The 922,746-nt window shown below is 63.2% G+C and carries 765 protein-coding genes, 33 tRNA genes, 4 pseudogenes and 2 riboswitches (1 of these 804 running past the window's edge); of the genes and pseudogenes, 473 read left to right on the forward strand and 329 right to left on the reverse strand.

What is annotated here, in order from left to right:
- Positions 1-308, reverse strand: the start of a protein-coding gene (locus LZC95_48040) for a PKD domain-containing protein (protein ID WXA94184.1). It extends 631 nt beyond the left edge of the window; 308 of the gene's 939 nt are visible here — the first part of the coding sequence; the start codon lies at positions 306-308; its stop codon lies off the left edge, out of view.
- 288 nt (positions 309-596) lie between these two features.
- Here LZC95_48040 and LZC95_48045 point away from each other — a divergent pair, with 288 nt between their 5' ends.
- Together LZC95_48045 and LZC95_48050 are read left to right on the forward strand one after the other, a co-directional pair.
- On the forward strand, positions 597-1,178 hold the full coding sequence (locus LZC95_48045) for a DUF3455 domain-containing protein (protein ID WXA94185.1): 582 nt from the start codon (positions 597-599) through the stop codon (positions 1,176-1,178).
- A gap of 132 nt (positions 1,179-1,310) precedes the next feature.
- On the forward strand, positions 1,311-2,525 hold the full coding sequence (locus tag LZC95_48050) for an alpha/beta fold hydrolase (GenBank protein ID WXA94186.1): 1,215 nt from the start codon (positions 1,311-1,313) through the stop codon (positions 2,523-2,525).
- A gap of 1 nt (position 2,526) precedes the next feature.
- Here LZC95_48050 and LZC95_48055 read toward each other — a convergent pair whose 3' ends face one another.
- The 5 genes from LZC95_48055 to LZC95_48075 form a co-directional block, all read right to left on the reverse strand.
- Positions 2,527-3,504, reverse strand: coding sequence for a hypothetical protein (locus tag LZC95_48055; GenBank protein WXA94187.1), 978 nt, complete (start codon positions 3,502-3,504; stop codon positions 2,527-2,529).
- A 253-nt stretch (positions 3,505-3,757) separates the two neighbouring features.
- Positions 3,758-5,806, reverse strand: coding sequence for a hypothetical protein (locus tag LZC95_48060; protein ID WXA94188.1), 2,049 nt, complete (start codon positions 5,804-5,806; stop codon positions 3,758-3,760).
- Between the two features lie 666 nt (positions 5,807-6,472).
- A complete protein-coding gene (locus LZC95_48065) occupies positions 6,473-6,679 on the reverse strand; it encodes a XapX domain-containing protein (GenBank protein WXA94189.1) in 207 nt (68 codons plus the stop codon).
- An 80-nt stretch (positions 6,680-6,759) separates the two neighbouring features.
- Entirely contained in the window at positions 6,760-7,335 is a 576-nt protein-coding gene (locus LZC95_48070) for an isochorismatase family protein (GenBank protein ID WXA94190.1), read from the reverse strand.
- Between the two features lie 220 nt (positions 7,336-7,555).
- Positions 7,556-8,488 carry a LysR family transcriptional regulator gene (locus LZC95_48075; GenBank protein ID WXA94191.1) on the reverse strand — a complete coding sequence of 311 codons (933 nt, stop codon included), beginning with the start codon at positions 8,486-8,488 and terminating at the stop codon, positions 7,556-7,558.
- A gap of 246 nt (positions 8,489-8,734) precedes the next feature.
- On the opposite strand from LZC95_48075, the gene LZC95_48080 reads away from it, so the two are divergent.
- Positions 8,735-9,751, forward strand: a complete 1,017-nt coding sequence (locus LZC95_48080) for a hypothetical protein (GenBank protein ID WXA94192.1) — start codon at positions 8,735-8,737, stop codon at positions 9,749-9,751.
- 36 nt (positions 9,752-9,787) lie between these two features.
- Here the strand turns inward: LZC95_48080 and lspA are convergent, their stop codons facing one another.
- The 3 genes from lspA to LZC95_48095 are packed head-to-tail and all read right to left on the reverse strand — an operon-like array spanning position 9,788 to position 11,458.
- Positions 9,788-10,288, reverse strand: a complete 501-nt coding sequence (gene lspA, locus LZC95_48085) for a signal peptidase II (GenBank protein ID WXA94193.1) — start codon at positions 10,286-10,288, stop codon at positions 9,788-9,790.
- Positions 10,289-10,331: 43 nt separating this feature from the next.
- Entirely contained in the window at positions 10,332-10,784 is a 453-nt protein-coding gene (locus tag LZC95_48090) for a hypothetical protein (protein ID WXA94194.1), read from the reverse strand.
- Positions 10,781-11,458, reverse strand: a complete 678-nt coding sequence (locus LZC95_48095; GenBank protein ID WXA94195.1) for a TetR/AcrR family transcriptional regulator — start codon at positions 11,456-11,458, stop codon at positions 10,781-10,783. Before LZC95_48095 ends, LZC95_48090 begins: the two co-directional genes overlap by 4 nt.
- 105 nt (positions 11,459-11,563) lie before the next feature.
- On the opposite strand from LZC95_48095, the gene LZC95_48100 reads away from it, so the two are divergent.
- The 4 genes from LZC95_48100 to LZC95_48115 all read left to right on the forward strand — a co-directional run bounded on the left by LZC95_48100 (position 11,564) and on the right by LZC95_48115 (position 14,731).
- Positions 11,564-11,974, forward strand: a complete 411-nt coding sequence (locus LZC95_48100) for a RidA family protein (protein ID WXA94196.1) — start codon at positions 11,564-11,566, stop codon at positions 11,972-11,974.
- A 636-nt stretch (positions 11,975-12,610) separates the two neighbouring features.
- A complete protein-coding gene (locus tag LZC95_48105; protein ID WXA94197.1) occupies positions 12,611-13,285 on the forward strand; it encodes a protocatechuate 3,4-dioxygenase in 675 nt (224 codons plus the stop codon).
- A gap of 254 nt (positions 13,286-13,539) precedes the next feature.
- Positions 13,540-13,968 carry a hypothetical protein gene (locus LZC95_48110; protein ID WXA94198.1) on the forward strand — a complete coding sequence of 143 codons (429 nt, stop codon included), beginning with the start codon at positions 13,540-13,542 and terminating at the stop codon, positions 13,966-13,968.
- 373 nt (positions 13,969-14,341) lie between these two features.
- Positions 14,342-14,731 (forward strand): hypothetical protein, encoded by a 390-nt coding sequence (locus LZC95_48115; GenBank protein ID WXA94199.1) that lies wholly within the window; start codon positions 14,342-14,344, stop codon positions 14,729-14,731.
- On the opposite strand, the gene LZC95_48120 is transcribed toward LZC95_48115, so the two are convergent.
- A complete protein-coding gene (locus LZC95_48120; GenBank protein WXA94200.1) occupies positions 14,715-15,125 on the reverse strand; it encodes a cupin domain-containing protein in 411 nt (136 codons plus the stop codon). The genes LZC95_48115 and LZC95_48120 overlap by 17 nt on opposite strands.
- Positions 15,126-15,185: 60 nt before the next feature.
- On the opposite strand from LZC95_48120, the gene LZC95_48125 reads away from it, so the two are divergent.
- From LZC95_48125 to LZC95_48195, 15 genes are all read left to right on the forward strand, one after another.
- On the forward strand, positions 15,186-15,791 hold the full coding sequence (locus tag LZC95_48125; GenBank protein ID WXA94201.1) for a TetR/AcrR family transcriptional regulator: 606 nt from the start codon (positions 15,186-15,188) through the stop codon (positions 15,789-15,791).
- Positions 15,792-15,878: 87 nt separating this feature from the next.
- Positions 15,879-16,754, forward strand: a complete 876-nt coding sequence (locus LZC95_48130; protein WXA94202.1) for an aldo/keto reductase family oxidoreductase — start codon at positions 15,879-15,881, stop codon at positions 16,752-16,754.
- A gap of 148 nt (positions 16,755-16,902) precedes the next feature.
- On the forward strand, positions 16,903-18,657 hold the full coding sequence (locus LZC95_48135) for an ATP-binding protein (protein WXA94203.1): 1,755 nt from the start codon (positions 16,903-16,905) through the stop codon (positions 18,655-18,657).
- 35 nt (positions 18,658-18,692) lie between these two features.
- Positions 18,693-20,060, forward strand: a complete 1,368-nt coding sequence (locus LZC95_48140) for a sigma-54 dependent transcriptional regulator (protein ID WXA94204.1) — start codon at positions 18,693-18,695, stop codon at positions 20,058-20,060.
- A 208-nt stretch (positions 20,061-20,268) separates the two neighbouring features.
- Complete coding sequence (locus tag LZC95_48145; protein ID WXA94205.1) at positions 20,269-21,564, forward strand: dicarboxylate/amino acid:cation symporter; 1,296 nt, start codon at positions 20,269-20,271, stop codon at positions 21,562-21,564.
- 137 nt (positions 21,565-21,701) lie between these two features.
- Entirely contained in the window at positions 21,702-23,291 is a 1,590-nt protein-coding gene (locus LZC95_48150) for a hypothetical protein (GenBank protein WXA94206.1), read from the forward strand.
- A gap of 1,512 nt (positions 23,292-24,803) precedes the next feature.
- Complete coding sequence (locus tag LZC95_48155) at positions 24,804-25,280, forward strand: hypothetical protein (protein WXA94207.1); 477 nt, start codon at positions 24,804-24,806, stop codon at positions 25,278-25,280.
- Between the two features lie 57 nt (positions 25,281-25,337).
- A complete protein-coding gene (locus tag LZC95_48160; protein ID WXA94208.1) occupies positions 25,338-25,913 on the forward strand; it encodes a carboxymuconolactone decarboxylase family protein in 576 nt (191 codons plus the stop codon).
- Positions 25,910-26,767: an RNA polymerase sigma-70 factor gene (locus tag LZC95_48165; GenBank protein WXA94209.1), complete on the forward strand. Its 858-nt coding sequence runs from the start codon at positions 25,910-25,912 to the stop codon at positions 26,765-26,767. The genes LZC95_48160 and LZC95_48165 overlap by 4 nt, the downstream gene beginning before the upstream one ends.
- A gap of 97 nt (positions 26,768-26,864) precedes the next feature.
- Entirely contained in the window at positions 26,865-27,617 is a 753-nt protein-coding gene (locus tag LZC95_48170; GenBank protein ID WXA94210.1) for a hypothetical protein, read from the forward strand.
- A gap of 219 nt (positions 27,618-27,836) precedes the next feature.
- Positions 27,837-29,390, forward strand: coding sequence for a DUF1501 domain-containing protein (locus LZC95_48175; protein WXA94211.1), 1,554 nt, complete (start codon positions 27,837-27,839; stop codon positions 29,388-29,390).
- An 18-nt stretch (positions 29,391-29,408) separates the two neighbouring features.
- Positions 29,409-31,346: a hypothetical protein gene (locus LZC95_48180; protein WXA94212.1), complete on the forward strand. Its 1,938-nt coding sequence runs from the start codon at positions 29,409-29,411 to the stop codon at positions 31,344-31,346.
- 45 nt (positions 31,347-31,391) lie between these two features.
- Entirely contained in the window at positions 31,392-32,078 is a 687-nt protein-coding gene (locus LZC95_48185) for a hypothetical protein (protein WXA94213.1), read from the forward strand.
- Positions 32,079-32,087: 9 nt separating this feature from the next.
- Positions 32,088-33,443, forward strand: a complete 1,356-nt coding sequence (locus LZC95_48190; GenBank protein ID WXA94214.1) for a hypothetical protein — start codon at positions 32,088-32,090, stop codon at positions 33,441-33,443.
- Positions 33,444-33,447: 4 nt separating this feature from the next.
- Positions 33,448-34,962 carry a hypothetical protein gene (locus LZC95_48195; GenBank protein WXA94215.1) on the forward strand — a complete coding sequence of 505 codons (1,515 nt, stop codon included), beginning with the start codon at positions 33,448-33,450 and terminating at the stop codon, positions 34,960-34,962.
- On the opposite strand, the gene LZC95_48200 is transcribed toward LZC95_48195, so the two are convergent.
- The 3 genes from LZC95_48200 to LZC95_48210 form a co-directional block, all read right to left on the reverse strand.
- Positions 34,959-36,356, reverse strand: coding sequence for an FAD-dependent oxidoreductase (locus tag LZC95_48200; protein WXA94216.1), 1,398 nt, complete (start codon positions 36,354-36,356; stop codon positions 34,959-34,961). The two genes, LZC95_48195 and LZC95_48200, sit on opposite strands and share 4 nt — an antisense overlap.
- Before the next feature lie 67 nt (positions 36,357-36,423).
- The gene (locus LZC95_48205) at positions 36,424-38,058 is read right to left on the reverse strand and encodes a sodium:solute symporter (GenBank protein ID WXA94217.1); all 1,635 of its coding nucleotides are present in this window, start codon (positions 38,056-38,058) and stop codon (positions 36,424-36,426) included.
- Complete coding sequence (locus LZC95_48210; GenBank protein ID WXA94218.1) at positions 38,055-38,273, reverse strand: DUF3311 domain-containing protein; 219 nt, start codon at positions 38,271-38,273, stop codon at positions 38,055-38,057. Before LZC95_48210 ends, LZC95_48205 begins: the two co-directional genes overlap by 4 nt.
- Positions 38,274-38,683: 410 nt before the next feature.
- Here LZC95_48210 and LZC95_48215 point away from each other — a divergent pair, with 410 nt between their 5' ends.
- On the forward strand, positions 38,684-39,838 hold the full coding sequence (locus tag LZC95_48215) for a 2-isopropylmalate synthase (protein ID WXA94219.1): 1,155 nt from the start codon (positions 38,684-38,686) through the stop codon (positions 39,836-39,838).
- Between the two features lie 13 nt (positions 39,839-39,851).
- Here LZC95_48215 and LZC95_48220 read toward each other — a convergent pair whose 3' ends face one another.
- Positions 39,852-41,681, reverse strand: a complete 1,830-nt coding sequence (locus tag LZC95_48220; GenBank protein ID WXA94220.1) for a glycoside hydrolase family 5 protein — start codon at positions 41,679-41,681, stop codon at positions 39,852-39,854.
- Positions 41,682-41,855: 174 nt separating this feature from the next.
- On the opposite strand from LZC95_48220, the gene LZC95_48225 reads away from it, so the two are divergent.
- Both LZC95_48225 and LZC95_48230 read left to right on the forward strand, forming a co-directional pair.
- Positions 41,856-43,058: a pentapeptide repeat-containing protein gene (locus LZC95_48225; GenBank protein WXA94221.1), complete on the forward strand. Its 1,203-nt coding sequence runs from the start codon at positions 41,856-41,858 to the stop codon at positions 43,056-43,058.
- Between the two features lie 47 nt (positions 43,059-43,105).
- A complete protein-coding gene (locus LZC95_48230; protein ID WXA94222.1) occupies positions 43,106-43,618 on the forward strand; it encodes a DUF1993 domain-containing protein in 513 nt (170 codons plus the stop codon).
- Positions 43,619-43,771: 153 nt separating this feature from the next.
- Here LZC95_48230 and LZC95_48235 read toward each other — a convergent pair whose 3' ends face one another.
- Positions 43,772-44,650 (reverse strand): class I SAM-dependent methyltransferase, encoded by an 879-nt coding sequence (locus tag LZC95_48235; protein ID WXA94223.1) that lies wholly within the window; start codon positions 44,648-44,650, stop codon positions 43,772-43,774.
- 169 nt (positions 44,651-44,819) lie between these two features.
- Between LZC95_48235 and LZC95_48240 the strand changes: the two genes are divergently transcribed.
- Positions 44,820-45,602: an alpha/beta hydrolase gene (locus LZC95_48240; protein WXA94224.1), complete on the forward strand. Its 783-nt coding sequence runs from the start codon at positions 44,820-44,822 to the stop codon at positions 45,600-45,602.
- Between the two features lie 177 nt (positions 45,603-45,779).
- Positions 45,780-49,826, forward strand: coding sequence for a protein kinase (locus LZC95_48245; protein WXA94225.1), 4,047 nt, complete (start codon positions 45,780-45,782; stop codon positions 49,824-49,826).
- On the opposite strand, the gene LZC95_48250 is transcribed toward LZC95_48245, so the two are convergent.
- A complete protein-coding gene (locus LZC95_48250) occupies positions 49,765-50,229 on the reverse strand; it encodes a response regulator (GenBank protein WXA94226.1) in 465 nt (154 codons plus the stop codon). The two genes, LZC95_48245 and LZC95_48250, sit on opposite strands and share 62 nt — an antisense overlap.
- Positions 50,213-55,558 (reverse strand): AAA family ATPase, encoded by a 5,346-nt coding sequence (locus tag LZC95_48255; GenBank protein WXA94227.1) that lies wholly within the window; start codon positions 55,556-55,558, stop codon positions 50,213-50,215. Before LZC95_48255 ends, LZC95_48250 begins: the two co-directional genes overlap by 17 nt.
- A gap of 216 nt (positions 55,559-55,774) precedes the next feature.
- Between LZC95_48255 and LZC95_48260 the strand changes: the two genes are divergently transcribed.
- Positions 55,775-56,404 carry a class I SAM-dependent methyltransferase gene (locus tag LZC95_48260; GenBank protein WXA94228.1) on the forward strand — a complete coding sequence of 210 codons (630 nt, stop codon included), beginning with the start codon at positions 55,775-55,777 and terminating at the stop codon, positions 56,402-56,404.
- Between the two features lie 22 nt (positions 56,405-56,426).
- Here LZC95_48260 and LZC95_48265 read toward each other — a convergent pair whose 3' ends face one another.
- Positions 56,427-58,319: a peptidoglycan DD-metalloendopeptidase family protein gene (locus LZC95_48265; protein WXA94229.1), complete on the reverse strand. Its 1,893-nt coding sequence runs from the start codon at positions 58,317-58,319 to the stop codon at positions 56,427-56,429.
- 372 nt (positions 58,320-58,691) lie between these two features.
- Between LZC95_48265 and LZC95_48270 the strand changes: the two genes are divergently transcribed.
- From LZC95_48270 to LZC95_48280, 3 genes are all read left to right on the forward strand, one after another.
- Positions 58,692-59,285 carry a hypothetical protein gene (locus LZC95_48270; GenBank protein ID WXA94230.1) on the forward strand — a complete coding sequence of 198 codons (594 nt, stop codon included), beginning with the start codon at positions 58,692-58,694 and terminating at the stop codon, positions 59,283-59,285.
- Positions 59,286-59,350: 65 nt separating this feature from the next.
- Complete coding sequence (locus tag LZC95_48275; protein ID WXA94231.1) at positions 59,351-60,064, forward strand: DUF2306 domain-containing protein; 714 nt, start codon at positions 59,351-59,353, stop codon at positions 60,062-60,064.
- Positions 60,065-60,080: 16 nt separating this feature from the next.
- Positions 60,081-60,422: a hypothetical protein gene (locus LZC95_48280; GenBank protein ID WXA94232.1), complete on the forward strand. Its 342-nt coding sequence runs from the start codon at positions 60,081-60,083 to the stop codon at positions 60,420-60,422.
- Between the two features lie 12 nt (positions 60,423-60,434).
- Here LZC95_48280 and LZC95_48285 read toward each other — a convergent pair whose 3' ends face one another.
- Positions 60,435-61,325 (reverse strand): alpha/beta hydrolase, encoded by an 891-nt coding sequence (locus LZC95_48285; protein ID WXA94233.1) that lies wholly within the window; start codon positions 61,323-61,325, stop codon positions 60,435-60,437.
- A gap of 639 nt (positions 61,326-61,964) precedes the next feature.
- Between LZC95_48285 and LZC95_48290 the strand changes: the two genes are divergently transcribed.
- On the forward strand, positions 61,965-62,720 hold the full coding sequence (locus LZC95_48290; protein WXA94234.1) for a ParB/Srx family N-terminal domain-containing protein: 756 nt from the start codon (positions 61,965-61,967) through the stop codon (positions 62,718-62,720).
- Positions 62,721-62,799: 79 nt separating this feature from the next.
- Here LZC95_48290 and LZC95_48295 read toward each other — a convergent pair whose 3' ends face one another.
- Together LZC95_48295 and LZC95_48300 are read right to left on the reverse strand one after the other, a co-directional pair.
- Positions 62,800-63,192, reverse strand: coding sequence for a hypothetical protein (locus LZC95_48295; GenBank protein WXA94235.1), 393 nt, complete (start codon positions 63,190-63,192; stop codon positions 62,800-62,802).
- 706 nt (positions 63,193-63,898) lie between these two features.
- Positions 63,899-64,303: a hypothetical protein gene (locus LZC95_48300; protein WXA94236.1), complete on the reverse strand. Its 405-nt coding sequence runs from the start codon at positions 64,301-64,303 to the stop codon at positions 63,899-63,901.
- 581 nt (positions 64,304-64,884) lie between these two features.
- Between LZC95_48300 and LZC95_48305 the strand changes: the two genes are divergently transcribed.
- Complete coding sequence (locus LZC95_48305; protein WXA94237.1) at positions 64,885-65,286, forward strand: hypothetical protein; 402 nt, start codon at positions 64,885-64,887, stop codon at positions 65,284-65,286.
- A gap of 223 nt (positions 65,287-65,509) precedes the next feature.
- Positions 65,510-66,445 carry a hypothetical protein gene (locus LZC95_48310; GenBank protein WXA94238.1) on the forward strand — a complete coding sequence of 312 codons (936 nt, stop codon included), beginning with the start codon at positions 65,510-65,512 and terminating at the stop codon, positions 66,443-66,445.
- A 15-nt stretch (positions 66,446-66,460) separates the two neighbouring features.
- Here the strand turns inward: LZC95_48310 and LZC95_48315 are convergent, their stop codons facing one another.
- Positions 66,461-68,437, reverse strand: coding sequence for a hypothetical protein (locus LZC95_48315; GenBank protein WXA94239.1), 1,977 nt, complete (start codon positions 68,435-68,437; stop codon positions 66,461-66,463).
- Positions 68,438-68,796: 359 nt separating this feature from the next.
- On the opposite strand from LZC95_48315, the gene LZC95_48320 reads away from it, so the two are divergent.
- Both LZC95_48320 and LZC95_48325 read left to right on the forward strand, forming a co-directional pair.
- Complete coding sequence (locus tag LZC95_48320) at positions 68,797-70,011, forward strand: chitinase (protein ID WXA94240.1); 1,215 nt, start codon at positions 68,797-68,799, stop codon at positions 70,009-70,011.
- A gap of 87 nt (positions 70,012-70,098) precedes the next feature.
- On the forward strand, positions 70,099-70,491 hold the full coding sequence (locus LZC95_48325; GenBank protein ID WXA94241.1) for a GFA family protein: 393 nt from the start codon (positions 70,099-70,101) through the stop codon (positions 70,489-70,491).
- A gap of 35 nt (positions 70,492-70,526) precedes the next feature.
- On the opposite strand, the gene LZC95_48330 is transcribed toward LZC95_48325, so the two are convergent.
- The 3 genes from LZC95_48330 to LZC95_48340 all read right to left on the reverse strand — a co-directional run bounded on the left by LZC95_48330 (position 70,527) and on the right by LZC95_48340 (position 73,957).
- A complete protein-coding gene (locus tag LZC95_48330; GenBank protein WXA94242.1) occupies positions 70,527-71,357 on the reverse strand; it encodes an SGNH/GDSL hydrolase family protein in 831 nt (276 codons plus the stop codon).
- A gap of 919 nt (positions 71,358-72,276) precedes the next feature.
- Positions 72,277-73,074, reverse strand: a complete 798-nt coding sequence (locus tag LZC95_48335; GenBank protein ID WXA94243.1) for an alpha/beta hydrolase — start codon at positions 73,072-73,074, stop codon at positions 72,277-72,279.
- 19 nt (positions 73,075-73,093) lie between these two features.
- Complete coding sequence (locus tag LZC95_48340; protein WXA94244.1) at positions 73,094-73,957, reverse strand: hypothetical protein; 864 nt, start codon at positions 73,955-73,957, stop codon at positions 73,094-73,096.
- Positions 73,958-74,087: 130 nt separating this feature from the next.
- Between LZC95_48340 and LZC95_48345 the strand changes: the two genes are divergently transcribed.
- From LZC95_48345 to LZC95_48355, 3 genes are all read left to right on the forward strand, one after another.
- On the forward strand, positions 74,088-75,668 hold the full coding sequence (locus LZC95_48345) for an SDR family oxidoreductase (GenBank protein WXA94245.1): 1,581 nt from the start codon (positions 74,088-74,090) through the stop codon (positions 75,666-75,668).
- Positions 75,669-75,857: 189 nt separating this feature from the next.
- Positions 75,858-76,145 carry a hypothetical protein gene (locus tag LZC95_48350; GenBank protein WXA94246.1) on the forward strand — a complete coding sequence of 96 codons (288 nt, stop codon included), beginning with the start codon at positions 75,858-75,860 and terminating at the stop codon, positions 76,143-76,145.
- Between the two features lie 139 nt (positions 76,146-76,284).
- The gene (locus LZC95_48355) at positions 76,285-77,268 is read left to right on the forward strand and encodes a zinc-binding dehydrogenase (protein WXA94247.1); all 984 of its coding nucleotides are present in this window, start codon (positions 76,285-76,287) and stop codon (positions 77,266-77,268) included.
- Here LZC95_48355 and LZC95_48360 read toward each other — a convergent pair.
- Positions 77,262-78,221, reverse strand: a complete 960-nt coding sequence (locus tag LZC95_48360) for a LysR family transcriptional regulator (GenBank protein ID WXA94248.1) — start codon at positions 78,219-78,221, stop codon at positions 77,262-77,264. The genes LZC95_48355 and LZC95_48360 overlap by 7 nt on opposite strands.
- Before the next feature lie 95 nt (positions 78,222-78,316).
- Here LZC95_48360 and LZC95_48365 point away from each other — a divergent pair, with 95 nt between their 5' ends.
- Positions 78,317-79,189 (forward strand): alpha/beta hydrolase, encoded by an 873-nt coding sequence (locus tag LZC95_48365; GenBank protein WXA94249.1) that lies wholly within the window; start codon positions 78,317-78,319, stop codon positions 79,187-79,189.
- Between the two features lie 146 nt (positions 79,190-79,335).
- The gene (locus LZC95_48370; protein WXA94250.1) at positions 79,336-80,733 is read left to right on the forward strand and encodes an amidase family protein; all 1,398 of its coding nucleotides are present in this window, start codon (positions 79,336-79,338) and stop codon (positions 80,731-80,733) included.
- A 44-nt stretch (positions 80,734-80,777) separates the two neighbouring features.
- On the opposite strand, the gene LZC95_48375 is transcribed toward LZC95_48370, so the two are convergent.
- Positions 80,778-82,091: a cytochrome P450 gene (locus LZC95_48375; protein ID WXA94251.1), complete on the reverse strand. Its 1,314-nt coding sequence runs from the start codon at positions 82,089-82,091 to the stop codon at positions 80,778-80,780.
- Between the two features lie 440 nt (positions 82,092-82,531).
- Between LZC95_48375 and LZC95_48380 the strand changes: the two genes are divergently transcribed.
- Positions 82,532-83,614, forward strand: a complete 1,083-nt coding sequence (locus LZC95_48380) for an MFS transporter (GenBank protein WXA94252.1) — start codon at positions 82,532-82,534, stop codon at positions 83,612-83,614.
- Positions 83,615-83,650: 36 nt separating this feature from the next.
- Here the strand turns inward: LZC95_48380 and LZC95_48385 are convergent, their stop codons facing one another.
- Positions 83,651-85,210, reverse strand: coding sequence for a protein kinase (locus LZC95_48385; GenBank protein WXA94253.1), 1,560 nt, complete (start codon positions 85,208-85,210; stop codon positions 83,651-83,653).
- 86 nt (positions 85,211-85,296) lie between these two features.
- On the opposite strand from LZC95_48385, the gene LZC95_48390 reads away from it, so the two are divergent.
- The 3 genes from LZC95_48390 to LZC95_48400 all read left to right on the forward strand — a co-directional run bounded on the left by LZC95_48390 (position 85,297) and on the right by LZC95_48400 (position 87,281).
- Positions 85,297-85,845 carry a hypothetical protein gene (locus LZC95_48390; protein WXA94254.1) on the forward strand — a complete coding sequence of 183 codons (549 nt, stop codon included), beginning with the start codon at positions 85,297-85,299 and terminating at the stop codon, positions 85,843-85,845.
- Between the two features lie 163 nt (positions 85,846-86,008).
- Positions 86,009-86,704: a hypothetical protein gene (locus LZC95_48395; protein WXA94255.1), complete on the forward strand. Its 696-nt coding sequence runs from the start codon at positions 86,009-86,011 to the stop codon at positions 86,702-86,704.
- Between the two features lie 79 nt (positions 86,705-86,783).
- Positions 86,784-87,281, forward strand: coding sequence for a hypothetical protein (locus tag LZC95_48400; GenBank protein ID WXA94256.1), 498 nt, complete (start codon positions 86,784-86,786; stop codon positions 87,279-87,281).
- A 97-nt stretch (positions 87,282-87,378) separates the two neighbouring features.
- On the opposite strand, the gene LZC95_48405 is transcribed toward LZC95_48400, so the two are convergent.
- Positions 87,379-88,026, reverse strand: a complete 648-nt coding sequence (locus LZC95_48405) for a hypothetical protein (GenBank protein WXA94257.1) — start codon at positions 88,024-88,026, stop codon at positions 87,379-87,381.
- 665 nt (positions 88,027-88,691) lie between these two features.
- Here LZC95_48405 and LZC95_48410 point away from each other — a divergent pair.
- Positions 88,692-89,309: a class I SAM-dependent methyltransferase gene (locus tag LZC95_48410; protein ID WXA94258.1), complete on the forward strand. Its 618-nt coding sequence runs from the start codon at positions 88,692-88,694 to the stop codon at positions 89,307-89,309.
- A gap of 4 nt (positions 89,310-89,313) precedes the next feature.
- Here the strand turns inward: LZC95_48410 and LZC95_48415 are convergent, their stop codons facing one another.
- The 6 genes from LZC95_48415 to LZC95_48440 form a co-directional block, all read right to left on the reverse strand.
- Positions 89,314-89,952, reverse strand: coding sequence for a glutathione S-transferase family protein (locus LZC95_48415; GenBank protein WXA94259.1), 639 nt, complete (start codon positions 89,950-89,952; stop codon positions 89,314-89,316).
- A gap of 106 nt (positions 89,953-90,058) precedes the next feature.
- Positions 90,059-93,139 (reverse strand): efflux RND transporter permease subunit, encoded by a 3,081-nt coding sequence (locus LZC95_48420; protein WXA94260.1) that lies wholly within the window; start codon positions 93,137-93,139, stop codon positions 90,059-90,061.
- Positions 93,136-94,260, reverse strand: a complete 1,125-nt coding sequence (locus tag LZC95_48425) for an efflux RND transporter periplasmic adaptor subunit (GenBank protein WXA94261.1) — start codon at positions 94,258-94,260, stop codon at positions 93,136-93,138. The genes LZC95_48420 and LZC95_48425 overlap by 4 nt, the downstream gene beginning before the upstream one ends.
- A gap of 86 nt (positions 94,261-94,346) precedes the next feature.
- Entirely contained in the window at positions 94,347-94,961 is a 615-nt protein-coding gene (locus tag LZC95_48430) for a TetR/AcrR family transcriptional regulator (GenBank protein ID WXA94262.1), read from the reverse strand.
- A gap of 29 nt (positions 94,962-94,990) precedes the next feature.
- Entirely contained in the window at positions 94,991-96,346 is a 1,356-nt protein-coding gene (locus LZC95_48435; protein WXA94263.1) for an MFS transporter, read from the reverse strand.
- Between the two features lie 35 nt (positions 96,347-96,381).
- Positions 96,382-97,224 (reverse strand): SDR family oxidoreductase, encoded by an 843-nt coding sequence (locus LZC95_48440; GenBank protein ID WXA94264.1) that lies wholly within the window; start codon positions 97,222-97,224, stop codon positions 96,382-96,384.
- Between the two features lie 92 nt (positions 97,225-97,316).
- Between LZC95_48440 and LZC95_48445 the strand changes: the two genes are divergently transcribed.
- Positions 97,317-97,793 (forward strand): MarR family winged helix-turn-helix transcriptional regulator, encoded by a 477-nt coding sequence (locus LZC95_48445; GenBank protein ID WXA94265.1) that lies wholly within the window; start codon positions 97,317-97,319, stop codon positions 97,791-97,793.
- A gap of 11 nt (positions 97,794-97,804) precedes the next feature.
- On the opposite strand, the gene LZC95_48450 is transcribed toward LZC95_48445, so the two are convergent.
- On the reverse strand, positions 97,805-99,094 hold the full coding sequence (locus tag LZC95_48450; protein ID WXA94266.1) for a hypothetical protein: 1,290 nt from the start codon (positions 99,092-99,094) through the stop codon (positions 97,805-97,807).
- Positions 99,095-99,466: 372 nt separating this feature from the next.
- Positions 99,467-100,117, reverse strand: coding sequence for a dihydrofolate reductase family protein (locus LZC95_48455; GenBank protein WXA94267.1), 651 nt, complete (start codon positions 100,115-100,117; stop codon positions 99,467-99,469).
- A gap of 39 nt (positions 100,118-100,156) precedes the next feature.
- Here LZC95_48455 and LZC95_48460 point away from each other — a divergent pair, with 39 nt between their 5' ends.
- From LZC95_48460 to LZC95_48485, 6 genes are all read left to right on the forward strand, one after another.
- Complete coding sequence (locus tag LZC95_48460) at positions 100,157-101,206, forward strand: RNA polymerase subunit sigma-70 (protein WXA94268.1); 1,050 nt, start codon at positions 100,157-100,159, stop codon at positions 101,204-101,206.
- Positions 101,207-101,407: 201 nt separating this feature from the next.
- Complete coding sequence (locus LZC95_48465) at positions 101,408-102,250, forward strand: hypothetical protein (protein WXA94269.1); 843 nt, start codon at positions 101,408-101,410, stop codon at positions 102,248-102,250.
- Positions 102,251-102,274: 24 nt separating this feature from the next.
- Positions 102,275-103,120, forward strand: coding sequence for a hypothetical protein (locus LZC95_48470; GenBank protein ID WXA94270.1), 846 nt, complete (start codon positions 102,275-102,277; stop codon positions 103,118-103,120).
- Positions 103,121-103,307: 187 nt separating this feature from the next.
- Complete coding sequence (locus LZC95_48475) at positions 103,308-103,961, forward strand: glutathione S-transferase family protein (protein WXA94271.1); 654 nt, start codon at positions 103,308-103,310, stop codon at positions 103,959-103,961.
- 659 nt (positions 103,962-104,620) lie between these two features.
- The gene (locus LZC95_48480; GenBank protein ID WXA94272.1) at positions 104,621-105,346 is read left to right on the forward strand and encodes a M57 family metalloprotease; all 726 of its coding nucleotides are present in this window, start codon (positions 104,621-104,623) and stop codon (positions 105,344-105,346) included.
- Between the two features lie 226 nt (positions 105,347-105,572).
- Positions 105,573-105,971 (forward strand): hypothetical protein, encoded by a 399-nt coding sequence (locus LZC95_48485; protein WXA94273.1) that lies wholly within the window; start codon positions 105,573-105,575, stop codon positions 105,969-105,971.
- Here LZC95_48485 and LZC95_48490 read toward each other — a convergent pair.
- Positions 105,968-106,105, reverse strand: a complete 138-nt coding sequence (locus LZC95_48490) for a hypothetical protein (protein ID WXA94274.1) — start codon at positions 106,103-106,105, stop codon at positions 105,968-105,970. The two genes, LZC95_48485 and LZC95_48490, sit on opposite strands and share 4 nt — an antisense overlap.
- A 136-nt stretch (positions 106,106-106,241) precedes the next feature.
- Here LZC95_48490 and LZC95_48495 point away from each other — a divergent pair, with 136 nt between their 5' ends.
- Positions 106,242-106,640, forward strand: coding sequence for a RidA family protein (locus tag LZC95_48495; protein ID WXA94275.1), 399 nt, complete (start codon positions 106,242-106,244; stop codon positions 106,638-106,640).
- Between the two features lie 64 nt (positions 106,641-106,704).
- On the opposite strand, the gene LZC95_48500 is transcribed toward LZC95_48495, so the two are convergent.
- Positions 106,705-107,511: a Type 1 glutamine amidotransferase-like domain-containing protein gene (locus tag LZC95_48500; GenBank protein ID WXA94276.1), complete on the reverse strand. Its 807-nt coding sequence runs from the start codon at positions 107,509-107,511 to the stop codon at positions 106,705-106,707.
- 356 nt (positions 107,512-107,867) lie between these two features.
- On the opposite strand from LZC95_48500, the gene LZC95_48505 reads away from it, so the two are divergent.
- Both LZC95_48505 and LZC95_48510 read left to right on the forward strand, forming a co-directional pair.
- Positions 107,868-108,839, forward strand: a complete 972-nt coding sequence (locus LZC95_48505) for a beta-lactamase family protein (protein WXB00283.1) — start codon at positions 107,868-107,870, stop codon at positions 108,837-108,839.
- A 375-nt stretch (positions 108,840-109,214) separates the two neighbouring features.
- Positions 109,215-111,575 (forward strand): hypothetical protein, encoded by a 2,361-nt coding sequence (locus LZC95_48510; GenBank protein ID WXA94277.1) that lies wholly within the window; start codon positions 109,215-109,217, stop codon positions 111,573-111,575.
- Between the two features lie 18 nt (positions 111,576-111,593).
- Here LZC95_48510 and LZC95_48515 read toward each other — a convergent pair whose 3' ends face one another.
- On the reverse strand, positions 111,594-112,466 hold the full coding sequence (locus tag LZC95_48515) for a hypothetical protein (GenBank protein ID WXA94278.1): 873 nt from the start codon (positions 112,464-112,466) through the stop codon (positions 111,594-111,596).
- Positions 112,467-112,851: 385 nt separating this feature from the next.
- Between LZC95_48515 and LZC95_48520 the strand changes: the two genes are divergently transcribed.
- Positions 112,852-113,991, forward strand: coding sequence for an extracellular solute-binding protein (locus LZC95_48520; protein ID WXA94279.1), 1,140 nt, complete (start codon positions 112,852-112,854; stop codon positions 113,989-113,991).
- Positions 113,992-114,001: 10 nt separating this feature from the next.
- Here the strand turns inward: LZC95_48520 and LZC95_48525 are convergent, their stop codons facing one another.
- Both LZC95_48525 and LZC95_48530 read right to left on the reverse strand, forming a co-directional pair.
- The gene (locus LZC95_48525) at positions 114,002-116,092 is read right to left on the reverse strand and encodes a tetratricopeptide repeat protein (GenBank protein ID WXA94280.1); all 2,091 of its coding nucleotides are present in this window, start codon (positions 116,090-116,092) and stop codon (positions 114,002-114,004) included.
- Positions 116,093-116,791: 699 nt separating this feature from the next.
- Positions 116,792-117,220: an RbsD/FucU family protein gene (locus LZC95_48530; protein ID WXA94281.1), complete on the reverse strand. Its 429-nt coding sequence runs from the start codon at positions 117,218-117,220 to the stop codon at positions 116,792-116,794.
- Between the two features lie 495 nt (positions 117,221-117,715).
- On the opposite strand from LZC95_48530, the pseudogene LZC95_48535 reads away from it, so the two are divergent.
- Positions 117,716-117,853: pseudogene (locus LZC95_48535) on the forward strand (LysR family transcriptional regulator).
- A 55-nt stretch (positions 117,854-117,908) separates the two neighbouring features.
- Entirely contained in the window at positions 117,909-118,214 is a 306-nt protein-coding gene (locus LZC95_48540) for a LysR substrate-binding domain-containing protein (protein WXA94282.1), read from the forward strand.
- Between the two features lie 49 nt (positions 118,215-118,263).
- Here the strand turns inward: LZC95_48540 and LZC95_48545 are convergent, their stop codons facing one another.
- Positions 118,264-119,790 (reverse strand): myxococcus cysteine-rich repeat containing protein, encoded by a 1,527-nt coding sequence (locus LZC95_48545; protein WXA94283.1) that lies wholly within the window; start codon positions 119,788-119,790, stop codon positions 118,264-118,266.
- A gap of 913 nt (positions 119,791-120,703) precedes the next feature.
- Between LZC95_48545 and LZC95_48550 the strand changes: the two genes are divergently transcribed.
- Complete coding sequence (locus LZC95_48550) at positions 120,704-121,864, forward strand: glycoside hydrolase family 99-like domain-containing protein (GenBank protein ID WXA94284.1); 1,161 nt, start codon at positions 120,704-120,706, stop codon at positions 121,862-121,864.
- Positions 121,865-122,718: 854 nt separating this feature from the next.
- On the opposite strand, the gene LZC95_48555 is transcribed toward LZC95_48550, so the two are convergent.
- A complete protein-coding gene (locus LZC95_48555) occupies positions 122,719-123,114 on the reverse strand; it encodes a hypothetical protein (GenBank protein ID WXA94285.1) in 396 nt (131 codons plus the stop codon).
- 1,253 nt (positions 123,115-124,367) lie between these two features.
- Here LZC95_48555 and LZC95_48560 point away from each other — a divergent pair.
- The 4 genes from LZC95_48560 (at position 124,368) to LZC95_48575 (ending at position 126,762) form a co-directional block, all read left to right on the forward strand.
- Complete coding sequence (locus LZC95_48560; GenBank protein WXA94286.1) at positions 124,368-124,697, forward strand: hypothetical protein; 330 nt, start codon at positions 124,368-124,370, stop codon at positions 124,695-124,697.
- Between the two features lie 52 nt (positions 124,698-124,749).
- Positions 124,750-125,127, forward strand: coding sequence for a hypothetical protein (locus LZC95_48565; protein ID WXA94287.1), 378 nt, complete (start codon positions 124,750-124,752; stop codon positions 125,125-125,127).
- A gap of 185 nt (positions 125,128-125,312) precedes the next feature.
- Positions 125,313-125,705, forward strand: a complete 393-nt coding sequence (locus LZC95_48570) for a hypothetical protein (protein ID WXA94288.1) — start codon at positions 125,313-125,315, stop codon at positions 125,703-125,705.
- A 469-nt stretch (positions 125,706-126,174) separates the two neighbouring features.
- The gene (locus tag LZC95_48575) at positions 126,175-126,762 is read left to right on the forward strand and encodes a YfbM family protein (protein WXA94289.1); all 588 of its coding nucleotides are present in this window, start codon (positions 126,175-126,177) and stop codon (positions 126,760-126,762) included.
- A 158-nt stretch (positions 126,763-126,920) separates the two neighbouring features.
- Here LZC95_48575 and LZC95_48580 read toward each other — a convergent pair whose 3' ends face one another.
- Both LZC95_48580 and LZC95_48585 read right to left on the reverse strand, forming a co-directional pair.
- Positions 126,921-127,391, reverse strand: a complete 471-nt coding sequence (locus LZC95_48580; protein WXA94290.1) for a hypothetical protein — start codon at positions 127,389-127,391, stop codon at positions 126,921-126,923.
- A 153-nt stretch (positions 127,392-127,544) separates the two neighbouring features.
- The gene (locus LZC95_48585) at positions 127,545-128,567 is read right to left on the reverse strand and encodes a hypothetical protein (protein WXA94291.1); all 1,023 of its coding nucleotides are present in this window, start codon (positions 128,565-128,567) and stop codon (positions 127,545-127,547) included.
- A 737-nt stretch (positions 128,568-129,304) separates the two neighbouring features.
- Between LZC95_48585 and LZC95_48590 the strand changes: the two genes are divergently transcribed.
- A complete protein-coding gene (locus LZC95_48590) occupies positions 129,305-130,759 on the forward strand; it encodes a cellulase family glycosylhydrolase (GenBank protein ID WXA94292.1) in 1,455 nt (484 codons plus the stop codon).
- Between the two features lie 41 nt (positions 130,760-130,800).
- Here the strand turns inward: LZC95_48590 and LZC95_48595 are convergent, their stop codons facing one another.
- From LZC95_48595 to LZC95_48615, 5 genes are all read right to left on the reverse strand, one after another.
- Positions 130,801-131,826 (reverse strand): chitinase, encoded by a 1,026-nt coding sequence (locus tag LZC95_48595; GenBank protein WXA94293.1) that lies wholly within the window; start codon positions 131,824-131,826, stop codon positions 130,801-130,803.
- Between the two features lie 239 nt (positions 131,827-132,065).
- Positions 132,066-133,004, reverse strand: coding sequence for an NADP-dependent oxidoreductase (locus tag LZC95_48600; protein ID WXA94294.1), 939 nt, complete (start codon positions 133,002-133,004; stop codon positions 132,066-132,068).
- Between the two features lie 66 nt (positions 133,005-133,070).
- Positions 133,071-133,397, reverse strand: a complete 327-nt coding sequence (locus tag LZC95_48605; GenBank protein ID WXA94295.1) for a cupin domain-containing protein — start codon at positions 133,395-133,397, stop codon at positions 133,071-133,073.
- Positions 133,398-134,118: 721 nt separating this feature from the next.
- On the reverse strand, positions 134,119-134,613 hold the full coding sequence (locus LZC95_48610; protein ID WXA94296.1) for an SRPBCC family protein: 495 nt from the start codon (positions 134,611-134,613) through the stop codon (positions 134,119-134,121).
- 4 nt (positions 134,614-134,617) lie between these two features.
- Positions 134,618-134,983, reverse strand: a complete 366-nt coding sequence (locus LZC95_48615) for a helix-turn-helix domain-containing protein (GenBank protein ID WXA94297.1) — start codon at positions 134,981-134,983, stop codon at positions 134,618-134,620.
- 171 nt (positions 134,984-135,154) lie between these two features.
- Here LZC95_48615 and LZC95_48620 point away from each other — a divergent pair, with 171 nt between their 5' ends.
- Together LZC95_48620 and LZC95_48625 are read left to right on the forward strand one after the other, a co-directional pair.
- Positions 135,155-135,442 (forward strand): hypothetical protein, encoded by a 288-nt coding sequence (locus LZC95_48620; protein ID WXA94298.1) that lies wholly within the window; start codon positions 135,155-135,157, stop codon positions 135,440-135,442.
- A 782-nt stretch (positions 135,443-136,224) separates the two neighbouring features.
- On the forward strand, positions 136,225-137,067 hold the full coding sequence (locus LZC95_48625) for a hypothetical protein (GenBank protein ID WXA94299.1): 843 nt from the start codon (positions 136,225-136,227) through the stop codon (positions 137,065-137,067).
- Between the two features lie 87 nt (positions 137,068-137,154).
- Here the strand turns inward: LZC95_48625 and LZC95_48630 are convergent, their stop codons facing one another.
- Complete coding sequence (locus LZC95_48630; protein WXA94300.1) at positions 137,155-137,340, reverse strand: hypothetical protein; 186 nt, start codon at positions 137,338-137,340, stop codon at positions 137,155-137,157.
- Positions 137,341-137,889: 549 nt separating this feature from the next.
- Here LZC95_48630 and LZC95_48635 point away from each other — a divergent pair.
- Entirely contained in the window at positions 137,890-138,156 is a 267-nt protein-coding gene (locus LZC95_48635) for a DUF4177 domain-containing protein (GenBank protein WXA94301.1), read from the forward strand.
- A 483-nt stretch (positions 138,157-138,639) separates the two neighbouring features.
- Here LZC95_48635 and LZC95_48640 read toward each other — a convergent pair whose 3' ends face one another.
- On the reverse strand, positions 138,640-139,101 hold the full coding sequence (locus LZC95_48640; protein WXA94302.1) for a hypothetical protein: 462 nt from the start codon (positions 139,099-139,101) through the stop codon (positions 138,640-138,642).
- 214 nt (positions 139,102-139,315) lie between these two features.
- On the opposite strand from LZC95_48640, the gene LZC95_48645 reads away from it, so the two are divergent.
- From LZC95_48645 to LZC95_48665, 5 genes are all read left to right on the forward strand, one after another.
- Complete coding sequence (locus LZC95_48645; protein WXA94303.1) at positions 139,316-139,711, forward strand: DUF2809 domain-containing protein; 396 nt, start codon at positions 139,316-139,318, stop codon at positions 139,709-139,711.
- A 365-nt stretch (positions 139,712-140,076) separates the two neighbouring features.
- Positions 140,077-141,078, forward strand: coding sequence for a hypothetical protein (locus LZC95_48650; GenBank protein WXA94304.1), 1,002 nt, complete (start codon positions 140,077-140,079; stop codon positions 141,076-141,078).
- Between the two features lie 668 nt (positions 141,079-141,746).
- Positions 141,747-142,199 (forward strand): SMI1/KNR4 family protein, encoded by a 453-nt coding sequence (locus LZC95_48655; protein WXA94305.1) that lies wholly within the window; start codon positions 141,747-141,749, stop codon positions 142,197-142,199.
- A 347-nt stretch (positions 142,200-142,546) separates the two neighbouring features.
- Complete coding sequence (locus LZC95_48660; protein ID WXA94306.1) at positions 142,547-143,470, forward strand: DUF5829 family protein; 924 nt, start codon at positions 142,547-142,549, stop codon at positions 143,468-143,470.
- A gap of 145 nt (positions 143,471-143,615) precedes the next feature.
- Complete coding sequence (locus tag LZC95_48665; protein ID WXA94307.1) at positions 143,616-144,086, forward strand: hypothetical protein; 471 nt, start codon at positions 143,616-143,618, stop codon at positions 144,084-144,086.
- A 310-nt stretch (positions 144,087-144,396) separates the two neighbouring features.
- Here the strand turns inward: LZC95_48665 and LZC95_48670 are convergent, their stop codons facing one another.
- Both LZC95_48670 and LZC95_48675 read right to left on the reverse strand, forming a co-directional pair.
- The gene (locus LZC95_48670) at positions 144,397-144,882 is read right to left on the reverse strand and encodes a pyridoxal-phosphate dependent enzyme (protein ID WXA94308.1); all 486 of its coding nucleotides are present in this window, start codon (positions 144,880-144,882) and stop codon (positions 144,397-144,399) included.
- A gap of 47 nt (positions 144,883-144,929) precedes the next feature.
- Positions 144,930-145,277, reverse strand: coding sequence for a hypothetical protein (locus LZC95_48675; GenBank protein WXA94309.1), 348 nt, complete (start codon positions 145,275-145,277; stop codon positions 144,930-144,932).
- A 1,225-nt stretch (positions 145,278-146,502) separates the two neighbouring features.
- On the opposite strand from LZC95_48675, the gene LZC95_48680 reads away from it, so the two are divergent.
- Positions 146,503-147,600 carry a hypothetical protein gene (locus tag LZC95_48680; protein WXA94310.1) on the forward strand — a complete coding sequence of 366 codons (1,098 nt, stop codon included), beginning with the start codon at positions 146,503-146,505 and terminating at the stop codon, positions 147,598-147,600.
- 1,455 nt (positions 147,601-149,055) lie between these two features.
- Here LZC95_48680 and merB read toward each other — a convergent pair.
- Entirely contained in the window at positions 149,056-149,670 is a 615-nt protein-coding gene (gene merB, locus LZC95_48685; GenBank protein ID WXA94311.1) for an organomercurial lyase MerB, read from the reverse strand.
- Positions 149,671-149,918: 248 nt separating this feature from the next.
- Here merB and LZC95_48690 point away from each other — a divergent pair, with 248 nt between their 5' ends.
- Positions 149,919-150,263: a heavy-metal-associated domain-containing protein gene (locus tag LZC95_48690; protein WXA94312.1), complete on the forward strand. Its 345-nt coding sequence runs from the start codon at positions 149,919-149,921 to the stop codon at positions 150,261-150,263.
- Here the strand turns inward: LZC95_48690 and LZC95_48695 are convergent.
- Entirely contained in the window at positions 150,238-150,546 is a 309-nt protein-coding gene (locus LZC95_48695; GenBank protein ID WXA94313.1) for a hypothetical protein, read from the reverse strand. The two genes, LZC95_48690 and LZC95_48695, sit on opposite strands and share 26 nt — an antisense overlap.
- Positions 150,547-150,742: 196 nt before the next feature.
- Positions 150,743-151,195: a response regulator gene (locus tag LZC95_48700; protein WXA94314.1), complete on the reverse strand. Its 453-nt coding sequence runs from the start codon at positions 151,193-151,195 to the stop codon at positions 150,743-150,745.
- 551 nt (positions 151,196-151,746) lie between these two features.
- On the opposite strand from LZC95_48700, the gene LZC95_48705 reads away from it, so the two are divergent.
- The 4 genes from LZC95_48705 (at position 151,747) to LZC95_48720 (ending at position 154,982) form a co-directional block, all read left to right on the forward strand.
- On the forward strand, positions 151,747-152,037 hold the full coding sequence (locus tag LZC95_48705) for a response regulator (protein ID WXA94315.1): 291 nt from the start codon (positions 151,747-151,749) through the stop codon (positions 152,035-152,037).
- Positions 152,038-152,622: 585 nt separating this feature from the next.
- The gene (locus tag LZC95_48710; protein ID WXA94316.1) at positions 152,623-152,928 is read left to right on the forward strand and encodes a hypothetical protein; all 306 of its coding nucleotides are present in this window, start codon (positions 152,623-152,625) and stop codon (positions 152,926-152,928) included.
- Positions 152,929-152,990: 62 nt separating this feature from the next.
- Positions 152,991-153,464 carry a response regulator gene (locus LZC95_48715; GenBank protein ID WXA94317.1) on the forward strand — a complete coding sequence of 158 codons (474 nt, stop codon included), beginning with the start codon at positions 152,991-152,993 and terminating at the stop codon, positions 153,462-153,464.
- Positions 153,465-153,791: 327 nt separating this feature from the next.
- A complete protein-coding gene (locus LZC95_48720; protein ID WXA94318.1) occupies positions 153,792-154,982 on the forward strand; it encodes a sensor histidine kinase in 1,191 nt (396 codons plus the stop codon).
- A 38-nt stretch (positions 154,983-155,020) separates the two neighbouring features.
- On the opposite strand, the gene LZC95_48725 is transcribed toward LZC95_48720, so the two are convergent.
- Positions 155,021-155,377 carry a hypothetical protein gene (locus LZC95_48725; protein WXA94319.1) on the reverse strand — a complete coding sequence of 119 codons (357 nt, stop codon included), beginning with the start codon at positions 155,375-155,377 and terminating at the stop codon, positions 155,021-155,023.
- A gap of 629 nt (positions 155,378-156,006) precedes the next feature.
- Here LZC95_48725 and LZC95_48730 point away from each other — a divergent pair.
- Positions 156,007-156,204, forward strand: coding sequence for a hypothetical protein (locus LZC95_48730; protein ID WXA94320.1), 198 nt, complete (start codon positions 156,007-156,009; stop codon positions 156,202-156,204).
- A gap of 470 nt (positions 156,205-156,674) precedes the next feature.
- On the opposite strand, the gene LZC95_48735 is transcribed toward LZC95_48730, so the two are convergent.
- On the reverse strand, positions 156,675-157,073 hold the full coding sequence (locus tag LZC95_48735; protein WXA94321.1) for a low affinity iron permease family protein: 399 nt from the start codon (positions 157,071-157,073) through the stop codon (positions 156,675-156,677).
- A gap of 11 nt (positions 157,074-157,084) precedes the next feature.
- Between LZC95_48735 and LZC95_48740 the strand changes: the two genes are divergently transcribed.
- Positions 157,085-157,570 carry a response regulator gene (locus tag LZC95_48740; GenBank protein ID WXA94322.1) on the forward strand — a complete coding sequence of 162 codons (486 nt, stop codon included), beginning with the start codon at positions 157,085-157,087 and terminating at the stop codon, positions 157,568-157,570.
- A 94-nt stretch (positions 157,571-157,664) separates the two neighbouring features.
- Positions 157,665-158,366, forward strand: coding sequence for a hypothetical protein (locus LZC95_48745; GenBank protein ID WXA94323.1), 702 nt, complete (start codon positions 157,665-157,667; stop codon positions 158,364-158,366).
- A 606-nt stretch (positions 158,367-158,972) separates the two neighbouring features.
- Here LZC95_48745 and LZC95_48750 read toward each other — a convergent pair.
- Genes LZC95_48750 through LZC95_48760 form a run of 3 tightly spaced genes read right to left on the reverse strand, consistent with a single transcriptional unit; the run spans position 158,973 to position 162,268 of the window.
- On the reverse strand, positions 158,973-160,454 hold the full coding sequence (locus LZC95_48750; protein ID WXA94324.1) for an alpha/beta hydrolase: 1,482 nt from the start codon (positions 160,452-160,454) through the stop codon (positions 158,973-158,975).
- A 21-nt stretch (positions 160,455-160,475) separates the two neighbouring features.
- Complete coding sequence (locus LZC95_48755) at positions 160,476-162,002, reverse strand: amidohydrolase family protein (protein WXA94325.1); 1,527 nt, start codon at positions 162,000-162,002, stop codon at positions 160,476-160,478.
- Positions 162,003-162,007: 5 nt separating this feature from the next.
- A complete protein-coding gene (locus LZC95_48760; GenBank protein ID WXA94326.1) occupies positions 162,008-162,268 on the reverse strand; it encodes a hypothetical protein in 261 nt (86 codons plus the stop codon).
- A 408-nt stretch (positions 162,269-162,676) separates the two neighbouring features.
- Here LZC95_48760 and LZC95_48765 point away from each other — a divergent pair, with 408 nt between their 5' ends.
- Both LZC95_48765 and LZC95_48770 read left to right on the forward strand, forming a co-directional pair.
- Positions 162,677-163,654: an AraC family transcriptional regulator gene (locus LZC95_48765; protein WXA94327.1), complete on the forward strand. Its 978-nt coding sequence runs from the start codon at positions 162,677-162,679 to the stop codon at positions 163,652-163,654.
- Between the two features lie 85 nt (positions 163,655-163,739).
- Entirely contained in the window at positions 163,740-164,330 is a 591-nt protein-coding gene (locus tag LZC95_48770) for a hypothetical protein (protein ID WXA94328.1), read from the forward strand.
- A 14-nt stretch (positions 164,331-164,344) separates the two neighbouring features.
- Here LZC95_48770 and LZC95_48775 read toward each other — a convergent pair whose 3' ends face one another.
- The gene (locus LZC95_48775; protein ID WXA94329.1) at positions 164,345-164,614 is read right to left on the reverse strand and encodes a hypothetical protein; all 270 of its coding nucleotides are present in this window, start codon (positions 164,612-164,614) and stop codon (positions 164,345-164,347) included.
- Between the two features lie 1,317 nt (positions 164,615-165,931).
- Between LZC95_48775 and LZC95_48780 the strand changes: the two genes are divergently transcribed.
- Entirely contained in the window at positions 165,932-167,248 is a 1,317-nt protein-coding gene (locus LZC95_48780) for a hypothetical protein (GenBank protein WXA94330.1), read from the forward strand.
- Between the two features lie 241 nt (positions 167,249-167,489).
- Positions 167,490-167,759 carry a DoxX family protein gene (locus LZC95_48785; GenBank protein ID WXA94331.1) on the forward strand — a complete coding sequence of 90 codons (270 nt, stop codon included), beginning with the start codon at positions 167,490-167,492 and terminating at the stop codon, positions 167,757-167,759.
- Between the two features lie 3 nt (positions 167,760-167,762).
- Here LZC95_48785 and LZC95_48790 read toward each other — a convergent pair whose 3' ends face one another.
- Positions 167,763-168,227 (reverse strand): hypothetical protein, encoded by a 465-nt coding sequence (locus LZC95_48790; GenBank protein WXA94332.1) that lies wholly within the window; start codon positions 168,225-168,227, stop codon positions 167,763-167,765.
- Positions 168,228-169,224: 997 nt separating this feature from the next.
- On the opposite strand from LZC95_48790, the gene LZC95_48795 reads away from it, so the two are divergent.
- On the forward strand, positions 169,225-170,283 hold the full coding sequence (locus LZC95_48795; GenBank protein ID WXA94333.1) for a DUF4241 domain-containing protein: 1,059 nt from the start codon (positions 169,225-169,227) through the stop codon (positions 170,281-170,283).
- Positions 170,284-170,722: 439 nt separating this feature from the next.
- Here the strand turns inward: LZC95_48795 and LZC95_48800 are convergent, their stop codons facing one another.
- Positions 170,723-171,682 carry a threo-3-hydroxy-L-aspartate ammonia-lyase gene (locus LZC95_48800; GenBank protein ID WXA94334.1) on the reverse strand — a complete coding sequence of 320 codons (960 nt, stop codon included), beginning with the start codon at positions 171,680-171,682 and terminating at the stop codon, positions 170,723-170,725.
- A 303-nt stretch (positions 171,683-171,985) separates the two neighbouring features.
- On the reverse strand, positions 171,986-172,834 hold the full coding sequence (locus LZC95_48805; GenBank protein WXA94335.1) for an oxidoreductase: 849 nt from the start codon (positions 172,832-172,834) through the stop codon (positions 171,986-171,988).
- A gap of 101 nt (positions 172,835-172,935) precedes the next feature.
- Here LZC95_48805 and LZC95_48810 point away from each other — a divergent pair, with 101 nt between their 5' ends.
- A complete protein-coding gene (locus LZC95_48810; GenBank protein WXA94336.1) occupies positions 172,936-173,868 on the forward strand; it encodes a LysR family transcriptional regulator in 933 nt (310 codons plus the stop codon).
- On the opposite strand, the gene LZC95_48815 is transcribed toward LZC95_48810, so the two are convergent.
- Both LZC95_48815 and LZC95_48820 read right to left on the reverse strand, forming a co-directional pair.
- Positions 173,865-174,182 (reverse strand): hypothetical protein, encoded by a 318-nt coding sequence (locus LZC95_48815; GenBank protein ID WXA94337.1) that lies wholly within the window; start codon positions 174,180-174,182, stop codon positions 173,865-173,867. The two genes, LZC95_48810 and LZC95_48815, sit on opposite strands and share 4 nt — an antisense overlap.
- A 98-nt stretch (positions 174,183-174,280) precedes the next feature.
- The gene (locus LZC95_48820) at positions 174,281-175,198 is read right to left on the reverse strand and encodes a LysR family transcriptional regulator (GenBank protein ID WXA94338.1); all 918 of its coding nucleotides are present in this window, start codon (positions 175,196-175,198) and stop codon (positions 174,281-174,283) included.
- Positions 175,199-175,298: 100 nt separating this feature from the next.
- On the opposite strand from LZC95_48820, the gene LZC95_48825 reads away from it, so the two are divergent.
- From LZC95_48825 to LZC95_48865, 9 genes are all read left to right on the forward strand, one after another.
- Positions 175,299-176,213 carry an MBL fold metallo-hydrolase gene (locus LZC95_48825; protein WXA94339.1) on the forward strand — a complete coding sequence of 305 codons (915 nt, stop codon included), beginning with the start codon at positions 175,299-175,301 and terminating at the stop codon, positions 176,211-176,213.
- A 1,205-nt stretch (positions 176,214-177,418) separates the two neighbouring features.
- Positions 177,419-178,462: a ketoacyl-ACP synthase III family protein gene (locus LZC95_48830; protein ID WXA94340.1), complete on the forward strand. Its 1,044-nt coding sequence runs from the start codon at positions 177,419-177,421 to the stop codon at positions 178,460-178,462.
- Positions 178,459-179,607: an acyl-CoA dehydrogenase family protein gene (locus LZC95_48835; GenBank protein WXA94341.1), complete on the forward strand. Its 1,149-nt coding sequence runs from the start codon at positions 178,459-178,461 to the stop codon at positions 179,605-179,607. The genes LZC95_48830 and LZC95_48835 overlap by 4 nt, the downstream gene beginning before the upstream one ends.
- A 53-nt stretch (positions 179,608-179,660) precedes the next feature.
- On the forward strand, positions 179,661-181,046 hold the full coding sequence (locus tag LZC95_48840) for an AMP-binding protein (GenBank protein ID WXA94342.1): 1,386 nt from the start codon (positions 179,661-179,663) through the stop codon (positions 181,044-181,046).
- Positions 181,043-181,783, forward strand: a complete 741-nt coding sequence (locus LZC95_48845) for a class I SAM-dependent methyltransferase (GenBank protein WXA94343.1) — start codon at positions 181,043-181,045, stop codon at positions 181,781-181,783. Before LZC95_48840 ends, LZC95_48845 begins: the two co-directional genes overlap by 4 nt.
- Before the next feature lie 26 nt (positions 181,784-181,809).
- On the forward strand, positions 181,810-182,124 hold the full coding sequence (locus tag LZC95_48850) for an acyl carrier protein (GenBank protein WXA94344.1): 315 nt from the start codon (positions 181,810-181,812) through the stop codon (positions 182,122-182,124).
- Positions 182,121-183,497: an FAD-dependent oxidoreductase gene (locus tag LZC95_48855; protein ID WXA94345.1), complete on the forward strand. Its 1,377-nt coding sequence runs from the start codon at positions 182,121-182,123 to the stop codon at positions 183,495-183,497. The genes LZC95_48850 and LZC95_48855 overlap by 4 nt, the downstream gene beginning before the upstream one ends.
- A gap of 46 nt (positions 183,498-183,543) precedes the next feature.
- Entirely contained in the window at positions 183,544-184,641 is a 1,098-nt protein-coding gene (locus LZC95_48860; protein WXA94346.1) for a ketoacyl-ACP synthase III family protein, read from the forward strand.
- Complete coding sequence (locus LZC95_48865) at positions 184,638-191,006, forward strand: SDR family NAD(P)-dependent oxidoreductase (protein WXA94347.1); 6,369 nt, start codon at positions 184,638-184,640, stop codon at positions 191,004-191,006. Before LZC95_48860 ends, LZC95_48865 begins: the two co-directional genes overlap by 4 nt.
- Before the next feature lie 219 nt (positions 191,007-191,225).
- Here LZC95_48865 and LZC95_48870 read toward each other — a convergent pair whose 3' ends face one another.
- Together LZC95_48870 and LZC95_48875 are read right to left on the reverse strand one after the other, a co-directional pair.
- On the reverse strand, positions 191,226-191,411 hold the full coding sequence (locus LZC95_48870; GenBank protein ID WXA94348.1) for a hypothetical protein: 186 nt from the start codon (positions 191,409-191,411) through the stop codon (positions 191,226-191,228).
- Between the two features lie 279 nt (positions 191,412-191,690).
- Positions 191,691-192,104 (reverse strand): transposase, encoded by a 414-nt coding sequence (locus LZC95_48875; GenBank protein ID WXA94349.1) that lies wholly within the window; start codon positions 192,102-192,104, stop codon positions 191,691-191,693.
- Positions 192,105-193,639: 1,535 nt separating this feature from the next.
- Between LZC95_48875 and LZC95_48880 the strand changes: the two genes are divergently transcribed.
- The 3 genes and pseudogenes from LZC95_48880 to LZC95_48890 all read left to right on the forward strand — a co-directional run bounded on the left by LZC95_48880 (position 193,640) and on the right by LZC95_48890 (position 200,021).
- Positions 193,640-193,978: a phage integrase N-terminal SAM-like domain-containing protein gene (locus LZC95_48880; GenBank protein ID WXA94350.1), complete on the forward strand. Its 339-nt coding sequence runs from the start codon at positions 193,640-193,642 to the stop codon at positions 193,976-193,978.
- A 397-nt stretch (positions 193,979-194,375) separates the two neighbouring features.
- Positions 194,376-195,540 (forward strand): annotated as a pseudogene (locus LZC95_48885) (IS91 family transposase).
- Positions 195,541-196,388: 848 nt separating this feature from the next.
- Positions 196,389-200,021: a CHAT domain-containing protein gene (locus tag LZC95_48890; protein WXA94351.1), complete on the forward strand. Its 3,633-nt coding sequence runs from the start codon at positions 196,389-196,391 to the stop codon at positions 200,019-200,021.
- Positions 200,022-200,068: 47 nt separating this feature from the next.
- Here LZC95_48890 and LZC95_48895 read toward each other — a convergent pair whose 3' ends face one another.
- From LZC95_48895 to LZC95_48925, 7 genes are all read right to left on the reverse strand, one after another.
- Positions 200,069-203,335 carry a CHAT domain-containing protein gene (locus LZC95_48895; protein WXA94352.1) on the reverse strand — a complete coding sequence of 1,089 codons (3,267 nt, stop codon included), beginning with the start codon at positions 203,333-203,335 and terminating at the stop codon, positions 200,069-200,071.
- Positions 203,336-203,917: 582 nt separating this feature from the next.
- Entirely contained in the window at positions 203,918-204,601 is a 684-nt protein-coding gene (locus LZC95_48900) for a hypothetical protein (GenBank protein WXA94353.1), read from the reverse strand.
- Complete coding sequence (locus LZC95_48905) at positions 204,598-205,203, reverse strand: hypothetical protein (protein ID WXA94354.1); 606 nt, start codon at positions 205,201-205,203, stop codon at positions 204,598-204,600. The genes LZC95_48900 and LZC95_48905 overlap by 4 nt, the downstream gene beginning before the upstream one ends.
- A gap of 200 nt (positions 205,204-205,403) precedes the next feature.
- Positions 205,404-206,237: a hypothetical protein gene (locus LZC95_48910; protein ID WXA94355.1), complete on the reverse strand. Its 834-nt coding sequence runs from the start codon at positions 206,235-206,237 to the stop codon at positions 205,404-205,406.
- Positions 206,238-206,639: 402 nt separating this feature from the next.
- The gene (locus tag LZC95_48915) at positions 206,640-207,341 is read right to left on the reverse strand and encodes a hypothetical protein (protein ID WXA94356.1); all 702 of its coding nucleotides are present in this window, start codon (positions 207,339-207,341) and stop codon (positions 206,640-206,642) included.
- Between the two features lie 17 nt (positions 207,342-207,358).
- A complete protein-coding gene (locus LZC95_48920) occupies positions 207,359-207,877 on the reverse strand; it encodes a hypothetical protein (protein WXA94357.1) in 519 nt (172 codons plus the stop codon).
- Between the two features lie 67 nt (positions 207,878-207,944).
- Entirely contained in the window at positions 207,945-208,346 is a 402-nt protein-coding gene (locus tag LZC95_48925; GenBank protein ID WXA94358.1) for a hypothetical protein, read from the reverse strand.
- A 364-nt stretch (positions 208,347-208,710) separates the two neighbouring features.
- Between LZC95_48925 and LZC95_48930 the strand changes: the two genes are divergently transcribed.
- Complete coding sequence (locus tag LZC95_48930; GenBank protein WXA94359.1) at positions 208,711-208,962, forward strand: hypothetical protein; 252 nt, start codon at positions 208,711-208,713, stop codon at positions 208,960-208,962.
- Between the two features lie 3,147 nt (positions 208,963-212,109).
- Positions 212,110-212,637, forward strand: a complete 528-nt coding sequence (locus LZC95_48935) for a hypothetical protein (GenBank protein ID WXA94360.1) — start codon at positions 212,110-212,112, stop codon at positions 212,635-212,637.
- A gap of 2,002 nt (positions 212,638-214,639) precedes the next feature.
- Here the strand turns inward: LZC95_48935 and LZC95_48940 are convergent.
- The 6 genes from LZC95_48940 to LZC95_48965 form a co-directional block, all read right to left on the reverse strand.
- Positions 214,640-216,418, reverse strand: coding sequence for an IS66 family transposase (locus LZC95_48940; protein WXA94361.1), 1,779 nt, complete (start codon positions 216,416-216,418; stop codon positions 214,640-214,642).
- Between the two features lie 45 nt (positions 216,419-216,463).
- Positions 216,464-216,799, reverse strand: coding sequence for an IS66 family insertion sequence element accessory protein TnpB (gene tnpB, locus LZC95_48945; GenBank protein ID WXA94362.1), 336 nt, complete (start codon positions 216,797-216,799; stop codon positions 216,464-216,466).
- Entirely contained in the window at positions 216,799-217,164 is a 366-nt protein-coding gene (locus LZC95_48950) for a hypothetical protein (GenBank protein WXA94363.1), read from the reverse strand. The genes tnpB and LZC95_48950 overlap by 1 nt, the downstream gene beginning before the upstream one ends.
- Before the next feature lie 47 nt (positions 217,165-217,211).
- A complete protein-coding gene (locus tag LZC95_48955) occupies positions 217,212-217,571 on the reverse strand; it encodes a hypothetical protein (protein ID WXA94364.1) in 360 nt (119 codons plus the stop codon).
- A 320-nt stretch (positions 217,572-217,891) separates the two neighbouring features.
- A complete protein-coding gene (locus LZC95_48960) occupies positions 217,892-218,470 on the reverse strand; it encodes a hypothetical protein (protein WXA94365.1) in 579 nt (192 codons plus the stop codon).
- 224 nt (positions 218,471-218,694) lie between these two features.
- A complete protein-coding gene (locus tag LZC95_48965; GenBank protein WXA94366.1) occupies positions 218,695-218,898 on the reverse strand; it encodes a hypothetical protein in 204 nt (67 codons plus the stop codon).
- A gap of 1,799 nt (positions 218,899-220,697) precedes the next feature.
- On the opposite strand from LZC95_48965, the gene LZC95_48970 reads away from it, so the two are divergent.
- From LZC95_48970 to LZC95_48985, 4 genes are all read left to right on the forward strand, one after another.
- The gene (locus LZC95_48970) at positions 220,698-227,255 is read left to right on the forward strand and encodes an FG-GAP-like repeat-containing protein (protein ID WXA94367.1); all 6,558 of its coding nucleotides are present in this window, start codon (positions 220,698-220,700) and stop codon (positions 227,253-227,255) included.
- A complete protein-coding gene (locus LZC95_48975; GenBank protein WXA94368.1) occupies positions 227,252-227,728 on the forward strand; it encodes a hypothetical protein in 477 nt (158 codons plus the stop codon). Before LZC95_48970 ends, LZC95_48975 begins: the two co-directional genes overlap by 4 nt.
- Positions 227,729-228,207: 479 nt before the next feature.
- Positions 228,208-229,122, forward strand: coding sequence for a hypothetical protein (locus LZC95_48980; GenBank protein ID WXA94369.1), 915 nt, complete (start codon positions 228,208-228,210; stop codon positions 229,120-229,122).
- Between the two features lie 340 nt (positions 229,123-229,462).
- Positions 229,463-230,062 carry a YdcF family protein gene (locus LZC95_48985; protein WXA94370.1) on the forward strand — a complete coding sequence of 200 codons (600 nt, stop codon included), beginning with the start codon at positions 229,463-229,465 and terminating at the stop codon, positions 230,060-230,062.
- A 619-nt stretch (positions 230,063-230,681) separates the two neighbouring features.
- Here LZC95_48985 and LZC95_48990 read toward each other — a convergent pair.
- Positions 230,682-230,755 (reverse strand) — tRNA-Arg (locus LZC95_48990).
- 863 nt (positions 230,756-231,618) lie between these two features.
- Here LZC95_48990 and LZC95_48995 point away from each other — a divergent pair.
- The 3 genes from LZC95_48995 (at position 231,619) to LZC95_49005 (ending at position 236,402) form a co-directional block, all read left to right on the forward strand.
- Positions 231,619-232,428, forward strand: a complete 810-nt coding sequence (locus LZC95_48995) for a redoxin family protein (GenBank protein WXA94371.1) — start codon at positions 231,619-231,621, stop codon at positions 232,426-232,428.
- Between the two features lie 4 nt (positions 232,429-232,432).
- Complete coding sequence (locus LZC95_49000; GenBank protein ID WXA94372.1) at positions 232,433-233,845, forward strand: VWA domain-containing protein; 1,413 nt, start codon at positions 232,433-232,435, stop codon at positions 233,843-233,845.
- Between the two features lie 214 nt (positions 233,846-234,059).
- On the forward strand, positions 234,060-236,402 hold the full coding sequence (locus LZC95_49005) for a hypothetical protein (protein ID WXA94373.1): 2,343 nt from the start codon (positions 234,060-234,062) through the stop codon (positions 236,400-236,402).
- A gap of 11 nt (positions 236,403-236,413) precedes the next feature.
- On the opposite strand, the gene LZC95_49010 is transcribed toward LZC95_49005, so the two are convergent.
- Entirely contained in the window at positions 236,414-237,565 is a 1,152-nt protein-coding gene (locus tag LZC95_49010) for an FAD:protein FMN transferase (GenBank protein WXA94374.1), read from the reverse strand.
- A gap of 26 nt (positions 237,566-237,591) precedes the next feature.
- Between LZC95_49010 and LZC95_49015 the strand changes: the two genes are divergently transcribed.
- The gene (locus LZC95_49015) at positions 237,592-240,039 is read left to right on the forward strand and encodes a TonB family protein (GenBank protein ID WXA94375.1); all 2,448 of its coding nucleotides are present in this window, start codon (positions 237,592-237,594) and stop codon (positions 240,037-240,039) included.
- An 18-nt stretch (positions 240,040-240,057) separates the two neighbouring features.
- Here LZC95_49015 and LZC95_49020 read toward each other — a convergent pair whose 3' ends face one another.
- On the reverse strand, positions 240,058-240,402 hold the full coding sequence (locus LZC95_49020; GenBank protein ID WXA94376.1) for a hypothetical protein: 345 nt from the start codon (positions 240,400-240,402) through the stop codon (positions 240,058-240,060).
- Between the two features lie 86 nt (positions 240,403-240,488).
- On the opposite strand from LZC95_49020, the gene LZC95_49025 reads away from it, so the two are divergent.
- On the forward strand, positions 240,489-241,133 hold the full coding sequence (locus LZC95_49025) for a TetR family transcriptional regulator (protein ID WXA94377.1): 645 nt from the start codon (positions 240,489-240,491) through the stop codon (positions 241,131-241,133).
- Here the strand turns inward: LZC95_49025 and LZC95_49030 are convergent.
- Both LZC95_49030 and LZC95_49035 read right to left on the reverse strand, forming a co-directional pair.
- Entirely contained in the window at positions 241,099-241,725 is a 627-nt protein-coding gene (locus LZC95_49030; protein WXA94378.1) for a hypothetical protein, read from the reverse strand. The two genes, LZC95_49025 and LZC95_49030, sit on opposite strands and share 35 nt — an antisense overlap.
- Positions 241,726-241,774: 49 nt before the next feature.
- Complete coding sequence (locus LZC95_49035; protein WXA94379.1) at positions 241,775-243,190, reverse strand: GAF domain-containing protein; 1,416 nt, start codon at positions 243,188-243,190, stop codon at positions 241,775-241,777.
- Between the two features lie 39 nt (positions 243,191-243,229).
- Between LZC95_49035 and LZC95_49040 the strand changes: the two genes are divergently transcribed.
- On the forward strand, positions 243,230-243,658 hold the full coding sequence (locus tag LZC95_49040; protein WXA94380.1) for an SCP2 sterol-binding domain-containing protein: 429 nt from the start codon (positions 243,230-243,232) through the stop codon (positions 243,656-243,658).
- A 33-nt stretch (positions 243,659-243,691) separates the two neighbouring features.
- Positions 243,692-244,522, forward strand: coding sequence for a response regulator (locus LZC95_49045; protein WXA94381.1), 831 nt, complete (start codon positions 243,692-243,694; stop codon positions 244,520-244,522).
- Here LZC95_49045 and LZC95_49050 read toward each other — a convergent pair.
- Positions 244,475-245,443: an NAD-dependent epimerase/dehydratase family protein gene (locus LZC95_49050; protein ID WXA94382.1), complete on the reverse strand. Its 969-nt coding sequence runs from the start codon at positions 245,441-245,443 to the stop codon at positions 244,475-244,477. The two genes, LZC95_49045 and LZC95_49050, sit on opposite strands and share 48 nt — an antisense overlap.
- Before the next feature lie 53 nt (positions 245,444-245,496).
- Between LZC95_49050 and LZC95_49055 the strand changes: the two genes are divergently transcribed.
- Positions 245,497-246,426, forward strand: a complete 930-nt coding sequence (locus LZC95_49055; GenBank protein WXA94383.1) for a LysR family transcriptional regulator — start codon at positions 245,497-245,499, stop codon at positions 246,424-246,426.
- Between the two features lie 201 nt (positions 246,427-246,627).
- Here LZC95_49055 and LZC95_49060 read toward each other — a convergent pair whose 3' ends face one another.
- On the reverse strand, positions 246,628-247,611 hold the full coding sequence (locus LZC95_49060; GenBank protein WXA94384.1) for an NAD-dependent epimerase/dehydratase family protein: 984 nt from the start codon (positions 247,609-247,611) through the stop codon (positions 246,628-246,630).
- An 84-nt stretch (positions 247,612-247,695) separates the two neighbouring features.
- On the opposite strand from LZC95_49060, the gene LZC95_49065 reads away from it, so the two are divergent.
- From LZC95_49065 to LZC95_49095, 7 genes are all read left to right on the forward strand, one after another.
- Positions 247,696-248,865 (forward strand): acyl-CoA dehydrogenase family protein, encoded by a 1,170-nt coding sequence (locus tag LZC95_49065; GenBank protein WXA94385.1) that lies wholly within the window; start codon positions 247,696-247,698, stop codon positions 248,863-248,865.
- Between the two features lie 126 nt (positions 248,866-248,991).
- Complete coding sequence (locus LZC95_49070; protein ID WXA94386.1) at positions 248,992-249,387, forward strand: hypothetical protein; 396 nt, start codon at positions 248,992-248,994, stop codon at positions 249,385-249,387.
- Between the two features lie 163 nt (positions 249,388-249,550).
- On the forward strand, positions 249,551-251,626 hold the full coding sequence (locus LZC95_49075) for a hypothetical protein (protein ID WXA94387.1): 2,076 nt from the start codon (positions 249,551-249,553) through the stop codon (positions 251,624-251,626).
- A 21-nt stretch (positions 251,627-251,647) separates the two neighbouring features.
- Positions 251,648-252,553, forward strand: coding sequence for an SPFH/Band 7/PHB domain protein (locus tag LZC95_49080; GenBank protein WXA94388.1), 906 nt, complete (start codon positions 251,648-251,650; stop codon positions 252,551-252,553).
- Positions 252,553-253,521 (forward strand): SPFH domain-containing protein, encoded by a 969-nt coding sequence (locus LZC95_49085; protein WXA94389.1) that lies wholly within the window; start codon positions 252,553-252,555, stop codon positions 253,519-253,521. The genes LZC95_49080 and LZC95_49085 overlap by 1 nt, the downstream gene beginning before the upstream one ends.
- 43 nt (positions 253,522-253,564) lie before the next feature.
- Positions 253,565-255,814 (forward strand): glutamine--tRNA ligase/YqeY domain fusion protein, encoded by a 2,250-nt coding sequence (locus tag LZC95_49090; protein ID WXA94390.1) that lies wholly within the window; start codon positions 253,565-253,567, stop codon positions 255,812-255,814.
- The gene (locus LZC95_49095; protein WXA94391.1) at positions 255,811-256,212 is read left to right on the forward strand and encodes a DoxX family protein; all 402 of its coding nucleotides are present in this window, start codon (positions 255,811-255,813) and stop codon (positions 256,210-256,212) included. The genes LZC95_49090 and LZC95_49095 overlap by 4 nt, the downstream gene beginning before the upstream one ends.
- Here LZC95_49095 and LZC95_49100 read toward each other — a convergent pair.
- The 3 genes from LZC95_49100 to LZC95_49110 all read right to left on the reverse strand — a co-directional run bounded on the left by LZC95_49100 (position 256,194) and on the right by LZC95_49110 (position 260,470).
- On the reverse strand, positions 256,194-257,078 hold the full coding sequence (locus tag LZC95_49100; protein WXA94392.1) for a hypothetical protein: 885 nt from the start codon (positions 257,076-257,078) through the stop codon (positions 256,194-256,196). The genes LZC95_49095 and LZC95_49100 overlap by 19 nt on opposite strands.
- Positions 257,079-257,159: 81 nt before the next feature.
- The gene (locus LZC95_49105; protein WXA94393.1) at positions 257,160-259,757 is read right to left on the reverse strand and encodes a serine/threonine-protein kinase; all 2,598 of its coding nucleotides are present in this window, start codon (positions 259,755-259,757) and stop codon (positions 257,160-257,162) included.
- A complete protein-coding gene (locus LZC95_49110) occupies positions 259,754-260,470 on the reverse strand; it encodes a sigma-70 family RNA polymerase sigma factor (protein ID WXA94394.1) in 717 nt (238 codons plus the stop codon). The genes LZC95_49105 and LZC95_49110 overlap by 4 nt, the downstream gene beginning before the upstream one ends.
- A 176-nt stretch (positions 260,471-260,646) precedes the next feature.
- Here LZC95_49110 and LZC95_49115 point away from each other — a divergent pair, with 176 nt between their 5' ends.
- Positions 260,647-262,032 carry a hypothetical protein gene (locus LZC95_49115; protein WXA94395.1) on the forward strand — a complete coding sequence of 462 codons (1,386 nt, stop codon included), beginning with the start codon at positions 260,647-260,649 and terminating at the stop codon, positions 262,030-262,032.
- A gap of 14 nt (positions 262,033-262,046) precedes the next feature.
- Here LZC95_49115 and LZC95_49120 read toward each other — a convergent pair whose 3' ends face one another.
- A complete protein-coding gene (locus LZC95_49120; protein WXA94396.1) occupies positions 262,047-263,336 on the reverse strand; it encodes a hypothetical protein in 1,290 nt (429 codons plus the stop codon).
- 107 nt (positions 263,337-263,443) lie between these two features.
- On the opposite strand from LZC95_49120, the gene LZC95_49125 reads away from it, so the two are divergent.
- Positions 263,444-264,613, forward strand: coding sequence for a metallophosphoesterase (locus LZC95_49125; GenBank protein WXA94397.1), 1,170 nt, complete (start codon positions 263,444-263,446; stop codon positions 264,611-264,613).
- Here LZC95_49125 and LZC95_49130 read toward each other — a convergent pair.
- Positions 264,588-266,672, reverse strand: coding sequence for a DUF3160 domain-containing protein (locus tag LZC95_49130; GenBank protein ID WXA94398.1), 2,085 nt, complete (start codon positions 266,670-266,672; stop codon positions 264,588-264,590). The two genes, LZC95_49125 and LZC95_49130, sit on opposite strands and share 26 nt — an antisense overlap.
- A gap of 84 nt (positions 266,673-266,756) precedes the next feature.
- On the opposite strand from LZC95_49130, the gene LZC95_49135 reads away from it, so the two are divergent.
- Positions 266,757-267,260 (forward strand): peroxiredoxin, encoded by a 504-nt coding sequence (locus LZC95_49135; protein ID WXA94399.1) that lies wholly within the window; start codon positions 266,757-266,759, stop codon positions 267,258-267,260.
- Between the two features lie 96 nt (positions 267,261-267,356).
- Here the strand turns inward: LZC95_49135 and LZC95_49140 are convergent, their stop codons facing one another.
- Both LZC95_49140 and LZC95_49145 read right to left on the reverse strand, forming a co-directional pair.
- Positions 267,357-267,794: a PA2169 family four-helix-bundle protein gene (locus tag LZC95_49140; protein WXA94400.1), complete on the reverse strand. Its 438-nt coding sequence runs from the start codon at positions 267,792-267,794 to the stop codon at positions 267,357-267,359.
- Positions 267,795-267,890: 96 nt separating this feature from the next.
- Positions 267,891-268,172 carry a hypothetical protein gene (locus LZC95_49145; GenBank protein ID WXA94401.1) on the reverse strand — a complete coding sequence of 94 codons (282 nt, stop codon included), beginning with the start codon at positions 268,170-268,172 and terminating at the stop codon, positions 267,891-267,893.
- Between the two features lie 240 nt (positions 268,173-268,412).
- Between LZC95_49145 and LZC95_49150 the strand changes: the two genes are divergently transcribed.
- A complete protein-coding gene (locus LZC95_49150; GenBank protein ID WXA94402.1) occupies positions 268,413-268,841 on the forward strand; it encodes a hypothetical protein in 429 nt (142 codons plus the stop codon).
- A 17-nt stretch (positions 268,842-268,858) separates the two neighbouring features.
- The gene (locus LZC95_49155; protein ID WXA94403.1) at positions 268,859-269,797 is read left to right on the forward strand and encodes a ketopantoate reductase family protein; all 939 of its coding nucleotides are present in this window, start codon (positions 268,859-268,861) and stop codon (positions 269,795-269,797) included.
- Here the strand turns inward: LZC95_49155 and LZC95_49160 are convergent.
- The gene (locus LZC95_49160; GenBank protein WXA94404.1) at positions 269,777-270,637 is read right to left on the reverse strand and encodes an NAD(P)H-binding protein; all 861 of its coding nucleotides are present in this window, start codon (positions 270,635-270,637) and stop codon (positions 269,777-269,779) included. The genes LZC95_49155 and LZC95_49160 overlap by 21 nt on opposite strands.
- A gap of 97 nt (positions 270,638-270,734) precedes the next feature.
- On the opposite strand from LZC95_49160, the gene LZC95_49165 reads away from it, so the two are divergent.
- Positions 270,735-271,664 (forward strand): LysR family transcriptional regulator, encoded by a 930-nt coding sequence (locus LZC95_49165; protein WXA94405.1) that lies wholly within the window; start codon positions 270,735-270,737, stop codon positions 271,662-271,664.
- Positions 271,661-271,885, forward strand: coding sequence for a hypothetical protein (locus LZC95_49170; GenBank protein ID WXA94406.1), 225 nt, complete (start codon positions 271,661-271,663; stop codon positions 271,883-271,885). The genes LZC95_49165 and LZC95_49170 overlap by 4 nt, the downstream gene beginning before the upstream one ends.
- Here the strand turns inward: LZC95_49170 and LZC95_49175 are convergent.
- Complete coding sequence (locus tag LZC95_49175; GenBank protein WXA94407.1) at positions 271,879-272,835, reverse strand: CHAP domain-containing protein; 957 nt, start codon at positions 272,833-272,835, stop codon at positions 271,879-271,881. The two genes, LZC95_49170 and LZC95_49175, sit on opposite strands and share 7 nt — an antisense overlap.
- Positions 272,836-273,082: 247 nt before the next feature.
- On the opposite strand from LZC95_49175, the gene LZC95_49180 reads away from it, so the two are divergent.
- Positions 273,083-274,549 (forward strand): hypothetical protein, encoded by a 1,467-nt coding sequence (locus LZC95_49180; protein WXA94408.1) that lies wholly within the window; start codon positions 273,083-273,085, stop codon positions 274,547-274,549.
- A 212-nt stretch (positions 274,550-274,761) separates the two neighbouring features.
- Positions 274,762-275,607, forward strand: coding sequence for a trypsin-like peptidase domain-containing protein (locus LZC95_49185; GenBank protein WXA94409.1), 846 nt, complete (start codon positions 274,762-274,764; stop codon positions 275,605-275,607).
- 76 nt (positions 275,608-275,683) lie between these two features.
- On the opposite strand, the gene LZC95_49190 is transcribed toward LZC95_49185, so the two are convergent.
- The 3 genes from LZC95_49190 to LZC95_49200 all read right to left on the reverse strand — a co-directional run bounded on the left by LZC95_49190 (position 275,684) and on the right by LZC95_49200 (position 281,295).
- A complete protein-coding gene (locus LZC95_49190; protein WXA94410.1) occupies positions 275,684-277,348 on the reverse strand; it encodes a DUF1906 domain-containing protein in 1,665 nt (554 codons plus the stop codon).
- Positions 277,349-278,698: 1,350 nt separating this feature from the next.
- A complete protein-coding gene (locus LZC95_49195) occupies positions 278,699-279,805 on the reverse strand; it encodes a hypothetical protein (GenBank protein WXA94411.1) in 1,107 nt (368 codons plus the stop codon).
- Positions 279,806-280,101: 296 nt separating this feature from the next.
- A complete protein-coding gene (locus LZC95_49200; protein WXA94412.1) occupies positions 280,102-281,295 on the reverse strand; it encodes a hypothetical protein in 1,194 nt (397 codons plus the stop codon).
- 689 nt (positions 281,296-281,984) lie between these two features.
- On the opposite strand from LZC95_49200, the gene LZC95_49205 reads away from it, so the two are divergent.
- The 4 genes from LZC95_49205 (at position 281,985) to LZC95_49220 (ending at position 284,799) form a co-directional block, all read left to right on the forward strand.
- Complete coding sequence (locus tag LZC95_49205; protein WXA94413.1) at positions 281,985-282,242, forward strand: hypothetical protein; 258 nt, start codon at positions 281,985-281,987, stop codon at positions 282,240-282,242.
- A gap of 122 nt (positions 282,243-282,364) precedes the next feature.
- Positions 282,365-283,567: a beta-eliminating lyase-related protein gene (locus tag LZC95_49210; protein ID WXA94414.1), complete on the forward strand. Its 1,203-nt coding sequence runs from the start codon at positions 282,365-282,367 to the stop codon at positions 283,565-283,567.
- 34 nt (positions 283,568-283,601) lie between these two features.
- A complete protein-coding gene (locus LZC95_49215) occupies positions 283,602-284,198 on the forward strand; it encodes a cysteine hydrolase (protein WXA94415.1) in 597 nt (198 codons plus the stop codon).
- Between the two features lie 61 nt (positions 284,199-284,259).
- The gene (locus LZC95_49220) at positions 284,260-284,799 is read left to right on the forward strand and encodes a hemerythrin domain-containing protein (GenBank protein WXA94416.1); all 540 of its coding nucleotides are present in this window, start codon (positions 284,260-284,262) and stop codon (positions 284,797-284,799) included.
- A gap of 59 nt (positions 284,800-284,858) precedes the next feature.
- On the opposite strand, the gene LZC95_49225 is transcribed toward LZC95_49220, so the two are convergent.
- Both LZC95_49225 and LZC95_49230 read right to left on the reverse strand, forming a co-directional pair.
- A complete protein-coding gene (locus LZC95_49225; protein WXA94417.1) occupies positions 284,859-285,158 on the reverse strand; it encodes a hypothetical protein in 300 nt (99 codons plus the stop codon).
- Between the two features lie 58 nt (positions 285,159-285,216).
- Entirely contained in the window at positions 285,217-285,429 is a 213-nt protein-coding gene (locus LZC95_49230) for a DUF6496 domain-containing protein (GenBank protein WXA94418.1), read from the reverse strand.
- Between the two features lie 71 nt (positions 285,430-285,500).
- Between LZC95_49230 and LZC95_49235 the strand changes: the two genes are divergently transcribed.
- On the forward strand, positions 285,501-286,922 hold the full coding sequence (locus tag LZC95_49235) for an MmgE/PrpD family protein (GenBank protein ID WXA94419.1): 1,422 nt from the start codon (positions 285,501-285,503) through the stop codon (positions 286,920-286,922).
- A 362-nt stretch (positions 286,923-287,284) separates the two neighbouring features.
- Here the strand turns inward: LZC95_49235 and LZC95_49240 are convergent, their stop codons facing one another.
- Positions 287,285-287,728 carry a VOC family protein gene (locus LZC95_49240; protein ID WXA94420.1) on the reverse strand — a complete coding sequence of 148 codons (444 nt, stop codon included), beginning with the start codon at positions 287,726-287,728 and terminating at the stop codon, positions 287,285-287,287.
- 75 nt (positions 287,729-287,803) lie between these two features.
- Here LZC95_49240 and LZC95_49245 point away from each other — a divergent pair, with 75 nt between their 5' ends.
- The 10 genes from LZC95_49245 to LZC95_49290 all read left to right on the forward strand — a co-directional run bounded on the left by LZC95_49245 (position 287,804) and on the right by LZC95_49290 (position 298,761).
- Positions 287,804-288,694: a LysR substrate-binding domain-containing protein gene (locus LZC95_49245; protein WXA94421.1), complete on the forward strand. Its 891-nt coding sequence runs from the start codon at positions 287,804-287,806 to the stop codon at positions 288,692-288,694.
- Positions 288,695-288,718: 24 nt separating this feature from the next.
- Positions 288,719-289,132: a GFA family protein gene (locus LZC95_49250; GenBank protein WXA94422.1), complete on the forward strand. Its 414-nt coding sequence runs from the start codon at positions 288,719-288,721 to the stop codon at positions 289,130-289,132.
- A gap of 157 nt (positions 289,133-289,289) precedes the next feature.
- Positions 289,290-289,964 (forward strand): hypothetical protein, encoded by a 675-nt coding sequence (locus LZC95_49255; GenBank protein WXA94423.1) that lies wholly within the window; start codon positions 289,290-289,292, stop codon positions 289,962-289,964.
- Positions 289,965-289,991: 27 nt separating this feature from the next.
- Positions 289,992-291,491 carry a tryptophan 7-halogenase gene (locus LZC95_49260; protein WXA94424.1) on the forward strand — a complete coding sequence of 500 codons (1,500 nt, stop codon included), beginning with the start codon at positions 289,992-289,994 and terminating at the stop codon, positions 291,489-291,491.
- 2 nt (positions 291,492-291,493) lie between these two features.
- Positions 291,494-292,900 carry a tryptophanase gene (locus LZC95_49265; GenBank protein ID WXA94425.1) on the forward strand — a complete coding sequence of 469 codons (1,407 nt, stop codon included), beginning with the start codon at positions 291,494-291,496 and terminating at the stop codon, positions 292,898-292,900.
- Positions 292,901-293,062: 162 nt separating this feature from the next.
- The gene (locus tag LZC95_49270; protein ID WXA94426.1) at positions 293,063-293,584 is read left to right on the forward strand and encodes a DUF1097 domain-containing protein; all 522 of its coding nucleotides are present in this window, start codon (positions 293,063-293,065) and stop codon (positions 293,582-293,584) included.
- 36 nt (positions 293,585-293,620) lie between these two features.
- Positions 293,621-294,436 carry a phosphodiester glycosidase family protein gene (locus LZC95_49275; GenBank protein ID WXA94427.1) on the forward strand — a complete coding sequence of 272 codons (816 nt, stop codon included), beginning with the start codon at positions 293,621-293,623 and terminating at the stop codon, positions 294,434-294,436.
- A 269-nt stretch (positions 294,437-294,705) separates the two neighbouring features.
- The gene (locus LZC95_49280) at positions 294,706-296,286 is read left to right on the forward strand and encodes a sulfatase-like hydrolase/transferase (protein WXA94428.1); all 1,581 of its coding nucleotides are present in this window, start codon (positions 294,706-294,708) and stop codon (positions 296,284-296,286) included.
- 229 nt (positions 296,287-296,515) lie between these two features.
- Positions 296,516-297,373, forward strand: coding sequence for an alpha/beta hydrolase (locus LZC95_49285; GenBank protein WXA94429.1), 858 nt, complete (start codon positions 296,516-296,518; stop codon positions 297,371-297,373).
- A gap of 92 nt (positions 297,374-297,465) precedes the next feature.
- Positions 297,466-298,761, forward strand: a complete 1,296-nt coding sequence (locus LZC95_49290; protein WXA94430.1) for a hypothetical protein — start codon at positions 297,466-297,468, stop codon at positions 298,759-298,761.
- Between the two features lie 4 nt (positions 298,762-298,765).
- Here the strand turns inward: LZC95_49290 and LZC95_49295 are convergent, their stop codons facing one another.
- Positions 298,766-300,961: a DUF4139 domain-containing protein gene (locus LZC95_49295; protein WXA94431.1), complete on the reverse strand. Its 2,196-nt coding sequence runs from the start codon at positions 300,959-300,961 to the stop codon at positions 298,766-298,768.
- 480 nt (positions 300,962-301,441) lie between these two features.
- On the opposite strand from LZC95_49295, the gene LZC95_49300 reads away from it, so the two are divergent.
- A complete protein-coding gene (locus LZC95_49300) occupies positions 301,442-302,362 on the forward strand; it encodes a DUF6268 family outer membrane beta-barrel protein (protein WXA94432.1) in 921 nt (306 codons plus the stop codon).
- An 8-nt stretch (positions 302,363-302,370) separates the two neighbouring features.
- On the opposite strand, the gene LZC95_49305 is transcribed toward LZC95_49300, so the two are convergent.
- The 4 genes from LZC95_49305 to LZC95_49320 form a co-directional block, all read right to left on the reverse strand.
- Positions 302,371-302,640, reverse strand: coding sequence for a hypothetical protein (locus LZC95_49305; protein ID WXA94433.1), 270 nt, complete (start codon positions 302,638-302,640; stop codon positions 302,371-302,373).
- On the reverse strand, positions 302,637-303,311 hold the full coding sequence (locus LZC95_49310) for a hypothetical protein (protein ID WXA94434.1): 675 nt from the start codon (positions 303,309-303,311) through the stop codon (positions 302,637-302,639). The genes LZC95_49305 and LZC95_49310 overlap by 4 nt, the downstream gene beginning before the upstream one ends.
- Positions 303,304-304,611 carry a hypothetical protein gene (locus tag LZC95_49315; GenBank protein ID WXA94435.1) on the reverse strand — a complete coding sequence of 436 codons (1,308 nt, stop codon included), beginning with the start codon at positions 304,609-304,611 and terminating at the stop codon, positions 303,304-303,306. Before LZC95_49315 ends, LZC95_49310 begins: the two co-directional genes overlap by 8 nt.
- Positions 304,612-304,817: 206 nt before the next feature.
- The gene (locus LZC95_49320; GenBank protein WXA94436.1) at positions 304,818-305,246 is read right to left on the reverse strand and encodes a hotdog fold thioesterase; all 429 of its coding nucleotides are present in this window, start codon (positions 305,244-305,246) and stop codon (positions 304,818-304,820) included.
- A 412-nt stretch (positions 305,247-305,658) separates the two neighbouring features.
- Here LZC95_49320 and LZC95_49325 point away from each other — a divergent pair, with 412 nt between their 5' ends.
- Together LZC95_49325 and LZC95_49330 are read left to right on the forward strand one after the other, a co-directional pair.
- The gene (locus tag LZC95_49325; GenBank protein ID WXA94437.1) at positions 305,659-307,077 is read left to right on the forward strand and encodes an amidohydrolase family protein; all 1,419 of its coding nucleotides are present in this window, start codon (positions 305,659-305,661) and stop codon (positions 307,075-307,077) included.
- Between the two features lie 96 nt (positions 307,078-307,173).
- Positions 307,174-308,205, forward strand: coding sequence for an NAD-dependent epimerase/dehydratase family protein (locus LZC95_49330; protein WXA94438.1), 1,032 nt, complete (start codon positions 307,174-307,176; stop codon positions 308,203-308,205).
- Positions 308,206-308,449: 244 nt separating this feature from the next.
- On the opposite strand, the gene LZC95_49335 is transcribed toward LZC95_49330, so the two are convergent.
- The 4 genes from LZC95_49335 to LZC95_49350 form a co-directional block, all read right to left on the reverse strand.
- Entirely contained in the window at positions 308,450-308,902 is a 453-nt protein-coding gene (locus LZC95_49335; GenBank protein ID WXA94439.1) for a hypothetical protein, read from the reverse strand.
- Between the two features lie 79 nt (positions 308,903-308,981).
- On the reverse strand, positions 308,982-309,800 hold the full coding sequence (locus LZC95_49340; GenBank protein WXA94440.1) for a hypothetical protein: 819 nt from the start codon (positions 309,798-309,800) through the stop codon (positions 308,982-308,984).
- Positions 309,797-310,402, reverse strand: a complete 606-nt coding sequence (locus tag LZC95_49345) for a sigma-70 family RNA polymerase sigma factor (GenBank protein WXA94441.1) — start codon at positions 310,400-310,402, stop codon at positions 309,797-309,799. The genes LZC95_49340 and LZC95_49345 overlap by 4 nt, the downstream gene beginning before the upstream one ends.
- Positions 310,403-310,435: 33 nt before the next feature.
- Positions 310,436-311,254, reverse strand: a complete 819-nt coding sequence (locus LZC95_49350) for a hypothetical protein (GenBank protein ID WXA94442.1) — start codon at positions 311,252-311,254, stop codon at positions 310,436-310,438.
- Between the two features lie 501 nt (positions 311,255-311,755).
- On the opposite strand from LZC95_49350, the gene LZC95_49355 reads away from it, so the two are divergent.
- The 4 genes from LZC95_49355 to ltrA all read left to right on the forward strand — a co-directional run bounded on the left by LZC95_49355 (position 311,756) and on the right by ltrA (position 319,231).
- Entirely contained in the window at positions 311,756-312,256 is a 501-nt protein-coding gene (locus LZC95_49355) for a hypothetical protein (protein ID WXA94443.1), read from the forward strand.
- Between the two features lie 308 nt (positions 312,257-312,564).
- Positions 312,565-316,194 (forward strand): protein kinase, encoded by a 3,630-nt coding sequence (locus LZC95_49360; GenBank protein ID WXA94444.1) that lies wholly within the window; start codon positions 312,565-312,567, stop codon positions 316,192-316,194.
- Between the two features lie 113 nt (positions 316,195-316,307).
- The gene (locus tag LZC95_49365; GenBank protein WXA94445.1) at positions 316,308-317,339 is read left to right on the forward strand and encodes a hypothetical protein; all 1,032 of its coding nucleotides are present in this window, start codon (positions 316,308-316,310) and stop codon (positions 317,337-317,339) included.
- Between the two features lie 572 nt (positions 317,340-317,911).
- Positions 317,912-319,231: a group II intron reverse transcriptase/maturase gene (gene ltrA, locus LZC95_49370; GenBank protein ID WXA94446.1), complete on the forward strand. Its 1,320-nt coding sequence runs from the start codon at positions 317,912-317,914 to the stop codon at positions 319,229-319,231.
- Positions 319,232-319,391: 160 nt separating this feature from the next.
- Here ltrA and LZC95_49375 read toward each other — a convergent pair whose 3' ends face one another.
- The 4 genes from LZC95_49375 to LZC95_49390 form a co-directional block, all read right to left on the reverse strand.
- Positions 319,392-320,876 (reverse strand): hypothetical protein, encoded by a 1,485-nt coding sequence (locus LZC95_49375; GenBank protein WXA94447.1) that lies wholly within the window; start codon positions 320,874-320,876, stop codon positions 319,392-319,394.
- Positions 320,877-321,056: 180 nt separating this feature from the next.
- Positions 321,057-323,588, reverse strand: a complete 2,532-nt coding sequence (locus tag LZC95_49380) for an aldo/keto reductase (GenBank protein ID WXA94448.1) — start codon at positions 323,586-323,588, stop codon at positions 321,057-321,059.
- A complete protein-coding gene (locus LZC95_49385) occupies positions 323,585-324,133 on the reverse strand; it encodes a hypothetical protein (GenBank protein ID WXA94449.1) in 549 nt (182 codons plus the stop codon). Before LZC95_49385 ends, LZC95_49380 begins: the two co-directional genes overlap by 4 nt.
- A gap of 43 nt (positions 324,134-324,176) precedes the next feature.
- Entirely contained in the window at positions 324,177-324,791 is a 615-nt protein-coding gene (locus LZC95_49390) for a hypothetical protein (GenBank protein WXA94450.1), read from the reverse strand.
- Positions 324,792-324,897: 106 nt separating this feature from the next.
- On the opposite strand from LZC95_49390, the gene LZC95_49395 reads away from it, so the two are divergent.
- Positions 324,898-326,454, forward strand: coding sequence for an FAD-dependent monooxygenase (locus tag LZC95_49395; GenBank protein WXA94451.1), 1,557 nt, complete (start codon positions 324,898-324,900; stop codon positions 326,452-326,454).
- 4 nt (positions 326,455-326,458) lie between these two features.
- Here the strand turns inward: LZC95_49395 and LZC95_49400 are convergent, their stop codons facing one another.
- Positions 326,459-327,409, reverse strand: a complete 951-nt coding sequence (locus LZC95_49400; protein ID WXA94452.1) for an EamA family transporter — start codon at positions 327,407-327,409, stop codon at positions 326,459-326,461.
- A gap of 72 nt (positions 327,410-327,481) precedes the next feature.
- On the opposite strand from LZC95_49400, the gene LZC95_49405 reads away from it, so the two are divergent.
- From LZC95_49405 to LZC95_49415, 3 genes are all read left to right on the forward strand, one after another.
- Positions 327,482-327,946 (forward strand): Lrp/AsnC family transcriptional regulator, encoded by a 465-nt coding sequence (locus LZC95_49405; protein WXA94453.1) that lies wholly within the window; start codon positions 327,482-327,484, stop codon positions 327,944-327,946.
- Between the two features lie 276 nt (positions 327,947-328,222).
- The gene (locus LZC95_49410; protein WXA94454.1) at positions 328,223-328,825 is read left to right on the forward strand and encodes a hypothetical protein; all 603 of its coding nucleotides are present in this window, start codon (positions 328,223-328,225) and stop codon (positions 328,823-328,825) included.
- 317 nt (positions 328,826-329,142) lie between these two features.
- Positions 329,143-330,417: a lipase family protein gene (locus tag LZC95_49415; protein WXA94455.1), complete on the forward strand. Its 1,275-nt coding sequence runs from the start codon at positions 329,143-329,145 to the stop codon at positions 330,415-330,417.
- 16 nt (positions 330,418-330,433) lie between these two features.
- Here the strand turns inward: LZC95_49415 and LZC95_49420 are convergent, their stop codons facing one another.
- From LZC95_49420 to LZC95_49430, 3 genes are read right to left on the reverse strand one after another with little or no spacing between them, the layout of a single operon-like run.
- Complete coding sequence (locus LZC95_49420; protein ID WXA94456.1) at positions 330,434-332,035, reverse strand: AMP-binding protein; 1,602 nt, start codon at positions 332,033-332,035, stop codon at positions 330,434-330,436.
- Positions 332,035-332,970 (reverse strand): SDR family NAD(P)-dependent oxidoreductase, encoded by a 936-nt coding sequence (locus LZC95_49425; GenBank protein ID WXA94457.1) that lies wholly within the window; start codon positions 332,968-332,970, stop codon positions 332,035-332,037. The genes LZC95_49420 and LZC95_49425 overlap by 1 nt, the downstream gene beginning before the upstream one ends.
- 38 nt (positions 332,971-333,008) lie before the next feature.
- Complete coding sequence (locus LZC95_49430) at positions 333,009-333,653, reverse strand: TetR family transcriptional regulator (protein WXA94458.1); 645 nt, start codon at positions 333,651-333,653, stop codon at positions 333,009-333,011.
- A 357-nt stretch (positions 333,654-334,010) separates the two neighbouring features.
- Here LZC95_49430 and LZC95_49435 point away from each other — a divergent pair, with 357 nt between their 5' ends.
- From LZC95_49435 to LZC95_49445, 3 genes are all read left to right on the forward strand, one after another.
- On the forward strand, positions 334,011-334,604 hold the full coding sequence (locus LZC95_49435; protein WXA94459.1) for a hypothetical protein: 594 nt from the start codon (positions 334,011-334,013) through the stop codon (positions 334,602-334,604).
- A 90-nt stretch (positions 334,605-334,694) separates the two neighbouring features.
- Entirely contained in the window at positions 334,695-335,309 is a 615-nt protein-coding gene (locus LZC95_49440; GenBank protein WXA94460.1) for a TetR/AcrR family transcriptional regulator, read from the forward strand.
- A 267-nt stretch (positions 335,310-335,576) separates the two neighbouring features.
- Positions 335,577-336,335: an NPP1 family protein gene (locus LZC95_49445; GenBank protein WXA94461.1), complete on the forward strand. Its 759-nt coding sequence runs from the start codon at positions 335,577-335,579 to the stop codon at positions 336,333-336,335.
- A 1-nt stretch (position 336,336) separates the two neighbouring features.
- Here LZC95_49445 and LZC95_49450 read toward each other — a convergent pair whose 3' ends face one another.
- From LZC95_49450 to LZC95_49475, 6 genes are all read right to left on the reverse strand, one after another.
- Entirely contained in the window at positions 336,337-336,849 is a 513-nt protein-coding gene (locus tag LZC95_49450; protein ID WXA94462.1) for a hypothetical protein, read from the reverse strand.
- Positions 336,846-338,063, reverse strand: coding sequence for a DUF2169 domain-containing protein (locus LZC95_49455; GenBank protein WXA94463.1), 1,218 nt, complete (start codon positions 338,061-338,063; stop codon positions 336,846-336,848). Before LZC95_49455 ends, LZC95_49450 begins: the two co-directional genes overlap by 4 nt.
- The gene (locus LZC95_49460) at positions 338,060-338,950 is read right to left on the reverse strand and encodes a hypothetical protein (GenBank protein ID WXA94464.1); all 891 of its coding nucleotides are present in this window, start codon (positions 338,948-338,950) and stop codon (positions 338,060-338,062) included. The genes LZC95_49455 and LZC95_49460 overlap by 4 nt, the downstream gene beginning before the upstream one ends.
- Before the next feature lie 71 nt (positions 338,951-339,021).
- On the reverse strand, positions 339,022-340,011 hold the full coding sequence (locus LZC95_49465; GenBank protein WXA94465.1) for a DUF2169 domain-containing protein: 990 nt from the start codon (positions 340,009-340,011) through the stop codon (positions 339,022-339,024).
- Between the two features lie 9 nt (positions 340,012-340,020).
- On the reverse strand, positions 340,021-342,276 hold the full coding sequence (vgrG, locus tag LZC95_49470; protein WXA94466.1) for a type VI secretion system tip protein VgrG: 2,256 nt from the start codon (positions 342,274-342,276) through the stop codon (positions 340,021-340,023).
- A gap of 148 nt (positions 342,277-342,424) precedes the next feature.
- Entirely contained in the window at positions 342,425-342,811 is a 387-nt protein-coding gene (locus LZC95_49475) for a hypothetical protein (protein ID WXA94467.1), read from the reverse strand.
- A gap of 109 nt (positions 342,812-342,920) precedes the next feature.
- On the opposite strand from LZC95_49475, the gene LZC95_49480 reads away from it, so the two are divergent.
- Together LZC95_49480 and LZC95_49485 are read left to right on the forward strand one after the other, a co-directional pair.
- Positions 342,921-343,436, forward strand: a complete 516-nt coding sequence (locus tag LZC95_49480) for a zf-TFIIB domain-containing protein (GenBank protein WXA94468.1) — start codon at positions 342,921-342,923, stop codon at positions 343,434-343,436.
- 125 nt (positions 343,437-343,561) lie between these two features.
- Entirely contained in the window at positions 343,562-344,002 is a 441-nt protein-coding gene (locus tag LZC95_49485; protein ID WXA94469.1) for a cupin domain-containing protein, read from the forward strand.
- Between the two features lie 27 nt (positions 344,003-344,029).
- Here LZC95_49485 and LZC95_49490 read toward each other — a convergent pair whose 3' ends face one another.
- The 3 genes from LZC95_49490 to LZC95_49500 all read right to left on the reverse strand — a co-directional run bounded on the left by LZC95_49490 (position 344,030) and on the right by LZC95_49500 (position 346,833).
- Positions 344,030-345,475 carry a M20 family metallopeptidase gene (locus LZC95_49490; protein WXB00284.1) on the reverse strand — a complete coding sequence of 482 codons (1,446 nt, stop codon included), beginning with the start codon at positions 345,473-345,475 and terminating at the stop codon, positions 344,030-344,032.
- Positions 345,476-345,591: 116 nt separating this feature from the next.
- Positions 345,592-346,146 (reverse strand): hypothetical protein, encoded by a 555-nt coding sequence (locus LZC95_49495; protein ID WXA94470.1) that lies wholly within the window; start codon positions 346,144-346,146, stop codon positions 345,592-345,594.
- A gap of 39 nt (positions 346,147-346,185) precedes the next feature.
- Positions 346,186-346,833: a glutathione S-transferase family protein gene (locus LZC95_49500; GenBank protein WXA94471.1), complete on the reverse strand. Its 648-nt coding sequence runs from the start codon at positions 346,831-346,833 to the stop codon at positions 346,186-346,188.
- 476 nt (positions 346,834-347,309) lie between these two features.
- On the opposite strand from LZC95_49500, the gene LZC95_49505 reads away from it, so the two are divergent.
- Complete coding sequence (locus LZC95_49505) at positions 347,310-348,746, forward strand: hypothetical protein (GenBank protein ID WXA94472.1); 1,437 nt, start codon at positions 347,310-347,312, stop codon at positions 348,744-348,746.
- A gap of 40 nt (positions 348,747-348,786) precedes the next feature.
- Here the strand turns inward: LZC95_49505 and LZC95_49510 are convergent, their stop codons facing one another.
- The 3 genes from LZC95_49510 to LZC95_49520 all read right to left on the reverse strand — a co-directional run bounded on the left by LZC95_49510 (position 348,787) and on the right by LZC95_49520 (position 351,531).
- Complete coding sequence (locus LZC95_49510) at positions 348,787-349,788, reverse strand: alpha/beta fold hydrolase (protein WXA94473.1); 1,002 nt, start codon at positions 349,786-349,788, stop codon at positions 348,787-348,789.
- 35 nt (positions 349,789-349,823) lie between these two features.
- Complete coding sequence (locus LZC95_49515; GenBank protein WXA94474.1) at positions 349,824-350,963, reverse strand: hypothetical protein; 1,140 nt, start codon at positions 350,961-350,963, stop codon at positions 349,824-349,826.
- A 232-nt stretch (positions 350,964-351,195) separates the two neighbouring features.
- On the reverse strand, positions 351,196-351,531 hold the full coding sequence (locus LZC95_49520; protein WXA94475.1) for a hypothetical protein: 336 nt from the start codon (positions 351,529-351,531) through the stop codon (positions 351,196-351,198).
- 469 nt (positions 351,532-352,000) lie between these two features.
- Between LZC95_49520 and LZC95_49525 the strand changes: the two genes are divergently transcribed.
- The gene (locus LZC95_49525) at positions 352,001-353,563 is read left to right on the forward strand and encodes a M28 family peptidase (protein WXA94476.1); all 1,563 of its coding nucleotides are present in this window, start codon (positions 352,001-352,003) and stop codon (positions 353,561-353,563) included.
- Between the two features lie 77 nt (positions 353,564-353,640).
- On the opposite strand, the gene maiA is transcribed toward LZC95_49525, so the two are convergent.
- Entirely contained in the window at positions 353,641-354,297 is a 657-nt protein-coding gene (gene maiA / locus LZC95_49530) for a maleylacetoacetate isomerase (protein ID WXA94477.1), read from the reverse strand.
- 179 nt (positions 354,298-354,476) lie between these two features.
- On the opposite strand from maiA, the gene LZC95_49535 reads away from it, so the two are divergent.
- Positions 354,477-354,782, forward strand: coding sequence for a hypothetical protein (locus LZC95_49535; GenBank protein WXA94478.1), 306 nt, complete (start codon positions 354,477-354,479; stop codon positions 354,780-354,782).
- Between the two features lie 7 nt (positions 354,783-354,789).
- On the opposite strand, the gene LZC95_49540 is transcribed toward LZC95_49535, so the two are convergent.
- The 6 genes and pseudogenes from LZC95_49540 to LZC95_49565 all read right to left on the reverse strand — a co-directional run bounded on the left by LZC95_49540 (position 354,790) and on the right by LZC95_49565 (position 360,738).
- Positions 354,790-355,365: a hypothetical protein gene (locus LZC95_49540; GenBank protein ID WXB00285.1), complete on the reverse strand. Its 576-nt coding sequence runs from the start codon at positions 355,363-355,365 to the stop codon at positions 354,790-354,792.
- Complete coding sequence (locus tag LZC95_49545; GenBank protein WXA94479.1) at positions 355,365-355,838, reverse strand: ester cyclase; 474 nt, start codon at positions 355,836-355,838, stop codon at positions 355,365-355,367. Before LZC95_49545 ends, LZC95_49540 begins: the two co-directional genes overlap by 1 nt.
- Before the next feature lie 252 nt (positions 355,839-356,090).
- Positions 356,091-356,819 (reverse strand): annotated as a pseudogene (locus LZC95_49550) (chitosanase).
- Between the two features lie 344 nt (positions 356,820-357,163).
- The gene (locus tag LZC95_49555; GenBank protein WXA94480.1) at positions 357,164-358,636 is read right to left on the reverse strand and encodes a hypothetical protein; all 1,473 of its coding nucleotides are present in this window, start codon (positions 358,634-358,636) and stop codon (positions 357,164-357,166) included.
- Positions 358,637-359,208: 572 nt separating this feature from the next.
- A complete protein-coding gene (locus LZC95_49560) occupies positions 359,209-359,814 on the reverse strand; it encodes a hypothetical protein (protein WXA94481.1) in 606 nt (201 codons plus the stop codon).
- Between the two features lie 258 nt (positions 359,815-360,072).
- Entirely contained in the window at positions 360,073-360,738 is a 666-nt protein-coding gene (locus LZC95_49565) for a hypothetical protein (GenBank protein WXA94482.1), read from the reverse strand.
- A gap of 244 nt (positions 360,739-360,982) precedes the next feature.
- On the opposite strand from LZC95_49565, the gene LZC95_49570 reads away from it, so the two are divergent.
- On the forward strand, positions 360,983-361,390 hold the full coding sequence (locus LZC95_49570) for a hypothetical protein (GenBank protein ID WXA94483.1): 408 nt from the start codon (positions 360,983-360,985) through the stop codon (positions 361,388-361,390).
- A gap of 20 nt (positions 361,391-361,410) precedes the next feature.
- On the opposite strand, the gene LZC95_49575 is transcribed toward LZC95_49570, so the two are convergent.
- From LZC95_49575 to LZC95_49585, 3 genes are all read right to left on the reverse strand, one after another.
- The gene (locus LZC95_49575) at positions 361,411-362,079 is read right to left on the reverse strand and encodes a nitroreductase family protein (protein WXA94484.1); all 669 of its coding nucleotides are present in this window, start codon (positions 362,077-362,079) and stop codon (positions 361,411-361,413) included.
- 159 nt (positions 362,080-362,238) lie between these two features.
- Positions 362,239-363,201 carry an alpha/beta hydrolase gene (locus LZC95_49580; GenBank protein ID WXA94485.1) on the reverse strand — a complete coding sequence of 321 codons (963 nt, stop codon included), beginning with the start codon at positions 363,199-363,201 and terminating at the stop codon, positions 362,239-362,241.
- Between the two features lie 83 nt (positions 363,202-363,284).
- Positions 363,285-363,899, reverse strand: coding sequence for a hypothetical protein (locus tag LZC95_49585; protein WXA94486.1), 615 nt, complete (start codon positions 363,897-363,899; stop codon positions 363,285-363,287).
- A gap of 736 nt (positions 363,900-364,635) precedes the next feature.
- Between LZC95_49585 and LZC95_49590 the strand changes: the two genes are divergently transcribed.
- The 4 genes from LZC95_49590 (at position 364,636) to LZC95_49605 (ending at position 368,619) form a co-directional block, all read left to right on the forward strand.
- Entirely contained in the window at positions 364,636-364,998 is a 363-nt protein-coding gene (locus LZC95_49590; GenBank protein WXA94487.1) for a hypothetical protein, read from the forward strand.
- A 386-nt stretch (positions 364,999-365,384) separates the two neighbouring features.
- Entirely contained in the window at positions 365,385-367,016 is a 1,632-nt protein-coding gene (locus tag LZC95_49595) for a discoidin domain-containing protein (GenBank protein WXA94488.1), read from the forward strand.
- 156 nt (positions 367,017-367,172) lie between these two features.
- On the forward strand, positions 367,173-367,664 hold the full coding sequence (locus LZC95_49600) for a DinB family protein (protein WXA94489.1): 492 nt from the start codon (positions 367,173-367,175) through the stop codon (positions 367,662-367,664).
- Positions 367,665-367,719: 55 nt separating this feature from the next.
- Complete coding sequence (locus tag LZC95_49605; GenBank protein WXA94490.1) at positions 367,720-368,619, forward strand: 2-hydroxyacid dehydrogenase; 900 nt, start codon at positions 367,720-367,722, stop codon at positions 368,617-368,619.
- A gap of 57 nt (positions 368,620-368,676) precedes the next feature.
- On the opposite strand, the gene LZC95_49610 is transcribed toward LZC95_49605, so the two are convergent.
- Both LZC95_49610 and LZC95_49615 read right to left on the reverse strand, forming a co-directional pair.
- Entirely contained in the window at positions 368,677-370,101 is a 1,425-nt protein-coding gene (locus LZC95_49610) for an FAD-binding oxidoreductase (protein WXA94491.1), read from the reverse strand.
- A 114-nt stretch (positions 370,102-370,215) separates the two neighbouring features.
- Positions 370,216-370,575 (reverse strand): hypothetical protein, encoded by a 360-nt coding sequence (locus LZC95_49615; protein WXA94492.1) that lies wholly within the window; start codon positions 370,573-370,575, stop codon positions 370,216-370,218.
- 955 nt (positions 370,576-371,530) lie between these two features.
- On the opposite strand from LZC95_49615, the gene LZC95_49620 reads away from it, so the two are divergent.
- From LZC95_49620 to LZC95_49630, 3 genes are all read left to right on the forward strand, one after another.
- A complete protein-coding gene (locus LZC95_49620) occupies positions 371,531-371,998 on the forward strand; it encodes a response regulator (GenBank protein WXA94493.1) in 468 nt (155 codons plus the stop codon).
- 291 nt (positions 371,999-372,289) lie between these two features.
- Positions 372,290-372,925, forward strand: coding sequence for a peroxiredoxin (locus tag LZC95_49625; GenBank protein ID WXA94494.1), 636 nt, complete (start codon positions 372,290-372,292; stop codon positions 372,923-372,925).
- Positions 372,926-373,660: 735 nt separating this feature from the next.
- Positions 373,661-374,587 carry a nuclear transport factor 2 family protein gene (locus tag LZC95_49630; protein WXA94495.1) on the forward strand — a complete coding sequence of 309 codons (927 nt, stop codon included), beginning with the start codon at positions 373,661-373,663 and terminating at the stop codon, positions 374,585-374,587.
- Between the two features lie 10 nt (positions 374,588-374,597).
- On the opposite strand, the gene LZC95_49635 is transcribed toward LZC95_49630, so the two are convergent.
- The 9 genes from LZC95_49635 to LZC95_49675 form a co-directional block, all read right to left on the reverse strand.
- The gene (locus tag LZC95_49635) at positions 374,598-375,380 is read right to left on the reverse strand and encodes a LytTR family DNA-binding domain-containing protein (protein WXA94496.1); all 783 of its coding nucleotides are present in this window, start codon (positions 375,378-375,380) and stop codon (positions 374,598-374,600) included.
- Complete coding sequence (locus LZC95_49640; protein ID WXA94497.1) at positions 375,377-376,495, reverse strand: histidine kinase; 1,119 nt, start codon at positions 376,493-376,495, stop codon at positions 375,377-375,379. The genes LZC95_49635 and LZC95_49640 overlap by 4 nt, the downstream gene beginning before the upstream one ends.
- A gap of 23 nt (positions 376,496-376,518) precedes the next feature.
- Positions 376,519-377,274, reverse strand: a complete 756-nt coding sequence (locus tag LZC95_49645) for an energy transducer TonB (protein ID WXA94498.1) — start codon at positions 377,272-377,274, stop codon at positions 376,519-376,521.
- Positions 377,271-377,717 (reverse strand): biopolymer transporter ExbD, encoded by a 447-nt coding sequence (locus tag LZC95_49650; protein WXA94499.1) that lies wholly within the window; start codon positions 377,715-377,717, stop codon positions 377,271-377,273. Before LZC95_49650 ends, LZC95_49645 begins: the two co-directional genes overlap by 4 nt.
- Complete coding sequence (locus LZC95_49655) at positions 377,718-378,392, reverse strand: MotA/TolQ/ExbB proton channel family protein (GenBank protein ID WXA94500.1); 675 nt, start codon at positions 378,390-378,392, stop codon at positions 377,718-377,720. It abuts the gene before it with no gap.
- Between the two features lie 14 nt (positions 378,393-378,406).
- A complete protein-coding gene (locus LZC95_49660) occupies positions 378,407-379,375 on the reverse strand; it encodes a hypothetical protein (protein WXA94501.1) in 969 nt (322 codons plus the stop codon).
- Entirely contained in the window at positions 379,372-381,915 is a 2,544-nt protein-coding gene (locus LZC95_49665) for a TonB family protein (GenBank protein ID WXA94502.1), read from the reverse strand. Before LZC95_49665 ends, LZC95_49660 begins: the two co-directional genes overlap by 4 nt.
- A gap of 864 nt (positions 381,916-382,779) precedes the next feature.
- Positions 382,780-382,850: transfer RNA gene (locus LZC95_49670), tRNA-His, on the reverse strand.
- 583 nt (positions 382,851-383,433) lie between these two features.
- Positions 383,434-383,616, reverse strand: a complete 183-nt coding sequence (locus LZC95_49675) for a hypothetical protein (protein ID WXA94503.1) — start codon at positions 383,614-383,616, stop codon at positions 383,434-383,436.
- 510 nt (positions 383,617-384,126) lie between these two features.
- Between LZC95_49675 and LZC95_49680 the strand changes: the two genes are divergently transcribed.
- Positions 384,127-385,620 (forward strand): FAD-dependent monooxygenase, encoded by a 1,494-nt coding sequence (locus LZC95_49680; protein ID WXA94504.1) that lies wholly within the window; start codon positions 384,127-384,129, stop codon positions 385,618-385,620.
- Positions 385,621-385,722: 102 nt separating this feature from the next.
- On the opposite strand, the gene LZC95_49685 is transcribed toward LZC95_49680, so the two are convergent.
- Complete coding sequence (locus tag LZC95_49685) at positions 385,723-386,223, reverse strand: EF-hand domain-containing protein (GenBank protein ID WXA94505.1); 501 nt, start codon at positions 386,221-386,223, stop codon at positions 385,723-385,725.
- A 395-nt stretch (positions 386,224-386,618) separates the two neighbouring features.
- Between LZC95_49685 and LZC95_49690 the strand changes: the two genes are divergently transcribed.
- The 3 genes from LZC95_49690 to LZC95_49700 all read left to right on the forward strand — a co-directional run bounded on the left by LZC95_49690 (position 386,619) and on the right by LZC95_49700 (position 390,350).
- Positions 386,619-387,857, forward strand: a complete 1,239-nt coding sequence (locus LZC95_49690; GenBank protein ID WXA94506.1) for an outer membrane protein assembly factor — start codon at positions 386,619-386,621, stop codon at positions 387,855-387,857.
- A 441-nt stretch (positions 387,858-388,298) separates the two neighbouring features.
- Positions 388,299-389,213 carry an acetoacetate decarboxylase family protein gene (locus LZC95_49695; GenBank protein ID WXA94507.1) on the forward strand — a complete coding sequence of 305 codons (915 nt, stop codon included), beginning with the start codon at positions 388,299-388,301 and terminating at the stop codon, positions 389,211-389,213.
- 309 nt (positions 389,214-389,522) lie between these two features.
- Positions 389,523-390,350, forward strand: a complete 828-nt coding sequence (locus LZC95_49700) for a hypothetical protein (GenBank protein ID WXA94508.1) — start codon at positions 389,523-389,525, stop codon at positions 390,348-390,350.
- A 593-nt stretch (positions 390,351-390,943) separates the two neighbouring features.
- On the opposite strand, the gene LZC95_49705 is transcribed toward LZC95_49700, so the two are convergent.
- The 8 genes from LZC95_49705 to LZC95_49740 form a co-directional block, all read right to left on the reverse strand.
- Positions 390,944-393,064, reverse strand: a complete 2,121-nt coding sequence (locus tag LZC95_49705) for an ABC transporter ATP-binding protein/permease (protein ID WXA94509.1) — start codon at positions 393,062-393,064, stop codon at positions 390,944-390,946.
- Positions 393,061-395,745, reverse strand: coding sequence for an ATP-binding cassette domain-containing protein (locus tag LZC95_49710; GenBank protein WXA94510.1), 2,685 nt, complete (start codon positions 395,743-395,745; stop codon positions 393,061-393,063). Before LZC95_49710 ends, LZC95_49705 begins: the two co-directional genes overlap by 4 nt.
- Positions 395,742-396,938, reverse strand: coding sequence for an HlyD family efflux transporter periplasmic adaptor subunit (locus LZC95_49715; GenBank protein ID WXA94511.1), 1,197 nt, complete (start codon positions 396,936-396,938; stop codon positions 395,742-395,744). Before LZC95_49715 ends, LZC95_49710 begins: the two co-directional genes overlap by 4 nt.
- Positions 396,939-396,945: 7 nt before the next feature.
- A complete protein-coding gene (locus tag LZC95_49720; GenBank protein ID WXA94512.1) occupies positions 396,946-397,491 on the reverse strand; it encodes a sigma-70 family RNA polymerase sigma factor in 546 nt (181 codons plus the stop codon).
- Positions 397,492-397,496: 5 nt separating this feature from the next.
- Positions 397,497-400,211: a YcaO-like family protein gene (locus LZC95_49725; protein WXA94513.1), complete on the reverse strand. Its 2,715-nt coding sequence runs from the start codon at positions 400,209-400,211 to the stop codon at positions 397,497-397,499.
- 6 nt (positions 400,212-400,217) lie between these two features.
- Entirely contained in the window at positions 400,218-402,233 is a 2,016-nt protein-coding gene (locus tag LZC95_49730) for a prolyl oligopeptidase family serine peptidase (protein ID WXA94514.1), read from the reverse strand.
- Positions 402,234-402,547: 314 nt separating this feature from the next.
- On the reverse strand, positions 402,548-402,709 hold the full coding sequence (locus LZC95_49735; protein WXA94515.1) for a hypothetical protein: 162 nt from the start codon (positions 402,707-402,709) through the stop codon (positions 402,548-402,550).
- Between the two features lie 27 nt (positions 402,710-402,736).
- Positions 402,737-405,655 carry a protein kinase gene (locus tag LZC95_49740; protein WXA94516.1) on the reverse strand — a complete coding sequence of 973 codons (2,919 nt, stop codon included), beginning with the start codon at positions 405,653-405,655 and terminating at the stop codon, positions 402,737-402,739.
- Between the two features lie 829 nt (positions 405,656-406,484).
- Here LZC95_49740 and LZC95_49745 point away from each other — a divergent pair.
- The 40 genes from LZC95_49745 (at position 406,485) to LZC95_49940 (ending at position 435,352) form a co-directional block, all read left to right on the forward strand.
- Positions 406,485-406,745 carry a hypothetical protein gene (locus tag LZC95_49745; GenBank protein ID WXA94517.1) on the forward strand — a complete coding sequence of 87 codons (261 nt, stop codon included), beginning with the start codon at positions 406,485-406,487 and terminating at the stop codon, positions 406,743-406,745.
- Between the two features lie 660 nt (positions 406,746-407,405).
- Positions 407,406-410,192, forward strand: coding sequence for a hypothetical protein (locus tag LZC95_49750; protein ID WXA94518.1), 2,787 nt, complete (start codon positions 407,406-407,408; stop codon positions 410,190-410,192).
- Positions 410,193-411,458: 1,266 nt separating this feature from the next.
- Positions 411,459-411,821 carry a hypothetical protein gene (locus LZC95_49755; protein ID WXA94519.1) on the forward strand — a complete coding sequence of 121 codons (363 nt, stop codon included), beginning with the start codon at positions 411,459-411,461 and terminating at the stop codon, positions 411,819-411,821.
- 9 nt (positions 411,822-411,830) lie between these two features.
- Complete coding sequence (locus LZC95_49760; GenBank protein ID WXA94520.1) at positions 411,831-416,630, forward strand: hypothetical protein; 4,800 nt, start codon at positions 411,831-411,833, stop codon at positions 416,628-416,630.
- The gene (locus LZC95_49765) at positions 416,627-424,915 is read left to right on the forward strand and encodes a hypothetical protein (protein ID WXA94521.1); all 8,289 of its coding nucleotides are present in this window, start codon (positions 416,627-416,629) and stop codon (positions 424,913-424,915) included. Before LZC95_49760 ends, LZC95_49765 begins: the two co-directional genes overlap by 4 nt.
- 2 nt (positions 424,916-424,917) lie before the next feature.
- Complete coding sequence (locus tag LZC95_49770) at positions 424,918-425,319, forward strand: immunity 50 family protein (GenBank protein WXA94522.1); 402 nt, start codon at positions 424,918-424,920, stop codon at positions 425,317-425,319.
- A 1,172-nt stretch (positions 425,320-426,491) separates the two neighbouring features.
- A tRNA-Lys gene (locus LZC95_49775) sits at positions 426,492-426,563 on the forward strand.
- Between the two features lie 29 nt (positions 426,564-426,592).
- Positions 426,593-426,668: transfer RNA gene (locus LZC95_49780), tRNA-Lys, on the forward strand.
- A gap of 4 nt (positions 426,669-426,672) precedes the next feature.
- Positions 426,673-426,747 (forward strand) — tRNA-Gln (locus tag LZC95_49785).
- 172 nt (positions 426,748-426,919) lie between these two features.
- A tRNA-Asn gene (locus tag LZC95_49790) sits at positions 426,920-426,991 on the forward strand.
- Between the two features lie 5 nt (positions 426,992-426,996).
- A tRNA-Thr gene (locus LZC95_49795) sits at positions 426,997-427,068 on the forward strand.
- 118 nt (positions 427,069-427,186) lie between these two features.
- A complete protein-coding gene (locus LZC95_49800) occupies positions 427,187-427,483 on the forward strand; it encodes a hypothetical protein (GenBank protein ID WXA94523.1) in 297 nt (98 codons plus the stop codon).
- A 46-nt stretch (positions 427,484-427,529) separates the two neighbouring features.
- A tRNA-Glu gene (locus LZC95_49805) sits at positions 427,530-427,602 on the forward strand.
- Positions 427,603-427,705: 103 nt separating this feature from the next.
- Positions 427,706-427,777: transfer RNA gene (locus LZC95_49810), tRNA-His, on the forward strand.
- 4 nt (positions 427,778-427,781) lie between these two features.
- A tRNA-Arg gene (locus LZC95_49815) sits at positions 427,782-427,855 on the forward strand.
- Positions 427,856-428,056: 201 nt separating this feature from the next.
- Positions 428,057-428,127: transfer RNA gene (locus LZC95_49820), tRNA-OTHER, on the forward strand.
- A gap of 1 nt (position 428,128) precedes the next feature.
- Positions 428,129-428,202, forward strand: a tRNA-Ala gene (locus tag LZC95_49825).
- 30 nt (positions 428,203-428,232) lie between these two features.
- Positions 428,233-428,303, forward strand: a tRNA-Gly gene (locus tag LZC95_49830).
- 11 nt (positions 428,304-428,314) lie between these two features.
- Positions 428,315-428,386: transfer RNA gene (locus tag LZC95_49835), tRNA-Cys, on the forward strand.
- Between the two features lies 1 nt (position 428,387).
- Positions 428,388-428,459 (forward strand) — tRNA-Arg (locus LZC95_49840).
- A 9-nt stretch (positions 428,460-428,468) separates the two neighbouring features.
- Positions 428,469-428,540: transfer RNA gene (locus LZC95_49845), tRNA-Glu, on the forward strand.
- 54 nt (positions 428,541-428,594) lie between these two features.
- Positions 428,595-429,476, forward strand: a complete 882-nt coding sequence (locus tag LZC95_49850) for a hypothetical protein (protein ID WXA94524.1) — start codon at positions 428,595-428,597, stop codon at positions 429,474-429,476.
- A 286-nt stretch (positions 429,477-429,762) separates the two neighbouring features.
- Positions 429,763-431,373, forward strand: a complete 1,611-nt coding sequence (locus LZC95_49855) for a TROVE domain-containing protein (GenBank protein WXA94525.1) — start codon at positions 429,763-429,765, stop codon at positions 431,371-431,373.
- Between the two features lie 266 nt (positions 431,374-431,639).
- Positions 431,640-431,712 (forward strand) — tRNA-Thr (locus tag LZC95_49860).
- A gap of 212 nt (positions 431,713-431,924) precedes the next feature.
- A tRNA-Thr gene (locus LZC95_49865) sits at positions 431,925-432,000 on the forward strand.
- A gap of 160 nt (positions 432,001-432,160) precedes the next feature.
- Positions 432,161-432,232, forward strand: a tRNA-Met gene (locus LZC95_49870).
- Positions 432,233-432,309: 77 nt separating this feature from the next.
- Positions 432,310-432,381: transfer RNA gene (locus tag LZC95_49875), tRNA-Gln, on the forward strand.
- Between the two features lie 84 nt (positions 432,382-432,465).
- Positions 432,466-432,542, forward strand: a tRNA-Pro gene (locus LZC95_49880).
- A gap of 5 nt (positions 432,543-432,547) precedes the next feature.
- Positions 432,548-432,623, forward strand: a tRNA-Val gene (locus LZC95_49885).
- A gap of 1 nt (position 432,624) precedes the next feature.
- Positions 432,625-432,702 (forward strand) — tRNA-Leu (locus tag LZC95_49890).
- A gap of 1 nt (position 432,703) precedes the next feature.
- Positions 432,704-432,787 (forward strand) — tRNA-Leu (locus LZC95_49895).
- Positions 432,788-432,867: 80 nt separating this feature from the next.
- A complete protein-coding gene (locus LZC95_49900) occupies positions 432,868-433,407 on the forward strand; it encodes an HNH endonuclease (protein ID WXA94526.1) in 540 nt (179 codons plus the stop codon).
- A 120-nt stretch (positions 433,408-433,527) separates the two neighbouring features.
- Positions 433,528-433,603, forward strand: a tRNA-Pro gene (locus LZC95_49905).
- Between the two features lie 4 nt (positions 433,604-433,607).
- Positions 433,608-433,682 (forward strand) — tRNA-Val (locus tag LZC95_49910).
- 67 nt (positions 433,683-433,749) lie between these two features.
- Positions 433,750-434,742: a hypothetical protein gene (locus LZC95_49915; GenBank protein ID WXA94527.1), complete on the forward strand. Its 993-nt coding sequence runs from the start codon at positions 433,750-433,752 to the stop codon at positions 434,740-434,742.
- A gap of 18 nt (positions 434,743-434,760) precedes the next feature.
- A tRNA-Leu gene (locus LZC95_49920) sits at positions 434,761-434,838 on the forward strand.
- A gap of 1 nt (position 434,839) precedes the next feature.
- A tRNA-Leu gene (locus LZC95_49925) sits at positions 434,840-434,917 on the forward strand.
- A gap of 102 nt (positions 434,918-435,019) precedes the next feature.
- Positions 435,020-435,090 (forward strand) — tRNA-Ile (locus LZC95_49930).
- 6 nt (positions 435,091-435,096) lie between these two features.
- Positions 435,097-435,174: transfer RNA gene (locus LZC95_49935), tRNA-Pro, on the forward strand.
- Between the two features lie 92 nt (positions 435,175-435,266).
- Positions 435,267-435,352 (forward strand) — tRNA-OTHER (locus LZC95_49940).
- Positions 435,353-435,578: 226 nt separating this feature from the next.
- Here LZC95_49940 and LZC95_49945 read toward each other — a convergent pair.
- The 3 genes from LZC95_49945 to LZC95_49955 are packed head-to-tail and all read right to left on the reverse strand — an operon-like array spanning position 435,579 to position 436,443.
- Positions 435,579-435,839: a hypothetical protein gene (locus tag LZC95_49945; protein WXA94528.1), complete on the reverse strand. Its 261-nt coding sequence runs from the start codon at positions 435,837-435,839 to the stop codon at positions 435,579-435,581.
- A 23-nt stretch (positions 435,840-435,862) separates the two neighbouring features.
- Positions 435,863-436,261: a hypothetical protein gene (locus tag LZC95_49950; protein WXA94529.1), complete on the reverse strand. Its 399-nt coding sequence runs from the start codon at positions 436,259-436,261 to the stop codon at positions 435,863-435,865.
- Complete coding sequence (locus LZC95_49955; protein ID WXA94530.1) at positions 436,261-436,443, reverse strand: hypothetical protein; 183 nt, start codon at positions 436,441-436,443, stop codon at positions 436,261-436,263. Before LZC95_49955 ends, LZC95_49950 begins: the two co-directional genes overlap by 1 nt.
- A gap of 189 nt (positions 436,444-436,632) precedes the next feature.
- Between LZC95_49955 and LZC95_49960 the strand changes: the two genes are divergently transcribed.
- The 3 genes from LZC95_49960 to LZC95_49970 are packed head-to-tail and all read left to right on the forward strand — an operon-like array spanning position 436,633 to position 438,618.
- Positions 436,633-436,872 carry a hypothetical protein gene (locus LZC95_49960; GenBank protein WXA94531.1) on the forward strand — a complete coding sequence of 80 codons (240 nt, stop codon included), beginning with the start codon at positions 436,633-436,635 and terminating at the stop codon, positions 436,870-436,872.
- A gap of 4 nt (positions 436,873-436,876) precedes the next feature.
- The gene (locus LZC95_49965) at positions 436,877-438,115 is read left to right on the forward strand and encodes a hypothetical protein (protein ID WXA94532.1); all 1,239 of its coding nucleotides are present in this window, start codon (positions 436,877-436,879) and stop codon (positions 438,113-438,115) included.
- The gene (locus LZC95_49970) at positions 438,112-438,618 is read left to right on the forward strand and encodes a hypothetical protein (protein WXA94533.1); all 507 of its coding nucleotides are present in this window, start codon (positions 438,112-438,114) and stop codon (positions 438,616-438,618) included. Before LZC95_49965 ends, LZC95_49970 begins: the two co-directional genes overlap by 4 nt.
- A gap of 72 nt (positions 438,619-438,690) precedes the next feature.
- On the opposite strand, the gene LZC95_49975 is transcribed toward LZC95_49970, so the two are convergent.
- Both LZC95_49975 and LZC95_49980 read right to left on the reverse strand, forming a co-directional pair.
- On the reverse strand, positions 438,691-439,107 hold the full coding sequence (locus tag LZC95_49975; GenBank protein WXA94534.1) for a hypothetical protein: 417 nt from the start codon (positions 439,105-439,107) through the stop codon (positions 438,691-438,693).
- Positions 439,108-439,739: 632 nt separating this feature from the next.
- Complete coding sequence (locus LZC95_49980; protein WXA94535.1) at positions 439,740-439,922, reverse strand: hypothetical protein; 183 nt, start codon at positions 439,920-439,922, stop codon at positions 439,740-439,742.
- Between the two features lie 139 nt (positions 439,923-440,061).
- On the opposite strand from LZC95_49980, the gene LZC95_49985 reads away from it, so the two are divergent.
- Entirely contained in the window at positions 440,062-440,295 is a 234-nt protein-coding gene (locus tag LZC95_49985) for a hypothetical protein (GenBank protein WXA94536.1), read from the forward strand.
- Between the two features lie 11 nt (positions 440,296-440,306).
- Here LZC95_49985 and LZC95_49990 read toward each other — a convergent pair whose 3' ends face one another.
- The 11 genes from LZC95_49990 to LZC95_50040 all read right to left on the reverse strand — a co-directional run bounded on the left by LZC95_49990 (position 440,307) and on the right by LZC95_50040 (position 453,129).
- Positions 440,307-440,777 (reverse strand): hypothetical protein, encoded by a 471-nt coding sequence (locus LZC95_49990; protein WXA94537.1) that lies wholly within the window; start codon positions 440,775-440,777, stop codon positions 440,307-440,309.
- Positions 440,767-442,317 carry a recombinase family protein gene (locus LZC95_49995; GenBank protein WXA94538.1) on the reverse strand — a complete coding sequence of 517 codons (1,551 nt, stop codon included), beginning with the start codon at positions 442,315-442,317 and terminating at the stop codon, positions 440,767-440,769. The genes LZC95_49990 and LZC95_49995 overlap by 11 nt, the downstream gene beginning before the upstream one ends.
- Positions 442,277-442,633, reverse strand: a complete 357-nt coding sequence (locus tag LZC95_50000; GenBank protein ID WXA94539.1) for a recombinase family protein — start codon at positions 442,631-442,633, stop codon at positions 442,277-442,279. Before LZC95_50000 ends, LZC95_49995 begins: the two co-directional genes overlap by 41 nt.
- Positions 442,630-443,130: a DUF2924 domain-containing protein gene (locus tag LZC95_50005; GenBank protein WXA94540.1), complete on the reverse strand. Its 501-nt coding sequence runs from the start codon at positions 443,128-443,130 to the stop codon at positions 442,630-442,632. Before LZC95_50005 ends, LZC95_50000 begins: the two co-directional genes overlap by 4 nt.
- Before the next feature lie 326 nt (positions 443,131-443,456).
- The gene (locus LZC95_50010; protein ID WXA94541.1) at positions 443,457-446,603 is read right to left on the reverse strand and encodes a hypothetical protein; all 3,147 of its coding nucleotides are present in this window, start codon (positions 446,601-446,603) and stop codon (positions 443,457-443,459) included.
- Entirely contained in the window at positions 446,600-448,009 is a 1,410-nt protein-coding gene (locus tag LZC95_50015; protein ID WXA94542.1) for a DEAD/DEAH box helicase, read from the reverse strand. The genes LZC95_50010 and LZC95_50015 overlap by 4 nt, the downstream gene beginning before the upstream one ends.
- Positions 447,993-449,942: an ATP-dependent DNA helicase gene (locus LZC95_50020; GenBank protein ID WXA94543.1), complete on the reverse strand. Its 1,950-nt coding sequence runs from the start codon at positions 449,940-449,942 to the stop codon at positions 447,993-447,995. Before LZC95_50020 ends, LZC95_50015 begins: the two co-directional genes overlap by 17 nt.
- Before the next feature lie 22 nt (positions 449,943-449,964).
- Positions 449,965-450,657, reverse strand: coding sequence for a hypothetical protein (locus tag LZC95_50025; protein WXA94544.1), 693 nt, complete (start codon positions 450,655-450,657; stop codon positions 449,965-449,967).
- A 3-nt stretch (positions 450,658-450,660) separates the two neighbouring features.
- Positions 450,661-450,852: a hypothetical protein gene (locus LZC95_50030; GenBank protein WXA94545.1), complete on the reverse strand. Its 192-nt coding sequence runs from the start codon at positions 450,850-450,852 to the stop codon at positions 450,661-450,663.
- 72 nt (positions 450,853-450,924) lie between these two features.
- On the reverse strand, positions 450,925-451,674 hold the full coding sequence (locus LZC95_50035) for a hypothetical protein (protein WXA94546.1): 750 nt from the start codon (positions 451,672-451,674) through the stop codon (positions 450,925-450,927).
- Positions 451,675-452,385: 711 nt separating this feature from the next.
- Positions 452,386-453,129, reverse strand: coding sequence for a hypothetical protein (locus LZC95_50040; protein WXA94547.1), 744 nt, complete (start codon positions 453,127-453,129; stop codon positions 452,386-452,388).
- A 1,213-nt stretch (positions 453,130-454,342) separates the two neighbouring features.
- Here LZC95_50040 and LZC95_50045 point away from each other — a divergent pair.
- The 9 genes from LZC95_50045 (at position 454,343) to LZC95_50085 (ending at position 460,741) form a co-directional block, all read left to right on the forward strand.
- Positions 454,343-454,927 carry a hypothetical protein gene (locus LZC95_50045; protein WXA94548.1) on the forward strand — a complete coding sequence of 195 codons (585 nt, stop codon included), beginning with the start codon at positions 454,343-454,345 and terminating at the stop codon, positions 454,925-454,927.
- A 93-nt stretch (positions 454,928-455,020) separates the two neighbouring features.
- Complete coding sequence (locus LZC95_50050; protein WXA94549.1) at positions 455,021-455,632, forward strand: hypothetical protein; 612 nt, start codon at positions 455,021-455,023, stop codon at positions 455,630-455,632.
- Complete coding sequence (locus tag LZC95_50055) at positions 455,629-456,801, forward strand: PD-(D/E)XK nuclease family protein (GenBank protein ID WXA94550.1); 1,173 nt, start codon at positions 455,629-455,631, stop codon at positions 456,799-456,801. Before LZC95_50050 ends, LZC95_50055 begins: the two co-directional genes overlap by 4 nt.
- Positions 456,801-457,592: a 3'-5' exonuclease gene (locus LZC95_50060; GenBank protein WXA94551.1), complete on the forward strand. Its 792-nt coding sequence runs from the start codon at positions 456,801-456,803 to the stop codon at positions 457,590-457,592. The genes LZC95_50055 and LZC95_50060 overlap by 1 nt, the downstream gene beginning before the upstream one ends.
- Before the next feature lie 146 nt (positions 457,593-457,738).
- The gene (locus LZC95_50065) at positions 457,739-458,005 is read left to right on the forward strand and encodes a hypothetical protein (GenBank protein WXA94552.1); all 267 of its coding nucleotides are present in this window, start codon (positions 457,739-457,741) and stop codon (positions 458,003-458,005) included.
- Between the two features lie 157 nt (positions 458,006-458,162).
- Positions 458,163-459,131, forward strand: a complete 969-nt coding sequence (locus LZC95_50070; GenBank protein ID WXA94553.1) for a hypothetical protein — start codon at positions 458,163-458,165, stop codon at positions 459,129-459,131.
- The gene (locus tag LZC95_50075; protein WXA94554.1) at positions 459,128-459,967 is read left to right on the forward strand and encodes a ParB N-terminal domain-containing protein; all 840 of its coding nucleotides are present in this window, start codon (positions 459,128-459,130) and stop codon (positions 459,965-459,967) included. Before LZC95_50070 ends, LZC95_50075 begins: the two co-directional genes overlap by 4 nt.
- Entirely contained in the window at positions 459,964-460,512 is a 549-nt protein-coding gene (locus LZC95_50080; GenBank protein ID WXA94555.1) for a hypothetical protein, read from the forward strand. Before LZC95_50075 ends, LZC95_50080 begins: the two co-directional genes overlap by 4 nt.
- A complete protein-coding gene (locus LZC95_50085) occupies positions 460,496-460,741 on the forward strand; it encodes a hypothetical protein (protein ID WXA94556.1) in 246 nt (81 codons plus the stop codon). The genes LZC95_50080 and LZC95_50085 overlap by 17 nt, the downstream gene beginning before the upstream one ends.
- A gap of 237 nt (positions 460,742-460,978) precedes the next feature.
- Here LZC95_50085 and LZC95_50090 read toward each other — a convergent pair whose 3' ends face one another.
- Positions 460,979-461,575: a recombinase family protein gene (locus LZC95_50090; GenBank protein ID WXA94557.1), complete on the reverse strand. Its 597-nt coding sequence runs from the start codon at positions 461,573-461,575 to the stop codon at positions 460,979-460,981.
- Between the two features lie 966 nt (positions 461,576-462,541).
- On the opposite strand from LZC95_50090, the gene LZC95_50095 reads away from it, so the two are divergent.
- Positions 462,542-463,798 (forward strand): ParB N-terminal domain-containing protein, encoded by a 1,257-nt coding sequence (locus LZC95_50095; protein WXA94558.1) that lies wholly within the window; start codon positions 462,542-462,544, stop codon positions 463,796-463,798.
- 4 nt (positions 463,799-463,802) lie between these two features.
- Here the strand turns inward: LZC95_50095 and LZC95_50100 are convergent, their stop codons facing one another.
- On the reverse strand, positions 463,803-464,228 hold the full coding sequence (locus LZC95_50100) for a hypothetical protein (protein WXA94559.1): 426 nt from the start codon (positions 464,226-464,228) through the stop codon (positions 463,803-463,805).
- A 326-nt stretch (positions 464,229-464,554) separates the two neighbouring features.
- On the opposite strand from LZC95_50100, the gene LZC95_50105 reads away from it, so the two are divergent.
- Together LZC95_50105 and LZC95_50110 are read left to right on the forward strand one after the other, a co-directional pair.
- Complete coding sequence (locus LZC95_50105; GenBank protein WXA94560.1) at positions 464,555-464,782, forward strand: hypothetical protein; 228 nt, start codon at positions 464,555-464,557, stop codon at positions 464,780-464,782.
- A gap of 130 nt (positions 464,783-464,912) precedes the next feature.
- Entirely contained in the window at positions 464,913-465,335 is a 423-nt protein-coding gene (locus LZC95_50110; protein ID WXA94561.1) for a hypothetical protein, read from the forward strand.
- A gap of 105 nt (positions 465,336-465,440) precedes the next feature.
- Here the strand turns inward: LZC95_50110 and LZC95_50115 are convergent, their stop codons facing one another.
- Positions 465,441-465,677, reverse strand: a complete 237-nt coding sequence (locus tag LZC95_50115) for a hypothetical protein (GenBank protein ID WXA94562.1) — start codon at positions 465,675-465,677, stop codon at positions 465,441-465,443.
- A 444-nt stretch (positions 465,678-466,121) separates the two neighbouring features.
- Between LZC95_50115 and LZC95_50120 the strand changes: the two genes are divergently transcribed.
- The 16 genes from LZC95_50120 (at position 466,122) to LZC95_50195 (ending at position 477,704) form a co-directional block, all read left to right on the forward strand.
- Positions 466,122-466,343 carry a hypothetical protein gene (locus LZC95_50120; protein ID WXA94563.1) on the forward strand — a complete coding sequence of 74 codons (222 nt, stop codon included), beginning with the start codon at positions 466,122-466,124 and terminating at the stop codon, positions 466,341-466,343.
- 102 nt (positions 466,344-466,445) lie between these two features.
- The gene (terL, locus tag LZC95_50125; GenBank protein WXA94564.1) at positions 466,446-467,783 is read left to right on the forward strand and encodes a phage terminase large subunit; all 1,338 of its coding nucleotides are present in this window, start codon (positions 466,446-466,448) and stop codon (positions 467,781-467,783) included.
- Positions 467,784-467,832: 49 nt separating this feature from the next.
- A complete protein-coding gene (locus tag LZC95_50130; GenBank protein WXA94565.1) occupies positions 467,833-469,530 on the forward strand; it encodes a DUF935 domain-containing protein in 1,698 nt (565 codons plus the stop codon).
- A 3-nt stretch (positions 469,531-469,533) separates the two neighbouring features.
- Entirely contained in the window at positions 469,534-469,803 is a 270-nt protein-coding gene (locus LZC95_50135) for a hypothetical protein (GenBank protein ID WXA94566.1), read from the forward strand.
- Positions 469,803-470,483 carry a phage head morphogenesis protein gene (locus LZC95_50140; protein WXB00286.1) on the forward strand — a complete coding sequence of 227 codons (681 nt, stop codon included), beginning with the start codon at positions 469,803-469,805 and terminating at the stop codon, positions 470,481-470,483. Before LZC95_50135 ends, LZC95_50140 begins: the two co-directional genes overlap by 1 nt.
- A complete protein-coding gene (locus tag LZC95_50145; protein ID WXA94567.1) occupies positions 470,480-472,057 on the forward strand; it encodes a phage protease in 1,578 nt (525 codons plus the stop codon). The genes LZC95_50140 and LZC95_50145 overlap by 4 nt, the downstream gene beginning before the upstream one ends.
- Positions 472,054-472,488 (forward strand): hypothetical protein, encoded by a 435-nt coding sequence (locus tag LZC95_50150; GenBank protein ID WXA94568.1) that lies wholly within the window; start codon positions 472,054-472,056, stop codon positions 472,486-472,488. Before LZC95_50145 ends, LZC95_50150 begins: the two co-directional genes overlap by 4 nt.
- Positions 472,489-472,667: 179 nt before the next feature.
- Complete coding sequence (locus tag LZC95_50155; protein ID WXA94569.1) at positions 472,668-473,582, forward strand: Mu-like prophage major head subunit gpT family protein; 915 nt, start codon at positions 472,668-472,670, stop codon at positions 473,580-473,582.
- Positions 473,579-473,851, forward strand: a complete 273-nt coding sequence (locus LZC95_50160; GenBank protein ID WXA94570.1) for a hypothetical protein — start codon at positions 473,579-473,581, stop codon at positions 473,849-473,851. Before LZC95_50155 ends, LZC95_50160 begins: the two co-directional genes overlap by 4 nt.
- Positions 473,848-474,231, forward strand: a complete 384-nt coding sequence (locus LZC95_50165) for a DUF1320 domain-containing protein (protein WXA94571.1) — start codon at positions 473,848-473,850, stop codon at positions 474,229-474,231. The genes LZC95_50160 and LZC95_50165 overlap by 4 nt, the downstream gene beginning before the upstream one ends.
- Complete coding sequence (locus LZC95_50170) at positions 474,231-474,776, forward strand: phage virion morphogenesis protein (protein WXA94572.1); 546 nt, start codon at positions 474,231-474,233, stop codon at positions 474,774-474,776. The genes LZC95_50165 and LZC95_50170 overlap by 1 nt, the downstream gene beginning before the upstream one ends.
- Entirely contained in the window at positions 474,776-475,279 is a 504-nt protein-coding gene (locus LZC95_50175) for a hypothetical protein (protein WXA94573.1), read from the forward strand. Before LZC95_50170 ends, LZC95_50175 begins: the two co-directional genes overlap by 1 nt.
- Positions 475,280-475,283: 4 nt before the next feature.
- On the forward strand, positions 475,284-475,514 hold the full coding sequence (locus LZC95_50180; GenBank protein WXA94574.1) for a hypothetical protein: 231 nt from the start codon (positions 475,284-475,286) through the stop codon (positions 475,512-475,514).
- Entirely contained in the window at positions 475,515-476,939 is a 1,425-nt protein-coding gene (locus LZC95_50185; GenBank protein WXA94575.1) for a DUF2586 domain-containing protein, read from the forward strand.
- 10 nt (positions 476,940-476,949) lie between these two features.
- Positions 476,950-477,396: a hypothetical protein gene (locus tag LZC95_50190; GenBank protein ID WXA94576.1), complete on the forward strand. Its 447-nt coding sequence runs from the start codon at positions 476,950-476,952 to the stop codon at positions 477,394-477,396.
- Positions 477,393-477,704 (forward strand): hypothetical protein, encoded by a 312-nt coding sequence (locus LZC95_50195; protein WXA94577.1) that lies wholly within the window; start codon positions 477,393-477,395, stop codon positions 477,702-477,704. The genes LZC95_50190 and LZC95_50195 overlap by 4 nt, the downstream gene beginning before the upstream one ends.
- Here LZC95_50195 and LZC95_50200 read toward each other — a convergent pair.
- Positions 477,701-477,868 carry a hypothetical protein gene (locus tag LZC95_50200; protein ID WXA94578.1) on the reverse strand — a complete coding sequence of 56 codons (168 nt, stop codon included), beginning with the start codon at positions 477,866-477,868 and terminating at the stop codon, positions 477,701-477,703. The two genes, LZC95_50195 and LZC95_50200, sit on opposite strands and share 4 nt — an antisense overlap.
- A 205-nt stretch (positions 477,869-478,073) precedes the next feature.
- On the opposite strand from LZC95_50200, the gene LZC95_50205 reads away from it, so the two are divergent.
- From LZC95_50205 to LZC95_50250, 10 genes are all read left to right on the forward strand, one after another.
- A complete protein-coding gene (locus tag LZC95_50205; GenBank protein ID WXA94579.1) occupies positions 478,074-479,921 on the forward strand; it encodes a tape measure protein in 1,848 nt (615 codons plus the stop codon).
- Positions 479,918-480,484 (forward strand): hypothetical protein, encoded by a 567-nt coding sequence (locus tag LZC95_50210; protein WXA94580.1) that lies wholly within the window; start codon positions 479,918-479,920, stop codon positions 480,482-480,484. Before LZC95_50205 ends, LZC95_50210 begins: the two co-directional genes overlap by 4 nt.
- Positions 480,481-481,137 carry a hypothetical protein gene (locus LZC95_50215; GenBank protein WXA94581.1) on the forward strand — a complete coding sequence of 219 codons (657 nt, stop codon included), beginning with the start codon at positions 480,481-480,483 and terminating at the stop codon, positions 481,135-481,137. The genes LZC95_50210 and LZC95_50215 overlap by 4 nt, the downstream gene beginning before the upstream one ends.
- Position 481,138: 1 nt before the next feature.
- Positions 481,139-481,543, forward strand: coding sequence for a hypothetical protein (locus LZC95_50220; GenBank protein WXA94582.1), 405 nt, complete (start codon positions 481,139-481,141; stop codon positions 481,541-481,543).
- 208 nt (positions 481,544-481,751) lie between these two features.
- Positions 481,752-482,396, forward strand: coding sequence for a hypothetical protein (locus tag LZC95_50225; protein ID WXA94583.1), 645 nt, complete (start codon positions 481,752-481,754; stop codon positions 482,394-482,396).
- Positions 482,396-482,779 (forward strand): hypothetical protein, encoded by a 384-nt coding sequence (locus tag LZC95_50230; protein WXA94584.1) that lies wholly within the window; start codon positions 482,396-482,398, stop codon positions 482,777-482,779. The genes LZC95_50225 and LZC95_50230 overlap by 1 nt, the downstream gene beginning before the upstream one ends.
- A complete protein-coding gene (locus LZC95_50235) occupies positions 482,776-483,882 on the forward strand; it encodes a baseplate J/gp47 family protein (protein WXA94585.1) in 1,107 nt (368 codons plus the stop codon). The genes LZC95_50230 and LZC95_50235 overlap by 4 nt, the downstream gene beginning before the upstream one ends.
- Positions 483,879-484,538, forward strand: a complete 660-nt coding sequence (locus LZC95_50240) for a phage tail protein (protein WXA94586.1) — start codon at positions 483,879-483,881, stop codon at positions 484,536-484,538. Before LZC95_50235 ends, LZC95_50240 begins: the two co-directional genes overlap by 4 nt.
- 4 nt (positions 484,539-484,542) lie before the next feature.
- Positions 484,543-485,535, forward strand: coding sequence for a hypothetical protein (locus LZC95_50245; GenBank protein ID WXA94587.1), 993 nt, complete (start codon positions 484,543-484,545; stop codon positions 485,533-485,535).
- A gap of 102 nt (positions 485,536-485,637) precedes the next feature.
- Positions 485,638-486,360 carry a hypothetical protein gene (locus LZC95_50250; GenBank protein WXA94588.1) on the forward strand — a complete coding sequence of 241 codons (723 nt, stop codon included), beginning with the start codon at positions 485,638-485,640 and terminating at the stop codon, positions 486,358-486,360.
- A gap of 5 nt (positions 486,361-486,365) precedes the next feature.
- Here LZC95_50250 and LZC95_50255 read toward each other — a convergent pair whose 3' ends face one another.
- On the reverse strand, positions 486,366-487,034 hold the full coding sequence (locus LZC95_50255) for a hypothetical protein (protein WXA94589.1): 669 nt from the start codon (positions 487,032-487,034) through the stop codon (positions 486,366-486,368).
- Between the two features lie 66 nt (positions 487,035-487,100).
- Here LZC95_50255 and LZC95_50260 point away from each other — a divergent pair, with 66 nt between their 5' ends.
- Positions 487,101-487,592 carry a hypothetical protein gene (locus tag LZC95_50260; GenBank protein WXA94590.1) on the forward strand — a complete coding sequence of 164 codons (492 nt, stop codon included), beginning with the start codon at positions 487,101-487,103 and terminating at the stop codon, positions 487,590-487,592.
- Between the two features lie 182 nt (positions 487,593-487,774).
- Positions 487,775-489,490 (forward strand): LamG domain-containing protein, encoded by a 1,716-nt coding sequence (locus LZC95_50265; protein WXA94591.1) that lies wholly within the window; start codon positions 487,775-487,777, stop codon positions 489,488-489,490.
- Here LZC95_50265 and LZC95_50270 read toward each other — a convergent pair.
- A complete protein-coding gene (locus LZC95_50270) occupies positions 489,448-489,918 on the reverse strand; it encodes a hypothetical protein (GenBank protein WXA94592.1) in 471 nt (156 codons plus the stop codon). The two genes, LZC95_50265 and LZC95_50270, sit on opposite strands and share 43 nt — an antisense overlap.
- 20 nt (positions 489,919-489,938) lie before the next feature.
- On the opposite strand from LZC95_50270, the gene LZC95_50275 reads away from it, so the two are divergent.
- The 4 genes from LZC95_50275 to LZC95_50290 are packed head-to-tail and all read left to right on the forward strand — an operon-like array spanning position 489,939 to position 491,785.
- Positions 489,939-490,304, forward strand: a complete 366-nt coding sequence (locus tag LZC95_50275) for a hypothetical protein (GenBank protein WXA94593.1) — start codon at positions 489,939-489,941, stop codon at positions 490,302-490,304.
- Positions 490,301-490,753, forward strand: a complete 453-nt coding sequence (locus LZC95_50280) for a hypothetical protein (protein WXA94594.1) — start codon at positions 490,301-490,303, stop codon at positions 490,751-490,753. Before LZC95_50275 ends, LZC95_50280 begins: the two co-directional genes overlap by 4 nt.
- Positions 490,737-490,946, forward strand: a complete 210-nt coding sequence (locus LZC95_50285) for a hypothetical protein (protein WXA94595.1) — start codon at positions 490,737-490,739, stop codon at positions 490,944-490,946. The genes LZC95_50280 and LZC95_50285 overlap by 17 nt, the downstream gene beginning before the upstream one ends.
- Positions 490,946-491,785, forward strand: a complete 840-nt coding sequence (locus LZC95_50290; protein WXA94596.1) for an N-acetylmuramoyl-L-alanine amidase — start codon at positions 490,946-490,948, stop codon at positions 491,783-491,785. Before LZC95_50285 ends, LZC95_50290 begins: the two co-directional genes overlap by 1 nt.
- Here the strand turns inward: LZC95_50290 and LZC95_50295 are convergent.
- Positions 491,782-492,480 carry a hypothetical protein gene (locus LZC95_50295; protein ID WXA94597.1) on the reverse strand — a complete coding sequence of 233 codons (699 nt, stop codon included), beginning with the start codon at positions 492,478-492,480 and terminating at the stop codon, positions 491,782-491,784. The genes LZC95_50290 and LZC95_50295 overlap by 4 nt on opposite strands.
- Before the next feature lie 572 nt (positions 492,481-493,052).
- On the opposite strand from LZC95_50295, the gene LZC95_50300 reads away from it, so the two are divergent.
- Both LZC95_50300 and LZC95_50305 read left to right on the forward strand, forming a co-directional pair.
- Positions 493,053-493,388 carry a hypothetical protein gene (locus tag LZC95_50300; protein WXA94598.1) on the forward strand — a complete coding sequence of 112 codons (336 nt, stop codon included), beginning with the start codon at positions 493,053-493,055 and terminating at the stop codon, positions 493,386-493,388.
- Positions 493,385-494,128 (forward strand): ribbon-helix-helix domain-containing protein, encoded by a 744-nt coding sequence (locus LZC95_50305; protein ID WXA94599.1) that lies wholly within the window; start codon positions 493,385-493,387, stop codon positions 494,126-494,128. The genes LZC95_50300 and LZC95_50305 overlap by 4 nt, the downstream gene beginning before the upstream one ends.
- A gap of 512 nt (positions 494,129-494,640) precedes the next feature.
- Here the strand turns inward: LZC95_50305 and LZC95_50310 are convergent.
- The 3 genes from LZC95_50310 to LZC95_50320 all read right to left on the reverse strand — a co-directional run bounded on the left by LZC95_50310 (position 494,641) and on the right by LZC95_50320 (position 496,171).
- On the reverse strand, positions 494,641-495,024 hold the full coding sequence (locus tag LZC95_50310) for a hypothetical protein (protein ID WXA94600.1): 384 nt from the start codon (positions 495,022-495,024) through the stop codon (positions 494,641-494,643).
- Between the two features lie 309 nt (positions 495,025-495,333).
- Complete coding sequence (locus tag LZC95_50315; GenBank protein WXA94601.1) at positions 495,334-495,774, reverse strand: hypothetical protein; 441 nt, start codon at positions 495,772-495,774, stop codon at positions 495,334-495,336.
- A 94-nt stretch (positions 495,775-495,868) separates the two neighbouring features.
- Positions 495,869-496,171: a hypothetical protein gene (locus LZC95_50320; protein WXA94602.1), complete on the reverse strand. Its 303-nt coding sequence runs from the start codon at positions 496,169-496,171 to the stop codon at positions 495,869-495,871.
- A 497-nt stretch (positions 496,172-496,668) separates the two neighbouring features.
- Between LZC95_50320 and LZC95_50325 the strand changes: the two genes are divergently transcribed.
- A complete protein-coding gene (locus tag LZC95_50325) occupies positions 496,669-496,914 on the forward strand; it encodes a hypothetical protein (protein WXA94603.1) in 246 nt (81 codons plus the stop codon).
- A gap of 90 nt (positions 496,915-497,004) precedes the next feature.
- Here LZC95_50325 and LZC95_50330 read toward each other — a convergent pair whose 3' ends face one another.
- Entirely contained in the window at positions 497,005-497,268 is a 264-nt protein-coding gene (locus LZC95_50330; protein WXA94604.1) for a hypothetical protein, read from the reverse strand.
- A gap of 451 nt (positions 497,269-497,719) precedes the next feature.
- On the opposite strand from LZC95_50330, the gene LZC95_50335 reads away from it, so the two are divergent.
- The 3 genes from LZC95_50335 to LZC95_50345 all read left to right on the forward strand — a co-directional run bounded on the left by LZC95_50335 (position 497,720) and on the right by LZC95_50345 (position 499,618).
- Positions 497,720-498,616: an amidoligase family protein gene (locus LZC95_50335; GenBank protein ID WXA94605.1), complete on the forward strand. Its 897-nt coding sequence runs from the start codon at positions 497,720-497,722 to the stop codon at positions 498,614-498,616.
- A gap of 292 nt (positions 498,617-498,908) precedes the next feature.
- Positions 498,909-499,250, forward strand: a complete 342-nt coding sequence (locus LZC95_50340) for a hypothetical protein (GenBank protein ID WXA94606.1) — start codon at positions 498,909-498,911, stop codon at positions 499,248-499,250.
- A gap of 161 nt (positions 499,251-499,411) precedes the next feature.
- The gene (locus tag LZC95_50345; GenBank protein WXA94607.1) at positions 499,412-499,618 is read left to right on the forward strand and encodes a hypothetical protein; all 207 of its coding nucleotides are present in this window, start codon (positions 499,412-499,414) and stop codon (positions 499,616-499,618) included.
- Between the two features lie 28 nt (positions 499,619-499,646).
- Here LZC95_50345 and LZC95_50350 read toward each other — a convergent pair whose 3' ends face one another.
- From LZC95_50350 to LZC95_50370, 5 genes are all read right to left on the reverse strand, one after another.
- Positions 499,647-501,032, reverse strand: coding sequence for a UvrD-helicase domain-containing protein (locus LZC95_50350; protein WXA94608.1), 1,386 nt, complete (start codon positions 501,030-501,032; stop codon positions 499,647-499,649).
- A gap of 34 nt (positions 501,033-501,066) precedes the next feature.
- The gene (locus LZC95_50355) at positions 501,067-502,779 is read right to left on the reverse strand and encodes an ATP-binding protein (protein WXA94609.1); all 1,713 of its coding nucleotides are present in this window, start codon (positions 502,777-502,779) and stop codon (positions 501,067-501,069) included.
- A 1,137-nt stretch (positions 502,780-503,916) separates the two neighbouring features.
- A complete protein-coding gene (locus LZC95_50360; protein ID WXA94610.1) occupies positions 503,917-504,609 on the reverse strand; it encodes a hypothetical protein in 693 nt (230 codons plus the stop codon).
- 286 nt (positions 504,610-504,895) lie between these two features.
- Positions 504,896-505,519 (reverse strand): hypothetical protein, encoded by a 624-nt coding sequence (locus LZC95_50365; protein ID WXA94611.1) that lies wholly within the window; start codon positions 505,517-505,519, stop codon positions 504,896-504,898.
- Between the two features lie 175 nt (positions 505,520-505,694).
- Positions 505,695-506,039 carry a hypothetical protein gene (locus LZC95_50370; protein WXA94612.1) on the reverse strand — a complete coding sequence of 115 codons (345 nt, stop codon included), beginning with the start codon at positions 506,037-506,039 and terminating at the stop codon, positions 505,695-505,697.
- A 669-nt stretch (positions 506,040-506,708) separates the two neighbouring features.
- Between LZC95_50370 and LZC95_50375 the strand changes: the two genes are divergently transcribed.
- Complete coding sequence (locus LZC95_50375; GenBank protein WXA94613.1) at positions 506,709-507,059, forward strand: hypothetical protein; 351 nt, start codon at positions 506,709-506,711, stop codon at positions 507,057-507,059.
- On the opposite strand, the gene LZC95_50380 is transcribed toward LZC95_50375, so the two are convergent.
- Entirely contained in the window at positions 507,016-508,089 is a 1,074-nt protein-coding gene (locus tag LZC95_50380; GenBank protein ID WXA94614.1) for a zinc-ribbon domain-containing protein, read from the reverse strand. The genes LZC95_50375 and LZC95_50380 overlap by 44 nt on opposite strands.
- Positions 508,090-509,669: 1,580 nt before the next feature.
- Between LZC95_50380 and LZC95_50385 the strand changes: the two genes are divergently transcribed.
- Complete coding sequence (locus LZC95_50385) at positions 509,670-510,179, forward strand: DUF4240 domain-containing protein (GenBank protein ID WXA94615.1); 510 nt, start codon at positions 509,670-509,672, stop codon at positions 510,177-510,179.
- A 400-nt stretch (positions 510,180-510,579) separates the two neighbouring features.
- Here the strand turns inward: LZC95_50385 and LZC95_50390 are convergent, their stop codons facing one another.
- Entirely contained in the window at positions 510,580-511,083 is a 504-nt protein-coding gene (locus LZC95_50390; GenBank protein ID WXA94616.1) for a hypothetical protein, read from the reverse strand.
- Positions 511,083-512,807: a hypothetical protein gene (locus LZC95_50395; GenBank protein ID WXA94617.1), complete on the reverse strand. Its 1,725-nt coding sequence runs from the start codon at positions 512,805-512,807 to the stop codon at positions 511,083-511,085. Before LZC95_50395 ends, LZC95_50390 begins: the two co-directional genes overlap by 1 nt.
- Before the next feature lie 95 nt (positions 512,808-512,902).
- On the opposite strand from LZC95_50395, the gene vgrG (LZC95_50400) reads away from it, so the two are divergent.
- The 4 genes from vgrG (LZC95_50400) to LZC95_50415 are packed head-to-tail and all read left to right on the forward strand — an operon-like array spanning position 512,903 to position 518,205.
- Positions 512,903-515,176: a type VI secretion system tip protein VgrG gene (gene vgrG, locus LZC95_50400; GenBank protein WXA94618.1), complete on the forward strand. Its 2,274-nt coding sequence runs from the start codon at positions 512,903-512,905 to the stop codon at positions 515,174-515,176.
- 10 nt (positions 515,177-515,186) lie between these two features.
- Positions 515,187-516,446, forward strand: a complete 1,260-nt coding sequence (locus LZC95_50405; GenBank protein WXA94619.1) for a hypothetical protein — start codon at positions 515,187-515,189, stop codon at positions 516,444-516,446.
- 19 nt (positions 516,447-516,465) lie between these two features.
- Positions 516,466-517,539 carry a PAAR domain-containing protein gene (locus LZC95_50410; protein WXA94620.1) on the forward strand — a complete coding sequence of 358 codons (1,074 nt, stop codon included), beginning with the start codon at positions 516,466-516,468 and terminating at the stop codon, positions 517,537-517,539.
- Between the two features lie 54 nt (positions 517,540-517,593).
- Positions 517,594-518,205, forward strand: coding sequence for an SMI1/KNR4 family protein (locus tag LZC95_50415; protein ID WXA94621.1), 612 nt, complete (start codon positions 517,594-517,596; stop codon positions 518,203-518,205).
- Positions 518,206-518,244: 39 nt separating this feature from the next.
- Here the strand turns inward: LZC95_50415 and LZC95_50420 are convergent, their stop codons facing one another.
- Complete coding sequence (locus LZC95_50420; protein WXA94622.1) at positions 518,245-521,850, reverse strand: DUF6531 domain-containing protein; 3,606 nt, start codon at positions 521,848-521,850, stop codon at positions 518,245-518,247.
- A gap of 702 nt (positions 521,851-522,552) precedes the next feature.
- Here LZC95_50420 and LZC95_50425 point away from each other — a divergent pair.
- Positions 522,553-523,017, forward strand: a complete 465-nt coding sequence (locus tag LZC95_50425; GenBank protein WXA94623.1) for a hypothetical protein — start codon at positions 522,553-522,555, stop codon at positions 523,015-523,017.
- An 81-nt stretch (positions 523,018-523,098) separates the two neighbouring features.
- Here LZC95_50425 and LZC95_50430 read toward each other — a convergent pair whose 3' ends face one another.
- Positions 523,099-523,455 (reverse strand): hypothetical protein, encoded by a 357-nt coding sequence (locus LZC95_50430; GenBank protein ID WXA94624.1) that lies wholly within the window; start codon positions 523,453-523,455, stop codon positions 523,099-523,101.
- Positions 523,456-524,041: 586 nt separating this feature from the next.
- Between LZC95_50430 and LZC95_50435 the strand changes: the two genes are divergently transcribed.
- Complete coding sequence (locus LZC95_50435) at positions 524,042-524,611, forward strand: hypothetical protein (protein WXA94625.1); 570 nt, start codon at positions 524,042-524,044, stop codon at positions 524,609-524,611.
- A 459-nt stretch (positions 524,612-525,070) separates the two neighbouring features.
- Here the strand turns inward: LZC95_50435 and LZC95_50440 are convergent, their stop codons facing one another.
- Both LZC95_50440 and LZC95_50445 read right to left on the reverse strand, forming a co-directional pair.
- Positions 525,071-527,338, reverse strand: coding sequence for a hypothetical protein (locus LZC95_50440; protein WXA94626.1), 2,268 nt, complete (start codon positions 527,336-527,338; stop codon positions 525,071-525,073).
- 837 nt (positions 527,339-528,175) lie between these two features.
- A tRNA-Arg gene (locus tag LZC95_50445) sits at positions 528,176-528,249 on the reverse strand.
- A 129-nt stretch (positions 528,250-528,378) separates the two neighbouring features.
- Between LZC95_50445 and LZC95_50450 the strand changes: the two genes are divergently transcribed.
- Positions 528,379-529,257, forward strand: coding sequence for a hypothetical protein (locus LZC95_50450; GenBank protein WXA94627.1), 879 nt, complete (start codon positions 528,379-528,381; stop codon positions 529,255-529,257).
- 11 nt (positions 529,258-529,268) lie between these two features.
- Here the strand turns inward: LZC95_50450 and LZC95_50455 are convergent, their stop codons facing one another.
- Complete coding sequence (locus LZC95_50455; protein WXA94628.1) at positions 529,269-530,783, reverse strand: family 43 glycosylhydrolase; 1,515 nt, start codon at positions 530,781-530,783, stop codon at positions 529,269-529,271.
- Positions 530,784-530,876: 93 nt separating this feature from the next.
- Here LZC95_50455 and LZC95_50460 point away from each other — a divergent pair, with 93 nt between their 5' ends.
- Positions 530,877-532,199 carry a peptidylglycine alpha-amidating monooxygenase gene (locus tag LZC95_50460; GenBank protein ID WXA94629.1) on the forward strand — a complete coding sequence of 441 codons (1,323 nt, stop codon included), beginning with the start codon at positions 530,877-530,879 and terminating at the stop codon, positions 532,197-532,199.
- Between the two features lie 16 nt (positions 532,200-532,215).
- Here the strand turns inward: LZC95_50460 and LZC95_50465 are convergent, their stop codons facing one another.
- The 5 genes from LZC95_50465 to secA form a co-directional block, all read right to left on the reverse strand.
- The gene (locus tag LZC95_50465; GenBank protein WXA94630.1) at positions 532,216-533,703 is read right to left on the reverse strand and encodes a hypothetical protein; all 1,488 of its coding nucleotides are present in this window, start codon (positions 533,701-533,703) and stop codon (positions 532,216-532,218) included.
- Between the two features lie 8 nt (positions 533,704-533,711).
- Complete coding sequence (locus LZC95_50470) at positions 533,712-534,428, reverse strand: SDR family oxidoreductase (protein WXA94631.1); 717 nt, start codon at positions 534,426-534,428, stop codon at positions 533,712-533,714.
- 31 nt (positions 534,429-534,459) lie between these two features.
- On the reverse strand, positions 534,460-534,987 hold the full coding sequence (locus LZC95_50475; GenBank protein ID WXA94632.1) for a hypothetical protein: 528 nt from the start codon (positions 534,985-534,987) through the stop codon (positions 534,460-534,462).
- 47 nt (positions 534,988-535,034) lie between these two features.
- Positions 535,035-535,523 (reverse strand): DUF1772 domain-containing protein, encoded by a 489-nt coding sequence (locus LZC95_50480; protein ID WXA94633.1) that lies wholly within the window; start codon positions 535,521-535,523, stop codon positions 535,035-535,037.
- Between the two features lie 182 nt (positions 535,524-535,705).
- Positions 535,706-538,789, reverse strand: a complete 3,084-nt coding sequence (gene secA / locus LZC95_50485) for a preprotein translocase subunit SecA (protein ID WXA94634.1) — start codon at positions 538,787-538,789, stop codon at positions 535,706-535,708.
- Positions 538,790-539,069: 280 nt separating this feature from the next.
- Here secA and LZC95_50490 point away from each other — a divergent pair, with 280 nt between their 5' ends.
- Positions 539,070-540,293 carry a VWA domain-containing protein gene (locus LZC95_50490; protein WXA94635.1) on the forward strand — a complete coding sequence of 408 codons (1,224 nt, stop codon included), beginning with the start codon at positions 539,070-539,072 and terminating at the stop codon, positions 540,291-540,293.
- A gap of 7 nt (positions 540,294-540,300) precedes the next feature.
- Positions 540,301-541,101 carry an AraC family transcriptional regulator gene (locus LZC95_50495; protein WXA94636.1) on the forward strand — a complete coding sequence of 267 codons (801 nt, stop codon included), beginning with the start codon at positions 540,301-540,303 and terminating at the stop codon, positions 541,099-541,101.
- Between the two features lie 541 nt (positions 541,102-541,642).
- Here the strand turns inward: LZC95_50495 and LZC95_50500 are convergent.
- Complete coding sequence (locus LZC95_50500) at positions 541,643-542,104, reverse strand: glutathione S-transferase family protein (protein WXA94637.1); 462 nt, start codon at positions 542,102-542,104, stop codon at positions 541,643-541,645.
- A 58-nt stretch (positions 542,105-542,162) separates the two neighbouring features.
- On the opposite strand from LZC95_50500, the gene LZC95_50505 reads away from it, so the two are divergent.
- Genes LZC95_50505 through LZC95_50520 form a run of 4 tightly spaced genes read left to right on the forward strand, consistent with a single transcriptional unit; the run spans position 542,163 to position 545,412 of the window.
- On the forward strand, positions 542,163-542,552 hold the full coding sequence (locus tag LZC95_50505; GenBank protein ID WXA94638.1) for a winged helix-turn-helix transcriptional regulator: 390 nt from the start codon (positions 542,163-542,165) through the stop codon (positions 542,550-542,552).
- A 53-nt stretch (positions 542,553-542,605) separates the two neighbouring features.
- Positions 542,606-543,352 (forward strand): metal-dependent hydrolase, encoded by a 747-nt coding sequence (locus tag LZC95_50510; GenBank protein ID WXA94639.1) that lies wholly within the window; start codon positions 542,606-542,608, stop codon positions 543,350-543,352.
- 18 nt (positions 543,353-543,370) lie between these two features.
- Positions 543,371-544,387, forward strand: coding sequence for an LLM class flavin-dependent oxidoreductase (locus LZC95_50515; protein WXA94640.1), 1,017 nt, complete (start codon positions 543,371-543,373; stop codon positions 544,385-544,387).
- Positions 544,384-545,412 (forward strand): GNAT family N-acetyltransferase, encoded by a 1,029-nt coding sequence (locus LZC95_50520; protein ID WXA94641.1) that lies wholly within the window; start codon positions 544,384-544,386, stop codon positions 545,410-545,412. Before LZC95_50515 ends, LZC95_50520 begins: the two co-directional genes overlap by 4 nt.
- On the opposite strand, the gene LZC95_50525 is transcribed toward LZC95_50520, so the two are convergent.
- Positions 545,407-546,906: a glycoside hydrolase family 125 protein gene (locus tag LZC95_50525; GenBank protein ID WXA94642.1), complete on the reverse strand. Its 1,500-nt coding sequence runs from the start codon at positions 546,904-546,906 to the stop codon at positions 545,407-545,409. The genes LZC95_50520 and LZC95_50525 overlap by 6 nt on opposite strands.
- Before the next feature lie 90 nt (positions 546,907-546,996).
- Here LZC95_50525 and LZC95_50530 point away from each other — a divergent pair, with 90 nt between their 5' ends.
- The 5 genes from LZC95_50530 (at position 546,997) to LZC95_50550 (ending at position 552,030) form a co-directional block, all read left to right on the forward strand.
- Entirely contained in the window at positions 546,997-548,142 is a 1,146-nt protein-coding gene (locus LZC95_50530; protein WXA94643.1) for a branched-chain amino acid ABC transporter substrate-binding protein, read from the forward strand.
- Positions 548,139-549,041, forward strand: coding sequence for a branched-chain amino acid ABC transporter permease (locus LZC95_50535; GenBank protein ID WXA94644.1), 903 nt, complete (start codon positions 548,139-548,141; stop codon positions 549,039-549,041). The genes LZC95_50530 and LZC95_50535 overlap by 4 nt, the downstream gene beginning before the upstream one ends.
- On the forward strand, positions 549,042-550,784 hold the full coding sequence (locus LZC95_50540; GenBank protein WXA94645.1) for an ATP-binding cassette domain-containing protein: 1,743 nt from the start codon (positions 549,042-549,044) through the stop codon (positions 550,782-550,784).
- Positions 550,781-551,515: an ABC transporter ATP-binding protein gene (locus tag LZC95_50545; GenBank protein WXA94646.1), complete on the forward strand. Its 735-nt coding sequence runs from the start codon at positions 550,781-550,783 to the stop codon at positions 551,513-551,515. Before LZC95_50540 ends, LZC95_50545 begins: the two co-directional genes overlap by 4 nt.
- A gap of 188 nt (positions 551,516-551,703) precedes the next feature.
- Positions 551,704-552,030: a hypothetical protein gene (locus LZC95_50550; protein WXA94647.1), complete on the forward strand. Its 327-nt coding sequence runs from the start codon at positions 551,704-551,706 to the stop codon at positions 552,028-552,030.
- Here the strand turns inward: LZC95_50550 and LZC95_50555 are convergent.
- The 6 genes from LZC95_50555 to LZC95_50580 all read right to left on the reverse strand — a co-directional run bounded on the left by LZC95_50555 (position 552,027) and on the right by LZC95_50580 (position 557,117).
- Positions 552,027-552,419 carry a low affinity iron permease family protein gene (locus LZC95_50555; GenBank protein ID WXA94648.1) on the reverse strand — a complete coding sequence of 131 codons (393 nt, stop codon included), beginning with the start codon at positions 552,417-552,419 and terminating at the stop codon, positions 552,027-552,029. The two genes, LZC95_50550 and LZC95_50555, sit on opposite strands and share 4 nt — an antisense overlap.
- Positions 552,420-552,499: 80 nt before the next feature.
- Positions 552,500-552,856, reverse strand: a complete 357-nt coding sequence (locus tag LZC95_50560) for an MmcQ/YjbR family DNA-binding protein (GenBank protein WXA94649.1) — start codon at positions 552,854-552,856, stop codon at positions 552,500-552,502.
- Positions 552,853-553,158, reverse strand: a complete 306-nt coding sequence (locus LZC95_50565) for a hypothetical protein (GenBank protein ID WXA94650.1) — start codon at positions 553,156-553,158, stop codon at positions 552,853-552,855. The genes LZC95_50560 and LZC95_50565 overlap by 4 nt, the downstream gene beginning before the upstream one ends.
- 8 nt (positions 553,159-553,166) lie before the next feature.
- On the reverse strand, positions 553,167-555,563 hold the full coding sequence (locus LZC95_50570; GenBank protein ID WXA94651.1) for a hypothetical protein: 2,397 nt from the start codon (positions 555,561-555,563) through the stop codon (positions 553,167-553,169).
- A gap of 154 nt (positions 555,564-555,717) precedes the next feature.
- Positions 555,718-556,380 (reverse strand): hypothetical protein, encoded by a 663-nt coding sequence (locus LZC95_50575; GenBank protein ID WXA94652.1) that lies wholly within the window; start codon positions 556,378-556,380, stop codon positions 555,718-555,720.
- Positions 556,377-557,117 (reverse strand): DUF3750 domain-containing protein, encoded by a 741-nt coding sequence (locus tag LZC95_50580; GenBank protein WXA94653.1) that lies wholly within the window; start codon positions 557,115-557,117, stop codon positions 556,377-556,379. The genes LZC95_50575 and LZC95_50580 overlap by 4 nt, the downstream gene beginning before the upstream one ends.
- 1 nt (position 557,118) lies before the next feature.
- Here LZC95_50580 and LZC95_50585 point away from each other — a divergent pair, with 1 nt between their 5' ends.
- Entirely contained in the window at positions 557,119-558,027 is a 909-nt protein-coding gene (locus LZC95_50585; GenBank protein ID WXA94654.1) for a glyoxylate/hydroxypyruvate reductase A, read from the forward strand.
- 7 nt (positions 558,028-558,034) lie between these two features.
- On the opposite strand, the gene LZC95_50590 is transcribed toward LZC95_50585, so the two are convergent.
- From LZC95_50590 to LZC95_50600, 3 genes are all read right to left on the reverse strand, one after another.
- Positions 558,035-560,740: a tetratricopeptide repeat protein gene (locus LZC95_50590; GenBank protein ID WXA94655.1), complete on the reverse strand. Its 2,706-nt coding sequence runs from the start codon at positions 560,738-560,740 to the stop codon at positions 558,035-558,037.
- A gap of 79 nt (positions 560,741-560,819) precedes the next feature.
- Positions 560,820-562,025, reverse strand: coding sequence for a hypothetical protein (locus LZC95_50595; GenBank protein WXA94656.1), 1,206 nt, complete (start codon positions 562,023-562,025; stop codon positions 560,820-560,822).
- Between the two features lie 193 nt (positions 562,026-562,218).
- Positions 562,219-563,886: a VCBS repeat-containing protein gene (locus LZC95_50600; GenBank protein ID WXA94657.1), complete on the reverse strand. Its 1,668-nt coding sequence runs from the start codon at positions 563,884-563,886 to the stop codon at positions 562,219-562,221.
- 170 nt (positions 563,887-564,056) lie between these two features.
- Here LZC95_50600 and LZC95_50605 point away from each other — a divergent pair, with 170 nt between their 5' ends.
- The 3 genes from LZC95_50605 to LZC95_50615 all read left to right on the forward strand — a co-directional run bounded on the left by LZC95_50605 (position 564,057) and on the right by LZC95_50615 (position 567,974).
- Entirely contained in the window at positions 564,057-565,946 is a 1,890-nt protein-coding gene (locus LZC95_50605; protein ID WXA94658.1) for a hypothetical protein, read from the forward strand.
- 40 nt (positions 565,947-565,986) lie between these two features.
- A complete protein-coding gene (locus LZC95_50610; protein WXA94659.1) occupies positions 565,987-567,408 on the forward strand; it encodes a fimbrillin family protein in 1,422 nt (473 codons plus the stop codon).
- 185 nt (positions 567,409-567,593) lie between these two features.
- Positions 567,594-567,974 carry a hypothetical protein gene (locus LZC95_50615; protein WXA94660.1) on the forward strand — a complete coding sequence of 127 codons (381 nt, stop codon included), beginning with the start codon at positions 567,594-567,596 and terminating at the stop codon, positions 567,972-567,974.
- A gap of 12 nt (positions 567,975-567,986) precedes the next feature.
- Here the strand turns inward: LZC95_50615 and LZC95_50620 are convergent, their stop codons facing one another.
- The 4 genes from LZC95_50620 to dkgB are packed head-to-tail and all read right to left on the reverse strand — an operon-like array spanning position 567,987 to position 571,345.
- Positions 567,987-568,961, reverse strand: a complete 975-nt coding sequence (locus LZC95_50620; GenBank protein ID WXA94661.1) for a cyclase family protein — start codon at positions 568,959-568,961, stop codon at positions 567,987-567,989.
- Positions 568,962-568,965: 4 nt separating this feature from the next.
- Positions 568,966-569,613: a YceI family protein gene (locus tag LZC95_50625; GenBank protein WXA94662.1), complete on the reverse strand. Its 648-nt coding sequence runs from the start codon at positions 569,611-569,613 to the stop codon at positions 568,966-568,968.
- A gap of 14 nt (positions 569,614-569,627) precedes the next feature.
- Complete coding sequence (locus LZC95_50630) at positions 569,628-570,524, reverse strand: NAD-dependent epimerase/dehydratase family protein (GenBank protein WXA94663.1); 897 nt, start codon at positions 570,522-570,524, stop codon at positions 569,628-569,630.
- 14 nt (positions 570,525-570,538) lie between these two features.
- On the reverse strand, positions 570,539-571,345 hold the full coding sequence (gene dkgB, locus LZC95_50635) for a 2,5-didehydrogluconate reductase DkgB (GenBank protein WXA94664.1): 807 nt from the start codon (positions 571,343-571,345) through the stop codon (positions 570,539-570,541).
- Between the two features lie 98 nt (positions 571,346-571,443).
- Between dkgB and LZC95_50640 the strand changes: the two genes are divergently transcribed.
- The 5 genes from LZC95_50640 (at position 571,444) to LZC95_50660 (ending at position 579,224) form a co-directional block, all read left to right on the forward strand.
- A complete protein-coding gene (locus LZC95_50640) occupies positions 571,444-572,331 on the forward strand; it encodes a LysR family transcriptional regulator (GenBank protein WXA94665.1) in 888 nt (295 codons plus the stop codon).
- Positions 572,332-572,515: 184 nt separating this feature from the next.
- On the forward strand, positions 572,516-573,268 hold the full coding sequence (locus LZC95_50645) for an SDR family oxidoreductase (protein ID WXA94666.1): 753 nt from the start codon (positions 572,516-572,518) through the stop codon (positions 573,266-573,268).
- 328 nt (positions 573,269-573,596) lie between these two features.
- Positions 573,597-576,047: a hypothetical protein gene (locus tag LZC95_50650; protein ID WXA94667.1), complete on the forward strand. Its 2,451-nt coding sequence runs from the start codon at positions 573,597-573,599 to the stop codon at positions 576,045-576,047.
- A gap of 48 nt (positions 576,048-576,095) precedes the next feature.
- On the forward strand, positions 576,096-578,519 hold the full coding sequence (locus LZC95_50655) for a hypothetical protein (protein ID WXA94668.1): 2,424 nt from the start codon (positions 576,096-576,098) through the stop codon (positions 578,517-578,519).
- A 111-nt stretch (positions 578,520-578,630) separates the two neighbouring features.
- Positions 578,631-579,224, forward strand: coding sequence for a TetR/AcrR family transcriptional regulator (locus LZC95_50660; protein ID WXA94669.1), 594 nt, complete (start codon positions 578,631-578,633; stop codon positions 579,222-579,224).
- 124 nt (positions 579,225-579,348) lie between these two features.
- Here LZC95_50660 and LZC95_50665 read toward each other — a convergent pair whose 3' ends face one another.
- A complete protein-coding gene (locus LZC95_50665; GenBank protein ID WXA94670.1) occupies positions 579,349-579,759 on the reverse strand; it encodes a GNAT family N-acetyltransferase in 411 nt (136 codons plus the stop codon).
- A 500-nt stretch (positions 579,760-580,259) separates the two neighbouring features.
- Here LZC95_50665 and LZC95_50670 point away from each other — a divergent pair, with 500 nt between their 5' ends.
- Both LZC95_50670 and LZC95_50675 read left to right on the forward strand, forming a co-directional pair.
- Entirely contained in the window at positions 580,260-582,326 is a 2,067-nt protein-coding gene (locus tag LZC95_50670; GenBank protein ID WXA94671.1) for a neutral/alkaline ceramidase, read from the forward strand.
- Between the two features lie 79 nt (positions 582,327-582,405).
- On the forward strand, positions 582,406-582,996 hold the full coding sequence (locus tag LZC95_50675) for a TetR/AcrR family transcriptional regulator (protein ID WXA94672.1): 591 nt from the start codon (positions 582,406-582,408) through the stop codon (positions 582,994-582,996).
- Positions 582,997-583,010: 14 nt separating this feature from the next.
- Here LZC95_50675 and LZC95_50680 read toward each other — a convergent pair whose 3' ends face one another.
- Together LZC95_50680 and LZC95_50685 are read right to left on the reverse strand one after the other, a co-directional pair.
- The gene (locus tag LZC95_50680) at positions 583,011-583,601 is read right to left on the reverse strand and encodes a CGNR zinc finger domain-containing protein (GenBank protein WXA94673.1); all 591 of its coding nucleotides are present in this window, start codon (positions 583,599-583,601) and stop codon (positions 583,011-583,013) included.
- Positions 583,602-583,614: 13 nt separating this feature from the next.
- Complete coding sequence (locus LZC95_50685; protein ID WXA94674.1) at positions 583,615-584,583, reverse strand: Xaa-Pro aminopeptidase; 969 nt, start codon at positions 584,581-584,583, stop codon at positions 583,615-583,617.
- Between the two features lie 158 nt (positions 584,584-584,741).
- On the opposite strand from LZC95_50685, the gene LZC95_50690 reads away from it, so the two are divergent.
- From LZC95_50690 to LZC95_50750, 13 genes are all read left to right on the forward strand, one after another.
- Positions 584,742-585,977 (forward strand): alginate lyase family protein, encoded by a 1,236-nt coding sequence (locus LZC95_50690; protein WXA94675.1) that lies wholly within the window; start codon positions 584,742-584,744, stop codon positions 585,975-585,977.
- A gap of 63 nt (positions 585,978-586,040) precedes the next feature.
- Positions 586,041-586,991, forward strand: a complete 951-nt coding sequence (locus LZC95_50695; protein WXA94676.1) for a hypothetical protein — start codon at positions 586,041-586,043, stop codon at positions 586,989-586,991.
- 40 nt (positions 586,992-587,031) lie between these two features.
- A complete protein-coding gene (locus LZC95_50700; GenBank protein ID WXA94677.1) occupies positions 587,032-587,664 on the forward strand; it encodes a sigma-70 family RNA polymerase sigma factor in 633 nt (210 codons plus the stop codon).
- On the forward strand, positions 587,661-588,686 hold the full coding sequence (locus LZC95_50705; GenBank protein ID WXA94678.1) for a hypothetical protein: 1,026 nt from the start codon (positions 587,661-587,663) through the stop codon (positions 588,684-588,686). The genes LZC95_50700 and LZC95_50705 overlap by 4 nt, the downstream gene beginning before the upstream one ends.
- The gene (locus LZC95_50710) at positions 588,683-589,684 is read left to right on the forward strand and encodes a hypothetical protein (protein WXA94679.1); all 1,002 of its coding nucleotides are present in this window, start codon (positions 588,683-588,685) and stop codon (positions 589,682-589,684) included. The genes LZC95_50705 and LZC95_50710 overlap by 4 nt, the downstream gene beginning before the upstream one ends.
- Positions 589,672-590,121, forward strand: a complete 450-nt coding sequence (locus LZC95_50715; protein WXA94680.1) for a hypothetical protein — start codon at positions 589,672-589,674, stop codon at positions 590,119-590,121. The genes LZC95_50710 and LZC95_50715 overlap by 13 nt, the downstream gene beginning before the upstream one ends.
- A gap of 1 nt (position 590,122) precedes the next feature.
- Complete coding sequence (locus LZC95_50720) at positions 590,123-591,130, forward strand: hypothetical protein (GenBank protein WXA94681.1); 1,008 nt, start codon at positions 590,123-590,125, stop codon at positions 591,128-591,130.
- The gene (locus LZC95_50725) at positions 591,127-591,582 is read left to right on the forward strand and encodes a hypothetical protein (protein ID WXA94682.1); all 456 of its coding nucleotides are present in this window, start codon (positions 591,127-591,129) and stop codon (positions 591,580-591,582) included. Before LZC95_50720 ends, LZC95_50725 begins: the two co-directional genes overlap by 4 nt.
- A gap of 215 nt (positions 591,583-591,797) precedes the next feature.
- On the forward strand, positions 591,798-592,679 hold the full coding sequence (locus tag LZC95_50730; GenBank protein ID WXA94683.1) for a hypothetical protein: 882 nt from the start codon (positions 591,798-591,800) through the stop codon (positions 592,677-592,679).
- Between the two features lie 55 nt (positions 592,680-592,734).
- Positions 592,735-593,613, forward strand: coding sequence for a hypothetical protein (locus LZC95_50735; protein ID WXA94684.1), 879 nt, complete (start codon positions 592,735-592,737; stop codon positions 593,611-593,613).
- A 58-nt stretch (positions 593,614-593,671) separates the two neighbouring features.
- Positions 593,672-594,289: a hypothetical protein gene (locus tag LZC95_50740; protein ID WXA94685.1), complete on the forward strand. Its 618-nt coding sequence runs from the start codon at positions 593,672-593,674 to the stop codon at positions 594,287-594,289.
- Positions 594,286-594,939 carry a hypothetical protein gene (locus LZC95_50745; GenBank protein WXA94686.1) on the forward strand — a complete coding sequence of 218 codons (654 nt, stop codon included), beginning with the start codon at positions 594,286-594,288 and terminating at the stop codon, positions 594,937-594,939. The genes LZC95_50740 and LZC95_50745 overlap by 4 nt, the downstream gene beginning before the upstream one ends.
- A gap of 180 nt (positions 594,940-595,119) precedes the next feature.
- Positions 595,120-596,694 (forward strand): long-chain-fatty-acid--CoA ligase, encoded by a 1,575-nt coding sequence (locus tag LZC95_50750; GenBank protein ID WXA94687.1) that lies wholly within the window; start codon positions 595,120-595,122, stop codon positions 596,692-596,694.
- Positions 596,695-596,721: 27 nt separating this feature from the next.
- On the opposite strand, the gene LZC95_50755 is transcribed toward LZC95_50750, so the two are convergent.
- Both LZC95_50755 and LZC95_50760 read right to left on the reverse strand, forming a co-directional pair.
- Positions 596,722-599,886 (reverse strand): efflux RND transporter permease subunit, encoded by a 3,165-nt coding sequence (locus LZC95_50755; GenBank protein WXA94688.1) that lies wholly within the window; start codon positions 599,884-599,886, stop codon positions 596,722-596,724.
- 12 nt (positions 599,887-599,898) lie between these two features.
- Entirely contained in the window at positions 599,899-600,987 is a 1,089-nt protein-coding gene (locus LZC95_50760) for an efflux RND transporter periplasmic adaptor subunit (protein WXA94689.1), read from the reverse strand.
- 376 nt (positions 600,988-601,363) lie between these two features.
- Between LZC95_50760 and tgt the strand changes: the two genes are divergently transcribed.
- The 29 genes from tgt (at position 601,364) to LZC95_50905 (ending at position 634,463) form a co-directional block, all read left to right on the forward strand.
- Entirely contained in the window at positions 601,364-602,536 is a 1,173-nt protein-coding gene (gene tgt / locus LZC95_50765) for a tRNA guanosine(34) transglycosylase Tgt (protein ID WXA94690.1), read from the forward strand.
- Entirely contained in the window at positions 602,533-603,351 is an 819-nt protein-coding gene (locus tag LZC95_50770) for a methyltransferase (GenBank protein ID WXA94691.1), read from the forward strand. Before tgt ends, LZC95_50770 begins: the two co-directional genes overlap by 4 nt.
- A gap of 21 nt (positions 603,352-603,372) precedes the next feature.
- On the forward strand, positions 603,373-605,106 hold the full coding sequence (locus LZC95_50775; GenBank protein ID WXA94692.1) for a sigma 54-interacting transcriptional regulator: 1,734 nt from the start codon (positions 603,373-603,375) through the stop codon (positions 605,104-605,106).
- A gap of 155 nt (positions 605,107-605,261) precedes the next feature.
- A complete protein-coding gene (locus tag LZC95_50780; protein WXA94693.1) occupies positions 605,262-606,143 on the forward strand; it encodes a cupin-like domain-containing protein in 882 nt (293 codons plus the stop codon).
- Positions 606,144-606,179: 36 nt separating this feature from the next.
- Complete coding sequence (locus tag LZC95_50785) at positions 606,180-607,337, forward strand: iron-containing redox enzyme family protein (GenBank protein ID WXA94694.1); 1,158 nt, start codon at positions 606,180-606,182, stop codon at positions 607,335-607,337.
- Complete coding sequence (locus LZC95_50790) at positions 607,334-607,489, forward strand: hypothetical protein (GenBank protein WXA94695.1); 156 nt, start codon at positions 607,334-607,336, stop codon at positions 607,487-607,489. Before LZC95_50785 ends, LZC95_50790 begins: the two co-directional genes overlap by 4 nt.
- A 31-nt stretch (positions 607,490-607,520) precedes the next feature.
- The gene (ectB, locus tag LZC95_50795) at positions 607,521-608,828 is read left to right on the forward strand and encodes a diaminobutyrate--2-oxoglutarate transaminase (GenBank protein ID WXA94696.1); all 1,308 of its coding nucleotides are present in this window, start codon (positions 607,521-607,523) and stop codon (positions 608,826-608,828) included.
- Positions 608,829-608,845: 17 nt separating this feature from the next.
- Positions 608,846-610,213 carry a hypothetical protein gene (locus LZC95_50800; GenBank protein ID WXA94697.1) on the forward strand — a complete coding sequence of 456 codons (1,368 nt, stop codon included), beginning with the start codon at positions 608,846-608,848 and terminating at the stop codon, positions 610,211-610,213.
- Positions 610,214-610,219: 6 nt separating this feature from the next.
- The gene (locus LZC95_50805) at positions 610,220-611,338 is read left to right on the forward strand and encodes a ThiF family adenylyltransferase (GenBank protein WXA94698.1); all 1,119 of its coding nucleotides are present in this window, start codon (positions 610,220-610,222) and stop codon (positions 611,336-611,338) included.
- Positions 611,335-612,348 (forward strand): TauD/TfdA family dioxygenase, encoded by a 1,014-nt coding sequence (locus tag LZC95_50810; GenBank protein WXA94699.1) that lies wholly within the window; start codon positions 611,335-611,337, stop codon positions 612,346-612,348. The genes LZC95_50805 and LZC95_50810 overlap by 4 nt, the downstream gene beginning before the upstream one ends.
- Before the next feature lie 2 nt (positions 612,349-612,350).
- On the forward strand, positions 612,351-613,538 hold the full coding sequence (locus LZC95_50815; GenBank protein WXA94700.1) for an ATP-grasp domain-containing protein: 1,188 nt from the start codon (positions 612,351-612,353) through the stop codon (positions 613,536-613,538).
- Complete coding sequence (locus LZC95_50820; protein WXA94701.1) at positions 613,535-613,990, forward strand: hypothetical protein; 456 nt, start codon at positions 613,535-613,537, stop codon at positions 613,988-613,990. The genes LZC95_50815 and LZC95_50820 overlap by 4 nt, the downstream gene beginning before the upstream one ends.
- A gap of 17 nt (positions 613,991-614,007) precedes the next feature.
- Complete coding sequence (locus LZC95_50825; GenBank protein WXA94702.1) at positions 614,008-615,420, forward strand: MFS transporter; 1,413 nt, start codon at positions 614,008-614,010, stop codon at positions 615,418-615,420.
- A complete protein-coding gene (locus tag LZC95_50830) occupies positions 615,408-616,787 on the forward strand; it encodes an amidase (GenBank protein WXA94703.1) in 1,380 nt (459 codons plus the stop codon). The genes LZC95_50825 and LZC95_50830 overlap by 13 nt, the downstream gene beginning before the upstream one ends.
- A complete protein-coding gene (locus LZC95_50835) occupies positions 616,763-619,870 on the forward strand; it encodes an efflux RND transporter permease subunit (protein WXA94704.1) in 3,108 nt (1,035 codons plus the stop codon). Before LZC95_50830 ends, LZC95_50835 begins: the two co-directional genes overlap by 25 nt.
- Positions 619,867-621,009, forward strand: a complete 1,143-nt coding sequence (locus tag LZC95_50840) for an efflux RND transporter periplasmic adaptor subunit (protein ID WXA94705.1) — start codon at positions 619,867-619,869, stop codon at positions 621,007-621,009. Before LZC95_50835 ends, LZC95_50840 begins: the two co-directional genes overlap by 4 nt.
- A gap of 29 nt (positions 621,010-621,038) precedes the next feature.
- Positions 621,039-621,476 carry a GNAT family N-acetyltransferase gene (locus tag LZC95_50845; protein WXA94706.1) on the forward strand — a complete coding sequence of 146 codons (438 nt, stop codon included), beginning with the start codon at positions 621,039-621,041 and terminating at the stop codon, positions 621,474-621,476.
- Between the two features lie 107 nt (positions 621,477-621,583).
- On the forward strand, positions 621,584-622,837 hold the full coding sequence (locus LZC95_50850) for a glycoside hydrolase family 88 protein (protein WXA94707.1): 1,254 nt from the start codon (positions 621,584-621,586) through the stop codon (positions 622,835-622,837).
- Between the two features lie 218 nt (positions 622,838-623,055).
- A complete protein-coding gene (locus LZC95_50855) occupies positions 623,056-623,658 on the forward strand; it encodes a hypothetical protein (GenBank protein WXA94708.1) in 603 nt (200 codons plus the stop codon).
- A gap of 169 nt (positions 623,659-623,827) precedes the next feature.
- Complete coding sequence (locus LZC95_50860; protein WXA94709.1) at positions 623,828-624,919, forward strand: hypothetical protein; 1,092 nt, start codon at positions 623,828-623,830, stop codon at positions 624,917-624,919.
- 12 nt (positions 624,920-624,931) lie between these two features.
- Positions 624,932-626,203: a hypothetical protein gene (locus tag LZC95_50865; GenBank protein WXA94710.1), complete on the forward strand. Its 1,272-nt coding sequence runs from the start codon at positions 624,932-624,934 to the stop codon at positions 626,201-626,203.
- Positions 626,204-626,236: 33 nt separating this feature from the next.
- Positions 626,237-626,836 (forward strand): RNA polymerase sigma factor, encoded by a 600-nt coding sequence (locus tag LZC95_50870; GenBank protein WXA94711.1) that lies wholly within the window; start codon positions 626,237-626,239, stop codon positions 626,834-626,836.
- Positions 626,833-627,765 (forward strand): hypothetical protein, encoded by a 933-nt coding sequence (locus LZC95_50875; GenBank protein WXA94712.1) that lies wholly within the window; start codon positions 626,833-626,835, stop codon positions 627,763-627,765. Before LZC95_50870 ends, LZC95_50875 begins: the two co-directional genes overlap by 4 nt.
- Before the next feature lie 56 nt (positions 627,766-627,821).
- Positions 627,822-628,973, forward strand: a complete 1,152-nt coding sequence (locus LZC95_50880; GenBank protein WXA94713.1) for a tetratricopeptide repeat protein — start codon at positions 627,822-627,824, stop codon at positions 628,971-628,973.
- Between the two features lie 25 nt (positions 628,974-628,998).
- A complete protein-coding gene (locus LZC95_50885; GenBank protein ID WXA94714.1) occupies positions 628,999-629,259 on the forward strand; it encodes an HPr-rel-A system PqqD family peptide chaperone in 261 nt (86 codons plus the stop codon).
- A complete protein-coding gene (locus tag LZC95_50890; GenBank protein ID WXA94715.1) occupies positions 629,256-630,329 on the forward strand; it encodes an ATP-grasp domain-containing protein in 1,074 nt (357 codons plus the stop codon). The genes LZC95_50885 and LZC95_50890 overlap by 4 nt, the downstream gene beginning before the upstream one ends.
- Entirely contained in the window at positions 630,326-631,699 is a 1,374-nt protein-coding gene (locus LZC95_50895) for a hypothetical protein (GenBank protein WXA94716.1), read from the forward strand. Before LZC95_50890 ends, LZC95_50895 begins: the two co-directional genes overlap by 4 nt.
- A complete protein-coding gene (locus LZC95_50900; GenBank protein ID WXA94717.1) occupies positions 631,696-633,825 on the forward strand; it encodes an urea transporter in 2,130 nt (709 codons plus the stop codon). The genes LZC95_50895 and LZC95_50900 overlap by 4 nt, the downstream gene beginning before the upstream one ends.
- Positions 633,822-634,463, forward strand: a complete 642-nt coding sequence (locus tag LZC95_50905; protein WXA94718.1) for a tetratricopeptide repeat protein — start codon at positions 633,822-633,824, stop codon at positions 634,461-634,463. Before LZC95_50900 ends, LZC95_50905 begins: the two co-directional genes overlap by 4 nt.
- 4 nt (positions 634,464-634,467) lie before the next feature.
- On the opposite strand, the gene LZC95_50910 is transcribed toward LZC95_50905, so the two are convergent.
- A complete protein-coding gene (locus LZC95_50910) occupies positions 634,468-634,932 on the reverse strand; it encodes a hypothetical protein (GenBank protein WXA94719.1) in 465 nt (154 codons plus the stop codon).
- A 165-nt stretch (positions 634,933-635,097) separates the two neighbouring features.
- A complete protein-coding gene (locus LZC95_50915; protein WXA94720.1) occupies positions 635,098-635,889 on the reverse strand; it encodes a hypothetical protein in 792 nt (263 codons plus the stop codon).
- Positions 635,890-635,966: 77 nt separating this feature from the next.
- Positions 635,967-636,157: riboswitch (cobalamin riboswitch) on the forward strand.
- 79 nt (positions 636,158-636,236) lie between these two features.
- On the opposite strand from LZC95_50915, the gene LZC95_50920 reads away from it, so the two are divergent.
- Entirely contained in the window at positions 636,237-637,406 is a 1,170-nt protein-coding gene (locus tag LZC95_50920; GenBank protein ID WXA94721.1) for a glutaminyl-peptide cyclotransferase, read from the forward strand.
- Positions 637,407-637,408: 2 nt separating this feature from the next.
- Here the strand turns inward: LZC95_50920 and LZC95_50925 are convergent, their stop codons facing one another.
- The 5 genes from LZC95_50925 to LZC95_50945 are packed head-to-tail and all read right to left on the reverse strand — an operon-like array spanning position 637,409 to position 643,288.
- Entirely contained in the window at positions 637,409-638,359 is a 951-nt protein-coding gene (locus LZC95_50925) for an ABC transporter substrate-binding protein (protein ID WXA94722.1), read from the reverse strand.
- A complete protein-coding gene (locus LZC95_50930; GenBank protein ID WXA94723.1) occupies positions 638,356-639,126 on the reverse strand; it encodes an ABC transporter ATP-binding protein in 771 nt (256 codons plus the stop codon). Before LZC95_50930 ends, LZC95_50925 begins: the two co-directional genes overlap by 4 nt.
- On the reverse strand, positions 639,119-640,108 hold the full coding sequence (locus LZC95_50935) for an iron ABC transporter permease (protein ID WXA94724.1): 990 nt from the start codon (positions 640,106-640,108) through the stop codon (positions 639,119-639,121). The genes LZC95_50930 and LZC95_50935 overlap by 8 nt, the downstream gene beginning before the upstream one ends.
- Position 640,109: 1 nt before the next feature.
- The gene (locus tag LZC95_50940; GenBank protein WXA94725.1) at positions 640,110-641,336 is read right to left on the reverse strand and encodes a PQQ-like beta-propeller repeat protein; all 1,227 of its coding nucleotides are present in this window, start codon (positions 641,334-641,336) and stop codon (positions 640,110-640,112) included.
- The gene (locus LZC95_50945; GenBank protein WXA94726.1) at positions 641,330-643,288 is read right to left on the reverse strand and encodes a TonB-dependent receptor; all 1,959 of its coding nucleotides are present in this window, start codon (positions 643,286-643,288) and stop codon (positions 641,330-641,332) included. The genes LZC95_50940 and LZC95_50945 overlap by 7 nt, the downstream gene beginning before the upstream one ends.
- A gap of 86 nt (positions 643,289-643,374) precedes the next feature.
- A riboswitch (cobalamin riboswitch) is annotated at positions 643,375-643,610 on the reverse strand.
- A gap of 64 nt (positions 643,611-643,674) precedes the next feature.
- Here LZC95_50945 and LZC95_50950 point away from each other — a divergent pair.
- The gene (locus LZC95_50950; protein WXA94727.1) at positions 643,675-645,015 is read left to right on the forward strand and encodes a DNA polymerase domain-containing protein; all 1,341 of its coding nucleotides are present in this window, start codon (positions 643,675-643,677) and stop codon (positions 645,013-645,015) included.
- On the opposite strand, the gene LZC95_50955 is transcribed toward LZC95_50950, so the two are convergent.
- Complete coding sequence (locus LZC95_50955; protein ID WXA94728.1) at positions 645,012-645,404, reverse strand: hypothetical protein; 393 nt, start codon at positions 645,402-645,404, stop codon at positions 645,012-645,014. The two genes, LZC95_50950 and LZC95_50955, sit on opposite strands and share 4 nt — an antisense overlap.
- 85 nt (positions 645,405-645,489) lie before the next feature.
- Here LZC95_50955 and LZC95_50960 point away from each other — a divergent pair, with 85 nt between their 5' ends.
- The 4 genes from LZC95_50960 (at position 645,490) to LZC95_50975 (ending at position 648,414) form a co-directional block, all read left to right on the forward strand.
- Positions 645,490-646,113 carry an RraA family protein gene (locus LZC95_50960; protein WXA94729.1) on the forward strand — a complete coding sequence of 208 codons (624 nt, stop codon included), beginning with the start codon at positions 645,490-645,492 and terminating at the stop codon, positions 646,111-646,113.
- Between the two features lie 65 nt (positions 646,114-646,178).
- Entirely contained in the window at positions 646,179-646,949 is a 771-nt protein-coding gene (locus tag LZC95_50965; protein ID WXA94730.1) for a hypothetical protein, read from the forward strand.
- Positions 646,946-647,929: an AraC family transcriptional regulator gene (locus LZC95_50970; protein WXA94731.1), complete on the forward strand. Its 984-nt coding sequence runs from the start codon at positions 646,946-646,948 to the stop codon at positions 647,927-647,929. Before LZC95_50965 ends, LZC95_50970 begins: the two co-directional genes overlap by 4 nt.
- Before the next feature lie 11 nt (positions 647,930-647,940).
- Positions 647,941-648,414 (forward strand): GyrI-like domain-containing protein, encoded by a 474-nt coding sequence (locus LZC95_50975; protein ID WXA94732.1) that lies wholly within the window; start codon positions 647,941-647,943, stop codon positions 648,412-648,414.
- Positions 648,415-648,740: 326 nt separating this feature from the next.
- Here the strand turns inward: LZC95_50975 and LZC95_50980 are convergent, their stop codons facing one another.
- Together LZC95_50980 and LZC95_50985 are read right to left on the reverse strand one after the other, a co-directional pair.
- Entirely contained in the window at positions 648,741-649,490 is a 750-nt protein-coding gene (locus LZC95_50980) for a hypothetical protein (protein ID WXA94733.1), read from the reverse strand.
- 43 nt (positions 649,491-649,533) lie between these two features.
- Complete coding sequence (locus LZC95_50985; GenBank protein ID WXA94734.1) at positions 649,534-650,631, reverse strand: ATP-dependent DNA ligase; 1,098 nt, start codon at positions 650,629-650,631, stop codon at positions 649,534-649,536.
- A 429-nt stretch (positions 650,632-651,060) separates the two neighbouring features.
- Here LZC95_50985 and LZC95_50990 point away from each other — a divergent pair, with 429 nt between their 5' ends.
- The 11 genes from LZC95_50990 to LZC95_51040 all read left to right on the forward strand — a co-directional run bounded on the left by LZC95_50990 (position 651,061) and on the right by LZC95_51040 (position 659,053).
- Positions 651,061-651,942 carry a M23 family metallopeptidase gene (locus LZC95_50990; protein ID WXA94735.1) on the forward strand — a complete coding sequence of 294 codons (882 nt, stop codon included), beginning with the start codon at positions 651,061-651,063 and terminating at the stop codon, positions 651,940-651,942.
- Between the two features lie 114 nt (positions 651,943-652,056).
- On the forward strand, positions 652,057-652,701 hold the full coding sequence (locus tag LZC95_50995; GenBank protein WXA94736.1) for a TetR/AcrR family transcriptional regulator: 645 nt from the start codon (positions 652,057-652,059) through the stop codon (positions 652,699-652,701).
- Positions 652,702-652,757: 56 nt separating this feature from the next.
- The gene (locus tag LZC95_51000; protein ID WXA94737.1) at positions 652,758-653,759 is read left to right on the forward strand and encodes an HlyD family efflux transporter periplasmic adaptor subunit; all 1,002 of its coding nucleotides are present in this window, start codon (positions 652,758-652,760) and stop codon (positions 653,757-653,759) included.
- Positions 653,760-653,779: 20 nt separating this feature from the next.
- Positions 653,780-656,017, forward strand: a complete 2,238-nt coding sequence (locus tag LZC95_51005; GenBank protein ID WXA94738.1) for a peptidase domain-containing ABC transporter — start codon at positions 653,780-653,782, stop codon at positions 656,015-656,017.
- Positions 656,014-656,952, forward strand: a complete 939-nt coding sequence (locus LZC95_51010; protein WXA94739.1) for an HlyD family efflux transporter periplasmic adaptor subunit — start codon at positions 656,014-656,016, stop codon at positions 656,950-656,952. The genes LZC95_51005 and LZC95_51010 overlap by 4 nt, the downstream gene beginning before the upstream one ends.
- Before the next feature lie 224 nt (positions 656,953-657,176).
- Positions 657,177-657,407, forward strand: a complete 231-nt coding sequence (locus LZC95_51015) for a hypothetical protein (GenBank protein WXA94740.1) — start codon at positions 657,177-657,179, stop codon at positions 657,405-657,407.
- 36 nt (positions 657,408-657,443) lie between these two features.
- A complete protein-coding gene (locus LZC95_51020; protein WXA94741.1) occupies positions 657,444-657,653 on the forward strand; it encodes a hypothetical protein in 210 nt (69 codons plus the stop codon).
- Positions 657,654-657,668: 15 nt separating this feature from the next.
- Positions 657,669-657,839, forward strand: a complete 171-nt coding sequence (locus LZC95_51025; protein ID WXA94742.1) for a hypothetical protein — start codon at positions 657,669-657,671, stop codon at positions 657,837-657,839.
- Between the two features lie 36 nt (positions 657,840-657,875).
- Complete coding sequence (locus tag LZC95_51030; GenBank protein WXA94743.1) at positions 657,876-658,055, forward strand: hypothetical protein; 180 nt, start codon at positions 657,876-657,878, stop codon at positions 658,053-658,055.
- A gap of 107 nt (positions 658,056-658,162) precedes the next feature.
- Positions 658,163-658,816: a hypothetical protein gene (locus LZC95_51035; protein ID WXA94744.1), complete on the forward strand. Its 654-nt coding sequence runs from the start codon at positions 658,163-658,165 to the stop codon at positions 658,814-658,816.
- Positions 658,817-658,837: 21 nt separating this feature from the next.
- Complete coding sequence (locus tag LZC95_51040; protein ID WXA94745.1) at positions 658,838-659,053, forward strand: hypothetical protein; 216 nt, start codon at positions 658,838-658,840, stop codon at positions 659,051-659,053.
- Positions 659,054-659,060: 7 nt separating this feature from the next.
- Here the strand turns inward: LZC95_51040 and LZC95_51045 are convergent, their stop codons facing one another.
- Positions 659,061-659,933, reverse strand: a complete 873-nt coding sequence (locus LZC95_51045; protein ID WXA94746.1) for a helix-turn-helix transcriptional regulator — start codon at positions 659,931-659,933, stop codon at positions 659,061-659,063.
- A gap of 109 nt (positions 659,934-660,042) precedes the next feature.
- Between LZC95_51045 and LZC95_51050 the strand changes: the two genes are divergently transcribed.
- Positions 660,043-660,915: a hypothetical protein gene (locus tag LZC95_51050; protein WXA94747.1), complete on the forward strand. Its 873-nt coding sequence runs from the start codon at positions 660,043-660,045 to the stop codon at positions 660,913-660,915.
- A 3-nt stretch (positions 660,916-660,918) separates the two neighbouring features.
- Here the strand turns inward: LZC95_51050 and LZC95_51055 are convergent, their stop codons facing one another.
- Complete coding sequence (locus LZC95_51055; protein ID WXA94748.1) at positions 660,919-663,393, reverse strand: discoidin domain-containing protein; 2,475 nt, start codon at positions 663,391-663,393, stop codon at positions 660,919-660,921.
- A gap of 301 nt (positions 663,394-663,694) precedes the next feature.
- Between LZC95_51055 and budA the strand changes: the two genes are divergently transcribed.
- Positions 663,695-664,483, forward strand: coding sequence for an acetolactate decarboxylase (budA, locus tag LZC95_51060; protein ID WXA94749.1), 789 nt, complete (start codon positions 663,695-663,697; stop codon positions 664,481-664,483).
- 146 nt (positions 664,484-664,629) lie between these two features.
- Here the strand turns inward: budA and LZC95_51065 are convergent, their stop codons facing one another.
- The 3 genes from LZC95_51065 to LZC95_51075 all read right to left on the reverse strand — a co-directional run bounded on the left by LZC95_51065 (position 664,630) and on the right by LZC95_51075 (position 670,034).
- Positions 664,630-665,751 carry a glycoside hydrolase family 88 protein gene (locus tag LZC95_51065; GenBank protein WXA94750.1) on the reverse strand — a complete coding sequence of 374 codons (1,122 nt, stop codon included), beginning with the start codon at positions 665,749-665,751 and terminating at the stop codon, positions 664,630-664,632.
- Positions 665,752-666,655: 904 nt separating this feature from the next.
- The gene (locus LZC95_51070; GenBank protein ID WXA94751.1) at positions 666,656-668,425 is read right to left on the reverse strand and encodes a glycoside hydrolase family 18 protein; all 1,770 of its coding nucleotides are present in this window, start codon (positions 668,423-668,425) and stop codon (positions 666,656-666,658) included.
- Positions 668,426-668,441: 16 nt separating this feature from the next.
- On the reverse strand, positions 668,442-670,034 hold the full coding sequence (locus LZC95_51075) for a glycosyl hydrolase family 18 protein (protein WXA94752.1): 1,593 nt from the start codon (positions 670,032-670,034) through the stop codon (positions 668,442-668,444).
- Between the two features lie 245 nt (positions 670,035-670,279).
- Between LZC95_51075 and LZC95_51080 the strand changes: the two genes are divergently transcribed.
- Complete coding sequence (locus tag LZC95_51080; GenBank protein WXA94753.1) at positions 670,280-670,798, forward strand: HD domain-containing protein; 519 nt, start codon at positions 670,280-670,282, stop codon at positions 670,796-670,798.
- Between the two features lie 569 nt (positions 670,799-671,367).
- On the forward strand, positions 671,368-672,120 hold the full coding sequence (locus LZC95_51085) for a hypothetical protein (GenBank protein ID WXA94754.1): 753 nt from the start codon (positions 671,368-671,370) through the stop codon (positions 672,118-672,120).
- Between the two features lie 607 nt (positions 672,121-672,727).
- Here the strand turns inward: LZC95_51085 and LZC95_51090 are convergent.
- Entirely contained in the window at positions 672,728-673,318 is a 591-nt protein-coding gene (locus LZC95_51090) for a chorismate mutase (protein ID WXA94755.1), read from the reverse strand.
- A 209-nt stretch (positions 673,319-673,527) separates the two neighbouring features.
- Here LZC95_51090 and LZC95_51095 point away from each other — a divergent pair, with 209 nt between their 5' ends.
- Complete coding sequence (locus tag LZC95_51095) at positions 673,528-674,049, forward strand: exonuclease (GenBank protein ID WXA94756.1); 522 nt, start codon at positions 673,528-673,530, stop codon at positions 674,047-674,049.
- On the opposite strand, the gene LZC95_51100 is transcribed toward LZC95_51095, so the two are convergent.
- The 3 genes from LZC95_51100 to LZC95_51110 form a co-directional block, all read right to left on the reverse strand.
- Complete coding sequence (locus LZC95_51100; protein ID WXA94757.1) at positions 674,033-675,406, reverse strand: amidohydrolase family protein; 1,374 nt, start codon at positions 675,404-675,406, stop codon at positions 674,033-674,035. The genes LZC95_51095 and LZC95_51100 overlap by 17 nt on opposite strands.
- 10 nt (positions 675,407-675,416) lie before the next feature.
- The gene (locus LZC95_51105; protein ID WXA94758.1) at positions 675,417-675,800 is read right to left on the reverse strand and encodes a hypothetical protein; all 384 of its coding nucleotides are present in this window, start codon (positions 675,798-675,800) and stop codon (positions 675,417-675,419) included.
- A 182-nt stretch (positions 675,801-675,982) separates the two neighbouring features.
- The gene (locus LZC95_51110) at positions 675,983-676,468 is read right to left on the reverse strand and encodes a GNAT family N-acetyltransferase (GenBank protein WXA94759.1); all 486 of its coding nucleotides are present in this window, start codon (positions 676,466-676,468) and stop codon (positions 675,983-675,985) included.
- Positions 676,469-676,752: 284 nt separating this feature from the next.
- Between LZC95_51110 and LZC95_51115 the strand changes: the two genes are divergently transcribed.
- Together LZC95_51115 and LZC95_51120 are read left to right on the forward strand one after the other, a co-directional pair.
- Positions 676,753-677,994, forward strand: a complete 1,242-nt coding sequence (locus LZC95_51115; GenBank protein ID WXA94760.1) for a hypothetical protein — start codon at positions 676,753-676,755, stop codon at positions 677,992-677,994.
- 15 nt (positions 677,995-678,009) lie between these two features.
- On the forward strand, positions 678,010-678,735 hold the full coding sequence (locus tag LZC95_51120; protein WXA94761.1) for a hypothetical protein: 726 nt from the start codon (positions 678,010-678,012) through the stop codon (positions 678,733-678,735).
- Positions 678,736-678,749: 14 nt separating this feature from the next.
- On the opposite strand, the gene LZC95_51125 is transcribed toward LZC95_51120, so the two are convergent.
- The 7 genes from LZC95_51125 to LZC95_51155 all read right to left on the reverse strand — a co-directional run bounded on the left by LZC95_51125 (position 678,750) and on the right by LZC95_51155 (position 691,188).
- Positions 678,750-679,805 carry a hypothetical protein gene (locus LZC95_51125; GenBank protein ID WXA94762.1) on the reverse strand — a complete coding sequence of 352 codons (1,056 nt, stop codon included), beginning with the start codon at positions 679,803-679,805 and terminating at the stop codon, positions 678,750-678,752.
- Positions 679,806-680,299: 494 nt separating this feature from the next.
- Positions 680,300-680,722 (reverse strand): hypothetical protein, encoded by a 423-nt coding sequence (locus tag LZC95_51130; protein ID WXA94763.1) that lies wholly within the window; start codon positions 680,720-680,722, stop codon positions 680,300-680,302.
- A gap of 515 nt (positions 680,723-681,237) precedes the next feature.
- A complete protein-coding gene (locus LZC95_51135; protein ID WXA94764.1) occupies positions 681,238-681,783 on the reverse strand; it encodes a sigma-70 family RNA polymerase sigma factor in 546 nt (181 codons plus the stop codon).
- 1 nt (position 681,784) lies between these two features.
- A complete protein-coding gene (locus tag LZC95_51140; protein ID WXA94765.1) occupies positions 681,785-683,191 on the reverse strand; it encodes a cupin domain-containing protein in 1,407 nt (468 codons plus the stop codon).
- A gap of 100 nt (positions 683,192-683,291) precedes the next feature.
- The gene (locus LZC95_51145) at positions 683,292-686,087 is read right to left on the reverse strand and encodes a protein kinase (GenBank protein ID WXA94766.1); all 2,796 of its coding nucleotides are present in this window, start codon (positions 686,085-686,087) and stop codon (positions 683,292-683,294) included.
- A gap of 546 nt (positions 686,088-686,633) precedes the next feature.
- Positions 686,634-689,162, reverse strand: coding sequence for a penicillin acylase family protein (locus tag LZC95_51150; protein WXA94767.1), 2,529 nt, complete (start codon positions 689,160-689,162; stop codon positions 686,634-686,636).
- A 55-nt stretch (positions 689,163-689,217) separates the two neighbouring features.
- Positions 689,218-691,188: a DUF885 domain-containing protein gene (locus LZC95_51155; protein ID WXA94768.1), complete on the reverse strand. Its 1,971-nt coding sequence runs from the start codon at positions 691,186-691,188 to the stop codon at positions 689,218-689,220.
- A 318-nt stretch (positions 691,189-691,506) separates the two neighbouring features.
- Here LZC95_51155 and LZC95_51160 point away from each other — a divergent pair, with 318 nt between their 5' ends.
- From LZC95_51160 to LZC95_51170, 3 genes are read left to right on the forward strand one after another with little or no spacing between them, the layout of a single operon-like run.
- Positions 691,507-692,688 carry a Gfo/Idh/MocA family oxidoreductase gene (locus tag LZC95_51160; GenBank protein WXA94769.1) on the forward strand — a complete coding sequence of 394 codons (1,182 nt, stop codon included), beginning with the start codon at positions 691,507-691,509 and terminating at the stop codon, positions 692,686-692,688.
- Positions 692,689-692,710: 22 nt separating this feature from the next.
- Positions 692,711-693,721, forward strand: coding sequence for a sugar phosphate isomerase/epimerase (locus LZC95_51165; GenBank protein WXA94770.1), 1,011 nt, complete (start codon positions 692,711-692,713; stop codon positions 693,719-693,721).
- 12 nt (positions 693,722-693,733) lie between these two features.
- Complete coding sequence (locus LZC95_51170; protein ID WXA94771.1) at positions 693,734-694,132, forward strand: hypothetical protein; 399 nt, start codon at positions 693,734-693,736, stop codon at positions 694,130-694,132.
- A 140-nt stretch (positions 694,133-694,272) separates the two neighbouring features.
- Here LZC95_51170 and LZC95_51175 read toward each other — a convergent pair whose 3' ends face one another.
- The gene (locus tag LZC95_51175; protein ID WXA94772.1) at positions 694,273-694,470 is read right to left on the reverse strand and encodes a hypothetical protein; all 198 of its coding nucleotides are present in this window, start codon (positions 694,468-694,470) and stop codon (positions 694,273-694,275) included.
- A 79-nt stretch (positions 694,471-694,549) separates the two neighbouring features.
- Positions 694,550-695,248 carry a pirin family protein gene (locus LZC95_51180; protein WXA94773.1) on the reverse strand — a complete coding sequence of 233 codons (699 nt, stop codon included), beginning with the start codon at positions 695,246-695,248 and terminating at the stop codon, positions 694,550-694,552.
- Positions 695,249-695,435: 187 nt separating this feature from the next.
- Here LZC95_51180 and LZC95_51185 point away from each other — a divergent pair, with 187 nt between their 5' ends.
- The 5 genes from LZC95_51185 to LZC95_51205 all read left to right on the forward strand — a co-directional run bounded on the left by LZC95_51185 (position 695,436) and on the right by LZC95_51205 (position 700,897).
- Entirely contained in the window at positions 695,436-696,818 is a 1,383-nt protein-coding gene (locus LZC95_51185; protein WXA94774.1) for an FAD-containing oxidoreductase, read from the forward strand.
- Positions 696,819-696,835: 17 nt separating this feature from the next.
- The gene (locus LZC95_51190) at positions 696,836-698,449 is read left to right on the forward strand and encodes a tannase/feruloyl esterase family alpha/beta hydrolase (protein WXA94775.1); all 1,614 of its coding nucleotides are present in this window, start codon (positions 696,836-696,838) and stop codon (positions 698,447-698,449) included.
- Between the two features lie 176 nt (positions 698,450-698,625).
- On the forward strand, positions 698,626-698,955 hold the full coding sequence (locus LZC95_51195) for a hypothetical protein (protein WXA94776.1): 330 nt from the start codon (positions 698,626-698,628) through the stop codon (positions 698,953-698,955).
- A 113-nt stretch (positions 698,956-699,068) separates the two neighbouring features.
- Entirely contained in the window at positions 699,069-699,692 is a 624-nt protein-coding gene (locus LZC95_51200; protein ID WXA94777.1) for a hypothetical protein, read from the forward strand.
- 302 nt (positions 699,693-699,994) lie between these two features.
- A complete protein-coding gene (locus tag LZC95_51205; protein WXA94778.1) occupies positions 699,995-700,897 on the forward strand; it encodes a hypothetical protein in 903 nt (300 codons plus the stop codon).
- Here LZC95_51205 and LZC95_51210 read toward each other — a convergent pair.
- Positions 700,873-701,823, reverse strand: coding sequence for a LysR substrate-binding domain-containing protein (locus LZC95_51210; protein WXA94779.1), 951 nt, complete (start codon positions 701,821-701,823; stop codon positions 700,873-700,875). The genes LZC95_51205 and LZC95_51210 overlap by 25 nt on opposite strands.
- Before the next feature lie 90 nt (positions 701,824-701,913).
- Between LZC95_51210 and LZC95_51215 the strand changes: the two genes are divergently transcribed.
- Genes LZC95_51215 through LZC95_51230 form a run of 4 tightly spaced genes read left to right on the forward strand, consistent with a single transcriptional unit; the run spans position 701,914 to position 707,060 of the window.
- Positions 701,914-703,347, forward strand: a complete 1,434-nt coding sequence (locus LZC95_51215) for an aldehyde dehydrogenase family protein (protein WXA94780.1) — start codon at positions 701,914-701,916, stop codon at positions 703,345-703,347.
- Between the two features lie 30 nt (positions 703,348-703,377).
- Complete coding sequence (locus LZC95_51220) at positions 703,378-704,031, forward strand: hypothetical protein (GenBank protein WXA94781.1); 654 nt, start codon at positions 703,378-703,380, stop codon at positions 704,029-704,031.
- A 27-nt stretch (positions 704,032-704,058) separates the two neighbouring features.
- Positions 704,059-705,459 carry an aminotransferase class V-fold PLP-dependent enzyme gene (locus tag LZC95_51225; GenBank protein WXA94782.1) on the forward strand — a complete coding sequence of 467 codons (1,401 nt, stop codon included), beginning with the start codon at positions 704,059-704,061 and terminating at the stop codon, positions 705,457-705,459.
- Positions 705,456-707,060, forward strand: a complete 1,605-nt coding sequence (locus LZC95_51230) for an FGGY-family carbohydrate kinase (GenBank protein ID WXA94783.1) — start codon at positions 705,456-705,458, stop codon at positions 707,058-707,060. The genes LZC95_51225 and LZC95_51230 overlap by 4 nt, the downstream gene beginning before the upstream one ends.
- Before the next feature lie 187 nt (positions 707,061-707,247).
- Here LZC95_51230 and LZC95_51235 read toward each other — a convergent pair whose 3' ends face one another.
- Complete coding sequence (locus LZC95_51235; GenBank protein WXA94784.1) at positions 707,248-709,278, reverse strand: primary-amine oxidase; 2,031 nt, start codon at positions 709,276-709,278, stop codon at positions 707,248-707,250.
- A gap of 11 nt (positions 709,279-709,289) precedes the next feature.
- Positions 709,290-709,934: a dihydrofolate reductase family protein gene (locus LZC95_51240; GenBank protein WXA94785.1), complete on the reverse strand. Its 645-nt coding sequence runs from the start codon at positions 709,932-709,934 to the stop codon at positions 709,290-709,292.
- 73 nt (positions 709,935-710,007) lie between these two features.
- Here LZC95_51240 and LZC95_51245 point away from each other — a divergent pair, with 73 nt between their 5' ends.
- The 7 genes from LZC95_51245 to LZC95_51275 all read left to right on the forward strand — a co-directional run bounded on the left by LZC95_51245 (position 710,008) and on the right by LZC95_51275 (position 719,895).
- The gene (locus LZC95_51245; GenBank protein ID WXA94786.1) at positions 710,008-712,569 is read left to right on the forward strand and encodes a DEAD/DEAH box helicase; all 2,562 of its coding nucleotides are present in this window, start codon (positions 710,008-710,010) and stop codon (positions 712,567-712,569) included.
- 101 nt (positions 712,570-712,670) lie between these two features.
- The gene (locus LZC95_51250) at positions 712,671-713,996 is read left to right on the forward strand and encodes a sugar ABC transporter substrate-binding protein (protein ID WXA94787.1); all 1,326 of its coding nucleotides are present in this window, start codon (positions 712,671-712,673) and stop codon (positions 713,994-713,996) included.
- A 1-nt stretch (position 713,997) separates the two neighbouring features.
- Positions 713,998-714,906, forward strand: coding sequence for a sugar ABC transporter permease (locus LZC95_51255; protein WXA94788.1), 909 nt, complete (start codon positions 713,998-714,000; stop codon positions 714,904-714,906).
- Entirely contained in the window at positions 714,899-715,759 is an 861-nt protein-coding gene (locus tag LZC95_51260; protein ID WXA94789.1) for a carbohydrate ABC transporter permease, read from the forward strand. The genes LZC95_51255 and LZC95_51260 overlap by 8 nt, the downstream gene beginning before the upstream one ends.
- 23 nt (positions 715,760-715,782) lie before the next feature.
- Entirely contained in the window at positions 715,783-717,123 is a 1,341-nt protein-coding gene (locus tag LZC95_51265; GenBank protein ID WXA94790.1) for a GH1 family beta-glucosidase, read from the forward strand.
- Positions 717,124-717,206: 83 nt separating this feature from the next.
- Entirely contained in the window at positions 717,207-719,099 is a 1,893-nt protein-coding gene (locus tag LZC95_51270; GenBank protein ID WXA94791.1) for a hypothetical protein, read from the forward strand.
- A 28-nt stretch (positions 719,100-719,127) separates the two neighbouring features.
- On the forward strand, positions 719,128-719,895 hold the full coding sequence (locus LZC95_51275) for a glutathione S-transferase N-terminal domain-containing protein (GenBank protein WXA94792.1): 768 nt from the start codon (positions 719,128-719,130) through the stop codon (positions 719,893-719,895).
- Here the strand turns inward: LZC95_51275 and LZC95_51280 are convergent.
- Positions 719,859-720,233, reverse strand: a complete 375-nt coding sequence (locus LZC95_51280) for a YbjQ family protein (protein WXA94793.1) — start codon at positions 720,231-720,233, stop codon at positions 719,859-719,861. The genes LZC95_51275 and LZC95_51280 overlap by 37 nt on opposite strands.
- A 253-nt stretch (positions 720,234-720,486) precedes the next feature.
- On the opposite strand from LZC95_51280, the gene LZC95_51285 reads away from it, so the two are divergent.
- The 3 genes from LZC95_51285 (at position 720,487) to LZC95_51295 (ending at position 723,684) form a co-directional block, all read left to right on the forward strand.
- On the forward strand, positions 720,487-720,777 hold the full coding sequence (locus LZC95_51285) for a hypothetical protein (GenBank protein ID WXA94794.1): 291 nt from the start codon (positions 720,487-720,489) through the stop codon (positions 720,775-720,777).
- A gap of 28 nt (positions 720,778-720,805) precedes the next feature.
- Positions 720,806-721,846 carry a DUF6492 family protein gene (locus LZC95_51290; GenBank protein ID WXA94795.1) on the forward strand — a complete coding sequence of 347 codons (1,041 nt, stop codon included), beginning with the start codon at positions 720,806-720,808 and terminating at the stop codon, positions 721,844-721,846.
- 104 nt (positions 721,847-721,950) lie between these two features.
- Entirely contained in the window at positions 721,951-723,684 is a 1,734-nt protein-coding gene (locus LZC95_51295) for a hypothetical protein (GenBank protein WXA94796.1), read from the forward strand.
- A 6-nt stretch (positions 723,685-723,690) separates the two neighbouring features.
- On the opposite strand, the gene LZC95_51300 is transcribed toward LZC95_51295, so the two are convergent.
- On the reverse strand, positions 723,691-724,557 hold the full coding sequence (locus LZC95_51300) for a hypothetical protein (protein ID WXA94797.1): 867 nt from the start codon (positions 724,555-724,557) through the stop codon (positions 723,691-723,693).
- Positions 724,558-724,620: 63 nt separating this feature from the next.
- On the opposite strand from LZC95_51300, the gene surE reads away from it, so the two are divergent.
- Positions 724,621-725,337, forward strand: a complete 717-nt coding sequence (gene surE, locus LZC95_51305; protein ID WXA94798.1) for a 5'/3'-nucleotidase SurE — start codon at positions 724,621-724,623, stop codon at positions 725,335-725,337.
- Here surE and LZC95_51310 read toward each other — a convergent pair whose 3' ends face one another.
- On the reverse strand, positions 725,338-725,829 hold the full coding sequence (locus tag LZC95_51310; protein WXA94799.1) for a hypothetical protein: 492 nt from the start codon (positions 725,827-725,829) through the stop codon (positions 725,338-725,340). It lies immediately after the preceding gene.
- A gap of 151 nt (positions 725,830-725,980) precedes the next feature.
- Here LZC95_51310 and LZC95_51315 point away from each other — a divergent pair, with 151 nt between their 5' ends.
- Positions 725,981-726,436 (forward strand): Rrf2 family transcriptional regulator, encoded by a 456-nt coding sequence (locus tag LZC95_51315; GenBank protein WXA94800.1) that lies wholly within the window; start codon positions 725,981-725,983, stop codon positions 726,434-726,436.
- A 94-nt stretch (positions 726,437-726,530) separates the two neighbouring features.
- Positions 726,531-727,100 carry a hypothetical protein gene (locus LZC95_51320; protein WXA94801.1) on the forward strand — a complete coding sequence of 190 codons (570 nt, stop codon included), beginning with the start codon at positions 726,531-726,533 and terminating at the stop codon, positions 727,098-727,100.
- 3 nt (positions 727,101-727,103) lie between these two features.
- Here the strand turns inward: LZC95_51320 and LZC95_51325 are convergent, their stop codons facing one another.
- Entirely contained in the window at positions 727,104-728,342 is a 1,239-nt protein-coding gene (locus tag LZC95_51325; GenBank protein WXA94802.1) for a hypothetical protein, read from the reverse strand.
- 329 nt (positions 728,343-728,671) lie between these two features.
- Positions 728,672-729,016, reverse strand: a complete 345-nt coding sequence (locus tag LZC95_51330; GenBank protein WXA94803.1) for a hypothetical protein — start codon at positions 729,014-729,016, stop codon at positions 728,672-728,674.
- A gap of 367 nt (positions 729,017-729,383) precedes the next feature.
- Here LZC95_51330 and LZC95_51335 point away from each other — a divergent pair, with 367 nt between their 5' ends.
- The 3 genes from LZC95_51335 to LZC95_51345 all read left to right on the forward strand — a co-directional run bounded on the left by LZC95_51335 (position 729,384) and on the right by LZC95_51345 (position 731,529).
- The gene (locus LZC95_51335) at positions 729,384-729,770 is read left to right on the forward strand and encodes a VOC family protein (protein ID WXA94804.1); all 387 of its coding nucleotides are present in this window, start codon (positions 729,384-729,386) and stop codon (positions 729,768-729,770) included.
- Between the two features lie 82 nt (positions 729,771-729,852).
- Positions 729,853-730,935 (forward strand): hypothetical protein, encoded by a 1,083-nt coding sequence (locus tag LZC95_51340; protein WXA94805.1) that lies wholly within the window; start codon positions 729,853-729,855, stop codon positions 730,933-730,935.
- Positions 730,936-730,968: 33 nt separating this feature from the next.
- Positions 730,969-731,529 (forward strand): hypothetical protein, encoded by a 561-nt coding sequence (locus LZC95_51345; GenBank protein ID WXA94806.1) that lies wholly within the window; start codon positions 730,969-730,971, stop codon positions 731,527-731,529.
- A gap of 130 nt (positions 731,530-731,659) precedes the next feature.
- On the opposite strand, the gene LZC95_51350 is transcribed toward LZC95_51345, so the two are convergent.
- Positions 731,660-731,926, reverse strand: coding sequence for a hypothetical protein (locus LZC95_51350; protein ID WXA94807.1), 267 nt, complete (start codon positions 731,924-731,926; stop codon positions 731,660-731,662).
- Here LZC95_51350 and LZC95_51355 point away from each other — a divergent pair.
- Together LZC95_51355 and LZC95_51360 are read left to right on the forward strand one after the other, a co-directional pair.
- Positions 731,925-732,404, forward strand: a complete 480-nt coding sequence (locus tag LZC95_51355) for a hypothetical protein (GenBank protein WXA94808.1) — start codon at positions 731,925-731,927, stop codon at positions 732,402-732,404. The genes LZC95_51350 and LZC95_51355 overlap by 2 nt on opposite strands.
- Before the next feature lie 169 nt (positions 732,405-732,573).
- Positions 732,574-734,259 carry a hypothetical protein gene (locus LZC95_51360; protein ID WXA94809.1) on the forward strand — a complete coding sequence of 562 codons (1,686 nt, stop codon included), beginning with the start codon at positions 732,574-732,576 and terminating at the stop codon, positions 734,257-734,259.
- Positions 734,260-734,263: 4 nt separating this feature from the next.
- Here LZC95_51360 and LZC95_51365 read toward each other — a convergent pair whose 3' ends face one another.
- Positions 734,264-735,016 carry an SDR family oxidoreductase gene (locus LZC95_51365; GenBank protein ID WXA94810.1) on the reverse strand — a complete coding sequence of 251 codons (753 nt, stop codon included), beginning with the start codon at positions 735,014-735,016 and terminating at the stop codon, positions 734,264-734,266.
- A gap of 2 nt (positions 735,017-735,018) precedes the next feature.
- On the reverse strand, positions 735,019-735,525 hold the full coding sequence (locus LZC95_51370; GenBank protein ID WXA94811.1) for an SgcJ/EcaC family oxidoreductase: 507 nt from the start codon (positions 735,523-735,525) through the stop codon (positions 735,019-735,021).
- Positions 735,526-735,718: 193 nt separating this feature from the next.
- Here LZC95_51370 and LZC95_51375 point away from each other — a divergent pair, with 193 nt between their 5' ends.
- From LZC95_51375 to LZC95_51390, 4 genes are all read left to right on the forward strand, one after another.
- Entirely contained in the window at positions 735,719-738,337 is a 2,619-nt protein-coding gene (locus LZC95_51375) for an esterase-like activity of phytase family protein (protein ID WXA94812.1), read from the forward strand.
- 163 nt (positions 738,338-738,500) lie between these two features.
- Complete coding sequence (locus tag LZC95_51380) at positions 738,501-739,379, forward strand: ThuA domain-containing protein (protein ID WXA94813.1); 879 nt, start codon at positions 738,501-738,503, stop codon at positions 739,377-739,379.
- Entirely contained in the window at positions 739,376-740,356 is a 981-nt protein-coding gene (locus tag LZC95_51385; protein ID WXA94814.1) for a proline iminopeptidase-family hydrolase, read from the forward strand. Before LZC95_51380 ends, LZC95_51385 begins: the two co-directional genes overlap by 4 nt.
- A 146-nt stretch (positions 740,357-740,502) precedes the next feature.
- Positions 740,503-740,976 (forward strand): hypothetical protein, encoded by a 474-nt coding sequence (locus tag LZC95_51390; protein WXA94815.1) that lies wholly within the window; start codon positions 740,503-740,505, stop codon positions 740,974-740,976.
- A 1-nt stretch (position 740,977) separates the two neighbouring features.
- Here the strand turns inward: LZC95_51390 and LZC95_51395 are convergent, their stop codons facing one another.
- A complete protein-coding gene (locus LZC95_51395) occupies positions 740,978-741,619 on the reverse strand; it encodes a LysE family transporter (GenBank protein WXA94816.1) in 642 nt (213 codons plus the stop codon).
- Between the two features lie 482 nt (positions 741,620-742,101).
- Between LZC95_51395 and LZC95_51400 the strand changes: the two genes are divergently transcribed.
- Entirely contained in the window at positions 742,102-743,775 is a 1,674-nt protein-coding gene (locus tag LZC95_51400; protein ID WXA94817.1) for a protein kinase, read from the forward strand.
- A gap of 2 nt (positions 743,776-743,777) precedes the next feature.
- Positions 743,778-744,662, forward strand: a complete 885-nt coding sequence (locus tag LZC95_51405) for a hypothetical protein (protein ID WXA94818.1) — start codon at positions 743,778-743,780, stop codon at positions 744,660-744,662.
- Positions 744,663-744,666: 4 nt separating this feature from the next.
- Here the strand turns inward: LZC95_51405 and LZC95_51410 are convergent, their stop codons facing one another.
- Positions 744,667-745,524, reverse strand: coding sequence for a LamG domain-containing protein (locus LZC95_51410; protein WXA94819.1), 858 nt, complete (start codon positions 745,522-745,524; stop codon positions 744,667-744,669).
- A 329-nt stretch (positions 745,525-745,853) separates the two neighbouring features.
- On the opposite strand from LZC95_51410, the gene LZC95_51415 reads away from it, so the two are divergent.
- Complete coding sequence (locus tag LZC95_51415; GenBank protein WXA94820.1) at positions 745,854-747,167, forward strand: amidohydrolase family protein; 1,314 nt, start codon at positions 745,854-745,856, stop codon at positions 747,165-747,167.
- Positions 747,168-747,225: 58 nt separating this feature from the next.
- On the forward strand, positions 747,226-747,447 hold the full coding sequence (locus tag LZC95_51420) for a hypothetical protein (protein WXA94821.1): 222 nt from the start codon (positions 747,226-747,228) through the stop codon (positions 747,445-747,447).
- Positions 747,448-747,552: 105 nt separating this feature from the next.
- Here the strand turns inward: LZC95_51420 and LZC95_51425 are convergent, their stop codons facing one another.
- Positions 747,553-749,715: a prolyl oligopeptidase family serine peptidase gene (locus LZC95_51425; protein WXA94822.1), complete on the reverse strand. Its 2,163-nt coding sequence runs from the start codon at positions 749,713-749,715 to the stop codon at positions 747,553-747,555.
- 309 nt (positions 749,716-750,024) lie between these two features.
- On the opposite strand from LZC95_51425, the gene LZC95_51430 reads away from it, so the two are divergent.
- The 10 genes from LZC95_51430 to LZC95_51475 all read left to right on the forward strand — a co-directional run bounded on the left by LZC95_51430 (position 750,025) and on the right by LZC95_51475 (position 759,858).
- A complete protein-coding gene (locus LZC95_51430; GenBank protein WXA94823.1) occupies positions 750,025-750,285 on the forward strand; it encodes a hypothetical protein in 261 nt (86 codons plus the stop codon).
- 32 nt (positions 750,286-750,317) lie between these two features.
- Positions 750,318-750,647 carry a hypothetical protein gene (locus tag LZC95_51435; GenBank protein ID WXA94824.1) on the forward strand — a complete coding sequence of 110 codons (330 nt, stop codon included), beginning with the start codon at positions 750,318-750,320 and terminating at the stop codon, positions 750,645-750,647.
- A gap of 31 nt (positions 750,648-750,678) precedes the next feature.
- Positions 750,679-752,250 (forward strand): hypothetical protein, encoded by a 1,572-nt coding sequence (locus tag LZC95_51440; protein ID WXA94825.1) that lies wholly within the window; start codon positions 750,679-750,681, stop codon positions 752,248-752,250.
- Positions 752,247-753,185: a DUF5829 family protein gene (locus tag LZC95_51445; GenBank protein WXA94826.1), complete on the forward strand. Its 939-nt coding sequence runs from the start codon at positions 752,247-752,249 to the stop codon at positions 753,183-753,185. The genes LZC95_51440 and LZC95_51445 overlap by 4 nt, the downstream gene beginning before the upstream one ends.
- Before the next feature lie 275 nt (positions 753,186-753,460).
- Positions 753,461-754,309 (forward strand): LysR family transcriptional regulator, encoded by an 849-nt coding sequence (locus tag LZC95_51450; protein WXA94827.1) that lies wholly within the window; start codon positions 753,461-753,463, stop codon positions 754,307-754,309.
- Between the two features lie 147 nt (positions 754,310-754,456).
- Positions 754,457-755,458, forward strand: a complete 1,002-nt coding sequence (locus LZC95_51455) for an isocyanide synthase family protein (protein ID WXA94828.1) — start codon at positions 754,457-754,459, stop codon at positions 755,456-755,458.
- Complete coding sequence (locus LZC95_51460) at positions 755,455-756,306, forward strand: TauD/TfdA family dioxygenase (protein WXA94829.1); 852 nt, start codon at positions 755,455-755,457, stop codon at positions 756,304-756,306. Before LZC95_51455 ends, LZC95_51460 begins: the two co-directional genes overlap by 4 nt.
- Entirely contained in the window at positions 756,303-757,784 is a 1,482-nt protein-coding gene (locus LZC95_51465) for a 4-hydroxyphenylacetate 3-hydroxylase family protein (GenBank protein WXA94830.1), read from the forward strand. The genes LZC95_51460 and LZC95_51465 overlap by 4 nt, the downstream gene beginning before the upstream one ends.
- Positions 757,772-758,935, forward strand: coding sequence for a multidrug effflux MFS transporter (locus LZC95_51470; GenBank protein ID WXA94831.1), 1,164 nt, complete (start codon positions 757,772-757,774; stop codon positions 758,933-758,935). Before LZC95_51465 ends, LZC95_51470 begins: the two co-directional genes overlap by 13 nt.
- Positions 758,932-759,858, forward strand: coding sequence for a DUF1259 domain-containing protein (locus LZC95_51475; GenBank protein WXA94832.1), 927 nt, complete (start codon positions 758,932-758,934; stop codon positions 759,856-759,858). Before LZC95_51470 ends, LZC95_51475 begins: the two co-directional genes overlap by 4 nt.
- Here LZC95_51475 and LZC95_51480 read toward each other — a convergent pair.
- The 4 genes from LZC95_51480 to LZC95_51495 form a co-directional block, all read right to left on the reverse strand.
- Entirely contained in the window at positions 759,800-761,050 is a 1,251-nt protein-coding gene (locus tag LZC95_51480; protein WXA94833.1) for a glycosyltransferase 87 family protein, read from the reverse strand. The genes LZC95_51475 and LZC95_51480 overlap by 59 nt on opposite strands.
- A 130-nt stretch (positions 761,051-761,180) precedes the next feature.
- Positions 761,181-763,097, reverse strand: coding sequence for a glycosyltransferase family 39 protein (locus tag LZC95_51485; protein ID WXA94834.1), 1,917 nt, complete (start codon positions 763,095-763,097; stop codon positions 761,181-761,183).
- A 226-nt stretch (positions 763,098-763,323) separates the two neighbouring features.
- On the reverse strand, positions 763,324-764,310 hold the full coding sequence (locus tag LZC95_51490) for a sugar ABC transporter substrate-binding protein (GenBank protein ID WXA94835.1): 987 nt from the start codon (positions 764,308-764,310) through the stop codon (positions 763,324-763,326).
- The gene (locus LZC95_51495) at positions 764,307-765,308 is read right to left on the reverse strand and encodes a Gfo/Idh/MocA family oxidoreductase (protein WXA94836.1); all 1,002 of its coding nucleotides are present in this window, start codon (positions 765,306-765,308) and stop codon (positions 764,307-764,309) included. The genes LZC95_51490 and LZC95_51495 overlap by 4 nt, the downstream gene beginning before the upstream one ends.
- Before the next feature lie 173 nt (positions 765,309-765,481).
- Here LZC95_51495 and LZC95_51500 point away from each other — a divergent pair, with 173 nt between their 5' ends.
- From LZC95_51500 to LZC95_51515, 4 genes are all read left to right on the forward strand, one after another.
- Complete coding sequence (locus tag LZC95_51500) at positions 765,482-765,856, forward strand: hypothetical protein (protein WXA94837.1); 375 nt, start codon at positions 765,482-765,484, stop codon at positions 765,854-765,856.
- Positions 765,846-766,061, forward strand: a complete 216-nt coding sequence (locus LZC95_51505; protein ID WXA94838.1) for a DUF3817 domain-containing protein — start codon at positions 765,846-765,848, stop codon at positions 766,059-766,061. Before LZC95_51500 ends, LZC95_51505 begins: the two co-directional genes overlap by 11 nt.
- Before the next feature lie 130 nt (positions 766,062-766,191).
- Positions 766,192-767,190 (forward strand): SH3 domain-containing protein, encoded by a 999-nt coding sequence (locus LZC95_51510; protein WXA94839.1) that lies wholly within the window; start codon positions 766,192-766,194, stop codon positions 767,188-767,190.
- A 367-nt stretch (positions 767,191-767,557) separates the two neighbouring features.
- Positions 767,558-768,397 carry a serine protease gene (locus LZC95_51515; protein WXA94840.1) on the forward strand — a complete coding sequence of 280 codons (840 nt, stop codon included), beginning with the start codon at positions 767,558-767,560 and terminating at the stop codon, positions 768,395-768,397.
- Here LZC95_51515 and LZC95_51520 read toward each other — a convergent pair.
- The gene (locus tag LZC95_51520) at positions 768,394-769,485 is read right to left on the reverse strand and encodes a hypothetical protein (GenBank protein ID WXA94841.1); all 1,092 of its coding nucleotides are present in this window, start codon (positions 769,483-769,485) and stop codon (positions 768,394-768,396) included. The genes LZC95_51515 and LZC95_51520 overlap by 4 nt on opposite strands.
- Before the next feature lie 163 nt (positions 769,486-769,648).
- On the opposite strand from LZC95_51520, the gene LZC95_51525 reads away from it, so the two are divergent.
- The 7 genes and pseudogenes from LZC95_51525 (at position 769,649) to LZC95_51555 (ending at position 776,350) form a co-directional block, all read left to right on the forward strand.
- Positions 769,649-770,494 (forward strand): isocitrate lyase/phosphoenolpyruvate mutase family protein, encoded by an 846-nt coding sequence (locus tag LZC95_51525; protein ID WXA94842.1) that lies wholly within the window; start codon positions 769,649-769,651, stop codon positions 770,492-770,494.
- 208 nt (positions 770,495-770,702) lie between these two features.
- The gene (locus LZC95_51530) at positions 770,703-771,377 is read left to right on the forward strand and encodes an SAM-dependent methyltransferase (GenBank protein ID WXA94843.1); all 675 of its coding nucleotides are present in this window, start codon (positions 770,703-770,705) and stop codon (positions 771,375-771,377) included.
- Positions 771,355-771,996 (forward strand): DUF1993 domain-containing protein, encoded by a 642-nt coding sequence (locus LZC95_51535; GenBank protein WXA94844.1) that lies wholly within the window; start codon positions 771,355-771,357, stop codon positions 771,994-771,996. Before LZC95_51530 ends, LZC95_51535 begins: the two co-directional genes overlap by 23 nt.
- Before the next feature lie 474 nt (positions 771,997-772,470).
- Positions 772,471-773,151 (forward strand): annotated as a pseudogene (locus LZC95_51540) (zinc-dependent metalloprotease).
- Between the two features lie 28 nt (positions 773,152-773,179).
- A complete protein-coding gene (locus LZC95_51545) occupies positions 773,180-773,944 on the forward strand; it encodes a serine protease (protein ID WXA94845.1) in 765 nt (254 codons plus the stop codon).
- Positions 773,945-774,250: 306 nt separating this feature from the next.
- Entirely contained in the window at positions 774,251-775,108 is an 858-nt protein-coding gene (locus LZC95_51550) for a M57 family metalloprotease (GenBank protein ID WXA94846.1), read from the forward strand.
- Between the two features lie 84 nt (positions 775,109-775,192).
- Positions 775,193-776,350: a GNAT family N-acetyltransferase gene (locus tag LZC95_51555; GenBank protein ID WXA94847.1), complete on the forward strand. Its 1,158-nt coding sequence runs from the start codon at positions 775,193-775,195 to the stop codon at positions 776,348-776,350.
- A 5-nt stretch (positions 776,351-776,355) separates the two neighbouring features.
- On the opposite strand, the gene LZC95_51560 is transcribed toward LZC95_51555, so the two are convergent.
- A complete protein-coding gene (locus LZC95_51560; protein WXA94848.1) occupies positions 776,356-776,736 on the reverse strand; it encodes a hypothetical protein in 381 nt (126 codons plus the stop codon).
- Between the two features lie 201 nt (positions 776,737-776,937).
- Positions 776,938-778,134, reverse strand: coding sequence for a hypothetical protein (locus LZC95_51565; GenBank protein WXA94849.1), 1,197 nt, complete (start codon positions 778,132-778,134; stop codon positions 776,938-776,940).
- A gap of 288 nt (positions 778,135-778,422) precedes the next feature.
- On the opposite strand from LZC95_51565, the gene LZC95_51570 reads away from it, so the two are divergent.
- Positions 778,423-778,887: a RidA family protein gene (locus LZC95_51570; protein ID WXA94850.1), complete on the forward strand. Its 465-nt coding sequence runs from the start codon at positions 778,423-778,425 to the stop codon at positions 778,885-778,887.
- A 10-nt stretch (positions 778,888-778,897) separates the two neighbouring features.
- Here LZC95_51570 and LZC95_51575 read toward each other — a convergent pair whose 3' ends face one another.
- From LZC95_51575 to LZC95_51595, 5 genes are all read right to left on the reverse strand, one after another.
- Positions 778,898-780,367: an E3 ubiquitin ligase family protein gene (locus LZC95_51575; GenBank protein WXA94851.1), complete on the reverse strand. Its 1,470-nt coding sequence runs from the start codon at positions 780,365-780,367 to the stop codon at positions 778,898-778,900.
- Positions 780,368-780,474: 107 nt separating this feature from the next.
- A complete protein-coding gene (locus LZC95_51580; GenBank protein WXA94852.1) occupies positions 780,475-781,977 on the reverse strand; it encodes a hypothetical protein in 1,503 nt (500 codons plus the stop codon).
- The gene (locus tag LZC95_51585) at positions 781,974-782,675 is read right to left on the reverse strand and encodes a hypothetical protein (GenBank protein WXA94853.1); all 702 of its coding nucleotides are present in this window, start codon (positions 782,673-782,675) and stop codon (positions 781,974-781,976) included. Before LZC95_51585 ends, LZC95_51580 begins: the two co-directional genes overlap by 4 nt.
- Positions 782,672-783,253, reverse strand: a complete 582-nt coding sequence (locus LZC95_51590) for a sigma-70 family RNA polymerase sigma factor (GenBank protein ID WXA94854.1) — start codon at positions 783,251-783,253, stop codon at positions 782,672-782,674. The genes LZC95_51585 and LZC95_51590 overlap by 4 nt, the downstream gene beginning before the upstream one ends.
- A gap of 12 nt (positions 783,254-783,265) precedes the next feature.
- Positions 783,266-784,273 (reverse strand): hypothetical protein, encoded by a 1,008-nt coding sequence (locus LZC95_51595; protein ID WXA94855.1) that lies wholly within the window; start codon positions 784,271-784,273, stop codon positions 783,266-783,268.
- Positions 784,274-784,459: 186 nt separating this feature from the next.
- Here LZC95_51595 and LZC95_51600 point away from each other — a divergent pair, with 186 nt between their 5' ends.
- Genes LZC95_51600 through LZC95_51620 form a run of 5 tightly spaced genes read left to right on the forward strand, consistent with a single transcriptional unit; the run spans position 784,460 to position 806,765 of the window.
- Entirely contained in the window at positions 784,460-786,589 is a 2,130-nt protein-coding gene (locus tag LZC95_51600) for a phosphopantetheine-binding protein (protein WXA94856.1), read from the forward strand.
- Complete coding sequence (locus LZC95_51605; GenBank protein WXA94857.1) at positions 786,586-790,062, forward strand: amino acid adenylation domain-containing protein; 3,477 nt, start codon at positions 786,586-786,588, stop codon at positions 790,060-790,062. Before LZC95_51600 ends, LZC95_51605 begins: the two co-directional genes overlap by 4 nt.
- The gene (locus LZC95_51610; GenBank protein WXA94858.1) at positions 790,059-794,594 is read left to right on the forward strand and encodes a type I polyketide synthase; all 4,536 of its coding nucleotides are present in this window, start codon (positions 790,059-790,061) and stop codon (positions 794,592-794,594) included. Before LZC95_51605 ends, LZC95_51610 begins: the two co-directional genes overlap by 4 nt.
- Positions 794,591-802,072, forward strand: coding sequence for an SDR family NAD(P)-dependent oxidoreductase (locus LZC95_51615; protein WXA94859.1), 7,482 nt, complete (start codon positions 794,591-794,593; stop codon positions 802,070-802,072). The genes LZC95_51610 and LZC95_51615 overlap by 4 nt, the downstream gene beginning before the upstream one ends.
- Positions 802,065-806,765 (forward strand): acyltransferase domain-containing protein, encoded by a 4,701-nt coding sequence (locus LZC95_51620; protein ID WXA94860.1) that lies wholly within the window; start codon positions 802,065-802,067, stop codon positions 806,763-806,765. The genes LZC95_51615 and LZC95_51620 overlap by 8 nt, the downstream gene beginning before the upstream one ends.
- A gap of 8 nt (positions 806,766-806,773) precedes the next feature.
- On the opposite strand, the gene LZC95_51625 is transcribed toward LZC95_51620, so the two are convergent.
- Positions 806,774-807,952 carry a hypothetical protein gene (locus tag LZC95_51625; GenBank protein ID WXA94861.1) on the reverse strand — a complete coding sequence of 393 codons (1,179 nt, stop codon included), beginning with the start codon at positions 807,950-807,952 and terminating at the stop codon, positions 806,774-806,776.
- 41 nt (positions 807,953-807,993) lie between these two features.
- Here LZC95_51625 and LZC95_51630 point away from each other — a divergent pair, with 41 nt between their 5' ends.
- Together LZC95_51630 and LZC95_51635 are read left to right on the forward strand one after the other, a co-directional pair.
- Positions 807,994-820,884: an SDR family NAD(P)-dependent oxidoreductase gene (locus LZC95_51630; GenBank protein ID WXA94862.1), complete on the forward strand. Its 12,891-nt coding sequence runs from the start codon at positions 807,994-807,996 to the stop codon at positions 820,882-820,884.
- Complete coding sequence (locus tag LZC95_51635) at positions 820,881-823,073, forward strand: phosphopantetheine-binding protein (protein ID WXA94863.1); 2,193 nt, start codon at positions 820,881-820,883, stop codon at positions 823,071-823,073. Before LZC95_51630 ends, LZC95_51635 begins: the two co-directional genes overlap by 4 nt.
- Here the strand turns inward: LZC95_51635 and LZC95_51640 are convergent.
- Positions 823,037-824,476, reverse strand: a complete 1,440-nt coding sequence (locus LZC95_51640) for a cytochrome P450 (protein ID WXA94864.1) — start codon at positions 824,474-824,476, stop codon at positions 823,037-823,039. The two genes, LZC95_51635 and LZC95_51640, sit on opposite strands and share 37 nt — an antisense overlap.
- A gap of 13 nt (positions 824,477-824,489) precedes the next feature.
- Positions 824,490-825,581: a hypothetical protein gene (locus tag LZC95_51645; protein ID WXA94865.1), complete on the reverse strand. Its 1,092-nt coding sequence runs from the start codon at positions 825,579-825,581 to the stop codon at positions 824,490-824,492.
- A 140-nt stretch (positions 825,582-825,721) separates the two neighbouring features.
- On the opposite strand from LZC95_51645, the gene LZC95_51650 reads away from it, so the two are divergent.
- Positions 825,722-826,324: a putative glycolipid-binding domain-containing protein gene (locus tag LZC95_51650; protein WXA94866.1), complete on the forward strand. Its 603-nt coding sequence runs from the start codon at positions 825,722-825,724 to the stop codon at positions 826,322-826,324.
- 12 nt (positions 826,325-826,336) lie between these two features.
- Positions 826,337-827,500 carry a protein-glutamate O-methyltransferase family protein gene (locus tag LZC95_51655; GenBank protein ID WXA94867.1) on the forward strand — a complete coding sequence of 388 codons (1,164 nt, stop codon included), beginning with the start codon at positions 826,337-826,339 and terminating at the stop codon, positions 827,498-827,500.
- Here LZC95_51655 and LZC95_51660 read toward each other — a convergent pair whose 3' ends face one another.
- Positions 827,501-830,038, reverse strand: coding sequence for a protein kinase (locus tag LZC95_51660; GenBank protein ID WXA94868.1), 2,538 nt, complete (start codon positions 830,036-830,038; stop codon positions 827,501-827,503). It abuts the gene before it with no gap.
- Between the two features lie 162 nt (positions 830,039-830,200).
- Complete coding sequence (locus tag LZC95_51665; GenBank protein WXA94869.1) at positions 830,201-830,653, reverse strand: hypothetical protein; 453 nt, start codon at positions 830,651-830,653, stop codon at positions 830,201-830,203.
- Between the two features lie 286 nt (positions 830,654-830,939).
- Here LZC95_51665 and LZC95_51670 point away from each other — a divergent pair, with 286 nt between their 5' ends.
- Positions 830,940-831,758, forward strand: coding sequence for an alpha/beta hydrolase (locus tag LZC95_51670; GenBank protein ID WXA94870.1), 819 nt, complete (start codon positions 830,940-830,942; stop codon positions 831,756-831,758).
- On the opposite strand, the gene LZC95_51675 is transcribed toward LZC95_51670, so the two are convergent.
- The 3 genes from LZC95_51675 to LZC95_51685 all read right to left on the reverse strand — a co-directional run bounded on the left by LZC95_51675 (position 831,749) and on the right by LZC95_51685 (position 835,372).
- Positions 831,749-832,762, reverse strand: coding sequence for a ketoacyl-ACP synthase III (locus LZC95_51675; GenBank protein ID WXA94871.1), 1,014 nt, complete (start codon positions 832,760-832,762; stop codon positions 831,749-831,751). The two genes, LZC95_51670 and LZC95_51675, sit on opposite strands and share 10 nt — an antisense overlap.
- Positions 832,759-834,729, reverse strand: a complete 1,971-nt coding sequence (locus LZC95_51680; GenBank protein WXA94872.1) for a ThiF family adenylyltransferase — start codon at positions 834,727-834,729, stop codon at positions 832,759-832,761. The genes LZC95_51675 and LZC95_51680 overlap by 4 nt, the downstream gene beginning before the upstream one ends.
- A 277-nt stretch (positions 834,730-835,006) precedes the next feature.
- The gene (locus LZC95_51685; GenBank protein WXA94873.1) at positions 835,007-835,372 is read right to left on the reverse strand and encodes a hypothetical protein; all 366 of its coding nucleotides are present in this window, start codon (positions 835,370-835,372) and stop codon (positions 835,007-835,009) included.
- Between the two features lie 165 nt (positions 835,373-835,537).
- Between LZC95_51685 and LZC95_51690 the strand changes: the two genes are divergently transcribed.
- The 3 genes from LZC95_51690 (at position 835,538) to LZC95_51700 (ending at position 841,171) form a co-directional block, all read left to right on the forward strand.
- Entirely contained in the window at positions 835,538-836,338 is an 801-nt protein-coding gene (locus LZC95_51690; protein WXA94874.1) for a methyltransferase domain-containing protein, read from the forward strand.
- A gap of 184 nt (positions 836,339-836,522) precedes the next feature.
- The gene (locus LZC95_51695) at positions 836,523-839,666 is read left to right on the forward strand and encodes a multidrug efflux RND transporter permease subunit (GenBank protein ID WXA94875.1); all 3,144 of its coding nucleotides are present in this window, start codon (positions 836,523-836,525) and stop codon (positions 839,664-839,666) included.
- A 71-nt stretch (positions 839,667-839,737) separates the two neighbouring features.
- Entirely contained in the window at positions 839,738-841,171 is a 1,434-nt protein-coding gene (locus tag LZC95_51700; GenBank protein WXA94876.1) for an alpha/beta hydrolase, read from the forward strand.
- 25 nt (positions 841,172-841,196) lie between these two features.
- On the opposite strand, the gene LZC95_51705 is transcribed toward LZC95_51700, so the two are convergent.
- Together LZC95_51705 and LZC95_51710 are read right to left on the reverse strand one after the other, a co-directional pair.
- On the reverse strand, positions 841,197-842,171 hold the full coding sequence (locus tag LZC95_51705) for a hypothetical protein (protein ID WXA94877.1): 975 nt from the start codon (positions 842,169-842,171) through the stop codon (positions 841,197-841,199).
- A gap of 10 nt (positions 842,172-842,181) precedes the next feature.
- Positions 842,182-842,739 carry a hypothetical protein gene (locus tag LZC95_51710; protein WXA94878.1) on the reverse strand — a complete coding sequence of 186 codons (558 nt, stop codon included), beginning with the start codon at positions 842,737-842,739 and terminating at the stop codon, positions 842,182-842,184.
- A 289-nt stretch (positions 842,740-843,028) separates the two neighbouring features.
- Between LZC95_51710 and LZC95_51715 the strand changes: the two genes are divergently transcribed.
- Positions 843,029-845,608 carry a protein kinase gene (locus LZC95_51715; GenBank protein WXA94879.1) on the forward strand — a complete coding sequence of 860 codons (2,580 nt, stop codon included), beginning with the start codon at positions 843,029-843,031 and terminating at the stop codon, positions 845,606-845,608.
- A 4-nt stretch (positions 845,609-845,612) separates the two neighbouring features.
- Here LZC95_51715 and LZC95_51720 read toward each other — a convergent pair whose 3' ends face one another.
- Positions 845,613-846,023 carry a MarR family transcriptional regulator gene (locus LZC95_51720; GenBank protein WXA94880.1) on the reverse strand — a complete coding sequence of 137 codons (411 nt, stop codon included), beginning with the start codon at positions 846,021-846,023 and terminating at the stop codon, positions 845,613-845,615.
- Between the two features lie 97 nt (positions 846,024-846,120).
- Here LZC95_51720 and LZC95_51725 point away from each other — a divergent pair, with 97 nt between their 5' ends.
- Positions 846,121-847,206: an aldo/keto reductase gene (locus tag LZC95_51725; GenBank protein WXA94881.1), complete on the forward strand. Its 1,086-nt coding sequence runs from the start codon at positions 846,121-846,123 to the stop codon at positions 847,204-847,206.
- Between the two features lie 629 nt (positions 847,207-847,835).
- Positions 847,836-848,543, forward strand: coding sequence for a M57 family metalloprotease (locus LZC95_51730; GenBank protein WXA94882.1), 708 nt, complete (start codon positions 847,836-847,838; stop codon positions 848,541-848,543).
- A gap of 76 nt (positions 848,544-848,619) precedes the next feature.
- On the opposite strand, the gene LZC95_51735 is transcribed toward LZC95_51730, so the two are convergent.
- From LZC95_51735 to LZC95_51765, 7 genes are read right to left on the reverse strand one after another with little or no spacing between them, the layout of a single operon-like run.
- Positions 848,620-850,116: a beta-lactamase family protein gene (locus LZC95_51735; GenBank protein WXA94883.1), complete on the reverse strand. Its 1,497-nt coding sequence runs from the start codon at positions 850,114-850,116 to the stop codon at positions 848,620-848,622.
- 13 nt (positions 850,117-850,129) lie between these two features.
- Positions 850,130-851,218: a hypothetical protein gene (locus LZC95_51740; GenBank protein WXA94884.1), complete on the reverse strand. Its 1,089-nt coding sequence runs from the start codon at positions 851,216-851,218 to the stop codon at positions 850,130-850,132.
- 30 nt (positions 851,219-851,248) lie between these two features.
- The gene (locus LZC95_51745; GenBank protein WXA94885.1) at positions 851,249-852,709 is read right to left on the reverse strand and encodes an FAD-dependent monooxygenase; all 1,461 of its coding nucleotides are present in this window, start codon (positions 852,707-852,709) and stop codon (positions 851,249-851,251) included.
- 5 nt (positions 852,710-852,714) lie between these two features.
- On the reverse strand, positions 852,715-853,716 hold the full coding sequence (locus LZC95_51750) for a squalene/phytoene synthase family protein (GenBank protein WXA94886.1): 1,002 nt from the start codon (positions 853,714-853,716) through the stop codon (positions 852,715-852,717).
- Positions 853,717-853,735: 19 nt separating this feature from the next.
- Complete coding sequence (locus tag LZC95_51755; GenBank protein WXA94887.1) at positions 853,736-854,542, reverse strand: SDR family oxidoreductase; 807 nt, start codon at positions 854,540-854,542, stop codon at positions 853,736-853,738.
- Positions 854,543-854,553: 11 nt separating this feature from the next.
- Positions 854,554-854,934: an antibiotic biosynthesis monooxygenase gene (locus LZC95_51760; protein WXA94888.1), complete on the reverse strand. Its 381-nt coding sequence runs from the start codon at positions 854,932-854,934 to the stop codon at positions 854,554-854,556.
- Between the two features lie 37 nt (positions 854,935-854,971).
- A complete protein-coding gene (locus tag LZC95_51765; GenBank protein ID WXA94889.1) occupies positions 854,972-855,790 on the reverse strand; it encodes an NAD(P)H-binding protein in 819 nt (272 codons plus the stop codon).
- Between the two features lie 791 nt (positions 855,791-856,581).
- On the opposite strand from LZC95_51765, the gene LZC95_51770 reads away from it, so the two are divergent.
- The 3 genes from LZC95_51770 to LZC95_51780 all read left to right on the forward strand — a co-directional run bounded on the left by LZC95_51770 (position 856,582) and on the right by LZC95_51780 (position 860,062).
- Positions 856,582-857,280: a hypothetical protein gene (locus LZC95_51770; GenBank protein ID WXA94890.1), complete on the forward strand. Its 699-nt coding sequence runs from the start codon at positions 856,582-856,584 to the stop codon at positions 857,278-857,280.
- An 83-nt stretch (positions 857,281-857,363) separates the two neighbouring features.
- Positions 857,364-858,743: a cytochrome c gene (locus LZC95_51775; protein WXA94891.1), complete on the forward strand. Its 1,380-nt coding sequence runs from the start codon at positions 857,364-857,366 to the stop codon at positions 858,741-858,743.
- Complete coding sequence (locus LZC95_51780) at positions 858,740-860,062, forward strand: cytochrome c (protein WXA94892.1); 1,323 nt, start codon at positions 858,740-858,742, stop codon at positions 860,060-860,062. The genes LZC95_51775 and LZC95_51780 overlap by 4 nt, the downstream gene beginning before the upstream one ends.
- 49 nt (positions 860,063-860,111) lie before the next feature.
- Here LZC95_51780 and LZC95_51785 read toward each other — a convergent pair whose 3' ends face one another.
- On the reverse strand, positions 860,112-861,803 hold the full coding sequence (locus LZC95_51785; protein ID WXA94893.1) for a hypothetical protein: 1,692 nt from the start codon (positions 861,801-861,803) through the stop codon (positions 860,112-860,114).
- Between the two features lie 325 nt (positions 861,804-862,128).
- Here LZC95_51785 and LZC95_51790 point away from each other — a divergent pair, with 325 nt between their 5' ends.
- Positions 862,129-862,818, forward strand: a complete 690-nt coding sequence (locus LZC95_51790) for an alpha/beta hydrolase (protein ID WXA94894.1) — start codon at positions 862,129-862,131, stop codon at positions 862,816-862,818.
- A gap of 615 nt (positions 862,819-863,433) precedes the next feature.
- Here LZC95_51790 and LZC95_51795 read toward each other — a convergent pair.
- Complete coding sequence (locus LZC95_51795; GenBank protein WXA94895.1) at positions 863,434-864,033, reverse strand: hypothetical protein; 600 nt, start codon at positions 864,031-864,033, stop codon at positions 863,434-863,436.
- 786 nt (positions 864,034-864,819) lie between these two features.
- On the opposite strand from LZC95_51795, the gene LZC95_51800 reads away from it, so the two are divergent.
- A complete protein-coding gene (locus LZC95_51800; protein WXA94896.1) occupies positions 864,820-867,759 on the forward strand; it encodes a helix-turn-helix transcriptional regulator in 2,940 nt (979 codons plus the stop codon).
- 1 nt (position 867,760) lies between these two features.
- Here LZC95_51800 and LZC95_51805 read toward each other — a convergent pair whose 3' ends face one another.
- A complete protein-coding gene (locus LZC95_51805; GenBank protein ID WXA94897.1) occupies positions 867,761-868,135 on the reverse strand; it encodes a nuclear transport factor 2 family protein in 375 nt (124 codons plus the stop codon).
- 182 nt (positions 868,136-868,317) lie between these two features.
- Between LZC95_51805 and LZC95_51810 the strand changes: the two genes are divergently transcribed.
- The gene (locus tag LZC95_51810) at positions 868,318-868,632 is read left to right on the forward strand and encodes a hypothetical protein (protein WXA94898.1); all 315 of its coding nucleotides are present in this window, start codon (positions 868,318-868,320) and stop codon (positions 868,630-868,632) included.
- On the opposite strand, the gene LZC95_51815 is transcribed toward LZC95_51810, so the two are convergent.
- The gene (locus LZC95_51815) at positions 868,585-869,268 is read right to left on the reverse strand and encodes a hemerythrin domain-containing protein (protein WXA94899.1); all 684 of its coding nucleotides are present in this window, start codon (positions 869,266-869,268) and stop codon (positions 868,585-868,587) included. The genes LZC95_51810 and LZC95_51815 overlap by 48 nt on opposite strands.
- 443 nt (positions 869,269-869,711) lie before the next feature.
- Between LZC95_51815 and LZC95_51820 the strand changes: the two genes are divergently transcribed.
- Positions 869,712-870,980 (forward strand): hypothetical protein, encoded by a 1,269-nt coding sequence (locus tag LZC95_51820; GenBank protein WXA94900.1) that lies wholly within the window; start codon positions 869,712-869,714, stop codon positions 870,978-870,980.
- 37 nt (positions 870,981-871,017) lie between these two features.
- On the opposite strand, the gene LZC95_51825 is transcribed toward LZC95_51820, so the two are convergent.
- A complete protein-coding gene (locus LZC95_51825; protein ID WXA94901.1) occupies positions 871,018-871,983 on the reverse strand; it encodes an SMP-30/gluconolactonase/LRE family protein in 966 nt (321 codons plus the stop codon).
- Positions 871,984-872,160: 177 nt separating this feature from the next.
- Here LZC95_51825 and LZC95_51830 point away from each other — a divergent pair, with 177 nt between their 5' ends.
- Positions 872,161-873,312: a DUF4185 domain-containing protein gene (locus LZC95_51830; protein WXA94902.1), complete on the forward strand. Its 1,152-nt coding sequence runs from the start codon at positions 872,161-872,163 to the stop codon at positions 873,310-873,312.
- Positions 873,313-873,339: 27 nt separating this feature from the next.
- Here LZC95_51830 and LZC95_51835 read toward each other — a convergent pair whose 3' ends face one another.
- The 5 genes from LZC95_51835 to LZC95_51855 form a co-directional block, all read right to left on the reverse strand.
- On the reverse strand, positions 873,340-874,797 hold the full coding sequence (locus tag LZC95_51835) for a discoidin domain-containing protein (GenBank protein ID WXA94903.1): 1,458 nt from the start codon (positions 874,795-874,797) through the stop codon (positions 873,340-873,342).
- 522 nt (positions 874,798-875,319) lie between these two features.
- On the reverse strand, positions 875,320-876,555 hold the full coding sequence (locus LZC95_51840) for an AgmX/PglI C-terminal domain-containing protein (GenBank protein ID WXA94904.1): 1,236 nt from the start codon (positions 876,553-876,555) through the stop codon (positions 875,320-875,322).
- A gap of 71 nt (positions 876,556-876,626) precedes the next feature.
- Entirely contained in the window at positions 876,627-877,346 is a 720-nt protein-coding gene (locus LZC95_51845; protein WXA94905.1) for a response regulator transcription factor, read from the reverse strand.
- A complete protein-coding gene (locus LZC95_51850; protein ID WXA94906.1) occupies positions 877,346-879,052 on the reverse strand; it encodes a HAMP domain-containing histidine kinase in 1,707 nt (568 codons plus the stop codon). The genes LZC95_51845 and LZC95_51850 overlap by 1 nt, the downstream gene beginning before the upstream one ends.
- A 179-nt stretch (positions 879,053-879,231) precedes the next feature.
- Positions 879,232-879,477 carry a hypothetical protein gene (locus LZC95_51855; GenBank protein ID WXA94907.1) on the reverse strand — a complete coding sequence of 82 codons (246 nt, stop codon included), beginning with the start codon at positions 879,475-879,477 and terminating at the stop codon, positions 879,232-879,234.
- Positions 879,478-879,594: 117 nt separating this feature from the next.
- On the opposite strand from LZC95_51855, the gene LZC95_51860 reads away from it, so the two are divergent.
- Both LZC95_51860 and LZC95_51865 read left to right on the forward strand, forming a co-directional pair.
- Positions 879,595-880,656, forward strand: a complete 1,062-nt coding sequence (locus LZC95_51860; protein WXA94908.1) for a suppressor of fused domain protein — start codon at positions 879,595-879,597, stop codon at positions 880,654-880,656.
- Between the two features lie 637 nt (positions 880,657-881,293).
- Positions 881,294-881,551, forward strand: a complete 258-nt coding sequence (locus tag LZC95_51865; GenBank protein ID WXA94909.1) for an acyl-CoA-binding protein — start codon at positions 881,294-881,296, stop codon at positions 881,549-881,551.
- Positions 881,552-881,584: 33 nt separating this feature from the next.
- On the opposite strand, the gene LZC95_51870 is transcribed toward LZC95_51865, so the two are convergent.
- The 3 genes from LZC95_51870 to LZC95_51880 all read right to left on the reverse strand — a co-directional run bounded on the left by LZC95_51870 (position 881,585) and on the right by LZC95_51880 (position 886,892).
- Positions 881,585-882,367 (reverse strand): hypothetical protein, encoded by a 783-nt coding sequence (locus LZC95_51870; GenBank protein ID WXA94910.1) that lies wholly within the window; start codon positions 882,365-882,367, stop codon positions 881,585-881,587.
- A gap of 346 nt (positions 882,368-882,713) precedes the next feature.
- On the reverse strand, positions 882,714-885,329 hold the full coding sequence (locus LZC95_51875) for a zinc-dependent metalloprotease (GenBank protein ID WXA94911.1): 2,616 nt from the start codon (positions 885,327-885,329) through the stop codon (positions 882,714-882,716).
- 45 nt (positions 885,330-885,374) lie between these two features.
- The gene (locus tag LZC95_51880) at positions 885,375-886,892 is read right to left on the reverse strand and encodes an alpha/beta hydrolase (GenBank protein WXA94912.1); all 1,518 of its coding nucleotides are present in this window, start codon (positions 886,890-886,892) and stop codon (positions 885,375-885,377) included.
- Positions 886,893-887,201: 309 nt separating this feature from the next.
- On the opposite strand from LZC95_51880, the gene LZC95_51885 reads away from it, so the two are divergent.
- Positions 887,202-888,167, forward strand: a complete 966-nt coding sequence (locus tag LZC95_51885) for a LysR family transcriptional regulator (protein WXA94913.1) — start codon at positions 887,202-887,204, stop codon at positions 888,165-888,167.
- Positions 888,168-888,514: 347 nt separating this feature from the next.
- Here LZC95_51885 and LZC95_51890 read toward each other — a convergent pair whose 3' ends face one another.
- Positions 888,515-888,907 carry a hypothetical protein gene (locus LZC95_51890; GenBank protein WXA94914.1) on the reverse strand — a complete coding sequence of 131 codons (393 nt, stop codon included), beginning with the start codon at positions 888,905-888,907 and terminating at the stop codon, positions 888,515-888,517.
- Between the two features lie 223 nt (positions 888,908-889,130).
- Here LZC95_51890 and LZC95_51895 point away from each other — a divergent pair, with 223 nt between their 5' ends.
- Positions 889,131-890,378, forward strand: coding sequence for a hypothetical protein (locus tag LZC95_51895; GenBank protein ID WXA94915.1), 1,248 nt, complete (start codon positions 889,131-889,133; stop codon positions 890,376-890,378).
- 835 nt (positions 890,379-891,213) lie between these two features.
- Here the strand turns inward: LZC95_51895 and LZC95_51900 are convergent.
- From LZC95_51900 to LZC95_51910, 3 genes are all read right to left on the reverse strand, one after another.
- Positions 891,214-891,900 carry a hypothetical protein gene (locus tag LZC95_51900; protein ID WXA94916.1) on the reverse strand — a complete coding sequence of 229 codons (687 nt, stop codon included), beginning with the start codon at positions 891,898-891,900 and terminating at the stop codon, positions 891,214-891,216.
- Between the two features lie 55 nt (positions 891,901-891,955).
- Positions 891,956-892,456 (reverse strand): cupin domain-containing protein, encoded by a 501-nt coding sequence (locus LZC95_51905; protein WXA94917.1) that lies wholly within the window; start codon positions 892,454-892,456, stop codon positions 891,956-891,958.
- 222 nt (positions 892,457-892,678) lie between these two features.
- Positions 892,679-893,377, reverse strand: coding sequence for a DJ-1/PfpI family protein (locus tag LZC95_51910; GenBank protein ID WXA94918.1), 699 nt, complete (start codon positions 893,375-893,377; stop codon positions 892,679-892,681).
- 112 nt (positions 893,378-893,489) lie between these two features.
- Here LZC95_51910 and LZC95_51915 point away from each other — a divergent pair, with 112 nt between their 5' ends.
- Positions 893,490-894,428, forward strand: coding sequence for a LysR family transcriptional regulator (locus tag LZC95_51915; protein WXA94919.1), 939 nt, complete (start codon positions 893,490-893,492; stop codon positions 894,426-894,428).
- A gap of 1,269 nt (positions 894,429-895,697) precedes the next feature.
- Here LZC95_51915 and LZC95_51920 read toward each other — a convergent pair.
- Positions 895,698-895,774 (reverse strand) — tRNA-Arg (locus LZC95_51920).
- 411 nt (positions 895,775-896,185) lie between these two features.
- On the opposite strand from LZC95_51920, the gene LZC95_51925 reads away from it, so the two are divergent.
- Positions 896,186-896,551, forward strand: a complete 366-nt coding sequence (locus tag LZC95_51925; protein WXA94920.1) for a type II secretion system GspH family protein — start codon at positions 896,186-896,188, stop codon at positions 896,549-896,551.
- A gap of 75 nt (positions 896,552-896,626) precedes the next feature.
- Positions 896,627-897,163: a hypothetical protein gene (locus LZC95_51930; GenBank protein WXA94921.1), complete on the forward strand. Its 537-nt coding sequence runs from the start codon at positions 896,627-896,629 to the stop codon at positions 897,161-897,163.
- Here the strand turns inward: LZC95_51930 and LZC95_51935 are convergent.
- Positions 897,150-898,238, reverse strand: coding sequence for an alpha/beta fold hydrolase (locus LZC95_51935; GenBank protein ID WXA94922.1), 1,089 nt, complete (start codon positions 898,236-898,238; stop codon positions 897,150-897,152). The two genes, LZC95_51930 and LZC95_51935, sit on opposite strands and share 14 nt — an antisense overlap.
- 620 nt (positions 898,239-898,858) lie before the next feature.
- On the opposite strand from LZC95_51935, the gene LZC95_51940 reads away from it, so the two are divergent.
- Positions 898,859-899,365, forward strand: a complete 507-nt coding sequence (locus tag LZC95_51940; GenBank protein WXA94923.1) for a hypothetical protein — start codon at positions 898,859-898,861, stop codon at positions 899,363-899,365.
- Between the two features lie 144 nt (positions 899,366-899,509).
- Here the strand turns inward: LZC95_51940 and LZC95_51945 are convergent, their stop codons facing one another.
- The 3 genes from LZC95_51945 to LZC95_51955 form a co-directional block, all read right to left on the reverse strand.
- Positions 899,510-899,686 carry a hypothetical protein gene (locus tag LZC95_51945; GenBank protein ID WXA94924.1) on the reverse strand — a complete coding sequence of 59 codons (177 nt, stop codon included), beginning with the start codon at positions 899,684-899,686 and terminating at the stop codon, positions 899,510-899,512.
- 81 nt (positions 899,687-899,767) lie between these two features.
- Positions 899,768-900,262: a hypothetical protein gene (locus tag LZC95_51950; GenBank protein WXA94925.1), complete on the reverse strand. Its 495-nt coding sequence runs from the start codon at positions 900,260-900,262 to the stop codon at positions 899,768-899,770.
- A 46-nt stretch (positions 900,263-900,308) separates the two neighbouring features.
- Positions 900,309-900,725, reverse strand: coding sequence for an organic hydroperoxide resistance protein (locus LZC95_51955; GenBank protein ID WXA94926.1), 417 nt, complete (start codon positions 900,723-900,725; stop codon positions 900,309-900,311).
- A 139-nt stretch (positions 900,726-900,864) separates the two neighbouring features.
- Here LZC95_51955 and LZC95_51960 point away from each other — a divergent pair, with 139 nt between their 5' ends.
- On the forward strand, positions 900,865-901,197 hold the full coding sequence (locus LZC95_51960; protein ID WXA94927.1) for a hypothetical protein: 333 nt from the start codon (positions 900,865-900,867) through the stop codon (positions 901,195-901,197).
- A gap of 14 nt (positions 901,198-901,211) precedes the next feature.
- On the opposite strand, the gene LZC95_51965 is transcribed toward LZC95_51960, so the two are convergent.
- Both LZC95_51965 and LZC95_51970 read right to left on the reverse strand, forming a co-directional pair.
- On the reverse strand, positions 901,212-901,733 hold the full coding sequence (locus LZC95_51965; GenBank protein ID WXA94928.1) for a GNAT family N-acetyltransferase: 522 nt from the start codon (positions 901,731-901,733) through the stop codon (positions 901,212-901,214).
- Entirely contained in the window at positions 901,730-902,926 is a 1,197-nt protein-coding gene (locus LZC95_51970; GenBank protein WXA94929.1) for a hypothetical protein, read from the reverse strand. The genes LZC95_51965 and LZC95_51970 overlap by 4 nt, the downstream gene beginning before the upstream one ends.
- Before the next feature lie 116 nt (positions 902,927-903,042).
- Here LZC95_51970 and LZC95_51975 point away from each other — a divergent pair, with 116 nt between their 5' ends.
- From LZC95_51975 to LZC95_51985, 3 genes are all read left to right on the forward strand, one after another.
- Positions 903,043-904,470 carry a PLP-dependent aminotransferase family protein gene (locus LZC95_51975; protein ID WXA94930.1) on the forward strand — a complete coding sequence of 476 codons (1,428 nt, stop codon included), beginning with the start codon at positions 903,043-903,045 and terminating at the stop codon, positions 904,468-904,470.
- Between the two features lie 214 nt (positions 904,471-904,684).
- A complete protein-coding gene (locus tag LZC95_51980) occupies positions 904,685-906,355 on the forward strand; it encodes an ABC transporter ATP-binding protein/permease (protein ID WXA94931.1) in 1,671 nt (556 codons plus the stop codon).
- Positions 906,352-907,686, forward strand: coding sequence for a DUF3459 domain-containing protein (locus tag LZC95_51985; GenBank protein ID WXA94932.1), 1,335 nt, complete (start codon positions 906,352-906,354; stop codon positions 907,684-907,686). Before LZC95_51980 ends, LZC95_51985 begins: the two co-directional genes overlap by 4 nt.
- Here LZC95_51985 and LZC95_51990 read toward each other — a convergent pair.
- The gene (locus tag LZC95_51990) at positions 907,668-908,051 is read right to left on the reverse strand and encodes a hypothetical protein (protein WXA94933.1); all 384 of its coding nucleotides are present in this window, start codon (positions 908,049-908,051) and stop codon (positions 907,668-907,670) included. The genes LZC95_51985 and LZC95_51990 overlap by 19 nt on opposite strands.
- Positions 908,052-908,256: 205 nt before the next feature.
- Here LZC95_51990 and LZC95_51995 point away from each other — a divergent pair, with 205 nt between their 5' ends.
- The 6 genes from LZC95_51995 (at position 908,257) to LZC95_52020 (ending at position 914,710) form a co-directional block, all read left to right on the forward strand.
- A complete protein-coding gene (locus LZC95_51995) occupies positions 908,257-909,033 on the forward strand; it encodes an IclR family transcriptional regulator (protein ID WXA94934.1) in 777 nt (258 codons plus the stop codon).
- Between the two features lie 103 nt (positions 909,034-909,136).
- On the forward strand, positions 909,137-909,868 hold the full coding sequence (locus LZC95_52000) for an aquaporin (protein ID WXA94935.1): 732 nt from the start codon (positions 909,137-909,139) through the stop codon (positions 909,866-909,868).
- A 37-nt stretch (positions 909,869-909,905) separates the two neighbouring features.
- Entirely contained in the window at positions 909,906-910,904 is a 999-nt protein-coding gene (gene dhaK, locus LZC95_52005) for a dihydroxyacetone kinase subunit DhaK (GenBank protein WXA94936.1), read from the forward strand.
- A gap of 2 nt (positions 910,905-910,906) precedes the next feature.
- A complete protein-coding gene (gene dhaL, locus LZC95_52010) occupies positions 910,907-911,536 on the forward strand; it encodes a dihydroxyacetone kinase subunit L (protein ID WXA94937.1) in 630 nt (209 codons plus the stop codon).
- A complete protein-coding gene (gene ptsP, locus LZC95_52015) occupies positions 911,533-913,788 on the forward strand; it encodes a phosphoenolpyruvate--protein phosphotransferase (GenBank protein ID WXA94938.1) in 2,256 nt (751 codons plus the stop codon). The genes dhaL and ptsP overlap by 4 nt, the downstream gene beginning before the upstream one ends.
- A 61-nt stretch (positions 913,789-913,849) precedes the next feature.
- Positions 913,850-914,710, forward strand: coding sequence for an isocitrate lyase/PEP mutase family protein (locus LZC95_52020; protein ID WXA94939.1), 861 nt, complete (start codon positions 913,850-913,852; stop codon positions 914,708-914,710).
- 11 nt (positions 914,711-914,721) lie between these two features.
- On the opposite strand, the gene LZC95_52025 is transcribed toward LZC95_52020, so the two are convergent.
- The gene (locus tag LZC95_52025) at positions 914,722-915,546 is read right to left on the reverse strand and encodes a class I SAM-dependent methyltransferase (GenBank protein ID WXA94940.1); all 825 of its coding nucleotides are present in this window, start codon (positions 915,544-915,546) and stop codon (positions 914,722-914,724) included.
- 138 nt (positions 915,547-915,684) lie between these two features.
- On the opposite strand from LZC95_52025, the gene LZC95_52030 reads away from it, so the two are divergent.
- Positions 915,685-919,638 (forward strand): protein kinase, encoded by a 3,954-nt coding sequence (locus LZC95_52030; protein WXA94941.1) that lies wholly within the window; start codon positions 915,685-915,687, stop codon positions 919,636-919,638.
- Here the strand turns inward: LZC95_52030 and LZC95_52035 are convergent.
- A complete protein-coding gene (locus tag LZC95_52035; protein WXA94942.1) occupies positions 919,635-920,705 on the reverse strand; it encodes an ecdysteroid 22-kinase family protein in 1,071 nt (356 codons plus the stop codon). The genes LZC95_52030 and LZC95_52035 overlap by 4 nt on opposite strands.
- Before the next feature lie 115 nt (positions 920,706-920,820).
- On the opposite strand from LZC95_52035, the gene LZC95_52040 reads away from it, so the two are divergent.
- Positions 920,821-921,510, forward strand: coding sequence for a hypothetical protein (locus LZC95_52040; GenBank protein WXA94943.1), 690 nt, complete (start codon positions 920,821-920,823; stop codon positions 921,508-921,510).
- A 330-nt stretch (positions 921,511-921,840) separates the two neighbouring features.
- Complete coding sequence (locus LZC95_52045) at positions 921,841-922,743, forward strand: iron-containing redox enzyme family protein (GenBank protein WXA94944.1); 903 nt, start codon at positions 921,841-921,843, stop codon at positions 922,741-922,743.
- Positions 922,744-922,746 lie beyond the last annotated feature (3 nt).

The following is a 922,746-nucleotide window of genomic DNA, read 5'->3' on the forward strand; positions in this document are numbered from 1 at the left end:
ACGGTCAGCTCGACGTCATAATCGCCCACGACCGTCGGGGTCATGCTCGGCTTGGCCGACGTGTCGTCGATTTTGAGCGTGCTTCCCTTCGGCTGCTTGGTAATCGCCCATTTGAAGGTGATCTTGTCACCGTCCGGGTCTTTGCTATTCGACCCATCGAGCGTCACCTTCTGGTTCACTTTCACGGACTGGGCGGTGCCTGCATTGGCAATGGGTGCGCGATTGTCGTCACCGTCACTACTGCAACCGGCCAAAGCAAGGATTCCAAGCAATGCACACGAAAGCGTTCTTCCAAAGTAAGTGTTCATCCGAAGTGATCCTCCGAAGAACAGACGCGCGTCCTCCGTGGGTGGCGCAAAATTAGATTTCATCGACGAATTTACGGACGCGTTCGCTTGTATGTCGGTGCGACGTTCGAGTCATGCGCTCAGGCACATTGTGGCGCACCTCCCGAAACGATGAAGAATGTTGCATCGTGCAAGCCTGTCGGTTGCAACTCGCAACGAAGGTCGCGTGATTCGACGTATTTCGCGAGCTCCGAGCCCGGCACACAACGTGATGGTGTCCTGGTCGATTCTCGAAGAACGGAGTAGTACATGAAAATTGGATATTTCGCATTGGCGATGGGCGTGATGGTCATTGCGTGCGCTGGGCACCCGGATGAAGCATCGGATTCCGCTTCGCAAGAGACCGCGCTGCACGACGACGGATGGGACGATGATCGTTGTCGCCCCGCCCCCCCGGGCATTCCGGCCGCCCTGGCCGTGCCGGACGACGAATGCCTCACGGCCAAGGTGCGCGGCGTCGGCGTACAGATCTACCGCTGCACGGCGGGTGCGTGGCTGAACATTGCCCCCGAGGCGAATCTGCTCAATCGAAATGGTCGCTTCGTCGGCAATCATTTTTTTGGACCGAACTGGCAATGGCGCGATGGCAGCAAGGTCAGGGCTGCGAAGGTGGCCGAGGTGAATGCGCCCGATTCCGCACACGATATTCCGTGGCTGTTGTTGTCCGTGGTTGGCCAGGATGGTGCGGGTCGTTTGGCCGGCGTCCTCCACCTCCAGCGGCTCAACACCGCCGGTGGGGTCGCGCCGGCGGGCAACTGCACCAATGGCGCCGAAGTCCGCGTGCCTTACGCGGCGGATTATCTCTTCTATCGACTGGATAGTCAGGAATAGAGCTGGCGCGATATGCGGGTATGCGCGGAGCCGTCCTTTCCCCGATGGAACGAATCGTTCCGCAGTTAAGGCGAAAATTCTCGGAAGATCCGCACGAACGCAGCCGGCACGCCTCCTGCTCTGCGAACGGCGATGCGTCTCGCAAAAAGCGTTATCACCTTCGGCTCGGTGCTGCTATTGGCGCTCACGGCGGCCACGCCTGCGCAAGCCGATCCCCTCGTCGACGGATCCAGCGATCTTTTCAAGCGTTGCAAGCTGACGAACGAGAAACCGTACCCGGTCGTGCTCGTCCACGGTCAAGGCGGCAACTACGGCGGCTTGACCGCCATTTCGGAGCGGCTCACGCGCGAAGGTTACTGCGTCTGCGGGATGAACTATGGCCCCATCAACCTCGCCGGCGGCGGCGGGTACGGTCAGGACCATATTTGGAATAGCGCCGACCAGATTTCCGAGTACATCGACGCCGCTCTCGACTACACGAAAGCCAAGAAGGTCGACGTCGTTGGGCATTCCGCCGGCACCGGGGTGCTCGACGACTACGTCCTCAAAAAGGGCGGGGCGTCGAAGGTGCACGCATTCGTTTCCTTCGGCGGGCTGCACCATCCGTACGGCCACCTCGGGGTGCCTCGCTTTTTCGACTCCGACGTGTACCTGCCGAATCTCTTGGCCTTCGGGCGCCAGTTCTATCCTGGCCTCACGGTGAAGCAAGTCGTCGATACGTTGGTATCGACCTTCAACCTCGATAGAACACTGGCCGGTACGTTGCAATCACCCTTCGTGGAAGATTTGTTCGACGCCAACTACTGGAACGACTTGCACGGCGGTCCCTCGGAGCCGCCGGGCACGTTCCTTCGGTTTGCGACCAATGGGCGATCGTTGCGGACCAACGACGCCTCACCGGGGATTTGCTACACGAATATCGTCGGCGTCGGGGACTTTCTCGTCGGAGGAAGCACGGGATGGCAAGACGAGTCGTCGAGCACCGAAAATTTCCTTTTGACCTCGAACGTGACGGCAAACATGCACAACGACATGCTGGGCAACGAGGAAGCGTTGTCGAAAATGGTGCAGGGGCTTCAGAAGGATTGCGGCGGCGGGAATGGCCTTCGAACGCAGGGCGCACGAGGAAGCCTGCATCTGGCCAGTGACCAGGCCGCGCCCTCGGAGGCTGCGGCCCAGAAGGAATTCGGAGATGCCTTTCTCGAGGCGCTCGAGCGCGATCACGGATTGAAGGCCGAGGAGCAAGGCGGTTGCACCGTTTCACGGCGTTCGAGCGAGGTGCCGATTTCGGGTTTGGTCCTTCTCGGCGCCTTGATGGCTTTCCGGCGGCGCCGCATCGCCTCGTAGCTCATGGCCGGTGGGCCTGATTTTCCCATCGCAGCGTATTGCGAAGAAACTCGGGAGTGCTCCCCGCGAAGGCCCAGCGCGCCACCGGATCGCGCGTGAGCCGGTAGCGCATCCAGGCCGTGACGTATCCAAAATAGGGCTGCGGGCCAATTCCGCCGCAGCCCAATTGGGAACACGAATCCTGAATATCGTTGTGGTCCGCACCAATCAAGGTTGCGCGCGCCTTGACGGTGCCGTCGGGCACGGCATCGTAGAAGGCGCGCATCGATTGCTCGCCCGCCGTGGTGGCATCCTGATTGGACGGTGAAATGAAGCCGTCTTTGTTCCCATTGACGAAGAAAATCGAGCCCGACGTGATGTCGCTTCCACTGTAGAAATTGTGCTCTTTGCAGGTGGGATCGCCGCTGTTGAAGCATATCCACCGTTGCGCCGGCAACTCGATGGGCACCACCGTGGAAACGTGCGCATGCGCATCGCCGGAGGCATTCGCCAGCTTGTAGGCGTTGATGCTGCCGCCCGCTCCCTGCGAATGACCGAAGGTACCCACCGCTTGGCGGTCGAGCGCATGGTAATACGTCGACGAGGGATCCTCGTCTGCGCGCATGATCCAATCCAGCGACGCAATCATCTCCTGCCCGGTGCCGGTGTTCTGGCTCGTGGAGGCGACGACGACGAATCCCCACGATGCCATGTGGCTCAAAAAGCGGCTGTATTGCCCCGGCACCGCGCCGGTGCCATTTCCCCATACGAGCACGGCGTGTCGATGCCCCGCGCGCCCCAAGTCCGAAGGACGAAAGAGCTCGTACGTGGCCGAAGCCTTGGCGTCGTATACGCTCTCATGCGCCACGGCCCAAGGCCCCGGCGCCGTGTAGATCGCCTCGATCACCAGCTCCTGCGCGGCGTGCCCATCTTTCGGAATGAGCGACGGAACGAAGCCAAACGAAACAACCAGCAGCGTACGCTTCCAATTCGATGTCATGTTTCGACGGATGGTGCCCGTGCCCCGCACCTCCGTTCAAACGAATTGCACACCCGCGTTCTCGTCGGTACGTGGACGTGTGGCGTACCAGGTCGTGAAACTGGCCTCGGGAATCATTTCAATCGGGCGACACCCCTCCGACCATTACGAACGGACCGGGCGTTTAGGCCGAGTGTTACACTTGGCGTGAGACGTGCGTGACCATCAATGGACCGCTGAGCAAGGCCAGATGCATCCGTGCCAAAGAGGTTTCTTACGGACCGAGTAGCTGGCCGCGAATGCGGCGGGTGCGGGTGCCAAACCGATCATAGACGAGCAGCGCGCGCCCATCACGGTGGCTCGCGGCGCCGCCGCCCGCCGGCGCAAAAATCTCGTACGCGCCATCGCAGGGCACCGTTATGTAGGGTGCTCCATTCGGGGGAACCATGCTTCCGTTGGTCCCGATGGTTCCCCCGTAGATACCGCATTCTCCATCACGTGCCTCGCTCCAGCACGAAAGATAGTTGTCAATAGTGAGCGTGCTCAGTGCAGAGAATCCCCACGTAGAGGCGACCACGAAGCCATTGGGATCAAGCACATTGCCGGTTGCCGTGATACGTGCACCGAGCAACTTATTCGGATTGCGACTCCACGTAACGAGAAAGTCAGAGCCGTTCGACGCGCTAGCATTGCCAAAAACATCGCCCATGCCGTCCCCTAGAGCGAGCGGAGGTGAATCTAGGATGCTCCCGGTGGCCGCGTCGACGCGCACCGCGAATTCACCCCAAGATAGGAGATAGTGGCCGGCATTGTCGTGCGTCACCGACACACGACCTTGCGAAGAACCGACAACAAAAGGTGACGGATCGATGGGGATTCCATTGTCACCTATGCGCTGCGCATATGTCTCGTTCGTAGTGCGCCACGCGACGAGGCACTGACTCGCCTCGCAAGAAATACCCGGTTCCTCGGGAATTGTCGCACTTTGCAACTGGATGGGAGGGGCATCTAGCACGGCGCCCGTGGCTGCATCGATTCGAACGAGGCGAATCGCAGAGGCTTCGGGGGCGATCCATGTCTTTGAGGAGGCGATCACGTAGTGGCGAGCGGTTGCTGAAATCGCGAAGTTTTGCGCTTCGGTCGCCAGCACCGAAAGGGCCGGTGAATCAAGAATGGTGCCATCGACCCCTACTCGGACGGCGTAAATGGATCGCGCAGATGGATCCGTTCGATTGTCTTTCCAAGCAACGAGGTACCCGTCCTCGGGGCCCGCAGCCACGCGCGCGCCGGTTTCCTCGTTTTCGTTCCTTGCGAGCTCAATGCGCGTTTCGACTGTGCTCGCGTCCGCGATAGGTAGGAGTTTCGCCGCGACACCATCGGCGTCCTGGAATGCGACAATGCATCTTCCTCCGGGGCAAGCGATCGCAAAAGCGCCGATTGCGGGCGCAATGGAGAGCGGCGCACTGTCGATCAGTGTGCCCGTAGGCGCAAATCTTTGCTCAACGAGTTGCCTCGGCGCCGTCTTCGTAAGCCACACCGCGTGAAAGAGAGTTCCGTCGAAGCCGAGCGCCAGTTCCTCGCCGCTGCCGCCGAGCGAAAATGCCGAACTATCCCCAAGCTTCACGTGCACGATTCCCGAGCCATCCTCGAGCCATCCCAGCGCCAAAATGCCAGCTCCATACGCAGCGCCGGGAAATCGCGCATTGGAGATGCCATTGTCTCGAATCGGCGCCCCAGGTTCGTTGCAAGGGCCAATACCCTGCACGAGAATCGGCTTGGTCTGCCCGTAAAAACCATTGTCTTCACAGAATGCTTTTGGCGCCCCATCCACCGAGATCGCGACCGGAAGCCTCTGCGCGATGTTTCGCTCCAAGTTCGAGATAACATCGCGTGTGACCGGACCTGGGCTGCCCGTCGAGGTGACGCGGCTATAAACGAACTGTTCGCTGTGCTCGTACGAGATCCATCCCACGCGTGACCCGTCGCCGTCACGCGTCACAGTCGCGTAGGTCGCATTCCCGTCTGTCGGCGCTACGACGAAGCCGTCGGGGTCCAGGATCGTGCCATCGCGTGCGACACGCGACGCCATCGCGGTTACGGGTCCGCCCGGATTTATCGGCAGGCGGAGCCAGGCGACGATAAACTGCTTGCCATCGTACCCTATGGCGTGGTCGCCAATGAAAGGTTGGGCGTGAATCCGGGTACCGCCTAGATTGACTACCGTCCCATCCTCCAACACCCGAGCGCCCCACAGACCTGCGCGATCCGTCCACGTAAAAAACGCCTGCGCACCATCCGTTGCGCCTGCGATATGCCAAGTCATCTGTGTCGCACCCGTAACGGGTGTATCAAACGTGATCTCCCTTAGGGCAGGTGGACCACCGCCATCTTCGCTCGGTGTTGGTGGCGCGCCATCCGCTTCGGAGTCTGGTGAGCCGGCATCGCCGTAGGGATTAGACGCGTCCTTCGGAGGCGCAGTTGGCGGTGTTTGCGGCCCCCCCGGATCAGTCATGGCGCAGCTGCCCGCGCCCCAGCTCACCAGGAAGAGTACCAGAGCTGCCTTATGCCGTATCTGTGTCATCCCGCTACCCCCCGACGAACGCGAGTCCGTTGTCTCTAATTGGCGTGCGACGATGACTTCCGTCACATGACAACGTCGTTTCAAAGCTACGGTCGCGGATGTCTTTGTCGAGAACCCCGGGGCAGATTCGCCGTTGCGCGAACTCGCCGTATCGTTGCGAATACGCAAGCGCGATGGTAGCGCACGTCTTTTCATAAGACGGTTTCCCAAGCACTAGCGTGCTTGCACCCTGTTCGGCTGGGCCTCTGGACGAGTGAGAAGAGCCATGTGGAGCATGATCTCGTCGCGCCAACGCGGTTGTGTGAGGTGGAGCGCAGGATCAAGGCACGCGCTGCGAGATCATCCTCAACGGTCAGATGGCGAACGGATTACTTCTCGTGACCGTCAAGGCGGACGGTCCTCGGACCACTAGTCCGGTGGGGCCGCCGGGCCTTGGGAGGCGTCTGGTCGCGGATGCAGCCGTTGCTTGGCGAAGGGGACCGCCTGCTCGCCGAGCAGCATGCCCAGCAATCCGAGCAGCGCGATGAGGGGCGGGGCGGGCGAGCGCACGCCGAAGAGCGAATAGATGATGCCCACCAGCACACCGATACCCAGCGAGAGGAAGTAGGGTTTCATGACATCCTCGGGCAACGCCCCCGATGGCATCGGGTGATCCGATTCATCGCCCGATACCAGGGGCAGCCATTCACCAGGACTTAGGCCTTCTTGCCCTCGTGGACGGCGAACATCGTATGCGCGTAGTGGATGCCGACGCCGAAGGCGCCGCCGAACCGCTTCGCAACACCGGTGGTCAGCTCGTAGGTCTCCACGCGGGCCCAGTCGCGTTGCAGTTCGAGGAGATAGGTCAGGGCCGTGATGGGGCGCGCGCCCGCTTGAAGCATGCGCTCGATCGCGCGCTCATGGGCTTCGGGCGTGCAGTCGCCGCAGGCATCGGTGACCACGTAGACTTCGTAGCCCTGCTCGAGCGCCGACAGGACGGGGCCATTGCAGCAAACCGAGGTCCACAGCCCGCAAATCACCAGACGGCTCTTGCCGGTGGCATTGACGCGCGCAATGAAATTCTCGTCTTCCCAGGCATTCGATGTGGTGCGGTCGACAATCTTCGCCTCAGGCAGCGCGGCCGTGATTTCATCGAACAACGGGCCGGCGAACGTGTCCTTCGAAATGGTCGAGACGATCGTCGGGACATTGAAACCCTTTGCCGTATGGGCGAGAATTCCCGTATTCGTGCGCAGATTGGTGATGTCGATCGACTTGACGTTGAAGGCCATTTGCGATTGATGGTCGATCAGAATCAGCGCGTGATCTTTCGGGCTGAGGAGCGTCGAGGCGGGCTTGGCAATGGCTTTGATGCTCATGAAGATCCTCTCTAGGTTCGATGGCGTTGGACGATGGAGCGCGGCACCGATGATCCATCGGCCAACCGCGCGTCATCGAGTTACGACGATCCTAGGGAGTCATCGCGGCGCGGGAGCGTGCAATTTCGCGGAATCAACCACGCGAAATTGCGGATTGGACCTTCCCCTCGATGAATTCGCGTTGCTTGGTGATGGCCTCCGCGCAATGCCTCATGAAGGCATAAACCCGTCCAGACTTGCGAATATCGGGGTGGGTCAGAACCCAGAGCTCGTCGAAGACCTCCGGCTCGACGGCGCTGATGCGTAGAAGGCCGGGCACCAGATCCCCGTGCATGCAGGGAAGAAAACCGACGCCCATCCCGGCCGCGATGGCCGAGGCGACGCCCGCAACCGAATCGCTCCGGTAGGCGATTTTTTCGCGGGATACGTGGTCGTTGACGAACTTGTGCGCTTTGAGGCCGGACAAGCCCTTGCCGTACGATACCCACGGCCGTCGATAGAGTTCGTCACGATGGGGCGATGCTCCGACGTAGTCGAGCCTGCGTCCGTAAATGGCCCATGCCACGGTTGCGAGCTTGGATCCGAAGAGGTTCTCTTCCGGCGCGCAGGTGGCCGCCCGAAAAGCAATGTCCGAATCCCCTCGCGCCAGGTTCAGCGCGCGGTTTCCCACGATCACCTCGATTCGGATCTCCGGATTTCGGGCCTGGAACTCCGCAATGATGGGCGTGAGAAAATCCAAGAGCAACGCGTCGCTCGTCGTGACGCGGAGATCGCCCTTGTGGCTTTGGACATTGCCCGAAACGCGCCGAGCCACGTTCAGGATGTCGTGTTCGACGCGTTCCGCAAGCGCAATCATGTCGGCCCCGGCCGCCGTAGGCGCATAGCGGCTCCGGCGTCGATCGAAGAGGACCACGCCCAAGGTTTGTTCCACCACAGCGAGCCGTCGCGAGATCGTCGAATGGTTCACGGCGAGCGCCGCCGCCGCCGCCACGAGGCCGCCGCCCTCGCCAATGGCCTTGATGATGCGGAGATCGTCCCATGAGAGTCGTTGGAGGGCATCGCTCATGATGTCCCTTTTAGCGCCAAGACGCGCTCTCCGCTCGAACGGGTACACGACGACCCATCGTTCGGCCGTCCAGGACCCAACGATGGCGGCAGGCGCTGCTTCGGCAAGCGCGAATGCACGAGATTTTGCGATGTCGAGAGCCTGGCACGGTTGCTGCGATTAAGCGCCCGTGTCGTTGAACGGCACACTCATTTACGAGGACGACGCGTCGTCGAGCATTCCTCGTCCAACCATCAAGGATGATTCATGCGATCTTTTCATATCGTATTGCTGGCTAGTTCTTTGTCCATCGGTTGCGCCAATGCTGCGGACAGCGCGAACGAGGCCCCCGCGGACGGAGAAGAAGCTGCTGGAAGTGCAGCCTCCGAGCTTCGCGCCCTTCAAGACAACGAGAAGCTCGGATCGATGGCTTATGGAGATACCAAATCGGTCGACTACACGGAAACTCCGCTTTATCGCGCGTACAGCTTTTCGGCCAGTGCGAACGACTCCATCGATATCTGGGTTCGCGGAACCGCGGGAACGGATGCGATTGCGTGGCTGTTGGGAGCCGACTACCAGACCCTGGCCTCCAACGACAATGCCGGCTCCGGGGTAAAGGACGCGCATATTGCATACAAGATCGCCACGGCGGGCACGTATTGGATTGCCTTCCGCGAGGTGAATCAGGAAAATTCGACGTTCACCGTGAGCTTGAGCAAAGCGACTACGGCGCCCGTGGATGTCTTCGATCCGAATACCTGCCAGGGAACCCCTCTCGCGCGTGCCGAGGTTCTTCACTATTTCGCGCCGGGGTCTTCGGCTTCGGCTCTCATCGTCAAACCTCACTTGTACCTACGCGAACGCCGCTGCAATACGGCGACGGGTTGTGCGGCGTGGACCGAGAGCACGAAAGGGATCGATCTGACGTACGTCGCCGGAGGGCAACAGACGAAAAACACCGTCAAAGATCTCCGGGTGTCGGCCAATGTCGAAGAGAATTCGTACATTCATCTCGATCTACGGGGCACGGATAATACGAACGATTACGTGCCATTCTATCACACGTACGTGCCGAACAGCTCTTCCGGCACGCTCAAGGCTTCTCGCCAGGCGTACAGCGTGACGTACGAGGGCGTCACCTTCCCGTCGGAGATCTCGGTAAAGCTATTTACGACGTGTCTCTACACGAAACTAACGGGGTCGACCTCGCCGAACTCCTCGTCCACGTACAAGGAGGTCGAGGCCGTCTTTTACAGCGAAACCCTACCGCCTCCCTACTGACGAAAGAACCCGCGCGTTCTCGCGGCGCGGTCCTCGCTACACCGAGGGCTGCGCCGGGGTGCGGGGGCGTGCCGCGCCGAGGGCGATGAAGGCGAGTCCGGCGACCACGAGGATGTCGGCCACGTTGAAGACGGGCCAATGGGTCAGATGAATGAAGTCGACCACGAACCCGCGCATGAATCGATCGAGGATATTGCCCATGGCACCCGCGGCCACGAGTGCGTAGCCCATCGGCTCGGGCCACTGGGCGTAGCGGCGACGCCACCAGGTGACCAACATGCCGACGAAGACGGCCGCGGCGAAGGCGCCGAGCACGAGGGGCTTGTGCGGAATGGCGACATCGCGAAGCAACGAGAAGGCGATATCGTGATTTTCCGTATACCGAAGATCGAGCACGCCCGCGATAAGCTCCACGATGCGGCCGCCGCCTAGCTCGTGGAGCGCCATCGCCTTCGATGCGTGATCGCAGCCGACCAGCGCAGCGGAACCGAGGAGCAAGAGAGCGCGTGCGAAAAGCCCGGTGCCGCGAGAACCCATACCGCGAGAAACCAAGCGCGCGCGTCGATTGTTCCCGGCTGCGTCACGCGCAATGCGGGAGACCCGCATCGAGTGCGGTTCGCCCGCTGCGTGTGCGTCCTTGCAGGCGCCCGCCCGCCCACGTGCACGGAATGGCCAGGACAATCAGCGCGATGGGGTACCATTTGGGGCCGAATTCCGGGCCTTGATTCCACGTCGCGACCAGGCCCATGGTGCCCAAGAGCATGCCGATCGCGCCGAGAACCACGACGTGCCCCATGCGCCGCGTGGTTGCGATGCGCGCCGTCAGGTACGCGCCGCCGATGGTGAAGAGGATGCGGTAGCCAAGCGCGAGCAAAAAGAGGCCATCGTTCATGGCCTCGCCGGCGGGTGAATAGATGCCCGTCGCGTGCAGCACCGCATCGACGATGCTGGGTGGAATGGCCGTCGCGAGCAAGCCCGCAACGATGCTGCCGACGCCGCGCTTGGTGATCTTCGATGCTTGATTCGGGTTCATGGCTCGTCTCCAGGGGAAAACGTTGGTTTCGTCCCTGAGTCGGAGCCGCCTTCGCGTTCTCGACATGGCCCCGCGTTTTTTTTCTCGCCCCGGAGCAAACCGGTCGCAAGACATCGGAACGCCTCGACGGCCTTTGCAAAGACGGCGTGAGGATCTTCCGAGGCTGCAATCCAGAGCGAGGCATTGAGCGCCGCACCATTGAGCAGTCGGGCGGCCGCTTCCGCATCCACCGCCTTCACCATGCCCTCGTCGATGAGCGCCTGGATCGTTTGCGTCGTCGTGCGAAGGCACGCGGTTTGGTTCGGCCATTGCGATGGATCGCCGAGCACGGCCGGTCCGTCCAGCAGCATGATGCGCTGGATTTCCGGCTCCAAAGCCATCTCGATGTACGTGATGTTCGCGTCGAGAAATCCGACCCATGCGTTCTCCGCCTGCTCGGCGGCGGCGCGCAGCCGTAGCCCCATTTCGGCATCGATCTGGTCGATCACGGCCTGGAGCAAGCCCTTCTTGTCGCCGAAGTTGTGGTAGAGCGCGCCTCGCGTCAGCCCCACTTCGGCCGTTAGCTCATCCATGGACGCGGCCGCATAGCCTTGCGCGGCGAACGCCCTCCGAGCGGCCTGAATGAGCTTTGCCCGCGTTTCCTCGACCATTTCCGCGCGTCGTTTAGCGGCCACGGCATCTCCAACGAAAACATACGTCACGTATGCGGATTGACATACGGGGCGTATGTCCCAACGTATTGACATACGAAGCGTATGTCAAAGCTAGGGAGAGAAACAATGGCCAAACGCGATGCGGTTTTTCCTGCGGGAAGGCAGGCGTTGTACGAGAAGTACCTGTATTCGGCGGCGATTCGCTCGGGCGACTTTCTATTCGTCTCGGGCCAGGTCGGCAGCCGCGAAGACGGATCGCCCGAACCAGACTTCGAGAAACAGGTCCAGCTTGCATTCGACAACCTCGCAGCGGTGTTGAAGGCCGCGGGCTGCACGTTCGATGACGTCGTGGACGTGACCACGTTCCACACCGATCCGGCCACGCAGTTCGAGACGTTTGTCGCCATTCGACGGAAGGCGATCGGTGACCCGCCTTATCCGAATTGGACCGCGGTGGGCGTGAATTGGCTGGCGGGTTTCGATTTCGAGATCAAGGTCATCGCGCGCATTCCTCCGTCCGCGCTCGCGCCTCGATGAACGGTCATCGAACCTCTTTGTAAATATCGTCGCTGAGAACGTCGACGTGGCCATCCGCAACGGTGGTTTGACCGATTCGAGCCTGCTGGCTCCTCTCATTGGTGCATCACCGCTTCTCATCGTGGCCTCGTCGGCGTATTCGCCTTGCGACGATACCGCAAAATCGTTGTCGTGATTTCATCCACCAGACGAACGGATGGCCTGCAAATCCGCCCATTGTCGAAATCATTTGGTAGCGAACGATTTTGAAAGCAATCGACGACGAATGTGCAAGAGTAGGCAGCGTTGCGGTGAGTAACTTGCGGCTCTGCGCAGTGTGACGCGCGGTCGCGAGTTTCCATGCGGCGTTCCGGCCGGTTGGCCGTTGGCTTGTGAAATCCTCGCGCTACGCGTCCGTGCGCTGGTCGTAGCGCGGCCGTCAACAAGGAGTAAGCCGCCATGTCCAAGAAAATTGCATACCGCGCGTCAACGTCTTCGCTTTCACGCCGGCAAATGATTCATCGAATTGGATCGACACTTGCGATTGCGCCGTTTTCGAGGGTCTTGCTTGGATGTGCATCCACGGACATCGATGGCGCGGAGGACTCGAGCGACTCGCCTCTCGCCGCCCAGTGGGCGACAGGGGGGACGGCCTCCATGCAAGGGCCGACCCCGGATCCGTTCGAGGGCGGCACGGGTACGCCCTGCACCCTTTCTTGTCGGGATCAGCTGGGGCCTTGCTACGCGCCAACGCGCCGGCTCAAGGATGTTAGCGACGGGAAACCCGGTCTGCCGGTTCGTCTCGTTTTTCTGCTCGTGGATGAATCGTGCAAACCGATTTCGGGCGCCAGTCTCGATATATGGCATACGTCCGCCGACGGGCTTTACTCGGGAAACCGGGGGGCGCCTGGACATGAAAGCCAATGGAATTTGAGCATCTGCAATCCCGATCGGGTCGCAGAAGCCATGCGCAGCTCGTGGTTTCGCGGCACGCAGAGCAGCGACACCAAAGGGCGCATCTACTTCGATACCTGCTACCCTGGTTGGTATACATTGAGGACGATTCATATTCACGGGATCGTCCGAATCGGCAATACGGAATCCCTCACGACGCAGTTCTATTTCGACGACGCGCTCAATGACGAAATCATGAAGCAGCCCGTCTACAACGAGCGAGGGCCCCGCGGCGGCAAGAGAAACAGCCAGGAAGGAGGCACGGCCATGGATCCCGCCTATCGGTTCCAGACGCGCCAACTGGCCGACGGATCTCTACTGGCGTGGAAACAGCTGATCGTTCGACGCACTGGAACGGCTACGTGCGGAAGGGGATAGCGTAGACGCCGCGTGCGGTGCTCCCACTCGAATGGGTTTACGAGAACCCGACGTTGGGCACTCCAGGACCCAACGAAGGCGAGAAATGCGCTCCGATCGACGCGAAAGCGCGACTTTTTGCCTTCCCGCGGGCCTGGCACGCTTGCTGCGATGAATTCTCTATTTTTGTTCTTCGAATTCGAGATAGGAATTCATTCGTAAACGGCAGACGAAATTCGAGGGAGAGTTTCCGGGATGCTCGCGTAGGAGCTGACATGAAACTCTCTCGACTCGTGTGGATGGCGTCTTCCGTTATCGCGTTCGTTGCTTGTGACAAGTCATCCGAGGCTCCCAAAGAAGGCGCATCATCGGCTGCCGTGGCCTCGGCGAAGGCCGCACCCAGTGCTGCTCCTTCCTCGAACGCAGGCGGCACGCTCTATTCGTGCAACCAGCCGAGCGCAGGGCTGTGTGCCGAGTGGAGAGGTCTTTCGGCCGGGAAGATTGCCGAGGCGAAAGGCAGCTGCAACGATCCCGGCTCCGTATTCTCCACCAAGCCGTGCGATACGAAGGGCGTGCTGGGAACGTGCGAGCAACCCAAGGAACACATCACGCTGTTCATCTCGAAGAATCCGGCCATCGCGACCGCGAAGGACGCCAAAGAGATCCTGTGTGACGACGGAAAGTTCACCGCCCTCGCGCCGTGAACCCGCGACGCCGGCGTACTTTGCGAAAGCTCGTCCCGGCGTGCGGTGCGCATGAGCATCGAATGGGTCACATCGTTCAAACGCTTACGCCGCGGGATCGATTGCGCCATCGAACCGCACCAAGCGCGCCACGCGTTTGCGCCCAATCGTGCGTGTCGCCGGCGCGACGAAGGACTACACTGGGGCGATATTTGCCTTTAAGGAGGCCTCCATGCGTTGGACCGTCGCAGTCATTGCGGTATCCGTTTTCACGTCGGGAACCAGTCTCGCTTCCGATGCCGATCGACCGCCGCTTCCCGGCCCCTGGTACCCCGTTCACACCGGGGGCAACAGGGATTATTCGGCGATTGATTTCTGTGGTTTCCCGGTTGCCATGCGAGTCGTCGATGACCAGGAATTGGGACGAAACCTGGCCGTCGACGCCTCGGGCAAACCCACGCTGATCGAGATCAAAGGTGACCTCGTCCTGAGCTACACCAACACGGACACGGGAAAATCCGTGGTCCGGCACGTCGATGGACACGCGTTCATCTCCTACCACCCTGACAAATCCGAGACCTGGGTCGTCTATGGTCCCTTCGCGGGTGCGGTCCGTCGCAATACCGCGAACATCTTCGTGCCTCGAATGGACCAGGGCGTCTACATCTGGTCCGGCGTGACGGTCGCCGAGGGCCCGCCCCCTGCGACCCCGCCGAGTCCCGCCACGCTCGTATGGACGCCTCCCGTGGAGAACCTTTGCGACACGCTCAGGGGTGCCCCGTAACGTTGTTTCGCGCGGGGTCGTCGTGCCATTCCACGTTGCCTTCCCGAGGTGTGATGAAGAGAACGCGCACCTCGGGCGTGTGCGCCTTGCCGGAATGCGCAACGCCTTTGGGAATGAGAAGCGCATCGCCAGGGCCGAGCTCGTGCGACTTTTCGGGGCCCTCACTCGGGCGCAACGTCATGGTGCAGCGGCCCTCGAGGAGCACGAGAATCTCGTCACCGCCGTCGTGGCGTTCCCAGAAGCCGCCGGTGCGTTCTCTCGGGATGCGGATGACGCCGAGCATGGCCTTACCGTCCACGGCGTAGTCGCCCAGGACGTGCGGCTGGGCGCGCTCGGCCATGTTTGCGAGTGTCGTTGCAATATGAAATGAAGTGCCGGTCTGGATTGCGGACATGGGCTCAATATGGGAACGTGGGATCGCCTTCGCCAATCGCATTCTGGGAGCCGCACTTCGATGGAGACGAACCCGAGAAAACGGCCGCGGCAAGCGCGATCCCAGGCCACCGTCGACGCGCTCATGGACGCGCTGGCTCAGGTTTTGACCCAGCATGGCTACGATGGGACCACCACGGCGCGTGTGGCCGAGCGGGCCGGGGTGAGCATTGGCTCGCTGTACCAGTATTTCCCCAACAAGGAGGCACTGGTGGCGGCCCTCATCGAGCACCACGCGACGAAGATCGTGGCCGACTTCGAAGAGGCACTTGCAGGCGACGACGCCGCGTCGTTCGAGGATGCGTTGCGGGTGCTCGCCCGCACGGTCCTCGGCATGCATCGGATTGCCCCGGCGCTCCACGGTATTCTCAACGAGCAAGTGCCCCGCGTTGGCCGCATCGCGGAGGCCATGGCCGCAGGCCGTGGTGTCGAGCAGGTGATCGAGCGCCTTTTGAATGCGCACCGCGATCGACTGGCACCGGGGCGCGATCCTGCGCGCGCGGCCCGGGTCATCGCCACGGCGTTGGAAGCGCTCGTTCACAAAGCGGTGAACGGGCGTCCCGAGCTCCTCCCCGGTCTGGAGGATGAGGTTCATGCGCTTTTGGTGGGGTACCTCTTGCGGCGCTAAATGCCTCCAGCATGAACCTCGTTTATGCGTTGCATGAATCCTATTCCCTGGTTTGCTCGAAGGCCCGCGGTTACGTTCAGCCCACCAATGACGAACCAAATCCATTTGGGTGGGCGTTTTACGTTCCCCGGTACGAGTTTATCGGTCAACCGCATGGGCTACGGCGCCATGCAGCTGGCGGGGCCTCATGTTTTTGGCCCGCCGCGTGATTACGACGGAGCCGTCGCCGTTCTCGAGGAGGCCCGGGCGGCCGGCGTCGACCATATCGATACGAGCGACTTCTATGGCCCGCACGTCACGAATCAGATCATCAAACGTGCTCTCCATCCATATCCGAAAAACCTCGTCATCGTCACGAAGGTGGGGGCGCGGCGTGGGGACGATGCTTCCTGGTTGCCGGCGCAGTCCCCCGACGAGCTCCGCTCCGCAGTCCGAGACAACCTCCGCAACCTCGGCGTCGAAGCGCTCGATATCGTCAACTTGCGGCCCTTCGTCGACAATTCGATCAAGGAAAGGGTCCTCGCCCTGATCGATTTGAAAAAGCAGGGGCTCATCAAGCACATTGGCCTGAGCAACGTCACACCGAAGCAGTTCGCCGAGGCGCGGGCGCTCACCGACATCGTCTGCGTGCAGAACGAGTACAACTTGGCGCACCGTGGAGACGATGCGTTCATCGACCAGCTGGCGAAGGAAGGCGTCGCGTACGTGCCGTTCTTCCCGCTCGGCGGATTCACACCCTTGCAATCGTCGACGTTGTCCGAGGTCGCCACGTCGCTCGAAGCGACACCGATGCAGGTGGCACTGGCATGGCTGTTCCAGCGCGCGCCGAATATCCTGCTCATCCCGGGAACGTCGTCGGTCGCGCACCTCCGGGAGAATCTGAAGGCCGCGGAGTTGAAACTGCCTCTCGCCGCGGTCGAAAAGTTGAATACCATCGCGGCGTCCGCACCCTCCCGCCACTGACGCGTCCGCGTGCGAACGCCAGAACGGGCGCGAGTCGTCGGCGGTTTCCCGTTATGATAGGGGGATGGCGCGCGCGCTTCGTTTTTTCTCGTCCTGGTTCGCGCACGCCGCACGTCATCGCACGAGGAGGCGACTCAGGATCCTTCTCGTGGTTGCCGCGTTCCTCGTCATCCATTCGACGATTGTCTGGTACGCGTGGCGCACGACGTCACGGCGCGCGATGCTCGACGCGGAGACCGCCGGTCGCCAGAGGCTGTCCCTTTACGCGAGCTCGATCGAGCGCGCGCTGGACAAGTACCGCCCGCTGCCGGAAATCCTCGCGCGGGACAAAGACATCCGCGCACTGCTTCACTCGCCCCACGATGCCGCGCTCGTCGATTCGGTGAACCGGAGCCTCGAAGCGACGAACACCGCGATGAGCGCTGCTGCGCTGTACGTGCTGAACACCGACGGGGTTGCGCTTGCCGCGAGCAATTGGAATCAAGAGCACAGCTTCGTCGGACGAGATCTCGCCTATCGGCCGTACTATCACCAAGCCATCGCGACAGGAAGCGGCCGCTTTTTCGGTGTCGGCACGACCAGCGGGTTGCCCGGCTACTTCATGGCGAACGCGGTGCAGAGCGGCAACGAGAGAATCGGGATTGTCGTGGTCAAAGTGGATCTCGAGCCGCTCGAACGCGACTGGACGCGGGCCGAAGAGCGGGTCCTCGTCGTGGATGCGAACGGGGTCGCATTCCTCGCGAGCCGGCCCGAGCTCAAATACGGATTGATGGCGCATCTATCGCCAAATTCCGCGCAGACAATTGCCGAGCAGCATCAGTACCCTGCGGACGCACTGCACGCGGTCCACTACAACATCGAGCGCGAGCTCACCAAGGACACGCGCATCGTGCGCCTGCGGACCGGTGCTCGAGGCACACAGTTTCTCATGCAGTCGCTCGCGATGCCGAGTGACGGCTGGACGATGCACTACCTCTCCAGCCTCACGGCCGTCGATGCCCAAGCGCGAGACAGCGCGATCAAAGCGAGCGCCGCCATCGTGGCCGGGGCGCTCCTCCTCCTTTATCTACGCCAGCGTAGGCTTGCACTGCGCGCCACGCTTGCCTCCCGCGATGAGCTCGAAGCGCAGGTGCACGCGCGAACCGCCGATCTTCGCGCGGAGATCGCCGAGCGTCAGAAGGCCGAGCACGTCCTTCGTGAGGCGCAGGACGAGCTCGTCCACGCGGGAAAAATGGCGGCGCTCGGGCAAATGTCGGCCGCCGTCGCACACGAACTCAACCAACCGCTCACCGCGATGCAGACCTTTCTTGCGAGCACGCGCGTCCTGCTCGAGGAAGGCGACGACGAGCAAGCCGCGAAGAACCTCGCGCTGCTCGAAGAATTGGGGCAACGCATGTCGCGCCTCACCGGGCAACTTCGCGGATTTTCGCCGAGGCGCTCGGGCCGCGCAGAGCGCGTGGCACTCGAGCTCGCGATCGAGCGCGCTCTGCTCTTGTGCGAGGGGCGCGTCCGTCTCGAACGCGTCGAGGTGGACGTGCAGATCCCGTCCGGAGCTTCGGTGCTCGCCGAGCGAACGCGGATCGAGCAAATCATGCTGAATCTCGTGCGCAATGCTCTCGACGCGATGACCAAGAGGGAGGCGCGCCGGCTCTCGATCCGCGTGACGGAGAGCGGCGAGCGCTGCACGATCCGCGTCGGCGACACGGGCGAAGGCATCCAAGAGGAGCACCTGGCGCGGCTTTTCGATCCGTTCTTCACGACCAAAGCGGACGGCGAGGGGCTGGGGCTCGGCCTTTCCGTCACCTATGGTATCGTGCGTGAGCTCGGTGGATCGATCCGGGTCGAGTCGACGGTCGGCATCGGCAGCACGTTCATCGTCGAGCTTCCACGGTACAAACCTTGAGAGCGTCTGGATGAACACGAGTGGAGCGCGCCCCCATGGCTGAACGATGCCGAGTGATTTTCGTCGACGACGAGGCAAGTGTTCGCCTCGCCGTGGAGCAGTGGCTGGGGCTCGTGGGGGTCGAGGTCGTCATGTGCGCATCGGCACGCGATGCGCTCGCAAAGCTTCCCGTCGAAGACGCGATCCTCGTCACCGATGTGAAAATGCCGGAGACGGACGGGATCGAGCTCTTACGCATCGCCGTTCGGCAAGATGCAGATAGGCCCGTCGTGCTCCTCACGGGCCACGGCGATATTGCGATGGCCGTCGAGGCGATGCGCGGCGGGGCATACGACTTCGTCGAGAAGCCCTTCGAGCCCGATCGCCTCGTCGAAACGATACGGCGCGCATGCGAAAAATGGAGGCTCGTGCTGGAGAACCGGCGCCTCCGTGCGCAGCTTCACGGCAAAGTCGGGATTGAATCACGCATCATCGGTACCTCGCCCGCGATCGAGACGCTCCGGCGCTCGGTCCTCGACTTGGCAAGCACACACGTCAACGTGGTCATCCGCGGCGAGACCGGGACCGGCAAAGAGCTCGTCGCGCGCTGCCTTCACGATTTCGGCCAGCGTGCCGCGCAGCCGTTCGTCGCGATCAATTGCGGCGCCGTTCCGGAGACGATGTTCGAGAGCGAATTCTTCGGGCACGAGGTGGGGGCATTCACGGGTGCGGTCGCACGGCGCGTGGGAAAATTCGAACACGCGAACGGCGGAACGCTCTTCATGGACGAAATCGAGAGCATGCCCATCGCCCTCCAAGTGAAGACGCTGCGCGCGCTGCAGGAGCAGGCCGTCGAGCGACTCGGATCGCACAAGAGCATCCGCGTCGACGTGCGAACGGTCGCCGCGGCAAAGGTCGATTTGCTCGGCGAGGTGCACGCGGGGCGGTTTCGCGAAGATCTGTATTATCGCCTCGACGTCGCGGAGCTTCACATCCCGCCGCTTCGCGAGCGCAAGGAAGACATTCCGCTCTTGTTCGAGTTCATGGCCTCGGAAGCAGCGGCGCTGCATGGGCGCGAGCCGCGGCCATTGGCCGACGCCGACCTGCGACAGTTGCTCGCGCACGATTGGCCGGGCAATGTTCGGGAGCTGAAAAATGCCGCTGAGCGTCATGCCATCGGAATTGGTTCCGGGGTCGTTTCGGTGAGCCCGGCAGCGCCATCGAGCGCAACGCCCATCGACGCGCCCGTGCGCGAGTCGCTCTCCGCGCAGGTCGAACAATTCGAGCGCACGTGCATCGAGGGCGCGCTCAAGACGTGCCGTGGCGACATTAAGGCGACGATGGAGCTTCTCAACCTGCCGCGTCGTACATTGAACGAGAAAATGGCGCGTTACGGGATCGATCGGCGGAAGTTCGCCCGCTGAGCGGCGCCCGACGAGCGAACATTTGCCGATACGCCGGTGCGATCGGCGGATATTTGCCGATGCCCGCGGGCTGCAGCCCCACGAAATGAGCTGTCGGAGCGCATTCCGACACCGAGCCAATACCGGCACGAAACATGCGATTCGCCGCCGCCGTGAAGCGAGCGTACCGCCTCGCCCTTGGCTCGTGTTTGCTCCGTGAGGTCCAGCCTTGAAAAAGCCGTTCTACAAAATTCTGTACGTCCAGGTGCTCTTCGCAATCGCGTGCGGCGTTGCGCTCGGTCACTTCCGACCCGCGGCGGGCGTCGAGCTAAAGGTCTTCGGCGACGGCTTCATCAAGCTGATCAAGATGATCATCGCGCCCGTGATCTTCTGCACGGTCGTCACGGGCATCGGTGGCATGCGCGACATGCGCAAAGTCGGGCGCGTCGGCGGCAAGGCGGTCCTCTACTTCGAAATCGTGTCGACGGTCGCTCTCGGCATCGGCCTCGCGGTTGCGAACATCCTCAAGCCGGGGGCAGGCTTCAACGCGTCGCTCGCCACGCTCGATACGAAGCAGATTGCCGAGTTCACGGCGAAGGCAAAAACGCAGAGCACGACCGACTTCATCATGAACATCATCCCCACGACGGTGGTCGATGCGTTCGCGAAGGGGGAAATCCTACAGGTGCTGCTCTTTGCCATTCTCTTCGGGTTCGCAGTGAGCGCGCTCGGTGACCGTGGCAAGCCGATCCTGACCTTCATCGAAGATTTGTCGAAGGCGATCTTCGGAGTGGTGAACATCATCATGAAGGCGGCGCCCGTCGGCGCGTTCGGGGCGATGGCGTTCACCATTGGCAAGTATGGAGTGGCGTCGCTCCTTCCGATGGCCAAGCTGATGGGCTCGTTCTATCTCACCTGTATTCTCTTCATCGTGGTCTTTCTGGGGGCGGTCGCGCGTTTCACCGGCTTCAGTATTCTCCGATTCATCGCGTACATCAAAGAGGAGCTGCTCATCGTCCTCGGCACGAGTTCGTCGGAAAGCGCGCTGCCTCTGCTGATGGAGAAGCTCGAGTCGCTCGGCTGTTCGAAGTCCGTGGTCGGGCTGGTGGTGCCCACGGGTTATTCGTTCAACTTGGACGGTACGAACATTTACATGACGATGGCGGCGCTGTTCATCGCGCAGGCGACCAATACGGACCTGACCCTTGGCCAACAGCTCACAATCCTGGGCGTTGCGATGCTGACGTCGAAGGGCGCCTCCGGAATCACCGGGGCGGGCTTCGTCACGCTCGCTTCGACGCTTGCCGTCATTCCGAGCATTCCCGTTGCGGGAATGGCACTCATTCTCGGTATCGATCGATTCATGAGCGAAGCGCGTGCACTCACGAACATCATCGGAAACGGAGTGGCGACCGTGGTGGTCTCGCGGTGGGAGAAGGAGCTCGATCATGAAAAGATCGCGGCCACATTGAGTCGAGGCGTCGAGGTCTCCGCCCCTGCGCGTGCGACCACGCTCACGCAGTGACCCATTAGACGGAAAATGCGTTCCTTTTTTAGGGGGCTAAGATGGGGGATGGGGGGCCATCGGATTCAAGAGTCGGCGCCCATCGCGTGACCATATGGTCCATTCGTGTTGCGCCATGTCGTGAAGGGAGCACGTACATGACCGATCGATCGCTTCGTATTCCGTCCGTCATTTCTGCGTTCGTACTGGCCTGTCTGGTCTCCGCGCCAGCACGCGCACAGACGCCGCCCCCACCGCAGGAGCAGGCGCCTCCGCCCGCGCCCGCGCCCAGTGCTTCGGCGCCGGAAATAACCCCGGCGCCACCGGCGCCGCCCCCGTCTCCCGCGGGGGTGGCGCCACCTTCTTCTTCACCGCCTGTACCGGCAGCGGCGCCGGAGCCGGCGAAGCCCGCGCCTCCGCCCGCTGAAAAAGACAGCAATGGGAAAAAACGGGGCTTCGCCTCCGTATCCGAGTTCGCCCGCTCACCGTACACGGTGAAAATCGGCGAGGCGGATAATCAGTGGAAAATCAGTATTTACGGCTTCATCGAGTTCGACATGATCCACGACTCGACGCGGAGCTACACCGATGTCGCCGGGTCCACGGTCATTCGGCGCGAGGATGTCCTCGCGGGCGAAAAGGGTCGTACCACGTTCAGTGCCCGCAATAGCCGCCTCGGCTTTCGCATGGAATCGCCCAAGTTTCACGGTATCCGGCCCTCGGCCGTGCTCGAGTTCGACTTCAGGGGAAATCAGCCAGCGGAAGCGACGGAATCGCAGTTCTTCAACAATCCGTCGCTTCGCATCCGGCATGCGTACCTGCGGCTTCTCAATGATGTCGTCGATATCCTTGGTGGCGAGACCTTCGCACTTTTTGGCGCGCAACCCTATTTCTATCCAGCGGCGGTGCAATACCTGCCGATACCCGGTCAGTTGTTGAACCGCACGACGCAGTTGCGGCTCTCGCGCACCTTCAAAACGGAGCCCATCAATGTCGATTTCGGCGTCGCGGCGGTGCGGCCGGTCGAGCGGGATTCCACGTTGCCGGAGGGGCAGGCCGCTCTGAAAATCACCGTCAACGATTGGAAAGGCCTGCACACGCCCGGCGCGCTCGGAACGACGGCGGACGGCGCAGCGTTGTCGGTGTCCGGGCTGATACGCGGTTTCCGAGTGAATGAATTTTCGCCCAATCCGATCACCACGAGAACGGAGACCGGCTGGGGCGCTTCGTTCGACGTGATGCTGCCCGTCATCCCGGTGCCGGATGCGGACACGCGCGGCAATGCGCTGACCCTCATGGGGTCGTTCATCGTCGGCTCGGGCATCGCCGATCAGATGGTCCTGACCGGGGGCGTCACGCAGCCGCCGCTTCCCAATCCGCCTGGCGGGACGTACACGCCGGACATCGACAATGGGCTCGTGGTCTATGACCGCGGTGGTACCTTGCATAGCGTCGACTGGCGCAGCATCGTGGCAGGGTTGCAGTATTATCTGCCGCCCTCGGGCCGCATTTTCATATCGTCGAACTTCTCGCATGCCGAATCGCGAAATGTGACGGGCCTGGTCACGGAACCGCAGCAAACCAGGAATGTTTTCCGTTTGCAGCGTTACTGGGACGCGAACCTCTTTTTCGATATCACGCCGGCAGCCCGCGTGGCGCTTTCCTACCAATGGACGTGGCAGCGGTTCCTCGACGGTGCCAGCGCCGAGAACAAACGTTACATGTTGGGAATGTATTACCTATTCTGACGAAACGTCATTACGACGGAGGTCGTCTCGCGATGGGAGAAGGAAGCAATGAAACCCGTTGACCGAGAACGCGTACTGCCTCGTGCAAAGCGCCACGCCTTTCCACGAGTGCAGATTCCAATATGGCGATTCGTTGGCCTTTCCCCACACGCTGCGCGGGCCATCGACTGGCGCGTCTTCGAGCTCCCGCGACGTACACGCCGTCGCATGCGACTCGATGAAGAAAACGGCCACTAGACTAACCAACTCGCCCGACGAGTTGGTTCGAAGGCGCCGAACCCTGAGAACGCGTCGTGCTCACGGTCATGCGCTACAATCTACGAAGCGCCCCGCGGGAAGGAATGCGGGTGCGCTTCGTAGATTGGAGCCGGGAGAGTTCCCGCCCCCCTTCGCGAATTCGATCGACGATGATTCCGTGGGATGGCTGACCCAGGAGCCCCCGACGAGTGGCCCATGATCATCTATCCGCGTCACAGGACGAGGTACGCCAGAGTTAGTCCTTCAATTTACAGGTCTAGCCGCTAACCAACGGTTAGCGGAATGGCTGCTAAGATGGCGCCTAGGATGCGCTCCCTTGCTTATGTGACATCGGCGGCCCTCTGGGGTACGAGCGGATTGATAGCCTGCACGGCGTCGCCGGCGGGAGATGAGCGCGTTCGCCTTCCCCCGACCGTCGTTGACTGCGTTGCGGTTTTGGGAAGCAATTCGCAAGTTGCGAGCGTCGCTCTCGAATCTGTCCCGTACTCGGGCGTCGCCCGGGAGAAGCTTATTTCCTATCTCTCAGACGATGAATTGGGGCGATTTTGTGATTTCGGCATCTGCCTAGGGCCCAACGGCTACAACCGAAGTTGCTATAATGAAGGCCGCGAAGAGTGTCCCATTTCTCCCCCGCCGCAAGGATGCTCACGGGCATTCCATTCGGCACCAAATCCTCTGCTCTCAACCTTCGGGCAAACGTGCTATCGAGGCGCGGATTATGACGAAAGCACCACGATCGACAGTCGTGAAGCCTGCGTGTCGCTTTTTCGCGGCTACTATGGCACGTGCCATCTTGGCGCTTTTGAGGACTGCTGGCGGGAGCGCGCGTGGGCTCCGTTTGGGACCATCCTGTGGGGGCCGAGTTGTGAAACAACCAAGAAGGAGTGCGGCTATTTTTGACGCGGAGCGAGGTTATTTTCGATGAACCCGAGAAAGTGCTTGCAATCGTGGAGCCAAAGACTCCTATTCTCATTTTCTGTCACCACAGTTGGTGCCGGCTTTCTTGAGACGGCCTGCAAACGGACTCCTTCGGAACAGCCGTCATCCCTTAAGGAGTCACTCGCCGCGGCGGAGCCAGTTGATGCCTCAGCCTCGCTCGATTGCGTCGATGTACTTCACGTTATCTCGAATCGCGGGAGTAAGCTCGCCAATGTCGTTCGGTTTGGAGAATCCAATCCCGCCTTGCGAACGAGCACTCGCCTCGGGGAGCTATCGGGCGCCGACCTACGCGCGTTCTGCGATTGGGAGGCCTGCATGCGGACGAATGGCTATGCTCATGCATGCTGGATCAATGATGCGGGATGGGAGCGATGCCGTGTCTGCGACGATGCCGATCATTGCGATGGATATCCATTCAATCAGGAAGCCTGTGTCGCGCATGCGGCTGACCCTGACCGGGCGTCATGCCACGTCGGACTCTTGCAAGAATGCATTCTGCAACGATCGCTGCGAGGCCCGGCCGATGCTCGCGTCACGCGGGCGTGCCGGCTGAGCGCGCAAGCCTGCGCCGGACAGCTGCCGGGCGACCGCTCCGCCGAGGCCCTGGCAGCCCAACACGAAACCGATCAAGTCACGATGCAGGTGATCAACCGCGAACTCGACCAGGCCGACAGACTTCAACCCGACTCCTCTTTCGTCCGGCTATGGCGGACAAAACTCTCGGCATGGGAAGGCGGTGTTCCCTCCGATGAGGGCGATGCGTCCTCCGATGGCGGTGACTCCGGGCACTAGGTGTCACATTCGCGGGCCCGGTGGTGTCTTTATGTCCGAACCTACAAGGAGGACACCATGGCATTGCGCGTTCCGAAGGCGAAGCTCACCGGGCTCAGTGACGACTTGATCAAGCAGTTGGGCGTCATTCCCGAACCTCTCGCTGTGACGTGGCACAATCGCAAGGTCGTCGAGGGCTCGCGGGAGTTCGCGGGCAAGGTGGGCGCGTGGGATTCGGTCGACGAGAGCCTGAAGTCGTTCGCCCATATGGCGGTCGCGGCACAGGTTGGCTGCAGCTGGTGCCTCGACGTCGGCTACTTCCAGGCGCGGAACAAGAACCTGGACATGGCGAAGGCCAGCCAGGTACTGCGCTGGCGGGAGTCGGAGGCGTTTGCACCGCTGGAGCGGGATGTGCTCGAGTATGCCGAGGCCATGACGAACACCCCGCCGACCGTCACTGACGCGTTGTCCGCGCGTCTGCTCGATCGGCTCGGGCCGGCGGCGATGATCGAACTCACCGCGTTCATCGCGTTCGCCAACTTCGCAGCGCGCAACAACGCCGCGCTCGGGATTGAGTCGCAGGGCTTCTCGTCCGCATGCGAGATTCCGCTGGCCGCCCGTCCCGTGAATTCCGGCGTAGCGTCGGCGGTATGACCGACAACCCGTTCGTCGCCCATCGCAGCCTGCTGTTCACGGTCGCCTACGAGATGCTCGGATCGGTGGCCGATGCGGAGGACGTGTTGCAAGAGTCCTGGCTGCGATGGGCCGACGTCGACCCATCGCAGGTGCGCGATCCGCGGGCGTACCTCGTGCGGATCGTCACCCGGCAAGCGCTCAACCGACTGCGGACTTTGTCGCGCAGCCGCGAGGAATACGTGGGCGAGTGGCTGCCGGAACCGGTGCTGACCGGCCCGGATGTCGCCGAGGACCTCAAACTCGCGGAGAGCGTCTCCATCGCCATGCTGACCGTGCTGGAGACGCTCGGGCCGACGGAGCGGGCGGTGTTCGTGCTCCGCGAGGTCTTCGACATGTCGTTCGGCGAGATCTCCGAGGCCATCGGGAAGTCCCCGGCCACGGTGCGCCAGATCGCGCGGCGCGCCCGCGAGCACGTGGCGGCCCGGCGGCCGCGGGTGCACGTGAGCCGCGCAGAGCAGCAGGCCGTCGTGGAGCGGTTCCTGCTAGCGCTGCGAACCGGTGAGTTTCAGGAGCTGATGGAGATCATGGCTCCGGACGTGGTTCTCATCGCCGACGGTGGCGGGGTTGCGGCCGCCGTGCGGGCACCGATCCACGGCGCCGAGGTGGTGGCGAAGCTTCTCTCGCGCGCGCGCCGGATGCTCTCCGCGTCGATCGTGTGGCTCAACGGGGCTCCTGCGTGCCGCATCGAGATCGACGGTGAGCTCACCATGATGAGCGTCGCCGTGGAGAAGGAGCGGGTCACCCGGATCTACGTGATGCGAAACCCGCAGAAGCTGACCCGACTAAGGGAACGCGCCCAACTCGCGAGGTAAGTCCGTTTACGTGCATTCGAGGCGCCATTCGTCCGGGCGGACGAATGGCGCGTGCGATTTTTTGATCACGGCTCACCCGTCCGGTGTCCAAGCGCGCATGGATTGGATCGTTCGCAGCAGCACGGCATCGGCCCTGTGTGGCTTGGTGACATCGATCGCTTTGTGGAGCTTGGCAGGTCCCGGCTGCTCCTCGTCTTCGGATTCGGCCAATGAAACCGACGCTGGAGCCCCCGATGCCGTGGTGTCCGATGGCGGCACCCCCGTGTGGCCCGACGAGTGGAGCGCCGACATCCTCTGGTCCGAGATCGACGCCAACGGCTCCAAGAGCAACACGTGGACGGGGCACGTTTCTTACAATTGGAAATTGCGCGCCATGCGCACCGACGTCGTTCCTCCCGAAGGTGGAATACCAGGCCCGCCCATCGGAAAGGCCGGGTCGATGTTGATGCGAAACGGCAAAATCTATTTTATTCCAACGGGCGAACGTTGTTTCGTATCCGCCGACTTCGGTGCGCCACGGCCGAACTGGCTCGGGGAGGCGCATGCGGTGCTCGCGCCCGGAACAGCGACATTGGCCGTGTCACGCTGGATCGTGGACTCGACGCAACTCGATGGCGGGCTGCAGGGATGCTTCACCTACGCGCTCGGGCGCGCCGACGGCACGCCCCGTCTCTTTGGCGGCTCCGCCACCTGCCAAGAATGGCCCAAAGGAAGCTTCATCGAGTACGCGAACTTTACGACGCGCGCCCTACCTGACAGTGCCTTCGATGTTCCACCCGATTGCGCGGCGGAAGGTGGTGCCGTTGGCGGCGAAACCGGCTGTCACGCCTGCCACGATGCTCCAAATTGAGGGCTCAATGACATCACATTGGCCATTGCATGCCATGAATGACAGGCGAATACGCTAAAGCCATCGCCGCCCATGCCTTGGGGCTAAATGCATTTTGGCGCATTCCGCTGCGTAAGTTGTCCTTGATTGTTGATAAGGACGTTCCATGATGACGTTGGGTCGATAGCTAAGGCCCTTTGATTCGTTTCCCTTACTTAACACGCATAAAGAGGACTAAAAATGAGCGACTTTGGCTCCAAAGGGCCAGCGGGCACATCGTTGCGCACGGTGTCCCGTCGCGGGATTCTGCAGCTTGGCGCGTTCACCGCGGCGGCTGCATCGATACCCTTCGCGAGATTGGCAATTGCCCAGGGCGCGGCGCCTCGGCACTTTTTCCTGCATATCCTGATCTCGGGCGGAATCGATAGCAGCTATTTGTTCGATGCGCGCCCGCTGCGGATGACCGACAAAGGTCGTCACGCCAACTATCTCTACAAGAACAGCAGGAAAAGTATTCCCACGGGGGTCGATGCCGCGCGCATCGAGATGGAGGGGTCGAACGGGACGAAGACGCTGCGCACATCGCTGGTCAATCCGCTCATGGCCCACGCGGCCGACTTCTCGATCCTCAACGGTGTCCTCATGAGCAAAGACGCCGACGGCCACGGGAGCAATGCGCGGTACGCAATTACCAATCAGTCGAACGAGGGGTTCGATTCATTTCTCCCCATGGTGGGTGAGCGATCCGGATTTCCGATCGAAGCGGTTCTCTTCGGATTTCTCCCGGACGGGGCGTCGCCGGGTGCCAACTTCAGCAAAAGCATTCAATTTCGAGGGTCGGAAGCGAACGGAATCGGTCGTGCTCTCGCCAACGGCCCCAAAATCGAAGAAGACTCGGCGCTCATTCGCCACATCCAGCAACGCCAGCTGGCCAACGCCCAAGGCACGGGCATGTTTTCCGAAGGCTCGAAAAAGCTTCACTCGGCGCTGCGGAGTGCTCCTTCGCTCTCGTCCGCCCTTCAAAGGGCCGTCGGGACGGGCGCCACGTCGGGGGTCGACCTGCTCGCGGGCGTCGCGATCGCCTTCGATTACTTCCGCTCCGGCGTGACCTCGGCGGCGACGGTCGTCTACAATCGAGATCCCATTCTCGACGTTCACGGTGCCGATAGCGCGGCGGGGACGCAAATCGAGCTGCTCGGCGGCAGCCTTGGAACGGGGAGCAGCACCACCGAGCCGGGTGTGACGCAGAACCTCGCCCGTTTGTTCGAGCTCCTCAAAGGGACGCCGGTCGATCCCAACAATCCACAAAGCCCGTCGTTTTTCGACGTGACCACCGTGTGCATTCACACGGAGTTCGCCCGCACGATGGTCAACCTCGGCTTCGGTGGCGACGTGGGAAATACCGGCACCGATCACAATCCGCTGTCGAATACGGTCATTCTGGCGGGCAACGGAATCCGCGGTGGTCTCATCCTGGGTGAGAGCGACTGCACCGACGTGGACGACAACGGTAATATTCTGAACGTCTCCGGTGCCCACTTCTCCCGCGAGGGGACGACGAACAACATGGAGCTTCGCAAGGTCATGGGCAAACCGTTCGACTTTGCGACCATGAAGGCACGCAGCGATCTGCCGGCGACCTTCCAAGCCACGGATTATCTGAACTTCTCTTCGGTAGCCAATACGGTGATGGACATTTTCGGAATCGACCGACAGCAGCAGTTCCGAGTGGGTGGCAATCAAGCGCCCATCCTCACCACCCTTCGAAAACCGATTCAAACCATTCCTGGTTGAACCAGAGAGACGAAGATCATGGCTTATACAGTAGCTTCCCGCGCGCGGCGGGCATCCTTGGGATTGACTTTGTGTCTCGGCATCGCCGTTTCGGCACAGGCCTGTAGCTCGCAGCCGGATGCGAGGTCACAGGAGGACATGTCACGCACGGAGCAAGGGCTCGCCGAGGGCCAGCTTTCGAAGCGTGCATGGATCAAGAAGGCTGCGGAAGTGCTCCGCAATGGCGAGGGCATCGGGCCCGACGACAACATGGACGAGCTCATGGTGCTGAGCGAGGACGCCATCCTCGATCGGTTCATGGCCGATCCTCGGTTCGGCGACACGATGCTCGCGTTCAATCTTTATTATCTGAGCCGTCCGGCCGAGCAACTGAAGGAACCCTCCGCCTCCGATCCGACGCGTAGCGTGTATTCACCCTCGGTCTATGCCATGCCGCAAGCCATCAGCGGTGCGCGGGCGATGGTCTCGGGTGGCGACTACTTCAATATCTATTCGGCGGCGCAGCCGCTCTTCATTGCTCCGATGCGTCCCGCTACGGAGCCGTTTCCGCCGGATCCGAGCGTCGATGCGCGGACCGCACACTTCAATCGGATCCGCGAGGCGATTGCACAATTGCGCGCGACGGCGGCTTCGTCGGCACCGGACGCAAAAGCGTCCGCGTGTTCTTCGATTGGGTTCGAAAGCCGGTACGGGTTCATGATCACCCGCTACCTCGACGAGGCAGGATTCGATCGCCTCGTCGCGCAGGCCGTTCGCGAGAGCTGGATTGCGCCCTTGGCCGAAGGCGATTGCGTGGATGCGAACGTCACGGCGGCGCAGCTCGTGACGAAGCTGGACGCGCTCCGCGACGGATTGGAAGCCGTGATGACGCAGGCTGCGTCGCTGCCGACCACCGCGAACAACGTCGGCGAGATTGCGACCCTGTCGGTCAACGTCCCCGGCCTCGCGCCGCTTTCGCCGCAGACTCCCTTTACCCAACCCGGTTTTTGGGAAACGGCGCTGAATTCGTCGACCAACGTCAACCGCCGCCGGGCGTCGTACATCTGGAAGACGTATTTCTGCGACGACCTCACGCCGCTCGCCGTGCCGTCGCCGGATGGCGGCCATTCCGAAGGAAAACACGGATCGGCGCCCGAGTGTGCTGCGTGCCACTACAAGCTCGATCCGGTGGCGGGCCTCTTTCGTTACAACGGCAAGCGCGGGCGGAATTACGAAGGGCGGACGAGCTTTCTCTTCGACGATGACACGGCCCTCTCCGGCCCGACGTACGAGGCGTACCTCGACAATTGGCGCAAGGACGGCAATTGGGTCGTCGGTGTCAACAAGGCGCCGAACACGCTGCACGACAGCTGGAGGCCCGCCGAGAACAAGCTTTCGGACATGTGGGGATTCATGAAGCGCGCGCCCGAGGTTCGTTCCTGCCTCGTAAGGCGCATGGCCGAATACTTCCTCGGTGCGAATCAAGTCTACGATGGCACCTGGCTCGCCGACGTAAAGGCCGATTTGAAGCCGGGTACGGGCTCGAGCGCAAAAGTGAAGGCGATCATCCGGAAGCTCATTACGAGCCGCACGTTTTCCACCTCCGATCCCGAACACGGCAAATGTTACGACTGCGTGGGCGGGCAGTGCACCGAGGGACCCGACAAGCTCCCTTGCGAAATCAATTCCATCGTCCAAACCCGCTGCGTAAATTGCCATTCCGAGATCAATCAGCCGGCGCACCTGCGGGTGAAGTTGACCGGGTTGGTGCAGCTCGCGGACGGCACGTACGGCTTCGACCACGAGGACCCCAACGGGAACAAACTCACGCGCAACCAAAGCTTTCGCAGGATCATGAAATACATCACCACCGGCGATCCCGAGGCGCCGGGTACGCGGACGATGCCGCCCGGCGGAATGGATGCGGGCGAAAAGACCATTCTTTACAAGTGGCTCGAGCGAAACAGCATCGAGTGATGCAAGGGGTCACGATCAATGTCTCGTCTTGAATTGAAATTCGTAATGTTGTCGGTTCTCGCCTGCAGCGGCGTGGCGGCGGCGGGGTGTCAGAAGGGGACGGGGACCGACGAGAGCGTCGGGACCTCGGAGGCGGCTGCCGGTATTCCGGTAGGCGATATTCGCGGGACGGCGCTGGTGAACAAGTCGCTCCAGACGCGCCTCTTCGATCCGCAAGCGCCCACGACCCAGAGCTTCGCCATCGAGAAGCTCGCGGGGGACGATGTCGAGAGGCTCCGTTCGTTCCTCGGGCAATGGGTGACGGCGGGGACGCAGAGCAAGTTCCAGGGCGGTGAGCCCAATCCGTTCGGCCTCGTCCTCTGGCATCAGGTGATTGCCGCCTTCGCCAAAGGCATGGGCGGTATTTGCGACACGCCGGGGGCCGTGGATGTCACGTTCCCGGGTGTCTCCGCCCCCGACGCTTCGCCATCGGGGGCCACCACGGCCAAACTCCATCGCAACGTGGCGCCGAAGATCGCGAAGGTGTGCACGTTCGAGGGAGACGACGCTGCAAAAAAGGACGCGGCTCGCGCGCTCTTCCACGCGGTGGTCGACGACGAGCTGCCCGAGGAAGACGCGGCGTTCGCGGACTTCTTCGCCGGCCCCGATTACGCCCAGGCGCCCGGAAAAAAGCGCGTCGAAGCGATGTTCACCGCCTTGCTCCTCAATCCCCATTTTCTTCTCACGAGGTAGTCATACCCCATGCGTACTTTGCTTCGACGTTCATCGATTCGTATTCTTATTTCTACCAGCGCGGTTGCTCTTTTCGCGGCCTGCGCCGCCCCGGGCGAGGAGCCTGCATCCCAGTCGAGCGCGCAGTCCCTGCGAAGCGCAGAGCCCACGGACGGCGGCCCGCCCGCCCCGAGTGATACCTACGAACAGTCGCTCCACGACTACATCGACGACCTCGCCGGAGTGCCCCGCGACGGCGGTAGCCCGCGCCCTTCGTGGAAAAAGGCGAACATCAACTCCGGAATTACCATGTTCGGCTGCCAAGGGACTCAGGACGGTGCAGGCTGTTTCTCGGACGCGCGATACACCGCCATCAGCGATGAACGGAACAACCTCCCGGCGCTTCAAGATCTCAAGGTGGTGCGGCAGCTCCCGAGCCGGACATCGTACTGGATTCGCAGCTCGAGCGATGGTCGCTATGTGGGCGCCAGCCGCCGCATCATGGATTTGTTCGCCGTCGAGAAGGGCTTGATCAATCCGGATATCCCGGTCAATGCACCGTACGATCCGTATTTCTTCCCGGGCAACGATGGTTTCAGCTATGCGGGCGCCGGCGCAACCAGCGATATCGTGGCATGCAAGCAGAGCATTCTCGTTGGCATGTCCGAGGACGAATTCGGAGAGGTGACCTTCGCCGAAGCAGGATGCAAAAAGGTATCGACCAGCGTGTACCAGAGCATTGGGCAAGCGCTCGAAGGTGGCTCGGAATACATCGTGGCCAATAGCCCCAGCGATCACACCAATGATCCGGGAAACGGCGATCTCGTGGCTCCGTTCGGCCCGACGGCGCACTCGGACTTCGTGCCGATGGTGCTCTCCAGCACGGGCAGCTACGATCCGAAGCCGAAAGTGACGGTTTCGCACCCCTTCGAGGGCGATGTCATGCTCTCGCCGACCGGTGGGCTCTACGCCAGCCGGCTGACCAACGGGACCAAGCAAATTGGCTATCGGGTCGGCGTCATCGAGACCGTGCGCCCCACCCCCGAGTCGCCGAACTACGGCTTCAATACGAAGCCCGTGGCGACGGTCGACCTGCTCGGTGGCAAAGCCGCGTTCTCGTTCGACGAGCGCTTCATCGCGGTGCATTCCTATGCCAACCAAGCCGATCCCCATCTTTCGATCAACGCGGACGCGTCGGACATCGTCATCGTCGATTTGAAGACGGGCGCACATTATCAAATTACGAAGATGCCCTCGAAGGTTCGGGCGCTCTATCCTCACTTCCGCAACGACGGGTGGCTCTACTTCCTCGTGCGTGACGCGAACACGGGGACGGAGACGATCCTCGCCACCGATCTGGCCGCCCGCATCGCGCGCGGCCAGTGACATCATGATCGGATCCTTCCGGCGTTTCGTCTCGATTGGGTCGTTCTCCGTTCTCGGCGCGATTGTCGCGGCCTCCGCCGCGGCCGCGTGCGGGGCAACGAGCACCGAGCAAGAGATCGACCAGCAAGCACAGAGCGTGACGCCGGAGGATCGCATGTTGATCGGGATCGCCGAGCAGTATCCGAGCGATCCCGAGGCGTCCGCGCGCACGAGTGAATTTGCCCAGTCCATGAAGGCAAGGCGCGAGTTCGGGTGGCGCGTGGTGGAGAAAGTCCTGAGCCCCGTGCCCATTGCGGCGCCCAAGCTCGATCCGGACGATCCGGACGTGTCGGGCGTGCTGCCTCGCTTTCAAACGTGGTATGGCAAGACGGACGTGGTGGCCGCGTTCGATCAACTCTGGGTCGGAATGAAGGCGGAAGACCCGGCCCAAGTTCGCGACTTTCGCGCGTGTGAAGTGGATTCGGTGTTTCGCTGGAACGCGGAAGAACGGCCGAAGAATCTGAGCACGTGGAACCGCGACGTGTACAATGCACGTCGCGCGGAGCTCAATGACTCCGAAGGTGTCAGTTCGCTCGGGCGAAATACGCGGGTGCTCATGAGCCCCGCCTTCGTGAGCCATCTGCTGCGAAATTATCGAACATTGGCCGGTTGCGTGAACAAGACCATGCCGCTCACGCAACCGCCGCTCTCCGCGGAGAATCACACGCGTTGCATGACCTCCGAGTTTCCGGCGGATGCCGCAGTGATCAAAGCCGGTTGGGAGCCCGATGGACCGACGTTTCCGGCATACGGCACGTCCGCCGGCGATATCCAATCGATGTTGGCGGCGGGAACGTGGCCCGCGCCGCGGGCGATTGCGCCTCCGGGCCCCGATGCCATTTACACCATGCGTGCGCTCACTTCGTCCACGGGGCAACCCCGCGCCGAAAAGAAGCGTCTCGCGGCGCTGCATATCCTGACCAAAGAGCTGCGCGATTGGGTATGGATATCCCTCTTTTGGTCCGAGGAACCGGATCTCGACTTTGGCGCCGATCGGCCGCAATCGATACGCGCACTCGGCGGGCCGTGGTCGCACTACAAAATGGTGGTCAACACCGCCTACGACGAGGAAGATCCGGATCCCGGTAGCGGCTACGCGGACTCCGCCCCGACGCTGGCGAGTGCGCTCCGAAGCGCTCGGCCCAATCCTCCGGCCGAAGGAAGCACCGTTCGAACGTGGGCCAGCAACCCCTACATCGAGCGAGAAGTGCGAAACGGTGCGACGAATTGCATTGGGTGCCATGCGCACGGAGGGACGAAATTGTCAGTCCAGGGGCTCCTCGACGACGAAACGCAATATCCCGACAACACCCGCCGCCGCGTCCGCGCCGCATTCCCTGCAGACTACACGTGGGTGACCTCACAAGGCGGAATGGACCTGGGTGCGATCTTCAAAGAGACGCTCGACGGCGCACGGACGCCCAGCCGCCTCCCGGGCGTCCAACCGCGCCCGTGCGGGATGCAGCCCAGGGCGCGCTAGCCGGCGCGTTCTGCCAAGATACGCTGCGCTTCGCGGCGACCCGACATGAGCGCGCCGTGAACGGTTTGATAATTCTCCGCCTCGGTCGCTTCACCGGCAAAGAGCAGACGACGTCCAACCGGCTCGGCGAGCGCATGGAAATCGTCGGGGCTCGAGCCGACCTTGTCGAACGAGTAGGAACCGAAGGCGAAGGGATCGTTCGCCCAACGCGTGATCCGAGTGGCGGTGGGCTCGGGCACGCGCGCGCCATACATCGTGCGGAGTGAGCCCATGGCCCCGGCGAGGATGGCCGCATCGGTCATGTTCTCGATCCGTCGGGCGACGGCGCCACCGATGAATGCGAGCAGCACGGGCGCCTTGGTCACGGGGCCCATGTCGGTCCATACCGACCAGGCCTCGTCGATAGGGTCCATCTGATGAATGCTCTCGGCATGATCCCAGAATGCGCGATCGAATCGTAAGTAGACCTTGTCGAGCACGCCCACGCCGAGCCGCTGGATCGCCCGCAGCTTGCGCGCGGGCAGCTCGGGCGCAAAGGCGATGCGGCCGCGTTGGAGAACGCCGAGTGGAAACGTGACCAGCGCACGATTGGCCGTGAATATTCCGCGATTGGTGACCACGCGCACGCCCGAGTCGGAGTGCTCGATTCGAGTCACCACACAATCGAGATGGATGTCGAGACCTTCCGCCAGGCGATCCGTGAGCTGATTGTAGCCGCCGGGGAAAACGGCTTCTTCGCCGCCGAACTCGGATCCATCTTGTATCGCTCGGAGCGCAACCTCGTTCGGATCCCCCGCATCATCCTGCAGGATGTTCGCACGCATTCCCTGCCTCGCATAGCGCGCGCGGGTTCTGCCCAAATCGAGTTCGCGAAGGGCGCGGTCGATCGCCTGCTCGGCGGACAGCCCGGGATTGGATTTCGCATCGATGCCGTCGACGCGCTCCTCGAGACGGGTCAGATCCTTTTCCATTTGCACGCGTTCGTCCTCGGCCAGACGACGCGAGCCCGAATACGTCACCTGCGTCGTCGACGGATCGAACTCCATCGTTCGAATACCGAGTTCATTGCACAAGGCGGTAAGCGGATTTCCCTCGGTCCCGTGAATCCACGAGCCGCCCAAATCGATCGGGATACCGCCCCATGTGCGATCCGTCCAAAGGCGGCCGCCGACGCGTGTGCGTGCCTCCAGAATGCTCACGTCGTGTCCCGCGCGCCGCAGCTCGTAAGCGGCCGCAAGTCCCGCTATCCCGGCGCCGAGAATCAGCGTGTCCCGTCGTTTTTCGGGAGAATGCTCGTGCAGTGCACTTGCCGCGCAGCCTCCGTCGAAAACAGCGGCCCCTGCGGCAAGCCATGCGAACTGCAGCACCTCTCGTCTGCTCGGTGTTCGTATCATTCATGGCGTAGACGCAACGCCGCGCGCCATGGCGCGCAAAGAAGTGAGAGCTTGTGCGTGGCCAGCTTCAGTGCGTCGGAAGATCCTGGGCCACTCCGGGATCGCCCGCATCGGCCTCGTAGTCGCTTGGCGATGTTTCATCCACGCCTTCTTCCATCTTGAAGGAGCGAAAGAGCAGCGTGAGCACGACGGCGACGATCACATTGAGCACGAAGGCCGTGAGCGCAATGTAGCCCGCGTGGCCGAGCATGGGGATCTCGGCGATCTGGCCACCGAAGTGGGTCCCCGGTTTGCCGGGTGCCGGAACGAAATAGCTCGTGGCCGTGCCGTACACCATACCCACGAGCCAACCGACGAAGAGCGCCCTGCGGTGGAACCACCGGGTGTAGAGACCGAAGACCAGCGCGGGGAATGTCTGCATGATCCAGATTCCGCCCAGCAATTGGAACTGGATGGCAAACGATTTATCCAACGCGAGAACGAAAACGAGGGCACCGAACTTCAATAGAAGCGAGGCCACTTTGCTGACTTGCGTCTCGGCCGCGGGCGTGGCGTTGGGGCTGATGAACGCGCGGTAAACGTTGCGCGTGAAGAGGTTTGCGGCCGCGATCGACATGATCGCCGCGGGGACCAGCGCCCCAATTCCGATGGCAGCAAATGCGACCCCGGTGAACCAGCTGGGGAAATTCTGTTTGAAGAGCAACGGGACCGAGAGCGAATTGTTTCCCCCTGTCGTGATGCCCGAGGACAAAGCCATCAGGCCGAGCAGGGCAATCATGCCGAGCAAGATCGTGTACATCGGCAAGAGGGCGGTGTTGCGCCGGATCACGTTCCGATTCTTGGTCGAGAGCACGGCGGTGACCGAATGCGGATAAATGAAGAGCGCGAGCGCGGAGCCGAATCCAAGTGTGCAGTACGGCCATAGCTGCTTTTCCGAGAGGAGCAGCCCGCCAAAGGGCTTTCCCGTGGTGGGGTTCGTCTTTGCGAGCTTCTGCCCGGCTGCGGAGAAGATGTGCTCCCATCCGCCGAGTTTGGCCGGGAGATAAATAATGGATACTCCGACCACCAAGTAGATGAGGCTGTCCTTCACGAATGCAATCATTGCGGGCGCGCGCAACCCCGCAGAGTACGTGTACGCGGCGAGCAGGGCGAAGGCGACGAACAGCGGCATCTCGCGCACGATCCACGGCGTGTCCGGGCCGCCGCCGACGCCCATGGCGTCGAGACAGACCTGGATGCCGACCAACTGGAGCGCGATGTACGGCATGGTTGCGAGGATGCCCGTGAGCGCCACGGCCAACGTGAGCGCGCGCGAGCCGTGGCGGCCTTCCACGAAATCCGCGGTGGTCACGTATCCGTGACGATGAGAGACCGACCAGAGTCGGGGCAAAAAGAGAAAGATGATGGGCCAAACCACGATGGCGTAGGGCACGGCAAAGAAGCCGAGCGCCCCCACACCGAAGACCAGGGCGGGCACGGCAATGCATGTGTACGCCGTAAACACGTCGCCGCCGAGAAGGAACCAGGCGATGAACGTGCCGAACGAACGACCGCCCAGTCCCCACTCGTCGAGGTGCATGATGTCGGCAGGCCGGCGCCATCGGGAGGCGAGAAAGCCCATGACCGCAACGAGCAGGAACAGCACCGTGAAGACGGCCAGGGCCACGCCGTCGAACTGCATGCCCGTTTGATGCGCGCTCACTTTTTACCCCTCGTCTTTTGCGCGGGCACCACGAGAAAGTACGCGCCGCTCATCGTGCACATGGTGAGCGCGACCCAGAGCAGTTGATACCAATAGAAGAACGGAAACCCCGCGAGTGTCGGCTCGGTCCGATTGTAAATGCCCGGCATGAGCAGCGCGATGATTGGAGCGGCCAGTAGTGGGGCAGCGAGCATGTAGCGGATTCGCGGTGTCATCCAATCCTCGTCCTATCGATGCAGGCGTCTTCGGAGATAAGTAGGTCCACGATGGCGTGATAAACAGTCCGCCTTCTCGACTCGCATACGATTCAATTGCGCGCATGTTTCGGAGTCTGCACTTCTTTTTCGCGATGAAGGCGCGTATCGTCCGGCTTGCTTACCCACGTCCTTGACGACCCCAATGAGATCGTTCAAGGTCTCTCTCGTTCCTGATGCGCACGCTCGTCCTTCTTCCCGAGACCCTTCTCTCCCTCGCGCTTCTTCTTCGCGAGGCGGGAGAGAGCGTCACTCGGCGGTAAGAAACGACGAGTCGACCCTCTTCCGCCGGACCGGCCGGAAGAGGGATATCGCATTCGCCTCCATCGCTCTTTCGGCCTTTCCGGCTCTCGAACCCCACGGAGCCCGAAATGAACGACAAGATCACGATACTGGATACGACATTGCGCGACGGTGAGCAGTCCGCCGGCGTCAACTTTACGCAATCCGACAAGCTGGAGATTGCGCGCGCGCTCGAGGCCATGCGCATCGACGTGATCGAAGCGGGATTTCCCGCGGCGAGCGCGGCCGAATTCGCCAATGTAAAGGCGGTGGCCAAAGATGTGCGCGGAGCCGCCATTTGCGCCCTTTCACGGGCCGTCGCGGAGGATGTCGATGCGGCGGGCGAGGCCTTGAAGGGCGCTGCGTCGCCGCGCATCCACATCTTTTTGAACGCGAGCGACATGCAGCTCGAGCATCAATTGCGAAAAAAGAGGGAAGACGTGCGGGCGCTCGCCGACGCCATGGTTCGGCGTGCGCGAAACTACGTGGCGGACGTCGAGTTCTCCGCGATGGATGCCACACGTGCCGATCCGGATTTTCTGGCCGAGATCGTCCGCACGGCCATTGCGGCTGGCGCGGGGACCATCAATCTTCCCGACACCGTCGGCTATGTGCTGCCTCACCAGCTTCACGCGATGATGGTCGATCTGCGGTCCCGCGTTCCCGAGCTCGACGGGGTCTGCATGAGTTTTCACGGCCAGGACGATTTGGGCCTCTCGACGGCGAATACGATCGAGGCCGTCCGCGCCGGCGCGCGCCAAGTGGAGCTCACCGTGAATGGCATTGGGGAGCGCGCGGGCAATACGGCCCTGGAAGAGGTGGTCGTGGCGTTGACGCTCCACGGACCCTCGCTGGGCGTGCGCGTGGACGTCGACACCACGAAGATCTCGGCGCTCTCGCAATTGGTTGCGGAACGGAGCGGCATGCCGGTGGCACCGAACAAAGCGCTCGTGGGCAGGAATGCGTTTCGCCACGCGTCGGGAATTCACCAAAACGGCGTGATCAAGAAGCGTGAGACGTTCGAATGGATTGATCCGAAGATGGTCGGCAACACGCGCGGAACCGAAATCGTGCTCGGAAAATTGTCGGGGCGAGCCGGATTTCTGGCGCGGGTGCACGCGCTCGGACTGAAGCTCACCGCGAGCAAGGAGGAAGAGACGTTCGCCCGCTTTCAAGAGCTCGCCGATCGACAGCGCGTGGTCGAGGACGCCGAGGTAAGGGCTATTTGCCTCCAGGGCGCCTGACCGCGCTACTCCTTCATTGCCGGCAGAGGATCGCGTCCGGTGTCCGGCTCGAGCCCACCCGGCCCGTGTACGCCACCCCGGCAATGTATTCGTTCGCGGCGCATTGTCCTTTGTAATGGCCTTGAGCGAAATCGCCGCCGCCCGATGCGCGATTGTCGCCGCGGTCGAACCATACCGTCCGCCCATCATGGCCCAGGGGCGTTGGCGACTTGGCGCACAACCCCGCGTCAAAAGCCGCGCCCTTGACGCTGTAGCCAACCAGGAAATGGTCCGCGGGGCATTGCACCTTCGTGTACCCCGAGGCCCAATCCGTCTCCACGTACGATTCATCACGGACCACGGCATATCCCGACGATGGCCATGAGCCGGTGCACAGCCCGCGGTTGCCGGTGTGGCTCAATCCGATCACGCGCTGACCATCCGGGCAAGCACCTTTGCGGGCACCGGGGTTCCAGTCCGGCATGGCGCGGACCGCCCGTGATGGCTGGAAATCGGCATGGTCGAGGTTCAGCATGGACCAGCGTTCGACCTGCGGGATCTGCCCGGAGCGGCTGGGCGCGTGGATCAACCGCGTCCAGGCGGGTTCGCGCCAGTCATCGCCATCGTAGAGTCCCATTCGGTTGCCCGCAGCGTCCCAATGCAGCAGCGCCCAGCCATTGCCGGTCCGATTGGTGTGAAATCCGACGAGTGGCCAATAGGCGAAATCCGTATCGGTCTGAACGAGGTAGTCGACGAAACGATTGAACCAGTCGCGCGACTTTGGATCGCTGTTGTCGCGACCACCGACCCCAAATTCGCTGATCCACACCGGAGCGTTGAAGTGCGTTCCGGCTTCGGCGGCGACGTAAAAGGCTTGCCGGTAGAGGACATCTCGAAGTTCCTGCGGGCTCAGATCCTGGTAGCGGGGATCGTGGGTCTCTCCCGTACCGGTCGCGCCGCTGTGATTGGGGCCGGTGTATCCGTAGAAATGCGCCGAGTAGACGAGCTTCCCGGAGTCAATCAGCGTATGCGAAAGGTTGCGAACCGGCTCGAGGGTGGGGCGGCCATGCGGCAGGCCGTCGGCCGGGACACCGAACCAGTTGATGCCCTCGACGATGATCAGCAGATCCGGATTGGCCTCGAGCTGGATCCGATCGGCGACGCGCTGGCTCGCTTGTTGCCAATCGTGGTCGTCACCCAGGCCCCAGTTCGGGTCGTCCCAAACGTTGCGGCGAACTTCGTTGTAAAGGTCGGCGCCCACCACGCGTTTGTTCGCCTTGTAGCGGCGGGCCATGAATACCCAGTCGTCCTGCCACTGCTGGACCGTTTGGCTGGTATTCCAGCGCTCGTTGCCATCGACGCCGCAGCACCAGCGGGAGGTATTCGTGTGGTTATTGAGAATGACCGCAAAGCCGCGTGCCGTCAGGCGGTCGACGACGGCGTCGTAGATCTGAAGTGGGGTTTTGCCGCTCAGGCCGGGGTTCTTGAGGACCTGCACCGGACGGGTGTCATGGATCATCTGGTTGGAGAAGGGCAGTCGAATGCTGTTGATACCCAATTCGGCAAAGCCATCGAGGATCTCTTCGAGCGAAGCCCGATCGAGGCCGAGCGGGATCTGGTCGGCTTTTTCGCCCGCATGATGGTTCGCGGGGTCGTTGATGTCACCCGAGCCGGTCCACGTCCCGCTGGCGCCGTGCCAATTGCCGGATTTCAACTTGAACCGGTCGCCATTGGCATCGACGATGTAGCGCCCCCGTGTGCTCAGCGGACCTACCCAGCCCTCCTGGGTGGCCTCGGCCGCGCCGGCGATCATCAGGATTCTCGTTCCCAGCAAGGCTGCCAGCAAGACGCGAGGAAGCTTCATGCCGCGCAGGATAAACGCCCGCGCAAGTCGCGTCGATTAAAGAGCTTCATACATTGAGATCTCCCGCTTCCCCATCGAAGGGCGTCCTGGACGCTGGAAGATTTCTCGAAGAGCCGCGGTATCACTCTTCGATACGGCCAGCTGCGGCAGCTTGGCCCATCGCAGGAGGATGTCATGTCGAAGCGTGAGAAGCGGCCCAATCAGAGTCCACTGGAGATGCTCGGACAGGGGGCCGTGGCCTTCAACGCGTGGCGTATCGCGAATCCGTCCACCACGATCGAATTGGCTCGTGCCGACCTACGCGGGCGCGACCTGGACCAGGTCATTTTTGCCGGTGCCGATCTCCGTGGGGCGAATTTTTCCGGTGCATCGCTGCGCGAGGCCGTATTCTCCGGTGCGAACCTCACCGGCGCCCGATTCGATGGTGCAGACCTCGGCGGCGCGAGCTTCGGCCTCATCGAGATGATCGATTCGCGGATTGCGTTTACGCCGCTGGGCAAGCGATTGCTGTATGGCGCCGAACTTGGTGGCGCAGTGTTCACGGGCGCTTTTCTCGACGACACATCGTTCCGCGAATGCCGCCTCGAAGGGGTCGACTTTCGAGGATGCGATCTGACGACCCTCGATCTGCGCCGCGCAAGCCTGGAGGATGCGATGACCGATCCGGCCTCGCCGAGCCAAGCTCCGAATCCAGAGCAGGAAGAGACTTGGCAACGCGAGGCCGGCAACGGAGACGCGACGGCCATGATCAAGCTCGGCATGCGGCACGAGCAAGGTGGCGACATCGCGGGTGCGGTGCGATGGTACGAGGCGGCGGCTGGCAAAGGCGATATTTCCGCGGTAGGACTTCTTGCCAACATCTTCGAAGACGCGGGCGATGGGGTGCGGGCCGAGGAATGGTACCAAATGGCTGCGGACCGGCGCTGTGCTCCCGCCATGCACGACTATGCGCTTTTCCTCCTGGCTCGGGGCGATCGCGGGCGGGGAGAAGACATGTACCGCAGAGCGGCGGAGGCGGGAGCTGCCGCGTCGATGTGCAACCTCGGCGTCCTTGCCGAGGAGCGTGGCGACGTCGCATCGGCCGAGCAGTGGTTCCGACAAGCCTTCGATACCGGTTACGTCCGGGCGGCGTTTTACCTCGCTCGGTTGGCTCACGGGCGCGACATCCATGAAGCGCGACGCTGGTTGCGCCTTGCGGCCCGAGGCGGCGACGAGCGGGCCATGTTCACGCTGGCGAGGCTCGGGGCCGAAATGGACGACGAAATGGACGTCAAATATTGGGGTCGCCGGGCGGCCAACGCCGGTCACCCCGAGGCGCAGCAAATCTTCGGCGGCTCCGATCGGATTCCGCCACTGCGCGGCATCACCCTCGGCTGATCTCAGGTTCGCAGGGCGCGCTCTTGCCGGTCGGGGTACGATGCGGCATGCCTCTGAACCCGTATGATTTCTCTGTCGCCGTGTTCGTGCGCGGCCTCACCAACTTGAAGGCGTGTCTTGCCAAGGCCGAAGCGCATGCTTCCGCGAATGGTCTCGAGCCGCTCGCGCTCATTCATGCGCGGCTCGCGTCGGATATGTACGATCTGGCGACGCAAATTCACTGGGCGGCCGAAGGCGCGAAGCTCGCGATAGATCGCCTGATGGGCACGAAGGCGCCGCCGCCGCCGGCCATCGAGCGAACGACCTTTGCGGAGTTGCACGAAGCCATCGACGCGGCCATCGTCTATTTGAAGGCGGTCGATCCGCAGGTCCTCGAAAGGGGGCTCGATGCCACGATCGAGATCCCCGCCCGCAGCGGCACGATCACCTTCGCCGGCGCACAATTCCTCGCCCAGTTTGCCCTGCCGAACTTCTTTTTTCACATGACGGCGGCGTACGCCATCTTGCGAGAGCGAGGCGTGCCGCTCACGAAGAACGAATTCATGGGCCCAATGGGCTAGCCGGGAAGGGGGACTTACATGAAATTAATGATTGGACATCAAGAAACGTTCAAACGAATTACAAATCATTGCAATGCCAAATAGGAATCGACGCGAATCCGGCAATGTGGCCGACGTCTCGGTGGCGTGCAGTCCAACCCAATAGAGCGCAGGTCACGTCCTTTCGGCGACGACCAAGCGCTCGCCGAGGGCATTCACGGTCTCCTCGGGCGATTCGTCGGAAAAGCGTGCGGCGAATTCGACGCGATTCTCGTCGCTCAATGGGCGAAAATGCGCCGCCTCGAGAAGCTGGGTCGCGTGCTCCCGATGCATCAAGCCGAGCTGGGGCTCGCCGCTGCGTGACAAGATCCAGCGACGCAGGTTGCGGCGGACGAATGGTTCGTCGCTTCGCGTCGCGGGCTCGAGGTACGTCATCGCCAATCGGCTTCCGGACGGGACGATCGCGGAAAGATTTGCCAGCGTTTCCGCGGTCGCCCGATGCGGCAGGTACATCGTGACACCCTCCCAAATGACGAAGGCGCGTTCATCCGTGCGCAGCCCGGCGTTGCGAAGGGCGCCCCCCAGATCGTCGCGCGCGAAGTCCACCGGCACGTACCGGAGCGACTCGGCCGGCGATTGCAGCGACGCCGCGCGGGCGCGTTTGAACTGCTGCGTGGCCGGGTGATCGATCTCGAAAACGCGCACACCCCGCAGCGAATCGAGCCGGTAGGCCCGAGCGTCGAGACCCGCGCCGAGGATCACCAACTGCCGCACCCCGAGCTCGTAGGCTTCGGCCCACGCGGCGTCGATGGCGCTCGAGCGCAATGCAACGGTATCGATGAAGCCGCGTGAGGATACCCACCATCGCTGCCCGAGACCCTCCCGGCGTTCGAGGAGCCATTGCGCACCGTGCACGATTTTCCCCACGGAGGGTGGCAACAACTGCACCGCGAACGGATCGGAAAACGCGCGAACGCGCGTGACACCCAGCGTATTGAGCGCACGAAAAAACGCGACGATGGTGGACGTTGTACTCGGTTTTCCTTCGATCATGGTCCGTGCAGTGTGCCGTAGAGTTCGCGCGCACGGGTAAAGAAGCGCAAAGACGTGACCGGAGCGAAACCGATCGCGAGCTGCGGCGTAGTCCTCGGTGATTCCCAGCTCGCAAGGTTCGCATTGGGTGCGATTCGCGTCGCGAGCAGAGTCGTTGGAGGGACATCCCATGAAATATCATCGTCTGGCACTCGCCCTGGTGTTCTCCGTCGCTGCACTGACCCACGTGCCCTCGGCAGAAGCTGCGCCGTCTACGACGCGCATCAAGAACATCGTCCTCGTGCACGGCGCGTTCGTCGATGGGTCGGGGTGGAGGCCCGTGTACGATCTCTTGGCTCGCGATGGGTACAACGTGACCGTGGTGCAGCAGCCGCTTTCCGGATTGGACGAAGACGTTGCGGCCACGAAGCGCGCGCTCGATCGACAGGACGGTCCGAGCCTCCTGGTGGCCCACAGCTACGGCGGCGCGATCATCACCGAGGCGGGCAACGATGCACGCGTCGCCGGCCTCGTGTACATCGCGGCGCACGCGCCCGACGAGGGTGAAACGGAGACGGGCAACGGCCAGCGCTATCCGGCCGCCGGGCGCGATGCGATCACGAAGACGCCCGATGGTTACACGTTCATCGATCCGGCGCGCTACCACGCGGAGTTCGCCGCCGATCTACCGGCCGCCGAGGCGGAGTTCGAGGCGCGCTCGCAAATGTTCACGGCGGGCAAGGTGTTCTCCACGCCCATCGTCGACCCGGCCTGGAAGAAGAAGCCGAGCTGGTACATGGTGGCGCAGGCCGACCGGATCATCAGCCCCGATCTCGAAAGGATGTATGCTGCACGCGCTCACAGCTACAAGGTGGAGATCCCCGGGGCGAGCCACTCCGTGTATCGCTCGCATCCTTGGGAGGTCGCCTCGTTGATCGAGCTGGCCGCGCGAACCGCACCGAGCGGTGGCTGATCGAATCGATTCAATGCTTCCTGAGATCGCCTTTGCGGTCCGCTTGGGGTCCGATGCACATCCGCGAACCTCGCGTTTCCGGGTCACCTTGCGTATTCTGCAACGGTGTAGAGCGTCGGACGCTCCTCTAAGCGTCCGAGTGACATCGTAGGGAAAGGGGAGGAAGCAGGCAACCCGATGGACTGGGCGGAACTCACGCCGAGAACGGTCTTCGCGGATCGGTTCGTTGTCGAGGGCGTTGCCGGCCGGGGAGCGATGGGCATCGTCTATCGGGCGCGCGATTGCCGGCGCGACGATGCACCGGTGGCGCTCAAAGTGCTTCCGCCCTTCGGAGCCCACCCCAACTTCCGGGCGCGCTTCTATCGCGAAGCGTACATGCTCTCGCAGCTCCAGCACCCGGGCATCGTCGCGTACATCGATCACGGCGTCACGCGCGAGGGGCATCCCTTTCTGGCCATGGAGTGGCTCGACGGCGAAGACCTCGGCGAACGCCTCGAGCACGACGGCCTTTCGCTAGAGGACACGCTTCGCATGCTCTCCGGTGTGGCCGACGCCCTTTCGGCCGCGCATCGGCGGGGGTTCGTGCACCGTGACCTCAAGCCCGAGAACATCTTCCTCCGTCACGGGCGCCCCGATGCACCGACGCTGCTCGACTTCGGTGTGGCGCGCCTCGTGGAGTCCGATCTGACCGCGACGGGGCTCGCCGTCGGCACGCCGCTCTACATGGCGCCCGAGCAAGCGCGCGGCGATAGGGACGTCGGGCCCAGCGCCGACGTGTTCGCATTCGGATGCGTGATGTACAAATGCCTGACCGGGCGAACGCCCTTCGCCGACGGGCATCCGATGGTCGTCGTGGCGAGCATCCTCCTCGACGAGGTCCCGCGGCTGCGCGTGCTGAGGCCCGATCTGCCGGAGGCGTTGGACCGGCTGCTCCAGCGCCTGCTCGCCAAGGACCGGGCCCAGCGTCCCAAGGATGCCAACGTGCTGCGCGAGGAGCTTCGCGCCCTGGGGCCTCTTTCGGACACGCCGACGCGCGAACGAGTAGCCCGCACGCCGGGCGCTGCGCTTCTTTCCGACGAACAGCAGCTCGTGAGCGTGCTTCTGGTCACCGACGACGAGACGACCGATGTGCCGTTGCACGACGAGTCGCTGAAGAGGCTCAATCGACGAGGGCAGCGACAGTTCCTCGCCGACGAGCTCCGAGCCCGCTTCGATGCTCGGGTCGAAGTCCTTTTCGACGGCTCGATGATCGTCACCCTGGCGCAAACGGAACGCATGACGGCGACCGATCAGGCCGTGCAGGCGGCTCGTTGTGCGCTCTTCGTGCACGAGCAGCTCCCCTCGCAGTACGTCGTCATCACCACGGGTCGAAGCGTCGTCATCGGCGAGCACCTTCCCAACGGGGACATTCTCGAGCGCGCCAATCGGCTCCTGCTCGGTGGCTCGCGCTCGGTCGCCACGCTGCACGGCATTCGCCTCGACGACATCACGGCGCATCTGCTCGATGCACGATTCCAAAAGAGGCAAACGAACTGCGGCTTCTTCGTCTTGGACTCCGAGCTGGCCATCGACGAGGCGCGCCCGCTTCTCGGCAAGCCGACGCCCTTCGTCGGCCGCGACCGCGAGCTGCCGCAGCTGCAGCTGCTCCTCAACGAATGCTGCGAGGATTCGGTCGCGCGCCTCGCCATGGTGATCGCGGCCGCGGGCGTCGGAAAGTCGCGCCTGCGTCACGAATTCGTTCGCCGCGTGCAGCAGACGCAGAACATCGACATTTGGCTCGGACGAAGCGATCCCACGCGTGCGGGTCGCCCGTATGGCATTCTTGCCGATGCTTTGCGGCGCCTCGTCGACGTGCACGACGGCGAAGAGGTGTCCGTCCAGCAGCAGAAGCTCGAAGATCGCGTGCGGTGCCACGTCCCGGCGAACGAGGCGCGCTTCGTCACGGAATTCCTCGGTGAACTCTGCGGCGTGCCCTTCCCTTCGGAGAGCAGCGTCAAGCTGCGTCTGGCACGAACCGAGCCGCGCACGATGGTCGCCCAGGTGACGGCGGCCTTCATCGCGTTCTTGCGCGCCGAATGCAAAGACCATCCGGTGCTGTTCGTCCTCGAAGATCTGCATTGGGGCGATGCGCTCACCGTGCGCGTGATCGACGCGTCGTTGCGCGAGTGCCAAAATCTGCCGCTCATGGTGCTCGCCCTCGCGAGACCGGAGATCGAGGATCTCTATCCAAAGCTCTGGCTCGAGCGCAGGCGCCAGGTCTTCTGGCTCGATGGATTGAGCCATCGCGCGAGCAAGCAGCTCATCGCCGCCGCGCTTGGCCCCAACGTCTCGGCCGCAATCGTGACGAGAATCGTCGAGCAGGCTTCGGGCAATGCGCTCTTTTTGGAAGAGTTGATTCGATTCGTCGCGGAAGGTCGCTCCGACGTGATGCCGGACACCGTGCTGGCCATGTTGCAGGCGAGGCTGCGGCGCCTCGAGCCCGAGTTGCGGCGGATCCTACGTGCGGCCAGCGTCTATGGAGGCACCTTCTGGCGCGGTGGCGTTCTCGCCTTGTTCGGCCATCGCGGTCCGGAAAGCCTCGAAGAGCGCGTCGACGAGCGGCTGGACGAGCTGATTCAGTGCGAGCTCATTACGAAAAACGCCACGAGCCGGTTTCTCGACGATACCGAATATGCATTCCGTCACGCGCTCGTGCGCGAGGCCGCGCACAGCATGCTGACCGAAGAAGATCGCTCGGCATCGCACCGCGCCGCGGCCGAGTTTCTCGAAAGAATGGGCGAAAGCGATGCCCATGTCCTTGCCGAGCATCATGCGTTGGGCGGGGACAAGGATCGAGCGGCCGTGCTCTATGCGCGGGCGGCCGCAGACGCCCTCGACCATGCGAACCTCCGCGAGGGCACATGGCTCGCCGAACGCGGTATCGCCTGCGGAGCCAAGGAGAATCTCCGAGGCATCCTCCGCTCCGTGCAGGCGCGCGTCGCCATGTTGGAATGCGATTACGTCAAAGGGCGGGCGCTCGTCTCCGAGGCGCTCTCGCTACTGCCCCGCGGCGGCGTCGACTGGTGCTACGCCGTGGGGACCATGGCCTTCGGGGCCGCACCATCCCCGGTGAACCATCACGAAATTTTGCTCTGGGGGGACGTGTTGCGGGCGACCGATCCCGAGCCCGCGGCCGCCGGGGCCTACATCGATTCGTTGCGGATTCTGACCACGATTCTGAGCTTCTTCGGGCGTCATGCGGAGGTTCAGACCTGCTTGTCCCGCATGGACGAAGTGGCCAGCATGGGCGACAACGTCGGTGCCCGAGGCTCCTGGGAGCTCTCGCGTGCGGTTTCGGGTTGGTACCTTTCCCGTGATCCTTGGTCGGCTTGGGTGGCGGCCGCCCATGCGGAGGCCATTTTCGAGTCGCTCAACGACAAGGGGCTTCTCGCGAATGCGCGCATCTACGGGGGACTCTTGCTCACCCATCTCGGCGACGTCGAAGCCGGAGAAGAAAAGCTGCGAAGCGCACGCGCGGAAGGTATGCGCGATGGCGACAAGTGGACGAGCAGCATGGCCACGTGCCAGCTTGCGATGGCCTTGGTCGACAAGGAAGATGACGCTTCGCGCGAGGAGGCCGAGCACCTCCTCTGGGCGTTCTTGGACGATCGCGCGGCCGAGCATCACTTGAAGGGATTCGCCAAAGCCATCTTGGCCAATATTCTTCTCGACTGCGGTGCCCTCGATGCGGCGGAGCAGCACGTTCGGCATGCGCTGGAGACGCTCACCAACATCGTGGCTCTGCGTCCCTACGCCGAGGCGACGCGGTTGAACATCTTGCTACGCAGCGGCCGGCTCGGCGATGCGCGCGAGCGTGCGGGCGTGCAGCGGACGTGGCTCGAGCAGTGCGGCGGTGCGGGCTTCGTCGAGGGGCGACTTCGGCTGGCCGTGTTCGAGGCGTACGCCGCCTCGGGGGATCCGGCCGCGCAGAGCATTCTCGACGGGACCATCGAACAGATCCGGTGTCGCGCGGAGGCCATCCCCGATATCGAAATGCGAATACGCTTTCTCGAGAAGAATGCCATCAACCGGCGCACCCTCGAGAAGGTCGCGACGGGTCGCCATGCACCGAGCTCGCTGGCGCGTCGCCGGCTCGAGCGCTCCGTCAGCCGGCCCGATGACGCTACTCCAGGTGACCGAGCGTCTGCCGCACGAAGTAGCGCGTCATCGCGTTCGAAAGCTTGATGAAGTCGACGGGCTTGATGGCAATTTCGGCCCCGCCGGCGCGAAGTAGTTCTTCGCGCGGGTAGAGTTGGCCGTACGCCGTGAGAAAGATGACCGGCGTGAGAAGAACCGGCACGTCGAGTGCGTAGCAGGGCAAGCTCGCGCGATCGAGCTTGCCGCGGATCAACTTCACCAGCGCGATGCCGTCGAGCTGGGAGCGTTTGAGCTGGATGTCCATCAAGATCATCCCGAGCCGTTCACCTTCGCGTTTCAAGCAGGTGCAGGCTTGCTCGTCGTTCTCTGCTTCGAGCAATTCGTAGCGCTCCTCGAGAAGCAATCGCGCGGCCGCCAAGTTGCTGGCGTCGTCGTCGACGTAGAGCACGCACGGCCGCGTTTGACGCCCGCCTTCAGGCCCGCTCTGCACGCTTCACCTCCTCCACGCATGGTAGCCGCACGTAGAAGATCGATCCACGTCCCGGTTGGCTCTCGACCCAAATCTCCCCACGATGTAGGCGAACGATTTCTCGGGAGATGGCTAGACCGAGCCCCGCGCCACCCGCATGCCGCGTGTTGGTGCCATCCACTTGATAAAAGCTTTCGAAGATTTTCCCTTGTTCGTGCTGGGCAATGCCGATGCCGTCGTCGCGGACGGTGAAAAGGGCAAAGCCTTCGTGGTCCTGCCGTACGGCCACTTCGACGGCGCCGCCCTCGCTGGAAAATTTGATGGCATTGTCCACGAGGTTGATGAGCACCTGTTGGAGGCGCCCGTGGTCCGCTAGGAGCGTTGGCGCCACGCCCTCCGCGCGCAGGGCGACATGGACCCTTCGCTTCTCGCCGAGCGCGCGCATCTTGTCCACGACCTCACGGGCAGCCTCGTGGGCGTCGAGCTCGACCGGGTCGATGCGCATGCGCGCGGCATCGAGCCGGCTCATGTCGAGGAGATCTTCCACCAGGCCAATGAGCTGCTCGCCGTTGGTCTGGACCACGCGCAAATAGCTGACGGCATCGTCGCGCCGGCCGCGATAGAGGCAGACGCTCCTTTTCGAGAACGAGTCCTGCGCGCCGCAGGCCGGGCAGACGGGCTTTGGGCGCAAGAGGACGAGCTCCTCGCAGGCGGTGCAGATCCACTCCGTGCGTTCCGAGAGGCGGGCGGCCAGGCCATTGGGAATATTCACGATGGCGTTGAGCGGCGTGCGAAGCTCGTGCGACGTATTGGCGAGAAATTCCGTTTTGAGCCGCGCACTCTCCCGCGCAGCCTCGAGGGCCATGGTCAGCTTCTCGTTGTTCTCTTTGAGCTCGGAGTACAAGCGCGCATTGTCCAGCGAAATGGCCGCTTGGGATGCGAGCACCTGCAGGACGCGCACGCGCCCGACCGTGAAGGCGTTGGTGGTCTGATTGTTCTCCAAATAGAGTACGCCAATGAGGCCTCCTCCTCGCATCACCGGGACGCACAACACCGACTTCGGCGCGCGCCGCTGGAGCGTCTCGTCGCGTCCGAACGTCGGATCGGCGGTGGCATCGTTGAGGACGCGCGACTCACCCGTGTGTGCCACGTAATGGACCACGGCCGGCACCAGCTCCGGGCACTCGGCAAGGGGCATGGTGCGAATCTCCACCTCCCCGAAGGCACGTGCCCGCGCGACCGCCCGAAACTCCGCGGCCTGCCGCGGGCGACTTTCCACGCTGCATTCTTCGTCGCGGGCGAGCACCAGGACGGCCGTCTCCGCACCGGCGGACGCGAGGCACATTTCGAGAAGCACGCAGAAGACCCGGTCGGGCTCCATTTCGCTGGAAATGGCCTGGGACGCCTTGGCGATCGCCGTCAGATCGATCGACTCGTCCAGGCTTCCCGTGCTGCTCCACGCCGGGGAATGCGAGGGGTAACTGTCTCGCCCGCGCACCACCGATCCGTCTTGCGGATAGGCGCGATCGAGCTGCATCAATTTGTGCTTTGCGCCCCAAGCCCGGTACGCATCGCGCGCATCGGCGATGTAGGAGAGCCCCATCTCGTGCTGGCCCGACTCGATGAGAAGCTTGCCGGCGAGCTCGCACGCGAGTGCGGCGTATTGGCGAAAACCTTGCTTGTTCGCGGAGCGGCTCGCCCCATCGAGCAACGTGAGGGCGCGCCAGGGATCGCCTGCCGCACGTGCCACCGCGGCTTCGAGGATCGCATGCATGTGGCGGAAGTTGGCCGGGGACGACTCGGCCCAACGCGCGAGCTTTTTGCGGCACGCCTCGATCGGCGCCGCGGAGCCGGCGGCGTCGGTATCGAGCAAACAAAGCCCATAGAAGAGTGCGTGCACCGCGCTGGTGATGAAGCCCCTCACGAACGTCAGGAGCTCCTCGGCCTTTCGGCACCAGGCGAGGGCGAGCTCCACCTTGCCATGCAGGTACAAGGCTTGTGCGAGACCCACGTAAAGGCAGGTCATTTGGGTCTTCTGCGTTTCATGCTTCTTCAACCACGAGGGCACATCGGTCTCACCAATGGCGAACGTGACGTCCGAATCGGTCTCGCCGAGCAGGTTGAGGACCGGAAAGAGGACCGTCTCGATGAACGTAGGACCCACGGCGTGCCGAGTTCGCAAACAGAAGAGGAGATTCTCGTGGCTCTCTTCTTTGACTTTCGCGAGGGGCTCCCCCGAATGAAAGACCAAGATGGATTTGAACTGCAGGTTGTAGCCCGCCCACTGCAGCTCTCCGGCGTCGAGTCCTGCGCGATAGCCTTCATCGAAGTAGGCCATGCTCGCCTGCAGATGCTCCGTCCAGGGCACGATGAACGCGCCCATGTTGACGCCATTTTTGCATAGCTGCGCAAGGTAACCGCCCCTCTTGGCGAGCTGCCATCCGAGCATGCCGTATTCGTAGCCGGCGCGGTAATCGCCTTTCCCGTAGACGAGGAGCATGCCGAACGACGAATACGCCGTCGCCGACTCCGGGCAATTGCCGTACGTGATCGACAGGTTGGCCAACTTCGCATTGAAGACCGCGTGGAGCGCCTGGTTCGACATGTACGCCGCGGGCAGCATCCCCACGAGCAGGCGCAGGGCCGCAATGACCCTGGGTTCCGTCATGGCCGGCATATCGATGAGCCCATGAATGGACCTCCCCGCCATGTGCCGCTCGATGGAGGCCATTTCGGCGTCGAGGACGGGGGTGAGATCGCCTTCCTCGGGGATGACGATGCCCAGCGCGCGCAGCCCCGCAAAGCCCCAGCGAAAGACGCCTTCGTACTTCATCTCGAGGGTACACTGCCAGACGAGAAGCCGGCAGACGTCGGCGCGCTCCATGGGCGTGCGTGCGCGATCCATCAAGTCCAGACTAATCTTTTCGGATTGTTCGAAATGGCCAAGCAAATATTCGATTTCGGCGTACTCGAGGCGCATGGCCATGTTGGCCTCATGGTCTTCCTCCCACGAGCCAATGCACTCGAGGCCTACTTGATAATAGGCACTGGCGGCACCGTACGCGTTGGCGCGCTTGGCGAGCTGCCCGGCCAATAGATTGAGCCGCGCCAGCGTGCACCGCTCCGCACCGGTGACCAGCTCGCGCGCCGTGTTCAAGTGGTCGGCGGTCGCAAAAATGCGATCCATCTGCTCCTCGTCGCCCGCTTGCTGCAGGAGCCTGCGGCCGATTCGAAGGTGCGACTGCTTTCGAGCTTCGACGTCCTCCGAGTCATACGCGGCTTGCTGAACACGGTCGTGGAGGAAGCGAAATTGCCGATGCACGAGCGTGGGCGCGGCATCGCTCGCGGTCGTCTCGAGTCCCGATGTCGGGAGAACGAAGCCCGCATTCAGTGCGGGCAACAGCTTTGCGTAGGTCGCCTCCTCCGAGAGATCGCAAATCCAGGCCAGCGTCCGAAGGTCGAACTGATTGCCAATGCACGCCGCGAGATGGACGATGTGGAGGCCATCGGCCGAAAGCGACGAGAGGCGGCGCGACAGCAGATCGGCCACGTTTTCGGTCGCGCTTCGCTCGCGGATCACCTCGGGCTTCCAGGTGAAATGCCGCGCGCCGCAATCGAAGGTGAGCGCCCCGTCGGCGTGCAACGCATGAAGAAATTGATTCACGAAAAAGGGATTTCCGTCCGTCTTCTGCTGCAGCAGCGCGACGAGGGGCTCCACGTCGTGCGGGCTTCGATGCAGCACGTCGGCACAGAGCTGGGTCAGATCCGCGGGGGTGAGGGGACCGAGTGCGATCTCCTCGAAGACATGCTGCTGCGCCCTCCGGCCCTCGAGAAATCGCTTGAGCGGGTGGACGGCGTCGACCTCGTTGTCGCGGTACGTTCCAATGACCAGGAGGTTGCGCCGCTCCCCTCCCGGCACGAAAATCTCCATCAGCCGCAGGGAGGCCGAGTCGATCCACTGCAGGTCGTCGATGAACATGACGAGGGGGTGCTCGGGCCGGCAGAGGACATCGAGGAATCGTCCAAAGATCAAATTGAAACGATTTTGCGTTTCGATGGCGCCGAGTATGGGCACTTCGGGTTGCGGACCGAGGAGCCGCTCGAGCTCGGGAATGACATCGAAGAGCGCGCGCGCCTTGTCGCCGAGCGCTTCGAGAATTTCACGTCGCCACTGGGCGAGGCACTGCTCCGGCTCGCACAGAAGCTGCTGAACGAGCTCGTGGAACGCCTCGGTGATGGCCGCGTACGGGACGCTGCGCCGCAGTTGATCGAACTTCCCGGAAATGAAGTATCCGTGGCGATGGCTGACGGGTACGTGAAGATCCTGGATGAGCGAGGTTTTTCCGATTCCCGAATAGCCCGAAACGAGCACCAGCTCGCAGGGCCCGTTGACCGTGCGCTCGAATGCGGCGCCCAGCCGCTGGAGCTCCGAGGCGCGCCCGTAGAGCCGATGCGGTATGGAAAAAGCGTGGAGAACGTCGTCCCGCCCCAATTCGAAACGCGCGTCGCGATCGGCGAGGCAGCGCTCGAGATCCGCTTTGACACCGACGGCGCTCCGGTATCGATCCTCGGGATTCTTCTCGAGGAGCTTCATCACGATGTCGGAGACCGATTTCGGAATTCGGGAATCGGCTTCTGCGGGAGGCTTCGGACGCCGTGCCAGGTGGGCATGGACCCATTCGAGCGTGTCACCGCCCGTGAAAAGCGTGCGACGCGTGAGTAGCTCGTAGAGCGTCACCCCCAGCGAATACAGATCGGTCCGATGATCGATCGAGCGATTCATCCGCCCGGTCTGTTCCGGCGAGACGTAGGCGAGCGTGAACTCGCGCCGGAGCGGATCGCGCTGACTGGCCTCGGTGGACACGGGCGCGACGAGCGAGGTGCTCGCGCCAAAGTCGATGAGCTTGGCTTCACCCGAATTGGGGCAATATACGATGTTGGCCGGCTTGACATCGTTGTGAACGATTTGGGCATCATGGATCGCCGCCAGAGCGGTGCATATTTGCATGCCAACTCGAAGAGTCTGCTCCATCGAAAGCGGCTGCTGAGCCGCAAATCGCTCGAGGGAGGTGGCCCCGAAGTCTTCGAGCACGAGAAACGTCGTGCCTTGCTCCGCACGGAGGTCGTAAGCCCGTATCACATGCGAGGAGTTTACGCGCTGTAGTGTTTCGAATTCGTGACGATAGCGAGCGCGATATTCGCGACACGCGCTCGATCCTTGAAGGACTTTGAGAACGACGTTTTCGGGCCAGGCGGACAAGTCGGGCGAACGTGCCGTCTGTCGTGCGCGGTAAACCGACGAACGTGCACTTTCGGAGAGGATCTCCTCGATCGCGAATCCTTCGTACATCTATCCCCCGCGAATCGCCGGCCTCAGCACAGTGGCCGAATGGGACCCGCTACCTCAGCTAGCATACGACGAGTCGCGTCCGCCGGACATGAGATTCCACGCGTGACCGCGCGGGGGAGCTCAAGTATGCACCCGCGGCAAGCGCAAGTTGCCACCTTGCGCGATTCGCCCTTGCCATTTTTTCTGTCACGCAACATATAAAGTTGCGTGAAGCAAATGAGCAAGCCAACCTACGATCAGTCCTTCTGGGAACGACTCTGGTCGAAGACGCTGCGGGAGCACGCGGACAAAGTCGCGCATCGGCCACCGAATGCACATCTCGTCCGCGAGGTGGTGAACCTTCACCCCGGGCGCGTCCTCGACGCAGGCTGTGGACACGGAACGGAGACGCTTTGGCTCGCCGCGCATGGGTGGCATGTCACGGCGGTGGATTTCTCCGCGAGCGCTCTGGCCCATGGCCGTTCGATGGCCGCGGCGGCCGGGCCCACCATCTCGGAGCGCATCGTTTGGGTCGAGGGCGATCTCGCGACCTGGACGGCAAAGCCCGGTGAATTCGATCTCGTGGTCTGCCTGTACGTCCACATCGCGGGATCGGTGGAAGAGATGGTGCAGAGGATGGCGAACGCGGTCGCTGTTGGCGGCACGTTGTTCATGGTCGGCCATCGTCCGATCGATCCCGCGACGGGAGCCGCTACGGCTGCAGCCGGTCAGGTGCAAGTCTCCGTCGAGCGCGTGGTCGCCGCGCTCGATCCGCAGCGCTGGCAATGCCTCGTCGCGGAGGAGCGTCCGCGGCCCATCACGGGCACCGGCGTCGACGCGGTGATACGTGCGCGGCGCTCGTCGTGATGGGCTTGGCCGAATCGGCTACCTATTTGGTCCACACCGCGGCGTAGTTGGCCGTGCCGCCGTCGGACACGCCGGTCACGAATTTGGTCAGGAAGCCTTGGCCGGTGAAGCTATCGTAATCGGATTGATACTGCGCACTCGTGCGATCGTGGCGCGCCACCCACGAGCCTAGGCTTTGCGAGGAGAAGATGGCCGAGTAGAACACCTGGCCGTTGTGAACGTACGTGTCCAAGTAGTGCGGGCGGCGGCCGGCGTCCACTTCGGCATCGAAGGTCGCTTGGTACTGGCTGGCGGGGATGCCGTGCAGGCCGACGAAGCTGCCGAAAGGCGCGCTGTCCCAGAGTGCGGTGATCTGGCGGGCGCCGCCCACCGAGACCACGGACACGTTCACGGGACGCCACCCTTGGTTGGTGAGGCTGTTCCAATTCGATTGATGCAGGGCCTCGGAGGCGCCGTGATAGGCCGTCTGCGCGGGCCCGCTCTCGTTGGTCCAAATGCCATTGTAGCGGACCGCACCCGCCGAAAGGTAACTGTCGACGTGCACCAGTCGGTGGCCGTCTTGCGATTGCGTCGTGAACTCGCTCTGATATTGCGCCGACGTCATGCCCGCGCGGGCGAGCCACCAGACATTGCCCGCCGGCCGAAAGAGCATATTGAAGAAGGAATCGTTCCCAATGTTGAATCCATCGATCCACACCGGCCGATAACCCGCCGCGGTGACGTCATCGAAAACGGTCTGGAAGTTCGCTGCGCTCACGCCGTGGCGTGCCACCTCGGCGAAGCCGGGAACCAAGTTCGACACCTTGAAGGTGCGCGACGTCTTCAACGCATTGTTGACGAAGACGCGCATCGTCCAGGTGCCCGGCGTGTTTCCCACCTTCCAGGTCCAGCTGGGCATCCAATGCGCGTAGCGGGCGACGCCGCCGGCGGTCCATGTCCAAGAAGATACGTTCGAGTCCGGCGCGACCATGCTGATTTGCACTTTGTCGCCGCCTCGAATGGCCGCGGACAAGCCGACGCCCATCGTGGCTCCCGGAGCGTAGAGCGTGTCGTTGGGCGCCGGATCCTTGATCTGCTGAGCGCTGCTGAAGGCTCCTTCCTTGAGCATCACATCCATGATGTCGGACGGCCCCTCGTAGGCGGGCGGTGCAGTCCACATGTCCTCGAATGACTCGAGCCAAGCGTCGCTGCAGTCGTGCACCTCGAAGTGAAGATGCGCCTGCGTGGAACAGCCGGAGCTACCGACCACCGCCAGCTTCTGCCCGGCCACGACACTGTCGCCCACATTGACGACGACCGAGTTCTTCTTCACGTGACCGTAGTAGCTCGCATAGCCATTCGCGTGGCGAAGCACCACCACGTTCCAAGTTCCGGTGCAGCTCGTGTTTCGATCGAACTGGTCCTCGCGAATGAACTCGACCACACCATCCGCGGCCGCGCGCACGATGGCGGTGCCGTTGTCCATCTCGCGAAAGGAGGATATGTCGATATCGGCGCCGCGATGACCGTCGTAGGTGCGCGCCAAGCTGCCGGTCTTACCCTTGTAATCGCGCGTGTCCGTCGCATCGGCGTCGAGATCGGTGTAGTTGTTGATCATCCATTGCTTGCCGTGCGCACCGGAGACCGGCCAAGTCGAGAAATGGAGATCGGCCTTGTTGCAGCTCGGCGCCAACTCCGCACGATTCGCCGCCGCACGCTCCTTGCTGCTTCGTTCGAGTCGCAGAGAATCATGATGTGCGCCCTCCTCCGAGGAGTCCGCGCTCCATTCATGATCGGGAGCCCTCACCGCCGGCTCGGGATCCACCGCCGCTGCCGTGAGCTCGTCCGAAGCCGCTACGGGTGTTTCCTCGTCTGCCACCCCCGCACAACCAACCAATGCCAAAACGAAGACCAAATTCACCCGAATCGATCGCATCGATGTTTTTCTCCTCAAGGTTTGAGCGCACGTCGGGGCGGTTTCGCGCCAATCTGCGCCGTGCGGGGGGATGCTTTAGCAAAGTCAGGACCAGATGCTCCGCGGCGCCTTTTCGCGCGCTCGCTCGGAGAAACCCGCGCTGGCGCGGGTCGTTGGAGATCCCACGTGTTGCGCCGGATCACCGCGAGAAAGCGCGTCCACGTCGCTCGGATCGGCGGTTCGAGCAGGTGCAACAGGGTGCAACATCGCAACAGCTCACCCGCTGCCGTGGACGTGGGGTAGTCCGCCCTGCGCCGTCTCGAAGAGCGAATCGTTTTCGAGTTATTAGGTTGCCTAATGCTTCCCGCTCGGGGCCTGCGAATGTTACCTGCCGTGATGGCGCCGTTCACGGGGCGTGCATGTCTCGCTTACCACGTCGAGGTCATTGCAAAAGAGGAAGACGCCGACACGATCTCCTGGGCCCGTGTGCATCAAGAAGCGTGGGGCTACGTCGGGCTGCGCGAGGAGACCGTGAGCTTCGAGCGGGCGGGGCTCCTGATTCCCCAGGACGTGGTCGACGAGTACATTCCGAATGTCACGGTGTTTCGGACGTCGCGCAGTCGGATGTTTCCGCAGCGAATCCCAGAGCACTTGCAGGCCTTCATCCATAGCCGCAATTTGCCTGCGGCCACCCGAGATCGGCTCTTCGCATCGGGGCGGGTGCTCATTTTCAACGAGCGCATCGTGTGCCCCAATGATTCCATCGTCGTGGCGCGCCGTGACGCGCAAACGTTTTTTGCTCACGGGACCACTCCTGCCTTGCGATTGAGCAAGCCCTCCACGAGCAAGACATGGACGTCGGCAGCGCTCTGGGGGCTGCTCGCAACCGTATGCCTCTCTGCCACGTACAACTTGAGCGGTTGCGGCAAAGAAACGCCATCGGCGCCCACCGCTCCAGAGAGCTCGGGGGCGGGAGGCCCCAGGTGAGATGAGCGTTTCGTGCTCAAAAGTTTGCTGAGCCGATAAAACTTTCGCGGGGCAAGGGCGTCCGTATGTGGGTGCTGAGTCGTGTCCGCGCCGCTGCCCCCCGCGTTTTCGTCCTATCCCTGATGGCGCTGGGGGCAGCTTTCATCACCGCTTCGAGCCTGGCGTACTTCAAGTTCGATGAGCTTCCCCCCTTCGTGATCGAGAAGCTTCCTTTGCGGTTCGAGGCTCTCTGGCTCCTGTCGCTGCGTGTTCACGTCGTTGCAGCGCTCATCTCGTTCCCGCTCTGCATCGTGCTGATGACCCGCGCGCTTCAGCGGCGTGCGGTATTGCATCGATGGATCGGACGGAGCGCCGGCGCGCTGATTCTCTTTGCGCTGGTTCCGTCCGGTGCCGTGCTTTCGTTCGAAGCAAAAGGCGGCCCGCTGGTGAGCGCCGGCTTCCTTCTCAGTGGTGCGCTCATCGCTTGGTTCATGGTGAAGGGCGTTTTCGCGGCGAGACGTCGAGAGTTCGGTGCCCATCGCCGTGCCATGCTGCATGTGTTTGCCCAGATGAGCGTCGCGGTCACGTCGCGCGCGCTGTTGTTCGGCCTCGACGTTGCGGGGATGAGCCCTGACGTCGCATACGTCGTTGCGCTTTGGTGCCCGGTCCTTGGAAGCGCCGCCATGGCCGAGTTGTTGTCCGGATCTCTCAAGAGGATGGTTCAGAATCATGGTCTCAAGATGGCAATGTCTCTGCGTGCTCGGTTCGTTGCTCGTCCCATCGTTCGCTTTGGCCGCTGATTCCCTCCCAGCCGTCGTGCAGCGCCGTGTCGAGCAAGCGCTGCTGAAGCCACTGGCAGAGAAAGAGAAGGAGCGAAGCCGCTTCTCCCGCGCCCGACTCCCGCCCCGCGAACGGCGTGTGCGCGTGACCGAGGCAACGACCACCCGCGACGCGAGCGGGCGTGAATACGTCGCGTTTTCCGTCGATGTTCGCTTTGGCGATCAGTGGCAAGAGAACGACATCGTTGGCTGCGCATACCCGCAGAGCGGTGCACTCTTCGTGAAACGTGGCGACGAATACCGCCCTGCGGACATCCTCCTCGGCAAGAACACCGACCCAGCCCCCGCCGTGTGCGTTCCGGCCAGGCCGCGAAGTTGATTGTAGCGTTTTCTAGAGTTCTGCCGAAAATGACACCAATGCTCGAGCGAACTGCTGCGGTTGTTCGAGATCGGGACAGTGGCCCGCCTGGTCGAAACGCATCACGCGAGCTTCACGAAAATAGGGGAGCGCGGATTCGGGATCGCTGCGCCGGTGGCTGCGATCCTGGCTACCCCAGATGACCAACGCCGGTTGCTGCACCGGGACGAAGGTGGGGTCTTCACTCGAGAAATAGGCTTGCACCATGGACGCGAGCGCCCAGGGGGAGCCTGCATCGAACGCGCCCGCCGCGGTGTCGGCGAATTGCTGTTTTGCAGCGCCCTTGCCGAGATTGGAGTGGAACCATCGCTTGGCGATCCTCCGCTTGCCAGCCCGCACGAGCAGTTGGCCCAAAACCGGAGTCGCAACCAAGCCGCGCCCCCCGAAATCGATGCGGCGAGCCCAGATTCGTTCCTGCTCCCAACTCGGTGCCTGAACGCTCACGACCCCCCGAACGACGCTCGGGGCCATCGATGCCAAGATGAGTGCCAAGTATGCGCCGACGCACGAGAAAGAAAGAATACAGTCTTCGACATTTTCCGCCTCCAACACCTCCCGCACGGCTTGCGCTTGACTGCGAAGGCCATAATCGAAGCCCCGTGCCGCCTTCGAAAAGCCCATGCCGGGTAGCTCGAGGCAGAGAACCTTGAATCGAGGGGAAAGTAAGTCGAAAAGGCCATCGTAGTGTTCGATGAACACGGGCGTATCGCAGACGAATACGATGGTGCGCGCGCCTTCGCCTTGGCATCGCAGGCGCACGTTGCCGGAAGGCGTGCGGCGGATGCGAATTCCGTTGCGTCCGGAATAAAGTGGATTGTAAGCGCGGCTCCAAGCAAGTGGGCGTTCCAAGCCATAGGCATTCATGAGCCCTCTCGTACTGAAGTACGGCTTGGCCGTGGGTCACCCCTTGGTCACGTTCATCGGAGCATTGCCTCGAACGGCACATCGTCGCGCCGTACTCGGCGCCTCCGATCCCGGAACAAGATTAGCGATTATCTGTTTCGTCTGGGAGCGTTTGCAGAACGCGAGGACTTCGGCGGCGACTTCGTATCTCGCCAGCGAGCCGGTCGGCCAGCCGATCGAGGACACGGGGGGCCCGGGATCGCAAGCAGAATGCGCATGGGTGTTTCCTCCGAGGTGGCGTTCATCCACGGACGACGGGTGAGCGCGCGCTCTCCGCGTGACTATACGTGTATGGCGCCACGAGAGGGACGCGAACACAGCAGCCGCGGATGTCGGAAACGGGTTGCGATGAGGAAGCATCCAGGCATGATGCGCGCGGACTGTGGGATGGCATCAGGATCCTGTTCGCGTGAAGGCTGAATCGAAAAACGACTCCCATTCTGCACGAACGCGGACGCTGTTCCATCCGCCCCGCGTGACGCGGCGGCGTCTTCCTTTTTCGGTGGCATGGGTCGCCGGCGAACAAGCACAACTAAGAACGGAAAGGTAATGAATCTTTTCTCCCTTCGAGTCCATCCCGCGGCAGAACTTTTTCCTTTGATGAAAGGCGACGAACTCCGTGAACTCGCGGACGACATCCGCAAAAACGGTCTTCGCGCTCCAATCGTCGTACTCGACAACGCGGGTGAGCGATGGGTGCTCGACGGTCGCAATCGACTGAGGGCCTGTCAGATGGCGGAAGTCGAACCGGAGCACATCGTATGGCAGGGGACCGATCCGGTGGCTTACGTCACGTCGGCCAATCTTCGGCGCCGCCAACTGCGAGACAGCCAACTTGCCATATTGGCCGTTGCAATCGAGAAGCTGTATTCGGACGATGCGGGCAAGCCGGAGAAGGCTGGCAACGGAGCCGACAACGCCGGGAGTACAGGGAAGAAAGAGACTCCTCAGGCCGATCGCGCCGAAGGAATGGAGACGGAAGCCCGTCGACCACGAGCCAAGGCCGCAGCGCAAGTCGGGGTTTCAACGAGTCTGGTCCAGCGCGCGAAAAAAGTCGTCGATCAAGCCGCGCCCGAAGTGACGGCGGCGGTGCAGGCAGGGAAGCTCACCATCACCGATGCCGTGCGCATCGTCGATCGTCCGCAAGAGGAGCAGGCCGAGTTGGTCGCCCGCGTGGAGGCCGGAGAAGCCAAGACGCTCTCCCAGGCCCTCGCAAAGAGTACGCAGCCGGCAGTCGCTTCACCCGATGCCGCGGTGGACTCCGTCTGGAAGCGTGTCATGAAGCTCTCGCGGGGCGAGCTCGCAGAACTGCATCGCAGGCTCGGCGACTTTCTCGAGAACGCGACCGAGAAGTGATTCCGAATCGATATCGACCGAGGTGGTTTGACGTTGCAAACGACCTCGATCGATATCGGATTTCGCTACACCGCGTGCGTCACCCGCACGAGAAGTCGATATAGCTATAGGCGTTGTCGCATCCGCAAAGGCCGCAAGCGCCTCCACATTCCGCGTAGCCGAGAGGGCGACCGCGGTCGGCGCAATATTGCCGTGCGCCAGCGCGAAGGCTATCGCAACAGACGCAGGAATTGGGCGCTGCGAGCGTTCCGCTTACACCGTCGCCAGGCTTGAGCGTGACCTCGACGTCTTTGCTGCTCAATGTTTTGCCCTGCATGGCCGCGCAGCTGATTCCTTCTTGCGCGCTCTCGACGCTTTGCTCCGCGCGATTTTCCGCGGGCGTTTGCTCGTCCGTTCCGCTGCAGCCAGCGATTACACCCGAGAGCAAGAAAGCACAGCACGCGGTCCACAAGCCGATTTTCGTCGTTCGCATAGGCTACCTCCGTATGTTCGATTGAACGAGCAAGCGTGATTTCCGGAGCTCGAGCGCGTCTTTGGGCCGGCGCACCAATGCTCGCCTCCGGGGAAAGGAACTCGCCGTGTCTATTGTTGATACGTAGGTCGAAAGACGAATATTTGATGGCCTAATGGAATTTCCTCATCGCTCGAATCGAACGCAGAATAACGACGATGCTCATCCTCGAATCGAGCGGATTGGCGCAAAATCATCGACGTAGAATGAGAGTTGGATCGGGCACTTACCCGGACTCGATGCGCGATATGGCCCATTCGCGACTTCCGACGACGCTGGTGGCAGAACACCGCCATCGAACGTCCCGCCCCTTCGATGCCATGTGGTCGGTCGGGAGACTGATTCCTTCGTGGAATACGAAATGTGCGTGTTCTGCCCGTAGATGACGTGATGCGCGCCTACCGGAGAATTCGCGCCATCGTGGCGCGAGGGCGTTATGTCGTCACCTGAACCGGCACGAGGCACCACCGCATCGCCGTGGTCCGGTCTCCGATGCGGTGGGCGGCCGATATGACGAAATCGAAGATGCGTGCACGATTCGCTAAAAGGACGATACTTCGATATCGAGCTTTCGGCTAGCGCGCGTCCTTCGATGCCGAGGAATCCAAAAGCAAAGGCCCCATCTGGATGGGGCCGGCGAAAAGTCAATCGTGGGGGAAGGGAAGAATCAGCGAGCGAAGTAGGTCGTCGCGCGCTTCTGGCCCTTGGTCTTGACCTTCCTATTGGCGACGAGCTCCTTGAGGGGACGGGGCAGTTCCTTCGCCTCGAGGCCGAGCTCTTCGCGAATCTGTTCTGCGCGGAGGCCTTCGGCGTGTCCCTTCAGCAACTCGATGATCTTATCGCCGACGGCGCCAATCTCCTCGTCCGAGCGGCGGGGGAGGCGACCGCCGCGGGCGCGCTTCGGCGCGGGCGTGGTGGCCGGCGCACCGCGGCGCGTGCCGCCCTTGGCCGTGGCCGCGGGGCTCGCGCCCTTTTCCAGGATCTCCTCGAGGGAAGCGCTGCGGATGGCCGCGAGGACGCCTTGGGCGAATTCAGCTGCAAGATCTTCAATTTGATTCTTTAGATTGCTCATGACGCGAAACTATCCATATCGATCCGCGCGTCAAGCGAGAAAGTTGCGTGTTTTGCTATCCCCGCGCGCGAGTGTAGGTGACTGTCGAATGCGATCCCCGTTAAGAATTCAACACCGCGGCTCCGCTATTCTTCGCGCCAATAAAAGTTACGGCGGTGCAGCAATCTACGGCGCGAGCGGGCGCGAGCGGACAGCGAACTTTCAATTCCGTCTGTTCGGGGAAGCCGTCCTCCGGAACAGCCGGACGGATTCCTTCGAGCGCCCGAATCTGCTTCGAAGTAGCTTTGCGGCCGCGGCTCTCGACGAGGCTTGGCCGCGTAATCAGTATACGACGCCCACCACGAGATGGCGCCGCCTAGGTCCAACGAGACTTTGATCCACGAGGGCGCTTGAAGACATAAACGTCATTGGCGGGGCCTCAGACATGGCACTATCGTATCGATCGAGTTTGGGTTGCCATCGTGGAACCCGCGTTCGGCAGCGTGCCCGCCCACGGCAACTGGATTCATCTCCGAGGACAGACTCATCCGGGATTCGAATCATGGTCGAGGACGCTTGATACTGATCGTATGGTCAGTATCATGGCGGACATGTTCGTAGCGCCGCCCCTGCCCGAGCTCTTCGCGGCTTTCGAGCGATTCGCCGAGCACGAGTTGCTCGAAGGCCGGCGCAAGAAGCCGTACGCAAGGTGGAAGTTGAACGAGCGCGGGATGCTCGTGTACGCGCTGTTGATTCCGCCGGATTACTCTTGGGAGTGGGGGCGCGGTGACCCTGCGCAAAGACAATACCTGGAGCCGGAGCATTACCCGACGCCCATTCGCGTGATCTCGCAGCAGGTGATTGACCTCATCGAACGGCGCAATCTCGAGGTGGAGGACCTTTCCGCGTTCTCCGTCGAATCGCGCTCGACGTGCCAATGGGTTCTCGAGGTCACCATCGCGCGGCCCAATTCGAGAGGGTTGAAACGCAGGCGAGACTGGTAGGACGACAAACGTCGACGCCAGGCTGGTTGGCATGGGCCGTCACACCGAAGGACGCCACGCCGAACGGCGCAATTGTCGGCTGGTTTTGCTTCGAAAGATGTGACAGATGCAGCGCGGAAATCCCAATAAACGAATAGGAGTTTTCATGCGGCTTTGGCATAGCGGCGTCTGTCCGGCAGTCCTTGTATCTTGTGCGATGGTGGCGTGCACTTCGGAGACGAATGTGCCCAACGCGCCAGCCACGCACCCGAGCGAAGCGGCCCTCATCGGGCTCACCCAGGAGCCAGCGGGCATCGAGTGGTGCGGGAATGGAGTCGACGAGGACGGCGACGGAGTCGATCTTGCGTGCGCGCCGACGCCGGCGATGCCCATCGTTACGAAAATCTTGCCGCTGACCGCGCATCTCCCGAGCACGACGATTGCGTGCGGCGGTGAGGCCGTCGAACGCGGGGAGGGCTCGGGGAGCTATGCGGTGCGGTTTCCACGCGGCGTCGTGGCCGACGTTCACCTCGTGAACGATACCCACACCGTTCTCGATTGGACCGGGCACTACGGGTTCGGGTATCTCCGCGTCGGGGAGGAAGTCGCGGTCTTGGACCAACCGGGGCATTCTCTTTCCATCAGAGACCATAGCAGGGTGGAACATTTGTACGGCAGCCTATGGGTCGAGTATTCCGAGCCTCCTTACGAGCCCTCGCCGAGCGATGCGATGACGCTCGAAGGCAGCGCCAAGGTGTACGACCGGACTTACGACGTGCGGATGACCGTCACACCACGCGATGGCACGTATTGCACCGGGAGTAATATCGTGCACTCCGTTCGTGCCGCCGCGGCCCTCGAATACGGGCACCTCACCACGGAAATGGATATCGAGCTCTTCGCGCCGGGTACGACCGAGAGCCACGGACGCTTCCACTTCGGCATCGAGAACTGTGACCCTCAAACCCCGAACCACAATCCGAGCTACGTGGATTGGGATCATTCCTCGGAGCATCCGGAGGGCCGACTTGCACTCATCGGCGATGAGCTGGCGCCGAACGGCAAGGCGCACCTTTTCCTGAACGGCACGCCTGGACACCTCACGGGGTATGCACAAAACCTAGGCGGCGAATTCAACCTCAACACGACCTTGGACGTTCGCGTCGTTTCGGCACGCTGAGGTATTCATCTGCCGTCACGGTGTGTCGTCGAGGCCGGACGCGTGGCCGGCGTCGTGCAATCTCCGGTACTTCGGATGGCTCGCATTGTTTCCGAAGTAGGAAAGTGCTGCGCGGTCCATACCCGACCACGTTTGCGGTGCGGATAGGCCGTGGAGCTTCTCGTAGATGCCGTAGAGCTCCGTGAGCCCGATCAAGGGAGCGTCGCTGCCACCGTGGATGGTGCTCAGGAACGTCAGAAGGTCCCATTCGCTGCTTTCCTCGGCCGCGGGGCAATGTTCTGCAACCCATGTCACGGGCTCTCGGGCATCGAGTACGAACGGCGGATGATGAACCACGCCATCATCCGTCAGTACTTCCTTGTAATAGGCGAACACGGGATCGTTGCGCAGGCGTCGATTGAACGTCCGTTGTGCAATGAAGTGCGCCCAGCCCTCGATTTCGGCAGTCCAGAAGCGGTGGCGCGATTGCAAGCAGTGCAGATGATTGGCCGCCTCCACGAAGTCGCACTTGCATGACGCAGGCGCCGACGCTGACGGGGGATAGTCGCCACCGCCGTAGAATGCCCAATCGAGGCGATGAATCTGAAGCTGATGACCTAGCTCGTGCGCGATCACGAATTTCAAGGTGGTCATATCGTGATGGTCCGCGGCTTGGCTCAATCCGAAGTACGCCGTGGACCCGCCACACGCTTCGTCCCAATTGTACCAAACGACACCCGTGTTGGGATCCTTGTAGTAGGGACAGCCGCTGTTGGCATAAATCGGATACGTGTCATTCGCTTTGTGGCCGCTGTCGGCGGTGGCGAGCATCTGACCCGCCACGGAGGCCACGCGCGTCGCGGGCGATTCGGGCCCCGCGGGGATGTTCACGCGGACATACCCGGGAGCGCTATTCGGTACGGTAAATGGCGTCGAAATCGAATCGTTGCTCTCGCACCAGTTTTTCGGTGGATTGGCGATTCGGGTGGGCGTGCATGGGACGCCCGGTACCGGTTCGAAGACCTTGAGGATGTCGTACGTCGCCGTGCCCGACGCGAGCTTGGTCGCAACGGTGAAGGAATAGCTCCCCGGGGCCAGTCGAATCGCCGGGCTGCAGCCGTCGGCATCGAGCGCGCCCGACCAGACCTTGCCGGCGGCGCCCGACACCGTCGCCGAGGCAAATCGCGCGGGATGCGGATCGCGAACCCAATGTTCGAGGGGCTTCGCGTCGGCCTGCAGACGTTCGAGGTGTCCCTCGTCGACGAAGTCTTCGCCCAGGTGCGTGTCGGAAAACGAGCCACTCCACTTCGTGCACAGGACCACCGAGGTGCGCGCTCGGGATGCGTCCGTTTCGAGCGTCGGCGAGGGTGGAAGATCGGCTTGCAACAGCATGGGTTCGCCCACCTCGATGCCATCGCGCGCTTCCGCTCCGACGAGGGACATTTCCGACCCACCGCGACGTGCGGCGGCGAACGGGCCCGAGGAATCGAGCGCCGACACGAACGATGTGGTGCGGTCCCGCGAGAGTGCGACTTGCAGGCTCGGAGAGTAGACCGCTTTCTGGCGCCCCTCTTCGCTCACGAGCGCCACGAGCTGCACATCGAACGGGACTCCCTGGCTCGGTATGGGCAGCGCACTCGGTTCGATGTCGAGCGTCTCCGCGTTTCCGGCATCGACGACGGCATGACGGAGATAGCGCTCCACCGTGCGGCCATGAACTTTCGCAGTGACCACGACGTCGACGTCGGCGCGGTGAGCCCGCATGTTCCGGATGCGCGCGTGGAGCGCGCCGTGGTGCTCGACGACGGGGGCGGCGAGATCCTCGCTCCACGTCAGGGCGAGGGGACCTGGACTCGATGCTTCATGCCACAGCGGCGCCTGGCTGCGCGTTTCCAATGGCGCGCGCGCCGAGCCGTCGTCATTGGGCATTTCGGTGGAGCATCCGCCCGTCACACCGACGGCCGCCAACACGAGAGAATACCGCGCCCACGTTCGAGTGTGATCTTGATTCATGGTTTCGGCGCAGCATCATGCCACCGATCGGGACTTGCGTCTGGGACGGAGTTGATGATGTCGCGACTACACCGTTCGTCATTGGGATGAGATGCCTCCCGTGTCGCAGGGATACTTCGATGTGAAGTTCCTAATGTGGAATCGCGGCCCGCGACGCCTGAACGAGAGTTCGCTTGCAAAAGCGGTCGGAATGCGATGCCTGATCGCACCGATCGGGGCTCCGTGATCGCCGAGATCATCTGGCCCTCGTTCGTATGCGGCTCGGATGGCAATCGCGCGCATGACACCGGAAGCAAAACCGCGGCACATAAGCTGCACGGAGCGCAGCGCGACGTTCACGCTCGCAACCTGGAGGCAACATGCGCCGATCGAAGGCATCCCAAAAAGCATTCTCCTTTGCCGTGCTCACCGCCATGGCCTGTTTGCCCATCGCGGTCGTCGGTCGCGCAGCACCGGCCGCCCCGGCGGCAATTGGCAACAATTGGTACGCGGCGGCGCCCTACCTCATGCCCCAGAGCAACAGCCCGCCCGATCCCGTCGCCGTCATGTCGGCGACCGGCCTGAAGGCATTCCAACTCGCCTTCATCCTGGCGCCCAACGGGGGCGGCTGCTCGCCCACGTGGGACGGTACATCGGCCGTTTCCTCGGACACGGTGGTGGCGGGCGTGGTCTCGAAAATCCGCGCAGCGGGCGGCGATGTTTCGGTCTCCGTGGGCGGCTACGGAGGCACCAAGCTCGGTCAGACGTGCGGTGACGCCGCGTCGACCGCGGCCGCGTACCAACAAGTGATTACCAAATACCAGCTCAAGGCCATCGACTTCGACCTCGAGGAGCCCGAATACGAAAACGAAGCGGCCATCGCCAACGAGCTCGGTGCCGCCAAGATCCTCCAGGCCAACAACCCTGGTCTCTTCATCTCCGTGACCATGCCCGGGACGGCCGCCGGCACGGGATGGTTTGGCACCTTGCTTCTCGACAAGGCCAAATCGATCGGGTTCACGCCGAACAATTTCTCCATCATGCCCTTCGACGGTGGCTTCAATGGCGCCTCGAGCCAGGTCTCGGCCCTCGAAAATTTCCACGGCTTGCTCATGAGCCACATGGGGTGGGACAGCGCCACGGCGTACGCGCACGAGGGCTTTTCGGGCATGAATGGCAAGTCCGACATATCGGAATATTTCTACCAATCCGATTTCGAGACCGTGCTCAATTATGCGACCGGCCATGGATTGGGACGGTTTACGTTTTGGTCCGTCAACCGCGATCGCCCTTGCGGCTCCTCGACGGACAATGGCATTTGCAGCAACGTGACCCAGAATGCCTGGGACTTTACCAAGTACAGTGTGCGCTTCGCCGGGGCGACCCCGCCCGTCGATGCCGGGCCTCCGCCTCCCACGGATGCCGGCGGTGGAGGCACCTGCACCGCGCCCGCGTGGGTATCCTCCACCGCGTACAATGGTGGCGCCGTCGTCTCGTACAATGGTCACAAGTGGACCGCGAAATGGTGGACGCAGAACGACGTCCCCGGCGGCCCCGCTGGCGTTTGGACCGACAACGGCCCGTGCACCTCGTGACGCTGCGGTAGTTTTTCAACACCGCCGAAAGGGGACTGGCGCACCGCTCGTAGCGGCCCTATGTGCTTCGTTGTAAGGAGACGCAGCATGGACCGGTTCACGGGCGGTTGCCGGTGCGGCAACGTACGAATTGTAGCGTCGGGCCTCCCATACCGGGTCGGCATTTGTCACTGTCTCGATTGCCGCAAGCAACATGCGGCCCTTTTTCACGCTTCCGCAATATTCCCTCAGGATGCGGTGACGATCGAGGGCGAAACACGGGAGTACGTCGGGCGGTTTTTCTGTCCTCGTTGCGGCTCGACCGTTTTCTCGCGTACCGCCGACGAAATCGAAGTGAGCCTAGGATCCCTGGACGCTCCTGACCAATTGAGGCCAACCTACGAACTCTGGATCGTTCGTCGCGAGTCCTGGTTGCCCCCCTTTCCGCGCACGAAACGATACGACCGCGATCGCGAAGCCAAGGGTCGCTCCGAGGAGTAGGTCGTACGAAGGGTGCGAAGGCGCCGTGGCGTGGACTACGGTCCCTTCTCGGCCAAAATTTTCTCCAAATCCGAATACCAGACATCGGCCATTTTCGCATAGCCGGTGTCGTTCGGGTGCAGGGTATCGTAAAAATCCGATTTGCCGATTGCGTGGTACATGTCGACCAATCGCACCTTTTTGCCCTGCGACACCTTGCTTCGCACGATGGCGGAAATCGCATCGTTGAAGGTCTCGACCCGCGCGTTGATGACGGCATACAACGTCGGCACGATTTGCGCGACCACGATGGTGATGCCGGGAACGTCGGCGGCGATTTTATCGACGAGTGCACTCAATCGATCCGGCGCCGTTGCGACATTGTAATCGCGCGCCATATCGTTGGTGCCGATGTGCAAGAGCACGATGTCCGGCTTGTACGTCGCCAGCCACCCGTCGATGTTCGCGGTAATCTGGTCGATACGCCACCCCGAGTGCCCTTCGTTGTCGACGTCGGGAAGCTGGCCGCTGCGATTCGAGCCGACGAAGTCGACGGAATATCCGGTCATGCCGAGCATCCGCTTCCACAATTCGGCGCGGTAGCCGGCATCGGTACTGCTGTGCGCCCCGGCCGTGATGGAGTCGCCCAGGGGCATGATGGCCACCCTTTTGACCGCCGTCGGCGTTTCGACGGCCGCGTCAACGGCGGATCCCGTCGCGGCGTCCGCCGGGGTTTGCACCGCCGCGTCAGGCGATATTTCCACTCCCGCCGCATCCCTCGGGGCATCGCTGGCGCAGCAAATGAGCGCCGAGGATGCGGCCATGAGCGCAGCGAGTACTCCCGCGAATTCAACGAGGTTGCCAGAAGCGTCCGAGACGGTCTTCACGTCGAAGATATCGTCTTGAGCTGCTTGTTCGTTGCGACCTTTGATTCGGCGGAAAATCGATTCTAGACATTGGGTACGGCATCGACCGCGAGCCGGCAAAGTTGCGCGGAAAATGCCGCTCTTCGCGGCTTAGGAGGACGGCCCGCGCGCCGGACGAGACTTCCTCTCGAACCCGCCGCAGTACGTGAAGAAGGTACGACGATGGTTCGAGTGGCCGCGATTATCTATTTTACCTCGTGGGTAATAATCATCGATAATCAAAATAGAGCCTGGCTAAGGCGTATTCTCTGCTCTAGGGTTACCGCCGCCTGGCTTGGAATAGTTCGTTTGTTTCATGGAAAGTGAATGGTAGATGATGCTGAATTTCGTTCATAAGTCGTACTCATACAAGGTGTCCGTGACGCTTCTGGCCTTGGTTCTGGCGGCCTGTTCGAGTGACGGCGATGGTGGGAACGACAAGCAGGGACCGGGGCCGCAGACGAGTGGAGGCCCTGCGGCACAAAACTGTGCGTCGCGTTGTGACGCGATTGTTCGAAAGTGCCACGCACAAGGGCGCTGCGATTCGTTTTGCGCGAGTGCTACGGAGGCACAACTTGCTTGCTACGAGCAAGCCGGATGCGATCTACCGAAGCTCGCTGCCTGCGAAGATGTACAATCCAGTGGCGGCGGCTCTTCGGGCCAATTCAAGGGGGAGGGGGAGTCTTGCCAATGCGAGAACTCTGGCGGCAGCACGTTTACAACGTGCCAATCCTCTTCGGGCCCATGTGAGCCGTCGCTCGTCTGCGAAGGTTCCGGCTCGTCGCTCGTTTGCGCCAAGCCGTGCACCGTCGGCGGCAACGACTGCGCGGCCCCCTTCGTCTGCACGAAGCGCCTCGCAGGCAGTTATTGCGAACGCCACTAGGTCGTGACGTCGTCGAGCTCAAGCCAGTTCACGCAGAAACGAGTTGACCACCTCTCCAAGGCGCTCGGGTTGCTCGAAGGGGAGGCCGTGACCCGCGTCTTGGACCTGATCGATTCGCACGCGTGGGTTGAGGCTGCGCAATTGAATGGCCATCTCGCGTGTGACGACGGGACTGCGATCGCCAAAGACGAGTAGGCTCGGGACGTCAATTGCACGTACCGCGTCGCGATAGTCGGGGTTGGGCGGCGTGAGCACGTCGAATGCCGCCATGCGGGTTTTCAGTCTGGCGTCGGCCTGGAGCTCGATGATCTCGGACGAGCGATGCGGGTGCCGGGCTCGCGCCTGGGCGACGAGGTCGGATTTCTGCAGACCGAGAACGCGGCGGTGTTGATCGGCGACGTCGCTATCGCGCACGTCGCGTTGGGTTTCTGGGCTCAAGAACGTCGGGTCGACCAGAATGACGCCGCTCAGGAGCCCCGCACCTCGACTTGCGACCACCGCGGCGGTCATGCCGCCCATCGAGTGGCCGAGCACGACCGGGTGCGAGAGCTCCAGGCGGCGAATGAGGCCGACGACGTCGTTCGCATGATCGTCGTACCGGTACCCGTGGTGCGGCGCACTCGAACCGCCGTGCCCCCTTGCATCGGGCATGACGACATCGAATTCACCCTGAAGTGCGCGTGCCAGGGGAGTCCAGCACGCGCCGCTGCCCATCAAGCCATGGAGCAGAACGACGGGCGGTTTGGCGCCTCCGGTCCGGAGGTAGTGGATGCTGATGCCATTCGTTTCGCAGACTCCATCGATCCAGGTCGTCATCGGTTCTCCGCAACGGACCCTACTCGGCAACACCTCCTTCGTGCTCGGAAATTCCGGCTTCGTCGCTACCACCGCCACGTGGGCCGATGGCATCGGCCACGCCCAGACAGGTGCGGTCGCGAAAGACGCCTAGTTCGTAATGCGCGGACTTCGCGTCCGCGGAACGAACCATGAGCCCGATCTCGTAATCGCCTGGGTAGGTAACTTCACCGAGGTACTGGATCTGGTACGACCACGGAGGCACGTCCGGCACCGATTGCGCACCGCCCGTTCCCATCGAGTGCATCGCGAAAGCGGCGACGGCGTCGTCGTACCAAGTGGCCAGTGCGATGAAATTGACGTGCTGGTTGGAATCGACGTCACCGATCCGAGAGCGCAGCGGCGCCCAATACGAGTAGTGATCGCGTTGCAGTCGCTCGGGACTTGGACGGGCCGCCGACGGACCTGCCTCGGGTAGCTTGAGTTCGGCGAGATCGGTGAGCAGCTCCTCGGGAAGTTGGAGCGGCCCTGAGCTACCGGCCAACACGACGGTGGCGTTGCCGCTGCCTACGCGTTCGTCGCCGACCATGATCACATGTTCGTAGGAGAACGAGGAGCGCCCGATGTGACCGATGCCGGTGTGCACTTGAACGAGGGCGCCGGCCGATCCAGCCCGCGCGAGCCGGCTGACACCCTGACCGACGAGCAAGATGTTGAACGGGCCGAACCCGCCCGCGGCCACGAGGCGTTCGAAGCGGCGCATTCGCAGCCGGATTCGGGCATCCTCGAGCCAGCGGGCCATGCCGATCGTACTCGCCGAACCGTCTCGGCCGAGGTCGACCTGCCGCACCCGGACGTCAATCTTGGCGAGAAAGTCATGATTATCGAGGGTGGCGCTGTTCATGGTATTCTGAATGGACGACGCGCTGAGATCGCCCCTCGCGCACGGAAATCGTCTCCAGAAAGCGCGCAGAGAGCGGTACGGCCGCCCTCGTTGCATATGGGCGGATGTCGACTAGGATGCGCCCGCGCTAATGTCCGATCTTTCCCAGGAAGAGCTCGCTCGTACGATTGCGATTCTGGAGTCGCTCGTCGAAAACCGGATTCAACTCGCTTCCATTCCGCAGGAGCAGCGCGTGGCGTTGCTCACGGCAGCGGGGCGGCTCTCGAGGCCGCATCGCCACGAAACGGTGAAGCTCTCGAAGGCGTTTCGGCGCATCCAGCGAAAGGCCAACCGGGCCGCCGACCGCGATGCCCGCGATGCCACCGAGATTCGTGCGGCGCGCCGGGCGGACGTCTTTTCGGCGCCGCCACGGCTTCCGCCGGGCGCTTCCTCCACACCGCCGCGCGAGCTGAACACGCCGCGCAATTGCTACGTGTGCAAGGCCGAGTTCACGCGTTTGCACTTCTTCTACGATTCGATGTGCGAGGCCTGCGCGGAGCTCAATTACGAGAAGCGGCATCAAACGGCGGTACTCGACGGGCGCGTGGCGCTCATCACCGGTGCGCGCGTGAAGATTGGATACCAAGCCGCCTTGAAGATGCTTCGCGCAGGTGCACGCGTGATCGTCACCACGCGCTTTCCGCACGATGCGGCGAAGCGTTATGCCAGCGAGCCGGATTATGCGAAATTCGCCGACCGGCTCCAGATTCATGGTTTGGATCTGCGCCATTGCCCGAGCGTCGAGCTTTTTGCGCGCTACTTGGAGCAGACGTGCCCGCGGCTCGACTTTCTGGTGAACAATGCTGCCCAAACCGTGCGACGGCCGGCGAATTACTATGCGCACTTGCTCGAGCACGAGATCCGCGCACACCACGATCTGGCGCCGGAAATGCGCAAGCTTCTTCGAGGTCACGAAGCCTGCAAGAGCGCCATGAGTGTGTCCGTGTCGAATGTCGCCCGCAGTGAATCACGGAGCTCCGGACCGGGCGTACTCACGATGCTCGGCCAGCAAGGTACGGTTTCGGGCGGCCTGGCCATTTGGAACGATGGTGCGCCGGGCGTGGGCATTCGCTCGTCGGCCCTGCTGTCTCAAATGCCGTGCACCTACGAGGACGGGATCACGTCGACCGAGCTTTTTCCGACTGGGGCGATGGACGCGGATCTTCAGCAGGTCGATTTGCGTGCAACCAACAGCTGGCGCGCGACCCTGGCGGAGGTTTTGACCGCCGAGCTGCTGGAGGTGAACCTCATCAACGCGGTCGCGCCGTTCATTCTGTGCAGCAAACTCAAGCCGCTGATGATGCGTGAACCCACGGGTGACCGTCACATCGTGAACGTGACCGCCATGGAAGGCATTTTTTCGCGCCACACCAAGACGGACAAACATCCGCATACGAACATGGCCAAGGCGGCGCTCAACATGATGACCCTCACCTCGGCGCCAGATTATGCCAAGGGCGGCATCTTCATGAACGCGGTGGACACCGGTTGGGTGACCGACGAGGACCCCGCTCACATCTCGCAGCGAAAACAAGAGATGCACGATTTCCAGCCGCCGCTGGACATCGTGGACGGTGCCGCGCGCATCTGCGATCCCTTCTTTTCCGATTTGAATACCGGCGTTCGGGTATATGGCAAATTTCTGAAGGACTATCGCCCCGCGCCCTGGTGACGAGTCATCATTCGCACCGATCAGTAGCAGCCGAGGTTACCGTCGTTGTTGGCCACGTCGCGGAAACAGGTGCCGTGCCAGGACCTGGGGCCCGTCCAAGAGCCATTCCTTCTCCGGCAGCTGGAAGCACTCGCAGAGGTGACCGCGCCACTCGGTGAACCCTCGGCATGTCCGTTTTTGCACGATGACATGAAGGAGACCCTCTTTGCCGCGGCGGCAGATACATCTTGTGCGTCGGAAGGCAGGGTCGAGGCGGTGTCCTCACCCGCGGATTCGCTCTCGGATGCGCATCCGCCCAGCACGCAAAGTAGGCTCAACGTTCCCAAAAATGCACCAAACGTTCGGATCTTCTTCATGCTCGTGAACAGAGGATTGCTTATTTTGAAACAAATGGAAGTGGACTTTTTTGCGATTTGCAAACCAGCGTTAGTGGTCAATGGCACGTTCGCGGGAAGTTCTAATTCCCACGGCCATTGAACCGATCTCGTCCATCTCTCGTTTCGTGTGACGCGCGCGATTCCGTCGCTCGGGCGAGAAGCGTTTCTTCACATGGTCTTCGCGAGCGATGTAAGCTCGCGGGGCGCGAGCATGGTACAAAGTTGCCATGAGCCTAACGATGAAAGCAGCAGTTGCGACGCGTGTGGGCGCGCCGGAGGTGCTCGAGGTGCGCGAGGTTCCACGCCCGGCTGCACGTGAGGGCTGGACGCTGGTGCAGGTGAAGGCCTTTGGCCTGAACCGCTCGGAGCTGATGACCCGGCTGGGGCACTCGCCGAGCGTGCAATTTCCGCGGGTGCTCGGCATCGAGTGCGTCGGCGTGGTGGCGGACACACGCGATCCGGATATCGCGGTGGGCACCACGGTGGCTGCGGTGATGGGGGAAATGGGGCGCGCCTTCGACGGCGGCTATGCCGAATATGCGCTTTTGCCGACGTCGCTGCTCATCCCGCTCCGGACCAAGCTGGATTGGCCGCTGCTCGCCGCGTTGCCCGAGACGTTCCTCACGGCGCACGGTTCGCTGGAAGCACTGGACATCCGCGAGGGTCGCAAACATTTGCTCATTCGGGGCGGCACGTCGTCGTTGGGGCTGGCCGCGCTCGCGATCGCGAAGCGTCGCTTCGGGCTCACGGTCGCCGCAACGACCCGCAATCCGAACAAGTTGGCCGCGCTTCGAGAGGCTGGGGCCGACCACGCGCTCCTGGATCGCGACGACGTTGCCCAGAGAACATTCGAAGTGTTCCCCGAGGGCGCCGACTACGTCTTGGAGCTGGTCGGGGCGAATACCGCAGTGGAGTCACTCCGCCTCGTGCGCCGCGGGGGCGTGGTGTGCGCGACCGGGCACTTGAGTGGTATTTGGACGATTCCGAACTTCCAGCCGGTGGGAATGATCCCCTCCGGCGTGAAGCTCACCGCATTCCATAGCGACGATATCCGAGGCGCCGCGGGTGCGGCCATCTTGCAGGACATCGTGTCGGACGTGGAGGCGGGGCGATACCGCCCGCACCTCGATCGGGTATTTTCCCTCGATCAAATCGTGGAAGCGCACCGGTACATGGAAGAAAATCGCGCCACCGGCAAGATCGTGGGCGTGCCGAATCAATAGCGGATGAGCGCCGCGTCACCCGTCCGGCGCGTGCGCGCATCCCCCTTGTACATATGTGGCGCAGCTCGTTCGAGCGCCGAAGCAAGGCGCTGGGCTGCGCCCGCGACCTCGTCTCGGAATGCAAGCCTCCATGGTCGACGCAGCGGCGCCGATGAGAGTCTCTTGGCAACCAAGTCGGTTCTGTCGAGGTAGCCGCTCGCAATCCATTCGGACAGAACGGCGATTCCCATTCCCGCTCGGGCCGCATCGACGATGGCCTCGGTCAACGGGAGCCGGAGAAAATCGAGTTTCGGGCGCCTTCGTCCGAATAGCCGCGTCATGAACCATCTCGTCTCCGCCTCTGGCGTGTGCGAGGAGATGAGAAGATGCTCGCAAAGATCTCGCGCGGTGATCGATCGCTGCGCCGCGAGAGGATGCGAAGCTGCCACGACGAACACCACCTCGTCGGAGAACAGCGGCAGCTCGCGCAAGCGACCCCGCACGCGCGCCATCGTGAGCAACGCCATGTCGACCTCGCCGGCCACGAGCGCTGCAACCGGATCGTGCGTGTGCTCGATGGCGAGCGTCACGTCGACCTTTGGATACGACTCGTGCAGCCGCCGGAGCACCGAAGGCAGCCAACGATACGCCGTGTAACACTCGCACACGATGCGAAGTCGCGTGGGCGCGACGGCGAGCGCACGCGCAGACTCCACGAGCTCGGCAAGCTGCGCCAGAACGGGTCTCGCGCCCGCAATGAGCCGTTGGCCTGCGGGTGTCGGCGTGAGCCCGCGCCCCGTACGTTCGAAGATGGGCGCACCGAGTCTCTCCTCGGCAAGCGAGAGTGCGCGGCTCACCGCCGACTGCGTCAAATTCAGTGTCGGACTTGCCGCCGCCGTGCTTCCCGCCGAGGCGATTGCGAGGACGACCTGGAGATCGCGCACGTCGAGGGGAGGGGAACCTATGAGCAACACGCATCGAATGTAGCAAAACTATGCGTTGGACGCACGGCGGAGCGCGCCCCACCATGATGGGCGAAACGGCTCTTGGGCCGGCAAGGAGACACACGATGCACACTCATGAAGCGGCGTTGAAGTACGTCCACGCAAACGGGCTACGGTTTGCTTACCTCGAGCAGGGACAAGGGCCGCTCGTCTTGTTTCTGCACGGCTTCCCGGACAACGCCCGGTCCTATCGGCCGCAGCTCCGCGCCTTCGCGTCGGCCGGGTACCGCGCGGTTGCACCATTTTTGCGGGGCTATGCGCCGACCTCGATTCCGGAAGATGGAGTCTTCGACCCGATCGCGCTGGGCAAGGATCTCGAGGCGCTCATCGCGGCGCTGAGTGACGATGGACGCGCGTTGGTCGCCGGCATGGACTGGGGCGGAACGTCGATCCTGACCGCGTTGGCGACGGCCCCATCGAGCATCAAGGCCGCCGTCGTCATGAACACGGCCCACCCGATCACATTTCAAAGCATCCGAAAAGATCCCGAAGCCGTTCGCGCGCTCTTTCATTTCTACTTCTTCCAACTCGAAGGCATCGAAGCCTTCGTAAATATCGACGATCTGCCCTTCGTCGACTACCTCTGGAAACTATGGTCGCCGGCGCTCCAAGACGAGGACCACCTTCGCTCCGTCAAGGAGACCCTCCGCTCGCCCGGCACGATGGCGGCGGCGCTCGAATACTATCGCGCCTTGTTCAACTCATCGCGAGAACGGCGGCTGCCGATGAACGAAATGACAACTCCGACGCTGACGATTTATGGCAGCAACGATCCGACGGCGCGCCATTCCTCGAAAGAGGCACCCTTTTTCAAAGGACCTTACAAGAGGGTTATCATCCCCGGCGTGGGGCACTTTCCTCATCGGGAGCACGTGGCCGAGGTGACTCGCTTGATGATGGACTGGTTTAGCGCGCACGGGACTGCAAGCGTCGCCTGATGCGTGCTCGTCCATGCGCTCACGTGTTTTCTTGATCGAATCGCGCGCAGCGGAGAAACTGCATGCGGCGGGATGCGTAGTCCCAAGCGCCTGGTAGCTTTCGTCAACCCGAACGAGCGCACGCTCGGCTTTCCACTGGAGGAGTCGTGACTGAACTCTGGCGTTTGCCTGCAACCGAACTTGTCCATCGCATTCGCAGCCGCGAAGTTTCCGCTCGGGAGGCGGCGGATGCGGCGCTCGAGCGATTGGACGCGGTCAATCCGAAAATTCATGCCATCGTCGCGCATCGTCCGGAGTGGGTCCGGGCCCAGGCAAGCAAGGTGGACGAGGCACTGGCCCGAGGCGAGGATCCCGGTCCTCTCGCGGGCGTCCCGGTGACCGTGAAGATCAATGTGGATCAAGCGGGCTTCGCCACCACGAACGGCACGCGGCTGCAGGAAAACCTGATCGCGAATGCGAACAGTCCGGTGGTCGACAACCTCGTTCGAGCCGGCGCCGTGCTGCTCGGCAGCAGCAATTCGCCAACGTTCGCCTTGCGCTGGTTCACCAGCAATCAAGTCCATGGCAAGACACTCAATCCACGCAATCCGTCGATCACCCCGGGAGGGTCGACGGGAGGCGGGGCTGCCGCGGTGACGGCAGGCATTGGGCACATCGCCCTCGGTACCGACATCGGGGGTTCGCTTCGTTACCCGGCATATGCGTGCGGCGTCCATGGGCTGCGCCCATCCTTCGGCCGCGTCCCTGCCTTCAATGCCTCTTCGCCCGAGCGCCCGATTGGCCCGCAGCTGATGTCCGCCGCCGGTCCCATCGCGCGCACGGTGGACGATCTGCGTGTCGCGCTCGCTGCGATGTCGGCCCCCGATCCCCGTGATCCATGGTGGGTGCCTGCGCCCTTGGAGGGGCCGGAGCTTCCATCCCGCGCGGCGATCTGTCTGCGGCCGGGAGGATTGCAGATTGCTCCGGAGGTCGAGGCGGCGCTGAGAGACGCGGGGCGTCGTCTGGTCGACGCGGGTTGGACGGTCGAGGAGATCGAGGACACGCCCTTGATTCGCGATGCGGCCGAAGTGCAGGAACGACTCTGGCTGGGCGATGGCTTTGCGGCATTCGCCGACGCCGTAGCGCGTGACGGCGATCCCGCTGCGCTCGCCGTGGTCGCGGCTGTCCGCGCGAAGGTCGCGGCCATGCCCGCCGACGCCGTCTCCGGTTCCTTGGTGCGGCGAACCACGTTGGCGCGTCAATGGCGATTGTTCCTGACCCGATATCCGGTTTTGTTGCTTCCGGTTTCGGGGGAGTTGCCATTCCCCGACGACCTTGACCTGAAAGGCGAGGAAGGTTTTCGTCGCGTGTGGGAGGCCCAGCTCACGATGAGGGCCTTACCGGCGGTGGGCTTGCCGGGTCTTACCGTATCGACGGGCATGGTCGGTTCCATTCCGGTCGGCGTACAGATCGTCGCCGCCCATTTCCGCGAAGATCTGTTGTTCCGTGCGGGCAAGGCCATCGAGGCGGGAGGCACGCCGGTCTCTCCGGTCGATCCTGCATGAACGAGAAGTGCCGTGGTTCGGCGAGCGGGGCGCGAACGTAAGCTTTAGCTTCCTAGGACTTCGCGACCGCGCACCCGCACGCGAACCCCCACCGGCTGCAGGGCAATCACCGGGCGCGGGCGAACCGCGGACGGATCGACGAGTTCGAGTCGAAAGCGGCGGTTGATCTCCGCAAGGAGGATCACCGCTTCGGTGGTCGCAACGGCGGCGCCAATGCAGGCGCGTGGACCGAGCCCAAATGGGAAATACGAACCACGAGGCGGCAAATTCGACGGATCGAGCCACCTTTCGGGCACGAATCGATGGGCATCGGAAAAGAATCGCGGATCGCGATGGGTGACCCATTGGCTCACCGTGACCGTGGTCCCTCGAGGGATGCGATATCCCGCGTATTCGACATCGCAAATGCAATCGCGGCTGGTGATCCAGACCGGAGAGTACAATCGCATCGCTTCCTTCAGCACGGCGTGCGTGTATCGGAGCGATTCCATTCGGTCGACGCCCGCGGCGCCGGCTTCTTCCGCGACGCGCTTGGCGGCACTTGGATGCTGCGCGAGCAGATAGGAGGCCCAAACGACGGCGTCGTTGGTGGTCTCGTATCCCGCCATCACCAAAGTGGCGAATTCATCCCGCAGCTCTGCGCTGGATAGCTTTGGGTTTGCGCTCATGAGCGCATGAAGCACGGGAGCACGTTCGGGATCGCTCGCGCGTGGCGATGCAGCGACACGGGCCAGGATTTCATCGAGTTGCCGCAGCGATCGGCGGATGCGCACGACCTTCGGCGTCGGCACCCACTCGGGCAAAATGATGGGCGTGGTGGCCAAATCCATTACGGCGGCGACCAACTTCGCGACGATCTCGACGTCGGAAGGCGAGAACGACTCGCCGAACAGAAGCCGCGTGACCACGCGCAACGTGAGCCGAGCGACATGCTCCTGCAGATCCTGCACGCTCCCCAAAGCCCAGCCACTCAGCATCCGCTCGGCCTCGACCCGCACCACCTCGGCGGCGGTCATGGTCATTTTGCGAGAAAAGGAGGGCTGCAGACGGTCGCGTTTGGTGCGCCAGTCGTCTCCGTCGCTGTTCATCATGGCGTGGGGAAAACCTTGGCCGCGACGGCCCTCGCTGCTGCCCGGCATTCTCGCCTTCGAGAAGCGGCCCTCACGGTCGACGAGGATATTTTCGATGTCGCGCGGATGGGTGAGCAGCACGTTGTGCGAGCCGATGGCGACGACATCTCCATGTTCTCGCGCGGCGTGCGTGAGAAATGTCAGCGGGTCGGATGAAAAATCGAAAAGATTACCGAGCACCCGGCGTCCCGCGGGCCCCGGAATCGAAAGCTTTTCAACGGTATCCATGGCATTGCTCATAGGCCGGTTGCCTCTTTCCCGGATCGTCGGAAGCCATTTCGAGCCCGTCGTTACCGACGGGAGAGAGGCAGCCGGGGATTACGGTTTCAGCGACGAATCAATCTCAATAGTACATGTACGGCAGGGTGAGGCGATCCTTGCGCGCATGACCAGTGAGCACGGCGGCAACGAGAACGATTTTGCGGATCATGTATGACTCCTTGAGGATTTGGTGTCGAGCGCTTCATGATTCAAAGCGCGTTGATTGTTAATACGAAAAGAGATCGAGCTCTGTTCGATCGGTGGACCAAATGATCACGATGGCGCGCGAAATCCCAAAACGAGCTTCACGTTGGCTCGATGTCCTACGCGTCGCATCATTTCGAGCGATCTTCATTGCGCACGTCATTTCGCTGTCCGGTACACTCGTTGCCCAAGTCGCCCTCTCCGTGAGAATTCACGAGCGCACGGGCTCGTCGTTTCTCTCCGCGCTCACGTTCGCCCTCGGACTGTTGCCCCACGCGCTGGCGGGGGCGCTGTCGTCACGATGCCATCTACCGGCACGACGCACGTTGATCGGATGCGAGCTCCTGGCTGGAGGGCTGATCGCGGGCATGGCTGTGCCGGATCTCCCCGTCGCGATGCTGCTCGCCGCCACCTTTCTCGCGGGTACGTTCGGCTCGCTGTTTGCCGTGACGCGCGCGGCGAGCCTTCCGGAACTCGTGCCCGCCGGGCTCTATCCATTGGCCCATTCGGTACTTCGAATGTCTTCGAATTCCGCGCAGATTGCCAGCTATGCCTTTGGCGGCTTGCTTCTGACGAAATGGTCCAGCGGCACCATTCTGCTCATCGATGCCGCGACATTCTTGATCTCGGCGATCATCTTGTACCGTGGATTGCCTATATCCGAGATGCCCGCGGGAGCGGCGCGACGTCCGGCGGCATCGCCGGCAATCCATCGCGATTCATGGGTGGCTCTTCGCAAACCGGAATTGCGTGCTTTGGTCCTATTGGGATGGTTGCTCCCCGTCGTCTGTGTGGTGCCCGAGGCCTTGGCGGTTCCATATGCGCGAGGCATGAATGGAACGGGATGGGATGTCGGGGTTCTTCTCGCCGCACTGTCCGCGGGCTCGGTCGTGGGCGAATTCTGGGCGGGTCGCACGCTCGGCGAACGCGCGCGGGTCACCGCCATCGTGCCCCTCGGGCTGATGCAGCTGATTCCTTTGCTCGTATATGGGATGACGCCCATCGTCCCCATTGCGGCGGTTGCGCTCTTCGTCTCGGGCCTCGGTGCGGGCCATCGATTGGGCCTCGATCAACGCGTCCTCGAATTGACCGATCCGCAAACGCGCGGGCCGGTTCTCGCAATCGCCACCGCCGGATTGATGATCGCCCAAGGGGCGGCCTTTGCCGCAGCAGGGGCTCTCGGCGACACCTTCGCCCCTCACTGGGTCGTTGCAGGCAGCGCCATCGCCGGAATTCCCTGCGCGCTGCTTCTCATGATGGCTTCTCGCTCGAGCCGTTCTTCCTGAAGGTGGAGCTGTTCGCGTGAAGGGCTGCCGCGCCCCCTACCTTCGCCGTTGCTGCTCCTCGTGACCCTCCCACATCGCCGCGGCTTCTTCGTCCTCCTCGGCATCTCGCCCGCGCCCGGTGTCCGCCGGCGCAATCCGCACCTTGCCAGGTGACGACTCCACCCTCGCTCGCCGCTTCGCGGGAGACTCGAGATGGCGCTGCTGGCTCTCGCGCCACCACTTCATCCCCTCATCGTGCTCCCGGAAGTCTTCCTCGCTGCTTGTCAGCGCGACGAGCGCGTGAATGGCCAGGCCGATGCCCCAGCCGAGCAGGGGCAAGAACCAGATCCACCACGGTGTGAAGCTCAAAAGAACGAGGCCGAAGACCAGGATCCCCGCGTTGACGATCCCATAGATCCCCGCATGCCGATAGAGATTCAGCCGCTGCTGCCGGAACCAGGCATCGCGCCTCTTTGCGAAGTCGTCGCCCGTGCCACTCGATTCCTGCTTGCTGGCGCGCAGCGCGCGGGTGGCCTCCCGGAGGGAATCGGGATCGATACCCACCTCGGCCGCGACGGAGAGCAGATCCTCGAAACTAAGCTTGGTCGAACCCTGGCGCTCGGCCTGCTGATCGATGGCCTTGGCGAGCACATCTCGGACCTCGCTCGTCGAGAAGCGCTGCGCGTCGGTCGCGCCCTGCGGCAGCCGCTCACGGGCTTGTCGGGGCTCCGCCGATCTGGGCTCGTCGCCTGCACGCATGGCGGCATCGAGGGCCTGCGCGGCATCACCCATGGAGGAAAAGCGATTCTCGGGCCGCTTCTCCAGCGCTCGGAGAACCACGTCCTGCACGGCACGCGGAACTGCGGCCTGATCGAGCGGGGCGCGGTCGACACGATCCATGAGCACCGACGCCATGACGGCCATGGCATCATCCGATTCGCGCCAAGGAAGCCGCCCTGCGAGTAGCTCGTACGCGACGACACCCCACGCGAATTGGTCGGTGCGACCATCGAGCGGCTCGCCGAGGATTTGCTCGGGAGCCATGTAGAAAGGGGTACCCATCTTGACGCCCTCGATCGTGAGCGTCGGAAGTGCGGGCATTCCGGTTTCGCTGTGAGGACCCAGGCTACCGCCCTGGCGGCGTGCGATGCCGAAGTCGAGCACCTTCACCACCCCGTCCTCGCGGACCATCACATTCTCGGGCTTGATGTCGCGGTGGACGAGCCCGCGCTTGTGCGCCACGTCGAGCGCCCGGGCCACGTCGGCAAGCTCCGCGACACGCGTCGCCGTCGGGGCGGAAGCATCTCCGACAGCGTCACGCAGCGTGCGACCCAAGACGAGCTCCATGACGATGAACGGCGTTCCCTCGTACTCGCCGACGTCGAAGACGGAGACGATGTTGGGGTGGTCGAACGCGGCCGCAGCGCGAGCCTCGCGGAGGAGGCGAGCGTTGGCATCGGCATCGGCTTGCCCATCGCGCGGGCCGTCGGAGATCACCTTGAGAGCCACGCGCCTCCCCAGCCGGGTGTCATGGGCGCGGTAGACGCAGCCCATCCCGCCTTGCCCGAGTGGCGCCTCGATCGTGTAGCGCTCGAATGTGTCGCCCGGCTTCAGCATCGGACGGAAGGATAGTGCATCTGCGCCAGTCAACGTCTCCAAGACGAATTTTTCGCTCAACCCCGACATGAACGGGGTCGATGAACATGGAAATGCGTTCCGTGTCGTTCGTCGTGGGGCTCGGTGTTGCGCTGGTCGGCTGCCTCTCGGCGTGTGGGGCGTCGCCCCAACCCCCTTCGAAGGTGGCCATCCGTGTTCCACCGGCGCCGGTCGCTCTGCCCGAATCGATCACGCCGGAGGAGGCCTGTCGAAGGCTCGTCGGGGCAAACGAGCGCCTTCTCGCGAGAACGGAGGCATCGCGCGTGGAGGCGCTGGAGAAAGAGCGCGCCGAGAATCCCCGGGCGACGTTGCCCGCCAAGCCCGAGCCCATGGACCGCGACGGGCTCGATCGGGTGACGGGGAAGGAGGCGTGCATCGCAGCGGACGGTGTTGCCTGGGCCTACTCGCTGGAATCGTACGAGGTGAGTGGCTGGTTGAACCATGCCGACGTGCGGATCGGAATCCGATTCATGGGCAAAAACGGCAAGGCCACGCCGGCCCTCCGGCGAGTGGTCAACACGCCAATTGACATTTGGGTGACGAGCACTGACAAACTCGAAAGCCAGGGGAGGAGCATGGCGGGATTGGCGTATTGAGGGGCTATCGCGTGCATGATACGAAAATAAAATGGCGATAAGCCACCCAGTCATTGACAGCCTTCGCAACACCCTTCGGACATCGCAGAGAGCCACCGCATTCATCGCAGAGATGGAGGGACGCATCCGGCAATTCCCGGCCAACATGGTCGATGGAAGGGTCTTGCCGAAACATGAGGTGGATATCCTCCGTACCTCGCTGATCGAGTTGGTGCGCGTGGAGGCACTGCCCGCGTTTGCGCTTCGCAATCCAAATGACGCGCTTCGCCTGCTCGACGTACTCAAGGCGTACGGGTATACGCAGCTCGAAGGTGTGCGGTCGGACATCGAAAGAAGCCGCGCAGCGAAATTCCCGCCCCCATTGCCCGCAACGTGGCCTGAACTGGAAACGTTGCGCGTGGCAGCCGTGCAGCATCCTGACGCTTGCAGAATCAGCCCACCCGCGCAAAGCGGCTATTTCGCCGAGGAGCTGAAGGCGGATGGCCTTCTCCTTCCCGAGGGGTTGCTCGAACTTTACGCATGGGCCGATGGTTTCGACATCAGCCTAGCAGTTGAACCAAATCTCCCCGTCTTCGGTCTGCTGCCGGCAGCGTCCATCGACGAATCCGATGAATCTGGGCAATACCCACGTCGCGCGGCGGTCTTTTACGGCGGGGACGAAGTCCAGTTCTCCGTGTACCGAGATGAAAAGCGCCAGTGGTGGCTCGTGTACGAATACGAGTACGAGCCCATCGCGAAAAAAGAGCTCGACCTGCAGGCACTCATCCGATTTGCTATCCGACGTATGAATGCTGCGACGAATGATGCCCTTCGTGGGGAACTGTTCTGGGATAACTACTTCGAAATCCCCTCCGTGTAAGGCGGAGGGTCGTCGCACAAAAATGTGAGAAGTTTGCAAGGCGCGGCCAATTCAAGCCAAATCGAGTAGCATCCGCCGTGTGGAATCGAAGTACGCGCGCCTGGAATACGAACGCCGTTGGTTGGTGACACAATTGCCGGACCTGGGGCCCAATGTTGAGGGGTCACACATCGACGACCGTTACCTCTGCGGCACGACGCTACGGCTTCGGCGCGTGACGCCCATCGGAAACGGCCCGCCGGTTTACAAACTCGGACAGAAGGTCAGGCCCGACCCCGATGATTCGCGGCAGGTGCTTCACACCACCATGTATCTCACGGCCGACGAGTACACATGTTTGAGCCGTTTGGCCGGCTTCAATTTGCAAAAAATGCGCTACCGACTCGCGCGCGAAGGCAGAACCTTCAGCCTCGATGTGTTCCAAGGGAAACTCTCTGGGCTTGCACTTCTCGAGATCGAGACCGAGCCCGGAGATACATCGTTTACCGCTCCTCCCTTCGTCGACCGAGAAGTCACAGGTGAGGAACGCTACACGGGAGGCTGGCTTGCTCGGGCTTCGAATGAGTCGATCGAATAGATTCACTGTTTGCAGAAACTGCGTGTTGCGACGGTTCCAACGTTGCCGCAATGCTCGAGCATCGGGCAGCCACGAGGTGTAGCACTCATTCGTCGCACTAGAAGCTCACGCTCAGGAGCGGCATGGTGACCGACGCGGGTGCGTGCACGGTCGTGCCGTTGATGTTCTCAGGGGCGGCGGGAACCGGTGCGCGTGGCGTCACCGTTTGGTACGACGTGGACGGACGACGGGAAAGGACTAGTTCTACGAGGCCGCCCGCGAGCAGTCCGCCGCCACCAAAGAAGGTGCCCGCTGCGGCGATAGCGTAATCTTCACCGCTTTCTTCGGAGCGGAGGCCGTCGTTCGAGGCCGCTGCCGCCAAGAATACGGACGCCGCGAGGGCCACGCTTCCCAGCACGATGCCCACGATCCCGAGGGCGCGTCCCCTCCCTCGACGCTCACCGCGAAGGACGGCGTCGCGGATGGGCAAGTCGACGCGTTCGCCGGCGTGGGCCTCAATGGCAAACTCCGTGGTCGTATTCTTCGAGCGCGTGCGAAGTCTTGTGGTCGGCACAATCAAGGCCGCACAAGGCGATACGCATACCGGAATCCAACCACGGACCGAATCGTAGTATTCGATGAGTGCCGGGTGCTCCGCGTACTCCGAGACGACCAGAATGCGCTCCGCCGCGAGATCGGCGTGGGCCGGCCTCGGAACGAGCTGCACGAGGATGAGAACACCAACGAAGACGAGCGTTCGCCACATGCCGTGCCTCCCCACCGGGAGGGAACCCCGGTGCGAGAGGCATCCTGTTGCGAGTGCTGCGCGCTCTCAAATGACACGACCTGACAATCTTGTGAGCAGATCATCGGTATTGCTGTGTTCCATACTGCGTGCGTAATCCAGGCTGTAGGCCCGCGACATACTGCGTGGGCCGAAAAAAGACGATTCCCGCCCCACGAAGGGCCATCCGTCAGGCGTCGTACCCGGCACATCTCAATTGTCGTATCTGGCGGCAAATTTGTCGTGCCATGCACCGAAAGGATTTTCCTAGGCCCTTCGTACATTGCAACATGACAGCAAGACCCAAGAGCACCGTCGCCGTTGTTTTCAGCTGGATCGCTATCCTCATGGGAATAGCAGCATTCCTGACGGGGGGAATCAGGGGAGGTCATGCTGGATGGGAAATGATGGTCCTGTTCACGCTTCCGGCCGTCGTCAGCGCTATCGTGGCCATCATCGTCCGTCGATCGATGGTGACCTATGTGGCCCTTGCGGGCGGGGCGCTGGGCATCGTGGGCTTCTTCCTTGGTGCGTAAACCTGACGTTGCGGGGGCCGGCCGAAAATAGGAACTAGATAGAATTTGGCCACATGTTCAAAAAACACATGTGAGTCGCGGGAAGGGGGCACGCTGCGATACAATGGCGTCATGCCGAAGACGCCGTGGAATGATGACTACGCCGCAGGTGATCTGCCCTGGGATACCGGCCAGCCGGATCCGCGGCTGGTCGAGTTCATCGAGTCCGGTGCCATTGTACCGGGACGCGCGCTCGATGTGGGGTGCGGTACAGGCACCGACGCAATCTGGCTCGCCGAGCGTGGCTTCGACGTGCTCGGCATCGACCTCTCGCCGCTCGCGGTGGACCAGGCGCGTTCGAAATTGGGGGCTTCGAAGCTGCGCTGCCGGTTTGCGGCGTTGGATTTCCTTGCCGCCGCACCGGCGGAACCCCCGTTTGACTTCGTGTTCGACCGCGGCTGTTTCCATGGGTTCGACGAGGCCGAGGAGCGATCTCGATTTGCTCGTCGGGTAGCCGCTGCCCTGACCACAGGCGGGTTGTGGCTCAGTTTGATCCGCAGCACCGAAGGGCCAGCACGCGACAAAGGATCACCGTGCCGCTCGGCGCTCGACGTGATTTCTGCGATCGAGCCCGAGCTCGAAATCCTGGAGCTGCGCTCGATCCCATCGCAGATAGAGTCGGCCAGGGCCTGGTTTTGCCTCTCGCGCCGCCGCCCGGACCCAGAAGGACCGGTCACGCGAAGTCCGTGAGCACTCAGGCGGCTTGGACGCGCTTCCAGTACGCGTCGAGCGTCTTCTTCCATGCCGGGCGGCCGGTGCAACGCGCGCGATACGCAAGGACATTCGGATACGACTTCAGCATCTCCTCGCGGGTTCCAGCGTCCAGCACATGGGTCATGAGGATATCGGCGACGGTGAAGTCCTCCGTGGCGATGAACTGGCGATTCGTGAGCCAACCGTCGAGTTGCTTCAAGCGCATCTCGGCCCAGCCATGCAATGCCTCGCTCGGCTTGGTGTCCTTGCCGCCGGTCAAGTTGACGAACCAGAGAGATAGGACCGGTAGCTCGATGGTGGTCAGCGCGGCGAAGCACCAGCGAAGAACCTGCCCCTCCCCCGCGAGATCGTGGGGCATCAGCTTGCCGCTCTTGCGCGCAAGGTAGAGCAGTATTGCGCCGGACTCGGAGACCACGACACCCTCGTCATCGATCACCGGAATCTGACCAAACGGATTTAGCGCGCGGTACTCGGGCGAATCGAGATCGTGGTTCGGGTGGTCCATCCCGACGATCTCGTAGGGCAGTCCGACCTCTTCGAGCGCCCATAGGACACGCAAATCGCGTGTGTTGCCGCGCGCTCCTTCGTTCACTCGACCAAAGCCATAGAGTTTGATCATGCGCGCAGCCTACCGCGATCGTTTGCGGATGTCCCGACTGTCACCGGCCCACCACAGCTGGCGCTTATTTTCAGCTGGGCTGATTGGCAAGTCACCTATTTCAGGATCACTCGTGGTGGTCGACAACGAGGTCCCCGGAGCTCGGAACGATTCGGAACCAGATGGCGTACATCGCCGGAAGGAAGACGAGCGTGAGCACCGTCCCGGCGAACGTGCCGCCGATCAACGTGTACGCGAGGGTCCCCCAGAACACCGAATGCGTCAGCGGGACGAACGCGAGGACGGCGGCGAGCGCGGTCAGGATGACGGGACGCGCCCGCTGAACCGTCGCTTCCACGACGGCCTCGAAGGGAGCGAGCCCCTCCTTCAAATTGTGGTGGATCTGTCCGAGCAGAATGAGCGTGTTGCGCATTAGGATGCCCGAGAGCGCAATGAGCCCGACGAGGGCGTTGATGCCGAACGGCTGCTGGAAAACGAGCAGAGTGGGAACCACCCCAATGAGACCGAGCGGCGCCGTCGCAAACACCATGGCCATCGCCGACATCGAGCGCACCTGGATGATGATGATGAGCAGCGTCAACGCGAGCATGATCGGGAAGAGGGGCAGGAGAGCCTTGTTCGCCTTCCCAGATTCTTCGATGGTGCCCGCCTCTTCGATCCGGTAGCCCGCGGGGAGTCGGTCGATGACCGGCCGCAGGTCGTCGAGAACCGCGGTCGAAACGTCCGGAGGCTGCAGGCCTTCGGCGATGTCACCACGCACGGTGATGGTCGGAGCTCGATCCCGACGACGAATGATCGGGTCCTCCATCCGGAGCTCCACTGTCCCGACCTGCGAAAGAGGCACGCGCTGACCTGCCGACCCGATGAGTGTGAAGTCCGCGATCCTCGCGGGGTCGAGCCGCGTCTCTCCGGCCGAACGCGCCACCACCTGGACGGATCGAATGTCTTCGCGGACCTCCGCGATGGGAACACCCCTCAGGAGAAACTGGAGTTGCAGCGAAACGGAGTTCGACGTCAGCCCCACGGCCTGCAGCCGATCCTGCTGCAGCGAGAAATGCAGCGTCGGCGTGCGCTCCCCCCAATCGGTGTTCACGGTGCGCATCATCGGGTTCGCCTCGAGAACCTTGCGGGCCTCGGCGGCGATCTCGCGCAGCTTGTTCGGGTCCGGCCCGCTGATGCGATACGCGACGGGGAATGGGGAGGGCGGCCCGAAGACGATCTGCGTGACGCGAACGCGAGCCTCCGGAGCGAGGCCGTCCGCGGCTGCGTGACGAAGCCGCTCCTTCAACGCCTCGCGCTCGGCCTCGCTCCCGGTCAGGACGACGATCTTGGCGAATGACGGATCAGGGAGCTCGGGCGACAGCGCGAGGAAGAAGCGCGGCGCGCCCTGACCGATGTACGCGGTGACGATTTTCGCCTCTGTCTGTTTCGCGAGCCAGTCCTCGACCTTCTTCGACGCGGCGCTCGTTTGCTCAATCGAGCTCCCGTAGGGCAACTGGATCTCGACGAGCACCTCCGGACGGTCCGAGGTCGGGAAAAACTGCTTCCGGACGGCGGCCATCCCAAGAATCGCGACGACGAACGAGGCGACGACGGCCGCGGCCACGAGCCACTTGCGATGAATGACGCGGCCAAGCAGACCGCGGAAGCGGTTGTAGTTCGGCGTGGCGTAGATGGCGTGGTGCCCGCCCTCGATCTTCTTGATATCGGGCAACAGCTTCACGCCCAGGTACGGCGTGAAGGCGACGGCGACGATCCAGGATGCGATCAGCGCGATGCCGACGATCCAGAACATGTTGCTCGTGTACTCACCGGCCGTCGATTTCGCGAAAGCGTTCGGCATGAATCCGATCGCGGTCACGAGCGTTCCGGACAACATCGGGGCCGCGGTGTGGCTCCACGCGTAGGCCGAAGCGTCGATGCGACTGTACCCCTCCTCCATTTTCACGATCATCATCTCGATGGCGATGATCGCGTCATCGACGAGCAGCCCCAGCGCGAGGATCAACGACCCGAGCGTGATCCGGTCGAAGTCCTTGCCCATGGCCGCCATCACGATGAACACGCTCGCCAGCGTCAGCGGAACGGCCGCGGCGACGACGATGCCCACGCGCCAACCCATGCTCAGGAAGCTGACGAGCATGACCACGCCGAGGGCCACGAAGAACTTCAACATGAACTCGTCGACGGCCGTGCGAATGTTCACCGCTTGATCGGTGACCTTCGTCAGGCTGATGCCGACGGGGAATCCCGAGTTGATGGCCGCCACCTCCTTGTCGAGCGCCGTGCCGAGGTCGAGCCCGTTCCAGCCGTCGCGCATGACGATGCCGAGGAGCAACGTCGGTTCCCCGTTGTTCCGGATGAGGAACGTGGCGGGATCCTCGTATCCGCGCTCGACACTCGCGACGTCGGAGAGCTTGGCGGTGCGCCCGCGTGCCACGATCGGAGTGTCCCGAATCTTCTGGAGCTCGTCGAACGCACCGTCGAGGCGAATGAACACCTCGGGCCCGCGCGTGTCGATCGAGCCCGCTGGCGTCACGAGGTTCTGCGTGGCGAGGGCGGAGAAGATGTCCTGCGGGGAGATCCCGAGCGTTGCGAGCCGGTCGTGGGAAAAGCCGACGAAGATCCGTTCGGCTTGCTCTCCGACGATGTTGACCTTCTTGACCCCGGGAACATGGAGCAAACGCTGGCGGAGCGACTCGGCGTCCCGGACGAGAGTCCGCTGCGGCTCGCCTTTCGCCTTGAGGGCATAGAGCGCAAAGGTTACGTCGGAGTACTCGTCATTGAGGATCGGGCCAATGACGCCCGCCGGGAGGTTGCGCGCCTCGTCGCCCATCTTTTTTCGCGCCTGGTAGAATTCCTCCTGAACTTCCGACGGTGGCATGTCGTCGCGAAGCTGCACGAGTGTGAAGGCGAGGCCCGGGCGCGCGAACGTCTCCGAGCGATCGTACCAGCGGAGCTCTTGGAGCCGCTTCTCGAGTCGTTCTGCGACTTGATCCTGCATCTCCTGCGCCGTCGCGCCCGGCCACGCGGTGACCATCGTCATGGACTTCACGGTGAATGCCGGGTCCTCGGCACGTCCCAACTTGAAGAACGCGAGGATGCCCGCGACGGAGATCAGGAGGATCGCGAAAAGTGTGACGGAGCGCTCGCGAACGGCGAGGGCGGAGAGATTGAATCCGCTCATGGCTTACCGACCCCTAGGGCCCCCTCGTGGCGTGAAGCCTGCGCATCGAGTCGAACTTCCTGCCCCTCGTGGAGAATGTGCGCTCCGAGCGATACGACTCGATCTCCCTCCTTCAGACCTTCGCTCACGCTGACGGTGTCGTCGTCGATGCGGTTCACTTTGATCGGTCGCCACGTCACTCGAGCGGGCGGGTCGAGGATGGTCCAAACACCGGGGCCGCCCCCTGGGTCGAAGACAGCGCCGACGGGAACGCGTAGATCGTGTCGGGCTCCGTCCTCGGGCACGACGACGGTGACAGTCGCTCCCAGCGCTGCATCCGCGAGCGGTCCTTCCAGAACGTACTTCGCTTGGAAGGTCCTCGTGAGAGGGTCCGCCGCGCTCGACAGCTCTCGAAGGTGCGTCGGAACGATCACGCCCGCGTGGCCGTAGAGAGCGGCCTGCGCACTCGACCCTAGCATTGGCCGCAACGTCTCGGGCAGTTGCACCACCGCTTCGCGTGGCCCGTGCTGCGCGAGCCGCACGACGGTCTGACCGGCCCCCACGACCTGACCCGGCTCGGCCAGCGTCTCGACAATCACGCCGTTCGCGTCCGCCACGAGCAGCGCGTACGCGGTCGCATTGCGCGCCACCGTGGCTTGCGCCTGGACGGCCTTCAACTGGGCGCGCGCCGCTTCCGCACTCGCTTTCATGCGGTCGTAGGCTGCAATCGGTACGGCACCATCCGCCGCGAGGCTCCGGTCGCGCGTCTCGTCGTCCGTGGCCTGCCGTGCGCGGGCAGCGGCAGCCACGACGGCCTCCTCCTGCGCGTTCGATGCGAGTTTGAGGTCGACGTCATCGAGTCGCATGAGCGGCTGTCCTCGACGGACCTGCTGCCCAGAGCTGACGAGCCGCTCGAGAACCTTGCCCGAGACGCGAAAACTCAGATCGCTCTGCACGCGCGCAGCAACCGTTCCCGTGAACGAGCGCGTGAGCGAGGACGCATCGGTCTGAACGACGGCAGTCCGCACCAGCGGCGGGTCGATTCGTGGATCGCTTTTCGTGGGATGGCGGCACCCCGACAGAAGCACGGGCAAGCCGAGCGCGAGGATCGCGGGCAGGAACGCAGCTCGTTCAGAGAACATGACGGGGATATGTGTCTAGTGACTAAAACTGTCAATGGTCACAATCCGGCGAGCAGGGCTCCGCTCGCGTCATCACCGCCCAGCCCTCAGGGCGTCAGGCTGCGAAGGATCAGACTCGCGAGTTGAAGCGCAGCGTCCTTGGCGTGATCCAAGCTGTGTTGCGAGAGGAGCGGGTTCGCATAGGGGAGCATCACCAGAAACGTCGCGGCCACGGTCTCGTCGAGCGGCGTCTTGCGCTCGAATTCGCCCGATTCGCGGCCCTCTTTGAGGATCTGCGCGAGGGTTCTTCTCAGATGCTCTTCAAACGCATCGACCGCCGGCCAGCGGTCCCGAGCTGCCACGGCCGCAATGTCGTAAAGCTTTCGGTCGTCCGAAAAGAGCGTCGCGTTTGCGTCCACGAGCGCGCGAAACATCCGGCGTATTTGGTCCGAGGACGATTTGCCCGCCCTCACGCTTCGATCGACGGCTTCCGTGATTTTCTCGAGGCAATTGACGCAGATCACCTCACCGATCGCCTGTTTCGAGTCGAAGAACTTGTAGATGTAGGCTTTGGAGTACCCGATCGCGTTCGCCAGGTCCGAGACCGTCGTCTTCTCGAAACCATAGAGACGGAAGTGCTCCGTCGCAGCAAGGATGATGCGGTCGTGGATGACGTGGTCAGGGCCGCTTCGAGTCCCACGTGCCGGTGTGGCGCTGCTCATCCTCGAAGCCTACGGCTGCACGCCAACTTTTACAACGAGTGACTATGTGCGACATTCGTCACGCGCATCGTGAGACCTCCGAGCGCGGTGAGCAGGCCGGCGACGAGCAGAAGGACGAAGACGCGCTCGAAGCGCGCTGCCTCTCCAAAGCGTCCGAGTAGGACGACGACGATCGCGACGCCGAGTACGGAGCCGAACTGGCGGATCGCCTGGTTGACACCGCTCCCTACACCGAAGGTCGCGGCATCCAGCTCGAGCGCCGACGCGCCGCTCAGCGAGGGGAGCACCATCCCGATCGCCGTGCCCATGACGATGGCGGAAGGCAGCCAAAGAAGGAAGCGAGCATCTTCGTTGGCCACGTGGAGCATCCAGGCGGCTCCCATGGCATAGAGAAGCCCCCCGACGATGAAGAGCGGCCGGTAGCCGATGCGATCCGCACGACGTCCCGCGAAGATGGCGACGGGGATGACGGTCAGCGGCCCTGGAGAGATCCAAAGGCCAGCCTCGAAGATGGATCGATGCCACCGCTCCGTCAGGAAGAAGACGTTTCCGAAGAACATGGCCGTGAACGCGATGCTGAAGACGAGGCTCATCGCGTTTGCGATGGCGAACGTGCGCCGCCGGAAGAGCCGCACGTCGAGCGCGGGCACCGAAACGCGCAACGACCTGAGGACGAAGAGTGCGAGGAGAGCTAGGCCGAGCAGAATCGCAGCCGCCGCGGTCGAAGGCTTCTCGCGCGAGCCGACGATGCCGTACGCCAGGGCCCCGAACGATGCGATGAGGAGGGCCGTGCCGACGGCGTCGGGCAACCCGCCTTGTTCACTCGCACGTGACTCGTCGATTCTTCGGCGCCCGCTCGACACCGCGTAGATGCCCAGCGGCAGGTTGAGGAAGAAGACCCAACGCCAGCTCGCGAACTGGACGATCGCAGAGCCCACGGCAGGGCCGATTGCTGCCGCAAGGGCGCCCACGGCTCCCCAGATCCCGATGGCCATCCCGCGCCGCTCGCTCGGGAACGCGTGGAGGACCAAGGCGAACGATGCCGGCATCAACAGCGCGGCGCCCAAGGATTGCAGGCCGCGAGCAACGACGAGAAAGGGCACGTTCGGTGCGACGCCGCACAGCAGCGACGCCAACGCGAAGACGACGAGCCCCGCCAGAAAGAAGCGCCGGCGGCCGAAGCGATCCGCCAGGCGACCCGTCGGCACGAGCAAAGCCCCATACCCGATCGTGTAGACGTTGAGGATCCACGAGATGCCCTCGGACGAGACGTCGCGGAACGTGGCCCGGATGCTCGGGAACGCGACGAACAGGACGGTCGTATCGAGTGAGACGATGAATACTGCAAGCGCGGCGACCGCCAGCGTCCGCCAAGCGGCGGTCATCCGAGCGCGCTCACCCGAAGCGATGCTCGAGGGCGTCAAAGGGTGCCGCCTCGCCACTTGCCATGGCCTTGGACCGCCCGGGCGCGCGTCGCACCTTCCACGATCTGCCGGGGCGCGTAAATGCGACCCATGATCCGCCGCATGATCGCGCGCGGCGTGATCGCCACGAGGAAGGCGAGGAGGCGGTACGCGGCGCCAATGGGACGTACGACGCGCCGGTCATCGGCGGCGTTCATGGAGACGCGGGCGACGTGCTCCGGCGTGAGCTGAGGAAGGCTACCGTCCTGGTCTGCCGAGCCGGCCGTGCGCGTGAAGTCGCTCTTGGTCACACCAGGGCTCGCGGCAAGAACCTGAACACCGGTGCCCGAGAGCTCCACGGAGAGCGCCTCGCTGAAGTGAAGGACGAACGCCTTCGTGGCCGCGTATGTCGCGAAGTAGGGCGTCGGCATGAAGCCGAGGATGGACGCAACGTTGATGACCAGACCGCGCCCCCTCTCGATCATTCTCGGGAGAAGCCGTCGGGTCAGCGCAACGACCGCGCCCACGTTCAACGCGATCTGGTCGGTCTCGCGCCCGATCGGCTGTTCGACGAATGCGCCGTGCGTGCCGAAGCTCGCGTTGTTCACGAGGACGTCCACGTCGATGTCCCGGAGTCGCTCGGTCGCACGCTCGATTCCATCGGGCGTCGCCAGATCGGCAACGATGATTTTCGCCAGCCCTCCCAGGCGGCCGACCTCGTTGGCCACGCGTTCGAGCTCCGTCTCGCGGCGCGCGATCAGGAGCACCGGGAAGCCGCGCCCCGTCAGCTCGAGCGCGAAGGCCCGACCGATGCCGCTGGAAGCTCCCGTGATGACTGCCCAGGGACCACTGACCGTCATGAAAAGAGTGTATATGCACCTAAATGGTGGTCGTCAAGCGGACGCGGCGTCAAAACCTAGACATCCATGGGCTATGTGCATATACATCATGCATGGCCGGCTTCACCCAAATGGTCCGCCGCGTAGCCACGGAGTGCACGGGCATGCGCGTCCGCCAAGTGTCCCGTCTCCTCACCCGCATCTACGACGACTGCCTGAGGCCACTCGGCATCCAAGAGACCCAGTACTCCGTGCTCGTCGCCGTTGCGATGTTCGGTGAGGACGGGGTCACGATGGGCGCCCTCGCCGGCACGCTCGTGATGGATCGCACGACCCTAACGAGGAACATCGTACCGCTCGAGAAGGCGGGTTACCTGCGTGTTGCACGCTCGGCTGCCGATGCCCGAGCTCGCGTCATCCTGCTCACGCGCTCCGGCGAGCGCCTCATCGAATCCGCGTACCCACTCTGGGAGGAGGCGCAGAGCAAGATCCGCCGCACTCTCGGCGAGGATCGGTTCGACGCGTTGCGGTCGCAGCTCTCCGAGGTGCTGACGTTCACCGACGAACTGGAGGTCAACGCCGCAGAGTAGTGACGGCCGTATTACCTATTGAGAAAGCGCTCGTTAATCCAATGAAAGCCTCGATTGACGAGGAGGAACTGCGATTCGTCCACCCTGCGTACGGTGGCTGCCACGGCATCGTTTTTGAAGATGCCACGGAAGGTGAAACGGCCGTCGTCGGTCTTCGTATAGGAGAGGACGTATTCGATGTCGGGATCTGTCGTGGGTGAAAGCGTCAGTTGCTGCTTGTCTTGATCGTGCTTTGATCGATACCTCTCGCCCGAACCCTCGACGGAGGTGATCGATAGCAAGCTTCCTTGAACGGTAACCCAGCGCCAACGCGTGCGCTCGGTGAGCAGTGGCGGAATCGTCTCTCCGTTTCGGACGAAGGTCTCGACCTCATAAATGCCATAGAGGCCCGAGCTCGGAATGTCATGTTGCTTGCGGTAGCGTTCGACCGATTCCACGACATTCGAGACCACGACGGTGCCCATCACGAGAATCTGGACGGCCACGAAGGTGCGATTCATCCACAGTTGTTTGAACTTTGGACCATCGAGTCTCGCAGGCTCACATGGCCGATTGAACAAGAAGACATTGGCGAGCCGTTTCAGGTCGGGGATGACGAGCAAGACGGTCATTGCGAGCAAGTGCGATGAATAGAGCTTGATCGGTACGTCGTAGCTCAGGTTGAGCATCACCACGTTGGCCAGCACACCGCAGGCGACGAGCGCTCCGAGCGTGGTGGTGCGTCGAAAAAGGAGGAGCGCACCCGCGAGCAATTCCATTGCACCGCCGAAAAATGTGTAAGCCGTCGAAATTCCCATGAACGACCAGAGAAGCCCCGCCGGTGACGACTCTCCGAACGTCTGCACAAGACGCGCTAGCGGAAATGGGAACTGGACCTTGATGACCTTGACGATGCCGTACAGGAGCAGCGTGGTGCCTAGGTTGTATCGCAGCAAGAAGCGCAGCCAGTCGTGCGCTGTAAGGTCGTCCGTCCTTCTGCGGTCCAGGAACGACCATACGGCCGTCACGCCGATCGAGACGCCGAGCGTGCAAACGACTCGTACATAGCCGTAGGTCGTATCCGCGCTGCCATCCTGGAAGGGCGTCACTTCCGTCCGGAGATGCAGTATATGGCTGCCCACCCACCGAGCCAGCATCAGCCACGGCTTGTCCGCTGTATTCCACCACCACGCGTCAATGCCGGGCATCATCCCGAGCAGGAATGGGAGGGTATAGAGAAGGAGATACGTGCCGGCGAAACGAAAGCCGATGCGCTGCCACTGGGACCAGCGCACCGTGGGATTTTCTGCCGTTGCGAGCATGAAGTCCTGCTTGTAACCGAAGATTGGCGGGAACGAATCGTCGCGACGCCGCGACAATGGGATCGAGCGTGATTTACGCTCCCGCGCAAAGCTTCGCACGCATCCGGAATGGCCGTTGTGCACTCGTTTACTCAAGGTGTCGGCGTGCCGAGAGCACACGGGGCGCCGAGTCCGGTGTCCACACCAAAGATGGTAATGGACTTTTTCGCCATCTCGGAAAGGGTGCTCCTTGTGTGTCTCGTACGGAGCTTCGATATCAGCGGCACTTTCCTTTTGTAAGTACGTGCTTTTTGGTAAGTGACCTCTCGCTGGGGTGTCTTCGTGTTGCTTCCGCTCCTCGCGCGCTCGGCCTGTGGATTTCGAACAACGCGGTCAAGGTGCTCGCTGTGCGCGAGAAGCACCGGCGCGCTGGATCGCGTAGCGAAGCAAGGTCACCTTCGGCCAGCTGATCGCCTCCACCGGGGCGATGGTCACGCTGTGTTTGTCGATTCCCTCGAAGAGGCGGAGGCCAACGCCGAGGAAGGTCGGAGCCACGGCGAGGAAGAGTTCGTCGACGAGGCCCGCGTTCACGTATTGGATGACGGTGCTTCCCCCACCCGCGATTCGGATGTCTTTCTCGCCGGCTACCTCGAAGGCACGGCGGAGCGCGCCTTGGATGCCGTCGTTGATGAAGTGAAACGTGGTGCCGCCTTTGCGCACCCATGGTTCGCGGACCTCGTGCGTGACGACGAACACCGGCGTGTGGAAGGGAGCCTCCTCCGGCCAGGCCACCTCGCCTTGATTGAACATTCGCTTCCCCATGATGCTCACGCCCGTGCGGGCGAGGATCGACTCGACGAACTGGTTCTCTGGCCCAGTCTGCCCGCCCTCACCGAGCTTGAGGTTCTGCCGGAGCACGCGCTGCTCGAGCAGCCATTCGTGGAGATCCATCCACCCGTCGCCGCCCATATTCTCGAGGCTGTTGTTCGGCCCCGCGATGTAACCGTCGAGCGACATCCCCAAGAAGACAAACACTTTGCTCATGTTGGTTTCCTCACCTTTCTCCCGTACAACGTGGGAAACGTGCTGCACTCATCGCTCGCGCTCGAAAAAAGTGAACAGGCCCTCCTCGCGTCTGCAAAAGCGGGAAATGAAGCCGCTTTTCGAGACTTGATCGAGCCGCTGAGTCGCGAGCTCTCGGCCTACGCGTACCGTATGCTCGGCGCGTTCCAAGACGCCGAAGATGCGCTGCAGGAGACACAGCTGAAAGCATGGCGTCACCTGTCTTCGTACGAGCCGCATGCGCCGTTTCGCGCCTGGGTCTATCGCATTGCGACGAACACGTGCCTCGACATGTTGCGCAAGGAGCAGCGTCGCGTGCTTCCACCGGACGTCGGACCACCGGTCCAGCCCGGACCGCCGACGACGGAAATGCGAGGCGACATTTCATGGCTCGAGCCCTACCCCGACACGCTCTTGCCGGCGACGACCGACCCTGAGGCAAGGCTACGTCTTCATGAGAGCGTGCGACTCGCGTTCGTGCGCGCGCTTCAAGTACTGCCCGCGCGTCAGCGTGCGGCGCTCATCCTGCATGACGTTCTCGAATGGAGCGTGGAAGACGTGGCGTCGATGCTCGAGACGACCACCGCCGCGATCAACAGCGCGCTCCAGCGGGCCCGTGGCGCGCTCCAGCAACGCGGGGCCTCTCCGGACGAATCGCCCGGCGAGCGCAACGAGCGACTCGATGCGCAGAAGGCGGAAGCGCTCGCGCGGTTCGTCAAGGCATGGGAGACGGGAGACTTCGACGACCTCGTCTCGATGCTCCGAGCCGACGCCGTGATGACGATGCCGCCTTGGATCTACTGGCTCGACGGCCGTGATGCGGTCGTGGCGACGATGACGAGCCCCGGTACGTGGGAGGGCGAGCTTCGCTCCGGGCGCTATCGCATGCTGCCCACACCGATGAACGGTCAGCCGGCCGCACTGGCGTACGTGCGTCGCGACGGTGGTGCCTGGGTCCCGGTCTGTCTGACGGTGATGACCCTCGACGAAGCCGGGCAGGTCGCCGCGATGGACGTCTTCGTTCTGCCAAAGCACTTCACGACCTGGGGTTTTCCCGCCACCCTCGAGTGACGTCCCTAGCCACGACGGCTGCAGGGGACGAGCGCAGTAAGTGGTTCATTGGCGTCGCGTCTGTCGCGTTTTTCATACGGCGCGAATGGACGACGCGAAGGGAGATTGCGGACACCTGGCGCGTATCTCTCGGGACACTGGATGTATGCACCGCGGATTCAGGAGGCTCTCCACGAAATCGCCGGAGCGCTTGCGGCCCAAATGGGCGAGCGAGCCACGGCGGAGGCCGTGATGGCGATTGCCGCCGGCAGTTCGCTCGCATACCCCTTCGGCGAGCCGTGCTGGCAGCGCGACGCACTCTATCGTCTGGCGCACATCGTATTGACTCGCGGCCCGTACGTGCATCCCGAGTTTCTCGTCATCGGCATGATGAACCTCGATCTCATTGTGAGGGGTGCGGCTTCCTGGAAAGATCTCGTCGAATTGATGATGGCCATCGAAGAAGAGGTGGGCCCCCTCCTCGATTCGGAGAGCCTGGCCGTTTTGGCCCTCTCCGGTGACCCCCTGGTTCGCGCCGTACGGGACGCGCTGCCGGTCGGGCGAGGTCGCCCGGCCACCGCGGTCGCGGACGTGCCGCGTTGCACGCAGTGCGGCGCGCAAGCCCTCGAGCTCATTTGCAAATACTGCGGCACCCTCGTCGAGCCCACCGAGCACGTGGGGGCGCAAATGCAGGCGCTGCGTGAATTTCACACATTGCTGCAAGCTGCGGGGGCGGAAAGGCAGCAGCAGTTGCTCACGGCGGGGTATTTCCCGAGTCAGTGGCAAGTGCTCGTCGAGGCGGGCCTACAATGCCTTCCGCTTCTCAAGGACGGGGAGGCGGACGAAGTCTCGCTCGCCGCGTCCAACCGTCTCGACGCTATTTCGGCCCGCTTGCGCCTTCACGGGGACAAGCCGGAAGCGCAGCGTGCGGCCGCCGACTTCGAGGCGCGCCTCGAACGCTTTCGACGCGCCGAGCGCAATTTGATGGTGCTTGCGCTCGGAGTTGTCGCCGTGATTGTGGCCCTCGTCGTGTGGGGTATCACTGCATATTTGAAACGTAATTAGACGTTAACATTTCAGGAGACTTTGATGTGGATTGCTCTCGGTGTGGTGGTGGCCTTGATCGTCGCGTTTTTCGTCGCCCGCAGCCTGATGCTGGGCAAGATGGATTCCGATTACGAGAAGAACAAGTTCGTTCCAGTGCGGCAATGGGCCTGGGAAATGCAATTGTCAGACGCCGAAGAAGCGGCAGTCATGCAGGGCCTCGAAGCATTCCAGAATAGCGGGCGCTCGCTTTATATCAATCATGACGAGGGGATCATCACGCTTTACGAGCCGACGGTCATCATTTCGCTCTTTCTTTTCGGTACTCGATTTCGTGCATTGGGGCCGAATGCGCTCGCGAACCCTGCCGCGGCCGTGAAGCACGTCTTCGATGGCCTTCTGGCGCGTGAGGAGCCGGGCGTCTTGTTCCTACAGCCCAATTGGTACCCCGAAGAAGTCGACGGGATGGACAACAATCAATTCACCGAAGAGGTGCGCAAAGTCCTCGAATCGGGCTCGGTGGCGGGCCTTCCCGGCTTCGACGGCTGGTACTCGGACGAAAATTTCGGCGAAATCAAGCTTCGTATTTTGGACCAGCCGTCGGAGGCCATGCACGCACTGCGGGCCGCGGACAAATACCAAGAAGCGGAATATGCCAAGAGCTATGCGGTGAACACCATGGTCATCGATCTCGCCCGTGTCCTCGCGCGCTACCGAGCCCTTCGCGCAGCCCGCAGCGATCTCGCGCCCCCCGCGGCGTTGCGAATCGTGCTGGTCGACGCCTTGTCCCATTCGGCGCCTGGGATCATGTGGTCGAAGGTGACCGCGAGTCCGCTTCAGCAGGCCATCGTTCTCGCGTCTGCCGAAGGGCGCTCAACGCTGCAGGTTTGATGCAGTGAAATGGCGCCCGCACCCGACCAAGTGGTCCGCGAGGGCGCGTAAAAGAAGAAGATCGCCTCCTTGTCGATCCTCGGAAAGGTCGTTCGACGTAACAGTGAAGGCAGGCAGCACGGTGGGCAGATGGCTCACGGGCTCCTGTCCAACACGCCGGTCTTGTTCGCCAACAAGGAGCCTCTCGATGACCATCACGATTACTGCCTTTGAACGCTCACCCGATGGAGGCATGGGACTGGCGCGCGACACGCGCGTTCGCTGGGCGCTCGAAGAAGTGGGCCAACCCTACCAGGTTCGCCTTGTTTCGTTTCGTGCGATGAAGGAACCCGCGCATCTGGCGATCCATCCGTTCGGGCAAATTCCGACCTATGAGGAAGGCGATCTCGCGCTGTTCGAGACAGGTGCGATCGTGTTTCACATCGCCGAGCAATATGCGGGCTTGCTGCCGGACGACGCCCGCGCTCGGGCGCGCGCGATCACATGGATCTTTGCCGCGCTCAACACGGTGGAACCACCAATTCTCGACCTCGTAACCGCCCGGATCGTGGAGCGAGACAAGCCCTGGTATGCCGAGCGCCTGCCTCTGGTCGAAGATCGCATCCGCGCACGGCTGGACCAACTCTCCGTCCGCCTGCGCGACGCCGACTGGCTCGATGGTGCATTCAGCGCGGGCGACTTGATGATGGTGTCGGTGCTCCTCAGGTTGAGACCATCGGGCATTCTGGACAAATTTCCGACCCTGGCCGCCTACGTCGCCCGCGGCGAAGCACGCCCCGCGTACAAGCGCGCTTTCGCCGCACAATTGGCCGTCAACACCGCCAAGCCGTCGACCGCCTGATTGCGGGCTGACAGCAGGTAAGCGTGGACTCCGAAAACCCAGCGCGGAAGAGCACCTTTTCGTGCAGTGGGTAGCGGCACGATTCGCGGCGTTGCTTATCCAACTACCGCCGGGTCATCGGGGAGACGGGATAACGACGTTTCAGCCAGCCGAAACCAAATTGATAACAATCCTCCGAGTCTTAGCTCGTGCATGCAGTCTCGTTTGGATTTCGCGAAATCGGCGCGGCGCGTCACCGCGGCGCAGTCCGGCGACCAGGCACCCTACCTGCATTGCTCATGGGACAGGGGACGATTGTGAGCAATGTCGGATTGCAGTCATTCATTTCCGACCAGCCATGCCCCGCCTGCGGCTCGAATCGCCCGATGTGGGAGGAGAGGCCGTTGACGCAGTGAGCTATTGCATCTCGAAGTTTGTTTCATAAACTATGACATCATTGCGCACTCACCGGCGTGCTTGACTGCACGACCTGGTTTCACGCCGGCACGAGCAGGTAAGAAGCGCGAGCTTTCGTCGCCTCCATTCATACGAGGGCAGTTATCCAGTTGCCCATTCGGAACGTGGACGCGATCTGAAAACGACGTTTCCCCACCCACAACACGATTGTGCATCCTGAATGCGTCGACTCTCGGTCGACCTGCCATTCAGCGAAAGGATCGATGATGAGTGAGCAATCCAAGCGTTCCGCGCCCTTTGCCAAATCTTCGCCTACTTGCATCGTGATACGTTGGCTGCCGATGCCGCTGGTAGCAGCGGCCCTTCTCAGCATCGTCGGCTGTTCGGGCGCCGCGGATAGCCCTCCTTCGGAGCAAGTCGAGAGCACGTCGCAAGAACTTTACGTTCTGAGTACCAATGTTTGGGACGACAATCAGATCAGCGTCTGCTGGGAGACTGGGGGCTTCAATAGGCAAAAGGGATGGGTGCGCACCGCCATCGAAAACACGTGGCAACGCTTCTCTCAGCTGGAATTCACGGGTTGGGGCTCGTGTGCTGTGTCGGGCGGAGCGAACATAAGAATTGCGATTGCTGACCAGAATCCTAGAACGCTCGGACTTGGGAGCGACCTGGACCACGTCCGCAATGGGATGCTTCTGGACTTTACGTTCAGGAACTGGAGCCCGGCGTGTCAGAACCAGGTCGAGTACTGTATTCGGGCCATCGCCGTCCACGAGTTTGGGCACGCCCTAGGTTTCGCTCACGAGCAGAATAGGGCCGACACACCTGACACCTGCGACCAGGCCCCGCAGGGCAGCAACGGCGATACGACGGTGGGCGACTGGGATGCGATGTCCGTCATGAATTACTGCAATCCTCGCTATAACAACGATGGCAACTTGAGCCAGACGGACATAGCGGGCCTGCAGCAGTACTACGGTCAACCCTAACGGGACATCTCCTTGCGGGAGCGGGCTCCACCCCACGTCGCCGGTTTCCAAACCAATCGGCGAACGTCAAAGTTCTTACGGAGCCTCGCACGCATTGGAGCTACCAAGGAGATCTGGATGATACGAGCCTTGGGCGCGGGAGAGAATGATGGGGGGCGACGGTTCAAGCAAGTCTACAACGCCTATCCAAGGGGACCAGGAGCTGCTCGCGCTCCGGGATTCTGCGATGGACCTGATGTGCGTTCTGCGCCTTTTCGCCGCCCGACTCGAGAAAGCCAACGAGGGCCCGGAAAGCCGAGATATTGCGCGAGACCTACGCACGCATGCGCATTGGCTCGAGAAATCGGTGCTTGCAGATCCTGCCGCACCGGATCCTGATTCATTCATCGGATGGCTTCGTCTGCAGACGAAACGCGAGGACAAAATAGGAGCGCTGGCCCGATTCGTCGGCGAAAAAGGTGCCAGCGTTGCTACCGGTCATCGCGATTACGGTCAGCCGCAGGCCATCCCAGAGCAGTGGCCACTCGTGGACGCACTTCAGGAATTTCATCGCGAGACGATGCGCGCGAGTCTGAAAGGGACTCCGAATCGTCTCTATTCCGTTCGTCCGCCCAGCGGTCTCTAATCGACGTACGCGAACGTACCCGCGACCACCACGCCATTGAGAACCGCATCGTCGGGCGATGTCTGCCCGCGCAATGCAGGCGCGTTGTTAGAATCGGCTTCCGGTGAACTGCGGAACAAGTCCGCCTCGATCATAAAGCGAATATAGCCATTGTACTGAGCAGATGGCCACGCGGCCGCTACCTCGAGCTCAGCCCGCGCCAGCTCGCTTCCATGCTGCGACTCTGCGGCGTACGCTGCAAAGTCAGATCGTACGGAGGACCGAAAACAAATGACGCTCGAATGCATCAATCCCCCGGAACTACCCACCCCGGAAACGTACACTCAAGTCGTTGTCGCGAGGGGTACCAAGCTGATTTTTGTCTCTGGCCAGGAGCCTGAAGACGTACACGGGAAGCTGGTCGGCCAAGGTGATTTCGCGGTTCAAGTGCGCCAGACCTTTGCCAACCTCGGTCGAGCCCTTGCAGCCGCAGGTGCCCGGCCCAATCAAGTCGCCAAGATTACGATCTACGTCGTCGATTACCAGCGCGATTTCCATTACCCGATCATCGAAAAGTCTCGAGCGACGCTGTTCGGGGATCACAAGCCGGCCAACGTCGTGATGGGAGTTGCGCGCCTATCTCCCGACTATCTGATCGAGGTTGATGCGGTTGCTGTCGTCGACGATTAAGGCCAAACCCGCCTCGAAACATCGTTCACGGCGTGGCAATGCGCCTCGACGAATCAACCGCATCTCACGATCGAGCCGAACGAGGGGCCTCATCGACGAATCCCGACTCGTCGTGTATCACGTGGCGCTCGGCCGGTTCCGGTTGGAACAATTTCCACTGCCCCTCGGAGACGACCTGGGGATCGCCGTCGACCACGCTAATGGCGGTATCATCGTCGATCGCGTATGTTGGCGCGGGAATCCGTGCCGCCCACTTCTCCGCGTTGGCCAAGGAAGCGTCGGCGTGCTCTGGGTGCTCGAGGTGCGGGATCACCGCGAAATCGACGAGTCCTAGGCCCTGTCCTGTCACCAGGGTTTTCTTGACGTCGCCCCGGGGGCTGGTGAAGACGATGTCCTCCGTCTTCAGCGGTCGATCGTTTCCTCGGGGCGGTTCGGTGTACGTCTCCACGAAGATGGCGGCAGCAACGATGCTCCCGGCGCTTACCCCAACGTAGACCGCCTCGGAGCGCAGCGTCGGCAGGAGATCGGTCAAACCCGAGCGCCGCATCCAGTTGGCGAGAAACAGCGGGTCACCGCCCCCCACCAGCAGTGCGTCGGCATCCCGAACTGCCGGCACCCAAGCGGCCTTCTCGATGGTCGGCAGCGCCGTCAGCTCCAGGACCCCCAACGATTTCCAACCTAGCTCGCACAACGGCGTCGGACCCTTGCCGCAGATCGCCCGGTACGCCATGCCGGCCCCGCCGGGAAAGGGATAGATGGCCGTGGGGATGAAGAGGGCATTGGACTCGGCGATCGGTTTGCCCAGCAGATTGACCAGCGCGCCCTGGATGCTGCTGTTCTTGATCCCGGACGAGGTGAGGAGAGCTCTCATGTTCCTATCTTAGAGCCCTACCAGGCTCTTGTGGCGTGCGTCCGGGGGTTGCTGGGCGAGCCCGAGCTCGCAAATTTCGATTGGCATTGAACGAACGAGCCGGAGCGGGAACCAAGTGGCCACTCAATGAAGGAGATCGTGTGAATCCCAATAAGACGGTGTGCTTGGTATTGGCGAGCTTGGCATTTTTTGCAGGTTGTGCGGAGGACAGTTCGCCAAATCATCGTGAGGGGTCATCCACTGGGCTGACCGTTCAGGAGGACAGCCAAATAGCGACGGTCCTGCAAAGAGGTCTCGAGCGGCTTCATGCCGGCGGCGTGATTGGCGCGGTCGCTCGAGGGAGCGACGGCGCGCACGTGATCGATGCCCGCAGCGGCAGTGCTCGTCACAATGGCACGGAGCCTGTGGCGTTCGAGAGCCAGTTCCGAATGGGCAGCAACACCAAGACGTTCGTCGCAGTGGTGATATTGCAACTCGTCGACGAGGGAACAATTCGCCTCGACGACACCGTCGATCGGTGGTTGCCCGGGCTGGTATCCGGTCATGGCAACGACGGCAAAAGGATCACGATTCGCCATCTGCTGCAGCACACGAGCGGTCTTCACGAGTACTCGACGGATATGTTCAAGGACGAAGAAGACTACCAAGCGACGCGCTTTCGACACTTCGATCCCGAGGAGCTGGTCGCCATGGCCGTCGCACACCAGCCAAACTTCGAGCCTGGAACGGGTTGGAGCTATTCGAATACGAATTACACGCTTGCGGGGATGATCATCGAGAAGGCCACGGGCCACCTTTGGAGCGAGGAGGTCCGCACACGCATCTTGGAACCGCTCCAGATGGGGCACACGTTCGAGCCGGGAGACTGGCCCGCTCTTCCCGCACCACATGCGCAGGGGTACAACGCATTTTCGAGGGGAAAGCCGGTCGCCGACGTCACGCTGCTCAATATGAGCTGGGGCGGTGCCGCGGGTAGCCTGATCACCACGACCGAGGATCTGACTCGATTCTGGCGTGCGTTGCAGGGTGGAGAACTTCTATCCCCGGCGCGCATGGCCGAAATGCACGAGACCGTTCCGGCGACCGAGCTGCAGGCCGTGTTTCCCGGCATGCGTGACGGACTCGGCATCTTTTGGTCTCCAACGAGGTGTGGCGGCTTCTGGCATCACCCCGGCGACGCCCCTGGGTTCTCCACCCGCAATGCGGTCAATGAAGGAGGCACCCGCTCAGTCGTGATCTCGGAGAACACCACCGGCGACGCACCCGTCGCGTCCCGCGCGAAAGACGAGCTGCAAGTCCTGGAAGACGTGATGTGTGTCGGCCAATGAGTCACGCGAAGGCTCTGCCTCGCGCGCCCTCATTGCACGCAATCGCACGCGTTTTTGCGCTTCAGGATGTCGCGGCGGATGAGTCGAATGCTTCGGATAAATTGGCCGCAACGCTGTAAGAATTCATCACATCGTACCACACAGTAGAAGCTAATTAGATAGCTTCACCTTCTCCTTGCGCTAACGCGGACGTGCGGTCGAATCTTGCTCGACGCAAAGGGATAGGGATGCGAACGGCTTCGCGTCGGTGCGGTTGTTCTTGAACAACGACTGCGAGCACGAAGAACCCGGAGTTTTGCTCCGGGCAAGGTGCTGGCGACGGGGGAATTGCACCGTCTTGCAGGCTCGCAGCCATCTACGAGGAGCTCGACTCGAATGCAAGACATCCGACGGACGGAGTCGTTCATTGCGTCTGCGTGCATCGCAATAGCAACGTTCGCATCAGGATGCTCGTCCGATGGCGCGCCCGCGAGCACCGAGAGCACATGCAACGTCAATGCGGCACTCGTGGCACGCCCCGCCGCGAGGCTCTTTCTCACCCCTACGTTGATGGCCCGGTTGAAAGCCCGCGCGGCCGCCAACGATCCTGCATGGGTACAGCTCAAACGAAAATGCGACGGATACGCTGCGGGATCCATCGATCTACCGGGCGCCACCGCATATCCCAACTTTCCAAATATCGGACCCGGGTATCAGGGCGAAGAGTACCTGCCACCGATCATGTCGCTCGGTCTCTGCTATCGGATCGTCGCGGGCAGCGACGTCGCCGCGGAGCAGGCCTATGGCAGCGCAGGCGGACGGCTGCTCGATGCGATGTCGACCCCTGTCGAGTCGGGAGGGCAATTGCCATCGACCGACCATGGCTATGGAATACGCAATTTCGGCGTCGGAATGGCCATCGGCTTCGATTGGCTCCATCCCGCGCTCTCGGCGACGACACGTTCGAACGTCATTACGTCGCTGAATCTATGGATCGACTGGTACGACCTTGCTGGGTTCATTCGCAACCAGCCGATTGGAAATTATTTCGCGGGCTATTTTCTGACCAAGTTGGCGACCGCGCTGGGCACCGAGGGAGACAATCCCAAGGCCGAGGCCTACTTCGCGGACATAAGCCAAATGTGGGAAGGTCTGGTCAAGCCCGCGTTCGTGCGCTCGATGGCCGGAGGAGGCTGGCCGGAAGGGTGGATCTACGGACCGCGGGCGGTGCGCGGGATGGTCGACGCCCTCTGGGCGGCGAAGACGGCGAAGGGGCTCGACTGGATGCGCGACGTGCCACTCGCGCGCGATCAGGCCAATTATGGGATGTATTTCACCTGGCCGTCGCTCGAGCAGGTCGATGATCTGGGCACGGTGCGGGCGGGGACGAACCCCGCACCGTCGGCGGCGCTTGCGAGCGCGCTCGCGACCGCGCTCGGCGAGCTCGGTCATCCGTCGGCGGCCACCGCGCGCGCGTTCGCGGCGGACATCATCGCAGTATCCGACAATCGAGCGCCGTGGGAAAAGTTCCTCTATTGGGACCCTGCACTCGTCGCGAAGCCTTATCAGGACAAGGAATTGTCGTACCTCGCGCCAGGCCCCGGCCACGTTGCCATGCGTTCGTCGTGGAAGAGCGATGCCGCGTGGGCCGCGTTCTCGAGTGGCACCTACATCAATGCCCCGGACTCCGGAGAGCAGATGTTCAATCAAGGGAGCCTCAGCGTCGTCAACGGCGGTGCACCCGTTCTGGTGAATGCCACGGGATGGATTCCTCGCGTCGCGGGCACCCCCGGCGAAGACTTCGTTTACGACGACAGCTGGGGCAAAAAATCGCGTGCACTTTACAATACATTCTTCGTGTCCGATCCGAGCAATCCGTTCAACCCGGGGCAGTCGAGTGCGTCCCCGGACAAGGCGCAGACCCACGTCGAGCGCTACGAGGATTGGGGCGGCTTCGTACGGGCGCGCGGCGCACAAATCGAGCAGATGTACCGATCGACTCTTCTTCGCGCGTTCACGCGTGATCTCGTCTTCTTCCGTCCCTCCACGTTCGTCGTCTTCGACCGAACCAGCGTGACCGGTAGCCCGGATCAGTGGATGGCCTTTCACACTCCGAGCGCGCCCGCGGAGGCGCCTTCCTCTGGTAAGGCCACGGACAAACGCTTCGATATTTCCAAAGACGGCGCTATCACCGGAAGCGTCCGCATGCTGCTTCCTCGAGACGCGAGCGTGCAGTCGGTGAGCTTGCCCGGCGGCGTCACTCGGCTCGAGGAACATTCGAACCTTTCGAGCGATCAGGAATGGCTCACCGTCATTTCGGCCTCCAGCACCGTTCCGGAGCAAGTGAGGCTATCGGCGAGCGATGGAAACGTGAGCGCCGGCAATGTCGTCGGTGTCCATGTGCAGGGCCCGCGAAATCAGGTTTTGCTCTTCGCGGCGGACCAGGCGACCAACGCCACCACGGACCGGGCGCGGTATACGGTGACCCAGACGGGCGCCGCGGATCACGTGATCATCGACGTTGCACCTTCCGCCACCGGATATTCGGTGACCGCAACGGCAGAAGGGGACAAAGTCACCGTCGACGTGAAGCCAGGTGGCTCGGTGACAACGACACCAGGCGGCGCCCTCTGCTACTCGGTTTCGCCAACCGGCGCCGTAGGTCCTTGCGAATTCTCGCCGCCGAGGACGAGGACGACAGAGGACGCCGCCCCGGAACCGCAACCGCAACTATCCGCGGGCGGGTGCAAAAGGTAGCTGGACCAGGTGTCCGTCCTACTTGATTGTCGCGGAGCCCGCAGCCTGAATGTCGCCGGGAAAGTTGGCTGTCGTCCAAAACTGCGACTTCACGCGAAATCCATCGACGTCAGAGACCTTCTCGGCTTCTACGCGAAAATCAACGTTGCCGAAGCCGCCCTCTGAAGCAGGAATCATCGACAAAAGGCGGGCGGGTACGGATCCCTTCTCATTTGCTACCGGATAGTAGCAGTCGACATCCCACCACTGATGATGCGGATTTACTTGCGTTACATTGATCCTTGCATGGATGTTGCCGGCAGCGACGTTCTCTGGTTGCCACGCCAGATCGAGGTCGACGGATCGATCGATGACGCGCTCCCCCGTCGCCCAGTTCGGCCTCGAGAATACGGTGAGCGATGGCGCGTTCAGATCCACATCGAACGCGGGCAAGCCGCCCGGCTCACCGGCCGCCTTGATTCGAACGGCTTCACCTCCCGACCAAATCGTACCTTGTCCTATCCATCGCGTGTAGCCGGAACCAGGCAGCGGATTCAGCACGATGGGAGGAGCGATCCGGGCCCCACTGATCTCGATATCGCCCGCGCTGAATGAGGTAACAGCTCCGATGTCGGAGCTCCTGCAGAAGGTCACCTTGCAACTTTCTTCGGCCGCCAATGTTTCGCAATCGTCGGGTCGCTCCTGCTGCCAAATGTGGGCGCCGGCCGAGTGATCGGCCCCGAATTGATTTCTGTGCGTTGCGATCGAAATGAGACCGCTCCGCAGCTCGGAGCGCAAAGCCGACTTGGTCTCCGCCCCCTGTGGAGTCTCGCCGCCGCTGCAAGCGACGGCGCCGGACGCGCCCATCAGAGAAATCACCACCGCCCACGCGTGCCCACGCTGAATCGTCATATCGCACCTCACTCGGCCAAATGGAGTCGACGAGCCTCGGCATGCCGCCCCTCGGGTCGGGACCATGGGCATCCGAAGTCTCGCCGTAGCCATGTTCGGAGCGAGGTCTCGCGGATCAGAGAAAATGACCACGGATCCAATCATGCCAGCGCGGATCTCTCGCGCCACGAAGGGCGTCGACATCCGCGCCGACCATCGTTGTTCTGAAAAGACGGAGCCAACTGCTGAAGACGAAATTGTTCGCAGTTCGTATTTTTGACCAATTGATTCTTTGCCCGACTCCGTAAGGGGGCACCTTAACTATTCCTGCGGCGCCCGAAAATGCCAATCATGAGCGCGTAACGCTTGTTTCAATTCAAGAATCAATCAAAGTGGCGTCATGAACGTGGCTCTTCCTAGATTCGGTTGGGTTCTCCTTGTCGTTGCGGGATGCGCGTCAGCGTCGCCGGCAACGGAGCCGACTTCGGAACCGCTGGAAAACTCGCCTTCGGCGGATCTGGAATCCGAGGACCAGCAGCTCCAGCAATTGTACGCCGAAGCCCTTGCCGAGGGGGGCGAGTTGACCGTTTACGCGGGAGGCGACAAGCCTACCCAGCAAGATCGGACCAAGGACGCTTTTCTTGCGCAATTTCCACGCATTCGAATCAATGACGTCGTCGACCTCAGTAAGGTTCACGATGCGCGCGTCGACAATCAAATCGCAGAGCATCACGTCGTCGCCGACGTCGTCCAGCTTCAGACCTTCGATGACTTTCCACGTTGGAAGCGCCAGGGCGCCCTGCTCGCGTACAAGCCTGTCGGTTGGAGTAAGGTTTTCGAGGCGGTCAAGGATAGGGACGGGTATTACACCGGCGTGTGGTTCCACGCGTTCGCGACCCTCGCGGCCACCTCACTCGGAAATGACGCGCCGGTCGAGGCCGGGGATTTCTTGAAGCCCGAGTTCAAAGACAAGCTCGTGTTCACGTATCCCAACGACGATGATGCCGTTCTGTTCTATTTCAAGCAGCTTACGGACCAATACGGCTTGGATTACTTGAAAAAGCTCATTGCGCAGAATCCGAAGTTCGTTCGCGGCACTCAAGACGCGGGTGACCTGGTTCGCAATGGCACGTATGCGGCGGCCTTCGGCTTGGGCGGAGCCATCATCTTTCGGCCCGGCCAAACCGCTAAATTTTCACTTCCCAAGAACAGCCCGTGGGTCACCTGGGCACAGACGGCCGCCATTCTCAAGGACGCACCGCATCCAGCTGCTGCCAAGCTTTACATGAGCTGGGTCATCTCGCATGCCAACCAGCAGAACCTCGTCCGGCTGTCGGCATGGAGCACGCGCTCCGACGTCGCGCCGCCCGATGGCTACGAATCCATTTGGAACTATGGAAATTCCGACCCACGAGCACTGCCGGCCTTCATGAGCGACCGCGCGTCGCTCGATCGGTACAAGGCGCTGATCACGCTCTATATTGGCGACCCAAAGGGAAACAATCCCAACGGCGATCTCGGACTGTATCCGGGCGCCTTCGATTGAAGCTCACCGACTACGACGACAAGGCCCGAGTGAGCGGGGAACTCGGAACGCGCTTCAATTCGATGCGGCAGAGGTCTATTTGGGTGCGCAGCTGGGCCTCGTCGGCTTCTGGCAGCCTCAGTGCCGCTTCGAAGTCCTCGATCGCGGCATCGAATCGGCCTGCGGCCTGATTCGCGAGACCTCGATTGTAGCGCAGATCCGGATCGTCGCCGGCCAGCTCCAATGCCCTGGTCAGTTTGGCCACGGCGGCGTCGAAGTCGTGCTCCGTGAAGTCGAGTACCGCGCTGCCAACCAACGCGGCGGACAGGTCAGGGGCCATGGCGAGCGCCTCGGCGAAGCTTGTCCGGGCCACCTCGTGCTCCTCGCGTTCCATGGCGATCTGGCCCCGGGTGCACAACAGGTGAGCGTTGCGCGGATCGGCTGCGAGGCCATGTGCGACGTCCTCCGCGGCACCATCGAGATCCCCAGCTTCGAAGAGCAATGCGGCCCGATTGATTCGCGCGTCGAGGTGATCGGGCTCCAGTTCGAGCACGTACCCGAAGTCGGCGATCGCGCCATGGGCATCGCCGGTGCTCGCACGGACGTCCCCTCGACTGTAATAGGCCTCCAGGATCGGTGCGCTGAGCGCCATCGCCGCCTCATAGTCGCCGACAGCGGCCGCGTCATCTCCGCGCAGCCGGGCCAAGTTGCCCCGGTCGTAACGGAACTCGGGAAAGTACGGATCGAGGGCAATTGCGTCATTGAGGTCCCGCTCGGCCGCTTCGAGCATTCCGAGCAGCTGATACACCTTGGCCCGATTGTGATGCAGCACCGAATGATGCTGGCGGTAGGCGTCCTCGGGCAGCTCCTCGACGAGAATCTCGATTGCCGATGTGACCAACCGCAGCGCCTCGGCCCGATTGCCGAGCCGCATCTCGATGAGGGCCAGCGCGTTGCGGAGGAACGAAGTCCGGAAAGACCGCTCCCGAGCATCCCCGACCAGGCCGGCGAACGCGAGCGCGTTCTGCGCGTACGCCTTGGCGAGCGAGAGGTTCTTCTCGGCGTAGAACACGGCGTGCAGCATGGCGATTGAATAGCTGGTGGAGCGGTGCACCTCTGGGTGCGCATATTCGCCGCGCAGCTCGTTGAGAATTCGCTCGGCTTCTTTCGGATCGGTCCCGCGCAGGCTCAGCGCGAGAATCGCCATGAACAGGCAGTACTCCCGCTGACGATCCGGCGTGAGCAGCGCAAGGCCCCGCCCCGCAAGATCGGCCGCCGCCGAGATGAAGCCCTGACCCGCGCAGTACTGCGCGGCGAACTCCAATGCCCGCACGCCGGCGCCGGCCGGATCACTGCCGTGTTCGCGATGGAACGGAATGGTTCCGAGCTGGTGGCCGAGGTCACCACTACGACTCAGCGCGTCGGCAGCGGCGTCGTGCAATTCGGCACGATGGCGAGGGTCCGCCCGCGACCATGCGGCCAGCTCCTCGGGATCGTCGCTGGTGCCGTGGCCCTCGATGTACGCGCGCAGCAGCACGTCCTGTGAACGCGATGACGATTCGGCCGGTGTCGCCGCCGATGGATGAACGGTCAACGATGTCGCGTACGTGGCCAAGGCCTTGGCCAGTACCGTGGGAAGCGGCTGCTCGTTGGTACCGACGTGCACTTGCAGCAGGGCCGGATTGGCCCTGCGCAGCAGGATCGCGAGGAACTCCTGATCGGTCGCGTCAGAGGCATGAGCGGCATCGAAAGCCAGCCGCAGGGTACCTTCCCCGAGTCGCCGCGCGTACGCGACGAGCAGCTCGACGACGCCATGCGCAGCCCTGCGTGCCAGCCCGGTCTGGTATCGGGTGCGTTCCTCGATGGGGGCCGTCATGTGCAGCGTTTTCGGAACCTCGCCGGTGAACTCGACCAATTCCGGCGCGACGGTCAGGATGGCAAAACGGTGCTCGTGCACCACTTCGGGCCAGCGAGAATGGATGCGCGGCACGAGTTCGGCGAGCACGCTACCAGCGCCGGTGAACGGCCCGCGCAGCCGACGATGACAGGTGACCGAGAGATCGGCCTCGGCCGATGCCAGGCGCTCAGCCGGCGAAGCGCCGATGATCCACAGATGCCGCATGCCCGCCCTCCATTTTTCTCGACAAGGACGCGGCCCCCGAACCGTTCCGGGGGCCGCGTCACCTGCGAAACCTCGATCACAACGGAAGGACGTCGTACACCGTGAAACCACTGATCATCGGCGCGGAACCGGTTTTACGGGCAATGAACTTCTTCATTGTCTTCATGGTTATCTCCTTGCCCATAGGGCACTTCCGAAAGCCGTCGGCGCTTTTACCGACTGTATCGATCTGGGCTTGTCGGGGGTGCTAGTCAAGAAAACTCTGGCGCCGGTGCGCGAGAGGCGCCCGGTACCGCGAATATTTGCTTTCGCGAGTGTCGCGACGCGAATGCCTATTTGATGAGATTCAAACGCCAATGCAGGCCGTAAACCGTGGACCATGAACATGCCGTCTCGACATTTCACTTCCGGCCCTTCACGCGCTTTTTCGCAACGTGGCGAAAGCACGGTTGTGTCGATGATGCTCGCTGTCGAAATCCCCGGCGATGGGAGATTCCGTGACGCAGTTGCGCATCGAACCTCAGGCGCTCGGAGACGCCGTCCTGCGCGCGAAACGCGCCAATGAGCGCCGTACCTTGCTCGAATGTTCAAGTGGCCTTTGGACGAAGCAGAAGCCAACCGTCCAGAGGCCCTTGTTGCAAACACGACATATCATCATGCGTAAAAGCAATCTTCGTTTGGTGGACCGGCCACCCTCATTTAGAAGATAACGCCCTTCTTGATGATCACGCACCCGTAAGGGCGCAGTTCACCGGTCACGACGATGGCAAAAGCTTTCTTCGCCCGTTCGTAAAATGCAAAGCGCTCGATTTTTGTCAAGGGCGAAGGTTTCCCTTCCCGATTCGTGATGACCGCTTGAAATTCTTTCTGCACTTCCGGCACCTCATCTGGCTTTCCCACCACCTCCATCCGCAAGGCCGGGTCGGCGACGAACGTATCGAGCGGAATGAGCTGCAGAATGGCATCCAACGCCACTGGAGCGCTGACGCCGTCGAGCCGGACGAGTCTTTGCGCCATGGAAACGGCCGGGAAGTGGGCGTCGACGACCACGATATCATCGCCGTGTCCCATCGAGGCAAGCGTGTGCAACAGCTCCGGAGTATGCAGAGAGGTCAGGTTCTTGAGCATATGTTCTTCGATATCACATTGCCCGCAATGCTCATCATCAGAAAGAAATATTCACATTATGGTCGACATGGGTAAAGAACCACTCGAAGCGCCGCAGGCCAAACGGCGGAAGCTGGATCCACTCGGCCGTTTCGACGAGCGGCCGTCAAAATCGTGAGGAAGCATGATGGCTCAAGCCGGCGAAGCTGCCTGGACGCGAAAATTCACCCGGGCCCACGATGCAAATGAGCTCGGCTTTCTGCCTGCCACTTTGTTTGCGAGCGCGATCTCATCGGCGAATGAACGCGGACCGAGGTAGGTATGGGACTCGAAGTAGGCTAACGTCGCGCCGAGTCCAGCGGCCCCGGGGAAGAAGCCTGCGAAGACCTCCAGAGGGACCTGGGTGAACGAGAGGTCATGGCCCTGCTGTTTCAATGTTCGGAGAGCAGCTTGGGCGCGATCGCAATTCGTAACAATGCGTCAACAGTTGGCATCATTTGATACAATTCGATCCATATGAGCGAACCCGTGGAGACCTCGGAACTCGTCGCCTTTACCAAGACGGTCGACGCCAAATCCCTCTCCCGCGCCGCCGCCGAGCTGCGCGTCCCCCGCGCGACCGTGAGCCGACGCCTCGCGCGCCTCGAGGAGCGGCTCGGCGCGCGCCTCCTTCTCCGCACCACGCGCAGCCTCGTCCTCACCGAGGTCGGTGAGGCGTTCTACCGGCAGGCCCGCAAAGCTCCACGTCGACGGCGCGTTCTTCTCGAACGACATCGACCTCTTGTGCGACGCCGCCGTGCGCGGTCTCGGCATCGCGCTCCTCCCGCGCATGCTCGTGCGGCCGCACCTCGAGAGCGGCGCGCTCGTGCAGGTGCGCGCGTTCATCGACGCGGCCGTCGCCTGGGTTTCGCGCGAGCTCGCCGCGGGCCAGCGCCCGTCCCCGCGCGAGCTGCCGGGCGTGGTCGCGAAGAAGACGAAGAAAGCCGCGCCGCGCTCCCGGCGCAAGCGGAGTTGATTTCGGCTCGCGCGTGGTGGGTTCTTTATTTGGCGTTGACGATCACGTGCTACCAAGCATTGGCATCCATCCGAACGTAGGAGAGGAGTGCCTGGGGGTTGCCGGCCATCGTCATGGCGAAGTGTGTGTTCCCGGCCGCGTCGATGACCGCGTCTTGGAGTCCCCCGCTCCACGTGAAGCTACGCACCTTCCAGCCGGTGGCATCGAGATAATGATCTTCGATCTTCGACAGGTACGGCACTTGGTAGAGGATGTGTGGTCGCCCGAGGTTATCGACGATGGGAATCGTCCGGATGCTGGACCAGGAGGCACTACCACCTCTCCGACAATTCGAACCTACCCACGACAGATCGGCGACGTCTTCCACGATCCACCCGGCACCCGTCAAGCGGTGCACGCGTAGCCATCGCTTGGAGTTCTCGAATCCGTCCTCGAACACGACCATTCCGCCGTTCGGCAACGCCAGCGGCTGGTGCGAGACTGGATGCACGCAGCTTCCCTCCGGCACGGTGGTCGTCACGTTGTAGACGGGTGCCCAAGTGGTCGCGTCGACACGGCGATGCAACTTCATCGCATAGGACGTATACGGGGACGTTTGGGTGAAGTTCGCGAGGTATACGTCACCGTTCGACGCGTAACCGAGACGCAGTTTATCGTAGAGGTAGAAGCCGGTTAGCGTCTCGTCGCGCGTGAAGGCCCCCGGCGCGCCGACGCGATAATGCAGAGAACCCGATATCCGGCTCAGGGAGTGCCATTCGCCGCCGCCGCGTATGGCGTGATACGTGTAATCCGCGTCGCCGTACGCGAATTGCCAGGAAGCATTGTCGCGGGTGCCGACGACGAATGAGCCGCCAGGGGAGGAGAAGAAGCGCTGAAAATACGTTTGGAGCGCGCCACCATCGCTGGCGAGGACGAGATCTTCCCTTTCCAGCGAGACCTCGTTTTGGCCCCACGTCAGGGGCTCGCTCTTGGTCCAGTAGCTCGGCCCCCGCTCGGCGTGCACGAGACGCATGTCCTTCATCGGAAGGTTGTTTGGGCCTCGGTACCTGAGACCGTACAGGTATGCGATGTGTGCCTTGCCCGTGGGCTCGACGGTCAGCGACGCGGTATCGACGCCGAGCGGCGTCTGGGTGACCGCCTCGATCGAGGCGCAACGGCACGCCGAAGGGGCACCGGCGGCGCAGCGGCAACCCTGCTCGACCTTGCATGTCGTGCTGCAGCCATCGCCGCCGTCGACATCGCCGTCGTCGCATTCCTCCCTTCCGACGAGCTTACCGTCGCCGCATATCGGCGTGCACCTCGTCGGCTGGCCGGTACAACTCCATCCCGCTTCCAAGCCGCACCGTGAAGAGCAGCCGTCGCCGTTCTCCGTATTGTAATCGTCACAGGCTTCGTTCCCCTCGATCTTGCCGTCGCCGCACGTCGCGGCGATTGCGAGGGTTTCCTGCATGCCGTCGGAGTGGGACTCCGAGTCGCCGACGCTGGCGGGCGGTGAGTTTTCGGTGCCTCCGCAAGCGGCGGCGGTAAGGAGGACAAGAAGATTGGTGGACGCCAAAGCTCGAGTGGTCTTGCGCACGATGATCGGACTCTACAATGACAACTCGCCAATCGGTAGCTGCGAATGGCGCCAGTATCGTTGCTACATCGTTGGCGCAAACTGCAATGGCCGGATCCCGGCGTGATGGTCGGACGCGGGGATGGGAGCAGTTTCGGCCAGGAAAATTCGACCCACCCTTGAAGAGGTGGACAGGCAAGCCGTGGGGACTCGCGCTCGAGTTCCTCATGGAGGAGTCCCGCCAATCGACCCTTGCGGCGGAACTACGCGCTAGTCCGTATTTGCGATCAACTCGTTTTCGATCGAGCGCTAACTCCAGAATGTCCGTAATCCCGTTTAACTTGTGGTCGAGCACCGCGCAACGTTCTGTGCTTGCTCTTCGGAAGCGCGCAATGCGCGGCGAGCGCTCGTGTGCGCGGCCAGTGAGAACGTGTAGTCGATCTTCCGTCGGACGACTCGGTCGGGCGCCATCGATTGGGGGCGCATCACCCGAAGGACGGTCCGGTTAACACCCCACGTTGTACGCGAAGTAGCCGAAGTTTCCCGGCATTCGACGTTGGTCCGTTACATGCTCGTGTCTTGGCGGCAGTAATGGCAAGGTGGTCAATAACTTCGTGGAGATTGCATGCATCTCGTTCAGAGGCTGATCCAAATTCGCGCAATTCTCGTCCGGCCGCTTACGGCATTCGCGCTGACGTGCGTCCTCGCATACTCCTTATTCGCGTATGGCTGCAGTTCGAGTGGTACTGGGGAATCCTCCACCGCGACAACCCCTGGCGGACATGACGTTCCGGGGGGCATCGGCTCTCCGGACGCTGGCGACAGCGCCGGTAATGTACTTCCGTATTATCGAATTCGGATCGAGTTCCTCGACCAGGGGGATTGGGCGACCCTAAAGATCGCGAATCCGTCGAAGGTCATCAAGGCCCGCCAGATGTCGGTCACGGGAAAGCCGAACGTGCTGTCGGTTCAGAAAGACCAGCTCGCCTTGAATACGAACGCCGGCAGCGATCTATCGGTGGTCGCAGACTATGCGCTCATTCCGAGCGCCGTCGAAGCTCCGTTCCAATTCTCGCTCACGAAAGGCGCTGCGGGCACCGTGACGATTCGCATCTCCACCGTCATCGGCACGACGGTGACTCTCGTGAAGGAGATCAAGCAAGCCGCTCGGCCGATGGATTTCGAGGTCAACTTCTCGGCCCTCAAGGGTACCCCCCCGGTGATGGCTCCGATGGCGCCCGTCAAGAACATGGGGTTGGCGCTCTATTACCCGTGGTACTCACAGAATAATTGGGTAAATAACCCTGCTTTGAGGGATACGCCGTCGACGCCTTATGCATCGGACAACCCGGCGGATCTTGCGCGCCAGATCGATCAAGCGCAAAGCGCGGGCATCAACGGTTTCATCGTGTCGTGGATTGGGCCCGGCAGCTCGAGCGACAAGAACATCCGGCTCCTGCTGACCGAAGCCCAGAAGAAGGGCTTCTACATTGGTTTTTTCTTGGAGACCACCGAAGGAAAGCTGTCGCAAGACACGCGCAAGGCCGTCGATTGGCTGACGTACATCGCGACGGAATACTCGGGCCACTCGGCCGTCCTCAAGATCGACGGCAAACCGGTTGTCGTCCCGTGGGTGACCAACACGATCCCGGTGGACACGTGGGCCACGATCCGCGCCGGCGTGCGGGCGAAGGGCAAGGACGTCTGGCTCGTGCAGGACTGCCAGGAGATGAACTACCTCGATGTCTTCGACGGCATCTGGTACTCGGGCGGCATCACGGGGCTCGGTGAGGCGGTTCGGTACTACTCGGTACTTGCGGACAAGCCCGCCCCCAAGGTCTGGATGGCAACCGCGATGCCCGGCTTCGACGAGCGTCTCCTCTCCGATCGCGGGCCGAATCCGCGCTACATCGATCGGGAAAACGGCGCGTATTTCCGCAAACAGCTCGACGACGTGTTCGCCAACTCTCCGCAGTGGGTCGTGATCTACACCTGGAACGAGTGGTACGAGAACACGTACATCGAACCGTCCAAGAATTATGGTGATCAGTATCTTCGTATCGCCGGCCAATACTTGAAGGACATGCCGAAATAAGCGCCGAGCATGGTGACATCAGGTATCCGTCCTGCAAAGCACGTCGTGACCGGATCGTGCTGGCGACGTAGACTTGATGCCCGCAAGGAGGGAGCTATCGAGCATCGTGATCGAGCTCCCTCCGCCTATCTCGTAAGGGATGGCGTTTAGCGAGCGAGACCCCCACGACTGAACTGAAACCGTTTGTGCCAAATTTTGTTGTCGGTACCGCGTACGACGGCCACGACGCTCTTTCCGAAGGAGAAGACGCCCGGTTGTGAAGGTGTCCGGCCATCGTCGGACCGCCAAGGTGAATACTCGTGATTGTCTTTGTCGAATAAAGACCACCGGAACACGTTATCCGAGTCCCGGAACGCAACGAACATTAGGTCGGACAGCTCGCAGTCCAACATCGCGAGCCTGGGTCCGCTATACGCGACGGCGTTTTGGTCGACCTGGTTCCAACGCGTGGGGTCGAACCAGGCACCGTCAGCATCCTGCTGTGTGTAATAGAAATTGGGAGAGGCAGTCCCCGTTCCCGTATGCCAAATATGAATTTTGCGCGTACAGTCCACGGTGGCGCCGACCCCATAGGGTGTGCGCCCGCCGGCGTTGGGGGGAGCTTCGCCATAGCCGGTGAGCCAATCGAGGTCCCCGGAAACAGCGCGTCTGGTGGCGCGCTGCCATAGAATCTGCTCTCCGCTGTCCCCACCGACGGCATAGAGATACAAACTCAAGCCCGCGACGACGACGGTAGCGGGCTTGTTGTCCGCGATCCTCTGGCTTCCCGGCACCCGCTTCCAATTTCTCCCGGGCCAATTTACGTAGTAGATTTTACCATCTTCGCCAGTGCGAAATATGTAAATATCGCCTTGTTAATCGATCACGGCGGGCGAGGTCTTCGTGCGTTCGTTGCCGATCTTGGTAAAGCCCTGACCGTTGTTCCACCACCAGACACGCCCGTCCGTTCCCTTGATCACGATGAACTCTTTGATGTTCCCCCCACGAGCAATGTAATAGGTTCCCGCCGGACCGGCGTCCGTCACCGCTCCCGCATTGACCATCGCCCACTGGAGGGGGACCGGGCCAGCCAACGCTTCGCCTTCACCGTCCGTCGTTGCGTCTTCCTCGGCCTGTTCCGTTTCCGTTTCCGTTTTTACCAATTCCAACTTCGTCCCAGTTCCTGTCTCGTCCGAAGACTCGGTCGAGTCACCACACGCGCCCATGAGGGCAACGATTGACACCGCTACCAGCATCCGTGCTCGTTCCATGACGGTTTTCCTCTCGAGAGATGTGACGACGCACTCCGTCGAAGTGACACATGACAAGGAAGTTCGAAATCAAACGACGCTACGTATCTGCAATAGCTACGTCCAGGCCTGAGCGCTGCTCGTGTTCTGCCATTGCGTTTAGCGATCTAATCGTGTGCACTAGCGTTTCGCGACAGCGCAGGACGTCAACGGACGTCTGCCCATCCCGACACGAGTCTCGACGAGAAATGCGCGGCAAGTATTGCGGGCGCCATTTCCATCGAGCGGATCCTCGCCAGCATATCTACCGAAAGCGGGCAGAATCGAAACGTGCCCATGGAGAACGGTATTCGCTCGCACATCCCATCCTCCACGCCATATCCGGTGCCCGCATTAAATAGTCGTGCACGCGACCGTCCGCTCCGCCGTGCGTGGCGGATGTTTGCGCCGGGAGGTGCTAACCAACAGGTCCAATTTTGACATTGGCATTGGACCATGGCGCTCCACCTTCGTCCCGCACGCAGCGCGTCGTGACCCGTGGAGCAGGCGACCTAGATTTGGGGTCGGATGAAGGAGCTATCGAGCACCGAGCTGCTATCCAGGACTTGCCGATCGGCGGGGGAATGGTGATCTTGCCGAGCGGCGCGTCGAGCTCGTCCGGGAGGAGGCGGGCACGGGTGCCCAGGCAATTCATGGACGAGTTCGAGGACGCGGCGTTTCGGCCAACTCGGCAGGACGCGAACAGATCGCGCAGGTACGAAACCACTTCCGCCGCATGTTGGAGCCCAGATGCAGCCGACGAGCCGTGACGCCGCATCCGAGCAATCAGTACACGCGGCTATTCTATTTATTGCCTCGACAGCGAGTCCTTCGAGAAATCGCGCAAATGCCTCCAGGCTCGTTTCCATTACCCGCCCGTGTATCCCGATGGGAACTCTGCCTCGGGTTAGACACGGATTTCAGAAGATTTGGGGCCGCGCCGTGATGTCATTCTGTCAGCGCGCACAAGAGGTACACGTTGGAGGCGCACTTTCAGCACATGAATCGTAGGGCCTACCTACGAGTGAGGCCGATCATCGGCGAATAGGAGAACAGGAGACGATCATACCATCAAGTTCATGCCACCCCAGATGCCGTTTCTCGAGAGACGGCGTCTCGATGAGCAGTTTTTAGAATGCGCGCAGAAACGGCGGGGTGCAAAATCTTGAAAGGATTAGCGGATGAAGATAGGCAAATTCAAAACGGCTATCGGAGTCGGAATTCTGGCTGGAATCATGGCTGCCAGCGTGGTTACTGCGCCGCCGGCGAAGGCGAAGTCGCTCCACGCCTCGTCGAGCGACGAGGAGTTCCTGGCGCAAGATTGCGAACGCGTTCGGCACGAGGTGCATTGGGGCAGGAACGTGAACACATGGCAGTGCGACCTCATGACGCACGGGCAAGTTTCCGATGCACAAAAAGGTGACTCTGTGTGGCTTGCGGACTGGCCAGAGGGCGTGGCCTATGTCAAAGACGGATGGAACTACGCGGATACGCCTGGGGCTTTCGCGGTGGGCCAGCAGACCTGCGCCAGATTGGTCGGTCTCGGCGGCACTTGGTGCAATTGATACCCATCACCCTACTAGAGGAGTAATTGCATTCATGAATTTTCGCCGAAAAATGATGCGTTTTGTTCTGGGAGCCTCGCTCTGTGTCTTCACCTTGGGAGCCATTGCATCGCTGTCGCCGAAGGCCGAGGCATCGCCCATTCAAGTATCCAATGCTCCGGACGAGGACTTCGAGGCACGGGACTGCACCCGCGTCCGGTACTGGTTTCTCCAGGAGGCCGTCATCAACATCTGGACGTGCGACATCGCGACGTACCACGCGCAGATCGCTCACGCGCAAGCCGGCGATCAAGTATGGTTTGGAGGGGATGAGGTCCGTTACTCGGTACCCGTAGGTAGTACCTACGCGAATACACACGAAGTGGAAACGGACCGTCAGGTTTGCGCGCGAATCGCTGCGACTGGCGCATCCGACTGCAATCCACGTTGAGACGCGGTGGTGCATCGCTGCGCCAGCAGTTCGCATCCTGGGCACAGAACGGTACTGGGAGTAGGAGGTCCAAAAACGAGGGCAGGAGCGACGTGTCGGTGTTCTCGATCCGACGGAAGCCGCCGGCCCGCGCCTTCATCGCGAAGAACATTGGGTCAACAAAATACGAACTATGGAGATGGAACATGAAGGTCATGACACAGCTCAGCTTCTCGTTCGTCATCGGTTGCTTTGGGCTTTTGGCAGGCTGCAGTTCGGATACGACAGGCGACGACCCCGAGCTTAATCCCGTACAAGCCGCGGACGTTCCCGTCGCGACACTCGCCGACGCGCGTCCTTGCAATGAGAATGAGCAGCCCAAGCAGATTCGCTTCGTTCTGGCGCCGGGGGCAGTCATCTGTTACGGCGGCCTGGTCGGAGCGCTGCGGATAGATGATATTTATGTCACCGGAGTCCAAGCTGGCGGTTACTCCGGATATGTTACTTGCGACAATAATCACCAGATAAAGTTTAGTCCCCACGAAGTGTACTACCCTAAATGCAACGTTCGATGGCTGGGTATCACCCCTCCCTGGTAGGTCACGGCCCGAACGAAAGTCCCGAATCGGTGACAATGATCCCTTCCGTAAACGAGCTCGCGGCGTGCCTTGGCGCGGAGACTTTCAGCACCGTAGCGCGTTGGCCCTGCTCGCCATGCACGATGTACCGCTCATCGCATAGACGGTGGTCTGCGTGACCACGTCGCGACTTGCTCCCATGAACTGCCCCGCGACCCGAGCTCGGCCCCTGCTCGACCTCGTCACGACGTGCTCCGCGGGACGGATACGTCTCCCTTAGTTCGCCGCACGGAGCCAGATTTCACGCTTGCTGCCGCAGACGGTAGTGGGAGAAGGGGAGGGCGCGCCGTAGCAGTGCTCGCCTACGAGAAAGGCTTAAGCCATCAGAGATTGAGCTGTTCGTAGGAAATGGAGCTTCGGACGAGCCATTTTCGTTTCGGGAGGACGCGGGCTCCTGGCGGGTTCTCCGAAGGCTCACTATCATCGAGCGATGGGCATCGACGCTGATTACCAGGCGATTCCGTACCAACCGTTGCTGGAACGGGCACTGCACGATAAGGACGTTGCCGAAATGCTGCAGTTCTTTCGGAGGCTGGGAACCGACGACCTCTCCAAAACTCCTCATGAGCACGATCCGATCTGGCTCCAGCTTTCGCTGGATGTACGTCAGGTCGTAAGCCAACGACCTGGCCTACTGGAGAGGACGCTCGGGACGCGGGCGTGGGATGCCGTCTATTGGTTGCTCTCACCAGACCGGCGGGAGGAAGCGGAACGGAATCCGACCGGACTAGCCGAGATCGCGGTGTTCGGTGCAGAGCCATTTCCTTGTGGCGCGGTTACCACACAGGGATTTCCGCTGCAATTCGTCCGACCCACCACGGCGGGAGCCGTCGCCGATTACGTGGAAAGTATGCTGGACAGCGCACGAGACGTATTCGACCCCGAGGCGATGGCTGCGAGTGGCGTGTACAAATCACCGTGGGATCGCGACTACGTCCTCAAGCTGTTGACGGAATATGCCCAACTGTACCGGATTGCTGCGGACCTGGACGAATGTGTGCTCGTCGCTCTCGACTGACGGGCACTTTGATCTACCCGCTGACGATCCATCATTGCGCCTTGGCGAGCGGCCGCCATCGCGCTCGGCTTCTGCTGGGCTCCGCACTGGGCGCGTGCACGCTGCGAGGACCGCGTCAGTGTCATTCTCGACGACGAATCGCTCGGTTCTCGCGCCTATCATTCCACCCCAGCGACGACGTAGGAAACTCCTCCCCGGCAGGTGGACCCCACGGGGCCTGTGACGACGAGCTCCATGTCGACGCCGTCGACGCGCGCCCGGCCGCCGCTCGAGAGATTCTGCCCGGTGCTGCCGAATGGCGTTTCCGCATCCGGACGAAAAATTGCTTCGGGGCCGACGGTTTGCACAACGCCATTGCCCTGACACAAGAACGATCCGGTGGTGTAGACGACCACTTCGCGGTAGTTCCCAACGGCGATGACCGGGCTCGGGGTATTCGCGGTCGTCAACGCGCCCGCCGCGAGCTTCGTAAACTTCGGCGCGACGGCATTGCAGCAGGCACCTCCCGATGAATCGGCATGAGCGTCCGGCACGAACGAGGTGTCCGAAGGTCCATTGGTCGATGACGTACAATAGATGACGAAAGACCCGAGTATCGACGCGAGCACGATTTGAAGTTTGGGCTTCATGCCAAACTGGTACGACTGAACCGGGTCGGACCTTCCTGCCGGAATTGGATTATCGCCCTTCGAGGACTTCGACATCTCGACAACGGCCATCGCACGACTGTGTGGAATCGCACGTGGAGGCTGATGACAATTCCGGATTGTCCGGTACACGCACTATCGTGCATCGAGCTCGGACAGCCGGGCGCGCGCATCGTGGGCATCTTCCGATTCAGGGTGGAGCTTTCCAATGGCAAGTTTCAGCTCTGCGACGGCTGCATCTTTGCTCCCTTTCGCCGCGAAAACGCGCGCTCGACAGAGATGCTGCACTCCGCTCAAGGGCCCTGCGGCGGCCGCCTGTTCGAGCGTTGCGAGTGCAGCATCTATATCGCCTTTGAGACATTGGACCTCTGCGCGCGTGTGGAGGCAGGACTGGTGAGCGTGCTCCCAGCCTCCGGGACTCTCGTTACGAAGACTCTGACAGGCATCATCGAGCTCGCGGAGCCAGCTCTCGGCCGTATCGTGCGATAGGGACCCCGACCCGCGATAGTCTGGAGCCAAGGTCGCCCGTGCCGAGTACGATACGACATTGTTCACCACCCACGGCGCCAGTGCCTTCCCCGCGGCGCGCCGTGTAACGGTAATAGCTTCTTCGTATCGGCGTTGCGCACCGATGGCGATGCCGAGGGAGATCCAGTCGCTATCCGTTCGCTCCGCCTCGGGAATTCTCGTCAACGCGCGCTCGACCGCCGCCGAATTCGTCTGCCGACGGGCGATCGAGGCCACCCGTCGCAAGGTCGACGCCTTTGCATGCTGCGCGACGATCGCTTCCACCGCAGCCGAAGACATAACCCACGGACATCGCTGCGGGAGCGCCTCTGTTACGCGGAGCCACCCGTCATCTTCAGCTTCGGCGATGACTTCGACGGCGAGCGGCGCGCAGGTCTCACATATCGAGACCACGGGCCCTTCGACCAGCTTTCGCACCTGCATCCGCGTTTGCCCGCAAAAACCACACTGCGACTCGCTTCGCGCTCTACGCGACACGAGGAGGGCCATGACGAATACGCCACCGAGAAAGGTTCCCAGTGGAAGCGCGAGCCCCGAATCGTCCACGCGGCTTGCAAGAAGGAGCAGCATCGCGACGATCATCGTCACGCCCATCACCGTGCGAACCTTGTTGGCAAAGGCGGTTGACATGGCAATCGCGACTTGCGGTCTCTCTCGCTTACCCATTGAGGGGGGACCCTACACCAGGTGATGTGGGCCGTCAGGGGAGGGATCCAAAATACCCGACGGGAGGCCTGCAACGCCACCTTCGAGTGGGAACTAGAATATCCCAGGCAATCCGGCAGGGCACCTTTTCCGAATTAGAATCCTCGATGACCTTTGCATTGATACTTTTGCGATTTGAAGTCCTGGAGGTCGCACCGGATACGGACAGCGCGCAGGCTCGCGTAGCCTAAAAAAACCACCACGCCCGTCGATGCAGCACGCACCGCCTTTGTCTCCTTGAAGACCACGAAAGCTGGGGAAGTCAATCTCCTCCCGCAGGTGCAGCGCGCGGGCGGACGTTCCGGTCAGCATCGGTATCGTGGCGCACTGCGTCTTCGACTTTCCTCCCACGAGGAGTCGCTTGCCCGCGCCCGTAGGCATGTGTCGCCAACGTAAACACAATGGAGACGGGGCGGAGCTTCCACGCGCGGAGGAATGCAGGCAGTTCGCTCGCTGAGGCTCGCGCAATCGAAGCGGTATTTCGATATGGGGGACAATGACCGTTATGGCTCAGCCGACACCCCCACTCTCGGGGTAAGACTTAATTAGGAAAGTTTCTTAACTAAAGGATTGACCGCTCATCGAGGCCCTCGGTATGGTCCGCGATAGCAACGAATCGCCCGATGCCCCCGGGCCGGGCCGCATACGAAGGGAGTCTCGCAATGTCTCCTCTGTCACTCCGGCGACGTCGATTCGCACTGGCGCTGCCTGCGCTTCTTGCTCTCATGGTCACGTCGTGCTCGAGCGACGCGACGGACGACACCGAGAGCTCCGTGAGCCTTTTGGCACAGACTATCTACGAAGCCGAAAATGCGAATATCGGGCAAGGTGTGGTGGAATCCAACCACGCCGGCTACAGCGGCAGTGGCTTCGTCAACTTCGACAATGTCACGGGCAGCTACGTCGAATTCACGGTCAATGCCGCCGTCGCGGGCAACACGGCCCTCACTTTCCGCTTTGCCAATGGCACCACCACCAATCGCCCGCTCGACATCGCCGTCAACGGCACCGTCGTATCGAGCGACGTTGCCTTCGCGGGTACCGGAGCGTGGACGAATTGGCAAGATGTCACCATCACCGCCAACCTCCGGGCGGGCGCCAACACCGTCCGCGCCACGGCGACGACGGCCAACGGCGGTCCCAACCTCGACAAGCTCACCGAGAGCACGGGCGGGGGTGGCGGCGGCGGCACTCCGGTGGAACAGAACGGGCAGCTCCACGTGTGCGGCACCAAGCTATGCAACAAAAATGGCAAGGCCATTCAGCTCCGAGGCATGAGCACGCACGGCCTGCAGTGGCACCGCGACTGTGTCAGCAACGCCTCCCTCGACGCTCTGGCCAACGATTGGAAGGCCGACATCCTGCGCATCTCCATGTACATCGAAAGCGGTGGGTACCAGTCCAATCCGCGCTTCTATACGGACTTGGTGCACCAGATCATCGAGCAAGCAACGGCGCGCGGTCTCTACGCGCTGGTCGACTGGCACATGCTGGAGCACGGCGATCCGAATTACCATCTGTCGCGCGCCAAGACCTTTTTCACCGAGATCGCGCAGCGTCACGCCAACAAACCGAACATCTTGTATGAGGTGGCCAACGAACCGAGCGACGTCAGCTGGGCCACCATCAAGAGCTACCACGAGCAAATCATCCCAGTGATCCGCCAGCAGGATCCTGATGCGGTGATTCTGCTCGGCACCCGTGCCTGGTCGTCGCTCGGCGTTTCCGAGGATAGCGACGAGACCGAGGTCGTGAACAACCCGGTCAACGCCTCCAACATCATGTACACCTTCCACTTCTATGCCGCGTCGCATCGCGGCGAGTACCTCGATGCGCTCTCGCGCGCGGCCGATCGCATTCCGATGTTCGTCACGGAGTTCGGCACGCAGGACTACACCGGTGGGGGCGCGAACGACTTCACCCAATCGCAGGCCTACATCAACCTGATGGCCACCAAGAAAATCAGCTGGACCAACTGGAACTATTCCGACGATCCGCTCTCGGGCGCCGCCTTCACCGAAGGCACCTGCCCGAACGGCCCCTACGCCGGTACCAGCCGCTTGAAGCCCGCCGGCGCGTGGATCCGCGAGCGCACCCGATTACCGGACGATTTCTAGACGATCTTCGGTATCCACGGAGGACGAAATGGCTCCGCGCGTCATCGGCCCTGCAGGGACTTCACGTTGTTGCCGAAAGTCCAGTTCTTCGAGCCGTCCCAGTTGATCGACCAGGTCATCAGTCCCTTCAAGCCGCTGACACTCCTGTACGCCTGCGACACGAGGCTGGTGGACATGTAGCCGCCGCCCGCGCCCGGCTGCGCCGGCAGACCCGGGACCTGCTTGTCGACCGGCACCCGGATGGTCACGCCCTGCACGACCAGGCCGGAGGCCAGGCAGTTCGTCTGCGCGGTGAAGCCCTGGACCGTGCCGGCCTCGTAGGAGTCACCGTGGCAACCGTACATGCTTCCGTTGTAGTACTGCATGTTCAGCCACCAGAGCCGGCCGTTGTCGGCGTACTTCTTGATGATCGGCAGATAGGCTCCCCAAATCGAGCCGTAAGTGACGCTCCCGCCGGTCACATACGCCGTTTCGGGCGCCATCGTCAGCCCGAAGTTCGATGGCATTTGGGCGAGCACACCGTCGATGATCCGGATTAGGTTCTTCTGCGAAGTGGACAGCTGGTTGATATTCCCGGAGCCAATCAGGCCCGTCTCGATGTCGATGTCGATGCCATCGAAGTTGTACTTCTTGAGGATCGGCACAATCGTGGCCACGAACCTGTCGGCCACCGCCGTCGAGTTGAGGTCGATCCCGGCGGCTGCGCCACCAATGGACATTAGAATGGTGGCGCCGGCGTCCTTGGCCGCGCACATATCGGCCGGCGGAGACACCTTGACTCCAGCATCCATCCCGTCCTCCCAGAGGGCCGTGCCATCCGAGAGGATCACCGGGAAAGCAGCGTTGATCACATTGTAGCCGTGGTCGCGAATCCGGCTGTCGTTGATGGGCACCCAGCCGAACGGCGGATGCACACCATTGGCCGCCCCATCCCAGTTTTCCCAATACCCCTGGAGAACCTTGCCCGTCGGCCGAGACTTGACGGCACACGTCTCAGCGGCCGATGCGGGAGCGACCCCCGTCACCACCAGACCAAGCGCAAACAACCAGGAAAGCAAGCGGCGCATTTCGGTATTTCCTTTCTGGCTCGCGGAACGGGGCCACATGGTCCCGGCGCCAGTGCACCGTGCGTGCCGTGCTCACTTTGCGGCATTTCATACTGGTTTGCGCTCTTCGAACGGAGACCGTGATCGGCGCGATCAGGGTTACATCGATCGATGTGATCAGCCCTTGAACGATTGGTGACGGGCAGGGTGGGAGCACCATGCAGCGCGCCCCAAATCCGAATCACCTTCACCCGGGCGCACTACTGCACGCGTAGCACGATCTTGCCCCGGTTCCCGCCGCGAAGCCCGCGCTCGTACGCCACCCGCGCATCGGCAAGGGGGTAGACGCCTGCCACGTTGGAGGAGAGCGCGCCGCGATCGGCCAGCTCCGCGAGCGACGTAAGCCCCATGCGATCTTGTTTCACGATGAACCATTCCACGCGAACGTCGGGCCGTGCCGCGTCTCGATCCGGCTCGGACACCGCCACTGAGACGAACGCGCCGCCAGAGCGCATGCTCGCCATCGCACCGCGCGCAACCTTTGGCCCAACGGTGTCGAGGACGAGATCCACATCCGAGAGATGCTGCTCGACCGCCTCCGAGGCATAGTCCAGCACCGTGGTGGCCCCCAGGTGCCGAACGAAGTCCCGATCTTGCGCGGAACAAGTCGCACTCACCCGCGCGCCGGCCGCCACCGCGAGCTGTACGCCGAAGGAGCCGACCCCACCGGCCCCGCCGAGCACCAGTACGTGCTGTCCGCTGCGAATGCCGCCGTGCTCGTGCAGCGCTTGCCATGCAGTGAGCGCGGACAGCGGCAAGGCGGCCGTCTGCGCCGCGTCGAGTCTCTTCGGTTTGCGCGCCAAGGCATCTGCGGCCACCGCCACGTATTCGGCGGCCGCACCATCACGGTCGAAGGCGGTGAGCCCGAAGACCTCGTCACCGACGGCCAATCCGGATGTGTCCGCGCCGAGCTCCGCCACGACACCGCACACCTCATGGGATGGAATGATCGGCAGACGGCTCGTTCCATCGTGGTGTGCCCAGGTCTCCGGCCAGAGAAACTCCGTGGGGGTGATGGCCGCCGCGTGCACGCGAACGAGTGCATCCCGCGGCCCGACCACGGGTAGGGGGGCGTCCTCGAATACCAATGTCTCCGGCCCACCTTGCGTATGGGCTCGAATGGCTCGCATCGTGGTCATCGCATTTCTCCGTGCTCATCGTGGTGCGCCCCTTTCGAATGGCAAAGGGACGCGCAAACGTGGTTCCTATTTGTCCGGGGTGGTCAGCTCTTTGTCGTTGGTATCGACGATGAAGACCGCGAGGAGCTTCGCGGGCTCCGTGGTGCTCATGTTTTTCGATTCGAGATGATGCGCTCCCGGTAGCTCGTACCAACTCTCACCGGCGTGGAAGTCGCGGGCCGGCTCGCCCTCGACTTGGCTGCGAATGGTACCGGATACGACGTAGGCGTAGATGAAGGAAGAATTCGCGTGATGGTGCGGTGTGGATGTGCCTCCCGGCGCGTACGTGACCTCGACGGCAATCAGCGACTTCCCGGGGATGTTCGGGATGACGCGGTCGAAGTTGGTGGTCACGGTCTCACCCGAACTACGAGCCACGGCAGGCACGGCACGTGAGGGCGTGGTTGCACAGGCGGCTGCTGCGATAGATGCGAAAGCCACGCAGGCGGCCGCCGTGAAGGATCTGAAGCTCATCTTCGTCGTGTCTCCTTTTGCACACGAGAGATGGAGGTCGCCTAGGCCGAAGAGAAGCACCAAAAACCGATTATTTCTTTGTACCACGAGCCGCGGCCACTCCTTCCTGTAGAGCTCGATCGGTCCGCCAAACGCCCCTCGCGGAGCAATTCGAAAGGGAATCGCCACGGCCATCCGAACCGGCGTCCTCATGCCAAGAGCGCGACACCATCCCGTTTCGGAAACGACAGTCAAAAAGTGTTGGTAATTCAACACGTGCTCGTCAACGCGGCTGACACGACGAAGATCGATTCGGATAGATTCCGTTGACCAGCCATTCAATGGAACTTCGATTCAATCTTCGTCCCTGCGGGTCAGATCACGTCGTTCAATCCGCGCGACGCGTTTGAAAATATACTCGAGAGGCGGCGCCAGAAAATCTTGTTGCGCACATGAGAACGATATGCAGACATCGTTCTCATGCGCTGCACGAAGCCATTCCGTTTCCGCCGATAATGTGCCGGCCTCCCGAATTCGCGTCTACGAATGGAGACGCCTCAATTGGTGGAAGGACATGGCACGCACGCTTTCAGTGATGGCGCCGTCTTCTACTGCGACGACTTCAGGACTGTCCCACGTTCGCGTCCACGGCGACGAGAAGCTCGTCCAGTTGCTCGAACATCTCGACCATCGCGTCCGCAAAGCCGGTGCCCGCAGCATCGAGAGCTTCCTTCGACGGATAGAGATCGCGCATGACCAGCAGCGTCTTGCCATCTTTTTCCTCGAGGGTCAGCGTGGTGACGGACCCACCCTCACCACCTTCTTCATTCGTCCAGACGAGGCGTGAGTTCGGTATCACCTCGAGGTACCTACCGAAGAATGCCATGGGCTCTGAGTCACCGTTGCTGAAGACGAAACGGTATTTGCCCCCGACACGAACATCCGCCTCGCAGGACAGCAGGGACGAGCCAAGCGACTTCGGTACCCACCACCGCTTGAGCAGCTCGGGCTTGGTCCACGCCTCGAACACCATGCGCGCCGGGCCGTTGAAGGTTCGTGTGACGACGAGCTCACGCTCGGACGTCCGTTCCACCGTGGTGCGGTTTTTCATGGGCATAGGCTCACTCTCTCTTCGTGCGTCCATCGAACTTCTCCTTGCGTTTCAGTTCCTCGATAATCTCGTCCAATTCGTCGAAGCGCGCGGCCCAGAGCTGGCGGTACCTCTCGATCCATGCCGTCTCCTCCTCCAGTCGGCGCGGGCCGAGTCTGCAGGTTCGAACCCGCCCGACCTTCTCCGTGGTGACGAGCCCGGCCTGCTCCAAGACACCGACGTGCTTCTTCATGCCCGTGAGGGTCATGTGGAACTTCTCGGCAAGCTCGGTGATCGAAGCGTCGGCACACCCGAGCTGCTCCAGAACGCCGCGTCGGGTCGCGTCCGAAAGCGCGGCAAACGAGGCATCGAGGCGGGCACTCTCATACTGAACCATGTGGTTCAGTATGTAATGCATGGACGGGCGGGACGCAAGGGGAGGTCTTCGAAGATCAGCGCGTGGACGTGATGGGCTTCGGCTGGCGTTCGCCCCAAGAGTCCCACGCATGTTCACGGGGGCGAGAAGCCGCTACCGTCGAACATCCGCCACGGTATTCTCCGTGCCAGCATGAAACCCTTCTCGGCGTTGGTGATGCTCATCGTCGTTTTGGTCGCTTGCGGAAGCGACAACACCGAAAGCGATCATCCGCGGCCCGCTTGCCCGCTCACGTGCACAAGCTTTTCGGTGAACGGCTCGTGCTATTGCCAGACGACGTGCACAGGGCAGACGCAAATCTTCACCTGCGACAATGGTGCGTGCACCTGTCAGGGGCATCGCGCCAATCCGAGCCAGGTGAACATCGCCTGCGTGTCTCAGCAAGCCGCCGACTCCATTTATCGGGCGTGTTTCCCTTAGCGCACAACTATCGTGTGCGAGCGCTACGCCAAGTGTGCAGCAGCAAAATGTCGCCGACAACAAGTACCTGCCGGCATCCTGGAGAAGCATCGCGAGGTTCAAATCGAGAACCGGCCTCCTCATGTCGTCCCTCTAATCACCGATGAGCGAGTGCTGGCCGTGAACTTGAGCGATCCGTATTGTTCATCCAAACTCCAGTTCATCGCGCCCAAGAACGTCGACTTCAAATCGACAAGGCCTCTCTTCGCGGAAGGATTATCGGTACCCAGCGCGCAACTCTTGCCGCGACTTGGTTGGAGGACAACTACGACGGCGAGATCCAAACAGGACTATATGATACGCAGGAAGCCGCCTACCCCGACCTCGTCAGCGGACGCGTTGACGCGGTCTTAGCGGACAAGTACGTTCAATACGAATTTCTCGAGAGCAGCGATGGCCATCGGCCGCTTCTGCGGAGAAGCGGCCATTCGAATCGTGCGCGGCGCTCCCGTGGATCCGCTCTTCGCTTCGCGCTTTTCGCCCCCTCCGTTGCCGTTCACGTCAATGGCAAGAGGTCAAGGGCGCGGCGCGAGGGACACCCGCGGGGCAAGCGCGCGCAGCCGATCGCGCCGGTTCGCCCGCGGCGGGCACGGAAACGATCAGCGATCGGTTTCAAATCGCCGCGTTTTCAGCCAGCTCGCGCGAGGGAAACCGATCATTAAACCGATCAGGGGGGCCGAAACTATTTCGATCACCTCGGTGATCGGTTTTCGGAGGCGAAGAGGGGGGAGCGAGCGGAGGTCGTGAGCATTCTCCTGCTCGACGTGACTATCGGTCGCCGCATCCCGTCCAACGCCATGATGCAGCGATTCGTCTTCCCCGTGGCTACCATCCTCCTCTGTGGCGGGTGCTCGAGCTCGGGCGGCGGCACGGGTGGCGGCTGCGCTTCCCTGTTCGGCGGCAGTCACACCTTCAGCGATGTCGATCTCACGATCGAGGCTGTCAAGATGCGCGATCGGCCCATGGTGATCACCACGCGACTGAGCACCGACAGCAATTCCAATTGCTTCGTCGCACCGGACGACATGCGAATCAGCGTGGATGGCCAGGCACTCGAGCTTGGCCACAAGGGCGGGAAAGCGCCGCCGACCATGATCTCTGGGGCCCCCATTCAGCTCACAGAATGCGCTCCGGCCGTGTTCCGCTCTCGCATGAATTCCATTTTCGAAGATCGCGCGGAAAGCATCGTTGTCGTCGAGAGCCATGGTCGACGGGCAGAGGCCAGGATCAGGCACCTTTTGGCTCAACGGCAGCTCGAGATCCAGCCATCCAACCAACTTCGCGTCGGCGATCGCGTCACTTTGGTGTGGACATCCACCGAGGACGAGTGGTCCGGATACAGCAAGGCCATAGGCGTGACCGTCTATCACCCGAATGACTTTTTGGTGCGCCTCCAGCCCGAGATTGATCCGCCACGTTTCACCTTCGTCCTGCCCGACGTTCGGCCTGGACCCGCCAAGATAGAGCTGGCAACCACGTACATCAAGGCCCCTCCCAAGGTCGTTGCCTGCATGGGTTTGAAGAGCTGCAACGCGGGCGCCGACAGCGGTCCCGCTGAAGTCGAGGTTACAGTTGCACCGCGCTAAGATCAGCGGTGGTGCGGGCGCGGGATAGGTCTTCGTGTAGCAGCGAAGACTCCACTTGCAGCCGAGGCACGGCTCCGGCGTTCGGATCTAGCGTCCCGCGGCCACCTGGTGGAGCACGCTCATGGCCCGCGCCACTTCGTGGGCCTCCGTCGCCTCGGGCGACTCGTTCGTGACCAGTTGGACCGTGACGAACGCGCCGTCCTTCATCGCCATCGCGAAGACCAGCGCCGTCCGGTTATGGACCAGCGTCCCCTCCGGAACGATGACTTCCAACGCGGGGTCGACGCGCTCCGAATTGCATTCTTTTCCGGGCCCGTAGTCGACGCAGCATTCTTCCCCGAAGGCCGGCGTCCAACTCTTCGAGGATCGTGCGGAGGGTCGACTTGTTCCCGCTGTTGGCTTTCCGTGCGTTCATGGTCTCGTGTAGATGCGAGTTCCGGTCCAATATCATCATCGCGCACTTTTGCGCTATCCCGCGGACGCCTCATTCCGGAGTCGGACATCTGAATCAGGATCGTTTCGCGATATCGCGAGTCGTCCGAATGTTCTGCTATGATGTCTGAATCAGGGGGTCGCTGGTTTGCGACGCCCGAACATGGCTCCGGCGAAGGCGCCTCGGTGGGTCGCGTCGCCGTCATCGGGTACGATCTCCGCGTCGACGACCCGTTGCTCGGCCGCGGTGGCTGCCGCCCCTTGCGCATCACGCCCGCAGCCCTTTCAGTCGCGACGCGAGCATCGCGACCCGAGTTTGAAGCGCAGGGACAGGCCTTGGATGGTGCGCGCTGCCTTCGGGTGATATGAGACTCGCCAGGAGGTTGGGGCATGAAGCGTGGATTGATTTTTGGCATTGTCATGATGATTGGCTGCGCGACGGGAGTGAGCGTTCGGGACCTGGTTGTCCCTGCGCGTGCCCAAAATCAAACAGGGCCATCGTATCAATATTCTGCATTCTACATATTGAACTCTTCGAATGAACAGGTTCAGGCTGCGCTCGACAAGTACGCGGCGCAAGGCTGGCGACTTTCGAATTCGTTTCACTCGGGTTGCTGCGGCGTCCAACTCATTTTCGAGCGACAGGTGCAGAAGTAGGTGCCAATCTGGTGCTGGTGTGGTCGTGCGCGTGCGGCAACGCATGGACGGGCGCACCCGCGGAAGTAGGCGAATGCGCGGATCCTGCACCCTCCGGGAGAACTGTCTGTCGCCTCGTCGATACTCATTTTGCGGGCGGCCGAGAATGGGCAAAGGCGAGGAGGACGCAATGGTGCTCCCTCGCCCTTGACTCCTGCTGTCGGTTACCGTTGGGAATTGTCGCCGAGAATGTTCTCCAAGACGTCAGTCTCGTTGAGCTGCCCAGGCCCTCTGTCCCACTCATTATCGTCGGCTTTGGGGGGAGAGCCCCGCGGAGTTAAGGCTCGCAGGGCCTCGCGGTAGTTGCTAGGGAACTTGTTCACCGTCCTCGGGCACAATCTCCGCGTCCACGCTCCCCTCTTCGGCCGCGGATGGCCCGCGGCTCTCTTTCAGCATTGCCCATGGGGGGTGCTCCAGCTTGGGGCCTCGCGGTGGTGCGAACCGTCACTTGAAAGCGGGAACACGAATATCGTCGGCGGTATTCCATATCCTATCGGGTCCTGCGCTCCGGACGACGGTTTCGTCATCCGCACACTCGATTAGGAACGGATTGTTCCACTCATCGGCGACGCGAGAGGACGGCTCCAATTGTCGCTCACGTTGCAGATCGAAGATTGACGGGCAGGCGGTGGAATTCGTACTCACGCGGAAAAGCTGGGCCGCTTGCCGGACAGTGTGCGCCGAGCTACGGGTGTGACCGAAGATCGGGCGCCGCAGCTCGGCAATACAGGCCGACGTCAGCCAACCCGCCAGCGCAATCGCCGGGCTCGCAACCACCATGGTGCGCCACCATCGCGAGACGAGCCTCTCATTCTGCCGGGTGAGCGCATCGACCTGCCGCGTGAGCGCATCGATTTCTGCAAGCGCGGCGTGGATGTCTCCGCGGTACGCGTCGTGTGATTCCATCCCAGATACTACCGCCGTCGGCCTCTCATCCTTCCGTATATGAGCGCCGCGCCCCGCGATTCTTACCGTGTGGCTCGCAGCCGGAACGTGCATGCACCCTGTCCACCTCGCCGAACGGCGGAATCATCGCACTCGTTCGAGCCACCGGACGTCCTCGATTCCGAATCACCCGAGCACCGAATCGACAGGATGTACCGGTAGTATCGGCCTGCCAATGCCGACCTCTCGAGCCTCTCTCCCCGCCGCCATCGCGGTGGCCTTCCTTGTGCTGTTCGCCGGGCTCGCGATCCGAAAATGGACGGGAGGAGCGTTCGCCAAGTATGCCGGCGTCGCCCTCTACGCTTCCCTGATTTACACGCTGGTGATCGCCATCGCGCCACGTCTCTCCCCCTGGCGAGCGGCGGCCATCGCGCTCGGCTTCTGTTGGGCGATCGAATTCGGGCAGCTCTCGTCCATCCCAGCTTCACTCGCGCGCCGGAGCATGCTGGCTCGCCTCGTCCTGGGCACCACGTTCAACGTTCCCGACTTGTTCTGGTACGCCGTCGGCATCGCGCCGATGGCCGTCGCGGACGGCGGGCTTCGTGCGCGCGCCCTGCATAGGCGAAATTGAAGCTCGCCATCGCGGCAACGCCATAGCTTCCCTTCGCGGAGTGCCCCGCATGCACGGACCGTGGAAGAGGATCAGCTCCGCTCGAGCTGCGATCATCGAGGAGTGACGGTGCTCTCGAAGCTCCCGCCGGGCCCAACGTGAAATAGAAACTACCGTACCTTGCAGCCGAGCGCCGCTTCCCGCGTGTCGAGGAGGGCGCTTCTTGTCGCGAACGCGACGGAGCTGGCGGCAAGCGTCGTTCAAACTCCGGCCAAGGGCGCCAACCGTTCCGCCGATGGTGCCATTCCTGAATGCTGCGAGTGTAGTTCTCGTCGCATCCTACTGAGGCTTGAACCGCTATTTCATTCGCAGGTGGAGGGCGTCGCATGAAGTCTGCTCGAATCTTCTTGATCTTAATCGTGGCATCCGGTTGCAGCGCGGCCTCCTCTTTGGAGGATGAGCGCGAGGGCGAGCAGAAAGCTTCCCCTTCGGTCCAAACAACAGCGGGTGTCTTGGCGACGCCCGAGCTCATTGCATCGCAGGTCCCCGCGTTTGTCTGGAAGCTCGATGGGGCCGACTTCTTTTTCACCGGCGGGGGCGATGCGTCCCCCACCGACATCGTGGGCCGAATGCCCGTGGGCGGGGGCACGTACACCGCGCTCGCCAGCGGTCAGCCCGTGGGATGGGGCATTGCAACGGACAGCGAAAAGATCTTTTGGGGCGGACTGGGCTACGTGCGTACGATGCCGAAGGCCGGAGGAATCCCCACGACGCTTTGGGCAGAGGACAACCAATACGGAACGTGGCTCGCGACGGATGGCACGACGGTGTTCTTTACGACCCGAGAAAACAGCGGCGGCAATCGCCTGAGGCGCGTGCCCATCGCGGGCGGCACATCGCAAGTTCTCTATGAGACGACGTCCACCACAGACCTCACGGAGCTCGGGCTCGACACCAACAACGTGTACACTGCATACAGGCGCGATTTCCTGCGGATACCAAAAGGTGGTGGAACCCCCACCGTGGTCGCATCGTTCAACGAGGAGCCGTGCCGCATCCACTACGACGGCGCCGTCGCCTTTCTCAATCTCGGCAACACGATCGCGCGCCTTCCGCTCGCGGGCGGAACACCCCTCACGGTCTTCGACGGCACGGTCGACGGTAAAACCGTCTACGGCTGCCTCTCGCTCGCCGCCGACGCGAACAATCTATACTTCAGCGCCTACACGGAGCCGTTCACCGTCGAGGGCATCTTCAAGGTCGCGAAGACTGGCGGCGCGGCCGTGCAGATCGCCGCCGGTCAAAAGACCATTTACAACATGGGAGTCGACGCGAAATACGTATATTGGTCCACGGGAAGCGCGGAAGTCTTCCGTATTCCAAAGTGATTCGTCGGGCCTGAGGCCGGCGTCCGATTCGTCCGGCCTCCTGCCCTGTTCTTATGATACGAGTCGCTGCATCACTCGAAGGGCTCCACGGGCAGCAGGGCATAAGCACATCGTGCGCAGCTTAGCGTGACACCGCGTCGAATCCATCGACGCACCGAATCCGCGGTGAACGTGACGCTTTTCCTCATGCGTCCAAGCTGGGTGCGAAGCTAGGGCAAGGAGAACGTGCTGCCGAGCTCCCTGTGATTGCGACCTTCGAGCTCATCGAACGGATTCTTTCGCATCGTTCGGACTCCCCGCCCTGAAAGGTGGCCAAACGCGAGAATGCACGAGGCGCGGCCATGCGTCACGCGCGGCGTGGGACGATGTTTGGGGTATAGCATCGCACACATCGAGTTAGCGCAGGCCGCGTGCATCCGGCGGACCACGGTCGCCACGTCGCGACTTTCAGTGTCGGCCGCGGGCAGGTGGCGGCTACGATGGGCGTGCGCGCTCTTCAAAGGCGTGCGGCACGATGGGACGGTGGTGCAAAGGTGAGCGACTTTCTCGATCGAGTTAGGAATGGCCTTGAAGCGCTGCGACAGCGCGGGCCCAACGGGAAGCAAGTCTTCGGCGCGGGCGAACACGGTTTCCATCTTCATCCGTGCGTCCCACGAGAGACGATCGACATGTTTGAAAGCACGCACGGAATCCGCCTACCCTCGGACTACCGCTCGTTCCTGTCCGAGCTGGGTAATGGTGGCGCGGGCCCGTACTATGGCGTTTTCAAGCTCGGAGAGATGGACGACCATTCCGGCTTCAAGCCGTGGACGGCGGATGGAATCGTCGGCAATCTGGCGAAATCTTTCCCGTACACGACATCGTGGAACTTGTCAGCCGAGGAGCTGGAGCGCATTCAAACTTCGGAAGACGACGAGGAGATCCTACGGGTGTATTGGATCGCGATCGACGGTGCGATCCCGATCTGCCACGAAGGATGCGCGCTCCGCGATTGGCTCGTTGTATCCGGCACCGAAGCCGGTCGCGTATGGCACGACGCAACCGCCGACCTCGAGGGCTGGTCGCCGTGCACATTTCCGGACGGGCGGCACATGACATTTGCTGACTGGTATCTCGCGTGACTCGATACGGCACTACGCTCGGTTGTAGCCCCTATCTAGCCCACTAGGGATTTTGTATGAAGGCGGTCACGTCGCTGACGATGGCCTCGTCCGCTCGTAATTCGTCCACGCATCGGTCGCATCGCATGCCAACCAGGACGACGGACTCGAGCGAGCCGTTGTGCACCGCCTTTGTCTCGTCCAGCCGCTCGAGCGCCAGGCCGGAAGCGAAGGCGCGGGTTTTGCGCAGCGGGGCCGATGAAGATGACGGGTACCCCCGGGGGCTGACGCAACGATCGAGCAACACGGGGTATAGGTGGGCCGCGTTCGGGTACCATGGGCGCGTGCGCGGACCCCTCTGCTTGCGAATGGTGCTCGTTTCCCTTTTGGCCGTCTTGGCGGCCTGCTCTCGCGGCCAGGATGCCCGTCCGCCAACGAAGGCGCCCGAACCGCGGGTCGTCCTGAATCACGTCGTTGCCACGCTCGACGCTGAGACGCTGGCCGCGATCCAGAGGAACTCGTTCATCCGCGAACACCTCGCCGCGGCCGAGGAAAGAACAAACGCGACGGCGGACGGGCAGTCGTGGACTGGCTTCTACCTCTACGGGCGCGACACCTCGATCGAATTCTTCGGACCAGGTCCGTCCACGGCCGCGGGTGACGGCGCCATCGGCCTGGGCGTGGATGAACGTGGTGGACTGGAAAGGCTTGCATCTCGGCTGCGCGCCAGCGGCAGGCGCTTCCACCCGCATCTCGTCACGAAGCGTGACCCTGACGGGCGAGAGCTCCCTTGGTTCACGACAGCGACGTTCCTGCCCGAACGCCCCAAGGCACCGTTCGGAAGCTGGGTCATGGAGTACCGACCGGAATTCATGGCTGGGCGCGTTGCTGGTACGCAGCGGGATCCGAACGATGTATCTCGACGAAACTATCTTTTCATTCGATATCGGCCCGAGATGCTTGTTGAGAATCTACGCTCGGCTCACTATCGGATGCCATGTCGCGAGCGAGACGAGTTTGCCACCGATTTCGCCGCCTACGGTTGGAGAGTCCGGCGCGAGGGGGACGATGCCGTGGCCACAGGACCGGACTTTGAAATGCGCCTTACCGCGGACGCCGAGCGAACCGGCCTTGTGGAATTGCGATTCGCCCTTCAACGAAAAGTCGACCGTCAGGAGGTCGCCCTAGGTAGCTCGAAACTTACCGTTGGGCCAGGCTCGGACGCGGTGTGGCGGTTTGCCGCTGCATCACGAACGACGAGCCAAACTAGTTTGTCCGAAGGGGCGAACTAGTCTTGCAGCGTGCGCGGTATTCAAGACGAAGCGGGTCGCCGATGAGCATGTCTCATATGCGGCATGCTGAAATAGGGGACCCTCTTCGAGCTTCTTGTGGAGATCATCCGCAGTTACGGCCCTGGACGAGATGAAGGCGAAGACAATGTCGACCTCGAGCTCAAATAGCCCCAGCAAGGACGTCGTCGTGATGCTTGGAGCCACCGATGGAGAGCATCTTGCTGTTCGGGCACGGCGCCGCAGCCATGCGGACTGTGCCGATTATTGGGATGGGAATTGGCTCGACTGCGCCATCGAGGTGTGCGCCGGTGGCTTTCGCGGCTCGATGAACGCGGATCTTCGTGCCGAGGAGTTCGTGGAGTTCCGAGATGCGCTCGGCGCGCTTCACCGCCGGCTAGCCGGCACGGCGACCTTCCAGACCATGGAACGATGGCTGACGATAAAGGTCGTCGGTGATGGGCGCGGTCACTTCGAAGCCGACTGCGAGCTTCGCGACGCACCCGGTACGGGGAACCGCCTCCACTGCACCCTCGGGTTCGATCAGACCGAGCTGCCGTTGATGCTTCGAGGCCTCGACGCCATCGTCGACGCTTTTCCGGTCGTTGGTCGACCCTGACCTGCTCGGGACCCCGGCGCTGTCGACGACATAAGCCTCCGCCGCCTCCGGGAAGGTCCTTGCTCCAATCATCCGTTCACGAGACTCGACGATCGATCATAATTTTAGCGCAAAAGCAAAAAAACAGGGCATCAGTAGCTTGCCATTTAGCGAGCGCGGCAGAACCTGTCGCCCGACGAGCGCTTGGGTCCGGTGGCGAGTAGCGGCCGCAGGTCCTCACCCGGCGATAGCGTTCGAAATTCTTTTCGCATTCAGCATCATCACGATACGAGCAGGGCGTTGAAGCGCTGTAGGTCGACATTGCCTCCCGTCACGATGACGCCCACACGTTGACCTTCGAGCTTTCCGGGATCCGCCTTGCTCCGGCAAGAGCGAGGCATCCCGTCGGCTCGACGATGATCTTCATCCGTGAGGCAAACAGCCGCATGCACTCGAGCAGGTCGTCGTCGCTGGCCGTCAGGATATCATCGACATCACGTTTGATGATCTCGAATGTGAGATTGCCAAGTGCTGCAATTGTGCCCCGTCTGCAATGGGTTTTGGGTATTTCGATATGCACGAGTGAGCCCGAGCGAAGGGATTGTTGGCCGTCGTTGCACTTCTTCGAACAACTCCTTGTGGTGAGTATCCTATCCGCGCCGATCACACCGGCAAGTTCTGGATCGATGAACGATCGCACTCGAACCGCTCCGCGATGGATTTTCGCCGAATGGGAAGAGACCGTACGCGCGTGCTTCGCGAGCAGGGCGAGCCGCGCCACGAAAGTTTTGGGCACCTCCCCCGCACGGTAGCCCATGCGTGCCAACTTTAACGACAATGGATGACGCTCTGCCCAATCGAAGCTTAATATCCAACCGAAGCCCAATAGAGGAGTACCACGGTCACGCAGCTCCCGTGAGCCCAAAGCAGCGCGTCCTTGCGACGGCGCAGCAGGAACAGCAGCAGCGTCGACCCTAACGCGTAGAGCACGACGGTGAGACGGATGTTCATGATCAGCAAGAGGATCTGCATCCCGTCGCCAAATCCAACCCACATATCCATTTCAGTTATCGGGCGGTTGAGCACCTTCGGCTCGGGGGCATGGATGTTCGCTATCGCCACGAACGCCAGGACGACGCTAAGCACCAGAATGCTAGCATGGATTCCCACCACGCGGACCGTGCGAGAAGGATGCTCCAAGGGATCGCTCATACGATGGATTTTAGCGCAGCCGTCATTGGCGTTTGCTGCAATGACGTGCCCGGTCGCTGCAGATCAAGTTCTTCGGCGCTTGCCTCGCCATGCACACCATACGTGTATGGCGTCGGGTCTTCGAACCAGATGGCGCGGGAGCCCAGCCGAGGTCCACGCGGCCTTCGACGGTCGTCGAGCGTGGCATGGCCAGAGCGCGCCCTCCTCCGAACAAGAGGACGGCGTGGACCGGCAGCTGACCATCGGTCCCATCGCGGCGTGGGAAGGGGTCGAGGGCCGCAGTCGGCTTCAAATGCGGCCAAGATTTCCAGGCTAGGGCGGTCCTTCGAGGACACAAGGCTCGTAGGGAAAGCGATATGTAAAGGTCCACTGCATCGAAGCCGGTTTACCCTGAAACAGGATATCCGCGCACCGGTGTACGGAGAGACTTGCGAGCATGCCCGCCGAAGACTCCCTTCTGAAGACCGCAAACGAGACCTTGCACGCCGCAGTCGACTGGATTCTCAACTCCCGGAACCTACCTCTCGTAGATGTGATTTATCTACGGTCCTGAGCACGCCCCATTCATTTCGAATCGAGAGACAATGTACCTCTAGCCCGCAGCAAGTCGGCTCCGAAGCGTGGCGCCTCCCCAGCGGTTAGTTCGCGCCCGCTGTCAGCGGGCTTTAATAACGAGCAATCCCGCGCGCGAGGCGCAGCACGAGGAGTTCGAACCGCGACGTGGGAGCGTTCTGACAGACGTTGCGATGGCGACGCCCGCGACAGCAAGTCCGGGGATTCGAAATGCTCTGGGTTTCATCTCCAGTATGAAAATGCAACCACGGTCCACCTTAATTGGCGTCGACGTCTGCGCCCAGTTACCACGATTTCTCGGTCATGGCGGGTCGATTCCTTCCGGTCATGGAACTCGCCCTTCCGCCCTTCGTTGCTTATTCCGAAGTCCGTGAAGGCCTCCATCCAGAAGCTGTTCGCGACCGTTCCGGAGTCGGCCTGATCGTCGCTGCCAGCATCGTCTCGGTCATCGACGAGGCGAGGCGAGGCGCTTCCAACATGTGCACACCGTCGGCGCCTATCTCGGACTCGAGCTCAATGTAGGTCACCTGCGCAGCGCGCTCGCGCACGGAAAGTCTACCAAGTGCGGGTCGTGGAACAGAACCCGCAAGGAGCGGTTCTTTCCGTGACGCCTACTCGCTCCCGCATGCTCCATTACGGTACAAACAGAGAAATGCGGCGCCGCTCGTTTCTTCTCAGCACCGTCGCGGGGTCGCTGGCTGCATGGGTGGGCCCCGGATGTGGAGGCGTCACGCGCAGCGATCTTCCGAGGTCTCCCTCTGCCCGCGTTACCGGGAACGTCATCCTCGACGCCATCCTCGAGATTGCCTCGCTCGCGCCAAGCAGCCACAACTCGCAACCGTGGGCGGTGCGGGTCGAGTCTCCTCGGCGTCTGTCGGTTCTCTCGGTAAAAGAGCGATGGCTGCCGGCCGTCGATCCCAATAACCGCGAGATGCTCCTCTCGCTCGGAGCGTTCCTCGAAAACCTGACGTTGGCCGCGGCCGTCCACGGGCTGCACGCGGACATCGCGCTCGCCGCAAGAAACGCGCGCGACGCGCTCGTCGCGGACGTGACGTTGGAGCCGGCGTCTCCCCCGGCAAGCGACGCTGATCTCGCCCGCGCGCGCTTCCGGCGAACGCTACGCCGTAAGCTCGACACAACACCGCTCCGCGCCGCCGACCTCGCGCACCTCGAACGGTTAACCGGCGAACTCGCCTACGTCGCACGCGGCGAGGGCTCATGCAACTACCTCGACGAGGTGACCATCGAGGCCAACCGCATTCAGGCTTATCGCGACGACGCACAAGCGGAGCTCGTTCGCTGGATCCGCTGGTCGAACGACGAGGTCGAGCAGCATCGCGACGGACTCACGCTTCCCGCGCTCGAGGTCACGGGCCTCACAGGATGGTTTGCGCGGACCTTCCTCTCGAAGGAGTCGCAGCTCTCGCAGTCGTCGCGCGAACGCGCGGTGAACATAGCACGCGATCTCGTCCCGAACAGTGGCGGCTGGATCGTCCTCGGCTCGAAGGATGATGGCGTCGCTGAACTCATCGATGCCGGCCGCCGTTTCCAGCGGCTCTTCCTCCAGGTGCGCGAGCGCGGCATCGGGTTGCACCCAATGTCGCAGGCGCTCGAAGAGGGGCGCTTCCGCGAGGAGATCGCCGCGCGCATCGGCGTGCCCACGCCGCAGTTCCTACTTCGGATCGGTTACTGCGGGAGTTACGACAATCCGGTGAGTCCACGGCGTCCGATCGAGTCGTTCGTCGGCTGATTGCCTAACCGATCGTGCGATGCTCGCCCGATGATGCCCCCATCGGCCGAGGGGCGGGCGAAGCCGCGCGCAACAACGGCGAAGATCGATGACGCTCCGAAGCGTGTTCAAAGGTCGACGGACGCGCCCCGGCCCATCCCCATCCGCGCCGTGTCCGCGGATCAATCGACGATCGCGTCGACCACCGTCTCGAGCATGATTTCGAGAAGGTACATAGTCGCCGCAATAGAATGACGAGCCGCGTTCCGGTTCGCTCTCGACCCAACTCCTGCCCCGATGCCGGCGAGCGTCTTACGGGTAGATGGCTACATCAAGTCCCGCCGCTTCGGCATGGCGCGTGTGGGTTCCACTCCGCTGGATAGACTTTCGAAGGATCTTCTTCTCTTGCTCAGCAGCACGAGCCTGCGAGCGCTTTTGCGGCAAACTCACGTCCCATTCGGACGCCTCCGTGACGCTCACAACGAATCAAGGCTACTGAGGAAGCCGTCGACCCGATCGGCGGGCCATCCAAGCTCCCATGGCAAGCGCTTGGATGTCTACTGGAGCACCCCTCGGTGAGAAGGCGTAGAGCTGTTTTGTAAGCGACGGCGGCGCCCTCGACGGTTACGGTGGAGGCCGCAAGTTGTGCGGTGATAGAGAACTTGTTCAAAGCAAGAGCGAGTATCGCACAGCATATTAGTAAATGCTAATTAACTTAGTTCGTTCTGAACGCGCGCACGTGACATTTCCCTGGCTGGAGCAGTCGTGGCTGCGCTCGCCGCTTCAGCATGCTGCTTGGGCCCATGCTTCTTGCTGCCGGCGGGGTGGGGGGCGTCGGTGCCGCTGCGGCGCTCGGCGCCGCAAACCGCGCCAAGTCGATTTACCTGGGGTGTGAGGGCTCAAGACATCGCCCGGCGGGACGCGTCGCCCCTCTGGAGCATCGGTGAGATTCTGGCATCACGCAATCGGCGGTTTCGCAACATCGGGCGAAGCCGTTTCGTGCGGTCGGTTTCATGTTTCAGGGCATGACAGCACCCGTGAAGAATGGCAGCGGCTCGCGGCGCGCCTTCGCCACGTGGGCACGTGGCCAGCGGATCCAACGCGGCGTCTTTCGAGACGAAGCTTCCGAACATCGCCGCCGGCAGCCGGGCGGGGGCTCCGAAGGTGCTCGATGAGGTGCGCGAAGCATCTCATTCCGCGGCTACCGCGTACCGTGATTTTCAGCATTACTTGCCGACGACATTTTTCGACGATCCGAAGAAGGGCAAGGAAGGCATCAAGAAGCCCTTCGCCGGGGACCGCTATGCGATGGGCGAAGTTGAATACAATTGGGCCATTACGCACGGTTTCATGTCGCGATCGAAAGGCACTGTCCCATCCCGAGAAACGCGCGAGCTGCGACCGGGCCGAGGGCCGTGCCCTTCGCTATCTGTTCTCAGCTCAGCACTCGACGCATTACTCTCGGGGAAGGGCCCTCTAGGCGGCGCGCATCGCGGCCGCGCAATCCTTTGCCAGGATAAAGGCTCGTTCCACTGAAAGGACTTGCCCGGAGCACTGTTCACTCAGCCATGTGCGAGCATCCTCTGCAGATGCGAAGAAGTTGACTGCATTGCAAAACGCTCCGCGTAGCTCGTTGGCTTCGCATGCCGTGACCAGCGATACCACAGTGCTCGAGGGTTCGATGTCAGCGACCCCCGTTGGAGAGACAGCCATTCGAATAGGCACACCTGTAGCCCGGCACCGCGACGTCACGCACGCGCTCTGCCCAAGGATCACCGGAAAGAACAACGCATCAAGCGCGCACCACGTAAAAAGTCGCTTTCCGTCGACCTGGTAGGAGTGCGGTGTCTCATGCAACGTGAGCCCGAATCCTACGAGATTGCCCGCCTCATCTCGCTCGACATCGGGGAAGCAGGCCAGAATCGTGTCGACTCGCTCGAGACTCCAACCCAGTTCGTCTGTGAGATGGGCAATTGCGAGAGGTTTCCCGTCGCTGAGCAGCCGTGCCGTGGTCGAGAGGACGTCGTAAGCGCCGGGAATGTTGGAGATGGTTCCCGCGATGTCCGCCAATATGGGGATCGTGCCATTCATGATGAGCCTCCGAAAGAGTTCTGGACTGTATCGTATTTAAGTACATACTAATGTGCTATGTGCAAGCGGGACGAGGCGAGCTCATGTCGATAACGACCGATCGTGCCAAGAAGCTCTCGATTGGACGCGCAATACTGGCGGCGCTAGCCGCCTTATCGTGTTGCTTGCTTCCCTGCTACCGCAAACCCAAACGCGGGGCCTTGGCCGCATGCGGATGCGAGCCATCGCCGAAGAAGCGAGCGGCACGAATGGGACTATGGATTGCGGGCGCATTCGTTCTCGCCCTCGCAGCCGCGCCGTCGCTCTTCGCGCGCTGGGCCGTCGCGAGCAATCGAAACGTCACGGCACCAGGCAAGCTTGCGCAGTCGGTCATTGAGGTCCGGGGAATGGACTGCGAGGCGTGCGCTGCGCCCATAAGCGCCGCGCTGGCGAAGGTCGGAGGCTTCTACGATCTCCGGCTCGACATAGCTGCGCAGAGGGCCACGGTGCGCTACGAGCCCGCGCCCGCTCGCCTCGATGCGTACGTGGCAGCGATCAATGACCTTGGATACGATGCTGCATTGCAGCCTACTGGGAGACAACGGAGAGAATGAAACGCATCGAGATCATGATGTTCGAAGGGTGCCCCAACATCGACAAGGTGCTCGAGCGCGCAAGGTCAGCCGCCGACACGACCGGCGTGCCGACGGATGTTTCGCTGGTTCGAATTGGAAGCCTTGCGGAAGCCATTGATCGACGGTTTCTCGGATCGCCCACGGTGCGGGTATACTCGTCGTCGATGAGCCAGGCGTTGACATCGACAACCGTATGGTGATCGCGGAATGGATCGCCAAACCGGAGCATGCTGGCGACGAGTACCAGCTTATCGGCGCGCATAGCCCCCTTCGTCTTTCCGTTGCGTGGCCTCGTCATCGTGAAAGGCGTAGGTGGCGTGACCGCGTCGCTCGACTGTGTATGAGCGCACGCAGCGCGCAATTCTTGCCGTATGGCTGGCGGCAAAACGTGCATGGACATCGTCCAATCGCGCCATCGCCAACACGGCCTCGGGAAGAGTCGCGCTGATGTGAGCGAACTATGAATCTTCGCCCGTACGAGGGAGCGCCGCCAAGACCGCGACCAGCTCTTCGATTCTCACCGGTTTCGGCACATGCATCGTAAAGCCGGCGCGCAGCACTTGCTCCCGATGTTCGGCACCGGTACGTCCCGTTAGGGCCAGGGCGGGGAGACAAGAAGCGCGAGCTTCGGGTGACGCTCGCACGCGGCGAATCAAATCGTAACCGCTTTCGACGGGCATATCGATATCGGAGATCAGTACATCCGGCAGTTCTTGTTCAAGCTTAGAAATGGCGTCCGCGACGCTTTCTGCGCACGTAACACGTGCGCCGTGCTGTTCGAGCATTATCTGCAGTGCAAGACGGCTATCGTAGTGATCGTCCGTGACGAGAACGTGGATCCCAGCAAGCTGTGGCGAACGTTCGGGCGCTGCGGCTGCGGCTGCGTTCTCTGAATGCGAATCCTTGTGCATGGGGAGCCTGAGGAGTCATGAGTCCAGCTGCCTGACGACGAGCGTGCCCCCTTCGCCAAAGCCTTTGCATGGCGAACGCCAACCAAGGAATGTGGATTATTGCTCGTTGTGCGGGAGAATTGATTCGCCGTGCTCCCAAGGCGCGTTCCAAATTTCTCTAGTGAGGCAATGGTGCCTATTCAGGTGAGCATCGCGTAACGGAATCAGCCTCTAACCAAGCAGCGCTGCATTCGATGGCGTCGGGTGACGCGCAGCGGCGATCTTTGGGTCGCAACCTTGTGAGAGCCCGAGCCGGTCAGGAGCTCGTAGAACTCCTGGGGGCATTTCAGGTGGGCGCGCCGGCAGTATGTTTCCTCGCACGTTCAGGTGGATGCGACGCTCGGCTGCGGAGTCTTGGGCGAAACCCGGCTTCCCGTGTGGGCATCGATCGGGCTTCGCATCGCAAGCGATCCCAACGTCTGGTGAGCCAGGCACCGCTGGCCGTTTCACGTCCGGGCACCCCGCGATGATTTCAGATTCCATCCCAAGCATTCGGATGGACTCTGCCGTCCATGGGAACGCCGGCGCCAACCATCCCCTTCGAGGGTGCGCGCGTGCTTGTGGTCGAGGATGAACCCGACTCGCGTCTTCTCCTCGAGGCCCTTTTTCGGACCCGAGGCGCCATCGTGAAGGGCGTTTCCTCGGCGCGCGAGGGGCGGACTGCGCTTGATGCCTTCGTACCCGACGTCATCGTGAGCAACATCGGACTGCCCGACGAGGATGGATACGTTCCGAAGCCGGTGGAGCTCAAGTCGCTGATCGAGATTGTTCACGAGCTGGTTGGCGCCTCGCGACCATGTTAGCCATTCTCAGCGTGATGGCGCACCGCTCTGGAATGACAACCGATCCGGCACGTCTGCGCACCGAAGTCTTGGCACTCCGGACAATCAGCGCACGGAACTCGTGGCCGACTTGCTCGCGAGCGTGGACTTCGCCTCACGGGTCGATGTGCTGCAAACGTTCGCGCGCCTGGATTCTCGGACGCTCCTCGCGCTCTATCGGATGATCACCTCGCGCCGGTGAGGCCGTCCGACGTTCGCGAGGTGCTCTTCGCATGGCCATACGTGTAGGGCGTCGGCCTTCGAAACAGGTCATGGGCGTCAGGAGCGCTCGCTGGGACATCAACGTAGCGAATTGTCCCGAACGACTGTCCGATGATGCGTCTCGGGGATGCGCTTCATTCGTCGACGGGAATGTCGCAACCGCGAAATTCCAAGCTACTGGTGCGCTTCATGCAGGTGCTATGGACGTCGCCGATGTCGTCCCGTGCCACGTTCAGCCGGGATCTATTTCCATCGGAACAAGAATTCATGAACGAGCAGACGCGTCTCGTTCTCCACTCCGCTGATCGAGGCACGCGGCGGCGGAATGTGAAGGAGACCAGCGTCATGAACTCGCTTCGAAATCTACCTATCGTCCTCGAATACGAGGAGGACGGCAGCATCCACGCGCATTGTCCGCTGTTGGCCGGGTGCGAATGCAAGGCCCCCACGCGCGCCATCGCGTTGAACACGATGGAGCAGACCATCAGACGCATGCGCAACGAGCATGCATTTGGTTCGATGAAAGCGCACAAGTACGAAGTAATCCACCTCGCCTTGACGCCCATCGCCACTGGACGACGCCCACAAGTGAGCTCCGGTCGCAGACGCGCGTCACCTCCCGACGCCACCCCGCCTGCGGAGGACTCGTGAATATTCGTGGGAGTGGAAGCCATGGTTCGCAAGTTCCCGATAAGATCGCGTTAGAGTGCACCATGGACTCCAAATCATCGAGCTCGAACGCAGAGGTGCGACTCGATGGCATCTGTGTGCTTGTCATTGAGGACGAGGACGATTCGCTTCTCCTCATGGAGACTGCGTTGAAAGCGCGTGGCGCAATTGTGCGCGGGGCCAAATCTGCGAGCGAAGGTCGCCACCTGCTCGAAGTGTTCCCGGCGGACGCGATCGTCAGCGACATCTCGATGCCGGAGGAGGACGGCTACTCCTTCATTCGGAGTATCCGGTCGTTACCGGCGGAAAAGGGGGGAAGTACGCCGGCCGTGGCATTGTCGGGGCATGCCTTTCCCGAGGACGTGCGACGCTCTCTCGAAGCAGGCTATGATGTGCACGTTACGAAACCCGTGCACCTTGAAAACTTGCTTGAGGCCGTGCGCGGTTTGATTGATCATGCGGCTCGAGACGCCCGAATTGAGGGCATTCTCGCGGGGCCGCACGCCCATGTCTCGTAATTTCAACAGGTCCACCTGCGAGACATTGCGAAGTCACCTCGACCAATCCAACGCACATCGAGCCGCCCGACGTTCAACGTCGTGGGCGACTTACTCTTCGCAGGACCATACGGGTATGGCGTCAGGTCTTCGAACCACATGGCGCCGCATCCTATCCGGAGGTGGATCACGGTTCGGCGGCTCATCCGAGGATCTTCCAATGAGCACCGCTCCAGACTCCATTTCCACGATTGTTCGGGTGCCCTTTTCCGTGCAGGCGATCTCGACGCCGACGCAGGTCCGGTCTTCGTGGCTGGTCATCGTGCGTGAAGAAGCGCCTAATGAGACATGAGCGATCACGAACGAGCTTCGATCGAGATGGCAAACCCCGGCCGTTTAGCAACCCTTCTTCGGAAGGAGCGGGAGGCGCTAATCGACCGGTGGCTCGACCGAGTTCTCAACGATCCCGGCGTTCCCACCGCCAACAAGCTCGGGCGGCCGGCGCTCGAGGACAATATGCCAGTGCTGCTCGACCGCATCATTGAAAGAACCGCTGGCGGAGATTTTGACGTAGACGATCTGAGCGACGGTAGTGGCCGACATTCCGTAGGCGCGAAGGAGATCGGTACCGCGCACGCAGAACACCGCTTCGACGTAAACTACACAGCAGAGGAAACCATTCGCGAGCTATCTATTTTTCGCGAGGTCCTGCTCGAGCTATGCGCTGAAAATCGGATCGTGCTCACTCTGGATGAATCCAAGGTGGTGCACCTCGCGATCGACGAGATGATGGCGGTCGACGCAAAGCAACTCGAAACGCAGGTATTCAGTCGAAGCGAACAGGTCATGGCTATCGTTGCACATGACCTTCGTAACCCGCTTAACATCGTGGACGGGTACGCCCAGCTCTTGAAAATGGATCCAGCACCGGGTGTCGTTGCGGCTGCGCAGGCGATCGAACGAAGCACCAAGCAGATGACGCGGCTGATTGAAGACCTGCTGGCAATGTCCCAGCTGGAATTGGGCCACATGTCCATTCAGCAGCAGGAAGCGGATGCTCGCGAGCTCGTGACCGAGGTCCTCGATCAGTTCCGCCATACTGCAAATCGAAAAGGCATCGCGCTGACCAGCCACCTACCGGAGCGAGAGGTGCTGATCGGGTGCGACCCTCTCCGGATCGAGCAGGCTATCGGCAACTTGGTCTCGAATGCGATCAAGTTCACCCCACATGGTGGCCGCGTTTGGGTGGAGCTCGAACGAACAGGTACCCGCGTGATCTTCCGAGTATGCGATACAGGTTCTGGGATCGCTCCCGAACAACGCCCTCAAGTCTTCCGACCGTTTTGGCAAGGCGGCGAAGCCGGCCGCCATGGCGTTGGTCTCGGACTCGCCATTGTCCGGGGCATTGTGGACGCACACGGCGGAAGCGTTTCCGCTCACGAAGCACCGGGCGGCGGCGCGATGTTTTGCTTTACGCTTCCGGTGCTGGAGGAAGCACGCTCCAGCAAGTCATTCCGCATCGGGAGACCAAGTAGGTAAGTCCGAGAGCATCTCCGGCGAGGCCTTCGATTAAGGGGTTATCGGCTCGCTACGAGGGATCCGGCGTGCGTTCGGCGACGGTCGCTCCGTCGCATGCGCGTGCCGATGCCATGTCGGTCGAATCCCGAGAGACGGCGCCCTATCCCGTTACCGTGCGGCGGATTGAGCGGGGGGAGAGGTTCCCATTCCGAGACGATGTCCTCCGCGCTCGTCGCCGTTGTCGCCGCATGTCGAAGCCATCGTTCGAGAAGCGCGGCTTCGGTGCATGCGAGAATCTTGGCTCGAACCGAATCGTTTACCGGAATGTTGCGCGCGAGCAAGACGACGAGGACGTCGGCGGCACGAGCTTTTGCGACTTCCTTTTCGACTTCTTCGGCCAGCTGCCGCTTGAACATTTCACTTCTAAATCGGTAACCTGACAGGTCCATCACTGCGTTTCGATGCACTGAAGAACTGGAATCGCAGCGAGGGCGGATTGTATGCAATATAGACGAAAAGGTGTACCCAGACACGATGCGACCGTCAGTCGTCTAACGTCCGCTGCTCGTCACCAATCTTTCGTGAGTCATTTTGTTTAGAGCGCGCCTCGCGGCGCCGATGTACTCTCGAACTTCGTCAAGCAAGTACACTTTCATATCGGTGGGACCGTCTCCACTCCGAGTCGAGGAGAGGTCTTCTTCGACGTCACCAAGTTGAGGATAGGCCTCACGAACAATCTCTTCGAAGGTCGGTACATGCATGTCCCCCCTCCAGCGAAAGCGATGCTCTACAGCGTGGCCTGGATTTCGGTCCGGTCCAGCAAAGCGATGAGCTGTATCAATGGGGCGCTCGCCTTGCGTTGAGGTGGTTTCCTCATGAGTTCTGTCTGTTCCCGGACAGCACTCTTGACCGCCATCGTTGAACATGGCTTGTCCTAAGACGCGAGTCACAGAACGGGCCCTCGATGTCCAATCATTTATGAAATTGCGGCGCGTAGCTTCGACAACCGTTCGATGATCCGTTCGAGGCTCTCGCACAATGAGGCGTGGGACTGGCGGCTCGCGTCGAGGTCGAGCTCCAGCGTTTCGGGCTCGAGCGCCTGCCACTCTACGAGCTCTTTTTCACCGGCTCGATCGAGCGATGCGCGTACCTCGTGACGAAGGGAGTGCATGCGAGAGAGCTGCTCTTGAACGGCGGTCGCCAGCCGATGTCGAACGAGAGCACGGCCAAGCTGCCGATCTGAGCGCGAGCACGCACACGATGTGGCGTTTTTGCCCCAGCCTCCGGCCGCGAGAGTCCGTGGTCCCGCTTAGATGCCTTCTTTTTCGTGAAAGTTTCGCACCCGCGCTGAAATTGGTCGCTGGCTTGATTCGTGCTCACCGGCAAGCATCGAACGGGCGCCGATCGTCAATCGGCTGCTCGTTCAGCGGGGGGCCAGCTCTCGACACGGAGGCTTGCCAGTGAGGGAACACATCAAGATCTCGAGCTGCCCGAAATGCGACCTTCCCGTCTTGCTCTCCTACGCCCCGAGCGGTGATGTCGAGGACTGCTGCTCAGTGTGGCCCGAGTGCCAGTGCACGGGCGCATCACGAGCGGTCGCTCTCCACATGATACAGCGGCTGATCAAAGGCCACAGGTACGAGGAAGGCCCTTCGGAAGCCGCCCCTCAACCCGAGCAACCACGCATCGAGGTGTCGTAGCCTTCTCGGCGCGCTACGCGTTCTTTCGATGGTCGGCGCGACTTGCACGAACTTTGTGCAATCGATGGCCAAGTTGTTCGAACCCGGCCTGCATTTCCTGAAGTTCTTCATCGCTCATGTCCTCCAACGCGAGGAGCCCGTTTCGCGCCCCCTTATTACATCGAATGAGTTCATCGAGCTTCAGGTGGATCGCTTTCGCATCGCGGTTTTGGGTGTTCTGAATGAGAAAGACCATCAAGAAGGTGACGATGGTGGTGCTGGTGTTGATGACCAATTGCCACGTATCGGAGAAGCGAAACAATGGTCCGCTTACCGCCCAAATACCAATGGCGAAGAGGGCGGCAAAGAAGACCGTGGGGTGGCCGGCGCCTTCCGCGATGGTGTGAGCGAATTTTCGAAATCGGTCTTTCATGAGGATCCGAGATGCAAAAAGCACACGAGGTGGTTTCGAGCAGCAGTGGGAGTGGCACGGCGCAGCATCGAAAGGACACGGCCTATCGAAGACGCGCCGGCAAGCGGCTCGAGGGGATCCGCATATTGGTAGTAGATGACGAGCGCGATAGCCGGCTCGTTCTGGAGACGTGCTTGCGGCTTCGCGGTGCGCATGTCCGCACGGCGGCATCCGCTGGCGAAGGACGCCGCGAGCTCGAGAAGTTCAAGCCGCACGTGATCGTGAGCGACATTGCCATGCCCGGTGAGGACGGGCACCAATTCGTTCGAGGCATTCGAGCCATGTCTGTCGAGCACGGAGGCAGCACACCGGCCATTGCGCTGACCGCCTTCGCCGATCCCGAAGCTCAACTCGAGGCATTGGAAGCCGGCTTCAACGCCCACTTGGGGAAACCAGCCAATTACGAAGAGCTGCTTTCCCTCCTGCGCCGATTGGCATTTGCCGCAGGCGCAGGATGACCAGAACCCAGGAGCTTGTGACGATTTGAGAGCATCCGCCTTGCCCGCGCGACAAATAAGACGGTGTGCCTCGTACATCATCTTGATGCTGACTATGGGCATTGAAAGCCAAGCATGGGCGATCCGGCCGCTCATCACGGATGATGCCCGTGTCGTCGGCGAGCGTGCCGCGCAGATCGAAACCTGGATCCGCGTGGACGAAGGAGGGCCCCAGCATTGGACCGTGTTTGCTGTCGGACCGTTGAAGCCGCTCGAGCTGTCGGCGGGAGGTTTCTATGGGAGCGATGACCGGCACTTCACCGCGGCGGCCCCCACCATTCAACTCAAGGCACTGGCCCTTGAACCCAAAGCGGGCGCGATTCTGCCCGGCGTCGCCGTCGTCGCTGGCATATTTGGGCCCGTCGGGACAGGTCCCCTTCGCGTTCGGGGATGGGACTCTTTTGGCTACATTGCTTTGACGGAATCTCTCGATAGAGGAGATCGCGTTCTCGTTCACCAGAACGTCGGAGTGGTGACGACCCACGATTCCACCCTAGGAGGCAAGCACGACATCGTCACCTGGGGCGTCGGCACTCAGGTCCGCATAGCAGCGGGGTTCCATTTCGTCGGAGAGATCTTTTCGGGAGATCCGTATTCGGATTCACCCGGCGGCGCTTTCCAGGTCGGCGGGCGCCAATTCGTTTCGTCGCACGTGCAGGTGGATGCAACCGTAGGGCGAGGCATCTTTGGCGAAACCATTCTCCCGGTGTGGGGTTCGCTCGGGTTGCGATTCGCGAGCGATCCAGATTTTTGGTGAGTGGTGCGCCAGATCCCTGCGGGGCACGCTATTCCGGGCGAATAAACTTCTACCGTCGCTCTATCCGAGCGCAGTTGCCCAGAAAGCACCCGTCTTCGAGACAATGGCGCCCCAAGGAGCGTTAACGCCACACCTCGGGTTTGAATCTTCGGGCGGCCGGTTTGATGTTGGATCGCGATGTCATCGGTCTTCGGGCTTGCTGCACGCGAAACGTGTTCTGGCACGGCGCTCGCTCTAGTGCGGGACGGCACCAGGCAAGGTGGCTCTCCCCCCCGGGCCCCTCTGCATGGTGCCTTTTTCTATTTCGCCCCCCGCTCAAGAAGCAAGGAGGGTCTGGTCATGTCCGACGACAAATCAAAAGTGGGAGAGCCCGATCGTTCCCGGGTCGCCGCTGGCGAAGAATGGGAGGCGGCTATTTGGTAAAGAAGCTCGGTGTCACCGCTGATGAAGTGAGGGCCGCCGTCGCCAAGGTAGGAATCAACCGGGCCGCAGTCGAAGCAGAATTGGCCACAAGCTCGTCGAGATCGGCCATCCACGCGCGGCATACATACGGGCGGAGCGCCTCGATGCTGGCGCAACGCTTGCTTGGGCGTGAAGCCATTGTCCTCAGCGCTTTTTGAATCCCCGGTTTATTGCCGATTCCATCGGGCAGGTGACCGTGGAAACCGGAAGCGTCAAGTCGACGAAATAATGATTAGCGTGCTCGATGGCGCAAGGGTTTGCATAACCCAGGTAGAGGCTATGCGCGGCATGGTCGACGCGTACCAGAGCGGAGCCGACCAGCCGTTCCTTGAGGTCTTTCGCTTCTTCTTCCTCGGCCAACGACGTGAGCACCAATGCCGGCGGAAGCCCGGTTGCGTCGAGGGCAGCATGCGGATTGCTGACGGGCACCGGCGAACCGATGCACATCGTCCCCAGTGCCGTTTGCCAGCGGGGCAGGTGCGGCGCGAGCCGACGATTTCGCTCCTGGGCAGCGCGATAATCGGCAATCTGCCGATAGCCCCAACCATCTCCGCACTGCGTCGCGGTCAGAAAGTTGGGCCATGCGAGCTTGCCGCCCCGGCCTGGCGCGGACAAGAGCGTTGCGTCGCCGCGGCGCGCTTGGTCGATGCCCTGGGCCAGCTCATTCCATCGTTCGGTAGCGAGATACGCTCCGGCAAAGGCTTCGAGATCGACCCCGGCGTAGTGAACATCGTCCTGGCCATTGCGCGCCGGAATGGGTGTCTCGTCAGCACGATTTAGGAGCTCCGTCCATACCGCGGACACATCTTCCTTTTGAAGCACGCAGTCGGTGCTTGCACTACACCACGTGACGAAACGCGCGAAGGGGGTCTCCGCGGTGCGATCGCGCATTTCATCATAGGCCGACGCATCGGCGAGATGATCGACGACGGAGTCCAACACCATGGCCCTTAGTTGCTGCGGAAACAATCGCGCGTAGGCCACACCGAACACCCCTCCGTACGAAACGCCCAGGTAGTTCAGTTTTTCGTCGCCCAGCGCTCGGCGAATGGCCTCCATGTCTCGGGCCTGGCTGAGCGAGTCCACGTGGTCGAACCGCACCGGATGGTGCCGGCGGCATCGCTCGGCCACGGCGAGGTTCTTCTGAGAAAGGCGCTCCCACTCGACGTCGTCGGTAGGGCGACCGGGTTCCACGGTCGCAAAACAGCCGTCATGCTCCTCCCCCTTCTCGAAGGTGGACTCCGAACCACGCGGTTCCCAGGTCACCACGTCGAAGCGTTGCCGCAAATTTTCGAATGTAGCCGCCTTGCGCTCCAGATCCGGGATCCCATTGCCGCCCGGGCCACCGGGGTTGAACAAGACCGATCCGAGGCGCTTCGCGGGATCGGCACTTGGCCGGCGCGCAAGGTGCAATTGGAGTTTCGGCCCGCCCGGGTACGCCCAGTCCACGGGAACTACGAGTGAAGCGCATTGCATCCCACCGCTGCAATCGTGCCATTCGAGTGGCTCCGCGGCAGCGTCGCTGGAGGACGAACAGTGACCAAGGGTCATCGCCCATGCCACGGCCGACAATCGAACGAGAGACCACCCGACCTGCACGATTTCGACTTGCTTCTTTCTAGGCATGTATTTCAGGACTCCTTGCAGCTACCGGGTCGCGTCGGTACCCAGCTGCTCATCTTCATGAATTGGCATTGTTTGGTTATGGACCGGCGTACGGTTGGCGGCGGCTTCGGCGTCCGCCAGGATCTTCTGACGCTCTCCGTGGGACACGAGCCTGCCGCGGACGACAACCGCTTCGATGGTTCGTGTGTTCCGAATATTTTCGAGCGGATCCTCGTCGAGGACGACCAAGTCGGCGATCTTTCCCTTTGCAATCGTGCCGAGCGAATCCGACAAACCGAAGGCTTTCGCAGGATGGATCGTGGCTGCCTGCAGCGCCGCCATCGGTGTCAATCCGGATTTTACCATCAACTCCAATTCATCGTGGAGGCCATAACCGGCAATGCAGTAAGGATTGCCCGCGTCGGTCCCCGCCAGGAGACCGACCCCGGCTCGATGCAATGCGCCCGTGAGCTGGAGTCGGCGCTCGTACAACTCTCTCCCGTCGGCGAGCTGCCGTTCGTCCAGGGATGCGCGGGTCGCAATGAAGTTCTCCCACGATATCCGTAGATTCACCGGAATGTACCGCAGCCCGTCGGGGTCGCCGACGGTACCGTCCAGAAGCCCGATCGCCCGCGCCACGGTCAACGTCGGCGTTTGCCACGTGCCGTTGTCCTTCAGTCGACGGAATAGCGCCGTGGCTTTGGCTTCGTCGTATGACCGTGCACCCAGCAACGCCGCCTGGCTTTGACGGCTAGCGAAGGTGGCAACGTCCCGCGGCGTCGGGGTCTCGAGTTTCGTCCAGTCGGACAGGGCTGTGCCCATTTTCTCGAGCAACTCCGCCTCGCGATTCGAGGTCGCTTCGGGGATGCCGTACAGATGCTCGGCCGTCAGCAAGCCCGCGTCGGACGCCCGAGCCGCTGGCATGACCACGGGGATATGTCCGGCAATGGGAATGTGCAATTTGGAGGCTTCGTCGGCAATGGCCAAATAGTTGGCCTTCGTGAGGGCGGAGTAAACTTTGATGAAGTCAGCCCCTTCTTCTTTGGCCCGGCGTACCGCGGCTCGCCCCTCAGCTTCGTCGGAAACGGCCACCGAGCCGGGGTGGATCACGGGCTTCCCGTCGATGATGGCGCTGCCGATGACATAGCGCGGCCCAAGGCGCTTGCCCGCATCGATCTCCGCTCGCAAGGCGTGCTGTTTGGGAGTACCCCACATATCGCGAACACTCGTGACGCCCATGGCCACATCGAGGGAGAGTTCGATGTCCTCGTAGACGGTATGAACGTGCGAATCCCAAAGCCCAGGAACGACGTACCGCCCACCCCCATCCACGATGGTCGCACCTGCCGGGGCGGGCGGAAGGGCATCTTTTCGAATCACTTCGACGATGCGATCGTCGGAGACGATGATGGCCATTCCCGGGTTCCACGTCGCGCCGGTGGCGTCGAGCACCGTCACGTTCGTGAGTGCCCAGCCGCCCTTTGCCGGCCAGCGTGCCGAACTTTCCCCGCCGCTGCATGTCGTGGATGCGAGTCCCAAGATGAGCGCGGAAACGAGAAGAGATTTCATTGAACTCAACCTAGGCAGGGGTAATCCGATGAACCAAACATCGGATCACGCGGTAAACTCGCCGCGCCTATTGCCGATTTGGTGCGTATGCCCCAAAGGGCTCGGAACGGCGGTAAGGAAAAATCCCACGGAAAATATAGCGGTTTGCCGCAGGCATCTGTTCGTGCCCGCGCATCGCTCGATAATGTCGTCGGATGATAAGCAGACACATCCGAATTGGCGCATGCGGCAAGAAAAAGCAATATGAGCAGGAGAATGTACTTCATGGTTTACTGATTCATTTGGCGGGTACGACGAAGTTAAGAAAGGAAGATTCTCTCTTCACCAGGGCACGCCCATGCCCACCGAGGAAAGAACGGCCCTAAATCCGTACTGCGAGAGCGAATGGTGCGACGCACATCGTCATCGCGAAGGATGGCACTCACATTAGTTGTGCTTCGATCCTCGAGCAAGGAATAGGGGATGCCAACTCCGCGTACACTTGATGCCAAGCGTTCCTCGCCCTGACGTGATGTGATTCATCGAAGGGCATCGAGCTCGCTGCGCAGTTCGGTGAGCTGGCGGCATTTTCCGATTGCGACCTGCCTCAAACGCGCCATGTTGCCGTTGCATTGAGAACCCGCTCTCGTGGCATACGGATCGCGTCATTCTTCGTCCCGAAGGTGCTCGCGCACGTGCGCGCGGCTGCAGGGGAAAAGTCGGCGGCGCTGGAACGAGCGTTCGGTCTTCCGCTCGACTGGCGCGAGGACCAGCGATTGACGGTCCCGCTCGGCGTGATCCGTGACCTGACGGAGTCCGCCGAGCACCTGATTGCAGACCCGCATATCGGACTTCGCTTGGGAACCAGTCACAAGCGGGGGGATTTTGGGATTATGGAATTTGCTGCTCGGAGTGCTCCCACGTTCGGTGCGGGCATCGAGCGGCTGTCGAAGTACCAGCGACTGCTCAACAACTTCGTATCGTTCGAGAGCGACGTGCGAAAGGACGAATTCGTGATCTCCCACAGCATTCCGGGCGATCCATTTGGCACGGGTCGACACGGTCACGAGTACACGATGTCCGTGATGTTGAACATGATCCGCGACGTCACCCAGACGCCCATCGTCCCCAAGGCCGTCCGGTTTGCGCATGCACGCTCATCGGGCACCCTCCCGTTGCAAGAGTTCTTCGGCACCGAACGCGTCGAGTTCGATCAAGGGATCAACACGCTCACATTCCCCATCGAGTTGGTCGATCTGCCGCTCGTCACGGCAGACGCCGAGCTATTGGCGCTGTTGGACGGGGTGGCGGAGCGCGATCTGCAGGCGGCGCCGTTCTGGGGCGATGACGGAGAACGCGATTGGGTCATCTCGGTGCGCAATCATATCGTCGAGACGTTGAAACGAGGCGAGACACCGTCGATCGAGGATGCAGCGGATGCTCACCATATGAGCGTGCGCACGCTCCAGCGACGGCTCGACGAAATGGGATGCATCTTCGCCAAATTGGTCGATGATGTCCGGCGCGAGCTGTCGTTCATCTATTTGCAGGATACACGCTTGCGCGTCCGTGACGTGGCGACGCGCCTCGGTTACGCGGAGGTGGGGCCATTCGTGCGCGCATTCCGACGCTGGACGGGGGATACACCTCGGCAGTATCGGGCACGAGCTTAAGCTCCAAGCCAACGCTCGAGTGCCGAACGCAGCCCGCTCGGTCGCCCTCTCGCCGCGAATGGCCCAATGTGTCAAACTTGCGAGCATGGAGTGGACCCTCGCGGAACTTACAGAGGAAATCGCGAACGATCCGTGGTTTGCGCGCCTCATCGGCGGGGAGCCCATGAACGAGCAGATGCGCGCCGAGTACCAGGCTTGGTTGCGCGCCCGCGGCGATGTGCGTGCCGAGGTGCTGCGCCTGCATGAGGCCTTGTGTGCCGAGCCTCCACCCGCCCATCACGCCGCGCTCCGGGAACAATTCGAATCGCTTCTAGGTCAGGTCGCACCCCGGTGGTGGCGCCTGGTACGAACCTTTTATGGAGTGCGCAATTGCGGCGCTTCCCCGTTTACACCCGAATATCGTAAATTGCGATTTGCCTATCCATGCTCGAAAACGTGGGACACCCTGGAGCCGACGGCCATGCCCAAGGAGCGTCACTGCCAGGAGTGCGGCCACTCCGTCTATTTCTGCACCAGCGCCGAAGAGGCCTCCCAACGCGCGCGACAAGGTCAGTGCATCTCGGTGACAACGCTGATGGCCCAGCGGATGGGGCAACGGGCCATGCAGAACCACACTGGATTTCCGAAGCCGGATGAATGCTGGGCGGACACCATTTTTAGCTCCGAGGAGGGATGAGGGGAGTCACCCTTCTATTCCGAGTTGGAATGCGCCGGATCGTAGACTTTCGTTTTCCGTGCGCATAGTCCCACTTCGTCGAGCATCACCTTTCCAAATGTGAGCGTCTCCCCGTCCCGGAGGGCCTGCACGGCACCGGCAACGAGCGGATCGGAGTACTGATCTTCGACCCGAGCACGATCGGGTCCGTGGGATCGCCGCCAATCGAATTGCGTCATGGCGGCGAATTCACCGCTGTTCGTATCCGTGTCGGTGATGGCGTCACCACTACGGACGGTGTCCATCTGCCCCTGAAGCCTCAGTGCTCATAGATTAGCGTGGCGAAGTAGTGCTTAGCACGATTCGAGCCTGTCAAAGCTCATAAAACCGGCTTTCCAACGATACCTGGCACTGGTTTCCACGCCCATCTTGAAACAATCCGAATCCGGGCCATTCCGTATAATCACTTTGACCCATTGAGGCGAAGTGCATCTGTTGTACACTTGGACGAAACGCAATTCGGGGAACACGTCCCGATCCACGCAAGACGGTGGAAGGGTATACCGTGTACTCAGTCTGCTCGGGTCGCTCGACACGGCCGAATCGTCTTCTCGGGGAGCCTCGTCCGGCCCCTCCGCCTGAACGATCTCGTTCATCTGCTGCGTAGCCGGATCCTCTGTCTGGCCATCCAGATTGTCTGCCGCACACCCGATGATTGGCACTCCGAAGAGCGCAACGATCAAGAGCCCGGGCGTCTTTGTGGCTGTCCTATTCATGTAACTCCCTTTCTTGAAAGGACCTTCAGCATGACGTATGCCGACCTGCAGATGCGGTGACGGAAACCAGGATTCATGCGATTTGCCGGTTGATGCGAGGACAATGAAAAGTACGAACGGGGGATCCGGGACGATCTCGTCCAGCACCCCACGATGATCCGGCAAAGCGTCGCCGCACGAAGCTCGTCGCGAGCGGCCCCGTCCAGTACACGGACGCCGGCATTCGCGGAATGCGCGTCTCCGTTCCGAGCGGTTCCGTCGCCCGCCTCTACCCTCGGCGAGACCCGCAGGGGCCTGGTCCAGCGAGGATCGAGTGCGTGGCGCCGCCGGGGGGCTTGCGCTGTTCTCAGGCGGCTCGAGAACGTGGCGTCCAACGAGCGCTTCGCTCTACGACTCGTCCAGCCGCGCGAGGCATTCGTTCACACTGCTCGCCCTCCCATGTGGACGGTGACAAGTGTACGGTAAATTTTTTGAAATTGCAGGACAGGAAGGACGAGAGGACATTGCGACCGCTGCAGAACAACTAACGGAGAAGGGGCACATCGAAGCGCGCGTCGAGACCTTACGGATGGCGATCGAGAAGGCTCTCGCGGTGCGAAACGTGGCGCTCTCGGAAGTCGGGCGAGCACGGCATCGACGGATGCATTGATCCAACGCTGCTCGCTCCGGCTCGAACAGAGGATGGTCACATGGACGAAGCATTCGATTTCGTCGATGGAACTCGAGCCCGACATATCGATCCTAAGTTCTAATCGGAACGTCGATTGTGAAATTTTGCATGGAAAATCGCGCAGGTGGACATCCGGCGAAATGTTCGACAAATTCTGCCTCCGAGAGGACTACTCCATGGCAGCTTCACACCAGATTGTGCGCGCACTCGACCATGCATCGACGGTCATTCGTCTGACGGCGTTCGACGAAACGTTGTCGTACGCTGCCGTGTCCGTTGGATTCGTTTACGAGACATCCGTTTCGGAAGCGGATCTTGTTCGAGGTCTCGAGGTGGCGCTCGCGCACTACCCCGTATTCGGAGCTCGTATGCGCCGCCGGCAGGGCAGCGCCGAGCTGGTCTGTGACAATCAGGGAATATCGCTTTCAGTGCGGGTTGTCGACGCGACCGTCGACGATGCGACCGAATGGCTGACCGCGAATGCAATCGACCGTATCGTTACCCCGGTGAACGCGCTACGTGCACGTGCAGGAAAGGAGCCTTTGCTCAGCCTTCGCATCACGTACCTCGCCGGCGGCGGGATGCTCGTCGGAGCCTCGTGGCATCATTCGATCGGGGACACGCAATCCTTCATGCGGTTCATGAACGCGTGGTCGGCAGCCGTCGACGGACGCGACATTGCTTCCGAGGAGCGAATAACCAACCGTTCCGCGTACCTATTGCGACACTTCACCGCGTGCAATCTCGCGAATGGCAAAGCCAGTGCATTGCGCTTTCAGCGACTCCGGCTGCTCGAGGTGGCGAAGATTCTCCTGGCACTGCGAAAGCGAAACTTTCGCAGCGTCGCCATGTATTTTACATCCGACGAAATCATCGAAATGAAGCGCGCGCTCGGCCCCAGGCTCTCGGCCAACGACGTGGTCTCCGCACATATTCACGATCTCGTACGCCGGTGCGAGGGCGCGGAGAGTCCGCGCGAGCTCATGATCGTGGTCAACTTTCGAAAGCGTGTCGGTCTGGGTCCCGACGTGCTCGGCAACCTCCTCACGCCAATGATGCTCCCGTGGAAGCCCGGCGACTCGGTGGGGGAGATGTCCGGAAGGATCCGCGCGGGCGTCGATCATTATTTGACCGACCATTTCGATTATTCGGCCACTGAGCGCGAGCTCGGCGCAATACCGAGGCGGGCTCGATGGCGTTACGTTCCCATCGATCCGACGCGCCGAATCGTCACGTTCACGAATTGGAGCAAGTTCGGTGTCTACGATGTGTCGTTCGGCGGGAGCCGTCCCATGATGTTTGCGCCCCTCTCCGCGCGACCTCAGCCCTGGGCCTCCATTCTGGTCGAGGGCTTCCGCGGCGAAGGCGTGCTCGTTCGAGGCGATTTTCCGATCAACATCGTAGCCGAGCTGCACAAAATGCCGAACGAACGCCGTCACCCGTACCGGGCGGCGGGTACCGCGTTGTCCACCCCATCGCGTACATTTCTCTGACGGAACACGCCTATGTGTGCTTCCCGCCAGTCACAGGGATGGCAAGGGGGCGCCACGCTTATCGCTCTTGGCGGACTACCACGCACGCATCACCGTCGTTTACATCGAACGATCAACGGCCATGGGTGCGGGCACCACGCCTCGTGAGGACGACGATGCGACGCCGTAGCGTGGTGCGGGACAAGTGGATCAGTTACCTACGCGTCAGTGCGACCGAGCAGGCGGAGCAGTGAAGTTGTTCATGTCGAAGGACAAATTCGCCAGCATGACTCGCAATAGCGAATGGGCCGAGGAATTCACGCCCGGCGATTTCAAGGCCCTCGGCGTGTTCGAGGCGCTGGGGCTGATCCTGCCCGCCGTTCTCGGCATCGCGCCGATCCTCGTGCCGATAGCGGCTTCGGACCTGACGCTGTACATGGCCGGCGCCATGGCAACGCGGCTACGTCGTGGCGAATACGCTGTGATGATGGGAGACTTCGTCTTCCTCGCTCGATGGCTGCTGGCCAAGTGAAAGTTAGGGACGACCCAGGAAGCGCTCGAGTTGCTGCTCGGCCAGGTCGATCGAGTCCGACACTCCGGGGGGGACCTCGAACGCACGATGCACGTTGCTGCACCCCGCATCGTATTGATATCGAATTGCGTCCGTTGAACCGTTCGCGTCGGATTTGGACCGCACCTCGGTCAACCTTCCGAGCTGGTCGTAAACATACGTCGTCACAGTCCGCACGATCGGCTTCGGCGAATCACGCGTGTGATCGGTTCGAGTCGTTTCGACGCGTCGGCCGGTGTCGTCGTACCTATGCCAAAGCTCGAACCAGAGGACTCCACGGGAAGAGAACCGCGCCTCGTGCAACGCGCGTCCGCTTTCGTCACGCTCGACGCGCCGCTCGGGCGCTCGCACTCCATCTTGCACCCAATATCGTGTGACGACGCGCGGCTCGATGTCATAGACGTACTCGATCACATGTTCGTCATCCATCCGGTATTGCCACGGTTGGTCCGCTACGGTGTTCCACCTGTCAACCCAAGAGGAGTGTACGCTCGTCGGGAGTGCGAGCGTCGGTTGGCCATAATGGAACGTGCCAATGAACGTTCGGACAAAGTACGGGCGGAAGCTTCCACCGACGAAAACAGGGTGAGGACGGAAACAGCCATCATCGCTCTTGTCACATGTCACAAGTGGACTATCGCCCCTGTGGTCGTATGCCGTGTAACGCTCCACCAATTTGACAGGCCGATTTTGTTCGTCGTAGCGGTAGTCCCTGTCGATACCGTCTCGGTCGTTTCTCATCCTCGGACAGGGCTCGTCGTCGCATCGTGGGTCGATGGCACTCTGAACCGGAAGGCGATCGATTCTGCGATGGATATGGACGAGCCGGTCACGAGCGTCATAGGAGAACCAGCTCCTTCGAATGGGCAAGATTTGGACCTGGTCCACGGCGTAGATCAGGCGACCGCGCGAATCGTAGCGGTACTCGGGCGTGACCGCGCGTACGGGCACGACCGGCGACCCCGCGTTTTCCGGCGCGCTCTGACGCACCGTGCACGCGCCAGCGGGCACTGACGGCGTTGCCGTAGGATCGACCGGGACGGGAGCCGGCGGGCGGTGGCCGCACCCGAACACGCCAAAGGCGATGACCCAACCGAGTGCCCTCATATCTCGTTAGACGGTCGAGCGGCCACTTGCATGTATGACGGCGAAGCTTGTCCGGCTCTGCATCCTGCTCCTCGGCACGATGATGCATCTTGCGAGACCGATTGGATGAGGCCAAGCATGTACTCCGGCCGCTCGCGCAGACACATCATCGCGCGCCCGAACATCACGAGCTCGAGTTCCCACGGGGCGATACAAATCGATACACACCGTTACCATCGGTGACAGCGAATCGCCGGCAGTAGGCTACAATGTCGCGGGCGGTGCAAAGAAACACACGGCTACCGGCCATCGTGGATGTGCGGCCATCGAATGCGTCCACATGAAGACGAAAAAACGCTTTGAGGTGCAAGCCAGCGCCATCATCGAGAAGCTTCTTTCCAAGGAGCTTCTCCTCATGAAGAAGGGACGAGATTCCAGTCGTCTCATGCGCGACTTGGCGCGCTTGCTCGAAGCGCCGCCATTGGTATGGTTCAACGAAGAGCCTGAGCCTGAAGAGGTGATGGGCCGTCAGCTCGCGGAGTACATCTCGACGTCCCAGCTGGTAGATGGAGAGCCGCCAACATTGGTGTACTATCAACCCACCCCCGGGGAGGTATCGGGGCGTCAGCTCGCCGAGTTCCTTACGGTGCACGAGCAGGTCGATGAATTGTTTGCCGAAGACGACGATCTCGAGTCCATCCTAAGAGAAACGCCGGCTGCGCCGGAGTTTCGAGGCCATCCCTGGCATGCCCCCGAATGGACACAATGGCTCGCCACGGCCCTCGCCGGAGCGCCACCCGATTGGCAAGGCGCGGTGGAGGTTCTTGAAGCAGGTGAGGTCTCGTTGCCGACGGGCAGGCTGGTCGCGTGCGATCCGTGTTGGGCGCATATCCGGGGGAAGCACTTCGTTCGGGCCGTGAAGCCAGGGACATATCCGCTTTCCCTCGTCGTCTGTCATTTCGAGCACTCGTTGAAGGTGAGGAATGCACTCTCCGTCATTCGTCTCTCGGGCCGCGATCCACGAAGTTGGGAACTCGCGTTGTGCGACGATCAGAAGCTCGACGAGCTTCGCCGCGGCGAAATATATGGCTTTCCCGTCGATGCGGGGATCGGCTGCTACGTCGATGCTGCGCACGTGTCGCTCTTGGAATCAAAGGACGAAAAAATTACCGAAGCCATGCTGCAAGCTTCGCCATCCGTGGGACGAGCCACGATCGATTTCGCGGGCGGATTGCTCACCGTGTTCGTGACCGGTGCCGGTGACGGATGTTACCCGACGTTCTTCGGACTCGATGAAGACGGCGATCCCGCTTGCGTCGTGTCCATATTTGGCATTCTCCCATCACCCTGGCCCCACGTCGAAGACCACGAAGACGAATGGCAGCCATCATCGGGCTAGGAAATCCGCGCCGGCCCGCACTCGAGCGATTTACATCTTGGCAAGCTCATGAGCTCGCCTGAGCAACATTGCAACCGTGGCGTATGGGAAGGCAAAGGTTAGGATCGGCGAGGAGACGAGCGATCGGCTCGACTACCGGCCAGCGTCCTTGGTGCGCGTGCAGACGGCGCGAATCAAATGCGCATCTGCATGCAAGTGCCAAGAGGGCGGAATCGTGATAGGTCGCCTCCGGCGACGCTGCCCGTCGACAAAGGTCTTGCCGGGCCCGGCCTGCTAGCACACGTAGTGATTAGCAAGTATGCCGAGCACATTGAGAGTTCCATCAAAGTGGCCTTTGCCTTCGCAGGTATCGATACTCGCATTTGCACAGCATCATGGTATTCCTACGCGTCTGCTCGACTGGACATGGAACGGACTGGTTGCGGCGTACTCTGCGGCATCACGACGCGAGCAGGGCGTTGAAGCGCTGTAGGTCGACATTGCCTCCCGTCACGATGACGCCCACGCGTTGACCCTCGAGCTTTTCCGGGATCCGTCTTGCTCCGGCAAGGGCGAGGCATCCCGTCGGCTCGACGATGATCTTCATCCGTGAGGCAAACAGCCGCATGCACTCGATCAGGTCGTCGTCGCTGGCCGTCAGGATATCATCGACATCACGTTTGATGATCTCGAACGTGAGATTGCCCAAGTGCTGCGACTGTGCCCCGTCTGCAATGGTATCGGGTATTTCGATATGCATGAGTGAGCCCGAGCGAAGGGATTGTTGGCCGTCGTTGCCAGCTTCCGGTTCGACACCATACAGCTTGGCCCGAGGCGAAAGTGCCCGCAAGGAGAGCGCCGACCCAGCAAGCAAGCCGCCGCCCCCGAGGCACACGAACAATGCATCAAGCTCGCCGACTTCTTCGAACAACTCCTTGGCCACGGTGCCCTGCCCAGCAATAACGTGCGGGTGGTCATACGACGGAATCAAGGTCATGCCTTGTTGTTCGGCCAATTGGCGACCGATCGCCTCGCGATCGTCCTTGTAGCGATCGTAAGAGACGACTTTGCCTCCGTAGTCTCGCGTCGCTGCTATTTTTGAGGGGGGAGCATCGTTGGGCATCAAGATGGTGGCAGGCATGCCGAGTATGCGTGCCGCCAGCGCAATACCCTGAGCATGATTGCCGCCCGAAAATGCTATTGCTCCCGCTCGCCGTTGCCTCTCGTCGAATTTCGATAATGAATTAAAAGCGCCGCGAAATTTGAAAGCACCCGTTCGCTGAAAATTTTCGCATTTGAAGAAAATCTTCGCCCCCACGGCCTCGTCGATGGTGCGGGAGGTCAGTACAGGCGTCCGGTGGGCATGGTCTTTGATGCGCTCGGCAGCCGCAGTGACGTCGTCGAAGGTAGGTAAGGTCATGGGCCCTTTCCATGAGAGAAGAAAAGCCGTCAAGGCGCCAGGGTTTATTGTGCGAGGGTCGAGAGGGAGAGAGTCGAGCGGCAGTTGAAGCCGAATTGCGGAGATATCGGAAGTAGCGCGGCCCGGGCTACGGCTTCACGTGCTCAAACGTCGCGCCCAGTCGGGGGAACGCGAGCCCTCGGGATATACGTTCTTCGAGCTCGTTGCCATCGAGGTGCGCGACGTGGACGTTCTCGATACTCGGAGTTTTTGCGTCCATGGTCGGTGTGCGCTTGTAGCAAGCTTGGGAGCCCACGGCGTTTTTCATGGGGTGTCGACGTTGGTCGATGTCGTCGTCGACTCCCAATCCGCCATTTCCCGGCGCAGTTCGTCCAGCTTCTTCTGTACGAACGAGAGCGCGTCCGGGCCCAAGATCAGATGCGCCGGTGGCGCCGAACTCTCGACGAGTTTTAGGATCGCGGCGGCAGCTTTCGCGGGATCGCCCAGCTGTCGACCGCTGTACTCCTGCCTGCGCTTTCGCAATGGTTCGAAGAGTGCATCGTAGTCCGTAATGCTGCGCGCCGACCGGCGCATCGAGCCACCCGCCCAGTTCGTGCGGAACGAGCCCGGTTCGACCGCGGTGACGGCGATGCCGAACGCGGCGACCTCTTGTCGCAGTGTCTCCGAGAAGCCTTCGAGCGCGAATTTGCTCGCGCAGTAGTAGCCAACGCCAGGAAAGGCAACGAGGCCGCCCATCGAGGTGATGGTGATGATGCGTCCCTTCCGGCGCCGCCGCATGTAGGGAAGGACGCTCTTGATGACGGAAATGGTGCCGAAGACGTTCACCTCGAATTGGCGTTGCAGTTCGTCGAGGTCCGACTCTTCGATGATGCCCTCGTGGCCGTAGCCCGCGTTGTTCACGAGCACGTCGATCGAGCCGAACTCGTTCTCGAGCTCGGTCACGACGCGCTGAACGCCTTTGGCGTCCGTGATGTCGAGTATCGGGGCGATGGCTCGCTCGGGGGCGAGCGCCTCGAACGTGGCTCGAGCGGCCCTGTCTCGTACGGTTCCGAAAACGCGATGCCCGCGTGCGAGCGCGGCTCTACCCAAGGCCAGCCCGAGACCTGAACTGGCACCGGTGATCAAGAAGTTCTGCGGGGCGGAGATCGTCATGGTTCTACCTTCCTCATTGCGAATGCCAACAACGTTAGGATCCGCGCACCGTTCGGACTATCGTGTACAATCCGAACGGGTTATGAGGCCAAGGTGGTATAATGCGCGGGGCTGAATTCGCGGAATTAAAGGCGTTCGTCGCGGTGGTCGACCGTCAAAGCTTCGTGCGAGCCGCCGAATCCCTCCGTATGGCGCCTTCCAGCTTGAGCCAGACGATTCGCTCGCTGGAGACGCGCCTCGGCGTGCCGCTTCTCGTTCGCACCACGCGCAGTGTCGCGCCGACGGAAGCCGGGGTTCGTCTTTACACCCGCTTTCGCGCGGCCATGCTCGAAATGGACGCTGCCGTTTCGGATGCTCTCGAGCGGCGCGACGAGGTCGCCGGCACCGTGCGTCTGCATGCGCCTCGGCTTGCGGTGCAGACCTTCATCGAGCCGATCCTGGGCGAGTTCAACGCGTGCCACCCTGATGTGGTGCTCGACATTTCGGTGAACGAGGTCTCGCTCGACATCGTGAAAGAAGGCCTCGACGTGGGCATGCGTCTCGGCGAATCGGTGGACCGCGATATGCTGGCCGTTCGTCTCGGGAAGCCGTTCCGCACGTTGGCCGTCGCTTCTCCCGAGTATGTCCGTCGCCACGGCGCGCCCAAGTCCCCCGCCGATCTTCGCAATCATCGATGCATCAATTGGCGGCAGCCTGGAACCGAAGGCCTGTACAAATGGGAATTCTTCAAAGGCGGCCAGTGGTTTTCCGTGGCGGTGGAGGGGCCGCTCATCACCTCACACAAGGATTTGGCACTGGCCGCGGCACTTCAAGGGGTCGGAATCGCCTTTTGGGCCGACTACCGCGTGCAACCCTTTCTCGAGCAGGGGAGCCTCGTGGCCTTGCTCGAGCGGTGGTGCGCCCTGCATCCGGGCTGGTTTCTCTATTACCCGAGACAGCGCTGCAGCGCCCCGGCGGTCAAAGCATTCGTCACTTTTCTACGTAAGGCATGGAGCCCAACGGATGGGCGAGGGAAACTCCCTCGCACGCCCTAGAGCCACCTCGCGAACGACTCCGCGTTCGACCACTCCCAGCCCGCGCGCGCGGCGTGCGCCTGCGGCAGGGGGAGGAAGACCGCCTGTTCGCCGCCGAGCTGCTCCCAGTCGACGGATTCATCGCGGTGGGAGACCGAGATCTGGGGTTCACGCGCTGGGTCGCTTCGCTCGCCGAACGATTGCCGATGGGGCCCAAGTCGTTCCGTCTGGCGGCGTGGTCGGGGTTGCAGGACTCCATGCCGCGCGCCGCGCTGCTCTCGATTCATGCGCGCATCGCCCACGCCCAGCGCGCCCAGCCGACGACCTGGGAGCATCTGTCGCTCGTTCAACTGCGCTCACCACCAGGACCTTCGTCTCCCCGTTTCTCGGTCGCCCAGGGGGTGTTCGAGGGCGCCATCGATGCGCGAAACGGTCACTCCGGGCCGGGCACCAGGCGTTGGCGAAGGTGGTCGATGAGGAGCCGCACCTTGGCCGGCGCGCGCTGACTGGGATAAACCGCATAGATGCCGGCGGTGCGCAATCGATAGTCAGGGCCGAGGAGTAGGGCCAATCGACCGGCGCGGATGTCGTCGGCTACCAGATACTCGGGCAGCGCCGAGAGCCCCACGTGATTCAGAATCAACTCGCGAATGGCGCTGGCGCTGTTGACCTCCGCCACCGGGCGCACCCGCACCGCGTGACGGCTTCCGTTGTTGCCGATGAACGTCAAGGTCGATGGGGCCGGAAGCAAGGGGGCCGCGATCCAATCGTGCGCGCTGAGCTCGCCGGGCTCGCGCGGGGTGCCGCGCAGGGCAAGATAGGTCGGTGACGCCACCACCCAGCGGCGGCATTGAGCCAGACGCATCGCGTGCGCGCTGGAGTCACGCAGCCACCCCACGCGGATCGATAGATCGAAGCGCTCGGCCACCAGATCGCGTATCTCGTCGCTGAGCACCAGCTCGACATACAACTTTGGATACCTGCGCATGAACTCGGCCAGCGCGGGCCCCAGGACGGTGACCCCGTAATCGGTGGTGCTGGTGAGGCGCAAGGTGCCGACCAGCGCTTGCCGATCCTGCGAGATGCGCTCGATGGCGGCCTGCGTTTCGGCGAGGATGCGCACGCAATCTGGGTGAAAGGTCAATCCAGCTTCGGTCAGGCTCATCTTGCGGCTGGTGCGGAGCATCAAGGTGATCCCCAGCTCTTCTTCCAGACGCGCCAGGTGCTGGCTCACCATCGCCTTGGTCAACCCCAGCTCACGCGCGGCCGCGGTGAAGGAGCCGGCGCTCACGATCGACGCGAACACCACCAAACGATTCAGGTTTATCTCGCGACCACCGGCCGATCTCATCGTCAACTTCTACTTTACATTGAGTTCTCGATGGGCGCACTTCGCTTCGCCGTGCCGTGAGCCATGATCAGCATGCCATCCCAACCCATCGAGGCCAGTCATGTACAAGCTTGGTTCATCTCTCTTGCCGATATCGCTCGCGGTCGCTGGATTGTCCTGCGCCTCCCCGTCTGCCCCCGGAGCCTCCAGCCCCGGCGGCGCGGGGGCGGAGCCCTCGCTTTCGCTCGTGCCTTACAACCCGGGCGTGAAGGCCATGTTTCCGGTGACGTCCATCCTGGTAACCGGTCGCGATGACGCGCTACTGGTGGATGCGCAGTTTGCCCGCAAGGACGCTCTGAAGCTGGTCGACGCCGTCAAGGCGTCACACAAACGGCTGACGACGATTTACATCAGCCAGGCGGATCCGGATTACTACTTCGGGCTCGACGCGCTCCAGGACGCCTTTCCGGCTGCCAAGATCGTGGCGACCCGCGCCACCGTCGAGCGCATCAAGGCCACGGAAAAGCACAAATTCGGTTATTGGGGCCCCATCCTGAAGGAGGATGCACCGAAGCGCATCGTGGTGCCGGAGCCGCTGGACGGGAGCAAGATCACCTTGGAAGGCCACGCGATCGAGGTGCTCGGGTTGGACGCGGCCCCCGACCGCACCTGCCTGTGGATCCCATCACTCAAGGCGGTGGTGGGTGGCGTGGTGGTCTTCAGCGGCGTGCACGTGTGGATGACCGACACCGAAGCGCCCGGCGCCAGGGCGAATTGGCTGGCCCTGCTGGATCGGATCGAGCAGCTCCAGCCTCGAACCGTGGTGCCCGGGCACTACCTGGAAGGGAGCAAGTTCGATATTAGCGCAGTGCGATTCACGCGCGATTACATTAAAGTGTTCGACGCGGAGGCCGCGAAGGCCGAAAACTCGGCGGCGCTGATGGCAGCCATGGAAAAGCGCTATCCGGAGCTGGGGCTCAAGACTTCGCTGGAGTTCAGCAGCAAGGTCGCCAAGCACGAGATGACCTGGGATTGAGGGTGACCGTTTGGGGCTCGCGAGCCGGTTCCGGAGTTTCAGATCCAGCCTTGGGTCGAAGCGAAACGGGTAGTCAACGCGGGCTACGGAAGGCGTCGATGCACAGCCGGGCATCCGCCACGCGCGCGGCCAAAACGAAATAGATGAGTGCGTAAAGCATTTGGATGCCCACCAAGTCCCATTTCTCGCGCAGGCACGTCCCAAATATACCAGTGCTGCGATGAGGCATCCACCGAGGAACAGCGCCGCGCGAAGCCTTGCGCCGAGAAGAATGGCTAAAGGCGCGGGTTACGTGGAATTTCGTTGGCTACCGAGACCTTCGTTCCACATCGCAATCACGTTCTCAACCCCGGTCGAGAGTCTAAGCCTCGACGATAAACCAAAGATTCGCCTCGGGAACGGCTGGATACTCGACGCTTGGTTGAATAGCCTGAATGATGAAGGGCTCCATGCGGTGCTATCGCAGAGAGTTGCCGGTTCGCTGTCAGACACGGTATCGGAAATGCATTTCGCTACGTGTGTGCTCCCCATTTTTTTTACCGCACGCACAGATACTATCAAGAAGGCAAAGTAGACAGTTGGACCTTGGCGATCGAGGATTGGACGACGGTGCCTTTGACGGGCTCAAGAGTGTTGGCGGATTCGCGGTTACTCGCGTCATGAAGATTGAGCGAGCGAACGGAGACCATTTTACTCCTGCCGAGCTGACTTCCGTACTTGAAAAGATACGATGGCCGCTATCGTCCGTCCGAGGTGCGTGGACAGCTCCGCTCTTCGTGACGGGGTTCAATCAAGACGGGGCGCGAATTTGGGAAGAGTGGGTCTCGACAGCTGGCGAACTTGCCACACATCGTTTCCATTACTCGAATGTCGGTGCACCGCTCGAACGTTTGGGTGGACTGCTTGACGAGAAAGGCAAAGAGCACATTGCGCAATGTGCGTTCATTGGTACGTTGAGGCAAATTCCGGCAAGATCGCGGTTAAGCGCGGGATCGTACTCGCGCTTACCGCCCTCGAACGACTAGTCGTGTGACGTATCAGCCTTCCCCGACGTAAGCTGCACTCGCAGCGCGATTGATCAAGATCTGCCAATCGGTGACCGTGTCACCCTGAAGGTATTTCAGTTTTCCGGTGGCGAGTCGAATGCGGTTTGACTAAATGCGGTTTAGCTATAATGATAGCCATCATCTTGGAGGTAGCTCGCCGTGAAAGTTGATGGCGTTTCGCTCGCGGGCCTGGGCAGCTTCCTGCCCCCGGTCGTCGATATCGGCCAGGCAGTGCGGGACGAACTTATCGACGCGCAGGCGGCACAGCGCTACGGCATCCAAAGCGTGACCGACGCGGGCGACGTGCCGGCACCGGAGCTCGCCCTGCGGGCCACCCGGACCGCCCTCGATCGCGCCGGCCGTGCCGGGCACGAGTTGACCTTGGTGCTCTACGTGAGCGTGTGGCACCAGGGTCCGCACGGATGGTGCCCGCAGTACTACGTCCAACGTGGAATCGGTGCCTCCAAGGCGACGGCGGCCGAGGTTCGGCAGGGCTGCATGGGGATGTTTAGTGCGCTGGAACTCGGCGCCGCCCACCTCATGGCAAGTCCGGCGCATACCCTCGCGCTGCTGACTTCGGGGGACAACTTCAACTCACCCCTGCTGGACCGGTGGCGGTTTAGCCCGCATTTCGTCATGGGTGACGCCGGGTCCGCGATGGTGTTGACCCGTGACGAGGGCTTCGCCCGCCTGTGCGCGATCAACGCCGTCACGTTGCCCGAGTACGAGACAATGCACCGCGACTCGGCGCCGCTGTTCCCACCTGGATCGACGTTGGCCAGGCCGTTGAACTTCAGCGACAGCAAACAGAACTGGCTCGACGCCCGCCCAATTGGCGACGACGGGCCGTTGCGGCTGGTCGCCGCCCAGGACGAGATCGTCTCTCGGACCCTTGAGGAGTCGGGGATCGAAATGGCCGACGTCACCCGTGTCGGCTACGTCAACGGATCGCGTGAGCGGGTCGAGGGCCGCGCGATGATCCCGCTGGGGCTGCCGTTGTCCCGGTCGACGTGGGAGCAGGGCAGGACCGTGGGACACATCGGCGCCAGTGACCAGATCGTGGGGCTGGAACACCTGCTCGCGCGGGGTGAACTGACCGAGGGCGATCATTTCCTGATGCTCGGCGTCGGCCCGGGGTTGAACATCGCCTGTGCGGTCTTCGAGATCCTGCGGACTCCGAAGTGGACGGAGGACGCCGCGTGACCACGACTTCGCGTTTCTCTCCGGCGCCGGCGCCGGCGCCGGCGCGGGATCTGCGGGAGAAGCTGCGAGCCGCGTTTCCGGTCACCGTCACCTCGGACCGGCCCGGCTACACCCGGGAGGACTGGGCGCTTCTCGGCCGGCTTGGCCTGCTGGGTGCCTCGGTTCCGGCGGAGTTGGGCGGAGGTGGCCTGAGCGCGGTGGACACGGCCGCCATGTTCGAGGTCGCGGGCGAGGTTTGTCACGACACCGGGATGCTGTTCGGCGCGGCGGCACAGCTTTTCGCCTGCGCGATGCCACTGGCCGAGTTCCGGTCCACAGCAGTCCACGAGCGGTGGCTCGCCGCGATGTGTGCCGGTGAGGCGATCGCCGGGAACGCGATGACCGAGGCCGACGCCGGTTCCGACACGTCCCGGCTCGCCACGACGGCCACCCGCGTCGAGGGCGGTCACCTGCTAGACGGGACGAAGACCTGGGTGAGCAACGGTCCGGTAGCCGATGTCTATCTGGTTTACGCGACGACCGATCCGGCGGCCAGGCACCTCGGCATCACCGCGTTTCTGGTCGAACGTGCCGACGACGGGGTGCACCCCGGCCCAGCGCATGACAAGGCGGGCCTGCGGTCCTGCCCCGCGGGGCCGCTGCGCCTGGAGCGATGTTTCGTACCGGACGAGCGGACCCTGGGGCCCGCCGGCGCGGGCGCCGCGGTGTTCGGCCATTCGATGTCGTGGGAGCGCGGCTGCCTGTTCGCGCTGTACGTCGGCCTCCAGCAGCGGCTGCTCGATCGCTGCGTAGGCCACGCCCGGCAGCGGCGTCAGTTCGGTCAGCCGATCGGCCAGTTCCAGGCGGTCGCCGACCGGATCGTCGGCATGAAAATGCGTTTGGAGAGTGGCCGGCTGTTGCTGCGGCGGGCCTGTGAGGCCCTCGACGAGGGGTTACCCGAGGCCGGGTGGGCGGCGATGGCGAAGCTGTCGATCTCCGAGGGCACCGTGGCCTCGGCGCTCGACGCGGTGAACCTGCTCGGTGGCGCCGGCTATCTGCGCGACGAGTTGGTGGAATTGGTACTGCGGGACAGCATGCCCGCCACGATTTTCTCCGGCACGTCAGACATTCAGCGCCGGATCGTGGCACGGGAGCTGGGCCTGTGAACCTCCGTGACCTCGTGCCCGTCGCCAGCCGTCGCCACCCGGACACGTTGGCCGTGGCCGATCTCGACGCGGAACTGACCTACGCGGAACTCGACGCCGGCGCCGCCATGTCCGCCGCGGCGCTGCACGCGCGTGGTGTCCGTCCAGGTGACCGGGTGGTGTTGTGGGCCGAGAAAACCGCGGACCTCGTCGTGGTCATGCAGGCGGTACTGCGGATCGGCGCGGTCTACGTTCCCGTCGCGCCCTCCAATCCCCGCGAACGCGTGACCCGCATCGTCGAGGACTGTGCCCCGGTCCTGCTGATCACCGATCGGCGGATCGACTTGGGGATCGACTCGGTCACGCCGGCCGAACTGCGTGGGTTCCGTGGCGACACGGCGCCTCCGGCCGCGCCCATCGCTCCCGACGACCCCGTGTACATCCTCTACACCTCCGGTTCCACCGGCACGCCCAAGGGTGTCGTTCTGTCCGACCGCAACGCCGTGGCGTTCGTCGAGTGGGCCGCGCTCACCGCCGGGGTGGTGCGCGAGGACCGGCTGGCCAACCACGCGTCCTTCAACTTCGACCTGTCCGTGTTCGACCTCTACGCCGCGTTCCTGGCCGGTGCCAGTGTCCACCTGATCCCGGAAACCCTCGCGCAGGTCGCCCCGCTGCTCGTCGACTTCGTGCGCGAGCGCGCGATCACCGTGTGGTACTCGGTCCCTTCCGTACTGCTCCAGATGATTGACACCGGTGGCTTGCTCGACCGAGACCACGGCGCCATGCGGGTGTGCGTCTTCGCGGGCGAACCATTCCCTTTGGCCGCGGTGCAACGGCTTCGCGCGGCCTGGCCGTCGGTACGAATGTTCAATTGGTACGGACCGACCGAGACCAACGTCTGCACCTCGTACGAAGTGACCGAGGCCGACCTGACGCGCACCAGCCCGTTGCCCATCGGCCACTCCGCCTGCGGTAACACGGTGGAACTCGACAGCGACGGGGAGATCGTCGTGACCGGCCCCACCGTGATGCTCGGCTACTGGGGACGCGGGCCGCACCGCGGGCCGTACCGCACGGGCGATCTCGGTCAGCGCGACGCCGAGGGCGTACTGCACTACCTGGGGCGGCGCGACGACCAGCTCAAGATTCGCGGCCACCGGATGGAAGCCGGCGAAATAGAGGCCGCGTTGTCGCTGCGGGCGGAGGTCGAACGGGCTGTGGTGCTGGCGACCGGGGTGGGACCCGACGCCCGGCTGCACGCCGTGGTACGGCCAAGGACCGGATGCCAGCCCGGACTGGCCGCACTGCGCCAGCACTGCGCCGAGCGGCTGCCGCGCTACATGCTCATCGACTCCCTGCACCTCGTTGACGAGATTCCCTTGAACGCCAACGGCAAGGTCGACCGGGCCCGCCTGGCCCGCGAGCTGGCGGCCGCCGTATCCAACGGGGGGACACAGTGACCGAACTGGCGCGGAGCTGGGAAGCGTACTGGGGTGAACTCGCCCGTGAGGACGAACCCGCGCTGTGGGACTCCCCACCGGCGACAGCGGTCGCGATCCACCTGCAGTACGGCCGGCCCTACCTCGACACCTCCCTGCCGATGATCGACTTCGGTTGCGGCAGTGGACGGCAGACGGCGCGGTTGGCCGAGTCGTTCGCCAGGGTCGTCGGTGTCGACATCGCCGAACAGGCGTTGACGCTGGCCCGGCGCGACAACACCGCCCAAAACGTCGAGTACCGGCGAATCGACCTGCTCGACTTCCGCGAGGTCGCCGCGTTAAGAGCGGAGCTGGGTGAGGCGAACGTCTACGTCCGCGGGGTGCTGCACCAGCTTCCGCCGGACGCCAGAGGCCAGGCGCTGCAAGGCATCCGTGAGCTGCTGGGCCGAGGCGGCCACCTCGTCGCGCACGAGCTGACGGACCGGACCCGCTGGGTGGTGCAGTCGCTGTTCGAGGCCGATGGACCCGAACCGGAGAAGTTCGAGCGGCTGCGCCGCCACTTCGGCTTCGGTACACCGGCCCTGCTCGGGGAGGAAAGGCAGCTCGACGCGCTGCTGACCCGCGGGGGGTTACACGTCGTGGCCTCGGGTGAGAACACCTTGCAGACCACCCAACTCGGTGACGACGGAGCACCCGTCGAGCTGCCCACCGAGTGGGCGATCGCCCAGAACCCGCCGCCACCCCGGCACGACGACTGACCCACCGACCCCGAAGGCGAGCAACCATGTCCGAGAACACCGAGTCCGACAACATCGAGCTACACGACCGGATCCTGGCTTTCGTCCGCGACGAGCTGGCCACCACCACCGAACGCGAGGGGCTGACCGCCACGACGCCGCTGCTCGAAGCGGGGATCCTCGATTCGCTGCGTACGGCGCGGCTCATCGCCTGGCTCCGGGACGATCTGAAGGTGCGGGTACCGCCCCTGGCGATGACGGGAAAGAACTTCCACAACATCGACCGCATCACGGATCTCGTCGCCAGCCTGCGCGCCACTTTGACCAGCGCGATCGCTCTTGGGAAGGAGCCCGCGAGATGAGCCGCACCCCAGCGACGACCGGCCGGGACTTCGACTTCGACGTCGCGGTGATCGGCGGCGGACCGGCCGGCTCGACCACCGCGTCCTACTTGGCTAAGGCCGGACTGTCCGTGGCCGTGTTCGAGAGTGAGATGTTCCCCCGGGAGCACGTCGGGGAGTCGCTGGTGCCGGCGACCACACCGGTTTTGCTCGAAATCGGGGCCATGGACAAGATCGAGGCGGCCGGGTTTCCGCGCAAGTACGGCGCGGCCTGGACGGCGGCGAACGGCGACGGGATCGACCCGCTGGGATTTCGCGTGCACGAACACGGGTTCGGCACCGCCGACGTGTTGTTCAACGAGCGCGAGCAACTCGGCGTCGACCGCGACTACACCTTTCACGTCGACCGCGGCCAGTTCGACCTGATCCTGCTCAAGCACGCCGAGAGCCTCGGCGCGAAGGTGTTCTGCGGTGTCCGGGTGCACCAGGTCGACTTCGCCGACCGGGACCGCCCGGTCCTCGACGTCGGCATGGGGCCCACCCGTACGCCGGTGCGCGCCCGCATGGTGGTGGACGCCAGCGGCCGTTCGACACTACTCGGCCGTCAGCTCAAGGTGAAGGTGCCCGACCCGGAGTTCAACCAGTACGCCGTGCACAGCTGGTTCAAGGGTCTCGACCGGACCGCGCTGACCGACAGCGGTCATCGGGCCGACTATATCTTCATCCACTTCCTCCCGCTGCACGATACCTGGGTGTGGCAGATCCCGATCACGGACACCATCACCTCGGTCGGTGTCGTCACGCAGAAGTCCCGTTTCAAGGAAGCAAAGGACGACCTCGAACAGTTCTTCTGGAACTCCGTGGCGAGCCGGCCCGAACTGTTCGACGCGCTCAAACAGACCGAGAGGCTGCGTCCGTTCAAATCGGAGGGCGACTACAGCTACGGGATGCGCAAGGTCGCCGACGACTCGATGCTCCTGGTCGGGGACGCCGCCCGGTTCGTCGACCCGATCTTCTCCAGCGGTGTGTCGGTCGCGATGAACAGCGCCCGCCTCGCCTGCGTCGACATCATCGCCGCGGCGGCGGCCGGCGACTTCCGCGCGCACCGGTTCGACACCTACGTCCGCAGGCTCCGGCGCGGCGTGTCGAACTGGTACGAGTTCATTTCGATCTACTACCGGCTCAACATCCTCTTCACCGCGTTCGTACAGGACCCCCGTTATCGCGTGGGCGTGCTGAAGCTGTTGCAGGGAGACGTCTACGATGACGAGGAACCGCCCGCGCTGATCGCGATGCGCGAGTTCCTCGCGGCCGTCGAGGCCGATCCGACCCATCTCTGGCATTCCAAGCTGGGCAATCTTCGCGTCTCCCAGGAGTCGAGATGCCTATTCTGAGTGGACGACGACGGCGAACGCCCCTGAGTCCCGGCCAGGGATCCGCATGAGGCCGGCGAACGTGTTCCTGTCCGGTCTCGGGTGCTGGCTGCCACCCGCGTACCCCGCTTCCGAGGCGGTCGCCTCGGGCCTGTACGACGCCACGGCCTACGCCGAGAGCAAGCTGCGCGGTGTTCGGGTCGCCGGGTCGGAGTCGCCACCGGAAATGGCGGTGTGCGCCGCGCGGACGGCACTCGACCGGTCCCCCGGCGGTGCTGCAGCGATCGGGACGGTGCTGCACTGCTCGGCGTTCTACCAGGGGCCCGAGTTGTGGTCGCCGGCCGCGTACATCATGCGGGAGCTGGGCATCACGGGGGCAGGCGGCACCGAGATCCGTAACGGGTGCAACAGCATGCTCAGCGGTCTCCAACTGGCGGCCGCCCTGCTGTCGCACCAGCCGGCCAGCCGTCCGGACATCCTGCTAAGCACGGCGGACAACTTCAACTCGCCGTTGATCAACCGGTGGGACGTCGGCTCGATGGGTGTGGTCGGCGCCGACGCGGCCAGCTCGGTCGTGGTCAGCCCGGTCGCCGGCTTCGCCAGCGTCGACGCGGTCGTCTCGCGGGTCTATCCGGAGTTCGAGGGGATGGCGCGCGGCGACGAGCCGCTGTTCCCGCCCACCGGATCGGCGGGCCGGCGGATCGACCCCGTGGCACGCGCCCAGCAGTTCAACGAGCGCGTGCGGGAGATCGGCGGGATGAGTGTCCCCGAGGGCATCGCGAAAGCCTGCTCGGAGACGGCGTTCGCCGCCCTGGACGAGGCCGGCGTCGAGGCCGGGGACCTGCGCTGGGTCCTCGTGCCCAACGGTGACGAGGCGACCACCCGCAACTGCATGATGGAGCCGCTCGGCCTGGACGTCTCCCGTTCGCAGTGGGAGTTCGGCTGCGGAATCGGGCACGCCTCGTCCAACGACCAATTCATCGCCCTCGACCATCTTCTCCGCTCCGGCCAGCTCGACGCGGGCGACCATGTCCTGATCTTCGGTGGCGCTCCGGGATGGTCGGCCATGGCGGTGATCCTCACCATCACCGAAGTGCCTCGCTGGGCACGGGGATCGACCGGACACGAGGTGTTGGCGACGTCACCAGGAGGAGGCGCGCATTGACGCGGCAGAAGGACCCGGTGGCCATGGAACCGATCGCGATCGTGGGGATGGCGTGCGAGTTCCCCGGCGCGGACGGTGTCGCGGCGTTCTGGAAAATGCAGCTCGACGGGGTGGACGCCACCACCGACGTGCCCGCCGACCGGTTTCCCATCGACACCTTCCACGACCCCCGCCCGCGCACGCCAGGACGGACCATCAGTCGCCGCGGCGGCTTTCTGCCCGACATCCGGGGCTTCGACGCCCGCTATTTCGGCATCTCCGGCCGCGAGGCCAGCCACATGGACCCGCAGCAGCGGCTACTCCTCCAGACCGCCGCCGCGGCCGTGCGGGACGCGGGACTGACGTTGGAGCAGTTGGCCGGAAGCCCGACCGCGGTCGTCGTCGGGCAGCGCACCGCCGAGTACTGGGACCTGCTGCGAGCCGCCGGGGCGCTGGACATCTACGCCAACATCGGGACCTCCCGCAGCGTCCTGTCCGGCCGCCTGTCGTTCTTCTTCGACCTGCGCGGGCCGAGCACCTCCGTCGACACCGCCTGCTCGTCGTCGCTGGTCGCCGTGCACCAGGCGTGCGCCGCGCTGCGCAGCGGGGAGGCGACCCTCGCGCTGGCCGCGGGCGTCAACCTGGTGCTCACCCCGGAGGAGAGCATCACGTTTTCCCAGGCGGACATGCTGTCGGCGGACGGGCTGTGCAAGTTCGGCGCGGCCGGCGCCGACGGCTTCGTCCGCAGTGACGGCGTCGGTGTCGTCGTCCTCAAGCCGCTGGCGCGGGCCGAAGCGGACGGGGACCGGATCTACGCGGTCATCCACGGCTCGGCGGTCGAAAATGAGGGCCGCAGCAGCGGCTACCTGATGACCCCTTCGGAGACCGCCCAGATCGACATGATGCGGCACACCTGTGCCCGCGGCGGCGTCGACCCGCGGGTCGTCGGCTACGTGGAGGCGCACGGCACCGGCACACCCATCGGCGACCCGATCGAACTGCGCGGCCTGGACGCGGTGTACGGCACCGGAGCGGGTCGCACCCCCGCGGACCCCCTGCTGGTCGGCTCGGTGAAGACGAACATCGGCCACACCGAGGCGGCCGCCGGCATCGCGGCCGTCATCAAGGCGGCGCTCTGCGTCGCGCGGGGTGTGATCCCGCCCAGCCTGCACAGCGGCCGGCTGACCGACGCGGTGGACTGGGACCGCATGGCGGTGGAGATCCCGCAGGCCACCCGCGACTGGGGCCGCGACGGCACTCTCCGGTACGCCGCCGTCAGCTCGTTCGGCATTTCCGGCACCAACGCCCACGTCGTGCTCGGCGAGCACCGTCCCACGGTCGTACCGCCGCCCGCCGATCACCGGCCGTACCTGCTCGCGCTGTCGGCGCATACGCCCGCCGCGCTGTCGGAACTCGCCGACGCCTACGCGGACTTCCTCGGACCGGACGGGGAAGGCCGCCGGCACACTCTGCGCGACGTCAGTTTCAGCGCGCTGACCCGCAGCACCCATCACCGACACCGGATGACCGTTCTCGCCCTGGATCATGACCAGGTCGTCCGGCAGCTTCGCAAGGGACGGCCGGTCGTCGTCGCCAACCCCGGCGCCGCGTGGAAGACCGTCTTCGTGTTCCCCGGCCAGGGCTCTCAGTGGGCCGGAATGGGGCTCCGCCTCCTGCGGACCTCCGCGGTCTTCCGGGAAACGGTCGAGCAGTGTGACCGGCACGTCCGCGCCGAGCGTGGCTGGTCGGTGCTCGACCGCCTGGCCACCGACAACCCGGCGGACTGGCCGATCGACGTGGTGCAGCCGCTGCTCTGGGCGATGGAGGTCGGGCTGGCCGCGCTTTGGCGGTCGTGGGGCGTCACGCCCGACGTGGTGATCGGGCACAGCATGGGCGAGGTCGCGGCCGCCTGCGTCGCCGGCGCGCTCACCCTGGCCGACGGCGCCGCGGTGATCTGCCGCCGCAGCGCGCTGCTCAAGGAGATCGCCGGCGCCGGGTCCATGGCCGCCGTCGACCTGCCCGCCGACGAGCTGCGGCGGAGACTCGCCGACGTGCCGGACGTCGACGTCGCGGCGAGCAACGCCCCACGGCGCGCCATCATCTCGGGGCACGCGCCCGCGGTGGAGAAAGTGCTGGCCGAGTTGGCCGAGCAGGAGGTCTTCGCCAGGGTCGTGAAGGTGGACGTGGCCTCGCACAGCAATCAGGTCGACTCCCTGCTGGACGCGCTGCGCGCCGCCCTTGAGCCGATCCGGCCCCGCAAGGCCGAGCTGCCGCTGCGCTCGACGGTGACCGGTGACCTGCTGACCGGCGAGGAGCTGGACGCCGGCTATTGGGTGCGCAACCTCCGCGACGAGGTCCGGTTCCACGCGGCCGTCGACGTCGAGACCGCCGAGACCGGGTCGGCGGTCGTCATCGAGATGAGCCCGCACCCGATCCTCACCTCGGCGGTGAAGGAGTGCCTGCCGCAGGAACGCGTTGGTGACCAGGTGGTGCCGTCGCTGCTGCGCGACACCGACGACCTGACCGCGCTGCTGACCTCCGCCGGGCAGCTCTACCAGGCCGGATATCCGCTGCGCCACGGCGCGCTGTTCGACGAGCCGGCCGCGTACGTGGGGCTGCCGGCCTATCCGTGGCAGCGCGCCGAGTTCTGGTTCGAGCCGCTGGCCGAACCGCACGTCCCTGGCGAACACCCACTGCTCGGCGCGCACACCGTCCTCGACGACGGCACGCACCGGTGGGAAGGCCCCATCGACCTTAGCCGCAATGCCTACCTGCTTGATCATCGAATGCGGGACCAGGTCATCCTGCCGGGCGCGGCGTACCTGGAACTGGCGTCGGTGGCAGGCGCCACCGTGACCGCTACCGACGTCGTCGTCCGGTGCGTCCGCTACGAGCAGGCGCTCTTCCTCACCGCGGAGGCCCCGCCGCTGTTGCGGGTAACGCTGCGGCGAACGGGTCGGCTGTGGAGGTTCGACATCGCCACCGCCGATGGCACCGGCTGGATCCGGCACGCGCACGGCCAGCTGGAGGAAGCGTCCCCCGACCTCCCCCTCCTGGACCTGCCAGGGGAAACTCCCCACCAGATCGCCACCCGCGTTCCCGACCACCTCAGCGGCGCGGAGTTCTACCGCCGGCTCGCGGCTCGCAGCAACGAGTGGCACGGCGTCTTCCAGAGCATCGGGCAGGTGTGGCGTGGTGCGGACGAGGCGCTGGCCGAGGTCGTCGTCCCGCCCGGCCTCGCCGAGTACGAACGGCACCACGTCCATCCGGCTGTCCTCGACGCCTGTGAGCAGGTGCTCGCGGCCACCCTGCCCGATTTGGCGGTCCCCGGCGAGGAACACGCCTTCATCCTGTCGTCGGTCGACGCGTTCCGCCGCCACAGGCCACTGACCGGGACCTTGTACAGCCATGTGGTGCGGCGTGATCTGACGGCCGAGTCGTTCAGCGGCGACATCGCCATCCGCGACGAGCAGGGCACGCTGGTGGCCGAGTTCCGCGGCCTGAGGTTCCGCTGGCTGCTGCGCAGGACACAGCCGGGCCCGCTGGTCGACTGGCTCTACGAGGCGCGGTGGAAGCCGGCCGCCGCCCCGGTGCCGCGGGCGGCCACCGGTGCCTGGCTGGTGTTCGAGGACGAGGATTTCGGGCCCCGGCTCGCCCCGGCGCACGGCACGCGGATCTCCGTACTGCCCGGCGAGAGGTACGAGCGCACGGGCGTTGGGGCGTACCGCATCGACCCGTTCCGGTTCGACGACTACGCCCGGCTCCTGTCCGAGGTCGGCCGCGCTCACCCCGACGGCGTCGCAGCCGTGGTCCACTTGTGGGGCCTACGGGCGGCACAGCAGGTGGGTGCGGTGCCGCTGGGGCTCGGCAGCGCGCTGTTGGTGGACCGGGCGCTATCCATCGTGCAATGGGACGGCTCGCTCCCACGGCTCGTACTCGTCACCCGTGGTGCTGAGACGGTCACGAAGGGTGATGGAGTGCCGGATGCGGACCAGGCTGCCATCTGGGGCTTCGGACGTACGGCGGCGAGCGAGCTGTTCGACGTCCGGCACACCCTCATCGACCTGGACCCGGCCCACGGAACAACACAGATCGCAGCGCTGGCCCGGGAGATCGAGGCGGCCGACGCGGCCGAGGACCAGATCGCGCTGCGGGCGGACGCCCGGTACGTCCTGCGGCTGCGTCGCAGCTCCCCAGCACCGGGCGCACCGGGCGGCGACGGAATCACGGAGGTCGTGTCGGCGGTCGGCAGCCGCACGGGCCTGGTGCGCGCGGAGGTCGAGGCGCGTCCCCCGGCCGCCGGCCAGGTGCAGATCGCCGCGGCGTACGGTGGGGTCGGTTTCCGTGACGTGCTCCAGGCCGGCGGGACCGATCCCGGTCCGGACGACGGCCGACTGGGTTGGGAGACCGCCGGAGTCGTGACGGCGACCGGTACCGGAGTGCGCGGACTACAGGTGGGGGATCGCGTGGTCGCCGTCGCCCGTCCGGGACTGGCCACGCGGATCCTCGCCGACCGGCGGCTGACCCACCGGGTCCCTGACGGTCTCGGTCTCAAGGAGGCCGCCACCGTGCCCGTCTCCTACCTGACGGCCTGGTACGGCCTCATCGAGCTGGCCGCGCTCCGCGAGGGCGAGAAGGTCCTCATCCACTCGGCCACCGGCGGCGTGGGACTCGCCGCGATCCAGGTTGCCAGGTGGCGGGGCGCCGAGATCTTCGCCACCGCCGGCAGCGAGAGGCGGCGAGCCTTGCTGCGGACGATGGGCGTCGACCACGTCGCCGACTCTCGGGGCGACTTCGCCACTCCACTGCTGGAGACGACGCTGGGAGCGGGGGTGGACGTCATCCTCAACTCGCTGACCGGAGCCGCCGCCGACCGGAATTTCGGCCTGCTCGCCCCGTACGGGCGCTACGTGGAACTGGCCAAGCCCGACGGCCGGTCGACCGTGCCGGGCAACCTGCCACCCAACGGTTGCTTCCACGTCCTCGACCTCGCCGCGCGTTGCCGGGAACACCCCGGGCAGGCCGGGGCGCTGCTCGGCCGGATACTGCGCCTGGTCGCGGCCGGGGAACTCGCTCCGCTGCCCGCCGAGGTCTACCCACTGGACGACGTCGGCTCGGCGTTCGACGACATGGCCGCGACCCGGCACATCGGCAAGGTGCTCATCGACCTGCAGGTCCCGGCGGGCCCACCCGCGCCCGCAGCGACCGCGATGCGGCCGGACGCCACCTACCTGGTGACCGGCGGCGCCGGCGGCATCGGCTCCGAGCTGGCCCGCTGGCTCGTCGCCCACGGCGCCCGCCACCTGCTGCTCACCGGCCGTTCGGTGCCCGGCCCGGCCTCGCCGGACGGCGGCGACCTCGCGGCCCTGCTGGAGGAACTGCGCGGCCAGGGCGCCGAGGTGCAGTACGCCCCGGTGGACACGTCCGACGAGCGGTCGATGCGCCGGCTGGTCGACGTCCGCCGCGCCGCCGGCCGTCCACCGGTGCGGGGCGTCTTCCACACCGCCGGCGTCTTCCTGTACAAGCCGATCGGTGAGACCACCCTGCGAGACCTGGAGGCCGTGCTGCGGCCGAAGGTGGCGGGCGCCCGCGTGCTGGATCGTCTCTTCGCGGACGATCTCGACCATTTCGTGCTGTTCTCCTCCGGGAACGCCCTGCTGGCCTCACCCCAGGTCGCGGCGGGTGCCGCCGCCAACGCGGCCCTCGATGCGATCGCCCGTGGCCGTCGCGGCCGGGGACACCGGGCGCTCACGGTGAACTGGGGCTTCTGGACCGACCGGGGCATGGCCGCGAGGGCGGGGGCCGAACTCGGGCGAAACCTGATCCCGCGCGGCATGGCGGGCTTCACCGCCGAGGCTGGGCTCGCCGTACTGGACCATCTCCTGGCCACAGACGCCGGGGACACCGTGGTCATGCCGGTGGACTGGGCGCGGTGGCGGGCCGCGTACCCGGTCGCGGCCGCTTCCCCGTTCCTGCGGGACGTCGTCGACGGCGCGCCCGAGCCGCCGGCCCCCGTGCCCGCACCCCAGGTCGCCCCGGTTCCGCCCAGCGCGCCGCGGCTCCGGCCAGCACCCCCGGCGCCGCCCCCGCGAAAGGTGGCCACAAACGGGAACGGGACGGCGCCAGCCAACCCGGGGCCAGCGCCAGCGGCTCCCGTGGACCGGGCGAAACTGTTCCTGGCCACGGTCGCCGCCATCCTGCGCGTCAGCGCCGAGCATCTCGATCCGGACCGAGACCTGACCAGCCAGGGACTCGACTCACTGATGGCGGCCCAGCTCCGCCAGGAGGTGCACCGCTCGCACGGGGTACTGCTGCCGGCCAAGAAGATTCTCAGCCAGATGACGCTCAGCGACCTCACCGACCAGCTGGTGCCACACCAGGCTTGAGCGAGACCAGACCACGTCCGGCGATCAAGGGGAGGTCCATGGCGGTGAGTAGGCCGGGGTGGGCGGATCTTGTGGTTGTCGTCGGTCGAGTAGTCGAGGATCTCCTGGCAGTGGACCTCGTCGATCCGTTGGCTCAGTGATGTCAGGGCCAGTGGCAGCGCGTCGTTGGCGAAGCCGGGGTCGATGGCTGGACTGACGGAGCTATCGAGCGCAGCGCTACTATAGGGACTGGCTGGGCGGAGGCGGGATGGTGATCTTGCCCAAGGGGGCTTGGAGCTCTTTAGGCAGGACTCGACACAGGTCGCGCAGGTACTCCTCGGAATCGAGGCCCGCGTGACGCGCCGACCCGATGAGCGAGAGCCACGTGCAGGCCACTTCCGCCGCATCGTCGAAGCGCAGGTGCATCCAATTCTTCCGGCCAATGGTTACATGCCGGATCTCGCGTTCGATGTCGTTGTTCGAGAGCGGGATTCTTCCGTTAGCTAGACTAGTCAAAAAATCGCGTGAGCGCTTCCCAACGATTTCGACTGTATCGAAGGGCACGCGAGAGGGGGCCACGCGGATCCACCGTCGGAGCATCCAGCAACCGGTCGCGTTCACGGGCGAAGTGCTCGATCACGGGAGCGAAGCGCTCTTTTCGTACAGCGAGACGATCTCCAGCGGAAAGGCTGGCGGCGTCTCTCTCTACGGCAAAGAGTGTGTCGGCGAGTTCGACAAAGGTCGTGCGCGAGCATCGGTCGGCATGGCAAAGAAATACTTGCGCCTGCAATGGGCCATACCCCCCGCCTCCGTCGCCCCATAGCGCGGGCGAAAGAGGTCGTCGTATACGCTCGAGGCGTCCGCCACCACGATATCTTGGAATCCATCGAGCCAGCTTTTTGGCATATCGCGGGTGTGAAGCGCCGAATAACGGAAAAAGACCTGTGCGCGGTCGGCAAGCAGCACCCAGATATGGGCTCTTCGATCGTGCGCGCTGTCCATGATGCGGACCCCCGTTGCGTCGATGCCCATCACCTGGCACTTGGTCACCGCCTGCTCCCATGCCGCATCGACGACGACGCGCGCCACGGGCTCGGCAAGCTTTTCCCAGGAGCTCAATGTGGAAACGGGATGTGTGCGCCTTGCCGGGCGATGATCTTCGAAAAGCGCGTGTACGGTATTTGGTCTCCCCATTTCGAATGAATCGTATGGGCGAGCATGGCGGGGTCAGGCAAGCTACGTGGAGCATGATCCGAGTGGCCATGCGTATTATGCGTCGCGGCGCATAATACGCATTATGCGCGGACGGTGATTATGCGTTGACGGCGAGCCAAGTGACCGCAAAGACTAGCCGCGGCGGCTTCCGACGAATCTCAGTGCTCGGGCAATAGGAACGCGCGCTCTGGCGCGGGACGCTCCGCCTGCTGAGCGCGATCTGCTCGGCGCGGGTGCTCCGGTCCGAGTAGCCGCGGTGCCGACGCTATCTCTGACGAAGCGGCCGGTCGCTTGTGCGTCGGAAGAAGCAATGATCGGTGGCCCGCCCACGCGACGGGGCCGACGAGGGTGCCCGGCCGACAAAGCGAAACAAAGCCCGGCGCGTCGACCCCAGTTCTTGAGCGGTCGCGAAGAGGACCCCGAACCCGCGGTCGGGAGAGGCAAGTCCGCGGATTCATTTGGTGCTTGCTTGCGGAGGTTTGAGTTAAACCGTTTAACTCAGTGAGTTGAACGAGCTTCGTTTCGCTTCGACCCGGAGCTCGATCTGAAGGTCCGAAATCGCCCGCTGGCGACCAACGCACGCCACCAGCGGCGACCCTCGCCAACTTTGTCTTCGAGGGTGAAACTCACTCGAAGCCCTTTTCTCGTCGGACCATGAGGACCCGCCTGTTCACCACCGGGTCATCCTCATGTTCTCCTACGGTTGCAAGAAGCTCCTTCGGCCGGAGGGGAACCTGCGACCCACCGGTTAACTGCGCAATGCACCGGCGATTTGCTTGGCGGGCGTACGAGCAGAACCTCGTTGGCCGCGTGTCGTGATCCCCCGTCGTTTCCAAAGCGGCTCCGAGACTGGTGGTGGCCTTCAGCCATCGTCGACGGGGTAACGAGAGAACGGACTGGGCCGCCACTGTATCGCGAGGACTGCAGCTGCCTTCGCAGATGGCATTTTCACCCGCAGAAATGCTGATGCGACAATCGCTTCCACACCGCCCTGGAACGCCTTGTCCGACCCTATGGGACGCTTGTCGGGGGGCTATGGGACCGCCTTTCGGACGTACGGAACCAGTTGTCCAAGCTCTGGAACCGCTTTGTCCCGTGCTGCAAGTGTCTGCGCCCTCAGAGGCTGCCTCTGCAAGCTTTGGAAGCCTGTTCGCGTGCACTCTGCAACCGTTTCTCACGCTTGGTGCAGCACGTGCCGATCGCCAAACGAGCCTATTTTTCTGCACAAAAGCAAAAAACCCAGGGCATGGAACCCTGGGTCTACTTCGTGCTCTTTCACTTCAACTTAGCGCCTATCTCAGCAGCGGAAAGAGCAAGGATTCTGCTGTGATTTTCTTGAACGAAGCCGCTGCGCGGCGGGGGTGGTCTTGACGGTGCGTTCAGCGTCTGGTGTAGGACAAGCGCCGCGGTAAAAGAGCGGCAGCCTCCTTGGAGCGGCGGTGTTGGAAGCACCGGCCGCGAAGGAGGCTGCCGTGGGTGTTCTACGCGATCGAATGATGCAGGATCTCGAGCTGGCCGGCTACGCGGAGCGCACGAAAAGAGCGTATCTGGACTGTATCCGGGCCTTCGTGAAGTTTGCACGGCGCTCGCCAGCCGAAATGGGCTCGGAGGAAGTTCGCCGGTGGGTCGAGCATCTCGGTCTAAGTGGCGTTGGTGCGGGACGGATGCATCAGCATATTGCCGCGCTCCGGTTCTTCTACACGAAAACCGTATATCGCCCCGACGCGGTGTCTTTTTATCGTACCCGAAGCTTCCAGACCGGCTACCCGTGGTGCTGAGCGCGGAGGAGATCGAGCGCGTGCTCGCCGCCCTGCAGATACTGAAGTATCGCGTATTCTTCACAACGATTTACGCGACGGGTCTTCGAATCAATGAGGGCTGTCAAATCGACACATCTCATATTGACGCTGCGCGGAGTGTCATTCGCGTGCTCGGGAAGGGCCGCAAAGAGCGGTTCGTGATGCTCAGGCCCCGGTTGCTCGGGCTCCTGCGAGCCTACGTCACAGTTTCGCGACACACCTGCTCGAGCAAGGGACCGAATTGCGCATCATTCAGGTCTTGCTCGGACACGCCAATGTCGCAACGACCGCGCGCTACGCGCGCGTGTCGACAGCACTTATCTCCACCACGCCCAGCCCTCACGACAAGTTGCGCAACCTGGGCTGACGCTCGCCCATGTCCACCTGCCCGGCACCCGCCGGGCGGACACCCTTCGACATCGCTGACATCGTGCGGCGACACCGACACGAGTTGGAGCGAACGGAGTCCGTGACGCTTTCGCAGCGGCGCGTACTTTCGGCAATCGAGCTGTGTCGCACCGCGGCCCTTGGGGGCCATGTCGAGGTGTGCCGCGCGTGCGGACATCAAACGCCAGCGTACAATTCCTGCCGCAATCGACACTGTCCCAAGTGCCAGGCGCTCGCGCAGGAGCGATGGATTGGTTCGCGCGCGGAGCGCCTACTGCCGGTGCAGCATTTCCATGTGGTCTTTACGGTGCCGAGCGAGCTTCGTGCGCTCGCCAAGTATCGACCGCGCGAAGTCTTCGGCGCCCTGTTCGCCGCGGCGAGCGAGACGCTCGCCGAGCTTGGCGAGACACATCTTTCGGCGCGCCTCGGAATCACGATGGTGCTTCATACCTGGACGCGAGAGCTCGTCTTTCATCCCCACGTACATGCCATCGTCACGGCCGGTGGGCTCGCCCTCTCGGGCGATCGTTGGATAGCCTCCCGTGCAAAGTATCTCTTCCCCGTGCACGTGATGGGAGCCTTGCTTCGCGGCAAGATGATGGCCACTCTCTCGGCTCTTTATACGAGGGGAGCACGAGGCCTTCCGCGATTTCAGTACCCCCGTAGCCTTTGCATGCTGGATGTCGCGCCTGGCCAAGACTTCGTGGGTCGTCTATGCGAAAAAGCCCTTTCGTGAAGTACTCCACGTGCTGCGGTACCTTGGCCGCTACACCCATCGCGTCGCCATCGCCAACAGTCGCTTGGTCGATGTAACCGACGAGGCAATCGTATTTCGTACGAAAAGCGGTCGAACCAAAGTCCTCACGCCGGTCGAATTCCTCCGACGCTTCATCCAACACGTCCTCCCGAACGGCCTTCACAAGATCCGTCATTATGGCCTCTACGCCGGCGCGAGCGAAGAGGCTCATGCGGCGGCGTGCAATTCGCTGGCATACACACCGCCGGTGCGTGGCGAGACTACGGTCTCCTGGAGCGTCTTGCTCCAGCGCGTCACCGGTCGCGATATCGAGCGCTGTCCCAAGTGTGGCGGTCCGCTCGTGCGTGTCGCTGTTGCACGAGCCTTGGCCCGCGCTCCCCCGTCGAGGGCTGCATGAACACACGATGGCTCGAGTCTGCCGACTTCACGTTTGCTCCGCGGACACGCGGCGATCTGCGCGGGAGCCGTCCCGTACACGCATTTGTGCGGCCACGCTCTCCGACGCGCACGTCCTGCCCCCATGCACATCGCTTTCTGCCATTGCGTTTCACGACAGGTCCTACCCGCCGCTGGCCCCTACCCCCGTCCCGCCACCTCCGGCTCAAGCCGAAACTCCCATAGCACGGCGTTGTCGCTCCCCGCCGCTCCGGGCCTGTTCAAGAACGCACTTCCCCGACGCTCGCACATCCCCGCGAACCCGTGACCTCGGTCCTCGCTTCGGCCGGGGAAGTGCTCATTATTTGTCCGGTTCGCGCTTGGACGCATTTAAGAACGCTTCGTTCTTAAGAATCCCGTCCTGGATCCTTAAGAATGCTTTGTTGGAACGTAAGTAAAATCAATAGCTTACGACGTGCTCCTTCAGAGCCCGCCGGTCCGAATGAATAAATGACTGAGGTTGCTGCGTAGTGAGCGGGAGGGCTCGCACGAGATGCAGCGGGATGGACTGGACCGTAACCTCAGTTCATGGCGTCCCACATTAATGCCGTGCTTGCTTAGTTCCTGTGGTGTCTAGATAATTGATAAGTTCCGTTGAAGGGCGCTGCTCTCCATCCTCAGAAAGTTCTTAACAACGGCGATGCAAAGTCCAGCCCGGTTCCTTGGGAGGCCTCAGGCGCGTAGCTGAGGGGCAACCGCACGGGAGGCGAAGTAGTTTGGTGCGCGCCTTCTCGTCTGGTTCAATCTTGACGACGGCAACAGTTGACCTTGTCCGTCTCTCCGCCGCAGTGCACGCTGCCTGGCGCTCTCATGGCTATTATGGACGAAGTCCGAGACGCGCCCTCGCCGAACGCCTTGCTGGAGCTTCTCGTGCGCGAGCGCTCCTTGCGGCACGACGCCGCGCTCAATGACCTCGCCGAGAAACTCGCGCGAGATGCTGCCCAGGAATCGGACTCGCCCCTTGGGGACTACCGGTCCCAACAGGCCGGGTTCGTCGCTGAGCTGCGCGACACCATTGAGGAGACGCTGCGCGCCGACAGCCTTGCCCTCCTTGTCGCGGTCTATGAGGGCCGTCAAGTCCTCTTCACGGAGTCGTTTTGGCCGCTCATGCGCGCGCTGGCCTCTGACGCGTCGACCGCTGGCGACGCGAGGCGCGAGCATGCGTTCGCTCGCGTTCTTGCCGTTTACGACACCCTCGTTCGGGCCCTCGACCAAATCTCGACACTACGCGATCAGTCTCCCGACGAACTGTCCGTGTCGTTGCGACCGGGAACGATCTATTCCGATCCCGCGTTCCACAAGTGGCTTTCGGTACGTTGCCGCGCGGCGGCTTGCGCTGGAAGTGAACTCGCGCCAAGAATCGCGCAGCTTCGGGAGTGGCTGGTGACGCTTTGCCGGGTGACCGAGTCGCGCGCCAACGTGAGCGGAGCCTCCGACGGCAGGTTCTCGCTCTACGCGTCCGGGGACATGGCCGAAGCATGGCTGATCATGCGGCCCGATCTACACGCCCCCTTCGACGCGCTTCTTAGCCGCGTTTCGGCCGGCGAGCTCACGGTCGAGCAGGCTGTCGCGGCGGCCATCGCTGACTTCGCCCGCGACGAAGACTCGGCGCCTTTCTATGGCGCGTACTTTCTGGAGCGTGCCCTTCGATGGTCCGGTGGCGCACTGCTTACGCCCGCCCTCGACGAATACCGCGTGCTCTGCGACCGGCCCGGCGAAGCGGCCATTCGCGCAACCACCACGCTACGGTACGGGACGGCGCTCGTTCTCTACTGGCGCCCCGCAGGACAAGGGCAAGTCGCGCTCGAGGATGCGGAGGCGCGGCTCGCGTCGGCCCGTGGAACCGTCTCGCCGAAGACGTCGCCGCGTCTTGTGCGCGATCTTCATTTCGCGCGCGCCCGGCTCCTGGAAAACGTGGCGATCTGGACTCCCGATCGTCTTGCCGAGGCGCGGGCCGAGTTCGAGGCGGGCCTTTCCGTGGAACGGGTCGCCCACGAGCGAGAACCACGCGGCCGCGCTCTGGGGGGCCTCGCCAATGTCCTTGTGGCCCTTGCCCGTCGAGGCATTCACGTCTCGCTCGAGCGGATCGCGTCCCTCTACGACGAAGCCCTTACGTTGCTACCGAACGAGGACTCGATCAATCGCGCCATCGTGCTCAACAACTATGCAGTGTTCCTGATAGAGGCACGGGACACCGATCGGGCAACTGACTTCGAACGGGCGCTCACGTACGTCGACGAGGGGCTGGCGATTGCGATCCCCATTCGCCGTGACCCTGTGTGGGTTACCGACGCGATAGCGAGTCTCTATCTCACCCGCGGAAACATCCTGCGCCACCGCGCCTACGGCGATCTCGAGGGACGCCTTCGGGCGGCGCGGGAGAGCTTCAGTGCAGGAACGCGTTTCGCGTCTGCGACGTCGGAGCTCGGGGGACTTCTGCGGCTCAATCAGGCGTTTCTGAATGAAGAGCTAGGCCGCCTGACGGGTGACCCGACCTTCGAGGAAGAGGGCTATCGGTGCCTCGTAGAGGCACAGGAGTGCCTTGGAGGGCACCCTCTTCTTTCGCTCATCGTCTCCTTCGCTCAGGCTTCCTTTGCCCGTGCACGTCCAACTCCCGAGGCAGTAAGCTCGGCGCGCGATGCGCTGAAATCCCTCCGCGAGCGGGGCGACCTTCACGAGCTTGCGGGGAGGGCGCATCAGTTCGGAAACCTTCTGCGACGGGCAGACGAGTTGCCGCAGCGCGAGGAAGGTACGGCTTTGCTCAATGAAGCACATCGGCTGTACGGCCAACTTGCCTTGCGCACCGAGGAGCTCACGGCCGCGCGGGATCTCGCCGAAGCGCTTATCGACGACAGCCCGCCGGGCGACCCGCAACCTAACCTAGCGAGAGCCGAGGCACTTCTCGAAGAAGCGAGTGTTCACGCAGATGAGGCGTGGGGGCAGGTGCCCACGATTGAGTGGCGCTTGTCGTCAGTCGCCGCCAGCAAGGTCCATGCGGATCTCGCATGGCTTCGCGTGAGGCGCGGCGCGCCGATCGCGGAATTCGTGCGCAACGTCTGCTTGGCGAAGAACCGCGAACTTCTTGAACACACGCGCCTGCTCGCCGGGCAGCTCACCGGGGCGCGGCTCGCAGAGGCCCGCGCGGCGCAGAGCGCTGCGCTTCGCGAGGAGCAGGTACGGTGGCGCACGCAGAACGCCGCGTCGGCGACGGAGTCCACGTTCTCGGAGGCAGCCCGCGCCGCCGAGACGATCGTACGCGCCCGGGCCCTACAGGCGATCCATGCAGGGCGACCTGAACGCTTCGAGGCAGCGCAGATCGAGGCACAGCTTGCGTCCTTTTTCTCGGCAAACCCAGAGAGCACCGTCATAGACGTCACGCTAGGATCCTTGGGTACCGTTCTGGTTGTCGCAACGGCCACGGGTGTTTCGGTCCACGCGCTGGATCTGCGCTCAATCGAAACGAACCAAGCTCGCGACGACTGGTGGCGAGCTTGGTCCCGGTGGCGGGAGGCCTCCGCTCCGGACAAGCACCATCGCTACGCGGAGTGGAACGCGAGTACCGAGGCACTCCTCGCTCTCGTCAGCGAACGACTCCTCGGCGCTTCGCTGTCCGCTTCTATGATTGACGGCCGCGATCTGGTGGTCATCGCGGGCCGCTTGAGTGGGATCCCGTTTCATGCAGCACGCGTGGGGGGCACGCGCCTTCTTCTGCGTGCGCGATCCGTCGCGTACGCAACGAGTCTTGCGCGCCTCCCGGGTCGCGAGATCCGCTGGCGCGCTCCAAGGAGCGCCCTCTGCGTGCTCAGTGACCCGACTACGAGCGGGCAGGCGTCTCTCGACGCATCGCCCGGAGAGCTCTTGCGCGTCGCCCAGCGTCTCTCGCAAGGGGGGACAGATGTCACCGTCCTTGCGTCTGTGGGCGACCGCGTGGGCATGGGCGCCCTTCCTCCTCACGCCTTCGCGGACACAATCCGGGTCGATGGTCGCCGTCCAACGCCGAGCGTGATGGCCGAGCTGATCCCACTCACCGACACGCTCGTGTATTCCGGTCATGGTTCTGCAAGCGGGCTGCTGCTCATGACGGACGAGGGGCGCGGCGTCGAATGGAGCGTCGAGGACGTACTCGGAATGGATCTCAGCGCCAGGCGCCCGTTCGTGCATTTGAGTGCGTGTTCGACGGCGTCTGAGGCGGTGGCGCCGGCAAGCGAAATGTTCAGCTTCGCATCGTGGCTGCTGCGCGCCGGAGCCCGCGAGGTCCTTGCCGGCGCGTGGGAGGTGAGAGACGACCTGTCAGCGCTCTACACGGATGCCTTCTTGGACGGGCTAAGAGAGAACGCGGACCTTCGGCTGCTGGCCTCCGAGGCAACGCGACGACTACGCCTACGCGTGGGGGACGCCGATCTGGCTTCCTGGGCCCCCTTCCAACTAATATTCGCTGCGTAACGGGGACGTCCACGGGGCGCGCCCGCCGCGCCGTGCGTCAGGACCCGCTACGCAAATCGCGCGCGAACATCGCCCACGAAGATGTACGCGAGATAGGTCGGCGAATCGGCGGCGTACCGCTCGCGGATGTCGCGAAGGACATTCGCGACGGGTTGTTTCTTGTTGATGGCGCCCAAGGCGACTTCGTCGAGGACCCGCAGCGCATGACCATCGTAGACGGGCCAAAGAGGCGCGATCATGCCTCCGTACTTTCGGCGCACGAAGGCCTCCGCCCACCCCGCCGCGGATGCCAGCGAATCCGCGCTCCCGGCCGTCTCGCACGCATTGAAGAAGACGAGCGTGCGGCCCTTCTCGGCCATCCGGTTGTTCCCTGCGCGCACTTCGACCGATGCAAGTGGGTCATCTTCAAGGTAGACCTGCGATCCTTCCGCGCCACCGAGAAAGCACCCGTGCCCGGCAAAGTGCAGAAACGAAACCGGGGTGGATGGCAGCGTTTCGAACAAGCCGAGAACTTCCTTTCGAGTGGGCGTGACCTGCTTGGCGCCGTACTGGGTCCGCAGATGCTCGGATTCAATCTGCGCGCTGGGCAACGGAGACATCGCGCCACTGCGCGTGTAGTCGGGCGCGATCGTTAGAATCTGGCCCCTCGGGAGCTGCGTGGTGAGGAGTGTCTGGTAGTCCAAGAACCAGCGCGCCACCGGGTGCTTCATCGCCAAGAGCCCGGCGCCGTCGACGGTGTCGGGCCACATCAGCTCCCAGGGGACGTACGGGTCATCGGAAATGAACTGGATCTCGAAATTTTCCCGTTTCTCAGCGAACAGCGCCGCATACGTCTGCCGAAAGCACTCCGGCGCCGCCGCCCAGAGCTCACTTCCGACACCGCGAAAATAGGCAAGATGCGTCGCGCGGCTCGGCGCTGCCCCTTTAGCCAAAGTCCGCACGTACTCGCTCGGTGCGGTAATGCGGCAGGTGCCCGACATCCGAAGGGGCAGGTCGCGCACGGGCTCGCGGACGGACACCATCCAAAGCAATTCGCCAGGCTTGGACGGATCGGGGCGCACGATCTGGACCGTGAGCATCGGTGGGGCCATCTCGTTCGGCGAGACATCCACCGCGCCACGAAGAGAGGTTGGCTCGACCACCGTCTCAGCGGCTGCAGGAGATAGCCCCAAGGCCGGAGGTGACCCCGTTGCCGGGCGCGCCGCCACGCGAAAGAACGCTTGCGCGGCGCCGACGTAACCGCCCTCAACCCAAAAGCTTACGGAGACCGCGATCTCCTTGCCTGCAACCGCATCGGGCGCGACTTTTGCGGCAAACGAGCAAAAGATGCCTGGCCCATCCCTGCGCACCAAGATGGTTCGCACATCGTCGCCGGCGCGCACGAGCAGCTCGGGCGGGGGAACGAAACGGGCCACCACGGCGATCTCGTTCCGTTCGCCCAGCCGGAAACGCAGCAACCCCAGAGTGTCGGGGGCCGGCGCAACGACGAGGTCGACGTCGACCGAAATCGATTCCTCGGGGGCAAGGGCTCCGCGCAGGGTCACCTTGGGCAGCCGTTCGACGCTGTGATGCGCGATGGACTCAGCCTCCGTGACGCGAGCTTCACCCCGGAACACGCCGCCGACGTCGGGCGGCCGCGGCGGCCGTGCTTCACCGATGGACTTTGGCATCCCGTCCTCAAGCACCACCCAGCGGTTTCCCCAGGCCTTGGAGAGCGGGGCGGGCGCAGCGCGCAGAGGAGCGGCGGCTCGGTCGTGAACGACCAGGCTCTCCTCGTACTCGTGAAGGTCGAGTGCTTCATGGAGAGATAGCTGTGCGTCGCGGTTCCGCCCGCCGAAGGGCAGCTCCTCGACGCGAAGCGCGTAGTGCCGGCCGTCGGCCCGTACGACCACCCCGGCACCTCGGGCGAGGTTCGCGACGGCGGCCGCCGCCGCCGAGACGGCGCCGCGGGCCTCGAGCACGGCCTCCACCCTCGACCAATCTACAAGCCCCTCGACGAGCGCCGCACTTCGCGTCGTGCCGGGTACGTCACAAGCCGCAAAGACGTCCGAGACTGGCGTTACGCCCGCGCCGCCCATCACCGTCACGCGGTAGGCACCCGGTTCCGCGACGCGCGCATTTCCGCGGTGCCAGCCGTCGTCGGACCGTGCGAGCGCCACCACCACCGTCCGACTCGACTCGACGTGCACTACATAGGCGATGAGATCGATCGCATCAGGAGGCGGTTCCCGGCCACCGTTTCGCGAGAACGTCGAGCTGACTGGACGGCACGCGATCGGAAGGAGGTCGCCGACCGAGATCACGTCGCCCACCTCGAGGGAGAGGCCAAGGCGTTCGGAGACCCCAAGCCCAAAGCGGTACCGGTTTGGGTTCGAGGTCTGTTTGGCCCAAATGCGGAACGGTCCCACGTCGGCGTCCGAGAGGATGCCCTCGAGCTGCTGCAGCACCTCGGGAGCATTTTGCAACGACGCGTGGCGCTCGGTCGCGTAGCGCTCAACCCCCGAATTCGCCCACTCGTCGGGCGTGGCTGACAGGCGCGGCACAGTGCTGTCGCCCTGGAAGTCCTGCCCCCCGAGCGTGGCGAGGAGAGTCGCCCCCGACGCAATGGGGCGTGCCGAAAGGCTCGTGACTTGGTGAAAGCCTACGAACGGGAAGATTCTCGTGCCCGTCCCGGCGTTCTTCGCGGCGGCCGCGGCGTCGTCCATCTCACGGTAGAATGCCCGAGCGGCTGCCACCTTCGCGGCGTCGAGGTTTGGGATGCTTACGAGGTTGTCCGTGAGGTGCTTGAGAGCTCCTGTTCCGTCGTCGATGCACGTGTAGGTGGGAAGCAGCTGATACACGGAGGTGAACGACCGCACCATCGCCGTGAGGTCGACGGTCGAGATAGGCCCCAAGTCTTGTCGAAAGCCGTTCACGAGCACGTCGAGCGCGTTCATCGAGCCGCGAAACGGCGTACCGAAGGTCACAAGCCCGCGCGTGAACTCGCGACCGCCAAGCTTCTCGATGTAGTAACGAGCGACGAGGCCACCCATCGAGTGACCTAGGAACCAGACCTTCGCGTCCCGTGTGCCGGTCTCTCGCCGATGATTGTCGAGCCAGGCGGGAACGCACTCAGACAGCCTTCGCGCAGCCACACGATTGTCCCGCCGCCAGTCATAGGGAAATTCGAAGTAGTTCTGGCCCTCCGCGAGGCCGAGACGTGACTTCAACATCGAGGCGATGCGAGTGTACCCGTCGATTCGCCAGAAGCCCGGTAGGATCGTCGTGTCGGGAAGGAGCCTGGTGGCGACGACGTCGTCGACCGAGTCGTCCATTGAGTCGCGTTCGAGCGTGAGCGCGTTGAGATTCCTCCCAAGTGTCGTCAGCGCCCGGAACAGCGACCCAGCCCCGAGCGACCACACGTCCTTGTCTGCTTTTCGCAGAACGCTACCCAGGATCCCGGGGAGTAACACCACAACGTCGGCAAACGCCATCGCCCCTCCTTCGGATCTGCCTTTATCTTCCCCCATCCGGCTCGCGGAACAGTTGCAGTGTAGTGTCACGCGCCTGAAGTTGCTACCGCGTGTTTACACGTGATTGTGCCTTGATCTCGGATTGCGTGGCGCGCGCCATTGAAAACGGTGAGAGCGCGGCGGGCTTCTCCGGACGGGCAACTTTGACTCTTTGCGCCACAGACCGTCACCCTGCCCGCACGGATGTCGCGCCACGCGCACGCTGCGCTGGCCGCGCGATTGAACGACGTGCTGCACGAGGTGAAGTCGTTTTCCGTGGGGCTACCGTGTTGCCACGCCCCGCGCTCGCGTCCCTACAGCGTACGGGAATGGATCGGAGGTCGCGACCGAGTTGATCGACGCGACGGAGGCGGTCGAAGGGGGGCGCTCAACGGTAAGCCCCGATTAACCGGTTCCGACCACTGGCTCCGATGAAGGCCCGGTGTCGTTGCCTATGTTACCGCTAACTTCGATCGTAGAAGTCAACGGTTCAGTCAGAGGAACCGGCGATGAATTATCGGGGGCCGCGGGGGCTGGTGCGATGTGACGATGAATCCGCACCAACCGATGATACTTATCGCACGCGGCCTTCACTTCCTCCTTAGCCTCCTCTCTCTTGGGCAGCTTCTTGCCGCAAGGATAGGCCAGTTCTTCGAGAGCATCGCCGATCGCCGCGAGTCCGGAGAGCCCCGACTTTTCCGTCGCTACAATGTTAAAATGACATACATTTCCAGGCAACGGCGCATACTGCGCAACGATCCGAAACGGAACTAGCTTCGCCAACTCCTCAATGTCTATCTCAGCGACGTGTTGATAGAGATGTGCATATTCGTGGAGAATAATCGAGCAATCCGGATCGCACATACATTCGGCGCAATTTACCGAAAAGCCACGTTGCGTATCCTGCCAATGCGACTCCTTGACTCTATACCCGTAGACCGGTGGATTGTCGGAGTCCTCACCATAGACCTTGGAGATCTCTGTCCGCTTCAAGTTCCGAAAGTAGCGACCAACTTCCTTCTCATCACCGAAAGCCAGTCCAGATGGTGCAGTGGTCGCCGCCGCACAGTCGGCCTTGCGCGTCATCATGAATCGTAGAACGTAAGCAGGTGATTTCTAACTGCAAGAGCGTGGTGAAAAGTGCGCATTTCCCGATGAGCCGCTGCACCTCGTCCTTTTCGTTCCCACACGTGCACGTTTACTCCGGGCCAGGGCAGTTCGGATGGGGCGACGAACCATTGCAGCCTGCCGATATCATTTTCCCAATCGACAACGGCGCGTCCAAGCGGGCCTTTCTCCAGCGTCGCTCGAAGGTGCGTGTTCCTCGGCTCAGCAAGAATGTAGCCAATCAGAAGTTTGGTTGACTCGATAGTCGCTTCAGGTAGAGCGCAGCCATCTTCGTCATTTTTGCCCAAAGGCCGTAATCGGTCCGAAAGCCACTCCGGAGGCTCTGGTACAACTGGGCGCTTCAACTTGCCGAGAAGGAGGCGTGTCTTAGCCTCCGCAAATTGAACGATGTTGTCGAGTTTTTCCCATATGCGACCTATTCGGTCTATCGCAAGCTCGGGCGAATACTGTTCGTAAGCCTCTTGAATGTTAGTTTTGATTGTCTCGAACGCTGCGTCGTTAACATCCGGACCATGCTCTGATTCGTACTCCTTGGCGAGTATCCGCTTCTGGAGACGGTCCACTTCGATGGGGACGCGAGTGCTCGTTATTACGACAGCCTGGCTCGAGGATTGAGCGTCAAGTCGAGGCCGATGCTCAACAGCGTAGGAGCCTTGGCTTATCTGTCGCACAAGTTTTTCAACATCAACTCCGCTGTACGCAAATGGAGGTAGCGTGCGCGGCGTGCGTCCGGGACGTCGGTTCGAATCTGCCCCGTGCTTGCTCATGTGTTGTCCTCGCTGATTTTTCTACCGATGTGAGGCACGATTATGTCTTTCTCGTTCATCAGATCCAAGATCTTGGTGAGCTTCTCCCGCGCGCCAGTCGCTTTGGTGCTCAGTTCCTCAAGCTGCGTTCGTGAAAGGCGGACCTCCGTGACGGATGAAAGGCCGTTCACGTCCGTGCTCACGACTCGCAACGTAGTCAGTAGTACCATCCCATCGATCTTGGCTCGATCGTCACTAAAAACAGGACGCGTGTCGCAGTAGATCTGAAGCTCGTCGAGAGAGGAGCCCGTCCCATTTGCAATCCGCTCTGCCTTCCATTGACGGGCGAGCGGCTGGGCCGCTAGGAATTTTGGGAGCCGCTCGGCGAGACGCTCCCGTTCGCTGCGCGAAAGCCCCTGTTGCTTCTGAGCTTCTTCCTCCTCCTCCTGCTCCGAAAGTGCTCGTTGGACATCGCTAACAAAGTCATCGATCTTTCGATCAGATTGCCGCCACCACCGATCGACTTGACGAATGAGTGCCGCCACTCGGTTTGGGTTCTTGCTCGTGGTGCATGTGGCAACGATTCCGGCAATACCTCGTCCGTCAAGGAATCCCGGATAGCGTGCGAGTTCTGTTGCAACGCGATCGAGCTCTTCGTCGGATAGTTCAAGAACCGCGCGAGCGTCCTCCGCGAATTTCGGTGAATCGAGCGGCAGATGCTCCGCGGAGAAACGATGTCCTCGTACGATGATCAGGGGCTCACTCATTTTCACATTCCGGTTGAATAGAGCGAAGACTACCACGCTCCCGGTGGCTACATGCCCCAACACGGAGGAATCGGCGATCGGCATATTTCACCCGATCCGGAGAGGTTGCCTCATCCGGCTGGGCAAGAAGAGCCCCGGTGGGGTCTGCGCCGCGCGCGCCCCGAGTCGACGCGAACCACGCGGTATGACCAGAGGTATCCGGCGCCCGGCGCGTGCCCCAGCCAACGATCCCCGACCTGCTGCCTTCGGACGGCTTCATGCGGTGTGAGCGTATCACGCGCGCAAGCGCTCGCCATGCATCGCGCCCGGCGGCGTCACGGGTCAAACACGCACTCTCAGGCGAACGAGGACAACTGACCGAGCGAGCCGTTGCGCACCGCCTTCGTCTCCTCGCGTCGCTCGAGTGCCAAGCCGCAGCCCAGGCACAGGGGGCGCTCAAGCGCGTCTTTGACTCGAGATGGTGGCGCGCATGCCCGGGCGATGACTTCACAGCAATCTCCTGAAGGACGCCTCGCCGAGGCGAATGCTGAGAATGGTCGAAGCGAAAAACCAGGCGATCATCGATTCACTAAAGTCCGTAGTCATCCAATCAATTCTGTATCGTCGCTGACCCAGATGGGAGAACTCATTGCGCCACAGGATCAGCGTCACCATAGTCTCCGATAGGCGCTTATCGAGTCGGCAGCGAAAGACTCTCTGAATGCGTGTCGGCCACGTTGGTGGCTTGGGAGGGGCCGACGGCTTCAACCACGTGATGATCTGATCTTTGGCTATCGCGGGATCCGGGGACAGGTGCCTCACGTATCGACGACACGTCGCGCTTCGCTTGAACTTTGAAATTTCTGCTGGAGTGAGCCACCAATTTGCAAAGTCCCTTGTAAACAGCTCCAGCTCTGAGATGGAAAACAGCGTAAATAGCCGAAAGGCGGCAGACATGCCTTGTTGCGGCGAGGCCGCAAGCCGTGTTACTTCATCCGCGCTCTTCGATCTGTCGCGTGTCTTGTACTCGGTCCGAGCGGTGTGAAAACCATCTGAGAATACCCGGACTATGGCGATTGTCTCGTCGAGCGAGCTTCGGAACGCGCGGACGAGTGCGCGTGGTTCTTTGGGAGATTCCCGTCGCACGCGCTTTTCAGTAGCCTCCAGCGCAAGGGTGACGTTGCCAAGGTCCTCGACGAACGACTCCAACCGTCGTAGACGTCTCTTCAGAAGGTGCAGGCTGCGGCGCGGATATTGGGGCAAGTGGATATTCTACTGGCAGCATGCGACTCCCGCATCACCGCACTCTTCTCCGGCCGCTCGAGCGCCACGCCGCACCCAAGGCACAGGTCGCGCGCGAGCGCGTCGTCCACTTCGAGATGAGCGCTCCGCATGACGGCGGCGATGAAGACCACGGGCGGCTGGTACCGGTGGACGGTCACGTAGTGGTGGATCAGCGACGGCGCCGCGAAGGGAGTCCCATCGGCGCCGACGGCGCGGATCTCCGCCTGGCCCTGCGGGTGCTGCTCGTTCTCGCCGGACGGGCAAAGATCGCAACGGTGCATCCCTCGAGTCGCCTGCGTGCGCGCGTGCTCCACGAGCTGTGCAAGGCGCCCGCTGAAGGCTGCCGGCACCTCCCCGGCGGGGTAATCCTGACCCCGTTCGAGCCACCCAACGTTCAACGTCGAGGGCGACGTACTCTTCGCTTGACCATACGTGTATGGCGTCAGGTCTTCAAACCACATAGCGCCACCACCATATCAGCCTCCGAGGAGCCAACAGAGCGCGCAGCTTCCCCGGCAACACACCCGCTCAGGCTCCTTTCGCGCGTCGCGCTCCGCGTTTGGGAGATGCCTTCGCCTTCGTCGTGGACGCGGCAGCGACCTTGGTGCGCCGTTTCGGCGTGGGGGCCACCTCCGCGCGCGGAGCCTCCTTAGGCAAGGACTCGAGGTGGCGCCGAAACGTTCCCCCAAACCATGCGCCGAGAGCGCTGAGAAGCCTCATGGTGCGCGCGCGATCGGCGACCCGCGCCTCCTCGTCGGTCGCTGGCCGTCCGCCGAGCGTGAGCCACCAGCACGCGCCCCCGTACTCCCCGTGGAAGTCTTGATTGGCGCTGTCGGAGGCGTACCGCGCCGATTGCGTCTCGACGACGAAATATCGGCATCCCTCCTTCTCCGCACTCTGATCGTCTAGCCGATCGTTTGCCAAGATCATCGAGTGAACCTTCGTCTCCGAGTGGGCTCTTGATACGTTCGAACGATTCGCCCTTGATGGTCTCCATGATCCGTATTTCCGGCGTCGGCTGCCCCTTCTTCTTGATGACGTACACGTTACGAGTCGGGATGCCTCATGGTCTGCCACTTCATGAACGCGAAAGTATGCGCCGAGGTGGCACTTCAATTCGCGGCCATGGTGACTGCAGCGGCACCGAAAAAGGACCCGCCCACCGAGCCCCCATCGGAATCGCCGACCCTCGACACGACCGATTACGTCAGGGCGGTTATCACCTTCCGACAAAGGGGCGGTGTATCGAGCACCGATTCGCGCGCAAGTTCGTTTTCGATCCGGAATAAGAACGATGAAGGTCAACCCCTTCTTCAAAAAGGAGATTCCTATAAAAACGATGTTCGACGCACTCTTCAATACGATTCTCAGCAACAAGGTCAATGTCGGCATGGAACACATCAACGACCCGAAATTTGAGAAGCCGTTCCATGCGCAAGTCGAAAACCTCGAGGAATGTGGACGGCGCATCGAGAAGGCATTCGACCGTGCCGGCCACAGGAAACTCGTCTCGTTCCTCGAGGAAGGCACGCGATTGAAAGCGTAGTTCGAGAGACTGTTCAACCTGGTTCTCGAACGCAACGTCGAGGAAGCCATGGCCGACTTCAACGACGCGGAGTTCGACAAGTAATTCGCTGAACGGCTACAAGAGTTCGACCGATATGGACGGCTGCTCGACGAGTCGTTCGACCGTGCCGGCCAGAACAAGGTTGTCATACTGCTCGAGGAATGGACACGCCGAATTCGACATCCAAGGATGCGTGCGGCGGCCGAGAGGCTTTCGGAGTGGGCCATCAGCGCGACAGCCATGGTGTATTACCGCGGGTCGTTGCAGGCGTGATGACTGAGAGCACCGCCCAGCAGGCGCTCTCTTTTAGCTCCGCATCCGTCTTTGGCTGTACGGGAGCCAAGACGTCGTGATCGTCTTCGTCACCACAAAGTCCGCTGCCCTGCACCGTATCCGAAAAATAGCGACGGTGCCCATTCGAAGCTGCGGGGTGCAACATCTGAGCGAGTATGCATACTACCCACACCAAGGCCAAATACGAAGTGCGGAGGACAGCGGTACGAAAGCCCCGATGTCCGAACAGACATTTCGAACACTTGAACAGCGAATATCGATTCACCTCGACGAGGCACTACATAACTAATTTCAAGTGCGCTTAGAGCGAGCGCAGGATGAAGCACGGCCGACAGCAAGCCCGCGCGTCCACTAATGTATCCCAGCGCATTCGACGTAGAGTCACCTGTCGGCATTAGCGCTCCAAAATCGGCCTCCAGATATGGCGACCAGCGAATCGGAACGTGCCCCGCAAGCGAGGAATTGATAATACTTATCAACCCGCGGGGATAGTGTCTAAGCCCAAACGTCAGCGGGACCGCATGGCCGACATCTGTGCGAACCGGCGCTGTTACCTCGGCCAGCGCCCATAGAAGCGGATCTTCGAGCTCCGATTCAAAATCGCGTTCGCACCGTGGGTTTTGAAAACGTCCACGCGTATCTCGGAGCGGCGGGCACTGCGGAGCGCCACGATAACAGTCTCCGCTGCACAAGGGTGGCTCGAAGTCCCACTCCGGAGCACCGTGATTCCTTTGCCAAGTATTAAGAGTATCTAGAACGGACCCGTGATGACCATCCGCGTCCTCAGTCAGCGTGAAATGCGTATCGACAAATCGCACCCAGACCGATGCCGTTTTCGCAGGAGACACACCGCTACGCGTCAATTCGTCGATCGCGCGAAGAAGGGCTTTAGTGGCTCGCACGGCACCAGCTGCCCGCGGTGACAAGCACTTTTGGGGGAGCGGAACACGGGGGTGGCGTTCCGCCGCGCAGGCCGCATCGATTTTCCCCTTATTGAGATATTTTGGCGCAACGTAGTCGTTATCTCGACAATCTGACGCGGCATGATACCGTTCTGAGTCGAACGGCTGCAACCAGCGATAAAGCGCAATAAGGTCCCAAACCTTCAGACGAACGATTTTACTCGTCTCCCACGCCTCGGCGTTCTCCCCGAGGGGTTTCCTCTCGGCATGCGCCTCCGAGTAAGAGTCTGTAGTTGAGTGAATTAGCGCTCGCATGATGTTGTGCGCAGCCGGCCTTCCCTTCGCTCGAATCGCGGCGTCTGCAAGGTAGCCTATATAGCGACGACACCTCGGCAGTGCGGCGTACCCGAGCATATACGGTAGCCGCGTTGGGGGACTTTCTGCCCCTGGGCGCGCCGGCTTAGCGTCGTCCTCGGGCCCGGCCATGAAGTGCGCGCACTGGCCCGCATAGCCCGTCTGGAGAACGAAATCCGCGTCGATGTCGCCATTGTCCGCTACCAGGCAGGACTGTCCCCGCCTTCTCAAGCACGTCCCGAGGTCGACCCCGGCTTGGACCTCTAGATATCCACCGGAGACGAGCCGCTGCACGAGTTCTGGCCCCTGCGGTTCCGCTAACAGCTCCGCGTATGCCTCGGCCTCAATAGCCTCATGCCCCTCAGCCTTGAACCCGTGCGCCAACTTCGGTGCGACAGTTATCGCTGTGGCTACCACAAGCGAAACCGCAAGACGCATACCGAGGCACAAATTGGATTTCGACATTTTGTCTACTCAACTCCTTGCGTCTGCCCACCTCACTCGGCGAAGACTTGAGCCGCGTTGGTGTCCGCCCCCCCTCGGCAGGCACCGACCCCTGCCAGGGCGTGAACATTAGCGGCCCAGTAGGTCGACCCAGGTCACCTCCGGCGTTCGATGTTTTCATCGGCCCGAACTCAATACGAAGGCACCTTCACATGCGCCGTCCTCTTCTCCGCGTCTTCTCGGTCCTCGCGAATTAAATTGCGACTTCGAGCACGCCACCGCAATACCCCACGTACATTCATGGAGACAAAAAAAGCAACCTCAATTGCTATCTAGGCAACCGTCTGGTGCCGACCCGCGCGCTCGAGCCATCAAAGTCTTCCGTCGTCTGTTTGCCGCACGAACTGCAGCAAAAACTGGTGACGCAGTGCTCGAACGGTACGCCTCGGCCAAGTGCACACGGCACTAACCGAAGGCCCAATTCGGCTAAAGCATTGAAGAACGGCCATTCAAAGCTAACAGCTGATTGCTTTTGGCTCGTTCCAGCTCGAGCCGGGCAGTTCCCGGTTGCCGTTGACATGGGATTGCATCGCACACACTTTGGTTCTCGATTGGGCCGCGACGCGCGCGAACTGAGCCATGAAAAGACGTCCCCTCACCTTCCTCGGTGTCGTTCTATTGGCCCTCGCTAACGCTGGCTGTCCCTGCCGTTCAACTATCGGTGGGGTCTGCGCCCCATCATCAAACGAGTCTACTTGTCTCGACTCCACGACCGTTCCAGGTGCTTATGACTAGCGCTTTCAGGCTGACCCAAAGAAGACCTCTTCTGGCTGTTCTACCACCATGATTTGAGGGTGTCTGAGCAGCTTCATTCAGCAACATCCTCACGCCCTGACAATATACGTGGCGCGGTATCACGACGGCTTATGCCTGGCGGTCACGAAATAACAGCATTTCACACGTCAAGTCGAAGCAACAACATTCGGCCGTCCGCACGCTCCAGCACACAATACATTCCAAAACAATATCGATTTTAAAACAGTCGGCAACAAAGCTCTTATGACGCGCTGACGTTCATAACGGAGATCCCCCTATGAGATGTCGCTCAGCAGTAGTTCTCTGTCTCATTGCCATGGCGCTGCCGCGCCCCGTCGTCGCACAGGAAGCGCTACGAATCTACTTAAAGCGTCCTACGCCATCTATCCGAGCGTCGGAGCCAACGCTCCTTCCTGCGCTTCGTGACAGTGGCTTCGTAAGCGTACTGGACGCTCCCGCTGACAAGGTAAAGGCAGTCGCGGATACCGAAGGTGCCGAGGCGCTGTGGCTCGGTCCTTCCGTGGGATTCGACGTCGTCACCTACCACTCGGAGGAAAGCAAGCTAACGGCCGGCATTATCCCGGGTGTTGGTTACGGCATCAAATGGAAACCGTCTTGGTACCATCTCAACAAATCACTTCTTGCCGCAGACCTCTTCATACAGGGCGTCCTCGTTGCCGGCGACTCAGATAAAGGAACCAAGGACGTGTTCAACTTCGATCTGCTGCCCGTCGTCACCATCCTTGACTGGGTCGGCGTCGGCTTTGGGGAGCGTTTCCACGTAGGGCCCGGAGCAACGAGCCCGGACCTGATTATCTCCTTCGGCGTGAAGACCTCCACCTAAGCCACTCGGTGCCGCCTTGGTCAGCATCGGATCCAGAACATCGTTCATAGGGAACGTAGGCCTGCCACTCAAGCAGGCGAGCATTCCTAGCCCACCACGTTGCATGCGAGCGACGGCGTTGCAGCCGCTTCTCCTGCGTGAAGCGCGAGACTTCCGAGTATGCCCAAAGCGAGCGAGCGGCAATAAAGGTGGCCCGTGGACGACGCCTTGAACGAGATTTGTGCCTTGGGTGCGGTTTGGCGCTTGAGCGCCTCAGCTATGGATCAGAAACCTCGGTGCGCATTAGGATAGTTTGATAGGGATTTCATGTTGATAGCGTGTAACAGAGGAGCATCCGACCATCGTCGGTTGGCCTCGCGTATCGCGACGGCAAAAGAAACGGAGCATATTCGTCGCCGTCTTCGCGGACCGTTACGCCCTGGGCATTCTTACGCTTCTCCTCGTCGAATGGATTGGGGGTGCACTTCGGATTGTTTTCCCCGGCCGTCGCACAAACGAGGCCCAGGGGACCCCGACACGGCGTTCCATTCCACAGCACCATCGGCTCTGATGGATCGACGCAAAAGGTCCGCGACGACGTCAATTCATCACATTCGACTCACGTCGAGGCGCGCGCCCATGTGATAGAGAGAGGGCGTTCGCAGTCGTTCGACACGAGGGAGAATCCGTCATGTCATACGAAGAGAAGTTCTCGACCTTGATCGAAATGTGCCAAGACGCCGAGCGCGAGGGCTTGGATGTCGTCGTGATTCCGGAACCGTCGAGATCCATCCGGGGAACTACATGGCGGTTTCGCACCATGGAACAGCCGCGACTATGATACGTGATGCGCGCTGTCTCTCGCGACGGCGCGACCATGTGCATGGGAGCTTGCAATGAGGTTGTTCGTCGAACTGCTCGTCCGATCTCGTTTGGTTGGGTTGATGTTCTGCACTGCGGCCGCTGTCGCAGGTGCCTGGGCGTTCGTTCACTGCGTTCGGGAACTCGGCGAGTACGGCGACGCGCCCCTGCGCATTCGGTGTGCGGATGCAGCGAACGCTCCCCGCTGGGTTAAGCTCGAGGCGGAACTCGATTGTTCGCACGCGAGCGTTTATTACCAGTCGGACAAGGTTTGGCGCTCCTACGCGCCCGCCATGTGCGGGCCGGAGGAACCTGCGATTGAAGTCGGTTTGGACGGCGCGTGCCACACCGGATTTTATGCCTACACGGGTCGGTTTGCACTCGACCCCAAACGCAACGTCTGGACGCTTTATACTTGGGGAGGGCCGGCCAACTCGCGCTTAGGGGTACTCGCGGGCGGGCTCTTCATTGCGCTTGGCATTGGCCTCCACTTCGTCTTCGAGAAGCAGCGCCGCAAGCGTGGTATACCCCGAGGACGATGGCTGCCCTAGGGCAGTGATCGCCATGCGGTGGATTACGACGAACGATTCCGATCGACCCATACTGGAGGGGCCCCGAGGATGCGCCGATCGCCGTGCGGAAATACGTCCCTCAATAGCCGATTGGCACCCCAACTCGATTGAGCCTTTCGGGGTCTACCCGACGCCTGTTACGGATCGAGGGTGTCTCCTACCAGGTCCTCCGCCGTTGGCAGATCAGATTGCAGATCCAATATGAAGACGTCCGTCTTCTTGTGACGACGGAACCCGAGCTCCGACCAGTATGCGCGAAGCTTCTTGAAGGCGCCCTCCCTGTCCTGAGGGAAACGTTCGAGATCCCTCTGTTCGCGCCACTTGGTTGACCTGGGCGATCGACGTTCGGGCGTGCTTGCATTCGAGAACTGAAGCGGAAACGGCTTCATGACGGCGATTGCGCACCCTCGTCCGAAGGTTTCGATCGCCCGGAGAACAGCCAGGTGGCCGAGCCGCCGGCCACGGTGCTTCGGATGGACCTCGACGTGATCGATGATGAGGTATCCGTCCTGCGAAGCGCGTCGTGACCAGGTCGAGCAAGCGACCTAGATTCGACGCGAGGGATGACGGAGCTATCGAGCGCAGCGCTGTTATGGGGACTGGCTGAGCGGCGGCGGAATGGTGATCTTGCCCAAGGGGGCGTCGAGCTCCTTGGGCAGGAGTCGAGCTCGGGTCGCGATCCAGTTCATGGGAGCAAGTTCGATCACCCGGTTTCTGGGCCAGCTGGGCAGGACGCGACAGAGGTCGCGCAGGTACTGCTCGGAATCGAGTCCGGCATGACGCGCGGAGGCGATGAGCGACAGCCATGTGCAGGCCACTTCGGCGGCGTCGTCCGAGCCGAGGTGCATCCAATTTTTTCTTCCAATTGCGACATGGCGGATTTCGCGTTCGACATCATTGTTGGAGAGCGGAATTCTTCCGTTCGTCAAAAATCGCGTCAAAGCGGCCCAATGATTGAGGCTATACCGAAGGGCGCGCGACAGTGGGCCACGCGGATCCACGGTGGAATCGGCGAGGAGCCGATCGCGCTCGCGGGCAAAGTGCTCGATGACGGGCACGGACCGCTCTTTTCGGACAGCAAGGCGACCTTGGTGAGAAAGACGAGCGGCGTCCCGCTCAATCGCGAAGAGCGCGTCCGCGAGTTCGACGAAGGGCCGCGCGCGCATATCGGTCGGCATGGCGAAGAAATACTTACGCCTTGCATGCGCAAAGCATCCTGCCTCCGTCGGCCCAAACGGAGTTCGAAAGAGATCATCGTAGACGCTCGAAGCGTCCGCCACCGCGATGCCTTGAAATCCTTCGAGCCAACTTTTTGGCATATCGCTGGTGTGAAGAGCCGAATAACGGAAAAAGACTTGCGCACGATCGGCAAGCAGCACCCAAACATGAGCTCTTCGATCGTGCGGAGTGTCCATAACGCGCACTCCCGTGGCGTCGATGCCCATCACCTGGCACTTCGTGATGGCCTGCTCCCAGGCCGCATCGACCACGATCCGGGCCGTAGGCTCGGCGAGTTTCTCCCACGCACTCAGGGTGGAAACAGAGGCATCCAAACCGTGCCGGGCGATCATCTTCGACAGGCGCGTGTACGGAATATGGTCCGCCCATTTCGAGTGGATCGTGTGAGCGAGCATGGCCGGGTCAGGCAAGCCGCGTGGGATCATCTCGTCGGGCACAGATGCAATGTGCACCGTCGTGGAGGCGTCGTCGTTGTCTTCGGCGAATTTCTCTCGGACCACACGAAGGCGTATATACCCTGCCTTACGATAGGCAAGACGATACGAAACCTCTTGCCCGATGCAGCGTGTTCCCTCGGGAATTTCGTCAGGTGGAAGCTTGACCGTCTCGACGGGCAAGTGCTCGGGAAGCGGTCTACGGCCATGTGGCGTAGCGCGCTTGCGGACGCCACTTGGCGGCGGTGGTGGGACCGGAGTGACCTCCGAAGGGGTCTGAGCATCGCCTGGCTCCGAAGCCGTGCGCTCGGATACCGGCTCCGCGTCAGCGGCCATCGGGCTCGCGGTGGCATCTTGCGAATGGGCGTCGGCCGGTTCGGCGGGAGGTGCGGTTGCACCATCGGCCGAAAGTACGATGCTCTCGAGCAGCAGCTGCAGCGCGCTTGCGGGCAGCCGCTCGCGTTTTACGCCGAAGAGCAGGGTGGACAGGCGCGCAACTTGCTCTTGGAGTGAGGCTATACGCGTACGCTGAGATTCGTTTTCGGTCTGTAGCTTCGCGTTCTTATCGCGAAGGTCACGATTCTGGGCAACGATGGTGGCGATCGTGTCCGAGGATGCGCCCCGGGCCAGCGCGATGACGAGGCTGGCGGCGAAGCTTCTATCCTGGGGTGCGATGGGCGCCACAGCTTGATGCATCGACGATGCATGTATAGCACGATATCGAATCGAGCGAATATAAAATCAGTGAATATTGCTCTTCTTCTTATTCTCGACGGCGAGACCTTCGAGGAATCGAGCAAACGCTTCGGGGCTCATCTCGACACGCGATGCACCCTCGTTACGGGGTGGTGGGACGAATACCCCAGAGTCCAAACGTTTATAAAGAATTGCGTATCCGCTGCGGTCGTAGAATAAAACCTTGCATCGATTCGTTCCCTTGTTGAGGAAAACGAAGAGTGAACCGCCACGAGGGTCCTCGCCGAAACGCTCGCGCACAATTCCTGCGAGCCGGTCGAAACTGACGCGCAGATCCACCCGCTCGACGCTCACGAAAATGCGGACGTACGCAGAGAACATCAACTTTCCTCCAGCACGCCGAGTAGGTCGCGAAGTGCGGCAGCGCTACCTCCCGTCTGCACGCGAAGAACGCGCCCCGAACGGAGGATCACCTCGACGTCCCGATAGGGTGTAGAGCTGCTCAGCATCGCGACCGCCTTTTCAACGGGCATTTTGGCCGCGAAGGTTTCCTCCGAAGGAATTATCTCGACGAAGCCCTTTACGGCTTCAGCAGCCTTGCTTTCCGCCGCAATCCGCCTGTCCCACCAGATCAGCGTCCGCGGATTCCAGCCGTGCTTCTTCGCATAATCGGCGGCGCTCTCCCCGCTCGCCTTCCAGCCCGCGATTCGCTTTTCCCATTCAGGCCTCTTCGCTCGCTTCCGCATGCACGTGGAGTCTGCGGATCGACGGTACCGTCGTCACGACGCGGTCCTCAGGAGGGATACATGATGAGGACGTCGTCCCCTCCATCTCCATCGCTGATGCCGTCACGGAGATGATTACCTGGAGTCGCGAAGAGAAGCTCGTAATAGTTGCAAAGATTCTGGTCGACCGAGTCGCAAACATCAAGCAACGCGTCGCCTTCGCGGATCGCGCGCGCCGCCTCGATGACGTATCCGACCACGCGTCCCGCGTGCTGGACTTCCGGGCTGCTCCCATCGCCATCGGGGTCCCAATTTATGCGGGCCTCAAAGTCGAGCACATAATCCGAGGGCTCGCCTGTCGGAAAGAGAGGACGTCGGAGCGAGAACTGAATGTCGTAGTCGTAGTTCTCGGGAGCTTCTCCCGCCATGGCCGGGGTGTGCGCGCGACGAGCTCGTCGAGATCGGCCATCCACGCAGGGCGTAGATATGGGCGGAGCACCTCGATGCTGGCGCGCATAGCGCGCAACGCTTCGTCCGGCGTGAAGCCGTTGTCCTCATGGCCGTTGGGATCGGCGAATGTCAGTGCTTCGAGCATCCGCCGGTACAAGAACACCTCGAGGTGCGGGGCCTGCACTACGCACTCGTTTCGCAACGTCGCGACTTTCGTCGACGGTCACCGTGACCTGGACCAAGCATCATCCGAGGAAGACGTGTTCCGGCTGCCAATAGTCGGGGAACCCGGACGATCCTAAGGCAGAAGCCCCGCGTGACCTTCGGGCAACAGTCGGAACGAACGCAGGAAAGAGTCGACCCGGTCTTGCGGCTCTTGCGTGCGGAGGGGATAGGTGACGATTACCGCGTAGAGTCGCGTTCCCACGATGTAGTTGCGACTTAGGTAAGCGATAGGACCAAACGGTGAGTCACCGCGGGCACGCAGTTGACGACCGGGAAATCCCTCAATCGAAATACGCGTCTCCTCCTCGATTACACCATTGAATAATCGCATGATGCCATCGCGCGTACCGTCCAGATCTCTTTCATCGTCGATGGGAGTAGCGCGCTTCAAATCGATGTAGTCTACGGTGAAGTAGACGGCGCCCTTCTTCGCCTCGGCCCGATGAATCGTGCAGCCCGGGTCGAGTTTTTCTGCTCCGATTTCAGGGGTCATGCCAGGGGGAAACTCGACCGAGAACCGCCCTTCCAAGCTACGGAATGGCTCATGATGCAGCGTGGTGCTCGATACCGCCGGCGCGGCCGGAGTGGAAGCCGTCATGCAGCCGAGAAAGGAGGCGGCCGTTGCGCTCAGAAAGAGCAATGAGACCTGCACTGCGAGCCCTCTACGAACTGCACGCATCCCACAGATTGCATCTCCGAGCCACGAACAATGCTCAGCATCAATCCGTAGCCCCTGTCCCGATTTGTGGTGCATGCCCATGGCATGCGCGAGCATAGCATCGAAGACTCTTGTGGACACGGCCCCCGTGCCCGACGAAACTATCTCGCTCTCCACGCTGCACGTGGGAGAGCAGCGACGACATCGATTCATGAACGCTACTTCGCGTATTGCTGCACCCACGCATAGGCGTTCTGGAGCGATTCGAGCGCGTCAGGGCAACGGTCGTACTTCATGTCGCAGGTGCGGCAAAACTCAACGTTCTGAAGCATCGCATCGAGGCCACCCGCGTCCTTGGGGAGGAACTGGTGCATTTCTCCGCTCAGGGCTTTTTGCTCTCTTCCGGCCTCGCTGCCGTACACGCACTTTCGTCCGACGAGATCATAACGTCGCGCGACATTTCGCTGATTGAAGGGTTACGGCGGGAAACAATGCCACTCTAAGCACTCCACGTGTATCTCGAGCAATATACGGATAAAGGACGAAAAACGTCCTATATTCGTCTGTGCGGGGTGCGACGGAGACGTCACCTCCTGCGTGGCTGGCGACGCCTTCTTTGGCTTCGTCTCGGTGAGGACGTAGCTAACGGAGCGGCCGCGCGCGTGCATGAGCGAATCCAAGACGTGGTGAGCTCGATGCGAGGAATGGACGACGATGACGTCGTCTAGCCGCCAAGGCACGGACGCTCTTCGATGTGAGACGGCCGTCTTGGGCGCAGCCACATCGCCATACCGCGCGGCCGGACAGTCAGCCGAGTCGTGGCGTGTACTCACAAAACCAAGGAGACGCGCCGCGTCGACAACCGCCCGAAGGGCGGGACTCGAAGCCGCGTATCTAGAAGCCACCTGAGATGGTAAGATCTCGGGCCAGACCGGGGACCTCCGCCGGGGGGAAGTTCGGTGTTGGAAGTAACCGGGGTGGGAGCTCGCACTGATTCGATATCCAGCGTTGCACCGTCCCACCGTCCTCTGCCGCCGCCTCGTGCGGCGCATCGAGTGGCTCCACAGGTCACGGCGCGGCTCTACCGGCCCCGTTTGAAGGAGCAACCTTAGCAAGCGTACCAAACTCTTGAGCGGAGTTCCCAGGCACACTCGCCTACCTGGTGACCTGGTTGCGACGGCGGCCGTCGTTCCCCCGAACGCGCGCCGAGATCGCGGTTTCGCGGCCCTCTCGCCAATTTCTAAGCGACCCCAATCGCCGGCACCCATTCGGTGCTCGAGGGTCTGCGTACCCGGCAACGATGTGAGTGGCTGGCGGGCTCGCGAAGAAAAGTTCGCGCAGTGGCGCAACGGGCTCCGCGTTGCGGCCGATACCCCCTGCGTGAAGTCGAAGGTTTGGGAGGCCGTGAAGCCTAGTTGCTCGAACGCACTCGCCTGCTCCAACCCTGATGAAAGCGGGGTCCGGCGTATTCCGGCGCTCGAAGGGTGCCACGCGATCCACTTTCGGAGTCTCCTTTCCGCTTGCCGAAAACCAATTGCCTTTCCTGCACGTTGTAGAAGCGCCGAGGGCGAGTCGAGCAGGCTTCCGGCGCTCCGTCCCGTACGGGTCCAACAAAACGTTTCGGCAACGGCCCGTGATTGACACCGAAAGCCTATCCGGTAATGGCATATGCGCGACATCCCTTGCGCATGCGACATATTATATTTTTGCAGCTTGTTGCGGAAACGCGTTTCTCTATCTGCCGTTATTACATGGGGTTGAAAGTATGAAATATCCTTCACAATCAATTCGACATCGAGAGCGCGCGACATCGCGTGCGCCCACTCCAAAAAGTCATCGGGTCCTTACTCCCCTCGTTCTGATGCTAATGGCCTTGGCCGTAGGGTGCTCGATCGGCAGCGACGACGAGCTCTCGGGTGACCATGTCGCATCAAGCTTACTCGATTGTCCGCGTCCGTCATCGAGCCCGATATCTCCAGCGCCTTATGAGCCAGGTGTCTTTGGTCCGGCTCCCGATTACTCACCGCCTATCCCAGGCGACGAAACAGGAGCGCTCGGACCCTTACCTGAGGGGCCGCCCGCGGAGAGTCGTGCGCCATGGCCAACGCTCACGCTCGTCCCGACGAATAATATCGGTTGGACTCCAGGCCAGTTTCAGGTCGGTGCCGATGGATCGGCCACCTACACGATTCCCATCGATGTCCCCCCCGGTCGGCTCGGCATGCAGCCGAATGTAGCATTGTCGTACAACAGCAACGGCGGCAACAGCTACGTGGGTGTCGGATTCTCGCTCAGCGGATTTTCTAGCATTCATCGATGCGACCTTAACTACTCCGACGACCGCACAAAACGCGAAGTCCGTTTCGACGCCGCCGACCGCTTTTGCCTGAACGGGCTACGTCTTGTCGCAATCAGTGGAAACTACGGTGCGGACGGAGCCGAATACCGCACGTTCCCAGACACGTTCGCAAAAGTCATTTCACATGGCGGCTCAAACGATCCAAGCAATTACACGGGGCCACAATCCTTCACCGTATATAGAAAAGACGGGCGCATCGATGAATTCGGGCTCGCTGATGCGTCCGTGGACGTGGGCACCGTTACGGACGTCTGGTCAATCAAGTCGACTCGGGACCGGTCCGGCAACACGATGGACTTCTCATATGACAAGGTAGCGTCCGCGACGAATACGGAGGAACATTACCCGCACGAGATTCGTTACGGGGGCCACGCAAGCGGTCTTCCCCATGACAAACTTGTCCGCTTCGAATACGTCGACCGAGATCCGTCGGACATTCAAACACTATATCGATTGGGCTGGAAAAGAAGAATTTCGAAACTTCTTCAAAAGATCTCGCTCGTGGCAGACAACGGCCAGAGCTCTGTACGGTCGTACGTTCTGAGCTATGTTCCCCCCAAAGTCGAAACCCCCGCGCAGCAGAACCATCGCGCCCTGCTCCGAACGATCACGGAATGCACGCTCGGTGCGTGCAAGCGGCCTACGGTCCTGGAATGGGAAAATGCACAGCCGGGATTCGAACCGCCGCGAAACAACGGCGTGGACATGCCGCCAGAAAGTGAGAGCGGGCAACTTGTAATAATGGACGTCGATGGCGACGGACGCGACGACATGGTGTTCCCCGATAAGGAAAAGTGGAACATCGTATTTGGCGCGCCGAAACCCTCTCCTCACAGCGATGGTGGCCCCCTCACCGCTAAAGTACGCACGAGTGCCCCGTCGAACGACCCCCTTCAGGCAGGCAGATTTCAGCGGGGCTTTCCAATCGACTACAATCAAGACGGAAAGACAGATCTCCTTCTCACAGATCTGTCATCAAGCTGGCGATATCTACGCTCGACAGGTAATGATTTCGAGCTGGTCGACACCGGCATTCCAAGGTCAAAACGCGCGCTCCGTTGGAAGTATTGGATGGGCGCTGGAGGGGATGGGGGCGACCTGAATTACCCGCGCGGCCTATTTCTACGGGACAACTTGATGACGGGCTTCTACCTCGTAGACTTGAACGGCGACGGCATCAAAGATCTACTCGAGCGTACCATCCCTGATGATTCTGGAGAAAGCATACCGTACTGTCAGGGCGAGGGCGACTATATTCATATATGTAAAGGTCAGTGGCGCTACCGTCTACACGACGGCATCACGGGGTTCGGCGGAGCAATTGAAATACCAGAGCTGGACCGTGTCACGATTGCGGCTAACCTCATTCCAATGGATGTCGACGGAGACGGCAAAGAAGAGGTCGTATTCGATCCATGCCAACGGTGGTGGCATGACATCCTGGTCTCGCCAATATTCTGCGGTGATGTCGGCGACGGCGCTCCCATGTTTAAAGACAATGGGCATTTCAAAATTATGTCGTGGCAGAAGAACGCCGGCGACAATAACGGAACTATGACATTTACTGACAGCGGATTTGGCCTTCGTCTAAAAGCCGATGGCGAGATCGGCGGCCCAGGTCAAGAAAGTCGTTTAGAACTCCAGCAGACTGTTGTGGCTTTCGATGTAAACGGCGATGGACTTAAAGATCTCCTTGCCAGCAATCTCGGCCACCGTAACAGCAGCTACGGGAACTTCATAACGGCGGAGACCGACCTTTGGATCAACACCGGCAAGGGTTTCGTTCACGCTGATCGGTCCGGGTTGGAAGGCATCGGACTAACCGCTAGTCATCTGCAACATAGCCTCGTGCTGGATTATGACGGCGACGGGCGGGAGGATCTGCTCGTGCCATACAACAAAGATGGCGCACTGCCACCCGGAGTGAACTGGTTCGATGACAACGATAAGGAAGCTTACCGGAAATTCTTTCTAGTACGCTCCGAAAGCGCTTCCACAGGTGCCCTACTAAGCTGGAACGACATCGGGCTACCCTACGAGAATACGCCTTGGACCGTCGGTGTGTGGCCTACCCGGCAAGGCCCCAGAATTGGAGACGTCGACGGTGACGGTCTGCAAGACCTGATATCAGAAAAAACGAGTCGCATCTTGGCCCGTCTGCACGTAACTGACCCGGTTTGGGCCAACCGCGTAAAGACGGACGCAATCACGTCTATCACGGACGGTAGAATTGAGCTGGATCAAGGGACGCCTCACATATACGGTCATGTGACGACACTCATATCCTACGCGCCCCTTGTTGCAACACCAGGTAGTCCAAACATTGACATCAATTCGCGTAACGACGGTCGAGCCGGACCATACTACAATGCAGTGAATGACGTGCCGAGATGTGCATATCCGTGCAAGAGGTTCGTCGGTTCCAAGTTCGTGGTCTCTCAGACGCGACAGGACACAGGCAGTACCATCATTTCGGCCGATTCATCGCCCGGCGAATTTAATCCAAGTGCGAAAAACACCCACTACTTCTATGAAGATGGTTACGTGGACCGACTGGGCCGTGGTTGGCTTGGGTTCCGGGCCCGCACTGAGTTCCAGTACGACGAAGAGAGAACCGGCGCGACGCCGTCGCGCTGGACGCGTACGATTTATGACCCCACGTTCTACGATAGTCAGCATCGGAACTATCCGAAGGTAGGATGGCCCACATTTACCTTGATGTTCGGCGATCCAGTCGTTCGACCGGGAACGCCACGCGATGTGTGGTTGTCGCTGGGGGAGACAACTTCAGCGGCCCAGGACACAAACCTTGGCACCACCTACTTTGTTCGGCTCTTGTTGCAGAAAACGGACGAGTACGAGACACTCGCTGTTCCCCCTCAAGACATCATTCGGACGCTTAATCCTCGACTGCTTGTAAATTGGCAAAGCGTTTACCGCTCCCGAACGACCGACATTGGTCGCGTCGATGATCTGGGAAACCCACTAAGCGAGACGACAACTACCGCGGCGCCGCACGCCAGCGCTGGTCAGAGCAAAACCACGAAGGTTGTTTCATATCTTAATGACACCAGCTCATGGATAATTGGCCGGCCCCGCGGGGTGACGATCACAGACGAAACCCCCGAGGGTACTCAGGTGCGCCAGGGTGAAACGTTCTACGATCCAGCAACCGGCCTCGCGAACCGCAGCACAATCGCAGTGCCAACAGACGATGTTCACTGGCTCGATACAAACCTTGGGCGTGATCGATTCGGCAATGTCGTCCGTACGACAGTGAGTGATGCCAACGGTTTCGCACGGCAAACGGTAGTAACGTACGAGCCGGACGGGACCTATCCGCACGCCATTCGCAATGCGTTGGGTCAAACTACGTACACTAAATACAACCCATATCTGGGCTTGCCCATCGCGGCCGTTGATCCGAATGGCTTGCATGTCTGGATGCTTTACGACGCATTTGGCAACTTAATGCGCGAGCGCCGGCCGGACGGATCATCGACGAGCTACTGGCTCACAAGGGACAAATACGCCGGAGAATGGCTCTTTACTCAACATGCGCAGGACACAACAGGCGCGACATCTGCCACAATGTTGGATCGGCTAGGGCGTCCTTTCCAGGTACGTACGCGCGGGCTACGCGGGCAGCAAACACAAGCATTTACGGAGTACTGGGCCTTCGGCGGCGTACGACGAGAGTCATTGCCGTTCGCGGCATCTGCAGCGAGCGCAACAGACCTGATCCAATACGCTTACGACAATCGCCTTCGGCTTGAGAAGGTTACGGCGCCCGACGGCGTTACAACTGCACACCGATATGTCGAAACCACGGAATTCACTACCGACGGATACGGCAAAGAGAGCTCCGTCGTTCGGGATGGTCGTGGACATGTGATTCGTTCGGACGACCGTTATGGTCTCTCGACGACGTATGGATACGGGCCGTTTGGTGCCCTGCGAACCATCATCGATCCAAAGGGAAACAAGATCGCATATACCGTCGACAGCTATGGTCGAATTACCGAGAGTTCGGATCCAGATCTCGGGACGCAAAAACTTGTTTACGATGCATTTGGTCTCCCGATCGATGAGATCGATAGCAAGGGGCAGGAGACTGCCTATTGTCATGACGCATTGGGTCGTCTGACAACACAAATGGATGACGACGGAAAGAGTGTTCGGACCTACGACCAAGGTTCGAATGCCATTGGTCGGCTCACCGCGGCCACCGGGACGGACGGTATAGCGCTACGCTTCGACTACGATTCTGTAGGGCGCGCATCGAAAACGACGACGTTGGTCCCGACCAGCACGGGTCGGCTCGAATCTTTTGTGGTCGAAAGGAGCTACAATACCCGCGAGGAGCTTCATCGCGTTACGTATCCAGGCGCGAACAATATTACGTTTGCCGCAGACTATTTATACGATGACTACGGTAACCAGACCGTGATCCAAGATGGCTCGGACCACTCGACTTTGTGGCATTGGGACACCGCCGATGAAGCGAACCGAGTCACGCGCGTCCAGCTTGGAAATGGGCTATCGACGTCGCGAACTTACTATCCGAGTACGGGTAGCCTCCACTCGCTTGTGACTGCGCAAGCAAACGCCGACCCTCTTCAGAGTGTCGAATATTCGTACGATCAAAACCGTAATCTGAAAACTCGTTTTGATCATCGGCAGAACCAAACGGAAACGTTCAGCTATGACGCTGTCGATCGACTACTGAAGGCGGAGACCTCTTCGGGCAGGTCCGTTTACGAGTACAAGTACGACGAAATAGGTAACATTAAGTATAAGTCTGGTGTGGGGGATTACACGTACGACGCCACGAACAAGCCGCACGCGGTACGAGGCATCAACGGTCGCAAATACGACTATGACAAGAACGGCAATCAGATTACCCGGCCGGCCGGACCTGATTCCGACGATGAGGTCGAGGTCGAATACACGGCGTTCTACAAGCCGCGAAGCATGCGGCTGCCGAATAGTGCTGTGAAATTCGAATACGATGCGTATGAGCAGCGGGTCCGTAAAACCTCCGGCTCCAAAACGACGACCTACATCGAAGGAATCTACGAAAGAACCGAAGACCGTTCGAACGGCACCGTCGAGTATAGGATGCAGGTGAACGGCCCGGATGGCGCGTTCGCGATCGTCAACTTTACACGCGGGCGCACTGGTGACGTCTCCCGCAAGGTTCAATATGTCCATTCAGGACACGACGGCTCTGTCGACCTGATCAGCAATGATCAGGGGGGCATCGTCGAGCGAAGGAGCTATGACCCATTCGGGCAACGTCGTAATCCGGACTGGGCAACCGGAGGAGGTCCAACCGCCCCGCGGGCGCAGAGCCTTGGATTTACGGGGCAAGAGGACGAGGACGACATCGGACTCGTGAACATGAAGGGGCGAATGTACGATCCGAGGATCGGGCGGTTCCTATCCGCGGACCCGTTCGTTCAAGAGCCAACCTCTTCCCAAAGCCTCAATCGATATTCGTATGTACTCAACAATCCACTGAGCCTTGTTGACCCAACCGGGTATCAGAGTGCACCTGCCGGCGGCACGGTTCCCATGACGCCTACGCACGTCGATATTGACTACTCAACGAGTCCGATTACGCTAACGATATTTGCGCGCCGCTCAGACGAAAAAGCAGACGTTGAGGATAAAGCCTCTGGCACCGAATATGGGAATCGAACGACCCAGAGTGTGCAGGACCTCGACCATCAGCGAAACATGCTGGACACGATTCGACGTCTGCCTGGACAGGTCGCGCGCCACAACTACGACTCGTTCCGCGGTGGTCTCGATGAGGGACTCGATCAGATTCACAGCATGGCCGAGCTGGCGAACGGGTTTGGACATCTTGGCCTTGCCGGTTCTTTCGTCGGAAGGGTGACGCAGCCTGTCGCCGACGCGATCGGAACCTTCCGGGACTACGTCCAGGTACCGCAGCACCAACGGAACATCTCGTATGCGAGCGGGGCGGTCGCAGTTGGGATAGCTGGTCTTTTCGTGGGCGGCACCGAGGCAAAGGTGGTCGAAGAGGTCGCACAGATCGGCGGCAGCTATTCGAAGGTAAAGGCCATCCGCAACGCGCTAAATATCGGCGGAGAAATACACCACATGCCGGCATGGGCCTCGATTGAGAAGGCTGGACTCGAAGGCGTCACGCACGGTAATGCGCCCGCTATTTGGATGTCTCGCGTCGATCATCTCCGGACCAGTACTTGGGGAGCTTGGAATAAATCCAAGGCGTTCCGAGCCGAACAAAAGGCCCTGATCGAACAAGGTAGATTCCTCGATGCCTTGAAGATGGACGTGGATGCTGTCCGGGCCACTCACGGGGCAAAGTATGATGGTGCGATTCAGCAAATGGGCGAGTACATTTGGGAGCTAGGACAGAAGCTATGACAATCATCCCCCACCAAGGCGTAGGACCAATCCTATTCGGAATGACTCGGGACGAGGTAACTCGTGCCATTGGACGTCGTCCGGATCACCGGCACAAGCGTACCGAACTCGACGTGTCTGAGTCGGATTTTTACGATCTCTTTGTCGTCAGTTTCGACGGTAGCGGCGTCTGCTATGCGGTCGAGTTTCACGTCGGCGCGGGACGCCTCATCTACGACGGGTATGACCTGTTCGGTCATCCTGCCTCTGAAACGCGAGATTGGGCGCGCTCGAAAGATCCGAATCTTGAGGAGGATGAGGGATTTGTTTCGAAAGCTCTGGGATTGAGCATGTACGCTCCTTTGATTGACGTACCGGACCTTGACGAGGATGACAGAACGGCGCCGGGTCAAGGCTTTATGGTTTTCCGGCCAGGGTACTACGAAGAAGAGGAAGAACATCTAAAAGACCGGAGCTTCTCCACGGACAACTGACGCGAGGGATGCGGTCGCGAATCGAAACGTGATGTATTGTCGAGCGGGTCGCCAGGCTTCGGACTGCCTGGTGACTCGCCGTTCTGAAGTTGGCAGAAGGTGGGCACTCCCGCGGAACGCACGATCTCGCCCCAGTCTGTACTGTCAGCCACCTTCCAATATGAAGCCGAGACACCAAAGCCGAGGTAGCTCATCGCGTACTGCGTTTCGGACAAACGTACTGCGTCGCGGGTGCGCGGGTGGATCGCATCAAGAAGATAGGGCGTTCGCCTGGCCATGGCCGCCGTTCAGCGATCCTCCGATGATAGACACCGCCGAATGCCCAGGGTCTCTGGGGCGTTTTTCCATTCGACGATGAACACCAACTTGCCTCGCACGCAACCTCTCTTCGCGATGAGGTCACCAGAATGAAGCGATGGATGGTTGCTTGCGCTGCAGTTCGTCGCCGATCCTGCTGGACACTCTTATCGAGCAGTCTCTTGGCTGCCGGCTGCAGTGCACCCACCACACGATCGTCCTCCGTCCATATCGCCGTTCCCCGGAGCCCTGTTGTCCCGCCGAGCGCGGCGATCACGAGTGGCGAGGCATGTAGACGGCTGACGGCAGCGAACCAACAGCTTGTTGATGCCGCCGAAGCGGCCCGTGCGGAGGTTCTGGCAAAGGATCGAGCGAGCGGAGACCGCGGCCTGCCCGGAGAAGGTGGCCTGCCCGATAAGCCGCTACAGCTAGCACCGATTGAGCAACTTCCTCCTGTCACCGGTGAGAAGGCATGCGTTGAAGCAGGGACGGGGGTGTGGTCATACTCGCTCGATTCGTACAGCGTCGATGATTGGCGCAAGAATGCCACCGTCAAAGCACAAGTTGCGATTCGCTTCATGGGCAAGGATGGCCGGGTAAGCGCCCCCTGGCACTTTCCTACAGAACCCGACGTCGGGGGCGGCGCGTGTTGTGATGTCTACGGCTGGCTGCAGTACGACCTGCTTCCCGTGTTCGACTTTGACAGTTACGGGGTCAAGGAGGTGTTTGCCTTCGTGCGACACTTATACCCTTGGCAGGCCGAGGAGCAGTATGGCGCCATTCTCACCGTCACCAAAGACGGCGAAATCAGCGTGGCGGAAGATGGGCTGATCTTCGACGTGGAGGACTTTAACAAGGACGGGCGCCCTGACCTCTTGTTGCATTCGTCGAAGGACGAGGAGTGCATGGAGGATCATCCAGAGGGCAAATGCGTTCGCGCATGGGGACCGACGACGGTTCGGCTGTCACTACCAGATGGATCTTTCGGAGAGGAAATCCCGTATCCGCAGGAGGCGACCACCTCGCCACCCCAAGCTCCCGAGAGCAGCAAGCCGCGCGCGCCTCAGAAGAAGAAGCCGAGCAAGAAGCGGAAGTAGAGCACCACCGGTATCCGAGCGACTCGACGCTCCGTTTCTGAATCCAAGGGCAACGACGCGCTCGAAGACGGAGCGTAGCTTTCCCGTCGCCATGGAGCCCGGCCCCGAACGCTGCCAACGCGGTTCCTGGCCGTCCGAAAAATCGAACGATGAAAGGATGCTTTTCGCGCCTCTCCTCCTGGCCGTCTTTAGATTTAGACAATGGCATTCTCAGAGCGGGATAGGCGGTTTGCAGCGTGGGAATCACGCGCTCCTTGGCGGCGTTGTCCGAGGTACTGTGAATGAGGGAACCTCGGGTTCGTTCGCTTTTCGGAGCCCCGTGCTGACCAGTATCCGTTTCGTGAAATCAAAACAGCGCTGGATTCTCTCAAGTCTCGCGCTGCTCTCGGCCGTTGTCCTGCTCATCGCGGTACGAGTCGACCGCTTTGGGCAGGAGGAGCACGCGGAGCCGACCGATGCCATCGTCGTTCTCGGGGCGCGAGTCCGGCCCGACCACTCGCCGTGTCCGGCGGCGCGTGCGCGTGTCGAGAAGGCGGTCGAACTCTACCGACGCAACATCGCACCCGTGGTCTATTTCTCCGGGGGCGTCGGCGACAACGCGCCGAGCGAAGCTGAGGCGATGCGCGACTACGCTATCGGCCTCGGGCTCCCCGCGAACGCTGCTCGCCTCGAGGCGGAGAGTCACTCGACGGAGCAGAACGCGCAGCGCACGACCCTACTCCTCCGAGCAGCGGGCGAGAGGCGCGCGGTCGTCGTATCCGACCCGTACCACCTCTTGCGAGCGCGGCAGTACTTTCGCCTCCAGGGGTTTGAGGTGGCCACGAGTCCAGCTCTCGTCTCCGAGCGCAACTCGGATCCCCTGACCCGTGCGCATTGGACGCTGCGCGAAAGCGCGGCGCTTCTTCTTCACCCGAGGGTGCTGTTCGCCTCGGCGCCATGATGATCATGGGACATCGGAGAGAGGGTAAACTCGTTCTCAGGCGGATGCAGGAGTGGAGGAGGACCGCCCGTGCGATCGACGGAGTAGCGAAATAATGTCCAGCTCGTCGTCCTACCCGGGGGGACGGCGCAACCTCGGCCACGTATTTTCACCGAGCAAAACGCTGATTGGACAAACGGTTCCACACGGCACCGGAACGCCTTGTCCGACTCCTCTGGAACCAGGTGTCGGAAGCCGCAAACAAAGAACAACGACGAATGAAGAGCTCGCTGGACCGCTCCGGAACCAGTTGTCCGGCCCTCTGGAACCACGTGTCCGTGCCTTCGGAACCAGTTGTCTGGACCTCAGGAACCACGTGTCCGAGTACTGGAACGAGCTGTCCGACCTCCGGAACCAGTTGTCGATGCTCCGGAACCGCTTGTCCCGTGCTGCGAGTGTCTCGGCCCCCAGAAGCTGCCTCAGCAAGCTTTTCGGACCCGATCGCGTGCACTCTGCAACCGTTTCTCACGCTTTGTGCAGCACGTGCCGATCGCCGAACGGGCCTATTTTTCAGCACAAAAGCAAAAAACCCAGGGCATGGAACCCTGGGTCTACTCCGTTCTCTTTCACTTCAACTTAGCGCGCCCGGGAAGATTCGAACTTCCGACAACTGGTTCCGTAGACCAGTGCTCTATCCAGCTGAGCTACGGGCGCCCTTGTGAGGCCGGGAAGATACTCGTGTGGGAAACGCTGTCAATGCAAACGACACAAGGGGTGACGTTTCGTCGGGTCGCCCGCGAAAGATGCCGCGTTCCGCTGCCTCGCGTCGAGGCGCGTACGTGCTTGCGCACCCGCCAACGGCCATTCACTCGTGTGCACCGTGCATTTCACGACGCTCAGGGTACCCGTTGCCCTTGCTTGGCGAGCGACTCTGAAAATTTTGCAGACCTCTCGGTTGGACCCTGACTGAATTGTCACTCTTCTCGAGCACGGTGGGCGGCTGGGGTGGATCCTCCAGTTGCCTGGTCTTGCGAGGAAAAGGCCGGGATGGCGCAAATTCCGTGGGAAAGAGGGGGCGCTGGCATGTCCGCTGCTGTATGGGGGGCCGCACGCAACGTTCCCCGGCGTTGGGCTACGACGGGGAAGCTCGGGCAGGATCCCTTGCTCCTTCAGGTCCTCGTTGCGCGCAACTCTTCGTAAGTTTCGTCGCGTTTTTCTACGTATAGGTCCTTGAAGCTTGGATTCCTTTCCTTCGCCTACTCTGTAGCTCTTTGCCTTCCGTTTTCCTTCCCGTGCATGTGCGCGGGACACCCGCACCCCCCCTTTCCCGAGTTTCTTTGGCCACCGCGACCTCTTCGCTCGTCTTGGCCGAATTGGCGGGTTCTGAGGTATCGCCGCGACAAGCTGCTCTTATCCTTCGGCTCGCTTCTTCTTAGCTTCGCTCAAGCTTCCTCTACCTTCGATCAGAAAATCCGCGTGGCGCGAGTTCGGGCTTCGATTCGTCGGAGGCCGGGGTCGCGCCACGATGTTTTGTGGCTTCGCTGCGGCGCCGCCGGATTCGGGCTAATCTTTTGTCGATGGTGCATCGTTTTCGCGTCGTGCTGGCGGCGCTGGCTCTCGGGTGGACCCTGGCGCACGGCGGCGACGTTCAAGCGCAGTCAGGTGCCCGCAAAGGATGGCTCGGCATCGGCATGGACGCGCCGCGCGATGCGGCGGGCGTGCGCGTGACCAAGGTCATGAGCGGCTCCCCGGCCCAAAAAGCGGGGGTGCACGACGGCGACCTCTTGGTTCGCATCGATGGCACGAAGGTGGGTTCGCCGGAAGAGGTGCAGCGCGTGGTGGGCGGTCATGCCACGGGCGATGTGCTCCGCGTGACGGTGCTTCGCGACGGTGTCGAATCGACGCTCAACGTCTCCCTCGCGCCGCGCCCATCGCGCGACGAGCAGAATCGCCTGGAGTTCGTGGGTCGCCCCGCACCGGCGTGGACGAAGGTAGACGCCGTCAAAGGCGTGCACAAGGATCTGAGCTCGCTCCGCGGGCGCGTGGTGCTGCTCGATTTTTGGGCCACGTGGTGCGGGGCATGCCGCGCCATGACCCCGACGCTCTCCGCCTGGCAGGCGCGCTACGGGGCGCAAGGCTTGAGCGTCATCGGTATGACGACCGATGGCCGCGATGAAGCCGCCGCCTTTGCCGAGAAGGCCAACATGAAGTTCGGCATTGCCGTCGACGAGAGCGCGGCCACGCACCGCGCGTACAGCATTTCGGCGCTGCCGACTCTGTTCGTCATCGACAAGCGCGGCGTCGTGCGCGACGTGGTCATCGGCTACGATCCCTCGCACGAAGCGCAGATCGACGCGCTGGTGCGTACGCTGCTCGCCGAATCCTGAGCCGATGCCCGACGCCCGCGCGGTCACGCGCATCCTGGACGAGCTTCTTTGGTCGCTCCGCCGTGCCGGCTTCGTCATCTCCACGGCGCAGGCCATCGACTGCGTGCGCGCGGCCAACGCCGTCGGGCTCTCCTCCGCCGAAACCCTGCGCGATGCCTTGGCCGCCGTCATCGTGGACCGCGCGACGGAGCGCGCCCGCTTCGAGCGCACGTTCGACACCTTTTTCCGAGGCGCCCACGGAGGGCCTCGCGGCGATATTTGGCAGCGCCTCGCCGCCGCCGGGTTCGCCCAGAACGAATTGGACGAGTTGCGCACGCAGCTCGAGGCGCTTGCGGCATCCAGCGGCGGCGAGAACCCTTTGCGTTCGCTGCTCGATGGCGGGGCCGAGCTCGATCGCCTGCTGCAATTGACCAGCGTGAAGCGCTCGCTGGACGCGCTGCACAACCCTCTCCAAGCCGGCTTTTTCGCTTACCGCGTGGAGCAGAGCCTCGGTGTTCCGCGTGCCCGCAGCGCCCTCGGTGCTCTCCGCGCCCGGCTGCGCGATGCCTTCGGCGAGCGCGGCGATCTCCTTGCCGATGCGCTGAAGGCGGAGCTGGATCGCGCGGCCGAGGAGGTGCGGACCCACGTGCGCAACGTGGTCGCGCAGCGCGCGGAGCAAGAGCAAAGGCCCGCAGCGACGCTCTCCGGCACGCCCTTCGTGCGCCTCTCGCCGGAGGAAATCGACGAGGTTCGCCGCGCGGTCCGGCGCTTCGCCGATCGACTTCGCGGCGGTGAGCGACTGAAACGGCGGCATGCGCGGCGCGGGCGCATCGATCCGCACCGCACCTTGCGCCGGGCCCTCAAAACGGGCGGCGTGCCGTTCGAACCGGTGCGCAAGAAGCGGCGGCGCGACAAGCCGCGGCTGGTCCTCCTCTGCGACGTGAGCGACTCGGTGCGTGCGGCTGCCTGCTTCATGCTCGAGTTCGTGGCCACCGCACACGATCTCTTCGAGCGCACGCGCAGCTTCGTCTTCGTGAGCGATCTGGCCGAGACCACCGAGCTCTTTCAGCGGGAGTCCATCGATGTGGCCCTGGCGCGCGCATACAGCGGGCAGGTGGTCGCGGTCACCTCGAACTCGAACTACGGCCGCGCGCTGCGCGCTTTCGAGGCGCGCTACCTCCACGACGTGGATCGGCGCACGACGGTGGTGATCCTCGGCGACGGCCGCACCAATTTTCACGAGGCCGCCCCCGAGGTGCTCGGCCGCATCCGCCAGCGCGCACGTGCTCTCGTGTGGCTCTCGCCCGAGCCGCGCGGTGCATGGTCGATGGGTGATAGCGCCATGGGCCGCTACGAGCCCGAGTGCACGCAGGTGCTCGAGGTGCGCTCCGCGCGCGAACTCGAAGAGGCGGCGCGCCTGCTCGTCCGCCTTCGGTGAGCTGTTTACGAATTTCAATTTATCGTAATCGGCATTGTTCGTTGCAATTCGACGCGCTTCTTCCGTCGTTTCGCGCCAATGCTGACGTGGCCACCAATGGACTCGACAAAGTCATCGGCCGAAACCATAAGTAGAAAGGTCGATGTGAATCGTTTCAATTTGCCCGTTGACCGTTGTCGAAACGACTCCTTTCTACTTGGCTTCGGAGCCCACCATGCGCGATCGCGTTTCCTTCTCCCGCACGCTTCTCCTCGTCTCGGGCGTCGTTGCCTGCGCGGCAGCGTGCTCGTCGTCCTCTTCCAACCAAGGCGACACGAAGACCGACGGATCGAGCGTCGATCTTTCCGTCTTCGACACCGCGACGTTCACGAACCCGCCCCGACGCTTTCATCCTTACGTCCGCTGGTGGTGGCCGGGCGGCGCCGTCGAGACCGAGCAACTCCAGCAGGACATCGATGCGCTCTACGACGCTGGCTACGGCGGCGTCGAAGTACAACCTTTCTCCACGAATTTCGATGACGCCTTTCTCGCGAGCCACCCGGAGATCCTCTCCGTGGGCAGCGAGGCATTTTGGTCCCACGTGAACGACGCCTCGCGCGCCGCACGCGCGAAAGGCCTTGGCTTCGACGTCACCTTGGGGAGCGCCTGGCCGGTCGGCGGTCCGTTCATCGAGCCCGAACACCGATTGCACGAGTTGACGTTGAGTCCCTCGGCGTCCAACCTCTGCGGACCTCTCGACTACGACGGTCCCATTCCCGCGCCGGCCAAACCGCAGCACGACTCACCCGTCGAGTTTCTCAAAGAGGATCCGTCGCCGCTCCCGGAAAAGCTCATCGCCGTGACCGCGGCGAGGGTCCAAGGGACGAACACCATTCCCGTGCTCGATGCATTCCGCGATCTCACCGCGAATGTGCACGACGGCCAGGTTCGATTCAAAGTCCCCAATGGCTGCTGGACCATATTTGCCGTTTACGAACGAATCGTCGGGCAATACGCGACCGGAGGCGCTTACTCCGGCGGAAAGGGCTATGTCGCCGATCACCTCGGCCACGCCGGCATTTCGCAGTTCCTTTCTGGCTTCGCCGACCCGATGCTGGCATCCCTCGGCCGCGGCCCGGAAGCCGTGTTCGAGGACAGCCTTGAGCTTCTGGCCGATCTTCCGTGGGGTGAGGACTTCGCATCGAGCTTCCGCCGCTCCGCCGGATACGACGTCACGCCCTTTTACCCTCTGCTCTTCAGGGCGGGCGGCGAGTGCGAGGGGCGGAAAATCTTTTCGCCGGGCCCCATGCTGCCCCGCTTCACCTCGGCGGGCCCCGAGTCTCGCGTCCGTGAGGATTACGAGCGCGCGCGGAGTGAAGCCTTCATCAAAGAGCATATCGAACCCATTCAAACGTGGGCCAAGGCCCACGGAACGGCATTTCGCCTGCAGGCCCACGGCGGGTGGGTCGATTTTCTCGATGGCTACAGCGCGATCGATATTCCGGAAACGGAGGGTCTGTTCTCGGGCGGCTCGTACAACTTCCTCAAATTGGCATCATCGGCGGCCAGCACCTCGGGGCGAACGCTGGTCACGGCCGAGGCGTTCCCGGCCATCGTTCCCGATCCGTACGCGCTAAAGCCGGAAGATCTCCGCTTGCTCGCGGGGCGCATGCATTCGGCCGGCGTAAATCGCATTATCCAGCACGGGCACCCGTATCCGCTCGAAATCGCCCCCGGAAAATCCTGGTACCCCTTCCAGGCACAAGGTTTCGTGGCGTGCTGCCGTTTCGATGGCACGCACCCCAATTGGCCCGAGATGCCGCAATTGAATCGCACGTTCGCGCGAACGCAATATGCACTATCGCTCGGCCAGCACCGGCCGGACGTGGCCTGGCTTCACGCAGAACAGGAAGAGCGCATCGCGAGCGATCCGTCCAAATTGTTCGCGCCCGAATCCGATACCAGCCTTTCGCTTCGCAAAGCCGGTTACGTTTACGATCGCGTAAGCCCCAATGGTCTCGCGGGGGCCGTCATCGGGGAGGGCCGTTTTCAAATCGGACGTGCCGAGTTTCGCGCGCTCGTTCTCGACGAGTGGCCGGCCGCCTCACCCGAGGTCCTGCGCGCCGTGGTTCGCATCGCCGAAGCCGGTATTCCGGTGATCACGCAAGGCGCCCTGCCGAGCCGCGCCCTCGGCCTCGCGTCGGCCGAAACCCGCGACGCCGACGTACGCGCGCTCTCCGAGCGCATTCGTGCGCGCGCCCGCAGCGCCGCCCCCGCCCAAGTCGGCACTACGGTGCGTGCTGCCGACGTGGTTCCGATCGCGGAGGCCATCGATGGCCAGCTGAGTTTCTTCCTCGAGCACCGCTCCCTCCGCACCGCGGAGCTCCTTTTCGTCTTCAATGACTCCGATGCCACCGTGGCCGAAGATCTGCGCGTCGGAGCCGGCTACGCCACCGTGCGCACCTTCGATCCGGACAATGGTCAGCTGACGGCCACGTCCTCCTCGATCCAGGGTTCGGCCATCCATGTCGAGGTTCCCAGCCGGCGCGGATTGTTCCTGCTGCTGGATACCAAATAACGCGCCTCTACCTACGGGCCATCCGTCGGCGGCTTCGTGATCTTCAGCTTTCCCTCGAGGCGCTTCGAGATCCACAAATTGTTCTTGGCGTCGATGATGACGGCGCCCACCCCATCGAGGGACTCGACGAGCTTCATGCCCTTCTCGGGTCCCAAAATGAACACCGCATCGTCGATCGAATCGGCCAAGAACGCCGTCTTCGCCCAAATCGTGACACTGCGGCACGCCGTGGCCGGGCGGCCCGTCCGCGGATCGATGATGTGGTGATAACGCTTGTTCCCAATCAGGTACGCGCGCTCGTAGTCGCCGGCGGTGCTGAAGGCATGGTCGCTCAGCGGCAATAGCGCAAAATACGAACCCGACGGCCCGCGCGGATCGCGCACGCCCGCGGACCATTCGCTTCCATCGGGCTTCAGGCCGCGGGCATAGAGATCGCCCCCGGCTTGTACATAGAACGATGTCAGCCCCGCGTCCTCGAGCACCTTGGCAGCACGGTCGACCGCATACCCTTTGGCGATGCCGCCGAGGCTTATACGCACGCCCTTCGTGTCCAGCGCAATCGTCCGCGCGCGGTCGTCGAGGTGAACGTGTCGGTAATTGACCAGCGGCAGCTTCGCCTTGATCTGTGCGTCCGTGGGCGGGTGCGGATCGAGGTCCTCGTCGAATTTCCACAGCCCGTGCAGGCTCTCGAACGTGATGTCGAACGTGCCCTCCGAAATCTCGCTCGTGTGCACGGCCTCTTTGACGACCGCGAACGTCTCCGGATCGACTTGGACCGCGCTCTCACTCTTCTGTCCGGCGGCGGCGTTCACGCGGGAGAGATCGCTGTCGGGTCGCCACGTCGTCATGAGGGACTCGAGCCGCTGGATCTCCTTCGTCGCCGCGTCGAAGGCGCGTCGTGTGGCGTCCGCATCGACCTTCTGCGTCGTGTAGGCGGCGTAGGCCAGGTGCGTGCCCATCGCGCGGCCTTCGCCGGTCACCTTTTCTGGAGCGAACGCAGGTGCGGCACTCTCTTCCGGCGACGGGGCACGGTCGGTAACGGCCTCCGTGGCGCGCGGCGGCGGGGCGGGCGAGTTGGCGCGATCGTGGCAGCCCAAGAGCTCCGCGCCCAAAAGAGCGATGCCCAACAGGCCAGCAACGGATAGGCTCCGCACAGGAATCATCCAGCTTCTCGTACCACGGTTGCCGCTTGTCATCTTCGACGCTCTCCAACGCCGCGCGCACGTTCTGGATCGCGCTGGCGCTGATCATTTCATGGACGTCGTACGCGGCGGCGCAGTCGAACGCTCCGGACCCACCTGCGCTTACTCCCCCGAAGATCACCAGCCCCGAGACGGTGCCCTATCCCGAGGGCGCCCAAGGCGACGCGGTGGTCATTTTGGAGCTCCGCATTGGCGCCTCGGGCTCCGTGGAGGAGGCCAAGGCCGTCGAGGGCACGGAGCCGTTTGCGAGCGCGGCGAGCCAAGCAGCCATGGCCTGGCGTTTCATCCCCGCACGGCGCGGCGATGTGGACGTGGCCGCGCGCATTCGCATGCGCATCGAGTTTCACCCGCCCGAGCCGCCCCCACCCGCTCCCGCTCCCGCTCCCGCTCCCGCTCCCGTCGCAACCACGGGCAAGCCCGCCCCACCTGCAGCGCCCACGCAAGATGTCGAGGTGCGCGGATCGCGCCCGGAGGCCTCGAAACTCAGCGTCGGCGGCGGTGAGGTCCGGCAGATGCCCGGCGCCTTCGGCGATGCCTTCCGCATGATGGAGGCCATGCCCGGTGTCACACCCGTCTTCAGCGGGCTGCCCTTCTTCTTCGTGCGCGGCGCGCCCCCCGGCAACACGGGCTACTTCCTCGATGGCATCCGCGTGCCGCTCCTCTTTCATTTGGCAGCGGGCCCCAGCGTCATCCATCCCGCCTTGGTCGATCGCGTGGACTTCTACGCCGGCGGCTACCCGGCACCGTTCGGTCGTTTCGCCGGCGGTATCCTTGCAGGATACACACGTCCGCCCGCGGATTATTTTCACACCGATTGGAACCTGCGCCTGCTCGATGCGGGTGCGCTCATCGAGACGCCGTTCGCCGATGGCAAGGGCACGGTGCTGGCCGGCGGGCGTTACGGCTACCCGGGCCTCGTCCTTCCGCTTTTTGCGCCGGACACGCGCCTCCAATATTGGGATTACCAAGCCCGCGCCGCGTGGAGGTTCGACGACCGCAACATGGTCAGCGTCTTCACGTTCGGTAGCTACGACTACCTGGCCGATGCCAAAGTGCAGGATGACGGCGAAAAGCGCACCGAGCAGCTCTTCGCGACCATGTTTCACCGGTTGGATCTGCGCTTCGACCACCGCCTCGATCACGGCGGCAACTGGCGCATGGCCGTCACCTTGGGCACCGACAAATCGGGCGCCGATGACGGCGATGTCACCAGCCAAATGCTCGGCGTTCGCACGGAGCTCGAGAAGCGCCTCACCGAGGATCTGCGCATGCGCCTCGGTGCGGACTTCTTTTTCGAGCACTTCGACGTGCTCGATCAACGCGGCAACCGCAACACCTCGGGCACCAGCGTCAGCACGCTCTATGCGCCGCGCAATGACATCACCGTGGGCGCGTATGTCGATGCCACCTGGCGCATGGCCCCGCGGGTCGAGCTCGTGACCGGCCTTCGCGCGGACCTTTTCACCTCGCAGCGCATCGATCGCACCCCGGCATTGTACGAGCCGGCCGCGCGCGAGTTGGGCGTCGACCCGAGGCTCGCCCTGCGCGTGACCCTCTCGCCCAAGGTCACCTGGGTGTCGACCTTCGGCATCGCGCACCAGGCCCCGAGCCTCGTGGTTCCCATTCCGGGTGCCGGCCTCGCGAAGCTCGGGGACGGCTTGCAAACCTCGGTGCAGACCAGCCAAGGCTTCGAGCTTGCGCTGCCTTGGGACTTCACCGCCACGGGCAGCGTCTTCTTGAACAACTTTCTCGACATGACCGATGCGACGGCCACCTGCATCCGCGGGAGCGATCTCAACGAAGACTCGATCGATCCTTCGTCGCCGCGCTCCTGCGTGGGCCGGCGCGTGCGCGGCCGCTCGTACGGGTTCGAAATCCTCGTGAAGCGCTCGCTCACCAAGCGCATCACCGGCTGGCTCTCGTACACCCTTTCGCGCACCACACGCGATACGGATCCCAACTCGTCGGCCTCGCGCGGGCGGCCGCTCTTTCCTTCGTCGCCGGCGACGATCCTCGGTGAATTCGACCGCACGCACGTGCTCAACGTGATGGGCGCCTACGATCTCGGAAAGGGTTGGCGCTTCGGCGGCCGCTTCTATTTCTATTCCGGTAAGCCGTATTCGCAACAGTATTACGGTTTCGCGGTTCCCCCGTTCAACAACGAGAGGCTCCCGTCGTACTACCGCTTCGACGTGCGGCTCGAGAAAACGTGGCCCATGGGCAAGTCGGGCCGTATCTCGTTCGTCTTGGAAGGCCTCAACGTGACCCTCAACAAGGAGACCGTGGGCCTCGACTGCACCACCTCGCTCGGGACTCCGCCGCCGCGCCCCGGCATGTCCTTGGAGCGGATTCCTACGGCGTGGTTGGACAAGTGCCAACGCCAGGAGGTCGGCCCCGTGGCGGTGCCGAGCATCGGCATCGAGGGGGCGTTCTGACGTCGCGTCAATATGCGACTAGTTCGCCTGGAGAATTTCGTCGGCCAACCCCGGGTGCACGCCGGAGACCGTGCGCGCCAAAAGCAAGGTGCCAACCATTTCGGAGAGCATGCGCATCACATGACGACGGTCGAGCACGGCGCCTTCGCACGAGCCCGTAACTTTCGCGAGCTGCGCGGCGGCAATGGATAAAAGCGCCTCGATTCGCTCGGCGTGGCTCGCGTCATGGAGAGGCGAGGTCGAATCGAAGGCGTCCGTTGGATCTCCACCGTCCGATAGGACAAGATCCGCGAGCACCGTAATGGCTTCCTCCAACGCGGAGCAGGCCTCGGCGGCCAGCATTTCGGATTGTCGTGTGCTCATTGCCGCTTAGTGAGGCAGAATACGGAACAAACATTACGTTGGTGATTCGCGTTTCAAAACGCCGACCCCCGAGGGCGAGGTAATCGGTGACAATTCGTAAAAAGCCCGTCATTTCTCCGCGTCGGGAGCCTCGCCAGGCTCGATCCGAGCAGATGGTGGCGGACATTCTCGAAGCAGCCATTCGCGTTTTGCAGTCGGACGGAGTCGAAAGATTCACCATGGTCCGCCTTGCCGAAGTGGCAGGGGTGAGCGTGGGATCGCTCTATCAATACTTCCCCAATCGGGAGTCGCTCTTCTTCCGACTTCAGCAGGCTTCGTGGGGCGAAACGGTGGATCGCGTCCAGGAGATCCTCGTCGATCCGAACGCGACACTCGAGCAGAAGGTGGCGGCTTCTGTTTCCGCAGTGTTTCGCGCCAACGAAGCCGAGGGTGATCTGCGCAAGGCCATGAGCGAGGCCGGCGCCCCCTTCCGTGATTCGCCGGAGGCCATCGCCGAGCGCGAGCGCGGCCAACAGCGCGCCATCGCATTCTTCCGTTATGCCTTACCGGAGGCGAGTGAATCGGACATCGTCTTCATCGCGGACTTCATCAGCACCACGACGGAAGCCCTCGCGGAGAGGGTCTCCGATCGAAGGCTCGCACGCCACGAGACCGAGCGCTGGGCGAAGGCAGCTGCCGAAATGTTTTCGCTCTACATCAAAGCGCGGGCTTGTTCGCGGACAGACGGGTGATCTGGATGCCGTGTGCGGCGCCAAGCCGCTCGAGCAGCTCCCCGAGCTCCGCGGGGGCGGCCACCTCGGGCAGGCGCTCGTAGTGGTTGTCCCAGAGCTCGAGCATCACGTGCTTCTCGTCCAAAATGAGGCGGCTGATCTGCGCCCAGCTCCACTGGCGGACGCGCGGGATGCCCATGGCCATGAGGTAGCGCGCCTCGAGCCCATCGCGCCGAACGACGACGCCGCGCATGTGGGCGCGGATGACCGTGCCCACGGCGCTCGCCACGAGGATGAGTGCAAACGCGATGGAGCTGAGCGGCCGCGTTTTGTCCCCCTCGACGAGCCACACGTACAGGCGCGAATTGGAGGGCGACGCGTAGGCGACGAACACCATCGCGAGCGCCACCAGGGCGATGCCCAGGTAGATGAACGATGGAATGCGCATGCGCAGCGGAGGCCCGAATGTAAGCCGGTCCGTCGGGCTGAGGCTGTACGACATCTCGAAGCGCGCAACGGTCCCGCGCACCTCCGTGATGCTGTCTCTGTCGTCGCCTGGTTCAGCAGAGGGTAGGCTTTGGTGTTCGCTGTCGGGATGCGACGGGGAGGTCACAGAGAGCACTCCGAAAGAGACACGATAGCACCGGATCTCCTTGGGGGCTTCAGCGATCCCCCGGTCCCGCCCCAGGACCCGATTGCGGGGCCGCTCCCGACTGCGGTCCCGTTCCACCTTGGTTTCGCGCATGGCGGATGGTGGCGATCTCGCTCTTCGACGGATTGATGACCATCAGGCCGTGATCGGCATCGATGAGGGCGATGTCGCCATCGGACGACCAGCGGAAGAGTCCCTGCACATCGACGATGGCGGGGACGCCGAGCAGCTCGAGCAGGATGCGGGTGCGCGGGCTGGTGGCGCGCTCGCTCAAGGCGATGCCGCACGGCTGCGCCCTGGCGGAGATGAGCAGATCGAACACGCTGAGGCCGTCTCCGACGAGCACCGCCTTGGACGGAAGCTCGGCGCGCTTGTCCGACGCCGCCAGCATGCTCAAGGCGTCGCACAGATCCTCGACGTCGCGTGCGCGCTCCTCGAGGAAGGGATCGCGCGTGATGGTGGCCGCGGTGCGCGTGGCCTCGCGGGCGACGCGGCCGAGTGCCGCGGGAATGCCCACGCCGGACTCGGTGATCTCGAGCGCGAGCTCGCGGAAACGCATGTCGCCGAGGATCTCGACGTAGGTCGAGAGGAACGCGCCTTCCTTGCCCACGGAGATGCCCTTCGCGCGTTCGTTCAGCGCCAAAATGGCCTTCTCGGCGACGTCGAACGCCACTTTGAGCAGACGCACGTCCTGCTCGATGGTCGTGGTGCGCTCGTTCAAGTGATGGGCGCTCAACCGCTGCGTCGGCCGGCGCGGAGCGGTGATGGCCCCGAGCGCCTTTCCCGGCACCAGCGGGCGCCCGGGCAAGGTGACCTTGCGCGTGCCCCCACCCGCGCGCCGCGTCACCGTGCTGCGTTCGCGCTGCGAGTCGATCAGCTCCGCGTGGCGGATCCCCGCAGAAATGAGCGCGCCGAGCACGCTGAGCAACTCGACGTCGGGATCGGAGAAGGGGATCGCTTCGCGCTGCACCGCGATGGCGCCCACCGGCCCTTGCTTGCCCAGGATGGGCACCGCCAGAAAGACGGGGAAGCGCTCCTCCTCGAGGCCGGGGAAATGCTTGTACGATGCATGCGTCTCGGCGTGGGTGGAGATGATCGGGCGCAGGTACTCGACGGCCTGGCCGGTGATGCCCTCGCCGACATTGAGCCGGATCTGCCCCAGCGCGGTGCGCGAGAAGCCGACGTTGCCGCGCATGACGAGCTTGTTTTCGCCCTCGACGAGGTAGAGCGAGCAGACGTCGCAGCCGAGGATCTGCACGATGCGGCGCGGGGCTTCGTCGAGCAACGTCACCAGCGGCATGGGCCGGGCGGTGAACGCGACGAAGTCGAGCACGCCATCGAGACGTTTGTTGCCGCGCTCGTAGACCTTGGGGGTGATGGGGAGGTCGACAGGCGTGCGCGGCGGCGGAGGCGTGGAGGCGGACATGGCGGAAAGCTCTGGTTTCAGTGTAGCCTGAGAACCCTCATGGCCAACGACTTCCCTTCCGATGCATGGACCCGCGCTTACAAGGACGCGATCAATTCCAACCCGAACTACAAGATCCACGGCAAGGATTGGACGCATGGCGTCGTGGCGATGGTCGTGACCGCGGAACCTTCGCTCGGCATCCCGGAGGACATCGGCATGTGGCTCGACGTGCACGGGGGCGAGTGTCGCGATTGCCGCCTCGTTTCGCGCGAGGAGGCTGAAAAGGCGTCGTTCGTCATCGTTGCGCCCTATGCCCGGTGGAAAGAAGTCATCAAGGGCGAGATCGACCCCATCAAGGCGATGATGCAGTTCAAACTGAAGCTGACGAAGGGGCACATGCCGACCATCGTCAAGTACGTTCACTCCTCCCGTGAGCTCGTGAACTCGACCGCCAAGGTACCGACGAAGTTCCGCGACGAGGCTTGACCTTTTTACGGACCAGGCCCGAAAATGCGCCCCATGACCGTACAGACGCCCCTGGTCCTCGTTGCCGACGACGAGCCGTCGATGCTCGAGTTGGTTGCACGTCATCTCCGGACCATGAAAGACCCCTCCATCGAGGTCATCGAGGCCTCCGACGGTGAGCAAGCATGGTCCCTCGCCCAGGAGCACCTGCCCGATCTGGTGGTGCTCGATGTGATGATGCCCGGCATGAGCGGCTGGGAGGTCTGTCGCAAGATCCGCGAGGAAGTCGCGCTCGCGCACACCGGCGTGTTGATGCTCACCGGCATCGGTGAAAACTTGAACCAGCTCACGAGCCCGCTCTACGGGGCCGACGCGTACATCGACAAGCCGTTCGACTTCGGTGAACTCGACGACAAGGTGCGCATCGCCCTCGAAGCGCGCGAAGCTCAGCGTGAAGGCATCTCGCGCCCGCCGCTCAACGGCGTCGCCGGTGCCGCCCGCCCCGCCCGCATCGCCAAGGCCGCCGCCAAGAAGAAGACAGCCCCGAAGGCGAAAAAGAAGGCCGCCAAAAAGCCCGCACCGAAGAAGGTGACGCCGAAGAAGGTGGTCGCGCAGAAAGCCGCGCCGAAGAAGGCGGCTCCGAAAAAGGCGGCGGTGAAGAAGGCCGCGCCGAAGAAGAAGGCGACGGCCCCCAAGAAGATCGCCGCAAAAGCCGCGAAAGCCGTGAAGAACGGTGCGGCCAAGAAGAACGGCGCCTCGCATCGCAAGGCTCCCCCCAAGCCTTCCAAAGCTCCCAAGGTCGTTGCGCCCCCCAAAGCGGGCGCGGGGGCAAAGGCGTCAGGCAAGAAGGCTCCGGCTCGGGGCAAAGCTCGCGCGACGCGTTAACGCCCAGCTTGCGACCTCGGCCACGGCCTCGTCGAGGGGCGTGGGGCCGTAGCCGAAGGTCTCGCGGAAGCGGGAGTCGTCCACCGTGAAGGGGACCTCCCACTGGTACATCATCTCGACGACCTCGCGCATGAAGGGGTTGAACACGCCCATTGCGCGCACGAGCCACTTGGGCACCCGCGTCACCTGGATGCCATCGAGATGGAGCGCGCGTCCGAGGCGCTGGACGAGTGCCCGCGTGCTCTCGGCGGCGTGGGTGGGAAGGATCCAGATGCGGCCCATGGCCTCGTCGCGTTCGCCCAAGGTGGCGAGGGCGCGCGCGATGTCGGGCGCATACGTGTAGGCGTGGAGCATGTCGGGATCGCCCATGCACTCGGCGGCCCTGCCCGCGAAGACGCGCTCGAAAAAGCGGGGGTTCCAGAGCGAATAGGGGAGGTCCGACCCGAAGAAGTCGCTGGCGCGCCCGACGGCCACGGGCACGCGGCCCTGGCGGTGCGCCTCCATGCGAAGCTCGGCGAGGCGGACGCGAAGGGCGCCTTTCTTACTGCATGGCGCGATTACGGAGTCTTCGTGCATGGCGCCGACGGGGCGGCCGTACATGTAAAGACAATCGAGCGCCACGAGCTTCGCCCCCGCTTTCTCCGCGCCATGCAGCGCCCCGCGGGCAATGGGAAGAAGTAGCTCCGGCCACATGTGGTAGGGCGGGTTCATGCAGTCGTAAACCACGGCGGCATTCCGCGCGGCGCGCTCGGCAAAGCCGAGATCCGTGATGTCGCCCGACAGGTACTCGAGGTTCGGCCGCGTGGTGCGCGCCGGCCCTTTGCGCACGAGGCGCACGCGGTGGCCTTTGGCGAGGAGGACTTCGGCCAGGCGGGAACCAATTTGGCCGGCGCCGAGGATGACGTGAACGTCGTTGCTCATGCCTCGACGGTGGTTCTTGCGATGAAGCAAGACAACGCGCATCGTTGCAAACTATGGGCGCAAAAAAGCAAGACCGTGCGCAATGGCACGATCCGCGCTGGGAGGACGTTCGCATCTTTCTCTCGGCGTATCGCCATCGAAGCCTCGGGGCGGCGGCCACGCGCCTCGATCTCGATACGAGCACGGTGAGCCGGCGCCTTACGGCCCTCGAGGAGGCGTTGGGCGTGCGCCTTTTCGAGCGCACGCGCGAAGGGCTGGTGCCCGCGCGCGGGGCCGAAAGAGTGCTCTCCGCCGCCGAGGCCATGGAGGCGGCGCACGGCCGGCTCACCCGCGATGCGTCGGATCTCGAGGCCGAGGCGGAGGGGGTGGTGCGCCTCAGTGCTGCCCCGGGCATGGCCGACGCCTTCGTCGCGCCCGCGTTGGTGCGGCTGCGCGCGAAGCACCCGAAGATCGACATCGAGCTGGACGCTTCGGTGCGCCCGCTCGATCTCACGCGGCACGAGGCGGATCTCGCGCTGCGTTCCACGCGCCCGCACGGGGCGGAGCTCGTGGTTACGAAGATCTGCACCGCAGGGTGGGTCGCTGCTGCGGCGCCCGCGCTGGTGAAGCGTCTCGGTCGGCTCGCCTCGTGGAACGACGCGCCGTGGATCGCCTGGGATCGCGATCTCGCGAGCTTTCCGCCGGCCCGTTGGCTGGCGCAGCACGCACCCAAGGCCCGCATCGCATTGCGCACGAGCCAGTTCACGTCGCAGCTGGTCGCCGCCGAATCGGGCCTGGGCGTGGCCCTCGTCCCGGTGCCCTACATGCCCACGCGCGTCCTGCGCCCCGTGCTCTACGACGAGTCCCTCGCACCATCCGCCGAGGCGTGGCCCACGGACGATCTCTGGCTTGTCGGCCACCGCGCCCTGCGCGACGTCCCCCGCATCGCCGCCGTATGGACCTTCCTCAACGAAGAAATGCGCCGCCTCGCCCAACCCGAATAGCGGCTAGAAGAAGGGGATTGAACAGGGAGGGGGGGAGGCGGGGAGGGAAACAACGCGAATCCCACCGCGTGCCAAGGCTTTTTTAGGTTTTCAGTTGGCTTCGTGAGCCAAGTGAAAACCCAAACCAGCCTCGGTGCGCGGTGGGATTTGTGCCGTATCCCTCCCCGCCTCCCCCTCTCCCTGTTCAATCTTTCTTTCTTTTCATACGACACCCTCGGTGCGGAACCAGTCGATGGCGCGGCGGACGCTTTCTTCGAGGGGGCGGGTGGGGAGGTTCAATTCGGTTTTTGCCTTTTGGCAATTGAAGAAGGCATTTTTCATGGCATATCGCGTGGCGCGGTAGGTGGCATTTGGCTCTTTGTGCGATATGCGGTCGGCCCATAGTTCCATGCCGAGGGCTACGCCGATGGCGACGGCGGCGGGCACTTGGATGCGTGGGGGCTTTATGCCGGCGACTTTGGCCACCAAGGCATAAAGCTCCTTCAAGGTGACGTTCTCGTTTCCCAGTATGTAGCGCTCGCCGGTGCGGCCTTTTTCTTCGGCGAGCAAGTGGCCCATTGCGCAATCGTCGACATCGATGGAGCAAATTCCACCCGGTGGAATGGCAGGGAATTCCCCGCGCAGCATCGAAAGAATGATCTTGCCCGTGGGCGTCGGCCCGATGTCGCGCGGGCCGAAGGGGAAGGCGGGATTGACGACCACCAGCGACAGGCCTGCTTCGGCGAAGCTGAGGGCCACGCGCTCGCTCAGCCATTTGGTCATGATGTAGTCGTTGCCGTCGAACAAATTGAACCGGCATGTCTCGTCGGCCTCACCGCCGTCGACCAGGCCCACGGCCGCGATGGAGCTCGTGTACACCACGCGGCGCACGCCCGCGTTTTTCGCAGCGAGAAGCGTGGCCGACGTGCCCTCCACGTTCACGCGCCAGATGGGCGTCGGGTCCTCCATCCAGATGCGGTAGATGGCCGCCAAGTGATAGAGCGACTCGCACCCTGAAAGCGCCTTCTGCATGCGCTTCGCATCGGTGACATCGCAGGAGATGCGCTCGACGTTCAACCCATCGAGGTTCTTCGTGTTCGCCCCCGGCTCCACGATGGCGCGCACGTCGCGCTTTGCCTCGAGCAGATGACGCACCACGGCGCTTCCAATGAATCCCGTCGCCCCCGTGACCGCTACGGTTCCCATGCGACGGTCGTATCACCGACTGCCGCCCTTGCATCGCGAATTATTTCGTGTACGAATGTTTCGCGTACACAGGAGAGCCCAACCATGCCCAGCCCCTTCCGCGAAGAACACGAGCACTTCCGTAAAACCGTGCGCCAATTCGCTCAGAAGGAGCTCGCACCGTTTGCCGAAGAGTGGGAGCGCGCCGAGAATTTCCCCAACGAAGTGTTCAAGCGCGCCGGCGAACTCGGGATCTTCGCCGCGCACTACCCGGAGGAGGTCGGAGGCTTGGGCGGCGATTACTGGTTCGCGGTGGCCAAGAGCGAGGAGCTCACGCACTCCCGCTTGGGCGGCGTCACCATGGGCCTTCTCGTCCAGGGCGATATGGCCACACCGGTCATTGCCGACTTGGGCACCAAAGAGCAAATCGACGAATTTCTGCGCCCTGCGCTCGCCGGCGAAAAGATCGTCGCGCTGGGCGTGTCGGAACCCAACGCGGGGAGCGACGTGGCGGGCATCCAGACGTGGGCCAAGAAGGACGGCGACGACTACATCATCAACGGCGCCAAGACCTTCATCACCAACGGCACCCGCGCCGACTTCGTCACCTTGCTGGTGAAGACCGCGCCCGATCAAGGCGCCCACGGTTGCAGCTTCTTCCTGGTCCCCACGAACACGAAGGGATACTCGGTTTCGAAAAAGCTGAAGAAGATTGGCAATCACTCCAGCGACACCGCGGAGCTCAGTTTCGAGGACATGCGCGTTCCCAAGCGCTACCTGCTTGGCGAAGAGAACAGCGGGTTCATGTACTTGATGCAGAACTTCCAGTCGGAGCGCATCATCGCGTGCACCAGCGCCGTAGCCGGAATGCAACTGACGATGGATGCGGCCATCGCTTACGGACGCGACCGCAAGGCTTTCGGCAAACCGATCATCAAGCGCGAGTACTGGCAGCACAAGTTCGTCGATTTGTCGGCGAAGCTGGAGGCCGCACGTGCGCTCTCGTACAAGGGCGCGGAGGCGTACAACGAGGACAAGTACGTCAACAAGACGCAGGTCAGCTTCGACACGGTTCGCACCATCTCGATGGCCAAAATTTTCGTCGGCGACGTGCTGACCGAAATCGCCGACCAGTCGTTGCAATTTTACGGCGGCGCCGGCTACATCGAAGAATACGAGATTGCGCGCGCGTGGCGCGACCAGCGCTTGTTTCGTATCGGCGGCGGCACCACCGAGACGTTGCGCTACTACGTGGCGAAATTGATGGGGCTCTGACCCTCATTTCGAGTCGCCTCGTTCCGACGACGAACAGGCCGCGTTTCGGGGCGAAACTTTTTTCTGCGTGATCCGATAAAAAGCTGGAATCAAGTTAGCCCACAGGCCATTGTTATGGCGATCGCCGTGAACCATTCTCGACGACCTGCCTGGTTTGCCTACCTTTGCGCGCTGCTGGCGTTGGCCTTTTGCGCGTCGAGTTCCGCAGGGGCGTTGGCCATGGCGGGGGCGGTTTGGACGTCGGCAGGGCCAGTCGTGAATGTCGCGAATACCGCGAATGCCGATCCGGTCGTCGATGTTCCGGCCGAGGGCGAGGGCGACGCGGCGGATGCCGCCATGGCCGTCCCGGCGATGGTCGAAGAAGAAGAAGAACGCGAAGACGATCCCGTGCCGGGCGCCGAGCAGAGGCTCGTGGAGCTTTCGGCACGATTGGGCCGTTTGGTGGCTTGGGACCGACCTGATTTCGTCCGGCCCGTAAAGGACCCCGTCGACGAAACAGCGTCTCCACCTCCACGAGCCTGAGAAAACCGAGAATCACGTTTAGCGGTAGTACGCCGTAAGCGTTTCCGTGCCCATGTCCGTGCACGGATGGCTCCTCCCTGTGCCGTTCGGGCAAGGGCATGGACCCGGGTACGTCTGCGGTGCAAACACCCATATCCATCTGCAAAAAAGGGGGGCAGTTGGTATGCGTTCAGCCAAAAGCGGTTACGGGGGCAGCGATCACGGCCATCACGCGATGGCCCGTGAAACGAAAAAGATGTTTTCGGATTGGGCGTCCACGTGGAAGGACGTCCTCCGAGGCAAATCGCTCGGCACCGATCTGCTCTCCGGCATCACCGTTGCGGCCGTTGCCCTGCCACTGAATCTCGCCCTCGCCGTCGTGAGCGGGCTGCCGCCCATCGCGGGCCTCATCGCAGGATCGCTGGGCGGTTTGATCGCGGGCGCGCTCGGCGGGGCCACGTTGCAAGTCACCGGGCCGGCTGCTGCGCTGAGCATGATGGTCCTGGGCCTCGCGACCGAGTTCGGTCCGGCCGGCGTTGCCATGGCAACCGTTTTCACGGGCATCGTGCTGCTCTCGCTCTCCGCGTTGCGGGCGGGCAAGCTCGCGGGGTTCGTGCCGGAGGCCGTGCTGGCCGGGTTCACCACCGGCGTCGGCATCAAGCTGCTCGACGCGCAGCTCCCCGAGCTACTCGGCTTCAATTACAAGGTCGTCGAGATTGCCCAGATGATGCACCGGCCCGAGTGGCTTCACGATGTCTCGTGGATGGCCGCGGTATCCGGCCTCTTCGTGGCGTTCCTGGTGACGACCTCGGCGCGCTTCAAGCGATTCCCCGCGGCGCTCGTGGGCATCGCGGTGGTGACCTTCGTCTCGGTCTACGACAACTGGGACATCGAGCGCGTGGGCACGATCCCCTCGGTCTTTCCGAAGCCGTCGTTTCCGGCCCTCGAAGAAGACCGGTGGCTCGATCTTCTCCTCAAGGCCACCCCGTTGGCGCTGCTCGCCGGGGTCGAGTCGCTGCTGTCGGCCCGCGCGGTGGACCGCATGGCCCAGGCCAAGACGCCGCACAACCCCAACCTGGAACTCTTCGGGCAGGGCGTGGCCAACCTTACCGTGGGCATGATGTCGGGCATGCCGGTGACCGGCGTCATCGTGCGCTCGGGTGTCAATGTGCAGAGCGGTGCCAGGACGCGCCTTTCCTCGATGGTGCACGCGCTGGTGCTCGCCGCGTGCGTGCTCTATCTGAGCCCGCACATCGCGCGCATTCCGCTGGCCGCGCTGGCCGGCCTCCTCTGCGTGGTGGGCGTGCGCCTCATCGAGGTCGGCACGTTCATCCACCTGGCGCGCGCCAAAAGGATGCAAGTCGTTGCCTTCGGGCTCACCGCGGCCGGAACCGTGAGCGGGCACCTGATGATGGGCCTCGTGGCGGGATTGCTCGTCGCCTGGCTCGATCACTACCTCCGCAGAGACGAGCGCATCGAATCGGGCAAGATCGCCGCTCGTCACGATCCGAACCTGCGCGCCGTCGTCGGACCGCCGAAGCCGGCCTTCACGTACGTGCACGAGAGCGAGCGCGGGCCGGAGTTTCAAAAATGGCTTTCGAACATCCGCGCCCAGGTGCGGCGTGCGAAGAGCAGCTACGTCCACAAGCAGGCCAACGTCATCGGCCGCATCGTGATGGAGGAGCACGTGCACGTTGCCGCGGGCAGCTCGGTGCGCGCGGATGAAGGGGCGCCCTTCTTCATCGGCGCCAACACGAACATCCAGGACGGTGTCGTCATCCATGCCCTGAAGGACAAGTTCGTGCGGGTCAAAGGCGACGACTGGGCGGTGTACGTGGGCAAGAGCGTCTCGATTGCACACGACGCGCTCGTCCACGGGCCGTGTTTCGTGGGCGACCACACCTTCATCGGGTTCAAAGCTGTGGTGCACGACTCCATCATCGGCCCCCACTGTTTCATCGGCATCGGCGCCGTGGTCGTCGGCGTGGAACTCCCCGAGGGGCGTTTCGTCCCCCATGGCACCATCGTGGACAATGCGGAAAAAGCGGCCGCGCTCCCACCCGTGAGCGAAGCGCAGCACGCCTTCAACGAGGACGTCGTCGAGGTCAACCGCGGTCTCGCTGAGGCCTACGTGCGCCAAGGCGGGCGTTCGAGCGCGCCGGCAACCGCGCGTCGCCGCCTCATTTCGCACGTGCGACGGCTCGACGACTCCGCCGAGGCGGGGTGGTTTCCTCCGGCGCGCACCAAGGGACGGTTCTGAACGATGTGAATGGAGACGGCTATGCTGGCATACGGACTGATGATGGGGATGGCGGCGTACCTGTTGCTCATGGTGGCGCGCTCATTTTTCCGGATCGACGAGGGCTACCTCGGCGTGTTGACGACCTTCGGGGCGGCGGTCACCGAGGATGGAAAAACGCTGAAGCTTTACCCGCCAGGCCTGCACTTCAAGTGGCCATGGCAAAAGGTCCACCGCGTCGCCACGATGGAGCAGAACCTCGACTTGTCCGGTGAAGGCGGCGGCCGCATGGCCATGGCGGAGGACGGCACCGTGCTTCGCGTCGACGCCATCCTTCGGTTTGCCCCCGCGAAAGAGCAGCTGCACGCGTTCCTCTTCGGGCTGAAGGCGCCGCTCGAGCACATCACGGAGTTGTTCACGTGCCTGCTCCGCAACGAGATTGCCAACTTCGGCAAGGCCGGCCGCGATTCGATGCCGCGCGTTTCGGTGAGCTCGTGTCCGGAGGGCATCGAGAAGATCCAGCGGGAGAACGACGCCGGCTCGTACGCGCTCATCCGGCGCGAACGCCACGAGCTCAATCGCCGCATCGAAGGCTTCTGCCGCGAGCAGGTGGGCGAACGGTACGGCGTGCAATTCAACGCCGTCGAGCTGACCGATATCTTCCCACCCGACGAGCTCGTAGAAGCCCTGAACGCCGTGATGCGCGCCAACGCCGAGGCGGACGAAGCATACGCCAGCGCGGAGGCCGACTGCGAACGGCAGATCCTCGCCGCCGAACGCGGTGTCGAAATCGCCAAAGCCCGCGCACTTGCCGCCGAACGCGAGATCCGGACCTTGGCCACGTACTTGGACGAGCTTCGTCAGAACAAGACGCTCGGGCTCTACGTACAGCGGCGCCGGGCCGAGGTGCTTTCCCAGTCCAAGTCCTATTTCCTGAGGAGCCCGTGATGAACGACACGTGGATGCTCGCCGTCGGTGCAGCCATGGGATTCGGTTTGCTTCCGGCGCTGGGGGCGCTCCTGCGCGCCCTTCGTGTCGAAGTGGAGAACGAAGAGGTGGCGCTGGTCACCCGTTTCGGCAAATTGGCCGGTGTGCTCGCCCGCCCGGGTTGGCACTGGGTGCTCGATCGCATGCTGCCGCACGTGAAGGTGATTCCGGTGTCGCTGCGGCGCGACTTCCGAAACATCACGAACATTCGCGTGAACGATGCCCGCGGCACCACCGTGCTGGTGGACATCTTCCTCGAATTTCGCGTCGTCGATCCGGTGAAGGCGACCTTCGACGTGGCCGATTGGGATCGGTCGCTCGACAACGCGGTGTCGCACGCCGTGATCTCCATTTTCGGCAACCGCGCATTCAACGAGATTTTGTGCGACCGCACCGAGCTCAACGAGCGGCTGCGGCGCGAGCTGGAGGCCGAAACGCAGCGGTGGGGGATCGGCATCGAGCTGGCCCTCGTCCGCAACGTCAGCCTCCTCCCGGAGGTGTCGCAGCAGGTCGTTCACAGGATTGCGGCGCGCCTCGAGCGGGCCAAGGCCTTCGTGGAAGAGGAGGTCCAACAGCGCGTGGCACTGTGTGAAGCGCAGACCAGCGCGCGGGTGGCCGAGCTCCTGGCCGACGCCAAGGCGCAGTACCCGGCGGCGGTGGGGCGGGCCTATGCCGATCTGAAGAAGAATCCCGAGCTTTTCGCCGCCTACGAGGCGCTCTACGAGCTGTCGCTGGTGAACCCATCGCGTCTGACGGCGTTCAAGGGGTTTGCCGAGTCGGAGATCCGGGCCGCCGATGCGGCCGTGCTTGCGAGCCCCGTCGAGGGAGGCTGCCCCTCATCCGGCGCCATTCCGATTCTCGGCGGGGGCGGGACCGCGCTCCAGGCGCACGCAGACCGTGCCAGCGGATTCGACGGGGACGGCGAATAAGCCGGCGGGCTCGGGTGGCCTGCGCTGTGGTACAGGAATAGCCATGTCCGCAGATCCGTCACCCCCGCCCGCCAAACCGACCGACTTCATTCGTGAGAAGGTGGCGGCCGACCAGCAGGTGAACAAATACGGCGGCCGCGTGGCCACCCGCTTTCCGCCGGAGCCGAACGGCTACCTGCACATCGGGCACGCCAAGTCGATCTGCTTGAACTTCGGGATCGCGCAGGACTTCAACGGCGTGTGCCACCTGCGCATGGATGACACGAACCCCACGACGGAAGATCCGGAGTACGTGGCGGCCATTCAGCGCGACGTGCGCTGGCTCGGGTTCGACTGGGGCGAGAACATGTTCTACGCCTCGGACTATTACGAGAAGCTCTACGAGCTGGCCGAGAAGCTCATCACGCTCGGGCGCGCCTACGTGTGCGATCTGTCCGAGGATCAGATGGCCGAGTACCGCGGCACCGTGGGGCAGCCGGGCAAGGAGAGCCCGTACCGCAACCGCACCGTCGAGGAGAACCTCGATCGGTTCCGGCGCATGCGCAAAGGCGAGTTTCCCGAGGGTTCGTGCACCCTGCGCGGCAAGATCGACATGACGTCGCCCAACATGAAGATGCGCGACCCGCCGCTCTACCGCATCAAGCACGCGCACCATTACCGCACGGGCGACGCATGGTGCATCTACCCGCTCTACGACTTCGCGCACTGTCTGTCCGACTCGATCGAGCGCATCACGCACTCGATTTGCACGCTGGAATTCGAGAGCGCGCGCGAGCTGTACGACTGGGTCGTTCAGGCCACCGAGGTGCCCTGGGTGCCGAAGCAGACAGAGTTTGCGCGGCTCAATTTGAATTACACGGTGATGAGCAAGCGCAAGCTGCTGCAGCTCGTGAACGAGGGGCACGTGCACGGGTGGGACGATCCGCGCATGCCGACGCTCGCGGGCATGCGCCGCCGCGGCTACACGCCCGAGGCGATTCGCGACTTCTGCCAGCGCGTGGGCGTCGCCCGCAATTTGAGCACGGTCGACGTGGCCCTGCTCGAGCACACGGTGCGCGAGGATTTGAACACGCGCTCGCCGCGCGTGCTGGCGGTGCTGCGGCCGCTGAAGGTGACCATCGAGAACTGGCCCGCGGGCGAGGTGGAGGAGCTCGACGGTCCGTACTGGCCGCACGATGTGCCCAAGGAAGGGTCGCGCAAGATCCCCTTCTCGGGGCAGCTGTACATCGACCGCGATGACTTCATGGAGAACCCGCCGAAGGACTTTTACCGGCTGGCGCCAGGTCGTTCGGTGCGGTTGCGGCATGGCTACATCGTGACGTGCACGCAGGTGCTCAAGGATGCGGCGGGCGAGGTGACGGAGCTCGTGTGCACCTACGATCCGGCGACCCGGGGCGGGATGGCGCCGAAGGGCAAGAAGATCGACGGCACGATCCAGTGGGTCAGCGCGGCGCACGCGGTGGATGCCGAGGTGCGGCTGTACGATCGGCTGTTCGCGGTGGAGGTTCCCGGTGCGTCGGGGGCGGACTTCAAGACGGACTTGAACCCGCAGTCGCTCACGACGGTGACGGCCAAGGTGGAGCCCAGCTTGGCGACGGCGGCGGTGGGCGATCGTTTCCAGTTCGAGCGATTGGGGTTCTTTTACGTGGACCTCGATTCGAAGGCGGGCGCGTTGGTGTTCAATCGAACCGTGTCGCTCAAGGACTCGTGGGCCAAGGCGGCGAAGCCTGCGGCGGCGCCTGCACCCAAGCCGGCGCGGAAGCCGGCTGCGGCGGCGGCACCTGCGCAACAGGCACCCCAGGCAGCCGTGACCATCGATGCCGTGCCCGAGCTGAAACCGATCTACGAAGCGGCGGTGAAGGCCGGCGCCAAAGAGAAGGCGGCGTTGTCGCTGCTGACCAACGACGTGCTCGGGGAGATTCGGGCGCGCGGGCTCGAGGTGCCGCCGTTCGACGGTGCGGCGGTGGCGGAGTTGCTCGCGCTCATCGACGATGGGACGCTCTCGACGAAGCTCGCGAAGGACGTGCTCGGCGCCATGTTCGAGGGCGAAGGAACGCCGCGCGCCATCGTCGAAAAGCGGGGCCTGCGGCAGATCGGTGACCGCGGACAGGTCGAGTCGGCGGTGGACATGGTGCTGGCGGCGAATGCCGATGCGGTGGCGCGTTACCGCGCGGGCAACGCCAACGTGCTCGGCGCGCTCGTGGGGTTGACCATCAAGGCCACCGGCGGCCGGGCCAATCCGAAGCTCGTCACGGACATCCTGAAGAGCAAACTCGCAGGAGGCGCCTCATGATCCAGGGATGGCTCGCGCCCCACGGCGAGCGCGCATTCACCGCGATGCGCGTCGTGTTGGGGCTCATGTTTTCCATTCACGGAATGCAAAAGCTTTTTGGCATTCTCGGGGCGCAAGCCGTGCCCGTGGCTTCGCAAATGGGCGTGGGCGGCGTAATCGAATTCACGAGCGGGCTGCTCATTGCCTTTGGCCTCTTCACCTCGTGGGCCGCCTTCATTGCCAGCGGGCAGATGGCCGTGGCCTATTTGCAATTCCATTGGAAATTCCAATTCGGCGCCGCCTTTTTCCCGGTGGTGAACAAAGGCGAATTGGCCGTCGTGTACTGCTTTGCATTCCTCTATTTGGCATGCCGCGGTCCCGGCCCCTTCAGCCTCGACGCTTACCGTTCGAGCCGATAGCGCACGCGGTAAATGTCTCCGCGGCCGAGCACGTGGGGTGGTCTGTACGAATTGAAGTACAACACCCCCGGCTCGCGCGGATTCACGGCCGCCCCGAAGTCCCATGTTTCCGTCGAATTGATGGTATTGCCCAGCCACGTGGGCTCGGGGTAGCGCCCGCGGACAGGCGAGCTCACGTGCAGATCCACTTGGTCCGCGCCGCGTCGCTCGGAGGCGAACACCAAGGTGCGGCCGTCATAGAGAAACGCCGCATCGAAGTCATCGAGCTCCGAATTGATGGCCGGGCCCAGGTTCTCGGCCACGGCCCACGCCTGTGAGGACGTGTCGCTCCGGACCGAGACGAACAAATCGTGCTTTCCCTTTCCGCCCCGGCCATCGGAGGCGAACACCAGACGCTCGCCATCGGGTGAAAGGACCGGGCCCCACTCGTCGCCCGTCGAGTTGACGTTGGGGCCGAGGTTCACGGCCTCGCCGTAGGCGCCCTCGCGAACGGGCACGAAGTACACATCGTCTCCGCCCAAGCCGCCGGGCCGGTTCGAAAAGAAGTAAACGCCGGAGCCATCCGGCGCGAACGACGGATCGAAGTCGTTTTGCGGTGCATTGAACGAGACCAGGTGCGGCGGCGACCAGCCGCCCGGCGTGCGCACGATTTCCCAAATGTCCCAGGCGCCGGGGCCGCCGGTGCGGTCCGTGCTACCCCAGAGCATACGTTGGCCGTCGGGGCTGAAGGTCAGTTTCACCTCGGAATTCTCCGTGGTGACCACGTTGGGGAAGGCCAGCTCCGGCTCGCCGTCGAGAACGACCCGCTTCGGCTCCTCGCCGCACGCGAGCAGGCACGCACAAAACGCCGTGAGAATCCGCATCATGAAGGGCTCCTTCCCACCCATACGGAAGACACGCGAATGTTGTGGTTCGCGGCGCCTCTTTTTTATGGAGCGCGCTCTAGACTAAGGGCGCCTGCAGCCCAGCGTGCGGCTTCGTTGGGCGGCTTCGCGGGCGGAGAGCGAGGGCGGCTTGGCCGCGCCCCATCGATCGAGCACCACGCGGTAGGCGGCGCATGCCCCGGGCACATCGCCCGTCCGCTCTTTGGCGAGGCCCAGCCACAGATGCGCGCGCACGTTTGCAAAGGGTTGATCGAGGCCTTGGCAGCTTTTGGCGGCGGTTTGCAAGGACTCGAGGGCGCGCGCATTCTCGCCGGCCTCCAGGTAAAGATGGCCTTCGTAGGCATCGAGAAGGCCCACGTGCGTGGCGGCCACGCCGAAGGGCTCGAACAGCGATGGATCGCCCGGCGGCGCGAGCTTCGATGCTGCGTTGGCGTCGATGCCTTTGCCGGCCGCGCTTCCCCAGGCGATGGCCCATCGTTCGAACGCGTTCATGCGCGCGGTGCTCTCCCACGTGCGAATGCCCTCCGCCCAGAGGGCAGGGGTGAGCTGCCCCTGTTCGAGTTGCGCGGCCAGCATCACGGGCTCGTAGTAGTACGCCCCCGACTCGTGCCGATCGATGCTCATGTCGCCGTGCGTCCACGCGTCCTTCTGACGCATCACGCGCGCCGCGAGCCGTGCGGCCTCCCCGCTGCGGCCGATCTCCTGCAACGTCTCCACCTGCATCAAGTTGGCGCGCACGTGCGCCTCCGCGTTTGCCGCGCCGGTCACGTGCTTCTCGAGTTGCTCGGCCAGCCGCAGCGCCTGCTCGAAGTCGCCGGTCCACACCGCCACCTTGACCAGATCGTGCAGACGCATCGTCTCGGCCTCGCCCGCAGGCTGCGCCTTCCACCGCATCGAAAGCGCCTCCAGCAGCGTCTCGTGCGGGGCGCCCGTGGCCGCCAAGGATGCGGCCAAATCGCGGTATGCCAAGGCGCTCTCGGGATCGCGCGCCATCCAGCGGCGGGATTCCGCGACGGCCTCTTGGCACATACCGCGCCGCCGCAGGACCAAAATGCGATCGCGCAGGCAATCACCCGCGCCGGGTGCCACTTGGATGCACCGATCCAGCGCCGACAAATGGTCCTCGACCCGCCCGAGCTGCGCGAGGATCCGGCCCTGCAGCTGCCAGGCATCCGCGTAAAGCGGGTCGATGTCGGCCGCCTCCCGCGCCCGCGCCAGATCGGTCTCCAGCGTGCCCGCATCGGTCGCGGCGGCGGCGCTGGTGTGCGAGGCGAGCGACAGCAGCTCGGCATCGCGTGGAAAATGCCGGAGCGCCTCCTCGAGGATCCGCACGGCCGCGGGCCGATCGGGAACCTCGGAGACGATGAACACCGCCGTCGAGTCGAGCACCGCCCGATCGCGCTCGCGCAAAGCGCCCCGCAGCGCCTGCGCGCGGCGCAGGTACTCGCGCTGCTGCCCGATGGGGGCGTAGATCTCGCTGGTCATCACCAGGCGAACGACGACCTCGGGGCACGACGGATCGCGCTCGAAAGCGCGTTCGAAGGCGTGGTGCGCGCGCTCCCAGGTGGCCTCCCGGATCGCCTGCAGGCCATCGCGGTATGCCGCCACCGCCTCGGGATGGCACGACGGCGAGGCGGGGAGATCCGTGACACGCACGGCCGGTGCCGGCGCTTCGATGTGCGCGGCCGGCGCACGCCGCATCCACGCACCGCCGGCGGCCACCAGCGCCATGGCGGCGAGACCCAGTGCCGCGGCGCGCCCAAGTCGACGGCGTTTGCGGAGGCCGGGGCGCGCGAGCTCCCGTGCGGCGCGATCGAGTTCGGTGTCCACTTCCCGGGCCGTGCCTGGACGCTTCGCCGGGTCCTTGTTCAGGAGCCGAGCGACGAGCGCATCCAGCGCCGGCGGCACCTCGGGGGCGAGGGTACGAACGCGGGGCGGCTCGTGGAGCAGCAGCTTCGCGATGATGGTGAACGCGTCGGGGCCGTCGAAGGCCTCGCGCTGCGTGATGCAGCGAAAGAGCAGGCACCCCAGCGCGAAAAGATCCGCGCGTCCATCGAGGTCGCGGTGCGCGCGCACTTGTTCCGGCGCCATGTACCCGGGCGTGCCCACCGCGCGCTCGCCCGTGGCGCTCGTCGGGCGGCGCTCCGCATCCACGAAGCGCGCAATCCCGAAGTCGGCCAACTGGGCATCCTCCGCGCGCCGCCCGGGCAAAAGCACGTTGCTCGGCTTCACGTCGCGGTGGATCAGCCCCATCCCGTGCGCCGCCTCGAGCGCCTGCGCGATGCGCCGCCCCAGCGCGATGGTCTCACGCAGCTCGAGAGGCGCGCGCGCCAGCCGCTGGCCGAGCGTTTCGCCCTCGATCCACTGCATGACCAAGTACGGCTCTCCCTCCTCCGAGATGCCATGGGTCACGTAGCCGACGATGGCGGGATGCGACAGCCCCGCAAGCGCGCGCGCCTCCCGCTCGAAGCGCCTCTCGTTGGTCTCGCGGAGAATCTTGAGCGCCACCGTCGCGCCACTCTCGCCGTCGATGGCGCGGTACACGATGCCCATGGCGCCCACGCCCGCCTCGCCTTCCACGCGAAACCGGCCGGCAAAGAGCTCGGGCTCCTCCACGGCCTGGCGGAAATTCTCGATCCAGGATTTGGGCTCCCGGATCAAACGTCGACCCCGAGCACCAGGCGCGCCTCGCTGCGAAATTCCTCGGGATCGCTGGTCAGCTCGCGCAAGGTGAGGAGCACGATGGCGCGAAACTCGCGCCGTGCGTACTGGAGCCGGTGGGTCAGCTCGGGGACGGAAATGCCCAGCTGCTCGGCGAGCGAAGCATACGAGGGCTTCTCCGCGCCGGTTTCCGCGACATGGTACCGATCGAAGGCGACGAAATGCCCCTCTCGCCCGGCCGCGACGAGCGCCGTGCGCAATTGCCCGAGCGACACCTCGAAGAGATGACGCACCCACTCCGCCTCGAAAAAGCGCTCGGGATCGGCCACGCCCCCATCGCCCACCTCCGCCTCGGCCGAGGCGAAATCCAGCGCAAGGGGAGCCACACCCTCACCGCGCTTTTTGGCCTGATCGTGCCGTGCGGCATCGACCACGAACCGATCGAGGCACACGCGTACGAAGGTCCGAAAGCGCGACCGCGAGGTTTCATAACCCTGAAACGTATGCTTGGCTAGGACGCGCAGAAAGAAGTCCTGCGTCATTTCCTCTGCCTCGTGCGGTGGCTTTTGCCAGCGCATGCGCACGTATTTGTACACGGGCTTCCAGTACGCCGTGGCCAATCGATCCATCGAGCGCGCCCGCTCCGCGGCATCCTCGCTTTGGAGTCCAAAGACGATGGACATCGTCGTTGTCGGGAAACGCAGATCCGCCATGATCGCGTCATCGTACCACGTCGCACCATGGGAGCCTCTCAGGGCTGTAAGATGGTGTTTCGCCTTGCGATCCGACGGCCGGAAAAACTAGTCTGCCCCCGCGTGCCCACCGCCGAATTATGCATCGCTCCCGCGATGAAATAGTTCGTTTTCCGACGTTCCTGAACAGGGAGGCGATGATGAGACGATGGGGCATTGGTGCATTTGCACTCGTTATTTTGGCAATTTCGGCGGGCTGCAGTGCCACCGCGGAATCGGAAGATGGAACGGCGTCCGATTCGCAGGCTCGTATGTACGAATACCGCGTTCACAATGCGGTGGCGCGGGCCGACGAATTGGCCAGTTCCGGCGTGGATCTGCTGGAAAGACGCCAGGGAAATGACCTGTTCGTTCTCGGCGATGACGCGACGGCGGAGCAGTTGCGCGCACTGGGATTCGACATTTCGTTGCACAAAGAAGTCGTATTGCCGCGGTGGACGCCTCCGCAATTGCGCGTCAGCAATGAAGAGACGACGCTCGCGGATGTCAATGAGACGTATTATGGCGGCTACCATACGGTCAATGCGCACTATGCGCACCTCGACAAGGTTGCCACCGACCATCCCGATTTGGCCAAGGTCGTGACGTACGGCCAATCGTGGAAAAAGACCAAGGGCAACGGCGGTTACGATCTGAAGGCCATTTGCATCACCAAGCAAGGCTCGGGCGATTGTGCGCTAAGCCCCAATTCGACGAAGCCGCGCTTTTTGCTCTACACGCAAATTCATGCACGCGAGATCACCACCGGTGAAGTGTCCTGGCGCTGGATCGATTACTTGGTGGACAATTACGCCAGCGACTCCACCGTGAAGCAGCTGCTCGATACCGAGGAGCTCTGGGTCGTTCCCATTGCCAATCCGGACGGCCTGGAAATCGTCCAGCAGGGGGGGAACAATCCGCGCCTGCAGCGCAAGAACGCGGACACCGCGAACGAGACGAGCACCACCTGCAGTGTGCCCAACCACGGCGTGGACTTGAATCGCAATTTCGCCAGTCACTGGGGCGGCGCCAGCACGACCACGAACGTCTGCGGTGAGACCTACCGCGGGCCGCGGGCGGATTCGGAGCCGGAGACGCAGTCGTCGGAGAGCCTCTGGCGCAAGCTTTTCCCGGCGGTGCGCGGGCCGAACCAGAGCGATCCCTCGCCGCAGACGGCCAAGGGGCTTCTGATGACGCTTCACTCCGACGCGAACACGGTCATGTTCCCTTGGTACTACTCCAACGTGGCCTCCGCCAACGACTCCACGCAGCGCGCCATCGCGCGGCAGCTCGGGTCGATCACGGGCTACGAGTATGGCCGCTCGGGCGAGGTCCTCTACGCCGCTTCGGGCAGCACCGACGACTGGGCGTACGAGAAGCTCGGCGTTTCGGTGTTCACCATCGAGGTGGGCGATCCGAACACGTTTGGCAGCTGCAGCGGCTTCCTCCCGCCCTACTCGTGCCAGACGAGCCTCTTCTGGCCGAAGATGCGCCCCGCATTGATCTACGCCGCGCAAAAGGCCGTGGCGCCGTTCAAGCCCTAGTTTGTCGCACCTCGTCAATTCAAGAGGTACGCCTCCAGCCAAAGGAGTCCGAGCGACACGATCAAAGTGGGCACCGTGACCAACACGCCGGTGCGCACGAAGTCGGTCGTTCGGATCTCCACGCCGAGGCGGTGCAACATCTCGATCCAGAGCAGGCCTGCGAGCGATCCCATGGGGAGAAAGCGCGGGCCGAGATCGCCGCCCACGAGGGCGGCGAGCGTGCGCCATGTTTTGTCGCCGGGGAGCTCGCCGATGGCCAGCGCATTGAGCGCGGCCGCCGGGTGGTTGTTCAACATGGCCGATCCCACGGCCGACACCGCGCCCGTGAGGCCGATTTGCGCGCCGACGTGCTCGCCCGCGGCGGCATAAAGCTGCGCGATGGCGTGGGTGAGGCCTACGTTCTCCAGGCCCAGCGCGGTGACGAAAATGACGAAGAGAAACGCGAGCACGTCCCACGCGACGGAGCCGAAGGCCTGCCCGATGGTCACCCGGCCGTCGCGCACGCCCACGATGCAAATGATGAGCGCCCCGCACGAAGCCGCGATCCACACCGGGCCGTCGAAGAACGACAGAATGGGGTACGCGAGAAGCATCGCGCCGAGGATGACCAGCACCGCGTTGGCGCTCTGCTCCATGGGTGCGAGCGAGCCATGCTCCGGACCGCGCGCCGGAATGGAGTCCTCGAGCTCCTTGCGGAAGGCCACGCGCAGCATGAAATACGACACGAGTGAGCCCGCCGCCGCCACCGGCAGCATGCGCAGCGCGTACGCGTTGAAGCCGAGCCCCACCCGCTCCGCGACGACCAGGTTCATCGGGTTCGAAGTGCAGAGCGGCGCGATGCCCCCCGAGACGAACACCGCGAACGCAAACGGTCCCACGAGGTACTGCCGCCGTGGGTAGAGCCGCTGAATGAGCGGAACGATGATGGGCGTGAGCAGCAAAATGGCCGCGTCGTTGTTGAAGATCGCCGCCGTCAGCGCCCCGATGACGTACACCGTGCCGAAAGCGCGCGGCACCGCGCCCCGCGTGCGGATCTCGATGCTGCGTGCCACCCGATCGAGGATGCCCAGCCGGTGCGCAACCGACGTCATGGCCATCACCGAGGCCACCGTCAGGAGCGGCCGCCAGAGCAGGGTGGCCCCGCGCAGGAGGTCGTGCCAGGCCAGCACGCCGGTGGCCAACATGAGCAGCACGCCAGGAATGGCCCCGATGGCCGGATCGAGCCGCCCGATGCGGGCGATGTGCGGACGGCCGACAACCAGCGAAATCGTCAGCGCCAGGGCTCCGAAGGCCGTGAGGAGCACCTCCGCAGTGTACCAGGCCGCCCGGCCCGCATCGATGAGCTTGTGAAGTTTCGTGAAGAGCGGAGCCCCGTCCTGGACGCGCGCCGCGCCTCACCTAGGATCGCACGGTGCGCCCCTGGTATTCGCTCTTGCCGTTCCTCGCGTTCATGATCGCGGTGACCGGTGGTCTTCATTATTACCTCTACGCGCGGCTGGCGCGCGCACCCGAGCTCGAGGCCGTGCAGCGCATCGGCAGCTGGGTCTTTCTCGTGGGCGCCATCCTCACGCCGCTGGGGGTCATCGGGGCACGCAATCTCCCGCGTCCGCTCGCCACGGTCGTGGCGGCGGTGGTGTTCAGTTGGATGGGCCTGGTCATCATCGCCTTTTTCATGACCTTGGCTTCCGAGCCAATCCGCGCAGCGTTGGCGCTGCTCAAGGCCTCCAATGTGGTTCCCGACGACCCGGAGCGCCGGAATTTTCTGGCCCGGGCGCTGGCAGGCATCATCGGCGTCGGCGCCGTCGGGGTGGCCGGTTATGGCATGGCCAGCGCACTCGCGCCCGTCGTGGTGAAGCCCGTGCGCGTGGCGCTGAAGAAATTCCCCGCGGACCTCGGCACCTTCCGCATCGTGCAGCTTTCCGACGTGCACATCGGGCCGACCATCGATGGGCAATGGCTGCAGAAGGTCGTGGCCCGCGTGAACGAGCTCCAGCCGGATCTCGTGGCCATCACGGGCGATCTGGTGGACGGCTCCGTCGAGGAGCTCGGCGAGCACGTGGCGCACTTGCGCGAACTTCGCGCGAAGCACGGCGTCTTCTTCGTCACCGGCAACCACGAGTACTATTCGGGCGTCGATGCCTGGCTCGCCGAGTTGAAGCGCCTCGGCGTGCGCGTGCTGCGCAACGAACACGTGACCATTGGCGAGGGCGAATCGAGCTTCCACTTGGCGGGCGTCGACGACTGGCGCTCGCGCGAATTCCCCGGGCACGGCGCCGACTTGACGCGCGCGCTCGACGGCCGCGATCCCGCACGGGAGCTCATCTTGCTCGCGCACCAGCCGAAGCAGGCCATCGAGGCGGCGAAATCCGGCGTCGGCCTCCAGCTTTCGGGCCACACGCACGGCGGGCAGATCTTTCCGTGGGGCTTCTTCGTCAAGCTCGAGCAAGGCTTCGTCGCCGGGCTCGATCGCGTGGGGGAAATGCTGCTCTACACGAGCTGCGGCACAGGCTACTGGGGGCCGCCGATGCGCGTGGGCGCTCCGGCCGAAATCACGCTCATCGAGGTCCAGCGTCAGGCGTAAACGCCGTGCCGCTCACCGTGAGCGGGGCGAGCCATGCGGGCGGCGTCCATGGTGCTCCTTCGGACGCCCAGCGTTCGTCGGTGTATCGGTCGTAGTTCTCCGTGATGCGTTCGGAATACGCCGAGACGTAGCCGCGGTACGTCTGCGTGTGCGCCCCTCCGTCGTGCCGGATCGTGATCGCGATCTCGCGCGGCGGGCTCACGGCGACGTGCAGCACGCGCCCGACGTTCCGTCCCAGTTCGTCCACGGGCTCGGTGTGCACGTCGGCGATCACGGGTTTGAAGTCGAGGACCTCTTTCTTGTTCATATAGAGATCCGCGTACCACCCACCGGGCTCCTCGTAGGGCCCGCCGCAGCCCGCGTGCTTGCCGTCGATGGACACCATGTAATTGAGGTACTCGACATCGCGCTTGTCGAGCGGCTCGTTTCGCCGCTCCTTTTCGGCCATTTCGCGAAGGCGACCGGCCACGCCCGCGACATGCTGGAAATACTCTTGCAGCGGCGCCCGGTCACCGAGCACCAACGGCAGCGTTTCCATCGCCGCGCCACCTTTGCGTGCAAGCTCCTCGAGCGCCGCCCAAAACGACGGGTACGGATCCACGTAGCCATTGGGGTACTCGCAAATGATCCCGGTCACGGATTGCTTGGCATACAGGATGTTTGCGTGGCGCAGCTCGGCCCACGATGCGAGCTGCGTGTTCAAGAGCCGCATTCCCCACGCGCCGCTGGTGAGAGGCGCCGGCAGGCCACCATCGCGTGTCGGCTGGGGCGAGAGCTCCCGCAGGGTGCCCAGCCAACGATGGTAGAGGCTTCCCTGCCAGAGCGCAGGATTCGGTGCATCGGACTGCGTGGTCATCACGGCAAGCGCGCGCTGGTACTCGGCGCCATAACGCTGGACCTCGTCCTCGAGAAGCGTTCGCGCGCCGGGATGGTGAAGCACGGCGGCGGCCACGTCGAGCGGCGTGGGCATCATCCGCGTCGTGCGCAACTTGCCGAAGGTGAGCTCCGAAAAGACGTGCGAGTCGTAGACGTACCGTTGCCCGAGCGTGACGAAGGCCAGGATCGCATGGCCCCTTTCGACGATTTGCGTGCTGATGCGCTGCCGCGCGTGCGGCAAGAAGGCGCGAACCACATCGGCATCGGAAGCACCTTCGAGCCCGCCCGCCAGCGTCTTCATGCCCGCATCGAATCCCGGCAGGGACATGGAATCGGGCGGACCCACCAGCGCCTCCTGCGTCGAATCGAGCGTGCGCCACTGCACCTGCGCATCCGGCGTGAAGAGGCGGCGCAGCAGGCCCACCGCGCGCGCCACGCGTCGGTTCACCGTCCAGTCGCCATCGTTGCCCTCGGCGATGCGAAACTCGACGCGTCCGAGCCACGACATCGCCCGAAAATACTGTTGGAGCTCCGGCGAGCGCGTGTAGTGCCCGCGCGGTTTCAACATGGTGAAGTCGAACGACATGCCGCCGCCGAAAAGGGCGAGCCCCGAGCCCTGGGCGGAGGTTGCGTTCTCCACGATCTCGGCAATGGCGCGCGGGTCGGCGCCTGCGACCGGGGCAATCGGTTTGCCCGAGGCCAAGCTCGCAGCCACGGTGAGGTAGGTATCGAGGTCACGCCGGGCCTCCTCGTCGCCCGCGGCACGGGCGAGTTCGCTGCGAAGTGCATCCAAGAGCCGCTCGAGCGCAGGAATGAGGGCGCGGTACTCGACGCGCGCGAGAATGTCGTCGTAGGACGACTGCCAGCCTTCGAGGATGGCGTCCGCGGTGACGTACACGGGCTCGTGCCTGTGAAAAAGATCCGCGTAGCCCCGGTGGAAGCTCCTGGCGCTGCGGCCGCCGATCGCGATGCCGTACTTCGCCAGAAGCTGCGACTCCGTCCCGCCTGGGCCGGTGGGAAGATCCTCGACGTGCTCGGCGGCCGAGTGGTCCTCCACGTGCGCCGGAGGATCCTCGGGCAGAATGACTCGGTTGCGGTGCGAATGCGCCCAGAGCGCCCACCCTGCGATGCCCACGGCTGCGGTGACGGCGGACGAGAGTGCGACCTTCGATAGGCGGCTCATCAAGCCTTGGACGAAACTCGCACCGGATCGATGCTAGGCTCCGCGCGGCAAAAAAGCATCCAACCACGACAAACGAGGTCGATCATGATTCAGCCTGGCGAGCGAATTCCGAATGCCACCCTCCGTGAATCCAAGGGCTACGACGAAGCGACGCACTGTCCGACGGCGCCCGAGGCCGTCGAAGTCGAGGCCCTCACCAAGGGGAAGAAGGTCGTCTTCTTCGGTCTCCCCGGCGCATTCACGCCCACGTGCTCGAGCAAGCACGTGCCCGGCTACCTGGAGGCCTACGATGCATTGAAGGCCAAAGGCGTCGACGAAATCGTGTGCGTCAGCGTCAACGACGGCTTCGTCATGGGCGCGTGGGGCCGCGATCAGAAGGTGGGCTCGCGCATCCGCATGATGGGTGACGGGAGCGCCGACTTCACGAAGAAGCTCGGCCTCGAGCTCGATCTCACGCCGAACGGCATGGGCGTGCGTTGCCGGCGCTTCTCCATGCTCGTCGACGACGGCGTCGTGAAGAGCGTGAACGTCGAAGCGGGCGGCAAGTTCGAGGTCAGCGACGCGCAGACGATGTTGAAGCAAGTGTAAGAGCGGATTCGACCCGCTCCCGCTCACCCTCCCGCTCCCGATCTCTCGGGCAAGACCGGGAGCGGGAGCGGGATCGGGATCGGGAAAGAAACGGAGTTACGAGAGCTGCCGCTTCAAGGCGCTCATGGTGGCGTGCGAGGTTCGCTGGAGCGGGAGCACGCGGGTTTCAATCAGTGCGCGCGTGGTCGAGTCGAGGTTGCCCAGGTCGGACTGGTAGTCCCGGTTACCGTGGTCTTCGCCCTCTTCCAGCGCGGTGATCGCGGCCTTTTCGCCCAGTGCAGTTGCGCCACCCTCGATCAATTTGGTGAAGGCTCCCCATGCGCCGGAGGACCCGGCCGGCGTGCCCCCAAGCTGCCGAATGTACTCGGCGAGAATGGCCGCCCGCTGTTCGTGCGACTGTTGGCACGACACGAGTTCCTGTCGATGGGTGGTGGTCTTCAAGTGTTCGAGCGCCTGGCGGTACGTCTCGACCGCGGAGATCTCCCCGCGAAGAAACGAATTGAGTTGGGTCACGCTTCGTTCGGTGGCTGTCATCGCTATCCTCCTTTCAGGTGCCACACGTGCCGTGCAGCATGTGGGGGACCCTGCGCATTTCATGCCGCAGCGCCGGACTGGACGAGCGCGATTCGCTCAGAGCACTTCAATCAACGGACGGTCGACGGGTCGTTGCTTTGGCAACTTTTTACGGCCGCCATCAGCGGACTCCGACGTTGCTGCCACGGCGAGGTGGATGACCTCGTACTTGATCTTCTTGGTCGACTGTGCGTGCTTGATGAGTTGCTGCATGGTCCGGATGGCGTCGAAGCGCGACGTCGACCGGCACTGGCAATCGGGGAGCAGCGGGCACTGCGCGAGAATGGTGCCGTCGTCTTCGTAGCGAAGGATGATGGGTAGGTTCCGTAGTGAGTTCATGGGGTGTGGCATCCCTTCAAGCGATCGGTTGGTCCCCCACGGCGGACAGTACATGCCGGAATTGGGCCGACACTCGAAACGGCTGAAACGGCCCGGGCATCGGAAAGCGCGCAGAAATTCAATGGCGGCAAAATGCCCCGGTGTGCGTGAAGTACTCACCCTACCGAGCCCGTGCAGGAAAGCGCTTGCCTGCCTGACTGCTCAGCTACAATCCGGTCCCTCTTTGGGAGGGATCGCACCGTGAACGACTTCATTCCAAAAATTCTCGAGCCCATCGACGACGACTACGTGTACGTCGCGTTGGCCGTGCGCGTGAAACGCTGCGCGAGCTGTCATCTGCCCATGATTCCGGCCGCCGATCGCATGCCGCTTTACTCCGCGGGCTTTCCGCACATGACCCCGGAGCAGCAAGCGAAGCGCGCGGGGTGGCCCGAGATCACGCTTTATGCGGTGAACATCGAAGGCCGCCACATTTGCGATGCGTGCGCCCTGCAAGGCCACGCGAAGTTTCTCTGCGCCCTATGCCAAAAGGAGCGCGACTCCAGCGCCATCCAAGCGCGCTTCGGCACCCGCGCCGAGTACCTCTGCAAGCCGTGTTACGTGACCGTGCCGGCGGCCGAGTGGGATGCCAAGAGCGACGAGCTCTCGCAGAAACATCGGCACGACTGACGGAGGAGATCGCGACGTTGCGCACGCTGAACCGGGTCGTCCTTTGCGGTGCGGGCGCGTTGGGCGCGACCTACGCGGAGCGATTTTTCGCGCTCGATCCGACGTGCATCGCCATCGTGGCCGGAGGAGCCCGCGGCGCTCGCATCGCGCGCGATGGCCTCACCATCGATGGTCGCACGGTGCACCCCCGTTGCCTCGAGCCCGGCGGGAAGGGAGAAGCTGCGGATTTGCTCCTCGTCGGGGTGAAGCAGCATCACTTGGCCCAGGCCATCGAGGACGTGCGCGGTTACGTGGGCGAAGGCACCCTCATCGTGTCGTTGCTCAACGGCATCTCGAGTGAGGAGATCCTGGGCCGCGCCTTTGGGCCGGAGAAGCTGCTGAACGCCTTCGTGGTGGGCATCGATGCCGTGCGCGAGGACGGTGTGGTGCGTTACTCGAGCATCGGCCGCCTCGTGTTCGGCGCGCGCTCGGGCGATCGCTCCGATGCGCGCGTGCAGGCGGTGAGGGCGCTCTTGGAGCGCGCGGGAATCCCGTACGAGATCCCCGACGACATCGTGCACGCGCAGTGGTGGAAGTTCATGCTCAACGTCGGCGGCAACCAGGTTTCCGCCGTGCTGCGCGCGCCCTTCGGCGCCTTCGTGACCGTGCCCGAGGTGCGCGAGCTCGCGCGACTTGCGGCGCGGGAAGTGATGGCCGTGGCCCCGCACGAGGGCGTCCAGCTCACCGAGGCGGATCTCGAGGCCATGTTCGCGCTGATCGCGCGGCTCGGCCCCGAGGGGAAGACGTCGATGCTGCAAGACGTGGAGGCCGGTCGCAAAACCGAGGTGGAGATCTTTGCCGGCACCGTGGTGGAACTCGGCCGCCGCCATGGCGTGCCCACGCCCGTGAACGCGATGCTCGGTCAGATGCTCGCGGGTCTCGAGGGCATCGCCCGCTCACGGGGCTCCCTTGCATAGTGCGGCGATGGCCGCATCGGCGTGAATGCGGCCCTGGAGGGCGTTCTTTCCTTGGAACGCGATCCAACCTTCGTTGAACCCATCGACCATGCGGATGCGCGGGTCGGGGTTCTTCATGCCCTGCGCAAGGAAGAGATCGCGCCAGGTGGTGCGGGGAACGGCCGTGGCCCGGACCGGCTTTCCCAAGGCGCGGGCCAACGCGCTGGCGAGATCGTCGGGCGAGACGCGCGAGGGGCCCTCGAGCTCGACGATGCGCCGGCCTTTCCACGTTTCCTGAAGGAGCTCCGCGGCGACGCGCCCCACATCCTGGGTGGCCACCATGGGGAATGGCGTGTCGAGCGGCTGCAGGTAGCTCGCCATGAAGCCCGCCTCGCGGGCGGCGGGCACGTCCCACGCGGCGTTTTCTAGGAACCACGCGGGCCGCAGGATGGTGAGCGGCAATGCCACGTCGCTCAGCGCGGCCTCGATGAGCCCGTGCTGCGTGAGCAGGTTCTCGTGCGGGGCATCGGCGCCGATGGTGGAAAGGTAAACGGCGCGCGCCGGCTTGGCCGCGATCAATGCGGTCATGAAACTCTGGCCCAGCGCGCGCGCCTCCGGAAAACCGGGCTGCGGATCGAAGGCGGGCGGCGGCAGAAGGAACACCGCCGTCGCGCCTGCGAAGGCGCGTGCGAGTGCGGAAGCATCCTCCACCGTGGCCAGCGCCACCTCACAACCGAGCCGAGCCCATTTCTCGCCCTTGCGCGCGTCCCGCACGACGGCGCGGACGGGCTTGCCAGCCGCCAGCAAGGTGCGCGCGACTTCTCCACCGACTTTTCCCGTGATCCCCGTGATGGCGTACATGTTCGTTTCCTCCGCGGGGATTTCTAGGCGCGGCGCATTGTTGCCGCCGGTGCTATTGAGTCACAGTATTGGTGATGCGGAATCAACGGGGGCCACGATGGCATTCGACGCGCGCGTGATTTCCAACGTCGGCGTTCTCGCCGCCATCGTGGAGGGAGGCAGCTTCGCGCGGGCGGCGGACGCGCTGGGACTCTCGCGCTCCGGTGTGAGCCGGGCGGTCTCGCGGTTGGAAACGCGCGTGGGTGTGCGGCTTCTCGATCGAACGACGCGCGCGGTGGCGCTGACCGACGAGGGCCGCAAGCTGTATTCCGAGGTGGCGCCGCTGCTGACCGGCATCGAGGACGCGGTGACCGTCACCTCCGGCGCATCGGTCGCCGTGCGCGGTCGCCTGCGCGTGAACGTCGATGCCTTTTTTTCGCGGCTCATGTTCACGCCGCACCTCGCCGAGTTCCTCGCGCTGTATCCCGAGCTATCGCTCGAGCTGATCGCGCGCGATCAACTGGGCGATCTCGTGGGCGAAGGTTTCGACATCGCCGTGCGCTTCGGCACCCCGCCGGAGTCGTCGTTGGTGGCGAAAAAGCTGCTCGAGACACCCACCGTCACGGTGGCCTCGCCGGCGTATTTGCGGGCGCACGGCTGCCCGAAGGTTCCTAGCGATCTCGCTCGGCATGCCTGCATCCAGGTGCGCGATTCATTGACCGGCCGCCCCATCGAAGAGTGGCAATTTCAAAAGGGCGACGACGTCGTTCACGTCCGGGCCACGAGCCGCCTCATGGTGGCGGAATTTGGAACCTTGCTCGGCGCCTGCCTGCAAGGTGTGGGCATTGCGCGGTTCAAGGCGATTGGCATTCAGCAGCTTTTGCAGGACGGCGCCCTCGTTCAGGTCCTTCCCGACTGGCCTGGCGCGATCTTTCCATTGTACGCGCTCTACCCCTCGCGCCACCTCCCGCCCGCCAAGGTCCGCGCGTTCATCGACTTCATCGAAGAGCGGATTAAGATGTCCGACGAAAAAGGAGACGCACCATGACGACGGGAAAGAAATTGGCTGCTTCGGCCATCGTGGGCATCTTGGCCGGCGCTGCCGTCATCAGCAGCGCACAGGCCAGCGGGAAGATCGTGGGCGACGGCCCGAGTAGCGCCGAGCAGGGCGACAAATTCGGCTGTGGAGGCCACGACGGCGGCAAGTGCAACGGGAAGTGCGGCTCGAAGAATGCCTGCAAAGGCGTGGCCTTTCCGCTTCCTCACTGACTCCCGGTGTTGCACGCCGGGGAGATGAAGCCGTCGATGCGGTAGCCGCCCATCGTGCTCGATGTGCTGCCGACCGTGCCGGAATAGGACGGCATGTTGGTCATGACTTTGGACGTGCTCGGGCCATTGGGACCGTTCCAATTGCCGCTGACGCTTTGAATGGTCCCATCGTCGTTCACCACGGTGACGAGGGCCACGTGGTCGGCGTAACCGCCGCCGTTGGAGTTGAAGACGACGGCGTCGCCGACGTGCGGTGTGTCATTGAGCGTGCCGTGGTTCTTGCCATAAAGGTAAAAGCTGCCGGCCGCAGGGGACAAGCCGTCGACGTCGACTTTGCCGGTCGAGGCCCAGACCCACTTGGCGAAGTCGGCGCACCACTCTTCGGGGCTGCCGCCGTTGCCCGTGCAGCTCGAGCCAAAAGCGTGCTCCCCGGTGCTGGTCGTGTCGCACGCGCCCTTGCCGAGGTTGTCGTTCGCATGTTGGGCGATCTCTCCTCCGACGGTGCATTCATTGGCCTGGAAGTTCTGCTGGCCGGCCTGAAACGACGAGACGAGGCTCACTTGATCCTGAACGAGGCCCTTCCCATCGCCGCCGACGAGGCCTTGCGCGCCCAGGCCGCCGCCGCCTCCGACGTGCAGCGCATGGAAGGGCATGGAGACCTTTTCGCCGGTGCGTTCATTGGTAAAGCCGATTTCGCTGTGCGCATCGTTCAAGGCGTACGTGCCGCTTTCCCGGCAGCGGCTCGCGGTGCCGCACGGGCTGCGCCACAGTGAATAGCGGCCTTCGTCGCCAAAGGTGATTTCGCGAATCGTCCCCTCGGTGGTCGCACGGTAAGCGCCGCGCAAGTGCATGGGCGTTGCGGTTTCGTTCGAGGATGACGACGACGAGCAGCCCGCGAGCACGCACTGCGACAACACCACGACGTTAGCGACCGCCCACCATGCTCTCATGAAATCACCTCCGGACCTGCGCAGGTGCAACGCGCGGGCCGTCGGGGCGGGTGCCGTGTATACGCGGTATATACGCAATATTCCGCCAGAGAAAAACGAACCGGGGAACCAACCGTTCCGCCGCGGAAACGGAGCTTCCTATTTCGCCGGGGAACCGAGCGAATGAACGGGCCTTTTCGGGGAGTTTGCGTGTTGGTGCAGCCCTTGCTGAATGCGACGGCATATCCAACCACGAGGAGAAAACGTCATGATTCGCCATTCCGTGAAGTTGCTGAGCGGGCTCGTATTGGGGGCGACGTGGATTGCGGCCTGCGGCGGCAAGAACACGACGGAAGGCATGAACGATCCGCTGGTGATGGAGGCGTCGGACGAGACGCGCTCGGCACTGGGCGTGACCATCTGGGGCGTGCGGGCCGAATCCGGAGGGACCACGGTCATTCGCGGATACGATGCCTCGAATTCGCCCATCGTGGAGTTCCGTCGCGAGGCGCGCGCCACCGACGATATGCAAAGTACCGTCACGACGACGGTGACGGGGCCCGGCGTACACGCGAAGATGAAGAGCCGCGCCGAGTCGACCCTCAATTACGTGAATTCGCCGGACAATACGGCATCGCGCAAGACCGACGGAACGACGAACCTCGGGTTCCAGATGTTCGAGAATTCGTTCGCCAACGACCCCAGCGCGCGACGCATCGTGGACATGCTCGATCGCGACGCAAAGGCGCATCCTCCGCATGCGAGGGACAGCGGCGGCAAGGGCCTGGTGAAAACGAGTTCGCTGGTGGAACCCACCGACGCAGGTCTGGTGACCGGAACGTGCATCTCGTTGACGACGGATTGTGCCACGAGCCTCATTGCCCTCGTGGGCGACGGCATCGACCTCGTCGTCAAGTGCGCCAAGATGGGTCAGGACGGCCTTCTGCTGCTCACCTGCTCCGGTTCGGGTAGTTGCCAATCGACGGGGGATCAATCGATTTCATCCGACGCCCAGTCGTGCGCGGAGCAGGCCCGCAAAGCCGTGACGTCGACGGAGGATGCGGTGAAGTCTTGCACATCGTCGTGCGGCGGAAACGACGGGGGCACGCAAGGCAACTCGGGTAATGGTGGCAATTCGTCCGGCGGCGGCGGGAATTCGTCCGGCGGTAGCGATGGTGGTGGCGGAAGCAGCGGCGGCGGCCAGCAGGGAGGTGGCGGCAGCAATGGCGGTGGTGGCAATGGTGGCGGCGGTAACGGCGGCGGTGCGAACAACGACGCGGTCGCGCGGGCGCGCCAATGGGTCGATGCGAAAATGCCTTATTGCCAGAGTGCCAAAGACAAGCCCGACATGGCTTGCGGCGGCACCTGCACGCGCACCGGCAGCGCGGACAACGCGGAATGGAACGCGTACCGTTCCGATTGCTCCGGGCTGATTTCCTATGCGTGGGGGCTGCCCGCACCCGGCCGCGTCACATGGGAATTCGCACCGAAGGATACCAGCGTGAGCGAGGTCGTCGCGCCCGATCAGATTCAACCGGGCGATGCGCTCAACAAAGTTCCTGATGGGCATATCATCCTGTTTGCCGGCTGGAACGACAAGTCCACGGGCGAGGCGCGCATCATCGAAGAAGCCGATTGCGGAAGGGTGGCCGAAGATCATCCCACCACGCTGACGGTGCGCGGCAGCTCGTTCCTGCGCAATGGTGTGGAGTACGTGCCGATTCGGCATCGTTGAATCTCATCCCCCCTCGAGGGCACCTCGATGTGGCACGATCCGGTGCACGCGCGCAGGAGTCAGCCAAATGGACGACTCCCGCGCCCGCCGATTCGGACGCAGGCTTTCGAGTGCATCGCGGGCATGCTCACGGGGGGGAGTCGCAGTTGGGCCGATCCTTCCGAACGAGGGCAACCCTCCGCCCGCCGTGCGGCGAAAGGATTGGATGACTCATGAAAATTGGAATGCTGTTCTTGGCCTCTACGGTTTCCGTACTTGCAGCTTGCGCTGGCGCGGACGACGCCACGTCGGAAGATGTCGATTCGACGGGCGCCGAGGAGCAGGCCCTCAGGGTGGCGGATCACCCGGACTTCGTGCGCAAGATGCGCGATCCGGAGCACTACCGCGTGAACCGCGATCTCGCGTCGACCGAGAGCATCTGCGGCGTGGACGACAAGCAGTACGTCAACTCGTACAACGGAGCCCTCGGTGTGAGCCAAGCCTTCGTGGCCGCTCGCAAGAAGCCGGTCGGTGCGATGGAGACGTCCCCCACGAGTGGCAAGTACTGCACGGGCACGCTGATCGCGTCCAATCTGTTCCTGACGGCGGGCCACTGCGTGGACAGTTCGACGGTGGGGGACTACGTGTCGTTCAATTACGAATACAACGCTGCGAAGACGGCGACGTTGCCGCAAAGCCATTATCAAATTACCGCCATCGTCGAGGATGCCCTCGGTGGTGTGGACTACGCCATCGTGCGGTTGGCAGGAACGCCGGGTAGCACGTGGGGTACCACTTCGCCGCTCGTCGCCGACCCCGCGGCGAATGCGCTTCTGGCCATCATCCAGCACCCGAGTGGTGACCGGAAGCAGGTCGAGGCGGGCCATCGCTTGGGTCTCAGTGGCAACTACATGACGTACGGCGATATCGACACCGAGCCGGGTAGCTCGGGTTCGGGCATTCTGAACAGCGCCGGGCGTCTCGTGGGTGTGCACACGAACGGTGGCTGCACGTCGAGCGGTGGCTCGAACAGCGGCGTGCGCATGACGAAGATCGCTGCCGTATCTGCGGTGCTCTGAGCCATCGAAAAGCAAAACCCCGCGCGGACGCCGTGTCCGTGCGGGGTTTTCGCGTCAGAGAACGGGGGTTACCGGATCAATTGCATCTTCGGAGGCCTTGTTGCGACGGATTGGCGTCGAAGGCATCCGGGGTTTTGAGATCGACGCCGGGCACCCAACCCCAATTGCCATTGTCGTCACCAAGGGTGTGGTACCAGGTCGTGTTGCCGCCGGCGTGTCGCTCGCCGGTGCCCCAGCAATCGAACCAGCTGTACGACGTGCGCACGTGGTTCACCACGCTGCTCGAGTAATTCGCGGCCGAATGCATCGCGGCGCCCGCGGTGTTGGTGCAATAGAGTTTGCCATCGCTGTGCACGGAGCAGTCGGAGGCCGAGCCGCCGCATTGCTTGAGACCGTGCGCGCTGGGATTGGCATCGAAGGCGTCGGGGGTACTGAGATCGACCCCGGGGACCCAACCCCAATTGCCATTGTCGTCGCCAAGGGTGTGATACCAGGTCGTGTTGCCGCCGGCGTGTCGCTCGCCGGTGCCCCAGCAATCGAACCAGCTGTACGACGTGCGCAGGTGGTTCACCACGCTGCTGGAGTAGTTGAGCGACGAGTGCATGGCCGCGCCGCCGGTGTTCTTGCAATAGAGCTTGCCGTCACCTTGCACGCTGCAGTTGGACGAAGGGGGAGGGGAGCCGCCGTCGCATTGCCTCAAGCCGCGGGCGCTCGGGTTGGCGTCGAAGTCATCGGGGGTATTGAGATCGACCCCGGGTACCCAGCCCCAATTGCGGTTGTCGTCACCCATCGTGTGGTACCAGGTGGTGTTGCCGCCGGCGTGGCGTTCGCCCGTTCCCCAGCAATCGAACCAGCTGTAGGAGGTGCGCAGGTGATTCACCACGCTGCTGCCATAGTTCGTGGCCGAGTGCATCCCGGCGCCTGCCGTGTTCTTGCAATAGAGCTTCCCGTCACCGTGGACGGAGCAATCACTCGGCGGCGGCCCACCGGGCGGAGGATCCGTCGGATGGCCGCCGCCCGACCCTGCCCACTGCCCGAAGTCGTTCGCGACCGCATAATCGAGGTCGCAGCAGCCGCCGCTGCCTGCGGCCGTAATGCCATTTTGCACCTGGCGGAGCTGCGCACGCGAATCCCACTGCCCGCCGGACCAGGCATAGGTTTGCCATCCGAAACCGATTTTGCCGGCGTCGAAGAGGCGCTTGATGACGTAGTAGCCGCCGTACGCGCCGGTTCGCTCGCGGCCGATGACCGAGGCGACGCCATCGAAGTAAGAATTGAGCGCACCTTGCTGGTCTTCGCGCGCGTCGAAGTCGACACCGAAGTAAATTGGCCTCCCCGCCGGCATGCCGAGCGCGTTGGCCTGGCGGATGGCTTCGCGGGCCTGGGTAACGCCGTCGCCGTAGCCGCCGAGTGCATCCTGCGCCGTGTACTCCCAAACGAGCACGATATCGACGCCCGCATTGCGAAGTTGTGATGCTTCTCCCCCCGAGAGAACTTTGGAATTGGGCAGCCAGCTCAAATAGCGAGCTGCGAACGTGTACCCCTCGCCGCGAAGCCGCGAGGGCGAGGGCCGTGCAAAAGAGTAATCGACTCCCTTTTGCACATATTGAACACCGTCGCTGGCCACACCGAGGTCGTCGCCCTCGGCGCCGTCATCGCTCGCGGCGCAGCCTCCCACGGCACATGCCGTGAGGAACAACAAGCAGAGTCCAAAGAGAAGGTGAATCGGGCGTCTTTGCATGATTCGTTTCCTCGTCGCTCGGAAAGCGTTTTTCGAAAGGAACAAAGACAAGCGCGCTCGATGGCCGCACAACGAGCCGACCCTCATCGAGGATTCAAGCGAAAGATGTCGTTCCCCCAGCGTCGTACTACCGAATCGAGAAACCCACGCCCATGTAGGCTATGGTACTGAATCCACCGCCACGTTGCTTTACTGGAAGCTCGATTCCATTATCACGTCGATCGGTCGAGTCCAGCGGGAAATGGTTCTTCCATCCGAGAATCCGGCGCCACGCTGTCAAATTCGATACGTGCCGCAATTTGAAATGCGCAATGACGGTCATCATGGCGTCCTCGCGACAAACTCCGCGACCCGCCGCGAAACGCGATATTTCGCGAGGTGCCCGCGTCAGGGTTCACTGCGGCATCTGCGCAGTGCCGTGGGGGCAATCCACGTTGGACGACACGCCAATGCGAGAGGCGAAATCCTCGACGCTTTTCGATTCTAAGGTAAGGGATCCAGCTATCGTCGCGGTGACCGCGTCGTCATGGTTGGTGCTGGTGCAACCGGAGCTAGCGGCGGTTTACTGGATTGCTTCACGAGCGCGTCCCCCTGCAAGACGTAGTGGCCGACCTGATCGCAGATTCGGGACGTCGCCGCCGTTTTTTGATCCGCCCATGCACGGTCGGCCGCGGTGCGGGCATCGGTGCGCATCATATTTGCGAACGTACGGCAATCTTCGCAGCCACCCTTCATGACAGGCGCTCCGGGAGGTAGTGTCGGTTTGCGCTCGTCCACCACGAGTGCGTCCCCCTGTGCCTCGAAATGCAGGGCAATACTGCCTTGAACTTCATCGACAGGGACGCCGTTGCGCGCCACAGCGCACGTGTCCGTCTCGAGGAGACGAAGTGCCGTGAGGAGCTTGTTGCCCGCAAGAAGGAGAACGCGGCGCGTGGGATTTCCGTCGCGGTCGGATCCATTGCAAACCAGCGCTTCACGCCCAGAAGGCGCGAATCGGAGTATCTGGTTGCAATTGCACGTAGCGGCATTCGGACGGCATGGGTCATCGGCGGGAAACGAAGGGTTGCCGTGGTTGCCAAGCCACGTCGGTAGCGAGAAGCCGCTGGCAGCATTGGCCGGATCGCCTGCGGGAGCAACGGTCAAAGCTGCATCGGGTATCGCCTGCTCGTCGGCCGTCGTCGCTTGGGCGCCATCCGTCCGCGCGTCGCCGGCCGCTCCCGTGCCCGACGGAGTAACGCGCTGTGTTCGACATGCCGTTACGGCGAGGAGGACTGCGCAAGTGATGCTCGTCGAGCGGTGAGGTTGCCTGCCTTGCATTGGACGATTCTTTCTCATTGCACGCGCTACGAGTCAGAAAAAATTGAACCCGGAATCGAGCATGAACTTTTCGAAGTACGGTGTTACCCGGTCGCCGATGCGTGTGCCTCCACAGATTGCAAACTGATGCTGCGTATCAGCCAACCAATTCTTCGGGGGAAAGCTCGCTACATCCTTCGTGTAGTGTTGCCACGCGGGATTGTAGGAGGGGTCGAAGTCGTTCGGATCGACCAATACGGCCGAAAATTGTGACATCGACGCTCGATAGTTCTGCAGCGTCTGTTGGATCGCACGGTATTGAGCACGATGGTAGGCGCCCCCGACGAGACGAAGGGAACGCGTGTTGTCAGCGCGATACCATTGAACTGCGAGTGCAGACGCATCGGCTGCGTCCATGGTATCGAAGGCCCACACTTCGCTCACGCGAGAACGATTGGCCGCCAGTGTCGGCCACATGGCCAGGCCGCCGCGACTGAACGACGACAAGCCGAGCCGCCCCAGGTGCACGTTGGCTACGCCTTCGCAAAGGTGTCCCGCGGCCCAAAGAAAACGGATGGCCGAAGTGGTGAGCGATGGAAGCTGGGCCGAAGCGGCAACCCCGAATTGATCCCCACTAGGCCATGGATTCAGGACCACCACCGCTCGGAACGAATTGACGAGCGCTGCGCCAAAGCCACAACGCATTAGATTGTATGCATATTGGTTCCCGCGAGCGTCCGTCTGAGGAAAGCAATGGTCGCGCTCCCAGAACTGGGCGCTCGCGTCAGCGTCGGGCATGGGAGATAGGAAGTAGCGAGGGATCGCCGTCGCCGTATGCTTTTGTGCAATTGCGGAATATCCGTAGCTCGCAGGACGAAAAAATACCATCGCTGATACGTTTGCCGTCGTGGACGTCGCGCAGGCCTTCGGCAGCAACGCGATCCAGATCTTCGGCATTTCGCCCGTATGTCCGAGAACGACGACCGTGCAATCGGGCGGTGTGAGCGCGGAATTGGGGATTTCAGAGTATGCAGAGAAGAAAGGTGTCACGTCGACGAAGTCCGTTCGAAGCCGAATGGTGGCAACGCCTCGTACGGACGCAAGACCGACGGTCTCAACCAACGGATGGGGACCCTGGAAACGAGAAATCGTTTCGGGCACGACCTCGGTTCCATTGTTGATTCGGTAGCCTTGCTCGATTGAAAGAACGGTCTCCTTCATGGGGCCCGCGGAGGTACCGCTCACGGCTGGAAAGCTCGCAGAAAATCGCGCGGCGATCTTGAAAGAACTCGTTCCATCTGGAATATCGAACTCGCGACGTCCTACGCTCGATGCCCGCGGCGTGAGCGCAAAATCCCCGGCGGACGACGGAACGAGAAGCCGCACATCGGCTTCCGCCTCAGGAAGAAGCTCTTTTCCGGCGTTTGGCCATGAGATGGAGATTCGGAGTTTGACGTTCATGCGTACCGCTCTTCGGTCGAGCTGCCTCCGAATGGCGGATCCGAGTAGCCCTGGCTCTCCAAAAGCGCGAGTTGCTCGCCTACCATTTGCGCCTCCGCCTGGGTGTCTGCAGGGGGCTCCTCGACGTCGGGGGGCAGAGGCGGGAGACCTTCCAGAAACCGAAGAGCCGTATCGAGATCGCCGCGCACGAGGGCATCGTGCATGGCTTCGAGGCTCGATGCGAGCCAGGTGGGCGGAGACGGTGGATCCGAGGCCTCCACCCCGCGCGCAACCCCGGGAGGCATCGCGCCCGTGATGGCTACCTCGCGAGAGCTGCCGTCGCAATGCACACGCAATAGCGGGACCTTCACGTCGGAATCGAAAAGCCAAGGCCCCTTGGTTGCGCATGACGGCTTGCCCCACTCGCAGGCCCGGCCGGCATGGGTTAGGTCGGTTCGGGTGATCAAGAGGAGGGTCTGCAACTCGTCCTCTCGAAGCTCGATAGGCTCCGTGGCGCTGCTCATCGTTCGGATGTGTATGTCAGGTTGCTCCGGCAACGGCGTCGTACGTCGCGACGTGCGCTCTCTACCCTCGAATGCGCGTCGTAGTTGTTCGACGTCATGGATTTGCGCGATCGCTCCCCCGGCAGGCGCCTCCGTCCATTTGACAACACCGGCTCCGTCGCTCGCGATCTTTCGTTGCGCACCGTCGGCGTTCACGAGCACCACCAATCCCGAGATTGGCCGGTCGAGCTCACTCAGCAAACGAAGTTGGTATGTGGTGCTCTCCTTCGCCGGCGGGCCGTCCCGCCTCGAGGACGGCTTCTCGTCCTTCTCGGGGAAGGGCCATGGGACTTCCACGCGCTCGTAGCGGAGGGTGCCCGATTCGAGGGCGGTGTAGAGGACGCGGCTCAGTTCGGGGGCGAAGTTGCGCAGGAGGCGGCGGCGGTCGGCGGTGGGGCGGGGGAGCGCTTCGCTCATGCGCGAGCCCGTCAGGGCGTCGTAAATGGAAAGGAGATCGCGGGCGACTTCGTCGTCGCGGGCGCCCGAGGGGGAGAAGGCCTGTGGGATAAGGTGGAAGAAGGGTTCGCCGGGCATGTCCCAGCGCGAGGTGTGCGTGGCGCGGGTGCGTTCGTCGGCTGGGGCGAGCCAAAGTCGCCATTCACGCTGGAATGCGTCGGTGATGCGCCACTCGTCGAATCGCCATCGCACACACGGGACGGTAGCGGGTCAGCGATGGCCTGAGCAAGAGTCCCATTGAAGTTTTGCACCTAGCAGCGAACTCGTGGGCAGCTTCGGCTTCGTCCACGGCTTCGTCGTCGAGCGCGAAGCTGGTGCAGGCCTCGTCCATCCGGTGCTCCCTCCAATGCGATTATTGCACGAAGGGCAAAGTCCTATTCGTCAATGAGCCAAGCCATTATCGAGATGGCGTGTCCGCATTCCTTGGGATCTCGCGGTTCACCGGTGGCGTCGTGCTCGAACATCGTGACAAGAGCACCCCCATGCGCCATCGACGACAGTCCTGCGTGCGATTGTAGTTTTGTCGAAGGGACGAAAATTTCGATGGCCGACCCGGCGCCTACCCAGGCAGCGGTGTACGCGCGATCCATGGGGTCGCCGGACCAGGGCCCCATGAAAACCGGGAATTAACCGACGAACGGAGGGGCCGACCCGCGCGTCCGGGGTTGGCAAGACTGTTGCTGATACGGGTTCACGTAAGGTCGACGGCGGGTGGATCGCAGGTGAATCATCCCGATTTTGGTTGATGCAAATCAAGAGTCGCCCGTCCAACCCACGAACGTTTGATACTGACAGAGACAATGATTGAAGGAGAGTGGATGATGCGAGTGTCCAAGAAGGCTATTGGGTCCGTTTTTGCGGTCGCTGCTGCCATCGTTGCGATGACGACCAGCTCTCCCTCACGCGCCGGCGACGAGTCCCTCGTGCAGGCGTCCTGCAGCGGCGGTGCGGTCACCGTCACGGCGGTGAAGCCGTGGCACGCAAACAAGGCGGCTCCCTGGAAGTGGGACAAGGGCGCGAAGGTTTCCGTCGACGACGATGCCGCCAAGTTCAAGGGCGACAAGTGCGAGGGCACCATCAAGGCCTTCGTTTGCAATGGCGACCAGTGCAAGGGACCGATCACGATTCCCGTCAAGTAACACCGCAGTTCGAAGAGTAGAGTGCCACCCTGGTGCCGTACGCGCCAGGGTGTGTACATTTGCGGCGAGTGCCGAACGCGAAAGAGTGCCACGCGGACCACGGATGGACCGATAATCGGGACATGCTCCCTCGATTGTCCCGTCGCGATTGGGTCCTCACCATGGGTGCCGGCTTCGGCAGCGCTCTCTCCTCCGGGTTGGCATGTGCCGCCCCGCCCGCGCCCCCCGCCAAAGCGCCGCGGTTGGGTAGCGAGCAAGAACAATTGTTGGCGAATTGCCGCGGTGCTCTCGCGACCGCCGCGCGCATCATCGATGGCGCGGAGCTCGTGCGCATTGGCGAATGGTGCCAGCAGCAAGGTGTGACCGCAGACGTCTACGGCTCGGGAGAGCTCGTCGAGTCATTGGAAAAGAAGGTCGCCGCGCTCCTCGGCTATCCCGCCGCGTGCTTCATGCCCACGGGCACGATGGCGCAGCTCATTCTCTTGCGGCTGCATGCCGAGAAGAGCCGCAGCCGTGCCGTCGGCTTGCACCCATCGTCGCATCACATTCTTCATGAAGACGCTGCCTTCGAGTTGCTCGATGGGCTCTACGGCGTTGTCCTTTCGCCGTGGATGCGCACCATCCTCGGCAACGACGTCAAGCAGGCGCACCAGAAGGAGCCGCTCGCGGTCGTCTCGGTCGAATTGCCCGTGCGCTATACGGGGCAGTTGCAAACGTGGGACGAGCTCGAATCGCTCAAGGCGGCCTGCAAAGAGGCGGACATTCCGCTTCACGTCGACGGCGCACGCCTCTGGGAATGTGCACCCGCGTACGGTCGCCCCCTCGCGGAGATTTGCCGTGGGTTCGCGTCGGTCTACGTCTCGCTGTACAAGACCATCGGTGCCTTGGGAGGCGCCATCGTTGCAGGTCCATCCCCGTTGATTGCGAACGCGCGGGTGTGGCGACATCGATTCGGCGGTAACGTATTCGGCTTCTTTCCCTATGCCGCCTCGGCGGCGATGCGCATCGACGACACGCTCGCGCGAATCCCCACTTGGGTAACGCGCGCACGGAAATTGGCGGCGCGTCTGGCCAAAGATCCGCGCTTCATCGTGACTCCCACGCCGCCGCCCACCAATCTTTTCCACATTTACGTGCGTGGCGAGCGCGCAGCGCTGAACGCAAAACGCGATCAAATCGCCCGCGAACGGCGGATCTGGGTCACGCACGGGTTTGGACCCGCGCGCGTTCCGGGCTACTGCGACGCCGAGCTCCAGTTGGGGGCCCAGAGTGATGCCGTGTCCGACGACGAGGCCTTTCAATCGGTGACCGCGCTCGTTGCATGAAATGGCACACGGGATGCCGTGTGGTCCCTAGGTCATGCGAACGAATCGGGGTATCGCGCTGCTTCTCATCGATGTCATCAATGGATTCGACTTCGAAGGCTCGGAGGGCCTCGTTGCCGCCGCCATACCTGCGGCGCGCCGTATCGAGGCGTTGGCCAGGAGGGCACGTCGCCTCGGTGTGCCCGTCGTGTACGTGAATGACAACTTTGGTCAGTGGCGCTCGAACTTCGAGGCCACCGTGCAGGAATGCACCAAGCGCACGAAGCCGGGGCATGCCGTGGCCGAGCGCCTGCGGCCCCGCCGAGGCGATTATTTCGTGCTGAAGCCCAGGCATTCGGGCTTCTTTTCCACGCCGCTGCAATTGTTGCTCGAGCACCTTCACATCGACACCCTGGTTCTCACCGGGTTCGCCACGAACCTTTGCGTGCTCTTCACCGCGAATGACGCGCACATGCTCGGTTATCACGTGCGCGTTCCGTCCGATTGCACCGCCTCCAACACCCCCGGCATCACGCGCGCGGCATTGACGCACGTCCGCGAAGCCCTGCACGCCGACGTTCGAGCCAGCGACGAACGCGACCCCTTGGCGGCCGGGCACCGACGAAAAAAGCCAACGGGGCATGCGCTCTGATCACACCGTGCAATATTGCCTCGATTTCGCGGAGGTGCGGCCTTTGCTTTGAAGGAAGGTCATGAAAGCCACTGACCTTTTGGAGCAACAACACCGCAAAGTCGAAGATGTCTTCGACAAACTCAAGAACAGCAAGTCGAACGCATCAGCGTTATTGGAGGAACTCGCCAACGATCTATCGGCGCACATGGCCATCGAGCAGAACATTTTTTACCCCGCTGTCCGCGAGGTGGACTCCGATACCGTCGAAGAAAGCCTCGAAGAGCACTCCATGGCCGAAATTGCTCTCAAGCGCCTCTTGCGTACACCTGTGACAGACCCGTCGTTCGAGGCAAAATTGACCACGTTGGAGGAACTCATCGAGCACCACGTCGAGGAGGAAGAGGAAGAGCTCTTCCCGGAGGTCGAAGAGAAGCTCGGTGCGGACAAATTGGACACGCTCGGCCGGCAAATGGAAAAGGCCTTCGAGCAGGCGAAGGCAGAGGGCTTCAATGCGCTCGTGCCGCAAGGCCTTTCGCAGACGTCCGCCGACGAATCGCGAAAGATTGCGAGCCAGATGAAGGCGCCAACGCCAAACGGCGCGGTCGCGCAACGTCGTTGATCGCGCAAAAAGAACGAAGGCGGAGAGAGGGGCTCTCCGCCTTCGTTCCGTCATGATGATTACGAGGAAGACCCTTGGGTGGTTCTCGTCGTTTGCGGTCGTGATTCGCCGGTCGTTCCTTGCTGCTGACGCCCCAGGCACCGCGCGAGATGCTGCGACAATTGTTGGACGTGATTCGTGTCTTCCCGCTTGATCTGCTCGAGCATGCGCAAAATCTCGGGATCTTGACGCGCATCATCGCAATAGCGACCATATGCTTCGAGTGCCTTCGATTTCTCCTGCACGATGGTGAGAAGATCGTACGTGAGATTGTCGAGCGGGAAACCTTCGGTCTGCCCTTTTCCTATAGTACCCATCATCGGCCCTTTCTGGCGGAGAGCTCCGCCAGGTGGACGCAATGCATCGAAGGTGCCTCGATTAGGATGACTTCTTTTTGCTCTTCTTCTTGGAGCTCTTGGGTACCTTGGCCCCGGCGCGGCGCGCCTGCGATAGGCCGATGGCGACCGCTTGCTTCTTGCTCGTGACTTTTTTCCCCGAGCGGCCCGAACGCAACGTTCCCGCCTTGCGTTCATGCATGGCCTTGGCAACCTTGTTGCCGGCTTTTTTGCTGTATTTGCGTTTTGCAGCCATATATTACAAGGCGGCAAATGACGGGCCACATGAAGGGTGCCCGCGGAATTCCAATTGCATAATGCGACGTCATGCACGACATCGAACGAATGGCTGCGTTCGTCGAACGCGCGCGCTGGGAAATGCTCTCGGACGAGGCCCGCAGGGCTCTGAAGATCCGTTTGCTCGATAGTATCGGCTGTGCCATTGGCGCATTGCAGGGCAAGCCTGCGCGGGCCGTGCGCGAGCAGGTGGACGCCTTTGGTGGCACCGGCGGGGTGACGCTCATCGGCGGTGGAAAGACGGCGCCCGATCGCGCGGCCTTCTACAATGGGACCTTGATTCGGTACCTCGATTATATGGACTTTTACACGGCGCGGAAGCAGACGTGCCACCCCAGCGACAACATCGCTGCGGTGCTCGCCGCCGCCGAAGACCGCGGACGCAGCGGTCGCGATTTGCTCGCGGCCATCGCCGTTGCTTACCAGATTCAAGCGCGGTTGCTCGAAGAGGCGCCGGTGCAATCGAAGGGCTTCGATCACACGGTGCAGCAGGCCTATTCGGTCGCGGCCGGCGTTTCCAAAGCACTCGGGCTTTCCTGCGCGCAAACGGCGCATGCCATGGCCCTGAGCGGGGTCGCACAACAGGGCATGATTGCCGTCCGCGAAGGGCACCTCTCGCAATGGAAGGGCATGGCCTCGGCGCATCATGGCGCGGCTGCTTTGAGCTGCACCTATTTGGCATCGCGCGGTGTGACAGGACCGCTCGGCATCATCGAAGGCCGGCTCGGGTTGAAAGAGGCCCTCGCGGGCAGGTTCCACATCGATTGGGAAAAAGAGGACTTGGAGCGCGTTCTGCGCTCGTCGGTCAAGCGTTACAACGCCGAGGCGCACACGCAATCCATCGTCGAGGCCGTGCTCGATCTGCGCCGCGAGCATCGCGTGCTCGGGGAAAATCCCGCGTCCATCGACCGGGTCGAAATCGATGTGTTCGAACAGGCGTACAACATCGTCGCCCCGGGTGGAAAAGAGGCGGGGGACAAGGAAGATGTGCACTCCAAAGAGCAGGCGGATCACAGCGTCCCTTACATCGTGGCCGTGGCATTGCTCGATGGGCAGGTGGGGCCTGCCCAATACGAGCCCGAGCGCATCGGGCGCGCCGACGTGCAGGAGCTTCTCCAACGCGTCCACGTCGACGATGCGCGCCGTCTTACGAGGCGCTACCCCGCGGAGCTTCCGTGCCGCGTGCGAGTCCGACTCGCCGACGGCACCAAGCTCGCACTCGAGAAAGCCGATTACCTCGGTTACTTCACGCGGCCGCTCTCGTGGAACGAGGTCGTGTCCAAGTTCGAGGATCTCGCCGAGCAAAATGCCGGTCTCGAGCTTGCCGAGCGCATCGTCGAGATGGTCGACACGCTCGAAGCGCACGATGTGCAAGCGCTGACAGCGCTGCTTGCATCCACACGCCGCAGCGCGTCTCGGTCCGAGCGGAGCGGCGTTCGCCGCGCTTCGTAGAAAAGCCACTTGGGAGCTGATAAGGGTGCCGGCTTATGCGAACAGCCCTTGTCAGCCTTCTATTTGTTCTCGTTCTCCCTGCGTGTGATCCCGTGACGGTCGGCGCAAGTCGCCAAGGCACGGTTCCGAAGATGCCTACTGGTGCGCACCTTCCCCAGTGGGAGCACCTCTGCATCTCAGGCGCTGCGTTATCGCATTACTCCGAATTTCTCAACGAAGCGGGCGAGCAAGGATGGGAGCTGGTTGGACTGACCGACAGCGCCACTTGCTTCAAGCGCCCAAAGGCGTCTCCGGCGAAGCCCGAAGCTCCGACGCCCGCCCCAAATGCCGCGACGTCATCACTTTGAGCGAGGCCGCCACCCTCATTTCGCAAAAAGCGACGTGATATCGGCAAACGCTTTGATCTCCAGCGCATTGCCCGATGGATCGAGAAAAAACATGGTGGCCTGTTCGCCGCGTTCTCCCCTGAAGCGGGTATGAGGTTCGATGAGGAAGCGAACGCCTTTGGCCGTGAGGCGGCCGGCGAGCGCTTCCCATTCGGCCATCGGCAGGACGATGCCGAAATGGCGCACGGGCACGGCATCGCCGTCGACGGCGTTGCGTTGCGCGACGCCGGTTTCCTCGGGCGCGAGGTGGGCCACGATTTGGTGGCCATAAAAGTTGAAATCGACCCAACCCTCGGAGCTGCGCCCTTCCGGGCAGCCGAGAAGTTCGCCGTAAAATGCGCGCGCCAGCGACAGATCGTGCACCGGAAACGCGAGATGGAAGGGGGATAGCAGAGCGGGGTTCGATGTCGGGGCGTCCATGGTCCGGATCTTGGCGCCGCTCGACATAAAATAAAACCAATATTAGTTTGTGCTGAGCATCACGAAAATTTGTGCATGATTCGCGAGCTCAACACCTTCATCGCGGTCGCCCGGGAGGGGACTTTTTCCGCCGCCGGTAAAAAGGTCGGCCTGACCCAGGCGGCGGTCAGCGCCCAAATGCAGCGGTTGGAGGCGGAGCTCGGTTTTGCCTTGTTCCAGCGCACCGGGCGCTCGGCGCGGCTGAACGAGATGGGGCAGCAAATCCTCGTGCGTGCCCAGGAGCTCGTTCGTCTCTACGACGACCTTGGCGCACGCACGGTGGGGCATCCAGTCACGACGCTCGTCACCATCGGGGCCATTGCCTCCGTGCAGCGCTCGCGCTTGCCCGACGTGCTGGCGCGGTTCCACCGCGAGCATCCGGACTGCCGCACCCGTGTGCTGCCTGGCCTTTCCATGGGTCTGGCCGATCAGGTCGACGCTGGTGAGATCGACATGGCCGCCATCATCCGCCCGCCGTTGCCACCGCAGGGCGACCTTCGCTGGACCACGCTCGCGCGCGAGCCGTTTCGCTTGCTCGTGCCGCGTCGCACCTCCGGCGACGATTGGAGCGAGCTTTTGGCGACCCAGCCCTTCGTGCGCTACGACCGCGCGTCGTTCGGTGGCCGCCAGGTCGACCGCTTTCTGCGTCGCACGCACCTGTCCGTGCACGAAGTTTGTGAGCTCGACGAGCTGGAAGCGATCGTGCGGCTGGTGGCCAACGGAGTGGGGATAGCGCTCGTTCCCGAAACGGCCGGCCACCGCAAATGGCCCGCCGCGGTCCGCGTGGTGGATCTGGGAAACCACACCTTCCACCGTGAAATCGGCCTGCTTCATCGCGCGAGCGGATTGAGCGAACCCGCACGACGAATCGCGCTCATGCTGCGCGCCGCCTATGATGCTCCGGTGTCGCGACGTCGCGACATTTGAACGAAGCACGAACCGAGGGGACCGATGGAACATACGATTCAGTGCCTTTGCGGCGCCGTAAAAATGAAGCTCATTGGGGAGCCGATGCAATGTGTGTATTGCCATTGCGACGACTGCCAACTGGTTCATGGTGGCGCATACCTTCCGGCCGCGATGTACCTGACATCGCAGGCACAGATCGTCGACGGCGATCCCGTGCGATGGCGGCTCAAGACGACGGAGCGCGCGACCTGTCGCCAATGCGGGACGCGAATGTTCGCCGAGCCCGCGGGTTTGGGCGTCCGTAGCATTACCGCTTCGCTTTTGCCCGAGGGGGTATTCCGTCCCGCCTTCCACATGCAGTGCCAGCACGCGGTGCTCCCCATCCAGGACGAGTTACCGCATTTCAAGCAGTACCCCGCCATCTTTGGCGGCTCCGACGAGCGGATGCCCTGGTAGTGGCATGAGGCAAGGGCGCCTTTCGCTACGCGCGAAGGGCGCCGATGTCGGCGCATCCCGCTAAATGGGTTCCGGCGAATTAATTCGATGAATATATAAATTGGCAAATTTCAAATGAACGACCATGTGAGGCGCGTACAGCGAATCAGGGGAGTTCATGCAATTCGATACCCTCACGATCCGGCGTGTCGTGGGCGCACAGTCTCTCGAGGATGCGTTCGTGCGGCGCGTTCACGACACGACGGAGCGTGCGATGGAAGCCAATCTACCGCTTCGCGAAACCCTGGCGCGGCTCGGCCGAGCCAATCGTGCGCACTATATTTATCTGGCGTCGGCCGGCCGCGAGGAGCTCGTCGGATATGCGCTCAACGAGATTTACCACGCGAACGTTGCTTCGCGTGGCGCCGTGAAGGTGAATTACTTCTGTAGCGCATTCCTCCTTCGCGAAGTCCGTCGGAGGTATTCGATGTACCGCATGCTCGGCCCCATGAGGTTGGCGGGCGACGAACGCGTTCTCATGATTCGGACGCAAAGTCCTCTGCCCATGGCGGGCTTCCGCCGTCTCTGCCGGGCGGAGAACTTTCACATGTATTCGCCGCTCGATGGCGACGTTCCAGCCATCGTTCCTGACGTGGTAGTAAATCGGTTTGGCGGTCCCGAATTGGTCCACCGTGCGGCGTACCCCACGCGGGTGAGCCCACCGCACGAGCCGCACGACGCGCAGACGGCGCGCCTCATGAGGCTCATCGAGCCCGAGCGCGGTGACGCGTTGGTCCTCATCGGTGTGGCGAACGAGCTGCTTCTCGCGCACTCCCCGAACTGCGCGAACTGACGACGAACATCGAGGGAGGTATGGGTCATGTCGGAAAAGGAATACGATCTCATCGTGATTGGTGGCGGCCCCGGAGGCTCCACGGCGGCGTCCTTCGTGGCGATGGCTGGACACCGGGTGCTGCTCTTGGAGCGCGAGTGGTTTCCCCGTCATCAAATTGGCGAATCCCTTTTGCCGGTGACCATCCACGGTATTTGCCGTTTGCTCGGCGTCGACGAGGAGATCGAACGTGCGAACTTCACCCGCAAACAGGGAGGAACGTTTCGTTGGGGAAAAGATCAGGAGCCCTGGACGTTTTCCTTTGCAAATACGTGGTTGCTTTCAGGCCAAGGTGCCGACTACGCATTTCAAGTCGAGCGGTCGCGGTTCGACGAGATTCTCTTGCGCCATGCCGGCCGCAAAGGGGTCGACGTTCGCGAAGGCCACACGGTCCTCGACACCATCCAAGAGGCGGGGCGCACGGTAGGGGTACGGTTCACCGACGCCTCCGGCAGGCCACAGCGAGCCCGCGCGCGCTTCGTCATCGATGCGGGCGGGCACAATAGCAAGATCCATCAGCACGCGGGTGAACGCGTATTTGCCAAGTTTTTCCAAAACATTGCGCTTTACGGCTACTTCGAAAATGGAAAACGCATGCCCTCACCCAACGAGGGAAACATCCTTTGTGTTGCCTTCGACGAAGGGTGGTTCTGGTACATTCCTCTTTCGCCGACCTTGACCAGCGTCGGTGCGGTGGTTTCGAAAGATCGGTACGCCGAAACGTTCAAGCTGGGCCACGCAGGCGCGTTTCAATCCTTCGTCGACGCGTGCCCCCTCATCAAGGAGTACCTGAACGGAGCCCGTCGCGTGACCGAGGGGCCGTATGGCATCTTCCGCGTGCGCAAGGATTATTCGTATTGCAATACGCGGTTCTGGGCGCCGGGGCTCCTGCTGGTGGGGGATGCGGCTTGCTTCATCGACCCCGTGTTCTCCTCGGGCGTGCATTTGGCGACGTACGCGGCGCTTCTTGTCGCGCGCACGGTGAACACCCTTCTCCGCGGCACCCTCGACGCGCACGCGTGCACGAGCGAGTTCGAGACGCGCTATCGAAGCGAGTACGTGGCCTTTTACGATTTTCTCGTTGGCTTTTACGACATGTTGCAAGACGAGAAATCGTATTTCTGGAGTGCACGCAAGGTGCTCGGCACCAACGAAGCCGATCAGCAGGCGTTCGTCCGGCTCGTGGCCGGTGGCGCGACCACGGCGGAGGATTTTCTCGAAATGCGCGGTGCCAAGCGCGCATTTCTCGAGGAGTACGTCGCGTCGCGCACGCGCCAGGAGTCGCCGGAAGAGTTCTTCGCGCGGTATTCCAATGCGTCGTTCGACGCCAATGCCTTTACGCAGAACCTGCGGCGCGGCAGGGTCGAGGTGCTTGCTCAAGCAACGCAGGGCGAGACGCGGGCCGAAGATCTGCCGGTGCGCGAGGGCGGCCTCGTGCCCTCGCGCGACGGTTTTCATTGGGTGACCCCTGCGAAGGAAGGAACGTGACGATGAACGATATGACGCCGATCAACATGCTTGCGCATATTCCTTACGAGGCGGAGCCCTACCGCATCAAGGCTGTGGAGCCCATCAAGCGCCTGACCTTCGAGCAGCGAAAAGGTGCCATCGAGCAGGCTGGATTCAATCCGGTGTTGCTCAAATCCGAAGACGTCTATCTCGATTTCTTCACGGACAGCGGCACGGGCGCCATGAGCGATCGCCAATGGGCTGCGCTCATGATGGGCGACGAAGCCTATGCCGGAAGCCGTAATTTCTATCGGCTGGAGAGCGCGGTTCGGAAGCACTATGGCTACCGCCATGTGGTTCCCACGCACCAGGGACGCGGCGCGGAGAACATCATCTCGAAAATGCTCATCGAACCAGGCGACTTCGTGCCCGGCAACATGTATTTCCCCAGTACACGGTTGCATCAGGAGCTTGCGGGAGGCACCTTCGTCGACATCATCGTGGACCAGGCGCACGACGCGCAGGCGCCGGGCCGCTTCAAAGGCAATGTCGATCTGGCGAAGCTGTCGGCGCTGATCGAGCGGGTAGGGGCGACGCGCATTCCGTACGTCAGTCTGGGGGCGACCGTGAACATGGCGGGAGGCCAGCCGATTTCGATGGCCAATATGAGGTCGGTGCGGGCATTGGCGCAGCAGCACGGGATCCGGGTCGTGCTCGATGCGTGCCGCTCGGTGGAAAATGCCTATTTCATCCAGCAGCGCGAAGAAGGATATGCCAACAAGAGCGTCGCCGAGATTTTGCTCGAAATGTGTTCGCACACCGACGCGTGCACCATGAGCGGGAAGAAAGACGCGTTGGTCAACATCGGCGGATGGCTCGCGGTCAACGAGGCATCGCTCTACGAGCAAGCGAGCAATTTGGTGCTCGTCTACGAAGGGCTCCACACCTACGGAGGCATGGCCGGCCGCGATATGGAGGCCATGGCCGTGGGCATCGAGGAGTCGGTGCAGCAAGAGCACATTCAGGCCCGCGTGAAGCAGGTGGAGTACTTCGGGCAACGGCTTCACGCGTGCGGCGTTCCGGTCATCTTGCCGGTGGGTGGCCACGCCGTGTACCTCGATGCGAAGCGTTTCCTCGACCATCTGCTCTTGGAGGAATTCCCGGCGCAGCGCCTGGCCGTGGAGCTTTATCTCGCGGCGGGCATTCGCTCGGTGGAGCGGGGCACCCTTTCGGCCGGACGCAATGTGACGACGGGCGAACCGAACCGCGCCGAGCTGGAGTTGGTGCGACTGGCCATTCCGCGGCGGGTCTATACGCAATCCCACTTCGACTTCGCCGTGGAGGCGATCGCGAGTGTTCACCGCCGCCGAAAGCAACTGCGCGGCCTGCGCTTGGTGCACGAGCCCAAGTTCCTCCGCTTCTTTCAGGCTCGCTTCGAGCTGCTGTAGCCCGCCCCGCCCGGCAAAAGCTCCGGGTGGAGCCGTGTATGGGCATGTCCGGCGCCGGGAAAACGTCGTTTCATGATGAAACTCGTATGCGATGGCATCGTATCGGATATGCGACGTCGAGTCGCGAAGCAAGACGGGCAATTCTGCAAGCGAGGTGACGAAATGAGCCATCCGGTTTCCCATGTCGAAGCAGCCAACTCCAACAAGCCGTTCGATTTTCATTCGGTCACGATCATCAGCGCCGTGGTGGCCGCCGCCACCACGTTCGTGACCCTCACCGCGGCATTGCCTGCGTGGGCGATGTTCCTCGGCTGGGTAGGGTACAGCACCAGCGGTCAAACGATTCGCGAAGGCATTTCCAATCTGGTTTCGTTTCTATTGGGGGTCGTCTTCGGGGTGGGAACTGCATTGCTGATTGATTGCCTGACGCCATGGCTGGGCGCCGCTGCGACACCGGTCGCCATCTTTGGCGATGTCGTGGTCGTCTTGAGCCTTCGCGCGGTGCCGCACATCAACAATCCATTGGCCTACTTCCTGGGCCTCATCAGCTTTTTCGCCTCCATGCTGGCACCGTCCGCTTCGACATTGGGCATTCTGGCCATCGCGGGTGTGCTCGGCGCGCTCGGGGCGGGAACCGCAGGCTACCTGCAGGCACGCGTGGTGCGTGCGCGCGAAGCGGTGTAGTTTCCGCTCGATGAACGCCAGCGAGGCATGGACGACGTGACGAGATCGGCCGCGCTCCTTGCTCTCGCAGCGTTCTTGATCGCGTGCCCGGCCTGCACTTGCGGGGGCACGCACCCGGCGGAGGTCGAGCCGCCGCGCGCTGGCGAGCGCCAGCCGGCTGCGGAAGCCGCACACGATGCGGCGCATGGATGGCAGGCCGACGCCGCCGTCGTGCGCGCGGGCCTCGAGGCCTATCCGCTGCGTCATTTTTCGTATGCGCTCGCAGACGTGAACGTGACCATCGAGGACGCAGGAATGCGCCCCTCCCTCGCCTCGATGCTCGAACGGCCACGCGCCTTGCTGGCCGTCAACGGTGGCTTCTTCGACCCGCGTGGCAATGCGTTGGGGCTCGCCGTCTCGCAGGGGAATTCGCTCGCACCGTTCTCGCCAAAGCTCTCCGGCGGTGTGCTCGCCATCGAAGGCGGGCGGGGGTGGCTTGCCGAAACGGAGTCCTTCGTCGCGCCGTCCAAGCTCGATTTTGCCATTCAATGCCGTCCACGGCTCGTCGTGGGCGGCAAAGTCAATATCCGAGCGGACGACGGCAAGCGCGCCGAGCGAACGGCGATTTGTTTGCGCGAGCACGGTACCATCCTCGACTTCTTCATCGTGCGCAGCGATTCGGCGGAGCACATGCTGGGGCCTTCGCTTTTTGCACTCGCGCAACACCTGGCGGAATTCGGTTGCGAGGATGCTCTCAACCTCGATGGCGGTCCGTCGACCGGCGCAGCTTTCTGGCAAGACGGCAAGGTGCAGCATCTCGCGCCGCGCGGCCCGATTCGTCATGCGATTTTGGTGCGTGCCCGAGAAGAATGATGAATGCCAACTTGGCCGAATCTCAGCCTCGTGTCGATTTCTGACGCAGCTCGAAGTGCTAAATTGCCAAATGGCAACGATTGTGTTTCGTGAATTGGCTTGACGGCCAGCCTGGCGCCATGAGTTCCTATTCGTTTACGGGGGACGTCGGGGGCCGCTTCTTCGGTTCGTGAAATTCGCACGGCTCGACCATCCCTCCAGGAGGTGTGTGCACCATGGGAAAGCCAACCGCATTCGCCGATCTGCAAGCCCACTATCGAAAGAAAGGATTGCCGGAAAAGCCCGACATCATCGTCATTCTCACCGATCAGGAACGCTACCCGACGAATATGGGGAACTTCCCGAGCACGCTTTCCAGCTGGAACCGGCTCAAGCAGCATGGCCTGACCTTCGAGCGGGCCTATACCTCGGCCTGTATGTGCACGCCGTCGCGCGGCGTGATGCTCACCAGCAACTACAGCAACCTCACCGGCCTGACGATGACGCCCGGTACACTGTCCTATGCCGATCCGCGTATCCCGCAGCTCGCCGCGCTGATGCAGAAGCAGGGGTACGACACGATCTGGAAAGGCAAATGGCATCTCTCCGGGCCGGTCGATCTCATGCAATGGTCGGAATTGGATATCAAGAATATGCAGGAGCAGTACGGCTTCTCCGATTGGAATCCGCCGGATGCTGGCACGGTGACCGGCTACTCCACATACGAGTCCTGGGCCACCGCCGGCTCGGGCAATCGGGGCCACGTCAATGCCGCCAACGACAAGCGCTACTTACGCAAGAATGGGGAAGGGGTGGATGCCCACGGCTTCGGCGAGGGCGCCCTCGAGTTCCTGGAGGCTCGCGCCGCCGGCCGGAGATTGAAGGACCCCGCGGCCATGCGGCCGTTCCTGTTGTTCATGTCATTCGTGAACCCGCACGACATCAACTTCTTTCCGTGGGGCTGGCAGAGTTTCGGTTACCGCCCTGAAGACTGGGCCCTCACGAGCATCCAGCAGATTGTGCTGCCGGACAACGCGGTGGACACCCTACTGACCAAACCCACGATTCAAACCCACTTCCGCGATCTTTTGAACGCGGGGATGCCGCTCATCGAGCAAGAGAAGTTGAGCGGAGGCGCGCCCCGGCTCCCGGGGGATCCTCCTCCAGGCGTCCAGCTGGATCCGAACAGCAATACGGTCAACTACGTACGATTCTATGCTTACATGATGGAGTTCGTGAACACTCGGGTAAACGAATTCCTGGACGTCGTCGAAGCTTGCGGCTTCACCAAGGACGCGTTGATCATCCGTACCGCGGACCACGGCGAAATGGGGCTATCTCACGGCCTGCGAGAAAAGTGCTACAACGTCTACGAGGAGACCATCCACATTCCATTGGTCATCTCGAATCCAAATCTGTTCCCGGAGCCTCAGCAGACCCAAGCCTTTTATGCCCACGTCGACTTCCTGCCCACGTTGCTGGACCTGGCGGGCGGCCCCGGCGTGTACCCTCTGATGAAGGGCAAGAGCCTGGCCGCCCTCATTCAGCTCCCCAGCCCTCCGGTCCAGGACTCGATACTATTTTGCTACGACGACGAATCGGTCGACATCAGCGATCTCCAGTGGCTCTGTCATATCCGCGCGATCCGCTTTAGCCAATTCACCTACGCTGTGTACTTCTCGCCGAACATACCGGGCCGATATGAATACGAGCTGTACGATCTGGAGGCAGATCCCGGCCAGATGACCAATCTGTTGCACCAGCCGGACCAGGCCACCGAGCCCGTAAAGTTGCTCTGGGCCAAATTGCAGGAGACGCTGAACGGCAAATTGATCGAAGCGGGGCAAACGCCGTTCCCACCGGTTCGCTGACGTTCCCACGGGGAACACGACTTCAGGGCCGGCGGTCCGCGGAACGGGGCCGCTGGTCCCTGGGCGCGTCGGTCAGAAGTCCTTCATCGACGTGGAGTTTCCGACGCCTACACTGCCGCCTTTCTGAAATACGGTCCAGCCTTCGAAACAGCCGCTTCGTACAAGCAGGCTTCGGACGAATTTGTCATTGTGGGGCAATCACATTGAACCCCGTTCGGAGGTAACGTCGATGACACATCGATCGCTGGCGGCCCATCTCTCGCTGTTCGTGCTCCCGTGCCTCGTTGCCGGATGTTCGGCGGGCTCCGATGCGCCGAATGACACGTCGCAAACCGCGCTCGTCGAGTCGCGTTGTACGGAGACGTCAACCTCGGTGAGCTGTCCCAAGAACACGGCGAAAATCAACTTGCGCGATGTTCATTGGCAGATCCCCGTTGGGACGGCGCCCGCCGGTGGCTGGCCCACGGTGCTGATGTTCCAGGGCTCCTTGTTCAGCGCGGAGCTGACCTGGCAGGCAAGCAAGTCGCTGCCATTTGGCGCTTACTACCAAACGAAGCTCGTGAAGGAACTGCTCGATCATGGCTTTGCCGTCATTGCGCCCGAGGCGCACGGCGAAGGGTTGACCTTTTGGGATACGAACAACCCGCTCTGGGCGAACAATTGGGAAGCCTCCGGCGATCACAAACTGATGCTCGCCATCTTCGAGGCCATTGGCGCAGGCAAGTTCGGTCCCCTTCGTGGAACACACTTGTATGCGACCGGTATTTCGAGTGGCGGATACATGACCAGCCGCATGGGGATCGCTTATCCGAGTCGCTTTGCGGCGCTCGGTGTCGAGTCGGGCTCTTACGCTACGTGCGCGGGGCCGATTTGCTCGATTCCCAGGCTCTCGCCCAGTCATCCGCCGGCGCTCCTTCTGCACGGAGACAAGGACGGAACCGTGCCGCTGTCGACCGCGAAACGCTATCAAGAGCGTTTGAACGAAGCCGGAATCGAGAATAAGCTCATCGTTCACGCGGGCGCAGGCCACGAATGGATTCCCGAGGCGCCCGATGCGGTGGTCTCTTGGTTCCTGAGCCATCCCTAGCGCAGGCCGAAGCGCATACAGCCACCACTCTTGCGCTCCCTCCTGAACCTCGGTAGGTGCCGCTCTCACTGAGTCGCAGCATCCAACCATCCATGGCTTCACTGCCGCGTGTCGGCCTTCTTGTGCTCGTGGCGCTCTGCTTCGCGAATCTCGCAACGTCCGCATGCGGCGGCGCGAGCGATGCGCCTTCATCTCCAACGGACCCGGAAAAACCAAGCCCCGATGCGGCGCTGGGGCCCGATTCCGAAGGACCGAAACACGATGCGGGCAATGCCGATCAGGCAGCCCCCGACGGTGCGGTGGACGAACCTCCGGTGGAGATGCCCGACTCCGGGGCTTGGATGCCGCGCGGCACCCTAGCTGGGAATTACCACACCATATGCCGCGTACGGCCGACGGGATCGGTGGTCTGTTGGGGCTGGGGCGGTAGCGGTCAATTTGGCGTACCAGGTACCGGAACCGGCCCCGCCATCTTACCCGGCGTCTCGACGGCCACCAGCGTCGGCCCGGGAATCGACTTTACCTGCATCAGCCTGGCCAATGGAAATGTGCAGTGCATCGGTGCCAATGAAGCGGGGGAACTTGGCAGTGCCAATGCTCCGGGTCAATCCAATACCTTGGTGGACGTGGATGGCCTCAAGGACGCGATCTACGTGCAGGCGGGATACCGCTATGCGTGCGCGCTGAGGCGATCCGGCTCCGTTTCCTGTTGGGGATTGAATAGCCATAAGCAGCTCGGCTCGGCGGCGGAAAATCGCACCTCTTCCCCAACGCCGATCCATGTGCCGGGCAGCGAACGAAGCATCGGTCTGTCGGTGGGCTCCACGCATGCGTGCGTCGTCAAAGCCGATCGGAGTGTCGCTTGCTGGGGATCCAACACCGGTGGCGAGCTTGGTGCCCCCGCCTCCAGTGGACTCATGATCGCGACACCCGTGGCGGTGCCGAATGTCACCAACACCGTGATGGTCGCGTCGGCGGTGAATATGACATGCGCCATGGACGATGCTGGAACCGTTCGCTGCTGGGGGTGCAACAACGGCGGCGGTGAATGCTTTGCCGCACCGACGCCCGTGGCGGGACTGCCCAAGGTGCGGGGCATTGCCGCGGGCGCGTATCACGCGTGCGCGGTCCGTGACGATTTCAGAATCGTCTGTTGGGGCGACAACTCGCAAGGGCAGTTGGGCGCGACCACGCCGATGCGCTCCGCGACCCCCATCGAGGTGCCCAACATTCGAGATGCCGTGGCCGTCAGCACCGGCGCCGAAACATCGTGTGCTCTTCGCGCTTCGGGCCGCGTTTCCTGCTGGGGAGAAAACCATATTGGTCAATTGGGCAGCCTCGACGCGGGGCTGCGAAGTGCAACCCCCGTCGATGTTCCCGATCCCTAGGAACCTATTTCGCTTTTGCGCTTCCGCCCGCGTTGGCCCCGTCGTTCCGCTTCCCGAGGCTCAAGTCGGCGACGCCATCTTGGAAGCGTATACGTGAGACCATCAGCTTTTCCTGCAGGGCGACGACCTCGATGGTGCTCTTCGACATGTGGTCGCTCACGTCTTGCAGCTTGTTCTGAAGGTTCTGCATGAGCGGCCCCGCCGTTTTTACCGCGCGGAGCGTGACCACCTGGGCGTGGAGCTCGTCCATTCGACTGCGGTATTCCTGCATTTGGTCGCGCACGGTGGCGATGCGCTGTTCGATGTTTCCGATTTCCTGTTGCAGATTCAGTAGGGTGGTGACCTCCGACTTCAGCGGGCTTTCCTGTGCGGACGTCGACAAGTAGGTACGGACGAGGGCCATTCCGTCCGGTGACCGAAGATCGACTGTTTTGAATTGCGGTGCCTGTTCCTCGACCACGATATCCTTTTTGGCGCCCGCATCGAGGATGACGCGAAAGAGGTTTGCGCCTCCAATTCGCTCGACGGATGGCGCCGACCTCGGTGAAAGTTTGTGGCCTTCGGGCGAGGTGTGGCGGACGTACACCGTGACGCGCTCGCGAAGGCGGTTGTGGAGCGTCCAGGTCGAGCGCTTCGTGTGCTGCACCTCCGCCGAGAAGACACCGTGCTGTACGCTCAAAACGCGCGCGATTTCGTCGCGGTCCTCGTTTTTCGCCTCGACGACAATCTGCCGATCGAGCGCGAAAGGCACGAACGCCGTCGATTTGGCCGGAATGGGCTCGGCGATGCCCTCGCCGATGAAGCGCCCTTCGCCGAAGACGCTGACCGGCCCGCTCTCCAGCGCCGAATCCGTTGGGTTCTTGATGCGAACCGATTTGAAGGCGAACGATCCATTGCCGCGCGCACTTTCCGGATCATAGAGGTAGACGACCTCGCCCTCGGCCTTCGCGTTGAGAATGGACACCATCGCGCTGCTGCCGCGCGGAATGCTCATGGTCACACCGGACTCGAAATGCGATGTCCCAATGGGATCGGCCGCGGCAGCCGCGGCGGCACTCGGAGACGCACGGCTCTTCGACGACTCGAGCACGCGAACTCCGCCCGTGGTTCCTTCGACTTCCCCTTTTCCGACGGCGGTTAGCCGATTGGGGTCGGCGCCTTGACGTATGAGCTGTTCGCGAACTTGGTTGGCGCGATCCAACGCGGCGCGGTTTCGGTCGGTATCTTTGGGATCGGCGAATCCTTCAATCACGAATGCATTCGTGCTGCCCGGCTGCTTGATTCGCCGCAGCAGCGCGTCGAATGGATTCGGCGGCGGGGCCTGCGGTGGGGGTGGCGGCGGGCTCGCCGTCCTCTCCTCGGTCTTTCGCGGTGGACGCGCCTCGCTTGGAGCGTTGGGATTTCCGGGCATACCCGATGACGAGGGCTTTCTCGCGCCTTCACCACTTAAGACTTCATCCACGGATTCGAAGCTCCGCTGGGCTCGACCGTGCACCGCCACGTCGACGGTGGGGGTGGGGGCGGCGTTCGCAGGGCGGTTGGAGGCAATGGCCTCGTCGTTCAGAACGGCGACGTTCTTCTGACCTTCGGGGGCGGGCGTACCCCCGTAGACCGAGGCGCCCGAGGGAGGCGCGGCCGCGAAGAGCGCATCCGACTGGAGCGTCTCGCGCTCGACGAGACGGAGGGAGCGCAAATCGAAGCGAAACGACATGGCCGAACTGGAGCCCACGCCAAGCTTCACATGGTGCCAATCTTCCCCGGACGTGTTGTCCACGATGGCCCACGCTTGGAGCTCCACCTGGCCTTTTTGACCCAGGAGGACGCGGTAACTCGGCTTCCACGCGGGGGCCTCCGTCACGTACGACAGACGCACCTGGTGTGGTCTCGATCCGGGAAGGCCAATCTTCATGTCGATGAGGCCTGTCCCATCGGTGGACCCGCCCGTCGGATAGGCTACGGGCGCCGGTTGTCCGGTTTTCGCATCCACGACGGTGAGCGACTTGAGAAAGTCGTCCACTTTGTCCGCCGGGACCGAGAGACGGAGGGTGTCGTCGTCGACCTTCGCGTAGCGCTCGAAATAGGCCACCCCATTTCGATAAACGACGACCCGTCCCAGGGTTGTATCGCTGTGGACATAACTGGACCCTCCGCCGCAACCGACCAACAGCGCGATGAGGGAAAATGGCGCCAAATGCCTCATTTGCGAGCTCCTCGGTTCATCCTTCGATGACGCATGGACGAGCCCGCACGGGGCCTATTCTGCAACGATCCAACATTCCGTTTCTTCGAAGGAAGAAGCTGAATTGGCGCGCGTACGAGAATACGAGCAGGATCTTGGGCGCCTGCGTACGACCCCGGCGTGAGCGCGGCGAACGACGTGGAGCGTGTCGAGGCAGCCGGCGGGCGCGCTGCCGGGCGCGGGCGGAGCGTTCCCGGCGCAGGCCGCCTCGGCCCAAGGTCGAGTTGGCCTTCCCGAGGTGCGTCATCGGCCGTGTTTCTCCGCGAAAGATCGGGGTTGGGGCCAAGGTGTGCATTTCGGTCAGGAATTCTTGAACGAAGGACTCCCGCCCGGGCACTTGATTCCCCGAAAAGGCCGTTCGAGCCGTTCGTGAAGCAGTTCGGGTTCCGCATGCCGCAACCACGTGTTGGGGCAGGCGTTTGCGCTTCGAAATAATTGCCAATGCTAAAAACTACTTTTGCCGTCCTGGCGGTGTTCGCCGTGGTTTGTCAAACGAAGACCGCGAGCGCCCAAGCGGCCGACTCGATATTTTCCGTAAGCTACGAAGGATCCGCGTTCGGGCTGGAGAAGCCCGAGTCGCGCGACACGAAGGACTCGCTCGGGATTCAAACCTTGCGTTTCCGCGCCGGAAAACCCATCCCGCTTGGCCCGCGGACGATGTTCATTCCCGGCATCGCGTACGACATGATCGATATTCCGAAGAGCACGAGCAAAGAACTGCCGTACGGAAGGTTGCATGCGCCGGCGGTGAGCTTGGGCATCATGCAGATGCTCGGCAGTCGCGTGATGGTCGGAGCGATGGTCAACGTGGGCCTCGCCTCGGATTTCGAAGAGCGCGTTTCGATGGATGATCTATCGCTGAGCGCCTCGGTCGTGGGCATGTACAGATTCAGCGATTCCTTTCAGCTCGGTGTCGGCGTTTCGTACTTTCACCAGCTCCGCAGGGTTCTTCCGGCACCGGCCATCGCCATGAATTGGGAGATCAGCGATCGCTTTCGCATCCGTGGCGCGCTGCCCTCGCAACTCAACGTGGAATACCGCGCGGCGCCCTGGTTGTCGCTGGGCATTCGGGGGGCGCTGGATGCCAATGCCTTTCACTTGAGCAGTCGCAAATACGGCGAAGACAATATGCAACTCTCGTATATGACCGTCAACGTGGGGCCCAAGGCGACGCTGAACTTTTCGGACAACACGCACCTCGATCTCTATGCATCGGCCACCGTGCTGCGCCGCTACGAATACTTCGTCGACGGTGATTCGAAACGCGATGGGCTCCTGCCGGCGGTCATGACCTTCGGCGCCCGACTCTGGTTCGGATCGGCCGGCTGGCGCAGCGATCCTTGGGCTCCCGTTACCAAGTGAGTAGAAGTTCAGGGAATCGGCGCTCCGCCGTCGCGTGAGAGGTTTGCGCCCGGGGCGCTCGCCTTCTCCATGCGCGCCAACTCCTCAGGGGACATTGGACCCGCCGCACCGTGACCTTGCGCCGCCTTCGTCCAATTGCCCTCTCTCGATTTCATCGGCATGACACGCGATTGGTCGCCGACGCGATCCGACATTTGGCGAGACTGCTTCGTCTGGCCGCCGCCCAGGCAGCCAAAGAAGAGCGCTGCCATCATCAGTGCGAACACGAAGATCCTCATGGTTGCATCCCCGGATACAGCGCCGGTGCCTGGTACCCCTCGGGGTCCGAAATGCGAGGCAGGAAGCGGGCATTGATAGGATTACCGTGACACGTCGCGCAGCCGTGCTCCTGACCATCGCGGCGGCGCAATTGATCGACGTACTCGGTCTGCATGTACTTCGCGAGGGCGAGCTTGTCGCCCGCGTTGCGATGCAGGAATATCGTGCTCTGGTGATGACACGAATCGCAGTAGAGCGAGCCGCCGTCGACGAGTTGCATCTGCCCCACGAAGGCGTCCCACATGAAGGCCGCCACCGCTTTGCGGGCGGTCGCGGCCGCGTAATCGCTTTGGATATGGCACCAGCTGCACCGCACCCCGAGCGACCGCGTGAACGTATTCATGACCCCCAGAAGGACGCGAGGATCCTTGATCTCATTGAGCGGACCGAGCGTCTCCGGGTGGATCCCCTGCGCGGCGAGTTCATCGTACAGGTGACTCCGAGAGACGGGTGCCGCGTAGCCGAGCGGTCCCTCGTTCTTTCCCCCGGCTTGCTCGCGCGCCACAATGAGCGAGGCGGGCCCGCTGTTCGTCGTCGGTGTTTCGGCGGCCAGGCGCTCGCCCTTGAAACACGCCACCGCGGCGGCGCATACCAGCGTGGAAAGCAGGAGGGGAAAACGTCGGTCACTCACGGCTGTACCCCACGCGCATGACTTCGCCCGTCTCATCGGACGTGATGTAGAGCGTACCGTCGAGCCCTTGGGCAATGCCGACGGGACGTTGTTTCCATTCTCCTTCGACGAGCTTTCCGTCTTGGCCGCGTTCACCAATGACGATTTCCACGCCCGTGACGCGATCGCCATCGGTGCGCACGTCGAGAATCGTGCGCCCGCGTTGCTTGCCATGGCGGTTCCACGAGCCATGCGACGTGACGAAGAAGGTATTCTTGTATTTGGCGGGATAAAGATTGCCGGTGTACTCGACGGCGCCGAGCGGCGCCGTGTGAGCGGAGAGCGCGCCCGCGGCGGGGTGGACGTTCGCGGGATTCGAACACCAAGCATCGTCGCGGCCCTGATTCGTATCGGGATCGGCCCATTGCGAGGTGGCATCATGCCGAGGACCCCATGGTACGGGGCCGAGGAGCCAACAGTTCGGGAATCCGTAAAACGTGCCCGGTCGATCCGACAGCCGGAAGATCCAATCTCCGGGGTGGTCCAAATAGAATGACGCGTCCGTGCCGGAAGGACGCAGGAAATCGCGACCGTTCACGAATGCCCACAGGCTGCCGTCGTGCGCCCAAGCGAGGGCCTCGGCATTTCGGATCCCGACGGCAAAGCGCTCGCCCGTTTGGTAACGAAGTCCTCCCGCAGGGATCGCGTCGGGGATTTTGTAACGCAGAATGGCTGCGCCCAGGCCGGGCGTGAGGTTGTCGTCGGACCCGACGGCAAGATAGAGTCTGCCCTCGCGGTCGAACGTGATGGTGCGATACGGATGCGAGACGGTCAGCGGGATGTCCGGAATGACGATTTCACTCGATCCCTCGCTCTTCCGTAAACCGGAATGGTACGCGATGCGACGAACTGCGCGCGAATCGGCGATGTACAGCCAGCGCCCGTCGGGCGATAGCGCGACCCCCTGATGGTTGACGTCGGGGCCGCCGAGGGTGGCGCGCTCGTGTTCGTCGGATTCGCCATCACCGTCCGCATCCCACAGGACGACGACCCCGTTCCGCGTTGCAACGAGCAGGTCGCCATTCGGCGCAACGACGAGGTGGCGCGGCCGTACCAGATCCGTCGCGAATGCCGTGACGCAAAAGCCTTGCTGCGTCCATGCATCGATGGAGCTGCCGCGACACGTCGGATGCCCGCTGCGCCGCGCACTGGCGTGCAGCAGTTCCGTACGTGGATGCTCGACGCCACGCACCGACTCGCCACTCGGGCAAGCGGTGAGCATCGTCAGCGCAATCAATCCCATGAGTATCGGCACCCGCATGGCCTACGGTGCAAATACCCACTACCGGCAAAGATGCAATCGATCCCAGCGACGGTGGTGGCACAAGCGAATAGGTACGAAGCGTCGGATTAAGATGCGTATTTGGAGGCTGTGTCGTTGTTTCGTTTCGCGCGACGAATTTCGCGGTTAGGGATCACCTGGACGCTCCAGCGGGCCGTGCCTATTTCGTGGTGCATTTTGCCCCGTTATTGCGACTTGACGACGGTGATGTTGTACACGCCTTTGCCCGTGGCAATCGTCTCCTGGGGTGAGGATGGGTGAAACAATCGCATGTCCGTCACCCCCACGCGATTGCCCTGGCGGACCACCGTGGCCTCGCAGGCGACGAGCTCCGGCTTCCCCGGGCGGAGGTAGTCGACGCGCAAGTCGATGGTCGAGAGACGGCTGCGCGCGTCACGCAACTCGGACCAGACGGCCATGCCGCCGGTGGTGTCGGCGAGCGTGCTCAAAAGGCCACCGTGGAGCGCGCGACGGAGCGGATCGCCGATGAAGTCCTCGCGGAAGGGCAACTCGATCCGAACGAAGGAAGGCCGAATTTCTGCGCATCGCATTCCCAGGAATCGATGGAAGGGAATCATGTTCTCGATCAAATCGCGCAAGGCGTTGGCGTCCATGTTTCATGCCATACCGCGGCCTGCATCGCGCGTGGTCAAAAAGCGCCGCATCAGCCTCCCGATTCCAGAGCCGTCGCACGCTTTCACGCATGCTGGCGTCGCAGCGCCATTGTCGCAAATCTCGTTTATTGGAATGAGGTCGCGCCGGGCGGTCACTTCACGGGTTGGAAACGACGCTTCGCGTTCGGGGCGAGTGCAATCCGACCGCACGGCCTTTCGACATGCCGCACGAATCGAGCGGGCTCCGGTGTGACGAGGGTGGGGCATGAGGCGACTCCTCGTTCATCGACATCTTGTCGAATGGGACGCCCTTTCCCCAATATTGGCATTCATGATCAATATCGAACGACGGCGGGGAGTCGCGCGCAAACCATTGGGGGCGGGGTTCTTTTCTTTCGGCTCATGGACCGTCATGTTCGCCATGTCCGCGGGGACGATTGGCTGTGCGTCGCACGCGGAGGCGGCACCCGTCGCGCACGCCACCTCGGCGGCAGGGCCGCGTGCGGCGCCGAATGCGCGTTCCGTTCCGCCGGCCGCGCCCATCGATCCTTCGAGCATGCCGAAACAAAAGCCCATCGTTTTGCGTGCCGCGCGCCTTTTCGACGGCAAAGGGAACGACGTGCTCGAGGCGCAAGGTGGACGCGTCTCGGTCTTGGTGGAAAACGGCCTCATCACGCAGCTGGGTAAATCGATAACCGCCCCCGCCGATGCGGAGGTGATCGATTTGGGCGACAGCACGCTGTTGCCGGGGTTCATCGATGCACACACCCATCTCGCCGTGGAATTGGGAGATGACTATTACCGCTACAACCAGGAGCGGCTCCTCCGCTCGCCCGCCGAGAATGCTCTTCTCGCGGTGGGCTTTGCAAAAAAGACGCTCGACGCCGGCTTTACCACCGTGCGCGACGTGGGCTCGTATCATTACATCGATGTAGGGCTCCGCAATGCCATCAAGGCCGGCGTGATTCAAGGACCCCGCATGCTCGTGGCCGTCCACGCCCTTGGAGCAACGGGCGGTCACGCCGACGAGGACCCGTATCCACCCGAGCTGATCAAGGAGCCCGGCCCCGCCGACGGCATCTGCAACGGCGCGGACGCGTGCCGGATGGCGGTGCGCGAGCAAGTGAAATATGGGGCCGACGTCATCAAGGTGATGTCCTCGGGCGGTGTCCTGTCCCTCGCCGACGCCGTGGATGCGCCGCAGCTCACACCCGACGAATTGAAGGCCATCGTCGACGAAGCGCACCGGCTCGGAAAAAGGGTGGCGACGCATTGCCACGGCGATACGGCTGCCAAGGCAGCCATCGCGGCCGGGGTGGATTCGGTCGAGCACGGGTCCTTCCTGAAGCCGGACACGCTGGCCATGATGAAGGCGAATGGCACGGTGCTGATTCCGACGTTCATGGCCGCAGACTGGTTGTCGAAAAGGATCGACAAGATGCCACCCCCCATCCAGGAAAAGGAACGTGCCGCGGACGCTGCGCACGCGCAGATGTTCAAGGACGCCCTGCGCGCCGGCGTGACGATCGGGTTCGGCACCGACGCGGGCGTATTCCCGCACGGTGACAATGCCCACGAGTTCGCCCTGATGACCAAAGCGGGAATGTCCCCCGCCGCCGCGTTGCGCGCGGCCACTTCCACGAATGCGGCCTTGCTGGGCCTTTCCGCGCAAACGGGAACGCTGGAAAAAGGCAAGCTGGCCGATGTCGTGGCCGTACCCGGCAATCCGCTCAAAGACATTACCCAGACCGAACACGTGACCTTCGTGATGCGCGCGGGCCGCATCTCCAAGCGCCCCGCAGGCGAGGGCCGCGCAGGCTCCGCGCCATGAATTGACGCGCAACGACGAGAACCACGTACGGCCGCGCCCGTCTCAGGGCCGCTTTCACCTGGACACGAGCAGGCCTTTTCGCCAAGCTCCCGCGCCATGAGCAAGCCTGTCGTGTTGATTACTGGTGTGAACGGTGAAATCGGACGGTCCCTGTTGAAGCGATTGACGCAACAAGATCGTTACAGGGTGGTGTCGTTGGACCTCTCGCCCCTACCGGAATCGTACCGCGAGCTCACCCACGAAGCCTATTCCGGCAACATCATGGATAGGTACTTGCTCGATCAAATTGCCGCCCACCACGAAATCAAGGTGGTGTTCCACCTCGCGGCCTTGCTCTCCACCCGAGGCGAGCGCGATCCGGAGCTTGCGCACCAGGTGAACGTCGAAGGTACCCTCAACCTTCTTCGTATGAGCCAAAACCAGTCAAGCCGATTGGGCGAATCCGTGCGCTTCCTTTTCCCGAGCTCCATTGCCGTCTACGGCATTCCGGATCTCGACACCAAGAAGAACGTGGGCCGCATCTCCGAAGAGAATTGGAATTTGCCCATCACGATGTATGGGTGCAACAAGCTGTATTGCGAGCACTTGGGCCGCTATTTCACCAACTATTCGCGCCAATTGGGTGCTCTCGCTTCGGCGACCCGTATGGACTTCCGCGCCATCCGCTTCCCGGGCTTGATCTCCGCCGAGACGATCCCCACCGGTGGTACGAGCGACTTCGGCCCCGAGATGATCCACGCCGCGGCACAGGGCCAACCGTACAAGTGCTTCGTGGGGCCGGATGCGCGGATCCCCTTCATGACCATGCCCGATGCGACGGACGCGCTCATTCAATTGCTGGAGGCCGATCGCGATCAACTCTCGCAAGCCGTGTACAACGTGTCCGGCTTCAGTGCCTCCGCAGAAGAAATCGCGGGGATGGTCAGAAAGCATTTCCCCAACGCCGATCTCTCCTACGAGCTCGATCCGGTCCGCTCGAAAATCGTCGATTCGTGGCCCGAGGACGTGGACGATTCGCTCGCCCGCAACGATTGGGGCTTTAGTCCGAAATACGACTTCCAACGCTCCTTCGATCAGTATCTGATCCCGACGATCCGTTCGCTCTACAGTAAACGCCAATTGGCCTAGCTCGTCTCATTCCTAAATGGGCGAGCACAATTCTCGACCATGAAGAAGGAACCGCCAAGAACGCCAAAAGAGAGGCGCCAGGATCGCCAGCGGAAACGGCAATAAACCCAAAGAAGGGTTGATTGTTGGTTCCTCTGGCGATCCTGGCGCCTCTGTTTTGGCGTCCTGGCGGTTCTTCTTCCTTTTGCGACGACGGTGACACTGTTGAGGATGGTGTGAAGTCGCCGCTGCTCGACGTGGGGATTTACTCGGCGCACTCGAAGCTAAGGATGCAGTGGCCCACCGGGTTCGAGCCGACGCCCGCCTGCGGATCGGGTACGCATTTCAGGTTGGTGGGGTGTTTCTCGGGTTCGCCGGAAGCGATGGCGCAACCTGCCTTTTGCGCGTCGCACGCATGGGGACCGCATCCGGGATCGAATTGCGCACAATCACCAATGAGCATGCACGCTCCTGCAGGGCTCGAGCCCGTGCCCGCGTGGGGATCGGGCACGCACTGCTCGTTGAATACCGTTTGGCCCTGCATGCACCCGACGGCCTGATTGGCGCATTTGTTCGGCGTGCAGCTTCCGCCGGCGTCCCCGGACGTGAGTTCCCCCGTGCCTTTTCCGAGCGAGACATCTTCGCCGCCGCATGCGACCACCGCGAACGAGACACCTACGATACTTGCCACCACGATGCGTTTCCAAGTCGAAGTCATGGATCGAACCTCCGGACGACGTTCATCGTCATCCATGTACTGTGAGTGCCCTTGCCGCGCGCGTTCGTCATGAAATCGTCTAACGTGAATACGGTGAACACGCCGCGCGAATGCGCAGCAGCAGGGGCGATTCGGGACGCCGCCGCGTGAATCCGTCCACGAGGACCTGTGACTCGGCTTTGCGCGCCGGCTCCGCGCAGGCGGCGAGAATGCGCATTCCTTCTCCTTCTTCCGCCAGCGGCCCGTCGTCGCGAACGCGTTCGGCTTCCTCGCGCGCCCGCGTCGGATCCCCCGCGGTGAGCGCGCGCTGGGCCTCGCGCAAATGGGCGACATCGTTCATGAGGCTCACCCTGGCGACAGCTGGACGTGGCAACGGGGCTTGGATAGGCGCAACGTCGGGAGCAGTCGTTGGCGGCGCGGGCGGGGCGGCGTGGTGCACAGCAGGAGCATCGACGCGCGGGCGCGGCGCAGGGGCCATCACGTGGATCTCCGGTGGCGCAGTACTCTCTGGAACGGCAACACGCGGCATCGGGCGAGCCGGTGGCGTCGATGCCGCAACCAACGCGTGCGCGGTGGTGGGCGCATGCAGTGTGCTCATCTCGGTCGCGTGTGGTCGAATCATGTAGCCCCCGACGGCCGCACTGCCGCCGCCCAAAAGGGCCAACATGGCAAATGCCTTGAATGCCAGCGACGACGACCACCCCGCTGCTTTCGTGGCCACCGGCGCGGCCGCCGTCTTTCCCAGCATGGCCGCCGCGGCCCCCAGGACCATGCCGGTGCCAATCTTCTCGGCCAAACGCGCGCGGGTTCGCTCGAGCTGCGCATCGTCGGGCAGGCCGTCGTCCTTGGCCAGATCGAGCAGCGCACGTGATTCCTCGCTCAGATCGCGGATGATCATCGGACTCTCCACGTGTCGCGCGCCCGTTCTCGGACCAGCGCTTGATCGAATTTCTGGCGTGCGGCGCGCAGCCGCGAAGCGACGGTGTTGGACGAGATACCCAGAATTTTCCCAATCTCCGCCAACGTGATCTCCTCGAGCTCGGCCAGAACGAAGACCTCTCGAAGGTCGCTCGATAGATTGTCGAGCACCCGCAAAAGCAAAAGCGCGGCCTGCGCCTTCTCCAAAATCGCATCCGGCGCATGCGCCGGATCGGCCGGGAAGGTACACAGCTGCTCCGCGGATTCCTGCGCATTGTGCGACTTCCGCGCACGCGCACGTCGGTGGTGGCGCACCACGTTGACGGCGATCCCATAGATCCATGTGCGTGCGGAAGAGCGCCATTCGAAGTCGTGCAGGCCGCGGTGCACCACCAGAAAGATCTCTTGGACGACGTCTTCCACCGCCATCGGTTCCACGCCCAGTCGAACCACGGCGCGCCATACGAACTTCGCGTGCGCACTGTACAAAGTATCGAAGTCCGTCGGCATCGCGACCGTGGGCGCCTCTTGCGCGCGATGGTCGGGCGCGAGGCAGGTACCAGCGAGCGAAGAGACGGCCATGGACTAGGTGAGTGCCCGCGGCGGCGAAGTTCGTTAAGGAAAATGCATCTCGGCACCCAATGTGACGCGTCCACCGAGGGCCGGAGGGCGGTAAACCTCGCCCACCCGCTCGATGAGATAACGGTCGCGCGACGACGGAATGATGCTGTCGAGCTGCATCCTCAAGGCGAAGCGCCCGAGTTGCCATACGGCAAGGCCGCCCGCTTTGCCGGCGAGCCACAGACTTGCGCTTTCCGATGACGTCCGCACCGCCGATCCGCTTCCCGATGCGTGCAGCCGTCCCACTTCGGCCCCGAGGCACGGCCCCAGGGAAACTGCGCCCAAAACGAAGGTGTAACAGCCGCCGACGGAACCTGCGACAAGGTCGAAATCGCCTCGAATGCCCAGATCTCCGCGCGCGACCTCCGTCGGCGGAAAATAGACGACCGCGAGCTCGACGCGCCATCGCGCGGGCAACCACGATATCGCCCCACCGACGCCGAGCGAAGCGTCCCCCGTGGCGCCCGTCGCCCCTGCGGCACCGAGGCTCAGCGCGAATTGTCGTTTGCTCGCCTCTCCGCCTCGTCGGGTCGAGGGCCCTTCATCCCGCGGCTTCTCGCTGGCAGGAGCCGCGGGCGGAGGCGCGAGCTCGTGCCGCTGCCCACCGCTCACCTCGAGCGCCAGCACGGTCGCCACCGCCGAGCCAAGCTCTCCGCAGGTTCCCGCACGCAGCGTGCGATGGTGCGGAGGCCCGCCCATTTCCGTGGTGAGGTCGACGATCCATTCGTCGCCTTCATGCACCACGACCGCCCGTGCACGCGCTCGCCGCTCGGCAGGTGCCTGCCCCATGGCCTCCGCGATTTCGGCTTTCACGTCGCGTTGGGCTGGACAATCGGGTGGAGCTTCCCAAACCAGGTCGATAGCGTCATCGGATGTAGCGGCATACGCCGACGGCGAGGCCGTCGAAACCGCCCCCGCCGCAAAGACCCATGCTGTTGCCGATAAAGCACGGTTCACGAAGTAGGCACTAACAGACGCGAAACCCTCTGTCGAGTGCTGCGGTACTTCGCACTCCGCACCGTGTTCATTCCAATCTTGGGCAGTCATGATGAATGGTAGTGCGCACTCGTGTCATCCATCGGTGGCCATCCTCGTTCGTCGCTATTGCGATGAGGACTCATACCGAATTACGACGCCATTCGCGTCAGCCTTTCGGCCGGTCACCATTCGCTCCTCGGCGCCTCGCAAGGTCCGCGGCACACGTGGCCCGACCCCGTCCGCACGCTACGCAAGGATTTCGCCCACCGTGCACGCGTTGCTCACGAGGCTCCTTTGATTGGATTGCGGGTCGTTTTTTGGTGAGCGGAGGCCGCCTTGACGGGCCGATCGTCTTGCGCGCCACGACTTGTACGTAGACGCTCGCTCCCGAATGCAGTACTGCAATCGCTGATGCCTACCGCCGGCCTGCGCGCTGCCATTCATGACCTCGTCGAAGACCTTACCGACCACGTGCTGGAGGCCGTACGTCGTGCTTCGACCGCGCATGTGAAAAAGACTGGGCCCCTGAAAAAGACTGGGCACTTGCAAAAGAACAGTGCCGCCAAGCCCCGTCGCGGCGCTCCGCGGGCGCGTCCAGTAGCACCCCGCGCGCACAAACGTGAGGTGCGCAGCGCAGTGGCCGATGACGCCGACGTCAAGTTCGATGCGATGCTCGATCTTTTGAAGCAAGCTCCCAAGGGGGTGCGTTCCGAGGCGCTCCGGGAGGCCTTGAGTGTCGAGAAGATCCCGTTTCGCGCGCTCGTAAAAGCGGGCTTCGATACCGGCTTGATCTACAGCACCGGCGAGAGGCGCTCGACCACCTTCTTCGCGACATGAAGCTCGTCGAGTATTCACGTTAATCGCTATTCATCGGCCCGACGGTGGGGCATGGCTGGGAGCGCTGAGAGCACCAACTGAACGTGCGACGAGGCGTCGTCGCAGCGCTGCCATCCACTCGTGAGGGAAAATTCGAACGAAACTCAAGTTTGCGCTCTTCGAGCTCGAGCACGCGTTCTTGTCGACGATATCGTACGATGAACGGTGCAGGTGGGTGAATCGATGAGGCCTACGGGGGAGGCCCGAATGAACCGTGCGCAGACTGAGATGTCGTTGGAGATGAGGCCTATGAGGGCCGAAAGGCCCGAATGAACGAGCGCGCGACAGACCTCAAGGACACGCTGCCCGCGGGCATCGAGAGTGTCACCCGCGCCCGTGGGGCGGCGACCCCTATGTTTCTCAAAGAAGGGGAAGTCGTCGAGGAGCGATATCGCATCGAAGGGCTCCTAGGCACCGGCGGCACCGCCCGAGTCTGGCTGGCGCACGACGCGGTGGAGGGGCGCCAGATCGCCTTCAAGGAAATCGAAGTGGTCCCCGGCTCCCGCCCGGACGACCTCGAAGAGAGCGCACTCATGTTTCGTCGCGAATTCTTCGCGATGAGACGACTTCAGCATCCCTTCACGCTGAAGGTCTATGACTGCGGCATCCTCCCTTCCGGCAACCGCTACATCACCATGGAGCGTGTCGACGGCGTCGACGTCCATGCGGCGGTAAGTGAACGCCCTCTCGATTCCGCCGAGGCGTTCAACCTGCTGATGCGCCTCGCGCAGACCCTCGCCTTCATCCACGCGCGCCTTTTCGTGCACTGCGACATCAAGGCCGACAACGTTCGCATGCTCTCGAACGGCAATGTCAAATTGATGGACTTCGGCCTAATGCACCAACTCGGAACCCCAACCCGGGGACGCCTCTGGGGAACGGCCGCGTACATTGCGCCCGAATGGCTCTCCGGCGGCGCCATCGATGGGAGGGCCGATCTCTACTCGCTCGGGGTATTGGGCTTCTTTGCGGTGACGGGCCAGCATCCGTTTCATGGCGCCACCATTCAACAGCTTCTGCGCGCGCATCGCGAGGAGCGGCCGCCCGCCCCTTCGTCGCTCGTCCCGTCCATCCACCCGGAGCTCGAGGCCGTTCTTCTGCGCCTTCTGGCCAAGGACCCCGTCGATCGCTTTCCGACCGCCAATGCCCTGATGGCCGCCCTGTCGCAGGCGAGCGAAAGCATTCCATCCGAGGAGCCGCTCGCCGCGCGTGCCAGCTACCTTCATGTGCCCACCGTCGTCGGACGGAAACGCGAGACAGCGCGGCTCGAAGAGGTCCTTGCCGAAGCCGAACGAGGTGCCGCCCGTGCCCTGTTCATCGCGGCCCCCGCCGGAACTGGCAAATCGCGATTGCTCTCGGAATTGGAACTTCACGCCAAGCTCTCCGACGTCCCATTTGCATTTGGGCAGTGCCATGCCCAAGGTCTTGCCCCGCTCGCCCCGTTGAAGCGCGCGCTGCGCGTTCTTTTGCCGGTTACCCCGCCGGAAATGATCGAGCGCATTCGAACGCCGTTGGCGACATTGTTGCCCCCGGAATATGCGCAGCCCCAAGGGCCCGCGCGGGCACCCTCCGAGGAGAAGCTCATCGTCTTCGAGGCGCTTTCGCAGTGGCTCGTTGCGCTGGCCCAGGTGCACCGATTCGTCATTTGCTTGGAAGATCTGCACTGGGCAGACGACGCGACCATCGAGCACCTCAACGTTATCATTCGTGCGCTCCACGGCACCCACGGGCTGGTGTGTGGGACCTTCCGATCCGACGAATTGCCCGAGCTCTCGCCGCTGTATCACACGGTTTTTGCCGGCGCGGCGACCATCATGAAGCTTCGCCCCTTGTCGCCATCGCATTTGCGCGAGCTGGTGGCGTTGGCCCTGCCGGGCTTCGAGGTGCCGAAAGCCTTCGTCGCGAATTTGCATACGGCAACCCAGGGGAACGTGTTTTTTGCCACCGAGTGCTTGCGCGGATTGGTCGAGCAGGGGGCACTGCAACGGGTTGCCGGCCGCTGGTTCGCCGATGGCGATCTCGCGCAGGTTGCTCTGCCGGGAAGCATCGGAGAAGCGATCCGGCTTCGCCTTTCCACGCTGACCGCGGAGTCCCTCGATTTTCTCCGGCGCATCGCACCGGCCGGCCTGGTGCTCGATATGACCCTTTTGCGTGCGGCGGCCGAGCTCGACGACGAAAAGCTGTTTGCGGCACTGGACGGTGTCGTCGAACGTCAATTCCTGCAGTATTCGGGCGGGCATTACCACTTTACGCACGACACCGTCCGCAGGACGATTTACGACGAAACCCCCGAGCTGGATCGGCGCTACTACCACGGCCGGATCGCCGAGCATATCGAGCGCACGGTGGGTGATACCCCCGAGGGAGCGCGTGCTGCCGGCTACCATTTCGCCCGCTCCCACGAGCCCGCGCGCGCCATTGCTCCGCTCCTCCTCGCCTCGAGACATCTTCTCGCCCACAGCGCGATGCAGGAGGGATATCGCATCCTCAAAGAGGCCGAGGCCCTGCTCGAAAAACATCTCAACTACCCCGATCGGACCGAGCTGCAGGTGACGGCGTGGGGAAAGCTCATCGAGGTCGGCTACAGCAGCGACACGTCAGCCTGTTATCTCTTTGCGGAAAAGCTATTCTCGTATTGGGAGACCACCGTCGATCTGGATGCCGGGCGAAAAATCGTGGAAGCGAAGGCCCGAACGGCACCCGACGAATTGTATCGGGAGATCCCCGTTCACGCGGACATGAGCGCGGACGATGCTTTTCTCAAGCGGTCCGAATATCGAATTTTGCAAAATTTCGGATTTGCCATCATGGGCCGTCCCGCGGACGTTCGGCAGGTGCTGGAAAAGGCCGATGCCGACAGCGACGAAGGCTCGCCGTTCCGTGCTGCAGCCTACCTCGCCAAGGGGGCATTGATCGTTCACACGGGGCATTTCGCAGGTGTCGTAGCCGAGTTGCAAGAGCATCTGGCTACGCTCCGCGCGTTCCATGCCACGAAAAGGAATGGACCGGCGCGGCTATCGTGGGCCCTGGCCGTGGGGACGTATTTTCTGAATATCAACTTGGCGGCAATGGGAAAAGAGCTCGACCAGCGCGCCAGCGAAGACGGGATGTCCATTGCCTCCGAATTCGGTTTCGTCGAGCTTCGCATCTACCATCTTCTTTCGCGGCTCGCGCGCGGGTCATTCACGGGGGATGCGAGGCAGTTCGTGCCGCACTACGAGGAAATGAACGGCTGGATGCGACGGCTGGGCAATCCGTCTCTTCCCGAGCGAAATCTCGTGCTCTCGACCCCGCCCTATTACCTGGAACGGGGTGAGGTCGAACCCGCGAGTGCCATGATCCGACGCGGCACGCACCTCAGCGAGAACGTGATGCCTGGCGATATCTGGCTTCGGCTCTACGTGAGCGTCTACCGCGGCTGCCTCTTGGTGCTCAGCAAGAAATACGATCTTGCTTACGAGGCACTCACCAAAGCGATTGCCGCGGCGCACGAGCGCGACTTTCGCATGGAAACGCTCGCCTGGGTCTATTTGTCCCGATTGCACGCGCTGCGGCGTGATCCCGAGGCTGCGCGCGAGGCGGCCGAGCAGGCCCTCGCGCGGGCGGCCGATCCTCTTCGCGCCAATCCGTTCGACGAGATTCTGGCCCGACGAGTGCTCGCCGCGGCGCTCCCCGGCGCGGAGGGGGAGCGGGAGCTCGATCGAGCCCGCCAGGTGGCGAACGACTCGGGCAACGTGCTCCAACATGGCATTACGTTGTTGGCCCTTGCCGAACGGCGCGCGTCGTCCCACCCCGGAGGGGCACGCGCCCTTCTCGTCCTCGCACAAAAGCACCTGACCGCCGCGTCGGCCCATGTCTGGCTCGAACGGGCCACGCACCTTCTCGACCGCTGGCGTTGAACGCATGGCCGCCTTCGTCCAGCGGCGGCCGGAAAAGATAATCATGCTGGCCTCGTTCGATTGGCGGTCGCGAATCATTTGACACGGAAAGAAGATATGCTCGACCTGTACGCGTGAGTTTCCGACGGGCTCTTTCGATCGTGGTCGCATTGGGAAGCGCGGCGTGCAGTGCCATCCTCGGGGACGTGCCCGAAGGTCGTGCGTTCGGCGACGACGCGTCGGTCGGAAATCCCGCGTCACAGCCTGCCGTCGAGATCTGCCATATCGAGAACGGCGTCGTTCTCGACATGGCGGTGGATGGCACGAGCATTTTCTGGCTTCAGGGCCCTTCCTCGGGCGACCAAGGATTTGCGGTGAAGGCATGCCCGAAGAACGGTGGGGACGCGCGGTTGATCGCCACCGTGCCCGTCCGCCCCGAAGTGCTCACGCTTTCGGAGAAGTACGCCTTCTGGAGCATCAACCAAGATGCCCAGCACTCCGGCGGGGTCTGGCGTGCCGACAAGCAGGGAGGACCGTCGCCGACATCGCCGTTCACCAAACGCGAATACGCAGGACCTATTGCGGTTGCGAACGGCATCCTCATCACGGGCACGCACAGGGGGAGCATTTTCTACGACTCGCCGGAAGACGGCGAGTCCGCCGATAATTACAGCAGTGGGAATGTCGTGAGCATGGGCACGTCCAACTCCGATCTGTATTGGACATTGGAGGAGGAGCGGGCGATCTTCACGATTCCCACCGCAAGGGGCACTTGGATCGCAGGCAGATTCGCCGATGGCTTTCCCTCGCCACCTTCGTTCCTTTCATTCGACAACGGTGTCGTATACTGGGCCGTCGTCACGAACACGCGCGCAACCATCTCTTCCAAATGCGCCAGCGGGTGCGCGGCAAAGGAGATTGTTACGCTGCCCGCGGGTTTCGTGTCACTCGCAGTGCGCAACGGCAAAGTCCATTGGGCAGCGAATGAACAGGGGGTGGCCGTTTTGCGACAATGCACCGACCTCGCCGCCCGCTGCGACCCAAACCAGCAGCCCTCATGGAGCCGCGCAGGCGACACGATCTCCCGCATCGCCCTCGACGATGCCGACGTCTATTTCGCATCCAAACGCGGCAACGACACGTACATTTTCAAGCAGTCGCACTAGTTCAGCGAGCGCGATCTTCGAATAGCGTCACGAAAAGAAGAAGAAATCGCCAGTGCGCCAGGAAAGCCTGGCCGAAGGGAAAGGAGCAAGCCGGAAACTTCGGAAAGCGACCCACGGGTGAAAGTCCCGACACCTAAAGATGGAGACCATCGGGGTGAAGCGAGTCTTGCGTCGGAACCGCGAGGTGTACGGCGAAGCGTAGACAGCGGGTACGCGGGCCGCGGAGAACCAGCCCCGAAAATCTCATGTCGTGGGAGCCGACGCCTTTGGCGGGGTGGAAGGCAGCATCAACATGGCGAAAACGCAGGGCAATGCCCGGGGTCTCGAAGCCATGTTGGTCCCACCGGGGTGCAAGACCGCAGCACGTGCACAAGGGACGCCCAGGAACCTAGGGAGATCTCGTTGCCTCCAGCGGGAGCTGGAAGGTGAAGAGCGAGGGGAGACCGAAGCGCGATCGGGGTGACGAGAAGTCGGAGCATCGCAATAGGAGGCATGGACGCGGGGGAACAGAGGCCGTAAGGACCCCGCCGAGCAAAGAGCGATGCCGTGAGTTGGAACTGCAAGAGGGAACGATGGGAGAGACGAAGGGCTCACAAACCATCTCAATGCGACTCGAGCGGATAGCGGAACTGGTGAGGAAATTTCCGGAATCACCGCTGACGACGCTCGCCCATCACATCGACGTGGAGTGGCTGAACGAGGCGTATCGCCGGACACGCAAGGATGGCGCGACGGGCATCGATGGCGTAAGCGCAGAGCAGTACGAGGAGAAGCTGCAGGAAAACCTGCAAAATCTGCTCGAAGGCGTGAAGTCAGGCATGTACCGGGCGCCGTCCGTGAGGCGGGTACACATCCCGAAGGGAGATGGGTCGCAGACACGACCGATCGGAATTCCAACCTTCGAGGACAAGGTCCTGCAACGGGCGATTATGATGGTGCTCGAACCAGTGTACGAAAAGATGTTTCACGACTTTTCGTACGGTTTTCGACCCGGACGATCGGCTCACCAGGCGTGCGACGCGGTTTGGTCGGGCACGATGCGAATGAAGGGAGGGTGGGTGCTGGAGGCCGATATCGAAGGCTTCTTCAACACCATCGATCACGGAAAGCTACGGGAAATTCTAAGCCAACGGATACGTGATGGCGTGATTCTGCGCCTGATCGGCAAGTGGCTGAACGCGGGAGTACTGGAAGGAATGAAGCTCTCGCGACCCGAAACAGGGACCCCGCAGGGGGGAGTGATCTCCCCACTGCTGGCGAACATCTACCTGCACGAAGTGCTAGACGAATGGTTCGTGCGAGAAGTCCAGCCACGACTCGCAAGTCGAGCGATGCTGGTGCGCTATGCCGACGATTTCGTCATCGTCTTCGAGCAGAAAGAGGACGCCGAGCGGGTACTTGACGTACTTCCGAAACGATTCGAGAAGTACGGACTGACGTTGCATCCTGAGAAAACGCGGCTGGTACGCTTCACGCGTCCAAGCGACGAAGAAGGGAGCGACGATGGTCCGGGCACCTTCGATCTGCTGGGCTTCACGCACTACTGGGGCTTGTCGCGCAAGGGCAAGTGGGTGGTGAAGAGGCGCACGGCGAAGGACCGATTCACACGAGCCGTGCGTCGGATCAGCGAGTGGTGCCGCAGGCACATGCACAAGCCGGTCACGACGCAGCGCCAGGCGCTTTGCAAGAAGCTCTGCGGCCACTACGCCTACTACGGAGTGACGTCAAACTTCAAAGCGGTCGCTCGCTTCAAGTTCGTCGTACAGATCATATGGCGCCGTTGGCTGTCGAGACGCTCGCAAAAGGGCCACGTGACGTGGAACAGAATGAACGAGCTACTGAAGCGCTTTCCGCTTCCGTCGCCCCGGATCGTCCACGGCTACCTCACGTAGCGAATCCAACTCACGAAGAGCCGGATGCGGGAGACCCGCAAGTCCGGATCTGTGGGGGCCCCCGGGAGACCGGGGGCTACCCGACGGACGCCAAAAGAGAGGCGCCAGGATCGCCAGGTGAACCAACAATGAACTCTCATTTTGGGGGTTTATTGTTGGTTCAGGTCCGGCGGGCAAGCAGGCGCTTCACCTCGGCGCGGAGTTTTGCGCCGAGGTCGGGTTGCACCATGGCGACGTAGGCGGCAAATCCGAGGAGATATGCCTTGGGCTCTTCGTGCCGCGTGGCTTCTTTCGTGACACCGAAACGCTGACAATGGTGCAAAACGGCACGGAAGCGACGTCGCGCTTCACGCGGCACCGCGAGAGCGTCGTTGGTGACGAGGCCTGTCACTCGGACCCGTCCGCCGGGGCGAAGCACGCGCCGCTTCTTCAAATTCTCGACGAACCCCTCCTGGCCGATGATCTGATTGACCCACCAGAGGAAGTGACCGAGTCCCTGGCTTGGCTCTTCTCCGAATGAAAATGTGAGATCGTCGGCGTAGCGCGTGTACGTTGCGCCGGCCTTGGTGGCGAGGGCCGTGAGGCGTGCGTCCATGCGACGGCACACGAGGTTCGACAGGGCGGGGGACGTCGGGGCTCCCTGCGGGAGTACACTCGGCCACGCCACGCGTCCGTCGGGGAGCTTCGGACGGTACGTGACGATCGCGGCGAGCGTTTTCGCAGCTTCTTTTCCGGCGCCATAATGCTCGAAAAGCCCCGTGAGGCGGCCGAAATGCACGGTCGGAAAGAAGTCGACGAGGTCCATCTTGACCACGATGCGCGCTCCGACGTGAGCTTGCGCGTTGGTGACGGTCGAGCGCCCGGGAACGAATCCGTGCGCTGCAGGATGAACCTCGAGTGAATCGAGGAGCTCACGAAGAACGACGCGCTGCAGACGCTTCAACGGGGCGCGCGGGGCATGGACGACACGGATCCCGCCCGTCGCCTTTGGGATCTCGAAGGCGACATACGGGCATCCAGGTCCTGCTCCGGGCCGCAAGAGCGGTGTGAGGATGGCTTCCGTCACGCCGAGCAGGCGCTGGACGTCCTCGCTCGTCACGAGCGCAGAGAGCGCGGGGGCCGGCCTCCGCTGGCGTCGCCATGCAGGATAAAGCCCAAAACGCCAACCCGTCGGGTTGAAGCCGCGATGCTTCGGCGGAAGCGCCGGCCGTCCTTTGAGGATAATGGTATTCCCGGTGAAGGGATCGATGCCCGGGCGGTCGCGCATCGCGGGGATGGGCTGGCGACCCGCCAAGCTCATATCGGGCAGCGCGACATCGTCGAGCCGCAGGGCCCGCGTCGCGTGGAATGCGGCGCGGCGTACGAGCTTCGCGCGGTCTTTGGTGGCATCGCGAAGAATGCGCGCGGCCGGCGAGCGGGCGAACGTCAGCTCGACCCAGCGAACGCCCATTCGGCGCACCTTCGGATCGGGGCTGGCGAGGAGGCTCTGCACGAACGACTCCGTGCGTTTCGCAATGAGGAATCGCGCCACTTCGTAATCGGCGAGCCCGCGACCCCGACCGAGAAGCCCGAGGATCGCGTCGCTGTTCCCGGCCGGATCGTCGAGCAGCGGAATCAATTTGGAAATCAGCGCCGCGACATCCATGGATAAGAATGGCTCTCCCGTGCTGCCCGATCTACTTGCTCAGCAGGAACGAGTGCGGGTGAAAAGCCGCCGTGCGGCCCGCACATCGATCTTGAGTCGAATGCCGGTGGCGTTCAGCCGCGACGGAACATCGCGAACGAAGGGCTAGCTCGTGAGGCAACACGGGAGAGCTACTTCCTCTTAGCACACGTCTCGAGACGTCGAGTCGGAGAAGTCGAGCCATTCGGAAAGACTGTCGCGCTGCTCCCATCGCGCGTCCGGCCGCGGACGTTCGGCAACGGCCCACGTTTCTGCGCTCCACGCCTTGGAACGCTCGTAAACGTGGTCTCCATGCGCCCGCAGCTCGATCCGCCGGTTCTCGGGCAGGTCGGGGGAATCGACCACCGCTAGATTTTCCATGAGCTCCGAATGGCGCCGCGGCGCCGCGATGCAGGCATGGACGCCGGGTTGTGCGAGCGAATAGCGATAACAGTCCGGCGCGGTCACCGGCGACGAGAGCGCGACGGGCGATCGATGGAGCATGCGCCCGTAGCAAAGATTCGAGAACGTCAGCACGCCCGTGCCGTGCGATGCGCAGTGCGGGAACACATTCGCCTCGGCGCCCCGGTGTGCAGCGCTATGGCGCACCATCACGACGTCGAACCCTTCCTTGGCGGCCCGGCATGCCAAATCGCGATCGTGCGTCGAGACGCCGAACGCCCGAACCAGGCCACGCTTCACGAGCTGACGCAAAACGTCGCCCGTGGCTTCGATGCGGGCGGCCGATCGGGTCCAAAAGGCGAGAAACACGTCGAGCGAGTCACGCTTCAACGTGCGGAGGGCCCGCACCACGTCCCGTTCGATGGCATCCGCGTCGGCGTGGTACGTGCCAGCCACGACGACGGCATCGGCGCGATTCCGGAGAAAGCGCGCAAGCTCTCGGTGGCTCGGCTCCCAGAAGTACAGGTTGACGCCCCGCTCGTATGCGCGCGAAAAATCGACGAAGTCGAGGCCGTGCGCACCCGAGAGCCCGAAGGGATGAACGCGAATGCCCGTCCGGCCTAGGGTACGTGTGTGAGCGCTCGGAGCCTGCACCCGCTCGACGCGAGCCGGTGACGCGACACACGGAGGGCGCTCCCGGACGACGTCGTCGAGCAGCGCAAGATGGGCCAGCGCCTCGGTATCGGTCTCGGCGATCTTCGCGTTCATCCCATGGCCGAGGCTCAGCAGCGTGTACGCTGCAATGCGTTCGCTGCTCTGAAGGGCCCCTGCATCGAGAAGGCGCCGCACGGATTCGGTGCGCTCGGCGAGCGCCTCGGTGGCAATGCTGCGAACCCCGTGGTCGACGTCCCGCGCCAGGCGGAGAAGGGTGACGGTCGCTCGATCCGTCGTCTCGGCGACGAGGCCACGGGCAGCCTGGGCACGAAGTTCTGCGTCCGGATCGGCGGCCGCGGACTCCGAAGTGAATACAACGCGGCGCATCCACGGATCGGGATCCAATTCCAGAGTGCGACGCTCGGCCGACGTGAGGTCCCCAAGGGCCACCCGTGCCGAAACGGCGGCGGCCCGAATCGCGCCATGCTGGTCGTTCGAAAAGGCGCGAACGATATCGATGTTGCGCGCACCGGCGTGAAGCTCCACGAGGACCGAGCGCACGAACGTGGACTGCGCGGTGGGCTCGAGTCGGAGCAGGATGGCCTTCGCCTCGTGACTCGCCGAACGCGCAAGCCACGCCGCCGTCCGATTTCGGGTCCATTCGTCCCGATCGGAGAGGAGGCTCGCCATGGCATCGAGCAAAGCGCTTCGGCTCGGAGCCGCTTCCGGCACACGAAGCACCGCCGCGCGCCGAACGCGGACGTCTTCATGCGCGATGAGCTCCGTCAGGATGGACCAATTCGGCGCCATCGTCGCGGTGCCGAGCGCCCAGGCAAGCGGCCCCGCGGGCTCTGCGTCCCAGCATTCGAGGATCTGCGCAGCAACGGCCGCCCCGCGCACCCTCGAACGCGCGAGCGTTGCCTCGGCGGCCGCCGGTGCGTACGGGATCCGTTCGTCCACGAGATGCCGCGTCACCGCGTAAAGCGTCTTTTCGTCACCTCGGGCCGAGATCTCGGTGACCGCGATTCGGCGCAGCGCTTGGTGCGCATGCGCGAGGGCACCGAGGAGATCGCACGGCGCCACGCGCCCGCTCTGCTGCCGAAGCCGGGCGGTGACGACGGCCGGATCGGGATCGTCCGCCCCCGGAATCGCGACAGGCGGGAGCGGAGCGCATGGATCGTGCGTGTCGATCGTCGCATCGAGCATGGCCGCCGCACGCCGTGCCGCAACGCGCACCCTCCAGAAAGGGTCGCGACTTGCGAGCGCGAGCACCGGCAGCGCATCGAGCCCAAAGGTTCGGGCCGCGAAAAGAAGGGCCATTCGCCGCACCCGAAAACCGCGGTCGTACCGGCAGGCGTACGCCGCGCGGTGGAGCGAATCGGTATCCTCGGCGCGGGCAAGCGCAACGAACGCCGCTTCCCGAACCCGCATCGATGAATCCTGCGCGGCGTCTCGCACGTACGGAAGGAGATGACGCGCCGCCGCCGCGTCCAAACGCTGCAGCGCCGCCGCGCGCACCTCCGCATCATCATCGGCGACGAAGGCATCCCGAAGCTCGAATCTATCCGCCCGATCCGCGGGATCGCATCGCGCCACCCGCATCCTTCGCGTGCGGCGGCCTTCGAACGAGCCGCTCACGGTACGGGTTTTCCAGTGAACGGATTCACCCTCGGGCGACGTTCGTGCTTCGGCAAGATGGTCATGGGTTCTTTGGTGAACGGGTTGATCGCCTGCCGCGTCTCTTCTTCTTTGGACGCCAGGACCCGCAGGCGATGGCGCACTTCCGCACGCATGGACGCGCGCACCTGTTTTGCGTTGTCGCTTAGCTCGACGGGCGTCCAGTAGAAGAGCACCTTGTTTCGCGTCACGACGAAGTCGCGAGCATAGGCGATGCCGGCACCCTCGGCAGCCGCCAACTCCGGGCGGAGGCATTGGCGACAAAGACATGGCAAGGTCGTAGCCTCGTGTCGCGCAAAGAGGACGCCGCGTTCGGAAAGGAGCGCGATGCCCTCGGCGGCCTGGCCCGCATCGAACAAACCCCGAGCCTCCGACTCGAGTCGGGCATCGTCCTTCGCCGTCACACGCCGCTTCTCACGCCTCGCGGGCGCCGGCTCGACGGGCGCCGGTTCGACGGGCGCCGGCTTCCCCCCAAACCAAGCTTTGATCTTGTCGAAAATGGACATCAGACGCGCCCAGCGTACCCCATGTCATCCCCCACGAGCCGCTTCAATCGGCGTGCATCACCTCGCGCAGAGCGGCAATGAGTGCGTTGGGCTCGTCCACGAAAAGGCGAACCTCGTCGGCCGTGCGCGGTATATTGAAAATACCGTAAAGCTCGATGCGCGTGCGCAGATACACGACCACGTTGGGCGTATCCATGCCCACCGGCGTGATGTCCACCGCACCGGGCCGCGGGGAGAGCACGCCCGGCGCGCGCGCCACGCGATCGATGGCGTCGTAGGGCACCAGCCCGTTCCACCGAAGCCCGAGTCGAAGCTCGAGGCCCTCGGGACGAAGCACATGGGCGGACTCCCGCATCAAGCGCGCGTCGCCAATCAGCCAGATCACGCCATAGGCACTCAGCCCAGCAATCACCCGTTGAAGCACCGTCTTCCAGCCGCCGGAGCCGAGCACATGGGCGAGCAGGAGGTGCATGACCGGTATTTCGATGGCCATGAGCAGAATCAGCACGAACAAAATCGGCTTGTACTGACTCGTGTGCCTCGTGGTGGCATGGCGCGCGCCGCCCGGCGCATCCGCGATGGCGCGAAATGCGATGGCGCGCAAGAAGGCGCCCATGATGCGCACTTCCGAGATCCACTCGTAGCGCCGCTTCGTCATGCCTGGGCATTCGGCCACCCACGAACGAGCGTTGCGCGAAAAATCGCGCCAGACATCAAGGCAAGCTTGCAGGTCCCGATGCCTCCTTCGTGATAAAAAGTTGCATGTGGACGACGTGAAACAGGTTCCGGTGCTCATCGTTGGCGGAGGCCCCGTCGGCCTTTCGGTTGCCATTGGACTTCGCCGTTGGGGTATCGCGTGCCTGTTGGTCGAAAAACACGAAAGCACACTCGATTTCCCAAAAGGGAGACTCGTCTCCCCGCGCTCGATGGAAATCTATCGCGCCTGGGCCATCGAAGAGGCCATTGCCGAAGCGGGATTGGCGCGCGACGAGAGCCTTTTTCTCTTTACGGGCAATACGCTATTGGCAGATTCGTTTTCCCGAGAAGGTGTCTGCTCCAAAGCCGATGATCTGAATTTCAGTCCAACGAAAAGGCTCCTCTGCTCGCAAGACGTCATGGAGCCGGTGCTGCTCCAATGGGCAAAGAAGCTTGGGGCCGACGTGCGCTTCGCGACGAAGCTCGAGAGCTTCACCCAAGACGACCATCGGGTTAGCGCCACCCTTCGTGACGAGCGAACGGGAGAAATCTCCACCGTTCATGCGACCTATCTGGTGGCCGCGGACGGAGCCCGCAGCGGCGTGCGGGCGCAACTCGGCATCGGCGTTCGCGGGCCGGGGCCGCTGGGGCGGGTGGTGAGCATCCTCGTCGAGGCCGACCTCGCGTCCCGTATCGCGGATCGCCGAAGTGGGCTTTACCGCGTGCATCATCCGCGCCCTGTCCTCTTTGCCGTCGTCGACAACGAGCGGCGATGGCTCATGATGGTCCGCGACGATGCCGAGGCACCGGCCCCGGCAAGCGACGAAGCGTGCCTTTCGCTGGCACGCGAGAGCATCGGCGACCCCACCGTTCCCGTTCGTATCGGTGGCCGGAGGCTCTGGAGTCCCACGGGGGAAATTGCCGAGCGCTTCAAGCAGGGGCGGGTCTTCTTGATCGGCGACGCCGCACACGTCATGACCCCGAATGGGGGCTTTGGCATGAACTGCGGGATTGCGGATGCCCACAACCTCGTTTGGAAGCTGGCCACCGTTCTCACGGGATGCGCTCATCCGGCGGTGCTCGATACGTACGAGCCGGAGCGGCAGCCTGTCGCGGAGCAAGCCATGGCGGCGAGCTTCGTGATGGCGCAACAGCTCCTCACGCAGCCTCGTTTCGACGCGCACGGCATCTTCTTCGGTGCGAGCTACGGGTCGGCGGCGATCCTGCCAGATGGAACCTCAGCGCCGCTCGTCGACGATCCCATTCATGATTACGTTCCCGTCGCCCGGCCCGGGCACCGCGCTCCCCATGTGTGGATTTCATACGACGCGCGCCGGACATCCACGGTGGATCTCTTTGGACGCGGCTTCGTTCTCTTGTCCGGCGGCCACCTGCGCGAGGCCTACGCGTCCGCGTTCACGGCGGCGACGCAGGCGACCGGTGTAGCCGGACGCCATTGCGCTGTGGACGAACCTGCGTGGTGCGAAGTCTACGGCGTGCAGCCCGACGGCGCCGTTCTCGTGCGGCCCGATGGACACGTGGCATGGCGCACCGCAACCTCGCCGCCCGATCTTCCTGCAGCCGTCGCACACGCGCTGAAGGTGGCGACGGGCGGTGAGCGATGAGGCATTACCCAGCCCGCCGCTGTTCGGCCGCATTGCGCTTGGCGCGGTCGCTCACGATGAGCACGACCGAGCCGACGATGATGGCGCCGCCGAGCAGCAAATTGCGCGTGACGGGCTCCTTGTCGACAACCGCGCCCAAGGCCACGGCGACGATGGGATTCACGTACGCGTAGGTGGCCACGATGTCGTTGGGCAAGGTGCGGATCGCGTAGACGTACGCACTGAATGCCACCATCGAGCCGAGGATCGTGAGCCACACCATCGCCATCGCCGAGCGGGTGGAGACCTCGGCGAGATGAAACGATGCGAGCTCGCCCCGCGCCGCCCCCAGGATCAACAGCAGCACGCCGCCCGAGAGCATCTGGAGCGAGGTTCCCACCAGCGGATGCTTCGGCAAGGTGACCATGCGCGTGAACACGGAGCCGGCGGCCCAAAACACCGAGGCGACGAGCACGATGGCCGTGGCGCCGAGGTCGATGGCGCTGCCTGGACCACCGACGAGCACGGCGACGCCGGCGGTGCCGAGCACCAGCGCCGCGATGAGCGGGCCCGGAATGCGGCTCTTGGTGACCGCGGCATGAATGAGCACCATCCACGCCGGAACGGTCGCCACGATCAGTGCCGCCAACCCCGAGTGCAATTTCTTCTCACTGAGACTCAGCAGGCCGTTGCCACCCACGAGCAGCAGCGCTCCAATGAGGATCGATGAGCGCACCTGCGGCCACGTCAGTCGATCCTTCCCGCGCGCATGCTGCGGCCCGAGCACCGCGAACATGGCCGCACCGGCGAGCCCGTAGCGAGCTCCAGCCATGATGAACGGCGGAATGGTTTCCACCGCCGCACGGATGCCGAGGTACGTGGAGCCCCAGAGAAACCAGACCGTGATCAAGGCGGCCCAGGGGAGGAATTGGCTTCGAGCCGGTGCTTGGCGAAGCAAATGAGCTTCAGTACCCATGTTACCTCTGTTTATTAGGTCTGTTGACCGTGTTGCCTCTTTACATTAGGAACAGAGGGGACGAAGGCAAGGATGTCGCGCAAATTGGATGAGATCGATGCCACGTTGTTGAGGATGCTGAGCTCGAACGGGCGCCAGACCGTGCGCGCGCTCGCTCAAGAGGTGAGCCTCTCGGAGCCGTCCGTGCGCGATCGGCTCCTTCGCCTCGAGCGGGAGGGCGTGATCACCGGCTACCACGCCACGATCGATCCTTCGGCGGTGGGAGGGGGGACGGCGGCATTCGTCGCGCTTCGCTTTCAACCGAGCGAGATCAGCAAGAAGACGATGAACGAAGCGCTTCTCGCCGAACCGTGCGTGCTCGAGGCCCACGAGGTCGCGGGGGAGGATTGTTACCTCCTGAAGCTCCGCGTGGAGTCGACGCAGGCGCTTGCGGACGCGTTGGATCGCCTGCGGAAGATGCCCACGGTCGATACGCGCACGACGATCGTGCTGCGGACGATCTTCGAGCGATCGCTGGATCCTGCGCCGGACGCGTAGCGTCGGTCCCTTCCGCTCGCCACGGCCGACGACCCGCGCCCACACGATGCGCGCTGTTTTTCGAATGCGCCGAAACCAACCCGCGCGCCGGCAGTACTCGAGGACATGAAGGCGGACACGTACCAAGCTCCTCAGCTCATGTCCGTCACGTTCGTTGGGCTTTCTGCCTAGTCGAACGGAAATCAGAGCAGAGGGACCTTGAAAAACTGAACGTCCAGTTTAGATTCTTCTCATACGAAACTGGACGGGCAGTTTAGAAAATCTGGAGATACGATCATGAACTCGATTCGTCTTGCCTCGATGGTTGCTTCGTTTGCCTTTGGTCTCGTTGGTTACGCCTCGCAGGCGTTCGCGGAGACGCCCGCCAGCTTCGATCCTTCCAGCACCTACCAGCCTTCGCCAAACTCGCGCCCGTTGGCGGTGCAGCCTCCGGTTTCCGTGACCGGCGTGGTGGGAAGCAACCTTCGGACGGCTCCCGTGAAGTCGTCGGCCGTCGCGAGCTACGATCCTTCGAGCACCTACCAGCCTTCCCCGAATTCGCGCCCGCTGGCGGTGCAGCCTCCCGTCGCGGTGACCGGCGCCGTCGGTAGTCCGGTGCGCGTTGCTCCGGTGCAGGCGGCGCAGGTGGCCAAGTCGGTTCCGGTGGTGTCGACGGTCCTGACCGCGCCCGCGATGCCGGCGCCCGCCCGAATCGAGGCCGCGCAGCCCGCGATGGCGCTCAATTACGGATCGGTTTCGACGGCGTACAATCCTTCGCCGAACTACAAGCCGGTGTTCGTTTCGCCGAATGTCATTGCGGCGCAGAAGGCGCAGCGCACCGCCGCCCTTCGCGTGTCGGCCTCGGAAGGCCAGCCCGGCATCAGCCCCAACGTCCGCTAATTGCATCACCCATTGGTCACTTCTTATCCAGAATAACCGCGCGCAGGCCCGCCCCAATCGACGATGCATCGGCAGGGCCGTTTCCGAGAAGGGTATAGGCAAATCCGAGCTCGGGAATGCGCGCGAGCGCCGCGTGAAGCGGTTCAATGAATAGTATTTCGAATTTGCGCGACGGAGTTGGAAATGCCCGACCATCACGAACCATGTGGGCTCGGGTCGGACGAAAACGACGTGGCGCAAGCGAGGCCCTCTCTTGACACCGGGTCAATAGGGCGGATACTCGGCGGCTCCGAGTATCCACATCACGAGGTCCTCGTATGAGCCAATCGCCCGTTTCGCTACTTGGAATCGCGATCAGCGTAGTCCTGTTGGCCGCATGCGGTGAATTGCCAAATGGAGCGGACGAAAATTCCGTCGGCCAATCCGTGTCGGCCGTGGCGGGCGTCGTTCCACCGAGTCAGGACCTATTTTACGAAGTGCCATCGAATGTGGCGAGCTACGCGCCCGGCGGCGTGATTCGATCCCGCGAGATCGTGCCCAAATGGGCGATCGGTGATATTCCCGCGGTGCACGCCTGGCAGGTATTGTACCGCACCAACGATGGCGAAGACGCGCCCACCGCCACGGTGGCGACCATCGTGATTCCCGACGCACCCTGGCGGGGTGCAGGTACGCGTCCGCTCGTCTCCTATCAAAGCGCGGAAGATTCGGTGGGCATCGATTGTGCACCATCGTACTCCTGGCGAAACGGCATTTTTGCCGGACTGGGTGAACCCCTGGCGGATCCGTTCGCGGTCGCCCCTGCGCTGCTTTCCGGGTGGGCGGTCGTGGTGCCCGACTACGAAGGTCCGAAAGGCATGTTCGGTGTGGGTCGAATGGCCGGACACGGCGTGCTCGATGGACTTCGCGCGGCGCTGAAATTTGCTCCGGCCGGCCTGGACGAGGGCACCAAAGTGGCGACCTTTGGTTATTCGGGCGGCGGACTTGCGACCGGCTGGGCCGCGGAGCTTCAAGGCAGCTACGCGCCGGAGTTGAATTACGTGGGCTCGGCAACGGGCGGCACACCCGCGAAGATCCTCGACGTCGTGAAGTGGCTCACGGGCACCGGGCGATTCGCGGCCGGGCTGGCTGCGGGTGGGATTATTGGGATTATGAAGCAGTATCCCGAGCTCCAGGGATTGCTGAACGACAAAGGTCGCGCCCTGTATCAGAAGTACCAAAACGCGTGCGCCCTGGAATTGGTCGCGGCGCTACCCTTTGCCGATATTCAGCAGTACACCGACTCGCCGGATCTCTTCAGCGAGCCGGCCGTCGTTGCCGTGACCGGGCGGCAAAGCATGGGAAGTCATGCGCCGAAGGCGCCCGTCGTGAGCACTCATGGCGTTCTCGATGAAGTGGTCCCGTTCGCCCAGGACAAAAAAGCGGTCAAGCAATGGTGTGCAGGTGGAGCCAAGGTCAATGTGCATTGGCCCCTGCTCGCCGAACACGGTTTGGGCGTGGTCCCGTGGTACGTGGATGTGTATCCGTTCCTGAACGATCGCTTTGCAGGTAAAGCGCCCGTCAATGACTGTTGGTGGGTTGGCACGGATTGACCAAAGGCCGCACCGCTCAATCTTTCATCGCGCGCAACTCGGAGCGAAGGATCTTCCCCGTCGCGTTGCGCGGCAGCTCATCGAGGATGACGATGTCGCGAGGTACTTCGTAGCGTGCAACGTGGCGGCGGACGTAGTCCTCGAGGGACTCGATGGAGGTCGAGTGGCTGCGCAATACGACGAAGGCACGAAGCCTCTGGCCGAATTCCGCGTCCGGAACCCCGATGACCGCCGCTTCGATGACGTCGTCGTGTGCGCCGAGGACATGTTCGACGCCTTGCGGAAATACGTTTTCGCCACCGGAGACGATCATCTCGTCCACTCGTCCGTCGATGAACAGGCGACCCGCCGCGTCGAAGTGACCGACATCGCCCGTGCTCATGAGGCCCGCGAGCATTTCCTTGCTCCCGCCACCGGAGTAGCCGCCGAATACCATTTCGCCACCCACCAGGATTCGACCCGTTCGACCCACCGCGACGGGGGCGCCGGCATCATCGACGATCCCGATGGGGGTGGCGAGAACGGGGCGGCCGACGGTGCCGGGGGCTGCCCGCAGGTCGGCCGGCGTTGCCAGCGCCGCAATGCCAACTTCGGAGGAGCCATACCCGTTGTAAAGGACATCGCCCACGGCATCCATGAACGCCGTGGCCAGCGAAGGCACGAGCGGAGCGCCGCCCGATAGAACCGCCCGAAGCGCCGTACCGCGCCCGAGCGACGATGCGGCGAGAAGGCGTTGCAGCATGACGGGGACGACACCCAGGGTCGTCACGCGATGGCGCGTGATGGCGGCAGCGACCTCCTCGGCCACGAATCGACGCTGCAGAACCAGCGTGGAACCGAGCATGAGCCCCATGAGCATCATCACCATGCCGAAGCCGTGAAACAGCGGTACGGCGATGAACGTGGACTCGCATGCGCGCAAGCGAAGGCGCGACAGTGCGGTGATGCCCGCTCCTGCAATGGAACCCAGCGACGGTTTGCGCGGCACCCCTTTGGGCGCGCCCGTCGTGCCCGAGGTGAGCAAGATCAAGGAACCGACGTGACCTGGGCGCCGTGCGCATTGCCCCTGGCGCGCGATGAGGTCCTCGAGGTTCGGTTCTGCGCCGGCATCGTGCCAGGCGAGCACGCGCGGTCCGCGATATCCGGCGGCGGCAATCGGTTCGGCAAATTCTTCGTCGTGGACGATGGCTCCCAGGGTGTGGCGCTCCAGGGCGCGTGCGAGTTGCGGTCCAGGAATTTCGGTATTCAAAAGGACGACGTCGGCGCCGATTTTTGCGGCTGCAAGCATCGATTCCACGAACCCGCGGTGGTTGCGACACATGACCGCGAGCGCGCGCTGGGGGCCAACGCCGAAGTCGTGCGCGAGCGCGGCCGCCAGTGCATTCGAGCGGCGTTCGAGTTCGGCATAGGTCAACGTTCCGCGCTCATCGAGGATGGCCGGGTGGTTCGGCCAACGCGCCGCGGATACGGCGGCGAGCATTGCTGGAGAAACCCCGTTGCGGTGTGCGGCAAGGCCCATCTTCACGGCACGCCATGGAGCCACCGGCCCGATGACACCGGATTGCACGAGGGCGACACCCCCGGCCGCGCAGAGACGTGCCGCATCGAGAGCCCGCATCACGTTCGTCCTCGGGCACGGGGATGGTGCGTGGGAGGCGCCTCGATTCCCAATGCGCTCTCCGAATCGCGCGAGCGCCGATGCAGAAACGCCAGACCATGGGCCAGCGGGCCACGGGCGATCAAGCTTCCAAATTCCGCGGGCCATACCCACCACGGCGTGATCTCACGCGGTCTGTGCACGATGGCACGGGCCACCAGATCCGCGGCCTCGTCGGGATGAAGGCCGGGAAGTTTGCGCATGATGGGGGTAGGAGCACTCATGCGCGTGTAAATCAGCCCCATGTAAATGGTGCTGACGGTAAGGCCATCGGCTTGAATCTCGGGGGTGATGCTGCGCAGCCAAATATCGAAAGCGCCTTTCGACGATTGGTAAACGCCCCACCGCGGGCCAGGTACGATCCGCACCCCGACGGTGGAGACATTGACGATGTGCCCGCGTCCACGGGCGCGCATGGGTGGCAGGAGCCCGAGCAGCAACCGCGCGGGGCCGAGGTAGTTCACACCCATCGTGCGCGTGAAGTCGTGAAATCGGTCGTATTGAAGGTGCAGCGACCGCCGGATCGACTTGCCGGCGTTGTTCACGACGATATCGACGTGGCCATGGTCCGCCAAAATGCGTTGGACGAGCTCTTCGACCGCTTTGTCGTTGCAGAGATCGACGGCGTAGGTCTGGGCCTTGCCACCGCCCGCGGTGATCTGGGCGGCGACGTTGGCCAGGCGCTCGCTGGTGCGCGCGACCAGGAGCACAGTGGCGCCCGCGGCTCCGAGCTTTCGCGCGGTGGCCTCCCCGAGGCCGTAGGAGGCACCCGTCACGAGCACGACTTTGTCGCGAACCGTCGCATGCAGCGCCGCATCGTTGGCGAGGCCGGCGGGATTGACGATCCGTTTCACCAGCCGCCGTGCGGCCCTTCCTGGCGAGAGAAACGCGTCCATTATGAACAACGTTCATATTGGCACGCGCGGCGGGCCTGTCAACCGCCGCGCACGGCTTCGATGCCGGCCGTAAGAACCCGAGCCGCAAATTCCGTGAGCTCTCGGCGCGTGCCCGCGTGGAGTCGATGGCGAATGCCCGAGACCTGATCGGCCAGGCCCACCATCGTGGCCCACACGAGTCGCACGGCGAGCAGGCGCTGCTCCTCGCGCATGCCGGCCAGGGCGGGATCCAACCGCGCCACGGCCATCCATGCCGTTGCAATCACTTGCCGCGCGGCACTGACAAGCCGCCCGGCGACGGCCGGTGCGATCTCTTGCTCGAGCTTCTCACCCGCCATCAGCGAGACGAGATTGAGCTCGCGGCCGAACACGGCGTAGACGTCGAAGTACTGCTCGGCCACGATCACCAGCACCTCTTGGGGCGTTTTCGCGGCCGCGCACGACAGGGCCAGTTCGGCGACGAGGCGCTCCAGCCGCTCGGCATAGAGCACGGCGAACAGCTCCTCTTTCGACGTGAAGTAGGTGTACAACGTGCCCAGGCTCACCTGCGCGCCCTCCGCGACCGTGCGCATGTTCAGGTTCGCGAGCCCCTCTTTTGCGAGAACCTCGGCCCCCGCTCGGCAAATGTCGAGAAAACGGGCTTCGCGATCGCCCCACTGCGTTTTGGATTTTCGGGTCGCCATGATTCGCGTTCCGCACAATCATAAATGAACATTGTTCATTTTGCCCGTCCGATGCGGTCGCTTTGGGTCGCGCAAGAAGGAGGCGGACAACCACACGATGCGCGCTGTTTTTCAGACACCCCGAAACCAACTGCGGTGCCGTCGGTACTCCAGGACATGAAGCATCGCGGTTCCAAGAAGACGGATGCTTCGGCGGACATGAAACGAGCTCCTCGACACATGTCCGTCACGTTCGACGGGGCTTCTGCCTAGTCGAACGAAAAGGGACGAGGGGTCTTGAAAAACTGAACGTCCAGTTTAGATTCTAAATATAAGAAACTGAACGAACAGTTTAGAAAAACACACGGAGATACAGTCATGAACTCGATTCGTTTTGCCTCGATGGTTGCTGCGTTTGCTGTTGGTCTGGTTGGGTACGCTTCGGAGGCGCTTGCGGAACAGCCTGTTGGTCAGGTCGACCCGTCCAGCATCTACCAACCGACCCCGAATTCCCGCCCGCTGGCGGTGCAGCCTCCGGTCACGGTGACCGGCGTCGTCGGTAGCCCGGCCCGTGTTGCGCCGGCCCCGGCCGCGCAGATGGCGAAGGCTCCCAAGGTCTCGACGACGACCATCACCTCTGCGACGTTCTACAACCCCTCGCCCAACGAACGCACCGCGGCCGTCACCGCTCCTGCGGCGTCGGCGTCCACGTCGGCTTCGACGGCCTACAATCCTTCGCCGAACTACAAGCCGGTGTTCGTTGCGCCGACCGTCACCGCGGCCAACGTGGGCAAGGCCCCCGCGGCTGCCCCGAGCCAGACGCTCTCGAGCTTGTACAATCCGTCGCCCAATGCCGTTGCGGCGCCCGCGGCCGAGACCCGCGTTGCCACGCAGAAGGCGCAGCAGCGCACCGCGGCCCTTCGCGTTTCGGCTTCGGAAGGCCTGCCCGGCATCAGCCCGAACCTCCGCTAATCGTGACGGCGACCACCCAACGACACCACGGATAGGACATGAACCAACTTGGCGGGCCTGAATCAGCCCTTTTCACGGACTCGAATCATCATGAACAAGAACGCATCCACCCCCCACATCGAATCGAAACCACGAGGACGTCCACGTAGTCCAGAGATCGAGGCGGCCATTCTGACCGCCACCACGGAGCTTCTGGCGACGAAATCGCTCCGCGAAGTCACTGCCGACGCGATCGCGCAACGCGCGGGTGTCAGCAAGGCCACGCTGTACAAGTGGTGGCCGAACAAGAATCTCGTCGCGCTGGATGCGTTCTTGTCGATCATGCGACAGAACGTCGATATTCCGAATACCGGTTCCGCTTTTCGCGATTTCAAATTGGAGCTTCAATCCGTTCTTCGCTTTTACGTCGGTCCGCAGGGAAGGCTGTTTCGCGAATTCATCGCGGAGGGGCAGAGTGACCCCGAGTTTCTCGAGCTCTTTCGCCGGCGATTTCTGGCCTCGCGGCACGACGATGTGCGCATCATTTGGGAGCGCGGGGTGCGCCGCGGCGAAATTCGCAGCGACGTCGACCCGGATATCGGGATGGACATGATCTTTGGCCCCCTGATTGCGCGTATGCTTTACGGTCGCGGGCCGCTCGACGATACGAGCGCCGAGGCGGTTGTCGCCCTCGTATTCGGCGGCATTCAAAAGGCAGCCGCGTAGCGGCCGAGGCCCCTTTCGACCGGATGGTGATGGAACTCTCGCCTTCCGTCATCTCATGACGCGCATCGAAGCACTGCCAGTTCGCGTCATTGCACCGCGTCTCCTCATTGCACTCGGCAACGAATCGATATCGATTTCGACGAAGCGCGAACCATCGTGCCTACGTGGCGAGACTTCGCGCAACCGACATGAGAACGACACCGAGCGACGGTAGCGTCTCGCGCCCAACGAGATTGTTGCCTTGCACGCCAATCAGGTGCAGATTCCATGTCCAAAATGAAAACCGCGTTGCGAGTTCTCACGGGAGCTGGCTGGATGCTCTTGGCCGGTGTCGCATTGGCGGATCCGCCGCAGGCCCTCGATTGGAATGCGCCGTGGTCGGACCGCAGCTACGAGCCGGCATTCGACTACGATGGTGACGGTTGCTACCCCACGCCCGCCATTGGCCGGGATGGAACGATCAATCGCGGTTTGAATCCGAGCGGCGCGCTCAATGGCCAGTGTCACGATATGTCGGACCTGGACAATACGAATGGCTACTCACGCTCCAAGTGCAACCATGGTTGGTGCGCGTACATGTACGGTCTTTATTTCGAGAAAGACCAAGCCGTCGCGGGATCGGGGATCGGCGGGCATCGAAATGATTGGGAGCACGTCGTCGTGTGGGTTCCCGACGGGGATTGGCCGGCGTACGTTTCCGTATCTGCGCACGGTAACTACACCACGTATTCGCGCAACGACGTCCCCTGGGACGACTCGGGCACGCACCCCAAGGTCATCTACCACAAGGACGGCATCCGCACGCACTGCTTCCGGATCGCCGGATTCGGCGAGCAGCCCGAGAATCTCAAAGGCTCGTGGCAATTCCCTCCCCTCATCGGCTGGGACAATTACCCGCCGGGCTTTCGCGACAAGTTGACCCAATACGATTTCGGCAGTGCGCAGTTTGGACTGCGGGACGGCAGCTTCAATGGAGAACTCTCCAAAGCGAAGCCGGCGAACATCCCGTTCGATCCCAACGGCTAGGCTAGAACGCGCGATCGAATTCCGTGACGACGTCGGCGTCCCCGGTGATGTCGGAGGCGGGAATGCTGGGCGTGAGATCGGCCGCGGAGGCAAGCCGCGCGGCGAATTCCTCCTGCATCCAAGGAGGTATTTCGTCGGGCTTGTCGCAATTGAGACGAATCTGTTCGCCGACGACCACGACGTTGTCGTTGGCCCGCAATGCGATATCGCCCGCGGTGGTCTCGATGGCCGCCTGTTGCGCCACGATGCGCGCCTCCTCGCGGGCCTGAACCTCGAACCGCTCGCATGCGACGGAAACGGTGTGCGCCGCATGCAACTCGATGTCTGCGGCTTCGAAAACGAGCTTCGGTCCCGCGTCGGTGAGGTGCACGGTGAGCTCGACCCGTCCGCCGTTGCCCACCACGCGCAGCGTCTCGTGGCTGCCCGTCCGCTGCACCTCGATGCTGCGCCCCGACGGCAGCGCCATGGTGCCCCAGCGTTCCAATCGTTCCAATCGTTCACCGAGCATGGTCATCGTGCCCTCCAGCGCACCGCATGGCGCATGCGCGTGACGTGTGCCTCCGTGAGAAGCTGCCCCGCCCAATGCCGCGCCGCCCACACCATGGTGAGCTGCCCCTCGTCGGGCCTCAGCACCACGGAGCGAAGCGATGCCTCGGTCTCGACGACGCGCCCATTGGGAAGCTCGATGAGGATCTGCGGCGCCTCGTCGGGCAACGGAATATCCAAGCGCGGCGCGGTGGGGTGCATGCCCCAGAGCACGATGGTCTCCCGTCCGGTGAGCGGCGCGACGGCGAGCCAGGGCGATGCTCCGTGGTAAAACCGTCCCTGCCCGGGGGCGCCTGGAACGAAGCCGACGCCGTCGTCGTTGGGTCGCTGCGCTACGAGCTCCGCGGGAATCACGCCGCCGCGCACCTCGCTGAAATCGGAGGGCTCGCACTTGTGCGGTGCGCCCATGGCAAGCAAAAAAGCCAAACGGGGAAACCACGATGGGTCGAACCAATCGAACCCCGCCGGGAAAGGCGCCTTCGGCCACTGGTACGAATCGCCGGTGCAAAGCCGCGAAGGCGTGAGCATATCCTCGGGAAACTCGAGGTTCGGTAGCATCATCGCATCGAACGCCGCACGCGAGGGGTGCACCAGGAACCCGCGGCCAGCGGGATTGCGCGGATATCGATACAAGGACAAGCTATTACCGTCGAATTTCGAGTGCTTGCCCAGCCAATTCGCAATGCGATCGGGGTGCTCCGCCGCCGACCAGAGATCGCATCCGCCATAGGCGCGATCGTAGGTGAGGGGCATTCGCTCGAAGGGCACCGGCGGCGTGAACATCACGTCATGACCTTGGCCCCGATATTCGACGCGCCGATCCCCGGTCACGCGGATACGCCGCGCGGGGCCATCCGGCTGATTCGTGCCGACGATGCTGACCCCCACGTCCATGCACGGCACCGGCCCATTCGTGGAGTACGCGGTACCTTGAACCACCACGTCGGTGCCGGATTTCATATGGCAAAATATATCGGGATCGGTCCGTGGCGCCGTTTCGCTCCCTTGGCCGGTCGCCTCGTAATACACGGGGTCGATGTGCAATGGCACTTGCAACGGCGCCACGACGGGCCGGTGCCCGGGCGCGAACGTGTACGTGCGCTTCGCGAATGCATGCAAAATGGCCGTCCCGTCCGGCGCATCCACCGCATCGATGAGCGAGAGACTCCCTGCGGTGCTCATTTGTCGATCTGACCCCCGAGCCACTCGCCGAACTCCTCCGCTCCTTTCATCACACCCCTATCGTTGATGAGTTTCGACGCGTCGCCTTGGGGGAAAAAGTTCGCAAAAGGTAAGAAATTACCATCCTTGACCATATCTCCCATGCCTTTTACGAGCGTGTCATTCAGAAGCGCGCCAAGCGGCGTCGACGTCGAGCCATTGTCGAGGTATTCGCGGGTTACCCTATTGATGACTTTATCTCCGAGCCATCGGGTGACGGTGTTCGAGAGTCGGGCCGAAAGTGCATGCAATTTTTGTAGGCCCGCGTCTTCGAGCGCATTCAGGACTTTGCTCGGCAGGTTCTTGCCGAGAAGTTTCCCGAGGGCAAGGTTCAAAGCCTTGGAGAGCGCGACGTCCGTCAGCGTGGTCACGACATTGCCAATGACGTCGCCGAGGGTCATGCCCGCCCTGACCGAGTTGGCGGACTGCATGGAAAGAAAAGCGGGTAAATCGCACGGATCGGAGCAGACCATGGAGTTGAGTGGTGCGATGTTCACCCCGAACAAGGACCCTTCGATCAGCATGACCGCTGGATTGTCGCCCTTGGCGGTGATGTTGGCCTTGATCGAATAAGGCCCCCAAATCGTCTTCGTGCCGCCGAGGGCGATGACGGGGATGCACAGCCCCAGATCGAAAATGGGAGTTACCACGGCGGGAGGCCCGGGGAGCCAAGGCGTGCTGAGGTGCATCCGGAAATACCGAACATCGCTGCCCAGTTTGACCATGCCCTCCCTTTGGCAGAATACCGAGCCAGACTCCATGTCACCGGCGGGTGTCAGCGTGGTCGGGCCCATGGAAAACCACAGGTTCTTGGGTTTCGGGGTCGGTACGGTGATGAGAATGCCCATTCCGAGGGCGGTGTGCATCTCCAAACCGAAGACCCAGCCTGATGGTTTTACGAGTGGGCAGTGAAGGGGCATCAGGATGCTCGCTCGAGTCCGTGGAGGGCGCGCAGAACGGCCACGCGCGTTTCGCCCCGACGTACGGCGTATCGAAACGACGCACGGAGCGTGAGCACGACCAGCCGCGTGTCCAACATCACCCAAATTCCGCTGTATGCAAGTGGGCAATCGATGCGGTCGACGCCATTGGCCGCGTGCACGACGAGCCCCAGGGGCGGCACGTAAAAGGAGGCTCGGTTCTCGCCAAAGGCGATATCCACAGGATCCCCATCGTACAGTCCGGGGATGACGTTTCGCGGAGGTGCTGCGCACATGACGCATTCCGCAGCCCGAGCACGCGCCTCTTGTACCGTTACCGGGGATTGGTTTCGGCTGCGCTCGCGGATCCATTGCGCCATTTGCCAAACGGGGGCGTTGGCGATGGGGCCCCACGCGACGGGCATGGGTCGATCGTTCCAATTCGAGATGCGGTCGTGGCGATCTTCCAGGTTGGGAAGGAGGCCGTTCACGGCGGCGTCTGCGGACAGGTAGGCGCCACGTCCCGAGGGGTTGAATGCATCGGGGACGCCCACACCGTCTTGCGAGATCGTTCCCCCCAGGGCGCGCGTCCAGTCGACGGGCATCTCCATGAATGGACGCGGGTCGGTCGCGATGAGGGTGCCGCCGGCTTTGCGCCATACGCGATCACCGATGACCAAGACGTCATTGGCATGCGCGCCGGCGCGCACGCTGGCCTCGAGCCACGTGACCGGTTTGGACGATGTTGCCGTGCCCGTGACGACGACATCACAGCCCGTGCGGCTTGCGACATCGTCCGAAGGAAAAACTCCATGCGCGGTGCGCACCGGCTGCGCGAACACCGGCCATGGTTCGGCGGCGGGCACCAGGTGGCCGTCGCCTTCGAGCCGGAACGTGGCCCGCGCGACCAGCCAGCCGACATTGACGTTCTCCTCGGCACCACCGAAAAAGAAGCGCGCCGGCCATCGAGACTCGTTGATGAATTGCATGAAATTCGATCAGGGATTGAGATTCACCGCGGGGGCGCTGATGTTCGCGACCTGGCCGGCGCTGATGTTGGCGGTGCCGCTGGCGGAGGTGTTGAGGTCGCCCCCGGTGGCGTCGATCTTGATGGTGCCGCATTGGAAGGTGGCATTGCCGCCCGTGAGGAAGAAGATCTGAACGCCGGCGACGTCGACAGCGACCTGCGCACTTGCCCAAATCGAAACGGCCGTGGGGGATACCTGAATGGACGTGCCGTGGCAGGTGAGATTCAAAACCGTGTCGGCGTTGATGTTCACCTGCTTCCCACTCAGGGTGATGTCTCCCGACGACGTGATATCGATGTTGCCGGTGACGTTTTGGGTATGTGCTCCGAGCACCTTGGCGGTTTCGTTGCCTGCGATGGTCTTTTCACGATTGCCGGTGACGTTGATGCTTTGATTCGCCGTCACGCTGATCGATTGATTCGCACCCGCGGAGAGCGATTGGTCGGCGCCCGACGACAGCGATTGGTTCGCGCCGGCGGAATGCGACTGATCGGCCCCGGCCGAGAACGATTGATTCACGCCCGCGGAATGCGTTTGATTCGCTCCCACCGTCGTCGTGTCGTTCGCTCCGACGGTCGACGTTTGGTTCGCGCCAATGGTCGTCGACTTGTTGGCCCCGATGCTGCTCGTTTTGCTCGCGCCGATGCTTTCCGTGTGCGCACTCTGGACCGTGATATCCATGTTGCGCTGCGCGTGGATGTAGATCTTTTCCTGACCGGTGTGGTTGTCCTGCGTGATCTCGTTGAAGCCGCCGCCGCCCGGGACGCTTTTCGTTTTCCATGTGCTATTGGCCACGTCCATCGGCATTTTGTACGGCTGCGTGTCCACGCTGTTGTAAACGGCGCCGATGACCACCGGGCGGTCGATGTCGCCGTCGATGAAGTCCACCAGGACCTCCGAGCCGACTTTGTGGGCCTGCCAAAAGCCTTCGTCGTAGCTGCCGACGGGGGTCATCATGCGGATCCAGCACGAGCTGTTCTCGTCGTGGTTTCCGTCCCGGTCCCAGTGAAACTGCACTTTGATGCGCCCATATTCGTCGACGAAGGGGTCGCCGTTGGTCGGGCCAACCACGCGTGCGCTCTCCAGACGTGAGGGCGGTTTTGGCAGGTGCGGCGGATGAATGGTGATCTCCGCCGGCACCGCCTCGAACGAGGTGAGCTCCTCGCTGGTGCGCCCGACCATCGCGCCGACTCCGCTCGTGGGAAGGGAGAGGAGTCCGTGGACCTTGCCGGCAACCGATACGCGGGTGAGAAGGAGCTTTCGGTTGAACGCCGCATCGCGATGGCCGTGCAAGGTGAACGTCTTGCCCGGGAAGAAACGCAACATCGATGCCGTCCCGCTGAGCGTGAAGGCGTCTGCCCGCTCCTGTGCGAGGCGCAGTTGCGCGCGTCGTTCTGCGAGTTCGTGCATATCGCGGAATCCGGCGGCATAGGCCCGCCGCTCCCGGCGAGCGTGCCCCGTGCTCGGATCGAGCTCGGCGCGCCCCTGCAGCCGCGCCGAGGGGCTGCGAAAGTCGTAATCGCGATGTTCGATGGCGCCGGTGCGCACGCGCTGTGCGCGCTGAATGCTGCACACGTGCTCGCCGGAGACGGCGCCGCTGTCATGATGGAAGTCGACGTCCGCGTCGTTGGCCAAATCGGTGAACCCGTCGCGGCGATTCGTGAACACGACGACGGTCGTGTCGGGCGTTCGGTCGAAGTAGTAGTGAAGGCCCTCGTGGGCGGCGAGGCGCGCGATGAAGTCGAGATCCGTCTCGTCGGCCTGCACGGTGTACTCGTGCGTGGGGAGAGGAGGGTAGACGTGGAAGACGGTTTGGATGGCCTCGGGCCGCACGACCTCGCGGATGATTTGTTCCACGGTCATCTGCTGGAAAATGCGGTAGCCGCCCGAATACCGCAGGTTCGACAGGTGCGGCTCGATGACCACTGTGGTGGACGCGCGGTTGTCCCCCACGTACGCGCCATCGGGGAGAACCTCGGTGACGGTTCCGTGAATGACGAGCTCCGTGTTCCCACCGCGCGCCACGGAGAACGCTGCGTCGCGCCCGAGGGCCACCTCGAGATCCTGCACGTCTTCCGGCTCGGTGATGACGGTGATCGAGTAGGAAAATAGCGAGGAGAGGCGCTCGTAACCTTCGAACGCGGCCACGGTCAAGATGGACTCGTCGACGTCGGCAATCTGCAAGCGGCATCGCAAGTCGTCGTAGTGGTTTACGAGCGACGGCATCGCAACGTTCATATCTCTTGAACATTGCGCATTAATTCGAGCTCGACAATGTACCAAGCCGGTACAGCGCAGGTACGCCACGGCCGGTACATCGATACAGGCGAGCTTTCGCGAGCGCGCCACACCGGCGCATCACGTACGAACGGCGTTATGGCTTTTGCCGCGCGTACCAGGAAGGCAGCGAGTACGTCCAACCCAAAAGGATGACGATGAAACCTGCTGGGATGGCCCATACGAGGTGGAGCCAGGCGCCCATCCACATGACGAGCTGGCCCCCGGAACGAACGGCCGTCGCGCCGGGTGTCATGTGGAAGGCGACGTAATGTCCGAAACTGGAATCCCGCTGCTTCGAGAAGTCCATCCAGCGGAGCATCGCCATCGTTACGACAACGGAAGGGCCAAATGCAACGAGGAGCCCCGTCCACAGTTCATGCTGCCACCCCAACCAGGTGGACGCGAACGATGTGGAGAAGTCCACCGCCAGCTTTGCAGGATGGATCTGGTGATAAAGAACCTTTTCGCGAGTCGGCATCATCGTCCACTCCATCGACCGCCCCGACGTATACCGATCCTTGATTCGATAAAAAAGGATCCCCACAAGCACCGTTTCGCTTTTCGGAGCGAGCGGGCGTAGGATCGGGGTCATGCAAGGCCAACTCGTGTGTCCGCATTGCCCAAACCGTCCGCTTTTCGAGGGGGCGCGCGGGACGGTGAAGCTTCATGGATGCGGCGTCTGCGGGGGGCTCTGGATCGGCAACGAACTGGCTGCGCGCCTGCTCCAACAGGTCGAGCCGGATGCTCTCGCCCTGGCCGAACAAGCGTCTCGACATGGCATACCGTTTCCGCCATTGGTTGCGCGGCCTGGGTGTCCGGTTTGCGGTGTCGCTTTGCGGCGCATTACGGTGCACGGAACGAGCACGGAGCTGGATCTCTGCGATGCGCACGGGACGTGGTTCGACCGGGACGAATTGCAGAGTGTCGCGCGCTTTTTCGAGGAGCGCCGTCGCGCGCAGGCGCAGATCGCACGGAATTTCCCTCCGCCGATGCGCTACGACGAGCGGGACTACGACGACTATTTGCAAAAGAACAAATGGAAAATGGAGCCTGACCGGAGTGGCGAGATCGGTCTCGCGGACGTGCTCGACTGGTTGTCCGACTAGGCTCGACCCGTTTACGGGACCGACGCGTCATCCGTGAGCTGGCGCGTTTGGCTGCTCGCAATCTCGCGACGTCGCGAGCGCGGCCGCTGGCGGTCATTTCGACGAGCGGTTAGCATTCTCGTATCATGTCAGACGAAAAGAACCGCGCTCCGGTCATTCGGCCTGCGGGCGCAGGCCGCGCGTATGCGATGGGACCCGTGCACGCCGTCTTCAAGGCGGATGGTGAGGAGACGCGCGGGCAATATTCGATTTCGGAATGGTGGCTCGAGCCCTATACGCGCGGCCCAGGCGCGCACATGCACGAGGAAGACGACGTCTTCTTCGTGATCGAGGGGACGATGAGCTTTTTCGTCGGTGGTGCGTGGATCGATGCGCCCAAGGGCTCCTTGGTGATCGCGCCCGGGGGCACGCCGCACGATTTCGAGAACCGCACCGGCGAGCGGGCGGGCGCGCTCAACTTCTCGGTGCCCGGAGACTTCGAGCCCCACATGGAGGGTATCGCCGAGTGGTTCCGTGCGCGTTCCGCCGCCGAGTCCCGCACGGAGAACGCGCCCTCGGACACGTGAAGGCCTCGGCTGCGGAGCGCGCGAAGTTTAGCGCGTTGCGTGCGCGGCCAAGATGCTCGCCACGGCGCACGACACCTTTTTCGCCGTGGGGAGGTGCAGGAACTCGTTCGGGCCGTGCGCATTCGATTGCGGACCGAGCACGCCCGTAATGACGAATTGCGCCTTTGGGAATTTCTCGCCGAGCATGGCCATGAACGGGATCGTTCCGCCTTCGCCCATGGCAAGGGAAGGCTTACCGAAGAACGCGAGGGAGGCCTCGTCCATGGCATGCGTCAGCCACGGGGCGGTTTCGGGAGCGCTCCACCCCGATGCGCCGGATTCGGCCTCGAGGCGCACCTGTGCGCCGTACGGCGGATCGCGTTCGAGTTCACTTCGCAGCGCACGCAGTGCCGATGTAGGGTCGACCCGCGGTGGAATCCGCATCGAGAGTTTGAGCTGCGTGACGGGCCGCAACACATTGCCCGCGTTTTCGAGCGGGGGCAGCCCGGCCGCACCCGTGACGCTCAACGCCGGGGCCCACGTATGGGCCAGCAACGCCTCCGCGCGGTCGTTGGTGACGGCATGCGCACCTTCCGCCCACGGAAATTGCGTCCACACCTCGTCGCCGAGCACGTTGGCTACGGCCTCGGCTTGCGCACGTCGGGCCTGCGGGATTTCCGTGTAGAGTGCATCGAGTAGCACGCGGCCGGTCTTTTCGTCCTCGATGCGCGACAGGAGTTGCCGGGCGATGCGAAACGTCGAAGGGACGATGCCGCTCGCGCTGCCCGAATGGACACCCTCGGTCAGCACCCGGACGGTCAACGTGCCGCCAATGTATCCGCGCAGCGACGTGGTGGACCAGAGCTGCTCGTAATTGCCGCAGCCCGAGTCGAGGCAGATGACGAGACTCGGCTGGCCGATGCGATTGCCCAGGGTCTCGATGTAGGCGGGCAGATCGTGGCTGCCACTCTCCTCCGAGGCCTCGATCACCACGACGCAGCGCGCGTGCGGGACCTTTTGTTCGCTGAGCAAACGAAGCGCCGTGAGCGCGGCAAAACTCGAGTAGCCGTCATCTGCACCGCCGCGGCCGTAGAGGCGGTCGCCTTCTCGCACGGGAGTCCACGGACCGAGTCCCTCGCGCCAGCCGGTGAACTCCGGCTGCTTGTCGAGGTGACCGTAGAGAAGGACCGTGTCCTCGATGCCCTCGGCCTTGCCTTGGCTTTGGTCTGCGGACGCCGGGATTTCCATGAAGATGAGCGGCGTGCGGTTCGGCAGGCGCAGGACCTCCACGCGAAGTCCCGGAATCGGCTGCGCGCGACACCACCGCTCGATGAGCGCGACCGCCCGTTCCATGTGGCCATGCTCGTTCCACGCGGGGTCGAACGAGGGCGACTTGTTCGGGATCCGGATGTACTCGGTCAATTGCGGGACGATTTCGTCCTCCCAGATGCGCTCGGCAGAATCGCGGGCATGTTCGACGTTCAGCATGGACATGCGATAGCACGACCTCCACCAAACGAGGAGCGCATCGACGTCGCCGTCGAGCCAAACCGCCGGTGCCATGACCTTGTCCAAATGCACGGTGGCCGCCCGACCAAAGTAGCAAACGCTCACATCTCGCGCAAAATGCCATCCATGGCGACGCGCACCGTTTCCGCAAGGCTCGCGCGCTGAACGCGGGCCTGGGTGCCGCGGGCGATGCATTCGAACGTCTCGTCATGAAAGGGCAATATGAAATGATGCATCGATCGCCAATGGTCAGCGTCGAATCGAGCGTGAACCCGGTTGATGGTTTCCAATTCCCGCAACCACGGGGAGTTTTCCACGATTTGTGGTGCGTAGAAATCGAGACCTTTGCCGAAGAGGGGATGGCCATGAAGGACTTCGTCGTTTGGGCTGCCCATCTTGAATATGGCGCAGCCCAGAAAGTCGAGAACGACGACGGGGGCTAGGTCGGAGAGGTCTCGCACGTGTGCCCAGGTACCGTCCCACGTCGGATCATTCGCACGGCCGTAATAGACCAATGTGATGTTGCGACCGGAGGAGAGAAGGTGCGGGACGGGGGCGCCTGCGTCCCAGGTGGGGATGGCGTTGTATGGCTGCGCGTATGCTTCACCGCGCGCGGCGGCGCGTTTGCGTTCAGCTTCCAGGTTGGCGACCGTCATGCTCCGCCATCGTAGCTCGGTGACGATCTTCGGCGCGGTTCAGCTTTTGCTCGAGGTCGCTGGGGATGGCACGCCTGCGAAAGCTTGCGCAATGCGAGGTGGGGCCGCCGGACGGCGGTACATGCGCTCCATGTAATCGCGAAGGCGAGGGTACGTGTCGAGCAGTTGCACCTCGTTGGCCCAGTCCAGGGTGTATGCCAAGACGAAGTCTGCCACGGTGACGTGGGAGCCTGCGACGAATGCACGAGACGCCATGTGCTCGTCGAGGACGGCAGCCATGGCCTTGAAGTCGTCGCCGGCGTTGCTGATTTCCGCGGCGATGCGCTTCTCGGGCGGATAGAGAACGCGATGCTTCGAGATGCGCCACAGCGGCTGCTCGAGCTCCGTCGCGGTGAAAAGAAGCCAACGATGCACCTCGGCTCGCTCCCGCAACTCGACGGGCAAGAAGCCCTTCTCCGGGTGCTTCTCCGCAAGATAGAGCACGATGGCCACGGACTCGGTCAGGACGAGATCGCCGTCGGCCAGGACCGGTACCTTCGCGGCGGGGTTGAGCTCCAAGAACTCGGGTCGCCGGGCCTCGCCGCTTCGGAGGTCCACGTTCACGTACTCGAACTCGAGCCCGAGTTCGCGGAGCATCCACAGGACGCGGATCGAACGAGTCGGGGCAAAGCCATACAATTTGAGCATGCCTGCCGTAGTACAGCGGCACGCGAGAAGCATCAACGCGGTCGTCGAAACGCGCTAGGCATGCGTCCGCCACCCACCCATGCACCGGTCGAGGATGTGCTGCCAAGGCAACAGGTTATGGCAGGCGGGTACAAGCGGCTAGTGCGCGCGCGCCCATCCGAATTCGTGCCGTAAGTCCATGTCCATCGAGTCGGTCGTCAGATGCCATTTTCAATGTACGACGTCCACGACGGAATCTGCGACGTCGCCGGCCGCGGTGTACTTCGTCAAGCCGCACCGCCAAAAACAAGCGTCGAAGGCCCCGAATCGGCCGTATCTCGACTCTCGAAATGTGCCAGCGATGAAGGGAGAACGGGATGGGCACATTCGGCGTCATACGGGAGGGGGATTGCCGCACGACGAGAGCCGCTCGTTGATCGAATATTGCAATCACGATCGCCGAGGGCAACTCGATCAGGATCGACACCGGGGGGGACATGAGATTCAACAGGACTGCTACTGGGCTGACCTTGGTCATCTTCGCCGCAGGGTGTAGTGCGGCGCTGGACGAGCAGGTGGATGAGCAATCGGCTGCCGCTAGGAAATTGTACAAGGATGTGACGGCGGATTCGATCGGGAAATCTGCGACGGTCTCGCCGAGCAAAATCGATCTCAGTTTCAGGAACCCGTTCTTTCATGACTTCGGGAGCAACGGGCGCACGTGCGGCACGTGCCATCAAGAGGCCTTCGGGTGGAGCATCACGCCCGAATTCGCCCAGAGCCGCCCGGTGGACGATGAGCTGTTCGCGTTCGACGGGTCGGATTGCTTGGCTCCCGGGGAGTCGAACCCGGATCCCGAGCTGAACTCCACGGCTATGCTTTCGAAAGCCCTCATTCGTGTCGACATCGGCATTCCTGCAACGGCCGATTTCACGCTCGTTGGATACACCGATCCTCTCCACTGTCCGACGGCGCCCAGCGCGGCAGGGCTCCGCATGTACCGGCGTCCGCTTCCCTCGGCGAACACCGCATTTCTGTCGACGGTCATGTGGGACGGGCGGGAAAATACGCATCCACCCAACAACACGGTTGACCTGATTGAATCCAATCTCGCAACACAGGCGAACGACGCGACCCGCGGCCACGCGCAAGGTGAATCCGATCTGCCGGACGGCACTCCGGAGCGCATCGTGAAGTTCGAGACGAACCTCTTCAACGCGCAACAGGAGGTTCATCGTTTGAAGCTGGACTCCCGCCAGGGCCATGGGGGCGCGGAGTTCCTCTACACCGATACGCTGCCCAATTTTTACATTGGCATCAACGACGTGCTCAATTGCGCAATCCCCAATTCGTGCGAACCCGGTTACACTGCAACGTTCACGAACGTGGTCTTTACGTTGTTCCAAGAGTGGGAGAAGCATCCCCCGCGCGATCGCCGGGCCGCGGCCATCGCTCGCGGTGAAGCGATCTTCAACAACAAGTCGTTTCCCATCGACAACGTGGCCGGTCTCAACGGACCCAACGACACCCTGGGGGTCCCATCGCCGTTGACCGGTTTCTGTGGCTCATGCCACGATTCGCCGAACGTTGGGAATCACTCGACATCGCTACCGATCGATATCGGTCTCGTGGTGCCGTCGCCGGTGGGTGGACTCGATGTTTCCGGCCTGCCGACGTACACCTTCATGGAAACGAGCTCTGGACGGACGGTCACGGTCACCGATCCCGGGCGAGGCCTGATAACCGGCAAATTCAACGACATCGGGAAGACCAAAGGACCCATACTTCGCGGCCTGGCGACGCGGGCGCCGTACTTTCACAACGGTTCGGCGAAAGACCTGAACGCCGTCGTTCGATTCTACGACGAGCGATTCCACATCGGCTTCACCGATCAAGAAAAGGACGACCTCGTCGCCTTCTTGCAAGCTCTGTGAAGACGGCGCCCCACGCACGATCGATATCGAGGAAAGCGCGCTAGTGCGAATCGAGAAAGTCGAGCACCGCCGTTTTGTATTCAATATGAAACGGCGCGTTCTCGATGAGGGGGATATGCCCTCCGCCGGAGATCCAGACCAGCTTGGCGTTGCCGCCCCCGCGTGTGCCGTACGCTGCTCGTAGATCTTCGGGATCCGTCGCCGCCGGAATGGTGTCCAGGGTGCCTTGAACGATGAGCCCCGGCACCTTGGCGCGCGTCGGATCGAACCATGGAAGCCCATAGGCCGGCCGGAGCACGGTCATCACGGGGTAAGGGCCCGGTTGGGTCGCGAGGATCTCATCGGCGACCGGCGCCGGCGAGCGTGTTACGATATTGATGGAATAGAACGAAGGCGTCGTCGGCAGATAGCCATTCGGCTGGCCTTCGAGAAATGCAATGAAGGCAGGATCGAGGAATACCTTTTTGAAAAACTCGCTCGGCGTTCGGTACAGCATCGACGACAGCACGCAGGTGCGCGTTCGGGTGGCGTCCTCGCATAGTTCGCTGGCCACTGCTCCGCCGATGGACTGGCCGTGCACGTCGACGCGGGCCACGCCACGAAGACGGCGCACGGCTTCGAGCACCCTACGGCCCTCGTCGACGAGGAACTCGTGCGTCACCGAGCGCCCATCGGGAGGGGAGGTGCTCTCGCCGCTGCCCTCGTAGTCGATCGCGAAGGCGAAGAATCCCGCCTGCGCCAGATCGCTCTGGAACGAGTAGCCGTCGGTGTGCAAATCGTAGAAGCTCGCCTTCACGATGGGGCCGGGGAGCATCAAGACCGCGCGCCGCGGATACCGAAGCCAACTCCGCAAGGTGAACTTCTCCGTCATGTGCACCTTGCGCCCTGGCCCCACGGGGACGAAATGCTCGAGCGTGTACACGGCATCGAGATCCGTTTGGGATGCGTGGGGCCCCTCGCTCTCGGCGGCTGCGGGGCGTGCGTCCGCAAGAAAAGCGATGCATGCCCACAGGATCATCAAGCAGATTCGCATTCGCAACATGGGTGTGTCTCTTTCTCGCCGGCGCCCGGCGCTGGCTAGTTCGACGTTGCGGGTTGTTCGGGATAGGGGCCCAAGGCCACGTTCCCAATTCGCATGATCAAAGCGCTCGCCGTGGAGGAGCTTCCCACGGAGTACAAGCCCACCACGTCTCCCGGGTGGATGCGCCCCTCGTGGAGGGCGTGGTAAAGCGTCGCGGGCATCAGCGCGGCGCCGATGTTCGCATATCGAGGGTACACGCTATGGTAGCGCCCTTCTTCGACGCCGAGCACGCGGGCGCAAAAGTCCGCATACCACGCATTCGGCGTATTGAAGACCCAGAAATCGACGTCGCGCACCGACGAAGAGGCCATCGATAGCGCACCGTCGACGCACGCGCGCAAGTAAGGTTCCGCCGTGTCGCGCGCCATCGCCCCCGCGTTCTCGTTGGCGCTCGTGCAAAGTCGCGTGCGGCCGTCCCCGCCCGCCTTCGGATCGAGGACGGCGTGGATCACGAACATGTCGTTCGTTCCAATCGAATTGATCGTCTTCCACCCAAGAACGCCGAATTCCGAATCAGCAGCCGACGCGCTCGAGCGTTCCACGAGCAGCGCGCCCGCGCCATCGCCAACGAACCATCCGAGCGAGTCGTCGTCGACGACCTGCACCGAGTTCGACGTGGAAACCACGACGAGGACGCGCTTGTAAGCGTCGCTGGCGACGAGGCTTGCGGCCATTTGGAGCCCTACGACGGAGCTCGAACACGCCGTTTCGAAGTTGAGTGCGGGCGCGCGAAGCTGCAACTCCTTCGCAAGATACGCCGCGTTGCCGACGCCGAACCGATCGCCGACGAAGGAGCTCACCAACACGAGGTCCACGTCGTCGGACGTGATTTTGGCGGCATCGAGCGCCCCGCGCGCGGCCCTGAGTTCCATCGCGAGCGCAGGTTCTCCCGGCGCACGAAGCCGCCGCTCCACCGCACCGCGAAACGGATCGGCGAGATACGGCGCCATCGTCAGGTCGAAGGCCGTTGGCGCAGCCGCAGCTTCGCCTTTTCCCCAAACCTTGGCCAATGAGAACTGTTCGGCATGGGCCACCATTTCGGGGTGTGCTGTCCGGAAATGGTCATTCGTTCGCAGAATACTGGGAAACGAAATGGCGAGCGAACGGAGCCCTGCACCGAGCTTTGAATGCGGCATGATGATCTTCCTTTGCTGGCCAACTTGAAATCGACTGACTTCACCGGGAAGTTGCTTGTCAATTTGCAGGCCAACGCACTTCATCGAAGAATGTGCGATGTGTGCAACGTCTCGATGTTGCATCGTGCAACACCCACGCTGCAACCAAAGGAGGGACCTTCACGGTCAAGTCGGCTGAAGCGTGCCGTGAAGCCGCATCGTCTCAAACGCGAGGCATGGGCCCCGTGTCGATCTATGGATCCACGTCGGAGGTGCAACCGTTGTTTCCAAACGACGTATCCATTCCGCCAAAATCGTTGCAATCGACAAGGGGCTTGGGTGGTGCGCACCAAGGGCGGCCGCCCCGCGAATCGGTGCACGTGGTGTTGTCCTTGCCGAACACTTCCATGAGCCGTACGCACTTGCAGTGATAAAGGAGGCCTTGGCAATCCTCGTCGTCGATGCATGCACCGTCCCGCTGGCCGGCGGCGGAGCCGTCACGATCGACGTCCGATGATTTCGAGTTCGACGCGCCACACGCCACGGACAGTGCAATCAGGGGGATCGACCAAACTGCGTATTTGAACATCGAGTCTTCATATACACCCATTTGGAATTGCAACTATGAATTGCATCTTGCGCAAACCTTGCTCAATGTGAGCATCTCCCGCGCACGGCCATCGCCGATGGGCGAATCGACAATGGGAAAAGATTGCAACCTTAATCGTTCGGCGCGAACCAGAACTGGGGCACGGTTTCGTTGCCCAAATGTAGCGCTGCGTCATCGAGCAGGCGTTTTCGCAGGCCCACCACCAACGCGGCATTTGGCGCCTCCTTCGGGGCGTCGGCGGGAGACCGAATCGCGGTAGGCCTCTCCCTCTGTAGAAATACGGCTCCGCGATACGACCGATGAATCGGGGGCGCCGAATGCGAGGGCGCCAAGATTATTTCGGTGGACCCTGCGCGACGAATCTCGATAATTGCGCACTTGTTGAATCGGCGAAGCCCACTTGTCGCCAAACACACAGCCAATTTTTCTTTCGTCTCGGAGGTTTCCAATGAGAACACGCGGGGTGGTCGTCACATCGCTGATCGTTTTGGCGCTATGGGCTTGCAGCGACGGGAATTCGCGTGATGTTTCGGGGCAGGCTCCCACGGAGCTAGCCAATGAGAAAAATGTGGACGAGGCGCGCATCGGAAGCACGCCGACACAGGGGCTCCTTGCGGATGGTGGCGCGGACGATTCCGATCCGATGACGCACATCAATTATCTCGCAAGCGATGAGCTTCGCGGACGCAATGCGCCGTCGGCGGACTTCGATAAGGCCGCGACGTACGTGACGGATCTCGTCAAGAAGTACGGATTGACCGGCCCCAACCCGGGTGATTCGAACGGGGCGTATGCGCAGTCGTTCCAGCAAGGCGCATTGGCGGCGGATCTCACGCCGGAAGGGAAGGCAGCGGCCCACGTGCATAGCCGCGACACCCGCGAGCCGTCGTCGTACGGCAGCTCGCAGTTCGAGCACGGGTTCTACATCGATCCGAAATCGTCGTCGCCCGAGGCGAGCGCACTCGCCGCGCGCTCCGATGCCGTTCTCGCGGGCAACACGCACAACGTGCTCGGGCTCCTGGAAGGGACCGGCCCGAAGAAGAGCGAAGTTATCGTCGCCATGGCGCACCTCGATCACCTCGGCGTGAGCTCGGGCGGCGCGGTGTACAACGGCGCCGACGACAATGCTTCGGGAAGCGGTGTTCTCCTTTCCTTGGTACCGCTGCTCGCGCAAGCCAAGGCCAATGGCGAATTGAATCGCTCGATCCTGTTCATCTGGACGGCGGCCGAGGAAGATGGCCTGGTCGGGTCGAAGTATTTCGTCGACCATCCCATCTCGGGCATCGGGCTCTCGCAGATCGTGGGCGTCGTCAACATGGATATGGTCGGGCGCTGGGACGATCAACGCATCAGCGTGATCGATACCAAGTCGGATGGATCGACGAGTTACCTCTCCGGGTTGCTCACACAAGCGAACAACGCGCTTCCGGACCCGTTCGATCGCATCAACCACGACATTGCGGCCTACGCGCGGCGTCAGGATGGTGCATCCTTCTACGACAAGAACGAGGACGTTCTCTTCGTCTTCGAAGGTCTGAGCAATCCGTCCGGCGGCGGCGATCTGAATGCCGACTACCACAGGACCACCGACGATACGGCGAAGATCATTTCCGAAAACGGTGGCAACAAACCGCGCCGCGTCCGCGATCTGCTGAAAGGCACCATCAAGCTCGCCGCGAACGCGGACATCGGCGGAGGCCCGACGTGCACGGGCACCTCGTACTCGGGCACCCTGAGCGGGACGGGCACGCAGGCGTATCAGCCAAGCGCCGATGGCTACGACAGCACGGTCTCGGGAACGCATGGTGCGAAGCTCGTGGGCCCGGGCGGTACGGATTTCGATCTGTACTTGCAGAAGTGGAACGGCACGGCGTGGAGCCAGGTGAGCAAGTCCGACGGTTCCACCTCGAACGAGAGCATTTCCTATCCGGGTACGGCAGGCAAGTACCGTTGGCGCGTCTATTCGTACAGCGGCAGCGGCGACTACACGCTTTGCACGCAGCGGCCGTGAATCCGTAGAATCGAATCGATCCGCACGCGGGCGAATCCACGTGCGGATCGATGTTCCGTGAAGCTCGCCGGCCGGCCCTATGGCGTCGCGCGTGGGGCGTCCGGCTGGAGCTCGGCGTGGGCGCGCGCGAAAACGTCGAGCTCGTAGCACGCTTTCTCGATGCGCGAGAGCGTCTTGAATGCGTCGGTATCGACGCCAAAGCGGCGCGCGTGGAAAAGCTGCGGCACGATGCACACGTCGGCCAAGGTCGGTGCGTCACCAAAGGCAAATGGGCCGGCGTTCGATTGCACCATCGCCTCGACCGCGGTGAGTCCGCCTCCAATCCAATGCCGGCACCAGGCGTTTTCGTCCGTGCCCAGCACATCGCGCACGTAAAGTCGCACGGCGGTATTCGCGAGCGGCTGAATACCCGAGTTGATCGTCTCCGCGATCTGGCGCACACGCGCACGCTCCGCGCGGCCCACGGGCAAGAGGCGCGGCAACGGAAAGCGCTCCTCGAGGTACTCCGCAATGACCAGCGACTGCCCGATGTGCAGCAGCGTCCCGTCTTCCTCGTGCAATTCGAGGAGGGGCACCTGCCGCATGGGGTTACGCTTCACGTAATCCGGGCGATTCTGCTCGCCACCGTTCTCCAGCAGATTCACCGCACGGTATTCGTAGGCGAGGCCTTTTAGACCAAGCATGAGCCGAGCGCGCCATGTGGCGCTGCTTCTCCAAAAGCCATAAAGAATCATGGGTACCTCATACCGCCCGCGTCTGTAGTGCCGATGCTTCGGAGAATGAACCCTCTCGACGTGGCAGTTGGCCGCAGCGGTTTCTTTTGTCTCATCGGCGATTGCCCAGGATGGCGCGGAAAAACGGCGCCGACTTTGGTGGCATGCACGATGCTCTAGCGGGGCACGGAGGAGGCGACATGCCGAACACATCGCAAACCCACGAGCCCGCGAAGAAAACGGCACCGCAAACCCAACAGGGCAAAGGCGGTGAACAACCGAACACCGGCGCATCGCCGGACACGCCGAATCAAGAACCCAATGAGGGCGAAGGCAGCCGTACGGGCGCTCGCCAGTACGACGCCGCCACCGAAAAATACATCCAATCGGGTCGGGTGGAAAAGGCCGCGAAGGAGGCCAAGCGCGCCGTCGAAGGGCCCGAAGGCGAGGAGCTCCGCGCGGCCGAACGCGAAGGCCGCGGTCGTGCGAAGGGTGACGACGACTGACCCTTGGCTATGGAACGCCTCGCATGGCAACGAGTCGCTTGTAATAGAGGCGGCTTCGAGCGGTGGGATCGGTTGGACGCGCCCAGTTCCAGCCGATCGCCTCCCAATCGGGATCATCCGGATCCATACCGAGCGCCTCCACGAACGACCGACCCGTGACCATGAAGTGGCGTTTGTAGGCGAGTAGGTAATGCCGGGGATGATCCGGCAGACTTCTCTGCGCGGCAAGGGCCTCTTCGTAGGAAGCGAACCATGGACTCAGGATGCTGCTGGCATTCCTTCCATGGAGAAGCGTCCCGAAGTCGACTCCTTCCGCATCCCCGCTGAGGATGTTGCGCGCGCGCTCCCAGCTTGCGAAGCCGCACTCGCGCGCGACGACGCTGAGGCAATGCTTTCGACGAAAGGCTTCTGCCTTCGCCAGCAGCAACGCATCGTCCGCACGGCGCAGCTCGGGCAAGACGCGCAGGCGCGCAAGCGCATCTCCGTCCCTCGACTCGAGCTGCGCGTGCAGGATGTCTGCGCGTATCTTCAGCTCCTGGACAGGGTCCATCTTGCCGACCCCCGGCGTGGCCCTCCCACGCATCACGGTGCCTCCACGTTGGCGAGGTATCTCGGCGGTGGTTGCCTGGGCAGCTGCTCCATGAAACCGAGTCGATCGATGATCTGCCAATGGCCTGCGACGCGGCCACCTCGAATTTCGTAGAACGTCTGCCCCGTGAATCTCATGTGCTTGCCGGTCGCCGCGATTTCGCGAAGAGGACCGGCAAGCGTCCCCTCGGCGCTCCACCGTACCGCGACACGATCCTCGGCCGCGAAGATGTCGTAAATGAAAAACTCGAGATCGGGAAACGCGCTCCGCGAATACTGCACGCGCGCACGATACGTGTCGCGATCGAGCGATTTCCCTTCCCATGGATCGCCGGGATCCGAATGAAGGGTGTAACGAGGCGCGACGAGCCCATCTATGGCATCGTAGTTACCCCGATTCCACACGAGCTCGTAAAGCTCGGAAATAATGACTTCGGCGCGGGTCTTCCGCTGGTTGCGTTCGCTCATCGTAGCCGTCTCCTCCGGTTTTGGCCGCTACCCGCTCCTTCGGCCCGAGGACTCTGCGATGCTTGCGATGACTGCGCATTCCGCGAAGACGATCCGTGACGAGCAGGGTGAAATCTTCTTTCCGGCGGGGAGGGCGCCCCTGCAGCACCCATTCATCAACATAGCATCGGGCATCGGTCCCGCCAACCCTGCGTCCTCGATCGACTCGTCGTCATGCAACGAATCGAGTTACATGGCGAGGCCGCAACGTGCTCAATCGTCGATGCGGTACGAATCTCCGTAGACCTTCCAAGCGAGCGGCGGGTGAAGGTCGAGATTCCCGTTCTTGAGAAACACGCGTTGCTCCGTGTCCACGCGGCTCGTGTCACTGTGTTCGGGCTCTGCCTTCATGGCTTTGACACGCGCGTCGAGGAAGGCATTGAGATAGGCAACTTCGTTACCGCCTTGTGCGGGAGTTTTCGCTTTCTTCATCGCATTCTTGCGAATCGACGGAAAACTCAGCGAATCGCCGCCATTGCCATGCATCACAATCGCGTCATAATACATGAATTGCCCAAGTGCTCCGAGACCATCTTGCTTGCCCCGCGACACGGCCGGGTTGAAGTAGACGCGGTCGCGCTCGTTGTCCTGAGCGCGCTTGAACACGGGGTCCTTGCCCGCCGTGGCCCAGTCCTTGGGATAATTCGGCTTCAGGCCCTCGAGTGACTTGGTGCCGTTTACCTTGCGCAGGGCGGGAAGATACTTTTCGAGAATGTTTCCTGGCTTGAGGGACTTGTAGCGCTCCACCAAATCCAGCATGTCCCCGGTTCCCGAGCAAAATCCGATGATGCCGCCGGTGTATCCGCGATCATCGACGACTTCGATGTATCCGTACTGCGATTTCCAGTCGAGCGTGGAGTTTTCCGCACTGGCGACGATCTGCATCGCGATGTCTTTTTTGTGCGGCTCGGACAGATCGCCGCCCGATGCGAGCACCGCGCTGGATACTTCTTCGACCGCTGCTTCGTCCTCCGGCTCGACCTGGGCGCAGGCCGTCACCATCGCACACGCGGTGAGTACTCCGGCAAGCACCGTGCAATGGCGCGCCCACTCGAGGATGGACCTTCGTCGGGATGCATGCTGCACCAACTGGGTATGCATGAGTTTGTCCCTCATTAATTAGGAAAGTTTCCTAACTAATACCGACACCGACCATCCTGTCAACGAGGTTCCCAATTCCGGTGGCATTGCTGCGTTGCGCCAACATCGATGAATGGGAAAATCAAAGCATTTTATCGTGGTGCGATAGCAGACTACGAAGGTGCCATTCAGTGGCACGGCGTGGCTCACGGCCAGTGCATCGGTTCGAGCTGCGCGCCGACCACGCGGCTCACGTCGAGGTGTTCGCGCGCAATGACCGCTTCGAGCTCGGCTTTGCGGCTCGGTGTGGGCACGGTGCCGAGCGCACTGGCCGTCCACAAAAGGTGCGCGGCGGGAAACCACACCAGGACCACCCGCTCTCCGAGCGACGTGCGCATGGGCACGAGCTCCATGCGGCCCGTGCCCTGGCCGAGGCTCGTGCGCGCGGCCACCGAACGAAGTGTGGGCGCCCGACCCGAGCGCGCGAGGGCATCGGGGGCAAGTGTGTGCGGTTGCGCGAGCAGCGACTCGACGAAGTTGCGATTCGCATCGAGCACGTGCACCGGCACGCCTCGAGCCACTGCGTCACGTACGCCGGAAAGCTGCGGCACGACGGCATCCGTGAGCACCAGCGCGGAAGGCATTGTGCCGAAACGACGCCGGGCCTCGTCCATCGTGCGGCCGAAGTACACATCCGAAATGGGCGCATCCACGAGAATGGCGCCATTGGGCTGGGCGACCAGCAACGAATTCCAGCGCGCCGCCGCGAACCAAATGCCCGGCGCGATTTCCATCACCGGCTTTTCACCCGGCGCCGGCGTGTCGCCTGGTCCGCGTGCCTCGGCGCGGAAGGTTGCGCGTACATGATCCGGAATCGCAAACCCTCCGGGCGGGGCCACGTCGCGCTCGACCGCCGTGAGCGTGGTCGAGTGGTACGGAATTCCCGCGCGTGTCAAATCCGTTTGCGCTGGGTACCAATAGCCTCCAGGCTGGAGCAGCCATTGCTGGAAGTGCAACCGGTCGCGCACATCGCCGCGTACTCGCCAGAAATGGTCCGTGGGCATCGAGTGCACGAGCTCGGCCTCCGTGATGCGCCAGGTGCGCGCATCGATCCAGATGCGAGCCGGCTGCCGATTCCACTGGAATGACACCACGTACTGCGGATGGCCACCAAGGAACTCGCCGGGTTCGCGGCGCAGATCCGGCGCATCCAGCGCGGCCAGCAAAAGCCGATCAGGCAAATGGGAGAGCCGCTCTTCCGCATCGGCCACGTGCACTGGGCTGCCGGGTCGCGTCTTGCCGCCGACGGTGAGCATCGCGGTCTGGCCCGCAACGGTGATCTCCCAGGGAAACCGAGCCGCGGGGCTACCCGGCGCCGAGTACCACGTCGTCGACTTTTCGCGCCACGCGGGCAGCGCGAAATCGAACCACGATTCGCCCTCTTCGTAGGTTACATCCCACGGTGCCTCGGGCCGCTCGGAGCCCTCGACGAGGCTCCAATGCCCGAGGAACTTCATGTGCACCCCGTGAACCGCGCGCACGCGAGCCTCCCCACCGAACGCATTGAGCGCACCGGCGACGATGGCCCGGGGCTTCGGTTCTTCGGCGTGCCCGGTCAGGGCCAGGGAAAAACACGAAATGCTCAGAAGGATGAACGGCTGCCACCGATGCGGGAACACGCGTCCTTAGTGGCAGCCGCATGGTCATCCAACCAGGAACATGCAGCCAACGGTGCCCACCGTGCAGCGACGGCACCGTTGGCGCGACGAAAGGTCAAATTCGCGCTTGGCGGCAACTTGGACAGCTGAGATGCTCTAGGGGGAACCTGCGATGTACTATCCCGACTTGGACACGTGCTCACAAATCGATCGAGGCCCGCACGTGCGTGCGGTGGGGTGGTTGGATGCGTCCCATCGATTCGTGACCGGAGACGTAGCTCCCACGCTCGTCGCCAAGATTCAATCTTATGCGCAGCGATGGGGCGAAAGTTCTCTAGCCTTGGGTTGGGGAGCAGCGGCCGGATTTCACGTGTGCAACCTTTGCCACCAATTTCGGTCCGGTGGAAATTTCGGCGTTCCGTCGAGCGGGATTCTATACGTGTGTCCCGAGATGGTCGGGCACTATGTGTCGTTCCATCGTTACCTGCCACCAAGCGAATTCTTGGAAGCCATCTCGACCGCACCGCTCCCCGGTACTACCGAGTACGAGCTCGCGGTCAAGGCATGGTCGCGACTTCGCTAGGCCGCGTTGGCTATTTGCTGCAATAGAAGCCGACATAGCCGACTTGTTTGCATTGCCCTCGTGTGCACTGGGTGAGGAGCGAAGGGTCCTTTTCGCATTCCGAGGTGGACTTGCTGCAGCAATTTTCGGCCATGCATTGGCCCGCTCCTTTGCCGCCGGTATAGACGCATGCGAGATCGGCGCTGCATGGGGCGTCCGTTCCCGAGCAGTATCCTTGCGCGTTCTCGGGAGCATCGGGACAGACGCACGAATCACCAAACTGCTTCTTGCCAGTGTTCCCACCCGGTGGCGGCGTGGCTTTCGGACACGCAGCGTCGAGACTGTCGATGTTCGCAAGCTCGGAGCAAGGCTTGGCCTGCAAGCATTCGAGCTGGCTCGCCGTGGCCGACTCACACAGGGAAGGGCACACTTGTTTTGCCTGCGCGTCCGTGGCTCCACAAGTGGCTGCCTTCGATTCGCACTTGGGCTCGCACTCCGCCTTCGACACCGGGCGATCGTTGGTGCCGGGGCCGCCCGAATTGTTGTCGGAATCGCTGGAGCAACCACCGATAGAGAAGAACACGATGGACAACGGAACAACGAGAGCCGCCAAGAAAGGGACATTCAATCGACGCATGGATGAATCCTTGGTTTACGTTTTGGCGCTATCTTCAAAAGCGCCGTCAAGGTCCACGGCGATTAGCACCGAACGTATCAACATCGAAGAGTCCGCGTGGTTCGTCATGATTCCGTGCGAATACTCGTTCTTGCGCCGCAAAAATAGGGCACGCGCAAACCGAAAGGCGCCATCCGTTGCACGATCCGTTCGAACGAGTGAACAATCGTTCCGCCGGCCCCGTGAATTCCCATCGTCGTGGCCATCACGCGATCCCGTTCATGGTTCTGCGCTCGAGCGCGCCAAGGCCCGAGCCTCCTGACTCGAGCTTTCCCGAAAGCGGGTCGATTCCATCGTGGGCGTTGCCGGTATCGCTGGCCTCTCCGAAGGCCTCTCGAACGTCCATGTCGTTGTCGCTCCCGGCTGCATTTCCGTGCGTCCCAGGCTGAGAAGAACGCCACCGAGCACGGTGAACGCAGTCCCAATGCCGAGGGCCACGAAGCCACCTGCGGGGTTTGGCTCCGCGTGTGTCCCGTCCGATCGTTGCCCGCCCGCAAACACGGGAATGCTGATCGCCGCGGTGGTGAGCCCGATGATCAACGATGTGTACCCGCCCAATTTGAGCCACGGATGCGGGACCTCCCTACCGACGGCGTGCTTCAAAACGAGGGGTTTCGCTTGGAGATCGATTGTCTCCGCGCTGGTGCGCGAATCGTCGGTGGCCGATGTGAAGATGAATTCGTGTCGGCCGCGTGGCAAATCCACGACGCACGGTGTGGTGCAGACGGGCTGCGTGAGGATGCTCATCGTATCCGCCGAGAGAAAGCCTCCAGGCGTACGCGCAACACCTGTGATCTCCACCACATTGGCCCGCATACCTGGCGTATCGAGAACGATCCGACCCCTGTCTTCTCCCGGCGGCCGCTCCGGGTAGCGCTCGATCACGGGTGGCGACCGATCCGGGTATGCAGGCGGCGGGACATCGCGCCTTCCGCAGCCGGTGGTGAGAACGCTCGCAAGGGGGATAAGGGCAAATGTGGCTCGAGCAACTCTCCGCAAGTGGGAAGACGGCATCGGGGGCTCCTTCGCTGTCTTCCTGTTCGGCCGCAATCCAGGGCGGTTGCTCAAAATCGACGCGTGACTCCTTCGACAACGGTCGCGCCTTTGCTAGCGTCCATCTGCTGACACGATGCCCTACCGCGATCCTCATCGGCCGTTGCCGGCATGCTCCGCGTGTTCCGCCAAGGTGCCGTCCAGCGATCTCCTTTTCTCGGATGACGGATCGCTCGTTTGCGGCCGATGCCGCGCCATCGAAGATGGGCGAAAACAGATCCGGCGCGCCTACGATCCCACCTTCGAAGAACCGCCGAACCTGTACGAGGAGAGCCCTGGCAACGAAGGGGCACGGATGCTCGAGCGCGCGTATGCCGAGCTGGCGAAGGCTACGGCCACGCCTCCGCCACTCGTTCGCGGTTTGGTTCCATGCGTCAACTGCCAGCGCAGCGTGCATCGTTCCGAAATCGCGCTGAACGCCCGGCAAGAGCCCGTCTGCAGGCAATGCCGCTGGAAAGGCAAAAAAGGAACACCCGAATCGTAATTCGGGTGCCCGCCGCGAACTCAGACGAACGTCGCGATGGATTCCAGCGGTTGCCGATGGATATCGGGCACGGTGGCGCCGTCTTGCGGGTACCCAACGACGAGGAGCAGAAAGGGGCGCTCGTGGGAGGGGCGGCCGAGGAGGCTATTGAGAAAGTTCATCGGGCTCGGGGTATGGGTCAAACTGGCCAGGCCGGCGTTGTGGATGGCGGCGATGAGAAGGCCGGTCGCGATGCCCACCGATTCTTGGACATAGTAGTGCTTCACCTTCGAGCCGTCGTCGTTCAAACCGTAGGAGCGTGCGAAGATCGCAATGAGCCACGGTGCGATCTCGAGGAACGGCTTGTGTTCATTCGTGCCGAGCGGTGCGAGCGCATCGAGCCAAGCTTGCGGCGCGCGGCCTTGGTAAAAGGTCTGCTCTTCTTTTTCCGCGGCCTCTCGGATCGTCGTCTTCATCGCCGCGTCTTGCACCGCCACGAAATGCCACGGCTGTTGGTTCGCACCGCTCGGGGCCGTGCCCGCCGCGCGAAGGCAATCTTCGACGATGCTGCGCGGAACCGCGCGATTCGAAAAGTCGCGCACCGTGCGACGGCGCTGCATTTCTTGCGCGAAGGTTGCCGCGCGCAAACGCATTTCGTCGAGGGGGTACTCACGATATGTGGACAGCGGGAGGAACGCCTGGCTCGTCATGCTTCGCATTGTGCTTCTGCGCGAAACCGCCTGCAATCGGGCACGGCTGCGAATTGCATCGTGGTGTTGGAGTGCCCTCGAAGCGTGCGGAAGCGGTACCGTTCATTCGAACGATGCGCATCATGTATGCACTGCTCCTCCGAGTGAAGCCATGCCGCACTACGGAGGGAGCACTCCGATCGTCCGCAGCCATGTCTCCGCGAGCTGAGGCCACTCCGTGATGGGATGTTCGGTGCGGCGCAACCCGAATGCGTGCCCGCCATGGGCGAACAGGTGGAGCTCGACGGGTACTTCCGCGTTTTTCAGTGCGGTGTAGTAAACGAGGGAGTGATTGACGCTGTCGACGGGATCGTCCTCCGCCTGCACCAGGAACGTGGGCGGTGTGTCGCGCGAGATGCGCGTCGCGATATCCGGGGTCAAATCGAGATTCTCTTCCGTCCACAAATGGCCTGGATACAGCGCGATGGCGAAGTCTGGGCGGCAGCTCTCACGATCGGCCACGTCGATCGAACCATACGCGCGCTGCGTGAAATGCGTACTCGTCGCCGCGACGAGGTGCCCGCCAGCGGAGAAGCCGAGTACTCCAATCTTGTGCGGATCGATATGCCATTCTTTGGCGCGAGCTCGCACGAGGCTGATGGTTCTCTGCGCGTCCTCGAGTGCGAGCGGCGCTTTCGGCGTTATGTGGCATTGACAGCTCGCGTCCCCATACGGCCCTGAATACGGGACTCGGTATTTCAGGAGCACACACGTGATTCCTCTGGACGTCAGCCAATCGCAGACCTCCGTTCCCTCCAGGTCGACCGCCAGTGCCTTGTAGCCGCCGCCAGGGAACACGATGACCGCGGTACCTGTATTTTTGCCGCGCGGCGGATAGACCGTCATCGTCGGCCGCGCGACATTCGTCACCTCCGTCCACGGACGCCCCGCAACGAGTGGATCCGTCTCCGTGCTGGTGGCATTTTCCGGCCCGGGAATCGGCTGCGCGTCGGGCGCAGCGCCGGGCCAGATCGGCACGTGCACGGGCCCTTTCGAATGCGCGCCGCCGCACCCAAGCAGTGCACACATGGCGACGAGCCAGAGAAGCTTCAACGAACCGATCCCACAAGCCGGCAGTTCCATTCGCTGGAACCGTATGCTAAAAATTTAGCATACGCAATGGGTGCGGTGACTGTGAATCTGACGCATCACATGTGACGGGGTCTTCACGGAGCCTGCGCGGTCGAAGCGGATTCCAACGAGACGTCGAGCTTGCGCTCCCGATCGGCGGTATCGAGCGTGACGTCCATCTTCCTCGTCGCAAATCCGGTGCGTTCGAACACGATGTGCGCAGGGACTCTGCGGTCGACGTATCGGCTGCCAAGAATCCCTTTGCCGAGGGATTGGCTCTCACGTTTGATGCAAAGGTGGAATTCGCCACCGACGTCGGTGCTCGTTTCGACGTTTGCTTCGCCTTCGAGCGCGGCGCGCACACTGACCCGCTCCAGGGGATGCCCGAACGGCCCGGTCGAGGATACGTTCCCCCTGAAACATATGGTCTGTGACTCGCGGGCTACACTTCGACGTTGTTCCTCTTCTGCCGGCTGTCCGGGCCGCTGGGACGTCGATGCGCCCAATCGCTGCGAGTCGTAGGGGCTCATGGCAGAGGAAACGGCCACCGCGGCCGCCTCCGTGCGGGACGCGCAGCCCGTTGCGGCGAGAGCCCAAAGGAGACATGTCACGAGGGTAGGTCGCGCGACGAGCGATGCGGCGTATCCCGGGTTCTGCATGACACGGGCGCAGTGCAATCCCGATGCCGGGCGGTTCGATCGTCCGGTCACGTCATGCCACGACGGGGTCGAACCATTCGAGGTACCAAATCAAATATACATATCGATATGGTCCGACAGCCCGAAGCGGGCCCGATCGCAGAGGGCGCACTTGGCTAGTGCCGAGTGAACCGGTACGCACGAAAGGAAGACCGCTTCCGAAAAGCCTGATCCAGGGGGCGCGTTCCGAACATTGAAACCTTCGAGCCTCGGCGGGCAGTTGGTCCGTCGAGACACGGAGGGTCGTATGAAAATGGATTATCGGTGGGCTTGGATTGCAGCATGCGCGGTCGCGTGCGCGGCATGTGGTGGTGACGATTCGTCCAAAGGAGACAGCATACGCGACCAGCTTGCGCGCAGCAAAGGTCTCAGGCTGGGGGAAGTAAGTATTTCGAACAAGAATACCACGAATGGCTCTTCCCATGGCGCGAGTGCGAACTTCTATGGTGGCACGTCGTTGCCGGTCCAACCCCAATGCGACGTCACCGTGGAGGGTAATTGCTCCATCTCGCGCTGCCGGCCATTCACCGAATCGGATTTTCCGACTCCCCCGGAGATCATCCGGGCCAGCGCAGGCAATATCGAGATCCGTCGTTCCAACAGTGACCGAGTTTTGACATTGTCTCCCGGCCGTGAGGGATTCGAATCTTCCGGTTCGATTTGGTCGGGGGGCGAGGACTTCTTCATCAAAGCCGCTGGCGATCCCGATGGAGTTCCTGGGTTCGAAACGACATTGAAAGCGCCTTCGATGATCACGGTGAGCGTGGCAGGCCAAACGAGCGGCAAGGACGTACGCATTCCTCGTTCGAAAGATCTCGAGGTTCAGTGGGAGCGCGAAGGCGAGCCCTCCGGCGTCGTGAAACTCATTCTGACGCAAAAGGATGATTCGAGTCACATCGCATGCACGTACCCGGTGGAGGGTGGCTCGGGAAAGGTGCCCGCGAGCGCGCTGAGTGCTTTTCCGGCCGGCAACGGCGGATTGTATTTCGAGCTCGTCGAAGAGAAGAATCTCGGCATCGCAGAGGGATGGAAGGTGCGCGTCGCGCTTTCTGCGAAACCCGCCGGCCTCGGTCCCGACGGCATCGCGGGTGGGAATGTGATCCTCGAGTGACGTTGGCCGGGCGGCCTCGAACCGGTTTTCGAGCCGCCCTGGCTTTCTGCTATTCACGTGGGCGGTGGTGGGACTTCCCCAAGTGCGGGCCGCCGGCACGAGTACCAGTCGTCACTGGTCTCCTGACATTGGCCCTCTGGCCGTGCTCCCTCACGTTCGGGTTTGTCATCGTTGTCACCAGCGCATTTCTGCAATTGGCAACGTATCTCCCGGCCCGGTGCGCGATACGCATTCATCGCATGGCCGCGGGGCGTCACGTAATGAGTGAAGGGCGCGAGAAGCACAGCCCCTCAAGACCGCTTGACCGTCGGTCCAGGAGCCACTATCCATTCGTTAGGAAAGTTTCCTAACTAATGCGCCGCGTCGTGGCGCGGAGGGGAAGTGACATGAACTCTGGACCCCATCGGTCTCGCCGAAGCAGGCTGTTCTCCATTTCGATTCTCGGCGCCGGCGTTGCCGTCGCATTCGCGATGCCGCCCGCAGTTCGCGCCCAGTCGCGAGCCGCGGACGTGCTGCTCTCGCAGGGAAAACGCGTCATCGTGTCGAGCTCCGAGAGTACGGAGTTCGGCGGTCCCAAGGCCTTGGACGGAAATTCGTCGACGCGGTGGGCAAGCGAGGAGGGGCCCAATCCTCAGTGGATTCGCGTCGATTTCGGTGAACGCGCGGCCATTCACCGCGTGAAGCTCTCTTGGGAAGCTGCGTACGCAAAGAAGTACCGGCTCGAGATATCCGACAATGGCTGGCAATGGACCACCGTGCGAACCATCACCAATGGCGATGGGAATACCGATGATCTCACGGGATTCACCGAGCGTGCTCGGTATTTGCGCCTCGTCGCCACGGAGCGCGGCACTGCGTATGGCTATTCGCTTTGGGAGCTGCAGGCCTATGGCGTTCCGGATTCCGTGGGTGATACGGAAGCCCCCAGCGCGCCCGCCGCCCTGAACTCGGCTGGGGTGACCACCTCCGGCGTCGAGCTGCGTTGGAATGCATCGACCGACAACATCAACGTGACAGGATATGACGTGCTGCGGAACGGCGCCGTGGTAGCCACCACACAAAGTTCCCCATACACCGATAGCGGTCTGTCGCCCGCAACGAGCTACACCTATACGGTGCGTGCCCGCGATGCTGCGGGGAACCTTTCGGCGTCGAGCTCCGCTCTCACGGTGAGCACACGAACCGGCCCGGATGCCCATCCATTCGTCATCGCCGGGGCAGGGGACATCGCCGACCAATGCACGGCCGCGGACCCCAATTGCATTCACCCGAAGACGGCGGCACTCGTGAGTGCGATAGCTCCGGCGGTCGTCATCACCATGGGTGACAATCAATACGACGATGCGCACCTGTCGGACTTTCAGAATTACTTCGACAAGACCTGGGGCAAGTTCAAAAGCATCATGCATCCAGTGCCGGGCAACCACGAAACGTATGACAACACCGCGTACGCCGGTTACAAATCGTACTTCGGACAGATCGCCACGCCGAAGGGCAAGCTGTATTATAGCTGGGACATGGGGAATTGGCATTTCCTTGCCCTCGATTCCAACGACTTCGTGCCCAAGGAATTCGCGGATGTTGCGGCCGACCCGGCGCAGCTTGCGTGGGTCAAGAGCGATCTTGCCGCAACGACGAAGCCGTGTATCGCCGTGTATTATCATCATCCGCGATTCAGCTCCGGCGATCACGGCGACAACTTGGGGCTCGCCTCCCTCTGGTCGACGTTGGTCAGCAACAAAGTCGATCTCGTCCTGAACGGACACGATCACCATTATGAGCGATTCGTGCCGCAGGACGCGTCAGGTAATGCGAGTTCGCTCGGGCCCGTGGAGGTCCTCAGTGGCAACGGCGGCATGACTCCTTATGACATCAGCGCCGCACACTCGACGACCGCGAAGCTCATCTCCGACTTCGGCGTGATCAAGTTGCACCTGACCGACTCGACATTCGCGACGCAACTCGTTGGGGTCGATGGAATGGTGCTCGATAGCAGCCCTATTTACACATGCCATTAGCCCGCCAATCCAGCGGGCCGTCTTCTCGTTCCCTGTAAAGGATCGCGGTGGAACCCATCTCGGGTTCCACCGTTCCGTGCGGGGCCGGACCATTGTGGTAGCATGCCGCGCATGACGCCCGACATGTGTCGTACCTTTGCTCGTTACAACCGATGGATGAATGACAAGGTCTATGCGACCGCCGCACGCCTGACGGACGAGGAGCGGAAACGTGACCGCGGGGCATTCTTCGGATCCATTCACAAAACGTTGAATCACATCCTCGTTGCCGACCGCATTTGGCTCGGCCGGCTCGCCGGACGTGTGCCCGAGCCGGGAGATATCGGCGTGGATGGCATCAAGGCGCTCGATCAGGAGATCGCGTCCGACTTCGACGAGCTGCGCCGCGAGCGAGAGCGAACCGACGGCACCATCGACGTCTGGGCCGAGGCGCTGACCGCCGAGACACTCGCCGGGACATTGTCGATCGTCCGCAAAGGCAAGGTCATGCCCGCCGTGCCCGTATGGTGGGCGGCCATGCAGCTCTTCAACCATCAAACGCATCACCGTGGTCAGGTCACGACCTTGCTCTTCCAGGCCGGCCAGGACCCGGGCTCGACCGATTTGTTCGCCATGCTCATGCAGGAAGCGGCGATCTCGTTGGCCTGAGTTCGGCCTAGCACGAATCGCTGCACGGGCTCGAGTGCGAGGGAGCGAGATGACCATGCCGGTAAGCGTTCTGATGCCATGGCTCGATATCGATCTTCCCGACGGCATGCATGCCCATCTTTACGATGGTGACGGACCGCCGCCGGAGCACCTGGAGGAAATCGAATTCTATGTCATGCCGTACGATCGCGGCCCCAACCCGGCCAGGCTGCTCGACCGGATGTCCAGGCTGAAGGTCGTGCAGTCGCTCTCGGCAGGGGTCGAGTCGTTGCTGCCATGGCTGCCACCCGGCGTGCGATTGGCGAATGGCCGTGGTCTGCACGACTTGAGTGTCGCGGAGCACTCGCTTGCCCTGATTCACGCTTCGCAGCGGGATTTGCCACGCTGGTTCGCGCAGCAGGCGACCGGCTCGTGGGCGAGGGCCCATACGCGTTCGCTCGCCGACAGCCGTGTGCTCTTGATTGGATATGGGGCCATCGGGAAGGCCATTGAACGCCAGCTCGTTGCCGCCGAAGCCCTGGTGACACGCGTCGCGCGCACGGCGCGGCCGGCCGAGGACGTGCACGGTATCGCCGAGTTGCCGGCGCTGCTGCCCCAGGCCGACATCGTGGTGCTGATTGTGCCCGACACGGCCAGCACCCGCGGTTTGCTCGGCGCCGCGCAATTGGCGGCGTTGCCGGATGGGGCGCTGGTCGTCAACGTAGGGCGCGGTAGGGCCATCGACACGAGCGCACTGCTCGCGGAGACGCGGGCAGGGCGTTTGCGCGCTGCGCTCGACGTCGTCGATCCGGAGCCGCTTCCCGCGGACCATCCGCTGTGGAGGGTCCCCGGCGTGATCATCACGCCACACATCGCCGGCGGATCGGCTTCGTTCCATCCGCGCGCGAGGAGGTTGGTCGCCGAGCAACTTCGCCGTTTCGCCGCAGGCGAGCCGTTGCTCAACGTGGTCGTCTAGCGCATATTTGTCTAGCACCGAACATACGGGGGCGCCGTGCATATCGCCTTATGGCTTTTATTCACCCGACGAGCGCACCGATCGAGAGCTGCTAGGCAGAGGTATCGCTGAAAAGACATTGTCGGGATCGAACCTGGCTTTCAACTCGAGCAACCTTTGCCCATTCGGACCGAACGCTGACCCGATTTGATCCCGCGCATCGTGATGAAGTAGATTGGCATAACCGCCGGGTAATGCCCAATTCGACAGCTTGGACGATAAATCCTGGGCCCAGCGACGATGGTTCGCTCCGTCGAGATGCGCGGGTTCCCAAATGCCATAAATCAGCGCGGTAAAGTGGGGTTGGCGCATGCCAAATGCCGTGTCTTCCGGCGCGACCCTCGTCCCAGCACCGTGGAAATGGTGCAGGATGATGGCTGAATAAGGGGAAGTGCGGTCATCGTAGGCCGCAATCAGCGTGGAGACGATGTTTGGTGACAGGTCGGTCAGCCATCGCGTGGCAAGTTCGTAGCCGCGTCCGGACACCAGCTTACCGTCGGTGAGCGACAGGAGATCCGATGCTGGCATGGGCCCGACTTTGCTGACCATCGGCGTGCCGAAGCTTTCGATTTCGCGCACAATCTGCCGCCCACGCTCCAGATCGCCGCTCCAGAGAGGACTGACCAGGACGACCGGGGCACCGCCCGGTCCAAGCGAAAGAATCGCGCCCGCCGCGAGTTCGTCCGGCGCCGCCTGCATCAACGTGGAAAACCGCTCCAACACGGCGGATGCCTCGCCCCATGGGAACATGATCATCCCAGACAGGACCTGTTCTACCCGATGCAGACGGAGGCGCATCGAGGTAATGACACCGAAGTTGCCGCCTCCGCCTTGGACCGCCCAGAACAGGTCGCGGTTGTGGGTTGCGTCGCACGAAGTGATGCTTCCATCCGCAAGTACGAGCTCCGCGGAGAGCAGGTTGTCCGCAGCGAGCCCGAAGCGCGTCGTCAACGGTCCGTAGCCGCCTCCCGAAAGAAGGCCGGTCATACTGACGGTGCCCTCGTTGCCGATGACGGCGGCCAAACCATGTCGGCCGACGGCGGCATTCAAATCGGCCACCGTCACGCCAGCAGCCACGGTCGCTTCGAGGCCTTGCACATTCACCGAGCATTCCCGCATCGGGGTCAGGTCGAGAACGAGCCCACCGTCCCGCAAAGCGCGTCCAACCCAATCCCGGCCTCCATTGCGCACGGATACGGGAAGCCCCGCGGTCCGCGCGGCCAGCAACGCGGCGCGGACAGCGTGGGAATTGGAACACGCGGCGACGAGGGCGGGCTTGCGCTCAATCGTGCCATTCCAGAGTTGGGTGGCCCGCGCGAATCCTTCCGAACCGGGCACGTGAACGACGCACCCCGAACCGGAAAGCTGGTCCTCGATGGCAGCGAGTTGCGCCGTGGACAAAGCTGACGATGCCTGCGTTCGCTGATTGAAGGACTCGGTCATGGCACCTGCTCCGTTTTTTTCGCGATTCCGAAATGAGGGAAACGTCTTCACCAACGACGATGGTGAAGCCGACCGCTCGGAGCAAAGCCCGCGATCACAAGGTGCCACCGACTTTCAAGCAGCGTGCTTGGTACCACCCGGCGTTCTCACACTGCGCGCCCGGGTTGGCTGGCCCTCGTCTACGGGATCGCTGACGGCGACGTGGACGACTTCGTAACGCGTATGCTCGATCTCCTGGATCAAGCCCGACGATACGACACGTTTCAGAAGCCTTTGCATGGTGCGCAGGGCGTCGAGTCGAGAGAGCGATTTGCACGAGCAGCCCGGAAGCAGCGGACACTCGGCGATGATGGCCCCGTCCTTTTCGCGGAGAAGGACCGGGAGATTTTGGAGTGGGTTCATGAGAAGTCTGCCCTCGGCGGGGCGGCTCGCCATGTTCCACGTTTTTTCGAAAGGGATCGCTAAGTCGCGCATTGGCTAGCCTCTATGAGCTGGCCCCCCGGAGCGAACGAGTGGGACACCACCTGCGGCGCCCATTTGTTCCGACCGCGGCTTTAGCACGAGCTACGCCACGCTGTCGGGACCGCAAAGCTTCGCGTTTGGGCGACGTTGCCGGGGAAAAATGCCACGATCACGATGTGCTGTTGTAGCAATTCGGCAGAGCACGCGAGGGAAAGGATGGCCAACGTGCTGCTCTGCGACAATGGAAAATAGCGCATGACGTCTGCATTCGAAGGATGGGTAGTAAACACTTACTTTCCGATCGAGCGACATGAATCGACGTAAGGAGCAGGGGGGCGAGTTGGCTGTGCTCTAATGGTGGCGTGCCTTCGCTTCCACATGTGCTGCTCGTCGACGATCACGAAGATAGCCGCTTGCCCTATGTGTTTGGTTTGAAGCGGGCGGGATTCCGAGTTAGCGAGGCCGAAAACGGTAAGGTGGCTCTCGACAAGGCATTTGGAGATGCGCCCGATATCGTCGTGACGGACCTTCATATGTCCGAGCTAGACGGTTGGCAGCTCATTCAATTCCTTCGAGGCGACCCGCGCACGCAGTGCGTTCGCATCGTGGTTTCTCACCGGCGTCGGCCCGGCGGATATCGATGGAGCGGACGCCGTTTTCGAAAAGCCGTGCTCTCCCTTCGAACTCGCCACGCAACTTCGAAACCTGCTCGACATATCCGGGTGACCAGGCGATACCGCAGGAGCTTGTCCTGCTACTTGGATGGATTGAAGGACAAGCGCCCTTTGCGTTTCCGGATGCGGGTTGCCTCTCGGCGTGGCGGTCGTGCCCAAAAGGTCATTTTTGACCCAACGCGCGCAATACAGAAGCCACGCTTCAAGGGAAATGGGCCCAATTTCGCGGTTTTCGATTGGCGTCAGTCCTGCAACGTTTTCCAGGAAACGACGTTGAACGAACGGGGAGGCAAATGGACACTCGATTCCCGAGCGCACCGGCGCTCGTGTACCCTGACGCGCTCGATTCATGTTCCCGTTCCGAATCGGAACGGAATCTCGGCGGAGTGCACGTCCTGGTCGTGGACGACGACGCGGAGAACCGAGCTGCGATTCAAGAACTGCTCGAGGACAATGGCGTGCGGATTACGACGGCCGCGAATGTGTCCGATGCCTTGGAAACGTTCGAACACGATGTGCCGGACGTGGTGCTATCGGACTTGGGAATGCCGGGCGAAGACGGCTTCGACTTGATCCGGCGTATCCGAGCACGGCCCAAGGACCAAGGCGGCGCAGTGCCTGCCGCGGCGCTCACGGGGCAAACGCGGCTCGAAGATCGTCGCAAAGCGCTGCGCGCTGGGTTCATGAAACACGTCGCGAAGCCCGTCGATGCCTACGAACTGATCGCCATTGTATCGTCGCTGGTGCGCACGGCCGCTTGACGGGGTGGCTCGGGGAGGCAAGCTTCGAGGATTCGTGCACACGCGCTCTCCCCGTCGGGCGGGCCCCGCTGCGGCCAATGCTTGCAGATGCAGGGATGTGTAGCGGGCATGCCCGCGGGTGACCGGTTTTCCGCAAAGGGATGCGAACGGAACGAGAGGTCGGGACCGTCGGGGTGTAAACGACGTTTTGGACCTAGCGTATTCCAATCGCGTTTTCAGCGATGGATGCTAATCTTGCCCCTCCATCGCGCCCGACTTCGCGTAAGAAAGCCAGTCTCAAGGAGGCTCCTCATGCCGTTCCGTGCCGCACGTGTTCTCATTTCCGCCGCGCTGCTCTCCGCAACGTTCATTGGTTGCCATAATGAGGAGGCGCCCCCGCCCGCTTCTCCTGCTCCCACCACTGGCGACGTGAACGTCGCCTCGGCCGCGCCGCCGGCGCAAACCGCCGCGCCCGGCTCCACGCCAGGGGAAAATCCCAACGCGCCCCGCGCGATTTCCGTCGGCAGCGCGCCGCCGGACTTCACGACGAAGGCCCACGACGGCACCACCCTCAGCCTCTCGTCCCTCAAGGGAAAGCCCGTGGTCATCTACTTCTACCCCAAGGATGAGAGCCCGGCCTGCACCAAGGAGGCTTGCTCGTTCCGCGACTCTTGGAACGAGCTCCGAAAGAAGGACGCCGTCCTCATTGGCGTCTCGGCCGACAGCGAAAAGTCGCACCAAGACTTCGCGCAGCACTACAAGTTGCCCTTCCTCCTGGTGAGCGATCCCCAAGGTGTTATCGCCCGGTCGTTTGGCGTGTCCTTCGAAGGCGGGATGGCCGACCGTCAGACCGTCGTCATCGGCGCGGACGGGAAGGTCAAGAAGATCTACCGCACCGTCGACGTGTCCAAGCACGCAACCGAGGTTGCCAAAGACCTGAGCTCATAACCGAACCGGTGCGCGGGTCGGTGCCCATTGCCCGACCCGCGCCTTTCGGCGCATGGAATGTCGGGTGTCATTCTCGTTGCAAACGAGGGAATTGCACCGTCCGCGGGATCGTGGGCGGCTGACTTAAATCAAATTTAGCTATCGGTACGGCGCGCCCAATCGAGGGCCAGGACGACGAAGCGCATTAAGAACCAGCCGATGCTCGCGCGGTGCTCCGATGGGAGCTCGCGCGCCGAGCGCCTCATCACGTGCGTGCTTTGATACGAGATGGGTTTTCCAGCGGCTGAGCAGTCGCCGGATCGCGGCGGCGTTCAGTCCGGGCTCGCGGCCGGGGGCTCCCACAGCTCGATGCGGTTTCCCTCGGGATCCATCACCCAGCCGAACTTCCCGTACGACTCTTCCTGAACCTTGTCGTCGACCACGGTCCTTTGCCTTGAAGAAGATGCCGCCGAACCAAGGACGCGTTCCATGGCCGGCGAGTCTACTCGTCCGCAGACCCTTATTTCGATATCACATCGACTTTGGCGTCATTGAGAGTATTGGACGACGTACGTCATTCTGGATGGGCGGCCCGTGCGTGCACCGTGTGACGTCGACACCCCCTCTCTTCCGGTCGTCTCAGGAGCAAGCATTGCTCGCGTGTGAGACGCAAATCGAGACTGGGACGCGATCCATATCGACTCTACAGAAGGTGTTCGCTCGTTACGAGCGACCATCGTCAAAGGAGATATGCCCATGCTCACGAGCTTCCTTCGTCGCAGCAACGTCGCGGGGATCGTAGCCGCAGCCGCTGTAGTCGCCTCGCTTGCCGCCGCGCCTGCGGCTTCGGCCGACAATACCAGTGAATCCACTACGGGGGACCGTAGCGACCGAACGGCGAGCAACAAGGCACTGGTCAGATATGTCTACGACCAACTGTTCAATAAGGGAAATCTCTCGGTCATCGATGCATTCATTGCCCCCAACTACATTCAGCACAGTCCCGCCTTGGCCGACGGCCCGGAGGCTTTTCGACAGCACCTGATCGCGTTACATGCCAATTTTCCCCAAAGCCATCATGCTATCGTACGCGTCTTGGCCGAAGGCGATCTCGTCCTGGTCCACGGCAATGCCGTCCAAGTCCCTGGCACCAAGGGCCAATCGGTCATGGATGTCTTCCGCGTTGCGGGCACCAAAATCGTCGAGCATTGGGATGTGGTGCAGTCCGTTCCGGATAGCACTGCCAGTGGGGCCGATATGTTCACGACATTGAGTGAGCCACGTCTCAATGGCCCGGATCCCCTCGCTTCGACCATTCGGAGCGAGCGGATCGCCGTCGACTACTTCACCCGCATGAGCGAAGACCACGATTTGACGGCGATTGACCACTACCTCGCCGAACCGTACTACCAGCACGATCCCAATTTGCCTCATGGCGTCCCTGCCGCGAAGGCCGCCTATGCCTACATCTTCAAAATGTTTCCCGAGTTCACGGCCTCCTCGCTCAAAATCATCGCCGACGGTGATCTCGTTGCCGTTCGTTACCACTACAAGACGAGCCCGACGGACCGTGGGCAAGCCATCGTGGATATGTTCCGCGTTCGCAATGGAAAGATCGTAGAACACTGGGACGTGGCCCAGGACGTCCCGGCTACATCCGCCAACGGCAACACCATGTTCTGAGCAGGTGCTCCTACCGTCGCCTCATGCCCACCCCTTCGTGCATCAAACGAGCCCGCAGGCTGGATAACCGATCCCTGGCGATGGGTACCCGCAACGAGGAGCCGCCGGGGGTTCGACTGCCAACGAGGAGCGCGGACTCGCCGGAATCGCGTTCGAGTTCGAGAACGTGCTCCTCACTCACCAGCCAGTTCCGATGAACGCGCAGAAACTCGCGACCGAAGGACGTTGCGATCGTGTCCAGCGATATATCGATATCGAATGTGCCGCGACCGGAATGGACCTGGGTCATTCCCTCGGAGGCCTCGACTGCCCACACCTCGCCAAGGGTCAAGAAGACCAGATTCCGTTTGTTGCGCGCGATGATGCGTAATGGGCGACTCGGCTCCGATGCGTACGCGGAGTTTCGGCGGGCTGCGTGGAGCTTCTCGAGGCACTTCAGGACCCTTCTCTCGTCGAAAGGTTTGAGCACGTAATCGACCACGCCCATCTCGAATGCCTCGAGGGCGTGCTCTCGCAGGGCCGTGGCCAACACGAAGGCCGGTGCGCCAGGGCGCTTGACGAATTGCTGAATGAGCTCGAGTCCGTTGTGGGCGGAGCCGACGAGGTTGATGTCGACGAACACGACATCGATGCTCGACGGAGCCTTGCTCATGAATGCGACGGCCTCGTCGAAGGTTTCCATCGCGCCGATGACCGAGGCGATACCGGTAGCTTCGATCATCTCGACGAGAAAGTTTCGCGCGACCCATTCGTCCTCGAGGACGACGACTCGGAGCTTCTCCTCGGGTCTCATGGTTTGCATTCTCCTGGGACGTGAATCGCATGAGGAAGGCTCAGAAAAGCGAGTGTGCCGGCTGCGTCGCTCTCGAGAGCAAAGGTAGCGTCGGGACGGGTCAATTCGAGGCGGCGCCGAACGTTGGCGACTCCAACCGCACCTGCTCGCGTTGGCTCTGCGAGACCAGGGCCGTTGTCCTCCACGGAGATCTCGACGCGCTCGGAAGTTGGCATTCGAACGCGAACGGAAACAACGCCGTTTCCCGCAGCGCGAAGCGCCCCGTGAACGATGGCGTTTTCGACCAGGGGCTGCAGCAGGAGGCGTGGCAGACACGCATCGCGCGCCTTCGGGTCGACGTCCCATTCGAATGTGAGCCTCGGACCATGCCGAGCAACGAGGATCTCGCAGTATCGTTCGAGCCACTGGATTTCGTCATCGATGGACTGGCATTCCCCGTGTGGTTCGAGCGCGTCACGAAGAAGGTCCCCGAGATTGACGATGGTGCGGCGCGCCTTCTCCACGTCCACCCCGACCAGCCCGGAAATGAGATTCAATGTGTTGAGTAGAAAGTGAGGCTCGAGCTGGCCTCGGAGGCGGGCGAGCTCGCCTTCCGCTCGAAGCTGCGCGGCCTCGAGCTGGAGGTTCGCGACCTGCAACGCACGGACCTTCTCTTGCTCGAGCACCCGCGGAAAAATCGCGGCAAGGGACCAAGCGCCGACGACGAGGACGCTGAGAATGGCCCCCACGCCGAAGGTCCCGAGGACCGTCTCGGTGGGCCGGTCCGCGTCGTGGAACTTCCGCGCCACGTGGGGGATCAATCCGGACCACATGAGGGAGCTCATCGTGCCACCGACGAGCGCGGCAACCACGGTCCCGATCATCATGCGCGACAGAATGCTGCTCGAATATCGAACGAGGATCCTGTCCACGATGGAGAGGATGATGGGAACGACGAGAAAGTTGGCTGCGCCGATGGCGAGAGGAAGCGGAATATCCCGCCCGCCGATGTGGGCGCGTAGGGCGGGGATCGCCGTCAGGATGAACAGCGTGGAGACGACCCCGACGGCGATCGCTCGCCATCTCCATAGGCTCGGGCGGGCGGAAGGGGACGATGTTGGAGACGACATGCGCATGAATGCCTCTAAAGTGTAGCTCGTCAGCGCTGAAATCGGACGTTGACTCGGGAACGTCCCCCAACCCGTTTGCCGTAGCGGTCCTCGGCCGGAGAAAAGTGCTTCGAGCGGGCGCACGACGCCGCCACACGACCAAAGCCTGCCCCCGGATCGCGTTCGACGGTGACGTTCGCGACGTCACCATCGGCCGTGACCTCGATGCTGAGCCCCACGATGGCGGCGTCGATTCCCTTCTCGTCCGCCTCGGGGGGGAATGGGCAGTTCCACGACATCCCTTCGGCCAACCTCGGTGGGCGCGCGAGATCGGGGGCCAGCGGAGGTGGCGACGAGGGACCGGTCCCCGCGCTCGAGCCCGGGACACCCGCCGGCGAGCCGACCCGAGTTCCCGTCCCTGTCGCGGCGGTGGCCCCGCCTGCATACGTCTCGGCGGAGCCCACGACGATGCCCCCGGTCAAGTCGACAGGAGCATCGTCGGGTGCGGTCATCACCTTCGCCGCGGCCGCGGCCGCGGGAGGAGGCGCTGCCGCCGGCGGAGCGTGCGGCGCGGGCGATGGCGTCGCCATTTTCTCTGGCGCGGGCGACTCGGGCGGAGGTGGCGGAGGTTCGTCAGGCAGCACCTGGATCTCCGTCTCTCGAAGCGGGATCGCAACAGGACGTCGAAGAGAGGCCGCCGCCATACCGATTCCAAGATGCGAGACGAGCGCCATGAACAGAACGCTGCCAAAGCGCAGGTGTGAAGTCGCCGGCCGCGCCAGGATTCGGTCGAGCGTGGCATTCATGGCTTTTCCACCCCGGCTCCGCCCGTGGTGAGGACAGGGCTCACGCCGAATGCAACCTTCGCAATTCCCGCGACGCGGAGCTGATCGAGGGCGTGCATCACCCGCGCGTGGGACACGGTTCCATCCGCCTTGACCACCGCCCGCAGCTCGGGCGTCTTCGTCACCGCGGCTCGTGCAATGGCGACGAGTCCATCGTCGTTCTCGGGAACCCTCTCGCCGTTTACGTGCATTCCTTCGGAGGCCATCAACACGACGCTGAGGACCTCCTGAACTTCGGAGCCCGTCTTTGCTTTGGGAAGGTCGACCGTGATCGCCTTCTGCCCCACAATCAGCTTCGCCGTGACCATGAACACGATGAGCAGAACGAGGGTGATGTCGACGAGCGGCGTGACATTGATCCCCGTAATTGCGCCATTGCGCGATCGTCCCGTGCTCCCGGCCATCTATCGATCCTCCACGTCACTCGTGCGATCGGCGGACGGCGCCTTCCGTCCCTCCAGGTATGCAAGCACGACGTAGCCGAGTGTCTCCGATCGTTCGATCGTCTGCGTGATCCTTCCTTGGAAATAGTTGAAGACGGCTACGGCAGGGATGGCGACGACGAGCCCCATGGCCGTCGCCACCAGCGCTTCGGCGATGGCGCTCATGACCTTCTCTGGCGCAAGCGCGGTGTTCGCCACCTGGCCTGCTCCGAGCTCCTCGAACGCTCCGACGACGCCGATCACCGTCCCCAAGAGGCCCACGAAGGGAGCGTTGTTTCCGACCGTGCCCAAAAAGCCAAGGCGCTCCTCCAATCGTGAACGCTCGACGCCTCGCGCAGCCGCCATGGACTGCTCGGCCGCCTTTGGCCCGCGCTCCAATTCCACGAGCCCCGCCTGCGCGACCGTTGCTTCCACGCATTTCGACTTCGCAAGGAGCTCCTGTGCGTAGTCAACCTCGCCCGCGCGAAGTAGTCGGTTTAGGTCGAGGACCAGGGTACGTACTTCCCCTCCCTGTCGAAGCAGGACCCACGCTCTCTCGATGGCAATGGCCAACGAAATCACGCTGAGCCCGATGAGCAGCCACATGACCCAACCTGCTCCACCACGGAGCATCAAATTCTTCATCGTCTCGATCATCACCACCTCACTTGCTACTCGGCCTGGAGCTTGAAAGATTGAAATGCGACCCCCGATCGATTGTCGTGAGTCACCACGATGAGATCGACGTTGCCGGCAACGGTCGGGCCGCGATATTCGTCCTCGGCCTTGCTCGTTCGACCGTGACGCGCGTCGAATAGGATGAGCGACTCACTGTCGAGCTTTCCCGAAGAAACGAAAAAGCTCGACCAGATCTGCTCTTTGAGGAGCGCCCCTCCTGGTGCACCGCTCGTCGGATCGATCTCCTGCGATTCGTTACCGATGGTGACCGCCAGCTTTCGAGCCGGGCAGTCGTCGATGTTCTGAACGGTGCAATGTGGAAATGAGAACGGTCGATCCGTGGGCAGCGGAACCCCGTCGAGTGTGACGCCGCTCGGCATGGGATTGGCATTGGTGAGATCGTTCGACACGTAAACGCGCATGAAGGCGAAGACGAAATCGTTCGCATCGAGGCGGCGGCCCTGATCGACACACGCGAACGGCACCGAGCTCGGATACCCCTCCGCGCTCCCCACGAGCTCGAGATGTCCTGCGCAGGCCGCGGCGAAGACGAGTGCGAGGCGCGGCGAGGAAGTCTGCGGGGCCGCAGTGATGGCGTCGGCCGGCATCGCGAACGTGTTCCGCTCTCCTTCCGTGACGCGCGAGGTGAGGTCCTGATTCCGCGGATACTTCGCTTCGAGCTGCCGGTAGCAATCCTCGGGCTTCCCATCCGTGGGCGAGAAACAGATATCCTCGAGCCAATACAGACGCATCGGACGTGATCGATCGGCTCGACCGTCGTACGCGAGGACCTCGGTCGTGAAGGTGGCGCCGGGGCGGACGTAAGGCGTGTCGCTCCGAATACCGAGAATGCGCACCGTCGATAGACGACTACCGGGACCGAATTCGTCCCCGCACGACGAGGCCAGGAGGGCAACGCACAACGACAGTGCACCGCGAAGGACGCGAAAGGGGCGCCTCATAGCTCACCTCGAAGACCAATGCTGGGGAGGATCGTCAATCCCTCGTTGTAGCCGGATGCCGTGAAATCGAAATTGTAGCGCATACCTTCTTTGGCGAGATAGTTGTAGACGTTCTGGACGTCGGCGTACGCTGTGAGCTTCCAACTCGGAAATGTCCACGTCTTGTCGATCCGAAGGTCGAGCTGGTGAAAAAGGGGCAATCGCGATCCGTACTCGGGCTCCTGCAACCCGTCCGCATAGGCTCCGGAGCTCGCGTCGAATCCGCCACCGATGTTCGGCGTGTAGAGATTTCCGGAGATGAGTCGGAAGCGACCGCCAATCCGGAAGCCTTTTCCGAGGTCGTAGCTGCCAACGATGGTGAGGTTGTGCGTCTGGTCGTATTGGAACAGGTGCCATGGGTCGTGGTCGTTGTCGCGACGTTCGCTTCTCGAGAATGTGTAGGCGAGCCATCCAAAGAACCGCGGGTGCCCTTTGAAGCGAAGCATCAACTCGGCGCCGTACGCGCGGCCTTCGCCCGAGTTTCCAGCGCCGGACACGACGAGCCGGTCGAGTGTCTTGCCGAAAACTTCAACGGAGAGATCCAAATGTTCCGTGAACTGCTGCTCGAATCCCAGCGCATAGTGAACGGCCCGATTCGACTTGAGACCCGTCTGACCGTAGTTCGGATCGGTGTCGCGTATCGAGGGAGGCTGGTAAAAGAGCCCAACGCCGCCCTTCAGGGTCGTTCTCGGCACTCCCCGCGTGAGATCCTGCCGGAAGTTGATACGTGGCGATACATCCCAGGATTTCGTCGCAGAGGTGTAGTCGACGCGGAGGCCGGGAACGATGCGACCACCTGTCCACGGAACGACCTCGAGCTCCGCATAGCCGCCTGCGAACGTCCGATCCCCGCTCGTACGACTCAAGATGGGTGGCGACCCAGGTGCCGGTGGACCATCCCCTGCCTGAAACTTGGGAGGGAGTCGGAGAGATAAATCGTACGGTGCATACATGAAGTCGACTCCGAGATGCGCGCGAACGCGCGAGGAAAGACGCTGGGACACCTCGGTTCGCAACGAAAATGGGTATTCGCTCGTGCTGGCGAAGAGGGTTCCTACCCCGATATCGACCTTGTCTCGCCCGATGGCTGCGACCGCGCGAAGCTCGCCGCTATCCGAGTACCGGTGGTTGTAAATGGCCTGTAGACGATAGAACTTGGTTTTATTGTCGATGCTGCCGCCGATGGAGGCCGTCGCCGATTCGGCCTTGGATTGCCCGAACGACAACGCGTCGTCGGAGCCGAAGAAGGTCAGTCGCAGGGAGGCACGCTTGCCCAAGTTTCCCTGGAGCATGAGTTGATAGTCGTAATAGCGAGGGGCGGTCCCGACGGCCGCCGAGCTTCCCTCGAGAATGGGGACCAACCATGTGTCGAACCAGGAGCGCCTGCCGGCCGCGAGGAATTTCCACCCCGTCTTGCCAATCGGCCCTTCCACGAGAAGCCGCAGGTCGATGAGGTCGAGTTGGGCGAAGCCGTGAAAGTCCTTTTTGGGATCTCGCAAGGCCACATCCACCATGCCCGCGGTCCCGCGTCCATAGGTGACCCCATAATTGCCAGGGTAGAAGTCGATGCGATCGAGGGTCTCGGTGGGCACGACGGAGCTCAATCCGCCGAAGTGGTAGGTCAACGGAATGGGAGTCCCATCGACGAACGTCGTTGTCTCGGCCGGCGCCGAGCCGCGGACGATCAAGAAGCCTCCAAATGGGGGAGGTCGTGCAACGCCGGGCAGGGATTGGATCGATCGCAGTGCGTCGCCGTTCGTTCCAGGGATCTTGTCGATCTCCTCGCGAGAGAGCGTCCTCTTGGTGACCTCACGCGGAGGCTTCGCTCCGTGGACGTTCACTTCTTCGACGGCGTCCTCCGCACGGGCGACGGCCTGTGACGTGTCGCTCGCGAGCGGCGAAAGGCGCGTGACGAGGTTCGTCTCCTCGCCGTTTTCGAGGGACACTTCCGTCGAGTCGTCCTTGAAGCCCGCCGCGTGGACGGCGACGGTGACCTTGCCGGGGCTCAGATCAGGAACCGTCCATTGGCCGTCCACATCGGTGGGCACGTCCCGCGTCGAGCCGTCCGGGAACGTTATCCGGACATTGCCCGCGAGATGCCGCCCTTCCGGCGTCGAAATGCGACCCACGAGCTTTGCAGGCGGCGGGTGGAAGATGAACCGGTATTTGATTCGCGCGGGGATGGGCGTCCCGTCACGGGTGGCGGGTGCGAAACGCAACGTCATGGCAGCAGCGACGGCGACATCATCGAAGCCGTGGCCGGCTGGCGACTCGGGCGTCGCTTTGGAGACTGCTCCGGTCTTGTCGACGTCGACGATGACCACGACTTCGGTCTCGACGAAGTAGCGCTCGGCGATTGCCGCCTCGGGATATGTAACGGTAGCAGGTGTCGTCACCGTCGGTGGCACCACCTTCGCGGTCGCCTCTGGCTGGGCGAAGCCCTTGGTGGTCACGAGCAAAGCGACGAGTCCAATCGCGGTGTTGAAGAGCCATCTCGGCACGCGGCTGACCATGCCGCAGTGGATCTCCCTGGGCGATGCGCCGCTGGTGAACCGGGGATTTCAGCTGGTGAGCCGGGTGCCCCCGTGCACCCGCGCGGTGCCGCCCAGGAGATGCTGTCGTCCGCGCGGGGCAAGCGAGCTGCACCCGCCAAGGCCTCTTGACGAGAGAGGTGCCCGACTATCCGGGCGAAGACGGCAAAAGCAGCGACATTTTTACCGATGCCCTATTCTTGGGCGACGCAGGCCGAAGAACAAAGACGACCGACAAATAAGCAGAGATGGACCCGCTTGCGCGGTGAGGCTTCCGGACCTCCGTCCATGGGTGGTGGAATGGAATCCCTGCAGCATTCGGTCGTGGTGGGTAGTCTTGGAATCGAACCAAGTTGGTCAAAGACGCGTGGGTTACAACCACGCCCGCCTCCATAGCGGTCTAGCTACCCATAGGAAATGTGAACGTGAAATGCCCCATCGGCGGATGGTGATCGGCGGCGCTTTGGTTGAATGAATGACGAACGGCGTCCCCGCGCGGGGTCGAACCGCGCCATCGAGCTTCGGACGCTCGAGTCGGCAATCCGGCCGAACGAGGACGAAAGGCCTCCTCGCCAGGAATCGAACCGTTTCCAGCGGAAATCAAGCTGGAGGCCCACGAGAACGGCGACAAGAAAGCGAAGAGAAAGCCCTCCAATCGGGCCAGCCCGTAAAGTTTTTGCGGTCGGGCTGAATTGTGATCGAAACAATGTACTCCTCACGGCATTCGCCGAGCGCCTCGTACGGGAATTGAACCCGTCTCACTCCGTAGACAGCGGAGCTGCGACGCCAGTCGCATCACGAGGCAAATCGATCGCGTCCCCGGCAGGACAACGGTGTGACGTACGGGAATCGAACCCGTCTCCGCTGATTCACAGTCAGCCCTCGTCCCAGACGAGTAACGTCACCACATGGGCGCGCGAATGCGCGCGGTGGGCTGTCGTGGAGTCGCACCACGTTCTGCCGATTTTCAATCGGCCGCTATCACTCGACCAGCTCACAGCCCGTGAGCACTCCGTGCCGGCTGCATTTCATTCCGTTCTCCACCTTCAATACGTTGAAGGCCACCGAAGGACATCCTCGGCGGCCTTCATGGCTGCACGGAGAACATCCCGGTTCGAGCTACGGATCGCGTTCTTCCTCGTGTGGCGAGGGCGCGCATGCTGGGCATACGTTTCCCGTCATCTTCGCCGGAGCGAAGAACAAACTTGTCGCTTTGAAGAAGCGATATGTCGTTTGATTCATCGGCAACAATTTCATTTGATTTTCGGTCGGATCCTCCGATGCATCTATATGCGCCTTCTCCACTCGAACCGGCTCGGATCCGTGGGGAAGCCTCGGCCGCTGAACGCTCCGGGTTCCCGAGCGGATGGGGCTCTCGTCGCCGGACCGGGGCACCGCCCCGTTCCGGAGGCACAAACGCCGAAGGCCGCCTGGGTTTCCCTGGGCGGCCTTCCGAGAGTGCGATGAAACGACTCGCGAAAGTTCCGCCTAAGGATGGCCCTCCGGGTTCGCAAAGCGGATCGCGGCGCGATCCAGGAGGCCGATCTGGCTTTTCTTGGCTTCGAGTGGGAGCGCCCGCGTAAAGCTGCCCAGGCCTTGATGGACGCATCCCTGCCACGTCGCGATGGGCGACAAGCTGGCAGATGATTGATAGGGGCGTCGGGTCATCATGGCTTTCTTCGAAGGGCGGCCTTGTTGGCTGAGCTTTCTTCCTCGGGCTTGCAGAAGTAGACGCGGCGAACGCGCCTACCATTCAGATATTTCGTTCTTATGAGGCTCTTTCCGGAATCGGCCAAGAAAAAATCCGGCCATCAATTAAAAAAGATCACCTGTCGTCGTTTCCGATGCGTCCCCGTTCAATTCGCGAAAAATCGAATCGCATGACCCAAGCTTCGATCGGCACCTTGCACGCTCGTACGTCTGGAGCTTCGAGGCCGGATGTCATGCACCGCTTCTCGAAGCGCCTCGAGCGCCGCCGTGCTGTCCCATCGATCCGCATACCTGAGCTCCCAAAGGGGATAGGTTTGGACGCGAGGAGTCACACGCAGAACTAGGACGAGGCGCGCTCTCCGTCTCTTTCCACCTCTGGTATATGCCAGATATAGGGGCTTGCGGCAAGCCCCTACGTATGCCGCACAGTGACTGGCCACAATCGAGAAACGATTGGAGCAGGAGGTTCGAATGCACGAATTCGGGCGCAGTGTGGCCAAGACGAAGCATGCGGTGGTAATCGTCGGAGGAGGTCCGACGGGCCTGATGTTGGCGGGCGAATTGGCCCTGGCGCGGGTCGACGTCGCCATCGTCGAGCGGCGCGAAAGCCAAGACGTTGCCGGCTCGCGGGCGGGTGGTCTGCAATCGCGCACGATCGAGGTGCTCGATCAGCGAGGGATTGCCGACCGCTTCCTTTCGCAAGGGCACACGATGCAGAACATATCCATGGCGGCGACCCTTCTCGACATCAGCGATTTCCCTACCCGCCACAACTACGGGCTCGCCCTTTGGCAGAAACACACGGAGCGCACCTTGGCCGAGTGGGTCGGCGAGCTGGGGGTGCCGATCTACCGCGGAACCGAGGTAACGGGATTCATGCAGGATGACACCGGCGTCGACGTCGAGCTGTCCGATGGCCGATGCTTGCGCGCGAAGTTCCTCGTCGGATGCGACGGAGGTCGCAGCGCGATCCGCAAGAAAGCGGGCATCGACTTTCCGGGCTGGGACGCCTCCGTGAGCTATTTGATCGCCGAAGTCGAAATGGCCGGAGAGCCGGCGTCCGGCATCCGCCACGATGAAAAGGGCACCTATGCGATGGGCAAACTCGAGGACGGTCTCGTGCGCGTCGTGTTGAGAGAAGAGCAAGTCGGCCGGGGCGATGCTCCGTCGTTCGGAGAGCTCCGCGCCGCGCTCGTTGCGCTCTACGGGACGGATTTCGGCCTTCGCCGCGCCGCCTGGCTCTCCCGATTCAGCGATGCAACGCGGCAGGCGGCTTCCTATCGAAATAACCGAGTGCTCTTGGCCGGTGATGCTGCGCACGTCCATTCCCCGATGGGTGGACAGGGACTCAACCTCGGTATCCAAGATGCAGTGAACTTGGGGTGGAAACTCGCCCAGGTGCTGCGGGGAACTTCGCCGGAAAGCCTCCTCGATACGTACCATTCCGAACGACATCCCGTCGCCGCCCGCGCATTGCGCAAGACAATGGCACACACCGCGCTCAGCCGGGGCGACGAGCGCATGAAGGCCGTGCGCGAGAGCATGTCCGAGCTGCTGCAGATGGACGAGCCCCGAAAGCGATACGCGGGAATGCTGTCGGGACTCGACATTCATTACGACCTCGGTACGGGACACCCGCTGCTCGGGCGTCGCATGCCCGATCTCGACATCGTCACCGCCAATGGCGCGCAGCGCGTGTTCACGTTGCTGCACGAGGCGAAAGCGGTATTTCTCAACCTCGGCGAGCCCGCCGCCTTCGACATCGATCCGTGGGCCGATCGCGTTCAACGGATCGACGCGCGATACGCGGGCGCGTGGGAGCTCCCTGTGCTCGGCGCGGTCTCTGCGCCCACGGGCGTGTTGATTCGGCCCGACGGACATGTCGCATGGGCAGGAGAGGACGGCACGGATCAGGGCCTTCGTGACGCCCTCACCACCTGGTTCGGACCGCCCTCGGCGTCCTAGAGCTTCGCGCCAAGAAGGTCATGGTGATTCATGACCTCACCCATTTATCGATCTGCGGAATTCGACCATTTCAAACTCGCGAATCGAGCGAGGAGAGGGGGCTCACTGTTCGGGGCTATACAACACGTCCCCCATGGGAGAGCCATCGCCGGTGATATGTGCGCGGATTGCATCGAGGTATTCGTCACGGCCGACGAGTCCGTCGCGGTTCGTATCCAATGCATCGAAGGCGGCGTTGGCTTGGCCCACCGGATTGTTCAGCGTCTCGCGCAGCATCATGAACTCCGCTCGGTTCAAGGCCCCGTCCTTGTCGGCGTCGGCGAGGTCGAACAGGGTACCCAGCGCATGCCTGCAGACGGCATCGAACGCAGGTCCACCGGCCCACGCGTTGTACCGCTCGAAATTGATCCCACCGTCACCGTTCGCGTCCATCGACGCCCACGTCCGCTCCGCTGCCGAACGCGCGACGACAACGAGCGGATCGTCGTTCGAGCGTCCCGTCGCGCGGGTCACGTTTTCGGTTCGTGCGAGGTATTCTCGTTTCGAAATGATTCCATCACCATCCGCGTCGAGCATGGCGAAGACGTGTCTCCTGTAGCTCATCGGAGTCCCTCCTCTTGTCAGGTATTCGGATTTGAAGACTTCATATCAGACTACGACGGAGCCCGATAGTGCGGAATGAGTAGGAGTCGCTCGGACATCGAATTCGATTACGCCGTTGGCCCCCCGTCTTTGGCGACATGATGTCTACGCTTGGTGGAGGCGAGAAGCGTCTCCATTTTTTCTTCGTCGACAGCCTGGCGCGGAGTTGCCGATCAGAGCGCTCGACCGCCGCGTCACGACCCTCTCGAAAACCTTTTGACTTCCGGGGCGCTAGGCCACCATTGTGAGTAAAATGGCCGCTGCTTTGGACCCGCGAAATGGTGATGGTCGAGGCCGTTCCGGCTGGTAATAGGAGCGCCCCAGGTTCCCACGGTCGTCGCACACGGCCTCTCACGATGGCGACATGGCTGACGGGCCTGCTCGTTCTCGCGAGCTCGGCCATGGCGCACGCGGATCCGGCATCCGGGTCGAAAAAAGAGGAGCTCCCCCCACGTCGCTACGAGTTCGTTCCGCTCGTGGGGGTCGGTGGAAATAGCGACGTCGGCCTGGAGCTCGGTATCTCGGCGACCCTCGCGCGTTTTTACGACGACGCGCGACCCTATAAGTGGCTCTTGGGCGTGGCGCTGAGCTCGAGCTTCAAAACCGGCGACGGCCGGGGCCTCCGAATGCTCCAGCAGTATCACGTATTGCATCTCGATCTGCCGGGCCTCTTCGGCGGGCGCGTTCGCATCGACTCCCGGGCGAATATCGCGCGCAACATCTCGACACGCTACGACGGGCTGGGCAACGCAAGCTCGATCAAGGACTTGCCGCTCGGTCCTCTGCCATTGCGGCGCAACGAGTACATCGCGCAGAACGTTCGCATCCGATCTTTGGTGCGGGTCAAAACGGGGACGCCTTTCGACGCCGGCTTCGCGGCACATCTCCGGTACGAATTCCCGGAGGCCTACCCGGGCTCCAAGCTCGAATACGACGCAAAGTACTCCGGCCTCGCCGGCACCGAGCGCGCTCTTCTCGCGGGCGTCGCCGGGGGACTCATCCTCGATACGCGCGACTTCGAGTTCGCGCCACATAGGGGCATCTACTATCAGCTCGGAGTACTCGGTATGGTGGGCAGCGCCGAACGCGTGGCCTATGGCGAGGTCTCGACGCAGCTCGCGTCGTACATCCCCCTGGGTCCCTCGATGACATTGGCCACCCGTGTCTTCGCGAGCTTCCAGTTCGGTCGCGTTCCCTTCTACGTTCTTCAGCAAGGCGGCGTGTTCGAGCCGGAGCACATGGTCGGAGATGACCGCGGGGTTCGTGGAATTCCCGAGGGCAGATACGCCGGTCACATCAAAGTGATCGCGAATTACGAGTTGCGCACCACATTCATCCCGCCATTTCACGTTCTCAGCTGGATACTCCAGATCGGGACGACGACCTTCTTCGACGCGGGCCGGGTCTGGAACAACTACGACACCTCCGCCTTCGACGGCCGCACGCCGGGCATCAAATACAGCGTGGGCGGCGGCTTTTACTTCCAATGGGACCGATCGAGCGTCCTCCGCTTGGAGGTCGCTTATTCGCCGACCGACCATGAGCCTTCCGGCTTTCCTCTCGGGTATTACCTGGCCGACCGACTCATTTTTTGATTGCCGCACGGCGATGCCAAAGGCTTCTCGCCGCTCGGGATCTCACAATGGGATTCACGCCTCCGGATGCCATGTGGCGTGCGGTCAGCGCATGACTCACATGTTACGCAATGGTCATTATCGACTGACGCGCGGTCGCGCCGCGGCAAACATTTCGAACGAGTTTGGAGGCAGCGCAAACACTGCGCACTGTGCACGTTCGAGTGCTGCCACAGAAAAGCCAAAGACCCGATGAAACCGAAATACAGCGATGCGGCATGCTGGTTGCGACGTGCGCGAACCAGCACCCCTCCGCCGGCCGTTCGAATCGAACGGCTGCTTCCCGCGAAAAGGAATCATCATCATGAAGCGCATCATCCAGCGTTCGCATAGAGTTTTCCTTCCGCCCGCTCTATTGGCCACCGTCGTGACTTGCCGCCGAAATGCGCCTGGAGATTCTCCGTGACCGACGATTCGAACATTGGTCGGCGCAGCATGATCCTCGGGGGAGTCGCGACGGTGGCCGGTACCGGCCTTGTCGCGCAGGCGTCGGCGGCCACCCTGCCACCGAACGAACTGAACGGATACAGCCTTCCTTTGAGTGCCAGGGGCGAGGCCAACATCGTCGGCGCACCGCCGTGGAACTACGTCGGTGATCTGATCGGCATTGAGTTCTGGACGACCCCGGAGGCTGCGCAGGCCGCGTTGCCCGCAGGGCTCACACCGGACCCCACCACGTCAGGTCACGGCTACGCATTGTTCATCGACTGGCAGTTCACCACCGGCGACCGGCAGGACTATCTGGACCCGGTGCGCAGCCAGTACTCCGAGTTCCTGATCCTGCTGGACGCTCGGTTCCAGAGCACGAACGTGGCGTGGTGCCCGTTCATCTGGGTCGACAACGACGCATCCCTTGCCAGGGGCTGGTTCCAGGGCTTCCCGAAGAAGATTGGCCAGGTCCACCAGACTCGCGCCTACTCCGTGCCCAGCAAGGCCGCACCGGTTCTCGGGCCGGGCGGAACGTTCGCCGGAACCCTGTCGGCCGCGGGTCGCCGTTTGGCGGAAGGCCAGATCACGCTGGCGAACACGATCCCGAACCTGCCCGCGCTGTCCCGGCCCATCGTCAACCTCCGGCACTTCCCCCGATTGAGGGCCGGTCAATACGACAATCCAGCTGTGCACGAGCTCACATTGTCTATTTTGGACGGAGTGCAGCTCGGTACGACCTGGGCGGGCTCCGGCAAGCTCCAGTTCTTCCCCGCGCCAGGTGAGGAACTGGCGGATCTGTGGATTGTCGGTACCGGACAAGGATTCCGCAGCACGCTTTCGTACACGGTATCCGATTTGCGGATCCTCACCGGTCCGGACGCGCGCTGAGAAACGTGGGAACCCGCGGGTCCCACATACCGGGACCCGCGAGCCCCTTCGGAATCAGAAGCCCCCTTTCGGCCGCATCATCGAGAGAGGTGCACGATGTAGCGCGTGGCGTCCGCTTTCCAGTCGAACGTTCGGACGGCGTTCGTAGCGCCGAATACATCTCATACTTTGATTTTCAGTTCCTATCTGTGGACGCGAATTCAAGCGTCCCTATCTTCGGTTATGCGTGGAGCGCGACCAAGCTTCCCGTATTGCAATCATAGGCCAGTCCGACAGGCGCAAAGTCAACATTTGAAGCTGACGGTACCCATGGTTTCTGCCGAAGCGTCGCCTTCCCGTGCGCGCAACCACGATATCCTAACGCTTTCGGCCATTGGTTACATAGCCTATTATCTGATTGTCCAGTGGCACGAGGTCGTCGGCCACGGCCTGCCGTTTTATCTGATGGGGTCACGCCATTTGTTGCTCACGTCGACGTCCATGGACGCGCCCGACAACATTCCCGCCGTGGCCGTTGGAACGATGGGCAGCCGCTTCGTGTCGGTGTCGGGTTCGCTTTCGACGATCTTGCTCGCGCTTGTTCTGTATCCGTGGCTTCGACATGCGATCCGTACGCGTGCAAACATCTCGCTCCGGTTTTTCCTTTGGCTCATGGTGGCCATCGGTTTCTTTCACGGGTGCTGCTACCCGACATATTCGGGTATCTTCGGCGCAGGCGATTGGGCGGACATCATCGCCCTTTGGCCTCACCAAGGGCTGCTGCGCGCCATCGAGATCGTTTTGGGTATCGTTCTATGTACGGTGACGGTTCGGGCATTTGCTCCTCTTTTCGGCACCTTTTCCGAAAGCCTCGTCCGCCTCGCGATGGTTCCCTATTTGGCGGGTACCGTGGGAACGGGAATCGGTGGGTTCTTTCTTCCCGCTGAGCAGATGTATTACATCATCATTGGCCTCATCCCCTCCGCGCTCATTGGTCAGGGCGTGCTCCTGTTCATCGTGCCGCGGGCCCGCAAGGTGCGCACCGAAGTCCCCGTGGGCGAGGTGATTCCAAGGAGCCCCACTGCCATCGTGCTCGCGATTATCGTACTCGCGATCATGATTTTGACGGCACGCGGGGTTCATTTCTATTTCGCGTAATCCCGCAGGGCCTATGGGCTTTACCTCTTTCGTCTCTTGCGTGTCGCTCGAGCGAGCGCGGTGGATGCCGCACCCTCGAATCGAAAGAGCCGTTGGAGGGAATTGCATGCCCCAGAGACCCCCCTGCAAAGGCCCTCCGGTTCCCGACCAGATCGCTTCAACGCCTCTCTCTGCCCCCTCTGCAGAGACCCCTCGGCGCCGCGGCCACCTCACGACCCTCAGCAGCCCGTCTCGCCCTGCGCCCTGCCCAGCGGGCCTCCGCACCGGTTGCGCCGGTCCCCGATCCCCGCTGTCGAGCAGCGCCCCTCTCGGTAGTCGAATCGAACCGCCTCCGTCTCTCGTCTCTTCGCGACCCAGGGCTACGAAGGCTCTCCGACCAGCGGCTACGAAGGGGGTGACCAACGGCTTTATTGGGGTTCACTGAGACAAAGACGGGTACCACCGAGCCATAAACTCGCCTTCGCCGAACAAAGACTCGAGACCAACGGCTTCGAAGCGCGACCGACGGCTACGGAGCGCGACCATCCGCTACGGAGCCTGACCAAGTCCTTCGAAGCACGACCAGCGGAATCGCGGCCAAGGGCCTCGATCCGTCACGGGTGCGCAATCACGACGAGAGATGGCGCACGCTTCATGGCGCATTCGAGCGCCTGCTTTTGCGTCTCAGGATCGAGTGAAGCGAAGCTCTCGTCGAGGATCACGAGTTCAGCCCCCTGGAGGAGCGCGCGCGCCAGGTAAACGCGACTGCGCTCGCCGTGCGACAGCTGCCAACCGGTTTCGCCGACCCGTTCCATCAGGCCACCTGGCATCTTTTCGAGAACTGGGCCGAGCCCGAGCTCGCGGCAGACGGTTTCGGCTTCGTGAAGGTCCTCTCGGCGAGGCGGCCATCGGCGGCCCAAGAGCACATTGAACGCGAGCGTCTCGGACAGAATGTGATTCTCGTGAAACTGGGGCGCGGCCGCGATGTGACGCCGCCAGGTCGGGGCGCCGAGTGACTTTTGATCGAGTCCGCGAAGGAGAACCAGGCCCGCGTCGTGCGTGCGCAGTCCCGCAAGTACCGAGCCGAAGGTTGACTTTCCGCTTCCCGACGGGCCCTCGACGAGGATGCGCTCTCCGTGTCGGATACGAAATGTCACATCGCGGAGGACCGGCGCAGCCTCCGGTCGGTAACGAAAGTCGAGATGACGCACATCGAGAAGTGTCATGGCCTCAGGGAGCTCGGCGCCGTCATGGGCCGTCGTGACCGGTGGTATCCGCGCGGAGGCAGGGGCCTTGGGGCAAGCCGCCGCGTCGAAGAGCGGCGCTGCATGTTTCCAAGCCGCCAGGGCACCCACAAGGGAGGTGAGCCCGGCGGTGATGCGCATGAGTGCACTTCGTGCGAGCAGAACACCTCCGATGCCGACGGCGAGCTTCTCGGGCGATGCCGCTCCGCCCATGAACGCCGGCGCAAGGGCCGCAAAGCCGAGGAGCATCCAGCCGCGCGGCAGTAGGCCCGTGATGGCCGTATTGACTCGGTCCAGGGCGCGCGTGGCTTCGGCGTAGGCGGCGAGGGCGCGGTCTTCGCCGTCGTGCCAGTGAGTCGAATCTTCCTGGGCAACCCGCGTGCGGTGACCGAGCATTCCCTCGACCATGTCCTGGGTCATCGTGATGCGCGCATGCGACCATGCAAGCCACCGGCGGGCGAATCGGTAGATGAGAGAGCCGGCGAAGGCGAGCCAGGCGACAAACGCCAGAACGGACGCAAGGCCCGACGGCCCGAGCGCGAGCACCGGCACGGCGATGCCGAGTTCCACGAGTGCCACGAGGCTGACGAAGCCTCCGTGCATCGCGAGGTCTTCGACGGCGTCGACTTCGATGACGCGTCCTAAGAGCTGACCCGTGCCTTGACTCCGGATAGCGTCGGGGACGAGGTTGAGCGCGCCAAGCAGCATGCGTTGCTTCAAGAGGAGCCCAGCGCGGACACTCGCGATCCCCTGCCACCACGCGGTGAGTACGCGAATGGGAACGAGAGTGGCCAGAACGAGAGCCCACGCGTAGAGCCAGCCGCGGTCGAGATGGCCCGAGAGTGCTCCGCGTCCGATGACCCACCATGCGAGCAGCGACAGGGCGAAGCTGACCGCGTGCGCGATGGTCGTTGCACGAAGCATGCGGATGACCCCCGCGCTTCGGAGCTGGTCAAGAAATGGCGTCGCAGGCGAAATGCGCAGCGCCCACCCCGCGTCGAGAGGGAGCTCGCGAACCTGCTCTCGGAGAAGGGCGGCTCGTGCGCGCGTACGGTCTCGCGACGAGAGCGGAGTCCGCGCGAGAATGCCTTCGATGCGGGCTCCATGTACACCTTCTGCGTGGCCGTAAAGGGCATCGCGCAGCGTGGCCAGCGCGACGGTGCGCACGGTATGATCCGGCGTTACGATGTGCGCGCGCTTGGTGTTCGCGTCGAGGAGTGCGATGAGCTGGTGCTCGTCGGAAGGGGACGCTCCAGCGATCCGCAGCAGGGCAGGAGCGCTGGTGCCGAGCAGTACGTCGATGTCCCCGTACCGGACGGAGAGTGGCTCCGCTTCGAGTCCGAGCTCGCGTGCGGCATCTTCAAGGGAGGCGTGCCCAGGCAGGAACGTTCGTGCGGGGCGCCCGGCAACGCGAACGATGGACTCGAGGGCTTCGCCAGCGCGTGACGACGGCCATACGAGGGACGCGATGGGGGCGCTCGGTGAGGTCACGTTCGCACCTCGGCCCCTCGGGCACCCACCGGCATTCCCTCCGCCAGCTGGCCATCGCGGACCGTGACTTTTCGCCAGGCGTCTCCGTTCCATAGCGTTCGCCGGACGTCTGCCTCGGCGCGAAGCATGCTCGCGTAGCGCGAATCGTCGCGCGCCAGGAGCTCCGCCGGGTTCCCGTCCTCGCAGACGCGACCTCCGTCCAGTACGATCACGCGGTCGAAGGTGCGCGTCTCCTCCACGTCGTGCGTCACGCAAAGGAGCGTGGCGCTCTTCCATCGTTCACGGGCGCGGGCCGTGAGGACGTGCCGGCACTCACGATCGAGCCCCCGGAAGGCCTCGTCCAAAACGACGAGCTTTGGTTTGCGCATCATTGCGCGTCCTAGTCGTACGCGCTGTCCTTCCCCGCCGGCCACGAGCGCGCCACCCTCGCCGAGCTCAGTTTGCAGGCCATCGGGCAGTCGCTCGAGCAAGCCCAGAAGATCGGCATCCTCCAGGACCGCGTCCACGCGACCATCGCCGTTGGGCACCGCCCCATACTCGAGATTCGCCAGAAGGGAGCGATTCCAAATATGCACGGATGCGTCGACCCACGCCGTTTGCATGCGCACCTGTTTCAGGTGATCGCCGCGCAAGGGCAGGCCATCGACCAATACGGAACCGGAGGCGGGCCGATGCCACCCGAGGAGCAGTCCCACGAGGCTCGATTTTCCAGCACCGGATGCACCGACGATCGCGACGTGTGCGCCCTTCGGAATGGCAAGATCGAGGTGCTTGAGAATGGTATGCCCCGCCGCACGTACCGACACCTCACGGAACACGATGTGTGCTTCGGCGACGTCGGAGTGGGTGCCCGTTGCCGGCTGGCTCCCTTCGTTCGCAGCCGGTTCTTCCACGGCATCGAGCGGCTCCATGAGTCGAAGCAACCGATTTCGCATGGACGGATAAAGCAGCGCCGTCCGCGCGATCTCCTGCCCGAGTACCGGAACATTCAGCGCCCAATAGACGAATAGCAGCACGGCTGCCGGTTCCGGCTCGTGCACCAGATACGCAAATACGAGGAACACAGCGAGGGACGAACCGCCGATCTGCTGAAGCGCATCGATGAACGTCGAAGCGCGAATTCGGGACAGCGAAGCTCGGGCCCATTCCACCGTCACGCGACCGTGCTGCCGACGCACAGTCGACTCTCCACCATGCGCTCGGAGCGCTACAAGCCCGAGGAGACTATCGAAATAGAACCTGGTGAGCGCTCCATCGAACGATCGGGCACGCAAATCGCGCTCGGCCACACTCCGTTGCGCGAACCATGGTCCGGCCGTAGAGACCACGACCGCCAGGAGCACGAGTGGCCAACTGCGCGCATCAATCCAAACGAGCCCCGCCGCGACCACGAGCAGGTCCATCGCGTTGCGCACGATGCGACCGCCGAGCTGCGGAAGCTCCCGCACTGGGTGAATAGCATGGCAACGATGCGCCATGTCCGACGCGGGACGGGACTGAAAATAGCGATCGTGCAGTCGCGGTACCTTGCGCAGAAATGCCATGCGCAAGCGTGTCTCGAGTCGCCGGCCCACGCGCAGTACCCCGCCGGCAAACGAGACATCGAGCACGAGCAATATGGCCAATAGCGCTACCAGCACGCCGATGCCGGCGAGCCGCTGTTCCGGAATACCGAGATGACGTCCTACGTCGATGGAGGATCGCAGAAGCAGTGCCTCGAGTGCGCCGCCAAGCGTTGCAGCGACCAGGGAGAGCAGGAGGAGCCCGGGCCCGAGTACGCCGTCTTGGCGCAGGATGGAACCGAGATGGCGCAAGGGTCGCGGTGGCCGCTCGCGGAGGGCAGCTGTTACTTCGGCCGGAAGCGGTGCGTCCGTCTTCTCTGGCCGAACGCCGAAGACGCGCACTAGCACGGCGCCGCTGAGCATGATGTGCTCTGGTGTTGCGCTCGGTGCGGCGGACCAGTAACTGCGTGGTACAATCAGCTCGCTGGAGTCATCGAAATGTCCGGAGACAAGATCGCGAAGCGCCTCGTCGAGGAGCTCTTCAACAAGCGAGCTCGCCGCGTTCCCGCGTTCGATGGCCCGCTCCAACACCAGCGACTCGGTCATCCGCAACGCCGCATCGAGCGCGCCGAACGATCGCCATGATGGGTCTGCCCGAGCCCTCTCCAGGAGACCCGCCCCGGACTTACGCGCGCCGATGCGAGCGAAGCGCACCGCGAAGGCCTCGTGCGCCTCAACGCCTCCGGCCCATGCACGCCATTGCGACGCAGGAATCGGCATTCCGTGTTTGAATGTGATTTGCCGCAACGTCGCTGCGTCCACCCAAAGCCGCCCGCGCCCCGGATCCATGATCTGGAAGCGCCGACCGATGCGTCGCCAAACGACGACGAAGTGCAACGCGCCTACCGGATCCTTCGTTACGAGGAGGGCTGGAAACGGATCGCCCACCGCCAGGTGCTCGAAGGGCAACATGGTTTGGGTTGCATCGAGTCCGAGGCGGACAGCCAAATCTTCGAGGACATCAATGGAGGTTCCGTCGACCTCCGTTTGGCATGCCTCCCGCAGGCGCCCGTAGCTGACGTTGATTCCGTGCCCCTCGAGCAATGACTTAAGGGCGGCCGGTCCGCAATCCATCGCCGAGGTCTGAATGACCTCCGGTGCCTGAAAACGGCGCATCATTGCCGGGTAATGCGCTCGCGACGGTCCTCGGTTGGACGCGGTGGATCGCTGTTGCCTCGATGAAGAAGGCGTCCGACGGCCCGCAAGATGAGAGCCGCAGGCGTCGCTCGCTCTACTTCAATCTCCACCGTTCCCGGTAATCCGTGCTGCAGCGGAATGCGCTCATTTGCCGAAACGATATTCAACTCGACCCGCGCATGGCCATCGCGCACCTCGCGTGCCACATCTGTTACGGACGCTCTGGTGTCGCCAAACTCTGTCCAAGGAAAGCCATCGAAGCGCACCTGTGCAGTCTGGCCGGTGCGCACGTGTCCAAACGCGGATGCTGGCTTGAGCTCGGCGATCACCCGCAGATCGCCGCGCGCGACGATGGTTCCGAGATGGTCGCCCTCGTCCACGAAGGAGCCCGGACGGAAGGAGCTGATCTCGCCAATGCGCCCACTTGCCGGAGCTCGAATACGTCGTCGATCAATTTCGTGCTCGAGCGACTCAATCTGTGCTTCGATCTGATGGAGTTCCGATTCGAGCCGGACCACGTCTCGTTGCAACGCGGCAATGTGGGTGTTTCGGTCGGACTGCCCGGTGATCCACTCGCCCTCGTGCTTGGTCCGTTGCGCCCGAAGGGCCGCCGCGGTCGCGGCCTTCCGCTCGGCGTCCGCCTTCGCCCGCACCGCGTCGATATCGGGCATGGCACCACTGTCCGTTAGCCTCTCGATTCGCTCAAGCTCCTCACGTGCGAGTCGGGTTGCGATCTCGGCTTCCTCCGCGCGGCTCGAGGCCTCGCCGAGGATTGCATCTCCCTGGCTTCGAAATGCCGTCAGGGCCTTCTTTTCGGCCTCCAATTCGGCGCGTGTTGCGGTGAACTGCGGACCAAGGTTTGCCGCCTTCACCTTTGCTTCGCTAAGCGCAAGGCGCTGTTGGTCCGAGTCCAATTCAACGAGAACGTCTCCCTCGTCGACCTCTTGGTCCAAAGCGAAATTGACTTTAACGACACGCCCTGGGATCGGCGCATCGAACGGGTGTGCCGCACGGACGACCTCGAGGCGGGCAGCCTCGCTGGTCTCGTAGACCGAGAGCTCTCCGCGAAAGAGCCATGTGCCCCACACCGCCAGGAGGGTAAGGGCAACGACCGCGGTTAGTCCACGGGTCCGGGAGCTGTCGGCATCGAGAACGCGAGACGTACGGCTGAACATGGCGGTATCACCCCCGACGCGGCCGCCCCGCCCATGATGTCGTTCCGAGCCACGCACGGGACAGCATGTCGCGCGCGCGGCGCAATCGATAAGCGACGCTTCCACGAGACATACCGAGCTCCCCTGCGGCGTCGCGCTCGGAAAGTCCGTCCTCGTTTACGGCCGCGACCACGCGTTTGTCTTGGCTGGGAAGCTCTTCGAAAGCACGTGCCGCGTGCTCGGCTCCTTCAGCGGCGCGCAGCATGTCTTCCGGAGTCACACTTCTGCCTGCTACCTCGCGCTCCCACGTCGAGACCTCGTCCTCGCTACCACGCGCTCGTTCGAGCCCGACGCGCTTGCGGACCGCCATGGCCTTCCGGGAGGCCGCCATGAATACGTAAGCATCTCGCTCACGCTTACCCATCGCCTCCAGCCGTGCGACGTGCGGTATCAACGCAATCAGGGTTTGTTGGAGGGCCTCCTCCGCATAGCACGCGCGGAGACGCGAGGGGCGAATGCCCGCGCGAACGACGGGGAGAAGTTCCGAAAGAAGTTGAGAGCGAAGGGTCGGCATGAGGTCTACCACTCGTGGCGGCGCATCAGATCTTGCACCATGAGAGTGCGAGCTCGAAGGCCTGTGTGAAACGGATTCGTATCTTCCATGCCTGGGACGAGCGCACGGACAACATGGCCCGGTGCGACGTCGTCAGGCGACAAGTCCCGGTAAAGCACACGATCGAAGCCAGCCGCAGTCAAACGACGGACAATGAAGTCGACATTTTCGCGCGCGCTCTGTCCGACGAATCCGACGACGTCTCGGAGTGGCTTCTTCGGAACGTACGGCCGAATCCAATATGCGTCGCCCCGAGAGAGAGGGCGGGGCCGCTCGTGTCGTCCAAGACTACGCGGACGTATTCCAAAGTCCTCGCGAGCACCGGAGAGCGCGCCGACGCGTGTCTGAACAGCTTCAAGCAAAGCCCGTTTGACGGCAATCTCGGGATCTGGATGGGTGCCAGATCCACCGTGATACTTCTCAGTGAGGCCGTGGACCCCGTCAGGTCGAAAGATGCGTGCTGAAAAAGTGGGCACACTCACCTCGCAGGTGATGTCCATCACGCGCACCTGGTAGCCGGCGTCGCGAATCGATTGCACGATACGCCCGATGGATGGCGTACACTTCTCGAGATCGACCAGAGTAAACGGCCAGCGTGGCGCTCCGGGAATTTCACCGGGATTGCTCAGGGCTTGTTCAGCAAGCTTCACGGCATGTCGTTCGATGCGCTCGCAGAGCGCGTGAAGGATGGCTTCGGTGATCGTAAAGCCGGAGGCAAGCCCACTGGTGCTGAAAACCTTTCGTCCGCGGCGGGCGGAGTAGAGCAGGTCCCTCGCCTGCCGGCGCATCGAGAGAAGATCTCGCGCCACAAGTACTCGCTCACCGGTAACCAAGTCGGTCATCCAAGACCACGAGATCGACGAGTCTGACGCATAACACGAATCGAACGGCAGGGCGCACCTATTCGGGTCAATCGCAGACTTCGTGCTCAACTTGTGAAACCCACCCTCCAGAACCACGTCGGGCTCGAACCGCTCCTGGCAATATTTCTCGAGCTCCTCCATCAAAGCGCCCGCGGTGGCTCCGTCGATGGATTCGCTTTTTCCGCCGCCTATGGTGGACGACCAGTCCGATGATCGATATGCGGCGGTTACATGCAAGCCAAAGCGTTCGAGCTCACCGAGTTGTGCGACCCGCGTCACGCCGATTGTCTTGCCGATTTTTCGCGCGATCACGGCAGCCTCGCCGTCGGGAATGGACCGTGACGAAGAGCCTTTTGCATAAGGCGCGAGCGGTAACGACTCGACTCCTCTACCTACGAGCCCATCGCGCCGGGGCGCATCTTCTAACGTCCCTAGCAGATGGACGCCGACGCGACGAGCAGACGCAATCAGTTCCACGATGGGTTTCGCATCATTCTCAGAAATGCCGGCCTGCGACAGCATCCCGTCCCAGGTGGCTTCGGGCATTTCGCACAGCAATGCACGCTTTGCTTCGCGCAGCTCCCCATCGTAGTTATCGTTTTGACCGTCATGCGCCTCGCGAGCAAGCATCAGCAATGCTCCCAACCGCATAGCCTCGCGCTTCAGAGCGAGATTGCTTAGGAAGAGGTCGACCCTCAACGCACGCATAAAGTCAGTCGCGTCCAAGGTAAACAGGGAGTGCTGAACGGCTTGCGTCCGGCGTTCTCGTCGAAGCTGCTCTTGCAGTTCCTCGAAGCCGATCCCGAGATCGCGCAGTGTTACGTGTGCTTCTTCTCGACCTTTCCAACCCCACTCTTCCGCGGCCATGACGAACAACTCTTGAACAGACGGGACCTGCGTGTCTCGTGCCGGAGCAAGCGATTCGAGTCCCGTCCAAGCGCCCCGCGCAAGAACCTGTCGTGCATGTCGGTCAAACTTCCCGGTAACGGCGAGAAACTTGAGAAGATCGGACCATTCGATCTTCTCGCCGAATTCCCATACGGTGAGAGGGGCGTCAGCGGCGCTGCTGATGGCAACGCGAACGGACGCAAAGTGATCGTCGTAGTCGTCATGCCGCTGGTTCGTTCTCAGTACCCGCTCCCAGTGCGGCGCTGCTTCCAATTCGGGAAGGAGCTCGAGTAGAGTCTGCGCGTCTTCCCGTTTCAGGTCGATCGACCGAAGTGCGCGAATCAACTGATCCATCGCCGCGGGATCTTTAAATCCCGCGTTGCGTAAGATATTTCGATATGTCCTATCGTGAAAGTGGATAGACGACGCGACATCGACTATGGTCGAGCCTACGGCCTCGTCGAGCGTTCCGGATCCTACCAGCGAGGCGACTGCAAATCGAATATTCGCGAGGGGTTCCGTGAGGGCATTTCCGGTATCGACATCGAGCAACACGGCAACCTCATCATCGCGCTCGATCGTCCCGTTCCGATACATCTGATAGATCCGGCCGACGCCGAGCATCTCATGCACTTCGGCCGCTCGAAGTGCCCCCATGCTCGACGAACCGACAATGCGAACTCCTCGCGCAATCGCAGTGCGGATTTCACGAGGTGAGACGGCCAGCTCCGCGTCGAACACGCCGTCAATGATCGCCACGAGATTCGGCGCTTGTACTGAATCGAGGTCTCCGCGGCGGATGGGGGGACGAATGTCCGCGAAGGGCACCAGCTCCCGCACACGTGCGGCATCCAACGAAGGCCCCACGAAGACCGTGACGTAGGTTGGGGCCTTCTTTTCGATATCCGTACTGCCAAACGGGAACTCCATAGCCGCTTACTGGAAGTCGGGATGCCTGATGTTCGATAGGGCGAAGGTCACGATTTCGGCCTCCACCTGCGCTTCTTCATCCACCGTGGTGCCTCCTATGTGACCACCACCCGTCATGCGGAAGAGAACAGGGTGGGCAGCACTCGTCGCCTGTTGAACTCTAGCTGCGAACTTGCTTGACTGCCATCGTGGTACTCGAGGATCATTCAGCCCCGCGCGCAAGAGTATCGGCGGATACGACTGCCCGTCTTGGACGTTCAAGTAGGCATCGAGGTCGCGTAATCGGCGTGCCCCTTCGGGTGTGTCGTTCGTCCCGTATTCGTCCTTATGCAATGGGCCCGTCGCACTCCCTGCCTCCATCCGCGAGACGTTTAGGACGCCCCCCTCGATATACGCGGCGTCAATCAGCTCCGGATTACGTACAAATAGGCCGCCGACGGGAAGGGCTCCTGCACTGCCTCCCGAAACAAAAATTCCGCCACCGGTCCCGAATCCGGCACCACGAACGAATTTGACGCTATCGATGAAGTCCTCGACGGTCTTAATCTTCGTGGCGCCACGAGCTTGCTGATGCCACGTCCTGCCTTTCTCGCCGCCGCCGCGGATGTGGGCGAAAATGTATGTACCGCCCGACTCGATGAAGATTCGGCGTGCTGCGGTAAATGAGGGTCCGAGCACCGCTCCGTAGCATCCGTAACCCGAGATCCACACATACTTGGGCGGCGATGAGGCTTGTCCCTTCAGGCCGACGACCGTGAGCGGTATCCGTTGACCATCGCGAGCCGAGGCCTCCATGGACCGAACCTCGAATGCATCCGAGTGGGACGCAGAGATCATCGAGCGAATTGGCTCGACCGCTCTCTTATTGGGCGCCAGCGTCCACCACGACCGGGGCTCGGTCCAAGCGCGTAGGTCGACAACCAATGTATTGGTAGTCCGATCGAGCCGCAGGTTGTCCGAGAAGACAGAGCGACCAGTGGGGAGCGCAATAGGAATCACTTCGCTGGTAGAACGGACTAGGACAAGATGCTTCGTGGCAATCTCTCGCTCGACAACGTATGTATCCTGACCAGCGGAGACTAGATTCTCGAGCGTGTGATTTGCCGTGTAGAGTACACGGCGCGCGGACGGGTTGCCCGTCGAGACTTGCTCCAGCACGTCATGCTCATCGTCGATGCCGCGGACCACGAGTACACGGCCATCGGCGACGGCCGTTGCTTTGACCCGATCTGGTTGGTCATAGATCCGAGTCCAATCAACTTTCTCATTGAGAAGGGCATTGCGCTTCTTCGTAAAGACAGTCAGGTCAGGATTCAGCGAATGCTTGACCGCGATGACAATGTCTTGGCCATTCGGCGAGATGGACGGATATGGATATTCGTACTCCCCATGAATGCGCTCGCCGCGAGCTTGCGAACCTACGACCTCGGCATCCTGCTCGGCCGGTTTGCCCAGGGTATGCACGGCAACGCTCAAGTCGCGGATCTGGTCCTTCAGAGGAACACCCTTGCGGCCTCTCCCGCGCATGTAAAGGTACCCGCTCTCATCCGGAAGCCAGACGAAACAGCCTGAACGAACGTCATAGGCTCGATCGCCGTGGTCCTTTCCCGTTCGAGCGTCCAGTACGCGCACGATCGTTTCTTCAGCACCGGCGTCAGATGTGCCTATGGCGACAAAACGTCCAGAAGGCGAGACGGACATGAAATCAATCTGCACGCGACGCGAGGCTTCATCGTCACCGATGCGAAAAAGGACGCTCGGTGCGCTCTTTGCGTCACGGCGGAGGATCGACATTCCTTGGGTTCCCTTGCGCTCTTCAAGGGAGAACGTCACGTGACCGCGGACCTCTACCTCCCGCGGAGGCTGTGCTTCGTTTCGATACTGGCGTACCCGCTGAAGTACTTCGTCGAAATTTCTTCGGCCGTGAAGATACTCGAGCGCACTCCGCGATTGCTCCTGCTCCCACTTGGTCATCTCGGGAGTGGCGACTTCGAACGAAGAAAAACGGTCAGTGTTTTCCAAGGTCTCAGTCCGTTCGGGGGCAGCGTTCTTCGTGGCAACGGGAACCGTTCCGGCGCTCGCACTGGGGACCTGACTGGCCCGCTGCGAATGGGTACACGAGAGCGCCATAGCGCAGGTTGCGCTCCATACCACGATGAGACCTCGATGGTTCGGCATGAATGTTTCTCCGGTTCCCCTTCAACACGTACTCTTCTTAGAACACATTTCTTTGCTTGGCATCGTACCCGTGCAACCATCGCTCACGCCCGCGCAGCGGCCCCACGAGGGCGTGATGCGACGTCTGCACCAATAGAATTACCGGATCTTACAGGAAGTCACCCGCCCTGCCCGAGCTGCTCGTCCGAACCGGGCTCTCCCGCTCGGAGGGCGGTGCGTGTTCGAAGGCGCGGTCCGCCAAACTCGCGGTCCAGATCCAGAGTATCTTCGGGCAGTTCTTGCTCCGTTTGGGATTTTTTCAGTTCAGATTCGGTCGCCATTGTCCGTTCCTTTCTGTCTGCGCATTATTAATTCGAGCGTTCCGCCGTCGGCTGAGAGTCTTTGCCACACGCAAGTACCTTTACGCGCGTCGCTGCGAGTTGAAAAATCGGGCTACGCGGAGCACTCGCGAAACGCGCTTTCAACGTGCGATACCATTTGCAAGCTGTCGCCGTGTCACCTGCCACATCGTGCGCTTTCGCGGCGGCAACCTGCGCATGGATATGTCCCGCCGGCGAGAAGGCGAGGCAGCAATTGACTGCGGCATCGGCATGCTGGACCGCATCGGCCGTTCGCCCCAACCGGAGCAATTCCATTGTCACGCGCGCATACTTCTCAGGTGACATTGAAATCCAGTCGAGTGCGTATTGGCCGGGCGCAATCGGCGGTGCCATATCCGCTCCTACGTCCGGCAGCCCCGCAAAAGCTTGAATCCATTGTTCGGTGGACTGGCGAGGTCGACTCTTTATCCAGTCGTCTCGAATCTGGCGGTATTCGTCGGCCCCGATTGCATTCGTGAGATAAGCCAGCCGAGCGAGCTCGATGCCTATGTCCAGCTTATCATCGTTCGACCATGAACGCTGCTCCCGCAATCCTTTCATCGCGAGAGCACGCGCTTCGTCAGCTTGTCCAAGGTCCCGCAAAAGGTCGATAAGCTGAATGAGTGGCTCACCGCGAAACCGACCACTATTGGTCGTCGCGACCTCGTCGTTCCACTTTCTGAGAAGGCGTAGGGCTTCCGCCATCTCACCGCCTACGAGTGCCATTCGGTATTCATCGGAAACCCGAGCGGTGGCGACGCTTGGCGTAGGCTCTAGCTGGTCCGTGGAAAGAAGTCGCCACCGCTCCTCGAAGACCCCGCGTGCTGCGGCTGAATCGGTCGTCGTGGTGAGCAGAACGTTGCCCAACGCGAAATGCGCGTAGGCATTTTGGGGCATGACAGACACGGCGTGGCGTAGCGAACCCTCGGCCGCTTTGCACTCGCCCTTTGATGCAAGATAAAGGCCTTTCCATTGGAGGCAATCGGCCGAATCCGGAGAGGTTTGCAAGCACCTGTCTAAGTGGTCGAAGGCCGCGGACTCATCGCGCCGACGAAACTGGATCATCGCTGCCTCGAACTCGTTCCCGGGAATGGGATCTCGCTGGAGAGCACTCGTTTCTTCGATCAGGCGAAGCGCCTCATCGAGCTTGTCGAGCCGACGCAGGGTACGTGTGAGGATCCTGCGAGCGTCCAGATCGTGCGGCATCCGGGCGACCAGTGCTTTGGCCCGACGGTCTAGTTCGTCGTTATTCGGAGGATCGACGATGGACGGTTCAAGCGCATCCAGCATCTGACGTTCCCGCTCGTTCAGGCGTGAACGCTGCTCGCGGGCGTGGCGAAAGTGTTCGCGACGCTTTGGAAATGTATGGGTCGCCGCAAGCAGATAGTATAGTCTTGCGGACGCGCACTCCGGGTCGGACTTGGTAGCTTCCTCGAACTTGGGCACGGCTTCCCATTGGGAGGCGTCGCGCCAGAGTTGGAGCCCCACCGCAAAGGAAGATCTCGCTGCTGGAGCGCAACGATTGACCATTTCAGCGTCTACCTTCTCTGAGTCGAAGACGGTCGCAGCATCAGTTGCAGGCGATACCTCACTGCCGCCACCGTGGATCAAGCCGCGCGAACTCGCCAGCGACGCGGCCATCGCGCCAAGTGCGGCAACCGTGCAAACGAGAAGGGGCCACGAGGGACGCCGGCGAGCAGGGGCTCGCATATCTTCGAGGAGTGCGCTGAAGTCCGCGTAGCGCGCATCCGGACGACTCTCCATGGCTCGCGCGAGCACGCGGCGGATATTCGCGGGCACCAACGGAATATTGGTGGCGCCCTTATCTGTAGTTGCTTGGGCAATATTGCCGATCCTGGGGTGCGTTTTGGTCAAAAGCTCATGAGCTACGAGTCCCCACGCATATTGATCGGCCCGTGCATCAATCGTGCCGCCGAGTAGTTGCTCCGGGGCCATGTAACGCGGCGTACCGACGAGACCAAATAGCGTGTTGTTGCCGATCCCTACTTGTTTCAGCGCTTTCGCGATCCCGAAGTCCACGACCTTCGCGCGCCCGTCGGCCGTCAGAATGACGTTCTCTGGTTTTATGTCGCGATGGATAATCGCGTGATGGTGCGCGTATGCGAGAGCCTCTGCGATTTCCTTCAACCAACGAATCTTGTCGTCTAGCTCTGCATCGCCCGCCATCGCTTTTCGAAGGTTGCCGCCGTCGCAGAGCTCGAGGACCAAATAAGGAAGTTCATCTGACTCTCCCGCGTCGTAAATCTCCACGATGTGGGGATGTTTGAGCGACGAAACCACTCGTGCTTCGTGAAGAAGGCGCCGTTTGGCCTCTTCGCGATGGTCCGTCGTTCCTTCCGCGTTGTCGACGCGCAGGATCTTGAGGGCGACTGCGCGCTGAAAGGTGTCGTCGTACGCGCGATATACCTCGCCCATGCCGCCGCGGCCAAGGAGGCCATCAATGCGGTACCGGCCCGCGAAGGTGCTGCCGTCCAGAAGGCGGGGACCGGCCTGTTCGCTGGCCGATTGCAGCGTTTCCTTCGTGTTCGCCTCTCGTGGCAGAAGGCGGTCGCCAAACCGTTCGAGGTGAGCTTCGTTGAGCGCCACGATGGCGAGCTGCCGGGTTTGCAGCGTAGTTCTCTTGATGACGTCTCCACTGGCCGGACCCGAAAGGCAAGCTGCTAGAGCGATCTCGGAAGTCGCCATTGCGACAAGCACCAGCTCCGCGCGCTCCTCGTCATCCGCGAGGTAGAGGCTCCACTCGTCCGAGGATTCAAGAACCTGTTCGATCCGAAGGTGGCCGAGTATGCGAACACCGACCCCAGGTCGGTCAACGCCGATGTCGCGTACCGTGTCCCCCTGAGTGTCTGGCTGGGGGCCGACGGTCACCGGGGTGACCGTGCTCACGTGCTTCCCCCAGCGGGTGCGACCCGCAAGCAAGGGTATTCGAACGGGATGGTGAGTCGCGAGATGCATCGGTCCCCACTTGTGGAAAGAGGGGCCCCGGCGAAGTGGATCAAACTGGGGGACGATTTTCTTCGGGGCGACAATATCGTGCCGTCTCCTACACGAAAATTCATCGCTGATCCGGACAGACGCCTGCTCATCCTGCCTTTGCTACTCGGCCGTCCTATCCGAGATGTTGCTCGCCAAGGCGTCGAAACTTCCCCCGCCATCCGTGCGGCGCGAGTATCGAGCCGAAAGGCGCGGACGGCAAGCAGATTCTGCAACGTTTAAAAACCCTCTACTTTCGCCAACCTGCGCGGTCTCGTCAATAGGTCGGCGCGGTGGAGCTTGCCGAATCTTCCTGCGGGAGGTGCGCGGCGCGAGGTGCGCCGAACTCGACCGTTGGGCGGGGCAGATTTTTTTCGTGTCCCGTTGATCCAGATGCAGCCCGCCCCTCTTTATCAACTCTAGATGGCGAGAGTTTGCGGCCGGGCCGCTCGGCCGGGGAGGAAACGTGTATTCGGAAGTCGAACGGGCTCATGGCTGGATCCTTTTCATCTTTTTTTTTTGATCCGGACGCCCCCGACGCCTCTTTAGCAAGGTAGAGGCTCGATGTTGGACTGATCCAATTACCGCTGACGTCACTTAATACGTGTAGATGGCCGGGCACGACCAAACTGCTATCGGCCTTGGGGGGGATGATATGCGCCCTGATTCAAAAGACGTATCGATCATCAGGCGTAGGCGAGCGCACGAACCACGGAAGGACATCCACTTCGACAAATTGGTAATGGCACTCGAAACGCTGGCCTTCAGCATGCTCGAGGCGGAGAACGAGTTGTTTCTCTGCGCGCGCCACGCCGATGTCAAGATGGTGGCCACGTGGCGTCGCGATGTTCGCGTTGCCGCGGAGGTCGTGCGCAGGTGGGAGCTTCGTCAACAAACCGGCACTGAGGCAGAACAACCTCCGAGCCGTGAACCGGCCACGAGTTGCCAATTCTGCCCTCGACCTGCCGGCGTCCGAATCACGCGGTGCAAGTGGCACGTGTAGTGCGCGTTAATGAGTCTTGTTTGTGTCTTAATTAACCCGGAAATGTCATTTGTGGCGGTTACATCCTTCGCCCATATGAAACGACCGACTTGTCTCGGGTGTCGCCCAATGCCCATTTCCACCACCACCATGGCGGCAGTCCAGTAGCTCCCGAGATAAGTCGGTCGCTTTATGCGGGCGAGTGATCGTTCCTAGTCCTTGCAAGGAAAGCGCATGAGTTCATTGCGTCCTATTAGCCCTAGACGAGCGTGCCGCCCCTCGTTTCGCACGGTCGGGGGCATGCTACTTCTCACTGGGGCGGCGTGCTCCGGAGCAAACGAGATAGGCGTTTCGAAGCAAAACCTCTCCGAATCGAACGAAGCGCGCGCGGTGCTGGAGAACCTAAGGGCGCGCTTCACGATGCCCAGCGACATGCCACGGGCCCATGGCCCTGGCAGTCCTCGGAGAAGCCGCACGCTGTCATCGAGCACCACGAGCATCTTTTCGGCCAGCGCTGTCTCGGGCTTTATCGAGCACTCTGAGCACATCGACCCTGCAACATCACGAAGTAGCTTCATTTCCTCTCCGAACATACACCCGCACGTCGGCATTCCTCGTCGCGCAACGGCGCTCAACCAACTCTCCGAGCCGACGACGACCACCGGGATTCAAACACGGCTAGTGGGAGCTCGTGACGTTCCGGCCGAAGTTGCCGAGGGATACGCCATCTTTCGCGATGCTCTCGGCACGGGCTCGCACGTTCTCCACCGTGTGACGGAAACCGGCTACGAGGACTTCGTCACCTTCGAGCATGCGCCCGCGCAAGAGAAGATCGAGTACGAGCTGGCTCTCGGCGAGGGGGCTGCTGGACTGCGCCTCGTCGGTAACGTGCTCGAGATCATCGATGCATCGGGTACCCCTCGTCTCCATGTATCCCCGCCTTGGCTCCTCGGCGAGGACGGGACCCGCACCGATGCGACGCTCGCTGTGGACGATTGCGCTGTCGATCGCGAGCCCGCCGCGCCGTGGGGCCGCGTACCCGTCGCGCCGGGCGCAAATCATTGCAAGGTGACGGTGTCCTGGAGCGGGGCACATTATCCCGCCGTGCTCGACCCGGAATGGGGCACGACGGGCAGCATGGTGTCCGCGCGATATGATTTTCGCACCATTACTCTGCCTTCGGGCCAGGTACTTGCGCTTGGCGGCGGTCAGCCAGGAAACGTAACGGTCAGTGGCGCCGAACTCTACGACCCTACTTCGCGCACGTGGGCTGCAACGGGGAGCATGCACGACTCTCGTGAAGCCATGACCGCGACGCTCCTCGAGGACGGGACGGTATTGGCGGCGGGCGGATGGAAGTACGAGCCACCGGGAAATCCGAACGAGCAATGGGTCGGCGTCGAAGTATACAATCCGAGGTCCGGAGTGTGGTCGTCCACCATGGCGATGTCGATCCCGCGCGGGTACCACACCGCGACGCGATTGCTCGACGGCCGGGTCCTCGCAACCGGCGGTGATTGGCCGGACAACGAGAAGACTGCGGAAGTCTACGATCCCTTCACCAAAACTTGGACCCGCACACCCAACATGGCATCGGTACGTTGGGCTGGCACAGCTGACCGGCTTTCGGACGGCCGCGTGTTGGTGGTTGGCGGGTGGAAAGGACCGACCATCGAGGCGACCGAAACGGTCGAGATCTTCGATCCCACGACCGGCAAATTCAATCTCGCCAGTTCCCTTTCCGCCCCGCGTGAGGAACATGCGTCGATGCCTTTGCCGGATGGCAAGGTACTCATCTTCGGAGGTCGCTCAGCGTTCTGGGATGTGAATGGGCCCCCTCCGATCAACTACGTTGAGACGGAGATCTACGATCCAATTACGCAAGCATTCACGCCTGGTGGGAGCATGCCGGCAGGGCGGGTATTCGGCTCGGCGACCTTGGCGTCACGCAACTACGTGACGCTTGCGGGCGGTAGCCTCCCGGGCACCGCGGACTACGCAGATGCGCTCATTTATGATGTAAGGCGTGGCGTTTGGCAAGGTGGTGGCCAAATGTCCAATAAACGAAACTACCCTGGGGCAGCTACCCTGTCAGGGGAGAGCATCCTCGTATGTGGAGGTATTGGAACCGGCGGAACGCTGAATACATGTGACGTACTCGATTCGGTCGGAGACGGCACGCAATGTGGTGACGCGATTCGTCGTCCCGCGGGCGAGGAGTGCGACCTCGGCCAGTGGAATGGGACACGCGCAACATGCTCAACTACATGTCGAGCGCAAGACATCCCCTTGCTCGTGGACGCTTCGACCGTCCGCACTCGATCGCGGACCATCGGGCGGGGGGCGCACCCGCTCGCGGGGTGGTCTACGGGCGCGCTCGCCGCCGCCTTTGTCGAGACGAATGACGGCGTCCCAACGGTCAGAGTTGCCGGCGTTGGCCTTGACGGCGTGCCAAGCGACAAGGCGGTCATCGTGGGGGCCGCCCCGAGCGCGATTGCCGGTAGCGATCCGGTGTTCGTGCCGATTGCGGACGAGGTCGGCGTGGTTGCGTTTACCGACTTTGATGCCGATGGAGATCTCCTTGGCGTCGCTCTGCGCCGCGTTTACCCGATGGCCGGAATGGCCGGTCCGCTCGTGCGCGCCAATACCAGGACGAGCTTCTCGCAGTTTGATGCCGACGTGCTCAACACCGGCTCGCAAGTCGTCGTCGCCTGGTCGGACGATTCGGATTTGAACACTGGTCCGGACATCTTCTACCGTGTCTTCGACACGGCACTGAATCCCGCCACCACCACGGATCAACCCCTCGCAACCTCGCCCGAGGCCGAAGGCAGCGTTGCGCTGGCCCGATTCGGCGACACCTGGGCTGCGGCGTGGCGGGTGTTTGGAGGTGGTGCCGAGACGATTCGTGTGAAAGCGAGAAGCACCGAGTGGACCGTAGGCCCGTTTACCCCGGGGCCCAGTGACTCACGCCCAGCGCTCGCCGAGATCGACTCGAGTCACTTGCTCGTGGCCTTCGTCGAGGGCGCAGACCTTTCGAACGCGGGAACCGCGAAGGACGGGCGTCTCCGCATTGCGATTCTTGACACCGCAGCCCCTGGAGCGACGCTCATGCAGGAGGTGGTCACGGCCGATTCGAATTCACGCGACCTGCCAACAATGGCGCGTGCTGGCACGGGCACGTGGCTGGCCTGGCACGAGAAAGCTGCCAACGCCGAGTTCGGCCAGCTCATTGGGAAAGAGTTGGTGTGGGACCCAACGGCTCACACGCTCGATGTGAGCCGCGCGACGTTCTCGTTGCCTCGGTCGACGCAGCTAACCGATCGGCGAAGGCCGGTGCTCATCTCAAACGGCTCGCGAACGTTTGCGGCAGTTTGGGACGACGCTTCCCGCGTCTTTGGCAGTTTCGGCCAAAAAGGGGACGTGATGCTCGAAGCCATATCGCTGCCGTTCGGGAGGTTGCCATGATCGTGGCGCGGAATAGAGTGCACCATAGCGCCGTCCTCGCCTGCGTTGCGCTTGGTGTGGCACCCGTTTTTGCCGCTTGCTCGGGTTCGTCGGCTGGCCTCATTACGACATCGGGGTGCAGTGACGGCATCACGGAGTCTCGCAATCCTTGCCTCATTCCTGATAGCGGCCAAGATGGCTCCGAACTCCAGGACACGGACGGGGCATCGCGTGACGCCGGAAAAACCTCCGATGCGTCCAGTCGCGACGCCGCCAACGATGACGCGGGAGGTTCGGATGGAGGCGTACTTCTATCCGATCCGTGTCCTCCACCGGGCGCGCCTATCGTCGCGGACTGCAACCCCAATCACGATTGCGGCACGAGCGAATCCGAGTATCAACACTGTCTCGACGCTTCGTGCACGGACGCGTCATTGGCTAACCCCGGGATCGTCCTGAGGGGAAACGTTATTTATCCCATCCAGTACGTGATCCGGACACCTCAACGTCCGGGACTCAATGCTGAATGTGCGCAATGTGGAATCGATTCGTTTGCCTACTCAGTTGCTTTCAAAATTACGCGAGAGGCTGTCGGATTTCGAATTGCCGTTGACCCTCCGTGGAGCATCTACTTGATGGACGTCGGCGGCGTTCTGAAAAGATGTCCGGCGGAAATGAGTCAAAACGTGGGAAATGTATACGTGTCGTCGTCCCCGAAAGATCAATGGTTTCTTGTTGCGACCAAAGACCCGGATGCGCCGACGCGCAATATTTCGATCTACTTCTGACGTCTCGGTTTCGCCACGTAGGAGAGCGTTCCCCATGAAAAGAAGAATGGCCGTCGTAATGGCGATCGTAGCCACGGTCCTCTCGGCTGGTTGCAATTCGTCGGGGTCAGATGTGAGCCCCAAATCGGCTAGGCCGCCGGGACCGGAAGACATTCCCGAGGCACTTGCCGTTGCTGGGCAGAGCGTCACGTCTGGTGTCGCGGTGGGCCCCATGCGGAAGACGGAAGATATCTCGGGGTTTCGAATCGCCAAGTATCCCGTAACGGTGGCGCAGTTTCGCTCTTGTGTAGAGGCCGGGGGATGCGCGCCCGCGCAAGAGCAGGCGTGCATCAGTCGCCAATCGGACTCTCCGCTTGGACGTCCGACACTCGACGTTGCCGGCGGCGATAAGCTACCGGCAATATGCGTCGGAGTCGCGCAGGCAAAAGCATTCTGCAGTTGGGTCGGCGCCAAGCTGCCGTCGTTGCCTCAATTTCTTCTCGCTGCGCGCGGACCGAAGGTGACACGATTCGCATGGGGCGACACTTCGCCGGGCTGCCAGCAGCACCCCGAGGGGAAGGGATCGTTCTTCTCTCCGGGATCGATGACGAGCTGTGCGCTGAATGACGACCCTTTGCGCGCCTTCTCGGTTGGCCAGCACCCTGCAGGCGCCGGCTCGTCAGGAATCGAAGATGTTCTTCTCTCGCCCGGAGAACTCATCGACGTGTCCATGGACGCCTACACGATGGCTTGTGTCGCGCCGTTTGCAGCATGCGTGGCGTACGGCGTGGTTCCCGCGGCGATCGACGGTTTCGAACCCGTCACCGCCGGCGAGACCGCGGCAGCTAACAAGGCTTACAGCTTCCGTTGCGTTTGGAATTGAGGTTTCTTCATGAACTTCCGTCAATCGTCGATTCAACTCTTCATATGGTCGATTGCGTGCTCTCTCATGGCGGCGTGCGGCGCGCATGACACCAACTCCGAAAGCGAAAGTTCGCCGTTTTCGTCTCAGCTCGCAGCGGAGCTGGGGTCGAGTACGGTGGCCATTCCAATGCCCATCCGATTTTCGGGCTCGCAGCCGGTTCTCGACGGCGCTCAGCGGCCCGTAGCACAATGGGATGGCACGACCGTCGACCTATTCGCGGCGGACGCGTGGGCGCAATGCGCCTCGGCGATTGATAGCGGTGCTGACAATGCCCAGGACCCATACCAGGACTACCTCGCGGGAAGGATCTACAGCGCGTCGTGTCCGAGCGCGAGTCCCCCTCCGACTGCACCGCTCACCATCGTGGGGTGCACGCCCGATTTTTGCCCTGCGGTCAAACTATGGGCGAAGCAGCGGGAGACACCTGCTTGCAACGTCGATCCGGACACCCACCTTCCGACGGCAGTGCGCTTTTATCCCAATGTGATTGCTTCGTCTCCGGCGCCAAGACTTCCAAGTCCGAACACATTTACGGATGTGAAGGCTGACTCACCTGAACTGCTTGCGTCGACCGTGCGACGCGCTCAGCGCTACGTTGACACAGCGAGTGTGAATCTTTGTATGGCGGAACGGCTGCGCGAGTACATCACGACCTCAGACAGCCTGTTGCTTTCGGCCGAGGAGCAACGACAGCTTCTCGAGATCACACGCACGCGCGCGCAGCTCGCGATGCTCTCGTATGCGAGAATCGGGCGAGCTCTTAGCAACACGGACGACCGACCCGAGAATACAATTCATGATGATTACCAGGTCTTTCCGATCTTTCTGTCGTGGGGTAAGCACGCCAGCGGAGACGCGTCTCTCCGATCGATGGGGGCAGGCTTCGCGGCGGCCATCAAGCTTCACGTGGAAGCAACGACCGAAGAGGCCCACCTCCTCATGCGCACGGCCTCCGCTCGACTACCACGAGGTGGCCATGCGAGCAGTTCGCCTGAAGAAGACTGGGGAAGCGGGTCGTGGCGCCAGCGACTCCTTGCCTTGATGTACGGGAACAATCCCCTGTCCCCTTCGAACGCTGGGGGAGAAATCGACCTGACGTTGCCGGACGCCGACGCAAGCATAGTAAGGCATCTGACCGGCAAACGCGAGGTTCCATGGGAATCGGAATGGGTTACCGACAACATACTGAATTGGCCGAACGAGTTGCCGCCCTTCGGCATGGCTAGCTACTACGCGAAGACGGACGCTTCCGACCCACGAGTAGGTGTGCTGCTGGGGCTCGCCCGCAGCGCCGACGCTCTTTTGTTCAAAGAGCGAAGTGTCGATTACACGATGACGGTCAGTCCGCACACGATGTCGGTTCCTTTCCGTCGTGTCGACGTCGAGCCTAGCGCCGATCAACTTTATCGTGACATCGAGGCCTGGATTTGGACCCAGGATTGTATCAAAGCAGGCAATCCGACTTGCGTAATCTTGCCGAACGATACGCGAATCGTCTCTCCAAGTCAGTTCGAACAGTCGCTCCTCTTCAAACGACACGGCGTCACCCCGACACACGCAAAAACATTGGTCTCGCTCCTCTCCGAAACGATCAGTCGAAGACAAATACCGGACACGCTTGCGTACTGGATTCTCTTGGCTGACAAGGGAGGTGGCCCAGCATGGATGCGCGAAGTCGAGGGTGCAATGCATGTTACCGGCAGGCACGAAACCTTGACGGGCGCTGCACTTCAAGCACGCATTCCCAACGCGACAGGTGCCTGGTATCACCTCGACAAGAATTTTCAAGTACACAGCCCCTTGCTTGAGGACCGCGCACCATTCTTCACGGCCTGGGCACCCTATTGGAATTGGGCCACTGGTCCGGTCGACGAATGGTTCGAGCAATACGAGTACAGTAACAGTCTTGTGGCGATAACTCCTGGCGCGATGAGTGCATTGAGCTCCACGTCGGATATCCTCAGGGCTTCTTCGGCGGTGGCATCCAATGCACTCAAAGATACGTACTTCAGTGACGCTCAGAAGGGATTGGACCTCGTTGACGGAGCTGTAGGTAAGCTCGGGTTTGCAATTCAACCGCAAGTTACGATGGTGGACGAGTGGCGATATTGCCCACAGCTGACGCACACAACGACATCGTGCCCAACGCGTGCTCAAGTTTCCTCGGGCGACGGAAACAAGGTTTTTTGGGAGGTGACGACCAAGGCTAGCCCGGATGACACCTTCTATTCAACGGGGGATGTGAAGCTCCTCGCGGTCCGCTCCACGGGCGTGGAGGCGACGGCAGCGCTCGATGCCAACTTTAGAGCGTTCGATGGAAAGACGCAGGTTGACTATCTCGTGAACGAGGCCGTCGGTACGGCTACCGCACCGTCCACCGCCACGCTTCCCAACGGCACGATTAAACGCACCTACGTGATCGCGCTTCCGGCGGTAGATCCCGCAACGGGTTTGGCGACCGATCCGGGTCGAATGGGCCAGGGGCCATATGGGCCCCACGCCTATTATACGTTCTTTTTGACGCGTACCGCTCCAGGGCAAACCGGCACGCAGTATCGACTGCTCGCACGTCGGGTTGGCCTCACGGTCGACGGACGTCTGCGTCCCATCGACGAAACGCATCAGTCGTTCATCTATCATCCGAGCGACGCGCAAACGCTCCCGTATGGCGGCACTCTCGGCTCGCTTGCGGCACAGGCATGGGCAACGAATGCGTTCGATTGGTCGAAGCCTGCATATGATGGATTCGCTTATCCGACGGATTGGGTGCCGCCCGTCGATCCGAGTCTGTACGCGACCACCAATGCCCCAAATGCAATTGCGTACTATCTGTCCAGTGCCCGTACGGCGGCGGATGAGGCAACCGTTGCCGTAAAGTCGGCAGTCGAACAGCTCCTCCGTGAGCGAGAGGACGACGCTACTTTGCAGAGTGCGCAAAAGAAAGCGCAGCAGATTGACTCGTTCGAGCAAAGAGCCTTGTGCGGAGATGCGAATCCAAATTGTGACACGAGTACGGTGGTGAAGGACAATCTTCGTCCGAACATTACCTGCGATAATTCTACTCCGATGTGTCAAGAGCTGGTCGATAACATCAACAGGACACTTCCGAGACAGGCGGTAGTTGCTCGAGCAATGCTCGATCGTTCGGCAGACAACTCGGTGCCGGCATTTCTCGACTATGCAGGAGGCGCGCTGCAACGGGATCTGATCAATGAATGGACAGCCTACAAAAAGCTAGAGCGCGCGATAGAGGATGGGAAGAGCGGCGCTGCAGCAAGAGACGCCGCGGTGGCTACCGCCTACGCCGAACTTGCTGCGGTGGAGGGAGCAAAAGCGGCCGAATGCAGCAAAGAAGCCATGCAACGAGCACGTGACGCGTGCTGGAGCTACCAGACCAATGGCGGTTCGTACGACATATTCGACGCGGGAGAGGGGTGGTACAAATACATCGTTCATCACAAGAAGGACGGTTCGTGGAATCCCGGGCCTCTGCACGCTCAAATGCGCGCTTGCAACGAGGCGACCAGGCAGCTTCCGGTCGCCAAGGCGAAGCACGCAGAGGTCGTCCTCGAGGCCGAGGCGTGGGTGGCGTCTGCAACGACGGCGGTTCTCGATGCCACCGGCGCATTCAACTTGTCGAACGCAGAAATTCTGAAGACGCTCGAAGATACGAGGCTTGCAAAGGCAAAAGCAAATCTCGAAGCGTCGCTGTCCATCGACAATCTTCCCACACGATTCGGGACATCCAGACGTTATCATTCTTTGGATATGTGGCGCGCACAAGCGTTGTTGGAGAGTGCCCGGCGGTATGCAACGACCGCGCGGCGTGCGGTCGAGGCGCGCTACTTGGTCGACCTCTCCAGCATGCGCTCGGACGAAAGATTTGTCGCGGCCCCGGCGACGTGGGCGGATGACGTGTATCAGTACGATCTCAATGCTCCGGCGGCAGTTGGCCTTTCGTCACGGGCGAACAGCGGTTCGCCAACGATCTACGCGAACGCGCTGGTGGACTACGTTCAGAATCTCACACGCTTCGTGGACGGATACGCCGTTTCGCGCCCTACCGCGTCGGTCTCGACAGATGCGGACGTGGTGACACTCACCGGACCCGATGTTCACCAGTCGGTGACCGTCGATGGTCAGACGGTTTCCGTACTAGCAGACGGAGCACGGCCATGGGCATTCTACTGCAAGGATAGTGGCAAGTGGATCACGCACCCGGCAACCAGCCAAGTACCGGCGGTGGGCTCGTTGATGAGTGTCTGCAATGGCGGCCCTCCCGCCCGAGCACGATTGACGTTCTCACTGGATCCTTGGGGACGACTGAACGGCGAGATCGTGAATCCACCATACGTGGCGCGTCACAACGTGCGGTGGAAGCGACTCGCTGCCAACTTCGTTGGGCAGGGAGTTGTGGATTGTACGTTTGCCGCGGATCCGGTCGATTGTTCGAGCAAGCCATACATTCCCTACGACCTCGGTCTGGTCGGACCAGCGTGGGTTACGGACTTCGACCAGCAATGGCGGCTGCTCGGGGTCCCTTCCGGGCGGATCGAGGCCGCAAAGGCGCTCGCCAATCAATGGTTCGATCCGGTCACGAATGGCTGGGCAAAACCAGGCGCAACCGCGGTTGCGCGGCAAGAGTTCGATCAGCAGCCTCTCGGCGGAGCGTACACCCTCGAATTCAACGTACCGCCCGAAGTGCGCCTTGATCGTCTCAAGTCGATACAGCTCCTCACAGAAACTGGATATTGGGTCAAACAATGATTCGTCGCGGTATTCTGAACCAGCTGCAAAGTCGAAGGCGCGCCGCGCCGGTCGCCTTCGCGACGGCGGTCTCGTATCTCGCCACGCTCGCCTACCCTCTTTCCGCTGCGGCGCAAGAAGTAGGCGAGTCGGCCGCGACGCCGGCCCGGGCGGAGCCGGCCGAGGCTCCGGTTCGAGCGGCACCGGAGCGTGGTTCAGGGGAAGGGGGAGCGGCAACGGCAGAATCGAATGCGAGCCCCCCAGAAAGAGAGAAGACGAGCGCCCCCACCGCGGCTATGGCTGCTGGGGCGACGGGAAGCGATACCGGAGGGGGTGGAGGCGGCAACGGTGCCGGAGGCGGCGCCTCTGGTTTGTCGCTTCCCTCGGGTGCCGGAACGACGCAGGGTATGGGCGAGAGCTTCAGTGCCCAGCTTTCTACGGGAACCGCGTCATACGGGCTCGCGATCGAGCTGCCCACCGCCCGCGGAGCCGTGCAGCCGCACCTCGTCCTCAGCTACTCGAGCGGCGCCGGCTCGGGGGTGTTGGGCATCGGCTGGAACCTCGGGACGCCGTTCATCGCAAGGCAAACAGACCATTCGCCACCCCGCTATCTAGATCCAGTCGCTGGCGGCGGCTGGACCCCTTCCCAAGACTCGTTCACGTTCAATGGTGCCGAGCTGGTGCCGATTTGCCTTGTGGGAGCCGGTGGTGCATGCAGTGGCAAGCTCCCGGATGAGGTCATGCCAGTATGGGCCGGGGGCTGGCAGTATTTCCGGACCCGAATCGAAGGGAGCTTCCAGCGGTTTTTTTGGTCTCCCGATCGATTGACATGGAGGGTTCAGGACAAGAACGGCACCTCGATGGAACTCGGAGTGCCGCTCGATGGGAGTGGCGACCGGAACGCACTCGAAACGGATGGCGGTTCGCGGGTTTTCCGCTGGAATATCGCACGCGCCTACGATACGGCGGGCGAGACGAATGCGGCTGCCCAGGCGCAGCCGCGGCCGTTCAATGTGGTCGCCTATCGATATCTCCACGACGGTGGCATTGCCTATCCTTCGGATATTTACGACACCCCGCCTGCCACCAATCCCGCAGCGCCACTTGCCGCATTCGCACATCATGCCCACCTCGACTGGACGTCGCGTCCCGACGGGCTGAGCAACTTCCGCCGTGGTTGGGAGGTACGTCAAGGCTTGCGCCTTTCGCGCATCGACGTGGCGAGTAAGCCCTTTGCGAATGCGCTATCCGCGCCGCGACACCAACTCCGTCGATACAGACTTGCTTATGACCCAGGCTACCACGCGTCTCTTTTGACGCGTGTACAGGTCGAGGGGCGGTGCGCAGATACGGAGGATGGCGCCCCATCCGAAGGCGCTGACGGCGTCCTTCCGCCGTCGTCTTGCCCGATGCTTCCTCCGGTCACGCTCTCGTACTCGCACGCTCAGCGCGGTGACGGGACGCCGGTTCCTACCGATCCATCAGGCTTCGAAGGATTCGATGACACCGTTCGAGCTGTCAATGACAGCCCGGCCGCAGGTTTCGATAACGCGTTCGTCGATTTTTACGACGTGAATGCCGACGCCCTTCCCGACGTGCTCGATACGGAGGCCGTTCTGCACCAGGGGCGCCACGCAGTTTATATTCAGGGTACGTCGGGAAAAGCAGATACGTTTGGACCGGTCACCCCCCTTTCCGTCTCACCCACTTCGGGAATTGATTCCGCCACGCTTAGTTTCAATAACCCAAATGTGCTACCGCTCGACTTGGACGGGGACGGTATTGGTAATCTAGTGCACTTGGCCGTACGCCAGACGCCGGTCGTCTTCAAGCCGGTGCGCGCTGGCAGTGCCTTTGCCTGGGCCGGGCGCGAAGTCGCTCGAAACACGGTACTCGACCCGACCATCGACTTTTCCAATCAGCGCGGGCAGGTGCGGATCGTCGACGCCAATAACGATGGCTTCGTCGATTTCGTCGTTTCGGGCACTACGCAGTTGCAAACGTTTTTTTCGCTGAGTCGTCTGCCCGGTGGTGATGGTCGATTCGGGTCGGGGTCATCAACCGGGTCCGCGACGGCGCAGCTTTCGGCGGCTCCAGTGACGGCCTGCGCGCCGTTCAGTGGCGGTCCGGTATTTTTCGATCAGAGCGACGTAAAGACCGCGGACGCCAACGGCGACGGGCTCGTGGACATCGTTCGTGTCCGCAATGGGAACGTCATCTATTGGCCTGGGCGGGGGGATGGTACGTGGGGCACGGGTGACCTCTCGAATTGCCGGGATGGCTTTCTCGGAGAGGACCGTCTCGTTGCGATGAGCAACAGCCCTCTCTTACCAGGGGCCGATGACGCTTTGTTTCAGATGTCAGATGTCAATGGAGATGGTCTATCGGATGTCATTTACTCTGCGCATGACGGTGTGACGGTCTGGCTGAACATGGACGGCGTGTCTTGGTCTGGCGCTCGCTTCGTGTCGGCACCACCTACGTCCCAAGTCCAATCGCGTATGGTCGACATCAACGGTTCCGGAACCGCCGACGTCGTTTGGCCGGATGCGTATCACTATCGGTATATCGACTTGCTCGGTGGCTCGCGCCCCTGGCTGCTCACGAGCGTGGACAACGGACTTGGGAAGACCACGAGCATCGAGTACTCGACGTCCACTGCCGAGATGCTTGCAGCGCTCAAGGCCGGGGCTCCGTGGTCGCAAACGAGCCCGACTGTGAGCCATGTCGTCAAGCGCATGACGATGCGCGACAACCTGGATCGGGTCGGGCGCACGCCTGGTGCCTACGTAACCGAGTATACGTATCGCGACCCTGTATACGACGGCCGCCAGCGCGAGTTTCGCGGATTCAAAACCGCGACCGAACGAAAAGTCGGGGATGCAAACAGTCCCTCATCGACCACACAGTCCACTTTTCTGGCGGGTGAGTGCACGGAGGAAGGGATCGCCGGCCGCTGTTCCGACGACGCGCGCTGGCGGGACAACCCCCGTGAGGCATTGAAAGGACTTCCGGTCGTTACCGAGATCTTCGATGACGGTGGCGTCTACCAGTCCACGGAGCACACGACGTACCGTCTTCGGCACCTCTACACGGGGCTCGATGGCCGCGCCGTGCGGTATGCTTTCGTCAGCCGTAAGAATACATATCTCTATGACACGGCCGCGTTCACTCCTGCGACCGCGAACGTCACGACAACGGATGTCGAGCTGGAGCTTGCGCCCCCGCTATCGGATGGTTCTCCCTCAAGCGGGGGCATTATTCAAGATACGACGCGTGCCTTGACGCTCCGTTCGACGGCTGGGCGCGTCACGTTGGAGCGCGAGTCGTGGTCGGACGCGCATGGCAACCCCACCCGCACACGTGATGATGGGTGTGTCGACGGATGCGGTGCAGCGGACGAAGCGATTACCACGGAGATGATCTCCGCGCGCGTTCCGGGTGATGACTCAGGTTGGCTGTGGCGCACGACGAACACTTTCGTGGTGGGTTCGAGCGCGCCGACGGAGCGTCGCGATCATACCGCCGTAGCTTACGATTCATTTGGGCGAGCTACGAGCCGTGCAGCGGCTCTTTCAGGCAGCTTGCCGTTGGACCGCTTTCACCAAAGTGGTGCGGCCGTGGCGCCACCTCCGATGACCGCGTCGGTCGATGGCACAGTCCAGATCGGGGCGACCGCCTACGATCCTCTTGGCAATATCGTGAAAACCACCGCTGCAGGTGGTCGGTGTGAGACATTGACGACCGACGAAGCGTACGGGCAGCTTGTCGTCACACAGACGACCTTCGCCGGCGTCTCCGGTACATCGGGCTGCGGCCCGGTGGCTCTCGCCTCCACCGCCCAATACGACCGCGCACTGGCCAAGATGGTCACCCTGACGGGGCCGAATCACGACGAACAACGGGCCACATACGACGCTTTCGGGCGCACGCAGGCTCAATACAGGGCCGATCCTGCGACGGGCGCAGCGCAAACGACTCCAGCGGTCGTCTACGAGTACGACTTGCCTGCGGATCCGCGTACGAGACCTTATGCACTCGTGCGCACCCAGACCCAGACGGGAACGAGTTCGTCCCCTCGTCTCGAAGAGCAGTGGGACTTCGTCGACGGCATGGGACGGACGATGATTTCTCTAGCCCAGGCAGATCCATCGGCTGGCGATGGTGGAGATTGGATTGCATCTGGGTTCACGAAATACGACACGAAGGGCGCCGTAGCGGGGCTCTATCGTCCTTCGTTCTGGTCCGGAGTGCCGACCTCCTTCCCAGTTGGCACCGTCCCGAGCACGGGTATTGCGCGCGAACGCTACGATGCGTTCGGGCACGTGGTGTTGGCATACGCTCCCGATGGATCTCCGCGATTGCGTACGGTGCACCATGCCTTGAGCGAAGACCTTTGGGATGGGGCCGACCTCGCTCAAGGTCCGCACGCTGGCACCTTCAGTTCGATTGCACGCGATGGTCACGGTCGCGTTCGCGTCTCGACGGAGCGGATTCACGCAGGGTCGAATCTTGAAGCCCGCGAAACGCTCACCGAGTATCTGCCGTCCGGTGAGCCTACGAAGATCACCCGCATGCGCGTTGGGGCGTCGGACCCTCCCGTGGTTCGCTGGATGCGATACGATACGATGGGGCGTCGCGTTCTGAACGTGGATCCGAACGCCTCACGGAATTTCAGTAGCGATCCAAATACTGATCCAAGTTTTATCAAGGCGTGGCGCTACGCGTATGATGACGCGGGCCAGCTCGTTGGTACGAGCGATCCTCGTGGATGCGGTGCGAATTTCATCTACGACACGGCTGGAAGGCGAATCGCCGAAGATTATTCGCCATGCCTCGAGAATCAGCCGGCGTATTCGGCGGTGGACCCGGTAACCGGGGATGGGGCGGAAGCTTTCAACGTCTACGACGCGCCCGTCGCAAGCACCGCGGGAAGCGATGCCGCATGTGGCAATGGGGCAGGCGTCGGCTTCCGTCTCGGACGCTTGACCGCGTCGTTCTCGCTGGCCGACGTCAGTGTCGCCTCGTTCGACGCCCGTGGGCGCGTGATATGTTCCGCGCGTCAGGTCGCCAAACCGGGCACGGCTAGCGCTGAACTTTCGAGTCGCTATGCGCCGCGGTGGTACGCCACGACCAGTATCTTCGACGAAGCGGATCGTGCGATCGTCTCATCGACCGGAGCCCGCTCGACGGATCTCCTGGGGACCAGCGGCGACAGCATGGTGAGCGTGGACTACTCGCTCGGCGGACGGGTGAAGGCTGTTGGAAGCAGCTATGGCCCACTGCTCACGAAAGCGGTCCTCGACGCCGAAGGCCATCCGCTAGAGCTCGACTATGGGGATCGTGCCGGCACGAAGACGGAATGGATTTACGACGGGCGCATGCGCGTGCAGAGCGTGCAAACGTACCGTGGCCCGGCTTCGATCTGGACTTCGCCCATTGGCTCCTATCAGCCTCCTGGGCCAGGGCCGTCGACATTGCAGAAGATCCTGGAGGACCGTACGCTCCGTTACGACGAAGCCGACAATCCGGTCGAGATTCGGGATGACCGTGTTGCAGATGAATGGCCGTCGGGGGCGAAGCCAATTTCGAGAACGATGACCTACGACGATCTCTACCGCGTCGTTTCGGTCTCGTATGCCTCCGGCAACGATGCGTGGACTCCCCCGTTCGAGGCCGAGGCCAAATCGACGGAGCGCACCCGTCCGATGCCCTTCGTTGCGTTTCCCTCGCGCATCAAGAACGAGCAATATAGCTACGATTGGCTGGGGAACGTCGTCCAGAGCAAGGATGATGCATCCGGCTTCTATGACCGCTCACTAGGAACGCAAACTCATGGGACGGCTGAAAACGGCCCATACCAATTGCGTCACGCATCGAATCGCGACGCAGGCGGCGCACTGGCGGGAGACCTTGATGCGGCCTACGACGACGCTGGAAACCTCACGACGCTCATCGTGCTGCGCGATGGCCCTTGCATGCCCTCCAGCGCGTTGTGCGGCCAACGATTTGGCTACGAGTGGGACGAGGTTGGCCGTCTTGCTCACGCATGGCGCTGGGACCTGACGGGAGCAGAGCGCGCTGGCCAACCGTCCCTGCTCACGGGTGCTCCTCCCTCGCGCACACCCGATGCGACGCTCCACTTTGCCTACGATGCATCGGGAGCCCGCGTGCGCAAGACGAGTGTCGAGTCGAATGGCGCCGAGCGCCACGCCATCTACGTGTTCTCGTCATTGGAGTTACGACGTTCTACCTGGACCGGTGACGACTACGAGCTCGATGCCACCACCGAGGTTCCCTATCTCTTCGGCCCAAGTGGCCGCCTTGCGCGTGTCGTTTATGCCGAGGCGTCTGCCCCCACCGTGAGCGGATCGCGGCAGCACGTTTTTTTGGAACTGGCGCAGACGCTCGGTTCGACCGGCATCGTGATCGATCGCGAGACGAGTGAACTCGTCGAAGCGGCCACGTATCAGGCCTACGGAGCCGCAGAAAGTGATTATCGGCCCGCCCGCTGGAACGCGTTCAGGGAGGACTACCGGTTTACGGGCAAAGAGGACGATATCGAACTGGGACTTACCTACTTTGGTCAACGATACTACGCACCGGCGCTAGGTAGATGGATTAGCGTCGATCCAATGGCCATTCATGAATTGAAGGCCGATCCGAACCTCTACGCCTACGTGCACGGTCGCACGTTCGCATCGGTGGACCCAAACGGAACCTGCGAGATCGTTTGCGCCGTCATCGTCATCGGCGCGCTGCTGGCGGGAGCCATCACCGCGTACATGGAAGGCACCGCGAATGGGACGGAGAGCTTCGATTCGCGCCGGGTCGATGTGGGCGATGTCTTGATTGCGACTGGGTCCGCCGCCCTGGGCGGTGCGGCTGGTGTTGCGGCAGGCGCGGCGGTCGTCGGACTGTTCGGGGCCGGGGCTGCGGCAACTGCGGAGGGCGCGGCATTGGGTGCCGTCACGAGCGGCGTGGTCGGAAGCGCCGTCAATAGTATCTCATACCGCGCTACCCACGCTGCGTACCATGGCGAGTCCGTGAGCGATTCGCTCAATGGAAACGCGATCGGCAGGGAGGCCGCGATGGGTGGCATGATTGCGCTGGCTGGTTACGGTGTCAGTGCGGGACTACAGTACGCAGCGTCGCGCGCCGCCCCGCGCGTACCGGCCACTGGGGGAGCCCCCGAGACTCCAGGCACCGGCGTCGGTACACGGGGCGGGCCGCTGCCAACCGAGAAGGTAGTTGCGGGGGAAATTACAAAAGAGAATTTTCACGAGCCGATGGCGTGCCCCCCAGGAGGGTGCGGCGGCCCTGGGGTCTGCTTTGTAGCTGGGACTCCAGTGGCTACAGAAACCGGCCTTGTTGCGATTGAAGACCTTCGGGTCGGCGACCGCGTGGAAGCAGGCAATACTGCATGCGAGGCCGATCATGTCGAGGCGGACTGGGTACACGTTCGCCTGCAGATGCCGAACCCGCGCAGCCCGTGGGATCTCTTGAACATCGAGTTGCTGCGCCCTTCGGACTGGTTCGCCAAGCTTGGTGGGCACGGAACGATCTGGGTCGACTTCCCAGAAATGGATGTCTCCGGTTTCGCGACCGTTATTAGCGTGGCTCCGGCGCCCGCGGAAAAGGCGGGCCACGGCTGCCTTGTGCTCATGACCGTGAGCCATGTCGCAAGCGAATTGCTGCGACTCACATTCGAGGAGACCTCAGAGACGGTCGAGCTTACGCCGGGCCATCGCCTCTACGTGCGGGGACAAGGATGGGTTCGCGCCGCGGACCTCGCGCCCGGAGCGCGCCTCCGGAGCGACGCCGGAGATGTAACCGTTCGGCTCGTCGACGCCGCGCCCGGAAATCGTCCCGTCTTTAACCTCGAAGTCGGACGTGAGCATGCGTACCGGGTGCTTGACAGCCGGATTTGGTCACACAACAATGATTGCCCGGGCATCAACCCATCTGACCTGCCGAGCCGCAGCGGAGCCTTTAATCAAGCGAAGAAGGACCTAGGCCTACCCCGAGCCCAGCAACCGGACGCGGTTAAGCGCATTCCCATGACCGATCGTGACGGGAACAGAATTTTGAATGCAAGCAAGCAGCCCATCATGACACGTGAATACACTTATACGCGTCCTGACGGCTCCAAAGTCGTCATCCAAGATCACTCAGCCGGACACCAATTTGGCGAGGGTGGCGTGGGCGACCAAGGGGCCCACTTCAACGTTCGGCCAATCGAGAACACGCGAACGGGTCACGTACCTGGTACGCTTGACCACTACCTGTTCAACTTGGAATTCTAGCCATGGACTGGATTGATTCGATTGGCCAAAGTGAATTTCTCCGCAAGCTGTTTCCGGCGGCGCCTATCCTTCGGGGGGTGAGGCTTCACGAACTCACGTTTCACCAAGATGGTCCACGGGTGCTCATTCGTTTCGATCTTAACGACTTTCCGTGTGAGCCACCATCAAAATGGATTCAAGCGCGGGCAAACAGAGTTCAGGTGCGACTGCTTGCAGTCGGAGTTCGGGAGCTCGAGCTGCGCGGCTGGTCATCCAATAATATCGTGGACTTCGATTTTAGCCCTCATTCTAAAGGAATACTGCTAACGGCTCAAGGTCGTGAACTGTATATGAGAGCTGCCGTCGACCATCTTACTGCGGACGGAATATCTGCATATCAGGATATCGGTGTAAGCAATCTGTAATCGAGTCGTTGCATAGGAAGGGCGCCAGCATCTTGATCTCCAAGTCCACTCCTGCGGATGAGGATTCGTAATTTCCTGCGCCGTCAGGCGCTACCCAGGGAATTGACTCGATAGCGCCCAGTTGGGCGAACTCGCCGAATCCTTGTGGACGCCAATGCCGCACGACGGCCCCCGTACGGGACACGCCGCCCTTTTCGACGGATATGTCGACGGCATCTACGAAATAGTCCTTTCCATCTACCTGCAGGTCGATCTTGCAACGTCCTCGATACGCGTCTGCCAGCCCTCCGTGGTTCCCCAACCCACGCTGTAGCCCAGTCGCCCAGCGACTCTGCTCGTGACGCAACCGACGTTCTTTTTTATTTGAGTCGTCAGATTTTTTCTTGACCGATGCAAGAAAGAGCCTCATAAGAACCAAAGATCTGAATGGTAGCCGCTCCTGCGGCGCCCAACCCAGCAAGCCCGAGGAAGAAAGCTCAGCCAAGAGGCCGCCCTTCAAACGCCATGATAACCCGACGCCCCTATCAATCAGCTGCCAGCTCGTCGCCCGAAGCGACGTGGCAGGGGTGCGTCCATCAGGGCGTGGGCTGCTTCAGCCCAATCGAAGGAAAAAAGGGCCTCGATCTCCTGGATCGCACGGCGATCCGTTTGGCAAACCCGGAGGTCCAGCCCTAGGCGGAAGTTCCAGAGTCGTTCACGCGCTCTCGGAAGGCCGCCTAGGGAAACCCAGGCGGCCTTCGGCGTTTGTGGCCCTTCGTCGGGCTCACGAGCGCGGGGCTCCCGGAGCGGGCCTTCCAAAGCTCCCGGCTGACTCCGGGAACCGCGCGCCCTCGACCGAGCCACGATCCATCCGTTGGACTGCAAGAACCGCGAACCCGAGCGGAGGCATCAAACGCGAAATCAAACGCGATACTTTTCCATGAATCAATCAATGTATCCGACTTTCAATACCACCATTCTATCCTTCGACTTGTCGAAGACGCCGGGGAACGTGCGCCCATTGCACGCGAGCGCCGGTCAGGAGTGCGGGCAACGGAAGGACGATCTGTAGCAGTTCGGGAACGATCTCACGTGCAGCCACGAAGGCCGCCGAGGGACGCTCCTTCGGTGGCCTTTGACGCATTTGGAGAACGGAGAGACCAATGAAACGCAAGCGGCAGCAGAAAATCCGAGGGACGTTCGCTCAACGGTAGGGCACCGGCCTTTTAAGCCGAGAGATGAGGGTTCGAGTCCCTTGCGTCCCACTTCGTCGTCGCTCGTCGACGGCGAGCACGGGTCCGTAGCGCAGCGGCAGCGCACCCGCCTCTTAAGCGGTGAATGCGAGGGTTCGAGTCCCTCCGGACCCACCATCGATTCGGGATCGTCTAGCTGGCAGGACGCCGCGCTCTGAACGCGGAAACGCAGGTTCGAATCCTGCGCCCGAAACCAAGGCTTCGACATCGAGGCTTTCCTTCGTTGCAGGAGATCCGCGTTCGGAACGAGCGCGACGAAGGGTGACGCGCGCCCCACGAGGGCACTGTTCCTTGAAAACTTGGCACCAATCAACGAATGCGCGGCTCCGCGCGTCCAGCGTCGCTGGGTCTGCGGAGCCGCCCATCATTCCAGCGTCGCCTAATGGTAGGGCACCGGCCTGTTAAGCCGGCACGTGAAGGTTCGATTCCTTCCGCTGGAGCCCACGCCCTCGCGGCTCGAATGGTCGAGCACCTGTTTCGTAATCAGGGGGATCCGGTTCGATTCCGGACGAGGGCTCTGCGCGCGCTCGGCCGACCGTGATTCCTGAATCATAGCGACCCGGCGCCAGTCGAGAGGATCGTCGTCCATTTCGTCGCGATCGGCGCTTGGAGCAGTGCTTGCACCGGACGCGGGCATGGATGACGACACCACGACCTCAAATGCACCTGTTGAAGAAAAGTTGTTGCGCGCGATCGAACACAGGTTGCGGGACGAGCATCTGATGGTGCTCGCGGATATCAAGGGGACGATTCAGCTCCTCTCCGAACTTCATGAACGCCTTCAGCGCCAAGGGCTCGCCGCGTACAAGGTCCCCGGCCTTCTCACCAGGTCGCCCGGAGACGCGATCAGCCGCGGCATCTCGAATGCAATGGCCGTGTCCCGGGCGCTCGAAAGCGCACGGCTGGTCGCAACCAAGGGTGAGCCAAAATGATATCTCTAACGATTTGATTGAATCTCACGCGCGCCCACGCGCGTATGCCCTCGTCGTCTAAAGGTCAGGACGCCCGGCTTTCAATCGGGTGACGCCGGGTTCGAATCCCGCCGAGGGTGCTCACGGGCTGTGAGCTGGTCGAAGGATAGCGTCCGGTTGAAGCCCGGAAGAACGTGATGCAAGCCCGCGACAGCCCACCGCGCGCGCGTGCGCGCCGTCATGGTGACGTTACTCGCCTGGTGACGAGGGCTGACTGTGAATCAGTGGAGACGGGTTCGATCCCCGTACGTCACACCGTTGTCCTCGTGGCCGAGCGGATAGGCCCCGGTCTCCTAAGCCGGCGTGACGCAGGTTCGACTCCTGCCGGGACGCGACTCGGTTTCTTTCGCCTCGTGATGCGACTGGCGTCGCAGCTCCGCTGTCTACGGAGTGAGACGGGTTCGATTCCCGTACGAGGCGCTCGGCGAATGCCGTGAGGAGTACATTGTTTCGATCACAATTCAGCCCGCCATTGAAAAGCTCACGGGCTGGCCCGTGGAGGGCTTTCTCTTCGCATTCTTGTCGCCGTTTCTTAGGTCGGAGAGCCAAGGTGGCCAGCCGAGATTCCAAATCCCGGAGAGGCGGTTCGATTCCGTCCCGACCTGCGGGGTTGTAGTTCAGTGGCAGAACTCCCGGTTTGCACCCGGGCAACGCGAGTTCGAATCTCGCCAGCTCCACCATCCTGTCGCGCGCGCGGCGTGCAGGAGATCGCGGACATCGTTCAACGGTAGGACCACAGCCTTCCAAGCTGCCGATGCGGGTTCGATCCCCGCTGTCCGCTCTGTTTCTTTCGAGCCGATTCTCCAGCGAGGATCGCCGGCTGCAACCCGGTGCGCGAGGGTGCGACTCCCTCTCGGCTCTCCACGCCCCACTCGTCCAATGGAAGGGCGATCGCCTTCTAAGCGATTCGGTCCCGGTTCGAATCCGGGGTGGGGTGCTCATCGACGTTCCCATCGTCTAGCGGCAAGGACGCCAGGCTCTCAATCCGGCAACGCGGGTTCGATTCCCGCTGGGAACACGACGACCAGAACGCGGCTACCGCTGCTAGAATAAGGGCAAGGAGGAGTACAGCATGTCGCAGTTCGTCATGTTTGACAATTCAGCCGTCAACCACCTTTTCGGACAATTGGAAGCGATCGACGAACCAATGCGCTTCGCCATTGTATCGCGAATGAACGAGCTGGTTGACTCTGGCCGCGCGGTCGTGATTCTCAATCTCGCCATTCTCGGTGAAGTAGCAGGCATCTATTTCGCGAAGGGTGGCAAGAACCGCGATCGCTTCAAGCAGGCCGCCGACTTTCTCTTCAAGACGTGCCGCGGAAGGCTCATGCTGCCTCTGGACCAAGACGGCTTGAAGCTACGATTCGCACTCGAACGAGATGCCCGCGGCAAAGCCGGCGAGCCGATCTTCTACAGGTCGAACGACCGGAAGGTGCGATGGATTTGCGACGCCTTTCTAAACGGCAAGCACGACGCGCTCGACGAGATTGCCGCTCAGGCTCGCGATCGTAAAAAGGTATTCGCGTCGGCAGAACAAGCAAGACTAAAACATTTTGAATCACTTGGAGGGCAATGGGCAAACGAATTTATCGGGTGGGAAGAAGACCCTCAGTCGGTCATCGACGAATGGACGCTCTACGAAATGCGGAGAAGTCCTCGGTACTATACCCTTCCGAAGAATCCCGCGTCGTGGCCGACACCTCGCGCCTTCGTCAGCCTATGGTATGCGCGCGCTTACCACGCGGCTCGTCTGCGGGAGATAGGAAACGGTTTCAAGAACGATGACCCCGGAGACCTTTACGACAGTATTTATTTTCAGGACTCGGCGTATGCCGATATTTTAGTGACGGCAGATGACGGCATTATCCGACGAGCGAATAGCGTCAGGGTGACCCTCCCTCGTGTCCTGCGACCGCTCGAGTGGGCTCGAGAGATCTTGGACGCTCGGATTTAGGGCTCGAGCTCCGTCGAACTTCTTGTCTCGGACAAATGTCCGAGAGTCTCTCCTCGTCTCGGTGGATCCGAGCTTCAGTCTACGAAACTGATTGTCCAGGTTCGATTCCTGGCGGGGAGGCCCTTCGTCCTCGTTCGGCTGGATGCCGACTCGAGCCTCCGAAGCTCGATGGCGCGGTTCGACTCCGCGCGGGGACGCTGCTCATCACGACAACCGACGCGCCGACGGCCGCGAGCCACCGCCCGCGCATTTCACGTTCACACGCTCGGAGAGGAGAAACGCAATCATGGCACACAAGGCACTTTTTGCATCGGCATCGACGTCGACGCCGGCCAACACGACCAACGAGGCCGGCGGCCGAGGGTACGCGTTCTCCGCCGAGCACGCGCTCGCGCAGTACGCGGCGACGGGCACGTTCAACCACACCTTCTACGCGCAGGCCGACGAGCAGCTCGCGAAGGTGCTCGAGCTCGTGGGCCAGGTCGACCCGCGCTTCGTCGCGCAGCTCGCAGTCTACACGCGCGAGAAGGGGCTCATGAAGGACATGCCGGCTTTCTTGACCGCCTACCTCGCGGCCAAGGACGTGCGCCTCCTCGCGTCCGTCTTTCCGCGCGTCATCGACAGCGGCAAGATGCTCCGCAACTTCGTCCAGATCGTGCGCTCCGGCACCGTCGGTCGTAAGTCCTTCGGTTCGGCGCCGAAGCGCCTCGCTCGCGCGTGGTTCTCGAGCCGCACGCCGGAGGCCATCTTCCGGCAGTCGCTCGGCTCTGCGCCCTCCATCGCCGACGTCATCAAGATGGTCCGGCCGTCGCCGAAGAACGCCGACGGTCAGGCCGACGTCGCTCGCGAGGCTTTCTACGGATACTTGATTGGCAAGGACGTGGCGCACGAGAAGCTCCCCGCTTCCGTGCAGGCGTTCGAGTCGTTCAAGAAGAACGGCGGAGAGCTCCCCGACGTTCCGTTCGAGATGCTCACCGCACTCGACCTGGACACGGACCGCTGGATGGCCATCGCTCGGCGCATGTCGTGGACGCAGCTTCGCATGAACCTGAACACGCTGCTTCGCCACGGTGTCTTCCGAGACGAGAGTATGGTCTCGTTCGTCGCCGCCAAGCTTCGCGACCCGGAGCTCGTGCGGCGCGCGCGGGTGTTCCCGTTCCAGTTGCTCGCGGCCTTCAAGGCGGCGAGCTCGGAGATGCCGTCCGCGGTCGTCATGGCCTTGCAAGAGGCGATGGAGATCGCCATCGAGAACGTGCCGACGGTGCCGGGGAAGATTTTCCTCTGCCCCGACGTCTCGGGCTCGATGCAGAGCGCCGCAACCGGCTTCCGGAAGGGGGCGACGTCCGCGGTTCGGTGCATCGACATCGCGGCACTCGTCTCGGCCGCATTCCTGCGGAAGAACACCTCCGCGGAGGTCATCCCGTTCTCCGACGACGTCGTGCCGATGCCGCGGCGTCTCAACCCGCTGGATTCCGTGATGACGAACGCGGACTTCCTCGCGAACCTCCCCAGCGGCGGCACGGCGTGCAGCGCACCGCTCCGCCACTTGAACGAGCGGCGCGCGGCGGGAGATCTCGTCATCTACATCTCGGACAACATGTCCTGGGCCGACTTCTCGCGGCGCCCGAGCAGCCACCTCGGCTTCTTGTCGCGCGTGAGCGGGCGGGCCACCGTCATGTCCGAGGAGTGGGACGCGTTTCGCCGTCGCAACCCGAAGGCGCGGCTCGTCCTCATCGATATCCAGCCGTACGCCTCGACACAGATGCACGATCGCGATGACGTGCTCAACGTCGGGGGGGTCTCCGACTCCGTCTTCGACGTGATCTCCACCTTTGCGAAGGGCGAGCTCGCGGCCGAGCACTGGGTCGGCGCGATCAAGAGCGTTTCGCTCGCGTAGGGGCGCGGGCCGCACCGAGTCGATCTCGTGGTGGCTTCGCGCTCCGGCGCACTTTCTACGGGTAGCTAGACTGCTATGGAGGCAGGCGTGGTTGTAACCCACGCGTCTTTTGGCTCGCCCGGTTCGATTCCGAGGCTACCCACCGCGGCGAATGCCGTGGCGACTACATGCACATCCGAGAACGCGGGTGCAATTCCCGCCGCCCTTTGGCGTCGTCCAGCAGTCGGACATCGGAGAATGTCGCCGCTCCGCTTGTCGCCGCACTTGCCGTCGAGGCCCAGATAGCGGGGCACCTCATTGGTAATGAGAAGACGGAGGGTGCAATTCCCTCGGACGGCTCTTTTCGATTGGCGGTGATGGTTCAAGAGTAGAACGCGAGGTCGCCAGCCTCGAAATTCGGGTGCGATTCCCGGTCCCGCTCCGCAGCGAATGCCTGGGGGACTACATCGCTCGTAACGATAGGATGCGGGTTCGAATCCCGCCGGCCTCATCTCGGTGAGACCGTAGCTCAATGGCAGAGCTTATGTCTCCCTTCTCTTGTCGCTGCTTTTGCCGCCTCCGCCCGGGTAGTCGGGCACCTCTCTTGTAAAGAGGCCCCGGCGGGTGCAACTCCCGCAGACGGCTCCAAGGCGAATGCTTGCGAGGATTACACCGACTGTTAATCGGTGCCGAAAGGCACATATCCTCGCTCCCGTTGTCGCCTTTTCATCTCGGCCGGATGCCCGAGAGGACTACACCTTTTCGGTAAGCTAACGTCTTCTCATCCTTTTGCCGGCCCTTTTCTTTTTGCGGAGTAGAGCAGAAGCAGCTCGCTTGCCTCATAAGCAAGAGGTCGCGTGTGCGAGTCACGCCTCCGCGTCCGCTGCGATCCTTGGAGGAAGGCGAGCTTCATAAGCTCGGCCGGGACGGTTCGATTCCGTCCGCAGCGACGAACGATCCGAGGTCGTCCAACGGCAAGGACCCGCGACTTTGAATCGCGAGATGGAGGTTCGAGTCCTTCCCTCGGAACCGGACGAGCGCAGCATCCCGTTGCGCTCGTCCACGGGGGTCCACGAACGCGTCCGCATCGCGCTCGAGGACCAATTCAGTTATCTGGGTGTAGCTCAATTAGGAAGAGTCCTCGGTTTGGGACCGAGCGGTTGCAGGTTCGATTCCTGCCACTCAGACCATCGTTGCGGGGAAAGCGATCTGGCGATCGCGTCTGCTCGACAAGCAGAAGGTGGCGAGTTCGATCCTCGCACCCCGCACCATGCCGACGTAGCCCAATTGGCAGGAGGCAACGCGCTTAGAACGCGTCCAGTGTCCGTTCGAATCGGACCGTCGGTACCATGTCACCGTGGTGGAATAGGTATACACGGCAGGCTGAGAACCTGCGCGCCCACGGCGTATGGGGGTTCGAGTCCCCCCGGTGACACCGTTTTTCAGTCCGCGCCTCGAGCGCACGAAGGAGACGTTTGCCATGCGAACACGCAAGAGACGAAAGAGGTAAAGCCCATGTCGACACGAACCTTGATGCTGACTCCCTGGATGGCCCCGCACCGAGTGATCTCCTGGCAGCGCGCCGTCGTCCTCTTCTACCTCGGCAAGGTCGAGGTCCTCGAGGAGTACGACGACCCAATCGCCGCGCCGTCGATCACCATCCGCACGCCCGCCGTCGTCCGTCTCACCAAGGGTAGCGTGTCGAAGAAGCGCAAGGTCCGCTTCTCGCGCGTGAACGTCTTCACCCGCGACGGCTTTCGCTGCCAGTACTGCGGCGCGCGCAAGGCGATGAACGCCCTCAACTACGACCACGTCGTGCCGCGCGTTCGCGGCGGCAAGACCGTATGGGAGAACATCGTGACCTCGTGCTACGCGTGCAACGATCGAAAGGGCGGCCGCTTGCCCGAGGAGGCAGGCATGACGCTGCTCCGCAAGCCGTTCAAGCCGGCCTCGTTGCCATTCGCGCCCGTGCTTGTGTCGGAGAAGGATGTTCCTTCGATGTGGAGGAACTACTGCTCCTTCGCGGGCGGCGAGCACCACGCGGACGTGGCGTGACGTGACGATTCGCTCGATCGGGCTGCCGCCACGCGGTAGCACTCGACGTCTTGGAGTTCCCTCGGCGTGCTCCGCGCGCGCCCTGCGCGGCTCCGGGCCCAGACGAAAAACGGGCCACTTCAGCGCGTAGCTTAGCGGCGAAAGCACCGGCTCGGGGAGCCGGGGAGCGCAGGTTCGAATCCTGCCGCGCTGACCATCTTGCGGGGCTCGCTCTCTGGGAGAGCACCTGCCTTACAAGCAGATCCAGGAGGGTCCGATTCCCTCGCCCCGTACCACCCCTCTCGAATTTCCCAGTTCGATTGACACGAAGGCCACCTCCGTCGACCCTATTCCGAGTTCCCCATGCCCCCTCGTGCCTACGATGCAAGTAAAGTGACTTTCTACCTGGACCAGAGCACGGTCTCAGACGCCTTCCGCGCTGTCACCGTTCCGCCGCGAGCTGACGCGGCCTATCGTCCTCTGTTGGCGTGGATGGAACGCTTGGCGCGCGAGGCCAATCTTTGCTTTTCTATCGCGCACATTGCGGAGATCGCCCGTTGGGCCGACCACGGATTAGCCGATGCGTTGGCTGAATGGCTGGACGGAATTACAACCGTCTGGGTACGTCCGATGCTTGAAGTGATGACCGAGGAGGAAGATTACTGGACGGCAGTCGCGGCGGGCGCGACGCCGCAGACAGAAGTCATCCCATTCGCATTATCGCCAACAGGCGTTTTCTCGAGAACGTCCGTGGCCGACTCGATTCGCGCGTTCCGCGAACCGGGCAGTATTTCGTCGCCTGCCGGAGAAGAACTCTTCGAACAGGAAGACAACGAGGTACGTACGATGCTCCGAGCGATTCAGCAGAACGAAGCATGGGTTCGCGAGCAGAAGTGGAGCGCTCAGAAGAAAAGCAATGAACGAGAGAGCGCTCGTAAGGCAGATCTCTTCGCGCGTGCACGAGATGCGGCAATTCGTCGCAATGCTGCGCCGGCGAACGCGTGGATCGATCCGGACGGTGACATCCAGGGAGCCCTCGTCGACCTCGTTGATCAAGACCCGCGCTCCTTGCCAAGTTGGCGAATTCGTCGAGACTTCAACGATAAATTTGACCAGGTTGCCCGCGCCAGAAAGCCAGGTAGCCGAGGAGAGAGCAAGCTGATCTCATCCTTCAGAGACTACTGGCATCTCGCGGTCGCCGCGGCCTATTGCGACGTGTTCACGTGCGACCAACTCGTCTACGACGCGATAGCTCCTGCACGTACTCGGCTCGGAAAGAAGGCGACCCTAGCTCCCAGCAAGCATCGGGGAGGGCCCGTTGGATTCGTCACCGGTCTCGTAGCAACCTGGCCGTGAAAAGGATTGTAATTGATCGCGAACGTAGCCCAATTGGCAGGAGGCTCCTGCTTCAAATCCAGGACAGTGCGGGTTCGAATCCCGCCGTTCGCACCACGCCGACGTAGCCCAATCGGAAGGAGGCAGCGGATTTAAACCCCGTGCAGTGTCCGTTCGATTCGGACGGTCGGTACCATAGGCCGTGACGGGTTGGTCACCCTGAGTCCTCTGATAAGGGACTTGCACTCGCGTTCGATTCGCAGACGGCCTACCAGCGCGTCGACCACGTCGATGTGACCCGCGCGTGGTCTCGGTGAGATCAGGAAGTCTTATAAGCATCCCGTCCGGGTTCGACTCCCGGCGCGCGGACATCATCTGGGCATGGCTCAATCTGGCTAGAGCACTCGGTCCGGAACCGAGGGATTGCAGGTTCAAATCCTGCTGCCCAGACCATGGAAGGGGAATTCGTCGGGGACGAAGCTCGCTTGGAAGGCGATGCGCACCGCGCCCGCGGTGTGGGGTTCGAGTCCTCCCTTTTCCGCAACGGAGAGTCGTTCGAGCCGGCGCTCGACGCGGTCTTGAAAACCGATGGCGCGCGCACGCGTGCGTGGTTCGACTCCACGTCTCTCCGCCCATGGAAGGCAAATCGATCGAGGATCGAGCCCGTTTCGAAAACGGTGCGCGCCGCAATCGCGGCGTGGGGTGCGAGTCCTCTGCTTTCCGCTTCACGGAAGTTGAATCGCGAATGGTCGCGAGCCCGGCCGCTACCCGGTGCGTGCTCTTCGGGGCATGGTGTTCGAGTCACCCGACTTCCGCTTCTTGATTGGTGGCCAAGTTTTTTTGGACGCGGTGCGAATTCAGAACTCGATCTCCTCGCCGTGAAAAATGTCGGTATGCCGATCCAGCTCGGCGTACAAGTCGGCGTCAGCGCGAAGTGCCGCGAGCACCACCGACTCGCCGTCCGGCAATCGCTCGGTCTTACCGTCCACTTCAAAATAGAACGGGGCGAGGTCAGTTCGAGACACGACAAATCGAGCCCCGTGACGCTCGGCGAACTCGGACACGCGCCGCTCCAAATCCGCGGACACGCGGCCGAAACCGACTCCAAATTTGTCCATCACGGGTCTCCTTCTGCTGCGACTTATCGGTGATTCTTGAGCCGTCGCGCCCCGTGGTCATCGGGCGCGGGGACGCAGACCTGGTAGATCCAGAGATCGCGCCCTCGCCATAGCCGGAGAAAAACACGCATCCAGCTCTCGTGCAGGCCGCGATTCCGGACGGCGGTCTGCAAGGCATCGCCGAGCCGTTGAACAGGGGCCGGGCACTTCTCCAGATAGACCGGGGTGCCGGCCGGGCGCGGAACGTCCTGCCACTCGGACTCGGATTTCCGTGGCACGACGACGACGATCGCCAAGTCGTTGTCGCTGTTGATCGCCACCTGGAGGCGCCATCCCTGCCTTTTCGCGATGCACTCGTGCGCTGCCGCCGCATCGCGGATCGCGTGCACGGCAACGTCCATGGCGAGACCAAGACCAGCCATCAGCAGTCGCCCAATTTGGCCTTCGAGCCGTTGACGAGCACCCGCGGCACCCGGATGACCAAGTCGTACGATTCGTCGTAGACCTCGACGCGCATTCTCTCGGTACCGAGCTCGCGCTCGGCCTCCGCGATGCGATTTGCGACGCGCTCCAGCAGCGCCGGCCAGTGCTTCCGATCGAGCATACCCATGGACCTAACTGATCGTTCGTTCAGGATCAAATCCATCGCGCAAAATCGCACCTTCCCCGGGCATTTTGGCCAGAATTATTGATCGGCTTGCCTTGTATTTCCGTACCCTTCGCCCCGGAAGGGGGTCGATTCAGGGTTCGCTCTTCCCGCAACGTCCCAGCGAGCGAGACCGATAGATGGATCGTGACCCCTCGCCAACTCGAACTCGTCAAGGCGCTCATGGACGCCGCCGGTCGTACGGTGGAAAGCAAGGGCGGCGAACTCGAAGCGCTCAGCCGCGCGTTGCTCCATTGCCGCTGGAACCATCTCGATCTCGACCCCAAAACCGCTGCAGCCGGGGAAAACGCGGCGGGTCGCGTGCGCCGCGAAGTCGATGAAGGCGAGAGCGACCTTGCCGGCGGCGACGCCGCGGTGATGGAGTAACGTCGTGGCCACCGAGCGCAGGTTTCCCCGTGAACGATTTCGACGTGTCCTCGAACGGATCCTGGGTCGGCTCGACGCAGAGCAAACGTACCGAGCTACTTGGCGCGACGACTTCTTCCGAGATGAGCGTTCATCCACCTTCCGAGTAAAAGCACTGTACGTTGCCGGCTCGTGGGCGCGCGGAGCCCCGGACTGTGGAGACCTCGACCTCCTCCTTTCGATCGACGCCGGGCCGCCTCATGGCCACGATATTCCTAAGTCCCAAATATCTCGCCTCGTAACCGGGAGCCCCGCGTACGTTCAGGTCCACACCGGGACGCCCGAGGACAACTCTTCCCACGTCGAATTCCCGGAAGCGCAGCTCCTTTGGAGCGTCGACGACCGAGACTGGCAATCAAAGCTCGACGCTATCAAGGTTGACCCAAACGCCGGGCGGTTTTCGCGAAAATACGACGCGTTGCCGATGCGGCCAGGACAGCTACGAACAACGTTTGAAGTCCTTGACGAAGTCGTTGAGCAGCTCGATCGGGGCATCATTGCTTCAGAGTGGGTTCCAATCGGTGCAATTCAACCCAAACCAGATACTTGGGATGAGGAGACGGAAAAGTGGCACCGATGGCTTTCGATCGAAGGCGGAAAGCAGGCGCGCAAGGTTGGCGACTTCGTCCTTCAATACCTGTTCGCAACATGTCCGAGTGAAATTGATCTTGGCTACAGCAGCAACCCCCTCGACTTTCGATATGGTGGATTTTACGTCACCATGGGCCGGCCATACCTCGACATCGATGTACTCAATAACGTCAACGCTACGGCCGTGGTGTTGGCTCCTTACATTACAACGCGGGGCCCAAATGGCATCTGGATCCTTCGCCGGGGCGCGCAGCACCCATTTCAGGCCCTGTTCGAACGCGTCCGCTGCTGCGTGGCTTCCGAATGCGGCAAGATCACATTCACCAAAACGGGAAGTGGCTTCCGGAATTGGCAAGAGGCCAACCTCTTCACCTCCGAGAAAAAGCTACGCAGGTACATGAAGGACTTCCGGTACCGGCCCGAAGACTACGAGGTCGTCTGGTTAGAGGGGCTCGCCATCATCGAAGCCGTGGGGCATGCAGGCGCGCTTTTGATCGACGACAAAGAACGAATCCCGCTCTCTCGATACGCAAAGGATGATGACGACGACGAGCCGGTCATCGAGGGGATGACCGCGGTGGCGTCGATCTTCCGTCGCAGACTCTCTACTTGATCGCGGCGCATAACAATCGAACTGCGTTCGAGCTATCTGACACTTTGTTGCTTGACGCCCGCGCACATATGGATAGTTTCGCGCCCATGAGTAACCTCAAGAATGAAATCAATAGGCTCGCAGAAACCTTCGCCCAGGGCGTGCTCGCTGCCATCCGCGGCGCGTCGCTCGACGAGATCTCCGGCGGCGGCGACGGCCGTGCACGCTCAAGCTCCGCCAAGGCCCCGGAGGCGGCCCGTGGTCGCGGCAGCTCGGCGCCGAAAGCGCCGGGAGCGAAGCGTGGTGGCCGCCTTCACCGTCGCTCGGAGGAGGAACTGGGGGCGATCGGCGACAACATCATTGCGCTTCTGAAGAATCATCCCGAGGGCCTTCGAGCGGAGCAGATCCGGGCGGAATTGAACCTCGACGCGAAGGAGCTGCCGCGTCCCATCAAGGACCTGCTTGCCGCGAAGAAGCTCAAGACGAAGGGGCAAAAGCGAGCCACTACGTACTTCGCGAAGTGACCGCCCACGAGCCCGCGGCGCGCGGGTTGCGGTTGTCGGAAGCCGCCCCTCGCGGCGCCGCTGACGCAGGGCCTACTTCTTCGCCGTGACCCGCGGCGCCCGATACATGAGCGTCCCGCTTTCCGTGACGTGCCCGAGCTCCTTGATCGTGAAGGTCTGCTCGGGCATGCCGAAGGACTCGGCTACGACCGTGGCGCCAATCGCGAGCTTCTTCGCGGCAGCGACGTACCAACCTTCGCTGTAGCGGGTCGCGTCGAGAATCTCCACCCCCTCGATGGTCATCGCCGTCGTGCGATAAAGGCGCATTCCATCCATGTCGACATCGTGAAGGTCCTCCTCGATGCGGAACAGCCGCTCGGAGAGGCCGTAGCACTTGCCCCTCACCACGCTACCAATTTCAAGCTCCTCGGCGGAACAGACGCACCACCCTTTGTAGTGGCGGATCGCTTTGAAGACCTTCGCGGAGTTGGTTTTCGTACCGGCGTTCATGCCTGGTTGTAATTGCAATTGCTGCTCCAGCGATATCGCCGACGGGCACGCTTCCGAGCGACCGAAATCCGTCGATCTTTACGAGTCCGCGCGCACGAGACCTGTTCACGAAACCCAACGTGACCGAGGACCCTGATTCCAGAATCATATCAAATGCCGGCCAAAACGCGCAGTTGCGAAAAGGTATGATGGCAACATCATAGCAAATGTGCCGTCAAATTCACGATTCGCCGTCAAGCCCCTGATTCATGAATCATAGTCAGCGGCCGTGAACGAGGGGCCAGGCCATGCCCATAACCGACCAGAGCGTGGCCGGCCCCCATGTTCCAGTGTTCATCCGGGCGGATCGAGCCGCAAGACACGAACTTCGAACTCGGCGCCGTCGAAACGCACAATCATCATTCTATCACCCGGCCGTGAGTCACAGAAGCGGCAGTCTGCGTAGAATTCGGTCGATGCGTGAGACATGTGAAGCGCTACCGCGCGCGCCTTGATTGCTTCCGCCACGAATTCTTGCATTTCCGGAACGCCACCAGGTGGCGGTGTCGGCGCCCTGAGACCATGGAACGACGTTACGCCGGGGGGCGTCGCGTCTTCCGAGTTCGGGCGCGCATCACGTAATTTGGGCATGTTTAGGCTTCTCCGTTCGAGTCGTCGTCTTCGCGTTCTTTCCAGTGCCTGCCGGCAAGGATTCCCGTTCGGAAGGCTTCGTGAAGGGCTTCGCGCAGTCTCCCGAGCGGCACCTGCACCACGTCGTCGTCGCGCAGGCGAGCCAGGTCGATGCCGAGGCTATCCTTCAGAATTGAATTGGTCACAATCGGTCCGCCGGGATGATTGTGGGGCGTATCTTATTCTTGGTCATGCCGTTATGCCAATGCGAAGTTCAAGCCATTCTCAGCGTCGCGTAATGCGTGCTCAATCGAGCTGGAACAGAATCCGCATGACCGTTCGAGCATGAACATCGACACCACGGCCGTCCGATCCGTTATGCAGGGCCTCGTTCGCGATTGCGTCGATTGGCGCTGCCTCGAGGTCAACTACACACTCCTCGCGGAGAATGCGGCCGCCGAGTTGGAACTCTACGAGGACGATCCCGACGAAAGCATCCCCGAGGAGGTTTTCGAACTCGCGCTCGAGGTCGGAGAGGCGTTCGAGCGCGAGCTTCGTAGCGCGCCGCCCCACCGCTAGGGCCGATGCTGCTACGGCGGGGAGGCGCTCCGCCCCCGCCGAGCACCCGCGCTTCCCCGGGTGTAGACCTCGGCCTGGAACGCGGGCTGCGCGCCCCCGGCGCCGATCGGCAACGGTCGCCGGGGTAGCTGCCGGATACGCTTTCGTTGCTCTTCCCACGAGAGGAGGCGGGCGATGTCGATTAACGTCTCCGCGCTGACCCAATCGCGGCCCTTCTCCGGCTTGGTTGAAAACAGGACCTCTTCTTGAATGTCCGGGGCCAGAAAAACCAACATCATGATCTGGCTGATTCTCGCCGTGGTGAATCCGGCCACGGTGGCCATATGCGTTCGGTCGGCGACGACGTTCGTGTCGATCAGGTCGTCCATCTCGTGCGCGAGCACGAGCAACTCCGCCGCTCGGAGCAGCCCGCGGCAGGCAGGCGGCTTCTCCTCGACGGGGGCCGAAAGCGGCGCTTCGATGATGATAGGATTACGCGGCATTGGATACTTCCCCTGGGTCTACAAGTTCGATGCGAAGCGAGTCCTGGGCTACGACGACCCTCGTGATGAGGGCGCGCACCAAGCGCTCTCGATTTTCGGCGTTCATGTGGCCCCATAGCCGGTCGAAGTCCTTGATGACGGTGCCAACCCAGTCGGCGTCGGCGCGGGCTTCAGAGAGCCGGTCCAAGCCCTCGGAAACGGCCTCGAGCCTCGTCTGGGAAGCGTCCGCATGCCGCGCCAGCTCTTCGATCCGTTCGACGATGACGACGCGGGCCGCTTCGCCGACGGAACCCAACGAATCGATCAGGTCTCGGGTCTGACTACGAAGGCGCGCGATCTCCGCTGGCAGGAGCAGCGATTCCCGCGTTAGGCGCTCGCGCTCGGCGACCAGGCGCTCGCCGACCGCCGTTGTCAGCTCGCGGACGATGTCGGCGTTGTGTACCGACGCGCGCAGCTGCTCGACGACGAGTTGCTCGACGTCGGGCGCGGAGACCGGCTTGCGCGCGCACGCGCGCCCCCCTTGGTGGTCGCGGCGTATGCACCGGTAGTAGCGGTATTCGCGCCCCCCTTTGTGCGCCGTGGCCGGCGACATGGCGGCTTCGCAAAGGCCGCACCGAAGGAGACCCCGCAGAAGGTACCCACCTTGCGCCGAGCGCACGGAGCCGCGGTTGCCGCCGAGTCGCGCTTGCACCCGTGCAAAGGTCTCGGCGGGCACGATGGCTTCGTGGATCCCGTCGAAGAGTTCGTCGCCGTGCGGGATCTTGCCCAGGTACACCGTATTTCGAAGGACGCGCAGGACGTTGGCCACGGTCCACGCCTTGGCTCCCCCGAGCTGGCCGTCCTTCTTCGTGTACGCCTTCGGTGCGCGTCCCCGCGCGTTCAAGTCCTCGATGATTCGGAGGAGCGAGCCGTGGCGCAGGTAGCTCTCGTAAATCTCCAGCACGGTGGCCGCCTCGAAGACGTTCACGTGGAGTCGCCGTTCGCGCAGATCGTAGCCAAGCGGAGGCGGTCCCCCCGTCCACCGGCCGTGTCTGCGCGCACCGTAGATTTTGTCCTTCGTCCTCTCGCTATCGATTTCTCGCTCATATTGGGCGAACGACATGAGCATATTCAAAGTCAGCCGCCCCATCGCCGAGCCGGAGTCGAAATTCTGAGTGATAATCACAAAATCAATACCGAGTTCCTTGAAGCGCGCCATCACGTTGAGGAAGTCGCGGAGGCTTCTGGAGAACCGGTCGATCTTGTACACGACGACGACGTCGACTTTGCCCGCCTCGACATCCGCCAGCAGACGTTGATACGCGGGCCTCGCCTCGCTGCCGGCGCTGTAGGCCGGGTCCTCGTACGGCAAATCGGGCGTGACCAGCGTCCATCCCTGCCTCCGCACGTGTGCCTCGCACATCTCGCGCTGATTCTGCAGCGTTGTAAATTCGATATCGAGACGGTGTCGAGTGGACTTTCGCGTGTAGATGGCCGCCCGCTTCGGGGCTCTTACCCCTTCAGCGACGCTCGCCGCTCGAACCTTCGCGGTCTTGGCCACGCACATTCTCCGCGGGAATGGACTCCGAGCCGTCCGTCACCTCGTCCACGAGGACCCACCCCTTGCGAAGGATGTACTCTCGGCAAAGATCGTGTTGTTCCTCGACGGAAAGCGACCCGGTCTCGGACGTTCGCTTTTTCGCGTAAACCGCGACGCGCGGCTTCGTAGACGCTTGCTCGGCTGTCGCCTTGGCCTCGAGGTGGGCGAGGTAGCGCTCGAGCAGGTCATTGAACCGAGAGAGTTGCTCGACGAGGCCCGGCAACGTTTTGTGCACAAGACGACTGCCGGCTTCCGTTCGGAGATAGTCGAACGTCATGCTGACTCCTTCTTCTTGTCGGCCGTCAGATTAAAAAAGCGGCGACCGTTCCAGTGCGTACCCGTGATTTTTCTCGCGACCGCCGAGAGGCTCGCGTACCGCACCCCCTCGTATTCGAAGTCGAACTCCCCAACTTGGACCTGATGGACCTTGCCGCCGTGCTCGCGCTGAAGGAGCGTCCCGGGCGGAAGGCGCCCGCTGCCACCGTCGCGCGACGCACTCGGCACCGCGTGATGAATCGGTACCGTCCCAATGAGCTCCCCAATGCGTTCCTTCGCTCGCACGGAGAGACTGCCGCCCGCCTTTTCCTGCAGCCGGTAGCCGATCTTTCGGATCAGGTGCGGCTTGTTGCGCGACGTCGCATCGTGTCCAAATACGACTCGGTACTGCACCTGCAACTGGGCGACCGTCATGGTCTGAAGATCATCCAATTGACGCTGAATGGATTCGATCACCTTGCGCGCCGGCACATCGCGCGCCTGTACGTCAGCGGCCATCGCCTATACGGCTCCTTTCACCCCGGCGTTGGCCGCGGGCTCCGTGCATAAACACTCTGTCTCCAAGCGAAGACAAGCCGAATTCGTCTCTGGCTTCGTAGAGACGTATTCGATTGTCCATTCCTGAGTATCGATGATGATCATGGCGACGATGCTCTCCGCCAATACGTCGAGGAGCTTCGAGCGCACGCTACCGGCGGCTCGTTCGTGAGCTTCGTGATGTTCGGTCTTCACATCACTTAAAAGCGCATCGAGACATCAAACTATTTAGGAAAAATGAACGCGGCTCAAAAGAAGTGCTTCTCTCGAGCCCGCGGCACCGCTTGCTACGACATCGAGCTCCAATGCGACATGAAGCCCTCGTTCTCGCGCGTGAACGCTCCGTCGGCGATGAAGTCGGCGCGCGCAGGGTCGATCAGTACGGCGCGGCGGCGGTCGGCCTTGCCCGAGAAGCGCACGCGCTCGTTCGCGGCGACCACGTAGCCGCCCTGCTGCTTGTTCTCGAGGACGAGGCGGCGCAGCGCACGGAGGTCGACCATTTCCCCCTCGTACGAGATGCGATTGCAGTGCGCGCGAAACGCGTCGTAGCAAGTCTCGAGATGCAGCGCGAGCCGGTCGTCGGCGAACGCGTAGTGCACCGAAGGTCGCAATTCGCCTTGGGCGGCCATGACACTGAGCATCTCCAGAAAATGGTCGAGCGCCGTTCGCACGGCATTCCCAGTCTCGAGCACGTCCTCGAGCACCGCGTCGACGGCGGCCTGCACGTCAAGCTCGGACGGAAGCGCAATTTCCAGAGACCGAGCGAACTCTTCGAACAGATGGATGCCCAAGAGCATGGCGCGGATGTTGTCCGCGACCCGAAGGGGCACCTTCCGATCGCGCAACAAGGTCTTGGCCGCCGCGGCGGCGATCTCGAGGTCAGCGCCGTAGTCCCGAGAGAGGCAAAACTGGATGTACCGCGGAGCAAAAAGTCTCAGGTCGAGCGCGCGGAGTTCCGCCATTGCCGTCCGATAGCGAGGCTCTGCGTCGAGGGCGGTCTTGTCCGGCACGGCGGTCACCATGCGCTCGAGGAGCGCGGCTTCGCTCGGGCGCGCCTCACCCGCAAGGCAAAGCGGCGCGGCAAGATGGTAGGTGTTCACGCGCAGGTCTTGTCGCCCGCGCTCCTCGACCTCACCGCGGTAAAGGCGCCTCATGTACCGGTGCAGCGCGTGCAGCCGATTTCGCGCCATGTCGTGCGGCTTGTATTCGTCGATCACGACGGGGACGGAGCACGTCGCGGTCAGCAACTTCAAGAGGGCGAACTCGGTCTCCGTGGCGGAATAGGCTTCGCCCTCCACACCGAAGAGCGGCCACATGACGTTGGTGCAAATCGTCGACTTGCCCGAGCCGGGCGATCCCCAGACGACGAGCAGCGGGAAGCTGCCCACCCGCTCGAGCAGGTACGGTTTCGCCGGTGTCGCGAACCACCAGCCAATGATCGGCAACACGACGGCGGGGCGGTTCAGCGATGGCAGATGCTCGAAGACCGCGCTGGCGATGCTCATGAAGTCGTCGTCCAGCGTAGCGCGATACGCAATCCTCTTGTGCAGCGACCCACCGTTCGACACATACGTGACGGATGGGGCGTCGACGAAGCCGGTTTCGTCGATCACGCACTCAGCGCCAACCCAAAGCCGCTTTTCGTCTTCGACGTGCTCGCCGAGCATGGCCACGCCTTTGCGGCGCGGAACGTCTCGCGCCGCGAGCAGGCGGAGCAGACCCTGCACGTTGTTGTCCGTGCCGACCCACTGCAAGTCCGCGGACGACAGGTTCCGGATCAGATCGCGCTTGGAGTGAAATGCGGACAGCGGAAGCTTCAGTGGGATCGTCGCGCCCCGATCCGTGATCGCATTGCCGCAGATGTATTCCGTGTCCTCCGTGACGATTCGCAACGTGGGGGAGATCACGAAGGACGAGATCGCGCGCATCTCGCCATCGGTCGCAACGAGGTAGCAAGATACGTCCTCGTGGATCTCGCCGTCGATCGGAAGGCCCTGGCCCGCGGCGGGCACCGGCTCTCGCGCCGCCGGTGCTCCGGCCGCCGACGTAGCCTTCTGGAGCGCCTGCGCAAGTGCCTTACGCAGATCGCGTTGCTGCAAATGGAAGCGCTTGGAGATCTGCCCCAAGTACGCCCCGTGTACCTGCGGCGGCCGATGAGCAATTGCGTCGAAGATGGGCGCCAGGCGGTACTCGAGGTCGAGCGGCGCGGTGTCGGCCGGCACGGCCTCGATTGCCGCCTCGACGTTGAAGACGACGTCGTACACCTCGCACCGCGCCGAAGGCTCGTGATTCACACGGCAATAGCCCACGCGCTGGAGCGCATGACACGGCGGCGCGATGCTTCCGTCCGCGCGCGCGCCGGCAACGATCTTCTCGTACGCGTGCCGCACGTACTTGGCGCCGTCTCTCCCATCGAGCTTGCCCAATCCCCGGCGGTCGTACTCGAGGACAAGCTCGGTGATGTCCTCGAGGGGCAGACCCCGGTGCGCGAAGAACATCACCATGTTCCAGATCGCGGCGCTGCGATCCTGCAGGCCGCGATCCCAAAGCCGCTGCACCGGCGAGCACATCTCGACCGGGTGCGGCCAGTCGATCGTGCCGTCCGCGGTACGCTTTACACGCAGCGAGCTTGCCGGCGTCGAAGGCTCGGTGCCGACGACGGGCAGCGAGACGCGCGGCCTGGCTACCGGCGGATCCGCGCGAGCCGGCGCATGTTGCGTAACGCGCTCGGCGAGCTTGGGATCCACGATGCGCTCGAAGCTGCCGCGCGCGCTGCTTGTGCGGTGCGGACGGTCGCCTGCGCCGTCGCCTTTCCGAGCGGCTGTCCCGATCACCTTGATGATCCGGGGCAGGTCGTGGATTGAATCGACGGTCACCCGCGTGGTCTGAAAGCGGCGACGCAGCTCCGCCTCGAATGCCTTCAGCCCGGCCTGAATCTGCTCTCGTCGCGGCTCGTCGCGAACGTCGAGGGGTGGGAGAGCGAACCAAAGCTGCGCGCCGTTTCCCGAACGCATGAAACGCGGGCGAACGAGTCCCTCGGACTCGCACCAGAGCGCCGCGCGCTCGGCCGCTTCCACCGCAAGCCCGAGCTCCTCGTCGGTGCTCGCGGTATGCTTCGGACGTACCGGATCGAGGTCGATGACCGCGCCGGTGACGATTTCGATGTCCCGCGCGTTGGCACCGGTCCTCAGAGGACGGATCTCGTTCGGCGCGCGCGCGAGCAGGCGGCGAGGACGAGGCTGGATCCCGACGTAGACGTTGGCCGTAGCGTTGATCTCGGTGCAGTGAGCGACAAAGGCGTCGGCGTCGTCGAAAAAACCGATTCCGGCGACCCCTCCCTCGGGACGAATCGCTCGGACCTCCGAGACGCCGTGCTCCGCGTGGGCGAGCCAATCCCACGTCGCTCGAATGTCTACTGGATTTGCGCTCGTCATGCCGCGATAACGCTCCTCTGCCGCGCGAGCTCGGGAGCCGGGGTGCCCAACACCGCGGCGTACATCTGCCGTCGCTCGAGGTAGTACTTGCGCAGAAGCGGCACGCGGCTATCGACGACGTCGTACAAGACCTTTTCGCTCACGGCCGGGTGTGGCCGCATCAAGCGACCGAGCCGCTGGTTGTTTCGCCCCTCGGCGCGAACGGGGCTCGCGAGCATGACGCGGGCGAGCCGCGGCAAGTCCAAACCTTCGTCAGCGAGACTCGTCGCGATCAAAACTTGAAGCTCGCCCGTGCGGGCCGCTTCCAGCATGGCCTTCCTCTTCTTGCGGGGGACGCGGCTCGTCATGGCCTGCGCCCGCAGACCGAGCCCGCAAAGCGCGCGCTCGAGCGCCTCGCAGTGCCAAACGAAGCCCGAGAGCACAAGGGAGGTGTGGCCCGAGGCTGCATCCGGGGCAATGGTCTCGACGATTTGGCGATTGCGCGCTTCGTCGCGTGCGAGCGCGTCGAGCATGGCGGGGCGGTCGGAGGCATCCTTGTAGGGGAACTCGAAGCTCGTCTCGAGAGCCACGATTCGCGGGACCCGAAGGACTCCGGCGCCGATCAATTGCTCATGGGTCACGGTGACCAGAGCCGGCCCGAAGAAAAACTCCAGAAGCGGCCCGAGTCCATCTGGGCGCTCCGGCGTGGCGGTCAGGCCAAGACGGTAGCGCGCAGGTGCGCGCCCAACAATGGCGCGGAACGTGGCCGATGGCGTGTGATGCGCTTCGTCCGTGATCACGAGGCCGAACCTCCGCAAAAAGGCATCGACGCGCTCCGGTGCCCAGCGCACGAGCGTCTGGATCACGGCGACCGTGACGGGACCAACATGCTCCTCGCCACCCCCGACGAGGCCCGCCTCGAGGCCGAGCAGGTCGCGGACTCCATCGAGCCATTGCTCGGCGAGGTCGATCGAATGAACCAAGATGAGGGAGGGCGTTCGAAGACGCGCGATCGCGCCAATGGCGCTTCGCGTCTTGCCGCCCCCGCAGGGCATGATCCAGTGCCCTTGCGTCACCTTCGAGAGCGTCGCGACGGCGGCAGCCTGGTAGTCCCGCAGCGGTACGTCGCAAAGCAAATCGAGCGACTCGGCGGGGAACAATCGCTCGTCCTCGCATCGAACGACGATCCCCTCCTCGTGTGCGGCTTCGCGAAGGAGCTGAATCGCACCGCGAGGAAGGCGCAGCTGGGTCCCGTTCTCTTCGTAGAAGAACAACCTCTCGAGCGCATCGCCGGGGTGTTTGCCCATGCGCACGCGTTGCGTATACACCGGATTCGGAAAAGACAGTCCCGCGCGCAGGCGCTCGAGGAGCCGCACGGAGAGCTCGCGCTTGTCGAGCTGAATGGCCGAGTCAACTCGCGCGCGCATACGCTTCCTTCTTTCCGAGGGAGTGCTCGATATCGAACAGGTGAATGGGAATGTCCGCGATGGACCTGGTCAGCGGCAGGGGCGGCAAATGGGCCAGAAGCGCTTTCCCGTAGCGGGTCTCGCGCAGGCGCCGATCGCACACAACGATGACGCCGTAGTCGTCCTTGGTTCGGAGGAGCCGGCCCATGCCCTGCTTCAGCGCGGTCTCGACACGGGGCAGAAGGTGGTTCTCGAAGGCGTTTGGATCGCCTTCGCAGAGGGCTGCGATCACGGGATTGTCCGGTGGAGGAAATGGCAACTTGTCGATCACAACGGCGGTCAGCGCCGGTCCTGGAACGTCGACCCCGGCCCAGAACGATTCGGCCCCGAGCAGCACGGATGACGTGTCTTCGCGGAAAATCCTCAGCAGCTCGCCTCGTGGAAGGTCGCCCTGCCGAAGGACGCGGTATGCGCAATCGCGCAGGTGCTGATGCACGTGATTGAGCACGCGGTAGGAGGTGAAGAGTCCGAGCGTTCGGCCTTCACAAAGCGCGATGGCCTGGTCGAAGATCGCGGAGGCCGCATCCGGGAAGTCAGGTGTCCGTGGGTCGGGTGCGTCGTCGGGGATGACGAGGAGAGCGCGAGAGGAGTCGAATGGTGACGGTGCCACCAGCTCGAGGGCCCCGTCGGGGAGGCCCACCTCGCGCTGGAGGAAGTCGAACGAGCCACGCGTAGCCAGGGTCGCCGACACCAGCGACACGGATTCGCATGGGTCGAAGAGCTGCCGGTGGAGCAGCCGGTCCACGCGCACGGGGCGCGCCTCGAGCACGGCCCGCGCCTTCGAGTCGACGTCGATCCAGTAAACTTTTTCGGCGTCGACCTGCTGGAGCCCTTCGCGAATGCGATCCCCCGCGAGCTCGGCGAGACGGGCAACCCGGCGCGCCGTCGCCCGCGTGTTGGCCGCGAGGTTGTCCTCCCGATCGACGTGCGCGGCGGCGGCCACGACACGCCCGATGCACTCTTGTAGCGCGTCGTCGGCTATCAAGCCTGGGTGTCGAAGTCGCCCGCCGCGAGGCACATCGGGATGCGTTGCGAAGCGCTCGAAGAGCCCCCGAGCTTCCAGCCGCAGCTCACCGGCGAGCCGTTTGAAGCCGAGCTCCGCGACGGAACTTGCAATTCGCCCCAACGACGCCTCGGAGACCGAGTACCCGAAGAAGCTCCTTGCAATGTCCGCCGCGGCGTGTGCCTCGTCGAGGACGAGGAAATCGAACGCCGGCAGCAGCAAGTCTTGCCCGGTGTCGCGCCGTAGAGCCAAATGGGCGAAGAGCAGGTGATAGTTCGTTACGACGATGTCGCTGGCGTTCGCGACGCGCTTCGCGCGCTCGGAGAAGCACTCGCCGCGATACGCGCAGGTTTCGCCTTTGCATTCGTCCGCCGTAATCGCGAACTTCGACCAAACGTTGTGCGCAGGCACAATCGGCAGCTCGGAGACGTCCCCCGTTTTCGTCGTGCGAAACCATGCACGCACGGTGTCGATTTGGTCTTGAAGGTCGTACATGCCGCGCAGCTCCCCGCGGACGTCCGAGTCCGCGACGCGCGCGTGGCACGCGTAGTTGTTGCGACCTTTCAAGAGGCTGAACGAGAATTTCCACGGAAGGACCTCTGCAAGGCGCGGCAGGTCCTGGGTGACCAGCTGCTCCTGCAGCGCGACGTTGGCCGTCGCGACGACCACCCGCTTTCCTCGGTGGTGCGCGTGATGGATGGCCGGCACGCAGTACGCCCGCGACTTTCCCGTGCCGCACGGCGCTTCGGCAGCCGCATGCCGCCCCTCCCGCATGGCTTGATCCACCAAGCGGGAGAGCGCAATTTGCCCTTCGCGGGCTTCGTAGTTCGCAGATCGCGACTGCAGGAGCCCGCCCGGCCCGAACACGTCGGATAGGTAATCGTTGCTCATGGCTGGCTCCTCGCGCTCGTGCTCAGGCGAACGGGTCGACTTCGTCAGCTTGTGGCGGCGGGGGCGCCAACTCTGCGAACAGCTGCTTCAAGCGGACCTGCGCGCGCGGAAAATCCGCAGGAGCGAGGTCCTTCACCCGCTGGATACCGAAGTGGGCCAGGAAGGCGTCCAGCATCGATCGCGGCAGCTTTCGCAGGTCGTCGGCCATCGCCTGCACCACCTTGGGGTCTAGCGCCTTTGGCTCGTCGACCGCCCGAGCGGGTGCCTTGCCGCCGCTATTCGAAGCGGCAGCCTCCTCCTCCTTTTTCTTCAGATCGAGCAACGGGATCGCGGCAAAGATCCGCTGCTCCTCTTCGGTGAGGGGTTGGCGCTCGGGCATGATCGTGTACTTGGTGTCGAGCGAGGTGCCCGAGCGCTGCAGCTCGAACGGGTACTGGAGCCCATATTTCTGGCGCCATACGCAAATGTCTTTGAAGACCGTTGGACTGGCCTCGAAGATCTTCGCCGTCCGCGAGGAATACAGAACGACGTTCAGCGCAATCCGCAGGGTCGGCTCTTTCGAATCTTTGAAGTAGGTGTCGTGCGCGTAGGGATCACCCCGGAAAACGACGACGGCTTTCTCCCCGTCGGCCAACCGCAAGAATACGCCGCCTTCTTGCTCGCGGCGTTTGACCAGGGCCTCCGTCTGCTCCCAGATGCTGCTATTCTCGTTCATCGCTCAGAGCTCCTCGTTCGTGGTGTGCTCGCGCCGGTAGACGATGAACAGCGGCGTCCCGTCGGAGGCGTTGCCGGCCTCCTCGAACAAGAATTCAACGCCAGCCTCGAGCACCTGCTCCAGCTCCCAGCGTTGATACAATCCCGGCAGGCGGACGTGTTCGCCGCCCGCAACGGGGGTCGTTGCGGTCTTCATCACCCGGCTCCTTGAGTGAGGGACCAATCCCGATCCCTCACTCTCTAAAAGCGGGTCGAGCGACGAGAAAATTTAGGATTTCTTCGAGAAATATTTTCGCGCCGCTTCGAGCGCCCGCTTGTAGCGAAGGTGAGCACCCGCATGCGAAATGCCGAGTCGCAGTGCGGCCTCGTGCTGCCGCTCGCCCAGAACCGCGATCGAGATCAGCAGCGCCGCATCTTCGCCGCACACGGCGCGCAGACGGGCCGCGAGCGCTTGGGCGTCGTCCTCTTCGGGGCCAGGCGTGCCGGCGATGCGAGCCAGGGCTTCGTCTTCATCTTCTCCGTGCGCAAGATCTTGCAGGTAGTCGATGATTTGCGCGCGTTTGCGCTGCGTCTTCTCCTTCTGCACGACGCGGCGGCGCGTGTTCATCACGAGGGTCACGGCCACCAGGGTATCGCTCGTGACCTGGAGTTCGCGCACGGCGTAGGTGAACGCCGCGCCGATGAGGGACGCGAGCTCGTCGGGCTCGTGTACATAGCGTTGAAGATGGCGGTACTGGGCATCGAGCCCCGACCAGAGCGCCAGCCAAAGGAGCGTGCTGGCCAGATCTTGTTGTTCCGCGTTGGCCGGGAATTGCACCATCACGACGAGAGCCGCCAGGAGGCGGTTTTTCTCGTCACTCGGAGCTCCCTTGGAGAGAAGGGCGATCAGGGCGCGCGCGGTGGCGAAGGCGCGCAGCGGCTCGTGCTGGCGCTGCGCAGTCAGAAAGCGCAGGTGAAACGCGCGGGTGCGAATGGACGTATCGAGGCTTTTATGGAGGCTCTCCCAGGCGGTGGACATGACGATGGGCTTTCTCGGCGACGAGCGCCGAAGGGAAACGTCGAAAACAAAGCTTCGCCATCGCTGCACGGTGGTCGGGGTACCGCCGATGGCGTTGCAAAAAAACGGAGCGTTGCGCGGCGTTGCCGTGCACGACTTCGAGCGCTCTGCCGCGCACGAAGGGGTGTGAAGAAAGTCGAATCAGCTCGATAGCCGCATGGCGAGTTCGAGCTCGTTCGGGCGCGCGGAGAGACGCACCACGGAGACGAGGCTGCACCGCCGATCCGAAGTATGGGAAGGGCCCACCGCTCGTTTTCTTCGAGCGCAGCAGTGGGAGCCCTTCGCGGACTGCCTGGGACACGCCACCACGCGTGATTCCTGCGAGAACGCACCGTCAAGGGCACGATCCCGAGCGCCATCCCCCCTCGCGCAAGCGAGCTCGCTCGTTGCCGTGAAAACCTCCGGCAAATTTGCCGGAGGTTTTCCGCCCCCGCAATCGAAGCCCCCGCGCTCGTCCTCGTGCGCCGCCAATCGCACGAGAGGAGGTCCTAGATCAAGGGGGATGATGATGACGCATTTCGGTGCGACACCACGACCAGAATAAGAAATGCCTAAGCCGATTCATCGTGCTCCTGAGTGCCCATTTCGCACGTTGCGATGCGATCATCGCAACGTCCCGTGCACATCATAAGAAGCGTCTGACGGAGCGTTTTACGACACGAAATTTTCACGTCATAGATGCAACCAGGGAAGCGCGCCGCACCGATAGCGGAGTAACGATCGTTTTCCGCCGATAGTCGAATGACGGTTCAGTGCACATCCGTATTTCATCGCCGCAGGAGCCTCGACGGAGGACCCGCGCCGGTCGCCGAGCGCCGCAATTGCCTCGCGTCGAACGTTCTGCACCTTCGGGTCCAGATCGATCTCCGGCGCGAGCCCCGCCGCGTCATCAAGTTCGTCGAGGCAGTCCTGCCACTCATGCCGCGCGCACCGCGCGAACGCATCGTCGCGCTCCCGCACGGCGCGGTCACGGACGATCGGATCGCGCTCCGGGAGCGCGTCGAATCGGCGATCTCCACGGTCATCTGCCCGGAAAGCAATTGCGCAAAGGAGGACGAAGGTAGCGACGATGCCCGTCGCTACGAGTTTGCGTTGCTGCGCGTCACGTTCCTGCCGGAAGGCCCGTCGCAAGCGGCTGATTCGCTGAACGACGACCTTCACCGAGAGGCCGGCGTCTGCGGCGATGAAAGAGAGCGACTCGCCGCGCATCTCGCGCCAGATCCACTCCAGGGTTTGTCGCGCCTCGCGGCCCCGCGCCGTGCGTTGCGCCCACTCGCGCAGATCCTCGACGCTTGCAACATCGTCGGTGGACACCCGGCTGGGGATCTCCAGGATCTCGCGCACGCGCGCCGCGGGAACAAGGAGGGCGCGCCATCGTCGCGCTCGGCGGTGATAGTCCGCCACGTTGTTCATCATGATCTTCCAGATCCAGCTACGCGCGGAGCTTGGGCCATCCGGCGACGATGGCGGCGGCGACGCGACGGCCTCGGCAAATACGGATTGGACGATATCCTCGGCGTCCTCGCGTCCCACCTGGGTTCGAACGTAGTGGACGAGTCGCGCCCGGAAGTCGGGCGAGGCCCACTGCGCGGTAAGCTCGGACGCCGTCAGCGTCTTGGGCAGTGGCCAGGAGGATGGCGGAGCGTCGCTTCGCTCGGGCGGTGGTGCAGATAGATCCATGGCGATCGTTCTATCGACCGCTGTTGTTGCGATGTTTCGTCCTTCGTGCGAGAGCTGAAGAAAGTTGGGCGGGGCGTCTCCAACCCATCTGGTCCCCAATGGCCAGGACGAAAGAACATCGTAGCGGCGACGCGAAAAAGTTGGAAAAAAGATTGCACCGAAAGCCGGGTGACCGCGTCTTAGCGCGTCGCCCCGCGAGCCCCTCGGTTCCCTAGAGGGAACTTCGTTTCGGCGAGGCGCGTGCGTGCCCCGGCATCCGGCGCGTTTCGTCGCGTGGGTCATCCGGCGCGTATGCGGGCTCTCTCCGCCGCTGACACTCGCGGGGCGCCGGATTCGGGGAACGGCCACCTCCACACGGCGAGGCGCAGCACGGCAAACCCGGATTCGGGGAACGGCCACCTCCACACGGTGAACTGGGCGCTTCACGCACCGCGGTCGCGCGCGCTGCCGCACTTGCCGCTCAACGGCGCTCGGAGACGCGCAACCGAACGCTCGCTCTTCCCCCCCCGCGTCCTCCGAAGAAGCGAGACACAGGGCACGCCGTCGTCGACCTGGCCGCCGGGGACAGGCGTGGACAGTCCATGGACAGGTCGCTGACCAAGCTAAGTATCTAGAATTTCATCTGAATCTTATATTGGGACAGATGGACAGTATTTGTTAATCTAGATCTATTAGCGCGCGAGATTTTTTTTGTGGGGGAAGGGGCGCACGTCGAGAGGACGAAAAAAAATTCTCTACGTACTCCGTGCTCTAATTCGCAAACCCCTGTCCAGCTGTCCACGGCGGGCTAACAGCGCGATTCACAAGGCATATCCCGGGACACCGTGCTGTCCGTGGCCGGCCCACGCGGACGAGTGCTGGCCATAAGGATCACCCGTGAAGGCGAGCACATGTAGTTTTTTCAACTTCGGCCTAAATACTTTGGTGAGTCGACCCGCTTTTACTCGGTATGAGCACCCTATCCGAACCCGAGAACGAAGCGCTCGTTCAGTCCGCCGATGGTCTCGATGTAACGCTCGCCTGCCAGCGCGCGCACGGTGAGCTTGTCCGTGGCGGCTACCTATCTCGTGATGCAGCGAACCGGTTTACGCGCATGTTGTTCAAGGAGATCGCTAAGGGGCGACGCCTCCGATCGCTCAGCATCCGACTACTTCAGGAGATCTTCGCCGGCTGTGACGATGGCCGACTTCCCGACGGGCGATGCTTCGTTGCCCACGGGCCGACAACGATCGCCGTCCGTGTTCCAGAATGCGTTCGAGAACTCGCGAAAACGCGACGGTTCGAGCTACCCGATGAGGAAAAGCTGCTGCCCCTCTTGCAGTTCGCGCGCGCCTGCTGGCCGGCGGTCGTCATCGAGGTTTCGGGTCGCGCGATGTTTCGAGGCACGCGCCATCGTGCGGTCATTTGCGCGATCGACCAGATCGAAAGGTACATGGGGTACAGACCGGTGAAGCACCTGGTGGTCAGTGAGGCTGGTAGCGACCCGACGCATACCGCTCGGCGGGCGGCGACGTCGCAGGATTCAGAAATCTGAAGAGCCCCCAAAATAGTCCTAAATTTTTTGGAGCCTCGATGCGCTTTTCCATAGTGACGGCTCGATTCGCGAGCCGCGCAACCGGAAACGCCGATGGCACTTCGCGACCTCGCTCAAGCTGCGTACGCTCGCCCCGACGGGATCACGTGCCCCAAGTACGTACGCCTCGGCGAGAGCAAGCGGTGCGCGCACTACGTCGCAAACGGCTCCTGCGCGCTTCCGGACGAGTTCATGTGCAGCGAGTGGCTCAAGTCGAACGGCCACGCGTCCGCGCGAGCTGCTGAACCGCGCTCGCTTCCCGTTGTCGACGCCTCCGCGGCGACGCCTCCGGCCTCCGTAGAACGAGATCTGTTCGGCAATCCCGTCGTCCGAGCCCCCGTGGCGTTGACCGCGTCACCTCCGGCATCGCCATCGCGGCTTCGTGCCGACGTCCCCGCGGTCGACTTCGAGCTGCTGCGCGGTCTGAGCGACGCGGATCTCGCAAGCTTCCGCGCGAACGGGCTGGAGGTGTGCATTCAGTCGGACGCGTTCGGGGAGATCTGGTTGGTGCCCGAGTACACGGGCGCTGAGCGGAAGGAAATCACCCCAGAAAGCGCGGCGACGATCCTTCGCGTACTCGCGGTTTTCCCGGGCTCCTGCGTCACCGCCTTCATCAAGGCACAACCCAAGGCTGTCGCTCCGCGAAAGGAACCCGCCGCGCCATGAGCATGCGCAACTCGCACCTGTCGTTCAGCCGGCTCTCCCGGCTGGAGACGTGCCCCTTGTCGTACTTCCTTCACTACGTCGAGAAGCGCTCCGCCGAGCCCGGGGTGCCTCTCCGCTTCGGCAAGGCCATGCACGCGACGCTCGAGTGCCTCGAGAAGGAGCACATCGCTGACGAGCGCGTCGCGCCATTCTCCTGGAAGCGCGCGGTCGAGCTCTTTCGCGACGCCTGGAACGCGGAGGGCCTTAGCGGGATCGATCTGTTCAACGAAGGACTGCGCATCCTGCGTCTCTTCATCTCCGACTCCGGCTCCGTCGACCACCGAAGCATCCTCGGTGTGGAAACCGAGTTCCACGTTCCCGTCGGGCCGTTCGACGTGCTCGGGTTCATCGATCGCATCGATCACGTCGACGACGAAACGGTCGAGATCATCGACTTCAAGACGAACTTCCAGCTGTTCACACGCGAATACGTCGATTCGAGCCTTCAACTATCCCTCTACGAAATCGCCATCCGGCGCCTGCTGCCGTGGGTGAAGAACGTAAAGCTGACGTTCTGGATGCTGCGGCATGGGCTCCGCGTGCACACCGCCCGGACGCCGCAGCAACTCGACGATGCGCTCAAGTACATCGAGACCCTCGGGCTTCAGGCCGAGCACGCCCAGGATTTTCCTCCGCGGCTGAATCCGAACTGTGTCTATTGCGACCACAAGAAGGACTGCCCTGCCTACGCGCAGGCCCTCGAGGGGCGGCGCGATTTCATCGCCGAGGACCTGGCTGATCTTGATGCCGTCGCTCGAGAGCGGGAGGACGTCGCGCAGAAGGCGAAGATTCTCTACGCGCGCAAGGAAGAATTGGACAACGTTCTGAAGGCGCAACTCGAGCAAAAGAACGAGTTGCTCGCGGGCGGCATGCGCTACGCCATGACGCGGAACGCGACGCTCGAATACCCACTCGAGCCAACGCTTACCGTGCTCGCGAAGGCGACCGGCCGCTCGCGCGACGACCTGCACGAAAAGCTCGCCGCGGTGGACAAGAAGCAGCTCGATTCCGTGCTGAAGAGCGCCGCGCGGAAGATGGACCGGCCACACCTCGCGATGGTGAAGGCCGAGCTCGAGGCACACGCACGCAAGAGTTACACGCCCCGACTGTGGGCAAAGGAGATCACCTAATGTTCATTCTGGAATTCGAATCGTTGTTGCGGCGCCCGGGCATCCCCCCGCTCACATTCATCGACCTGAAGACGACGGGCCCCGATCCGGAGGCACATGAAATTGTCGAAATCGGGTTGATACGGGTGGACCCGAAGACGCTCGAAGTCCAAGCCGAGTTCGAAGCGCTTGTTGCGCCGCAGCGGCTCGAGGTGGCGGACCCCGATGCACTCGGAGCTTGCGGATTTGCGCCGAGCGCATGGGCGAAGGCGCGGTCCCTTCGAGAAGTGTTGGCTGCCGTGTTCGCGTGGATCGACGGCGCCGTCGTCGCGGGGCACCATGTGGCGTTCGACTGGGCATTTCTCGAGCAGGCGTTTCGTCGCCTTGGGCTCGCACGGTTGCGCGCGGACCACCCTCGTATCGACACGGTCAGCCTCGTGTGGCCGCTGCTCGCTGCCGGAAAGGTGGACTCGCTCGGCCTCCACGTCGTTGCCGAACATCTCAGGATTGACCGCCCGCGTCCGTATCGCGCGCTGGCGGATGCCCGATGCGCCTTGGAGATCGCCCGGCGTCTCCGCACGCAAATCGATGTCGGTGCGCGCATCGACAAGCTCGTGGCCGACGAGAAGAAGATCGTGAACACCCTGGTCGATCGCATGATCGCGGGGCAGAAGGAATACGGGCCGTGGCACGTGGACGACGGGCGAAACAACCCGCGCGAAGCGCTGCTCGAGGTAGTCGATGCGCTCAACTACGTGGGTGCGGAGCTGGTTCGCCAGGACAAGGCGCAAAGCGTCGAGGCTCGCCCTTGATGGCCTCACGCGCTCATTCGCGGTCCGCGCGGCGTGCACCGGCGCGTCGGCGTACACCTCGGGCGTCGACGCGTCCGAACGGAACTCGGTCACGGGAAAAGGGCGCGCAATTCGACCGCGCCATGGTGCATCGCTTCCGCGACGTCATGCCCGATGCGGAAATCCGGCGCGGCCTTCAGGCCCGCTCGGGCGCTGAGGTCGCGGACGTGGAGATGCCCGTTTTCTGGGTCGAATGCAAACATCACAGGCAGGTCAATATCCGCGCGGCACTGCGCCAGGCCGTCGAGGCTGCGCCGCAAGGACGCATCCCGATCGCCGTGACGAAGGATGACGGCGCGGCGCCCATCGTGACCCTCGGGCTCGATGATTTTCTCGAGTTCGTCGGCGAATGGTGGACACGACGTGAACGGTGACGGGCTTCCCAATTCGCGACCACGGAAGAGAGCAGGTATGAGCAAAGCAACTCGCGCCCGGTGGGAAAGCCAACGGCTTCACGGGGCTTCAACACACGAATCTGGCGTATCGCTTGTCCAACCGCACGAGCAAGGACCCGCAAGGAGCGCGAGCGTCGTGCTCGAGTTCACGGCGGGAGATTATGCGCGCCACCACCGAGAGATCCGCAGCCATGAGGCACGGGAGCCGATGTTTCACCCCGTGAAAGACGCTGTAGGAAACATCACGCTGCAGCCCCTTGGCGACCAAGAGAAGCGTGCGATCGCATTTCGGCAAGAGATCCAGCAGTGGATCGCGCTGGGGCGGACCGCGCCCGACCCGATTCGCGCCTGGGTCGATATCGGTCCGAGGGAGGCCGAGATCCTGCTGTCGTTCTCGAAGGGGAACCGAAACGAGGCGGAGCCGACGGTCTCCATGTATCGGCGGGATATCGCACGAAACGTCTGGAAAAAGAATCATCAGGGCATGGCGTTCGCCAAGAGCGGGTGGTTCGGCGACGGCCATCATCGCTGCCGGGCGGTGATCGAAAGCGGGAAGACGGTGCGGGTCGGCATCGATTTTGGCGTCGACGACGACGCCTTCGCGACGGCGGACATGGGGCGCGGGCGCAGTGTTCCTGACCAGCTCGCACTCCGCGGATTGAAGAACAGTACGAAGATGGTCGCCGCCCTCCGCCTCTGCATGTCGTTGGCCGAGCGCAAGCTCTACACGATCAAGTGGTCCCTCGACGAGGTCGAGACGGCGTTCACCACGCATGAAACGGCGATTCACGCCTTCGCGAAGTTGGGAACGAGCAGGCTTCCGGCAAGCTTCTGGGGCACCTTGATCTACGCGCATCCGGTGGCGACTGACGTCCTCGAACGTCTGGGCGACGATGTTGTTCGGGGTGAAGGGATCACCGGCACGGCCTACACGTTGCGCGAATACCTAACACGGCGCGATGTTGCTCGGCCGGACCCGTTCGTGGTGGCCCAGCGCACGCTCTATGCGGCCAAAGCGTGCATCGAGGGGCGCCAGCTCACGAAGTTCGCTCCGCGGGACACGGATTCGATCTTCGCGTGGTTTGCGGCGCAACGGGGGCGATGATGGATCTCTATGCTCTGCCCGAGCATCCGGCCGCGCGCCTGTTTCCCATCGTCGGAGAAGCCGAGCTCCGTCGATTGGCTGAAGACATCAAAGCCAACGGCCTCAGAAATCCCGTGATCGTGCTGGAGGTGATGGGGGAACGCTGGCTGCTGGATGGCCGCAGTCGCCTCCGTGCGTGTCAGCTCGCGGGCGTTGAACCGACCCATCGCGTTTGGGTCGGTTCGGACCCGATCGGCTACGTGACCTCGGTGAACCTGCATCGAAGACACCTCGATGCCACCCAACGGGGACTGCTGGCCGTGGAGCTCGTTCGCCTGTACGAGGACGAGGCGAAGATTCGGCGGGGTGGACGGCCAAAAGGGCAAACAAAACCTCCGGCAAATTTGCCGGAGGTTTCTCGGGACCGCGACCAGGACCGCGACCAACGCGAGTCGCGCGCCAAAGCCGCCGCACAGGTCGGGGTGTCGCCGCGCACCGTGCAGAATGCGCGGAAGGTATTGGCCAAGGGAGCACCGGAGGTCGTGGCCGCGGCACAGGCGGGAAAAGTCGCCTTGGGGGATGCCGTCCAGATTCTGAACCAGCCGGCGGACGTGCAGGCGGCCATCGTGGCAAAAGTCGAAGCGGGCGAAAGCAAGACACTCACTGCAGCGCTACTCGAGGTGACCCACGAAGACGATCTCGGCTACGCCGCTGAGATCGAGCCGGAGGTCCACGCCGAAGCGGTCGAAGCTATTTGGGCCGCGATCGTCGCGCTTCCGCGTGACCAGATCTCCCGGCTGCACGAGCGTCTCCAGACGCACCTCCAGGGCCTGATCGACATGGACGGTGCTTCGTGAGCGACGTTCCCCTATTCGCACTGCGCGCTTCGACGGCGCTCGAGTCCGACCTCGACTGGTATTTCGGTGCGGCCGAGAGCGAGATGGGGCTCGAGTCGAACTTCGGCGCGTTCGCGACGGCGGCTATGCGCGGGCGAACCTCCGCGGGAGCTACTCCAGACGGCCTGCACGATCGCCAGGTCGAGGCGGCGCACCGGCATCGGCAGATTCGGGCGCGTCTGCGCAGCATGCCGGCGACCTTGGTGGGGGTCCTCGCCGCAGCGTACGAGCCGCGGCAGTGGCCGCGCGAGCTCGTGCAGGCGTTCGGGCGCACGTCGGGCGTTGCCGTTCGGACGTTCACCGCCCGCACCGCGTACAAAAAGGCGTGCACCAAGAAGATGGCGCGGCAGGACTCGGTATCGACGTGGCTGCTCGGCGTGGTTCTTCGCGGTGAGCGCGAACTCCTCACCCGAATCCGCGTCGAAACCGACGGGCTCTTTGGGCGCGCCTGCCGCGCGTACGAGGACGTGTGCATGGTGGAGCGGCGGCTTGCAAAAACGGCGTGATGCTCCCGGCCCCTTGAACGTGGAGGCGCTCTACACGATGGCGCAGCTTTGCGCCGTCGTCGGGCCTTCTTGGACCGAGTGGAGTCTAAGTCGGCTACTCGAGAAGAACGGTGTCGAGTTCGTGCGATCGGGTCGCGCGAAATTCGTCCCCCTGTGCGAAATCGAGAAAAAGATCCCATCGCTCTGGGAAAGCTTGAAGGCGGCCGAGGTGCTCCGACGCGGTCGTTAGGGGCTTCACTCGTGGCGGCGTCGCCGTCGTCCTCGGCGCGTTCTGCCATCTGCCCGGGAAAGGGTGAAGAGTCCGAGGCGCGTGGAACCTACCCCCACGGGGCGGCGCGCGGGGGCGGGCCCGACGAGTAAAAAAAAGGGACGCCCTCCATCCGGGGGGCGACCGCCTACTTCTAAAGAGCTTCATCTGCTGCCGCGCAAGCCTGTCACCTTTCCGGGCTTGCGCGGCGGCCCTTTTTTATCGAAGGAGCCGAACGATTTGCTGCGGGTGCCACGGACGTCCCTCGCGCGTGAGAATGCCTAGAGCTTCGAGCCGCCGGCCAATCTTGGTGACCGACATACCGCGGGCCCGGAGTTCCTTGGCGTGCGCGACGACTTCCTGCTCTGTCTCGCTCAGCACCAAGTGGATCCCATCGTCGGCGAGCGCGAACCCATACGGGGTCTTTCCAGTCCGCTCTCCCTTCGCGCGTTTGACGGCCATTGCCGCGCGCGTTCGTGCGCGAATGAGCTCCCGCTCGTATGCGGCCACCGCGTCCAGGATAGCTCGAAGGAAGGCGTCCGCCGGCCCATCGCCGTTGCCCACCCCGTCGGCGGTGACAACGCGGCCACCTGACTGCCGGACCGCTCTCTCGATCATCGCGCAAATAGCTGGGTCGCGCGCGAGGCGGTCTCTTTTCGCGATCACCAAAGTACCGGCTTGCTCGACGCGGAGAGAGGCAATGGCAGCCACAAGCCCCTCTCGATCTTCCAGCTCGCGTGCGCCGCTAACGCCGAGGTCTTCGAACCAGCCGGCGATCCGCACACCGTTCATGGCAGCCCATGACTCGATGGCCATGCGCTGCGCTTCCGGACCTATCCGTTGTTCATCGGTCGAAACCCGCAAGTACCCAATGGCGACCTTCGGGTCGCCGGCTCGCCGCCTTCGCACAAAGCTACATTTGCTCTTCTTGGACGCGCCAGCAACTCACATTGCGTCCCCAACGTGAGCGATTCCGTCACCGACGAATTCCGACATGCCGGATAGGAAAGAGGAGCCAGTCGCGCCCAAGGTTGCTGTTGCGTACCTTCGCACGTCCACGGCACGACAAGACCTCGGTCTCGCCGTACAACGCGTAGAAGTGGAGCGCTGGGCCAGCCGCGCGGGAGTCAATATCGTTGCCGTGCACGTGGATTGTGGCGTGAGCGGCGCCGCGGGTCTCGACGCGAGGGCTGGCCTCGCCGAGGCTCTCGCTTCGGTTCGAGCGCAGTCGGCGAGATATCTCGTCGTCGCGACCCACGACCGATTTGCCCGAGGCGTTGCGACGTACTCCGCGCTGGAGAAATGCGTCCGAAGGGCTGGTGCGCGGGTCGTGTCGGCGGATGATGTCGCAAACGACGAGTCGCCGTCAGAGCAGTTCATTCGCACGGTCTTGAGCGCAACGGCGGAATATGAGCGTGCGGTCATCGCCCAAAGGACCAAGGCGGCGCTCGCGGTGAGGAAGGCTCGCGGCCTTCGGGTTGGAAGCATACCCCTTGGGTACCAGCTCGCCCCCGACGGCCGAAGCCTTGTCCGATCGGAACGCGAACTGTCGATTGCGGTGGAGGCGAGGCGCTTTCGGGAAGGCGGACTTTCCCTTCGGGCGATTGGCGATGCCTTGTCGGCGATGGGACACGCACCTCGTTCCGGGCGTCTATGGCATCCCGAGATCGTTCGCTCTCTTTTGCGCGCTGGGCTTCCCGATTCGGCAATTGCGGACGGCGCCCAACGGCCTGTTGGCGAGCACACACCTTCGTCCTCACACGGCATGACGAGCGCTTCACCATGAACGAACCCGCCGCGGAGTGGGTGCCGCTCGACCGCATTCGCCCGTGGAAGGACAACCCGCGGAAGAACGACGGCGCCCCGGTCGAGAAGGTCGCGCAATCCATCCGGCGTTTCGGATTTGGGGCGCCGATCCTGGCGCGTACCAATGGCGAGATCATCGCGGGGCACACGCGCTGGAAGGCGGCGAAAGACCTCGGCCTCGAGCGCGTCCCCGTGCGGTTTCTCGAGCTCGATCCCGCCGATGCCCATCTCCTGGCCGTCGCCGACAACCGAATCGGCGAGGAGGCCGAGTGGGACGAGGACATGCTCACGGCCGTTCTCGCCGACCTCAAGGCCCAAGGGGCCGCGCTCACCGACACCGGGTTTGACGAGAAAGAACTCGAGCAGCTCCTTGCGGACGTCGGCGGCGGCGGCGGATTCGACGACGCGCCCGAGGCGGAGATCAGCCGTGCCGAGGAACTGCGCGAAAAGTGGGGAACTGCGCTCGGGCAACGTTGGCGCATCCCGAGTCTATCGGTCGCCGGTGGCGAACACGCGTTGCTCTGCGGCGACAGCACCGTAGAGGAGAACGTCGAACGCGTCGTGGCTGGCACGCGGGCCCAGTGCTGCTGGACAGACCCGCCCTTCGGGGTGGGGTACGTGGGCAAGACCGAAGACGCGCTCACGATCCAGAACGACAAGCTCACGGGAGACGCTCTACGCAAGTTCCTAGCGGCTTGCTTCTCGGCGGCCGACGCGCACGCACTCCAGCCCGGAGCGGCGCTATATATCGCGCATCCGCCGGGCCCCAACTCGCTCGAATTCCTGCTCGCCGCGCGCGAGGTTGGATGGAAACACCGCCAAACGTTGGTCTGGAGCAAGGACTCGCTCGTTCTTGGGCATTCTGATTACCACTTTCGTCACGAGCTAATTCTATTCGGGTACACTCCGGGCGGCGGCCGGCGGGGACGCGGCGCCGAGGGCTGGTACGGCGACAACGCGCAAACCACGGTCTTCGACGTTCCGCGTCCGAAGGCCAGCGAAGAGCACCCGACCATGAAGCCGCCGGAGCTCGTCGCGGCAATGGTTCGAAATAGCTGCCCGGTCGGCGGCTTGGTATTCGAGCCCTTCTCGGGCTCCGGGACTACCCTCATCGCGTGTGAAGGCAGCCAACGCCTATGCCGCGCAATCGAGCTCGATCCGAAGTTCGTCGCCGTCGCGCTCGAGCGCCTCTCGGCCATGGGGCTCGAGCCGGCGCTCGACAACGCGGTGTAGGCGGCTACTCGAGCGCGATCGCGCCCTGTGCGCACCCCTCGAGCGCCCAAGCCATCCAGCTCTCGAACCACAAAAGATACGCGAGAATCCGGTCTTGCCCGCTATTCAGCCCGGGGGTGGCGTTCGGGTGCGCCTTCTGCCACCGTGCAAGCGCGGCAGCCAAGATGTCGTAGTGGCCCTGCTCAAGAACAACGTATCCCGGGTCGTTTCGGAGCAGCCCGACCTCCTCGTCGTGAAAGAGGCTGCGCAACCCCGTGCGCCGGCAGAATCGCCCCCATGTGCCGTAGTCCATCCAGAGGGTGTTCTTCTGCCAATCAATAAGCGTGTCGTCATCGCCGAACGTACGCGCATCGGGACGCGAGAAGTTCGCGACCAGCTCGTCATCGGATGTAATCGCCGCCTGTTCGCCGATACGGAGGACAATACCCATTACGATATCCTTTCCGGTAATGATGATTGAGTTTCGATTCGATCTTCATCAAGGGCTCGACGGCCGATTCGCTCGATATTATCCCCGACCAAAAACGGCACCGGCCAGCGCAAATTCTCCAGCGGCCCAATTCCAGTCAGGGTAATCGCCTGCACAGGCGACGCCCTTGCGCTTTATTTGCGGCTCCCTGATTCCTGAATCATAGCAAATCTCCGGCAATTCGCGGAATCTGCCGAGGCGCTATGATTCCGGAATCATAGCTTGGCTTCGATTGCGGGCAATTTGATATCTTCGCGTGTGGCACACTCACTGCATCGTTGGGATGCATGAACAACGACGTCGCCCCGCAGGCCGCTACCCACGTTCTGACGATCTCGATCTACAGCAGCCTGCACGGGTCCTGGTGGTTCAAGCAGTGCTGGGACGTGACGGTTGTTGACACGAAGATGTACCGGGACGGTCGATATGTCGGTCGCGTGTTCGCGGACGGCACGGGCACGCTTCGCGGGGGCGACCTCGCGAGCGCGCGGTTCACGAGCTGCGTGGCGAAGTAGCCCACCGCGCGCCCGGGTGGAGGGCCGCCGCCCCGCCAGGTAGCCGCCCAACAGCGGCCACCGCCCCGTCGCTGCCGGCTGCAGGGCCCCGGCTGCACCGCGCCGTTCGAACGGGCGCTCATCCAAATTCATGCCTCGAGCAAAAGTGGGCAATACCGCGGCGAAACTCACGCCGGAGCTGCAGGAGAGGTTCGTCGCCGTCCTGCGCGCGGGCAACTACGTCGAAGTCGCGTGCCGAATCGTCGGGATCCACAAGAGCACGTATTACGACTGGCTGAAGATCGCGCACGACGAAGCGTCCGAGCCCTTCGTCTCGTTCGCGTTGGCCACGGAGAAGGCCATCGCGGAATCCGAGGCGCGAGACGTTGCGTTGATCGCGAAGGCCGCCGCGGACCCGAAGATCTGGGTCGCCGCTGCATGGCGCCTCGAGCGGCGTTTTCCCGAGAGATGGGGGCGCCGCGACAAGCACGAACTCACCGGGGCCGATGGAGGTCCGATCGCGGTCAAGGCCGGAATCGTGATGCTCCCCCCCGAGGACGACCGCACCGGCTAGGCGAGCCAAATAAAGGCTTCCCCCGGAGCTCGGGCGCGCTTCACGCTGGAACCGATTTCTGGTTCTGCGCAGAGCACGCCGAGCCGGCGGCTCGCCACCCTCGACCTATTTGCGTGCGTCGACCTGGCTGACCGCCACCAGGAACTCCGCGTTGCCAATGCGCACGCGCAGGTGGGCGGAAGTTGCATACGGCAAGGTAGGAAAAGTTTCGCTCGTGTTCGAGACGTTGGTGTCGGGAGCGTCCTTGGCTTGGTCCACGTAGGCGTTGATCGCGTCCGCGATTAGGCCCGCGAATCCATCCTCGTCCAGGTCTTCGCAACCATCAAGCGACACTGCGGGCATGAATCGATTTCGTCGTCGGCTGTTTTCGCTGTTCATGCTGTGATGTATATGCAGATGCCGTTCCAGTTCGCGCTGGCGTATTCTCCGGAATATCGCACGGGACGCCCGAGCGATATCGGACAATTAAATCAGGGTTTCTTGGTGGCATCGCGTATTTGCCGAAGATTTCGCTATGATTCGTGAATCAGGGCGACGCAGATAAAGCGCGGCCGGGTCCGGACGTTCCCCTGGCCGGAACGTTGACGCTCCCTTCGCCAACACAGGAATCGAGGAATGCGCTTTCTTTGCGCTCGGCTGATTGTAGAATCATAGCAAATCCTCCGGCAATTTCGAATGCCGGGCGGAAAGCCTGATTCCGGAATCACACCTTCGTTTGCGACACGTTTGGCTGTCGCACCGATTGCGATGCCCAGATCAGGCACACCAGCTGCATTACCGCGATGCATGAACAACGACATCGCGACGACGACGCACGAGCTCACCTACGAAATCTACAGCTTCGTTTTTGGGGGATACGCCTTCGGGGCCCGGCACGATGTGGCCGTGGTGGGCGGAGAAATCTACCGCCGCGGGGAGCTCGTTGGCCACGTTCAGCCCGATGGCTCCGTGACCCTGACGGGCAAAATGGAAAGCCATCGTTTCGTGAGCCTGGACCCAAAGACCTAATGCTTGACGCGCGCGACGGGCACGTGCGGATGGCCGTGCCCGTCGACCCGCGCCGCCTCGCACGCCGGCTGGGCGCCGTGAGCGTGTTTCCGACGACCCATCGTGAGCGACGAGCAGCCGACGTGGCGGCCGATTCCAGGCCCGCAGACTCGATTCCTATCGTCAGCCGCGTACGAGGTGCTCTTCGGTGGGGCTGCCGGCGGGAGCAAAACCGAGGCGTTGCTCGTGGCCCCGTTGCGGTGGGTGAGCGAGCCCTCGTTCCGAGGGCTGCTCTTGCGCCGGACGTTTCCCGAGCTGGAGCGCTCGCTCATCGACCGCTCCCGGCAGCTCTATCCGCTGGCCTTTCCGTCGGCGAAATACCGCGAGGACAAGCGATATTGGGCGTTCCCGTCGGGAGCGCGTATCGCCTTCGGCCATCTGGAGCACGAACACGACGTCTACAGCTACCAGAGCTCGGAATGGCAATTCTTGGGCTTCGACGAGCTCACACTCTTCTCCGAGCGGCAGTACGTCTACATGCTCTCTCGAGCGCGAAGCTCGAAGGGGCTGCCGATCCGCGTTCGGGCGGCAACGAACCCGGGCGGCTCCGGCCACGAATGGGTGTTTCGCCGGTGGGGACCGTGGCTGGACCCGAAGTGCACGGTGCACGCGGGGGCCGGCGAAACGCTGCACTATCGGAACACGGACGACGGCGAGCAATGGTGCACCCGCGAATCCCCGGGTGCTCTGTCGAGAGTCTTCATCCCGTCCAAGGTTTCCGACAACCCGTACCTCTCCAATACCGATTACATCGAGCGACTAAAGGGCCTCGATCCCCTCACAAGGGCCCAACTTCTCGATGGAAACTGGCTCGCTCGCCCCGCAAAAGGGCTTTTATTCAAACGGGCCTGGCTCCCGATTATTGACCTTGCTCCTGCCGCCGCATTCCGCGTCCGTTACTGGGACCGCGCGGCGTCGGCGGGCAAAGGTGATTGGACGGTAGGTATCCGCGTAGCACGCGCCGACGGTCTCTTCATCGTCGAAGACGTGGTACGATTGCGCGGGACCCCGCGCGAGGTGCAGGCAACGATTCTCGGCACCGCGGAACTCGACGGACGCGCGACCATGATCGGCATCGAACAGGACCCGGGTTCCGCTGGGGTGTTTGAAGCCGACTCGTACGTGCGCCTGCTCGCCGGGCACAACGTTCGGAAGTTCCGCGTGAGCAAGGACAAGGTCGTTCGCGCACAGCCCGTCTCCGCGCAAGCGGAGGGCGGGAACGTGCGGCTCCTGCGCGGGGCGTGGAACGAGGCTTTCGTTCAGGAGCTCGAGGCGTTCCCGGAAGGGAACTTCGACGATCAGGTAGACTCGTTTTCCGGTGCTTTTAGCGCCTTAACCACAGCGATCGCTCCGGCGATCGACCCGCGCTTCCGTCGGTACGCGCCGCACACGCGGATGTGACCATCAAGTGTCCCCGCGCGACGCACGCGGCCCCACGCCCCCTTCATCCTTGAGCAATACCGACGTCCCCCCGGCGTATGTCCCTGCGCCGCCCAAGTTGCCTCGGCGGCCGGACCAACGCGTCTATCGCGATCTCCCCATCGCGCTGTGGACGGATTGGAACGTGCCCGATGTGCGCGACGCCCTCGCCAGCCACGTCCTCGGCAATTTTGCGCGGTCGGCGCAGCTCGCCGATGCGGCACTGGGCGACGACCGCGTGCAATCGGTTGTCAGCACGCGCGTGCTCGGCATGCTGGGCCTCCCGTTCGAGGTTGCCCCTGCAGAGGGCGTGGACCCGCGCAAGGCACGGCGCGCCGCACGCGAGCTCGAAGAGATCTGGTGGGACGTTTGCCCCGCACCGCAAACCGCGGAGTTTCTCTCTTGGGCGATCATGCTCGGCTTCGCGCTCGCGGAGGTCGTGTGGACGAGCAAGCGCGGACGCTGGTGGCCCACCCTGCGCACTTGGCACCCGCAACTCGTCTACTACCGGCTCGACAAGCGGTGTTACGTCGTATTTACGCAGGACGGCGCCGTCGACGTTGAGCCGGGGAACGGCAAGTGGATTCTATACGCGCCTCGGGGCGCCTACCGCGGTTGGATGGCGGGGGCCGTCCGTGCTGTGGCGATCCCCTGGCTCGTGCGGCAATACGCGCACCGTGACTGGGCCCGATACAGCGAAGCGCACGGGATGCCGATTAAGGGCGCAAAGGTCCCAGCCACCGCGAGCGAGAGCGACAAGAACAACTTCTATCTCCAGATCGCGAATATGGGGACTGAAACCACCATTCAGCTCCCGCAAGGTCTCGACGGCCAATCGTTCGGCATCGATCTGATCGAGGCCGCCGCCGGAAACTGGGAAGCGTTCGATCGGCTGATCACGAAATGCGACACGAACATCGCATGCGCAATTCTTGGTCAGAATCTGTCGACCGAGGTGCAGGGTGGGTCGTTCGCGGCAGCTGGCGCTCACCAGCAGGTGCGGCAGGACTACCTCGAGGCGGACGCCGAGACGCTCGCCACGGCGTTGCATTCGCAACTTCTGCGTCCGTGGGCCGCGTTCAACTTCGGCAACCCCGACCTTGCGCCATGGCCTTCGTGGGACGCAACCCCGCCCGAGGACCGCAAGGAAGCTGCGGCAACTCTGCAGGCGTTCGCCGACGCAGTCGCCAAGCTCCTGTCCTCCGGGGTACCCATCGATATTCGCGCACTCGCCGAGCGCTTCGACATCCCTCTCTTGGACACCGAGCAGCCCGTCGCTCTTGGAGCACTCGATCCAACCATCTTCCAATACGGAATTATGACCGTGAACGAGGCGCGCGCGCGCCTTCGTCTTCCGCCGATCGCCGGTGGTGACACGATTCCGGTCGTGTCGGCCGCCTCGGCGCCGAGCGTCGGCGCGGCGGCACTCCCGGCGGACGCACACGCTGTCCACTTGGGCCGCCCCGCGCGGGGCGTACCGCGCGTTGACGCCCAGCGGTACGTCGACGCGCTCGCCGATCGCGCGCGAGCCCGCGCCGCGCGGCTCCTGGGGCAGGACGTCGCAAGCGTTCTCTCCGCCGTGCAAAACGCCGACAGCTTCGATGCCGTCCGCGAAGGCCTTCGCCGCGTGCACGAGCAGATGGACCCATCCGCGTTTGCGAACCTGACCTCGAGGGCCATCACGATGGCAGGCCTGGCGGGTCGCACCGCCGTGCAGCAGGAGCTTTGAGCCGTGCCTCGACATGCCGTGATGGACGCCGCGCATTCGGCGCGAAGTTACGCGCTCGCGGGCGCGCTCGTCACCGATGTGGACCTCCAGGCCGAAGGTGGAGCCGCTTGCACGGCGATTCGAGTGGGTACCGCCGGTGACCTCGCGGTCGTTTGCGCGAGCGGGATCGCGACCGTGCTCCCAGCCTTGCTCGCGGGGGAGACCATCCACGTGCAGGCGGTGAAGCTCTCCGCGGCGGGCACCACCGCGCAAAAGCTAACCGCGTTCTGGTGATGTGGTCCGTCTCGACTGATCCCCTCGATTTCGACGAGGCAATCGCCTGGCACCGTGCCCGCGCTCCGTTGTCAAAGCAGGCGTGGGATGCGCTGACCGAGGCCGCGCAGAAGAAGGCTTTCACCGTTGCGAATGTGACCCAGCTCGATCTCGTCACCCAGGTCTGGGACGCGGTCGACTCGGCACTGAAACAGGGCCTCCCCTTCGAGGACTTCAAACGGAGCGTCGGCGATGGGCTCGAACGCGCGTGGCAGGGCACCGTCGCAAATCCCGCGGCGCGCCTCGAAGTCATCTTCCGAACGAACCTGCAGATTGCGTACGGGGCCGGGCGGTATGCACGCGCGACCGAGCCCGATGTTCTCGCCGAGCGCCCGTTTTGGCTCTTTGACGCGATCCTCGATGCGAGAACGTCGGAGATTTGCGAAGAATGCGATGGCACGGTCCGACCCGCAGATGATGCGTGGTGGCGCGAGCACCAGCCGCCGCTGCACCACCAGTGCAGGAGCAGCTTCACCACGCTGACGGCCGAGCAGGCGCACGAACTCGGGGGCGTCTCCGTGGCACCGAAAGCCAAAGCGTCCAGCGGCTTTGGCCTCGCGTCCCCCGCCCACGATTGGGCGCCGAAGGAACAGGGCTACCCGCCCGAGCTTTGGGCGCAATTCGAAGCCAAACATCGATGATTGAGCGGGTCTATCTCTCCGCACAGGCACTGCCCGAGGAGGCGCTGCCGACGGAGTTTCGCATATTCCAAACGGGATGGAACGACACGTCGAAAGGCCAGTTCCTCTTCGACGACGAAGCCGCGGAATCCGTCATTGCCGATTACGAGGTACAGGGCAACGACCTCTGCATCGACTACGACCACAAGGCGGTCGACCCCGACGCCCGCGCGGGGGATGGCCGGGCGGCGGGATGGTTTCAGCTCGAAGTTCGCCCCGATGGCCTGTGGGCCATCAATGTTCGCTGGACGCCCCCAGCGGCGGAGGCCATCCGCAATCGCGAATGGCGCTATTTTTCTCCCGCGTTCATCCCCGACCCCGAGACGCGTCGCGTCCTCTCGGTCATCAATCTGGCGCTCACGAACATTCCCGCGACGCGCCACATGCAACCATTGGTCGCCGCATCGGCCGTGCCGTTCTCGGCGTACCCGATCGTGAATGAGCCGTGGGACGCGAAGGCCGCGCTCACCCGGCTCCGTCATTGGGCCTCGACGAACGGCAACAACCGCAAGCCGCTCATCGATTGGGCCAAGTTCGCCCTGGGCTTCGGGTGGGTCGACGCGGAAGCCGCGAACCACTTCTACGCATACATGCTGCCGCACCACGACGTGAGGGGCGGACGCATGGTGACGTCGCGCGAGGGCGTGCTCGCCGCGGGCGCGCTGCTCTCGAGAGGGGGCGTCGACTTGCCCGCCTCGGATCTCGATGCCGTGCGGGCACATCTCGCCGGTCACTACCAGGAGCTCGGCGTTTCCCCGCCGTGGGTCCAGCAGGAGAACGCCACAATGGCTAAGCAGAATAGTGGGATTACAAATACGGAAACAGAGCTCGACGAAGCCGATGACGAAAGCCTCACGGAAGATGAATCGGTGACGGAACTCAAGGGACGAAAGCCCCCCGTCGAAGACGACGAGGCAGAGGAGATGTCGGACGACGAGGAGCTCGCGGCCGAGGACGAGGCCGACGATTCCAGCGACGAAGAGGACGACGACGAAGAGGAAGAACTTCCACCGAAAGCCAAAAAGAAGGCTTCGCGTCTCGCAGACCCGGATCCGGCGGCAGCAACCTCCTTGAGCACCGACGCCTCCCATCTCGCCATCGTTGCGGCGGCCCGGGAGTTCACCGGTCGAACGACTCCTTCGGAGATCATCGGCGCCCTTCGCGCGCACCGTGACGCGCGCCAGCAAGTGACGCAACTCTCCGCTCGCATCCAGAAGCTCGAGGGGACGATCCGGGTGGCGAAGGTTCGACAGGTCGTCGCGAGCGCGATTCGCGCCGGGAAGATTGCGCCCGCCATGCGCAAGTGGGCCCTTGGCCTTGGTCGACAAGACCTGGCGCAGCTGCGCGCCTACGTCGAACAGGCGCCGCCGATCGTCGCGATGAATCAGACCGTAAAGCCACCGCCGACGTCGGACAACGGCCAGGTGATCACCCTGAGCGCCGACGAGCTGCGCGTCTGCGAGCTCACGGGCGTCTCCCCCGCCATGTACGCGCGGCACAAGTCCACGGGCAACGTGGCGAAGGAGGTCCAGTGAGCGCCACCACGCAAGAGCGAAACACGCCGCAATACGGCGTCGACACCATCCCGCAACTCGTATCCCGCCCCGCGGCAGCCGGCGTACTCCTGAATCAGGGAGCGATCGCGGTCCTTAGGGCTGGATTCGTGGTGCCGGGGCAGACGGGAACGGGACTCGTCGTGCTGGGTCGCGTCGAGCGGACCGTCGACAATCGCGACGGCGTGGCCGGTGCGCTGGAGGTGTCGATTCGCATGGGGGTTTTCAAGTACGGCAATTCCGCGGGCCCTGATGCGATCGGGCGCGTGAACGCCGGTGCGAACTGCTACCTCGTCGACGACCAGACACTCGCGCTCACCGACGATGCGGGCAAGCGCTCGCGGGCGGGCACCATCATGGACGTCGACCCGCTCGATGGCGGCGTCTGGGCGCTCCTTGGCCTCGGTCTGTAGGACCGAAAGCCCCTAAATCGTCTCATGACAAACCGGTCACCCGGTTTGTTTCATCGTGCGCGCGGATGCCGCGCCTCAGAAATCCGAATTTTGTCGTCCGCGCCGCGCGGACTTGAGTCGCCGGCAGTTCGCCGCGAACGCGCAGGGGTCCCCGGTGTGTGGACCTCGGGGACAGGTCCATGCAAGTAACGCAATCAAATCTCAATTACATTTTTAACGCATTTGATATTAGGTTTCAATTGGCGTACCAAGGCGCATCGCCTTGGTACCAGCAGGTGGCCACGGAAGTCCCCAGCAAAACGACACAGCAGACGTACGCGTGGATGGCGAAGCTGCCAAGATTGAGGGAGTGGTTAGGCGAGAGGGTCGCGCAAAACGTCGCCACGTATGGGTACGTACTCGTAAATAAGGATTACGAGCTGACCGAAAAATTGGACAGAAACATGGTCGAAGACGACAGCGTCGGCCTTTTCAATCCAATTGTAGACGAAATGGGGTTGCAGTCTCGGCTGTGGCCGGACGACCTCATGACGATCCTGCTCGAGGGCGGCGAGAACACGCTCTGCTTCGACGGGCAGAACTTCTTTGACGTCGATCACCCCGTCGACCGGCGGAAGCCGGAGCTCGGAACGCAGCAGAACTTCTTCCCGAATACCCCTCTCACGTCGGAGAACTACGCAAAAGTCCGCTCGGCGATGATGTCCTTTCGGGGAGAGGACCAGAAGCCTCTGTACGTCGTCCCGAAGCTCTTGGTCGTTCCCCCGCAGCTCGAGCAGGTTGGCCGGCTGATTTTGAACGCGGACATGATTCCGAACGTCCAGGGTACTGCTCCGCAGACCAACGTCTACAAGGGCTCGGCGGAACTCCTGGTGGTCCCCCAGCTCTCGATCCAGCCGACGTCGTGGTACCTGCTCGACGTCTCGCGTCCGATCAAACCGTTCGTATTTCAATTGCGAGAGGCGCCACAGTTTACGTATCTGAATAATCCGAACGATTTGAATGTATTTCAGAGGCGCGAATACCTATTTGGCGTCCATGCCCGCGGCAACGCCGGTTACGCGCTCTGGTTCCTCGCAGCCAAAGGTGTGGGATGAGCGCGGTGCGCGTTCGCGTCCGCGCATTTCCGGCCGACGGATTTTTTCGTGCAGGTCGATTCTGGCCCGGTTCCGCGCTCGAGACGGAGGTGGACGAGGACACGCTGAAAGTCCTGGAGGCGGAGCGAAACCTCGCCGTGGAGGTGCTTGGGCGCAGCGCCGACGCCGGGGACGACGACGCTCCGCGCAGGCCATCTCCGCCGCCACCGCTTCCCCAGGCCCGGCGGGAAACCAAGCCCGATTCGCCGCCCGCTCGTAGCTCGACGTGAACTACGCAACGCGCGCGGACCTCGCGCAGTACGGGCTGACCGCCCAGGCCCTCGCCGTGTTCACCGACGAGCAACAGGAGCGCGCCCTTCGCGGTGCCAGCGCGACGGCCGACGGCTACCTACGATCGCGGTATTCGCTGCCGCTCGCTGACTGGGACGACGACCTGCGCCGCAATGTGTGCTTGCTCGCCGCGTACGACCTGATGGCGTCGCACGGCGTGTACCCCGACGGAATCGATGAGACGCTCCGCCTGCGCGCGGAAAGCGCGGTTGGTTGGCTCAAATCGGTCTCCTCCGGCGTCGTCACCATCGCGGTGGCCGAGACGCCCCCCGTGATCAACTCGCCGGCCGTCATGACGACTCGGAAGCGAGGCTGGTAATGGCCGCCCTGAGCGGTTCGTTCGCCGACCTCGCGAAGCTGGGGGGTCGCTTTCGTCGGATCGCCTCTGGAGAGCTCCTCGAGGAAGCGAGTCGACGGCTCGCCGCGGAGGCGATGACCCAGCTGCAACTGGGCTTTCGGAAGTCGCGCGATCCGTACGGGCAAGCGTGGAAGCCTCTCGCACGCCGGCACGGTAAGCCCCTACTGGACACCGGCCGCCTCCGAAACTCGTTTACCTCCGTGGTGACGCCGACCGGTTTTCGAATCGGCACGAACGTACGGTATGCCTCATACCACCAGCACGGCACGAAGGGGCGGACCAAGGGGAGCACCCGGTTCCAGGCTGTATCGAAGCGGGGGCGCTTCATCGCTCACGGAAGTAAGGCCGCGAGTCGAGGCCGTTCGGTGCGCGTTCGGGCACTCAATTTCCGCGCCGGAGGCGGACGCATCCCTCAGCGCATGATGCTACCCGAGGGGAAACTCGGTCCCATTTGGGCGCGTGCGTTCCAACGGGCGGCGCGTGCCACCGTCCGAAAGTTCAAATAGTGCTCTCCGATATCCTCGACGAAGCGTCGACGCTGCTCTCGACGGTGGCCGGTGCGACGATCGCCACCACCGAAAAAGAACTGGCGACCCATCATCATCCGCCCAGATTCGTGTGGGTTCCGCTCGGCGCCACGGGCGAGGGTGTGGCTCGAAATAAGACGATCGGCGCCCCAAGTACGCGCGAGCTGCAGCTGGATGCGTGGGCGGTTGAGTGCCACTGCTGGGGAACGAGCCTTCGCGTCGCGGAGCAACTTCGCAGGGCGGCGCTCACCGCGATGCGCCGCGCCGTTCGGGGACGCCGGTACGTCGTGCGCGACACGCGCACCGGCGACCAAGCCTGGATGCAGCACGGCTTCGTCCTCATCGTGACGTTCGAAATCTGGGAGTCCGCGCTCGAAGTGCATCTGCCGACGCTCGAGGACGCGAGCTCGCTGACGGCGCCAGTCCACTCCGTGGCCGTGCAGACCGCGCCAGCCCCCGATCTCTTGGTCTTCAAAGGATAGCCCGATGTCAAAATTGGATGTGGATGATCTCGGGGGCGGCGAACTCGCCGTCTCCGGGGAGACGTTGGAGAACGTCCAGACGATCGAATCGTGGGCGGCGGCAAAGGGGACACCTACTTGGCTGGTCGCGGCGCTCAAAGTCCGCCAGCACTGGGCGATTGGCAAGCTCGTCTCCGAGCACGAGTACGACGCCGCCGCGAAAGCTGCGGCCGAAATGACCATTGGACGGACGTAAATGCCTATTCCGTCGGTAAACGTCGCCATTCGCGACCCCGGCCTCGGGATCGTCGAAGGTCCGGCGGCCAACGCCCAGTGCGTGATCGGGGTCACGTCACAGGGGGTCGCCAATACATTTTATGCGTACCAGACGATCTCGGATCTGGTTTCCAACCTGGGAACGGGACCCGGTGTAGAAGCCGCCGCCCTGGCGTTGTCGATCGACGGGCATGGCTCGGTGTATCTCGTTCGACCTCAAACGAGCGTCGCAGGTTCGAACAGCGTCGTCACCCCTTCGGGGAGCGGGCCGCTGGTTGCCGTTTCCGGCACGCCGCTCGACGATTACCAGGGGGTCGTGCGTATCGTCTCGGATGGGGCCGTGGGGACCGCCACGTTCGTCATCTCGCTGGACGGCGGAGACAATTTCTCCTCGGTCATCACGACGGCGGCCAGCTATCCGATTCCCGGGACGGGGCTCACCGCCGCATTCCCCGCCGGGACCTACGTGGCGAACGACACGTACTCGTGGAATTCGCTCGCACCAGCCATGAACGTGACGGATCTCGTCGCCGCGTTGGACGCTGCCGTGGCGGGGACCCCGCGCTTCGGGATCCTGCACATCGTGGGGGCGCCGGCCACGGCGATCGACGCAGCCACCTTGGCTGCATCGGTCGAAGTGAAGCTGCAGGAAATCGCGGCGAGCAAGAAGCGCTGGCTGCGCGCCCTCATCCATGTGCCCGACGTTCCCGACGCGAGCTTAGTCAGCGCCTTCGGCAACGTCGCCGCGAGCCGGGTCTGCGCATGCGCCGGCTTTGCCGAGACCGTGTCCGCCGTCTCGCTGCGTGCGTACAAGCGCTCCTCGGGCTTTGCGGTCGCGGCGCGCGTTGGAGCGGCGCCGCTCTCGGAGCATCTCGGCCGAGTCGCCTCGGGCTCGCTGATCGGGGTGCGTCGCATCTACCGCGACGAAGCGGTCACCGAGCGCTTGGACGCTGCGCGATTTACGACGCTTCGAACGTGGGTCGGGCGCCAGGGATATTACATCACGCGCGGCCGTCTTCTGGCCCCGGCAGGCTCCGACTACCAGCAGATCCAGCTCGGTCGCATCGCCGATGTAGCATGCACGGCGGTTTACGACCGGCTGCTGGACTACGAAAACGATTCCGTGCGCGTTTACCCACTACGCGACGCGAAAGCGGGTCGCATTCTCGAGAGCGACGCCAGGGCGATCGATACCGAGCTTGAGGCCGTGTTGAAAGACGTCCTAGTGAACACGACGCCGCAGCACGTGAGCGACGTGCAGGCGCGCGTCGTCCGCACGGATAATATCCTCTCGACCGCCGAACTGCGCGCCGAAATCGCGATCGTGCCGAAGGGATACCTCGAGGTCATCCGCGCGACCATTGCGCTGACCAATCCGGCGATTCGCGAACTCGAAGCCGCCTGACGGACCGACAATGCCCACTCTATTCATCGACGACAGCTCGTCGGCGGAGATCATTCTGCGCGGTCTCCGGTACGACGGGATCACAGAAATCAGCTGGGAAGAGAGCCGCGAACCCGGAGAACCGCGGGGAATCGGCGGCGGTGAGCGCCTCGGCGAGACGCGCGGCAGCCACAAGGCCAGCGGAAGCCTCAAAATGCTTCTGCGCTCGTGGGAGCAGTTTCGCGCGGCGTTGCCGAAAGACGGATTCGGGGAAATCCCCTTTCAGGTCGTCGCGAACGTCCAGGAGGGCGACGCGCCCATGCTCACGTACACGTTTGTCGACGTGCGCGTGACCAAGGCGAGCGCGACGATCACCGGCGACTCCAGCGACGCGCTCCAAAAGGAAGTCGATATTTCAATGCAGCGTGTTGTGCATCCTGGCGGTGCCACGCTCGTCAAGCAACGGAGAACTGCGTGATCACCGAGCAGAAGTTGGCGGAACTTCGCCTGGAATATCCAAACGGAGCGGCATTCTCGAAGGGGCCCGTCGAGATCTACTGCCGCAAGCCCAATCGCGGGGAGCGGCTCGCCTTCTTGGAGAATGCTACCTCGAAGCGCCCCGCGCTCTCGCTGGAGAAGCTCGTGCGCGCGATCTGCGTGTTCCCCGAGCGCGAGGAGCTCGATCGCCTCTACGACGACGAAGGGTTCATCCTCGATGAGGTTTCGGGCGAGGTGATGGACTGGCTGCGCGGCGGCAACGACGCGGTGACTGTAAAAAAATTCTAGACCGCGCGTATCGCGATGTCGGTGTCGCCGGGGACGCGTTGCTCGCGTTCCGCCTCGGCGAGGATAACGCCCAGGCGCACGCGGGTGCCCTGCTGACCGCCGACGTGCTCCTGCATTTGCGCGCGGTGGCTCGCTCTCTTCTCGGCCAGCGTGGCTGACGACAAGTTCCAATGGGTATTTCGGCTCGTCGATCGGATGAGCGGACCTGCGGCCCGGATCCGCAAGGCGCTCGACGGCGTCCAAAAGTCCCTCGGCGGTTCGCTCAATGGCGGGCGCATTGGTCGCGTACTTTCGCGCCTCCCGCCCGTCGCACAGAAAGCCATGTTTCGGCTCGCCGCCTTCGCGGGCACCGTCCGCGAGGTCGGCGGCGTGCAGAAGCTGCTCGGGTCATCGCTCAATGGCGGGCGCATTGGGCAAGTGCTCGCGCGGTTGCCGCCGGTCGCGCAGAAGGCGATGTTCGGCATGGTGCGCTTCGCGGGCGCTGTACGCGGGCGTGTCGGTCCAGCCCTTCGCGCCGTACAAAAGGCTGCCGGCCCTGCGCTCGGTGGCCTCGGAAAAGGCCTCTCGTGGGCCGGGTCGGGGCTTGTCTCCGTCGCGGGGGGTGTCGCGGCATTCGGAGCGAAGGCCGCGGCGGTGGCCGGCGGCGCCGCGATCGGACTCGGCGTTCTCGGTGCGGATTTCGCATTAGATGCATTTAGCTTCAAAGAGAATGTAACCGCCGGATTTAGTACCCTTCTAAAAAGCGATGATGCCGCCAAACGCGTCATGGCGGACGCAATCCAATTTGCGTCCGTAACCCCATTTGAGACGCAAGATGTTTTGGAAAGCTACAGAAAACTTCTGGTGGCGGGATTCAAGGAGGACGAATTACGACCGGTCATGACCGTGGTCGGCGACGTCGGCGGTGCGTTCGGCACCGAGGCGATGGGAAGCGTCATCCGCGGCCTGCAGCAAATCCGAAGTAAAGGAAAGCTTCAAGGCGAAGAAATTATGCAATTAAGCGAGGCGGGAGTTGGCTCAGGGGCCATCTTCGATGCGCTCGCAAGCAAGCTTGGAAAAACGAGGGAGGAAGTCCAGAAGCTCGTATCTGCGGGGAAGGTCGATTCGCAAACCGGCATTGCCGCGATCCTTGAGTCGATTACAAATACGGTATCGGGCGGGAAGGCCGGCTCGCTCATGGATAAGCAGAGCCAAACGATTTCGGGCCTATTTTCGACGTTGAAGTCGAAACCGTTTGAATTTTTTATCGCACTGGACGAGCAAAAAATCCTTGCTCCGGTCAAGAATTTCATCGCGACGCTCTCGGTCGTACTTGATCCAAAATCGGCAATCGGAGCACGGCTTATCGCGTTCCTGCAGACGATCGGGGAAGCGCTCTCGTCGGTCTTCGGGTCGAGCAACAGCAGCGCATTCGAGATGGCCAATGGCTTCGGCAAGGTGCTCGACATTCTCGAGCCCATTGCGAAGGTCCTCATTTCGTTTGGTGGGGCGTACCTGAAAGGCATCGGGGACGTCCTCGGCCCGCTTTTCAGCCAAATGAGTTCGGCAGATCCGGCGAAGGTCCAGCGGCTCGTGAGCGCCTTCGGGAGCCTCGCGTCGTTCCTTGGACGCAACCTCGGCATGAGCATCGCGCTCCTTGCATGGCTCATTAATGGCATCGTGTCGGTGATCGACTGGATCGCCCGACTCCCGAGCGCGATCGCCAACGCCTTTGCGGGAATCGGTGAATGGTTCTCCGGGCTCAAGGATCGGTTCCTCGGATTTGGTAAGGACCTCGTTCGCGGCCTTCTCGAAGGCGTGCAGAGCCAGCTCGCATCCGTTACGCCGGTGCTCGGTCCCGGTGCTGGCCTCGCCGGCAAGGCGATCAGCGCAGTCGCCGATGCGTTGGAGATCAACTCGCCCTCGAAGGTCATGAAAGAGCATGGTGCCGACGTGACGCGCGGCTTCCTGCTCGGCGTTCAGCAACCCGACCTGCTGGGCGGGATTCTCGACACGTTTAGCCCCTCGGCTCTTGCGCTGCCGTCGATCGGCATCTCGGCGCCCGCCCCCACGTCGGGCGCACTCACTTCCGGCGGCGGGCGACCGATCGAGATCAACATCACCTTGTCGATGGGGGACGGCGCGAGCCGAGCGCAGGCCGAGGACCTCGTCGATCTGGCGGTCTCTCGGTTTACGAGTGCCATTGAGGAGCTCGGCCTCGAGTTCGGCGTTGCGTGATGGCCGGCTTTGCGGACGAGGACGAAGAGCTCTGGTCGTCCATCAGCCTCAACTCGGTCGTTTTCGAGAATCTGCCGGTCGAGGCCGACGGCGATGGGATCGCGAACAAGCTGGATGTGAAAGACGGAGAGGGTACCGATGGGGGCGTCGTGACCCCGCGCGGCTCGTCCCCACGCAAGTTCTCGCTCACGCTCGGCTTATGGACGGCAGAGCATCGCCGCGCGTTCGAGGCGGTGCTTCCCCTGATCGGTGCACGCGCTGGGAAGACGCGCACCCAGCCGGTCGTCGTGACGTATCCGGCGCTGAACATGTGCGGGATCACGCGCGCGTGGATCGAACGCGCTTCGATCCCCAAAGGCGACGGGAAAGGTATTTTCGAGCTTCAGCTCGAGTGCGTAGAAGCACTACCCCCCAAACCGGCCGCGAAAAAGACGGCCAACGCTGCGGGCGCGAAGGGGTCAGGTGCGGTCGCCGATGGAAACCGGGCCCGCCCGGCCGATCTGCCGGTGAGCCTCCTGCGCAACGATCTGATTCCCCCGCGCGTCCCGAATATCGAGCCGTGAGCCTCCTTTCCGTGAACGGTCTACGGGTGATCGAGGCTGCGATCACCATTCCTCTGTTCGGTGCATGGCACGCCGACCTTTCCGTCGATGCGGAGGCAGCGACGCCCCTCACTGGCGCCTTGGAACTCGTCTTCGACGAGGGCCCCGTTCTGCGTGGCTTTGCGAGGAGGGCTGCAGCGGATCTTGGTCGTGTCGGTATCCGCGTGGTCGGTGGCCGTGGTGGCCTCCACAAGGTGCTCGATGGCGCGCACTATCGCTCGGTGTCCGCGCGCATCCCGGCATCCGACATCGTCTCGGGTGCCGGTGAAGAGCTCGACGGCGCGAGCGAGCTCGATGCGGAGTATGCGCACTGGACGCGGCTTCGAGGGGCTGCCGGTGTGCAACTAGCAGCACTCGCCTCCGCGGTGGGAAAACCCTGGCGCATGACTCTCGACCAAGGGAAAGTACTCATCGCCGCGCATACGTGGCGCGACGCGGGAGTGAAGGATACCGACGTGCTTGCCCGTCACGCGGCGGGCGGCTCCCTCGAGCTGGGGCTCATCGTCCCTCCCGGAACGACTCTGCTCGGCGAACGGGTCACGCGCGCGATGATCACGGTGTCGGCGAACGGATTGCGCACTCGCGTATGGGTGGATGATGCCAGAGACGGATAGGTTGAAGGGAGCCTTGCTCGGGGTGGTCCGCGCCCTGTTCGCCCGCATCGACTATCTCGCGCTCTATTCGTGCCGCGTCGTGAGCCAGAACGCGGACGGGTCGCTCGAACTCATGCCGGACGATGCTCGGGTCCCTGGCCTCTCGCGTGTGGAAATCCAATATGGGGTTCCGGGCGTGAAAGCGAAGGTCAAGCCGGGTTCCCGGGTCATGGTGGGGTGGCAGAACGGAGACCCCGCGAAACCCTACGCAGCCCTTTGGGAGCCCGAAGGTTTGGAACTCTTGATCTTGGCCGATGGTAGCAGGCCCATCGCGCGACAGGGCGACGCGGTACAAGTCCTCGTTACGCTGCCGGGGATGCCCGCTTATGGGACGATCATTTCCGGCGCAGAGCGGGTCCACGCATAATGCCCCTAAAACCCGCGGGAACCTACGCGGCGATTACGGCGTTTAAGGCTGGCATCGTGCCTCCGACCGCCGAGCGCGTGCAGCACTACAAGGATATGGAGGACATGATCCGCCTCATGCTGATTGACGTAACAGTCAGCCCCAAGGGCGAACCGCCGTTGACCGCCCCGTCCGGCGGCGGGCCGGTGACAGGGAGCGGGATTCTCACATGAGCGTTCGACTCCTTGGCCGCCTGCAACTCGGCGCCGTGTTTCCGCGCCTCGCTGACGCCACGCAGATGCTCATCGCCGCAAGCGCGCAGTCGCTCGCGCAAGCGCAAGTCGAGTTGCCCCAGATCGACGCGGACGCAGGCGCGCTCGAGGTCGATCTGGGCATCGTGCAGACGAGCATCCAAGGGCTCGCGCAGACCATCGCCCTGGGGCCGGCGGCGATCGTGGCCGGTGCGATGGCCGCGGTATCGTCCGGGCAGATGCTCGCTGGTCTCACCGCCACCGGGCCGCAGATCGTCACGTCGCTCGCCGCGGGCATGGCCGAGTTGACCGCGAAGGCCGCGTCGATGAGCGCGCGGCTCGGAAACCTCTCCGTCAAGAAGGCCGCCATTCAGGCGAGCGTCTCGGGCTTGAAGCTCGCCGCCTCGTTTGGCGCCGAGCTCGGGGCGATCCTTGTAAAGGGTGACGCGCGCCTGTACGTTTACGAAGGCTCTCTTCGCTCACTGGGCGCTGCGATCGATGCACACATCAAGGGGGTAGGCGTCGACGGGATGAACCTCGATGCCCAGGTCTGGGTTCCGCTCATCGTCACCGATGACGCCGGGACCAGCGCGTCGCTTCAATTGCTCTTTCCCACACCATAGTGGCGCTACCCGACTTTGGGACCGACGTTTCGACCGTCGGTGATCTGGACCCAACCTTCACGCCGGTCTCGGGGCAGCGCGTCGTCCTCGAGCGAATCCTGCGACGTCTGAGTACTGCGCGCGGCACGCTCGCATACGCCCCGGACGAGGGAATCGACATCGGCGATTGGACGAACGACGCCACGACGCGAATGCAGCGTCTCGTTCTGGCGAACTACATCCGCTCCGAGGTCGAGCGCGACGAGGCCGTTACTTCTACGGACGTCTCCGTATCTCTCGAGGCGAATGGCCTTGTTGCCCTGATTTCCGTCGAAACGGATGACGGGCCTTTCTCGCTCACCATTCCCATCGCCGACGTCAGCGCGGCGCGCCTGCACACGTGACCACCCTCGACGAAGTTCTGAAGGAGCCCACGCGCGACGATGCGTTGGACGTCCTCATTGCCTTTGCGCGCTTGGCGGGATTTCCGACGACATCGTGGACCGTGTTCTCCCTCGCGCGGCAGCTTTTCGAAGCCGAAGGTAGTTATTTTGCGGAACTCGGAAAGGCGATCAAGAACATCGCGGCGAGCGGTTTCAACCGCCTCGCGAGTGGCCGCTGGCTGGACATCCTGTCGGAGAATTTCTACGGCAACGTTAGGAAGCCGGCGATTACCACGGAGGGTATCGTCCAGCTCTCGGATGCAGGGAATATCGGGCCAGTCACCAAGGGGCCGGGCGAACTCTGGGTAGCCAACGCGGACGCCAGTCGACGGTACGTGAGCGCCGAAGGGTTTACGCTGTTGCGCGGCGGAACCACCTCGGTGCGGGTGAAGGGCGAGTCCCCTGGGGTAGCATGGAATCTAGGCAATGGTACGCTTGTCCAACTCGTCACATCCATTCCCGGTGTCACTGTACGCAACCCTGACCCGGGTACGGGTTCGTGGATCGTGGTTCGCGGCGACGACGCCGAGACGGATGCCTCGCTCCAGCAGCGCAACGAGGACAAATGGAGCACGATCGGTAGTGCGGCAAACGAGGCCGCGTATCGATATTGGGCGACCACGCTCGTGTCCGAAGTGCGACGAGTCAAGATCATCGAATCGTCCATTGGGGACGGTCGAGTGTCGATGTTCTTGGCGGGCACCGGTGGCGCCGCGTCGCCGACGGCCGTGGCCACTGTGGACGCGTACTGCCAGGTCAACGTGCGCCCACTCTGCTCACGGCTGGCCACGAACCCGGCCGGTCAGCGCGACGTTCCCATCGTCGGCGTCGTCTTCGTCTCGCAAGGATACGACGTTTCGCGCGTTCTGAGTCGCGCGCAAGAAGCTCTTTCTGGCCATTTCTCGGCCCTGCCCATTGGCGCTCCGTTGTACACGGCGGCCATCGTCGACGTGCTCATGGAGGTACCGGGCATCTACAACGTCGACGTCGCCGACTTCTCGGCGGCTCTCGGACCTACGGAAGTCGCGGTGCCGAATTTCGCATTCCTGAGTGCAACCCGATGAGTGAAAGCGACTTCGCCGACCGAGCCGTCGAAGAGGCACCCGGCTGGTTGCAAAAGCCCTACGGGCGTCGATTCCTTTTCGCACTCGGTGTCATCAAGGACGCCGTACTGGAAGGAGCGAAGATCGCCGTCAAGGTGCGATTTCCGCTTCTGGCGCCGTCGGATGCGCTCGACGTGATCGGAAGAGAGCGGGGCATCGACAAGGGATTCTACTTTTCCGACTCGCAGTACCGAAAGCAACTCGTCAACGCATTTGGGTATTGGCGGAGGCAGGGGACCGCGGCGGGGCTGATTCAGGCGCTCGGCGATGCGGGATACCGTAACGTCCAAGTCTACGAAAATTACACGGGCGATGGGATAGACCCGTCGGAGTGGAGCTGGTTCTACGTGCAGTTCCTCCCGCCATACCCCTGGACCGTGGAAGGCGTGGCCGTTTGGGACGACAACGCGATCTGGGATGACGATCGCGCCTGGGTCGACCCAGTGCCGCCCTCGGAGGCCGAGCGCGTGCGATCCATCATCAGAAAGTTGAAACCCTCTCACGCGAAACCGGCGGGAGCTGCCTTTTTGCTTTCGGGTCAGCTGTGGAACGCGCCCGAACGCATTTGGGACGCCGGCCTCACGTGGTCCGGCGTCGTCGCGCAGATCGACGTATAATCGCATGCCTCATCCTCTCATCGACAATCCGAATGGGTTTCCAACCATCACGGTCCCCGATCCGCTCGATTCTGGGAATGCAGCGAGCGTGGAGGGGCCCTTTCAGGGCCTGACAAACCGTAGCGCGAATCTGGCGCAGCGCATTGGCGGCACGCCAGCCTCCAACGGCGTCGCGCGCCTTCAGGTCGTTCCGGATATTCCGGGCTTGCGCTCGTTGACGCCCCACGCGGACGGCGATGTGGCTCGAGTACGCGGGGGCGCGTTGTATGAGTTCCGAGCCGAGGCGGGCGGTGTGGATGACGGCAAATGGGTCATTCGGCCCAATGACATCTTGGGAGGGGGGCCCGGGAAGTGGCTCCTCTTCGGCGCTGTGCCGATTTCTCCCCGCGTCAACGCTGCCGATCTTCGGAACTTCGCCCCGCACACGGATCAAGATCTCGCTCGCATCCGCGGCGTCGGGATCTACGAATACCGTCCCGAGTTCTCGGGCGACGACGACGGGCTTTGCACGATCCGACCGTCGGACGTCCCGAGCAGCAATGCCGGCCGATGGCGCATCATCGATCCGTACCGCACGCTTTCCGTCGACAGCTACGAGATCGGCGGCCAGTCGATATCGAACACGGGGGCTTCCAGCTACGTGGACTCGGCGGCCGCCGTTACCATCAGCGCGAACCTCATTCGAGGGGATATCCTCAACGTCCACGGCAGGTACGTCGCCAACGTGAACACGGCCAGTTCGGGAGGCGACTGGGTCGTCAGCGTGGCCGAAGGTGCCACGACGATCCCAACGGACATTGCTGCAAGCCAATGCTTGTTGAACTCCGGCCCCAACGGTTTTGCGACCCAGATCATCCCGTTCTCTTTCCGGTTCGTCGTGCAATTCGGCGGCACCTGCATCGTGAGGGTACGAATGAGGGTCCAAGCCGGCGGCTCAAACCCGAACGTCTCCGTCGCGGGCCCGGCCGCAATCGTCGTCCACGCATACCGGCCCTGATCCATGAGCGTTACTCTCGTTGATGACCCGAATCAGTTCCCGTCGGCTATCGCCCCTGTGAATGGCGACGCATATAGCGTTGTTCGCCAAGCATTTCAGAAGATGGCGAACCGCGACGCGCATACGAAACAGCGGCTCGACGGCGGCGTGAGCCGTGTCCGCATGGGCAGCATCGAACAAATGCGCGCGATCGACGTATCGACGGCGTCGACCGGCGATGTGTTTGTCGTCCCGCGCCAGGGGCTCTATCTCTTCGACAGCGCCGCGGGGAGCGCGTTGACGCCACCCTGGAGCTACACGCCGCTGGTTGGCGCGGGCGCGTGGCTTCACGTGCTGGCGGCGTTGCGCGGGGCACCGAGCGGGCTCGCGTCTCTCGATGCCGTGGGGAAGGTGGCCGCCGGCCAGGTTTCGAATCAAACGATCGCGCTGCCCTTTTGGTCGTCAACGACGCTGTCGCAGACCATCACGGGAGGCGCCGGGCCCACGGACATCACTGGCGCGGTACTCGCGCTTGGCGCGCTGAGCGCGAACGACGTCGTCGACGTGGACGCGACGTTCGGCGACGTCCAAGCACCGGCGGGCGGCGGCTCGATTGGCGTTCGAATCACCGACGGAGCCACGGATCGGGACGTGCCGGGGTTGGCCGTCATGCGCGTGCCCCAACGGATCGCAACCGGGTCCGCTTCGACGGTCACGGGCGCCGGCCGGTACATCATCCCCACGGCGGGAAACTACGTTGTTCGTGCACGCGCGACGGCGGTCGCCAATGGCGATATCACCCTGTTGAACTTCGGGATGCTGCGCGTGACGGTCGTGCGACCGTGACTCGGTTACGGCACGTGCATCGGCCGCGACGAGTGGCACGCGAGCATGCAGTTGGCTTGGCCCGTGTCGAGGACGTCCTTCTTCGTCACTTGCTGCGAGGCTGTCCGGACGCCAGCGAGCGCGCCGCGCGGAATCTCGGGTAGGGCGAACGTCGGCCGCAAGAAGAAATTCCCGTCCGCATCGGTGTGAAGAATCACGTGGCTGCCGTTTGGCAAGCGGAGGACGACTTCGGCACCGGCCACCCCCACGTCGGCGTTCGCGCTGTTCCACACGGTGCCAGACGCAACAAATTCGCTCGCAATGCTTCCGTGGCAATTGTTGCACGGCTGCCCGGCCGGATTGTTCCCGGTCGTGAATTGGTGGTTGGAGGAACGCGCGGACGGTCCTAGCCCGCCGGCAAAGGCGGGCGCGCCGGAGAAAGCGGTCGTCGGCCCGCTGTCGGCGTCCAGCCCCGCGTCGGCCCCGGGTTGGTGCGCGTCTCCCCCCGCATCGCGCGGAACGTCGACGGCGCCGTCATGCGCGTTGCCCCCATCGAGGGGCCCCTCGCCTGGAGGTTGAGCGTCCACGCCGGAGTCGCTCGAATCGGGCGGCCCGTAGTTGTTGACCGTCGTCTCGGAACACCCAACGACGCACGAAATTCCAAGAGCTAAGGCCACACGTAAGCCGCGGAGCATTTGCTCCCCAACTTAGCGCTTGGACAGCAAATCGCAATCCAAACTGTCCCGTACGCGCACGACATCATGGCACTTGAAAGCGAATCGTGGCTCCGAACCATCTTCAGGTTTCTCGCGTTCGCCCGCTACCAGGCATCGCCGCCGACTCTCGCTGACAACGATGTTGGCGAAGTCCAATGCGATTCCCGCGGTGCGCTCCACGTGCGCGTCGTCGCGGAGGGGCCAGAGACCGGTGCGACTCGCTCGAAGTGGAGCGACGCCTTGCGGTACGAGGCTCGTCGCGTCGTCACGACTTTTCCCGCGAAGCTCCACATGCTCCTTGGATTCAATGCCGGCGCCGCGACGCGGTTCGTCTTGGTTTTCGACACATTTGTTGAGCCCGTTGCTGACACGATTCCGAAGTTCGCCTTTCCGGTCGAATCCGGCCAACCATTTTCGCTGACGCTGCCTCGAGGGCGTGAGTTCGGCTTGGGCATCTTCGTCGCCGCCTCGACCTCGGGCGACAAATACACGCCGGACGCCGGCGCCCAGTTCCACTTCGTCGCGGAGTATACGTGATGCTCCTGCTCGGCGTTCCGGGGTTGGCTGTCCGGCGCAATCCACCGCCAGTCGGAAGCGTCCTTTGGGAGGCCGACTTCACGTCGCTTACCCCGGGCCCCGTTGCGTCCCTGCCCAGCAGACTGCAGTTCGCTCGCAATAGCGCGGCAACGGTACGAACCTCCCGAAGCGAGGTCGTAGCGGTGCCCTCTGGAGCCGCTCGAATTGCGCAGCACGGTGACGCCAGCACGCGCGGACTGCTCCTCGAAGAAGCGCGGGAAAACAAGCTGCTCGCGCCGCGGGACCTCGGCGCGAGTGCATGGACCACCGGTACGGGCACGACCGCGCGCGACGCGGCCGCGGGCCCTGACGGCGCCATGATGGCCGACCAGAGCACGATTGCCGAGCGGAAGTACTCCAATCTCCAACGAATCGTGCTCACCGGGTCGTGTGTCGCCAGCCAGTGGTTGCGCGCCGTTTCCGCGGGGGAGCCGGCCAAGGCTTTTCAATTCGTAATTACGAACGATCCCGGTGCCGTTTGGTACATGCGCGGAACCGCCGGCACCACCTGGCGTCAGGTGGTCGCGCCCATCGTGCCGGCAAACGGGGGTGCACTGTATTTCGAGCCGTTCAATGGAAATGACATCGGCCAGGGCCCGCTGGCGCAGGACTTTTACTCCGATCTGCACCAATTTGAACTTGGCGCTTTCCCGACCTCCTGGACCCCTGGTAAGCGCGGCGAAGATCAGCTCGGACACCCCAACGTCTCCGAATTGATGGATCAAGATCGATTCGCGTTCGAGGCCGAACTTCGCCCAATTGCAGCATTCGACCGGTACTCCGCGCCGACCGCTATCTGGGGCGTCGGAGATGCGTGGGCCGTGGTCGACAGCGTGCACGTGCGGGCGCGCGGCGGCGGGAGCAGCAGCGAGAGCTTCATGGGCAACGCGATCGACCGGTATGGGCCGGCGGATCGCGTGCGCATCTTTGTGGCAGTCGACAACCTCGAGCGTCGCATCGAATACGTCACGCAAGTCCAGGATGGGCCCGTGCACCGAGGCTCCACGTCGCTCTCCGGTCCAGTCCCGGTTGGCCAACCCGTATCCATCCTGCGTGGCACGGCGGATGGCCAGTGCTGGTCGTCGTGCGTGCAGCGCCTGGGCACGTACCGTCGAGGGCAGAGTCCTGCATGGACGAACGCCCCCCTCGGATACGACGTGAGGCGTGAGCTGGCCCCGGTGCTCTGGCTCAATGCGGATCGCGGCGTCGATCTCGACAGTGAAGGGCGTGTGGCACGGTGGCTTGACCAAAGCTGGGACGATTCTCACCTCGAGCAGGCGGATCCCAAGCTTCGCCCCAGGTTTATCGCGGCGGCTCTGGGGACGCGCAGTCGGCCAGCGATCGATTTTGGTAACGGCACCTTTCTCGAGCACGTCGGAAACCTCCTCGACGCGGCGAACAGCGCGTATTCGGTGTTGATCGTAGGTCAAAGTGGCAATGGTGCCCTGCTGACGCTCCGTCGATCGAGTGTCTACTCGGCATCACTGCTCTTCAAGTCGCAGAACGTCTTCTACGTGCATGGCGATGGCAAAAATGCATTCGCCAACGTCACGACAGCCGACCTGTCAAATGAGATTACCGGGACAGCTTTCGCGAGCGCGCACGTCTACAGCGGAGGAACGACGAATCCGACCATCTACTTGAACGGCCTTCAGCGACCGATCACCTCGAGCGGCACGCGTCAGACGACCGAAGACGGAAGCGCTGGTCTCTTCTTGGGAAAGTCGCCGTCCGGGCAACCCTGGGGCGGTCTGATCTCGGAAGTGATTGTTCTGAATTCCGCTATTTCAGCTGCCGCACTACAAAAGCTCTTGACCTACCAAACCGAGTTCTTCGGCCTACCTCCGGCGGGAGGGTGAATCGCTTGGAAACCAACGGCACGCCGTCGTTCGACGTAGCGACGCGGGCAGAGCTGCGCGCGCTCGAGACTCGCGTCGATGAAGTTGCAGATTCGCTCGAACTCGTTCGCCGCGAGATTCATGGCGCGCTCGAGCCGATTCGTCGTGGACTCGCCAATATCCTTCAATTTCAACGTGAGGAACTCGAGCGGCGACGGCTTCGCGATGAAGAGCGTAACCAGCTCGAAGAGGAACGACGCGAGCAAGACCGGCACGTCGCGCTCTCGATCGACCGCTTGCTCGAGCAGCGGACGAGGGTGGCCGACCTTCGAACGAAGGAGGACGCACTCGTCGACCGGCGCGCAAAGCGCCGACTTGCACTCGTATCGCTCATGGTCGGCTTTTTGACCGCACTCATTGGAAGTATCGGGACTTCGCTTATTTCCCATTATCTCCACTAGGAGGACATTTGAACAACAGCATCGATGATGCCCTCGCCCTCGCGGCGCAGGGTCAATGGATTCTATTCTCTGCAGTCATCATTGGCGCCATCGTGCGTCTTTTGAAATCGGACACGCCTTTGCCAACCGTTCCCGCGCGATGGCGCTCGTGGCTTGCGCTCGGCTTGGGCGCAGTGGCCGGTGTGCTCGACGCCGTCCTTGGTGGGACCTCGTGGACTCAAGCTCTGATCGATGGCCTCGCGGCTGCCCTGACCGCAATGGCGGGGCACGATCTCCTCGTCGGCGGCCTGCGCGGCGGCCGCGAGCTGCTCGATCGTCGCCCTCCAATTCCTCGGCGCTCGGGCGCCGATCTGCCTATCGGAGACCAATCGTGAATCGCAATCGACCCCGGTCGTTGCTCTTCGTCCTATGGGCGACGCTCGCTCTCGCCCTTTGGGCGGCGGGATGCACCCCTCGCGGGCCCCAATCGCCCGTGCGGGAGACAGCGCGCTCCGCCATTCTCACGTTGGCGCGAGCCGCGACTGTGGCCGACCAACTGTGCGACATGACGGCGCGCGATCGGCGCGATGCAAAAATCGCGAAGCTTTGCGCGGACGCGTACGACGCGGCTCGTGAAGCGCTCCTTGGCGCCGAAGGCGCCGTCGACGCGTGGGACGCCGGCCAAAGTGGACAAACCACCTGCGCCGCTGCGAAAGCAGCGGCAGCCCTCGGCCAAATCGCACACGCGATCGAGCAGGCGGGTGTGACGTTGCCCCTCCTCATCGTCGACGCGCTCTCGCTCGCCAAAGCCTTCGGAGGGGCTTGCCGTGTCGGAACAACGTGAACCCTTCGTCGATACGCTACAGATTGGCATCCAGCTCATCGAGCTTGCCGCCAAGTTGGCGCCGACGCTCGGCACGTGGCTCGAGGGTCTTCTGGATGGTCGAACCGACCCGATCTCGACCCGTGTGAGCGACGTCATGCCGGCGCGCTCTCGGTCGCGCGCGGCCCAACACGATCTGGAGGATTCCGTTTGATGTCCGGCGTCGTCGTAAACGGCGCCCTCGAAGCTATTCCCGGGCTCGTGTGCACGTCCTGGCACGATGACCCACGCGTTCGGCTGCGCATCGGCGAGGACGGAGCTGCGCGCCCACGAGGTACGTGGGTCCGCGGCATCACGTTGCACTCGACGCGAGGCATCCCTGGTGGAAGCGATCGCCGAGCCCAGCGCATTCTCCCCGGCCTGGGACCAACGCGAAGCACGGCGCTCGCCACAAACCAGTGGTGGTCGCGCAACGGGCAAAGCGCGGGAGCGCATCTCGTCGTGGATTTCGACGCGACCGTCGTGTGCCTCGCGGACCTGGCTACCGAGCAGACCTATCACGCTACCTCGGTGAACCCCGTGACGATCGGTATCGAAATCGCGCAGGGCTCGGAGGCGGACTTTTGGGAGCAACAGCTCGAGGCGGTAGTCGCTCTGGTCGACTGGCTCACGCTGCGTTTCTCGATCCAGAGGCAGGTGCCGGACCGTTACCGCGGCCCCCTCGATCGCCTGCGGCGCGGCGCACGCGACTACGTAGGCGTCTTCGGCCACCGAGACCAGAGCGCCATGCGCGGCCCCGGCGATCCGGGTGACGCCATTTTCGAGCGACTCGTTGCCGCGGGATACGAGCCGGTCGACATCTCCGCCGGGGATGACCTCCGCGCCTGGCGCCAACGCCAGCGCGTACTCGGTGTCGCGGAAGACGGGATCCCCGGGCCGGCGACGTGCTCCGCGTTGCGCCAATTTCAGGAGCAACACGGGCTCACGCCGACCGGCATCGCGGACGCGGCGACCCGTCGCGCGCTCGAGGCGCCCGACGGCGACCGTACCTAGGACAGGTGGTGCTCCGACACGACGGCAATTACGAACTGCTTCGCCGCCTCCACCTGGTCGGGGCACGGGCTCGCATCTACGAGGATCTGTGCGTTCGGGCCGTCCACGGAAATGCGCCATCCGGCTCTGCGCACCTCGGTTTCGCGCTCCATGTCGGCGGCGAGGTCGTACACGAACGAACGGAGCCGACTCCCGTGGCCGCAAGCACCCTCGGGGGAAACGGGCATGACGCGCAGGGTAAAGGTGCCGTTGCCGGGTGTGAATCGCACGAGAGCCCGGTAGCACCAATTATGGATTTGCCCTCCTGTCGGACCGGACGACACCTCCAGAACTTCGCTTGGCTCGGGTTCTTTTCCGACCTGCGCCATCGTTTCGGTCACGCGAAGTGCAGTAAGGCGTGATTTAACGAAGTCAACCACGAAGTCCCTGGCCTCTGCGTTCAATTCCGGGCGCAACTCGAGGTCAATCGTCCCGCGATGTTCGTCTGCAAAGAGCCCCCAGATCCCGTTCAACGCGCCAACGATCTTCAGCAGATCGTCCGACGCCGCGCACACGCATCGAAAAAGGTCTTCGACGCCCGCACTCGATGGAGTTAGCTCCACGCGAATGGATGTCGGGCTCGATTGCCCCACGGTCGCAACGAACGCTTCATTGTGAACGTCGCCCGCACTCGATGTCTTTTCTTTATCGAACATTAACCTCTCCAATCTCTCTTGGCCTGTATTCACTTCTGCATGAACGCATAAGCGTATTTCGTGCCATCGAAGGGCCCCGTCGCAATGGGGCCGTCGCGTCGAGCTGCGACCGCATCAGCCCCGTTCTTTGGGGTCGAGATGCCCCGCCGACTCCTCATTTGGGGAGTTGGCGGGGCTTTTTTTGTTTGTTCACCTGACATCTGAATCAGGCCGCGCGCGGCACTCGCGCATCTTGTCGATGTTTTTTTACTATGATGCCTGAATCAGGCTCGCGCGCAGAAGAAGCGCGCCCACCGCTATTTCCGATCTGTAGCTCCGAGGGCATCATCCCTCTGCAAATTCAGCGTCACCCTGATTCGAGAATCACGGTGATGTCTTCGAAGAATTCGCGAATCGTCGCGCAGACTATGACATAGGAATCAGGCCGGCACGGCGACCGAGCAAGATGTCGTCGAATTCCCGCAGGCACGGCTCACGCATCATGCCGGGACACAGAGAGACACCGCGACGGTCGCCGATTGCATCGCCCGTCGCGTCAATATCGCAGGAGGACGACTGTGGCTACAATTGGAATGAACACGCGCTATATCGGTGAAGAATTTCCCAGCTTCCGCGGCGAGACGGTGCAGATTCGCGCGATCATGCACGATAGTTTGAACCCGGACCCAGACGCCCGTATTTGGGTCATTAGCGATGCCGTATTGGGGTTCCTCGGTGGGCTCACGGCAGCTGACCGCGTCGAGGTGGTACGTCTTCGCGCCGACGGTGCGCCCGGGGTCGTCCATTTTGCGGCTCGCGCCCTTGACCTGGCACTCTTTGCTGCCCCGAACGACGAAGCACTACCCGACACGCTGCGCTCTTCCGACAGTTACGAGTCAAGCCTGGCGGGTGGAAAGGAGGCCGTATGAGCGGGAAGAAGCGAGCAGTGGAAGCAGCCAAAGGCAAGGGCACGAAAGCCGCACCGAAGAAGAGGAGCCGAGCTTCGGCGCCGACCAGGCCGGGGCGGCCCACGGCGTCGAAGAAGGCTGCGCGGCCGAGGACGAACGTCACCAAGCTGTCCAGCGAGACAAAGGGCCAGGCGGAGATCTCCGGACGGAGCCATGGAGACCGCCGTGAGGTCGACGAGTCGACCATCCCGAACGCCGCGACGGACGGTTCACCCTCTGCCGAGGTGAGCGACGTTTCGGCGGGGTCGTCGAGCGCGGACAGCTTGATCGACGCAACTCCGGAGGCACTGCCGGTTGGTGGCGGTGATCGGGAGCCCGCGCCCGCCCGACGAGGCGAGCAAAGCCTCCAAGCCCGGTTCGAGGGGTGGTCCATCGCGCAGCTCCGCGAGCACTACTTCGATCTCGTACAGCGTCCTACGGGCAGCGAAGACCGTGCGTATCTGATCTGGAAGATCAATGAAGCCGAGAAAGGCCGCGTGAAGGTGGGCCCGCGCCAAACGCGGCGTCACGAAGGGCCGGGGCCCGACATCATGGTCATCCCGCTTCGGATCGAACGAGATCTCGCGGCGGCCATGGATGACGCGTGGCGGTCGCGAGGCATTCGTAATCGCATGGAATTCTTCCGCCGCGCGGTCCGCGCCTACCTGCAACGCATTGGCGCGAGGGACGTTGCAGAACGCTTCAACGTCACAGGTGCCTGACGAAGCCACGACGCCGAACGGAGTCGAGGGCGGTCCTACTTCGCAAAGAAGGTCGTGGATCGCCCTTCGCCAGTCCGATAGATCAAGCCAGTGTCGAAGCCCGCTTCTATGAGCGCACGAAAGGGGCCCTTTTCGACACTCAAAGCAGCGCGGAGTTCCTCGGAGCGAAGCCCCTTTGGCTCGCTCTTCAGAAGGTCGATCATGGCGTCAAACTTCACGTCGGCGTCGCCTCCAACATTCGTCCTGTCCGGCGTCCGCTTTACTGGGCGCGGACGAGATCCATGGCTCCTCCTTGATGCACCCACGCGAGGCGCGACTCCGTTCGTAACCAGATCGGCTATCGAAGCGGTGTCCAAGACGTTCAGCACTCGGTCGGTCAAGTCTTCGACGAGGTTGTGAATTGCAACGCGTAGGCCGCTCGTGGACATCTACAATGGAGGTAGCGCAAGGACGACCGGCCGTCTACGAACAAATGTCACCGCCGACTCACCCTTTGGGGTGATCCCTTGAGGTCAATTCGAGCGCTCTGTGCGGCGGAGCGTGGCTACGATGTCGGCCACCTCCTCGATGGAGTGCCCGAGCAATTGCGCAACCTGGACCTTGTCCTCGCGCGCAAAGGTCTGGTCTGCAAGCACCGAGGTGAAATCGAACACCTTCTTTTGGTGCAGCCACGCGATAAGGGCATTGGCCTGAAATCGACGTCCAGCAGATGTGGCGATCGTGGGCTGCTCGGGATGCCCAAGCGCACTTCGCTCGTCGAAGGCACTCGGCGCGTCGGAGCGTCGTTTCGGCAATAAGTCCATGATGGCGCTGGCGCTCGCAATGGATTCGGAGGAGACGTATGACACCTCCGCGTAGCGTTCGACGGCGTACCCGAGCAACTGGGCAAACTGCATTCGGTCATTGGCAGGAAACGTCTCAAGCGTCTCGTCGTTAAGATCCAATCTTCGGGTATCGACCAACCATCGGCAGATGCCATTCGCTTTGAAGCGGGCGGTTCCGTATCGATCGCGGGCGATTGGTTGCATCGGGTGATTCATGGTCTTTCGTCCTCACTCTCGCCGCACGCGTCGCGTTGGTCAATATGCCTTGAGGTATGTCGATGGAAAGTGCGGGGTCGGCGCCCAGTATCGGCAAAGCATGGTCAGGACGGGCGAGAAGGCCGCGTCCTCGGGTTCGCTCGGACCGGCCCCACGCGGCGGCGGTCACTCGTGCGCCACGATCGGGCGCTCGCAATGGTCGAGGGCGTACTCGAACCAGTACTGCAACCACAGGAGCAGCGCTAGGTCGCGATTAGACTCGGCGCCGTCTTCCGCGGCCAGATCCGGTACGGCGTTCGGGTGTCTCCGACACCAGGACTCGACGCAATTCTCTATGCAAGACAAGGCGGTGAGATCAAGCGGGACGCAGCCCGCGTTTGCACCCGAGCGCATCAACCCGTCGCATTTGTCGAAGAACAGGCCGGACAGGCCCGTGCGTTTGCAGAAGCCTTCCCAGACCGGGCGCGGTACCCGCAGCTCGTTGCCACCGTCCGCAATGAATTGGGGTGCGCCGTCGCGCTGTATGGTTACGACCCCCGGCCGGGGGGACCGCCCAGGGTCGTCGTACAGTACTGCCGCCTCACCAATTCGGATCGTATAGTCCATTATCCAAATCTCGACTTCGAAGGGAATCTCAGCTGTCCTTGCCGAACCGGGCAATCCGGGAGGGCGCCATTGACGCCCTCGCCGGCCTGGCCGCTCAGCGGCCGGACCGCACCAGTGCCTCCCACGCGTTGCGACTCCCGCACTGCCTCTGCGGCCCTTCGCAGAGGAAAACGTCCGTTTGCGGGAGCCGTGCGTCGCGATCGGTCCACCGGTCCTCCGAGTATCTGCGGTCGTCCGGATCTTCGGCCTCGTCTCCGCGCTCGAGTGCGACGACTGCGCCCCGGGTCGTCATACCGGCCACTTCATACTCGAAAGGCACGTTCTCGCCGTTCATCAGGAAAATGTCCGCGTCCCGGTTACAACGCTCGAGTAGCGCAATCAATTCGAACACCTTCATTTTATGGTCTCCTGTGGGGGGCCGTGCGCCGGATTCCCCTTCCTCTATGACCAGCAATGATGCGGATTGTGTGCCTGGTCATGGGGGGGCCGACATTCCGACAATTTGACCTAAGTAAGCCGTGCTGTGACAATAGAATCATAGGCTTCAGCGAGAGTGCGGATTAGCCGGACTTTATGGCTGATTCCAGAATCATAGGGCTCGCAAAACCTGCGCGATATGGTAACGCGGCAATGGTCGTAATCGCCCATAATAAAGTGGCCTATTTCGCCGCCCTCGGCCTTGATGAGCAACGAAAGACGACTCAATGATGCCTTCACAAAGGGTATTTAGAATGGACTACACAATTCGGATTGGCGAGCAGGTGACGGTCGGGGTCGGCGATTCGGAGATCGCGCCGCGTTCGGGAGTCGAAGTACTTGTTCGCGACGACGCGCCGTTCGGTCGGCTCCAGAACGCGTTCACGACGTCGTACACTGCATGGTCCATCGACGGGATTGGAGCGCCTCTTTCTCGATGAACAAGTAGGCGTACTGCGCCAGCACCCCGGCTGCGTCGCGCTCGAGTACGTGCACGTCGCCATCCTGGAAGGGGCAATCGAAGTTTGGAAGGAGACCTTTCCCGACGCAAAGCCGGGCTTCAGCGAAGGCGAGGACGCGGACCTAGCCACGATGACCTGGCTCGCCTATTGGATGCATTGGGCCCTCGAGCAGTGCGTCCAGCCCTCTGTCGAGAATCGGTAGACGAACGCCCCGGGGGAACGGGTGGCCCGCACGCCGAGCGCTCTTGTGACGGCGTCGCGGGCGCCGGTGAAGATCCGTACGCGCGGAACGCTACACGCGCCGCGCCAAGCCCGCGAGTAGCATCTCCCGGATCAAGGACGCGGAGATCTCCTCGGCGCTCGCCCCTTGAACGTCGAGCTCGAGCCCCTCGATCCGGCGCGTGTTTTTGACCACCCAGGCGACATACTCGTGGACGGTGAGCCCGTCGACCCCGAACGCCAATCGCTGCATCGCGCGCACGACGTCCAGGGGTGTGCCTGCGAACGTGCGGCCATCCTGAAGCTCGATTTTGAGGTCCTCGTCGGTGCGCGCCATCGGACAAACGTTACCACGGATCCACGGTCGGTGCCGGCCACGACGGCCGGCCAGAAGGTATCGTCGATGCATCAGGTCAATGACGCCGCCCAATGCTCCGGTCTCGTGAGACGGCGGCGCGAACAGATGGTCCCGGTGTGCGGTTTCTATACCCATGTCGGCTGACCATGCGAATCAGGGGCCAAATGTCTCTCTCCAGGCGCCCGCGCCACTTTGTATCGACGCCCCCCTGATGCTCGAATCAGGGTCACGCGGCCATCCGCCGATTCGCGCGGCTTTCGCTATGATGACAGAATCAGGCTTGAGGCGATTGCCGCAAATTTGCGGCCATTCTCTATGATGTATCCATCATAGTCGCACCCTCGTCATCGGACTGCGCAGGGGCGGCAACACGCGAAAGGCCGACGATTCGTGACGTCCCTGGCCAGGTAACATCATAGTCGGCGCGTCAATGTCAGGCCCGAAATCCGCATTGCCGGGGGGCGTGACCAACGCGATCAAGACACTTAGGTTTGGAATCGAAATCGAAGTCGCCAATTTGAGCCCGCGTCGGCTCGCCATGACGATTGCCGCGGCGGTCGGCGGCCGAATCATCGGTGGGGACGCCGAAGACGGCTTTTCGGTGCTCGATCGCTACGATCGTGTGTGGACGGCCATCCTCGACCTCTCGATCGTCGGCACGGAGAGCGGCGAGGTGGTTTCCCCGATTCTACGCTACGAAGACCTCGCCGAAGTCGCCGTCGTCGTGCGCGCCGTCGCGCAGGCCGGCGGAAGGACGAATCGGTCTACGGGAATCCACGTCCATGTAGACAGCAGCCGCTTCGACGCAGCGTCGATGACGGAGCTTGTCCGGCTGGTCTACCGGCACGATCGCCTCATCGAGTACGCGTTGCGCATCGACCCTTTTCGACGCGAGAGCTACTGCAAGCCCGTAGATGCCACGTTCGTCGAACGCCTTGAGGCGCGCGGGGCAACCATGGCGGACGTGAAGGACGCCTGGTACGGACGGGCCTTCGTTTGGCGCGACCGCGCGGATCCGACCCGTTATCACGGGCTCAATCTGAACAGCGTATTCTATCGCGGTACGGTGGAACTGCGGCATTTCAACTCGACGCTCGACCCGAACCTCGTAGTCGCGTACGTGCAATTCGCGCTCGCCCTCAGTGCGCGGGCGCTCTCACCGGGCACGGAGCCGACGCCGCGCGCGCCGCAGGAACTTCGCTTTATGACGGCGAAATTCGACTTTCGAGTTTTCCTGCTGCGTCTGGGGCTCAAGGGCGACGAGTTCGCGGCGGCACGGCAGGCCCTCCTGGCCCCCCTCGGAGGCAAAAGCACCGGGGCTCGGTAGCCAGCACGGGACCCGTCCTCACCTGGGGCGGGCCCCCCCTGATTCCTGAATCATAGAGAAACGCCGAACATTCGGGGCCTCGCCCGAAAACTATGATGGGTGAATCATAGCGATTGCTGCGGATAATCGCGATTTGGTCTCCGCGCCCTGATTCAGGAATCGCGGTGGCTGGCAGTAGGGTAACGAGTCCCGGCGACGATATCAAAACAATGAGGTTGGCGCGAAATCGGCATGACGGAAGGATACGCGCCGCACGGCAAACAAGGGCCGCTTTTCATATGGAGATTCGAAAATGAGCAACTGGGCGACGATGACCCGCGAACAACTGAATCTGTTTGGGCTTGAAGTGCTTAGCGGTGTGAAATGGGCGCTAACCCAGGTGAAGACACTCGACGGCACGAGACGGCCTTGCATTGACTTCAAGTTTCCGGCTGGAACGTCGCGCCGTCTCGTACGCGCGGGCTTGCATTGCATCGCGGCGGCCGTGGAACTGGCTTCCCCGAGCCATGCGGGATGGGGCGTTCTGATCAACGAGTACCACGGCCACGGCCGCGTGTACCTCGAGCTCGAGGGCGACACGGAGATTGAGATCGAGCAAGGAGTCGCGTGCCTTCGGGAAGCTGTCGAACGCTAGCGTACGAAAGATCAAGTTTTGTACAACAAGGTCTTTACCCGGCATTTTGTTGGTGTTTTTGATATGCCCTTCGGGCAAAACAAGCTACCGGCGACCCGGCGTGGGGTCGTCGAGGCCGCTCGCGCGACATCCGCAAGGCCCACTGATGCGCGCGCTCGCCCATGCCGATCCTTCTCTACCCCGACGCCGCCGTTGGGGACCCGAGGCTGAACGCTTACCACGACGTGCAGCAGGCAGTCGCCAGCGTAGGCTTTCTGGAGGGGGCACGCGCCGGCGACCCCCGCTACGATGCGGAGCGGTCGCGACTCATGGCGGTCGCTGACCGCGTCGTCCACGACTGCCTGGTGGAGGGCGTGTCGTCAGTCTGACGAGACGTCGTGCTCGAGGAGTGACGCTCTACACCGTTGGCACAGAGAACCTGACGCCTTGTTGCTGTGACAACACCGTTAGTGATCGTGCACCTCTGGTGACGGCAACGTAGAAATGACGAGCACCGTCTCCGGGCTGCTTCGAGTTCTCGAACTCGTTCGCGTCGAGAACGAGCGCATGATCAAATTCCAACCCCTTGATGAGGAGCGTGCGGGACACGCTTCGCGGCTCAACAGGCCGGCCGGAGAATCGTAGCCGATTTCGGATTTGCCATGCCGTTTCGCGGAGTGATGGCCGCGTGCCTCGGGCCACTTCCGCGACTGCTTTGATGGCTTCGCGCCAAAGCTCGCGGCGAAATAGGCGAGCGTCCGGTATCAAGTCTACGGACTTCATCGCGTGCCCGATGTCGCCCCAATCATCTGTCGTTGCTGCCTTGGCGAAGGCGTTCGAGATCGGGCGGAGTTTTTCGGATCGCAACCCTGGCGTGCGTCCGTCGTCGAGCGCGCGCTGCAGCGCATCGAGCCCAGCCCCAACTTCGGTCCAACACTCCGCCGCAAAACGAAGAACGCGAGCGGACCGAGCATATCCGGTGAGCCTGTCGATGTCGTCAGCGAACCGAAGCAGGTCGTTGCAGTCCATTTCCTCCATCGAAGAAAACACGCCGCCGACGTTCCGAGCGAATGCGTGCGCGTCGCTGGGCCATTTGCGGATTGCAATGATCTGTCCTTCCGACTTCAGCAGCGCGAAGGCTTCACGCCGCTGGTTCTCGGGCGTCGCGAGTCGCCACACAATGGGGGCGTTCGAAAGGTCGATTCGGTCGCCGCGCAAGAGTGCGGGACGAATCGCAAGGAGCCATTCCCCCAGGGCATCGTTCTTTCCGCGCCATCGCCACGGAACGTCGAGCGTTCCCAGAGGCTCGAACGCGCGCTCCACAGTATCTGACCACGAAAGGTTACCGCCGGCGAAGCCGAAGATTCCTTGGAGGGGGTCTCCAAGGACGCAGGTGGGGACAATGCCAGCGAGCTTCTCCACAATCTCGTGCTGTCGCGGTGTGCAATCCTGGTACTCGTCGACAAAGGTTCGTGCGTAGGTGGCACCAACAACGGCCCGAATTGCACGACGGTCGAGCAATTCGAGCGCGGCATCGTAGACGGCATTCCACTGCCCCTTCACGGGCTGCTTTGTCGAAAGTCTCGAGCTCGCCGGGTATGCCGCGGCATATCGCAGACACCATCCAGCAATGGTCTCGACCTGTACGCGGTCGCGGTCGTGTCCCCCACCTAACCGCTTCATACGGTCGCGAAGCGCTTTGACCCCTGCATGGGTATGTGTGAGTACGAGCGCACGGCCACCGGACATCGCCCGAACTGCGCGAACGATCAACTCCGTCTTTCCGCACCCGGCGGGCGCCACGACCGAGGCGCGCTCTGCACGCAGGAGTGCATCTTCATGCACCGTAGGCCCACGCTTCAACGGCGGCGAGTGTCTTCGCCATTGACGTTTCGGGCCTCGTCACGATCTCAGCGCCGAGGACTTCTCCAAATAGCTCTCCGGGGGCGACCTGTTTGAACCAGCCCTTCGACTTCGCGGTCTTGCCGAGCGCCTGTCGCAAGTCGCGCTTCGATTTACCCGGGAAGTTCCAGCGAGCAAATTCGCGCGGGAGCATCTCTTTGATTCCAAGCTGCCCACGCACAGCATCGAGTGCGCTTTCCTCCCCGGCGTGCCCGAAGGCGATCTCCAGAAGTTTTTGAAGGCAATCGTCCGATGCGTCTTCGATGACGCGCTCCTCCGTGGAACAGGCACCCTCCCATTCGAATACTGTCAAGTTGTGCTTCTTTAGCGACTTACTCTCTTCCGGGGTAAGGGGTACGTCGGAGTCTCGAAGCAAGGCCACGGCATAGCCCAGTTCCGCCATCTGGGTGGCCGTGCTCACTGCCTCCGAGCCGTTGCCGTCGACTAAGGCGACACCACGAGCCTCAAGAGGTTCGTTATCGTGGCGACTCGCCCAACCCTCCCTTAGACCGCGGAGTAAACCAACCTCGGTCTTTCCTTCGCAGACGACGGCTTTTCTACTGAGGAACGCCTCCGGGATACGGCGCAAATACTTCTGAAGGCCCGGCGCGGGCTGGTGTAGCGCGAGCGTACCTCCTACGTTACGCACCACGCTAAGCTGCGGGCACGCGAGCTCTACGATCGTCGTCGCCGAGTGCGTTGTCATAATCACCTGACCGCCTCGGCCCTTCGCTTCTCCGCCTTCGGGCGGCGCGACCGCGGTGCGGAGAACCTTCAACGCGTGCCGGATCCGATGCGGCTCGAGACCGTGCTCGATCTCGTCGATTAGTACAATGGCGCCGTCGTCGATCGAAAGACGTTCAACTGCAAGCGCAACCAACCTGCGACTTCCAAGTCCCGCCATTCGCAGAGGAATTCCTCCGTCATGAAGCGAAAGAACGCCGAGGCTCATTGAGGCGCGCTGCGTGTCCAATCCGGCCGCGAATGAGCCCGCGGCGTAGGCGCCGAGCTTGACGGAAGCTTCCCTGACCCTACCAGCAGAGTCGTCTAGCCACGGCAGGTTGCCGGCGCCCAGAAGCTCTCGTGCCCTACGGTAGGCGTCAGCAAGGACCGGCGACGTTCTTTCCTTGCTGCTTCCCAGGCGTGCGAGGGCCGAGCCCTGCGACCAGGTCAGATGACGCTCGACGTCAGCGCCCAGTCGAACGACCCCGAACAGCGAGCGGTCGCGCTGCGATAGCGTTTTGGGCTCGCTGCGGTTTGTAATGAGCTCCCAGGAAGGATCCAAAGAAGAATCGGCGCTCGCTCTTACGGTCACTACAGGTTCGTCGTCTTCGTCCGGCTCATCGTGAAGCTCGCCGTTCTGCGACCATCCACGCAGATGAAGTCCCATGCGCTGCTCTCGCAGCGCCTCATTAGGTAAGTCCCCAACGGTTACGAGGACCTCAATCGTCTTCGAAGTGTCGCCACGGTAGAAATCCGCATCGGTGAGAGATAGCCATCGTGGGCTAAGGGCGATTTCGAGCGCATCGAGAATGGTCGACTTCCCGACGTCGCCCGGACCGACTAACACGGTAAACGGTGTGGCAGGCTTCCAATCGAGGTATTCTATTCCGCGAAAATTCTTGATCGCGAGATGTCGAACTTGCATGGCAAAGGTTTGTATTTAGGATCTTCAAACAGCGTCAAAGCCATCCGCGGCGGTAACGAAGGCGCTTTCCCTTGTTCAGAAAGTTCCGCACGTAGGGCACGCCTGTCAATGTGGGCCCGAACGACTGATGTCGCTCCGCTAAGAGGGCCAAGGGCCTGATCGCGACTGAACCGCAGAGGGAGGCCAATCCCGCGTACCCTGTGTGCCTTCGACAGAGAAGCCGGGCCCCACTTCTCCAACGTGAAGCAGATCGTCCATGCGATCATCGAGCCCGTGGGCGGTCGGTAGGGCTGCGGCACCGGCGAACACGGTTCGGTTGCCTCGGTGGCCTACCTCTTTATTTGGACCTCTGGGATCATCACCTCAGTGGCGCGACCGCCAAGGTCATGATGAATCGCTATGCGATCCCGAGTCTCCCAGGATCGCAGCGGCGTAAGAGAGCGAACGAGGCCGATGCGCCCGTCGCCCTCTCGTACACAGTAATGGCTCGTCATAGCCATTTCCTCTTCAGAAAGTTGGCGAAGGCTCATGGTGTGGATGAATTCACCGCGCGTCACGATGTCGCCATAACCGCTCAAGCAACCTTGCCTCCCATAGCCCGTGATTCGAAGCAGTGGTCCACCAAGGTCTAGGTAAACTGGCTTTCTCGTAGCACCGAGTGTGCGACGCCTGGAAATCCAGCGGAACTCGGCCCTTGCATCCGTTCCGAGCCATGCGAGAAAGCGCCATGGCTCAGTATTGAAGACCCATACCATGTTCCCATAGAAGGCTTCGCGCTCTCGAACGTCGTCTTTCTTGAGATACGAATGCTGCAGCTCAATGACCAGCCCGTCGCTTGGTCGGCGAATGTCCGCGCGGTGCTCCCGGAAATCCCATTACCACTTCACACCATTCTGGATCCGCACGTGACTGCCAATCACGATGCCATTGCGTTTCACTTTCCGCCCACGGGTCACACTCGTTTCTCCCTTTGGCATGCGCCCAATGCCAAATCTTCCGGTTGCCGCATTTGGCCCCAACGGGGTTCATACATTGCGGGCACGTTCCCGCTGCACCCTTTGCTGGGGTTAGTCGCTTTCCCGTCGAGTCAAACGCGTAGAGCATGGTCGTTCGTGCCTCGTCGTGTGATCCGGTTACTCATATTAGCCACGACGAAGGTGGGAATTCGCCTGACTCGTACTGCTTTAGACGGTCTCTGGCGGTCGGCGATGGCTCCAGATCTCCGCTGAGGATGGTGCCAGTGCCAACGGTTGTGCGATCTCCCGATTCTTCGAATTTGGGAAAATCTGCAATTTGCAACGCCAGTCGGAACGAGGGATCACGATCCGGGAATGTCTTGTTCAAAAGCGACTCAAACTCCAAAATGAGTGTGGCGATGCGAAATATCATCTCTTCCGCGGCTTCTCGGTCGGGATAAATCCCGGCGTGAATGGCGTCGTTTCGAATTTCACTGAGGCTGCGGTCGAAGTGTGGCGGGGCTTTCCCGGATACGACAGAAACTACTGCTAGCGCAGCACCTATTGCTCTTTCGGAATGGCGGGTCGCGTGCTTTTTTAGCTCGCTCCGAAGGCCTGGAATGTCGCGTGGCGTGAGAGTTTTGTCAGACTCATATCGTGCTCGGAGCGGCACGTTTGGAAGATACATGTCGAGGGCAGTGTACGCGTCCAATACCGCGTCGCGGAGGTCGCCTGTCGATAGCCGTTGGAGTGCTCGCTCGTAAAGGAGCGCGTAGGCAGGTGCCGCGATGGCAACGTTGAACCCGTGACCCTTATCGCATGTGGCGCGTGCCGCTCGTTTGTCGGAGATAGTGACAGCAATATTTTTGCTCAACGCTGCCTCGACCTGCGCGGGCGTATGCTCGCTGTGCAGGACGTCGTGCCAGCATCGTGGACAGTTAACTCGAACTCGCATGTATTCCCTTCTGCCCAGAACGCTCGAATCGAGCGGTGAAGGCGTCTATGACTGGAGTGCTACGCAACCGCCGTGCCATCGGGCCGCTGACGCCGGACGCCGCAAATCCGCCGCCACGTGTCCCTTCTCCATCTATCTGATTAGATAGACACGATATCCTTGGATAAAGTCCGGCCGGCCAAATGGGACTGTCGATGTCAGCGCTTCACGGCGTCTCGGAACTCTCGGCCAGTACCTGCGCCCAAGGCTCCCACGTAGCTCCCGGGGCAGCCCACCAGGGGAGGTCAATGCAGAGCCAGGGCGTAGAATCCCCGGCTGCTTGCCGCAGCTTGGCCACCGCGTCGAGGAACGGTTGATGATCGCCGGTCGCGGAAGCGAAGACTATGACCTTGGCGAGCGCCGTCATGTGCGCGACCTTTGCCGCATCGTGGACCACCGCGAGAATGGAGGCTTGCTGCGAGCGCGCGTCTCCCCACTCCGACTCGAGGACGAGCGTTATGCGCCCATCTCGCGGTGAAGGAATCGAGTGACAAAGGTCTACCAGAAATTCAGCGCTTGTCTTTCGGGGCGGTATCTCCAGCGCGAGTGTCTCGGGGGCGGCGTGGCGCCAGTTCAGGTTCCCCAGTCGCTGAACGGGGCGAGCGTCCGCGCGAGCCCCCCGCGGTGCTGTCATCGCGAACCAGTCGAGCACGAACTCGGTGTACCCGGCCGTGGTGATGCCCGGTACGTCCAGCTTCAGAGCATCGGCGACGAATTGGTCGCCGCATTGCCGAAGCTCGTCGACTCTGTACTTTGTGAAGACGAATTGCGAACGCGTCTCGTGGTTCACTTCGGGATCCCCCTCTGGTGAAGGTTTCAAAGCGGTCCGTGGTGGTGATTACATCGCGGAGCGGCACGGGTGGCAACGCCCGGCGCGCCGCAACCTGACGATATCGCGCAACCCCCGCGGGTGACCGGCCGACATCACAGATATGCAGCCGTCCTTCCGAGCCATCGAGACGCTACTACGCCCGGCGGATCCGCTCGTGCGGGATGCTGCAGGACGTCCTCTCAGGACGGCGCCGGACGGACGTATCCGCCTGGTAGGTGCAGCCGAGCAGATCGAGCTTGCGCCCGCGGGCGCCGCGGCACGCGATTACTGGCTCGCGACTGCGTTGCTCGGTTATGACGATTTGGATTTCCAGCTGCTGCGGAGCAGCCTTCTGGCGCATGGGCACGTGGCGATGGGTGCCGTCGTTGGTGCGCGTCCGGGTGCTGGCGCGGTGCTGCTCGTCCCACTCGATGAAGGGTTCGCGCTGCACGGGCTCCGCGTCGGCACGGCGGGCCCGTTCGAGGAGGCGTTCTCGCAACGGCGCATGACGTGGTCTCTGGATGATTGGGCGAACTGGGTGTCACCAGCCGAAGGTCGAGTGCGGCCCCGTATCCGGCGGCCGACGCGGACAGAGCTTTGGAATGCGCCAAACATACGGCGGACGGCCGTATCGGCTTCCGAGAGTTCGCGATGATGGTGCTGCGGCCCCTTACCGGTGCCCAATCCCGAAGAAAGCACGCACCCGTCGTTGAGCTGAACTTGAAGTGGCTCAGCATTTGCTGATGCTTTCATCATCGAGCATGAAGTGGCGCCGCTCATCGCGAAGCCGAACCCGGCCGTCACGGCAAAAGGTGACGAAAGCTCGTTCCGCTGAGGCCACCGCAAGAATTGAAGCTAGCCTTACTATCGCGTTCCAGAGGACCAATGCCCGGTGCTGGCGGGACTCGTCGTCGGCTTGGACCTTCTGGCGCAAACTCCGCAAGCCGCGAAAGAAGCATTGAATAATTGGAACGCTGGCGCGCACCGGCACGTCGATGTCGCGAAAGACCGCGATCCGTCAACCCGTCAGCTTCCATGCCGGCACCGCCTCGTCTTACTCGCGCTTCGCGATGCTCCTCCTCGCAGCGATGCTGGAGGGGGACGGCCCCTCACGTGAGCACGGAACCCAGGCGATTGGGACGCGTGGCATCCAGGACACGTCTCCGGAGTGGCGGCCGTCCTCGAAGCCTTCCATCCGCGGACCGACGTCGACAATGGCTTCGACCTCGACAAGACGGTGGGCATGGTGCGCGACGCAATGAACGCGCTCGGCGCGCGCGTTCAAATGGTGGCCCCCCGGCAGATCGAGGCGCCGGTCGCGGGGACGGACTCGGTCACGATCACCCCAATCGTGCCGCGTGGTATTCGGACGCGTCCGGCCGAGAAGCACTGGGCCGCCGCGCAGAAGCGGCGCCCTCGGCGCCTTCGGACTTCAGGTCGGGCGCTCGGGAGCGGGCATGTGGACGCACTTCGCTTCACGGCCCTGAAGCGGCCGGACGTGCACGGCGCGCGCAGATAGGACATCCGCTGCCGAGACGGGTGCGGTTGGAAAGCAATGCGGGCCACTCGTGGCCCGAGACACACTTCCACCAGAATTTCCGATGGTCCCCCGCGAGAATATCCCGCGGCGTGAGGGGTGCGTTTTTCTTGGGATGCCATTCCGAGGCCACGCGAGGATAGGTAACCTGGAGCGAATTCGTGACCGAGAGCCTGCGCCCGGCGCAGTAGGGGCAGGGGTTCTTGGCGGCGATGCGCGCAACGATCGTGCACTGCCACTCATGGTCGTCCCCCTTGGGACACTTCCACCAAACGCGCTCGCGGCTGGTCGACGAAACCCCGCTCGGCTTGAGCGGGCCGTTTTTCGTCGGATGCCAGTAGCGCGCAAACGCCGGTGCTATCGCCTTGAGGGTCGTCGTTTTCGACGGAAGAACCTTGCGGCACATCGGGCACTTCGGATGTCGGATTCGCTGTGCGACGGAAGCCTCCCACACGTGGTCGCCTCCTTCGGGGCACTTCCACCAGCGCTTCGTGTACGAGTGCACGGTGACGTGGTCGGGCATGATGCTGCCGTTTTTTGTGGGGTGCCACCATGCCGCAATCTTCGGCGCGATGCGGGCGAGCGAGTTGTCTCTGCAAACCCGGCGGCCTATGCAAAAGGGACAACCGTAGCCCTTGCGCGTGCGATCCTCGACCTTGGTTCGCCAGACGTGGTCCGGCGCCTTCCGGCATCGCCACCAGACGAGACGGCATGACGTCGCCACCACGTCGTCCGGGGTCATGCTGCCGTTTTTCGTGGGGTGCCACTGCTCGGCGACGGCCGGGAAATTCTTGGCCAGAGAGTTCGTATAGGAAACACGCCTGCCCGAGCAATACGGGCAACCTTGTTCGGCGGCCGCGCGCCTCCAGGGCGTGGCTTGCCATAGGTGATCGGTACCGACGGGGCACTTCCACCAGATCATCTTGTCCGATCCGGCCCCGACGCTCTCGGGCGTGTTGGGAAGATTGAGATCGCGGACCCATTGGGCAACGAGGTGCGGGAAATCTGCCACGAACTTCGACGGAGAGGGGCGGTGATTCGTGGATGTCCCATGGTGAGAGCGGACGCGCGTTTCAAAGCGCATCGGAACGACGACAGGGCTCGCATTCGCGGGGGCCGTCGCGGCACATACGGGACAGCCGCTGCCGACTCCCGCGCGATTGTAAACGCTGGCGCGCCACTCGTGGCCGAATGTGCACCGCCACCAATATTTCCGTTGCGCACCCGGTAAAACGTCGGCAGCGGTGACGGGTGCATTGTTCGTGGGGTGCCATTCCGCGGCGACCCTCGGATATCTGGCTTGAAGGGAATTGGTGACGGAGAGTTTCCGGTTATTGCAAAATGGACAGGGGTGTTCACTCCGCATCCGCACCTTGATGGCGCAGGACCATTCATGATCGACGCCTGCAGGGCACTTCCACCATACTTTGCGTGACGAAGTGGGCAGCACGTCGCGCGGCTTCAGCGATCCATTTTTGGTCGGGTGCCAGTAGTGAGCGAACTCGGGTTCGACCGCGGCGACGCTCTCGGACGGAGCCGTCGCGTGCGCGCTGCACATGGGGCATCCCACCTTCTTGCGCACGCGATAGCTGACCGGCGCCGACCAAACGTGATCGGTTCCCTTCGGGCACTGCCACCAGTACGACGTTCCGCTGTGCACGGTCACGCGGTCCGGTGTGAGCGGACCGTTTCTCGTAGGGTGCCATTGCTGCGCGAGCTCCGGAGCAAGCGTCGCGATCGAGTTGGTGACGGAGAGACGTGGCCCGGCACAAAAGGGACAGCCGTTTTTCCGGCGCGAGCAGTCGTCGACGGTGGTCGACCATTCGTGGTCAGGACCATTCGGGCACTTCCACCACACGCGGCACGAGGACGTGTCGAGGATATCCTGCAGTCGGAGCTTGCGATTTTTGGTGGGATGCCACAGGTGCGCAAGATCGGGAAACCGCTCGGCGAACCGCTTTACGTGCTCGGCAGGCTGGTCCCCACACGTAGGGCATCCGCTCCCGCCATATGCCCGCTCCCAAGCGCTCGCTTGATACGTGTGTGGCTTCGCTTGCGCAGGCACTTCCACCAGATGGGCTGATAGGAGTGGGAATCGACGCTCGCCGGGGTGTTGGGAAGATTGCGAGCGCGGTGCCATTCGGCAACGAGCCGGGGGTAGTCGGCAATGGCCCTCATGCGTTTCGCTTGCCACCCATAGCACGACCGCGCTCGATGCGGCGACCTTCACACCTTTCATGCAGGAGACGCGGGGGTTCGATAGGTCGCACACGGTGCCCGCGTGCTCTGGGGGTAAGGCAGACGCCCCACGACGGCCCTCGACGGGGAAGTGAAATACGGCTCGAAGGCCGCCGCCGAGCAACCGGATTGATGTGCCCAGGAGCGAAAGGCTCTGGGGACGGCAGGCGATGGTGACGTGATACTAGCCACGAAGGGTGACGGCGTCTTCGTGCAGGATCCGTAAATGTGACCCGCAGACGGCGCAGTCCCCATCGTATCAACCGCCTTTCGACGCCATTGCTCGACGTGGGCTGCGGTCCTAGCGTTCGAGAAGTGTTGACTCGGCCCCTCGAGGACAACGGAACGACGGAGATGGCGACGATGAATTGGTCCAACACGGCGATGTCTGAATCAGTGTTTTGGCAAATTATCGGCCTATTCAATTGGAACAAGACCGGGGATGACGACGAGATCGTGGCTCCTGCGGTTGGCGCGCTGTCGCGCATGCGCGTGGAGGATATCGAGAAGTTCGACGACATCCTCGCGGAGAAACTCTTCGCACTCGACACAGAGGCGCACGCGAGGAATATTGGTGAAGAATCCTATGTCGACGAAGATTCTGACTTCTCCGTCGATCTCTTCCTGTACGCGCGATGTTGTGCCGTGGCGAATGGTAAGAGTTTCTTTGAGGAGGTCCTCGCCCATCCGGAGAAGATGCCCAAAGACATGGAATTTGAAAGCATCCTCAATCTGGCCGGTGACGCGTACGTGCAGAAGACCGGCGAAGAATTCGAGCACACCCCGTCGACGAGCTACGAGACGTTCAGCAACCGCACGGGTTGGGCGAGGGAAGGGGAATCGCCGCAGGATCGCGGTGCTTGACCCCACGGCGTGCGGTCCCCGCGTGTCGTAGCGGGACATCTGCGCCGGATCGGGCCTAGGCTGAACCGACAAACGGGAGGGCGACCACTCTCCCGCTTCCCAGCATCCACGCGGCCATGGTCATTCCGGTCTTTGCCTGTTGCCTGTTGCACCACGTGCAACTCAAGCGGAGGCCCCGGTTCCGTCAAACGCTCGTGAAGTTCGAGGACTCCGTCTCCCTCGCCGAGCTGATGCCAAACAAAATCGTGTTCCACACGGGGATCATCGGCCCTCTATCGGGAGGAGTTGCGGGGCGATGTGAACGGAGGGAGATCCCTCGGCGGATCCAATCGCTGGAGCCGCGTTCGGCCAACAACCCTCCTGCCGTGGTTCTCCGAATCCGGCGATCTACGCCTTCGCGTTAGAGCGCGGCAAAGGTCATGAGGAGTCCATCATGAAAGCGTATGGCCCCGCCGGGGCGGTACGTGCCACGTCGCATTTTGGATGCGTCGTACTTCGGTCCGGTGAGCGCGCGCGAAGCCCCCGCGTCCTGTAGCTCGGTGACGAGTGGTCCCAGAACGGCGGACGCAATCTCGGTACGGAGAACGATGGTGCGCGTTCCTTGGGCTGGGCCGATGATCGGCTCGAGCTCCGTCCAGCCGGCAGCGTCGAGCTCGAGGTACACGTACAACCCAAGATCGGTCGGCCCGGGCAACAAGGAACCTTCGTCCGTCTGGCCAAGCGGCATCTCCACCCAGCGTCCGTTTCGAATCGGGATACTTGGAAGGTTGATGATGTCGCGGAGCTTGTCGAGATCCGTGCTCACGGCCACGGGCGCCGGCTTGCGGATGGTTGCTTTGTCTCGGGAACAGCCGGCGGATAGGATGGCCGTGGCCAGCAAAAGGTTCTGCAGGACCACGCGCATTATCGCGCCCCCGGCTTCTTGACGTTCTGGTCACCCGGCTTGGCACGAGGGTCCGCGTTGTGGCGCAATCCCACTGTGAAGGTGATCGTCCGTTTCAACGTGCCGTATTGCATGAACTCGTGACCGAGGCCACTCACCTCGAAGCGACCATTCACGGCGTCCGGCGTGCCGCTCCCCATGTCTTTCTTCCTTGGATCAAAGTTGTAACGATCGGCGCCGTGCACGGTCAGGTCGATTGTGAAATGGCGCGTGCCGGCGATCGGATCCATCTGGACTGCGACCGTCGCTTCCATCCAAATCGTGAATCCGCCGACGGACTTCTGCCAGTTCTCGGTAGCAGGATACGGGTAGCGCGCGGAGTCACCACACGTCACGCCGTCGGTCTGCATGACGAATGTCGGCCTCGAGGTTTGGTCGTGGATTTCGATCGCACCGGCACGTGCATCCTCGATGATCGACTCGAGTGTCGTCATCCCCGACCCATCGATCGCCACGTCGGGAACCGCTTTGTTTCGCGTGGAGCTGACGTAGCGGTCGAAGTCGAACTTCCAGTCCTCTCCGTTTCCGTGGATGAAGTGATCGTACGCGAAGCTTCCGTCGTAGAGATCGGGGCGCAAGAGGATCGCGCCGGCCAAGATGAGCTCCCACTTCCGTTTCTCGAGCTTGTCCTCTGCCGTGGCGGGTCGACGCTTGGCGGGATCGATATTGCCATTTCCGTCGTCCAAGAATCCGTGATCGAAGGCGATATCGGGAGCCGATGGCGACGTGACCTGTCGGAACGAAGCATAGACGTCCGGCGGTTCGCTCGCCGGACTTGTGTCCTTCCCACGTTTCTCGTGTTGGGCTCGGACTCCACCACCGGGAATGAAGTTCGGATCGTTGGAGGCCAGGAGGATCGGCTCATCGTTGCCGAGGGGGAACTCCTTCTGCTCGGGGATCTCCATGCGAGGCGGTTCAAGGAGCAAGGTGTGTTGGACGGCGTCCTTGACCGTGAACGAAGGGACATCGTCCGCTAGTTCGCGAACCGTCACATCGGAGCCCTCGGGCGCCTTGCGCCTGCGGGCGGACGTCCACCGCTTCGTGAGTTTTTCCATGACGGCGGCCGCATCGGCCAGTCGCGCACGGGCCTCGGAGGCTTGAACCCCCGACCAACGCGCGATCCCTGCAGCGTCCGTCGTGACCTTCTTCTGCTGCCCGTTGGCCTCGAAGATCAGCTCGATGCCATCGACCGCATCCCCAACCGGATCGACGGCGCGGACGGTGAAGGTACCGGCCCGCTCTTGCACCTCGGACTGCGGTTTGCGCTCGGCCGGCTTTCCGTCGTGCTCCGGAAAGGGCCAGGGCGGTTCATGACGCTCGAACTGGAGAATGCCCGCCTCTACTGCCGCGTACAGCACGGTGCGTAGCTCTGATTCGAACCCGCGCAGTCGGCGGTGCTGGTCGACCGTCGGGCGTGGGAGCTCGTCCGCCAGCCGTGATCCTGCCAGCGCGTCGTAGATAGCGAGCAAATCCCTTGCCGGGTCGTCGGACAGCGCCCCACACGTGTCGAAGGCGTTGTAGATGATGTGCGAAAGAGGCCCCTCTCGCGGGAGTACCGGCTCCCGCTCAGCCCGACCGGATGAGCTTTCCTCGCCCCCACCGATGTCCGCCGGGCCCGCAAGCCAGAATCGCCACGTCTGGTCATAGGAATCCTTGACGAGCCATGTTTCGAATCCCCATTCCACGGTGCCGACCGTAGCCCCTCCCCCCGCGGCGCCGCAACTACTGCGGAGAGGTGGTTGCAACGGGTCCGCGGGACGACGATCCTGCGTCGAAGCAAATGCCTGCTGCTCTTGACGCTGCAAACTCCCTCTTCGGAACGGTGCACGAAGACATCGAGTACTCGCTCGAAGTCACGGACATCGACGGCTCTCTCCTCCGGGTGGCGTCCTTCACCTGCGTCGAAAGGCTCTCCAAGCTGTTCACGTACACCATCGCCGTTGGCACCGATCCGGACCCTGATTCGATCGCCGGACTCGAGGAGGCTCTAGGCCGCGATGCCAGCTTTATCGTCAAGCAGGATGGCAAAGTGGTGCGCGCGATTCATGGGATCGTCACGGACGTGATTCCCGATGGCGCCTTTATCGGCAAGACGCAGATGCGTGTCAGCTTCGTCGTTCAGCCACGTATGGCGAACCTGTGCCACAGTGGCGGGTTCCGAATCTTTCAAGACAAGGCTATCCACGAAATCGTACGAGAAATCTGCGAGCCCGAGCACGTGGAGTGCCTCTGGAACGTGCACGGCACACCACCGAAGCGCGTCTACTGCACACAATTGGATGAGAGCGACTTCGATTTCATCGTGCGTCTCGCGAGCGAAGAAGGCATGCACTTCTTCTTCCAGAGCGATGAGCAGAAGACGACCGCCATCTTTGTCAACGAGCCGGATGGCTACGAGCCCATCGAAACGGATCTCGAGCTCCCTTTCAATGATGCGAGCGGCGCCGTCGATGGTGAACACGTTCGAAGTATCCGGCGCACGAAGAGCATCCGCACCGGTGCGTTCGAACACCGAGACTACGATTTCACGAAGCCGAAGGAAGTATTGCTTTCCCGTACCGAGACCGCGGGGAAGGAGACGACAGGCAATTCGCATCGCCGCGAGATTCGTGATTATCCGGGTCGATTCAACGACAAATCCGAGGCGGGGAAAAAGCTCGCTCAACGAAGATTGGAGGAGCTGCGCTCGGACGCCTTCGTGCTCACGGGCAGCGCCGTCTCTCAACGCTTCGCGGCGGGAAAAACGTTCACCCTCACCGGGCATCGGGAGGACGGATTCAATCGAAAGCTTCTGATCACGAGCGTCGCCATGGACGGTGCCGTGCAGGGCGCGCGGCAAGACGGTAGCGGCTTTCGCGGCGCCACCAAGCTCGTCACCTTCACGGCGGTGCCCGCCGAGGTTCCCATCTATCCTAGGCGGGTGCCAAAGCCTGCGAGCAGGCTCCAAAGTGCACGCGTGGTTGGGCCCAAGGATGGCGACCCGTACGTGGATGAATACGGCCGCTTCAAAGTACAATTCTATTGGGATCGAGACGGCAAGTTCGACGAGAAGAGCTCGTGTTGGGTGCGCACCTTGACGCCGGTGGCCCATCTGGACGAAGGTTTTTGGCAAGCACACAAGGTCGGCTCCGAGGTGGCAGTAAGCTTCTTCGACGACGATATCGATCGGCCGGTGATCATTGGTGCCGTTTACAATGCCGCGCAGCCCCAGCTGTATCCGTTGCCAAGCCAGGTGGCCAAGAGTACCTGGCGGACCAACAGCATTCCGGGAAATAACGGCTTCAACGAGATAACGCAGGACAACTCCGCCGGGCGCGAGGAGTTGTTCATGCATGCGCAAAAGAACCGGCGCACAGTCGTCTTGGCAAACCACAACGAGACTATTGGTGCCAACCAGTCCTCAACCGTGGGTGCGAATCAAACGGTCACCGTTGGCGCGGCGCGCACGGTCACGGTCGGCGCAGCCCACACGGTCAGCGTCGGCGCCAACGAAACCAACAGCGTCAAAGGTAAACGCACCGAGACGGTGGACACCGGCGAGTCCGTGACCATCAAGGCCGGTCGCTCCCACACGATTTCTGGAGGGGACACCCTCGGCGTCACGGGCAAGCGCGGTGTGACCGTCAGCGAGGCGGACACCCTCAAGGCGAAATCCAAAGAGATCACCATCGAGACCACCTACGATCTGAATGCCGGCACGTCGATCACGATCCATCACGGTGGGGATTCCACGCTGATCCTCAAAGCGGGCGAAGCGACGCTGAATACTTCAACCAAGATCGTCTTCTCGAACCCCTCCGGCACGGTCACCCTGGCGGACAACAAGGTTTCGATCGTTGCTGCGAGCGAAATCTCGCTCACCGCGGGCGCCGCCAAGTTGTCGCTCAAGGCTGACGGCACGGTGGCCATGAGCGGTGCGAAAGAAGTCGGGGTATCTTGCAACGCTGCCAGTGTGAAGCTCGAACCGGCGATGTGCACGGCCAACGCCCCCGCCATGAACCTGACGGCCTCCGGCGCCATGCAAGTCTCCGGAGCTCTGGTCAAAATCAATTGAAGGTCCGCCCATGGTCCAGCCTGTCGAAGAACTGAACCACGTCCTGAGCTCGTTCGTGGAGCAAACTGATTCCTTCACCCTCTTGCTCACGACGCGCGACGAAGAAATCCCGCTGGTGGTGCGCGGGCTCGATTCGCTGGACGGCGAGTCACCCTCCGACGTCTTCTTCACGGATGTTACGGCTCTCGAGAACACGCGCCAATACGCTGATCAAGTCGTTCGAAACGCGTGGACCCAATCCGAAGAAGCCAACGCGGAGCGCAAAAGCCGAGGAGCGCCTCCGCTCGACCCGATCCCCGCCACGTGCTGGGCGCCGGACCTCGCGCCCGCCCAAAGACTGGCAGCACTCATTCGCCACATGGCCTCGTGGTTGCCGAAGGACGGGGATCATCGGTTGCTCGTGAGCCTTCTGCCCGGCGACATTCGCGATCGGGACGGCCACGCCCAGCTGCTCGGCGCCCTGATTCCTTTCGGCGGCTACGAAGAGTGGATGAAGCGCGTGCGGCTCATCGTGCGCGACGACGGAGCCGCCCCCTTCGCCCACGCCGCGCTCCAAAAGTCGGGGGTCAAAGGAGTTCTGCTCTACACCACGAACGTCACCGTCGGCGCGATTGCCGACGCGACGGCCCGCGAAGCCGAGAACCGAGAACTGCCACCTGTCCACCGAATCAATGCGCTTCTGCAGTGCGCGACGTTCGACGTGGGGCTCGGTCGTTACGAGGCGGCGCTCCAGAAGTACGGGACGCTTTATACGTATTACGACAAGTTCCAAGTTCACGAGATGCGGGCGCTCGTCGTCCAAGGCGTCGGCGACGTCATGAGCCGCATCGGGCGGTTACCTGCTGCACGCGAGAAATATTTGCAGGCACTCGATATTGCGAGCAATGCGAAGTCCGTGATGATGATCCTTCATTTGTGCATCGCGATCGGTGATCTTGACATGCGGATGCAAGCCTACGCCGAGGCAGCACGCAGCTACGGGCTCGGGGCGCAGGCAGCCGACAAGACGGGCAACGCCTTCGCGCGCGCGGACCTTCTCGAAAAATGCGGCGAGGCGCACGCTGCGTGTGGAGACATGCAAGGGGCCACGCAGGCCTGGACAGCTTCCGCCAATGCGGCTCGGGATTTCGCATATGATGCGAGGCTCTACTCGGTGTTGCAACGTCTGCGCGATCTTTCGTCGCGAGCCGGGTACCACGAATTGGCCAGCGACTATGAACGCGAGCTCGTGGCTGTCCATCAACGTCTTTCTGGGGGTGACGGGCCATGAGACAAACCGGAGAGTGGTTATGAGCCAAGGCGGAGATGGGCAGGGGCAGGCCGCGTGGACCGCGCCGCCGCCTCTTATGCAAAAAGAGTCCGGCAATGCGATCACGAACGCGGTGGCGGACGTGGTCGATCAGACCGCGCAGCCTTTCCAGAACTTGTCAAATCCCAACATGAGCACCTTCGACAAAGCCCAGGGGGTCGTTGGCGCGGTCATGGGGCTCGCGCAAGCCCCCACCCAATTCCTGGACAATGCCTTCGCGCGCTTGACGGACCCGATTGCTAAGGTCTTGCCCTCCTTCCCCGCCGCCACCATGGGAATGCCGGTATTGGGAATACCGCATACGCATACGCATCCTCCGGCGATGCCTGTCCCGCTTCCCGCCATCGGCGTGATCATGACCTCGTGCCCAACCGTCTTGATCAACGGCATGCCCGCGGCCAGGTCGGGCGACTATGGCTTGGGGCCCACGTGCGGCTCGGTCGCCCCGATTTTCGAGGTTTTCACCGGCTCGTCGAAGGTCTTCATTGGGGGGTCCAGGGCAGCCCGTATGCTCGACCTGACGCGCCAATGCATGCCGGGCGCACCGCCCGCCGGGAAGGCGGCGGCCGCGATGTCAAAGATGCAAAAGGCCGCCAGCGTCGCGGGGAAGATCGCGGGCGGCGTCGGCGTTTTGATGCAGGCCACAGGGTTGGGAAGTGCGATCGCCGGGGCCGTCAGCGCGGACGGAGCCGCACAGGACGCCGCCATGGACGCCGAGGAAGCGAGCGCCGAGCAGGCCGCGGAGGCGGCAGGTGCGGCAGCCTCCGCCGCCGCCGAAGCCGCAGGTGCCGCGCTCGCGGCAGCAATGATGGGCGCCGACATCGCGATGGGGGCGGTGCAGATGGCGATGGGGGCGCTCATGGGTAAAGACCCGGGCGCGCCGCCTTGCCTCGGCGCGATCATGTTCGGAATGCCCAACGTCCTGATCGGCGGTTTTCCCATGCCCTCCTGGAGCGACGTCGCGAAGGGCTTGAAAAAGCTCGGTGCCGCTCTGAAACGAGGCCGGCGAGGCGGTGCCGCGAAGGGGAAGCTGTTCTGTTTCCGCTGCATGTGATCCGCGCCCTCGAGACGTAGAGGCTCGGTTCGCATTCGGTGCTATGAATGGCGCATGGCCGACCTACAGAAATTGTTCGCGGAACTCGACCGGGTTTGGGCGGAGAAGCGGCCCGACGTCGCCAAGGCGCTCCGACCTGGTGCAACGGCTGCCAAGCTGCAGAAGTTCAAGAAGGCCTTCGATGCACCGGAGGACGTCCTCGCTCTCTACAAGTGGCACGACGGTGCGAAAGACGAGCACTTGCCGATCGAGAATCTGTTCGGTTGGTGCTCACTGGATGTAGCCACGTCGGAGAAGAAGCGCCTGGATGGCCTCGAGGATGATGGGACTTTCGGCGATTGGCCTTCTGGAGTTTGGTGGAATCCAGGCTGGATTCCCATCTTCCAGTTCAACCTCGAGGACCACATCTGCGTTGATGTCCCGGGAGTTCTAAAAAAGGGCGATGGCGCCGTGTTCATCCGGCGCAACGCGGACGACCGCCGCACGGTGCTCGCGCCTTCTCTTGCGGGGTTCCTCGAGGTGCACCTCGAAATCACGAAAGCGGGTCCCACTAAGGGGGACGAGGACGCCTGGCTCGATCATTTCGATAGCGAAAAGGTGAAAGCTATTCGCGAGAAGGTCGGACGCGGGTTTCCCGCAACGGTCACCGCGACGAAAAAGAAATAGCAGCCTGGTGGCGCTGCCTGGCGAGGGTGGCGCCTGACTCTAATCTCGAACCACGCGAACACGATGGTACGTCTGTCCCGGAGGCACACCGCCAACCTGGCCGCCGACGCTGCCGTTCACGCTCGAATCGAGCGCCATGACGCGCCCACCGGATGATGGGCCGCCGGCGCAGGCATCCGGTACGTGCCCGACCACCTTGCCCTCGAATCGTGCGGGTTGGTCGCGCCGATAATTTCGTTTCATGCGATTCGACGCCGCCGTCTCCTCGGCCGTCTCGCGACGCGTTGTCATGCTGCCGCCAGCATCCTGAATCGCGCGATTCCAGGCACGAACGAAACGCCGTAGCTGACGTGACTCGCGGCTGCCGGGGGGGAACTTGTCTTTGATCTCCCAGACGTTTTCGTTGCCTTCGCAGACAATGGCGAGTCCAAGCGGATCGTCCCAGAGCACTGGACTTGGTACACCCGCGTACTCGTTCAACCCGCCACGCAATCCAATGGGGTCTGGACTCAGATAACGCGCGGATTCCGGATCGTAGTATCGGAATACGTTGTAATGGAGCCCCGTCTCCGCGTCGAACCATTGGCCATACGCGGGCTGGCGAGCCGCGCCACCATCGAAACGCTCGCCCCAAATGCCTTTTCGAACGACGTGATGGAGTTTGCCGTCCGCGCCAACTACCTCCTCGGGTACTCCCCTCAAGCCGGGTAGAAGGTATTCAACGGCGCCGCTGTCCTTCAGTACCGGGCACAGGCTTCCTGGCACGTAGGCCCACGCCGCCGTCAATGTCGGCGTGTCAGATGGTGACCATTCCAATTCGTAGAGAATTCGATATTGATCCCAGATGAAGCGATGTTCCGTGCCGTTCGGCCGAATCTTCGCAACTCGGCGCCCAAGGCCGTCGTACCGATATCGCCACACATCGCCGTTGGGGAGTGTGGCCGAAATCATGTGGCCTTTCGTGTTCCACGCGAAACGGGTTACAGCAACGCCCCCCGGAGTCTGCACGGCCTTCGCCACGGTGCGCCCCGCCTCGTCGTACTCGTACTCGACCGTGCGACCGATGGATGAAGCTTGCCGGATGCGATTCGCATCGAAAGTCGCTGCCTCGACGGAAGCACCGCTACGCGCGGCGGCTTCCGCGAAGGATCGTTCATCCTTCGGAATGCTCGCCAGCAGGTCTCGCCCTCGCGCGGCCTGCGCGCGCCGGGTCCGGTTGCCCGAAGCATCAAACAAATATGTTTCGCCCGACGCGTCCGCGCGAAGGAGGCCGACGAGTTGATCGCTTCCATCGTGGAAGAAGATCTGCTCACCGTGCAGTGAGTCACGTAAGATCTTCGCGGCGCCAGATACATCGTACTGAATTTCCCGCTGAATGCCGTGCGTTGCACCGGGCTCCTTCGTGAGCGCTTGCTTCAGGATGCGGTGACACGGATCGTACGTCTGCTCGTAGATGCCGGCACCGGGTAGTTTGCGTCGAATCTCGCGCCCGAGCGCATCCCGCTCGATGCCGATGCGAACCTGCGCGCGCTCGAGTCCAATACACTCCCCATTGGGATCGAACGAGAATCGGGTGGCTTCGTTGAACCGGGGAACGGCCAGACTCGTGTTGTTGCCGAATGCGTCGAACGTGCGTTCCACGACGACGCCATCCTGAATCTCCTGAACGCAGTTTCCGACGATGTCGTACTTGAATTCGGTGACGCACCCCGGGTCCGTGGCACCTGCGTTCGGAACAACGGCGAGCCGTGCCACGTTGCCTGCCCGATCGTATGTGAACTCGGTTAGCCCATCGCGTGAACGCCGACGAATCGGCCGATCCATCGCATCGTATTCCCAGTGGACGACGTCCCCGGCGGCGTCCACGGTTTCCCGCATGAGACCTTGATGCCACCGATGAAGGATCGTGCGCCGATCGAAGGTCCGCCGGCGGATGACGTGCCCGTCGGCGTCGTAGTCCATTCGATAGACGTTGCCGGATGGATCCGTGACGGCGATGAGTCGACCGGGCTCCGTGTCCCACTGGTAATGCGTGTGGCGCCCCTCTTCATCGACGACTTCGGTGGGCAAGCCGCACACCGAGTAATGAATGATGGTGCGCCGCCCGTCGGGCCGCTCATAAGCCTCTTCACGACGGCCAACGGTGACGTGCCGCTGCCACGTTCGGCCATCCGGGTCCTCGATCCGAACAAGCTCCGCGCGCGCGTCATAAAAGTACTTTGTGGTGTGGCCAAGGGGGTCCGTCCACGTCAGGAGCTGCCCGAGTACATTGAAGGTGCCCTGCCAAATGCGCCCGTGCCAATCCGACTCCGTCACTCGGTTTCGGTAAATATCGAACGTCCATGCTTTCTCGTAACCGAGCGGGTTGCGAACTCGATCGCATTCACCAAAAGGTGTCCACGTGTAATGCCACTCCGATCCATCTGGCTCGATCTCGCGAACAATATTGTGGTCGGCGTCGTAATCGAAGTGGGTTGTTGCGCCCCCCTCATCGGTATACGAGATCAGCCGATGCTCGTTGTCGTAGGTGTAGGTGCGTTTTCCTTCGTCCGGCAAAAGAATCGCGATGGTCCGCCCGGCCTCGTCATAAACGTGGGTTACGACGCCTCCCGATGCTCGGCGGGTGACGGTAGGTCGGCCCTCGTCGTCGAACTCGAAACGCTGAACGGACTTGAGCGGCGACGTCTCGGAAAGAACCTGGCCTGCGTCGTTGTACCAATATTGCGTCGTGTCGCCGTGGCTGTCGGCGACCCATGTCGTGTGCGCGTGTTCGTCGTATCGAAGGTGTCGTTCTTGGTAACGACCCGCGCCCGAGACGTAGATGCAGCGACCTTTCGAATCATAACGAATGACGTAGTTGGCACCCGATCGTGCGGAGACATCGACCATTCGAAAAGCATCGTCGTACTCGTATCGCTCGAGGATGCCGTCTTCGTCGTGAACCTCTTTCAGCACTCCCTGGTGATCGTAAAAATAGCGGGCGATAGGTCGCTCCGAACCATCGGGAAGGACCAAGATCGCTTGGGCGACGCGTTCGCGCTCCCAGTCCAGTCGAAGAAGGCGCTGCTCCCCGGCTTGGAATAGACCAGTTACGAATCCATTCGCGTCATATCTAAGTTCAATCCGGGCGTCATCGGTTCGCTCAACGCGCTCGAGAAAGAAGCGGGACGCGCCCTGCGACCACACGAACACGTGCGAAAGCGACTCGCGTTGCATGCCGTACCGCACGAGCCGAACCCGGTACGCATCGAGTCGAACGAGCTCCATGCTCTGGTGCGGTGCCGTAAGCCGGCCGGTCGCCGCAAAACTTCGGGCGGGATCTTTAGAATCCGTGAAAACAAACTCGGCGCCCTCGCCGTTCGTGACCACATAGCCATCGAGCGTCTGTCGCAACCGCCAGTCCCAACTCGCATGCCAGCCGGGTCCGAACGGCTGCATTTCATACTCGCGGGCTGCAGTTAGATAGGGCGCTTCCTTCTCCAAAAGGGCGGTCGAATAGAACCGTGAGAGCGCGAGCGGAACGGTGCCATCTCGTTCGAAGTCGAGATGGTCCCCAAAGAATGCGCCGCTCGCGACGTCGACGGGGTGGCCGACGGCTACCCGCCCGCGACGGCTCTCTTGCTCTTTCGGAGGTGTCGGAATCACGACGCGGCAGTCCGATCGATAGACGAAACACGCGCTCGTGACTAGGGAATGCTATCGATGCGCCCCCCAACGCTCGCGGAAGGCGCTCGGTGAAGAGTCCAGTGACGGCCGGGGCCCACCTGGTTTCTCCGCTCGGTCGCGCGGCTTCACTTCGAAGGCCTGCGGGCCGATTCGCAAGGCACCTTTCCTCCGACGAAGTTGAACTGTCCTCAGACTTCCGTCAGCGAAGTGAATGACGAGTCCCAACTTGGGAATTCCCGGCGCGACTGACGAGTGGTGCTCTGACGGTCCGCGCGGAACAGGTGGTGGCGGATCCAAGGCCGCGGCTTGTCCGAAGCTCCCCGCGCCCCCAGAAGGAGCTCCCCGCGCGCCAACGCGAATAGGTTCGTCGGCGTGCCCGGTTCAGCCCCCCACAGGCTTCGACCTTGTTGTCAATATGACGACCCGAACAACGATAGGACGCAACGCTCCGGTTCAGTTAGACGAAAGGTAAGTATGGGCGCCATCATACCAGCATCCATCACCGTCGGCGCGAAGCCGCTGTATCGAGATGATCAAGCCGCGCTTCTCGGCTGGCTTACTGAAGCTTTGTTACCCACGCTTCCACGACTCTCGAGGCCGCTGGTCTTCGCGACCTGGCGCGTGGCTCCCGGCGAAGATTTTCCTAAGTGCCCTCCGACGCACGAAGGGACCGAGCGAGGTGTGATCGTTCGGGCCGGTTCGTCGCGCACGGCCGACTACCTGCTCCTTCTCGAGAAAGGCGCGTGGGCACGCCCGCGCCCCGTCATCGTTCCCTCCGACGGCAGCAAGGTGCTGACCTACGACATCGAGCCGCTGGAACCCGAGGAAGTCATCGACGGTGGTTGGCAACTCGATCGCGTTGTCGACGCGGCTGTCGAGGCGTTTACCCTGACCGACGGGGACTGCGAGAGCGACGACATCGGGGATGTTCTCCACGGCGCGCGCGCCGAGGGACTCGTCGTGCTCCTAAGCGTCGCTAGGCTTCCGGGCGTCGTTGCCCTCCGGCGCAGAACCGAAGAGTCCCGGCTTCGCTTTCTCATATCGCTGGGGTTGTCGCGCTCGAACCTGCGAGGAAGAGGACGACATGCCGGATCTTTTCTCGAGGCTTCGGCGGCATACGCAGCGCTCGATCCTGCCAACGATTGACCGCCAGCGAACTCTGACGAGCAAGTCCCGCACGAAAGCTGAATCCTGCGAAATCGCTCTTCGTTTCGATGCTTTTGCAATTCACTCTGGACCGCCGCTATCCGGTAGGCTTGCACGACCAGCTACAGACGTCGCCAATGCACATTCGACTTTGGCCCACAGTCGCACGATCTCGGCCTCGTACACGACATCATCACCGAAGTGCCCTGCCGGCTCGAAGGGGCTATGGGGATACAGCGGGTGCGCAACGACCTGCTGCACGTCGTGGTATGCGGCGTTGCGCGCACCACCGTCTTCCACGCTCGGGTACTGGATGAAAATCTGCTGCAGGGCAGTGTCCGCGTTCGAAAGTGCGCGGAAGAAATTCTCGCGCTGCTCGCCCGCGGCCGGAACGCGTGCGGCAAGGTCGCGAAAAAGACGCTGGATCACTTCGTTCATTGTTCTTTCCTCACGCCCATGACGTTTCCCCGTGCGAGCAGGGCGTACGCGCAACGGGTGCGAGCGCCGTCAGGCGCTCGTTGGCGGTTCCCACAGCGAGCACCGTGCCGTCCCGTGCACCTCGACTTTTTCCGAGATCTTCGCGCTCTGGTGAGTGGCCGGGACAGATTCGAGGTGTCCCAGGACAGGGGAGGGCCGGCGATGAGCAACCTCGGATGTGCTCCCGTGCCATTGGTTCGAAGACCTGAAGCGATACACGTATGGTCAAGCGAAGAACAACCTCACCTCCCACATTGAACATCGGCCGGTTAGATCGCGGACCTGACTTTTCAACCGACGAGGTCCCTCCCGGTCTTCGTCGTCCGGCTCGCGGAGCTGGTGGAGCGCGCAACCCGCGGGAGGCATGCGGGCGATGCCACGCGGAGCTCCGAGAGCCGTGGGCGTTCGACGAGACGCCATTTCGCAGGGCCAACCCTGATTCATCACTCCGCGCAATCCTTTGAATTGCCGGGGTGGGCGGTCGTCAAAAACGTTCCTTTCATCGTGCGATGCACATCGCTTACTGTCGGGTGGAGGCGTCCTTACTATGAAGATCGATGGTTTGGTCGATGAGATCGCAGAACGAATCGCCGAGCGCGTGGTTGCACGAATCGGGAACACGGCAAAAACCGTCTACACGACGTCGAAGCGCGGACCACATGCGCCCGGAAAGTCGCGTGGTTGGCTGCAACGCCACATCAAGACGATGCCGGGCGCACGCCAAGCTGGGCGTGACTGGGTGATTGATTCCGCGGACTACGACCGCTGGTGTACATCGCGCTACACGAAATCACTCCCACCGGCCCCACGAATAGCGATCAGGTCAGAATCCGTCGGCTCGACGTCCGAGGATGAGCTCCAAAAACTCGCCGATGAATGTCTCGCCGAGGCAGGCTTTCGACCGACCAGGGCATTCGCTACAACAAGTACGGCTACTCAAGCCGAAACGACGATCTCGAAGCGACATGCGCCCTACGAAGCCGCGTTGGCCAACGTTCGAAAGCTTGATACGAAAGTCGATGAGGCAGCGCGCCGTCTAGGCGAGGCCATTGCGCGCCGAAACGAGGCACTTGCCGCGCTCGTCGAGTTGAAGAAGTCGAACATCGGAGCAATGTAGGTCGCCCTCGCCATCGTGAGCGCTCCACCACTACGTGGCCGTCCACCGGTATCAGCCGCCCGAGGTCTTCATCGCCGCGGTCGTACACACCATCAATCTCCACGTGGCCGCCTCGCTCGAGCGCGACCTGTGCGTCAGCTGTGGGCTCAGCGCTCGAGCGGCGGCATAGACTACTAGGACTCCCTCGCCGTAGTCCCGATCTCCTTCGCCCCTGCCTTGCGCGGCCATCTTGGTCTTGGCGGCAAAGGACGTCTCCAAGGTGCCGGCCAGCCGTGTACGCAGGTGTCTATGTGTGCCATGTGCGCACGCGGGAATTGTTCCGCGCGCGGAGGATCTCCTGTCCCCGGTTCGACGACCCGGGCCGCGACCACGTACTGCGAGCCCCTTCACTCGCCGCACGCAACGCCGCGACGCGAAGAGCCGCACCATTGGCCGATCGAACGCGCTCAAGGCTGCGGCCTAGAGGGTAAAGTCCCTCGCTCCTTGATGTCCATCGGCTATCACCGAAAGACTCAAAGTGCCGAGGCTGTGAGCTGCCTGACGACGGCGGAGCTCGTCGTCGGAGTACGAAGGATTAATCCCAACCCAGGTACGGAATTTGGCGCCATCGTGAACGGTGACGGACGGCTCTTCGTGGCTGTGCTCCCAACCGTCGGGATGTTCGAGCTGCAGGCGCGGCAAGTACCCCTTTTCAATGGAGACGCCCCTTTCCCCCGGAGTCCAGCGGGGGTCCGTTACTGAGATTTCCCTTCCTGTGCGATTCTCAAAGCAGATGCGAAACTTGCTCCTAAATCGGACTTCCGGCTGCGAATTACGCTCAAACATGGCATCGTAAACTTGAATTCCGGCCGCCAGCGAGATGACACTCCGTTTGCCAATGGCTCCGTTTATTTTGGCGAGGAACTCCTCTTTCTTTGCTGCCCATCGCGCGCTATTTTGCTGAGAGTTCAGCACTTGTTTGATGCGATCGAAGAGTTCTGAAAGGTCTTCTTTTTGATTAATTGTGCCGAGCTGAACGCCATGAAATACGCCATGTACATCGCGGAACGTGGTGGGGGGAACGACGAAGCCAAAACCGAGTCCTGGCGCATGATCAGGGCGAGCTCTTTCGCGCAGACGTAGCGCACCGCCCTCCGCAAGGCAGAATTGACTCTGGAGGTAAGTACTTGAAAATATCGATATTACGAGCGTCGCCGACGCCAACCTATTCAATATGTGCTGAACGAAATATTCGCTATTTGGGATTTGGCCACGCAATGAGCTTTGAAAAATCTTATCCGGCGGTACGCCGGCGCCGGATGTCAACAGGTCGAAGAAGGGCGAAATGATGTCTTCTTGATCCTTGACAGCGTGACTGATGAAGATAGTGCCATCACCTTGTTGCATGCGCGCGAGCATACCAGCCACTGAGGCTTCGCCGGAAAGCGGAGAAGGATCGCGCCCTAGATTCCGACCGCTTCGGTCGTCGACGACGGTGTTGGTCGCAACCTCGTTGAGAGGCCGGTCCGGCGACCCAACGCAGCGTCGAACATGCTCCGACGCGTCGTAGGAGAGCTCGAGGAGCAGCGCCAAGTCGGGCGGTACCTCCCACCGACCACGCCTAAATCGGCCACCGAGATTCGCTTCCCTGATTACCATGTACACGAAGTCGAGGGCTCCGGGAGATAGTCCCGTCATCGCGCGAAGATCGAGCCAAGAAAAATGCTGGATCGAAGGGTCCCTATCCTGCAATTCACGAAGGACGATAAGGACTTGTTCGATCACCTCAAACGCGTTCGCTCCCCAGCTTGACGCTAGCAGGCCACGAATCGTCAATGCGAACGCAGGTTCCCGACCAGAGCTCTTCCTGAGATAGGAAGGCGAAAGGTGATCTAGGACCTGTGACACGTTAGCGACGCTTTGTCCCGAGAGAACCTTACAAGAGCGCGTGCTGATCTCACTGCGACCAACGGACGCCCCGATGCTCCGGAGCTGTTGCTCGAGCACGACATCGAGAACCGTTCGATCGGTGTCATCGATCCTATCGATAACGTTACGAATCGGCCCTTTTCTGAGGGGCACCCTGATATCCCGCCCTCGTTGCCTCCCCTCAGCAGTCAACGTAGCCACGCGGTGACTGGATCCCATGCTTCCGCCATCATAGGATTCGACGAGCTGCAATTCCTCAAGGCACCGGACATTATCCCACGCAACCTGCGCGGACATATCGCAAGCCTGCGCTACTACGTCGACCGGAACGCGACCGTCATAGTCGTGTTCCTCGTCGCCTAATAGAAGGAGGACCTCTTCCTCGCTAGCCGACAAAGCTCCCGTCGACGTCGCGTCACCGGATCCGGGTTTCGAGTTCTTCGCCGAGGTTGCTGGCGGCGCGAGGTCGTTCGCGAGCGATAATAATTTGCTATTCTCGAATCGATAGCCATCTTCCTCCAAGGATTTGATCAGGCGCTCGCGAATTGCCTTACTCGGGTGGGTCCCTGGAGTCGGGTCACGGTTCAGAATGTCTTCGGCGAGGCGCCGCAACGCGACCTGGTCATTTCGTCGTGAAAGGATGGCTTCTTTGATCGTCCCCGGCGTTCTCGGCATCGAACGCGCCCATTCCAGCCACTCATCTGGATACTCGCGCTCTAACCAGAAGTCTCGCAGGTCGGTTGTTTCGACGAGGCTAAAGTGTTCGAAGTGAGCCTTGTAGTAGTCAGCGAGAGCGGCCGTCGTCTTCCCTCGGATCATCGCTTGAATACTACCGCATCGCGTCGCGCGAGGAACGTCCGCCCTACGTCACGCCGATCAAAGCGTGTTGCCGCCAGCGAGTAGCCGCGGACCGCGAATGACGCGCCGAGCCCCAGCACCCGAGCCCACGTGCACTTGGCCGTAGAGGACGCCGGACGTCTCCGCCACGACGAACGAGCCGGAAAAGCTTAAGGTGAGGGCGCAAGTCTACGGCCAAGCTTTTTTGACAGCCTACGCGCTCCCCGACGTTGAACTTAGGCTCGGAGCGCGAAACGCACCCCCGCGAGCGCCCGCACAGTCGCCCTCGTCAAGCGCGCTGCTTGGTGCTTCTCCCGGTTTCGTCGTGCGGCACGCAAGCCGAGTCTCTGTCGACAGCGTTCCAGTCTTTGTCTCCGTCGCCGAGTCTTTGTAGACGCGCGCGCGTCTTTGTCTCCGTCGCCGAGTCTTTGTAGACGTGCGAGCTCCATAGCCGTGGGTCGGGTTTTCGAAGTCATTGGTCACGTGCTTCGTAGCGCCTGGTCCCTCCAGTCTTTGTAGACGGGGCTCGCAGTCTTTGTAGACGCGAGAACGGGACCCGAGCCTGTCTTTGTAGACGCGGATTCGTTCGTAGCCGTTGGTCGCGTCTCTGCCCAGTCTCCGCCCCAGAGACCGGCGCCTCGCGTCCTAAGACCCTTGCTGAGCTCGTCGCGCCCGCTATCTCTGCACCTCCGCAGAGATCCCGCTGCACGCACCACGCATCACGATCGGACGCAATTTTCAGCGGTTCAGCATTCGGCGACGCTGCAAGCCGGGCTCCTAAGCCACTGGTCGCCCCAGTTCGTCCCCGCTATCGAGCAGCGCGCCCGGCAGGATTCGAACCTGCGACCAACGGCTTAGAAGGCCGCCGCTCTATCCAACTGAGCTACGGGCGCGTGTGGCCCTTTCCCTTATCCCGGGCCGGTGCGTTGCGCTAGAACCTTTAGTACAGTCGGCCCCCTTGTGAACCGGCGCAGACTGAGCAGTCGATGGAAAATGAGGCCTATGAGGGCCGGAAGGCCCGAATGAACCAAAGCTCCAAACGAAGCGGGTCCGACGATGCATTGGCGGCGGCCCTGGATCAGGCCCAGAAAGGCGACTCGAAGCCGCTTTACGACCGGTTGACTCGGGGGTCGTGGCTGCCCGGGCCGGAGGCGAACCTCGAGCTTGCTGCCGCCTTTGGGGCGCTCTGTGCGTCCCGGGGGAAGGCGGCCGACAACGTCGTGACCGCGATGGCCTCGCTCGATGCCGACGAGGCGCCGGGCGGCACGGAGCTCGAGTTTCTCCCGATGTGCGGGGTCGCGGCCCTTGGGGCGCGGGCCACCCGTGACGAGCGTGCCCGCGGGAAGCTTCTCGCCAAGCTTCACGATTCCGCTGAGGATCTTCGCTGGCGGGTCCGCAAAATGGTCAGCTCCTCGCTGGCGCTCATCGGCGCCACGGCGGGCGGGGCCCTCCTCGACGAACTCGATCCCTGGCTGGATGGCTATTTTCACGCCTCCAGCGTGCTCGAGGCGCTCGCCGACACGCGGTGGCTTTCGCAGCTCCACGATGCCGCGGCCGTGATGGCCATCGTCGATCGCGCCTTCGACCTCGCCCGGGAGGCCAGTCGCTCCGCCAGCCGCTATCCCGGCTTCAAGGCCCTCGTCGAATCCCTTTCCACGGTACCGAGCGTGCTCGCGGTGCGATTCGGGACGCCCGTTTTCGACGGCCTCGCCGGCTGGCTCGAACGGACCACGGACCCCGCCCTGCGCGAGATCGTCGAGAAAAACCTGCGCGCGCCCCGCCTCAAAGGGCGATTTCGTGACGAGGTCGCGCGCGTCCTCGCGCAGCTCGAGGCCACCGCCCCCGCCCGGCGCGATCCGCGCACCTACGTCGGCAAGACCCGCGGTCGCGGGAAAAAATAGCGCCCCGCGGGCTACGGCCGCGCCACGGGCTCGTGGATGCTCACCGGCACGCCCAGCGACGGCGTGCCGTCGCCGTTGAAGCCCATGGGCTGTGCACGGATGCTCCGCCCGCCCCAGCCGCTGCCCGGCTGAATCAGGGCGTGGTACGTGAGCCACGTCCGGCCGTTGACCGTGAAAAATCCGTTGTGCCCCGGCGCCGTCGCCGTGTCGCGCCCGGAGAAGACACACGAGGGCGACTTGCCCCAATCCGCACGGCGCATCGGATCGCTGCCGTTCAAGGTGAGAAGCCCGAGGCAATAGTCATTCGTCCAGCTGCCATTCACGGAAATCGCCACGGAAAGCCGTCCGTTGGGACCATGAATGGGCTGCGGCCCCTCGTTCACGCGAATATTGGGATTGCCATTCGGAACGGTTTCCCATGGCGCCGTGGGAGACGAAATTTTTACTCGACTACCGGTGACCGAGCTGGGACTGCTCATGCGCGCAATGAAGATGTGCTGCACGTTGGGATCCCCATTTTCCCAACCGGACCATAAGAAATAGCCCTGACCGCCGTGCGCGACATAAACGCCATCAATGGCCCATTCGTCGCCGGGAAGCCGCAGCTCGACGGGGTTCTCGTAAGGGCCCATGGGATTGCTCGTGCCGCGCAGAACGAACATTCGGTGGCTCGCATTGCCGCCGCCGTTTTCGCCAGCAACGTAGATCCACCAGCGGCCATCGATCTTCTGCAGCTCGGGCGCCCAAGTAGCGGCACACGCAGGGGCGGGGCAGGCGGGGGCGCGCCAGAGCACCTTCGGCACCGCGTCCTCGAGCTGTTCGATGCTGCTCGATTGGCGGATGACGATGCCCCGGTCGTTGTCCGAGGAGACCAGGTAATACGAGCCATTTTCATAGGCCATCGTCGGGTCGGCGCCGCTCCCGAGAATCGGATTGAAGAACTTGCCGGTTAGCCACGGACCGCGCAGCTCGAACGTGGCGTCTTGGCGAAACTGCGCCTCTCCGAGGTCGTCGTCCAAACGCAACGCGCCAAAGGCGTGCCGCAAGTACGCATTTGGAAACTGGAATGCACGAAACGAGGTGGCAGCTCCGTCGGCGAGACCCGGGACACGGCAAAACGTGGCGTCCTGTCGGTATGACTGGCTCTCCTGAAACGGTTGCAGAAATACCTGGCCGTTCTGGTGGCGAAGGAAGGAGCCGCGATAGTTGCGTGATTCGATGGACACGCAGGCTCCACCGCCCGTGCCGGCGAGGCCGGGAACGAATGACCAGGTGGCATCGGCTTTCGCGAGATCGGCACTGGTGCCGTAGATGTCGTCGACACGCCCCACACCGTTGGCGTGGCGCACGTATCCATCGAACAGAAACCGCGCTTTGAGCGAGAGAAAATCGCGAACGATGGCGCTCGACCCGCTGGACGCGCTCGACCCGTTGGACGTGCCGCCAGCGTCTTGTTCGTGACCGGAGCAGCCAAAAACTGCAACGAAAGAGGCAGCAACGAAACCCGGGCGTGCAAGACGGTGCATATCCCTATGTGAACCGCAAATTTGGAAATTTGAAGCGCAAAATATTTCCAATCACGCCCGTCCGTGGCCATCCGGGAGTCCAGGGGGGCTGTCATGGCAAAACACTGGACAGGACCGATTCTCAATTTGCTTCTGCCCTTGGCATGGACGTGGGGGATGTGCGCGTGCGGTGACGGGCAAAATGCCACATCGCCGAATGGCAACGACGGTGGCGTTTCGAATGATGTCTCGGGCGGTCGCCATTTGCCTTGCGCCGTCGACGAGGTGCTCGCGCGAAATTGCCGAAGCTGCCATTCGAATCCGCCGTCGTACGGCGCACCCATGCCGCTGGTCACCTGGGACGATTTGCAAGCACGGGCGAAAACCGATTCGAAGCAGCGCGTTTACGAGATGGTGGGCAAACGCATCCACGACGACGCCGCCCCCATGCCGGCCAAAGGCCCGCTGGGCATGGCCGACATGAAGACGCTCGACGGGTACATCGCCGCGGGCGCCCCGCGTTCGTCCGAGCTGTGCGATGCCCACCCGGGCGACGGCGATCCGATGCCGCTCAATTGCAAGCCGGATATGCAAATTGCGCCGCGCGCGCCGTGGGCCATGCCCAAAGAATTGCACGACCAATACGTGTGCTACGGCATCGACGTCAAGAACACGGGCAAACGGCACGTAGTGGCCATTGCGCCCAAGGTACAGAACCGCAAAATCGTGCACCATGCGTTGCTCATGCAATCGGACCAATCCGAGGATCCGACGCCGCACGCCTGCAACCCGGGCGGCGCGCTTCGCTGGCGCATGCTGTATGCGTGGGCGCCGGGCGGGCAAAACATGGTCATGCCGCCCGAGGCGGGATTCCCACAGGAGGGGACCACGCATTACGTGGTTCAGATTCATTACAACAACGTGGGGTCGCTGGAGAATCAGACCGATACATCCGGATTCGACGTGTGCACCACGGATCAGTTGCGGCAGAACGATGCCGACGTCATGGCCTTCGGCGCGACGAACTTCAGCATTCCGCGCCAAAGCAATTACGACATCACCTGCAGCATGACCGTGCCTCTGCTCTATCCAAAGATGCACGCCATCTTTGCCATGCCGCACATGCACAAGTTGGGCACGGCCCTGGTGAATACGTTGTACCCCGCGGGGAAGTCACCCGTGGACATGGGGACGCAGCTTACGTGGGATTTCAACAATCAGCTTTGGTATCCCATCGATGCCACGCTCAAACCGGGCGACGTGGTCAAAACGCGATGCGCGTGGACCAATCCCACGCAGCAGCCGGTTCTCTTTGGTGAGAATACCGAAAACGAAATGTGTTACGCCTTCGCGGTCTACTACCCGCGCATTACCTTGCCTTTGTTCAATTGGGCTACGCCGGCGGGGTCCTCCACCTGCGTGCCCACGCCGCGCTAGCCTGGTTTAGCTTGGTTCAACGTTCGCGGCGGCTTTTGGGCGGGCGCTCCGAAGTTGGCGGAATGCTCACGCGCTCGTTCAAGCGCGCCGCCTCGTCCACGATCTTCGTGGCCGCGGCGGCGCGCGCGGTCTTTTGCTGCAAGGTCGCGTGGTCGACCACGGTGTGGCCTTCGAGAAGGTCCAAATAGTCGAGATCCAGCACGCCGCCGCTCGGCAGAATGAACACGCCCGAGAGGTGCGCCTGCTGGCCGATTTCCGCGACCAATGCCCGCGGCACGTGCAAGGCGGCGTGGGTAATCAAATGAATCACCGGATCGCGTTGATCGCGCGCCCGCAGGAGCGCCATTTCCGTGGCGAGCTGCGCGAACACGCGCGCCGGGTTGCGTCCGCGCTCGCCCTTGAAGCCGAGCAGATACGCGACGGGCAGCTGCCCCGGGCGCGGGCGCTGCACGTCGTAGAGCCGCGAATCGAAAAAGCGCATCCACACTTCTTCGCCGGCGAGCTGCAGCTTTTTGCCCATGGCGATGGCCAGCCCGCGGGCGAAGACCTGGCGATCTCCGCGCATCGAGGCCGAGGCGTCGATGAGCAGGTAGTGCAGCCTGCGCGCGTCCTCGGAGGCTTGTTCGCGTGTAAAGTACAATATTTCGTTCTCGAGCATGCGGCGCGAGAACTCCTCCGGCTCCCAGGCGAGCTCCGTCAGCACGAGCGAGTCGATGGAACCCTTGCTGCCGATGCCCGCGTAGCCGTGCACCGCTTGCGTGCCGGTCGACTGCGTGCGGCGCGTCTCGAGCACGCTGGGCAATAGCTCCAGCGAGAAGTGCACGATGTCGTTCGCCGAGGGCGTCGACATCGCCGCGAGCAGGTCCACCTGCGCGAGCGCGCCCGCGGTGGTCGACTCGGGGCCGAGCATCCCGAGCAAGCGCAGGGTATCCAAATCGAGCGCATCGGCCATGGTCAGCACGTGCAGCCGGGCGCGCGCCAGCGCCTCCAACGTGGCCGTCTCGAAGGTGCGCGCCACCGAGGCGAAGAGCGAGGGGAGCTGCGCATCCAGATCGCGCACCATCTCCGGATCGAGCGGTACGGTCGCCGAGTACGGCGGCTTTCGTCCCACGCGCAGTGCGATGGAGCCGAGCACCCGCGCCAGCACCACGACGATCAACTCGTCGCCGAGGCGCATCGAGCGGGCGCGTTGACTGGCCTCGCTCTGACCGATTTCGTTCACGATGCTGGTGTACGTCGGCATCAAGGGGCCGAGCTGCGGCACCTTGGCGTCGATCGGATGGCGCGGGCCCAACGTGAGCTGCTCCTTGGGCGCGGCGTAGAGGAGCCCGACGTCGTGCACGAGGAACAAGGGCAAGTGCACGCCGAGCCGCTCGAGATCGCGGTGCCAGCGCAGGGCGCGCACCACGAGCATCGGCGAGGCGGCGCGCACGGTGCTGAGGGCAAGGCCACCCAGCGCCCCCACGATCGCGGGATCGCGCGCCTGCGCTGCCGAAACCGGCATGCGTGCCTCTAGACTTTGCCGTAGACGGGAATGAGCGCGCCGGAGATGTCGCGCGCAGCATCCGAGAGCAAAAACGCGATGACGTCGCCCAGCGAATCGGGGGCGACCCAGAGGCGCGGATCGACATCGGGCATCCCCGCGCGGTTCGAGGGGGTGTCGATGATGCTCGGCAGCACGGCGTTCACGCGCACGCCGTTCGCAAGGACCTCCGCGGCCACGGCTTGCGTGAGCGCACCCACCGCGGCCTTGGAGGCCGTGTACTCGGCAGCGCCCTTGCCCGCCTCAGGACGCAGCACTTGCCGCGCACCTACGACGACGATGCTGCCGCGTCTGCGGTCCACCATGCCGGGCAGCAGCGCACGCAGGGCGCGGTACACGGTTTCCGTGTTGCCCTGCAGCATCGATTGCCACGCCGAATCGTCCTTTGCGGCATGAATCGGTGTGCCGCCGGTCCATCCGCCCGCCGCGAGCACGGCGCCCGTCGGCTCGCCGAACTTCGCCTTCACGTGCTCCAGCGTCGCGTGCCAATCGCTGTCGAGCGCCACGTCGGTCACCAGGCCGAGGACCTGGGACGGGAACTCCTTCTCCAGGGCGTGCACGCGCTCTTTTGCTTCCGTGCGATCCAGAACGACGACGCGTTCTCCGCGCCGGGCCTGCTGCCGAACGATGGCCGAACCCAGCGCGCCTGCGCCGCCGGTGACGATGGTGATGGCTCCTGTGCTCATGGCGTCGCTCCTGTCACGCTTGTCACGCTTGTCACTCGAGACCACCGGGGCGCACGGCTTCTTCCGGGGCCGTTCCGCCGATGGACTTCAAATCCGGCTGCATGCGCGCTTGCTTCACGTTGTCCCACTGGCTGCCGGTTTCGTTGTCGTCGTTGCCGTACTGCCCTTGGAGGATGGCCGTGTTGTCCGAGTTCATCTTGTAAACGAACACGCCGCGTCCCTTGGCCTGCGCCGAGGGGCCAACCATCCCGTACGTGTGCTCCTTCCACGTGAAGTGCAGAACGTTGCCCGACTTGGTTCCGGACAGCTCGCCCCACTTGCTCTGGTCGGTGCGCTTCCAGCGACCCACCACGGACGAGTCGGTCTCGACCAGGTGCAGGTAGCCGTAAACCGGGTGGTAATAGACTCCGGTCCACGATTCGCCGGCGGGCATCTCGCCCGGCGTGACCTTCGCCGAATTCGGCCCGCTGCCGCCTTCGCACGCGGTCAGTGTGCCGGCGCCCAACGCCGCCAAGCCCGAGATGGCCGCGACCAATACGAAACGCCTTACGCTCGTCATGAGGGGGAGTCTATCGCCGATCGGCACGGCTTCAAAATACGTTGCGATTATCCTGCTTTGCGCAGTGCGATGGCCAAAAGCGCCGCGGCCGCGAGCGGTGCGACCGTCCGCACGTGGTTCCACGTCGTCCACTGCACCAGGTATTCCTTCCAATAGGCCATGCCCTCGGCGCTGGCCGGATCCAGGGCCGCGAGGGCGTCGTTTCGGGGCACGTGGTAAAAAATCGTGACCAAGATGGTCACCATGTAAACGGCGCACCCGAGGACGCGGTACAGGGCGCCGTCGTCGCCGCCCATCCGTATGACCGAAGCGCTGCCGAGCACCAGGCAGACCAGCGCCGTGCCGAACATCGCCGACATGAGCCCCGCCGTGGGGGCCGCCACATTGATCGCGTTCATCGCCTCGGCCCCGCGTGCGGCGGGCAGGTAACCGAGGCCCTTCATCACGAAGGTCGAAAACGCGAAGAACACCCCGGCCACCAGCGCGGATCCGAGGAGCGCCACCATCGTCAACACACGCATCGTTTGCTCGTTCATGCCTCTGAAGATGCGCCATGCAAGAATGCACGACCACCGGCATGATTTCAGTGTATCGATGCAATTTTGCATCGATCGGTCGAACGAAATCTCTGCCCGTACACGTTCCCGTTCCCGAAACTCCCGAGAGAGAAGATCGGGAACGGGAGCGGGAACGTGTACGTGTACGGGCGAGAGACGCTTTACGCGTTGGCGTCGTCTTGGTCGGCGCCCTCTTCTTCGAGGGCTGCGCCGTGGCACTTCTTGAACTTCTGCCCGCTGCCGCAGGGGCAGGGGTCGTTGCGCCCGATCTTCGGGGTCGCACGCTGCACCGGCTGGACGATGCGGGCTTGCTGCTGCGGCCTGCGCATGGGTTGCCGCTGCTGCGGGGCCTCTTCCTGGTCCGCGCCCGGATCGAGCTCGGAGCCGTGGCGCGCTTGGGCGGCGCGCAGCTGGGCCTCGTGGCGCTCGGCCTCCTCGTGCTGCATCTGTTCGACGTCGGCCTCGCGGCGGACCTGCGCTTTGAACAGGTTCGTCGCGACGTTGGAGCTGATCTCGGCCATCATCGTGACGAAGATCGTGTAGCCCTCTTTCTTGTACTCCTGCTTCGGATCGCGCTGGCCGTAGCCGCGCAGGCCGATGCCGTCGCGCAAGTGCTCCATGTTCGTGAGGTGCTCGACCCACGCGCGGTCGATTTCCGTCAGGTAGAAGTGACGGAACAACTTGAGCAGAAGCTCGGTGCCGAGGTCCTTCTCTTTCTGCTGAAGCACCGCCTCGGCCTGGTCGTACAGCCGGTGTGCGAGCTCCTCCAAGTCCGAGACATGCACGAAGTCCTTCGGCTTGATGCCGAAGTGATCGCGGAAGCCCTCCGCGATGTCGTCCCACTTCCAATCTTCCGGCGGGATGTTCGCGGGGCAGCTCTCTTCGAGAATCGCGGCGATGATGCTGTCGACCAAATCGAGAAGTCGCTCGCGCTGCTCGGTGAGGCTGCGCGGGATCTCGTCCATGAGCCGCTCGTAGACTTTTTGCGGCTTCTTGGTGTCGCTATCGCGGTATTCGAATTTGTAGCCCCAGTAATTGTAAATATCTTCCTGGAGACTCCCGATCTCGAAGAGCTCTTTGACCGCCTCCACGGACGCGGGCTTGCCACCGCCGTCGGGCGCCGTCGAAGTTCCGTAGTGCAGAACCATGTCGCGGATGGCGTCTTTGACGTCGTCGCGCAGGCGATCGAGCGGCTCGATGACGCGCAGCTTGCCCGTGGGCTTGCCGTCGTCGTCCACCATCTCCGGCGTGTAGCGGCCGACGAGCAGCTGCTGACGGACCTTGTAGACCGTCTTGCGCTGCTCGCTCATGACGTCGTCGTATTCGAGCAGGTTCTTACGAATGTCGAAGTTGCGCCCCTCGACCTTCGACTGCGCATCGCTGATCGACTTGCTCACCCACGGGTGCTCGATCGGCTCGTCGTCGGGCATGCCCATGCGCTCCATCAGCGCCTTCACCCGCTCGCCGCCGAAGATGCGCATCAAGTCGTCTTCGAGCGACAGATAGAAACGGCTGGAGCCCGGATCGCCCTGGCGCCCCGCGCGTCCGCGGAGCTGGTTGTCGATGCGGCGTGACTCGTGACGCTCGGTGCCGAGGATGTGCAGGCCGCCGGCCTCGCGTACTTCGTCGCCCTCTTTCTTGCACGACTCTTCGTACTTGGTGACGAGCTTCGCGAACTCCTCCGGCTCCGCATCGGGATCGCGATCTTGCTCTTTGAACTCGAGCTTCGCGAGCATCTCCGGGTTGCCGCCCAGGATGATGTCCGTGCCGCGACCGGCCATGTTCGTGGAGACCGTGATGGCGCCTTTGCGCCCGGCCTGCGCGACGACGTACGCCTCCTTCTCGTGCTGCTTGGCGTTGAGGACGGCGTGCGGAATCTTCTTCTTCTTCAGGATGGCCGCGATGGCGTTGCTCTTCTCGACGCTGGTCGTGCCGACGAGCACCGGCTGGCCCTGCGCGTAAAGCTCTTCGATTTCCCCCGCCACGGCGGTGAACTTCTCGCGTTCCGTCTTGTAGACCAGGTCTTCGCTATCGACGCGGCTGATGGGCTTGTTCGTGGGGATCTGGATGACGCCGAGCTTGTACGTCGAGTGGAACTCGCCCGCTTCGGTGTCGGCCGTTCCGGTCATGCCCGCGAGCTTCTTGTAAAGGCGGAACAAGTTCTGGAACGTGATGGTGGCCATGGTGCGGGTCTCTTCTTGGATCCGCACGTTCTCTTTGGCCTCCACGGCTTGGTGCAGGCCGTCCGACCAGCGGCGGCCGGGGAGCACGCGGCCGGTGAACTCGTCGATGATGAGCACCTTGCCGTCGTCGGCCACGAGGTAATTCACGTCGCGCTTGTAGAGCGCGTGGGCGCGCAAGCACTGATTCAGAATGTGCAGCGACTCCAGATTCACCGGGTCGTACAAGTTCGAGATGCCCATCAGCTTTTGCGCTTGCTCGACGCCTTCGTCGGTCAAGGTCACGCTGTGCTGCTTCTCGTCGACGAGGTAGTGCTCGTCTTTGCGCAGGCGCGGGATGACTTCGTTGATGGTGCGGTACTTCTGGCTCGACGCTTCCTGCTGGCCGCTGATGATGAGCGGCGTGCGCGCTTCGTCGATGAGGATGGAGTCGACCTCGTCCACGATGGCGAAGTTGAGCTCGCGCTGGGCGTATTCCAGCGCGCTGAACTTCATGTTGTCGCGCAGGTAGTCGAAGCCGAACTCGTTGTTCTGGCCGTACGTGATGTCGCTGCGGTACGCGCGCTTCTTGTCGCTGTCCGACTGCGAGTTGACCACGACGCCCGTGGAGAGGCCGAGGAAGCCGTAAAGCCTGCCCATCCACTCCGAGTCGCGCTTGGCCAAGTAGTCGTTGACCGTGACGACGTGCACGCCCTTGCCCTCGAGGGCATTCAGGTAGCAGGGGAGGGTGGCGACGAGGGTTTTGCCCTCGCCCGTGCGCATTTCGGCGATGGATCCCTTGTGAAGGACCATACCGCCAATGAGCTGCACGTCGAAGTGCCGCATCTTGAGGGCACGCCAGCCCGCCTCGCGGCAAACGGCAAAGGCCTCGTGCAGGATGTCGTCGAGGGTGGCGCCGTTTTCGAGCTTTTCTTTGAACTCGAAGGTTTTGGCGCGCAACTCGGCATCGCTCAGCTTCTTGATGGCCGGCTCGAGCGCGTTGATGGCTTCGACACTGGGTCGAAGTTTTTTGACTTCGCGCTCATGGGAGGTTCCGAGGATTTTCTTGAGGGCCCACGCAAACATCGGACGCGTACCCATAATCCTCCGCGCACGCGACTGCAAACATGGCGCCGATGAGGTGCATCAAAGTTTGTCACGGCGGCTCTGGAAGAGCTGCCACGGATGACACTATGTGACCATATATCGGGCACAATCTCGGCGGGCTCCGCACACAAGCGGCGGTAATCCCACGAAAATGTGCGGCTTTGCTTGAGTGCGCAAAATTTGCGTGCATCATCCGTCCTTGTCTCGGGGGGGCTCTTCGGTTCGTTGAAGACTCGAGACCGTTAGGAGGCACAAATCCATGAAGAGGCGCTCTTCGGGTGCGTTCTTTTGCGCAGGCGCGTGCGTGATGGCCGTGGTGTTCGGTCCAGCGTGCGGCGGTGGCGCGCGTGGTACGGAAGGTACAGGGGTGCTCGACCCGGGCACCGGCGGTGGCGACGGGAACTTCGAGCCCGACAAAGGGCCGGGTTCGGGCGGTGGCTTCGGTGGTGGCGGCGGCCCCAACTCCAACGATGGAGGCGTGGGCACGAACGCGAGCTGCGCGACGGCTCGCGGCGAGGCAAAGCGCCAGGCGGCCTATTTGGAAATCGTGCTCGATGGGTCGGGCAGCATGGGCGACGACGGCAAATGGAAAGCCGCCGTTGCCGCGCTGGACTCGATTTTCGACGAGTACTACGCGGCGGCGGACCCCGAGGTGGGTGTGGGGCTGCTCATTTTTTCGGACGCGAAAGACTCGACGAAGGGACAAGGTCCGTATCCGACGGCCGCCGACGTCGAGCCGGCGTTCGTGGACCAGGCGCAGCACAAGGCCCTGCGTGCGCGCATCGATGGCACGTCGTACTCGGCCGGTACGCCGACGTACGAAGCGCTTTATGGCGGCTACCGTGTGATGAAGCCGTTCGTGCCGCAGCCGCCGCTCCGCGCGGGTGGACGCAAAGTCGTCGTGCTGGTGACCGATGGTGTGCCGCGGGGGCTCTATAGCGAGCAAACGAAGTGCACCGACGAAGCGACGCACCAGCGGCTCGCGAGCAATGCCGGCGGGGCCATCGATACGTTCTCCGTGGGCATCGGTCCGTTCCCGACGCCGGACGAGACGCACGTGTACGCGCCGCGTTTTCTGTCCGAGCTGGCGATCGCCGGCGGGACGCGGGCATCGGCCGGTTGCGATCCCGCGACGAGTGACGCGGCGAAGCTGTGTCACTTCCAGATCACACCGGGCGGCGGAAAGAGCGTGCCGCAGCTGACGCAGGAGTTCGTTGCCGCATTGAAGAGCATTCAGGTTTCCCTGGGGTGCGAATACAACCTGGAAAAGTCGGCGAACATGGATCCCACGCGGGTCAATGTGGCGTGGACCGATTCGGCGGGGGAGCATCTGATTGCGCAAGATGCCGTGAACGGCTGGACGTACGACGATGCGCAGAATCCGACGAGGGTGCTCTTGCACGGTGAGTCGTGCCAGGCGGTGAGCTCGGCGCGGGAAGCGAGCCTGCGGGTCATTCTGGGGTGCAAGACCGTGGTAAACTGACTCGGCGATGGCCGCCGTGGAGATGACGCGGGTCGAGAACGATACGCGTCTCTGGACGGGGCACGCGACGCGCTACGGATTGACGCTGGTATTCGCGGGCGCGTTCGACTTTTGGTACCGGCGGCGGGTCAGCACGCACGGCGTCGGGCTCCTCAAATTGAAGGAGCCCGGCGAGGTGCACCGCGACGTGCGGGTGCATGCGCCGGTGACGGCGGCGAGCTTGGCGATTTCGGCGGCGGCCGTGGAAGCTGTGGCGGTGGCGTGCGGGCGCGCGAAGGTTCCGCATTTTGCCGTGCCGGTGACGCAGGGTGGCGGGCGCGCGGAGGCCTTGGCGTTGCGGCTGCACGACGCGGTGGCCGCGGGGGATCGATTTGGGCAGGAGTCGCTGCTGGTGGAAACGCTGGCGGCGCTATGGGAAGACTACGGCGAGGCGCCGCGCGCGGAGCGCGTGGAGCGCTCGGCGCGGGCGGTGCGGCGGGTGCGGGAGTATTTGCTCGAGAACTGGCGCGGCGAGGTGACCCTGGACGCGATGGCCGCGGCGGCGGGACGGAGCAAGTTCCACGTGCTGCGGTTGTTCCGAGAGGAGTACGGGCTCGCGCCGTACGAGTACGTGACGCATCTGCGGGTGGCGCAGGCGCGCTTGCTGCTCGAGGCGGGGGCGCCGGCGGCGCAGGTGGCGTTGAACGTGGGGTTCTACGATCAGAGTCAGCTGCACCGGCATTTCAAGCGCATCACGGGCACGACGCCCGCGCGCTACGCGAAGGACGCGCGCGCGGGCGCTGGGCGCGCGGCCGCGGGCGCGGGCTAGCCGAGGGGCAAGACTTGCGTCACGGGTGTCACGGACAGGCGGAAATTCGTCCGGGACAGGGGACCGCTGCCACGATGCGCGGATTTTCGGCGGGGATGCGGATTGGCATTGGGTTGGCAATGCGTCGGGGCAGACCTTCGTGCGCGGTGCTCCGGACACCGCGCCCGCAAGGTCGCAGACTGAGATGATGGGTTGCCATTGGTATGATTGGGAGGCAACAGCCCTCCACGTGCCTGTTGATAGCGAGGAACCACTCCTACGGGAGCCTCGCCGGCGGGAACAACATGCGGAGCGGTGACGGGAAGCGCAGCGGGCGCGGACCGGTGGCCGAATTCCTCGTTGGGTGAAGCTGCGCATACAACTGATCGCTCCACCGGAACTTTTCCTACCCTCATTTTCGTCTGGCCAAGAGAAGACCAGAAGAAGAACGTGTGCGATTGCGCGGAAGCGCGCGATCTCGCACCCGTCCGTCCTCCGCATCGCTCCGCAGCCGGCTGAGCTCCAGCGTCATTTCACGCGGCAGGGCGAGCCATAATCCCGATCAGTCGTGGGTCTCGCCGGACAGCGGCGTGGCGCGCATCGAGGGGCGGGCCGAGAAGGCGTCGAGCCAGGCGGACAATCGCGGCCGCTTCTCACGAAACGACGGCAGCTCGCGGAACTCGAGCCAGCTCAGGACCGTCGCGACTGCGATGTGGCCGACGTGCACCGCTGCATCGAAATCCAGCTCGTGCTCCAGCCAGTCGTAGCTCGCGATCAGCTTCTCCGTGTGCCCGTCCCGAAGCGGTGCATACCGCAGTTCCTCCGGACGCCGCACCGTCTCCCAACGAACCGCGATTCCAGCCGCGGCCAAGCCTTGGGCCACCGCCTGGACGCGCAACGCATGCCATCGCGCTTCACCCTCCTGCGGGATCAACCTTCGCCCGTCATGCAGCGTGTCGAAATAAGCGCAAATCACGTCCGAATCGAAGATCGGCGACAACCCCGGCCGAAGGAGAACCGGCACCTTTCCCAGAGGATTTTCGGCGAACCGCCTCGTTGCGGCGAGTCGGACTAGTCTCCTGGTGCACGACCTCGAGCCGATCGGCGATGCCGACTTCATGCGCGAACGCGACCGCGCGTTTTGGCCGCAATCTAAGCCCCACGTGCGCCTTTTTTCTGCGCAGCGCACCACCTACGAAGCACCCGCCGTGAAATTGGACCGATTCGACCGCCAGCTCCTGAACCTCGTTCAAGAGGATGCGACCCAAACGGCAGAGCGCCTGGCCGAAAAAGTCGGCCTCTCGCCGTCCGCGATTCAGCGTCGTTTAAGGCGCATGCGCGAAGAAGGCGTCATCGTTCGCGATTGCGCCGTCCTCGATCCGAAAAAAGCCCGCCGGCCCACCTTCTTCGTCGTCTCCAGCGTGGTCAAGCGGGGGCTCACCATCCCCAGCCCGGAGGGGCCCGACGAATAACCGCAACAACGCCCAAGATCGCCCTCCACCGCAGACCCACCATGGGCGGAACCATGCGCCTTCCCCTAATGATCTTGTCCCTCGTCTCGACCTTGGGCTGTGCAGCCTCCCGCCCCCCGGTGCCGATTCAGGTCACCTGGCTCGGCCACGCCGGCTTCGAAGTGGTATCGCCCAACGGCACACGCCTGCTCATCGACCCTTGGCTAAAGGAAAACCCGAAAGCGCCGCCCGCGTGGAAGGACCCAGGGCGTCTGGCGCGGCCCACCGCCATTTTGGTGACCCACGCGCACGGCGACCACGCGGCGGACGTCCCGGAGTTGGCGCAGGCCACCGGCGCGCGGGTCGTCGGCACGGGCGAGCACCTCCGGGCCATGAAGATCCCCGAGGCGCAGCAGCACATCGTCAACGTTGGCGGCCCCACGCACTTCGCCGATGTGACCGTGTACGCCGTACCGGCGATGCACTCGAGCGAGGGCGGACGGCCGCTCGGGTACGTGCTCCGCTTTGCAGACGGCCGCTCGATTTACCACACGGGCGACACGTGGCTCTTTGGCGACATGGCGCTCATCGAGGAGCTTTACCACCCGGACATCGTGCTCCTCGAGGCCGGAGGCGCCCGCTGGGGGCTCGACCCGAAGACAGCGGCCTTGGCCGTGCAAAAGTACTTCCACCCGAAGATCATCGTCCCCATGCACTTCGGCACCTTTCCCGAGTTGTCCGAAGAGCCCGAGGTGCGCGCCGCCTTCGAGGGCGATGCGCGCGTCCGATTTCTCACGCCGGGGCAGGCGGTCACCTTTTGAGTCGATTACAAGAACAGTGTGAGCCTCGTTCTGAACGTCCTGGACCAGTCCCCGGTCTTTGCCGGACAATCTCCCGCGGACGCCGTTCGAAATACCGTGCGCCTCGCCTGTGAAGTCGAGCGGCTCGGGTACCACCGCTTCTGGGTCTCCGAGCACCACGGCGCGCACGCCTTTGCTTCCGCATCGCCCGAGATCGTCACCGCGCGGGTTGCCGCCGCGACGACGCGGCTGCGCGTGGGGGCGGGCGGCGTGCTGCTTCGGTATTACAGCCCGCTGAAAGTCGCCGAGCAGTTCCACGTCCTGGAGGCCATGTTTCCCGGCCGCATCGATTTGGGCATCGGCCGCACCACCGGTGCTGCACCGCGCGCCGCGCTGGCGCTCATGACGAAAGGTGGCCACGGACGGCGTTCGTCCGCACCGGAATTTGCCGAGCAGGTCGACGCGCTCCTCGCGTACCTCGCCGATGGGGTGTTCGAACACGTGGACGCCGTTCCCCGTGTGCCTTCATCGCCGCAGCCGTGGATCTTGGGAACCTCCCCAGAGAGCGCCCGCTTTGCCGCAGCGCGTGGATTGCCATACGCATTCGGGGCCTTCATTCCATCCCGCAACATGGATGAAACATTGGCCGTTTATAAATCCGAATTCGTCCCTTCCAAATGGCTGAAGGAACCTTATGTCAATGTAGCGCTATTCGTTTTATGCGCGGAGACGGAGGAGCGGGCATTCGAGCTCGCGTCCCCGGCGGAGGCTTGGTTCATCCAAGGCTTATCGAGAATGAACAATATTCCATTTCCAACGGTCGATGAGGCCATGGCCGCACGCAAAAGCGGTTATGGCGGATGCAGTGAACTCGAATCGCAAGAGCTCACGGCGCGACGAAATGCCGTCGTCGTCGGCAATCAGGCGCAGGTCGCCGCCCGCCTGCAAGCCCTCACCGCCGATGGCCTCGTGCAAGAATTGACCTTGGTGACCAATACGGAGAGCTTCGAAGATCGCATCGCGTCGTACCGACTCATCGCCGAGGCACTACCATGATCATCGAGCGCGCCACCTCGGACGACGTGCCCGCGGTTCTCGCATTGGCCAATTGGGCGGCGGTGAACACGCCGGCCAACTTTGCCACGGAGCCGGAGTCTCTTTCGGATTGGGCGGCAAGCTTCGCGCAATCCCACGAAAAATATCCCTGGCTCGTGGCCCGTGATGCGGAGCGCATCCTCGGCTTTGCCAAAGCATCCATGCACCGTGCCCGCGGCGCATATCAATGGACGGCCGAAGTCTCCGTCTACATCCATCCCGACGTGCATCGCCGCGGCATCGGCCGCGCGCTCTACGACGCGCTCATCCCCTGTTTGCGCGCGCAGGGTTACGTCACCCTGCTCGCGGGCATCACCCCTCCCAACCCCGCGAGCGAGCGCCTGCACGAGGCCGTCGGCTTTACCCGCTGCGGCACGTACCACCGCGCGGGATGGAAGTTCGAGCGCTGGCACGACGTCGGCTATTGGGATATGCACCTGCAGCCCATCCACCACCCGCCGGAGCCCATTCGCCCCGTCGGCGAAGTGTGGCCCAAGCTGCAGCGATTTCGCACCGAGCGCACGGGCCTCTCCGTCCGCCGTGCCGACCTCACCTCCGACGAGGCCGCGGCGCTCATCTGCGCGCTCAACCACGAGCTCGCGTCGATGTATTCCGAGCCGGGGGCCAACCATTTCCACTTGGATCCGGCCCAGGTCACCGGCGACCGCGGCGCCTACGTCATTGCGTACCTCGAGGACGAACCCGCGGGCTGCGGCGCCGTGCGCGCATACGACGACGGCACCGCCGAACTCAAGCGCATGTTCGTCGTCCCGCGCTGGCGGGGCCTGGGCATCTCCACGCGCATCCTGCGCACCCTCGAGGAACACGCCGCGAGCCTCGGCGTGAAACGCGTCCTCCTCGAAACCGGGACGCGGCAAACGGAAGCAATCGCCTTGTACGAACGCGCAGGCTATTCGCGCATTCCACTCTTCGGCGAATACGTCCATTCACCGCTCACCAGCATTTGCATGGGCAAATCTCTATAGAAGGTGGGGCCGCTCTTTGGCGATCTTCAACACGAATTCGCCAAAGAGCGTATTGCCCCAGGCGAACCACGAGCGCGTGAAGTCGTTCGCGTTGTCCTTGTGGAAGGCCTCGTGCATCACGCCCGTGCTTGCATCCGTGCGGACCAGCGTATCCAGCGCCGTCTTGATCTCGCCCTCGTCGTCGCTGGTCAGTCCACGCATGATGATGGCCATGGGCCAAATGTAGTCGAGCCCCACGTGCGGCCCGCCGATGCCCTCGCCGGCCGCACCTTGGAAAAAGTACGGATTGTGCGTGCTGAGCGCGAATTGCCGCGTCGCGCGGTAAAGACCATCGCGTGCATCGACCGCACCGAGGTACGGCAGTGCGAGAAGGCTCGGAACATTGGAATCGTCCATGAATAGGCGATTGCCAAAGCCATCCACCTCGTACGCGTACATGGGGCCGAAGCGCTCGTGCAATGCAATGGCATGCCGCCGAACGGCCCGCTCCACCTCCAGGGCCAAGTCCCACGCCGACGACGCCAGTGCCGTATCGTGCAGCACCTCGTTCGCGATCTCCGACACCTGCTTCAACGCCACCACGGCAAACAGATTGGCCGGAATCAGGAACGGATAAATCGTGGCATCGTCGCTCGGCCGAAAAATCGAGCAAATGAGCCCCACCGGCTTGATCGGGTTCCCATACCCGCGGCCCGGCGCCGTATCGGTTGCCGTGGGTGTGTTGCGCTGAAAATGGTACGGCCCCTTGCTGGTCTTGCGCTGCTGCGCGCGCAGCGTCGACACGATGGCCGTGGCGGCCTTTTGCCAGGCCGAATCGAACGGGCTCGTGTCGCCCGTGATCTTCCAATATTCGTGCGCCAAGCGCACCGGATAACAGAGCGAATCGATTTCGTACTTCCGCTCCCAGAGTTCCAGCTTCATGTCCGTGAGATCGCTCTGCCACGGACCGCCCGTGGGGCCGTTGTTGAAGGCATTGGCGTACGGATCGAGCAGGATGTTCTTCGTGTGCCGGCGGATGACCCCGGATATCAACTTTCGCAGAGGTTCATCCTCGGTCACGAAGGGTAAGTACGGCCATACTTGCGCCGACGAATCCCGCTGCCACATCGCCTCGATGTCGCCCGTGATCACGAAGGTGTCCGGCGTGCCGCCGTTCTCGGAATAGAAGACCGTGGTGTCGAGCGTGTTCGGGAAACAATTCTCGAACATCCATGCGAGCTTCCGATTGCGAATCCGAGGTTTGACCTTGGCGATGACGTCTTCGACGGCCTGGCTGACGAAGCGCCTCTCGCCAACCGGCGGCCGTTGCGAGGGGTAGCTGCCGTCGGGGCCCGGCTCCACGGGTTTCGGATCATACCTTGCCGCAACAGCGGCCAGTGAGATGGAGGTACTTTCGGACGACGCGTTCTCCGCGCAGCCTGCTGCACTTGCCACGGCGGCAAATCCGCCCAACTTCAGAAACGAACGTCTATCCTGGGTTGTGGTCGTGGTCATGTTGTTCTCTCCATTCGAAGAAAGACTGGCCATTCCTACCACGCACAAGGTACGATCGCGCGTTTGCTACCCCGCTCACGGGAGGACGTTATGGCTTCATGGTCACGTCGAATGCTCGTTGCGCACTGTGTTGTCGCCCTGTCAGGTTTGGCCGTATCGATTTCCGCCTGTAAAAAGAGCGGCGGCGACGAGGGAGGACCCATCAAGATTGGCGTACCGGTGCCACTTTCCGGCGATAGTGCATCCGCCGGGCAGGACATCCTCGCCGGCGCCAAGGTCGCCGCCGCCGAGATCAACGAGGCGGGCGGCATCAAAGGACGCAAAATCGAAATCGTGGAGGCGGATGACGCATGCACTCCGCAGCAATCCGCGCAGGCCGCCCAGAAATTGGTCAACTCCGGTGTTGTCGCGGCCGCTGGAGGCTACTGCTCCGGCGCGGCCGTTCCCGCGGCCCCCATCTTCGGCCGCGCCAATGTCCCGTTCGTGCTCGACGCATCGACCAACCCCGTGCTGACTGACGACGGCCAGGGCAAAGTGTTCCGCACCTGCGGCCGCGACGATCGCCAGGGCGAGTTCGCCGCCAAGTTCATCGTCGACACGCTCCACGCCAAGCGCGTGGCCATCCTGCATGACAACACCACGTACGCGAAGGGCCTCGCCGAGGCGGCCGCGGCCTCCATCAAGAAGAATGGGCAAGCCGAAGTTGCCTACTTGGATGCCCTCACCTCCGGCCAATCCGACTACACGCCGGTGCTCACCAAGATTGCTGGCTTGAAGCCGGACGTCCTCTACTTCACCGGGTACTTCGCCGAGGCGGGGTTGTTGCTAAAGCAGCGAAAGCAACTCGGGCTGACCTTCCAGATGGTGGGCGGCGATGCGACCACCGACGCAAGCGCACTGCGCACGGCGGGCGATACCGCGGAAGGCTTCATCGCCACCACCGCGCCGCTCCCCACCACGCTTCCGTCGGCGGCCGACTTCGTGCGACGCTACAAGGCCATGAACAACGGCGGCGAGCCGGGGCCGTTCTCGGCCTACGAGTACGATGCCATCAAGGTGCTGGCCAAGGCCATCGACAAGGGCGGCACCACGGATCTCATCAAGACGCTGCACGGCCTCGAGGAGCAACAGGGGATTACGGGCTCCATCGCCTTCGACGACAAGGGCGACCGCAAGACCTTGAACTTCATCGCCGTCACGGTGCAGGGCGGCAAGTACACGGCGTACAAACCGTGACCGACTTTCTGCAGTACCTCGTCAACGGGCTCACCATCGGGACCTTCTTGGCGCTCATCGCCTTGGGGTACTCGATGGTGTACGGCGTGCTCCGGCTGATCAACTTCGCCCACGGCGACGTCTTCATGGTCGGCTCCTTTGCAGGCCTGGCCGTGCTGACCGGCGCCTCCTCCTCCGCGCCCGCCACGACCGCGTTGCTCATTGCCGGCGCCGTGCTCGCGGGATCGCTCGTGTCGGGCGTCCTCGGTGTGGGCATCATGCGCATCGCCTACGCGCCACTATTGCGCGCGCCGAAGATCTCGCTCCTCATCGGCGCCATCGGCGTCTCCTTCGCACTCGAAGAAGCGGTGAAGCTCCTGACGCACGCGGGCTTTCGCTCCTACCCGCACGTGCTCCCGCAGACGATGCTCCTCTCCGGGCCGGTTCGTATCAGCTACAGCCAGGTGGTTCTCGTCCTGCTGGCCCTCGGCCTCATGTTCGGCCTCTGGGCCTTCATCACCCGCACCGTGCGCGGCACCGCCATGCGCGCCCTGGCCATGGACTCCGACGCCGCGCGTCTCATGGGCATCGACGTCGAGCGCGTGGTGCTGACCACCTTCTTCATCGGCTCCGTCCTCGCGGGCACCGCGGGCGTGATGTACGGGCTTTACTACACGCAGATCAACTTCGCCGTCGGCTTCTTGGTCGGCCTGCGCGCCTTCACCGCCGCGGTGCTCGGCGGCATCGGCAACATGGTCGGCGCCGCCGTGGCGGGCATCCTCATCGGCCTCGTGCAGTCCTTTGCCGCGGGTTACGTCTCCTCGCGCTGGGCGGACGTCATCATCTTCGGGGTGCTCATCGGCGCTCTGGTGCTGCGGCCGCACGGCCTCTTCGGGGAACGCGTGGCGGAGCGCGTGTAGATGAACGATCTGCGACGGCAGGCTCTCATCTGGGCAGCCCTCTTGGTGGCGGCGGGTATTTCCGTCCAATTCTTATCGGATTACGCCGTCACCGTTTTTGCCACCATTCTCATTTACGGCATTCTCGGATTGGGCATCAACGTCGTGGTCGGATATGCCGGCCTGCTCGATTTGGGCTTTGCCGCCTTTTATGCCATTGGCGCGTACACGTCCGCGCTGCTCATGTTGAAGTGCGGCTGGGGCTTCTGGGGCACGTTGCCCGTCTCCGTGGCGGTGGCCGCGGGTGCGGGCGCCATCATCGGATACCCCACGTTGCGTTTGCGCAGCGATTACCTGGCCATCGTCACCTTGGGCTTCGGCGAAATCACGCGCATCACCGTCACCAATTTGGATATCACCGGCGGCCCCAATGGCCTCACCGGCGTGCCCCTCATCAGCGTCTTTTCGCACGAACTGCGCGGGCCCGAGGAGTTCTTCTACCTGGTGCTCGCCTTCTTCGCCGCGGTGCTTGCATTGAGCCTTCTGCTCGGGCGCTCGCGGCTCGCCTATGCGTGGCGCGCCATCCGCCAAGACGAGAACGCGGCCGAGGCCGTGGGCGTGCGCACCGTCCGGGCGAAGATGCTCGCCTACGTCATTGCCGCGGGCATCGGCTCCATCGCGGGTCCGCTTTCGGCGGCGCAGCTGGGGACCGTCGACCCCTCGAACTTCACCTTTCTCACGTCGCTCTTCATCCTGCTCATCGTCGTGATTGGCGGCATGGGCAGCTTGCCCGGTGCCATGTTGGGTGCGGTGCTCGTCGTGGCGCTGCCCGAGGTGCTTCGCTCGGTGCAGGACTACCGCAACCTCGTCTTCGCCTTGCTCCTGGTGGGCGTCGTGCTGGTGCGCCCGCGTGGCTTGTGGCCCGCGCGCTTCCGGCACATGGATCCGGAACGCGGCAAGGACACCACGTCGCCGGTGCGCACTTCCGGCACCGATCCGCTGCTCGACGTGCGCGGCATCACGCGGCAGTTTGGCGGCGTCACCGCGGTGGACAACTTCGATCTCACCTTGAAAGCGGGCGAAATCGTCAGTCTGATCGGCCCCAACGGCGCCGGCAAAACGACGACGTTCAACTGCATCACCGGCATAGTCCCGCCCACCCGGGGCCAGGTCACCCTCCACGGGAAAGCCCTCACCGGCCTGCCTCCGCATCGCGTTGTCGAAGAGGGCATGGCCCGCACGTTCCAAGGCATTCGCCTCTTCGACGAGATGACCGTCGCGGAAAACGTGCTGCTCGGTGGCTTCGCACGGCATCCGGCCCTCGTGGGTCACTTCGGCGAGGGCGCCCTGCTCGGGCCCCGCCCCGCGGAGCTCGCCGTGGTGCGCTGGTGCCTCGACTTCGTCGGCCTGCGTGCCCTCGCGGACCGCACCGCGGGCACCTTGTCGTACGGCGAGCGCCGGCGCGTCGAAATTGCGCGTGCCCTGGCGAGTGGGCCCTTCGTCGTCCTCCTCGACGAGCCCGCTGCTGGGGCGAGCCCCGGTGAAAAGCAAGCGCTCATGGACCTCATCACGCGCATCCGCACCTTGGGTGTGGCCGTCGTCCTCATCGAGCACGACATGGCCCTGGTCATGTCCGCCTCCGATCGGGTCACCGTCTTGGAGTACGGTCGCACCATCGCCCACGGCTTGCCCGCCGACGTGCAGCGCGATCCCCGTGTCGTCGAGGCCTACCTCGGTGCGGACGACGACGAGGTGCCCGCATGACCGCGCTCCTCGAAGTCAAGGATCTGGGCAGCCGTTACGGCCAAACGGACGCCGTGCGCGGCATCTCGTTCGATGTTCGCGCAGGCGAAATCGTCGCGCTTCTCGGCAGCAATGGCGCCGGAAAAAGCACCACCTTGCGCACCATCACGGGCCTGCACCGCCCCGTCTCCGGCACCGTGCGGTTCGATGGCGCGGACATCACGCGCACCAAGGCGCACGACATCGTGGCCCGCGGCTTGGGCCACGTGCCCGAGGGCCGGCGCATCTTCGCGAACCTCACCGTCGCGGAAAATCTGCTGCTCGGTGGGTACCTCGATCGCCGCCATCGTGCCACCGTCGAAGAGCGGCGCGAGGCCATGTACAAACTTTTCCCGCGCCTCGGCGAGCGCCGCGAGCAACTCGCCGGCCTCATGTCCGGCGGCGAGCAACAGATGCTCGCCATTGCCCGCGCGCTCATGAACCAGCCGAAACTGCTCGCCCTGGACGAACCGACGATGGGGCTCGCCCCCATCGTGGCCAAGCAAATGATGAGCGTCGTGCGCGATATCCGCGACCGCGGCACCACGGTGTTGCTCGTCGAACAGAGCGCACGCCTCGCCCTGCGCCTCGCCGATCGCGCCTACGTCCTCGTGGCCGGCGAGATTACCCTGCATGGGTCCGCTGCGGATTTGTCCAAGGATCCGCGGGTCCACGCCGCCTACCTTGGCGGAGATCCACGGAAGTCGCTCTAGCCTGGCCTTTCGCGAAAGCCGCGAAACACGCGCGCACACTGAGGCAAAATTTGCCGCCCTCGCAACGCACTGCATGCGGCCTCTTCCACGTTGCGTCGAGAATTTCGCACCGTCGCGGACTCAGCTGGTAACGGTCCAGATTGTGCCATTCATCCAAGTTGGGGGAGGCGATTGAAGGAGATAGCCCAATGTCTGCGAGCTTGATCGAGTTGCAAACGAGAATCGGTGAAGGCTTCCTGCGCATGCAGGCTTTGCGTGACGACATCCGAGAGCGCCTGAATGCCGGCGGCATGGAAGAATGGGTCGAATGGCAAAAGCTCGATGCCGAAGCCACCGCCTTCGAGCTCGGGGTCGAAGACATCACCGAAGACCTATGGCGCGTTCTCGCGACGCTCCTTTCCAAATTATCGAAGCTGCGTGACGACTTGTTCGACGCCGCAACGACGCCGAGCATGTCGCGCATCCTGCAATTGGAAGCGCCCCCGCCGGCGTTGTTGTATTCCGATGCGGTTTAGGCTCGCCGTTTCGCGCGGTGTTTGCGAACGCCGTGCACGCGTTCGCGTAGGCCGTCGAATTCTTCTTGGAGTCGTTGGAGCTCATCGTCGCTCATCGATTCGAGTGCGACGAGGCTGGTGCGGGCGTGACGGTTTGCGCGAATGAGCTCGTCGAGCTTCAAGTGAATGGCATGAGCATCTCGGTTTTGCGTATTCTGAATCAAAAATACCATTAGAAATGTGACGATGGTGGTGCCCGTGTTGATCACGAGCTGCCACGTGTCCGAAAAATGGAATAGCGGTCCGCTCACGGCCCACGCGATGACGATGGCGAGCGCGACGCAAAAGGTGGCGGGCCGCCCCACCGCTTCGGAAATGGTATGCGCAAATTTGTGAAAGAGATCTTTCATGGCAGCTGCTCCTTACGGGTTCGCATACGGCTGCACCGTGCATTGGTTGCACACCCCGCGCCGAGCAAGCGAGTTATTCGTTATCCGAGCTTCGCCACGAGCCGCTTGGGGGCAATGAGGCGATAGGCTTCTTCGACGAGCGCTTCGAGCTCTTTCCAATCGATCTTTTTGGCGTCGAGGTAAACTCCGACCCACCCTTTGTGGCCCACGTAGGGTGGGACGAAAAAGGTGTCCGGTTTCATCTCGACCAGCATGCCCTGGGCGCCGTCCGCAGCTTTGAACCACGCCGAAGGACGGCCACCCTCGTAATTGCCTTTTTGCATCACGAAAATGCGATCACGCACGCGCCACGTGGGATCGCCCCACGCTTCCTTTTCGGTGGCCTCCGGCAGCGCCAAACAGATGGCCCGGAGCCGTTCCACGGGTGACTTCTTCATGGCCCGACCTTGACCTCGTAATGGTGGGCCACCGTCTCGATCCGCGAGAGCAGCCGTTTCGCCTCCGGCTCGAACACGGGCGTGGCGTAATCCTTCCCGGCAAATGCGATGACGGCCTCCAGCGATTCGAAAAGGTTGATGACGACGAACTCCGTCTCCTCGGCGCCGTTGCTGCGCAAAACATAGCCGCCGCGGTAGCCTGCGATGGTTCGCAGGCCGGGCAGCACATGCTCGCGCAGCAGGTGCTCGTAGGCATCGGCATCCGCGGGCTTGGTCCATCCTCTCCAATGGCGAGCGATCATTCCATGGACTATAGTCCTGATTCGTACGGGATGCGCCCCACGCCCACGGAGGCGCGAAGCTTCGTGCCCGCGCCAACTTCCGCGATGGATCCGGCGAAGTAGACAGCGTCGGCGCCGAGGGCGATCGCGCCAACATCGGTCGCGGCGGCGCCTCCGCCGACGCTGGTGAACTTTTTACCGTCGAAGTAGAAGACGTTGCGGCCGCCGGTCTCGGGCCACACATAGCCGCTGGCGAAAAGGCTTCCATCGGGGAGCGCGAGCAGGGCGGTGAAGGTGTGCGTCGTTGCGCCGTACGGCTTGGGAATACCGTTTTCCGGGGTGGCGAGTTCGGTCCAGGCGGAGCCATCCCAGCGCGCGAGGATGCGCCGCGCCGCATTTTCCTTTTGCGTAGCGACGTAGATGCCGTCCTTCGTCGCGGCCAGCGCAGAGACCGCGTTGCCCGCGGTGCCTTCCCCGAGTGCGCTCCAGGTGCTGCCGTTCCACCGCGCAATGCGATTGGCCGCCAGCGCGCCCACGTGCTCGAAGACGCCGCCCACGACGACGTCGTAGCCGCCATCGTTCGCGTGCGGCGCGAAGGCAAGCCGGAAACCCGTGCGGTCGAGGCTATCGGCGCTCGGCACCACGAGCTTCGTCCCGTCCCACTTCGCCAAGAAGCCTTTTTCCCAGCTGCCGCCGGTGAGCCACAACGAGCCGTCGGGGGCGTACCCGAGGTCGACGATCGCGGGCAGCGGATCGTTCACGAGTCGCGTCCAGGCGCCGTTTTTCAACACGAGCACACGCCCCACGGGATCGGGCTCCGCCTGCTCGCTGCAGGCAAGGGTGATCGCCTCGTCTTTGCCGATGGCGATGCGATCGCAACGCGTCTTCGCGGGAAGGGGCGGCGCGGCGGAAACCCAGCCCGTCTCCGTGTAGCGCACCACCGGGGAGGTGAGCGGTTGCCCTCCCGCGTGGCTTGCCCGCGCGAGCCCATAGACGGTGCACGATGCGCTCGAAGACGCGAGCTCGAAGACCTCCCCCGAAATGCCCGCGCCCGACGTGCCGAGCGACTGCCACGCCTTGCCGTCGTACGCTGCAACGCTCTGCGACGGCACACCCGCCGCGCCGGCGAAGGCCCCGCCCATGAGCACGCGCGTGCCGTCCACGGCGAGCCGATGGCGCGGCATATCCCAAATGACATTCGCGTTCGGCTCGAAGCCGCAGCGCATCCAAGAGACCCAGTGCGAGGTCACCGGCTTCGTGCCATCGTCGAGCGACGTCCACGCGGTGCCGTCCCATTTGGCCATACCGTTCGACGCAATGCGGTTCGGCGAGTTCTCGCCGCCGTTGACGTGATCGAAGCAACCCGTCACGTAAAGGGCCCCGTCGTAGGGCAAAATGTGACTCACCACGCCCGTGCCGTACGTGTAGGCCACGCCATTCCCGACGACCTCCCACGCGGTGCCGTTCCATTTGGCGAAGCTCGCCGAGGCCTGGTTGGCCTGGTCCAGCGCAAACGATCCGCCCGCATAGAGCGTGCCGGATCCATCGCGCGCGATGGTCAAAGTGCGGAAGGATTCCTCCGGCATTTGGTACTTCGCACTCCAGGCTTTGCCGTCCCATTCGGCCACCAAGTGCGCCGTCACGCCGCCGATGATCCCGAATTGTCCGGCGACGAGAACGTGTCCATCGGAATTTGGCAGAATATCGAATACGTAATGGTCGGGATCGCCGCCCGGCGCACCGCTCCATTTGGCGCCGTCCCAAATGGCCAATCCTTTGGGGCCACCGTTTTCGAACTCCATTCCGCCGGCGACCCAGAGCTTTCCGTCGATCCATGCCAGGCGGCGGACGCGATTCGCATAGCGGCCCACGACCTGGAGGCCGGCGCCTTTGTCGACCCAGATTTCGTCGAGCTCCCCGTTCTTTCCCGTGTTCGCGGCCAGGGCGAGCTCGCCCGCAGGGCCCACGGCGACCGCGTAAAATCCGCCCGATCCGGGATCGCGCCCGTTCCAATTCGTACGCCCCGGCTCCCACGCGCCGTTGCGCCAGCGCGCCAATCCATCGACGCGCTGCGCACCGGCCCATCGGAAATAGCCTGCCACGAGGAGGCTTCCGTCGGTGTCACGCGCAAAGTCGTAAACGGTGGGTTCGACGCCATCTTGCCCGGTGAGCCCGGCAAGTGTGAAGTTCGAATCCCAATCGCGCAGTGTCGATTTGGAGGCCGTGAAGCGCGGAGGGCAGGTGGCGGGCGGTGTGTACGCATCCCGCGCGTCGGTGCTTGCATCCACCGCGCTGTCGGGCAGCGCGCCCGAGTCATTTGGGCCGGGCCGGGGAGGTCCTGCGGGATCGTCGTCGCCGCAGGCTCCGAGGGAAACGGCAACCACGCCACACGTGGCGAGAAAAAGCGAATAGGCACGAGCCTTCATCGTCGAGCTCCTGGTGTAAGCGCCGCTCGACCCCCAAGGCGGCATAAAGGGGAATCGCGACTACCGTACGATTTCGCGCGCGATGAATCCACCGCAAACGCGCCATCACGTGCGCGCGATCAAATAGGCGCGCGCGTGTGGGAAGTGCGCGATCTCAGAAGCTCGTCCCGCCGAGCTCCCAGCCGAAGGCGATACCGAGGTAGGCCGCGCCGAATCGCTCGGAGTGCTCGAGTCGGAAGAAATATCCACCGGCGTCCTGGAAACGTCCCTCCTTCCACGATTGGCCAATGCGCGCGCCCACCCCTAGTCGCATTTCATCGCCGAAGGGCGCGTGGGGTGCACCGTCAGCCCGCGCACGCGCAAAGGCCCAGAGGATGCGCGCGTCGAACAGGAGACGCACGCGCGAGGCGGCGTCGAGTACGAGATGTGCGCTCGCCGGCACCTCGAGCGCGGTGGGACCGTGCCCGGTGATCCCCCCGAAGCCAGCACCCGTCTTCGCCGAGAGAAAACCCAATTTGCCGAGCACCAGGCCGAGCCCCGCGGGCTCGAGACGAACGCCGTGCACGAAGCCCGCGGCCGATGTTGCAAAGCCTAGTTCGAAATCGAGTCCGGCCGCCGGACCGAGCCAGCCGCCGATGCCCGCCCACATGATCCGTGCGTTGGCTGCGCCCGAGACGAGAGCGGTATGCGCTTGCCCCGATGCGTGCGCGGCGCCGTGCACATCTTCCTCCACGCGCGCCTCGCCGCGTGCGAACACCTCCGCGGTGCCGAGAAAGACCGGGGGCGGCTCGGGCTCGATGTACGCGGGCGGCATCATCGGTCGTCGAATCCTATCCGTCCGGGGCCCACGGGAACGATGATGGCCGGAGGCCAGAAATCGATGCCCAGGGCCGCGCCGAAGAGATGCACCTCGATGCCTTCTTTCAGCCCCAACTTGAGCCCGACCAAAGGCGTCTCGAAGGCCAAGCCCGTTCCGCCGGAGGTGACGCCGGCGCCGACGATGCCGCGGTAATCGCGTCCATTGGCCGTCGACGGGAGCTCGACGGAGATCCCACATCGGCGCGCCATCATGGCAACGTAGGTGTTGCAATTGGGGCCCGGCCAGAAGCCGTAGTCGTATTCTTCGTTGTAACGCTTCGTCTCGCGCTCGAGGCACGCGATCACCTTCTCGGCCTCCGGCCCGTGCACCACGGCGTGCATGCGCACATCGGCATCCTCCGGTGTGTCGCGTCCGCAACCGCACTGCGGCCGGAATGGATCGCCTTGCGCGATGTGCGCTTCGCCCAGGACCTCGAAGCGACGAAAGGTGCGCGCGCCCCGACCGCGCCCCGCGATCCACGAGTGGCGTCCAATGCCACTCATGGAGTGTGGCAGCGCTTCGCTGAAGACCGCCACAGTGGCTTGCCCATCGTCGGGCAAAGCCAACGGCCGCGGCAGTGCGGCGCAATGCACGAGAGAAAACCCGAGCGAAAGCCCCAAGGCGAGTGCCACCCCACATCGCATCTCCTTTTGACGCTCCTCGAGGCCGGCGATTGGGGCATAAATACCGCTCACGATGAGCATTGCCCTTTTCGAACGCGTCAGTTTGGTGACAGTGCAGCGCATTCTCACGGCAGGCCTGCCCGGCGAGCGGATCCAAGCCGCGGACGATGTGGACGATCCCGCCAGCGTGGACATCGCCGTGGTGGGGGCGCCTACGCGCGGTGCGCTGGCGCGATTGTCCAACCTTCGCCTCATCGTTTCGCTGTGGGCCGGTGTCGATCACTTGGTTGCCGATCCCACGCGGCCCAAGGACGCCATCATCACGCGACTCGTCGACGAGAACCTCACCGCGACGATGGTCGAAGCGGCCCTGGCGCACGTCCTCGCGGCGCACCGCCAACACGATGTGTACCGGCGCGCACAAACCGAACGGACTTGGTCGCCGCAGGCGCAGTCGTACGCTCCGGCGCGCACGGTGGGCGTGCTCGGATTGGGCACGCTGGGCAAGGCGGTGGCGCAGGCCATTGCGCGCGTGGGCTTTCGGGTCATCGCGTGGAATCGCTCGCCGCGTGATGTGGAGGGCATCACCGTTCGAAGCGGTGCCGAAGGCCTGCCCGACGTGCTTCGCGCGGCGGACATTCTCGTCAATCTGTTGGCGCTGACGCCGGAGACGCTCGGCATCCTGCGCAAAGAGACCCTGAGCCTACTCCCCCAGGGGGCCGTGGTGATCAATCTTGCGCGCGGCGCCCACCTCGTGGAGGCCGATCTGTTCGAGCTGCTCGACCGAGGCCATCTGCGTCACGCCGTCCTCGACGTGCACGCGACCGAGCCACTCCCGCTCGAGCACCCGGCATGGCGTCACCCGCGCATCGACATCTTTCCCCACGTGGCCGCCCAAACGGATCCCGAGAGCGCCGCCCACCGCGCCGTGGAAACGATCCTCGCCTTCCGTGCCAGCCTCCCGCTGCCCAACGCCTTGTGAATCCGTATTACGGATTCTTGGCCAGCCACTCGTCCGCTTCTTTGAGCTGCACCGCGTTCGCACTCGCGTCCTTGCGGTAGACGTCCCGCGCCGCAATAGCCAGGGAGCGTGCGCGGCGCCGCTCGCGACGATCGAGGGCCTCGGCCAAAAGGAGCTGCGTATCGGCACGCCACAATGGATCGCTACCCTCGCCGTACACCCGGAGTGCCCGTTCGAAAACGGGAATGGCGGCCGCACGGTTGCCGGCATCGAGGTGCGCATGCCCGATGCCGAGAAGGGACGAGACGAGCTCCGGATGATCCGGGCCATAGAGCTGCTCGTAAATGCCGAGTGCGCGCGTATGCATGGCGAGGCATTCGCCGTACTTCTTCTGCTCGCGCAGCGTGTCCGCAAGATTGTCCAGGTAGGCCGCCACGTCGGGATGGACGGGGCCGTGCGCCTTTTCCAGGATCTCCACCGCGCGCCGTGTGAGGGCACCTGCCTCCGCGTGTTTCTCTTCTTTGCTGGCGGCGACACCCATCGCATTGAGGATGCGGGCCATGTCGGGATGCGAAGGCCCGACGATGCGTTCCGTGGCCTCGAGCGATCGCTGGAAAAGCTCGCGCGCCGTCTCGTTCTCGCCCAGCATCAAGGCGGCCCAGCCCAGGTCGCCCACGGTCTTCGCCACCTGCCGGCTGTCGGCGCCGAAATGCGCACGGGCGAGCTCCAGAGCCGCCTGCCACTCCGTGCGCGCCTCGGCGAACCGACCTTGCTCACGGTACGCAGCGCCCAGGGTGTGGCGTCGTGCAAATTCCAGATCGCGCGGCGTACCCGCCCGCGTGATGGCGGCCACCGCCTGCGCATTGAGCAGCGGCACCTCGCTACCCCGCAGCTCCCGCGCGCCCACCACGAACACCAGGCGAGTCCAGGCTTGCGCACGCGTCCCATCGTCGCGCGCGCGATCGGCGGACCACGCGGCCTCGTACAGCGCGGTCTCGGCTTCCTTGGGCGGCGCACCGGTGAGGGACAAAAGCTCCGCGTGCGCGAAGAGCGCCTGCGCCTCGATGGGCGGGTAGCCGATGGCCAGCGCCTCCGTCACCGCGCCCACGGCCGGTGCGAGGGCCTCTTTGGCATGCCCGGCGTCGCGCAGCTCTTTGATCTCCGCGAGTCGCTTTCGCAACGCTTCGACGCGCGGAGCTTTCGCGGGCTCCGGCGGCGCAATGGCGTTCGAACCGAGGTGATTCGGATCGCTGCAGAGTGCAGGCATCGTCAGCGACTGCGCGGCCAACACGGCGTTTTGCATGGTGTTCATGTCCGCGCGCACATAAATGTCCGTGAGCATGCTCGCCTCGTTGAGGCGCTCGTCGAGGCATGCCATGCGCCGATCGAGCCGCTCCGCCGATTGCTCGCCACGCAGCCACGTGGCTTCGCACGCATCGGTGCGTCCGCGCGTCCAATCGCGCGCATACGCATCGAGCGCCTGGCTCACCGTGCGAAAGCTCTGCTCCGCGTACTCCGCGCCCGTGGCGGCGAAGGCATCGTGCACCGCGCGCTTGCGCGCCTCGTCCCAAACTCCGACCAGCTTTTGCGCCGCATCCTGGCAGCGCACCTCCGGAGCGGCCCGCGTGGTTTTGATGCCCCACACGCCCGCGGCCAGCGCCAGCGCGCACCCGAGTGCAATCGCGCGGCCTCGCCATCGCGCATACGGATTGCGCTCCAGGGCATCGAGCAGCGGCTCCATCGAGGGGTAGCGCTCGCGAGCATCACCGTGCAGCGCGCGGATCAATGCGCGACGGAGCCATTGCGGCCCGCTCTTGGGCACTTCGTCGATGCGCCCGGCCATGATGGCCTCGCAGAGGTCCGGTAACGACGTACCAGGGAAAGGCCGTTTCCCGTAGAGCCCCTCGTGAAGTGCCACCGCGAACGCGAATTGATCGGAGCGCGCATCCGCGTGCTCGAAGCGCAGTTGCTCCGGTGCCATGTAGGCCGGCGTTCCGAACGCGATGCTCGTGTCGAACTCCACGATGCTGTCCGCCCCCGAACGGTGCGACTGCGGCGCAGGGCGGTCGGCCCGCGCCAGCCCGAAGTCGGTCACCCGTGCCCGGCCATCCGCGCCAATGAGCACGTTCTCCGGCTTGAAGTCGCGATGGACGAATCCCGCCGCATGCGCCGCCGCCAGCCCGCGCCCGGCCTGCACGAACATGCGAACGATCTCCTGCCACGTCCGCCGCTGCATTTTGAGCCATTCGCGAAGCGTCGGCCCGTCCACCCGCTCCATGGCGATGAAAATGCGCTCTCCGTGAAAGCCCGTATCGAACACCGCCACCACGTTGGGGTGCCCCACCCGCGCCATCGCCCGCGCTTCGCGCAAAAGGCGCTCGCCCTGATCGATGTCGATGTCGCTGGCGCCCTCGCGCAATAGCTTGAGAGCTACAGTGCGGTCCAACTCGGGATCGTGCGCGGCATACACCACGCCCATCCCGCCCTCGCCGAGCCAATCGACAATAACGTAACGCCCCACGCGCTCGCCGATGCGAATGGGCGCCCCTGCATCGGGCGGCGCATCCGCCGAGGGCTGCGTGATCAGCGACGATCCCCGGCCCAGCGCCCCGATAAGCACGCGGCATTCACTGCAATGGTCGACGTGCCGCTCGAGACGCTGCCTCTCGTCCACCGAGAGTTTGCCGGACAAAAATGCTTCGATGTCCTCGGAATTGTTGCAAGCAGATGGCATGGGGGCTCGCCAGCCATCGCATGATATACCGCCTCATGCGCCCATCAAGCGAGCCCCACTAGAATTGCACAATTACGAATTATCGGTACACGCGGAAGTTCGTGACTTTGTACGACATCGACGAGAGGGACGACGGCGGCGCCGGGTGGTATTGCCCCGCGCAGACCGAGATGTTGACGATCGGGTAGGCGGTCCAGTTGGCCGGAACGCCCTTGCCGTCCTTGAAGATGGAGGCGCCGTTGATGTACCAGTCCACCGAGGAACGCCCGAAAATGACCTTCAAATCGAAGGGCTTACCCGGCTTGACGTTGTTCGAGTTGCGGTAATCGAGGTGCCCGTCGGAAACGTGGTTCGAGAGCTCGAGCAGGTCGACGTTGTCCGGGTGGTATTCGAACAGGTCCACCTCGCCGTGACCAGGCTGGACGCCGGAGGAAAGGTCCTTGCCCCAGGTCCAGATGGCCGGCCACGCACCCAATTCCGGTCCAAGGGTAACGGTGGCATCGAGTTCGTCGCCCGGCTTGAGTTCGAATTTCTTCTGGCTGTATTCGGTGGTGACGAGATCCGCGTCCCACTTGCCATCGGAGCGCTTGATGGCGCGGAACGTCCCATCGGCATCGGGGGCATTGCTCGCCGAGATGTAATCGAGCTTGTTGTCGCCCGGGTTCGTCGCGCCCGGGTACGAGGAGCTACGGCCCACGGTCCAGTTCGAGGTGTCGTTGAACGGGGCATCGAAAACCAGGGTTTTGCCCGCCGGCGGCGGGGGCGGCGGCGTCGTGCCGGAATCCCCGGGCGGGGTGCCCGCGTCCGTGCCGGACCCTGAATCGGTGCCCGTGCCCGCATCGCCCTTGCCGGGGCCGCCGACCGTGAAGGTGATGGGCGACGAGGCGCTCCTCCAATTCGAGCCGTCGAGCGTATAGGCAATCCACGCGCTGTAATCGCCATTGGCAAGCGCGCCGCTGGCGCCTTCGAAGGTGCGGGTGCCGTTGAACGTGACGTCGGTCTGGCGGGCGAAGTCGAACATTTCCTCCTGCGCATTGCGCACGGCGAGCACGATTTGATTGAAATGAAGCGAATGGGACGTTTTTACGGTGAAACGAGCCGTCGCCACGCCATTGCCCGGGGTGATGGTGACGTTCGTGACCTCGACGCCATCGGCGCGAACCTGAGACTGCGTGTCGGCGTCGCTGTCGTCGCCCGCGCTGCAGGCCGCGACCGCACCGAGGACCAGGAGCATCAGCACTCCGCTACGCCGCGCAAAGGGCGCCTTCTGCCATCGTTTCACCATGAGAGTTTCTCCTTCTCAGCTGTCTTGTCGTTGTCCCCCGCGTGCCTCGATACAGAGCAAGGCGCGGGCCGGCCGTGCGAGCGGCGAAAACAGCGGAAACGAGGAGGGTGGCGCCACGGCGGCGCGCACCGTCGTACAAGTTGTCCGATTCAGATTGTCCGACTCGGACAACTTGTAGGGGAGGACGATGCCGTTAGAACGAGTCGCATCCACCCGACGCGCGAATGCGCACGCGCTGTCCGCCGGGCAAATCGCGCACGTCGACGGTATTGCGCTCGGGCCAAAATTGAACGCGTACATCGTATTTGAGGCCCGGTAGCGCGGCAAAATGCTGTGCGAGCGGAGCGCGGTGGCTATAGGCGAGCAGCACCTCGCGGTAACCCACGCGGTGCGCCGCATCGCCAAGGTGCCCTGCCTCGTAGACATGGATTTTGCTGTTGGTGGCGGTTTTGAGGTGGGTCCCTTCCAACGTGACATCGAGCCAGGAGGTACCCGCCACTTCGTTCTTCAGGAGCGACAGCTTGGGCGTGGTGGTGCCGACCATGGTGACGATGTCGAGCGCCCCATCGCGGTCGAAATCCGTGACCATGAAGCGCGGCACATCGTGCCGGTACGCATCGAGCCTGGCCGCAGCGGTGACGTCCTGGAAGGAGCCGCCGCCCATGTTCTGGAAAAGGCGAATGCCGCCGGGTTCCGGCTCGATCCAGAGAATGTCCAGGCGCCCATCGTTGTCGAAATCGGCAAAGACGGATTGTGCGTAGAGAACACGGTACTCGTTGACCGTCTTGTCGCCGGTGGGGAGACCGGCGGCTTCGGTCATATCGACGAAGGTGCCATTGCCCTGATTCTGAAACAGCCGCACGCGGAAGGTCTTGCGAGGCTGCGCCACGCCGTGGGGCGCCGATCCTGCGCAGAAAAGATCGAGATCCCCATCGAGATCGTAATCCCCGAGCGCAATGCCCGGGCCCGGGCACGCCTCGAGGCCATTGGGCACACCCGGTTGAAAACCGGCGCCCGCCCCGGCGATGCCTTTGTTGAAGAGAATCTTCGTCGTGTGCTCCACCTCGGGCTTGAAAATGCCCGCCCCGACCGTGGCATTCGTCGGTTGAATGAGAACGTCGGGAAAGTGATCGCCATCGAGATCGGCGAAGTAAAGCGAGGCTTGGGCATACTGCGTTGGAATGGCCGGCGATGCGACATGGGAAAATCCGCCGCTGGCCCGTCCCATGTACGAGCGATTCCCAAAGAAGCCGCTCACCATGTAGTCCGGAATCCCGTCCGCATTCCAATCGGCCCAGGCCATGCCATTGGCCTGGCTCTCGTAGGACTGCGACGCCGATAGACTGGAGAAGGAGCGGTTGCCGTCGTTGCGGTAAACTTTGATGGACGCCGAATCCCAGTTGGTGGATAAATCGAGACGCCCATCGTTGTTGAAGTCAACCGCCATCATCGACCAAACTTGGGCGTCCGAGGCGGGAAGCGGCTGGTTGGCAAAGCCGCCGTTTCGGTCGTTCATGGCCAGCCGGTGCCGCGTTTTATGGTCCGATATGAAAATATCGGGCCAACCGTCGCCGTCGTAGTCGTCCGAGTGAATGTCGAAGAAATCCGAAACATCCTTGCGCACGGCGGCAAGGCCGGAGGCCGCGGCCACATCGACGAAACTCACGGGCCGGGGGGAGCCAATGGGCAATCCATTCACGTGCGACGACGGCGGGGGAGACCCGGCGGGTGGGGCGCCGGGGGGCAAATCATCTTGGGGGCGGCCGGGCGAGGACGAGGAAGGCGAGGGGGCGGCCGGACCACACGCCGTCAAGGCAACGAGGAGGCACACCGTGTCGCGTGAAACGGCCATGTTGCGCATGCCGCGAAAGGGTAATGGGCCCCGCACGCATCGCCAAACGACATCGCGTGGCGGTGTGGGAGAAAATGAATTTGATGACAGGTGACATTGTTGCCTGCATAATGGTTTTCTTTTCCGAAGAGGAGCCCATGGGACGCAACGTGCGAAGTTGTCTCCGATGTACCTCGTGCATGCTTGTGGCGCTGGTCGCGTGCAGCGCCGATCGCCCGAGCGATGAGGCGCAGATCGAATCGCCGGTAACCGCATTTCCCGCTGGTCGCGGGGCGACGGTGCCGTGGATCGAGCATCAGGCGGAAGACGGCACGACGAATGCGAAAATTTTGGGCCCCAGCCGGATCAAATGGGATGCGAATCACATCGAGGCCGAGGCGGTGGGCCGCAAGGCTGTGCGCCTCGAAAAGACAGGTGATTACGTATCGTTTCGTACTACGGCCAAGGCAAATTCGATTGTCGTGCGGTATTCCATCCCGGATGCACCCAACGGTGGCGGCATCGATGCGACGCTCGGCCTCTATGTGAATGGAACACGGGTGAAGTCCTTGTCGCTCACCTCGCGCTACGCGTGGTCGTACAAGGGCTCGGCCATGGGGGCGGGCACCGACACGCCCGCAGAACAGCCACACACCTTTTTCGACGAGGCACGTGCATTGCTGGCCGAAATCCCGGCGGGCGCGCAGGTAAAGCTGCAGCGCGATGCGCAGGATACCGCGGCCTTTTACGTGATCGACCTGGTCGATTTCGAAATGGCACCCGCACCGTTGCCCATGCCCGCGGGATTCCGTTCGGTCACGGAATTTGGCATTCAGCCGAACGACGGTAAAGATCACGCCAACGATATTTTGAATGCGCTGCGCCAAACCACAAAATTGTGGTTCCCTGCAGGCGAATACCTTGCCAATCGGATCGATGGCGGCAACGTCGGGTTGGACAACCCCGGGGTGGAGGTGCGCGGCGCGGGCATGTGGCACACCGTACTTCGCGGGCGAAAGGCGATGTTCTTCTGCATCGGCGCAAACACGAAGTGTACCTACCGCGATTTCTCCATCTTCGGCGAGACGAAGTCGCGCAGCGAGGACACGGAGGGGCCGCAGAAGGCATTCGCCGGGCCGATGGGAAATGGCTCCCTGCTCGAGAATCTATGGATCGAGCACGAGGCGGCGGCGGTCTGGGTGGGCAGTGATCCGCCGTACCAGGAGGCGCCCACGCAGAATTTGACCATACGCAACCTGCGCATTCGCAACACGTATGCCGATGGCATCAACCTGGCGAATGGCACGTCCAACTCACTGGTCGAGCATTGCCACTTTCGAAATACCGGGGATGATGCGGCGGCCATCTGGTCGATAAAGTGGACCAAGTGGGTCAAGGAGATGACCTATCGCTACGGTGATGGGTATATCCCGGCCAATGCGAAAAACGCGCCCGACCAAGGTGTCGGTCACGGGAATACGTTTCGCCATCTGTCCGTGCAGATGCCCTGGCGAGCCAATTGCTTTGCCAACTACGGCGGCAACGGCAACCTGTTCGAGGACAGCACCTGCGAAGACGTGCTGACCTACCCGGGAATTCTCATTGCCAACGAGTTCTCCGTGTATTCATTCGGATCGACGGAAACGACCTTCCGAAATATCTCCCTCGCGCGGGCCGGCGGTGAAATGTTTACCGACAAGTACGGCCAACCCCTTCGCCACGGGGCCGTCAAGCTGTACGTGCGGGAGGGCGACATCAACGATGTTCGACTCGAGAACATCGATATCGATGCCCCCACCTACTCGGGCATCCAGTTCCAAGGCTTCGGCCGCGCCTGCGTTGCCGATGGCGACCGATGCTCGCCCGAGCTCCTGAACGCGGCCGACCAGGCCAAGTTTGGCAATGTGACCTTGAAGAACGTCAAAGTCACCAATGCCGCGACCTACGGCATTCAAGTCGTGGACAGCGCTTACCGCGGCGCCGTCACCTTCGACACCGTTGCCGTCTCGGGCTGCGGCCAGGGAGGTCTCGATCGCGGTGGCGCCCCCGATTCGTTCTTTTGCAAAGTCGGAACGAACAGCGGCTGGTGAATTTCGCAGCGTCGCGAAAGTGTGCGAGGGTACGCCGGTCATGCAACCGATACGCGGCCTTCTGACGTGCGCCACGCTTTTGCTTTTCGCCTGCAGCCAAGACAATGGGCCCTCGCCGAACCCGCCTCCGACTGACGGGGACACCACGACGTTTACGGAGGGGGATTGGCATCCAGGCGTGGCGCTCCGGCGCGTCGGCGATGCATTTCAGGAGGAAATGGATCGGATCGCGGTCACGGCGGGCGGGAATGTCGCGGCCATCCGTACGTCGCACCGAGGGCAGGACGATCGCGTCGGTACGAGCGTCCTCGAGCTGTTCGACGGGCACGGGCGTCGACTCGCGTCGGCGGCAGCACCTGCGACGGCCATCATGCTGGACATCATCGTGCACCCGAGTGGCGAATTCACGGTCGTCGAGGTTCGCGGCGACGCAGCGACACCGCGGGCCCTGTGGTTGCGCCGGCTCGGGGCGGACCTTCACCTGATTCACGAAGCGCCCTTGCGCGATCAACCGACGGAACGTGATCGCCAGATGTACGTGTTCGAACGGCAGCCCGACGGGAGTGAGGCGATGAAGACCGAAGTGATACCGGTCTCCGGCGACGGGATCGTGCGCCCCGAGGCAATCGCCCTGACACGCCGTCGCTTCGTGCTTGCCGCGCGCGGAGAAGAGGCGATCCTCAGCACCTTCGTCTACGGCACGAAGGTCTATGCCTTGGCACCGGATCTGCGCGTGCTTTGGTCGCGCCAAATCATGCCGCTCACCAGCTCGACGGTCTCACTCGTCGGCCAGGAGGTGTTGACCGTCGACGGTGCGGGGCGGATTGGCATTGCGTTTCCCATCGATCGGGCCATGTTTCCGGCCTATCAGCGGCACTTCGATCGGAACGACGTGATTTGGTCGGGCCCCCGCGATCAAACGATGGTGACGCGCATCTCGGCCGACGGGCAAAGCACGGTGATGCGGTTGTTCAGCCATGGCGACGATGCCATCGTGGAGCCGAACGTTGCGGGCATCGTGCTGCACGACGAGCAGGTCACGCTTTGCGGTTCGGCGCGTGTCGAGGGCAAATACCAAGAGCCGAACCGCACGATGGAGTGGGATTTGAGCTGGGTGCGCGGCAACCTCGAGCACGGCACCGTCGAGTCGGGCGTCATCGATCTGAAGCGCGACGACTACGCCTTCGACTGCAAGATCGACGAGGCGGGCGGGATGCTCTTCGCAGGCTCGAACGACTTTTTTGCCTACGACACCCACAGCTGGATGGAACCCGGCCAAGGCTTCGTCTACGGCATCGATGCGACGGGACACGAAACGACGCGCCTTGCCTTTCGTGGTCCACGCCACACCGAGGTTCGAGCCATCGATCAGCGGTTCTTTGCCGGCACCTTCGATGGCCCGCTCACCCATACGCCGTCCGCGGAGGTCGACAAGAAGGCGATGCTGGGCGTATGGCGCTGAGGGAGCCTCTTCCCGAATTTGGGATGCCCGTCCCACGGCCGGGCGACGCGGAGGGGCGGCTGGGGTGAGAACATCGCGGTTTTTGCGCGGAAAAACGATGGCATGGGCATTGCGATAGCCCGTCTCGAACGCGCCGTTAGAGGCCGCTGAAATTTCTCTGACCCCTCCTGCGAAAGAACACCATCATGAACAACACCATCGCCCGTTTGATCTCGACCGTTCTCGTTCCCGCTTCGCTGGTGGCGGGCGCCATCGGTTGCCACCACGAGGCCAAGAGCCGCGACGCGGTCGTCGCGATGATGCCCGCAATCGATCGCGATGCGCCCATCGTCCCCAAGAACCACCGCGATCTCGCGTTCTACTCCGCCCGCGTCCAGGGCGAATCGCAGACGAAGATCTTCGTGCGCGGCCCCGGCGCCGAAGCCCCGCGCGTCGTTTACGTGGACATCGCCCCCGGCGAGTTGATCAGCGTGAGCAACGACGGCACGGAGGGTGTCTTTCGTCGCTTCCTCGCGCCCGGCCTGACCGAGGAAGTCGCCATCGACTTCCGCTCGAGCGAGAGCTGAGCGAATCGCGAATTACTGAATGGCCACCGGATTGATGATCGATTGGGTCGTCCCCGTGTAGCGCGGATGCCCTAGCACGAAGAGAAACTCGTACACCTTGTCGTGCGCCAAGTCTTTGGTAACCAGATTCTCCAGTACGTAAATTCCATTTTTGGTAATCAGCGTTTGATTCCCCTCGAACGTTCCCGCGCCCTTCTCGAAGGGGACCGCCTCCAGCGCCCAATTGTCCGCGCCCACGGCCACGACCCGCTTTTCTGCCAGATACTGCGCAGCGGCGCGGTTGATGCCCGGTTCGCCCGCTAGAAAACGCGCGTTGTCCTTCCCTGCGAGATCGAGCCAACCCGTGTGGAAGATGACCACGTCCCCGGGCTGAATGGTCACGTTCTCTTTCTTGAGCACCGTCTCGATGTCCGCCGTTGAGAATGCCGTGCCTTCCTTGACGACATCCGTACCGTAATACGCCGCCATATCCAGAAGAACCCCGCGCGTCACGATGGGAGGTGTCTTCTCCAGCCCGAGCTTCTTCACCCCTTCGATGTCCACGAAGTCGCGCGCCCGGTTGGCATTGTAATACGTACTATCGATTCCAATGTGCCCCAGGCCGTTCAACTGCGTGCCGACGCCGAGCCAGCCTTCGAAGTGCTCGTCGTTGTAGGTGAACTTGTTGGGCCCTTCGGTCTTTCCGCCCTCCTGGCCCGGATTCGTGGTGATGAGGCGGAAGTTGCGATGCCGGAACGCCGGCGTCGACTTGTTGACCTCCATCCCGAGTTGGTACGTCTTTCCAGTTTTGACCAACTTGGCCGCCGACACGACGAGCGCCGGCTTGAGCTCGTTGGCCGCGCCGATCTCGTCGTCCGGACCCCACTTGGACACGGGAACACCGGCGGTCACGGTGGTGGTGGAGGCCGCCGACTTGGGCGGTGCCGCCGCAGCCGGTGTGCAGGCCATCAGCGAAAGAGCGGCCATGAACGTCATCGTGGTATTCATGGGTTCACGCCGCCTTCTTCGCCTTGGCGCGAATTGCCAATTTGAGAAGAACTTCATCTTTGATCAAATCATCGGACTTGCCTGGATAGACGATGCCGAAGTCCTTGCGGTCAATCGCAAACTCCGCATCGGCATCGAGCTGTTCGCCGGTGACCTTGATGGTCGCGGGAAACGAGATCGACTTGGTCACGCCGTGAAGCTCCAGATTGCCCGTGATGGTGTGCGTGGCGCCCTTTTCGCCCCCGGCGCGGATGGCCGTGGAGGTGAAATGCGCGGTCGGAAACTTCGCTACGTCGAAGAAGTCCGGCGTCTTCAAGTGATGCGTGAGCCCCTCCGCGTCCGTGGAGAGCGAACCGACGTCCACCTCCGCGTCGACCTTGCTCTTCTCGGGATTGCCATCGATCAGATCGACGGTGCCCGAGAACTTGCCAAAGGAGCCTTCCTGTTTGCCCGTAACCTTGGCGCCCACGAAGGAGAACACCGACCCATCGGTGCTGGAGAATGCGAGCTTGGTCGCTGCACCCGTGGTTGCCTGCTGCACTTCTGCGGGCGCCGACACGTGTGCCTTTGCCTTGTTTTTGCCCGGATCATTGTCGCACCCGGTTGCGAGCGCGACCGACACGAGTGCCGTCGCGATGAATCGAAGCTTCATGGCCATGGTCTCCCTTACTGGTTCAGATCTTTGGCAATCCAATCCGTCACCGAGGTGTGCTTCGGTTGCCAGCCGAGTTCCGTGCGCGCCCTCGTTCCGCGCACGCGGCTGTTGGAGCCGAGCGCGTACGACGCGTGCTCGTAGCCCCATTCGCGAATGGCATCTTCCAGTGGAAAAGGCTTCGCCTCCCCGAGCCCGAGGGCCCGCCCGATCGCATCGGTCATGTCTTTGAACGACGCCTCGCCGCTCTCGACGAACATGAACGCGCCGCGCGGCTTCTTCTCGAGTACGAGCTTGTAGAGAGCGACGACGTCCTCGATGTGGACGTTGGACCAAATGTTGGTGCCCGGTCCAATGTGGTGCACGATGCCGGCCTTCTTCGCATGGTCGACCAGCCGCGGAAGCTGCACGCTGTCGCGCCCGATGCCCAGGCCGTGCCCGTAAATCAGTGTGTTGCAGAGCACCGTGGAGGCGATGCCTTTGTCCTTGGCCGCGAGAACCCGTCGATCGATGGCCACGCGCGGGGCCTTGTCCGCCGTCGGCTCCGGCAGGTTGTCCTCGCTGTAGACCTTGTCGGAGAAAACACCGCCCGAGGCGTCGCCCACGATGGAGGAGCCGCTCGTGTGGATGAGAACCTTGCCCGATCCCTCGAGCCCCTCGATGAGCGCTTCCACCGCGCCGCGGTGATCGCTATCGGCGGCATTGATCACTGCATCGGCCCAGCGCGCCTGCTCGATGAGGAACGCGCGATCGTCGAGGCTGCCCACCACGCCTTGAATGCCGATGGCGGCGAGGTCCTTCACCTTATTCTCATTGCGCACGAGCCCGCGCACCGTATGGCCATCGCGGGCCAAGCTCGCGGCGACCGAACCGCCGATGAATCCGGATGCTCCGGTTACGAAGATGTTCATGATGTGAAATCCTTTCAGTCCCAGGCGGGGGCAAAATCAGGGCTCACCAATCGCTCGCCCCGGTCGATGGTAGCGATGCGGGCCATGTCGTCCGCATCGAGCACCAATTTTTGCGCCTCGAGGTTCGCCTTCAGGTGAGCCTTCTTCGTCGACGCCGGAATGACGGCCATGCCCAGCCGCAACAGCCAGGCGATGGATACGTGCGCCGGCGTGACGCCGTGTTTCGCGGCAATCGATTGCAGCACGGGATCGCTCATCACCTTCCCGTACGCGAGCGGCTGATACGCCGTGACGTGAATGCCCTTTTTCGCACTGAACGCCCGCAACTCGGCGTTTTGTAAGAAAGGGTGCACCTCGACTTGATTCGTGGCCACCTGCCCCCGATCGAGGACTTTCAGCGTCTCGTCCACCAGCTGAATGGGAAAATTCGAAATCCCAATCAACTTGGTCAGCCCCGCGTCTTTGGCCTGCGCGAGCGCTTCGAGCGACTCGGCCAGCGGCACCTTTCCATCGGTCGACGGCCAATGGATCAACGTGAGATCGACCTGCGCCATGCGAAGGCGATCGAGGCTCGCCTCGAGGCTCGGGATCAGCTTGTCCTTGCCGAGGTTCTCGAGCCAAATCTTCGTCGTGACGAATAGCTCGCCCCGAGCAATGCCACTTTGGGCGATGGCCTGGCCCACGTCGGCTTCGTTCTCGTAAATCTGAGCGGTATCGATGTGGCGATAACCGACTTCGAGTCCATCGAGCACGGATTGCCGGACGACCTCTCCTTGCAATCGAAACGTGCCGAGACCCATGCTTGGAATCGTGTTGGTCATGCCGGAGTAGTAAGGGTCTTCACTCTTGCGCGCACTCGCTGAATCTGTAAAAGATATTTGACTGCCAGTCACGAATCAGCCACGAGAGAGCGCCGCAAATGAGGACGACCACCGAAGAATTGGCCGCATTCGTTGCCGTCGTGGAGACGGGCTCTCTATCCGCCGCCGCCAAACGGCTCGGGCAAACCGCCTCGGGCATGAGCCGAGCGCTCAGCCGGCTCGAGGAGAAGCTCGAGACCACCTTGCTCCGGCGCACCACGCGCAAACTCGGGCTCACCGAAGAGGGGGAGATCTTCCTCGAGCGTGCGCGCGCCATCCTCGAGGCCATGGAGGCAGCCGAGGAAGCGCTTGCCTCGCGCAAAAGCAAGCCCGCCGGCAGGTTGCGCATCGACGCCGCCGCGCCGTTCGTTCTGCACGGCATCGCCCCGCACCTGGCCGACTTTGCCGAGCTGTACCCGGATATTCGCTTGGAGGTCGCCAGCAACGATCATATCGTCGACCTTTTGGAGGAGCGCACCGACGTGGCCTTTCGCATCGCCTCGCTTTCCGACTCGACGTTGCACGCCAAGACCATTGGATCGTGCAATCTCAACATCGTGGCGAGCCCGGCGTACCTCAAGGCGAAGGGCACACCCAAGACTACCCACGACTTGAAGAAACACCGCCTGATTGGATTTACGAGCCCCAAATCGTTGAACGATTGGCCGCTGCTTCATGAAGGTAGCGAACGCATGACCATCGAGCCCCACCTCAAAGCGGCCAGTGGCGAAACCATTCGGGCCTTGGCGGTGAATGGATATGGCATTACATGCTTATCCAATTTCATGACGTGGCGTGATATCAAAGAAGGAACATTGGTTCCGCTGCTGCGTTCGTCGATGGCCAAATACCGACAACCGATTCACGCCGTGTACTATCGAAACTCACCCTTCATTGCGCGCATCCGCTGTTTTCTCGATTTCATTACGCCCCGCGTTGTACTTTAGGGTGGGTGCGTCATTTTCCAACCAAACCGCACTTACGCAACGGCGACACCAGCGGAACGCGTGGTCAGTTTATGTGGGCGCCACGAAATTGCGTGACCAATGAGGTGAGAGCGGTCATGCTCTTATGCAAGATATCGACTGTTCTGTGCAAAATGCGTAGTTTTTGGAAATGGCGGCGGAGCACATGGACAAGCTAAAGGGAAAGATCGCGGTCGTCACAGGGGGCAACAGTGGCGTGGGCTTGGCCACCGCCCAACGATTTGCGGCGGATGGAGCGCATGTCTTCGTGCTCGTGCGCCGCCAGAGCGAAACTGACAACGTTGTCAGAAAAATCGGCCAGAATGTGCCAGGGTCCGTGACCGGAGTCGAGGGGGACGTCGCCAATGTCGCCGACCTCGATCGGCTTTACGAAGCGGTACGGGGCAAGGGCCCCATCGATATTCTCTTTGCCAACGCCGCACTTGGAGAATTCGCGCCAGTGACTGGCGTGTCCGAGGCGCACTTCGACAAGGCCATGGGCCTCAACGTCAAAGGCCTGGTTTTCACCGTCGAGAAAGCGCTTCCCCTGTTTCGCGACGGCGGCTCCATCATTCTCAATGCGTCGCCCGGCGTGGGCGATGGTGTTCCCGCCTTCAGCATGTACGGCGCCGTCAAATCGGCGTTGCGGTCGTTTGCGCGCTGTTGGACCGCGGATCTGAGCCATCGCCAGATCCGCGTCAACGTGGTGAGCCCTCGCCCCCACGAGGCCTACGGCCTTCAAGGCATCGGCCAGATGGATGTCTTCGCCGATCAGGCGAGCCTCATGGCCGGGCTGCCACCGGGCAAGGCCGGCATCTCGGCGGGCATCGCCAACATCGCCGCCGTGCTGGCGTCGGACGAGAGCAGCTTCATCACCGGCCTCGAGGTCTTCGTCGACGGCGGCCCAGCGCTGAATTAGTTCTCGTCTTCCCGAAAAGCCGTTTCTCTCTTCCCGTACACGTACACGCTCCCGTTCCCGTTCCCGAATGTCTGGGGAAAAGAAGGATCGTGTACGGGAACGGGAACGGGAACGTGTACGGGAGAGGACGTTCCGGGATGAGAACTGAAGTAGCGTCCCTCCTGGCGCGGCGAACGCGGGGAAACTCGAGCGAATCGAACCGCCAAGGCACCAAGGGCGCCAAGAAGGATTGATGTGCTGGAGTGAACGCGCAGCTGCACGGACCCCCAAATCCTTGGCGTTCTTGGCGCCTTGGCGGTTCCATACTCGCGTATAGTTCCCGCCCAGAATGAAAAGGGGACGTCGTTCGTACCGCGTGGGGATGGGCCTTCTCGTCTCGTGCGGGGGGCTGCTTTCGTGTGCGGGCATTCTCGGCATCGAGGACTTGAAGGAGCAGTCTGGCAGCGGCCTCTCGGTGGCCTTCGTCTCCGGCACCGGGCAATCGGGCGAGGTGGGCAAAGAGCTCGCGCAGCCGCTCGTCGTGGAGGTGCACGATGCGAACGGTGCGCTGGCGTCGAACCGCTCCGTGACGTTTACGGCCAGCGCGGGGGGCGGGTACTTCGTCGCGGACGTGGTGGTCACCACCGATGCGCAGGGGCGCGCGCAGACGCGCTGGGTGCTCGGGCCCGCGGCACGAAACGAGATCACCGCCGACGCGGAGGGGGCGAAGGCCAGCACCACGGCCACGTCGACCAACCCGTGGCAACTGGGCATTTTCGCCGGGCTGCCCGTGGGCCGCATGTTCCGCGATGGCAACGCGCAGGACGCGCGCTTCGGCGACCCGAGCGGCCTCGCCGTGGGCGCTGATGGAAAGGTGTACATCGGCGACGGCATCGGGCACTCGCTCCGTCGGTACGATCCTGCGACCCAACAGGTCATCACCTTGGCGGGGATCAATGGCGTGGGACAGACCCGCAATGGCGTGGGCTCCGCCGCGGGGTTCGTGTCGCCTTATGGCCTGACCTTCGACGGCAACGGCCGGCTGATCGTGGCGTCCGCGTATGCGCACAAGATTGCGCGCGTCGATTTGGGCAACGTCGACGTGACGTACTTCGCGGGCACGGGCGTGGCTGGCACCAATCCGAAGGAAATCGACGTGGCCAACGCGCACTTCAACGTGCCCTATGCGCTCGATTGGGACGCTTCGCGCAACGTCGTCTACGTCGCCGAGAACGGCAACCACGACGTACGTGAGATCGATCTCGCGTCGAGCCTGGTCCGAACCATCGCAGGCCAACCCGGGGTTTCGGGCCCCTTCGCCGACGGGGCCGCGAGCAGCGCCGTTTTCTCGTACCCGATGGGCATCACGCACATCGGCAGCAAGGTTTACGTCTCCGATTATGGCCATTGCCGCATCCGCGTTCTCGACCTTGGGAGCAGCGCCGGCCCCACCGTCTCCACCCTCTCGGGGGGCAACGGCTGCGGGGCGGGGTTCGTCGACGGCACCGATGGATCCACATCGGGCCTCGTGTCACCTGCCGCGATCACCAACGCGGGCGGCTTTCTCTACGTGGCCGATCGCGGCGCGCATGCCATTCGCCGCGTCGATGTCAGCAACGGTGCGGTGGTGACCATCGCGGGCTCGCCCCCCTCCGCCGGCGCACCGAAATTCGGCGCGCGCGATGGTCAGGGCACCAGCGCGCTCTTCTTCCGGCCCCAAGGCATTGCGGCCACCCCCGACGGCAAGGCGCTCTACGTCGGTGAAGCTGGCGGCACCGATCTGCGGCGCATCGATCTGACCAGCGGTACGTACGACGTGACGACCGTGGCCGCCAAGGCCGTCGTCCCCACCGACGGCGATGCGCGCACGCAGGCCGTTCTCTCCTCGCCGCGCGGCATTGCGCTCGCCGGCGGAAAGCTCGTCATCGGCGAAAACCAGGGCAACGACATCCGGGTGCTCGATCTCGCCAGCAACCGCGTGCAACGGATCGCAGGGCCCGTCGACGAGGCATTCGGCACCCGCGATGGCACGGGCGACGTTGCACAATTCGCCTTTCCCGTGCCCATGATCGCCGACGACGCGGAGGGCGTCGTGTACGTGGCCGGCGGCGATCAACGCATCCGTCAGGTGAAGGTCGACACGGGCGTCACGAGCAGCGTGGCCGGCAAAGAGTGGGAGCGCAGCTTCGCGGACGGTGTCGGGGAGGCGGCGAGGTTCACCGATCCCGCGGGCTTTGCCCTCGATGCCAAGGGCCGCAAGCTCTACATCGCCGACCAGGGCAACCACCGCGTCCGCGTCCTCGATCTGACCACGCGCGCGGTGACCACCGTCGCCGGAAGCGTCTCGGGCTACCGCGATGGCCCGGGCGGTGACGCGCGCTTCTCATTACCGCGCGGCCTGGCGCTGAAGGACAATGTGCTCTACGTGTCCGACACGGGCAACCACGTCATCCGCCGAATCGAGCTCGATGGGAAGGGCTCGGGCACCGTCACGACGTTCGCGGGGATCCCCACCAAGGCTGGCACCGTGGACGGCCGCACCGCCGAGGCGCAATTCAAGGCGCCGTGGAGCATCGCCCTCGACGGCGATCTCCTTTACGTGGCGGACGTGTTCAGCGACGCGTTGCGCCGAATTCACATTCCATCGGCTACCGTATCCACCTTGGTGGGAGGCCCCTCCGGCATCGGGCCGACCCCCACGGCGATGCCGCAAAAGCCTGCATTTCTCCAGGTACGACCGGGTGGTGAGGTGCTTTTTACCTCCGAAGTGGAGAACGTCGTCTTCCGTCTCGGTCCGTGACGGTTTCGAGCACGACCGCTCGCGTGAGGGTATAGTTTCGCCCTGACGATGAAACATCGCTTCGTCTTCTTCTTAGGATGCGGCTCCCTGGTGGGGTGCGCCGGCATCTTGGGTATCGATGATTTGCCGGAGCAATCGAGCTCCGGCTACACGGTCTCCGTCGTTTCGGGCGCAGGGCAGTCGGGTCAAGTCGGAAAGGCGCTCGATGCGCCGGTGGTCGTCGAGGTGCGCGATGCAACGGGCGCGATTGCGGCCGGCCGCAAGGTGACCTTTACCGCCAGCGACGGCGGCGGCTATTTCACCGATTCGGTCACACCGGCCACCGACGCACAAGGCCGTGCGAGCATCCACTGGGTGCTCGGCCCCTCCGCGCTGAACGAGTTGCGCGCCACCGCGGAAGGTGCGACGGCCACGGTCACCGCCACCGCGACGGATCCTTGGCAGCTCGCCATCGGGATCGGCCTTCCCGTGGGGCGCATGTTCCGCGACGGCGTCGGCGACGCGGCCCGATTTGGCGATGCCTTGGGGATCACGTTCGGCGGTGATGGCAAGCTGTACATCGGCGACGGGCTCGCCCATACCGTGCGCCGGCTCGATCCGGTGTCGCGCGAGGTGACCACGATCGCGGGCGCCGCCGGCGACTCGGGAATCACGCAGGGCATCGGCCCGGCCGCGCGGTTCATGGTCCCCTACGGTGTCGCGCGCGAAGGCAACGGCGCCCTGTTGGTGGCGAGCACGAATGCGCACGTCATCCAGCGCGTGGATCTCGCCACCGCGATGGTGAGCGTCATCGCCGGAGGAAACGGCTCCGGCGCGGGCAACGGCACCGGCGGCGCGGCGCAGTTCAATCTGCCCTACGCCGTCGACTGCGACGACGCACGGCAGGTGGCCTATGTCGCCGACCACGCCAATCACGTCATTCGGGAGATCAACCTGGTCAATGGTGCGGTGAAGACCCTCGCCGGCATCGCCGGCACCCAGGGCTATGCCGACGGCGCCCTCACGGAAGCGACGTTCAAGTTTCCCACGGGCATCACCCACAACGGCAACACGCTTTACGTCAGCGATAGCGCCAACGCCCGCATCCGCCAGATCGATCTCGATGCCGGTCGCGTGAGCACGCTTTCCGGCGCGGCAGGCATCGAGCCCGCGGGCGGGTTCGTCGATGGTGACAAGGCCACGGCGCGCTTCCACAGCATTGTCGGGCTCACGTATTTCAACCGCGCCGTCTACGTCGCCGATCGCCGAGTCCACGCCATCCGCAAGGTCTCCGTCGACGATGGCTCGGTGACGACGATCGTGGGCTCGCCGCCCTCCGCCGGCGCCAAGTTCGGCGCGGTCGACGCGGCGAATGGACTCGAGGCGCGCTTGTTCCAGCCGCACGGCGTGACCGTGAGCGCAGACGGCACGGCGTTGTACGTCACGGAAGCGGGCGGCACGGACGTGCGCCGTGTGCTGCTCAAAGACAACTACGAGGTCACCACGGTCGCGGCCAAGGCCGTCGTGCCCACCAATGGCGATGCGCGCAAGGAGGCCATCCTCGATTGGCCGCGCGGACTCGCGCTCGCGTCGGACAAGCTGCTCGTCGCAGAAACCCTCGGCGCCGACATCCGCCAAGTCGATTTGAAGACCAACGTCGTGACCCGCCTGGCCGGTGCCGACGACGAACGAAACGATCCCACCGATGGCGCGGCTGCGCGGTTTGGCTACCCGACGGCCATCGCGATCGACGAGACCAAGGGCTTCGCGTACCTCGCCGGCGGCGATCAGTTGGTGCGCCAGATCGCGCTGGCCACGGGCGAAACCAAGACCCTCGCCGGTGAGGCCTGGTCGCGTGGCATGGTCAATGGCCCGGGAAAGAGCGCCCGTTTCAACGACGTGCAGGGGATCGCGATCGACACGGCGGGGCAGAAGCTCTACTTGGCCGACACGCTGAATCACCGCATTCGCATGCTCGATCTCGCATCGGCCGACTACCGCGTGAGCACGGTCGCGGGCGGCGACTTTGCCAGCTACAAAGATGGGTCGAACCTGCAGGCGTACTTCCATACGCCGCGCGCGCTCGCCTTCCACGACAACGCCCTGTACGTCTCCGACAGCGGTAACCACGTCCTCCGGCGCATCACGCTCGATGAAAACGGCTACGGGGAAGTGATCACGTTCGCCGGCAACCGCGGCGAACCGAAACATGTCGATGGCGCCCTGCTCGACGCCCGCTTTCTCACGCCCGCGAACCTCGTGTTCCAGGGCGATCTTCTCTACGTGGTCGACATCGATGGGAACGCATTGCGGCGTATCCACATCCCATCGGGGACGGTTTCGACACTTTTGGGCGGCCCCGCCGGGGCGCCCGCCGGCCCAGGACCCCTCACCATGCCTAAAAAACCGGCCTACCTCGCTGTTCGACCGAGCGGCGAGGTGCTGTTTAGCACCTACCAGGAGAACGTCGTTTTTCGGCTCGGACCGTCCTAATGTCACGAGACTATCAGGTCCGACCGCTCGACTTGCCTTCGTACGCACCGCGGCTTACACTATTGATGACGACTAACATTGAATCTGAATCGGCGAGGAACGGCAAAAGAGATGCGACTTTCGAAGGAACAGGCTGCCCGTAACCGGCAAAGCATCATCGATGCAGCAGCGCGTCTGTTTCGCGAGCGCGGAATCGACGGTGTGGGCGTTGCCGATCTCATGAAAGCGGCCGGCTTTACGCACGGCGGGTTCTACAATCATTTCCCCTCGAAGGAGGCGTTGGCGGCGGAAGCTTGCACGGCCGCCTTCGAAGGGGTCATCGGCGAGATCACCGCGAGGATGGAGGCGGGGCCTGCGGGCTCGGCTTTCTGGCAATACCTCGAGGAGTACCTTTCGCCGGAGCATCGTGACGATCCCAACGGCGGATGCCCCACGGCGTCCCTCGCCGTCGACGCATGGCGGCAAGGCGAGCAAGTGCAAGGCGCCTACGCCGACGGCATCGAGGGGGTGCTCGGCATCTTCGCCGCGCAGCTCTCCAAGTCGTCATCGGGCAAAAAGCGCGACGCCGCCGCCGCCCGCGAACGCGCCGTTCGGCTCCTCAGCGAAATCGTCGGCGCCGTGGTCCTCGCCCGCGCCGTGGTCGGCGCCAACCAAGCGCTCTCCGACGAAATCCTCCAATCGAGTCGCGAAAAGCTCGGCACCTAGTCTCCCCTTCGGAAAGACGAACCGCCAAGACGCCAAGAGCGCCAAGGGATTGGTGCAACAGGGCGTTTCCGGGCTGCTCAGCACATCGATCTATCTTGGCGTCCTTGGCGTCTCGGCGGTTCGATCAGACAGCGTCTCCGTGTGAAGTTCTCGAGAGTGGGAGCCAAAGGCGGGGGCGGGGCCAGGTGATTTTGCCGTGGGGTGGCTCCATGCCGGTGCGCTCGGCGCCCATGGCGAGGTAGAAGGCTTCGGCGGCCGGGTTCGAAATGATGAGTACGCCTCGTGCGTCGTACCCGAGGGCCGTGTCCTTCATATGAAGAAATAGCTTCTTGCCGATCCCACCGCCCGCGAAGGGCGTATCGACGAAGAACATATCGAGCTCCAACGTGACAGTCGCCGGCGGGCTGCAGTCGGTACCGTCGATTGAACGATGCGTTGGGGGCTCGACGATTAGACTGTAAAATCCTACGACGTCATTCGCGATTTGCGCAACGTAAGTTGGATGCGATGCGAGGTATTCGTCGGATAGCGTCATATTCCGAACGAGGTCACGCCTTTCTCCCTCGTAGCCGTGCGAGCGCTGCACGATGGTGGACAATCGTGGTGCGTCGTCGTGTCGGGAAGGTCGAATAACGAATTCAGTCATTTGCACTCTACGCGCTAACACTACTATCGTTCGGTCGTTCTTGTCTTGGCATTGCTTTTGCTGTCAAACAGCGGCAGCGAAACAATCCCGGCGAGGCCGGCGCCCTTGTCCATTAGCGGCGTAGGATCGCGCGGCGTCAGGGCGGGCCTTTTCTGTCTGAATGCAACATCGCGCCGGGCTCGCCGGTTTCGTCCCGCTGCCGCGGTTCTCGCACGACCAAGACTCGAGACCGATACCTGCAATTGAAAGTTACCTTAAGGTAGGGTCACGCAATGTTCGCGGAAAGCTTGCAGCCCGTGAAATGAAGCGCGACCATTCGCTAAGAAAATGCTTTCTCAAGCAGAGATCGCGCTTGGAACACGCGCGAAGGGAGCATATTGCAAATCATTATGATGATGCGTAATCCCATTCGAGGTAGGTCATTGGTCCTCGCCGCGCTGATGGTCGCACCCGCAAGCCTGGCTTTCGGCTGTTCGGTGGACGCTTCATCGCCCGCCGACGGAAAAAGCGAAAATGCGGCCACGTTGGACGAGCCTTACCTCGTCGGACGCGGCATTGCAGACATTACCGGCGAGGCCGCGGAAGGCCACGGCGCGAATTATGGGCGGCTCGATCAAACGACGGTCGGCATCCACATTCGCCAGCGTGCGCGTGCCTTCATCGTCGTCGATCGCACCACGGGCAAACGCGTGGTCCTCGTCACGGCGGACGAAGGATCCATGTATGCCAGCGTGCGTCAGGCGGTCTTGGCGAAATTGAATGCCAAATATGGATCGCTGTACAACGAGCGGAACATCCTCATTGCGGTCACGCACACGCATGGCACGCCGGGAGGCTATTCCGATTACAATCTGTACAACATCGTCACCTTCGGCTTTCACCAGCAGACGTTCGACGCATTCGTCGACGGTGTGGTCGAATCAATCGATCGCGCCCATGCCGATCTCGCGCCAGGGACCATCTCCCTCGGGCGCAGTCAGCTCAGCGACGCGAGCGCCAACCGTTCGCGCCAGGCGTTCGACCTCGATCCGGCGGCGGACAAATCGCAATTTCCCAATGCCATCGATACGACCAGCGTCGTGTTGCGGTTCGATCGCGGCGGCAGCTCGGTGGGCGCACTCAATTGGTTCCCCACCCACGGCACCAGCATGACCGGCGACAATGGGCTCATCACCGGCGACAACAAGGGATACGCGGCGCTGCACTGGGAACGTGAGATCAATGGCGTCAATTACCGCAACCCGGGGCCGAGCTTCGTGGCCGCCTTTGCGCAGACCAACGCCGGCGACATGAGCCCGAATCTCGATTTGAAGCCGGGCACGGGCCCCACGAACGACCAATTCGCCAACACGCGCATCATCGGTACGCGCCAGTATCAGGCGGCGCGCGCGGCGTTCGATCAGCCGGCGGAGGCCATTGCGGGAAGCGTCGATTATCGCTTGTCGTACGTCGAAATGGAAAAGCTCACCGTCCGGCCCGAATTCACCGGCGACGGCCAATCGCATACCACGTGCGGCGCCACCTTGGGTGCGAGCTTCGCCGCGGGAAGCACGGAAGATGGGCCCGGGCCGGAAATCTTCAAGGAAGGCGTGGGGAACAATCCGCTCATTCAAAAGGTGACCGAGGCGCGTTACAAGGCCTCGGACGAACTGCGAAGGTGCCAGGCGCCCAAGGACATACTGCTCGACACCGGCAGCCTCGGGTTCACTGCGAAGATTCTCCCCATTCAATTGGTGCGCCTTGGACAGATCTACGTGGTCTCGCTGCCCTTCGAGCCCACCGTGGTCGCCGGGTTGCGTTTGCGCCGCACGGTGGCGCAGCGATTGGGCGTCGACGTGAAAAACGTGATCGTCGCTGGATATGCCAATGACTATGCCGGGTATCTGACCTCGCCCGAGGAGTACGATCACCAGGATTACGAAGGCGGCCACACCATGTACGGGCGGTGGCAGCTTCCCGCGACCCTGCAGGAGATCTCACGCCTGGCCGACGATTTGAAAGCGGGCCGTGCGAGCACGCCGGGTCCCAATCCGCCGGGCCCGGGAGGGCGCGAGGCGTTTCAACCCGGGGTCGTCTTCGATGCGCCGGCCATTGGGTACAACTACGGCGATGTCGTGACGCAGCCCCAGGCGAGCTACGCGCGCGGGCAGCAGGTGAGCGTGGTCTTCGACGGCGCGCACCCGAAGAACAACCTGCACCGGGGCGGTACCTTCCTCGAGGTGCAACGCAAAGTGGGCGACGGCTGGCAAACGGTGGCCGACGACGGCGATTGGTCGACCAAGTACCATTGGGAGCGATGGGGCGTGGCGGCCTCGCGCGTGACCATCACCTGGGACGTACCGGCGGACGCGGCGGCGGGCACGTACCGGATTCTCTACCAAGGCGATGCAAAGGAGATCGGTGGAACGATCACACCGATTGCCGGAGCCTCGCGCGAGTTCGCTATTTCGCCCTGAGGGCGGGCGGGGCCGGACCTTGACCGTCGCATGATCACCGTTATATTACGGTAATACTTCGCGCGTACGGTCGGGGTCCATGAACGCCAAAGAAGAGCAAAAGGAACGGTCCCACGAAACGATTCTCGAGTCGGCCAGCCGGCTCCTCCGGGAAAAGGGGATCGCCGGGGCCCGCGTCGCCGAGGTCATGAAGGGCGCCGGCCTCACGGTCGGCGGCTTCTACGCACACTTCGATTCGAAGGAGGCGCTCATCGAAGAGGCGCTGCGTCGCACCGCCTGGGGCATGCGTCGGCGCCTCTTTTTGAAACTGGAGGACAAGCCCGCGGCGGATCGCGCGGAGGTCGTGCTCAAACGCTACCTCTCGGTCGCGCACCGCGATGCGCCGACCGAAGGCTGTCCGCTCCCTGCGGTGGTGGGCGAAATCGGGACGACCGCACCCGAACACGGGGAAATCCTGAGCCAGGAAGTCGACAAGTTGGTCGGGGAGCTGGAGACCCATATTGGTTCGGTGGGGCCGCTGTCCCGCCGGCACCTCGCCCTCGGTCTGGTGGCCCTCATGGTCGGGGGACTCAGCCTGGCCCGCGCGCTGCGCGGCACCGAGCTTTCGGACGAAGTGCTGCGCGCATGCCGCGCGCTCGGGGCCTTCGCCGCGCGCTCGACGGTGGTCTGAACCAGGCCTCCGCGTTACTCGCCGCGCTGGCGCGCGCGGAAGGCGCGGGCTTTCGCGGCACCGCCGCACGTGCGCATCTCGCACCAGCGGCGCAGGTGGTTGCGGCTCGTGTCGACGAAGAGCCAGCCGCACGCGTCGCCTTCGCATTCGCGCAGCGCGTGAAGGCGCCGTCGCGAGCGAACGAGGGCGAGCGCCGACCATGTGACCCGTTCGAGAACGCCGCACCCGGGCGCGTCGTCCGGCCACACGAGGGCCAGGTGCGGCGACTCACGCGTCTCACGCGACCGCGGCGAAAGCTGCGCCGCCGAAAGTGTGCGCTTCGCCTCGCGCTCGAATGCGCGAAGGGCGGCCTCGGAGGGCTCGTGGCCATGCGCCAGGGGCAAGAGCAGGCGGCGCAGGACGAGGCGCAGGCGCTTCGCATCGTTGATCAGCGAGGCAGGGGCGCCCTCCTCCGAGATGGCGCGCGCCTCGGGAAGCTTCGCCGCGCGCGCCCAGCCTGCGAGCGCAGCGGCATCCGTCAGCCACTCTTTGATCTCGGCCTCCCCATTCCAGGAGGAGGTGTTCACGAAATCGAGACAGAGGGCTCCACCGACGAACGTAAACATCGCGCCTGCCAGTCTACTTCGACGGCGCCAGTCCGAGCTCGCTCATCGCCACGCGGTAGATGTCGCCCTTTTTCCCGTCGCCGATGCCGGCCACAGCACGCTCGTCGCGCGGGTCGTCGAAGCGCTCGCCGAGGGGACCCTGGTAGGGCCGCGTGCTGCTGAAATAGAGCCACTTTCCATCGGGGGTGACGCTTTGATTGAACTCGCGTGCGGGCGTATTCAGCGCACTCAAGGGGCGCGCCTTCTCCCAAGCGCCGTCGATGCGGCGGCTGACGTAAAGGTCGTAGCTGCCGACGGAGTCGGCGCGCCGCAGGGCGCTGAAAATCAGGTAGCTCTCGTCCGGCGCGATCCACGGCTCCACCTCGTGGCCCTGCGTGTTGATCGCCTCCCCGAGGTTTTCCGGCTCGAGGTAGGTGCCATCGACCTTGCGCGCCACCCAGAGATCCGAGCCGCCGCGGCCTCCCGCGCGCTCGCCCCCGAAATACAGGTTGCCATTGGCAGCGACCATGGGGGACCAATGATCGACCTTGGCGTCGTTGAACGGTGCCGCGAGGCGCTGGGCATCGCCCCATGCGCCGTCGGCCTGGCGTTCGGCGAACCAGATGTCGAACGTGGGGCGCACGGCCCCGCGCCCCGACAAGGGGCGGTTCGAAATGAAGAATACCGTTTTGCCATCGGGCGCAATGTGCGGATCGGCATTGCTGCCCTGGGTGGCGAAACGCGGTTTGAGCGGCGGAGACCAGCGGCCCGACGGATTGCGGCGGGTTTCGAAGATGTCGAAAGCTTCGAAGGCATCGTCCGCGCGGCAGTGAAGGACATCGGTTTGGTCAGGGGAGAAGGCCAAGAAGAAGTCCCACGCGCCGGTGGTGAAAAGGCCTGCGCCGTACAGCTCGGGCCCTTTGTTCGCGGCAGGTGGCGGTGGAGAAGCGTGGCAAGCGCCGAGGGCGAAGGTCAAGGCGATGTAACCAATGAAACGGCACATACTGGTGACGTACGGGATCGCGCCCGCGCTGTCAACGCAGGGCGGCAGCGATCGCGATCCAGACGATCAGCGATCCGGCGGATCATTCGCAAATCCAGCGAAATGTCACCGGTGTCAATTGGAATGGCCGCTGCATCCATGACCCCGCGGAGGGACCCATGCGAAATCCGTTGTGGCTAGGGGCCATGCTCGTGGCAACGTCGTTCTGGAACTGCGCGCCGCTGGAGGGTGACGCCGTCGAGGAAGCCCGAGCGACCGACGAAACCCGTGAAGCCCAGGAGGCGAAGGCACCGCTCGCGCCGGCGGTGTTCACGCACCCCGGTGTCTTGGTCAGCCGGCAGCAGCTCGACTTCGTTCGCCAGCAGGTGAACGCCGGCGCCCAGCCTTGGGCGAACGCCTATTCGCAAATGCTTTCCCATTCGCTGGCATCGCCATCGCGGACGCCGCACCCTCGCTCCGTCGTGGAGTGTGGCCCGTATTCCAATCCGAACATCGGCTGCACCGACGAACGCCAGGATGCCTTGGCTGCTTACGCCAATTCCCTGGCCTGGTACGTCTCGCGCGATGCCAAATATGCGAACAAGGCCATCGCCCTCATGGACGCATGGTCATCCACGATTACCGATCACACGAACAGCAATGCACCGCTGCAGACGGCATGGTCCGGCTCCGCGTGGTCGCGGGCGGCGGAGATCATCCGGCATACCGGGGCGGGCTGGTCGCAGACCGGCATCAATCGATTCGCCACCATGCTGCGCAACGTGTACCTACCGGAAATCATCAATGGGCGCCCCAGCACCAATGGCAATTGGGAAGCGACCATGATGGAGGCCGCCATTGGCATTGCCGTTTTTCTCGAAGATCGCACCGCTTACGATCGCGCGGTGAGCATCTTCCGCACGCGGGTGCCCGCGTACATTTACCTCACCTCCGACGGGGCTTTGCCCAAGCCGCCGCCGAACAGCGGCATCGACACCCGGCAGGAGATCATCAATTATTGGCAGGGCCAATCGACGTTCGTCGACGGGCTGTCGCAGGAGACCTGCCGCGATTTCACCCATACCGGCTACGGGCTCGCGTCCATTGCCAACTTCGCCGAAACCGCACGGCACCAGGGGCAAGATCTCTATCCCGAGATCCAAGATCGATTGCGTCAGGCGATGGGATTCCATGCCAAGTACGAGCTTGGGGAGGCTCCGCCGTCGTGGCTATGCGGAGGCACCGTTCATCGAGGTTTGGGGCCTACCTTCGAAGTGGGATTCAATGCCTTGCACAATCGGCTAGGCTTTGCGATGCCCAATACGCAACGCTACGTGGAGCAGCACCGACCGTCGGGCACGAATGTGCTCTTCATCGGCTGGGAAACGCTCACCCACGCCAACAATCCCTACTGAACGACGAGGGCGGTCCGCCCGGGCGAGCGACGTGATAGGAGACACGTCGTGCATCGGCTCGGGATGAGATTGACCATAGCGGCCGCAGGGGTTCTGCTGGCTTTCGACGCGAGCGCCGCCCCGGGCTCGGAGGTCCCGTTGCATGTGCAATTCGCGCCGGACAGCGCATGCATCGACGACGACGCTCTGGCGCGCGAGCTACGCGGGCGCGGGCTTCGTGTGGCCGATCCCGGGGAAAGCGCGGCGGCCGATGTCAAAGTGCAAGCGCGTCCCACGGGGCCTGGCTACGAAGCGACGATGGTGCTGATGACGCCAGGCGATGCGCCCGCCGTGCGGGTCATCGCCGCGGCGTCGTGCGAAGAGGTATGGAGCTCGTTCGCGTTGGCCCTCGCATTGGCGCTCGCGCAGCTTCCCGACGCGCCCGTGGATCGCGCGCCGCCACCACCGGCGCCCGAGCCTCCGCCTCCTCCTCCCGCGCCCCCCGAGAAAAAGCTGCTCTTCGATGTGGCGGCGCTGACCAGGGTGAATCTGGGCGTGACGCCCGATCCAGCCATCTCGATCGGCTTGGCGGCCGACGTCGAGTTTCGCCGCGACAAGGGGATCTTCGCCTCCCGCGCCCGCTTGGGAATTCTCGCCCTCCCCGCGTCGGCCTCGTCCCAGGGCAAGTACGCCCTGCAATCGGTTGAACTCGGTTTTTGCCCGCTGCGCGTGAACTTGCCCGAGGTGGTGCACTCCCCCGTGGTGGTGCGCCCGTGCGGCAGCTTGGAAATGGGGCGTTTGCAAGGCGCCGCCGAGGGCCAGGCGGCCGGGGAGCTCGGCGCCAGCTTCTGGTTTGCCCTGAAAACGAGCCTTTCTGCCCGCTGGGTCCCGACGCGGCCGCTCTTCATCGAGGTCGAGGCCGGCCTGGGACTCCCTGTTTCGCGGCCCGCCTTCTCGTATGGTGGGGCGGTAATATTCGAAGTTCCTTGGATTATCGGTCACACTGGGATTGTTGCGGGCGTGCTGTTTCCGTGATCCGGGGGAGTCGATGGCGGACACATTGTCTTCAAGATCCGTGTCCCAAGCTGTTCTTCACGCCGACTATCCAGGGGATTCCGAGTCCGTGGACCCCGACCTGCTCGATCCCGATGTTTTCGACGATGAATCATCGAACGATGGGCCGGGCCAGGCCATGGACCCCGTGCGGGTCGCGCGCCTCGTTCAAGCGCACCACGCCTTCGTGTGGCGCTCGCTCCGCCGCCTCGGTGTGATCGCGAGCGACGTGGACGATGCGACGCAGAAGGTCTTTCTCGCCGTCACGCGCAAGTGTGCGGGTGTGCCGCCGCATCGGGAGCGCTCCTTCCTTTTTGCGACCGCCGTGCGCATTGCCGCGAACGAGCGTCGCGCCCAGAGCCGCAAGCGTTACGCTGGTGCGGAGGATCTCGATGTGTACGGAGGCGAGGGACCAAGTCCTGAACAAACCACCGCCGATCGGGCACTCCTCGACAAGATACTCGCGCCGCTGCCGCTCAACCTTCGCAGCGTTTTCATTCTTTTCGAGCTCGAGCAAATGACGAAGCAGGAAATCGCAGCCGTGCTCGACCTCCCCGAAGGGACGGTCGCCTCGCGTTTGCGGCGCGCCCGCGAGCTGGTGGAGGCGACGATTGCGCGTTTGCGTGCGGCGCAGAATGGACGAGGTGCAACGTGAGCGACCTTCGCCGCTTCCGTGAGCTTCACGAGGACGACGCCATCGGCGCAGCGTTCCGCTCGGCCGATCGCGATGGGCCCGAGACCGGGGCCGACACGAAGCTGCTCGCCGCGCTCGGCGTGGGTGTTTCGGCCATCGCCATGGCCGCCGCCACCGCGCCCGCCGCGACGACGGCCGCCGCCGGGGCTGCAGGTGCCGCGGGGGCCGCAGGTGCAGGCGGTTCGGGTGTCCTCGCCAAGGTGGGCGGCGGGGCGGTGCTCGCCAAGTGGGTCGCGGGCTCCGTGCTCATCGTGTCCACGTCCGTGGTGGGGACCCTGCTCGTCGAGTCACCGAAGAAGGCGCCGGCCACCACGTCGGTGGCTGCCCCTTCGGCATCTGCCAAGGCCCACGTGGCGGCGGCGCCGCCGCGCGCTGCGGAGCCGGAAGCGCCCGCGGTGGAAGAGCCCCCGGCACCCGCGTCGTCGGCGGTGGAGGAAGCTCCGCCCGCACCGGCCACGGTGGTGACGCCTCCGCGTGTTCATGCCTCGGCGACGCCGACTCAGGTTTCGGGGGGCTCCGCCGCCTCGAGCCCCCGAGAGCGGCGCGCGGGGGAAGCGCCGATGGTCGAGTTGCCGAAGCCTGCCCCGGCCCAAGCCGAAACGGCGCCGGAGACGCAAGATCCGGCCGATTTGGATCACGCACGGGGGATGATGGCCTCGGCGCGATCGCTCGCACCCGAGTTGAGCGAGTTGGAACACGTGCGCTCGTTGCTCGCCGCAGGCCGCGCATCGGACGCGCTGGACGCCGTCGATACGTACCGGCGCGCCTTTCCCAAGGGCATTCTCATGCAAGAGTCCGAGGTGCTGCGGCTCGACGCGCTCGTTCGCCTGGGGCAGCGTGATGCCGTGGAACGCGAAGGCCGCGCATTCTTGAATCAGCATCCGCAAAGCCCGCAAGCCGCACGCGTTCGTGCGCTACTCTTGCGCAACGATCAGGACCGGCCCCGCGAGCGGGTCCTGGGGGCCCCGCCGCAGACGAAATGACCTCGAGCCACACTGCCCGCGCGTTGATTCTCATCTGTAGTCTCGCCGCGCTGGCATGCCGCGAGGAGGTCTCTCTCGGGAACCCTCCGTGGGAGGCGCCGCCTCCTTCCGCCCCGGCACGGTGGTGCGAACGGGGTCAGGATGCGGGGACGTTCAGTGTGGTGGGCGCGGAGTACGGGTCGATTCGCGCCATGTTGGCGGAGCCGTCTAGCGGTGTGTACGTGGTCGCCGCGCGCGATGGTGCGGCGGGAACGGTCTTGCAGGTGCAACACGGCTCCCCCATCGTCAAGGGCACGGTGGGGCTTGGGCCTGCGCATATGGCTCTGGGCAAGGACAGCATTTACGTCACCAGCTCCCAGAGCGGCCAGGTGTTCCGGGTTTATTATGGCGAGCCGCCAAGGGTCGAATCGATCTCGGGGCGACAGAACGTGGGCGCCATCGCCGCAGGTCCGTACGGCGAGGTTTACTGGGCAAGGGCCACCGAGAACGGGTTGATTGAACGTTACGATTTCCAATCGGATCGTCCGGCGGAAGTTTTGTCCACATGGTTTCCAACCGCGCTCGCCTTCGATGGTAGGTCGCTCTACGTCAGCGGCCAGGGGCCGATCATCGTGTACCCCGCGTACTCCGGACAGTCGACCCTCCCCGGTCGGTGCGATGGTCGGATGCTCGCGCTGACGGAGCGGGATATTTTTTGCGCCGACGGCGGTGCAATCAACCAGATTCGCCGAGAAGTGCCGTATTCGGTCAACACGCGCGCGAATTTCCCGGATGCAACGGTGTTCGATCTCGTGGCAGCCGCGGGGCGCTTGTTCTTTCGCGTGGTGCCGCGCGAGGCGCCCTCTGGATCGACGCGCATCATGTCCATGCCCCTCGATGTGCATGCCGAGCCTACGATCTTCGCGACGGTGCAAGGTGATGGGCAATTCCTCGTGGCGGACAAATGCAATTTGTACATGAGCGTAGGCGGAAACTCGATCATGCAATGGCCACTATGAAATGGCTCGTGTTCCTCGCGTGTATGTCATCGCTCTTCGTGGCCTGTCTCGGCACACCCGACACCCCCCGGGGGAGACCACCCGGCGATTGGCGCCAATGCGGCGCGCCCAACGAGTACCCGCTCGACCCATCTTGCCGGCAGAAATGCAATGTCACCCACGACTGCCCGACGGACCTTTGGTGCTCGTACACCGATCGCGACTACTACAGCGTTTGCGTCGACTATTCGCATTGCTCTTACCTTGGGAGCGATACGCAATGCGCGCAGCTCGAAAAAGACGATCCCACCAGCTGCGTGGGCAATGCGCAATGGCACGAGGAGGCTCTGTATGGGGACCCCGCTTGCGGACGGGCTCATGACGTACTTCGATGCCAGCCCACGCCGAATGGCTGTACGCTGGTGGCGATGACCGCCTACGACCTGGCCACGCCGTGAAATGACGTCGACCCCGACCCGCATTGCCATGGCAGCCATGGCCGTTTGCAGTCTCGCCGCGCCCGCGTGCCGCGACGAAGTTTCATTGGGAAATCCGCGTCCGCTCGAGATCCCGCCGTCGCTGCTTCCCGCCTGTCCGGAAGGTGACGAGCTCGAGACGTTGGCCGAGGTGGCGATCGAATACGGTCCCATTCGCGCCATGAAGGCGGACAGTGGCGACCTTTTCGTGGTGGCAGCGAGGGACAAGCTTCCAGGGACGCTTCTTCACCTGACCAACGGCTCGCTGCAGTTCGTGGCCACCGTTGGGGTGGGGCCGGCGGCGATTGCGCTGGATAGGAATACCGTCCTCGTTGCCTGTTCCGAGAGCTCACAGGTATTTCGGGTCGCGAGGAATGGGACTACGACGTTGTTCGTGGCCAATCAGCCGGGCGTACGCGCGGTCGTTGCCGCCGAATCGGGCGATATGGCGTATTGGGTCCTAACGGGCGACACTGGAGCGGTTCGGCAGTACTATTTCGGCTCGAGCAGCTTCTACACGCGCGAGAACGTGGAGCCGCCGGTGTCCATCGCCAACGATGGAAAATCGATCTACATCAGCGGAGCGCAGGGCCCGGTCATCAAAGGGATAGGTTCGTTCTCGGATCCATCCATCAGGCTTCCCGGCCGGTGCGACGGTCGCATGCTCGTCCTCACCGAGCAGGATCTACTCTGCGTCGATGGAAATGCCATCAATCGGATCCCGCGCGACGAGCTCAGGGCAGCCACGACCCGTGCCGTTCTTCCCAATGGTACGATATCCGATCTCGTGGCGGGGGCAGGTCGTGCGTTCTTTCGTTTCGAGCCGCAAGCGGGCCCTCCGTATGCCTCGTACATCATGAACATGCCATTGGTGGGTAACTCCGCCCCGACCGTGATATCCCGTTTGCCGGGTGCGGCGAAGTTTCTCACCGCGGACGACTGCCATCTCTACTTTGCGGACAAGAGCACGTTGAGGCGATGGCGGCTATGAAGACTTTCACGTTCGCCTCGTGCATGTCGTTCGTGCTTCTGGCGTGCCTCGGCACACCGGACACACCCCCGGATCGACCGTTCTTCGAGTTCGGGAGGTGCGGAGTATCCGACGGCCTTCCCTTCAGCCAATATTGCAGGCAAGCGTGTGTCACCAGCCGCGATTGCGCGATGAACGAGTGGTGCATGTTCGTCGAAGGGGGCGATTCGATCCAGGGCACCCCCGTCTGCGTCGATTACAAGCATTGCGCATACCTGGGGAGCGACACCGAATGCACTCCAACGGACATCGGCGGCGTCGAAGGGTGTGCGAGCCACGCCTCATGGCAAATCGAAAGGCTCGCGGGAAATCCTGCCTGCGGCCGTCCTCATGAGGTGCTCCGCTGCATGACGAATCCAGGCGGCGGTTGTGTTTTGACGCCCGTGACGACGTACGACGTCGGCCATCCGTGAAATCGGGCGATCCGAAAAGTACATTTGCGGACAGTGTACTCGCGTACATCACGCGCCGCATTGGCGGCTTCATCGCAAGTGTGGGTAAGCCGTATATGGCGTAGTGTGGATTGAGTGCGCCAAAAGGCGTGAAGCGTGCAACTAAATTAAATATGATCCCAGGTGGCCTTCGCGGACATTGCCACGGCGTACGGACTTGTCCGTGGAGGGAAAACATGAAAATTCATGCTTTCGTTGGATGGGGAATGGGTTTCATTGGCCTTTTCGGCATCGCCGCTTGCGGCGCGAGCGATGGGAAGGGCGACTCGCAAGCACAATCGCCTCTCGTCGCGGACGACGAGGAGCGCACCGCTACGGTCGACTTCGTGGGTTACAACCACAAGGGCGATGTTGGCTATTCTGCGGCGGCAGAATTCATTCAAGGGCGCCTTTATGGTCCGGGTGCGAAGGAAACTCGAGTCAAGGAGGGGAGCTGCACCATCACGAATTGGCAGCTATTCGATCGTGAAGATCCCGAGCATCCGCCCGTTTTCGTTAGCGCGGGCGAGATCGCCTTGAGCGGTGCGAAGCTACCGCCCAACTCCGTGATGAAGCCGACCGACAACTTCAGGTATCCATACTTTTACGGCACGGAGTTGCTGTGGACAGGGGGGGAGGACATCCGCATTGCGGCGGCAGGTAGTCCGCGCGGCGTGGGCGCGTTCGACGCCACCTTGAAGGCTCCATCGCACATCACCGTGACGAAGCCCTCTTTGGATGACATCGAGGCAATCGACCGCTCCAAAGATCTCGAGCTGGCATGGACCAACTTGGAGGCTGCGTCCGGAACCGTGTGGGTGACGATCGAAGCCATCGACGAGGGCTTTCAGGGTGGCGTGAACGTGAAGTGCGAATACCCGGCGAGCCTCGAGACGGCCAAGGTACCGGCGTCGACCCTCCGAGTGTTTCCGGTCGCCCGGTACGGGTCGATGCTCATCGAGAGCGCGGAGCGGCAAACCGTCACCGTGCCGCCGTGGAAGGTGAATGTCGCTCTCCGAGCGGAGGGGACACGTGCGGAGAGTGGGAGGGGCGCCTCCGTGAGCGTGAAGTTCCTCTAGCCGTACCCGCAAATTGAGTTCGATTCCTGATGGCGCTCGTTCGTGGAGGAGAAAGATGAAACTTCATACTTTCGTTGGATGGGGAATAAGTTTGGTTGGTATTTGCGGTCTCGCCGCTTGCGGTACCAGCGACGGTGGTGGCGATTCGCGGGGGCAGTCGCCCCTCGCCGCCGAAGACGAGGTGCGCGAAGCGGCCATCGATCTCCAAAGCCATATTCATGAGAATGGTGGATACTCCGCAGCTGCGTGGTTCCGGCAAGGGCGCCTTCCCGGTCCGGGATGGAAGGAAAGGGAGATCGTCACGGAGGGGAACTGCACGAGTTGGTATTTCGAGCCTGGTGACGAAACGAAAGATCCGTCACCGGTCTTCGTTGGCGGAGGGGACATCGCCTTGAGCGGCGCGCTCATCCCACCGAGCACGGTGTTGCGTCAAGACAAGGGCAATGACTATCCGAAACTTCACGGCGAAGCGACCCTGTGGCAGGGCGGCGAGGACATCAACATTGCGACGGCGGGTCATCCTGGTGGCGTGGGACCGTTCAAGGCCGTGTTGAAGGCGCCGTCGCATATCACCTTGTCGAAACCGATTTGGGATCACGCTGGGCTGACCATCGACCGCGCCCAGGACCTCGGCCTCGAGTGGACGTCCTCGGGCTGGAGTGTCGGAACCGTCAAGGTGCGCATCGAAGCCATGGAGGCCGGCTCGCGAAGCGGTACCTCCGTCCGATGCGCGTTTCCCGTGTACAGCGGTGCGGGGGTGGTCTCGACCCGCGTTCTGAAGCATCTTCCGCACCCCTCGGATGCGTGGATCCAGATCGAAGCCGATGCCGAGGACACCGTCACCGTGTCGCCATGGAACGTGAGGGTGCGCCTCCACTCCGCCGGCACCCTCCCGAACGGGCAAAGCAGCCAAGGCTCGGTGACCTTCAAGTAGCCCTCGATCGAGGAGCGGGATTGACAATCCCGCTCCGTCCTTTAGAGAACGGCGGCACATGCCGGCACTCAAAGGATCGCTCACGTACGCGCGCTTCTTCGTCGATGGGGAGCTCCCCGACGACTTTCGCGAGCGTTTCATGCGCTCGATTCGGCTGCGCGCGCTCAAGCCGCTCGAGCCCGACGAGGAGGACTTGGAGCGTTCCGGCTGGTGCCGCGTGGGGGAGGCTTTCGAGCTCGAGCTCGACTACGAGAGCGTGTTCTACAACGAGTTCATCAACCTCGGTTTTCGCACGGACCGATGGGTGGTGCCCGGCCCACTCCTGCGCGCCAAAATGCGGGAGGCCGAGGCGGCGTACCTGCAGAAGAAGGGCCGCGAGCGCATCTCGCGCAAGGAGCGCAACGAGTTGAAGGAGCTGGTCACGCGGCGTTTGCGGCGGCAGCTTTCGCCGGCGATGCGCATGGCCGATCTGTCGTGGTCGCTCAACGATGGCGTGGTGCGCTTCTTTTCCCACTCGCCGAAGAGTGCAGGCGCCATGACGGAGCTTTTTCAGCGCACCTTCAGCCTCAAGTTGATCCCCGAGTCGCCGTACACGTTGGCCGCGCGGCTCGGTTTGAACAAGGCGCAGGAAGGCGCCTGGCAGGATCTTTCGGCGACGAACTTGGGGAGCCCATGAGCGCGATGCAGCTGGTCGACCGGATCGAGAAGCGCCGCTTCGTGGGGCGCGAGTTCTTGCTCTGGCTGTGGTTCGAGTCGGAGGTCTTCGAGGGGACGCTCTCCACCAAGGCGCACGGGCAGTTCGGGCTTTGGATCGCACGGCAGATCGTGCTGTCGCTGGGCAAGGAAGAAGTGACGCGCATCAAGGGCGCATACCCGGCCGGTACGCGCGAGGCGAAGGAGTCGCTTTTGCGCGGCAAGACGCCGGAGACGGCGGGGTTGCATCTTTCCTGGCACGAGCACCAGGCGACCTTCGTCTTCAAGGCGGAGCCCATGGCCATTTCCGGGCTCTCCCTGCCCACGGTGCTGGGCGAAGAAGAAGAGGAGGCCCCTCCGCCGGAGGCGCGGCCGAAAGGCCGGCGAGGGCGGAAAGCCGAGGCCCAGAGCGACGAAGGGCACGAGGCGTTTTACGAACGGATGCGGCTCACGCGCGAGGTCGAGGAGATCCTCGAGGCGCTTTACCGCGACTTTCTCACGTTGCGGCTCGGCGCCGCCTGGACCGACGCGGTGCTCCCAGCGTTGTCCACGTGGACCGATCCGGAAGGGGAGGTCGATGCCGACGCGTACCGCGCCGCGCGCGACCGCGCCCTTTCGACTCGCAAGCGCTAGTCAGAAAGCGCGGTCTCTCGGAAGGAAAACCGCCAAGGCGCCAAGGCCGCCAAGACTGGATGGATGGGCTGAATCGCCGAGGAATGCTCGGATTCACGAACCCCAAAACTTGGCGTTCTTGGCGTCTTGGCGGTTCTCACCAATTATTTAGGGGTACGCTCGTGCACCGGAGGTTTCCCGATGCACGTGTCACTCTCGCCCATGGAGTTCGCGCGCCGCGCGCGGGCGCTGTACGCCGATAGAACTGCCGTCGTCGATGGTGAGCTGAGGCTCACGTATGCCGAGTTCTTCGATCGCTGCGATCGCTGGTCGCGCGTTCTCGCGGGCTTCGGCGTGGGCCATGGCGATCGCGTGGCGTACATCGCGCCGAACACGCATGCGCAGCTCGAGTCGTTCTACGCGGTGCCGGCGTTGGGGGCGGTGGTGGTGCCGCTCAATTACCGGCTCATCGCCGACGACTTCGCGTACATGATCGAGCATAGCGGCTCGAAGGTCGTGTGCGTGCACTCGGACTACCTGGATGCCGTGGACGCGATCCGTGCGCGCTGTCCTCACGTGACACACTGGGTGGCGCTCGAGGGAGCGCGCGCCGGGTGGCTCGACTACGAAGCGCTCGTGGCCGCCGCCGAGCCGGGGCCCCTTCCGGCGGTGACCATCGACGAGAAGGACCTTTTGACGATCAACTACACGAGCGGGACGACGTCGCGGCCGAAGGGCGTGATGATCACGCACCGCAATGCATGGGTGAACTGCGTAGGGACATTGGTCCATCACCCGATGACCAGCGCGGACAAGTACCTTTGGACCTTGCCGATGTTCCACGCCAACGGGTGGACCTTCGTGTGGATCAACACGGCGGTGGGCGCGACGCACGTCTGCCTGCGCAAGGTCGATCCGCCCGCCGTGTTCGAGCACCTGGAGCGAGAAAAGGTGACGTTGCTCTGCGCGGCACCCACGGTGCTCATCTCGATTGCCAACGCGCCCGACGAGCTGCGGCGTCGCGCTCCGCGCGGGGTGCGCGTGCTGACGGCAGGGGCGCCGCCGGCGGCGAGCACCATCGAGCGCATCGAGGCGGAGCTCGGGTGGTCGCTGTTGCACGTGTACGGGCTGACCGAGACGTCGCCGTTCATCACGGTGTGCGAGCCGCGTGAGTCGGATGCGGGGCTTTCGGTGCAGGAGCGGGCGCGCATCAAGGCACGGCAGGGCGTGGAGCTCATCACGTCGGGCGAGTTGCGCGTGGTCGACGATGCGATGCACGACGTGCCCCGTGACGGGCAGACCATCGGCGAAATCGTGGTGCGCGGGAACGCGGTGATGGATGGCTACTTCCGCGATCCCGAGGCCACCGAGCGCGCGTTTCTCGGTGGCTACTTCCACAGCGGCGACTCCGCGGTGATTCACCCCGACGGCTACGTCGAAATCCGCGATCGCATGAAGGACGTGATCATCAGCGGCGGCGAGAACATCTCCTCCATCGAGGTGGAGGGCGTGCTTTTGCGGCATCCTGCGGTGCAGGAAGTGGCCGTGGTGGGCATGCCCCACGAGAAGTGGGGCGAGGCGCCGCACGCATTCGTGGTGCTCAAGCAAGGCAAGGACGCGACCGAGGCCGAGCTGCGCACCTTCGCGCGCGACAACATGGCGCACTTCAAGGCGCCGCAGGCGGTTCACTTCGTGAAGGAACTGCCCAAGACGGCCACGGGCAAGATACAAAAATACGTACTGCGTGGAGGCCGGTCAGGCATCTCCACGCAGTAGCGTTTCCCCCCTCGGTTTTCGGCGAGCCTACTCGGCGCTGGCGCCCGTGGGCTCGTCGATGATGACGGTTTGATGCGGCCCGCTGTGGGGCGCTTGCTCTTCCGTTTCGTTGGTGCGCTCTGCGCGTTCCTTGCTGTGATCCTTGGCGAGGAGAACGTAGACCGCCGGCACGACGAACAGCGTGAACAGCGTTCCGATGAACATACCGCCAACGAGCACGAGACCGATCGAGTTACGAGCCATGGCGCCGGGGCCCGTGACCAACGTCAGCGGGAAGTGACCAGCGATGGTCGCGACCGTGGTCATCAAGATCGGACGAAGACGGGTGTGTGCTGCTTCCCGCACCGCATCGATCTTGCTGAGGCCCTCGAGCTGCTTGTGGTTCGCGAACTCGACGATCAGAATGCCGTTCTTCGACACGAGGCCGACCAGGGTCACCAGACCGACCTGCGAGTAGATGTTCAGCGTCGTCGTCCAACCCGCGGTGAGCTTGAACGGCAGCTCCGGCGGGCCAGGGTACTTGAGGAACGTGAAGATCAACGCTCCGAACATCGCCAGCGGCACCGAGCCGAGGAGGATGACGAACGGATCGCGGAACGAGTTGAACTGCGCCGCGAGCACCAAGAAGATGAGCAGCAAGGCCAAGCCCATGGCCGGGAGGAACTTGCCACCCTCCGTGCGGAGCTGACGCGACTCACCCGTGTAGTCGACGTGGTAGCCCTGCGGGAGGACTTCCTTCGCCTTGTTCTCCATCACCTTCAGGGCCTCGTCGATCGAACGCCCGGACATGCCGGAAAGCTTGATCGAGTTCAGCTGCTGGAAGCGATTGAGCGTACGCGGCTCCACGCCGTCCTGGATCGTGGCGATGGCGCTGAGCGGAATGAGCTCGCCCTTCGGTCCCGTGACGTGGATGTTCGAGAGCTGATCGGGCGTGAGGCGCCCCGAGCGCTCGACCTGCGGAATGACCTTGTACGCGCGACCGTCGATGTTGAAGCGGTTGACGAAGTTACCGCCCAGCATCGCCGAGAGATCCGCACCGACGGACTGCATGCTCAAGCCCATCGACGAAATCTTGTCGCGGTCGAGAATGACGTCGGCCTTCTCTTGGTCGATCTGCACGTCGATGATCGGCGGGAAGTAGAAGATGCCGCTGTCCATCGCCGCCTTCTGGAGGTCCTGCGCGAAACGCAGAATCTCGGTGTGCGGCGCCGTGGCCGAGATCACGAACTCGATGGGGAGCTGACCGGGGCTCGGCAGCGACGGGGGCACGAAGATCGGTGCACGAACGCCCGTGATGGCGCTCATCTTGTGCGTGATCTCCGTCTGGATGGGGAAGATGCTCCGATGACGCTCGTTCCAGGGCTTTACCAGCATGCCGCCGATGGCCAGCTGGGGCGTCGTGATCTGGAAGCTATGCTCGAACTCCGGCGTCGTCTTGAAGATCTCGTTCGCTTGCTCCGTGTACGGAATGACCTGCTCCAGCGTGGTGTTGGCCGGCATCTGGAGCGCTCCGAACACGACACCCTGATCTTCGTTGGGCGCGAGCTCGTTCGGCGAGAACATGTACAAGGGGACGATGCAGAGCGACAGAAGTCCCCAGGCGAAGTAGACCACGCCGCGCGTGCGCAACGTGGAATCGAGCATGCGCGCGTACGCCCGGCGGATGGCGTTGAACACCGCATCGACGTGCCGCACGAGCCAGCGGTGGCTATGCTCCGACGACATCATCTTCGATGCCATCATCGGTGAGAGCGTCAGCGCCACGATACCCGAGATGAACACCGCACCCGCCAGGGTGAAGGCGAACTCGCGGAAGAGCGCGCCGGTCAACCCGCCCTGCAAACCGATGGGCGCGTAGACCGCGGCGAGCGTGATGGTCATGGCGATGACCGGCCCGACGAGCTCGCGCGCGCCGAGAATGGAGGCCTCGAACGAGCCCTTCCCCAGCTGAATATTCCGGTCCACGTTCTCGACGACGACGATGGCGTCGTCGACGACGAGACCGACCGAGAGCACGATGGCCAGCAGTGTGAGCAGGTTCAGCGTGAAGCCGAAGGCCTGCATCAAGAACATCGCACCGATGAGTGACACCGGGATGGCGATGACCGGCACGATGACCGTTCTCAGCGATCCGAGGAACAAGAAGATGACGATCATGACGATGACGATCGTCTCGATCAGCGTGTGGGTAACGTCGTCGATGGCGCTCTGGATGTACGTCGTCGTGTCGAAGGCCACGAAGGCGTTCATACCGGTGGGCAGCTCCGACTTGATCGCCTCCATCTCCTTGCGGACGGCGGCGATGACGTCGAGCGAGTTCGCGCTCGGGAGAACCCAGACGCCCATGAACACGGCAGCCTCGCCGCTCATGCGAACTTCTTGGTCGTAGTTCTCGGCGCCGAGCACCACCTCGGCCACGTCCTCGAGGCGCACGAGCGTCGTGCCCGATTGCTTGACGACGAGCTTCTTGAACTCCTCGACCGACTTCAGGTCGGTATCGGCGGAGAGGTTCAGCTGAACGAGGTTGCCCTTCGTCTGACCGAGTGCCGACAGGTAGTGGTTCTGAGCCATCGCCGCGCGAACCATCGCCGGGCTGATGTTCAGAGCCGCCATGCGCTCGGGCTTGAGCCAGGCGCGGATGGCGAACTGGCGCCCGCCGAGGATGTCGGCCTTCTGTACGCCGGCAATCGCGGAGAGCCGCGGCTGCACGATGCGCACGAGGTAGTCGGTGACTTGGTTGTCCTCGAGGATGTCCGAGCCGAAGCTCAAATACATCGCTGCGAACTGCGAGTCCGAAGGCTCGATACTGATCGAGGGAATCTCCGCCTCGGGCGGCAGGTCCGCGCGCACTTGGTTGACGCGCGCCGTGATGTCCGCCAGCGCATTTCCTTGTGGGAAGTTCAGCTTGAGGCGAACGTTGACGGTGGACAGACCCTGAACGCTGCTCGATTCGATGTAGTCGATACCGTCTGCGGCGGCGATGGCGCGCTCGAGTGGCGTCGTAATGAAGCCGCTCACCAGGTCCGAGCTGGCACCGACGTACACGGTCTTGACGCTGATCGTGGCGCTATCGAGCCGTGGATACTGCCGCGTGTTGATCGATTTGATCGCTTGGAGCCCGGCCACGATGATGACCAGGTTGAGAACGATCGCCAGAACGGGCCGGCGTATGAATAAGTCGGTGAACTTCATGGCGTCTCCCGATCAGTGATTCTCGGGGTGCGGATCCAGTTGCGGTTTCGCCTGGACGTCGTTGTTGATGACGATGGGCGAACCGTTACGCAGCTTGAACGCACCTGCCGTAACGACTTCCTGGCCGGGCTTGATGCCGTCGAGGATGGATACGAAATCGCCCCGCGCCTCGCCTTTGCGAACGAATTGCTGCCGGGCAATTTTGATGACCTGTCCGCTCTGCGACTTGAAGGCGCCGGGCGAGCCCGGCTTCTTTTCCTCGATGACGAAGACCGATTCACCGTAGGAGGCGTGCACGACTGCGGTGTTCGGAACGCTCACCACCTTGCCTTTGTTGGGCAGGATGACCGTAACGTTCACGTACATGCCGGGACGGAGCTTGAGCTCCTTGTTGTTCAGCGAAGCGCGCAGCTTGATTTGGCGCGTGGACGAGTCCACCGAAGGATCGACCGCGGCGATGGTCCCTTCCCACGAAGAGCCTGCGCCCGCGTCTCCTTCCGACGACGCCGTCGCCGAGAGGCGGACCGGCATGCCCACGGAGACGTCCGGCAGGCGCTGCTGCGGCAAGGTGAAGTCCACGTACACCTGTTCGATGGCTTCCAGGACGGTGATCGGTGTGCCGGGGCTCAGGTACTGGCCCAAGTTCACCAAACGGATACCGAGACGACCCGAAAACGGCGCTTTGACGATTTTGCGCTGAATCTGGGCTTCGAGGGTTTCGATTTCGGTGTTCGAACCTTTGAGGCCAGCTTCGTCCGTATCGAGCTGCGCCTGGGCGATGGATCCCGAGGAAACGAGTGCTCGCGTTCGGTTTGCCACCGAAAGTGCAAGTTCCTGGCGGGCCTTCGCCTGCGCCAGCTGACCGCGCTCGACGCTCGTATCGAGCTCGAGAAGGACCTGACCGGCTTTCACGGACTTGCCCGACTCGAAGTTGATGCGGGTGACGAGCCCCGCGGCGTCGTTGCTGAGGCTCACGCCCTTGAGCGACGTGACGCTGCCCACTGCCTGCAGCGTACCTTCCCACGTTTGCTCTTGAACGGGGCTGGAGCTGACGGTCTCAGGGGGCGGGCCTGCTTTTGCGCCCTCCGCGCCCATGGCCATGAGCTGTTTGATTTGGCCGGTCTTGATGCCGGCGAGGATTCCAACGATCGCAAGAAGACCGACGATCGAGAGTAGAATCCCAACTATTCTTCGAGGTTTGTTCCGCACCGCGTTTCAACGCTCCAAAAAGGGGTCGCCAGCGTCGCACAGAACGCCACGCCTAGGCGAACGAAGAACCCGTTTTCGATCCCATCGAAAGGTCTCCGAAGGGGTCTGGGCCTATCTAGGTGAGTCGTAATCGAGAGACAATCCCCGAGAACGATCGGTTCCATTGCCCGATTTGCGATAATTAACTGGACATTGTGCCTCAAACCGCGCCCACAAGTAACCGGGCGGATATCAAAACGAAGGCGAAACCGTAGTAGCTTGATGGCCGATGACTCTTTCGGCAGCGCTTTCCTTCGACATCAAGGCCGTGGATGTGGCTTCGAACGCACGGCGTGGCACGCTCCAGACGGGCCATGGAAGGGTGGAAACGCCCACGTTCATGGCCGTGGGCACGCGGGCAACTGTGACGGGGCTCACACCGGCGGATTTGGCCGACATTGGGGCGCAGGTGGTGCTCGGGAACACGTACCATCTGATGCTGCGGCCCGGGCCCGAGCTGTTTCGGCGCGTGGGCGGTATTCACGCGTTCATGGGGTGGTCCGGACCCGTTCTGACCGACTCGGGGGGCTACCAGATCTTCTCTTTGGCGGAAGATCGCACCCTGAGTGAACGCGGCGCGCGGTTTCGGAGCTACACCGACCAGCGGATGCACATGCTCTCGCCCGAGCGATCCATCGAGATGCAGACCGCGATTGGGTCGGACATCATGATGGTCCTCGACGTGTGCGTGGACTCGCGCTCGGACGAGGCCACGCTGCGGGATGCGATGGAGCGCACGCACCGCTGGGCAAAGCGTAGCTTGGATGCCCGCACGAACCCCGCGCAGGCGCTGTTTGCCATCGTGCAGGGCGGCGTGCGGCGTGAGCTCCGCAAGGAATCCGCCGGGGTGCTCACCGCGATGCCGTTCGATGGATTCGCCATTGGCGGGTTGGCCGTGGGCGATGCGCGCGCAGAGCGTGAGGACATGACGCATTTTTCCGCGGAGCTTTTGCCGCGGGATCGGCCACGCTACTTGATGGGCGTCGGCACGCCGGCGGATCTCCTGGAGGCGATTGCGGCGGGTGTGGACATGTTCGACTGCATTTTGCCGACGCACCTCGCGTGGCAAGGGACGGCGTTCACCGGGACGGGGCGGGTGCGCCTGACGCGCGGGCCGAATGCGCAGGCCGATGTGCCGCTCGATGCGGAGTGCACCTGTTCGACGTGCCGGCTGTACAGTCGCGCGTACCTTCACCACTTGTTCAAGTGCAGCGAGCCACTCGGGCCGCGCCTGGTGTCGCTGCACAATTTGCATCATTACCACGCGCTGATGGCCGAGGCGCGCAGGGCCATCGAGGCGGGGACGTATGCCGCTTTCGCGAAGAGGAAGCTCGAGGCGATCGATCGGCACGAGCACAGCACGAAGCGATTTGGCGCGGACGTGGCCGTGGCGGCATCGTGACGTTGCGCTGCGATGTGGTGACCACGCGCAGCGGGGCGCGTGCGATGCGCGATCTCACGACGGGCGAGTGCATGCATCCCGTGGTGGGGCCCATGGTGGAGGCCGAGCGGCTTTACGTGGGGCCATCGCGGTTGGCCGCGCGGCTGGCTTCCGAGGAGGAGCAGCCGCTGGTGCTGCTCGAGGTGGGGCTCGGGGCCGGATCGAATGCCGTGGCGGCGTGGAAGCTGTCGGAATCGCTGGGTGAGACGGCGCGGCGTTTGGAAATGGTGAGCTTCGATCGAAGCGTGGCCGCGCTCGAATTGGCACTGAGCGAGGAGCACGCGGCGGACTTCGGGCTGGACGGCGATGCGGGCCATGCCGCGCGCAACATGCTTGCCGCGCGTCGTTTCACCACGGCGCGCACGACGTGGCGACTCGCGTACGGCGAGCTGCCGGAGACGCTCGCGCGCGAGCCGGAGGGGCGCGCGGACGTCGTGTTCTGGGATCCATTTTCGCCGCGGGCAAATCCGGCGTTGTGGACCGTGGCCACGTTCGCGATTCTGCGGCGTGCTTGCCGTGCGGGCGCGACGGTGCACACGTACAGTGCGGCCACCGCGACGAGGTCGGCGCTGCTTCTCGCGGGCTTCGCCGTCGGCGTGGGCGAAGGCATCGGCGACAAGGAAGGGACCACCGTCGCCGCCGTCGACCTGCGCGATCTCGCCCGTCCGCTCGACCGACGCTGGCTGCATCGCCTTTCGCGCTCGACCGCGCCGTTTCCGAGCGATGCGCCCGCCGACGCCTTGGCGCGTATCGCGGAGTTGCCGCAGTTTGCGTGAGAGCGTGCTACTTTTGGCGCGGTGGTGAAGAGTCAGCCCAGCATTCGACTCGTGGTGACCAGTGGGCAGGATGCGGGTGCCCAGCTCGATGTGGGGGGCCAGTTCAAATTGGTCGGGCGGGCCCGGGATGCGCATCTGTCGCTGAGCGATCCGAGTGTATCTCGGCGTCATTTTCACATCCACGCGATGGCGGGCGAGCTGGCCTACGTGCAAGTGTGCGGCGACGCCGCGCCCATCGTGCATGCCAACCGGAAGATCACGGCGGGCGAAGTGAAGGTGGGCGACTCCATCTTGGTGGGCAAGACGCTGCTCCTGGTCACGGAGGCGAGTGCCGCCAACGGGAGCGACGTGCGCCGTGGCAAGGAGGTGGCCACCACGACCATCGGCACCTTGCTCACGGGCGTCGCCGCCGACGTCGTGGGCGTGGCGGCGATTTTTGCACTGAATCAATCCCTGAGTGCTGCGACGGATGCCGCGCAGGTCGAGGCCATTCTGTCGTCATGGGCCCGCAACTACGCGGAGTGCTCGCGGATCGACGTGCACGCCGAGGGGCGCGCGCAGTTCGAGTCGGCGGACGAGATGCCCATCTTGGAGACGGCGATGCCCGATGGCGGCACGGCCATCGTCGCGCCCGCGCGCGGAGCGCCCACGGGTTGGCTGGCCTTCCACACGATGCTGGCCTCGCACGCGGTGAGTGATGGCCTGCGGCGGCTCCTGGTGCTCGCCGCGGCACTGGCGGGCGCGCAGCTCGCGCATCTTTCCACGTTGCAGATCGTGCGCGACGATCGCGATGCCCTTCGGCGGCTGGCCATCGGCAGCGCGCATCGCTTTTTGGGGACGTCGCCCGCGGCGGAGGAACTCGTTCGGCTGATCGCCCGGCTGGCCGCGTCCGAGGCGACGGCGCTGCTCAACGGAGAAACCGGTGTCGGCAAGACCTTCGTCGCCCGGTTGATTCACGAGGCCGGCCCGCGCAAAGACGAGCCCCTGCGCGTGATCAACTGCGCGGCCATCCCCGAGGCGCTGATCGAGCGCGAGCTGTTCGGCCATGCGCGGGGCGCGTTCACCGGTGCGACGGCGGATCAAGTCGGCGTTTTCGAGGCCGCAGAAGGCGGCACGGTGCTGCTCGACGAGGTGGGGGAGCTTCCGCTCGCGAGCCAGGCCAAGTTGCTGCGCGTGCTGGAGGACAAGCAATTCGAGCGCCTTGGCTCGACCCGCTCGATTCCGCTGCGGGCGCGCGTGCTCGTGGCCACCAACCGCGATCTCGACGAGATGGCCGCCGCGGGCACCTTCCGGCGTGACCTGTTTTTTCGCATCTCGGTGATCAAGGCGATCATCCCACCGCTGCGTGAACGCGGGGACGACGTGGTGGTGCTCGCGAAGAAGCTGCTGAGCGATCTCGCCTCGAGCTCCGGCCGGCGCGTCCACGATTTCTCGCCGGAGGCCCTGGATGCCATCCGCCGCTACCCGTGGCCGGGCAACGTGCGCGAGCTGCGCAATGTCATCGAGCATGCGCTCGTGATGGGTGACGGCCCGACCATTGCAACGAGCGACCTGCCCGAGGCCATCCGCGGCCTTCCGCGCGCTGCCGACGTCAAGGCGAGCGTCTCGCCGTCGGCCATGGTCGTCGAGCTGCCCATGAACGAGGAATCGCTGCAAACGAAGAACCGCGAGGCCGCCCTGGTGGTGACCGGGGGAAACAAGGTCCGCGCGGCGGCCCTTCTCGGAATCGGGCGAACGACGTTCTATCGGAAGTAACACTGTTCATTTTTGAAACAGTGTTCCGATGTGGAGCACCGCGGCTGTTCATGAAATGAACAGGACGGGGGACGCTTTCGCGATTCATCGAATGATGACCTAGAGACGACGCTGGCGCGCGCCTTGCTGAAGCCGTCCGCAGGAAAGCGCCGAACATGAAAGCCTTTGAATCCGTTCCCAAGGAGACGGGAATCACTGCGGAGCGATTCCACGCCGAGTATTTGCGCGCCGAACGGCCGGTACTCATGGCGGGTGCGTCCGCCGCGAGGGCCTGCGAGCTTTGGTCGCCGGAGTACTTTCGTCGCATCGCGCCCGATCTCGAGGTGCCCATCAAAGAATACGGCCGCGCCGGCATTCGCCAATCGAAGATGACCTTGAAGGCGTATGCCGATTTTCTCCGCGAGCACGAGCGCGCACCACGGCCTGCTGGCGAGGCGTTGCCCTATTGCCATGATATTCCCATCTTCGCGTTGCTGCCGCAGCTGGTGGAGGACGTCCGGCCATTTCCGGCGGGATTGCTGTCCAGTTATTACCAGCGCACGTGGTGGCGCTACGTGCAATTCTTCATGGGGCCCGCGCAGAGCCTGACGCCACTTCATTTCGATACCTTGCTCACGCACAATCTGTTCTTTCAGGTGTACGGCAAGAAGCGATTCACCATTTACGCGCCCGACGATGCCACGTATTGCGGGCGACGGGGGTGGCGCTGGTTCGAGCACGATCCCGAGCAACCGGACTACCGCCGTCTTCCCTACAGCCGGCACGCCACGCCCCACGAGGTGGTGGTGGGTCCCGGCGACATTCTGTACCTGCCACCGGGCACGCTTCATCACGTGCGCGGCCTCGGTACATCGATATCGTTCAACATCGACTTTCACACGCGCCGGAGCGCATTGCGCAGCCTTCTCGGGCCTTTGCGAGGCATGCCCCGCGAGAGCTTCTATTACAATGCCCTGGCCACGCTCGGCATCGTCGCGCGCGTGCCCGAAGAATGGGTGTTTCGATATTATAAGCCGTACCTGCGTTACGTCGTTTAGCTAATTGGTCGAATCGAACGAGGGGCAAACGTGGCCATGACCATATGGGAACCGTGGTTGGACAACCGTAGCCTGCGCAAACTCGAGCGGCATCCGCTATTGACGGAGCTCTCCGAGGGGCGCATTGGCTTGAACGGCGTGCGGACGTTGCTCATCCAGCACCGCCACTATTCGCGGCACTTTACTCGGTATTTGTGCGCGCTGATGAGCAATATTTCGAATGTCGACGATCTCCATGCCATCATGGAGAATCTTCTGGAGGAAATGGGCATCGACGGCGGCGAAAACGTGACGCATGCCGAGTTGTTCCAACGAACACTGGATACCTTGAATGCCGACCCGTGCGACGAGGGCCCGCTTCCGGCTACGCGCGCACTCACCCAATCGGTGATGGAGTATTGCCGCAAAAAGGACCCTCTGGAGGGCCTGGCGGCGCTCTGCTTGGGCGCGGAGGCCATCGTTCCCCTGGTGTACCGGCCCATTTTGGATGCATTGGTCGGGCACGGCGTGGGCGATCGCGCGACGGAGTTCTTTCGCATTCACATCGAGGAGGACGAAGGCCACGCCCTCACCATGTTGAACATTCTCCAGCGCCTTACGGCGCGGGACGCATCGGCGAGGGAGCGGGCGCGCTCGATCGGAGCCGACGTCATCGCCAAACGGTGCGACATGTTCGATGCCGTGCTCCAGGAGATCCGCGGCCGAGGCGGCGATGACGTGCTCGCGCACCGCAGAATCACCGAGCCACCGCCGCATTTCTCCTCCATCGATTTCGGCCGCGTGAGCTCCAAGCTCTCCGTATTCGTCCCGGACCGATTGCACCACCCGCGGGTGACGTCGAGCCACGATACGGAATCGAAGAAGTTCACCGAGGAACGCAACCACGCGGTGCACATCGTCGACCTGCCGACGAATACCCTCAGTGTCACCATCGGTGGCCTGCAGCCGGGGCAATCGACCCGGCTGCACCGGCACAACTACGAAACGGTGATTTACGTGATCTCCGGATCGGGGCACTCACGCATCGAGGACCGTGTCGTTCATTGGACGGCGGGGGATGCGTTTTACGTCCCCGTTTGGGCGGCGCACCAACACGCCAACGACGGCACGGGGCCTTGCACTTATGTGGCTTGCGAGAATGCGCCGCTCTTGCAAAACATTGGCAATATCGCTTTGCGGGAGGAACTCGGATGAGCGAATTCGATGCCAAGTCACGCTCGCCCGCGGCCCTGGACGAGGGCGGGCACGAGGAAGCTCCAGCTCGTGACGACGAATCCGAGAGGCCGCACACCGACTTCTTCACCGACTCCGGTTCGTTGAACTCCGGCTACCTGGACGGCGGCTGACGCGAGGGTTTGCGCAGGGAAAGGAATCGTCATGAAATCTTCATCCGACACGTTGGTCTTCGAAGAACACGAATCCGTCGTGCGTAGTTACTGCAGAAAGTTTCCCGCCGTCTTCTCCACCGCGAAGAACGCGATTTTGGAGGACGAACACGGACGCGAGTACATCGATTTTCTGTCGGGCGCAGGCTCGTTGAACTACGGCCACAACGACCCGATGATTCGGGGCAAGATCGTCGAATACATTCTTCGCGACGGTATTACGCATTCTCTGGACTTTCATACGTCGGCGAAGAAGCGCTTCTTGCTCGCCTTCGATGAAGTCATTCTCAAGCCGCGCGGGTACAATTACCGCCTGCAATTCACCGGCCCCACGGGCACCAATGCGGTGGAGGCCGCGCTGAAGTTGGCGCGCAAGGTCACCGGACGGCGCAACGTCGTGGCCTTTACCGATGCCTTTCACGGGATGACGTTGGGATCCCTGGCGGCGTCGGCTCGTCAGTCGAAGCGGGCGGTCGCCGGCGTTTCGCTGCCGGACGTGGTGCGCATGCCCTACGATGGATATTTCGGCGAGGGTGTGAGTACGCTCGATTTCATCGAGGCCATGCTCTTTCGAACCGGGTCCGGCGTGGACATTCCTGCCGCGTTCATCCTGGAAACCGTGCAGGCCGAGGGCGGGGTCAACGTGGCCTCTTCGCAGTGGCTTCGAGGCTTGGCCAACATGGCGCGCAAATACGGTGTTTTGCTCATCGTCGACGATATTCAGGCCGGCTGCGGCCGTACGGGGACGTTTTTCAGCTTCGAGCGCGCGGGCATCGAGCCGGATCTGGTCTGTCTGGCAAAATCGATTTCCGGCTACGGCTTGCCCATGTCCCTGGTTCTCATTCGGCCCGATCTCGATCGCTGGGAGCCGGGCGAGCACAATGGGACATTCCGAGGGAACAATCTGGCCTTCGAGGCGGCGACGAGCGCGCTCGATTACTGGCGCGATCGCTCGTTTTCCCATGGGGTAGCCTTCAAGTCGCGCATCATCGTCGACCACTTGAATGCGATTCGCGCCGCGGCGCCGGCGCACGTCCGCGGTATTCGAGGAGCCGGGTTCATTCAAGGGCTCGTCTTCGACGACCCGCGCATTGCGGCGCACGTCTCCGCGGCGGCCTTCGGGGAAGGCCTCATCGTCGAATTGTGCGGGCCGACGGAGAACGTGATCAAGATTCTTCCCCCGCTCACCATCGAGCCCATCGTCCTCAAGCAAGGACTGACGCGCCTCTCCACCGCGGTTTCCAACGTTCTGCATGCCTCGCTCGAATGTGTACCCGACCCGGTCTCGTGTTCGGCCTGATTCGATAGGAGACGCCCATGATTTTTGCCACCGACGAATCGGTCGTGGAATCACAATTCGCACAAATGAGCTCGGCCACGGCGCAGGCCCTGACGCAGGCGCAGGCCCGGCTTTTCGAGGACCTGGCGTCGGCCGGGCTGCATTTCGAAGGAAAGAGTTATCCCGTTTCCATTCGCCCTTTGCTGCTGGAGGCGGCCACCGTGCAATGGCTCGCCCGTGCCGCGGAGCAGCTTTCGCCGATCTTCGATTTCGCGGCGAGGCTCTACGTGGAGGACGCCGAGGTGCGCAAGCTGTTCCCCGCGTACCGAAGCGTCGAGCACCTCATCGTGCGGCTGCCCAAGCATTCGCCGTTGATTCGCGTGTATCGGCTGGACGGCTTGTTCGACGAGACGGATTCGTTTCGCATCCTGGAGACGAACACCGAGGCGCCCGGCGGCGTGATTCAAAATGGGCTTGCGGCGCGCATTTGGTCGAACGTGCCCAATCCGCTGGTGCGAAATGTGCCGCACGATGCGCTTTTTCAGCCGTTTGCCGTCAATCCGGATCTCATTCTGCAGGAGATCATCGACACGCACCGCGAGCGGGTGGGCACCTTGCCCGAGCGCGCTGCGGTGGTCACCTTCCGCGGATTGTTCAAAAACGAAGTCGTGCGCATGGTCGAGGGCCTCAATCGCCTGGGGGTGTCCGCGGAGACCCTCGATGCGAGCGAACTCCGGCGCGGTGGGAAAAGCCTGGTGGATCGGCACGGGCGGCGGGTCGACGTGGTGTACAACAAGCTCGATGTTCGGGATTTGATCGATGCGCCGGAGGTGAGCGATTACCTCCAGGCCATTGCCGACGGTGTGGTGACGTCGATCAATCCGCTCGTGGGGCAATGGCCTCTCTCGGACAAGGCCATTCTGGCGCTGCTGAGTGATCCGCGGACGTTGGCGCGCTTTTCTTCGGAGCAGCAGGCCTTCTGCCGCGCGCACATTCCGTGGACGCGCGTGCTGCGCGAGGACACGACGGTGAGCCCCGATGGGCACCGCATCGACCTTTTGCAATACGTATCGAGCCACCGTTCGGCGCTGGTGCTCAAGCCGTCCAATGCCACGCGCGGTGAAGGTTTGACCTTGGGGCCCTTCACGCCGCAATCGCAGTGGGATGCCACCATCGCCACGGCCATGGCCAGCGAGCAACCCTACGTGGTGCAGCAGTATATCCAAGGAAGAAAGGTATCCGCGGTTCACCCCGCGGACGGCGTGGTGACGTCGCTCTGGTCGGGGGTCGATGCGTACGTGTACGGCGGCAAGTTTGCCGGCTTTCAAGCGCGCGCCAGCTTCGACCCGGTCATGAACGTCGGGAAACGCGGAATTTTGCTTCCGGTCATCGTGAGAAAGGGTTGAGCGAACATGAATACCGTTTCATCCGTCATCCAGCGCCCCATTCTGCAGCCCACCGTGGTCGTTGCGCCGCTCCCGAACAAGCGACTCATGGTTCATCGCGGCACGAAACAGTCGGAGGCCGGAATCATTTTCGAGGATCCCGCATCCTGGAAAATGGAGACGATTGGTCTGCTGACCGGGAAAAATACCCATGACGATATCCATCGCACGCTGACCGAGCGCGGGCGCGCGGTCAACAAGGCGGAGGTGGTCGCCTTCGTCGAGGCGCTCGCGGACGTGGCGGCCGTCGAGGATGCCGCCTATTTCGATATGTCGTCCTTGCGGGTCGACCAGACGGATCGCTATTCGCGCAATTTGAATGGGTTTGCGGCGCTCTCGCCCAACCACGAGACGCCGGCCGCCCTGCAGACGAAACTGTTCGGTTCCCATGTTCTCATGCTGGGCTGCGGCGGTCTGGGCAGCTGCACCGCCACCGCGCTCACCATGGCCGGGTGCGGGACCATATCGCTGGTGGACTTCGACCATATCGAGCTTGGGAATCTCAATCGACAGCTTTTCAACTCCGACGACGTCGGCAAGCGCAAGGTCGATATTCTGAAGTCGCGGCTCGCGGCCATCAACCCCGACGTGCGCGTGAATACGGTGTTCCAGCGCCTCGAGAGCACGGCGGACATTGCCAATCTGATTTCGAAATTCAATCCGGGCATCGTGGTGGCGGCCATCGACAGGCCGGTCATCGCCAACGACCGCTGGATCAGCGATGCGTGCTTCGCAGCGGGAATTCCGGCGGTGTTCAACAGCGTTTCCGCCGGAACTGGGCTCGTATGGACCAAAGTGCCCGGGCAAACCGGATGCTTCCAATGCGACGAGCTGTGGTCGGTGGAGCGCAATCCCGATCACTACAGCACGCGCGTCTATCGCGAGCAGAACGACTTGATCCCGGCGACATCGGCGTTCAGCCATTGCGCGATGACCGTGAGCGGGATGATGGCCTCGGACATCGTCCGCCACCTGGTGGGCTGGCCCATGGCAAGCGCCGGCAAATTGGTGGTCATCGACTTCGCCACATTGACGACCAAGGTCGTCGAGAAGCCGCAACACCCCGATTGCCGGACTTGCAAATGAGCGCCCACGAGAACCGAACCGAGGTTTTCCGGAGTCCCATTGCGGATCCTGCCGCGTGGGACGCCGCGTCCATTGGCGGCAAGGCGGGGGTGACGCATGCATTGAATGCCGCCGAGCTGTCCGCCATCGCGGCAATCCTGGAACGAACCCGGAATCGCCCCACCTACGAATTGACCAAAAGCGATTTCGACGTGCCCGAGTTGCAACGTTGCTTTGGCAGCATCTGGCGGGAGATCCTCCACGGTACCGGCGTCGTCCTCGTTTCGGGGGTGACGCCGGAGGCCTTCGACCCTGCGGATTTCGAGCGGATCTTCTGGGGTTTCGGCCTCCAATTCGGGACGCCCGCCGTGCAGAGTGCGGCGAAGAACCGCATCGGGCACGTGCGGCTCGAAAAAGAGAACCCCAGAAACCGCGGGTACATGTCGGACCGCGAGCTCGGTTTTCACTCGGACGCGTTCGAGGTCATTGGCTTGATGTGCGTGCAAAATGCGCCCTCGGGCGGGTTCACGCACATCGTGAGCAGCCTGGCCGTGCACAACGAGCTGCTGAAGCATCATCCGCACGTCCTCGACGCGCTCTACGAAGGGTATCCATACGCCACGGCGGAGCGCACGGTGAGCAGTCGGCCCGTGACGCCGTATTCGGTGCCGGTGTTCTCCCGGGTGGGCGAGACGGTGAGTTCCATGTGCGTCGACACGTACATGCGTATGGCGGCGGACAAATTGGGCGTCACCTTTCCCCCGGCGCTGGACGAAGCCTTGCAACGCTTCTTCGAAACGTGCGCGCGTCGGGATCTCATTCTCGAGTTTCTCATGGATCCAGGGGAAATCCTGCTGCTCAACAACTTTACCACGGTGCACTCGCGAACCAAGTTCGAGGACTCCGAGACGCAACGAAGGCATCTGCTTCGATTGTGGCTCAAGGTCGCGGATGGCCGGCCGGTCGTCCCTGCGCTGCTCGCGCGCGGGACCGATTACGAGGAATTGTGCCAGCAAAACCAGCGGGGGTAGTCATGGCTCTATTGTGCCTCGGGCGAAGCATCAAAATCGATTTTGCATCGTGGTTGCAAGAATCGGGACGCGACCTTTACCTCATTACGTCCAATGTCATGCCGCACCAAGATCGCTATCGCATGGTGCGGAAAATCGATGACATGGATGCCCATGGCCAGGCTGAATTGGCGGCGGTGGAGATAGGGCGCTCGGTGGCGCTGCAGGCGGTCCTTCCGCACTCGGAGTACGATCTCATTCGCGCCGCGCGGATCCGGCGGCACCTTGGGATCCCGGGGCAGTCGGTGGAAAGCGCCATGGCCTATCGCGACAAGGTGACGATGAAGGAATACCTTCGACGCGCAGGGATCGCGGTGGCGAACTTCGCCCGGATCACCTCGCCGCTCGATGCCATCCACTTCGTGGAGGAGCACGGATTTCCGGTGATCATCAAGCCGGTCGACGCGTGCGGCTCGAAAAATGTCTCCCTGATTGCGGACTACGCAGCCCTGGCCGAGTTTTTTCGCACGTCCACGGGGCGCGATTGCATGATCGAGTCGTTCGTGGACGGGCGCATGTACCACGTGAACGGCGTCTTGAAGGAGGACGGCTCGGTCTTCTTCGTTCCGTGCGCCTACATCACCACGTGCATCGATTTTCAAAGCGGCGGCATCTTTGGCGATCGGGCCATCGATCCGCGTACACCGTTCTCGAAGCGGCTCTTCGAATGCACCAAGAAGGCCATTGCAGCGCTTCCGCCCGCGTTCCCGCTCGCGTTCCACGCCGAGATATTCCACACCAAGGACGACGAACTCGTGCTCTGCGAAATTGCCGCGCGCACGCCCGGATCGATCACGGGCGAGCTGATTGGCTATTCGTACGACATCGACATTCATCGCTTGTGGATTCGCTCGCTGGCGGGCCTGAGCGACGACTTCTCCGCAATTCGCACACCGCGCCGGTACCTGGCGTCGATTCGCATTCCGGTGCGCGAGGGGCGCTTGAAAAAGCTTCCCACGATCATCCCCTTTCCGTGGGTGTCGACGTATTGCCTCACCGGGGTGGTGGGCAAAGATTACCGCCGGGCCACGAGCTACACCGACGACGTGCTCAGCGGGCTGCTCGTGGGGTCCAGCGAAGAGCAATTGAAGTACCGCATCGACGAATTTGCCGCGTGGGCCCACGACGCGATTCGTTGGGAGGCCGCATGATCGAAGACGATGGGGCGGTGACCGACGTGCGTTTCGACAAGGGTCGCGTGCTGGTGCGCCTCGCCGGCATTTTGACCCACGGCAGCGTGGCAGCGAGGCTTTTCGAGTCGCTCGAGGCGAACGATGTCGAGATCGACGCGCTCACCGTGAACGAGGCGGACGGCATCACGCACATCGCATTTGCCGTGTCCGGTCGGGACGTGGGGCTGGTCAAGTTCGTGGTGCAAACGATGGGCGAGGAATTCAAACATTGGCACACGACCTACGAGACGAACGTGGACTGCGTGACCATTCTGGGCACGGGGTTTCGCTCGCACGCACAGGCCGTGGTCAACGCGCTTCGCATCCTGGCCGCGGAGCGAAGGGCGATGCACGGTCTCACGCACTCGGGGCAGCGCATCATGTGTCTCGTCGCCGGCGAAAAAGCCGAGAAAGGACGTCGCTCGGCATGAGCGGTGCAGTGTCTTCCATGTCAAGAGCCGACAGCAGTCGCCCGGTGTTGCTCGCGGCAACGAGCATTAGCTACATCCTGGTGATTCTGGATTCGTCCATCGTCAACGTCGCGCTGCCGTCCATCGGCGCCAGCATTGGCGTGAGCATCACCGGGCTGCAGTGGATCGTCAATGCGTACCTGGTCATTTTTGCGAGCTTCCTCCTCTCGGGTGGCTCCTTCTGCGACCGGTTCGGGGCGCGCCGCATTTACATGTTGGGGCTCTCGCTCTTCGTGGGCGCATCGCTCGTCTGCGGAGTCGCCACGTCGATTTACATGTTGCTGCTGGGCCGCGTTCTGCAAGGCTACGGGGCGGCGCTTTTGGTTCCGAGTTCGCTGGCGCTGATCATCCACGCCTACGAGGACGCGACGGAGCGTTCGCGCGCCATTGCCACATGGGCCAGTTGGGGCGGGCTGGCCATGGTGCTGGGGCCCCTCACCGGCGGCCTGTTCATCAAGCTTTTCGGCTGGCGAAGCATCTTCCTCGTCAATGTTCCCATTGGCCTCGCAGGCATTGGGTTGACCCTTCGCCTCGCCCAAGCGGATGTCCGCAATCGGGAGCGCCGCATCGACTTCATCGGTCAGATCACCGCGAACGTCGCCGCGGTATCCCTGATTGCGTCCCTGATCGAGGGGCCCGTTCTGGGATGGACGTCGCTTCCCATCCTGTGCGGGGGGGCCATCTTCGCCGTCTCCGCGGTCACCTTCGCGCTGGTCGAGACGCACCATCCGCAGCCGATGCTGCCGTTTGCGTTGTTTCGCAATCGGAACTTCAGCGCGATTGCGTACATGTTCTTCGTTGGCACCCTGGCGTTTTTCGGGGTGCTCTTCGTGCTGAGCTTCTATTTCCAAGAAGTGCGCCACTTCAGTGCGCTGCAAACGGGGCTCGCACTGTTCCCGCTCTCGTGCTGCGTCGTCTTGGGTAACAAAATTACCGCGCGTCTCGTTTCGCGATTTACCCCGCGAACGTTGATGCTCCTTGGGGAGAGCCTCAAAATACCTCGGTTTTGCGGATTGCTCCTCGTCCGAAGTTATTCGGATTATACGTATTTAATCGTACCACTTTGTCTGATTGGGCTCGGCGGCGGCCTTGCGGCGCCGATGTACACATCGCTGTTCATGTCGAGCGTTGGGCAAGCCTTCACCGGGATTGCCTCCGGCGTCTCGCGGGCGACGGGGCAGGTAGGCTCGGCGGTCGGCGTCGCACTTTTCGGCGCGCTCATTGCCGATCGATTGAAATTCATCGATCGCATGACGATGGCCATTCTCATCGTCGTCGCGCTCACGGCATCCATCGTTCTCACGATTCGGTTCATCGTGCGCGACGTGCACGTCATGGCGTATCGGCGCGCCGAGACACCCGTTCCAGGGGCAAGAAAATGGTCGACGTGACCTCGCTCACGGTCCGCGAGCTCCGTCGCAAGATCGCCTCGCGGCAGCTGTCGCCCGTCGAGGTGGTGGATGCCTATTTGGCCAAAATCCACGCGCAAGACGCCAAGTACCACGCATTTACCGATGTCTACGAGGACGAGGCGCGACAGGACGCCGAGCGGGCTCTCATGACGCGCGGTGGGTGGCGCGGGCCTCTGTACGGCCTGCCCATCGTGGTCAAAGACCTCTTCCACATCGCCGGCCGCAACACGGCGGCCGGCTCCTGGCATTGGCGACACCGTGTTTCGCAAAGCACCGCGGGGGCCATTGCCGATCTGCAGCGAAGCGGCGCAATCGTGCTCGGCAAAACGCACACGGTGGAACTCGGCCTGGGCACGACGGGCACGAATCAGCACTTTGGAACCCCGCGCAATCCCTGGATGGATGGCGCCCACTATGCCCCCGGGGGCTCCAGCAGCGGGTCCGCCGTGGCGGTGGCCGCAGGCCTCAGCCCGTGGGCGGTGGGAACCGACACGGGGGGATCGATCCGCATCCCGGCAGCGTGGTGCGGTGTCGTCGGACTCAAGCCGACCGTCGGACGGGTAAGCCTCGACGGTGTCGTGCCTCTGAGCGCGACATTGGACTCCGTCGGAATGATCGCCCGCACCGTGGAAGACGTGGCCCTTCTTTATCGGGCGATGCGCCGCGGCCGCATCACCCCGACGAAGACGGCATTCCGCGTCGGGTGTCTCCCCGAATGCGAGCGCGAGCCCGTCGAGCCATCCGTCTTGAAAGCCTACGACGATGCCCTCGGCGTCTTCTCCGATGTCGGCATTCCGGTGCTCGACGTGAAATTCCCCAAGCGCCTCACCTATTACATCGAACGAAATAGCACCATTGCCATGTTCGAGGCGGCCGTGCGCTACGGCCGTTTGGCCCACGATCCCGAGGTGCCGCTCGACGAGCGCGTGCGCGGGTGCCTCCAGGCCGGAAGCCAGATGGCCCGCGAAGACTACGATGCCGCGCTCTGGGAGCTACCTCTTTTGCGTGCGCAGTTCGACCGGCTTTTCGATCGGGTGGACGCGATCGTGACACCCACCACGCAGACCGTGGCGAGGCCCGTCGATGGGGTCGACGACGCGAACCCGCCCAACCTGTTCACGCGCTTCGTGAACCTTCTGGGCCTGTGCGCCTTGGCACTGCCTTGCGGCTTCTCGCTGGAAGGATTGCCCTGTTCGATTCAAATCATCTGCCGCGCGCAAAACGAAGAAACGATGCTCCGCATCGCGGCGATGTACCAACGTGCCACGCCTTGGCACCGGTGCCGCCCTGGCCATTCCCAACCCACGGAGGCTCGCCAAGCATGTGGCTCGTACGAGCGGCCCTGAAGCATTCGTACACCTTCGTGGTCATGGCCGTGCTCATCGTGCTCGTGGGCGGGATTGCCATCGTGCGCATGCCCGTGGACATTTTTCCCGACGTGAACATCCCCGTCATTTCGGTCATTTGGCGCTACAGCGGCCTTTCGCCCGAGGAAATGGAGACGCGCATCGTTCGCAATTACGAGAGCCTGCTCACGACGTTGGTGAACGACATCGAGCACGTCGAGAGCCAGTCTCTCCAAGGCGTGGCCGTGGTCAAAGTCTACTTTCAGCCCGGTGCAAGCGTGGAGGCGGCGACCGCGCAAATCACGGCCATGTCGCAATCGGCGCTTTCGGGGTTGCCTCCTGGCATCACCCCGCCGCTGGTCCTGCGCTACAGCGCCTCCAACGTTCCCATTTTGCAAGCTGCGCTCGATGGCGAGGGCATGACCGAGCAGCAGCTTCTCGATTATGGACTGAAATTCGTCTGCGCCGACATCGAGACCGTACCGGGTGTGCAGATTCCCTGGCCGTACGGCGGCAAGCAACGGCAAATCATGATCGACATCGACCCCGCGCGCCTCTACGCGTGGGGCCTTTCCCCGCGGGACGTGAATGCCGCGTTGAGCCAGCAAAATGTCATTTTGCCGACCGGCACGGCGAAAATGGGGGACGGCGAATACCCCATTTCGGTCAACGGCAGCCCGCGAGCCTTGGATGACATTGGAGACCTTCCGCTGAAGACCGTGCAGGGGACGACGATTCGCCTGCGCGACGTGGCCAATGTGCGCGACGGGAGCGCGCCGCAAACCAGCGTGGTTCACGTCGAGGGAAAGCGCTCGGTGCTCATCACCTTTTTGAAAACCGGTGCGGCCAGCACGCTGGACGTCGTGGCGGGCATTCGAAGGGTTTTGCCATCGACCTTGGCGCGTGTCCCCAAGGAGCTGAAGGTGGCGTTGCTGTTCGATCAATCGGTGTTCGTGCGCTCGGCGGTGACCGGCGTGGTGCGCGAGGCGCTCATTTCCGCCGGCCTGACCGGCGCGATGCTTCTCTTTTTCCTGGGGAGCTGGCGGAGCACGGTCATCGCGGTCATCTCGATTCCGTTGTCGATTTTGGTCTCGATCATCGTGCTATACGCTCTCGGGCAAACATTGAACATCATGACCCTCGGCGGCATGTCGCTGGCCGTGGGCATTTTGGTGGACGATGCGACCGTCGAAATCGAGAATGTGCACCGCAACCTCGGCATGGGAAAGCCGCTGGCCGAGGCCATTCTCGACGGGGCCTTCGAGGTCGCCGTGCCCGCCTTCGTGTCCACGTTGTGCATCTGCATCGTGTTCGTGCCGGTGATTTTCATCACCGGGCCGGCCAAATCGCTTTTCGTGCCGCTGGCGCTGGCCGTGGTGTTCGCGCTGCTGACCTCGTACTTCTTGTCCCGCACCCTGGTGCCGACGTTGATGAACGTCTTTCTCGGGCGCGAAAGGCCTCACTTCTCGCGAGCGAAGGGGGCCGGTTTCGATCGATTGCGCGCCCTGTACGGTCGGTGGCTGGACGGGGTGCTCGCCCGGCGTGGAATTGCCGCGGGGGGCTTTGCCGTGTTCGTCGTGCTCTCGTGCGGACTTTTTCCGCTGGTGGGGCGCGACTTCTTTCCCAATGTGGACGCGGGGCTCATCAAGCTTCATGTGCGAGGCGCGCCGGGGACGCGCCTCGAGGAAACGGAAGTTCAATTCGCCAAGATCGAACAGACCATACGCTCCGTCATTCCCAAGGACGAAATCCGAACATTGCTCGACAACATCGGTGTGCCCAACAGCGGAATCAATCTGTCGCTCAGCGAGGGAGCGCTCATCTCGCCGGCGGACGGGCAGATCTTCATTGCGCTGGAAGAGGGCCACGCCCCCACCGCGGACTACGTACGAAAGCTTCGAAAGACATTGAACGAGAGCTACCCCGATTCCACCTTCTTCTTCTTGGCCCCCGACATTTCCTCCCAGGTGCTCAACTTTGGCCTGGCAGCCCCCATCGATGTGCAGATCGCCGGAAGCAACGACGACGCGACCTTGGCCCTCGCGAAAAAGATGGCCACGGAAATTGCGAAGATTTCCGGCACGGCCGATGTGCACCTGGCCCAGGTCGCGCGGGCGCCGCGTCTTCATGTCGACGTGGATCGCACCATGGCCAACCAGGCGGGCATGAGCGCGCGCGACGTGGCCAGCGATCTGCTGGTGTCGCTCTCCTCGAGCTCTCAGGTTTCGCCCAATTGGTGGCGCGACGAACGCGGATATCAATACGCCGTCGCCATCCAGACGCCGCAATACCAGATCGATTCGATTGCGGCGTTGCAGCGTACGCCGCTTTCCACACCCCAGGGCGCGACCCAGCTCCTTTCCAACGTCGCTTCGGTTTCGCGAACGACGGGGCCGCAGAACGTTACCCACTTCGATGCGACGCGCACCTACGACGTGCAGATCAACGTCGAGGGGAGCGATCTGGGCTCGGTAGCATCGGCCGTGAATCGCCTGGTGGAAGAGATGAAGCCGGAATATCCACGCGGCACCACGGTGCTCGTCAAAGGGCAGGCCGAAAGTATGGAGTCCTCGTTTCGAGGTTTGGCCTACGGTCTCGTCTTTGCCGTGATTCTCGTTTATTTGCTTTTGGTCATCAATTTTCAATCGTGGCAGGACCCACTGGCCATTCTGATGGCGCTTCCCGGGGCGGTGGCCGGCATCGCGTGGATACTTTATCTTTCGCACACCACCTTGAGCGTGCCCGCCCTGATGGGGGCCATGATGTGCATTGGCGTGGCGACGGCCAATAGCACCTTGCTCGTGACGTTCGCCAACGATCTGCGCAAAGAAGGCCTGGACGCGGCGACCGCGGCTTCGACCGCGGCCGTGACACGGCTTCGTCCCGTGTTGATGACGGCCTTGGCCATGGTTCTCGGCATGTTGCCCGCGGCGCTCGGCCTCGAGGAGGGGGGCGAGCAGAATGCGCCGCTGGGGCGAGCGGTCATTGGGGGACTCGCGTTGGCGACACTTGCCACATTGTTCTTCGTTCCCGTGATGTACACCCTGTTGCCGCGGCAAAAGTCCGCGCCGGAGGTTTCATGAGATCGCGCTCGATTCCGATCGCGCTGGGCGTGCTGACCGTTCTCGCGGCGGGCTTCGTTGCCGGATACACGCCGAAGAGGCACGCCCGCGCCGAATCCACCGTTCCAACGCGCCCGCGGGTGGCGGTGGTGACGCCCAAGGTCCTCGCCAGCGAGCGCGTGATGGTCCTTCCCGGCAGCGTGCAGGCCTTGGAAGAGACCGTGGTTTATGCGCGTGTGAGCGGCTACACGAAACGGTGGCTCGCGGATATCGGGGACGAAGTTCGCGAGGGCCAGACCTTGGCCGAAATCGATACTCCGGAGCTCGATCAAGAGCTCGAGCAAGCGGCCGCGCAGCTCGAGCAGGCGAAGGCGGCTGCGACGCAAGCGAATGCGCATCGCGATTACTCGAAAACGACGCTCGAACGGTATCGGAAGCTGGGCTCCGCGGGGTTGGCGTCGCAGCAAGATCTCGATCAGCGCCGCGCGCAATCGTTGGTCGACGAGGCCGATGTCGGGGTTGCTCAGGCCAACGTGGCCGCGCACGAAGCGAACATCCGGCGCCTCGTGCACCTGAAGTCGTTCGCGCGGGTCGTGGCACCGTTCCATGGGACCGTCGTCTCGCGAACCATCGAACGCGGTGCTCTGGTGACTGTGGGAAATACCGTTCCACTTTTCAAAATTGCTGCCACGGATCCGGTGCGTGTGCTCGTGCAAATTCCGCAGGATCTCTCGCCCAGTGTGCAGACCGGCCTCGGCGCCAAGGTTTCCGTTCGCGAATATCCGACGCAATCGTTCGACGGCGTCATTGCGCGGTCTGCGCATGCTCTCGACCCGACCTCGCGCACCATGAACACGGTGGTTCGCGTGCCCAACCCGTCGAACAAGCTTCTGGTGGGAATGTACGCGCAAGTCTCCCTGACCTTGCCTGCACCCCATCGTGTTCTCGAAGTTCCGGCGACGGCCCTTCTCAACGACGCCAAAGGGGTGCGTGTCACCACCGTTTGCGCCCACGACGCGATTCGATCCATTCCCATCGTCATCGAACGCGACACCGGTGCTACCATCGAGGTCGCGAGCGGCCTTGACGGGGGTGAACGCATCGTCAAAATCGCCCGGCCCGATCTTCGCGACGGGGAAGTGGTCGAAGTGGTGCCCTGAATGGAATCCAAACGAATAGGAACTTCGAAATGAGTCACTCTGTTACCTTGACCCTGACGGACGTCGCCGACGAAAAGGCCCGCACCCTCATCAACGACCGGCTCGATCGGTACAATGACGCGCGCACGGGAATTTCCGACGTTACGCCATTGGACGTGCACATCGTGGACGAGGCGACCGGGGAGGTCATCGGCGGCCTCGTGGGACGGACATCGCTGGGGGTGTTTTTCGTCGATTATTTTTTCGTGCCGGAGTCGCTGCGCCGAAAAGGCCATGGCAAGCGCGCATTGGCCATGGCGGAGGCCGAGGCCGTGCGGCGTGGCTGCGCCAAGGCTGTGCTGTTTACCATGATGATTCACGCGCCCGCGTTCTATGAAAACGCCGGCTACGAGGTATTTGGCCGCATCGAGAGCAATCCGCCGGGGAATGCGCGCCTGTTCATGAAGAAGGACCTCGCAAATAGGTAGCGAATCGGTAGGAAGGGCAGGCCGCGCCGCGAGCGTCTTGATTGAAATGATGTCCATCATTATAGTGCCGCCCCATCTCGAGAATTTCTTCGAAAGGGAGGGTACCGATGATCGTGCATCTTCGTCGCTTTGCGCTCTATGCATCGTTCGGGGCGTCGCTCGCGGCCGCGGCTTGTGCTCTTCCTGAAGAAGACAGGGCTGGAGAAGACAGGGCTGGTGAAGACAGGGCTGCAGAGGAAGTGACCCATTCGGAGGAGGAGGCGCTCTCCGAAATTTCCGACCTGGCGGCGCCCGAAGACTGGTCGGTGGCCATCGTCGAATCGACGATGAAGCGCTTCACGCCTTCGTCATTTGGCGGCTGGGGGTACACGCAAGGCCTGTATTTGTGGGGCCAGTACCTGGTGTACAAGCGCACGCACAATCCGCGCTACCTCGAATACATCAAACAATGGGTCGACCGCTTCGTCGACGCCAATGGGCACATCAACAATGCCTTCAATGACTTGGACAGCATGGAGTCGGGCAATGTCGTGTTGGCCCTGTACCAGGAGACGGGCCAGGCGAAATATCGCACGGCGGCCACGCAAATTCGCAATCGGCTGAAGACGTACCCGCGCATCTCGGATGGCGGTTTTTGGCACTCGACGAATTTTCGTCATCAATTGTGGGCCGATGGCGTCTTCATGGTGGCGCCCTTTGTGGCTCGGTACGGTCAAACGGTGGGTGAATCCACCTATGCCAACGACGAATCGTCGAATCAACTCGCCATCTATGGCCGGCACCTGATTGCCACGGACGGGATTCTCTACCACGCCTACGACGAGGCCAAGACGCAGAGCTGGGCGAACCCCACCACCGGCCTGTCGCCGGAAAAGTGGTGCCGGGCCGTGGGGTGGTATGCCATGGCCAGCATCGATATTCTGGAGATTCTTCCCACGGATCACCCGCGCCGGGCGCAACTGCTTACCAACGTGACCAACTTGGTAACGGCGTTCGAACGGTACCAAGATCCGGCGAGCGGCCGTTGGTTCCAAGTGGTGGACAAGGGAAGCGTGTCCGGCAATTGGACGGAGACATCGTGTTCGGCGATGTACACGTATGCGACCTCGCGCGCGGTGCAGCGCGGATACGTGCCCAGTCGCTTCGGCACGGTGGCGAGCAAAGGCTACCAGGGCGTGCTCGCACGGATGAACGTGGGAAGCGACGGATTGACCAACATCACCCAAATCTGTGTCGGCACGGGAGCGGGTGGCAGTGTGTCGTACTACTTCAATCGGCCGCGGGCCACGAACGATCTTCATGGCCTCGGTGCCGTGCTCATCATGAACGAGCAATTGGCCCACCCCACGTCGCCCATGTAACGACATTTCGAGCGGTTTTCCTTCTCACTTGGGCGATCCACCCGTGGACGTGGAAATGTGCAGTTCTACATGAGCGCCATTTTGCGCAATAGCGTCGCGTAATCACGATATCGAGGAAAATGGGTGCGTTGTCGAAATAATCGATAATGGCATATCACGTGCTCTATCTCCGAAAGTCTACACCCCAACCATCCCCCTAAAACAGGAGAGAGGCGCACATGAAACGACCCACGAGATTGACGCTACATACGTCGAAATGGCTGGCCGTCACGATGCTCGCAGGAGCGTGTGCGCTCGCGTTTGCACCGGGCTGCGCAGCAACCGGTGACGAGGACGCGGAGTCGACGGATCTCGCTGCGGAGCAGGCGCTCGCCGAACTTGGGATTTCCTCGCAGGAGCCGAACACCAGCGAAAATGATCCCGAGCCTCTCGTCTCCGAAGACGCGATGGAGGCCGACAGCGAGGCCGCGCCCGCGGCTACCGACGCGCAGAAAAAGGCGGTCAAGTGGATGAAGAACCACGTCGGCAGCACCGAGTACGAGCACTACTGCGAAACGGCGGTCGAGCATGCCTATGGCACCCGCTACGTGTATGACGACGCCAAGGAGCATTGGCAGAGCGTGACGATTCACAAGAACAAGAATGCTCCTTACGGCGCCTTCGTCTTTTGGAATATCAGCCAATGGGGCCATGTGGGCATCTCGGACGGTGATGGAGGGTTCTACTCCTCGGGCATCAACGGCAAGATTGGCCACAAGAAGAGCCTGGACTACTTCAACAAGTACGTGGGTTGGGCCAAAGGCCAAAAGCCGAAGAAGTAACGGGTAGCGCGGCGCGCGCTGGTTCCAGTCGGTCAGCGCGCGCCGTACTTGTGAGAACTGCTTTTTCTCACGAGAAAATTGTACCGGCGGGCGTCGAAAAGGTGCTCGACGCGATCGGCGCAATATGGCAATAGCCAGCCTCGCCAAAAATCGGCGCGGGCTGAGATTCATGTATTTCAAAGAGCGATTGGACCGGAAATTCGGTGTCATCGCCGAGGCGGAGCGCTTCGGTGCTGCCCTGGTTGCGGTGAACGAGGAGCGCGGGGAGGTTGCGGAGTACCTGTTTCGCAATGGTACGGGTCGCCACTTCTATGCCGAAGGTCACAGCAAGGGCCCGATGGATGGCCTGCACGTCCATCCGGGCGAGCACCATGCCATTCTGCCCTGCGGAGCACCCGCACCGGCGGCGTTCTTGCCGGCGCAGGGCTCGTGGTGTTCGAGCGACGCGATGCTTGCGCGGACGCTGGACCAACTCGAGGGCACGCTGGCATTGCGCCGGCTGAATTGGAATTGGTACACGACCCGCGGCGGCCGTTCGTATTATCCCGCCAAATGGGGTGTTCAACTGCGACCGCTGGCGAGCGGTGCCCACCTCATCGTGCGTGGCATTCAAGGCGGCGTGTTCGACGTGACCACCGTGGTCGGGATATCGTCTTTTCTCCGCATCGCTTGGGCAATTCAGTCCGCGCTTCACAATGCGCCACTCGGCGCACCGGCGCACGAATCCTATCCGTCGGCATTCGGCGAGCTTGCGTACCAGCGCCTCTACGATGAGGTTCGATGGATCGATACCGCGCCGGCCTACGACGTGGCGAGTGCGTTGAATAGCCTATTTTCGCCGCTCGCCGGCGACGAGGTGACACTCGGCGAAGTCTCCGCGAAGCGCGCCAAGCTCGTGCGGGAGGCCCTGCCGGCATCGGAGATGAATGCGCGGATTCTCGGCGTTCTGGGGAGCGGCGGCGCGTTGCAGCTCACCAAGGCGCTCGTGCTGACGCCGACGCACGGCTTTCTTCGGTACGAGTTCGTAGAGGGGGGCGTGCGCCGCTCGTTCCCCTGGTCGGACGTGATCGCCGCGGACGCTGCATCGGATGAAGGAGACGTGTTTCTCCTGTGTAAGCGTCTCGGGTGGATTCCCATCCCCGGATGCGGACGCGCCCGCGAAGTGGCCAATGCGTTTCAAACGCTGATCGCCATCATGCAGCAGTTCGGTCAAGCCTTTTCCGACCAACCGGCGGAGGTGGACATGGTGGGGCTAACATAGCAAGCTGCCGGCATGCCGTCGGTGCGACTCGGTCATTGGGGTCAACCCGCGATGGCCATTTTGGCAATCGCATTTCATTCCCGAATAGCGACGGCCGATGCACCGCGCGCGGAATCCATTCGTGGTGTGCAGAAAAATCCGTCCGAGCGACCCGTGCTCGTGTTGATGGCGCCCGAATCGGCACGAGGCTCGCTCGAGGAGCGGGCGGCCGGCCTGGCGGCGGCGCACATCCGTGCGGGTGGGGCCACCCTCCAACTGGCGCGGATTCCGGAGCTATCGCTGGAGGCGCGTCGGGCCGAGGCGCATGCGCTGCTCGGGCGATGGTCGGCGCGCGGCGTGATGTGGATTCAACCCGAGGCCGCGGACAAGCTCGTCGTGTATCTTCTCGTGCCGGAGGTGCCGGAGCGCACGTTTCGCAGGGAAATTGCCGCTCCGAATGGGCAGACGGCGGCGGCCCTGGAGACCGTGGCGAACGTGGCGGCGTCGAGCGCCATGGACGTGCTCGAGGGGCGTGCCGTGGCAATGGAGCCGGTGGAGGCCGCCGCGGCCGACGCCGTGCCGGTGGCTGCGCAGTCCGAGGAGGTCATCGCGCCGGCCCCTTTCGCAGCGCCGCGTGAGGTGCGGGCTCCGGATCGGGTGGCGGCGCCGTTTCGCGTTTCGGAGAGCGAGCGCTTTACGTTGTCGGCGGGGTATGCGGGCGGCACCTTCGGTCGCTCGGTGCCATGGCAACATGCTATTTCGCTTTCCGCGGCGTGGGCGCCCATTCCCCAACTGCGCTTCGGCGTCGGTTACGACATCATGCCGATTCAGACGTTGCGTGAGCAGCCATCGCTGGAACTTTCGCGGCATCCGGCATTCGGCACCGTCGGGTACCGCATCGACTTCGCCGGTGGACTCGGGTCGTTCGATGTCGGTGCGCGCATCACGTTCGACACGGTTACACGTACGGCGGACGCGCCCAACGGTCCGATGTTCGCGCCCGGGCTGCCGGGACCGCCCGGTCCCGTGAGTCGATTCGAGCGGTCCACCAGCGCCACGAATCTGCTGGTCAGTGTTGCGCCGATTGCCGGTTTGCGTTTTCGGCTCACGGAGCAGGTCGCAATGGCACTTTGGGGTGGCCTCGACGTACCGTTGAATCGCCTTCCGCAAGGCGGGCCGCCGTTCATGGCCGTGGAGACCGATGCCGTGCGCTTTCTCGGGGGTGTCGGTTTTCAATTGGCATTGCCGGGCTCAGGAACGCCAGCAGCGGTGGCGGCGGGGCCCCGCCGCACGAAGATGGAGTGACCCGATTTTGGTGCGCGCGGGCACATACCGACGGTGATCATCGACGACGCAGCCGCGGCCAGCCGGGTCTTCTCGATCCCGGAGGACGATCCCTCGCGGGATTCGTACGAGGCCGTCCGGCGTGCGGCGGCCGGGGATCGCGATGCGCAGGCGTGGATGGTCTCCATGCTTCTCCCGGGCGTCCGCCGTGTGGCGCGTGCGCTGCTGCGGAGCGCGGCCGATGCCGACGACGCGGCCCAACTCGCCATGTTGGCCATTTTGCGAAGTGCGGGAACGTACCGCGGGGAGGCGCAGCTCGAAGCGTGGGCACGCCGCATCACCGCCCGCACCGTGTTCAAGTACCTGCGCGCGCGCCGGCAGCACGAGGGGCGGGTGCTCGGCGACGATGTGTTGGAGTGGGCTGCGGCCACGGCGCCTGCGTCTTCGTCGGAAGCGAGCGGACACGATGTGCGCGCTTACCTCGATGCCCTGCCCGAGCCCCAGCGCGAAGCCATCACATTGCATCATGCGCTGGGGTACACCGTCGAGGAGATCGCCGAAATCACGGAGGTGAGCCCCAATACCGTGAAAAGCCGCATTCGCGTGGGAATGGCGTCGCTGCGCCAGCGCATCGTTCGGAGGAATGAGCCGTGAGGACGATCGACGAAGAACGGTGGATCGCCATTGTCGCGGCGGAGGCACGCGGCGAGCGGATCGGTCGCCACGATGCGGAGTTTCGCCGGGGCTACGAAGCCGCGCGCGCGCCCGACGCGGAGGAAGCTGCGTTCTGGGCCGATCTGGGGCGCCTCGGCGCGGCGTGCGCAGGGACCGCGGAGATGACCGACGCGGCGATGGCGCAGCGAATCCTCGCGATGAACGACGAGGTGCGGCCCGTTCCGCGCTGGAGCCGTGCCACGGTACGGCGCACGGTGGCGACGCTGCTTGCGGCCGTGGCCATTGCGGCGACGTTGGTGGTGCTCGCGGCCGAAATGATGCACCGCCGGGAGGCCACCCCGATGCCGCCGGTGGAGAACGCTGCGCCGGTCGCGCATCCACCGTCCGCGCCGCCGGCGCGAAAGCCGATGTCGAGCGCCGCACCGGAGCTCGTTCCGGAGCCGGTTCCCGAGTTGCTGCCCCCGCCCGCTGCATCCCATCGCGAGGCCATGCGGCTGCAACCTGCGAAGCCCGAATTGCATTCCGAGCGCAGTGCCGAGGCTCTATTGAGCGATGCGCAAATGTTCGTTGCGGCGGGACGAACGGACGAGGCCATGGCGGCCTATCGCATTCTCATCGAGCGGTATCCTCATAGTGTGGAAGCGCGGGCGTCGCGCGTGTCCTTGGGGCGATTGTCCCTCGCGCACAACGAGGCCGCGGCCGCACTGGCCGAATTCGATCGCTACCTCGACGGCGGTGGCGGGCCTCTGGAGGCCGAAGCTCGATATGGGCGCATCCGCGCGCTGCAGAGTCTTTCGCGTGAGGCCGACGAGCGCGCGGCCATCGTGGATTTTCTCGCGCGCCACGCCGACAGTGTTCATGCAGCACCGCTGCGCGCACGCCTCTCCGCACTAACCCCTAACCCCTAATCCCCAACCCCTAAAAAAACTGACCCGTCTTTCGCCGGTGGTGGCACTCCCACGTCGTGAATGTCGCGAATGTTGTTCTCGCCTCCGCGATGGCCGTCGGAGCGAGCTCCGTCGATCCCTACGACGAAGCCATGGCGCGCTCCACCGCGCAGGAAAAGGCTGGCGATCTCGAAGCGGCCATTCGGACGCTCGAACCCATCGCGGCCGCCTATCCGCAAGATTATGCCGTGGTGCTGCGATTGGGCGATCTCTCTTTTCGAATACGAAATTACACGCAAGCCAAAGAAGCGTACCGCATGGCCTTGGAGCGTTCGCCGCGCGCGGCGGGGGCACGTGCGGGACTCGGCTGGGCGCTCGCCTACCTGGGATCGTGCGATATCGCCCGCGAGCAGTTTCTCGCGGTCCTGGAGCTCGAGCCGGAACATCCTTCCGCGCGCGACGGTATGGCGTATTGCGCATCCAAAACGACATCGGTCCTGAGCGCCGCAGCGGGTCTCGCGATTTCGGCGTATTTCTATCCGAGCCATACGACTCGCGATTACGGAGGAAGCGGCATCGTGTCGCTCGACCTCTCGCACCGCGAGGGGTGGATCGCGGGCGGAGCGTATCGTTACACCTTTGGCACGCAGCGCAACTATGACTCTTGGGAACAACATGATGCGTACTTCGATCTCGGGTATGCGGGAAAAAAGCTAGGTGCGATAGCTCATTACGTCGCCGTCTTCGACCGAAGCGGATTCTCCGGTACGTCGCACCATATAGGACTTTCCGCCCGCTGGAGTGCATTGGGCGACGTGCGTCTCGATGCATCGCTGAGCATGTACGACGATATGAACGTGTTTCGCGCCGCCCCTTCCTGGAAGATCCCATTGTCCTGGGGACTCAGCGTGGAACCCGGCGCAGCCTTGCAAAGGACGAATGCACGATGGCTGGCCACTCCCTCGCTTGCCCTGATGCTCGAGCGCGCATGGGGAAGCCTCGCCGCCGGCGGCAAATATGGGGACGAGGTGCGCCCAGCGTATTTGGATGCGCGCATCATTGCGAACATTCCGGAACGGATTTCGTGGGGCTGGTGGATTGGAGGAACGTGGAATGCGGGGCAGGGGCTGCGCGTCCAACTTTCATACGCGACGAATCGCCTCCAAGTCCTGGAGGGTATTTCGAGCGACGCGCATTTCGTCAATTTGTCATTCTCGAAGTCGTTTTGAAAAGTCTCGAGAAAGGATCAATCACGTGGGATCACGAATCAAAGAGCTTGCCACGAGCGATACCGGCTTCGTTTTCGACCCTGTTTCGGGCTCGACCTTCACCGTCAATGCGACGGGGTTGTGCGTGCTCCGCGCCTTGAAGGATGGCCTTTCGCGCGAGCAAATTGCCCGGCAATTGAGCGAGCGCTTCGACGTGCGGGCGGGCGATCCCGCGCGGGACGTCGGCGACTTCATGGCCCTTTTGGCTCAGCACGGCCTGACCGCCAGCGAAGGAAATGTCCCATGAGCCCCATGAGCGCGCGCCCCCTCACCATCGCCGTCACTGGACTCAACGCCACCGACAATCCCGCGCCCGGGGTGGGCGTGATTCGATCGCTGCGCGCTGCCGGAGGCCACGATCGCCTCGTCGGTTTGGCCTACGATGCGCTCGACCCCGGTGCCTACGCGCGCGACATCGTGGGCGACGTCTTCATGATTCCGTATCCCTCGCAGGGAATCGAGGCCTTCTTGTCCCGGCTCGAGTACGTGCACCGGCGCCTCGAGTTGGACGTGATCATCCCCACGCTCGATGCGGAGCTGCCCTCGTTCATTGCGCTCGAGCCGCGCCTTCGCGCCATGGGGATATCCATGTGCCTGCCCACGCGCGAACAATTGGAGCTTCGTTCCAAGGTGAATTTGGCCTCGCTGCGGGAGCGTGCGGGCATTCGCGTGCCGCGCTCGGCGATGATCTCGGACCCCGACGATCTTTATCGGATTCACGAGCGGGTGCCCTATCCATTCTACGTCAAGGGGACGTTCTACGGCGCATCGCTCGCGACGACGTTCGAAGAGGCGCTCGCGGCCTATTATCATACGGTGGCCACCTGGGGCGTGCCGGTGCTCGTGCAGGAGTACGTGGCGGGCGAAGAACTCGATCTCGTCGGTGTGGGCGACGGGGCCGGCGATTTGGTGGGCGCCGTTCCCATGAAGAAAATGCTGCTCACCGAGAAAGGGAAGGGGTGGGCCGGCATCACCGTGCGCGATTCCGACTTGGTCGACGTCGGCCGCGCGTTCGTGCGCGCGACGAAGTGGCGCGGGCCCTTCGAAATCGAGGCCATGCGCGATGCGAAAGGGCAGTACCACGTCATCGAGATCAATCCGCGCTTCCCGGCGTGGGTTTACCTCAGCGTCGCGGCGGGAATGAACCTGCCGCGCAAAACCGTGGAGCTGGCGCTCGGGCGCCGGGTCGATCCGATTCCCGACTACGAAGTAGGCACCATGTTCGTGCGCATCTCCATCGACCAGGTGGCGCGCATCGGCGACTTTCAAAGCATCGTCACCACCGGCGAAATCGTCCGAGGAGGAGAAGCACCGTGACCCAGTCCGCATCGTCGCAACCTATTTACGAGCCGCCGGCCATCGTGCGCCACCAAATGGGGGCCATGAACAAATTCGGGCGTTTGCACCCACAAGGCATGCGCCCGCTCACCCACATCGACGGGGTCAAGGTCGACGATTTGGTGCGCGAGTACGGCTCACCGCTGTTCGTCTTTTCCCAGCGAACCCTGGTGAACCGTTACCGTGAATTGCACGAGGCGTTCGCTCGGCGCTGGGCGCGGGTGCGCATCGCCTGGTCGTACAAAACGAATTACCTCGAGGCCATTTGCCGCACCTTCCATCGAGAGGGCGCCTTTGCCGAGGTGGTCTCGCCGTTCGAATACGACAAGGCCCTTCAATCGGGCGTGCCCGCCGACCGGATCCATTGGAACGGGCCGTACAAACCCGACGCGGCGCTGGAGCGTGCCCTTGCGGGCAAGTCCATCGTGCACATCGACAACTTCGATGAATTGGCGCGCATCGAGCGCTTGGCGCGCAGGATGAATCTGCGCCCCAAGGTGGCCATTCGCGTCAACATGACCATCGAGGGCATCTCCTCCTGGAGCCGATTCGGCTTGAACCTGGAAACCGGTCAAGCGAAAGAGGCCGTGGCGCGCCTGGTGAGCGGCGATCAGCTCGATTTGATTGGGCTGCATTGCCACATCGGCACGTTCGTCCTGGACCCGGATGCCTATGGCAAAGCGGCCTCCAAAATGGCCCGCCTGGCCAACGAGATCCGCTCGGAACACGGGATTCGCCTATCCTTTCTCGATCTCGGCGGCGGCTTCGCCTCGAAGAACACGCTCAAAGCACAGTACCTGCACGGCGAGCAGGCATCTCCGTCGTTTGCCCGCTACGCGGACGCGATTTGTGACGGCCTGGCGGAGCTCGAGGGCCCGGCCAAGGAGCTTCCCACGTTGGTGCTGGAAACGGGTCGCGCGTTGGTGGACGACGCCGGCTACCTCGTGTCCAGCGTGGAGGCGCAAAAACGTTTGCCCGATGGGCGGCGCGGCTTGGTGCTCGATGCCGGGGTGAACCTTCTGTTTACCTCGTTTTGGTACAAGCACGACGTCGTGCCCGCGCAGGACTTCGGCGCCATGCTCGAGCCCACCGTGATGTTCGGCCCATTGTGCATGAACATCGACGTGGTGCGCGACACCATTCAATTCCCCGCCGTGTCGGTGGGGGAAAAGGTCGTCTTCCGCAACGTCGGTGCGTACAACCTCACGCAGTGGCATCAGTTCATCGCCCTTCGTCCGGCGGTGGTCATGATTGGCGAGGGCGGACGCGTGGCACCCATCCGCAGGGCCGAGAAGCTGGAAGACTTCACCACGGTCGAAGCCGTCCCGGATTGGCTCGTAGGACCGTGAAGGACACGGCCAAATCGTTCGCGAGGATCTATGCGCATATCCTCTTTTCACGGTCGCCCGTGGTGGGTCTGCTGGTGGTGCTCGCCACGACGGTCAATCCGCGCGCGTTCGTTTTCGGCGGCATCGCCGCGTGCGCGGCCAATGGCTTTGCGCTGCTCTTCGATCTGGAAAAGGACGCCGTCGAGGATGGCTCCTACGGCTACAATGCACTGCTCGTCGGTCTGGGCATCGGGCAGTCGTTCGAGGCGACCGAGCTGGCGTGGCTCATCACGGTGATTGCGGCGGCCGCGTGCGTGCTCTTCACGAGCGCGCTGCGGTCGCTGCTGGGCGGGGTGGCCAATCTGCCGTCGCTCTCGATGCCGTTTCTTCTCGTCTTCTATTTCATTTTGAACACGTCAGGTTTCATTGGCCTCATTCCCGCGGCCCACGCCCCGGACGTGGGAGATTCCGTGATGGCCCAGTTTGCTCGAAGCCTGGGCGGGCTTTTTTTCCTGCCGCGGCTCGATGCGGGGCTGCTCATCCTGCTCGCGCTCTTGCTTCACAGTCGCATGGCGACGTTGCTCGCGATGCTTTCGTTCGGCATGGTCTACGTTCTTCACGGGGCGATGCCCTGGCTCGGTGGCGTGGCCATGAGCGTGCTCGGTTACAATGCGGTTCTTACCGCCATGGCGCTGGGGGGTGTATTCTTCGTTCCGTCGCCCTCATCGTTCGCGCTCGCGCTGCTCGGCGCTGCGGTCTCGGCGCTGCTGGCCGTGGCGCTGCTCGCACCGCTCGGGCGCCTCGGCGCGCCCGCGCTCATTCTGCCGTTCAACGTGACCCTGCTCGGTTTTTTGCTGGCCATGCGACGGCGCGCGCACGATGCGAGCCCCAAATCGGTGGACTTTCTGCCGGGCACGCCAGAGCAGAATCTCGCCTATGTGCGCGCGCGGCTCGAGCGCTTCGATTCGCTTCATCCCATCTCGTTTCGGCTTCCCTATCGAGGGACGTGGGTGTGTACGCAAGGCGTCGACGGCGCCTTCACCCACAAAGGGCCGTGGCGGCATGCCTTCGATTTTCAAGTCGTCGACGACGAGGGCCGCTTTCACGCGGGCGCGGGAACCAGCCCGGAGGATTTTCATTGTTACCGATTGCCGGTTCTCGCGGTGGCCGAGGGCACGGTGGTCTCCGCGGAATCGAACATCGTCGACAATGGCATTGGCGAGGTGAATCTGGACCGCAACTGGGGCAATCATGTGCTCGTTCATCATGCGCCGGGGCTGTATTCGCTCATTGGTCATTTGGCGCGCGGCAGCGTCAAGGTCGTGGTGGGCCAATGGGTGGCACGTGGTCAAGTGGTGGGGCTCGCCGGCAATTCCGGGCGCTCCCCGGAGCCGCACCTGCATTTTCAGTTGCAGGCGAAGCCGGAGCTCGGTGCACCGACCCTTCCATGCCGCTTCGACGATGTGGTGACCGTATCGCCGGACGCGCTTCGAGTGGAGCGCACGCTCCTTCCCAGCGAAGGGGCGGCCGCCCGCAACCTCGAGCCGGACGAGGAAATGCGCGCGTACCTGGGACTTTCCCACGGTGCCTGCTGGTCCTACCGCAGGCGAACCGACGTCGAGCAGGTGGTGTGCGACGCCGACGTGTACGGGCGGCTGCGCATTCAATCGAAGGACCGCGAGGCCACCCTCTATTACGGAGAAGCGGACGACTTTTTCACGGCCTTCGATGCCGTGGGCGACGCGCACTCGGTAGTGCACCTGCTGCGGACGGCACTCCCGCGTGTGCCGCTGGAGTGCAACGAATCACTCCGCTGGACGGATCGGTTGCCCGCGCAACGATGGCGCTCGCTCCCCCTGCGCATCTTGGCCGACTTCGTGGCGCCATTTCTTCGCCGCGACGGGATCGAGATGATCTACCGCATGCACCGCGAAGCTCGCGATTTGATCATCGACGGCGCATCGCATCGGCGGGATCGGCACGGCGTTCCTCGGTTGCGGACCCGCGTGCGGCTCGCGCGCGGGGAGGGGCCCATCTCCATCGAGCTGACCGTGCGCGGTGTCACGCATCGCGCCGAGCGGGTAGCCCCTGCGGATAGCGTTCATTCGATCGAAGAAGAGAACATATTGAACAAGGAGACATCATGAGCGCCAAAAGATGGTTTGCCCTCATGCTTCTCGGGTGCGCATTCAGTGGCGTCGTTCCCGCAGGAGCAGACCCGCAACCGAACCCGCAGGAGCTTTTCCAGCGTTCGTACGACGCCGAGGCCGTGGGCAAATTGCAGGATGCCCTCCTACCAATGGACGCACTTCCGGCCGGGGCCCGCAATGGTTACGTCGCGCAGATTCGGCGTGGCTGGCTGCTGTACAAATTGGGGCGGCACGCCGAGGCGGTCGACGCGTATTCTAAGGCGAGTGCGCTCGAGCCGCGTTCGGTCGAGTCCCGCCTCGGCGTGTTGGCGCCGAAAATCGCGATGCGGCGCTGGTCGGACGTGGAGAGCACGGCGCGCGAAGCGTTGAAGCTCGATCCGAACAATTATTCGGCCAATGCCAAGTTGGCGTTTGCGTATTACAACCTGGGTCGTTACGCCGAGGCGGCCACCGTATACAAAAAGATCACGGACGCGTACCCGGGCGACATCGACATTCGCTCCGGGTTGGGCTGGTCGTACCTCAAGGCGTCGAAAGCCGGCGACGCGATTCGCGAATTCCGACGCATCCTCGAGGTGGCGCCCAAGCACACTTTGGCGCGTGAAGGCCTATCGGCGGCCGGCGCAACGGAGTAAGGACTTACGAGATGCCGGGGTCGAAGCGCGCGCCATTGACGACTTGCTCGATGCGCTCAAGGGCGCTCGCGGTGGTTCCCGCTTCGAGTTCGCGTGCCAATTCGAGAATGGCCGAGACGACGTTGCGGGACTTGGCCACCACGCTGGTCAGTCGTTCGACCTCCTCGAACTGATTCTCGGTCAGGGGCTCGTTCTTCCAGCGGCCCAGCTGTTGCGCATAAATGCCAAGCAGCGCGGCATCTTGCCCGAAAATGCGTTCGATGCGTGCGGCGGTCGCCTTGCAACGAAAAGCGCCAAGCCGGACCGGCTCGACCAGAGTTTCAAGCAGCGTGAGAAGGCCCCAAATGCCCGCGCCGCGCCCCCCCGATGTGAAGCCCGATTCGAGCAGGAGCAACTTGCTCACGAACTCGACGCGCTCATCATCGGGGAGCGACAACGCCTGGGCCAGCAAGTCATTGACGTGGCTCATTGCCATAAAGGATGCAACTGTCGGAGTCCGATGTCGAGATGAGGCAACGATGATCCATGCGTGCATGGACGCACGGTGCGTGAGCGCGTCTGTATGCGTGCGTGGAGGACTGGCCGCGAAAGGATATCCGGATGGGCCTCGCGGGAACACGTACCGATGAGCCAACTAGGGCATTTCGGCATTTACAATGGAGACCCCATCGAGATCGAAGCCCGCGGCGACGGATCCGCTGGTGCATGGTTGTGTGCTCTTGTCCTTGATGCGGACGTACTTCGCACGGGATAGTCCCACGTCGGTGAGGTCGAATGGATCGCCGCCGGCAGTCGCGGGATCGGTTGGTGAAATGCCATTGTCGGGCGATGAATGGACGGGGTGCCATCCGGCGCATGCGCCATAGGGGTAGGCCGTGGCGGTGCACGGGAAGGTTTTCCAATTCGTGCCGTCTTCGCTGACGCTGACCTCCCCGGGTTCGGCATAGGGGCGTTGCGCATCGCCGCCGACATTGAATGGATTCTCGAAGACCAAGAAGTCCACGCCAGGGCCGTTGACGATGGCATTGGGCTCGAAGGAGAGGACGATTTCGCCGTTCACACCGAGGGAGACGACGTCCAGGCTGCCCTGCGTGTCGCCACCACCGTGGGGGGGGCCCATGACGACGCTGGGCATTTTGTCCGCGCCGAAGCCGGCGCAGGTGCCCTGGTTGAAGGAGACGACGCGGGTCACGAAGCGCGAGGTCGCGGGGGAGGCATCGGCATCTTGGCCGCCATCGGAGCTTGCGTCCGCGCCTGTGTCGGTGCTCGCGTCCACGCCCGTATCCTGTGCGGCGTCTGCGGTGCGCGCGTCGGTGCCGCCGTCGGGAGGAGGAATCGTGCCGGCGTCGTCCGAGGAGGAGCACGCAGCAAAGACGCACGTGGTGCTGGCGGCAAGAATGGATAGATATATGGGAAGAGCGCGCATGGGAAAAAGACTCCTTTTTACGACATTCGAAAAGCGTGACTTGACGTTGTTCGTGGCGGCGAAGTAACAGCGAGCTCGGTATTCGCGTCGCCGTTGCGTACGCGGATATCCGCGCGCGATGGAATCGGAAGCCGGTGTGAATCCGGCACGGCCCCCGCCACGGTGACCGGCGACAATCTCGGCAAAACCACTGGAGCCCACACGCTCCGGGAAGGGCCGAGGGAGGATGACCCGGGAGTCCGGAGACCGCATTGCGCGCGCCATGGATTGAGGATTCGGCGGCGATGGTCGCTTTGCCGTACCCCAGTCCCCTGGCCCCGCGGAGCGGCGGGGTACTGGAGCCGGTCATGCATTCTACATGGATACTCGGTAGTGCCTTTTTGGCCATTTCGGTGGCGGCGTGCACCCAAGATGGCGCGATGGATCCCAGCGAGGAGCAGCCCCTCGCGGCGAGCAGCACCTATGCATTGTTCGTCGGGACGGATTTCAGCAAAGCGGAGCTCTCCGTCGTCAAACTCGCCCCCGATGCGGTGGCGGGGCGCCTGCCCATTCCCGATCAAGATTCCGTCGCGGCCGCCAATCGTGGGAACGGCTTCGTCCTCGAGCGCGCAATCGGCAAGGCCATCGTGCTCGATGGCACGCAACCGTGGACGGCCAGCCGCACCATCGACGTCAACGATTCGCCCGACGCAGGCTCCTATGCCTCCAACCCACGTACGGTCGTCGTTACCAGCGGCACCAAGGCCTATGTCGCGCGGTATGCCACCAACACGGTGAAAATCATCGACGTGGCCACCGGGGCTGCATCGGGGAATATCGATCTTTCGGCCTTTCTCGCGTCCGGAGACCCCGACGGGAAAGTCGAAGTGCAAGATGCCGTGTACAATCCGGCCACCGGGCGTGCGTATTTCTTGCTCGAGCGGATTGACCAATTCGACTTTGGTCCGGCGCCCGATTACGTCGGTACGTGCCTCGGCTGGCATGGGCAAATCGTTACCGTGAATGTGGCCACGAATACCGTGGTGGGCTCGGCCATCAACCTTTTGGGCGACAATCCGCAGTCCGTTACGGCGGATTTCGCAGGCAATCGCCTCATCGTCGTCGACACGGGTTGCCGCAGTGGCGATGCGCGGCGCGGGCGCGGGATCGAGGCGGTCTCCCTTTCCACGGGAGCGTCGAAGTGGCTCTATCAGACTGGGGACGTCGATCGATTGTCCGCCCTCGTTTGGGCCGATGCGACACACGCCTTCTTGAACAAGGGCAGCAGCTGGTACGCGTGGAATCCCACGCAGACCACGCTCGGGGTGGCGCTGGCCAATTTCCCGCAGGCACCCGTGTACGACGGCGCCGGGCGCATCGTCGGACTTCAGGCGCAGGGGAGCGGTAGCTCGGTGACGTGGTCGGTCGTCGCGTGGAATGTGGCGACGTCGCAGCTCACCACCATCGTGACCAATCCGTTCCAAGGTGTGGTTCCCGCCACGTCGTACGGTGTGACGTCGGCGCTGCTCGTTCGCTGAGCTCACGGGGCACCCGTTGCCGCGCCGTCGCCGTAGACGGCGCGGCGAACGCGTTGTGCCGCCTCGAGCATGCCCAGCCCGGGATCGACCGTGAGCTCGCGATCGAGCTCGACGATCCCCCCGAGGGTCGAGCAGGCGCGAAGCCCACCGAGGCCGGCATGCTCGCAGATGCGCGGGCGCATTTCATCTTCGGTGACGATGACCTCGGGATCCATCGCCAGGATTTGCTCCGAGGAAAAATCCGGCCAATCGCGGTACGAGGAAGCCGCATCCATCAGGCCCCCGAAGGCGAGGACGTCGTGGTAGCTCGTGCCGGTGGCGCCCCCGAAAAAGTGACCGCCGTACGCGGAGAGGAACATCCCGCGCTTGCGCATCGCGCGCGGTATGTCGGCGGCCACGGCCTTCATCGAGGCGACGAAGGATTGCACGAGCCGCTCACCCCGCTCGGGCGCGCCCACGATGGCGGCCACCTCGCGGATGTTCGGCACGAAGGTGGAAAGTCCGCGCATTTCGCCCAAATCATAGACGGGGAGCCCTGCCTCGCGCAGGCGCGCCACCGGGCGCGGATCGCCGATGCTGCTGACGAAGAGCAGATCCGGATGCAGCGCGAGGATGGCCTCGACGTTCTTCGTGTCGTGGATGGTTGGCTTGCCGTGGAAGCGGTAACCGCGTGCGCGTTCGTCCGCGCTGTAGTGCGTAAAGGCTGCAATGCGCTCGGGCTCGCACAGCTCCAAGAGGAGATGGTCGGTCACCAAGCTCGCCGAGGCGATGCGGACGTAGTGCGCGCGCGGAAGGGTTACGCCCGCGTGATCCGTCCAGGGCGCGGCCGGCTCGGCAGCGTGCGTCTCCGTGGCCGCGGGCGCAGCTTGTTCGTGCGGTGTCCACGCGGCCGATGTGGACAGCGCCAGGGCGGCCACGAAGGCGGCCACGTTCCACGAGGTGACTGCCCTCACGATGGTTCCTCCTGCGGCAGTCGGAAACCGAGTGCGCCGTTGGGCACGAGGTGCACGCCGTAAATTCGTTCCAGCGAGCCGGCGCGGATGACCTCGCGGGTGGCGCCCGAAAGAACGATGCGGCCGCGTTCGAGCACGATGGCGTCGTCGGTCCAGTCGAGGGCCTCCTCCAGCGGGTGCAAGACCGCGAGGATCGCGTAGCCCGCTTTGGCGAGGGTGCGCAGCAAGCGATAGAGACGCAGCGCATGGCCGACGTCGAGGGCGGCGGTGGGCTCGTCGAGAAGGAGGAGGCGCGCCTCGGTGGCCAGGGCGCGGGCGAGGAGCACGCGCTGGCGTTCGCCCTGCGACAGTGCGGTGAAGGGGCGATCGGCGAGCGATGCGGCCTCGGCGAGGTGGATGGCGCGCTCGATGGCGGAGCGATCGCCGTCGGTGCCTCGAATGCGGCCGACGTGGTGCGCGTAGCGCCCTTGCGCGACGACCTCGCGCACCGAGAGCGGTGAGCGCAGCTCCGACTGCTGCGGCACGTAGGCGATGCGCCGCGCGCGCTCGGCCCGATCGAGCTGCGCGGCGGAGAGCCCCTCGAGGTCGATGTCGCCGTCATAGGGCAAGATGCCCGCGATCGCCTTGACCAGCGTCGATTTGCCGGCGCCGTTGGGGCCGAGCACACCGAGGATGCGCCCCGCCCGTGCCGTGAAGGTGACATCGTCCACCACGGGCCGCGCCCCGCGCACGACGCGAAGGTTGGACACGCGAAGGGCGTCATCCATGCGGTGCCCCCTTCTGCAGGCGCGCCAGGATGACCAGGAACGCCGGCGCACCGAGCAGCCCCGTGAGCACGCCCAGCGGGATCTCCCCGCGGGCGGGTAGCGAGCGCGCGAGCAGATCGCACGCCGCCACGAAGACGGCGCCCGCGAGTGCGGTGACCGGCACCAGGCGGCGATGCTCCACGCCCAGGAGTGGCCGCAACGCGTGCGGTACGAGCAGGCCCACGAAGGCGAGGTTGCCTCCGAGGGAAACGGCGCCCGCCGTGAGCACGGCGATCCAGAGCACGCAATAACGGCGCACCTCGGCGACGTTCACGCCGAGCGACGCCGCCTCTTCATCGCCGGACAGAAGCAGATCGAGCGGCTTCGCCCAGAACCATGCGGCACCAATGCCGGCGATCACCAGCGGCGCCGCGAGCGCCAGGTGCAATGGGCCTGTCGCGCTGAGTCCACCCAAGGTGAACGACACCACGGCGCGCCCGAGCTCCCACCGCTCTTGCGCCAGGCTGGTGACGAGGCTTCCCAGGCTGAGAAAAAGCGACGACAGGAGAAATCCGGTGAGGATGATCGAGAGCAGATCGCCCGCACGCTGCAAGAGCACGAGGATGATCGCCAGCGCCACGAGCGCGCCGAGCAAGCAGCCCACGGGCAGCACGGCATCGGGCGAGATGCCGCGAGGGCCGCGTCCGGCGAAGAGCAGCTCGAGCCCCAAGACCGCCGCGCTTCCCCCGAGGGTTGCACCCGCCGAGGTGCCCAACACGGAGGTATCCGCCAAGGGATTGCGAAACAGTCCTTGGATGACCAGCCCCGCCACCGCGAGCGCCGCACCCACGAGAAGTGCGGCGCCAAGCCGAGAAGCTCGAAGTGTGAGCAAGGTGCTGCGAAGCCCGAGGTCGTGAAGATCGCCCGCGCCCACGAGAAGGGAGGCCAGAACGAGCCCCACGAGCGCGACCAGCAGCACGCCGTACACGAGGGCGGCCCTCACCTTACAATCCTCCGATGCTGCGCGGCGGAAGACCGATCAGTGTATCGAGCACCGCATCCTCGAGCGGCTCGAACCCGCGCTCGGCCGTGACATGCCATCGTCGCAAGCGGTTGCGTTGCGCATCCCCGAGAAGGCAAACATCGCCGCAGCCGGGCGCGCAATGCATGCCGCCGAGCACGTAGGCCTTCGGCGCCTCCGCGAGCTGCACGACCTCGCCGGTCGTCGTATTCAGCGCGAATGCGGCGTCGCCCACCTTGCCATTGCCGCCGTAAGAGAGCGCGAGGATGCGATCTTCGGCCGCGAAGGTGATGGTCGGTTGCAGCCCCACGTCGAGCTTCTTGCCCAGATCGAAACGGCGGATCTCCTTGGGCGGAAGCACCGTCGTGTCGTAGAGGACGATGTCGCTGCCCTTGGGGTCGAACTTGTGCGTCGTCATGTTCAACTTGCTGGAGCAGGCCACCGCGGCCAAATCGCCCGACGGCGAGACGGCCAGGCGACCGCAGGCTTGAAGGCCCGGGATGTCCACGGTCCAGACGATGCGGTTCGTAGCCGGTGCGACGGCGACCAAGCGACCATCGCCGGTGCGCGCGAAGTCGGCGGACCAGCGGCCGAGGCTCACCACCACTTGCCCGCGAAGCCACGCCATGGCGTCGGGGCAGGGCTGAATGCCAGGAACGTCCTCGGGCATGGGGATGCGCCCGGTGATGGCGAACTTCTCGGTATCGAGCACGAGGAGATCGCCGCCTTGATCGAAGGACTGCGCGCCCGGCGACGGATTGGTTCCGTACCGCGACACGTAGGCGCGGCGAGCATCGACGTCGAGGTAATCGTGCGGGTTCGACTGAAAGCCGGTGCCGATGGGTAGCTGCGCGATGACGCGTGCCGTGCCGAGATCCATCCAGGTGATGACGTTCGTGCCGTAGCGGTCCAGGATGACCACGCGCTTCGAGCCAGGTGCCGCGAAGGGCACGTCGACATCGCCGGAGAGTGCGAGGGCGAGGCCCGGTTTGGCCGCGCCGCTCGAGACGAAGGACTGCGACTGCGTGACACCGTCCAGCGAGGAGACCACGATGTTCGTCGACTTGTAGTCGCTGGTGACCACGGCCACGGCGCGCTCGCACGAAGATCCCGCGCCGCCGTCGAAGGGCAGGCCGCCCGTCGATTGGGGAGCGGGGGATACGTTGCACGCCGCGAGAAAGAGCAGCGCGAAGATCGATTGCTTCACCATGAGGCCTCCACGCCGAAGTACGCGCTCCGTCCGGGGAGCGGATAACCGATGATGTCCGTGCGCCGCGCATCGAAGAGATCGGCCACGCGGGCGCGCGTGGTGAGCACGCCGTCGAACCACGCGACGTAGGCCTCCAGGTCGAAGGATACCTGTTCGTCGATGACGCCGAGGCCCGCGGGATCGGCGTAGCGGCTCGCTTGATAGACGGCGCGCGCTTCGCCGCCGACGGCGCTCGGTCCCTGGCGGTTCGTGCGCTTCCAGTCGGCACGAAGGCGCGGCACAGCGATGAGGCGTGACCGAAACGGCAGAATGTCATTCACCGTGGTGCGCTCCGGCGAGGTGTCGCGCGGATCCATGAAGGTGGCGGCCACCTCCGCGCGCACGAACTTGGTGAGCGCGACGCCGCCGAGAAGCTCCGCGCCGAGCACGCGCGCGCGTCCGACGTTGTACGGAACGACGTAGCCTTGGCCGGCGCGCTGGTAGGCGATGAGCCCGTCCACCGAGTGCGCGAAGACGAAGGCATCGAGAAACGCTCCCTCGAGGAAGCCGATGCGATTCGTTTGGATGCGGAGCCCCAGGTCTGCCGTGTATCCGTCTTCCGGCGCGAGGTTCGGGTTGCCATGCACCGTGCTCGCCACGCCATAGACCTCGCCCAAGGTCGGCACGCGCACGTAGCGACCCAGGTTGGCGAGCATGCGCACGCGTCCATCGCCGAGCTGCACCCCGATGCGGCCCGTGGGCTCGAGCACGTCGCAGGTGGCATCGGTCGCGCCGGTGTGGTGGCACTCGCCGCTGCCGAGCGCCCGCAGGGTTACGCCGGGGACGAGGCGCGCCTCGGCGCCGAGGGCGGCGCGGCCGAATTCGCGGTGGGCGCGGCCGATGGGCACATCGTCGGGATCGCGTTCGATGCGCTCGTGGGCGACGTTCACCATGGGGCGAAGCGTGAGGCGCTCGCCGAGCTCGAGGCGCGCGGCGAGGGATTGCTCGATGCGCCGGCCGACGATGTCGAGCTTCGTGTACTTCAGCGACAGCTCGCGGAGCGGGTCGTCGTACGACGTGCTGCCGACGAGAAACGAGGTGCGCGCATCGAGCACGTAGCGTTCGCGTGCATCGAGCGGCACGTGCACGGTGACGGCCCCGAGGGCACGCTCGGTGCGGCCGCGTGCGCGTGTCGACTGGCGCACCGCCAAGGTGGCGACGCCTTGCTCGCGGGAGATGCCGTTGGCGAGCACGTCGACGTACGCGCCCTTGCCGAGGTCCACGCGGGCGAGGCCCCAGCCCTCGAGGGTGCGCTGGTCCGCGTTCTCACGACTCGCCGCCGTGCCCTGGCTTCCGTCCAAGAGCGTCCCGTGGTCGTCGATGAAAGGGTACCGATTCGTCGCATGGTCCGCGCTCACGCCGACCAGCGCCTGCACGGGGCCGGCGTTCAGCGCTTGATGCACCCAGGCTTTGCTCGTGCCCCAGGAACCGCCGTAGTAGCCAAAGCCGCCCCGGTTGGATTGCGGCCGTCGAGGCTCGAAAAAAATGGCCCCGCCCGGCGCGAGCCGATCGGCCTCCAGCGGGGCATTGCCGCGGTAGATCTCGATGCGATCGATGAGCCAGAGCGGCACCATGGAGAGGTCCGCCGTGCCGGCCACGTCATCGTTCAGGCGAACCCCCGCGAGGTACACGGGCGTCGACGCCGCCGTGGCGCCTCGGATGGCCGCGGTGGCCAGCGCACCAAAGCCGCCCGACTCACTGACGGCCACGCCGGGTTGCGTGCGGAGCACGTCTTGCGCCTCGAGCCCCGGCCCGACGAGCCGCTCGCGCGGGACGACCGAGCTGGCGACGGCCCGGTCCTTTGGCGCGATCGGATCACGCACGGCATCACCCGTCACGTGCACTTCGGCGACAGGCTCTTCGCCGTACGCCGGCATGGATGCCAGTGCTGCGCCCATCGAGAGCGCTGCCACCGTTCCACCTTTGATTGCCGCCCGAAACCGCATCCACGTTGCCCGCCTTCCCCACGAAGACTCAGGTCAAAGCGCGGGCCAAACATCGGCGGCGCGCCACCTTCGGCAGGTCTTCGGACTCACGGGCGAGGTGGCTCGGTGGAGCCGCATTTCCTAAGCATCGCCGCTTCCCAGGCCCCCCAGACTCGGGGTGGTACCCAGTGCTTCGTTGGCGAGGTTCGTTCCCGTTTACCGCTGCGGGGCAGTTCCGGATTTTCACCGGATTCCCTTTTGAGCCGCCCGGGCGATGGCCCGAATCGGCACCGAAAGCAGACGGCCTAGTAGCTCGGAAGACTCAGCCCGTCAAGGAAGGCTGCGCCTTGCTGGGTTTCGTGTAGCGTCAGAGGGTGGCCACCAACGCGAAGAACGAGGATTCGGAGGTGCTCTCGGTGGACGGGCACGACGTTGCCGTCACCCATCCGAGCAAGCCCTACTTCACGAAGGAAACGAAGCTCTCCAAGCTCGACATCGTGCGCTACTACCTGTCGGTGGCGCCCGGTGCATTGGGCGGAATTCGCGGGCGGCCCATCGTGCTGAAGCGCTTCGTCGACGGCGCCGAGGGGGAGGCGTTCTACCAAAAGCGTGCCCCGGAAAAGCGGCCTCCGTGGGTTCGCACCGTCACCTTGGCCTTTCCCTCCGGGCGCACCGCGCAAGAGATCGTCGTGGACGACGCCGCGGGGCTCGCCTGGGTGGTGAACCTCGGCTGCCTGGAGTTGCACCCGCACGCGGTGCGCGAGACGGCGATGGAGCACCCCGACGAGCTGCGCGTGGATCTCGATCCGGGACCCGGCGTCGTTTGGGAGGACGTGCGCCGCGTGGCGCTGGAGGTGCGGGCGCTGTTGGAAGAGCACGGGCTGACGGGATGGCCGAAGACCAGCGGCTCCCGTGGGATCCACATCAACGTGCGCATCGAGCCGCGATGGTCCTTCAGCGACGTGCGTCGCGCCGCGCTGGCGTTGTCGCGGGAAATCGAGCGCCGGGTCCCGACCTTGGCCACGTCGAAGTGGTGGAAGGAGGAGCGCCACGGCGTGTTCCTGGACTACAACCAGAACGCGAAGGATCGGACGACGTGCTCCGCCTATTCGGTGCGCCCGCTCCCCGATGCGCGGGTCTCGACGCCCCTCGAGTGGAGCGAGGTGCCCGATTGCAATCCGGCCGACTTCACCGTGCTCACGGTGCCGGCACGATTTGCCGAGCGTGGCGATCCCCACGCGCGCATCGACGAGTTCCCAGGTTCACTCGAGCCGCTGCTGGAGCTCGCCAATCGGGACGAGGCGGCGGGTCTCGGGGATGCCCCATGGCCTCCGCATTTCCGCAAAGGCGACAGCGAATCGACGCGCGTCGCCCCTTCACGGGCCAAGGGCGTCAAGGCGGCGAGCAAAGGCGCGAGCAAGGCGCCGCGCAGCAAGGCACCCAAAATGCCGCTCCTCATCATCGCGCACTCGCCAAGCAAAGAAGCCGCGCTCGCCGGTCTGGAGCGATGGAAGGCGAAGTACCCCGCCGTCGTCCCGCACCTCGCCGTCGACGACGTGCTGATCGACGCGATGCGCGGGCGCTCCTCGACTTGGACGCGCATCCGCGTCAACCTCCGCCACGTTCCCGAGGCCGAGCGCCCGCCGCAAGAGACGCCCGATCCCGACGACGACCCGACCCGCGCCTGGCGCGAGGCCATGCGCAAATCTCCTTAGGCCACTGCGGCGCCCGCGGCCCGGCGAAGTCCGACGGCCTGCGCCGCAACGAAGGCCGCCGTTCCCACGGCGACGAGGAGCGTCGCCTCACGGCCGATGGCACTCAGCGTGGTAGGACGAATCAGGACGAGCGCGATGCTGGCGACGACATAGCCGGCATCGGCCACGGTCAGTGCGAGCGCTTCGAGCGGGCGCCTCCGTTGCGCTACGACGGCCAACGCCGCGGCGACGAAGACGAAGACGGCTCCGACGGCCTGAAGCGGCGTTCCGTCCGAAAGGCCAAAGGGAGCGGCCAACGCCGGGCCGTCGACGAGAAGAACGGCGCCGCAGAGCGCGGTATAAAGGGCGTTTCCGCGAAGCGCGGTGCGAAGCATCGAATCATTGCGCATGGTCAGTTTCCTCCGTTCGACTACGAGGGAAAACCTAAGCGACGGCGAATACCTCCGCGATTACCTGGGAGGTAACATGCGAGCCATGAGCGACTACCGCGCATTCCAAGAGCTGTCTCCCACCGCACTGGCCAACGTTCTGACGCGCGAGCACGTGATGGATATCGGCGTTCGCCCGCTGTGGGCAGGGATGCCCCTCGTGGCCGGCCCCGCCTACACGGTTCGCTGCGAGCCGGGCGACAACTTGATGCTGCACGCGGCCATTTACCGCGCGCCGGCCGGTTCCGTGGTGGTGGTCGACGCCGGCGGCGATACGAATTACGCCGTTGCCGGCGGCAACGTCTGCGCCATCGCTCGAAAGCGTGGCATCGCGGCGTTCGTCGTCGATGGCGTCGTCCGTGATCTCGCCGAGATCCGAGAAAGCGCCTTTCCCGTTTTCGCGCGCGGCGTCATCCCCATTCCCGGTATCAAGGATCGCGTTGCGCCGCTCAATGCGCCCGTTCAGTGCGCCGGGGTGCGCGTCTCTCCCGGCGATGTGGTGGTGGCCGACGAAGAGGGCATTGTCGTCGTACCCCACGCCGAGGCCGACACCATCTTAAGGGAGGCGAGAAAGCGCGCCGACAAAGAGGCCAGCGAAACCTTGGACGCCTGGGAATCCGCCCACCGCTCTCGCGTCGAAGAGATTTTGCGCACCAAAGGGTTCGTCTGAAACTTTTTCGGCTCAGTTGATTTTCGCACGACGGACCGTTGTCCGCGGGGCCATCAGAGAATCGTATGTTTCCCGCGCAATCGGAAGGCGGCTCGACACCCTATCCATCCCTCGGCACCAGCGACGATTCGGAATCGACTTCCCTCCACGCGCTCATCGTTCGCGCAGAACAGTGCGAACGTAGGCGACAGGAAGAGAATCTCCGCGCGCAAGCCGCCCGCGCACAGGCCGCCCGCGAAGTGCGTGACGCGCAGGAGCGCGAATGGGAAACGCGGAGGCAGCGCGCGGAGGCGGCCCGCCTCGAGCGCGCGCATGCTCCGGCCATCGCGGAGCCCCAGGTCGTGCACGAACTGCCGAATAAGCCTGCGCCCGCCGCGCGCGAAGCCGAGATCGCCGCGTACACCAGGGCGATGGCGGCGCTCATGGGGGCGGTGTTCGCCTTGGTTTTGCTCGAGTCGGGTTATTATGTGCTGCTCGCGCCCTCGCGCGTGGCGCGCTTGACCGACGCTTCGCATCGTGTGCTCCGTGAGCGCAGTCGCGAACTCGCGCAGATGGAGCACGCCATTGCCGACGAGCGCACCAAGTCGGCCGCGCTCGCAATCGAGCTGGCCCAAGTCCACGAGAACAACGCGCGCCTCGAACGCGAGCTTTCCGCGGCACGCCGCGAGCGGTACGCGCGACCGGCGCCCGCGCCAAGTGCCCCCGTCATGGCCATTGTGGGCGCGCCGCCCCGAGCATCCGTCACGCCGCCCGACGAAATGGAGAAACGTCCGCCCCCGCCGCCTGCGCAAGAGGCACCCTGCCATCCGGGCGATCCGCTTTGTAGCAATTTGTGAGCGGGTTCTCCGCGTACACTTCCTTGGTGCGCGACAGCTCTCGAACCGAATACCAAACGCGGATTCATCGCGTGCTCGGTCACATCGAGGACCACATTGCGGAGGACCTGCCGCTCGAGCAGCTGGCGCGCGTCGCGTGTTTGTCGCCTTTTCATTTTCATCGCGTGTTTCGGGCCATGATGAACGAGGGGCTGAACGCGTTCGTGCAGCGGAGGCGGCTCGAGCATGCGGCGCGGGAGCTCGATGGCCGGCGGCACACGACGATTCTCGAGGTGGCCAATCGGTACGGATATGAGAACGCGGCCGCGTTCTCGCGGGCCTTTCGGCGGCAATTTGGCGTGAGCGCGACCGAGTGGCGGCGAAGTGAGGGGAACGCGCGGCGCGTGCGACTGCTCGGGGAAAAAGAGAGGACCCGGAGCAAAGACCGCAAGATCGGCACAGACCTCGGCGAGCCCGTGTGGGAGAAGCTTACCCATCGAGGAACGACCATGCCGCCCGCCGCCGAATCCGCACGTCCACGCATCGAACGACTGCCGCGAGTCGATGCCGTGGCCATGCACTACGTGGGCGCCTACGGCAGCAGCGACATCACCAAGCTCTGGATGCGCCTCATGGCGCACGCCGATGCAATGGGCGTGGTTCACGCCGAGACGGAATGCGTTGGTATTCTCCATGACGATCCGGCCATCACCGAGCCGGAGCGCTGCCGCTACGACGCCTGCGTCATCGTCGCGCGACCCATCTCCGATGCGCTCGTCTCGTCCGTGGTGCTGCCAGGCGGTGACTACCTCGTATTCCCATTCGTCGGTGCGCCGGTGGATGTCGACCCCGCGTGGGACGCCGTTTACCGTGCACTCGTCGACAGCGGCTACCAGCCTGCCAATGGCCCGAACCTCGAATGGTATCCCCCGCAGCCCATTCTGGATCCGGCCAAAGGTGTATTTCGTTGCAAGATGTGTGTTCCCGTCGTCTCTCTCTGAATAGGTGAAATATGAAATATGCCGAACGCGACGCCTTCGAGGTCGTCGGGATTGAAATCCGCACGACCAATGCCGACGAGGTCACGCCACGGGGAAAGATCCCAGGCCTCTGGCAGCGCTTTTTCTCCGACGGTGTCCTGGATGCGATTCCGCACCGCAAACTCGGGGCGCCCATCGTGGCCGTGTATTCCAATTACGAGAACGGCGTCCACGGCGCGTATTCGCTGCTGCTCGGCACGGAGGTGACCGCCATCGACCGGCTCCCCGAAGGTCTGGTTGCGCGAGCCGTACCCAAAGCGAAATATGCCATTTTCGAATCGAACCAAGGCCCGACCTCCCAAGTCGTGCCCGATGTCTGGAAGCGCATTTGGAATTGGGGCGAGGGCACCCGTGCCTTAGCGGCCGACTTCGAAGTCTACGACGAGCGCGCCCGCGATCCCGCAAACGCGCGGGTCGACGTGTTCATCTCCGTCGTAGGCCCCTAGACTAATACGTTGGGAGATCCCCCGGCTCGGGCGGGGAGGTATCGGAAGTTCGACGGTTCCTGGATTCTGTCTTTTCCCGTACACGTTCCCGTTCCCGTTCCCGTTCCCGTTCCCGTTCCCGTACACGAATGCGCGCAAATTCTCGAAGCCTGACAAGAGGCGTGTAGGTGCGGCGAGCGAATCGTTGCCATGTTGACCAAACTCGCCAAGGTTCTCGAGTCGGGATGAAGAGGAGATCGGGAACGGGAACGTGTAAGTGTACGGGCAGAGGCCACGCTCATTGTTAGTCAGACCCAAAGCTCTGCTCCGGATACCCCATATGGAAGCTACGGCGAAAAGTCGAAAATGACATTGTCGTAGCGGACGATCCAAGGTGCCGGGCCCTCCTTGGCGTAGGGCATTCCGATGTAGAGCGTCGGGGAGGCGAGGGACCAATTCAGGGGGCACCCTTCGAGGGGGACCCAATCGGAGCTGCGCTCGCGACGGCCCTTCAGTTTGAGTGGCGGGCCCGCCTCGAGGACGATTTCGACGCGCGCCCAGTGATCCTTGCTCCCGTCCGGCATCTCGCCGAGGCTCCCGCAATCGAGGTACTGCTTGTCCGCGCGACGCGACACGTACAACTTGTTCTCGTAAACGACGATCACCAGGCTTACGCTTTGGTTGAAGGCGATCTTCAAGAGCTCGGCCTTCCAGTCCTTGACGTGTGGAAACGAGATCAACCGCACATGGGCCGCGAGGCGGATGCGTGTCGGATCTGCATCCATGAATGCCCGCGACATCACCGCCACGCGGTGGTTGGCCTCCGCTGGAATCACCGCCACCAACGACTGCGGGGGCGATATCGATGTCGTCGTGTCACGGCCAAAGGCGCCGCCATCGCCAACGTCGATTTGGAAACCGGCCCCGTACGATTCGTTCTCCTCGAAATCCTTGCACAGCTTCACGCCTTGCTCCGGGGCGCAGCCTCGTACGGCGAGCGCGTCGTAGTCGCTGCTGAACCCGTCGAGCGAGCACGCCACCCCGCACAACACCAGGATGCCTCCCACGAAGAGAGCTCGGCGCCACGCTCGTCGCATGTGCCGGCAGAATCCACCGTTGCCTCGTCGGTGTAAACGGTCGTCAGCGCGTCGCCGTTCCAAAAATCGAGGACAGCTCGTGCGGCGCCACCACCTCGAGCTGCGCGTAGGTGCAATCGGCCGGCTTCTTGTCCGTGCGCCAGCGCCGGAAATGCGCCGTGTGTCGAAATCGTGAACCCTGCATATGGTCATAGGCCACTTCCACCACGAGCTCCGCCCGCAGTGGCTCCCACGACAAATCTTTGCCCTGACTCCAGCGGCTCTTGCCGCCCGGCACACGTTGGCCCGGGGTGGCGTCTTCGCCGGGCATCATCGCCTCCGCCCAATGCTTCCAGGGATGGTTCTCCAAGGCATTGTCGCGATATGGCGCGAGATATTCGACGAGCTCGGCGCGCTTTTTCGTGGTGAAGCTCGCCGCCACGCCCACGTGATGCAGCGTGCCCGCCTCATCGTAAAGGCCGAGGAGCAGCGACCCAATGGCCGTGTGCTCACCGCCCTTGTGCCAACGGAAGCCGGCCACCACGCAGTCGCACTCGCGCTCGTGTTTCACCTTGAGCATCACGCGCTTGTTCGGTTCGTAGACGCCTGCCGCGGGCTTGGCCATCACCCCATCGAGACCGGCGCCCTCGAAGCGCTTGAACCAGTCCTCCGCCGCGGCTCGATCCGTCGTGGCGGGCGTGATGTGCAGCGGGGGCTGGGCTGCGGCGAGCAACGCCTCGAGCCGCGCGCGGCGCTCGTGGAAGGGCAACTCGCGCAGGTCGCTCTCGCCCTCGCAAAGCACGTCCCAAAAGACCATCGAGGCGGGCATCTCGCCGGCGAGGAGCTTGATGCGCGACGCAGCCGGGTGAATGCGAAGTTGCAACGCTTCGAAATCGAGCGCGCTGCCCCGCGCAATCACCAATTCGCCATCGAGCACGCACCGCTCGGGCAATTGCGCGCGCAGCGGATCCATCAGCTCCGGAAAATACCGATTGAGCGGCTTTTCGTCGCGGCTCTGAATGAATATCTCCTCGCCGTCGCGGAAGACGAGCACGCGAAAGCCATCCCACTTGGGCTCGAAGATCCATCCTTCGCCCTCGGGCAGGGCGGAAACGCGCTTGGCGAGCATGGGGAGGACCGGCGGCGGGACAGGTAGGTGCATCCTACAAGGGTCTCGCGGCTGGCCGGTGAGGTCAAGCGTGCGCATCCGGCTCGGGTGAAGTGTCACGCCCGCACGGTCGTCCGTCGTCGGTCGTCCGTTGTCTGGCTGCGTCGAAATACCTTTTTCCAATTTGGAAACAGCGCGTGTCCGTCTCACCCACGGGACGAATCGCGCCATGGACATCATGTCGCGATATCGAACAGTGGTTGGGCAGAACTTGCTCATTTCGAGCAACCCTGTTCAGTTGATGACCGCCAATCAGAGATCGCGAGACATCGCGGTAGGTCGCGGTGCGCCGCGATGTAAGACCGATTCGTGTTGGCAATATGAAATCTCACTACTGACAACGTTGTATAGCTGCTAAAAGCGACATGGGTATCACATCGCACCAAGCGGTGTATGCCACCCCTTTTGCCAGGAGAGGGACCCATGAAAGCCATTCACGTCGCAGTGTTTGCGTTGCCGCTGTTGACTGGTGTTTTCTCGTGCGCGTCGGAGGATACGACGGCGTCGGCACCGGCCGAGCAGTCCAATCTCGAGACGGCAGCCATTCAAGCTGCGCCCACGTTTGCTCCCACGTTCAAGGCGCCATTCCCGTGTGGCCAGCAATGGACATTCAGCCATCACTCGGCCGAGGTGCGCCGCGCACTCGATTTCATTCGCACCGACGGTGGTTCCACCAACGGAACGCCGAACCTCGCCTCGGCCGCCGGAACGGCGTACCGGTATTACGAAGCCGGCGGTGCGGGCAATTACGTGGTCATCGACCACGGCAGCGGCTGGAAGACGTACTACTTCCACCTTTCGCAATTTTCCATTTCCCACGGCCAATACGTGGAACAAGGCCAGCAGATCGGCCTCACCGGAGCCACCGGCAACGTGACGGGGCCGCACATCCACTACGAGCAGCTCTACAACGGAGTGGGCCAGAACATTACAATCAATGGATCGGGGCTGCCGTATCCGGGTCAGTATTATCAAAATTATCTAACCAGCGACAATGGCTGCGGGGGTGGGGGAGGCAAGTGGTGGGTCGACACCTTTGCCCAGGCCGTCGGCTACAACGATGCGAACATGTCCGATGCCCAGGGAGAGCTCTACAAAGGCACGAACTACGTTTACTGCAAGGTGTGGGGCAAAGAGGTGCGCAACGGAGATCAGTTCAACCACTGGTGGCTGCGGACGGACCTGGACGTGACGTACGCCGGCAAAAACGGGCGCAACGCGTACGTCTCGGCGTATTACCTCGCCAAGTGGGGCAACGACGAGGCGAAGGACAACAACGGGACGGTGATCCCCGATTGTCCGTGACGGCCAACGGCCACCCAGGTCCTGACGGCTCACTATCCAGGTCCTGGCGGGGCCTGAGGGGGAGCTCGCTACAAAACGGAATGCATTCTTTGTCTTTCATTCAATAATGCCACCATGGCCGGCCGACCCCGGGAATTCGATCGCGACGAAGCGCTCCTCAGAGCGCGCGATGCCTTTTGGGCGCGCGGCTACGAGGGGACGTCCATGTCGGACTTGGTGTCCGAGATGGGCATCGCCTCGGCGCGCATTTATGCGGCGTTCGGCTCGAAGGAGGACCTGTTTCGCGAGGCGGTGCTTCTCTACGAGGCGCGCGAAGGCGGATTCGCCACGCGCGCCCTCGCGGAGGAACCCACCGCGCGCAGTGCCATCGAGCGCATGATGCGCGAAGCGGCCGCCACCTACACCCGCCCCGGCAAGCCGCGCGGATGCATGGTGGTGACGGCGGCGACCAACATCGCCAAAGACAACGACCCCATCTTGGCCTGGCTCACCGAGCACCGGCGCGCCCGCACGGCGTCCATCGTGCGGCGCCTGGAGCAAGCCGTCGTCGAGGGCGAGCTCGCCCCCGACACCGACGCCCAGGCCCTGGGCGATCTCTTTGCCATCTTGATGCACGGCATCTCCGTCCAAGCGCGCGACGGCGTGTCCGAGGAGCGGCTCCTCGCCGTCCTGCCCCTCGCCATGGACGCCTTCGACCGGCATGCGCCGGCCAAGAAGCGTGGCGTCGTTGGCGCCTCGGCGGTTCGACGGGAGCGGTGAGCGCGTAGGTCGCGTCCTCCCCAGACGACGGGTGTCCACTCGAGTGAACACCCCGCGTGCGCGATTTTCCGCGATTTCGCGCACCGCGGGCTTGGCCGCGCTCGTGCATCGGTGCCCTCGGGCCGATGACCTTTCAGCTCTTTCGCAAAGCCGCCATCGATCACCAAGCCGGTGAACACCTCGACGGCGACGTCCTGCGCGTACAGACGAGGTGGACGAAATGGTCGCTGCGCCTGATTGGCATAGCCGCCGTGGTCGCCTTGGTCTTCGTCATCGTTTTCGACGTCACCGAGTACGCCGAGGGTGCGGCCATCGTTCGCGTCGAAGGGCGCCGGCCCATGCTCACCATGGTGGGGGGCATCGTCGAGGCCGTGCACGTGCAGCCCGGGCAGCACGTGGAAAAGGACCAATGGCTCGCCACGGTGTCGGCGCCGCTCGAGGAGGCCGAATACCGGCGGGCCAATACCGAATTTCGACTCAGCCTCGCCGCCCTGCTTCGCGATCCCTCGGACCACACGGCGAAGGCCACGTTGGCCTCGCTCAAGCCCAAACGCGATAGCTCGGCGCAAATTGCCAATGCGCGCTTCATTCGTGCGCCGCACGCAGGCATCGTCACCGATGTTCGCGTGCGCCCGGGGCAGTACCTCACCCCGAACGAGGTCGTGTGCGGCATTGCGCCGGAAGGCGCCGAGGTCTCGCTCATCGGGCTCATGCCCGGCGAATACCGCCCCATGCTGCGCGCGGGCCAGCCGCTGCGCTTTTCCTTGAGCGGTTACAAATTCGAATACCGCAACGTCGAAGTCGAATCCGTGGGCGAAGAAGTCGTGGGCCCCACGGAAATGCGCCGCTACCTCGGCCAGGAGGTGGGCGATGCCATCGCGCTCCCCGGCCCGACGGTGCTGGTGAAAGCACGTCTTCCGTCGCACACCTTCACCACCGAGGGGCAAACCTTTTCCTACGCCGAAGGATTGACCGGGCTGGCCAGCGTCCGCGTTCGCAAGGAGCCCATTCTGGTCGTGCTCATTCCCGCGCTCAAAGCCATTCGCCCGCGTCACTAACCCGATATGGAGCCTCCCCCGTGAATCTCGACTCCATCGCTGAAACCATGCAGAAGCACCCCGCGCTGGCGGGGTTGGGCAAGCTCGCACCGCGCAAGCGCGTTCCCGTTCTCGTCCAGCTCGAGGCCGCGGATTGTGGCCCCACCAGCCTGCAGATGGTGCTCGCCTACCACGGTCTGGAGGTTCGCCTCGACGAGCTGCGCGTGGCCACCGGCTGCAACCGCGATGGGGTCAATGCCCTTTCCCTGGTGCAGTGTGCGCGGGATTATGGACTATCGGCGCGCGGCGTGCGCATCGAGCTGGACGATCTCCGTCACCTCGACCCCGCGTCCATTCTGCATTGGGGATTTGCTCATTTCGTGGTTTTCGAGTCCATCACCGGCGACAAGGTCCACATCGTGGACCCCGCCGTGGGCCGGCGCGAGCTCACCTTGGAGGAGGTGAGCGAGTCGTTCACCGGTGTGGCGCTGCTCTTCGAGGTGCAGGACGGCTTCCAAAAGGGCAAATTGGACAAGCCCCTGCGCAGCTACCTGAAGAAAACGCTGCGCGGCTCGAACGACTGGCTCCGTGTGATTGCCATGTCCGTGGTGCTTCAACTTTGCGGCCTGATTCTCCCGTTCATCAATGGTCGCGTGGTCGATCGGGTCATTCCCCACGCCGATCGGCACCTGCTCCTTGTGATGATCCTCGGCCTGATCACCGTGGCGCTGTTCGAGTTTTTCGCCACCGTGGCCCGCTCGAACCTGCTCCTCAATTTGCGCACGCGGCTCGATGCGCAGATGACCCTCGGCTTCTTGGATCACATGCTCTCCCTGCCGTACTCCTTCTTTCAGCGGCGGCACGCGGGCGACTTGATGATGCGCCTCAATAGCAATGCGCAGATTCGTGAAATCCTGAGCTCGGGCGTGCTGAGCGGGGCTATCGATGGCCTTTTGGTGGTGGTCTATTTGGCATTGCTTCTGGCATTGAGCTGGAAGATTGCCCTGGTGGCCATCGTGCTCGTGGCCATCGAGGCCGCGGTTTGCTTGATCATTCGAAAACGGCAGCAGGCCTTGATGACGAGCGCGCAGCAAAAGCAGTCGGAGAGCGAAAGCAACTTGGTCGAACTGCTCAGCGGCATCGAGACCCTGAAGACGACCGGCTGCGAAGGTCGTGCCGCCCAGCGGTGGTCCAACCTATTCGTCGAGGTGATGAACATCTCCATTCAGCGCGGTCGCATGTCCGCGTGGTCCGATTCGCTGCTCCACATCGTGTCCACGTTGAGCCCCTTCGTGCTCCTCATTTTCGGCACCTACGAGGCGATGGCCGGGGACATCACCTTGGGCAGCATGTTCAGCGCCCTCTCGTTCGCGAACGGCTTCATTACGCCGGTATCGAACCTGGTCGGGCTCTTTACGCAGTTTCAGCTGGTCGGCGTGTACATCGACCGCATCGAGGACGTGATGTCCACGGAGAAAGAACAAATTCGCACGGACTTGCGCATGGCCCCGCGTCTGCAGGGCGGCATCCACGTCGACAATGTGTCGTTTCGATATGGGCCCAAAAGCAAATTGGTCGTCCAAAATGTATCGCTCTCCATCCAGCCGAGGCAGTCAGTGGCATTGGTGGGGCGATCGGGCTCGGGAAAATCCACATTGGCCGCGCTGCTCGCGGGCCTCTACACGCCGACAGAGGGCAAAATTTCGTACGATGGGATGAACCTCGCCGATCTGCATTTGCCCAGCCTGCGGCGGCAAATTGGCATCGTCATTCAAAGGCCGTACGTCTTCGGCACGTCCATTCGAAGCAACATCACGCAAGGCGATTCCTCGATTGAGTTGCACGCCGTCGAGCGGGCGGCGAGGGCGGCGGTCATTCACGACGATATTCTGGAAATGCCCATGGGCTACGAGACGCCGCTCACCGCGGGCGGGGGAACGCTGTCGGGCGGGCAACGGCAGCGGCTTGCGTTGGCCGGGGCGCTTTTGAAGAAGCCGCCGATTCTCCTGCTCGACGAGGCGACCAGCGCGCTGGACAACCTGACCGAGCGCGCCGTGCACGAGAACATCGATCGACTGGGGTGCACGCGCATCATCATCGCGCATCGACTCAGCACGATCCGGCGGGCGGACGTCATTCTGGTGATGCAGGACGGCGTGCTCGTGGAGCAGGGCAACCATCGTTCGCTGCTCGAACTCGGCGGCGTCTACGCATCGCTGGTGGCCGCGCAGACCTCCGAGGGGGAGGCCTACGACTTTTCCATGGAGGGTGCCGCATGAAGGCGCTGCGAACGTTGGGAACGAGTCTCTTGGTGACCCTTGCCGGTTACACAGTGCCCAAATATGGATGGCCCATCGTCCTGGAGCAGGCCCGCGCGCAAATGGACGCTGCGCACCGCGAGCCGGAGGCGCCGCCCGACCCCGGCGCGAAGCAAAAGGTCATCGACCCGTGGACGGGGGTTCTCCTCGCACCGGCCGTCGAGTTGACCGCGCGCCTCGATGCGCGATTGGCCAAGGTGTACGTGCGCGTCGGGGATACCGTGCACGAGGGCGACGTGCTCGCGGAGCTCGACACCACCGTGCAGCAGCACGAGATTGCCGCGGCGGAAGCTGCCGTTCGCGCATCCCGTGCCGAGGCCTGGCAGGCCAGCGTCTCGCTCGCGCAGGCGCGGGATCGGCAGGCGCGCCGTGGCGCGGTCGTCAAATATGGGAATACCGAATTGCCCATCGTGTCGGCCGAGGAGCTGGCCGGCTCGCGTTTCGATTCGCTGGCGGCCAGCAGCCGCGTGAGCTCGGCGGCCGCGAGCGCCGACGAGCGCCAGGCGCGGCTCGGGCAATTGCGCGCCTTGGTCGACCAAGCCACGGTGCGCGCGCCCTTCGATGGGGCCATCGCCACGCGCTATTTCGAGCCCGGGGCCATCGTGCGCTCGGGCATGTCCTTGGTGCGTCTCGTGGGCTCCGGCGGTCTTCGCGTGCGCTTTGCCGTGCCCGAGGCCGAGGGCACTTCCGTGAGCATGGCCTCCAAGGTCGTCTTGGAGTGCAACGGCCGCACGTTGCACGCGACCGTCGATCGCATTGCGCCCGAGGTGGAGTCGAGCTCGGGCACCGTCTTCGTGGAGGCCGCCGTTGCCGCGCAGGAAAGCGAGCATGACGCCCTCGCAGGCCGCGTCGTGGCCGTGCGCGCCGCCCCGGCCCTGGGCGAAGCCGCGCCCTAATATCGATTTCATTCGCTGCCCACGACGGCCCGCCTTCCTGCGAAGGTGGGCCGTTCGCTATTTGGAGATTCGTCCTCGCACGGAGACTCGAGAGGTCGAGTGAAGCCTCCGGTGGACATTCGCGAAATCAATATAGCCGGATTTCGAAGGTTTTTGCACGGCACGGCGCTTGTAATGAAGGGAAATGCACGGCGCGAAGCCCGATGCAAAAGGAGATAGGGAACATGAACGCGATGAATTCGAAGACCGTGGGTACGACGCTCGAAGAGGACATGTTGGCCGCGGTGCAGGGCGGCGGAAAGCTTAGCAAGCCGCCCAGCGGTTTCTGGGGCGGGGTGCGCAAGGTGGCCGGTGTCGTCGGCAAATTCGGCCGTTTCGCAGGAGGGATCCTGAGCGGCGTGTCCATCGTTTCCCAATTCATCGATGGATTCAACGAAGGTCGCAAGCACGCCTAATTGTCAATTCATCAAAAAAAGGAACGGTGAACGATCATGACGACGAACGCATTTCAGGCCAAAGGCAATCTCACGCAAATCTCGGACGACGACTTGGCGATGGTTCAGGGCGGCGGCTGGAAGGGCGCCCTGTTGAAGTGGGGCGTCCGCACCGTGGTGGGTGGGGTGGCCACGTGGGTTGCAGGAAAAGTCTCCAAGGAAGCCGGCCGCGCGACCGGCGCATGGTTCGAACGGCACTTCGGTTGAAAGGAAGGAACGACAATGAATACGAACAAAGATTCTCTCCAGACATTGAGTGACGACGACCTCGCGCAAGCGCAGGGCGGTTGGATCGTCGGGGCCATTGGTATCGCGGTCGGTATCTACGGCACCGTGTGGGCGGCCGGCCACGCCAAAGGCTTGCAGGACCGCGGCAAGAGGCGCCGTCGCTAATCGCACCCATTCGGAAAAAGAACATAGGAGATCAGCATGAATACCGTTACCCAGTCTCACGTCAGCCCTTCGAATCAACGCGAACTCACCGAGGAGGAGCTTGCCGCCACCTCGGGAGGCTTCATCGGTTGGCTCGGCCTCGCTGCCCAAGGATACGGCTTTTACAAGAGCCTCCAGCTCACCTACCGCCACGGCTACCGCACGGGGCGTCGCTAATCGAAATACGAATCGCATGTCGTCGAGTTGTCGGTCCAGCGGCGTAGCCCGCTCCGCCGCTGGGACCCGTCCACCGCAATAGGGAATCGTCCACGAGGAGCCGTATCATGAAGAATTCGAACATCACGAAGTGGGTCAGCGCCCTATCGATCTTGGCCATCGGTGCCGGGTGCGGGGGCGGGGACGAAGGTGCACACAACCCGCCGGCGGACGCAGGCATCGACGCGCCCTTGGATGCGGTCGCCGTCACTCCCGACGCCGGCGACGGAGGCTCGTGCGGCACGACGACCGAGCTCATGGCCAATGGCGGTTTCGAGGAAGGCAATGCTACCTGGACGACGTCGGGGCGGGTCATCACCAACATGGGCCAGGATGGGTATCCCGCCCGCGCGGGCACGTTCAAGGCGTATTTCGGTGGCTTTGGCTACGGCAACACGGGCACCCTCTCGCAAAAGGCAGCCCTTCCCGCGGAGGCTTGCAAGGCGACGCTTTCCTATTGGGTTCGCGTGTTGAGCGACGAGCCGGATTCCGCAGGGGAGGCCGACACACTGACGGTGCAGTTGCGCGATGCCAATGGCGCCGTATTGGAGACGCTTTCCAAATTGTCCAATCGCACCCTCTCGGGCAGCTACATCCAGAAGACCGTCGACCTCACGCCCTACAAAGGAAAAACCGTCGAGGTGCGCTTCGTCGGTATCGAGGATCGGCAGACGCCCACCAGCTTTTTCGTCGATGACGTTTCACTCTCGTACACACATTGATTGCCCATCAAGGAGACCACCATGAACACGATGCTCGATCTCGCCGACGAATCCCTCGCCCACGTTTCCGGAGGCACGGCCTCGCCGGCCAAGCCCATCACCGAAGAGACCCTGAACAAAGCCATTCACAAAGCCTTGGACGAATTCGTCAAGAAGTTCGGCTTCGGTCGCACGCGCTGCTTCCCCACGTTTCCAGCGAAGTCCAGTGCAGCCCGCCCTGCCGCGCACCGCGTGTGACGTCACTTCAGCGCGCGGCGCTCGGGGCGATGCCGAAGCGCCGCGCGAATTGGCGAGAGAATTTCCCTGCCGAGGCATATCCGCATCGCCGGGCGACGTCCGCCACCGCGAGCCGGCCGTCGCCGAGCAGCACCTTGGCCAGCTGCAGGCGCTCGTCGAGAAGGATCTCGCGCAAGGTGGTGCCATCGCGGCCGAGGCGGCGTCGCAAGGTCGCGGGTGAGAGCCCCAGCCGGCGCGCCACGCTCTGCGCGGGCCATGGAGCATCGGGCGCCTCGCGCACGAGAAGACGCACGGCGCGCCCCACGTCGGTCGACACTTGGGCGCGCGCCATCGCGGTCTGCGGCACCTCGTCCTCCACGAGAAGCGCGAGCAAGAGCCCCTCGAGCCGGTGATGCAAAATGCGCGGATGCGCACCCGGATCGAGCAGCGTCTCGCAGAAATGCGCGAGCGCCTGCAACGCCGTGAGGCCGACCCGCAAGGTGTGCGCCTTGCCCGTGAGCCACGTATCGTGTGCCAAGTCCGCGTGGTGCCGGAGCAGGCGCGCGTGCGAATCGCCCAGAATTTCCACGGCCAGCGCACGGTAGCTCTGCGACGCGGGATCGGGCACGTTGGTGATGCCCAGCGATGTGCCCCGCGGCAAGAGCAGCGCCTCGCCGGCGCGGACGATGTACGTCGCCCCCATGTCGACGCGCTTGTGCCCCTCGAGGACGAACACCATCCAGGGCGACTCCACCGCGACCTGCGCCATGCGCTCGCGCGAGCGGCACGCATAGGCCAGCAGGCGCGCTCCGTCGGCGGCGGTCACGTTGGTGCCCTGATGCTCCGTCGCCCTTTCGGCGAGTGCAATCAAGTTCCCGATGGCAAGGGCCCGAGCCGACATGACATCCCATTAATACCGGTATCGGTGCGCCGTGCAACTGAGCGGAACGGGCAAGCGATCGAGCGGAACGGGCACACGGTTCGCGTAAGAAGCCTCTAGGTTTCCGCGCATGACATCGCAAACCTGTTGCGCTGCTGCCTTCTCGATTCTGATCGGATGCGCGAGCACATCGCCGCCGCCTCCGCTTTCGGGCTTCGCCGCGCCCGAGTCGGTGCTCTACGATCCCAAAGGCGAACAGTACTTCGTGAGCAACATCCAGGGCGATCCTTTCGCCGTGGACCACGATGGCTTCATCTCGCGTGTCGCGCCCGACGGTACCCTGATCGCGCTTCGCTTCATCGATGGACGCGGCGCCCCCGACGGGTTGAGCGCGCCGAAGGGAACCGCCCTGGTCGGCCGCACCCTTTACGTTGCCGACATCGATCGCGTGCGCCTCTACGACGCGGACACGGGCCAATCGCGCGGCGCCATCGTCATCCCCGGCGCAAACTTCCTGAACGACGTCGACGCCGCCCCCGACGGCACCGTCTATGTCACGGACTCCGCCGTCCGTCGCGAAGGCACCCTCTTCGTCCCCAACGGCACGGAGGCGGTCTATGCCCTCGAGCAAGGGAAGGCCCCGCGCCAAATTGCCCACGGCGATCTCGGCTCGCCGAACGGCATCGCCTGGAACGACGGAAAGCTCGAAATCGTTACCCTGGTGAGCGGTGAGTGGATCACCTTGAGCCTCTCCGGGGAAATCCTTCAGCGTTCCACCTTGCCCACGGGCATGCTCGACGGCGTGGTGAAACGCGAAAACGGCGAGCTCCTCATCTCGAGCTGGAATGGCCCCGCCATTTACAGTGTACGTGCCGGTGCCGCGTCGAAAACACTCTTTGCAAACACGCTTGGGGCCGACATTGGATACGACCCCAAGCGCGCTCGGTTGCTACTTCCGAATATGACCGAAAATACCGTCTCGTTCGTTCCTATTCCGCATTAGCCCTCAGGGGCCATACACCTCGAACTCCGAGACCTGCCCGGCCGGCCAACCCGTATTGCCGGTGAAGTTCAGGCGAATGTACCGCTGCGACGTCGTGGTGAAGGTCAAGGTCGCGGTGTTGCCCGTCGCCGGATCGAAGTTGACCCCGCGCGAGCTCAGGATGGTGCCGTAATTCGAACCATCGGTGCTGCCGAGCACGGACAATGTCTGCGTGCGCGCGCCCCAGGCCGACGGCGGAGGGAGCTTGAGCACGATCTTGTTCACGTTGCGCGCGGTTCCGAGGTCGACGGTGAGCGTCTGCGGGAAGGCGTTGTTGGCGCTTTCCCAGTAGGTGCTCGCATTGCCGTCGACGGCGTTCGTCGCCGCGTAGTTCTGCGTGTGGCTGCTCTCGCTGATCGGCTTGTTCAGCGCCAGATTGCCGCCGGGTTGCCCGCTATCGGGCTGCCCGCTGTCAGGCGTGCCCGCGTCGTTGGGGCCGCCGCCCGTGGGCTCCCAACCCGGGTTCGAGTTCACCCGGTTGAAGAACGACCCCGGCGCACCGCCCTGATCGAGCGGCCCCTTCACCGAGCCGGCAACCGACACGCCATCGAAGGTGACCTGTCCGCGCGTGGCATTGTCGACGATTTCGATGCCGTACGTGCCCGCGCCGGTGATCTTGATGTTGCGCAAGGTGACGTTGGTGTACTTGGCATTGTCCGCTGCCGTCAAATACTCCTCGGAGACGCGCTCGCCCGGCGGCGCATAAGCATGGCCGAAGCCGCGGAATTCGATGCCGGAGAACGTGGGCTCCATGATTTCCACGTTGTCCACGAGGATGTCGTTCACGTCGCCCTCGCGCATGTACAGCTTGAGCGCGCCGTGGTTCCACGGCCGCGCCGTGGTTTCGAAGAACATCGTGCCACCGGCCCGGTTCAGCGAAATGTTCTTGTAAACCGTGACCGGTGCGCTGAACGGATACGAGGAAAACTCGTTGTCGATGAGGATGCCGGGGTAGGTGAGGACGTCCTCGCAGATGCTATCCTCGAAGTGGTTGTCGTACCCGCCATAGCTTGCAAAACAATTCGCGCGCCATGGCATCTGCACCGTGATGTGGCGGAACGTATTGCCGTGTCCAATGCCTTGGTCGGGGGCATTCTTCGCCTCCGGCTTGATGTAGCCGTCGCCGAAGCGGTAGGTCATCTCCTTGACCCACTTGGTCCATTTGATGGACCAAACGACGGCCGCGTCGTCGCCCGTATTGCGGAAGTGAACATTTTCGACCAGTGAATTCGACGTTCCGTTGTCCAGGTTGATGCCGTCGGCATACGTGTTGCGAATGCGGCAATTGCGGATGGTCAAATTCTGCGTCGGCGCATCTTGGTACGGCGGATCGTTGCCCACCCAAATGGCGCCGACCTCGTGTTCGATCCACAGATGCTCGAGCAGCGAGCCATTGCCCAGCGGGCCGGCAAACGCCTTTTGCACGCCTTGTGTTTCCTCCGCGCGCGCCTTGGCTTCGCCGAAGACGGCAAAATCGCCATAAACGCACTTGGTATTGGCGCCAATGCAGAAGAAGAGTGCTTTGGGCCCGCGTAGGGTCGTGTACCACTCGCCCGCGCCGCGCACCTCGGTGCCCGGATTGTCCAATCCGACATTGCCGCCGGAGATGCTGGTGGCCAAATATTCGCCCGGCGGGAACCACAATTTGGAGGTGGCGCGCAGCGCATTCTGGATTTCTGCCGCGTGGTTCAATCCGTCGTTGGGCTGTACGCCGAATTCCGTGATGGATCGGAATCCCGCGGGCATCGTCTTCGGCGGCGCCACTTGCTCGAAGTCCACCAGGTCGATGACGTAAAAGGCCGCATCGTCTTGGGCATCGCGCTGCAGCTTCACCTCGGCGCCCACCGGAATGGAATCGAGCAGCACGTGCACTTCGTCGAAGAAGGTGTGCGGCTGCTCGGCGGGCTTGTCGACGATGGGGTCGCCGATGAGGCCTCCCTTGTACGACCACGCGTAGCGCGAGGTGAGATTCAGCGTCTTCACGCGCGTGCCATTCACGTAAAGACCGAGGGTCTTGTCGATGCCTCCACCGCCCGGAGCATCGGGAATGGAATACCGCACGACAATCGAATTGGCCGCCGCCGTCGTATGAAATGAGACGTAGTGTCCTGTCTGCGTCAGGCGCACCGCCTTGCGCCCAATGGCCTCTGCCTCGATGTGGTTCGAGTCCCATTTGATGCGCGAAGGCCCGATGACTTGCGCATTGGTTGGATTGTCTTCCGCCTGGTGCTCGATCCATGGGACTGCCGCCCCCCGTCCGGCCGGATATGCGGTCGCCGGTGATGCGGTCTTCCCAATGTCGTCGTCTGCAACTGCCTCCCCATTCGTCCGTTCGTCCGAGCTACATGCCCCGCTTTCCAATGCAAGCGTGAGCACGCCGAGCGCAACGAGCGCGCGGCCAACGGTCCGCCGGTGATCCGGCCGTGTTTCCTGACCCATGTGCCCCTTCCCTTTCTGTTCGCGTGGTCGCTCGGCGCGACCCAACCGAAGGTGGACCCCAGGTCGGCGCACGCGTTTTGCAGCTATGCGTCGACAATTTGCACGAATAAATCGTTAATTTGCATTAATTGGTGAAGCTGTCACCAACAAAGGCGCCGGGGCCGGGCCTCGTTTCACTTCTGCTGATTGGCACAACGTGTCAGCATGTCGCGTCAGCGCGACGCGTCATCATCGGCGAGCCGTGGCGCGAATTCATAGGACGGGGCTACAAAGGACGACTTTTTCGGAGGAGGGTCATTGCATGCGCATGCATCGTTGGACATCGCGGTTCGTTTTCATCTCGTGCATCGTTTCTGCAGGTTGCGCCGGCTCACCCAAGCCCGCGCCAACGAACCACGAGGTCACCAGCGCCACGCAGCAGGACGCACGCGGGCGCGAAGATGCATGGAAGAAGTCGACGCTCACGCAATTCGGCACGCTCGAGCAGCTCATTCGCGGCGCGTACGACGGGCCGGCATTCGTGGGCGATCTCGCGCCCAACGGTGACTTCGGCCTCGGCACCTTCAATGCACTCGACGGCGAAATGGTCGTCCTCGACGGCGTCGTCTACAAGGTGCGATCGGACGGCATTCCGCGCGTGGCCGAACGCAACGAGCACACGCCCTTTGCGGCCGTGACCTTCTTCCACGCGGATCAGCGCGTCCCGGTCAATGCACCGGTGGCCAATCTCGCGGCGCTGCAGACGCTCATCACCAATGCGTCCCCCGATGCGAGCCGCATGCTCGCCCTCAAGGTGCACGGTACATTCGCCACGCTGAAACTACGCGCCCCGCAGCGCCAATCGCTCCCGTACCCGCCGCTCTCGGAGGCGACGAAGACGCAGGTGGAGTTCACGCACGCGAACGTGACGGGCACCATGGTGGGCTTCCGCCTGCCGCAATTCCTCGGCACGACGAACGCCACCGGTTACCATTTCCACTTCGTCTCGGACGACCACCAGAAAGGCGGCCACGTCCTCGACGCTTCCACCAGCGTGGCGACCATCGACGTGCAGACGCTGGACCGCCTGCGATTCTCGGTGGGTAACTAAAAGAATGAAGATCCACAGGGAGGCGGGGAGACGGGGAGTTTTTTGGAATTTCAGTGGGCTCATTGCGCCGAGTGAAAACCAAAAAACTCCCCGCCTCCCCGCCTCCCTGTAAAATCCCCAACGTTTACACTGCCGAGAACGAGCGGCTAAGGGTGGCAGCCGGGGGTGAGGAGGGCGATTTGGCGGCCTGCTTGTAGGAAGGCTCCCACGCCGTAGGCTGCGGTTTCGGTTGCTGCGCCGGGTGGATCCCATGACTTCGCGTCGGCCTTTTGCACGTAGCCGAGGAAGCCTTCCGTGCTCAGCGCTTTGGTTTGGAGCGCCTGCCACGCTTTCGTTGCCACGGATGTGTACTCGGCGGGATCGAGGACGCCGTGGTTGACGCCCCACGCTACGCCGTAGGCGAGCAGCGCGGTGCCGCCGCTCTCGGGGCCTGCGTGTTTCCACGGGTTCAAAAGGTCCACGTTCCAGAAGCCGTCGGGGCGTTGCGTCCATTTGATGGTGACGGCCATGCGTTTGAAGACGCGCAAGTACTCCGCGCGGTGCGCGTCGGTGGTGGGGAGCGCCTCGAGTACCTTCGCCAAGCCCGCGAAGGCCTCGCCGTTGGCGCGCGATCCGAAGACGGGCGTGAACGCATCGTGGCGCCACAAGCCCGCGAGCTCGTTGAAAAGCCCGCCACCGGTGACGCGTTCGGCATGGTGAAAGAGTTCGTGCATCGCCTCGAGGACCGCCGTGTTTCCGTCCATCACGCCGAGCCGCGCAAACGACGGCATGGATCGGTTGAGCGCCTCGGCGTAATTCCAATAACCGACGTGCCCGCGTTGCACGCTGGCCACCTCATCGAGGATCTGCTGGCGAAGCGGAACGAGGTTTTCGGGTTCCGGATGGAAGTGCACGTGAAGGTCCAGATACGCCTCGCCCACAGCCTGCCCGTCCGGTGAAAACGGACGGTTCGGATCGACATCGAGCGCGTAGTTGTTCGCCTTGGCCCACGGGTAGGTGCGATGGTTCGATTGTCCGGTCGCCAGGACCACCGCGAGGTTGCCCGTGTAGAAGCTGCCATTTTGCCAGCTGGTGGAGGCCAGATCGGTCCCGTGGGCGACCCAGTAGTTGGCCGCCCGAATCATAGCGTCGGTCACCGGACAGGCGGCCTGCACGGTGGGCTCGGCCTCCGGTGCGGCGTGGGCCGGTGCTGTGTGGAATGCGGTCCCCGCGGAGATAGCCGCGGCGGCGATCCACGAGGTGACGGAGCCGAATCGTCGAATGCGCATGTTCGTACCCTCCGGCCACGGACTATGCGTGGCTCGTGACACCGGTGTCAAGCAACGCTCGGGTTCAAAGGCATCGATGCGATGCCTTTGCAACAGCCCACAATCATTCAGACTGGAGAGTTAGGCCTGCGAGTCTTGCAGACCGCGGCGCCATCGCTTGATGCTTACGGCCGCATCGGGAAGGCGCCGGTACACGGCGCGGCGCTCGGATCGACAACGATCAACGCGCACTTTTTCGGACCACCACGCCACCACTACGAGCACGAACGCAACGGCGACGGGAAATACGTCGTCCCCTCCGATCCACCGAGTGGCTCCGTCTACGAGCTCGTGCATCATCACGTCGAATTCAATTCCCTATTGGTCTGGATGGCAATCACGAACGTACCTCCAAATGGGGTCTCGCGCAAAAAAATGCGGGTAAGGTGCACGGAAAGGTGTCCACCTCTGGAGCGCGGTCGGGTGCCGCCGCTCCCTGCGCAAGACAAGACGCGTTCGCGCGGTCGACGTTGCGCGGGTTCGCGTTTTTTTGCCGATTTGAGCGTACGTCCTCGCCCACGCGCGACCGCGGCGGAACGCGTCATTCGTGTCGGGGTCGCCTATGCGTGCCGCAAGACCCGGCGCAGAGTGGGGAATCGATGGCCGATGAGGCCTGTGAGGGCCGCTAGGCCCGAACGAACCGGCGCAGAGTGGGGAATCGATGGCCGATGAGGCCTGTGAGGGCCGCTAGGCCCGAACGAACCGGCGCAGAGTGCGGAATCGATGGCCGATGAGGCCTGTGAGGGCCGCTAGGCCCGAACGAACCTGAACTCGCATTCGTGAGAAAGGTCCTACCTTCCCCTCCTCCGACGATTGGACTGGACGCCGGAGGAGGTTGCTTAGGCAGCTATTTCCGGGACACCCGTCAGGGCAGGCCGTTGAGGAACGGTTCGTGGTTGTTCTGGAACTCCCAATTGTAATACCTATCCCAATTGATCGACCAGGTCATGAGCCCGCGGAAGCTCGGCGAGGTGCCCCCGCGCAAGCTGTAGCCGCCGCAGCTTTGGCCCTTGACGAGGCAGTTCACCGCCTCCTGCACCTGGGCAGGCGCCGTGTAACCGTTGCCGGCGCTGGTGGCCGCGGGCAGGCCGAAGGCAATCTGGTCCTGCCGCAGCCCGGGGAAAGTGTAGCCCGTGCTGGCGACGGGGAAGCCGGCCTTGATCATGTCGGTCATGGCAATGTGGAAGTCCGCATTGCCAATGTTGTGGTATTGATTGTCGAGGCCCATCACAGGCCCGGAGTTGTAGTCCTGCACGTGCAGCACGGTCAGGTCGTTGCGCATGGCGTGGATGACGGGCAAGTACGAGCCCGTGCGGTTGTCGCCGCCGCCCGCACCGCCGTAGAACTGGTAGCCGACCTGCACGAAGAACGTCTCCGGCGCCATGGTCAGCACGAAGGAGGATCCGTAGCGTGCCTTGAGGCTGCGCAGCGCCGCGATCAGGTTGACGATGACCGGCGTGGTGGGGTTGCGAAAGTCGGTATCGCCCGCATTGAGGTAGAGCGAATGGCCTTCGAAGTCGATGTCCAGACCATCGAGCCCGTAGCGGTCGATGATCGCCGACACCGAGCTGACGAACGCATCGCGCGCGGCGGTGGAGGTGAGCTGCACCTGACCATTCTGCCCGCCGATGGAGATGAGCACCTTTTTGCCCTGCTGCTGTTTGGCCCGGATGGCTGCGATGAACTCGGAATCGCTTTCCACGTTGGGGCATTCGGAGGCGGGGCAGCGCGTAAATCGAATGTCGCCCGAGGTGACCGAAGTGGGCTCGCCGAAGGACAGGTTGATGATGTCCCACGCCGCCGGTATGTCGGCCATGCGAATGTACCCCGAGCCATTGGCGAAGCTGGCGTGGAGATAGCCAATCAGCGCATGCTTGGGCAATCCCGAGTTGGTGCAACCAGTGGTGGTGCCGGACACTTCCGCGGTGCGAGGCGATTCGCCGGCAGCATTGTAGGCGGCGACCGAGTAGCTATGAGTGGAGCACGCCGCCAGACCGGAAATCGTGGTCGAGGTGCCGGTCACCGTGGCGCGCACGGTGGAGCCTTCGTACACGCGGTAGCCGGTGACGGTGCCCGTGGAGGCGCCCCATGACAATGCAATCGACGAATTGGTGACGGTGCCCACGCTGGCCGCGCCCGGGGCGCTGGGTGCACCGGGGTTGCCACCACCCGGCCCATCGAGGTTCACGTCGTCGGCGTAATAGGTGCCTTGCCCGTACCAACCATGCACGAAAATCTGCGCGGTGGTCTGGCTCGCCCCCGTGGTGAAGGACACGGTGAGCTGCGTGTAATTCGCCGCCGACGGTGTCCACGTGTTGGAGCCGCCGGTGACGCCCAGGTAGACGTAGTTGCCGCGCACCCACGCCGAAAGCGTGTAGGCGGTGTTCGGCACAACGGACACGGTTTGCGCGCACTGCGCGAAATCCGACGAGCTGGCCGCGCCGGCCAGGGCATAGCTCCCCGAGTGGACGGGACTCGAGACGGCGGACGCGCTCGAGCAGGACCAACCCGACAGCGAGCCCGCCTCGAACCCGGGGTTCGCGAGAAGGTTGGCCGCACGGGCCGGGAAGGCGATGGAGAGATGGAAGAGCACCGCGAGAACGGCCACCGCGGCGAGCGGGAAGAAGCGCTTCATGTTGGGTTTCTCCGTGTCAGGGGAGCGTGTCGAGGTGAGGCCGCACGGTGCGTGCGAAGTTGTTGCCGTTGCTGACGTCCCAATTGATGGACCAGGTCATCGCACCGCGGATTGCCGCATAGGTATGCGGCGGTTTGAAGCTGCCGCAATTCGTGCCGCGCGCGAGGCAATCGAGCGCATTGTTCACCACCGACGGAGCTACGACGCCGCCATTGGCCGCGCCGGTGCCTGCCGGAAGACCAAGTGCCACCTGGTCGGGGCGCAATCCGTTCTCCAATTGGATGCAGGCGAGGGCGGTGATGAAATTGATGGAGCCCTGGCTATAGGCTTGCGCCTGATCGCAACCGAGCATGGAGCCCGAATTGTAGTATTGCGTGTGCACCACCGTGAGAATGTCTTTGATGTTCAACGCGAGCTGGAAATACGACGCACCGGTGGACTGCATGTCGATGGTCTGCGGCGCCATGGTGATGATGAGGCTCGAGCCCACCTGCGATCGCAGCGAGCGCAGGGCCTGCGCCATGTATGTGGGATTGAGTCCATTCTCCAAATCGATGTCGACGCCGTCGAATCCGTATTCGCTCATGATGGAGCGCACGCTGTTGGCGAAGTTCGTCGCCGAGGCGCTGTCGCTCACGCTGACGCGCCCAGCCTCGCCGCCGACGGAGAGGATGATCTTCTTCCCGCGCGACTTCAGGGTTTGCACGTCGGCCTTGAAGTCGGCATTGCTGTAGCCGCCCAGCGCGCTGGAAAGTCCCGAATCGACGCCAAAGGTCACCGTCCCAGGGGTGGCGCTCGCCTCGGCGAAGGCAATGGCAATCACGTCGTATTCCGCGGGAACGTCACGCAGTTTGAGCTCCACGGCGGGGTTGACGAAGTTGTGCCAATAGCCGGTGAGGAAGTGCTTCGGCAGTGGCCCCTGCGTGCAGCCGCTGGTGGTGCCCGTGACGGCGCCGCTTTTCACCGATTCGCCGGCATTGTTGTACGCGGCCACGGTGTACGTGCGCGTGGCGCAGGCCGAGAGGCCCGAGATGGTCGTCGAGGTGCCCGTGACGGTGGCGCTCACGGCGGTGCCCTCGTAAACGCGGTATCCGGTGACGGTGCCCGAGGAGGCGCCCCACGCCAGGGAAATGGACGAATTGGTCACGCTGGTGACGCTGGGCGTGCCGGGCGTGCCCGGTGCCCCGGGCGGATTGGTGGGGCCGCCGTCCTCGCACGCGCCGCCGTTGATCTTGCACCCGCTGGGCGCCGAATACCCGCCGGAGTAGGCGACATTGAATCCAAAGCTGGCCGATCCACCGGGCCCCACGTTCCCATTCCACGTGCTCTTCACCGTTACGTGCTGCCCGCTCGCGGTGTAGGAGCCATCCCAGAGCGAAGCCACGCGGTGGCCCGTCGGAAGATCGAACTCCACGGTCCACGACGTGATGGCGGTCGTTCCCGCATTGGCAATCGTGTATTTGCCTTCGTAGCCCGATCCCCAATCCGACGATTTGGTGAACGTCGCCGTCAGCCCATTGGCCAACTCCTCCGCCGTCGCGTCATGGCCAATAGCGACCATGGCAAAGGCCACGAGAATGGTGAAGAGATAAAATCGAATGGTGAACATGGGTCGATTACCCCCTTTCGGCTCATGATCGCGTGCTCGACGCGCAAGGGTGAGCGGGGCCCACGCAAGGTCCGTTCCTCTCGCTTAAGCGCCTTCTTTTTGCCTATGATCAGCGCGATCATGGCGTCGCGGATCGGGTCCGCCGTGATCGGGTCGATCAGGGTGTGTCATCGCGGTGCTCGGTCGAAATGCCTTGACGCCATTTCGGCTGGCCGATCGCCTTCGCGCCTCTATCGTACGCCTACATGGCCATGCGATCCGTGCGCGATGCTCGTGACGTTCTCGAATCGCTGGGTGCGACGCAGCGGTTGCTCACGCATGGCCTCCTGGTGGCGGAAGCCGCCGAAGCGCTGCTTGCGACCATGCGGCGCCTCGGTGTCTCCGTCGACGAGGCGCGGGTCCTGGCTGGGGCCGTGCTGCACGACGCCGGCAAAATCGTGCACCCATCGGAGCTGGACGCGCCCGGGGCATCCCACGAGAAAGCGGGTGAGTCGTTGCTACTGGCCCACGGCGTCGACCCGCACGTGGCCCATATGTGCGTCTCCCACGCCGCCTGGGCCGACCCCTCGTGCACCCTCGAAGACCGCCTCGTGGCGTTGGCCGATGCCCTTTGGAAGGGGGTGCGTCGCCCCGCGCTGGAAGGGCTGATCATCGACGAAGTCGCTCGTCGACTGAAGGCCGATCGCTGGGCGCCCTTCATGGACCTCGACACCAGCTTCGAGTCAGTCTCCGACCGCGGCAGCGAGCGCCTCGCTCGCAGCTGACGAAGAACCTTAGGCACCGCCCTCATGCTTGAACGAGCGCCCGCACGCTCCGCAAATGAGCCAGCGATCCAATTCGCGGTACCTCGTGGAGGTGGCGCCGCAATGCCCGCATGGGAGTGGCGCAGTCAATTCGATCCATCGTTTCGGTGCGGGGCCGGAAGAATCCAAAGAAGCGTGGCGTCGTAGGACCAACTTGGGAATCGTCCGCGCGGGTCAATACCTCGCCGAGCACCGTTGACGCGTAACGACGATGCGCGACCCACGGTTCGAGTTTCCTCCGACCGCCTCGATTCACCAGGAACAAGTCGCGCGTGAACGAGATATCGGCTGGGCCCGTGCCAAGCAGGACTCGAAGCATCTTCGACGAGCCGCTCCCCAAAATGGGCCTCGGCCCACCCGAGAGAATGCTCTGCACGCGTTCGAAGGCGCGTTCTTCCTGTTGGAGGATACGCGGGTTTTCCGTGCGGCGTTCCATCACGAGTACCCATATGCGATTTTCGCGACGTCGCGACAACCTGGCCTGGCGTGGCGTGCATTCGAGGGCGGTCTACGGATAGGCTCCGCGAATCATGCCGAAGCCGAAGCTCAATCAGATCGTTGCCATCGAGAAGGGGGTTAAGTCGCGGGTTCATGCGGAGCTCACTGCGGATCATCATGTTTTGCAGAAGGACGAGCTCTTTCGCGGCCATGCGAAAACGTATCGGCCGCGGGACGAGGACCCGACGCAACCTACGGGGGAGACGCTCCCGGACGACAACAAGAAGGTCATCCATCGCGCCGAGGACATCGTTCGCGAGACAGTTCGAAAGATGAGCGAGCTGTTCGACGTGACGGCCACGAAGGATTGGGGCAACTGCGTTGCCAAGGCCGATGTCGTCGTGGGAGGGCAGGTGATCCTCGCCCAAGTGCCCGTGACGTATTTGCTCTTTCTCGAAAAGCAACTCACCGACTTGCACACCTTCGTGAAGAAGCTGCCCACCCTCGATCCGAGCGAAAACTGGGAATACAGCAAAGACCAAGACCTTTACGCGACCCGGCCCGTCCAGACGGTGCGCACCAAGAAGATCACGCGGCCATTGGTGCTCTACGAGGCCACCAAAGAGCACCCCGCCCAAGTCAAAGAAGTCACGGAAGACGTTCTCGCGGGCACGTGGAGCACCATCAAGTACGCGGGTGCGCTCAGCGCGCAGCGTGTGAACGAATTGCTTCGCCGGATCGACGAGTTGCAGAAGGCCATCAAATTCGCGCGTGAAACCGCGAATGGTTTGGAGGTCGACGAGATCAAGGTCGGAGAGAAAGTGTTGTCGTTCGTCTTCTCGTGAGGTGGCCGCGCGCATTCGCCGTGGTATGTTCCTCCGTGGAGTACAAATTGAACGTAAGCCTGAAGCTGATAGGCGCGCCGTAAATTCGCTGGTTCGAATCCAGCCCCCCTTACCGCGCACACGCGCGATTCACTGCATTCATCATGAGGGGGTAGCCGAGTGGTAGAGGCAAACGGTTACGCCGAAACAGATCATCAATTTATGACTCCAAGTTCAAACCAATCGCGAGGTGACCAATCGAACGCTGGGTGACACTTCTCTCGAGATGCGAGTTCAACTCTTGCCCGGCCCGCCCCGTGGGTTGTTCTCACCACGGTCCCGCACGATTCGTGTTCAACGCTGTGGGCACTTTGGGTCGGTGGTCCAATCGAAAGACGCGAGAGCTCATGACTGATCGCCCGGCTTAAACGCCGTGGTTGCCTTGAAGAGCGATGCAGCACCGAGGCCCGGGGTCGGCTACACCCCGGGCTTCACTTATTGGCAAGCCAGCGCCCCCGCCACGAGCACGAAGGGAAGAACGGCGGCGGCGATGATGCGTGCGCGAAGGTTCATGATGCTAACGTTTCGCCTGAACCCGTCGCGAAATTTCGCGCCTGAGACCCTGAGGCTAGCGGCACGCGTGCAGGAGCGCGCGCTCCAGGCCTTGCCGGTGCAGTTCGTCCAAGCTGGCAGCGACCTGGGTGCGTGCGCGCTCCACGGAGGCTGCGCACTGCGGACCGGTGAGCACCGGCTGGGCGTCGCGGATGGCGGTCAGGAGATCCCCTCCGATGCGATCCAGCGCCGGCCGCACCTCCTTGGCCAAATCGGGACGCGTCGTCGGCGCCGTGGCGGGGGCGGCCGTCCATTGTTGATGCAGCCCGCGCTGGACCAGTTTGTTCGCCTCGATCTGGTCGCGAAAGATGCGCTGCACGGCTTCGCCGTCGACGCCCATGTCCGAAGCGCGTTTGGCCATGTCGTCGAGGACCTGCTTCTCGCGCGGCGGATCCTCGATGGGCTTGTCCGTGCCCCACTTCGAGGCCGCCACCCGATCCGCGATGCCCAAGCGCTCGCTCGCCAGCGAGGCAATCGACACGACCGCCTTGTCGGCCGGCGACGGCGCCGTGGGCTCCGCAGCTTTTTTCTGTTCCGCACCCCCGCCAGCGCACGCGGCGAGAGAGAGCACCATCCACGCGACTCGAAGCGGCCTCACGATTTGCATGACGGCGTCTTTGTCTAGCAGACCCGTAACATGCTCACCCCCGCGAACGTGCTCCCCATCACATTGTTAATGCGGGTTCGTCTGGACGAACGCGACCGATGGCGCCAAGGAAGAAAGCGCCACTCGCCGGTTGAAATTCGTCCAAAGGCGTTGGACGCTGAGAGCTTCCCGGAGCGTTGGTGGGCGATGCCGGGGGAGGGGATGCTCGTATGAGTTACGTGATGGTCGATGTCGAAGCCGATGGCCCCATCCCGGGCGATTACTCGATGATCTGCTTTGGTGCGGTCATCGTCGAGCCGGGGCTCTCGCGGACCTTCTACGGGCGGCTTAGGCCCATCTCGGACAATTGGGTGGCCGAGGCGCTGCACGTGAGCGGCTTCTCGCGCGAGGAAACGTTGGAATTCGACGACCCGAAGCAAGTGATGACCAACTTCGACCTTTGGCTGAAGGAGAACGCCCGCAGCCGGCGATTGTTCATCTCCGACAACAATGGCTTCGACTGGCAATTCATCAATTGGTACTTCCACCACTTCCTGGGGCGAAATCCCTTTGGATTTAGTTCGCTGAACCTGGGTTCCCTTTACAAAGGGGTCGTCAAGGATACGTTCCAGACGTTCAAGCACCTGCGCAAGACACGCCACACGCACAATCCCGTGGACGATGCGCTGGGCAATGCCGAGGCCCTGTTGGAAATGAAGGAGCGGTTGGGCCTGACTATTTCGTTCGAGTGAGCGGCTCCAAGAGCGCGGTCAGCTTGGCGCGATCGAGCCATTGGCCATTTTGAACCACCGCGTCAATGCGGCGGGTGTTGCGGATATTGGCCAGCGGATCGGCGTCGAGGACCACCACGTCGGCGCTTTTCCCAACCTCGATCGTTCCTGTCGTGGCGTCGACGCCCAGGGCGCGTGCGGCCTCGAGCGTCGCGCTCCGCAATGCCACGAGCGGCGGGATTCCGGCCTCCACGAGCAGCTGCATCTCGTCATGCAGCCCGAATCCTGGCACCACGTAAGGATCGCCGATATCCGTTCCCACGAGCAAATGCACACCGGCACGGTGCGCTCGTGCGGCCAGCGGGCCAAACTGCGCGAGCACCTCACGCTCGATGGGCAGCGGCGGGGTCTCCTCGCCGTCGCCGAGCCAACGCTTCTCCAGGGCCGCGGACACGTAGCGATACCCCTCCAGCGAGGGCGCTTCCGTGTGCATCATCGTTTTTCCGCGCCACGAGACCAACGTCGGCGTGAGCCACACGCCGGCGCGCGCCAGCTCGGGCAGGACATCGTCGTTCGAGTCCGCGCAAACCCATTTCATCAATGGAACGAGCTTCGGATCGGCACGGAGCTGCGCGCGCTCGGCATTCGAGCAGGGCACCATGCTGCTCCCATGCTCGATGGTGCGCTGGCCGGACTTCGCGGCCCATGCTGCAGGGTAGTCTCCGCCCACGTGGCCCGAGAAGAAGAGTCCCTTCTTGCGGCTCTCGTCGGCGAGTGCATCGTAGATGGGGCGCGATAGGCCCGCGTGCACTTTGATGAAGTCGACGCCGTACGCCTTGAGATCGTCCACGGCGCGGCGGGCGCTTTCGGGCGAGGTGATGATCCAATTGTCGCCCCACGACTCGCCCTTGCCATCGATCTTCGGGCCCGGCGCAAAGACGCGCGGCGCAGGTTGTCCTGCGGTGCGCGCTTGCTTCCAGCGCACGATGTCCTCGAACGTGCTGCCCATGTCGCGCACGCTGGTGATGCCGTTGGCCACGAAAAGCGGCATCAAGTCCATGCCCATTTGCGTGAGGTGCACGTGGGCGTCCCAAAAGCCCGGAACGGCAAAGTGGCCCGTTTCATCGTGCACCTGCGCGTGCTCGGGCACCGGTGTGCTCGCCGACGGCCCAACGGCGGTGATGCGATGGCCGGCCATCACGATGGTGACATCGGGCCGCGGCCCGCTCGCGGGATCGATCAGGGTGACATGCGTCATGGCCATCGCGCGCTCGGTGCTCGAGGCGGGCGCGCGGGGCACTTCCGCGCCCGCGGACGAGCACCCCGCCGAACCGAGCGCGCTTGCGACGAGGAGAACCGGGATCGCGTGGCGCAGCATCGGCGACGAATCAGCTTTCGCTCTTCTGGAGGTCGATGGCGATATCCATCGTCTTGCCCGGTGCGATGTAGCGACGGAAGACGCCGCGCGTGCCGTCGTCGCTCACGGAGACGAGCTCGCCCGGTTCGGCATCGACGTACACGAGCCGCGGAGCCTCGCCGGCATGGCCGCGGGCAAAGACCTTCGTCTCCGCCTCGCCCTGCGTTCGCGCCGAGTAGAACGCGACATCATGGCGGTTTTTCGCGGCAATCGGAGCATCGCGATCCAGCGTTCCTGCCGGTGCCGACGTGACGACGGCCACGCTGCGGGCCTCGCCGTGGCACCCCATGGCGGCGCTCGCGAGCACGGCGGAGCAGATCACGGAGGGGACGAAGCGGGTGAAGAACGTGTTCATGATGGTGGTCTTTCGCAGAAGGTGACGGAGAAATTTCAAATCGCGTTTCGCGGGATGCGAGCCACCTCATCGCAACCCTCATGCCGCCCTCACACTGGCGATTTTTCCCCGGTTTTTCGGCCGTGCTGCCTCCGCTGCGCTCGCGTTCGCGGGACGGCCGTCCCAAATCCGGAACGGGCTCGCTACCGAGGCTCGTCGGTGACGAGCACGAGGTATTCGACGGGCTTGCCGCCCTGAAGGCACGTGTGCGTGCCCACCGCGCGGAAGCCGAGGCGCGCGGTCAGGCGCAAGCTGCGTTCATTCCACGACTGAACCACGGCCCGCCACCGCACCGCCCCAAGCCGCGATCGAGCATGCTCGATGGCCGCCTCGAGAAAGGTCTGACCGAGTCCATGCCCGACGAGATCGGGCCGCATGCCCACGCCAATGTCCACGAGGCCGGCTTCCTCCGCCAGCCCGGGCACACGCGCCTCGACCCCGATGCACGCGAAGCCCGCGAGCGTCCCATCGGTGGCATCCACCAGCGCGAAGTAGCCATCGTCGCCATCGAGAAGCCCATCGCCGGCCTGCGCATCGTAAATGCTCCACGGCCCCGCGTACCGCCACCGGGCGATCTGCTGCGCATCGTCTTGCGAGAGCGGTCGAGCATGGAAACGGGAGGCCGGCATCGCTCCCATTGTGAGTGCGCCGGCGGCGTTTTACAAATTCCGCACGTGGACGGGACAAGGGTCTTCGACGAGCGCGCGTTGATTGCAGGTGCAAGGACCTGAGAAGCGTGGTTTCACGCGGTGGAACGTAGTGCGTTCACTTGGACGGATTGGAATGATCCACTTGTCGAATTGTGGATTCTTTCCATAGAACACGAGCCGTGCATATGATTCCAAATCACGGTGTTGGCGATGCGAATGAATCGGCGTCGCCAATGGCACATGCGTTGCTGCCATCGCGGAACATGAATGCGAGTGGCCGTCGTCGTGTGAACGGCGAGATCCCTGGCGCGAGCCGCGTCCTGGCGCGCTTGTTCTTCGATCGTCGCGGTGTTTCGGCCGTCGAGTATGGGCTTTTGCTCGTCGCGATCCTGCTGCTCGTCGCTGCCGGATACCGCTTGCTCGGAAAGGGCAATACCGAAGCAACGCGTCACGCAGAGCGGACGCTTCAAGGCGAATCCGAGGCATTCAACTCCGGCGGTGGAATTCACACTACGAGCGCCGGAAGTGACAATGCGCCCGGCGGCACCACCGGCGAGCCCGGAGGCGGCTCGTCCGACAATGCCACCGCGGACAATGGCACCGGCACCAATGACGGAGCGGGCGGGACCGGAGGCGAAGGCGCCGGCGGCGGCGCAGAAAATGGCGGCAGCAGCGGCGGCGGCGACAAGGGCGGCGGCGGCGGCTTTTGGGGCGGCGTTGGAAACTTCTTCAAGGGCGCCATCCAAGGAGATTTCGGCGGGGACCACGGCTGGTCCGGCCTTGCGGGCCAGGTGGTCACCGGCTTCATTCCGGTGGTCGGCCAAATCGCCGACGTGCGCGACACGGTCGCGGGCATCAAGGCCGTCGTTCAAGGCAAGCCCGGCGGCTGGGCACAGCTCGGCGGCGCCGCCGTCGCGTGGGTGCCCGGCGTGGGCGATCTCGCCAAGGCCGGATTGAAGGGGGCACGCCACGCCGACGAGGCCGCCAAAGCCGCGGAGGAAGTGGCGGAGGGAGCCGGAAAAGGCGCGGACGAAGCCGCGGAGGGCGCGGGGAAGGGCGCGGATGAAGCGGCGGGGGCGGCGAAGCATTCGCGGGCCGATGCAGCGCGTCTTCTCGATGAATCCGAGGGCCGCCAGTTCGGGAACGGCACCGGTCACGCCCGCGCGCACGTTCCACGCGAGGGGCAAGATCCCGCGAAGCTCGCAGAGTCACGCCGCAATGCCAATGGAAATCCCTACGAGAACAATACGGTATTCCGATCGGGCCGTCAGGGCGAACAGGCACTGCGCGACATCATGAACTCACGCGCCGACGACCTCGCGAACCTGCGCCCTGGCGATCCGCCCGTGAGGGGCGAGTACACCTTCCGCAATACCGTGGAAGGGCTGAACTCGGCGAATGGGGGAGCTGCCACGCGCGTGCAGATTACACGGGCCACCTACACCATCGTTCGCCTGCCCGACGGCAAGTTGCACCTGATTCACTTTGCGCCGCACGCCAACTAAGACCAAGAAATGACCATGGACCTTCGCGCGATTTCGCCTGTACTCGCCGAGCTGTCGATCCCGCCGGGACCGAACGCCTTCGGGGTGCGCAGCTCCGGAATTGCGCCGGTCCACGACGTCGGCCTGTACGGTGCGCCCCGCTGGCGCTTTCACCAGACGATGTCGCCGGACGAAGGATGGGCGATGGAGACGCTTCCGGGCGGCCGCCTGCTCTCCGCACCGAGCGCGCTGCCCGAATCCTTGGAGTGGGCCTACCTCCAATGGGCGGAGGGCTCGCGTGCCGAATCCGGCGCAGGCATCCTCCAAGCGCTGCCCCCCGGCGAGTACCTGCTCGCCCGCTCGAACCTCGAAGCGCGCCGGGCGCCGCAGGTGCTGCTCGGCAACGAGCGCATACCGAGCCCCGCGAACACGCTCGTCGTGCTCGATCGGCAGCCGTTCTTCTCCATGCTGATCGGGCCTGACGGCGGCGCGCCCCCCCGCACGACCCACCCGCTGATCGGACTCGTCGCGCTCAACTACGTCGGCGAGTCGCATTGGACGGGTGCGCTGTTCTTCGATTCGCTCACCCCCGAAGAGGCCCCTCGCCGCGAAGGCGATCTCGTGCTCGTCATCCCGCGCACGGGTGAACTGGTCATCGATGCGCTCGCGTCCTTTTCCTCGGAAGCCCACCGCACGCGCGACCAGGCAACGTGGCGCGACACGGGCGCACGCCAATTGGCCAAGGTATTAACGGGAATGTAGCGGCCCGACTCGCGTCATCTTCCGCAGGCGTCGAGCGCGGAGGTCACGTCCTGCAGGAGCGACCGCGGAATCGATTGCCCGGCATCGTTGGAGATATCAATCTCGGTTTGGCTAAGGACGACCTTGGTGCCGGCATGGGACCAGGAATCGCCGAAATGGTCTTTGAGCTGACTGCCAAGTGCGCGCACCTGCGGTTGGCCCAGTTTGCTCCTAAGGCATCCATTGAGCGCGCCCTCGTTCTCGAACTGCTCTTTTCCTGGTGCTGGCATCAGCGAAATGCTGACGAGATGCCCGCCCGGTTCGTTCCTCCACCCGAGCCGCGCTTCGCCGAACCACGGATGATCCAGCGCAACGAATTGAGCGCGGGCACTTCCGGCGCTCTCATACGTGTAGACGCCTGGAAAGAGCCGCACCAACGTATCGTAGCTTTGTTCGGCGCCCACATTCGGATCGACGGTGCCGAGCGCCTTGAGCGAATATCCGCCACCGAGCCAATTCGTGATTGCAGCGGGAAGGACCTGCACCCCGAGCCCCAGCGCATCCGCGCGCGCGATGTCCCAGAGTGTCTCGATCTGATTGTCCCACATCTGGTTCTCGCCACCGGCCCATCGAGCGTGCGCGGACGCCGATAACAGATCTCCTTGCAGGGCGATTCCGCAGCCTTGCCACATGAAGTACGAGTCGCGAAACCGGCGGCGCAGTCGCTCCCGAAGCTTTCCGCGAATGACGCTCGCCCGCGACGGGTCGCGCAAGCCCTCGAGGTTGATGAGCCGAATGTGCGTCTGCTCTTTGTTCCAATCGAACCTTACGGCGGTGAACGCGACATCTTCCGCCAGCGGGATCCTCATGGAGCCCGCAGGATTCACGGTGGTCGCAACGCCGGTAATCTCCGCGATTTGCTTCGGCGTGGCGCGCATGGAAATGCGTGCAAGGCTCGCGAGGGAAGCGCTCTGTCCTGCGGATGGAGGCGAGCTCGCAGGTTTGGTCGCGCTTCCAGAAGCACCGGCGCGCGACAATCCTTTGACGAAGCCCCAGATGAACACCACGATCGTGAAGATGCCGACTGCCATGATGACGGCGCGGCCCGAGGTGACCATCGACGCGGACGGAAGAGTGATCGTGCCCGCTCCGCGAGAACTCGCAGATTGTCCAGCGGCAGCGATAGCGCCGATTGTCGAATTTTGTATATGGATCTGAACGTGCTTACCGTCTGCCGCATCCGCCGCTGCGGCTCGCCATTGAAGGAACTCGTAAAGACGGCCCAAGGCGTTCTCTCGATGCGCTGATGGATTTCGTGTCCTCTCCAAGAGCGCCACGACGCGATTCATTTCGTCGGTGGAGAACCCTGCGCTGAACAACGACTCGCGATAGGCATCGAGCAACTGTTGGAGCTGGGTTGGATCATGGGTAGGTGTGCGCGCAGCGAGGGCCGAGCGAAAACCCACTTCGTACCAGAAGCCCCCGCTCGGTGCGGAGTGTACTTGCCAATTCTCGGAAACTTGGGCTGCCCGCCAGCCTGCGTCGAGCAACGCCGTGGCCCTTTGACCTTCACTCTGCTGCATGTTCAAACACCGATGATTTTCTTGACCACGTCAATCATCACTGGGTTCTTCGCGAGGGCCTGCGCCACCTCGAGTGTCTTCGGGAGGACCCCCGGCCGAAGCCCCTTTGCGGCTTGCGCGGCCCAGACTTCGTCGAGTGTCTCCTTCATCTGCCTTTGAACTTCGGTCAATGTCTTTTGCTCGACGCGAATGCTCTTTGCGAGATGGAGAAATTGCCGGAGACCCTCGAATAATCGTGGATCCAGCTCGGCGCCGTCATTGGATAGCGCCTTCTCCGTCTCTCGAATCGCGATGCAATGCCGCTCTTGGTTCGCCCGCCATGGTGGCGATTTGCCGGCGACGCTCCCCGTCACCGCGACAATGTCTCCCACCGCGGCAGCGCCTACTACGCTGTCGGAAATGTTCAATTGATTGTTTTGCCCCATGGGTCCCTCGTTCTGCTCACCAAAGAAGCAGAGCTATTATAGGGATCCAATCGGCATAGGCTCGTCCTATTTAATATATTGTGTGATGTGGATTTGACTCGAGATTAGGATCGCCAACGAACATCGCGTGAAGCAATCGGGTCACCTTGGCCACTGATGTAACGCGCTCTGCCCGCGTTTGCGTTCGCGAGGGGTGCAACGTGCTGTTGCCAACCTTTGGCCCCAGGGGGGTGTGGGGGCATTCGCGATTCGCGAATCGCGAATGGCAAATCCATCGCTACCCCCCCTCCGGCCTCGCCGTCGCCATGGGCGCTTTCAATGCGCTCCGGGGGGCCCGCCCCTGCGGGCGCGGAATGCCATGCGGAGTGGGGAGCGTGGGGGACGCGGGGAAGCATGGCATGAGCACCCGCTTTGGGGCGGGCAGCAGCGCGAAATGGGCGAAATGAGAGCATTGGAGAGCGCTGCCGGGTGGGGCAGCATCTCCTCTTCTTCGTGATTTCTTCCTCGACCTGACCTTAGCGCGGTGCTCGTCCGCGCCACGATGTGGTGCCGAGCCAGGCCCGGGCCAGTGCATCGCGGGCGAGACGCAATCGATAGGCGACGCTGCCTCGGGAGACGCCGAGCTTGCGGGCCAATTCGCGCTCGGAGAGGCCGTCGGCGCCGGCGGCCATGACGAGATCGCGATCGCGCTCACCCAATGTGTCGAAGACGTGCGCCGCCCGTTTCGCGCTTTCGGCCGCCCTGAGGAGTTGCTCCGGGGTCAGGCCTCGGAGCGCGACGACGGAGTCCCACTCCTCCACCTCGGCATCGGTGGCGCGTGCATATTCCAGCCCGATCTCTTTTCGCAGGGCCATCGCCTTGCGCAATGCGACGAGAAAGACGTATCCCGCACGCCTCGATTCGTCCATCTCCATCAACTCCTCCACCCGCAGCGCCAAAGCGCCCAAGGTTTGCTGGAGCGCATCGTCCGCATGGCACGCCTGCAAACGCGCCCGCCGCACACCCGCGCGAACGAAGGGAAGTAGCTCGGCGAGAAATCGAGATCGAGCCGTAATCGGCATGTCACACTCCTACGGACGCTGAAGCTTTTCGAGCGTAGCCGACCTTGCAAAGGAGACGCACGAGATCCAGCGCCTCATCGCGAGAAAGGCTGGGCACGCGCTCTGCGAGCTCGTTCGCTGACAGCGGATCCGCACCATCCGCGAGAAGAAGCGTCGCCTGCACGAAGGAAGGCGACATCTCCACCGTGGTCGCGTGCTCGAGGGCAAACTCTTCGGAGGTCAATCGTACGGACTGGTATTCCTCGTTCGAGGCCACCACGCCCACCGAGCCTCGTGCCCTCGGGGCCACGCGGTCATTCGGCGCGGGAGTCCACTGCGCCGGACGGTGCACGTCCTCCGGGGTGAGCGTCCCGACGATCTCGCGCAGAGCCTCGAGCGCGTTCGCCGTATCCCAATCCCCAGCACGTTCGAGGCCCCATAACCGATACGCCGTCGCGCGCCACGCCTCGTCCCGAAGAAGGCGCGAATGAAGTGTCTTTAGCACGACATCGGCCCACGTACTGGGAAGTATGTGAATGTGCAGCGATACCGATTCTTCCGAGGATTCGGTCTCGTGCCAGTACCCGCGCGGGACGTAGAGCATCGCACCTGGTTCGAGTCGGTGGCTTTCCACATTCTCGGTGGGCATTTCCGGGGGAAATTGCCGATGCGCGTAAAGCCGTAGTTCGTGTGTCGAGACCTGCGGGTGCGCCCATGTGTCGGTGGGCAGCTGGACGTGGGTGTTCGGAGCGAGATGCCAGGTCTTCGAGCCGGTGACCTGGATGGCCAACGTGTCGACGGAATCGAAGTGAGTCAGCGTCTTGGCGCCGCGTCGATTGCAAAATAAGCTGCACTGGATGCTGGTCGCCGGAAAGCCCAGCACTCGAGCGATATCGGCGGCGAGGGACTCGAGCTGCGGCATCTTTTGAACGAGCAGCGCGATGCCAGCCGAATAGAGCTTTCGGGCTGCCTCCGGGGACACACGGGCGGTCCGGTGCGATTGCTCCAGAGACTGAAACCACGCAAGGACTTCTTCCCGGGCGAAACCGAGAATGTCGTCGATTTTCCAAGAAGGGAGGAGCTTTCGAACGAGTGCGGTGCGTTCTTTGGTCGGAGGAAATACTTCCGCGCGGCGTTCGAGAATATCCGTCGCTCGGTCCAAAAATGGAGCGAGCCACTTTTCCGTCTCCAGCTTGTCCGAGTCAGGTTCTTTCGCCGGTTCCGGATCTCGAGTTGCTTCGTTTTCGGGCTCGATGCATTGGCACTTGCCACAATCGCGGCCCACCTTTTCCGGTTCGCGTGATGCTTCCACGGAGTCCGACACGAGGACGAGTCTCTTTTGCTCGGCGGAGGGGTCCCTAGTTCCGAGCGCGCTCTCGCGTCCCAGCTTTCGTTTCCGGGCGGGAATGGATGATTTATGTAGGTTCATGACTGCAAAAATGCTCCTCGCCGTGCAGGCTGATATGGTTCATCGGGAATCTTCCTAACGAGAAACGGCCATCGATGATGATGGGCCGAAGGTTGGACGGCTATTGGCAAGTCGAGAGCTTTGCCCGAGCACGTCGAACGGTCACGCTGCGAGGTTCGCGGCCCCATCGTTCGACGACCTTCGTGTACATTTTGCAAGCACCGGCATGGTCCCCTGTTTGGTCGAGCGCTTCGCCGAGCCAGAGAAGCGCGTGCACGTAGGTCATTGGCTTGATGAGGACCGTACACGACGATACGGCGTGATTCAGGAGCGGGATGGCCTCACCGAAACGCCCCGCAAGAAGGTACATATGCCCCAATCGAGCGTCCACGTAGGCGTCGCGGTCGAGAAGATCGATGACATGGTTGGCAGGCATGACCGCGATGGCCTCCTCGGCATCCGTCGCATCGAGCACGCCTTCAACGTAATCGTCGAACCACCGGTTTCCAGGGGAAGAGAAACGAGCCCCACGCTCCATTTGCTTTGCAATTGCCTTGTCGCGTGCAAGCCGAAATTCGGCTCGAGAAATCAGCGCTGACGAATACAGAAGTCGGGCGCTATCGATGCCGGTATCCATGTATGCATTTGGGAGCCATGCCTCGCTCCGGTACGAGAATTCCCGAGCTGCGCGTCGAGCTTCCTCGCGGCGTCCTAGTTCGAGCTCCATCTCCACACGGTAAATGAGCGGCATCCCGCGGTAATTCGCATCGGGCGACGTAGTGGCGGATTGCCGCAAACGGAGCTCGCGATCGGCGCCCGCGAAATCACCGTCGTACACATGCAAGTCGAATTCGAGCGTTGCCTTCCGCAGCGGCCGCTGGGACGCCGAAGTTTGCTCGAGCTGAGCCTGCAAGATACCTCGTGCTGCCTCAGTGGACTTCGTCCGACCGAACACCGCATTGGCGAGCAAGTAGTACGAAAAGGGATTGCTTGAATCTTTCGCGATCAGTTTGCGAGCTGCTTCCTCGGCCAGCTCGCACCGGCCGTCTGCTGCATCGAGGAAGCTAAGCCACTTCAGGCAATCCATCGCACTTGGAGAAGATGCGATGCACTGCTCGAGAAGCCTCCGTCCCTCCGCGACATCACCAAGCTGCATTTGCGCCTGAGCCCCGACCCAGAACCCGGTGGAGGTATTTCCAAGGCTTGCAGCGAGATCCATCGCGCCCTGCGTCTGTCGAGACCGAATGTAATGCTGCGCACGCGCGAGGCGAACGACGGGATCCTCGGGATACGTCCGCGCCAGTTCGTCGATACGTTGCGTGCTGGCGGCGACGTCCGGCGGCTGTTCGACCAGGGGATTTAGCGCCTGGAGCAATGCGGCCTCCGATGGCGCGAGCTGGCCGCGAAGTGCCAGGGCGACGGGCGCGTCATCGTGCACGCCAGGATTGATATCTTCGGAGGCCGCCAATGAAAGCAGACGCGCGCGTGCGTTGTTTGGTTCGAGCTCGGCCGCTCGTGCGAACAAGGTCCACGCCCGCTCACGCGAGGCGTCCGCCCAAAGCTGAATCCCTTGCTCGAGAAGGCCCTCCGCCTCGGACTTCGGCGCGGCCGCCGCGTGCACAATGGCGCTCGCCATCGGCGGCTGCGTCGAAGTTGGCCCGCCCGCCTTCAACCAGGTGGCCATGTGGCACAGGCCGACGGCGCCGGCGAGCACGGCGACCCCCACCGTGAGGCATCGGCGAGCGACAATGCACGACGGCCGATGCAGCTCCGCGAGCAATTTGCGAAAGTTGGGATACCTTGCGCCCGGGTCGTTCGCGGTCGCTCGGCTCAATACGCGGCGAAGGTGCGGTGGCAGCCCGGCTGCCGTATCGCCTTGCTGGAGGCTTGCGAGTTCGCGCGCCCTCGGGTGGACGCCGGTGAGGAGCTCGTATGCCATGATGCCCCACGCGAATTGATCCACGCGTGCATCGAGCCGATGCCCCAGGAGCTGCTCGGGGGCCATGTAACGCGGGGTGCCCACGATTCCGAACGTCGTGTCGTCTTGTAGGCGCTCGGTTTGCAGGGCCTTGGCGATGCCGAAGTCCGCGACCTTGGCTCGCTTGTCGCTCGTCAGAAGGACATTTTCGGGCTTCACGTCACGGTGCACGATGCCGTGCTCGTGCGCGTAGGCGAGGGCCTCGGCGATTTGCGAGAGCCACTGCAATCGCTCTTCGCGGGTCGCCTCCGTTTTCATCGCACTTCGAAGATTGCTCCCGTCGCCGCAGAGCTCGAGGGCCAAATAGGGGAGGCCGTCGCACTCGCCCGCGTCGTAGATTTCGACGATGTTCGGATGTTTGAGTGCGGCCACCACGCGCGATTCGTTCAACAGGCGCCGTTTGGCCTGCTCGTGATCTCCACCCTCGGGCGAGGCCTGCACGCGGACGACTTTGATGGCCACGGGGCGTTGAAAGGTCCGATCCTCCGCGCGGTATACCTCGCCCATTCCTCCCTGACCGAGCCACCCCTCGATGTAGTACCGCTCATTGAAGAGAGTTCCTTCGTCCAATTGGCGCTCCACGAGGCCGGAGGTCGATGGAAGCGTGCCCCGCACCGAACGCTGCGGCATTCGGAGCAGCTTGTCGCGAAAGAGCCACAAATGCGCTTCATCGAGCTCGATCTCGGCGATATGCCACGAGCCAAATGTGCTTTTGCGGGCCACGTTGCCTTGGCCCGGGCCCGCCAAGCAGGCTGCCAGCGCGTCCTCCGATTCTGCGATCGCCAACAGCACGAACTCGGAGAGCGCTTGGTTGTCGGCGAGAAAGAGAAACCACCCTTCACGCTCGTCCAGCAGCTCTTCCAAGTGCAGGTGATCCAGAAGGCGCACACCCACCTTCAGCGCATGCGCGGGTAGCGCCGCCACCTTCGCACTGCTCATCGGCGCCTCATCCTGCGAAAACCGAGCTCGAACGGTCCCCGCATTCGGCTGGTACGGTTGAATGTCCAGTTCGGCCCGCATGTCCCGCCTTCCCCTTCATGGAAAGCGGGAAAAGGGCCAAGTGGATCAAAAATACCCAACGACAGCTCACGAATACCGGATATTGCCGGCATGCGGGCGTGTGCCGGCGCGGGCACACGACGCCGTGCGCCAGATGGCGCGATGTCGCCGCTGTTCGGACAGCCACCGCCTCTAGGCTGCGAAATAGCGCTTTGCAACGACGTGCTCCCCTCCACCATGCCGCCCAAAAACGGGAGAACTGCGGCACTATGCAGAGCTTCCTGATCTGCAGCAAGGGCTTTTTCGCCGTCGCCGCGACAAGCAATTATCGTTTCAATGCAACATGTTGCACGTTGCAACGCGGGCACCGGGGCGCGGCTGGATAACGGGCTCACCGCGCCAGAGATGGCCCTCCACCGGATTACTGAACGGGAATACCGCGCTCGAAAAGAGGACGGTCGAGCCGCCCAGTAACCCGGTTCCCCATTACTGCTCGATGACCTGGGTCGTAAGCCCGGGATCCGCGGCGATATCCGCTGGCGAGAACAGGACCTTGCGCCACCGCTTCGCCAGAAAAAGCTCCGTCTGGCTGGTGAAGTTCCGCGCGTCCTGGTCGCCGGTCTCGCCGTAGGTCAGCAATGCATTGGCGCGAACGCCACCATTGGGCGCGTACTCCATCGCCAGGATGAAGCTGGAGCCATAATTGACGACGTAGCCCTCGGCCGAAAGGCCCGTCGCCGCGTTGATCGGCGCGCCGCGCACGGAGTAGCGATCCTCGGCCGACGAATTGTTCGCCGTGCCGTACGTCATGACATTGGTGGTGCCTTCGCGGCCGTTGCTGCCGTGAAGCCCAAATCGCTGTTTGCGTTTGCCGCGCACGATGAACTGGACGTTGCCCAACGGCGCATCCAGCGGGACGTTGGCGGCCTTCAACGTCTGCACCGCCTGGGCGAGCTTGTCGAGCAGCGGATCGTCTCCTTCGGCGGGCGCGGGCTTGAGCGTGTGCGGCGTGGCGATGGGATGCGCCGGGTCGAACGGTGTGGCGAAAAGATCGCCACCGCCGACCAGCGCATCGCCCGTATAGGCGCCCATGAACTCGCGCCAGACGACGGCGCCCACACTGTCCAAGTCGAATCGCCCGTTCCATTGCGACAGCAGGGTGCACGCTTGGGTGATGTCCACGACCTGGCCACCGTGGTGACCCGTCGCCTTTCCGCGGCAGCGATCGACCACCTGTGGCAATAGCATCTCCGACGTCAAGCTGCGATTGCTCAACACCGTGGCTTTCAGCTCCTCCAACGTGAATTTGCCATCGGCCCCCGAGGCGCCGTTCTCCGCAATCTCCGTCAGGTACTTCACGTTCATCCGCGTGCGCGGCGATTGCGGTCGCCTCTCGAACCCGTGCAGAAACGAATAACCCACCAGGGGTTCTGCGGGATTGGCCAGCCAATGGCTATCGTTGGCATTGAAGACGAAGTCGTTGCGCGAAAGCTGGGGAAGCCGCGCATAGGGCACGAGGCCTGGCGCCCGCGCACCGTCTTCCTCGACCCACTCGTTCGAAGGATCGCTTCCGTCGAGGACGATGATTTGGAACGCGGCGAAGGCTTTGCCCGACACCGTCGTCGGATCGGCCAGGTCTCTCTCCAGCCGCGCGAGCGCATTTGCATGCAAATTGGGCGTCGCCGAGGCATCCGTATACCACGTATGGCCGTCGCGATCCGTCGCCATGGTGTTGATCCAGCCGGTGCCCTGCACGCTGGCGAAGACCGATTGGAATTCCTCCAGACTCCGCGCGCGGTCCATGCCTTGGAACTGCGCGGTGAAGCTCGTATTGTCCCAATTGGCATCGCGGTAGGCGATGGCGCTCTCCGTGTTCCACACGAACGGCTCGCCCGGAAGACCCGAGGGGAGCGAGAGTACGGGGCCATAATGGGTCGTGTAATACGTTCGCGATTCGTCCTTCACCGAGCCGTCGGGCTGCCGAACGGCGATGGTGAACGGATGCTCCGTCATGGCGCGTTCTTCGTTGCCGTACATGTAATGGGTGGGATGCCCCCGAACCAAACGCAGCGCGTACCCGGTAAAGCGATATCCCGCGGAAAAAGTATGAGTCCACGCGACATCGCGGTTGAATCCGAGCATCACGCCCGGAAAACCGATCAGCGTGGCACCGTATACGTCGAGCTCTCCGGGTACCGTCAAATGGCTCTCCCAGAGCCGCAATTCGCCTTCCCACGGAAAATGCGGATTCGAGAGCAACATGCCCAAACCGCTTTTGGAGCGACTCGCGCCGATGGCCCAACCATTGCTGCCGATCTCGCGTTCGCGCACCCGGGCCGTCGCCTCGGCGGGGTCGGGCATCGCCGTTGCCGGCTGGCCGGGAGGCTGCGCCAAGCCAATGGCGGCAATGAGCCGCGAGGCACTTCCAGTGAGCGCCAGATTGATATGGTACGCGAAGAGCTCTTTGGCCGTGATGGGCCGCACCCAGGGCTGGCCTTTGCAATAGCCGGGCACATTCTGCACGCCCGTATTCGTCAGGTACCGATTGAACCCCGCGGCGTAGCCTTCGAGCACCTCGCGCGCGACGGGCGGCTGCTTCGCGAACGTCTCTTCGGCGCGGCCCGTAAGGTTCAACAGGCGATACGCGAAATCGCTCACCACATGGACGCGGCGTGGCCCTTCGCCGAGGTATTTGGCGCGTTCGCCGTGCACCTTGAGTATTTGATCCGCGAGGGTGCACGCGTGATCTTCGGCCAGCGCGTAGCCTTGGCCAAACCCGGCGCTTCCCAGCGTCGGCGCCGTGATGTGCGGAATGCCGTGTTGGGTTCGCTGAATGACGGCCCGATAGACAGGGCCGGGTCGTTGCTCCTGCTCGACCCGACGCTCGTCGTGATGCGTAGGTGCAGCATCGCTGCACCCGTTCAGCAAGAATAGCGCAACGACGTGACCGATGGGCCATAGCCCGTGGCGCCATCGGTGACTCGCACGATGGCGCCAAAGAAATGAGGAAGACATCGTATCTGGATAGATCGAATGTCTCCTCGGTCCATGTGAAAAACGATTTCGACGCTTAGAAACCCGCGAGGAATTGTTCGCGGAAGTATCCCGGCGGAATCGTCCCCTGTTTCATGAAGCGTACGTGGAATTCTGTGGCGGAGAAGCGGTCTCCGGCGCGCGTCTTGGCCTCGGCGCGCAAATCCAGAATGGCTTCTTTGCCGAGCCGGTACGTGATGGCTTGGGTGGGCCATTTCGAATAGCGGAAAATGGCGCCAAAGGCATCGTCGCAGCTGCCCTTTTTCGTTTCGTCCGTTGCGCCTTGGCAGGGGCCAGGCAAAAAGTCGACGACTTGAGAAAAGAGGTCCTGCGCCTGCTCGAAGGAGATGCGACCCAGGTGAAGGCCGGTATCGATGCGCACGCGCACGTCGCGCGTCAACTTGCCTTTGAGCTGATAAAGCCGCTCGTCGGGCGAGTAAAACCCATTCGGTGCTTTGGCTTGCGGCTCCGCCATCAGCGCCTCCGAGTAAAGCGCCCAGCCTTCGGCCGCACCGGAGTCTTCCCACATCGAGGACGAGTCTTCCACTGCACCGGGCGTGAGCCAGCGAACGCGCGCAATGTCATTGCGGAATTGCGTCATCACCTTGTAGTGCCAATCGTGGCCGGGGAATCCCTCGTGCGCCGCCAGATAGGCCAGCGCGGAGGCATTGTTCCGCGCCAGCAGGGCCGGTTTGTTCTTGGTCGGGCTCACGTAAAAGCGACCAACGCCGGACTCCTTGAACGGCGGCGCCGGATAATACGCTGCACCGCTGATCGAACCTTGGAGCGGCGGCGGTGTGACCGTCACGTCCAATTTGTACTCCGCGGGCATCTCGAAGAGTCCCGTGTCGCGTGCATATTTGACCAGTCGCTCGCCCGCTTGACGGTACCAGGCGACCATTTCGTCGTCGTCCTTCGGCGCCTTTTTGGAAAGCTCGGCAAACACAACGCGCACCGCTTCCATGTCGTCCGCGGGAAGGGTCAAATTGCGCTCTTGTCCGATGGATCGCGAGAGCTGCACCATTTCCCGCTGCGTCGATTCGATGACCGCCTGGGCCTCGTCGTAAAGCTGCGCCGCCGGTTTGGTGAGCCGCAGATTGTTGCGCAAGGCCCAATTGTATTCGGCCTCGCCAAACGCGTAGCGATCCGCCTGGAACGCGCTCTTCAACGCGGCCTTGTCGACGACGCCGTTCTTCACCTCGACGAAGAACTCGCTCGCCACGAATTGATGCAACGATTCGTACGCCGCGGCGGCTTCGGCGGCCGCCTTGCGCACCGAGTCCAACAGGGTATCACGCTGCGGCCCGCCGAGGCGCTCCGCCGCGATGTCCGGGAGCGTTTTCTGGAAATATTCGGCATCCGCCACGGCGGAGTCGATCCCATTGATGCGCAGCATCCTCCAATCCGGTGTGTTACCGCTGGCGATGCCTGCCCGAAGCTGATCTTGCGCCCGCTGGAGGTACGCCCGCACGGCGGTGACCCGTTCGATCACGCGCTGCCATTCGGCCTCGGTGCCGTATTTGCCATTGCCGGTGTCGGTCATTCCTTGAAGTTGCCAATCCACACCGCGGAAGGGCTCATCCAGGTACGTATCCAGCGAGCGCTCTTGGTATTTGCGCACTTGGTGCAGGTGGAGCTGAAACTCGATTTGCGCAAGCGCCACGTCGCGATCGATTTGGTGGGCCGCCGAAAGCGTATTCCGATCCAGCGCCTCGAGCCGCTGCTTGAAATTGGCGAGTGCCTTGTCTTCCTCGGCGACCGCGGACGCCGAATGATCGCGAAGCCGCCCGTCCACGTTGGCGAGCTTGGCATCCAGCGCAGCGCCGCCCAAATAGGTGGCTACGACGGGGTTGCGATCGAGAAAATAGAGGACGTACTCTCGTTCGATGGCCGAATACTTCGCATCGGTCGAGGTGTTGTCGGCGGGATTGTCATCGGACGAGGAACAAGCGACGCACGCCCACGCGAAGAGCGCTGCAGTCATCGCGCGCGAAAGGAATTTGGTCATTCTTCCCTACTTAGTCCCTTCGTCTGGCGTGGCCACCGCAAATTGCGCCAACGTGAATGGATTCTTCGCAGTACGATTCGAGGATCATGCCGTATGCAACGCCGATCTGCGGCCCGTCACAACCTTGTCGCCAGTGCGCTAACGGTGGCGGCAGGAGGACGAATTGTCACCACAAGCTGGCCGAGGATCCTTGCAGCGGCACGCATCTTCGCATACGCCCCGACGAAGCCCGGACGATCGATCTCGACGGACGACTCCGCTCGCAGTAATGATGATGTGCCTCATTGAAGATGGACCCACGCCCCGAGGAGAACACCCTTGAGCAATCCGCTGCGAATCGGAATGGTAGGTTACGGCTTCATGGGCGCCGCCCACTCGCAGGCCTGGCGTACGGTGCACCGCGTCTTCGATCTGCCGCGGGGCATCGATATGGCCGTGATCTGCGGACGCGATGCGGCGCAGCTCGAGCCGGCCGCGCGCAAGTTCGGCTGGCGCGAAACCGAGCGCGATTGGCGCACGTTGATCGCCCGCAAGGACATCGACGTGATCGACATCGTCACCCCGGGTGACAGCCATGCGGAAATTGCCATTGCGGCGTTGGCGGCGGGCAAGCACGTCCTCTGTGAAAAGCCGCTGGCCAACACCGTGGCCGAGGCCGAGGCGATGACCGCGGCGGCTGCGCGAGCGGCCCGCGATGGTGTGCGCGCGATGTGCGGGTTCAGCTACCGTCGCGTGCCGGCCGTCGCACACCTGCGCGCGCTCGTTGCAGCGGGGCGCATCGGTGCAGTTCGGCACGTGCGTGCGGCGTACTTGCAGGATTGGATCGTCGACCCCGAGTTCCCGCTCGTCTGGCGCTTGCAAAAGGAGCGCGCAGGCTCGGGCGCCCTCGGCGACATTGGTGCGCACATCCTCGACATGACGCAGTACGTGACCGGCGAGCGCATTACCGGCGTGGCCGGCCTCACGGAGACGTTCGTGCGCGAGCGGCCGCTGCCGTCGGCGAGCAGCGGGCTTTCCGCGAGCGCGGAGACGAAATCGCAGGCGCGCGGGCGCGTGACCGTGGATGACGCGGCAATCGTTCTCGGGCGGCTCTCCGGCGGTGGCCTCTGCACCTTCGAGGCAACGCGTTTCGCCACCGGCCGCAAGAATGCGCTGCGCATCGAGGTGAACGGTTCACTCGGTTCGCTGGCCTTCGACTTGGAGCGCTTCAACGAGCTCGAATACCATGCCGGCGCGCGTGCAGGCACCGAGAGCGGATTCACGCGCATCCTGGTGACCGAGCCGGAGCACCCGTACATCGCGGCGTGGTGGCCGCCCGGGCACATCATTGGCTACGAGCATGTGTTCACGCACCAGGCGCGCGACTTCGTGCACGCGATTGCCGAGGGCACCGAGCCCTCTCCCAGCTTCGCCGAGGCGCTCGGTGTGCAGCTGGCGCTCGACGCGGTCGAGCGCAGTGCCGCACGCCATGCCGCTTGGTTGGACGTCCCCGCCGTCTGAGCACACCACAAGGAGAAACACGATGCCCCGCCCAGTCACGTTGTTCACCGGCCAATGGGCCGATCTCCCGTTCGAAGAAATGTGCCGGCTCGCCTCCCAGTGGGGCTACGACGGGCTCGAAATCGCCTGCTGGGGCGATCACTTCGAGGTCGACAAGGCCCTCGCCGACGAAGGCTACGTCCGCCGCAAGCGCGAGACACTCGAGAAATACCGATTACGCGTCTTTGCGATATCCAATCATCTCGTCGGCCAGGCCGTGTGCGATCACCCCATCGACGTGCGGCACAAAGGCATTTTGCCGGCCCGCCTCTGGGGCGATGGCTCGCCCGAGGGCGTGCGGCAGCGCGCCGCCGAGGAAATGAAGAACACGGCCCGCGCCGCCGCTCGCTTGGGCGTCTCCACCGTCGTTGGCTTCACCGGCTCGTCGATCTGGCACACGGTGGCCATGTTCCCGCCGGCTCCCGAATCGATGATCGAAGCGGGGTATCGCGATTTCGCCGACCGGTGGAATCCCATTCTCGACGTCTTCGACGAGGTGGGCGTGCGCTTTGCCCACGAGGTGCACCCTAGCGAGATTGCCTACGATTATTGGACGACGAAGCGCACCCTCGAGGCCATTGGCCACAGACCCGCCTTTGGTCTGAATTGGGATCCTTCCCATTTCGTATGGCAGGACCTCGACCCGGTGAATTTCATTTTCGATTTTGCCGATCGCATTTACCACGTCGATTGCAAAGACGCGAAGGTGCGCACGGGCGACGGTCGGCGCGGCAGGCTATCGTCCCATTTGCCGTGGGCCGACATGCGCCGCGGCTGGGATTTCGTCTCCACCGGCCACGGCGACGTCCCGTGGGAAGACTGTTTTCGTGCGCTCAACGCCATCAAGTACAACGGCCCCATTTCCATCGAATGGGAAGACGCCGGCATGGACCGCCTCGTCGGCGCACCCGAGGCCCTCGCCTTCGTGCGCCGCCTGGCCTTCGACCCGCCATCCGCGGCTTTCGACGCAGCGTTCAGCTCCGATCGAGGGTAATCTCGAGAGGTGATGGCATCTCCCTTCCGTGAGCCTTCGCCCCCGAACAGCGAGCCGGCTCGCTTCACGTATCCAGTGAACGAGTTCAATCGCAAAATCCCCAGGGGCGTTGGTATCTCGATGGCGGTGCTGTTTGCTGGCTTCGTCTTGAATTTCTGCGAACACGCCGTAGTCGTGAACATCAACCGCTACTTCCTCGCATTCTTTTGCCTGAACCTGGCCATCCAGGCTTGGTTCTGGCGCAAAGACTACATGGAGAAGCGAATTCATTTCGAGGTGCAGCAAGGTCGATTGACCGTAACGAGGGGGCAGATGGTGCTGTTCCAGGGAGGTCTCCGGACCCTTCGCAGCATCGGTGCCGAAGAAGGGACCGAAAGGCAGCAACTCGAGGATGGCGAAGGTCCGCCCTAGAAGGTGTCGCGGCTCGTCCTCATCCACGCTGATGGCACGCGCACGCTTTTGTCGGAAAGAGCCGTCGAATTTGCCACGAACGACAGCTGGCGGGCGAAGATCCGCAGCTTCCTGGGACAACAGGGATGGACGCCGAGCGACTAAGACGACCTCCGCTCAACGCGGGTCGCCCACTCGGCGATTTCCCCTTCGTGCACGGCGGCGTAAATCGCATCGCGAAGGGCATTCGCCTCGGCGTGCGTGAGCGTTCGCGCGAGATCGCGCAGGGTGACGCGAAGTAGCACATTCTTCTGATCGGGCCGCAGGCGCAGCCGTGTGCGTGCGGCGGGCGGAAGCATCGCATACGGCGTTTCTCCCGCGACGTCGATGCTCTCGACGGCATCGGCGCGCGAACCGCGCCGTCAAGGACGATTCATTTCATGCGAGGTCGAACACGAGGATCTCGCCGCCGTCGACGCCCTCCACGCGGATGCTTTCTTCGCCGCTGATGGCGGCGCCGTCGCCCGGTTCGAGTTCGCGCCCGTTGACTTGCATCCGTCCGCGCGCGGCCTGCACCCAGGCGTGCCTTCCGGGGCGAAGGGACAATTCGGCCGATTGTCCCTTGTCGAAGAGACCCGCGTAGACGAGAGCATCGGCGTGGATGGTGACGCTGCCATCGCGCCCATCGGGCGAGGCGACGACGCGCAGGCGACCCTGCTTTTCTTCGCGCGAGAACGTCTTCTGCTCGTAGCTCGGGGCGATGCCTCGCTTCTCGGGGACGATCCAGATCTGGAGAAAGTGCACCAGGTCGGTCTTCGACGCGTTGAACTCGCTGTGCACCACGCCGGTCCCGGCGCTCATGCGCTGCACGTCGCCCGGGCGGATGACCGAGCCCGTGCCCATCGAGTCCTTGTGCTCCAGCGCACCGTCGAGCACGTAGGAGATGATTTCCATGTCCCGGTGCGGGTGGGCGCCGAAACCTTGGCTCTTGGCCACGCGATCTTCGTTGATGACGCGGAGCGCGCGAAACCCCATGTGGTCTGGGTCGTAGTAGCCCGCAAAGGAGAAGCTATGAAAGCTGTCGAGCCAACCGTGGTCGGCGTGGCCGCGCTCTCGAGCAGGTCGAACGGTCATCATGGTGAAAACCTCACTTCCAGGGCTACAGCATGCGTCCAGTGAATCATCTCGTAAACCGGCAATCCTTTGAGGTTGATCATCTCGAAACGAGATGGCTTGAACGGGGCACCCTCGAAGGAGGTATCGTCGATCCCACGATGAAAAACGAGACCTCTTCCCTAGTGTGCCTAGTTTGGAGGGTGCGACCATGACGACTCGGCGCTTCGATGCGATTGTTCTCGGTGCGGGCCAGGCGGGCCCTTCCCTGGCAGGCCGCCTCTCCGCGGCCGGGATGAGTGTGGCGCTCGTGGAGCGCAAATTCTTTGGCGGCACCTGTGTGAACACGGGCTGCATGCCGACGAAGACCCTGGTGGCCAGCGCCCGGGCCGCCCACGTCGTGCGGCGCGCCCGCGATTACGGGGTCATCCTCAACGGCACCTTCGATATCGACATGCGGACGGTCAAAGGGCGCGCCCAAACGGTCGCGACCAACGCGCGCAACAACGTGGAGAAGTGGCTCCGCAGCATGGAACGGTGCACCGTCGTCCAAGGTCACGCCCGCTTCGAATCGCACGATACCGTGGTGGTCGGCGAGGAACGCCTCTCGGCAGAGCGCATTTTCATCAACGTGGGCGGACGCGCGAACATCCCGCCGCTGCCTGGGGTCGACCGCATTCCGTTCCTCACGAATACGTCGATGCTCGAGGTGGATACGTTGCCGCCGCACCTGGTCGTCATCGGCGGCAGTTACATTGGCCTGGAGTTCGCCCAGATGTATCGGCGCTTCGGAAGCAAGGTCACGGTCATCGAAAAGGGGCCCCGTCTCATCGCGCGCGAGGACGAGGAGATCTCCGATGCCATCAAGGAGATCCTGGAGGGCGAGGGCGTCGAATTTCGCTTGGGCGCCGAGTGCATGGCCTTCGAGACGAACGCCGAGGGTGTGACGGTTCGGCTCGATTGTGCGTCGGGCGACCGGAGGGTAACGGGATCGCACGTGCTGCTTGCGGTGGGTCGCCGACCGAACACGGACGACCTCGGCCTCGACCGAGCGGGCGTTGCCGTGGACAAGCGTGGCTACGTCGTCGTGGACGATGAATTGCGAACCAATGTTCCGGGTATTTGGGCAATGGGCGATTGCAACGGCCGCGGTGCTTTTACGCACACGTCGTACAACGATTTCGAGATCATCGCCGCCAATCTGCTCGACAACGATCCGCGTCGCGTGACCGATCGCATTCCTTGTTATGCGCTTTACGTCGATCCACCGCTCGGTCGCGCCGGGCTTACGGAATCCGAAGTCCGCAAAACCGGTAAGCCCTACCTCGTTGGCAAGCGTCCGATGACGCGCGTCGGCCGAGCCGTCGAAAAGGGCGAAACGCAGGGCTTCATGAAGGTCGTTGTCGATGCGGCCACGAAGAAGATCCTGGGCGCGGCCATTCTCGGTATCGAGGGGGACGAGGCCATCCACGGGATTCTCGATACGATGTACGCGGACGCGCCCTATACGACATTGCAGCGCAGCGTCGCGATTCACCCCACGGTTTCGGAGCTCATTCCAACGATGTTGGGAGAATTGAAGCCGGGAACATGACATAGTCGTGTTCATCAATGAACGAACGCAATTCGCTTTGGGGCTGGGGCGTGGTCGTTGGTATCGTTTCCTGTCACGACGGAGGGCAGGCCGACTTTCGGCCGCCCACGCCCCTGCAGGCGAGCCCCGCGTCCGCGTGCACGGAGTTGCGCAAGCAGCCCAACGTGGACAGCGCGAAGCTGGTGAGTTCGAGCGGTGAATACTGCCAAGTGAACGGGCACATTCCGCCGACGGATCCGAAGGCGCCATCGATTCACTTCCAGGTGAATTTGCCGTCGAATTGGAACCACAAGGCGTTGCAATACGGCGGTGGTGGATTCGACGGCACCTTGATCACCGGCGTGGAGCAGGTGGACATGGGCCCTACGGGGACGCCGACGCCGCTCGCGCGCGGGTACGTGACCTTTGGCGACGACTCGGGGCATCAAAGCAAGAGCATCACCGACGGCTCCTTCGCCATGAACGACGAGGCGCTGGCCAATTACGGTGGACTCACGCTGAAGAAGACGCACGACGCCGCCGCGAGCTTGATTCACGCGCGCTATGGAACGCCCGCTGCGAGGACGTATTTCTACGGGAATTCGACGGGCGGCCGCGACGGCCTCACCGTGGTTCAACGTTGGCCTGCGGACTACGATGGCATCGTCGTGAACCGCCCCGCGCTCAGTTACACGGGCGTGCGCCTCAGCAACGTGCGACTCGGCCGCGCACTGTATTCGAACAACGGCGTGGGCTGGTTGAACAAGAAGAAGATCGTGCACTTGCTGAATTCGGTCATGGCCGCGTGCGACACGTTGGATGGGGCCAAGGACGGCATCGTTGCCAACATGGCGGCCTGTCGGGCCAAGTCCGACGCCATTTTGCAGACCGAGCGCTGTGCGAACGGTGGCGACACCGGGAATACCTGTTTGTCCGACGCACAAATCGCGACGGTTCAAACCGTTGCATCGCCGTTGCAATTGCCCTATCCCCTGGCCAATGGCGTGACGCGCTATGCGGGCTACGACATTCTGGCCGGCGCCGTGTTCGCGGGGCCGCATACGACGCGCGATTTCGGTACATCGTCCAAGCCCGCGAACCCGGCCGACAAGGACGACGCCAACCAATGGGTGACCGGCGACCAATGGGTCAAGTACTTCATCACGCGCATTCCCAAGTTCGATTCCTTGACCTTGGATCCATCGAATCCTGGCGCCTACCAATCCCGCATCCAAGATGTTTCCGCTTTGTGCGACGCCACGAATAGCGACGTTTCGGCCTTCCGCAACAAGGGCGGAAAGATCATCATGACCCATGGTTTGGCCGATGAAATCATCAGCGCCGGTTCCTCCATCGACTACTTCGACGCCTTGGTTCAACGTTTCGGCCGCCCCACCGTCGACGAATTCGTTCGTTTCTATTTGATGCCCGGCGTCGGCCACGGCACCGGCCCCTTCCATCCCGGCATCGATTCGCTGGCTGCATTGGAACAATGGGTCGAATCGGGCACCGCCCCCGAAACCCTGGTCATGTCCGACCTCAACGAGGCCACCGAAGGTCGCACCCGCCCCCTCTGCCGCTACCCTGCCTGGCCCAAATACATCAGCGGCAACATGCAGAGCGCAAGCAGCTTCCAGTGCGTGACCGAGTGAGGGCCCGCACGACGTAGCGTTTTGCCCCTCGGGCTCGAGTGGCAGGTCGGTGGCTGCGCTCTTTGGAACTTCGCGGCTTTTCGCGGATTGATGGGGTGGCGCGGATCGTGCCAGTGCATCGGTCGAACGAGCTCGTTCAGCCGGGGGGCCAGTTTCTCAGCAGGGAGGACTCGCCAATGAACTCGCTTCGAAACCTTCCCATCGTGCTCCAATACGAAGAGGACGGTACCGTCCTCGCGCATTGTCCGTTGGTGGCGGGCTGCGAATGCAAAGCGCCGACGCGGACCATGGCGCTGCGCGCGATGGAGCAAATCCTCAAACGTGCCCGCCAGGCCCACGGGGGTGATCCGGCCATGCCCCTTCGCGGGCGCAAATACGAGGTCGTGCACCTGGCGATGACCGCGGTGACCGCGGGTAATCTTCGCCACGATGGGGCGGGCGTGCGAAAGCCCAGCGAGAAGCCGTTGCAGAACGGTGCGGGGGCGTTGCCGGTCGAGTCGTCGTGATGACGAGGCCCGAGGGCAGGGTAGCCAACCGTGCAATCGACCGCACCGTATGGCCCCAGGCAGAAGGTCGGTGGGCGAATTTTCTTCGAAGGAATGGGCTTTCGCTCGCTGCGTTGCTCCTCTTCCTAGGTTCGCTCATCGGTCAGGCCCTCACGGGATTCCACGTGGCCAACGAGCAAGCAAGGATTCACCACGACACGCCGGTGGCCTTTGGCCAGTACCTGCTGGGCGGCGACTTCATCGAGGCCGTATTCGAGAATTGGGAAAGCGAATTCTTGCAGATTGCACTCTTCGTCGTCCTGACCAAGTTCCTTCGCCAGCGGGGCTCGTCCGAATCGAAGTCCACCGCCGGCCCCGAGAAGGTCGACGAGGATCCCAACGAGAAGCGCGGCGATCCCGCCGCACCGTGGCCCGTGCGGCAGGGCGGCATCGTGCTCGTCATCTACCAGCGCTCCCTCTCGCTCGTTTTGCTCATCCTTTTCGTCTTGTCGTTCGTGCTTCACGCCGTGGGTGGCGTCAGCAAATACAACGAAGAGCAACTCCGCCACGGAGGTGAGACCGTTACGACGCTCGCCTATGTTACGACCGCCCAATTCTGGTTCGAGTCATTCCAAAATTGGCAAAGCGAATTCTTCTCCATCGCCTGCCTCGTCCTTCTATCCATCGTCCTCCGCGAGCGCGGCTCTCCCCAATCGAAACCCGTCGCCGCTCCTCACTCCCAAACCGGGGGTAGCTAGCGCCAATGCCGTTTACTTAGCGAATTCTCTTTCCCGTACACGTTCCCGTTCCCGTTCCCGTACACGAGGAAAGCCCGAGAAGAAGATCGGGTAGGGGAACGGGAACGTGTACGTGTACGGGGTAAGCGAACGGCATTGTGGCTAGCACCGGGTGAAGTATTGATGAGCCCGAGACATTCGGGTAACCTGACGCAGGTCGTCACGGGAGAGGAGAGCGCTGTCGGGTGAAAGCAGGGAGACTGATTACGATTGTTCTCGCAGCATCCTCCGGTGCCCTTTTGGCGTGTGCGAGTATTCTCGGCATGGAGGACTTCTCGCTCGATCGAGCGGATTCCCAGGTGCCGGATTCCGACGTTCCGGATGCGGGGGACCGTCCGGATACGGGTCCCTGTGGCTACGATAAGCCATTCCGCTCGCCGCCCGTGCCCGTCGATCTCGGAGCCGCTGGTACGAACTGGGGCGGGTGGTTGTCGCCGGATGAATCGCGTATCTACTTTGCGAGCTACCGCGATGGGGGGACCAAACTCTATTTCGCCACACGCGATGGCGGTCGAGGATCGTTCGCATCCACGGTGGCGCCGCTGGGGTGTTGCAACACCCGCCCGAACGAGACCACGCCGACCTTGACCGACGATCGACGGCTCATGGTGTTCGCGGGAGGTGTGAGTACCCAAGAACGCTATGATCTGTTCATCACGCAGTGGGTGGATGCGTCGAATGACTTTGCCGATGCAACGGCATTGCAGCAGCTCAATATCTCCGGCACCGTCGACGAGTGGGCACCGTTCCTGGCCTCGGGGGGACGAAAGTTGTGGTTTTCCTCGAACCGATCCGGCGAGTACGACATTTACGTGGCCAACTTGGCGGCGGATGGCGGTGTGCAAAACTCGGCCCTCGTCCAGGGGATCAGTGTTTCGGGCGCGCACGATGACAATCCGGTGCTGAGCGCCAATGGGCAGAATCTCTATTTTTCGTCGACCCGCAACGGCGCCAATGTTGCCGTATGGGTGGCGCATCGAAACAATGTTTCGGATGACCACAAGTCCTGGGGGGCTCCAATCTTGGCGGGTGTGCCAGATATGGCACTTCAAGATCAGGAGCGTCCTGTTTGGATTTCGCCCGACGAGTGCCGCCTCTACTACATGGTCCAACACCAGGGCGACGACAAATATCGACAGCTCTACATGGTAGAACGGGGGCCGTGACCCGTTCGAAACGGATGCTCGATGGCTTCGATCACCGAGCGCTCCCTCTCGCGCACCACGCGCGCGGCGGCGACGAAATGGTCGGCCAAGGGATTCGGCCGGTCGCGGCGGCGGCCGATGCCGACGGTGCTGCCGGGAAGATCCGAGATGGGCACGTACGCGACGCCGGTGTGGGGCAGGAAGCGGACGACGGCGGCGGGGGTGACGCTGCAGGCGATGCCCATGGCAACCATGCCGATTTCCTCGGTCTGCGAGCTCGTGTCGACGATGCGGCATGGGGCGCCGTTGCGGAATGCCGACAAACTCCATTGCGCGCGGTAAGCGGGATCGGACGAGCGGGCCACGGCAATGGGGCCGTCGAGGAGCTCGCACACGCGAACCGACGCGCGGCATGCGAGCGGGTGCGTCTTCGCGACCGCGGCGACCACCGGCTCGGTGAACAACGGCTCGAAGTCGAGCTGGGCCAGCGTGATCGGCGGACGCACGAACGCGACGTCCGCCCAGCCCTCGGCGAGCCCCGCCGACGGATCTTCGAGCGCGTACTCGCGAAGATCCAGTGCGATGTTCGGGTGCCGTCCGCGGTACTCGTCCAAAATCGCGGGCGTCAGCTCCAGCGCGGCACCGGGCACGAAGCCCACGTGCAACGTTCCCGTCACGCCGTGCGCCTCGCGTTCTGCCGCGGCGGCGCCCGCATCGAGCACCTCCAGCGCTTGGCGTGCCGACTCTAGAAAAATCCGCCCTGCCGGGGTCAGCTCCACACTGCGCGTCGTACGTCGCAACAGCGGCACCCCCACCAGCTCTTCGAGCTCGGCGATTTGCTTGCTCAGCGCCTGCTGCGCAATTTTCAGGTGTTCCGCCGCGCGGCTGAAGTTCAGCTTGTCGGCGACGGTGAGGAAATAGCGCAGTTTTCGGGTGTGCAGATCCACAGCCAGATCATTGTAAATCGCTTCCGGAAAAGATGTTTCACAGCCTTGTCCCCGGCACCTAGCGTCCCTGTGAGGAGGAGAGCCGCCACCATGCCGAACACAGACGAAGCTGCCATCGCGCAGTTGCACGAGGCTTTTGCCGCGCAAAAGGCAGCGTTCGTGCGCTGCCTCTACCCGAGCATCGATGAACGCCGCGGGCACCTGGCGGCCCTCATTCGCGCGGTCACCTCGTACCGCGCACGCATCAAGGAGGCGCTTCGGGCCGACTTCGCCGTGCACCCCGAGGCCTTCAGCGATCTCGCCGAGGTCCTCTCCGTGGTGACCCGCGCCATGTACGCGGCCGAGAACGTCACCGTGTGGGCCGCCGACGAGGAGCGCTTCACCGATCCGTCCATCTTTGGCTCGGCGCGGGCCACCATTCGCCGCAGACCCAAGGGTGTCATCGGCAACATCGTCCCGTGGAACTTCCCCTTCGAGCTTTCCCTCGGCCCCCTCGTCGAGATGCTCGCCGCCGGCAACCGCGCCATCTTGAAGCCGTCGGAATACACGCCCGCTTGCGGTGAGGTCTTGCGCGAGATGATCGCGGAGAACTTCGCGCCCGATCACGTGACCGTGGTCGTCGGCGGTGTGGACCTCGCGCGCGCGTTTTGCAACATGCGGTGGGACCATCTGCTTTACACCGGAAGTCCGGCCATCGGTCGCGAGGTCGCCAAGGCGGCCGCGCAGAACCTGGTGCCCGTCACCTTGGAACTCGGCGGCAAGAGCCCCGTGCTGCTGCACGAGGATGCCATCACCGCCGAGAACGTCGCGCAGATCCTCGGCGCCAAGGCCATCAAAAATGGCCAGATGTGCATCTCCACGGATTACTGTCTCGTGCCGCGGGCAAGCGTGCCGGACTTCGTGCGGCATGCGCGCGCGCACATGCTCGAGCGCATGCCCGGCTATTCCCGCTCGGAAGATTGCGCCGGCATCATCAGCGAGCGCCACCTCGATCGACTCGTGGGCATGCTCGCCGAGGCCCGCTCCCGCGGCTGTGAGGTCATCACCTTGGAAAACGATGCGCAGGTGGACCGCGCCACCCGCCGCATGCCGCTCTCGCTCGTGCTCGATCCGCCCGAGGATCTTGCGCTGATGCAGGAGGAAATTTTCGGCCCCATCCTGCCCATCAAGTCGTACGACTCGCTGGACGAGGCCATCGCCTACGTGAACGGGCGCGAGCGGCCGCTGGCCCTCTATGTCTTTGCCAACGACGAGCAGGTTGCCGAGGACATCCTCGCGCGCACCATCTCGGGCGGGGCCTGCATCAATGCCTGTGCGGCGCACGGGGCGGTGCCTTCGCTCGGATTCGGCGGCATCGGCGAGAGCGGCACCGGGCGGCACCATGGCATCGACGGCTTCCGCGAATTCTCCAATCCGCGCGGCGTTTTCGTGCGCGGCAAGGGCGATTTGTTCGACGCCTTCACGCCACCCTACGGCGAGATGGCCAACACGATTGCCGACTTCGCGCTCGGGCCCAAGTCGTAAAGGATGCGCCGGTGCGGCTTGGTTCTCACCATGCTCACCACGCTGGTAGGCCTGTCCGCGCCCTCGATGGCCGCGGCGCAGGAGAGGTGCCCCGATGCCGAGGCGCGCGTGCGCTTCATTCGGGAGCACCTCCAGCGCGATGCCGCGAACGCCCGCACGTGGAGTCTGGGCTGGGGCCTCACCAGCGTGGCCGTGGCGGGAGGATCGTTCACCTTCGCTGCCTTCGAGAGCGATGCGCATTCCCGCACCAGCGATTACATTTGGGGTGGCGTTTCCCTGCTGCCTGCGGCGATTCTCCTGCTTTTTCCTCTTCGCGTCATGCGCGATGCCCGCGCGCTCGATGCGACGGCGCCCGCGGATTGTGCGGCGTTGGCGCACGCGGAGGAGCTTCTCGAGCGCGATGCCGAGCAGGAGGCGGCGGGCATCGCCTGGTACAGCCATGCGCTGGTCATTGGCTTCAACGTGGGCCTGGGCGCAACCCTTGGGTACGCGCTCGATGATTGGGGCAACAATGCGCTCTCGGCGGGCATCGGGATCGCGCTCAGCGAGGCCCAGATCCTCACGCAGCCAACCGGCGCCCTGCGAGCACGCGATGCGTACCACGCGGGTGCTTTCGCCGAGTGGCATCTCGTGCCCCTCGTCCTTCCGCACGCGCGCGGCCTCGCCGTGGCCGCGCGCTTTTAGCCGTTTCGAACCCCGAGGAATCGACCCATGAAAATCGACGAATCCAACTTTTACCCGTACCAAAGCCGTTTTCCGGTCCTTCGGCGATTGCCGGAAACCGGGCGCTCGCGGGAGGAGATCCTCGCCGAGCTTCGCGCACTCGCAACCGAGGAAAATACGGTGTGGGAGACGGGGAAATGCTCCGGGACGATGTATTCCGGCGACCACGAGCATTACCACTTTCTGAATCAGGCCTTTGCGCTCTTCGGCCACGAGAACGTGCTCCAGCGCGACATCTGCCCCAGCGCCACCCGCTTCGAGGGCGAAATCATCGCCATGGCGCTCGACCTGTTCAATGCCGGCGCCATTCAGGGCACGACGCCGGCCGGCATGATCACCACCGGTGGCACGGGAAGCATTTTGCACGCGATCCTCGCGTACCGCGAATACGGGCGGAAAAATCGCGGTATCGTCCACCCGAACATGATTCAGCCGGAAACGGCGCACCCGGCTTTCGACAAGGCCGCGCACCTCTTTGGCATCGAACTGCGCAAGGCGCCCATCGATCCGCGCACTACCCTGGTGGACGTCGATTGGGTCGCCAAGAACATCGACGACAACACGGTGGTCGTCGTGGGCTCGGCCGGTAATTACGGTTACGGGACCATCGACCCCATTTCTCGACTTTCCGAGCTGACCGTCGCCCGCAAAGTCGGTTTGCACGTCGATGGATGCCTGGGCGGCTTCCTTTTGCCCTTTGGTGAACGCCTCGGGTACGACATTCCGGTTTTCGACTTCCGCATCCCCGGCGTGACCAGCATTTCCGCCGACACGCACAAATATGGATATGCCCTCAAGGGTACGTCGACCTTGCTCTTTCGCGACAAGGAAATACGCAACGCGATTTACTTCATGATGCCCGAGTGGAGCGGCGGCAAATACATGTCGCCCGGCATGGAAGGATCGCGCTCCGGTGGGCTCATCGCAGCCGCCTGGGCAGCCATGGTGCAATTGGGGCGGGAAGGGTACATGCGCCATGCCAAGGCCATTTTCGAGACATCGGCGGCAATGCAGGCGGCCGTGCGCTCGCATCCGGAGTTGCGGATTCTGGGCAAGCCTACGTTCCTATTCAGCTTTACCTCGGACGCATTCGATATTTACCACGTCAACGACTTCATGCGCGAGCGTGGCTGGCGCTTCAATGGGCAGCAGTACCCGAATGCCATTCACATGGCGGTCACTCGGCCGCAAACGCAGCCGGGCGTGGTGGAGAACTTCACCAAAGATTTGGCCGAGGCCGTGGCCTATGCCAAACAGCACGTCGGGGACGCGCCCCGGAGTGGGGCCATTTACGGGGGCATTCCCGGTGGAATGACGCCGGAGGCCGGTGAGTTCATTCGCGCCTTCATGGCGCAAATGCTCGATTCGCATCAGGCGGTGCCCGAGTGACCTCGGGCACGAACGGCCACCCGAGCGCGGCCTGGGGCGGCGACGGGCGCTTCGTTCTGGCCATCGATCTCGGCACCAGCGGCCTCAAAGTGGGATTGCTCTCGCTGAGCGGCCACGTCGTCTACCGCGAGTGCATTCCGCTGCAAACGCGGTTTCTCGAGGGCGGGGGGGCCGTGCAGGATGCCGAACACTGGTGGGGCATCGTCGCGGATGTCACCCGCCAGGCCATAGCGTCCCGGGTGGTGCCGGCGGAGAGCATCGTTGCCGTGGGTGTCACCGGCCAGTGGGGAAGCACCGTCCCCGTGGATGAAACGGGGCGGCCCGTCGGCGATTGCATCATGTGGATGGACACGCGCGGCGGGCCCCATGTGCAGCGCCGCGTCGGCGGGTTTCTGCAAGGCTATGGGCCGCTGGCCCTGGCGATGTGGATCCGTAAAACAGCGGGGATCCCGTCGACGTCGGGGGCGGATCCCATCGGGCATATGCTGCACTTGGACCACGATCAGCCGGACATTGCGCAGAGGGCACGCTGGTACCTCGAGCCGGTGGATTACCTTTCGATGCGCTTCACCGGGGTGGCGGCCGCATCGCACGCGTCGATGACCGCCGCGTGGCTCACGGACAACCGCGATTGCGGCAGGCTCGCATACGACGACGCGCTGGTGCGCAAGGCCGGGGTCGACCCGGCGAAGCTCGCCCCGCTCGTGGCCACGGGCTCCGTGATCGGCACCGTGCGTCCGGACGTGGCGGCGGAATTGGGCATTCCCGCCTCGGCCCAGGTCTTCACGGGCTTGCCCGATCTGCATTCCGCCGGCATTGGCGCGGGCACGGTGCTCGATTACGAGCCGCACCTCGCGGTGAGCACCACGTCGTGGATCAGTTGCCCCGTGCCCTACAAGAAGACCGACGTCTTTCATCAGATTGCCACGGTGCCGGGCCTTCGCGCCGATCGGTACATCATTGCGGACAACCAGGACAGCGCCGGCCAGTGCCTGCGGTGGCTGCGCGACAATGTGCTCGCATCGAGCAACGGCGTCGCGACCCACGACGAAATCCCTTGGGACGCGCTCACGGGGCTCGCCGCGCAGGCGCCCGCCGGCGCGAACGGCGTCATCTTCACGCCGTGGCTCAATGGGGAGCGCTCGCCCATCGACGACCCCAACGCGCGCGGCGGCTTTCACAATTTGTCGCTGGGCACCTCGCGCCCGCACTTGATTCGCGCAGTGCTCGAGGGGGTGGCGCAGAACACGCGCTGGCTTCACCGCACGGTGGAGCGCTTCACCGGCCGCAGGCTCGATCATCTGCGCATCATCGGCGGCGGCGCCCAGGCCGATCTTTGGTGCCAAATCATGGCCGACGTGCTGGACCGCACCATCGAACGGGTCGACGAACCATTGCACGCCAATCTGCGCGGCATGGCCCTTTTCGTAGCTCTGTCGCTCGAGGCCATCCGCCTCGAAGACGTGCGCACCCTCGTTCCCGTGCACCGCACCTTCGAGCCCAACCCCGCAAACCGCGCCATCTACGACGCGCAGCACCTGGAGTTCACGCGCCTGTACGACGCGCAAAAGGGAATGTTCGCCCGCATGAAGCACAATTAGTGCCCCATTCGTCTAAGGGTTCGCTAGGAGAATTGAACAGGGAGGCGGGGAGGCGGGGAGGTTTTTTGGGGGTTCAATCGGCCCAGTGAGCAAATTGAGCGCCCTCAAAAAAAGTGTTCCGCGCTGTCCGTGCCGTAAGTCCTCCCCGCCTCCCCGCCTCCCTGTGATTCTCTCTCTCCGGGAGGCGTTAGTGCGAATGGCACTCTGGCGCGGGTAAATCCAGGGCAGGGTTGCCATCGAAGAAGCCCGCGGGTTTGAGGCTGAAGCCGGCGCACTCCACGGGCATCACCGGCCAATCTTCGGGGCGCACTTCGTGGTGCGTCCCGAAGGTGTACCAGATGACCAAATCGGCATCGACGAGCGGGCGGTTCTTTTGCACGTACGACGGTAGCCCGCCGGGGTTCTGCTGCTGATTCGGGTAGGTGCCCGCGGCGTACATTTCGTCGCGGTCGTAGGCGGTGGCCCAGAAATGGTGGCGCGCGAAACCGCCGCGGTGCCATTGCGTGGAGCCCTCCAGGAACATGGGAAACACGTTGGGGCCCGGTGCCAATTTGTATGCGGTGCGCGAGCCTGCGTTCAGCACTTTCCAATAGCGCGCCGTGCGCGGTTCGATGCTGCGCTGCGCTTCCGACTCGCTCCGCAGCACCGTCTCTTTGGCGATCCACGCATTGCCGCGTGGGTTGTTGCTCCCTCGCCGGATGGGCTCACTATTGACCTCGGCAACGGAATTGTTGACGCCGTCCACCATCATATCCATCCGCACATTGAAATAATGCTGATGGTTCGGCCCGTACACGCCGGGAGCGACCAAGGTGCCCGAAATCGGCTTCTCGCCCGGTGCAATGGCGGCAGGGGCCATGATGCCGGTGAGCTTTACCTCGAATTGGATCGTTCCGTCTTGGTAGAGGTACCAATAGAACGCATATTCGTAATTGCCGACGGTCGAAATGGACGAAATGACCAAACGCCGGGCCCGTCGCACCTCCGTGCGCGGCGACCCGTCGGGGTTGAATTCGACGTGCTTCCATTGCACGCCCACGTCTTCCTCGTGCATGCAAATGGCATTTTTCAAGGTCACCACGCCGCCGGCTCCGTCGTTCACGAAGGCGTCGAAGTGCCGTATCTCGCCCAGGCAATCGCAGCCGGCCATCAGGCTGTTGGCGCTGACCCCAATGCCCACTTCGCCGGCGTCGAATACATTTTTGAAGTTGTGGGACGGCGACGCATCGCCATAAGGCACGTACATCTCGGACAGCGCCGCGCGGTACAGAATGGGGCGCACCCGGCCGCGGTCGTCGTATTCGATTTGGTGGAGCACGATGCCCTCGCGCGCGGAAAAGCCCACCCGCAGGCGCCATTTTTGCCAACGCACCAGGTGGCCGTCGATCTCGAAGCCTGGACCTGCCGGCTGCGTAATCGCCAAGGGCGCTACATCACGGCGCACACCCTGGGGAAACGACGGCACATTCGACGGATCGCGGATACCCTGGGGGGTATACTCGCCCGGTTGCTCCGGCACCGGCACGGCGCCGTGATCGTCGATCTCCACGGTGAGCGTGTCCAACTCGATGGTCGCAACGACGCCCTCGATGGGGTGCGCGTAATAATTGTCGTTCGGCTTCTTGCGCAGCGCCGCCTCGAGCCGCAGAAAACGCCCGCGGCTGGGCGCATGCTCCGGCCCGAGGTAGCCGGCGGTCCAAGGATAGAGAACCACGTCCGACGGCTCGAGGCCGCGCGCACGGATGGCCCGCTGAAACGCGGGATCGTCCATCGTTGCCTGAATGCCCGCGTTCACCTCCTCCAACGTGAACGGCGGCTGCACGTCGCGCCGTTCCCGCAGCCGCGTGATCGCACTTGCCGTGAGCGATACGGTGGCCTCCACGGTGACGTGCCGTTCGTAGTCGCGGAGCACCACCGCGATTTCGCGTTCCACCGGGCCGGCCGCGAGCACGGCGCCCTTGTCTGGCTCGAGCAGCCGGTACGGCATCACCCGCGTGCGTGGTGTGATGCGCCCGGCCGCGCGCAAAATGGCCGTTGTCGCCTCGATTTCCTCCTTCGAAAGAGGATCCAGCGGATGCCCCGCGGCGGTCACCGCGCTGGCCGCGGCCGCCGATGCCACCGCGCCCTCCTTCGCATCCGAGGCACACGCCGTGAGAAGCAACCCGGGCGCGAAGCTTCGAAACAACCCGCGCCGCGAGATCGTTGCATCGTCGCCCATGGCCGCCTCCGTTACCGCTTCGCGAACTTCAGATGGGTCACATTGGGCGCACCCACCGTGCGCACCAGCGAAAGGCCCTTCAAATAATCGGCCGCGCCGTCGAACAGCCGCTCGCCCTGCCCGAGCAGAATAGGTGCGATGTGCAGCTCCATCTCGTCGACGAGCCCGGCCGCCAAATATTGCCGCGCGATGTTTGCTCCACCGGCGAGCGCTACGTCGCGCCCGCCCGCCGCCTTGCGTGCGGCCTCCAGGGCGGCCTCGATGCCGTTCGTCACGAAGGTAAACGAGTTACCGCCCTCGAGAACGAGCTTCTCGCGCGCATGTTGCGTCAGCACGAACACGGGGTGATGAAACGGCGGATTTTTCCCCCACCAGCCGTCCCACGGCTCCTTGGCGGCCCAGGGCCCCGGATGCCCGCCGAACATGTTGCGGCCCATGATGGTGGCGCCGATGTTGGCCAGCTCCTCCTCCACGACCGCGGAGCTCTCCGTCCGCGCGCCGCCTTCCTTGCCGTGCGCCTTGCGCCAGACATCCAGGCCGACCACCCACTGGTGCAAGTCCTCCCCGCCCACGCCAAGGGGCTCCTTGACGCTCTGATTCGCGCCTGCCGTGAATCCGTCGAGGGAAATCGAGATCCGAAAGCGCAGTTTGGACATGATCAAGCTCCTCCCGCCTCCTGTTTACCCCTTGCGAGCGATCGCGAACAGCGGCAAAAAAGAGCCTCGCGCGATGCGAAAGATCCAACTCGAACCGGTCCGCCACCAAGCACCCACTTGCGACAATTACGGACATGCCGCGACCGTGCGGCAATTCGAGGTGGCCACGCGCATCCACCGAGCCCATGTGGAGGCGTTCGAGATCGTGCCCCTCGGCGAGACCGTCGATTGCACGTACCGCGTTTCCGGCTCCAGCGGCACGAGCTACGATGTCGACATCGTCACCGGCACGGCCACGGACGATACCTGCACCTGCGCGGACTTCCTGGGCAACGATCTCGGTACCTGCAAGCACCTGGAGGCGGTGCGGCGCGCCGTTTGGAACAATCGCGCCATGCGCTCGGAGTTCATCCAGCTCACGCGCACGCCCTCCCGGCCGACGGTGACCGTGCACGCCGTGGGCGGCCTTTCGGTGCACCTGCTCGGGCGCGTTTCCGACAAGAACCTCGCGCTGCTCGGCTGGGCGCGTGAGCCCGAAGGCTCGAACCGCCTCGTGCCCATCGCCAAGGCCGCGCACCGCGATCTTTTCGAGCCGGAGGTCACCGGCGACGCACTGCGTGTGGTGCGCGCGGTCGTGCCTGCGCTGGAGCGGCTGCGCAACCGGGCCTGGCAAGAGGCGCGCGGTGCCGAGGTGCGCGAGGCCCATGCGCAGGATCGGCTCGGCGTGGACGTGCTTCGTGTCCCGCTGTTTCCGTACCAGCGCGATGGTGCGATGCACTTGGTGTCGGCCACGCGCGCCATGCTGGCCGACGACATGGGTCTCGGCAAAACGGCGCAGGCCATTGCGGCCTGCGAGGTGCTGCGGCAGCGCGGCGAGGCCTCGCGTGTGCTCATCGTGACGGTGGCGTCGTTGAAGCACCAATGGCAGCGCGAGCTCGAGCGCTTCACCGGTCAGCGCGCGGAGGTCATTGGCGGCGGTCCCGAGGAACGGCGCGAGCGCCTTGCCTCGGATGCGCCGTACAAGATTCTCAATTACGAACTAACGTGGCGCGAGCTTTCGCGCCTGCAGGCGCTCGACGCCGACGTCGTCATTTACGACGAAGCGCAGCGTGCCAAAAATTTCCGCACGAAAACGGCGGCGACGTTGCGGGCCATTCCGTCGCGATTTGCCTTCATCCTCACGGGCACGCCGGTCGAAAATCGATTGGATGATCTGTATTCGCTGGCCCAACTCCTCGATCCGGATTTGCTCGGGCCCTTGTGGAAATTCAATTTGGATTTCCACGAGCAGGACGCCAAAGGCCGCGTGGTGGGCTACAAGAACCTCGCTGCGTTGCGCCGCCGCATTGCACCGGCCGTCCTCCGGCGCCGCAAGGAAGACGTCCTCACGCAGCTTCCCGCGTTGACGCAGCAAACGCGCTACACGACGATGCTGCCCGAGCAGAGCGAGCTCGAAGAAGAGTACCGCGCCGACGCCTCGCGCATCTTGGCCATTGCCGAGCGGCGGGCGCTGAAGCCCGAGGAGCAGAAAAAGCTGGTTGCGTCGCTGGTGAAGGCGCGCCAAGCGTGTTCCGCGCTCGAACTGTGCGATCCGCTGCGCAAAGGCTCGCCCAAGTTGGACGAGTTCGAGGCGCTCGTCGGGGAGATTGCCACGCAGGGAACGAGCAAGGTCCTCGTATTTTCCGAGTGGACCGACATGCTGCGCCTCGCTGCCGAGCGGCTCGATGCGCAGGGCATCGGGCACGTGACCTTGCACGGCGGCATCCCGGCCGATCGGCGCCCCGCGCTGCTCGATCGGTTCCGCGAGTCGGAAAGCGTGCGCGTGCTCCTCTCGACCGACGCCGGCGGGGTCGGGCTCAATTTGCAGGTGGCGACGTACGTCATTCATCTCGACTTGCCCTGGAGCCCCGCGCGCCTCGACCAGCGCACCGCCCGCGCGCACCGCATGGGCCAGACGCGCGGCGTGTCCGTCATTTGCCTCTGCGCGGAGAACGGCATCGAGTGGGGCATCGAGAAGATGCTCGCCGGCAAGCGCAACGTGCAATCGGCCGCCCTCGACGTGTCGAGCGACGTGGAGGCGCTCGATGCTCCGACATTTGCGCTCTTCCTGAAGCAGGTGCGCGACATCATGGGCCACGTCGAGGATCCGGCGCAGGTGTCCACCATGGAAATCGCGCCGAACACGTTGGCCTCGGCCGAAATGCCGGCGCCCGCGGCCGCTGCCCACGAGGAAACCGCCGCGCGCCCCGCCACCGTACCTCCGCCCGTACCGAACGGCCCGACCCCGCAGCGCGGGCGCGCGCACGATCGCCTTCGCCTGGCGCGCGTGGTACTGCAGGCCGGCTTTGCCAGCGATGCCGTGCGCGCGGCCTACGAAGGCCTCGCCGCCGCCGTGCGCGCGCTGCTCGATGCGGACGGTGGCCCTCCCGCGCTCGAGCACACGGCGCTCGTTGCCGCCATTTACCGCGATCTCTTGCCGCGCGGTCGCCTCCCGCCCTCGGCGCATTTGACCTTGGCCAAGCTGCACGATCTCACCGCGCTCGAGGCCCACGGCGTACCTGTCGACGAGTCGCTCGCGACGCAGGCCGTGCAAGAGGCGTCCGAGTGGGTGGAACGCCTCGTTGCGCCGGTCTGAGAAGACGCGAGAATTACCAATCAAGGGTGGACGTGCGAATGCTGGTGTGTATCATCATTGTGCACCATTCGCGCCCATTCACGTCTTGAGAGGGATCGGTCATGCGTACCCACCGGATTGCCGTTGCCGCCACCTTGGTCGTCGCCTTTACCGCCGCCTGTAGCCGGTCTTCGGATCCGGGAAATAAGAGCACCGCGGGCGAGAGCAGTTCCAAGCCCGCACCCAAGACGCTCACCTATTGGGCGAGCAATCAGGGCACCAGCCTGGACAACGACAAACAGATTCTCGAGCCCGAGCTGAAGAAATTCGAACAGCAAACGGGCATTGCGATCCATCTGGAGGTCGTCCCCTGGTCGGATTTGCTCAATCGGATCCTTGCCGCCACCGCGTCGGGGCAGGGGCCCGACGTGCTCAACATCGGCAATACCTGGTCTGCATCGCTCCAGTCCACGGGCGCGTTCCTGCCGTTCGACGATGCCACCATGGAAAAAATCGGCGGTAAGGACCGATTCATGGCTGCACCGCTGGCCGCCACGGGCGCCGAGGGCAAGCCGCCCACGGCGGTGCCGCTCTATTCGATGGCCTACGGCCTCTATTACAATAAGAAGCTCTTTCAGCAGGCCGGCATTGCCAATCCGCCCGCCACCTGGGACGAATTGGTGGCCGATGGAAAGAAGCTCACCGCCAACGGCAAATATGGCCTGGCCATCGAGGGCGGAAACGTCTCGGAGAACGTTCACCACGCTTTTGCGCTGGCCAAGCAGCACGGGGCCGACTTCTTCGATGCCTCGGGCAAACCCACCTTCGATAGCCCCGGTGCCGTGGCGGCCATCAAGCAATACGTCGATTTCATTGCCCAGGACAAAATCGCTGCGCCGGGCAATGCGGAATACGCGGCCAATCAATCGGTGACCGACTTTGCGTCGGGAAAGGCGGCCATGCTCATGTGGCAGGTGGCCGGCGTCAAGCTCACCACGCACGGCATGAGCCCGGACGACATCGGCGTGGCGCCCATTCCCATTCAGGCCGGTGCCTCGGGAAGCAAGGCCACGGCGACCATGGTGGCGGGCATCAACATCGCCGTATTCAAGAATACGAAGAACCTCGACGGGGCGTTGCAGTTCGTCAAATTCATGACGAGCAAGGAGGAGTCCATCGCCCTCAACAAGACGTATGGATCCATCTCGCCGCTCAAGGAAGCGCAGGACGATCCGGCGTTCAACACCCCCGAGTTGAAGACCATTTCGGGCGTGCTGGCCACGCGTGCGGCCCCACTGCCGCAGGTTCCCAACGAGAGCCAATTCGAGACCCTGGTCGGTACGGCGGTGAAGAATTTGCTCGCGGCCGCCGCCGCCGGCAAGCCCACCACCACGGAAAGCGTCAAGGCGGAGCTCGTGAAGGCGCAGCAGCAAATGCCGGCCTCGTGACGTGAAGCCGCGCTATCGGCTTTTGCCGTACCTCCTACTGCTCCCCGCCCTCGTGATGGAGCTGCTGATTCACATCGTCCCGATGGCGGTCGGCATCATCATGAGCTTCAAGCAGCTCACCCAGTTTTTCATTCGCGATTGGACCGCCGCGCCGTGGACCGCGCTGAACAACTACCGCATTGCGGTGGATTTCAGCGCGCCCATCGGCCAATCGTTGCTGAACTCTTTCTGGGTGACCTGCAGCTTCACGCTTTTTGCGGTCGCCTTTTCATGGCTGCTCGGCGTGGCCGCGGCCATCTTCATGCAAGAGCCATTTTGGGGCCGTGGGGTGCTGCGGGCGGTCTTCTTGGTGCCGTATGCCCTGCCGGTGTACGCGGCGGTCATCACTTGGTCGTTCATGTTCCAGCGCGATACTGGGCTGCTGAACCACGTGTTGCACGACCAACTGCACCTGGTGGCGGAGAAGCCATTTTGGCTCATTGGCGACAACAGCTTCATTGCCTTGGTGGTCGTCTCGGTTTGGAAAACGTGGCCATTTGCCTTTTTGACCGTGATGGCCGGCCTGCAAAACGTCCCGCGCGAGCTTTACGAGGCCGCGGCCATGGATGGTGCCACCGTGTGGCAGCAGATTCGCGAAATCACCATGCCCGCGCTGCGGCCGGTGAACCAGGTGCTGGTGCTCGTGCTCTTTCTTTGGACGTTCAACGACTTCAATACGCCGTACATCCTATTCGGCAAAAGCGCGCCCGAGGCAGCGGACCTGATCTCGATTCATATTTACCAATCGTCGTTCGTCACGTGGAACTTCGGCTCGGGCTCGGCGATGTCCGTGCTCCTCTTGCTTTTCCTGCTGGTGGTGACGGGCATCTACCTGGTCGTTACCGCCCGATGGAGGGATGCGGATGCCTAAGCCGGCCTCGCCCATGGCCCCCTCGGCGACATTCGTCTGGGTGCGTCGTATCTTCCTCGTTGCGTTGACGCTCTTCACGCTTGCCCCTGTGTTGGTCATGGCAAGCTCCTCGCTGAAGCCGCTGCAGGACGTGCAAGGTCCGTTTCGTTGGATCCCGAGCTCGCTCACCGTGCGGCCCTACATCGATATATGGTCGACGGTGCCGCTCTGGGACTACTTCGTCAACTCGCTGATCGTTTCCCTGAGCGCGACCATTCTCTCTGTAGTGATTGCGATTTTTGCCGCCTATGGTGTGAGCCGTTACCGCTTCCGCGGACGCAAGATCTTCACGGTGACGGTGCTGTCCACGCAGATGCTCCCCGGCATACTCTTCTTGTTGCCGCTGTTCTTGCTTTTCGTCAGCATCGGGAACTCCACCGGGGTGGCGCTTCACGGCAGCCGGCTGGGACTCATTTTGACATACCTCACGTTCTCGCTTCCGTTCTCCATCTGGATGCTCGTGGGCTATTTCGAGTCCATCCCGCGCGAGCTGGATGAGGCGGCGGCGGTGGACGGATGCGGGCCACTTCGTACGCTCCTGCAAATCGTGGTTCCGGCTGCGGTGCCCGGCATCATCGCCGTGGGCGTGTACGCCTTCATGACCGCGTGGGGTGAGGTGCTCTTCGCATCGGTCATCACCAACGATCGCTCACGGACGCTCGCCATCGGACTGCAAGGGTATGCTACGCAATACGATGTGTACTGGAACCAAGTGATGGCCGCCTCGCTCGTCGTCAGTGTGCCCGTGGTTGCAGGTTTTCTCCTGCTCCAACGCTACCTGGTCGCCGGGCTTACCGCAGGCGCCATCAAATGATCCCACCGAAAGGGGGCATCGCCGTGACCGACCTTCGAGCTCTCCCGAAAGATTTCCTCTGGGGCGTGGCCACCGCCTCGTACCAAATCGAAGGTGCCGCCCGCGAAGACGGACGTGCGCCGTCCATCTGGGACACCTTTTCGCATACACCGGGCAAGGTGGCGAACGGGGACACGGGCGATGTGGCGTGCGACCACTACCACCGCTGGCCCGAGGATTTGCGGCTTGCGAAAGAGCTCGGCGTGGACGCGTACCGCTTTTCCATCGCATGGCCGCGCGTGGTGCCCCTGGCCGATGGGCGCGTGAACGAGGCGGGGTTGGCCTTTTATGACCGCCTCACCGACGCGTTGCTCGAGGTGGGAATCACACCGTTCCCAACGCTGTACCATTGGGATCTTCCGCAGGCGCAGCAGGATCGCGGCGGCTGGCCCGAGCGCGAGACGGCCCAGCGCTTTGCCGATTATGCGGCCGTGGTGGCGAAGCGGCTCGGGGACCGTATATCGAATTGGTGCACGCTCAACGAGCCACTCTGTTCGGCGTGGATTGGACACCTCGACGGAAGCATGGCCCCGGGCTTTACCGATCTGAACGCCGCCGTGCGGGCCTCGTTCCATTTGCACTTGGGCCACGGCCTGGCGGTGCAGGCGTTGCGCGCGGCGGTCCCCAAGGCGAAGGTCGGCATCGTGAACAACTTGAGTCCGATCCTGCCCGGAACGGACAACGAGGACGACGGAGCCGCGGCGCAGCGGGCCGACGGGCACGTGAATCGATGGTGGCTCGATCCGATCCACGGGCGCGGGTACCCGGCCGACATGCTCGAGGTGTACGGCGTAGACCTGCCGCTGCAGAATGGCGACTTGCAGACGATTGCCGCGCCGCTCGATTGGATTGGGCTCAATTACTACTTCCGGCAAGTCGTCACCGACGATCCTTCGTGCCCTGCGCCGTTCGTCCGCCAAATCCGCGGCCCGAACCTGGAGCACACGGCGATGAATTGGGAAGTGCACGCACCCGGGATCGAGGAGCTTTTGCTGCGCCTCACCCGGGAGTACGGGGCGAAGAAGATTTACGTCACCGAGAACGGCTCGGCGTACGAGGACACGGTGGGCGCGGACGGCTCGGTGCACGATCCCAAGCGGGTCGCGTATTTGGAGCAGCACCTCGCCGCGTGCGCACGCGCCGTGGAGCAGGGCGCGCCGCTGGCCGGGTACTTCGCATGGTCGCTGCTGGACAACTTCGAGTGGGCCTACGGTTACGCGAAGCGTTTCGGCCTGGTGCGCGTCGACTACGAGACGCAGAAGCGCACGATCAAGTCCAGCGGGCGACGCTACGCGGAGATCATTGCGGCGCACCGCGCGCGCTGACCCCGATTTAAGGGGGCGTTGCCGCATCGTCGCGCAAACGTCACGAAATCGAGCCGGGCCTGGGAGACCATGCCCGGCAAATCGTGAAGCGTGCATTTGCAATCATCTCGGGCGTCGTCTTTTTCTTTTGTGCTTGCGGAGAGGACGGCTCGTCCATTGCCTCTCTTCCGGATGCGGCGGTTCCCGATGCGGCCACCGTCGACGTGGCGATTCCCGATGCGGGGCCGGCCATGTGCCAGGTGGAGCGGCCCAAATCGCGCTTCACCGTGGCGGTGGTGCCGGACACGCAGTACCTGTTCGACCAGGACCGCATTTACCCCGAGGTGCTGACGGCGAGCCTGCGCTGGATTGTCGATCACGCGCGCGAGTACAATATCGTATTTACTGCGGGCCTGGGTGATATTACCGAGAATCATCTGCCCAGCGAGTTCGAGGCCGCGGCCGGTGTGTACAAGATTTTGGACGACGGCGGGATGCCTTACAGCTCGCCCGCGGGCAACCACGACATGACGCGCTCCTCGCAATTCGACGATGCGCGGGGCAAGGAGCCGTACCTCGATTACTTCTCGCCGACGCGGCCGGGGAACCATCCCACCTTGGGAGGGGCGAGCCCCAATGGCTACAATAGCTATTACATCTTCGATGGCGGGGGGCAGCAGTGGCTCTTGCTGGCGCTGGACTGGCGCATGTCTCGAGATTCGATGCGCTGGGCGGAAAAGGTCATCGACGAGCACCCGGCGTTGCCGGTCATCGCGACCATGCACGAGATGGTCGACCGGCGCGGTGCCGCGGGCGATCCGCCCAACGAGAGCGGCGTTCTTTCGAGCTATGGGCAGACGGTTTGGGACAACTTGATCAAGAATCACGATCAGATCTTTCTGACCTTGAATGGCCACTTCTGGACGCCCGCCCGCACGACCTTGAAGAATGCCGCCGGGCACGAGGTGCATCTGCATTTGACGAATTATCAGGACCGCTATTACGGCGGCAGCGGGATGATTCGTTTGTACGAGTTCGACCTCGAACACGGGACCATCGACGTGTCGACGCGCTCTCCGTACATGGAGGCCATTCCGGCTGCGCAGCGTCTTCCTGCACAGGAGCAGGAGGTGGAGCTGGTGGACGCGGACAATCGCTTCGTCGAGACCATCGACTTCGGGGCGCGTTTTTCCGGCTTCCGCGGCCCGGCCGCACCACCGCCGCCGGCCCCCTTGTCGGTGGAGCAGGTCGTGGTACCCGGCACCGTCGCGTATTATCGATTCGAGAACACCGCCGGCGGGGCCGTGGGCGATACGATTCCCGATCGATCCGGCCGCGGGAACGATTTGACACGGGTCACGTCTTCGGGCGGTGCCGCGGCCGACATCACGTGGACCAACGAGTACCACCCCGCTCAACCGAGCCGGGGTGCCCTATTTTTCAATGGCTCGAAGAGCAAGCCGCCGTCGTACTTGCGCACGGTAGATTCCGCGCCGGTCAACACGATGACCTTCGCCGGCGGCTACACGATCGAGGCCTTCGTGCGGCCGCCGGCCGATTGCTGCTCGGACCACGCGTGGATGGGCGTGCTCAGTCGATTCGCCCCGGGCAGCGCCTCCGGCAAAACGGGCGACGACCCGAGCGAGCCTCTCGCCACTTTGTCTTTCACCGACTCGCCGATGCTGCAATGGGCCATCTTTCCGACGAACTACGACGGCATCAAGACGAACTGGAGCCACATCTTCGCCGCTGATATTTGGCACCACGTGGCCATCGTCAACGACGGGCACCGCACCGTGATGTACGTCGACGGCGCCCCGGAGGTGCGCAACCCGCGCTCGGAAACCGTGGGCATCGCTGCGGCCGACAAGCCGTGGCTCATCGGCGCCTATAGTTACGACAGCAAGGTCGAGCAAGCTTATTACGGCTGGCTCGGCGACGTGCGCATCGTGGATCACGCGCTCACACCCGCCCAATTCATGACCGCGCGACCCTGATGCTCCAGCAATGGTAGCCTGCGCATGCATGCGCGAGCTCCTTGGCGAAGATTTCTCCCCGTGGACGGAAAAGGCGTGTTGGGCACTGAACCATCACGGTATTCCGTATTCCTTTCGGCAGTACCAGCCCATGTTGGATGAACCGGGGCTTCGCCTGCGCACGCGCAATTTTCGCTCGAAGGCGACGGTGCCCGTGCTCTTCGACGACGGCGGCATTTATCCCGATTCGTTCTCCATCGCGCGGCACGCGGAGAGCCTCGGCGGCGGCAGCGCGCCGCTGTTTCCCGAAGGCCACTCGGAAGACGTTTCGGCCTGGAACGACCGGAGCGAGGCGGCCCTTCGTGCGGGTCGCGCGTTGTTTCTCGTGCGGCTCGCCGGCGATCGCGCGGCCCAACTCGACAATCTGCCGCCGTTCGTTCCCCGCGCCCTGCGCCCTGCGTTGCGTCCGCTCGTCCGATCCGGCATCGGCTACCTGCGCTGGAAGCACGGCATCGATGACGGCGCCGTCACCTACGCCCGCACCCAACTCGAGACTGCGCTGAACACCCTCCGCGAGGCCCTCTCACGCGGTTCGAACTACATCCTTGGTACGTTCTCCTACGCCGATGTCGCCATGGCCGTCGTTTGCCAATTCATCCAGCCCGTGGCCGATCGCTACATCCCCCTCACCCCGGCCAACCGCACCTGCTGGACCGAGGACTCGCTCGCACGCTCCTTCGAAGACATCCTCCGTTGGCGCGACGATGTGTACACACGCCATCACCGAGCCACTTCGACCCGCACCGCCGTGCCGTAGGCCAGCACCTCCGTCGTGCCCTGCGTGAACTCGGTGGCATCGTAGCGCATGCCAATGATCGCGTGTGCCCCGAGAGATTCGGCGTGCTCGAGCATTTTCACGTAGGCCTGGTGCCGCGCCTCCTCGCAAAGCGTCTCGTACTCGCGGATGTTGCCGCCGCCGAGCTGCTTGAACGCGCCCACGATGCCTTGCCCGAGGTTCAGCGAGCGCACCACGATGCCTCGGACGATGCCGAGGTAATCCACGACCTTGTGCCCGGCCACCTCGTTGCCGGTGGTCACCACCACATGAACGCGCGCTTCGATGCCGCTGCGGTACGGATTCGTCGTCTGGCTCATGAACCGGTCATACGCCGGCGCGCGTCGGAACGCTCGATGTGCGTGACGCACTGTGCGTAGATGCGCACGGCGTGTGGCAGATTTGTCGCGAGGGGCGGCTCTTTTTTGCACTTGTTTCGAAAGTTTCGCACCCTCACTGAAGTTTCGCGGTGGCACGGGGTGTGCGAAGAGGCGCGGTCGAACGAGCACGCAGGGCACCATTCGTGTGCTCGTTCCGCCGGGGGGCCCACGTTGTCGAGGAGAGCTCGCCAGCATGAATACCCTTCAAAATCTTCCCATCGTTCTCCAACATCAAGATGACGGTTCGGTGCTCGCGCACTGCCCGCTCTTGCCCGAGTGCAACTGCAAAGCGCCGACGCGCGCCCAGGCGCTGCGGACGATGCAGCAGCTCGTCCGCCATGCGCACGCGAACCACGTGCTACCGCCCATCAAATACGAAGTGATTCACTTGGCTGTGGGATCCGTGACGGAGGATGGTCAGCGTCTCGCCAAGCGGATGCAACGCCGCGTTGCACCCGAGCGACCGCGAATCGAGCTTTTGTAGCCCGTCGAAGGCGTACCATCGATGGGTGATGCCACGCGATATCGCATTACCTGAAATCGACGTATTGGTGCCGGTGGCACCCAAGGACACTCGAAACGTCGCGGCCTGTATCGGCCATTTGCTTCGACACAGTCGAAACCCGATACGGGCCATTCACCTCGTCGCGCCCGCGTCGTTGCCGGCCAATGTGCCTACGCCCGCGGCCCTATCGCGTGACATCCCCATCGTATGGATCGACGAAGCCGCCCTCGAGCCCTCGCGCGCGCAGGTCGAGGCGGCGCTCGCCGAGGCCGGCTGCCGTCATGAAAATGCATCTTGGTACTTTCAACAGCTGACCAAGCTTTCATGCTTTCGCGCCGTGCCGCGCGCCAATCGCCATTTGCTGGTGCTCGATGCGGATTACACCTTCGTGGCGGATATCGAATTCGTCAATGCCTCGGGGCAATCGCTTTTGCCGATGGGCTATCCGTTGCATTGGAACCTCGAGACACGCGATCACGTCGTGCCGGAGGAGCACACCGCGCTCGCCTCCGCCGCGCGGCTGGTGCCGGGATGGGCGACCGTCGACGCGTACAGTGGGATGCAGCACCATATGGTGTTCGATCGCACCATCGTCGACGAGCTGATTCGACGCGTCGAACGCCACCACGGGCTCCCCTTTTGGAAAGCATTTCTGGCCACCGCCGACGCGAGCAAGTGGACGGGCGCGTCCGAGTACGTCCTCTACCGGCACTTCGCCGCCGCCGCATTCCCCGAGCGCGTGGTCTCGCGACACGTCGGTGCCATCGACGTGATCCAATCGGCCAAAACGGCTGCGTTCGATTTGGCCGACGTGCTCGCCGCACCACGGCGCCATGGCGTTCAAGCGGTGGGGTGCCACAGCTTTCTCGATTACGAACAACGGCTCGCCACCATGGACTACATCCCCGAGTCGCTGCGTTCGCGGCTCGTCGCATCGTCGCGCCCCCTCATGCTCGACCTCGATGACGGCCGCCTGCGCATCGAGTCCGCGATAACGCCGCTCTCGCTTTGGGGAGCGCAACCGGATGGGCACGTCAGCCTCGGTTGAATCGTTTCTGAGGTCATCCATCATCGATGTTGCCGCGCACGCTCCTGCGAGGGTGTTACGCTCCGGCGCCTCACCACGCGATCGTCATTCGGAGGCGATGAACGATGAAGAAGCTCACGGGCTTGGGGTGTCTCGTAGGAACGATGTCCTTGATGGCATGTGGCTCGAGTCCGCCGCCCGCGCCGGCGGCGCCGCCACCTGCTCCACCGCCGGTTGCCCAGACGTCCGCGCACAGCGCGCCGGCACCCGTTCAAGGGGATGCGCTCACGAAATGGGGAGAGGGCGCGATTCTGTTCGACGATTTGGGCGGCTTCTCCCGCAAGGTGACGACCTCGTCGCCGGAGGCGCAAAAGTACTTCGACCAAGGGATGCGGCTGCTTTACGCCTTCAACCACGACGAGTCGACGCGCTCGTTCGTCAAGGCGGGGCTGATCGATCCCGGATGCGGCATGTGCTGGTGGGGCGCGTCGCTGGCCCTGGGGCCGAACTACAACATGCCCATGATGCCTGATCGCGCGCAGGCGGCATGGCAGGCGCGCAACCTGGCGCTGCAAAATGCCTCCAAGGGTACGCCCGTGGAGCAGGCGCTCATTAATGCGCTGGCCAAGCGTTACAAAGGGCCGGAGCCGCTCGAGCCGCCGCAAATGCAGCCCTTCCTCGAGGCCTATTCCGCCGCGATGAAGGATGCCGCAAAGCGCTTCCCGGGCGATCTCGACGTGCAAACGATGTATGCCGAATCGAAAATGATGCTCAATCCGTGGAAACTCTGGTCGGCCGACGGTAAGCCGGCGCCGGGCACGGAGGAAATCGTGGCCACGCTCGAAGCGGTCCTGGCCAAGGATCCGAACCACCCCGGCGCGAATCATTATTACATTCACGCCGTGGAGGCGTCGCCGCATCCAGAAAAGGCCGTCCCCTCCGCCGAGCGCGTGGCCACCATGATGAAAGGGGCAGGGCACCTCGTGCACATGCCCGCGCACGTGTACCAACGCGTGGGCCGCTACGACGATGCCGTGGAAGCGAACCGCCAGGCCATCGTGGCCGACAAGAGCTACATGAGCAAGATTCGCCCGCTCGGCTATTACGGAATGTACACTGCGCACAATCGTCTCTTTCTTGCCTATTCGGCGGCCATGGAAGGCCGCAAGGCCGAGACGCTCGAGGCCGCACGCAACGCCGGGGAAAGCCTCCCGCCCGAGGTGCTCGGCATGATGCCGGGGTTGGACTGGTACCTCTCACCGAAGTACACGGCCCTGATCCGATTTGGCATGTGGGACGAAATGCTCACGACGCCGGCCCCCGAGGCGAAGTACACGCTCCTTACGGGCATGTGGCTCTACGCGCATGCCGTTGCCAGCGCCGAAAAGAAGAAGGCGGCTGACGCCGAGGCCGACGTCGCCAAGCTGCGCAAGCTCATTGATGGATTGCCCGCCGACATTCAAGCCGGAACGAACGACGCCAAGCTCGTCATGACCGTGGCCCTGCGCGTGAGCGAAGCGAGTGTCGCCAAAGCGCGCGGAAACGCCGCCGAGGAGATCCGTCTCCTCACCGAGGCCGTCGCCAAAGAGGATACGCTGGCCTATGACGAACCGGCGGACTGGTTCTATCCCGTGCGCCAGCTGCTCGGGGCCGCCCTGCTGACGAATGGCAAGGCCGCACAAGCGGAGGCCGTGTACCGCGAGGATCTGCGCCGCAATCCGAAGAACGGCTGGTCGCTGTTCGGGCTTTCGCGTGCCTTGCGCGCGCAAAAGAAGACCAAAGAGGCCACCGAGAGCGAGCAGGCTTTTCAAAAAGCCTGGCAACGCGCCGACACCAAGCCGACCAATTCCGCGTACTAACCATATCTAGAGATGCCTGCTGGGCGCCAGCCAACGCACGGCGCCTGCGGCAACCGCAATTTCGACGGGGTCGTCCAGTTCCCACGGTTCGTCGTCGAGGTGCGCCCAGCGCCCGAGCCCGTGGATGCGCACGCGTTCGGCGCGGATCGTTTCGAAGGCGGGAAGGGAGAGATCCTCTTCCTTTTCCGCCCGTCGCAACGCGTCGATGATGGTCCGCTTTTCCTCGGGGCAAATGCACACCAGCTCGAGCTTTCCATCGTCGAGGCGCGCACGGGGCGCCAGGGTCAGGGCCGGCCCCAAGCTGCGGGCGTTCATGACCGCCACCAGCACGTAGTCGCCGGAAAGATCGCGCCCGTCGGCCTGCACCTCGTAGCGGTGTGAGGGGTACGTCTCCAAGGCATTGGCAATCAACGTGAAGGCGCGGCTGGCCTTTTTCTTGTGGCGGTCGCTCGCTTTCTCTCCGAGCACGTGGCCAAGAAAGCCGGCGCTGAATCCCTCGACGAAATACGACTCTTTCGGTCCCGTGCAGAGTGCACCCAAATCGATGCGCCGCTCCACCGGTGTCGCCAACCCTGCGATCGCCGCCATCGGTTCGAGGCAGAGCCCGAGCGAGCGTGCGACATTGTTCACGGTGCCCATGGGCACGATGGCCATTCGCAGCTCGGTGTGCGCGAGCCGTTTGGCCACGGTGGCCACCGTCCCATCGCCGCCTGCGGCCACGACGACGTCAGCGTGCTCCGACAGATCCGGATCGAGGTGCTCCTCGGAGACGCGAAACTGCACCTTCCAACCAATGCGGTCGAGTGCGGAAACGAGTTCCGCTTCGGTCGTCGCCCCGCCGGCGCCGGGATTGAAAAGCAGCGCTGCCCGCATGGCGTGGCTCGCGATGCACGGCGTGGACCTACTCTTGGCCCTCTCTATGCACTGCTTTTGCGGATGCGCATCCTCGTGACCAATGATGATGGGATTTATAGCCCCGGCCTGGTCGCACTGGCCGAGGCCGCGTCGGAATTCGGGCAGGTGCGGATTGTCGCACCCGACGTCGAACAGTCGTCGATGGCGCACGCCGTGACGTCGTCGCGACCGCTTTCGCAGCGGCTTGCCAAAGTAGGGCATTTCGATGCATTCCGCGTGAACGGCACGCCCGCCGATTGCGTGGCCCTCGGCAGCCACATCTGGGGAAAAGTCGATTTGGTTCTGTCCGGCGTGAACATCGGACTCAATGTCGGCAATTCGATGTGGCATTCGGGCACGCTTGCGGCAGCCAAGCAAGCCTCCCTTCTCGGCATGCGCGGTGTCGCGCTGAGCGCGTCGGAGACGGAGGACGATTACGAGATTTTGCGTCCCCACATCGGGCGCGTCATTGCACAGCTTCTCGAGCTGCCGAAGCTCTGCTTGGTGAATGTGAACTTTCCGCCCCATCCGCGCGGCGTGCAATTCACGCGACAATCGGTGCGGCATTACGATGGCCACATCGTGCCCGCACGCGATCCTCACGGCCGCGACATTTTCTGGTTCGCCGTCAAACCGATCGAATCCCCGGAACCCGGCACCGATCGCTGGGCCATCGAGCACGATTGGGTCTCGATCACCCCGCTGCGGCTCGACCTTACCGATCAAACCGCATTGGAGGAGCTTCTCCAGCACAAGTGATCAATAGAAAAGCGTCGTGAACGTGAACGTGAAGGCGCCAATGTCGATGGGCGGCTTCGTGCCGGCGTCGCCTTGGAAGACGGCTTGCGTCGAGCACGATCCTTTGCCCTTGAGCAGGTGCGGATTGAAGGACATGCCCGCGTCGTAGGTGAGTGGCGCGGGCACGTTGCTTTCGACGTCGACGGTGCACGTGGCACCGCCCCAGCGATCCTGACCGGCGTTGACGGTCATATCGGCGGCGAAGGTTCCGGTTTGCCCGGCCTCGATCTTCCGCACGAACATGGCCACGACCACCTTTCCGTCGAGCGGCGCAAATCCGACGGAGCGCGCCGAATAGACGCAGCCTTGGGAGGTGTCCCCGAGCTTCGCGTCGAGCCCCCCGGAGAGCTGCACGTGCAACCGGCATTCGTCGCTGTTCGAACCCTCGCCCGAGTTGCCGCCGGACGAGCAGCCGGCCAAAAGGAGCATCGCCCCTGCGAATATGGATCTCATGGGAAGCTGCGCCGAGTAAGAGCACGCCCCATGCCGCACCGGTCCCAGCCATGAATCGAGCCAAATTTACCGCTCCCGGGGACCACCGCGCACATCCGTTCGCGCGTAGGCCCTTGACGTGTGGAACGCCTCACGTAGCACTTCATGTATCATGAGACGCGACAGCCGGCTTTCCGTGGCACTCCACGTCCTCCTCCATATGGGTGAAATGGGCGGAGTGCATACGTCGGAGACACTCGGCCCCATGATGGGCATGAACCCCGTCGTTCTGCGAAGGACGATGGCGGGCCTGCGCGAGGCGGGCATCGTTCACTCGGAGAAGGGGCACGGCGGTGGCTGGTCGCTCGCGCGTGGATTGGACTCGGTGACCTTGGGCGAGATTTATGACGCGCTTGGCACCCCGACGGTGTTCAGTATTGGCCACCGGGTCGATAGCCCGGGGTGCCTGGTCGAACAGGCCGTCAATCGCGCATTGGGTGGAGCTCTGGCGGACGCCGAGGCCTTGCTTCTCACGCGGCTTCGAAGCATCGCCGTAGCCGACATTGCCGCCGACGTGCGCCGCAAAGGTTGGCAACTGGGTAAGAAGGGCTCCAAAGCCCACGGGTGAAATCCGTGCAAGGCAACCGGTGGGCGCACGGGCACCCGCCGCGGGATGCGGTATGATTGGGATCATGCAAAGCAAATGGCTTGTCGGGGGGCTTATGCTTATGGTCGCGAGCGGGTGTTCATCGTCGTCGCCCCCGCCGGCGAAAGGCCCCGAGCCTGCAGCCGCGCATCTGGTCTTGTGGACGGGCGGAACGCACGCGTTTACCGCCTCCGTCGAAGACGACAACATCATTGGCTCGCGAATCAGCCTGCACCGCGCGTCCATTGCCTCACCGGCGTCCATGGAGTTCTCCGAGGGGCCCGGCTTCCAAGGCAGCGCATACGATATTCCGGTGAACGTCTCGTTCGACGGGGCGAGCGCGCGGGGCATCTTTGGCGGTGGTCCGCTCAATTTGGACGTCATCGAAGGACCCGCGGGGGTGATGCGCATTCAGGGCATCGTCGGCAATGCCCAAACGAGCTTCGAAGTCGGTGCGAATCACCTGAGCGGATATGTCGGGCGCTGCACCTACGATTTGAAGCGCACCACCGCCCCCTTCCGTTACGAGGGCATCCGCAGCTGCGGGCGCGGCTCACACCGCGCCCGCGTCGAGATCACGAAGCCCATCGTGGAATGGACGCCGATCGAGACGGCCACTCTCTTGAGCCTCGCACTGGCCCGCTGAACATCACTCCGCGCTGAGGTTCTTCCAGCCCGCAGGCTCGTCCACGGTGAACGCTTTGGCGTCGACACCGCGGTTGAACCGGATATCGCTGACGTCGATGGAATACGCCGTCAGACCTTTTTCATTGGTTCCGACGAGCTTCAAGAGCACGCCCGTCTCGTCGTCGACCCACATTTTGAACGTGGTGGCGCCGAGCTTGCGGCTCAAATACGCATCGTGCTGCCCTTCGACGACGGTGACCGCGCGCCCGAGAAGCCTCTCGTTGCCGACGACCGCCGCATTGGAGCTGCTGAGCCAAAAGGCATAATTCTCCGGGGATGTAACTTCGTTGGCCGCATCGCCCCAAGCGGGATCTTGTCGATGCACGTACACCGGCTCGCACGTCTTGTTGACGATCACGCGGGCACCCACGGGCCGCAACACCGGGGCGAGGGCGGCTTTGCGGAAGGTCGACGTATCCAAATAGCGGGTCACGGCCGATTGGGCATTGGACGTGCGCTCCACCACGTTGCCGTTTGCCTTGGTAATCCGCACCGAACTGCTCGCGATTTGCTCGGAGACGGTGAAGTCGACGCGCTCGTCCTGACCAATCTTGGAAAATGCAATGCGAAACGAGCCTTGAACATCGCGGTAGTGGTCGACGGCGCTCAGCATTTTCTGCTGAATCGCAGCCACACGCGGGTCGGCCACTTGAAACGTGGTGGCGCATGCAGCGGCCGACTCGTCGGCATCGGTTTGGGCGGCGGCGAAACTGCTGAATGTCTGGATCTTGATCAGATCGGCGCCCGTTCTCCCTGCGCCGCTGTCATTCCATGCTTGGACGCGGAAGGACGGATAGCTCGTGCCGGTGCCGATTCGGCTCCAGCCGCCGGGGGCGGTATTCTGATTGATATAACCGACGTCCTGGCTGGACGCGCCGTATCCCGCGCGCGTATCGGTGAAGTCGAAGTTGTTCAAGTACACATCGAGCCAGAATCGGTTGCCGCCGCTGAGACCGTAGAAAGACCAACCATAGAAGTGGGTGCCCGGGCCGCCCAAGCGATCGTCTCCGTTCGCATCGCCGCCCTGGCCCGTGCGAAGGACCCACCCGGCGTCGGAACCCGTATTGCAATTGGGATATTGAGAGGCCGCGCGGTCATTGTCGCAATAGTAATCGTTCGCACGTGCCGGCGAAGCGGCAAAGACAATCGAAGAAAGTGCACTGACGGCAAATGTCGCCTGCAGGATGCCTGTTCGCATCATTGGGAAGGACCTCATGGTTGAGATGAAAAGAAACTGCCAAGCGTGAGCCTTCCAGTACAGCAACCACGATGCCAATACATTGGCATGAAGACGCGTTCGCTTTGCGCACGGAAAATGACGCCAATTCGCTGTTTCGTAGACGCGTTTGCTACCGAAAGTTCGACCGGTCCAAGTCAACGAGGAGTGGACATGGGCCTTCATTCCGCGACGGCTTCGCGCCGTACCAAAGGCGCCACGGTGGCGGTCGTACGGATGGAAGGTGACAAGGTTCGGCCTCCTCGGCCAAGCCCGGTTTCCGGTGACCCGAGGAGGCCGGTGCCATCATGAAATCACGAGGTCAGACGCCTGACGTGCCCCCTGAAAAGTTGGATCTCCCGGTTCATCGGATGGTAGCTACCCTCCTTCGCATACTTCGCGAATACCGTTTTCGTTGCGGTGTCTACCTCGGCTCGTATCCTCGACTTTGCCTGCTGGCTCAGATCGGAAGGCCCTACATCCTGCAAGCCCCGCGAGATTTCCTTCATCGAAATCAAGTTGCCCTTGTCTACCGCGCGGATGTAGTTGGTTACCGCCGTGACGACTTTGTCGTCCGCCGGTTTCTTGCCGATCAACAGGTCTGTGGCTGCGCCCACCACTTTTGCCGGCACCTTCAATCCCTCTTGTACGATGCCCATGGCAAAACGCTCCTTTCTTCTCGGACCGCGGCGATTCGCCGCGACGGAAACATAGCGAGGGTCAACGGCGGCGCAATGGCTGCTAGCAAACCCTCTTCGTCAGTTCGCCGACGTGCCCAACGCCGTTGCTTCAACATGGGCGCAGTCCGGTCAGCCATCATTCCGCTCGGACAGCGAGCTCGATTTGGCAAATTTTTTTTGAGGTCAAAAGGACATCTGTTCAATTTGTGCGCGGGGAGCTCGTGGGAGGAAAGATTGAGCTTTGAGCGCGCGGACTCCATTTTTTTTCTCTGCGGCGGTCACCTTTTGCTCACGCCCGTCGTCAGGGGATCGCAGGGACGACGAAAGGCCCTGAAGGAGAGAGACCATGCTGAGCAAAGTGGCGTATGTGACCCTGTTCGTGAACGACCAAGACAAGGCGCTCGATTTCTACACGGACGTCCTTGGATTCGAGAAGCGCGCGGACAATCCTTTGCCGACGGGCACGCGATTTTTAACCGTGGGGCTTGCGGGGCAAGATCTGCAAATTGTTCTATGGCCAGGCACCCATGGAAAGGCCAAACCAACGCAGGGCCTCGTGCCGGGGGTGTGCACCTTCGAAACGAGCGATTGCCGCAAAACGTTCGAAACGCTGAAAGCGCGGGGCGTCGAATTCGAGACGCCCCAACCCATCGAGCAACCCGTCGCGTGGGTCGCCGTCCTCCGCGATCCGGACGGCAACCGTCTCATGCTGCGCGAGAATCGCACGCCCTGATCGAGCGACCATAGGGAAGAAAACGCGCACACCTTGCCTCGCGAAGAAACGCGATGGTGCGCGGCTTGCTAAGTGCGGGTGCATGAAATACGCCTTGGCTCTTGCCTTGATCGTTGTGTCGAGCGGCTGCGGTGGTGGGGCTACCGAAGAAACGGAAACGCAAGCTTGGGAGCTATCCGCAAACCCCGGTGGCGCGGCACCGGCCAGGCGTCTTGCCGCGCCTGACTCCGACTTTCGCGCCATCGTGTTCGACGACGACCACGTGTACTGGAGCTCGGACCGCGGGCAAATTTGGCGGGTCACGAAGCAAGGTGGATGGCCCGAATTGCTCGTGGACCCGAGCAAGATCAGCGGCCAATACATCCTTGGACTGGCGGTCGACGACGAGGCGATCTACTGGACGGATCTCACGCGCGGGACGGTGCTCAAACGCTCGAAGCGTGATGGCATCGTCACGGTCCTCGCGTCGGAGCAAAATAGGCCCTATCGCGTTGTCGTCGATGGCACGCGCGTCTATTGGACGGTGCAAGGGGATTTCAGCGCCAACATGACGTCCGCCAAGACCGGCGCCGTGCGGGCGGTGGACAAACGTGGCGGGGTTCCGGTCACACTTGCGGACAAGGAACAATTGCCGACGGAGCTCGCGATGGACGATGTCTCGGTCTATTTCGCCTCCGGTCCGTGGGGCGATAGGAATGGATCCATACGTCGCGTGCCCAAGCGAGGCGGTGCGGTCCAAGTCATGGTGAGTGACCAATCCACCATCCGCGCGCTCGCCGCGCGCGGTGGCAATGTGTACTTCGTCGAGGACCGCACGCCGGCTCTTTCACCGTTTCGAGGCGCGCTCCTTCGCGTGTCCGTCGATGGTGCCTACGCGGTCCTCGATCCGGACGTGTCCATCGCCGGGCCACTCACGCTCAGCGGCAACGGCATTGCGTACTCGGCGCTGTTCGATTCTCCACGTCGGGCCGAGATCCGCTGGGTGCCCATCGACGGCTCCACGCCTTGGGTCCTTCTTGCACAGCGCACCTACCGTCGCCGCGCCAACACGATTGGCGTCACCGCCATCGCGGTCGACGACAAAATGGGATATTGGGGCGATTTCTACTGGGACTACGACGGCGCGCGCAGTGGCTCGCTGATGGCGGCGCCGTTCGCTCGGTGATCGCGGCGCCTCGGTCGTGTAACCTCGGAGGGAATGAAGCTATCGCCGCTCCGCCTCGTGATCCTCTTCGCCGTCGGCGCCTTCGTAGCGCCCTTTGGGGATCACGGTCACGTGGCGAGCGGCACGACGCAGTATTTCCCCACGTCGACGCCTTTCATCTGGGATGGCCCTTTCTGGTTTCCCATTTTGGTGGGCCTTGCGACTGTGGCCAATGCCGAGTTGCGTCTGCATCTGCCCTCGCCACGGACCACCCTCACCGTGGGCGATGGCGTTGCCGGCGTTGCCGCGGTCATGGGGCTTTATGCGCTCACCGCGTTGGTGCACCATCAGCCGTTGGTTCCGAGCACGCTTCTCGTCGTCGCCCTGGCCGCGTTGGCGTGGCATCGATTTGGGGACAAGCCTGCCCTGATATGTGGTTTTGCGACGGCGGTGGGCGGAGTGGCCGTGGAGTCGGCACTCGTGGCGGCCGGCGTCTTCCGTTACGCCGACGACATCGATGTTTTGCTGGGGGTCGCACCATGGCTTCCTGCGCTGTATTTCGTATTCGGCATCGTCGCGGCTCAGCTCGGAGAAATTGCCGCGGAAGTCCGATGATAACGAACCATTTGACGTGGCAATTGTTCGAATTTCATTTGCACCGGCTGACGCCCGAGGATTTTCTGCCGCGTGGGACCGGACCGGGAGAGCTACTACCTGTGGCGGCTTCGCGGAGCGATCGGGTGCCTCACGAGGACGTCGAGGCCCCGCCGTTCGACCCGGCCCGGGCGCGCACCGCGTCGGCCGCCATCACCGGACCTTCACGGATGTCGCAATGCCCCGCATCCGCCACGCCGCGAAGCACGTCGGCGTGAATGGCTTTGTCGCATTGCGACAGTCCGGCCATTCGTCTCTCGAAATTCATATTTGAATTAATCGAATATCGCTTGCATTCGACCGGCTCAATCCATTCATATTGCCCGGTCACTGGTGCAGGTAAATCGATTGTCTTCATGAAAGATACGAACCGCATTGGAGGAGCCATGTTCAAAAAGTGGAGTGCTGCCCTCGTACTCGGTCTGGCGACGGCGTCCTTTGGCATTACGGCATCAGCGGAAGAGTCGGATTCGCTTTTGGAAGACGCCTTTCTGGGAACGTGGACCTTCCAATCCGGAAGCCAAGTCTCCTCCCCATGTCTCTCGACTCCGTTCGATCTCGCCGGAAAATCCGGTGAGGTGACCGCGGGGAGCGCGGCTGGGGAAATCGTGGTCACCGTCCAAGGATGCAAAATCCCATTCGTCGAGACGGACGCCACGCACGCCAAACTCAAGGAACGTACGCAGTGCCAGCTGTCGGACGGCTCGACCACGTACAACGTGGACGTGACCGGGGCCAATGCCTCCATCGATGCGAGTGGTGTGCTCCACGCCGACGCCACCGGCACCGCGAACGTCTTCTGCAGCATCAAATTGACCGGCTCGGCCACCAAGTAACCGACGTCACCCAGGGACGAGAAGGGTCGCGTGTCCAACGGCGGACATGATCCGTCGACGTGTGATCGCGGCCTTCTCGCTTCTTCTTTCTGCGTCCATAGGATGCGCTCCTGCATCGCGGCGCTTTTCTTGGCCTGAAGAGCCCTGCCTCTCGGGCGAAGTTCCCCGCGTGGGCCGCCCCGACGAGGACGAGATGTTCGCGTACCTTCGTCGTGAGTGGGCGCGGGCGCAGTCGCCGTCCATCGTGAGTGCGCACATTTTGGAAACGATGCCGCCCTTGTTTCCGGATGTCAGCGATCGCTTTCCCGCGCCTTCGTGCAGCCCGGACTTTCGTCGTGCCATGAGCGCGACGACGTTTGGCGACGGCCAGGTGGTTTTTTCGCGGATGCTGGTGGCACGCGTTTTTGCGGTGGGGGCCATCGAGGATACGACCGAGGTCATGGACGACAAGGCCGCATACCTCATGCGGCTCGTGGAGCTGAGCCCCGAACGACTCACGCCGTATCGACGTTTGCCCGATGAACAGGGGCCGACCCCGCCGAAGTCCGTGATTCGGTATCTGGCACTCGATCGCCTCGTGCACGCGAATCTCTATTGGAATGTGGGCGAAGCCCGCTCCTTTTTGCAAAAGCGCCTGCAGTTTCCACGGGATGATCGCGAAGCTCTCATCGTTTCATCCGTGGCGGGCAGCGTTCTCGATGACACCCGTCGAGACAATCCATCACCCGAAGCACGGAGTCTCTTTCCCGCGTGGATTCCGGACATCCGCCGACGCCTGAATCTGCCAAGAGGCGAGGGTGCCGGTGCGGAGGATGCGGATGCGATTTCGTTCGAGCTGGTGATGCACCGCCTCGAAACGATGAGGGTATTTGGGGCGCGTCTCCGAGCCGATCCCGCGGCTCGCGCGCTCATCGCGGAGATTGTCGCGAGGCGCGGCGACTATCCATCGACGAAGGGACTCCCGGAGCGCTCCTTCGATCTTGCCGTTGCGGCGAGCGGCGCCCGTTACGCTCTCGAGGTGCCTCAGAGCGCTGCGTACCCTGGTCGACCTCCGCCGCCGACGCGGATCGTATTCTCGCCCACGCAGAATCTCGCCCCACCCGAGAACGAGCCAGTGGGCATGGACGAAGCCCGGCAGCGGATGCGCGAGCTCGATGGTGAGCTGGGAAATCTGCACCGGGAGTATCCACGATGCGTGGTCCTTCGAGAACAGGCGCATTGGGTGCCGGACGCCGACGCAGAAACTCGGTTCCGCGAGATGTCGTCTCGAATCTTTGCTCCGGATGGCTCGGTCCTTCCGAAGAATGAGACGGCATGTCGAATCCGATCGGCCGCGGATATTCGGGGGGTGAGCGACGATGCACGCATCGCCATGCTCCTGCGTATCCGTGAAACCACGGGCGCACCGCCTCACGCGGTCATCGCCGCCGTGGTGCGACACCCCGAATGGATCGCGCGCTCCAAGGAGCTGCGTCGATGGTTTTCCCAATTCGCCAGGGAAATGCAGATTCCCGATGGCCTCGGCGGCCAGTGGAGCCTCATTGCCCATCCGATTTTCGATGCGCTTCTCGCCTTTCTTGCCGATCGCGGGGAACTCGCCGAGGGACGGGCCATTCTCACGGCGTTCATGGCAACGATTCGAGAGGCCTCGACACATGCGGCGATACAGCACTCCGTCTACCCGTACGAGGCCGCCATCGCGAGAATCTATTCCGTGGGCAGGTACGCTGTTGCGTTTGGGCTCCGGAGCGAGGCCGCATCCCTCCTTGCGAGCCTCCCCGAGGGTTCGAAATATCAAAAATACGGGCCCGCACAGCATATGGCTTCGACGATGCTCGAGCTATCGGCGAAGTAGTCGTTCAACGGCCGCCGGTCACGTCCACGATGGCGCCCGTCGTATACGAGGCCGCGGGGGAGGCGAGCCATAGGATGGCCTCGGCCACCTCGTCGGCGGTGCCCGCGCGCTGCATGGGCAAATTGGGTGCAAGACGCTCGGCGCGCCCTGGATCGCCGCCGCTCCCATGAATATCCGTGAGGATGATCCCCGGACGCACGGCGTTCACCCGGATGCCTTCCGCGGCGATCTCGCGCGCAAGCCCGAGGGTGAACGTATCGATGGCACCTTTTGCCGCCGCATAATCCACGTACTCGCCCGGCGACCCAAGACGCGCCGCGGCCGAGGACACGTTGACGATGCATCCTCCCGCGCCGCCGTAGCGCGTGGACATGCGGCGGATGGCTTCGCGTGCGCAGAGGAAGCTTCCGACGACGTTCATGGAGAACATGCGCAAAAGTCGCTCCTCGTCCATGGCATCGATCCGGTATTGCCGATCGACCACGCCCGCATTGTTGACCAGCACCGTGACGGGTCCGAGTCGAGCATCCACTGTCTCGAAAAGTCGGCGCACATCGTCCTGCCGGCTTACGTCGGCTTGAACGGGGAGGGCCTCCACGCCCCGCGCGATCAGCTCGGACACCACGCGTTCGGCGGCAGCGCCATCCCGCGCGAAATTCACCGCCACGGCGTAACCTCGCGTGGCGGCACACCGGGCGGTGGCAGCGCCGATGCCGCGGCTGGCGCCCGTGATGATCATCACCTGGTTGGCCGTCATGCCTACGGCTTTAGCTCGAGCGATGCCTTGCCGCTCGCGAAATCCGTCGGCGCCGAGGAATGGTCATGCACGATGAGCCATTGGCCGTCGATTTTCTCGTAGCAGGCGGTCCAGCGAAACCAGTAGTCGCTCTTTTGGCCACTTTTGGCGGTGCCCACCATGCGATTCAGGCTATGGCTGAACGCGATGCCGTCGCGGACGGTGATGGTCAAATCTTGAATCTCCATCGCGATCGGCCGTTCGAACGTGGAAAAGACGGCATCCCATGGCTTTCGATATGCCTCCCTGCCCACGTAACGCAAGGGCGGCACGATATCGAACGAAACGATGCCCGGTGCGTGGAGCGTTAGGACGCGGTCGACATTCCCATCGCGGAATGCACCGACCCATTCGTCCACGATTTGGCGAATTCGCATTTCGTCGGCTTTGTCGTTGGACATGGCTTTCCCAGAAGGCGTGCAGGCCAGCGCGAGGACGGCGAGCCCGGAAAGAAACACTTTGGTTACCATTCGTAAGTTACTACGGGTAATATGTCTGCCGGACGCTCTTGTCAATGGCGCGTGAGCGCGTTCTCTTGAGTTGGGCAGAGAACATTTAACCTGGCGTTCGCGAAATCGTCACAGAGGTTGGCGCCAAAAGCCGGCACCGTGCGCCCAAACGCGTCGCCTGAGCTAAAACGCACGCGGCATAGGAGATAGAGCGATGATTCGATTGGGTCGGGCGGTGGCCGGGCTTCTGGCCGGTTCGTTTCTCGTTGTAGGGTGCACGGGTGATGACGGCGCCGCAGGTGCGCCCGGCGCCCCGGGGCACGATGGCAAAGACGGCGCGAATGCCGGCAAGACGGACAAATGGGGCGTTTCGGAAAGCGATCCCCCCGGTCTGGTCGGTCGTGCGGTGCTGCCGGCGGCGACGTTCGCACCGGGGCCCCCATCGGGCGAGATCACCGGTGGGTTCTGGGCCTCGCAGCCGGTTCAAGGATTCTCGTCGCTGGTCGATCTCGGCGATGGGTCGTTTTACACGCTGGTCGACAATGGCTTCGGCGGCATTGAAAACTCGGCGGATTCCATGTTGCGCATCTACCGCGTGCGGCCCTCGTACAAAACCAGCATGGGCGGCTCCGGCGGTGTCGACGTACTCAGCTACATCGAGCTGCGCGATCCCGATAAAAAGGTGAAGTTCACCATCGTCAATCAATTCACCTCGCGCCGGCTTCTCACAGGCGCCGACTTCGACCCCGAGTCGCTGCGCGTGGCCGCCGACGGCACACTTTGGATTGGCGACGAATTCGGCCCGTTCCTCTTGCACTTCGATCCATCGGGCAAACTTCTCGATGCGCCGTATCCGCTGCCCGATTTCGAGCACCCGGGGCAGTTCGTGCGCTCCCCGCAGAATCCCTGGCTGGAGGAGGCTTCCGCCATTCGCGTGATGAATGCGGCGAAGGCCCATGGCCGCGCACACGGTGTGACCAAGACGCCCGTGTTCTCCCCGTGGCATGTGCATGTCGTCGACGCCGACAATACTGGCAACCGCGGCTTCAACACGCAGCGCGACAATTTCGACCATCCCAATACACCGGGCCCCAACGGCAATACCGGTCTTCAAGCCGCCAACGATGAAATCGTTCGCCTGACGAAGAGCCCCGGCTCGTTCCCGAGCATCCAGGCCGCAGGCTATCCCGTGGTCACGTGGACGGTGAACGATGCGGCCCGCATGAAGGAGATGCTCGATCTCGGGGTCAACGGCATCATCTCCGATCGGCCCGATATTCTTTACAGCACGATTGCCTCCTACGATGCGAACAAAGACGGCAAACCGGGAGACCTCCTCGATGCGGACGGTTTGATCGACCGCTCGAAGTTCGATGCGCAAGCCCATCGCGGCGGGCGCGATTTGCGGCCCGAGAACACGATTCCGTCGTACGAAGTCGGCCTGGACAATCTGATTGGCACACTGGAAATGGACTGCGGGCTCACCGCGGACAACGTTCCCGTGATGTACCACGATAGGGATTTCCAAGGCTCCCTTCCGGGCGAGCCGAAGAAGTCGCGCCGGAAGGGCGGGGGAGCGCTGCCGGTCCACATCAAGGACGTGACCTTCGCGAACATTCAGGATCCTTCGTTTCCCATCCTCAACGATGGGGTCATCCGCAGCGGAACGCCGCAGACCAACGATCTTGCGCTCTCCCCCGTGTCGCGCGCCTTCTGGGCACAACGGCACCGCAACGCCGACGAAATTTACATGATGGCGAGCCTGGAGCAGGTGTTCGACTTCGTCGATTTCTACGTCGATTATTACGAGAATGGCGAGGGCAAGACCCACCCGGAGGCGACCAAGCGCTGGAAAAATGCCTCGCGCATTCGCTTCAACATCGAAACGAAGTTGGATCCGCGCCGGCCGGACACCACGAAAAGTCCCGGTGAATTCGTGACGGCGATTGCGGGCCTGATTACCGCCCGCGGCCTCGAAGACCGTGCCGACATCCAGAGCTTCGACTTTCGTACCTTGCTGCAGGTGCAAGAGCGCTACCCGTACATTCGGACGGTGTACTTGTTCGGCGACTTCTCCCTTTGCCCGACGGGGCAGAACGCGGGCGGAAAGTCGTATTGCGACGACGGGACGAACTTCCAGCCGCTGGACATCAACGCGCCCGTGACCGAATCACTTTCCGACGCGAACAATACGCCGTGGATGGCCGGAATGTACTGGCCCTACCGCCGCACCACCTTGGATTATGCAGTTCGTTCGCAAACCAGCGGCGGCTTCGAAGGCCTCGCCGTTTCGCCGGACGGCAAAAAGCTCTACCCCTTGCTGGAGAAGCCGCTCACCGGCGCACCGGCGGGGCAATTGCTCATCAGCGAATTCGATACGAACACGCGAAGCTTCACCGGAACCCAGTTCAAGTACCAATATGGCGAACACGGGGAATCGATTGGGGAGTTCGTGCTCTTCACCGACAAGAAGGGCATCATCATCGAGCGCGACGGAACGCAGGGCGACGTCAATGGCTGGAAACGTCTCTTCCAAGTCGAGCTGCCCTCGGCTTCGGGCGCGGCGGTCACCAAAACGGATCTCGTCAATTTGAATGCCATTCCGGATACGCTGCAGCTTTCGGCTGGAACGGGGCTCGCTGGGGATGTGGGACTCGGTAATCCATTTTCGTTCCCATTCCAAACCATCGAAAGCGTGCTGGTGTTGGGACCGCGCCTTCTGGCGGTGACCAATGACAACAATTATCCAGGCAGCATCGGCCGGCACAAAGGTTTGGGGCTCCCCGATGACAACGAGTTCATCTTGGTGAAGCTCGATCACGATCTCTATTGAGTTCGTTGCGCAAACCGACCGGCAGCTACAATCGGTGCGCACACATCCATTGGCACTGCGGGACTATGCGCCTTGCCTTTCCGAGGCGCATTCCTATACATCGATAATCGCGCCGGAGACCAGGCGTGCGCAGTGCCATTGGATAATTCACGGGGAGATCCATATGACGTATGCATCCGCTCTCACGCGTCGTTCCATCCGACCGGCCATGCTGCTGGCCATCTTCGTGACCGCTGCAGGATGTGGAAGCGACGGCTCGGGGGAGGCGAACGCGACGGCTTCGGCCGTTGATGACACCGGGAGCAATTTGGCGGCGACGCCCAAGGTGAAGGTGCTCAGCATCGGGCAGCTGAAAGTGAACGGCGAGGACGAGATCCACGCGCCGTTCGTAAACGCGGCGACGACGTGGCTCAAACAAATTGCCCCGGCGAACAATTTGGAGATCACGTTCGTCGAGAGTCCCAATGGGATCACGGACGCGGTGCTCTCGAAGTACAATATGATTCTGCAGCTCAATTACGTGCCATGGGGTTGGAATCGGACGGCACAAGCTGCCTTCGAAAAGTACATCTCCGAGGGCCGTGGCGGTTGGGTGGGGCTGCACCACGCGGGCCTGTATGGTCCCGAGGTCCAGCCGGAGACCGAACCACTGTGGACGTGGTATGGCGACTTCCTCGGGAAGATCAATTACCAGAATTACATTGCCTCGTTCGCCGAGGCCACCGTCCGCATCGAAGACCGCTCGCACCCCATCTTCGCCGGCGTGCCCGCCAAATTCCAGGTGACCAAGGACGAATGGTACACCTGGGACAAGAGCCCGAGGCCCAATGTCCACGTTCTCGCCAATGTCGACGAGAACTCGTACAAGCCGCCGTCGGACATCAAAATGGGAGGCGACCACCCCGTGGTGTGGAGCAACCCGAAGTACAGGGCCAAGAACGTGTACATCTTCATGGGGCACCATCCCAATCTCATGCAGAATACGGCCTACAAGACGCTTTTGAAGAATGCCATCGTTTGGGCGGGTACACCCAAGAGATGAATCGCCGTTCGTTCATCTCGTCGGGGGCCGGAGCGCTGATGATGGCCGCGTGCACGAAGACCGAAAGCACGGCCGCCGTGCTCCCGACGGATGGACGGATTCGCAGCGGCGGCGCCCGCATGATTGAAATCGAGGGCGGCTACCACGTCTGGACCAAAAAGGTGGGCGATGCGCCCATCAAGCTTCTGTTGTTGCACGGAGGTCCTGGCGTCGACCACTCCTATTTCGAGTGCTTCGAGGACTTTCTCCCGCAGAATGGAATCGAGTTTTACTATTACGATCAACTCGATTCGACCTATTCCGACAAGCCGAACGATCCGAAGCTTTGGACCCTGGAGCGCTTTCGCGACGAGGTGGAGTCGGTTCGCAAGGGGCTCGGGCTCGAGGGGTTTTATCTTCTCGGTCACTCCTGGGGTGGCATTCTGGGGATCGAATACGCCCTGGCCTATCCGGAGCATTTGAAGGGGCTGATCATCTCGAACATGCCCGCGGGGGTCCGGTCCGCGGAGGTGTATGCGCGCTCGCTGCGGGCCGAGCTTCCCCCGGATACACAGGCCATTCTCGACAAGTACGAACGCGAGGGGAAGTTCGACGCGCCGGAGTATCAGCGTGTGATGATGGACGTGTTCTACACGCGCCACCTATGCCGGCTGCCCCGCCCGTGGCCCGAGCCCATGGAGCGCATCTTTCGCCACTTCAACCGCGACATTTACAATTACATGCAGGGCCCGAACGTCATGTCCGTCACCGGGACCTTGAAGAATTGGGACCGCTGGGCCGACCTTCCGCGCATCCGTACGCGGACCCTGACCATTGGGGCAAAGTACGATGAGATGCCGCCGGAGGAGATGAGGAAAATGGCTACCCTCATGCCCAATGCGCGCTCGTGGATCTCGGACAAAGGCGCCCACATGACCATGTGGGACGATCAGCTCGCATACGTTCGCACGGTCATCGACTTCCTGAAGTCCGCCTGAAAGGCTCGCGTAGCGCGTCGCTTGGCGCAATAGGGGGAAATCCTCGTGCCCACCTCCAGGAGCTCCCGGCCATCCTTGAGGATATGCGCTCATTCCATTCGGGCTTATGGGGTTATGCCGCCTGTGCTGGCGCGCTTTTTACCATCGTGGCATTCGCCGCGTGCAGCGATGACAATGATGGGCCACCGAACAAGCCCTCGGGCGGAAGCGATGCAGGCTCGGACCAGAGCACTACACCGTTGCCGGACACCGGCACCGTGGACAGCGCTTCGGGCGACGCCGGGACGTGCGACTACGATCAAAAGACGGCGGATGGAGGCCGATGCGATCTGCGCAAGACGCACGTGAGAATGTCGCGGCTCGCCGCCCTGAGTTGCGAGGCCATCACGCGCGGGCAATTCTGCGATCGCATTTTCTTCCAGGTCCCCGCGGACGCCGGTGCCAGCGTTTCGGCCATTGCGCCGAGCTTCAAGTGCGCACCTGGAGGCCAAGGTTTGCAATGCACGTGGGAAGACCCGCCCAATCAGCTCGACGAAAACGGCTTTGCGCAGATCTGCGCGCTGACCACGAGTTCGATCGATCTTTCGGACGAGGGAATCACGTGCATGATTTACCTCTGAGCTACTTCACCGCACGGGCGCCTTGCAGGACGAGGCGGAAACCGAGCAACCCGAGGAAGGCCCCGGTGATGCGATCGGCCGCAGTCTTGAACCGCCCGTAGATGGTGCGCGCGCGGCTCGTCGAGAGAACCGTGGCGACGAAGGAATACCAAAGTGTCTCGTCGACGATGACCATGAGCAGCACCGCCAGGCGGAACGCGAGGGACGCCTCGCGCGGCAAGACGGTAATGAAGATCGAGGCGAAGAACACCGAGACCTTGGGGTTCGCGAGCTGCACGCGCATCGCGCCGAGAAAGATTCGCGCATCGCTGGTTGGGGGCGCACTTCCCGGTGCGGGCAGCGGATCCTTCGCGTGCTGGGCAATGCGGTACGCGATGTAGACGAGGTACAGCCCGCCGGCGATCTGCGCTACGCGGTACAACTCCGCGACCCGCTCGAAAAGCGCGGCGAGGCCAAGCAGCGCGCCGGCCGCCCACACGGCAGCACCTGCACTCATACCGAGTGCCGCCAGGAGACCCGCCCGCCGCGAGCGGCTTGCAGCGGATTGCGCCACAAAAATGAAACTCGGGCCCGGTGAGGCGCATGCGAGCAAATGGGCGATGGCCAGGGTGGCCAGCGAGGCCAGCATTGTGGAAGCGTGCATGAGGTCCAAGATGTAGGGCCACCCCGGCACATGCGACCACTGTTTCTTTCCAGTGTCGTGGCTACGGGCAACTCGCTCCCATGGCCGGGCAAGTTCGAAGTCTTCGAACGAAAGTCGTATATCGCGAAGACGATAGCCCGTTGTTACGGCCGCGCTTTCCCTTCGAGCAATTGACCAATCTCGAAAAGGAATCGCGCATTTGCAACGCTCATTGCCTGTTTGCCCAGCGCGCGCATCGTCAGGAGATAGCCGGCGACGCCACGAGTATTTACGCACTGGCATCCCGTGTATCGGGACGCTGAGCCTTTCGGGTGCAGGCGACAACATTAGTAATGATGATGGTAGACTATTACGCCAACGCCCCTATTTTCGGTCATTACTAAATAAGCAAAGGAACCGATGGGACGGTAATCTCACTCGAGGGTGTGTGCCCGCAAAGTGAGCAAGCAGCAAGAGTAACCATAGGTTATGCTTGGAGTGCAGTGCCCACGGCGACTCTGACTCCCACTCCGATTCCGAGCCCGATTCAGATCGCGAAGCGTTATGCGCTGCACGCTGAAATCGCATCGGGCGGCATGGCCGCGGTGCACTTTGGCCGCTGGTATGGACCCATGGGGTTCGCCCGCGTGGTGGCCATCAAGCGCCTGCACGCGCAATTCGCGCGAAATCCCGATTTCGTCGCCATGTTCCTCGACGAGGGGCGAGTTGCCGCGCGGGTTCGTCATCCCAACGTGCTGCCCACGTTGGACATCGTGGTGACGGACAAAGAGCTTTTCCTCATCATGGAATACGTCCACGGCGAATCGCTGGCGCGCCTCGTTCGTCGTTCGCGCGAGCGCGGTTATCCGCCGCCGCTCCGCGTCGTGGGCAGCATCATGAGCGGCGTGTTGCATGGCCTTCACGCGGCGCACGAAGCGCGCGACGAGCATGGCGAATTGCTCGGCCTCGTGCATCGCGACGTCTCACCGCAAAATGTGCTCGTTGGATGCGATGGCATTGCGCGCCTGCTCGACTTTGGCGTCGCCAAGGCCGCCGGTCGCGTGCAGACATCGATTTCCGGGCAACTCAAGGGCAAGCTTTCGTACATGCCGCCGGAATTGTTTCGCGGCGAAACATCGCGCCAAACGGATGTGTACGCGGCGGCGGTGACGCTCTGGGAGCTCCTCACGGGCAATCGTCTGTTCAAAGGCGACAACGAGGCGATGGTCATCGACCAGATCCTCAACCGCCCCGTGACGCCGCCGAGTGACCTCATGGTGAAGGGGCACATGTCCGCGCAAACGAGCGCCGCGCTCGACAAGGTGACATTGCGCGGCCTCGAGCGCGATCCTTCGCGGCGCTATGCCACCGCGCGCGAAATGGCCGTGGCGCTGGAGCGAGCCATCGGTGTCGCTTCGTCGTCCGAGGTTGGCGAATGGGTCGAGGCGGTGGCGCAAAAGGACCTGCGTCGCCGCGCCGTGCAGCTGGCTGCTTTGGAAAAGAGCAAGCCCTCCCCCGAGGAGCTGGAGGCCGCGCCCGAGACGAATATGGGGCCGATTCCGGGGACGGACATCGGGGGGCACTCGGGGTCGCAGATTTTCCTGCGGCGGACGCTCCCCGACGACGAGTTTACCTTCGTCCCCACACCCGTGCCGGTGAGTCAGCCGGAGAGCCACTCGCGTCTCTCCGTGGGTTCGCAGAGCGATCCGTGGCTCGAATACGTGCGTGAGCGCAAGCGTCGCAACGCCTTCATCGTGGCGGCGATTGCCCTGGGTGCGCTGGCAGGGCTCATGGTGCTGGCGGTGGTCTGGCGCGCGCGCGGTGGTTCTCTTTCGCCAAAGCCAGCGCCGTACGCCGCGGTCACGGCATCGGCATCGGCGCCGCTCACCGCCACGGCGTCGCATGCCCCACCGCCGCCGGTGCCTGCGGAGACAGCCAAGCCGGCACCGTCCATCGAAGCGCGCGCGATTGCACCGACGGAGGTAGCTCCGAGCGACGCAGGCGCGCGCGCCCCCGCGAAGAAGACGAGCCCCGCCCAGAGTCATAAACGCGCCCCGACGCCGATTGCCGCACCGGTGCCCGCGGCCCCGCCCGCGCAAACGAGTGCGGCGACCTGCGATCCGCCTTATGTCGTCGATGCGGCGGGCCATAAACAATACAAACGCGAATGCCTATGACGATGACGAAAAAGTTCGTTCTGGTGAGTGCACTCGGATCCGTCGCGTGGATGCTCGCACCGTCCGCCTCCGCACAAACGAAAGAGCAATGCGCCGCAGCGGCAGAGCAGGGCCAGAAGCTTCGCGACGAGAAAAAGCTCCTCGAGACGCGGAGCAAGTTTCTCCTTTGCGCGAGCGAGTCCTGCCCTGCCGTCGTGCGGAAGGACTGCGTGAATTGGTTGTCGGATATCGACTCGCGCATTCCCTCCGTGGTCTTTCGCGCGCAAACTTCGGGGGCGCGCACCCTCTCTGCGGTGCGTGTCATCGTGGATGGCCAGCGATCGGTCGAGGGCCTCGACGGACGAGCGGTCCCGATGGAGCCTGGGACGCACAAGGTGCGGTTCGAGAGCGAAGGTCGTGTGCCGGTGGAGCAAACGATCGTGGTCCACGAGCGGGAACGAAACCGCGCGGTGACGGCGACGTTCGAGGAGGTCGCATCCGAGGGCAGCAGCTCGCGTGAGCGCGATACCTCCCCACCATTGGTACCGCCGCCCGCCGAATCATCCGGGGGCGGTGGCCGGACAGGCGCGTTCATCTTGGGGGGCGTGGGGCTGCTCGCCGCCGGGGGCGCTCTCTATTTCGGTATCACCGGTTTGCAGGAGACGCGCGACTACCACGACGGTTGCGCCAAAACGAAGAACTGCCAGAGCTCGGATGTCGACGGCACGCGGACCAAGCTTCTCCTCGCAGACATCGGAGGTGGTGTTGCCCTGGTCAGCCTCGGCGTGGCGACATATCTGTTTATCCGTTCCGCCTCGACATCGAAAAAAGAAGCGCGCAATACCCCACACATCGCACTAAGCCCCATTCGGGGCGGTGCGATGGCGGGTATCGATGCTGCGTGGTAGGTGCTTACTTACTGTTTGCGGCGTTGTAATGCGCTTGAATGCGGTCCGCCGTGAGCGCGCGGTCGTAGATCGCAATTTCGTCGAGCGAGCCTTTGAATGCATGGTCGCCACCCGAATTGGCGCCGAACGATAGCGTCGCACCCGTGCCGAGTATGCTCAGGCCGAAGGACGCGCTGGCTGCCTCGACCCCATTGTAGAAGATGCGTCCCCGCATGCCGTCGAAGGTGGCCACGACGTGCGCAAATTTCGTGCTGACGGACGTGGTGTAGCTCACCACGTCCGTTCTATCGCCCAGCGTTCTCGTATAAATCCAAATGGCTTGGTTGCTCGCGACAGGGCTCGGGTTGACCAACAGCAAATAGCCCGTGCCGTCGATGGCGGATTTCTTCGCAATGATATATGCAGCGTTGCCCCCATCCCATTTGACCCATGCCTCGAGCGTGCACGGGGCTTTGCCCGAAAAGTCGAATACATCGCCAACGCGAACGCGGCTCCCGGACTGCCCATCGAATCGCGCGGCCGTGTCGTTCGAAACGACGCCGGCGGCGCCGAGGAAAACCCCTTGTTCATAGGTACCCGCATTCCCCGCAATTTCATCCCTCGAGGCGGTACCTGAAGGCTCTCCAAGTCGCCAATAGCCAACAGGCCGATCGGTGCGGACTTCTGCGGCATATTTGGGGCCAGGTGGAGTGGCATCTTTGTCCGTATTCTTTGCATCGCCGAAGCCAGTATCCACTGGCGATCCGTCCAGCGCTGCATCGACGCCGTCCTGTCCCGCTCCATCCCAGAATGCATTTCCGCCGTCTTTCGTGAGGTCCGGCCCTTGTGGCTCGCCGCCCCCGGGAAAATCGAGATCGGCCAAAAGGGTGCAGCCCGCAACGGACGCCGCAAGCCACGGAATCGCAGAAAATACGAAAAAGTGGGAGAATCGAGTATTTCGGCAGCGTCTTCGCCTTTGCCCCGTCGGGGCCGTCGTCGACACTCGCATATCGGCAAGAAGGTATCGCGCCCCACGTAATTGTCGAGCGGCACGAGGGTGGAGAAAGTTGATCCTTTAAATAAGCAAACGTATGGCGGCAATAGAAATGAATTCAAGACATCGGAGCGGTTAGTGATCACTTCTCTCGCGACGTCGCGAGAATCGAAGTTCAAGCGTGGCCATTGAATCGGTCGCTCGATAGTGTCCCGCACATGGGTCGAAGGGTTTTGGGCGCATTCGGCGTAGTTGCCATGGCCATCGGGGCTTTTTGCCTTTGGCCGACCAAGCCGCCCTGTGTTCACGTCACCGGCCATCGTGCGCTTCATTTTCGCGGCGGCCGCGTTTTCGACGGCGACCGCGTGCTTACGGGCAGTGACGTTCTCGTCGTGGACGGGAGCATTGCCGCGCTCGGGGAAATCTCGTGCATCGACGAGGGAGACGCGGAGGTGGAGGAGGTGGACGCCCGAGGTCACACGCTTTTGCCGGGTCTCATCGATGCGCATACGCACCGGAGTGCGAGTGAAGAGTCACTCGCCGAGGCCATTGCTTTTGGCGTCACGACGGAAATGGACATGGCCGGTTCCCGTCCGGCTCGGCTTGCCGAGATGCGCGCACAGGACAATCCGCAATGGGCCGATGCCTTCGGGGCGGGCGTCCGGGTGACGGCCCCGGGAGGTCACGGGACCGAGTTTGGGAATCGGGGTCCCACGCTCGCGCGTGCCGAAGATGCGGACGCCTTCGTCGAGGCCCGCGTGCGCGAGGGGTCGTCGTTCATCAAGTTGATCATCTCGAGCGAATTGCCGACCTTGAACGAGGAGAAGGCCCGCGCCGTCGTTGACGCCGCCCACGCCCGCGGTCGGCGGGTTGTCAGCCACGTCAACTTCCGCGTCGACGCCGAGGTGGCCGTGGCCGCAGGTGTCGACGGGCTGGCCCACGTGTTCATCGATCGGTTCAATGGGCGATTTCGGAACGGTAAGGCGGTGGGCTGGGATCGCGCGGCGGTGCAGCGCCTCGTGGAGGAAATGGGGCGCCGGCACATCTTCGTCGTTCCGACGCTCAGCGTGCTGCAGGGCACGTGCGGGCTGGCGCCGGGCAAGGCGGTTTTGAACGATCCGCGGCTGGCGCCTCGTCTGGGTGAGCGCGCAAAACACGTTCTGGCCGCCGAAGCATGGGCGGTCGATTCGGACCGCGATTGCTTCGCCCACGTGCTGGAATCCGTTTCGATGCTACACGGCGCGGGGGTGCCCATCCTCGCCGGCACCGACGCGGGAAACGCCGGCGTCACCCACGGCGCCAGTCTGCACGGCGAAATGGAGCTGCTCGTCAAAGCGGGCCTATCGCCCATCGAAGCGCTGCGCGCGGCCACCTCCGTCCCCGCCGCCTCGTTCGATGCGATCGCCGACCGCGGCCACATCGCCGTGGGCGCCCGCGCCGATCTGCTCCTGGTCGCGGGAGACCCCACCGAGGACATTTTGGCCACCCGCGCGATCGCCCGCGTCTACAAACATGGTGTGCGCGCTCATTGAACGCGCGCGCGTTTCAGCCAATGATGCTGCCCAGACCTACGAATGAAGGGTGAGGCGAGTGGACGCTGTATTCGTTGTTCAGCATGCCTACGAACGGGATGAATCCGAAGAGATCAAGTTCATTGGCGTCTATTCGACTCGAGTGAAGGCGGAAGCCGCCGTGTTGCGGCTCAAGGAACAACCGGGGTTCCGAGAGCACCCGGACGATTTCCACATCGAGCGCTACGAGATTGACAGGGACCATTGGGAAGAAGGATTCGTGACGGAACGGCACGGGTGAAACAGAGGGGCACGGTTTCGCGACGGGGCGAGAATGTGTGCCGTATGGTCCACGGAAGCGGTGGCTGCCATAGGCGCACGGGGTGATCGTGTCGCGCCGTCGGAATCATTGAACGGCGGCGTGGGCGGTGATGGCGGCGCGGGCGAAGGTGTAGATATCGGCTTCGCTTTGGACCCAGTGGGTGGCGGTGGTGGCGCCTCCGTGGGCGGCGTCTCGTTCGAGGCGGTAGAGAACGGTGGCGGCGGGGGCGGCTGCGTGCAGGGCGGCGACGAACTTGCGGCCGTGCATGGGATTGAGGCGGTCGTCGTCGGTGCTGGCCGTGACGAGAACCCACGGATATCGGACTCCAGATTTCACGTTATGGTAGGGCGAATAACGTAGGAGTGCGGCGAATTCGTCGGATTTTTCTGGGTCACCGAATTCTGCGGTCCAGAGAGGACCGTAACCGCCGATGCGGTAGCGGACCATGTCCGTGCACGGTACCTCGGCGATGACGCCCGCGTAGAGGTCTGGACGTTCCGTCATGGCAACGGTGGTCAAGAGTCCACCTGCGGACTTGCCTCGAATGACGAATTGCGAGGGCGTGGTCCAGTGGTCGTGAACCAATTGCTCGGAAGCGGCAATGAAATCGGCATAGACGTTTGCGCGTTTTTGCCTCATGCCGGCGCGGTGCCATTCGTCGCCGAACTCGCCTCCGCCGCGAATCATGGCTTCGGCGTAAATTCCACCTCGGTCGAGCCAGGCCTCGATGCCTTTTCGATACCCTGGTTCGAGTGTGATGCCAAACGCGCCGTAGGCATGGAGAATCAGCGGGGCTGGCTGGTTTCGCGGAGTCGACTTGGCGCGGACCACGAAGATGGGGCCTCGCGTTCCGTCGGGCGACGTGTAGAGGACTTTTTCCGTGATGTATGCGCTGTCCGAGGCGCGCTCTTTCGCCAAGGGAAACCGTTCCAGCGCGAAGCTTGGAGAGCGCATCACGTACGGCGTCATGGGTTGCGTGTAGCTTGCAAAGGCCACCGTTCCCTCATTATAGGGAGGGGGCACGATCAGCCCCGAAAGGGAACCTACTCCGGGCGGCTGGACGTTGCGAACGTAGGTGCCGTCGAGACGATGAATGGCGTACTCGTTCTCGCCGCCCTTCCTGTATTCGATGGCCATATGCTTTTCGAACAACCCGAAATGCGTTATCGACGCATCCTCGCGCTGATGCACGATCTCGCGCCACCGGTCACGTTCGGGGTGCAGCATGTCCGCGAGGAGCATGCGCCTCCGCGGAGCGTCTTCCGTGGTCACGACGTACAGGAGGTTCCCGCGATGATCGCTGCTGTACTGCGCATCACGATCCGGTGTGAAGGGTTTCCACACGCCATGTTTCGACGCCCGGTCGAATACCGTGTAGGCGTTCTTCGTCGTCCCGTACCAGCGCGAAGCGATCAACCAGCGGCCATCGTCGGATAGACCGGGGACCTCGAGGACGCCGTCTTCATGGTGTGGCTCCTTGACGATGGTGTCCGCGTCTGCGGCGGTTCGCAAAAGGTGATATTGAATGCGGGATTGAGCCGCGCGTTTTTCGGGTGAAAGATCGAGGTGGTTCGGCGACCACGTGTAATAGAAGCCTTTTTCATTGGTATCCCAAACGGGGTACGAATGCCGCATGTTGCCTACGCGATCGGGCAGCCATGCTCGGGCACGTACGTCGAACACGCGGCCTTCCAAGGCATCGCCGCCTTTGTTGCTCATGCAAAAGATGACGTAGCGCCCGTTGTGGGAGACTCTCCACCACATCGCAATGAGCTGCTCGTTCGGGTCGAGCCGATCCAAATCGACCAGGGCCGTCTCTTTCTTGGTCGCCGGATCGTATTCGAAATAGGTGCCCCGCTCGTGTGGGGCGTCGCGCCGGGCATAATAGTAGCGGCCGCCCTTTTTGATCGGCACATCGAGCCATTCGGAGTTTCGGCTGATTCTTTCCAGCTCGCCCGCCAGCGCGGGGCGCTCCGGGACCGCCTGCAGGAGCGCCCGGGCTTGGCGATCCTCGGCATTGGCCCAGTCGAGAACGGCGGGGTCGTTGCCGTCCTCGAGCCAGCGAAACGGGTCCGCCACCGAAACACCGTGAAAAGTTTCGACGACCCCTGAGCGCGCACTGGCGGAGTTCGTCGTGGCGGTGGGGGCTGCGGCCGCTGGGCTTACCTTGGCGGACGATGTGTTTGAACGCGGCGCGCACGCCGCCGCAGCGGAAACGAGCACAGTGACGACGATGGACGCTCTCATGCCTCTGGAGTCGACCACGACTCCGTCGAAGTTGCTCGTCCGATCGAGGTTGTCGATCCAGCTGCCAAAACGGCAATTCAATAAACGAATGACGCGGTCAATGTGACGACTTGACCATCACGCCAGGTTGGCGCGCCGGATCCGTCTGCAATACGGGCCCGCAGAGATGGGCATTCGAGGAATACGGATTCGAACAGGAAGGTTTTTCTGCGCTACGAAGACGTTTTTCATCTCATCGAGATCTGGATTGGCGAGTCCCAGTGGGGGAGCGATGTGTGGTTGCAGTTTGCACTGTGTCATCCGCCGTCGATGGATATCGTGTTTGCGTGGTTCGTGGAGCGCGCAGCTCGGCTGCTGGGCGGTGACGTATTCGTTTCCGACGGCAATCTATTCGTCGCCCCCACTTGGGACGGCCTCGCCGATGCCATTCGTTGCAGCATCCCTGAAGAGCGAGATATGTGGAAAAAGTGCTTCGGCACCGCGGTGAGCCGAGAGACCTGCGAGGGGGCGATGAAGAAATACGTTCTACCGCTGTGCGTCCCGGGCCCGGGCACCCGTGACGCGGCTTGAATTTGCGCCTGCAGTTCGCGATAGGTGCGACGATGAAACATCGCACCCCGTTCACGCTGTTCGTCCTCGCCGCTGTCGCGGTTCTGGGCTGTTCGACGACGTTCCAGGGCTCCTCCCGCATCAAGGAAGGCGCTGCAGGCTGCCGCGTGAAATGCGAGGCCCAGGGGCTCGATTTCGCCGGCATGGTTTTCATGGGTAGCTACACGGAAGGCTGCATTTGCCAGGAACGCGGTCGCGCGTTGGCGTTGACGGACGCGGCGTCCGCTGCCGGTTCCGTGATCGCCGTGCAATCGCAAACGGACCCGGTTCACCAGCCGGCATTGTATTCGCCGACGCCGCCCATGCCCGCGATGACTCCGTGATGTGCCGCAACGTCGCGAAAATGGGGCTCGCATGAGCTCTGCGGGCAAGCACGTACGGGAACAAGTGCGTATGCTCCAGGGCTTCGACGTGGGTCGCATGCCGGAAAAACACCCTCCGCAATCCGCACCGCAACGGCCCGTGTTTGCGGCCTTCCCGTCGTTTGCGGCGCTGTTTCCGACCAGCCCGCGTTCCGGGGAACCGCGTTACTCCTCGCTGCTAGGGTGCTCACCCGCCGATGCGGCCCAAAGCGTCCAGGCCGTACGCGACGCGGTTGCCCGAAGTGGGGAGCATGTCGACGCGGAAATCCATGAGCTTCTCGCGGACCGCAATTGGCGCGTGCAAGTGGTGGGGGCCGTGGCCCTGCTCATTGCAGGTTTGAACCGCCGTCGTAAAGCCGAGCTTTGGGCGGCCTTCGATCGAGGTTCATGGGTATCCCCGCAGCTTGCCGCCGTGGGCCACCTCATCGATCCGGACTTCGATGCGCGAGCGCGTGAGCGCATCGACACGGTGATCGAGCGCGTTCGACGCGATGTGGAGTCTGGCATCGAGTCGGTGGACGATTGGTTGGCAAAGGCGACGATGGCTCTGGTGCAGCTATGCGAATGGCGCGAAACGGCGGCATCATGGATCCGCGAACGCACCGAGAACGAAATGCTCCAGCGGATTGCGGCCCGCGATGTCGACAAGGGTGGATTCATCGCTCAGCATTGGGCAAACGCGGTCGGTGAGTTGCTGCCATCGGTACGGCGGAGCAAGAGCTCGGCGCTTGCCGCTGCGTGTTATCGAGCGATGCGCGGGCTCGAAGGGGAGGTGCTTCGCTTCGTCGACGACATGATCGATATCCTCGCTTTCGCGACAACGATCGAAGCGCGCGGCCACGGCCGAAATGCGATTGAGTTCATCGTGGGCTCGGACACGAGCTGGATCTGGATGGACCTCGCCAATTCGTTCTTTCGAAGCGTGTGCGCACGTCTGGCTGTCTCCTTCGCGGTGGCATCCGGTGGCTCTCCGATGCCCTACGGTGGCCACGTCGTGGCGCCCATGACGATCCGCCACACCGTGTTCGACGTGGAAATGACCATGAAGAACAACCCGGGCGATACCTGGTTTCGCTTGACCGCGCATCCCTCGGAATGGGATCCCGTGCAGAGCGATCTTCGTCCACACGGTATCCGACTTCGCGCGCATGAAACCTGGACCGTGCGCCGCCTCGGCGAGCGAAACACCTGGATTGCCCATTCGTTCCAATATTCACAGCGGCCGCCGGACCAAGCGCCCATCTCCGTGGCGTTCGCCGTCCACCCGACGGACGATTCCGTGGACGCATTCGCATCCCAGATCATGGGCAGGCGCGTTCAGCAGGGATATCCCGAGCGGTTCGACGCGGAAATCGCCGGCGCGACTTGCCTCGGTTTCGCATGGACCGATGGCATTCTCTCCATCGAGAGCTACTTCGTCTCCGTCGTTCCCGGCGAAATCCTGGAAGTCTCCTTCGCCGCCGATCCCCACCAATCGCCACTCGGCGCCTCACCCAGGGCCGTCTACGACGCCTTATCTGGTTACGTCCGAATCGAGCAGGAGCAAATATGCCGCGGTTCATGATTCGTGAAACACTCGCCCTTGGGATCCTGAGCTCACTTGGCCTTTTGGCCGCATGCGCCTCCCGCGAACCTCCTCCCGCGCGCCCACCCGCATCGGCAACATCGGCGCCCGTCGTTGCTAGTTCCAAGGTGCGGCTCAATCACGTTCTCGGCCAGTTCGACGAGGAGACGGTGACCGCGATCTCGAAGAGCCCCTTCATCACGGAAACCTTTGCCGGCACCAACCTTTCGACGACGCAGGCCGATGGCCGTTCCTGGACGGGGTTCTATGTAACGGGGCGCGAGACGTACGTCGAATTCTTCGGACCGTCACCGAAACAGAGGACGGGCGAGGGCGGTATCGGTCTGGGCGTCGACAAGATCGGCGAATTGGATGCCATGGTGAACAGGGTTCGTTCTTCGAACACACCGATCCGCGTGCGCACGCTGAACCTCACCAAGTCGGACGGAACCGAAATCCCTTGGTTCAAATCCGCAAAGCTGCTGCCTGAGCGCGACGACACCTGGTTGGAATGTTGGGTCATGGAGTACCTGCCCGATTTCATGTCCTTGAAGAAGTTCGCCGCCTTTCGCAGCGGGCCCGAGGACATCACGCGTGCGACCTTCAACGCCAAGGGATACCATCCGGAACGCCTGCTCCGAGACGTGCGCGGTGCGCATTTTCTCACGCCCGCCCGCGAACGCGACGAGTTCGCCGAGTCACTCACCGCTTACGGGTGGACGGTGACTCGCACGGGTGACGACGTCACTGCCCTCAACGATGGCGTCGAGTTGCGCGTGACCGCTGACCCGGTGCGTCGCGGCCTGGTCGAGCTGCGCTTTGCCCTCACGCGGCCGACGAACCACGAGACGATGACGCTCGGTCATTCGACGCTCGAGGTTGGGCCGGATGCCGCCGCGGTTTGGCGCTTTGCGCCCACCCGTGACGAAAAATAATTTCGTACCAAATGATCCGTCGGGGCCATCGAACGCGCCAATTTGACATCGGCCGAGCGCTCGCAAGGCGCGATCATCGGGTGTTCTTACAATGAGAAGAAAGGCTTTCCATTGAGCTAGAATGCCATTGTTGCACCGCATGGAACACACCGATGCATCCGCATTGACTTGTTGATGCAACGACAATCATGCACATTGCTCCATGACTCCAGGAAAAGGGCCGGGAGAAACCTGAGGGCGGGTGAAGGTCGGCTCGAAACGGGAGATTCGGGCCGATGCTGCCGAGTGCTACGGAGTTAAAGTACTTTCTCGAAATTGCCAAGACCTCGAATCTATCGCGGGCCGCCGTGAGGCTGGGAATTACACAGCCGGCGCTCACCCAGGCGATGAAGAAGCTCGAGGCTTCGGTGGGCTCGAAGTTGCTCTTGCGCACACGCACCGGCGTGCAGCTGACCAAGGCCGGGGAACGGACGGCCGGACGCGCCGCTCATTTGCTCGAAATGTGGGAGTCCGTGCAGGCGGCGGCGAAGGCCGATGATACGGAGGTCAAAGGCCGTTATCGGCTTGGATGCCACCCCTCGGTCGGGGCCTACATGTTGCCGAAATTCTTCAGCGATCTTACCGCGCAAGCCCCCGGCATCGAGATCCAATTGGCCCACGATCTTTCCCGCCGGATCACCGAAGCGGTCATCGACTTTCGCGTCGACCTGGCGTTCGTGGTCAATCCCGTGGTGCACCCCGATCTCGTGCTCAAAAAGCTCGGCACCGACGTGGTGACCGTGTTCGAGGTCGAACGAGGGCGTTACGAGCACGATCTCTTTGGAGATCCCGAGCTTTTGCAGACGCAATACGTCTTGAAAAAACTTGGGGCGCGTTCTCTCCACATCCGACGTTTCATCGGATGCCCAAGCTTGGAAGTGATTCGCGCGCTCGTTTCTTCCGGCGCGGGATTCGGTATTCTGCCGTCTCGTGTGGCGCGATGTGGGCCTGGCATGCGTCTCTGCAGCGTCCCATCCATGCCGAGTTTTCACGACGAGATATATCTCATTTACCGCAACGAAGTACTGGCCTCCCGCGCGGGTAAAGCGTTGGTGGCCATTGCTTCGACGGCGCTCACGGGTTGAGACTTCGCGCTCTCGACACGCTCGCGCTATCGCGCCCACAGATATAACTCTTACTTATTGCAGTCAGTGACGCGATTCATTCGTCTTGGGAATGACATCGCGTTAAGTTGAGTCGCCCTCTGATTTCACGAGGCAACGACACCGACCATGCACACGACCCAAACGTGTTACGGCACCCGTCCATCGACAGGGCTCGACATCGCTGCACCCGAGGAAGCCTGGAAACTCGGCACGCAACTCTTGATGCACGTCATGCGCGCTCGCCGCGTGCCCGCAACTGGCGTTAGCTGCGGCGATTCGCCGTGCGCCGAGTGCCTTGCTCCGCATCTTGCCCGCGTCGTCACAGCGGTTGCGCGCCGCGAGCCTGTCTCCTTCGTATTGCCTGCATTCCCGGGCAAATCTCCCAATCCGTCCAAAGTGCTCGGCCCCATGCCCGACATGGCCGAACAGCGCTCGCTCGAGTTCCTTGCGACGCTCTGCGAGCGCATCCAGCGCGAATATGCGCCCGGCGCACGTGTCATCCTCTGCTCCGATGGCCGTGTCTTCAATGACATCGTCGGGATACGCGACGTCGATATTACCGGCTACCAGCACGAGCTGTCGGCCATGATGGCCCGCATTTCGACATCGTCGTTGGCGACGTTCAACCTCGATCAAGTCTTCGAAGGTCTCTCCTTCGAGAGCATGCGCGAGCGGCTCATGCTCGAATACGGCGAATCGCTGGAAGCCCTGCGCAACGCGGTTCGCGCCGGGGGGGAGCCGCACCGCCTCTATTGCGGAATCACGCGATTCCTCGTCGAGGATGCCACGCGGCCCGACGGCACCGCCTCACGCAGCGCCTTGCAGCGCGAATGCCGCCGCCGCGCCTACGAGGTCATTCGCCGCAGCCAAGCGTGGGGTCGCCTGCTCGAGGCGCACTTTCCGCAATCGGTTCGGCTGTCGATTCACCCGCAGACGTGCGGCAGCGAAAAACTCGGAATTCACATGATGGAAACGGCCGACAGCTGGCTTACTCCTTGGCACGGTGTGGCGGTCGACATGGGCGGGCGGTTCGTCTTGCTCAAACGCATCGAGGCCGAGGCCCTGGGGGCCCGCGTCGTTGCCCGCGAAGGGCGCGCCAGCCATTACGAATTGACGGGTGCATCATGACCACGACGTACGATACGCATTCCGTAGAGCAGGTCACACCCTTCGGCGTGATGATTCGCGCCCGCGGCCCCGAACGCCACCCGTCGGAACTTGCCATTGGCCCGCTCCGCGAGCTTGCGCGAAAGCACCATTTGCTCGTGCTTCGCGATTTCCTCCCCTTCGACGATGCCGATGCCTTTGCCGAGTACTGCGCCCGGTGGGGTGAGGTGAGCATCTGGCCCTTTGGCAAGGTGCTCGAGCTCATCGAGCAGGACGATCCGCAAGACCATATCTTCGACAACAACTACGTCCCGCTGCACTGGGACGGAATGTACCGGCCGCAGGTGCCCGAATTTCAAGTCTTCCACTGCGTGCGCGCGCCGCTGGCGGGCCAAGGCGGGCGAACCACCTTTTCCAACACCGTGCTTGCGCTCGAGCGTGCGCCGCTCGCCACGCGCGAACTCTGGAAAAGAGTGACGGGCATCTACCACCGAAAAATGGAATTTTACGATAGCAAAACCATCTCGCCGGTCGTGACGGCCCACCCCGACCGCGGATTCCCGGTCATTCGCTACAACGAGCCGGCCGACGCGAACGATGAGAGCTTCGTCAACCACCCGAATCTCGAATTCACCGGTGTCTTCGCCGACGAACTCCTCGAATTCCACCGCAGCCTGCAGGCCGCCCTCCGTGCGCCGGAAAACTACTATGCGCACGCCTGGCAAGCGGGCGATATCGTCGTCTCCGACAATTACACCTTGCTGCACGGGCGAGAGGCCTTCGTTTCCCGTGCCCCTCGCCACCTCCAGCGCGTGCACGTGTTGGGGGATCCTCCGCTGAACAACCCTGGCCTGGTGTCGTACCAATGAATCACTTGTTGACCGGCGAGGAATACCTCGAAAGCCTCCGCGATGCCCGCAATGTCTACGTGAATGGCGAGAAGGTCTCGGATGTCACCAAACACCCCGCCTTTCGCAATGCGGCGCGTTCCATTGCCCGGATGTACGATGCGCTGCACGATCCCGCCACGTCCGATGCGCTCACGGGCATCGACGCGTTCGGGACGCGGACGCACAAGTTTTTCAAGCCGAGTCGCAGCAGCCAAGACCTCGTGGAGGCGCGGGAGGCCATCGCGATCTGGTCGCGTATGGGCTACGGATTTCTCGGCCGGACCCCCGATTACAAAGCGGCGTTCATGGCCGGCTTGGCGGTCAATGCAGATTACTACGGGCCCTTCGCCAAAAACGCCGTGGCCTGGTACCGCGAATTCACCGAGCGGGCGCTGTACCTCAATCATGTGATCATCAATCCGCCCATCGACCGAAAACGCCCCATCCACGACATGGAGGACGTCTTCATTCGGGTCGTGCGCGAGACCGATGCCGGCATCGTGGTGAGCGGCGCGAAAATGCTGGCCACCGGCTCCGCCATCACCCACGCGAGCTTCGTCGCCCCGGTGGCCTCCGCGGTGCTCGAATCGGGCAAGGCCGAAGACTTTGCCACGGTGTTCTTCGTCCGCATGGACAACCCACGGGCGCACCTGTTGTGCCGAACTCCGTACGCGCGCAGTGCGCCCTTCGACCAGCCGCTGGCCAGCCGCTTCGACGAAAACGATGCCGTTCTCGTCTTGGACGAGGCGTTCATCCCCTGGGAGGACGTCCTCGTGTACCGCGACATCGAGCGGTCGACCGGGTTCTACGCCAAATCGGGTTTTGCCAATCTGTACAATTTTCAATCCGGCATTCGATTGGCCACCAAGCTCGATCTCATGACCGGGCTTCTCTCGCGGGGCGCAAAGGTCAATGGCACCGACGTCTTTCGCGGTGTGCAAGCGGCCATCGGAGAGCTCATCTCCATGCGCGACATGGTGTGGGGCCTCACCACCGCCATGGCCTACGATCCCGAGCCGAACGCCGGCGGCACCGTGGTGCCCAAGCTCGAATATGCGTCGGCCATGCGCGTGCACAATGCACAGATCTGGGACCGCGTGCACGCGCTCTTCGAGACCCACCTCGGCGGTGCGCCGCTGGTCGTTCCATCCAGCCACCGCGATCTGCAAAATCCCGAGCTTCGCCCGCTCATCGACCGCTATTACCGCGGCTCCGACACGAGCGCGCTCGAGCGCATCAAGCTGTTCAAGTTGGTGTGGGACGCCGTCGGCACGGAGTTCGGCGGGCGCCACGAGCTGTACGAGCGCAACTACTCGGGCAACGGCGAGCAAGTTCGACTGGACGCCCTCAAGTGGGCCACACGGCGGGGATCCATCCAGCGTTGCGAAGCCTTCGTGCAAGAGTGCATGGACGACTACGATCTCCAAGGTTGGACGCGCGGACCGTGGGTCGCGTAAACCTTCTCGTCCTTCTGGGGGCGCTGTCGGCCCTGGGGCCGCTCACCATCGATTTGAACCTTCCCGCGTTCCCCGCCATGGCCGCGGATTTCGGGGCGAGTGCCGCGCACATTCAACTCACCTTGACGGCCTGCTTGGCGGGTTTGGCCCTGGGGCAAGCGATGGGCGGCCCGCTGAGCGATCGCTATGGCCGCCGGGGGCCGCTCCTCGCGGGGCTTGCGGGGTATGTGCTCGTTTCCGCTCTCTGTCCTTTGGCCGGCTCCGTGGCGTGGCTCGTGGTCCTTCGCTTCGCGCAAGGTGCCTCCGCGGCCGTGGGCATCGTGATTGCGCGCGCCATCGTGCGCGATACCCACTCGGGAAAGGCGGCCGTGCGTGCGTTTTCCATTCTTGTCATGGTCCTGGGCGTCGCACCGATCGTGGCGCCCATCGTTGGTGCCCAGCTATTGCGAATTACCTCCTGGCGGGGCGTATTCGCCGTATTTGTCATTTATGGCTTGGTGGCGTCTGCGGCGGTTGCCAAAGGTCTCCCGCCGTTGCCTGCGCCCCAGCCGACGGGCCTTCGTCGAACTTTGGGGACCTTCCGCTCACTCCTCGGCGATCGTACCTATGCGACTTACCTGGCGGCGGTGAGTCTGACCATGGGGGCGTTCTTTTCATATTTGTCGGCATCGTCGTTCGTGCTCCAAAAAGGGTTTCACCTGTCGGCGCAACAATACAGCCTGGCCTTTGCCGTCAACGCGTGTGGTCTCCTGGGCACGGGGCAATTCAATCGGCACCTCGTGCAGCGCATTCCGGCGACCCGCCTGCTGCGCTACGGATTGACCACCACCGCCGTCGGGGCCGGGACGCTTCTCGTGGCGGCCACCAGCGGCGCGGGGCTGCCGTTCGTGCTGGCCGGCATGTTCATCATCGTGTGCAGCGTGAGCATGGTGATACCCAACGCCACGGCGCTGGCCATGGAGAATTATCCCCATGCGGCGGGCAGCGCATCGGCGCTTCTCGGCGTTTTTCAGTTTCTTTCCGGCGCAATCGTCGCCCCCATCGCCGGGCTCGGTCGCGATGGAACTCCGCTACCCATGGCCATCACCGCGGTCACTTGCGGCGCCGGTGCACTGGCCATCGTCACGAAAAACCAACGGGAGAAAGTATGATCATCACGAGACCCCTCAGCCAGCTCGCGCTTGCCTTGGCACTCGGCCTGACGGGATGTGCAGGCGGCGCGCGCGATGCGCACGTCGTCACCGAAACCACGGGTGCGACCGCCCACGACTATTCGTCGGTTGCCCGCGTGTTCGGCAAACAAGGGAAACCGTTTCCGGGTGGCTTGTACAAGTTCGAATTCCCGCGCACCGATTTGAAATTGACCGTGCGCGGGCTCGAATTGTCCTCGTCTCTCACCCATACGACGTCGTTCATCTTCTATCCGATGAAGAACGACCAGGTCATGGTGATGGCGGACTTCGTGGCCACGGAAACCGAGGCGCAGGCCGTGATGAGCAAACTCTCGGGCACCTCCGTCAAGATGGCCGCGATGCACAAGCATCTGCTCAGCGAAGAGCCGCGCGTGCTCTGGATTCATCTCATGGCCAATGGTGATCAAGCAGAGATTGCGCGCTTGGTGCATGGGGCGCTCGCGCAAACGGGGGCTTTGGGCGCGGCGCCGCCGAAGCCGGTGGAGCACACCGTGGATACGGCGAAGCTCGATCAAATTCTGGGTGGCACCGGCGTGATGGATGCGGGGGTGCGGCATTACCTCTTTCCGCGCAAAGAGAGCATGAAAATGCACGGAATGCCGGTGCCGTCCACGTTTGGCGCGATGGCGTCACTTCGCTTTCAGCCCACGGGCGAGGGCAAGGCGGCCATCAATGGCGACTTTGCGATGCTCGCCGACGAGGTGCAAGGCGTCGTCGATACCTTGCGCGCCCACGGAATCGAGATTGCGGAGTTGCACCATCACGATTTGTGGGACGAGCCGCGCCTCTTCTATTTGCATTTTTGGGCCAACGACGACGCGGTCAAGCTGGCGCGTGCACTGCGGGCTGCGCTCGATAAGACCAACGTCGGCCCCACGTGAGGACCACGGCGTAAAGAAGAATGAAGGAGTTGTGGTAGACGAGCTCGAGTCCATGCCACGGGCCAATGGCAAAGAGCGCGAACATATCTGGCATGTGCCGGCCGGTGACGAAGCCGATCGGCCATGCCAGCGTGCATAGTGCAAACGCACCAAAGAGGACCCTGCGGGTGGTGCGCGGGAATTCTTCCGCGTGGTGAAGCGCCACGATGGCGAGGGGGACGAGCCAGACCCAATGATGCGTCCAGGAAAAAGGCGATACCATGGTTCCGGTCATGCCACAGAGCACGATGCCCAAGAGGGTATGACCCGCGCGATGCACGGCTGCGGCGGTGGCCAATCCGATGACGGCGGTGACCAGGCATAGAAGAAGCCACGGCAGCTGGGTGGGGCTGGTTTGGTGCGTGAGACGGGTGACCAATCCACTCAAGGACTGATTGACACACGTTCCGTATTCGCCGATGCGCGATGCATGGGCGAAGGTGCCGCCCCACCATTCGATCGAATCCGTGGGTGCCAGAAGGAAGCCGAGCACCGCGGTGCCAGCAAAGGTCAGAGTGGCCACCAGGGCCGAGCGCGGGCGTCGGCTGCAAGCCAAATAGACGATGAAAATCGCGGGCGTGAGCTTGATTCCAGCGGCAATTCCTACCGCCACCCCTTGCCAGCGTTGCCAACGCGGTGTGCGCGGAATACCGAGGTCCCAAAGGATGAGCGCCATGAGCGCAATGTTGATCTGTCCGAAACAAAGGGTCAAAAGCACCGGTTCCAAGAAAAGAAACACGGCGGCGAGACCCAACGTGGCATACCGCAGCTCGCGCCCATCGTCATGGCCGAGCGCCCGCAGGGCGACCCAAATGGTCCACGCGAAAAGGAGCAGCTGCGCCATGGGCGCAAGAAGATCGGTCAGCCACCACGGCACCAGTGCGAGCGGGACGAACGTGAGGGCGGCGAAAGGCGTGTAAACGAAATTCAGTTTGTACCCGCCGGACGCGAGCTCGTAGAGCGGTGTGCCGGAAAGGATGGCTTGGCCGCCGTCCCGGTACGTGCGCAGATCGACCATGTCCAAAAGTGGATAGCGCTTGGGCATCGTGTACGGATGCAACACGATGAGCACACCCAAGAGCACGGTGGCGCCCACGGCGAGGCGAAAGCCATGGCGGGCGAACCACGCGAGGGACGGCGGCAATTGCGACATGATCAGTGTCCTCCAACGCAAGAGTCGATGGTTCTTGGCGGATTCGCGAGTTGTTGGCAGTTGAGCAGCGGCAGCGGGACAATCCCGGCGAGGCCGGCGCCTTCGTCCGTTCCTAACGTCCAGCAAGAGGTCATTTCGAACCTGACACGTTCAAGCGACTGTTGCCTTTGTGGCAATCGAACAGCACTTCCGGATTGCCGGGCGGGCCCGTGGGCTCGGTGGGGTTTGCGTAATCGGCAGGCGGGACGGGCTCGCAGTGCGATTGGACCCATTCCTGGCGCTCGCGCGCGATGGGGCCCCCCATTTTTCCGTGAAAGCCGCCGGTCAGCACATAGCGCAGTTGGCCTGCGGCAATGGCCGTGGAAAGGTCGTCCACCGTGGGCATGGGCGCCGAACCGGTGAATCCACCCATGGGAAGCACGCTGTATCCGGCGCGCAAATACGGGGCGGCCGTGTTGGCCGTGGGCACGGCGAACACGTAGCGCTCACCCTGGTGGTGGGCGGCGACATAAGCGATCAAGTTCTTGTTCGGCGTGCTCATATGCATGTCGCCGACGCTCATGGGAATGTGCACGTGTGCGGGAAAACCGTGCAGTGCGGCCATGGTTTGCGAGGAAAGCGGCCGCACCGGACCGGCCACAGGGCTGATCGTGGAGAGGCCTTTCATCGGGTTCCCCGATGCGGCGAGCGCCCAATGGGCTGGGGCCAGGAGCATCGCCGCCGCCGCCGCGCCGAGGGCCACACGTGGTTTCTGCCGAATGGCCAAAAGGACGCATGCGATGACGGTGAGCCCCGCGACGGCGGGCCACACCCACGGGAGATACTCCTTTTCGCGCAGCGATAGGAACACGGCGCAAATACCGGTCGTGGCCACGGCAATGGGAAATCCGCGTCCAATCCGGGCACCCGCGATCCATTGCTCGGCGAAGGCCACGAAGCCGGCACCGGTGAGGGCGGCGATTGCCGGGGCCAGGGTGGCGGTATAATAAGGATGGATATCCGACGTGGTGGAGAACTCGATGGCGTGCACGAGCAGCCAACTGCCCCACAGGATCCATCCGGCGCGAAGTGCGTCGGTGCGCGGGGTACCTCGGCGCAAGGCGATTCCCAGGGCGAAGGCCAGCGTCGCAAACGGAACGAGCCAGCTGATCTGCGGCCCGAGTGTGGCACCGAAAAGGCGACTCCAACTCGATTCGCCACCGAATGCCGCCATGATGGGCGCGTTCTTCCCGAATTGGATGAATCGCCCCAAGCCATTGTAGCCGAAGACCATTTCCCAAACGGAATTGTGTTGCGAGCCGTCGACGTACGGGCGTGCACTCGCGGGTGTGAGCGTGAGCAGCAGGGGCCAGAGCATGCTGATGCCGGCCATGACGGCGAGTGCCGCTGCGCCGCGACCGATGCGTTTTCCCAGCGAGCCAGGCGCCGCGACGAGGTACGTGACCCCGAGGCTCGGCAGCACGGCGAAGGCTTGTCCCATTTTGACTTGGAATGCCAGGCCGAGCCAAACGGCAGCGATCATGAGCGGGCGCAGGCGCTCGGTGCGGGTGGCCCGCAACGTGGCGTGTGCCGCGCACACTTGGCAAAACACCAGAGTGGTATCGGGGATGTTGATGCGTCCCAACGCGACCGTGATGGGCGTGAGTAGGACGACGAGGCCTGCCGCAAGCCCTGCTTTCGCACCGGCCCACGCACGGACGGTGTCGAACAACACCAACACGGTGGCCCCGAACAGCAGCGCTTGCGGAAGCGCGATGGACCAATCGGAATAACCGAACAGTCGTGCGCTGAGTGCCTGAAGCCAGAAAGCGCCCGGCATTTTGTCGAGGGTGATGCTCCCTGCCGGATCCAGCGCGCCGTACACGAAGGCATGCCAGCTGTCGCTCATGCTGCGCACGGCGGGCGCGTAGTAATAATGAGGATCGGCGCGGTGGACGCCCCAGAAGAGCAGCGCGAATGCACCTGCCGCCAAACAACCCGCGGCGACGGCCTCGCGCGACATGAAAATGCGCTCGCGCCGTGCATATGCGCTTTCGGCCACGTTCATCGTCGTCCCTTTCGCTGAAAAGGACTTATAGGAGGAACGCGGCCATAACGCCGGCTAAATTGTCATTATGGTCCGCATTGCCGAAACTTATATGTGTGCCTTTTGCGACAGCTCGCCGAGGGGGAGAGGGAGAGAGTTCACATGAAGGCGGGAAGGCGGGAAGGTTTTTTGTTTGCCAATCGGCGCAGTGGGCGGAATTGAATTCTCTTCTTCGAACAACGGCGTATCAGCGCATGCCCTGTTGCACGAATTTCTGAACCTGCTCCACGTTGGCCTTGTCGATGAAGCCGGGGCCGGTCAATACCGGTTGGCCCCCGCCCACGGTGGTACCGTTCAATTTGTACAACTTGAGGAACGATACGGGCAGGTAGCCCTGTAGAAAGGGCTGCTGGTCGATGGCGAAGAAGATTTTGCCCGCCGAGATGCTCGAGAGAACGTTGGCGTCGATGTCGAAGGTGGCCAAGGTCACGGTGGGGCGATTGGCTCGTTCTGCGGCGTTGACGGCGGCGGTGGCCACGGCATTGTTGAGCGTCAGAACGCCATCGATGGTCGTATCGGCCTGCAGCTTGGCCGCGATGGTGGCGGTGGCCGCGGTCAGATCGCTGATGGACACTTGCAGATGCTCGAGCTTGCCCAAACTCTGTTTGGCCCCTGCACATCGTTCCTCGAGCCCGACATTGCCGGCTTCGTGAATGACGCAGATGACCCGCTTGAGGCCTTTTTTGGCCAGCCGCTCGCCGGCCGCCTGCCCGGCGATCTTTTCCATCTGCCCGATGTGCGTGAGTGCACCGTACTCGGCCGACTTTTCGACGCCCGAATCGATGGTGATGACCGGAATGCCCGCTTGCACGGCCGCCTGAATCGATGGTTTCAGCGCCTCTGGATTGGCCATGGAGACGATGAGCCCATCGACCTTTTGGCTCACCGCCACGTCGATGAGTTGTGCCTGCTTCTGCGGATTGCCCGAGCCCTGGTAAGTCACCTTGATGCCGAGATCTTTGCCGGCCTGCTCCTCGCCGGTTTTCACGACATCCCAATATTTGTCGCCCGCATTGGCATGCGACACCAAGGCAAACGTCAATTCCTTGGTCGGTTTCGCCGTCTCGCTGGTTGCCGCCGTGGCCGTTGCGGTCGCATTTCCTTTGTCCTTGTTGCAGCCGGCGAGCGCCATCGCGCCCATCGAGAATACCGCGAGGGCCGCGAGGGCCCTCACGAGCGCACCTCCGGCATCTGCACCGAGCGCTTTTCGCGGCGGGAGAGCTCGCACGCGTCGGCCACGAGAAACGCGGCCAGGCCGTCGGCGGCGGAACACGGCGTTTCGATGCGGCGTGCGGCGACGTCGAGGAACACGGCCAGCTCGCGCTCGTAGGCTTTGCCAAATCGGTCGATGAAACCGGGATACGGGGTGCCGCCCGGATAGCGCACGTGCGGCTCGACGGAGCGAATCGGGGTGCGGTCGTCGAGCCCCACCGCGATGCTCTGCTTCGAGCCCAAAGCCTCGAGCCGCACGTCGTAGCCCATCGTGTTGTACATGGTGGCGGAGACCACCGCGAGGGTGCCATCATCGAAGGTGAGGAGGACGGCGGCGGTGTCGAAATCGCCGGCATCGCGGATGTAAGCATCTCCGCGGTTCGCGCCCGTGGCATACACGCTTACGATCTCGCGGCCGGTGACCCAGCGGAGAATGTCGAAATCGTGAATGCTGCAATCGCGAAAGATGCCGCCCGACGTCGGCACGTACTCCGGCGGCGGGGGCCCTTCGTCCAAGGTGCACGCGCGCAAAGTGTGAACCCAACCGAGGCGCCCGCTCTGGATGGCCTCGCGTGCGGCGATGTAGCCCGGGTCGAACCGGCGCTGAAATCCGATTTGCACCGGCACCTGCGTTTTCTCGACGTGCTTTAGCACGGTGAGCGTCTCGCCCAGGGTTGGTGCCACGGGCTTCTCGCAAAAGACCGGAATGCCCGCTTCCACGGCGCGAATGATCAGCCCGGGGTGCGCATCCGTTGCGGCGGCGATGACCAGACCGTCGAGCTTCGCCGTGAACAGATCCTCGACCCGGGCCAACGCCTGCGCTCCGAGCGGCCCCGCCACCTGACGCGCCCGCTCGGCGTTGACGTCTGCGATGAGCAGGGTATCGACGCCCGAGAGCTGCCGAAGCGTCTTGGCGTGAAAGGAACCAATGAGCCCAACACCGGCAAGTCCGATTCGCATGGTGTACGTTCCCCTGCACAAAAGGGTCGTCCACTGGCCTGGGGGTGTCAAGCCGGGTGTCAAGCGCGGCGAAGCTGAGCGCGTGCCGGCCGTCGTTTGGCAAGAAGCCTGCGGTGTTTGGCATTCTTGCCACTGGTCGAAAATGGCCCGTCCCGACATAGACGCGGTACATCATGGTGAGCCTCTATCGCGTGTTCCTCTTTCTGAAGTTCGCCGGCGTGCTCGCGTACGCGGGCGGCTTCGCCGGCGCATTCCTCGCGGGCGAGATGCCTGCGCGCAAGCGTGCGGTTCATGCCATTGCATCGCCCGGTCTGGTGCTGACGTGGATGGCCGGCTGCCTCGTGGCCAATGAATCGGGCATCGGCCTGAGGGAGTTGTGGATTCTAGGCGGCCTCGTGCTGTCGTTCCTCTCGCTCCTGGGCCTCGTCTACAGCGTGTCGCGCGATCGCCGCACCGGCGCGGTGTTCTCGGCGGCGGCGATTCCATTGCTCACCGTGCTTGCGCTCATGGTGCTGCGGCCGACATGGTCGATGCTCGGTGCGCGATGAATGGGCTCTCGCGTGGCTTCGTGCCGTGGCGCTTCTCGAGGGGATCTCGCTGTTGGTCCTTCTTTTCGTGGCGATGCCGCTGAAGTACCTCGCCGGCATGGTCTGGATCGTCCAGATTGCGGGGAGCGTCGCGCTCGTGGCGTCCCTTGTGCCGTTTGGCGCGTTCTTTCTGGACCGCGCATTGCGTCGCGAGGCGGACGGATAACCATGTAGGACATACGACGCCTGGTCCGAGTCAACCCTGCGTTGACAACCCCGCGCGTACCAAAATTCGATTAATTTCGGCCAAAAGGCTTATGCACCCGGTGGCATCGCCATTGCGATTACAGGCCACCATGATGAAATCCCTCCTCTCGAAATCCGTTTTCGCAGCTGCAGGTACAATCTTCGTCATGGCGCCGCTCTTCGCGGGGTGCGCTGCGGACAGCCCGGACCAAGATACGTCCACCCTCGATGATGACGTCACCATCGACGACGGCAAGGACGATCTCGGACCGGAGGGCGAAACGCCGGACGAACTGGATACGTTCACCACCGACGAATCGGCGCTCGACGAGGCGGTGGCCGTGGGCGAAAAGCTGGCCGCCACCTCGGATCTCAATCTGCGCAGCGGCCCGTCGGCCAACGATTCCATTCTCGAAGTGGTGCCGGAAGACGCCGACGTGACCGTCGAATCGGCGGCCCCCTCGGGCGGCTGGTACCAAATCAAGTTTGGCGAAAAGACGGGCTGGGGCTCCGGCATGTTCCTATCGAAGCACACCAGCGGCAATGCTCCCGATGTGCCCGAGGAGCAAGATGCCAACGATTCGCTCGACGTCGACTCGTTCGATAGCTCGGCACTCGATTCCGTTTCACCCCTCGCCGCCGGCGGAACCAATGCCGTCAAACGCGCGCAGGAATGGGTCAAAGCCAAAGTGCCTTATTGCGGCGGCACGAATGGCGGGCACGATTACATTTGCGGGGGCACGTGCCGCCGGCCGCACAACAAGTGGGACAAATATCGATCCGATTGTTCGGGCATCGTCTCCTGGTCGTGGGGACTCAAGGCGCCGGGACTCACGACCTACGGCTTTGCCCCGTACAGCAGCAAGAAGAGCTACGTGATCAAGCCGAGCAAACTCGCCCCCGGCGACGCGCTGAACAACAAGTCCCACATTTTCCTTTTCGCGGGGTGGTCCAACAAGTCCAAGGGGCTCGCCACGATCATCCAGGAATCCGGCTGCGGAAAGGTCGCGCAGAAGGTTCGAACGACATTGAAGGTTACCGGCTCGAAGAAGGATCGCTTCGTTTCTTCACGAAGTGGCAAAGTCTTCTTCCCCATTCGCAAGCGCTAACCAAACGGATTCCCGCCGCCACGAAATCGTGGACCGGCGGGAATCCTCGAAAAGATCGACCGTGAAAAGAGTTAGTTGCTCAGGGATTCGCAATTTATGACAATTTTTGATCCGTAAACGCTAATAGACGTTCCGATTCATACCGCGCGGTCGAATGGATTGGCATGCGGGTGTATTGGAAACATCGCTGATCGCCAAATGATGCCGTGCATGACATTTCGTTAAAAATCCTGGCGACAAGTGCCCGGGTTTCGCGTCATAAGCACGAGAGCGTTCGGATTGAGTGATTCTTGCGGCGGCCCTCGGGGCCCGGTGTGTCTGCGAGTGCGCTTGCGAACGCGTTCATGGTCCCACAACGGAGGATATTATGAACCGAGCGTCGTTTGCGAAGCTGGTCGCTTCTTTTGCATGCTTTGGATTGGCCAATGCCGCATGTGCCGTGCAAAGCGAGGAAATGTCATCACCGGAGCCGGGGACGGACAGCACGCAGCAAGCCGTCGTCGGCGGAAAGCGCGCGAGCAAAGGGGAATTCCCGTGGATGGTGCGGCTAGGGGACTCGCCGCAAGAGACGGCGCCGCCCGCCTGCGGCGGTGCATTGTACACACCTCAGATCGTGCTCACTGCCGCCCACTGCGTCGGCGATACGGGGCCCGATACGAGCATCACGGTGCTTGCCCGGGCGATCGACGTACGGGATTCGGCGGCGACGATCGTCAAATCGACGTACGTGCACACGTCACCGACGTACGCGGCTGGAAAGGGAGGGGATTGGGCGTTGGTCAAATTGGCCAAGCCCGTCCCCAACGCCGTGACCCTTCCAATTGCCACCAGCGCGAAATACAACTCGGGCACCTTCGGCGTGGCCGGGTGGGGGAATACGACGGAGGGCGGGCAGAACTCGCGTTACCTCCTCAAAGCGGAGGTGCCCTTCATCGACGATGCCAAGTGCAAATCGGCGGGCGGCATCTATGCGAACCTGAACGCGAACGCGGAGATCTGTGCAGGTTACTGGGATCGAGGTGGCATCGATACCTGCCAGAATGACTCCGGCGGCCCCATGTTCCGCAAGGACGACGCGGGCAATTGGATTCAAGTCGGTATCGTGAGCTGGGGCGACGGATGTGCGCGCGCAAAGGCTCCGGGGGTCTACACGGAGGTCAGCTCCTACGCATCGGCCATCGCCGAAGCGGCTCGCGCAATGCCCTAATAGTCGCGAACTTGGCGGTAGAACGTGATCAAGTCGTCGTTCGCTTGCTCGATGGCGGCTGGTTCTTTGATTCCCGTGCCGCTGAAGCCTCCGAGGGCCGGCAGTCCGGTGACATCGAAGCCCACGAGCTGCCCCCGCGCGCCGAACGGCAGCCCTTTTTGAAAGAACAACAGCGCCTCCAGGACCGCAGCTCGCCCGGCATGGGGCAGCTGCGATCCATCACCCCATGGCGTGTAGCTGCCGACCATGAAGTCGCGATCGATCGAAATGTAGACGTCGACGTCGCCCGGGGAAAACCAGCCCACCACCGTGGCCAATTGCTCGGTCACGGTGGGGGTGGGATGGTTTTCCGGGATGATGCGCTGCGGTTTGAGGCCATTGTTTCGGGCCAATTGATAGAGGCCGGCGCCGAGGTTGCCGCTCACTTTGGCATTCGGCCCCGACGAGACACCGAAGTTCACGTATGCATCGGCGATGGGCTTCGGATAGACACCGGGCACCACCCGGGTCATGAAGCCTGCCCAATTGTCGCAGCGGATGATTTGCTCGTTCAAATCGATCTTGTCCGGCGAATCGGCGTAGAAATCGAAATTGACGATGATGCGCACCCGCGGCGTGGAGGCATCGGCGTTGGCGAATGCCCATTCGGCCAGCGGGGCCGATACATCGTGTGCCGCATTGTGATCGACGACGGCGAAGCGGGGCCGCGTGGCCGGCTGATGGGAGCGCTCGATGGCCGCGTCCATTTCGATGAGAAGCCCATCGCGAAATGTGCTCAAAGCCGCATCGCCCTTGTAAGCGGTATTCCCGGTTTGGTCGGCGACCGACTTCTGCAAAAACGTACCATGGAGTCCAATGCGGTGGCGCGTTTCGGGCGTGACGTAGTCGAAATCGTTCGTGCCGCGCACCACGCGCGGGACCGGATTGTCGAATTGATTGACCACCACGAGGCGCGCGCTCGCCGGAGCGTGCAGCATCGTTTGGATGCTGTCGAAGTAATCGTTGACGCGTTTGAGGCTGTAGTCTTCGAATCGATTGTAGGAAAGTTGGTTCCGATTCGTCTGGACGAACAACAGATTGCAATCCATGATCAGTCTCCGCTCGCGCTCGCATTGCGACAACCCTGCCAACGCGGCTTCTGCGCACGAAAAGAAAGGGAGAGGGGAGCCTGCGTCGCTTTGTGACTCGTCGCCGTCCAAATCGGACACTCGGATGAGGTGTATTCCTCGGCCGCTCTGATACAAACGGGGCATGCCAAAGAACATCACCGCCGCCGCCACATTCCGACGGCTGCACGACGCGCGCAATGCTTTCGTGATGCCGAATGCGTGGGATGCCGGGAGCGCCATCGTTCTCGCGGAGGCCGGGTTTTCCGCCATTGCCACCACCAGCGCGGGCATTGCGTTTTCACTCGGCCGCGGGGATCACTCCGTTCCGCAAGGCGCCACCGCGGTTTCGAAGGAGGAAATGTTCGATCGCATCCGTCAGATCACGGCGGCGGTCGACGTGCCCGTGAACGGAGACTTGGAGAACGGCTACGGCGCACGCCCCGAGGCCGTGGTCGAAACCATTCGCCTTGCCATCGACGCCGGGCTCGCCGGCGGCAACATCGAGGACTACGAGCGCGGCACGCTGTACGACGAGAGCCTTGGTGCCGAGCGCATTGCCGCCGCGCGCGAGGCCATTGCCAAGAGCGGCACGGACTTCGTCCTCACCGCGCGAACCGACGGCTTGCTCCTCGATACGCCCAGCTCGCTGTCCGATGCCATCCGCCGGGCGAATCGCTATCGGCTTGCCGGCGCGGACTGCCTGTTCGTTCCCGGCGTGAAAAACCTCGACGACATTGCCACGATGGTGCGCGAGATCGATGGCCCGGTGAACGTGGTCGCGGGCCTCACCACCACCGCGCTGATCGTCGCCGACCTTCGCGCCGCGGGCGTGGCCCGCGTGAGCCTCGGCGGTTCGTTCGCCCGTGCGGCCTTGGGCTTCCTCCGCGAGGGCGCCCGCGAGCTATTCGAACATGGGACCCTTCACTTTGCCGAAAAGCAAATATCGCAACGCGAACTGAATACCCTGTTCGCGAAACGCGATCGATAAATCGACGTGCGCGATTCTCGAACCCGCGGGAGGGTGAGAGAACCGCCAAGAACGCCAAGAGAGATTCCATGTGCTGAGCGTCCAGTAACGCTCTTCACAAACCCTTCAGGTCTTGGCGCTCTTGGCGTCTTGGCGGTTTCCCTCTTCTGTTTGGGGATCGTGCTCGCTGATTAGCGCGCCGGGGAGCTCGGGCGCGGTATGAATGCGTATGGCCCACGCGTTCGACCCTTCCAGCCGATCGAAGCTGACGCGGCGCGATCTTCCGCGCTTCGATGGTCCGTCGCTCTTTCATGCGGTAGGCCGCGCGCTCTGCGAGGCGGAGTGCCTTCCGCGAAAGGAGCTTTTCGAAGCGTGGGAGGTCGCGCGGCGCATTCGGCGCCGATTTCGCGGCGGCCGCGTGGTGGATCTCGCTTGCGGGCACGGCTTGCTCGCGCACCTTCTTCTCGTGCTCGACGACACGTCGCCCACGGCCGTGGCGGCGGACGTGCGCATTCCCGAAAGCGCGGCCAAGGTTCGCGCGGCGATGGAGCACGCGTGGCCCCGCCTTGCTGGTCGCGTCGATCTCCAGGCACGCCCGATGGCCGACGTGGAGGTGCACTCCGGGGATCTCGTCGTCTCGGTGCACGCGTGCGGTGCACTCACCGACGACGTCCTTCAACGCGCCCTCTCGGTGCGAACGCGCGTGGCCGTGCTGCCATGCTGCCAGGATGCGAGAACCTGCGATCAAGGAAGCTTCGGCGGGTGGCTCGATTCCCCATTGGCCATCGACGTCGAACGCGTCACCCGCCTACGCCTTCAGGGGTATACGGTCCGCACCGAGCAAATCCCCGATACTATCACGGAAAAGAACCGCCTCCTCCTTGCCGAGCCACCGGCCGAGTAAAAAAGAAGAGCGCCCCATGCACCTTATGCACCTTTCTCTTTACGACGTTAGCGTGCCCGCCCTGATTCGCATTCTGGTGAACTTGGAGCAGATCCTGAACAAGGCCTCCGCGTTTGCGACGCAACGCGGAATGAGCGCGGACGCCTTGCTGGAGCGACGCCTCCACCCCGATATGTTCCCCCTTTCACGCCAGGTGGAAATTCTCGTCTCCGGCGCGAAAGGAAGCGTTGCCCGATTGGGCGGGCGCGTAGGCCCCGACGCGGTGGACCCGGAATTTGCCGTCTTTAATCGCGGCGACGAGTCCTCGTTCCGTGAAACGTGGCGTTCCTTCGGGCAACTCCAGTCACTGGTGCAAGACGGTGTTGCCTATCTGAAAACATTCACCCCGGACGAGATCAACGCCGCTTCGACATCCATCACCGTAAGCAAGGCAGACGCCAGATCCGGGAGGCCCGGCGAGGCACGCATCTTCGAGACCCGCTCCTTCGTTCTCGATAGCGTCCTTCCCAACGCCTATTTCCATATCGGCATGGTCTATGCCCTATTGCGTTCGGCGGGAGTGGATCTTGGGAAGAAGGACTTCGAGGGCGCTCCGGTCTATCGCCTCGAGAAGCCATAAGCGTAAGGCTCAGTAAATATAAGCAAAAGGCCATGTAGGTGGCGCATTGCGCGAACGCAATGCGCGCGTACCCATGCCGATATGTGTGTGCCTACATAAATTTAATGCTTTTGCGAATCGTTGTTGATCGTTGATGAGTTGTGCAATAGTCACAATGTCGCCTTCTACCATGGGGGGCTTGACCTGCGGTGTGAGCACAGCGTGCGGACTGCCACGAGCAGCCGGAGCGCGAACTGCGGGATGTCAACTGAAGGATGCCTCGCAAACAACCTGTCGGTGGAGTCCGAGGGGCGCGCAGGACGCGTATGCCCTCGTTGGATGTCGCCGCACCTATCGCGTCAAGACGGAAAGGGCGTAATCATGAACCTCAGCAAAGTGAATTATCTCATTGGATTTGCGGCGATGATTGCGATTGGCACGGGCTGCGCTGCGTCGGATTCTGACGCGCAGGAGTCCGTGGCGGGTACGAATCAAGAGATCGTCAATAATCTCATCCAGGCTGGATTCCCCGCGGACGACATCATGGAAGTCGACGGCGTCGTGTACGTCGGGCGCGATGCGGCGGTTTCCCTCGAGGCATCCCGCGAAATGCTGCAGGCCGATGGCTCGAAAGAGCAATACCGCACCACCAATTTGGTCGGCAGCGGCGTACGCGTGATTTGCGTCAATGGGTCGGCGTATACCGGCACGTTCAGCACGGCGCTCGACGGGGCGATTGCGAACTACAACAATTTGGGCCTCAACTTCAGCCTGCGGCGCACCAGCGGCAGCACCAGCGGCTGCAATGCGACCATCACCGCGAGGCTTACCTCCGGGTCGGCCGGTGGCAGCTCGGGCTTCCCGTCCGGCGGTCTGCCGTACAACACGATCAACGTTGCCTCGTCGACGTCGCAGTACGGGACCAACGTCGTCAAGCACGTCATCACCCACGAGATTGGCCACACCGTTGGAATGCGGCATTCCGACTACTTCAATCGCAGCATTAGCTGTGGGTCCGGCGGCAACGAGGGCAGCGCGGGCGTGGGCGCCATCCACATCTCCGGCACGCCGACCGGCGCGACGGTCGGTGGCTCGCTCATGAACTCGTGCTTCCGCAGCAGCGAGACGGGCAATTTCACCAGCTCGGACCGCACCGCACTGCAGACCATTTACTAGACCCCCCGAAAAGCCGTTGAATGAGCCCATGCTCACGAGGCTTTTCCTTTTCGCGGCCGCGGCGTCCCTGTCCTTGGGCGCCGCGGCGTGCGGAAGTTCCTCCTCGGAGGAGGAGCCGGCTGCCAACACGGTATGCGCCGGCTTGCACATCGTCGATCCGAGCCTACGCACGCAATCGCAGTGCGGGCCGACCCTCGATTTTACGCCGATCAACGACTACCACGGCGATATCTCGTCCATCCAGGAGCGAGAAGACGCGGTCGTTCTGATCAACGGCAGTTGCACCGGTACGTTGATTGCTGCGCAGGCAGGTCCGATCATCCTGACGGCAGGCCATTGTGGCCACGTGGGCGATCGCGTGATGCTTGCCTTCAACGTCGAGGCCAACGCCGATGGCGACACACTGGTCACCGAGGGTGCCATCATCGAGCAAGCCGATACGCCGGACTACGCCCTCATTCAGCCCGACAAGCTGCCCGCGATCGCACCGACGCCCCTGACGACCAAGGAGAGCGATCGGGTGGCGATCGTCCAGCATCCGCGCGGCGGGCCCAAGGCCATTGCCGAGGGCAAGCTCGCGGGCATCTGCAATGGGCTTATCTACTATACGGATCTCGACACCCTGGTGGGTGGTTCGGGCGCCGGGGTGCTTACGCGCGAGGGTTACCTGATCGGCGTCCACACCGACGGGGATTGCGCCGCCGACGGCACCGGCTCCAACTATGGTTGGACCGCCGCGAGCATCGTCCAAGCTTCTTCGTACTTGAAAGACGCCGACATCGCTGCGCGGTAAACGCAGCCGTCATGTTTCGGGCCAGGCACCCAGCGTAGTAGGGTATCCTACAATTTGGGCGTCAAGATGCCCGAACGACACCTTTGTTTGATAGACTCTGAAACCGTCGCGCACTCACCGTGCGTGCTTGGTCCTTAGGACTCCCGCGTCTCGCTTGAGGGCTGCGGGGGTAGGGGTACGAGCCATCATCGATGGGGGATATCACTACCAAGTGTAGGTAGATCTGCTTTTTTGCGCCTCTGCCGGGGGGGAATCGGCCTGATTCCCGAAGGGGGGAGGTGTGCCCTACTGCCAAGGAGTTTCACCATGCGAATCAAGATGTCGGCCGGTTCCTTCGTCCGCTGCCTGGGGGTGGCATCCAGCGTTATCGCATTTGGCGCCCTTTCCATCTCGTCGGCGGGCTGCGCAGCGGGATCCGAGGAGGGGAGTCGCTCCGAAGCGACCGGCACCACGGCGAAGTCATTCGATGAATGGCAAAAAACGGTTTACCAGGAGCCCGAGAGCGGCGTCTGGATCGTCAATGGCGATACGCCCGTGGACAGCATCGAAAAGCTGCAAGCGTTCTACGAGAGGTACGTGCAGCAGGGCGCACTCATCGTCGACAACGACGGCGGGATCGACTCCAAATGGAATAGTGCGCAAAAGGTGAATATCACGTATTGCGTCAGCCGTACGTCGTTCGGGAGCCGGTACAACGCCGTCGTGCAAGCCATGAGCGAAGCAGGCGGCAACTGGGCGTCGGTTGCGAACATCGCGTTCGTGCACGATTCCAGTCAGGATGGCAATTGCAATGCGCGGAACAACAAGGTCGTCTTCGACGTCCGCCAAGTGCGCAGCGGTCAGTATTTGGCGAGGGCCTTCTTTCCAAATCAGCGACGCTCCACGCGCAACGTTCTCATCGACTCGTCATCGTTCGGGGATACGTGGCCGTATACGCTGGCCGGCATTTTGACCCACGAGCTCGGCCATGCGCTGGGCTTCCGCCACGAGCACACGCGACCCGAATCGGGCGCCTGCTTCGAAGACGACAATTGGCGTGCGCTGACGGCGTACGATTCGGACTCCGTCATGCATTATCCGCAGTGCAACGGGACGAATTCCGGCGATCTCGTCATTACGGCCCAGGACGCGCAGGGAGCCGCCAAGCTTTACGGCTCACCGTAGCCACCGATATCGTCGTGCGTGATGCGCACGGCGAGTGATCCGAGGGTTGGTTCCATCGTTGCGATGGGCGGGGGCGGTTTCTCCATGGAACCGGACAACCCGCTCCTCGACGACTTCGTCCTGTCGCTTGCGCGTCGGTCGCCGGCACGCGTGTGCTTCGTGCCGACCGCAAGCGGCGACTTCGCCGCGTACATTACCCGATTCTATCGGGCCTTCAGTCGCAAATGCCTCGCGACGGATCTCACGTTGTTCTCCGCGGGTTCGCTCCCTCGGCAGCCGGCGCACACCGCCGATCTGCCTGCGTTCCTCGGCGAGCAAGACGTGATTTACGTTGGCGGCGGGAGTACCGCCAACCTACGCGCGCTCTGGCGCGCGCACGGCATCGATCGCATGCTGCGCGATGCGTGGAGCGCGGGCGCGGTGTTGTGCGGGGTCAGCGCGGGCATGCTCTGCTGGTTCCAGAGTTCCATCACGGACTCGTTTGGCGGGCCGGCACCGCTTCACGATGGGCTCGCGTTTCTCGAGGGAAGCGCGTGCCCGCACTATGATGGGGAGGCGTGGCGCCGCCCCACGTACCATCGGCTCGTGGCCTCGGGGGAGCTCCCCGGTGGGTACGCCGCCGACGATGGTGCGGCGTTGCACTTTACAGGGACTTCGCTCGTGGGCGTGGTGAGCTCTCGGCCCGAGGCGTCCGCCTACCGCGTCACGCTTCACGATGGGCAGCTCGTCGAAGAGCGTCTCCCGACGCGCTTTCTGGGCGCCATCGCGCGACGTGCGACGGCCGCGGAGCTCCCGCTCCTTCCGGCGGTGGAAGCTGCCGCGGACGAGCGATTTGCCGCAATGGGCTACGCTCCGCTGCCGCCGCCGGGCAGCAGCGAAACCCTCGCGGCGGCGTTGTTCGTGCTGGTCGCGGGCGAGCCGCCGGTGGGCTTTGCCCGCGTGGAGGTGGTCGACGGGATCGCGCATTTGGAGCAGCTCTCCGTGCACCCCGTGCATCAAGGCCGCGGGTTTGGAGCGGCCCTGCTCGAAGGCGCATTTCAGGAGGCCCAGCGTCTCGGCTATTCCGAAATGACGTTGGTCACGTTCGCGGACGTACCGTGGAATGCGCCCTTCTATGCGCGTCATGGTTTTCGCGAATTGGACGTGCTGACGCTGGGCCTGGAGGCATTGCGCGCGAAAGAGCGCTCGCTCGGACTCGATGCGATGGGCCGCCGCGTCGTCATGAAGCGCACGACGCCCTAACGGGATTACCCGCAGGTGACGCTGTAGCTACGGTAGGCGCTGTCTCGGCCACAGAGGCCGCACGCATCGCGACAATAGAAGCCGACCACCCTCCTTCCGCTTCCCGCGCAAACTCGCTCGGCATCGGCGCGCCAATCCGAGCAACATTTGCAGACGGCGGCGGAGACGTTGACGGTCCCGTCCTCGGCGACGGTCGTGGAGCTCTCCTCGGGACCGGCCAGCGTCGGGTCGGCTTTTGCTCCGCAGCTCGACGTTTGCGAGGCGCTTTCGACGTTCTGGTCCACGCCGGTCGCGTCCTGCGGGTCGGCGGCGCTGCATCCCGCCGTCATGATGGAAATCAACAGCGCACAGCAGGCCGTCCACGACCCCATTTTCATTTTTTGCATGTGTCTCTCCGGAATAGGCAATTGTCCGTTCGGAACGTCCGTGCCGGCGGGGAAGCCGTACGTCCATCCATCCATGCCCATTCGTAGCGACGGGAGAGTTCTTTAGATGCGCATGCAATTTTTCCGAATTGTCATGACAAAGGCATCCATTGCGCACCGATGTGTTGCCGTGCGCAATGGATGCCTGCTAGGGAGCGCTCGCTATCGATTTGCGATGGAAGCGTCGGCCAGCTTTTTCACGTGCGCGGGCGAGATCCCCGAGACCGTATGCGTGGGGGCCGACTTGGGCAGCCATAGGAAGTCGGGGTGCGCATTCTTGCTGTGCCCAACCCACTCGCCGCCGATGATGGCCCCTCGGGCATCGAGTTCGAGGACGTAGCTGTAATCATCGTGATGGGTATACCGATCGATGGTCGAAGAGAGATTCCCTTCGTCCGGATCGGATTCGCCGATGTACGCGACGCGCGTTTTCACGTAGAGGAAGGATTTGGCGCCGGAGTTGAAGGCGTACGCCGCCGGAATCGGTGACGATGTGTTGCCCATCACCAGACGATTGGCTTCCTCGGCGCTTACGGGCTTTTGCTCCTTGATTTCGTAGCTGCGAATGGGCTGATTCCAAACTTGGCTATCGAACGTGCGATCCTCGGCGAAAGATTGCTTGAGAAGCCCGAGGTAGTTCGTCAAAAGAAGGTGCAGGGTACCCGGATTCGTATCGCGGCATCGCGACGGCGGGCGGCCGTATTTGTCGCGACTCAGGTCGGCGCTGTCCTGGTTGCAACGCAAGGAGATCAACTTGGTATCGGCTTCCGTGTAAAGCATCGAAAGCAGTGCCTTGATGTCTTGAACCTCGAAGGTCACGCCGTTCTCGACGACACCGTGTTTCGGCTCGGGCACGAGAATGGACGCGGGTGTCCAGCCGTGGCAGATGCCCGCCCAGGTGAGCACGCACCTCCCGGCAGATGCCCCATTCCGCTTTCCGCACGCGGTGCCGTCGTTGCAATCGGTATCGCTCGTGCACGTGCCGCGGGCGCTGACCGATTCGACTCCATTCGACGCGGCCACTTGATCTTGGACTCCGGAAACACCGAAGGCCGTCTCGTACTTCTCCGATGGCGAAAGCGAGTCGGGGCCGTTCCAGCGATAGTTGATGCTGTCGTTGTAGGCTGGCCAATAGCTTCCCGCCCACGGTGTCTGCGCAGCTTCCCCCTTGGTGGGGAGCGTGGCCGCCACGCGCTCGAGGCGCACGCCGAACAGCGCCGGATCGTCGGCCGCAGACCAGACTTCGCGTTGCTCCACGGAGCCGGTTCGTTCCTGGCCTGTGCCATCGGATGTCTGCACGCTGCATGCGGGCAATGCAACGAGTGCGAGCGGGAGTGCCACGAGGAATCCCTGTTTCATATGCCTTTTTCCTTCAATGAATTGGCCATGGCGCCTCGGCATCCATCGACGCGGGGCGCATCTCGCTGGGGAGACGCAGCGGCATTCCGGGAGGTGCACGAAAATCGTAAAAATCTTCTTCGGCTGCTCGCGTTCGCTTTTTCGCGTGCTCGAAACCACGCGTTTTCGGCGCTCGGATGTCCAATCCGAGTTCACGAGGTCGCCGAAGGGGCCGGCTGTCGCACATCGAGATTGATGCGCCGCAGAACAAGGGCGCGGGTAAGGTGGCGGCGAAAGAGAGGACTTGCGATGAGTGGACGAATCGAAGCGCGACTCGCGGAGCGGAAGATCGAACTGCCGAATGCCCCCGCGCCGGTGGCCAACTACGTTCCCGCCGTTCGATCGGGGAATCTCCTTTTCGTGTCGGGGCAGGGCCCCTGGTTCAATGGCGAATTGCGCTACATCGGCAAGGTCGGTCGCGACCTGACGGTGGCCGTGGCGCAGCAGAGCGCGCGCCTATGCGCGCTGAACGTGTTGGCCCAGGCGCGGGCTGCGCTCGGCGATTTGGACCGCGTCGTTCGCGTCGTCCAGGTGCAGGGCTTCGTCGACGGCATCCCGGAATTCGCGGAGCACCCCCAGGTGATCAACGGCGCCTCGGATCTCTTCGTCGAGGTCTTCGGCGAAGCGGGGCGGCATTCGCGCTTCGCCGTGGGCTCGGGCTCGCTGCCCGGGAACATCTCGGTCGAGGTTGCCGCCATTTTCGAAGTCGAATAGCGATTACCCTTCAGGGGAAGTGCACCTCCAAGGAGACGCCCTTCTTTTCGGGCTGGGCAGGCTTCGGCGGCGGGGGGGCCGCCTTCGGCGGAGGCGGGGGCGCGGGTGCGGCTTCCACCTTGGCGGGCGGGGGCGGCGGAGGCGGCGGGGTCACAGACGCGGCCTTCGGCGGAGGCGGTGCGCCCGTATCCGCCAGAGCATGGGCCGAAGCTTTTGGCTTGGGCTTCGAGCCGTGCGTCGTCGTATGGACGGGGGCCGTCATGGTCAGCACCTTTCCGCTGACCGCGGCCTCGGGCTCGTCCGCTGCGACGGCTTCGACGACGGGGGCAGCGTCCTTGGCGACATCGTCTTTCGAGGCGTCGCGCTCGATCGAAAGATGGTAGCCCAAGCCGCCCTTGAGATTGCGCCCAAGAACATCCGTGACGCTGAGCAGGTAACTCCCCGCCTCGAGCTTTTCACCGACGATGGTTTGCTCGGTGCCATCGGCATACTCTTCGGCGACCCTGCGTCCGTCGGGTGTCTTGATCGCCACCATGGCATCGATGGGATTCTTCACCTGCGGCGCTTTGACCTTTACGATGTAGTACCCCGGCTCGCGGACCGTCCAATTGTACGTCTTTCCAAGTTTGGAATCGATGCGATCGTCGCAATTGACCACGCCTTCCGCAATCTCCGCCGCGCAAGATGCCGAATCTGCGAAAGACTCCGCCTTTGGCCCGAAAAGGCCCGCGCCGGTGCCGCCGACGGCAAGCACGCCGCCAATGGCATAACCGAGAATCATGTTTCGCTTGGTCGAGGCAAGAAGGCCGGCGCGCCCTTTGGGCGAGAGAATCAACTTGCCCGTGCCAATGCCTTTGGGCGTGCGCAACATCGCGCCATGCGGGCCGGCATCGATTTGGCCCAACGCGTATATCGTCGGCGACGGCTTCACGATCTTCTCGGTGCCTACGAATCCGATGACGTGCCCGTCATCCCGCGAGACGATGGGCGTATTCGTCTCCATGTGCCCAAACCGTAGCGTCGCTGGCCAGAGCAGGCCGCCCACGCCCACTTCGCTCGAATGGCTCTTTTCCATGGATGCATCGAGGGCGCCCGTGCTGTCCACGACCACGCTCCCCATGCCATCGGAAATGAGGAATTGGCATCCCCGAGTCTCCGAATGCACATTTTTGGAGCCGGTCGTCTTTTTCGTACCGTTCTCGGTTTCCGAATGCTTTTCCCACTTTGCTTCGATGGTAATCTCATAAGCGAGGCACGGCTGGCCGCTCATGGGGGCAAAAAGCTGCTGTTGCCCCGGTTGCGCCGATCCCTCCGTGGAAAGCAAGCCATTCGCGTCGGCGGCGCGAGGCCCGAGCTGCGCGATCTCCGAGGGCCGGCGATGCGGCACACGGTTCATCTTCTTCATTTTCAGCATCTGCAAGACGCCGAACAAAAGGCCACCTAGGCCCAAGAAGGCCAAAAACCAACCCAGAATGTCCATGGTCCCTCACAAACGAAATGCCGACGACGTGCGGATCCGAAGTCCGATACGCGGCTGCATGACGTCATTGGGATGGCGCCCGTGGTTCGATCAAAAAATCGACGCGGCTACCTCGAAAGGAGCGGGACCGGCACCGGAGTGATGCGGATGGCGTCCGAATCCGCAAAGATGCCGTTGGTGTTGGAACCCCAACACCATACGTGGCCGCTTCGTGTGAGTGCGCAGACGTGCTCGCTGCCCACGTCGATGTCGAAGACCGGTTCGGGCAGACCGACGACGGCGACGGGGTCGTTGCTGCGCGTGTTTGGCGCGCCATTTCCGAGCTGTCCGTAGGTGTCGTCGCCCCAGCATCGGACGCCGCCGTCCGCCATCACTGCGCAGGCGAGGTCCGAAGCGACCCCGATTTTGACGACCCCCGAACCCAGGGTGGGGACGTCCAGGCTCGATTGGGGTGTCGGCTCGATCTTGCCTCCGGGGGTTCGCTCGCCCCAGCACTTGACCCCGCCCGAGGTGGTCACCACGCACGCGTACTGCGAGGCCACGCGAAGCTGGGCCACCGACCCTCGGGGCAATACGCTCATTTCGACGGGCCTCGAGGTGTGGGGCTGGCCGGCGCCGCCGAACAAACCGCTCCCGTTGTGGCCCAAGCACGAGACGTTGCCCGCACGGGAAAGCACGCAGATGGAGGAGTTGGAAAAGCCCACGTAGGTGCTCGGCGCGAGGCCGTCGATGGCGAAGGGTGCCCAATTTGGGCCGCTTCGGTCCGGTCCGTAGGTGCCGGGGCTGCTGTCGCCGTCGCCCCAACACATCACGCGGCCGTCGTCGAGCACCGCGCATGCGGCGGTCCTGCCGGTGCCCATGTCGAGCACGTGCGCGGAAAGGCCGGCAACGTCGAGAGGGCGCGAGGAGTACGAGGGGCCGCCGTCGGATTGGCCCACACCGAGGGCGCCGTTGCCGTTGTAGCCCCAGCATTTTGCGGCACCGCCCGTGGTCACGGCGCACGTGGTCTTGTCGTGGGCAATGTGGACGTCGCGCACGCCGGTGGCGAGATCGACGACGTCGACCGCCTTGGGAGGGCGCTCGTCCTGCCGTCCGTAACCGAGTTGCCCCAGGGAGTTGTAACCCCAGCATTTCGCGCCGCCTGCCGTGGTGACGGCGCAGCCATACTCGCTGTCGATGGCGATGCGCGCGACATCCCGCTCGAGACCTGGCACGATCGTCGGCGGTGCGCGGTGGCGTCCGACGTCGATGAAGTCCTGCCCCGAGCAATAGACGGTGCCGTCGGCGATGGCGCACAAGCTGTAGTACGTCGTCACGAGCGTGCTTGCGCGCACGCAGGATTGGCCCTTCTTGAAGGTGCCCACGCATTGGCACACGCCGCCGTCGCACACGGGGGGCCCGGCGTCGGGATCGAGATCGCCGGGGCCGGGCCCGGCGTCACCTTGCGAGGGCGGACCGTTCGCGTCGCCGATGTGTCCGTCGATGCTGGCATCGCCCTCGACGCAGTCGCCGGCGCACGGTGTGTTTCCGAGCGGGAGTACGATGTCGCAGGCAGCGAGCGCGATGGCGGCCGATGCGGCGAAGAGCACGCGGCGGTGGCTCGAGATCATTCGGCGTGCTCCACGGCTGCATCGACGGCGGGAAGCAAGAGACTCTGCGGGTACTTGCGGCGAAACTCCGCGGCCTTCGTGCGGGCGGCCGCACCTTCGCCCGCGTTGGCCAGCGCTTGCACCCAGAGGCCATCGCGTTCCTCGCTCAAATGGCCGCGCGGAAAACGCTGCGCGTGCTCGCGGAGCGGCGCGAGGGCCAGCCGCGGCTCGCGCCGGAGAATCGCCGAGCGCGCGGTCTCGAGCAGGCTTTGCTCCTCGGCGAGATCGACATCGCGTCGCGCCGCCTTGGCGCTCGGCGACGCGGGGGGCTTCGCGGGAACGACCGGGGCGGCGCCCGCATCGTTCTGGCTCACCGGCGCGCTCGCCGTTACCACCGCCACCGGCGCCTCCGGTGCAACGACCGCGGATGCGACGGCCACCGGCGTGGGTCGCGCATCCATGGCCCCGCGCACCACGGCGCCGCCTGCACCGCCCACCGCAAGGGCCGCGAGCGTCGAGACGACGCCCCACTTGCCGAGGGCCGCATGCAGGGCGCTCGGAGCCGGCGAATGCGGTGCACCACCGCCGCCGTCGGGGCCCCCGAAGCCCGTGCTCACCTGCGACCAAATCCGGTCTTCCAAGCCGGCCGGCGGCTCGGGCACCTCCGCGCGCGCAAGCAGATCGCGCACACTGTCCGGCAGCGGCGGAAGCTCGCTCACGAGAGACCTCGCCGGCGCCGAACGCGCTCGAGCGCCGCGGTGAAAGCCTCCCGCGCGAGGCGAAGCCGCGAGGACGTCGTCGGCGCCGGCGCCTCCATCGCCGCGGCAATCTCCGGGACGGACAGGCCGTCGAATTCGTACATGACGAACACCGCGCGCTTGTCGTCGTCGAGCGCGTCGAGGGCCTCGTCGATCATCTCGCGCGCTTGGCGCGCTGCGATCCGCTCGTCCGGGGACGGCTCCGAAATGGGCACGTGCTCCCCGCGCTCGGCATCGACCTCGTGCCGGTGGTAATGCAGCCGCCGGTAATCGGCAAAGAGCCGCCACGCAATCCCTCGCAACCACGCCTTGGCCGGCCGCGTTCGATCGAAGGTCGAAAACCGCGCGTACGCCGTGACGAAGACGTCATGGGTCAAATCATCGAGCGCCGCGCTCCTCGCCCCGAGCCGGTGGAGGAACGCCCACACCGCGCGAAACTCCGCGCGATAAATCTGCTCGAACTCCGCCATGCTCGCCCGACGAACTTCGCGCGAACGCACGGATATCGGCGTCGCAAGCGATTCGTCGGTAATGGCCATGAAGAACATCGCTTACGGTGCCACCCGGAATTGAAGGCCCAGACTTCCCGTCACGAGGGGAGTCGTCCACGCGGGCTGGTCGTCGATGGTGAGCACGTTGCGCGTGGGGGCAAGCTGCAGATCCCCGAACACGACCAGCGCCGTCTTTTCCCCGAGCGCCCACGTGAGTGCAGCCCGAGCCCCCACCAGCGCCAGAAACCCCGTGCGTGACGTCGAGCCTTCGAAGCCGGTGCTCTTCGCCCGCAGCGCACCCGCCGAGCCCACGAGGCACGCCGCACCCACCCCGAAATGCGCGCACGGCAGCAGCGACGCCACGATGAAATTCGACTCGAGCCTCCCCACACCGTAATCGCGCGCGATCGGCCAATCGAAGCGGCCCTCGGTGCCCAGCGAAAAGGTGCCTTTGCGCACACTCGCATGTACCACGAGTCCGCCCGTCGCCGTTGGCGCCGCACCCAGCGCGGAGAGCGCACCGATGCCGAGCCACCACCGCGCGGGCGCGGACGTTGGCGCCATCGCCGCAGGCTCCACCCGCACCGGCACCCCGCGATCCGATTCGAGCGGCGGAGGCAACGGTGGCAGCGGTGCTGCGGGCTCCACCGGAGCGGGCGCGGGGGCTGGCGGCGGCGGTCGCAGGTACGCCTGCGGATCGATGGCAATGGCGAGCGCCAGCCGCGTCGAGTTCGCGAGCTCGGTGCATTGGTCCGAGCGCGATGTCAGCTCGCGCCGCAGGGGCGCGCCTTCACCGGTGCGAACGATCGACGACTTGAAGCCGCTGCGCGTCCGCGCAAACACGACGGCAATGCGTTCGGCCGCATCCTTGCGAAACGGATCGTAGCCAAGTTGCGCAACGATGGCCTTTTGCAGTTCGCCTGCATCGGGGCAGTCCTCGGCACCATGCTGGCGTTCGACCTCGAAGCGCACGCTTCGCGGAGCATCGGCCTTGGCGTGGATCGTCCAAACCGCAGTTCCGACGGCGAAACCCACCACGACGAATCGACGGAGACGGGATGCTTTCAAGTCGCGCGATCCCTTCTACGGAGCCGGCGGAGCAACCCTTCCTCACGGACGGTCCAACCTATCCTTCGCGGCCGTCCATTCGCGCCGCCGCGGATCGGAGCGCACTTCTGCCGTGCGTTCCGGGCAAAGGAATGCAAGAGTACCGAACGTTTGGGTGGGTGGATGGGCGACGAAACAAGAGCATCATTGCTGAATTTTATCGCGGACTTGAGCGCAGCAGAGCTCGATTTTCTCCGCGACCGGCTGCGTGAACTGGACGATCCCATTGCGGTGGTGGGCATGGCCTGCCGCTTTCCGGGCAACGTCGACGATCCGGCATCGTTCTGGGAGCTGCTTCAGCAAGGGAAAGACGGGATCTCGGAGGTGCCCAAGGACCGCTGGGACATCGATGCGCTCTACGATCCCGATTCGGACGCACCGGGCAAGATCTGCAGCCGGCGAGGCGGGTTCCTGGCCTGCGCCGATTCGTTCGATGCGGAGGCCTTTGGCATTTCGCACGAGGAAGCCGCGTTGATGGATCCCCAGCAGCGGCTCCTCCTCGAGGTCTGCTGGGAGGCGCTCGAGAACGCCGGGGAAACTCCGACGGAGCTGCAGGGCAGCCGCACCGGCGTTTTCGTCGGCCTGGCCAACCAAGGCTACAACCGCGTGCTCGAGCCCCGCGATCTCGATGCGTTCACCGCCACGGACACGCTCGCGAGTGTGGCTAGCGGGCGCCTCTCGCACGCGTTCGGCTTTCACGGCCCGACGATGTCCATCGAGGCGGCGTGCGCATCGTCACTGGTGGCGATTCATCTCGCGGCGGAGAGCCTGCGTCGGCGCGAGTCGGATCGGGCCATCGCCGGCGGGGTCACGCTGCTTCTCCAGCCCGAGCTTCAAGTCTACTTCTCGAAGCTCGGCCTCCTATCCCGCGAGGGGCGTTGCAAGGCCTTCGATGCCAACGCCGACGGCATGGTTCGGGGGGAGGGCTGCGGCCTCGTCGTGCTCAAACGCTATTCGCAGGCGGTGGCCGATGGAAACCCGGTGCTGGCGCTGGTGCGGGGTTCGGCGGTGCAGAGCACGGGGGCGGGCAAGGGCGTGGCCATTCCCAATGCGCTCGCCGAGCGACGGGTCCTGCGCGCCGCACTCGAGAGCGCCAAGCTCACGCCGGCAGACGTGGGGTACATCGAGACGCATGGCACGGGGACGTGGGCCGGCGATGCCATCGAACTGACGGCCCTCTCGGCGGTTTTCGGCGAGCCGCGTGCCGATGGCTCGAGTTGCGTGCTCGGCGCCGTGAAGACGAACATCGGTCAGCTCGAATATGCGGGCGGCGTGGCCGGCGTCATGAAGGTCATGCTGGCCTTCGAGCACGAAACGATTCCTCCGAATTTGAACTACACGACGCCGCACCCGCGGGTGCCGCTCGAGGGGACGCCCTTGGTCATCCCGACCGAGAGCCGTCCGTGGCGGCGTGGCGCACGGCCGCGCATTGCGGGGGTGAGCGCGTTCGGGCTGAGCGGAGCGCTGGCCCATGTCCTGTTGGAAGAACCGCCCCGACCTTCCGTGGAACCACCGCGCGCGAGCCGCCGCGTTCACGTTCTGGCCCTTTCAGCGCGAACGCCCGACGCGCTACGAGCGCAGGTTGCGCGCGTGGCCGCTCACTTGGAGGCGCACCCCGAGCTGTCCGCGGGCGACGTTTGCTTCAGCGCGAATGTCGGTCGTGCGCACTTCGAGCATCGCTTGGCCTTTATCGGTGAAACCTCGGCGGAGCTTGCGGGCAAGCTGCGCGCGTTTTTGCAGGACCCGGACCGCGACGAGCACGCGGACTCTCCTCACGAGGAGCACGTGCTCGCGCGGGCCATGGCGCAACGTTACGAGCGTGGCGTCGACATCGACTGGCGCAGCTTCGAGCGGCCTTTCGGTCACCGCCGCGTGCCCTTCCCCAATTATCCTTGGCAGCATCGGCGATTCTGGCTGCACCGCCCGACGGATGGCGTCGCACGCGCCATTCCCGCCACGGCACCGGCCATTGGAGCCCAAGTTCGCGAGGCACCCGCCTCCGAACGCCGCACCCTGCTGGAAGAGCACCTCACCTCGCAGCTCGCGACCATGCTGCGCGTCGGCCCGAAGGATCTCTCGCTCGCCACATCGCTCATTCGCTTGGGCATCGATTCGCTGATGGCCGTCGAACTGCGGCGTCGTTTCAAAGCCGATTTCGGCTTTCCGCTGACATTCGAGCGCCTCCTGGCAGGGGCGGGCATTGCCGATCTCGTACAGGACTTGGTCGACCACTTTGCAGCGAACGATCCTGGGGAGCTGGAAACCATCGAGCTATGAACGTCAACGACATCGTCGCCGAGCTCGCGCAGAAAGGCATACAACTTTCCCTCGGCTCGAGGGACGACCAGCTGTCGGTGAGCGCACCCAAAGGCGTGCTCTCGGAGGAACTCCGCCAACGGCTCGCGCACCACAAGCCGCAATTGCTGGAGTTCTTGCGAAGGCGCACCGCGGCCCCGGCCGAAGACGCGCCCCCGCGGCTCACGCCCGATCCGGCCCATCGCGACGAGCCGTTTCCGCTCACGGACATCCAGCAGGCCTATTGGCTCGGGCGCGGTGGTGCGGCGGACATGGGCGACGTCTCGATCCATGTCTACTGGGAGCACGAGTTCCAGTCGCTCGATGTGCCGCGCATGGAGCGCGCCTGGCAAAAGGTCATTGCGCGCCATGACATGCTCCGCGCGATCATTCTTCCCGAGGGTCGCCAGCAGATCCTGCGCGAGGTGCCGCCGCTGCGGATGTCCGTCCTCGATCTGAGCCAAGCCTCGGCGGACGAGGTCGATGCAGGCTTGGCCCGGACGCGAGACGAACTCTCGCATCAAGTTTTTCCGCTTGATGTGTGGCCGCAGGTCGAGGTGCGCGCCACGTTGCTGCCCGGCGGCAAGGCGCGGCTTCACCAGAGCGTCGACCTCGTTCAGATCGATGGCGGGAGCCTGGCCCTTTTGGCGCGCGATGTCGCTCGGGCGTACGCGCGGCCGGATGCGGAGCTGCCGCCACTCGATGTGTCCTTTCGCGACTACGTGCTCGCGGAGGCCAAGCTGCGCGACACGGAAACCGCGCGCCGCTCGCTCGCGTATTGGCGCGAACGGGTGCGCGAGCTGCCGCCCCCACCCGAGCTTCCCCTGGCCCGTGCGCCATCGTCGCTGGCGAAGACGCGCTTTCATCGCCGTGTGACACGCCTCGATGCGGCGCAGTGGGAACGGCTGCAAGCGCGCGCGAAGTTGCGCGGGCTGACGTTGTCGACGGTCCTCATTTCCGTGTATGCGGAGATCCTCGGTCGCTGGAGCAAGAGCCCGCGCTTCACGCTCAACATCCCGCTCTTCAGCCGGATGCCCCTCCATCCGCAGGTCTCCGAGCTGCTCGGCGACTTCACGTCGATGGTGCTGCTGGGGCTCGATCTCTCGGTTCCCGAAAGCTTCGAGACGCGTGCAACGCGCGCGCAGGCGCAGCTGTGGACGGACATGGAGCACTCGCAGCACATCAGCGGCGTTCATGCGCTGCGTGAGCTCGCCCGCGTGAACAAGAGCACCAACGCCTCGCTGCCCATCGTCTTTGCGAGCCTTCTGAGCCTTCGCTCGGAGGGCTTTTCCGATTGGGCCTCGGCCTGGAAGCAAATTGCCGAACCGGTCTTCACGCTCACGCAAACGCCGCAAATCTGGATGGACAATCAGGTCCAGCAGGAAAACGGCGAGCTGGCCGCCTCGTGGGACGTCGTCGAGGAGCTGTTTCCCGAGGGCATGCTCGACGCGATGTTCGAAGCCTATCGCAGTCTCCTCGAGCGGCTCGCCAACGACGAGGCCGCGTGGACGGAGCTTCCCCACCAGCGCTTTCAACTGCCCGCGGACACCGCGCGCCTTTACGAGGCGCTCAACGCCACCGACGCGCCGATCCCCGACGAAACACTGCCGTCGCTCTTTTGGGAGCAAGCGAAGCTCCAAGGCGATGCGCCCGCCGTAATTTCCTCGCGCCGTACGCTCGGCTATGGCGAACTCGCGGGCCGCGCGAATCACCTGTCCCATCGCCTCAAGACGAAGCTCGGTTGCCGTCGCGGCAGCGTCGTGGCCGTGGTCATGGAAAAAGGGTGGGAACAGGTTGTCGCCGTTCTCGCGATCCATGGCGCGGCGGCGGCCTATTTGCCCGTCGACCCCGAGCTTCCGCCCGAGCGACTGCGGTACCTGCTCCAGCAGGGCGGCGTGCGCGTGGCGCTGACGCAAGGCCATGTCGCCACCAAGGTGGCATGGCCCGATGGCGTGGAATGCGTCGTCGTGGAGGACGACGACGCGCAGGACGCAGAGGCGCCGGCGGAGAGGCCCAGGCCCGAGGACCTCGCCTACGTCCTTTTCACATCCGGCTCGACGGGCCTGCCCAAGGGGGCGATGCTCTCGCACCGCAACGCGGTCAACCGCATGCTGGACGTGAACGCGCGTTTTGGCATCGGCGCGAACGACCGTAATTTTGCGCTCACGGCGCTCAATCACGATCTCTCCGTGTACGACCTTTTCGGGGTGCTTGGCGCGGGTGGCTGCATCGTGATGCCGGACGCATCGGCGATCAAAGATCCTTTGCACTGGCTCGAGCGAATGAATCGCGAAGGCGTCTCCGTATGGAACTCCGTACCGGCCTTCATGGAGATGCTCGTCGAAACCCTTGAGCGTGATCCTTCGCAGCCTCGCCCCACGGCGTTGCGCAAGGTGGTGCTTTCCGGCGATTGGGTCCCCGTGACCTTGCCCGATCGCATTCGAGCACTCGCGCCCGAGGCCCAAGTCATTGCCGCGGGCGGGCCCACCGAAACGGCGGTCTGGGACATTTGCTATCCGGTGGGGAAGGTCGATCCGGCGTGGCCGAGCATCCCGTACGGGCGCCCGATGGCCAATGCGCGTTACTACGTGCTCGACGAGAACCTCGAGCCGCGTCCGACTTGGGTGCCTGGGCAACTTCATATCGGCGGGACCGGGGTCGGTCTCGGGTATTGGGGCGACGACGAGAAGACGCGGCAGAAATTCATCGAGCATCCTCGGACCGGCGAGCGCCTCTATCGAAGCGGGGACCTCGGGCGTCTGCTTCCCGACGGGAACATCGAGTTTCTCGGACGCGAGGACCTGCAGGTCAAAATTCAGGGCCATCGCATCGAGCTGGGCGAGATCGAATCGACCTTGGCGCAGCACCCCGCGGTGCGTTCGGCCGCGGCCATCGTCGCCGAGGCGCCCGGCGGGCGAAAGCGCCTGGTGGCCTTCGCCGTGCTCGCGCAAGGGCATGCCGAAGACGCCGAGGCAGCCATCCTGGACTTTCTGCGCGCCCGCTTGCCGTCGCACATGATCCCCGCGCTCGTTTTCACCGATGCGTTGCCGCTCAGCGCGAACGGCAAGGTGGATCGAAAGGGCCTCGCAGCGCTGGCGTCTCGTCGGGCGCAGCCGAAGGCCGTCTTCGTGGCCCCGGGCAACGAGCTCGAACGGACCATCGGGGACATCGTTCGGGATGCGTTGGGGCTGCCCGAGATCAGCGCCGATGGTCAGTTCTTCGAGCTGGGCGCGGACTCCGGGGCCATCGTTCGCATCACCGCCGCATTGCGCGCTGCCTTGAAGGCCGACGTGCGCGCGACCGATCCATTCCGCTTCCCCACGGTGCGGGCCCTCGCGGCCTTCCTCGCGGAGAAGGGGAGCAGCACAGCGGCCGGGGGCGCCGCCCGAACGGGGGCCGATCGGGGGGCGGCCCGGCGCGAGGCACGCGGCCGCCGAAGGGGAAGTTCGGCATGAGTGATTCGGATCTGGCCATCGTGGGGATGGCGGGTCGTTTCCCAGGGGCGAGCACGCTCGAGAAATTCTGGGAGAACATCCGCGGTGGCATCGATTGCGTTCGGGATCTCACGGACGACGAGCTGCACGCCGCCGGGGCCGGCGAAGCGTCGAGCCATCCGAAATACGTCCGCGCCGCATCGTTTTTGGACGATATCGAGACGTTCGATGCGGACTTCTTCGGATTCAGCCCGAAGGAGGTCGAGCTCATCGACCCGCAGCATCGCTTGTTTCTCGAGTGCGCCTGGGAGGCCTTCGAGAACGCCGGCTGCGATCCCGCGCGCTACCCCGGTGCCATCGGCGTCTTCGCCGGAACGAGCTACTCCACGTACCTGCTTCGCAAGTTCCTTCGCGAGGCGGGTTCGATGCCCGTGATCGAGCATTTGCAGCTGCAGGTTGCGAACGACAAGGATTACCTGGCCAGCCGCGTCTCGTACAAACTCGATCTGCGCGGGCCGAGCGTTTGCGTGCAGACCTCGTGCTCCACGTCGCTGGTGGCCGTGCACATGGCTTGCCAGAGCGTTCTCGATGGCGAGTCGGACATGGCCCTGGCCGGTGGCGTATGCCTGCGGGTGCCCCAGCGAATCGGCTACATCCACCAGGAGGGCGGCATCCTTTCGCCCGATGGCCGTTGCCGCAGTTTCGACGCGCGCGGCGCGGGCACGATTCAGGGAAGCGGCGTGGGGGTGGTGCTCATCAAGCGCCTCTCGGACGCCTTGCGCGACGGCGATCCGATTCGCGCCGTGATCAAGGGCTCGGCCATCAACAACGACGGAGCCTCCAAGGTTGGTTACATGGCGCCCAGCCACGAGGGCCAGGTGCGCGTGATCTCGGAGGCGCTGAGCGTGGGAGACGTCGAGCCCCGCACGGTGGGTTACGTGGAGTGCCACGGTACGGCCACGCGCGTGGGCGATCCGCTGGAGATTCAAGCGCTGTCCGAGGTGTTCGCCGGGGTGCCGCAGGGTGCGTGCGCCGTGGGATCGGTGAAGGCGAACCTGGGACACCTCGAGTCGGCGGCAGGTGTGGCGGGGTTGATCAAGGCGGTCCTCGTTCTCGAGCACCGCGAGCTGCCGCCGCTCGCGCATTTTCAAGCGCCGAACCCCGGTTGCGATTTCGCGGCGACGCCGTTCTTCGTGCCCACCGAGCCGCGGCCATGGGCGCAGGGCGAGCATCCGCGCCGGGCCGGTGTGAGCTCCTTCGGCATCGGCGGGACCAACGCGCACGTGGTGCTCGAGGAGGCACCCGCGCGTGCCGTGCCCGCGGCCGAGGACACGCGGCCGTGGCATCTGCTCGCCGTCTCGGCGCGCAGTGAGCCGGCGCTGCGCGCGCAGGCCTCGGCGTATGCCGCCTTCTTGCGCTCGGACGAGGGCCAGCGGCAGGCGCTGGGCGACATCTGCTTCACGGCAGGTGCACGGCGCGCGCACCATGCCTTTCGCCTCGGGGCCGTGGGGAATGGCCATATCGATTTGGCCGAGGCGCTCGAGGCGTACGCCCATGGCGGGCCTCACGGACGCGTGTCCGTGGGGCGTGTGACAACCGAGGAAGCGCCGCGGGTTGCGTTTCTCTTCACGGGACAAGGTTCGCAGTATGCGGGGATGGGACGGGCGCTGTATGCGTCGCACCCTGTTTTTCGCAGCGCCATCGATCGATGCGCGCGCGTGCTCGAGGGCAAGCTCCCGCAGCCGCTCACCGAGATTCTTTTCGACGAAGCCACGCCGCTCGAGCAGACGCACTACACGCAGCCTGCACTGTTCGCGTTGGAGTATGCGCTCTGCGAGGTGTGGCGCGCGTGGGGCGTCGTGCCCGACGCCGTGCTCGGTCACAGCGCGGGAGAGTTCCCCGCGGCGTGCGCGGCCGGGGTGCTCGAAATGGAGGAAGCCCTTGCGCTGGTGGCCGAGCGCGGTCGCGCGATGCAAGCGCTGCCCGCCGGCGGCGCGATGGTGTCGGTGCAGGCGTCCGAGGAGGATGTGCGCCCGTTGCTGGGAACGGCGGTCTCGATGGCGGCCTTCAATGGTCCGCGGAGCGTGGTTCTCTCCGGCCCCAAGGCGGACGTGGACTCCGCCGTGGCCGTGCTTTCGTCGGGCGGCGTTCGGTCGCGGGCGCTCGATGTCTCGCACGCGTTTCATTCGGCCGCGATGGAGCCGATGATGGCCGCGTTCGCGCGCAGCGCTGCCGGCGTTCGGCATGCGTTGCCGCGGTGCACGTGGGTGACGAACCTCACGGGGCAGGTCGCCGAATCCATCGACGCGCACTATTGGGAGCGGCAAATCCGCGAGCCCGTGCGATTTGCGCAAGGAGTCGAGACCTTGCTCGCGCGCGGCAGTCGCGTATTTCTCGAGGTCGGCCCCCAACCTGCGCTGCTTGGGTTGGCCACACCCCTGTTGCCTTCCGATGCCGTGTGCCTTCCATCCCTGCGTGCGACGCAGGACGCCTGGCTCACGATGTTGCAAAGTGCCGCACAGCTCTACGTCCGCGGCGCCGCGCTCGATTGGAACGCGATCCACGCTCCGGCCGCATTCTGCGTCGATCTTCCAGGTTACCCATGGCAGCGCGAACGCTTCTGGATCGACGATCCGCTCGCCGAGGTCGCGCGTCCCGAGATCACACCGGTGGGCGACGTCCTTCCGGATGCGATGTACGCGCTGACCTGGCGTCGTGCAGATGTCCCGGCCGCCCGTGGTGCTTCCGTGAGCGGCTGGCTGCTGCTCTGCGACGAAGGTGGCGTCGGTGCCGCATTGTGCCGCAGCATCGAGGCGCGCGGTGAACCTTGCCTCGCGCTGAGCGCCGCGGAATGGCGGCGCGAGCTCGAGGCGGAGCATCCCTTCGCGTCGTCCCTCGAGCGGATCCGCGCGTGGGGCGGCGTCGTGGGGGTCGTGCACCTCACGAGCCTGGATGCCGCCTCCACGAGCCTCGCCGCGCTGCGCACCGCGCAGCATGAGGGGGTCGGCAGTGCGGTGCGTCTCGTGCAATCCTTGCAGCAGCACGGGCTCGTTGGCACGACTCGTCTATGGCTCGTGACGCGCGAGAGCCAAGCCGTCGGCGAGCACCCGGGGACAATCGCATGCGCCCAGGCGCCCCTCTGGGGGTTGGCGCGCTCGCTCATGCACGAGCTGCCCGAGCTCTCCTGCACGGCCATCGATCTCGGTCCCGATAGCCATGCCGGGACGGCCGCGATGCTGCTGCGCGAGCTCGATGCAGGAGATGAACCCCAGGTGGCCCTGCGCGGCGAGCGCCGATTCGTCGCACGGCTCGCGCCGGCCAAGCTTGGCGCTGCGGCACCGCTTCACGTGCGCGCCGATGCCACGTACCTCGTGACCGGCGGCCTGGGTGCGCTCGGCCTGGAGGTGGCGGGCTGGCTCGTCGAGCAGGGCGCGCGTCACCTGGCCCTGCTCGCGCGCCGTCCGCCGGCGAGCGCACACGATGCGGCGCTCGATCGACTGCGCCGGATGGGCGCCGTGGTGCACGTGGCGCAGGCCGACGTGGCCGACGCCGACGCGCTCGCGTCCGCGCTCGCCGATATCGATCGAGTGCTGCCTCCGTTGCGCGGAGTGGTCCACGCGGCGGGTGTGCTCGACGAGGGAATGATCGCGCACCTCACGCCCGAGCGCCTGCGTGCGGCGATGGCGCCGAAGATCGATGGCGCATGGAACCTCCACGAGCTCACGCGCGGCCGCGAGCTCGATCTTTTCGTGCTCTTCTCGTCGGTGGGGGCCATCCTGGGTGCGCCGGGGCAGGCCAACTACGCAGCGGGCAACGCGTTTCTCGGAGCGCTCGCGCACCATCGGCGGCAGCTGGGGCTCGCGGCGACCGCCGTGGACTTCGGCCCGTGGGCGGGTGCCGGGCAGGCGTCCACCGTTCATCGCGCCCGCTGGGACGCGCACAGGCTCCGTCCCATGCCGGCCGCCGACGCATTGCGTGTGCTCGGTCATCTGCTCGGTGCGCAGGCGCCGCAGGTGGCGGTGGCGTCCATCGATTGGGAAGGCCTCCGTTCGGACTTCCGCGTGTTGCCGCCGCTCTTCTCCGAGGTTGCCTCCGGCCCGGGCGAGACGCCGGCGGCCGGCCCGCGCATCGTCGAGCGCCTTCGAGCCGCGGCGCTGCACGACGTTGACGAGTTGCTCGTCGCGCACCTGCGCGGTCAGCTGGGGGAGCTCTTGGGCCATCCGCCATCGCGTCCGCCCGAGCCATGGCGCGGCTTCTTCGAGCTGGGGATGGACTCGCTGTCCGCACTGCAATTCAAACGTCGCACCGAGGCGGCGTTCGATCTGTCGCTGTCCACGTCGGTGGTCTTCGATTACCCCACCGTCGAGTCCTTGTCGCGCTACCTCAAAGGGCGGCTTTTCGGCGAGGCGCCTCCGTCTCTTTCTTCTTCTGCGCGCCTGCCGCGCGAGGATCACTTGGCGAGCGAAGTGGAAGGCCTTTCGGCCGACGAGGTTGCGTCGGCCCTGCTCGAGATGACCCAGACGGTGTTGTCCGACGAGGAGCTCGGCGAGTGAGCGACGCGTCCGCCGATCTCGCGATGCAAAAGCGAACCTTGTTGGCCTTGAAGAAGCTCCAGGCCAAAGTGGACGCGCTCGAGCACGCCCGAAACGAGCCGATTGCCATCATCGGCGCCGGGTGCCGCTTTCCCGGTGGGGTCAGCGATCTCGAATCGTATCGACGGCTCCTTCGCGAGGGGCGCGACGCCATCGTCGAGGTACCGAAAGACCGCTGGGACATCGACCGCTGGTACGATCCCGATCCCGACGCGATCGGCAAGATGTACACGCGCTCGGGCGGCTTCCTCCAAGGACCGAGCGTGGCGGACTTCGATGCCCGCTTCTTCGGCATCACCCGGCGCGAAGCCAATGCGATGGACCCGCAGCAGCGTCTGTTGCTCGAGGTGAGCTGGGAGGCGCTCGAGCACGCGGGCTTGCCCCCGACTCGTCTCGCCGGCAGCCGCACCGGCGTGTTCGTCGGCATCAGCGTCAGCGATTACGCCTTCCTCAGCGCAACGGCCCCCTCGGCGATCGATCCGTACACGGCCACGGGGTGGGGCTTTGCGTTCTCGGCCGGGCGGATCTCCTACGTGCTCGGCCTGCAGGGACCGAGTATGGCGGTGGACACCGCGTGCTCGTCGTCGCTCGTCTCGGTCCATCTGGCGTGCCAGAGCCTTCGGGCGGGGGAGTGCACCACGGCGATTGCGGGAGGGGTGATGCTCTTGCTCTCGCCGCTCTCGTTCGTGATGCTGTCGCGGCTGCGCGCGTTGTCGCCGGATGGGCGTTGCAAGACCTTCGACGCGGCCGCCAATGGCATTGCCCGGGGCGAAGGCTGCGGGATGATCGTCCTCAAGCGCCTTTCCGACGCCCAGCGCGATGGCGATCGGGTGCTCGCCACGCTTCTCGGTGGTGCGGTCCAACACGACGGCGCGTCGAGCAATTTCACCGTTCCCAACGGGCGCGCGCAGCAAGCGGTCATCCGTGAAGCGCTGGCCGCGGCCCGGCTGACGCCGGCCGACGTCGGGTACGTCGAGGCGCATGGCACGGGCACCGCCCTCGGCGATCCCATCGAGATGGATGCGCTGGCCGCCGTCTACGGCGAAGATCGCGTGGCGCCGCTCGGTGTGGGGTCGGTCAAGACGAACCTCGGTCATCTGGAGTCGGCGGCAGGGATTGCGGGTCTGCTCAAGACGGTGCTCGCCGTGCAGGGAGGAGAGCTGTTTCCGCATCTGCATGTGCGCGAGCCGAGCCCGCACATTGCGTGGGAGCGCCTTCCCGTGCGTGTGGCGGATGCCTCCACGCCATGGCTGCCAGGCCGGCGTGTGGCCGGGGTGAGCGCCTTCGGCATGAGCGGAACGAACGCGCACATGCTCGTCGCCGGCGTCGAGGATGCGTGCGCGGTGGAGTCCGCGGTGCCTGCGGGCTCGCTGTACGTGCTGCCGCTGTCCGCCAAGAGCGACGAGGCACTGCGCACGATCGCGCAGCGCTATGCCGATGTTCTCGCGGCGGGGCACACGTCCGTCGGGGACCTTTGCTTTACGGCGAGTACGGGCCGCGCGCACTTCGAACACCGGGCGGCGGTGGTGGGGACCTCGGCCGAGGACTTGCGCGAAAAGCTCCGCGCGCTCTCGGCGAACGTGCCGCAGCCGGCGGCGCCCGCGACGACGACGGAGCAGGAGCTCGCGGAGCTCTACGTCAAGGGCGCGCAGATCGACTGGGCGGCCTTCCATGCGGGTCGCGGCCATCGCCTTTGCACCTTGCCGAGCTATCCCTTCGAGCGGCAGCGCTTCTGGCTCACCAACGAAGCCTCGCCCGACGTGCCGGTGGGTCCCTCGGTGAGGCGCGGCGAGTTGGCGCGCAAGCTCCACGAGGCTCCAGCGCGGCGGCGGCGCGATCTCTTGACGGCGCACGTCGAGACGGCCGTTCGCGCCGTTCTTGCGCTCGGGCCCGACGAGCCACTCGACACCGAGGCGGGGTTCTTCAATCTGGGGGTCGATTCGCTGATGTCCGCCGAGTTGCGCAAGCGGCTCGAGGTCGGGCTCGACCACCTGTTGTCCTCTACGGTGACGTTCGATCATCCCTCCGTCAGGTCGATGGTCGACCATCTGCTGCGCGAGTTGCCTTACCTCGAGGCACAGTCCGTGGTGCCGGCCATCACCGCTGCACGCGCTGTCCGCGAGCCCATCGCGGTCATCGGCATGGCCTGCCGTTTCCCAGGCGGCGCGAACGACATCGAGGCCTACTGGGCGTTGTTGCGCGACGGCGTCGACGGCACGAGCGACATGCCACCCGAGCGCTGGGACGTCGAGGCGTTCTACAGCCCCGAAAAGGGCGCGCCGGGCAAGATGGCCACGCGCCGCGCCGGCTTCTTGCGCGATGTTCCCTTCGACGGCTTCGACGCGGAGTTCTTCGGAATGGCCCCGCGCGAGGCGAGCGCCATGGACCCGCAGCAGCGGTTGCTGCTCGAGGTGGGCTGGGAAGCTCTCGAAGATGCGGGCTGCGTTCCCGCCCGCCTCGCGGCCAGCCGCACGGCGGTGATGGTCGGCATCGCCAGCTCGGACTACCTCGCCCTTCAACAGGCCGGCCCGGCGAGCCGGCTCGAACCCTACATGGTGACGGGGACGGCGCATAGCTGTGCGGCAGGCCGGCTCTCTTTCACCCTGGGGCTGCAGGGCCCTTGCCTCTCCATCGACACGGCGTGCTCCTCGTCGCTGGTTGCGACGCACCTGGGGTGCAAGTCGCTGCTCGATGGCGAAGCCGATCTCGCCCTCGTGGCGGGTGTGAACATGATGCTCGCGCCGGAGCCGTTCGTCTTTTTCTCGCAGGCCGGTGCGCTTGCGGCCGATGGCCGGTGCAAGACCTTCGATGCCTCGGGCGACGGTTACGCGCGCGGAGAGGGCTGCGGCGTGGTCGTGCTGAAGCGGCTCTCCGATGCCGTGCGAGACGGCGACCGGGTTCGCGCCATCGTTCGCGGCTCGGCGGTCAACCACGACGGGCGCACCAGCGCGCTCTCCGTTCCCAATGGACCCGCGCAAGAGGCGGTGATCCGGCAAGCAATCGCCAATGCCGGGGTCGATCCGGCGCGGGTTGACTATGTCGAGGCTCACGCCGCAGGAACACCGCTCGGCGATCCCATCGAGATGCAAGCGCTCGCCGCGGCCCTGGGGGAGCGGCGCTCGGGAAATCCCATCTTGGTCGGATCGGTGAAGACGAACATCGGGCACCTCGAGGCCAGCGCCGGCGTCGCGGGGCTCATCAAGGGGGTTCTCATTTTGGAGCGCGGCGAGATCCCGCCGCACCTCCATTTCCGCGAACCGAGCCCGCTCATCCCCTGGGAACGTCTCCCGGTGAAGGTTCCCGTCGAGCGAACCGCCTGGCGCGCCGAAGAGCCCCGCGTCGTCGGTGTCAGCTCGTTCGGCATGAGCGGCACCAACGCGCACGTCGTGCTCGAGCAGGCGCACCGGCCCGCGGAGACCGAGTCGCCGGCGCGCGCCCGTTGCCTGCCGCTCTCCGCGCGAAGCCCCGAGGCGTTGCGCGTGCTCGCCCAGCGCTACATCGAAGCGCTGGGCCGCGGGGAGCTCGCGCGCAGCGAGGACGTGGCCTTCACGGCGGGCGCCCGGCGCGAGCACCATGCACACCGCGTGGCCGTGGTGGGACGCACGCTCGAAGAGTGGACGGCTGCGTTGAAGCGATGGCTCGAGCAGCCGCCCGCTCCGGCATCGCAGGGCCGGCGCAAGTGGGTGTTCGTCTTCTCCGGCCTGACCACGCCGTGGCCGGGCATGGCCGCGGGCTTGCTGCGCGACGAGCCGGTCTTTCGGGATGCACTGAGCGCGTGCTCGGATGCAATCGCCAAGCACGCGTCGTTCTCCGTACGGGACCTGATTGCCCAAGGTCAGGTGCGCGCGGATTCCTTCGACCTCGTGCAGCCTGCGCTGTTCGCGATCCAAGTGTCCCTCGCGGCACTCTGGCGCTCGTGGGGCATCGAGCCCGAGGCCGTGGTGGGCCACAGCATGGGCGAGGTCGCGGCGGCCCACGTGGCCGGCGCACTCTCGCTCGAGGATGCGGCGCACGCGATCGTGGTGCGCAGCCAACTCATTCGCCGCGTCCAAGCGTCGGGTTCGCGCGGCGGAGCGATGGTCGTCGAGGTCCCGTACCAAGAGGCGCCTGCGCTGCTCGAGGAGCTCGGGGTCTCCGGCAGCGTGTTCGTCGCCGGTGCCAATGCACCTCGCATCACCGTGCTCTCCGGCGAGCCGCAGGCGCTCGAGGGCGTGCTGCAGGCGCTCAAACAGCGCAACGTGTTCTGCCAGCGCCTTGCCACCAACGTGGCGGGGCATAGTCCGGCGTTGCAGGCGCTCGAGGGCGACATGCTTCGCCAGCTCGCGACGTTGAAGCCACGGCGCCCCGAGGTGCCTTTTTTCTCGTCCGTGCCCGGGCAAGGGCCCGAGCCCGAGTTGGACGCGGCCTACTGGGCGGCGAACCTCGTTCGGCCGGTTCATCTCTGGCCTGCGGTGGAGCGCCTCTTGAACGAGGGCTTCGACGCCTTTCTCGAGCTCGGGGTGCATCCCTCGTTGATCAACCCCATCGAGCAGGGCCTGCACCAGGTGGGGGCCAAGGGCACCGTGCTCTCCTCGTTGCGCCGGCCCGAGGACGATCGCACGGCCATGATGCAGACGGCGGCAAGCCTCTTTGCGGCGGGCGCGCCCCTCGATTTCCGAAGCATGGGCTCGGCCGATGCGCGCGTCGTCGATCTGCCGAAGTACCCGTGGCAGCGCAAACGCCATTGGACCGCGCCCGTCGCAACTTCGTCCGAGGTGAGGCTGCCCCCGACGGCGCGGGCGCACCCGTTGCTCGGCGCGCGTCTCGTGTCTGCGCGGGCGTCGAGGGAGCATTTTTTCGAGGTCGCCTCGCCCGCGGACGGCTTGGCCCTCTGGCGAGACCATCGCGCGCATGGCGTGGGCATTCTGCCGCAAACGTCGCTTCTGGAAGCGGTGATCGCCGCGGCGGTGGAGGCCCTGAACGTGGGCTCCGTCGCCCTCGAATCATGGACGGTGCACGAGCCCGCGCGGCTGAGCGACGACGGCTCCGTCGAGGGGCAGCTCGTTCTCGTTCCGGGCGCGGACGACCGCATGCAGTTCGAGCTCTACGACGCGGCCCAACGGCTTTGCGCTTCCGGAGGGCTTCGCGCAGTCGCCGCGGATCCGCCCGTCGCCATGTCGCTGTCCGAGGTGCGCGCTCGCTGCCCGCGGGAGCTCACGGGCGGGCAGCACCTCGAGCAGCTCGAGGAGTGCGGCCTCGCGTATGGCGAAAGCTTTGCCGGGCTCGAACGCGTTTGGCGCGGCGATGGCGAGGCGCTCGGGCTCTTTCGCCTTCCCGACGGCGCCTCCGCGAATGCATTCCGCGTGCATCCGGCGTCCATCGAATTGGCCCTTCGCATCGGAGGCGTGCTTCCGGGCGAAGACCCTCGGATGCCCGTGCGCTTCGAAAACGTGCGCTTTCACCGCCGAATCACCGGCCGCCATTGCTGGCTCTACGCGCGGCACGAGCACGTGAGCATCCTCGACGACGCCGGGCGCGTCGCGCTGGAGGCGTCGGTCCATCTCGCGTCGGGGCCGCGCTCGCTGGTCGAGGCGTCGGCGGATCTCGGTGCGCGCGAGTGGCTCTACGACGTACAATGGAAGTCCGCACCGTCGCTGGAGCCGAAAGCAGGCGATGCGGGTGGAACGTACCTGGTGCTTGCCGATGCATCCGGCGTCGGCGATCGCCTCGCCCGCGAACTCGTGGCGCGCGGCCACGAGGTCCTCACCGCGCGGAGCGAGGATGACTGGCCGTCGCTCCTCGAGCGTGCGGGCAGCCGCTTGCGCGCGGTCGTGCACCTGTGGGGACTCGACGCGCCCGCCATGGAGGGCCTGACCGTCGACGCGCTCGATGCTGCGCAGCGCATTGGTTGCGGCACCATTCCGCCGTTGGTTCGCGCGCTCGCCGCGCAGAACGCCCGTGCGAAGTTGTGGTTCGTCACACGAGGCACCCAGCCCGCCTCCGCGCACCCGCCGAACGTGGTGCACGCACCGCTCTGGGGCATGGCGCGTGTGGTGGCGCTGGAGCACCCGGAGTGGTGGGGCGGCCTGGTGGACCTGGATCCGCGCCCTTCCCCCGACGAAGCCCGGGTCCTGCTCGGGGAGATTTTGCACTCGGATGGCGAAGACCAAGTGGCCTACCGCGATGGCGTGCGTCGGGTTGCCCGTCTCGCGCGCACCTCCGGCGACGAGCTTCCCATCGCTGCGACCTTTCGTGACGATGCGACGTACCTGGTCGTCGGCGGCGTGCGAGGGCTCGGTCTCGACCTCGCGGGGTGGATGGTCGAACGCGGCGCACGTCACCTGGTGCTCACCGGACGAACACCGCGCCCATCGGATCCGGCCATCGTTGCCCTCGAGCGCGCCGGTGCATCCGTGCGGGTGCGCGCGGCGGACGCCAGCGATGCGGCGAGCATGAAGACGCTCTTCGAAGAGCTCACGCGCGAGGGCCCGGTGCTCAAGGGCGTGATCCACGCCGCCGGCATCAACCGTGCGGCCACGCTCGCCGAGGTCGACCCTCCGTTGCTCGAAACCGTGCTTGCGGCCAAGTTGCGCGGCGGGTGGATCCTCGAGCAGCTCACCGCCGACCTCCCGCTCGACTTCATGGTGTTGCTCTCCTCCGTGGCGGGCACGTGGGGTGCGGCGTCGCTCGGGCCCTATTCGGCGGCCAACCACTTCCTCGATGCATTGGCGCACCACCGACGTGCGCACGGTCGTGCGGCGACCAGCATTGGCCTCGGCACCTGGGCGGGTGGAGGCATGGGCATTGCGCTCGCGGAAGATCCCAAATTGAAAAAGCTCTTTGCGCAAATGGGCTATGCGGTGATGTCGCCGGCGCCCACCTTGGAGATTCTCGGTCGCTTCACCGGTACCACGGCCACGCAACGCGTTCTCACCAACCTCGACTGGACGCGCTTCAAGCCGATCTTCGAGGCCAAGCGACGCAGGCCCCTCCTCGATGAGATTGCGACCGAGAACGGCGAGTGGTCCGGGCCCGCCGCCGGCGAGTTGCTCACGAAGATGGCCGCGGTGTCGGATCACGGAGAGCGGCTCGTGCTGCTTCGAGGCCACGTGCGCGCGCGTGTGGCCGAGGCCATGGGCTACGAGGATGCGAGGGCGCTTCGCTCGGATCAGGGCTTCTTCCAACTGGGCATGGACTCGATCATGAGCGTGCAGCTGCGTATGCGCCTGCAGACGGATCTGATGCAGCCGCTTCCTCCGACCATGGTGTTCGAGCACCCGACGGTGGCGGCACTCACCGCGTTTCTCCTCGGTGCCATGCCCGCCTCTTCCTCCACCGCACCGGCGCCCCCGCCGCAGGCCGAGCTGGCGGCGCCTTCGGGAAGCAGCCTCTCGGAGGACGAATTGGTTTTGCAGATCGCGGCCGAACTCGCGGAACTGGGAGTGGACCTGGATGCCTGAGCCCAATCGTCAAGAGGTTCTCGCCCGAGCGCTGGCCGAGATCAAGCAGCTGCGAGCACGCACCGAGGCGGCCGAACGCGAGAAGCGCGAGCCGATTGCCATCGTCGGCATGGCGTGCCGCTTTCCCGGCGGGGCCGACTCGCCCGAAGCCTTCTGGCGACTCCTGCGCGATGGGGTCGATGCCACCGGACCGGCGCCGAGCGATCGCTGGGACGCGGAGGCACTCGACGTGCGCCGCGGCGGCTTTCTCGCGGAGGTGGATCACTTCGACGCAGGGCTCTTCCACATCAGCGCGCGCGAAGCTGCGGCCATCGATCCCCAACACCGCATCTTCTGGGAGCTCTGTTGGGAGGCACTCGAACGCGCCGGGCGCGCTCCGCGCGGGCTCTCGGGCAGCGCCACGGGCGTCTTCGTTGGGATCACCAACCGCGAATACCCTCCGGGCGGCGTCCATTCGAAGCAAGCCGACCCGATGATGATCGGTGGCAACGCGTTCAGCTTCATCGCGGGCCGCCTTTCGTACATCTTGGGACTGTGCGGGCCCAGCGTGGCGCTGGACACGGCGTGCTCGTCGTCGCTGGTCGCAGTGCATCTCGCTTGCCAGAGCCTGCGCTCGCGCGAGACGGATCTCGCGTTGGCCGGCGGCGTGAACTTGATCCTTTCCGCGAGCGGCTCGCTCTTGCTCGGCAAAGCCGGCGCGCTCTCGCCGGATGGTCGCTGCAAGGCGTTCGACGCCTCGGCGGACGGCTATGCACGCGGTGAGGGGGCCGGGGTCGTGGTTCTCTCGCGCCTCTCGGACGCGCTGGCGCGGCGAGATCCGATTCTCGCGGTGATCCGGGGCTCCGCGGTCAACCAGGATGGCGCCCGCAGTGGATTGACGGTGCCCAACCCCGCGTCGCAGGCCACCTTGATCCGCGCAGCACTGTCGAACGCGGGGGCGCGCCCGTCGGACGTGGACTACGTCGAGGCGCACGGAACGGGGACCGCCCTCGGCGATCCCATCGAGATGCGCGCGCTCGGTGAGGTGTACGCCGAAGGGCGCTCGATGGACCGGCCGCTCTCGGTCGGTTCCGTGAAGACGAACATTGGCCATCTCGAGTCGGCCGCGGGCATGGCGGGGCTCATCAAGACGGTCCTCGCGCTGCGGCATCGGCAGATCCCGCCGCATCTGCATTTCGAAAGGCCCAATCCCGACATCCCCTGGCACCAGTTGCCGGTGCAGGTTCACCGCGCGTTGACCGCGTGGGAACGCGACGCCGGCGCGCGGCTGGCCGCGGTCAGCTCGTTCGGTGGGAGCGGTACGAACGTGCACCTGGTGCTCGAAGAAGCGCCCGCCGAGGTCCCGCTGGCCGACGGCGAGGGCGTTCATCTGCTGACGCTATCGGCGAAGCGCGACGAGGCGCTGAAGGCGCTCGCATTGCGCTACGAGGCGCGGTTGGCTGAGGACACCACGCTGCCCCTGGCGGATCTGTGCTTCACCGCCAACACCGGTCGCTCGCACGCCGAGCATCGCTTGGCCATCACGGCGCGGAGCACCTCCGAGCTGCGCCTTGCCCTGGGGGCCGCGGGGCAGGGGCGCACGACGCCGGCCGCGGTCTCGGGTGTGGTGCGCGGCGAGTCGCGTCCGCGCATCGCGTTTCTGTTCACCGGCCAGGGATCGCAGTACGCCGGAATGGGCCGCGGACTTTACCGCAGCCAGCCCGCGTTTCGGCGCGCCTTCGATCGATGCGCGCAGCTCTTCGAGCCGCGTCTCGGGTTTTCGCTTTCGAACCGGCTCGAGGACGACTCGCACGCGACGGCGTTCGTCCAGCCCGCCCTGTTCGCGCTCGGGTATGCCTTGGCCGAATCGTGGCGTGCCCTCGGCGTGCAGCCCGTCGCGGTGCTGGGGCACAGCGTCGGCGAGATCACGGCGGCGTGCGTGGCCGGCGCCCTCGCCTTGGAAGACGCCGTTGCGCTGGTCGCCGAGCGCGCGACGCGCATGCAGTCGCTGCCCGCGGGCGGTGCGATGTTCGCGCTCGCCTGCGGCGAAGACACGGTGCGTGCAGCCATGGTAGGCCGGAATGGCGTGCACATCGCCGCGCTCAACGGGCCCACGGAGACCGTCGTTTCGGGCGAGGAGGACGCCGTCACGGCCGTGGCGATGGCGCTGCAGGCCGAGGGGATCAAGGTCCGGCGTCTGCCCGTCTCGCATGCGTTTCACTCGTCGCGGATGGACCCCATCTTGGACGACTTCGAGCGGGCGGTGTCGAAGCTGCGTTTCCAGCCACCGCGTCTCGACCTCGTGTCCGGCGTCAGCGGCCGCATCGAGCGAGGTACCATCCCGGGTGCGGCGCACTGGAGCGCGCAGCTGCGGCAGCCGGTTCGCTTCGGCGACGGCATGAAGGCCCTCGCGGAGCTCGGGATCGACACGTTCATCGAGCTGGGGCCCGCGCCCACGCTGTCATCCCTCGGCCGGGCCACCTTGCCCGATCACACGGCGCTCTGGTTGCCATCGTTGCGCCCTGGAAAAGACGAGGCGGAGACATTTCTCGGGAGCCTCGCACGCCTCTACGTGACCGGTACCGACGTCGCGTGGGACGCGCTCCATCCCGAGCCACGCCGCCGCCTCGAGTTGCCGACGTATCCCTTCCAGCGTCAGCGCTACTGGATGGGCACCGTCCCTGCGTCGCGGGTTCGGGAGGGCCATCCGCTGCTCGGGACCCGCAGCGAGACGGTGGACGCCATCACCTTCGAGGGCGAGGTGTCGGCGTCGGACCTGGCCGTGATGCGCGACTTCCGCGTCTTCGGCACGACCGTGGTCAGCGGCGTGGTGCACGTATCGCTGGCCATTCTCGCCGCGGCCGACGTGCAGGGCGATGGCGCACAGGCACAGCTCTCCGAATTGACCTTCTTCGAGCCGTTCATTCTCTCGGGCGATGCGCCCGTTCGCATGCGCCTCGTGCTCACCAAGGACGACGGCGGCGTCGCCGGGTTCGAGTTGCTCACCGGCGCGGGCGGTTCCTTTCGCCGGCACTCGGCGGGGAGGTTGCGCCTCTCGAACGAGCCGCTCGAACGCGAGCTTTCCCCGCTCGAGGACATTCGCGCACGCTGCCCCGCGGAGCTTTCCGCCGGTGCGTTCTACCGCACACGGTGGGCCGACACCGAGCAATGGTTCGGACCGAGCTTCAAAGGCCTTCGGCGGCTTTGGTGGGGCGAGGGCGAGCTGCTCGCGGAGATCCACCCCACCGAGACGGGCCTCGCCTCGCATCTTGCGGCGGGCCTCGCGGGTCGGGTGTTCGCCGAGGCGTGTGCGGCGGAAGCCTGCGCGCAAGCGATGAAGGTCCTCCACGAAGGCGTCTCCGATGCGTACCTCGGCGTCGGCATGGATCGTTCGCGCGGGGCGCTCACCGTGGCGCCGGGAAAGCGCTTCGGTCATGCGCGCCTTCGGCCACGCACGCCGGGCGATACCTTCCTGGTGGCCGACGTGCGGATCCTCGACGAATCCGGGAGGCTCGTCACCTCCTACGAAGGCCTGCGCTATGCGCCGATCAAGCCGGAGGTGCTCCGGCGCCTCACGACCGCGCGCGGGCTGCCCACCGCCCCGCGCCCGAGCCGCATCGACCGCGTGCAGTTGGTGCACGCGCCCCCGGCCGAGCGCCGTGCTCGGCTCGAAGCGTACCTGTTGCAGCAGATCGCCATCCTCGCCGGCGCACCCTCCGGGGAGCTCGACATCGACATGACGCTCGATGCATGGGGCTTCGACTCGATCCAATTCACCGAGCTGCGCTCCGAAATCCGCAAGGACCTCGCGTTGGACGTTCCCGTCGAGCTTCTCAGCGGAAACGCTAGCCCGCGCACGCTCGCGTCCGAGCTATCCACGCGGCTCGCGCCGGCCACGGTGCCGGCACCGATGCCGCGCAACGGCGAGTGGGTCGGTCGCAGGGAGCGGCTGCCTGCGGGCGAGGCGCGCCTGCGTCTCTTTTGCTTGCCCTTCGCCGGCGGCGGCGCCTCGGTCTACCGCGGCTGGGGCAAGGGGCTGCCGCGCGGTGTGGAGGTTTGCCCGATTCAGCTTCCGGGTCGCGAGAGTCGGTTTGGCGAGGCCTTCGTCGAGCGGCTCGATGCCGTCCTCGATGCCCTCGAGCACGAGCTCTCCCCGCTTCTCGATCTGCCGTTCGCCTTCTTCGGCACGAGCATGGGCGGCGTGATCGCCTTCGAGCTCGCCCGGCGCCTTCGAGCGCGCCATCGGCTCGCGCCCACGCGGTTGATCGCCGCGTCGTCCTACGTGCCGCGCCGTGGGCCGTCCCCCGCGTTGGCCGAGATGATGCACTCCGTGCTGACGAACGGCGCCGAGCCGGCGCTCCTGCGGCGCTTCCAGATCGTTCCCGAGGCGCTGCTCGCCAACCCCGATGCGCTCGCGGTGCTGATGCCCCCGCTCTACGCGGATCTGCACATGATGGCCGGCTACCGCTACGTCGACGAAGCGCCGCTCGATTGCCCCATCACCGTGTTGCGCGGCTCGCGCGATCCGCTCATGACCCGCGAGGACGTCGCGGCCTGGGCGGAGCACACGCGGGGCGACTTTTCGCTGCGCACCCTCGAGGGCGAACACCTGTTCGTGCGAACGGATCGGCAGGCGGTGCTCCGCATCGCGGGCAGCGAGCTCGGGGGCGATCTGGAGGCGCTCGACGAGGACACCGCGAGGGCGGCCTCGTGAACGCTTCGTCACGTCTCCGGATTCACCGCGAACAACGGAAAGAAGCCCACGTCGCCGGCGAGGAACTTCCGCGCCAGCGCCGGGATCTCCTCGAAGCCGTGAACGTGCTCGTCGGGCGTGGGCATCCACCCGTGCTCTTCGCCGTAGGCGATCGCATCGCGCGCTTCCTGACGCGTGGCCATGTGCGTGTGCACGTATTGATGCCGATCGATGCACTCGGTGGCGCGCATGAACGCGGTCGACATGCCCTCTTTCCAGCCGGCGCTGGTCACCACCGCCTCGCGCGACAGCGCTTTGCGCGTGGCGCGGAAGAACGGCGTGCCGATGTAGTCGACGAAGATTTGCACCTTCTGACCCTGCGTGCGCTCTTCGACGTCGCGCGCGAAGCCGAGCTCCGCCTGTTGGTAGGCGCGGCGGAACGCGGCATCGGTCCCTGCGCGAAGTTCGTCGTAGTAAAGATTGCCGAAGCGGCGCCGGTCGAGTGCCGTGACGCCGGTGCGCTCGATGCTCTTGAGCCGATCGTCGTTGGCCGAGAGCATGACCGCGTTGCATCCGTGGCGCCGTGCGAGGTCGAGCTGGGCGAGCGTGGTGCCTCCGCCCCAGCCCCACACGTTGGGGGTGGGAAGACGCTCGGCGGGCACCATCAAGCGGTACGTACCGTAGGCGAGTCTCCAGTTCGACCACGCCGTCGTGTAGCGCGCCGAGAAGGCGGCCCACTGCATGTTCGAAAAGCGGCTGGGCGAGGGCAGGGGCAGCAGGTTGTCGGCGGCGATGATCATCCGCGTCGAGAGAAAGCCGATTGTGCCCGGTGCGTCGTAGGCGAAGGCCTTGACCGGATAGTCCCACGGGTCGAGCACCGTGCCGGGGTAGACGATGGCACACTCGCCCTCGGGGTGGCCTTGCACACCGTCCCCGCGCTGCAGAACACGCACCACGCCGGCATTGCCGATGACCACGCGCTTCTCGCCGCGGAATCGGCAAACGTCGATGGGATCGCGCTCGAGGCAATGCCCCATGTTGCCTTCCCAGCAGCCGTAGATCGGCTCGACCAGGACCTCGCCGGCACCGAGCGAGGGCAGCTCGAAGTCCTCGAGTACGAGCTCCGCGGGACTACCGGTGCTCGTGCCGTTGCCGGCGTACAGAAACCAAGCTTTCGCGGAGATGGGCATCTGGTGAAGCAGATTCACTCAAGTGCAGCAGCGCACGCAAGCGCCGCGCGGGGATCGAAATGAATCGCACGGAAGACGACCTTCGTGGATGGATCGCGACGAGCCTGGCCAAGCGGCTCGGCATCGACCCGCACGACATCGATCCCCGCGAGCGATTCACCCGCTACGGTTTGGACTCGCTCGGTGCGGTCGGCCTCGTGTCCGAGTTGTCGGACATGCTGGGGCGGCGCCTTTCGCCCGTTCTGATCTGGCAGCACCCCACGCCGGAGGCCTTGGCCCGCGCCCTCGTTCAGGCTCCGAAGAACGCGCGCGAACATGCCCGCACGGATGCCGCCTCGGCCGACGCGCCCATCGCCATCGTGGGCATCGCGTGCCGTTTTCCGAATGCGCCGGATCCGCGGAGCTTCTGGCAGCTCCTTCGCGAGGGGGGCGACGCCGTCACGGACGCTCCGCGCGAACGATGGGGCGAGCGCGGTGAGGGGCTTCGCGGCGGGTTCCTCGATCAGGTCGACGGCTTCGATCCGGGCTTCTTTGGCATCGTCCCGCGCGAAGTCCCGACCATGGATCCGCAGCAGCGGCTCATGCTGGAGCTGAGTTGGGAAGCGCTGGAGGACGCCGGCATCGTTCCCGCGACCCTGAAGGGCAGCTCCACGGGCGTCTTCTTTGGCTCGATCTGGGACGACTACGCGCTCCTGGCGTACCAGCAGTCGCTGACCCCGCACACGGTGACGGGGCACCATCGCAGCATCTTGGCCAACCGAGTTTCGTACACGTTCGACCTTCATGGTCCGAGCATGACCGTGGACTCGGCGTGCTCCTCGGCGCTGGTGACCGTCCAATTGGCGTGCGAGAGCTTGCGCCGCGGTGAGACGCGTCTGGCCTTGGCCGGCGGCGTGAACTTGAACCTCGTTCCCCAGAGCGCGCTCGCCGTGGCGGAGATGGGCGCGCTTTCGCCGGATGGTCGCTGTTTCACCTTCGATGCGCGCGCCAACGGGTACGTGCGCGGTGAAGGCGGAGGCGTGGTCGTGCTCAAGCGCCTCGCGGACGCCTTGCGCGACGGCGATGACATTTACTGCGTGGTGCGTGGGGGCGCGGTCAACAACAATGGCGCGGGCAACGGACTGACGGCGCCGAGTCCGGAGGCGCAAGAAGCCCTGCTGCGGCAGGCCTACCAACGCGCGGGCATCGAGCCGGAGCACGTCGACTACGTGGAGCTCCACGGCACGGGCACCGCCCTCGGCGATCCCATCGAGGCGACGGCGCTCGGTGCGGTGCTCGGCCGAGCGAGGCCCGCCGAACGACCGCTGCGCGTGGGCTCGGCCAAGACGAACATCGGCCACTTGGAGGGAGCCGCCGGGGTGGTGGGGCTGCTCAAGGTCGTGCTCGCGCTGCACCATGCGCAGCTTCCGCCGAGCCTCCACTTCGAGCGTGCGAATCCGCTCATTGCGATGGAGGAGCTCCACCTCCAGGTGCAGCGCACGCTCGAACCGTGGCCCTCGGATGGCGGCCGGCCGCTCGTCGCGGGGGTGAGCTCGTTCGGCCTGGGAGGCACCAACGCACACGTGGTGCTCTCGCAGGCGTTGCCGCGGCCGGTGGAGATCTTGCCGCTCTCCGCGGAGAGTCCCGAGGCGCTGCGCCGCGAGGCCGAACGGTGGCTAGCCACGGGAAAGACCGTCCCGGACGCGAAGTCGCAGGCGCATCGCCTGGCGGTGACTGCGCGTTCCGATGCCGATCGCACGCGTCGTCTGCAGGCCTTCTTGGAGGGCACGCGAGACGTGGGGCTCTCCGTGGGAAGCGCCCCGAGCACGCCACCGCGCGTCGCCTTCGTGTTTGCCGGTCAGGGCGCGCAGTGGTGGGGCATGGGGCGCGGGCTCTTGCAGCGCGAGCCGGTTTTCCGTGCCGCCCTCGAGGCGTGCAGCCGCTGGATCGAGCGCGAACAGGGCTGGTCGCTTCTCGACGAGCTGACCGTGGACCGCGCGCGCTCGCGGCTCGATCGCATCGAGGTGAGCCTGCCCGCCATCATTGCCACCGAAATTGCCGTCGCGGCCCAATGGCGCGCGTGGGGCATCGAGCCGTCGGTCGTGGTGGGGCAGAGCACCGGCGAGATTGCCGCGGCCCATGTGGCGGGCGTGCTCTCCCTCGAGGACACGATGCGCACCATCTGTGCGTACGGCCGCATCATTGCCCGGCAACGCGGCCAGGGCGCCATGGGCGTCGTGGGGCTCTCGTGGGACGATGCGGGGGCGGAGCTCGCGAACCATTCGGGCCGCTTGTTCCGGGCCATCCAGCACAGCGCGGATTCGACGGTGCTGGCCGGCGAGCCCCAGGCGCTCGCCGCGCTGTTCGAGGAACTGGAGCGGCGCAAGGTTTTCTGCCGTCGCGTGGCGATGGACGTATCCCCGCACTGCCCGCTGGTCGACGGGATGCGGGCGGAGTTGTTCGAGGAGCTTCGCAAGGTGCGGCCCCAAAAAGGGCACACCCCGATCGTGTCCGAGGTGACCGGTGCACGCCTCGACGGCGAGCGCTTCGATGCCGAGCACTGGGTGCGAAACTTCGGCGACCCTGCGCTCTTCTCGACGGCGATTCAATGGGTGATCGACGAGGGCTACGACCTTTTCCTCGAGACGAGCCCGCACCCCCTGGTGGCGCCCGCCGTCGAATCGAACCTGCGCCATGCGGGACGCCGCGGCATCGCGCTCGCATCGTTGCGGCGCGACGAAGACGAGCACCAGGTGATGCTCGATACCCTGGGCGCGCTCTACACGCGCGGTGTACCGGTGGCGTGGGAATCGCTCGCGCGATGGGACCGTAGCGCATCCCCAGCTCGAACGGAGCCGTTGGTGTTCGCGCTATCCGCGAAGAGCGAGGCCGCCGTGAGGGCGCAGGCTGCGCGCCTCGGCGAGCACCTCGACGCGCATCCGGAGCTGGATTTGCGCGATGTCGCGTACACGCTGGCCACGGCGCGTTCGCACTTGGAGCACCGGGCCGCCATCGTGGCCCGCGATCGGGAGGAGCTCGGCGAGGCGCTCGCATCGCTCGCCGGGGGGCAGGCGGCGCCCAACGTGGTGCTCGGTCGGAGTGCGCGCCCGGGCAAGGTCGTCTTCGTCTTTCCTGGACAGGGCTCGCAATGGCAAGGCATGGCGCGGGCATTGCTCGCGTCATCGCCGGTCTTCCGCGTGCAGCTGCTCCAGTGCCTCGACGCGCTCGCGCCGCACCTCGGCGGCGTCGATCTTCTCGCCGTGTTGCGCGGCGACGAGGGCACGGCGTCGCTCGATCGGGTCGACGTGGTGCAGCCCGCGCTGTTCGCAGTGATGGTGGCGCTGGCCGCGCTCTGGCGCTCGATGGGCGTCGAGCCCGATGCCGTGATCGGCCATAGCCAGGGCGAGATTGCGGCCGCCTTCGTCGCCGGTGCGCTCTCGTTGGAGGATGCCGCGAAAGTCGTCGCCTTGCGCAGCCGCGCACTCGCCACCGTGGCGGGCCACGGTGCGATGGCGGCCATCGAGCTCGGCGTCGACGCGCTCGCGACGTACCTCGCGCCCTTTCGCGACACGTTGTCGATCGCGGCGACGAACAGCGCACGCGCGACCTTGGTCTCGGGCGATGCCACGAGCATCGATGCGTTGCTCGAGCGTCTCGGCGCGGCGGAGATTTTCGCGCGCAAGATCCGGGTCGACTACGCGTCGCACTCGTCCCAAATGGAGCTCCTTCGCGAGGCGTTGCAGGATGCTCTGCGCGATGTTGCGCCGCGCGGATGCACGGTGCCGCTCTATTCCACCGTCACCGCCGCGCCCATCGAGGGCCATGAGCTGGGGGCGGAGTACTGGTACCGCAACCTTCGCCAGACCGTGCGCTTTGCGGAGGCGGCGGACAGGCTCGTCGCCGACGGGCATCGCTTCTTCGTCGAAGTGAGCCCTCATCCCGTGCTCACGCTGGCCCTCTCGCAGCTCGAATCGGCCCCCGGGGTGGTCGGCTCACTGCGCCGAGACGCCGGGGACATGGATCAGTTTCTACGGTCGCTGGCGGAGCTTCATACGCGGGGCTTGTCCTTGGTGCGTGCCGTCCCGCGGGCGCGGCGTGTGCGTCTGCCGACGTACGCGTTCCAACGGGAGCGATTCTGGCTCGAGCAAGCTCCGTCGCTCGGTAAGCGACGTGGCTCGCCGGGCCATTGGTTGCATGGCGAGCGCCGGCCCAGCCCGGGCACGGAGGTGCTCTTCGTCGCGCCCGTCGATCTCGAGCAGCACGGCTACCTCGCCGAGCATCGCGTCTTCGGCGAGATCGTCGCCCCCGGTGCGTTCCACTTGGCGGCGCTGCTCTCGGCCGCCGAGGAGGCCTTCGCACGCACGAGCATCGCGCTCGAGCAGGTGGAGCTGCCACGTCCTCTCGCCCTGGCGGCAACGGATTCGGCCCTGCTGCACGTGGTTTTCTCGCCCGCGCGAAACGATGTAGAATACAGCTTCTCCACGTCGACACCCGACGCCGAAGGTACGGGTTGGCACGTCCACGCGCGCGGCACCCTGCGATTCGAAGGCCGCGAGGCCACCGAGGACCATCTCTCCGAGGCGCGCGCGCGTTGCTGCGCTCCGGTCGAACCGGCGGCGCTCTACGAGGAGCTCGGAGCGAACGAGATCGCGCTCGGTGCGTCGTTCCGGCGCATCGAGTCTCTCGCGCGTTCCGAGGGCGAGGTGCTCGCCGCGTTGCGCGCGGAGCCTCAGCCCCACGGGCCGCTGCACCCCACCGAGTTGGACGCGTGCCTGCAGACGCTGGCCGTGGTGTCCCCTGCAGGCGCCTTCGTTCCTTTCTCCATCGAGCGGCTCGCTTTCTACGGCCGCGGCCATGGGCCGGCCTGGTGCCATGCGCGTCTGCGGACCGCGAACGACAGCGGCTGCGTGGGGGATCTGCGCGTCTTCGACGATGCAGGTCATGTGATAGCCGAGCTCGAGGGGCTGCATTTGAAGCGCGCATCGAAAGAGGCGATGCTCGGCGAGCGAGGCGCGCACGCGCGGTGGGCCTACGAGGTCTCCTGGACGAAGCAAGCGCGCACCAAGACGCGGGTCGAGCCCGGTGTCTGGCGGATCGAAGGCACCGACGCGGGCCTCGTGCAGGCGGTGGGCGAGGCGCTTTCGGCGAAGGGCGCGCGCATCGCCACGGACGAGGATTGGCAAAGCGCCCGGGGCATCGTGCTCCTGTGCACGCGCGATGGGATGGGCGCGGCGCAAGAAGAGGCGTACGCCAAGGTTCTCCATTGGGTGAAGACGCTTTCGGGGGCGACGACGCGCAACGTGCCCCGCCTGTACATCGTCACGCACGCGACGCAGCAGGTTACCGCCGACGAACAGGTGCAGCCGGCATTGGCCGTGCTCTGGGGCATGGGGCGCACCGTTCGCTATGAGCATTCCGAGCTCGCGTGCACCCTCGTGGATCTCGCCGCGGGCGAGGCCAACGCCGCCGACTTGGCGAGCGAGCTCCTCTCCGCATCGAAGGAGGACGAGGTGGCCTTGCGCCCGGCGGGCCGGTACGTGGGCCGCCTCACCGCGTGCGTGACGACTCCGTCGCAACCCGTTGCGGTGCGCCCCGACGCGACGTACCTCGTGACGGGCGGGCTGGGCGCACTCGGTCGCAGGGTGGCGGCATGGCTCGTGGCGCAGGGTGCGCGAAGCCTCGTGCTCATGGGCCGGAACGCCGCGAGCGCGCTCGAGTCGATCGCGCACCTCGAGGCGCAGGGCGCGCGCGTGGTGCTCGCGCAGGCCGACGTGGGCGACGCCGAAGCGGTGGAGCGCGTTCTGCTCCACATCGACGCGGAGCTTCCCCCGCTCCGTGGCGTGGTGCACGCGGCGGGGGTCCTGGACGATGCCCTGCTCGCCGCGCAGGACGTGGCGCGCTACCAAAACGTGGCGCGGCCCAAGGTCTGGGGCGCCCATCACCTGGATCGCCTTACCCGCGGAAAGGGGCTCGATTTCTTCGTCCTCTACTCCTCCGTGGCCGCGGTGCTGGGCTCACCCGGACAGGCGAATTATGCCGCCGCGAACGCCTACCTCGATGCGCTCGCCCGGCAGCGGCGCGCCGCAGGGGAGGCCGCGCTCAGCATCGACTGGGGCGCGTTCGCCGGAGAAGGCCTGGCGGCGGCGCACGAAAACCGAGGGGCACGGCTCTCCGCGCGCGGCCTCCGCAGCTTCTCGCCCGACCAGAGCATGGCGCTGCTGGAGGCGGCCCTCGCACGCCCCTCGGCGCAGATCGCGTGGATGGACATCGACGGGCGCCAATGGCTCGAGTTCTACCCACAAATGGCGCACTCGCCGCGGCTGTCACCGCTGCTGAAGACGCGCCCATCGGCGAACAAGGCCCGGCCAACGGATCTCGACGCCTTCGTTCGCGAGCAGGTGGCGACCGTCACGCGGCTCGATGCTTCCGCCATTGCGGCCGACGTTCCCTTGACCACCCTGGGACTCGACTCGCTCATGGGCCTCGAGCTGCGCAACCGTCTCGAGGCGGCGCTGGGCCTGAAGCTGCCCGCGACCCTGATCTGGACCTACCCGAGCCTCGCGGCCCTTACCGGATACCTCGCCGCCTCGCTGCAAGGTGCAGCGTCCTCCGAGCCCGCCGTGCGCGAAGCCGCTGCGCGGCAGGTTGGCGCGGAGCCGATTGCCATCGTGGGCATGGCGTGCCGCTTCCCGGGCGGAGCCGACGATCCGCAGTCGTTCTGGCGGCTGCTCGTGGAGGGCGTGGACACCGTGACGGAGATCCCCGCCTCGCGCTGGCCCGAGGGTTCCCGTCCCAAAGGTGCGCCCGGCACGCAGTGGGCGGCCCTTCTCGATTCCGTCGATGGCTTCGATGCGGACTTTTTCGGCATCTCACCGCGCGAGGCGGTGGGCATCGATCCGCAGCACCGGCTCCTCTTGGAGCTGACGTGGGAGGCACTCGAGGACGCCCACGTCGTTCCCGCACGACTCGATGGCAGCAGGACCGGCGTGTTCGTGGGCGTCATGGGTCAGGACTACAACCTTCGCACCCTTGCCCGGCCTGCATCCGAGCTCGATGTCTATTCCAGCACCGGCAACGGGAGCTCCTTTGCGGCGGGGCGCATCTCCTACGTGTTCGGCCTCCAGGGACCTTGCCTCGCGGTGGACACGGCGTGTTCGTCGTCGCTGGTGGCCGTGCATCTCGCTTGCCAGAGCTTGCGCCATGGCGAGAGCCAACTCGCCCTCGCGGCCGGGGTGAACCTGATTCTTTCTCCGCTTTCGATGGAGGTCGTGGCACGCACCCAAGCGCTCTCCCCCGACGGCCGGTGCCGCACCTTCGATGCACGCGCCAACGGATTCGTCCGCGGCGAGGGCGGCGCCGTCCTCGTGCTCGAACGCCTTTCGGACGCGCAGGCGGCGGGCCATCGCGTTTGGGCGGTGATCCGGGGCTCGGCCACGAACCAAGATGGACGCTCCACCGGCCTCACGGCGCCGAACGTGCTGTCGCAGCAAGAGCTCCTCACGCAGGCTCTGCGCAGCGCCGGGTTGGAAGGCCACGAGGTTGGCTACGTCGAAGCGCATGGAACGGGAACCTCGCTCGGGGATCCCATCGAGCACGAAGCGCTCAAGGCCGTCTTGGGTCGGCCGCGGGAAAATGGCACGTCGTGCGCGCTCGGCTCGGTCAAGACGAACCTCGGACACCTCGAGGCGGCGGCGGGCATTGCAGGGCTGATCAAAGCCGTCCTCTCGCTCGAGCACGAACTGATTCCACCGCACCTGCACTTCGAGACGCTCAATCCGCGCATGTCCCTGGAGGACACGCCGTTCGTCATCCCGACCGAGGCCCGGCCCTGGAAGAAGGGGCCCCCGCGAGTGGCGGGGATCAGCTCGTTCGGGTTGAGCGGCGTGAACGCCCACGTGCTCATCGAGGAGCCACCCGCGGTCGACACTCCGGCCGGGTCCGAAGAGGCTGCGTGCTTCCTGCTGCCCCTTTCGGCCAAAAGCCCTGCCGCGCTTTCCGCGCTCGCGCAGGCCTATGCTGCGCACCTCGGCGACCCGCACGCGCCGTCCTTGAAGGACGTGTGCCACACCGCCGGTACGCAGCGCACTCACCATGCGCACCGGCTCGCGGTCGTCGCGAGCTCGCCTGCGGAAATGTCCGAGCGTCTCGCCGCGCTTGCGCGGGGGGAATCGCGCCCTCATTGCAGCTTGGGCGGCCGTCGCGTCGACGGGGCATGCGTGTTCGTGTTCCCAGGGCAGGGCAGCCAGTGGGTGGGCATGGGTCGGCGCCTGCTCGAACGCGAGCCCGTGTTCCGCGGCGCGCTCGAAGCGTGCGATGCGGCGTTGCGTCCGTGGGTGGGGGGGGGCCTGCTCGAGGCCCTGCTCTCGCCCGAGCTACCCGAGCTTCTCGAGCGCGTCGAGTACGTGCAACCCATGTTGTTCGCGATGCAGGTCGCCCTGGCCGCGCAATGGCGCGCGTGGGGCCTCGAGCCCCGAGCCGTGGTGGGCCACAGCATGGGCGAGGTGGCCGCAGCCCACGTGGCGGGAGTGCTCTCGCTCGAGGACGCGGCGGCCATCCTTGGCGTGCGCAGTGCCGCGGTGGCGACGATGCAAGGGCAGGGCGGTATGGCCTTGGTCGAACTTCCGCGCGACGAGGCCGAGCGCCGCCTCCATGGCCTGGAGGACCGGCTTGCGGTTGCTGCGCACAACGGCCCGCGCACCTGCTTGCTCTCGGGCGCCTTGGAGGATTTGGAGGCGCTCCTCGCGCGGCTCGAAGGCGAAGGCGTCTTCTGCCGCCGGGTGAAGGTGACCTATGCATCCCACAGCCCGCAGATGGACGCTCTCGCGCCCGGACTTCGCGACAGGCTCGCCAAGCTCGCACCGACGGAGGCGAAGGTGCCGATGCTCTCCACCGTCACCGGCGAGTGGGTGCAGGGGAGCGAGCTCGGACCCGAGTATTGGATTCGCAACTTGCGAGAGCCGGTTCGCTTCTGGGACGCGGCGCAGCGCCTGGAACGTGAGGGGCATCGCATTTTCGTCGAGGTGAGCGCGCACCCGGTGTTGGTTCCCTCGCTCGAGGACGGCTTCTCGAGCCAGGCGCGGACCACCGCCGTGTTCCCGACGCTTCGTCGCGACGAGGACGAGCGCGCATCGATGCTCGCCACGTTGGGCAGCTTGTACACTTCGGGGCAATCGCTGCCGTTCGCGCGATGGAGTGGTGCGGGGGCATCCCCGGTTCGGGGCCTTCCGCGGTACCCGTGGCAGCGCGAGCGCTTTTGGATCGACGAACGCGCGGTGCGGACGCCCGAAACACGCGGCGAGCACCCGCTTCTGGGCGCACACCTCGAGGCTTCGCGCGGGAAGCACTATTTCGATGCCGAGATCTCCGCCAGGCGGCCTGCCTACCTGGCCGACCATCGCGCGGCGGGGGCCGCCGTTTTTCCCGGCGCCGGCTACGTGGAGATGGCGCTGGCCGGAGCCCAACGGATCTTTGGCGCGTCGCACGGAATCGACGAGGTGCACTTCGAGGCAATCCTGGAGCTTGGCGAAAAGCCGGTGACCTTGCAGCTCGCGATCGATGCCGAGCGCATGGCGTTCGAGATCTTCAGCCGCGCCGACAGGCACTGGACCCTGCACGCGCGCGGTACGCTGAGGGCCGTCTCCGAGGCCGCACCCGCTGCGTCGCTGGACGCGATCCGCGCGCGCTGCCCGAAGGCGGTCACCGCCGAAGCGCACTACCAGGGCCTCGCGCAGTTGGGCTTGGACTACGGGCCAGCATTTCAAGGCGTGCGTGAGGTCTGGCGCGGTGAGGGCGAAGCTATCGCGCAAGTGCGAATCCCCGAGCCGCTCGATGCGGACCTCGTCTACGGTTTGCACCCTGCGCTGTTCGATGCGTGCCTGCAGGTGGCGGGCGGTCTCCTGTCCGCAGGAGAAAACGGTGAGCGGCGCGCCCTCCCCGTGGCGGCGCGTTCCGTGCGCACCTTCGGGGCGCTGCGCGGCGAGCTGTGGTGCCATGCCGTTCGCACGTCTCCCTCGTCGGCCCGGCTCGACGTGTACGATGGCTCCGGGGGCCGCGTGCTCGAGGTGGGCGCCCTCGACGTGCGCTTCCTCGAGCGACCGCGCAGCGAGCCGTTTTACGGCATCGAGTGGATCGCCCAGCCTCTCGCTCCGGCGCGCGCGACAGAAGGGCGCGCGTTCTGGATCCTTCTTGCAGGCGGTCTCGCAGAAGGCCTCGCCGCCAGGCTCGAGGCCGCCGGTCACGGCGCCGCGTGCATCCCGAACCTCGGGACGGGGGAATCACTCGAGCGGACACTCCGCGCGATCCTCGCCGCGGCCGACGCGCCTTGCCGCGGCATCGTTCACCTGGCGAGTCTGGACCCGTCGGCGTCACTGGAGGATGCACAACGCCGCGGGTACGAAAGCGTCGTCGCGCTGGTGCAGGCGCTTGCGCGGATGGGCCTGCGCGATGCACCGCGTCTGTGGCTCGTCACGGGCGGCGCTCGTGACGTGTTGCCCGAGCAACACATTCATCCGGCCGCGGCCCCGTTGTGGGGACTCGCCCGGACCATTGCGCACGAAATGCCCGAGCTGCGATGCAGCTGCGTGGACCTTTCCCCGGTTCCCGATGGGCAGGAACTCGATGCCCTCGCCAACGAGCTGCTCGACGAGGCCGGGCGCGAAGACCAAATCGGACTTCGCGGCGGGCAGCGTTTCGTGGCCCGCTTGAAGAGGGGCGTGCCCTCGCACCCCGTACCCCGCGCGGAGCGCCCTTACCGCATGCAGACGCCCAAGCCGGGCGTGCTCGACCACATCGGCTTCTGCGCCGCACCGCGCCCCGATGCCCTGGCCGATGGCGACGTCGAAATCGAGGTCTCCGCCGCGGGGCTCAACTTTCTCGACGTCCTCGCCGCGCTGGGCGCCATCGGCGATCTCGATGGCACCGGCCGTGTGTCGCTGGGTTTCGAGTGCGCGGGCCGCATCGCGAGGGTGGGCTCAGGCGTCTCGGGCGTCTCGGATTTGCACCCGGGGCAGGAGGTGCTCGCCATCGCGCCGGGCGCCTTCGCATCGCACGTGGTGACCCAGGCGAGCCTCGTCGTGCCCAAGCCCGCTGCGATGCGGCCCGAGGATGCGGCCGCGATCCCGGTGGCCTTCATGACGGCCGTCCACGCCCTCGAGGACGTGGCGCGCTTGCGCCCGGGCGAGCGCGTTCTCATTCATGCCGCGGCGGGTGGCGTGGGCTTGGCCGCGGTGCAAGTCGCACAGCGCATCGGGGCGGAGATCTTCGCCACGGCGGGGAGCGAGGAGAAGCGCGCGCTTCTTCGTTCCCTCGGCGTGGCGCACGTTATGGATTCGCGCACCCTCGCGTTTGCCGACGACGTGCTCGCACGAACCAACGGCGAGGGCGTCGACGTCGTCCTCAATTCGCTCGGCGGTGCCTTCATCGCCAAGAGCTTTGGCGTCCTTCGGAACTACGGCCGCTTCGTCGAAATCGGCAAGCGCGACTACTTCGACGATCAGCCACTCGGCCTGCGGCCCTTTCTCAGGAAGCTTACATTCTCCCTGATCGATTTGCGCGGGATGACGCGTGAGCGGCCCGAGATCGTCCAGCGCCTCTTTCGCGAGGTCGTGGCCCGCTTCGCATCGGGCGCACTGCGCGTTCCCCCGCTCTGCATCTACCCCGTGGCGCAGGCCGTCGAGGCGTTTCGCTTCATGGCGCAGGGCTCGCACACGGGCAAGATCGTCTTCTCCTTCGCCGAGGCTCCGGCGACGGTGTCCGCGTCCGTCGAACCCCGGATTCGTCCCGATGGCACGTACCTGGTGACGGGCGGCCTCGGCGGGGTGGGGCTCGAGCTTGCGCGCGCGCTGGCGGCGCAGGGCGCGCGGCATCTCGTCCTCGCGGGGCGCCGTGTGCCAGGTCACGAGGCCATCCCGCGGCTCGAGTCGCTTCGCGCGGCCGGCGTCACCGTCGAGACGGTGCAGCTCGACGTCGCCGATGCCGACCAGGTTGCGGCGCTCGTTGCGCGCATGGGGGCCGACCTTCCCCCGCTGCGCGGGATCGTGCACGCCGCGGCGGTGCTTGCCGATGCGACGCTCCTTCGAACCACGGTGGAGAGCTGCCGCGCCGTCGCCGCGCCCAAAATTCTCGGCGCGTGGAACCTGCATACCCAAACCGAGGGGCAGCCGCTCGACTTCTTCGTCCTATGCTCCTCCGTGGCGTCCGTGCTCGGTTCCCCCGGTCAAGGAAACTACAGCGCGGCCAACGCCTTCCTCGATGCCGTGGCCCATCACCGAAACGCGCGCGGGCTCCCCGCCTCGAGCATCAACTTCGGTCCATGGGCCGAGGTCGGCCTGGCGGCGGCGCAGGCCAATCGCGGCGAGCGCATCGCACTTCGCGGGATCGAAAGCTTCTCCCCCGCCGAGGGTGCGGACGTATTTCTCCGGCTGCTCGCATCGTCGCCGGTGCAGGTGGCGGCGATGCGTTTTCACCCGCGTCAATGGACCGAGTCGTACCTGTCGGCTGCGCGCTCACCCCTGCTGTCGGAGCTCTCGCCGCAAGATGGCGCGGCAGCGGGCGATGCCGCCAAGGCCTTCCGCGATCGCGTCCGCGCCATGGCGCCTGCCGAGCGCCCCATGGCACTCGAGCGCGAGCTGCAGCAGCACCTCGGTCACGTGCTGCGGCGTGCGCCCGATGCCCTCGACCCATCGGCGCCGTTCAAATCGCTCGGCGTGGACTCGCTCATGGCCATCGAGTTTCGCAATCGCCTCGAGACCTCCCTCGGTGCGAGCCTGAGCGCGGCGTTGATTTGGCAGCACCCGAGCATCGAGGCACTGGCCACGCATTTGGCGGCGGGGCTGGACGTCGGGCCGCCACCGCAGCCCGAGGCTCCGGCGCCCGAGGTGTCCGCGCAAGGCGCGCAACGAATTCTCCAGGCGCTGAAGAAGCTCGCCACCCGGACGAGCGGCGCCAAGCTCCCTGAAAGCAAACCCCAATGAACGAAGCCATCGAAGCCATTTCCCAGCTCCTTGCCGATCTCACGCCCGAAGACCGAGCCGCCCTTGCGACGCTTCTCGGGCAAGCTCCCAGCGCCATTGCCATCGTCGGGACGGCGTGCCGTTTTCCGGGTGGTGCCGATGACGAGGAGCGCTTTTGGACGCTGCTGCGTGAGGGGCGCGACGGTATTTCGGAGGTGCCGCGCGAGCGGTGGGACGTCGATGCGTACTACGATCCGGATCCGCAGGCGCTCGGCAAGTCGTACACGCGCTACGGCGGCTTTCTCGAGGGCGTGGATCGGTTCGATGCACCCTTTTTCGAAATCTCACCGCGCGAGGCACGGTCGATGGATCCGCAGCAGCGCATGTTGCTCGAGGTGTGCTGGGAGGCGCTGGAGCGGGCGGGCCTTGCGGCCGATGAACTCAGCGGGCGGTCCGTCGGTGTCTTCGTGGGAAGCTGCCTGCGCGACTACGAGCTCCTCGTCCAGCAGGCCGGGGTGAACGATTTCGATGCGCACACCGTGACGGGTGGTCTGTCGAGCGTGCTCGCCGGGCGCATCTCGCACGTGCTCGGTCTGCACGGGCCTTCGATGGCGCTCGACACGGCGTGCTCGTCGTCGCTGGTTGCGATTCACCTGGCATGTCAGAGCCTTCGGAGCGGCGAGTGCGAGCTCGCGCTCGCGGCCGGGGTGAACCTCATTCTCGCGCCCGAGGGCATGGTCATGCTGTCGCGCCTCGGGGCACTCGCGCCCGATGGACGCTGCAAGACGTTCGACGTCCGCGCCAATGGATTCGCCCGCGGCGAGGGCTGCGGCGTTCTCGTGTTGAAGCGGCTTTCGGATGCCGTGGCGGCCGACGACGACATCCTGGCGGTGATTCGAGGCTCGGCCGTGAATCACGATGGCCGGAGCGCGGGACTCGCCGCGCCCAACGGTGTGGCGCAACGCGCGGTCGTCGCCCGGGCACTGGAAAGCGCGGGGGTGTCGCCCGACAGCATCGGCTACCTCGAGGCGCACGGTACCGGCACACCGCTCGGCGATCCCATCGAGGTCGATTCGCTGAAGCACACCTTCCGGGCGCGCGCGGATGGCTCGCATTGCAGGCTTGGTTCGGTCAAGACGAACGTCGGCCACCTCGAGGCTGCGGCCGGCGTGGCCAGTGTGCTCAAGGTGGCGCTGGCCATGAAGAACGAGGCCATCCCGCCCCACCTGCATTTTACCTCGCTCAATCCGCGCATCTCGCTCGAGGGCTCGCCCTTCGTGATTCCCACCCGGCTCGAGCCGTGGCCGCGCGGCAAGACGCCGCGGTTTGCGGGCGTGAGCTCGTTCGGCCTGTCCGGAACCAATGCGCACGTCGTGATGGAAGAAGCCCCCGCGAAACGCCAGCACGCGATCCGCGACGTGGGTGGTGCGCGCGTGCTGACCCTCAGCGCCAAGTCACCGCGTGCGCTGAAGGCGCTGGCCGAGCGCTACGCGGACCTGCTCGCATCGGCGGGAGGCCCGTCGTTGGCGGACGTGGCCTATTCGGCGAACACGGGGCGTGCCCGGTTCGGTTGTCGCCTCGCCCTCGTGGCTAGGGATGGAGCACAGGCGGCCGCGCAACTCCGCGCGTTCATCGAGGATCGGCCCGCGGCCGGCTTGTATGCGGCGGTGCTTGCCCCGGGAGCTCGCCCCCAGGCCACGACGCACGGCGAAGAGGCCCATGTGGCGCCGGAGACCCTCGCGCAGGCGTTCGTGGCGGGCGCCAAAATCGATTGGGCCGCCGTTCATCGTGCGTTGCCGGGGCAACGTGTGCCGATCCCCACGTATCCCTTCGAGCGCGAGCGGCATTGGATCGACGTGGCGGTGCGCGCGCCGGAGGCTTCGCCCGCCGCGCCGGAGGCTCCGCCTGCAGGTGGGCCGCCGTTGGTCGCCGCCATCGCACCGGTCGCGCCGGCGGAGCGGGAGGGGTTCTTGATCGGCTACATCGGAAAGATCGTGCGGACCATCTTGCTGCTCGACGAAACGGTGCCGCTGGATCCCGACCGCCGCCTGGACGAACTCGGCATGGACTCGCTGTTGGCGCTCGACCTCGTGAACGCCCTCAACGCCGAAACCGGATTGGACCTGCCGATGGAGCTTTTGCTCCAGCACCCGAACCTCGGTTCGATCGCGCGCTACGTCGATGGCTGCCTGGCCGGCGCGACGGAATGAGCTTTCACCTTCTCCAGCACGCAAGGAACGCTCGAGGACGGCCCCAAGAAGATCCCCTGTTGAACGAGGCGCACCGGGGGCGCGTCGAGCACGCGAAGCTTCGCGTGCTCGAGCAAGGTCGCGATGATGACCTTGGCCTCGAACATGGCCATGTTCATGCCAAGGCACGTGCGGGCGCCGCCGCCGAAGGGAATGAACTCGCCCAAGCGCGCACGTCGGTCCAGGAATCGCTCCGGATCGAAACGGTGGGGATCGGGCCAGATGCGCGGGTTGCGGTGCAGCACGTACGACGATGCGGTGATCAGCACGCCCTCGGGTAGGTCGAATCCGCCAACGCGCAGCGGTGCGGCGAGCTTGCGCCCGAAGCCATTGGTGGCCCCGTAGAGTCGCAAGGTCTCCTTGATGAGCGCTTCGATGTAGCGAAGCTCCTTTGCCCCCTTGGAGGTGAGCGGACCATGGCCGGTAACCCGCGCCAATTCGGCGGTCGCCTTGTCCAAGAGATCCGGGCGGGAGCAAAGCGTGTACAATGCAAACGTGAGCGTCGTGGCCGTGGATTCGTGTCCGCCGACGAGCATGGTGAGCAGTTCGTCGCGGAGATCGTCGTCGGAGAGCGCGCGGCCTTCCTCGTCGCGCGCCTCGATGAGCATCGAGAGCACGTCGGCGCGGCCTTCCTTGTGGGCGGCGCGGTGTTCGCGGACGTGTTCGCGCAGCGTCTCCTGGACGTCACGCATGGCGCGGGCAAGCTCTCCGAAGGGAACGGCGCGGCCCAAACCAAGGGAGGCGAGTCGATCGGCCGCGGGCGCAATGTTCGAGACCAGCCGCTGGCGGAACTTCGCACCGTCGAAGAGCGTGCCGCAGGCCATGGCGGCGGGACTCGCCGCAAGCGCGATGAGCCGCTTCAACGGCTTGGCCAGCGTTTCGCGCTGCTGGGCGCTCTCCGCGCCGAAGATGCACGACAGAATCACGTCGAGCGTGATGCTCTGCATCGCATCGCGGAGCGAGAACGGCTGCCCCGACGCCGCGTCCTCGATGAACCGATGCGTCGTGGCGACCATCGTATCCAAATAGGTGGCGATGCGATCGCCTCCGAACGGCGACATGAGCAGGCGCCGTTCCCGCTCGTGGCGTTTGCCGTCGAGGAGAAGAAGGCTGCCCGGGCCCAGCAGGAACTTGAGGTGCGCATTGGCCTCACCCGCGCGGGTCATCGCCGTGGACGAGGCGAAGACTTCGCGGATCGCTTCCGGATCGTGAAAATAGACGATGGGAGGCATACCCGAGAAGCGCGCCGTGAACACGTCGCCGTAGCGGGCCGTGCACGTCTCGAGGAACGCGAACGGATCGCGCAGGAAGCGGAGCATCTGGACCGCGGGCAGATCGCGCGGGCCGGGCGGAAGCGCAGGCATGATTCCCTCGTGGTTAAATCGCAATGCCCTCGACGACGCTCATCAGGTGGGCGATCTTCACCACACGCGACAAGCGGAAGCCGGCGGCATCGAAGAGGTTGCGAAAGTCATCCCGACTGCGCTGGCGGCCGCCGCAGACGGTCATCATGAGCACGTCGATCATGGTGCCCAAAAATTCCGTGTCGTGGGGCTCGACCATGATTTCCACGATGAGCACTCGGGCATCGGGCTTGGCCGCGCGGCGGATATTCCGGAGGACCTGGATGGCGCGGATGTCGTCCCAGTCGTGGAGAATGTCTTTGAGCAGGTAGGCATCCGCGCCCTCGGGCACGCGCTCGAAGAAGTCCGTCGGAATGCGCTCGATGCGGTCGATCACGCCTCGCTCGGTGAGGAACGCGCGTGCATCTTCGAGCACGGTGGGTGCGTCGGCCAATATGCCACGCAGATTGGGATTGGCCTCGAGAATGCCAGCGAGAAGGGTGCCGCGGCCGCCACCCACGTCGCAAAGCGTTCGAATCTCCGAAAACGGGTACCCCATGGCGATGGCGGGGGCCGCCACCTCGGTGACCTCCTGCATGTAGCCATTGAAGTCGCTCGCTTCTTGCGGATTCTTTCGCAGCCACGACCAGAGCGACATGCCGTGGACGCGATCAAACGCGGTTTCGCCGGTTTGCACCGTGCGAAGGTAATCGCCCCACGCTGCGACGTTCGAGCCCGATGCCCAATACAACGCCGCGTTCAACGCCGAACCTTGCGCGCCCGTGCACAAGGCCTTCGAGATGCGGTTGTTGCGAAAACGCCCGTCGCTCCCCAACTCGAAGATGCCAAGGGCGACCAAGGCACGCATGGTTCGGTGCACGGCACCCTCGTCGGCCTGACAGCGGGCGGCCAAGTCCGTGGCCGTGAGTGGGCCGCTGGCCAGGTGATCGGCGAAACGGAGGTTGGCCGCGGCGCCCAAGAGAACGGTGCGGCTGATTCCCGCGGCGTGCTGGGCGAGCACGAATTGCGCAGGCAGCATGGCACCCGCTGCCTGAACGACGCTCTCGTGAGCCTTCACCACGCTGCGGATGACGGCGCCCAACCCCGCATGCAAATAGCCTTTCATACGACTCCATCTTGATCGCGCACCGGAGGTACATCAAGGCGCTTCGGGTCGTTGTTTCGAAAGTGCCGATGGCGTCATGTTTGTAGTCATTGCGCCATGCGCGCTTCGTCTGCATAGCCCGAATCGGATATACCGATGGCATGGCACGATCGCTGGTGTGGATGAAACCGGGAGGGGCGGAGCTGGCCGAGGTCGAGTTGCTCGAGGACCGGCTGACCGCGCGGGGGATCGCCATCGGGTCCGACCCCCTGCCGTATCGCTTGGAGTACGAGCTGCTGACCGTTGCAGATTACGTGACATCGCGGCTGCAGGTGCGGGTTGCGGGGCACGATGCGACCCATGGTCCGTGGTCGCGAAGTTTGAAGCTGGTTCGCGACCTCGACGGGCACTGGACCGTGGAGACGCATCATGAAGGCCATGCTCCGTTGCCGCCGCCGGGTGGAAACGCGGACGAGTTCCAGGGCGCCGTCGATTGCGATCTCGGGTTATCGCCGCTCACGAACACCATGCCGGTGCTGCGATCGCGCATGCTGGAAGGGGGAGGGCCGCTCGAGCATCTCATGGCATGGGTATCGGTGCCCGACTTGACGGTGCACGCATCCCCGCAGACGTACACGTTCGTGCGCCGTGAGGGGGCGAACGCCATCGTCAATTATGCGAGCCCTGGCTTTACCCAGGACATCGTCTTCGACGGCGACGGCCTCGTGCTGGACTACCCGTCCATCGGCCGTCGGATCGTATGATGTCCCCGGACCATGCGTGACCTCGATCAGCTCGCTGCACCCATTCGACGCGACACCGGCGCAGGCTTTGCCGAATTCACGGTGACCCGGCGGTTCCCGAAAATCGCCGCTACGGCTGCCGCGGCCCTTGCGGGCCAGCCGGCGGTGCAGCGTGCCATCGAGGCGCTGGTGACCCGCATCATTGCAGGCGATCGCGTGGATACCTCGGTCATGGCACGACCGACTCCGTTTTGGTCGCGCTATCTCGACAAGCTCGACGGCCTCGCGCAGGCGACGTGGGCGGAATTGCCCTTTTTCGATATCGAGTTTCTCTTTTACCACGCGATGAACTCGATGGCCGGGCACTTCCACGAAGGCACCGACGTCTTTCGAACCGTGCGCCACGACGCCCGCGAGGCCGCACTCGCCGCATTGGCGCGCGCCCCATTCGAAATGAAGGAACCCCTGGCGCAGGCCGTGTGGCTGGCCCTTTTGGCCAATGAGGCCGACTATAGCCAGCTCGTGACGGGGCGCGGCGATGCTTCGACGTGGAGCGATCGCCTGGTGGTGGATGCACGCGCGGAGTTGCTCGATGCGATTGCGGCCCCGGCGGACGCCGCAGCCCCCATCCATCTCATTTTGGACAATGCAGGCGCCGAGTTGCTCGCCGACCTCGTGCTCACGGACGCGCTGCTGTCATCGAGCGACGATGCGCGCATCGTTCTCCACGCCAAACCGTGGCCGATGTTCGTTTCCGATGCACTCGTCGAAGACGTGCACGCCTCGATCGATGCACTCCGCGCGCACGCGTCGCAGCACCTTCGTGCCCTCGGTGATCGCCTGGACGGCGGCCGGACGACAGGGCGTCTGCGCGTGGAGAGCCACGTTGCATGGGGCGAGCCCCGCCACTTCGATGCACTGGACGCGGAGCTCGTCGATGCGCTGCAGCGCGCCCGCGTGGTCATCTCCAAGGGCGACTTGAACTACCGCCGGTTTCTCGGCGATCGCGCGTGGCCCGTGGACACCTCGGCATCGGTCGCATCGCGCTCGGTGCCGTTCGTCGCCTTCGCCTTGCGCGTTCTCAAATGCGAAGTCTTGGTCGGCGTGCCCGCCGCCGTCGCAACCCGCGCTGCCGCGTCGAACCCCGCGTGGCAAACCGACGGAACCTACGCCCTCGTTCAGCGAATGGGCCGCTGATCATTTGCAGCCGAGGGCGTCGCTCCGTTTGCGCGCGGCCGTCGCCGTCGTGGAGTGCGGCTTTGCCTGCCCCCACCGCTCGAGCACGATGCCGTATTCGTTGCAGGCGCCTTCTTTGTCGCCCAGGCGCTCTTTGGCCTCGCCCATCCACTGGTGCGTGCGGACGCTGGCAAACGGCTGCTCCAGCACGTGGCAGCTTTGCGCCATGGGTTCGAAGAGCTGCGCTGCTTCCTCGTCGTCCGTGCCCGTCGTCAGCGCGACGCGTCCTTGAAATGCATCGGCGAGCAGCCCCAGCGAGAGCGGCTGTTCGTGCGAGCGCCCCTGGGGCAGCGGAGGCGGGCGCACGCGCCATGCCGCGGAGGCAATCTCGCGCGCATCGGATTGGTCTTGCCAATAGAACGGATTGAGCGCCGCACCCCAGCGAAGGCCCCACGCCTGCTGCGTGCTCAACGTCGTGAGCGCGTTTTTCTCCCAGCTGTCCGTCAGCTCCATCCAGCGCTCGCGCGAAATTTTGCCCTCGCGCACCAGCACGCCGAAAATCACCGGCTCGTAAGGTGTCGTGATGCTGAAGCCCGCCGTCCAGGCCTCCCGGCGCCGTAGGAATTGCTCGGCGACCTCGGCCGCCTCCGCGGTTCTACCGGTCTCGGTCAAAAGCTGCACCTGAATCGATGCCGCGCGCGCATGATCGAGCAAGGTGGCGGCCTCTTCGACGCCCGCCGCCAGCTTCTTCGTGAGCTCCTCCATGGCCACGAAGTTCCCGTAGAACGCCGCGAGCGAGGCGCGATGGTAGATGTACATCGCCTCGTGACCATCGTCGTGGTTGTTGTTGTGCCATTGCTGGAGCGCCGTCTCCACGGCCTCGATGGGCGCACCCTCGGAGGCGAGCGTGTTCGCCAAGTGCCGATAGGCACCGGAGCTCGTGGGCACGTTGCTGATCCACTTCCGCGCCGATGCGACGGCGTCGCTGCATTGCCCGCGCAGGCTCTGGATGCGAATGCGCTCGAGCAGGCATTCGCCCGAGCCCGGCGCCACGGCCATGCATTGATCGATCGCCTGCAGCGCCTCATCGTGCCGCCCGAGCCGCGACAGCGCGCTGGCCATGATTTGCATGGCCTCGCCGTACTTCGGATCCACCACGATGGCCCTTCGCGCGAGCGCCACGCAGCGTTCGAGCTGCGCGGTGTCGAGCGCCAAAAAACCGTGGATCATGGCGCCCAGTGCCAAGATTTGCGCATCGCGCGGGTAGCGCTCCACGGCGGCATCGAACCGGCGCGCGGCCTCTTCGCGGTTGGCCGGCTCGGAGGCCACGAGCGGTGTCCATGCATCGAACAGCGCGCGATCGCGTTCCGATAACGCGTCCCGCATCGAGATGACCCGGCGGAACTGCTCGCGCTCTTTCGTCACCGAGTAGCGGAAATACGCGGTGACGAGCAGCTGCAATTGCGCCTCCGGGCACTCCGGATCGGCCGCGGCGGCCTGCTCGAATTCGGGCCGTGCAATCTCCCATGTGGCCTCGCGCTGCGCCACGAGCCCCCGGCGGTAGTGGACCTCCGCCGTCTTGTTGCACGTGGGCGCCAGGCGCAGCGCCGTGACCGGCATGTCGATCGCCGCCGAGGTGGCCGCCTCGGAGGACGCGCTGTCGCGCTTGCGTGCACACAGCTGCAGCGTGCCCGCCGCCACCACGATGGCCGCGAGCATGGGAAGCCACGTGCGTGGTGAGCGCCACCTTGCCGTTCGCTTCGATTGCGTGGCGCGGAGCATGCCGTGGATCCCGAGCAGCCGTGGATCGGCGAGCGCCGCCACCAGCTCGTCCATGGAAGCGTAGCGCGTCTCGCGGCGCGTGGAGAGAGCGCGCGCGATGACCTGGGCGATCTCGAACGGGACCGTCGCGAGGGGCGGCGCATCCGGCGCGGGAAGCTTGCCGGCGAACAGCTCGTAAGCCACGACGCCCCACGCGAACTGGTCCACCCGCGAATCCACCGGCTCACCGCGGACCTGCTCCGGGGGCATGTACCCGGGCGTTCCCACGTGCGCACCGCCAAAATCGAGCACCTTGACGATGCCGTTGTCGTCGCAGATCAGGATGTTGTCCGGTTTGATGTCGCCATGGACGAGCCCTTTTTCATGCGCTGCGGCAAGGGCCCGTGCGACCTCGATCATCCACGCGAGCTTCGTCTCGACCGCCACCGTGCGCCCCACGAAGTCACGCAAGGGCCGCCCATCGACGTACTCCATGGCGATGAATGGCATTCCCTCACGGATGCCCACATCGTGGATGGCCACCACATTGGGATGCTCCAGCGCGGCCGCCACCTGGGCCTGGGCGACGCTGCCCACGTCGCGGCGGAGGACCTTGAGTGCGACGCGCCGTTGCAGGCGCAAATCCAGCGCGCGAAAGAGCTCTCCGGTGCGGCCCGAGGCGATGCGCTCCTCCAGCGCGTAGCGCATTCCGAAGATGACACCGGGACGCAAGGCGATCTCGAGGCGCTCTCCAGCGACCGCCGTGATATCCGTTTCGCTCGAACCGTCGCCCTTCATCCTCGCCTGGTCAAGGATACATCATGGGCGCGCAATCGGCGCCGCGCGTAGGCGCATCATGCTCCTGCAGTGGGAACAGGCCGCGCTCGCTCGAATCGTGTGAGAAGAATATTCGAATGACGCGTCACACGCCGGTGTGCGTCTTACAACGCTGGCCCGCCCTCAAAGCTCCATGGCCATGAAGAGCGAGCGTCCCAAGGCCATGGCGCCTCCGACCTGCGCGAGCTCCTCGAGCGTGGCGCGGAGCTGATGGAGCATCGAGGGATCTTTCCACTCCTTGCGCTCGGACGACGCAACGTTCGCCAGATGCGCCTCACGCCACCGCACGGCAAGGTCCTCGAGGTCCTTGCCGTCCAAAGCTCGGACGATCGCGCCGTCGCGTTCCGATGCGGGCACCACCCACGGCCCCTCGTCCTCTCCGGCGCCTTCGTCCTCCGTGGGGGCCTCGTCCTGCGTGGCGCACCCGAGCAGCGTCGCCAGCGTGTCCAGCGCCGCATCGTCCGGGAGCTCGCACGCGGGATACATGTCGAGAAGCTCATGGATTCCGCCCTCTTGCACGATGGAGAGGAGCTCGGACGCAGGGCCGTCGGCGGCGAAAAGGATGGAGTCGGTCATGCTCCAAGGTTACTCGGGGCACGATTCGACGAAAGGGGCAGGCTCGTCGCACCATGAGCTTACGAACGAACCCGTCACGTGCCCTACCGGGAAAACCACGTCGAACGAGCCCTACGACGCCCGTTGCCACATCGTTCGAATTGGAAGGGGTGCACATCGAATGCCACATAGCGAAGCGTGTATTCGGCGCGCCGGTGCACCCGTGACATCGATGAAGAGGTCCAGGACAAGGGGACTGGCCGGCGAAGGCAAAGGCGCCTCGCCGGAGAGGGCTATTCTTCGGGGCATGTTCGACTTCCACGGCATGGCCATCACGTACAGTCACGCTGGGGCGGGCGAGCCCATTCTCTTTTTGCACAACATCGGCGGGGAGCGATCCATCTGGAGCGCGCAATACGAAGCGCTGCAGGCCACGAATCGCGTGTACGCGTTGGATTTGTTCGGTTATGGCGGCTCCGCGATTCCGGACGACGGATATACCATCGAGCGGTATTTGGAATTGGTCTCCGAGTTCATCGACGTTCACTCTTTGCGTAATGTCACCCTGGTGGGGCATTGTTTCGGTAGCGCGCTGTCGCTGCTCTATGCTCGCCGTCACCCGCAGAACGTGCGTGCGCTCGTTTTGAGCAGTCCTCTTACGGCCGCCACCTTGCGTCCCACCCCCACGGGGTGGATGGCCGCCGCAGCCAAACACGTGCCGTTCGATTCCCTTTTTGGCAAAACACGTTTGCCGGCGCCGGTGGCCGCATGGATCGTGCGCGAGCAGCTCGGTCCGCGCGGGCGAAATATGGCACCGGCGACCTTCGCGCCCTTGCGGCACCGCTGGGCGGAACCGCGACGGCTGCTGCCCGCCGCCGCGGTCGCGCGCGATCTACCTCGCCTCGCCGAACTCGATGACTTCCGCCCGCCCGCGTCCTTTCCACCCATTACGACGATTTGGGGCATGAAGAACCGCATCCTTTCGCCCGCCGCCGGCGAGCGCTTGAATGCCACCCTTCGCCCCATTCGAGCCGTCACCCTGCCGGATTGCGGTCACCTGCTCATGATGGAGGAGCCCGACACCGTCACCGCGACGCTCCGCACCGCGCTGGATCCTCACGCGTGACGCATGCACAGAGTGCCCCATTGGAAGCCGGCGCCAATGGCCGATAAAATGTAGGTATCGCCCGGTTTCAAGTGGCCTCGTGTGAAGGACTGGTGCAACGCCGTGAACATGCCCGCGGCACCGGTGTTGCCCAGTTTGTCGAGCGTGATCGGCGCGCGATCCATGGGGACCCCGAGCTGCGTCATGGTCTCCGTGAGGATGTTCAAGTTGGCTTGGTGCAGGAAGAAATGGTCAATCTCCTGCACGGGCAACCCGGCTCGCTGTGCGGCGGTGGCGATGCTCGAGGGCAGGTTGGCGGTCGCCGTGTTCCAAACGGCGCGGCCATCCATGCGCAGGTAGTGACGCCGTTCGGCGATGGTCTCTGCGCTGGAAGGGATCCGGGAGCCTCCCGCCTGAATCTCCACGTCGTAGGACAACTGCGAGCCGAAGTCCCAGGACAGCAATCCCGCGCCGCGCTCGCTGGAGGCGGCGTGGGTGACCACGGTCGCCGCGGCGGCATCGCCGAAGAAGATCCGCGTGACCCGATCGCGGGGATCGGTCACCCGGGACGCGCAGTCGGCGGCAATGACCAATACCGTGTCGATCGCGGGGCTCTGCAGCAAATGGGCAGCGATCAACATGGCCTGCACACCCCCCGCGCACGCCGCTTGCGTCACATCGAGGGGAAGCGCGCGGTGTGCGCCGAGGGCATCTTTGATGATGAGCGCCGTCGAGGGCAGCGGCTGATCGTAGGTGTACGTGGACACCACGATGGCATCCACGTCGTCTGCCGTCAGCCTCGCGGCTTCGAGCGCCGAGCGCGCGGCGGCCACGCCCATGTCGGAGGTGGCCAACTCCGGATCGAGCCAACGTCGTTCCCGAATCCCCGTGCGCTGCACGATCCACTCGTCCGACGTATCCAGCGTTTCCGCGAGCATCGCATTGGGCACGACGGTGTCCGGCAAATGCACACCCGTGCCGGCGACCGTGATGGCGACCGGTAAACCATATTGTCGCGCGGTCATGTCATGGACTCGCTTTTCCGTGCGGCGACCGTATCGCGTTCGGGCGTGATCAGCTCGTTGAAATCCACGTAGTAGCGCCCGGAGGCGCAGGGCTGGCCCAGCAAAATGCGCCGTGCCGCATCGGCGGTCAGTGCACCGCCGAGGGCCACGCCAGATGCCAATTGCGGCCAGCTGCTCAAGGTCCGACCGAGCTGACCGAACGACGCCGCCAGCTCGGGGCTGATTCGTTTGGCATCGACCATTTTCAGAATGAGGGCGACCTTCCCCTCCTGATCGAGATTCGCAAGGTCACGCGACGAGATGCCCCCGATGAAGCCATGGAGCAACGGGCGGGCGGGTTCGAGATCGAAGCGCTCGATGTCGAGCATGCCTCGGTCATTGCAGTCCATGACCACGGGGATGCGCAGATCGCGGGCGTATTCCCGGGCGGCAATTTTCACGTACGGTGTGTCGCATTCCTCGACGAGCAAGTCGATGGGGCCACTGCCGCCGCAGAAGAAGTCCGTCATGTTGGCCTCGGTGAGGCCCTGGGGATGAATCTCGATATCGATGTAGGGGTCGATTTCGAACATCTGCCGCGCGCAAATGACCGCTTTGTTCACGCCCAGCTGATGCACCCCCGCCCTCAACCGATTGAGGTTCGACAGGCTGAAATCGTCGAAGTCGGCAAGCTTGTACGCGCCGCCGATGCCTTCCAGGACGAAGGTGAGCGCCGAGCTGTTTCCCACGGACAGCCCGACGATGCCGATGCGAAATCCGAGGAGCTGCCGCTGCTGCGGGCGCTCGATCTTTCCGCGGTTGCGATCGGTGCGCACCAGTCGAAATTCGTCGGGCGGAAGCAGATGCACCAGGCGCCCGGACCACGGATACCACACCCATGTTCCGTAATCCGTTTCGTCGACACCGGCGAGTTGCTCGACCTTTTTCCGCTGCAATGCCTGGGCATCGAAATGGCCGCCGGGTTCGCGGCTTCGAATCAATTCGGTGAGCTGGGCATCGATGGTGTCGTGAATTTCGCGGACCTGGCCGGACTCCCGTAGCGCATTCAAGGCGCGCCGTTCGTCTTGATTCGAGGTCGCAAAGAGAACGGGCTGCCAGCAGGCCTGGTCGGGTGGCGGGGTCCGCCTCGAAGGGCGCCGCATTTGCGTGCGGCCGGCGGCGGCGAGCGCGGGAAATTCCTCGCGCAAACGCGCCACGAGGTCCGTGTATTGACCGGCGCCGTCGGCGGTGCGGTAGAACATGAGCACCACGTCCTCCGTGTAGTGCTCGACGTAGCGGCGTGTACCGGGCACGCTTCGGAAGGCGAAACGCTCGTGGAAGTGGTCTTGCCCGTCCTTGGTTCCCGATGTCCCAATCATGGCTTTGGCCCCGAGAGACTGCGCGGCGGCAATGGCCAGGGCATTCAGGTAGACGCCCAACCCCAATTTGCGCGCCCGGTGTTCGACCACCAGGCGACTATGTTCGAAGGTCTCCTCGAGGGTGAATCCCTCGGACCGTACCAATTCCTCATAACGCTCGCTACCGAGGAAAGCTCGGGACTGGAATAAGTCCCCGGTGGCCGGCGTCGACAAGCGAATATATCCGAGTGGCGGGCCGCTCGCTTCCCGCCGGGCAATGAAGTGCCATGCGCCAAAATCGAGATCTTGGTCGTCGATATGCGTCCCATCGTGGTGCTGAAAGGCGGGCCGCCGGCCGCGATCGAAAAGAACCTTGGCGCGAAGGCTCCGAATTTCCGCCACTTGCTCGGTATTTGCCGCTGGATCGCGCGGCACTAGGAATGCCGTGACATGCCACTGCGCATCGGCGGCCGCCGCACTGCCCTCCCGCGGCCCGTCGCTTCGCGGTTCGGGTGCTTCTCCAACATCGTCGTCTTTCCGCTGCGATGGATAAGCGATCACCGGGATAATGGCCGATTCGGTCGTGTTCTCGCGAATACCCGTTCGCTCGGGTTCATTTGAACGATTCATGACTTGCGCCTCGCGGGGGTGGAACTCACCGCTTTCGCAAATAGCATTCATCACAAATTGGCATTTTGGTCGAGTGCCTTCAATGCGATTTGTGAAGTCGGATTGAACGGCCCGACGGGCGCACGGCTCACGACCGGCCGATTCTCGCCGCGCAACACGGGGCATATGCCGTTACGTAATCTCGTTGTGGTCGTTGTCATTTCAACAGGACAGCACGACCGATTTTCAAAAAAGCTTAATCGAAGTTCAAGTAGCGCCGCTCCCCCCCGGAGCTCGGTCAGAGTTCCCAGCGTTGATCCTCGGTGAGTTCGTTGGCGAGGCCCTTGAGCAACGCCTGCGTGTAAAAGACGATGGGTGCAGAGGCGTCCGCTTTGAGCAAGGAGCGAATCGCCTCGAGCGAGCCCCGCTCGGTCCCTCGGGTAAAGGTTCCCTTGTCGATGTCGAATTCGCCGCCGAGCACCCCCGCGTTCGGAAGCTGGTGACGCTGCCGGAGGACGGCCAGCATGGCGACCGTGAGCCGCGCCTCGCCGGCGATGCCGCCCTGTCCATCCTTGGCGACGACCGCCGCGACGATGTCGCTGAAGTCGTCGTCTTCCTTGCCGTGAATCGTGTATTGGCCCTTGGTCTCTTGACGTTCGCGCATGGCGCGAAGTTTACCCCGGTCGGGATGGCCTGTACACCACCGCCCTGGATGGAACGGCGTAGTGTGCAAAACCATTGAAACCGTCGCAAGGCGCAATAGCCACTTGCGCCGGATACCAAGTTCTATTTCGTTTTCAATTGGAACTCATTCGATTAGTCAGAAGTCATGGCCATGGTCGAGACGACGGGGCGATACACGTTCGATAACGATATTCCCGCTGCGGCGGAGCAGCTCGATCACCTGGCGGAGCTTTTGGACCCGCACAGTCAACGCGTATTGGCGACCACCGGCGTGGGGCCCGGCTGGCGATGCTTCGACATCGGCTCCGGGGCTGGAACCATCGCCACATGGCTCGCCACCCGCGTTGGCGCGAACGGACGCGTCGTCGCTGGCGATCTCAAGCCACACCATATCCCAGCATACGACTGCATCGAGGTGCGTCGCTTCGATGTCCGCACCGACGAGGTGCCGGCGCGCGCCTTCGACTTGATTCACGCGCGACTGGTACTCATGCACCTTCCGGAGCGCGAACACGTCCTATCGCGTCTGGTGAAGGCCCTCGCCCCCGGTGGGTACCTGGTCATTTCCGACTTTCATTGGTCCACCGCCGCCGATCTGGTTCTGCACTCGCCCGATCCGAGCGATGCGGAGCTCTTCGACCTTTTCAATCGCACGCTGGCCGAAATCGCCATCCGCAACGGCGCCGACTTGACCTGGGCACGCCGCATCCACACGGTCATGCGCGCCGCGGGACTCGAGGAAGTGTACACCGCGATTGACACCCAGACGTGGGTAGGCTCCGAACCCGGTTGCTTGCTCGATCGCGTCAACTCCTTCCAGCTCGAGGGCGACCTCTATCGGGCTGGCATGCGCCGCGATCAGCTCGAACGGGTGCGTGCACTCCTGCTGAATCCTGACTTTGCACGGCTCTCACCGCTCCTGTTCACCAGCGTGGGTCGAAAATAGAAGCCTTGCGAGCGTAGCGTACGCAACCGTTGAGGCGCGCTGGCACGTCGTTCGCCCGCGCTTTCGCCATCCCGGCGCGGGGGTGCTAAACGACGGCGCCGATGGGGCGCCGCCGATCGAGGGACATTTTTCTCTCCGCCGCGAAATTTGAGGCCGGCCCGCGGCGAAGTACGGACGGTTTCGGATGAATATCTCGGCCCCGTTCATCCAGCGTCCCGTTGCCACTTCGCTCATGGCGGCGGCGGTGCTCCTGGCGGGAATCGTCGCGTTCCTCTTTCTGCCGGTCGCGTCGCTTCCGCGCATCGACTATCCGAACATCAACGTATGGGCCAACTTGCCCGGCGCGAGTCCGGAGACGATGGCATCGGCGGTGGCCACGCCGCTCGAGCGGCGTTTTGCGCGCATTGCCGGCGTTACGGAGATCACCTCGTCGAGTAGCCTCGGCAGCACGTCGATTACGCTGCAGTTCGAGTTGGGGCGCAATGTCGATCGTGCCGCACGCGATGTGCAGGCGGCGATCAACGCTGCGGCAGGAGAACTGCCGGCTAACATGCCGTGGCGGCCGGGCTATTGGAAGGTCAATCCATCGGATCCCGCCATCCTCGTTCTCTCGGTCAAAAGCGAGACGCTGCCGCTTCGGCAGGTCGCCGATGCCGCCGATGCCGTCCTGGCGCACAAGATCTCGCAGGTGCCCGGTGTTGGACAGGTCTTCACCGGAGGCGATGTGCAGCCCGCCGTGCGCGTGCAGGTCGATCCGGCCGCGCTCGCGGGAATGGGCCTCGGCATGGTGGACGTTCGCCAGGCCCTCGCGCAAGCCACGGTCGATCAACCCAAGGGATCGCTCAGCGGCGATCAGCAAGTGCACGCGCTGTCGGCCAACGATCAACTCTTCGGCGCCAAGCAATTCGAATCGTTGGTCCTCGCGCATCGAAACGGGGCGACGGTGTATCTCAAAGATGTCGCGCGCGTGCTCGACGACGTGGAGGATAGTCGGGTCGCGGGGTGGGCGAATGGCAAACCGGCGGTGCTCATCTTCGTGCGGCGGCAGCCGGGAGCGAACATCATCGACGTCATCGCGCGGGTGCGGGCCATGTTGCCGCGCCTCACCGATTCGCTTTCGCCCGCCATCGAGGTCAGCGTCGTGGCGGACCGAAGTCAGACCATTCGCGCATCGGTGCATGACGTCGAGCAAACGTGGCTCTTGAGCGTGGGACTCGTGGTGCTGGTGGTCTTCGCATTCCTGCGCAATTGGCGCATGACCGCGATCCCCACGGTGGCCGTGCCGCTGTCCATCGTGGCGACGTTCGGGGTGATGTACCTGCTCAATTACAGCCTGGACAACCTGTCGCTGATGGCGCTCACCATCTCCACCGGGTTCGTCGTCGACGATGCCATCGTGGTGACCGAGAACGTGACGCGCTACATCGAGCTCGGCGACTCGCCGATGCAAGCTGCGCTCAAAGGCGCGCGCCAAGTGGGCTTCACCGTCGTGTCCATCACCGTGTCGCTGATCGCGGTCTTCATCCCGATTTTGCTCATGGGCGGCATCATCGGCCGCCTATTCCGCGAATTTGCCGTGACCTTGAGCATCGCCGTCGCGGTTTCCGCGCTGGTGTCGCTGACCTTGACCCCCATGATGTGCTCGCGTCTTTTGCGGCCGCATGGCGAGGAAAAACACGGGGCGCTTTACCAGGCCTCCGAGCAATTCTTCGAGCGGATGCTCGGCGGCTACGCGCGCGGCCTGCGTTGGGTGCTGGGGCACCACCGGTTGACGCTGTTCATCACCGTCGCGACCCTCGGCTTGACCGTTGCACTCTACATCTTCGTGCCGAAGGGATTCTTCCCGCAGCAGGACACGGGTTTCATTTCCGGATTCATCGAAGCTGCACAAGATACTTCGTTTGCCGTGATGGAGCAGCGGCAGGCGGAGGTCGATGCCATTCTGCGGGCCGATCCCGACGTCGCCCAGAGCGTGTCGTTCGTCGGCGGCGGCGGTCCTGTCAATACGGGGTCGGCGTACGTGGCCCTCAAGCCGCTCGGCGAGCGGCAAGCATCGGCCGAAGAGGTCATTGCGAGGCTGCGGCCCAAGTTCGAGCGAATTCCTGGTATTGCGGTGTATCTGCAACCGAATCAGGACGTTCGCGTCGGCGGGCGATGGTCGCGGACGCAATATCAATACACGCTGCAGGACACGAACGTCGCGGAGCTGCGCGAATGGACGCCGAAGGTGGTGGACGCTTTGAAGAAGCTCCCCCAAGTGCGCGACGTGGCCAGCGATCAGCAGACCGCGGGCCTCGAGATGGCCTTTTCCATCGATCGCGATACGGCGGCGCGCCTGGGCGTTTCTCCCAAGGACATCGACGAGGCCCTTTATGACGCTTACGGACAGCGTCAGGTCGCCACCACCTACACGCAGGTGAATCAGTACCGCGTCGTGTTGGAGATCAAGCCGGAGTTTTTGAAGAATACCGATGGCCTTCAATCGATTTATGTGCGCGCGGCCGATGGTAGCCAAGTTCCCCTGGCGAGTTTGGTCACCCAGCAGGTGCGGCCCACGTCACTGGCGATTCCGCACCAGGGCCAATTCCCCTCGACGACCGTCTCGTTCGCGCTGGCGCCCGACGTCTCGTTGGGGCAAGCCGTCGATGCCATTCACCGTGCCGAGCTCGAAATTGGCTTGCCCCCGAGCGTTCATGCCGATTTTCAAGGAACGGCGCAAGCATACGAATCGTCGCTGTCGAGCCAGCCCTATTTGATCATCGCCGCGATCTTCATCGTGTACATCGTTCTGGGGGTGCTCTACGAGAGCCTCGTTCACCCGATCACGATTCTGTCTACCCTGCCGTCCGCCGGCCTGGGCGCATTGCTGGCCCTCATGGCGTGCAAAACCGAGTTGAGTGTGATTTCAATCATCGGAATCATCCTTCTCGTGGGCATCGTGAAGAAGAATGCCATCTTGATGATAGACTTCGCCATCGAGGTGGAGCGCGACGAGAATCTTTCCGCGCGCGACGCCATCTACAAGGCGAGCGTGCTTCGCTTTCGGCCCATCATGATGACCACCATGGCGGCCTTGCTGGGGGCTTTGCCGCTCGCCTTGGGCCATGGCATGGGATCCGAGCTGCGGCGGCCATTGGGCATTGCCATCGTCGGCGGACTGGCCATCTCCCAAATGCTGACCTTGTTCACCGTGCCCGTGATTTACCTGTACATGGACCGCTTCTCCCGCCGAAAGTCGCACCCCGTGAAGGCCGACGCCGAGCGCGAACCCATCTCTTTGGCGCTTCCGTCGCCCGCGGTTGCCGACATGCAACTCGAGGGGGATTAGGTACGGAATTTCCGCATCGCAAGATTCTCCAAGAGCGTGGGGCGTCCTTCCGGCCAGGATGGGACGCCGTCATGACCTTGCGAAGTAAAATTTCGGTTCTCTTCTTCGTGGCCGCCTTGGTGGACTGCGATTCCACGTCGACTCGGCCCGTTCGTGCACCTGCCCCTGGCCTCGACTCGCCCCAATTGATCGAGCCGCATCCGTGTGCCGGGCAACCCGGTTTCACCTGTTCCATGTTGAACGTTCCGCTCGATTACCGCCATCCAGCTCGGGAAACACTGAAGTTGCAGGTGGCAACGGCGAATAACGCCGATGCGCCCAAGGGCGTCTTGCTCTTTCTCACGGGCGGTCCCGGGCAGCCCGGCGTACCGTCGGTGACAAGATTGACGGAACGGATGCCGGCGGCGGCCAAAGACTACCGATTCGTCATGATCGACCAGCGCGGTACGGGCGAATTCGGCGCGATCCATTGCCCGGCGTTGCAGGCCCAGATCGGAAGTGGCTCGGACATCGCCGTCCCCACGCCCGACGCCATCGTGGAATGTGCGACGTTGCTCGGCGAGCGCGCTCCCTTGTACAGCAGCGACGATACGGTCGCCGATCTCGACCGGCTTCGGCGAGCACTCGGGGTGGAGAAGATGGTCGTCGATGGCGTTTCCTATGGCAGCATCACCGCGGCGCGCTACGCGATGGCACATCCGCGAAATGTCCGTAAGCTCGTGTTGGACTCCGTCGTTCCTTATCACAGTACCGCGGCATATTCGCTTTACCTCGCGGCATTGCGTGCGAGCGGGCGCATCCTCCGCGAAGTCTGCGCCGTTGCACCGGCTTGCGAATTCGACCCGGCCGAAGACCTCGCGAGCGTGGTCCGAAGCCGTGATACGGCCGCGGGGGTTCGGCTTTTCGATACCCTGGTCACGTACGGATTCGTGGATCCGACGTACCGAAACGCCAATCCCCCGAACTTCCCTCGAGGGCAAGGTGACATCGTCGGCGCGCTGCATTCCGCGCGCCATGGCGATTCCACCCACCTGGATCGGCTCATTGCCATTCTCGAACCTCGTGGAGGCCCGGCCGTGCAATTCAGCATGGGCCTCCACGCCGCCACCACTTGTGCAGATCTCCGCTTTCCCTGGGGCGATGCCGCGACCCCGCTCGATGCGCGCCGGCCGTGGCTCGACGTCGCCGAGAGGCGTCTCCGGGATACCGATACTTGGCCGTTCACTGCGACGGTGGCCGTCAACCAAGGATTCGTGAAAACCTGTGAACGGTGGCCGGTCGAGCGCCCTGCATCGAACCCGGAGGGTCTCTTGCCCGATGTCCCCGTTCTGCTGCTGAACGGCGACCGCGATATGTCCACCCCCACGGAATGGGCGCAATATGTGACAACGCGAGCGCCCCAGGGCAACCTCGTCATCGTCAAAGACGAGTCGCACTCGATTCAAAACCGCGAACGCGGCCGCGCCGGCCGAGACGCCGTGCTCGATTTCTTGTCACGGCCCTGAGCGGTGCATCGTCACGTCGTCCGGTTCAAGGATCGTGCTGAACCCGCGTATCGTCGAGGGCGGCGGGTCGCAGGACCTTGAGTGCGGCGCGCAAAAGCTCCGCGTCGCCACCGATGGTGCCGATTTTGATGTGCCGGTCGCCGTCCTGGGCATTGTAGTCGGTTCCATCGGCCGAATATCCCAACAGCGCTTCGGGCAGCGCGGCTACCGTCGTAACCATTTGGACATTGCGATCGTCATTACCCCAAATGAGATAATACGTAGGCTGCGTCAGGTTCTGTGTGCGAAAGGAATACGCGTGCTGGAATGGGAGCCCGGCCACCGTCTCCGGAACCTGCTCGAGCCCTTGGCGTGCCTCGATGGCAGGGACGTCGAGCATCTCCTGGAACCCGGTCCATTCGACTTCCGGCGCGGCGGGGCTCGCCGCCTCCGTGGTCACCGAAAAGGCGCCGAAGGACAGATTGACGACCTCGCCCTCCATGACGTAGTCCGCGCGAATGGGAAGCGACGTTTGAGCATCCACGGTGTACTCGGCGCCGGCTGTACCCACCCACCGGAGCGCCGCGCGCCCGTCGCTCAACTGCACATGTTCCGCTTGGGACAAGCTCGCGGGATTGTGCAAGTAGCGCAATTCGTCCGAGGTCGCTGCTTGGAAGCAGGACTCGGCGTCCTGCCGATCGGATACCTCCTTGTAGTTGAAAGGCCCTTTGCCTTCTACTCCGGACGGAAGCATCTGACGCACCGTCAAGCGATTTCCGTCGCAGCGTTCGTCGTAGAGCAGCGCTCCCTCTTCCCAATACCGCCGCACCACCTCGGTGCCGCGCACCCAATATTCGATTCGCGCTTCGTGTCCGTCTTCGGTCACCGGCGCCGAATAGTGCGTCCACGTGGCCGAGGTGACCGGGGCCTCGCTCGTATTTTGCGGAGAGCTCGATTCGACGCCGCACGCGAACATCGTGGCAAGCGCCGCACACACAGTGAGAGACAAGATTCGTTTCATGGCACCCTCCTCAATCGACGATCCACACTTTGCCATCGCTGGCCTGACGACCCACGCCGCACGCTTGATTGATGGACAGGGTATTGCCCCAATAGTAGTAATGGCCTTTCCGGCAGCCGATGCTTATCCATGCCCGCTGGTTGTCCCGCCCGGGATTGAAGCGCGCGCCGTCTTGGACGACCGTGCCCAACGGGCCGCACCCTTGGTCTTCATGCGCGGGAACGAATTTGAACTGCTGGCTGTAAATGCGAACGTGAAATCGACGCTTGTTCGTGCGCTTGGTGCAATGCCGGCGATAGGCATTTCCGCACGACAAGTAGTTGTACGTCTGGCCGCTCCCGCAGCTGTCACCGCCGCCATTGAGTTGGCCGCCGCACATATCCGTGGCTTTGTGAGCGGCACTGACGGTGCCGGCGGACCAGCGATCGTCCCAATAAAAGTTGATGGGGTCTTTGTAGCCTTTGCCGCAACTACTGCGCGTGTAATGATCGGCATGCGCCGGTGTGGCGAATGCCATCGTAGCCATGGCGGCAATGGTGCCCATGATGGGCCAATTGCGATGGAACATGGTAGGCCTCCAAGTGGACGACGTCCCGGCTCGGGCTCAGGGTCCGACGGGCGTGCGCCCTATTGGTGGCTCTGCAATCGCAGAGCCAGGTCGCCTCCAACGATTGCCCCACCATTCACCGAGTCGTGCACCGCCCTCGGTGCGTGCGTGACCGAACGCGCGATCCAGCATGCTCTCGCCGAGCAGTCCACGATGCGACATCCCAGCATGCAGCGCCGTAAAAATGGCGCCAGCCTTGGCCTTGCTTGACACGCGAAGAATTGCCACCGCACGATGACGCGGCCGGGGCATGCCTGCATCATCTTTGCCATCTTTGCATCAAACGTCCGAGGTCGAGTCCTCTCGCATCGGGGCCATCGTTCAACGGAAATACACCATAGAACGACTGCTCGGCTGGGGTGGAATGGCGGCCGTGTACGCGGCCAAGCATCGCAATGGGCATCGTGTTGCCATCAAGTTCCTGCACGGGCGTTTCGACGACGATGCAACGGCTCGCCGGCACTTTGCGCGCGAGGCCTATCTCGCCAACCAGGTTGGGCACCCCGGCGCCGTTCCGGTGATGGACGACGACGTGGACGAACACGGGTGCGCATTTCTGGTCATGCCACTGCTCGAAGGTGAAACGCTCGGTGCACGGTGCCGCCGTGCCAATGGGCGCTTGACCCTCGCGGAAGTGGGAAAGGTCATGTGGGAGGTGCTCGATGTCCTTGCGAGCGCGCATGCAAAGGGCATCGTGCACCGCGATATCAAACCGGAGAATATCTTCATCACGGTAAACGGCGAGATTCGCGTTCTCGATTTCGGAATTGCACGCCACATCGAAGGGGATGGGACGGCCTCGATGACCGGCCCGATGATCGGCACGCCGGCGTTCATGCCGCCCGAGCAAGCCGTGGGAAACAGCGATGTCATCGGGCCGCCGAGCGATTGCTGGGCGGTGGGAGCCACCATCTTTACGCTCCTTTCCGGTGAGCACGTTCACGCGGCCTCGAATGTGGGGGCCCAGCTCGTGGCCGCGGCGACACAGCCCGCACGCTCACTGGGCGACGTGTCGAGCGAGCTTCCGGCGTCCGTCGTAGCATTCGTCGACAAGGCGCTCGCCTTCGATCCGCAGGCGCGCTGGCCGGCGGCGTCGGAAATGCGCGCGGCGATGGGGGAGGCCTTCGAGGCAGCTTTGGGCATGCCGGTGGACAACGTCGCCATCGAGCCGTCACCTCCGGTTGCACCGGCGGCTCCCGTGAAAGAGGCAACGAAGCCCAGGAAGCGTCGCGCGTGGGTGACCGGCCTTGCCGTGGCGGCTTTGGTCATCGGCGGCATGTTCGCCAAGGCGCGCCTGGCACCATCGTCGCAGCCTGCCGTTGCGGAACCCGCGTCGAAGAATCCCGAGGCACTCGTTCACCTCGAGGCCGGGCTCCAGAGTTGGCGGGACGCGTCGTTTGCGGCCGCAGTTCAACGATTCGAACAGGCAATCGCGCTCGACCCGGGTTTGGCACCCGCGCGTCTCTATCTGGCGATCCTACGGCGGGGAGTCGACGAACGGACACGGGCGGCGGATCATCAGGCCGCCTCGATGCATCGGGACCGGTTGACTCCCCGTGATCTTGCCCTGCTCCCAGCCTTTGCGCCCGCAGAAGACATGGTGACCAGACTGGAGAAGCGCAAGAAGCTTCTTCTCGAAGCACGAGAAAAATTCCCGACGGATTGGCTCGTTCTTTCGGAGCTGGCCAGGATTCATTCGGAGAGCAACGAATTCGCGAAGAGCATCGAAGTCATGGACGGTCTACTGGCGCGTGAACCAACGCTGGCCGTCGCGTGGGCCACGAAGGGCTTCGCTCTTGCGTTCACCGGTGATGTCGCGAAAACGCGCGACGCGTGGAACGAATGCGTGCGAATTTCGCCGTACGCCGACAGATGCCTCGAAGCGCTCCTGATGCTCGAACAGAATGAAGGTTCATGCGTCGAATCCGAAAGGCATGCTCGCCTACTCCTCGGATTTCCGGCTACCAAGAGCTGGTGGCTGCCGCGTCTTGCGGGCGCGATCGTTGCTCGCGGAGGAACGATGCCGAGTGCGTTCGAGGTGCTGGATCGCGCGGAAAGCGTCCACACTCGAAGCAAATTGGCATTTTACGTATTGGTGGGTGACTTCGATACCGCCCAGCGCGAGCTCGATGCGAGCGAATTGTCGCTCGCGAAGGACGCATTCGAGGGCTGGCACGAGGAGTATGGCCAACTTCAATTTCATGTGGCCATGGAGCTTGGTGATCGCGCCCGTGCGGCTCGACTTGCGTCGGCCTATCTGTCGAAGCGCGAGGCATGGCTCGCATCCGTGCAATCGCAAGGCGATATTCTGGGGCTGCGCACGCAGTACATGGCCGGCGGGCTCCCGCGTGAAGATTTCGAGCAGGGGCGGCGGCTCTGGCTTTCGGGCGGGTCGCAGAACATCGAACTCATTTTTGGCCGAAACTTCGTGTGGGTCGTCTCGTATGCACTCGCCGTGAGCTCGCGCGAAGATGCGGAGGACGCTCTTCGTGCCCTGCCGGACTACTTGCCCATCTCGGCGCCTTTCGTACGCGACGTTCAGTCCGATCAGGCGTTGGGGCGCACGTACCTCATTGCAGGGGATGCGGAAAAGGCGATTTCCTACCTGCGACGTGGCGCTTCCTCCTGCAACCTATTCGCATTTCCCTTCGAGCACACGTGGGCTCATCTTCAACTCGGTGTCGCGCTCGAGCAAATTGGCGATGTGGCGGGCGCATGTGCCGCCTACGCCGTTGTTCTATCGCGTTGGGGCAAGGAGCCGAGAAGTGTCTCGGCCCGTACGGCGCGAACGCGTCTCACGGCACTGCGCTGCTCCGCGCCGTCGCGTTGAGTGGTCACCCGCTCAGCTTTTGCAGCAAGGATTTCAACTCGCCTTGTTGCACCACCGTCAGGCGCGACAACCGTGCACTGAACGCCGTGGAGAGGAGTGCGAGGCCACGGGTCATCGCTTGCCGGCCCGCAGGTGTGATGGTGAGACGATGACGGCGTAGATCGCCTGGATCGATCTCGCGACGCAGAAAGCCCGCCGCCTCGAGCTTCTTCACGTACACGGTGACCGTCGGCTTCGGCATGCAGAGCACGGTCGCGAGCTCCGCCGGGTGCGGAAACTCGTCCACCTCTGCCAAGAGGAAAAGCTCCTTCACTTCGAGGCCGAGCTCGGCAATATCCGCTGCGACGCTCGTGATCACGGACTGCACGAGCCGATAGTTGAGGGACCAGATTTTCGTCGCGTCGATTTTGGACATGGGAGGGCTTGTCCGTCAGGTGGTTTAAAACTAAACCTTCTTGTAGATAAACTAGATGCGTGTTGAACGAAATTAGCACGCCTGGAAAGGTTCTCCCATGTCCCTCGACCACTATGTGACCTTGGGCCGCTCCGGCCTTCGCGTGAGCCCGTTCTGCCTCGGTGCCATGACGTTCGGTGAAGATCTCGGCTGGGGATCGAGCGTCGAAGAATCGACGAGGATTCTGGATCGCTACATCGAGCTCGGAGGCAACTTCGTCGACACGGCGAACTTCTATACGAAAGGCCACTCCGAGAAGATCCTCGGGGACCACGTCGGGCGGCATCCCGCGAGGCGCGACCGCCTGGTCCTCGCGACGAAGTTCAGCGGAAACCTGTACCCGGGCGATCCGAACGGTGGCGGTTCGGGGCGGAAGTCCATCATGTCCGCGTGCGAGAATTCGCTGCGGCGATTGCAAACTGACTACATCGATCTGTACTGGCTGCACAACTGGGACGTTCATACGCCGATCGAAGAGACGATGGCGGCGCTCGATGATCTCGTCCGCGCCGGAAAGGTCCGTTACATCGGTGTTTCGGATACGCCAGCGTGGAAGGTCGCAGAGGCCAACATCGCCGCGCGTTTCCGTGGCTGGTCGGCATTCATTGGCCTGCAGATCGAGTACTCGCTGCTCGAGCGTACGGTCGAGCAGGAGCTCGTGCCCATGGCCCTGGAGCTCGGGCTTGGAATTACGCCGTGGTCGCCGCTCAAGAGCGGTCTATTGAGCGGCAAATTCACGCGAAGGAATGGCAGCGGGTCGAAATCCGATCGCGGGTGGATCCTCCAGGATTCGTTCAACGAAACGACGTGGGCCATCGTCGACGAGCTCGAGATCATCGCGAAATCGCATGAGAGCACGGTGGCACGCGTTGCGCTGGCGTGGGTGCAGGCTCAACCGGGGGTTACCTCCACGATCATCGGTGCGCGGCGGCTCGCGCAACTCGAGGACAACGTGCAAGCGCTGGACTTGAAATTACGGGCTGAGGAACTCTCGCACCTCGACGCGCTCACCAAGCCGAAACTCGGATTTCCACAGAACATGCTGTCGTGGTTCCCCGAAATCCACAACGGCGGCACCAGCGTGAATGGCATCTATGCGCCAGCATCACCTTTTGGCCTGCAAAAGGGAGAGACGCCGTACTGACGTCGCCCCTTACCGCGCTGTAAGGTTGCTCGAATCGCCGCAAGCGCGCATCTCCGGGCAAAAATCCGGGCGAACATGATGACGAGCCCAAGCGCGGATCGCTCCGACTGCGAAGAGAGCAAAAATGCCACACTTCGATTTGGAACAGCCGTGGTGCCATCTCGTGTCGCGATTGCATGTGCAGGCATTCGTCGAGAGCGGATTTCGTCGGCACCAAGTGCGATAAATGCGTACTCTAAAATCGCGATTCATTCATTTCTGCGATTGAGCATTCGGTGATCGGATGATACACACGGGTGTTCCAGTGCTTCGTGACTCACGTGCCCGACCGTAGAGCGGTTGTGGGCGTCGCGTGGGGCGGGGTAGCCGTTTGGCTTCTCGCTGGATGCAGCACCCAAGCGCCCTCCTCGTGGATCGATTGCGATTTCGATCTCGCGCTGGGGAGGCTTCCACCCATCCGCACCCTCACGAAAGAGGCAATCATGCGCACCAACGCACTGTCCCTATCCATCGCTCGCTCGGCCGCTCTTCTTTTTGGCGTATCGCTGCTCGCGAGTTTTTCCGCAGGCTGCGCGGCTGATTCGGAATCGAAACCTTCCGATTCGGAGGTTACCGGTACCACGGCTGCTATGTCCTTCGACGCCTGGGAAAAAACGGTGCATCGTGAGGTGGACACCGGATACTGGATCGTCAACGGCGATCAGGTCATTACGCAGCGCGCTGACCTACGCGTTTTCTACGAGAACTACGTTCAAAACGGCGCGCTGATCGTCCACCATCCGGGGGGCGCGGATGCCAAGTGGGACGATTCGCAGAAGCTCAACATCACCTACTGTGTGAGCAAATCATCCTTCGGAAGCCGCTACGACTCGGTGGTCAGTGCCATGAGCAGCGCGACGGGCACGTGGCAGGGCGCGGCGAACGTCAAATTCGTGCACGAGAGCGATCAAGACGGCAGCTGCACGGCCAGCAACAGCAACGTCGTTTTCGACGTTCGCCAGACGTCGGATACGTCGTATTTGGCGAGGGCCTTTTTCCCGGACGACAGCCGGGCCAACCGTAACGTGCTGATCAGCACCAGCGCATTCGGAGATACCGGCGTATACACGTTGGCCGGTATTCTGCGGCATGAATTGGGGCATACCCTCGGTTTCCGCCATGAGCACACCCGCCCCGAATCGGGTACCTGCTTCGAGGACAACGATTGGCGTGAACTCACGTCGTACGACTCGGCCTCGGTCATGCACTACCCGCAGTGCAATGGCTCGAACACCGGCGATCTCAATCTGACGAGCAAAGACCGCCAAGGTGCGGCCGACCTTTACGGCTCCCCGTAGTACATCGACGGATCGAACCGCCAAGGCGCCAAGAGAGCCTCCCTCACAGGTCCTTGGCGCTCGTGGCGGTTCGTCGTTACTCCTTGTTGATCAAGAATTGCTGCACCCTGCCATCCGTGCTTCGGAACATGGTGGCTTCCAGCTTGACGCTGTTGAACGTGAAGCGCACCGTCGCCACCTCCATGGCGCCGCGCTCGTAGGTTTCCGTGACGGCCACCGCGGTGGGCGTGCCGAGCGGGCGCAGTCGGACGCTGGCCGCTTGAAGCTTGGCGTCGGTGAGGAACGCGTTGAAGTCCGCCCCAAAGCGGCTCCGATCGAGCTTGCCGGATTGGATCTGAGCAAACATATCCTTGGCGACGTCCTGGGCGGATGGCCCGGCAATGGTCAACTCGGGCGGGCGGTGCGCCTTGTCGAGGCGCGCGACGATTTCATTGACGATGCCGACGGTCTGCTTGTCGTCGCGATTGGATATCGCCACCACGGCGGATCGTGTGCGCGGCACCAGGACGCTGTACGACACGAAACCCGAGTAGCTGCCGCGGTGCCGTAGAATCGTCTCGCCGCGGTTGTTGACGATGACTCCGATGCCGCAGCCATACGTCGTGGGCCGCCCATCGACAAGGCGCCGCGCGGTCGTGAAAATCTTGTAGGCGTCGGGGCCGAGTACCTTCCCGCTCATGAGCGCGATATCCCATTTGGCGATATCGCCTGCGGGGGCATAAATGCCACCCTGACCGAAGCTCCAACCGCGCGCCTCGGGCATGGCCGGTTCCGGAGGGCTGAGCGCGAAAGACGTGTACCCATGGGCAAGCCCCGGGCTTTCCGGCGTGGGCAAATACGACGAATGGGCCATTCCAAGCGGGCGAAAGATGCGCTCGTTCAACACCACATCGAGGGCGCGGCCGGTGACCTTCTCGATGACGCGGCCCAGGATGGCGAAGCCCGTGTTGCTGTACGACCACTGCGTTCGCGGCTCGAAATCGAGCGGCCGCTTGGCATAGCGCGCAATGGCGTCGTCCGGGGCAACGGGCTGCTTCATCTCTTGATCGACGAAATCCATCGGATAACTGTCGTGGTATCCGGATACGTGCGTCATGAGATCGTACAGCGTGATGTCGTTGGCGCGTGTCAGGTCGGGGAAATATTTGGCGACCTTGTCCTCGATCGAGAGCTTCTTCTCGTCGGCCAAGATGAGAACGAGTGCAGCGATGAATTGCTTGCTGAGCGAGGCAATGGCAAAGGGAGTTTCCGCCTTGACGGGGACATCCGGCGCGAGCTGGCTATGGCCGTAGCCTTTGTCGAGAATGACGGCGCCGTCCCTCACGACCGCGATGGACAAACCGACGAATCCCTGCGCAACCACCTGCTCCGCGATGTACGTGTCCACGGCGGCCACGTCGAACGGCTGCGCAGGCAGCGGGGCGCTGGTTTGCGCGACCGTCGACCTCGTGCTTTGCGAGGCGGAATCTGGATCGGTTTTCGGTGTGTGGCAGGCCGCGGCATGGGATGCCAAGAGGACGAGCAGGAGGCGGAGCTTCATCGACGCCGGAGCATACGGCAGGAGGCGGGCCACGCCCGAGAGATCCTTACGGCTTCTTGCGTCGGACGATATGGGTGTCGACCCCGTCCCCCGCGGCGAAGTAGACGTCGCTATCGTCGACGGCGAGGTGGGATACGCGGGCGTTTCCCTGCCAGAACGGCTTCGCATCGGCCGGGCAGGGGGCATTTTCGGCGCAGTGCCGCACCACACCGACGCCGCCTTCAGTGGCTGCCCAAAAGATGCCATCCCGTACGGCGAGCGAGGTGAATCCCGCGGATGCATCGGTCACGAAGGTCGCCTGGGAGTTTGCGCCGCGTTGCGTGTAGATGCGCGCCCCCGAGGGCGTGACGACCGCCCAATACAGGGAACCGTTGTCGAACCAGAGAAACGAGGGCGTCGTCGGATGGGCACCCGCGAAGGGGTCGGGGCCATTGACGTGGATCGCGTGCGAAGGCACCGTAACGATGTCGCTCGGGGCCTTGCGTGACCAATACAAGGTCGTATCGGACACGAATATGCTCGGAATGGATCCAGGGGGAGGGAAGGAGGGCGCTAGCGTCCCCCAGCGGCCGACGTCATTGTCCGGTACGTAGATCTCGATGTTGCCCGCGGGCATTCCTATGTAGACGCGACCGGTGTCGGCGGCGAAGGCGAGCGCACCCGCATGGTCGAGCGAAGCCCAGGGCTCCGAGGGTGGCGTGCCCCCACCCTTTGGTATCCGCCATAGGCCCCCGGACTCGTTTCGAGCTCGGTCGACGCTCCATAGTGCATAATCCTTGGAGAGCACCAACGCCCTTGGCTCGACGCTCAAGGTGGCCATCGTGCTTGGGGGACCGCCGCCCTTCGAGCATTTCTCCAGCGTGAAGGCGCCTCCGCCCCGTTTCACGCTCAGCCAGAACACGTCGGTGGCGTCGATGGCCATATCGATGATGCTCGCGTTCGACGCCGAACAGATCGTTCCTCCGAGGCCGTCCGACGTCACCGTCCCCACGTCGGATGATAATCCCACGTCGGACGATGTTCCCGCGTCGGACGACGCCTCGTTCAGATGACCATCTGGAATATCGCCCAAGATCGTTCCGCACGCGGCGGCACCCACCCCGAGCACCGCCAAGGCGGTACGCTGCCTTTTCATGCTAAGGCATGGTATACACCATGATTACCATCATGCCAGTGACGATTTGCCGAACCAGCGGCGCAGCGCATCGGTAAGTACGAGGCTGCTTGGCGCGACCCAAACGATGTATCCGTCGGGGCGCACCAAAAGCGCATCGACATTGGCGGGCCACCCGGCGTCGCCCCGTGCCGCCGGGGAGGCACGAACGAAATCCACCCGATCGATCCACCCATTGGCCTCGTTTCCAAAGTCGCCACTGGCGACGAGGAGCACGCCGCGTGCGGGGTGCAGCAAATCGGCGGTCGAACGACCATCGGCGAGTTGGACGTGCGGCAGGCGCTTGCCCAGCAGCGGATGCTCGCGCGAGCCGACGTCGTGCTGGATGGCGAGGCCACTGACCATTCCGGACAGATGTCGACCCACTTCGGGAATGGCCACGAGCTCCGCCATCACGCCGCGAAGGGGCTCCACCTCGTTGCCACTCAAATAGATCATGCCTTGCGCCTGCGTATTGCGCAGCACCCGCGCGCCGACCGCATGCTGTTCGGTGTGGTAGCTGTCGAGCAGATCGGAGGGCGCCCAGCCTTGGACGGTGGCGGCCAGCTTCCAGCCGAGGTTCGTCGCATCCATCACGCCGAGACTCAGGCCCTGTCCGCCCGCCGGCAAGTGAATGTGCGCCGCATCGCCGGCGAGCAGCACCCGGCCGCGTCGGTACTCGGTGGCCTGACGGGTGGCATCGGTGAAGGCACTTACCCAGCGCGTTTCTGCCCCGTGCAAGCTCTCGCCGGTGAGGCGTTGCCATGCGTCGGCCACTTCCTCGAACTTGATTGGCTCGGTGCGTTCGCGTTTCGGTGCGCCTCGCGGGCAGACGATGATGCGGTCGACACCCGGCTCGAACCGCGCCGACATGACCATGCCTTCGGGCACGCGTTCGCCGATGAACCTGGGGCGAATGTCGCGGCCCAAGACGTCGGCCAGGTACATTTCGCGGTTGGCCTCCGTGCCGGCGAAGTCGAACCCGGCGAGGCGGCGCACGGTGCTCCGGCCGCCGTCGCAGCCGACGAGGTATTGCGCAGAAATCTCGAAGGGCCCCTCCGGACCATCGACGACCGCGAGGACATCATCGGCACGGTTCTCGAGGGTAATGAGCCGGTGCTCTCGCCGCACCGAAGCACCCAGCTCCTTGGCCCACGCCTCGAGCATCTCCTCGACCTTGTACTGCGGAATGCCTCGGGCCCCGAAATGCGACCCTTCCAGCACGCCGAAGTCCATCGGAATGCCACCAAAATGGCCTTGCCGATTCAGCTCCACGTCGCCGAAGCGCCGCAAGAGCCCGCGCTGGTGGAATATTTCGGTCGCCCTCGCCGTGAATCCGAGCCCGCGCGATTCGCCGCTTGGCTCGCTTCGGGATTCGACCACGATCACGTCGACCCCACCCAATCGCAACTCGCCAGCGAGCAGTAACCCCACCGGACCGGCACCGACCACGAGAACGGATGTACGAACCATCGCCGTCAAACCTCCACCGCACGCCGGCCGTATCGAACGAACAAATCGTCGCGAACGCCTTTGGCAATATCGAAGTACATGTGAGCCACTGCCTTGAGTTTGACCGAAGGTGCCATTCGGAAGCCGGGGCGCAAATGCTCGCCGTCGGCCTTGATCAACGCCTCCAGCTTCAGTCCATTCGTGTGATAATCCCACTCGGCGAATGGCCGCGATGCGGGATGCACCGACTTCGGCCAGTCTCGTCCCGAGTCGTACATTTCTTTGGCCCGTTTGATTTCGGCCACCATCAGCTCGCGCAAGCCGTCGCTGACCAAGCCGTGCGCCAATTGGTTCTGCAAAGAGGCGCGGTCCAAACCGTATTTGGCCAGCCGGTCCAAGGGGAAGTAGAGCCGCCCCTCCTCGAGATCCTGCCGGACGTCGAGGATGAAGTCGATGAGCTGAAACGACGTTGCCGCGCGCCGGCACAATACGTTGGAGTCGGGGGTGATCGGCTCCAGGATGGCATTGGCCCAACTCGAAGGCAGCAGTGTGACGGTTTGAATGAAGTCTTCGAGCTTCTCCTCCGTCGCGTATTCGGTGGTGGTCAGCGTCCTGCGCTGCCCCGCCACGTACGGCGGAACGTCCTTCAGCGGCTGGCCGAAGGTGCGCATGGTGTGCACGAAGGCTCGGGCGACGTGCGCATGCGTCTCCTCGTCGTCGGAGGACATCGTTCCGGCCGCGGGAAGGTCGTTCGCGACGGCGCGTGCGAACATGGCCTCCCATTCATCCATGCGGTGTTCCCGCACCGGAATGCTGTGCACCTTGTGGTCGACGATGTCGTCCACGTGCATGATGAACATGAAGAACGCCTCGATGTGGAGGCGCTTCTTCGCCGGCACCATGTAACGGATCACCGACGGGATCTGCCTGGCCGTGACCTTTTGCCGCACCAGTTTGCTGGTGACGAGGTACGACTGGCGCAGGGCCGGATCCGTGATGCCGAGCATATCGAGCTCTCGAATGATCAACGTCGTGTCCTTTCGCGTGCTAGTCGGCGGCGGGCTCGAGGGGCTTGCGTTTCGAGACGAACATGTGTTGCTGCGCCAGCACTTCCATGCCCGCATCGACCGTGATGATCTGGCCCGTCACGGCGGCGAATCGGACGTCGACGACGGAGGCGATGACGTTGGCGACATCGTTCGGGACCATTTGCCTGGCGAACACGGATCGTTCGGACAAGTACTGAATGATCTCGGGGGAGTTGACCGTGTCGCTGGAGTCGGTTTTGACCGATCCAGGGGCGACCGTGTTGACCGAAATACCGAATTGTCCGGCGTACGCAGCGACGTGCCGGCTGAATCGATTGAGCGCCGACTTCGCCGTCGAGTGAGCCACTTGGCCGGCGCAGACGTCACCGCTGATGCTCGAGATGTATACGATGCGCCCGGCGCGCCGTTCGCGCATGATGGGGAGCACGCTGTGGGTCAGGTGGAACGCTCCGGCCAGCTCGCCATCGAACTTGGCGATGAAAGCGCCCCACATCACCTCCTCGAACGGTTCGAAGGTTGGAGGTGCCGTGTTCGCATTGCAGACCAAAACGTCGATTTGGCCATGTTCGCGGACGATCTGCTCGACCAGCCCGCGGACTTGCTCGCGATCCCGCACATCGGCCTGGATGGCTTGGGCCGAGCCACCGGCCGACGTGATTGCGGAGACGACGTCCTTCGCGGCCGCGGCGCTCTTCAGATAATTGACGATGACGTGGTACCCGCGTTCACCGAGGCCCCGTGCGGTGGCGGCTCCGATTCCGCGGCTGGATCCACTGACCAGTGCAACTTGCTTCGTTTGGGACATTCGTTCCTCGCTCACAGCAAATCGTTCGGAAAGACGTCCAACGCCACGGTGTAGACCACGGGGCGTGCCTTGATATGGAGTTTCTCGTCCTCCAGCATGCGCTGCACAGCCGCGCGCCACTCCGGGTTCACGCGGGCCTTGTCCAGCGCCGTGCCGCTCTCCCAGGCCGTCATTTGGATGAAACGCAATTCGGCCGCGTTGTCCAGCGACTGGTACATGATGGCGCGGATGAATCCCGGCTGGGCGGCCATGATGCGCGCATTGTCCTTCCAGCGAAATAGAAACTGCTCCGAGTGTTCCACCGGAACGGTGAAGGCGTTGATCAGTGTGACGGCTTGGTCGACTTTGGCCGGGACCAGACGGACGTTTTCGAAGCTGATATTTTCGCTCATGAAAGAATGCTCGCGGGTATGCAGAATTGAAATCGGATCAACGAAAGGCATTGGCATTGGAGGCGGCCCACTGTTGGTAGGTGCGCGGCGGCCGGCCGAGGACGTTCTCCACCGTGGACAGCACGCCGGGGCTCGTCATGAAGCAGACGCCGAAGCCCTCGGAGACCTGATCGGGGGTGAGGCGGATTTGTTCCAGCTTCTCCGGGTCCCCGTTTTCCTCGAAGTGAAGGGCGCGGCCGAGGATGGCGCTCAACACGCGGATTTTGTCCTGCGGGAGCAACTCTGCGGGCCCGGTGAGCGCGTAGGTTCGTCCCTCGTGCCCCGTTTCGAGCAGCGCTTTGGCCGCGATGGCCGCGACGTCGGCCGGGTCGATGACCGGGGAGGGCAGGCCGGCGCTCGGCTTGCGCACGATGCCGCCGCCGCGGATTTCGTCGGCCCAGGCGAGGGTGTTCGTGGCGAATTCCCAGGGGCGCAGCACGGTTCCGGGGAGGCCGCTGTCGCGCATCACTTGCTCGCAGCCGAGGGAGAGTTGGCCAACGAACCCGTTCGGAAGCGTCTGCGCCAGCAGGGACGTCACGAGGACGACCCGTTTGACCCCCGCGCGCTTGGCGGCGGCCAGAACGGCCTTCGGGTCTCCCACCTCGAGAAGGGTAAACAGTGCATCGACACCGGTGAACACGCGATCCAGAAAGGCCGGCTCGGTGAGATCGCCCACCGCGACCTCGACCCCTGCGGATGCCATACCTTCGGCCTTGCTCGCATTCCTGGTAACGGCACGCACGGCCGCTCCTGCCTCACGGAGCTGGCGCACCAAATGCCGGCCCATATTCCCGGTTGCCCCGGTCACCAGAATCATTCCCTGGATTCCTTTCGTCGATGAATGAGGTTTGGAAATTCTCTCGTCTTCTTTACGAAAAGCCGCGCTGGGCTATTCGTTTCGCGTGTGTGCATTATTTTCGAGAGAGTCCGGTCGGACCGCGCCAGCGCCAAAGCTCGATGAAATTGGAATTACCGCGGAGCCTTATTCGACATGCCATTCCATATTTCGAACGCGCGATGTCACGGGCATGAAACATCCAAGTGTCTACGTTGATGCCCGCGAAGGATGGCGAATTTTTTCGAGGGCTCGATTCAACGAGCGTATGTAAGAGCGGCATTTCTTCGGGGCAAGGGCCCGGTCTTCGATGTCCCCTTCGAACTCGCAAGGTCGATTTAGCATGTCCCGTACCATGGCGCGCAGCAAGCGCGCCGGCTTCTGGTTTCTATACGTATTTGGAGTTCGTATCCTTCGGCGGCCGCGAAAAACGACAAGCGCAATGGGGTGTTCTGGACATCGATTTGTCCACGTTCGAAACTCGCGTGCGTGAAATCGCGCCATTCGTACGAATGCGCGTTTGTCGGAATGCGCATTTGGCGTTCTGGCTGCTCGAAGTTCACGAAGCCTTGGATTTTTCGAGAACGGGCTCGATGTTGTTTTGATGTATCGCATGTACCGAGCTGGTACATCCACGAGGTACACTGGAACGTCGCGCCACCGGATTGGCGCGACTCGTTCATCCATGGCGGGGCTCGTCGGTTCCAGAACATCGCGATCCGAGATGTAAAATTGTCCTGGATTTCGACGGAGGAGGAGGTACCAAACCGTGCATGCTGTTCGCGATCCTCGCCCTCATCGGTGGCGTTGCTTGGATGGTCGTGTACGTCGGCATCATTTACCGCGGGTTGAAAGACAAGACCTACGGAATGCCGCTGCCGGCTCTCGTTCTGAATATTTCTTGGGAATTCATCTTTTCGTTTCTCGCCCCGGGCAAGTTTGCCCCTCAAGTGGCGATCAACGTCGTCTGGTTCTTTCTCGATTTGGTGATTCTCTACACTTATTTCAAATATGGTCGTAAAGATTTCCCCGAATCGGTGGACCCAAAATGGTTCGTGCCCTGGACCTTGCTGGCATTGGTGGCCGGGTTTGCACTCCAGTATTCGGTCGTCTTGGAATTCCCCAATGCCGTGGTCGGAGCCACCGTGGAAGATGCGCGCGTCGTCCAGACGTACTGCGCCTACCTCGTCAATTTGGTGATCGCGGTGTCGTTCATCGGCATGCTCGTCCGCCGCAACGGCGTAGAGGGCCAGTCGATGACCATCGCCATCTCCAAGTGGATCGGCACCGCCGCGGTGACCGTCTCGATCTACCTGCAAACGGGTAGCCCGCTCCTTCTCGTGTTGGGGATCGCCATCTTCGTATTCGACGCCATTTACACGGTGATGCTTCGGAAGAAGCTCGACGAAGTGACCGCGCGCGAAGCCTCCTTCGAGGGGATTCGAGGAGCGACCGCGTCGGCCGACGCGTAATGTGCCTGTCGCACTGCGACCAAATGCCACGCGACATTCGACCACGCTGACAGGAGGGCGCGCCGCCACTACTTCCGGCGGGCATGGACATCCCTGTCTTTCATCTCGACGTTCTCAACGACCGCGTGCTCATCGCGATCATCGCGGTGCTGCACGTGGTCATCAACCATGGGATGGCGGTCGGAGGGATTCCGCTCGTCGCATACCTCGAACGGCGTGGTCTGGCCACGGGCGACGAAGCGTGGGATGCGCTCGCGTTTCGTATCTTGACCGTGTTCTTCATCGTCACGACCACCGTCGGTGCGCTCACCGGTGTCGGTATTTGGTTTTCGGCAGCGTTGGTCAATCCCTATGCCATGGGCAGTCTGCTGCGCGTCTTCTTTTGGACGTGGTTCACCGAGTGGCTCGTCTTCGTCACGGAAATCGTCCTCATTCTCGCGTATTACCTCACGTGGAAGAAGTGGCGCGGACCGCGAAAACACGCGCACGTGCGGCTCGGGGGCGCGCTCTCCGCGGCCTCCTGGGCCACCATGGCGCTCATCGTCTCCATCTTGAGTTTCATGATGGACCCGGGCTCGTGGCATTCGGACAAAACGCTCTTCAGCGGGATGTTCAATCCCGTTTACCTTCCGCAGCTCGCATTTCGCACGCCGCTGGCCATGATCATGGCCGGCGCCTTCGCGCTGGCCATCGTCGCGTGGTCCGAGGAAGACGCCTCGATGCGTGCCCGCGCCGTGCGCACCATCTCGTCGTGGATTCTCGTGTGGATGCTTCCCTGCGCGGCGGGCGGCTTTTGGTACGCGCGCGCCGTTCCCTCGGCCATGGCTGCAAATCTGCCGATCGCGCTCGGGACGCAAGCCCTGCAGGCGTGGTCGCGCACCGCGCTCGCCGTCCTGGGCGGGGCATGCGCGGTCATCGCCATCGTCGCGCTCTGGGGTGCACGAAAGCCGAATAGCACGCGCACCTGGGCGCTCGTCGTGCCGGCGCTGTTATCCATTCTTCTCATTGGCGCGTTCGAGCGGGTGCGCGAATTCGTTCGCAAACCGTACGCCATTGCGGGATACCTCTACTCGAACGGCCTACGGAAAGACGATTATCCGCTGCTTCAGCGCGACGGACTGCTCGCCCGCGCCACCTACACGCGGGTGAGGCGCATCACGGAGGCCAACGAAGTCGATGCCGGGCGCGAGGTCTTCCTGCTCGCCTGCACGCGCTGCCACACCGTCGATGGCGTCAACGGCATACGTTCCGTGCTCGCTGCGATGTACGGCGACGACCGGCCTTGGGATCGCGAGGCCATCGCCTCCTACGTCGGATCCATGCACGATCTGCGGCCATTCATGCCGCCCTTTCCCGGAAATGAGCGCGAGAAGAACGCCCTCGCAGTCTATCTGGAGCATCTGCAACTCCATCGCGAGACCCTCGAGGGCGCCCAATCCACCGGCGTGGTCATCGAGCCATGAGCCTGGAGCCCATGCCCGTCCCGCGCGATATTCCTCTGCCCCTTCCGGCAAACCCTCACTGGCTCGAGTTTCTGCTCGTCGTAGCGTTCGTCGCGCACATCCTGTTCGTCAATCTCATGGTCGGCGGTTCGATCCTCGTTCTCGCCTTCGAGATCCGTGGTTTGCGAGAGCCCGACTACGACCGGCTTGCCCGCGCCCTGGCCTCGACCATCACGGTCAACAAGAGCCTCGCCGTGGTGATGGGCGTCGCGCCGCTCTTGCTCATCAATTTGCTCTATACGATTCACTTCTACACGGCGAACGCGCTCACGGGGATGGCGTGGATTCTTCTGGTGCCCACCATCGCGGTCACCTTTTTGCTCCTCTACCTGCACCAATACACGTGGGACCGATTTCGCAATTTGAAATGGGCCCATATTTCCATTTTGGGGCTCGCCGTCGCGCTCTTCCTGGTGATCCCGTTGGTATTTCTCGCCAACGTGAACCTCATGATGTTCCCGGAGCGATGGACCAGCGTGCACGGCTTCCTGAGCGCCCTGGCGCTGCCCAATGTGTTGCCGCGTTACCTGCACTTCCTTTGTGCATCCCTCATCCTCACGAGTCTTTTCGGCGTCGGCTATTTCTGGCGTGCACGCTTTCCGGTCGAGCAGATGTTCCATTCGCTCACGCGCCCCCGATTGCGCCGCACGTTCTACGCGATTGCATTCGTCGTTTCGCTCGCGCAATTCATCGCTGGCCCGCTCGTGCTGGTCACGATTCCGTCCAAAGGGCTCGCCGCGCCGGTCCTGACGGCCATCTTCACGGGAGTATTCTTGGCGATTCCCGCCGTCTGGATGATCTGGAAAGAGCTTTCCATGGAGGAGCCGGACGGAAAGCGTCTCCCGATGATCGCGGGCCTCTTGGCATTGACGGTCCTCTGCATGGCCAGCGGCCGCCACATGTACCGTGGAGTGGCCCTCGCCGAGCACAAACGCGAAATGCGCATGGCCACCGAGCGCTGGGCGGAGGACTCGGCGCAAGCTGCCTACGAGAAGACGCTCGGGCAAGAACGCGCGGCCCACGGCATCGGCGAGGGGCAAGCGCTTTTTCAGAGCACATGCAGCGCATGCCACGGTGTGGACCGGCGCATCGTTGGCCCGCCGCTCACCGAGATCGCCCGCATTTACGCGGGCAATCCTGACGGGATCGTCACCTGGGCCCGCGCGCCGGGCAAGAAGCGACCCGACACGCCGCAAATGCCAGCATTTGCATCGCTGGGCGATCCCAAGCTGCGCAAGATTGCCGATTACATGCTCGAAACCGGCGCTATTCGCCAGTGAATGCGGGGGGAGCTCGGGCGCTCGCAAGCGCCCGAGTTCGTTCACGCGATTACTGCTCGATCAACCGTTTCAACTCGGGATCGGTCTCCCGTGTGGCTTCGACGGCGTCCGTTCGCACCTGGCTACGGTCATACGGGCGAATCACCCATCGATCCTTCTCCGCCGGAGTGCACATCGACCCATCGGGGGTCGGTGCGGCATCGTAACGCCCGTAGACGAAACGATGGAATCCGCGAACGATGTCGGGATTCTTGAACGTGCAATAAAGGTACTTCTCGAGGTCTTCGGTCGTGACCACGTTGCGCGCGTGCAGCCTCGCGAATTCCTTCATGGCTTCTCGGAGTTGCGCCAGCCCCACGGCGTGCGCCAGGCCGGCGAAAACCTTTTCCCCGGCCGAATAGGATGCTCCCGGTGTGAGCCGGCGCCAGGGGCTTTCGTGGGCGAGCTTGACCGGTGTGGCGCTGAAGTTGAAAGGTTTGACCTCGAAGGCGAGCGCCGAGTCGGTGTTGTAGACGGTCCATGCTTCATCGAACCAACCGTCCCTTCCGAGGGCCGGCTTCACGCCGCGTGCAAACCAACTATGATAGAGTTCGTGCTTCAGCGAGCGAAGATTGCTCGTGGTGGCGCCGTCGAACTCCATGGATCGGCTCGGGTTGTTCCAGATGTACACGGTCAGGCGATCCCCGTGTTGGTACGGACCCGAGGAGGCCACGAACTCATTGAGGTACGTCTCGATGTCCTTTGCGATTGCCGGCAGATCCCCCGAGACGGTTTTTTCTTTGACCAGCTCCAGCTGGACTTTGGTTCCGTCCTGGAGGGTGAGCTCCGTATTGGGGTGCCGATCGAGGGTATTCTCGGGCACGAACTTCAACATCGGAGAAAGGGCCGTGAACCGCTCGGGGTAGGCGATTTGCCAATGCGTCTCCCCTACCTTGGTGACCGTGCCGTTGGTGACCGGCACGTGCACGGTGTCGACGTTCTTCAGATCGATGTCCAGATTGAAGCCGAACTTGTCGTAAATGAGGTTCGCGGGGAACCACATCTCGAGGTAGCGACCCGCAATGAGATCGCCGAGCCAAAAGTCCCAATTTACGCTTTTGACGTCGGTGCCCCACGTGAGGGGGATGGACGAGCCGGAGGCCGGCTTCCCCAACGTGTAGGTGAGTTGTATGGTATTCTCGCTGCACGCGGCGAGGTTCGTTTCGGCGATGATGCGGAGCTCGGCCCCGTCCCCACCGCTGAAATCGTGAAGCTCCATGCTTTGCGGGCTCAGCTCCGTGCCGTTCACCTTCGCGGTCTGGATGGTCTGGCGGAGATCGAAAATGGGATATCCGGATTTTGCTCCCATTTTGAATCGCATGGTCACGTCCACCGTGCCGACTTTGGTGGCCGCATCGAGGGTGACCTTCGCATCGACACCGTGGATATCGATGGGAACCGCCGGCAAGCCGTCGATGTTCATCGCGGGCGGGGCATGTGCCAAATCGTCGCCCGGGGTGCAGCTCGAACCGGGACCGGAGTCGGTTCCGGCGTCCGACGCCGCGTCGGCGTCGGCGTTCGCGGCATCGGGGTTCGCATCCCCCTGCTGGTCGCCGGCGTCCGTTCCGCGGACCACGACATCGGCGCCACCGTCGGGCGTGGGAAGCGGCGAGCCCGGATTGTCGTCGCTCGAGTCGCACGCCACGCCCAGCGCGGCAACGCAAACCGCGATGAGCACGGGCGGTAATATCAGCCGTCGCATGTTAGAAGCCGAACGAGCCCCCCTGCTCACCGTGCAGTGCGTCATAGTAAGTCTCCCATTGTGAAGGAATTCATTGGAGGACGTTATAGTCCCAATACCGTGCAGCCTCGTGAGGCATACGCCGTTTGCGCAACGTCGACGAGCGTCTTTGGCGAAGGGGGGCCTTCTTCATACTTCCACGGCGCAATGATGTTGCTTTGATAACGGAATCCTCCCCGTTATGTTGAGCCTGCTTCGCAAGCACGTGCGGATCCCGAAACAGCAAAAAGCTTATTCCGTATTTCAATAGTTTGGACCGGAAGTCCAATATCACTAAAGTGCGCGCATGCGCGAAATCTCATTGAGTGACGCAAACGGCTCGTTCGCCGTGACGGTGCACCAAGGATCGTCGCCTTCGCGGGTCGTTCTCTTCGCGGTGGGAGGAGGCGGAGATCCGCAGCGCCATCTTCCGCTGCTCTCGGCGCTCGTCGAATGCGGGTGCAGCGTCGTCGCGCCTCATTTCGCGCGGCTCGGAGCGCCGGCGCCCACCGATGATGAACTTTTGCTTCGCGCACAGAGGCTGCGGCTCGCACTCGACGTGGTGGCACGACCCGGCGCGGTCGCTGTCGGGGTCGGGCACTCGATTGGTGCGGCGATGCTTCTTGCGCTGGCAGGCGGCGAGGTCTGGATGCGGCCGGGGCACAAGCTGCCGATCGCGGGTGACGCACGGCTCGCGCGTCTTGCCCTTCTCGCACCTGCGACGGGCTTCTTCGGCGCACCTGGTGCACTCGACAACGTGCGTGCGCCGATTGCGGCATGGGCCGGAACGAACGACGCCGTCACGCCGCCCGAGCAAGCACAGCTCCTCGCCCGGGCGCTCGGCACCCGCGTGCCCGTGGACGTGCGCGTGGTCGAGGGGGCCGGACACTTCTCCTTCATGAACACCCCGCCGACGCACACGACCGAGCCACTGCCCGATCGCGATGCCTTCCTCGCGCAACTCACACGGGAAGTGTGCGCCTTCGCAATGAGCTGATCGCGCTCAGTGCGCTCGACGGGTCGTCGGTGGCGGTTCTACGGGAGCATACGGGTCCACGGGGGCCTCGACCGGTGTCACTTGATGGGCGAAAGAGATTCCGACCGGCGTCTCGCCCCTGAGCAAGGCAGCTATCGTTGGCTCCGGTAAGGGGATATTCGGGCAGTTCTTTCGAAATGCATCCACCGCGGCCCGCCGCGCTTCGAGGGGCATGACTTGGAGCGACGCCAAGAGCTGCTCCACCGAGCTACCCGATGCAATAGGAGGAGACGGTCGTGGCGGTTCCCTTCGCCCGAAGACACTGTCCAGAATGCCTTTGAACATGACGGTCTCCTCCTTCTGTCCGCCCGGGGCTCGATTTTCGAACGACCGCGCTCGGCGTCCGGCCAAGCAACGGCCGTGCGAGCAGCGGAACAACGGAAATTCCGTTTATTGCTCGCGCCTCCAGCGGGCTGCTCGCAGCGCTGCCACGCGAGTGGCGGAAGAGCCCCAAGGTGCCTCTGTTGCGGCCACGTCTGGTTCGGTGAGGTGGGCGCGTCACGCCGGAGTGCGGCTCGAAATCGAGCCGCACTCTCCCAGCATGTCATGAGTCGTATTGCAGGAGTACGACCGGCGTCAGTTGAAGGCCAACGTCGCCTTGACGCAGTCCATCAGCTGGCTGCACTGCTTTTTACTGCAGTTCGATGCCTCCTTGAGCGAGGGATCGTTGTAGCCCTTGTAAAAGTTCAGACAATCGCCCATCTCGTACGGCTGATCGCATGTCTTCCAAGCCGCGGTGTAGCCCGTGCAGAACTCCTGCGCCACCGAGGAGGGCTGAGTCAAAGCGATGGCTTCGTCGAAGCAGGCGTAGACGCCGTTGCTCTCGGTGATGCTCGCGCAGTCCTTGTTCTGAAGGCACTCATCGGCATGACGAATAATGTCGTCGCGCCACTTCGGCCACGAAGCAGCTGTCGCCGACGTGCACCTGTTCGTCTCCGTTTGCACTTCGAACTTATTGTTGCACTGGTGAAGGTGTGTCGCGAAGTTGCTGCAGTACTGCGCGTTCGTCGGGACGTTGCCACCGCCCCCGCCGCCACCACCACCACCGCCGCCACCACCCCCTCCCCCGCCGTTCTTGTCGCCATCGTCCGATGAAGAACATGCCGCGATACCGATCATCAGCGGCAACGCGAAGACAAAGGACAACTTGGCCCAAGACGTGGTCTTATTAATCATGTTAGATTTTCCTCCTACGCGCATGATGTAAATGCGCAAATATCGGCACGCGCCGCTGCAAGCTAAGTCGCGTGAGCGACCCATTGTTAGAATACCCTCTTTAGCACATCGAGCCGCAGTCTCATCAGGCTCATGTCGATTTTGCCAATCGATCCGGCGAAGCGCGCTTGTGGGATCTCGTTCTTGGAAAAGTCAGTAAAATCAATGGGTTATGTACCCTGCACCTTCGGGGTACCGGTCCATGTAAACGAAGTGTGGACACTGCGATGTAAACGAACTGTGGACACCAGGATTGTCGATTGACCAGGTAGGCATGCGATGCGTTTCGTAACGTAACTATGGTAACGAGAAATCGAGCGCGGTTACTCGAAGCTTCTTTTGATTTCGTGTTCCCGGAAACCGAGTTGCCAAGGCGAGCGAGCGCAAGATCCCATTCATGCCTCGGTGCAACACCTTCCGCGACTGGTGCCCAGGGACCGCGTCGGAAGGTGCGTGCTGCCGCCGCCGTAGCCGCGACAAGAGGATGTGGAGTCCGCGGGGCGCTCTGACAATGGGCCCTCCATGGCGGGCGCACCGTCGGCGTGTGGGCCGCCGGCTTACGTGGCGTGAGGCCAACATCGTCGTACTCCGGAGCCGTACGGAAGGGATCGCAGCAGGAGGGGCGAGGATCGGTCGCCATTACACGAAGTAAAGCCACGGTGGACTCGATCCCGGGTTGCGGGACCGCGTTCGCGTACGCACAACATTATTGTCCATGACAATCGAAATCGAACCCCGAGCGCGTGCATGCATTCGCAGCCAGTCGTGAACGGGGATGGGAACAATGGGAACGGCGAAGGCAACGAACGAGGCGCGGGCGTGCTCTCGTTCGGTCCCTTCCGCCTGTACGTGCGTGCGCGTCGCCTCGAACGCGACGGGCAGGTCGTCCGAATCGGCAGCCGCGCGATCGACATCCTCGTTGCATTGACCGAGCGAGCCGGCGACGTCCTCACGCGGGACGAGCTCATCGCGTACGTCTGGCCCGACGTTGCGGTCGAAGAGAGCGGCCTTCGCGTGCAGATCGCCGGGCTTCGCAAGGCGCTCGGCGATGGGCAAAACGGCGCGCGGTACGTGACGAACGTTCCCGGGCGCGGGTACACCTTCGTCGCCCCGGTCTCTCGCATCGATGCGCCCGTCAGCGCCGATGGCCCGGACGTACCCTCCGCCCCGTCCGCTATTCCCACATCCCGCGCGGCCTCTCGCCCCGGCCTCCCCGCCCGATTCGACCGGATCCTCGGTAGAGACGCTGCCATCCGCGAGGTCTCCGAGCAGCTCCTGTCACGACGCTTCGTTAGCATCGTCGGGCCCGGTGGCATGGGAAAGACGACCGTCGCCGTCGCGGTCGCGCACGCGATGCTGCCCGGATTCGAGGGCGACGTGTGCTTCGTCGATCTGGGATCGCTCTCCGATCCGCGTCACGTCTTGCTCGGGGTGGCGTCGGCCCTCGGGCTCACGGCGCATGGTGACGACGTGGCCGCGCGCCTCGTCGCATTCCTCGGAGATCGCCGCGTGCTGCTCGTTCTCGACAGCTGCGAGCACGTCATGGAGGCGATTGCGCCGATTGCGGAACGACTCCGTGGTCAGACCGCCGGTGTGCATATTTTGGCCACCAGTCGCGAGGCGCTCCGCGTCGAGGGAGAGCACGTTTACCGGCTCGCCGCGCTGGAGACGCCGCCCGAGCGCCCCGAAGGCGATGAGCGGGACGCACGAAGCGGAGTCACCGCGGCGGAGGTCCTGAAATTCCCCGCCGTGCAACTCTTCGTCGAGCGTGCGATCGCGGGCGGTGTGGATATTTCGTTATCGGACGACGATGCGCCGGTGGTGGCAGACATTTGCCGGCGCCTCGATGGCATTGCGCTCGCCATCGAATTTGCCGCGGGGCGCGTCGGCGCCTTTGGGATTCGCGGAACGGCATCGCTGCTCAAGAATCGGTTCAAGCTTCTGTGGCACGGACGTCGAACGGCGCTTCCGCGGCATCGCACGCTGCGGGCGCTGCTCGATTGGAGCTACGACCTTCTGAGCGACGTCGAACGGCACGTGCTTCGCCGGCTCTCGGTGTTCGTCGGGTTCTTCTCGCTCGATGGAGTTGCGGCCCTCGCGGAGGATGCGGAGGGTGAGCACGCGGTTCACACCTTGAGCAGCCTCGTGGAAAAGTCCCTCGTCTCCATGGACGCGGGCGGCGAGGAAGGTGCGCGCTACCGGCTTCTCGATACGGTTCGCGATTATGCGCTCGCCAAACTTCACGAGGCGAACGAATACGATGCGGCGGCCAAGCTCCACGCTATTTACATGAGCACGACATTGGAGCGTGAGAATCGAGCCATTCTCAGCGGTCGCGCGAATACGCTCGCGCAGTACGTGGGCAATGTGCGCGTGGCCCTGAATTGGGCTTTCTCGGATACGGGAAGCCCCGAAACGGGGACCAGGCTCGCGGCGGCCGCAACGACGATGTTCCTGGAGTCTTCTCTTTTGACGGAATGTCGCCAGTGGGGCGAAATCGCCTTGAATGCGCTGCACGAGGCCGATCGTGGAACGCGTCGTGAGATGAACCTGCGGGCAGCGCTGGCCGTCGCGGCGATGTTCTCGCATGGCAACAGCCCCGAGGTTCGCGCCGGGCTGGCCCGCGCCCTCGAGCTGGCGGAGGCGGTGGACGATCCGTACGAGCAACTGCGCTTGCTCGGCGCGATCCACATTCTTTGCACGCGGACGGCGGAGCTGCGCGAGGCGCTGGTCGTGGCCGAGCGCAGCGTCGAAGTGTCGAAGCGGCTGATGACCCCCGCAGCGACCATCGTGTCCAGTTGGATGATGGGCACGACCTTGCACCTCCTGGGTGCTCACGAAGACGCAGAACGGTATTGCAGAACGACGGTCGATCCTTCCACCGTGCCGAAAAGCGCGGCGATGCTTCATTTCGGATTCGACCACCGCATTCGGACATTGGTGGTCATTGCACGAACGCGTTGGCTGCTTGGATATCCGGAGGAAGCATTCCAGGTGGCGACCCGCACGATCCGTGAGGCGGAGGAGCTCGGGCAGCCCACCACGGTGGCCATTGCGTTGATCTGGATGTCGTCCGTATTCGTATGGCGAGGCGATCACGACGTGGCGGCGGACATTCTCGAACGGCTTGCCAAGTACGCCGAGAAGCACTCCCTCGGTCCCTATCGTCCCACGGCGCTGGCCCTGCAGGCGGAGCTCGCGATCAAGCGCGGAGACTTCTCCGTGGTGGAGGCGCTGCGTCACAATATGGACGTCCTTCACGCGGAACGGCACGAGCTTCTGCAGACGGTATTTTCCACGGCGCTTGCCGAAGGACTCGCCGGTCTCGGCCAGTTCGATAGCGCGCTGAGGACGATTGACCCGGCGCTCGAGATGACCGATCGAAACGGCCGCGCGTCGTACGATCTGCCGGAAGTTCTGCGGGTGAAGGGCCATTTGCTCGTGTCGAAGCCCGCGCCGGACGACGCGGAAGGGGAGCGCTATCTGCTCGAGGCGTTGGAGGCGGCGAAGCGTCAAAAGGCCCTTGGCTGGGAGCTCCGCGCGGCGATGACGCTGGCGCGCTTTTGGGCGAGCCGCGGGCGCGCCGCCGAAGCCCGAGAGCTCGTCGCGTCCGTTTACGGGCGGTTCTCGCAGGGGTTTCAAACTGCGGATCTCCTCGCCGCGAAGGCCCTTCTTTCGGAACTGTGATTCATTGATCGGGCTCGTTGCGCAGGATGAGCAGCTGGACGAGCCGGTCATCTCGACATGAAAAATAGAAGGTGACGATCAGCGGATCGGGCAGGCCACGCTTGTCGAAGCTCCCATCGACCGTGGCCGCAACGACCGTGTGGTCGTGATTGCGAACGATCTTGGCCACGCGCATCACGAGGTGCTGCGTGATGACCTCCCGCTCCGCCCACTCCGTGATCGAGCGCTTATCCCAATACTCGCGAAGTTCGTCGTTGACCAAAGCTTGGTCGGCGAAGGTGTCGACCAGCGCGCCGAGATCTCCCGCATTCACCGCGCGAATGAAGGCTGCGACGGGCTCAGGTAGCTCGGGCTCTTGCAGGTCGTTTGGGTGCATGGGGCAAATTCCTTTTTTCGGATTCGACAGCGAGTGCCCTCGAGGCCCGTAAAACATGACAGTTCGCCCGACCGCGCGCGCGTTAAGGAATGTGAAACAACGTGAATTACGCGAGGTTTCGCAACATTCCCGTGCACCACGCCCATATTTGATGCGTCACCTGTTTGGAGACTTCGATGAACATGTCCAAGCTAACGAATCCAATCGTCAGGGCGGCCATGGAGGCGCTGGGAAGCGGTGATCGCGCGGCCTGGTACGCCCTCTTCGAGCCACACGCCGAGCTTTTCGACGCGGGCAGCCCATGGAACCTCGAGGAATTCACGAACCACGCGGTCGGATACGAGCGACTTCTATCCATTGCCCACGTCAAGAACGACGGTCTCGACGTCGTGGGGGAAATCTATTCCGAGTTTTGGGGAAGCTTCCGAACGTACTTTCACTTTCGCATTTCACCGGCCGGTCGCATCGCCCGTCTCGACGTCGGACATACGATCTAGCGACACGGACGATTCCAGGCCGGCGAACGCGGCCTTGGCCTGCTCGCGCAGCGCGGGGATGAGCGGCTGACGATGCGGTGGAAAGGAGCTGAGCATGTGATGGAGCTCCTCGGCGGTCCCCACCTGGTCGAAAAAGCCGATCATGAGGTGCATACCATTTGGCGGCGGGCCCGCCGCTCGGACCTTTCGCACGAGCTCCCGCCACATATCTTCCGACACGTGGGCCCTGAGCGCCGGAAAGAGCACCGCCTCTTCGCGATCGAGATGATCGCGAATCGCATCGCGCAGTGCCACCGCCATCTCGATGAGGACGGTGCGGTCGCCGCCACGAGCAATGTCCAATCCGTCCAGAGCCTCCAGAACGAGCGCGAGCCGCTCGTGCTCTTCGCTGAGCGCGACCAAGTCGGCCCTCACTTCGGGAGCAAGGCTCGAGATGAGGGGCCACAGTGAATCGTCTTCCCGCTCGTGGTGGAGGCTGAGATGGTCGACAATGAAGTCACGAAGCTCCGCAAGCGCCGAGGCAGGCGTCGAAGGGAGCCGCGCCGCGTCAACGAGCAATGCCGTCGCCCGACGATGAACTTTGTGGACAAGGCGCGTTTCGAGAACGGCGCCGGTGTCGGTCTGCGCGGAGTCCATGCAAAATGGTCTTTAGGAGCGCCCATTGGTTTGTCACGGCAACTTCGTGTCAAAAGTCGCATGAGTCCGCGTGCCTAGGTGCTTCGACCGAACGACAATTCGGCGTACATGCTCTCTTCGACGCCCGCAGAGCGCGCCCGGTTGTCGCGAGGCTTACTACTTCATTCGGTATCCAGGCGGATAGTAATCCCATCCCGCCAAGAGAGGATATTGCCACGCATCTTTGTCATTCTCCGGCTGCTCGTCCACACACCACGACGTGCTGCTCGTGATCCAATTCAAAGATGATCATGATACGTCATTCTGCGACCTCTTCCGGTTGAGTGCGCTCGACGAATTGGTGAGAACGGATGAGGAGCACTCTCGACGGACGTCGTTGCTTTTGTCCGACGGAACGTCGAGACGGGTGACATGTGGCGATACCTGCAAATGAGGTATCCATCATGACATTTCGCTTCTCTCTCGTTCTGCCGTTCATCACTTTCGCCGTTTCTTCTTGCACGGCAGCGCCATCCGATGTCGCTCCCGAACGAGCCGCGCCAGCCGAACATCGAGACAGCCTCGACGCTTTGCATGTCACCCAGGCCCTCGACTTGTCCGATTTCGAGGGAAGTACCTTCCTCGAGGCGATGTCGATGCGAGGCGGTATCAAAGAGAGCCTGGATTCGGACGAGGAAACCATTTTCACATTTGGTGATCGGGCCGCACTCGATGGTGCCGAGCGGAACTTTGACTCCCATGTCCGAGCGAAGATCGAGGGATTCCTGAAAGATGGCCGCGATGGATTGGACCAACTCGTCGACGCCTTGGAGGGCCAGCGCACGACCCCGCGTGGCGCTCCGGCAGCCATCGGTCGGCAACTCGAGAAACTCGATCTGCTCGAGAATCCGGACATGACCGGGTTGGCATCGGTCACCATCGCACCCTTCTTGGCACTCGCGAGCGGCGCGGGCACCTCCGTGCGGGTGAATGCCAAGAACTACTATTACAATATTGGCTACAAGCGCGGGAGCTCGGATCCGGCCGAGTTGGCCAAGGATGTCAAATCGGGCCGCAGTTTCGGTGCTGGGCCAATGCACCGCGCCCTCGATGCAAGCGACACCTTTTATCTCACGGAGATGGGCAATTATCTCGAGGAGGCTGAAAACCCTTCGGGCTTTTACCGTGCGCTGCTCCAAATTTTGGTGCGTTGCGACGGATCGGGATACGCGACCCTTTCCGATGAAGGGCAAACCGTGGCGACCGATTTTTTGGCCATCTACACGGCGGAACTCGACCGCCATCTCATGAGCGCCCTCGACCAGCATCCATGGGAAAACGACCTTGCGGAGGTCACGATGCTTTCCGCCTATGGCACGAAGTCGGGGATGGTTCGAGTGAACGGGCAGCTGACCCGAGGCAAGCCGGCACGTTACTTCGGCATCGGTCACAGCGGCAGCGGAATTGGGATAACACGGAGAGACCGCATGGCCTTGCAGAAGGCCGTGACCCATGCGGAGAGAGAGCTCCATCCAGAGGTCGTCGAGAAACTCGAAGCGATCCTTGGCAACCGCGATGGGGATGTGATTCACGGGGTGATGCTCTATCTGAACGACAGGAATACTCAGCGCGATGTACACCGAAACAGGGACGCCCTCGTTGAAGCCGTAATGACGTTTCTAACGCGAATCCGTGACGACGCGAGCGCAATCACTGGCATGATTGCCGAGTAAAAGAGGGTCGCGCGAGGAGCGACCATTCCGGGATGATCTACATGCCGCAGATGCCGAGGGGCTTTTCGTAAAGGCCCTCGGCGCCCGTTACCAAGAGGGAACCGCCTCGGAAGGCGAGGCTTCGTGGCTCCTTCATGGTGGCGACCTTCGCGTTGTCCGGGCTTCGTCCAACGTAGCCTTGTAGATAGTGTGCCACGTAAATGGCTTTGTTCTCGTCGATGGCCATGCCATCGATGGAGTCGATGAGTGGCGTCCCGGACCAAACGACATCGCCGGTGCCGACGCCACCGTCGGCTTCGGTGGCGAAGGCGAGAACTTGGCTTCGTAGCGTGAGCGCCACATGGAGCGTGCCGCTCTTGGAATCGAACGCGAGCCCGTTGGGAAATGGGAGGCCGCCTTTCGCGACCGTGGCTTTGTACGTATTGGGGGCCGTTTCCGAGAAAAAGATGATTCGGCCATTCGCCGTATTGCTCGCCTCACTCACGTAGAGGCCACGTCCCTTCATGGCAACGATTCCGTTCATGGCGCGGAAGGAGCCCCCATCTTCGAGATTGGGAAGAGGCTCCCCTGCAGCACCCTTTCCAGCAATTCGTATGACGGCTGCATCGTTGGAGCGAAAGTCGACCGCGAACAATGTGCCCTCGGTGCAGGCCAATCCCAAAGTCTGACGGCCCGTGAGGGTCGCCCACACTTCGGGCGGAGTTCCATCGAGCGGAATGCGAAGGACCGTTCCTTGATCCGGGATCGATACGAAGACGTTTCCGTTTGGACATACCGCTACGCCTTCCGGCGACGGCGACAGCTTGGCCACGAGACGCGAATCCGAAGCCTTGCCCCGAGGAAAACCGTCCGGGCAGGAATCCACGGATCCCGTTTCCGGAGTGCTGGGGGCCCCACCGGAATCGGGTGCGCGCGGCAGTTCGGTCGGAGAGTCCTGTTCTTCGCCGGAGCAGGCCCACAACACGGAAAAAGCCAGTGCTACGGCCAAGCTAACGCGCGTCATGCTCGGAACATACCCTTGCGTCCTGGCGCGCGGCGGCCAAAGGACCACTCATGGATGTCCGCGGACTTGCGCAGGGAGCCGAATCGGACTACGTATACATTGAGTATACGATAGAACTTGCGCGTGATCTTGGCACACCTCGTGCGCCCTGCTCGACCTGAGGAGGCTTGACTGACCATGGCAAACAGTCAGGGATCGGCGCTTCGCCGCGGTGGAATGATGGCCGGCCTGCTCGTTGCGATGGTGTTTTCGAGCGGCTGCGGCACGCGGAATGAAGGCGAGGCATCGTCGAACGGCGCGTTGCAGTGGAACATTCCCGCGGGCTGGTTCAAGGAGCGGCTTACGGGCGCCGACATGCCCAGCATGCAGCGATGGCATGTTGGCGGAACGGATCTCGGGATTCCGTATCTGCTCGAGAATGGAACCTCGGTCGGCTTTCTGTTTGGCGACACGTTCGATGCGCCGGGTGTAGGGGGGCCAGGCTGGCGGTCACCGGTGATGCTTCGTTCGCCGTCGAATCCTGCGAACGGCATCGTCTTCGACAGTGCGGCCAAGGTCTGGGGCGACGGTTACGCCCCAGACCTCATGTACAATCAGCACGATACGAGCGGCAATGGAGAATGGTCCGTCATCCCGAACGACGGCATCAGTTTTCCGGAAACGGGCCGCCAGGTCGTCTCCTTCATGTCCGTTCGCGATTGGGGCGGTCCCAAATTTCCGCACGATGGAGCCTGGAAAACGAATTACGCGTCGCTGGCGTATTCGGACAACGGCAATGACTTTACCCGCGTTCCATATCTAGGTTGGGGAAACGATGCCGACAATCACGATCCATTCCAGATGTGGACGATGCAACGCGACGGCGACTACGTCTACGTCTTCAGCGTGAGGGCAGGCCGGCAGAACGGGCCGATGATGCTTCAGCGCGTCCTCTGGCAGAACATCGTCGACAAGAGCGCATACGAGGGGTGGGGCTTCGACGGGAGTACGTGGGGATGGGGCAGGCCGTGCACGCCCATTCTAAATGGAAATTTCGGCGAGCCGTCCGTGCGCAAACTCGCAAACGGCACGTGGGCGATGTCGTATCTCACGAACGGCATGATTGTAACGCGCACGGCGCCTCGCCCCGATGCGGTATGGTCGGACGAGAAAATCCAGGTCACCGGGCTCCAGGAAGCGTGCCTTTACGGTGGCTTCATTCACCCATGGTCGAGCGTGGGCACGAACAACCTGCACATCATGGTGTCCACGTATCAGGACTCCAACGGCAGCTGCGGTGGCAATGGCCAAAAGGCATACGATGTTCGCCACTGGGTCGGCACGCTCTGATCGCGTGCTTGGGTATCGCGATTCGGATCACGGCTGTGCAGCGAAGATGTCGAACTCCGTGAGACTGTTCCACGCGTTGACGTCGTTGCCGTGTCCGACGTAGCGAACGAATCGCGCGCTGACGTCGGGAAAATCGTAGTTCTCTTGTGCCGTGGAGGTGCCGCTGCTCCGTCCACTCCAGACCGTTTGCCAGCTCGCGCCATCGGTCGAGACCTGAAGATCGAACGCCGCGCGGCGGGTGTCGCCTTTGTATACGGCGATGGACACCTCGCGGACGACGAAGGTCCCGCCGAGATCGTACGCGATCCACTGACCGTCGCCGCTGGCCGACCATCGCGTGGCGAGATCGTTGTCGACGGTGTTCGCAGGCACATTGCCGTCGTTGGCGCTCGCGCTCACGCCGGAGGCCGACGGCGTGACCTCGACACGACCGCCCCCGCCGCCGGCATCGCCTCCGCCGGCATCGCCTCCGCCGCCCCCGGCATCTCCACCGCCGCCACCGCAATCGGTGAGCGGAATGTTGGCGGCACCCGAGGCGGCACCGGTGACGACATTGTCCGTACAGACCACGTTGCCGGCGCTGCTATTGCCATCTTTCGCAATTTTGAAGCCAAATCCAGAGGCGCGGACGTCGGCCGTATTGCCGCTGAAGACATTGTCGCGACCCCACCCGGCGACCTGGATATGGGTCTGAAATCCGTCCAGCAAACTACTCGTGCCTCGGTTGCCGGTGATGCGATAGCCGTTGCCCTTGGCGTCGATCCAACTGTCGGCGAAGTTTGCACCGCTCATGCCAGCCCCGTTGAAGACATTGTCGCGGACCTCGCCGCCCGTGGTGCCCTCCTTGAGATCGAGACACTCGGCTCGAATGTTGGGTCCAAGCCGGTTTCCAATCGCCTTGTTACGGTCGCTGCGGTCCGGCTGTCCGTCGGGCCAGTTGCTGACCGCCTGTCCAAAGTAAATTCCCTCGCCGTAGCCAGGTTCGCGCAGTCCCGTATCGCTGATTTCCGAGTTCTGAACGACATTGTCGGTACTATTGTCCCGGAAGTGGATGGCTTCGTCGCCTATCTGGTGTACCCGCACCCCATCGATGAGCGTATGGTGGGCACCGAGAGCCATGATTCCCTTTTGTCCATTGGTCACAGTGAAGCCGACCAACTTCCAATAATCGGCCTGGAGCTGCACGGTCCGGCCATTGGATGTCCCTTGCCCATCAATCACCGCGGCGCGGGATCCGGAAAGCACGATGGGGGCACTCTCCGTTCCGCTTCGAGTGATCGTGAAATGGCCCGCATACGTACCGTCGGCCATTCGAATTTCGTCGCCCGGCATCGCATTTTGCAATGCCGCGGTAAGCTGACTGGTCGTGCTGACGTCAATGATCCTTGCCGTCGATGCCCATCCGGATTCGGCAACTCCCGTGATCGCGGAAAGGGTACCTACGAGCCCGAACGAAATGATGGGACGCAGTCGTCGAATGTACATGGTTTGACTCCTCGAAGGCCTCGCGGCGCCGGTGGGTGTATTTGGAAAGAGTCCTAACGAACTAAATGATTCTGATTGACACCGGTGTCAATGCCCAAAGGCCGATTGTGAGCGCGACCCGCGGTTTGTTCGTACATTGCGAGCTTCAGGCGTCAAAGGCGGTGCGCATGAGTCGACATGAACGCGGAGACAATCCGTACCGACGTGGGGGCGAGTAAGCGTCAGTGGCGAGGAGGCCAATTCGTGCGCATTGCCGCGGTCTTCCCGGCGAGAGGATTCACATGAAGTCGGGAAGGCGGGAAGGGCGTACGGCGCGGTCAATGTGTCGCGTTTTGGTATGGGTTTCCAGTTCGCCGAATGGGCGCATTGAAAACCAAAAAACCTTCCCGCCTTCCCGCCTTCATGTGAATTTCTCCGGCAGTTCGCTATTGTCCGAAATGGCGAACCACGCACATTGCAGCAGCCAAACCGGTATTCATACGTGCGAAGTCGCGATTATCGCAGACTCCACACACCTCGATGCTACCCACCACCACCATCCCCCGGGCCGTTCGCAAGCTGGATGGGGTAGCGCACGGTGGTCTTGGCCGAGGCGTTCTTGGACCATGCCGGGTAGGGGATGGTGCGGATGGCCTTTTCGAAGCAAGGGCGAGCCTCGGCGTCTTCCAAGGTGCCGTCCAAGGTCACGCGCGCGTCTTCGACCTTGCCCGACGCCTCGACGGTGAAGGAGAGGTTGGCCCTCCCGCGCGCCTCGGGTCGCCGGGCCACGAGCGACTCGTAGCATGACCAGAACGCGCCGAAGTGGGCGCGGATCCCTCGCTGGATCTCGTTCTTGGTGAGGGTGTCCTGGAGCTTCACCGTGACCGGCTGCTTGGGAAGCTCGTGCATGGCCGCCAGCGCGGTCTCGACGGTAAGAAGCTGCGCCACACGCGGAGCGGCAACCGTGACCAACGGCGGCGCGCCGGGCCGCTCTTTGACGGCGACCAGGCCCTCACCGCGCGCAAATGCCGCGTGGAGATCGGCCGCGGGGGCCGCCAGCCACTTGGCATAGCGCTCCGGCACCATCGTTTCCTCGTCGACGTAGAGGACCACCAGGGCCTTCTCCATTTGCGCCGCATAGGCGGGGATGGCGCTCCAGAACTCCTTGTGCGTGGTGCCGGCGTGGATGCTGGTCTTCACCTCGTTGCACAGTCCGCAGGCGTCGACCGCGTTGGAGCGAAGGGCGTCGTCGACATGAAAGGTGCCGAGCCTGTTGGTGGTTCGCGAGTCTCCGCCGAAGACCAAGACCTGGACGTCGACTTCGTTGTCGGGCGTGGCCGCTGGGAAATACCGGGCAAAGGCGAACGCGCTGGGCGGCGGCGGCGCATCCCAGCTATTGCGCGACCACGAGGAAGGCGCGTCGCGTCCGGCGAGCAGGCGAAAGAGGCGCTTCTGCGCCGCCCCGTCGTTCAGCGATGCCGCATCCTCCAAGAGGGTGATGGCGCGCTCCTTGTCCGTCGACTCCAAGAGTTTCGCCAGCGCGAGATCGGCCCGCACGCGGTCTTCTTTGGAGACGGCGCCCGAGGCCAGCGTCGTCGTAAGTGTCTCGCGGGCGGCGGCCAGGTTTTGGCCGATGTCGACGTCGACCAGCGCCTGCTCCAGCGCACCGTCGGACGTGACGTTGGCCGGGGCCGGCGCTGTCCCCGGAGCGGTGGCCGTCTCGCCGCAGCCGGCGAGTAGGCAGAGCGCGAATGTGATTCGGGTTCCCATCGGATTCATCGTGTGACCTCCATGCGCGCCAGTCTGCGTCGTCTCGGTCTCGGAATTTTCCCCGCCATGTCACCGTTTCATCACCGGCCCTCGAGCCGGTGTGGCGTGCGTGAGAAGCGGTAGCCTGCGCCGCGGATGGTGACCAGGTGCAGGGGGTTCTTGGGATCCTTCTCCACCTTGGCCCGGAGGCGGTTGACGAAGTTGTCCACCGTGCGATCCGTCCCGAAGTAATCCGCCCCCCACACGGCGGCCAGGATGCGCTCCCGCGGCAGGAGGGCCCCTTCGTTGCGGAGAAAGAAGACGAGGAGCTTCATCTCGTGGGCCGTCAGCTCCACGGGGACTCCCTCCCGGCTTGCCGTGTGCTGCGCGAAATCGACGGTGAGCACCCCGACGGCGACGGGACCGCTCTTGACCAGGAGTCGCTTGCGACGAAGCGCCGCGCCGACACGCGCCTGGAGCTCGGCCACCCCCACCGGCTTCACCACGTACTCGTCGGCCCCGAGCTCGAGTCCGCGCACTTTGTCGGCTTCTTCCCCTTTGGCGGTGATCATGACGATGGGCAGATCGGCGTCGCGGTGCCGGAGGGCGGCCAGGACCTCGAAGCCATTTTTCCCCGGGAGCATGACGTCCAGGAGCACCACGTCGGGCGGATCGGCCAGCGCCATCTCGAGCCCCTCGTCCCCGGTCCTGGCCACCTCGATGCGATAGCCCGCGGCGCGCAGCACCTTGGTCATGGCCAAGCGCAGCGCCGCGTCGTCTTCGACGATGAGCACCATCTCACGGGTGTTGGTCACCACCATCACGAGCCCTCCAACGGAAAGCGAACCACGAATGTCGAGCCGGCGCCGACCGTGCTCTTCACGAATGCGTCGCCCCCGTGCGCCCGGGCGACGCCGCGGACGAGCGACAGTCCTACGCCGGTGCCTTCGGTGGCGCGCGACAGGCGATCATCGGCCCGCTCGAAGGGGGAGAAGATCCGACGCCGCGCGCGAGCTGCGATCCCCGGGCCGGAGTCGCTCACGGAGAGGAGCGCATGGCGTCCGTCGCGCCGGACCTCGACCCGATACGGGTGCCCCTCCGCCGCGTACTTGGCGGCGTTGGAGAGCAAGTTGTCCAAGACCAGCCCCACCAGGCCCGGATCCACGTGCATCTCCAGGCTCGGCGGTGCGTCGACGACGATCCCTTTGTCCGGGTGCGCCTTGTGAAAGCGGTCCCGCGCGTCCTCGAGGATACACGACGCGGGCACCCGCGACTTCTGGACCGACAGACGCCCCCGCGCGAGTGCGCCAAAGCGGAGCATGCGCTCGACGGTGTCCGACAGCCGCCGTGCTTCGCCGGCCAGCGTGCGTTCCACCTCGGGCCGTTCGTCGTCTGGGAGCTCGCCCGTCTCCAGGAGCTCCGAGAGCATGCGCACCGAGGCCAGCGGCGTACGCAGCTCGTGCGAGACCGCGGCCACGAAGTCGGTGCGCAGCTCGGCCAGGCGCTGCGCCTTGCGCGCTCGGGCAAAGAGGACGGTCGCCAGTGCCACCGCGGTGAGCACTCCGGCGACGCCGACAGCGAGAATGCGACGGCCGCTGCGGCGGGCTTCCGCGTCGAGCGAAGCTCCGTCCTTCGGCTCCACGTGGAGGACGAGGCTGGGAGTCAACACCACGTCGGTGGCATCGCCGCGTGCACCGGCGGCGAGCACCAAGTGGGCGGGCAGTCCGGGCGCGCGGATCATCGAGGACTCGTGAACGACGAAGCCTGCGTCGATGCCCTCGGGCATCGTGCGGACGAGCGAGAGGTAACGTCCGCGATGAATCCGTAGGCCCGCCTCGACCGAGTCGCTTCCTGGCGGCTCGGTGAGGAGCCCCGCGAGCGTGCGATGAAGGGGAAGCGGCCGATCGAGCGCCCCGAGCGCCGCATCACGGACTTTCTCGGGAAGCGGCGCAACCCGCGCGCGCAGCACCGAGCGCTCCGCGGGGCCGAGGCGTGCGGCGTGCTCCTCGATCCAGGTTGCCACGGCATCGGCCGGCGTAGATCCCTCCGCCACCCGCTCGAGCGCCAGGAGGGGCCATAGGTAGCGGCCTTGCTCGCTCTTCAGGTGCGGGCAGGCGCCGATGATGCCATCGCGTGCCGCAGTGCGGTCTCCTTCCAGGAGCTCCGCGCGATGGGTGAGGCATTCGGGAGGAGAGGGAGGCTCGTCGGTCATCGGCTTCGGGACCAGCATCTGCCCCTCGGCGCCGATCACCACGACGTCGGCGAAGTCCGGTTTTTCGGCCATCAATCGCGACTCGAGCCGGGAGACGGCGGCCGGTTCCAGGCGGCGCAAGGTCTCCGTGGCTCGGGCGAGGGCGGCGTCGACATCGCGCTTGGTGGCCTGGGCCGCGGCCACGCGCTCGGCGAATTGCTCCTCGCGCGCGCGGGCGCTCTCGGTGGAGGCCGCGCGAAGGGCAACCACCAGAACGGCCACCGACGGGATGGCCGCGCCAAGGGCAAAGAGGAGCCACGCCAAGGATGCGCGCATGCCCCCGTACCATCGCACGTCCAGGTCATGGAAATGTCACGGCGTGCCGCAAACGAGGGGTCTGCCGTCCTCAGCGAGGTCGCCCTTTCGCAAAGCGCGCCACGCATTGCGCCGATACCGCGAAAATTCGCTTGTATGAATCAATGATCGATAACGGCTTTTATTGCGCGGGATCCCGATCACGGCCAGCGCATCAGCGCTCCATCGGGCAGCGTTAGACGTTGCTGCGCGATCCCACCGCCGTCCAGCTCGATCGAGAAAAAGAAACTGGGCGAGCCCTCCGCATGGCCATCCCACTCGAATCGCCCCGTGAGCCAGCCGCCCGAGCAGCACACCTGCACGATATCGCCGCCACTGAGCGGGCGCCCGAGAAGGAAATAGCGAGCCGCGCCCTGCGCGTGGCCAATCTGAAGAGATCCGGACATTGGCAATGAGACCAACGTTATCATGACCGTCCACTCGCGAAGAGATGCCGTCTTGATGAGTGTGCTACCTTGCGGGCGGCTCCGGCATGAGGGGCTGCTTTTAAAAAGGACCGTCACATGGAATCGATGCGCGCGCAGGATGACGGAGAAATCGTTATAGAGAATGCCATCCGCGCCGCTTATCCGGAGGCGGACCCTCGCCCGTTCGGCGGTCGCGAGGGGCAAAGGTTTCAACTTGCTGGTTGCTTTGCCATCCGCATCGAGGAACCCGTTGCGCATTGGCTCATCGTCAGCCGAGGGTTCACCGAGTTGGGCGAGAAGGAGGAGGCCGATCCCAACGTGTCCGGCTGGGGATTCGAGCTCACGTGTCGGGTTCCCGCACTCTCCGAAGAGTACGACTTTGGCTGGGTCATCGATTGGATGCAGGGCATTGCCGATTCTTTGGCGAAAAACGGCACGTCCCTGGCCCCTTATCACAACATGCCCATGACGGATCCGCGCAACGATGACGAGATCTGCGCCTTGGTGTTCGTCGACGACGTTGCTCTCCAGCCGACAGCATCACAGAACGGAAAATTCAATTTTCTGCAGATGGTGGGCCTTACGGCGGGTGAGTTCGATGCACTGCAGGGATGGCAAGCTCGATCCATGGTCGAACTCATACGGCAGCGAAATCCACTTTTCCTGATAGGCAAACGTGAAAGCTATCTTCGTGATGTCGAGTTTGCGCAGCACGTAGCCGAGGGCCGCGAACGCGACGGCTCCTCCATGGGCTTGCTCACGGGTGTAGCGCTGCTGTGGTTCCAGGAGGCGAAAGAGCTCCAGATTCATCTCCAAGACAACGTCGTACCCGTGTTCAAATCCGCAATCTGCGGCAGACTCCCTCATGGTCATCGAATGTTATTCATTGGCGACCCGCGACGGCACGAAGACGACGACGGCAACGTCAGCGTTCACGCGCAGACCACCGTCGTTCTATTGCCCGAAGACGGACCATCGCGGATGGAGGAGCGCGGTGGCATGAAGGCCGCCGTTCTTCGGCTAGGCCGTCCTGCGATATCTCAGTTGGTTGATACTCTGGCACCGCAGCCAGGTTCGTACGTGCTTCCGGACCTTCCCGGGGTGCGCTTCGTAGTGGCCACCGCAGAGCGTTTTTCCGACCCTCGCTACCCTTGGTGATGTCTGACACATTTTAGAATGTTTCCCGAGCGATCTTCTCCGGCTCGGTCATTCCCCCGAGCGCGCAACATTTTTGCACCTCCGGCCGAGATGATTCGCATGAACATCCGGACTCGACTCTTCAGCCTTCTCGGTGCGCTTTTCGGCTGTGTGGTGGCCTGTTCCTCGACCGGTTCCGATGGTGACCCTGGGTCGCCGGATTCCGGCAGCTCGGACTCGGCCATTTCCGATTCGGGACTTGACGGCTCCTCTTTGGATTCCGGCTCCAACCCGCCTGGCCAACCGCCAGTCGATCCTCATGAATGCGAGCGACGTCTGGCCGACATTGATCGGCTACGGCCCGATGCCATCGCTTGCTGCTCGACGTGCAGCTCGTACCAGTGCCGTCATCAGATCGATGACCTATGTTGTCAGCTCACCGTCAGCGATCCCGTGTCCATCGGAGTCCGCCGCTTCCGAGAAGCCCTCCGCGCCTTCTACGACGCTGGCTGTCGACGCTCCTGTTCAGGGTGGTGCCCTACCGGAACGTCCAAATGCGACGCTCGCTCGGGGCAGTGCACGCAATAGCCACCATCGCCGGCGACGCGGGCCAGTCTTCGAGGTTGCGACGGTGGGGCTTGGAGATAAGATGCCTTTCATGGACCTCGAAGAACGATTTCGTGAAGCTCAGGACCGCGTCAAAAAATTGCCCTCCGCGCCTTCGAACGACACGCTTCTCGAACTGTATGCGCTTTACAAGCAATCCACGATCGGCGATGTCCAAGGCGCGCGACCGGGCATGATGGACTTCAAGGGCCGCGCAAAATTCGACGCCTGGGCAGCTCGCAAGGGCACACCGAAGGACAAAGCGATGGAGTCGTACGTTGCATTGGTCACGCGGTTGACGGGCGGGTGACCGAGGCACGCCCCGTTGAACGGGACGGGCTGATCACTGTTCGAAGCAATAGAAGTGTGCGGGCGTGGTGCACGCAATGGAGACTCCCGACGTCCACCGGTCCGCGCTTCCAGCAGCCATGCCGCCGGCTGCCTCGGTGTTCGCGGTGCTCACAGTCCATCTCCAGCAGGTCCGATCGCTCACAATCTGGCCCCCAGTGCCGGTTCCGGTCCACACCTTCGTGCCGTCGGGGGCCCGCCGACCGTTCTCGTCTTCGACCAGGCTCGCCGTTCCCAACGAGGGTTTCCACGCGGATTCATTGGGTACGGTCGCTAGGTTGGCCTTGTTTTTGAACAACCACGCGGTGCGATCCACGTTGTACCAGCCGCCCGCAACGTCCGCGATGCGATCGATGGCATGATGGACGACGGGGTCGGAATCGTTCGTGGTGCTCGAAATCCAAGCCCGCCACGTTCCGCCGAGGTTCGCGCTTGCAGCTGCCGTACTACACAATTTGTCGGCGCCAGCCGCGCCGGGATCGCTCCCCGTGCCGTACTTCGCGAAGTCGCCGGGGTACTCCGCGCTGGTCACGAACATGCGTTTCGCATTCGGTGGTCCAGCGGCAGCGTCCGTGAAGGCGCCATTGTCGCCGGAAGCCGGTCCTTCGTTTGGGGCCCGGACGGCGGCATCGGCTGCGCCCGAGCTCGATCCATCGCCCGACCCCGGACGCCGCGAATCGCCATTCGAGTCATCGTCCGAGTTCGATTTACCAAAGTCGAACATCGCGTCGCACGCCGTGAGGCCCACCAGAAGAAAAGCCAAGTACGTATGCTTCATCGTTCCTCCCTCGTATCGTTCCGCATTCGCCCAGGACTGCCACGTTGCACGAGTGTTCTCGGTGCTCGGCTTTAAGCAATGCCAAGCCGATCCACCGCGCCACCAAATTCGTAGTCATGGCCGTGACAGACAAAGCGAATGGCCCCTAGGCCATCGTCCCTGGCCGCCCGCCATCGTCAATGCCTTCGACCAGGGTATACGAAGCTGGGGCGTACGCGCAGATCTTGACGCCTTGCGACAGCACAACACGCACTGCGCGCCGAACTGGCCCTCCGACCGCTGGCGTCCAGCCGGCGGTCGGTGGCGTGCTTCATCGGTAACTACGTCGGTTTTGCTCGATTCGCCATCATAGCCTCAATGCGGATTGCTCGCTCAGCCACGCTATCACGCCGTCGGGCAATTCCTCGTACATCGACTCGAAGTCCGCGGGGGCGTGGCCGCCGAGGGCGGCCATTTGCAATTTTTCGAATTCGCGGCGGATTGCGGACTTCTCTTTCACGAGGTACGAAGGGCTGACGCCCTTGGCATCGGCTAACACGCGGGCGGCCTGCAGTCGGCGCTCGTAGCTATATTTGAAAATAGGCAATTTGACGTGCACCTTTCCACCCCCCGAAGGCGCCGGGACGTCCGCCTCGATGAATTGGCCGCTCGTCGCCAAAAGCACGTCCCTGGTGACCTTCGCCGTCATCGTCGCGAACCTCTTGCCCGGCGCATCGTCGCGAATCAGCCCCGCCGAGACCGACAGCGGCACCGGCCCCTCTGGCCCCACACCGGCAAGCGCATAAAGCTCCCATTCGAGCAGGGCGTCTCCCATTGCAGCGAAGAGTACCCTCGACTTGTTCTCGATGACGGCAGCATCCTCCGGTGAAAAACGATAAGGCATTCCACCGGCGCCCTTTCCCTCGAGGTATTCGGGATCGGCCAAAAGCGCCTTCAACTTTCTCACCATATCTTCCACGAACGAGGGCGGAGTGCCCTCGTAGGCCACCTCGATGCCATCGACGCGCTGAAGCTCGCTCTCGAGCCAAGCCGTTTCGGCCTTCTCGGAGGCCGCTTGCTCCAGCTCCCCGAGGTGTGGAAACGATGCGAAGGTTTCACTCACCTCGAGGGACCGTCCTCCTTGCACGAACATGTCACGAACGCGCAAATATGGTTCCCATGCGCTGCGGGCGAACTCGTTGGGATTCAAGACGACGCCCTCGATCGGCTTCGGATCCAGATTCTCGGTGCTGCCACGGCGAGTGGCATTGGCGATGTATCGTTCGATGATCCGATGGGGCAGCGTCGAAAAAAGTTTCTTGCGCGCGTAGACGGCAAACTCGAGGGCGCTCTTGCCTTGATCGAATCGCTGGCAATCCGAGTAGACTGGAGCCACTGGATCGTATTCGAGGATATTGCTGTCCGAGCAATAATGCGGAATTTCTCCAGGATCCTGAAGCTCATCATCATAAAGCACCGCGATGGCCTTTCGATCGTACTCCAGGGCCGTCTCCTTCTTTTCGATGATATCGCCCATCATGGCGCCCGATTCGATCAATAAATAATCCATCACCGTGGAGCTGGAGACCACCCCGTGGGGCACCGTCCCTCCGTTCGCGACGTACGCGGCCAAGTGTGCCTCGTGATCGCGCATGTCGTAGCTGGCACCGGTGGATCCTGCAAAATTGTGCCGCAACCCGAGGACGTGGCCAATTTCGTGAGCAGCAATCAAGCGAACGTAATCCATCGACATCGCTTTGAGCGTATCGTCGGTCGCATTCCGTGTGAGAAGCGCCTCGAGCTGGTCGGCTTGCCGGCGCGCAAACTCGGTGCCCGTCATCGTGCACAGAGAAGACGAACCTGCGCCTGCAAAAGCAACACGGGGGCCTGCCGGACGCTCATAGGCGCGCAACGTTCGCACGAGCGCGCGCAGACCATTGCGCGAGCCATCCAAGGCGAACGCTGAACTGAAGAACACCTGGCCATGAAGCGTTTCGCCTGTACGCGGATCGAGTTGCACGTCGGCATAGGCGAAAGTCGCAGCATCCCACGGGATCCATTGAATGACATTGTAGTCATGGTCCGGAGCTTCGACGTCGGCGGGCGCGTCGACGACCGAAACGACATTGCGCCCGAAAGCCCGATTCCAATAGAGAACGCCGTCGGCAATTGCGGATTTGTACTCGGACGGTGTGTTGGCGGAGATGGCAAATACGATGGGCTTGCTCGAATCGAACTTGAGCGCGTAGATGAGATCGCTCTCGGCCGAGCGCGCGCTGGGGCGAGGCTGTGACTCGAAGTATCCCAGGCGCTCTTGGCCCGCCCATCGCCGCGGAACGAAATTGGGATTGGGTCGATAAGGCTGAATGTAATATCGTGCGAGGTACGTGGGAAACGTGTGGCCGGCGGGATAGTCGATCGTGGCTTCGGCCGGTTCCTCGACTTGCGCGATCTGCGAGATCACGAGCTGATCGCGATGGATCTGGGCGCGTTCGACGTAGCTTTCGGTGATGTCGAGCGCACGAAAATGTTCTGCAGCGTCGTACCAGGGGCCATCCGAATCTTGATAGGCCCAATCGGACGCGACGAACAACTTCGTCGTGCCGGCATTGAAGTCGAAGACGAGCGTCGAGTCGTTGTCCTCTTGGATGGGAAACGAGGCAACGATGAGTCGCTTGTCGGCGGTGGGCCGGCCATGAAGATCGTTCTCTTCGATCATCATGAGGTCGTCCCCCTGCCGTTCGAAGTGCACGATGCGGCTTCGTGTGGCGCCGAATGCGGCCAAGCCGGGTTGATCCGTGAGGTTCGCCTGCCACAAAAACTCTTTGCCCAAAGCGGACTTGGATATCCAAATTCGATTTCCGCCCCGCCACCCGAGCTCCTCCTGCGTGACATCGGGCGTCGACGCGCCATCCCCCGAACTGCAACCTCCGGCCAATGCGGCCAGCAAAGAAAGAACGGACGATATCTGACGAATTTTCATGAACAACTCCTCGGCCTCGCGGCCGGCAATCAATCGGGGGCTCGTCTATTCTTGCGCGGCGGGCCAAATCGCGGGGCAACTGGTGTCCGATGCCGGGGTGAGCCCCGTCATCAGATAGAGTTCCACTTGCCCACGAATGCAAGGGGAGCGGTTGTACGTTCCGTGACCGACCCCCTCGTACGTGAGCAGCACCGAGCCTGGAATCTGCTCGTGCACGGCAACGGCGTTGTCGTAGCTGGTCTGGAAGTCATGACGGCTGTTGACGACGAGAACTTTCGGGCCACCCTGAATCGAGAGGCGATGCTGGGGATTGAGGACCGCGATGGGCCAGCCGCGGCAGGTGGCTGGCGAGTGCATCAGAGTCTCGAATGCCTCGTGCACGTGGACGAGCCGGGTGTCCGCGGCACGGTAGGCACCGTCCAGCGCGGCGAAATCGGCGACATCGGTATAATCCCAATTCTCGCATTCGTCAGCTGCGCCATAACCGGCCCCGGAGGAATAGTCGGCCTCGGGCTCGGGGTCCCAGCCCGGAGTGCTGCGGCCGGCGTCCAAGTCGGCCAGTCGCTGCGCGAGTTCCCCCCAGCTATGGTGCTGCGGCTGCCGGTCCATGGGCAGCGTCGCGCCCTGGAGCAGGGTATACACTTGCATCGGTTTGCCGGTGTTCGGATCGATCAGCTCTCCGGCCTTTGCCTGTGTGTAGAGCCGGTCCCAGAGGGATTGCACATTCTTGCCATACAGCACCGACCCCGGCGTGCGTCGCGCCCAGTCGATGAATTGGGCAAAGGACGAATCGAGGCCGCCCGAGAACCTGCTGAGCAGCGTGGCGGTATCGACGCTATGGTCCCGATTGGAATCGAAAACCAATGTGCGCAATCGATGCGGAAACATCTCGGCGTAGGTCGCCGCGAGCGACGTGACGACCGAACGCGCGTAGACGTTCAATTTTTCCTCGCCCAACGCGCTTCGAAACGCATCGATGTCCCGAGCCACACTGAAATCGTCGAAGTGCGCGAACAGTGCTCCGTGACGTTGCAGGCAATCCTCACCCAGAGCGCGTACCTGCTCGCTCCATTGCTCGTATTCCGCCTGATTCGCCGGCCTGCGATTGTCGTGCGCGGCGACCTTCTTGGATAGCTCGGGATCGCACGCGATCGGCTCGTCGTTCGACGTCCCCCTGGCGTCGAAACCGACGATATCGAAGTACTCGCGCAACCGAGCTGACGGAGCGTGCTCCTCGCCCGGTCTCTTGTCGAACCAGAGGGACGGGGTGCCCGACGCAAACCACAAAGTGCCGAGCGGCTTGCCCGCACGGGTGGCTTTCAAGCGGTAAACATTCATGGGGAGGGTTTCCCCATCGGGTTTGGACCAATCGACCGGTACGGTCACGATACCGCACTCCGCCTCTGGATAAATGGGATTCGGGCATGGCTTCCACGCGATGGTGCCTTTCTCGATTTCCGCCTCGGCATTCGCGCTGGGGGGCTCTTCGTGCGACGAAAAGCATCCGACGCTGAATGGAACGGCGAGCAACATCGTGGCGGCAACGAACGAAAACTTCCTCATGAGATACGCAACCTTTCTTCTGCGAAATGAAGAGACGCGTACCGCTGCGCAGCGCCCAAATCGCCGAGCCAGTGGCGTGCAACGCAGCGGCGTAGGCCGCCACTGCGAATACGCGAAATTTCATTCACTTTCTTCGACCCGTCAGTTCCGTCGAAGGCTGAGCACTTGTACCCGCGGAGGGTCGGCACGCTATTGGCATTTGAGAAAAGCAGTTTTTCCACGGGCCCGGTGGATCTTCGCCACCCCGGTGTGAATCAGCCCTTCTCTTTGTTCCCGGGTTTCACCTGTGGCATCACGTGCATTACGCAAATGGCCTCTCGAACGAGAACGAATATCGACAGCAAACCGACGTCCTCTTCGTCCTCCGTTCTCGGTGCCGAGGCGACCGCTGACCTCAACGCATTGCGCGAGTTCGTAGCGCTCGCAGATACAGGCTCCTTTTCACGCGCGGCGCGCGATCTCGCGACCACGCCTGCGACCATCAGTAAACGATTGACCCGACTCGAAGAAGAGCTCGGGGTACATCTCGTTCGCCGGACGACGCGTCAATTCGGCCTGACGGAGGCGGGACAGGTGCTCTACGAACGGGCGCGGCAGATCCTCGGCGCGATCCATCAAACCGAACACCTGCTCCGTTCATTCGGCAAGACTCCCTGCGGCAGGCTGCGCGTCAGCGTACCGCTTTATACCGGGATCATGCACGTCAGCCCACTATTGCCGGAATTCCTCTCGATCCATCCCGATTTGCAGGTGGAGCTGGTCCTGGAAAACCGGATCGTCGATATCGTCAATGAAGGTTACGATATCGCCATTCGCGTTGGCGGCGCCGACCAGACCAGCCCCACCCTCAGCCGGCTGCGATTGGTCAAAGACCGCAGCGTCGTTTGTGGTGCACCTTCGTATTTCGAGAAGAACGGCCGGCCTCGAAGCCCCTTTGATCTGGAGGAGCACAATCTCTTGCGGCATTCGGGGCTTCCCCGATGGCCGTTCCGCGTGAACGAAGAGCTCGTGATCGTGGACGCCGGCAAGGCCCTCGTTTCCAACGACGCCTTCTCCCTACGCGACGCGGCCCTTCGCGGAACGGGCCTCGCTTATCTGAGTCGGTATATCGTGCAGACACATCTCGAGCGCGGCGAATTGGTGGAAGTGCTCTCCGAGTACAGCACCCATGAAGTCAGCATCGATGCCGTCTACTCGCCCTCGCGCTACAACGCCGCAAAGATTCGCTCCTTCATCGACTTCCTGGCCGAGCAACTCCCGAAGCGGCTCGGGTGAGCAATCGAGACGCAACTCGAACAACTATCCTTGGCGTACCCTATCGAGGTGTGCTTGCCTCCCTACCCGCGGGCGAGGGTGCCTCGAGCCAGATACTTTCCAAAGATTCCAGTCACAATCTCCGTGAGCGGCCGCGTTTGCGAGCGTATATCTCGGGTTGGACGTTAACGATCGAACGGCTTCGATGGATCTCGACGGTATCCTCTGCAGGCAGAAATCCCGAGCCCGGCCCAGTCCCTTCCGGAAGCACGAACCCATGCTCCTACATCATCTCGGGCGATGCGAACGGCACTGTCGACCTGAACGCCCATCTGGCCGTCAAACGTTCACCTTTGGGCCAGCTCACACTATCCGTACTTTGCATGCGCGATCCGCCCGGCTCCCAGCAGGGGGGCCTGTCGCCGCGTTTCGACTTCGAACGTTTCGGCGAGCTTCGCGAGTTCGTCGTTGACAAAGACCATTCCGACGCTCGCTTCATCGTCGGCAATCCTTCGGGCTCCGTAGTATTTTGGGCGGAGGGCGGCGACAAAATGATTGGAAGGTGTGCCGCGACGATCCCCAATGCCCCTGCGGCACCGAAAGTCGGCGACCGTGTCGATATTTCGTTCCACTGCGAGGGGCTGGTGACGACCATCCTTGGTAAAACGTATACCGCAGATCTCAAAAATGGGACCATCGGGGGCCTTCCTCCACGCGGGCCTATGGGAAGGCGTCGGCGCAGCCATCATCGCGCTGGCCATGGCCTGGGATAGCTTTACTGCCCCCACGACGCGTGGAGGCGGCGTCCACACCTCGTTGACTTTGACCGGTCAGGGGTAAGCCACACGGCGGAACTGGAGCGCCCGTTCATCCGATCCTTCTCTAGAATTCAGCGGATTGGTCGAGCGCCTGGCGCCTGGCATTGTCGTTGCTGATTCGGGCCCGCGACTTTTTCGCACCGTGAAATCATAACGAGGTCATCCAATGGCTATGAACATCTCGCGCAGCATGTTTGGTATGGGTGCGCTCTTTTCCACTTTCCTTGCCGCGTCGCCCGCCTTTGCCGGAACGTTCTATTGCGACAATGATCGCAGCGCGTCGCAGTACCCCAATTGCAGCACGCCCGGCGCGCCGGGCTGGGCATACGGGGGAGGATCCGGCGATCGCAATGGCGATCACCGCCGACAGACGTCCGGTCATGAAGTGTATTATTGGGATTTCAACGGAGTCGATGGCCGTAAATTCGAGCTAAGGGTTTATCTGAACAACGTGCTGTTTACCGATCCGTCCGCACGATACTATCGAAAGGTGGGCTTCAACATCGACGGAATCGGCAATCTCAATCAAAATACGGCCCCGGGCGGCTGGTCTTATATTGGCGTACAAACCGTGATGTCCACGTCGATGTCCATCGGCGTGAACGCCTACGGCGTACCTCCGCAAGGTGTCACCGGCGCCGACGAGATTTGGGTCTACTCCGTCGCAAGCCTCGCTGCTACGGACATTCACGACGACGCCGGGCTTTGTGCAAGCGCGCTCGTGGCCGATCCGAAGATCGTTTCGCTTCAGCAAAAGATGCTCGATGCGACGGACCATTACCGCGACGTGAAAGGCACTTTCGACATTGCGTTCTCCAACAATGGCCAGAACCAGCACGTCGATTTCACGGTCTCCGAGTCGCTTCGATCGAGTTCCGTACGCATCACCGACCAGAAAGGCAGTGTGGTGGAGCACGTCTCGAATGGCCGAAATGGCCAGGTTCGACATCCGGATACATCGAGCTTCGAAACCAGCTCACTCGCGCCGGTTGAGCGGCCCGTGGGCGCGCGTCAATTCTTCACCAACACATGCGAGCCCGTTTACGTTCACCGTCAGGACCCCGCATGGGCCGGCGTCGCCGAAGAAGTGACGTCGCCACAGAACTATGCGTTTTGGCTCACCGCGGGCCAGGCGAAGATCACGGGAACCGAGCGGCTCCTCGGGCGCACGGTGACGGTGGTCGAGGGCCTGCACGACGCGTACTTGAGCACCAAGCTCGGCGCCGCGGCCTTCAAGATGTGGGTCGACGACGAAACTGGCGTGCTCTTGAAGCTGGTGGGCACGAAGGACGACGGCACGGTGGCCTATTCGATTGACGTGACGAACATTCAATTCAACCGAGGCGTGGACGCAAAAGCATTTGCCATGGACGCACCCGCAGGATGGAAGAACCTCACGCTTCAAGCAAAATAGTGATCCTTCGATAAGAAATCTCGAAGCATTCAGCGAGCAAATGTTCGCTCGCTGAATGCTCCGTCATGGGACAATCTGGCCGCTGTGGATGCGAGCGCCGCATCTTCCACATGGACGTGGCGCGTCTCGAGCGAGCGTCCGTGAAGATACTTTGAACGGCGCGCCACCCCGTGGGCACTCCACATTCAGCCGTCTATTCAGGTGTGTTGACGCTCGTTTTTGGCGCGGCATGCGTCACCGGTTTTGCATCCAGTGAGGCGGGCATTCGATGCCTCTGCATCGCTCGTTCTAAAGGGTATGCAAGGCCGAGATCGAATGGTCATCAAGGTGAACACCGACGGCTCTCCGGTCATCCAGTTCTTGGATGCCGCAGGCTCCATCGTGAGCCAGCTCCCGCCGTCGACTCCATGAGCCGGCATTCCCGGCAACGTCCGCGAGACCACTCGGCGACGAACTCATTGGAATGTCATTTCACCATTCGCCAGGGCATCGCCGTGGGTGGCATTCGAGACGAGAACGAGACTCACGTTCCAATCGGAAACCTGAAGGTCGCTTCTCCGTGACGGATATTCCGAAGTTCACGCGCGAGGGCAGCAGTACGCCGAGCAAGTTCCCGAGCGGATACGCGCGATGGTCCTCGATTCCAATACCGATCACAGCATGACTTCGGACTTCCGGCATCTGCAGACGCTTACGGAAGATTCCGAAAAATCGCTCCTTGCATTCGCCGACTGGTGCGAGCGCGCCCCCGTGTGCAAACTCTACGGAAGGGACGTCCTCGCCGTATGGGATGATTTGTATCAAAAAGCCCTTGCGGGTACATTGATCGATCCTACTAGCGGAAAGGCGCGTCGGCGTACTCGGACTGCGAGGGAACCTGCACTCCGGCATGTACAATCTTGACGACCGATTGCTCAAGTTTGCCGATCGTCTCTGGAGACTCGATACCGGCACGCCGGGTACGCCACTCCCCCCACCGCCCGAAGAAGAGGAGGTTACCGCTTACGCGTACCAAGTCGTCCTTTGCCAGGATTGGAAGTTTCCCACACGCAGCTTCCACGACCTCGATACTTATCGTCGTGTCCTCGACGCCATGTACCCGCACACGAAGATGACGCTCTTCTGGGGTGATAGCCCTGGTTGCTACGGTTTCCCGGTGAAGGTCAACAATCCGCAACACCGCCTTTCGGCTCCGGACGCACCGCCCATTCTGATGCTCACCGCACGCCACGACCAGGCCACCCCCTACGATTGGAACATCGCGGCGCATCGGCACCTCGAGACCTCCGTGCTGCTCCACCACGACGGAATCGGCCACCCCCAGTATTTCAATCGCCCGTGCATCACAGAGTATGTAGAGCAGTACTTGACCACACTCGTCATGCCACCAAAGAACACGCACTGCGCTGCGGACTGGCCAAGCGCGGCGCTCGATGCATCCGAGCACGATATCGTGCTGCCGTCCCCCCACCTGGATGGTCGCAGCCCGAGCGGTCTGCAATACGAAATGTTCCGTCGTCATGAATTGCAGAGCATGTTGCCGGCTCTCGCCTTCGCCGCGTCCGGCATGACTCCGCTTACGCGCGTGCGGCCTTCCATTCCGGACTATCCTGGAAATAGTTGTCGTAGAGCTGTTGGAGATCTGCAAGCGTCTCTGGCGGCTCGTCGCCGAACGCAATGCGAGCGAGGTGTCGGAAGTATTCGAATCGCTCGACCGCCGGCGCGAGGACGATCAGCAGATCGGCACTTTTGCCACGTGCGGCTGCGAAAGCGTGCGCCGTACGCGGCGGTACCACGACCAGATCACCGCGCGTGGCCATGACGACGTTCGTGCCCGCGAGCAACTGGACGGAGCCATCGAGCACATAGAACATCTCGGCGGATTTGGTGTGATGGTGCGGACGCGCGCCGTCGGCACCGTTTTCCAAGGTGACGCGCACGGTGGAGAGCGCCCCACCCGTTGCGGAGCTGTCGGCCAAGAGCTGAACCTTCGTCGGCGCACGACCCACGACTTCGGCCTCGGCCGCGCGAACCACGACCGCGTTAGGGATAGGGGTGAAGAGGGACATGCGAGCCATTTGGGTTTCGACATCGGCAATGGCAATGCCGCGCAACCCCCGAGTCCGTGTCATTCGCGACCGGAAGCTGGCTCCGTGGCACGTCGCCAATATCGTCTTCGTTGTCGCACAATCCGTTCATCGTGATGCCTCGCGATCGCTCGTATGATCTCTCACGCGTTTGTGTTTGGTGCCGCCGCCGCCGTTCGTGAGCCGTACTCGGCGGCGGCGACCGGCCGATGATCAGTCGGGTAGGAAGACCATCTCGTAACTATCCTGTGCGGCAGTCGCCAATTCCGGTTTAAGGCCCATCATTGGACCGTCGGCCCGAAGCAGTACGTCGCCATGCAATGCGAGCGAATCCCAGTTTGCGGCCAGCCCCGTGGCGGTTTCGCTCCCGAACAGGTGCGCAACCAGCGCGATGGTGCTCGGATGGACCGTGCCTCCGCCACCAGACGTGAAGATCTTGTTTTTGGCGTCCACGTGCCAAGCGAGGCGGGGGTTGATCACATTGGCGCCGAGCTTCGGCAGGCGGCGTGCGAGCGCCACCGGACACGTAATGGCCTTGCCATCGAGAATACCAGAGCGAAAGAGGACGCCGACCCCCGAGCAGTTGGCGGCCACCCAGCGGCCCTCGGTGTGATGCTTGCCGATCAAATCTAGGATCGCCGGGTTTTGCGAGGCAGGGCCTCCGCCCAGGCCACCCGGCACATAGAGCACATCGAACCGGTCGGCGGCCGTGAGAACCCGGTCGGTCTTGATTTCCGTGCCCATATGCGTGGCGACGGGGCCCCGTTCGAAGCCGCCGATCGACACGTCCAGCCGCCGGCCTTGCTGCTCGAAGCCCCAGGCCAGAGCCCGCAAGAGTTCCCATGCCGTCAGTAGGTCCTGCTCGCTGACGCGCGGGAAGGTGAGGAAATGGATGGATTTGATATCGCTCATGATGGCCCGCTCCTATTGAAGGCGCCGCCCTTCGGGCCTTCACCGAGAGGACAATATGAGCGTTCACTATTGCGTTCATAGTGGCGCAGAAGGAATGTACGCGTTCCAAATAATGAACACCCTACCGTACTCGCTCGACGATCTCTATTGGTTCGCCCTGATCGCCGACGCCGGCAGCCTGTCGCGCGCCTCACGTCAATACGACGTCGCCAAGTCGACGCTCTCGCGCCGACTCGCGCGCCTCGAGGAAATGACGGGGATGATCCTCGTCCAGCGCAACTCGGCGAACTCCAGCTTGACCGATGCCGGTACGCAATTGCTGGAGGAAGCGTGGCCACTGATCCGGCGTCTGGAAATGCATTCGAACGAGTTGATCGGGCGAGAAGCCGAACCGCGCGGTCTAGTCCGGATTTCGGCTTCGGGTACGTTCGGAAACCTCGTCGTATTGCCGATCGTGCTGGACTTCATGTGCAGGTATCCGCTCGTCGATGTCGAAATGGAGATGACGGACCGGCGGGTCGACCTCGTCGCGAATGCGATCGACATTGCGGTGCGGATCGGCGAGATGGCGGACTCGGCTCTTCTCGTGCGGAAGGTTGCGATCGTACGCCGGATCCTGTGTGCCAGCGCTGGCTATGCGAAGGCGCGGGGCCTGCCGGCGCATCCAGACGAACTGGAGAAACACGACATCCTCGTCCAATCTCGAACCTCGGCGACGTTCGAGCTGCGATCGGACGGCAAAACGCGAACGATCACCGTCCGCCGCCGGCTCCTATTGGCTCCTTCCGATCAGTTGCTCGTACCGGTGCAGGCAGGGCTCGGCATTGCACATCTCGGCGAAATTCAATGCGCGCGGCATCTCGCGACTGGCAAGTTGCTGCGCGTCCTGCCGGAATGGGAAATTCCTCAATTCGAAGTATATCTGGTCAGCCCGAACCGGCGATATCGTCCCCCCGCCGTTAGGATGCTCATGGATGAACTCGCGCAACGTATCCCTGCCGTCATCGGAGATTTGGTATCGGGAGCGGGTGGCCACCGTCGGAAGGCGTGACCTCGCAGCGCGGCGAGATGTTCGACTCGCAGGCGGTGGCCGGGGGTTGCGGCCGAGGCTCAAGCCTATTCCAGTTGCATGGAACATGCGAACTCCAAGCGGCAACTAGCAGTAGCAAAAGCGGACCCCTGTCGGCGCCGACATTCAAGTGCACTCTCGGCTACCCGCACCAGCGTGTCACATAAACACCAGAATGGATATTGGCATCTAAAATGCGTACGGATGGGATAAGTTAAATTTGTTAATTTCAACTTCGCCAACGAGTATAATCTGTTTTGGATTGTTGTTTCGCGGTCGCGATATCCAGGCGTCGTGACAAGAATAGTTGCCGTTGATGCTGCGAGTCTTAGCTCACGAATCTCAACGATTTATCCTGCCACTCCAATTTGCGGGGGTATGACCATGTCAAAGAAAGTAGCGGGGATTTTGATGTCTTTTGGGTTTTTTGCTGGGTGCGCCGCACAACCCGTGCCGGATCAAAAAGGGGAAAACGGGTTACAAGATATCAGTAGCGAGAAAACGTCGCCGTTGGTTTCCGAGTCTTCGTCGGTGCGTCCCGCAGTGGGGGACCACTGTGTGGCCGTGGGAGTACAGAATGGTCGTTGTGAAGCGCTACTCGATGGATTAAGTTGTGCGAATCTCGGACCGATTGTGGGAGCGAAGGGGTGTGTTCCGGTGGCGAGCACTTGCACTCCAATTAGCGAATGCTGTTGCGGTGACTAGATTTTAAGCCCGATCAAAGTGAGTCGACGCGAGGAGCAACCGCTGTGTCACGCAGCCAGATGTGACTGTGACGGTGTCCTTGCGTCGAGTTGAAGGGTCGGCGGCCCAATTGCAGGTTCAGAGAAACTGCGAGATCAGGGATTTGGAGAAATCCTCCTGCTCCCGGGTTTTGCTTCCACTCGTGTGCCTCTTCGACGAGATGTTCATTTTCGGCAAACGCGGAGAGCAACACCACATCGCGTGGCCCCTTTCGTCTGGGCATGGTCATGGCTCCCGTCGCGCCGCGCCACACCCGGTCGGCCGCCCGCAGACTCCGCTTCCAGCCAGCACGTAGACCCGTAGGCGCTTCCAAGAAGCCTGGCGCGCTCGCGTAATCGGCGGTGGCACAGTCAGCAGCAACTACGTGCACCGCCCGATCGAGCGCATCGACGCGCACGAGAACGACATTCGAATCGTTCTGCGAGAGCCCTTCTCACAGTGAGGCGGAAACCCTAGAAAACTCGGGCGTTTAGACTCGCCCGAGTTTTCTACCATCATCGTCGATCCTGGCGCGCGCAGAAGGATTCGAACCTACGACATCCGGCTTCGAAGGCCGGCGCTCTATCCAGCTGAGCTATGCGCGCTCACGTGAGATCTACCCTTACCGCAAGCTGCGCCCGATGCGAAGGGGGGACGGCACGTCGGGGGCCAGAGGCGCGTTTTTCTCGGGCGAAGAGCCCCGGTGAAGGGGAGGCCGCCTTCGCGAGGGGGGCGCTGACCGACTTCGGCCATGGGCCGGGCTCCCCGGCAAGGGGCTCGCGGCATGGGCGATGCGGGGTGGGTGCCAGAATGGCGAGGGGGCGCCGGGACATTGCCATTCGTTCCAAAGGTGGCCGTCGCTCATGCGAGGGCAGGCCGGAAAACGCATTATCCCGGACTGGCGCACGGTTTGCTCTGAGCGCGAATCACGAAGCGCGATTCACGAGGGGAACACCATGCATCGATACATCGTGTCGGGTTGCCATTCTCATTCCGTTCGCCGAAGAGCGCGCGGAATGACACTCATCGAGATTCTCGTCGTTCTGGCGATTCTATCGCTCATATCGGGAGCCATTGGCTTTCACGTTTTGAACAAGTACGTCGAGGCGAAGGTTGCCATGACCGAACAAAATGCGAAGGCTCTGCGGCAGGCCGTTTTGTCATATCGACTTACCGCCGATGGGTGCCCTTCGGTCGAAACGTTGCGACAATCGGTCATCGATACCGCATCGAAGGCGCTGGACGCTTGGGATCAACCTTTCCTCATCGTTTGCGAGGAGAGCGGCGAGATTCGTGTCTCGAGTGCGGGGCCCGATCGGAAGCACGGGACGAGCGACGACATTCAGGCTCCGCCGGAACTTCGGCTTGCAGCGGATCGGTAATCTGTAAGGTTCACCGGGCTGCCTCGTTTCCGAGGTATGCATGCCCGCTCTTTGCTTATGGGACTTCTCCTCTCGATGATTTCTGCTCGAGCCTGGGCTGCCGACACGCACGTTGGAAAGCGTCCCGCCACCGCGGAGGGGCCGCGGCAGGAGGAGAGAAAACGGCACGTCCTCGGCCTCCGCTTCGATACCGGAGCCAGAGGAAGCGACTACGGACTCGGCTATCTTCATGTGCACGAATCCATCGAGGGGCAGGGAGGGCTTGGCGTGCTTCTCTGGTTCGGGTACGGCGCCGATGTTCGCATGGTCACCATGGAGCACGAGCGCATCGACGGCGCGCTCGTTTATGGCATGGGGCGCCTTTCGACGATGGGCGACGCGGGGGGCGTCGCGTTCGAGGCGGCACTAGGCGGTGGCACGGCGCGTGGGGAAACGAGGCCCGCCGCGGCGCTTGGCGTTTTCTGGAGCGTCATCTTCGCGGAGCTCGGCTATTCGTTTCAATTCCCCATCGACGGCGGGAGTCGACCGGAGTGGCTCTCGTCGCACCAATTCAGTGTCCGCGTCCAGGTGCCGGTGCACTCATACGATGCGAGGAGGCTCACTCCTCCATGAAGGAGTGAACGTACCGCGCAAGCGCCGGCTGTTCGCAACCAGGGGCGAGGTGGCCGCATGGTCCGGTGAGTACCTCCAGGCGGGCGTTGGCCGCTTTTGCGAATACTTTGGACGGCCTCGGATTCACCATCTGGTCGTGTTCGGCGACCACGAAAAGCAACTTCGCCTTGACCTGGCGCGCTGCCTCCTCGAGGTTGCCGCCCCAGCGTGCGGCCACATCATGAGCGAGCATCGCCTCGAGTTGCCGATGCCAGTCGTTCCAATCGAAGCTGGTGTCCGCCTCCACCTGCTCGAGCCACGCTGGGAATGCGCTGCGCGAGATATTTTCGGCGCGATGCGCTGGCGTCATGAGCATCATATTGTGAATATCCTGAACGGCGCGAAGCTTGGGGCGACCTTGATATTCGCCGTGTGCGTAAGCGACGTCGGATTCCAAGGCGTGCATCTCCGCATTCCAAAGTAGCAAGTCCTGCGCGGTGAGCTGCGGCGTGCCCACGATGGAGACGACGTGCGCGGCGGCGTCGGGCCGGCTTACGGCCCATTCGAGCGCCTGCATACCGCCCATCGACATGCCCATGACGGTGTGCAATCGCTCGATGTGCAAAACCTCGTTGAGCAATCTCTCCTGCGTGGCGACCATATCGCGAATGGTAAACTTCGGAAAACGAAGGCGGGCCTGGGTGGTGCTGTTCGACGGCGACGACGAGACCCCATTTCCGAGGGCATCGACGAGGATCAGGTAGAACCGCTTCGTGTCGACCAACTTGTCCGGCACCCCGGCGGCGAGCTTCGCCGTCGTCCCCGTGAACCACGTTGAAAAGAGCACCGCATTCGACTTCGTCGCATCGAGCTTACCGAACGTACGATACCCAATGCGACAAGGCGCAATCGTCTCCCCACTCTCGAGCGTGCACGTCCCAAGCTCCGCGACCCTCAGTTCGCCATTCGTCGCGCCCACCTTGGGCACCGCGGCCACGGGCGCCCGCGCCGCCGCCGGCGAAACACAGGCGCCAAGCGCCATGCACGAGAGAAAAACGGCAAACGGCATACGCGCACGCGCTTGAAAGTCGAGCATCACGTTCAGGTAGCGTGCGTCTGCAAACGGGAAAAGGCTTTTGGGCGGAAAGACTCCCTTTCCGATTCGTGGGTCAGTCGCAGGGCGTCATTCCATCAACGAGTGATGGTCGTGGCTGTGCTTCCAACGCTGGCGACGAAGTCGTACCTCACGGGCCGCAGTACGGACCGTGTTCCGTGCAGTGCCCGCACTCCTCCATGCAAGTCCTTCTCTTTCGAATGGAATAATCGTGAAACCTCAGCATCCACGAATGGCGACACCTTGCATTCGCTGCGCGCCGACAAGCGTATATGCCCAACGCTAACTGCGCTACATGCTTAACGTCGGATCGACGCTTAATTGAGTTGCGATTGTTTGCGTTGTCTATTTTGTGATTTGCACTAAAAGGGCGCAACGGTTCGCGAATGCGGTTGATAATATGTGCGGCGTTTATTGGTGAAATGTCCGAACTCGGCCAATGCTTCGTGCCGCTGTTTGTAGTCGCGACGCGACTTTGTCTAGCCGAGCCGAAACAAGGTGCACAAATAAGCCTGTCGGTTCGAAGTGAGAGTTCCTGCTTATGCTGTTCGGCAGTATTTCGTTGAAGCTCCCCCGGCGGCGTGCGATGACCAGCGAGGTCGATGAACAACCCCTATCAGCCGCCGGGTGCATCTTCCGTCGAGAGCGCAACCGAGTACGTCGTGCCAATCGACGATGCCGCCGCGCGCGTGTCGTTCACGTTGGCGCCTGGTTGGTGGAGCTATCCGGTCTTGCTCGTGGACGGCCAGCCCCCACGCAAATTGGGTAGGAGCGGCTTCGAGTTGCCCATGCGCGATGGCAGCAAAGCCCAACTTCGTATCGTGCCCAGTTTGACCCGCCGCATCCCTCGCGTCAGCGTGAACGGCCGAAAATACGGCGAGGGCGGGCAATGGGACGGATGGGGATATGCGATTCTGATCCTAATGCCGATGGGTTGCCTCATGCCCCAAGGTATCGTGGGCGGGGTGCTCGGCGCCTTCGCGCTCACCATCAATCGTCAGATCGCGTACAACCCGGGGCGGTGGTGGCTCAAAGCCCTTGCGATGCTCATGTTGGATGTCGCCGTGGTGGCCGCCTTCATCGGCACAAGGCGTCTCCTTCAGACGTAACACACGCGAGTCGATGCTCATCCTGCGCACGCGACCGGGCCCGCTGCTGCGTTCTACCAACGGAGCCGTCTCGCCGAACGCCTATCGCGTGGGCTACGAAGAGCCGTCCACGTTTACCGCCCTATTCAAGCATCGGGCGCCCATTCACCCGTAACGCCACTCCAGCCCTTGGCTCGACGGCGCGGCGGCCAAGAACAGCGGAACCGGCATCGCTCCGCTGCGCTCTCCCCGCGCGCGTGGTTCGAGAACGAACCGCACGGGCTGCGTTTCTTGAGCCAACGGCGGTTGCGGGGGTAGAGCGCTGGACGATTTCCGATTCATGGCACACACCAACATGGGGCCCAATTGTTTAGGCTTCGTTAAACTGAGATACAGAAGGTTGAAGCCGGGCCCGCCTGCAACCTAGTCGGGCTGCAGCCGGTGCCGGTTCTCGGTCACGAAGGCGCCGAGACGATCGGCCACTTCATTCTCGATGAGCGCAGCTTCGAGCTCCGCGAATTGCTCCTGCCCGAGAAGCTGGCACCAATCGTCCGTGGACCGGGCGCTGGCCGCAGCTTCTGCGGGCACCGATGCACAAAGATCGTGGGCGCGGCGCAGGGCGTTTGCCGAGCTGCGAGCCCCGATGGCCTCGAGGGCTGCAACCAGCTCCCAACAGCGCTCGCGCCCACGAAGGGCTTCCTCCAAGAGCGTTCCGCGGCTTTCGTGCCGCGCACACTCGAATGCGAGCCTCAGCGTATGCTCGAAGGGCGTGAGCAACTCGTACCCGTGAGCCCAATGCTTGGCGCGGATGTACTCCGAGACGGCGTTGCGAAACGCGATGGGGTCGGCGATCGCTGCGAGCTCGGCAGGGCTTCGCACCTCGGCAAGTTCAGGGGACACGTGATCCGTGGAAAGCATGCCCCGCCCGTTTCGCGCATCTCGCGAACGGCGTCAATAGGCCCGCTTAGACGACGTTGATCACCACGTCGATGTTGCCCCGGGTGGCCTTCGAATAGGGGCAAGTCTGGTGTGCCGCCTCCGCCAGCGCCTCGGCCACTTGGCGCTCCAACCCCGGCAGGTGCACGTTGAGACGCGCCTGCAGGAAATACGCGCCACCACCCGTGCCGAGATCCACTTCGGCGTCCACGGCTACGTTGGCGGGGAGCTCCACCTTCATCTTCTTCGCGGCCAGCCCCATGGCTCCGATGAAACAAGCCGACCATCCCGCCGCGAACAACTGTTCGGGATTCGTGCCGGCGCCGGCAGAACCTGGCGACGAGAGCTGAACGTCGAGCCGGCCATCTTCGCTGCGGGCTTTGCCGTCGCGGCCGCCGGTGGTGTGGGTTTTGCCGGTGTACAGTACTTTTTCGATCTGGGACATGGCGAGATTTCCTTTTTGAAAGAGGATTCATCTCGCATACGACTCGATTGAGCGCGAGGTTTCGCCGACCGAGAGAATTTTTGGTGCGCACATCATCCAACAGTGGTCAGCCATGAATTGCCCCCGTTGCGCACGACCCATGAGACCGCTTTTCATCTCCCTCGTCTGCGATTTTTGCGACGGGTTGGAGGGTGACGATGCGGGTTGGGACGTCGGCTACGTCGTATGGCGAGGCCGCCCCATGCCCGTGAACGAGTACGTCTTCGCCACGCGCGAAGATGGAGAGCGCTGGAAGCGCGCACTGAACATGAAGGATGAACCCATCCTTTTGGTCCGCTCACCCGTCAAATTCCGCTGGCGTAAGAGCACGGGCACCATCAAGGACGTCACCACCGCCGACGGCTTGGTCACGATCTTTGCCGATCGCCGCTTCCCTCCCGGCGCGAACCGGGCCTACCTCGCACGGACCTGACGCACCGAGGTCACTCAGCCCACGGCGTCGCGGATCCGCGCGTACATCAACACGTCGCCGATGCGTTGGTCCTTCACGATCCGACGGCGGAGGCGCCCCTCGAAGGTGTAACCCGCTTTGATCAAGACGCGTTGGGACGCCGTGTTCCACTCGAAGACACCGGCTTCGACCCGCTCGAGCCCGAGTCGTTCGAACGCATGCCCCGTGGCCGCGAGGACCGCCGCCGTCGCAATGCCCCGGCCCCAATGAGGTCTACCCAGCCAATAGCCCATTTCAGCCGTAATGCATTCGACGTCGCGCATTGGCTCGAGCGACAATCCGCCGACGGCTTCACCCTCGACCTCGATGGCGAACGACGATTCCGGATATTGGGTCGCATGCGTGAGCCACATTTCCGCATCGGCCCGCGTATACGGATGTGGAAAGCGATCGCGTAGGTTGATCCAAATGTCGCGATCATTCGCGTGACGTGCCACCGCATCCACGTCGGCGATCGACCAAGGACGCAATGTGAGTTCAGGGAGTCGGAGGATCATTTCTTTTCCTCCAAGCAAAACAATTTGACCAGCAGCTCGGAGCCCATCCCCGAAATCGTGAAGCGCTGGCGTCGATCGGAGAGCAATCCCTGCATCCACGAAACGGCTCCGCCATCGCCTATCGGAAGTTCCATACCGCTTTCGCGTTGAAACCAAACTTGAAGAAAGGGACCGCGGTAATAGTGCAGCCCTTGCAGTCGCGTGAGATCGTAAGCGACGCTCAACTGGGGAAAACGCGCTTGAAGCGGTTTGGCCACTTCGTCCTGAAGGGCCCGCGCTCGTTCCAGCTCGGGCATGCCGCGGACGAGGGGATCGTCGCACCAGTCATCGGCCATTTGCCGTTCTGCCACGCCGGCCTCGCGCAGCGCTTCGAGGGTACTCTCAGGCCGATTGGCTCGGACCCCGCGCGCCATGCTCTCGATATCGACGTGCGGCACGCGTGCCCGAAGGTACGCCTTGACGACGCGCGTGTCCGAAAGCACCACCCGCGCCCGCGCCACATCGAATCCCGCTTCAGGAAGACGTTGCGCGAGCTCCGCCCATACCGCGAGGTGCTCGAGAATGCTCTGCCGTTCCGCCCGATCGTCGTCCGCCGCTTGCGGCGCGCGCGCCGAAGTTGCCAGTGCGAAGAGCCGAAAATGCGGTGAGTACTCCGGGCGATCGAATGGCTGCAGCCGAAGCACACGCTGGCTCGCACACCACCGCAGCGTCTCGCGCGATGCTTCGCGCCGCCGCACCCAGGCCGCGTGCAAGGCAAGCCCCACCGAGGCATCCGACGCAACCTCCGCAAAACGTGCGGCGCCGAGAACGTTGTTCGGATCCACGCCGACGCACGCGGCAGCCCCCAAGGGCTCCACCGGCGCGAGGTCGACGGCTTCGAAGTCACGCGCACAATCGAACAGGACCCCATCGAGGGCATGGATCCGTCGCGCATCGATGGTCGACGCCCGAACCATGGGCGAGCGCAGGGCCTGTTCGCGAACATCGCCGAACGTCCGTTGCAGCGCACGCTGACGCAGCCCGTGCAGAAGCAAGGTGGTGAACTCGTTCCCACGCAGTTTGCGCGCCAGGAGTTCGTCGATGCGCGGCGCCTCGGGCAAACCCGCAACCCGCTCCGCGATGCGCGCCGCCAACCGCGACGTCGTATCCAAAGGTGATTCAGGGACTCGAGGCGGATCGTCAACGGCGGACATCGGGCGGCTCCTTCACCGTGAAGTATGGTGGCATCCTGGCACCTCGAGTAGGCTCAGATCGGGCCTACGCGATGGTACCAGCGAAACTACGCCTCGATCGGCGGAACACGACGACCTTGACGGCGCAACTGGTGGACCAGATCCGCCGCGCCGTTCTCGAGGGCACGCTTCCTTCGGGGCACGCGCTGCCATCCTCCCGCGCACTGGCGCGCGATCTCGGTATTGCGCGAAACACGGTCATGGCCGCGTACGAGGCCCTGGCGGCCGACGGAACGATCCTCGTGGGTGCACGTCGTGCGCCCGTGGTGGCCGATGTGACGCGGGTCATCCGCGGCGAGCCATTCGACGACGACGATGAAGGCGATCCCCGGCTTCACATCTCGTCGAGCGCCATGCGCCTCGCGTCCTTCATTTCCGACGAGCGGCTCGACGCGCTCTCGTCCGCCACATCCCGCGCGCGGCCATTTCGCGTCGGTGAGCCGGATCTGTCGCTCTTTCCGTGGAACGTCTTCGAGCGCAGCCTCGTTCGATGCTGGCGCGCCCTCACGCCCATGGATAGCCTTGGGGCCGATCCGCGGGGCCATCTGGCACTGCGGCGCGCGCTGCTTCAGCACCTCGCCGTCGCGCGCGGTGTGCGGGCGTCCGTCGAGCAGGTATTCATCACCGAGGGCTCGCAAGGAGCATTGGATCTCTGCTGCCGGACCCTTCTCGACGCAGGCGATCTCGCATGGGTCGAAGATCCGTGTGCCCCCTCCACACGGGCCGCGCTGTTGGCCGTGGGCGCGCGCATCGCCGCCGTCCCCGTGGACGAAGACGGCGTGATCGTGGCGCGAGGCCGTCGCACGGCACCGCGTGCGAAGCTGGCCATCGTTTCCCCCTCGTATGCATTTCCGCTGGGCGTGCGGCTCGCGCTCACACGCCGCCTGGAGCTCTTGTCATGGGCGCGTTCTGCGGGGGCGCTGATCCTCGAGAACGACTACGAAGGGGAGCTCCGCTTCGAAGGCGCGCCCATTCCCGCATTGCAATCGCTGAGTCTCGAGCACGGCGGGCGCGTGCTGCACATGGGCTCCTTCAGCCGCGCCATGTTTCCCGCACTGCGCCTCGGATTCGTCGTCGTTCCGCGTCCGCTGGTTCCAGCCTTTGCGCGCATGCGCGCCGCCACCACGCGCTCACCGCCCTATCTTCTGCAGGCCGCCCTGGCCCAATTCATCGACGACGGCCACTATGCGCGCCACCTGCGACGCCTCAAACAGGCAACACGCTGCCGCCGCGATGCCCTCGTCGGCGCCCTCGGCTCGGCCCGGGCTGGCGGCGAGACGATTCACGTTCCGCGCGCCGGCTCGGTACTTACTTTGGAATTGCCCGCCACGGTCGACGACCACGCCCTCCTCCGAGCTTGTGCTCGCCACGGTATCGAGGCGTTGGCCCTGTCCGATTGTTCCATCGCGGGGCGGAGGGGCATCGTGCTCGGTTTCGGAGCGCACTCCGAAAAACAGCTGGAGCAGGCCGCCCGAAGGCTTCGCAGCCTCCTTGCCAAGGTGTGACCCATGCATTGTCGAGCTCGGCGATTATGCCTACGTTGGAGGGCGATTTCACACGAGTGGCGACAGAGTTGCGCCCAGCATTGGCATCGCGGTCCCGCTGGCGTTAAATAAATCGAGTTTCATGCAGCAGTCCGTTTCGCGCCCCCCAGCCCTTTGGCGGCGGGCTTGGTCGTTCGTTCATCCCGATCGTTTCGCCCTACTCGGGATTCTACTTTTGGGAACAACCAGTTCATTGGTGCTCGCCCTCGAGCCGCTGGTCCTGAAAGTCTTTTTCGATGCGTTGGTGGCCCATGCCAGCGTCGCGCGGTTGATGGGAGTCGTCGGGCTTCTGGCCCTGATGCTTCTGACCCGCGAAGGCATCGTGGCACTTCTGGATTGGCTCGTGTGGCGCACGCGCATTGCCATCAATTATCGAATGACCAGCGCCACCATCGATCGGTTGCACACGCTGCCCCTATCCTTTCATCAGCGGCACGCGGTAGGGTCCTTGATGGCCAAAGTCGATCGCGGAATCAGCGGTACCGTGACGGCCTTTTCCACCGTCTTCGTACAAATTCTTCCTTCGACGATCTACCTCGTGATGGCCATCGTCATCATGCTCCGATTGGAATGGCGCTTGGGCCTTTTGGTCCTCGGCTTCGCCCCCATTCCGGCCGTCCTCGGTGCGCGGGCATCGCGCGAGCAAGTGACCCGCGAGCGGCGGCTGCTCGAGCGGTGGGCTCGGGTGTTCGCACGCTTCAACGAAGCCCTGGCCGGCATGATGGTGGTGAAGAGCTTTGCCCGCGAGGAGAGTGAAAAGCAGCGCTTTCTCAAGCGGGTCGATGCCGCCAATCAGCTGGTGATGCGCGGGGTGGCCACCGATGCGCGGGTGGAGGCCACGAAAAATGCCGTTGCGGTGACCGCGCGCGTGGCCGCCGTATCGCTGGGCGGATACTTGATCGCCACGGACGCTATTCCCATTGGCACGCTGATCGCCTTTCTAGGTTACGTCGGCGGTGCCTTCCAACCCGTTCAATCGCTCACCGGCGCCTATCAAACGACGCGCCGCGGGCAGGTGGCGCTCAAAACCGTCTTTTCCATTTTGGACGCCGAGGACACCGTGCTCGACTCCGCCGATGCGTGCGAGGCGGCGCCGTTGCGAGGTGCCGTCGAGTTTCGTGACGTCAGCTTCGGCTACGGTGGCCGGCCGGTGCTCGATCGGGTCAACATCACCGTGAAACCCGGCGAGACGGTGGCCTTGGTGGGACCGAGTGGCGCAGGCAAAACGACGCTCATGGCTCTTTTGCAGCGCCTTCACGATCCCTCATCGGGGGCCGTTTACGTCGATGGGGTCGATCTTCGTTCGCTCAAACAGCGGTCCTTGCGGGCCCAGATTGGCGTCGTTCTTCAAGAAGGGCTCCTCTTCAGCGACACCATTCGAGGCAACATTGCTTTCGGCCGGCCGTACGCGACCGACGAGGACATCGAAAAAGCCGCGCGTGCGGCCAACGCGCACGACTTCGTGACGCAGCTTCCTCGTGCGTATGCGACCCGCGTCGGTGAGCGAGGGAGTACCCTTTCGGGCGGCGAGCGCCAGCGAATTGCCATTGCACGGGCGCTGCTGAAGGATGCGCCCATTCTCATTTTGGACGAGGCGACATCGGCGCTCGATGCCGAATCGGAATCGTTGGTGCAAGAAGCCCTGGGCCGGCTCATGGCAGGACGGACGACGTTCATCATTGCGCATCGCTTGGCCACCGTGGTTCGCGCAGACCGCATTTTGGTGCTCAAGGACGGGCAGATCGTCGAGTGTGGCACGCACGCGGAATTGGTGCGCGCCAAGGGGTACTATGCATCGTTGGTCGAGCATCAAGTGCGCGGCCTCATCGAGGATCGCGCGGCATGATGCGCTGGCCGCCGTTCGTTGCGGCGATTCTTTCGCTGGCATTTCTGTCGCCCGAAGGCCCGCCGGTCACGACCGAGGGCGGCATCGAGAACGCCATCGTCTACGGCGTGATTCCGCCTCGTTTCGGTTCGCCACCTCTGCAAGCCGTGACGCGCAACTTGGCATCCTTGGCCGATTTGGGCATTACGACTCTGTGGCTCACGCCCATTTTCGAAACGCCCCCTGGCGATTTCGGGTACGCGGTCATCGATTACCTCGCGGTACGGAAGGACTATGGTACGCGCGCCGATCTGGACGCGCTCGTGGCCGAGGCCCACCGCCTTCATCTGAAGGTGCTTCTCGATTTGGTGCCGAACCACACCTCGTCGAAGCACCCTTATTTCCTGGATGCCGAGGCGCGCGGTCCTTCATCGCCGTATTTTGGCTTTTACCAGCGCGATGCGCAGGGGAGTGCGACACATTATTTCGATTGGACGCACTTGCCCAATCTGAATTACGCCGAGCCGGCGGTGGCGCATTGGATGACGGATGCGTCGTTGTCCTGGATCCGCACCAGCGGAATCGACGGCTACCGCGTGGACGCCGCTTGGGGGATCCGCGAGCGCGCTCCGTCCTTTTGGGGAGCCTGGAGCGCCGAGCTCCGTCGCGCACGACCCGATGTGACGTTGATCGCGGAAGCGTCCGCGCGGGACCCGTTTTACGTGTCGCACGGGTTCGATGCGGCCTATGACTGGACGCAGGAGCCGGGGCATTGGGCCTGGGAACACGTGTTCGACGATCCGAAGGGCGTTCCCGAACGACTCGATCGCGCCCTGCGCGAGACGGCCGCCATCGCCCCAGCGGCGCACGTGCTGCGATTTCTCGACAACAACGACACGGGCCCGCGTTTCATCACCCGTCATGGGCCGGGCATGGCCCGCGTCGCCGCGGCGGCGCTTTTGACGTTGCCTGGGGTGCCGTGCCTCTTCACCGGGCAAGAGGTGGGGGCTGAATACGAGCCATACGGCGCATCGGGCGCCGTCCACTTCGAGCAAGGCGGCGCGTTGCGCGATTGGTACAAAAGGCTCATCGCATTGCGACGCACGCGTCCCAGCCTACGTTCCCGCGATTGGACGCGTGTGGCTTCGTCTGCACCGACCGTGTATGCCTACGTTCGCACCGCGGGAACGGAGAAGACGCTCGTGGTGCTTCAATTCGACGAGCACCCCGTGAACGTAGCCCTCGATGTACCGCACCAGGGAACGACCTTGTCGCTCCCTGGCTGGGGTGTAGCCATTCTCGAATCGAATGGCTCGGGTTGGCGCAACTTCGTTCAGCCCGCCGTGTGGTAATAGTATTTGCACTTGGCCTTTCCGTTTCGCCAGTCATACAACCGGAAAACGTGAAATAGCTCCGGGTGCTCGCGCAAGCTGGTGACCACGTATTCGAACCCGCGATCGTCTCCGGTCCACGTGGCGACGACATGCTCCAATGGATCGCCAAATCGTTCGGCCGTGTTGAAACTGAACGTCCTCGCCGCCCGATCGACCTCCACGTCCCACATGGCAATGCGGTCGACACCAGGCTCCGCGGCCTCGGCCTGCACGGTATCGTGATCGCTCGGGACCGATTCCGCCATGGCCGGCGCGTCGATGGCAAGCATGGCGGCGACGCCAAGGGCGCTCACGGAAAGTGAACCAATCATCCTCTTCGACATGGGATGGCCTCCTAAATCAAGAATGTCGAATCGATATAGTCGTTTTGAAAAGCCAATCAACAATCAACGCTTCGTATCGACGAACGTTGATGAACTCACATCGTTGATCGGATATGCGCCTGGCGCGCTTCGTACATTGCTGGCCGAACGTGGAGCGATGGGGTAGACTCGGAACACCGTTCACGAACACCGAAAGACCGACACCATGCTCGTCCAATCCGTTCGCCGCGCCACGAAGATCCTTCAGGAGCTAGCGACTGCCGGCCCGCGCATGGGCGTGACCGAGTTGGCGGAGCGGGTGGGCGTGGCCAAGCCCACGATGCATGCCTTGCTGCGCACCTTGGAGGCCGACGGTTTGGTCGTGCAAGATCCCGAAACGGGGAAGTACCTCCTGGGCCCCGCACTGCTCCGACTGGGCAACGCCTACCTCGAGACGCAAGAACTCCGCGGCCGATCGCTGACGTGGGCGGATGCTCTGGCCCAGCGCACGCGGGAAGCGGTTTGGGTCGCGATCCTCACGGGCGATCGCGTGTTGGTCGTGCACCATGCGTTTCGTCCCGAGGGCGCGGTGCAGATTCTGGACGTCGGTGCGAGCATCCCGTGGAGCACGTGCGCGCTGGGAAAAGCCATCGTGGCCTTCGCGCCGTCCGCCGAGAGTGAGCGTCTTCTCAAAGCGGAGTTGCCCGTGCTCACCGGCGCGAGCATCGCCGATCGCAAAAAGCTTCGCACGCAGCTCGAACAGGTTCGCCGCGTAGGGTGCGCCTTCGAGGATCAAGAATCGGCGCTCGGCGACGCTGGCATCGCGGCGCCCGTCTTCGATCGATCCGGCCGGGTCGTCGGCTCCATGGGCATCGTTGGACCCGTCGAGCGATTGCTGGCCGACCCCGCCCGCGAGGAACATGCCCTCGCCGTGCGCGAAGTCGCACGCAATCTCTCGCGCGATCTCGGGGCACCCCGCAATCCGTCACAACGCACCGCGTAAAGCGCTCCGCGTCCTCGAACCATGCCTTGACAGCGGCGGGGCCGACGGTAGGTTTGTGAACATCGTTCGGTAATAACGAACGACATTCGGGATGGAGGACACGATGGCCGACGAGAACACGTACCCTCAGAAGCTCCTCGCCGAGGCATTGGGCACCGCCGCACTGGTCTTCATCGGCGTGGGCTCGGTACCGGCGACGTCGATCGTGGGCGGCACTGCACCGTTCACCATGGCCGAGCTCGGGATGATCTCCTTGGCCTTCGGTATGGCCGTGGTGGCCATGGTGCACTCGATTGGCCACATCTCCGGGTGCCATATCAACCCGGCCATCACGCTGGCCTTCGCCGCGACGCGCCGAATGCCTTGGCGCCAAGTGCCCGGCTACATTGCGGCCCAGGCTCTCGGGGCCACCGCGGGCGCGCTTGCCATCGTCGGCGTGTTGGGACGCGAGGCCGTCCGCGCGGGCTTGGGGATCGCCACCTACGGGGCCAGCATCCACGCCTCGCAGGCTTTTTTCGCGGAGGCCATCGGCACCTTCCTGCTGGCCTTCGTCGTCTTCGGCGCCATCGATCGGCGCGCGCCCTCCGGCTTTGCGGGCCTCGTCATCGGCTTGGCGGTGTTCGCGATCATTCTTCCCGTGGGACCGGTCACGGGTGCGGCCATCAATCCGGCTCGAGCCCTGGGGCCGATGCTGGTCGGCCAGGTCTACGGTGGTACGGTGCATTGGGAACAGCTACCGGTCTACGTGTCCGCCGAGATCCTTGGAGCCGTGCTCGCAGGGCTCGCATATGCGAGGCTCGACGCCACGTACCGTGTTCAGGATCAGCAAGGCTAGGAAGGCCAAGAGGCCAAAAAGGTAGGGTGAGGCTCCGATGAAGAAATTTATCAACAGTGCCGAGACCGTAATTGCCGACGCCCTGCTCGGGTTGGCAGCTGCACACGCCGAGTTGAAGGTCGACCTTCAGCAGAAAATCATCACCCGAGCCGCAGGCCCGCGCCGCGGCAAGGTCGGGCTGGTCTCGGGCGGAGGCTCCGGCCACGAGCCTTTGCACGGCGGGTTCGTTGGAACCGGCATGCTCGATGCCGCCGTTCCGGGCGAAGTGTTCACCTCACCCGTGCCGGATCAAATCGTGGCCGCCACCACGGCCGTCAACGGCGGAGCCGGCGTCGTGTACATCGTCAAGAACTACACCGGCGACGTCATGAACTTCCAAATCGCCGCCGAGCTCGCGGGCGACGAGGATATTCAGGTGGAGACCGTACTGGTCAACGACGACGTCGCGGTGAAAGACTCCACGTGGACGGCGGGTCGCCGCGGCACCGGCGCCACCGTCTTCGTCGAGAAAATGGCCGGCGCGCTCGCCGAACGCGGCGCACCCCTCGCCGAGGTGGCCGAGGTGGGCCGCAAGGTCAACGCGGCCTCGCGCTCCTTTGCCGTGGCCCTCACGGCGTGTACCACGCCCGCCGCGGGCAAGCCGGGCTTCGACCTTCCCGAGGATGAAATGGAGGTGGGCGTGGGCATTCACGGCGAACCGGGCCGCCGCCGCGAAAAGGTGCGCAACGCAAAGGACATCGTGGCCACCGCGATGGAGGCCATTCTGGCCGATTTACCCCTTACTGCCGGCGATTCGACCATCGTCATGGTGAACGGATTGGGCGGTACGCCCTTGATCGAGCTCTATGTGCTTTTCGGCGAGGTTGCCGCCACCCTTCGAAGCAAGGGCATTGGCATCGCGCGCAATTTGGTGGGCAATTACATCACGAGCCTCGATATGGCCGGTGCGTCGATCACCGTCTGCAAGGCCGACCCGCGACTCATCGAATTATGGGACGCACCCGTGAACACGCCGGGCCTGCGATGGGGAGTGTGACCATGATGAATACCGCATGGGCGATGGCGTGGATGCAGGCATTGGCCGCCTCCATCGAAGAGCAAACGGATTATCTGACCCAACTCGATTCCGCCATTGGAGATGCCGATCACGGCGCCAACATGCGCCGCGGCTTTGCGGCGGTCCTGACGGCGTTGAATGGCTTTTCGGCCGAAACGCCGGGCGATCTGTTGATCAAGGTGGGCGGGACGCTCATTTCGAGCGTGGGCGGTGCGTCCGGGCCTCTTTATGGAAGTGCCTTCCGCGCCATTGGCAAAGCGTTGCGTCAGCCGTCTCCCTCGGACGAACAATTGCGCACGGCGCTGGCCGATGGGCTGGCGGCCATTCAGAAACTCGGGGCGGCGGTGCCGGGCGACAAAACGATGGTCGACGCGTATGCACCGGCGCTGGCCGCGTTCGAAGAGGCGCTGAAGCAAGGCGGAACGGCTGCCGCCGCCACGGAGCGCGCGGCGGATGCCGCGGAGGAAGGCGCGCGTGCAACGGCATCGCTGCAGGCGCGCAAAGGCCGTGCATCGTATTTGGGCCCGCGGAGCGTCGGCCATCAGGATCCGGGCGCCACGTCCACGGCGTTGATGTTTCGCGCCCTCGCGAAAGCCACGGCCGCATCATGAAGGTGGGCATCGTCGTGGTCTCGCATAGCGCGCGCCTCGCGGAGGGCGTATGCGAAATGGCTGCCCAAATGGCGCCCGACGTTGCGATTCGCCCCGCCGGCGGAACGGACGAAGGCGGCATTGGAACCAGCTTCGACAAAATCCTCGCAGCGGCGACGGAGGCCAATGTCGGCGCGGGGGTCGTCATTCTGTACGATCTCGGCAGCGCAAAAATGAGCGCGGACCTCGTGGCCGAAATGGAGGACGGCGCCCGCGTCGTCGACGCCCCGCTGGTCGAGGGGACGATGGCGGCCGCCGTGACCGCGCAGGGCGGAGCGAACCTCGACACCGTCGCCGCGGATGCGGCCGCCGCAGGTGGACACGCGCCCGCGGAGCCTGCGCGCGCTCCCGCGGCCTCGGCGACGGCGCGCGTCTTCACCCTGCAAAACCCGCTTGGCTTGCATGCGCGGCCGGCAGCCCGCCTGGCGCGCATCGCGGCCGAACATCGTGTTGCACTTCGGGTGGGGCCTGAAGGCGGCGGGCTCGTGGATGCGCGTTCGATCCTCGCCGTCGTGGCGCTGGGCCTTCGCGGTGGTGCGGCGATGCGGATCGAAGCCGAGGGCGAAAACGCCGAGGCGGCGCTGGCGGCGATCGAGGCTGCCGTTCACGAGGGCTTCGGCGATGCACCGGCGCAGCCGCCGGCGTCCGCCCATGCGGCGGTGCCGGGATTGGCCATCGGGCCGATTCGGCGGCTGCGCGCGGCCGAGCCCATCGTGCCAGAGTCCTCGGGCCATCCGGCGACGGAGGCCAAGGCCTTCGAACGGGCCCTCGCGGAGGTGGCGCGCGAGCTCGGCCGCGAGCACACCGAACTCGCCGAGGCACATCGGTTGCTCCTTTCCGATCCGGAGCTGCTCACCGCGACCCAAACGGCCATCGGGTCGGGGTTGGCCGCCGCACCGGCTTGGTGGCGATCGGTGCAACATGCACGCAATGCGCTTCTGCAAAGCCGCGATGCCCTGGTGGCCGGTCGCGCGATGGACGTGGTGGACGTCGGGCTGCGCGTTCTGGCGCAACTCCAGCCCGATATCGTGCATATCGATGTATCGAATTTGGAATCGGCCATCGTCCTAGCGGAGGACCTCACGCCGTCGATGGTGGGGCAGCTGGCTGATGCCGGCGTCGCGGGCATCGTGCTCGCGCAGGGTGGCGCGACCGCGCACTCCGTGGTCGTGGCGCGCGGGCGCGGGCTGCCCATGCTCGTGCGCATGGGCGAGCTGGCCAGAGCCCGCGATGGGGCCATGGCCATTCTGGACGGAGACCGCGGAGCCTTCCTCGTCGAGCCTTCACCCGACGCGTTGGCGGAAGCGCGCACCCGCCAAGCCGAAGACGCGAGGGCGCGTGCGGCCGCCTTGGAAACGGCGCATGCCCCGGTGATGGCGCGCGATGGTCGCACCATCGTCGTGGCGGCCAACGTGGCATCTTTGGCCGAGGCGCACCTGGCCCGCGAGCGCGGCGCCGACGCCATTGGGCTGTTGCGCACCGAATTGTTCTTCGTGGACAAGACGAACCTGCCCACCGAGGACGAGCAGGTCGCGCAGCTCGAAGGCATCCTCTCGGCCTTTCCCGACCGTGAAGTGACCATTCGCACCCTCGACGTGGGCGGCGACAAGGACATTCCCGCACTCGGGCTGGATTCCGTGACCCACGGCTTTCTCGGTTTGCGCGGCCTGCGCCATTCTTTGGCGCATCCCGAAGTTCTCCGCACGCAACTGCGCGCCGTCCTGCGCGCGGCCGCATCCTGGAAGGGGATCCTCTCCATCATGGCCCCCATGGTCACGACGGCCCAGGATGCCATGGCCTTCCGCGCCGCCGTGGCCGACGCCGCACGAAGCCTCGAGGGCCGCCCGCATCGTCGCCCGGACCATATTGGCATTATGGTCGAAGTGCCGGCCTGCGCCGTTGCATTCGACTCGATGGCCGCCCACGTCGACTTCGTCAGCGTCGGGACCAACGATCTCGTTCAATACATGATGGCCGCAGAACGAACCAATGCCAGCGTCGCGGCATGGTACCGGCCTGATCATCCCGCAATCTGGCGCACGCTCGAGTGGCTGGCCCAATCGGCGGGCGGGAAAAAAGTCGCCGTATGCGGAGAAATGGCGGCCAACGCCGACGTTGCGCGGCGCCTCGTGGCTTTGGGCGTGACCGAGCTCTCGATGGCACCATCCTCGATTCCGAGCATCAAAGCGATATTGCGCGCTCAATTGGCGTGAGGCGACCGCGAAAGAAGTAATTGAAAGATTCGTGCGTCTTTCGTTCTATACCTAGAACACCATGATGGAATCCATCACGCCCGCCCGAGCCTTTCGACGCCTGCTCGAAGGTCCCGGCCTGGTCGTCGCCCCCGGCGCCTACGACGGAATCACCGCCCGGCTCGTCGAACAAGCGGGCTTTCCGCTGGTTTACATGACGGGCGCCGGCACCTCGGTCGCGCGCGGCTATCCGGATTACGGCTTGCTCACCCTCACGGAAATGGCGGAGAACGCGGGCATCCTCGCGCGCTCCGTTTCGGTGCCCGTTCTGGCCGATGCCGACACGGGCTATGGCAACGAGCTCAATGTCACGCGCACGGTGCGTGAATTCGAATCACGCGGCGTAGCCGGTATTCACTTGGAAGATCAGGTGTCGCCCAAACGGTGCGGGCATTTGGACGGCAAAGACGTCATCCCGCGTGCGGCCTTCGTCTCGAAAATCCGGGCCGCGGCCGCCGCGCGCACGAATGCCGACTTCGTCCTCGTGGCCCGCACCGATGCCGTCGCCGTTCACGGCCTCGACGACGCAATCGATCGCGCCAATGCCGCGCTGGATGCTGGCGCGGACGTCGCCTTCGTGGAGGCGCCGACTCAGCTCGACGACATCGCCGCCATTCCGCGACGGGTGCACGGCCCTTGCTTGCTCAATGTCGTAGGCGGCGGCAGAACGCCCATTTCCGATTTGCGCGAGGTCGAATCGATGGGATACCGCATCGCCATTCTGCCCGTGCTCCTGCTCGCGGCCGTGATGCAGGCCGGCGACGCCGTTCTCGAGGACCTGAAGCACTCGCGCCAAGCTCCCACCGGCGGCACCTCGATTCGGGAGACCTTCCGTCGCCTCGGCTCCGAGGCTTGGGACGGCATCGGCCGCGCGAAGGGTTGAACGTGCGGCACTCACATGGCGCCGTCTTTGCGGACCGTGACGACATGTGCCTGAATCTTGCCGTCGACCGCTCCCGTGCCGAATCGTTTCGCGATGACCGCTTTCGCGATATCGGTCGCTTCCGCGAGCCGCTTCGGATTGCGGGCCTCGATTTCGTTCCGTAGCGGCGTCCCCTGGCAATAGGCGATCGCGGGGACGGATGGCGATTCCGCTCGGCTACGCGCGGTGACCGTCTCGATGAGTGCCGTCTCCCCGAAGCCCCCGGCGGCGAGGTCCCGCTCGATGAGCGCGCGGTCGTGGTAGCCGTGAGGGGTGCGCGCAAGAAAGCGCGGCGCATCGTCGGGAAAGACGGATTCGAGCGCGGTCGTGATGACGTCGGCGAACTCGTTTTCTTCGATGCGATCCCATACGCTGAATGCGAAGAGTCCACCCGGGCGAAGCACCCGGCGAGCCTCGGCGTAGGCGCGCCCCTTGTCGGGGAAGAACATGGCCCCGAACTGGCACACGACCGCATCGAATGCACCGTCCTCGAAGGGAAGTTGCATCGCGTCGGCCTGGCGCCACTCGACATCGAGGTTCGTCGCCAGTGCGCGAGCATGGTCGAGCATGGCCGGATTCAGATCCGTGGCGACAATGTCCGTCTTTCCCTCGAATGCGCCGACCAAGGCGCGGGTCAAAACGCCCGTGCCCGCGGCCAGCTCGAGCAGCCGCCCGGGCGGCCGTGGCTTCAGTCGACTCGCCAGGTCATCCGCGTAGGGTTGGAAAATGAGCGGAACCAGGTAGCGCTCATAGAGAACGGGAATCGCCCCAGAGAAAACTTTGTCGGTATCGGACATGGGATTCGACGAAGCCGTACCTTCGATTCCGGGTGCCATCAAGCTCCACCGAGCGGGTGCACGATTTGTTCGCCTGTGTCCCCCACGCCTCGTAAAATCTCATTCGGGAGCGCAGATCATCCGGACTCGAGAGGTGCCATGGGCGAGAAAACGCTCGCACTCAAGAACATCTTCGCTGACCGATTCGTCCTGGAAGACGTGGCCGGTACTGGTGGGATGGCCATCGTCTACCGCGCCAGAGACGAAAAGCGCGACGGTGCCACGGTGGCACTCAAGGTGCTTCGCCGACTTGCGCATGTGCGCGACCTTCGCGAGCGATTCGAGCGGGAGGCGTTCGTCTTGTCGCAGTTGCGGCACCCGGGAATCGTGTCCTACGTCGATCATGGCATCACTCCGCAAGGAGATGCATTTCTCGTCATGGAATGGCTCGAGGGGGAGGACCTTGGTCGTCGTATGGACCGGGAAGGCTTATCCCTCGCGGAAACGATAACCCTGTTCCGAGGGATCGCCGATGCCCTTATGGTCGCGCATAGGCAGGGGATCGTGCACCGGGACCTCAAGCCCGAGAACATATTCCTTCTAGAGGGTCGACCGGATCGCGTGTCCTTGCTCGACTTCGGCGTGGCACGCCTGATCTCGTCCGAGCTCACAGGGGCCGGGCTGGCACTCGGCACGCCTCGCTACATGGCGCCCGAACAGGCGCGCGGCGAGGCGATCGGTCCGACCGCCGATGTGTTCGCGCTCGGGTGCGTGATGTTCCGATGCCTGACCGGGCAACTGCTCTTCGATGGAGCGCACCCAACCATCGTCATGGCGGGCATCCTGTTCCACGAGGCTCCAAAGCTGCGCACGCTGCGACCGACGATGCCGAAAGACCTGGAGGCGTTGCTCGCACGGATGCTCGCGAAGGACCCGCAGCAACGTCCCAAGGATGCGGGCGTGCTCCTCGATGCACTGAACCAGCTCGGCTCGCTCTCGGACGAACCCGCCTCCGACGATGCCGTCGTCCGTCCCGCCCCCCTTTCGCAGGAACAACAACTCGCGAGCGTGATCTTGTCGATTGCGCACGGCACCGGCGAGGACAGCATCGACGAGCCTCGAAAAAGCGCCAACCAAGAAGGTGACAATGGGGCTCACCAGACCCTCGGCGAAGCCCTGCGCGGTCGCTTCGGAGTGCGGGTCGAACGGCTCGTGGACGGATCGATGATTGCGACGCTCGCGCAGACCGGGAGCATGACCGCGACCGACCAAGCCATGCAGGCGGCGCGGTGCGCGCTCTTTCTTCGCAAAGACTCCCCTTCGCAGCGTGTCGTGCTCGCGACGGGCCGAGGCGTCGTGGGCGAGCACCTGCCCGATGGAGAGGTCATGGACCGCGCGGGTAAGTTGGTGCAGGCCTCCAAGGCGTCGGAACGAAGCGTGGCCACCGATGGCGTCTGGATCGACGACGTCACGGCGCAATTGCTCGATGCGCGCTTTCACATGAGTCGGCCGATGTCCGGGATCTGCATTTTGGAGGCGGAGCTCCAAACCGAGGAGACGCGGCTATTGCTCGGTAAACCGACGCCTTGTGTCGGCCGCAATCGGGAGCTCGCCCAACTGCAAATGATTCTGGACGAGTGCTGCGAGGACTCGACCGCTCGCCTCATCGTGGTGGTCGCTCCGCCCGGAATCGGGAAATCGCACCTACGCCGCGAATTCGTCCGCCAGGTGCAGCACGACACCGCGAGGACGGTCGACGTGTGGCTCGGACGCGGCGATCCAACGCGGGCGGGCGCACCCTACGGCCTGCTCTGGGATGCTTTGCGCAGGCTCATCGACGTGCACGATGACGAGGAACTCATGGTGCAACAGCACCACCTCCAGGATCGGGTGTCGCGCCATGTGCCTAGAGGTGAAGCCCCGTTCGTCACGGAATTCCTGGGCGAGCTCTGTAGGATCCCTTTCCCGTCGAATACGAAACCGAAACCCCGGGGCGCGCGCACGGAGTCGCCCACCATGGCCGATCAGGTGAGCGCGGCATTCGTCTCCTTCGTGCGCGCCGAAACGAGCGCGCACCCGGTGCTTCTCGTCCTCGAGGATCTCCATTGGGGTGACCGGCTGACGGTGCGGCTCATCGACGACATGCTGCGCGAGTGCAGCGACAAGCCGATCATGGTTCTGGCTCTTGCGCGGCCCGAGATCGAAGAGCTTCATCCGAAGCTCTGGGCCGAACGCAAACGCGAAGGTCTCAGGCTCCATGGTTTGACGAAAAAGGCGAGCACCCAGCTCGTGACCCATGTCCTCGGCACCCAGGTCGCGCGCGATGTCGTGGAACGAATCGTCGATCAAGCGGAGGGCAATGCGCTCTTTTTGGAGGAGCTGATTCGTTTCGTCGCCGAAAATACGTCCGACGTCATGCCGGACACCGTGATTGCGATGTTGCAAGCGCGGCTCCAGCGCCTCGAGCCCGGACTGCGCCGGCTGCTGCGCGCCGCGAGTGTTTACGGTACGACCTTTTGGCGCGCAGGGCTGATCGCGCTGCTCGGGGAGCGTGATTCGGCTGCGAGCATCGACGATCGGCTCGAGGCCCTGCTCGATCAGGAGCTCGTCTCGCGAAGTGCCGCAAGCCGCTTTCTCGGAGATACTCAGTATTCGTTCCGGCATGCGCTGCTCCGTGAGGCCGCTCACAACACGCTCACCGACGCGGATCGTTCGGTGGGGCACAGTGCGGCCGCCACATTTCTCGAATCGATGGGCGAATGCGATCCAGGCGTTCTCGCAGAACACTTCGCCCTCGGCGGCGACATGGATCGAGCGGCGGCCTACTACGCAAGGGCGGCCGCCGAGGCGCTCAATCACAATGAGCTTGCGACCTTGGCGAGTCTTACCGAGCGAGGAATCGCATGCGGTGCGAAAGGGGATGTCCTGGGCGCGCTCCTCACGGCGCGCGCGCGCGGCAGTTTCTTCCGCTACGAGTATGCGGATGCCCACGCGCTCCTCCAAGCCGCACTGCCTCTGCTCCGCCGCGGGAGCGCCAACTGGTGGCTCGCAGCCGGCACCTTGGTCTTGGTGACGGCGTGTCTCGATCGTTGGGACGAGGTTTTGCAGTGGGGGGAAAAGCTGCAAATCGCCCCTTTCGAGCGGCAAGCCGCGGGAATGCGCATGCGGGCCCTATCGCTCATCGTGATGCGGTTCGTCTGGTCCGGCCAGCCCACGCAGATCGCGCCCTACCTCACGCAAATGGACGATATGCTCCTCCCGCCGGAAGATGCCCACGGAAAGGCCTGGTGGGAGTTCGGGCACATGGTCGTCGCCTTGTGGTCTCAGCCGAATCCTTGGCGCGCCTTGATGGCGGGTTCTCGCGCGGAATCGTTGTTCGAGCAAGCCGAGTACCCGCGTCTCCTTGCGCTCGTAAGGACTTATCAGGGTTATGCGCTCGTTCACTTAGGCTGTTTCGATGCGGGGGAGTCGAAACTACGCGCCACCTTCGATGTGGCCCGGCGCACCCGAGAATGGCTTTTATCGTTCGCGGCGCCGTATCTCGCACTGACGCTGGTCGACAAAGGGGATATCGCGTCGCTCGACGAAGCCGAGCGCATTCTCCGCGAATATTTGGAGGTTCCGGCCGACCCCAGCATGCAAGGCCTTGCGAATGCAGTTCTTGGCCAGATCCACCTCACACGCGGCGAACTCGAACCTGCCGAGAAACACGTTCGACTCGCCCTCCATATGATTACGGACCTCTTGGTGCTCCGTTCTTATGCCGATACCGTATCGACGAATGTTCTCCGGCACGCCGGCCGTCACGCCGAAGCGTGCGAGCACGCCGACGCTGCGCTCGATTGGGTCGTTTCGCGCGAGGCCTGCGGCATCTTCGAGGTGGGACTTCGGTTTGCGGCATTCGAGGCCCACGTTGCGGCGAGCAGCCCGGCGGCCCTACCCATTTTGGAGGGCACCATCGAACAGATCCGCATTCGTGCCGAGAGCATCCCCGATCCGTGCCTTCGCGAGCGCTTCCTTACCGAGAATCCAACCAATCGTCGCGCCCTCGAGGAAGCGCGAAAGCGGTTGTCCCCTTCGGTCCTCGAGTTCACGCGTGCTACATCGGACTAGCGCAGAACTTCGAGTGCTGCAGAGTCCTCGATGGCTGCGATCGAACGGTCGAGCATCCCTTGCAGGAGCTGCAGCTGGCGTTCGGTCTTTATTTCGACCGTTCCCACCACCGCGACCGGGTAGAGGAAGCACCACGCCACGGTCCGTTTGTAATCCCGCATCAACTGGTCGCGGGGATACTTGATGCCGTGGGCGGTAAGCCCGTTTAGGTACCGGTCGATCAGCCGTTCCTCGTTCGCACGCCGGTCCTCCGGCGTGAGGCTCTGGCTGATGAAGTACGCGAGATCGTACGCGCCCCGGCCGCGGAAGCAGATCGGCCAGTCGACGATCGTCACGGGGGCGTGCTCTGCCTTCGTCGCGAAGAGAAAATTGTCGAGCCGGAAGTCGCCGTGGCAGAACGTCACAGGCTCCGCCGTGATCTCGTCGAGATACGGCTGGACGATAAGTTCGTAGCGGTCCCCGAAATCACGGATCTGCTTGGGAATTCGGGCCCCGAAGATCTCTTTTGCGCGCGGCCAGCCCCGCTTGAACATCCCGCCCCACGCCTGCGGGTAGGGTGAATCGCAATACTTCGGCAACCACGGATAGGTGGAAGCATGCAACGCCGCCCACGAATGCGAATGAAGCGCGACCATCGCGTCGATCGAGGTGTCGGCGTCGGCCTCCGAACAGCCGGCGATCTGGTCCGCCATCCGGCGGTCGCTACAGTCTTCGAAGACGAGCACGAAGTCATCGGTCGCCGGATCGAACTCGGCGAAGTGGACTTTTGGTGTCGCGACAGGGACGGCGTGCGCGGCCTCCTGGTAAAAATGGACTTCCCTTTCGTAGAAGCGCATGGGCTTCATGATGGTTCGCCGTGCGCCTTCGTCGAGCGTCGGCAACTTCATGACGATACTCGAGGGCGTGGTTCCGTCACCGGTCAAGGTCACCCGGAGCATGCGCCCCAGAAGACCGACGCCCATTCCGATCTGCTCGACCTCGAAGGACGATACCGGTGCACCGACGGCATCGGTCAGCCAATCCGTCGTGATTCCCTCTGGCCCCCTCGGAAACGTCGCCCGCCCCATCTCGACCTCGTAAGGGTAAGGCGGATTCGAGGGACGTGAAAGCTCAATTTCGCAGCGCGCCGGGTACAAGCCTGCTGTTCAATTCGACCCGAAGCGCGCCGAGGCACCTTCGTGCTTGCCAACGCCAATCCACCGAGGACACATTCTGACAGCGTTCTTTGGAGAGGCTGACCGCGCTGGCTTCGACAAAAGAAAAGCATACTCGACGCCAAGAAAGGAGAGGTCTGCCATGGGGATCACGAAACGGGCGGCCAAAAGAGCCGCCCAGGCTGCGACGACAGGCAACGACGTGGCGGCGGCCGTGGATGACCTCGGCCAGAGGTCAACCGAGCTTCAGCAGGCGCCTCTGAGCCCGGAGACTCCGGAAGAAATGGTTCTTCGATTCGCCGACGAGAACTGGAAAGAATTGGACATCGCGAAACTGCCGTACTCCGAACTCAAACAGAGGTTCGAATTCCTCCTCCGAAACCCCGATATACGGTGGCATCGCATCAACTTTCGCAGCGGCACGCAGGACGCGATCATCAAGATGTTCTGCCAACTCGACAGCGGCGATCGAACCTACTTTGCCAATGCGTTCGTCGAGCAGGCCCGCCAACGAAGTGAAGTCGTCTACGAGCAAACGCAATTGAATACCCTGGTGGAGCTGATGGTAAAAGCGTCGAACAGTGGGGAAGCCTCCCATGCGGCCGATGTGTCCGATGAAGAGAAAGCGAAGTACGTCCAAGAATTGCGAAGGAAATACGTGCCCGCGCCGGCCGGACCCGACGATCCGGGCGCGCGCGTAGAATCGTCGCAGAACTGAATCGGGCGACGCGAGATGCGGGCCTTCCCCCGAGGAGGGCTCGCGATCCTCTCCGCTCCGACGCCATCGAGGCGCATTGCATCCGTTTCCGACGGTCAAACTCGCGTCACATTGTCGCGATAGGTACTCGTCGATTCGTCGAATTTATTTTCGATAATTGTCGCGAGCGAACCAAGAGATGGCCGCGATGTTCAATTGTCGCGTGGCTATTTGGACATCGGAGTATCGCCAATCTCGTTGGGGCGATCCGTCGCTTTGTGCCAAATTCGTCCTTCGCAAGCTTGACTGGTTGACAATTTTTGGCCCGGACCTAATTCGATATTTCCCCGCATGCGCATCTGCGCGGGTGTCTTTCTGGTGTTCGCTGGAGACGTTTCCGAAGAACGCAGAACCACTGTCGATTGTGACGTTCTCATTGGCCGCGCTCCGGGAGTGCGTGGAATGGGGAATAAAATGGCGCCAAGCACAACGTTCGATCTGCACAATCAAGTCAATTCGCTCATGTCCGACCTGGAACGACATCCGGTCTATGGCAACGATTATTTCAAATTTCTCGAGAATTCGGCCTGGACTCGCCAAACTTATGACTTTCACCGCGCAAACTTCTTCCATCGCACCGAGGGCACCGTCAAAGGTATCGCCCACGTGTGCGCGCGGGCCGCGGCGAACGACGATCGCGACACGCTGATCTTATTTGCGTATATCCTCAATGAGGAGACCGGAAACGGAAATCGCGCTCATTGCCACGAAGTGTTCATGGAGAACGCTCACAACCTACACGGGCAAGCCGAGTTCGATTTGCCCTCGTTGCTGGTGAAAGATGCTCGCAGCAGCAAATTGATCCTCGACGAGACGGTGGCGTACCGCAAACGCACCCTGGAACTGCTCAGCGGTAGCTACCATCGCATGCTCGGCGTGGTGATGGCCCTCGAGTCCCATGCGGACAAGATGCTGCGCATATGCCGCACGGCATTTCGCGCCAGCCGCAAGAACTTGACGCAATCGGACTTCGTCAAGAAGGTCGAAGTCTACTTCAATGCTCACGTGAGCAACGGGGTGGAAGAGCGTCACGCCGCCGATGCCAAGCAGTGTGTGATCAACAACTGCCAGACCGAGGCGGACATTGCCGAAATCGCCTATGGCGCGAATGAAACGCTGAACATCCAGTTGGCCATGTGGAACGCGATGTATGAAAAGGCGTGCGCGTTGAATGCCGCCCCGGGAGCGAGGTAGCGG

The organism is Sorangiineae bacterium MSr12523 (genome assembly GCA_037157775.1).
GTDB classification, from domain to species: domain Bacteria; phylum Myxococcota_A; class Polyangia; order Polyangiales; family Polyangiaceae; genus Pendulispora; species Pendulispora brunnea.

What these genes read in the sequence shown, in the direction of transcription:
- LZC95_48325 (WXA94241.1), top strand. Translation starts at nt 70,099, where the DNA reads ATGGACCGGTTCACGGGCGGTTGCCGGTGCGGCAACGTACGAATTGTA.
- LZC95_49595 (WXA94488.1), top strand. Translation starts at nt 365,385, where the DNA reads ATGAACTCTGGACCCCATCGGTCTCGCCGAAGCAGGCTGTTCTCCATT.
- LZC95_52045 (WXA94944.1), top strand. Translation starts at nt 921,841, where the DNA reads ATGCGCATCTGCGCGGGTGTCTTTCTGGTGTTCGCTGGAGACGTTTCC.
- LZC95_48300 (WXA94236.1), bottom strand. Translation starts at nt 64,303, where the DNA reads ATGAGCAATCTAAAGAATCAAATTGAAGATCTTGCAGCTGAATTCGCC.
- LZC95_50140 (WXB00286.1), top strand. Translation starts at nt 469,803, where the DNA reads ATGTGGTCCGTCTCGACTGATCCCCTCGATTTCGACGAGGCAATCGCC.
- LZC95_51425 (WXA94822.1), bottom strand. Translation starts at nt 749,715, where the DNA reads ATGAGAGCGTCCATCGTCGTCACTGTGCTCGTTTCCGCTGCGGCGGCG.
- LZC95_50675 (WXA94672.1), top strand. Translation starts at nt 582,406, where the DNA reads ATGAACGCCAAAGAAGAGCAAAAGGAACGGTCCCACGAAACGATTCTC.
- LZC95_48910 (WXA94355.1), bottom strand. Translation starts at nt 206,237, where the DNA reads ATGCCGATCGCCGATTCCTCCGTGTTGGGGCATGTAGCCACCGGGAGC.
- LZC95_48610 (WXA94296.1), bottom strand. Translation starts at nt 134,613, where the DNA reads ATGCCCATGAAAAACCGCACCACGGTGGAACGGACGTCCGAGCGTGAG.
- LZC95_50015 (WXA94542.1), bottom strand. Translation starts at nt 448,009, where the DNA reads ATGCGCGCGCGAGTTGACTCGGCCATTCAGCTCGACAAGCGCGAGCTC.
- LZC95_49455 (WXA94463.1), bottom strand. Translation starts at nt 338,063, where the DNA reads ATGAGCACCGCAGGGAGTCTCTCGCTCATCGATGCGGTGGATGCGCCG.
- LZC95_48925 (WXA94358.1), bottom strand. Translation starts at nt 208,346, where the DNA reads ATGATCTTGGCAAACGATCGGCTAGACGATCAGAGTGCGGAGAAGGAG.
- LZC95_50555 (WXA94648.1), bottom strand. Translation starts at nt 552,419, where the DNA reads ATGAAAGATCTCTTTCACAAATTTGCGCATACCATTTCCGAAGCGGTG.
- LZC95_50815 (WXA94700.1), top strand. Translation starts at nt 612,351, where the DNA reads ATGGCTCTATTGTGCCTCGGGCGAAGCATCAAAATCGATTTTGCATCG.
- LZC95_48105 (WXA94197.1), top strand. Translation starts at nt 12,611, where the DNA reads ATGCAAGGGCCGACCCCGGATCCGTTCGAGGGCGGCACGGGTACGCCC.
- LZC95_48825 (WXA94339.1), top strand. Translation starts at nt 175,299, where the DNA reads ATGTACAAGCTTGGTTCATCTCTCTTGCCGATATCGCTCGCGGTCGCT.
- LZC95_51435 (WXA94824.1), top strand. Translation starts at nt 750,318, where the DNA reads ATGAAACATCGCACCCCGTTCACGCTGTTCGTCCTCGCCGCTGTCGCG.
- LZC95_51185 (WXA94774.1), top strand. Translation starts at nt 695,436, where the DNA reads ATGACGACTCGGCGCTTCGATGCGATTGTTCTCGGTGCGGGCCAGGCG.
- LZC95_51855 (WXA94907.1), bottom strand. Translation starts at nt 879,477, where the DNA reads ATGTCCGGATCTCTTCAGATTGGCCACGCGCAGGGCGCGGCTCGCTAT.
- LZC95_48500 (WXA94276.1), bottom strand. Translation starts at nt 107,511, where the DNA reads ATGAGAGCTCTCCTCACCTCGTCCGGGATCAAGAACAGCAGCATCCAG.
- LZC95_48595 (WXA94293.1), bottom strand. Translation starts at nt 131,826, where the DNA reads ATGCGCCGCTTGCTTTCCTGGTTGTTTGCGCTTGGTCTGGTGGTGACG.
- LZC95_49230 (WXA94418.1), bottom strand. Translation starts at nt 285,429, where the DNA reads ATGGCTGCAAAACGCAAATACAGCAAAAAAGCCGGCAACAAGGTTGCC.
- LZC95_48770 (WXA94328.1), top strand. Translation starts at nt 163,740, where the DNA reads ATGGAGTGGACCCTCGCGGAACTTACAGAGGAAATCGCGAACGATCCG.
- LZC95_51705 (WXA94877.1), bottom strand. Translation starts at nt 842,171, where the DNA reads ATGAAACGAATCTTGTCTCTCACTGTGTGTGCGGCGCTTGCCACGATG.
- LZC95_49290 (WXA94430.1), top strand. Translation starts at nt 297,466, where the DNA reads ATGGCTTCACTGCCGCGTGTCGGCCTTCTTGTGCTCGTGGCGCTCTGC.
- LZC95_49040 (WXA94380.1), top strand. Translation starts at nt 243,230, where the DNA reads ATGGCCAACGACTTCCCTTCCGATGCATGGACCCGCGCTTACAAGGAC.
- LZC95_50240 (WXA94586.1), top strand. Translation starts at nt 483,879, where the DNA reads ATGAGTGAAAGCGACTTCGCCGACCGAGCCGTCGAAGAGGCACCCGGC.
- LZC95_48275 (WXA94231.1), top strand. Translation starts at nt 59,351, where the DNA reads ATGTGGGTGCTGAGTCGTGTCCGCGCCGCTGCCCCCCGCGTTTTCGTC.
- LZC95_49955 (WXA94530.1), bottom strand. Translation starts at nt 436,443, where the DNA reads ATGCTCGATCGGAAGCACTGGCCGGCGCTGCTGGAGCGCGTCGCAAAT.
- LZC95_48480 (WXA94272.1), top strand. Translation starts at nt 104,621, where the DNA reads ATGATGAGTGAGCAATCCAAGCGTTCCGCGCCCTTTGCCAAATCTTCG.
- lspA (WXA94193.1), bottom strand. Translation starts at nt 10,288, where the DNA reads ATGGGTTCTCGCGGCACCGGGCTTTTCGCACGCGCTCTCTTGCTCCTC.
- LZC95_48695 (WXA94313.1), bottom strand. Translation starts at nt 150,546, where the DNA reads ATGCGCGCCGATAAGCTGGTACTCGTCGCCAGCATGCTCCGGTTTGGC.
- LZC95_49850 (WXA94524.1), top strand. Translation starts at nt 428,595, where the DNA reads ATGTCGCAGTTCGTCATGTTTGACAATTCAGCCGTCAACCACCTTTTC.
- LZC95_51765 (WXA94889.1), bottom strand. Translation starts at nt 855,790, where the DNA reads ATGATTCTGGTGACCGGGGCAACCGGGAATATGGGCCGGCATTTGGTG.
- vgrG (WXA94466.1), bottom strand. Translation starts at nt 342,276, where the DNA reads ATGCCGTCGCTCGTAAACCACTACGACGACTTGCGATGCCGCTTGCAG.
- LZC95_51145 (WXA94766.1), bottom strand. Translation starts at nt 686,087, where the DNA reads ATGAGCAGTGCGAAGGTGGCGGCGCTACCCGCGCATGCGCTGAAGGTG.
- LZC95_51630 (WXA94862.1), top strand. Translation starts at nt 807,994, where the DNA reads ATGAATCGCACGGAAGACGACCTTCGTGGATGGATCGCGACGAGCCTG.
- LZC95_50185 (WXA94575.1), top strand. Translation starts at nt 475,515, where the DNA reads ATGCCTATTCCGTCGGTAAACGTCGCCATTCGCGACCCCGGCCTCGGG.
- LZC95_50475 (WXA94632.1), bottom strand. Translation starts at nt 534,987, where the DNA reads ATGACGAGCGTAAGGCGTTTCGTATTGGTCGCGGCCATCTCGGGCTTG.
- LZC95_50650 (WXA94667.1), top strand. Translation starts at nt 573,597, where the DNA reads ATGAAAAGGGGACGTCGTTCGTACCGCGTGGGGATGGGCCTTCTCGTC.
- LZC95_50290 (WXA94596.1), top strand. Translation starts at nt 490,946, where the DNA reads ATGTCCGGCGTCGTCGTAAACGGCGCCCTCGAAGCTATTCCCGGGCTC.
- LZC95_48750 (WXA94324.1), bottom strand. Translation starts at nt 160,454, where the DNA reads ATGCCTAGAAAGAAGCAAGTCGAAATCGTGCAGGTCGGGTGGTCTCTC.
- LZC95_49685 (WXA94505.1), bottom strand. Translation starts at nt 386,223, where the DNA reads ATGAGCTACAGGAGACACGTCTTCGCCATGCTCGACGCGGATGGTGAT.
- LZC95_51125 (WXA94762.1), bottom strand. Translation starts at nt 679,805, where the DNA reads ATGGCAGTCGGCATCTTCACGATCGTGGTGTTCATCTGGGGCTTCGTC.
- LZC95_50820 (WXA94701.1), top strand. Translation starts at nt 613,535, where the DNA reads ATGATCGAAGACGATGGGGCGGTGACCGACGTGCGTTTCGACAAGGGT.
- LZC95_49375 (WXA94447.1), bottom strand. Translation starts at nt 320,876, where the DNA reads ATGGATGTCGCGGCGCTGATTTCCAAATTGATTCCGCTGCTCGACGAT.
- LZC95_50010 (WXA94541.1), bottom strand. Translation starts at nt 446,603, where the DNA reads ATGACGAGCGCAAATCCAGTAGACATTCGAGCGACGTGGGATTGGCTC.
- LZC95_51700 (WXA94876.1), top strand. Translation starts at nt 839,738, where the DNA reads ATGACCTTGCGAAGTAAAATTTCGGTTCTCTTCTTCGTGGCCGCCTTG.
- LZC95_50905 (WXA94718.1), top strand. Translation starts at nt 633,822, where the DNA reads ATGAGCGCCAAAAGATGGTTTGCCCTCATGCTTCTCGGGTGCGCATTC.
- LZC95_48705 (WXA94315.1), top strand. Translation starts at nt 151,747, where the DNA reads ATGGGAACGCCGGCGCCAACCATCCCCTTCGAGGGTGCGCGCGTGCTT.
- LZC95_49745 (WXA94517.1), top strand. Translation starts at nt 406,485, where the DNA reads ATGGCACTCGAAACGCTGGCCTTCAGCATGCTCGAGGCGGAGAACGAG.
- LZC95_48655 (WXA94305.1), top strand. Translation starts at nt 141,747, where the DNA reads ATGTTTGAAAGCACGCACGGAATCCGCCTACCCTCGGACTACCGCTCG.
- LZC95_48350 (WXA94246.1), top strand. Translation starts at nt 75,858, where the DNA reads ATGAAGGAGACCCTCTTTGCCGCGGCGGCAGATACATCTTGTGCGTCG.
- LZC95_50410 (WXA94620.1), top strand. Translation starts at nt 516,466, where the DNA reads ATGAGCCAAGGCGGAGATGGGCAGGGGCAGGCCGCGTGGACCGCGCCG.
- LZC95_48680 (WXA94310.1), top strand. Translation starts at nt 146,503, where the DNA reads ATGCGGCGCCGCTCGTTTCTTCTCAGCACCGTCGCGGGGTCGCTGGCT.
- LZC95_50745 (WXA94686.1), top strand. Translation starts at nt 594,286, where the DNA reads ATGAGCGCGATGCAGCTGGTCGACCGGATCGAGAAGCGCCGCTTCGTG.
- LZC95_50340 (WXA94606.1), top strand. Translation starts at nt 498,909, where the DNA reads ATGAGCAACTGGGCGACGATGACCCGCGAACAACTGAATCTGTTTGGG.
- LZC95_49260 (WXA94424.1), top strand. Translation starts at nt 289,992, where the DNA reads ATGTCGGAAAAGGAATACGATCTCATCGTGATTGGTGGCGGCCCCGGA.
- LZC95_51345 (WXA94806.1), top strand. Translation starts at nt 730,969, where the DNA reads ATGAAGCTATCGCCGCTCCGCCTCGTGATCCTCTTCGCCGTCGGCGCC.
- LZC95_48115 (WXA94199.1), top strand. Translation starts at nt 14,342, where the DNA reads ATGCGAGTCGTCGATGACCAGGAATTGGGACGAAACCTGGCCGTCGAC.
- LZC95_50545 (WXA94646.1), top strand. Translation starts at nt 550,781, where the DNA reads ATGACCGCGCTCCTCGAAGTCAAGGATCTGGGCAGCCGTTACGGCCAA.
- LZC95_51955 (WXA94926.1), bottom strand. Translation starts at nt 900,725, where the DNA reads ATGTCCCAGATCGAAAAAGTACTGTACACCGGCAAAACCCACACCACC.
- LZC95_48565 (WXA94287.1), top strand. Translation starts at nt 124,750, where the DNA reads ATGATGCGTTTTGTTCTGGGAGCCTCGCTCTGTGTCTTCACCTTGGGA.
- dkgB (WXA94664.1), bottom strand. Translation starts at nt 571,345, where the DNA reads ATGACCAACACGATTCCAAGCATGGGTCTCGGCACGTTTCGATTGCAA.
- LZC95_51670 (WXA94870.1), top strand. Translation starts at nt 830,940, where the DNA reads ATGTTCGACTTCCACGGCATGGCCATCACGTACAGTCACGCTGGGGCG.
- LZC95_51565 (WXA94849.1), bottom strand. Translation starts at nt 778,134, where the DNA reads ATGAAACAGGGATTCCTCGTGGCACTCCCGCTCGCACTCGTTGCATTG.
- LZC95_51090 (WXA94755.1), bottom strand. Translation starts at nt 673,318, where the DNA reads ATGCAAATCGTGAGGCCGCTTCGAGTCGCGTGGATGGTGCTCTCTCTC.
- LZC95_51520 (WXA94841.1), bottom strand. Translation starts at nt 769,485, where the DNA reads ATGGATTGCAATCTGTTGTTCGTCCAGACGAATCGGAACCAACTTTCC.
- LZC95_50760 (WXA94689.1), bottom strand. Translation starts at nt 600,987, where the DNA reads ATGGCCATGGGCGCGGAGGGCGCAAAAGCAGGCCCGCCCCCTGAGACC.
- LZC95_49045 (WXA94381.1), top strand. Translation starts at nt 243,692, where the DNA reads ATGACCGTACAGACGCCCCTGGTCCTCGTTGCCGACGACGAGCCGTCG.
- LZC95_49345 (WXA94441.1), bottom strand. Translation starts at nt 310,402, where the DNA reads ATGGCCGTCTCTTCGCTCGCTGGTACCTGCCTCGCGCCCGACCATCGC.
- LZC95_49270 (WXA94426.1), top strand. Translation starts at nt 293,063, where the DNA reads ATGAGCCATCCGGTTTCCCATGTCGAAGCAGCCAACTCCAACAAGCCG.
- LZC95_49165 (WXA94405.1), top strand. Translation starts at nt 270,735, where the DNA reads ATGGCATTCGACGCGCGCGTGATTTCCAACGTCGGCGTTCTCGCCGCC.
- LZC95_51985 (WXA94932.1), top strand. Translation starts at nt 906,352, where the DNA reads ATGATGCGCTGGCCGCCGTTCGTTGCGGCGATTCTTTCGCTGGCATTT.
- LZC95_49900 (WXA94526.1), top strand. Translation starts at nt 432,868, where the DNA reads ATGTCGACACGAACCTTGATGCTGACTCCCTGGATGGCCCCGCACCGA.
- LZC95_49645 (WXA94498.1), bottom strand. Translation starts at nt 377,274, where the DNA reads ATGAATGCCACGCTCGACCGAATCCTGGCGCGGCCGGCGACTTCACAC.
- LZC95_49115 (WXA94395.1), top strand. Translation starts at nt 260,647, where the DNA reads ATGATGAGACGATGGGGCATTGGTGCATTTGCACTCGTTATTTTGGCA.
- LZC95_48800 (WXA94334.1), bottom strand. Translation starts at nt 171,682, where the DNA reads ATGACCTTACCTACCTTCGACGACGTCACTGCGGCTGCCGAGCGCATC.
- LZC95_50735 (WXA94684.1), top strand. Translation starts at nt 592,735, where the DNA reads ATGAAACTTCATACTTTCGTTGGATGGGGAATAAGTTTGGTTGGTATT.
- LZC95_49990 (WXA94537.1), bottom strand. Translation starts at nt 440,777, where the DNA reads ATGCCGCGTAATCCTATCATCATCGAAGCGCCGCTTTCGGCCCCCGTC.
- LZC95_49800 (WXA94523.1), top strand. Translation starts at nt 427,187, where the DNA reads ATGGATGACGACACCACGACCTCAAATGCACCTGTTGAAGAAAAGTTG.
- LZC95_51195 (WXA94776.1), top strand. Translation starts at nt 698,626, where the DNA reads ATGAACTCGCTTCGAAACCTTCCCATCGTGCTCCAATACGAAGAGGAC.
- LZC95_50255 (WXA94589.1), bottom strand. Translation starts at nt 487,034, where the DNA reads ATGCTCCGCGGCTTACGTGTGGCCTTAGCTCTTGGAATTTCGTGCGTC.
- LZC95_51605 (WXA94857.1), top strand. Translation starts at nt 786,586, where the DNA reads ATGAACGTCAACGACATCGTCGCCGAGCTCGCGCAGAAAGGCATACAA.
- LZC95_49515 (WXA94474.1), bottom strand. Translation starts at nt 350,963, where the DNA reads ATGCCGCATTCAAAGCTCGGTGCAGGGCTCCGTTCGCTCGCCATTTCG.
- LZC95_50160 (WXA94570.1), top strand. Translation starts at nt 473,579, where the DNA reads ATGAGCGCGGTGCGCGTTCGCGTCCGCGCATTTCCGGCCGACGGATTT.
- LZC95_50020 (WXA94543.1), bottom strand. Translation starts at nt 449,942, where the DNA reads ATGAGCAACGATTACCTATCCGACGTGTTCGGGCCGGGCGGGCTCCTG.
- ectB (WXA94696.1), top strand. Translation starts at nt 607,521, where the DNA reads ATGAAATCTTCATCCGACACGTTGGTCTTCGAAGAACACGAATCCGTC.
- LZC95_51885 (WXA94913.1), top strand. Translation starts at nt 887,202, where the DNA reads ATGGCCTCTCGAACGAGAACGAATATCGACAGCAAACCGACGTCCTCT.
- LZC95_50310 (WXA94600.1), bottom strand. Translation starts at nt 495,024, where the DNA reads ATGCAGTTTGCCCAGTTGCTCGGGTACGCCGTCGAACGCTACGCGGAG.
- LZC95_50855 (WXA94708.1), top strand. Translation starts at nt 623,056, where the DNA reads ATGAAACGACCCACGAGATTGACGCTACATACGTCGAAATGGCTGGCC.
- LZC95_50655 (WXA94668.1), top strand. Translation starts at nt 576,096, where the DNA reads ATGAAACATCGCTTCGTCTTCTTCTTAGGATGCGGCTCCCTGGTGGGG.
- LZC95_51450 (WXA94827.1), top strand. Translation starts at nt 753,461, where the DNA reads ATGCTGCCGAGTGCTACGGAGTTAAAGTACTTTCTCGAAATTGCCAAG.
- LZC95_49020 (WXA94376.1), bottom strand. Translation starts at nt 240,402, where the DNA reads ATGAGCACACGACAATCCGAAATGCTGGCCGCCGAGGCCTGCTCCGCG.
- LZC95_50305 (WXA94599.1), top strand. Translation starts at nt 493,385, where the DNA reads ATGAGCGGGAAGAAGCGAGCAGTGGAAGCAGCCAAAGGCAAGGGCACG.
- LZC95_51290 (WXA94795.1), top strand. Translation starts at nt 720,806, where the DNA reads ATGCCACGCGATATCGCATTACCTGAAATCGACGTATTGGTGCCGGTG.
- LZC95_51050 (WXA94747.1), top strand. Translation starts at nt 660,043, where the DNA reads ATGACATCGCAAACCTGTTGCGCTGCTGCCTTCTCGATTCTGATCGGA.
- LZC95_51515 (WXA94840.1), top strand. Translation starts at nt 767,558, where the DNA reads ATGAACCGAGCGTCGTTTGCGAAGCTGGTCGCTTCTTTTGCATGCTTT.
- LZC95_48335 (WXA94243.1), bottom strand. Translation starts at nt 73,074, where the DNA reads ATGACGACCTGGATCGATGGAGTCTGCGAAACGAATGGCATCAGCATC.
- LZC95_51745 (WXA94885.1), bottom strand. Translation starts at nt 852,709, where the DNA reads ATGGTTCGTACATCCGTTCTCGTGGTCGGTGCCGGTCCGGTGGGGTTA.
- LZC95_48175 (WXA94211.1), top strand. Translation starts at nt 27,837, where the DNA reads ATGAGCGACTTTGGCTCCAAAGGGCCAGCGGGCACATCGTTGCGCACG.
- maiA (WXA94477.1), bottom strand. Translation starts at nt 354,297, where the DNA reads ATGATTCTTTATGGCTTTTGGAGAAGCAGCGCCACATGGCGCGCTCGG.
- LZC95_48970 (WXA94367.1), top strand. Translation starts at nt 220,698, where the DNA reads ATGCAGCCGAATGTAGCATTGTCGTACAACAGCAACGGCGGCAACAGC.
- LZC95_49600 (WXA94489.1), top strand. Translation starts at nt 367,173, where the DNA reads ATGAATGACAAGGTCTATGCGACCGCCGCACGCCTGACGGACGAGGAG.
- LZC95_51065 (WXA94750.1), bottom strand. Translation starts at nt 665,751, where the DNA reads ATGCGCATTCGACGATTCGGCTCCGTCACCTCGTGGATCGCCGCCGCG.
- LZC95_50625 (WXA94662.1), bottom strand. Translation starts at nt 569,613, where the DNA reads ATGAAGCTTCGATTCATCGCGACGGCACTCGTGTCGGTCGCGCTCGCA.
- LZC95_48665 (WXA94307.1), top strand. Translation starts at nt 143,616, where the DNA reads ATGTCGACCTCGAGCTCAAATAGCCCCAGCAAGGACGTCGTCGTGATG.
- LZC95_50035 (WXA94546.1), bottom strand. Translation starts at nt 451,674, where the DNA reads ATGTCCACCGCCTGGGAGAGCCTCCATAAAAGCCTCGATACGTCCATT.
- LZC95_48075 (WXA94191.1), bottom strand. Translation starts at nt 8,488, where the DNA reads ATGAGCGATGCCCTCCAACGACTCTCATGGGACGATCTCCGCATCATC.
- LZC95_49100 (WXA94392.1), bottom strand. Translation starts at nt 257,078, where the DNA reads ATGATGCGGATTCTCACGGCGTTTTGTGCGTGCCTGCTCGCGTGCGGC.
- LZC95_49480 (WXA94468.1), top strand. Translation starts at nt 342,921, where the DNA reads ATGCAAGGCCAACTCGTGTGTCCGCATTGCCCAAACCGTCCGCTTTTC.
- LZC95_48670 (WXA94308.1), bottom strand. Translation starts at nt 144,882, where the DNA reads ATGGGCTACCGTGCGGGGGAGGTGCCCAAAACTTTCGTGGCGCGGCTC.
- LZC95_50560 (WXA94649.1), bottom strand. Translation starts at nt 552,856, where the DNA reads ATGAAGAAGTCACCCGTGGAACGGCTCCGGGCCATCTGTTTGGCGCTG.
- LZC95_48715 (WXA94317.1), top strand. Translation starts at nt 152,991, where the DNA reads ATGGACTCCAAATCATCGAGCTCGAACGCAGAGGTGCGACTCGATGGC.
- dhaK (WXA94936.1), top strand. Translation starts at nt 909,906, where the DNA reads ATGAAGAAATTTATCAACAGTGCCGAGACCGTAATTGCCGACGCCCTG.
- LZC95_50335 (WXA94605.1), top strand. Translation starts at nt 497,720, where the DNA reads ATGTCAGGCCCGAAATCCGCATTGCCGGGGGGCGTGACCAACGCGATC.
- LZC95_49540 (WXB00285.1), bottom strand. Translation starts at nt 355,365, where the DNA reads ATGCGTGGGAGGGCCACGCCGGGGGTCGGCAAGATGGACCCTGTCCAG.
- LZC95_50665 (WXA94670.1), bottom strand. Translation starts at nt 579,759, where the DNA reads ATGACGCTATCCGACGAATACCTCGCATCGCATCCAACTTACGTTGCG.
- LZC95_50825 (WXA94702.1), top strand. Translation starts at nt 614,008, where the DNA reads ATGTCAAGAGCCGACAGCAGTCGCCCGGTGTTGCTCGCGGCAACGAGC.
- LZC95_48820 (WXA94338.1), bottom strand. Translation starts at nt 175,198, where the DNA reads ATGAGATCGGCCGGTGGTCGCGAGATAAACCTGAATCGTTTGGTGGTG.
- vgrG (WXA94618.1), top strand. Translation starts at nt 512,903, where the DNA reads ATGCCTGCTGCTCTTGACGCTGCAAACTCCCTCTTCGGAACGGTGCAC.
- LZC95_50710 (WXA94679.1), top strand. Translation starts at nt 588,683, where the DNA reads ATGACCTCGAGCCACACTGCCCGCGCGTTGATTCTCATCTGTAGTCTC.
- LZC95_48560 (WXA94286.1), top strand. Translation starts at nt 124,368, where the DNA reads ATGGCTGCCAGCGTGGTTACTGCGCCGCCGGCGAAGGCGAAGTCGCTC.
- LZC95_49520 (WXA94475.1), bottom strand. Translation starts at nt 351,531, where the DNA reads ATGTTCAAATACGCAGTTTGGTCGATCCCCCTGATTGCACTGTCCGTG.
- LZC95_51525 (WXA94842.1), top strand. Translation starts at nt 769,649, where the DNA reads ATGCCAAAGAACATCACCGCCGCCGCCACATTCCGACGGCTGCACGAC.
- LZC95_48090 (WXA94194.1), bottom strand. Translation starts at nt 10,784, where the DNA reads ATGAACCCGAATCAAGCATCGAAGATCACCAAGCGCGGCGTCGGCAGC.
- LZC95_48240 (WXA94224.1), top strand. Translation starts at nt 44,820, where the DNA reads ATGAAATATCATCGTCTGGCACTCGCCCTGGTGTTCTCCGTCGCTGCA.
- LZC95_48855 (WXA94345.1), top strand. Translation starts at nt 182,121, where the DNA reads ATGAGCCGCACCCCAGCGACGACCGGCCGGGACTTCGACTTCGACGTC.
- LZC95_50385 (WXA94615.1), top strand. Translation starts at nt 509,670, where the DNA reads ATGGCGACGATGAATTGGTCCAACACGGCGATGTCTGAATCAGTGTTT.
- LZC95_48130 (WXA94202.1), top strand. Translation starts at nt 15,879, where the DNA reads ATGACGAACCAAATCCATTTGGGTGGGCGTTTTACGTTCCCCGGTACG.
- LZC95_51850 (WXA94906.1), bottom strand. Translation starts at nt 879,052, where the DNA reads ATGCGCGCATCCTTGGCGTGGCTCCTCTTTGCCCTTGGCGCGGCCATC.
- LZC95_48755 (WXA94325.1), bottom strand. Translation starts at nt 162,002, where the DNA reads ATGAAATCTCTTCTCGTTTCCGCGCTCATCTTGGGACTCGCATCCACG.
- LZC95_50680 (WXA94673.1), bottom strand. Translation starts at nt 583,601, where the DNA reads ATGTTTACGTTCGTCGGTGGAGCCCTCTGTCTCGATTTCGTGAACACC.
- LZC95_51780 (WXA94892.1), top strand. Translation starts at nt 858,740, where the DNA reads ATGAGCCTGGAGCCCATGCCCGTCCCGCGCGATATTCCTCTGCCCCTT.
- LZC95_51905 (WXA94917.1), bottom strand. Translation starts at nt 892,456, where the DNA reads ATGGCTCGCATGTCCCTCTTCACCCCTATCCCTAACGCGGTCGTGGTT.
- LZC95_51080 (WXA94753.1), top strand. Translation starts at nt 670,280, where the DNA reads ATGGCCATGCGATCCGTGCGCGATGCTCGTGACGTTCTCGAATCGCTG.
- LZC95_48445 (WXA94265.1), top strand. Translation starts at nt 97,317, where the DNA reads ATGGCCGGCTTCACCCAAATGGTCCGCCGCGTAGCCACGGAGTGCACG.
- LZC95_49475 (WXA94467.1), bottom strand. Translation starts at nt 342,811, where the DNA reads ATGATGCCGACTCGCGAAAAGGTTCTTTATCACCAGATCCATCCTGCA.
- LZC95_49575 (WXA94484.1), bottom strand. Translation starts at nt 362,079, where the DNA reads ATGACGAGCCAGGCGTTCCTCCCGCTGTCCACATATCGTGAGTACCCC.
- secA (WXA94634.1), bottom strand. Translation starts at nt 538,789, where the DNA reads ATGTTTGCGTGGGCCCTCAAGAAAATCCTCGGAACCTCCCATGAGCGC.
- LZC95_49185 (WXA94409.1), top strand. Translation starts at nt 274,762, where the DNA reads ATGAAAATTGGAATGCTGTTCTTGGCCTCTACGGTTTCCGTACTTGCA.
- LZC95_51155 (WXA94768.1), bottom strand. Translation starts at nt 691,188, where the DNA reads ATGACCAAATTCCTTTCGCGCGCGATGACTGCAGCGCTCTTCGCGTGG.
- LZC95_49660 (WXA94501.1), bottom strand. Translation starts at nt 379,375, where the DNA reads ATGAGGCGCCCCTTTCGCGTCCTTCGCGGTGCACTGTCGTTGTGCGTT.
- LZC95_50940 (WXA94725.1), bottom strand. Translation starts at nt 641,336, where the DNA reads ATGGTGAAGCAATCGATCTTCGCGCTGCTCTTTCTCGCGGCGTGCAAC.
- LZC95_51770 (WXA94890.1), top strand. Translation starts at nt 856,582, where the DNA reads ATGCTGTTCGCGATCCTCGCCCTCATCGGTGGCGTTGCTTGGATGGTC.
- LZC95_49055 (WXA94383.1), top strand. Translation starts at nt 245,497, where the DNA reads ATGGGCGCAAAAAAGCAAGACCGTGCGCAATGGCACGATCCGCGCTGG.
- LZC95_48345 (WXA94245.1), top strand. Translation starts at nt 74,088, where the DNA reads ATGTCCGATCTTTCCCAGGAAGAGCTCGCTCGTACGATTGCGATTCTG.
- LZC95_50690 (WXA94675.1), top strand. Translation starts at nt 584,742, where the DNA reads ATGCGAAATCCGTTGTGGCTAGGGGCCATGCTCGTGGCAACGTCGTTC.
- LZC95_48575 (WXA94289.1), top strand. Translation starts at nt 126,175, where the DNA reads ATGGGCATCGACGCTGATTACCAGGCGATTCCGTACCAACCGTTGCTG.
- LZC95_51395 (WXA94816.1), bottom strand. Translation starts at nt 741,619, where the DNA reads ATGCACGCTTCCACAATGCTGGCCTCGCTGGCCACCCTGGCCATCGCC.
- LZC95_48260 (WXA94228.1), top strand. Translation starts at nt 55,775, where the DNA reads ATGAGCAAGCCAACCTACGATCAGTCCTTCTGGGAACGACTCTGGTCG.
- LZC95_49525 (WXA94476.1), top strand. Translation starts at nt 352,001, where the DNA reads ATGAGAACACGCGGGGTGGTCGTCACATCGCTGATCGTTTTGGCGCTA.
- LZC95_50315 (WXA94601.1), bottom strand. Translation starts at nt 495,774, where the DNA reads ATGGACTATACGATCCGAATTGGTGAGGCGGCAGTACTGTACGACGAC.
- LZC95_51665 (WXA94869.1), bottom strand. Translation starts at nt 830,653, where the DNA reads ATGACCGACTCCATCCTTTTCGCCGCCGACGGCCCTGCGTCCGAGCTC.
- LZC95_52030 (WXA94941.1), top strand. Translation starts at nt 915,685, where the DNA reads ATGGGCGAGAAAACGCTCGCACTCAAGAACATCTTCGCTGACCGATTC.
- LZC95_51730 (WXA94882.1), top strand. Translation starts at nt 847,836, where the DNA reads ATGTCCTTCGACGCCTGGGAAAAAACGGTGCATCGTGAGGTGGACACC.
- LZC95_49060 (WXA94384.1), bottom strand. Translation starts at nt 247,611, where the DNA reads ATGGGAACCGTAGCGGTCACGGGGGCGACGGGATTCATTGGAAGCGCC.
- LZC95_48620 (WXA94298.1), top strand. Translation starts at nt 135,155, where the DNA reads ATGAAACCCTTCTCGGCGTTGGTGATGCTCATCGTCGTTTTGGTCGCT.
- LZC95_48745 (WXA94323.1), top strand. Translation starts at nt 157,665, where the DNA reads ATGGGCATTGAAAGCCAAGCATGGGCGATCCGGCCGCTCATCACGGAT.
- LZC95_48635 (WXA94301.1), top strand. Translation starts at nt 137,890, where the DNA reads ATGAAGCGTGGATTGATTTTTGGCATTGTCATGATGATTGGCTGCGCG.
- LZC95_49130 (WXA94398.1), bottom strand. Translation starts at nt 266,672, where the DNA reads ATGAGCCGCCTATCGAAGGTCGCACTCTCGTCCGCCGTCACCGCAGCC.
- LZC95_51990 (WXA94933.1), bottom strand. Translation starts at nt 908,051, where the DNA reads ATGTCGAAGAGGATGATTGGTTCACTTTCCGTGAGCGCCCTTGGCGTC.
- LZC95_48890 (WXA94351.1), top strand. Translation starts at nt 196,389, where the DNA reads ATGGCTATTATGGACGAAGTCCGAGACGCGCCCTCGCCGAACGCCTTG.
- LZC95_48060 (WXA94188.1), bottom strand. Translation starts at nt 5,806, where the DNA reads ATGACTTGGCATATCGCAGGCGCAACGGATGGTGCGCAGGCGTTTTTT.
- LZC95_50145 (WXA94567.1), top strand. Translation starts at nt 470,480, where the DNA reads ATGATTGAGCGGGTCTATCTCTCCGCACAGGCACTGCCCGAGGAGGCG.
- LZC95_51015 (WXA94740.1), top strand. Translation starts at nt 657,177, where the DNA reads ATGAACGCGATGAATTCGAAGACCGTGGGTACGACGCTCGAAGAGGAC.
- LZC95_51950 (WXA94925.1), bottom strand. Translation starts at nt 900,262, where the DNA reads ATGCTTTCCACGGATCACGTGTCCCCTGAACTTGCCGAGGTGCGAAGC.
- LZC95_48465 (WXA94269.1), top strand. Translation starts at nt 101,408, where the DNA reads ATGGGCGAGCGAGCCACGGCGGAGGCCGTGATGGCGATTGCCGCCGGC.
- LZC95_51250 (WXA94787.1), top strand. Translation starts at nt 712,671, where the DNA reads ATGCGTACCCACCGGATTGCCGTTGCCGCCACCTTGGTCGTCGCCTTT.
- LZC95_48290 (WXA94234.1), top strand. Translation starts at nt 61,965, where the DNA reads ATGAAAGGCGACGAACTCCGTGAACTCGCGGACGACATCCGCAAAAAC.
- LZC95_48550 (WXA94284.1), top strand. Translation starts at nt 120,704, where the DNA reads ATGTCGGTCACGGGAAAGCCGAACGTGCTGTCGGTTCAGAAAGACCAG.
- LZC95_51570 (WXA94850.1), top strand. Translation starts at nt 778,423, where the DNA reads ATGAGTGGACGAATCGAAGCGCGACTCGCGGAGCGGAAGATCGAACTG.
- LZC95_49285 (WXA94429.1), top strand. Translation starts at nt 296,516, where the DNA reads ATGACACATCGATCGCTGGCGGCCCATCTCTCGCTGTTCGTGCTCCCG.
- LZC95_48165 (WXA94209.1), top strand. Translation starts at nt 25,910, where the DNA reads ATGACCGACAACCCGTTCGTCGCCCATCGCAGCCTGCTGTTCACGGTC.
- LZC95_48390 (WXA94254.1), top strand. Translation starts at nt 85,297, where the DNA reads ATGGAAATGCGTTCCGTGTCGTTCGTCGTGGGGCTCGGTGTTGCGCTG.
- LZC95_51965 (WXA94928.1), bottom strand. Translation starts at nt 901,733, where the DNA reads ATGATCCTCCGACTCCCTGAACTCACATTGCGTCCTTGGTCGATCGCC.
- LZC95_48590 (WXA94292.1), top strand. Translation starts at nt 129,305, where the DNA reads ATGTCTCCTCTGTCACTCCGGCGACGTCGATTCGCACTGGCGCTGCCT.
- LZC95_50355 (WXA94609.1), bottom strand. Translation starts at nt 502,779, where the DNA reads ATGCAAGTTCGACATCTCGCGATCAAGAATTTTCGCGGAATAGAATAC.
- LZC95_48160 (WXA94208.1), top strand. Translation starts at nt 25,338, where the DNA reads ATGGCATTGCGCGTTCCGAAGGCGAAGCTCACCGGGCTCAGTGACGAC.
- LZC95_49945 (WXA94528.1), bottom strand. Translation starts at nt 435,839, where the DNA reads ATGGACAAATTTGGAGTCGGTTTCGGCCGCGTGTCCGCGGATTTGGAG.
- LZC95_49005 (WXA94373.1), top strand. Translation starts at nt 234,060, where the DNA reads ATGCGCGATCGCGTTTCCTTCTCCCGCACGCTTCTCCTCGTCTCGGGC.
- LZC95_51710 (WXA94878.1), bottom strand. Translation starts at nt 842,739, where the DNA reads ATGTTCCATCGCAATTGGCCCATCATGGGCACCATTGCCGCCATGGCT.
- LZC95_51350 (WXA94807.1), bottom strand. Translation starts at nt 731,926, where the DNA reads ATGAAGACAATCGATTTACCTGCACCAGTGACCGGGCAATATGAATGG.
- LZC95_48230 (WXA94222.1), top strand. Translation starts at nt 43,106, where the DNA reads ATGCCTCTGAACCCGTATGATTTCTCTGTCGCCGTGTTCGTGCGCGGC.
- LZC95_48900 (WXA94353.1), bottom strand. Translation starts at nt 204,601, where the DNA reads ATGATGACGCGCAAGGCCGACTGTGCGGCGGCGACCACTGCACCATCT.
- LZC95_49225 (WXA94417.1), bottom strand. Translation starts at nt 285,158, where the DNA reads ATGATGGGTACTATAGGAAAAGGGCAGACCGAAGGTTTCCCGCTCGAC.
- LZC95_50610 (WXA94659.1), top strand. Translation starts at nt 565,987, where the DNA reads ATGCAACCGATACGCGGCCTTCTGACGTGCGCCACGCTTTTGCTTTTC.
- LZC95_51880 (WXA94912.1), bottom strand. Translation starts at nt 886,892, where the DNA reads ATGAGGAAGTTTTCGTTCGTTGCCGCCACGATGTTGCTCGCCGTTCCA.
- LZC95_49655 (WXA94500.1), bottom strand. Translation starts at nt 378,392, where the DNA reads ATGATCGAGACGATGAAGAATTTGATGCTCCGTGGTGGAGCAGGTTGG.
- LZC95_48790 (WXA94332.1), bottom strand. Translation starts at nt 168,227, where the DNA reads ATGGATGACGAACATGTGATCGAGTACGTCTATGACATCGAGCCGCGC.
- LZC95_48740 (WXA94322.1), top strand. Translation starts at nt 157,085, where the DNA reads ATGCAAAAAGCACACGAGGTGGTTTCGAGCAGCAGTGGGAGTGGCACG.
- LZC95_49510 (WXA94473.1), bottom strand. Translation starts at nt 349,788, where the DNA reads ATGTTGCGAATGCGAATCTGCTTGATGATCCTGTGGGCATGCATCGCT.
- LZC95_51430 (WXA94823.1), top strand. Translation starts at nt 750,025, where the DNA reads ATGGATATCGTGTTTGCGTGGTTCGTGGAGCGCGCAGCTCGGCTGCTG.
- LZC95_50295 (WXA94597.1), bottom strand. Translation starts at nt 492,480, where the DNA reads ATGTTCGATAAAGAAAAGACATCGAGTGCGGGCGACGTTCACAATGAA.
- LZC95_49390 (WXA94450.1), bottom strand. Translation starts at nt 324,791, where the DNA reads ATGACGAAGCGGCGCTACGAGTGGATCTCGGAAGTGCGCATCATGGGC.
- LZC95_50930 (WXA94723.1), bottom strand. Translation starts at nt 639,126, where the DNA reads ATGGATGACGCCCTTCGCGTGTCCAACCTTCGCGTCGTGCGCGGGGCG.
- LZC95_51385 (WXA94814.1), top strand. Translation starts at nt 739,376, where the DNA reads ATGAATCGCCGTTCGTTCATCTCGTCGGGGGCCGGAGCGCTGATGATG.
- LZC95_50440 (WXA94626.1), bottom strand. Translation starts at nt 527,338, where the DNA reads ATGATCCGAGGGAAGACGACGGCCGCTCTCGCTGACTACTACAAGGCT.
- LZC95_50270 (WXA94592.1), bottom strand. Translation starts at nt 489,918, where the DNA reads ATGGGAAATAAGCGAAGTCCCGATACTTCCAATGAGTGCGGTCAAAAA.
- LZC95_49535 (WXA94478.1), top strand. Translation starts at nt 354,477, where the DNA reads ATGCCGAACACATCGCAAACCCACGAGCCCGCGAAGAAAACGGCACCG.
- LZC95_50415 (WXA94621.1), top strand. Translation starts at nt 517,594, where the DNA reads ATGGCCGACCTACAGAAATTGTTCGCGGAACTCGACCGGGTTTGGGCG.
- LZC95_49095 (WXA94391.1), top strand. Translation starts at nt 255,811, where the DNA reads ATGATCCAGGGATGGCTCGCGCCCCACGGCGAGCGCGCATTCACCGCG.
- LZC95_51925 (WXA94920.1), top strand. Translation starts at nt 896,186, where the DNA reads ATGACACTCATCGAGATTCTCGTCGTTCTGGCGATTCTATCGCTCATA.
- LZC95_52035 (WXA94942.1), bottom strand. Translation starts at nt 920,705, where the DNA reads ATGGGGCGGGCGACGTTTCCGAGGGGGCCAGAGGGAATCACGACGGAT.
- LZC95_48190 (WXA94214.1), top strand. Translation starts at nt 32,088, where the DNA reads ATGCGTACTTTGCTTCGACGTTCATCGATTCGTATTCTTATTTCTACC.
- LZC95_50430 (WXA94624.1), bottom strand. Translation starts at nt 523,455, where the DNA reads ATGAACGAAGTGATCCAGCGTCTTTTTCGCGACCTTGCCGCACGCGTT.
- LZC95_50790 (WXA94695.1), top strand. Translation starts at nt 607,334, where the DNA reads ATGAGCGAATTCGATGCCAAGTCACGCTCGCCCGCGGCCCTGGACGAG.
- LZC95_51010 (WXA94739.1), top strand. Translation starts at nt 656,014, where the DNA reads ATGAAGGCGCTGCGAACGTTGGGAACGAGTCTCTTGGTGACCCTTGCC.
- LZC95_51785 (WXA94893.1), bottom strand. Translation starts at nt 861,803, where the DNA reads ATGCGACGGCTGATATTACCGCCCGTGCTCATCGCGGTTTGCGTTGCC.
- LZC95_49215 (WXA94415.1), top strand. Translation starts at nt 283,602, where the DNA reads ATGCGAACGAATCGGGGTATCGCGCTGCTTCTCATCGATGTCATCAAT.
- LZC95_49680 (WXA94504.1), top strand. Translation starts at nt 384,127, where the DNA reads ATGCACGAATTCGGGCGCAGTGTGGCCAAGACGAAGCATGCGGTGGTA.
- LZC95_49735 (WXA94515.1), bottom strand. Translation starts at nt 402,709, where the DNA reads ATGGCGACCGAATCTGAACTGAAAAAATCCCAAACGGAGCAAGAACTG.
- LZC95_49410 (WXA94454.1), top strand. Translation starts at nt 328,223, where the DNA reads ATGAACTCGATTCGTCTTGCCTCGATGGTTGCTTCGTTTGCCTTTGGT.
- LZC95_51995 (WXA94934.1), top strand. Translation starts at nt 908,257, where the DNA reads ATGCTCGTCCAATCCGTTCGCCGCGCCACGAAGATCCTTCAGGAGCTA.
- LZC95_50805 (WXA94698.1), top strand. Translation starts at nt 610,220, where the DNA reads ATGAATACCGTTTCATCCGTCATCCAGCGCCCCATTCTGCAGCCCACC.
- LZC95_50225 (WXA94583.1), top strand. Translation starts at nt 481,752, where the DNA reads ATGAGCGTTCGACTCCTTGGCCGCCTGCAACTCGGCGCCGTGTTTCCG.
- LZC95_50190 (WXA94576.1), top strand. Translation starts at nt 476,950, where the DNA reads ATGCCCACTCTATTCATCGACGACAGCTCGTCGGCGGAGATCATTCTG.
- LZC95_48185 (WXA94213.1), top strand. Translation starts at nt 31,392, where the DNA reads ATGTTGTCGGTTCTCGCCTGCAGCGGCGTGGCGGCGGCGGGGTGTCAG.
- LZC95_50865 (WXA94710.1), top strand. Translation starts at nt 624,932, where the DNA reads ATGCCGTCGGTGCGACTCGGTCATTGGGGTCAACCCGCGATGGCCATT.
- LZC95_50480 (WXA94633.1), bottom strand. Translation starts at nt 535,523, where the DNA reads ATGAACGAGCAAACGATGCGTGTGTTGACGATGGTGGCGCTCCTCGGA.
- LZC95_50645 (WXA94666.1), top strand. Translation starts at nt 572,516, where the DNA reads ATGGACAAGCTAAAGGGAAAGATCGCGGTCGTCACAGGGGGCAACAGT.
- LZC95_48760 (WXA94326.1), bottom strand. Translation starts at nt 162,268, where the DNA reads ATGAAGTACATTCTCCTGCTCATATTGCTTTTTCTTGCCGCATGCGCC.
- LZC95_49505 (WXA94472.1), top strand. Translation starts at nt 347,310, where the DNA reads ATGAGATTCAACAGGACTGCTACTGGGCTGACCTTGGTCATCTTCGCC.
- LZC95_51485 (WXA94834.1), bottom strand. Translation starts at nt 763,097, where the DNA reads ATGAACGTGGCCGAAAGCGCATATGCACGGCGCGAGCGCATTTTCATG.
- ptsP (WXA94938.1), top strand. Translation starts at nt 911,533, where the DNA reads ATGAAGGTGGGCATCGTCGTGGTCTCGCATAGCGCGCGCCTCGCGGAG.
- LZC95_48125 (WXA94201.1), top strand. Translation starts at nt 15,186, where the DNA reads ATGGAGACGAACCCGAGAAAACGGCCGCGGCAAGCGCGATCCCAGGCC.
- LZC95_51240 (WXA94785.1), bottom strand. Translation starts at nt 709,934, where the DNA reads ATGTCCAAACTGCGCTTTCGGATCTCGATTTCCCTCGACGGATTCACG.
- LZC95_51120 (WXA94761.1), top strand. Translation starts at nt 678,010, where the DNA reads ATGGACCTTCGCGCGATTTCGCCTGTACTCGCCGAGCTGTCGATCCCG.
- budA (WXA94749.1), top strand. Translation starts at nt 663,695, where the DNA reads ATGCGCATGCATCGTTGGACATCGCGGTTCGTTTTCATCTCGTGCATC.
- LZC95_51940 (WXA94923.1), top strand. Translation starts at nt 898,859, where the DNA reads ATGAACAACCCCTATCAGCCGCCGGGTGCATCTTCCGTCGAGAGCGCA.
- LZC95_50920 (WXA94721.1), top strand. Translation starts at nt 636,237, where the DNA reads ATGCATTCTACATGGATACTCGGTAGTGCCTTTTTGGCCATTTCGGTG.
- LZC95_49160 (WXA94404.1), bottom strand. Translation starts at nt 270,637, where the DNA reads ATGTACGCCATCACGGGGATCACGGGAAAAGTCGGTGGAGAAGTCGCG.
- LZC95_48215 (WXA94219.1), top strand. Translation starts at nt 38,684, where the DNA reads ATGAACGACAAGATCACGATACTGGATACGACATTGCGCGACGGTGAG.
- LZC95_51075 (WXA94752.1), bottom strand. Translation starts at nt 670,034, where the DNA reads ATGTTCACCATTCGATTTTATCTCTTCACCATTCTCGTGGCCTTTGCC.
- LZC95_50005 (WXA94540.1), bottom strand. Translation starts at nt 443,130, where the DNA reads ATGGCCGCTGACGTACAGGCGCGCGATGTGCCGGCGCGCAAGGTGATC.
- LZC95_51655 (WXA94867.1), top strand. Translation starts at nt 826,337, where the DNA reads ATGCGTGACCTCGATCAGCTCGCTGCACCCATTCGACGCGACACCGGC.
- LZC95_50715 (WXA94680.1), top strand. Translation starts at nt 589,672, where the DNA reads ATGGCCACTATGAAATGGCTCGTGTTCCTCGCGTGTATGTCATCGCTC.
- LZC95_50620 (WXA94661.1), bottom strand. Translation starts at nt 568,961, where the DNA reads ATGAATACCACGATGACGTTCATGGCCGCTCTTTCGCTGATGGCCTGC.
- LZC95_50490 (WXA94635.1), top strand. Translation starts at nt 539,070, where the DNA reads ATGAAGAGGCGCTCTTCGGGTGCGTTCTTTTGCGCAGGCGCGTGCGTG.
- LZC95_50075 (WXA94554.1), top strand. Translation starts at nt 459,128, where the DNA reads ATGATGGATCTCTATGCTCTGCCCGAGCATCCGGCCGCGCGCCTGTTT.
- LZC95_49765 (WXA94521.1), top strand. Translation starts at nt 416,627, where the DNA reads ATGATTCGTCGCGGTATTCTGAACCAGCTGCAAAGTCGAAGGCGCGCC.
- LZC95_49570 (WXA94483.1), top strand. Translation starts at nt 360,983, where the DNA reads ATGCCCTACCGCGATCCTCATCGGCCGTTGCCGGCATGCTCCGCGTGT.
- LZC95_50095 (WXA94558.1), top strand. Translation starts at nt 462,542, where the DNA reads ATGAACGAACCCGCCGCGGAGTGGGTGCCGCTCGACCGCATTCGCCCG.
- LZC95_50750 (WXA94687.1), top strand. Translation starts at nt 595,120, where the DNA reads ATGCACGTGTCACTCTCGCCCATGGAGTTCGCGCGCCGCGCGCGGGCG.
- LZC95_51650 (WXA94866.1), top strand. Translation starts at nt 825,722, where the DNA reads ATGGCACGATCGCTGGTGTGGATGAAACCGGGAGGGGCGGAGCTGGCC.
- LZC95_50600 (WXA94657.1), bottom strand. Translation starts at nt 563,886, where the DNA reads ATGCGCAACATGGCCGTTTCACGCGACACGGTGTGCCTCCTCGTTGCC.
- LZC95_49135 (WXA94399.1), top strand. Translation starts at nt 266,757, where the DNA reads ATGATTCAGCCTGGCGAGCGAATTCCGAATGCCACCCTCCGTGAATCC.
- LZC95_50110 (WXA94561.1), top strand. Translation starts at nt 464,913, where the DNA reads ATGCCTCGAGCAAAAGTGGGCAATACCGCGGCGAAACTCACGCCGGAG.
- LZC95_48425 (WXA94261.1), bottom strand. Translation starts at nt 94,260, where the DNA reads ATGTTCTCTGAACGAGCTGCGTTCCTGCCCGCGATCCTCGCGCTCGGC.
- LZC95_51840 (WXA94904.1), bottom strand. Translation starts at nt 876,555, where the DNA reads ATGAATCCGATGGGAACCCGAATCACATTCGCGCTCTGCCTACTCGCC.
- LZC95_50915 (WXA94720.1), bottom strand. Translation starts at nt 635,889, where the DNA reads ATGCGCGCTCTTCCCATATATCTATCCATTCTTGCCGCCAGCACCACG.
- LZC95_50550 (WXA94647.1), top strand. Translation starts at nt 551,704, where the DNA reads ATGTCTGCGAGCTTGATCGAGTTGCAAACGAGAATCGGTGAAGGCTTC.
- LZC95_51560 (WXA94848.1), bottom strand. Translation starts at nt 776,736, where the DNA reads ATGCAAAAAATGAAAATGGGGTCGTGGACGGCCTGCTGTGCGCTGTTG.
- LZC95_48555 (WXA94285.1), bottom strand. Translation starts at nt 123,114, where the DNA reads ATGGAACGAGCACGGATGCTGGTAGCGGTGTCAATCGTTGCCCTCATG.
- LZC95_49720 (WXA94512.1), bottom strand. Translation starts at nt 397,491, where the DNA reads ATGCCGACCCTTCGCTCTCAACTTCTTTCGGAACTTCTCCCCGTCGTT.
- LZC95_48930 (WXA94359.1), top strand. Translation starts at nt 208,711, where the DNA reads ATGAAGGTCAACCCCTTCTTCAAAAAGGAGATTCCTATAAAAACGATG.
- LZC95_51845 (WXA94905.1), bottom strand. Translation starts at nt 877,346, where the DNA reads ATGGTGGTGACCAACACCCGTGAGATGGTGCTCATCGTCGAAGACGAC.
- LZC95_48365 (WXA94249.1), top strand. Translation starts at nt 78,317, where the DNA reads ATGCACACTCATGAAGCGGCGTTGAAGTACGTCCACGCAAACGGGCTA.
- surE (WXA94798.1), top strand. Translation starts at nt 724,621, where the DNA reads ATGCGCATCCTCGTGACCAATGATGATGGGATTTATAGCCCCGGCCTG.
- LZC95_49500 (WXA94471.1), bottom strand. Translation starts at nt 346,833, where the DNA reads ATGCTCAAATTGTATGGCTTTGCCCCGACTCGTTCGATCCGCGTCCTG.
- LZC95_49465 (WXA94465.1), bottom strand. Translation starts at nt 340,011, where the DNA reads ATGCAATTCATCAACGAGTCTCGATGGCCGGCGCGCTTCTTTTTCGGT.
- LZC95_50330 (WXA94604.1), bottom strand. Translation starts at nt 497,268, where the DNA reads ATGGCGCGCACCGACGAGGACCTCAAAATCGAGCTTCAGGATGGCCGC.
- LZC95_51815 (WXA94899.1), bottom strand. Translation starts at nt 869,268, where the DNA reads ATGGACTCCGCGCAGACCGACACCGGCGCCGTTCTCGAAACGCGCCTT.
- LZC95_51175 (WXA94772.1), bottom strand. Translation starts at nt 694,470, where the DNA reads ATGCTTCCGCCCGCCGCACGCACACGGCTGCGCCTGCGGCCCGATCAG.
- LZC95_48225 (WXA94221.1), top strand. Translation starts at nt 41,856, where the DNA reads ATGTCGAAGCGTGAGAAGCGGCCCAATCAGAGTCCACTGGAGATGCTC.
- LZC95_48305 (WXA94237.1), top strand. Translation starts at nt 64,885, where the DNA reads ATGGCGGACATGTTCGTAGCGCCGCCCCTGCCCGAGCTCTTCGCGGCT.
- LZC95_49170 (WXA94406.1), top strand. Translation starts at nt 271,661, where the DNA reads ATGACGACGGGAAAGAAATTGGCTGCTTCGGCCATCGTGGGCATCTTG.
- LZC95_51775 (WXA94891.1), top strand. Translation starts at nt 857,364, where the DNA reads ATGGACATCCCTGTCTTTCATCTCGACGTTCTCAACGACCGCGTGCTC.
- LZC95_50830 (WXA94703.1), top strand. Translation starts at nt 615,408, where the DNA reads ATGGTCGACGTGACCTCGCTCACGGTCCGCGAGCTCCGTCGCAAGATC.
- LZC95_49485 (WXA94469.1), top strand. Translation starts at nt 343,562, where the DNA reads ATGTCAGACGAAAAGAACCGCGCTCCGGTCATTCGGCCTGCGGGCGCA.
- LZC95_51460 (WXA94829.1), top strand. Translation starts at nt 755,455, where the DNA reads ATGACCACGACGTACGATACGCATTCCGTAGAGCAGGTCACACCCTTC.
- LZC95_49305 (WXA94433.1), bottom strand. Translation starts at nt 302,640, where the DNA reads ATGAGGATCTTCGTGTTCGCACTGATGATGGCAGCGCTCTTCTTTGGC.
- LZC95_49000 (WXA94372.1), top strand. Translation starts at nt 232,433, where the DNA reads ATGCCCGACGCCCGCGCGGTCACGCGCATCCTGGACGAGCTTCTTTGG.
- LZC95_51375 (WXA94812.1), top strand. Translation starts at nt 735,719, where the DNA reads ATGATTCGATTGGGTCGGGCGGTGGCCGGGCTTCTGGCCGGTTCGTTT.
- LZC95_50575 (WXA94652.1), bottom strand. Translation starts at nt 556,380, where the DNA reads ATGATGCCGCCCGCGTACATCGAGCCCGAGCCGCCCCCGGTCTTTCTC.
- LZC95_50685 (WXA94674.1), bottom strand. Translation starts at nt 584,583, where the DNA reads ATGTGCCGTTTCATTGGTTACATCGCCTTGACCTTCGCCCTCGGCGCT.
- LZC95_48100 (WXA94196.1), top strand. Translation starts at nt 11,564, where the DNA reads ATGGCCAAACGCGATGCGGTTTTTCCTGCGGGAAGGCAGGCGTTGTAC.
- LZC95_49725 (WXA94513.1), bottom strand. Translation starts at nt 400,211, where the DNA reads ATGGAGTTCCCGTTTGGCAGTACGGATATCGAAAAGAAGGCCCCAACC.
- LZC95_49210 (WXA94414.1), top strand. Translation starts at nt 282,365, where the DNA reads ATGCTCCCTCGATTGTCCCGTCGCGATTGGGTCCTCACCATGGGTGCC.
- LZC95_49175 (WXA94407.1), bottom strand. Translation starts at nt 272,835, where the DNA reads ATGAGAGCATGGTGGGCGGTCGCTAACGTCGTGGTGTTGTCGCAGTGC.
- LZC95_51660 (WXA94868.1), bottom strand. Translation starts at nt 830,038, where the DNA reads ATGAAGGGCGACGGTTCGAGCGAAACGGATATCACGGCGGTCGCTGGA.
- LZC95_51365 (WXA94810.1), bottom strand. Translation starts at nt 735,016, where the DNA reads ATGACGGCCAACCAGGTGATGATCATCACGGGCGCCAGCCGCGGCATC.
- LZC95_51245 (WXA94786.1), top strand. Translation starts at nt 710,008, where the DNA reads ATGCGAAAGATCCAACTCGAACCGGTCCGCCACCAAGCACCCACTTGC.
- LZC95_51335 (WXA94804.1), top strand. Translation starts at nt 729,384, where the DNA reads ATGCTGAGCAAAGTGGCGTATGTGACCCTGTTCGTGAACGACCAAGAC.
- LZC95_48450 (WXA94266.1), bottom strand. Translation starts at nt 99,094, where the DNA reads ATGCTCGCAACGGCAGAAAATCCCACGGTGCGCTGGTCCCAGTGGCAG.
- LZC95_50960 (WXA94729.1), top strand. Translation starts at nt 645,490, where the DNA reads ATGAGCGACTACCGCGCATTCCAAGAGCTGTCTCCCACCGCACTGGCC.
- LZC95_50615 (WXA94660.1), top strand. Translation starts at nt 567,594, where the DNA reads ATGAACAACACCATCGCCCGTTTGATCTCGACCGTTCTCGTTCCCGCT.
- LZC95_51545 (WXA94845.1), top strand. Translation starts at nt 773,180, where the DNA reads ATGCTCACGAGGCTTTTCCTTTTCGCGGCCGCGGCGTCCCTGTCCTTG.
- LZC95_51115 (WXA94760.1), top strand. Translation starts at nt 676,753, where the DNA reads ATGAATGCGAGTGGCCGTCGTCGTGTGAACGGCGAGATCCCTGGCGCG.
- LZC95_52020 (WXA94939.1), top strand. Translation starts at nt 913,850, where the DNA reads ATGATGGAATCCATCACGCCCGCCCGAGCCTTTCGACGCCTGCTCGAA.
- LZC95_51695 (WXA94875.1), top strand. Translation starts at nt 836,523, where the DNA reads ATGAATATCTCGGCCCCGTTCATCCAGCGTCCCGTTGCCACTTCGCTC.
- LZC95_50050 (WXA94549.1), top strand. Translation starts at nt 455,021, where the DNA reads ATGGCACTTCGCGACCTCGCTCAAGCTGCGTACGCTCGCCCCGACGGG.
- LZC95_51825 (WXA94901.1), bottom strand. Translation starts at nt 871,983, where the DNA reads ATGACGCGCGTTAGCTTGGCCGTAGCACTGGCTTTTTCCGTGTTGTGG.
- LZC95_50100 (WXA94559.1), bottom strand. Translation starts at nt 464,228, where the DNA reads ATGGGTATTGTCCTCCGTATCGGCGAACAGGCGGCGATTACATCCGAT.
- LZC95_49605 (WXA94490.1), top strand. Translation starts at nt 367,720, where the DNA reads ATGCCGGTAAGCGTTCTGATGCCATGGCTCGATATCGATCTTCCCGAC.
- LZC95_51260 (WXA94789.1), top strand. Translation starts at nt 714,899, where the DNA reads ATGCCTAAGCCGGCCTCGCCCATGGCCCCCTCGGCGACATTCGTCTGG.
- LZC95_50530 (WXA94643.1), top strand. Translation starts at nt 546,997, where the DNA reads ATGGCTTCATGGTCACGTCGAATGCTCGTTGCGCACTGTGTTGTCGCC.
- LZC95_51330 (WXA94803.1), bottom strand. Translation starts at nt 729,016, where the DNA reads ATGGGCATCGTACAAGAGGGATTGAAGGTGCCGGCAAAAGTGGTGGGC.
- LZC95_49950 (WXA94529.1), bottom strand. Translation starts at nt 436,261, where the DNA reads ATGGCTGGTCTTGGTCTCGCCATGGACGTTGCCGTGCACGCGATCCGC.
- LZC95_49450 (WXA94462.1), bottom strand. Translation starts at nt 336,849, where the DNA reads ATGACCATGCTCGGTGAACGATTGGAACGATTGGAACGCTGGGGCACC.
- LZC95_48170 (WXA94210.1), top strand. Translation starts at nt 26,865, where the DNA reads ATGGATTGGATCGTTCGCAGCAGCACGGCATCGGCCCTGTGTGGCTTG.
- LZC95_50605 (WXA94658.1), top strand. Translation starts at nt 564,057, where the DNA reads ATGCTTGTGGCGCTGGTCGCGTGCAGCGCCGATCGCCCGAGCGATGAG.
- LZC95_51890 (WXA94914.1), bottom strand. Translation starts at nt 888,907, where the DNA reads ATGGCCAGCGCGATGATGGCTGCGCCGACGCCTTCCCATAGGCCCGCG.
- LZC95_48510 (WXA94277.1), top strand. Translation starts at nt 109,215, where the DNA reads ATGCAAGACATCCGACGGACGGAGTCGTTCATTGCGTCTGCGTGCATC.
- LZC95_51760 (WXA94888.1), bottom strand. Translation starts at nt 854,934, where the DNA reads ATGAGCGAAAATATCAGCTTCGAAAACGTCCGTCTGGTCCCGGCCAAA.
- LZC95_49145 (WXA94401.1), bottom strand. Translation starts at nt 268,172, where the DNA reads ATGAACTCACTACGGAACCTACCCATCATCCTTCGCTACGAAGACGAC.
- LZC95_51930 (WXA94921.1), top strand. Translation starts at nt 896,627, where the DNA reads ATGATTTCTGCTCGAGCCTGGGCTGCCGACACGCACGTTGGAAAGCGT.
- LZC95_51795 (WXA94895.1), bottom strand. Translation starts at nt 864,033, where the DNA reads ATGATTAATAAGACCACGTCTTGGGCCAAGTTGTCCTTTGTCTTCGCG.
- LZC95_51140 (WXA94765.1), bottom strand. Translation starts at nt 683,191, where the DNA reads ATGAACCTACATAAATCATCCATTCCCGCCCGGAAACGAAAGCTGGGA.
- LZC95_50910 (WXA94719.1), bottom strand. Translation starts at nt 634,932, where the DNA reads ATGAGCCACGTCAATGACTTGCTGGCCCAGGCGTTGTCGCTCCCCGAT.
- LZC95_48490 (WXA94274.1), bottom strand. Translation starts at nt 106,105, where the DNA reads ATGATCGAGGCGGACTTGTTCCGCAGTTCACCGGAAGCCGATTCTAAC.
- LZC95_51805 (WXA94897.1), bottom strand. Translation starts at nt 868,135, where the DNA reads ATGCACCCAAACGACCTGCAAGAGCCCGAGCTACCTGAGCCCGTCGCA.
- LZC95_51135 (WXA94764.1), bottom strand. Translation starts at nt 681,783, where the DNA reads ATGCCGATTACGGCTCGATCTCGATTTCTCGCCGAGCTACTTCCCTTC.
- LZC95_50105 (WXA94560.1), top strand. Translation starts at nt 464,555, where the DNA reads ATGAACAACGACGTCGCCCCGCAGGCCGCTACCCACGTTCTGACGATC.
- LZC95_48530 (WXA94281.1), bottom strand. Translation starts at nt 117,220, where the DNA reads ATGCTCAAGAACCTGACCTCTCTGCATACTCCGGAGCTGTTGCACACG.
- LZC95_49085 (WXA94389.1), top strand. Translation starts at nt 252,553, where the DNA reads ATGAACGACACGTGGATGCTCGCCGTCGGTGCAGCCATGGGATTCGGT.
- LZC95_48420 (WXA94260.1), bottom strand. Translation starts at nt 93,139, where the DNA reads ATGAGCGGATTCAATCTCTCCGCCCTCGCCGTTCGCGAGCGCTCCGTC.
- LZC95_49080 (WXA94388.1), top strand. Translation starts at nt 251,648, where the DNA reads ATGCTGGCATACGGACTGATGATGGGGATGGCGGCGTACCTGTTGCTC.
- LZC95_51865 (WXA94909.1), top strand. Translation starts at nt 881,294, where the DNA reads ATGGACCTCGAAGAACGATTTCGTGAAGCTCAGGACCGCGTCAAAAAA.
- LZC95_49335 (WXA94439.1), bottom strand. Translation starts at nt 308,902, where the DNA reads ATGACTTCGACTTGGAAACGCATCGTGGTGGCAAGTATCGTAGGTGTC.
- LZC95_48495 (WXA94275.1), top strand. Translation starts at nt 106,242, where the DNA reads ATGACGCTCGAATGCATCAATCCCCCGGAACTACCCACCCCGGAAACG.
- LZC95_48720 (WXA94318.1), top strand. Translation starts at nt 153,792, where the DNA reads ATGAGCGATCACGAACGAGCTTCGATCGAGATGGCAAACCCCGGCCGT.
- LZC95_49325 (WXA94437.1), top strand. Translation starts at nt 305,659, where the DNA reads ATGTTCGCCATGTCCGCGGGGACGATTGGCTGTGCGTCGCACGCGGAG.
- LZC95_50730 (WXA94683.1), top strand. Translation starts at nt 591,798, where the DNA reads ATGAAAATTCATGCTTTCGTTGGATGGGGAATGGGTTTCATTGGCCTT.
- LZC95_51590 (WXA94854.1), bottom strand. Translation starts at nt 783,253, where the DNA reads ATGGCCATTACCGACGAATCGCTTGCGACGCCGATATCCGTGCGTTCG.
- LZC95_51500 (WXA94837.1), top strand. Translation starts at nt 765,482, where the DNA reads ATGGTGAGCCTCTATCGCGTGTTCCTCTTTCTGAAGTTCGCCGGCGTG.
- LZC95_51820 (WXA94900.1), top strand. Translation starts at nt 869,712, where the DNA reads ATGACATTTCGCTTCTCTCTCGTTCTGCCGTTCATCACTTTCGCCGTT.
- LZC95_50495 (WXA94636.1), top strand. Translation starts at nt 540,301, where the DNA reads ATGGCCGCCGTGGAGATGACGCGGGTCGAGAACGATACGCGTCTCTGG.
- LZC95_51215 (WXA94780.1), top strand. Translation starts at nt 701,914, where the DNA reads ATGCCGAACACAGACGAAGCTGCCATCGCGCAGTTGCACGAGGCTTTT.
- LZC95_50850 (WXA94707.1), top strand. Translation starts at nt 621,584, where the DNA reads ATGATCGTGCATCTTCGTCGCTTTGCGCTCTATGCATCGTTCGGGGCG.
- LZC95_51675 (WXA94871.1), bottom strand. Translation starts at nt 832,762, where the DNA reads ATGACCGCGCGACAATATGGTTTACCGGTCGCCATCACGGTCGCCGGC.
- LZC95_50565 (WXA94650.1), bottom strand. Translation starts at nt 553,158, where the DNA reads ATGATCGCTCGCCATTGGAGAGGATGGACCAAGCCCGCGGATGCCGAT.
- LZC95_50980 (WXA94733.1), bottom strand. Translation starts at nt 649,490, where the DNA reads ATGCGACGAGCGTGGCGCCGAGCTCTCTTCGTGGGAGGCATCCTGGTG.
- LZC95_49295 (WXA94431.1), bottom strand. Translation starts at nt 300,961, where the DNA reads ATGAGGCATTTGGCGCCATTTTCCCTCATCGCGCTGTTGGTCGGTTGC.
- LZC95_49715 (WXA94511.1), bottom strand. Translation starts at nt 396,938, where the DNA reads ATGTTCAGCCGTACGTCTCGCGTTCTCGATGCCGACAGCTCCCGGACC.
- LZC95_48585 (WXA94291.1), bottom strand. Translation starts at nt 128,567, where the DNA reads ATGTCAACCGCCTTTGCCAACAAGGTTCGCACGGTGATGGGCGTGACG.
- LZC95_50510 (WXA94639.1), top strand. Translation starts at nt 542,606, where the DNA reads ATGCGCCTTCCCCTAATGATCTTGTCCCTCGTCTCGACCTTGGGCTGT.
- LZC95_48475 (WXA94271.1), top strand. Translation starts at nt 103,308, where the DNA reads ATGACCATCACGATTACTGCCTTTGAACGCTCACCCGATGGAGGCATG.
- LZC95_48315 (WXA94239.1), bottom strand. Translation starts at nt 68,437, where the DNA reads ATGAATCAAGATCACACTCGAACGTGGGCGCGGTATTCTCTCGTGTTG.
- LZC95_51035 (WXA94744.1), top strand. Translation starts at nt 658,163, where the DNA reads ATGAAGAATTCGAACATCACGAAGTGGGTCAGCGCCCTATCGATCTTG.
- LZC95_51100 (WXA94757.1), bottom strand. Translation starts at nt 675,406, where the DNA reads ATGCTGCGCCACGCGATCCCGGTTCTCCTCGTCGCAAGCGCGCTCGGT.
- LZC95_50450 (WXA94627.1), top strand. Translation starts at nt 528,379, where the DNA reads ATGAACCAAAGCTCCAAACGAAGCGGGTCCGACGATGCATTGGCGGCG.
- LZC95_51025 (WXA94742.1), top strand. Translation starts at nt 657,669, where the DNA reads ATGAATACGAACAAAGATTCTCTCCAGACATTGAGTGACGACGACCTC.
- LZC95_51310 (WXA94799.1), bottom strand. Translation starts at nt 725,829, where the DNA reads ATGAGATCCATATTCGCAGGGGCGATGCTCCTTTTGGCCGGCTGCTCG.
- LZC95_48235 (WXA94223.1), bottom strand. Translation starts at nt 44,650, where the DNA reads ATGATCGAAGGAAAACCGAGTACAACGTCCACCATCGTCGCGTTTTTT.
- LZC95_51220 (WXA94781.1), top strand. Translation starts at nt 703,378, where the DNA reads ATGCTCACCACGCTGGTAGGCCTGTCCGCGCCCTCGATGGCCGCGGCG.
- LZC95_49915 (WXA94527.1), top strand. Translation starts at nt 433,750, where the DNA reads ATGCCCCCTCGTGCCTACGATGCAAGTAAAGTGACTTTCTACCTGGAC.
- LZC95_49610 (WXA94491.1), bottom strand. Translation starts at nt 370,101, where the DNA reads ATGACCGAGTCCTTCAATCAGCGAACGCAGGCATCGTCAGCTTTGTCC.
- LZC95_51130 (WXA94763.1), bottom strand. Translation starts at nt 680,722, where the DNA reads ATGGGGCAAAACAATCAATTGAACATTTCCGACAGCGTAGTAGGCGCT.
- LZC95_51340 (WXA94805.1), top strand. Translation starts at nt 729,853, where the DNA reads ATGAAATACGCCTTGGCTCTTGCCTTGATCGTTGTGTCGAGCGGCTGC.
- LZC95_50465 (WXA94630.1), bottom strand. Translation starts at nt 533,703, where the DNA reads ATGCCGGTTTCGGCAGCGCAGGCGCGCGATCCCGCGATCGTGGGGGCG.
- LZC95_51300 (WXA94797.1), bottom strand. Translation starts at nt 724,557, where the DNA reads ATGCGGGCAGCGCTGCTTTTCAATCCCGGCGCCGGCGGGGCGACGACC.
- LZC95_50860 (WXA94709.1), top strand. Translation starts at nt 623,828, where the DNA reads ATGTATTTCAAAGAGCGATTGGACCGGAAATTCGGTGTCATCGCCGAG.
- LZC95_48055 (WXA94187.1), bottom strand. Translation starts at nt 3,504, where the DNA reads ATGACATCGAATTGGAAGCGTACGCTGCTGGTTGTTTCGTTTGGCTTC.
- LZC95_48120 (WXA94200.1), bottom strand. Translation starts at nt 15,125, where the DNA reads ATGTCCGCAATCCAGACCGGCACTTCATTTCATATTGCAACGACACTC.
- LZC95_48410 (WXA94258.1), top strand. Translation starts at nt 88,692, where the DNA reads ATGCCGAAGACGCCGTGGAATGATGACTACGCCGCAGGTGATCTGCCC.
- LZC95_50640 (WXA94665.1), top strand. Translation starts at nt 571,444, where the DNA reads ATGAGGACGACCACCGAAGAATTGGCCGCATTCGTTGCCGTCGTGGAG.
- LZC95_51960 (WXA94927.1), top strand. Translation starts at nt 900,865, where the DNA reads ATGAGACCGCTTTTCATCTCCCTCGTCTGCGATTTTTGCGACGGGTTG.
- LZC95_49615 (WXA94492.1), bottom strand. Translation starts at nt 370,575, where the DNA reads ATGCGCGACTTAGCGATCCCTTTCGAAAAAACGTGGAACATGGCGAGC.
- LZC95_51480 (WXA94833.1), bottom strand. Translation starts at nt 761,050, where the DNA reads ATGTCGCAATTGCCGCCGTCCCTCGCGTGGTTCGCCCGCCATGGCTTT.
- LZC95_49385 (WXA94449.1), bottom strand. Translation starts at nt 324,133, where the DNA reads ATGTCCATTTTCGACAAGATCAAAGCTTGGTTTGGGGGGAAGCCGGCG.
- LZC95_50120 (WXA94563.1), top strand. Translation starts at nt 466,122, where the DNA reads ATGAACAACGACATCGCGACGACGACGCACGAGCTCACCTACGAAATC.
- LZC95_49190 (WXA94410.1), bottom strand. Translation starts at nt 277,348, where the DNA reads ATGCAAAGACGCCCGATTCACCTTCTCTTTGGACTCTGCTTGTTGTTC.
- LZC95_50170 (WXA94572.1), top strand. Translation starts at nt 474,231, where the DNA reads ATGGCCGCCCTGAGCGGTTCGTTCGCCGACCTCGCGAAGCTGGGGGGT.
- LZC95_48440 (WXA94264.1), bottom strand. Translation starts at nt 97,224, where the DNA reads ATGACGGTCAGTGGTCCCTGGGCAGTCATCACGGGAGCTTCCAGCGGC.
- LZC95_48850 (WXA94344.1), top strand. Translation starts at nt 181,810, where the DNA reads ATGTCCGAGAACACCGAGTCCGACAACATCGAGCTACACGACCGGATC.
- LZC95_48155 (WXA94207.1), top strand. Translation starts at nt 24,804, where the DNA reads ATGCGGACGAATGGCTATGCTCATGCATGCTGGATCAATGATGCGGGA.
- LZC95_49315 (WXA94435.1), bottom strand. Translation starts at nt 304,611, where the DNA reads ATGCGGGTGCCGATACTCATGGGATTGATTGCGCTGACGATGCTCACC.
- LZC95_51640 (WXA94864.1), bottom strand. Translation starts at nt 824,476, where the DNA reads ATGCCTGCGCTTCCGCCCGGCCCGCGCGATCTGCCCGCGGTCCAGATG.
- LZC95_48430 (WXA94262.1), bottom strand. Translation starts at nt 94,961, where the DNA reads ATGAGCAGCGCCACACCGGCACGTGGGACTCGAAGCGGCCCTGACCAC.
- LZC95_51475 (WXA94832.1), top strand. Translation starts at nt 758,932, where the DNA reads ATGATCATCACGAGACCCCTCAGCCAGCTCGCGCTTGCCTTGGCACTC.
- LZC95_51190 (WXA94775.1), top strand. Translation starts at nt 696,836, where the DNA reads ATGAACGAACGCAATTCGCTTTGGGGCTGGGGCGTGGTCGTTGGTATC.
- LZC95_49075 (WXA94387.1), top strand. Translation starts at nt 249,551, where the DNA reads ATGCGTTCAGCCAAAAGCGGTTACGGGGGCAGCGATCACGGCCATCAC.
- LZC95_48660 (WXA94306.1), top strand. Translation starts at nt 142,547, where the DNA reads ATGGTGCTCGTTTCCCTTTTGGCCGTCTTGGCGGCCTGCTCTCGCGGC.
- LZC95_49445 (WXA94461.1), top strand. Translation starts at nt 335,577, where the DNA reads ATGTCCAAAATGAAAACCGCGTTGCGAGTTCTCACGGGAGCTGGCTGG.
- LZC95_50975 (WXA94732.1), top strand. Translation starts at nt 647,941, where the DNA reads ATGAAATATGCCGAACGCGACGCCTTCGAGGTCGTCGGGATTGAAATC.
- LZC95_50060 (WXA94551.1), top strand. Translation starts at nt 456,801, where the DNA reads ATGTTCATTCTGGAATTCGAATCGTTGTTGCGGCGCCCGGGCATCCCC.
- LZC95_51320 (WXA94801.1), top strand. Translation starts at nt 726,531, where the DNA reads ATGCTTATGGTCGCGAGCGGGTGTTCATCGTCGTCGCCCCCGCCGGCG.
- LZC95_50965 (WXA94730.1), top strand. Translation starts at nt 646,179, where the DNA reads ATGTTTCCCGCGCAATCGGAAGGCGGCTCGACACCCTATCCATCCCTC.
- LZC95_51715 (WXA94879.1), top strand. Translation starts at nt 843,029, where the DNA reads ATGCCTGCATCATCTTTGCCATCTTTGCATCAAACGTCCGAGGTCGAG.
- LZC95_51910 (WXA94918.1), bottom strand. Translation starts at nt 893,377, where the DNA reads ATGAGCGATATCAAATCCATCCATTTCCTCACCTTCCCGCGCGTCAGC.
- tgt (WXA94690.1), top strand. Translation starts at nt 601,364, where the DNA reads ATGACTCTTTCGGCAGCGCTTTCCTTCGACATCAAGGCCGTGGATGTG.
- LZC95_51510 (WXA94839.1), top strand. Translation starts at nt 766,192, where the DNA reads ATGATGAAATCCCTCCTCTCGAAATCCGTTTTCGCAGCTGCAGGTACA.
- LZC95_48245 (WXA94225.1), top strand. Translation starts at nt 45,780, where the DNA reads ATGGACTGGGCGGAACTCACGCCGAGAACGGTCTTCGCGGATCGGTTC.
- LZC95_49495 (WXA94470.1), bottom strand. Translation starts at nt 346,146, where the DNA reads ATGACGGTCGCCAACCTGGAAGCTGAACGCAAACGCGCCGCCGCGCGC.
- LZC95_48470 (WXA94270.1), top strand. Translation starts at nt 102,275, where the DNA reads ATGTGGATTGCTCTCGGTGTGGTGGTGGCCTTGATCGTCGCGTTTTTC.
- LZC95_48180 (WXA94212.1), top strand. Translation starts at nt 29,409, where the DNA reads ATGGCTTATACAGTAGCTTCCCGCGCGCGGCGGGCATCCTTGGGATTG.
- LZC95_51895 (WXA94915.1), top strand. Translation starts at nt 889,131, where the DNA reads ATGGCTATGAACATCTCGCGCAGCATGTTTGGTATGGGTGCGCTCTTT.
- LZC95_50540 (WXA94645.1), top strand. Translation starts at nt 549,042, where the DNA reads ATGAACGATCTGCGACGGCAGGCTCTCATCTGGGCAGCCCTCTTGGTG.
- LZC95_50090 (WXA94557.1), bottom strand. Translation starts at nt 461,575, where the DNA reads ATGGCCATCGAGTCATGGGCTGCCATGAACGGTGTGCGGATCGCCGGC.
- LZC95_51170 (WXA94771.1), top strand. Translation starts at nt 693,734, where the DNA reads ATGGCATCTCCCTTCCGTGAGCCTTCGCCCCCGAACAGCGAGCCGGCT.
- LZC95_49490 (WXB00284.1), bottom strand. Translation starts at nt 345,475, where the DNA reads ATGTCCATGCTGAACGTCGAACATGCCCGCGATTCTGCCGAGCGCATC.
- LZC95_51495 (WXA94836.1), bottom strand. Translation starts at nt 765,308, where the DNA reads ATGCGAATCGGACTTGCCGGTGTTGGGCTCATTGGTTCCTTTCACGCC.
- LZC95_50025 (WXA94544.1), bottom strand. Translation starts at nt 450,657, where the DNA reads ATGAACGAGAATAGCAGCATCTGGGAGCAGACGGAGGCCCTGGTCAAA.
- LZC95_48810 (WXA94336.1), top strand. Translation starts at nt 172,936, where the DNA reads ATGCGCGGGGCTGAATTCGCGGAATTAAAGGCGTTCGTCGCGGTGGTC.
- LZC95_50030 (WXA94545.1), bottom strand. Translation starts at nt 450,852, where the DNA reads ATGAAGACCGCAACGACCCCCGTTGCGGGCGGCGAACACGTCCGCCTG.
- LZC95_49065 (WXA94385.1), top strand. Translation starts at nt 247,696, where the DNA reads ATGCCCAGCCCCTTCCGCGAAGAACACGAGCACTTCCGTAAAACCGTG.
- LZC95_50390 (WXA94616.1), bottom strand. Translation starts at nt 511,083, where the DNA reads ATGCGCGTGGTCCTGCAGAACCTTTTGCTGGCCACGGCCATCCTATCC.
- LZC95_48805 (WXA94335.1), bottom strand. Translation starts at nt 172,834, where the DNA reads ATGACGATCTCCGCCCCGCAGAACTTCTTGATCACCGGTGCCAGTTCA.
- LZC95_49440 (WXA94460.1), top strand. Translation starts at nt 334,695, where the DNA reads ATGAACAAGAACGCATCCACCCCCCACATCGAATCGAAACCACGAGGA.
- LZC95_50055 (WXA94550.1), top strand. Translation starts at nt 455,629, where the DNA reads ATGAGCATGCGCAACTCGCACCTGTCGTTCAGCCGGCTCTCCCGGCTG.
- LZC95_50520 (WXA94641.1), top strand. Translation starts at nt 544,384, where the DNA reads ATGATCATCGAGCGCGCCACCTCGGACGACGTGCCCGCGGTTCTCGCA.
- LZC95_49415 (WXA94455.1), top strand. Translation starts at nt 329,143, where the DNA reads ATGAGCCAATCGCCCGTTTCGCTACTTGGAATCGCGATCAGCGTAGTC.
- ltrA (WXA94446.1), top strand. Translation starts at nt 317,912, where the DNA reads ATGGGAGAGACGAAGGGCTCACAAACCATCTCAATGCGACTCGAGCGG.
- LZC95_48045 (WXA94185.1), top strand. Translation starts at nt 597, where the DNA reads ATGAAAATTGGATATTTCGCATTGGCGATGGGCGTGATGGTCATTGCG.
- LZC95_49635 (WXA94496.1), bottom strand. Translation starts at nt 375,380, where the DNA reads ATGAGACCCGAGGAGAAGCTCCGAGTCGTCGTCCTCGAGGACGAATGG.
- LZC95_51580 (WXA94852.1), bottom strand. Translation starts at nt 781,977, where the DNA reads ATGATCTCGAGCCACCGCCGCGTGCTCTTCGCCGCATCGGCCGCCATC.
- LZC95_51755 (WXA94887.1), bottom strand. Translation starts at nt 854,542, where the DNA reads ATGTCCCAAACGAAGCAAGTTGCACTGGTCAGTGGATCCAGCCGCGGA.
- LZC95_51935 (WXA94922.1), bottom strand. Translation starts at nt 898,238, where the DNA reads ATGCTCGACTTTCAAGCGCGTGCGCGTATGCCGTTTGCCGTTTTTCTC.
- LZC95_49640 (WXA94497.1), bottom strand. Translation starts at nt 376,495, where the DNA reads ATGCGCATGTCGTCTCCAACATCGTCCCCTTCCGCCCGCCCGAGCCTA.
- LZC95_49420 (WXA94456.1), bottom strand. Translation starts at nt 332,035, where the DNA reads ATGCGGGCTCTCGATGCGGCACGTCTCTGCGCGGCCGGGGGTGTCGCC.
- LZC95_49245 (WXA94421.1), top strand. Translation starts at nt 287,804, where the DNA reads ATGATTCGCGAGCTCAACACCTTCATCGCGGTCGCCCGGGAGGGGACT.
- LZC95_49425 (WXA94457.1), bottom strand. Translation starts at nt 332,970, where the DNA reads ATGGACGCGTTTCTCTCGCCAGGAAGGGCCGCACGGCGGCTGGTGAAA.
- LZC95_50525 (WXA94642.1), bottom strand. Translation starts at nt 546,906, where the DNA reads ATGACCACGACCACAACCCAGGATAGACGTTCGTTTCTGAAGTTGGGC.
- LZC95_48220 (WXA94220.1), bottom strand. Translation starts at nt 41,681, where the DNA reads ATGAAGCTTCCTCGCGTCTTGCTGGCAGCCTTGCTGGGAACGAGAATC.
- LZC95_48485 (WXA94273.1), top strand. Translation starts at nt 105,573, where the DNA reads ATGGACCTGATGTGCGTTCTGCGCCTTTTCGCCGCCCGACTCGAGAAA.
- LZC95_48690 (WXA94312.1), top strand. Translation starts at nt 149,919, where the DNA reads ATGGGACTATGGATTGCGGGCGCATTCGTTCTCGCCCTCGCAGCCGCG.
- LZC95_49010 (WXA94374.1), bottom strand. Translation starts at nt 237,565, where the DNA reads ATGATTCCTGTGCGGAGCCTATCCGTTGCTGGCCTGTTGGGCATCGCT.
- LZC95_48675 (WXA94309.1), bottom strand. Translation starts at nt 145,277, where the DNA reads ATGAGCGATCCCTTGGAGCATCCTTCTCGCACGGTCCGCGTGGTGGGA.
- LZC95_50670 (WXA94671.1), top strand. Translation starts at nt 580,260, where the DNA reads ATGATGATGCGTAATCCCATTCGAGGTAGGTCATTGGTCCTCGCCGCG.
- LZC95_49430 (WXA94458.1), bottom strand. Translation starts at nt 333,653, where the DNA reads ATGGCGACCCGAAAATCCAAAACGCAGTGGGGCGATCGCGAAGCCCGT.
- LZC95_50840 (WXA94705.1), top strand. Translation starts at nt 619,867, where the DNA reads ATGAGATCGCGCTCGATTCCGATCGCGCTGGGCGTGCTGACCGTTCTC.
- LZC95_49240 (WXA94420.1), bottom strand. Translation starts at nt 287,728, where the DNA reads ATGGACGCCCCGACATCGAACCCCGCTCTGCTATCCCCCTTCCATCTC.
- LZC95_50845 (WXA94706.1), top strand. Translation starts at nt 621,039, where the DNA reads ATGAGTCACTCTGTTACCTTGACCCTGACGGACGTCGCCGACGAAAAG.
- LZC95_50000 (WXA94539.1), bottom strand. Translation starts at nt 442,633, where the DNA reads ATGACGTTCGACTATCTCCGAACGGAAGCCGGCAGTCGTCTTGTGCAC.
- LZC95_51740 (WXA94884.1), bottom strand. Translation starts at nt 851,218, where the DNA reads ATGAAAAGGCAGCGTACCGCCTTGGCGGTGCTCGGGGTGGGTGCCGCC.
- LZC95_49405 (WXA94453.1), top strand. Translation starts at nt 327,482, where the DNA reads ATGTCGCGCAAATTGGATGAGATCGATGCCACGTTGTTGAGGATGCTG.
- LZC95_50755 (WXA94688.1), bottom strand. Translation starts at nt 599,886, where the DNA reads ATGAAGTTCACCGACTTATTCATACGCCGGCCCGTTCTGGCGATCGTT.
- LZC95_51070 (WXA94751.1), bottom strand. Translation starts at nt 668,425, where the DNA reads ATGAAGCGCTTCTTCCCGCTCGCCGCGGTGGCCGTTCTCGCGGTGCTC.
- LZC95_51315 (WXA94800.1), top strand. Translation starts at nt 725,981, where the DNA reads ATGAGACGCGACAGCCGGCTTTCCGTGGCACTCCACGTCCTCCTCCAT.
- LZC95_51530 (WXA94843.1), top strand. Translation starts at nt 770,703, where the DNA reads ATGGCCCACGCGTTCGACCCTTCCAGCCGATCGAAGCTGACGCGGCGC.
- LZC95_51405 (WXA94818.1), top strand. Translation starts at nt 743,778, where the DNA reads ATGACGAAAAAGTTCGTTCTGGTGAGTGCACTCGGATCCGTCGCGTGG.
- LZC95_51445 (WXA94826.1), top strand. Translation starts at nt 752,247, where the DNA reads ATGATTCGTGAAACACTCGCCCTTGGGATCCTGAGCTCACTTGGCCTT.
- LZC95_48405 (WXA94257.1), bottom strand. Translation starts at nt 88,026, where the DNA reads ATGTGGCGAACGCTCGTCTTCGTTGGTGTTCTCATCCTCGTGCAGCTC.
- LZC95_50660 (WXA94669.1), top strand. Translation starts at nt 578,631, where the DNA reads ATGCGACTTTCGAAGGAACAGGCTGCCCGTAACCGGCAAAGCATCATC.
- LZC95_48355 (WXA94247.1), top strand. Translation starts at nt 76,285, where the DNA reads ATGAAAGCAGCAGTTGCGACGCGTGTGGGCGCGCCGGAGGTGCTCGAG.
- LZC95_48780 (WXA94330.1), top strand. Translation starts at nt 165,932, where the DNA reads ATGGCAGCTTCACACCAGATTGTGCGCGCACTCGACCATGCATCGACG.
- LZC95_51370 (WXA94811.1), bottom strand. Translation starts at nt 735,525, where the DNA reads ATGGTAACCAAAGTGTTTCTTTCCGGGCTCGCCGTCCTCGCGCTGGCC.
- LZC95_48195 (WXA94215.1), top strand. Translation starts at nt 33,448, where the DNA reads ATGATCGGATCCTTCCGGCGTTTCGTCTCGATTGGGTCGTTCTCCGTT.
- LZC95_48435 (WXA94263.1), bottom strand. Translation starts at nt 96,346, where the DNA reads ATGACCGCCGCTTGGCGGACGCTGGCGGTCGCCGCGCTTGCAGTATTC.
- LZC95_51720 (WXA94880.1), bottom strand. Translation starts at nt 846,023, where the DNA reads ATGTCCAAAATCGACGCGACGAAAATCTGGTCCCTCAACTATCGGCTC.
- LZC95_49590 (WXA94487.1), top strand. Translation starts at nt 364,636, where the DNA reads ATGATCACGGTGAGCGTGGCAGGCCAAACGAGCGGCAAGGACGTACGC.
- LZC95_51860 (WXA94908.1), top strand. Translation starts at nt 879,595, where the DNA reads ATGGAATCGATGCGCGCGCAGGATGACGGAGAAATCGTTATAGAGAAT.
- LZC95_49255 (WXA94423.1), top strand. Translation starts at nt 289,290, where the DNA reads ATGCAATTCGATACCCTCACGATCCGGCGTGTCGTGGGCGCACAGTCT.
- LZC95_48455 (WXA94267.1), bottom strand. Translation starts at nt 100,117, where the DNA reads ATGAGCAAAGTGTTTGTCTTCTTGGGGATGTCGCTCGACGGTTACATC.
- LZC95_51800 (WXA94896.1), top strand. Translation starts at nt 864,820, where the DNA reads ATGCATTCGCAGCCAGTCGTGAACGGGGATGGGAACAATGGGAACGGC.
- LZC95_48150 (WXA94206.1), top strand. Translation starts at nt 21,702, where the DNA reads ATGACCGATCGATCGCTTCGTATTCCGTCCGTCATTTCTGCGTTCGTA.
- LZC95_50810 (WXA94699.1), top strand. Translation starts at nt 611,335, where the DNA reads ATGAGCGCCCACGAGAACCGAACCGAGGTTTTCCGGAGTCCCATTGCG.
- LZC95_52025 (WXA94940.1), bottom strand. Translation starts at nt 915,546, where the DNA reads ATGTCCGATACCGACAAAGTTTTCTCTGGGGCGATTCCCGTTCTCTAT.
- LZC95_48795 (WXA94333.1), top strand. Translation starts at nt 169,225, where the DNA reads ATGAAGACGAAAAAACGCTTTGAGGTGCAAGCCAGCGCCATCATCGAG.
- tnpB (WXA94362.1), bottom strand. Translation starts at nt 216,799, where the DNA reads ATGTTCTCTGCGTACGTCCGCATTTTCGTGAGCGTCGAGCGGGTGGAT.
- LZC95_49625 (WXA94494.1), top strand. Translation starts at nt 372,290, where the DNA reads ATGCCGTTCCGTGCCGCACGTGTTCTCATTTCCGCCGCGCTGCTCTCC.
- LZC95_50045 (WXA94548.1), top strand. Translation starts at nt 454,343, where the DNA reads ATGAGCACCCTATCCGAACCCGAGAACGAAGCGCTCGTTCAGTCCGCC.
- LZC95_51465 (WXA94830.1), top strand. Translation starts at nt 756,303, where the DNA reads ATGAATCACTTGTTGACCGGCGAGGAATACCTCGAAAGCCTCCGCGAT.
- LZC95_48255 (WXA94227.1), bottom strand. Translation starts at nt 55,558, where the DNA reads ATGTACGAAGGATTCGCGATCGAGGAGATCCTCTCCGAAAGTGCACGT.
- LZC95_50405 (WXA94619.1), top strand. Translation starts at nt 515,187, where the DNA reads ATGGTCCAGCCTGTCGAAGAACTGAACCACGTCCTGAGCTCGTTCGTG.
- LZC95_51150 (WXA94767.1), bottom strand. Translation starts at nt 689,162, where the DNA reads ATGTCTTCCTCATTTCTTTGGCGCCATCGTGCGAGTCACCGATGGCGC.
- LZC95_50300 (WXA94598.1), top strand. Translation starts at nt 493,053, where the DNA reads ATGAACACGCGCTATATCGGTGAAGAATTTCCCAGCTTCCGCGGCGAG.
- LZC95_51610 (WXA94858.1), top strand. Translation starts at nt 790,059, where the DNA reads ATGAGTGATTCGGATCTGGCCATCGTGGGGATGGCGGGTCGTTTCCCA.
- LZC95_48080 (WXA94192.1), top strand. Translation starts at nt 8,735, where the DNA reads ATGCGATCTTTTCATATCGTATTGCTGGCTAGTTCTTTGTCCATCGGT.
- LZC95_49090 (WXA94390.1), top strand. Translation starts at nt 253,565, where the DNA reads ATGTCCGCAGATCCGTCACCCCCGCCCGCCAAACCGACCGACTTCATT.
- LZC95_50720 (WXA94681.1), top strand. Translation starts at nt 590,123, where the DNA reads ATGACGTCGACCCCGACCCGCATTGCCATGGCAGCCATGGCCGTTTGC.
- LZC95_52000 (WXA94935.1), top strand. Translation starts at nt 909,137, where the DNA reads ATGGCCGACGAGAACACGTACCCTCAGAAGCTCCTCGCCGAGGCATTG.
- LZC95_48955 (WXA94364.1), bottom strand. Translation starts at nt 217,571, where the DNA reads ATGGCGGGAGAAGCTCCCGAGAACTACGACTACGACATTCAGTTCTCG.
- LZC95_50345 (WXA94607.1), top strand. Translation starts at nt 499,412, where the DNA reads ATGCCGATCCTTCTCTACCCCGACGCCGCCGTTGGGGACCCGAGGCTG.
- LZC95_50800 (WXA94697.1), top strand. Translation starts at nt 608,846, where the DNA reads ATGATTTTTGCCACCGACGAATCGGTCGTGGAATCACAATTCGCACAA.
- LZC95_51645 (WXA94865.1), bottom strand. Translation starts at nt 825,581, where the DNA reads ATGAAAGGCTATTTGCATGCGGGGTTGGGCGCCGTCATCCGCAGCGTG.
- LZC95_49140 (WXA94400.1), bottom strand. Translation starts at nt 267,794, where the DNA reads ATGACAGCCACCGAACGAAGCGTGACCCAACTCAATTCGTTTCTTCGC.
- LZC95_51455 (WXA94828.1), top strand. Translation starts at nt 754,457, where the DNA reads ATGCACACGACCCAAACGTGTTACGGCACCCGTCCATCGACAGGGCTC.
- dhaL (WXA94937.1), top strand. Translation starts at nt 910,907, where the DNA reads ATGATGAATACCGCATGGGCGATGGCGTGGATGCAGGCATTGGCCGCC.
- LZC95_49580 (WXA94485.1), bottom strand. Translation starts at nt 363,201, where the DNA reads ATGGAACTGCCGGCTTGTGGGATCGGTTCGTTGAAGCTTCTCTGGCTC.
- LZC95_50115 (WXA94562.1), bottom strand. Translation starts at nt 465,677, where the DNA reads ATGCCCGCAGTGTCGCTTGATGGTTGCGAAGACCTGGACGAGGATGGA.
- LZC95_51440 (WXA94825.1), top strand. Translation starts at nt 750,679, where the DNA reads ATGAGCTCTGCGGGCAAGCACGTACGGGAACAAGTGCGTATGCTCCAG.
- LZC95_50180 (WXA94574.1), top strand. Translation starts at nt 475,284, where the DNA reads ATGTCAAAATTGGATGTGGATGATCTCGGGGGCGGCGAACTCGCCGTC.
- LZC95_49975 (WXA94534.1), bottom strand. Translation starts at nt 439,107, where the DNA reads ATGAACGCCGGTACGAAAACCAACTCCGCGAAGGTCTTCAAAGCGATC.
- LZC95_51620 (WXA94860.1), top strand. Translation starts at nt 802,065, where the DNA reads ATGCCTGAGCCCAATCGTCAAGAGGTTCTCGCCCGAGCGCTGGCCGAG.
- LZC95_51380 (WXA94813.1), top strand. Translation starts at nt 738,501, where the DNA reads ATGACGTATGCATCCGCTCTCACGCGTCGTTCCATCCGACCGGCCATG.
- LZC95_49630 (WXA94495.1), top strand. Translation starts at nt 373,661, where the DNA reads ATGCTCACGAGCTTCCTTCGTCGCAGCAACGTCGCGGGGATCGTAGCC.
- LZC95_51835 (WXA94903.1), bottom strand. Translation starts at nt 874,797, where the DNA reads ATGTACATTCGACGACTGCGTCCCATCATTTCGTTCGGGCTCGTAGGT.
- LZC95_51550 (WXA94846.1), top strand. Translation starts at nt 774,251, where the DNA reads ATGCGAATCAAGATGTCGGCCGGTTCCTTCGTCCGCTGCCTGGGGGTG.
- LZC95_51690 (WXA94874.1), top strand. Translation starts at nt 835,538, where the DNA reads ATGGCCATGGTCGAGACGACGGGGCGATACACGTTCGATAACGATATT.
- LZC95_50695 (WXA94676.1), top strand. Translation starts at nt 586,041, where the DNA reads ATGAGATTGACCATAGCGGCCGCAGGGGTTCTGCTGGCTTTCGACGCG.
- LZC95_51875 (WXA94911.1), bottom strand. Translation starts at nt 885,329, where the DNA reads ATGAAAATTCGTCAGATATCGTCCGTTCTTTCTTTGCTGGCCGCATTG.
- LZC95_48580 (WXA94290.1), bottom strand. Translation starts at nt 127,391, where the DNA reads ATGAAGCCCAAACTTCAAATCGTGCTCGCGTCGATACTCGGGTCTTTC.
- LZC95_51555 (WXA94847.1), top strand. Translation starts at nt 775,193, where the DNA reads ATGGAACCGGACAACCCGCTCCTCGACGACTTCGTCCTGTCGCTTGCG.
- LZC95_51635 (WXA94863.1), top strand. Translation starts at nt 820,881, where the DNA reads ATGAACGAAGCCATCGAAGCCATTTCCCAGCTCCTTGCCGATCTCACG.
- LZC95_49435 (WXA94459.1), top strand. Translation starts at nt 334,011, where the DNA reads ATGAACTCGATTCGTTTTGCCTCGATGGTTGCTGCGTTTGCTGTTGGT.
- LZC95_51685 (WXA94873.1), bottom strand. Translation starts at nt 835,372, where the DNA reads ATGCGCGAACGTCAAGAGACCAAGGGCCAATACACGATTCACGGCAAG.
- LZC95_51235 (WXA94784.1), bottom strand. Translation starts at nt 709,278, where the DNA reads ATGGGCGACGATGCAACGATCTCGCGGCGCGGGTTGTTTCGAAGCTTC.
- LZC95_51225 (WXA94782.1), top strand. Translation starts at nt 704,059, where the DNA reads ATGAAAATCGACGAATCCAACTTTTACCCGTACCAAAGCCGTTTTCCG.
- LZC95_50245 (WXA94587.1), top strand. Translation starts at nt 484,543, where the DNA reads ATGCCTCATCCTCTCATCGACAATCCGAATGGGTTTCCAACCATCACG.
- LZC95_51110 (WXA94759.1), bottom strand. Translation starts at nt 676,468, where the DNA reads ATGCCGGCCTCCCGTTTCCATGCTCGACCGCTCTCGCAAGACGATGCG.
- LZC95_49235 (WXA94419.1), top strand. Translation starts at nt 285,501, where the DNA reads ATGCACGACATCGAACGAATGGCTGCGTTCGTCGAACGCGCGCGCTGG.
- LZC95_49675 (WXA94503.1), bottom strand. Translation starts at nt 383,616, where the DNA reads ATGATGACCCGACGCCCCTATCAATCATCTGCCAGCTTGTCGCCCATC.
- LZC95_48415 (WXA94259.1), bottom strand. Translation starts at nt 89,952, where the DNA reads ATGATCAAACTCTATGGCTTTGGTCGAGTGAACGAAGGAGCGCGCGGC.
- LZC95_48920 (WXA94357.1), bottom strand. Translation starts at nt 207,877, where the DNA reads ATGTGGTTTGAAGACCTGACGCCATACACGTATGGTCAAGCGAAGAGT.
- LZC95_51810 (WXA94898.1), top strand. Translation starts at nt 868,318, where the DNA reads ATGTCCAAGCTAACGAATCCAATCGTCAGGGCGGCCATGGAGGCGCTG.
- LZC95_49360 (WXA94444.1), top strand. Translation starts at nt 312,565, where the DNA reads ATGAACGAGCGCGCGACAGACCTCAAGGACACGCTGCCCGCGGGCATC.
- LZC95_50990 (WXA94735.1), top strand. Translation starts at nt 651,061, where the DNA reads ATGAAAGCCATTCACGTCGCAGTGTTTGCGTTGCCGCTGTTGACTGGT.
- LZC95_50435 (WXA94625.1), top strand. Translation starts at nt 524,042, where the DNA reads ATGAAGATCGATGGTTTGGTCGATGAGATCGCAGAACGAATCGCCGAG.
- LZC95_50955 (WXA94728.1), bottom strand. Translation starts at nt 645,404, where the DNA reads ATGCGCAATGATTCGATGCTTCGCACCGCGCTTCGCGGAAACGCCCTT.
- LZC95_51415 (WXA94820.1), top strand. Translation starts at nt 745,854, where the DNA reads ATGGGTCGAAGGGTTTTGGGCGCATTCGGCGTAGTTGCCATGGCCATC.
- LZC95_48210 (WXA94218.1), bottom strand. Translation starts at nt 38,273, where the DNA reads ATGACACCGCGAATCCGCTACATGCTCGCTGCCCCACTACTGGCCGCT.
- LZC95_51275 (WXA94792.1), top strand. Translation starts at nt 719,128, where the DNA reads ATGCGCGAGCTCCTTGGCGAAGATTTCTCCCCGTGGACGGAAAAGGCG.
- LZC95_49205 (WXA94413.1), top strand. Translation starts at nt 281,985, where the DNA reads ATGACGACCAGCTCTCCCTCACGCGCCGGCGACGAGTCCCTCGTGCAG.
- LZC95_51040 (WXA94745.1), top strand. Translation starts at nt 658,838, where the DNA reads ATGAACACGATGCTCGATCTCGCCGACGAATCCCTCGCCCACGTTTCC.
- LZC95_50065 (WXA94552.1), top strand. Translation starts at nt 457,739, where the DNA reads ATGCCCGATGCGGAAATCCGGCGCGGCCTTCAGGCCCGCTCGGGCGCT.
- LZC95_51325 (WXA94802.1), bottom strand. Translation starts at nt 728,342, where the DNA reads ATGATGCGAACAGGCATCCTGCAGGCGACATTTGCCGTCAGTGCACTT.
- LZC95_50155 (WXA94569.1), top strand. Translation starts at nt 472,668, where the DNA reads ATGCAAGTAACGCAATCAAATCTCAATTACATTTTTAACGCATTTGAT.
- LZC95_48525 (WXA94280.1), bottom strand. Translation starts at nt 116,092, where the DNA reads ATGCGGCATCTGTGGATCATCGGCGCTTCGCCGGCTGAGCGCCTGGCA.
- LZC95_49330 (WXA94438.1), top strand. Translation starts at nt 307,174, where the DNA reads ATGAGCAAGCCTGTCGTGTTGATTACTGGTGTGAACGGTGAAATCGGA.
- LZC95_51105 (WXA94758.1), bottom strand. Translation starts at nt 675,800, where the DNA reads ATGAACACGTTCTTCACCCGCTTCGTCCCCTCCGTGATCTGCTCCGCC.
- LZC95_48110 (WXA94198.1), top strand. Translation starts at nt 13,540, where the DNA reads ATGAAACTCTCTCGACTCGTGTGGATGGCGTCTTCCGTTATCGCGTTC.
- LZC95_50460 (WXA94629.1), top strand. Translation starts at nt 530,877, where the DNA reads ATGGCAAAACACTGGACAGGACCGATTCTCAATTTGCTTCTGCCCTTG.
- LZC95_50995 (WXA94736.1), top strand. Translation starts at nt 652,057, where the DNA reads ATGGCCGGCCGACCCCGGGAATTCGATCGCGACGAAGCGCTCCTCAGA.
- LZC95_48645 (WXA94303.1), top strand. Translation starts at nt 139,316, where the DNA reads ATGCCGACCTCTCGAGCCTCTCTCCCCGCCGCCATCGCGGTGGCCTTC.
- LZC95_49700 (WXA94508.1), top strand. Translation starts at nt 389,523, where the DNA reads ATGGTTTCTGCCGAAGCGTCGCCTTCCCGTGCGCGCAACCACGATATC.
- LZC95_48600 (WXA94294.1), bottom strand. Translation starts at nt 133,004, where the DNA reads ATGACCACGATGCGAGCCATTCGAGCCCATACGCAAGGTGGGCCGGAG.
- LZC95_49545 (WXA94479.1), bottom strand. Translation starts at nt 355,838, where the DNA reads ATGAGCGAACGCAACCAGCGGAAGACCCGCGCCGAAGTCATTATTTCC.
- LZC95_48950 (WXA94363.1), bottom strand. Translation starts at nt 217,164, where the DNA reads ATGCGGAAGCGAGCGAAGAGGCCTGAATGGGAAAAGCGAATCGCGGGC.
- LZC95_51085 (WXA94754.1), top strand. Translation starts at nt 671,368, where the DNA reads ATGCCGAAGCCGAAGCTCAATCAGATCGTTGCCATCGAGAAGGGGGTT.
- LZC95_51355 (WXA94808.1), top strand. Translation starts at nt 731,925, where the DNA reads ATGAAAGATACGAACCGCATTGGAGGAGCCATGTTCAAAAAGTGGAGT.
- LZC95_50780 (WXA94693.1), top strand. Translation starts at nt 605,262, where the DNA reads ATGAAAGCCTTTGAATCCGTTCCCAAGGAGACGGGAATCACTGCGGAG.
- LZC95_51870 (WXA94910.1), bottom strand. Translation starts at nt 882,367, where the DNA reads ATGAAGCATACGTACTTGGCTTTTCTTCTGGTGGGCCTCACGGCGTGC.
- LZC95_48070 (WXA94190.1), bottom strand. Translation starts at nt 7,335, where the DNA reads ATGGCCTTCAACGTCAAGTCGATCGACATCACCAATCTGCGCACGAAT.
- LZC95_49320 (WXA94436.1), bottom strand. Translation starts at nt 305,246, where the DNA reads ATGGACGCCAACGCCTTGCGCGATTTGATCGAGAACATGATTCCCTTC.
- LZC95_51280 (WXA94793.1), bottom strand. Translation starts at nt 720,233, where the DNA reads ATGAGCCAGACGACGAATCCGTACCGCAGCGGCATCGAAGCGCGCGTT.
- LZC95_50785 (WXA94694.1), top strand. Translation starts at nt 606,180, where the DNA reads ATGACCATATGGGAACCGTGGTTGGACAACCGTAGCCTGCGCAAACTC.
- LZC95_51045 (WXA94746.1), bottom strand. Translation starts at nt 659,933, where the DNA reads ATGTCGGCTCGGGCCCTTGCCATCGGGAACTTGATTGCACTCGCCGAA.
- LZC95_48870 (WXA94348.1), bottom strand. Translation starts at nt 191,411, where the DNA reads ATGCACCTGCGCTTCGACGATGCGGCGGAAGTGGCCTGCACGTGGCTC.
- LZC95_51915 (WXA94919.1), top strand. Translation starts at nt 893,490, where the DNA reads ATGAACACCCTACCGTACTCGCTCGACGATCTCTATTGGTTCGCCCTG.
- LZC95_48265 (WXA94229.1), bottom strand. Translation starts at nt 58,319, where the DNA reads ATGCGATCGATTCGGGTGAATTTGGTCTTCGTTTTGGCATTGGTTGGT.
- LZC95_49220 (WXA94416.1), top strand. Translation starts at nt 284,260, where the DNA reads ATGAAAGCCACTGACCTTTTGGAGCAACAACACCGCAAAGTCGAAGAT.
- LZC95_49035 (WXA94379.1), bottom strand. Translation starts at nt 243,190, where the DNA reads ATGTCCGCCTCCACGCCTCCGCCGCCGCGCACGCCTGTCGACCTCCCC.
- LZC95_49770 (WXA94522.1), top strand. Translation starts at nt 424,918, where the DNA reads ATGGACTGGATTGATTCGATTGGCCAAAGTGAATTTCTCCGCAAGCTG.
- LZC95_50260 (WXA94590.1), top strand. Translation starts at nt 487,101, where the DNA reads ATGGCACTTGAAAGCGAATCGTGGCTCCGAACCATCTTCAGGTTTCTC.
- LZC95_49180 (WXA94408.1), top strand. Translation starts at nt 273,083, where the DNA reads ATGATTCGCCATTCCGTGAAGTTGCTGAGCGGGCTCGTATTGGGGGCG.
- LZC95_49650 (WXA94499.1), bottom strand. Translation starts at nt 377,717, where the DNA reads ATGGCCGGGAGCACGGGACGATCGCGCAATGGCGCAATTACGGGGATC.
- LZC95_50040 (WXA94547.1), bottom strand. Translation starts at nt 453,129, where the DNA reads ATGATGAACAACGTGGCGGACTATCACCGCCGAGCGCGACGATGGCGC.
- LZC95_49400 (WXA94452.1), bottom strand. Translation starts at nt 327,409, where the DNA reads ATGGGTACTGAAGCTCATTTGCTTCGCCAAGCACCGGCTCGAAGCCAA.
- LZC95_48285 (WXA94233.1), bottom strand. Translation starts at nt 61,325, where the DNA reads ATGAATGCCTATGGCTTGGAACGCCCACTTGCTTGGAGCCGCGCTTAC.
- LZC95_50835 (WXA94704.1), top strand. Translation starts at nt 616,763, where the DNA reads ATGTGGCTCGTACGAGCGGCCCTGAAGCATTCGTACACCTTCGTGGTC.
- LZC95_48615 (WXA94297.1), bottom strand. Translation starts at nt 134,983, where the DNA reads ATGGTTCAGTATGAGAGTGCCCGCCTCGATGCCTCGTTTGCCGCGCTT.
- LZC95_51030 (WXA94743.1), top strand. Translation starts at nt 657,876, where the DNA reads ATGAATACCGTTACCCAGTCTCACGTCAGCCCTTCGAATCAACGCGAA.
- LZC95_51945 (WXA94924.1), bottom strand. Translation starts at nt 899,686, where the DNA reads ATGAATCGGAAATCGTCCAGCGCTCTACCCCCGCAACCGCCGTTGGCT.
- LZC95_48860 (WXA94346.1), top strand. Translation starts at nt 183,544, where the DNA reads ATGAGGCCGGCGAACGTGTTCCTGTCCGGTCTCGGGTGCTGGCTGCCA.
- LZC95_49560 (WXA94481.1), bottom strand. Translation starts at nt 359,814, where the DNA reads ATGCGTCGATTGAATGTCCCTTTCTTGGCGGCTCTCGTTGTTCCGTTG.
- LZC95_50985 (WXA94734.1), bottom strand. Translation starts at nt 650,631, where the DNA reads ATGCACCTACCTGTCCCGCCGCCGGTCCTCCCCATGCTCGCCAAGCGC.
- LZC95_49460 (WXA94464.1), bottom strand. Translation starts at nt 338,950, where the DNA reads ATGGGCATTCTCATCACCGTACCGACCCCGAAACCCAAGAACCTGTGG.
- LZC95_50570 (WXA94651.1), bottom strand. Translation starts at nt 555,563, where the DNA reads ATGAAGGCTCGTGCCTATTCGCTTTTTCTCGCCACGTGTGGCGTGGTT.
- LZC95_48640 (WXA94302.1), bottom strand. Translation starts at nt 139,101, where the DNA reads ATGGAATCACACGACGCGTACCGCGGAGACATCCACGCCGCGCTTGCA.
- LZC95_48815 (WXA94337.1), bottom strand. Translation starts at nt 174,182, where the DNA reads ATGCTCCCAGGTCGTCGGCTGGGCGCGCTGGGCGTGGGCGATGCGCGC.
- LZC95_49050 (WXA94382.1), bottom strand. Translation starts at nt 245,443, where the DNA reads ATGAGCAACGACGTTCACGTCATCCTCGGCGCCGGCCAAATTGGTTCC.
- LZC95_49710 (WXA94510.1), bottom strand. Translation starts at nt 395,745, where the DNA reads ATGATGCGCCGTTTTCAGGCACCGGAGGTCATTCAGACCTCGGCGATG.
- LZC95_51790 (WXA94894.1), top strand. Translation starts at nt 862,129, where the DNA reads ATGCGCGAAATCTCATTGAGTGACGCAAACGGCTCGTTCGCCGTGACG.
- LZC95_48935 (WXA94360.1), top strand. Translation starts at nt 212,110, where the DNA reads ATGGCGCTGCCGCGCCCCGTCGTCGCACAGGAAGCGCTACGAATCTAC.
- LZC95_51295 (WXA94796.1), top strand. Translation starts at nt 721,951, where the DNA reads ATGAAGAAGCTCACGGGCTTGGGGTGTCTCGTAGGAACGATGTCCTTG.
- LZC95_48320 (WXA94240.1), top strand. Translation starts at nt 68,797, where the DNA reads ATGCGCCGATCGAAGGCATCCCAAAAAGCATTCTCCTTTGCCGTGCTC.
- merB (WXA94311.1), bottom strand. Translation starts at nt 149,670, where the DNA reads ATGAATGGCACGATCCCCATATTGGCGGACATCGCGGGAACCATCTCC.
- LZC95_51180 (WXA94773.1), bottom strand. Translation starts at nt 695,248, where the DNA reads ATGATGACCGTTCGACCTGCTCGAGAGCGCGGCCACGCCGACCACGGT.
- LZC95_49760 (WXA94520.1), top strand. Translation starts at nt 411,831, where the DNA reads ATGAACTTCCGTCAATCGTCGATTCAACTCTTCATATGGTCGATTGCG.
- LZC95_48340 (WXA94244.1), bottom strand. Translation starts at nt 73,957, where the DNA reads ATGAACAGCGCCACCCTCGATAATCATGACTTTCTCGCCAAGATTGAC.
- LZC95_51285 (WXA94794.1), top strand. Translation starts at nt 720,487, where the DNA reads ATGAATACCCTTCAAAATCTTCCCATCGTTCTCCAACATCAAGATGAC.
- LZC95_48995 (WXA94371.1), top strand. Translation starts at nt 231,619, where the DNA reads ATGGTGCATCGTTTTCGCGTCGTGCTGGCGGCGCTGGCTCTCGGGTGG.
- LZC95_51970 (WXA94929.1), bottom strand. Translation starts at nt 902,926, where the DNA reads ATGTCCGCCGTTGACGATCCGCCTCGAGTCCCTGAATCACCTTTGGAT.
- LZC95_48940 (WXA94361.1), bottom strand. Translation starts at nt 216,418, where the DNA reads ATGCATCAAGCTGTGGCGCCCATCGCACCCCAGGATAGAAGCTTCGCC.
- LZC95_48975 (WXA94368.1), top strand. Translation starts at nt 227,252, where the DNA reads ATGACAATCATCCCCCACCAAGGCGTAGGACCAATCCTATTCGGAATG.
- LZC95_50595 (WXA94656.1), bottom strand. Translation starts at nt 562,025, where the DNA reads ATGGTGAAACGATGGCAGAAGGCGCCCTTTGCGCGGCGTAGCGGAGTG.
- LZC95_48200 (WXA94216.1), bottom strand. Translation starts at nt 36,356, where the DNA reads ATGATACGAACACCGAGCAGACGAGAGGTGCTGCAGTTCGCATGGCTT.
- LZC95_50590 (WXA94655.1), bottom strand. Translation starts at nt 560,740, where the DNA reads ATGCCATCTGCTTGCAACAATTCCGAGGACATCGAAGCATTTTTGTCC.
- LZC95_51020 (WXA94741.1), top strand. Translation starts at nt 657,444, where the DNA reads ATGACGACGAACGCATTTCAGGCCAAAGGCAATCTCACGCAAATCTCG.
- LZC95_49340 (WXA94440.1), bottom strand. Translation starts at nt 309,800, where the DNA reads ATGATCATCCGCGATCTGAGCGAGGAATCACGTGCGCTGCTCGATCTG.
- LZC95_48140 (WXA94204.1), top strand. Translation starts at nt 18,693, where the DNA reads ATGGCTGAACGATGCCGAGTGATTTTCGTCGACGACGAGGCAAGTGTT.
- LZC95_48700 (WXA94314.1), bottom strand. Translation starts at nt 151,195, where the DNA reads ATGCACAAGGATTCGCATTCAGAGAACGCAGCCGCAGCCGCAGCGCCC.
- LZC95_51680 (WXA94872.1), bottom strand. Translation starts at nt 834,729, where the DNA reads ATGAATCGTTCAAATGAACCCGAGCGAACGGGTATTCGCGAGAACACG.
- LZC95_48375 (WXA94251.1), bottom strand. Translation starts at nt 82,091, where the DNA reads ATGGATACCGTTGAAAAGCTTTCGATTCCGGGGCCCGCGGGACGCCGG.
- LZC95_50320 (WXA94602.1), bottom strand. Translation starts at nt 496,171, where the DNA reads ATGAAGGTGTTCGAATTGATTGCGCTACTCGAGCGTTGTAACCGGGAC.
- LZC95_50455 (WXA94628.1), bottom strand. Translation starts at nt 530,783, where the DNA reads ATGCACCGTCTTGCACGCCCGGGTTTCGTTGCTGCCTCTTTCGTTGCA.
- LZC95_48570 (WXA94288.1), top strand. Translation starts at nt 125,313, where the DNA reads ATGAAGGTCATGACACAGCTCAGCTTCTCGTTCGTCATCGGTTGCTTT.
- LZC95_51575 (WXA94851.1), bottom strand. Translation starts at nt 780,367, where the DNA reads ATGGACATTCTGGGTTGGTTTTTGGCCTTCTTGGGCCTAGGTGGCCTT.
- LZC95_48515 (WXA94278.1), bottom strand. Translation starts at nt 112,466, where the DNA reads ATGACGATTCAGCGTGGGCACGCGTGGGCGGTGGTGATTTCTCTGATG.
- LZC95_49855 (WXA94525.1), top strand. Translation starts at nt 429,763, where the DNA reads ATGGCACACAAGGCACTTTTTGCATCGGCATCGACGTCGACGCCGGCC.
- LZC95_51725 (WXA94881.1), top strand. Translation starts at nt 846,121, where the DNA reads ATGTCCCTCGACCACTATGTGACCTTGGGCCGCTCCGGCCTTCGCGTG.
- LZC95_50470 (WXA94631.1), bottom strand. Translation starts at nt 534,428, where the DNA reads ATGAGCACAGGAGCCATCACCATCGTCACCGGCGGCGCAGGCGCGCTG.
- LZC95_48050 (WXA94186.1), top strand. Translation starts at nt 1,311, where the DNA reads ATGCGTCTCGCAAAAAGCGTTATCACCTTCGGCTCGGTGCTGCTATTG.
- LZC95_49300 (WXA94432.1), top strand. Translation starts at nt 301,442, where the DNA reads ATGCTAAAAACTACTTTTGCCGTCCTGGCGGTGTTCGCCGTGGTTTGT.
- LZC95_50890 (WXA94715.1), top strand. Translation starts at nt 629,256, where the DNA reads ATGAGCCCCATGAGCGCGCGCCCCCTCACCATCGCCGTCACTGGACTC.
- LZC95_49110 (WXA94394.1), bottom strand. Translation starts at nt 260,470, where the DNA reads ATGGCGGATCTGCGTTTCCCGACAACGACGATGTCCATCGTCTTTGGA.
- LZC95_49620 (WXA94493.1), top strand. Translation starts at nt 371,531, where the DNA reads ATGGACACTCGATTCCCGAGCGCACCGGCGCTCGTGTACCCTGACGCG.
- LZC95_49985 (WXA94536.1), top strand. Translation starts at nt 440,062, where the DNA reads ATGAACATCGACACCACGGCCGTCCGATCCGTTATGCAGGGCCTCGTT.
- LZC95_51205 (WXA94778.1), top strand. Translation starts at nt 699,995, where the DNA reads ATGGAGGACTTCTCGCTCGATCGAGCGGATTCCCAGGTGCCGGATTCC.
- LZC95_49265 (WXA94425.1), top strand. Translation starts at nt 291,494, where the DNA reads ATGAACGATATGACGCCGATCAACATGCTTGCGCATATTCCTTACGAG.
- LZC95_48650 (WXA94304.1), top strand. Translation starts at nt 140,077, where the DNA reads ATGAAGTCTGCTCGAATCTTCTTGATCTTAATCGTGGCATCCGGTTGC.
- LZC95_48895 (WXA94352.1), bottom strand. Translation starts at nt 203,335, where the DNA reads ATGGACGACTCGGTCGACGACGTCGTCGCCACCAGGCTCCTTCCCGAC.
- LZC95_51900 (WXA94916.1), bottom strand. Translation starts at nt 891,900, where the DNA reads ATGACGACGGAACATTTCGTATTGCAGACCGCTCGGGCTGCGACCATC.
- LZC95_48385 (WXA94253.1), bottom strand. Translation starts at nt 85,210, where the DNA reads ATGCTGAAGCCGGGCGACACATTCGAGCGCTACACGATCGAGGCGCCA.
- LZC95_51165 (WXA94770.1), top strand. Translation starts at nt 692,711, where the DNA reads ATGCCCCGCCCAGTCACGTTGTTCACCGGCCAATGGGCCGATCTCCCG.
- LZC95_48295 (WXA94235.1), bottom strand. Translation starts at nt 63,192, where the DNA reads ATGCGAACGACGAAAATCGGCTTGTGGACCGCGTGCTGTGCTTTCTTG.
- LZC95_51830 (WXA94902.1), top strand. Translation starts at nt 872,161, where the DNA reads ATGGCAAACAGTCAGGGATCGGCGCTTCGCCGCGGTGGAATGATGGCC.
- LZC95_48775 (WXA94329.1), bottom strand. Translation starts at nt 164,614, where the DNA reads ATGGACACCGTCCGTAGTGGTGACGCCATCACCGACACGGATACGAAC.
- LZC95_48710 (WXA94316.1), top strand. Translation starts at nt 152,623, where the DNA reads ATGAACTCGCTTCGAAATCTACCTATCGTCCTCGAATACGAGGAGGAC.
- LZC95_51095 (WXA94756.1), top strand. Translation starts at nt 673,528, where the DNA reads ATGAGTTACGTGATGGTCGATGTCGAAGCCGATGGCCCCATCCCGGGC.
- LZC95_49690 (WXA94506.1), top strand. Translation starts at nt 386,619, where the DNA reads ATGGCGACATGGCTGACGGGCCTGCTCGTTCTCGCGAGCTCGGCCATG.
- LZC95_48065 (WXA94189.1), bottom strand. Translation starts at nt 6,679, where the DNA reads ATGAAACCCTACTTCCTCTCGCTGGGTATCGGTGTGCTGGTGGGCATC.
- LZC95_49250 (WXA94422.1), top strand. Translation starts at nt 288,719, where the DNA reads ATGGAACATACGATTCAGTGCCTTTGCGGCGCCGTAAAAATGAAGCTC.
- LZC95_50585 (WXA94654.1), top strand. Translation starts at nt 557,119, where the DNA reads ATGAGCATTGCCCTTTTCGAACGCGTCAGTTTGGTGACAGTGCAGCGC.
- LZC95_50630 (WXA94663.1), bottom strand. Translation starts at nt 570,524, where the DNA reads ATGAACATCTTCGTAACCGGAGCATCCGGATTCATCGGCGGTTCGGTC.
- LZC95_50740 (WXA94685.1), top strand. Translation starts at nt 593,672, where the DNA reads ATGCCGGCACTCAAAGGATCGCTCACGTACGCGCGCTTCTTCGTCGAT.
- LZC95_50725 (WXA94682.1), top strand. Translation starts at nt 591,127, where the DNA reads ATGAAGACTTTCACGTTCGCCTCGTGCATGTCGTTCGTGCTTCTGGCG.
- LZC95_48785 (WXA94331.1), top strand. Translation starts at nt 167,490, where the DNA reads ATGTCGAAGGACAAATTCGCCAGCATGACTCGCAATAGCGAATGGGCC.
- LZC95_48735 (WXA94321.1), bottom strand. Translation starts at nt 157,073, where the DNA reads ATGAAAGACCGATTTCGAAAATTCGCTCACACCATCGCGGAAGGCGCC.
- LZC95_50250 (WXA94588.1), top strand. Translation starts at nt 485,638, where the DNA reads ATGGCGAACCGCGACGCGCATACGAAACAGCGGCTCGACGGCGGCGTG.
- LZC95_51055 (WXA94748.1), bottom strand. Translation starts at nt 663,393, where the DNA reads ATGGGTCAGGAAACACGGCCGGATCACCGGCGGACCGTTGGCCGCGCG.
- LZC95_48725 (WXA94319.1), bottom strand. Translation starts at nt 155,377, where the DNA reads ATGTTCAAGCGGCAGCTGGCCGAAGAAGTCGAAAAGGAAGTCGCAAAA.